Consider the following 902872-nt stretch of genomic DNA (forward strand, 5'->3'; position numbering starts at 1 on the left):
TCGTGCGCAACTATCTCGACTGGATCCTGTCGATACCGTGGGGCAAGAACTCCAAGGTCAAGCAGGATCTGGCCTTCGCGCAGAACGTGCTCGACACCGACCATTTCGGCCTCGACAAGGTCAAGGACCGCATCGTCGAATATCTCGCCGTGCAGAGCCGCCAGAAAAAGCTGAAGGGGCCGATCCTGTGCCTCGTCGGACCTCCCGGCGTTGGCAAGACCTCACTCGGCAAGTCGATCGCCAAGGCGACCGGCCGCGAGTTCATCCGCATGGCGCTGGGCGGCGTGCGCGACGAGGCCGAAATCCGCGGTCACCGGCGCACCTATATCGGCTCGATGCCCGGCAAGGTCATCCAGTCGATGAAGAAGGCGAAGAAGTCCAACCCGCTCTTCCTGCTCGACGAGATCGACAAGATGGGCCAGGATTTCCGCGGCGATCCATCATCGGCTTTGCTCGAGGTGCTCGATCCCGAGCAGAACTCGACGTTTATGGACCACTACCTCGAGGTTGAATACGACCTGTCGAGCGTGATGTTCGTGACGACGGCGAACACGTTGAACATCCCTGCGCCCTTGATGGACCGCATGGAGATCATCCGTATCGCCGGCTACACCGAGGACGAGAAGATTGAGATCGCAAAGCGTCACCTGATGCCGAAGGTGATCCGCGATCACGCGCTGCAGCCGAAGGAGTTCTCCGTCGGCGAGGACGCGATCCGCGGCATCATCCAGACCTACACCCGTGAAGCGGGCGTCAGGAGCCTGGAGCGCGAGCTGATGAAGCTCGGCCGCAAGGCAGTGACCGAGATCCTGAAGACGAAGAAGAAGACGGTCGACATCACGGCAGACAATCTTGCCGATTATCTTGGTGTCCCGCGCTTCCGCTTCGGTCAGGTCGAGGCCGACGATCAGGTCGGCGTCGTCACCGGGCTCGCCTGGACGGAAGTCGGCGGCGAGTTGCTGACGATCGAAGGCGTCATGATGCCCGGCAAGGGCCGCATGACGGTGACCGGCAATCTGCGCGACGTGATGAAGGAATCGATCTCGGCGGCGGCCTCCTATGTCCGCTCGCGGGCTATCGATTTCGGCGTCGAGCCGCCGCTGTTCGACAAGCGCGACATCCACGTCCACGTGCCCGAGGGCGCAACGCCCAAGGACGGACCGTCGGCGGGTGTGGCGATGGCGACGGCGATCGTCTCGGTGCTGACTGGCATCCCAGTCAGGGCCGATGTGGCGATGACCGGCGAGATCACGCTGCGCGGCAGGGTGCTGCCGATCGGCGGGCTCAAGGAGAAGCTGCTTGCAGCACTTCGCGGCGGCATCAAAAAGGTGCTGATCCCGGAAGACAACGCCAAGGATCTGGCGGAGATTCCGGACAACGTGAAGAACGGCATGGAGATCATTCCGGTCGCGCGGGTCGGCGAAGTGTTGCGCCATGCGCTGGTGCGTATGCCGGAGCCGATCGAGTGGGTCGAGCCGGTCAATGCGCCGGCTGCGGTGGATGCCGGAGACGACGCCAGCAAGTCGCTGGCTCATTAGCTCTTGCTAAAGTTGCAATGCACAAACAGAGAGCCGGGCCTTGAGCCCGGCTTTTTCATGTGAAAAACCCCGGAATTCCGGGCTTTTTTTGATTTTTTTCGCGCTTTTCGACTTGGTTGCGGAAGCGCTTCTTTCTAAAGTCCGTTTCCTGCCGGATGAGTCGTACGTTCCGGTTTTCTCATGGAAGGGAATTTTTATGAACAAGAACGAACTGGTGTCCGCTGTCGCCGATGCCGCGAGTATTTCGAAGGGTGACGCGCAGTCGGCGGTTGATGCGGTGTTTTCCGTGATCACCGGCGAACTGAAGAAGGGCGGCGATGTCCGGCTTGTCGGCTTCGGAAATTTCACCGTGTCAAAACGCGCCGCGTCGACCGGCCGCAACCCGCAGACCGGTGCGGAAGTGAAGATTCCGGCGCGCACCGTGCCGAAGTTTTCGGCCGGCAAGGGCCTCAAGGACGCAGTAAACTAAGCGCCTTCTTACCCTTTTCAGAGATCAGAAAAGCCGGGCATGCCCGGCTTTTCTTTTGCGTCCGATTAAAGTGTCGGACCAAAGGTGAATGGTTCCGGAGCCGGCAATGGGAGTATCGTGCCGACGCCTAATGCATGTCGCGCAAAAGTGCGCAGCGGTTTTGCGATAACGATATGCATAGAAACAAGGGTTTAAAGCGCGTCGCATGAATCCGTTCGAACGCGACGCGCTTTGGGGCAACCCGGCCACCAATTGTCCTCTGCTCCCCAGTCGTGTAACGCCGTTCCTTCGGCACGAAGGGACGACCACATCTTGCAGAAGGTAGAAGAACTGATTGATTGGCTTGCCGACGACAAGGTCGGCCGGCTTTACGTCGCGGTGCTCGTCGTCGCTCTTTATTTCGCCTTCCAAACCGCGACGCTGTCGCTCCTTGGCCTTTGGGCCGGCAACGGCGTGAACATCGACGATGCCGAGCAACTGATCTATCTGCCGCATCTCGCCGCCGGCTATGGTGGTTCGCAGCCACCGCTCTACAACTGGATTGCCTGGACAATAAGCCAAGGGTTCGGGACGAGCATCGTCAGCCTCAAGCTCGTCAGATATGTCCTGCTTTTCGTCGGCTTTGCCGCCAGCCATGCTGCGATGCGCAAGCTTGGCTATAAGCAGGTCACTGCCGCCGCCGCTATGTTCGGACTAATGACGGTGCCGCTGCTATTTTGGGAAGCGCAACACAGCTTGACGCATTCGGTAGCCGCCTTCGCCTTTTGCGCGGTCACGCTGCTCGCCTTCGCCCATCTCGTCCATGTCCGGACGCCGCTGGCCTATGCGAGCTTCGGCCTGGCGGCCGCACTGGCCACGCTCGCCAAGTTCAATGATGTCCTCATGCTGGGAGCGCTGCTCCCGGCGGCGATGACTGTGCGCGCCTATCGACCAACGCTGGTTTCACCATGGATACTGCTCAGCATGGCGGTCTTCGTGCTTGTTCTGACCCCGACGACAGTTTGGAGCTACTACCATTCGGACGCAATTTTCGCCCGTATATCCAAGTTTGGCATAGCCGATGATGACGACGGAATGATCGGCATCCGCGGCGAGGGGTTGTTCAAAATCATATATGCCACCGCGTCATTCAGCATCGTGACTCTAGTCATCTACGTCCTCGGCTTCGTTTGGAAACGGAGTTTCCCCCGACGGCAGGACGCCTTCAATGCACCGCGGGACAAGCTGCTTGAGCGTGCATTGCTGATAGGCCCTCTTGCTGTGCTGCTGCTGGTGCTGGCAAGCGGCAGCACGTCGTTGCGCAACCGCTGGCTGCTGCCGGTTCTTTTCCTGCTGCCGCTCTATCTTGCCGCACGCATGGAAAAGCTGGGCGAGTTCGGCCGAGAGGTTCAGCGCTTCGTGATCGCCTTGGCTGTCGTTACAGCTCTGCTTGTGACACCGTTCACTTGGTATGCGCAACTGATGGGCGGGGAAGGCAAATCTCGCACCGCAAGGCTGGACTTCAAAGAGCTCTATCACGACCTGCAGGCCACCGGGCCGGTGCGCACGATCCTCGGCAATTCCTCTTGGGTCGGAAATTTCCGTCTTGCTGAGGGCGACCTCGTGCTGCTCAATCCCGAAGTTCCGGAGCTGAAAGAGCTATTCCAGGACCCTGCGGTGTTGATGTGGCTGGACGAAAACCAGCCCGATCCGGCATTAGTAGAGATCTTGCGGCAAGCAGACTACGAACTCAGCAGCCAAACCGGCACGCTAGTCGGGAAAGAGCTGTTCGGATCCGTGTCGGGCAGGCGCATCTATTTCGCCCGCCTGCACAAGCGCGGTTCGGCAGGCGCAAGCGTTCAAGATTGAATGCAGTCAGGGATTGCCGCTTGTACCCAAGCGAGGCCGCAGGTGTCGAGCCGATGAAAGCAGGCGGCTTTATGCCGTCGGCGCATCGGCGCGCATCAGCCCTTCCTTCTTGAGGTCGGCCCAGAGTGCCGAAGGCAGCTTCGCGTCCAGCAGCGAGCGGTTGCTTTCGACCTCGCTCGGCCGCTGGCCGCCGGGGATCACCGACGCGACCGAAGGGTGCAGCAGCGGAAATTGCAGTGCCGCCTCGATCAGGCGCACGCCGTGGCGTTTGCAGACGGCCTCGATGCGCGTGACGCGGTCGAGAATGTCCTGCGGCGCCTCGGAATAATTGTAGTAGGCGCCGGGCTTCGGCCCGGTTGCCAGGATGCCGGAGTTATACGGCCCGCCGAGAACGATGCCGATGCCGCGCTTCTGGCATAGCGGCAGGAAGGATTGCAGCGCTTCCTGCTCCAGCAGCGTATAACGCCCGGCAAGCAGGAAAAGGTCGAAGTCGCCACGTTCGGCAAGTGTCTGGGCAACCGGCCATTCGTTGATGCCGCCGCCGAACGCCCTGATAACGCCCTGGTCGCGCAGGGCCAGCAGCCCGTAATAGCCCGAGCGCATGAACTCCTCGATGCGTTGGTCCGAGGCCTCCTTGCTGCCATGGGTGAAGACGTCGACGTCATGCACGAAAAGGATGTCGATGCGATCGACGCCCAGACGTTCGAGCGACGCTTCGAAGGAGCGCATGACGCCATCATAGCTGTAATCGTAGACCTCGCGGCGCGACGGCGTGTCGAAGAATTTGCCGATGCCGGTGCGCTGCTCCGGCGGGCAGGCGCGCATGATGCGGCCGACCTTGGTCGACAGCACATAGTCGTCGCGCTTTTTCGAACGCAGGAACGGATTGAGCCGCGTTTCCGACAGGCCGAGCCCGTAGAGCGGCGCGGTATCGTAGTAGCGGCAGCCGACCTGCCATGCCGCTTCCAGCGTGGCATTGGCATCGTCGTCGGAGACGACGCGATAGAGGTTGCCGAGCGGCGCCGTGCCGAAGCCGAGCTCCGTGAAACTGATGCCGCCGTTGCCGATGCGGTCGAAATGCCGTGTCTTCATGTCCTGCTATTTCCTCACTTACGCAATTGCCATGACACTATCACGCCTATGGTACTTCAAAAGCACTTCGGGCCGTTGGACACGGAATTTCACGGTGATAGCATGAGCAAAAACAAGCTGTTCGGAGGAAACGTGCCCAAAACGTTCAGGCAGGTTTGGGGTCCCGGCAAATTGGTGGAACCGTGATGACCAATGCCGACAAAAACCTGTTCAGAATGGGCGAGGGTAGCGCCGCAAGACTTGCCGATTTCACCTTGCCTGTCCCGGCTCAGAATGGCCGGCGACCAGGGGCGGCGAAGCGCGCCCACCACGCCAACATGGAGTAAGCGCTCATGCGCTACGAGCTGATGCTGCCGCACCAGATCCGCAAGGCGATCGCCGAGAACTGGCCGGTCGTGCTCCCGCTCGGCGTGCTCGAATACCATGGCGAGCACATGGCCGTCGGCATGGACACGCTGGCGGTCGCCAAGATGCTGGATCTATTCGAAAAGGAAGCCGACATCGTCATCCTGCCGCCCTTCTACTACGGCGCGGCGAGCTACGCGGTGGCGGGGCCGGAGGGCAATGGGTCGGTTCAGGTCGGCGGCAGTGTGCTGGCGCCGTTCGGCGAAGAGCTGTTCTATAGTCTGCTGCGCATCGGTTTTCGCAATATCCACGCCATCATCCACCACCAGACCGAGAACTTTGCCGCCGGCATGCCGACCGATCTCGCCTTCAAGACCGCCGGCCGCCAGGCGATCTTTCGCTTCCTCGAGAAGGAACGCGGCGAGGGCTGGTGGGGCTCCGAGGCGATGGCCGGCTATTATGCCGAACATGCCGAAGGCGCCAATTTTTTCAACTGGGTGCAGGTGCATCCGCTCATGCCGGCGGCGATGAACGGTCAATATCCGTTCGACCATGCCGGCATTGGCGAGACGTCGCTGATGCTGGCGCTGTGCCCGGAAGCGGTGGACGCCAGCCACTTCGCCGACAATACGGGATGGTACACGGCGACTGCTGCCGACGCCTCGATGGAGCTGGGGCAAAAGGGCGTCGCGATGATCCTCGATCATTTGAGGGCGATGTTGACGGCCTAGCGCGGTTCTTCCTTCTCCCCTTGTGGGAGAAGGTGGCCGAGCGAAGCTCGGTCGGATGAGGGGTGCTGGAAGGATCGCTACCTCGAAGACGTAAGCACTTTAAATTCCTCGACATTTGCGCGCCGCATTTCTTCCAACACCCCTCATCCGTCTTGGCGCTACGCGCCAATCCACCTTCTCCCACAAGGGGAGAAGGGAAGACAGGTGTCTATTTCACCGCGCCCGCGGTCATACCCATGATCAGATAGCGCTCCAGCGCGATGCCGATGACGGCAAGCGGCGTGATCGCGGCGGTGGCCAGCGCCGCCATCGACCACCAGTTGATGCCTTGCGAGCCGGTCTGGCTCGCCACCATCACGGGAATGGTCTTGGCGTCGGTCGAGGTCAGCAGGGCGGCGAAGAAATACTCGTTCCAGCACAGCACCATCGCCAGGATGAAGGCGGCGACCATGCCCGGCAGCGCGATCGGCATGACGATGCGGAAGAAGGCGCCCCAGATCGATAGGCCGTCGACGAGGGCTGCTTCCTCCAGCTCGACAGGGATCGAGTTGAACTGGTCGCGCATGATCCAGATGACGATCGGCAGCACCATCAGCGTGTAGAGCAGGATCAGCCCGATGCGCGTGTCGAGCATGCCGACTTCCCGGTACAGCACGAGAAAGGGCAAGGCGAGCACCACTGGCGGCAGAATCAGCTGCGACAGGAAGAAGAAGGAGATGTCCTCATTCTTGAACCAGGCGAAGTGATAGCGGTAGCGGGTCAGGCCGTAGGCGGCGAGGCTGCCGATGACAATGGCGAGGCTCGACGCGCCGACCGAGGTGATGACCGAATTCATGAAGCGCTTGATGAACTCGTCGCGTACCGTCGACGTCCGAAAGATCGAATCCGGTGACAGGCCGAGCGAGCGCCAGCCCTTCCAGTCCGGCCGGAAGTCGACGAAGGGGATGAGATGGCCCTGGGTGACGTCGACGGCCGTCTTGAACGAGGTGGTTATCGTCCAGTAGATCGGAAACAGGCAGATGAATGCCCAGAACACCAGCGCGCCATAGATGAAGACGCGGTTCGCGAAAAAGCTCGCCGGCGAGCGGATTTCGGAAGCGGCATACTCGGTGGTCTGAACGCTCATGTTGCCGCCCCAATCAATTGACGTTGCGCACGAAGCGGTTGGCGAATTTCAACAGCCACGTCACGAACACGATGATGATGATGAGGTAGGCCATTGCCAGCATGGTGCCGTAGCCGACATTCGAGCGGTCGCGATACTCGCGATAGATGAAGCTTGAGACGGAATCGGTTGCACCACCCGGGCCGCCCGAGGTGACGGTGATGATGATGTCGGCAAGCTTCAGCTTGAAGATGATGCGCAGGATGATTGCCGTCACCGACACCGGCAGCATCAGCGGGAAGGTGACTTGCCAGAAGGTCTGCCAGGCATTGGCGCCGTCTACCCTGGCCGCCTCCAGCACCTCGCGTGACATCGCCTGCAGGCCGGCGAGCAGCATGATCATCATGAACGGGATGAACGTCCAGGCATCCAGCACCATGATCGAGATGCGGGCGGTGATCGGGTTGGAGAAGAAGGCGGGATTTTCCCAGCCGAGTTGGCGCGCCAGCGCTGCGGCTGGCCCGAACCGGTACTCCATCAGCGACTTGCCGATCATCCACGACACTGCGACCGGCGACAGCATCAACGGCATGAGGAAGACGACGCGGAAGAATTTGCGCGCCCGGATCTGTGCGTTGAGAAGCAGTGCGAGGCCGAAGGCGATGACATATTCGACCAGCACCGCGAGCACGTAGAGCACCATGTTGAACAGCGCGTTGCGGTAGTAGGGGTCGGCCAGCATCTGCCAGAAATTGTCGAGCCCGTTGAACTTCCGGCCGGAGAAGGAACTGAGGTTCCAGTCGGTGAGCGCGATGTAGAAGCCGAACAGTGTCGGGAAGATCACCATGGCGATGGTGAACAGCAGCGCCGGCAGCAGGAACAGCGCGCGCTGGCCGTCTTCGCCGCGTGTCAGCACCTGGCCGATGCCGAGCGCAACACCCCACAGCACATAGGCATAGACGACCGGCCGCCAGGTCTCGAAGCCGACGGTGTCGACCTCTGTCTTGTAGAGGATCTGAACTGCGATCACCGCCAGAAGGCCGAGCGTCGCAGCGGCCATCAAGACCCGGCCGAGCCGCTTGCGGCCCGGCGATATCAGATCGGATGGAGCGGCGTTTGCCGGCCACGCATTCGTGGGCAAGGTCTGGTCAGCCACGCGTCTCGTCCGTTCACTGAATGCTTTAATGACCGGTTAGCCGGTCTAGGTGCGGTCCGGCGGCTTCGCGTCGCCGGACCACGGTTCACCACAATCTCAGCCTACATGCCGAGCGAGGCTTTGTAGAGCTTGACCTGGTTTTCGCGGCCGATCTGGTCGGTCAGCTTCTCCCATGCGGCTGCGATGGCGTCGGCGCCTTCCTGCGCCTTCATCTTTCCGGCGAACGTGTTGGCCAGAATGTCCTCGGCGGCGCTGTAATATTGGAAGATGCCGGGGATGCGCGGTTCGATCGCGGCGTTCGGATGGTTGTAGCTGTCGGCTTCCGACTTGAGATACGAGGTGATGAACGCCTCGTCGTAACCGGCCGCCACCCATTCCGGAATGTCGAAATGCGAGTTGCGGTAGGGCTGGAAGCCGGACGGATATGCCGCGCACCAGAGCGACAGATCCTTGCCGCCGAGATGGGCCGCGGCAGACCAGGCCGCCTTCTTCTTCTTTTCGTCGCTATCGACGCGGGCCATGACATAGACACCCCAGCCGAGATAGGCGCAGTTCGGCGCATAGTTCGGGCCGCTGGCCAGCTTGTCCCACTGGCCGGTCTTGGAATTGTAGACGTCGTCCGAGCCCGGCAGGATCGAGAAGCCGGTGACATCGCCGACGACCGACGAGTCGTTGGTCTTGACGTTGGAGCCGACGTCGCCCCACCAGGTGACCATCGAACCGGTGCCGGCCAGGAACTGCTGGAAGGCGGTGGTGTTCGGGTCGGCGTTGATCTGGTCGGCGGGTTCCGACGGAAGCGCGTCGATCACGTCCTGGATCGCCCGCACCCAGGCCGGATTGTTGATGCGCGGCTTCATCGTGTCGGCGTCGAACAGCCAGGCCTTGTCGTCGGGATGCTTGGCATAGGCGCTGGCGCGGCTGCCAAGGAAGTAGAAGCCAAAACCGCCCCACGCCTTGGGCGCGTCGAGATAGCCAAAGACGTCCTGGCCCTGGAACTGCTTGCCCTTGAGGAATTTGGTCACGGCCTGCACCTGCTGCCAGGTCTTCGGCACGCCCCATTCACCTTCGCCGCCGCCATCTTTCCACGCCTTGGCGAGGTCGGCATCGGCGAACACGTCGGTGCGGTAGTTGAAGTTATGCGCGTCGCCGTCGACGGTCACGCGATACTGCTTGCCGTCCCAGGTGCCGACCGGCGGCTGCAAATAGGCCACGACGTCCTTCATGTCGATCTGGTCCTTGACCCAGTCCGGCATTTCGGAGGTCAGGCCCTTGCCGCAGACATCGCCTTCGAACGGCGCGCCCATTTCGATGATGTCGAAATCGACGGTGCCGGTGGCGATCGACTGCTGCAGGCGGGCGTTGTAGTCCGCCTGCGCCAGGTCGATCCAGTTGATTTTGGCGCCGGTATAGGTCTCCCACGGCTTCAGGAAGCCGCGAAACAGCACATTGTGCAGGTTCTGGTTGTTGAGCCCCATGAAGGTGAGCTCGACGCCGGCGAACTCGCCTTCCTTGACGTTGGACTTGGTCGCCTCCAGGCAAAGCTCGCCGACCTGCTGGAAGTCGGCATCTGTCGGCTGGCCCTTGCCGACACCGGGGATTTGCAGGATCTGCGCGCGCAGCTCGCTTGCTGCGGAGGCCGGTCGCGTCAGCGCGCCAAGCCCGGCGCCGGATGCCGCTGCGATCGCGGCCATGCTGGCCGCACCCTTGAGGACATCGCGGCGAGTGGCTCCCGCGCGCATAAATTGGTTGTAAAGGCTGACTTTCATTTTATTCCTCCCAGAATTTCAATGGTGATCGTTCAGATGTTTGGAGCGCTGGACGTGTTCCCCAACAACAGCGACTCATAGAAATAGCGGCCCAAGTTTCCTTCCGCGACGCTCCGATTTCCGTGGTCCGGACTAACGTGCCGGCGCGCCCGGAACAGGGTCATAACCCGAGCCCTTTCACTATTCTCACAACCAAGTGCCGTGTCAACGAGAATGGAGTTTTTTATCTATAAAAGACTGACTTGCCCTAGCCGTTTGCGTTGTTTAGCTTCACCGCAACGAAAGGGGGGCCCATGGCTCAAGTCGCGATCAGCAATGTGGCCAAGGCGTTCGGAACCGTCAAGGTCCTGCACGACGTCAGCGTCGACATCGCCGACGGGCAGTTCGTGGTGCTGGTCGGTCCTTCAGGGTGCGGCAAGTCCACGCTGCTCAGGATGGTGGCGGGGCTGGAAACCGTTTCAGGCGGCACGATCGCCATCGGCGACCGCGTCGTCAACCATCTGCCGCCGGCCAAGCGCGACATCGCCATGGTGTTCCAGAATTACGCGCTCTATCCGCACAAAACGGTCGAGCAGAACATGGCCTTTGCGCTGAAGCTGCGGAAGACCGACCCGGCGGTGGTCGCCGAGCGGGTCAAGCGCGCAGCCGATATTCTCGACCTCAATCCGTACCTCAAGCGCTATCCGCGCCAGCTCTCGGGCGGCCAGCGCCAGCGTGTCGCCATGGGCCGCGCCATCGTGCGCAACCCGCAGGTATTCCTGTTCGACGAGCCGCTGTCTAACCTCGACGCAAAGCTGCGCGTGCAGATGCGCACCGAGATCAAGGAACTGCACCAGCGGCTGAAGACCACCACCATCTATGTCACGCACGACCAGATCGAGGCCATGACCATGGCCGACAAGATCGTCGTGATGCGCGACGGCCGCATCGAGCAGGTCGGCGCGCCGCTGGAACTGTTCGACCGACCGGCCAATCTGTTCGTCGCCGGCTTCATCGGCTCGCCGTCGATGAACCTGCTCAAGGGCGTGGTGCGCAAAGGCGACAAGCCCGTCGTCGAGATTGCCGGGACGCCGTTCCCGATTGCCGCGAACAGTAAGGTGGAGGATGGTCGCAACGTCGTCTACGGCGTGCGGCCCGAGCATCTCGAAATCCAACCCGACGGCGTGCCGGCAAAGATTTCCGTGGTCGAGCCCACCGGTTCTGAAACGCTGGTCTTCCTGCGTTTCGGTGAAGGCGAGATGGTGGCGCTGTTCCGTGAGCGCCACGACTTCAAGCCGGGCGACACGCTGCACCTGAAACCACGGCTCGACCAGGTCCATCTCTTCGACTCAGAGACCGGCCGTCGTCTCTAACTTCACATCAAAAAAAGCCCGTTCGGGAGGAATGCCATGCTCAAAGGGATCAATCCGCTGCTCAATGCCGACGTGCTCCAGGCGCTGCGGGCGATGGGCCATGGCGACGATTTGATCATCGCCGACACCAACTTCCCCTCCGATTCGGTGGCGTGCCAGACCGTGCTTGGCCGATTGCTGCGCATCGACGCGCCGGCGGCGGACGTGGTCAAGGCGGTGCTGTCGCTCTATCCGTTGGACAATTTCGTCGACGATGCGGCCGCCCGCATGGAGATCGTCGGCAAGCCGGACGAAATCCCCACCGTGCAACAGGAAGTGCAAAGGGAGATCGACGCTGCCGAGGGCAAGCCATGGCCGATGATCTCGGTCGAGCGTTACGCCTTCTACGAACGCGCCAAGAAGGCCTATTGCGTCATCCAGACCGGCGAGCGCCGCTTCTATGGCTGTTTTGCGTTCCGCAAGGGCGTTGTTCCGCCGAACGCGGAGTAGGGAGATGCCAGGCAAGCCTGTCGTCATATTGGGCGTCTTCGTCGCCGACACTGCCTACCGCGCCAGCCGCCAGCCGCGCATGGGCGAGACGATCCTTGGCACATCCTTCACGCTTGGCCCGGGCGGCAAGGGGTCGAACCAGGCGGTTGCGGCCGGCCGTCTTGGCGCCGACGTCACCTTCTTGACGCGCCTCGGTGTCGATCCCTTTGCCGATATGGCCAGGCAGACCTGGGCGCAGGCCGGCGTGAGGAGCGCCGTCATCGACACGCCGCAGAGTTATACGGGTGCGGCCTATATCTTCGTCGAGGAGGCGACCGGCAACAACGCCATCATCGTCAGCCCCGGTGCCGCCATGCTGATTTCGCCCGACGACATCGCGGCTAACGCCGGCCTGATCCGCTCGGCCGGCGTCTTCGTCACCCAGCTCGAGCAGCCGATCGAGGCGGCGCTGCGGGCGCTGGAGATCGCGCGCGGGGCAGGGGTGACGACCATCCTCAACCCGGCGCCGGCGGCGAGCCTGCCTGAGCGCATCTATACGCTCTGCGATTATGTCACACCCAACGAGACCGAAGCCGAGGAATTGACCGGCATCAAGGTTTCCTCCCTCGACGATGCCCGCCGCGCCGCCGAAAGCCTGCTCGGCAAGGGCGTCGGTGCGGTGATCATCACGCTTGGCGAAAAAGGCGCGCTGCTGCACACGGCCAGCCGTTCCGACCATGTTCCCGTGGTCAACGCCGGCCCTGTGGTCGAGACCACCGGCGCGGGCGATGCCTTCAACGGCGGCCTGGCCGCAGCACTTGCGAGAGGGGTGGAGCCGCTTCAAGCAGTCCGCTTCGCTTGCGCCGTCGCGGGAATTTCAGTCACCCGGCCCGGCACCGCACCGTCGATGCCGACGTTGCAGGAGGTCGAGGCGTTGCTGGCTAAGGGTTGAGGCCGCGCAGCCTCACCGGCGCTCTCAACTTTGTTCCGTTCCGACCACGGGTGACATATTAGCCACAGTTAATGTGAATCAGCAAACCTGTCTTGTGCCATTGGCATAGTTGTCCCGTAATGGGTCACTGGGTCTGGCGCCGCAATTGCATGGACAACAATACCGGGGCCAACCTTGCCCCGGCAGTCCGGGGGGTAGTCTGGGGGACCCTGCCGCTTCGCAAATGGAGCGGCAGGCTCTTTCACGGCTGAGTTTGAAAGCCGCCTAAATTGCTGCTGGGTCTGCGGCAGCTAGTTAGCCGCGAACGCCCGACAATTCCCGGACCTCTGCCCGCAGCGCCTGGATCTCCGCGAGGATGGTGGCCTGATCGCTATGCAGCGTTGCCCTGTCGGCCGATTCTACCGCCTCGTGCTCGGCCTCCATCGCCGAAACGATCACGCCGATGAACAGATTGAGCACGGTGAACGAGGTCGCGATGATGAACGGGATGAAGAACAGCCAGGCGGTCGGATAGACCTCCATGACCGGGCGTACCACGCCGTCCGACCAGCCTTCGAGAGTCATGACCTGGAAAAGCGTGAAGAGCGACTCCGGTATGCCGCCGAACAACTCGGGAAAGGACGAGCCGTAGAGCTTCGTCGCCATCACCGCAAAGACGTAGAACACCAGTCCGAGCAACAGCATGATCGAGCCCATGCCGGGCAGGGCGGTGATGAAGCCGGTGACCACACGGCGCAGCGACGGAACGATGCTGATCAGGCGCAGGACCCGCAGGATGCGCAGCGCTCTCAGCACGGAGAGCGAACCGGTCGCGGGGATAAGCGCGAAACCGACGACGAGGAGGTCGAAGATGCGCCACGGATCGCGGAAGAAATGCGTCCTGTAGACGATCACCCGGATTGCGAGTTCAAGCACGAAGACGCCGAGGATCGCGAGGTCGATGGCCGTCAGGAGAGGGCCAAAAGCAGCAATCGCGTCGGGCGAGGTCTCGAGGCCGAGCGTGACGGCGTTGATCAGGATCAGGACCATGATCGCGAGGTCGAAGCGGCGCGATTCGATGAGCGATTTCAGGGCGTCCAAGGCTTCTTCTCCGTTAAAGCATCGACCCAAAGTGGGAACCGGGCCCAAAAGTGGGAACCGGATTTGGGAAAATCCAATGCTCAAACGCATATGGCCGGCTTGTGACGCAACGAATACAAAAAGTTGAAACTCTCAGGAAACTGAAAGCTGAAACTTTTTGTACGAAAGGACTTGAGCCATTCAAAAAAGAATGGCGCGAGTGACGGGGCTCGAACCCGCGACCTCCGGCGTGACAGGCCGGCACTCTAACCAACTGAGCTACACCCGCGTAAGACGAGCACGTGTCAGCCGTGTTCGTCGTTGGGGCGGTGGATAAGGGGTAAGCCGCCGGGTGTCAAGCGGAGCAGGACAGCATAACAGCAAACAGGAGAAGGTTTTTTGACAGGCAGGATTTTCTTGCCGAATCCGATCAGCGGCAAGGGCATTGTGCGCTCATTTGGCCTTGCGAAGCTTGCCCTAACTGCTTAAAGGTCCGGCCCGGAGCGGGCGATTAGCTCAGTTGGTAGAGCGCTTCGTTTACACCGAAGATGTCGGCGGTTCGAGCCCGTCATCGCCCACCATAAAATCAATAACTTCCGCCCAGAAGTCACCTCCGGGTTCATTGAACTCGGAGGCAAATCCAAAACGGCACCCGCTCTCCCTCAAATGCCGGGACTAAACACCTAGCAGCCTCTGTTATCTATGCGGCCGTCCGGCATTGTTGTGTTGCAAAGTTTCGCGTCCACAAGCAGCGCCGCATCTAAGTTTAGCACCAAATGCAAGTTTGCTCCCTCCAGGTTTGCGCCCGCCAGCTGAGCTTGCGCAAGGCGCGCGCCCCTTAGGCTTGCGCCAATCAAGACCGCTCCTGACAGGCTCGCATTTGACAGGTTTGCGCCAGAAAGGCTCGCCTTCGATAGGTTCGCATTCGACAGATTCGCGCCAGACAAGTTCGCGTAATTTAGGCTGGCGCCAGATAGTTCCGCGCCGGAGAGATTCGCACCGCTAAGGTCCGCACCATTCATGTTTGCTTCTTTGAGGTCGGCGCCCGTCAGGTTCGCATTGGTCAGGATCGCGCCCGGCAGATAGCTCCCCGTTATGCTGGCGCCCGATAGGTCGCAGTCTGCGCATGTGGGCTTGGACCTGAGACGCTCGACCGCATCCAAATCGAACGCAGTTGAGTAAGAAGTGCCCAGGCCAACGGCCAGCACAGTGGAAACTATCAGTTGTTTTACTCGCCATCCCAACATGTTTGCGGCTCTATTTGGAAAAATGCGACCCGCGGTTGCAATGCCGTAGATCGCCCAGCGTCTTGGTGTCGTTCCTAATGGCACGCCATCTGTCAACGATGCCTAGAAGCCATGCGGCGCGCCCAGTCGGTCAAGGCGATAGAACACAGGCCATGCGGCCGAATGGTATCACGGGGACCGGCTACCAAACACGATCTCAGGGTTGTTGCGGGCTAAACGGGAACAGATCAGGGCCGGATGGCGTCAGGCAGCACTGGGAACCCAAATGACTCTTCCAGGTTCCAGTTGAGCCGGCGGAAATACCCCTCCTTTCCCTGCGGACATCTCCGCCGGTCAATTCGAATATCAACGCGTCCAAGATTTCACCAGAGCGGATCGACTGCGCCGCCCTTGCTCGAACAAAAGTTGCGTTTAGCATTGAAATATACTTCTCTGTATGACGAAACAATAAAATATAAAAAAGTACCTTTGTTTTTAATTGTTGTTAACCATGTGATACCCGAGATTATCCGGTTAACGCTTGAGGAAATTATTGAGGTTACGTCTCGCGCCTTACTGATATATGAGTTGTAGCAATGTGCGGATTCGGGGGCTATTTCGGTTCGATCCGGGATGCGGAAGCTTTGCTTGCGCGCATGACAGCTGCGATCGCCCATCGCGGGCCGGATGAGCAAGGGAAATTTGTAGCACCCGACGCTGGACTCGGGCATGCGCGGCTGTCCGTGATCGGGATCGGTGATGGCCAGCAACCGATGTCCGACGTGTCAGGCAATTTGACGATTGCGTTCAACGGCGAGATTTTCAACTACGTGGAATTGCGCGAAGGGCTGATAGCCAAGGGCCGACGCTTCCGCACGTCGAGCGACACAGAGGTCATCCTGCAGCTGTATGACGAGATGGGCGAGGACTGCCTGCCTCTCCTGAACGGTGATTTCGCCTTCGCGATATGGGATAACAGGCATCGGCGCATGGTGCTTGCACGAGACCGAATGGGTGTTCGGCCGCTGTTCTACACGAGCAAGGACGGAGTGCTTTACTTCGCCTCGGAGATCAAAGCCCTGCTGAAGGTCCCCGGCGTCTCGGCCGAAATCGATCCGCTTGCACTCGATCAGATATTTACGCTTTGGGCGCCGATTGCTCCGCGCACGGCTTTCCACAATATCCACGAGCTGGAGCCGGCAAGCGTGATGATCGCGACACAGGGTCAAGTCACGGTCAAACGCTATTGGCACCTGGACTATCCGCATCGGGACCAGCCGTCGAAAGTCACGAACGAGGACGACGCGGCCGAGGAACTGCAGGCCCTTTTGACCGATGCGGTGAGACTTCGCATGCGGGCCGACGTGCCGGTCGGCTCCTATCTTTCGGGCGGGCTCGATTCATCCCTTGTTTCGGCACTTGCCGCCGGCATGACTCCTCGGAGGCTGCAGACATTTTCCGTAACGTTCGACAGCACCGAGCACGACGAAAGCGCCTTCCAGACCGAGATGGCTTCTGCACTTGGCACCCATCATCGAGCCATCGCCTGCCGTCCCGGCGATATCGCTCGTGTCTTTCCGGAAGTCATCCGCTTTGCCGAGCGGCCGATCATCCGCACGGCCCCGGCGCCTCTCTACCAGCTGTCCAGCCTGGTCCGCCAGGCTGGCCTGAAGGTCGTGCTGACCGGCGAGGGCGCCGACGAGGTCTTCGCAGGCTACGATGTCTTTAAGGAAGCGCGTGTTCGCCGATTCTGCGGACGTCAGCCGGCATCGCGCATAAGGCCACAGCTGTTCCGCAGGCTTTATCCCTATCTGCCGGGTCTGCAACAGCAATCTGTGGAGTACCTGTCCGCATTCTTTGGCACCAGCAACACTGCCCTCAACGATCCGCTATTCTCGCATCGGCCGCGCTTCAAGACCACGGCTGCGGCGAAGATCTTCTTTTCCGGTGACCTGCGTGCGGCCTTGAAGGGCTATGACGCGGCCGAGGACCTAGTCAGCCGGTTGCCGCAAGCATTTTCGCTGTGGCATCCACTGCATCAGGCACAATATCTCGAAACCCGCTTCCTTCTGCCGGGTTATATCCTCTCCAGCCAAGGCGATCGCATGGCCATGGCGCATGGTATCGAAGGACGTTTCCCTTTCCTCGATCCTCGTTTGGTGGAATTCGCGGCAAGACTACCGCCGGAGATGAAGCTGAAGGGATTGTTGGAAAAGCACATACTGCGCAAGGCAGCCAAGCAGCTGCTTCCGACGGCGATCCGGGAGCGCACCAAACAACCTTACCGAGCCCCGGACGCAAGCTCCTTTGTTGGAGCCGGAGAACTGGATTATGTACGCGACTGCTTGAGCGAAGCGAGCATCGCTGCCGGCGGACTGTTCAACTTCAAGGCGGTGGCGAGCCTCCATGAGAAATGCCGCACTCAGCCAGTATCCGGGTTTCGCGACAACGCGGCCTTTGTCGGCATTTTGTCGACGCAGCTGTGGCAGAAGAATTTCACCGGCCAAGAGGTCGGCGCAGCACGAGCAGCTTGAGAGGGAAGGAAGTAAAATGGTTACAATCAAGGACAAGGTCAGAACGTTTATCGTCGACAACTTCTTGTTCGGCGACAAATCATTCCAGCTTGCAGATACGGACTCGCTGATCGAGAACGACATCATCGACTCGACCGCCGTGCTGGAATTGGTGGCATTCATCGAAGACGATTTCGGCATAGCGATGGTCGATTCCGACGTTGTGCCGGCCAATCTGGATTCGATTGAACGCCTCTCGTCCTTCATCAAGGCGAGAGCAGAAGCGCTGGCAGCGTAGGTGCAGTCAGCGAGGAGCGTCCATGCGGATCGAACATCTCCTGGCCGCCAAGGCCGCTGCCCATCCCGCCAAAACGGCATTGATCACCAAGGACAAAAGGCTGCGCTACGAAGAACTGGACGATCTTTCGAGCCGCCTGGCCGCCGCCCTTTTCGCGAACGGCGTCAGGCGCAACGACCGGGTCCTGATCTTCATGGACAATTGCTGGGAGGCCGCGGTTTCGATTTTCGCGGTCCTCAAGGCAGGGGCGACGTTCAGTCCGATCAACGCATCCACCAAGGCCGAAAAGCTTGCCTACATCATCGCTGATTGCGACCCTGCGGCGATCCTCACGCAAGCAAAACTGATGCCCGTTGTCGCGGAGGCGTGCGGATCGAGCGGCAAGACCGGCATCTTCGTGGCTTCCACCGCTGGTGCCGATAACCAATACCCGGCAGGTGCGACATCCCTGGCCGACTGCCTCACGCTCGAAGCCAGTGAGATCGACCACGGCGGCATCGACGTCGATCTGGCCATGCTCATCTACACCTCGGGCTCAACGGGCCGGCCCAAGGGCGTGATGATGTCGCACCGCAATAGCGACGCGGCCGCGGACTCCATCACCAACTATCTGCGCAACGCGCCAGACGACATCATTTTGAATGTTCTTCCGCTCGCCTTCGATTATGGCCTCTATCAGTTGCTGATGGCTGTCAGGCTCGGCGCCACGCTCGTGCTCGAAAAGTCCTTCGCTTTTCCTCAAGCGGTCTTTGAACGTATCCGCGAGGAGGGCGTCACCGGTCTTCCGCTCGTGCCCACGATGGCAGCGATGATCCTGCAGATGCGTGACCTGACGCCGGGTTTCCTGCCCAGCCTTCGCTATATTTCGAATACGGCGGCGGCGTTGCCGCAGGCGCACATAGAACGTCTGCGCTTCCTTTTTCCCGGTGTCAGGCTGTATTCGATGTATGGCCTGACGGAGTGCAAGCGCTGCACCTATCTGCCGCCCGAGGAGCTCGATCGCCGGCCGGGATCGGTCGGAATAGCCATTCCGAACACCGAAGCCTTCGTCGTCGACGAGGACGGGCAGCGAGTGCCATCGGGCGTTGCGGGTGAGTTGGTCATTCGCGGGCCGCATGTCATGCAGGGTTACTGGCGCAACGAAGCTGCAACCGAACGGACCCTGCGGCCTGGCCCGAACCCCTGGGAGAAGGTTCTCTACACCGGCGATCTGTTCAGGACCGATGAGGACGGCTTTCTCTATTTCGTCGGGCGCAAGGACGACATCATAAAGACGCGGGGAGAGAAGGTGGCCCCGAAGGAAGTGGAGGCCGTGCTTCACGCTCATCCGGGCATCGCGGAGGCCGTTGTCGTCGGTGTGGCGGATCCGGTGCTCGGGCATGCGATCGGCGCACTTGTCATCCGCTCGGACCCGACGCTCAGCGAAAAGGATGTCATGCGCCACTGCGCACGTCATCTCGAGGATTTCATGGTTCCCAAGCTCGTAGAATTCCGCGCGGAATTGCCAAAGACGGATACGGGCAAGGTCAGCCGCCGGCTTGCTGCAGAGATGATGGAGGCCGCGCAATGAGTGTTCGCCCCAGCGAGGACGCGCAGGCCATTCTGGCGCAGGCTCTGGCTATCGACCCCGGCGCCGAAACGGACAGGATCGTGACCGCTTTGCGCCAGCAGTTGCGCGGTATTCGCAAGCGGGGCCTCACGCTCGGTCTTTCGGGCGGGATCGATTCAAGCGTTTCGGTGGCGTTGGCAGCGCGCGCCGTCGGGCCTCAGAATGTATTGTGCCTGTTCATGCCGGAAAACGATTCCGATCCGGAAAGTCTGCGGCTCGGCCGCCTTGTCGCCGACACGTTCGGTGTCGAGGCTATTGTGGAGGATATCGGACCGACCCTGCGCGCCATGGGCTGCTACCAGCGTCGCGACGCCTTCATCCGCGAATTGGTCCCGGAATACGGCGAAGGCTGGGCCTCGAAGATCGTGATCGCGAACGCGCTCGAGAGCGAGGGCTACAATATTTCCTCGCTGGTGGTGCAGGACCCCAAAGGCAAGCAGACGAAAATAAGAATGCCGCTGCCGGTCTATCTCGGGATCGTCGCTGCCACCAACATGAAACAGCGCACCCGCAAGCAGATCGAATACTATCATGCCGATCGGCTGAACTTCGCCGTTCTTGGAACGCCGAACAGGCTGGAATACGATCAGGGATTCTTCGTCAAGAACGGTGACGGCGCGGCCGACGTCAAGCCGATCGCACATCTCTATAAAACGCAGGTCTATGCGCTGGCGGCCTATCTCGGCGTTCCCGACGAAATCCGCAACCGGCCGCCTACCACCGATACCTACTCGCTGGCGCAGACGCAGGAGGAGTTCTACTTCTCGCTTCCCTATGACCGCATGGATATTTGCCTTTGCGGCCTCAACAAAGGCGTGGCGGCCGAAGTGGTGGGGCAGGCGGCGGGACTAGACGCCTCACAAGTGGAACGCGTCTGGGCAGACATCACCGCCAAGCGAAAAGCCACGCGCTATCTGCACCTGCGCCCGCAACTCGTTGATGAGGTGGAGGAAGTCGGTACCTGACCTGCCTCTCCAACCCGGCCACGGCGAGCGCTTCAGGTGAAGCGGCCGCCGATCAACTGGCTCCACTGCTCGCCCGCAAGCCCGTTCAGGAAAGCTTGTGAGTTCTTCATGGCATCCAAAAGCTCGGGATCGCGTGAATGCACCACGGTCGAGGCAACGGTCAGGAAAGCTATGCGTCGCCCAAGCATTGCTTCCAGAAGTGCAGGTTGAATGCGTCCGCGCAGGCCGCTGATGCCGCGCGCGGTGGCATGATCGATCAGGCAGTCGATGACGGGACCCGCCTGGCCGGGGAGGGCGAGGATCTGCAGCACGCGACCGATTTCACCCGTCCGTGCGTGATAGGCGAATGCGCCGACATTGGTGCCGACTGGCGATGTCACGGAAACGTAGACAAGCTCGCCCAGATCCGTCTTTTGTGCCGCATCGGTCAGGATATGATCGAGTAGGCCTTCCGCCCAAGCCGGGCGCAGGGCGAACTGGGCGGTCAACGGTTCGATCAGCTTGGCAAATGTGTGACTGTCGATTTCGGACATCCGAAAGGCTCCGTGGCCTGCCCCGTCCGCCGCCACACCGGACCAGCGTCGTTCGCTCGACTTCATTCGTCTGCAATAAAATCGGTCGAGGGCGTGGGCAAACGGACTGAGCATTCGGACAAGCTTCATGCGACTGGCGGAAAGGCCGAGCACAAAGGTCGACGGCCGCATTACGCGTACCCAGTCAAGGCTGTATTGCGGCAGGACCACGCCGCGCAGCCGGGTCCACAACTTCGTGGAGATATCATTGGCCGTCTCGCTGAAGGAGATGTCCTGCGGACCATCCAAATAAGCTTTCAACAAGCGAGCGCCGGCCATCGGGTCGCGCTCATGATCCTCGACCATGAGCGAGCTGCAAATGGCGGCTCGTAATTGTCGGCCGTTGAACTGCATCGGCAATACGTGAACGCCGACAAACCCAGAGACGCGGCCGGCGTCGTTGACATGGACAAGCGACCGCAGATCGCCTCCGCAACCCGGCGCCTCCAGATAAAACCGTCTCATATATTCGATGAGCGCGGCCGGCGCTTCGGTCCGTTCTTTGCGCAGCACGCGTTGAAACATGCCCGCGACTGCAGGAAGATCGGCACCCTCAAAGGCGCGAATTACGCTCAAGCGCGGCTCCCGCCATCGGAGTCCCGTCCACCGCGTTTCCGGACCAAAGGAGAGCTGTGGTGTTGCGGCAAGGGCAGTCTCTTTGCTTGAACGGATGAAACCAGCGTTGCTGTACCAACTTCGGGTAAACCGATGTTAAAGTTTTGGTAGCGAACCTCGTGCATTGGCGCGGCCTTGCTTCGTCGGCGCCGCGGAACGTCTGGCGAGGCCCCAGCCCTGAACCCGACAGCCTTGTAGAAGTTCAGCGCGTCAATATTCCGCCGCATGACTTCAAGGCAAAGCCCGGTTGAGCCGCAGGCGGCAAGGCGCTGATCGAGAAAGACCATCGCTCGCCTGCCGATGACTTTTCCGCGCGCCTGCGGCAACAGGTCGATATGGCCTTGCGAGGGATAGGCGGCCAGCGCTTGCGGTACGGCGAAATTGGGATGATGGATTTGTGCCGCAGCCAATCGCTGCCGCGCCAGCGGGAGCTGTCGGGTCCAGGGGTCGGCCACGCGCGCTTAAAGGTTGGGATACCACTTTTGCGGCCATGCTGGCATTGAAGGAATTTGTGTCGGCTGCGCCAAGGAGGTAGCCGCAGGCACCTGCGGGGCCATCGACGATGAACGCCAGATCGGGTTCGAGGACCTGGTAGGGAATGGTGTAGACAGGCCGAGTAGATCCGGGTCGTCGTCGCGGCCGGCCGCGTCCTTGCCTTGAGGCAAATCATGGCAAGTGCCGGATGATCGGCTGTTGTTGCCGGCCGCAGGAAAAACCGTCACCGAAATCGAGGATCACGGCGGAAGGAGCCGAAAATCCTTGCCCTCGGGCAGCAATTGCCCCCCATCCACGATGATGGTCGTGCCGGTGATGTAGCTGGCATCGTCCGAGGCCAGGAACAGGAAGGCGTTGGCCACGTCGCGCGGGCTGCCGAGCCGGCCGAGTGGAATGGAATCCTGCATGTTCTTGATATAGGCCGCGCCGCGATGCATCTGGATTGCTTCGGTGAGGATGTTGCCGGGCTCAACGCCGTTGACAGTGACGCCGTAGCCGGAGAATTCCAGCGCCGCCGAACGGATGAAGCCGTTGATGCCGGCCTTGCTGGCGGCGTAGTGGCCGTGACCGGGGCTGGTGACGTGCGGGCCGGTAATCGATGAGGTGTAGAGCATGCGCCCGAAGCGCTGCGCCTTCATCGGCGCCAGCGCGGCAAGAGTGGCATTGAAGGTGCCGCGCAGATTGACGGCCATGACCCGGTCCCAGTCGTCCGGACTGGTGTTCTCGATGAGCTGCCAGGGGTAGATTCCGGCATTCTGGACCAGGATGTCGAGACGGCCGTGACGGTCGAGGGCCAGCGCCACGGCGGCCTCTGCATCGGCTATCTGCGAGATGTCGGTACAAATGAAGGCGGCGCCGAGCTCGTCCGCGGTCGCTTGCCCGGCCTCAACCTCGGTATCGGCCAGGACCAGCTTTGCGCCCTCTTCGGCAAAGCGTTGTGCGATGCCCTTGCCGATGCCGCGCGCACTGCCGACGATCAGCGCGACCCTGTTTTCGAGACGGCCAGTCATGCCAGCCTCTGGCGAATGGTTTGCTTGAATGCGTCGAGCAGCACGGCGGCGAGCACGAGCATGCCGTGGATCACTTGGGTGAAGTTGGCCGGCAGGCCCATGAGGTTGATCGCCGTGTTGATGGCCGACAGCAAAAGCACACCGGCATAGACGCCGGGCAGGGTGCCGACGCCACCCTTCAGACTGACACCGCCGATGACGACGGCGGCGAAGGCGTTGAACAGCAGGCCGACGCCCAGATTGGCGGTGGCGCCGGAGGTGCGGATCGCCAGCAGCCAGCCGGCAAGGCCGGCTATGGCGCCAGCGAGAACAAAGGCAACAACGAGGTTGCGGTTCACACGGATGCCGGCGCGGAAGGTTGCGGTCTCGTTGCCGCCGATCATGACGAGATGTCTGCCGAAGGGTGTCTTGGCCATGATCAGCGAGAAGACTACGAAACACGAAATGGCGATCCAGGCGGTGAGCGGCAGGCCAAGGAGCCGCTGAATGCCGAACCAGCGGATCGCCGGCGCAAGATCCTGTGCGGAGCGGCCGCCGGAAATGACCAGCACAAGGCCGCGCACCCAGATGTAGGACGCGAGCGTGATGATGAAAGCACTCATCTTCACCTTCACGACCAAGTAGCCGTTGATGACGCCGATGATGCCGCCGACAACCAGGGCAAGCAGCAGCGAAACTGGAACCATTAGCCATTCCGGGTGCAATTGAACGCCAAGGCCGATACCGGCCGAGCAGAACAGGATGCCGACCGCCATGGCGCCGAGCGCCGCCACGGATTCGACCGACAGGTCCATGTGTCCGGTGATGATGACCAGCGCCAGGCCGATCGACATGACACCAAGCACGCTCGACGCCTCTATGATGTTGGCGAAGATGCCGAGCTGGAAATAGTTCGGAATGAAAATGGAGAAGACCACCAGCACGAAGACCAGCATGAACCAGACGAGGTTGTCGAGGGCGAACTCGAGGGCGTGGCGCGTGCGGGGATTCATGTGCTGATCCGGCTAGCGCATGACCCCGAAAACCGATTCGATTTTTCCGGGATCGTGCGCGGATTGAAAATTGCTGCAGCGTCCCTGCACGTTCGTTCTGACGTGCCGGGCTGCAGCGGTTAGGCTCCGGGCCAGGTTGGCCCGAAGCCCCAGGGGACCTTGCTATTCGACCGGCTTCACCGTGTCCGAGGGCGGTTTCATATTGCCCCAGAAGGCCGGGTTATCGACATTTTCCTTGGTGATCGCAGCGCCGGGGATCTTGATGTTCGGCCCCCAGGCTTCTTTGGTCACGGTCGACTTCAGGCCGAGCACTTCGTACTCTCCCGGCTTGATCTCCTGTTTGTTGACGACCTTGTCCATGAACATGGCGACGGCGGCGGCCTGAGCGTAGAGCGGCTGCTCGACTTCGACATTGAGCCAGCCCTTGCGGATCAGGTCGAGGCCGACCGGCGCACCGTTCGAGCTCATCAGCATAACGTCGCCCGGTTTCTTGCCGGCGGCCTCGAGCGAGGCGACGGCCGCGACCGAGAGATGCGCGGCGTGGCTGAAGATCAGGTCGATATCCGGGTTGGCGAGCATCTGGTCGGCAACGATGGTGCCGGCATTGCTGGCTTCCCATTGCATGGCCGGAACCGAGATGATCTTGACGTCCGGAAATGCCTTCATCTTCTCCTCGAAACCCTTCTGGATATCGAGCGTGTAGGGATCGCCAGGATCGCCGAGCACCTGGAGGATTTTCCCCTTCACCGAGCCGTTCTTCGCCTTCAAGAGCTTCTCGGCCTGGTCGGCGGCGACGTAGCCGATCTCGACCGTTCCCGCCACCGACGTGAAGTCGGACGGTGTCGAGGTGATCTGGCGGTCGAATTCGACCACCGGGATGCCGGCGGCGCGGGCGGCCTCGATGGACGGCTTCAACGCATTGAAATCGACGGCGGCGAGAATGATCGCCGACGGCTTGAGCGCGATGACGTCGTTCATCTGCGATTGCTGAGCGTCGGTCTTGTTATCGGCGTTCAGCGTTTTCATCTCGTAGCCGACCTGCTTCAGGAACAATTCCAGAGCGCTCACCGAGCCGGTCTGGAATTCATCGAGCAACGTCGGCACCATATAGTAGACGGTGCCCTTGGACTGGGCGAATGCCGGCGTGAGCGTGGCAAAGGCCAGTGCCAGGATACCGAAGACAGCAAGAAGTATTTTCTTCATGTCGTTCGCTCCTTTTGCGCCGGACCCCTCATTTTGTCCCTCAGCCAGCCGGTCCGGCACCGGCAAGCGTCTCTCCGGTGATCATATTGATCACCGCGTCGGGACTTGTTTTGTTGCGCGCGACATCGCCGGCCACGACACCTTGCCGGATCACAACGATCCGGTCGGCGACCTGAAAGGCCTGCTGCATGATATGGGTGATGATGACGATGCCGATACCCTGGCTCGCCACCTGGCGGATCATGTCGAGACCGCGCCGCGTCTGCTCGACACCGAGTGCTGCGAACGGCTCGTCGAGAAGCACGAGCTTGCCGCCAAAATGCACGAATCGGTTGAGCTCGATAGCCTGTCGCTGACCGCCCGAGAGATGCTCGACTTTGGTCCTGAGCGAGGGGATGCGCGTGCCGGCGCTGGCCAGCGCCTTCTTGACCACTTGCTCCATGGCGGGTTCGTCGAGCACGGGAACGCCAAGAAATTTCCTGGTGATCTCGCGGCCCATGAAGAAATTGGCGACCACGTCGACATTGGTGCAAAGCGAGAGGTCCTGGTAGACGGTCTCGATCCCCGCGGCCTTGGCCTCGGCGGGAGATTTGGCGAGGAATTCCTTTCCCTCGAACAGCATGCGGCCGGAGGTCGGCTCCAGCCCGCCGGCGATGATCTTGACCAGTGTCGATTTGCCGGCGCCGTTGTCGCCCAGAAGCGCCACCACCTCGCCCTTGCCGATCGAGAAGCTGATGCCCTTGAGCGCTTCGATGGCGCCATAGTTCTTGGTGACGTTGTCGAGCACCAGCAGGGGTTCGCTCATGCCAGGCTGAGCTCCGATCATGCCAGGCTGAGCTCCGCTCATGCCGCGATCCCCTTGCCTTGCAGGATATCTCGCCCGCGTTCGCGCTCGGCGGTGAATATCTGGCCGAAGCGCGGCGAAAGCACTCCTGAGACAGCAAGTGCTGCGGCCCCGCGCAACACCGCATGCTGGCCGCCGCGTGCGACGGTGACACGGGGCGTCGTGCGATCCGTTCGCGCCGAGACCGAGTTGGGAAGGTTCGCAACCGAACCAGCCAGCCGTTCAAGCAAATCGGTGGACGCAAGTCCGCCGAGGATGATGGTTTCGGGATCGAACAGGTTCTCGATGATGGTGAGGGCGTTGCGGAAGATCGGCCCGACTTCATCAACCCAATCGGCGTCGCTGATGTTCCGGCGCCGCAGCGCCTCGAGCGAGAGGTATCGTTCGAGGCAGCCGCGATTGCCGCAGGGGCACGGCTCGCCAACCGGCACGACAGGGATGTGTCCGATTTCGCCGGCATTTCCCCAGGCGCCGCGCAAGGCGCTTCCGTCATGCACCATGACGCCGCCAAGACCGACACCGAAATAGAGATAGTAGTATTCGGAATATCCCGCTCCGAGGCCGTACAGGCGCTCGCCCATTGCCGCGGCCGCCATGTCGGTCTCGAAAAACGCGGGCAGGCCGGTCGAGGCCTCCAGCCGTTCCCGAAGCGCCACGTCCTTCCAGCCGGTCATCGTCGTCGGGCCGATAAAGCTCATCGATTCGACGCCGAAAGGGCCGGGCAGCGCCATGCCGATGCCGAGAACGCGACCGCCAGGCCGCAATCCGGTCAATTCAAGCACCATCGCGCCGATCAGATCGAAGGCATGGTCGGGCGTTGCGCTGGGAGCCTCGCGGTAGGTGCTCTCGATCACGTCACCGCTCAAATTGATCAGCGCCGCATTGATGCCGAGGGGCGTAACGTGGATGCCGACGGCGTAGCCGCCCTCCGGGTTGATCCGCAGGGTCGCCGGAGGCAGCCCGCGCCCCCGCGGCTCTTCGCGCATGGACAGAACGTAGCCATGTTCTTCCAACTCGCGAACGATGGTCGACACCGTTTGCACGGTGAGCCCGACCCGCCGAGCAATGTCGCCGCGGGCGATCGGGCCGTGGAGGCGGATGGATTCGAGGACGATGCGCCTGTTGTAAGGCCGCCCGAATTCCTGATTGGTCCCCCGCAGTGCCATGTCTTGCGCCCTTAGGAAACATAAGGTTCGCACCGAATATTTATTCAGTCAAATGGAATTCAAAAATAATTTTGCGCGCGATCCCGGTTATGTAGCGTTCCTTAGTGCCCCCCTCTGTCCTGCCGGACATCCTCCCCACAAGGAGGGAGATTGGCAGCTTCGGCGCGGTGCTCATTCATGAAACGTTGGAGACTGGCGAAAGCCGGGACGACCGCCGATCTCCCCATGTGGGGGAGATGCCAATTTTTGACAAAGAGGGCAGGACAGAGGGGGTGCTGTCCCGCCAGCCCCAAAAAGCAGGTACAACCTATAGGCTGCAACTAATGCCAGGGAATTAGATCAGAGGTACTGTGCGACCTTCTTGCCGACCCTCAGGAAGCGCAGCGGGTCGATGGCTTCGCCATTGTGGCGGATCTCGTAATGCAGATGCGGGCCGGTTGAGCGGCCGCTGCTGCCGGTCTTGCCGATGACGTCGCCGGCGTTGAGCCTCTCGCCGACGGTCACGCTGATTTTGCTGAGATGCCCATAGCGCGTCGCAAAGCCATTGCCATGGTCGACCTCGACCATGCGGCCATAGCCGCCGTTCCAGCCGGCCTTGACGACGACACCGGGCGCCGTGACCTTGGCGGGCATTCCGGTCGGCGCTCTGAAATCCATCCCCGAATGCAGCGCGGCGGTGCCGAGGAGCGGGTCGGTGCGCACGCCGAATGGGCTGGTGACCGAACGGCCGGGGGCAGGATTGGCGAGCGGCAGCCGTCGCGCCTCGGTCTTCAGGCGGTCGAGCGCGTCCAGCGCCTCGTCAAGTTCTCTTACCTTGCTGTCGAACATCATCGAACTGTCGAGCGGTATCAGCGGACCGCCGGCATCGCTCTTGCCGAAATCGCTGTCGACCGGCAGGCCAGCCGCCTCAAGCGCCTGTGAAATCGCATCGGCGTTTCTGTAGGCGTTGTCGGCAAGCGCGGTGATGCGGGTGAGCTGCTGGCTCTCTATGGCCTTGAGCGACTCGTTGATCGACACGAACAGTCTGTCGGCACGATCGGCCGCCGTGTCGCTCGGCAGCGGATCGGAGCGGGTCGACCATAAGGAGAACGGCCTGGTGTCGCCACCGCCAAGACTGGCGCCGACGCTGGCAACCGAATAGGCCTGCGGCTGGGCGTCGGTCCCGCCGGCGCGTTTGTCCGGCTTTGCGGACGCAGGTGGCGCTCCGACGTCGCTCCCGGTGCGTTCGAGGATCGGGCCGAGGCGGCCATGGCGCAGGCTGAGCTGGGTCTGTCGCTCCAGCAGTTCGCCAACCTTGGTTTCCATGAGCTGCTGGTCGAGAAGCTGGCGACTGGTGATCCGGTCGACCTGGGCGCGTAGCGCGGAGATGCGGTCCTCATAGGCCTGCTGCATGCGCGCCTGCCGCGCCGTGGTCGCGCCGATCAGGTCGTCGCGCAGCACGAGGTAGGAGGTCGCCAGCAGATAGCCTATGGCCATCGCTGCCAGCGCGGAGCCGCAAAATGCGGCAACCCATGGCCGTATGGTAAAATGCCTTATCTCGTTGCCCCGGGCGATAATGACCGTGTGGGGCTCCTTGCGCCTGCCAAAGACCGTTGACTGACTGGCTACGTTCACGGGACCAAGCTTTCGTTACGACACCAAACGACAAGCCTGATTACACATCATTAAGGTTAACGGTCGGTTGCTTGCCCGCAACGCCTTACACCCATGTGTTGTGTCCGAATTGCCGTGAGGCGCAGATTTTGCGCGCCTCACGCCTCACGTTGGCTGCCGTCGGCGTCTGCGTCAAAGCGCCCGCACCGCCTCCAGCACCGCCTCGGCGTGGCCCTTGACGCGAACGTTCCGCCAGATCCTGGCAATTCGTCCGTCGCTGCCGATCAGGAACGTTGCACGCTCGACGCCCATATAGCGGCGGCCATAAAGCTTCTTCTCGACCCACAGATGATAGGCTTCGATCACCTTGCGCTCCTCGTCGGCGACAAGATCGACGGCAAGGCCGTATTTCGATTTGAATTTGTCGTGTTTTCGGACGCTGTCCGGCGAAAGGCCGATCACGACGGCACCGAGCTTTTCGAATTCCGGCTTCAACTGCGAAAAGCCGATCGCCTCATTGGTGCAGCCCGTGGTGTCATCCTGCGGATAGAAGTAAAGTACGACCGGCTTTCCCAGCAATGTCGCAAGGCTGAGTGACCCGCCGCCGTCTCGGGGAAGTTCGAATTGCGGCGCAAGCTCGCCGACGTCGAGATCAGCCATATCGATGCCCTTGTTTGTGGTTACGCGCCAAGCCGCATCGATATAATGTCAAACCGGGATTCGTCCACCGGTCGAGTTCGTTCAACGGAAAATTGCGTGGATCAGGAGCAGCCGCAGCACGAGAAGATCAGATTCAGGCGTGATGAGATCACCGACCTGGAGACTTTCCCGTCCGCGTGCCGCGTGCCGCCGCTCGGCCAAGCGTCGATCGGCCGCGGCGTTCGTGTTCTTGCGCGGCTGTTTGCCGGCCTTGTGGCCCTCGTGCTGCTGGCCGCTGTCGCTGTGTATGCGATCGGCATTTCCGGTTTCGGCACCGAGCGGCTGCGGACCGAGGCGGAAATGGCCATCGAGAAATTGGCCGGCGTCGACGTCGATGTTGCGGTCGGGCCGGCCGGTCTCACGCTCGACGGATCGAGCTTCATCGCGCTGCAGGTCAGCGATGTCAGCCTCAAGACCGCCGACGGCAAGCCGATGGCCGACGCCGGGCGTGTCCGTTTCGGCATAAGGCTGATACCGCTGTTTTCGGGCGAGGTGCGGCTCACCAGCGCCAGGATTTCCGACGCGCGCATCATGATGGCCGCGATCCCGACGGCTGGCGATTGGACGGCGGCGCTGCGCAATGAAGATGGCCTCATCGATCCGGAAAGACTATCCGATGCGGTTTTTGCCAACCTCAACCACGCGCTCGACACAGTGCAGGTGGATTCGATGCGCCAGATCGACCTCAGCAATGTCGACCTCGTTCTGCCTGAGGCCGGCGCGGTCAAACTGGTCAGGATCACCGACGCCACCGTTGCGCAGTCGGGGCCGGGCGGCATGGAGTTTTCATCCGACGCGGATGTCGACGGCAGGGCGCTCACCGTCGCTGCCACAGCCACCCGCGATACGACGACGCGGCTCGTGACGGCATTGGATGCGAGCGTCGAGATAGCGGAGGCCGGCCAGGCCGCGGCAGCGCCCGGCGGGAAGCTGGGCACGATTGCCTTGAAGCTGGCGGGATCGGAAGGATCCGGCGAGAACGCGTCGCGACTGACGGCCTCGCTATCGCTCGCCGGTTCCGTGCTCGATCTCGGCCCGCGTGCGGGGATGCTTCCAGCCGATGTCGATCTCAATGCGACACTTGTCGCCGGCGCCAACAAGGTCCAGGTGGACAGGCTGCAGGTGAAGACCGGTCGCTCGACATTCGATTTCGCCGGTTCGGTCGGGCCGAAGCCGGCAACTGGAACGGCGGGCGAGGAGCCATCCTACCGCTACGATCTGACCAGCGACCGCTCGACGCTGGCGCCTTTGGAATCATCTGAACCTGCGCTCGATTTCATCGCCCGCGTCGCCGGCGTCTACCAGACCAGGAGCCATAAGCTCGTGGCCGAGCAGATCGGGATCAGGTCCGGGGGAGCCAGCGAGGCGCTGGGCACAGCGTCGGTCGAGTTCGTCGAGGGAAAGGTGCCGGGCATATCTGTCGCGTTCAACGTCCACGATATGCCGGTCTCGCATGTCAAGCAGTTGTGGCCCTGGTTTTCCGCGCGAAACGCCCGCCTTTGGGTGCTGAAGAACCTGTTCGGCGGCCGCGTCGTTGACGCCAGCCTGCAGTTCCAGGTCGTGCCGGGGCGCCTGGGCAACGGGATTCCGCTATCTGCCGATGAAGTGTTCGGCCGTTTCCAGATCGAAGGAGCGCGCTTCGACACGGCCGGTCACATTCCGCCTATACGCGATGCCGTCGGCGTTGTTGAATTCCACGGCAACGACGTCGACGTCGCGCTCTCCTCGGGCAACGTCTACATGGTCAGCGGCCGCACGGTGGCGGCGAGCAACGGCACGATGACGGTCAAGGCGGCAAACCGCCCGCCGGTGATCGGCGCGCTCGACATCGACGTCGCCGGCGAGGCGTCTGCAATCGCCGAGCTCGCCTCCTACGAGCCGATCAACGCCATGCGCCATGTCGGCCTGCTGCCGGACGACCTGTCCGGCACGGTGACCGGCCACGTGAGAGCGGACATTCCGCTGCAGTCCGGCGTCGACACCTCGAAGCTCGATTGGCTGGTTGCGCTCGACTACAAGGACCTGTCTCTGGCCAAGCCGTTCGAAGGCCAGGCGGTGACGGAGGCCAACGGTTCGATCACCGTCGAGCCCAATCGGGCCGTGATCTCCGCCAAGGCGCTGCTGAACGGCATTCCGGCCGAGCTCGACCTGATCGAGCCGCTCAACAATGCCGGACCGCCCCGCAGCCGGAAAGTGGCGCTGGTGCTCGACGACAAGATGCGCGCAACGGCCATGCCTGGCCTGTCGACGCTGCTTTCCGGAACCATCAAGGTTGCGATCGACAAGAGCGGCGGCAGCAACCAGACTGTTTCGGCGGACCTGACCAATGCCAGGCTGGACATTCCGTGGGCAGGCTGGAGCAAGGGACCCGGCATTCCAGCCAAGGTCACATTTGCCATGACCAAGTCCGGCGACACCACGGCGCTGTCCGACTTCGACCTGGATGGAAAGACTTTTTCGATCGACGGCGGCGTGGTGCTGGTCAACGGCGCCCTGTCCTCGGCGCGGTTCAGCAAGGTCACGTTGAACCGAGGGGACGATGTTGCCGTGTCGGTGAAACGATCGGGCAAGGGCTACGCTATCGACATCAGCGGCAACGCGCTGGACGCGCGCTCGCTGATCAAGCAATTCACGTCCGATGTCGACACCGCGACCAAGGCCACGGGCTCCGACGCAATTTCCGTCAGCGCCGATGTCAATTCCCTGACCGGCTTTCACAACGAGACACTGTCGAACCTGAAGCTCGATTACAGCGCCGCCGGCTCCAGGGTGAACGGGCTCAAGGTGAGCGCGAGGGCAAGTTCGGGTGCTGCCATAAGCATCAGCAATACGACCGGCGCCGGCAGGCGCGCCCTCAACATGACGTCGGCCGATGCCGGCGCCATCCTGCGGTTCCTCAACATCTACGAGCATATGGAGGGCGGTTCGATCACGCTGGCGCTCGCCGGGGCAAGCGATGGGCCGATGAAGGGCCAGGTCGATTCGAGCAACTTCTTCGTGGTCAACGAGCCGAAACTCGCCTCGCTCGTATCGACGACGCCGGCGGGCGACAGCCGCAGCCTCAACGAAGCCGTCAAAGCCAATATCGACACGTCGAGAGTGAAGTTCGAGCGCGGCTTTTCCGAGATCGAGAAGGGCGCCGGCTATCTCAAGCTGGCCAATGGCGTGCTACGCGGTCCACGCATCGGCACCACCTTCCAGGGCACGCTCTACGACCGGAACAACAACATGGACATGACCGGCACGTTCATGCCGGTCTATGGCCTCAATCGCATCTTCGGCGAACTGCCGCTTTTCGGCGCGCTGCTCGGCAATGGCCGCGATCGCGGCCTGATCGGCGTGACCTACCGGCTCAGAGGCGATGCCAACAAACCGAAACTGGACGTCAATCCGCTGTCGGTGATCGCGCCCGGAATTTTCAGGTCGATCTTCGAGTATCGGTGAGGTCAAACCGCAATCACTTCAAGCGACCGAGTCTTGACCCAAAGCGGACTCTAGCTCGCCCCGGCTGAATAGACGACGGTTTCCGCGCACGTAAGGAATGGCAGCTTTGCGCCCAATGTCGGCCGTCGAGGCCAGCTTTGCCACTTTCCGTAAGCAGACATTGCCGGCATACATATTGAGGTCGCGGTTTCCTTCCCTGGAGGCTTTCCGACGCCGGCCCCCTGCCGGAGGACAGGCTTTCGCTTGGGCCGGCATCCGAAACCCTACACATGACCGGACGTTCCCGGCACCTCTCCAAAGCGGGCGTTCGCGCTAGCGGGAGTTGCCCCAAGGGGTAGTCCAACTTCTGGCGGTCCCACAGCCTAGCCCTGGACGGTCTTACTCCGCCCGCACACTCGGCACCTATCGCCGTGGTCATCGGCTCGCACTGACTTGCGTCAATAGACGGGGCAGCCGCGCTCGCGGCCGAAAGTCAGATAGACGCGCTCACCATCGCGCGACCGACCGCGCACTTCGATGGTGCGACGACCCGCCGAGACGATGCGTGCCCGTCGGACACCTATCCGCTCGGCCTTGTCGAGCGCTTGGCCTTCCGTGCAGCCGCGACGAACGACCCGCTGCTCGACATAACGATCTTCGTAGCAGTCATCGTCTTCGTAAGGATCGCAACGTTCGCGCGTGCGCAGTTGCGGGCCATCGCGGCCGATGCTGAACTCGAATTCTTGTGCCGCGGTGGAGCCGGTAATCAGCGGCAAGCCCGAAATGCCCATTGCCAAGGCAAGGACCGTATTGATCAGGAAATTGCGCATAGTCGGTCCTCCGTTTAACACCACAACGATTTGGGAGGGCTTGGGTTTCAGCAGACCACGTGGTTTCTTTGGGGCATGGGGATAATCTGGAACCGTCTATCGGCAGCGGTTCCAGATTTCGATAGCAAAGTGCGACACGCAGCTCGGCCTGCGCTGAGCAAGGGCGGCGCTTACAGACCAGCTAGCTGATTGATCTTCGCTGCCATGATGAAATCGTTCTCGTGCAGGCCTCTGATCTTATGGGTCTGCAGCGAGATTTCCGCGTAGCCCCAGCCGAAGCAGATTTCCGGATGGTGCCCTTCCTCTTCCGCCAACCGGCCGACCCCGTCGACGAAGGTGAGTGCTTCCCGGAAATCCGCAAACTTAAATTTGCGGCGTATCAGGTGTCCGGCCTCCAGAAGATTCCAGCCGGGCGTCTGGGAAAGATATCCGCTGGCTTCCTTCTCGGTCAGCGGCGGTATGCCGCCGCGGCAAGGTGTACAGGTTTTCTGGGCAATGCTCTCTGCCATGACGATCTCCCCTTCTTGTTCCAAGTCGAGCGACCACTGTTTACCGCACTCGATATTTGCTCGCATAGTGCTTACGGAGAAACTTGCGAATCTGATCGGCAAGGCGCTTGTTGTCCGTCTCCCTCGGCCGATCGCGGCGCTTTTGTCGACTCGGTCGATCGGTACCCCGGCTCCGTTTCGGGTGTTTGTTCATCTCAGATCATCAGCGGCAACGGGGCCGTCTTCCGTTCAGAGACGATCTCGACCGGGTTCCGATCGCGAGCCCGAACCGAGGACGCTCTCTGACCACCAGCGCCGGCGACTGGCTGTATCGCCCGGTCAGGCCGGCCAGCAGACCTACCCCATCGATCGCTTCATCGACGGATTTGCGAAAATCCATTCCCACACAACCGTTATGGCGCAGGTATTGTGAACGGCAAGCTCAAGCCCGAACAGAACCGGTTTGCGCCGCCGATCCTAGCCGCCGGATTAGTCAGTAGACGGCGAACTCGCGCCCCATGTCGGCCGTTGAGGTGATGTTTGCTGCGGCCCGATGCAGACGTTGCGACCACCCTGAACATCGCCGTTGCGCCAACACCTGACATTGCTCGTAGATACAGGAAGGTCGCGATCAAGCCCACGCAGGCCCTCAGCAGGAAGTGCCACCTAAAGGTTCTGATTTCTGGCGAACCGCTCTATCGGTGGAAAAAAAACGTCGAGAGTCGGGCTACCGATCTTCCTCGCTGCGAATGGGGGACGAATCGATCGACCGTCGGTGACCTAGTATTTTTAGCTTTATTCTGCCTATGGTTCGTGTCTCAACTTAGTGGGCAGCGGTGCGACCGAGGGCTAGAACCTGCACATGCGGGAATCACACGGCCAACTCGAAGCTAGGATTGAGCTTCTCACGTTCGAGCTCAACGAAGCCCTCGAACGCGAGACGGCGACCGGCGAGCTGCTTCGCGTCATCGCCTCGTCGCCGACCGATATCAAGCCGGTCCTCGACGCTGTGGCGGCGAGCGCCGCCCGTCTTTGCGACGCCTACGACGTGATCATCCGGCTCAAGAAGGACAATATGCTCCATCTCGGTGCGCATTCGGGCCCGATTGCGGTCGACGAGGCGCCGTGGCCGCTGGAGCGCGACCGGGTAATGGCGCGATCGGTGATCGATGCGAGGACCGTGCAGGTCGAAGACCTATCCGAAGCCGGGGCCGAATTCGCGGCAGGCCGGGAAATGGCCATTCAGTACGGCTTTCGCACCATTCTGGCGACACCTCTCGTGGGCGATGGAAGAGCGATCGGTGCGATTAGCCTGCGGCGAAGAGAGGTGAGACCGTTCAGCGACAGGCAGATTGAGCTTCTGAAGACCTTCGCCGACCAGGCCGTGATGGCCATCTCGAACGTGCGGCTGTTCGAAGAAGTGCAGGCGCGGACGGCCGAACTCAGCGAAGCGCTGGCTCAGCAGACCGCGACGGCCGACGTGCTCAAGGTAATCAGCCGGTCGGCCTTCGACCTTGAACCCGTACTGCAGACGCTACTCGATTCGGCGATCCGCCTGGCCGGCGGTGATATGGGCGCGATCTCACTGCGCGATGGCGATTGGCTACGGGTCATGACCGGGACCGGTTGGACCGATGAACTTCGCGCTTATGAGAAGAGCCATCCACACCCGATCGGGCGTGGGACATTTCAAGGTCGAGCCGCCCTCGAAGGGGCAACCGTTCATGTGCCCGACGTGTCCAAGGATATGGAATACAAAAGGCCGGAAGCGGCTACCATGGGCGATTTCCGCGCGGCCCTTTCGGTCCCCCTCAAGCGAGGCCAAGAGGTGATCGGTGTCTTCGGCATGGCGAGACGAACCGTGGGGCCGTTCTCACAACGCCAGATCGAACTTGTGGAGAGTTTCGCCGACCAGGCGGTCATCGCGATCGAGAACGTGCGCCTGTTCGACGAGGTGCAGGCGCGCAATCGCGAAGTGACCGAGGCCCTGGAGCGCGAGACCGCGACGGGCTCCATCCTGCGCGTCATCGCGGCGTCGCCCACCGACATCCAACCGGTTCTCGACGCCGTCGCTGAAAGCGCCGCGCGTCTCTGCGATGCCCATGACGCGACAATCTATCTGCGGCAGGGCGATCGTTTGGCGGTCGGGGCGCATCATGGGCCAATTCCGGTCGACGACGCCGGGCTGCCTGTCGCCCGTGACGTGGTCACCGGTCGCGCGGTGCTCGACCGGGCACCGGTCCATGTTCATGACCTGACCGAGGCGGGTGTAGACTTTGCGACTGGTAGGGCAATGGCCCACCGGCTCGGCTTCCGCACCATCCTTGCGATCCCACTGCTGCGTGACGGGGAGGCGGTCGGAGCGCTGATGATCCGGCGCATCGAGATGCGGCCCTTCACCGACAAGCAGATCGCGCTGCTCAAGACTTTCGCAGACCAGGCCGTCATCGCCATTTCCAACGTTCGGCTGTTCGAGGAGGTTCAGGCGCGGACGAGGGATCTGCAGGAAAGCCTAGAATACCAGACCGCCACTTCCGACGTGCTCGGCGTGATCAGCCGCTCGCCGGCGCAGGCGCAGCCGGTCCTCGACACCATCGTAACGACCGCCGGCCACCTCTGCGAGGCGGACTATGCCTATGTCTACATGCGCAAGGATGACGGGAAATATCATCTGGTGGCGGCGCACCCGGCGGACGCCGCGCAGATCGACTACTGGCGCGCCAATCCGGTCAGCCTCGACCGCGGCACGACCACCGGACGCACGGCATTGGAGCGGCGAACGGTGCATATCCCGGACGCGACCGCCGACCCGGCCTATACGCGCTCGGAATGGATCAAGCTGAGCGACGCGCGCACCTTTCTTGGCGTACCGCTGTTGCGCGATGGCGATCCGATCGGCGTCATCGCGGCGGCGCGCAGGCGCACGGTGCCCTTCTCGGACCGCCAGATCGAACTGATCACGACCTTCGCCGACCAGGCGGTGATCGCGATCGAGAACGCCAGGCTGTTCGAAGAGGTGCAGGCGCGGACGGCCGAACTGACCGAAGCGCTTGCTCAGCAGACCGCGACGGCGGACGTGCTCAAGGTTATCAGTGCCTCGACATTCGATCTCAAGGCGGTGCTTCAGACGCTGATAGAATCCGCGGTGAAGTTATGCGGGGCCGAACTGGGTGGCATATATATGCTCGACGGCGACGTTTACCGCATATCCGCTTCGCATGGGGACTCGCCTGAGTTGAGAGCCCATGAGGAAGCCCATCCCAATCGGGTTGGCCGGGATTCCTGGGTTGGTCGCGCCGCATTGGAAAGGGTGGTCGTTCATGTCCCCGACGTGACCCTGGACTTGGAGTATGGTACTCCAGATGTGCCAAAAATAGGAAAGTTCGCAGCTGGATTATCGGTGCCGTTGTTGCGCGAAGGGATCCCGATTGGTGTCTTCTCGATGGCGCGTGCAAAGCCAGGCCCGTTTTCCGAGCGCCAGATCGAACTCGTTCAGACTTTCGCCGACCAGGCCGTCATCGCGATCGAGAACGTCCGCCTGTTCGAGGAAGTGCAGCAGCGGACGCGGGAGGCCACCGAGGCGCTAGAGTACCAGACGGCGACCAGCGATGTGCTTGGCGTCATCAGCCGCTCGCCCACTGATGTGCAGCCGGTGTTCAACATGATCGCGCAAAGTGCCGCCCGTCTGTGCGAAGCGCAGTTCTGCTTTGTCTACAGATATGATGGCCAGCTTCTGCATTTCGTCGCGCATCACGGCATCACCGAAGAAAGCGTTGAGATCGTACGCAACACCTTTCCCGTGGCACCTACTCGCGGCAGTGCCGCCGAACGGGCGATTCTCTATCTTGAGGTGGCGCAGATCCCGGACCTCACCTTGGATAGTGAGTTCACGCATCGCGCCGCGGCGGCTTTCTCGGGCCTGCGCAGCGTTGTCGCCGTGCCGGTGCTGCGTGACGGCCTGCCCATCGGTTGCATAGCAGTCGGGCGTGCTGAGACGGGCTTTCTTGCCGCCAAGCAAGTCGAACTTCTGAAGACCTTCGCCGACCAGGCCGTGATCGCCATCGAGAATGTCCGCCTGTTTGATGAGGTCCAGGCGCGCACGGCGGAGCTCAGCGAGTCGCTCCAGCAGCAGACGGCGACCGCAGATGTGCTGAAAGTCATCAGCGCATCCGCCTTCGACCTGCAGACGGTGCTGGACACTCTCGTGGAATCGGCAGTCCGGCTGTGTCGCGCGGACAAGGGTTGCCTCGAACGAATTATCGATGGCAGGTTCGAATATGCGGCCATCACCGGATTTCCCCCGGGCTTCAGGGAGTATGGCGAAACGCACCAGACGGAACCCGGCCGCGGATCGGCTGTGGGGCGCGCTGCCGAAGAACTGCGCGTCATCCAGATCGAAGATGTCACCGTGGACCCCGAATATACACATTCGGCGATTGCCGCGGTCGGCGGCATGAGCACCGTCCTTGCAGTGCCGCTGCTTCGTGAAGGCGAACTCCTTGGCACCTTTGCCATGATCCGCACCGAGGTGCGGCCCTTTAACGAGAGGGAAATCGAACTGGTCAAAACCTTCGCCGACCAGGCGGTGATCGCCATCCAGAATGTGCGCCTGTTCGACGAGGTGCAGGCACGTACCGCAGATGTCAGCGAGGCGCTGAGGCAGCAGACGGCGACGGCGGATGTGCTGAAGGTGATCAGCCGCGCGGCTTTCGACCTGCCCACCGTGTTGAACGCTCTGGTCGAATCGGCCGCCAAGCTGTGCGGAGCAAGCTATGGCGGAATCTTCCTTCGTTACGGCAACATGCTGCGTGGCCGCGCCACTATCTCCGAAAGAAAAACCGATTGGATGATGGATCATCCGATCGCAATCGACCGCCGGTGGCTTTCGGGACGCGTAGCCCTCTCGGGTAGTATCGAGTACATACCCGACGTGGAGGAGGATGCGGATTTCAATCTGCAGGAATTCCGGGCAATCACCGACACAAGGGCGCTGATGGGTGTTCCGATGCTCAGAGAAGGCAAGGTCGAGGGCGTGTTCTTCCTCGGGAAGATGGAGCCGAATTCATTCACTTCGCGCCAAGGCGAACTTGTGCAGACGTTCGCCGACCAAGCCGTGATCGCGATCGAGAACGTCAGGCTGTTCGATCAGGTGCAGGCGCGCACTGAGGAACTGTCGCGCTCGCTGGACGACCTGCGCAAGGCCCAGGATCGGCTCGTGCAGACCGAAAAGCTCGCCTCGCTCGGCCAGCTGACCGCGGGTATAGCTCACGAGATCAAGAACCCGCTCAACTTCGTCAACAATTTTTCCTCGCTGTCCGGCGACCTGGTCGTGGAGTTGCGCGAGGCGCTGCAAGGCGCGGCGATTGACGACAAGATCCGCGCGGAGATCGATGAGTTGTCGGACATGCTGAAGGGCAATCTCGACAAGGTGGTACAGCACGGCAAGCGCGCCGACTCGATCGTCAGGAACATGCTGCTCCACTCGCGCTCGGGCTCGGGCGAGCACCGGCCGGTCGACATCAATGCCGTCGTGGAGGAGAGCTTGAACCTCGCCTATCATGGCGCCCGCGCCGAGGGGAAAGGCTTCAACATCATGTTGGAAAGGAATTTCGATCCAGGCGCCGGCGAGGTCGATCTCTTTCCGCAGGAGATCACCCGCGTGCTGTTGAACCTGATCTCCAACGGCTTTTACGCGACGACGAAACGGCGGGCGGCTGAAGGCGAAACGGGTTACGAGCCGGTGTTGGCGGCATCGACGAAAAGCCTGGGCGATGCGGTCGAGATCAGGATCCGCGACAACGGCACCGGCATCCCGCCGGAGGTGAAGGAAAAGATGTTCAACCCGTTCTTCACCACCAAGCCGGCGGGCGAGGGTACGGGGCTCGGCCTGTCCTTGAGCCACGACATCGTCGTGAAACAGCACGCAGGCACCATAGAGGTCGACACCGAGCCGGGCGCCTTCACCGAATTCCGCATCGTCTTGCCGCGCGGGGCCGCGACGCTCGCCAAAGCAGGAGGCAACGCTTGAGTCTGCTCATCCTGGTCGTGGACGACGAGCCTGATGTGGAGGTGCTGTTCAGACAGCAGTTCCGGCGCGATCTTAGGGTAGGACGCTTCGCCATGGCCTTCGCGCTTTCGGCGCCGCAGGCGCTCAACGTAATCGAGGCAGCGGACAGCGCCTCGCTCATCCTCATCCTGTCGGATATCAACATGCCGGGCATGAGCGGCCTGGAGCTTCTGCCGAAAGCGAGGGCGTTGCGTCCCGATGTGCCCGTGATCATGATCACCGCCTATGGCGACGCAGAGACCAATAGGAAGGCGCTGGAAAACGGCGCCGAGGCACTATTGACGAAGCCGCTCGATTTCGTCGCGCTACGCGGCGAGATCGACGTTCGCGTCGGGCTCGCGGCATGACGGCGCTGATCCTGGTCGTCGACGACGAGCCGGACCTGGAGCCGCTGGTCCTGCAGAAATTCCGCCACCAAATCCGCGACGGCGCCGTGAGCTTTATCTTCGCCCGCGACGGCGTCGAGGCGCTCGACCTGATCGCCGCCAATCCCGACATCGAAATGGTCGTTACCGACATCAACATGCCGCGCATGGACGGGCTGTCGCTTCTTGCGAAGCTCCAGGACGCCGAGGAGCGGCTGTCGACCATCATCTTGTCGGCCTATGGCGACATGGCCAACATCCGGACCGCAATGAACCGCGGGGCCTTCGATTTCCTGATGAAGCCGATCGATTTCGCCGACCTCGAGACGACTATCGCCAAGACGCTGAGGCACCTTTCCCTTCTGCGCGACGCGCGGGGCAGGCAGGTGGCGGCCGAGCGCGCGCACGCCTCGCTGTCGCGCTACTTCTCGCCCAACCTCGCCGAGCGGCTCGCCGGCGACGCTGGCGAGCTTGCCGGGCAGCGACGCGAGGTGGCGTCGCTCTTCACTGACATCGCCGGCTTCACTGCGCTGGCGGAAACGCTCGACCCGGCGGTACTGGGCGAACTCCTCAACGCGTACCTCGCCGGCATGACCGAAATCGTTTTCCACCACGAGGGCACGGTGGCCAAGATCGTCGGGGACGCACTGCATGTACTCTTCGGCGCGCCGGGCGAGCAGCCCGACCATGCCGCCCGCGCGGTCGCCAGCGCGCTTGACCTCGACGACTTTTCGGAAGACTTCCGCGCCGGCTGGCGCGCCAGGGGCGTGGCGCTCGGCCCCACCCGCATCGGCGTCCACGCCGGGCCGGCGATCGTCGGCAATTTCGGCGGCGCCCGCTTCTTCGACTACTCCGCCTATGGCGACACCATCAACATCGCGGCGCGGCTGGAAGCCGCCAACAAGCAACTAGGCACCCGTATTTGCGTGAGCGAGAGCGTCGCGAGGCAAGTTGTGAATTTCCGAGGGCGGCCGGTGGGTGACCTCGTGTTGAGAGGACGAACGGAGTCGCTGCGCGCTTTCGAGCCACTGCGGCCTGAGCAATGCGACGACCTCGCGACAAAGGATTACCTCGCCGCCTTCGCCAAGCTGGAAGCCGGCGACCCTAGTGCGGTCACCTCGTTCGCTGCTGAAGTAGGCAGGCGCGCAGAGGACCAGCTTGCGAGCTTCCACTTGAAGCGATTGCTGAACGGGGCGACAGGTCCGCGGATCAACATGGATTGATCGAGCCTACATTCAAATGTCCGCTTCCTCTCCCTTCGATCTCCTTGAGGCTCGTTCCGAAATTCTTCAATACATGAACGGCATCGGCGGGCGCGCCGATCGTGGCGATGGCGCACCTCGGGAACATCCTTGGCCATCGCCAGGGACTGCCGTACCCTCCGATCGAATAGCCGATCAGCAAGGACGGTGCTCGGTAATGATTACGCAGATAGTCGACGGTCGAACGGAGGTCAGCGACATTCGAGGAGAAATTCGTCGGGGCGAATTCGCCCTCGCTCGATCCCAAGCCCGTGAAGTCGAAGCGTAGGACAGCGACTCCTTCGCGAGCGAGCCCAATTGGTTGAGAAGCACCATCCGCTCGTCCATCCGGAGGACCGGGCAATCTATATCGAAGGACTTCGCAAAGCCGGCCTCGGATGAGGCGAAGCGTCAATCGCTGCCCATTCCGAATTAGCAGCGCTCGTTGAACGAGTGCCCCCGCCCTCTCTCTATCGCTTCTCGGGCCCTTTTCTTCCAGCCCGTCCGACTTGGGTGAGATTCGGCGGCCGCCTCATCCAGGCGAATATCTGCTTTTCCACCTTGGCTGCACAAAGCGGACTGGCAGCCTTCGGCCCCGAACAAGACGTTCGGTGCATCGCCCTGAAGCGTCCGCAAGTGGTGCTACCTGCTCGTTCCGATCGATGAGACGAATGGCAATATTCACCCATCTCGGCCATTCTCAGTAGCCACCTGATTAAGTTTTACTTAGGCCGTGATCCCGAACCGAAGGTCAGCGCAGCAAGAAACCGGTTTTTCGGAAAAGGTCATAGCTAACGGAGCCCCATCCCGATTCTATCGGAGTGGATCAGGCTTTGGTCAGACCGGCCGCACCAGAACGTGTTTTTTCTTGCCGAGCGACAGCTTTACGACCTCTTCCGGGCCAAGATCCTGAAGCGTCACCACCTTGCGATCGTCGGACACCGGCTGGTCGTTGAGGCGCACGGCGCCGCCCTGGATGTGTCGCCGCGCCTCGCCGTTGGACGCGGCAAGTCCGGCGATGACGAACAGCGACAATATGCCGACGCCACTTTCCAGATCGGCCCTGCCCACTTCGACAGTCGGCAGCGTGTCGGCGGTAACACCTTCCTCGAACGTTTTGCGCGCCGTCTCTTCCGCTTGCTCTGCGGCGGCACGGCCGTGCAGCAGCGTACAGACTTCAGTCGCTAGGATCTTCTTCGCCTCGTTGATTTCGGAGCCGCCAAGCCGTTCCAAACGCGCGACCTCGTCCAGAGGCAACGTCGTGTAGAGCTTGAGAAAGCGGCCGACATCGGCGTCCTCGGTGTTGCGCCAGTATTGCCAGAATTCGTATGGCGACAGCATTTCGGCATCGAGCCAGACAGCGCCTGAAGCCGACTTGCCCATCTTGGCGCCGGATGAGGTGGTGAGCAGGGGCGTGGTCAGCGCGTAAAGCTGCGCGCCCTCCATGCGATGACCGAGATCGATGCCGTTGACGATGTTGCCCCACTGGTCGGAACCACCCATCTGCAGCCGGCAGCCGAGACGCTTGTAGAGCTCGACGAAGTCATAGGCCTGCAGGATCATGTAGTTGAATTCGAGGAACGACAGTGATTGCTCGCGCTCGAGCCTGAGCTTGACCGAATCGAAGGCCAGCATGCGGTTGACGGAGAAGTGCCGGCCGACATCGCGCAGGAAGTTGACGTAGTTGATTTCCATCAGCCAATCGGCGTTGTTGACCATGATGGCGTCGTTCGGACCACCGCTGAATTTGAGGTAGGGCATGAAATTGCGGCGGATACCGGCCAGATTGTCCTCAATGTCCTGCGGCGTCAGAAGCTTGCGTGCCTCGTCCTTGAACGACGGATCGCCGATCATCGAGGTCCCGCCGCCCATCAGCGCGATCGGCCGGTGACCGGTCTGCTGCAGCCAGTGCAGCATCATGATCTGGATCAGCGACCCGGCATGCAGGCTCTTGGCGGTCGCATCGAAGCCGATATAAGCGCTCACCGTCTCCTTGGCGAAAAGCTGGTCGAGGCCGGCATCATCCGAAATCTGGTGGATGAAACCGCGCTCGCTCATTATGCGCAGGAAATCGGATTTGAAGGCGGACATCTTTTCTTTCCCGAAAGCGCCCAACCGAAGCGGATCGGGCGTGGTATGCGTGAAGGCGGGCGTTTAGCATCCAAGCGCGATCAGCAAAAGGGGAATCCGGTTTTGCGGCCCGCGCGGATGGCGTGCGGATGCTTGCTTCATCGTTTGGGCTGGCGTAATGAGGCGCCGCGCCAGCGGGTTCTTACAGCACTTACCCCGCTGGAACGGCACCGCACGGCATCGAATCGAATGCCATATCCTGTGACAGAGCCCGACGCGATATGCCGGAGATATCCATCATCATTCCTTGCCGGAACGAGGCGGCGAACCTGCCGCTTCTGCTCGATGAGATCGGGGCGGCGATGGCCGGGCGCGACTTCGAGGTGATCGTCGTCAACGATGGCTCGACCGACGAAACCGCTTCGGTCCTTGCCGCCCAGGCAGTACTTCGGCCGTTTCCGCTTCGCCACCTCCGGCATGAGAAATCCGCCGGCCAGTCGCTCTCTGTGCGTTCGGGCGCATGGGCGGCCCGCGGCGATATCGTCGCTACGATCGACGGCGACGGCCAGAACGATCCCAAATACATTCCGGTGCTGGTCGACGTCCTGCGGCAGGCCGGTCCCGATTTCGGTGTTGCGCAAGGAGAGCGCCTGAAGCGCCGTGACAGCAAGATCAAACAACTGGCGTCCCGTTTTGCCAACTGGCTGAGAAAGGCCATCCTGCATGACGAGACCCGCGATACGGGCTGCGGCCTGAAGGCGATCCATACCGGTATCCTCAGGAAATTGCCGTTCTTCGACGGCACGCACCGCTTTGTTCCGGCGCTCGTCATCCAGGAGGGGTATCGCGTCGTGCATTGCGACGTCGTCGACCGCTCTCGCCGCCACGGTAAGTCGAATTACGGAATTTTCGATCGCGGCCTGCAAGGGGTGCTTGATCTCGCCGGTGTCTGGTGGCTGCGCCGCAGGCGCCGGAGAATGCCAAAAACAGAGGAAATCAGGCATGGCTAACGTGCTTCAGGAATTGGCGATCTGGCTTCACGAGGTCTTCGTCAAGCAATTCGATGCGTGGGTTCTGCTCGGCTTCGTCGCTCAGTTCTTTTTTTCGATGCGCTTCGTCGTGCAGTGGATCGCATCGGAAAAAGCCAAGCGCAGCGTCGTGCCGATCGCTTTCTGGTTCTTTTCGCTGTTCGGCGGCAGCCTGCTGCTGATCTATGCCATCCAGCGGCAGGATCCGGTGTTCATCGCCGGTCAATCCATGGGCATGTTCATCTATGTTCGCAATCTCTGGCTGATTGCCAATGAGCGCAAGGCGGCGATGACGAAGGTCGACTGAGCGACTGGCCTCCGTGAGAAGCAAACCGAAGGGGCTGACGTGGCGAGCAGGAACTATCTTTTTCTCTTCCTGTTCAGCCTGCTGATGACGATTTCGGGACTGGCGGCCATGCCGCCGCTCGACCGCGATGAGCCGCGCTTCGTCCAGGCCACCAAACAGATGGCCGAGACCGGCGACTATGTCGACATTCGCTTCCAGGAACGCTCACGCTACCAGAAGCCGATCGGCATCTACTGGTTGCAATCGGCAGCCGTCGCGCTGAGCGGCGAGGGCGCCGAGGCGCCGATCTGGGTGTATCGACTGGTCTCGGCGCTGGGCATCGCCATTGCCGTTGTGGCGACGGCCTGGACAGGGGCCAATCTTTTCGGCGCCAGCGCCGGTCTGGCCGGCGGCCTCGTCGTGGCTGCGATCTTCGCGACGGCTTTCGAGGGCCGTGACGCCAAGACCGACGCGATGCTTTTGGCCTGCTGCGTGATAGCGCAAGGCGCGCTGGCGCAGATCTATACGTCGTCGCGACGGAACGAAGTCGTCGGCAGCCACCTGCCATGGATCTTCTGGGTAGCCCAAGGCGGCGCAATCCTTATTAAAGGGCCGATCGCGCCATTGTTGTCGGCACTGACGGTTGCCGTGCTGGTTGCGTTCGAGCGGGACTGGCGCTGGCTGTCGAAGCTGAAAGCGGGGCGCGGCTTGGCTCTCGTGTTGCTGATCATCCTGCCCTGGCTCGTCCTGATCACCTGGAAAAGTGGCGGCGCTTTCCTGCAGCAGGCAGTCGGCAAAGATATGCTCGGCAAGGTGGCGCAGGGCGAGGAATCGCATGGCCTGCCGCCCGGCTTCTATGTCTTGACCTATTCGCTATTCATGTGGCCCTTCGGCCTGATCGCGGTCGGTGCCGGGCTCCAGGCCCTCAATCGCCTGCGCGATGATCCCCGGCTCCGTTTCTGCCTCGCCTGGTACATTCCGTTCTGGCTGCTGTTCGAGCTGATCCCGACAAAATTGCCGCACTATGTCCTGCCGGCCTATCCCGGCATGGCGCTCATGGTCGGTTGGCTTTTGACATTGAAGCCGCAGGACGCGAACGCGCCGCTCCAGCGCTGGCAGACCTGGTTGTGGTGGGCGACTGCCTTTGGCCTCGCCTTGGTCACAACGGGCCTTGCCGTGCTTTGCATTGCCGCGCCGCTGTATTTTGCCGGCACCTTCTCATGGTGGAGCATTCCTGCTGCCCTTGCTGCGCTCGGAGCCGGCTATCTCGGCTTCTCGCGCCGACTGCAAGTGCGGCTCGGCCGTATTGGGGGAATCGCGATTTGCGCCGGTACCACCTACGCTTTGCTGTTCGGTGTCATTGCGCCGTCGTTGAAGCCTATTTGGATGAGCCGCGAGATCGAAGCTGCGGTTCGCACCAACCGGCCCTGCGAGACGACGGTGCTTGCCTCGGCCGGGTATCACGAACCGAGCCTGGTATTTCTGGTGGGCACAAAAACGATATTGACCAATGTCGATGGTGCTGCGCAACATCTGCTTGCCGATCCTGCCTGCGCGCTGGCGCTGGCACCGGTCGGCGAAGAACAGCGGCTGGAAGGCCTGCTGGCAGGGCAGGGCAGGTCGGCGAACCGCGTCGCCCGGATCGACGGGGTAAACTATTCATCGGGGGAGACAATGTCGCTTGGTCTATACCGGATCATCAACTGACTTCAGTGGTTTGGCATGAGCATTAGTCGCAGCGCTCAGGTTCTTGAGCTGCTTCGAAGCTGCCGGCTCGGTCGGTGGGCAATCTCAAGAAAACGATAGCGATCGCTCGTTCCCGATTCGCGAGGCGGCCGGCCAATTATTCCAGGGTGCCGTGGCTGACCTTGGCAGTCGCCTATCTGCTTCTGACCGCTGCCAGCATGGTTTTCCTGGATGGCATTGCCGTCAGCTGGCGAGCCCGCTGGCCGAACGGGTTTGTCGCGGTCGCCAACGGCTTTACCATTTTCGGCTTGGGCGGCTGGTATCTTATCCCGCCCCTGATGCTGTTCGTGCCGGCCAATCTGCTGGACTGGCAAGCTCTTTCAAGGCGTTGGCGCATGGTTGCATACAACTGGACCTGCTTCGCCTTCTTCGTGCTGAGCGCGGCCGGTTTGTCGGGGCTGACGGTGACGGTCTTGAAGCACGTCTTCGGTCGCAGCCGACCAGTCCTGGACATGGGGTTATTCTCGTTCCGCCCATTCGAGTTCGACCCGTATTTCGCCAGTTTTCCGTCCGGCCATGCAACGAATGTGGGCATGCTTGCGGCCGTGGTGATCCTTCTTTCCCCGGCATGGGGGAAATACGTTGTTTTGCCCATCACCGTCTGGGTAGCGGCGACGCGGATTGCGGTCGGTGCACACTATCCGAGCGATACGATAGCGGGCTTCGGCCTCGGCATGGCTTGCACCGTCGTTACGGCGCTGGTCTTTGCTCGGCTCGGCTTCATCTTCCGCCAAACCGCGGCGGGACTGCCGATCCGCAAGAAGACGTTCAGGCTCAGCGCGGCGTGGCGCAAGCCGGCCGGGTCGACACCGACGCCTGTCCTGGCAGCAGCCAATCCCTGACGGATACTACTTGCTATCCAGCCCGCCGTAGGATCGTACCAGCCGGACCATGTCGGGCGAGTTCGGGCTCTCGCTCTCGAGCCCTTCGGCAACACCGCTACGGTCGGCGATCGGCCGGTTCTGGCTGACCTTCCACTTGCCTTGGATGTCAGTGATCTCGATTTCCAGCCCGACAATGCCCTTGATCTGCGACTGGATGAAGGTGGTTGGCGCGTCGGTCACCGCCCAAGGTGCTTCGCGAGCGCCTTCCTGTGAAACCGTCAAATCGGAAATCTGCTGGGCCAGCCAGTCCTGGTCCTCGATCACCGTTACGATGCCGCGCACCTGGACAATGGCGTAGTTCCAGGTCGGCACGACCTTGCCGGTCTCGCGCTTGGTTTCATACCAGGACGGCGTCACATAGGCGTCTGTGCCCTGGAAGACGACCAGCACCGGCGATGCCGGGCTGTCGGCCAGCAGCCGCCATTGCGGATTGGCTCTCGCCAGATGCGCGCGCAGCCTGCCGTTCGGCGGCACATCGGCGTCGAGCAGGAACGGGATCGCGTTGGCGACCGGCCCCTCGGCTCCATTTGAGATCAGCAGGCCAAGTGGATGCGCCCGGATCAGCCCGTGCAGCACGTCCTGCCGCGTTTCCTGGAAATGAGGGGGCTGGTACATCGCTGCTATCTCAGCCGTTTCGGCCGCGGGTCGGACAATTCACCGGCCAGCCGGCGATCGAGATAGTCCGCGCATTCCTGGAGCAGGAGGTCCGCATCGTTGGAGAAGAAATGGTTGGCGCCGGGCAAGGTCTTCTGGGTGATGGTGATGCCCTTTTGCGTGTGCAGCTTGTCGACCAGTCCTTGCACGTCCTTTGGCGGCGCCACCTTGTCGGCGTCGCCATGGATGATGAGGCCAGACGACGGGCAGGGCGCCAGGAACGAGAAATCATAGGTGTTGGGCTGCGGCGCGATCGAGATGAAGCCTTCGATCTCCGGCCGGCGCATCAGAAGCTGCATGCCGATCCATGAGCCGAACGAATAGCCGGCGACCCAGCAGCTCTTGGAATCCGGGTGCAGCGACTGCACCCAGTCAAGTGCCGCGGCCGCATCCGACAATTCGCCGGTGCCATGGTCGAATTCGCCCTGGCTGCGGCCAATGCCGCGAAAATTGAAGCGAAGCGTGGTGAAATCCCGCTTCTGGAACATGTAGAAGAGGTCGTAGACGATCTTGTTGTTCATCGTGCCGCCGAACTGGGGGTGCGGATGCAGGACGATGGCAATCGGCGCGCTCTTTTCCTTGGAAGGCTGGTAGCGACCCTCCAGGCGGCCGGCCGGACCGGTAAAAATGACCTCAGGCATAAAATACTCCACATGGCATAAGAATGCGCGGCGCCCGGAACAACTCTTCCTCTGGCCTTGACGCAGGGCGAGCGTCTTCTTAGAAGCTAGTTTAGAATTGTTCAAAACTGGGTGGCCAAAAAAATCGTGGCTCGGCCACCCGCGCCGCAAGTCGCGTAAATAGGACGGCTTGCCTTGCAATTTCAAGGAAATAACGCGCTATCCTCGCGGAATGGCTCTTGAAGGGACCAATCGAAACGAAAATGACCGGAAGACGCGCCTATCTCGACTATAATGCCAGTGCGCCGCTGCTTGCCGCGGCGCGTGCGGCAATGATTGCCGCCCTCGATGCCGCCGCCAACCCGTCTTCGGTCCATGCCGAGGGGCGCGCCGCACGGCGGCTGATCGAGAATGCGAGGCGCGATGTGGCAGCACTGGTCAACGCCAGGGCCGAGCATGTCGTGTTCACCTCCGGTGCGACGGAAGCCGCCTCGACGTTGCTGACGCCGGATTGGCAGATGGGGCGCGGCACTATCCGCATGAGCCGGCTCTACGTCTGCGAGGCCGACCATCCTTGCGTGCTGAATGGCGGGCGTTTCCCGGCAGCCCAGGTGACGCGCATCGGCGTTCAGGGCAACGGCGTCGTCAGGTGGGACGCATTGGCGGCGGCACTTGCCGCGCACGACAAGGCAGACGGCCTGCCGCTGGTGGCGCTCCATGCCGCCAACAACGAGACCGGCGTCATCCAGCCCGTCGACCGCATCGCCGAAATCGTCAAGGCGGCGGGCGGCATCCTGGTCGTCGACGCCGTGCAGGCGGCCGGTCGCATTCCGCTCGATATGTCAGCGGGTTACGCCGATTACTTGATTCTGTCTTCGCACAAGATCGGCGGTCCCAAGGGCGTTGGCGCCGTCGTCGCCGCTTCGGACCTGATGATGCCGAGGCCCTTGATCACGGGCGGCGGCCAGGAAAAGGGTCATCGCGGCGGCACCGAAAACCCGGCCGCGATCGTCGGTTTTGGCGCGGCGGCGCGGGAGGCCATGATCGGATTGAAGAGCATCGACGCCGTCGCTCGCCATCGCGACGAGATCGAGGCCATCGTAAAAACGCTGGTGCCGGATGCGGAAATCTTCGGAACCGGCGCGCCGAGGCTTGCCAATACGACATTCTTCGCTATTGCGGGCATCAAGGCTGAGACGGCGCAGATCGCCTTCGACCTGGCCGGCGTGGCGCTGTCGGCCGGGTCGGCCTGTTCGTCGGGCAAAGTCGGCCCGAGCCATGTTCTGAAGGCCATGGGGCACAGTGACAGCCTTGGCGCTTTGCGCGTGTCCATCGGCCACGCAACGAGCGCCGAGGACATCGAACTGTTCCGTGCCGCGCTGGCAGATATTGCCTCGCGCCGCGGGGGCAGGGAAAAAGCCGCCTGAGTGCGGCAGAATGATGCAGGCCTTCCGGCCTGGTAGAGCTGTGCGTTTCATGGTGGCCGGGTGAATTTCCGGCAGGGACGCACTATATGGAACTTACGCCGCTTAGGGGTTGCCCTCGGGGTACTCGTTTCGCGGTGCCATAGTTTGAAAACTGCCGGGCCTTGACCCCGGCGTGGATGGAGAACGCATATGCCTGCTGTGCAGGACACGATCGATCGGGTCCGAAAGATCGACGTCGACCAGTATAAATACGGATTCCAGACCGAAATCGCGATGGACAAGGCCCCAAAGGGCCTGAGCGAAGATATTATCCGCTTCATTTCAGCGAAGAAGGACGAGCCGTCCTGGATGCTGGAATGGCGTCTGGAAGCCTATCGGCGCTGGGTGACGCTGGACGAGCCGAAGTGGGCGCGCGTCCATTATCCGAAGATCGATTTCCAGGACCTCTACTACTATGCGGCGCCCAAGAGCACGCCGGGACCGACCTCGCTGAGTGACGTCGATCCCGAACTGTTGAGGGTCTATGAAAAGCTCGGTATCCCGCTGAAGGAACAGGAAATCCTCGCCGGCGTGCAGAAAACCGATGTGTCGGAATTCGAGGAAGCCAGCGACAATGTCTACAAGTCTGGTCGCGTCGCCGTCGATGCCGTGTTCGATTCGGTTTCCGTCGTCACCACCTTCAAGAAGGAGCTGGCACAGGCCGGCGTCATCTTCTGTTCGATCTCGGAAGCGATCCGCGAGCATCCGGAGTTGGTGAAGAAATACCTCGGTTCGGTCGTGCCGACCTCCGACAATTTCTACGCGACGCTGAATTCGGCGGTATTCACCGACGGCTCGTTCGTCTTCGTGCCCAAGGGCGTCCGCTGCCCGATGGAACTGTCGACCTATTTCCGCATGAACGAGAAGAACACCGGCCAGTTCGAGCGCACGCTGATCATCGCCGAGGAGGGGGCATACGTCTCCTATCTCGAAGGCTGCACCGCGCCGCAGCGCGACGAGAACCAGCTTCACGCCGCCGTGGTCGAACTGATCGCGCTCGACGATGCCGAGATCAAATACTCGACGGTGCAGAACTGGTACCCCGGCGATGCCGAGGGCAAGGGCGGCATCTACAATTTCGTCACCAAGCGTGGCGACTGCCGTGGCGATCGCTCGAAGATTTCGTGGACGCAGGTCGAGACCGGCTCGGCGATCACCTGGAAATATCCGAGCTGCATCTTGCGCGGCGACGATTCCAGCGGCGAGTTCTATTCGATCGCTGTGTCGAACGGCTACCAGCAGGTCGATAGCGGCACCAAGATGATCCATCTCGGCAAGAACACGTCGAGCCGTATCATCTCCAAGGGCATTGCCGCCGGCTTCTCGCAGAACACCTATCGCGGGCAGGTCTCGGCGCACCGCAAGGCGACCAACGCCCGCAACTTCACCAATTGCGACTCGCTGCTGATCGGCGACCAGTGCGGCGCGCATACCGTGCCCTACATGGAAGCCAAGAACGCGACGGCGCAGTTCGAGCATGAGGCGACCACCTCGAAGATTTCCGAGGACCAGAAATTCTACGTCATGCAGCGCGGCATTCCGGAAGAAGAGGCGATCGCGCTGATCGTCAACGGCTTCGTCAAGGACGTCATCCAGCAACTGCCGATGGAGTTCGCGGTCGAGGCGCAGAAGCTGATTGGGATTAGCTTAGAGGGCTCGGTCGGCTGACCGGATAAAAATTTTCAGGAAAAGAAAAAATGCTTGAGATCAGAAACCTGCATGCCCGCATCGTCGATGACGGCACCGAGATCATCCGCGGCTTGAACCTGACGGTGAAAGCCGGTGAGGTCGCCGCCATTATGGGCCCTAACGGCTCAGGAAAATCGACGCTGTCCTACATCCTCGCCGGTCGCGAGGATTATGAAGTGACCGAAGGCGAAATCCTCTACAACGGCCAGTCGATCCTCGAAATGGACCCGGCCGAGCGTGCCACCGCAGGCATCTTCCTCGCCTTTCAGTATCCGATGGAGATACCGGGCGTTGCGACGATGGAATTCCTGAAAGTGGCGATGAACGAGCAGCGCAAGGCGCGCGGCGAGGAGCCGCTGAAGATCCCCGAATTCCTGAAGCGCGTGAAGGACGCGGCCGCCTTGCTCGACATGGACATGGCAATGCTGAAACGGCCGCTCAATGTCGGCTTTTCCGGCGGCGAGAAGAAGCGCGCCGAGATCCTGCAGATGAAGCTTCTGGAGCCAAAACTGTGCGTGCTCGACGAGACTGATTCCGGCCTCGACATCGATGCGCTGAAGATCGTCTCGGAAGGCGTCAATGCGTTGCGCGCGCCAGACCGCGCCATCGTCATCATCACCCACTACCAGCGCCTGCTTCAGTACATCGTGCCGGATAGTGTGCACGTGCTGTACAGAGGCCAGGTGGTCAAGTCCGGCGACAAGTCGCTGGCGCTCGACCTCGAAGCCAATGGCTATGCCGGCGTGATCGGCCAAGCCGCGTGAGATGCCAGAAGGCCCAGAAGGCAAGCCAAACAAGGCGAAACTGATGAATATACACACGACACCCCAGCGAACGCCGGCCGAAACAGCGCTGATCGACGCCTTCAGCGACCGGCTGTCGCTGCTGCCCGGCGACGGCACGGTGATGCTGAAGCGCGACGACGCCATCGAGGCGATCAAGAGCGGACTGCCGACGCGGCGCATCGAATCCTGGCATTACACCGACCTGCGCCGTCTGCTGAATGCAGTGCCGGACTTCGATCCGGCAGCCGCCGCGAAAGCCATTGCGCCGATCGTTGAGGGCTCCGTCATTTTGACGGTGCTGAACGGCGTGTCGAGCGCGAAAGTGCCTGTCATCGACGGCGTTATCGTCCAGCGCCTGTCGGAGAAATTAACCGACGGCAGCATCGCACCTGGGCTCGATCCCTACGGCACCGACGATGCCATCGGCGCACTGAACACAGCCTTTGTCGCCGACGGCTATTTTGTCGACATCGCCGATGGCGCCGAACTGGACAAGCCAGTCGAGTTGCAGAACCTGCAGGCCGGCGGCCAGACGCATGTGCGCCTGGCCGTCCGCGTCGGTGCCGGCGCCAAGGCTGTCATCGTCGAGCGCCAGACGGGCGAGGGCGCCGCACTGGTCAGTTCGGTCAGCCAGCTTCTGCTTGACGAGGGCGCCGACGTGACGTGGCTGATCGTGCAGGAGCAGCCGGATACGGCCACGCATCTTGCCCAGTTCAAGGCGCATCTTGGCAAGAATGCGAAGCTGACGCTGTTCGTGATGAATGCCGGCGGCAAACTGGTGCGCCAGGAGGTCGTGGTCAGAACGACCGGCGAAGGTGCCGACTTCACGCTGCGCGGTATTAATCTCCTGGCTGGCGACACCCATACGGACGTGACCATGGTGCTCGACCATGCCGTGCCGCACACGGCTTCCACGGAAGTGATCCGCAACGTGGTGACGGGAAGAGCGCGCGGCGTCTTCCAGGGGCGCATCAACGTCCACCAATATGCGCAGAAGACCAACGCCAAGATGGCCTGCAACACGCTGCTTCTGTCGGACGACGGCGAGTTCTCGACCAAGCCGGAGCTCGAGATCTTCGCCGACGACGTCGTCTGCGGCCATGGCGCGACCGTCACCGAGATCGACCACAGCCATCTGTTCTACCTGATGGCGCGCGGTATCGACGAGAAGTCGGCCCGTGGCCTGTTGGTGAAGGCGTTCGTCGCCGAGGTGATCGAGGAACTGGACGACGAGGCGATTGTCGAGGCGCTGGAAACGAGGCTCGACGGCTGGTTCGCGACGCACGGGTGAAGTGGGTGAGGGGTGCTGGACGGAATGAGGCGATGCCTCGAGAGAGCTTGTGATGGACCAGAAAGTCGAAAACATCCCCTACGACGTCGAGGCGATCCGCCTCGACTTCCCGATCCTGTCGCGGGAAGTCTACGGCAAACCGCTGGTCTATCTCGACAATGGCGCTTCGGCACAGAAGCCGCAGATCGTGCTCGACACCATCCAGCACGCTTATTCCCAGGAATACGCCAACGTCCATCGCGGGCTGCATTTCCTGTCGAATGCCGCGACCGATGCCTATGAGAAAGCGCGCGAGACGGTTCGCCGTTTCCTCAACGCGCCAAGTACCGACAACATCGTCTTCACTTCCAACACGACCGCGGCGATCAACACTGTCGCCTACGGCTATGGCATGCCCAATATCGGCGAGGGCGACGAAATAGTCCTTTCGATCATGGAGCACCATTCCAACATCGTGCCGTGGCATTTCATCCGCGAGCGGCAGGGTGCCAAGCTTGTCTGGGTGCCGGTCGATGATCTCGGCGTCTTCCATATCGAAGAGTTCGAGAAGCGGCTGACCGATCGCACCAAGCTCGTCGCCATCACGCACATGTCGAATGCGTTGGGCACGGTGACGCCGATCAAGGAGATCGTCCGTATCGCGCACGCGCGCGGCATTCCGGTGCTGGTCGACGGCAGCCAGAGCGCCGTGCATATGCCGATCGACGTCCAGGATCTCGACTGCGATTTCTTCGTCTTCACCGGCCACAAAGTCTACGGGCCCTCGGGCATCGGCGTGCTCTATGGCAAGAAGGACATGCTGGAACGCATGCGCCCATTCATGGGCGGCGGCGAGATGATCGAGGAGGTGACGCAAGACATCGTCACCTACAACGATCCGCCGCACCGCTTCGAGGCCGGCACGCCGCCGATCGTGCAGGCGATCGGGCTGGGCGCTGCGCTGGAATACATGGAAAAGATCGGCCGCGAGCGCATTGCCGCGCACGAGGCCGATTTGAAGGATTATGCCCATCAGCGGCTGCGGGCCATCAACTCGCTGCGCATCTTCGGCGATGCGCCCGATAAGGGCGCCATCATCTCCTTCGAGCTTCAGGGCATTCATGCCCACGACGTGTCGATGGTAATCGATAGGCAAGGCGTTGCCGTCCGCGCCGGCACGCATTGCGCCCAGCCGCTGTTGAAACGTTTCGGCGTAACCTCCACATGCAGGGCGTCGTTCGGCATGTATAATACCAAGGCCGAAGTCGACGCTTTGGCAGATGCGCTCGAAAAAGCGCGAAAGTTCTTCGGGTGACGATCATGGATGATGCAGGCCGCGCCGCTGAGACCACTTCGGAAACGACTGCCAACGGTCTGGTTTCCGCCTCGGCCATTCCCGCCGACGAGTTGGCGCGGCTGACCGACGACATCGTCTCGGCGCTCAAGACAGTCTACGATCCGGAAATCCCGGCCGACATCTACGAGCTTGGCCTCGTCTACAAAATCGACATCGAGGACGACCGCTCGGTCAAGATCGACATGACGCTGACCGCGCCGGGCTGCCCGGTGGCCGGCGAAATGCCCGGCTGGGTGGAAAATGCCGTCGGCGCCGTCGAAGGCGTTTCCGGCGTCGAGGTCAAAATGACCTTCGATCCGCCCTGGTCGCCCGATCGCATGTCGGAAGAGGCCCAGGTGGCGGTGGGCTGGTATTAATGGGCATACTTGCGCCGGGCAGAAAATTTCACCATTTTAGGTGAGGAATCATTCGGCAGGCCTTGAACCTGCACGCAATGGAGAAAGAAGAAGATGGGACGCTTCGCCGTCATCACGATGACCGAAAAGGCTGCTGACCGGGTGCGCGAGATCGTCGCAACCCGTGAGAATGCGCATGGCATTCGTCTCGGCATCAAGAAGGGCGGCTGCGCCGGCATGGAGTATACGGTCGACCTGGTGACCGAGCCGAACACCAAGGACGATCATATCGAGCGCGACGGCGCCCATGTCTATGTCGCGCCTGAGGCAGCGCTTTTCCTGTTCGGCACCGAGATGGATTTCGAGCAGACGACGCTGCGCACCGGCTTCACCTTCCGCAACCCGAACCAGAGTTCGGCCTGCGGTTGCGGCGAATCGGTTGAGCTCAAGCCGGCCGATCTGAAGGCACTGGCCGAGGCACGCGCTTCGGCCTGATCGGGCTCCTCACTCCACCCACATTTTTGTTCGTTTGTGCCAGTCGGCGATCGACTCTTCCGGGTAGACGTCGAACACCTTGTCGCCCTTGCCGACGTCAGGTTCGACCCAGTTCGCCTTGTATTTCAGCATGAGATGCACCTTTTCAGGTGGTTTCGGCAGGTCTGTGTCGATCGCCGAAGCGAAGGGATGGACCAGTTCCGGCCAGGTCGGATCGTAGAGCCACAGTGCCGATCCGCATTTCCGGCAGAAATTCCGCTCGCCCGTTGAAACCTCGCATTGCGGATGCTCGTCGTCCTCGATCTCCGCCTGGTAGACGCCAAGATTGCGTTTGCCCTTGATTTTCAACGTGTCGAAATCGGCGCCGAGATTGATGGCAAAGCCACCGCCGCCCTGCTGCTTGCGGCAGATCGAGCAGTAGCACAGCATGAACGGCACCGGCGTGTGGCTTTCCACCTCGAAACGGACAGCGTTGCACCGGCAGGACCCTTTGAGCAGAAGCGGCATGAAAAAACTCCGACGAAATTGGTCTCAACTTGTCAGGATGGTGCTGGTTGCGGCGATGACAAGGAGAAATCCGGGTGACATGATCGACGCATGGACAATGAACGCATTGCCGAACTTTTCGAAGGCCTCGGCCCGGTCAGCATCCGCAAGCTGTTCGGCGGCAAGGGCATCTACTTCGACCGGGTCATCGTCGCGATCGTCCTTCGCGGTGAACTTTTGCTGAAGGCCGACGCGGAAAGCGCGCCGGAATTCGAAGCGGCCGGCTGTCGGCAATGGACCTATACCGGCTCGAGGCATGGCAAACTCGTGTCCATGCCATACTGGAGCATCCCTGACAGTGCCTTCGATGATCCGGATGAGATGGCGGTCTGGGCACGCCGGGCCTATGAGGCGGGGCTGCGGGCCGGCAAGTAGGCTTGCCTCCCCGCTGGTCATCACCTCATGCCAAGTCCTGCGCCTCGGGCACAAGGGTCAGCGCCTCAGCAAAACTCGCCGCCGTAAAAGCCGGCGCACGCCCCATACCCTCGCTGGCAAGCATCGCCACGGCAACGCCTTCGCGTAGCGCCGCACGTAGTGTCAGGCCGTTGAGCAGGGCAGCCACCGTTGCACCCGCCAGCGCGTCGCCGGCGCTGTCCGACACCTTTCCTGGGGCTGGCGGCAGGATCGAGAAGGCGCCGACCTCGTCGAAGCCCAGCACCCGACCGTCATCCGCCGTCACCACGCCGCCTTTGAGGTCCGCGCGCCTCAGGCCGTCGACGACGTCTTGCTCCGCGGCGCCGGTATCGACATCGGCGAGTGCGATGGCCTCGCGCCGGTTCATGAAGACCAGCGCCAGACTGCCGAGCATTGGCGCGAGTCGCGCCGCCTTGGCCGGTGAGACGGCAAGGGCGAAAACCGGCTTGCCGGCGGCAAGCGCCACCAGCCGCTCAAGTGCTGCCGATGGCAGGTTTGCGTCGCACAGGATCGCATCGGCAGTGCTGATCGCCTCGCGCACCTTGGCGCGGCGGATCTGCTTGGCAAGCGCCAGATCGTAGAGCGCCATGTCGGCAAGGCCGACGATCAGCGCACCGTCGCCGTCGACCAGCATCGTGTTGCTCGGCGTCGCGCGATCGAGGAACACCGCGGACAGATCGGCAATGCCGGCAGCATGGATGGCGCGCGAGACCGTATCGGCCAGAACATCGCCGCCGCGCACCGAAAGCAGCGAGCCGGAAACGCCGCGGCGCACGGCGCTGCGCAGCGCATTGAAGACGGCGCCGCCGACAGCCTCGCGCATCGTGCCGGGATTCGACGCCGCCGGCACGAAAGTGCCCGAAACCTGGCCGCGCCGATCTATATAGGCGCCGCCTACGGCCAGGATTGTCGGCGACTTCATCATGCCGGCGAGGAGACCATTGCTGTTGCCAGGTGAAGACTAGGTTGTCCGGCGGAACCCGGCAACCGGAGGCGCGATTCGGAAGATGCCGGCACGATCCTGCGGGAGACGCGGAATACATCTTGGCGTGAAAGCGCGAAACAAAAAAAGAACAAATGCGGATACTTTTTGTTTTTCAATGGGTTGTATCCCCTTGCCAAATGAGAACAAAAAAGGTACAAATTAATAAGGATTACGGATTGTCCGGCCTTCATTGACGACCAAGGGGTGATGTATCATGGCTCAGAATTCTTTGCGGCTTGTAGAGGACAAAGCAGTGGACAAATCAAAGGCTCTGGATGCGGCGCTGTCGCAAATCGAGCGTGCCTTCGGCAAGGGCTCGATCATGCGGCTCGGCGCAAACGAGCAGGTCGTCGAGATCGAAACCGTGCCGACCGGCTCGCTTGGCCTCGACATCGCGCTTGGCGTCGGCGGTCTGCCGCGCGGCCGCATCGTCGAGATCTACGGGCCGGAAAGCTCGGGCAAGACGACGCTGGCGCTGCACACGGTGGCCGAGGCCCAGAAGAAGGGCGGCATCTGCGCCTTCGTCGATGCTGAGCATGCGCTCGATCCGGTCTATGCCCGCAAGCTCGGCGTCGATCTCGAGAACCTCCTGATCTCGCAGCCCGATACCGGCGAGCAGGCGCTGGAGATCTGCGACACGCTGGTGCGTTCCGGCGCCATCGACGTGCTGGTGGTCGATTCGGTCGCGGCGCTGACGCCGCGCGCCGAAATTGAGGGCGAGATGGGCGATTCGCTGCCGGGCCTGCAGGCCCGGCTGATGAGCCAGGCGCTGCGCAAGCTGACCGCCTCGATCTCGCGCTCCAACACCATGGTCATCTTCATCAACCAGATCCGCATGAAGATCGGCGTCATGTTCGGTTCGCCCGAGACCACGACCGGCGGCAACGCGCTGAAATTCTATGCTTCGGTCCGCCTCGACATTCGCCGCATCGGCTCGGTCAAAGACCGCGACGAGGTCGTCGGCAACCAGACCCGCGTCAAGGTCGTCAAGAACAAGCTGGCGCCGCCCTTCAAGGTGGTCGAATTCGACATCATGTATGGCGAGGGCGTGTCCAAGACTGGCGAGCTGGTCGACCTTGGCGTCAAAGCCGGCGTGGTCGAGAAGTCGGGCGCCTGGTTCTCCTACAATTCGCAGCGTCTCGGCCAGGGCCGTGAGAACGCCAAATTGTTCCTGCGCGACAATCCCGACACGGCGCGCGAGATCGAATTGGCGCTGCGGCAGAATGCCGGGCTGATCGCGGAGAAATTCCTCGAGAATGGTGGTTCCGAAGGCGGCGACGATGGTTTCGAGGATGAAGCCGGCGCGATGTGAGGCTTCGGTGGTGGCCGGAGTTTGGCCATAATTCCCGCTCATCACCTGCAGCTCATGTAATCGAGTTCTGTATTGTTGCGTTTCGAACCGCCGGCCTAGCGCCGGCGGTTTGCGTTTCAGCGGCGGCGCCGAGATGACCGACAAGCCCTGCAAATTGGCCCAATTCCGTGTTTCTGGACAGGGTGCAACGCGGCGGCTAAAAGGCCATGTCCATTTGCCGTCGGCCGGGCCGACGGCTCTCTCTAAAAGTTAAAAGGCAGTATTATTCATGAGTGGCGTTAACGAGATCCGGTCGACATTCCTCGACTATTTCCGCAAGGAGGGTCACGAGGTCGTCGCGTCGAGCCCGCTGGTGCCGCGCAACGATCCGACGCTGATGTTCACCAATGCCGGCATGGTGCAGTTCAAGAACGTCTTCACAGGCCTGGAAAAGCGACCTTATTCGCGTGCCACGACGGCTCAGAAGAGTGTGCGCGCCGGCGGCAAGCACAATGACCTCGACAATGTCGGCTACACCGCCCGCCACCTGACCTTCTTCGAGATGCTCGGCAATTTCTCGTTCGGCGACTATTTCAAGGAACGCGCTATCGAGCTTGCCTGGAACCTGATCACCAAGGAGTTCGGGCTGAAGCAGGACAAGCTGCTGGTCACCGTCTATCACACCGATGACGAGGCCGCCGCCTTCTGGAAGAAGATCGCCGGCTTTTCCGACGATCGCATCATCCGCATTCCGACCTCGGACAATTTTTGGGCGATGGGCGACACCGGACCTTGTGGGCCGTGCTCGGAGATCTTCATCGACCGTGGCGAGCACATCTGGGGCGGGCCTCCCGGCAGCCCCGAGGAGGACGGCGACCGTTTTCTCGAATTCTGGAACCTGGTGTTCATGCAGTATGAACAGGTGACGAAGGACGAGCGCATCGACCTGCCGCGCCCGTCGATCGACACCGGCATGGGCCTGGAGCGCATGGCCTCCATTCTGCAAGGGGTGGAGAGCGTCTTCGAGACCGACCTGTTCCGTCACCTGGTCGACGCTGCGTCGTCCGCGCTCGGCCGCGGTCCGGATGCGGACACCGTCGGATCGTTCCGCGTCATCGCCGATCATTTGCGTTCGTCTTGCTTCCTGGTGGCCGACGGCGTGCTGCCGTCCAATGAAGGCCGCGGCTATGTGCTTCGTCGCATCATGCGCCGCGCCATGCGCCATGCACAGTTGCTCGGTGCCCGCGATCCGCTGATGTGGCGCCTGGTGCCGGCGCTGGTGCGCGAGATGGGCCAGGCCTACCCGGAACTGGTGCGCGGCGAACAGATGATCACCGAGACGCTGAAGCTTGAGGAAACGCGTTTCCGCAAGACGCTGGTGCGCGGCCTGGGCCTGCTTTCGGAGGCGACGGAAAGACTGGGCGCCGGCGACATGCTGGATGGCGAGACAGCCTTCAAGCTCTACGACACCTATGGCTTTCCGCTCGATCTGACGCAGGACGCGCTGCGTCAGCGCAACATCTCGGTCGATCTTGCCGGCTTCACCAATGCGATGGAGCAGCAGAAGGCCGAGGCGCGCAAGAGCTGGGCTGGCTCCGGCGAGGCCGCGACCGAAACGGTGTGGTTCCCGGTGCGCGAGAAGAACGGCGCCACCGAGTTCCTCGGTTACGAGACCGAGCAGGCGGAAGGCCTCATCCAGGCGCTGGTCAGGGACGGCAAGACCGTTGACAGCGCGGCCAAGGGCGACGCCGTTGCCGTGGTCGTCAACCAGACGCCGTTCTATGGCGAATCCGGCGGCCAGATGGGCGACACCGGCCTCATTTTAGGCGAAGGGTTCTCGATCGAGATCTCCGATACGCAGAAGAAGGCCGATGGGCTTTTCGTGCATCTCGGCAAGGTGATCAGCGGCACGGTCAACACGGGCGGAACCGTCGAGCTGAAGGTCGACCATGCGCGCCGCTCCAGGCTGCGCGCGAACCATTCCGCGACGCATCTGATCCATGAGGCGCTGCGCGAGGTGCTCGGCACTCATGTCGCGCAGAAGGGCTCGCTGGTCGCGCCCGAGCGTCTGCGCTTCGACATCTCGCACAACAAGCCGATTTCGCCGGACGAGCTCGAAGAGGTCGAGCGCATGGCCAACGAGATCGTCGTGCAGAACAGCCCGGTGTCGACGCGCCTTATGTCGGTCGACGACGCCATCGCCGAGGGCGCCATGGCGCTGTTCGGCGAGAAGTATGGCGACGAAGTGCGCGTCGTTTCGATGGGAACGGGCTTGCATGGCGCCAAGGCCAACCGACCCTATTCGGTCGAGCTCTGCGGCGGCACGCATGTCAGGGCGACCGGCGATATCGGTCTGGTGCGCGTCGTGTCGGACAGCGCTGTCGCCGCCGGCGTGCGCCGTATCGAGGCGTTGACCGGAGAGGCGGCCAGAAAGCATCTCGACGAGCAGGACAAACGGCTGAAGGCGGTCGCTGCCACGCTGAAGATTTCGCCGGCCGACGTGCCGGCCCGCGTCGAGGCGCTGCTCGATGAGCGCAAGAAGCTCGAAAAGGAACTGACCGAGGCGCGCAAGAAGCTGGCGCTGGGCGACCGCTCGCCATCCGGTGTGCCTGCGGAAAACGAAACCATTGCCGGTGTCGGTTTCCTTGGCAAGGCGGTGTCCGGCGTCTCGCCAAAAGATTTGAAGCCGTTGGCCGATGCCGGCAAGAAGTCGCTCGGCTCCGGCATCGTCGTCTTTGTTGGCGCCGGCGAGGACAACAAGGCGAGCGTCGTGGTCGGTGTCACCGACGATCTGACCGCTCGCTTCAGCGCCGTCGATCTGGTGCGTGTGGCATCCGCTGCCTTGGGCGGGCAGGGCGGCGGCGGTCGGCCTGACATGGCCCAGGCCGGCGGCCCGGATGCCTCGAAAGCCGAGGAAGCGATTGCTGCGGTGAAGGCGGCGCTGGAAGCTGCGTGAATCCTGCACCAGTCAGGCGAGGCCGAGGTGGCAGCGGGGATGATGTGGCAACGTTGACCATGTATCAAGTCGACGCCTTTGCCGAACGGGCTTTCCAGGGCAACCCTGCTGCCGTTCTCATTTTGGCGGACTGGCTATCGGACGATGTGATGCAGGCCATCGCAAACGAGAACAATCTTGCTGAAACCGCGTTTGCGCGGCCGAATGGCGAGAGTTGGGATTTGCGCTGGTTCACGCCGGTTCATGAAGTCGACTTCTGTGGCCATGCTACTCTTGCGACCGCCCATGTATTGACCGCGGAACACAATGTGCCTGGCGACATGGCCTTTGCCACGCGGGTGGGTGAGTTACGAGTTTCCCAGCGGGAAGGTACCTACCAGCTCGATCTGCCGTGTTTTCCGCCGCAGCCGCTCGGAGGGAAGTTAACGCTGGCGCTGCAAGAGATATTTCCCCTGCGTCCGGTTGCGAGCTTCCGCAATTTCGAAAACCTGTTTGTCGAGCTTGCCGACGAGGCTTCCGTACGGTCATTCGTTCCCGATCTGCTGAGGATCGGAACCCTTCATCCTCTTGGCCTGGTCATTACGGCGCCTGGGCGAGCCCATGATTTCGTCTCGCGTTATTTCGTGCCTGGGGCGGGCATTCCCGAGGACCCGGTGACTGGCTCCACTCATGCGACACTGGTGCCTTACTGGTCTGAAAAACTCGGCAAGACGCATCTGTCGGCATTCCAATGCTCGCGGCGCGGCGGGCATTTGCTGTGCGACCTGGCTGGAGATCGCGTGCTGATCATAGGTCGTGCGAAGACTTTCATGAAGGCGGAAATCTATCTTCCCGAATGAGCAGCTGCCATTCGGAGACCGCTTCGCCTCACCCGGCCTTTTCAGTACGGGCAAAACTCGGGCGCTCGGCGATGCGAACCCACCAGGCCTGGACATCGGCAAACTCGGCGAGCAGGTTCCGCCCTTCGGCGACCCTGATGAAATAGCCGATGATCGGCGCCGCATGCAGGTCGGCCAGCGTCAGTTCGCTTCCCATCAGCCATGGTCCCGGGGCTTTCAGGGAGGAGAGCGCCTGCAAAGTCGTGCGGGCCTTTAAAAGCCCGTCGGCGATCAGGGCTTCGTCGGGTGTTGTCTTCTCCAGCCGCTCGACGGCGACATCCCAGACCATAGCCCGATAGGCATAGGCGTCGAGCATGCCGATGATCTGGTTCATGGTCGCCCGACTGCGCGCCTCTTGCGGTTGCAGCGCCGGTCCGTCGAAAGCCTCGTCGACATAGCAGGCAATTGCGCTGGTCTCGCAAAGCCGAAACCCGTCATGCTCGAAGGCAGGGATGCGACCGAACGGGTGATGGCCGAAATACCAGCGGGGAATACCGTCCGCCGCGAAGACATCGACCGGCACAAGCTCATAGTCGATGCCCTTTTCCTCGAGCACGAGGCGGACGATGCGCACATAGACGCTGTAGTCCGCCCCGTAGACGACGGGCTTGTTCATCTCGTTTGGCCGTCAGGCCATTGCCTTCTGCAGATTCTCGTCGATCTTGTCGAGGAAGCCGGTGGTCGAAAGCCATGGCTGGTCGGGACCGATCAGCAGCGACAGATCCTTGGTCATGAAGCCGGCCTCGACGGTCTGGATGCAGACCCTTTCCAGCGTCTCGGCAAAACGCTTCAGCTCGGCATTGTCGTCGAGCTTGGCGCGATGGGTGAGGCCGCGCGTCCAGGCGAAGATCGAGGCGATCGAATTGGTCGAGGTTTCCTCGCCCTTCTGATGCTGGCGATAGTGACGGGTGACGGTGCCATGCGCAGCCTCCGCCTCCACCGTCTTGCCGTCCGGCGTCATCAGCACCGAGGTCATCAGGCCGAGCGACCCAAAACCTTGCGCCACCGTGTCCGACTGCACGTCGCCATCGTAGTTCTTGCAGGCCCAGACATAGCCGCCCGACCATTTCAGGCTGGAGGCGACCATGTCGTCGATCAGCCGGTGCTCGTACCAGATCTTTTTCGCCTTGAATTCGGCTTCGAACTCAGCCTCGTAGACTTCCTGGAAAATGTCCTTGAAGCGGCCGTCATAGGCCTTGAGGATGGTGTTCTTGGTCGAGAGATAGACCGGATAATTGCGCAGCAGGCCGTAATTCAGCGAGGCGCGGGCAAATTCCCGGATCGACTCGTCGAGATTGTACATGGCCATGGCGACGCCGGCGGCCGGCGCATCGAACACCTCATGCTCGATCACCTTGCCGTCCTCGCCGACAAACTTGATCGTCAGCTTGCCCTTGCCGGGAAAGCGGAAGTCGGTGGCGCGGTACTGGTCGCCGAAGGCATGACGGCCGACGATGATCGGCTTGGTCCAGCCGGGTACCAGCCGCGGCACGTTCTTCATGATGATCGGCTCGCGAAAGATGGTGCCGCCGAGGATGTTGCGGATCGTGCCGTTCGGCGACTTCCACATCTTCTTCAGCTTGAATTCCTCGACGCGCTGCTCGTCGGGCGTGATCGTTGCGCATTTCACGCCAACGCCATGTTTCTTGATGGCATTGGCCGAATCGATGGTCACCTGGTCGTTGGTGGCGTCGCGGTGCTCGACGCTGAGGTCGTAATATTCAAGCTTGAGGTCGAGATAGGGGTGGATCAGCTTATCCTTGATGAACTGCCAGATGATGCGGGTCATCTCGTCGCCGTCGAGTTCGACGACCGGGTTCGCCACCTTGATCTTCGCCATGGAAAGAATGCCTCATTGTTGGGGATCGGAACGGCCTTGCCCGCATGGCTTTCGGCCGGGGATGCGGCCCGTATATCAAAGCATTTTTGGCCGCGCAAACGGCGATCCGCGCTGGCGGGCTCGACCGTGGCATTTGGGCGTTCTCCACGAAAGCTTCATTTTCGCGGCCGGATATGGCAGGGGACGCTGAAATGCCGCAAACAGCAGTTCATTGACATCATGCAAGCCAGCAACGACATCCCTCCTGCCGCAGGCCCGGCGATCATCCTCGTCGAGCCGCAGCTCGGCGAGAATATCGGCATGGTCGCGCGCGCCATGGCGAATTTTGGCCTTGCCGAACTGCGCCTCGTGAATCCGCGCGACGGCTGGCCAAGCGAGAAGGCGCGCGCTGCCGCGAGCCGCGCCGACCATGTCATCGATGCCGTCACGGTCTTTGACGATCTGGCCTCGGCGGTTGCCGACCTGAACTTCGTCTTCGCCACCACGGCGCGCGCGCGTGATAATTTCAAGCCGGTGCGCGGACCGGTCGAGGCGGGCAGGGCGCTGAGAGCGCGCCAGCAAGCCGGGCAGCGCACCGGCATCCTGTTCGGCCGCGAGCGGTTCGGGCTCTACAATGACGAGGTCGGCCTCGCCGACGAGATCGTCACCTTCCCGGTCGATCCCGCCTTCTCTTCGCTCAACATTGCCCAGGCGGCCCTGCTGATGTCCTATGAATGGATGAAGTCGGGCTTGGAAGATGAGACGAAAACCAATTTTTCCAGCCCTGACATGATGCCGGCGACCAAGGAACAGTTGCACGGCCTGTTCGCGTATCTGGAAGGCGCGCTCGAGGCGCGCGGCTATTTCCGTCCGGCGCCGAAGAAGCCGAAGATGGTCGACAATCTGCGCGCGGTGCTGACGCGTGCCGGCTTCGCCGAGCAGGAGCTCAAGGTGCTGCGCGGCATAATATCATCGCTGGACAGGTTTTCGCCGGCCATGCCGCGCGGCGACGGATCGCCGGGTGATGATCCAAGACGGCTTCCGGCAGCCGCGGCACGCGCCGCCAAGGCGGAAGACAACGACTAGGAACAAATCGTTGGGCCTACCACTGGTAACCGAATGTTATTTGGTGGGGTCCATCATTTCAAAATGATGGACCCTCGGATGTGCGACCATCTTCCTGCCGTGGTCCCAGCCTTCCCTCTGAGTCCCAGTCTTTTCTCGTAATCCCAGTCCTTTCTCCTAATCAATGACAATGACCAACCCTTCAAACGCCCGTCCAATCCTGATGTTCGATTCCGGCATCGGCGGCCTGACGGTGCTGCGCGAAGCGCGCGTGCTGATGCCCGACCGCCGCTTCGTCTATGTCGCCGACGACGCGGCTTTCCCTTATGGGGCTTGGGAGGAACCGGCGCTGAGGGCACATGTACTGGAGCTGTTCGGCAGGCTGCTCGCCCGTTTTTCGCCAGCTATTTCGGTCATCGCCTGCAACACCGCCTCGACGCTGGTCATCGATGCGCTGCGCGAACGATTTCCCGGCCATCCTTTCGTCGGCACGGTGCCGGCGATCAAGCCGGCGGCGGAACGCACGCGCTCCGGACTTGTTTCGGTGCTGGCGACGCCCGGCACCGTCAAGCGCCAGTATACGCGCGACCTAATCAGCAAATGGGCCCAGAAATGCCATGTCCGCCTGGTTGGCAGCGACGGCCTGGCGGGACTGGCCGAGGTCTATATGCGCGAGGGCTTTGTCGACGAAGAGGCCGTGCGTGCTGAGATCGCACCGTGCTTCGTCGATCATGATGGACTGCGGACCGACATCGTCGTGCTTGCCTGCACCCATTATCCCTTTCTGGCCAACCGCATGCGCAAGACGGCACCTTGGCCGGTTGATTGGCTCGATCCAGCTGAAGCGATCGCGCGACGGGCGCTCTCGCTGCTCGTTGACATCGAGGGCAGGAATCGCGGCGACGCGCTGCCGGAAGGCGCCGATCTTGCTGTCTTCACCTCAAAGAGGGTTGATTTCCCGACTCGCCGCCTGATGCAGGGGTTTGGGCTGGCGATTTCCTGATATTTAGGAACATCATCCCGACCGATACGTTTTCTCCCATTGGCAACAGGAGAAACGATCATGCCAGCCACATCAAAGTCCCAGCAGAAAGCTGCCGGCGCGGCATTGTCCGCCAAGCGTGGCGAGACCAAGAAGAGCGAGCTCAAAGGCCCTTCGAAGGGAATGTACAAATCCATGAGCGAAAAACAGCTCGAGGAATTTGCCGAGACCAAACGTAAGGGCCTGCCGGAGAAGAAAGCGAAGCACTAGCCGCTCGTCCGCACCAGGCAGGGAGGTCGGTTCCGGTTCCATGGTTTGACAGCCGCGGCCGAGCCGCGGCCCTTGGGTCGTATCCACTCGCCATCACCGGCGCCAGCCGCAAGCTTGACACCGGTTAAATCTCCGTTTAATCAGCCCATCAACACCGGGCCGCAATGCCCGGTGGTTTCTTTATGTGCGCAAGACGTTTGGGAAGCGCTCTATTTCCCGGGTCTTGTGTAAAATGACGTGTCCCGTGGGTTTTCCGCCGCGTTGCGTGGGAAAACCCTGTCAGGTCTCGAAAACGGGGGCCAGAGGAGGGCGCGTTTCCTTCACCCGGACCATGAGGTTCCGGGTGTACTGTTTTGAAAGGGAATGCGATGAGCAAGCGCGAATCTGCGAAATACAAGATCGACCGCCGTCTCGGCGAAAACATCTGGGGCCGCCCGAAATCCCCGGTCAACAAGCGCGAATACGGTCCCGGCCAGCATGGCCAGCGCCGCAAGGGCAAGCTTTCCGATTTCGGCCTGCAGCTGCGTGCCAAGCAGAAGCTGAAGGGTCACTACGGCGACGTTTCGGAAAAGCAGTTCCGCAAGGTCTATGAAGAGGCGGATCGTCGCAAGGGCGACACCTCGGAGAACCTGATCGGCCTGCTCGAATCGCGTCTCGACGCGGTCGTCTACCGCGCCAAGTTCGTGCCGACCATTTTTGCCGCCCGCCAGTTCGTCAATCACGGCCACATCAATGTCAACGGCAAGCGCGTCAACATCGGCTCGTACCGCTGCAAGCCGGGCGACGTCATCGAAGTGCGCGAAAAGTCGAAGCAGCTGGTGATCGTCCTGGAATCGGTAGGCCTGGCCGAGCGCGACGTGCCTGATTACATCGAGGTCGACCACAACAAGATGACCGCGACCTTCGGGCGCATCCCCGGCCTGTCGGATGTTCCATTCGCCGTGCAGATGGAACCGAACCTGGTCGTCGAATTCTATTCGCGCTGATCGATTTCTTCATCTGCAACAGCATCGAAGGCCGCCCCTCGAGGCGGCCTTTTCTTTTGGGCATCCGAAAATCGATTTCGATTTTCGGGCCGATGCGCTAATCCGGGCAGCAACAAGGACCTTTGGGGCCGACGCGCCATGAACATGCTGCCTGATGCCAAGACACTCGAACCGATCGCCGATGCCGCAGGCGGCTTTCATCCGCTGTTTGCCGATGTGCCGTCCTCCGTCGAGTTCAACAAGCTGCGCAAACGGCTGCTGCGTCTCGCCCGTCAGGCGATCGACGATTTTTCGATGGTGAGGCCAGGCGATCGCTGGCTGGTTGCCTTGTCGGGCGGCAAGGATTCCTATGGCCTGCTCGCTTTGCTGCTCGACCTCAAATGGCGCGGGCTGCTGCCGGTCGAGCTGTTGGCCTGCAATCTAGACCAGGGCCAGCCCAATTTTCCCAAACACATATTGCCCGACTATCTCAATAAATACGCCATCCCGCACCGCATCGAATATCAGGACACTTATTCGGTGGTGACCGACAAGCTTCCCGAGGGCAGCACCTACTGTTCGCTGTGCTCGCGGCTCAGGCGCGGCCATCTCTACCGCATCGCGCGGGAGGAGGGTTGCTCGGCGCTGGTGCTCGGGCATCACCGCGAGGACATACTTGAAACCTTTTTCATGAACCTATTCCATGGTGGGCGCCTCGCCGCCATGCCGCCAAAACTGCTCAACGACGACGGCGACGTCATGGTGCTGCGGCCGCTTGCCTATTGTGCCGAGGCCGATCTCGAAAAATTCGCCAGCGCCATGAAATTCCCGATCATCCCGTGCGATCTATGCGGGAGCCAGGATGGCTTGCAGCGCAATGCGATGAAGGCGATGCTCGACGGCCTGGAAAAGCGCATGCCCGGCCGCAAGGACACGATGATCCACGCCATGACCAATGTGCGGCCCTCGCATCTGCTCGACAGAAAGCTGTTCGATTTCGCCGCCCTCAACGAGACCCACACCACAAGGCAAGACATTCCCGATGACATTTGACGATACCGCGATCGACTGGCTTGCCACCCTTCTGTCCGACGCCGCCATTGCCGAGATCATGCCGCGTTTTCGTCGGCTGGATGAGGGCGAGGTTCGCCAAAAAACCTCGGCAGCCGACCTGGTGACGGAGGCCGACGTGAATGCCGAGCGGCTCATCACCGTCAGGCTGCGTGAGCGTTACCCCCAGGCGATGATCGTCGGCGAAGAGGCATGCTCCGACGATCCGGCGCTGCTCCAGGGTCTCGGCGACGCCGATCTCGCCTTCGTCATCGATCCGGTCGACGGCACCTTCAACTTCGCCTCCGGCGTGCCGCTGTTCGGCGTCATGCTCGGCGTCGTGGTGAAGGGCGAGACCGTCGCCGGCATCATTCACGATCCCGTTGGCAAGGACTGGCTGATCGGCGCCAAGGGTGCCGGCAGCCACATACGGCATGCGCATGGCACTCTGGAGAAGGTGCATGTCGCCGAGCCTGCACCGATCTCGCAAATGACCGGTGCGGTTTCCTGGCAATACATGCCCGAGCCGGAACGGTCACGGCTGGCGCGCAACCAGACGAAATCCCTGTCGCAGTTCGGCTATCGCTGCGCGGCGCACGAATACCGCCTGCTGGCGAGCGGCCACGCCCACTTCGTCGTCTACAACAAGCTGATGCCGTGGGATCATCTGGCCGGTGTGCTGATTCATGCCGAGGCAGGTGGTTACGCGGCGCGTTTCGACGGCAGCGCCTATCTGCCTTCGCATGTCGGAGGCGGCCTTCTTGTCGCGCCGGACAAGGAAAGCTGGCACGAACTGCGCCGCGAGCTCTGGGCGGAATAGGCCGTCCGGCATCGATCCGGTTCAGGCCACGCCCGGCCGATCTCGATTAGCCCGCATTGCGCTCGATGTGATTCCGACTTTTAGGGTCACGCGCTAGCCGAGGCTGTCGCCCAGGTTTCCGCGATTGCGACTACGGCGGCGTTGATCGGCCCGCTCGGGATCGTCGGCATCACTGACGCGTCGACGATGAAGACGTTGTCGAAGCCGTTCAGCCGCAAATCCGGGTCGACGACGGCGTCGGCATCCCCGCCCATCCTGCACGTGCCGGCAGGATGATGATGTGTGGAAGCGGCGCTCGCGATGAAAGCGTCAAGATCGGCGTCCGACCGCACCGGCGATCCCGGCAGGACTTCCACGTCGCGCCATTCGTCGAGCGCTGGATGATGACCAATGGTGCGCGCCGTCTTCAGGGCCGTCCTGAAAACCGCCCGGTCGTGTTCGGTTTCGAGATAATGCGGGTCGATGATGGGTGCATCGGCCCGGCCCGGCCCGCTCGGTGCGATGCGCCCACGGCTGGTCGGATGGGTGACGCCGCATAGAATCGTGAAAGCCGAGCCATAGGGCGGGGCACTCAGGCCGTCTGCGGCTGATGGGGCAACGACACAGGCGAGCACGATATCGGGGCTTCCCGTCGAACGAGTAATATCGCTGCCATGCAGGTACATCAGCGATTCCGAGTGCTGCAGGCGCGACGGCGGCAGCGGTTTTTTGGTGCTGTAGACATTTCCAAGAACCAGCAGATGGTCCTGCAAATTGCGGCCGACATCGCTTCGGTCGGCGAGGCAGCGTATCCCCGCTTGCGTCAGCGTATCCGCATCGCCAATGCCCGACCGCATGAGGATGAGCGGCGACGACACCGCGCCGGCGCAAAGAACGATCCTGTCGGCGGAGACCGTCGTGGTCTCTCCGTCACGCACGACAGCCACACCCGTGGCCCGCTGGCCCTCCAGCAGGAGGTGCTCGACCTCGTGGGCGGTGAGCAAGGCAAGGTGCGGTCGTGCCCTGACCTCCGGCGGCAGATAGGCATCGGCGACGCTCAGGCGCCGGCCGGCGCGGATGTTCAGCGAATTGGGGCTGGTGCCGGCCAGCTCGCCGCTGTTGTGATCGGTCAAGGCGGAGATTCCCATGGCCCGTCCGGCGGCCATATAGGCGCGGACGACGGGGCTGACCTCTGCATCCGGCAAATAGACATCCAGCGGTCCGCTGCGGCCGCGCGACGGCGCATCGAAGGCGGTGAAAGCTTCACTGCGGACCAAGCCCGGCAACAAGCCCGAAAAGGACCAGCGCTCGCCGCCGGCAGCCGCCCAGGGTTCGAAATCATCGGGATGACCACGCACATAGGCCATGGCATGCAGGCAGCTCGAACCGCCGACGATCTTTCCGCGTGGCCATTCGTGCACGCGGTTTGCGGTAAAGGGTTGCGGCACTGTCCGATAGGCCCAGTCGTAAGCGCGGCCTTGCAGCATCGTCCATTTCAGCGGGTCGGCGATATCGGGATCGGACGGCATCACCCCGGCCTCGATCAGGCCGACCTGGCATGATCGGTCCTCGCTCAGCCGGCTGGCCACCACCGAGCCGGCCGATCCCGCGCCGACGACCAGCACGTCGAAATGACGTTTCACTTTTGAAGTCCCCGCGCAGGCTGTCTGGCTAATAGGAAAACACGCTTATGCGGCAAAGGCGCCGGCATTCGATCGTTCGGTGATCTGTCTTTGCACGGACAGCAAATGCGCGCGCATGGCCGCTTCGGCCGCTTCCGGGTCGCGTTTCGAGATCGCTTCGGCAATCAGACGATGTTCGCCGTCGCGCTCGGCGATCCGCTTGGGGCAGGTGGGTGCCGCGGTGCGTGCGATCTTCACCCGCGCATCGACCCCGACCTGGCGCAGCATCTTGTAGAATTCAGCGGCAAGATGGTTGCGAGCGGCTGCAACGATGGCGAGATGAAACGCGAAATCGACTGCGCCCGACGAGGCATTCTCCGGCGTGGTTGCCGCATCGATGATCCGGGCCGTCTCGAATGACGAAGCGCGCAGCGATGCCAGCCGGGCGAGGCCCGGCTCCATCAGCAGGCGCAATTCCAAAACCTCGATCGGATTGGTTACCCTGACAAGCTCCTCGCCATATCGGGGCAGGGCGGTTGGCGCACGCCGGGCGCGCGCCGGTTTCAAATCGCCTGATTGACGCAGCAATTCGAGCGCCTTGCGAAGCTGGTGACGCTTCACATTCAGATGTTCGGCAAGGTCACGCTCGGAAGGCAACTTGCCGCCACCCTGTTGCAACCGGCGGACCGCTGCAATGATGTCGTCGAGATCCGATGATACGATCTGCGGCTCGAATGCGTTCAAAACCAAATCTCCTGTCTGATCGGCAGCCGCCGACTCAACGTCCTGACATCATCTTGTGACGCGGAATCGATGAACACGGCACTCAACCAACTCAACCAATCTACATCTGCGCCCAGTGGTTGACAACACCAGTTGCGCGATGGTTGAGTGCCGCAGTTGTTTCTTTGACGGCTCACATCTCGGTGGGGCCGTCCTTCTCCCGAGGACCGTGCATGCCGTTTGGGGAAACATTTGACTATGTCATTGTCGGAGCCGGGTCGGCCGGCTGCGTGCTTGCAAACCGCTTGAGCGAAGATCCGGATGTTTCCGTGCTGCTCTTGGAAGCCGGGGACTGGGATCGCGATCCGATGATCCATATCCCGCTTGGCTGGGGCAAGATTCTGACCGAGCGCCGTCACGACTGGATGTATTTCTGCGAGCCCGAGGCCAATGTCGGCGGACGCAAGGTCGAATGCGCCCGCGGCAAGGTCATCGGCGGCTCCTCCTCCACCAATGCCATGGCCTATGTGCGCGGCAATCGTGGCGACTATGATCGCTGGGCGGCCAGCGGCCTCACCGATTGGTCGTTCGACAAGGTGCTGCCCTATTTCAAGAAGCAGGAGCGCTGGGAAAAGGGCGAGAGCGACTATCGCGGCGGCAGCGGACCGCTGAATACCCAGTTCTGCCGCTACAAGGACGAGCTGATAGATGCCTTCGCCACAGCCAGCCGGGATGCGGGATATCCTCAGACCGACGACTATAATGGCGCCGTGCAGGAGGGTTTTGGCCGACTGCAGATGACGATCGCAAACGGTCGCCGCTGTTCGACCGCGTCGGCCTATCTGCGTCCCGCCATGCGCCGCAGCAATCTCAAGGTGCTGACCGGCGCGATGGCGACGAGGATCCTGCTGAAGGATGGGCGCGCGACCGGCATCGCCTACGCCAGAGGCGGCGCGAGCCACCAGGTTTTGGCACGGCGTGAGGTCCTGCTTGCCGGTGGTGTCATCAATACGCCTCAACTGCTGATGCTGTCGGGGATCGGCGATAGTGGCGAGCTCGCCGCGCATGGTATCGAGGCGAAAGTCGACCGTCCGGAGGTCGGCAAGAACCTGCAGGACCACGTTTCAGTCATTTTGATGTATCGGCGCAAGCAGCCGGGACCATTCCTCAAGATGATGCGGGCCGATCGTATCGGGCTGGATTTCGTCAAGACCTATCTCACCGGCAAGGGCTTTTCTGGCGATGTGCCTGGCGGGGTCGTGGCATTCCTGAAAAGCGATGCAAGTCGGCCATTGCCGGACGTCCAACTGCTTTTCACGGCTGCACCGCTTGCCGCATGGCCCTACATGGCACCATTCAAGGCGCCCTTCGCCGATGGTTTTGCGACGCGCATCGTCGCCGTCCAGCCGGAGAGCAGGGGGAGCGTGAAGCTGGCGTCGAGCGACCCGTTGGCCGCGCCGCTGATCCACCAGAATTTCCTGTCCTCACCGCGTGACTGGCAGTCGCTCCGCGCCGGCTTCCGCGTGGCGCGCAACCTCGCTGCGCAACCGTCGATGACGCCGTTTATCGCCTCGGAATTCTTTCCGGGGCCGCAATGCCAGAGCGACGACGAGATCGACGAGCATATTCGCAAGACCTCGATCACCGTGCACCATCCCGGCGGCACCTGTCGCATGGGTGTCGACGCCGGGTCGGTGGTCGATCCCGAACTGCGGGTGCGCGGTGTTGCCGGTCTTCGCGCAGTGGATGCTTCCGTGATGCCGGACCTCATCTGCGGGAACATCAATGCGGCGGTCATCATGATCGCCGAAAAGGCCTCGGACCTGATCCGCAGCCGTGCTGAACAAGCCATGGCGGCCTGATTGGCGGCACCCGGTGTTCAACCAAAATCCTTTGGTTGAAAGAAAAATTCGAATTGGTTGGGCTGCCGAGCAATTGCTGCGGTCGCGGTAGTTTGATCTGCATCTGCTCGATTATCCGTTTTCTCGCGCATTTCCGAGTTTTTCTGCCGCTTTTCGTGGCATTTGCCTTTCAGAAAAGCACTCAACCAAAAACTTAAAAAATTCTCAGTTTTGGGATTGTCGAGCAAAACCAATCCGAATACGGTTGAGTTGGTTAAATGCATTTTCTTCGCGAAGAGAGGTGTCAGACATGTCCATGGCGCAACCAGCAGACCTTGCCGTCACCAACAAGAAGGCCGCGCTGAAGGGCCTGTATGACGCCCTCTACGAAAAGAACATGTTTCCGTTCTGGGCGACATCGGAAGGCGTCGATCACGACGAGATTAAGCAGCTCATGGCGACGTCGAAGGCGATACCCTTCGTCTGGTCCTATGCCGACATCGAGCCGCTGCTGCAGCGCGCCGCCGAACTGGTCACCATGGACGATAGCGAGCGCCGCTCGCTGATCCTGGTCAATCCCGGTCTTGCGCCCAAGCGCGCATCGGTCAGCACGATGTACACCGCCTATCGCCTGAATGATCCAGACGAGATCATGCCGCCGCACAAGCACTCGCCGAGCGCCATACGTTTTGGCCTGACCGGCAAGGGCAACTTTACCGGCGTCGAAGGCGAGGATGTGGTTTTCGGCCCCGGCGACATGGTGCTGACACCCAATGATGCCTGGCACAATCACGGCACTGTCGGCGGCGAGCAGGCGGTCAACCTTTCGGTTCTCGACCTGCCGCTGGTCGAGACACTGCACGCCGTGCATTTCGACCACAAATACACCGAGATGGTCGACGGCAAGGAAGTCGAGAAGAAGGTGCAGACCGCCCGTTTCCCGAGCGATTATTCGCAACGCATCTATGGGGAGGGCGGCCTGATGCCGCGCTTCGTCGACCACAAACGCGGCGGCGGCCTGTCGTCGCCGATGTATGTCTATCGCTGGGAGAAGATGGAAGCGATCCTAGAAGCCCACAAGGATTGGGACGGCGATCCGCACGAAGGTATCGTCATCGACTATGTCGACCCCACCACCGGCGGCCCGGTCTTCCACACGATCAACTTCTACGTCCAGATGTTGCGGCCGGGCGAAAAGACGCTGCCGCAGCGCGAGACCGCCAGCCTGCTGTTGGCGCCGTTCCGCGGCAATGGCCATTCAATCATCGACGGCAAGCGCTACGACTGGAACCAGTTCGACACGATCGCCATACCGGGTGGTTCCTGGGTCGAGCACGTCAATGGCTCCTCGTCCGAGCCGGTCATCTTCTTCGGCGCGACCGATGCGCCGACCCAGAAGGCGCTGCTCCTCTACAAGCGCTGGGGCCGCAACCAGGCCGGCGATCTACTCCGCATCGTCTAGCTTTTGCAGCGGAAACCTGTCCGCGCCGCCATAGTGGCGCGGACACCGAAAAAGACGTTTCAGCAGCAAGGGCGTATGCATTTGGTTTCGGCGTTCAACACAAAGCTGATCGGCCATATCGACTGTCCGGGCGGTGGTCAGGTCTGGGTCGACCGCAACATTCTCTATATCGGCCACATGCGTCCGCCGAGCGGCACGACGCTGGTCGATATTTCCGATCCGCGCAATCCGAAGAAAATCGCGACGATCGACGTTCCGCCGGGTTGGCACTCGCACAAGGTGCGCGCCCAGGACGGTCTGATGATCATCAACCACGAGCGCTTCGGCGATGCGGGCCCGGCCGATTTCGGTGGCGGCCTGGCGCTTTACGACACGAGCCGACCGGCAGAGCCGAAGCTGATCTCGAAGTGGATAACCGGCGGTCATGGCGTGCATCGCTACGACTATGACGGCCGCTATGCCTATATCTCGCCGACCGCCGACGGCTATGTCGGCAACATCGTGATGATCCTCGACCTGATCGATCCGGCGAGCCCGGTCGAGGTCGGGCGCTGGTGGATACCAGGCCAGTGGACCGGCGGCGGTGAAGAGTATCCGTGGCATGACTACGTCACGCCACGCTGCCACCATCCGCTGCGCATGGGCGACCGGCTCTATGTCAGCTACTGGCATCACGGCCTGTTCATCCTCGACATTTCCGACATTTCGAAGCCGAAGCTTGTCTCGCATATCAATTCGAGCCCAAGTTTTCCGCATCCCACGCATACGTGCCTGCCGATCCCGCAGCCGCTCAAGGGCCGCAACATCATGGTGGTGGCGGACGAGGATGTCGCCAAGCTCCGGCCTTCGCCGCCGGCTTTCACCTGGATCTATGACATCACCGACGAGACGAATCCGCTGCCGATCGCGACCTTCCAGGTGCCCGGCCTCGACCCGGACGGCGCACCGCAACCGCCGATGACCGGCTGCCATCAGCCTTCCGAACGGTTCAAGGGCACCATCATTCCGTTTGCATGGTTCGCGCAGGGGCTGCGGCTGGTCGACATCGCCGACCCGTTCGCACCCAAGGAGGTCGGCCATTTCATGCCCGATGCGCCTGAAGGCGCCGAGCGTTCCTCTTCCAACGACGTCACCATCGACGACCGCGGCATCGTCTACCTGATCGACCGTATCCGTGGCGTCGATATCATCGAAACCAGCGTTCTCTAGGGGGATAGGTTGAGCGACAGCACGCGAAAATCCGCCAGCCACTACGCCATCGGCAAGAAGAATCCGAACCTGCCGTTTCATCCGGCGGTGCGTGCCGGCGATTTCATTTTCGTCTCCGGCCAGGTGCCGAAGGACGAGAACAACAACATGATCAGCGGCACGATCGAGGAAGAGACGCTGGCGACGCTGAAGACCATCGCGCGCGTCATTGCCGACGAGGGTGCAACGCTCTCCGATGTCGTGCGGATCACCACCTATCTCGAGGATACGCGCGACTTCGGCCGCTACAACAAGGCGTTCCTCGAAGGGATCGGTGACGCGGTGCTGGCACGCACGACCGTCGAGGCAAAGGCGGTCATCAACACCAAGATCGAAATGGATGCCATCGTCTACAAGCCGCTGCCGGCCGGCAAATAGGCCACGACACAATCGAGGAGACGACATGTACAAGCTTTTGGGACGCCAGACATCGGGCAACGTTCAAAAGGTGCTCTTCATGCTCGAAGAGCTTGGTGCGCCATATAAGCGCGAGGATTACGGCCGCCAATTCGAAAACACCCAGACGGCCGAATACAAGGCACTCAACCCGACGTCCAAAGTCCCAACGCTGGTCGACGGCGACATCGTGATCTGGGAGTCCAACACCATCCTGCGCTATCTCGCGGCATCCGGCGGCGAACTGCTGAACGGCGCCACCCCTGCCGAAAAGACCGAGGTCGAGCGCTGGATGGATTTTCTGCTGGCGGCGGTCAATCCCGGTTATCTGGCCGCCTTCAAGGGTGCGAAGCTGACGCCCGAAGAGCAGACCGCCGAATATAAGGAACAGGTGAAGGACCTTGTGGCGCAACTCAAGATCATTGACGGGCATCTGGCCGGCAAGGATTTCCTGGCGCTGGGCAAGCTGACCATTGCCGACATCGCCTGCGCGCCGATCCTGAAGCGCTGCATCGACTTCAAGATCGACCGGCCGTCGCTGCCGAATCTGGAGCGCTGGGTGGCCGCAATCGCCGCTCGTCCAGCCTTCAAAGCGGCGACCGCCGCGGCCCCCGCAAAGGCCGCATGATGATCAAGCGCGCCGCCCTCATCGGATTGGGAACGATGGGTCCGGGCATCGCCGCGCGGCTTTCGCGCGGCGGGCTCGACGTGGCGGCGTATGATGTTTCCGAAGTTGCGGTCGAACGCGCCCGCGGCATGCTCGATTTGGCCGGCGGGGTTCTGGACCGGCTCGACATCAAGGGGCCGACTGCGGGCGCGGGCACGGTGCGGTTCGTCCGCACCCTCGCCGAGGCTGTCGATGGTGCGGAGCTGGTCATTGAGAACGTGCCTGAGAATATCGACATCAAGGCCGAGACCTATCGCGCTATCGACCCGTTGATCGGTTCTTCGGTGATCGTCGCCTCGGACACCTCAGGCATTCCGATCACCAAGCTGCAGGCCCATATCTCCCATCCCCAACGGATGGTCGGCATGCACTGGTCGAACCCGCCGCACATCATTCCGATGATCGAGGTGATCGGCGGCGAGAAGACCGCGCCTGAAACCGTGGCGACCATACGCGAGCTGATCCGCTCGATCGGCCTGTTGCCGGTGGTCGTGAAGAAAGACGTTCCCGGCTTCGTCGAAAATCGCGTGCTTTACGCGCTGCTGCGCGAGGCTGTCGACCTGGTTGAGCGCGGCGTCATCGAGCCGGAGGATCTCGATACCTGCGTCTCCTGGGGCATCGGCTACAAGATCGCCGTTATCGGGCCAATGGCGCTGCTCGATATGGCCGGCCTCGATATCTACAAATCCGTCTCGTCGTTCCTCAACGCCGATCTTTCCAATCGTGATGATGTCGCGCCGATGGTTCTGGAGAAGACCGGCGCATCGAAGTTCGGCATCAAGTCGGGCGAGGGCATGTTCTCCTACACGCCCGAGCAGATTAAGGCGCTGCAAGGCGAACGGGCGCGCAAGCTGGTCGCCGTGCGCCGCATCCTCGAAGGCCGGGAGTAGGCAATGGCACAAGTTGCGCGCAGCCGGGTTGGGAAGTTCTGCCGGTTGGCCGCTTGTGCGCATGGGGTCGGGAACATCGCCGTGAAGGCGGATGTTCAAGCAACGAACGTGCGTGGGACGACAAGCCATGCAGGTTGAAACCATTCGACCCGCCGGTGGCAGATCGACCCACATCCGCCACGACGACTTGATTTCCGCCAAGGGCGTTTCGGTGGTCATGGGCACCGATCAGAACCGGCAGCTGATCCTTAGGGATATTGACCTTTCGGTTCCGAAAGGTTCGTTCGTATCCCTCATCGGCCCTTCGGGTTGCGGCAAGAGCACATTGCTCAAAGTGCTGGCTGGGCTGGTCAGTCCGAGCAGCGGCAGCGTCTCGGTCGCCGGCGTTTCACCAGGCGAGGCGGCGCGCAAACGGATGATCGGTCTCGTCTTCCAGGACGCCAATCTGCTGCCGTGGAAAAACGCCGTCGACAATGCCTCGATGCTGCTCGGTATCGCCGACAAGTCGATGTCGCGCGCGGCGCTGCGAGCGCGTGGGCAGGAGATGCTGGAACTGGTCGGGCTTGGCGATGCCGCCCACAAGCGCCCAAACGAACTGTCTGGCGGCATGCGTCAGCGGGTGGCCATCGCCCGGGCTTTGGCGCTCGATCCGGCGGTCTTGCTGATGGACGAGCCGTTTGGCGCGCTTGACGCGATCACGCGCGATTCGATGGGCCAGTCGCTGCTGGAGATATGGCAGCGGACCGGCAAGACGATCGTCCTGGTGACGCATTCGATCGACGAAGCCATTCAGTTATCGCGCCAGGTTCATGTGCTGGGAATCAACCCAGGGCGCATTACCCAGAGCCTGGACATTCCGCTGCCTTATCCGCGCGACACTTCCGTGACCGAAGTCCCCGAATTCGTCAGGCTGGTGCTTCAGCTTCGGACCATGCTGCGATCCAGTCATGAGCCAGGAGACGCGACGTGAGCGAGCAACCTCTCATGAACCTCTCCCAGCCACAGCCGGTTTCCGGCTGGAACGCGGCGACAAGCAGCTGGCTTCCGGCGGTCATCCTTTTGCTGGTGACGATCGTGTTGTGGGAAGCCGCGGTGCGGATATTCTCCATTTCCTCCTTTATCGTTCCTGCCCCATCCGAGATTGCGAAATCGCTGGTCGCGCAATGGGGCACTCTCATGCAGGCGACGGTGGTCACGGCGGGCGAAATCCTGTTTGGCTTTCTTGTCTCGGTCATAGTCGGCATTGCGCTTGCTCTCGTCATCGTGCGTTTCGACTGGCTGGGCCGCGCTCTATACCCGCTCGTCGTGTTGTTCCAGAACGTGCCGAAAGTTGCGCTGGCGCCGATCTTCATCCTCTGGTTCGGCTACGGGCTTGCACCCAAGATAGGTCTGATCCTGGTCATCGCCTTCTTCCCGGTGACGCTGTCGATGCTGGCGGGCATGCAATCGGTCGACCGGTCGCTTCTGTCGCTGATGAATTCGGTCGGTGCCAGCCCGACCCAGATCCTGTTCAGGATCCGCGTTCCCCACTCGCTTCCGAGCCTGATGGCCGGGACCAAGATCGCGGCAACCCTGAGTGTGATCGGCGCGATCGTCGGCGAATTTGCCGGAGCCTCGGACGGGCTCGGCTACGTCATCCAGTTCGCGTCGACCCAACTCGACACGCCCTTGGTCTTTGCGGCGCTGCTGCTCGTTTCCGTGCTCGGCATCGCCTTCTACTACGCAGCCGAAATTCTCGAACGCATCGTGGTGCCGTGGGCGCCGAAATTCAGCCAGGCCTAGGCTTCTCGAACAACCAAGATCAAAGAAGGGAACAAACATGCTGAGACGCTCTCTTATCAAGGCAGCCACCTTTGCGGCGTTTGTCGGCGCGCTTGGCTTCTCGAACGCGGCGCTGGCGGCGGATAAGGTCAACGTTCAGCTCGATTGGGTCGTGCGCGGCAATCACGCCATGTTCTTTGTCGGCAAGGACAAGGGCTTTTTCGCCAAGAACGACATCGATGTGAGCGAGGTCCGCAAGGGCTCCGGCTCGCCAGACGCCATGCGCCTGGTGGGTAACGGCAACGCTGAATTCGGCTTCGGCGATCTTCCCACGCTTGCCGTGGCAAGGTCGCAGAATGTTCCCGTCGTGGCGCTGGCGGCGGTCAACCAGCAGTCGCCGCTGGGCATCATCTCGCTCGCCAAGACGCTCAAGCTGACCAAGCCTTCCGACCTCAAGGGCCTGACCATCGGCATCCACCCGGCAGGATCCACCTACATCTTCTTCAGGGGCTTCCTGGCCGCCAACGGCATGAGCGAGAAGGACATGACGCTCAACAGCGTCTCGCCGCCTTACGAAAGCTACCTACTGCTCGGGCGTGTGCAGACAGTGGTCGGCTATCTCGACGCCGAAGTGCCCGAACTCGAAGCCAAGGCCGGCGGCCCGGGGTCGCTGAGCATCATGCTCGGCGCCGATCATGGCTGGAAAGCCTATGGCTCGGGGTTGTTCACCTCTGAAGCGACGATCAAGGACAAGCCTGATGTCGTGCGCCGTTTCGTGAAGGCCTACAGGGAAGCTTTCGACTATGTCGCGGCCCATCCGGAAGAAGCCGCCGAGATCACCGCCAAGGCCGTTCCGGGCTACGCGGAAAAGAAAGATGTCCTGCTGGCCCAGCTCAAGGCCGACATCGCCTCGACGTTCAACAGCCCGGCGACGAAGGAACACGGTCTCGGCTGGATGACGAAGGCCCAGTGGGAAGAGACCTTGAAGACGCTGACGGATCAGGGCGTGCTCAAAACGGCGCTGTCGGCAGACGACGTCTTTACCGACAAATTCCTGGCGGCAGAGTGAAGGTTCCGGCGGTGTCTGAAGTGGCAAACAGTCAGCGTCTACCGGCAGGCCAGCCTGCCGTCCGCGCTGCCGCATGTCACGGCTACTTGCCCCTTTGCGGCACTGGCCCGGTCGAGCGCGATCTGCACGCGGCTGGTGTAGGCGTGGCCGGCCAGGCCGCACCACAGCCGCTCGACAGGCAGGTTTTCGCGCTTGTCGTTGTGAATCGCAAACGTCCCGGTCTTTGGATCGAACCACAGCTCGACACGTGCGCTCTTGCCAGGCGCCGCGGTGGCGATCGTGGCCGAATACCAGTGGGCGAAGTCGGCGTTGCAGGAAAGCGCCTCGCGCCCCGCATTCGAGATCGTCAGCGGCACGGGATCGAGCCCGTCGGTGCCGGTCCGCACAGTGATGTGCCGCAATTCAACCGCGTTGGCGAACGAGGTGAACGCCAGCGTTATCGGAAGGACATATCGCACAACCACCTTGCTTGAACTCCTGATATAATTGTTCAGGCAGTCTACCTCGCTTTTGCGCAATAACAATAAGAATATCTTGGGTCAACCGAACAGAGAGGGTAACATGTCTAAGTTTTTGAAGAGCAGCGTAAGCGCTGTTATATTGAGCGGCCTCTTGCTCGGCAACGCACTTGCCGCCGAGGTCAAGTCCATTGCCATCCTGACGCCGGAAGAAGGCACCGATTATGGCTGGAACCAGCAAGGTATCGACGCTGCCAAGGCGGCGGCGAAAGCTGCCGGTGTCGAGATAGTCGTGGCGCAGGGGCTCGGCTATGGCGACGTGCGGCCGACACTGCGCGAATTGGCGGCTGACGGCGCCAGCCTGCTGATCGCTCATGCCAGCGGCTACAACACCTCGGCTCCCGAAATCGCCAAGGAAACCAAGGTGCCGGTGGCGATCGTCGACACACCGACCGGTCTGGAGAAGGGCCTCGTCGCCGACTACACGCTGAGCGGTCATGAGGGTTCGTATCTTGCCGGCCGTCTCGCCGCCAAGATGTCGCGCTCCAAGTCGGTCGGCATCGTCGTGTCCGGCGAGCCTCCGTCGTGGAACTCGCAGTCGGCAGCGTTTGCGCAGGGCGTGAAGGCCGAGAGCCCGGACGTCAAGGTTACCTATGCTGTGATCGGACCTGCCGCCTACAGCGATGCGGCCGGCGGCAAGCGCGTCACCGAAAGCGTGATCGCATCGGGCGCCGACATCATCTTCGGCCAGGGCAACGGCTCGAGCTTCGGCATGCTGCAGGCGGTCGAGACGACCAAGGCCGGGGATGGCGGCAAGGTCTATTTCATCGATGTCATCGGCGACAAGACGCCCATCGACAAAGGTTTCCTGCTGTCGTCGGTGGTCTGGAACATCGAGCCGGTCTATGCGGCGATGATCGCAGACCTGAAGGCCGACACGTTCGGCACGAAGAGCTACTCGATCGGCCTCAAGGACGATTCCGTCAAGCTTCTGAAGACCGCTGCGATCCCGGACAATATTTGGGCTGAGATCCAGGCGCTGCGCGAAGACGTCATTTCCGGCAAGACCAAGGTCGATCCGGTCTATGATGCAGCCGCCGTCAGGGCGCTGATGACCAGCGTCGCCCAGTAAGGCGATTAACAGCAGGCTGCCGGAGGGGCGATCCGTTCGCCCCTCCGGACCCATTTCATATTTTCAAGGCCTTGGCTTTTATGAGCAGTGCTTCCTCATTGTCGGTCGCTAAGCGCGATATCGTCGCGCTTGAAGGCGTCACCAAACGGTTCCCCGGCGTCGTCGCCAACGACAGCGTCGATCTGGAGATCCGTCCAGGTGAAGTGCATGTGCTTCTCGGCGAAAACGGCGCCGGAAAATCCACTGTGATAGGCATGCTGTCGGGTCTGCAGCAGCCGGACGAGGGGCGCATATTGGTCGACGGCGAGCCGACCGCGATCACTTCGCCCCGCCATGCACTGGCGCTTGGCATCGGAACCGTATTCCAGCACATGATGCTGGTGCCGACGCTGACAGTCGCGGAAAACCTGTTGCTCGGCGGACCGTGGTGGCAGCGCCCCAAGACCGAAGAATTGGAAGCGCGCGTCGCCGAGATCACCAGAACGCTCGGCATCACGGTAAAGCTGCATGCCAAGGTGTCCGAGCTTTCGCTCGGTGAGCAGCAGCAGGTCGAGATCCTGCGCGCCATGGTGCGCAACAGCCGGCTTCTGATCCTCGACGAGTCGACCTCGATGCTGACGCCGAAGGGTATCGATGAGCTGGGCGCACTGATGCGCCGCTTGGTCGAGCAGGGGTTGGCGATCGTCTTCATCACCCACAAGCTCAAGGAAGCGGCGGCCTTCGGCGATCGCATCTCGGTGCTGAAACTCGGCCGCAAGGTCGGCGAGATTCCTCCCGAGCGGTTTCGCGCGCTGGGCGAGCAGGCGATCATCTCCGAGATCGTGGAATTGATGTTCGGCAAGCAGAAGGACGACCCGGAAGAGGCCGAGCGTCCTATTCGCACCGTCCGCGCCGAAGCGGCTCCGCTGCTTCAGGTCCATGATCTCGGCGTTGCGCCGACAGACGATGCACCGGGCCTGTCGTCGATTTCGTTCGATATCCGTCCAGGCGAGCTGCTGGGCATCGCCGGTATCGACGGCAATGGCCAGAAGCAATTGGCGGAGGCGTTGGCCGGCCAGCGTGCGACGGTGGGCGGTTCGGTGCGGCTGCAGGGAGAGCCCATCGAGGCGCTGAGCGTCGGCGAACGCCGCCAGAGAGGCCTGCGTTACCTGACCGACGACCGGCTCGGCGAGGGCACGGTCGGGACCTTCCCGGTCTCGATCAATTTCTTCCTGAAGCAGGTTGGCGCGGCGCCCTTCTGGCGCAGAGGCGTCGAGCAGCGCGCCGAAATCGACAAGCGCGCGGCCCAACTGGTCCGCGAATATGACGTGCGCACGCCAAGCCTGAAGACGCCGGTCGCTCGGCTCTCTGGCGGCAATATCCAGAAGGTGCTGCTGGCGCGCGAACTCGCCGAAGGCGCAAAAGTGGTGATCTTCAACAAGCCAACCTATGGGCTCGATCTCGCCAACACATTGGCTTCGCGCCAGCGAATCCGCGATACGGCGGCTCGCGGCCTTGCCGTGCTCCTCATCTCCACCGATCTCGAAGAGTTGCTCAGCATGTGCGACCGCATCGCCGTCATCTCGAACGGGTCGCTCGTCGGCACCGTCGAGAATGCCGACGACGCCCGCACCAAGGTCGGTCGCTTGATGATCGGGCTTGCCGCATGAGCATCGACACCGCACCAGCTGCCGGCGCAACCGCCCTCGATGCCACGGCCGCGGTGGCGACGCGCCGCGACATCCAGCATCGGCTGCTGATGACCCTCGGCCCGATCCTGGCCGCGTTGATCATCGCCGGCTGCATCCTGCTTGCCGTCGGCGTCGACCCGCTTGCCTATTATGGCTTTGTCCTCAAGAGAGGGCTTTTATCGCCGCTCGGCATCCAACAGACGCTGACGCGCATGGCGCCGCTGCTGTTTCTTGCCGCCGGCCTGATCGTGGCTTTTCGCGCCGGCATGTGGAATCTCGGCGGTGATGGCCAGTTCCTGCTCGGCGCGGTAACGGCGGCGGCCAGCGCTCCGGTTCTCGTGGAGGTCATGCCGGCCTGGCTGGCGCTGATCTGCTCGTTCGTCATCGCCATGTTGGTCGCGATGATCTGGTCCCTGGTGCCGGCGCTGCTGCGCGCCTATCAGGGCGTCAACGAGATCATCACCACGCTGATGATGACGTTTCTGGGCACCTCGCTTGCCAACGTGCTGGTCAAGCTGATGTTTCGCGATCCGGGCACAACCGTGCCGCAGACCCGCACCTTGCCGGTCGAGGACCGGCTGCCGCGCCTGTTCGACACGACCATCACAAGCGGATTGCTTCTGGGACTGGTGGCGATCATCACCGTGCATCTGGTGATGACGCGCACGGCCTTCGGCCTGAAGTTGAGGATCGTCGGGGCTAACCCACGCGCGGCCATCCATGCGGGGCTCGGCGTGCCGAAGCTCACCATTGCCGTCTTCGCCATTTCGGCCGGGCTGGCCGGTCTTGCCGGCGCTGTCGATATCCTCGGCGTCCAGGGCAATGTGCGCGCGGACTGGAACCCCGCTTACGGGCTGGCTGTCATCCCCGTCGTGTTCCTCGCCCGCATGAACGGCTTTGCCGCGATCGGTTTCGTGTTCCTGCTTTCGGTGCTGTCGATCGGCGGCGAGAGCGCGGCCCGCCGGCTCGGCGTGCCCAACCATTTCACGCTGGTGCTCGTCTCCATCGTGCTGATCGTGCTCGCGCTCGCCGAATACATTGATCACCGCTATAACCAGTCGCGAAAGGCCTGAAGCCATGACCGGGCTGTTCAGCGAAGTCTTTCTCAGCGCGCTTTTGTTCGGCGCGGTCACCGCGGCGATCCCTCTGCTGCTGGCCGGCCTCGGCGAACAGATGTCGGAAAAGGCCGGGGTGCTCAACATCGGCATCGAGGGCATGATGCTGGCCGGCGCCTATCTCGGTTTCGTCGGCGCCTTTTATTCCGGGTCGCTGTGGCTGGGCTTTCTCACTGGCGCCGGCGGCGGTGTCGCGGTGGCGCTGGTCATGGCGCTGCTTTGCGTGCGCATCGGGCTGAACCAGATCGTCATCGGCATCGCGCTGACCCTGGGGCTTGAGGGCCTGACGGCACTGCTCCACCATTTCCAGTTCTCGCGCAGCTATCCCCGCTTGCCGGCGGTGGACGTGACGGTCATTCCGTTGCTGTCGGACATTCCGGTCATCGGGCCGGCGCTGTTCAGGCAGCATCTCATCGTCTATCTGGCGGTCGCGCTGGTTTTCGCCATGGGCTACATCTACCGGCGCACGCAGCTCGGCCTCAACCTGCAGGCTGCCGGCGACAAGCCGGCAGCCCTTGACGTTGCCGGCATCGACGTCGTGCGAACCCGCACCGTCGCCGTGCTGACGACCGGAGCGCTGGCCGGGCTTGGCGGCGCCTATCTTGCCAATGTCGGGGCCGGCCTGTTCATTCCTTTCATCACCAATGGCGCGGGCTTTCTCGGCATAGTGCTGGCCATGCTGGCGCGCGGCCGGCCGGTCTGGGTGCTGTTCGGCGCCTTGCTGTTCGGCGTCTGCCTGTCGCTGACGACGGCCATGCAGGTGGCCGGCATCAACATACCGACCGACGTCATCCAGATGCTGCCGTTCCTTGCGGTGATGGTCATGCTGGTGCTGTTTGGCCGGCGGGCCAGCCTGCCGGCGGCGCTCGGCATTCCATACGAGCGCGGCGCGCGCTGATCACAGATTCACGCGCGGACGGGACCCGCGCCAAAAGAGGAGACAAAAATGTCGGATACCAAGGTCTACCTGCTCGATGGCGGCTCGCTCGTTCTCGACGGCTATCACGTGTTCTGGAATCGCGGCCCCGGTGGCGAAGTCCGCTTTCCCGTCTACTCGATCCTGATCGAGCATGCCGAGGGCCGGTTCCTCATCGACACCGGCTACGACTACGATCACGTGATGAAGGTGCTGCCTTTCGAAAAGCCGATCCAGGAAAAGCACCAGACCATTCCCGGCGCCCTGGCGCTGCTCGGCCTCGAGCCGAAGGATATCGACGTCGTCGTCAACTCGCATTTCCATTTCGACCATTGCGGCGGCAACAAGTATTTTCCGCATGCCAAGAAGATCTGCCACCGGACCGAGGTGCCGCAAGCCTGCAATCCCCAGCCTTTCGAGCATCTCGGCTATTCCGATCTGAGCTTTTCGGCGGAGGCCGCCGAAGCGCGTGGCGCGACTGCGCAATTGCTGGAGGGCACGACTCGGGCCAACTCGATCTTCGAAGGCATAGAGGGCGACGTCGAGCTTGCCAGGGGCGTCAAGCTGATCTCGACGCCGGGTCATTCGATCGGCCATTACAGCCTGCTGGTCGAGTTTCCCAAGCGCAAGCCGATCATGTTCACCATCGATGCGGCCTACACGCAGAAGAGCCTTGAAACGCTGTGCCAGGCGGCCTTCCACATCGACCCGGTGGCGGGTGTCAACTCGATGCGCAAGGTGAAGAAGCTGGCCGAGGATTATGGCGCCGAGCTGATGTATTCGCACGACATGGAGAACTTCAAAACCTATCGGACCGGCACGCAATTCTACGGCTGATCGCCACCGACCGGAGACAAGATCATGCGCTATTTCGAACACGCCGAACCTGTCATCACGCTCACAGCGGGGCCGGTGAACGCCTATCCCGACGTGCTGCGCGGCCTCGGCCGCACGGTGCTCTACGATTACGACCCGGCGTTCCAACTCTTTTACGAGCGTGTGGTCGACAAGGCGCAGAAGGCGATGCGGCTGTCGAATAAGCCGGTCATTCTTCATGGCGAGCCGGTGCTTGGCCTGGAGGCGGCCGCAGCCTCCCTGATCACGCCGGACGACGTCGTGCTCAACCTTGCTTCCGGTGTCTACGGCAAGGGGTTTGGCTATTGGGCGAAGCGCTATTCGCCGCATCTCATCGAAATCGAGGTGCCCTACAACGAGGCGATCGACCCGCAGGCGGTTGCGGCAATGCTGGAAGCGCATCCGGAAATCACCGTCGTTTCCGTCTGCCACCACGACACGCCGTCCGGCACTATCAATCCGATCGACGCGATCGGCGCGCTGGTTTCGACGCACGGCGCCTATCTGATCGTCGATGCCGTTTCGTCCTTCGGCGGCATGAGGACGCATCCAGAGGAATGCAAGGCCGATATCTATGTCACTGGCCCGAACAAATGCCTGGGTGCGCCTCCCGGCCTCACGATGATGGGCGTCAGCGAGCGGGCCTGGACCAAGATGAAGGCAAACCCGCTGGCGCCGAGCGCGTCGATGCTCAGCATCGTCGATTGGGAGCATGCGTGGTCGAAGGACAAGCCGTTTCCGTTCACGCCGTCCGTCGCGGAGATGAACGGGCTCGACGTCGCGCTCGACCTCTACCTCAACGAGGGAGCGGAGGCGGTGTGGGCGCGTCACGCGCTCACCGCCAAGGCCATGCGGGCGGGTGTCGCTGCCATGGGCCTGTCGATCTGGGCCGCAAGCGACAATATCGCGTCGCCGACCACGACCGCCGTCCGGACGCCAGAAGGCATCGACGAGACGGCGGTTCGCCAGGCCGCGCGCGCTCGTTACGGCGTGGTGTTTTCATCTGGCCGCGGCGAAACATTGGGCAAGCTGACACGCATCGGCCATATGGGCCCGACCGCCCAGCCGATCTATGCGGTCGCGGCGCTGACGGCACTTGGCGGCGCGATGAATTCCTTGGGCCAGAAACTCGCGGTCGGCAAAGGCATCGACGCGGCGCTGGCCGTTATCGACGCCGACACATGAACCAGAAAATCACCAGATCACAAATTGAGGGAGCGTTGTCATGACTGAACGACTGGCGGGAAAGACGGCCCTGGTTACCGGGGCCGCGCAAGGCATCGGAAAGGCTATCGCCGCGCGCTTGGCCGCCGATGGCGCGACGGTCATCGTCAGCGACATCAACGCGAAAGGCGCCGAAACGGCGGCCGCGTCGATCGGCGGAAAAGCGAAGGCGATTGCCGCCGACATCTCCGACCCTGCATCCGTCAAGGCGCTCTTCGCCGAGATCCAGGCGCTGACCGGGGGCATCGATATTCTGGTCAACAATGCCAGCATCGTGCCGTTCGTCGCCTGGGACGATGTCGATCTCGACCATTGGCGCAAGATCATCGACGTCAATCTGACCGGCACCTTCATCGTCAGCCGCGCAGGAACGGACCAGATGCGTGCAGCGGGCAAGGCCGGCCGGGTGATAAGCATCGCCTCCAACACTTTCTTTGCTGGCACGCCGAACATGGCAGCCTATGTCGCGGCCAAGGGCGGCGTCATAGGCTTCACCAGGGCGATGGCCACAGAACTCGGCAAATACAACATCACCGCCAACGCGGTGACGCCGGGCCTGATCGAGAGCGATGGCGTCAAGGCCAGCCCGCACAACGAGGCGTTCGGCTTCGTCGAGATGCTGCAGGCGATGAAAGGCAAAGGGCAGCCGGAACATATCGCCGATGTGGTGTCGTTCCTGGCCTCCGATGACGCGCGCTGGATCACCGGCCAGACGTTGAATGTCGACGCCGGGATGGTGCGCCACTAAAAGCGCGTCGCGTCTGAAAGGGTTCATGCGAAGCTCGTTAATTATATTTGTTCGCGCGAAACCGGAGATCCGATATGAAACCTCGGCCCGCAATTGGCGCACTGGCCGTTGTCGTCGCCTTGGTTGCCGGCCCGAACGAGGCAAGATCGCAGGAACGCGCATGTCGCAGTTCCGCTCCCATCGACACCATAAACGAGATGTTCTCCGCGATCTTCGCCTGTTGGGAGCCACCGCCCGGAACCGCGGGCATGACCCTGACGCTGCAGTTCTCAATTCGCCGAAACGGCACACTTATCGGCAAGCCTCGCGCCACTTACTCCCGTCTCGGGAATGATGGCGCCCTCAACCGGGCCTTCGTGGCTTCCGTCCTCGATGCTCTCGACAAGGCTCTGCCACTGCCCGTTTCGGACAGCATGGGTGGAGCGATCGCAGGGCGCACGCTGTTCCCTCGCTTCACAGCGGCGAGTGGGCGTGCATCCTAAAGCGCGTCCGGCAATGTGCATTAGTGCATCGGCGCAACGGCCCTTGGTCATTTCGTTTCTTGAGCCGAGGCAGAAGGGCGGGACGCCGCAATCCCAGGAGGACTATTGTGAATAGGGCTTGACCAACTTCGCCGGGGCATCGTACTTTGGATCCATGGATCCAAAGTCGATCTTTAGCGAACTCAAAGACGAGATTGAGTCAGGTGAATTGGCACCGGGCTCCGTTCTCAAGCAGGAATCGATCGCGGAGCGTTTCGGGGTCAGCCGCCAGCCCGTCCGGCAGGCCTTGGACCGGTTACTCGGGAGTGGCTTGGCCGTGCGGCGTCCCGATCGAAGCCTGGCGGTAGCGATCCTCTCAGTACGGGAGGCGACTGAACTTTGCGAAGTTCGGTCTATTTTGGAGGTCGCTGCCTTGGAGCAGTCGGTGCCGGGGCTTCAGCCTTCCGCTTTGCGTAAGGCTGAGAGGCTCAATGACGAGCTGTTCGCGGAGTACGATCCGTCACGGATTCTGGAGCTCGACCAACAGTTTCACCTAGCCCTGTACAGCGGTTGCACGAATTCTCGATTGCTTAAGACCATCGGAGACCTTCGACGAGAATCCCGGCGGGCAACCCTTCACCAAGAGCGTGGCGCCCAGGAGCGAATTGATTTCTTCGAGGAACACGCGGCGATCGTTGCCGCTTGTGCGAGGCGCGATTTCGACGCTGCGGCGCAGCATCTTCGCTGCCATCTGACCCAGACGACTGCAAGACTTCTTTCCGTTCCGACAAAGGATCAATCATGAAAATGACCGTCGAAGTGCACTGGGAGCGAGAAGGAGCGGTATTCACCGACAAGCGCTACAGCCGCGCGCACATCTGGCGCTTCGACGGAGGCCAGGTGGTGCTGGCATCCGCTTCGCCGCATATCGTTCCGCTTCCTTATTCAGTGGAAGCCAACGTCGATCCAGAGGAGGCTTACATCGCGGCGATTTCCAGCTGCCACATGTTGACCTTTCTCTCGATCGCGGCGCCCCGGGGGATCGTCGTGGAGAGCTATACCGACAAGGCGGTCGGCATGATGGAGAAGGTGGACGGACGATTGGTAGTCAGCCGCGTTGACCTCAATCCGACCATTGTCTACGCCGGGGAAACGCCAACCGCCGCGACAGAAGCGAAACTGCACCACTCGGCGCATGAACAGTGCTTCATTGCCAATTCCGTGAAGACCGAAATCCAGGTAGCCACCTGAGATATCCATTTAACGGCGCGATTGACAACCACAATTGGGTTTCGAGCCTAAACCGGCGGGTTTTGCGGCTGGAAGAATTTGCCGCGCTCGGCAATCAGCACCATCACCAATGCGCCAAGCGACACGCTGCAGAATCCGGCGGCCAAGGGCGTCACCGTGCCGTTGAAGGCTTGGCCGATCAGCGTGCCGAGCAGGCCGCCGAGGAAGGTCTGCATGAAACCCAGAATGGACGATGCCGTGCCGGCCAATTGGCCGAGCGGCTCCATGGCGAGCGCGTTGAAATTCGCGCCGAGAGCGCCGAACGGGACCATCGCGCAGGCAAAGAAGGTAATGAAAAGCCAGAGCGGCATCTTCATTTGGATGGAAACGATCAGCCAGGCGAGGCTGATGGCCAGAAACAGGAGCAGCGCGCTCTGCGACAGGCGGCGCATGCCGATTCGGCCGACAAGGCGCGAATTCAGATAGTTCGAAAAGGCGAGCACGCCGGCTATCCCTGCGAAAATCACCGGGAACATCTCGCCGACGCCGAAGACGCCGACATAAATCTGCTGCGCCGAATTGATGAAGCCGAACATCGCGCCGAAGGCAAAAGTGCTGGCAAACGCATAGCAAAGTGCCATGCGATTGGTCAGCACGATGCGGAAGCCGCCAAGGATGGATGAGACCGTCAGCGGCCTGCGGTGTTCGGGATGGAGCGTTTCGGGCAGGCGCAGCATTGCCCACGCCGATACGATCAGCGCCCCGGCCGCCATGGTGATGAAGATCACGTGCCAGGTCGCGAACAGCATGATGAACTGGCCGATGCCGGGAGCCACCACCGGAATGGCCATGAACACCATGAAGATCAGCGACATGACTTCGGCCATGCGCCGGCCGTCGAACGTGTCGCGCACGATCGAGACGGCGATGACGCGTGTGGCCGCGGCGCCGATGCCTTGCACCACCCTGCACAGGATAAGGGTGGCGAATGTCGGCGCGACTGCCGCCGCCGCAGCCGCCGCGACGTAGATCACCAGTCCGACGACGAGTGGAGCACGGCGTCCAAAACGGTCCGAGATCGGTCCGAAGAAAAGCTGCCCGCCGCCAAAGCCCAGAATATAGGCGGCAATCACATATTGGCGGTGGTTTTCATTCTCCACGCCCAGCGAGGCGCCGATTTGCTGCAGCGCCGGCAGCATGATGTCGATGGCCAGCGAGTTGAGCGCCATCAATGCCGCGCACAGTGCGATGAATTCCCAGCGCGGAATAGGCAAGGTGCTTGCCTGTTGCGGCGCTTGTGCATGCTGATCCACGGCAAAGTCCGATCTTCAAACGAAAAAGCGCCGGCGCGCCGGCGCATTCATTCGTCTTGTGCCCCGATAGCGGGGAGGTAGTCAGTTTACCGAGGTGGGGGCTGGCCCGGCGTTTAGCGCATGACCCCGAAAATCGGAATCGATTTTCGGAAAGGATCATGCGCAAACAGAATTCAGGCGGCGCCTTTGACGCTCACGCCCTTTTCGACGAGAAACGTCTGTAGCTCGCCCGCCTGGAACATCTCGCGAATAATGTCGCAGCCGCCAACGAACTCACCCTTGACGTAGAGCTGAGGGATGGTCGGCCAGTTGGAGTATTCCTTGATACCTTGCCGCAGATCGGCCGAGGTCAGCACGTCCACGCCCTTGTAGTCGGCCCCGATGTAGTCGAGGATCTGCACGACTTGACCGGAAAATCCGCATTGCGGGAAACCGGGCGTGCCCTTCATGAAAAGGACGACGTCGTTGCCCTTCACTTCGCTGTCGATGTAGTCGTTGATACTGCTCATAGAGAATCCTTTCATGCCCGCGGGAGTCGGGCTCGAAACATATCCTTTCAAATAAACCCATAGGTTGCCTGAAACAAGACGTTTGCCGCCTCGTCACGCAAATGGCGCAAAGGATGGCTTGATATTGGGCCAAGAGCATCGGCCAGCTATTTCCCCGGGAAGCGATGAAAAGGCGACATAGCGCGGCGATCCTGATTGGTGTTCTGCTTGTCGCACTGGCCCTGATCTGGTGGTTTTGGCCGTCGGAGCACCCGCCTGTCACCGTCGGCGGCGAACTGCCCGGACCATGCCGGGATTTTAGCTTCGAGGCGGTTCGCTACATCGTCTGCGAGATCGATCTTCGCAGCTACGACGTCGCTGTCTTCCACGCCGGCGACGACGGCAGGGCCTTCGGTTCGCTGGAAAAGTTCGACAAGTCGATGTCGGGCGAGGGCAGGCCGGCGCTGCTCGCCATGAATGCCGGCATGTATCATGAGAATCTGACGCCGGTCGGCCTTCTCGTCGAAAATGGTCACGAGGTGGCGCCGCTCAACCTCGCTGATGGCGAAGGCAATTTCTTCCTGAAGCCAAACGGCGTGTTCCTGATCCGCAAGGACGGCAAGGCGGCGATCATGGAAACGAACGCCTGTGCCGCCGCAAAGCCGGACGTGGCGTTCGCCACGCAGTCCGGCCCGATGCTGGTGATCGACGGCCGGCCTCATCCACGCTTCGAGGCGAACGGCACGTCGCGTCACATTCGGAACGGCGTCGGCGTGCGTGATGAAAACACGATGGTGCTGGCGATCTCACGCTCGCAAGTCAGTCTCGGCAGCTTTGCACGCCTGTTCCGCGACGAGCTAGATTGCCCCAACGCGCTTTTCCTCGACGGCGTAGTCTCGGCGCTGTCGAATGGCGAGAGGATGATCGTCGGCGGAAGCTATCCGGCAGGGCCGATCATTGCCGTCTCAGCGAAAAGGTGACGGCACATTTATTTGTATGCGCGCACGCATATGAATGCCGGCGCCATACTCAGTTCGGCAAAATGCCTGGGATCGACCGCTTCCATCTCCGGCACCGGAAGCGGCTCGACGAAACGGTCGAGCGTCCAGCCTGCGCCGGTAAGGCCATTGAGGATATCACTGAGCGGTCTGCGATAGGACTCGACATAGGGGTTGGGCTCACCAAAGCCGCCCCAATGCATACCCCAGCGGTTGGTTTCAAAATAGGTTTTCGCTCCGTGCGTGCGCTCGTCCTGCCAGTCGCGCATCGGGTGGCCCATCGAGAAAACCAATTTGCCTCCAGGCCTGGCAACGCGATGAAACTCGGCGAATACCGGCGTCAGCCGTTCGACATAATCAAGCGCCAGCGAGCAAATTATACGGTCGAAACTGCCGTCTGCGAGCCAGTCGAGAGGCTTTTCAAGATCGCCGAGCCGGATATCGACATCCAGTCCCGCGCAGCGCTCGCGCGCCAAGGCCAGCATTTCCGGCGTGATGTCGAAGGCACTTACCCGCGCACCTGAGCGAGCCAGTTTTTCCGAGCAGATGCCGGAGCCGCAACCCGCGTCCAATATGTCCAGTCCGGTAACCTCCCCCAGCAATTCGAACGAGGCCGGACGTTCATAAAGGGCGTTGTGCGGCTTGCTCGGTGCGAGCGCATCGTAGCGCTTCGCGAAGGAGGCATAGGCATCGACCGCAACCGACTTGCTGTCGCTTGCTTTGACCATGAGAAAAAGGCTTCTTGCCGCGCGCGCTTGGTTCAGTCCGGCACGCTGGTCTGCAGGGCGAGCGCGTGCAGCACGCCGCCCATATTGCCCTTCAGTGCGTCATAGACCATCTGATGCTGCTGGACGCGGCTTTTTCCGCGAAAGCTCTCGGCCACCACCTCGGCCGCATAGTGGTCGCCGTCGCCAGCCAGGTCGCGAATCGTCACCTTGGCGTCCGGAATGCCTTCCTTGATCAGCCGTTCGATGTCGTGCGCGTCCATTGCCATGCGAGGATTCCTTGTTCAGGTCGTGATCTCATAGATATGATCGAAATGGCGGATGAACCACACCGAAACGGCCCCACTCGATCATATCACGGGTCCACGACCTCATTTGCCATGAAGCGAGGAAACCAGGATTCGTGGGCAGCGGTCAATTCACCGACAGGGATCGCCCGTGCCTCGCCGAGTTTCAGGTCACTACCGCCGGTCGAGCCGATCCACGGCGTGAAGATACCGAGCTTGCTCTGCTCTTCGCGAATAGCGTCCCATTCCTTGCTCTGCGGATCGATCGACAGCGTCAAGAGGTAGCGGCCTTGATCCTCGCCGAACCAGACCGGGATCGGATCGGTCCCGACCAGGCCGGGGACGGTCGCGCCGATACCGGACGCCATCGCCATCTCAGCCAGCGCGACCGCAATGCCGCCGTCGGAGACATCGTGTGCTGCGGTAACGACGCCGGAGGCGATCAGGGCGCGTACATGGTCGCCGACGCGCTTTTCATGGTCGAGGTCGACCGGCGGCGGCGGGCCGTCGGTGCGGCCATGGATGTCGCGCATATAGGCCGATTGGGCAAGATGCGTTCCCCACATGGACGGCGCGCCGACCAGTAGGATCATCTGGCCCTCGGCGGCAAAGCCGATCCGCGTCATTTTGGACCAGTCGGCGATCAGCCCAACGCCGCCGATGGTCGGCGTCGGCAAGATGCCTTGCCCGTTGGTTTCGTTGTAGAGCGAGACATTGCCGGAGACGATCGGAAAGCCGAGCGCGCGGCAGGCGTCGCCGATGCCTTTCACGGCGCCGACCAATTGGCCCATGATCTCGGGCCGTTCCGGATTGCCGAAATTCAGGTTGTCGGTCGCGGCAAGCGGCAGGGCGCCGGTGGCGGTAAGGTTGCGCCAGCATTCGGCCACCGCCTGCTTGCCGCCCTCGTAAGGGTCGGCCTCGCAATAGCGCGGCGTCACGTCGGAGGAGAAGGCGAGCGCCTTGGTCGGATGACCGTCGACACGCACCACGCCGGCATCGCCGCCCGGAAGCTGCAGCGAATTGCCCTGGATCAGCGTGTCGTATTGTTCCCATACCCAGCGGCGCGAGGACAGGTCGGGTCCGCTGAGCAGTTTCAGCAAAGCCTCGGCGACATCCGCTTGTGGTGCATCGCTGGCTGCCAGGGGCGCCGGCTTCTTCGGCTCGGTCCAGGGACGGTCATATTCCGGCGCCTGGTCGCCAAGGTCCTTGATCGGCAGATTGGCGACCTCATCGCCCTGGTGCAGCACGCGAAAGCGCAGATCGTCGGTGGTCTTGCCGACAATGGCGAAGTCGAGGCCCCATTTGTGGAAGATCGCCTCGGCTTCCTTTTCCTTTTCGGGGCGCAGCACCATCAGCATGCGCTCCTGGCTCTCCGACAGCATCATCTCATAGGCGCTCATGCGCTCCTCGCGCACCGGCACCTTGTCGAGGTCGAGCTCGATGCCGAGGTCGCCCTTGGCGCCCATTTCGACCGCCGAGCAGGTGAGGCCGGCGGCCCCCATGTCCTGGATGGCGATGACGGCGCCGGACGCCATCAGCTCGAGGCAGGCTTCGAGCAGGCATTTTTCAGTGAAGGGGTCACCGACCTGAACGGTGGGCCGCTTCTCGTCGATCTTGTCGTCGAACTCGGCCGAGGCCATGGTCGCGCCGCCGACACCATCGCGGCCGGTCTTGGCGCCGAGATAGACGACCGGGAGGCCGACGCCCTTGGCTTCCGACAGGAAGATGGCATCGGTCTTGGCGAGCCCCGCCGCGAAGGCGTTGACCAGGATATTGCCATTGTAGCGCGCGTCGAAATTGACCTCGCCGCCGACTGTCGGCACGCCGAAGGAATTGCCGTAACCGCCGACACCGGAAACGACACCGGCAACCAGATGTTTGGTCTTGGGATGGTCCGGCGCACCGAAGCGCAGCGCGTTCATCGCCGCGATCGGCCGCGCGCCCATGGTGAAGACATCGCGCAGGATGCCGCCGACGCCGGTCGCCGCCCCCTGATAGGGTTCGATATAGGAGGGGTGGTTGTGGCTCTCCATCTTGAAGACGACGCAGTCGCCGTCGCCGATATCGACCACACCGGCATTTTCGCCCGGACCCTGGATGACCCGCGGCCCGGTGGTGGGCAGCGTGCGCAGCCACTTCTTCGAGGATTTGTAGGAGCAGTGCTCGTTCCACATCGCCGAGAAGATGCCAAGCTCGGTGAAGCTCGGTTCGCGACCGACCAGGTCGAGGATGCGCTGATATTCGTCGGGCTTCAGCCCGTGCGCGGCAATAAGTTCCGGAGTGATCGGGGCGGAATTGGAAATGGTCATGGGCGGAAATTTATATCCTTGGGATCGAGTCCCGTCTTATCGCAAGCTTTGCAGCCGATACACCCCATCAAGCGACGAAAACGATGAATAGCCACAGGGGCAGCAAGTAGCGAAAGATCGCCACTCGACCCGCCTGTTTCAAGCCGGTTCAGGAGAAACTGTCGTAGCCGGCACGGCCTTCGTCCAGAAGCCGCCTGATCACCGCGAGACCATGCGCTAAGTCCTCTCGCCGTTCGGGCTGTGACACGCCAAAGCGGACGCCATGGAAAACCTGTTCGGAGCGCCCCGCCTTGAACTCGTCCTCATCGTCGATCAGCACGCCATGCTCGAGGCAGGCTTGCTTGAAGGTGCCGGAAAGCCATGGATCGGGCAAAGTGAGCCAAACGAACGGCACGTTATCCAACGCCTTGAAGTCGAAGCCGTCGAGTGTCTCGCGAACGATCCCTATGCGCGCGCTGATTTCGGCAATGCTGCGTTTGCGCATCTCGCTGGCCTGGCCGGACAGCACCAGCCGGCTGCCCACCTCTGCCAGCAGGAAGGCGAGGCCGCCGGTCATCATCTTGTGGGCGACCCTGATGCGGTGGCGATAGGCCGGCGGGCAGGCTAGCCAGCCGCTACGAACACCCGCCGCGACCGATTTCGACAGGCCGCCGGCAACGATTGTCCGTTCCGGCGCATATTCGGCGAGCAATGGTGTTGGGTCGTCTGTCATGCCGCCATAGAGATCATCCTCAATCAGGACGACATTGTATTGACGGGCGACGCGCGCGATGGCCTCGCGGCGCGTTGCCGACAGCGTCACCAATGTCGGGTTCTTGGCCGTCGGCATCAGGAACATTATTTTCGGATGTTTTTGCGCACAGACGCGCTCGAAATCATCGGGATCGATGCCTTCGTCGTCCGCCGCCACCAGTGCGGTCCGGCGCCCGATCAGGCCGGCGCTGCGGGAAATCTGCGAGTAGGTGAGGTGCTCGAAGACAACATAGTCGCCGGGAGTGGTGAGCCCCGCAATCGCTGCCATCACCGCGGCATGGGTGCCGAGCGTCGGAACTATGGTATCCGCGGTCGGGCGAAAGGAATTGCGCGACAGCCAGCTTCTGCCTGCCTCAAACCAGCGGTCCGGGAAATCGCGCGTGTAGCTTGAAATCTCGTGCGGATAGTCCTGCGTTGTGCGCGAAAGCACATCGGCGACAATGGCGCCCTGGCCAGTGTCGGGCGCGGCCGTGCTGTCGAGGCGCAGTTTGTCGCGAGGCGCATCGAAGTAGTAGCGCGTGCCTTGCTCGACAGGTTCCAGGAAATCCGGCTTCGCGACATCCAGGCGCTGCGTCAGGACATAGGTTCCGCGCCCAACTTCGCCGCTGACCAATCCGCGCTCCCGCAGCAGCTGATAGGCCCTGCCGACGGTGCCGACGGTCGTGCCGATATCGTATGCCAGATCCCGTTGCGGCGGCAGTTTTGTCCCTGCATCGATCACGCCCCGATCAATGTCCGTTTCAATGGAATCCGCCAACCGCTGATAGAGCGGGCCGGTGCCTGTGGTGAGATCTGGAAGCCAACTTGTCATGGTAACAATTTTCTATATTGCGCCGAAATATGAGTCAATACATATGAAGCGTCTGGCAAAAAGGGTACAATCGCAGATATTGGCGGAAGAGCAATGGATACAATCGGCACAATTCACTATGCAGGAGCTGAGTTACGGACTGCGCGGCCATCAGGTCGGAGGACCTATGTCAATCGTCTCGTCCGCGTGGTCAGGTCGCTTTTCAAGTGGATCGACACCATAGTCGATCGCCGGCGCAGCCGGCTGATATTGCTGGAGATGACCGACGATCAGCTCAAGGATATCGGCGTCTCGCGCTGCGATGCCCACCGTGAGGGTCTGCGGCCGTTCTGGGACTGAAAAGAAGGTCTCAGGAAGCCCTTTTCGTACCTTGATGGACGCCAGGGCTCCTCATCCGTGAGATGCCGTGGTCGGCAAGCACGGCGACTACGCACAGCGCGAGAAAAAGCCCGGTGATGCCGAGCGCCGAGACGGCGACGCTGGCCGCGCCGTTCTTGGCGACATCGAGGAACGGGTAGGGCACTTCGCCCGATATCGGCGCCCGCGCCAGTGCATAGGCCAAATAGGCGACCGGATAGATCATCCACCAGGAGATGTCGCGCCACCGCGTCGAGCCATCGGCGCCTGCCACAAGCCACCACAGCACGAACAGCACCGGCGTCACATAGTGCAGCAGGACATCGCAGAGCAGGAACAGGCCCTGCGGCTGCCAAAGCTGCGCCAGGACCGTGGCATAGACGATGAAGACCAGCGTTATGGCAACCGCTACGCCGGCCCGTGTCCGCGGCCCGGCAAAGGCTGGGAACCAGGCGTAGCCACCGGGTGACAGCAGCGAAACATGCACGAGCACGGCGCCGATATTGGTCAGGATGGTGAAGAAGCTGAAATAGAAGACCAGCGAGCCAACAAAACTGCGGCCGGCTTCCATCGACGCCGGAACGGTTATGCAGATTTGCAGGACAAGCCCGGCCAGACCTATGACCAGACCCGCTATCTGCAGCAAGCGGGCCATGACGCTACGCCGCCGTACCGCAGGCCGGGTTGCCTGTCTGCCAGCGCGCGATGTCCGAGCCGATGCGTGCACCGAGCGGCTCGTCCATCAGCGGACCGTAGACGTCGATGCGGCGTGAATTGCCTTGCGCCTGCACGACCAGCAACGGCTTTCCGCCATAGTGTTTGACCGGGACTAGCAGGAAGCGCGGCGTGCCGGTGAACGAATTCAGCTCGTTGGCCATCTGATAGGGCTTGAAGGCAGGATCCTTGTTGGCGATCCAGCATTTGTGGGCGGCGATCGCCACCTGTTCCATGGCAAGCAGCGACGCGCTCTTGCCCGAAGGTGCCGGCGCGTTCTTCGGCTTCGATTGGCAGGAGGCGAGCACAAGGCCGGCGGTGGCGACGAGAGCGAGGCGGGCGATCGTCTGTCTCAGGCTCATGCGGCGCCCTATTTCGAGTTCGGGAAAAGGATGAATGCTGGAGATATCAAGCGGCGATGCCGAGGGCACTTTCGAATAGTGCCCGGCCGTCGCTGCCGCCATGTGCCGCTTCGATCAGGTTCTCGGGATGCGGCATCAGGCCGAGCACATTGCCCTGGCCGTTGATGATGCCGGCAATGTCGTTGATCGAGCCGTTGGGATTGGTGCCTTCGGCATAGCGAAAAACGACCTGGCCTTCGCCTTCGAGCCTGCGAAGCGTCTCGTCGTCGGCAAAATAATTGCCGTCGTGATGCGCCACCGGCGAGCGGATGATCTGGCCCGGCTGATAGCGGCGGGTGAACATGGTGTTGGCGTTGGCGATCTGCAGCTTGACTTGCCGGCAGACGAATTTCAGCGACGTGTTGCGCATCAAGGCGCCCGGCAAAAGGCCGGCCTCGACCAGGATCTGGAAGCCGTTGCAGACGCCGATGACCATGACGCCCTTGGCTGCTTTTTCAGCCACCGCCCGCATCACAGGCATGCGCGCGGCGATGGCACCGCAGCGCAGATAATCGCCGAAGGAAAAGCCGCCGGGGATGGTGATCAGGTCGACATCGGGGATTTCGGTGTCGGTCTGCCAAACCGTGACCGGTGGCGTTCCCGAAATCTTGGTCAGCGCCGCAATCATGTCGCGGTCGCGGTTGAGGCCAGGCAGGAGGACGACGGCTGATTTCATTTTGGTTCGTAAGGCCTCTGGGCTTCGGCAAGTTCGCGCAGGTCTAGGCGACGTTCAATATGTTCCAGGCGCTCGTCCTGGCGAGCCAGCACGCCATAGATGTTCTTCACGTCACCCTCGGTGGCGATGAGGTGGCCGCGGATAGAGCCGAGCTCGGACTTTACCTCCCCGAGCGTCAAATCCATCCTGTCCAGCCGCGACTGAATGGACTTGAGGACTTCAAATATCAAGCTTCCATCAATCTCGGTCATCTGCCCTCCGGCACAACCTCAGGTAATGGCCACACTATAGTTCTCAATCACCGTATTCGCCAGAAGCTTGTCGCACATCGCCTTGAGATCGGCCTCGGCCTTGGCCTTGTCGCTCTCCGAAAGCTCGACGTCGAAGACCTTGCCCTGCCGCACCTGGCCGACGCCGTCAAAGCCCATCCCGGACAGCGCATGTTCGATCGCCTTGCCTTGCGGGTCGAGCACGCCGTTCTTGAGAGTGACGGTAATGCGGGCCTTGATCACGCTGGACATGCTCCTGTTCAAAGTGTTGAGCGGCAAAAATCTCAGTGGGGCTTGCCTTTGACGCCATCGGTCGAGGCGACGAGCACTGGTCCGGCGGGACGCGGCGGCTCGTTCTCGTTCATGATGCCGAGGCGGCGGGCGACTTCCTGATAGGCTTCGACCAATCCGCCCATGTCGCGGCGGAAACGATCCTTGTCGAGCTTGTCCTGCGTCGCCACGTCCCACAGACGGCACGAGTCCGGCGAGATCTCGTCAGCAACGACGATGCGCATCATGTCGCCTTCGAACAGGCGGCCGCACTCGATCTTGAAGTCGACGAGTTGGATGCCGACGCCCATGAACAAGCCGGAGAGGAAGTCGTTGACGCGGATGGCCAGCGCCATGACGTCGTCGATCTCCTGAGGGCTCGCCCAACCGAAAGCGGTGATGTGCTCTTCAGACACCATCGGATCGTCGAGCGCGTCGGCCTTGTAATAGAATTCGATGATCGAGCGCGGCAGCACCGTGCCTTCCTCGATGCCGAGACGCTTGGCCAGCGAACCGGCGGCGACGTTGCGGACGACCACCTCGAGCGGAATGATCTCGACTTCCTTGATCAGCTGCTCGCGCATGTTGAGCCGGCGGATGAAGTGGGTCGGAATGCCCATCCGGTTGAGATGGTTGAAGATATGCTCGGAAATGCGGTTGTTGAGCACGCCCTTGCCATCGACGATTTCGTGCTTCTTCTTGTTGAAAGCGGTCGCGTCATCCTTGAAGAACTGGATCAGCGTTCCCGGCTCAGGTCCCTCATAGAGGATCTTGGCCTTGCCTTCATAAATGCGGCGGCGATTTTTCATCTGATTTTTCTCTGGATTTCCGGGCAGGCGGCAAACGACCAGTTCCTGTCCGTCTGCCTAAATTAGTGCGGCAACGGTAGGGTTCAATGCCGGTGTCTATCCCAATCGCACTGTTTGCTCAATCGGCAAATCCTTTCAATCAACCGCTTTCCGGAATGAAATGCCGCAGCGCAGCAAGTGATGTAGCATATTGACCGGCCCGCGGCCTTTTGGTTTGTGCTTCGGCAACACATATTCAACCGCCAGCGAATCGGATTTGACCGGAGGGATGCCATGATCGATATGAAAGACCGCGAAGAGGGTTTCGAGCGCAAATTCGCATTCGACGAGGAGCTTCGGTTCAAGGCTTCGGCGCGCCGCAACAAGGCGCTCGGCCTGTGGGCCGCCGAAAAGTTGGGCAAGTCCGGACCCGATGCCGAAGCCTATGCCAAGCAGGTCGTGGTCGCCGACATCGAGGAGGCTGGCGATCACGACGTTTTCCGCAAGATCCGCAAGGATTTCGACGAAGCCGGGGTCGACCAGTCGGACCACCAGATTCGCCGCACCATGGACGATCTGATGGCGCAGGCGATTGAACAGATCAAGAACACCTGATCTCTCTCTGAGCCAAATCGACCTGCTGGACCAATCGACCGCCCGGGTGGACCGGGCGGTTTTTCTTTGCCTTTGCAGCCATTTCCGGCTGAATTGCTGCAACCAAAGAGGAAACCGCCTATGTCCCTGAAGTCACGCCTTGCGGCCGATGAAACGTTGTGCACCGCATGGTCCGGCGTGCCTGATGCCCTTACGGTCGAGATTCTTGCCCGACAGGGTTTCGATGCCGTCACGCTCGACATGCAGCATGGCGGGCATCACGAGGACAGTGTGCTGCGCGGCCTTGGGCCGGTGCTGGCCGCCAACAAACCGGCGCTGGTGCGCATTCCGGTCGGCCGCTTCGACATGGCCAGCCGCGCACTCGATTTCGGCGCTGAGGCGGTAATTGCGCCGATGGTGAATTCTGTGGCGGACGCCAAGCTGTTTGCCGCCGCTATGAAATACCCGCCGCTCGGCGAGCGCTCCTGGGGTCCAACCTATGCCTTTCCGCGTCACGGCAAGGGGGACTACGCCGACTGGCTGCGCGAAAGCAACGAGCGCACCATGGCTTTCGCGATGGTCGAGACGCGCGCCGCCCTCGATGCGCTCGACGGCATCCTCGACACGCCGGGTATCGACGGCATCTTCCTCGGCCCATCGGATTTCTCGATTGCCTGGTCGAACGGCGCCACCGTCAACTCGACGCTCGAAAGCATGATGGAGACCGTCGCCTCGATCGCCGAGCGGACACGCAAAGCCGGCAAGCATGCCGCGATCTACGTCGTCGAGCCGGCAATCGCCGGCCGTGTGGTGTCGATGGGCTATCGGTTGCTGGCCATGGGCTCCGAGCATGCGCTGATCGGTCTGGGAGCAAAAACCCTGCTGAAGAGCGTAAGGGACTCGATCGGGTCCTAAAGATCCGTCAGGAATTTCGCAAAAGTCATCGATCCTTCGGGCCACGGCCCGAAACCGGAATCCGCATTGAGATGTCCGGCATCGCCGGCGTCGATGAACAGCGAGCCCCAGGCGCCGGCAATGTCCTCGGCGACGCCGAACGCGCAGAACGGGTCGTTGCGGCTGGCGATCACCACCGAAGGGAATGCCAGCGGTTCGCGCGGGTAGGGGCCGAAGGTCATCAGGTGCCTGGGCTTTATCTTGGGATTGGCGACGTCGGGCGGCGCCACGAAGAAGGCTCCGGCGACCGGGCGCTGGAACTGCGGCATTGCCTGGATTGCGGCCGCGACCCCAAGCGAATGCGCGACGATGACGACCGGCCGCTCGGCCTCGTTAACCGCCTTCGCCACGCTCGCCGTCCAGTCCTGGCGCACTGGCTTCGACCATTCTGCCTGCTCGACGCGGCGTGCCGTCGACAATTTCGATTGCCAGCGGCTCTGCCAATGGTCGGGACCGGAATTGGTATACCCCGGCACGATGAGAATATCTGCATCTCTGACTTTCATGGCGCGCATGTAGCGAGCACCGTTGCTTCGCGCAACCGTGTCGAGCCGGCCTGGCGATCAAAATGGTGAACACCATGTTCGCTTCTTGCCATCTTGTGTGAACGATCGCGATCGACGATCTGTCGTCGAGAAAGAAACAGCCGTGTAAATGAGAAACAGGATTTTGGAACTGACACGACGTACAATGGTAGGTGGCGCCGGGCTCCTGGCTTTGGGAATCTCGTCGACGGCCGCCCAAACGGAGAGTTTGATGAGCGAACTGCCTTTTGCCGCCACGACCCCGGTCAGCGTTGCCCGCGTCGGGTTGCGGGCGCGCGATGCCGAAAATCTCGCTGCCTATTATCGCAACGTCGTCGGCCTGCAGGAGCTGAGCCGCGCAGGCGGCACGATTACGCTGGGCGCTGCCAATCGTCCCTTGCTCGACATCGAGGCGGATGCAGTGGCGAAGCCCGACGATCCGCGCAGTGCCGGCCTCTTCCACACTGCCTTCCTGCTGCCCAGCCGGGCCGATCTCGGCCGTTGGATCAACCACGCCATCGCCAACAAGATCGGCATCGAGGGCGCTTCCGACCATCTGGTCAGCGAGGCGCTTTACCTGACCGACCCTGAAGGCAATGGCATCGAGATCTATGCCGACCGCCGCCGTGAGGACTGGAAATGGAATGGCGACAAGATAGCGATGGCGACCGAACGGCTGAACATCTCCTCTGTCGTTGCCGAAGTGCGGCCGGCGATGCCGGCTGGCAGGGTGCGCCGGACAACAGCATCATCGGACATGTCCATCTGCGCGTCGGCAGGCCGGAAGACGCCGAAGCCTGGTGGCATCAGGAATTCGGCTTCGACACAGTGGCGAAATATGGCAGCGCGGCGGTGTTCTTGTCGTCAGGCGGCTACCACCACCATATCGGCGCCAATGCGTGGCAGAGTGCCGGTGCCGGCCGACGCGATCCTTCTCGGTCCGGTCTAGCCTGGGTGGAAATGCGTTCAGACAATGTGACTGACGCAACGACCCGTGAGGACCCATGGGGAACGGTGATCAGGACCGTTCCAGGCAAGGCTTGAGCGTTTTGGAAGCCTGTTAGAGCCGGGCTTTTTCCAACAAGCGACCGAGCATGAGCAGGCCCGCCGGCCAAAGGCCGAGGCGGGTCTCGTTTCCCATATGGCCGAGATCGCCGGCATCGGCGAGGTCCGCGCCCCAGGCCGCGGCGAAGGCCGTCGCCTGGTCGAAGGTGACGCGCGGATCGGTGCGGCTGGCCACCACCAGGGTCGGGAAAGGCAAGCGTTTCAACGGCATCGGCGCAAAGGGACGAACAAGGTCGAAGGACGGATCAGGGTCCTCGACATTGGTTGCGGCAACCAGCAACGCGCCCGCAACCTTGTTGAGCTGGCTTTCGCTGGCGCCGGCTGCCCATTTCACCGCCGTCGCCACCGCCAGCGAGTGTGCAAGCAGCACCACGCGCCGAGGTGCTGCGGCAATCGCGGCGTCCACCCGGCCAATCCAGTCCTCGGGGCTCGGCCTGTCCCATTCGGCCTGCAGCACGCGGCTCGAATTGGGGAGTGCCCGGCACCAATGCGACATCCAGTGATCTGGCCCGGAATTACCGCGCCCCGGCAGGGCGAGAAAATCGAATTCTCCAGCCGCCGAAATCATCACGCTTCTCCGAACACCCGCTTGAAGATCGTGTCGACATGCTTGGTATGATAGCCAAGGTCGAATTTTTCACGGATCTCGGCTTCGGGCAAGACTGCGGTGACCTCCTTGTCGGCGAGAAGTTCTTCAAGGAAATCAGCGCCTTGCTCCCAAACCTTCATGGCGTTACGCTGCACCAGCCGGTAGGCATCCTCACGGCTGACGCCCGCCTGGGTCAGCGCCAGCAGCACGCGCTGCGAATGCACGAGGCCGCGGAACTTGTTCATGTTCTTCAGCATGTTGTCGGGATAGACGAGCAATCTGTCGATGACACTGGTCAGCCGCGACAGCGCGAAATCGAGCGTCACCGTCGCATCCGGGCCGATCATGCGCTCGACCGACGAATGCGAAATGTCGCGCTCGTGCCAGAGCGCCACGTTCTCCATCGCCGGCAGCGCGAAGGAACGCACCATGCGGGCAAGCCCGGTGAGGTTTTCGGTCAGCACGGGGTTGCGCTTGTGCGGCATCGCCGACGAGCCTTTCTGTCCGGGCGAAAAATACTCTTCCGCCTCCAGCACCTCGGTGCGCTGCAGATGGCGGATTTCTGTCGCCAGCCGTTCGATCGACGAGGCGATGACACCCAGCGTCGCGAAGAACATCGCATGACGGTCGCGCGGGATCACCTGCGTCGACACCGGCTCCGGCTTCAATCCGAGTTTCTTCGCCACATGCTCTTCGACATAGGGGTCGATATTGGCGAAGGTGCCGACAGCACCTGATATGGCGCATGTCGCAATGTCTTCACGCGCGTGCACCAGCCGCTCGCGGCAGCGCGAGAATTCAGCATAGGCCTGCGCCAGCTTGACGCCGAAGGTGGTCGGCTCGGCATGGATACCGTGGCTGCGGCCGATGGTGACGGTATCCTTGTGTTCGAAGGCGCGACGCTTGAGCGCCGCCAGCAGCGCGTCGATGTCGGCCAAAAGGATGTCGCTGGCGCGACTGAGCTGCACGGCAAAGCAGGTGTCGAGAACGTCCGAGGAGGTCATGCCCTGATGGATGAAGCGGGCATCCGGCCCGACGAATTCGCTGAGATGGGTGAGGAAGGCGATGACGTCGTGCTTGGTGACGCGCTCGATCTCATCGATGGCCTCGACGTCGAACTTCGCCGCCCCGCCCTTTTCCCAGATGGTCTTGGCGGCCTCCTTCGGGATCACGCCGAGCTCGGCCAATGCGTCGCAAGCGTGGGCCTCGATCTCGAACCAGATGCGGAACCGGGTTTCGGGCGACCAGATGGCCACCATTTCCGGCCGGGAGTAGCGAGGGATCATCGGTCAGTCCTGACTTGCGAGGGCGTTCGACCGCGTCCTAACAGAGGCTGACAAAATGCTCAACGCTGCTGCCGCGCAAACCAGATGCTGGCGAGAGCGAGCGCTATGAAACCGAGCGGAAAATAAAGCCGGATGCCCAGAACGATGAATTGATAGAACGCCGTCGCCACAGTGTGCACGAACTGGATGGACCAGGCGATGGTCAGTGCCGGTTCATGCCACTGGGCATAGTAGGAACGGTAGTGCAGCGCAAAGAGCCCGCCAGTGAAGCCGATCGTCGCGACGAGAAGACAGACAAACGCGGCCGCCAAGGCGACTTGCCAATGCCGTCCGAGCGAGACGAGCCGCGCCAGGAACAGGCCAACCGGAAAGGCGAGCGCACCGCCTGCCGCATAGAGCAACGAGACGAAGCGGATCTTTGCCGGGGTCTCCCAGTCGTCCAGCAGCAGATTGACAAGCGCGCTGGCGCCCATCGCTGCGGCCCACAGCAGGGCGCCACAGGCCGCGGCGCCCGGCGATGGCAAGGCCGCCTTGCGGATGCGATCCCGGACGCGGTTGCGTATGACGGGGAGCGGCGTCACAGCCGGCCGGTCACCGCGATCCAGCGATAGTCCGGCCCTTCGAAGCCATATTGGCGCACCGCAATCAGCACGGCGTAGGCGCTGAGGCCTTGCAACGAAAATGTCTGCACCGCACCAATGCGGTAGCCGTTCGGGCAGCCTCTGCTTTTGGGGATCGACTTGTCCTCGTGCAGAAGCTCGGTCTTGCCGCCGTCTTTCGCCTCGATGCGCAGCAGGCGAAAGCCGTTGATCTCGCCCAGGCTCTGGCAGGTTTCGGTGTCGTTCATGCCGATCTCGTCGAGCCGGAACTCGAGCGGATCGTCGACCGGCGAGAAGATCGGCCGCGGGTTGACCACCATGCGGAACGGATCGGCCGAAAGTTCGGTCACCGGGTTGAAGCCGGCGGTGATGCCGCGGTTCGCGGTCAATTCCGACTGCTTGATGATGGCTTCGCCTTTCTGCCGGGCGGCAAGGCGCGCCGCTTCGGGCGTTGCGTTCTCGTCGTCAAGCCGCACCCTGATCGGCGTGCCCTTCAGAAAACTGTCGTCCGCGGTGTTGATGTAATAGCGATTGGCATAGGGGAATCCTGATCCGTCCTGGACGCCATATTCCTCGAAGGCGAAGACGCCGCCATCCCCGGTGAAGCCGAGGATTTCAAGCTCGGCGACGTCGCCGGCATGCGCGGCGAGCGAAGTCGTAAACTGGGCAAGGAGGGAAACGGCAAACAGAACAAGAATTCGCATGGTGTTACTCCCGGCAGCCAAGGTCGATCCATCACTATCACGACGCGGTCAAGACGTCGTGCGGTCTGAAACCGCAACGCCGATGCATCCAATCGTGCCGTCATTTGTTATTGTCGGCAGCTTCAAATGGAGACCCCACCATGACCGATGCAGCCAAGATTCGCCAACACATGGAAGTGATCGGCGCCGACGGCGTCCATGTCGGCACCGTCGACAAAGTTGAGGGACAAAGAATCAAGCTGACCAAGCGTGACAGCGGCGAGGGCGCTCATAGGGGCCATCATCACTTCATTCCGCTCAGTCTCGTTGCCGAGATTGAGGGTCAGAAAGTGCGGCTGTCGGCAAATTCGGATGTCGCGGTCACCTTCGAGGAAGAAAAATCCGACCCCACCTGATCACGGGCCATTTGATTACGGCCCATTTGATTACGGCAGCGCGCATTCAGCGCGACGACCAGACCGGAAACAGGTCGCCTTTGGCAGGCGTCGCGGCAAAGACGCCGCGGCTGATGGCACGCGCCATGGTGGCGCCGGCCGCTGCGTAGAGGTCGATGGCGTCGTTGGGCGCCAGCTCGATGCCGCTCTTGCCGGTCGCCAGCGCGAAAACCAGATCCCCGTCGGCCGGCGTGTGTGTCGGCCAAATGGCGTGGACGAAGCCATCATGCGCTGATATCGCCAGGCGTTTGGCGGCAGCCTTGGTGAGAACGGCATCCGTGGCGATGACGGCGATGGTCGTGTTGCCGCCGACCGCCGTCCGTGTCCCAACATGCTTGTCGCGAAACTTCAGCAGGATCCGTTTCGCGTCCTCCGGCATCGGCGAGGGATAGCCAAGCCCGCCGAACTCGTCGCCGATCTCGAAGGGTGCGGCCCAGAAATGCCTGCCACGGGCGATTGTCACCGAGCCGGTCGGGTTGACGGCGGCGAGCGCGCCGATGGTGACGCCGCTGTCGAGCACCGTCGAGGCTGATCCAAGGCCGCCCTTGAGGCCGGCACTCAATGCACCGGTGCCCGCGCCGACCGTGCCGAGCGGAAAGTCGCTGCCGACTGTCTGTGCCGCCTCATAGCCGAGATCGCGATAGGGCGGATAGCGCCCCCAGTCCTTGTCGCCGCCATTGCGCAGGTCGAACAGGATCGCCGCCGGCACGATCGGCACGCGAAAGCCGCCGACCTCCACGCCGATGCCTCTTTCGCGCAACGCCGCCTGCACGCCGGAGGCGGCATCGAGACCGAACGCCGAGCCGCCCGAAAGCACCACGGCATGGATCGCCTCGATCGAATTGTGCGGCTCGAGCAAGTCGGTCTCGCGGGTGCCGGGCGCCCCGCCAAGGATCTGCACGCCGGCCACCGCCGGTTCGTCGCAGACGACGGTGGTCACCCCGGATTTCAGCCTCGCATCGGAAGCGTTACCGACACGCAGGCCGGCGACATCGGTGATGAGATTGCGCGGCCCTGTACGAAACATCATTGGTCCTCGATCGGCACGAACCGGACGCCGTTGAAACGGAAGACCCGATAGAGGTTCTCGGTCAAGTCGCCCTTGCCGTCAAAGCGGACGGGCCCGATCGCTGTGCTGAAGTCATGCGCGGTAAGCGCATCGGCCAGGGGCTTGCTGGAGGTTTCCGCCAGCGCCGAGGCCGCCTTGGCGATCTCGACCGCCGCATAGGCCGGCAGCGTGTAGCCGTCCGACACGATCTCTCGGGCGGCAAACGCCTCCAGCACCTTGGGGTCGGCGACATCGGCCCATTCGGGCGGCGCGATCATCAGCGTGCCCTGGGCATAAGGCACGTCGCCGGGCAGTGTGCGCAGTGTTTCGCCTCCGGCAAAAATGATGCCGGCATCGAGCTGGCCGGCGTCGCGGCCCATGATGGCGACGTCGCTGCCGTCGCCGCCGGCGAAGACGTGCGTTGCGCCGGCTTTCCTCAGCCGCCCGATCAGTCCGATCTGGTTATCGAGCTGCGGCCGGAACGTGTCGACGAACACTGGCTTCAGCGCCGCCTGTTCGGCTGCCGCCCGAAGCGTCTCGGCGATTTCGCGGCCATAGATCGTGCCGTCGTCGACGATGGCGAACAGCTCGTTCTGCCATTGGCGAGTGAGGATGGAGGCGACGGCGTTGCGCTCGTCGTCGCCGCGCGGTCCGAGACGAAAGACTGGCCAGCCGGTCTTGGCGCGCCGGTCGGTCAGGCTTTCGGTGCGCACGCCGACGGTGATGACCGGTATGTTGGCCTCCTTCAGGATGGGCAGCGCCGCCTCGATCGCCTCGGTGCAGAGGAAGCCGACGACCACGCTGACTTTCGCCGCGGCGAATTCCCTGGCTGCGGCAGCCCCGCCATCTGCCGTGCAGCCGTCGTCGACCATCTTGAGCTGGACACCGTTCGCCTCTGCCGCCAGGCCGGCGCCGGCCTCGATCTGCTTGCCGAGGATCGCCGACGGTCCGGATAGCGGTGCTGCAACGCCGACCAGCAGCGTCTCAGCGTTCGCATTGCCGGCGAGAGACAGCCAGCCCAGCACCGCTATTGTCGTTGTCCTGGGTCGCATGCGGGCGAAGAATTCCTCCGCGCCGGTCGCGTGTTTGCCGGCGCCACTTCCTGCCAAGACCTAAAGGCTGGCTAGCTTCCACGCAACACGCGAAATTCAGGATGCATGTCAACCACTTCGCTTGTGGCATGCAATATGCCGCCATATATAACGGTTGGGTTCACCTCGCTCCAAACCAATGGAAATCGCCGGTGCTGAAAAAGAACGACATAGGGCCGCAGGCCTATCGCGACGCGATGAGCCATTTTGCCGGCCACGTCCATGTGGTCACCACCGATGGCCCCAGTGGCAGGCGCGGTGCGACGGTCATTGCGGCCTGTTCGGTCTCGGACACGCCGCCGACCATCCTGGTTTGTCTCAATAGCGAAAATCCCAAGAACGAGCCGTTCGTCAGGAACGGCAAGTTCGCCTTGAACACGCTGGCTTCGCACCAGGAGGCGTTGGCGGTCGGCTTTTCCGGTCTCACAGGCCTGCCGGTCGAGGAACGTTTCGCGCTGGGCGAGTGGGACGTGATCTCGACCGGTGCGCCGACGTTGAAGGGCGCGCTTGCCGTGTTCGACTGCGAACTGATCGACATCAAGGATCTGGCCACCCACCGTGTGCTTTTTGGCAAGGTGACAGGCCTGCGCATCGGCGATAATTTGCGGCCGCTGATCTATCACGACCGCGACTACCACGTTCTGTGACGGGTATGGTTGCACTCACGGAGAGAGCATGGCCGAGTTGAAACCGCGTCCCGCGCCGCGGACGATCGACGAGACGCTCGATCTCCTGACCGGCGCGGACTATGTGGCGGATCGGTCGTTGGCGACCGTGCTGTTTTTATCGCTGCGCATGAAGCGGCCGCTGTTCCTCGAAGGCGAGGCCGGCGTCGGCAAGACCGAGATCGCCAAGGTGCTGGCGCAAGCGCTCGGCCGCCGGCTGATCCGCCTTCAATGCTATGAAGGCCTCGATGTCTCGTCGGCCGTCTACGAGTGGAACTACGCCGCGCAGATGATCGAGATCCGCATGGAGGAGGCGGCCGGCAAGGTCGATCGCTCCGACATGGAGCGCAACGTCTTTTCCGAAAAATACCTGATCCGCCGCCCGGTGCTCGACGCACTGACCGGCAAGGCGGGCGCCGCTCCGGTCTTCCTGATCGACGAGCTAGACCGCACCGACGAGGCCTTCGAGGCATTCCTGCTCGAGATCCTCTCCGACTTTCAGGTGACAGTGCCCGAACTCGGCACGATCAAGGCGGAGGAGTCGCCGATCGTCATCATCACCACCAACCGCACCCGCGAGATCCACGACGCGCTGAAGCGGCGTTGCCTCTATCACTGGGTCGATTATCCCAATGCCGAGCGCGAATTGGAGATCGTGCGCAGAAAAGTGCCGCAGGCCAACAGCCGGCTGTCGGCGGAGGTGGTTTCGTTCATCCAGAAGCTGCGCCAGATTGAGCTGTTCAAGGTGCCGGGTGTCGCCGAGACCATCGACTGGGCCGGCGCGCTGACCGAACTCGACAAGGTGGCGCTCGATCCGGAAACCGTTTCCGACACGATCGGCGTGCTGCTGAAATACCAGGACGACATTGCCCGTATCGAGCAGGGCGAAGGCCGGCGCATCCTCAACGAGGTGAAGGCCGAGCTTTCGGCGGCGGAGTAGGGCGATGGCAACGTCGCGTCCCGAACCGAAAGAGGCCACGCCGGACGGGCGGATCGCCGACAACATCGTCTATTTCGCCCGCACCTTGCGCAAGGCCGGCATGCAGGTCGGCCCGGCCTCGGTCAAAGACGCGATCGAGGCGGTGCTGGCCGCCGGCATCGGTTCCCGCGACGATTTCTACTGGACGCTGCATGCCGTTCTGGTCTCGCGGCATGAGGATCACCCCACCTTCGACGAGACGTTCCGGCTGTTCTGGAAATCGCACGAGCTGATCGAAAAGATGCTGGCGATGTTTTCGCCGGTGGCGCCCGACATTAGAGAGAAGCAGAAGCCGCGCGCCGCGGAAAACCGCGTCAGCCAGGCGATGTTCGAGGGTCATCAGAAGAACCAGCCGGTGCAGGAAATCCCCGAGATCGAGGTCGACGCCCGCTTCACCTTTTCCGGCAACGAGGTGCTGAGGGGCAAGGATTTTGCCCAGATGAACGCCGCCGAGATGACTGACGCCAAGAAGGCGATCGCCGAGTTGCGGCTGCCCTTCGACATGGTCAGGACACGGCGCTTCAAATCCAATGCGCATGGCCGCCGCATCGATCCGCGCGCCATGATGCGCTCGGCCGCGCGCACTGGCGGCGAACTGATCCTGCCGAAATTCCGGTCACCGCGCGAGGTTCACCCGCCGCTGGTCGTGCTTGCCGATATTTCCGGTTCGATGAGCCAGTACACGCGCATCTTCCTGCATTTCCTGCATGCGCTGACCGAAAAGCGCCGGCGCGTGCACGCTTTCGTTTTCGGCACCAGGCTGACAAATCTGACGCGGCAGATGCGCCATCGCGATCCCGACGCGGCACTCGCCGATTGCTCGGCGACGGTGAAGGACTGGTCGGGCGGCACCCGCATCGGCGATACGCTGGCCGAATTCAACCGGCTGTGGTCGCGGCGTGTGCTGGGGCAGGGCGCTGTCGTTCTCCTGATCACCGATGGGCTGGAGCGCGACGACGTTGCCGGCCTGTCGGAGGAGATGGAGCGTCTGCACAAATCCTGCCGGCGGCTGATCTGGTTGAACCCGCTGCTGCGCTTTGACGGCTTCGAGGCCCGCGCCCGTGGCGTCAAGGCGATGCTGCCGCATGTCGACGAGTTCCGCTCGGTGCACAATCTCGATGCGCTCGCCGACCTCTGCGCGTCGCTGGACAAGAAGTCGGCGCGCTCCGTCGACCCACGCCGATGGATTGAGGGTGGCGCGAGAAGCGCCGCATAGCCATATGTTTTCTCCGGGAGAAACGGTGATGGAAAGCAGTATTTATCTCGACGAGGCACGCGATCCGCTGATCATCGCGGAAGGCTGGATGAAGGACGGCAAGCATGTCGCCATTGCCACTGTGGTCGAGACCTGGGGCTCGGCGCCGCGTCCGGTCGGCAGCCATCTTGTCATCGACGCGGACGGCAATTTCCACGGCTCCGTCTCTGGCGGCTGCGTCGAAGGCGCGGTGGTGACCGAGGCGGTCGACGTCATCGACAGCGGCCAGGCTAAGATGCTGGAGTTCGGCGTCGCCGACGAAACCGCTTGGCAGGTCGGCCTGTCCTGTGGTGGGCGCATCAAGGTCTATGTCGAGCGGTTGGGTTAGAAGCATGATCCCGAACCGAAGGTCCGCGTCAGCGAAAAGTGGGAACCGGTTTTCGGACAAGATCATGCTCAAACAAGAGATCTTTTGATGGATCCATTCGCCTTAAAGACGCTGAACGCCGAACGCCGCGCCCGCCGCGCGGCGATCCTGGTCACCGATCTCGGTGACGGCCGCGATCGCATCGTGCGCGAAGGCGATCAGGTTGCCGGCGAATTGGGCGCTGCAATTGCCAAGGCGTTTCGATCAGGCAATTCCGGGTCGGTCGAGGCGGAAGGACGAACCTTCTTCCTCAATGCCTATCTGCCGCAGCCGCGCCTGTTGGTGATCGGCGCCGTTCATATCAGCCAGGCACTGGCACCGATGGCCAAGATCGCCGGCTATCCCGTCGAGATCGTCGATCCGCGCACGGCCTTTGCCACAGCAGACCGCTTTCCCGATGTGGCGCTGCATGCCGAATGGCCGGAGGACATCCTGAAACGCCAGCCGCTCGACAGCTATACGGCGCTGGCCGCCGTCACCCATGATCCGAAGATCGATGACTTCGCTCTGAAGGCGGCGCTCGACGCCAACTGCTTCTATGTCGGGGCGCTCGGCAGCCGCAAGACCCATGCTAAGCGCGTCGAACGCCTGCTGGCATTGGGCGCGACCGCCGACCAGATCGCCCGCATCCACGCGCCGATCGGCTTGGACATCGGCGCCGCGAGCCCGGCCGAGATCGCGGTAGCGGTGCTGGCACAGGCGATCCACGCCTTTCGCTCGCGTGGCCTCGAAGCCAAGGATGCGGTGGCGTGAAATTCGGCCCGATCCCGATCGACACGGCCGAGGGTGCGGTGCTGGCGCATGCCACCACGGCCGGAGAACGGCGCTTCCGCAAGGCGCACAAGCTGAGCGCCGACGATGTGTCTTTGCTCAGGGCAGCAGGGATTTCGGAGGTTGTCGCGGCTGTTCTTGCTCCCGACGATTTAAGCGAGGACGCTGCCGCCGAAAAAATCGCCGAAAGCATGATCCACCGCAACATCGAGGCTAAGCCCGCCGCAACCGGCCGGGTCAACCTCCATGCTCAAGCGGCCGGCATCTTCACCGTCGATGCGGCGATGATCGACGCCATCAACGCCGTCGATCCGACCATCACCATCGCCACCTTGGCGCAGCACGCGCCGGTCGAAAAGGGCCAGATGGTCGCGACGGTGAAGATCATTCCCTTTGCCGTTGCCTCGGTCTTGGTCGATGCCGTGACAAAAATCTGCGCCGGCAGCGAGATCTTTGCCGTCAATGCCTATCAGCCGGTGCGTGTCGGCGTCATCCAGACGGTGTTGCCCGGCATCAAGCCGAGCGTGCTCGACAAAACGTTGCGTGTCACCGAAGCCCGCCTGGCGCGCTCGGGCGGCCGGCTGACGGCGGAGCGCCGCACGCCGCACGAAATTGGCCCCGTTGCGGAAGCTGCGGCCTCGCTGGCGCGCGACAACGACATGGTGGTGATCTTCGGCGCCTCGGCGATGAGCGATTTTGGCGACGTCGTCCCGGCGGCGATCGAGAGGGCCGGCGGGACCGTCATCCGCGCCGGCATGCCGGTCGATCCCGGCAATCTGCTGGTGCTCGGCACACTTGGCGGCAAGCGCATTATCGGTGCGCCTGGCTGCGCCCGCAGTCCCAAGGAGAACGGCTTCGACTGGGTTCTCGACCGGTTGATTGCCGGCATCGACGTGACGGCCAACGATATTGCCGGCATGGGTGTCGGCGGTTTGTTGATGGAGATCCCGACGCGGCCGCAGCCGCGCGAGCCGCTGCCGGCCAGGGCCGAATTGAAGGTCGATGTCGTGCTGCTGGCCGCTGGCCGCTCCAGCCGAATGGGCGGCCCGAACAAGCTGCTGGCGCTGTTCGACGGCAAGCCGCTGGTGCGCCGCACCGCCGAGCGCGCGCTCGACTCGAAAGCCTCTGATACAATCGTCGTTACCGGCCATCAGCGCGAGCGGGTGCGGACGGTATTGTCGGGCCTCGACGTGACCTTCGCCGACAATCCGGATTTCGCTGACGGCCTGTCTTCATCGCTGAAGGTCGGCATCGCGCGGGTCAGCGGCGACGCCGCCGGCGCCATGATCGTTCTCGGCGACATGCCGGGCGTTTCGTCGGCCGACCTCGACAGGCTGATCGACGCATTCCGCAAGTCCGAGGGCCGATCGGTCGTGCGCGCCTCGCATGAGGGAAAGCGCGGCAATCCGGTGCTGTTGCCGCGCTCGCTGTTTGCGGCGATCGCTCATCTCGAAGGCGATACCGGCGCACGCCATCTGGTCGAGGCCGAGGGGCTTGATGTCGTCGATGTCGAGATCGGCAAGGGGGCGTCCATCGATGTCGACACCCGCGAGGCTCTGGAAGGTGCCGGCGGCGTGCTGCAGGATTGACAAACCGAAGCCGAAAAACGCATGCCTGGGGGCATGGCTATTCGTACCGTCCTACCCCCCTCTGGCCTGCCGGCCATCTCCCCCTCAAGGGGGGAGATTGGCAGCGTCGATGCCGGCCCTCACTTTATAAGGCCGACGATTGGCGAAAGCTGGCGCGATATTCAATCTCCCCCCTTGAGGGGGAGATGGCCGGCAGGCCAGAGGGGGGCCTGCGCCCTGCTGATTTCGATGTTTTTCTTGTTTTCCTTCGCCGCTTACGCCGATGCCATCGAATTGAAGCCCTTCAAGGACGATCTGTTCGCTTATCCGGCCATCCTCTCGTCCGCAAACAACGGCGCCTATACGGTCATCGACTATCGTGAACTGCGCGATATCAACGCCCGCGACGAAATACCGGAGCGCCGCGCGCAGGCGCAGTATGTCGACACCAGTGTGCGCAAGGTGCAGCAGGATCTGCTGCTGAAGACCGACGCCGGCACTGTCCGCCACGTCGCCGTCGGCCGCACGCAAGGCGCCTCGATCATCTTGCTTTACCTGCACGGGCAGGGCGGCAGCCGCAAGCAGGGCGTCGACGACTTCACCTTCGGTGGCAATTTCAACCGCATCAAGAACCTGATGGCCGGCAATGGCGGCCTCTATCTCAGCCCGGATTTCTCCGATTTCGGCGACACGGGTGCTGCCCAAATCGCCGCGCTGATCGGCCACTATGCCGAACAGTCGCCGGCCGCGAAAATCTTCGTTGCCTGCGGCTCGATGGGCGGCACATTGTGCTGGAAGCTGGCCGCCCGCAAGGATATGGGCGGCCGCATCGACGGGTTGCTGCTGCTCGGCTCGCTGTGGGATGAAACTTTCTTCTCCAGCCCCGCCTTCAAGCGCCGCGTTCCGGTTTTCTTTGGCCAGGGCAGCAAGGACCCGGTGTTTCCAGTCGAGAAACAGGAAGCCTTCTTCCGTTCGATACTGGCCAAATCGAAAACTTATCCGGCCCGCTTTGTCCGCTTCGAGACCGGCACGCACGGCACGCCGATCCGCATGACCGACTGGCGCGGCACGCTCAACTGGATGCTGTCGAAGGCCCCTTAAGGCGCGGTGTTGTAGTCCACCACCGTCTGCGGGTTGATCTCGCCGTCATAGGAGGCGTCGACATCGTACTGCACCAGCGAGAAATTGCCGTTGCGAAACAGATAGGTCCCGGCTGACGAGGCGTCACCGACGCCGCGCCACTTGTTGAGGGACGAGATCGTCTTGGTGGCGTCGTCATATGCGGAATTGACCAGCTGGTCGTCGGTCTCGAAGCCGATGACGTTGATCGCCTCGACCTTACCCTCGCTATCGTTGTTCTCATAGTGGATATCGAGCTCCGGCGAGGCGAACTGCAACTGCCGGACACCGGATACATCATCCGCGATGTAGTAGACGGCACTCTCATTGTAGGCAGCCATCGAGCAGAAGAAGCGGAATAGCCGCGTCTCGCGTTCTGGCTCGTCGGCCTCGGCGCCGGCATCCTTGTAGCGGAGGGAGTAGGCATCCGGCTCTCCCAAAGGCTCGCCGCCAGGCATTTCCTTGTCGCATTGTTCGCCATAGGTCGCCGCAAACGCCTTCTTGGCCTGCTCCAGCGCCGCATCCTTCTTCGGCGGCGGTGGTCCGTCGCCGCAGCTTTCCGGCACCGCGTCCTCGAAATTGGCCTTCGACGGCTTCAGCGCGCCCTTGTCGATGAAGATCGGGCGAAATGGCGGCTCCTGGATCTGGGCATTGACCTGCCGCAACGTGTAGCAACCGGCAAAGATATTTTCGCTGCCGTCCTTGGCCGTCGCCCGGATGGCAACCGGAACATTGTAATAGATGCTGCCGGCCGCACCGTCGTCCGATACGGCGCCGGTTTTGACGTCGACCCTTTCGGTGCCGTCATAGCCCTTGACGAACGCGTCGAAATCCTTGGCCGGCTTGGTGTCGCCGAAATAGTCCCAGGCGCGCGCGAATTCTTGCCGGTTGATGGCACTGTAGAGCGAGCGGATGACCGCTTCGGCGTCCGACCTGTCATCGACATAGGGCGCTTCGGCGGCGAGCACTGGCTGGCCTGTCACGGCCAGGGAGAAAAAAGCGGTCGCTGCGAAAAGGGCGCTTCTCATCGGGAATCTCCACCAGATGGGAAATCCTATCATACCGATTGCGGCGACGTGGTGACGCTTGAAGAATCGGCTGCGAAGGCGCTACGTCCCGCCGTCGGCGTTCCCGCCGGATAGGAGATTCACGTGACCATATCGATGTACGAAGCGTCTGTGCCGGTGTTTTCGGCCAGGTTGAAGGCGCTATCCAACGTGCTGAGCATCGCCGAGCAGAATGCGCTCGACCGGAAGATCGATCCGCAGGTGTTTTTGACGTCGAGGCTGGCGCCGGACATGTACGCGCTGACGAGACAGGTGCAGATCGCCACCGACCACGCCAAGGGCGCTCCATCGCGGCTCGCCGGCCGCGAGGTGCCCAAATACGAGGACACCGAGGCGAGCTTTGCCGATCTCCAGGCGCGTATCACCAAGACCCTCGATCTTCTGGCGACGTTCTCCGCTGCCGAATTCGATGGCTCCGATGACAGAATGATCGAGCTGAAGCTTGGCCAGCGCGAATTCTCGATGGCCGGCATGGAGTATCTGCTGCATCTCGCCATGCCCAATTTCTATTTCCACCTGACCACCGCCTACGACATCCTGCGCCACAATGGCGTGCCGCTGAGCAAAGCGATTTTCATGGGATCGCGTTGAAGAATGGCGAGGAGATATCCCGGTCGAGCCGGGATATCGTACGATCTGGCTAGTGTGAGGACATTTCGCGGGCGACGCGCGGGAAGTCGGCTGGTTTGATGCCGATATCCGCACGGTCGGCATTGCTCATCGAATGAAGCAGCGCCAGAGCCGCGCGGTAGCGCAGACGTTCCTGCGGACGCGGACGGGCGAACATTTCAGTGAGGAAACCCATGATTCAAGCCCCTGGTTGGTCCTCCCCGAGTCGCAATATAGGCAAATCATGACAATTGTGCAGTGCAGCATTTGCATGGCAGCCATGCTGCGCAGGCTTTTTTATCACAATCGACTTGACCGGTGAAACTTCCGGCGCGGGCTAACCGTATAGCTGAACGCTGGCACAGGGCCGGTTTTTCCTCGCCATTCCTGGCGAAATTCCGGACTGCATGAGAATGCAGTCCGGCTTTTTGTTGGCTGCCGCATTTGGCTGGATTTCACGGAAAAGTCGCCGGTCGATTGGCGGTGGGCTTGGAGACAGCCCGCGCCTTCCTATATGCTGCGGCTTCCTCCCGCGCAGTCGCGCAATGCTTTCCCGACGGAGAAAAATTCCATGCACAAACGCCGCCTCGGTCGGACCGATCTTCTTGTTTCCCAGATTTGCTTGGGATCGATGACCTGGGGCCAGCAGAACACCGAAGTGAACGGCCACGCCCAGATGGATCTGGCCTTTTCGCGCGGCGTCAACTTCATCGACACTGCCGAGCTTTACCCGATCCCGCCCAAGGCGGAGACGCAAGGCTGGACCGAGAAGATCATCGGCAGCTGGATGAAAGCTCGGGGCAACCGCGATCAAGTGATTCTCGCCTCGAAAGTGGTTGGCCGCACCGCCAATGCATGGTTCCGCGGCGGGCGCCCGTCGAAGCTGGTGCGCGCCGACATTTTCGATGCCGTCGAAAAATCGCTGACCAGGCTCAACACCGACTATCTCGATCTCTATCAGATCCATTGGCCGGAACGGGACGTGCCGTGGGGTGCCAACCCGAACCGTATCGGCGCCGTGGCGCCACGGGCCGATTCCGTTGGCGCGCCGGCCGGCGAGACGCCGATCGCGGAGACGCTCGCCGTCTTCGACGAATTGGTGAAGGCAGGAAAAATCCGCCATTTCGGCCTGTCGAACGAAAGTTCCTGGGGCGTCATGCGGTTCGTCGCCGAAGCCGACAAGGGCGCCGGTCCGCGCCTGGTGTCGCTGCAGAACGCCTATAATTTCGTCAACCGCAGCTTCGAGGTGAATCTCGCCGAAGTCTGCGAGCGCGAACAGGTTTCCCTGCTCGCCTATTCGCCGCTGGGACAAGGCTACCTGACCGGCAAATACGATCATGGCGCACGGCCGCTGGGCTCGCGCTCGCAGCTTTTCAATCGCGGCCAGCGCTACGAGGCCCCGAACGCCGCGGAAGCGCAACTTGAGTACAACGAGCTGGCGCGCTCTTTCGGCATGGAGCCGGCTTTGTTTGCCAACGCCTATGTCACGAGCCGGCCTTTCGTCGCCTCGAGCATCATCGGCGCGACGACCCTTTCCCAGCTCGAAATGGCGCTGTCTTCCGCCGATGTCGTCTGGACCGAGGACATGCAGAAGGCGGTCGATGCAATCCACCAGCGTGTCGGTAACCCGTGTCCGTGAGCAGACTTCCGGCTCTGTAAAGTGTGATTACCCAATAATTACAATAGGGGGAGAAAAAAGTGAATTTTCCAATCGAGGTCGTGCGTGAGAAATTTCCGGCACTGTCGCTGACCGATAAGGGCCGTCGCCGCATCTATCTCGACAACCCTGCTGGCACGCAGGTGCCGCAAGCGGTTGCCGACGCGGTGTCGCGCTGCCTGCTGACCACCAACGCCAATCTCGGCGGCTTCTTCGAAACCACGATCGCGGCGCAACAGGTTGTCGACGACGCCCATGCGGCGATGGCCGATTTCCTGGGGGCTGCAAGCCTGCAGGAAATCATCATCGGCGCCAACATGACGACGCTGACCTATCACATGTCGCGCACGCTCGGCCGCACGATGAAACCGGGCGACGAGATCATCCTCACCCGCATGGATCACGAGGGCAACGTATCGCCGTGGCTGCAGCTGGCTGAAGACGTTGGTCTTGTCGTGCGCTGGCTGGCTTTCGACGAGCAGAGTTGGCAGATCGAGGAGGCGGCGCTTGCCGCATTGCTCACCGACAGGACGCGACTGGTCGCCTTGAATTATGCCAGCAATCTGACCGGCTCGATCAACCGGGTGAAGGCGCTGACCGGCATTGCCAAGCAGACCGGTGCGCTGGTCTATGTCGACGCCGTGCAGTTCGCGCCGCACGGCCTGATCGACGTCAGGGATCTCGGCTGCGATTTCCTGATCTGCTCGGCCTATAAATTCTTCGGCCCGCATGTGGGAATATTGTGGGGCAGGCTGGATGTCATCGATGCCCTGAAACCGTACAAATGCCGCTGTTCGTCCGACGCCCTGCCGGAACGGTTCGAACTCGGCACGCCGCAGATCGAGCTGATGGCCGGACTGACGGCCGCGGTCGATTACTTTGCAGAGCTGGGAATTGCAGCAGGCGACGGCAGTTCACGCCGCGCCAGGATCGCCAAGGCGTTCGAAGCATCAATAGCTTACGAAAACCCGTTGACTCAAAGGTTGATCGACGGGCTTTCGGCTATTTCAGGCCTGGTCGTCCACGGCATCACCGATCCGGCGCGTGTCGGAGAGCGCGTGCCGACGGTCTCTTTCACCGTCGACGGTATCGTGCCGGAAACGATCGTGCGGCAGATGAATGCGGAAAACATCTTCCTGTGGTCCGGCCACAACTATGCTTGGGAGATCGTCCACCAGCTCGGCATCCCGGCCGAGCAGGGCGTCGTGCGCATCGGCATCGCTCACTACAATACGGCGGCCGAGATCGAAGAGACGCTGGAGAGCGTGCACCGTGTCATCGCCATGCTGCGACAGGAGCGATGCTGACGCGACATTCGGCTGATATCACCGCTTCCTGCCGCCACCGAAGCCGGTGAGGAACGCAGTAAGGTTGTCGCCGAGTTCGTCGCAGAGATAGCCGCCTTCCTGCACGATGACCGTCGGCAGGCCGAGCCCGGCGATGGCCTCGCCGATGCGCGAGAAGCCCGGTGTCGTCACCGATAGCCCGCCGAACGGATCGCCCTCGAAGGCGTCGAGGCCGAGCGCCACCACAAGTGCTTCGGGCGCAAAGGCGCGAATGCGCTGGCGTGGTGCTTCTGTTCTTCGGCATAGAAGGCTTTCATCTTGGCTCCTCATCCTCGGGCGTATCGGCGAAGGCGTAGAACGCGTCGCCGACGATCTTCTGCACCTGCTCGTAGCTCGACCAGGCAATGCCTAGCCTTTCGTAGAAGGCCTTGGCGGTTTCATTGTCGGTGTCGACGGACAGTCTGAGGTAGGCGCCGCCGTCCTTCCGGCATTGCGCCGCGGCACGCCGCAGAAGACGTTCACCGATCTTGCGGCCGCGAAACCGGTCTTCGACATAGAGGTCCTGCACATAGACGCCGGGCCGCCCCATCCAGGTCGAGAAGATCGGGAAATGCAGGCACAGGCCGGCGAACTCGCCGCCGACCTCCGCAATCAGCGTCGAGAAGGCAGGTTTTTCGCCAAACCCATAGGTGCGGAGGTCTTCGGCCGTAGAAGTGATTTCCTCGGGCGCGCCGATATGGGCGCCAAGCCGCAGGATCGCGGCATGGATGGTTTCAACGTCCTCGACGGTGCCGGGCCGGATGATGATGTTTTTGGAGGCTGGATTGGCAATTGTCACGACAAGCGAGGCGGCAAGAGGGGAGTGAAAGCAACCATCTCAGAACGCTACCCTATCGCCACCCTTGAGCGCCAGCATCTCGCGCGCCTCAGTGGGCGTGGCGACGTCCAGCGACAGCCCGTCGAGCACGCTGCGGATACGCCGCACCTGGTCGGCATTGGATTTTGCCAGCTGGCGGCCGTCGTAGAGGCTGTCCTCCAGCCCGACGCGAACATTGCCGCCCATCGCCGCCGCAATCGAGATCATCGGCATCTGGTGGCGTCCGGCAGCCAGCACCGAAAACTGGTAGCTGTCGCCGAACAGTTTGTCGGCGATGCGCTTCATATGCACCAGATTGTCGGGGTCGGCGCCGATGCCGCCCAGTATGCCGAACACGAACTGGATGAACATGGGTCCCGACACCAGCCCCCGGTCGCGAAAATGCGCCAGCGAATAGAGATGGCCGACATCGTAGCATTCGAATTCGAAACGTGTGCCGCAGCCCTTTCCAAGTCTTTCGAGCACGGTCTCCATGTCGGCAAAGGTGTTCTTGAAGATCGTGTCGCGGGTTGCCTCCAGCAGCTTGGGCTCCCACTCGTGCTGCCACTCTCTTGGCCGGTCGAGCATCGGGAACAGCGCGAAATTCATCGAGCCCATGTTGAGCGAGCACATTTCGGGCTCTGCCCTGAGCGGTGCGGCCAGACGCTGGTCGAGCGTCATCAGCGAGGAGCCGCCGGTGGTGATGTTGATCACCGCATCGGTCGCCTGCTTGATACGCGGCAGGAACTGCATGAACACATCGGGATCGGCCGTTGGCCGCCCGTCCTTCGGGTCGCGGGCGTGAAGATGCAGGATCGAGGCACCGGCTTCGGCGGCTGCGATTGCGTCTGCGGCGATCTGGTCCGGCGTCACCGGCAGATGCGGCGACATTGACGGCGTGTGCACCGACCCGGTGATGGCGCAGGTGATGATGACTTTTCGCGGCGCCATTTTTCAGCCTTCGACCGGCAGGTCGAGCTCGCCGGCCAGCACCTGCAGGGAGTCGCCAATGATGGCGATGATCTCGCCGATCTGTTCCCTGGTGACGATCATCGGCGGCGCCACCATGAAATTGTCGCCGTCGACGCCGCCCTTGACCTTTCGGCCATAGATGATCAGGCCGCGCTCATAGGCGAGATCGAGCAGGCGCTGGGTGGCCTTCTTCGCCGGCGCGATCGGCCTCAGCGTATCGGGGTCGGCGACCATCTCGGCACCTAGGAGCAGGCCCTTGCCACGCACATCGGCGATGAACGGAAAGCGCTTGGCCAACCCCTTCAACTCGCCCATCAAAAGGTCGCCCATGTCAGCCGCATTGGCGATCAGGCCGAGACGATCCATCTCGCCAAGCACAGCGAGCCCGGCGGCGCAGGCGAGCGGATTGCCGGCATAGGTATGGCCATGCTGGAAGCCGCCTGATGCGAGCACCGGCTGCACCAGCCGCATCGGTGCCGCCAGCGCGCCGAGCGGCGCGTAGCCAGAGCCCAGCCCCTTCGACAGCGCGACAATGTCGGGCTTGCAATTCCAGTGGTCACCGCCGAGGAATTTTCCAGTGCGGCCCGCACCGCTCATCACTTCGTCATGGATGAGCAGGATGCCGTAGCGGTCGCAGATTTCGCGGATGCGCGGATAATAGCTGTCCGGCGCCACCAGCGCCGCGGTGGCAGCGCCGCCGACCGGCTCCATGATGAAGGCGAGGACGCTTTCCGGTCCCTCGGCCAGGATTTTCTCCTCCAGCATGTCTGCGTAGCGGATGCCGCGCTGTTCCAGCGAGAGATTGTCACGATCGCGCCATGCGGCCGGTGCCGGCACGGTTGGCATGACCTGCATCATCGGGGCGAAAGTTTCGGCCAGCGCATCGTCGCCGGTGACGGACAGCGAACCAAGCGTGCCGCCATGATAGGAGGGAAAGCGCGTGATCACTTTCCAGCGCTTGGGCTGGCCGGTGGCGACAGCCCATTGCCGGGCAAGCTTGATACAAGATTCCGTCGCTTCCGAGCCGCCCGAGACGAAAAAGATGCGGTCCATCCCTTCGGGGAGTTTGGTCGCCAATAGCCGCGCGAACTCCTCGGCCGGCTCGTTTTCGAAATGCAGCCGGTAGGCGAAGGTGGCGCGGTCCATCTGCCGCTTCATCGCGTCGAGCACGTTGCGGTTGGAATGACCGATATTGGCGACCATCGGTCCGCTCGATCCGTCGATGAAACGGCGGCCGTCCTGCGTCCAGATGTAAATGCCTTCGGCGCGATCAACCAGCGGCCGGCGCAGGTTGGACAAATAGAACAGATACGACGGCGGGCGCGTTTCGGTGCCCGGGGCAGGGCTCTGGGATTTCAGCATGTCAGGACTTTCCAAGATAGCGGTCGAGAACATTTTTGGTGACGCGCTCGACCATCGCGTCCTGCCTTAGCAGGCCGGCGACCCATTCGCAGCTTCCGGCGTGGAATACCTCGCCCTTGCCGCGCGGGAAATTGACGATCATGCCGTTGCTGTGTTTGACCTTGTCGAGATTGGCGTCACTCGCGTCGCCGAACAGCGTCTCGGCGGAAAAGCGGCCGTCGGCATCGCCGAGAAACTGGTCCTCGAACGCAATGTCGGTGCTCTCCTCGACCTGGCTGGCCATGCCGACGGCGAGAATTTGCAGCCCATCGGGTGCGCCGCTGTCGGGCGTGGGGTAGGGCAGGCCGCCGCGGATTTCGTGATCGAGCCCGTCGACCTCATAGCCATAGACATGGCTGTCGGCGCCGAGCAGGTCGCCATAGTAGATGCCTGTGCCGGCGAACGCCCAGTGCTCCGGCCGGTAGATCGGAAAGCCGCGCACGCCGCGCGGCGCGCAACCGCCCCAGCCGGCATAGAGGCCCCTCGTCGCATTGAGCCCGAAGGTCGCGGCACCCGGCCGGCCAATCTCAGGTGCTTCCCAGGAATTGGTGGCGCGGGTCACGTCGCCGCTCCGATAGGCCGGATCCTCGGCGCGGGCGCGGTATTTGTAGCAGACCTGCCGGCGGCCCTCGTCCTCCAGCCGCGTCTGCCACATGAAATTGCCGGCGAAGCGCGCCGCATGGCCGCCGCGCTCGACGTAGGCGTCGACCGCGTCGCGCATCTCCCAGGTCCAGTATTCGTCATGTCCGACGAAGACGACGCAGTCATAGCCGTCGAGGATTTCGGGCGAGAAATGCAGTTCGTGCTGGCTGGCAAGGTCGGCGGCATAGCCGGCGCGCTCGGCAAATCGAAAGAAGTGGCTGTCATAGCTTGCCCAGCCGGACGAGGCATATTTCTTCGAATGGCCGGTGGCGAAGGCCCATTCCATATGCGGATAGCGCGGCACGGTTTTGGGCGGCACGGCGACCTCGAGCGGCACACGTGGCGCCTCCTTCGGCAGAACGACAAAGCCGCGGCACCATGGCCGCTGCGTCGACACCATTGAGGCATACTGGTCGCGGTTCGGACCGGTGATGCCTTCGTAATGATTGGAGCCGCCCCACGTGTTGTAGGCAAGCCAGGTGCCGGTGGCTGCAACCTGCAGCACACGACCGCGTTTCTTGCCGGGCTGCGGGCCGACGATGAAAAGATGGTGGCAGCGGATCGGCTTGCCGTCGCGGCCGTCCGCCGTCAGCGTGACGCGGTAGGCTCCGGACGGCCAGTCGTCGCCGACGCGGAATTCAAACGACGCATCCCAGCCGCAGCCCACGACCGAACATTGGTCGGGTGTATCCTGCCAGCGCGCCGCGATCCCAGCCTTGTCGAACATTTTAGTTTCGGTGCCGCCGTCGCGGACGATCGACATGCTGCAGCTGGACGCCGTCGAGCTGACATGCAGCACCACCATCTCGCTCCGGCGGTATGAAAAACGATCACTGTAGCACCAGATCTCGCCGTGTTCGCCATCCATCCCCGGCCACTCGTAATAGTGGCCGCGCACGGCTTGCCGGCGCTGGTGGGGCGTCAGTCCGAAATCGGGGAATTCGGTAGGAAGCTTGGTCATGAACGCCTGTGAAGGGTCGAACGCGTCATTTCGACCATCTGGCGGCCAACCGTCAATTGGAAACGATCGGGCCAGCGATAGCTCACAGCCGGCCTTGGCCTTGCCTGCCAAACAGATTATCTCACAAAGGGCGGCCTTTTCCGCCACAGGAGCCGACATGCTGAGAGTGCAAAAGGTCAGGGTGGACGACATCTACGTGCCGACCGCGCGCAAGAAGACACTGCATCCCGAAACCGTCCGGCATCTGGCCGAGGACATTCTGGAAAACGGCATGAAGACCCCGATCCAGGTGCGCCATGACGGCAAGCGCCATATCCTGGTCGAAGGCCTGCACCGGCTGGAAGCGGCGAAGTGGCTCGGCGAGACCGACATCGACGCCTATCTGGTGCAAGCCAAGCGCCACTAAGCTCTCATTCGGCGTTCGCCGGAGTCGGCCTGGCGAAGTTTTTCGCGAGACCCGTGTCGGGCTGCGCGTTGCCCGCTCGTCCTTGAGACGGAAACCGGCATTCAAGCCAACTCTTTTGCAAGCAGTGAGGAGACCATCATGACCACCAAGCTCGATATCGCCCCCAGCTCGGACCGTGAACTGGTTCTTGCCCGCATCATCGATGCGCCGCGCGAGAACGTTTACCGCTGCTGGACCGAGCCGAAGCTCGTGACGCAATGGTTCGCGCCAAAGCCGTGGACGACGCCGCGCGCCGAAATGGATGTGCGCACCGGCGGCTCCAGCCTAGTTGTCATGGCGGGTCCCGACGGCAATGAATTCCCGAATCCCGGCATCTTCCTCGAAGTCGTGCCGGGCAAGAAGATCGTTCTCACCGACGCCTATACGAAGGCGTGGGAGCCGTCCGAAAAACCGTTCATGACGGTCGTGCTGACCTTCGAGGATGAGGGCGAGGGCAAGACCCGCTACATCGCCCGGGTTGCGCATTGGTCCGTCACTGACCGCGAAGAGCACGAGAAGATGGGCTTTCACGAGGGTTGGGGCCAGTGCGCCGACCAGCTCGAAGAACTGGCCAAACGGCTTTGATATCAGCGGACGCAAGGAGACCGACATGTCCAGATCGATGTTTTTCGCCATTTTCGCCTCGGCCGCAGCGCTCTTCGCCGCGCCGGCCCCACCATGGCCGAGGAGGCAAAGCCCGCCATGACCGCTGAAACGAGAGCAATGCCGCACCCGGCGAAATCCGGCCTGCTGCCGATCAACGGCCTGAACTACTATTACGCCGTCTACGGCAAGGGTGAGCCGCTGCTTCTGCTGCATGGTGGTCTCGGCACGACCGATATGTTCGCGCCGATCCTGCCGAAGCTTGCCGAAAACCGCGCCGTCATCGGCGTCGACCTGCATGGCCACGGCCGCACCGCGCTCGGCGACCGGCCATTGAGCTTGGAAGCGATGGGCGACGACATGGCGGCGATCGTCAAGGCGCTCGGCTATGAGCAGGTCGATGTCATGGGTTATTCGCTGGGCGGCGGCGTCGCCTTCCGCATGGCCGTCCAGCATCCCGAGGCAGTGCGCCGGCTGGTCCTGGTCTCGACCGGCTATGCCGCCGACGGTTTCTATCCCGAGATGCGCGGCCAGCAGGCGCAGGTTGGCGCGGCGATGGCCGACATGATGAAGGAGACGCCGATGTACAAATCCTACGTGGCGGTCGCGCCGCATCCGCAGGATTTCCCGAAGCTGCTCGATCAGCTCGGCGCCTATATGCGCAAGGACTACGATTATTCCACCGACGTCCCGAAGCTGAAGATGCCCGTCATGCTGGCTTTCGGCGACAGCGACATGTACCGGCCAGAGCACGAGATCAAGTTCTATCAGATGCTCGGCGGCGGACTGAAGGACGCCGGCTGGATGCGCGAGAACCTGTCACAGAACCGCCTGGCCATCCTGCCGAACCGCACCCACTACGACGTGTTCTTCGCGCCGGAACTGGTGGCCGCCGCGCTGCCCTTCCTCAATGGCGAGACCAAGGTCAAGACCTGGGACGAGATCGTCAGCGAAACGAACTGATCGCCTGACAATCGCTTGCCTGCTGTCTCCCGCGAGATGGCCGGCGACGCTCGTTGCGCGTTACGCCTGACCAGAACAGCAGAGCGGCTGCTGAAACCGCACCACGAGTCTCGTCGGTCGCATCACGCCAAGAGATGGCGCCATCAAAGCTTTTCAATTGACGCTGCTATGCCGGCAGCTACCTTGCCGTCAATCCTAGGAAAGAGGGGCTCAGGCAATGGCGAAATATCAAGGCGGCTGCCTGTGCGGGGCCGTGCGCTACCGCACTGATGCGGCGCCGATCAACGAGCGCGTCTGCCATTGCCGGCTTTGCCAGAAGGCGCTGGGCGCGGCCTTCAACGCCCGCGTGCTGTTCCGCATCGACGACGTGACGACAGAAGGACCGGTGGCATTGGTGAATTCCTCGCCCGATCTCAAGCGCGGCTTTTGCCCGGGCTGCGGCACGACGCTGTTTTCCCGCCGCGATTCCGCCGGCATCATCGGCGTCACGTCAGGCTCGCTCGACGATCCCTCGATATTCAAGCCGCAGATGCATATGTGGACCGCCTCGAAGCAGCCCTGGGTGCAGCTCGACGACGGCCTGCCGCAATATGAAGGCGCCCCGCCGCCCGCTTAACCTTCTCCCCTTGTGGGAGAAGGTGGATTGGCGCGCAGCGCCAAGACGGTTGAGGGGTGCTGGCCGGAGCGCTGTCGGTGCCAAGCTGGAACACCCCTCATCCGACCTCGCTTCGCGAGGCCACCTTCTCCCACAAGGAGACCTTTGCACAGAAGCCGAACGGTGATTCTGTGGTGAAGGTTGGAGCAGGGAGATTCGGGATGGCGGATCGTGTTTTGGGTCAGTTGAGTCTGGCGGACGGTCTGGCGGCGTCGGATGAGACGATTTTCGACCTAGTATCGAAGGAACTGGACTGGGCGCCGATCCGAACATTGCTGGGTCAGCGCAGCGGTCCTGGCTCGGGCAACACCAGCTATCCGGCGGAACCGCTGGTGCGCTGTCTTTTGCTGGGCATGTGGCATGGGCTGAGCGATCCGGCGCTTGAGGCGCAGATCCGGGACCGATTGTCGTTCCGCCGCTTTGCCGGTTTCAGCCTTTCGGACCGCACGCCCGACCATTCGACACTGTGGCGCTTCCGCGAGGAGCTGACGCGTGAGCGACTGATCGACAAGGTCTTTGAGGAGATCAACCGTCAGCTGGAGGAGAAGGGCCTGATCGTCAAGCGCGGCACCTTGGTCGATGCCACGTTCCTGCAGGCTCGTGGCCGTCCGCCCAAGCAGCCGAAAAAGGGCCACCAAGGTCCGGTCAAGCCGTCGGCCGACAAGGATGCGCGTTGGGGCAAGAAGGGCAAGAAGAGCACCTTCGGCTACAAGATGCACATCGGCGTCGACCAGGAGCACACCTTGATCCGGCGTGTCGAGGCGAGCGACGCCTCGGTCACCGACACCGAGCCGGCCGACCAGTTGATCTGCGGCGACGAGAAGGCGGCCTATGGCGATCAAGCCTATTACACCCACGCCCGCCATGCCCGGCTCGCCGCCGCCAACATTAAGGACCGGCTGATGCGGCGGCCCAACAAGCATCACCCCGAGTTGCCGCCGCGCCACAAGCTGCGCAACCGGCTGATCGCCAAGGTGCGGGCGGCAGTGGAGCGGCCTTTCGCCGTGTTCAAGGAGCGTTACGGCATGCGACGCCTGCGCTTCTTCAACCTCGCCACCAACCGCACGCAGTGCATACTGGCCGCCTGCGCTTACAATCTGCGCACCATGATTGGCGTCCTCTATCCACCCGATGAGAGGCGGACATGAGGGAGGAGTGCGTCCACAATCCGGCAGGATGGCTGCCTAAACCGACAAAGGCCCCGCAAGGGCCGCGGAAAACCGCTCTGCCGGCCTTCAAAAAGGCCCTCACTGACCACCGAAATCCACTTCGCTCCCCGTGCAAAGCCCTCACAAGGGGAGAAGGCAAGGGTGCGTGCCCAATTTTTTTCATCCGGGACACGAGATAGCCGGCAAAGCGTCATTGGCGAGCCATCATTGCCACCTATCTATTGGTTGCGGGTCGGCGGTCGAGGAGGCGATGGATGAACGACAGAATCAACACCCTGGATGAGCTTTTGAGCGATCCGATGATCAAGCTCGTGATGGAACGCGATCGCGTGCAGCCAGCGGCGCTTCGCACGCTGCTTGAAGAAAAGGTTCGTCGGGCGGAGGATGATGCGCCGGTCAACCCCGATCGCTTTGTGCCGCCGGCTCACATGGTGGCCGAGACCTGCCACAAGCTATGGCTGTGCAGCTAGGCAACAGTGCCTGACAGGGTCAGCGGTCTTTCGCGCTGTCCCGCGGACGCTTCGATGAAGAAGCCCCTAACAATTTGATTCAAACTTTGTTGGTAATTTCTCGTTAGTAATCTGGACTGGTTTGTCCGGCGGCGCTGTCTTGCCATCGGTCTGTTGTGTTTTGCGTACAGGTCCAGATGCGGTTATCAGGCGTCGTTATCTTCTCGATCGCAGCGCTGTGCCTTGCCGGCTGCACGTCGACGTCCAGCGTCGACGCGCTGCAAGTGCCGTCCAGCGAGACGACCAGCTCGGTTGTGAGGCCGCCCGCGCCGGTCGCGTCGGTCGGTGCCGCCGATGCCGCACCCGCCTTCGCTCAGGAAGAGGCGATGGACCAAGCCGTGGCGCTGGCTCCTCCAGAGCCTGTGGAAAGCATTGAACCACCCGCCGAGCCAATTGCCCTGGTGGCGCCGAAGCGGCTGGCGCGGGCAGCACCGATCCTCGCCGAGCCGGTCCAGCGCTATCGTTTTCGTGACGCCAAGCCGATCAATTTCGGCAGGGCCTCGCCCAGGCACCTCGCCGTTCACGGCGTCGACGTTTCACGCTGGCAGGGCAACGTGAACTGGGACAAGCTGCGCGCGCAGGGCGCGAACTTCGCCTACATCAAGGCGACCGACGGCGGCGATCATCTCGACCCGATGTTCAGGAAGAACTGGCGCAATGCCGACGCTGCCGGCCTCAAGCGCGGCGCCTATCACTTCTTCTATTGGTGCCGCACGGCAGGCGAGCAGGCCGACTGGTTCATCCGCAACGTGCCGAGGGTCGAGGGCGCCTTGCCGCCGGTGATCGATGTCGAGTGGAACGGCGAATCCAGCTGCAAGCGGCGGCCGTCGCGGCAAAAGGTGCTGGAGAAGATGCAGGTGTTCATGGACAAGCTGGAACGCCACTACGGCCAGCGGCCCATCATCTACACCGCACCCGATTTCTACCGCGACAATCTGCGTGGCGCTTTCCCCGACTATCCGTTCTGGCTGCGCGCGGTCGCACAGCACCCGTCAAAGGTCTATCCCGGCCGCAAATGGGTGTTCTGGCAGTATTCCGGCTCCGGCCTGTCGCACGGCGTGAGGGGCCGCATCGACCTCAACGTCTTCCACGGTGACGAGAGAGCCTGGCGGAACTGGGTTGGCGGGCGGCAGATGGTGGCCGAGGCGGAGTAGGCAGTCGCAGAGACCGCATTTGCAGGCCAGCCCGACGTGAGTATCGACGGACCCTGACCGCCTGTCGCGGAATTGTCATGGATCCGTCATCGCATTGAAATGTCGCTCCTCCAAAGCAGGTGGCTTCCATCCGAACAGGAGACGCCACCCGTGCCCCGCCATTCCGCGCTTTTCGTCCTGACGGCAGCGCTTGCTGCCTCCGTTTCGCTGCCGGCCCATGCCGACATGATGTTCAACCGGGTCGCGAGCTTCGCAGTCGCCGGAAACCTCCCGGCGGACGTCGAGAAGGCCACGCCGACTTCGTCCGAGATCATCGCGGCCTCCGAAGACGGCATGACGCTGGTCTATTCCGACAGCCCGCTCGGTGCGGTCGGTTTCATCGACATCACTGACCCCAAGGCGCCCAAGGCCGGCGGCATCGTCAAGATCGACGGCGAGCCGACCTCGGTTGTGGTGATCGGCGGCAAGGTGCTGGCCGGCATCAACACGTCGGAGAGCAAAGCCAAGCCTTCGGGCAACCTTACGGTCATCGACCTTGCCTCCAAGGCGATCGAAAGCACCTGCGACCTCGGCGGCCAGCCGGACTCGCTGGCGCTGAACAAGGACGGCAAGTTCCTCGCCATCGCCATCGAGAACGAGCGCGACGAGGAGGTGAACGACGGACAAATACCGCAGATGCCGGCGGGCGACCTCAAGATTTTCACGCTTGCCGAAGGCCAGCCTGATTGCGCGACGATGAAGACCGTGAACCTGGCGGGCATCGCCGGAGTCGCGGCGGAAGATCCGGAGCCGGAATTCGTCGCCTTCAACGAGGCTGGCGAGATAGCGGTCACGCTGCAGGAAAACAACCACATCGCCATCGTCAACGCCGAAACCGGCGCGATCGTCACGCATTTCTCCGCAGGCTCGGTCACGCTGGACAAGATCGACACCAAGAAGAACGGCGCCTTGTCCTTCGATGGCAAAATGGAAAACGTCGCGCGCGAACCCGATGCCGTGAAATGGCTCGACAATGACCGTCTCGTCGTCGCCAACGAAGGCGACTACAAGGGCGGCTCGCGCGGCTTCACAATCTTCAGCAAGAAGGGCGAGGTTCTCCACGAATCCGGCCCGTCCTTCGAGTATGAGGTTGCCAATGCCGGTCATTATCCCGACGCCCGGAACAAGAAGGGCATCGAGCCGGAAGGTCTCGAGACCGGCACCTTCGGCGAAGACAGGCTGATTTTCGTCGCTTCGGAGCGTGGCTCTGTTGTCGGCGTCTACAAGGACACCGGTGCTGAGCCTCAGTTTGCCCAGATCCTGCCCTCCGGTATCGCTCCAGAAGGCCTGGTCGCGATCCCATCGCGCAATCTGCTGGTCACCGCCAACGAGGCCGACCTGGTCGAGGACGGGCTCGCCCGCTCGCACGTCATGATCTACGAGCGCTCCGAGGGTCCCGCCACTTACCCGATGATCACGGCAAAGCTCACGGCAGACGGCACGCCGCTCGGCTGGGGTGCGCTTTCGGCGCTCGCGGCCGGCGATGCCGCCGGCAAGCTGTTCGCGGCCTCGGACTCGTTCTACGCCAACGCGCCCTCGATCTTCGAGATCGACGCCACGCAGACCCCGGCGCTGATCACCGGCAAGACCATCGTCACGCGTGGCGGCCATCCTGCGCAGAAGCTCGACATCGAAGGTATTGTCGCCGACGGTGAAGGCGGCTTCTGGCTGGCCAATGAAGGCGATCCGGCAAAGCTCGTCCCGCACGCCATCCTGCGCGTCAACGACAAGGGCGAGATCAAGCAGGAAATCGGCTTCCCGATGGAATTGCTCGCCCACCAGACCCGCTTCGGTCTCGAAGGCATCACGACCATCGGCGAAGGCGACGAGCTGACGCTGGTGATGGCAGTGCAGCGCGAATGGACCGACGATCCTAAGGGCCAGGTCAAGCTTTTGGCCTACAAGCCGAAGGCCAAGGAATGGTCGGCGGTGCGCTATCCGCTCGAAGCGACCGAAGCTGGCTGGATGGGCCTGTCGGAGATCGCCGCGCATGAAGGCAAGCTCTACATCCTCGAACGCGACAACCAGATCGGCGACCTAGCCAAGGTGAAGCGCGTCTATTCGGTGGCGCTCGACGCCTTCAAACCGGCCGAGCTCGGTGGCGAACTGCCGTTGATAGAAAAGACGCTGGTGCGCGACATCATCGGCGACCTGAAATCAGCCACCAACGGCTATGTCGTCGACAAGGTCGAAGGTTTCACCATCGACAAGAACGGCGACATCTTCGTCGCCACCGACAATGACGGCGTCGATGATTCCTCCGGCGAAACGCTGTTTTTACGCTTGGGCAATATCAGCGCCGTGAACTGAGGGGCAGCTCTTTCCTTCTCCCCCTGTGGGAGAAGGTGTCGCCGAAGGGGACGGATGAGGGGTGTTCCAGCTTGGCACCGACGGCACTCCGTCCAACACCCCTCATCCGTCTCGGCGCTACGCGCCGATCCACCTTCTCCCACAAGGGGAGAAGGGAGAGCGTTGGCATTCCGCGCTTCGGCCAATCTTAAATGTCAGCGATTTGCGTGACGATGGTGCTGGACGGAGCGCCAAGGCTGGGTAATCTTCGCCCCATGCCGCATCAGTCCGTCGCTCCGATCAAACGTCGTTTCGCCCGCTCGATGCGCCGCGAGCCAACGGAGGCGGAGGACCGCCTGTGGCACGAGCTGCGCGGGCGCAGGCTCGATCGCATCAAATTCCGGCGTCAGGTTCCTGTCGGCAAATTCATCGCCGATTTCATTTGCGCCGAGGCCAGGCTGATCATCGAGATCGACGGCAGCCAGCATGCGGATTCGAACTATGACCGGGAGCGAGCAGCCGAATTGAAGGTGAGGGGCTTTCGTGTGCTGCGTTTCTGGAACGACGACGTGCTGCGGGATTTGAACGCCGTCTGCGACACCATCATGGCTTATGTCCGCGATGAGAGTTTGCAGCCGTGGCGGTAGCGCGGTCTTGCCTTCCTGTGGGAGAAGGTGGATCGGCGCGCAGCGCCAAGACGGAAGAGGGGTGTTGGAAGAAACTCGGCGCTGATGCCAAGCTGGAGCACCCCTCATCCGACCGAGCTTCGCTCGGCCACCTTCTCCCACAAGGGGAGAAGGAAGAGATGCGCCTGATCACGACGCTAAACGGATTTCGGCCCGATCTTGCGACCGGGCCGATCATGTTGCGTTTTAGCGCTGCATCTTTCCTCAGCTACACCCGCTCGTAGCCCCACAAGTGTCGCACTTCTCGCACGTCCCGTTCCGCACCATGGTGAAATTCTGGCATTCGGAGCAGGAATTGCCGGTGTAGCCCTGGAGCAGCGATTTGGCGCGGCGGTCGGCGGCTAGCTTCTTCGCCTCGGCTGCTTCGTTCGCTGCGGCGTCGGTGAATAGTGCCGCCGTGGCGTCTGAAGCCTCGGCAGCAGCGCCCGCTGCCTCCTCGAAGGCGATGTCCTCGATCAGCTCCTTTGCCCGCTCCTCGTAGTCGCGCTTGTAGGCGGTGGCTTCGTCGCTGGCCGGCTTCAGCGCCAGCACGTTGGAGCCGGAGAACGCCGTCGGCGCGGAGCGGCCGGACGAGCCCGAACCGGCAAAGCCCTTCGGATCGTTGCCGCTCACCCTCGACACCAGTTTCACCGGCGAGGCACCGCGGGTCAGGCCCTTGGAAACGGCGTCGGTCTTGCCTTCGCTGATGCCGCGGCCAAGTGCGGTGTTGGAGAAGTCCGACTGGTCGACATGGGCGAGGTCGTTGCGGCCGAGATAGGAGATGGCGAGCTCGCGGAACACGTAGTCGAGGATCGACGTCGCGCTCTTGATGGCGTCGTTGCCCTGCACCATGCCGGCCGGCTCGAACTTGGTGAAGGTGAAGGCGTGGACATATTCGTCGAGCGGCACGCCATATTGCAGGCCGAGCGAGATGGCGATGGCGAAATTGTTGAGAAGGCCGCGCAGGGTCGCGCCCTCCTTGTTCATGTCGATGAAGATCTCGCCGAGACGGCCATCGTCATATTCGCCGGTGCGCAGGAAGATGGTGTTGCCGCCGATCTTGGCCTTCTGCGTGTAGCCCTTGCGGCGAGACGGCAGCTTCTCCTGCTCGCGCGAGACGCGCTCGATGATGCGCTCGACGATCCGCTCGGTGATCTGTGCCGCGCGTGCCGCCGCCGGTGCCGCGATCAGCTGCTCGACGGCATCGTCCTCGTCGTCTTCGACGTCGGCAAGCAGCGAGGCATTGAGCGGCTGGGAGAGCTTCGAGCCGTCGCGATAGAGCGCATTGGCCTTCAGCGCCAGCTTCCACGACAGCATGTAAGCGCCCTTGGCGTCTTCCACCGTCGCGTCGTTCGGCATGTTGATGGTCTTGGAAATGGCGCCGGAGATGAAGGGCTGGGCCGCCGCCATCATCTGGATGTGGCTGTTGATCGACAGCGAGCGCTTGCCGATCTTGCCGCATGGGCTGGCGCAGTCGAACACGGGCAAATGTTCTGCCTTCAGGAACGGCGCGCCTTCCAGCGTCATCGCACCGCAGACATGGATGTTGGCGGCCTCGATGTCCTTCTTCGAGAAGCCAAGCGCCGGCAGCATCTCGAACGAGAAATCGTTGAGCTGCTCGTCGATGAAGCCAAACGTCTCCTTCACCCAGTCCGCACCCAGCGTCCACTGGTTGAAGACGAACTTGATGTCGAAGGCCGATTTCAACGCTGCGTTAAGTGCTGCGATCTTGTCGTCGGTAAAACCCTTTGCCTTGAGCGAGCCGGGGTTGACGGCAGGCGCCTGGTTGAGATTGCCGTGGCCGACCGCATAGGCTTCGATCTCGGCGATCTGGCTTTCCGAATAGCCAAGCGTGCGCAACGCTTCAGGGACGGCACGGTTGATGATCTTGAAATAGCCGCCGCCGGCCAGCTTCTTGAACTTCACCAGCGCGAAGTCGGGCTCGATGCCGGTGGTGTCGCAATCCATGACCAGGCCGATCGTGCCGGTCGGCGCGATCACGGTCGCTTGCGCATTGCGGTAGCCATGCTCTTCGCCGAGCTCGATGGCGCGGTCCCAGGCAGCCTTGGCATGGGCGGCAAGCTCCGGCTGCTTCAGGTCGGAGGCGACCAGCGGCACCGGGTTGACGGCGAGCTTCTCGTAGCCGTCTTTGTCGCCATAGGCAGCACGGCGATGATTGCGCATGACGCGCAGCATGTTCTGCGCATTACGGTCATAGTCGGGGAAGGCGCCGAGCTCTGCGGCCATTTCGGCCGAGGTGGCATAGGCCGTGCCGGTCATGATTGCCGTGAGTGCTGCGCAGATGGCGCGGCCCTCGTCGGAATCATAGGGAATGCCCGAGGTCATCAGCAGGCCGCCGATATTGGCGTAGCCGAGGCCGAGCGTGCGGTATTCGTAGGAGAGCTTGGCGATCTCCTTCGACGGGAACTGCGCCATCATCACCGAGATTTCCAGCACCATGGTCCACAGCCGAACCGTGTGCTCGTAGGCTGATATGTCGATGGTGCCGTCGGCGTTGCGGTAGGGCAGCAGGTTGATCGAGGCCAGGTTGCAGGCGGTGTCGTCGAGGAACATGTATTCCGAGCACGGGTTGGACGCCCGGATCGCACCGGCCGAGGCGCAGGTGTGCCAGTCATTCATCGTCGTGTTGAAGTGGAGGCCCGGATCGGCCGATGCCCAGGCGGCATAGCCGATCTTTTCCCACAGATCCCTGGCCTTCAGCGTCTTCAGCACCTTGCCGTCCTTGCGTGCGGTGAGGTGCCAGTCGGCGTCCTCTTCGACGGCGCGCAGGAAATCGTCCTTCAGCGAGACCGAATTGTTGGAGTTCTGGCCCGAAACGGTGAGGTAGGCATCCGAATCCCAGTCGGTGTCGTAGGTCTTGAACGACATCGAGGTGTAGCCCTGCTTGGCGAACTGGATGACGCGGTAGATGTAGTTCTCCGGCACGCCGTCCTTCTTGGCCAGCTTGATCTCGCGCTTCAGCGCTGTGTTGATCGCAGGATCGAAGCAATCGTCGTCCTGGCCTTCGCAGTTGATGCAGGCCTTCATGATCGCTTCGAGGTGCTTCTTCACGATCTTGGAGCCGGTGACCAGCGAGGCGACCTTCTGCTCCTCATTGACCTTCCAGTCGATGAACTCCTCGATATCGGGATGGTCGGCATCGACGATGACCATCTTTGCGGCGCGGCGCGTCGTGCCGCCCGACTTGATGGCGCCCGCGGCGCGATCGCCGATCTTGAGGAAGCTCATCAGGCCGGACGAACGGCCGCCGCCGGACAGCTTTTCGCCTTCGCCGCGCAGGAACGAGAAGTTGGAGCCGGTGCCGGAGCCGTATTTGAACAGGCGCGCTTCACGCACCCACAGGTCCATGATGCCGCCTTCGTTGACGAGATCGTCCTGCACGCCCTGGATGAAGCAGGCATGCGGCTGCGGATGCTCGTAGGAAGACTTCGACTTGGTCAGCTTGCCGGTGAACGGGTCGACATAGAAATGACCCTGGCTCGGACCGTCGATGCCGTAGGCCCAGTGCAGGCCGGTGTTGAACCATTGCGGCGAGTTCGGCGCGACGCGCTGGGTGGCCAGCATATAGGCGAGCTCGTCGCGGAAGGCGCGCGCGTCCTCCTCCGATTTGAAGTAGCCGCCCTTCCAGCCCCAATAGGTCCAGGTGCCGGCGAGGCGGTCGAAGACCTGGCGGGCGTCGATCTCGGAGCCGTAGCGCTCGGCTTCGGGCAGCTTTGCCAGTTCGGCCTCGTCGGCGACGGAGCGCCACAGGAAGGAGGGGACGTCATTCTCCTCGACCTTCTTCAGCCGCGCGGGCACGCCGGCCTTGCGGAAATATTTCTGCGCCAGGATGTCGGCGGCAACCTGGCTGAACTGCGCCGGCACATCGATATTGTCCAAGCGGAACACCACCGAGCCATCCGGATTCTTGATCTCCGAAAGCGCCTTGCGGAATTCGATCTCCGCATAAGCCGACTGCCCCTGCTTGGTGAAACGACGCTCGATGCGCATTGGTCCTATCCTTTGTGTCTACATATAGCGCTTTTCCCAGGGGATTTCTGCCCCTTTCTGAAACGCGCATGTCCGCCGTCTGCCGGCGTTCGAAAAACGGCCGGCTCCTTTTCACAGCCTCCGCCCGCCCTGCTGGTCGAACTCCTTGCGAAGTAGCCGTCCAACGCGCCGACGAACCCTGCGGATCCCTCAAGACTGAAACTTTTTTGCGACTCCCTCAATCGAGGGAGCTTCACACTATCTAGCGTCGAACCTACCTGCAAACACTAAATATAGTGTTAACAGACAATTTATTCCAGTCCGACATTTTTCCCTTTCGCCCCCAAAGACCCCACAATCGCAACGCTTCCGCCAGCCTCGTAACCAGGCGGAAATGCGGCCAAAACGCACATAATCCGGGAAAAAGACCGGGCTCAGAACTTTCCGGTCGCGCTCTCAACAGGAGCGCATGGCCTATAAAAGGCGACTCGTTTTGCGCCGTCAAGGATTCGTTTGCGTAGCTTTTATGACCCCAACATCTTGTGTGTCACACATGTGGATAACGGGGATAGAAAGTGACGCGGAGGGTTTCGATTTTTACCCGCGCGATGCGCGGCCGGCGCGCCTACGTCTTGCTCAGGAGAATTGGTGCGGGTCGGCACAGAAATAGGCGATGATCTGGCAAAGGTCCGGCTCGTTGACCATGCGCACCGCCTCGGCGGGGCTGACCCATTTGCGGGTGCGCGAGCGCTTTTCCTTCCACCGGTCGGCGATCTTGTCGACCTGCAGCGGAAACACCAAAACTTCGCAAGGCACTTCCTCGCCTGAAGCCAATGCCTTGGCATAGAAGTAGCGGCCGGCTTCGTGGTGGGAGATCGTGCCGCGCAGTCCGGCTTCCTCGCCGGCCTCGCGTGCCGCCGCTTCGCAAAGCAGTTCCTTCGCCTCAGGCCAGCCCTTGGGAAGCACCCAGCGGCCGGTATCGCGGCTGGTGATCAGCATGATCTCGATGCCATGCTTGGTATCGCGCCAGGGCAGTGCTGCAACCTGCAGGCGGCACGGCGCTGTGCCGAAGAGCCGCTGGACCCTTTCGGCCAAATGGTTGTGCGTTGCTGGCGTCGTCAACATCGGAGAAGCTTGCCCCAGCCTCCAGAATCATCTGCCGTCTCGTGAATCTTACGGCTAATCATGGGCAATAAAAGTAAAAAACCTCATACGCACTGGTTAACCACGCCAAGAGGCGTCGATTCAGGAAATATCGTGCGCCGCGGCATGCTTTCAAGAAGTGGTCGCCGGCAAGAAGTGCTCGCTTGGCTGTTCCAGGAGAAAAGGCCGCGAATCAGCCGACGTGGTCGTCGGCGATCGGCTTCTGGTAGGTGAAGCCCATGTCCCACGGAAAATAGATCCAGGTGTCCTGGCTGACCTCGGTGACGAAGGTGTCGACCAGCGGCCTGCCTTTCGGCTTGGCATAGACGGTGGCGAAATGCGCCTTGGGCATCATGGCGCGCACGATGCCTGCGGTCTTGCCGGTGTCTGTGAGGTCGTCGATGATCAGCACGCCGGCGCCGTCATCGGCGAGCAGCGCCGGCGTGACCTCCTTCAGCACCTGCAGCTGCCCCTGGCTGGCGTAGTCGTGATAGGAGGCGACGCAAACCGTCTCGATGACCCGGATGCCGAGTTCACGCGAGATGATGGCGGCCGGAACCAGGCCGCCGCGTGTGATGCAGACGATCGCCTTCCATTGGCCTTTGTTGGCGCCGGCAAGCCGCCAGGCGAGCGCACGCGCATCGCGGTGGAACTGATCCCACGAGACTGGAAAGGCCTTTTCGGGAAGGGACATTTTTTGCGCACTCCGCAGCGCGCGAAAAACGCGCGCAGACACTTGAGGGAATGCGCGCGGAATTAACTGGAAAGCCTAGGTGTTGGCAAGTGGCGCAACCTCCAGTCCGATCGGCGCAGCCACTTCCGGCGTCAGCACAGAAGTCGCGGCCGCGATCGCCCGCTTCACATCTTGCTCGCTGGTGCGCCAGTTAACCACGCTGACGCGCATGGCGCGGTGATTGCGCCAGGTCGTGCCGGAGAAGAAGGCTTCGCCAGTGGCATTGATTTTTTGAATCGTTTCGTCGGTAAAAGCATCATTTTCCGCAGGTGAAGCGCCAGGCCGAGCGAACCTGAGCAGGCCTTGATTGAGCGTTGGCCTCGCAAGGATCTCGGCGCCCGGTAGTTCGCCGATCCCCTCGACGATGTTGGCGCAATACGCGCAGCAGCGATCAACCAAAGCTTCCATGCCGCTGCGGCCGAGTTGCTTGAGGGCAGCATAGACGGGAACGCCACGCGCGCGGCGAGAGTATTCCGGGTTCCAGTCTGCCTGGTCCCGCGCAATTGTGGTTGGCGCGACATAGGATGCGCTCGATGTCATGGCAGTGCGATGTGCTTCCCGGTCCGCGACGATGGCGATACCGCAATCGAAAGGAACGTTCAGCCATTTGTGGCCGTCGGTCGCCCAGCTATCCGCCAGTTCCACGCCGTCCAGCAGGTGGCGGTACGTTCGGCTGGCGCGTGCGAACAGGCCGAAGGCACCGTCGATGTGAACCCAGGCGCCGGCTGAATGCGCCATCGATATCAACTCCCTGAACGCGTCACAGGCGCCGATGTTCAAGTCGGCAGCATTCAGCACCAGCATGGTCGGTGTGGAACTGTCGGAAAGCGCGCCGTCGAGAACCGCAGGAGAGACGCGTCCATCCCCGTCCGTTTTCAACTGATCAATAGCCTTGCGGCCGATCCCCAGAAAGCGCACCGCGCGGTCTACGGTGACGTGTCGCTGGTCGCTCGTCAGCACCCTGATCCCGGGCGCGCCAACCAGCCCGTCCTCTTCCACGTTCCAGCCGACGCGCCTCAGCAGCGCCGCGCGTGCAGCCGCTAGGCTGGTCATATGCGCCATTTGGCAACCGCTGGTGAACGCAAAAGAGGCGTCTCGCGGCAGGTCGAGCAACTCCTTGATCCATTCGCCGGCTGTTTCCTCGATCACGGCGGAGGCCGGACTGGAGGCATAGACGGTCGCGTTCTGATCCCAGGTGGTTACCAGCCAGTCGGCCGCCAGTGCGGATTCCAGGCCGCCGCCAATCACCCAGGCAAAGAAGCGTCCGCCTGCGCTGCCATGCATCCCGGGGCCGGCATCCCTGGCAAGTGCTTGAACCACTTCCTCTGCACTGCTGCCTTCGTATGGCAGTGGGCCGGCAAAAGACCGTTTGAGATCCATAAGACTGGCCGTTGCAGCCACCGAACGTTCATCCAATCCGTCGATCCAGGCTCGTGCTGCACGGTAGGCAAGATCTAGCGCCGTGTTCATTGAGTGGGTTCCTCAAGCGGTGTATTTGCCCATGCCCAGACGCAGCTAGCCGGTCACCATGCCGGCTGTGCAATTGGTTTTACTCAGTTTGGCCAAGGCTGATTGCTCCGACAAACGAAAAGGACTTACACTCGACATCAACGAAATTGGCGAATTGGGGCTTGCCACTCATGCCGAACCACGCACGCTTTGGGCCGGATTCGGGCGTTCTGTTGGGGCTGGACAACTCGCTCCTGCGTACTCTGATGGCGGTTGTCGACACAGGCAGCTTCGTCGGTGCTGCCCGAACAGTGCACCGGACGCCATCTGCCATCAGCATGCAAATGAAACGGCTTGAAACGCAGATCAGACAGCCAATCTTTGTGCATCAAGGGCGCTCGATAATGTTGACGCCAGCAGGTGAAGCGCTTCTGACCTATGCGCGGCGCGCGCTTGGAATCGCCGAAGAGGCGATAGTGCGATTCAATCGCCTGTCGCACGGACGCGCCGTGCGGCTGGGAATGACGGATGAATATGCAGTTGCGTTCCTTCCCTCGGTTCTCGCCAGCTATACAGCGGCCTATCCGTTGGTGGAGATTAGCGTGACGTGTCGCACAAGCAGCACAATGTCGCGGATGCTGGATGAGGGCGAACTGGATGTCGCACTGGTGACAGCTGGCGCGACGGGTCGAACTGGATCGCCCGACACGGCCATCCATAGAGATCGGCTTGTGTGGGCAGGCCTTGCGTATGGAACCGCCCATCTCCGTCGTCCGCTGGAGGTCGCCGCAGGTCCAGCGAGTTGCATTTGGCGGAAGTCAGCCATCGACGCGCTCGACGCAGCCGGCATCTCTTATCAGATCGCTTGTACAAGTGAGAATCTCGCGGGCCAGCTTGCGCTGGTGGTGGCGGGGCTGGCAGTCGCGCCGTTGCCGATTGCAACCTTATCGGGAGAACTGGTGCCGTTTGGGCCTGAGCAAGGCCTTCCGTCGATTGGCTACTATGACGTGGCGTTGCGGCGCAGCCCTCATGCGCCCGATGACCTGACTTCCACCGTCGTTGACCATGTCGGGGCGTATTTCGCCGCGCGGCAGAGTTCTTGATCTACGCTTCTACCGCGACAGGAAGGCTGCCACCGGCACCGTGCGCAGCACTGTGCGCGTGACCCCGCCGAACAGAAGCTGGCGCAGCCAGGAATGGCTGTAGGCGCCAAGCACGAGCAGGTCAGCGCCGGTTTCGGCGATCCTGGTCTGGATCACGTCGTCGACCGAGTGGCCGCCCGATTGCAGCACCGAGACGCTGACCGTGGCGCCATGTCTGGACAGGGCGGCGGCGATTTCGGCGCCGGCCGCCTCGGGGGCAGCGTCGAGCGTATCCGGCGGGTCGATGACGACAATATCCGTCTTCTCTGCCTCGATGATGAAGGGCAGGGCGTCGAAAGCGGCGCGTGCGGCTTCCTTGCTGCCGTTCCAGGCGAGCAGCACATGCTTGAAGCTGGTGACGAGCGGGCCCGAATGCGGCACCACCAGCACCGGCCTGCCGGCGTCGTAGACCAGCGTATCGACGTCGGCGCTCGGATCGCCGCCCGACTCGCGCTGCGCGGCGATGATCAGGTCGGCGGTGCGAACGGTTGGAATGCCGGTCAGCGCGCTGTCTCCGGAAAAGCTTTCAAGGCTGCGCCACTCGAAGGACAGGCCGGAATCCTCGATATGCCTGAGGAAAACCGCTCGCAATTTTTCAGCGCGGTCCTTGTTCATGTCGGCTGAAACCTGCAGGAACTCGGTGTCGGGAAAACCGGTGGCCGAGGTGTAGGGGACGGGAAGCGCTTCGGCATGAATGCCGATGAGATGGCTCTCGAACTTGTCGGCAAGCGGAATGGCACATTCGAGCACGCGCTCCGCGTCCTGTTCGTTCTGCAGTATGGCGACGATGGTCTTGAATCGCATGGTAATCCCTCATTTTACGGCGATCGAAACTCGCCCGCGAGAAACGTTACAGTACCATGCTTGGTTCCGGCCTGATGCGTGTCGCCCAAAGTCCGCAGCGGTTTGGGACAGCGACATGCATGAAGCAAGAACCTAAAGCGCGTCGCATGGATTCCTTTCAGACCACGCGCTTTAGCTCAACTGGCCGCGCTGGCGAGGCCTGCGACCATTGCCTCGACGTCGGCGCGGGCGGCCTCCAGCGCTTCCTGGCTGCGGGCGCGGACGACCAGCTCAGTCCAGAATTTGCCGTCGCCATATTTCGGGTAGGACCCGATGATCGTATCCGGATGCGCCTTCTGGATGTCGCCCAGCGGTCCGCCGACCAGCCCTTCGCCGAACGGGCAGTGCACCGTGGCCGACAGCATAATGGTGCCGGCCTTCAGCGTCGGCACTACATTGTCGAGCATGGCCTGGAAAATCGACGGCACGCCGGCCATGACATGGACGTTGCCGATACGAAAGCCCGGCGCGATGGACACAGGATTGTCGATATGGTCGGCACCGCGCGGCATCCGCGCCATGCGCTTGCGCGCCTCGGTGTATTCGATGCCGCGCGCGGCGTAGCTCGCTTCCAGCATGGCATAGGCTTTGGCGTCGTATTCGCAGGGCACGCCGAAGGCCTTGGCGATCGAATCCGCGGTGATGTCGTCATGCGTGGGGCCGATGCCGCCGGTCGTGAAGACATAGGTGTAGCGGGCACGCACGGCGTTCACCGCGGCGATGATCTCGTCTTCCTCGTCGGGAACGATGCGCACCTCCTTCAGGTCGATGCCGATCGCCGTCATGATATCGGCGAGGTGGCCGATATTCTTGTCCTTGGTGCGGCCGGACAGAATCTCGTCGCCGATGACGAGCATGGCGGCGGTGACGATTTCGGGCATGGGAGGCTCCGGCAAAAGGTCACCTGAGGCAGACAGGATCGCCTCAGGTAGAGAGGGTCGCCTGAGATAGCGCGGCGGATGGCCGGCGGCAATGCCGTCCGAACGACGGATCCACCTGTGCCATCTCCCTTGAGCGCGCGTTCGCAGGCTGATCTCGACAGGCGGGCACTTCGCCGATCTCGCGTTGCTCAAAACTGCCGAAGCATCCCAAACCTCTTCACGCACTGGTCACAAAAAGGTGTCGAAGCTTGCGCGGCTTAACGACCTTTTTATCGGAACTTCGAGCCGGCTGATGGATTCTTTAGCGGTCGCACGAAGTCGACATCTGCAACCACATGGAATGGAGTAGTCTCTTTATGCTTACCAAAATTCTCGCAGCCTCGGTCTTCACGATTGGCCTCGCCACGTCCGCAATGGCGCAATCGTCGGATGTTTTATCCAATAGCCCAGCCCCCACGAACCCGGCTCCCACCAACGAAGAGCGGATGACCGCTGATCCCAGCGCCACCGGCAGCATCAATGGCGACGCCTCGGGTCTGAACATCCAGGGCAACCCCGGCCCGGTTGGACCTTGCGCCTCGAACTCGCCAGGACCCGACGCCAACGCCCGAATGAACGTCAACGATCAGTACTGCGGCAAATAATCAGCCCGCGACCGGACCGGCCGGCAGGATGCTCTTCAACGGGCATCCGCGGCCGCCGGGACCGAGGCAGCGCGCTATTCCTTCACCGCGCCAGTCATCGACGAAACGTAATGCTCGACAAAGAACGAATAGAGCACGACCACCGGCAGGGAGCCGATCAGCGCTCCGGCCATCAGCGCTCCCCACTCATAGACGTCGGAGCGGACAAGCTCCGTGAGCACCCCGACCGGCACAGTCTTGTTTTCGGACGACTGGATGAACGTCAGGGCGTAGATGAATTCGTTCCATGACAGGGTGAATGCGAATATCCCGGCCGAAATCAGTCCGGGCACCGACAGCGGCAGCACGATCTTGGTGAGGATCTGCCACCGGCTCGCCCCGTCAATGAGCGCGCATTCTTCCAGTTCGAACGGGATGGAGCGGAAGTAGCCCATCAGCAGCCACGTGCAGAAGGGCACCAAGAAGGTCGGGTAGGTGAGGATGAGCGCGAAGGGCGTGTCGTAAAGCCCAAGGTTGAACACCATCACCGACAGCGGGATGAACAGGATCGAGGGCGGCACGAGATAGGCGAGGAAGACCGCGAGGCCGACCTGCCGCGCCCCTGAAAACCTCAGCCGCTCGATCGCATAGGCAGCGAACACCGCAGCCAGCAGCGACAGGAATGTGGCGGCGGTGGAGATGATGATCGTGTTGAGCAGCCAGCCCGGATAGGACGTGTCGAACAAAAGATAGCGGATGTGCTCCAAGGTCGGATGCACAACCCAGAACGGGTTGAAATTGGCGTAGTCGGTCATCTCGAGATTGGGCTTAACCGCAGTGATCGTCATCCAGTAGAACGGGAACAGCAGCACGATCACGAACACCAGCAACGGCAGATAGACCGTCACCACGCGCCGCGGCAGGCTCTGAAGGTAGCCCATGCCGCCTTCGTCGAGTTCCGGACGTTTCGTCTTCTTGGTCGTGGCCATGTCAGTCTCCGCCGCCCTGCTGCCATTTGCGGCGTTGCAAGCCGAAATAGCTGAACAGGATCGCCGCCAGCAGGAACGGGATCATGGCGACCGCAATCGCGGCGCCCTCGCCAAGCTGGCCCCCCGAAATGCCGCGTTGAAAGGACAGTGTCGCCATCAGATGGGTGGCATTCACCGGTCCGCCACGGGTCAGCACATAGATCAGCTGGAAATCGGTGAAGGTGAACAGCACCGAAAACGTCATGGTGATGGCGATGATCGGCGTCAGCAGCGGCAGCGTCACAAAGCGGAACAATTGCCAGCGGCTGGCGCCATCGAGCGTGGCGGCCTCGTAAAGCGACTGGGGAATCGTCTGCAGGCCGGCAAGCAGCGTGATGGCGACGAACGGAATGCCGCGCCAGACATTGGCCGCGATAACCGAAGCGCGCGCGTTCTCCGGGTCGCCGAGGAAATTGATGCGATGGTCGATCAGGCCCATTTCCATAAGCGCCCAGGACAGGATGGAGAACTGCGAATCGTAGATCCACCAGAAGGCGATGGCCGACAGCACCGTCGGCACCACCCACGGCAACAGCACGATGGCGCGGAAGAACGATTTGAAGGGAAGATTTTGATTGAGGATAAGCGCCAGCCAGAGGCCGAGCACGAACTTCAGGATCGAGGCGCTTATCGTGTAGAGCAAGGTGTTGAAGACGGAGAGCCAGAAGACGGCGTCATCCCACAGATATTGATAGTTTTCGGTGCCTATGAAGATACCGGGGCGGCCGATGCGGGCATCGGTGAAGCCGAGCCAGACGCCGAGCCCGAGCGGATAGGTCAGGAAGACCAGCAGCAGCGCTGCCGCCGGCAGCATGAAGCCGAAGCCAAGCGCGTTCCGGCTGTCGGCCAAGAGCGACAGGCTCCGCGACAGGATCGACGGACGCGGCTGAACGGCAGCGGACGACACGGCCATGGGACGGCTCCTCATAAGGTCTGGTGGCATGGTGGCCTGAGTGGCCGCCACGCGATTTCAGGAACCAGACCGGGCAGCGCGGTTGCGGCTGCCCGGCTCGGCTGTGATCAAACGCGATAGTACCGGTTTGCGCGCTTCTCCGCCTCTTCCATCGCCTCCTGGGCCGTCGCCTGGCCCGTCACGGCCTTGGCGAACATGTCCACCAGGACATAGTCGGCCATGGTCGCCGCCGAGGCATAGCCGAGCGGCCCGGCATAGCCATTGGGACGCAGCGTCGCCGAGGCCTTGGCGTAAGCGGCATTGTTCGGGTCGGCCGTCCACACCGGATTGTTGTCGAAGGCTTTGAGCGTCTGGCAGCAATAGCCGGCCGAGGAGGTGATCCACTCCGCCATCTGCTGCTCCTCGAACATGAACTGCAGATAGGCTTTGGCCGCGTTGGGGTAGGGTGTGTAGTCGAAGATCACGGCCGTGGTCACCTGGAACAACTCGACCGATTTTCCGACCGGACCGATCGGCAGGCTGGTCGTGCGCATGTCCTTGGCGATTTCAGCCAGTTTCGGATCATTGTCCTTGTTGGTCTTGGCCGTGTTATACACGGAAATGCCATTGGCGATGACGCCCAGTTCGCCGGCCAGGAAGGCGCGGTTGTTGTTCACGTCGAGCCAGCTTTCGGTGCCGGGGATGAATGTCTTGTAGAGTTCCTGCGCGTATTCGATCGCCTTGAGGGTCTCGGGGCTGTTGATCGCCACCTTTCCGCTCTCGTCGACCATCTGGCCGCCGTGGCTCCACAGCAGCCAGTGAGCGTAGTTGTTGCCGTCGCCAACGCCATGGCCGTGCGTGAAGCCGGCCGGATGTCCCTTCGCCTGCAAGGCCTTGCAAAGCTCGAGGAAGCCTGCGGTGTCCTTCGGAAACTCCGAGAAGCCAGCCTCCTTCACCCAGCTTTCCCGGTAGACGATGGCATTGCCGATGGTTGCCAGAGGCAGGCCGAGGAATTTTCCCTCCCGCGTCGCATATTGCTTTGGCCCGTCGTGCCAGCCGCCGTATTTCGAGCCCAGATACTCACCCAGTTCCGTGACGTCGTGCAGCTTGTCGGGGTACTGGTGCGGGTCGTCGAACCAGACCAACATGAGATCTGGACCGGAGCCGACATTGGCGGCGACCGCCGCCTTGGGGCGAATGTCCTCCCAGCTTTCCTTGTCGACGCGAACCTCGACGCCTGTCGCCTCGGTGAACCGCTTGGTGTTGGCCAGCCATTGATCCTCATCGCCCTGCACGAAGGGCGACCAACGCAGCATCCGCAGCTTCGCGCCGTCTTCGGGCTTGTACGTCAACCCCTCCTGGGCAAAGGCGGAAGAGCCGACGAACCGGCTTCCCAAGGCTCCCGCCGCCACGCCGGCGGTCGTGCGGATCACGTCACGTCTGGTGAATTTCATGCTCGTTTCCTCCTGATATTCGTTGCCGTGGTTCTTACTGTTCGCTGCGCGTCTTGAATCGCTTTCCGGTCTCGCCGTGGAAGAGATGCATTAGGCCGGGCTCGGCCGTGAGGCGTATGGTCTCGCCCGGCGCGAAGGAGTGGCGCTCCCGGAAATTCGCGACGATCTCTTCGCCGCCAGCCGTCCGGCCGATGAGCTGCAATTCGGACCCTGTCGGCTCGACCACCGCGACCGTCACCGGAATGCCCCTGTCGTCGGACAGCCGCAAATGCTCGGGCCGTATTCCCAGCACCACCGGCTCGCCACTGCCGATGGACAGTGCTGTGGCCAATGGGACTGAAATCCCGCCGGAGCCGCGAAACGACGGTGAGCCGCCATCGGTTGTGATTTCGCCCCGCAGCATGTTCATGGCGGGCGAGCCGATAAAACTGGCGACAAAGATATTATCCGGCCGGTCGTAGAGTTCCAACGGCGGCCCGATCTGCTCGACGATGCCGTCATGCATGACCACGATCTTGTCGGCCATGGTCATGGCCTCGATCTGGTCATGGGTGACATAGACGGTCGTGGTCTTCAGGCGCTGGTGCAATTCCTTGATCTCGGCGCGCATCTGCACCCTGAGCTTGGCGTCGAGATTGGACAGCGGCTCGTCGAACAGGAAGACCGCCGGATCGCGCACGATCGCCCGGCCCATGGCGACGCGCTGGCGCTGGCCGCCGGAAAGCTGCCGGGGATAGCGTGCCAGCAACGGCACCAGTCCCAGGATTTCGGCGGCGCGCTGGACGCTAGCACTACTCTCGGCTTTCGCGACGCCCTTGAGCATGAGCGAGAACGCCATGTTCTCTGCGACGGTCATGTGCGGGTAGAGCGCGTAGTTCTGGAAGACCATGGCGACGTCGCGTTCTTTTGGCGCAACGTTGTTGACGACACGCTCGCCAATCGCGATCTGGCCGCGCGAAATCTTTTCCAGGCCGGCAATCATCCTGAGAAGCGTTGATTTTCCGCAGCCCGACGGTCCGACCAGCGTGACGAACTCGCCATCGTCTATATCCACGCTGACGCCGTGGAGAATCTCGACGGTTCCAAATGATTTGTAGACATCGCCAATCGCGACAGACGCCATCGATTTCCTCCCGAATGCTTCCTGCGACGTCTTCGAAGGAAACCGCTTTCCTAACTGGCCCGCGGCAGCTCCCAAGCTCCTCCCTGGTCACGCGCGATGATTAAACGGTAGCGCTACCAGACCGCCCTGTAAAGCGGCTGCGTGGCAAGCGCTCTTCTTCGTCGCACCTGATCGTGAGCGTTCCCAACGGGACTGAGATTCGTCATGTCCGGGATCGGAGCAAGAGAATAACTTGCCAAGCCCCAGCTCCCAAAACCGGAGGTGCGAGAAGCCATCAGCAACGACGCCAGCCTAATCGGAAACTTCGGTTTGCGGCCGGTCCCGGCCATCGGCGAGCTCGTCGTGCCATTTGCCGTCGGCGTCCTCGTACTGGATGCCGTCCGTGGTGCCGGCGACCTGCTGTTCGGCCGAAGCGATCTCGGCGGCGCGCAGCGCGTCCTCGTGAGTAGGAAACGTTTCCGAGAATGTCGCGCCGACCTTGTAGGCCCAGCCCCCGTCATGTTCGACGATCTTGTAGGTCAGCTTCGCCATGAAATCCTCCGGTGGAAAAAGCTCCGTCTGCTCAATGCAGTTTGTCTTCGGGCAGTTTGCGTTCGGGCAGCTTGCCGTCGGACAATCTCTCGTCGGGAACCAGCACGTCCGATTCCTTCGCGGCCTCGACCAATGCCCGGCGCGCATCCGCTGTCGAACGATAACCCTCCAGCACTTTTAGGCAAGTGTCGAGAGCATCGCGATGCCGAGGACCACGATTGAGTGGCCAGACCGTCATCAGGCACTCCGCTGCTTCCTGGGTGCTACGGATCTCACGGTATTTGCCGACATGGCCAAGCTCGACCACGACCGGCTTTTCAAAAGGCTTGTTGTCCATCATCGCCGGCAACGCGGAGCGACCGATTTGGTTGCAACGCCTCGGCGCAAAGGTCTCAAGTGCCGCGATTAATGGGGCCGCGGTCATTGGGGCCGCAGCCAGTGGAAACGGGACGGTCAGCCCGCCGCCTTCATCCAGTGCCGCATCGTCGTCACCGAGCGGGCAAGCTGCGGCGCCGGGTGGATCTTCTCGCCGAATGTGGCCGCGGCGCGCCACGCCCAGCGCGGGTCGGCCAGGAAGGCGCGGGCCAGAGCCACCATGTCGGCACGGCCTTCGGCGACGATCGCCTCGGCCTGCTTCGGATCGTCGATCAGGCCGACGGCCCGCGTCGGGATGCCAGCGCCCTTGCGCACGGCTTCCGCCAGGTGCACCTGGTAGCCCGGGCCTGTCGGCAGCTTCTGCAGCGGCGAATTGCCGCCGCTCGAGCAGCAGAGATAAGCGACGCCCTCCGCCTTCAGCGCCTTGACCACTTCGATCGCGTCCTCGACATCGAAGCCGCCATCGACCCACTCCTTGACCGACAGACGCGCCCCAAGCATCAGCTTGGGGACGGCTTTTCTCACCGCCTTTGCGATCTCGACGACAAAACGCATGCGGTTTTCCAGCGAGCCGCCCCAGCGGTCGGTGCGCTGGTTGGAAAGCGGCGACAGGAACTGGAAGATCAGATAGCCATGGGCTGCGTGCAATTCGATGAAGTCGAAACCGGCACGTTCGGCCCGCCTTGCCGCATCAGTGAAGCGTTCGATGATGTGCAGGATCTCCTCATCCTCCAGCGCCCGCGGCACCTGCCAGCCCGTGTCGTAAGCTATTGCCGAGGCAGACACGATCGGCCACGGGTCCTGATCGGCCTTCAGCGGTCCGCCGCCTTCCCACGGTTTCTGGTTGGAAGCCTTGCGGCCTGCATGGGCAAGCTGCGTGCCGAACCTGGTGCCGGGGGCGGCGACGCGCTTGGCGGCATCCAGCGCGCGCCGGGCGGCTGCCTCGTTGTCGTCGGAATAAAGGCCGAGGCAGCCATGCGAGATGCGGCCGCGCCGCTCGACGTCGGTCATCTCGACGGTGACCATGCCGGCGCCGGACATCGCCAGGTTCATCCAGTGGTACAGGTGCCAGTCGCTGGCGGACCCGTCATCGGCGGAATACTGGCACATCGGCGCCACCGCGATGCGGTTGGGAAAGGTGAGGCCGTCAAGCGTGATCGGCTGGAAAAGGGATGTGGTCATCAAAAAACTCCGGGGAGGGGCTGCCGCTATTTAGGCAGTGGATTGCGCCTGCGCCATACACGAGGCGGTGAAGCGCACCTCTGGACCAATGGCTGCCGGGATTGCGCAAAGGCCGGTTCGCGGTTAGCGCATGACCCCGAAAATCAATTCCGATTTTCGGAAAGGATCATGCGCAGATCAAAAGTGCTACAGCGTCCTTTGCGCGTCCAAGAGGACGCGCGGCGCTGTAGTCCTCGCCACCGACAGCACGGAGTCCGTCATGGAAGATCGCATTCGCATCCGTTCGGAGGAAATCCTTTCCGACGACTGGGCCGTCCTGAAAAAGACCGTCCTCGATTATCGCCGGCGTGACGGGCAATGGGAGACGCAGATCCGCCAGACCTACGATCGCGGCGACGGGGCGGTGATCCTGCCTTACGATCCCGAGCGCTCGACGGTTCTGCTCGTGCGGCAGTTCCGCTACCCGGCCTACGTCACCGGCCACCGCGAGCCGCTGATCGAGGCCTGCGCCGGCCTGCTCGATGAACACGATCCGGAAACCTGCATCCGCAAGGAGGCGGAAGAGGAACTGGGCTACCGGCTGAAGGACGTTGAACGGCTGTTTGCGCCCTATATGAGCCCTGGCAGCGTGACCGAGCGGCTTTGGTTCTTCATCGCGCGCTACTCGCCCGCCGACCGCATCTCGGACGGCGGCGGCGCGCCGGAAGAAGGCGAGGACATCGAGGTTCTGGAAATGCCGCTCGATGAGGCTTTGGCCGGCATTTACGACGGCCGCATTATCGATGCCAAGACGATCATCCTGATCCAGCATCTGAAGCTGAACCTGATCCGGGCCTGACCCGTGCCGGAATCTGGGTGCAGCGAAGGGGCGCGGCAAACATGAGCGCCGGAAAGCTGGGTTCGCTGAAGCGGGTTGGCGCGATGGCGCTGCTGCTGGTCCTGAATGTCGCGCTGCTGGTCAGCTACCGGCGCCTGACCCAGCGTTTCTCCGAAAGGATGCGGCATCTGCCCAGTTTTGCTGCCCCGGCGACCTTCACGGAAAAGATCCATTGGCGCAAGATTTTCGACGACGATCCGCGGTTTGCGATTGTGCTCGACAAGCTGAAAGCCAAGGAATTCGTCCGGGATCGGCTTCCCTGGCTGCTTGTCCCGGCGGTGCTGTGGCGCGGCGACGACCCGCGCGAAATCCCCTTCGACGAATTGACGATTCCATACATCGTCAAATGCAATCACGGCTGCAACATGAATGCCGTCGTTCCGGACCCCGCAACCGCCGATCGGGACGCGATCATTGCCGAGATGTCCAGGCACCTCGCCGAGACCTATGGCAGCCGCAAGCTGGAGCGCGGCTATGCCCACATCAAGCCGCAGGTTTTCGTCGAGACGCTGATCGGCAAGGATCATGACTATCAGCCCATCGACTACAAGTTCAACGTGATTGCCGGCCGTGTCGCCTTTGTCGTGGTCACGTCTTTCCGCTCGACGGTGCGGAAGACGGCACTTTTCGATCGCGACTGGCGCCGGCTGGCAGTCGTCCAGGGCGGCATCGACGCGTCGCTGGAAATTGCCCGGCCGCAAAGCTTTTCGCGCATGGTCGAGGCTGCCGAGATACTGGGCGGCGAATTCGACATGATGCGAGTCGATTTCTACGAAGACGGCGGAGAGCCGGTGTTCGGCGAGTTCACGATCTATCCCCGCAGCGGCCTGCAGCAATTCGAGCCGCCGGCTTTCGATCGTGAACTGGGCGCGTGCTGGGATATTGCGGCGTCCGGCTATCTGAGCCGCCCGTCGAGCAGGTTTGCGCGCCGCTACAGGGCCGTGCTTGTCGCTGCCGGCCGCATCTGAAACAGAGCGACGGTCTCTTCGCGGTCCAAATCCACGGCACGAGGCGGCGGGCGAATTTATCGGCGAGAGAAATCCGTGTAGGAGAGAAACCCGCATCGCATCGCCGGCTTCGGTCGGCCGGGACCCCTCGGTCATTCCGAATTCAGGGTTCGCTTTGGCCGACGTAGCGATGCACGAGCTCTTTCCAATCGGGATGATGGGTCACCGTCAGCACGGCGCGGTTGATGTCCTCCATGAGCGGGCTGCCGCTTGGAATGGCGATCGCGTAGTCGCGGACCGCCAGGGTTTGCGGCAGGATAAGCAAGTCGTTCCACTGGTATTCCTGGATCATGTGTCCAAGGATGGCGCGCTCCACCACCAGCGCCTCCACTTCACCGCGCTTGAGCGCCTTGCTGGCCTGGATCAGGAAAGGGTAGGTCTGCACCTTCAGGCCCTGCGCCTTAGTCCACAACTCGCCGGCTGTACCCGCCACTGTTCCCACACGGGCTCGCGGCAAGTCTTCGGGACCGTCAACGCTGCTCTTAAGCCGGCCAACGACCAGAGACGAGGCGAGCGTCGCCGAAAAGGTGGCGATGCAGAAAATGCTGGTGAACATCCAGACAAGAGCGATGGCGCGGCCGCGCCAGGTGATCGGCGTCTTGTCGCCATAGCCGGTCGTCGTCATCGTCACGGCGGCCCACCAGATGCCATCGCCAATGCCCTGCATCATGCGGGGATCGAAATGGCCGGGATTGCGGCGTCGCTCGATCAGCCACAACGACGTGCCGACAAGCAGCAGTAGACCCACGAGGCCGCCGATTGGAACAAGCAACTGCCAGGTAAACAGCCTGCGCAGGGTCGCCAGGATACCGGCGGTTGGCTCGCTGCGCACCGCGACACCAACGCCCGCGGCGAAGTAGGCATGCGAGAAATCGAAGCGCGCCTCACCGTCCGTCGTGACCGGCATGGCGGCGACCACCAGATCGATTTGGCGGGTCTGCAAGGCCTGGACCATGGCATCGGGATCATAGTCGAACTCGCGGAATTCATAGCCAAGGTTCAATTGCGAGGCCACTTTTTGCCAGAGCTCGATGCTCAGGCCGCTCCATACGCCATCATCGCCGCGCGATGCAAAGGGTGGCACCCGCATCGTGCCGACGACGAGCTTGCGTACGCGGAAATCCTCGACCCGCGGCTCGGCGAGCGCCGGCATGGAGAATGCCCAGGCGAGCACGCCGACCGCCAAACCGACGACCCGGCGCGCGCTCATGGCTCGCCCGCCGCGATCTCGACATAGCCGGCGCGCTTCACCAAGGCCTGTCCGGCGGGGCCGGTGCAGTACGCGATGAACGAGGCGGCAAGTCCCGACGGCGTCCCCGGATTGATCAAAAGCAAGGCGCGTGTCAGCGGGTAGCTGCCTGACCACACCGTATCGGCGCTCGGCAAGACCGAGGAAAATTGGCTGCGTATGGCCAGGACATGGACGAGGTCCGAGGCATTGCGGAGCGCTCCGAGGCCGGTGTATCCGATAGCATTCGGCTGCGCGGAGACCTCGGCGACAATGGCCTCGTTTGTTGGCAATTCCTTTGCCACACCCTCCCTTTGTCCTTTCAATACCCGCTCGGCGAACACCTCCTCGGTTCCAGACCCTTTGGCGCGGGCAAGTGGTTGGATCTCGCCGGGGCCGCCGCTGAGCTCCCGCCATTGCGATAAATCTCCGGACCAGATGGCGCGGAGCTGATCGACATCGATTTCGCGCAGCGGGTTGGTTCGGTGCACGACGATAGCAACGCCGTCCAGCGCCAGCTCGAACTGCGTCAGATCGATACCTTTCGCGGTTGCGAACCCAATCTCCTTCGGCGACAGTGGCCGTGAGATCATGCCGATATCGATCATGCCGTGGAGCAGCGCTGCCATACCGTCGCCGGAGCCGCCGCCGCGCACGATGATGTCGGCCTCGGGATTGTCGGCCATGAATGCCTCGGCGCAGACCGTGACGACCGGCCGCATCGTTTCGGAACCCATTATTTGCAGTGAACCGCCAGTAACCGGCCCGGAGACCAGTACAGAAGCCGGCCCAGAGCCCGGCATTGCCCGGCTGCCGTAGAAATACCAGGCGGCCAACGCAACGATGATGGCTGTCGCAATGGACGATGCCGCGACCCACGCGACACTCGGTCTCGTGTTGATTGGCGGTTCCAGTCTTTGCCCCCGATCAGCGAAATGTGGTCGCGTATTCGGAAACTGCACCGGGACAGGTGTCAGTTTGGTGACATAGAGCCAGGCTGGCTCTTGTTTGCCTCCGACCAGCCCAGTTGGGGTCGCCAGCCGCGGGCCGTTCAATGAGAAATTCGCTGGTCGGCGCGCGATGTCGCTCACAACAGGCCGGCCGCCATCACATTCCAAACGGTCCGGGCACTGCCGGCTCGCGAAGCCATAAATACAATCTGGTGCGGACGCCGGGAATCGAACCCGGATAGCCGTAGCTGAGGGATTTTAAGTCCCTTGCGTCTACCAATTCCGCCACGTCCGCAGGCCAGTCCTTTTCAGACGCCAGCCAAAGGCCGTCAAGCCATCTTCTGCCATCGCTGAAACCTGGTACAAAAAACCCGCCTTGACGGCGGGCCGTTGGCGCAATCAGCACCGCGCCCACATAGCTGCCGTCACCGAGCCAGCTCCAACCACCCACAGAGATTCAAACAAGATCGCTGGAACTATTTCGCAGCGGCTGAGTTTCGGACTAAAGTTACTGGAACCCCGAACATGGCAGAGTTTGACACAGGACGAGGGAAGTCTGTTGCCAAGGCCGTACGGCAATTGATCCGTTCCGAAGATAATCGCCGGCATTTACACGACGTGCTAAATCTGGCTGTCGACCTCCGGCTGCCCAGCACTCTTGCCCCATTACTTGAGGCGCTTGATCAGACTGGACGGGAATCATTTCCGCAATGCCGTAGGCCAAACGAGCGGTGACCGGGTAAAACGCGCTAAATCTTCTCCTCTATCCATGCTCCACCCCCATGGCTCAACGCTACGACATTGAGAAGACACCTGAAGGCACCTGGGACATCATTGATGTGTTCACTGGCCTGCCGGTTGTCGAGGTGGGCGTCCCCTTGATCGACATGCCCATCGAAGAGGCCGACGATCTGGTCGACCTTCTCAACTGCCGCGACAGGGAACAGCGGGAGGATACTTAACGGCCGGCGCCGAAACAAAAAACCCGCCTCGGCGGCGGGTCGTTGGCGCAAATCAGCACCATGCCGATAGCATAACTGCCGTCACAAAGCAACGAATCGCGACCTCGCAACGAAACGCGAGAATCACGATCGATGTGAAGGCCGAGGAGCGCTCAAGCAATCCGCTGATCTCGCTGGTCAAAATCCGCGCGGCTTGGCACAGTCGGGAAAACAGGAGTCCCTTCATGGCGAAGACCGCGCGTGCGACGAAACCAAAACCCTGGGCCGAGGTGTCGACGCATCTGGTCGACGTGGCGATGGGCAGGCGGCCCGCCGATCTCGTCATCCGCAATGGGCGCTGGGTCAACGTTCACTCCGGCGAGATCATCGCCGGCACCGACATTGCCATTGCCGGCGGCCGGTTCGCCTATTGCGGGCCGAATGCCGGTCACGCTATCGGGCAGGGCACCAAGGTGGTCGACGCCGGCGGGCGCTATCTGGTGCCGGGCCTTTGCGACGCGCACATGCATGTCGAGAGCGGCATGGTGACGGTGACGGAGTTCTGCCGCGCGGTTATCCCGCATGGCACCACCTCGATGTTCATCGACCCGCATGAAATCGCCAACGTGCTCGGCCTGCCGGGCGTGCGGCTGATGCATGACGAGGCCGTCGCCATGCCGATCAACGTGCATGTGCAGATGCCGTCCTGCGTGCCCTCCGCACCGGGGCTGGAGCATGCCGGCGCCGAGTTGACGGTCGCCGATGTCACCGAGGCGATGACCTGGGAAAACGTCATCGGGCTTGGCGAGGTGATGAATTTTCCCGGTGTCGCGGCCAACGATCCGGTGATGTCGGGCGAGATCGCCGCGACGGTGAGGGCGGGCAAGACCGTCGGCGGCCATTACGCCTCGCGCGATCTCGGCCTGCCGTTCCACGGCTATGTCGCCGGCGGACCCGAGGACGACCATGAAGGCACGCGCGCCGAGGACGCGATCGCCCGCGTCCGCCAGGGCATGAAGGCGATGCTGAGGCTGGGCTCCGCCTGGTACGACGTCGCCTCGCAGATCAAGGCGGTGACGGAGAGCGGGCTCGACCCGCGCAACTTCATCCTGTGCACCGACGACAGCCATTCCGGCACGCTTGTCCATGAAGGCCATATGGACCGGGTGGTCCGGCACGCCATCAGCCAGGGGTTGAAGCCGGTGACGGCGATCCAGATGGCGACGCTCAACACCGCCCAGCATTTCAAGCTGGAGCGCGAGTTGGGCTCGATCGCGCCGGGGCGGCTCGCCGATCTGCTGATCGTCTCCGATCTGGCCGCGATGACCATCGACGAGGTCTATGGCCGCGGCGTCAGGCTGGCCAAGGGCGGCAAGCTCGAAATCGACATTCCGGCCTATGACTATCCGAAGACGGCGAAGAACACCGTCAAGCTCGGCAAGAAGCTCAAACCGGGGGATTTCGACATCGTGGCGCCCATGGGCGCCAACGAGGTGCGGGTGCGGGTCATCGGCGTGATCGAGAACCAGGCGCCGACGCGGGCTCTCGAGGCCGATCTTCCGGTGGAGGACGGGCTGGTCGCCATGGACCGTCGCAACGACGTTTGCCAGATCGCGGTGGTCGAGCGCCACCGGGGCACCGGCGGCGTCACCAATGCCTTCGTCTCCGGCTTCGGCTATATGGCCGACTGCGCCATGGCCTCCAGCGTGGCGCATGATGCGCACCACATCATCGTCGTCGGCACCTCCAAGCAGGACATGGCACTGGCGGTCAACCGGCTGGGCGAGGTCGGCGGTGGAGTCGTGCTGTTCTCCAAGGGCAAGGAACTGGCACTGGTCGAAATGCCGATCGCCGGGCTGATGTCGGACGAGCGCGCCGAAATCGTGGCAGTCAAGGCCGACATGCTCACCGAGGCGATGCGCAAGATGGGCTGTTCGCTGAACAACGCCTACATGCAGCACTCGCTGCTGGCGCTGGTCGTCATCCCGGAACTGAGGATTTCCGATGTCGGCCTGATCGACGTGACGACGTTCCAGAAGGTTGATCTGTTCGTTTAGGGTTGCTGCGGTGTAGAACCTTTGATGCCGGCGGGACAGCGCCCCCCTCTGTCCTGCCGGACATCTCCCCCACGAGGGGGGAGATTGGACGTCACCTCGGCTTTCGCCAATCTTCACCGTCGTAGGAATGAGCGGAGCGCCGAAGCTGCCAATCTCCCCCCAAGTGGGGGAGATGTCCGGCAGGACAGAGGGGGGCGCGAAGGATCGCTACTTATATTCCGAACTAGCTCAGCCGCCGCTCATCCGCCGGTGGCGATGGTCAGCACCCTGAACGGGGTGGTGATGACGATCTCGGCGACGGAGCCGACGGCCTTGCCGATGCCTTGGCCGAGATTGTCGATCGGCTGCGCCGGATTGGCTTCTTCCGATGCCAGGCCGGCCGGCGCGCGCAGCCGGTCGCCGAGCAACTGCACCAAAAACGGGTTGTCGGCGAATTTGGCGTGGTTCAGGCGGTCGCCGCCTTTGGTCTTGGTGAGGTCGACCACCGAAACGCCATAGCTGGCGAGGTCGGCCGCATCGCCATAGTCGCCGACGCGCGGCTTATCGCCGGAGATCAGCGAGGAGAGTCTGAGGGCGCGATCGTCGCCCGAAAGCAGGATGGCGAACGGCTTGTCGGGCTTGCCGTAGCGGATCATCTGCTTCTTGAAGACATCGACATCGATATCGGGTGAGGCAAGGATGACATAGCCAAGCTTGTCGCTGAGATCGCGGTCGCCGGTGATGGCAAGCTGGCGCAGCGCCTCCATCGTCACCCAGGTGCCCATCGAATGGGCGATGATGTCGATGCTCTTGACCTTCGTCTTGGCCAGCATGCGCAGCGTCTCTTCGAGATCGTCGCGCGCGGCGTTGGCGCTTTCCTTGTCGTAGATATAGCCCGTGGTCTTGCCGCTCGACGCCCATGAGAACAGCACCGGCGTGCCGGGATATTTCGTATCGTGCGCAATCTGCGTCAACCGGTAGACGCCGTCGTCGAAACCGTTGTTGAAGCCATGCACGAAAACCAGCGCGCGGTCGCCGCGCATGGCGATGTCGGCGCCGACCGCCTTGGCGAATTGCGGGGCGCCTTCATAGAAGGCGACATTCGTTGCGGTGAAATCCTTCGCTGGATTGCTGTTTGCGGAGCCTTTGACGCGCTCGATTGCGCCAAGCTGATGGACCTTCGGAACCGTTACCTCGACCCGGGCAAAGCTGGTGGTCAGCGAGCGATTGCCATCGAACACCTGCCGCGGATCTTTCGTGGCTTTCTCGCGGGTGGTGGCGACGAAGATCTCATGCGTGGCCGCGATGTCGGAGGCAGGCACCGTCACAGCCGTCGTGTTGAGAAGGTCGTGTGTCTTCCGGCCGGCGCAGCCGGTAACAGCGAGCGCCAGCGCAACGACGAGAAAAATCTTCGAACGCACGGTCACGCAGGCTCCCGAAGGGACGTCAACCGTATGACGTCTTTGGTTTCGATAGAGCCAGAGGCCGGCCTGGTCCAGTTGAAAGCGATCCGATGGTGGCGCAATCGTGTATCACGAAAGCCTGCGGAACAGGGCGTGGAACGCACCTCACTGTCCGAGCAGATGGATGCGGTCGGTCACCTCGCGGTCGCTGGCAAATCCGTCGTCCTCGCGCAGCCGCTGGCCGATCATCTTCACCAGTTCGGGGTTGTCGGCGAATTTGGTGTGGTTAAAGCGATCCGATCCCTTGACGCTGGAGAGATCGACGACGCTGACGCCATAGTCGGCGAGGTCGGCCGCGTCCTTGTAGTCGCCGACGCGTGGCCGCGAGCCGGCGATAAGGCCGGAGAGCCGCAGCGCCCGGTCGTCGTCGGACAGGAGCAGGATGAAAGGTTTGTTCGGCTTGCCATAGCGGCGCATCTGGCTCTTGAACACGTCGACATCGATGTCGGGCGATGCCAGTACCACATCGCCGAGCTTGCCGCCGAGATCGCGGTCGCCATTGATGGCGAGCTGGCGCAGCGCTTCCATGGTGACCCAGGTTCCCAGCGAATGGGCGACGATGTCGATGCGCCGCGCGCCGGTCTGCGCGAGCATCCTCAGCGTCACTTCCAACTGATCGCGGGCAGCACTGGCGCTTTCGCGGTCGTAGACATAGTCCCTCGTCTTGGCGCCCGACGCCCAGGAAAACAGCACCGGTGTGCCCGGATAACCGGAATCATGGGCGATCTGGGTGACGCGGTAGACTGCGGCGTCGAAGCCGGTGTTGTAGCCATGGACGAAGACCATGACGCGGCCGCCGCGTGCGGCGATGTCGGCGCTGAGCGCGCTGGAGAATTTCGGCGCGGTGTCGTAGCCGACGACCTCGGAGGCCATGAAGTATTTGGCCGGGTCGTTCGACTTGCCGCGCGAGCGCCGCTCGATTTGGCCGGTTTCGTGGCTTCCCGGCACGGTGACGTTGAGGCGGGCATAGTTCAGCGTGGCCGAGCGCTCGCGGTCGAAGACCTTGCTGGGGTCGTCGGAGCGCTTGCGCGTCGTGGCGATGAAGATCGAGTGGTTGCCGGCAATTTCCGTCACCGGCGCGGACACAATGGCGCTGCCGAGCAGTTCCTCGGTTTGCCGGCCGCCGCAGCCGGCAACAAGCAAGGCAAGCGCAATGATACAAATCTTCTTCAACTCTGAAATTCCACTCCGGCCGAAAGGCCTATCCAACCTCCGCGAACCCTCCCGGACAGTCGAAGTGCGGCAGAAGTAAGTCATGTCCGGCCGAAATGCGCTCAGCGGCTGGCGACGGCCATCGCACTGTTGCGCGAAAGCCAGAACGGCGGCAGGAAGGCCGGGATGTTGGAGAAGGGCAGCACCTCCGGCCTGAGACGGATGCCGAGCACTTCCGTCATGAAGGCGCGCCGCGCCTCGATGCGGCGCCAGGCTTCGGGGTGACGCGCGGCGATTTCCTCGCGCAGGGCCTGGTCGGCCAGCGCGATGCCGTCCTCGATATTGGTGGTGAAATAATCCGTCCCGGTTGCCGGAATGATGTCGACCTGCAGCGCCATGCCCGACTTCAGCGTGATGTCGGAGCCGGCGAAGATCGGCGAATGCATCCATTCGTCGATGTGGACGAGGTGGCCGGGATTGAGCGAGACGCCGAAGAACGGATCGCCGATGCGGTCATGCACGGCTTTCCACAGGGCGCCGCCGCTGACGCCGATGCCGACGGTCTCGTACCAGTCGACGACGGCAGCGAAATAGGGCGCGACCAGTCTTTCGACGTAGTCGCTTATGTCGGGCGGAAGCTCGGTTGCGTCCTCGACCAGGAAACCGGCGCGGGCATTGAGCGAACCGTGGAGGCCATAGGCCATGGTGACCGGATCGCCGCGCTTGATGACGTCGAGGCGGGGGCTTGGCAGGCCATAGGGCGCGCGCTTGCCGGCCGACAGCATGAGGTGGCAGCATTGCGGCAGGCCGTTGATGCCCATCAGCCGCGCCGCCTGCAACTCGGTCATGCCGGGTTCGATGCCTTGCAGAACGTTGCGCAGGCCTTGCGACGAATAGGTCGCGGCGAATTCGAAGGACGCGAGCTGGTCGGCCTCATTGATCGCGCGCAGGCCGTCTGCCGGGTTCATCAAAAGGTTCGCCGCATTCACCACTGTGTGCTTGTCGCCGGCAAGCGTGCGCAGCGTGTCGGCGATGAAGGAGGGCAGATCGAGAGTTGTTTCACCAAAACCGGCGTCGCCGGGACCGAACGGTTTCCAGCCAATGGCGCCGATGCGCTGGCCGGCTTTCAGGCCGCAGTCGGCAAAGATGTCGAGGAGCGCCGGCGAGCGGTCGCGGGGCTGCGCCGGCAGCGAGAACGTCTGGTAGAGGACACGTTCGTAAGGTCCATCGCAGATCTCGGCATAGCCCCAGCCCTCGTTGCCGACGAGGAGTTTCGGCTGTTTGTCGGGAACGATGACCAGCAGCGTTTCCTCGAAACGCGGATCGTAGCCCGTGAGATAGGCGACATTGGCCGCGTGCTCGCGGTCGCCATACACGACGAAAGCGTCGAAGCCGGCCTTGCTGCCGCGCGCCACCAGTGCCCCGATGCGTGCCTCGTAGGTGGTGCGCGCAACGAGCGGCATCACCGTCGGCTCGCCGAATTCCGGCAGCGACATGGTTTTCAGGGCAACCGATGCGACGGGCATGAACAAACGCCTCCAAGTGCTTGCAAGGATTCTGGGAATACCCCGTGACGGGGCGCATGAACCGGCCGGACAATGGCTTCGCGGGATTGGATATGCAATAGGCTGGGATCAAACGCACGCGCTGTGTGCTAGGTTTGCGACCACCGCGTGGCGGCAAACCAAATGCACGCTACCGATAGCCGACATGCGACCCGGGGTGATCTTGCCATGACCAGTTTTTCCTCCCGCGTCGCTGCTGCCGCTGCCGCGATCCGCCAGATTTTCCCGGAGACGCCGCTGCAGGAAAACGACTATCTGTCGAAGAAGACCGGAGCGCGCGTGCTGCTGAAGCGCGAGGACCTGTCGCCGGTGCGCTCCTACAAGATCAGGGGCGCCTTCAATTTCTTCCGCAAGGCGCTCGACGCCGGCAACGATGCCGAGCTGTTCGTTTGCGCTTCCGCCGGCAACCATGCGCAGGGCTTTGCCTTCGTCTGCCGCCATTTCGGCAAAAAGGGTGTGGTGTTCATGCCGGTGACGACGCCGCAGCAGAAGATCGACAAGACGCGGCTGTTCGGTGGCGAATTCGTCGAGATCAGGCTGGTCGGTGACTTTTTCGATGACTGCTACCGCGCCGCGTTGGAGTTCACCGAAAACTCAGGCGCGCACATGGTGCCGCCGTTCGATCATAAGGACATCATCGAGGGGCAGGCGACCGTCGCCTACGAGATATCAGGCCAGATGCCGGGCGCCCGCATGCCGGACATTGTCATGCTGCCGGTCGGCGGCGGCGGTCTGGCCGCGGGCGTCACGCATTATTTCGCCGATCAGCGCCGCGACACGCGCTTCGTCTTCTGCGAGCCGGCCGGCGCGCCGAGCCTGCGCGAGAGCCTCACCGCCGGAAAGCGCATCAAGCTCGCCAAGGTCGACAATTTCGTCGATGGCGCGGCGGTGGCCGAGATCGGCCGTGAACCGTTGCGGCATCTCAGGGAATTTGCCACTGAGGCCGTGCGGCTGATCCCGGAAAACCGGCTCTGCGCGACCATGATCGAGATGCTGAACGTCGAAGGCGTGGTGCTGGAGCCAGCCGGCGCACTGGCGATCGACGCGCTCAAGGATTTCTCGAAAAAGGAGATCAGGGGCAAGACTATCGTGGCGGTGGTTTCGGGCGGGAATTTCGACTTCGAGCGGCTGCCGGATGTGAAGGAAAGGGCGCTGCGTTTCGAGGGGCTGAAGAAGTACTTCATCATCCGCTTTCCGCAGCGCCCGGGCGCGCTGCGCGATTTCCTCGAATTGCTCGGACCTGACGACGACATCGCCCGCTTCGAATATCTGAAAAAATCGGCGCGCAATTTCGGTTCGGTGCTGATCGGCATCGAAACCAAGGACCGCCGCAATTTCGAGCTGCTCAACGCGAATTTCGAGGCCGAGGGCGTCCAGTATCAGGACATCACCGACAACGAGACGCTGGCTGGCTTCATCATATGAGCGCCCGAATATGAGTGCCCCGAATATGAGTGCCCAAGCGAAAATCTTCGTAGTGTTGTTTTCCGGCATCAATGTCGGCGGCAACCGCATCGTCAGGATGGCCGAACTCCGGTCGTTCTTCGAGGAGCTCGGCTTTCGCGACGTCGCCACCTATGTGCAGAGCGGCAACGTCGTGTTTCGCTCGGCAAAGGGTGATGCCGCCACTCTGAGCAGACAGCTTGAAGCGGCCTTCGAGAAGAAATGGGGATTTTATTCGCGCATTATGGTGCGCGATCTCGGTTGGTTCGAGCGGCTGGCGGCGGAAAATCCCTACCCGGAGGTCGCCGGGGAGCCGACGAAACTTCACGCCTATGCGCTGGAGCGCGCGCCGACACCTGAGGAGACGGCCCGTCTTTCGGAGAAGTGCACGGGTCCCGAACGGTTCGAGATCAGGGGCGACGTGCTTTATCTGCATGCACCGGAAGGTCTCGGCAAATCGGTGTTTGCCAATCTCATCCCGCGCACGCTGAAAGTGCCCGCCACCGCGCGCAACTGGCGCACGGTGCTGGCGCTGCTGGAGTTGGCTGGGAGAAGTGGCTGAACGTGGTCGCCTACGCTGCCGAAGCCCTCTTCCAATCGAACGCCAGCTCTTCGCGGAAAGCGAAGCGTTTGATGTGATCGGCGACGACCGTTTCCAGGCGCTCCAGCGAGCCGGCCTCGTCAGCAGCTACCGTGATGTGGAGCGCTGCCGCATCGGCGTCCAGAACCGTGTGGCCTAGCGTGAGATCGATTGTCCCGTGGTTCGGATCGAACTCGACGGGAAACTTGTGCGCCCAGTGCTTGCAGAGCTGCTGCAGATAGCGGCTCGCATGTCCGGTAGCGACATCGACATGGCTGGTCGGCATGAATGGATTTCTCCTGAAGCAAGCGCGCATCTTTTGGATGCGCCAATTTCGGAAGCAGGCGCGATGGCCGGACAGATAGGCGCGATCTTGAGAAACGCCATAAAATCTCAGCTAGGTCGTACCCGCTCTCGATCTTGTGATTGGCTACCAGCTTCCTGTGTTCGCCATCGACGCCCAGGGCTCGGCCTTGGCCTTTGCGGGGCCTTTCTGCAAAAGCTCGATCGAGATGCCGTCCGGCGATTTGATGAAGGCCATGTTGCCGTCGCGCGGCGGCCGGTTGATGGTGACGCCGTTGTCCATCAGTTGCTGGCAGGTGGCGTAGATGTCGTCGACCTCGTAGGCGAGGTGGCCGAAATTGCGACCGCCCTTGTAGTCTTCAGGATCCCAATTGTAGGTGAGCTCGATCAGCGGCGCCTTTTCGGCGATGCCGCTTTGCTCGTCTTCGGAAGCGGCGAGGAAGATCAGCGTGAAGCGCCCCTGTTCGTTTTCGTGGCGGCGCACTTCCTTGAGGCCAAGCTTGTTGCAGTAGAAATCGAGCGATGCATCGATGTCGGCGACACGGACCATGGTGTGCAGGTAGCGCATGTGATTTTCCTCGAAATGTTGCGTTGCGGCGGAACATAGGGGCCACCCGGCCAAAGGGCAATTGCCGATAGCCGGCCGCGCCGGCAAACAACAAATCCGGTATTCCTGCAAATCAACCGTGAAAAAAGGCACGTCAGGTCTTGCACAGACCGGAAGCGGCAGTGTTAATCTAACATCAAGAATCAGTTGCGGTATTCTTGGAAAAAGGGGGGCGTTCTTATGGGGGAAAAGGCCTCTTTCATGGGGCGGGACGGAACCGGTAACGACGCCTTGCGAAGGGACGAAAGCGGCGATGCCGCTGATCTTGTCGAGGTTGCGGGCGCCATCAAATGGTTCGATGTGGCCAAGGGTTACGGTTTCATTCTTCCCGATGACGGCTCTTCCGGCGATATTCTCCTCCATGTGACATGTCTTCGAAAGGACGGTTTCCAGACCGCCTTGGAAGGCGCGCGCGTCGTCTGCCTCGTCAAGCATGGTGAGCGCGGATTGCAGGCGTTCCGTGTGCTCTCCATGGATGTCACCACGGCGGTCCATCCCGCGGAAATGCAGGATCAGCGCACCCACGTCTCGGTGACGCCGGAAAGCGGCCTCGAGCGGGCGCTGGTGAAATGGTTCAACCGCACCAAGGGGTTCGGTTTCCTGACCCGGGGCGAAGGCACCGAGGACATTTTCGTCCATATGGAGACGCTGCGCCGCTACGGCATTACCGAGCTCAGGCCGGGGCAGGTCGTGCTGGTCCGCTTCGGGCGCGGCGACAAAGGCCTTATGGCTGCCGAAATTCACCCGGATATGGGTACCTTGCCGGTCTCGCACTAAGGTCCCGTCCCGATCGAATCGGGATGCGACCTGGTGCTTTTTGCTTGACCATGATCTTTTCCGAACTGCAGGTCAGCGCAGCAAAAACCGGGTTCCACTTTTTGGGATCATGGTCTAGGACGATGTCCGGCCGAGGATTTCGAATGACCCACAGGAACTGGCTGACAACGGGCGTCGTTTGCGCAGCGATCGCCTTTGTCGTCGCCACAGGCGCTTTCTTCCATTCGCAGCAACCGGCTTTGGCGGACAGTCGGGCGATGATCCTTGCCGTCGACCCGCAGCCGCTGGTCGCGGTGACGAAAGGCGGCGAACGCTCTTTCTCGATCGAAATCGCCGACACCTCCGCCGAGCGCGAGGCCGGCCTGATGTTTCGCGAGGAGATGGCCGACGACCATGGCATGCTGTTCGTGTTCGAGGAGCCTCGGGATGTCAGCTTCTGGATGAAGAACACGCCGATGCCACTCGACCTGATCTTCGTCGGTCAGGACGGCAAGGTCCGGGCGATCAAGCAAGGCGAGCCGCAATCCGAAGCGATGATCTCGCCCGGCGAGCCGGTTCGCTTCGTGCTCGAGCTCAAGGCGGGCACCGCCGCGAGGGGCGGCATCGAGGACGGCGATTTGTTGCGCCACCCGGCAATCGGCACTGCGCACAACTGAACGCGCAGGATCCGTCGCAGATGCAGTTTTTCTCCCATGACGGTTTTGACCTCGCCTTCCTCGATCGCCAGCCGGCATCGGGGCAGGGCGATCCGGTGCTCATGATCCATGGCTTTGCCTCGACCCACTACGTCAATTGGGTGTCGCCCGGTTGGTTCAAGGCGCTGAACGATGCCGGCTACCGCGCCATCGCCTTCGACAATCGCGGCCATGGTGCCTCGTCGAAGAGCTATGAAGAGGCCGATTACACGCCCGCAAAAATGGCTTCCGATGGGGCAGCGTTGCTGAATCATCTCGGCGTCGAACGCGCCCATGTCATGGGTTATTCGATGGGTGCGCGGGTGTCGGCGTTCCTGGCGCTTTCCGACCCTGACAAGGTGGCGACGCTGGTCTTCGGCGGTCTCGGCATCGGCATGATCGACGGCGTCGGCGATTGGGATCCGATCGCCGCCGCCCTTCTGGCCGAAGATCCCGATACCACCAGCCATCCGCGCGGCCGTTCGTTTCGCGCCTTCGCCGACCAGACCCGCAGCGACCGCCGCGCGCTGGCCGCCTGCATTGCCACCTCGCGGGAATTGCTGGCCGAGGCCGACATTGCGCGCATTGCCCAGCCGACATTGATTGCCGTCGGCACCAAGGACGACATCGGCGGTTCGCCCGACGAACTGGCCGCCTTGATGCCGAACGCCAAGGCTTTTCACATCGAGGGCCGCGACCACATGCTGGCCGTCGGCGACAAGACTTTCAAGCAGCGGGTGCTGGAGTTCTATGCCGAAAATCCGCTGTGAGCACAAAGCCGATCTGTAGTGATCCTTCGCGCCCCCCTCTGTCCTGCCGGACATCTCCCCCACAAGGGGGGAGATCGGCAGCTTAGGCGCTCCGCTCACTCCTGCGGCGGTAGCGATTAGCGACAGCGGTGGTGACAGCGAATCTCCCCCCTCGTGGGGGAGATGTCCGGCAGGACAGAGGGGGGCGCTGTCCCGCCAGAATCAACGGTTCCGCACCGCGGCAGCGCTCACGCCCCAAGCGCCTTGAGCGAGCGCGCCATGTTTTGCCGAGCCTGAGCCTCGAACCGCTGCCGGAATTCCTCGGTGTGAAAAATATGCGGACGGGCGAGGAAACTCTTCAGCACAGCACTGCGGCCGGCACGCCACATCGGCTCTTCCACCCAGCCATATTCGCGGCGAACCGCCTGTTCATAGGCGTCGAAGGCATCAGGCGTCGCACCCAGGATCGCCAGGTCCATGTCGAGGAACAGCGCTGCGTCGCGGGCGGCATTCTCGTCGCTAAAGCGCGGCAATTCATGCGTGGCGGTGGCGATGATCATCGCCGTGATGCGGCCGAGGCGCTGCGCATCCGTGCGGCCGGAGAGCTTTTTCTCGGCAAGGGCGGCACTTTTGGCTTCGTTGTCCTTGGCTCGGCTGTCATAGATGGCATCGTGGAACCAGATCGCCGCCTCGACCGCCTCGGGGTCGTGCAGGGATGCCCGATAGTGCCCGGCCAGCGCCAGCATCGCCACGATATGGGCAAGGCTGTGATAGTGGCGGCCTTCGGCCCGGTAGAGCGCGGAAAGCTCGCGCTTCAGCGGCGCTTCGATCAAGGGTTCGTTTTCCATGGCCGCTTGAATTTCCGTGAACCAAATCCATTTGACAAAGCACTAAGGAAAATTGAGTTCAACCGTGCTATGATCTGGCTTATATGTGCGGCCGGAGAATAGGCAAGCTGCCAAGCCTGAGCCAGTAGATGGCCGGAGATCATTGATGAACAGCGTTACGATTGCCCGCCGCACCATGGTGAAGCCGATCGACCCGATCTGGCGCTCGATCCGCGACGAGGCGATGGAGGCGGTCAACCGCGATCCGCTGCTGGCGGCATTCCTCTATTCGACCATCCTCAACCAGGAAAGCCTGGAGGAAGCGGTCATCCATCGGCTGGCCGAGCGGCTCGCCCATCAGGATATCGGTTCCGATCTCATCCGCCAGACATTCAAGGCGATGGCAGCCGACGACAAGGACTGGGCGTCGACGGTGCGTGTCGACATCCAGGCCTATTACGACCGTGATCCGGCCTGCGACCGCTTCATCATGCCGGTGCTCTATTTCAAGGGTTTTCACGCCATCCAGACCCACCGGCTGGCGCATTGGCTGTGGAATCAAGGCCGTCAGGACTTCGCGCTCTACCTGCAGAGCCGGTCGTCCTCGGTGTTCCAGACCGACATCAACCCGGCCGCTCGCATCGGCAAAGGCATCTTCCTCGACCACGCCACCGGCCTCGTCGTCGGCCAGACGGCGGTGATCGAGGACGACGTGTCGATCTTGCACGGCGTGACGCTGGGCGGCACCGGCAAGGCCGGCGGCGACCGCCATCCCAAGATCCGCTACGGCGTGCTGATCGGCGCCGGCGCCAAGATCCTCGGCAATATCGAAGTCGGCCATTGCTCGAAGATCGCGGCGGGCTCGGTGGTGCTGTCGCCGGTGCCGCACAACAAGACGGTTGCCGGCGTGCCGGCCCGCGTCGTCGGCGAGACCGGCTGCGACCAGCCTTCGCGGCAGATGGATCAGCTTTTGCCGTCGCAGACGATGGACCACGTCGTCAGCTTCGATATCTGATTTCAAGTCCGCAGGGCGGGCAACCGAACTCCGTTTGCCGGCTCTGCCGCCTGTCGGTTCTCGCATATCCGGTCGGCTCGCCTTTACATCGCCATTGTCGACGTGCCAGAAGCGCGCTCAAACGAGCAAGACCGACGATCGGAGAAGACTGTTGAAGCCGGACGAAATCAGAAAGCTGGACGCCTATTTCAAGCGCGTCTTCCAGAACCCCAAGCTTGAAGTGAAGGCGCGGCCGCGCAAGGACGATTCGGCCGAGGTCTATGTCGGCGACGAATTCCTCGGCATCGTCTTCAAGGACGAGGACGACGGCGACTATAATTTCTCGATGGCGATCCTCGACATCGACCTGGCCTGAGCCGGGAGTTTGCGGTTGGCGGCAGGCACCCCGGGTTCGTCATCCCTGGGCGGAGAGGGGTTTTTGCCAATCTCCGCCGTTTGCGATTTTCCACCAAAGCGCGTCGCATAAATTCCTTTCAGACACAACGCGTTAGCGTCCGGTCCTCAGGAAACGCGTGGCCTCGGCGGCGATGGCTGCATCGAGCACCTGCCAGTCCGCCAGAAAGTCTTTGGGAAAACGGTAGGTGAGGCTGAGCTTGTCGCCGACCAGGATGTCGCGTTCGCAGGGCGCCAGCGATTGCGCAGCACTTGGGCCGCTCAGGCAGCGGGCCACGAACGGGTCCTTGCCCCGGCGGTTGCCGACCGCCAGCACCTCGTTGAGATAGCCTGATTTTTCGGTGAAGCCGTAGAGTGTGGTGCCGCCCGGGCCGGGCGTGCCGGGTTGGGCGATCAGGGCGCTGTAGATCGGCGTGAAGCGGCCGCTCATGTCGCGCGACATTATCTGCCGTTCGAGCGACAGGAAAATGATGTTCTTGCTCGATCCGGTGTTGTTGAAATCGTCCCGGGCAGCCTCGCTGTAGCCGTCCATCTCGGGATAGCGCAGATAGAGGTCGAGGCGCGAGGCGATGCCGTCGCGCCGGGCCTGGTCGAAGCGGACGACATTGGCCGGCACGGCGATGACGTTGTTGCCGATCACGACCTCGTGGGTTGTCGTGTCGTCGGTGTATCCGGCCATGGCGATCGAGCGGCCGAACCATTTGCCGCCAAGGCTGATCGCCACCGAAAGCACTGCCAGCGCCGCGAACACGTAGAACACCCGCCTCATCAGCTTGGAATCGACGACGGTGAGTTGCGGGCCGTTGGCGGTGGCTGCCTGCTTCATCGCGATCCCCTGTATCGGCCGCCTGTCCCAAGATGTCCCCTTGGGTGTTCCCCTTTGGGTGTCCTCAAGCGGCACATGTGGCGCGGCACGGCTCTTGCAACGCGCCTGTCGACACGACTGTGCGATTTCATGGTAAATGGAAGGTAAAGATGGGTCCGGTCGAACACACTCTCTTCGGTTTTATGGTTGGGCTGACGGCGTGCGGCCTGGTTGGATCGGCAATGGAGCTGGTATCAGGCCGCCGGCTTGCCTTCGTCGAGCCTTATGTGTCGCCAAAGCATATGCTGCGCTCGTTGGTCGCGACGGCATGCGCCGGGCCCCTGATGTTTGCCAACGACGCCCTGGACGCCTGGCGGGAAGGCCGCATTTCGGCACTGGCGCTGATCTCCTGCGGCTGCACTGCGACGATCTGGGCGTTGGCTTTGGGCATAGCGCTGATCGATATATTGCATCCCGGGCCGGCACGCTTTTAGGCTCTGCGAACGTTTAGTGCATGTCGCGCAAAAGCATGCCCCTGGGCTTGACCCAAGGGTGTGCAGCGGTTTTGCGATGACGACATGCAAAGCTTAGTGTGAGACGATTCGGAGGCGAAAAATGCCGCTCTATGCGATCGACGGAAAGGCCCCCGGCTTCGAGGACGCGGACAGCAACTGGATCGCGCCCGACGCCACCCTGATCGGCGATATCAGGGTCGGCCGCAACGCCGGCTTCTGGTTCGGCGTCGTCATCCGCGGCGACAACGAGCCGATCGTCATCGGCGCCGACACCAATGTGCAGGAACACACGGTCATGCACACCGATGTCGGTTTTCCCCTGACCATCGGGCAAGGCTGCACGATCGGCCACCGCGCCTTGTTGCATGGCTGCACGATCGGCGACAACAGCCTGATCGGCATGGGCGCCATCGTGCTGAACGGCGCGAAAATCGGCAAGAATTCGCTGGTCGGCGCCGGCGCGCTGGTCACTGAGGGCAAGGAATTCCCCGACAATTCGCTGATTATCGGCTCGCCCGCTCGTTTGGTGCGAGCGCTGGACGATGCTGCGGTTGCCGGGCTGCGCGCTTCGGCCGCGCATTATGTGGCCAACGGCAAATGCTTCAAGGCGGGACTGAAGAAGGCCTGAGGCCAGCCTTCGGCTATATGGTTCACCGGCATCGTCGCCCAACTCACCGTCCATTGGGGCCGCGCCTGATCATCGCATCGCGCAAAAACGAAGCGCCGGCTTCAAAGCCGGCATTGTCGGCGTCCTCGAGGGCTGTCGTATAGTCGTCGATGCGGGTTTCGAGCGATGGGTTGGCGCCCGCCGCCAACAGCAGGCGGATGGCATCGACGCTACGGATGGCGACCGCATAGTGAAGCGGCGTCCAGTCGTTTACGCCCCGCATGTTGAGGTCTGCGCCACCATCGATCAGGATTCGGACGATTTCCAGTCTGTCAGCCCGGTCGGTGGACAGTGCCGCAATGATTGCCGGAAAACCGCCATGGTGGTGATAGTTCGGGTCCGAGCCCGCATCCAGTAAGGTCGAGATGAAAGCAGTGGGGCTCCAATAGATCGCATATTCCAGTGGATGCCCAAGGCCGAGTTCAAAAGGCATCTGCTCGTCGAACCAGCAGGGTGAGCCGCCTAGGGCCACACCGAGGGCCTCGAAGTCGCCCGCCTTGAACGCGTCGTCGATGGCCTTGAACAGGCGGTGGCGCTCGCATCGATCTTCCGGGATTTCCAACATCGCAGCGATCCGGAGGTTGAATTGATGGTTCATACTGCATCGGTCAATTGCCCTTGGAAAGCTGGCTCTAGCCAAGAGTTTCTGGCTCTGTTCCGACGTCCGTAGCGGCCGTGGCCTTCCGATGGATCGTCTGACGCTGCATCATTTCAACAAGTGGTGACACGCGAGCGGATGCCATTTCCAGGCCGTTATTCGCTTTCGGACGTGCCGCTGGTACGTGGCCGGCGATAGCACTTTACCCATTCGATGCCGGGTTTGATTGCAAAACTTGCACGCCGCAACAAGGTTCTCTGGTCTGTCCTCGCCGCCGTCCATCCGGGGTTTCAGATGTTCCGCGGTGCAGCGGAAGCGGTTGAGCGATCTTACAGGGAGATGATAACGCTCTGAAAACAGCGTCGGGTCTCCATCCCACATCTGAAAACCGCAGTAGAAGCATCGCCAATTTTGCTTCTTGGCCTGCACGGTTCGGAGTTTTGTTAGTTTGTTTGAATTGTTCATTTGACACATCCTTTTGCTTCATCAACATGAAGCGGATGTGCAGCAACCTGTAAGCGATTGCCCCTTATTCAGGAGGGATAGCCCTCGCACTAGACGGCACCCGTAAGAGTGCCACTCCGCAGTATTACAGCGGTAGATGCCGAATTTGAGATCGGCATCCATACAGTCACCAATGACGGCTCCCAGACGAACTAGAGAACGTCTCCACAATTCTTTCAATACGTCAAAATTTGGCGACGCTCAAGTCGAGTTCTCCTATCGGGGCTTCCTCCGGTCTCCCCCGAAAGGTGGAGCCGGCCCGGGGACGGGGCCGGCTCCTAAAACCCGGTCGTTGGGGACGGGGAGGGTGGGGACTCGACCGGGTTTTCTCCTTAAGCGCGTCGCATTCATGCGACGCGCTTAACCTCTGTTTTATGCATGTCGTTATCCCAAAACCGCTGCGCACTTTGGGCGACATGCATTGGCGTCCTTAGCGGACGCTGGCGACCGCGTCGGAGCGGCCGTCGTTGATCGTTACCCAAGCGCCCGAATTCTGGCTCGATTGGCGCTTCAGGTAGGTGTAGTCGGTGTTGGTCCAGGACAGCACCCTGGTCTCCAGATTGTCGAGGATGAACTCTCCAAGGCTGGTGCGCACGGTCAGCACCGCATGGCCGTCTCCGTTCGGCTGGCGCGCAACCGTCATCAGCAGGTCGCCGGCCGGTATGCCGATGTTCATCAACGCGCGGCGCTTTTCCAGCGCATAGTCCTCGCAGTCGCCGAAGCCGCTGTTGGGATAGGACCAGACTTCTTCCTTGCCCCACAGTTCCATGTCGGTGCGCGGCGTGATCCTGGTGTTGACCGAATTGTTGATGCTCACGATTTTCGCCCACAGCTTGCGTGTCAGCTCGACCGGTGCCTGCTTAGGCGTGCGCTCATTGCATTCCTGCGGAATCTTCTGGCAGAACTCGTAATGGCCGACCGGCTGTGTGGTGCGGCTGCCAGTGTGCATGAAGGCTGGTCCCGCTGCGTACGCCGTTCCCCAGGCGGTAAGCTGCATCGCCATTGCCAAGAGCAACAGCTTGCCCCTCGTCTTCTTCATCGTCCAGTCTCCCCGTTTGAGGAGACAATGACACGATTGGATTTATTCGACGCAAAGGCTCGAAGTAGATATTAAGTAAAACGCCTGTAGAATAAACGTAAAATTTGAATCATTTCAGTATAAAATTGTTGAGGCATTTTCGCGGAGCTGCATCGGCACGGCGCGACGCCTTGGCGCGGCATCGGTTGGCAAGTCGCGTCGGCCGGTGCGGAACAACGAAAAAACCGGCCGAATGGGCCGGTCTGATTGCGATAATATGTTGTTGTTTGTCAGGTGCCGGATGCGTTGAATTCGGAATCGAGCGTTTCGGGCCGCTGGACGACGGCGAACTCGATGGCGACGCCGTCCTCGAAATGGCGCACGACCTGGCCGCGCATCGTGCCCAGCATGACCTGGATGCCGATTGCCGGCTTGACGTTGATCTCGACCGCGGCGCCCGAAAGCGACAGGTCGATGATGCGGCACTGGTACTGGCGCCCGTCGGCGAGCTGAAGCACGCTGGTCGGATTGCGCGGCGCCACGCGTTCGTGACGGCGGTCTTCCGGCAGATCGAGCTCATGCTTGTTGGCAAGCCAGGTCAATTGCGCGGCAAGCTTGTCCTTCTTGCGTTCCGACGCGATGACCGTCATCGCGAAACCATCCTGCAAGATACGAGTGACGACGCCTTCGATGCGGCCGATGTGATCGATATAGGCGATGACCTTCTCGCCCGGCATGCCGATGCGCTCCGTGCGAAGCGCAACATTGCCCGGCGACATGTCGACCACCTGGCACGGATGTTCGGTGCGATCCTCCAGCATGAAGCGCCCATAGATCTTCACGCGGACGCGCTGAAAGTTACGCCTTTCAGCTTGGGACGGCGCGGTGTCGACCGCCGCTGACCTCATGACTGCCTACACCCCGTCTGGCATTCCGCGCGTTGATGCGAGGAACTTCAGCGGAAAACTACAGCAAAGCAGGTTAACAAAGGGGAAAGCCTGGCACCGTTACTTTAGCGTTCGCGATTATTCCTCGCGCCCGCCGTCGAACACGACCAGATGGCGGATGCGGCGCGCCTGGCCGAGCGCCGAAATCGTCTGGGGCGGATCGAGATCCAACGGGACAAGCGAGGGGACGTCGATGGCCGGCCGGTTCTTGGGGAATATCGGTTCCTTCTCCGGATCGACGATGCGGATCGAATCGATCAAGGCGTCGGTGATCGGATCCGCGCCCAGCCAGAAGGGTTTTTCAGCGGCGCTTATCACACCGAGGCAGCGCGGGTTTTCGACGCCGCCGTCGAGCGGCAGAGCGAGCAGCTCGAACTTGTTGGAACGGTCGCCGCGGCTGAAACCTTCATAAGTGATGAGCACCACGGATTTCTGGTCGAAGACCCCATGGATCAGTTTTGAGACAAGCCGCTGGTCCTTCTCCCGCCACAGCGACGGGAAGGAAAACCCCTTGAGCTCACGGCCATAGACCGCGCAAAGTCTTGTGCCGGCGAGCCGGAACACCGCCTCGCCGCGTGTATCCTTTTCCAGGATGAATGTGTCGGCCAGCAGCGACTTGATGTCGGCTGGCTCGACTTCCGAACGCTTCGGGGCAGGGCGCCCGTCACGCAACCGGTTCCAATAATGGAACAGCGTGATCGATCCGTTCTGGTTCATGCTATGCTGCTCCGCGCAATCTGTCGTCTGATGTCCCATCGGTGAACAGAAGGGCGCCCTCCGAGGACCTACATGCGTTGCGGAGCAGGATGCGTGCCAGCATCGTTAACACTTGTTCACGGGTCGGGGTCGTTAAGGTTAACAAGTGGTTTACGTTGCGCCCCACCCAAGCCCGTGGCACGCTAAAACCACTCCAGAAGCGGTCGTTTCGCAGCGATCGGCAGCACTTCAGTCAAGAGTTTTGGGGAGCGTGGGGGCTCGACCAGCCGTTCAAGGGCAACCTTGGACGGCTTCTTTTTGATTCGCGCCCAAGCGATTCGCGGCGATTCGCCCTTTGTGAATCGGGTGACCGTGATCTACATGCTCGCGAAGGCGAGCGACTGAGTGCAAGGCATATGAGCGAACCAGCAAGCCCATCGGAAATCGAACAGGGCGAGGGCAGACCTATCGGCCGCGAGCCGGTATTCAACATGCCACCCGTTGTGCTGGCGGTGATCGGCATCTGCGTCGCCGTTCACCTGATCCGGTTCTATTGGCTCACCGACGACCAGGATTTCTCGCTGCTGATCCGGACTGCCTTCATCCCGATCCGCTATTCCGGTCGCTTCGACCTCGATTTCTACGCGTTTTCGAGCCCCTTCACCTATGCCTTCCTGCATGGCGGCTTCGCTCATCTAGCCATCAACATGGTGTGGCTGGCGGCTTTCGGCTCGCCACTGGCGAATCGATTCGGCGCGCTTCGTTTCAGTCTGTTCTTCGCGGCGACGGGGCTGGCGGCGGTGGTGCTGTTCTGGGCCATGCATCCGCTCGGCCAGGCGCCGCTGGTCGGCGCATCGGGAGCGATTTCCGGCATGATGGGGGCCGCCGCCCGCTTTGGCTTCCGCACCGACCGCTCGTCCGGCAAAGCCGCCTTCGCCGGCGCGCCAATGCCCATGGCGGCGGTGTTCCGCTCGCGCGGCGTTATGACTTTTCTCGCCATCTGGATGGTGATCAATCTCATCACCGGCCTCGTTGCCTTCGCGCCCGGCATCGACAGCCAGATCGCCTGGGAGGCCCATATTGGCGGTTTTGTCGCCGGCTTCTTCGGCCTGCGCGTTTTCGATCGGCGGCAGCAGGCGGATGAGTCCATGGCCTGAAGCATGTCGCCCAAAAGCATGCCCTCGGTCTTGAACCGAGGGTGCGCAGCGGTTTTGGGACAACGACATGCGATGCGCATTAAGACGCCGCACTTGAAATGCAATCGATCGCGGCGCACGATGTTCACTACAGCGCCGCGCGTCCTCTTGGACGCGCAAAGGACGCTGTAGAAACTTTGATTTGGCGCATGATCTTTTCCGAAAATCGAGGCCGATTTTCGGGGTCATGCGCAGGAGGAAAGCCGGTCAGGGCAGGAACCGGCAAGTAAAACAGAGGAGGACGCCATGACTGTTAAGGCAATTCTCGAGCAGAAAGGCCATGACGTGTTGACGCTCGGGCCGAACGAAAAGCTGAGCGAGGCCATTCGCATCCTGGCCGAGCACAGGATCGGTGCGCTGGTCATCACCAATGGCGATCACAAGATCGTCGGCATTCTTTCCGAGCGCGACGTCGTGCGGGTCCTCGCCAGGGAAGGAGCCGCCGCACTGGACATCGCGGTGCGTTCGGCGATGACGCCCAAGGTGAAGATTTGCAATGAGAACCACACCGTCAACGAGGTCATGGAGATCATGACCAGTGGCCGTTTCCGCCATCTGCCGGTGGAAAAGGACGGCCTGCTCGACGGCATCGTGTCCATAGGCGACGTGGTCAAGCGGCGCATCGAGGATGTCGAGCGCGAGGCAGCCGAGATCAGGGCCTACATCGCGACGGCCTGAATGCGGCGAGAGCGACGGCGGCGGCGAGACTCGGTGCGAAAGCGCCAGCTTCGGCTTTGCGCTTGTCTCTTTTCGTGGTTTGCACTAGCGAATGACTTTCACGTCCGGCGTGGCGGAATTCACGTTCAGATGTGAATCCGCCACCGAAAGTTCGCAGGCCACTATGACCCTCATCGACACCCGCACGCCAGAAGCCAAACGCTTGATATCAGGCGCCACCGGCGACTGGGAAATCATCATCGGCCTCGAGGTCCACGCGCAGGTGACTTCGCAGGCAAAGCTGTTCTCCGGCGCCTCGACGGCTTTCGGCGCGCCGCCGAACGCCAATGTCAGCCTCGTCGATGCGGCGATGCCGGGCATGCTGCCGGTTATCAACGAGGAATGCGTCAAGCAGGCGATCCGCACCGGCCTGGGGCTGAAGGCCGAGATCAACCACAAATCGGTCTTCGACCGGAAAAACTATTTTTATCCCGACCTGCCGCAGGGCTACCAGATCTCGCAGTTCAAACAGCCGATCGTTGGCGAGGGCAAGGTGATCGTCTCCGTCGGTCCGGACCGGCAGGGCGAGTTCGAGAATATCGAGGTCGGCATAGAGCGCCTGCACCTGGAGCAGGACGCCGGCAAGTCGATGCACGACCAGCATGCGACGATGTCTTACGTTGATCTCAACCGCTCCGGCGTGGCGCTGATGGAGATCGTCTCCAAGCCCGATATGCGCTCCGCCGACGAGGCCAAGGCCTATGTCACCAAGCTGCGCACCATCGTGCGCTATCTCGGCACTTGCGACGGCAATATGGACGAAGGCTCGCTGCGCGCCGACGTCAACGTCTCGGTGCGCCGGCCCGGCGGCGAATTCGGCACGCGCTGCGAGATCAAGAACGTCAACTCGATCCGCTTCATCGGCCAGGCCATCGACTACGAGGCGCGCCGCCAGATCGCCATTCTGGAGGATGGCGGCAAGATCGACCAGGAAACGCGGCTGTTCGACCCCAACAAGGGCGAGACGCGCTCGATGCGTTCCAAGGAAGAAGCGCACGACTACCGCTATTTCCCGGATCCCGACCTTCTGCCGCTGGAATTCGACCAGGCCTATGTTGATGCGCTGGCAAAGGACCTGCCTGAACTGCCCGACGCCAAGAAGGCACGGCTGATCTCCTCGCTCGGCCTGTCGACCTACGACGCCTCGATCCTGGTATCGGAAAAGGCGGTTGCCGACTATTTCGAGAAGGTGGCCGCTGGTCGCGATGGCAAGCTCGCCGCCAACTGGGTCATCAATGATCTGCTGGGTGCGTTGAACAAGGCCGGCAAGGGTATTGAAAATGCTCCGGTTTCGCCTGATCAGCTCGGCGCGGTCATCGACCTGATCAAGGAGGGCACCATCTCCGGCAAGATCGCCAAGGATCTGTTCGAGGTCGTCTGGAACGAGGGCGGCGATCCGCGCCAGCTGGTCGAAAGCCGCGGCATGAAGCAGGTCACCGACACCGGCGCCATCGAAAAGGCGGTCGACGAGGTGATATCGGCCAATCCCGACAAGGTCGAGCAGGCGCGCGCCAAGCCGACCATGGCCGGCTGGTTCGTCGGCCAGGTGATGAAGGCGACAGGCGGCAAGGCCAACCCGCAAGCGGTCAACGACCTAGTCAAGGCCAAGCTCGGGATCGAATAGGATGATGTTCGTTCGCACCGCTGGCGAGCGCGATCTTGCCGCGGTCCGCGCGTTGCTGGTCGAAACGTGGCATGCCACTTACGACAGCATCTATGGTGCTGCCAAAGTCACCGAGATCACTGATGAATGGCATTCGATCGCCTCGCTCAAGGCGCGGCTGACACGGCCGAACTCCGAATTCCTGGTCGCGGACGACGGCAAGCGCATCGGCGGCATGGCTTTCGCTGCAACCACCAAGGATGCGAAGATCGTCATGCTGAACCAGCTCTACGTGCATCCGGCCTGCCAGCGGGAAGGGATCGGCCAGGCGCTGCTGGAAGAGGTTGAGGCCAGCTTTCCGGAGGCGCGGACGCTGCGTGTCGAAGTGGAAGAGGCAAACGCTCCGGCCGTCGCCTTCTACCGCTCGCAAGGGTTTTTGCCCGCCGGCAACACCGCCGACTGCGGCGGTGGCTCAGGACTGCCGGCGCTGATTTTCGAGAAGACGATCGGCTAGACTTGTCTGCCGGACACGTCGCAGTCAGTTGCGTTTCATGGGCAGCGCCGGTCGATTGCGGGCAGCCACGCCGTCAGTGTTGGCCCTTGAGGACGACAAGATAGCCTCGTTCGACGCGAACGCGGAAAGCGATTTGCTCCGATGTCCCAGGGTCCTTGGATTTGTCGATGACATAGCCGCCAGGATGGGAACGAAGCCATTCCTCGGGATTGTCGGTGCTTTCGAACGGCTTCTGCAATCGGGCAAGGAAGCCGACCTCGTCCTGGTAGTCGAAGGCGACAGCCCAATCCGCATTCTTTCGCTCGTCGATAAAGTTGGCCAGCGGCATGAGATCGTCACGTTTGAAAACGGTCGCTGATGCTACGGCATGGCCGATGCCGAAAATGGCAAGCAGGATGAAGGCCGAGTTTCTGAGCCTCGCTAGTGGGATCTCCGCCATGAAATACCCGAACAGGATGGTCGCAAATGGCAGGATCGGCACCACATAGTGAGGCTGCTTGCCGGATATCGCGCTGAAGACCAGTAAAACCGCGACGAACGAGAACGACAGCAGGCGCAGCGCGCGCAGGTCTGGCGATCTCGTGTCGATCAGGCCACGTATCCGGGCGCCCAGCCTCAGCCGCCATATTTCGGGTATGAAGATCCACGGTATGAGCATGATCGGCATCAGCACGACGTAGAAATAGAACGGCCGGTGATGGGAGTTGTGCAGATTGCCGGTGACACGCCCTGCCGACTGGTTCCAGACAAGGTCGTAGACGAAGTTGCCTTTGGTCAGGATGGTCGCCGGCACTAGCCACATCGCCACCGGGATCAATGCGGCGAGAATTGCCAGGCCTACCCCAGCGAAGAATTTCGGCGTCGCCAGTCCGGCCTGCCGATCGCGCCAGAATGGATAGAGCAGGATGGGGGCGCCGACATGGATGAGCACCACCGGACCTTTCGTCAAGACACCCAGCCCGATGAATAATCCCGCCAGCACGGCGTGCCAGCGGTTGCCGCTCCTGGCAAAGGCAAGCAACGACAAAAGCGCGGCAAGCACGAAGACCGTCAGCAGCATGTCGAACAGGATCAGGGTCGAATAAATGACGAAGACGATGCTTCCCGCGACCAGCCAGGGGACACGGCCTGCGATGTCGTCGCGTCCGGGAAAGAGGGTTTTTGCCAGACGAGTCGTCAGCCAGATGACGAGCGACGAGGCAACGAAGATAACGAGCATCGCGGCAACCCGGCTTACGCCAAAAATGTCCCAGACCAGATCGATAAGCCAGAACAGCAGCGGCGGCTTTTGCAGATAGGGCGCGAAATTCATCGTCGGAACGAAGATCTTTCCGCTCAGATACATCTCCCAGGTGACGCTGAGATATCGCGTTTCATCGACAGGCAGCAGCGGCCGGAAGGCGACCGCGATGCAGATCAATGCAAGCGCGAACAGATAGGGGAGCAGCCGCTCGACAAATGCTGGTATCAAGATTGAGGATCCGCGCCAGAAATCGTTCTCTTTCCAGCCGAGCATGATGCAGCGCTCCTGGAGCGCGCAGGACCGCACCATGATTTTGGCCGAATTGTAACGGAGCCGGCCTGATGCTGCGGATTTTGGGAATCAGCCATGCATCTTTGTCCCAGAAAAGCGTGGCAACGGTGTCACACCCGATATTCCGCCGTGGCATCTGTTACGGCTCAAGTCCCCCACATCGCCGGGCCGAACCGTGTGTCGGACAGGCGCGCTTGAAGCGGGCCACTGTTCTGCGATTCTTGCCTGAATACTTTCTCAGCTGCCGTCCGCAAAAAACGCCCGCAGGTAAGAATTCAGCAGGGGCTAACGCTGAGGCAAAAAAGGCATGGTGCAGCGCACAAAAATATTGCAATGCACTGCAGATGCCGTAACGTCAGGTTCCTAAATGAACGAGACGGCTTTTTCTAAAAGGCCGCCCACTGCAAAGGATGGAAACTATGACCAAGACCGCCGATAAAACTGCTGAAATCATCGAGAACGCAGAAGTCCCGACCGAGGTAACCGATCAGTTCCGCGCTGTCGCCGAAAAGGGCGTCGAGCAGTCGAAAGAAGCCTTATCGAAATTGGCGACCGGCGCCGAGGCGACCCAGAAGGCTCTCGAGTCATCCATCGAAACAGCCAAGACAGCTAGCAATGAGCTGTCGCTGAAGACGATCGCTGCGCTGCGCGCAAATGCTGAGGCCAGCTTTTCTCACCTCGAAGCCCTGGTTGCCGTGAAATCGCCCTCCGAGTTCATCGAACTGCAGACTGCCTTCTTGCGCAAGCAGGTGGAAAAGACCGTCGAGCAGGGCAAGGAGTTTCAGGCGGCGGCGACGAAAGCCGCCGAAGACGTATCCAAGCCGATCAAAGATGTCTACGAGAAGGCGTTGAAGGATCTCAAGGTCGCCTGATTGGCCTAGGCGGAGGGAACTTCCACATTGTCGATCAGCCGGGTTTTGCCCAGCCAGGCGGCTGCGAGCAGGCGTCCGTCACGGTCTCGTCGCCACGGGGCGAGCGTCAGGCTCTCGCGCGCCGCGACATAGTCGACTTTGTCGAAGCCAGCCTTGACGAGGGCGCGGCTGGCCTCGGCGGTCGCGCTGCCTTCGTCACTGCCGGCCGCAAGTGCCGCCGCCGCCCGGCGCAAGATGACGTTGAGCCGGCGCGCCACTTCGAGCTCGTCTTCGCCGAGATAGGCGTTGCGTGATGACATGGCGAGGCCATGCGCGTCGCGTACCGTTGGCGCGCCGACGATGTCCACCGGCAGATCGAGGTCGCGGCAGAGCTGCCTGACGACGCAAAGCTGCTGGTAGTCCTTTTCACCGAAGACCGCGCAGTCGGGCAACGCCTGCAGGAAGAGCTTAGCCACGACCGTCGCGACGCCGTCGAAGAAGGTCGGCCGGAAATCCGATTCCAGCCCGGCGGCCGGCCCACCGACCGAGATCCTCGTGGCGAAGCCGGCCGGATACATCTCTGCAACGTCAGGGGTGAAGACGAGTTGTGCGCCGGCCTCGGCCAGCCGGTCGAGATCGCGGGCGAGTTGGCGCGGATATTTGTCGAGGTCTTCGCTCGGCGCGAACTGCGTCGGGTTGACGAAGATCGAGACAACGCAGCGATAGGCCTTTTCGAGCGCGATCTCCACCAGCGAGATATGGCCGTCATGCAGCGCCCCCATGGTCGGCACCATGGCAACGCTGAGGCCATCGCGGCGCCAGTCGCGGATCTGCGCGCGAAGGGCGGCGACGCTGTCGACAACGAGAGGCGTGCTCATGCTTTGTTCTTGTCGGCTGCAGCGGAAAAGACGTGGTCTGGGCCCGGAAAAGTCCGGCTTCGCACCTCCGCTGCATAGCTGGCTGCCGCATGCGATATGACGCTGCGCAGGTCGGCATATTGCTTGACGAATTTCGGCACGCGATCGACGGTCAGGCCGACCATGTCGTCGATGACCAGGATCTGGCCGTCGCAGTCGCCGCTGGCGCCGATGCCGATGGTTGGAATGGAAATGTGCCGGGTGATGTCGGCAGCGACGGTCTCGACGGTGCCTTCGATGACCACCGAAAACGCGCCGGCCTTCTCGACCGCGTCCGCGTCGCGATAAAGGGCGGCCACATTCTCCTCGGTCCGGCCCTTGATCCTGTAGCCGCCGTCGCTTTCCACCGATTGCGGCTGCAAGCCGATATGTCCCATGACCGGAATGCCGGCAGCGACGATCGCCGCAATCTGCCGGGCAACTGTGATGCCGCCCTCCAGCTTGACCGCCTGGCAACCGGTTTCGCCAACGACCCGCCGAGCCGAGGCGATTGCCTGCGCCGGCGTTGCCTCATAGCTGCCGGCCGGCATGTCGACCACCACGCAGGCCCTGGCTGAACCCCGCATCACCGCTTGTCCATGGGCGATCATCATCTCAAGCGAGGCGCCCAGCGTGGTCTTGTGGCCATGCAGGACCATGGCGACGCTGTCGCCCACCAGAATCAGGTCGACATGATCGTCGAGCAGGCGCGCGACGGGATAGGTATAGGCGGTGAGGCAGACGATCGGCACGCCGCCCTTGCGCAGGCGAATGGAGCTGGCACTGATCCGCAGCTCGGGGTCGGATGCGTACGGAGCCAAGCTTCATCTCCCTCAAGACCGGTCAACCATGTACCCGCACGGGGCGCGCAGAGCTTTAGGGAGACGAAACAAACTTGGCAAGCATGCGTCCGGCAGGCGCGAAATCGCTATAAGCGTCGTTCTCGATGAGATGCGCAACGAATTGCCCGGTTGGTTGCGAACCTTCGGCTTCTTCGGCGGGTTCACGCGACAAACCTTCGTCTAAAATTTAGGGGCGTCCACCATCACCCTCGGCGCGATGAAGAAGCCTCTTACGTGGTAATGGTTATACATGCCTTCGATACCGCTCCCGTTCGTCATTTCGCTTGTTCTGCTCCTTATCCTCGTGCGGATGATCCGGCGGGGACAAGGAAGGCTCGGGCTCTTTCCGCTGCTCGTGGCCGCCTTCGCAATTCAGGCGACTGTGTCAGGATTGAACTGGAACGTCGGTTGGTATCCGGCACGCTTCATCCAGCCAATCCTCGCCGCTGTCCTGCCCGCGCTTTCCTTCGCCGCCTTCGATCAGCTTCGTCGCAAGAACCTAGCGAAACCCTCAGACCTGTGGCCGCATTTAATGCCGGCGTGCCTCGTCGCGGTTCTCGTCGCCTTCTGGCGTGCACCAATCGACATTGTTCTTTTCGTGATCGAACTCGGATACGGCCTCGCGCTCTTGCGAGTTGCGCGGCAGGGCCCGAGTGCACTTGCGGCTGTGCGTCTTAGTGACGAGTGGACCGCGCACAAGGCGCTCGTCGCGGTCGCGCTTCTTCTCATTATCACCGCCTTTGTCGATGCAACGGTATCGCTTGATCTCTCTTTTGGTGATGGGCAGCAGGCCCAAATGATCCTGACCGCTGCGAGCGTTCTGTGGCTGGCGGTCGCCGGTTACGCCGCAACGGTCGCGGACGACACTCGCCCTGAAATGGAATTCAAAGCTACAGAGGAGGGTCTCGCATTCGCCACCTTCGAGCCACAGCCTTCACTCTCTTACGCTTCGCCGGTCAGCGAGGATCTTTCCGTGGCGGACGAGGTCGTTATACGCCGGATTGATGCACTGATGGCTGAACAGCATCTTTATCGCGATCCGGACCTGACGCTGGACCGTGTGGCACGGCGCGCCGGAATACCTGCGCGACAGATTTCCGGGGCGATTAACCGGGTTCATGGCCGCAACGTTTCCCAAGTCGTAAATGAATACCGGGTCAGCGATGCGCAGCGACGGCTGGTCTCGACACGCGATCCGGTGACAGTCGTCATGCTGGAATCGGGTTTTGGCACGAAGTCGAACTTCAACCGCGAGTTCCTGCGCGTCACGGGCATGACACCCAGCGCCTATCGCCGGATCGGTGGCGAAACGTCTGCGGCGCCCGAAACGCAAAACGGGGCACCTGTCGCCTCGTAATCCTGCACCTAGGGGCTGAATTCATCGCGCGAAACGACCTTGATCACGATCTCGGACGTCCAAGATCGCGTTCGAGGGCGAGCCAGCCTGGATTCCGGTCAATCTTGGGGCCTGAACGCTGAAGCTCATTCTTATCGGCAACTATCCGAACTCCGGTACGAGAATTGACAGCGTGACGATGATGACGAGCGCAAGAGGAAAACAATGAAGTGCTTGATGAATGTCTTGGCTATGCTTTGGACCGTCGCGTCTTCGACATTGGTGGTGCAACAGCCAGCCGTCGCCAGCGACAATGTCGGTGTGCGTCAGATTGCGGCTCTCTCCAAAGAGCGCGGGGTCGATCTCGACGTGACCGTTTGGTACCCGGCATCTTCGGGTGGCAAACCGATTATGCTTGGGGAGAGCATGTTTTTTGTGGGAACGCCTGCCATGCTCGATGCCCCAATCTCGGATGGAAAATTTCCTCTCATATTGCTATCCCACGGCGCTGGCCTGGCAGGAAACGCGCAAGCCTTGAGCTGGATTGCGATGCCATTGGCGAAGCAGGGGTTCGTTGTGGCGGCCCCTACCCATCCCGGAAATACAGGCGCAAACCGATCCGCGGTGGAAACGATGAAGCTTTGGCTGAGACCTGCGGATATCACCGAGACCTTGAATGCGATGGACAAAGCCCCTTTTTTCGAAGAGCACCTCGAACATGACAAGGTAGGTACTCTCGGGCTTTCCATGGGCGGAAGCACAGCCTTGGCGATAGCTGGTGCCCGCATCGATGCAAAACGCTTGGCGGGCTATTGCGATACGGACGCGCTCAACCCTTCTCTTTGTGGATGGGTCAGGCAAAGCGGCGTTGATCTTCACGCCATGGATTTGACATCGGCCGGCCGCAACAATGAAGATACGCGTATCAGATTTGCAATGGCGATTGATCCTGCACCCGTTGATGTCTTCGAATTCAACAGCTTTTCGCAGATCTCAATTCCTGTCGAACTCATAAATCTAGGTCAACCAGGGAAAATCCCTCTGACCGCGCAGGCCGCTAAAGTTGCAAAAGCCATCCCAAATGCCACTTATTCCACAATCGGAGATGCGAGCCATTACAGCATGTTTGCCGAATGCAAACCTGGTGCGCCTGAGCTCGCCGAAGCTGAAAAGGTTGGTGATCCGATTTGTATGGATGGCGGAGGCCGCACACGGCGCGAAATCCATACGGAACTGATCAGTATGGTCACCACTGCCTTCAGTCGAGCATTGATGGCAAGCCCTTAAACATCGACTGTCCCGTATGCGTCCGCATCGGTAACGGACGTCGGTCTTCTGACAACCATTTGTACGGCACCTCAGGCAAAAGTCTTGCCTTCGCGATGACCTGACGCCATAAGCAGGCAACGGGCGCCCGCCGCGAGGATTTGGATGAAAACTTTCCTTCTGCAGTTTTTCACCTGGTGGAATAGCCAGACGCTGGGAACGCGCTTCCACACCTGGCGCCACGGCAAGAAGGTCGGGCAGGACGAGGCTGGCAACATCTACTACGAGGGTGGCGTCGATTCGGAAGGCCGTACCCGCCGCTGGGTCATCTATCGCGACTATTCGGAAGCCTCGATGATTCCGCCCGGCTGGCATGGCTGGATGCATCACCGCGTCGATGTCGCGCCGCCGAGCGAAAACTACAAGCCACGCGACTGGCAGAAGCCGCATCAGCCGAACCTCACCGGAAGCGCCGCCGCCTATCGCCCCAAGGGCTCGGTGCTCACCAATCAGCACCGCCCGCAGGTGACAGGCGATTACGACGCCTGGACGCCGGGTTCGTAACCGCTCGTCAAGGTGGAGATCGGTCCTTTATCGCCACAATTGGCGTTTAGCTGCTTGTCGATCTGACAGCAGTGACTAGCCTTGGGCGCGACAGAATCACCCCGGGCGCAAACCACCGGATCCTTGCATGAGCATTTTCAGCCGAATCTCGATAGGCGGACTGACGGTGGCCGCCACCGCTTTTGCGGCTTTTAGCATCGCCGCCGCTCAGACGCTGGAGGCGCCAGTGGACCCGGGGGCGCCGACGGAATTTGAGGCGCCAGTGGACCCGGGGGCGCCGACGGAATTTGAGGCGCCAGTGGACCCGGATGCGCCAATGGAACCGGATGCGACTGTGGACCCGGATGCGACAGTGGCGCCGGCGGCACCGGCGGCACCACAACGCATCACCAATCCCGTCGCCGAATTCGCCGGCATAGACAAGATCACCGGCCGCATCATCACCTTCGACGTCTATATTGACGAGACGGTGCAGTTCGGTGCTTTGCAGGTGACGCCGCGCATCTGCTATTCGCGGCCGCAAACCGAAGAGCCGAAGACCGATTCCTTCGTCGAGGTCGACGAGATCACGCTGGATCGCAAGATCCGCCGCATCTTCACAGGCTGGATGTTTGCCGAAAGTCCCGGCCTCAATGCCGTCGAGCACGCCGTCTACGACGTCTGGCTGAAGGGCTGCAAGCAGAAGTCGGATGTGCCGGCACCCGACGCGGCCAAGACCAACTAGAGCGCTGCGTCCTTTCGGAACTTGCCCTGCCCGCCGCGCGTTAGGGCACGTGCGGAGGACGTTCCGATGATGGCCAACAAAGGCGAGCTTCTCGAACTCGAAAAAGGGTTCTGGACCGGCGACGCAGCCTATTTCAAAGCCAATGCCGACACCGAATGCCTGGTGGCGTTCCCACAGATGGCGCAGGCGATGAGCAACGCCGATCTGGCCGAAACCGCGACGGACCCGAACCGCTGGCGCGATCTCGACATCGACCTCAAGGGCATCATCGAGCCGGGTAGCGACATTGTCATGCTGACCTATGAGGCCCACGCCACTCGCGAGAATGGCGAGCCTTATGCGGCGCTGGTCAGCACCGGCTATGTCCATCGCGTCAACGGCTGGAAGATGATGTTCCACGCACAGACGCCGCTCGAAGTTGCGGCAAAAGACTGATTGGACGGGTCGTCAGGGAAAGACGGATCGTCAGGGAAAGAAGACCGCTTCGCCCTTCAGCGCGTCAGCCAGCATCTTTTCGTATCTGCCCCTTGGCACGTCGACCGCGCCGAAGCGTTTGAGGTGCTCGGTGGTGAACTGCGTGTCGAGCAGCGCAAAGTGCCGTTGCTTCAGGCGCTCGACCAGGCGCACCAGGCAGACCTTCGACGCGTCCGTTTCCCTGGCGAACATGCTTTCGCCGAAGAACACCCGGCCGAGCGAGACGCCGTAAAGGCCGCCGACCAGCCGACCCTCGCGCCAGGCTTCGACCGAATGGCAATGGCCCATCCGATGAAGTTCGACATAGGCCTCACGGATCGGCGCATTGATCCAGGTCGACCGGCGTTCCTCGCGCCTTTCGGCGCAGCCATCGATGGTCGCTTCGAAGTCGAAATCGAAACGGATGTCGAACAGGTTTTTCCGGATCGCTTTCCTCAGGCTTTTGGGCGCGTGAAAACCATCGAGCGGGATGATGCCGCGCGTCTCCGGCCGTACCCAGAACACTTCGGGATCTGTGGCGCTTTCGGCCATCGGGAAGACGCCCGAGGCGTAGGCCTTGAGCAACAGGTCGGTCGGGATGCGATAGCCTGGCGCGTAGGGACGGGTCATCGCATCATTATATTCTATAAGTTCACGACCTAATCCTCTTTGGCCAGATATTTTTCCAGCCAGTGGATGTCATACTCGCCATTGGCGATATCGGCATTGCCGACGAGATCACGAAACAGCGGCAGCGTCGTCTTGATGCCGTCGACGACGAATTCGTCGAGCGCCCGCCGCAGCCGCATCATGCATTCGACACGGTTGCGGCCGTGCACGATCAGCTTGCCGATCAGGCTGTCGTAGTAGGGCGGGATCTTGTAGCCGGAATAGACGCCGGAATCGACACGGATGCCGAGGCCGCCCGGCGTGTGGAAATGGGTGATCGTGCCGGGCGAAGGGGTGAAGGTGCGCGGATCCTCGGCATTGATGCGGCATTCGATGGCATGGCCGTTGAACTTGATGTCCTCCTGCCTCACCGAAAGCCCGCCGCCCGAGGCGACGCGGATCTGCTCGTGCACGAGGTCGATGCCGGTGATCGCTTCCGTTACCGGATGCTCGACCTGCAGGCGCGTGTTCATCTCGATGAAGTAGAATTCGCCGTTCTCGTAGAGGAATTCGATCGTGCCGGCGCCGGAGTAGCCGAGATCGGCGATAGCCTTGGCGCAGACGCCGCCGATATGAGCGCGCTCCTCGGCATTGAGCGCCGGTGAGGGTGCCTCTTCCCAAACCTTCTGGTGGCGCCGCTGCAGCGAGCAGTCGCGTTCGCCGAAATGCACGCCGCGGCCAGCACCGTCGCCGAACACCTGCACCTCGATGTGGCGCGGCTTTTCGAGATATTTCTCGATGTAGACGGCGTCGTCGCCAAAGGCGGCTCCGGCTTCCGAGCGCGCCGTCTGCAGCGCGACCACAAGATCGGCTTCGCTGCGCGCCACCTTCATGCCGCGTCCGCCGCCGCCGGCCGACGCTTTGATGATCACGGGATAGCCGATCTCTGCGGCGATGCGTTTGGCTTCCTTTTCCTCGGTGACCGCGCCGTCGGAGCCGGGCACCACCGGAATGCCAAGACGCTTTGCGGTGCGCTTGGCCTCGATCTTGTCGCCCATGATGCGGATGTGATCGCCGGACGGGCCGATGAAGGTGATGTTGTGCGCGGCGAGGATATCGGCGAATTTGGCATTCTCCGACAGGAAGCCATAGCCCGGATGCACAGCGTCGGCGCCGGTGATCTCGCAGGCCGCGACGATCTGGTGGATGTTGAGATAGCTGTCGCGCGACGGCGGCGGGCCGATGCAGACGCTCTCGTCGGCGAGCCGCACATGCATGGCATCGGCATCGGCGGTCGAATGCACCACCACTGTCTGGATGCCGAGCTCCTTGCAGGCGCGCAGCACCCTCAGAGCGATTTCGCCGCGATTGGCGATGAGGATTTTCTGGAACATTTTTCGGCTGTTCCCGGCTCTACTCGATCACGACGAGCGGCATGCCATATTCGACCGGCTGCGCATCCTCGAACAGGATCGCCGTCACCGTGCCGGCACGGGGTGAGGGGATCTGGTTCATCGTCTTCATCGCCTCGATGATCAGCAGCGTCTGGCCTTCCTTGACCTGCTGGCCGACCTCGATGAACGCCTTGGCGTCGGGCGATGGCGCCAGATAGGCGGTGCCGACCATGGGTGAGGCCACCGCATTCTTGGAAATCTCGGCCGCTGCCGCGGTGGTTGCGGCCGCCGGCTGCGCTGTCGGCGGCGCATAGGCGGGCTGCGGTGCGGCGACCGCATGGACGGCCGGCGCCTGGCGCGACACGCGCACCTTCAAGTCGCCCAACTCGACCTCGATCTCGGTGAGGTTGGTGTCGTTCAGTATGCCCGCCAGATCGCGGATAAGCTGCTGGTCAACACCGTTCTTCTTTATCGACATTTTCGAGCCTTCTGTTTGTTGGCCGGTCATAGGCGTGCGGCCAGCGCCTGCAGCGCCAGCGTGTAGCCGAGCGGCCCGAACCCGCAGATCATGCCGACGGCGACCGGCGAGACCATGGAGACGTGGCGAAATGATTCCCGCGCATGGATGTTGGAAAGATGAACTTCGGCGACGGGCAATGGCGCGACGGAGCGGATGGCGTCGTGAATGGCGATCGAGGTGTGGCTGTAGGCGCCCGGATTGATGACGATGCCGACAGCCTTGTCGGCGGCTTCCTGTATCCAGTCGACGAGGTCGCCCTCATGGTTCGACTGACGGAAATCGATCTCGAGCCCAAGCGCCGCACCCGCCTGCTTGCAATCGTCAGCGATCGCCGCAAGCGTCTTGCCGCCATAGATGCCTGGCTCGCGCTTGCCGAGCGCGTTGAGGTTGGGACCGTTCAGGACGAAAACCGTTTTCAAAATGCCGACCTTTCCCGCCGCCCGCATTAGCCGGCGCACCGGGCCTCTATACTGGGCTTAGACGCCTGCGAAAAGAGCGCAAGTGGGTTCTTTCGCTGTCCACAACAGGTGGAAAAAAACGGCTTGCGCCGAAAACCAGCGGTCGATCAGAGTGCGGCCTTGGCCGCCTCGATCTTCTCCGCCAGCACTTCCTGCCCGAGCGCCCCGAATACCACCTCGTTGCCGACCACATAGGAGGGCGTTCCGGTGATGGCCAGCTTGTTGGCAAGGTCATAGGTCTTGGAGAGGGCCTCGGCGATCGACGGGTCCTTCATCTTCTCGCGCAGCGCCGCTTCGTCGGCGCCGAGCGAAAGCGCTACCTTGAGGGCCGCCGCCTCGGTGGCGCGTCCCTGGCCGCCGAGCAGCGCGTTGTGGAACTCGCCGTATTTCTCCGGCATCATCAGGTGGAAGGCCATCGAGACGACGCTCGCCTTCTGCGAATCCGGGCCGAGGATCGGGAACTCCTTGAGCACGAAGCGCAGGTCCGGATCGGCTGTCGTCAGCGCCTGCATGTCCTCCATGGCGCGTTTGCAGTAGCCGCAATTGTAATCGTAGAACTCGACGATGGTGACCTTGCCGTTCGGATTGCCGACGACGCCGTCGAAGGTCGAATTGAAGATCTGGTCCTTGGCATTTTTGATGACGCTGAGGCTGGCAACCTGCTGCGCCTCCTTCTGCTTGGCCTCGAGCGCTTGCTGTGCCTCCAGCAGCACTTCCGGGTTCTTCAAGAGGTAATCGCGGATGATGCCCTCGACTTCGGCCCTGTCGATCTTGGTGTCGGCGGACGCCGCCTGGGCGATCTGCGCGGCATCGGCCTTTGCCGCCTGCGGACTTCCGGTCACGAACCCGAAACCCAGCATGGCGAGAGCGACCGCCACTCCCGTGGTGCCCAGCAGAATTGCCTTGTTCATGGTCCTCGATCCTCTTGCCTGGTTTCCGGCCCAATTGGTCCGACTATATGTCGCCGCGCACGGCCGGAAGGTTCACTTTTTCTTGCCTGATGGTGCGTAGTTTATGATGTCCTGCGCGCGGATCCAGCCCGGCTCGCCGCGCTTCATTTTCATCTGCGCGCGCATTGCGAAGATCTTGGCATCCTTATAGGCGCCGGAATAGAAATGGCCTTCGGCGGTCGCAAGGTCGGCGGCCGGGATTTTGCCGAGCTCGCCATAGGCCTGCGCCAGATAGCGATACCCGACCGCGTTTTCCCGGTCGCGCCCGAGGCCTTTGTTGATCTGCACCACCGCTTTCTCCAGGGAATCGGGCGTGCCGACGGCCATCAGCGCCTGGCCGTAGGAGACCGGCAGCAGCCCGGATCTGGCTGGATCGAGGCTGACCGCCTTGGCATAGGCTTCCGCCGCGTCCCTCGGCTTGTTCGCCTTCATCAGGACGTCGCCACGCAATTCCTGGAAATAGGGGTTTTTGGGCTGTGCCTTGATCAGTGCGTTGGTCTTGGCAAGCGCTTTGGCCAGATTGCCATAGAGATAGGCCGTCTGCGCGTCGCCATATTGCGAGGCGAGGCTGCCCGGGTTCTTGCGCATCAGCCGCGATGCGGCGGCCTGGCCTTCCATGTAGGCGGCGATCTTGATGCGCATCATGTCGTGCCGCTGCTGCAGTGCCGGCGGATCGACCTTGTCGACATAGGGGCTCTGCTTGACCAGCACTTCGAGATTGGCGATGCGTTCCCGCGGCAGCGGATGGCTGATCCGGTAGGGATCGACCTGCGCCCCCGACAGCGAGAGCGCGCTCTGGAAGCGGTCGAAGGTTTTCAGCATGCCCATGCCGGACTGGCCGGTGGCATTGAGATAGGTTATCGCCGAGCGGTCGGCGGTCATCTCCTCGGTGCGCTGATAGGCGAGGATGCTGCGCTGCGCCATCTCGCCGCCGCCAGCCGCAACCCCCATGCCGGCGCCGGCGAGGCCCCGGCTTTTGGTGGTGGCGCCGGCGACGACGGCACCGGCGCCAAGCAGCGTCGCGATGATGGCCATCGTCTTGGCGCGTTCGAGCTGGTTGCGCAATTTCTGCTGGTGCCCGCCGGCAATGTGGCCGGCCTCATGGGCGATGACGCCGATGATCTCGTTGGGCGTCTCCGCCGACATCAGGGCCCCGGTGTTGATGAACAGACGAGACCCGGCAACGAAAGCGTTGAAACTCTGGTCGTTGACCAGCACGATGTCGACGCCGTCTTCCGGCAGGCCCGCCGCCCTGAAGATCGGCCGCGCATAGTCACGCACCAGCGCCTCGATCTCGGCATCGCGCACCACCGGCACGTTTTGCGCGAAGGCGCTGACCGTGCTGGTCACGGCGACCGTCGCGGCAAGCGAAAGCGTCGCGAAGACGCGCGCTGCCCTGGCAATCGTCGATTTGGGTCGATTCAACATGGCAGGTCCACTGGTAGACGAGCGGGCGGAGGATGAAAAGTCGGCACTGAAACTTTACTGAACTTGTGATCCTCACATCAATCGGGCATTTGTGCGGCGCGGGACGCCAAAGCTCGGCGCCGGCAGCCGGTAAGTGCCGTCCCAAGACCGACCCAGGGCCGACCCAAGGGCCGACAAGGAATGAGGTCAAATGGTTGTATCGCTTTCGCGTCGCGGCGAAGTCGAGCCGTTCCACGCCATGGACATTCTGGCGGAAGCGAATCGGCTGAAGGCTAAGGGCGTTCCGGTTGTTTCCATGGCCGTTGGCCAGCCGTCCGACCCGGCGCCGGCCGGGGTCAGGGAAGCGGCGGCGAACGCATTGAAGATGGGGCGTATCGGCTACACCGACGCATTGGGTCTTGCGGGCCTGCGCGAGGCAATCGCGCAGCACTATGCGGACCACTACGGGTTTGACGTCTCGCCCGGCCGGATCGCCGTCACCACCGGATCGTCGGCCGCCTTCAACCTGGCCTTTCTGGCGATGTTCGATCCAGGTGATCGTGTCGCCATCGCCGCACCCGGCTATCCGGCCTATCGCAACATCATGGCCGCGCTCGGCATCGAGATCGTCGAGATCGAGCTCGACGGTGATGCCTATCTCCACGCTGAACACCTGAAGGCCGCGCATCGCGAAAAGAAGCTGAAGGGCGTGTTGTTCGCCAGCCCGGCCAATCCGACCGGCGCGATTATCCCCGCCGACGAGCTGTCGGCTCTGGTGACGACGGCGGAAGAGCTCGGCATTGCCGTGATCTCCGACGAGATCTATCACCGGCTGGCTTATGCTGCGCCGGACACCACGGCGCTTGCCTACGGCCCTGACGTGACGGTGATCAATTCCTTCTCGAAATATTACTGCATGACCGGTTGGCGCATCGGCTGGATGGTGCTGCCGGAACAATTGGTGCGGCCGGTCGAGCGCATCGCCCAGAGTCTTTACATCTCGCCGCCGGAACTGTCGCAGATCGCCGCGATCGAGGCATTCAAGGCGACTGGGGAATTGGAAGCGGTGAAGGCGCGCTACGCCTGGAATCGCGAGCTTTTGATGAAACGCCTGCCCGAACTCGGCTTTGCGCTGGCGGCACCGATGGATGGCGCCTTCTACGCCTTCTGCGATGTCACCAGGCACACCAACGACAGCATGGCCTTCGCGCGCAGGATGCTGGCCGAGGCGCATGTTGCGGCTACGCCCGGCCGCGATTTCGATCCGCTGCAAGGCCATCGAACCATGCGCTTTTCCTATGCCGGCAGCCACGACGAGATGGTCGAGGCGATGGCGCGCATCGAACGCTGGCTGAAGTAGCGCGAATGCCGGACCTCGAACAAGCTTTGACCGAAGTTGCCGCCGAAATGGCGGAGCGCACGGATCGCGGCGATGTCGCGACCTACATTCCGCAACTCGGCAAGGTCGATCCGAAGAAGTTCGGCATTGCCGCCGTGACCAATGACGGTCGCGTGCTGATGGCGGGCGACGCCGATGAGCCGTTTTCAATCCAGAGCATTTCGAAGGTGTTCACGCTGACATTGGCGCTCGGCAATGTCGGCGACGCGCTGTGGCAGCGTGTCGGGCGCGAGCCTTCGGGCAACCCGTTCAACTCGATCGTCCAGCTCGAGCATGAGAACGGCATTCCGCGCAATCCGTTCATCAATGCCGGCGCCATCGTCATTTCCGACATTCTGCTCGCCGGCCACCAGCCGCGCGAGGCGATCGGCGAGATCCTGCGCTTCATCCAGTTCCTGGCCGACGACGAGACCATCATCATCGACCGCGAAGTCGCGGCTTCGGAACGCGCCACCGGTTTTCGCAATTTGGCGCTTGCCAACTACATGAAATCCTTCGGCAATCTCAACCACGCGCCGGACCTGGCGCTGGGCGTCTATTTCCACCATTGCGCCATCGCCATGAGCTGCCGGCAACTGGCTTTGGCCGGCCGCTTCCTCGCCAATGGCGGCAAGAACCCGGCGACCGGCCATTCCGTGGTGTCGGCCGAGCGCGCGCGCCGCATTGGCGCGATGATGCTGACTTGCGGTCATTATGACGGCTCCGGCGATTTCGCCTTTCGCGTCGGCATCCCGGGCAAGAGCGGCGTAGGCGGCGGCATATTGGGGGTCGTTCCTGGTGTGGCGTCGCTCGCCGTCTGGTCGCCCGGCCTCAACGCCAACGGCAATTCCAGGCTGGGATCGATAGCGCTGGAAAGGCTGGCGAAAATGATGAACTGGTCGATCTTCGCGCCATAGCGTTGGGATCTCAGGCAAGAAAAATCCCGCGCCGTCTTTGGATGGCGCGGGATTTTTTTGTCAGAAGATCAGTCTAAGCAACTGAAAGGCTTAGAAAAAACCTTTCTTCTGCCACCAGCCGGCACGCTTCGGCTTGTCCTCGGTCTTTGCCTCGTCGGCAACAGTCGAGGACACGATCGGCTCAACCGGAGCATCAACCGGTGCCGGCTTGCGTCGCGATGGGCGGGCCTTCGGCTTTTCGTCGATGGCGGCCACGGCTGTTTCCTCCGAAACAGGCGCCGGAGCCTCGGCGGAGGCTTCCGGCTCGGCAACCGGTGTCTCGGCGACGGCGTCTGCTGCAGCCTTCTTCGGCTTGGCGGCGCGGCGCGGCTTCTTCGGCTTCTCGGCGCTCGGCGTGTCGTCGTTGGCCGGAGCAAGGTCCGCAGGCTCTTCGACCGGCGTTGCTGCTACCGGCTCGCTGGAGACGGACTCCAAGACGTCGCCTTCGGGACTGTCAGCCGCCTCGGCAGTGCCTGCATCGACCTCGCCTTCGCCGTCTTCACGGCGATTGCGCTTGCCGCCGCGCTTGCCACGCCGGCGCTTCTTGCCCTGGCCGTCATCCGACGCGTCCACCGCCTCGGTAACGCCGACCTGCGCCTCTTGGTCTGCTTCGGCGCCTTCATCGTTTGAGGCTTCGGAGACGCCATCGGCAGTGGCCGAGAGGGACGCGCCTTCCACGGGGGCGCCATGCTCGCGGTCGCGATCCTTGCCGCCGCGCCGTCTGCGGCGCTTGCGACGCTTGCGGTCGCGGCCTTCGCCATCCTCGGCGAGCCTTGGCTGCTGCGGCTGCTGGGCCTGGCGCGGTTGCTCGGCCGGTGCAACAGCCTCGTCCTCATCCTCCTCGATGACGATTTCGTCCGCGGGCTCTTCCGGCTCGACATAGGCGGGCAAGGTGCGCACCTCGACGAAGCCTTCAGGCTTTTCCGCCAGCGCGCCGCGGAAGATCGCATAGTGCTGGGCGCCGACCGCGTCGTCGGCCTCGACGGTGATGGTCAGGCCGAAGCGGCTTTCGAGCTCCACAAGCGTGCCGCGCTTGTGGTTGAGCACATAGAGCGCGGTCGCCGCCGGCGTCCGCACCGTGATGTGGCTGCGCGAATCCTTGAGCAGGAATTCCTCGATCGCCCGCACCACCATCAGCGCGACAGACGAATCGGACCTGACATGGCCGGTGCCGCCGCAATGCGGACACGGCTTCATCGTCGATTCCAGCACGCTGGCACGGATGCGCTGGCGCGACATCTCCATCAGGCCGAAATGCGAGATGCGGCCGACCTGGATGCGGGCGCGATCGTTCTTGAGGTGATCCTTCAGCCGCTTCTCGACGGAGCGGTTGTTGCGGTTCTCCTCCATGTCGATGAAGTCGATGACGATCAGGCCGGCGAGATCGCGCAGCCTCAGCTGCCGTGCGACTTCCTCGGCCGCTTCCAGATTGGTGTGAAGCGCCGTGTCCTCGATCGAGTGCTCCTTGGTCGAGCGGCCCGAATTGACGTCAATGGCGACCAGCGCTTCGGTCTGGTTGATGATGATGTAGCCGCCGCTCTTCAGCGTCACCTGCGGCTGCAGCATGCGGTCGAGCTGCGCTTCGATGCCATTGCGCACGAAGATCGGCGTCGTGTCGCGGAACGGCTGCACGACTTTGGCGTGGCTCGGCATCAGCATGCGCATGAAGTCCTTGGCCTCGCGATAGCCCTCTTCGCCGGAGACCTGGATCTCGTCGATGTCCTTGTTGTAGAGGTCGCGCACCGAGCGCTTGATCAGGCTGCCTTCCTCGTAGACCAGGGCAGGGGCCGTGGACTGCAGCGTCAGATTGCGGACGTTTTCCCAAAGCCGCATCAGATATTCGTAGTCGCGCTTGATCTCGGCCTTGGTGCGGCTTTCGCCGGCCGTGCGCAGGATGACGCCCATGCCCTGCGGCACTTCGAGATCGGCGACGACCTCCTTTAGTCGCTTGCGGTCCTGTGCATTGGTGATCTTGCGCGAGATGCCGCCGCCGCGCGCCGTGTTCGGCATCAGCACCGAATAGCGGCCGGCAAGCGACAGATAGGTGGTGAGCGCCGCGCCCTTGTTGCCGCGCTCTTCCTTCACGACCTGCACCAGAAGGATCTGCCGGCGCTTGATCACTTCCTGGATCTTGTACTGCCGGCGCACCGGCTTGCGGCGATTGCGCGCTTCTTCCAGCGCATCCTCGGCGCCGACCGATTCGACCTCATGGTCGTCCGAATGCGAGGAATGCACCTCTTCCAGCATGCCGCGATCATTGTCGGTGGACGTGGCTTCTCCGGTCGTCTCCGCCCGGGGCATGGCTTCGGAAATCACATCCGCTTCGATGCTGGCGGCAATGGAATTGGGTCCGCCTTCCGAAGGCCCAGTCTCATCATGACTCGTCTCATCACGACTCGCCTCATGACTGGCGACCTCGCGATATTCCGAAGTCTCGGGCGCCGTATCCACATTTTCGGAAACGGCATCGACGCTCTCCGCGCCCGCATCTTCGCCGCTCTCATTGGAGCCGTTCTCGCTGGAATCGGCAGAAACGGGGGAATCGACAGAATCGTCGGAATCGGCCGCACCTGCATCACGCTTGTGCTCGCCTCGGTCGCGGCTCTTGCCACCGCGCCGGCGCCCGCGCCGGCCGCGATCGCGGCTCTGGCGGTCGTCGCCTTCGCCGTCCTCATCGTCCTCGTCTTCAGCCTCCTGCGCTTCCGCGCGCAGCAGCGCCTGACGGTCGGCTACCGGAATCTGGTAGTAGTCGGGATGAATTTCACTGAAGGCGAGGAAACCGTGACGGTTGCCGCCATATTCGACAAAGGCTGCCTGAAGCGAGGGTTCGACGCGGGTTACGCGGGCGAGGTAGATATTTCCTTTGAGCTGCTTCTTGTCCTGGGATTCAAAGTCGAATTCTTCAATACGGTTACCGCGAACGACGACAACGCGTGTTTCCTCCGGGTGGGAGGCGTCTATCAGCATCTTGTTGGGCATTATTTCGTTTCCCCCCGGCAGCCGTCAGCCGCAGCTTGCGGGGCAAAGCCCGCCGCTGTGAGTGTGGATGAACATGGGTGCCGGGCAATTGAATGTCCGCCGGCCGCTGCCTTAGCGCCATGGCGGTGCCGCCCGCAGCCATAATGGCGCGGTTTGCTGCGGACCTTTCCATGATTGCGCTTGAAGCCATCGTAACCAGCAGAACCTTTTTGAACCAAAGCCCGGGAAAACCGGACCAGCTTGTTTGCTCGTACAGAGCCGGCGCGGGACAATCCCGGCCGTTTTCCTCACGCAGGCGTTTCCCCCGCCACGGGCTCACACCTGCGAAATTCGTCGCGATCACCTGATACCTTTTTCGCCTGAAGCGAAAGGAGCCGTCGTTCATCTGACCTGTAGCGGGAAGCTGCGGAGAAGGACGGTTCCAGGATTGCAGTGATCCACCATCGCTTTTATGATTTGGCGGGTTGGAAGGCAACCCCGATTTCGGATGCCGGCAAAAAGCGGTTCCGCAACGGAAGCACGGCTTTAAGCCTTTGGATGAAAAGGCTTGGTTAACCTTCTCTGGATACCAATCGTTAATCGAGTTCGCGGCCTAGCCGGCATTTCGACAAGACGCCGACACTCCGACAAGTAAGATTGGGCGCCTGGCGCCAAACCGGAGCGACTGGAAAGAGATGGGACTGGCAGTCTTCACGCACAAGGGCGGTCTTGCCAGAGACGGTCTCTTCCACGCCGCTTGTCTGCTGTTGCTGGTTGTCGCTTGCCTGGCTTCTTCGCCTGTTTCCTTTGCTGGCGACGCGCCGCTCACCGCGACGAGCTATAAAATGGCGGGTGACGCCACCAAGATGCGCATCGTCATGAATTTCGACCGCGAGCCCGACGTCAAATGGTTCCTGCTGCGTGGCCCCCACCGTCTGGTCGTCGACCTGCCAAGCACGAAATTTGCCATCAATGCCAAGGATGTGAAGGCGCGCGGCCTGGTCAGGGGGGTGCGCTACGGCGATCTCGGCGAGGGAGTGTCGCGGCTGATTCTCACCGGCAAGGGCCCGTTCGCCGTCGACAGGCTCGACGTGCTCAAGAATGAAGACGGCAACGGCTACCGCATCGCCATCGACATGTCGGCGGCGTCCGCGCGGGAGTTCGACGCCGCCCTTGCCAACCAGGCGCTGACCACCGGTTCGACGATCTCCCCCGACAAGGGCGGCAGGGTCGGCACCGGGCCGATCTCCAATCCAGGTCATCGCTTCACCGTCGTCATCGATCCAGGTCATGGCGGCATCGACGGCGGCGCCGAGGGTCTGAACGGCACGGTCGAGAAGAACGTCACGCTCGCCTTCGCCACCGAATTGCGGGCCAGACTTGCCGCAGTCGGCAAGTACGACGTGTTCATGACGCGCGAGACGGATCAATTCCTGCGGCTGGACGACCGCGTGCGCATTGCTCGCCAGCACGAGGCCGATCTGCTCATTTCGATCCACGCTGACACGATCAGGGTCAAGGGCCTTCGCGGCGCAACCGTCTACACGGTTTCCGATAAGGCTTCCGATCCCGAAGCGCAGGCGCTCGCCGACCGTGAAAACCTTTCCGACCAATTCGCCGGCATGGAGATCAAGGACGATAACAAGGAAGTGACCGACATTCTGATCGACCTGATTCGACGCGAGACGCATAGTTTCTCGATGAGTTTCGCCCAGACTTTGGTCGGCCAGCTTTCCACCAGCGTCGGCCTCATCAACAATCCGCAGCGTTCGGCGAGCTTCAAGGTGTTGAAGGCGCCGGATGTCCCCTCCGTGCTGGTCGAGCTCGGCTATCTGTCGAACGCCAAGGATGAGGCGCAACTGCTCAGTGCCGATTGGCGCGGCAAGGCGGCCCAGAGCATAACCAATGCCATCGCCCTGTTCGCTTCAGCCAGGGTCGGAGCAGGAACCGGAGGCTGAGATGCCAGCCGTCGCCCACAACCAGAGGCAGCGTTGCACGACAACAACACCCCGTACTTATTTCCCCGATTCGAGACCGAAATTCCGTGCTGCCGCATTTTCCCCACATGGTGGCGACATGGGTTTTCGATTACTGGTCGGGATCATCTCGAAAGCTTGCGCGAAAGGCGGCTTCGTTTAGGAGATTCCCGAACCAAGGACTGGAGCGGGCATGATTCGTCTCATTGGCTATTTCTTCGGCATCGGCACGGCGCTGGCCCTTTTGGTCGCGGCGGGCGTGGCGATCTATATCAGCCATTTGTCGAAGGATCTGCCCGACTACGAGGTCCTGGCTAAGTATGAACCGCCGGTGACGACCCGCATCCATGCGTCCGATGGTGCGCTGATGGCCGAATATGCGCGCGAGCGCCGCCTGTATTTGCCGATCCAGGCGGTGCCGGATCGTGTCAAGGCGGCCTTCCTGTCTGCCGAGGACAAGAATTTCTACAATCATCCCGGCATCGATATGACCGGCCTTGGCCGCGCAATCATGGTCAATCTGCAGAATTTCGGCTCGGGCAAGCGCCAAGTCGGCGCCTCGACGATCACCCAGCAGGTGGCGAAAAACTTCCTGTTGTCCTCGGACCAGACCTACGAGCGCAAGATCAAGGAGATGATCCTCGCCTTCCGCATCGAGCAGGCCTATTCGAAGGATCGCATTCTCGAGCTCTACCTTAACGAGATTTTCTTCGGACTTGGCGCCTACGGCGTCGCCGGCGCAGCACTCACCTATTTCGACAAGGCGGTGAATGAACTCACCGTGGCGGAGGCGGCCTACCTGGCGGCTTTGCCGAAGGGCCCCTCCAACTATCACCCGTTCAAATATGCCGACCGCGCCATCGAGCGCCGCAACTGGGTCATCGACCAGATGGTCGGCAACGGCTACGTCACGCCCGAGGAAGGCGCCAAGGCCAAGGCCGAGCCGCTCGGCGTCAAGCCACGCCGCTCCGGCACCTATCTGTTCGCCGGCGAATACTTCACCGAGGAAGTGCGTCGCCAGATCAGCGCGCGCTACGGCGAGAATGCGCTCTACGAGGGCGGCCTGTCGGTCCGTACAACGCTCGATCCCAAGATGCAGCTCATCGCCCGCAAAGCCATGCAGAACGGCCTGATGAAGTTCGACACGCTGCGCGGCTATCGCGGGCCGGTGAAGACCATCAGCGTATCCGGCGACTGGGGCGTGCCTTTGAGCGAAGTCAAGGGACTTGACGACGTGCCCGAATGGTCGCTCGCCGTCGTGCTCGACAGCTCGGAGAGCGGCCTGTCCATCGGCCTTCGGCCGACGCGGCAGATCTCGGGCGAACTCGTCAAGGATCGCATCGAAGGCACCGTCAGCCGCGAGGACATGAGCTTCGCCATGCGTCATGTAGTCGACGGCAAGACCGTCAAGGCCAAGTCGCCGGCGGATGTGCTGAAGCCGGGCGACGTCATCTTCGTGCAGAAGAAAGAGGGTACGGACGGAGCCTATATCCTGCGCCAGGCCCCCGAAGTGGAAGGCGGCTTGATCGCCATGGATCCGCATACCGGCCGTGTTCTGGCCATGGTCGGCGGGTTCTCCTACGCGCAATCCGAATTCAACCGTGCCACGCAGGCCATGCGGCAGCCGGGTTCGTCGTTCAAGCCGATCGTCTATTCGGCCGCCCTCGACAATGGCTATACGCCGGCTTCGGTGATCATGGACGGCCCGATCACCATCAAGAGCGGCAACACGACCTGGACGCCGAAGAACTACGATGGAAGGACAGCTGGCCCGGCGACCTTGCGGTCCGGCATCGAGAGGTCGCGCAATCTGATGACTGTGCGCCTGGCCAACGACATGGGCATGAAGCTGGTCGCGGAATATGCCGAGCGCTTCGGCGTCTATGACCGTCTGGCGCCGTACCTGCCGATGGCGCTGGGTTCGGGCGAGACCACCGTGATGCGCATGGTGTCGGCTTATTCGATCATGGCCAACGGCGGCAAGTCGATCAAGCCGACGCTGATCGACCGCATCCAGGATCGCTACGGCAAGACGGTGTACAGACAGGACGAACGCGGCTGCGAAAATTGCAACGCCGCCGAATGGCAGAACCAGCCTGAGCCGGAACTGGTCGACAATTCCGAGCAGGTGCTCGATCCGATGACCGCCTATCAGATCACCTCGATGATGGAGGGCGTCGTCGAGCGCGGCACCGGCGCCACCGTCGCCGAACTCGGCCGCCACATCGCCGGCAAGACCGGAACGACAAACGACGAGAAGGATACCTGGTTCATCGGCTACACGCCCAATCTCGTTGTCGGGCTTTACATGGGCTACGATCAGCCGAAAGGTCTTGGCAAGGGCGCGACTGGCGGCGGCCTCGCCGCGCCGATCTTCAAGGACGTCATGCGCGTGGCGCTGGACGGCACGCCCAATGTCGATTTCAAGGTCCCCGAAGGCATGAAGCTGATCGCCATCAATCGCAAGACCGGCATGCGCGCCAACCCAGGCGACGCTGGCGCCTTTATCGAAGCCTTCAAGCCGGGCACCGGCCCCGCCGACAGCTACTGGGTAATCGGCATGGATGCGGACGGCTCCAACGCCTCCGGCGGTTCGCTGTCGCCACAGGCCAACCAAGCCATCCAGTCCGGCGGCGGCGGGCTCTATTGACATAGGATATGGCATTCTGGGCCGGCTTTCGAGCCGGCCCATTTCGCTTTACAGGCGGCGGTGCCGTCCCTATGTATCGCGCCAACGCAAGCTCTGTTTAAGCAATAGGGCACCATTTCAACACAGGACAGAACAGCCAGCCATGCGCGCGGAAACGCAGAACATTGTCGACGAAATCAGGCAGGCGATTACCCTGCTGAGGAGGCATCTTTGACTGGGATCAGGCCATAAAGCGGCTTGAATACCTGAACGTGCGTGCCGAGGATTCGAGCCTCTGGAACGAGCCGCTGGAGGCGCAGAAGCTGATGCGTGAGCGCCAGGGCCTCGAGGACGGCATCGCCGCAGTCAAAGGCCTCACCCAGGCGCTGGAAGACAATATCGGCCTGATCGAGCTTGGCGAGGAAGAGGGCGACGAGAGCGTCGTCGCCGAGGCGGAAGCGGCGATCCGCTCGATGCGCGGCGAGGCAAAGGCGCGCCAGATCGAGACGCTGCTTTCGGGCGAGGCGGACGCCAACGACAGCTATCTCGAGGTCCATGCCGGCGCCGGCGGCACCGAAAGCCAGGACTGGGCCTCGATGCTTCTGCGCATGTACACGCGTTGGGCCGAGCGGCGCCGCTTCAAGGTCGAGGTGCTGGAAGTGCATGACGGCGAAGAGGCGGGCATCAAGTCCGCCACGCTGCTGATCAAGGGCCACAATGCCTATGGTTGGCTGAAGACGGAATCCGGTGTCCACCGTCTCGTGCGTATTTCGCCCTATGACAGCAATGCGCGCCGCCACACGTCGTTCGCCAGCGTCTGGGTCTATCCCGTGATCGACGATACGATCGAGATCGACGTTTCCGAATCGGATGTTCGCATCGACACCTATCGTTCGTCCGGATCGGGCGGCCAGCACGTCAACACCACCGATTCGGCGGTCCGCATCACCCATCTCGCCACCGGCATCGCGGTCGCCTGCCAGGCCGAGCGCTCCCAGCACAAGAACAAGGCGAAGGCCTGGGAGATGTTGCGCTCGCGGCTCTACGAGGAAGAGCTGAAGAAGCGCGAGGCGGTGGCGAACGCCACCGAAGCGTCGAAGAGCGATATCGGCTGGGGCCACCAGATCCGCTCCTACGTTCTGCAGCCCTATCAATTGGTGAAGGATCTGCGCACCGGCGTCGAGAGCACAAGCCCGTCGAGCGTGCTGGACGGCGATCTCGACGATTTCATGGAGGCCTCGCTGTCGCAGCGCATCGAGGGCGGCGCCGGCGAAGTGGTGGCCGATATCGACTGAAGCGCCTACGCACCAAAGCAGCAGCAACATCACGCTAGAGTAACAGGCTCTCACTCTAATTGAGCGGTCGCTTTATAGCGTTGTTTTTTCATCGAATTTTTTACAACGACTTCTACTTCGGGGGTTGATGCTGCCGGCCTGCCGGCGCCTAGCCCGGAACCACTGCGAGCTGAATCTCGTTATCTGCGATCCCGTCTGCCGGGGTCGATGAAATCACTCTCGTCGACCCCGGCAGTCTGGTTCCGGCTGCAGATGTCGGCGCTCGGCTTGCACCGCAATTTTCTTGCGCCAACAAAGGAATCAGCCCAGCATTCAAAGGCTGGGGGGAAAAAAGCATTTATGGCCGGACGCGGCGTATCTGCGACCTGACGATCCGGCCACTGGGAAGACACGTTCCGGGAACGGGCAAGCGAAACGCTTGAACTCGTTGATAGGAACTGCGCCCATGCCTGCTTTCACAACCCGACCGGCCTCAGCCGTCAACACGGCGCGCCGCCTCCTGAATTCAATCATCGCGGTGGTGGCTCTGACGGCCGCCACCATCACATTTGCAGCGTCCGCTTTGGCGCACGACGCCAAGCCGACCGCGGCGAAGCCGCAAGGCTGGAGTTACCCATTCTCCTGTTGCTCGGGTTATGATTGCCGCGCGGTCTCGCAGACCTCGATCAGCGAGCGTCCGGAGGGCTACGTCATCAAGGGGACAGGCGAGGTCGTGGCCTACAGCGACACACGGATCAAGAATTCGCCCGATGGCGAATATCACTGGTGCTCGGTCGCCGGCGCCAACGACGGAAAGACCATCTGCCTGTTCGTGCCGCCGTCGTCCTTTTAGGCGCCACGCGTCTGACGCAGGCAAGCGAGTCTGCTGCAGACGGTTGTCAGAAGCGTCTCTTTATGTTGCCTTGCCGCGCGGGCGGCAGGCAATCGGGAGGAAGGCGTTCATGACCATAAAGGCAAGCTGCCACTGCAGGGCGACGACATTCGAGGTCTCGCAAGCGCCGCAGACCGTGACGCAATGCACCTGTTCCTTCTGCTCGAAGCGCGGCTCGTTATGGGCCTACTACACCCCGTCGCAATTCAAGCTCACCAGCCCACTCAAGAATGTCTCATTCTACCAGTGGGGGTCGAAAACGATCAAACACGGTTTCTGCGCCACCTGCGGCTGCGGCACCTTTACCGAAACGCCGGACTGGTCGACCGGCAAGCCGGATTTCGACAATCCGAAGATCAGCGTGAACTCGCGGCTGTTCGACGATTTCGACCTCGATCAGGTCGAGATCGTCGTCATCGACGGCAAGAATCTCTGGTAGCCGATAGTTTCTGGCAGCCAATCAAAATTGCGCAATATCGCGGCAGTGGAATTTGACCGGGAAAAGCCATAGCCAGCCGCGTTCCCGTTCCATTTTTCGCCGCATTTCATGTTACAAGACATTAGAGCGACGTGCCTCCACTTGGACGCACAAAGTACGCTCTAAGACTTTGAATCTATGCATCGTGCCTTCCGAAATCGATGATTTTCGGGTCGATGCGACGGAAGGGCTGATGCGGCGTGCCGTCGGTGGGACCGCGGACTGGAGAGGGACTACCCAATGAAAAAGACTGTGCTCGTCGCCGTGGCGACGGCTGTACTCGTGAGCGCCTGCACCACCACCGATCCGTATACCGGAGAGCAGAAGGTTTCCAACACTGCGGCCGGCGCCGGCATCGGCGCGCTGGCGGGTGCGGGGCTCGGCCTGCTTGCCGGCGGCAACGATCGCCGTAATGCGCTGATCGGCGCTGGCGTCGGCGCGCTCGCCGGCGGCGCCATCGGCGCCACCATGGATCAGAACGAGGCCGAACTGCGCCGGCAGCTTCAGGGCTCCGGCGTCAGCGTCACCCGCACCGGCAACCAGATCATCCTCAACATGCCGTCCGACATCACCTTCAACGTCGACCAGGATGCGGTGAAGCCCGGCTTCTATCAGGTGTTGAATTCAGTCGCACTTGTGCTGAACAAGTTCCGGCAGACCACGGTCGACGTGTTCGGCCACACCGATTCGACCGGTGGCGACCAACACAATTTCGACCTGTCGCAGCGCCGCGCTTTGGCGGTCGCCAACTATCTGTCCGGGCAGGGCGTCGATTCCCGCCGCTTCGCCGTCACCGGCTTCGGCAAGACGCGTCCAATCGCTTCCAATGCGACGGCCGACGGCCGTGCCCAGAACCGCCGTGTCGAGATACAACTTTCACCGCTCACCTGAGCAAGACAGATAAGAAGACGGCATTGAACATGAGAACGGCCCCGCAAGGGGCCGTTCTTGTTTGCTTTTGCTGAACCGACGAAACGTCGGTGCCTGTCGCTTCGTTTTCAGGGTCGGACCGACTGATCGACAATTGCCGCAACGATCCGGCGCACGATCGGAAGGACAATCAGCAGGCTCGGAAACGCAACAAGCCATGATACGCCCCATGCGTATGACCAGGTCGCTACGAAACCGTTCGTCCAGCCGGTGCCGATCGCCGTCGAAACCGCCGAGATGATGCAGGTCATGAGGATTGAAAGAACGAACGGCATAACCACTGCACTGTAGGAAGGCGGCAGTTTTCTTAGCTTCAACGTCTTGTGCGGTGATGCTTGCATGGAAATCTCCTAGTCAGAAAATGTTTGTGGGCGCGATCAGGCGACCTGTGCCGTTTGCAAGGCTAGTTCTCGGATAAAGCTTCGTAGCGAACGCGGCTCGCGGCCCAAGGCGCAGCGCAACGTCAGGCTGTTTCCGCCGAGACCATATTTGGCGTAGTGTTCATGGACTTTAGCCAGCAGCTGCAATTGGCGGTCATCGTAGGGAAGACGGGTATTCGCCGCCCACTCACCAAAGGTCGGCTCGCCAGCAGAAATGGACCGGCCAAGTTCCTCACTCATCATTGAAACGATCTCTTCCCGGCTATGCATACCGTCCGCGCACAGTTCAAGCGTCGCATAAGACAACCGCGCTTCGGTCAATGCGATCGCTGCCACTTCGGCGACATCGCGGTAATCGACACGCGCCAGCTTTGCTGTCTTTGGAAACGGTTCCGAGAAAACGCCGTCCCTAACGATGGACGGCCAGGCTGCTGCGATGTTCTGCATGAAATTGGCAGGATGCAAAATGGTGTATTCCATGTTCGTCGAGTAGAGAGCATCTTCGACCGGCACCTTGCTCGCATGGTTTTTTAGCCTCGTATTGGTCGGCTGGATCACCGACGAGAAGACGAATTTTTGAACGCCCGCTCGTCCAGCAGCCTCGACCATGGCAACACCCATGGCTGCTTCGTCGGGGGCAAAGGCCGGTCCGATGTGGAAGACGCCGTCGACGCCCTCGACGGCATTTCCGAGGCTCTGAGGGTTGCGCAAATTGCCGGTCACGACCTCGGATGCCCCGAGCCTCCGGGCCTTTTCGGCGTTCGCAGGGTCGCGAATGAGTGCTCGAACAGTGGCATTGCGGCGGATAAGTTCAGGCACGACAAATCCGGCAAATCGGCCTGTTGCGCCCACGACCAGGACGGTTGGATCGGGTGCTCGCATGACAATTCCCTTCGATGAAACCTGCCCTTTCGGGATTTCTTTCAGGGAAATAAAACGTCGCGAACAGCGTTACAATTATTTGGCTTTGCGATAGTTTCTCTCGATTTTCGAGAGAAACGGAGATGTCATGAGCCGGATAGTCGATTTTGAAGCTTTCATGGCAGTCGTCGAGCACGGAAGTTTGACGGCCGCCGCACGCCGGCTGAACCGCTCACTGCAATCGATCAGCCGGTCTTTGGCGACGCTGGAGGAATCCGTCGGGGTCGAGCTTGTACAGAGAACGACGCGCCGTTCGACACCAAGCGAAGCTGGGGCGGCGTTTTTCCACCGCATCAAACCCGCCATCGACGAAATAAACGACGCAAGACTCCAAGCCGCCAACCAACGATCGGAACCATCGGGCATCTTGCGCGTGGGCGCGCCAGTTCTGTTCGGCCCGGATTTCGTAATACCTGTCATCGCCGACTACATGCAGATGCATCCTCAGGTCGAGGTTGACCTCCAGCTCGCCGACGGATTTGTCGACCTTGATGCCGAGGGCCTCGATCTGGCAATACGGATCGGCAATTTGCCGGATTCCAGCTTGCGAGCCAGACGCTTGGGCGCGTTGCGGCGCGTCGTGTTCGGCTCGCCTTCCTACTTTGAACGCCGTGGCCGACCAACGCATCCCTTTGAACTGAGCAAGCACAGTTGCATTGTTCGAACCTCCGACCAGCGTCCAGGCGAATGGATGTTTCAGATCGAGGGGAAACCTCGGGCGTTGAAAGTGGCTGGCAGTTTTCGATCCAATTTGATGGCACCGATCTATGCGGCCGCAGTTCACGGATTGGGTTTGGGCTACTCGCCCCTTTGGCAGATAAGGCATTTGGTGGATGATGGCCGCCTAGAGGTGGTTTTAAGCGACTTCGAGCCGGTGCCGGTGCCGATGCACGCCGTGTGGCCGGAAGGCAGATCATCTTCAGCCAAAGTTCGCACGTTTCTGGATATGTTGCCGTCCCGCCTGGAATTTAAAAATCTGTAGCCACCGGATCAGACAAGACAACGCGGCGCGGTCGACGGCCTCGTGGTCATGGCGGCCTCGACCCCGCCTAGGACTAGAACCGACACGCTGAGATCCAGCTTTCGCGCCGCCAACCTGAACAAAGCAAATATCAGACATGAAAACGGCCCCGCAAAGGGCCGTTTTCGTTGGCATTTGAGAATTTCTGCTGTGATCAGACCTTGGCCACGATGCGCATGAAGGCGGGCATATCGTCGCCGAAGCCGACGGTCGCATCATTGTCTTCCTGGCGATTGCGGGCAGGGCGGTTGCCGTCGCGCTGCGGCCTGGTGTCGCCACGTTCCGGCGCACGCTGTTCGTTGCGATTGCGATCGGGCGAAGCCTTGCGTTCGGATGAAGCTTGGCGTTCGGGGGAGGCTTGGCGCTCGGGGGAAGCTTGGCGCTCGGTATTTTCCGAGCGGATCGCTTCCTTGCGCGCGCGCCGCTCACCGGCATCGGTGACTGCGGTCTCGGCCATCACTGGCTCGCCCGTCGTATCCGGTGCTGCATCTTCGCTTTGCCTGGCGTGGCGTTCGCGCGGTTTGCGTTCGCCCCTGTCCTTGCGGTCGTCGTCCTTACGACCGGCACGGCGCGGCGCGCCGCGGCCACGGCGGGGAGCATCGTCCTCTCCACCCTCGCTGGCGACGACCGTCGACAGATCGCCGTCATGCCACTCGATCTTGTTGCCGATCAGCCGTTCGATCGCGTCGATGTATTTCGTGTCGGACTTGGTGGCGATGGTGAAGGATTTGCCCGAGCGTCCGGCGCGGCCGGTGCGGCCGATACGGTGGACATAGTCCTCGGCATGGATCGGCACGTCGTAATTGAAGACGTGGCTGACATCGGGAATGTCGAGGCCGCGCGCGGCAACGTCCGAAGCAACGAGGTAGCGCAGTTTGCCGTCACGGAAATTGGCCAGCATCTGCATGCGCGCGCGCTGGTCCATGTCGCCATGCAGCGCGCCGGCGTCGAAATCATATTTCAGCAGCGACCGGAAAAGCTCCGAAACCTCGACCTTACGGTTGCAGAAGATGATGGCGTTCTTCAGCTCGGCGTCCTCGGCCTTTATCAGATTGCGCAGCGTCTCGCGCTTATCCCAGGGTTTCGAACCGGATTTCACCAGCCGCTGGATGATATTGGTGGCGGCCGACGCGGCCTTCGAAACCTCGACGCGCACCGGGGCGTGCAGGAATTTCTCGGTGAGCTTGGTGATCTCAGGCGGCATCGTCGCCGAGAAGAACAGCGTCTGCCTCGTGAACGGGATCATTTCGCAGATGCGCTCGATGTCGGGAATGAAGCCCATGTCGAGCATGCGGTCGGCCTCGTCGATGACGAGGATCTCGACGCCGTTGAGCAGAAGCTTTCCGCGCTCGCGATGGTCGAGCAGGCGGCCGGGCGTCGCGATCAGCACGTCGGCGCCGCGCTCCAGCTTCTTGTCCTGCTCGTCGAAGGACACGCCGCCGATCAACAGCGCGATATTGAGCTTGTGGTTCTTGCCGTATCTGATGAAATTTTCTTCGACCTGCGCGGCAAGCTCGCGCGTTGGCTCGAGGATCAGTGTGCGCGGCATGCGGGCGCGTGCCCGGCCTTTTTCGAGGCGGGTCAGCATCGGCAGCACGAACGAAGCCGTCTTGCCGGTGCCGGTCTGGGCGATGCCCAAAATATCCTTGCCGAGCAAGGCATGCGGGATGGCGCCCGCCTGGATCGGCGTCGGCTCGGTGTAGCCGGCATCGGTGACTGCGGAAAGGACCTTCGGCGACAGGCCGAGGTCTGCGAAGGTCAACGCTTCTTGAGCGATCTGGGCGTCTGAGGACAAGTTTGGCTGTCTTTGGCTGGTTCGGGGGCGCAACATAAGCAGTCGCGGCAAGCGCCGCGCGCCTGCAAGATTGGTATTGCAGGTAGGCGCAAGCCCACGATTTGTCAACAGAAACGGGCGGAGAACGGCATGATTGTGAAGTCGTAACCTTAATCGCGATGCTTAATCGAGCTGTCGGTCGCTGTACCGGCTCAGTAACGGAACTGTTCGGCGAGAATGCGCTCGTTCCACGAATGGTTGGGATCGAACAGCAGCGTCGCGGTCGCCGTCGGTGATTCCCTGACCGTGACCGTGGTCACCGCCTTGACCTCGGTGTGGTCGGCGGCGGCATTCACCGGCCGTTTTTCCGGCTCCAGAATTTCAAAGCGCACGATCGCCTTGTTGGAGAGCAGCGCGCCGCGCCAGCGGCGCGGGCGGAACGGACTGACCGGGGTCAGCGCCAGCAGCGGTGCGTCGAGCGGCAGGATCGGCCCGTGCGCGGACAGATTGTAGGCGGTCGAGCCGGCCGGCGTCGCGATCATCACACCGTCACAGTTCAATTCCTCCAGCCGCACTTGCTCGTCCACGGTGATACGGATCTTGGCCGTCTGGTAGGATTGGCGCCACAGCGCAACCTCATTGATCGCCAAGGCCGAAATCGTTTCGCCCTCTGCCGTCACCGCCTGCATCTCCAGCGGACGGATCGTTTCGGCAACGGCCGCCGCGATGCGCCCCGTCAAACCGCTGGCGCGGTATTCGTTCATCAGGAAGCCGATGGTGCCACGGTTCATGCCGTAGACCTTTTTTCCTGTGCTCATCGTGTCGCGCAAGGTCTGCAACAGGAAGCCGTCGCCACCCAGGGCGACGACAATCTCGGCATCCTCGATGGATGCCTGGCCATAGCGCGCCGACAGGCTTTCCAGCGCCGCATTGGCGTCGGCGGCGCCGGACGAGACGAAGGCGAAACGGTTGGCGGCTTTGCTCATGGCTCCCCAATGGCGACCGGTTGCTGGGGCCGCGCCAGCGCCGGGTTAGCATGGGCGGGCAAATCTGCAAAGGCAGGCATGTGCTGAGTTCTACACAGTGCCGGGAAGCGCGCCGGCCAGGCGCTCGCGCATCGTGTCGAGTGACAAGCGAATGTGATGGTTAAGACGGGGATTAAACTCTCGTAAAGCCGGATCGATCATGTTAGCCGGCAGTGGATGGGCGGCGTGGGGGCCAGCCAGTCGGATCAATCTATTGCCGGTAACACGCCTGATCATCATCGTCCTGATGCTGGGAAGTTTTGCTCTTGCCTTTGCCCAACTGGTGCGCCAGTCCGAAGAGACGAGTTTGAGACCCCAACCCACGGCTTCACGCTGCGGCGATGCCGCCGGCACGCCGTGCCCGCAAAGGGCGCTGTGAATTCGCCATGCACCTCCCGCGATACGTGAGGCCGGTGCCTATCGCGCCTGCAGCAGATGGCAGCCGGCCTGCCGCTTTTGTGCGAGATACTCCTCGATAAGCTGGCGATAGCGCACCTTGCCGAAGCTCGGGAAATGGCCGCCATGCACGACCGCGATATCGAGCTCGCGCATCCGTAACAGCGTCTCGACATAGTCGTCGACGGCTGAATGATAGACATCGTCGATCAGCGGGCCGTCATAGATGATGTCGCCGGAAAGCAGGATGCCAGTCTTCTTCTCGTAGAGCGCGATGCCGCCGGGCGAATGGCCCGGCGTGTGGATCACCTCGAAGGCACGGTCGCCGAGATCGATGATGTCGCCTTGCCCGAGCAAGCGATTGGCCGGCGCCGGCAGGATCCGGTAGCGCGCCGTATCCCAGCCCTGCGGCAGGCCGTCGAACATTGCGTCGGTCGCGTAGCGGTCGGCGACCGTCCATTCATTGCGCGGGTCGGCGAGGATTTCTGCCTCGGCCGGATGCACGCAGCGGTCCGGAAATTCGTGATGGCAGCCGATATGATCGAAATGCGTGTGGCTGGCCACGCAGGTGAGTTTTCGTTCCGTCACCAGCGGCACATGGCGCCGCAGGCTGAAATGGCCGAGGCCGGTGTCGAACAGCAGGTCGCGGTCGCGACCACGCACATGCCAGATGTTGCAGCGGAAGAACGGCTTGATCCACGGCTCGTGGATCAGCGTCACGCCATCGCCCATGCGGATGGTTTCATACCAATTCGGAGCGTCGATGACCGGAAGCGTGCCCATGGCTCAACCCGCCAGAAGGATGATGTGGCCAGCGTCGCACGAAACCGCAACGATGTCGCCCGGCCGGACGGCCGCAGCGGCGGGAACCCTGGCGATGAAGTGCAGCGCCGGGTCTTTCTCGGAGACGGCAAGCACGCGCTTGAAGCTGCCTTGAAACACAACGTCGCTCACCTTGGCTGTGCCGAGCCTTATAGCGCCGCTGGCCGCGCCGAGAACGAGATGCTCCGGACGGATGGCAAGGGCGACGGCCGTCCCGGCTAACGCTGTGCCGGGCAGCGAGAACGATCCAGTCTGCGTCGCGACAGTGGTTGTTCCGTCCTTCGCCTTCGTCACCGTTCCCGATATCAGCGTGCTTTCGCCCATGAAGGTCGCGGAAAACCGCGTCGCCGGCCGCGCATAGACGCGCTCGGGCGGCCCTTCGTCCTCGATGCGCCCGTCGTTCATCACCACGCAGTGGTCGGCCAGCGCCATCGCTTCTTCCTGGTCATGGGTGACATGGATGAAGGCGGTGCCGACGCGTTTCTGGATTGCTTTCAGCTCGTCCTGCATCTGCCGGCGCAGCTTGAGATCGAGCGCGCCGAGCGGCTCATCGAGCAGCAGCACCGCCGGCTCGATCACCAGCGCTCGCGCCAATGCGACGCGCTGCCGCTGGCCGCCCGACAATTGGTGCGGCTTCTTGTCGAAGGCGGCGGCCAGCCCGACCAGCGCCAACGCCTCGCGCGCCCGCGCGGCACGTGTCGCGGCATCGACGCCTTGCATGCGCAGGCCGAAGCCGACATTGCCGCCGACGCTCATATGCGGAAACAGCGCATAGTCCTGAAACACCGTGGTCGTCGGACGCTTCGCCGGCGGCACGGTGGTGCAGTCCTCGCCGCGGATCAGCACCTTGCCTTCGCTCGGCGTGACGAAACCGCCGAGAATGGAGAGCAGCGTCGTCTTGCCCGAGCCCGACGGCCCGAGCAGGATGGTGTAGCTGCCCGGCTCGATTTGCAGCGACACGTTCTTCAGCACGGTGTGCTGGCCGAAGCGATGCGAAACAGAGCTTATATCGACCAATGGCGCGGTCATGCCGGCTTCCTCCGCAACAGCATCAGTTCGAACAATACCACCAGCACGATTGAGACGGCGAAGACCAGCGAGCCGACGGCGTTGGTCTTGGGATTGAGGCCTGAGCGGAGGAGGTTCCAGATCTCGACGGGCAGCGTGGTGTCGAAGCGCGTCAGCAGGAAGGAGATCACGAACTCGTCCCAGGAGAAGGTCATCGACAGGAAAAACCCGGCGAAGATCGCCGGCGCCATGACAGGCACGGTGATCAGCAGCAGCACCTTCCATTCGGGCGCGCCGAGGTCACGCGCGGCGCGCTCGATGTTGATCTGGTGGTCGCCCATCTGACTGTAGATGATGGCAAAGCACAGCGGCAGGTTGATCACGACATGGCCGATGCCGGCTGCAAGCAGCGATTTTGGCACGCCGGCCCAGTTGAACAGCACCAGCAGTCCCATGCCGATGATAAGATAGCTCACTGTCAACGGCAGCGTGATCAGCCCACGTAGCAGGGCCGAGCCGGGCAAGGCGAAACGTGCAAAGCCCCAGGCAGAAAGGAAACCCAGCGTGACGGCGGCAGCTGAGGAGATGGCCGCCACTAGAAGCGAATTGACCAGCGCCGAGGTCAGCCGTTTGTCGGCGAGCACGGCATCGTACCAGCGCAGCGACGGCCCGGTGAAGGGCGGGATTGGAAACGAAGTCGCCTGCAGCGAAAACAGCACCAGCACGACCACCGGCAGGAAGATGAAGCCATAGATGGCGACGGCATAGAGACCGGAGACGATGCGGATGAGAGCGCGCATCTCAGGCCCGCTCGATCTTCAGCCAGCGGGCGCAGGCGAGATAGGCGACAGTGACGACCGCCATCAGGATGATCGACAGCGCCGAGGCGAGCGGAAAGTCGCCACGCCGGCCGATCTGCATCATCACAAGCTGCGGCATCAAAAGCTCGTTGTTGCCGCCGAGGATCTGCGGCGTGATGTAGTCGCCGATGCACAGCACGAAGGTGAGGAAGGCGCCGACCATGATGCCGGGGAGCGTCAGCGGCAGGATAATGTGCAGGAATGTGCGCACCGGCCCGGCACCGAGATCGGCGGCGGCCTTGCGGTAGCTCGGGCTGAGCTGCTTCAGATTGGCGAAGATCGTCAACGTCAAAAGCATGACGAAGAAATGCACGAAGCCGATGACCGTGGCCAGCCGTGTGTTGGCGAGTTGCACCGGTTCCGTGAACAGGCCGGAGCCGGTCAACGCGCGGTTGATCACGCCGTTCTGCGCCAGCACCAGCAGCCAGGAGTAGGAGCGCACGACATAGGAGGTCCAGAACGGCAGCACCGCCAGCATCAGCGCCAGCCGCTGCCAGCGTTCCGGCACCTGCTCGGCCAGGATCCAGGCGAAGGGATAGGCGAGCAGCACCGAAACCACTGTGACGATGGCGGTGACCTGCAGCGAGTTCACCATCGCCTGCCAATAGGCCGGATTGGCAAAGAACTGGCTGTAGTTGGCGAGCGTAAAGCCACCGCCGTCATGCGCCGTCAGGCTGGAAAACCCCATGGCGATGAAGGGCAGCACGAAGAATAGCAGCGTCCAGCCGAGCGCCGGCGTGACCAGCGCCCAGGGCAGGGCACAGCCCGCCCGGGGCAGGGCACGCCCGCTGTTTGTGGCAGCGCTCACGACCGGCGACCGGTCACTGCGCCTGCAGCATTTCGGTCCAGACGTCCTGCATCTTCTTGTCGAGATCGGCGTTCGGCGCCGGGTAGGGCTGGGCGCGGGCGAGGAAATCCGGCTGCTCGTCGAAGCGCAGGATCTTCTTCTGCTCGTCACTCAGCGCCGCCTTGGCATTCGCCGGCATGCCCCAATAGCAGGCGGAGGTGGCAAGCCGCGCCTGGCCTTCAGGGCTCATGATGTACTGGATGAATTTCAGCGCCATGTCCTTGTTTTTGGAATCCTTGAACATCGCCAGCGACTGCGACCACAGTACAGCACCTTCTTTCGGAATCGAGAAGTCGAGGGCAGGGTTCTCCTTGGCCAGTCCGGCCGTCACCCACTCGCCACCGCCGACCAGTATGTCGACCTCGCCGGTCGCCAGCGCCGTCTGGCTGGCGGTCACCTCGCCGACCAGCTTGGCATTGGCTTTCATCTTGAGCAGCTCTTCCTTGATAGCAGGAAGGTCGGCTTCGGTCAGCTCGGCGGTCTTCTTGCCGATCGCCAGTGCTGCCATGCCGATGACCGGCAGGTAATAGTCATAGATGGCGATCTTGCCCTTGTACTTGTCGCCGGTCAGCGCAGCCATCGACTGCATGTCGGCCGGATCCACCTTGGTCTTGTTATAGCCGATCGTGTTGTAGCCGAATTTTTCGGTGATGCCGTAGCGCTTGCCGTCGACCACGGTGGAGCTGTCCATCTTCACCTGCGGGAAGAGGTCGGCGAAGGGCAGCTTGTCTTCCGGCAGAGGCTCGAACAGGCCCTTTTCGACGCCGCGCGGTATGTCGATGCTGTCGATCACCATCACATCCCAGTCGCCGGGCTGCGACTGTTCGACAATCGCCATGCCGGCGCCGGTGCCCTCGAATTCCTTGACATTGACCTTGACGCCATTGGCCTCCTCAAAGGGCTGCAGCAGCGCCGGGTCGGCGTGATCGCACCAGATCAAGGCGTTCAGATCCGCAGCCTGAGCGAGACCGCCCGTCGCCAGCAGCAGCGCTGTCGCAGCACACGCGGCGTGGAGATGGCTCTTCAGAACGGAAAGCGGATTCCTGGTCGTCGGATTTGGGGTCTTTGGATTGATGGACATCGAGTGTTCTCCCTTGCCTTTTTGGCTTCTGGCAAAAAATTGAACCAATTCTAAAATTGAGTCAATTCTGTTTTTATGGCAAATAGCCGATATGAGTGGATTGCGGGCAAGGCAAAAGGCGGACCGGCACCGTCGTATCATCGAGGCGGCGGCGGCGCTTTTCCGTGACACCGGCTATGAAGGCGCCAAGATCGAGACGATCGCGGCGCAGGCCGAAGTGTCGGTCGGCACGATCTACAATTACTACCAGAACAAGGGCGATATCCTGGGCGCCATCGTTTCGATGGAGGTCAACGAGGTGCTCAATGCCGGGCAGGGCGTCGTCGCCAATCCACCGGCCAATGTCGGCGACGCGCTCGACACGCTGCTCGGCATCTACATCGAACACTCGCTGCACTATCTCAGCAAGGAGATGTGGCGGCAGGCGATGGCGATCTCGACGCAACTGCCCGACAGCCCGTTCGGCCAGGCCTATACCGCGCTCGACCGGGCTCTGACCGAACAGATCCGCGCGCTGATCGCGAGACTGCAGGCGGTCGACCTGGTGCGCCGCGATATCGACGGGCAGGCCTTGGGCGAGCTGGTCTTCAACAACATGAACATGATGTTCATCGAGTTCGTGAAGCGCGACAAGGCCAGGATTGCAGAACTGCGCGTGGCGATACGAAGGCAGAACCGCATTCTGGTGGCGGCGATCGCGGTTTGACCGCAAGGGTTGAGAAGAACCTAGGCACTACCTTGAATACATGATAGGAGATGATACAACTCAAGGCTGCATTGCATGGAGGGGAAATGGGTTTTTCGTTCTGGCACTGGGCAATACTGTTTTTGCTGATTGGGGTGCCTGTCTTTGTCGCTGTGCAGTCTGCGACCAAACCTTCGCAGAATCCAGCGAGCCTCGTGGGGTTTGGAGGTTGGCTAATGCTGCTTGCGATCCTTCAGGCTTTCTCGCCGCTACGCACACTCGTGTCTTTGGGTTCATCGAGTGAAGGCTACCGACAGCTCATGGCGCTCCCGAATGGCACTTTGGCGGTCTATGGCGAGGTTGCCCTCTTGCTGGCGTTTGTGGTGTTCCAGGTGGTTGTGCTCGTTACGATGCTGCGGCGGAGTTACCGCTTCAAGCAGCTATTCCTGTACCAGTGGTTTGTAATACCAATCGTATTTATTCTGGACACGGCTTGGATTTCAGCGGTTCTTGGCATTCCGGTGAGCCAGGTGCTTGCCGGAAATGCGCTGATAGCGCCTATAGTGTCTTTAGCCCTGACCGGAATTTGGGTCGCCTACGTCTACAAGTCAGTCAGGGTGAAGAACACGTTCACCAAGACGGGCGCGTCTGGTCAAGTCGTAAGTGTGCCATAGAGCCGATCGGCAATTTTACCGAGCATGCTTGGGCCGTGCGCGCGGAAACGGCACGACGGTCAGTGGCGCCTTGCGGAATTCCGCGATGGCTATTTCCTCGATCAGGGAATCCAGCGCCTCGCTGACGCGTTGGCTCGTTTCATCCATGCCGCAGAGCCGGTTTTGGGCGCACTCCAAGAGCTCGCGCGCAGCGGCGAAGTCGCTTCGCATGACATCACCCATTTGATTTTACCCGCCGCCCGGTCATTGTCGGCGCGCTAAATTGAGCGATTGCTAATATACACAGGGGCATTTTAATCGAATGGCTTTAAATGCCCGGTAGCAGGATGCGAGCGGTACCCATCGCCCTGTTGCATCAGTTGGTTCGATTTTACTGAATTTTTCTGATGGCCTGATGGCCTGATGGCCTGATGGCCCGGGCTTTGCGTTGCAGACCGCGGGGATCAGTCCTGATACGATCTTGGACGGCTTAGAAATTTTCTGGCGGCAGCGATCTGGCGTCGATGCTCGCGAAGGAAAGTCAGGCTGAAACAAATCGAAAAGGCCAGTCCTGAAAGGATTATCGTTGTTTGCGAGGTTGGATCAGGATCGGGAATTATCAGGAAGCGGAAACCGAACGCCAACGCGAGGGCAACAAGGCTGCCATACATGCCACCAATAAAGGGGGCGATCGTGCGTTTCTGCTCCAACAGAGACTCCTATGGTTTCCACTAGGGAATATAAGCGTTGGAACTGATATGCTACGGTCCCAACCTGTGGAAATCGGGGATGAGCAGATATCGACCGCCTTAAGACGTTCTCACAAGAGGCGCTTGCTGGTGCCCCGGACCGCGATAAGGCCCAAATCCAACTTGAGCGTTCCACCAGAATTTGACCAGAAATCAATCGGATAGAAAGGGCCTCTTCCTCTGAAGCAGTTAAGCCCGTGCACCGCTTTGTACCCGAGCGTTGGACCTACTGTTAACCTCGTTTGGCCGCTTTCAGGTGCCGGCGATTTTGATCGGTTCGGGAAACGGGCTCGCAAGTTTCTTCCAGAGCAATGAGTTCCGCCGCGACCGGCCAAGGCCCGCCATCTGCCCGCGCCAGACCCAATTCGGTGCGATTTCCCGCGTCGGTTGCATCGCAGCCCCAGACACGCTATCATTACCTTCTTACGTTCCCGGGGGGGAAGGTGGATGAGAATCGTCCATAGGGTCGGTCCAGTTCTAGATCAGGCGATTGCCGCAGTCCTCAACAGGGCCGGCCATGGGGACACCGTTTCGGTCAAAGCAGCATTGAACCAAGTTCGGCAGGATGCACCTGGTTTGGTCGCATCCAACGACGATTTAACCGAAGCTATCCTCGAAGTAGCTGCTGCCCTGGGCCTGTTCGTGGCTTTCGATGAGCGCGATACGTTCAATCCAGCTTAGTTATCCGACGAGTTGCGTTCAAAGCTGAAGGTGACCGTTATGGCAACCCGAGATTTCGATCGTGGCTTCCGAGAATTGTTCGGAAGGCAATCGCCGGAAGTTATATTGGCTTCCTTCCGCCTCTATTTTGACAGCGTCGGGTAAGACGAAATCCTTTTTGCCATCCAGCACCATCGCGACAACAGCCTGCTTCGGCTCAATTGTGGTTTGTCCGAACTGGCACTGGTAGCGTTCCGACCATGAACCGAATACGATGCGGGGTTGGTTCCCCCGTAGGTTCCCCCGGACAAACGATCTGGGATGATCCCAAACCAAGGCCGTTGATTTTATTTTGTTTATTCGAGTTTCTGGTGCCCCCGGACGGAATCGAACCGCCGACCTTCGGTTTACAAAACCGCTGCTCTACCAGCTGAGCTACAAGGGCACGGCGCTCCGGTTAGCATATTTGTTGCGCCAGTAAAGACAAAACTCTGTTTTCGGTTGCCGGCGAACCCGCCGGAGCGGCCGGCGCGGGCCTCCTGAAAACGGCCAATTCGCTTCCTATATTGATCGAAGGTGCAATCGGATAGGCGAGGGTGCCGCATGATCAGATTTGTCGTCATTGCCCTGGTCGTCGTCGTGGCCTGGATTCTCTTGGTGAAGCTCGTCAAGAATTTGAAGAGCGCCAATGTCGATTGGACCGGCGTCACCACTATCATCGGCTTCATCGCGCTCGCCTTCTGGCTGCGTCATATCACCGGCATGGGCTGAGGCCTCCTCGCCGGGGTGTCGACCGGCGCCGCCTACCGGTCATGATTGCATACTGACTGCGAACCTTGTCAGACTGGTCGATTTTCCTCGTTCGAAAAAAATCCAAAAAATCATCGAACCTTTTTCCTTGCTGCAACGACTGATGGTCAAGAGGCGGATGGATCGCCTCTCCAACGCAGCAAGGAGATCGTCATGTTCAAGCACACCATCGTTTCCGGCCTCATCGCCACCACTGTCGCTGGCGCCATGCTGGCCGGCACCGTTCAGCCTTCGGCCGCCCATCACAAGCATCATAACAAGCACCTTGGCATCGGTATTGCCGCCGGCGTCGGCGGCTTCCTGCTCGGCACCGCGCTCGCCCAGCCTCGCACCGTCTATATTGAGGAACACGGCGGCTCGTGGCACGTCCGGCGCTGCCTCAACCGCTATCAGAGCTACGATCCGTACTCCGACACCTATGTCGGCTACGACGGCTACCGTCACCGCTGCCGGCTTTGAGGGGAGGTGAACCGTTTCAGGCAAGGGAAAAAGGGGCACCCACCGCCCCTTTTTTCAGCTCTCTGGGTTGCAAAATTGAACCCGGCACCGCAACCGGTTCCAGCGAGGGATGTACAGGGATTTTTCGACAGCTTAGTCTGGCGGTGAAGGCACCAGAGGGAGAGGCGCGCTTGGACGAGCACGAACCCAAGGAAGAGCAGATTGAGACGGATTTCCGCAACGGCACGATCACCACCGTCGGCATTCTACTGGCTTTCTCGCTGGGCTTCATCACGCATTGGGCCGCCAACCCGCTCCCTTGGGAAATCTATCACCTGGCAGCAGTCGTGCCGATTTTGATAGGCATTGCCTTGCAGATACGAGCGCTGCGGTTGCTGCTCGACACAACGTCTCTACAGCGACGCGTCTATGAACGCGCCACCCGCATCTTCATCGCCGGCCTCATCTTCACCGCATGCGGAGTTGGGTTGGCGATGCTGCTCGATTTCTACGACCTATCGACCAAGAGCGCGGTGCCCGGAGCCTAGCTCATCCTGACAGATGTCGCACCATTCGGCGCCGGTCAGCGCTGCCATGCGCTCGACGCCTATTTTCACCGCTGCATTGGTTGCGCCGGCCGCTGGCACGACCTGATCGTAGGCGCGCAGCGATACGTCGCAATAGACCGGCAACGGCGAGGCGAGGCCGAAGGGGCAGACGCCGCCAATCGGATGGCCAGTGATTTCGGCCACCTGCTCGGCATCGAGCATGCGCGGCTTGCCGCCGAATGCATCGCGCGATTTGCGATTGTCGATGCGCGCGTCGCCGCGGGCGACGACCAGCATGACCCGGTCACCGACGCGCAGGCAGATGGTCTTGGCGATCTGCCCCGGCTCGACGCCGTGCGCCTCGGCCGCGAGCGCGACGGTCGCCGAGCTTGTCGGCGTTTCGATCACCTCGATGTCGGGGGCATATTCGGCGAAGAAGGCTTTGACGGATTGGAGGCTCATGCGTCTTTCGGGCGTCGGCTGGCGGAAGGTGGACGCAAACTTGGCCGTAGCCGGGCGGCTGTCAAGGTGAGCGCGCAGCGCCAATCTCGAAGAGTGAACCCGGTCCGGCGGCGCGGCTTGGTGAAGAAGGGGGCGGCAGACCACCAATCATCCTGGTTATTTCCGTTGCGGCTTCGTGCACGAGCGGGCCGATCTCAGCCAGCCGCTCCGGCGTCACCCGCACTGTCGGTCCCGAAACCGAAACGCCGCCGATCGGCTCGCCGAACTCGTTGAAGATGGCGGCGGCCACGCAGCGCATGCCGGGATGCCGCTCCTCGTCGTCGACCGACCAGCCGCGCAGCTTGATCGTCACCAGATCGCGCGCCAGCGCCGAGATGTCGGACAGCGTCTTTTCGGTGAAGCGCTCCAGCCCCGCCCGGCGTAAGATGGCGCCGACGCGCTCCGGCTCGAGATGCGCCAGCACCGCCTTGCCGATGCCCGACGCATGGAAGGAGCTGCGCGTGCCCGGCCGGAAGAAAGCGCGGATCGCCTGATGCGTCTCGACCTGGCTGACGAAGACGACGCAATCATCCTCGGCGACGCCGAGATTGGCGGTCTCGCCGGTCTTCTCCATCAGTTCCTGCATGACAGTGCGGGCGCGGTCGACCAGCTTGCGGCGGCGCAGGAAGGCCGCGCCCATGCGATAAGTCTCGACGCCGATCGACCAGAGTTGGTCGGTGCTGTCGAACTCGACCATGCCGTGGTTTTCCAGCGTCGTCAGCATGCGGTAGGCGGTAGACGCGGCGAGGCCGCTCTGCGCGGCGATCTCGCTCAGCGACAAGCCGCTGCCGTCGGCGACGATGGCCAGGATGCGCAACGCCCGATCGAGCGACTGCACCGAAGCGGCCTCGGACGGACCGTGGAAGGCGCGCGGGCGTCCGCGCTGGCGTTTTTCGGTGGTTTCCATGACGGCATTCTTGCCGATTTCGCGAAATGCGCAATGAAAAAGTTTTTCACGATTCGCATCCGCCGAATCCATGGAAAACGGAAAACATAATTAAATCAGAGTATAGTAGCTGTTTTCTAGAAATGAAAAAATATTCTGAAAAAATTGAAAAATAGTCGGCCCACTGGCATTCTCAGCCATCAACAAATTCCGTGGAGGCTGAAATGGCCAGGATGCGCGCGGTCGACGCAGCGGTTCTCGTTTTGGAAAAGGAAGGTATTTCCTGCGCCTTCGGCGTACCGGGTGCTGCGATAAACCCGTTCTATTCGGCGCTGAAGGCGAGGGGCACGATCCGCCACATCCTCGCGCGCCATGTCGAGGCGGCGTCGCACATGGCCGAAGGCTTTACCCGCGCCAAATCAGGCAATATCGGCCTGTGCGTCGGCACTTCGGGTCCGGCCGGCACCGACATGATCACCGGCCTCTATTCGGCCGCGGCTGATTCTATTCCCATACTCTGCATCACCGGCCAGGCGCCGCGGGCGCGTCTCAACAAGGAGGATTTCCAGGCCGTCGACATAGCTGCGATCGCAGCACCCGTCGCCAAATGGGCGGTCACCGTCATGGAACCCTATCTCGTGCCGATGGCGCTGCAGAAGGCGTTTCACTTGATGCGCTCATCGCGGCCGGGGCCGGTGCTGATCGATCTGCCGGTCGATGTGCAACTGGCCGAGATCGAGTTCGATGTCGATGCCTATGAGCCGCTGGTGCCGTTCAAGCCGGCAATGTCGCGCAGCCAGGCGGAGAAGGCGTTGGCGATGCTCAACGCGGCCGAAAGACCGCTGATCGTCGCCGGTGGCGGCATCATCAACGCTGACGCTTCGGACCTGCTGATCGAGTTCGCCGAAGTTACTGGCGTGCCCGTGATCCCGACGCTGATGGGCTGGGGCGCGATCCCCGACGACCACCGGCTGATGGCCGGCATGTGCGGCCTGCAGACGTCGCATCGCTACGGCAATGCGACGATGCTCGAAGCCGATTTCGTCTTCGGCATCGGCAACCGCTGGGCCAACCGCCACACCGGCTCTGTCGACGTCTACACCAGAGGCAAAAAATTCATCCATGTCGACATCGAGCCCACTCAGATAGGCCGCGTCTTCGCGCCGGATCTCGGTGTCGTGTCGGATGCGGGCGCGGCGCTCAAAATGCTGCTCGACGTCGCCACCGAGTGGAAGACGGCAGAGAAACTGCGCGACTGGTCGGGCTGGGTCAGGGAATGCCAGGGTCGCAAGAAGACGATGAAGCGCAAGACGCATTTCGACCAGGTGCCGCTGAAGCCGCAGCGCGTCTATGAGGAGATGAACAAGGCATTCGGCCGCGATACCACCTATGTCACCACGATCGGGCTTTCGCAGATCGCCGGCGCGCAGTTCCTGCATGTCTACAAGCCGCGCAACTGGATCAATTGCGGCCAGGCCGGCCCGCTTGGCTGGACGCTGCCGGCAGCGCTTGGCGTCCGCGCCGCCGATCCGCAGCGCAACATCGTGGCGCTGTCCGGCGACTATGATTTCCAGTTCATGATCGAGGAATTGGCGGCCGGCGCGCAGCACAAATTGCCCTATATCCACGTCGTGGTGAACAATGCCTATCTCGGCCTGATCCGCCAGGCGCAGCGCGGCTTTTCGATGGATTTCGAGGTCAGTCTCGCCTTCGAGAACGTCAACCGGAAAGACGATCCCGAGGCTGGCTACGGCGTCGATCACGTTGCGGTCGCCGAGGCCATGGGCTGCAAGGCGGTCCGGGTGCGCAGGCCGGAGGAATTCGCCGGCGCCTTCGATCAGGCACAGCGCCTGATGAAGGAGCACCAGGTTCCCGTCGTGCTCGAATTCATCCTCGAGCGCGTCACCAACATTTCGATGGGCACCGAAATCGACAAGATCACCGAGTTCGAGGAGCTTGCCGAACATCACAAAGACGCGCCGACCGCGATCGTGATGCTCGACTGAATGGGAGAAGAGAATGCCGCGTTTTTCAGCCAATCTCTCGATGCTCTTTGGCGAGCACGATTTCCTCGACCGCTTCGATGCCGCCGCCCGCGCCGGCTTCAAAGGCGTCGAATATATCGGTCCTTATGACCATGCGCCGGAGGTGGTTGCCGCGAGGCTCAGGAAGAACGGCCTGACCCAGGTGCTGTTCAACCTGCCGGCCGGCGATTGGGCCAAGGGCGAGCGCGGCATCGCCGTGTTGCCGGATCGCGTTCCCGAGTTCCGGCAAGGCGTCGCCAAGGCGATCACCTACGCGCATGCGCTGGGTTGCGAACAGGTCAACTGCCTTGCCGGCATCGCGCCGCGGGGCGTCGAACGGAGCGTGCTGGAAGATGTCTTTGCCGAGAACCTGGCTTTCGCAGCGGAGAAGCTGGAGCAGGCCGGCATCAGGCTTCTGATCGAGCCGATCAACACGCTCGATATTCCAGGCTTCTTCCTGAATTATTCGGATCAGGCCTTGGCGCTCATCGACCGCGTCGGCTCGAAGAACCTGTTCCTGCAATACGACATCTATCACATGCAGATCATGGAGGGGGATCTCGCCCGCACCATCGAGGCAAACCTCGGCCGCATCGCGCATATCCAGCTTGCGGACAATCCCGGCCGTCATGAGCCGGGGACGGGCGAGATCAATTTTCCCTTTCTGTACAACCACATCGACCGCATTGGTTATTCCGGCTGGATCGGGGCGGAGTACAAGCCGAAGGCGGGGACGGAAGCCGGACTCGGATGGTTCCGGAACTTGGCCGGGCAGGGTAGTGCGGCGGCGTAGGTGCAGGAAGTCGCGATTGAAGTCGAGTCCCTTCGCGCCCCCCTCTGGCCTGCCGGCCATCTCCCCACGGGTGGGGAGATCGGCAGTTTCGGCGCCTCACTCACTCCTGCAACCTTGGAGATTGGCGAAGGCGGCGGTGACATCCAATCTCCCCACCCGTGGGGGAGATGGCCGGCAGGCCAGAGGGGGGCGCGAAGGAACGCGGCCTTAACAAGCAAACACGACGGAGAAAATGAATGGAAACCATCGGTTTCATCGGCCTCGGCATCATGGGCGCGCCGATGGCGGGGCATCTGCTCGACGCTGGCTACACCGTCGTCGCCAGCGACCACCGATCCAAGCCACCGGCCGATCTCGTCGCCAAGGGTCTGAAGACCGTCTCCGGCCATGACGTCGTGGCGAAAACGGCCGACATCATCCTCACCATGGTTCCCGACACGCCTGAGGTGGCCGATGTGCTGTTCGGCAACAACGGCGTCGCCTCGGGTCTGTCCGGCGGCAAGCTGGTCATCGATATGAGCTCGATCTCGCCGATCGAAACGAAGGAATTCGCCAGAAAAATCAATGCGCTTGGCTGCGACTATCTCGACGCGCCGGTGTCCGGCGGCGAGGTCGGCGCCAAGGCCGCATCGCTGACCATAATGGTCGGTGGCGACGAAAAGGCCTTCGAGCGCGCCAGGCCGGTGTTCGGGAAGATGGGCAAGAACATCACGCTGGTCGGGCCTAACGGCGTCGGCCAGACCACCAAGGTCGCCAACCAGATCGTCGTCGCGCTGACCATTGAAGCGGTCGCCGAAGCCCTTGTTTTCGCTTCAAAAGCCGGTGCCGACCCGGCCAAGGTCCGGCAGGCGCTAATGGGCGGACTGGCCGCCTCGCGCATCCTCGAAGTGCATGGTGAGCGGATGATCAAGCGCAGCTTCGCGCCGGGCTTTCGCATCGAACTGCACCAGAAGGATCTTAATCTCGCTCTTGAAGGCGCGAAGGCGCTCGGCGTCGCGCTACCCAACACCTCTACCACACAGCAATTGTTCAACTCCTGCGCGGCCAATGGCGGCGCCAAGGAGGATCACTCGGCGCTGGTCAAGGCGCTGGAGAGGATGGCGGGGCATGGGTTAGGGCAGTAGGGCAGTAGGGCAGTAGGGCAGTAGGGCAGTAGGGCAGTAGGGCAGTAGGGCAGTAGGGCAGTAGGGCAGTAGGGCAGTAGGGCAGTAGGGCAGTAGGGCAGTAGGGCAGTAGGGCAGTAGGGCAGTAGGGTGGATCCACTCTGAGCGAAACATACTGCCTTATTGCCCTATTCCCTTACTGCCCTAAAAACTTCCTCGCCGCATAAAGGCTCACCGCCGCAGCATTCGACACGTTGAGCGAGCGGATGGCGCCGGGCATGTCGAGCCGGGCGAGCGTCGTCACCGTCTCGCGCGTCTTCTGGCGCAGGCCCTTGCCTTCGGCGCCCAGCACCAATGCGATCTTTTCTCCCGAAAAACTCTTTTCGAGTTCCGCCGGCCCGTCCGAATCGAGGCCGATGGTCTGGAAGCCGGCCTCGTGCAACTGGCCGAGCGCGTCGGCGAGGTTCTTCACCTCGATCTGGTCGATATGCTCCAGCGCGCCGGAGGCCGATTTCGCCAGCACGCCGGATTCATGCGGGCTGTGGCGCGCCGTGGTGATCAGCGCGCCGGCGCCGAAGGCGACTGCCGAGCGCAAGATCGCACCGACATTGTGCGGGTCGGTGACCTGGTCGAGCACCAGCACCAGCGTCGTATCGCCGAGCGCGTCGAGGCGCTTGGGTTTTAGCGGCTCGGCCTCGATCAACACGCCTTGATGAACGGCATCGGAGCCGGTGACCTTGTCGATGTCCTTCGGTTCGACCAGCTCTGCCTCGAAGGGCAAGGCGGCGAGGTTGGCGATCGCCAGCCGCTCGGCGGCATTGCGCGTCACCAGCATCTTCCTGATCCGCCGGCTCGGATTGTCGAGTGCCGCCCGCACCGTATGCAGGCCGTAGAGCCTCACCAGGCCGTTCGCGACGGTCTCTCCCGGCGGCACCGGCTGGCGCGGCCTGAACGTCGGCGCGCCGCCGCTCTTCTCGTCTCGATGCGCACGGCGCAGCTTGGCGTAGTGGGTGTCTTTTGGGGTCTTGGGCTTGTTGTCGTTGCTCATGGCCGGTTCTATAGCCGTGTCGTCTGCGTATGGATACAGCCGCAGAACCTGCTTGTCGGGCGAGGCATCAAATTCAGCGCGTTTTGCCGGGATGTTGCGGTTGACAGTTTTGGGCGCTGCCGCCATAAGGCGCTTCGCGAAGGGCTGCTACGGCGGTTGCGACGCGTCGATGCCTCGTTGCATGGCTCCGGCGGCAGACTGGAGAGGTGCCCGAGTGGTTAAAGGGGACGGACTGTAAATCCGTTGGCTATGCCTACGTTGGTTCAAATCCAACCCTCTCCACCACTGCCGGCCCGGAAGCCCTGAAACGCGGAAGCATCGGATCGAAAAGTGCATAGCGGTTTTCGGCCGATGCCTAACTGAAAGGCGCGGGTATAGCTCAGTGGTAGAGCAGCAGCCTTCCAAGCTGAATATGCGGGTTCGATTCCCGCTACCCGCTCCAGATTTCCATTCGCTGCTCCGTCGGGCTTCGCGCATGATCCAGAACCAAAGGTCAGCGCAAGGTTGAAACGCTTTGCGGACGGGACCGTCCGCAATTGAAATTCAAGGTGTTGGAGCTTCGTAGCGCGTCCAAGGGGCGCGGCGACCTAGCTGCTGAATTTGCTGAATATCGACGCGAGCTGATTCTGTTGCGGCACCTGTCCGTTCGGCGTCATTTGGTCGACGAGACCCGGCAAAGCCGCGGACAATTGCTTGAGCAAGTCCTGCTCGTTCAGCCCTGTCCTTTGCGCGATCTCGCGAATGACCTGCGGGCCCAACGCATTGCCCAGATCATTGGCCTGGATGGGCTGGTTCTGCCCGGTGCCGACCCACGAATCGGCGGCATTGCCGTGGCCGGCGTCTTTCAGCTTATCGAGCAGGCCGCCCAGTCCGCCGAGCAAGCCACCGTCGGCGGATGCGGTTGTATCAGGCGGCACGGGGGCGGGGCTTTGGGCCGGATCGGTCTGGGCGGAACTTCCACCGCTCAGCATTTTTCCAACCAGCAGCACACCGAGCGCGATCATCAGCGGCTTGGCGACGTTACCGCCGGGAACGGCATTGTCAAACAGTCCCATTGTGGATCTCCATGTCAATGTTGCCCGTCCCATCTCCACAATGACCCATTCGGGTCGAATTTCAAGCTGGTTGAGCTTTCCGTAATCATGAATTTCAAGTTGGCTTGAGCTTTGCTTAATAATGTGGAAGTAATCGGCTGCGGGGAATGGAGAGGAAAATGTCAATATTAAGCTGGATCATCCTTGGCGTCATCGCCGGCTTTATAGGCAGCAAGATCGTCAACAAGAGCGGGCAGGGCCTTGTTCTTGATATCATACTCGGGATCGTCGGCGCTGTTGTCGGCGGCCTGATCTTCAGCGCCTTTGGCGCGTCAGGCGTTACCGGCCTCAACATCTACAGCCTGATCGTCGCCGTGCTGGGATCGGTGGTCGTTCTGTGGGCCTATCACCAGTTCACCGGGAACCGGGCTCTTTAGAGATTAAAGGCCGACAGGTAAGGCGGCCTCGGCGGGCCGCCTGACGTGTTCTGGCCGGCCGCTTTCGGTCCATCCGATATCGCGGCTTTCCGCTCTGGGAAGCCGCGACTTCTCGTCCAATTACCCGTGCGACGGTGCGGCGCGGGCGCTGAAACGTCCTACCTGATCCTTTTGAGGATTTCTCGGACCAGCGTGTTGAAGCCAGCTTCGAGCCCTCTGGCCAGGATTGGCCACAATTCATCGAGCAGACGCCTGAAGGCAGTCTCGAGAGCCGCGTCACGGCCGCTTCTGACGGGCAGGTCGGGCATCGACCCCATCGCTGCCATGACCTGCTGGCGCAGCCGGTCGCCGCAAGCCCTCGCGCCGACGACCGTCGGGTCAAAGGGCAGGCGGCTAACATCCCATTTTCCGCGTTGCTCGATGCCGAGATTGCGCTCGACCTCGGCGTGCGAAAGAACCGTTTTGGGCGTGACCTTGATGCGATAGTATTTGCAAAGCGCGGCGACGACAACGATCAGCGCATCCCACTGCGTCCTCGTCATCGGGTATTGGCCGGCATTGAATGGTCTTTCTTCCGCCCCGGCCATGCAGCAGAGAGAAACCCCGATCGAGCCGCTGTTGCAGTTGAGGGTGTGAGCTGCGTATCCCGATTTCACCCTGCCGGAATTGAGCGTGATGGAAGGCCGGCCCCTGACGAGGCCACCATTCCCCTCGACCAGGATATGATAGGCGTCCTTGTCGGTCTCGCCTGCCGAATGCAAGCCTGCCGTCCAATGGCAAATGACCCGCTTCATCGGAACGTTGGGCATCCAGTCCGGCGGCAATGCCACAGAAAATCCCCGCAACAAATCTGGCAAACGCGATCACTATAGTTTCTTTGACAGAGAATGCGAAAACGAAACGATAATTTGGTTGAGCGTTTCTAACGTTCGGCGCTTTTGCACTTGTCGCCTAAGGCAGGATACCGGGCTGCGGCCCGCTTGTTCCTGGCTAGAGGCAAGCGGGCAACTCTGATAGGGAATTTCCGGCACGGATTTGGGCGGGATGGGCGATGTCGGGCGCAGTCGGCAATGGCGATTGAAATAAAAGAACTCGCGATCACCTATTATCCCATCCCGAAGAGTGGCAGCAGCAGCGTCAAATATGCGCTTATGGCGCTCGACGGAAAGGAAGGCTCGCTCTCCGGGTTCGACCCCGACAATGACGTTCACGGCCATTTGGCGACAAACTACGTCGACCCTTTCTTTCCCACATATGACGGACACAAGGGCCGGTTCACGATCGTCCGCGATCCCCTGGAGCGGCTTCTCTCCGCCTATTCCAGCAGGATCTCCGACACTCGGGTTCTGACCAGACCGGAGGTGGACAGGGAGAAGCTTGAAAGGCTCGGCATTCCGGTCGATCCGGACTTCGATACGTTCATTTTCAACATCGAGAAATACTGCGCCTGCTCCTGGGAGATCCAGTTCCACGTGGCGTCGCCGCGCTATTTTACCGGCTGCAGCCTGTTCCTCTTCGAACATGTCTTCAAATTCGAGCAGATGGACAGAGTGAAGGCGTTTCTATCCTCTGTAAGCGGACGGGTATTCGACCTGCCACGGCTGCAGGTCGGCGGCAGGAAAATCAGCCCTTCGGACCTGTCGCCGGCGGCGTTGGCCAAGGCGATGCGGTTTTGCCGCTACGACTATGGATTTCTCGTCGATTACTACGATCCGCAAAAATGGGGAGGCATTCCTGAAGGCGATGCCGATGATCCCTCGACGCTGCATGTTTTCGGCGATCCGGGAGCCTTGCGCGATGGCCGGATCATCTATCCCCGAACACCGCGCAATCTCTTTCACTTCATGTCCAAGCGCTCGCTTATCGAGCCGAGGATAATTCTCTAGCTGCCGGTCTGTGCCGGCTGTCCGTCAGCACCTTCGGCGTTCACCACATGCTCTTCGAATTGGGGCAGGTCGTCGGTGATTGCAAACCACTTCGCCTTGGAGCCGACAAAGATGTGATGCGTCGGGCGGATAGCCGGCTCGTCGACGAGGGTTCCCATGGCGACGTGCACGAAAGCGCCGTCGCGGACGACCGAATAGAGCAATGAGCCGCAGGTCTTGCAATGGGTGTCATGGACGGTCTCCTCGCCGAAGATCAGGAGATTGTCCTCGCCTTTGGTCAGGCTCAGCCTCTCACGCTCGATGCCGGCAAACGGCTTGAAGGCGGAACCGGTGGTGCGCCGGCAGTTCGAGCAGTGGCAATTCGCAGCGTAGATGAACTCGTCGGCCACCGCGTATTGCACGGCGCCACACAGGCACTTCCCGGCAAGCATGCGGTTGCCGGCATTCTCCTGGCTTGTCACAGTCTCTTCTCCATTTTAGCGGTGACCACTGCTTGAATTAGGCGACCACGGTCAGCCGGCGCCGGCGCTCGTCGAGCGACACGATGGTCAGCCCGCTGGCCACCACCAGAAGGATGCCGCTGATCGCCAGCGCGTTCGGGAATTGCTGGAACACCACCAGACCCGAAATGACTGCCCAGACGGTGAAGCAGTAATAGAACGGCGCCACCACGCCGGTTGGCCCGACGCGATAGGCCATGAAGATGAAGAAGTGGCCGAAGATCAGGAACAATCCGGCCCCGGCCATCAGCAGCAGATGATGCGTCTCGGGCATCACCCAACGCTCCGACACCAAATGCGCGACGCCTGAGCCGACCAGCACCACCACCACCGCGGAAATAGCCACGATCATTCCAGGCACATCGGCGGCGACCCGCCGCCCGGCGAGATCGCGCGCGGCGGCGAATGCCGCGTTGCCGAGCGCCAGCAAAGCGTAGACCGAGATACCCTGCATGGTCGGCTGCGCCACCATCACCGCTCCGATGAAGCCGAGCCCGATCAGCGCCATGCGCAACCCTCCGATCCGTTCGCGGAACAGGACAGAGGAGCCAATCAGCATAAGCAGAGGAGTGATCTGCCCCAAGGCGGTCGAATCGGCGATCTGCATGTTGGCGAGCGCCACCACGTAGCAAAGGATTGCCGCCAGCTCGAACAGGTTTCTCCGCAACACTCTTCTTTCGAGGATCAGCGGGATCTGCTTGGCGTAGCCCAGCGCAAACAGCAACGGGATGCCCCACAGCGTCGCCGCCGTCCCGCGCAGAAACAGCACCTCATAGGGTGGCAGCCCCACCGTCGCCAGCTTCATCATCGTGTCGTTGACGACATAGGACCCGGTCGAGAGGATCATGAACAGCGGGCCGCGGATGGCGATCGGAATGAAATGCATTGGATCAGGAAATCAGACCTGGTTAATGGCGGCAATGGGCGCCAACGGGCAAGGGAGCAGGATTTGCTTCAGTTCGCGCGGGCCATTCCGGCCCGCGAAACCGCCGGACGTATCGGGACGGCATAGACCTGCAATGCACGGCCGATCACCAGGCTGAGCACGAGCAGCGCCGAGAAGAACGCGGTGGGAGCGTATTGCGAGGGACCGCAGCCGACCAGAATGCCTGCAGCGATCACGACGGCGCTCTCTTTCGCCGAAAAGCCTGTTTTCCCCAGAAACACCAGCGGAACGGCGAGGGCTACGAAATCGTAGATGAACGCGTACGGCGAGCCGAGGATCGTCGCCGTCGCGAGAGCTGCTGCCTTGACATGGAAAGCTCCTTTTTGAAGCCATATCCAGATGTTGCCGGCGCTCAGGGCTGCGATGAGAAAACCCTGCGCGACCCATGCGGTCGTCAAGCTTCCGCCAAGCGCGCGGACAAAGCCATAGAGGCTTTGAAGCTTTGAAAAATCGGCCCTGCCGTCGACGAGGATCATCCCGTTTATCTTGGCGGCGGTGTCAAAGAAGTCGGACCAGATCTGCGTGCCGAAAACGGCGATGGAAAGCACGGCCATTGCAGTGGCGGAAATGGTGGCCCATCCGATGACCCGCCAATAGCCTCCAGCGATGAGGGCAACGGGTATGATTAGACCGAACTGCGGCTTGTAGGTAAGCAGACCGAAGAAGAGGCCGGCGAGCGCCGGGCGTTTTTCAATCGATGCGATAGCTGCGCCAAGCAGGGCGGCGGTGACGAAGCCGTTTTGCCCGACCGCTGTGTTCCAAAGCACGGGAGGCCAGGCCATGGCTGCCAGAACCGCAAGGCGTGTCTCCCCGATCAGCCGTATGGCAAAGGCATAGAACGTTATCCCGAATGCCATCCATGAAACCAACGCGGCGGGATAAGACACCAGCGCCAATGCTGCGGTCACCAGCAGGAAAGTTGGAGGATATTGCCAGGAATAATAGCCATTGAAAACGGCGCCGCTTTCAGCGGACGAGATGCTCTTGTGCATTTCCAAGTTATAGGCATCGGCTGCGTGGCCTTGCAGAACAAACTTGCCAGCGCCCCAAAATGCCAGGAAATCGGTGGCGATTGGCTGTCCGTTCGCGTCGAACAGCCAATCGCCAATCAATACCGCAATGACAAGCACGCAGAGATAGGCAAATATCAAGCCGCAGACGGCGAGATAGATAAGACGTTGCAGGTTTTTTCCTGCCGTGAAGTCGGCTATCCGCATGGTGCCCGTTTGCCCGCGCCGCAAGGTGCCCGGGCGTTATCTTGCCCCCGTTTTCATTAAGAGTTTGTGTCGCGACTGGCCGCGGTGGTGTCCGTCTTACATTTGCGTCGCCTCATTCCCATATCGGCGTCACATCCCTGAAATCGGATCATGGGTTCGGGATCGAGTGAAAATGCGTTCGGCCACAAGGCACTTGTGTTTTTCGGCCGTAGTCGCTAATCGCCCCGCATTCGACTGAACTGAAGGTCCAGGCCGTCCAAGGAAAGAGACTATGGCAAAAGGTAAATTCGAGCGTACAAAGCCTCATGTGAACATTGGCACGATTGGCCACGTCGATCATGGCAAGACGTCGTTGACGGCGGCGATCACTAAGTATTTTGGCGAATACAAGCGCTACGACCAGATTGATGCGGCGCCTGAGGAGAAGGCGCGCGGCATCACCATCTCGACGGCGCATGTCGAATACGAGACGGCTGCCCGCCACTACGCCCATGTCGACTGCCCCGGCCACGCCGACTATGTGAAGAACATGATCACCGGCGCTGCGCAGATGGACGGCGCGATCCTGGTTGTGTCGGCCGCTGACGGCCCGATGCCGCAGACCCGCGAGCACATTCTGCTGGCCCGTCAGGTCGGCGTGCCGTCGATCGTGGTGTTTTTGAACAAGGTCGACCAGGTCGACGACGCCGAGCTGCTCGAGCTGGTCGAGCTCGAGGTGCGTGAGCTGTTGACCAAGAACGAGTTCCCCGGCGACGACATTCCGATCGTCAAGGGTTCGGCGCTTGCGGCTCTGGAAGATTCCGACAAGAAGATCGGCGAGGACGCGATCCGCGAATTGATGGCTGCGGTCGACGACTACATCCCGACGCCGGTTCGTCCGCTCGACAAGCCGTTCCTGATGCCGATCGAGGACGTGTTCTCGATCTCGGGCCGCGGCACGGTTGTGACCGGTCGCGTCGAGCGCGGCGTGGTCAAGGTCGGCGAGGAGCTGGAGATCATCGGCATCCGTCCGACGACCAAGACGACCTGCACCGGCGTCGAGATGTTCCGCAAGCTGCTCGACCAGGGCCAGGCCGGCGACAACATCGGCGCGCTGCTGCGCGGTGTCGACCGTGAAGGTGTCGAGCGCGGCCAGGTTCTGGCCAAGCCGGGCACGGTCAAGCCGCACAAGAAGTTCGTGGCCGAAGCCTACATCCTGACCAAGGACGAAGGTGGCCGTCACACGCCGTTCTTCACCAACTACCGGCCGCAGTTCTATTTCCGCACGACCGACGTGACCGGCATCGTGTCGCTGCCGGAAGGCACCGAGATGGTGATGCCCGGCGACAACATCACGGTCGATGTCGAGCTGATCGTGCCGATCGCCATGGAAGAGAAGCTGCGCTTCGCCATCCGTGAAGGCGGCCGCACCGTCGGTGCCGGCATCGTCGTCACCATCAAAGAGTAATCGACACCGGCACTGCCGGTCAGATCGAATGCGAAAGGGCAGTCCTCGGGCTGCCCTTTTTGCTTTCTGGGGCACCGCCGATATGCACCTGCGCAGTCGCTCCAAACACTATTGCAAGCGTCCAAACCTCAACTAGTATAGGTTGCATAGCGGGGGCTTGCCCAAATGGTTCCATGGCACCGTTTGAATGGCCAGACATGGTGGACGCTGGGGGTGATCTGCCTGGCGTCGTTCCTTGTCATGGGACACGCTGCCTTCGCGGCGAATACAAAAAAATCTGCGCCGGATCTTGGCCCGACGATGCGGTTTGTCGTCGTCCGCAGCAGCGCGCCTGGTTGCGAACCGATCTGCCCGGAATGGATATCGGCTGAAGGCTCGATAGAAGCCGGCACGCCGGCCCTGTTCAAACGCACGCTCAAAGCACTCGGCGGCCGAAAACTGCCTGTTGTCGTGGACTCTCCCGGCGGCAACGTCGAAGCGGCGCTGGCGCTTGGCCGGCTGCTCCGCAAGAGCAAACTCGATATCGCGGTCGGCAAAACCCGGTTCACCGGTTGCCAGCCCGAAGCCAAGGACTGCAAAGAAAACGACGGCAAGGGCGGCGCTCGCTATTTCGGCAATGCCTATGCCAGCGGCGCCATCTGCAATTCCGCTTGTCCGCTGATGTTTGCCGGCGGCATCAGGCGCGTGGTCGGGCAATGGGCCTATCTCGGCGTCCATCAGATCACCACGACTTACATCCGGACGAAATTGCAGTACCGGACCACCTATCGCGTGGTGAGGGGCAAGAAGAAGGTCCTCAGCAAGAAGATCGTCGGCCGCAAAAACGCCGGCAGCTACAAGACCTACGAGATGAGCAAGTCGGTGGAGAAAAGACTGGCGGCCTATCTGAAGGAAATGGGCGTCGGCCAAGGCGTGCTCGAGACGATGAAGAACACGCCGGCCAGCACCATCCAGCAACTGGCTCCCTACGACATGCTGCAGACGAAGCTCGTCACCAGCCTGGATGCCGTCGACCTGCTGACCACGGCAACCCTGTGCAATACCGATCCGGTGGCCGCGAACTGCAGGGAAATACCGGCGCCGGCCGGCGATGTGGTGGCGTACGCCAAGCCCGCTCCCGCCGCGTCGGTCGAACCCAAAACCGTGCAGCAGGCCGATGTTGGCGATATGCGCTTCGTTCTGGTTCGAGGCAGAAGTTTTCTCTGCGATCCCAATTGTCCCGAATGGATCTCCGCGGAAGGCACGATTAGCGCTCAGACGCCGGAACGGCTGCGCCAACTGCTGGACAAGATCGGTGGTCGGCGATTGCCCGTGGTGATCAACTCGCCGGGAGGTGACGTGCTTGGCGCTCTGGCCGCCGGAAGGCTGATCCGAGAACGCAAGCTCGACGTGGCGGTTGCGCGGACGGACTTCATTGGATGCGAGCCGGACAAGGCGGATTGCACCGCCGAAGATGGCGTCTATGTCGGGCTCACGATCGATGCCAGCGGGGCGTGTGGGGCGGCCTGTCCGATCATGCTTGCCGGTGGTGTCAGGCGCCTTGTCGGCCCTCGTGCGCAATTGACCGTGGATTCCACGGGGTCGGAGCAGCAGGTCAAAACCTATCTCAAGGACATGGCGGTCGGACCCGGTCTGCTGGTGGCGATCCGGTCGGTGCCGGCTTCTCGTGATCGGCAGCTCGAACCCGACATGATGTTGAAAGTCGGGCTGACGACCGGGCTTGAATCGGTTGACGAATTTACCGGTCCGACCATCTGCAAATCGGCGCCAATGCCGGAGAATTGTCGCGTGGTTCCGACGTCCGAGGTTCAGGCTGACGCGCCCGTCAAGTTGTAAGGCGCAGGCATGCAGCCGGCCCAAGCTGGCCATCGAGGCAGGTTGAGCAACGTTCGATAGTTCCGCTATCGTCCGAAGCAAGTGACGCTCTGGCCGGTCGAGGATCGAGAATGAGCCAAAATATCCCGACATTGTTCGAATGGGCCGGCGGCACCGAAGCGCTGAATCGCCTGACCCAAACCTTCTACGACAAGGTGTCTAGGGATTCCATCGTCGGCCCGGTGTTCAAAAACATGTCGCCGGACCATCCCGCGCATGTCGCCGCCTTCATCGGCGAGGTCTTTGGTGGACCGAAGACCTACAGCGAAGAGCATGGCGGCCACCGCGAGATGGTGATGCACCATCTCGGCAAGCACCTGAGCGAGGAACAGCGCCGCCGCTGGATCAATCTTCTCGCTGACGCTGCCGACGAGGTCGGGCTGCCCGACGATCCGGAATTCCGCTCGGCTTTCATGGCCTATGTCGAATGGGGATCGCGGCTGGCGAAGATGAACTCCAACCTTGGCGAGACCTGCGATCCCGAGACCGAACCGATGCCGGCCTGGGGCTGGGGCGTGCCTGGCGGACCGTACAGGCCGCCGTCGGGCGGATGATCCCGATTTGGCACGAAGATTTCCGACCTGATGCTGAAAGCAGGCAGGAATGGGACGATCAGATCAGACCGCTCTTTACAGCGCGCGCGGAAGCTTTTAGGAAGCGCCTGCTGCGCCGACATGCGCACGATACGGGCATAGCTCAGTTGGTAGAGCGGCGGTCTCCAAAACCGCAGGTCGTAGGTTCGAGCCCTGCTGCCCGTGCCATTTTTCGAAATGGCCATTTCATGAAAATTGTCTGGTCTTCACGCATCGGCCCTTTGAAAATCGCGCGGTGACTTGCCATATAGCCTCTCTTGGGGCATAAGAGGCCATAGCCGGGACGGGACGACTGGATGGTTCCGAGGCGGCGTTTGGTCATAAAGCGGACACTTGCCACTTGCGTGGATCAAGAATCGGTTTTATGTAGACGAAACAGACACGCGACGCGTGGAGCTGGGAAGCCGGCTTTACGCGTCCGATTTGCATGGGCGAAATGATTGCGCTGATTCGGCGTGAACACAGGCTCAGGCGGCACATCCCGGCCAGCGGGATCATCCAGGAGATCCGGTCAACGGGTCTCGAAGACAGGCGGCACATGGCTTCGAAAACCACAAATCCTTTCGTCTTTCTCCAGCAGGTTCGCTCGGAGACCGCCAAGGTGACTTGGCCGTCGCGGCGCGAAACGATGATTTCGACGGTGATGGTCCTGGCGTTCGCTGTGATCGCGATGATCTTTTTCTTTACCGCCGATCAGCTCATGGGCCTCGCGGTCGAGCAGATTCTGGGCATTGGACGCTAAGTCCGGCGATTACGGAGAAGTCTTAAGATGACTGCGCGGTGGTACATCGTCCACGCCTATTCGAACTTTGAAAAAAAGGTCGCCGAGGACATCGAGAACAAGGCCAAGCAGAAAGGCCTGTCCGCTGACATCGAGCAGATCGTCGTGCCGACCGAGAAGGTCGTCGAGATCCGCCGCGGCCGCAAGGTCGATGCCGAGCGCAAGTTCTTCCCGGGCTATGTGCTCTTGAAGGCCAACCTGACCGACGCGGTGTTCTCGCTCGTGAAGAACACGCCGAAGGTCACCGGCTTCCTGGGTGACTCGAAGCCGGTGCCGATCACCGAGGCCGAGGCCCAGCGCATCCTGAACCAGGTGCAGGAAGGCGTCGAGCGGCCGAAGCCGTCGGTCACTTTCGAGATCGGCGAGGCGATCCGCGTCTCGGACGGTCCGTTCGCATCGTTCAACGGTTTCGTCCAGGAAGTGGACGAGGAGCGGGCGCGGCTCAAGGTGGAAGTTTCGATCTTCGGGCGCGCCGTGCCGGTCGATCTCGAATTCGGACAGGTCGAAAAGGGCTGATCCGAAATCCTTGTCGCCCATTCGGCGGTGAGGGGAGGCGGCGTGGAAATCGCGGCCAACACAGGTGGGAGGCGAATGCGGCTTTAGCCGGCCACGGGAACCGCACCACCAGACTGCAACCGCCGGTGTTGCCCACATAGTGGGGCCGGCATGAGATGAAGGCAGGAAAGAGATGGCTAAGAAAATTGCAGGCCAGCTCAAGCTCCAGGTTTCCGCGGGTTCGGCTACGCCGTCGCCCCCGATCGGACCGGCGCTTGGTCAGCGCGGCATCAACATCATGGAGTTCTGCAAGGCGTTCAACGCGCAGACCCAGGAAATGGAAAAGGGATCGCCGGTTCCGGTCGTGATCACCTATTACCAGGACAAGTCGTTCACCTTCGTCATGAAGACGCCGCCGGTGAGCTACTTCCTGAAGAAGGCCGCAAACCTGAAGTCGGGCTCGAAGGAGCCGGGCAAGGTCAAGGCCGGCACGATCGGCCGCGACAAGGTGCGCGCCATCGCCGAGCAGAAGATGAAGGATCTGAACGCAACCGATATCGAGGGGGCCATGCGCATGGTCGAGGGCTCCGCTCGCTCGATGGGTCTGGAAGTGGTGGGCTGAGATCATGGCAAAGATTGCAAAGCGTGTATCGAAGACCCGCGAAGGCATCGATCCCAACAAGGCCTATGCCTTGGGTGATGCGCTGAAGCTGCTCAAGGACCGGTCCTCGGTGAAGTTCGACGAGACCGTTGAAGTCGCGATGAACCTGGGTGTTGACCCGCGCCATGCCGACCAGATGGTCCGTGGCGTGGTCAATTTGCCGAACGGCACCGGCCGTACCGTCCGCGTCGCCGTTTTCGCGCGTGGTGACAAGGCCGAGGAAGCCAAGGCGGCCGGCGCCGATATCGTTGGCGCCGAGGATCTGGTCGACATCGTCCAGAAGGGCACGATCGACTTCGATCGCTGCATCGCCACGCCGGACATGATGCCGCTGGTCGGCCGCCTGGGCAAGGTGCTCGGCCCGCGCGGCATGATGCCGAACCCGAAGGTCGGCACCGTCACCACTGACGTCACCGCCGCCGTCAAGGCGTCGAAGGGCGGCGCCGTCGAGTTCCGCGTCGAGAAGGCCGGCATCGTGCATGGCGGCGTCGGCAAGATCTCGTTCGACATCAAGGCGCTGGAAGAGAACGTCCGCGCGTTCGCCGACGCAGTGAACAAGGCGAAGCCGGCTGGCGCCAAGGGCAACTACGTCAAGAAGGTGTCGGTCACCTCGACGATGGGCCCGGGCCTCAAGCTCGACGTCTCGACGCTGGCAGCGTCCTGATACGACCTATTTGGATCGGTCGCTAAAGGGCCGATCCGCAAGCAGAATTCCGGGCCTCCGATTTATCTTGGCGGCCCGGTACCGGAAGTCGGAAGGCTTCCGGACATCCTGTCCGAGATTGCGGGCGGCCCCAAGCCTTAGTTCAAGGGGGGCCTTAATTCATGTGGGCCTGCATGAGACGGGTGAAGACCGGACAACGGAGCGACTGCTCCAATGAAAGGTTCGAACCGTGTTTGCCTTTTGTCTGCGCACCATTCGGCTTGCCGGCTGGTGTGGCGAAAGGGGGCAGGATCCTCGAGCGTCGTTCGGGAGATCCGTTACTGGATGGCCCGGCCGGCAAAAGGCAACCCGACGCCTGTCCTCGTGAAAAGGGCAGGGGTCAACTGGAGATAGGCAGTGGACAGAGCGGAAAAACGCGAACTCGTCACGGGCCTGAATGAAGCGTTTTCGGGCGCTGGTTCAGTCGTCGTGGCCCACTACGCCGGTATTACCGTCGCGCAAATGAACGACCTTCGGTCGAAAATGCGTGTCGCCGGTGGCACCGTCAAAGTCGCGAAGAACCGTCTCGCCAAAATCGCTCTTCAGGGCACGGACTCCGCATCGATCATCGACCTGTTCAAGGGACAGACGCTGATCGCCTATTCGGAGGATCCGATTGCGGCGCCGAAGGTCGCGTCCGATTTCGCCAAGGGAAATGACAAGCTCGTCATTCTCGGTGGCGCAATGGGCACCACCTCGCTCAACGCCGACGGTGTGAAGGCACTCGCCACACTTCCGTCGCTCGATGAGCTGCGCGGCAGGCTGGTTGGCATGATCGCCACGCCGGCAACCCGGATCGCCCAGATCGTCAATGCGCCTGCGGCTTCGGTCGCGCGTGTCATCGGCGCTTACGCCCGGAAGGACGAGGCGGCATGAGGCCGTTCCTCGCTATCACAAACACACGTTCGAACCTTATGAAGGAATATTGCAATGGCTGATCTGGCAAAGATCGTAGACGACCTTTCGAAGCTGACCGTCCTTGAGGCGGCCGAGCTGTCGAAGCTTCTGGAAGAAAAGTGGGGCGTTTCCGCAGCTGCTCCGGTGGCGGTTGCCGCCGCTGGCGGTGCTGCGGCCGCAGCTGCTCCGGTCGAGGAAAAGACGGAATTCGACGTCGTCCTCACCGAGGCGGGCGCTCAGAAGATCAACGTCATCAAGGAAGTTCGCGCCATCACCGGTCTTGGCCTCAAGGAAGCCAAGGACCTGGTCGAGGCGGCTCCGAAGCCGGTCAAGGAAGCTGTTTCCAAGGCCGACGCGGACAAGTTCAAGGCCCAGCTGGAAGCAGCCGGCGCCAAGGTCGAACTGAAGTAAGCGTTTGATATCGGCGGGCGGCTTCGCGCCGTCCGCCACTCCCTTGGCGCGAAGGGAGGCTGCGTAACGCGAAGAGTACGAAAACCTCTTTCCTGAGGGCCGTAAACCGGCCTTCAGGAAACGGGTTTTCTCCCGTTTTGGCCGGCCACCGACAGGTGGCGGGTGAACAAATTGAAGGCCGCCGCCGAGGTGGCCGAGAATGCAAGGCGAGCCGCGGCGAGGCTCGCCCCGAGAATCGAGCTAAGGAGCGACGATGGCCCAGACACAAACTTTCAATGGCCGCAGACGCGTACGCAAATTCTTCGGAAAGATACCGGAAGTTGCGGAGATGCCGAACCTGATCGAGGTTCAGAAGGCATCCTATGACCAGTTCCTGATGGTAGAGGAGCCCAAGGGCGGGCGTCCTGACGAGGGACTGCAGGCGGTTTTCAGGTCGGTCTTCCCGATCTCCGACTTTTCCGGCTCCTCGATGCTGGAATTCGTGAAGTACGAGTTCGAAGGACCGAAATTCGACGTTGACGAATGCCGTCAGCGCGACCTGACCTATGCCGCGCCACTCAAGGTGACGCTGCGCCTCATCGTGTTCGATATCGATGAGGATACCGGCGCCAAGTCGATCAAGGACATCAAGGAGCAGGACGTCTACATGGGCGACATGCCGCTCATGACCTTGAACGGCACCTTCATCGTCAACGGCACCGAGCGTGTCATCGTCTCGCAGATGCACCGTTCGCCGGGCGTCTTCTTCGACCATGACAAGGGCAAGTCGCATTCGTCCGGCAAGCTGCTGTTTGCCGCGCGCGTCATCCCCTATCGCGGCTCGTGGCTCGACATCGAGTTCGACTCGAAGGACGTCGTGCACGCCCGCATCGATCGCCGCCGCAAGATTCCGGTGTCGTCGCTGTTGATGGCGCTCGGCATGGACGGCGAGGAGATCCTGTCGACCTTCTACAACAAGATCACCTACAAGCGCGCCGGCGACCACTGGCGCATCCCGTTCAACGTCGAGCGTTTCCGCGGCCTCAAGGCCGTTGGCGACCTGGTCGATGCAGACACCAACGAGGTCGTCGTCGAGGCAGGCAAGAAGATCACTGCCCGCCAGGCCAGGGCGCTCGGCGAAAAGGGTCTCAAGGCGATCAAGGCAACCGACGAGGATCTGCTCGGCAACTACCTTGCCGAGGACATCGTCAACTATGCGACCGGCGAGATTTTCCTCGAAGCCGGCGACGAGATCGACGAAAAGACGCTGAAGGTGCTTCTCAGCGCCGGCGATGACGAGATCAAGGTTCTCGACATCGACCACGTCAATGTCGGCGCCTATATCCGCAACACGCTCAACGTCGACAAGAACGAGAGCCGCCAGGACGCGCTGTTCGACATCTACCGTGTCATGCGCCCCGGCGAGCCGCCGACGCTCGAAACCGCCGAAGCCATGTTCAACTCGCTGTTCTTCGACAGCGAGCGCTATGACCTGTCGGCCGTCGGCCGCGTCAAGATGAACATGCGCCTCGAGCTCAAGGCCGAGGATACCGTGCGCGTGCTGCGCAAGGACGATATCCTGGCCGTGGTCAGGACGCTGGTCGAACTGCGCGACGGTAAGGGCGAGATCGACGACATCGACAATCTCGGCAATCGCCGCGTGCGCTCGGTCGGCGAGCTGATGGAGAACCAGTACCGTGTCGGCCTGCTGCGCATGGAGCGCGCGATCAAGGAACGTATGTCCTCGATCGAGATCGACACGGTGATGCCGCAGGATCTGATCAACGCCAAGCCGGCGGCTGCCGCCGTGCGCGAGTTCTTCGGTTCCTCGCAGCTGTCGCAGTTCATGGACCAGACCAACCCGCTGTCGGAGATCACCCACAAGCGCCGTCTCTCGGCGCTTGGACCCGGTGGTCTGACCCGCGAGCGCGCCGGCTTCGAGGTGCGCGACGTGCACCCGACGCATTACGGCCGCATCTGCCCGATCGAGACGCCGGAAGGCCCGAACATCGGTCTGATCAACTCGCTGGCCACCTTTGCGCGCGTCAACAAGTACGGCTTCATCGAGAGCCCGTACCGCAAGATCGTCAACGGCAAGCTGACCAATGAGGTCGTCTACCTGTCGGCGATGGAAGAGGCCAAGCATCACGTTGCGCAGGCCAATGCCGAGCTCGACAAGAATGGTGGTTTCGTCGACGAATTCGTCATTTGCCGCAACGCCGGCGAAGTGATGATGGCGCCGCGCGAAAACGTCGATCTGATGGACGTGTCGCCGAAGCAGATGGTGTCGGTGGCCGCGGCCCTGATCCCGTTCCTCGAGAACGACGACGCCAACCGCGCTCTGATGGGCTCGAACATGCAGCGTCAGGCCGTGCCGCTGGTGCGCGCCGAAGCGCCGTTTGTCGGCACCGGCATGGAGCCGATCGTCGCCCGTGACTCGGGCGCCGCCATCGGCGCCCGCCGCGGCGGCATCGTCGACCAGGTGGACGCGACGCGTATCGTCATCCGCGCTACGGAAGATCTCGATCCCGGCAAGTCGGGCGTCGACATCTACCGGCTGATGAAGTTCCAGCGTTCGAACCAGAACACCTGCATCAACCAGCGCCCGCTGGTGCGTATGGGTGACCGGGTCAACAAGGGCGACATCATCGCCGACGGTCCGTCGACCGAGCTCGGCGATCTGGCGCTCGGCCGCAACGTGCTGGTCGCGTTCATGCCGTGGAATGGCTACAACTATGAGGACTCGATCCTCTTGTCCGAGCGCATCGTCGCCGACGACGTCTTCACCTCGATCCACATCGAGGAGTTCGAGGTCATGGCGCGCGACACCAAGCTCGGGCCGGAGGAAATCACGCGCGACATTCCCAACGTCTCGGAAGAAGCGCTGAAGAACCTCGATGAGGCCGGCATCGTCTATATCGGTGCGGAAGTGCAGCCGGGCGACATCCTGGTCGGCAAGATCACGCCGAAGGGCGAAAGCCCGATGACGCCGGAAGAAAAGCTTCTGCGCGCCATCTTCGGTGAAAAGGCATCGGACGTGCGTGACACTTCCATGCGCATGCCGCCTGGAACCTTCGGCACCGTCGTCGAAGTGCGCGTCTTCAACCGCCACGGTGTGGAGAAGGACGAGCGCGCCATGGCGATCGAACGCGAGGAGATCGAACGCCTCGCCAAGGATCGCGACGACGAGCAGGCGATCCTCGACCGCAACGTCTATTCGCGCCTTTCCGACGTTCTTGTCGGCAAGGAAGCGATTGCCGGGCCGAAGGGCTTCAAGAAGGGCTCGAAACTGTCGAAGGACTCGCTCGACGAGTATCCGCGTTCGCAGTGGTGGCAGTTTGCGGTGGAGAACGAAAAGCTCCAGAGCGAACTGGAAGCCCTGCGTGGCCAGTACGACGATTCCAAGAAGGCGCTCGAACAGCGCTTCATGGACAAGGTCGAGAAGGTACAGCGCGGCGACGAGATGCCTCCCGGCGTCATGAAGATGGTCAAGGTCTTCGTGGCCGTGAAGCGCAAGATGCAACCCGGCGACAAGATGGCCGGCCGGCACGGCAACAAGGGTGTCGTGTCGCGGATCGTTCCGGTCGAGGACATGCCGTTCCTCGAGGACGGCACGCATGCCGATATCGTGCTCAACCCGCTGGGTGTGCCGAGCCGCATGAATGTCGGCCAGATCCTGGAGACGCATCTGGGCTGGGCTTGCGCCGGAATGGGCAGGAAGATCGGCGATCTGATCGACGCCTATAAGACGGCCGGCGACATCAAGCCGCTGCGCAAGACGCTCGAGAGCTTCATGCCGGCCAACGACCGCAACGAGCCGATCCGCGAATACGACGACGAGAGCATCGTTCGCCTCAGCGAGCAGATGCGTCGCGGCGTCTCCATCGCGACACCGGTGTTCGACGGTGCGCACGAGGCCGACATCAACATCATGCTGGAACAGGCGGGCCTGCACACCAGCGGTCAGTCGCAGCTCTATGACGGACGCACCGGCGAGCCGTTCGATCGCAAAGTGACGATGGGCTACATATATATGCTCAAGCTTCACCATCTTGTGGACGACAAGATCCACGCGCGTTCGATCGGGCCGTACTCGCTCGTTACCCAGCAGCCGCTGGGCGGCAAGGCGCAGTTCGGTGGCCAGCGCTTCGGCGAGATGGAGGTCTGGGCGCTCGAAGCGTACGGCGCCGCCTACACGCTGCAGGAGATGCTGACGGTGAAGTCGGATGACGTCGCCGGCCGCACCAAGGTCTACGAGGCGATCGTCAGAGGCGACGACACGTTCGAGGCCGGCATTCCCGAGAGCTTCAACGTTCTCGTCAAGGAAATGCGGTCTCTGGGCCTCAATGTCGAGCTGGAGAACACCAAGCTGGACGACAACCCGGTCCGGCTGCCCGACGCGGCCGAGTGAGCAAGACGTCCGGTCGCGGGAGAGGCTCCCGCGACCGGACGCACCAAATTCTCGGCTGATGGCCGACAAGTCGGCGGGCGTTTGGCCCGCGCTAGATGCAAGGGGTTTTCGAGGACCCCGAAAAGGAGAACGGCATGAACCAAGAGGTCATGAATCTCTTCAATCCCCAGGCGCCTGCGCAGGTGTTCGATTCCATCCGGATCTCGCTCGCCAGCCCTGAGAAGATTCTGTCCTGGTCGTTCGGCGAGATCAAGAAGCCGGAGACCATCAACTACCGCACCTTCAAGCCGGAGCGCGACGGCCTGTTCTGCGCGCGCATTTTTGGTCCGATCAAGGACTACGAATGCCTGTGCGGCAAGTACAAGCGCATGAAGTACAAGGGCGTTATCTGCGAGAAGTGCGGCGTCGAAGTCACGCTGTCGCGCGTCCGTCGCGAGCGCATGGGCCATATCGAGCTGGCCGCGCCCGTCGCCCATATCTGGTTCCTGAAGTCGCTGCCGTCGCGTATCGGCACGCTGCTCGACATGACGCTGAAGGATATTGAGCGCGTTCTCTACTTCGAGAACTATATCGTCACCGAGCCTGGCCTCACCGCGCTGAAGGAGCACCAGCTCCTCAGCGAGGAAGAGTACATGATGGCCGTCGACGAATATGGCGAGGATAGCTTCACCGCCATGATCGGCGCCGAGGCCATCCACGACCTTCTGGCCGGCATGGACCTGGAGAAGATCGCCGGCGACCTGCGTTCGGAGCTGGCTTCGACCACGTCCGAGCTGAAGCAGAAGAAGTATCTGAAGCGGCTCAAGGTCGTCGAGAACTTCATGGAGTCCGGCAACCGTCCGGAATGGATGATCATGAAGGTGGTTCCGGTGATCCCGCCGGACCTGCGCCCGCTGGTCCCGCTGGACGGCGGCCGTTTCGCCACGTCCGATCTCAACGATCTCTATCGCCGCGTCATCAACCGCAACAACCGCCTGAAGCGGCTGATCGAGCTGCGCGCCCCCGGCATCATCGTGCGCAATGAAAAGCGCATGCTGCAGGAAGCCGTCGACGCGCTGTTCGACAACGGCCGTCGCGGCCGCGTCATCACCGGCGCCAACAAGCGCCCGCTGAAGTCGCTGTCCGACATGCTCAAGGGCAAGCAGGGCCGGTTCCGCCAGAACCTGCTCGGCAAGCGCGTCGACTATTCCGGCCGCTCGGTCATCGTGACCGGCCCGGAGCTCAAGCTGCACCAGTGCGGCCTGCCGAAGAAGATGGCGCTCGAACTGTTCAAGCCCTTCATCTACGCCCGTCTCGACGCCAAGGGTTATTCCTCGACCGTCAAGCAGGCGAAGAAGCTGGTCGAGAAGGAGCGCCCGGAGGTCTGGGATATCCTCGACGAGGTCATCCGCGAGCATCCGGTGCTGTTGAACCGCGCGCCGACGCTGCACCGCCTCGGCATCCAGGCATTCGAGCCGATCCTGATCGAAGGCAAGGCGATCCAGCTTCACCCGCTGGTCTGCACGGCCTTCAACGCCGACTTCGACGGCGACCAGATGGCGGTTCACGTGCCGCTGTCGCTGGAAGCACAGCTTGAAGCCCGCGTGCTGATGATGTCGACCAACAACATCCTGCACCCGGCTTCCGGCGCGCCGATCATCGTGCCGTCGCAGGACATGGTTCTAGGTCTCTACTATCTCTCGATCGTCAATCAGAACGAGCCGGGCGAGGGCATGGTGTTTGCCGACATGGGCGAACTCCAGCATGCGCTCGAGACCAAGGCGGTGACGTTGCATTCCAAGATCAAGGGCCGCTTCCGCACGGTCGATGCCGAAGGCAAAGTCGTGTCGAAGATCCATGACACCACGCCTGGCCGCATGATCATCGGCGAGCTGCTGCCGAAGAATGTCAACGTGCCTTACGAGACCGCCAACCAGGAGATGACCAAGAAGAACATCTCCAAGATGATCGACACCGTCTACCGCCATTGCGGTCAGAAGGAGACGGTCATTTTCTGCGACCGCATCATGGCCCTCGGCTTCAGCCACGCCTGCCGCGCCGGCATTTCGTTCGGCAAGGACGACATGCTGATCCCGGATGCCAAGATCAAGCTGGTTTCCGACACCGAGGCTTTGGCCAAGGAATACGAGCAGCAGTACAATGACGGTCTGATCACGCAGGGCGAGAAGTACAACAAGGTCGTCGACGCCTGGGCCAAGTGCTCGGAAAAGGTTGCCGACGAGATGATGGCCCGCATCAAGGCGGTCGAGTTCGAGGACAATGGCCGTCAAAAGCCGATGAACTCGATCTACATGATGTCGCACTCCGGTGCGCGCGGCTCGCCCACCCAGATGCGCCAGCTTGCCGGTATGCGCGGCCTGATGGCAAAGCCTAGCGGTGAAATCATCGAGACGCCGATCATCTCGAACTTCAAGGAAGGCCTGACCGTGCTCGAGTACTTCAACTCGACCCACGGCGCCCGCAAGGGTCTGGCCGACACAGCCTTGAAGACGGCGAACTCGGGTTACCTCACCCGTCGTCTGGTCGACGTGGCGCAGGACTGCATCGTCAACTCCGTCGACTGCGGCACCGACAAGGGCCTCACCATGCAGCCGATCGTCGATGCCGGCCAGGTCGTCGCCTCCGTCGGCCAGCGCGTTCTCGGCCGCACGTCGCTCGACGACATCACTCATCCGGTCACGGGTGAGGTTCTGGTCAAGGCCGGAACGCTGATGGACGAACGCGACGTCGAAGAGATCGAAAAGGCCGGCGTCCAGTCGGTCCGCATCCGCTCGGCGCTGACCTGCGACGTCAGGGTCGGTGTCTGCGCGGTCTGCTACGGACGCGATCTGGCCCGCGGTACCCCGGTCAACCAGGGCGAGGCTGTCGGCGTCATCGCCGCGCAGTCGATCGGCGAGCCGGGCACCCAGCTCACCATGCGTACCTTCCACATGGGCGGTACCGCGCAGGTGGTGGATAGCTCGTTCCTTGAAGCCTCCTATGAGGGCAAGGTCGAGATCCGCAACCGCAACGTGGTGCGCAACTCCGACGGCCAGCAGATGGTCATGGGCCGCAACATGGCGGTGCTGATCCTCGACGAAGCCGGCAAGGAGCGTGCCACGCACCGCCTCACCTATGGTTCGCGCATCTTCGTGGACGATGGCGACAAGGTGAAGCGCGGCCAGCGCGTTGCCGAGTGGGATCCCTATACCCGCCCGATCCTCACCGAGATCGAGGGCAAGGTGGCGTTCGAGGATCTGGTCGACGGCATTTCCGTTCAGGAGACGGCCGACGAATCGACCGGCATCACCAAGCGCGAGGTCATCGACTGGCGTTCGACGCCACGCGGCAACGACCTCAAGCCGGCGATCGTCGTCCAGGATGCCAAGGGCAAGGTCGGCAAACTGTCGAAGGGCGGCGACGCCCGCTTCCTGCTCTCGGTCGAGGCCATTCTTTCGGTCGAGCCGGGTGCGCAGGTTCGCCCCGGCGACGTGCTGGCGCGTATCCCGATGGAAAGCGCCAAGACCAAGGACATCACCGGCGGTCTGCCGCGTGTTGCCGAACTGTTCGAGGCACGCCGTCCGAAGGATCACGCCATCATCGCCGAGATCGACGGCACGATCCGCTTCGGCCGCGACTACAAGAACAAGCGCCGCATCATCATCGAGCCACATGACTCGACGCTTGAGCCGGTCGAATACCTGATCCCGAAGGGCAAGCCGTTCCATCTCCAGGACGGCGACGTCATCGAGAAGGGCGACTACATCCTCGACGGCAATCCGGCGCCGCACGACATCCTGGCGATCAAGGGCGTGGAGGCGCTTGCGTCCTACCTCGTCAACGAGATCCAGGAGGTCTACCGCCTGCAGGGCGTGTCGATCAACGACAAGCACATCGAGGTGATCGTTCGCCAGATGCTGCAGAAGGTCGAGATCACCGTCCAGGGCGACTCGACCTACATTCCGGGCGACCACGTCGACGTGATCGAGCTGGAAGAGGTCAACGAGCGCCTGGTCGAGGACGGCAAGAAGCCGGCCGAAGGCCAGCCGGTGCTCTTGGGCATCACCAAGGCCTCGCTGCAGACGCCGTCCTTCATCTCGGCCGCCTCCTTCCAGGAGACGACCAGGGTGCTGACCGAAGCGGCGGTTGCCGGCAAGACCGACATGCTGCAGGGGCTGAAGGAAAACGTCATCGTCGGCCGGCTGATCCCGGCCGGCACCGGCGGCACGATGAGCCAGATCCGGCGCATCGCCACCTCGCGCGACGAGTTGATCATCGACGAGCGCCGCAAGGCGTCAGGCGCCGAGGTCGCCGAACCGATGTTGACCGACATGGTCAACGCCGCGCAGTAAGCGCGGCGGCACAGATCTCAGGCAACAAAGCCGTCGGGACAACCCGGCGGCTTTTTTGTTTGATGCGTTGAAGTTGGAAACTTACCTCGGTGGTGACGGAATGGCAGTAAGCGTCGTCGAATGTGCAACTTATTTCGATCATCCGGCGCCGCCCCTCATTGCCCTGCCGGGCATTTCTCCCCGTAAAACGGGGAGAAGAAGCTGGCTGCAGCCTTCGAGCTCGTTCTGCAACGCCGGAGATTGGCGAAATCTTTGATGACGGCGTCCTTCTCCCCGTTCACGGGGAGAAGATGGCGGCAGCCAGATGAGGGGCAGCGCGACGTTTGCGAGATGGTCAGGACTGGAGCGATCGTCGCTCCTTACAGCTTCAGTCGAAGAACGCCTCGACCACATTGCGCTTGCCGAGCATGAAGGCGTCGGCGACATGCTGCAGCGGGGCGAGATCGACATCGGAGAGGCCGGCGCGCACGATCTCGGCGAAGCGCCTGTAGAGCATCGGATATTCCGCTTCCGGCTCGTCGTGAACGATGCGGCCGTCGACCGCGAGTTTTGACCCGCCGCCCGAAAGCACCATCGCGCCCTTGTCCGTCTCGGCCAGGATGTCCCAGCTTTGCGGACCGGTCTGGCGCCAGTCGAGCTCCATCGTCACCGGCAATCCATCAGAGGTGCGGAAGGCGATATGCGCGGCGATCGGGGCTGCGCGGTTTTCAGGAAAATCGAGAATTGCCGAGGTGATGAACATTGCCGGCAATATGTGGGTCGCGATCGACAGCGCGTTGATGCCGGGATCGAACACACCGAAGCCGCCTGGGGCCCAGATCCAGTCCTGGTTCGGGTGCCAGCGGCGCACGTCTTCCTTCCAGTTGATGGCAGCCGATCTGATCTGGGTCGAGCCGAGGAAATCGCGCGCGGCTTCCACCGCCGGCGCATAGCGCGAATGCCAGCTGGCGAACAGCGAGACGCCGTTCGCGACCGCTAGCGCCTTCAGATCCTCGACCTCGCTGACCGTGGCGCCAGGCGGCTTTTCCAGGAAGACATGTTTTTTCGCTTCGAGTGCCGTCCGTGCGGCATCATAGCGGAACTGCGGCGGCATGCAGAGCGATACGGCATCGAGCTCCGGCACCGCGTCGAGCATCGCCTCGATGGTTGGAAAATTCGGGATGTCTTCCACCTTGCCGTGCCGGCTGGCGGCGGCGGCAAGGCGATAGGCCTGGTCCTTTGCCAAGGCCGGCAGGTGCTGGTCGCGGACGATCTTTCCCACCCCGACGATGCCGAGCTTGATGGGGTTGCTGTTCGAGGACATGGGAGACTCCGCGGATTGGATGCGCTTGGCTGTCAGCAGCGAATGGTTCTTAGCAGAGAACCGATGCCGGGCAAGTCTCGGCAGAGTCGGACATGACGGTCCCAGGCGAGGGCAGGTACAGCGCCATTGCCTCTCGTTCAGACTGGCCCTGCTTCAGACTGGCCCTGCTTCAGGCCGGAACGTCGAAGGTGACGATCGACACTTCGCCTTCGAGCGCGCCCTGATAGGCCGACAGGTGCGGCTCTTCGTCGGGCACGCCGTCCAGGTCGCCGATCTGGTCGAGCTCCGCCTCGGCGTAACCTTCGGCCGAGAGCGATTCGAGCGCCCGGCGCACCGCCGAATCGTCGTCGGGCGCGACCAGCATGAGGTGGACGCCTTCCGGCTTGCCGCCCTTCCTTTTCCATGCCCGGCCGGTGATGATGGTGACCGGGCGCTCATCATTGTCGTTCACGGGCTGATTCCTCCGGGCGAGGGGATTTGCGCTGTTCATGCCGCCTTTTTCGCATGAAGCATGGCCGCGCAACAGCCGAAAGCCGGTCACTTTCTTCCTTCCTCTTGCAAAATGACGAAAGAAAATTACATGCGCCTTTCGCATGGCTGCCAAGCCTTGGTTTCAGTGTAATATTTGGCGCTCCGGGGTTGACGGGCAACAGGCTTGCGAGTAGAAGCCGGCCAGTCAGAACCGATGTGAGGCTCTCCCTTCCGAAGCGACACGCTTTGGAGTTTGCCTCAAACAGGGTTCGTTTTACGAGCGAAAAGACATTTCCGGCGTGCATGAAGCGGCTTCCGCTTCCTCTGCCATTTGTTCGGGCAAGACCGCGAGGCGCGGTTTGTGGCCCGAATTTGCGTATGGAAATGACGCTTTGAGCGGCCCTGACCGGGCGAGACACGGAATTGAGAGACAAGAGGGTTTAATGCCTACCGTCAACCAGCTGATCCGCAAGCCGCGCATTGCGCCGGTGAAGCGCAACAAGGTCCCGGCCATGCAGCAGAACCCGCAGAAGCGGGGCGTCTGCACGCGCGTCTACACAACGACGCCGAAGAAGCCGAACTCGGCGCTGCGCAAGGTCGCCAAGATCCGCCTGACCAATGGTTTTGAAGTGATCGGCTACATCCCCGGCGAAGGCCACAACCTTCAGGAACACTCGGTGGTGATGATCCGCGGCGGCCGCGTCAAGGATCTTCCGGGCGTCCGCTACCATATCATCCGCGGCGTGCTCGACACGCAGGGTGTGAAGAACCGCAAGCAGCGCCGTTCGAAGTACGGCGCCAAGCGTCCGAAGTGACCGAAGCGTAGCCAAGGTCATTCCGGACGGCGCCAGGCGGCGATCCGGGATCCAGGCCACCACGCAGAATTGAGGCAGAGAAAAAATGTCCCGTCGTCACAGTGCAGAAAAGCGTGAGATCAACCCGGACCCGAAGTTCGGTGATCTGATCGTCACCAAGTTCATGAATGCCGTCATGTATGACGGCAAGAAGTCGGTTGCCGAGACCATCGTCTACGGTGCGCTCGACCAGGTCCAGTCCAAGACCAAGCAGGAGCCGGTCACCGTCTTCCATCAGGCGCTCGACAATGTCGCGCCGCATGTGGAAGTGCGTTCGCGCCGCGTCGGTGGTGCCACCTACCAGGTTCCGGTCGACGTGCGCCCCGAGCGCCGTCAGGCGCTGGCCATCCGCTGGCTGATCGCTGCGGCCCGCAACCGCAACGAGACCACTATGGTCGACCGCCTCTCCGGCGAGCTGATGGACGCGGCCAACAACCGCGGCACCGCCGTCAAGAAGCGTGAAGACACCCACAAAATGGCAGAAGCCAACCGCGCCTTCGCGCACTACCGCTGGTAAAGCGCGAACGAGACTGAAGAGGCACCTCCCATGGCCCGCGAATATAAAATCGAAGACTACCGCAATTTCGGTATCATGGCGCATATCGACGCCGGCAAGACGACGACCACCGAGCGCGTCCTCTATTACACGGGCAAGTCGCACAAGATCGGCGAAGTCCATGACGGCGCTGCCACCATGGATTGGATGGAGCAGGAGCAGGAGCGCGGCATCACCATCACGTCTGCCGCGACCACGACCTTCTGGAAGGCTCGTGACGGCAAGATGCATCGCTTCAATATCATCGACACCCCCGGCCACGTCGACTTCACCATCGAGGTCGAGCGTTCGCTGCGCGTGCTCGACGGCGCAATCGCGCTGCTCGACGCCAATGCCGGTGTCGAGCCGCAGACGGAGACCGTCTGGCGCCAGGCCGACAAGTACCGCGTGCCGCGCATGATCTTCTGCAACAAGATGGACAAGATCGGCGCCGATTTTTACCGTTCGGTCGAGATGATCGGCTCGCGCCTCGGCGCGCATGCCGTCGTCATGCAGCTGCCGATCGGTGCCGAGACCGAGTTCAAGGGTGTCGTCGACCTCGTCGAGATGAACGCGCTGGTCTGGCGTGACGAAACGCTGGGCGCTGCCTGGGACGTCGTCGAGATCCCGGATGACCTCAAGGCTCGTGCGGAAGAATACCGCGAGAAGATGATCGAGGCTGCCGTCGAAATGGACGAGACGGCGCTTGAGAATTACCTCGAAGGCAAGATGCCGAGCAATGACGAGATCCGCGCGCTGATCCGCAAGGGCACCATCGCGGTGAAGTTCTATCCGATGTTCTGTGGCTCGGCCTTCAAGAACAAAGGCGTGCAGCCGCTGCTCGATGCCGTCGTCGAATATCTGCCGTCGCCGGCCGATGTTCCGGCCATCAAGGGCGTCGACGCCAAGACCGATGCCGAGATCGAGCGTCATGCCGACGACAACGAGCCGTTGTCGATGCTCGCCTTCAAGATCATGAACGACCCGTTCGTCGGTTCGCTCACCTTTGCCCGCATCTATTCGGGCAAGCTCACCAAGGGCATCTCGGTCGACAACACGGTCAAGGGCAAGAAAGAGCGCATCGGCCGCATGCTGCAGATGCATGCGAACTCGCGCGCCGACGTCGAAGAGGCTTTTGCTGGTGATATCGTCGCACTGGCTGGTCTCAAGGACACGACCACGGGCGACACGCTCAGTGATCCGCTGCATCCGGTCATCCTCGAGCGCATGGAATTCCCCGATCCGGTCATCCAGATCGCTATTGAGCCGAAGACCAAGAACGACCAGGAAAAGATGGGCCTCGCCCTTCACCGCCTGGCCGCCGAGGATCCGTCCTTCCGCGTCAAGACCGACGAGGAAAGCGGCCAGACGATCATTTCCGGCATGGGCGAACTTCACCTCGACATCATCGTCGACCGCATGCGTCGCGAGTTCAAGGTCGAGGCCAATGTCGGCGCGCCGCAGGTGGCCTATCGCGAGACGATTACCCGCAGCCAAGAACAGGACTACACGCACAAGAAGCAGACCGGCGGTACCGGTCAGTTCGCCCGCGTCAAGATCCTCTTCGAGCCGAATCCGGAAAGCAGCGAATTCCAGTTCGAAACCAAGATCGTCGGCGGCGCTGTGCCGAAGGAATACATCCCCGGCGTCGAAAAGGGCATCAACAGCGTCATGACCTCGGGTCCGTTCGCGGGCTTCCCGATGATCGGCGTCAAGGCGACGCTGATCGACGGTGCTTACCACGACGTCGACTCCAGCGTTCTGGCCTTCGAAATCGCTGGCCGTGCCTGCTTCCGTGAAGCGGCGCCCAGGCTTGGCGTGCAGTTGCTCGAGCCGATCATGAAGGTCGAAGTGGTGACGCCGGAAGATTATGTCGGCAGCGTCATCGGCGATTTGAACGGCCGTCGCGGCCAGATCCAGGGCCAGGAAGCCCGTGGTGTGGCGGTGGTTATCAACGCGATGGTGCCGCTCGCCAACATGTTCAAATACGTCGACAATTTGCGCTCGATGAGCCAGGGCCGCGCGGCCTACACGATGCAGTTCGATCACTACGAGCCGGTGCCGACCGCGGTCGCTCAGGAAGTCCAGAAGAAATACGCGTAACCCGGGCGGGTTGCAGCGCTAACTTAATTCAAAGCCCGCACGGGCGAGCAGGAATGGAGACATCACATGGCAAAAGGTAAATTCGAGCGTACAAAGCCTCATGTGAACATTGGCACGATTGGCCACGTCGATCATGGCAAGACGTCGTTGACGGCGGCGATCACCAAGTATTTTGGCGAATACAAGCGCTACGACCAGATTGATGCGGCACCCGAGGAGAAGGCGCGCGGCATCACCATCTCGACGGCGCATGTCGAATACGAGACGGCTGCCCGCCACTACGCCCATGTCGACTGCCCCGGCCACGCCGACTATGTGAAGAACATGATCACCGGCGCTGCGCAGATGGACGGCGCGATCCTGGTTGTGTCGGCCGCCGACGGCCCGATGCCGCAGACCCGCGAGCACATTCTGCTGGCCCGTCAGGTCGGCGTGCCGTCGATCGTGGTGTTTTTGAACAAGGTCGACCAAGTCGACGACGCCGAGCTGCTCGAGCTGGTCGAGCTCGAGGTGCGTGAGCTGTTGACCAAGAACGAGTTCCCCGGCGACGACATTCCGATCGTCAAGGGCTCGGCGCTTGCGGCTCTGGAAGATTCCGACAAGAAGATCGGCGAGGACGCGATCCGCGAATTGATGGCTGCGGTCGACGACTACATCCCGACGCCGGTTCGTCCGCTGGACAAGCCGTTCCTGATGCCGATCGAGGACGTGTTCTCGATCTCGGGCCGCGGCACGGTTGTGACCGGTCGCGTCGAGCGCGGCGTGGTCAAGGTCGGCGAGGAGCTGGAGATCATCGGCATCCGTCCGACGACCAAGACGACCTGCACGGGCGTCGAGATGTTCCGCAAGCTGCTCGACCAGGGCCAGGCCGGCGACAACATCGGCGCGCTGCTGCGCGGTGTCGACCGTGAAGGTGTCGAGCGCGGCCAGGTTCTGGCCAAGCCGGGCACGGTCAAGCCGCACAAGAAGTTCGTGGCCGAAGCCTACATCCTGACCAAGGATGAAGGTGGCCGTCACACGCCGTTCTTCACCAACTACCGTCCGCAGTTCTATTTCCGCACGACCGACGTGACCGGCATCGTGTCGCTGCCGGAAGGCACCGAGATGGTGATGCCCGGCGACAACATCACGGTCGATGTCGAGCTGATCGTGCCGATCGCCATGGAAGAGAAGCTGCGCTTCGCCATCCGTGAAGGCGGCCGCACCGTCGGTGCCGGCATCGTCGTCACCATCAAAGAGTAATTTGGACTTAAACCGATCTGTCGCGGGCGCTGCCCGCGCCGCGCCAGAACAAGGAAGTGACGCATGAACGGACAGAATATCCGCATCCGCCTGAAGGCGTTTGATCACCGGGTGCTTGACGCCTCGACGCGGGAAATCGTGTCGACGGCCAAGCGCACCGGCGCCAACGTCCGCGGCCCCATTCCGCTGCCGACGCGGATCGAAAAGTTCACGGTCAACCGGTCGCCTCACGTCGACAAGAAGAGCCGCGAGCAGTTCGAGATGCGCACGCACAAGCGTCTGCTCGATATCGTTGACCCGACCCCGCAGACGGTCGACGCTTTGATGAAGCTCGATCTTGCCGCCGGTGTCGACGTCGAGATCAAGCTCTAAGGAACCAGAGGGGCGGGGCGACCCGGAACTCTGAAGGAACAAGAGGCGTGGAGGGGCGACAGCCCCGACAGGGAACTCTAAAGGAATTGAACCGATGCGTTCAGGTGTGATTGCAAAGAAGGTGGGAATGACCCGCATCTACAACGATGCCGGGGAACATGTTCCCGTCACTGTTCTCCAGATGGAGAACTGCCAGGTCGTGGCGCAGCGCACGCAGGAGAAGAACGGCTATACCGCCGTCCAGCTCGGCGTTGGCCTTGCCAAGGTGAAGAACACGTCGAAGGCGATGCGCGGCCATTTCGCGACCGCTTCCGTCGAGCCGAAGGCCAAGGTTGCCGAATTCCGTGTCTCCGCCGACAACATGATCGATGTCGGCGCCGAGATCACCGTCGATCATTTCGTCGCCGGCCAGAAGGTCGATGTGACGGGAACCACGATCGGCAAGGGTTTCCAGGGCGTTATCAAGCGGCACCACATGGGCGGTGGCCGCGCGACCCACGGCAACTCGGTCTCGCACCGTACGCACGGCTCGACCGGCCAGCGCCAGGATCCGGGCAAGGTGTTCAAGGGCAAGCATATGGCTGGCCACATGGGTGACACCCGCGTCACAACGCAGAATGTCGAGGTCGTCTCGACCGATGCCGATCGCGGTCTGATCCTGATCCGCGGCGCGGTTCCCGGTTCGAAGGGTGCCTGGATCCTGGTCCGCGACGCGGCCAAGGTTGCGCTGCCGGCCAATGCGCCGAAGCCCGCCGCAATCCGCGCCATTGCGATCAATGATGGCGCCAAGAACGATGCCCCGGCCACAGTAGATGCCCCGGCCACAGAGGGAGCGGAATAATGGACCTCAAGATCACAACGCTTGGCGGCAAAGACGCCGGCAAGGTGAAACTCTCCGAGGAGATTTTCGGCCTTGATCCGCGCGAGGACATTCTGCAGCGCGTCGTGCGCTGGCAGCTTGCCAAGAAGCAGCAGGGCACGCACAAGACCAAGGGTCGCGCCGAGATCGCTCGGACCGGCGCCAAGATGTACAAGCAGAAGGGTACGGGCCGCGCCCGCCACCATTCGGCACGCGCTCCGCAGTTCCGCGGCGGCGGCAAGGCCCACGGTCCGGTCGTCCGCAGCCACGAGCACGATTTGCCGAAGAAGGTGCGTGCGCTGGGCCTCAAGCATGCTCTTTCGGCCAAGGCCAAGAGCGCATCGCTCATCATTATCGACGAGTTGATGATGACTGAGGCCAAGACCAAGGCGCTGATCGCGAATTTCGCGACGCTGGGCCTGTCCAACGCCCTGCTGATCGGCGGCGCCGAGCTCGATAAGAACTTCAAGCTGGCGGCGACGAACATCCCGAACATCGACGTGCTGCCCATCCAGGGCATCAACGTCTACGACATTCTGCGCCGCGGCACGCTGGTCCTCTCGAAGGCCGCCGTCGAGGCTCTCGAGGAGCGCTTCAAATGACCGACCTTCGTCACTACGACGTGATCGTCTCGCCGGCGATCACCGAAAAGTCGACCATGGCTTCCGAGCAGAACCAGGTCGTCTTCAACGTCGCCAAGAAGGCGTCGAAGCCGGAAATCAAGGCCGCCGTCGAAGCGCTGTTCGGCGTCAAGGTGATGGCCGTGAACACGCTTGTCCGCAAGGGCAAGATCAAGCGCTTCCGCGGCACGATCGGCCGCCAGAGCGACGTCAAGAAGGCGATTGTGACGCTGGCCGACGGCCAGTCGATCGACGTCGCGACGGGTCTCTGAGCAAGACCGCGAGGACAACAAACATGGCACTGAAAAAATTCAACCCGATAACGCCGAGCACCCGCCAGCTGGTCATCGTCGATCGCTCGGGCCTCTATAAGGGCAAGCCCGTCAAGGGCCTGACCGAAGGCCTGACCAAGTCGGGCGGCCGCAACAATTACGGCCGCATTACGGCCCGCTTCATCGGCGGCGGTCACAAGCGCACGTACCGCATCATCGACTTCAAGCGCCGCAAGTTCGACGTTGTCGGCACGGTCGAGCGTATCGAATACGATCCGAACCGCAGCGCCTTCATCGCGCTGATCAAGTATGACGATGGCGAGCTGTCCTACATCATCGCTCCGCAGCGCCTTGCTGCCGGCGACAAGATCGTGGCCGGCGAAGCGGTCGACGTGAAGCCGGGCAATGCGATGCCGCTGGCCTCGATGCCGGTCGGCACGATCGTCCACAACATCGAGCTGAAGCCGGGCAAGGGCGCCCAGGTTGCCCGTTCGGCTGGCGGTTATGCCCAGCTCGTCGGCCGTGACCAGGGCATGGCGATCCTGCGCCTGAATTCGGGTGAGCAGCGTGTCGTCCACGGCTCGTGCATGGCCACTGTCGGCGCCGTGTCCAACCCGGACCACGGCAACATCAATGACGGCAAGGCAGGTCGCACGGTGTGGCGGGGAAAACGTCCGCACAACCGCGGCGTGACCATGAACCCGGTCGACCATCCGCATGGCGGCGGCGAAGGCCGCACCTCGGGTGGCCGCCATCCGGTTTCGCCTTGGGGCAAGCCGACCAAGGGCAAGAAGACGCGGTCCAATAAGGCGACCGACAAGTTCATCCTGCGCTCGCGCCATCAGCGCAAGAGCTAAGAAGAGGTAACGCCAAGTGACTCGTTCGATTTGGAAAGGCCCCTTCATTGACGGCTACCTTCTCAAGAAGGTGGACAAGGTTCGTGAAGGTGGTCGCAATGAGGTGATCAAGATGTGGAGCCGTCGCTCCACCATCCTGCCGCAGTTCGTCGGCTTCACCTTCGGTGTCTACAACGGCCAGAAGCACGTTCCCGTTTCGGTGAACGAGGACATGGTCGGCCACAAGTTCGGTGAATTCGCTCCGACCCGGACCTATTACGGTCATGGCGCGGATAAGAAGGCGAAGAGGAAATAATCATGGGCAAGGCCAAAGCTCCGCGCAGGCTTGCTGACAACGAAGCGCGCGCCGTGTTGCGCACGATCCGTATCAGCCCGCAGAAGCTGAACCTCGTTGCCGCGCTGATCCGCGGCAAGAAGGTCGCGACAGCGCTTTCCGATCTCGAATTCTCGGCCAAGCGGATTTCCGGCACGGTCAAGAAGACGCTGGAATCGGCGATCGCCAACGCGGAAAACAACCACGACCTCGACGTCGATGCGCTGATCGTGGCGGAAGCCTATGTCGGCAAGTCGATCGTCATGAAGCGGTTCCATGCCCGTGGCCGTGGTCGCGCCAGCCGTATCGAGAAGCCGTTCTCGCACCTCACGATCGTCGTTCGTGAAGTCGAAGAAAAAGGGGAGGCCGCATAATGGGCCAGAAAGTCAATCCGATCGGTCTGCGTCTCGGCATCAACCGCACCTGGGATTCGCGCTGGTTCGCGAACACCGGCGAGTACGGCAAGCTGCTGCATGAGGACATCAAGATCCGCAAGTACCTTGAGAAGGAACTCAAGCAGGCTGCGATTTCGAAGGTCGTGATCGAGCGTCCGCACAAGAAGTGCCGCGTCACCATCCATGCGGCGCGTCCGGGCCTGATCATCGGCAAGAAGGGCGCCGACATCGAAAAGCTTCGCAAGAAGCTGATGGAGATGACGAAGTCTGAGACGCATTTGAACATCGTCGAGGTGCGCAAGCCCGAGATTGACGCGACGCTGGTCGCCCAGTCGATCGCCCAGCAGCTCGAGCGCCGCATTGCGTTCCGCCGCGCCATGAAGCGCGCCGTGCAGTCTGCGATGCGCCTCGGTGCCGAAGGCATCCGCATCAACTGCGCAGGCCGTCTCGGCGGCGCCGAGATCGCGCGCATGGAATGGTACCGCGAAGGTCGCGTGCCGCTGCATACGCTGCGCGCCGACGTCGACTACGGCACGGCCGAGGCGCACACCGCCTACGGCATCTGCGGCGTCAAGGTCTGGGTGTTCAAGGGCGAAATCCTCGAGCACGACCCGATGGCTTCGGAGCGCCGCGCGACCGAGGGCGATCATGCGCATGGCGGTGGTGGTGAGCGCGAACGCGGTCGCCGTCGCGAAAACGCCTGAGACAGTTGAGAATTTGGAGTTAGAACGATGCTGCAGCCAAAGCGCACAAAGTTCCGCAAGCAGTTCAAGGGTCGTATCCATGGTGCCGCCAAGGGTGGCACCAATCTGGATTTCGGCGGTTTCGGGCTGAAGGCGCTTGAGCCGAACCGCGTCACCGCGCGCGAGATCGAGGCGGCCCGCCGCGCGATCACTCGTGAGATGAAGCGCGCCGGCCGCGTCTGGATCCGTATCTTTCCGGACGTGCCGGTGACGTCGAAGCCGACCGAAGTCCGCATGGGCAAGGGCAAGGGCGCGGTCGATTACTGGGCGGCGCGCGTCAAGCCCGGCCGTATCATGTTCGAGATCGACGGCGTCAATGAGGAAACCGCCCGTGAGGCGCTGCGTCTCGGCGCGGCCAAGCTCTCGGTCAGGACGCGCTTCGTACAGCGCATCGCAGAATAAGGACGGGCTGATCATGAAAGCCGAAGACATCCGGACCAAGACCCAGGACCAGCTGACCGACGATCTGGCCAGCCTGAAGAAGGAGCAGTTCAACCTGCGCTTCCAGAAGGCCACCGGCCAGCTCGAGAAGACCGCTCGCGTGAGGCAGGTCCGTAAGGACATTGCGCGTATCAAGACCATCGCTGCGGAAAAATCCGCGGCTAAGAAGGCTTAAGGACGAAAACCATGCCAAAGCGCATTCTGCAGGGCACCGTCGTCAGCGACAAGAACGAGAAGACGGTTGTCGTCAAGGTCGAACGGCGCTTCACGCATCCCGTGATGAAGAAGACCGTGCGCATGACCAAGAAGTACAAGGCGCACGACGAGAACAACGCCCACAAGGTCGGCGATCAGGTGTTCATCCAGGAATCGAAGCCGATTTCCAAGGACAAGCGCTGGACCGTAGTGTCTTCGGACCAGGCGTAAACAACGAATTTTGGACAGACCGGGGAGGGGCTTTGAGCCCGTCCCGTTAGAAGAGAAGAAGGCGGCCAGTCATGATTCAGATGCAAACAAACCTCGACGTCGCGGATAATTCCGGCGCTCGTCGTGTCATGTGCATCAAGGTGCTGGGCGGCTCGAAGCGGAAATACGCTTCCGTGGGCGACATCATCGTGGTGTCGATCAAGGAAGCCATCCCGCGCGGCCGCGTCAAGAAGGGCGATGTGATGAAGGCGGTCGTGGTTCGCACGGCCAAGGACATCCGCCGCCCGGACGGCAGCGTGATCCGTTTCGACAAGAACGCGGCCGTTCTCGTCGACAACAAGAAAGAGCCAATCGGCACGCGTATCTTCGGACCGGTTCCGCGCGAACTCCGCGCCAAGAACCACATGAAGATCATCTCGCTCGCGCCTGAAGTGCTGTAAGGAGCCGGACCAATGCAGAAGATTAGAAAAGGCGACAAGGTCGTCGTGCTGGCCGGCAAGGACAAGGGCCGTTCGGGCGAAGTCCTCTCGGTACAGCCGAAGGAAGACACCGCGCTGGTGCGCGGCGTCAACATGATCCGTCGTCACCAGAAGCAGTCCCAGTCCCAAGAGGGCGGGATCATCACCAAGGAAGCGCCGATCCAGCTGTCGAACATCGCGCTGGCCGACCCCAAGGATGGCAAGCCGACCCGCGTCGGTTTCATCTTCCAGAAGGACGGCAAGAAGGTGCGCGTCGCCAAGCGCTCGGGAGAAGTCATCAATGGCTAAGTCTCAAACCAAGCAGGCGACTGCTCAGAACACGCCGCGCCTCAAGCAGGTCTACAACGAGACCATTCGCAAGGCGCTGCAGGAGCAGTTCGGCTACGAGAACGAGATGCAGGTTCCGCGCATCGACAAGATCGTGCTGAACATGGGCGTCGGCGAAGCCACCGGCGATTCGAAGAAGCCTTCGATCGCTGCGGAAGATCTTGCGATGATCGCCGGCCAGAAGGCCGTCGTCACCCACGCCCGCAATTCGATCGCCGGCTTCAAGGTCCGCGAAAAGATGCCGATCGGCGCCAAGGTCACGCTGCGCAAGGAACGCATGTACGAGTTCCTCGACCGCCTCGTGAACATCGCGCTGCCGCGCGTCCGCGACTTCCGCGGGCTCAATCCGAAGAGCTTCGATGGCCGTGGCAACTATGCCATGGGCATCAAGGAACACATCGTGTTCCCGGAGATCAACTACGACAAGGTTGATCAGATCTGGGGCATGGACGTCATCGTTTGTACGACTGCGAAGACGGACGACGAAGCCAGGGCATTGCTCAAGGCCTTCAACTTCCCCTTCCGCCAGTAACGGCAGCGAGAAAAGGAAAAAATCTGAAATGGCAAAGACCAGCTCAGTCGAGAAGAACAACAGGCGCCGCAAGCTTGTGGACCAGTACGCTGCCAAGCGTAAGGCCCTCAAGGCGATCATCATGGATCAGTCCAAGCCGATGGAAGAGCGCTTCCGCGCTCAGCTGAAGCTTGCGGCACTGCCGCGCAACTCGGCCAAGATCCGCATCCGCAACCGCTGCGAAGTCACCGGACGTCCGCGTGCCTACTATCGCAAGCTCAAAGTATCGCGCATCGCGCTTCGGGATCTCGGCAATAACGGCCAGATCCCGGGCCTGGTCAAGTCGAGCTGGTAAGGAGGACATAACATGTCATTGAGCGATCCTCTCGGCGATATGCTGACCCGCATCCGCAACGCCTATGGCCGCAAGAAGTCGAGCGTTTCGACGCCGGCTTCGCGCCTGCGTACCCGCGTCCTCGACGTGCTGAAGGCGGAAGGCTATATCCGCGACTACAGCCAGACCGACTTCGACAACGGCAAGTCCGAAATCGAGATCGAGCTGAAGTATTTCGACGGTGCGCCGGTCGTGCGCGAAATCGCCCGCGTCTCGAAGCCGGGCCGTCGCGTCTACGTTTCGGCGAAGTCGATCCCGCACGTCGCCAACGGCCTCGGCATCGCCATCCTTTCGACGCCGAAGGGCGTGATGGCCGACCACGAAGCGCGTGAACAGAATGTCGGCGGGGAAATCCTCTGCCAGATCTTCTGATCTGGCAGCGAGATCCCGAAAAGTGGTTACCGGTTTTCGGGCAAGATCTCGCTCGAAAATAGAGACCTGAAACAAGAGAAGTGACGAGGACAACAAAATGTCTCGTATTGGAAAGAAACCCGTTTCGCTGCCGCAGGGCGTGACCGCGACCGTTGACGGCCAGACCGTCACGGCGAAGGGCCCCAAGGGTGAGCTGAAGTTCGTGGTGAACGACGAAGTGCTGGTCAAGATGGAAGGCAGCGAGATCGCTGTCCAGCCGCGCGACCAGACCAAGACCGCCCGCTCCAAATGGGGTATGTCGCGCACGCAGATCGTCAACATCCTGCAGGGCGTCAAGGACGGTTTCGAAAAGAAGCTCGAGATCACCGGCGTCGGCTATCGCGCCGCCATGCAGGGCAAGAACCTGCAGCTTGCGCTCGGCTTCAGCCATGACGTCGTCTACGAAACGCCGCAGGACATCACGATCACCGTGCCGAAGCCGACGGAAATCACCGTGACCGGCATCGACAAGCAGAAGGTCGGCCAGGTTGCTGCCGAGATCCGCGAATATCGCGGTCCCGAGCCGTACAAGGGCAAGGGCGTTCGTTACGCTGGCGAGAAGATCGTCCGCAAGGAAGGCAAGAAGAAGTAATTTCAACGCCGCGGGGAGCGGTCGCGGGAGGCTTGTCCTACCGCACAGGGTTGCCCCCGTTTTTTGAAGGCAAGGAACTGATATCATGGGCTCGAAAGAATCCACCCAACGCCGCGCTCAGCGCGTCCGCCGCCAGATCAAGAAGGTCGCAGGCGAGCGTCCGCGCCTGTCGGTCCACCGCACGTCGAAGAACATCTACGTGCAGGTCATCGACGACGCCAAGGGCCACACCATCGCTGCCGCCTCGACGCTGGAGAAGGACCTCAAGGGTTCGCTCAAGACCGGTGCCGACACTGCCGCCGCTGTGGCAATCGGCAAGTTGATTGCCGAGCGCGCTTCGAAGGCCGGCGTCAAGGAAGTTGTCTTCGACCGCGGACCGTACATCTATCACGGCCGCGTCAAGGCACTGGCCGAGGCTGCCCGTGAAGGCGGCTTGAGCTTCTAAAAAGTTTCGCCCCCGGCAACCCCACAGAGGGAACCGGATATCATCATCAACCGTGCTTCCGGAAAAAAACAAGGAACAGGATATGGCACAGGAACGTAGGGATGGCGGCCGCGGCCGTGATCGCGAAGAGCGCGACGACGGCATGGTGGACAAGCTCGTCCACATCAACCGCGTCGCCAAGGTCGTCAAGGGCGGCCGGCGCTTCGGCTTTGCAGCACTCGTCGTCGTCGGCGACCAGAAGGGCCGCGTCGGCTTCGGTCATGGCAAGGCGCGCGAAGTGCCTGAGGCGATCCGCAAGGCGACCGAATCGGCCAAGCGCGACATGATCTTCGTGCCGCTGCGCTCGGGCCGTACGCTGCACCACGACGTCGAGGGACGTTGGGGAGCCGGACGCGTTCTGCTGCGCGCTGCCAAGCAGGGTACCGGCATCATCGCCGGCGGGCCGATGCGCGCCGTCTTCGAGACGCTAGGCATGCATGACGTGGTTGCCAAGTCGATGGGTTCGTCGAACCCGTACAACATGGTTCGCGCCACCTTCGACGCGCTGAAGAGCCAGATGCATCCCAAAGATGTGGCCGCTGCGCGCGGCATCAAGTATTCGACCCTTCAGGCCCGCCGCGGCACCGCCGTTGCGGCCGAAGAATAGTCGATCTGACCAGGGATTTTGACCATGGCCAAGAAAGCAACCAAGACCATCACCGTCGAGCAGATCGGTTCGCCGATCCGCCGGCCGAAGGAGCAGCGCGCGACGCTGGTCGGCCTCGGCCTCAACAAGATGCACAAGCAGCGCACGCTGGAGGACACCCCCTCCGTGCGCGGCATGATCGCTGCCGTCCAGCATCTCGTCCGCGTCGTGGACGAGGGCTGAGCCAGAGCGCAGGAGAACTCAGATGAAACTCAACGATCTGCGTGACAAGGACGGCGCGACGCATTCCAAGAAGCGTCTCGGCCGCGGCATCGGTTCCGGCTCGGGCAAGACCGCCGGTCGCGGCGTCAAGGGTCAGAAGGCGCGCTCCGGCGTCGCCATCAACGGCTTCGAGGGCGGCCAGATGCCGCTCTACCGGCGTCTGCCGAAGCGTGGCTTCAACAACATCTTCGCCAAGAGCTTCACTGTCGTGTCGCTGGCCCGCATCCAGGCCGCGCTCGACGCCAAGAAGCTCGACGCCAAGACGACTGTGACGGCCGAAGCGCTGGTCGCTGCCGGCGTCATTCGCCGCGTCAAGGACGGCGTGCGCATCCTCTCCGACGGCGACATCAAGTCGAAACTCGCCTTCGACGTGGCCGGCGCCTCCAAGGCTGCCATCGAGAAGATCGAAAAGGCCGGCGGTTCGGTGAAGCTGCCGGAAAAGGCAGCCGCCGAGTAACGTCGATTTGAAGCGCGATCGGCAAGAGTGGGATACGTTTCGCTTTTGATTGCGCTTTGATCCGACCAATATGGCGGCCGCGTCAACGCGGCCGCTTGCATGTTTGCAGTCCGGAGCTTATCTCGTGAGCTTCGGTGACACGCGCCGCCTGAGTTGCGGGCCATCGAGCGTGACCAAGCGGAGAATCAGGCATGGCTTCGGCTGCTGAACAACTAGCCTCGAATCTGAATTTCTCGGCCTTCGCCAAGGCGGAGGATCTGAAGAAGCGCATCTGGTTCACCATCGGTGCGCTGCTCGTCTACCGCCTCGGCACCTATATCCCGCTGCCCGGCATCAATCCCGACGCTTTCGCCCAGGCCTTCTCGTCGCAGAGCAAGGGCGTGCTCGGCATGTTCAACATGTTCGCCGGCGGCGCCGTGGAGCGCATGGCGATCTTTGCCCTCGGCATCATGCCCTATATCTCCGCTTCCATCATCATGCAGCTGATGACCTCCGTCATCCCGTCGCTGGAAGCGCTGAAGAAGGAAGGCGAGCAGGGCCGCAAGGTCATCAACCAGTACACGCGCTACGGCACCGTGCTTTTGGCGCTGGTCCAGGCCTATGGCATTTCAGTCGGACTGGAAGGCGGCAACGGCATCGTCAGCGATCCGGGCATGTTCTTCCGCGTCTCGACGGTCATCACGCTGGTTGGCGGCACCATGTTCCTGATGTGGCTCGGCGAGCAGATCACTGCCCGCGGCATCGGCAACGGCATTTCGCTGATCATCTTTTCCGGCATCGTCGCCGGCCTGCCGCAAGCCATCTCCGGCACGCTGGAACTTGGCCGCACCGGCGCGCTGTCGACTGGCCTGATCCTGGCGATCATCGTTCTCGCCGTCGTCGTCATCGCGCTGATCGTGTTCTTCGAGCGCGCCCAGCGGCGCTTGCTGATCCAGTATCCGAAGCGCCAGGTCGGCAACCGCATGTTCCAGGGCGACACCTCGCACCTGCCGCTCAAGCTCAACACGGCCGGCGTCATTCCGCCGATCTTCGCCTCTTCGCTGCTGTTGCTGCCGGCGACGGTCGCAGGCTTCTCGCAGACCACCAACATGCCAGCCTGGGCCAGCACCGTGCTCGCGGCACTCGGCCATGGCCAGCCGCTCTACATGGCGTTCTATGCGGCGATGATCGTGTTTTTCGCCTTCTTCTATACGGCGATCGTCTTCAACCCGAAGGACACCGCCGACCAGCTCAAGAAGCATTCGGGTTTCATTCCGGGCTACCGTCCGGGCGAGCGCACGGCCGATTACATCGACTATGTTCTCACCCGCATCACCGTCGTCGGCGCCATCTATCTGGTGCTGGTGTGTTTGCTGCCCGAGTTCCTGATTTCAGCGACTGGCGTACCATTCTACCTCGGTGGCACATCGCTTCTGATCGTGGTCAGTGTAACGCTCGATACGGTGGCGCAGATTCAGGGTCACCTGATCGCGCATCAGTATGAGGGCCTGATCAAGAAGTCGAAGCTGCGCGGGGGGAAAAAGGCCAGATGAGGTTGATATTGCTTGGACCGCCAGGGGCGGGCAAGGGGACGCAAGCACAAAGACTGGTAGAAAAATACGGCATACCCCAACTCTCCACGGGCGATATGCTGCGCGCTGCTGTCCAGGCCGGCACCGATGTCGGCAAACGCGCCAAGGCGGTGATGGACGCGGGCGAACTGGTCTCCGACGCCATCGTCAACGCCATCGTGGCCGAGCGGATCGATCAGGCCGATTGCGCCGGGGGATTCATCCTTGACGGATACCCGCGAACCTTGGTGCAAGCGGACGCGGTTGAATCGATGCTCTCGGATCGCGGCCTCACGCTCGACGCTGTCATCGAACTCGTCGTCGACGACAAGGCACTGGTTGGTCGAATCGGCAAGCGCGCCGAACAGGCCAAGGCCGCGGGTCTGCCGGTACGCAAAGACGACAATCCGGCGGTGTTCGAAGAGCGCCTGAGGGAGTACTACAAGAAAACGTCGCCGCTGATCGGCTACTACTATGCCAAGGGCAAGCTGAGAGGTGTCGACGGAATGGCCGACATTGATGCGGTGACGCAACAGATCGAAGTGGTGCTCGCGGCCGCGACCCAAGGGGCGGCAAACGGAAAATAAACGATTACGCTTGACTGGAGCGGCTCGCTGGGGTATGGCGGCCCGTCTTCCTATCAGGCATGAGGCTTGCTTGCCCGCAAGGGCAAGGCAGCCGCTTTGAACTGGAAACTCCCGCATGGGCCGGCCTCCACCGGACGCGGGGCAACTTTGATAGCGCCGGCTTGTCCGGCCCACATGGAGAAGAGAAGAACATGGCTCGTATAGCTGGCGTTAACATTCCGACCAACAAGCGCGTCGTCATTGCGCTTCAGTACATTCACGGCATTGGCAAGAACTTCGCCCAGGAGATCGTCGACAAGGTCGGCATCCCGGCCGAGCGCCGCGTCAACCAGCTGACCGACGCGGAAGTGCTGCAGATCCGCGAGACGATCGACCGCGACTATCAGGTCGAGGGCGATCTGCGCCGCGAAGTGTCGATGAACATCAAGCGGCTCATGGACCTCGGCTGCTATCGCGGCCTGCGTCATCGCCGCTCGCTGCCGGTTCGCGGCCAGCGCACGCACACCAATGCGCGCACCCGCAAGGGCCCGGCCAAGTCGATCGCCGGCAAGAAGAAGTAATTTAGGGGAATATGGGAGTAGGGCAGTAAGGCAGTATGTAATGCGGCGCGGTTCGTCTGCGGCCAGACATACTCCCTACTGCCCTATTCCCCTACTCCCTTAGCAAGGTGGAGCCGCTGGCATTACGGCGGTGTAGAGATCAACTGAAAGGACCATCATGGCCAAGGAAGCCACACGTGTTCGCCGTCGCGAACGCAAGAATATCTCGTCGGGCGTTGCCCACGTCAACTCGACCTTCAACAACACGATGATCACCATCACCGACGCGCAGGGCAATTCGATTGCCTGGTCGTCGGCGGGAGCCCAGGGCTTCAAGGGGTCTCGCAAGTCGACGCCGTTCGCTGCCCAGATGGCTGCCGAAGACGTCGCCAAGAAGGCCCAGGAACACGGCATGCGCATGCTCGAGGTCGAGGTCTGCGGACCCGGCTCCGGTCGTGAATCGGCGCTGCGCGCGCTGCAGGCAGCCGGCTTCACCATCACCTCGATCCGTGATGTGACGCCGATCCCGCACAATGGCTGCCGCCCGCGCAAGAAGCGCCGCGTCTAAAGCATGTCGCCCAAAAGTGCGCAGCGGTTTTGGGGCAACGACATGCATAAAAACAGAGACCTAAAGCGCGACGCGCTTTAGGAAATTACCGAACGCCGCGCGAACGCCCAGTTGCGTTCCTCCACGGCATTCCAGGTCGCCCGCCACGATTGGATGGTGGCGGGTCAACGGAAGGAAAGTATTATGATCCAGAAAAATTGGCAGGAACTGATCAAGCCGAACAAGATCGAGTTTTCGTCGAAGAAGAAGACGCTGACCACGCTGGTCGCCGAGCCGCTCGAGCGCGGCTTTGGTCTTACCCTCGGCAATGCGCTGCGTCGCGTGCTTCTGTCTTCGTTGCGTGGCGCGGCTGTGACCGCCGTGCAGATCGACGGCGTTCTGCATGAATTCTCGTCCATCGCCGGCGTGCGCGAGGACGTGACCGACATCGTCTTGAACATCAAGGAAATCGCCATCCGCATGGAAGGCGACGGCCCCAAGCGCATGGTCGTGCGCAAGCAGGGACCGGGCGCCGTTCTCGCCGGCGACATCCAGACGGTCGGCGACGTCGAGATCCTCAACCCCGACCACGTCATCTGCACGCTGGACGAAGGCGCTGAAATCCGCATGGAGTTCACCGTCGATACCGGCAAGGGCTACGTTCCGGCCGACCGCAATCGCGCCGAAGACGCGCCGATCGGCCTCATCCCGGTCGACAGCCTCTACTCGCCGGTCAAGAAGGTTTCCTACAAGGTCGAGAACACCCGCGAGGGCCAGGTTCTCGACTATGACAAGCTGACCATGACGATCGACACCGACGGTTCGATCTCGGGCGAGGACGCGGTGGCTTTCGCCGCTCGCATCCTGCAGGATCAGCTTGGCCTGTTCGTCAATTTCGACGAGCCGCAGAAGGAAGTCGCCGCCGAGCAGGTGACCGAGCTTGCCTTCAACCCGGCGCTGCTCAAGAAGGTCGACGAGCTCGAGCTTTCGGTGCGTTCGGCCAACTGCCTGAAGAACGACAACATCGTCTATATCGGCGACCTGATCCAGAAGACCGAAGCCGAGATGCTGCGCACCCCGAACTTCGGCCGCAAGTCGCTGAACGAGATCAAGGAAGTCTTGGCGGCGATGGGCCTGCACCTCGGCATGGAAGTGCCGGATTGGCCGCCGGAAAACATCGAAGACCTCGCCAAGCGTTACGAAGATCAATATTGAGCATGATCCCGAAAAGTTGCAGACTTTTCGGGCAAGATCATGCGGCTAACCAACTGAGGCTGTGGCCTCTTGAACCCGGAATGAAGGAGAAGAGCCATGCGCCACGGATTTAAAGGCCGCCGGTTCGCCCGCAGCATAAGCCATCGCAAATCGATGTTTGCCAACCTTGCCGTATCGCTCATCGAGCATGAGCAGATCCTCACCACATTGCCGAAGGCGAAGGATCTGCGTCCGATCGTCGAGAAGCTGGTGACGCTCGGCAAGCGCGGTGATCTGCATGCCCGCCGTCAGGTGATTGCCCAGATCGGCAATGAAGGCGTCGTCAAGCGTCTGTTCGACACGATCGCGCCGCGCTACGCCACCCGCAACGGCGGTTATCTGCGCATCATGAAGGCGGGCTTCCGCCACGGTGACAATGCCGCCATGGCGGTCATCGAGTTCGTCGATCGCGACACCTCGGCCAAAGGCGCCGGCGACCGTGCCCGCATCGAGGCCGAAGGCACCGACGAGGAAGCCGCAGCTGCATAAGCTTCGGTTTCTCCTGAGTGAGTTTAAGGGGCCTGCGGGCCCCTTTTCGCATTCCGGAAGCGGCAAGGAGCATTTGCTGCGACTTCTTGGCTCAGCTCATGCCTTTCCGCCCAAAATAATCGGATTTCAGCGCCTTAGCCTTTCATTTTGCACAATCGTCGGGACAATGGCGCCCGACCCGGAGGATTCGGAATGCACGTAAAACGGCTGTCCCTTGTTCTACTCTGCGCCTTGATGGCGCTGGCAGTCGTGCCGGCGGCCAGGCAGGCGCTGGCGCAGGACACCAAAGCCGATCCCGGCCTGTCCGATGTGCTGACCGACCTGCTGCGCGGCGCCGAAGGCGAAAATGCCACCTCCGGTCCAGACAAGCGCGTGCCATTCGGCCGCGAGGAGGTGCAACTGTCCTTCGCGCCGCTGGTCAAGCAGACGGCGCCGGCCGTGGTCAATGTCTATGCCTCGCAAACGGCCAAGATGAGATCGCCCTTCGACGGCGATCCGTTCTTCGAAGAGTTCTTCGGCCGTTCGCAGCCGCGTGCGCAGTCCTCGCTCGGCTCCGGCGTGCTGGTCGATCCGACGGGCATAGTGGTCACCAATTTCCACGTCATCAAGGATGCCGATCAGGTCAAGGTCGCTACCGCGGACGGGCGTGAATTCGACAGCAAGGTGCTGCTCAAGGACGAGACGCTTGACCTCGCTGTGCTCAAGATCTCCGCCGACAAGCCATTTCCGGTCGTCGCCATCGGTGATTCCGATGCGCTCGAGGTTGGCGACCTGTTGCTGGCCATCGGCAATCCCTTCGGTGTCGGCCAGACCACAACCAGCGGCATTGTTTCGGCGCTTGCCCGCAGCCACATCGGCGTTTCCGATTCCAGCTTCTTCATCCAGACCGACGCCGCGATCAATCCCGGCAACTCCGGCGGCGCGCTGATCAACATGGGCGGCCAGCTCGTCGGCATCAACACGGCGATCTACAGCCGTAGCGGCGGCTCGATCGGCATCGGCTTTGCTATTCCTTCCAACATGGTTCGCGCTTTTGCCGATGCGGCCAAGGCCGGGCGCGACTTCTTCGAGCGGCCCTATATCGGCGCCGAATTCGAGCGCGTGACGCCGCAGATCGCCGAATCGCTCGGCATGGAGACCTCGACCGGCGCGCTGGTCTCGTCTGTCGAAGCAGCAGGGCCGGCGGCCACGGCGGGGCTCAAGGCCGGTGACGTCGTGTTGTCGCTCAACGGCACGCCGGTCGAGAGTATCGAGGCGCTGGATTACCGGATGGCGACGCTGTCGATCGGCACCAGTGCCAGCTTCGCCGTGCTGAGCAAAGGCCAGCAAGCGACGATGGACATCGCGCTGCAGCGCGCTCCGGAAGGTGCAAAACTTGCGGAAGTGACGCTGCGCGGCCGCAGCCCGTTTTCCGGTGCCAAGGTTGCTGAACTGTCGCCTCGGCTCGCTCAGCGGCTAGGCATGCGCACGGATGCCAAGGGCGTTACCGTGATCGACATCAATCGTGGCTCACCCGCAGCCGGCTTCGGCTTCCAGCCGGGCGACATCGTTCGCGAGGTCAATGGCTTGACCATCGATACCGCAGCGACCCTGGAACAGGCATCCATGCAGGAGACTCGCTGGTGGCGCTTTACCGTCGAGCGCGGCGGGCAGATACTGCGCCAGGTGTTGCGTTACTAAGCCCGAACTCGATCCTTCGGACGAGATCGCGCTCCAACGAAAAGAAGTGCATGGCCGATCTGTTCAGTGTCGATGAACCGGAAAAAGCGCCGCCCGGCAGGCCGCTGGCCGACCGACTGCGCCCGAAGAACCTTGCCGAGGTCGTTGGCCAGGAGCATCTGACCGGGCCTGACGGCGCACTGACGCGGCTCATCGGCTCAGGCTCGCTCGGCTCGATGATCTTCTGGGGGCCGCCGGGGACGGGCAAGACTACCGTCGCGCGGTTGCTTGCCGGCGAAACCAGCCTTGCCTTCGAGCAGATATCGGCGGTGTTTTCCGGCGTCGCCGATTTGAAAAAAGTGTTCGAGACGGCGAAGCTGCGTCGCACCAATGGCCGTCAGACGCTGCTTTTCGTCGACGAGATCCATCGCTTCAACCGCGCCCAGCAGGACAGTTTTCTGCCTGTGATGGAAGATGGCACTGTCGTGCTGGTTGGCGCCACCACCGAGAACCCGTCCTTCGAGCTGAATGCCGCGCTGTTGTCCCGCGCCCGCGTGCTGGTCTTCCATTCGCTCGGTGAGGACAGCATCGCCAAGCTGCTGGCGCGGGCGGAGGAGACCGAGGGCAGGGAGCTGCCGCTCGACGACGAGGCGAGGGCGATGCTCGTCCGCATGAGCGATGGCGATGGTCGCGCGGCGCTGACGCTGGCCGAAGAGGTCTGGCGCGCCGCCAAGTCAAGCGAGGTGTTCGGCGCCGAGGGCCTGCAGCGCATCGTCCAGCGCCGCGCGCCGATCTACGACAAGGGCCAGGACGGCCACTACAATCTGATTTCGGCGCTGCACAAATCGGTGCGCGGCTCCGACCCGGACGCCGCCCTCTATTATCTCGCCCGCATGTTCGACGCCGGTGAGGATCCGCTCTATCTCGGCCGCCGGCTGGTGCGCATGGCGATGGAGGATATCGGGCTGGCCGACCCGCAGGCGCTGGTCATCGCCAATGCCGCCAAGGATGCCTACGACTATCTGGGCTCGCCAGAGGGGGAGCTCGCCTTCGCCGAGGCTGCCGTCTATCTCGCCAGCGCGCCCAAATCCAACGCCGTCTACACCGCCTTCACGGCCGCCACACAGGCGGCGAAGGAGTTCGGCTCGCTGCTGCCGCCCAAACACATCCTCAACGCGCCGACCAAGCTGATGAAGGAAGAAGATTACGGCGCAGGCTACCGTTATGACCACGACGAGCCGGACGCTTTTTCCGGACAGGATTATTTTCCGGAAAAGATGGGCCGCCACACATTCTATGATCCGCCCGAGCGCGGCTTTGAACGCGATATCAGGAAACGGCTCGACTATTGGGCGAAGCTGCGCGGCGAGCGGAAAAAGTAGCCTCGCACGGTTTTCCGCTCGGGACGGCGCCGCACGCTGAGCAGCAGGGATTGACCGAGGCCGCCCTGTAGGGGCAGTAGACGGCGATGATTAATCTCCTGCTTGTTGCCGCGGGCGGCGCTATTGGTGCGGGGCTGCGCCACGTCGCCAATTTCGTTGCGCTGCGTCTTGTCGGCCCGAGTTTTCCCTGGGGCACGATGGCGATCAACATCGTCGGCTCCTTTGCCATGGGCCTGTTCATCACGACCCTGGCGCGGCGCTACGGCGGATCGAACGAGCTTCGGCTGTTCGTTGCCACCGGCATCCTCGGCGGCTTCACCACTTTCTCCGCCTTTTCGCTCGATTTTGCGACGCTGTGGGAGCGTGGCGCGACGCTGCCGGCGTTCGGATATGCCCTTGCCAGCCTCATTGGCGCGATCATTGCCCTGTTTCTGGGTCTTTGGCTCGCAAGAAGCCTGCCTTAATGCTATTGCCCCCGCTTGCAGCACCTCGCGTCCCTTAGGACGCGCAAGGACGCTGTAGCATTTTGATTTTGCGCACGACCCTTTCCGAAAATCGATTTCAGGTCATGCGCTAGAAACGGGTAAAACGAGACAATGGCAGGCGTTGAACAGATCACGGTGGAGGCCGGCGAGGCGGGCATGCGGCTCGACCGCTGGTTCAAGACCCATTTTCCGGGCCTTGGCTTCGGCCATCTGCAAAAACTGCTGCGTTCCGGCCAGATCCGTGTCGATGGCGGCAGGGTGAAGGCCGATACCCGCGTCGAGCCCGGCCAGATGGTCCGCATCCCGCCGCTCGAAGTGGACAAGAAGGGTGAAAGCGCGCTCACTGGTCACTCGATCCGCAACCAGGGCGACGCCGACGTCCTGGCCAAGATGCTGATCCATGAAGATCCGAAAGTCTTCGTCTTCAACAAGCCGGCCGGCCTTGCCGTTCAGGGTGGCTCGGGCGTCACCCGCAATGTCGACGACATGCTGGAAGCCTGGCGCAGCCAGAAGGGCGAGAAACCACGCCTGGTGCATCGGCTCGACCGCGACACGTCAGGCGTGCTGGTCGTCGCCCGCACCAGGCTCGCCGCCATGAAGCTCGCCGAGGCGTTCCGGGCGCGTGAGACCAAGAAGACCTATTGGGCGCTGGTCAAGGGCGTGCCGCCGAAGCGCGAGGACAAGATCTCGACCTGGCTGATCAAGGAGCCGACGCCGGACGGCGACCGCGTGCGCGTCGCCAAACATGGCGAAAAGGGCGCCGACCATGCGGTGTCTTACTACCGTATTATCGAGCAGGCGGCGCAGACGATGACCTGGCTGGAGATGGAGCCCTATACCGGCCGCACCCATCAGCTTCGCGTCCATGCCGCTCACATCGGCTGCCCGATCATCGGTGACCCCAAATATTTCGAGGCCGACACCAATTGGGATTTTCCCGGCGGCATGCAGAACCGCTTGCATCTGCACGCGCGCCGCATCGTCATCCCGCATCCCGACAAGGGTTTTATCGACGTCACCGCACCGATGCCGCCGCATATGCGCCAGAGCTGGAACCTGATCGGCTTCGACGACGCAAGCGCAGAGGACTAGGGCCTGTGGGTATCGCCACGGATACGCTCGACCGCCGCGACACGGTCGACATGGCGGCCGCCGCCATCATGGTCGGGCTGACCTTTTCCTGGGGGCTGAACTATGTCGCCGCCAAGATCTCCTATGCCGGCTACGATCCCGTTTTCCTGTCGATCGCACGGTCGGTCATTGGCGGGCTATGCGTTCTCATCTGGTGCCGCTGGCGCGGCATTGTGCTTTTTACCCGCGACGGAACGCTTGTCGCCGGTATTCTGGCAGGCGCGCTTTTTGGTCTCGAGTTCCTGTTTCTCTATGTCGGGCTCGAACAGACGACCGTCGCGCGCAACACCTTGCTGGTCAATACCATGCCGTTCTGGGTGCTGGTCGGCGGGCATTTCCTGCTAGGCGAACGCATCACCGTGCGCCGGCTCGTCGGCCTTCTGCTCGCTTTCGCCGGATTGGTAGCGGTGTTCTCCGACCAGCTGAGCGCCGACAATGGTTCGACACTGACCGGTGATCTGCTCAGTCTCGGCGCCGGCATTCTCTGGGCCTTGACCTACATCGTCATCAAGCGGACGAAATTGGCGGAAACGAGCGCCGAAAAATTGCTGCTCTACCAACTGGCCGGCGCTGCCGTGGTAGGCGCCTTGGTGCTGCCTTTCGCCGGGCCGCCCGTCCGCGACTTCGCCGCCTTGCCGACCTTGGCCCTGCTTTTCCAGGCGGTCTACATCGTTGCGTTCACCTATGTGCTGTGGTTCTGGCTGATCAGGCGCTATCCGGCATCGGGTCTCTCGAGCTTCACCTTCCTGTCGCCGGTGTTCGGCGTTCTGTGCGGCGCCATCTTCTTGAACGAGCCGCTGAGCGTTCGTATTTTCCTGGCACTCGGCCTCATCGCAGCCGGCCTGATCATCGTGAACCGGCCAGCCCGAAAACAGATCCCCGGATGAAAGGCTCCGGCATGCGCGATATCCTCAACGACCTCGAAGCGGGAAAGCAGCTTTCCGATCCGGATCCGGTGCGCCGTGCCCAAATCCAGATGAAGACGCACTTGCCGAAACGCTTCTACAAAGCCGTTTCGGTCGCACCGGCCGAAGATGGTTTTGCCGTTCATCTCGATGGCAAGCCGGTCCGCACGCCGGGCAAGGCGCTGCTGGTCCTGCCGACCGAAAAAGCGGCCGCTCTGGTCGCCGACGAGTTCGCTGCGCAAGGTGAGACTATCGACCCGGTGACGATGCCGGTCATGCGTCTGGTCAATACGGCCATCGACGGCGTCGCCAGCGACCCGCAAGCGGTGCTGGAGGACATCCTGCGCTTCGCCTCGTCCGATCTGCTCTGCTATCGCGCCGACGCTCCACAAGGGCTGGTCGACCGGCAGAACGAACATTGGGATCCCATCATCGACTGGGCGCGGAGCGCGCTTGGCGCCCGGTTTCACCTCGCCGAAGGGGTGATTCATGTCGAGCAGCCGCGCGAGAGCATCGCGGTGCTCGGTGTCCATCTTGCCCAGCGCGCCGATCCATTACGGCTGGCGGCCATCCACGTCATGACGTCGCTGACGGGATCGGCTCTGCTGGCTCTGGCCGTCGATTTCGGCGAGATCGACGGCGACGCCGCCTGGACTGCCGGCCATGTCGACGAGGACTGGCAGGCCGAGCACTGGGGCCATGACGCGGAAGCTGTCGCCCGCCGCTCGGCCCGCAAGCGCGACATGATGGCCGCCGTCGGCCTGATCGAGGCACTCAAAGCCTGACCGCAATCGCCGCCCGCGTTGCATATTGGACCAAAGTCATAATCCCAAAGACGGCCTGCCTCTGGGCGGCGCTTTCTGTCATTTCTTGCGGCGGTAGCTGCGCGAGTTCCGTGTCCAGAGGCACGACACCGCGCAGCATCAAGCACAGCGAGATATCACGGGAGGACGAATTCATGGTAATGGCAGCGACCGCCGGCAGAGCAAGCCGCGGCATGACGCGGGAAGAGAAGAAAGTCATCTTCGCTTCCTCACTCGGCACCGTTTTCGAATGGTATGATTTTTATCTCTACGGCACTTTGGCGGCCGCGATCGGCGCCGCGTTCTTCACGCAATATCCCGAAACAACGCGCAACATCTTCACGCTGCTGGCTTTCGCCGCGGGCTTCCTCGTGCGCCCATTCGGGGCGCTGGTGTTTGGCCGCATCGGCGATCTCGTCGGCCGTAAATACACCTTTCTCGTTACCATCCTGATCATGGGTCTGTCGACCTTCCTGGTCGGCATACTTCCTGGCGCAGCCAGTTGGGGCATCGCGGCGCCGATCATCCTGGTTGCACTGCGCATGCTGCAAGGCCTGGCGCTGGGTGGCGAGTATGGCGGTGCTGCGACCTACGTCGCCGAGCACGCTCCCGACGATCGTCGTGGCTTCTACACGTCGTGGATCCAGACGACAGCCACGCTCGGCCTGTTCCTGTCGCTGATCGTCATCCTGATCGTGCAGAATTCGCTGAGCAAGGAAGACTTCGCGGCCTGGGGCTGGCGCATACCGTTCCTGGTCTCTGCGGTCCTGCTGGGCATTTCGGTCTGGATACGCCTGTCGCTTGCCGAATCGCCGACATTCCAGCGGATGAAGGATGAAGGTAAGGGCTCCAAGGCGCCACTGACGGAAGCGTTCGGCCAATGGAAAAATGCCAAGATCGCCATTTTGGCGCTTCTCGGCCTTACTGCTGGCCAGGCCGTGGTTTGGTACAACGGGCAGTTCTACGCACTGTTCTTCCTGCAGAACGTGCTCAAGGTCGACGGCCAGTCGGTCAACATCATGATCGCCATCGCGTTGGCGCTCGGCACGATCTTCTTCGTCGTGTTCGGCTGGCTCTCCGACAAAATTGGCCGCAAGCCGATCATCATGGCGGGCCTGGCGCTGGCGATCGTCACCACATTTCCGCTGTTCAAGGCGCTGACCTGGGCAGCCAATCCGGCGCTCGCCACTGCGCAGCAAAACACCCGTGCCACGATTACCGCTGCGCCTGGCGACTGCAAGTTCCAGTTCAATCCGACTGGAACGCGCAAGCCTCTCACGTCGTGCGATATTGCGACGGACTTCCTCGCCAAGAGCTCCGTGCCCTATGACATTGTCACGACAGCGGCTCCGGCGACCGCGGCCAGTGTCAAGATCGGCGCCGAAACGGTGGCGTCCTATGATGCCGTGGCAGCCGCAGACAAGGCAACTTCAAGCGACGCCGCCTTCAAGAAGGCAATCAACATTGCGTTGCAGGACGGCGGCTACCCGCTCAAGCGTGCTGCAGCCAAGGTCGCCGACCAGAAGCTTGACGCCTTCGTCGCGGCCAACCCGGAACTGAAGCTCGACGCCGCCGCAATCCGTGCCGGCGACAAGACGACGGTTGCGGTCGACCAGGCGATCAAGGACAAGCTGCTGACGGCCGATGAGGCTGCGGCGGGAGCGCCCGAGATCACCGTCTACAACGTCCCGGAAGCAGGCGCCTTTGCGATGTTTGCCGACCCTGAACAGGTCAGCTGGGCAAAGGTCATCGGCATCCTGTTCATCCTGGTCCTTTACGTGACCATGGTCTACGGACCGATCGCCGCGATCCTGGTCGAGATGTTCCCGACACGCATCCGCTATACCGGCATGTCGTTGCCCTATCACATCGGCAATGGCTGGTTCGGGGGCCTGCTGCCAGCAACGGTGTTCGCGCTCAGCGCCTACAAGGGTGACATCTATTACGGCCTCTGGTATCCGGTGGTGATCGCGGCGATGTCGCTGATCGTCGGTATGATCTTCGTCAAGGATACGCTGGGAACGAACTTGCACGCCAAGACCTGATCCTGGCCTGACGGCGAAAATGAAAAGCCCGGCGCGAGTGATCGCGCCGGGCTTTTCAATTCGTCGGAAGCGGGGCGGAAGGAAGGGCCTTTAGCTCTTCCGCTCCTGTTTCTCTTCCTTGATGGCCGCTTCGTGATACCAGCCGCTTCCGAAATCCGTACGGTTGCGCAATGAAGCAAGTTCTGCCGCGAACTTAGCCTTTCCGCTTAAATTTGAGGCAGAAGCGCGCGCTGCCACCGGGAACATCAGGATTTTGGCCGACTGACGGGTAGGAGTGATTTCCATTGTCGGTCTCCTTTCTTCTGCAGAGCCTTGCCGATTCAACCTTACCCGAAGATAGGTTCTGCAATCCAGTTAGGCAATATGATTATAAAAAGATCAGCAACTGCCTATTATTTATACAAAATATGCTTGTGATTGATCCGGACGCATTGCGATGACGACGCAACGAATTTGTCGGGATGCGGCGTCAGTTTTGTCGCATCCTTTGCCGGTGAAAATGGCACACGAATTGCTTTTTAATAGTCCGGCAGGTCGGCTGCAGGGTGGCTGGCACGCCAGCGCCGTCCAAGGTTCGGTGATCAAGCAACGAGAGGCTAGAATGACGAAATACAAGCTCGAGTACATTTGGCTCGATGGATACACCCCGGTTCCCAACCTTCGCGGAAAGACGCAGATCAAGGAATATGCCGAGTTCCCGACGCTCGACCAGCTTCCGCTGTGGGGCTTCGACGGTTCCTCGACCATGCAGGCCGAGGGCCACTCGTCCGACTGCGTGCTGAAGCCGGTCGCCATCTATCCGGATCCCGCGCGCACCAATGGCGTGCTCGTCATGTGCGAAGTCATGATGCCGGACGGCGTGACGCCGCATGCATCCAACAAGCGCGCCACCATCCTCGATGACGAGGGAGCCTGGTTCGGCTTCGAGCAGGAATACTTCTTCTACAAGGACGGCCGCCCGCTCGGCTTCCCCGAAAGCGGCTACCCGGCGCCGCAAGGCCCGTACTACACCGGCGTCGGCTACAGCAATGTCGGCAGCGTCGCCAGGCAGATCGTCGAGGAGCATCTCGACCTCTGCCTTGCCGCCGGCATCAACCATGAAGGCATCAACGCCGAGGTCGCCAAGGGCCAGTGGGAATTCCAGATTTTCGGCAAGGGCTCCAAGAAGGCCGCCGACCAGATGTGGATGGCCCGCTACCTGATGCAGCGCCTCACCGAGAAATACGGCATCGACATCGAATATCACTGCAAGCCGCTCGGCGACACCGACTGGAACGGTTCCGGCATGCACGCCAACTTCTCGACCGCCCATATGCGCGAAGTCGGCGGCAAGGCCTATTTCGAGGCGCTGATGGCCGCCTTCGACAAAAACCTGATGGACCACATCGCCGTCTATGGCCCGGACAACGACAAGCGTTTGACCGGCAAGCATGAGACCGCGCCATGGAACAGGTTCAGCTATGGCATCGCTGACCGCGGCGCCTCGATCCGAGTGCCGCATTCGTTCATCAACAACGGCTATAAGGGTTATCTCGAGGATCGCCGCCCGAACTCGCAGGGCGACCCCTACCAGATCGCTTCCCAGATCCTGAAGACGATCGCCTCCGTGAGCACGGCAGAGAAGAAGGCCGCAGCCTGAGCATTCCGCACGGCGTAGACGCCAGCGTCTGCGCCGTGATGTGGCGGATGATGTCTTTGACTCGCCGCAACTAAAGACAGTCGAGCATCGAGATTGTTCGCAACGATAGCGGGCTGAAGCTAAAGATAGTGGGTCTGAAGCTTCAGCCCTGCGTGCCGACTACCTTGTTACCGCGCACAATTACAGTCTTCCGGCCGGGGGCGAAATCGTGCTCGCCCTGACGTTCCATAACCACCAACGCCGCATCATCGGATTCATTGGGGTCTCGGACGCGGCCCGCCCCGGCATCCGACCCGCGCGGTTTTCCCTGGCCGAAGTATTTTACTTTCAGATGGTCAAGGTCCGCTCCAACCCCGTCGACCTTGGGAAGCGACGTAGAGTCGATCGGAATCTCATCGATCGCCGTCCAACCCTTCATATTTTCTTCTGCAATTGTCTTGGGACTCTTCGCCATGACAGCCACCTTTCTAATCCGACACTACCACCGCTTGGACTACCATCCCAGTCCCAAGCAAGTGAATTGCCTCAGGATTTTATACTCGATCGCCCATTCCGGGGCAGTTACACGGCCGTGAGGCATATCCCTTATATAGGCCTGCTTGGCTTGAAACAAAGCGTGCGCCGGCGCAGCCCCAGCTGCGAAGGCCATCCAGAAGCTGCGGTGGATGGGCTCCCCGAAAAAATTCAGCTGACCGTCCAACGGCGAATAGTGGGCACCGGTGCAACCGACATAGGCGAGCGCTCCGAGCTCCAAAAAACGCAATGCCAACGACGAAGCGACGGTCCTCGGCGTGACCGCCCAGTGATCGCTTGCCCGTGTCGCGATCTCCTGCACCGTCAGCGCGCCCCAGCAACAGCCGGTGAGCACGGTGGCTCCATGGGCCTTGATGGCGCCGGCAAGATTGGTGAGGTTCACCGCCTCGACCGCTCCTCCATCGTCTTCGCCCCAAAACCGGGTTCCGTCGGTGTCGGAACCGTGTAGCATGAAATAGAGCTGCCGCGCATCGAAGTGCCCGGTCCGAACGTTTCCGAAGTCGTCCGGGCCGCTGACCAACATTTGACCCCGTCCGCCAAGCCTACGGAACACGTTATCCGCAAACGGTCGCTCGGCATTCCGCGACGCGAACTTGATCGGTGTGGTGCGGTTGTCTTCGGCCGTGAGGCAACCCAGCAGGAACGCCGCGCTCGAACAGTCGGGAATTCGCGACACTGGCAATTCCCCGAGACCGTCTCCGTCGACATCGCCATATCGTTGGTCGCTCCAGACGACAAAGCGGTCAGGATCCGAATTCGCCGAGACTCTGTCCCTCAGGTCTGGAGGCAGAACGTCGTAGATCAGCGCGGGCACGACATTGTAGTCGCCGAGGATTACAACACCCTTCACTCCCGTCGCGCTATTCCTGATCTTGGTGAAGGTAGCTTCCTCGCCCGTGGCTTCGACAAGCGTACTGCCGCCTTCCTCGATCATGGTCCTCGCCGTGTCATAACCTGCATCGCCGATCTTGCGCCGCAGCCCTTGAGGATCAGTCAAGAACAACAGCCTGGGCAGGACACGGCGATTTCCCAGATAGCGCTTCGTATCGTCGGAGGCAGAAACCGCACCAACTGTGTTTTGCTCGATGTCTACCGTGATGGTTACCCGCTTCAGCAGTGCCGGGATCTTCGCCGTGATCTCCAAAATTGCATCGGCCGGAAGCTGAGACGCGGCCATCCCGGAAATTGGATTTCCGCCAAGCGAGGCCGGTGGTGGCCCAGCCGGCATTGTCACCGTTGAGACGGCCGTTGCGGGCTCGAGGACCAATTCGTCACGCGGTTTGGGCTGTGGATCGCTCAATTCGCCCTCTGTTATGCTGATCCTTACCTGTCCCCGGGAAACGTCGACCGTGAACTGGCCGTTCTTGTCCGTTCTGGCCCAGATGAGCGGATTGCTTGAATTGCGAAGCAGCCGCAGCACCTTTGGATTTGGATGCGCCGCTCCGTTGCGGCCGGTCGACATACCAAAGAATCGGGTGTCGGGGAATCGCGACAGCACATGCTCCTCGAAAGCGTTGTAGGAGGCATGGTGCGGCAGCTTGATGAACGCATACGGTCCCGCTTCGACCACATGGTCCAAAAGAGCCGCCATTTCATTTTCAAGGCCTTCGACCTCGGCCTCGGCGAACTGCATGTCGCCGGTGAGCAAGCAACGATTGGCTCCTTTTCCCACGGAGATGACAATGCTCTGGTTATTCTTGGCGGCGCCTGCGCCAGGTCTGTCGAGAAAGTCGAGGACGGCATCGGGAAGAATGACGTCCGGTGTCGGATTGCCGTCGGTAAGTGTCCGGTAGATGGCCACGTCGTCGAGATCGCCGGCCCGCAGGCTGGCAATTGCGTCGACAGCGTCACGATCGAATTGCGCGATGGTTTCCGCGCACAGGACAACTTGTTCCGCTGACGGTCCGAGAACCTTCAGACCGATATTGCGGAACTGCTCTTCAAGATCAGAAATCTCCGGATCGTCGAGACCGCGGTAGCGAACGACTCTCGTCCCGCGCTGCTCCAATGTTTCAATCATCTCGATGTACAGATCACGCTGGGAAGCGGCGTCGGATATGAACGCCTGTACGGTTGCATCGCTCAATCCGGGAGCCAGAGGCTCTTCCTGAAGGCTGGCCAGGACACGAAACCGCAGGCGATCGGATGCATCGCTGCCGAGCGCGAGTCCATATCCAGCAAACTCATCGGCAACCAGAGCGACCTTGGGCGCGATGACCTCCCGCTCAACCATTTCCGGCAGGCACCCGATGTGATCGGAATGACAGTGCGTCAGGATGAGCAGAGAAAGTTCGAGCGGTCCTTCCGGCTGGTCCATCAATTCACGGAGCTGCGCGGGGATGGAAAGGTGCCCAGAGGATCCTGTGAAGTCGCCCTTGTGAGCACCGTCGATAAGGATGGTTCTGCTGTTCGCCTGAATCAATATGCAGTCGCCATACTGGCTTTGACCTACATCGAGAAAATGGATTTGCATCGCCCCCTCCGCTTGATAAGCCACCGCCTTAGTATGATGCATTAGCGATCGACGATAAATAGGTCGCGTTAAAGAGCACTAATATAACGTTCCTGTTGCCGTACTATGAAAACCTCGCATTGTTTTCTGCCTATCCGACTTACCGACTTCTATCCGCACGGCCATATCTCGATTGGCTCCTACGACAGATGACAAGAAAAAACCCCGGCGTCTCCGCCGGGGTTTTTTTCTTGTCTCTTAACGGTCGGTCAGACCGAATAATACATGTCATACTCGACCGGATGCGGGGTCATTTCGAAGCGCATCACTTCGGCCATCTTGAGCTCGATATAGCTGTCGATCTGGTCGTCGTCGAACACGCCGCCGGCCTTCAGGAAGCCGCGGTCCTTATCGAGGTTCTGCAGCGCTTCGCGCAGAGAGCCGCAGACGGTCGGGATCTTCTTCAGTTCCTTCGGCGGCAGGTCATAGAGATCCTTGTCCATCGGCTGGCCGGGATGGATCTTGTTCTTGATGCCGTCGAGGCCGGCCATCAGCATGGCGGCAAAGGCGAGGTAGGGGTTCGCGCCCGGATCGGGAAAGCGGACCTCGACGCGCTTGGCCTTCGGCGATGAGCCGAATGGAATGCGGCAGGAGGCAGAGCGGTTGCGAGCCGAATAGGCGAGCAGCACCGGCGCTTCATAGCCGGGCACCAGGCGCTTGTAGGAGTTGGTAAGCGGGTTGGTGAAGGCATTGATGGCCTTGGCGTGCTTGATGATGCCGCCGATGTAAAACAGGCAGCTCTCCGAGAGGCCGGCATATTCATTGCCCGCGAAGGTCGGCTTGCCGCCCTTCCAGATCGACTGGTGGACGTGCATGCCCGAGCCGTTGTCGCCGAAGACCGGCTTCGGCATGAAGGTGGCCGTCTTGCCGTAGGCGTTGGCGACCTGGTGCACGACATACTTGTAGATCAGCATCTTGTCGGCGTTGCGGACCAGCGTGTCGAACTTGATGCCGAGCTCGTGCTGGGCAGCTGCGACTTCGTGGTGATGCTTTTCGACGCGCACGCCCATTTCGGCGAGCACGGTCAGCATCTCCGAGCGCATGTCCTGTGCCGAATCGATCGGCGGCACCGGGAAATAGCCGCCCTTGATACGCGGACGGTGACCGAGGTTGCCGGTCTCATAGTCGGTGTCGTCGTTGGACGGCAATTCGGTGGAGTCGAGCTTGAAGCCGGTGTTGTACGGGTCGGCCTTGTACTTGACGTCGTCGAAGACGAAGAACTCGGCTTCCGGGCCGACGAAGATCTGATCGCCGATGCCTTCCGCCTTCATGTAGGCTTCGGCCTTCTTGGCGGTGCCGCGCGGGTCGCGGTTGTAGGACTCTCCGGAAATCGGATCGAGGATGTCGCACAGGATGACCATGGTCGACTGTGCGAAGAACGGGTCCATATGCACCGTCTCGGTGTCGGGCATCAGCACCATGTCGGACTCGTTGATCGCCTTCCAGCCGGCGATGGAGGATCCGTCGAACATGACGCCGTCGGCAAACATGTCTTCCTCGACCTCAACGACATCCATCGTCACGTGCTGCAGCTTGCCCTTCGGATCTGTGAAGCGCAGGTCAACGAATTTCACGTCGTTGTCCTTGATCTGCTTCATGATGTCTTTGGCTGTCGTCATGTCATGTTTCCCTGTCTGATGACGTTTCGAGGAGATGATCTGAAATCAGAAACCTCAGACCGCGTCCATCCCTGTTTCGCCGGTGCGGATGCGCACGACTTCCTCGATGTTGGAGACGAAGATCTTGCCGTCGCCGATGCGGCCGGTCTGGGCCGCCTTGCGAATAGCTTCGATCGCGCCTTCGACTGCGTCGTCGCCGAGCACGACCTCGATTTTCACCTTGGGCAGAAAATCCACGACATATTCGGCGCCGCGATAGAGCTCGGTATGGCCCTTCTGGCGGCCGAAACCCTTGGCCTCCGTAACGGTGATGCCTTGCAGCCCGGCCTCCTGAAGCGCTTCCTTCACTTCGTCTAGCTTGAACGGCTTGATGATCGCTTCGATCTTTTTCATGTAAAAAGTGGCCTCCACTGCCAAAAAAGACGGGTTGTGAGCCCCGCTTGCGCCTCCTTCAAGCACGAACTGTGCCAATTTGAGGGGATTCGAAGCGGTATCACGCGATTTCGGTGCCATGCCGCGTCAGGATGTGATTTCGCGTCATTCGCTGCGTTGGATGCGCCATGGATACTGGGAACCTACACATTGTCAGCGCTCCCGTCCGCACAATAATTGAGCATATAGCGCACTTTGCAGGCATTTGTGTTTCGGCGACGCCATTGTCCCCAACGATGTGCTTACAGATTGCGCCATCTCGGCACCCGTTTGCTTCGAACCGAAAACTGGACGATCTTTGAACACAGGACCGGGGTTTTGAACACAAGGTGATTGGGCTTGAGCCAATGCGTGTCGGCACTCCATGAATAACGAACTTTTGTCTCCGGCCGAGATGACCGAGGCCGACCGGCTGGCGATCGCCACCGGCCCATTGGCCGGCATCGACCTTATGCGCAACGCAGGTGCCGCGGTCTCTGCCGTGGTGCTCGCCCATTTTCCAGTTGCCAGACGGGTCCACGTCCTGTGCGGTCCCGGCAACAACGGCGGCGACGGATATGTCGTCGCCCGCATTCTGAGGGACAGCGCAGTCGACGTAGCCGTGTGGGCGTCCGGCTCGCCCAAAGCCGGCAGCGATGCGGCGCTCGCTGCTTCGGAGTGTCCGGTCAGGCCTCGGCCGCTATCGGAGTTTGTTGCCGAGACAGGCTCGATCGTGGTCGATGCGCTTTATGGGGCAGGGCTGTCCAAGCCGCTGTCCGGCGATGCGGCCAGGGCGGTCGAGGTTGCGACAGAACTGAGCCTTCCAGTCGTCGCGGTCGATCTGCCCTCAGGCGTGTCAGGCGAGAGCGGCCAGAGTCTCGGCCAGGCATTCCGCGCCCGGATCACGGTGACGTTCGCGCGGAAAAAGCCCGGCCATCTGCTGTTGCCCGGGCGCGAGATGTGCGGCGACCTGGTGCTTGCCGACATCGGCATCGGCGACGGGATCATTGCGCAGCTTGAACCGCGGACCTTCGAGAACACACCGCCGCTTTGGATCGGGAATTTCCCTGTTCCAGCCGTCGACGCCCATAAATACAGGCGCGGCCATGTCGGCGTCTTTTCCGGCGGGCCGTCGGCAACGGGCGCCGCACGGCTGTCGGCGCTTGCCGCGGCCAGAAGCGGGGCAGGGGCTGTGACCGTGCTGTCGCCGGCGAACGCCATGCAGGTTAACGCCGCGCATCTGACCTCGATCATGCTGCACAAGAGTGACAGCATTGCGGACGTACAGGAATTCATCGGCCGCCGCCGGCCGTCGGCTTTCGTCCTCGGACCCGGATTTGGCGTCGGCGAAAAAACACGTGATTTTGCCCTCGGCGTGTTGGCCACCGGGCAGCGGCCAGACGGCAGGGTCGACGGGCTGGTGCTCGATGCCGATGGTATTACTTCGTTTCGCGATGCGCCGAACGCTTTGTTCGAAGCCGCCCGTCGTTCGAACGCGCCGGCGCTCGTGCTGACGCCGCATGAGGGCGAATTCGCCAAGCTGTTTCCGGACATCGCCGGAGACAGGAATCTGTCGAAGCCGGCCAGGGCACGCAGTGCCGCCGAGCGCGCCGGCGCCATCGTCATCTACAAGGGCGCGGACACCGTGATCGCGGCGCCCGATGGCAGCGCCGCGATCAACGGCAATGGCGCGCCATGGTTGGCTACCGCCGGTTCGGGCGACGTGCTGTCGGGCATCATCGCCGGCTTTCTGGCGCAAGGCATGCCGGCTTTCGAAGCCGCCTGCGCAGCGGTCTGGATCCATGCCGAGGCCGGCAGCCGTTTCGGACCTGGGCTGATCGCCGAAGACCTGCCGCTGGCGCTGCTGCCGGTGCTGCGCGAGCTTGCCGACAATCGCAACGGGATGACCGCTGAATGAACCGCCAGCTCGCCTTGATCGCTGTGATTTTCGCCAACCTCTTCCTAGCGCACACCGCGCGTGCCGAAAGTCCGGTGACAATCATCGACGATCCGGCCATGCTCGCCGCCCTCGACGCCAAGGGTTTTGGGTTCGCCGGCATTTTCGGCGTCGATGGCAAGGGCAACCTGAAGACGCTCTATGACAAGGCGGCTGCCTATCATCAGATCGTCGAAACAGTTGCCAGCGATGTCGCCGCGCTGCGGGCCGAGATGAAGGCTGGCGGGCGGCCGCTCTACGAAGTCACCGACGGCAATGTCGGCCGCATCATGGACATGCGCTGGCTGAAGACCGGCGCCGCGCGCTTCAGGCTGGTCGGTGTCGTCAATAGGATCGACCGGCGCGATTTCACCGAAGCGCGCGACGACGGGAGTTGCGGCGAGGTGCGTTTCATTTATCGCCTCGCCTACAGCTTCAAGAAGAACGGCAAGGTTCTGGCCTCGCGCCTGCCGTTCAACTTCAATGCCATTTACAGCGCCGCGCCAGACGCAGATGGCGGCTGCGTCGGCGTTGCCGGACGCTGGACGCCACAGCTCGACGAGACCGTCGATACCGGCTGGCTCATCGGCGGGCCGCTGGAGAAGGGCGGGCTGAGTTTCAAGCAGCTCGAGCTCAACGCCCAGGTGGTGCGCTTTCCCTCCGGCCAGGAGACCGAATTCGGCGGGCAGGCCGCCTATCTCATGCGGATTTTCGGCATCGACGGCGCGGCGGTCAGCGAGAGGCCGCTGGAAAACACGCCGGATGTGGCGCTGCTCTCGGAAGACGCCGCGCTGAAAGCAAAACTCGCCGACTATATCAGCGCCAATCTCGCGGCGGTCGATCTCGGCGTCTACGAAATCCCGGATGAGTTCCTGGCGAAAAAAGTTATCTCATGGTCGACCTTCGGCAGCGCAAGGCAGGCCAACCACCCGTTTACGCCATTATTCCAGCCCGCGGATTTTGTCGGGTTCGATTATTCCGCGCTGAAGCTGGTGCGCACGCCGGAAGCGCTGGTCGAGCGGCTCGACAATGGCGCCTGTCAGGGGTGCCACCAGGCGGGTTCGACCGCCGGTTTCCATTTCATCGGTCTCGACGACAAGACGACGTCGCCGCTGAACCGCATCGAGGTCGGCATCTCGCCTCATCTTCATGCCGAAAGGCCGCGGCGCGAGGCCTGGCTGCGCGCGACTGCCGAGGGCAGGGAGCCGAACCGCTTCCGCCCATTGTCCTTCGCGCCGCCGGCCACATGGAAGGACGCCGGCGAGGTCGCGTATGCGCCGGCCGCAATGGCGATGCCGTGCCTGATGCCGGAGGAAGCGGCCCGTTTCGGCATGACTTGGCAATGCGGCGGCGGCACTGTCTGCACGCCGCTGGCGAGTGCGTCGGGCGTGCGGACCAAACTGGCGCAATGCCTGTTGCCTAAGGACAGCGACAAGATGTTCTCCGGCCACCCCTGCCTGACCGGCTCGATCGCCAGCAACCCGGCGCAGCCGTTCAACGATCGCTACAGCATATCAGGCCAGTTTGCGGCCTTTGCGACCGACATTTCGCGCACCGCCTACACTTGCCGGCCGCCGAAGATCGGCGTGCCGGCCGGCATCGCCTATCGCGGCTGCGACGACAAGGATCGTGCCTTTGCTGGCTTCAAAACGGGCAAGCCGATGCCGAACGAGATCTGCGGGCTGGTCGGCGGCAAGAAATTCGACACTTGCGTGGCGACCAACAATTTCGACCAGTGCCTCGGCGGCGCGGTCAATCGCGGCAACCGGCCGGCTTGCTCGGCCGATCATTTCTGCCGCGAGGACTATATGTGCCAGTCGCTGCCACCAGACACGCCTGGTATCGGTAAGGTGAAAGGTATCGGCTTCTGCTCGCCGACCTATTTCATTTTTCAGATGCGCATCGACAACCACGCGACACCTTGGGCGGGCGCTGTCCGTGCCACCATGGGAGCAGGATTTGGCGCGGCGGAAGCGGAGTGAGCTTTTGGCCGCTTTCGCGCTGTCAGCGCCGTCACAGCGGAATGTTGTCGTGCTTCTTCCAAGGGTTCTGCATATCCTTGTTGCGCAGCATGCGGAGCGCGCGTGCAATGCGGCGACGGGTCGAATGCGGCATGATCACCTCGTCGACATAGCCGCGCTCGGCGGCGACGAAGGGCGACAGGAAGCGATCCTCGTAAGCCTTTGTATGCGCTGCGATCTTCTCCGCATCGCCGATGTCCTTGCGATAGATGATCTCAACGGCGCCTCTGGCGCCCATCACTGCGATCTGCGCCGTCGGCCAGGCATAGTTCATGTCGCCGCGCAGATGCTTTGACGCCATCACGTCATACGCGCCGCCATAGGCCTTTCGGGTGATGACGGTGATCTTCGGAACGGTCGCCTCGGCATAGGCGAACAAAAGCTTGGCGCCATGCTTGATCAGCCCGCCATATTCCTGCGCGGTGCCGGGCAGAAAGCCCGGAACGTCGACGAAGGTGACGATCGGAATCGAGAAACAGTCGCAGAAGCGAACGAACCGCGCCGCCTTGCGGCTGGCGTCCGAATCGAGCACGCCGGCCAGCACCATCGGCTGGTTGGCGACGAAGCCGACCGTGCGGCCTTCGACGCGCCCGAAACCGGTGACGATGTTTTTTGCAAAACTCTGCTGGATCTCGAAGAAATCACCCTCGTCGGCAACTTTAAGTATCAACTCCTTGATGTCGTAGGGTTTATTGGCGTTGTCGGGGATCAGCCGGTCGAGCGACAGATCGTGATCGGTGACCGACTGATAGCATTCGATCTCGGGGATATCAGCCGTGTTGGAGGCAGGCAGCAGATCGACCAGCCGGCGCATCTGCAGCAACGCCTCGACGTCATTGTCATAGGCGCCATCGGCGATCGAGGACTTCGTCGTGTGGACGGAGGCGCCGCCGAGGCTCTCGGCGGTGACTGTCTCGTTGGTGACGGTCTTCACCACGTCCGGCCCGGTGACGAACATGTAGGAGGTGTCGCGCACCATGAAGATGAAGTCGGTTATGGCCGGCGAATAAACGTCGCCGCCGGCGCAAGGGCCCATGATCAGTGAAATCTGCGGGATGACGCCGGAGGCGAGCACATTGCGCTGGAAGATCTCGGCATAGCCGCCAAGTGCTGCCACGCCTTCCTGGATGCGGGCGCCGCCGGCGTCGTAGAGGCCGATGATCGGTGCGCGGTTGCGCAGCGCCATCTCCTGCACCTTGACCACCTTTTCGGCGTGGGCCTCGGACAGCGAGCCGCCGAACACGGTAAAATCCTTGGCGAAGACATAGACCGGGCGGCCGTTGACGGTACCCCAGCCGGTGACGACGCCGTCGCCGGCGATCTTGGTCTTCTCCATGCCGAAATCGGTCGAGCGATGCTCGACATACATGTCGAACTCCTCGAACGAGCCCTCGTCGAGAAAGACGTCGATGCGTTCTCGCGCGGTGAGCTTGCCCTTCTTGTGCTGTGCGTCGATCCGGGCCTGACCGCCGCCCATGCGTGCCATGTCGCGGCGGCGCTCGAGTTCCTTCAGCACGTCCTTCATCGGTCGATCCCCAATACGGAAGCTGATTTGTGGTAATCATGCAGGCAGGGGAGCGCAAGCGCGGCTTTTGCCGTCGATTTGCTGCGCCGCAACATGGCACCCCTTGCATTCCGCGGCGAACTGGGCCATATGCGGCGACATAGGCGCTTGGGCCGGGAGTATCCGGCCTTCTCGACGAATGAGACTGGTTGCGTCTGTTTTCCCTCTTTCCGACATATCGGCAAGGCGGCGAAAAAGCCCCGTGGCATGATGCCTGCGGGCACGACAGCGCAGCCGTGCGGACGATAGTGTCCGCCGCCTTGTCGTTTCATGACAGTTTTTTCGACGGCAGGTTGCGCCCTGCCGCCATCGATGTTTGCGGCCACGAGCCGCGTGAAAGAAGAATATTTTGACCAACGAAAACACTTTGACCGGTGAAAACAATTTGACCGGTACGAACACTGGGGAACTTTCGGGTTTCGCAGCACTTGGAATCACCGGCGCGCTGCTCAAGGCCACCCATGGCGCCGGCTTCACCGAGCCGAAGCCGATCCAGGCCCAGGCGATCCCGCCGCAGCTGGAAGGCCGTGACATTTTCGGCATCGCCCAGACCGGTTCGGGCAAGACCGCGGCGTTCGCGCTGCCGATCCTGTCGAAGATCATCGCGCTCGGCACCAAGCGCCGGCCGAAGACCGCTCGCGCGCTGATCCTGGCGCCGACGCGTGAGCTTGCCGTGCAGATCGAAGAGATGATCAAGCTGCTCGCCAAGGGCGCGCATGTCTCGACAGCACTCGTGCTTGGCGGCGTCTCGCGCTTCAGCCAGGTAAAAAAGATTGCTCCCGGCGTCGACATTTTGATTGCCACGCCCGGCCGGCTGACCGACCTAGTGCGTGAGGGCGATCTCGTGCTTGCCGACACCAAATGGCTGGTGCTGGACGAGGGTGACCGCATGCTCGACATGGGCTTCATCAACGACGTCAAGCGCATCGCCAGGGCGACCGCGCCCGACCGTCAGACGGTGCTGTTCTCGGCCACCATGCCGGCCGAAATCGCCGAACTGGCCAAGGGCCTGCTGAAGAACCCGATCCGCGTCGAAGTGGCGCCTCACAGCACCGCGGCAGCCGAGATCGTGCAGGGCGTCGTCTTTGCCCGCACCAAGCAGAAGCGCCAGGTGCTGTCGACGATGCTCGCCGACGAGGCAATGAAGTCCGTCATCATCTTTTCGCGCACCAAGCATGGCGCCGACAGGGTGACCAAGGACCTTGAGCGCGACGGCTTCAAGGCCGCCGTCATCCACGGCAACAAGTCGCAGAACGCCCGCCAGAAGGCGCTGAACGATTTCCGCGAGGGTTCGGTGCGCATTCTTGTGGCGACCGATATCGCGGCGCGCGGCATCGACGTGCCTGGTATCAGCCACGTGGTGAATTTCGACCTGCCGGACGAGGCGGAGAGCTATGTCCACCGTATCGGCCGTACCGGCCGTAACGGCATGGACGGCATCGCCATCACGCTTTGCGATCCCTCCGAGAACAGCAAGCTGCGCCAGGTCGAGCGCATCATCCGCACCAAGCTGCCGATCGTTGCCGACCATCTCGGCAGCCCCGATCCGCAGCGCAATCCCGCCGAAAAGAACGAGCGCCATTTCGAGCCGGCCAACGACCGCAATGGTCGTCGCGACGGCAGGCGGCCAGGCGGCCAGAACAGCGGCAAGAAGCGCTTCGGCGACAAGCCGGCCTTTGCCGGCGAGCGCAAGCCGGAAGGCGCCAAGCCCTTCAAGGGCAACAACAAGCGCCGCTTCGGCGGCAAGCGGCCAGCGGCGCGGGCTGCGTAATCAGATAGTTGCATCCGGCCGAGCCTATCGGGGCTCGGCTGCTCACAATTGAAAAAGGCGATCGGAGCGATGCTTCGGTCGCCTTTTTCGCCTGAGACCTACTTCACCACCGCCTCTACCCACACGACAATGCGCTGCGCGAGGAAAGCCGTCGTTGCTGGCGACAGCGCGTCACCTGCAATGACGTGGTTGTCCCGATCGCCGGTATCGTCGACCGGCACCAATTCGTGCGCGGCGCCCCAGCGCCCGGCAATTTCGCGGGTGCGGTCGGGCCGCACGATCCTGTCCGAATCCGAAAAGATGAACAGGGCAGGGATCGTCGCCTTCTCCACCGGCGCGCCATAGGCAAGCTCGGTCAGCGCCACCATCGGCAGGGTCGCGGCGATCGGATAGCGGTAGGTCCAGAATTTTTCGTGCAGCGCATTGCGTGGCACGAAGCTGCGTTCCTTGCCGGCGACCAGCTCGGCGATCGCTCGGCCCCACGGCATGGTCAGGAGTTCGGCGCCGGAAGCCTTGACGCCGAAATTCGGCGAGATGAACGCGATGGCCGCCACCCCGCCCGGTGCGCCCGGCTGGGTCGCAGCCCAGGCCGCCAGCGAGCCGCCGGTCGAGGTAGCGATGACGATCACCTTGTCGCCGATCGCCCGGCCGATGGCGAGCGCTTCCTCATAGTCGTTGATCCAGGCGTTGACGCTGCCTTCGGCCATTGCAGCACCGCCCTGTCCGTGGCCGGTGAGGCGGGTGTAGTAAAGATTGGCGTCCAACTCGTCGGCCACCTCGTCGGGCAGTGGACGAACCTCGCCCTTCGATGCCGAAAAGCCATGGATGTACACGATCGCGAGCGGCGTCCTGGCATGAACCATCGGGTTGGCCCAGATGATCTCCTTCTCCAGCCCGTCGTAGATGCCCGGTACGGCAGCCTCGTTGCGTGCCAGATAGGCTTGCGGGTCATCGCCGATCACGGAAGGATCGAAGCGGATCGTCGTGTCGGCTTGCACGCGTGGGCCAAGCATGAAGGCCAGGACAAGAATGACGGCGAGACCCAGTACCGCAAGCACGATCCGTCGCCCCATTGCAGACTCCACGTAACAATTTTCAACCTATGGCCGCAAAATGCAAACACGCAACGGGCATCCTGCCGGCGGCTGGACCGCCAACTTTGATGGCCGGCTTATTCGCTCGGCGGCTTGCGGTCGAAATTCAGCGGACGTGCCTTCCAGCGGGTCGCGGTGCTGATGACCCACCGGCAGAGTGGTCTCGGCAGGATGCTGAGCAGCTTCAGGCCCCAGCTCAAGCGGCGCGGGAAGGTTACTTCGAAGCCGCCGGATTTGATGCCGCGCGCCATGCGGCGCGAAGCGCGATTGACGGGCATCAGCCCGGGCATCGGCAGCAAATTCTTCTCGGTCAGCGGCGTGTCGACGAAGCCCGGATTCATCACCTGGATGCGCACGTTCATCTTATCAAAGTCGTATTTCAGCGATTCAGCCAGAATATTGATCGCCGCCTTGGTGCCGCCATAGGCGGCCGTGGTCGGCCAGCCGAAATAGGCGGTGACCGAACCGACCAGCACGACATGACCGCGCGCGCGGACACGCATGCGTTCGATGACCGGCACCAGGCCGTTGATGATGCCGAAGTAATTGACATCGAAGGATTGGCGAAACCCGCGGACGGTGAGATCTTCGCCGGCGGTCGCAATATAGTTCCCGGCATTGAAGACGGCCAAGACGATCGGGCCGAGATCCTTCTCGATCGCCGCGACTGTCTTTGCCATGCGCTTCTCGTCGGTGACGTCGCAGGGATAGGCCGTGACACGGCCCGGCATCTGCGCCGTCTCGACGACAAGCGTGTCGATCGGTTCGTCGTCGAGCGCCGTCACCGCGACGGTATAGCCCTGAGCCGCAAGGTCCTTGGCCAGTGAACGGCCGATGCCGCTGCTGCCGCCCGTGATCCAGGCGACGCCGTGCTTCGGGTTGGCCCGATAGAGAGTCATGCTATGCCCTGCGACTTTTTCTTAGCCTGTGCTCTAGCGATGAAGAAATCGAATGAAAAGAGCGCTTTTCAGCGAAAGCTTCGAACGAATGCTGGAACGCGACATCTGTTTTAGGAATTGCAGCCCAGAAATGCCGCTGGACCAGGCAAATTCTTGCCTTGAAACCGAAGCTTCGGGTTTCTAGGGTTCCGCCGCAAGCATAAAGGAATCTCCATGCCCCGTTCTGTGATCGAAGCGATCGGTAACACGCCTCTGATCCGCCTCAACAAAGCTTCGGAAGAAACCGGCTGCGAGATCCTGGGCAAGGCCGAATTCATGAATCCGGGCCAGTCGGTCAAGGACCGCGCCGCGCTGTTCATCATCCGCGACGCCGAGCAGCGCGGGCTCTTGAGGCCGGGCGGGGTCATCGTCGAGGGGACGGCCGGCAACACCGGCATCGGATTGACGCTGGTCGCCAAGGCGCTTGGCTACCGCACCGTGATCGTCATCCCCGAGACGCAAAGCCAGGAGAAGAAGGACACGATCAAATTGCTCGGCGCCGAGCTGATCGAGGTGCCTGCCGTTCCCTACAAGAATCCCAACAATTACGTGAAACTGTCGGGCCGTCTGGCCGAGCAGATGGCCAGGTCCGAGCCGAACGGCGCGATCTGGGCCAATCAGTTCGACAACGTTGCCAACCGTGACGGCCATACCCGCACCACGGCGGAAGAAATCTGGGCCCAGACCGGCGGCAAGGTCGACGGTTTCGTCTCGGCGGTCGGCTCCGGCGGAACGCTGGCCGGCGTCGCCTTTGGGTTGAAGGCCAGGAGCAAGGACGTCAAGATCGCGCTCGCCGATCCGCTGGGTGCGGCGCTCTACAGTTTCTACACCAGCGGTGAGTTGAAATCCGAAGGCAGCTCGATCACCGAAGGCATCGGGCAGGGGCGGATCACCGCCAATCTGGAGGGGTTCACGCCGGATTTCTCCTTCCAGATTCCAGATGAGGACGCGCTGCCGATCGTCTTCGACCTGATCCAGGAGGAAGGCCTGTGCGTCGGCGGCTCGACAGGCATCAACATTGCCGGCGCGATCCGGCTGGCGCGCGAAATGGGTCCCGGCCACACCATCGTGACCGTGCTTTGCGACTACGGCACGCGCTATCAGTCGAAATTGTTCAACCCGGAATTCCTGCGCCAAAAGAAACTGCCGGTGCCGGGCTGGATGGAACAGCGAAGCACAATTTCGGTGCCCTTCGAAAAGGTTGCGTGATGGCTTACAGGACGGATGCCCTGTTTCGTGGCGACGCCTATCTCAGGACGGCTGATGCCGTGGTTGTCGCCGTCAACGACCGTGGCGGCATCATTCTGGACCGGACGATCTTCTATGCCACGTCGGGCGGGCAGCCGGGCGATACGGGCACTCTCGAACGCGCCGACGGCAGCCTGATAACTGTTGCCGCCACCATCACCGGCGAGACCAAGGACGAGATCATCCACGTGCCGCCGCCTGAGCGGGCGGCGCTTGAGATCGGCGAGTCGATAAAGCTCGCCCTCGATTGGGAGAGGCGGCATCTGCTGATGCGCATGCACACAGCCTGCCATTTGCTCACCGTCGTCTGCCCGTTCCCGATCACCGGTGCCTCGGTTTCCGAGGACGACAGCCGTGTCGACTTCGATATTCCCGATGCCGGCTTCACCAAGGAAGACGTGACGGCCAGGCTGATGGAACTGGTGCGGGCCGACCACCCGGTATTCACCCGGCTGATCACCGACGAGGAACTGGCGGCCAATCCGGGACTGGTGAAATCCAAGAATGTTCGGCCACCCGTCGGCACGGGCAAGATCCGCCTGGTCTGCATCGGCGAAAACGCCTCGATCGACAGCCAGCCTTGCGGCGGCACCCATGTGAGGAGCACTGGAGAAGTCGGCGAGATCCATCTCGGCAAAATCGAGAAGAAGGGTCGCGAAAACCGGCGCTTCCGCATACGCTTTGGCCCGATGCCCGCGGCTTGATATATAGATTGCCAGAGGCGGGACAGGAGAAGAAGAATGGCCGAAGACAGCCCTTTCACCGTCGACGCGGACTGGCTGCAGAAGCGCCTCGGCGAGCCTGGCCTGACCATCGTCGACGCGTCCTGGTATCTGCCGGCGCAGAAACGTGACGCGCGCGCCGAATATGACGCAGCGCACATTCCGGGTGCGCGGTTCCTTGATCAGGATGCGATCTCGGATCCCGATTCCCCACTGCCGCACACGCTGCCGTCGCCGCAGCATTTCGCGCAATATGTCGGTGCGATGGGTATCTCGGCCGACGACACCATCGTCGTCTATGATGGTCCGGGCTTCTTCTCGGCGCCGCGCGCGTGGTGGATGTTCCGCGTCATGGGTGTGTTCCAGGTCTATATATTGGACGGCGGCTTCGACCGCTGGAAAGCGGCGGGACGGCCGGTCACGGCGGAGCCGACGAAGATCGCGCCTTGCGTTTTTCACGCCGATTTCGATGCCGCTCGCGTCGCCAGCCTTGCCGACATGCGCCGGATCGTTGGGACGGGGGAAAACCAGATCGCCGACGCCCGATCTGCCGGCCGGTTTGCCGGTACCGAGCCTGAACCTCGCGCCGGCATCCGCTCAGGCCATATGCCCGGCGCGCACAATGTGCCGTTTTCGGCGCTTGCTGAAAACGGCGAACTGCTGCCGAAAGACCGCTTGCGCAAGGTGATCGAGGACGCCGGCATCGACCTGTCGAAGCCGGTCGTCACCTCTTGCGGTTCTGGCATTACGGCGGCGGCGATCACGCTGGCGCTCGAGACGCTTGGCCATACCGACAACAGGCTCTACGACGGTTCATGGACGGAATGGGGTGGGCTTTCCGATACGCCCGTGGTGACGGGCAAGGACTGACGGTGATGAAGAACGGAGCGCTGGAAGACATCGAGGTCACGGTGACGTTTCTCGAAATGCATGTGCCGCCGGCCTATTCGCCGCCAGTGCCGTACAACCGTCAGATCGCATTGCTGAAGACCAAGGACATTCCACTGCATTTCTACCGCTATCTGATGGACCGGGTGGGTCGCAAATGGCACTGGGTCAACGTGCTGAGGCTGAGCGACGAGGAGCTGTCTGCCGGCATCCACCGCGAGGACCGCGACATCAGGGTGCTCTATCTCGACGGCGCACCGGCCGGCTTTTTCGACCTCAAGCCGCATTTGCCGGAGGAAGTGGAACTCGCCTATTTCGGCATGATGGAGCATGCGACAGGCCAAGGCATAGGCCGCTGGTTCCTGGGTGCGGCGATCGCCGCCGCCTGGTCGCATGGGCCGAAGCGGGTAACGGTGCAGACCTGCACGCTCGATCATCCTGCGGCACTGCCGCTCTACCAGAAACTCGGCTTTGCGCCGGTGGCGCAAAAGAAGGAGATCGTGCATCCAATGTCCTTAGCCGAGCGCTCGGCCAGCGTCATGCGGCCATGATTTTCTCCGCAACCTGAACTTATTGTTCATCAAAGCTTCAGCTTGTCTTTGCCATCTTGCCGGCACCATCAATGCGGCTGAGGCCGAAGGAGAAAAGACATGCTGACCCGACGCACATTTGCCGCCGCGCTGATTGCCGCGCTCGCCGTGCCGACCGTAGCCGCCGCCCAGGCGACCACGCCTTCGGCGGCAACGATCGAGCGCCAACTCGAGGCGGCGCCCCGAGTTAAGCTGCGCCCGAACCAGCGCGTCACCATCCGCGAATTCAAGAGGCGGCCGGACCTGCGGCGCATGGCCCGCTCGATCGATATCCAGTCGATCAATTTCGCCTTTGGCTCAGCGGCCATTTCCAGCTCGCAATACGGCAAGATCGAAAACATCGCCGATGCGCTTCAGCGCATCTTGCGGCGCGACCCTGGTGCCCGTGTTTTGATCGAGGGCCATACCGACGCGGTCGGCTCCTTCCAGTCGAACCAAATCCTGTCCGAACAGCGCGCCGCCTCGCTGAAGCGCACCCTGGTGCGCGAATTCGACGTGCCGGGTTATGCGCTCGAAACCGTCGGTTACGGCGAGGAATTCCTGCTCGTGCAAACGCAGAACGAGAATTGGCGCAATCGCCGGGTGACGCTCCGCCGCTTCGACGACTTCATAAGGTAGTAAGTCAGATACTCGACGCCTGCCGAATCCTATTCTCCGTCTGGATCAACAGTCAAAACAGTCAAAAGAGAGCCCGGCTTGAATGAGCCGGGTTCTTTCCATATCGCTGGTCGTTCAAGCCCAATGTGATGGCGCGAAAGGACCAAAACGATGGCGATACGTGTGGTGATGGCCGGTGCGACCGGCTGGGTCGGCAAGGCGCTGGTTCCGGCGATCGGGGCGCAAGGCGACATGGCGCTGGCCGGGGCCGTGTCACGCAGCGGCGCGGGGCAGGATTCCGGCCTGCTGGTTGGCATCCCGGCCAACGGCATCACCGTTTCCGCCTCGCTGGCCGAGGCGCTGGAGGTGCCGTCCGACGTGCTGGTCGACTACACCAAGCCGCATGTAGTGAAGGACCATGCGCTGCTGGCCATCGAGAAAGGACGGCACGTTGTGATCGGCACGTCGGGGTTGGGTGCGGCCGATTTTGCCGAGATCGATGCTGCAGCACGCGCCAATCGTGTCGGCGTTATTGCAGCCGGCAATTTTTCGATCACCGCCACGCTGATGAAGCGGTTTGCTCTAATGGCGGCGAAATATGTGCCGGATGTCGAGGTCATCGACTATGCCAGCGCCAAGAAGCCCGACGCGCCGTCCGGCACCGCGCGCGAGCTTGCGGAGGCGCTGGCCGATGTCCGCAAGGCTTCGACCGCGCGGCCGGTCTCGGAGGTCTCCGGTGTGCCTGGAACGCGCGGCGCGGCGGTCGGTGCGGGCGAGGGGGTGCAGGTGCATGCGCTTCGCCTGCCTTCCTACATCCTGTCCTGCGAGGCGTTGTTCGGCCTGCCCGACGAGCGGCTGACTATTCGTCACGACGCCGGCTCGTCCGCCGCTCCTTACGTGGCCGGCACGCTGCTCGCCATCCGGCGTGTACAGGAGATCACCGGGCTGGTGCGTGGTCTCGACGCCCTGATGGACTGATAGACTCGGCAGGAATCGGGTGGGAAGCGCTGGCGAAGCGGCGTAATTTCTGGTCGACGACACGGGAGATTTCGCCATGACCATCCAGTTCAAAGCCTTGCCCACGGAAGATGTCAGAGCCTTGCAGCGCGGCGGGCCGGACGCCTACGGCCTCACACCAGAGCGGAAAATGTCCGACGGTGATGGCGTGCCTTGCCGCCACTGCCTGAACAACGTGGCCGCCGGCGACGCCTATCTCATCCTGGCCTACCGGCCATTCCCGGAATTGCAGCCCTATGCCGAGACAGGGCCGATCTTTCTACACGCCGAGGAATGCGAGCGCGCTGCCGAAGCCGAGGCGCTTCCCGAAATGCTCGAAAGCACCGACTACATCGTCCGCGGCTACGGCAAGGACGACCGCATCGTCTATGGCAGTGGCGGCGTCATCCCGACGGGCGCTATCGCGGCGCGGGCAGAGACTTTGTTCGAGCGCGACGACATCGCCTATGTGCATGTCCGCTCGGCGCGCAACAATTGCTACCAGTGCCGGATCGAGCGCGCGTGACGATCCGGGCGGTATTCATCTGTCGTACGCCTGTCGCAATGTCGCGTTAGAAAAGCATTGTCGATCGATTTGCCGACCGCGGATGAACCGGCGGGAAGTCTCGACATCCGAGGAAGCGGGGCTTTGGCTCCGCTTTTTTGTTGCCCGCATTCTCTCGCCCAAAGAAAAAGCCCGCCGGAACGACCGACGGGCTTTGACTGTTGTCTGGACGGTTTTAGTTGAACTTGTACTTCGCACCGATACGGACGGTGTGGAACGAAGGCGTGGAGGTGAGGCTGTCATCCGGCGCCCCAATATCCGACGAAAAATCCTTCTTGGAGAACTGCGAATAGCGGTATTCGAGGCCGACGGTCACGTTGCTGGACATAGCCGTTTCCAGACCGCCACCAACTGAGAAGCCGCTGGAGTCCCAATCGAGGATATCACCGATGGGTGAGGACGCATTCAGATCGAAGTGCTGCCAGCTGTAGCCGCCGAGCACATAGGCCAGGGTTGATTCGTTGACTTTCATACCGACGCGGCCAAGCACATCGAAACCGTAATCAGTATCCAGATTAATGGATCCGCCCGGGAGCTTCAGCTCTGAAGTCATGCCGGAGTAGCGGGCATCAACCATGACGCCTGCGACCCAGCTGCCGAAGTCATGGTCGTACCCGACGTTCAATTCGCCGAACACACCTTCGCCACCGAGCCCGTTGAACTCCAGGCCACCAAGCGGCGGAACTTCGATCTGATGCACCGACGCACCCGCGCCGGCGGCACCGCCGACGTAGAAGCCAGTCCAGTTGTAGGCAGGGGCCTCAAAAGAGGCGACACCGCCATTCTGGGCGCCAAAGCGATAGTTGGCCGCAACCTGGAACGTATGCCGCGACGTGTCCGTGTCGAGAACGCCGTCCGGTATATCGAACTCGGAAAGAATGTTCTGAGTACCGAAGCGGGTATAGCGATATTCTGACTTGATGGTCCAGTTGCTGTTGATGGCCGTTTCAACGCCAGCTCCGACAAAGTAGCCGCTCTGGTCCCAATCGAAGTCAAAACCTGCGTTCGTGTCGAGCTTGTACTTCTGCCAGGAATAGCCGCCGAGCACATAGCCCAAAGTGTTCGGCGTGAAGAGGTAGCCAACCCGCAAACCAGCGTCGAAACCGTAGGTCTCGCGGACCGAAGCATCCAATCCAGCAACATCGAGCGTGGTTTCAATGTTGCCGACATGGGCATCCAAAAGTCCGCCGATCAGGAAGCGCGGCGACACCATGTAGTCGTAGCCGATGGTCAGTTCACCGTACACGCCTTCACCACCAATGCCGTTCAACGAGAAGCCAGGAAGGAAATCGCTGCTGAGCTCGTGGACATTGGCGCCGGCGCCAACCCCAAAGCCGACATAGATGCCACTCCAGTTGAAGCCGGACGTCTCGACGACCGGCACAACCGCGTCGGCGGCATGAGAAACCGATCCGAACGCCAGCACCGAAACCGCGCCAAGAAGAACAGATTTTGCGAATCTTTTGCTGATCATTGCCCCTAACCCCTTTGAAACCCAGCACGTCTCTAGCAGCGGCCCATGCTGGCCGCTGTAGCAAAAAAGTCACAGGAGGAGCAGATTGCAAGCAAGCCGAGCAAAACCGGTCAGCTAATCGCAAACCGTGAAATCTGCTTGTGGAAAAACAGAGCCGCCGACGGGCGTCGGCGGCTCTGTGGGGAAGGAATCAGGGGCGGGTTCAGGCGGCGAGAACGGCCTTCGGCTCGACCAGATCGTAGCCGAGTGCTTCGGCCACCGCGCGGTTGGTGATCTTGCCCTTGTGGACATTCAGGCCGTTGCGCAAATGATGATCGTCGACCAGCGCCTTCAGGCCCTTGTCGGCGAGCTGCAGGCCATAATGCAGAGTCGCGTTGTTGAGCGCATGGGCCGAGGTGACCGGCACCGCGCCCGGCATGTTGGCGACGCAATAGTGAATGACGCCGTCGACCTCATAGGTCGGCTCGGCATGGGTTGTGGCGTGCGAGGTCTCGAAGCAGCCGCCCTGGTCGATGGCGACGTCGACCAGCACGGAACCTTTCTTCATGCCCGACAGCATTTCGCGCGAAACGAGTTTCGGCGCGGCGGCACCCGGGATCAGCACGGCCCCGACGACGATGTCAGCCGAAAAACATTCCTCTTCCAGCGCCTCGACGGTCGAGTAGCGAGTGTGGACGCGGCCGCCGAAGATATCGTCGAGCTGGCGCAGGCGCGGGATCGAACGGTCGATGATGGTGACGTCGGCGCCAAGCCCTGCCGCCATCCGGGCGGCATGCAGGCCGACGACGCCGCCGCCGAGCACAGTGACCTTGCCGGGCAGCACGCCGGGCACGCCGCCGAGCAGCACGCCGCGGCCGCCATTGGCCTTCTGCAGCGCGGTAGCGCCGGCCTGGATCGACAGGCGGCCGGCAACTTCCGACATCGGCGCCAGCAGCGGCAGGCCGCCGCGGTCGTCGGTGACGGTCTCGTAGGCGATGGCCGTCACGCCCGAGGCCAGCAGGCCCTTGGTCTGCTCCGGATCTGGAGCGAGATGGAGATAGGTGTAGAGTATCTGGCCGTCACGGAGCTGAGCCCATTCATTGGGCTGAGGTTCTTTGACCTTGACGATCATGTCGGACTTGGCGAACACGTCGGCGGCCGTCTTGGCGATGGTGGCGCCGGCGGCGCGATAGGCGTTGTCGTCGGCGCCGATGCCGGCGCCGGCACCGGTCTCGACCAGCACTTCGTGGCCATGCGCGACATATTCGCGGACCGAGCCCGGCGTCAGGCCGACGCGGTATTCGTGGTTCTTGATTTCCCGGGGGCAGCCGACGCGCATCTTCTTCTCCTCCTGATTCAGCCCTTTGGGGCATGTTCCCTGTCCAGAGATAGTGAACCACGAATCGTCCCGTAGGTGTTTGCGAATGCGCTTGCGCAAGAGGGTGTGGTTCGATAATCGTTGCGCAAAATAGATGGATTGTCGCAGGAATCCCGAAAAATGCCGCTCGACAGGATCGATATCGCCATACTCGAGACATTGCAGAAGGATGGGCGGATACCCAACGCGGCGCTTGCCGAGAAGGTCGGCCTGTCGCAGTCGGCCTGCTCGCGGCGGCTGGACAATCTGGAGAAATCCGGAACCATCCGCGGCTATCACGCCCGGCTTTCCAATGCCGCTCTTGGCCACCAGATGACGGCGATCGTGCATATATCGCTATCGGGGCAATTCGAGAAAACACTGTCGGATTTCGAGGCGGCGATAAAGCGCTGCCCGAATGTTCTGTCCTGCCACCTCATGTCAGGCGAATACGATTATATACTGCGCATCGCGGCGAAGGACCTCGTCGACTATGAGCGCATCCACAAGGAGTGGCTGTCGGCGATGCCGCATGTGACGAAGATCAATTCGTCCTTCGCCTTGCGCGAGATCGTCGACCGAACGGCCGTGGGGATGAAGCCGGAGATGGCTTAGGCCTCGAAGGCCTCTGTCACCACCCGGTCCATCGGTACGTCATGCGGTTGCGGGTAGATGGTGGCGATGCGCTGCAACTCATAACCGACACCGATGACCAGCGGCTTGAACGGCATCGTCGCCAGCGTCCGGTCGAAGAAACCGCCACCATAGCCCAGCCGATACTGTCCTGGATCGATGCCGACGATCGGCGAAATGACGATGTCGGGCAGCACCGGATCGCCTTCAGCCGGGATCGGGATATTCCAGACGCCTTTTTCGAGCCGGTCGCCCGGTGCGTAGGCGCGAAAGATAAGCGGCCGGCCTTTCTCGATGACAATAGGCAGTGCGGTACGGCCGCCGCGCTCATTGATGGACGCCATCCATGGCCGCAGATCCGGCTCGCCGCGGAACGGCCAATAGAGGCTGACCATGCGGCCGTCGATGGCACCGATCACCGCGTCGAGGCTTTCGCCGATGCGCTGCGACATTGCCGTCCGCACGTCAGCCGAGACAGAGAGGCGGGCTGCAATCAGCCGCTCGCGCTCGGCCTTGCGCCATCGTTTCACGTCGGTCCAGTCGGATAGGGGCGCCCGGAATTCCGGGTCGAGCTCGTGCATGAAGCAAGGCGGCGAGGAATAGTGCGCCGGACCGTCGTCATGATCGCTATCCAAGTTCCACTCCCGTCGTCTGTTTCGATGAAATTATACCCGCCGGCAGGATGGGGGCAGGTACGTTCGCGACATCTTAGGGCGGGCAGTCGGCAAAGTTGGATGTTGTTGCAGTGCACAAAACTATCTACATCAGCCTTGGCGAAATTGCTCTCCGGAGTGAATGAGATGAATGAATCCAGCCATCACGTCGTTGTCGTCGGGGCAGGCTTTGGCGGGCTCGAATTCACCCGCGCGCTTGACGGTGCGCCGGTGCGCATCACCATGATCGACAAGCGCAACCACCATCTCTTCCAGCCGCTGCTCTACCAGGTGGCGACCACGGCGCTGGCGACCTCGGAAGTCGCCTGGCCGATCCGCCATCTCCTGCGCAAGCGCAAGGACGTGACGACGCTGCTCGCCACCGTCAGCGGTGTCGACCGCGCCGGCAAACGCGTGCTGCTCGATGATGGCAATGCGGTCGCCTACGACACGTTGCTGCTGGCCACCGGCGCCCGCCACGCCTATTTCGGCCATGACGAATGGGAGCCTTTCGCACCGGGGCTGAAGACGCTGGAGGACGCCACCACCATTCGACGGCGCATTCTGCTCGCCTTCGAGCAGGCCGAGCGGGAAACCGATCTCGCCAAGCGCCAGGCGCTGCTTACGCTGGCGATCGTCGGTGGCGGGCCGACCGGCGTGGAACTGGCCGGCACTATTGTCGAACTGGCGCACGACACGCTGCGCGGCGAGTTCCGCAACATCGACACGCGGCAGACGCGCGTGGTGCTGATCGAGGCCGGCGACCGCGTCCTTCCCAATTTCGCCCCGGAACTCTCCGATTACGCCAGCAAGGCGCTCGAGCGGCTCGGCGTGACGGTCGAACTCGGCCGGCCCGTCACGCGCTGCGATGCCGAGGGCGTGGTTTTCGGTGATACGCACTTGCCGGCCAGGACGATCCTGTGGGCAGCCGGGGTCGCCGCTTCGCCGGCCGCCGAATGGCTGGGGGCGGCGGCGGACCGGGCTGGCAGGGTGCTCGTTGAGCCCGACCTGACCGTGCCGGGCAGCCCGGAGATGTTCATCGTCGGTGACGCTGCACATGTCCTGCGGCCGGATGGCCGCATGGTGCCCGGCGTCGCACCTGCCGCCAAACAGCAAGGCCGGCATGTCGCCGCGACGATCAAGGCCCGGCTTGCCGGCGACGCAACCCCGCGGCCGTTCCACTACAAGCATGACGGCGATCTGGCCACGATCGGCAAGCGCGCCGCCGCGATCGATTTCGGCTGGATCAAGCTCACCGGCCGGCCGGCCTGGTGGCTGTGGGGCCTCGCGCACATCTACTTCCTGATCGGCTTCCGTAACCGGCTTGCGGTTTCACTGAGCTGGCTATGGATCTACGTGACAGGTCAGCGCAGCGCGCGGCTAATCACCCAAGGCGACGACGACAGGAACTGACGTCTCCGCCCGCGCGCATTCATCGGCACGTCATCTGTTCCTGATGGACTCGACCGGATTTCGGCGCGAAGCTTTGCTTCGGGCAGGGCTTGGCACGCCGTTGAAGGCAGGCATGTTGCCGAAGCCCGACATGCCGTCGAACAGGAGAAAACAAAGCAATGCTCGAACTGCTTCAACCCGTCTCCCGTCGCGGGTTCCTTGCCAGCGCCGCCGCCACCGGAGCGCTGATCATGCTTCACCCGTTCTCCGCTCGCGCTCAGGGGAATCAGGCGCATCTCAGGGTCATGGAGACGACCGACATCCATGTGAATGTCCTGCCTTACGATTACTACGCCGACAAAGAGAACGACACGATGGGACTATCACGCACCGCTTCGCTGATCGATGCGGTGCGCAAGGAAGCCACCAATGCGATGCTGATCGACAATGGCGACCTTCTGCAGGGCAACCCGATGGGCGACTATATTGCCTACGAGCGGGGGATGAAGGATGGCGACCTGCATCCGGTCATGAAGGGCATGAACCTGCTCGGCTATGAATGCTCGACGCTCGGCAACCACGAATTCAATTACGGCCTGCCGTTCATGGACAAGGTGCTGGCGGGCGCCAATTTTCCGTTCGTCTGCGCCAACCTGATCCGCGGCACCGAACTCGCTGCGAACCCGCGGGACGACAAGCTCTATCTCAAGCCTTACGTCATCCTCGACAAGAAGATCAGGGACGGGTCCGGCGCCGAGCAGCCTCTCAGGATCGGCGTCATCGGCTTCGTGCCGCCGCAGATCATGGTCTGGGACCTGAAGAATCTCGAGGGCAACGTCAAGACGCGCGACATTGTCGAGGCGGCCAAGGCGTGGGTGCCGCAGATGAAGGAGGAGGGCGCCGACATCATTATTGCGCTCTCACATTCCGGCATCGACGTGAAGCAGGGCGACATGATGGAAAACGCCTCGTTCTTCGTCGCTGGCGTCGAGGGCATCGACGCAGTGTTCACCGGCCACCAGCATCTCGTCTTTCCCGGCAAGAAGGACTTTCAGGCGCTCGAGGCCGTCGATACTGAAAAGGGCACGCTGCAGGGCAAGCCTGCCGTCATGGGCGGCTTCTGGGGCTCGCATATGGGTCTGATCGACTTGTTGCTGGAGCGCGACGGGTCGAAATGGCGGGTCGTCTCGGCGACCTCCGAGGCACGGCCGATCTACGAGCGGGTCGAGAAGGCGAACAAGCCGACGGTCGCTGACGACCAGCGCATCGTCGATGCGCTGAAAGAAGATCACGAGGCGACGCTTGCCTATGTGCGCCGGCCGGTCGGGAAAACCTCGGCGCCGCTCTATTCCTATTTCGCGCTGGTCGCCGACGATCCGTCGGTGCAGATCGTCAGCCAGGCGCAGGCCTGGTATCTCAGGGATATCCTCAAAAATACGCAGTGGAAGGACGTGCCGCTGCTGTCGGCGGCGGCGCCGTTCAAGGCCGGCGGGCGTAATGGCGCCGACTACTATACCGACGTTCCCGTGGGCGACATCGCTATCAAGAACGTGGCTGATCTCTATCTCTATCCAAACACCGTCCGCGCCGTGGAAATCACCGGGGCTGAAGTGAAGGATTGGCTGGAAATGTCGGCCGGTATCTTCAACAGGATCGAGCCTGATAAGCCCGACCAGGCGCTCATCAACACCGATTTCCCGTCCTACAATTTCGACGTGATCGACGGCGTCACCTACCGGATCGATCTGTCACAGCCGCCGAAATATGATTCCAAGGGCGGTCTGGTGAATGCTGGATCGAATCGCATCGTCGACCTGAAGTTTGACGGAGAACCAATTGATCCCATGCGGAAATTCGTCGTCGCGACCAACAATTACCGCGCCGGTGGTGGCGGCAATTTCCCGGAGATCAATGCATCGAAGATCATCTATGAGGCGCCGGATACCAACCGCGACGTGATCGTGCGCTACCTCATCAGCCAAGGCACGATCAACCCGTCGGCGGACGCCAACTGGTCATTTGCACCGCTGCCCGGAACCAGCGTCGTGTTCGAGACCGGCGCCAAGGCGAAGGATTTTATTGCGCAGGTGAAGTCGCTGAAGATCGAACCGGCAGGCGAAGGCGAAGCAGGGTTTGCCAAGTACCGCATCACTCTCTGAAGACAAAGCTTTTGCGCGCTAACTCAAACCCACGCCTACAGCGGCGTAGGGTTTGGCGCTTCAAGCTGGCGGTGCGAAACGCCGCTTGATCACGGGCATGACCAGATCCAGCGCGTCCGTGGAAATGCCGCCGGAATAGCCGTCCGGCAACTGGTCGATCAGTTCGGGCTCGTCGAGCCCTTGCGAAAAGCCGCCGCCGGCATAGGGGCCGAGCAGGTAGACGCGGGTGTCGACGCTGTCCATGCGATCCAGAAAACGGTCGGGCCAGCCCCACAGCCATTGGGCGACATTGATCGGGATGAGCAGGGTCCCCTGCCGGCACGCCTCCGGAACGTAGCCGCTCCAGCCGAGCGCCGCATAGCGCAGGATGCATCGGGTCAGCGATGCACGGCTCAGCGTATGCATGTCTGGCAGCGCCGTCTTGACCGCCGCGATCGGCCTGTCGCCGCCATACACAGTCAAGCCGGCGCGGTCGGTTGGCTTCAGCGTGGCGAGCCAGGAGGCCAACGTCTCGCCTTCCTTGGGGTCGTTGCTTTTGATGTTGATGTTGAAACGGCGGTTCGGGAAGTGCTGCAGCACCTCGTCCAGCGACGGCATCATGCCGATCCCCTTGCCGCGAAACGGAAAGGTCTTGCCGCCATCAGCCGTATAGCCATAGCCGACATCGAGCGCCTTCAACTCGGACATGGCATGGGCGCGCGTTTCTCCCTTGCCTTCAGTGCGGCAATCCAGCGTCCAGTCGTGGAAGACGGCGAACTTGCCGTCCGTGGTCGGGTGAACGTCGAGTTCGAGCGCGTCCGCGCCAAACGCGAAGGCGGCTTCCATCGAGGGGATCGTGTTTTCAAGGAAAGGATGGCGTGGCGGCAGCATGCGTTCGGCCGTGCAGGTGTCGGGACCAAGGTCCTTGCGGTCGAAATCCTGGGCAAGGCCGCGATGGGCAAGCACGGTCGGGGTGCCGGCCGGACGGTTCGACAGCAGCGAGCTGTTGTTGAGCCAGATGCCGCCCGCAGCGACAAGAAGAGCGACGAGGAAGATCGTCCGTTTGCGCATGATGTGATTCCGATTCTTGCAGCCGCATCATGCGTCGGGATCGGACTTTTTCACGGCAGCCAGATTATTGCATGGCTGCAAAATCAGCGATGATGATGTCCCGAACTGACCTAAGCCTTGTAAACCACCTGGCGGACATCGATGTAGCTGGCGCGGAAGCCGGCTTCGCAATAGTGCAGGTAAAACTCCCAGAGCTTCTTGAAGCGGTCGTCGAAACCAAGCGGGACGATCTTTTCCCAGGACGCCCAGAAGCGGTGGCGCCATTCGGCGAGTGTGCGGGCATAATCGTCCGGGAAAATGCGCTCGCGAAGATGAGCGAGGCCATGATCGTTGCCGAGCGTTTTCAGGATCGACGGCGTTGGCAGCATGCCGCCTGGGAACACGTAACGCTGGATAAAATCCGGCCGCGCGCGATAGGTGTCGTAGGCCTTCTCGTTGATTGTGATGATCTGCAGGCCGGCGGTACCGCCAGGCCGCAGGCAATCCTTCATCTTGCCGAAAAACACGGGCCAGTATTTTTCGCCGACCGCCTCGAACATCTCGATCGAGGCTATGCGGTCGTAGGATCCGGTTTCGTCGCGGTAGTCTTGCAGCTTGATATCGACCTTGTCGGCAAGTCCAGCTTTCTGGACGCGCGCTCTGGCGAAATCATGCTGCTCGCGGCTGATGGTCAGCCCGGTGATGCGGCAGCCGATCTCGCGCGCGGCGAATTCGGCAAAGCCACCCCAGCCGCAACCGATTTCCAGCACATGGTCTTTCGCGCCGATGCCCGTGTCCTTGGCCAGCGCGCGATACTTGGCGGCTTGCGCGCTTTCCAGATCGTTGGCGCCAGCCGCATAGAGCGCCGACGAATAGGTCATGCTCGGATCCAGCCATTCCTTGTAGAAGGCGTTGCCGAGATCGTAGTGCGCCGAAATGTTGCGCTTCGAGCCGGTGCGGGTGTTTTGATTGAACCAGTGGCGGACACGCTGGACGGCGTTGATGAGCCAGTTGGCGCCGCCGGCGATGCGCTCTCCGATTTCCGAATTGACCACGAACAGTTCCAGGAAACTGGTTACATCGGGACTGTCCCAATCGCCGTCGATGTAGGATTCGGCGATGCCGATGGTGCCACCGGTGAAGGCGCGGCCGGGCAAGCGCCAGTTTTTGAGCACTAGTTCGGCGTCCGGACCCGGCGCCTTGCCGCCGACGAGGACGGCGCGGCCGTCCGGCATCCTCACCTTGAGCGAGCCACGCGGCAGGTTCATCGCCGCCGACAATACCATGCGCGCCTTGGCCGGCAGGCCCTTGACGGTATCGGCGAAATTGAATTCGTCCAGCCTGACCGCGTCGCCCCACGCAACGTCGGTGTCTTCCTTGTGAGCCATATCACGCCCCCCGAACTTCTGCGGAGCCGGCGCAACAATGGCCAGTTTCCACACTCGCAGTTCATTCGCCAGGGCGCGAACGCCGCTTCCTGATGAATCCCCGCAGCAATCTTTCATCTCATCAAAGGGAACTTCAAGAGGCAAGGGGCAAGCGAACACGGATCAATGGACAGATTTTGGGGGAGGGCGTTGATCAACGCCGGAATCACTATGGTTGCAACCACCCAGATGCAGTAGTTGTAGCCATGCGTTACGTTATCGTCATCTGCTCCGCCACGTTCTTCCTGATCTGGGACGGAATCTACAATCAGGGCCGCTATCTCGACACCACGGTCAGGGAGATAACGCGCATCGTGCGCTACATCACCAGCCTGGTGTAGGTTTCTTTCCCGCTCAACGCGTTGTCGCCGCGACATCGTTGCCGGTTGACGCGACCGTTTTGCCCACACAAAACACGCTTGCACATCGATCGAGGAGGCTGGGTTGATCCGGCATATCGTTTTCTTCAGCGCGCGGCACAAAGAGGATGTCGAGGCCGTACGCACGGGCTTGCTGGCGCTGGGCAATATCCCACATTCCCGTCTTTTCGAGGTGGCGCTCAACACCAAGGTCGACCCGCTTTCGGACGAAATCGACGTGGTCGTTTATGCTGAATTCGAGGATGAGGCCGCTCTGGCCGCCTACAAGGCGCATCCGCTCTATGGCGAGACGACCAGCCAGGTCAAACCGCTGCGTGAACTGCGATATTCGGCGGATGTTGTGGCGGCGTCCTGAAAAGAAATCGACCGAAGAGCAACGTGCTTCGCTTACTCCGTCTGAGCGGCGGTCGGTTCGGTCAGATCTGCGCCGGGCTGCTTCGGCGCACTCCAGACCAGTATGGCAATAATAGCCATCGCGACGACCGCTGCCGCTATGAACAGCATCTTTCTCATTTGGATCACGTAGGTTGATTTCCGGCAGCGGCAAGTGTTCCAGGGGCTCGCGTACTGACGCCGCGCGATCGGCCACCTGGCTCCTTGCGGAGACGAGGCTCTTGAACCAACTTCCGGAATGATGCACACCGCGCCGGCATGACCGAAACGATGCCAGCCGGCCCTCATTCGCTCGACCATCTTGTGCTGCCGACCGCGAGCCTCGACGTGGCGCGGGCGCGGCTGGTTTCGCTTGGATTTGTCGTGGCGCCGACCGGCATCCATCCTTTCGGAACGGAAAACTGCTGCGTCTTCCTTGAAGACAGCACCTATCTCGAGCCGCTGGCGGTGGGGAACGGGCAAGCTGCGGCGGAAGCGATCGCGGACGGCAACGTCTTCGTCGCGCGCGATCGCGCCTATCGCGACAAGCGCGGCAATGAGGGATTTTCCGCCCTTGTCCTAGGCACCGAAAATGCGGACGCAGATCATATGCGCTATGTCGAAGCCGGCCTGTCGGCCGGAGACATGCTGAGCTTTTCGCGCGCCTTCGCCGACGCAGCGGGAAGGAGCGACACGGCATCGTTCAAACTGGCCTTCGCCTCCGGTGCCGGGGCGAAGGACGCATTCCTGTTCGCCTGCGAGCGGATCAATGCGCCGAAAGTGGATCGCACCGCGTTGCAGATCCACCCCAATGGCGCAACCGGCATCATCGAAGTCGTGGCGGTCAGCGACCAGCCATCCGAACAGCACCGATTGATCTCAATCGCAGCGCGCAGTCCCACGGCCGGACAGGGGAGCACCGCGTTTGGCCTGCCGAACGCGACCTTGACCCTGCTTGACCCCGTCGCTTTCGAAGCGCGCTTCGGCATACTTGCCGGCGCGCCATCGGAACTCCGCTTCGCGGCGGTAGTCTTTTCAGTTCGCCGCGCAGACACGGTCGCAAAGCTGCTTGCAGCCGGTTCCGTCGAACACGACATACGCGGCAATGATATTGTCGTGCGGCCGGCACCCGGACAGGGTGCGGCCTTCATCTTCCGGGAGATCGCATGAGCAAGCCCAATTCGTCCGTAACCGTCGGCAATGTCGTCTTCGGCAACACCGCGCCGCTGTCGCTGATTGCCGGCCCGTGCCAGCTTGAATCACGCCAGCACGCCTTCGACATGGCTGGCGCGCTGAAGGAACTGACTGAGAAGCTGGGGCTGGGTCTCGTCTACAAGACTAGCTATGACAAGGCCAACCGCACCTCGCTTGGCGGCACGCGCGGCGCCGGGCTCGATGCGGCGCTGCCGGTCTTCGACGATTTGCGCAAGGCGTTTTCGCTGCCGATCCTGACCGATATCCACACCGAGGAACAGTGCGCGGTCGTGGCGCCGCATGTCGATATCTTGCAGATTCCGGCTTTTCTCAGCCGCCAGACCGATCTGCTGATCGCGGCGGCAAGAACCGGCAAGGTCGTCAATGTGAAGAAGGGCCAGTTCCTCGCGCCGTGGGACATGAAGAACGTCGTCGCCAAGATCACCGGTTCCGGCAACCCCAACGTGCTGGTCACCGAGCGCGGCGCATCCTTCGGCTACAACACGCTGGTGTCCGATATGCGCGCCCTGCCGATCATGGCCGAGATCGGCGCACCGGTGATTTTCGACGCCACGCATTCCGTGCAGCAGCCGGGCGGGCAGGGCGGCTCCACGGGCGGCGATCGGCGCTTCGTCGAGACGCTGGCGCGCGCCGCGGTTGCGGTCGGTGTCGCCGGCGTTTTCATCGAGACCCATCAGGATCCCGACAACGCCCCCTCCGATGGCCCCAACATGGTGCCGCTGAAGGATCTCCCGGCCCTGCTTGAAAGGCTGATGGCATTCGACCGCGTCGCCAAGAGCTGAGCATGCCCAGGGTCCTAAGTCCCGCCTCCCTCTAAACTTGTGGTCAACAGGTGCCGGTTGTACGCTGTCCAGGCAACCGAGTACCTTGGAGGAGGAAGCCATGCCCGTCGCCCGTGTCACCGAAATCACGTCATCGTCGAAGAAGAGCTTTCAGGACGCTATCGAACTGGGAATTGCGCGCGCTGCAAAGACTTTGAAGAACGTCGAAGGCGCCTGGATCCAGGACCAGAAGGTCGTCGTCGAGGACGGCAAGATCTCCGCCTACCGCGTCAACATGAAGGTCACCTTCATCTTGGCTGAGTGACCGACTAGCGTCGAAAAGTCTGGAACCTTCATTCGCGCCCCTCATTGTCAAGCATAGCGTCAACGACAACGAGGAGTACATAAATGACAACCCAGACAGGACACACAGAAGCCATCGCTGCCTCGCGGGTCATCGGCACATCAGTCTACAACACGGAAGGCACGCATATCGGCGACATCGAGGATGTCATGCTCGACAAGTTGTCGAATGGAATCATGTTTGCCGTGATCGGCTTTGGCGGATTTCTCGGCATCGGCGAGAAGTATCACGCCATTCCGTGGGCGACCCTCGACTATGACGAGAACAAGGGCGGCTACGTCGTGCCGTTCACCAAGGAGCAACTGAAGGCTGCTCCCGCCTATTCGATCAACGAACTGACGGGCGCCGACGGCGAGGCCGCGCGTGATGCTTCATACAGCTACTACAAGGTCGAGCCTTATTGGCACTGACCTTGATCTGCCGGAATCAAAAGGCCCTCGGTTGAACCGAGGGCCTTTTCTGCAGGATATCTACTCCGCCGCTTGAAGGGTCGACAACTCTACCGCGCCTTGTTGAGGCTGCTGAGTGTCACACGACGTCAGAAACGCCGCCGCGATCAGGAACAAACTCACAATGCCGCTCAACTGAGACATGGCGAAACTCCTCCTGTTTCGCCCCGCGCAAGTGCGAGCATAACCAGAAAGTCGCATGCCGCCAAGACTTATGATGACAGCAATTTTTGCTTCGTGAACCGGCATGGCGGATGTGGCGGCAATATTTGCGGACGCCCCGATTGCGTTTTGCGGCACTTTGGCTAAGACGTGCGCGACGCTTCGTCAGATCAAATCGGGGACATCGCTATGACCGCCATCATCGACATTGTCGGGCGTGAAATCCTGGACAGCCGCGGAAACCCGACCGTCGAGGTCGACGTCGTGCTCGAAGACGGCTCGATGGGCCGCGCTGCGGTGCCCTCCGGCGCATCGACCGGCGCGCATGAGGCGGTCGAGCTGCGCGACGGCGGCGCCCGCTACCTCGGCAAGGGCGTCCTGCGGGCGGTAGAGGCCGTCAATGGCGAGCTGTTCGAGGCGATTGGCGGCATGGAAGCCGAGAACCACATTCACATCGACCAGACCATGATCGAGCTCGACGGCACGCCCAACAAGAGCCGGCTCGGCGCCAACGCCATCCTCGGCGTGTCGCTGGCAGTGGCGAAGGCTGCGGCGGAAGCGGCTGGCCTGCCGCTCTACCGCTATGTCGGCGGCACCAAGGCGCATGTGCTTCCGGTGCCGATGATGAACATCATCAACGGCGGCGCCCACGCCGACAACCCGATCGACTTCCAGGAGTTCATGATCCTGCCGATCGGTGCGCCGACACTGCGTGACGGCGTGCGCTGGGGCTCGGAAATCTTCCACACGCTGAGGAAACGGCTGAAGGACGCCGGCCATAATACCAATGTCGGCGACGAGGGCGGCTTCGCTCCTAACCTGAAGAGCGCGCCCGCTGCGCTCGATTTCATCATGGAATCGATCGAGCAGGCTGGCTTCAAGCCGGGCGAAGAGGTTGCGCTCGGTCTCGATTGCGCCGCCACCGAATTCTTCAAGGACGGCAACTACGTCTATGAAGGCGAGAAGAAGACCCGCGATCCGAAGACCCAGGCCAAATATCTGGCCAAGCTCGCCGCCGACTATCCGATCATCACCATCGAGGACGGGCTGGCCGAGGACGACTGGGACGGCTGGAAAACGCTGACCGACCTCATCGGCAAGAAGACCCAGCTGGTCGGCGACGATCTGTTCGTCACCAACACGGCGCGGCTACGCGACGGCATTCGCATGGGCGTCGCCAATTCGATCCTGGTCAAGGTCAACCAGATCGGCTCACTGACCGAGACGCTTGACGCCGTCGAGACCGCGCACAAGGCCGGCTACACCGCTGTCATGTCGCATCGCTCGGGCGAAACCGAAGATTCGACCATCGCCGATCTCGCGGTTGCCACCAATTGCGGGCAGATCAAGACAGGTTCGCTGTCGCGCTCTGATCGCATGGCCAAGTACAACCAGCTCATCCGCATCGAGGAAGAACTCGGCAAGCAGGCGCTCTATGCCGGCAAGTCGATCGTCAAAGGCTGAGCCAGCCGAAAATATCCGGAATGAAAGGGCGGGGCATTCTCCGCCCTTTTTGCTTTACACCGCCAAATCCGGCCGTCCGTAACCGTCCATTAAGCACAATTGGGCGAGAAAGGAGGCTAGGTCGCAGAGCGTTAGAGCGTCCTTTGCTCGTCCAAGAGGACGCGCGGCGCTCTAAGGGATTTGGATCATGTGGACACGTCAGCACAAGCAGAGAAATACCGGTCGGCTGATCATCCCCTCGCTCTGCGTGGCGTTCCTGGCCTATTTCGGATTCCACGCCTATCACGGCGAATTCGGCATCTATTCCAAGTACCGGTTGGAAGCCGAAACCGTCGACCTGCAAGGTAAGCTCGATGCCGTCAAGGCGCGCCGGCTCGACCTGCAGCGGCGCGTTCAGCTCATGCATCAGGGCACGCTGGAGAAGGACATGCTTGACGAGCAGGCGCGCAAGGCGCTCAATATGTCCCACGCCGACGAAATCACCATCATGTTACCGGCTACGGCAAGATAACCATATGTCAGTTAATCGGCAATATTTTCAATGATTTTAATCGCTTAGACGCATGTCAGCCATGCATTTTCGGCATGGCGAAACGCCTTCTCGCGTGTTAGCCTCCCCAAAATCGGTGGGGAGAACTGATCTCCCTCAGTGTCCGCAAGAGACGCCAACAGGGAGTGATGCATGGCCACCGCCGCGAGAAAAGCGCCTGCCAAATCCAAATCCAGATCCGACGGCAAATCGGCGGGGCTTTCAGCCCCCAAGCCTATCGACTTCACCAAGCAAGAGGAGCTTGACGCCTACCGGCGCATGCTGCTCATTCGCCGCTTCGAGGAAAAGGCCGGCCAGCTCTACGGCATGGGCTTCATCGGCGGCTTCTGCCATCTCTATATCGGCCAGGAAGCAGTCGTCACCGGCATGAAGATGGCGCTGGTCGATGGCGACCAGATGATCACCGCCTACCGCGATCACGGCCACATGCTAGCGATGGAACTGTCGCCGCGCGGCGTCATGGCCGAATTGACCGGGCGCCGCGGCGGCTTGTCCCGGGGCAAGGGCGGCTCCATGCACATGTTCTCCAAGGAGAAGCATTTTTACGGCGGCCACGGCATTGTCGGCGCGCAGGTTTCGCTCGGCACCGGCCTCGCCTTCGCCAACCGCTATCGCGGCAACAACAATGTGACGCTGACCTATTTCGGCGACGGCGCCGCCAATCAGGGCCAGGTCTATGAAAGCTTCAACATGGCCTCGCTGTGGAAGCTGCCGGTGATCTACATCATCGAGAACAACCGCTACGCAATGGGCACCTCGGTATCGCGTTCATCGGCCGAGACGGATTTTTCGCACCGCGGCGCCTCCTTCAAGATCCCCGGCATCCAGGTCGATGGCATGGACGTCCGCGCGGTCAAGGCAGCCGGCGATCTCGCCACCGAATGGTGCCGCGCCGGCAAGGGGCCGCTGATCCTCGAAATGCAGACCTACCGCTACCGCGGTCACTCGATGTCCGATCCGGCAAAGTACCGCTCCAAGGAAGAAGTGCAGAAGATGCGCTCCGAGCGTGACCCGATCGAGCAGGTCAAGGCGCGCCTGATCGAGAAGAAGTGGGCCGATGAGGACGAGCTCAAGGCCGTCGACAAGGAGGTTCGCGATATCGTCGCCGACGCCGCCGAATTTGCCCAGAATGACGCAGAGCCGGATCCGTCCGAGCTCTGGACCGACATCGTGCTGTAAGAGAGGGCAAGGACATGCCGATCGAAATTCTCATGCCCGCTCTCTCGCCGACCATGGAAGAGGGCAATGTTTCCAAATGGTTGAAGAACGAGGGCGACAAGGTCGTCGCCGGTGACGTCATCGCCGAGATCGAAACCGACAAGGCGACGATGGAAATCGAGGCCGTCGACGAAGGCACGCTTGCCAAGATCGTGGTTCCAGCCGGCACCGAAGGTGTCAAGGTCAACGCGCTGATCGCTGTGCTCGCCGTTGATGGCGAAGACATCGACAAGGCAGGCGAAGGCGTCGGCGAAGAAGAACCTGCCAAGGCTGAAACAGCCGCGCCAGCGCCTACTGCGGCCAAAAGCGAGGCGGCAGCACCTGTCGCCGCCGCGCCGAGAACCGAAATTGCCGCAGATCCGGACATCCCGGCCGGCACGGAAATGGTCTCGACCACTGTGCGCGAGGCGTTGCGTGACGCGATGGCCGAAGAGATGCGCCGCGATGGCGACGTCTTCGTCATGGGCGAGGAGGTCGCCGAGTACCAGGGTGCCTACAAGGTCACGCAAGGGCTGCTGCAGGAGTTCGGGCCGCGTCGCGTCGTCGACACGCCGATCACCGAGCACGGTTTTGCCGGCGTCGGCGTCGGCGCGGCGATGGCCGGCCTGAAACCCATCGTGGAGTTCATGACCTTCAACTTCGCCATGCAGGCGATCGACCAGATCATCAACTCCGCCGCCAAGACGCTCTACATGTCCGGTGGCCAGATGGGCGCGCCCATCGTCTTCCGCGGGCCGAACGGCGCGGCTGCCCGCGTCGCCGCCCAGCATTCGCAGTGCTATGCCGCCTGGTACAGCCACATTCCCGGTCTGAAGGTGGTGATGCCCTACACCGCCGCCGACGCCAAGGGGTTGCTGAAGGCCGCGATCCGCGATCCGAACCCGATCATCTTCCTCGAAAACGAAATCCTCTATGGTCACTCCTTCGACGTGCCGAAGATGGACGATTTCGTGCTGCCGATCGGCAAGGCGCGCATCCATAAGAGGGGGAAGGATGTCACCATCGTCTCCTTCGGCATTGGCATGACCTATGCGATCAAGGCCGAGGCCGAATTGCGCGGCATGGGCATCGATGCCGAGATCATCGACCTCAGGACCATCCGTCCACTCGATTTCGATACCATTATCGCTTCGGTCAAGAAGACCAACCGTCTGGTGGTGGTGGAGGAAGGATTTCCGCAGAACTCGGTCGGCGACCACATCGCCAACCAGGTGTCGCAGCGCGCCTTCGATTTCCTCGACGCGCCTGTTATCACCATTGCCGGCAAGGACGTGCCAATGCCCTATGCGGCCAACCTCGAAAAGCTGGCGCTGCCCAATGTCGGCGAGGTCGTCGAGGCGGTCAAAGCCGTCACATATCGCTGAGCAGGGCGGGAGGACAAAATGCCGATCAACATCACCATGCCTGCCCTCTCGCCCACGATGGAAGAGGGCAATCTGTCCAAATGGCTCGTCAAGGAGGGCGACAAGGTTTCGCCGGGCGACGTGATCGCCGAGATCGAGACCGACAAGGCGACGATGGAAGTCGAGGCCGTCGACGACGGCACGGTCGCCAAGCTGGTCGTCCCGGCCGGCACCGAAGGTGTCAAGGTCAACGCGCTGATCGCCGTGCTCGCCGTCGAAGGCGAGGATGCGGCGGCCGCCGCGAAGAGCGGTGACGGCGCTGCGCCGGCAAAGGCCGAGGCCAAGCAGGACAAGGCGCCAATCTCCCCACCCGTGGGGGAGATGTCGACGAAGTCGACAGAGGGGGGCGCTGTCCCTCCAGCCGTAGGGAGCAAAGCGCCCCCCTCTGGCCTGCCCTCTTTGTCGCCACTTGGCATCTCCCCCACAAGGGGGGAGATCAGCCAATCGCCGGACGGCCGCACCTTCGCCTCGCCGCTGGCCCGTCGCATCGCCCTGGAAGCCGGCGTCGACGTCTCAGCGGTGACCGGTTCCGGCCCGCATGGCCGCGTGGTCAAGGCCGATGTCGATGCAGCTATTTCCAGCGGCAGCGCCAAGGCGCCCGCTGCAAAAGCGGCGCCCGCCGGCGCTCCGGCTCCAGCTGTCGCAGCCAAGCCAATGTCGGACGACCAGGTGCTGAAACTGTTCGCCGAAGGCTCCTACGAGCTTGTTCCGCACGACAACATGCGCAAGACCATCGCGCGCCGGCTGGTCGAGGCCACGACCACCATCCCGCATTTCTACCTGACGCTCGACTGCGAGCTCGATGCGCTTCTGGCGCTGCGCACGCAGATCAATGCGGCTGCCCCGGTGAAGAAGACCGACAAGGGTGAGGTGCCGGCCTACAAGCTGTCGGTCAACGACATGGTCATCAAAGCGATGGCGATGGCGCTGATGGCGGTGCCGGATGCCAATGCCTCATGGACCGAGAGCGCCATGGTCAAGCACAAGCATGCCGATGTCGGTGTCGCGGTCTCGATCCCCGGCGGCCTGATCACGCCGATCATCCGGCGTGCCGACGAAAAGACCCTGTCAGTCATTTCCAATGAGATGAAGGACCTTGCCAGCCGTGCCCGCAGCCGCAAGCTGAAGCCGGAAGAATATCAGGGCGGCACCACGGCAGTGTCTAATCTCGGCATGTTCGGCATCAAGGACTTTGCCGCCGTCATCAACCCGCCGCATGCGACGATCCTGGCGGTCGGCGCCGGCGAGGAGCGCGCGGTGGTCAGGAGCGGCGAGATCAAGATCGCCACCATCATGTCGGTGACGCTGTCGACAGATCACCGCGCCGTCGACGGTGCGCTCGGCGCCGAACTGCTCGTCGCCTTCAAGCGCATGATCGAAAACCCGATGGGCATGCTGGTCTAGAAAGGAAGAAGGCGGTGCGGAAATTCTTCACCAGCCTTTTTGCCTTCATCCTTTCCGGTTTGGCCGGCGGATTGGTGGCGCAGGGGCTCGCCGTCGCCACTGATGCCGACGTAGAGTACATCCTTGTGTTCATGATCTCGGCTCTCGTCACCATCCTCGTGACGGTCGCCCTCTTCATCGCGCAGTTTATGTCGAACCCGCAAAGCGCGATAAACCTGACGTCGCTTATCGCGGTTGCGTTTTTTGTGCTCGTCGGGGTTGGCCTGATTACCTGGACTTTCTCCCAGCCATCCGGAAAGAGCCAGTGGTCGAGCGATCTTCCCATTGTCGCCGGCCTCGTCCTGCCGGGCCTCGCCACGGTGTTGGTCCAGTGGCTGTTCGTGGGCTGGCGGGTAAAGCGCGCACACGCAGGATTTGGCAGGAGCGGGGCAAACGCATGAAAACAGTCCTTTGCTACGGCGACTCGCTGACCTGGGGCTATGATGCGGCAAGCCTGGATCGCCACCCGCTCGAGGACCGTTGGCCGAGCGTGCTGCAGGCGACGTTGGGAGGCGGTATCGAGGTCATCGCTGAAGGCTTGAACGGCCGCACAACGGCTTTCGACGATCATCTGGCCGGCGCCGACCGTAACGGCGCAAGAGTGCTGCCGACGATCCTGATGACGCATGCGCCGATCGACCTGATCATCATCATGCTCGGCGCCAACGACATGAAGCCGTGGATCCACGGCAATCCGGTCGCCGCCAAGCAAGGCATCGAGCGCCTGATCGATATCGTACGCGGGCACGACTACCCGTTCGACTGGCCGGCGCCGCAGATCCTGATCGTTGCGCCGCCCGCGGTCAGCCGTACGGAAAACGCCGAATTCAAGGAAATGTTCGCCGGCGGCGATGAAGCCTCGAAGCGGCTGGCACCACAATATTCCGCCCTTGCCGACGAGGCCGGCTGCGGCTTCTTCGATGCCGGCATGGTGGCGACGACTACGCCGCTCGACGGCGTGCATCTCGATGCCGAAAACACACGAAACATCGGCGAGGCGCTGGCACCGCTGGTGCGCGTGATGTTAGCGACATGATAGTCAATGCATTTCTGATCATTGGCATTTGGTTGGCTGTGCATTGGCAGGGCCGCCGAAGTCGGCTTCTCGCAGGTTACGCATTTCTGGGGCTCTGGGTTTCCGACGCCCTTTTGATACTGATGCATGAGCCAGCTTTCGCGCCTTTAATACTGAGGTACGAGCCAATTTCGATACCGAAGCCTGCTTTCGGTGAAGCCTCGCTTCAATAAGGACCACAAAATGGCTGAGAATTACGACGTCATCATCATCGGCTCCGGCCCCGGCGGCTACGTCACGGCGGTGCGTTCCGCCCAGCTCGGCTTCAAGACGGCGATCGTCGAGCGCGAGCATCTCGGCGGCATCTGCCTTAACTGGGGCTGCATCCCGACCAAGGCGCTGCTGCGCTCGGCCGAGATCATGCATTATTCCGATCATCTGAAGGACTATGGATTGAAGATCGACGGCAAGGTCAGCGTCGACACCGCTGCCGTTGTCGACCGCTCGCGGAAGGTCTCGCTGCGGCTGAACGGTGGCGTCGCCTTCCTGATGAAGAAGAACAAGGTCGACGTCATCTGGGGCGAAGCCAAGCTCTCCAGGCCCGGTGAGGTTGTTGTTTCGAAATCCTCCAAGAAGCCGATGGAGCCGCAGCCGCCGGCGCCCAAGGCCGTCAAGGGCGAGGGCACCTACACCGCAAAGCACATCATTCTTGCCACCGGCGCCAGGCCGCGTGCGCTGCCCGGCATCGAGCCTGACGGCAAACTGATCTGGACCTATTTCGAGGCGATGGTGCCGAAGGAGATGCCGAAGTCGCTGCTGGTGATGGGTTCGGGCGCGATCGGCATCGAGTTCGCTTCGTTCTACCGCACCATGGGCGCCGAGGTGACGGTGGTCGAGCTGCTGCCGGCGGTAATGCCGGTCGAAGACGCCGAGGTCTCGAAATTCGCGCAGAAGCAGTTCGAGAAGCAAGGCATGAAGATCATTCTCGAAGCCAAGGTGACCAAGGTCGAGAAGGGCGCGAACTCGGTTACCGCGCATGTCGAAATGAAGGACGGCAAGGTCGAGAAGATCACCGCGGATCGGATGATCTCGGCCGTCGGCGTGCAGGGCAACATCGAGAATCTCGGCCTCGAAGCGCTCGGCGTGAAGACCGAGCGCGGCTGCGTCGTCGTCGACGGCTACGGCAAGACCAATTTGCCCGGCATCTATGCGATCGGCGATGTCGCCGGCCCGCCCATGCTCGCCCACAAGGCCGAACATGAAGGTGTGGTCTGCGTGGAAAAGATCGCCAATATTCCAGGAGTGCACGCCACTGACAAGCTGAAGATTCCGGGCTGCACCTATTGCAACCCGCAGGTAGCCTCCGTCGGCTTGACCGAAGCGAAAGCGAAGACCGAGGGCAAGGACATCCGCGTCGGCCGTTTCCAGTTCGCCGCCAACGGCAAGGCGATTGCGCTCGGCGAGGACCAGGGTTTCGTGAAGACCATCTTCGACAAGAAGACCGGGCAGCTGCTTGGCGCGCATATGGTCGGCGCCGAAGTGACTGAGCTGATCCAGGGTTTTGTCGTGGCGATGAACCTGGAGACCACCGAAGAAGAATTGATGCACACGATTTTCCCGCACCCAACGCTGTCGGAGATGATGAAGGAAAGCGTCCTAGACGCCTATGGCCGCGCGCTGAACGCATGATAAATCGGCCGCTTGAGGCTCAACACGCGAGAGCCAAGGAACTCGACGGCAAGGTAATTCGTTTCCGGATGCATTCATCACACAAGGATAGGGCATATGGACGTGAACGGCGTGGGCTGGGTAGCAGCGATCATCATCGGCGGTTTGGCAGGATGGCTTGCCGAGATGTTCATGAAGAGCAACACCGGCATCCTGATGAACATCATTCTTGGCATCGTTGGCGCGATCGTGCTGAATGCCATCCTGCAGGCGCTCAACATCGGCGCCTTCGGCGCCGGCTGGATCGCCTATCTGATCACCGGCTTCATCGGTGCCTGCCTGCTGATCTGGGTAGGGCGCATGGTGCGCCGTTAGTTGCTGAACTCTTGCCATGCGAACGCGGCTGTGGCGGCATGCGCCGCCGCGGCCTTTTTCTTTGCAGCGAAAAGTCTTAGATGACTTGTGAAAAGCGAACGTCGGACAGGCGATCGCCAACGAACCGGATTTCAGATGGTCACCGTCCTCGACACGATCGCCAATGCGCCGCGCCTGCGGCATCCTGAAAAGGCGCACAAGCCCGACCAGGACGTGCTGCGCAAGCCCGACTGGATCCGCGTCAAGGCGCCGATGTCGAAAGGCTATGCCGAGACGCGCGAGATCGTGAAGTCGCACAAGCTGGTGACGGTGTGCGAAGAGGCCGGCTGCCCCAATATCGGCGAATGCTGGGAAAAGAAGCACGCCACCTTCATGATCATGGGCGAAATCTGCACGCGCGCCTGCGCCTTCTGCAACGTGGCTACCGGTATACCGACCGCGCTCGATCCCGATGAACCGGCCCGTGTCGCACACGCCGTCAAGCAAATGGGCCTGACCCATGTCGTCATCACCTCAGTCGACCGCGACGATCTCGCCGACGGCGGAGCTCAGCACTTTGCCGAGGTCATCCGCGCCATCAGGGCGGCAACGCCGTCGACGACGATCGAAATCCTGACGCCCGACTTCCTGCGCAAGGAAGGCGCGCTGGAGATCGTGGTGGCGGCGAAGCCCGACGTTTTCAACCATAATCTGGAGACCGTGCCGTCGAACTATCTGACGGTCCGGCCGGGCGCCCGCTATTTCCATTCGATCAGGCTGTTGCAGCGGGTCAAGGAGCTCGATCCGTCGATCTTCACCAAATCCGGCATCATGGTTGGCCTTGGCGAGGAGCGGAACGAGATCCTGCAGCTGATGGACGATCTGCGTTCGGCCAATGTCGACTTCATGACCATCGGCCAGTACCTGCAGCCGTCGAAGAAGCACCATCCGGTTATCCGCTTCGTCACGCCGGAGGAATTCAAGTCCTTCGAGACCATCGGCAAGACCAAGGGCTTCCTGCTGGTGGCGTCAAGCCCGCTGACGCGCTCGTCGCACCATGCCGGCGACGATTTCGCCAGGCTGCGCGCGGCGCGCGAAGCGTTTCTCAGAAAGTCCGCCTAACACACTGGTTTCATGCCGCAATTCGAAGCCCATCGTCGCGTTTCCCATACGCCGGAGCAGATGTTTGCTCTGGTTGCCGATGTCGAATCCTATCCACAATTCCTGCCGCTTTGCGAGGCGCTGACGGTTCGCTCGCGCAAGGAACGCAACGGCCGCACACTGCTCATCGCCGACATGAGCATCGGCTACAAGGCGATCCGCGAGACTTTCACCACGCAGGTGCTGCTAAAGCCTGACGAGAACGCCATCGACGTAAAATACATCGACGGTCCGTTCAAATATTTGAGCAATGCCTGGCGTTTCGAGCCGGCCGACGGCGGTTGCAACGTCTGCTTCTTCATCGACTACGAATTCAAGAGCCGTATTCTGGGCGCGGTGATGGGAACGATGTTCGATCGCGCCTTCCGCATGTTCTCCGAGGCGTTCGAGAAGCGCGCCGACGTCATCTATGGGCCAGCGCCAGCAGCCTGATCCGCAGCGAGTGCGCGCAAGCCCAGTTCAAGCGCATGCTTGACCGTCGCCTGGCGGATGAAATTGCGGCCTTTGTCGGTGAACAACTGACATTCGCTGACGACCGGCCGACCAGTCAAGGCGACACCGAACCAGACCAGGCCGACGGGCTTTTCCGTCGAGCCGCCGCCTGGACCGGTAATGCCGGTGACGGCGAGGGTCAGTCCGGCGCGCGAACGGGTCAGGGCGCCCTGCGCCATCTCGATCGCCGTTTCCCGCGAGACCGCGCCATGCGCCTCAAGCGTGGCGGCGGAAACGCCGAGCATCTCCGTCTTGGCCTCGTTGGAATAGGTGATGAAACCCCGGTCGACCACCGTGGAAGACCCGGCGATGTCGGTCAGAGCGGCGATGATCATGCCGCCGGTGCAGCTCTCGGCCGTCGCCAGCATGATGTCGCGCTGCTGGCAGGCTTGAAGCAGGGCATCTGCGAGGTCGTTGTTGCTCATTCGGGGACATCCCCTGGAAACACGACACTGGCGGTCGCGATGGCGGCTATCCCTTCCTCGCGGCCGACAAAGCCGAGCTTTTCGTTGGTTGTCGCCTTGATCGAGACACGGTTCCGGGAAATTCCCAGCATTGCCGAAAGGGTTTCTGTCATTGCTTCGCGATGCGGGCCGACCCGTGGCGCCTCGCAGATCAGCGTTATGTCGGCATTGGCGATGCGCCCGCCGCGCGCGCGCACCAGTCTCGCCGCATGTTCGACGAAGATCCGCGAGGCAGCGCCTTTCCACTGCGGATCCGATGGCGGGAAATGCGTGCCGATGTCACCGGCGCCGCAGGTGGCGAGCAGCGCGTCGGTCAAGGCGTGCAGGCCGACGTCGGCGTCCGAATGGCCGGACAGTTTCTTGTCGTGCGGGATGGAGACGCCGCACAGGATGACATGGTCACCGGGCTCGAACGCATGAACGTCGTAGCCATTGCCGGTGCGGATGTCTGGAAAGCGCGGCCGTTCGCCGGAAAGCCGCTGATCCGCCATCGAAATATCTCTTGCCCAGGTGAGTTTGACATTATCCGGCGAGCCCGGAACGATTTTCACCGGAATATGTGCCCACTCGGCGATCGCGGCATCGTCGGTGAAGTCCGCCTTGCCGAGATGATGGGCCTTTTCGTGGGCGGCCAGGATCGGCCAGAACGGAAAGCCTTGCGGCGTCTGGGCTGCATGAAGCCCGTTCCTGGAAACCGTCTCGCCGATCATGCCGGCCGATTCACGTTTCAGCGTGTCGGCGACTGGTAGGGCAGGCAGCGCTGCCTGGCGCTCGCCGATGGCGGCGATCGTACGATCTATCAATTCCGCGTCGACGAACGGGCGAACGGCATCATGGACCAGAACCTGGCCCGGCGCCTGGCCTCTCAGCGCAAGCAGCCCGAGCCGAACGGAGTCTTGCCTGGACGCGCCACCCGTTACCGTGACGACCCGATCGGCGTTGGCTCCGGCGGCGGTGCGAAAAAGCGCGCTGTCGTCGGCATGGATGGCGACGACGACGGGACCGATTCTCGGATGCGCCAAAAACACGTCCAGTGTGCGCGCGATGACGGCACGGCCACCGATCCTTTGGTATTGCTTTGGTCCGTCGGCCTGACCCGCGCGCGCGCCGCGGCCGGCAGCGACAATAACGACTGCAACTTTGTTGTCCGCCGCCGAGGCTTGCTTTTCGCTTGCATCTGTCATGCCGAGACGCTTAGCGCATGATCCCGAAAAGTGGAATCGCTTTTCGGAAGAGATCATGCGCAGATGCAAAGTGCCCAAGGCGTCCTTCCCAAAGAAGCACGGCGCTTGGGCGCGGTAGGGGCTGAAGGCCGGCATTTTCCTAAATGCGCCTTAATGCGACGTCATTGCGCGTTGCACTTCGCTATCATTCTGGCTAGAGAATGTGCAGCAATTAAAAATGCTTGGTTTTTGTGCATGCTCGACCTGACCAAATTGGCTTCGCCGCTGGACGTGGGAAGTGTGAGAATCCGCAATCGCGCCTTCCTCGCGCCCATGTCGGGTATATCAGATGAGCCGTTCCGGCAGCGTGCCTATGCGCACGGCGCCGGGTTGGTCGTGTCGGAGATGGTGGCGAGCGGCGAGCTTGCCAAAGGCAGGGCCGGTTGCGGCTTGCGCATCCGTCATTCCGGGCTGCCTGTTCACATGGTGCAGCTTGCCGGTCGTGAGGCGGCGCACATGGCCGAGGGCGCCCGCATAGCCGCGGGCGAGGGCGCCGACATCATCGACATCAATATGGGCTGCCCGGCCAAGAAGGTGACGGGCGGCTATGCCGGTTCGGCGCTGATGCGCGATCTCGATCACGCTTTGTCGTTGATCGAGGCGGTGGTCGGCGCGGTCGAGGTGCCGGTCACGGTCAAGATGCGGCTCGGCTGGGACGAAAGCGCGCTCAACGCGCCGATGCTGGCGCGCCGCGCTGAGCAGGCGGGCGTCAAGATGGTGACAGTGCATGGCCGCACGCGCTGCCAGTTCTACCAAGGCAAGGCCGACTGGCGCGCCATCGCACGCGTAAAGCAGGCTGTGTCGATACCGGTCGTTGCCAATGGCGATGTCGGCTCGCTGGCCGAGGCAGCAATGATCCTCGACCAGTCGGGCGCCGACGCGGTGATGATCGGCCGCGCGCATTATGGCGCGCCGTGGACGGCAGGCAGCATCGCGACAGCCGCGGCAAAGAAGGCACCGCCCGGCGTGCCTGAAAGCCCTGAAGTGTTGGCCGACTATGTCGTTGCCCACTACGAGGACATGCTGACGCTCTACGGCACCGAAAGCGGCGTGCGCCAGGCGCGCAAGCATCTTGGCTGGTATCTCGACCGCCACGCCGCTGGCGTCGCTGATGAGCAGCGAAAGGCCATCCTCACCTCCTTCGAGCCCGTCCGCGTCATTGCCGCGTTGCGCGAGGTGCTTTCACACGCTCCCGAGGCGATGAACCTGCGGGGCGCGGCATGAATGCCACCGTTACACAGAGCACGGATATGGCGGACGCTGCCCACATCGTGCTCAACACCATCCGCCGCCCGGTGATCATGGTCGATGCGGAAGGGTTCATCACCTTCGCCAATGCCGATGCCGAGGACTTCTTCCGCTCGAGCGCGACCATGCTCGCCCGTAACACACTACCCAAGCTCATTCCCTTCGGCAGCCCGTTGCTGACGCTTGTCGACCAGGTGCGCGAGCGCCGGGCACCCGTCAACGAATATCGGGTCGATGTGTCGTCGCCGCGCCTTGGCATTGAGAAAGTTGTCGATCTCTATGTCGCCCCGGTGTCGGAATTTCCGGGTTCCGTCGTGGTGATGTTCCAGGAGCGATCGATGGCCGACAAGATCGATCGGCAGATGACGCATCGCGGCGCGGCACGCTCGGTGACCGGCTTGGCCGCGATGCTTGCCCACGAGATCAAGAACCCGCTATCCGGCATACGGGGTGCTGCCCAGCTGCTCGAACTGTCTGCTTCCGATGAAGATCGCGCGCTGACCCGGCTGATCACCGACGAGACCGACCGCATCGTCTCGCTGGTCGATCGCATGGAGGTGTTTTCCGACGAGCGACCGATCGACCGCTATCCGGTCAATATTCATGTCGTGCTCGACCATGTGAAGGCGATTGCCAAGAACGGTTTTGCCAAGCGGATCAAGATATTGGAGGATTATGATCCATCATTGCCTCCGGTTTTTGCCAATCGTGATCAGCTCATCCAGGTGTTCCTCAACCTGGTCAAGAATGCTGCCGAGGCCATTGGCGGCGATCCGCAAGGCGAGATCACCCTGTCGACCGCGTTCCGGCCGGGCATACGTGTCTCCGTTCCGGGATCGCAAGGCCGCGTGTCGCTGCCGCTCGAATTCTGCGTGCGCGACAATGGCTCCGGCGTTTCCGAAGATATCCTGCCGATCCTGTTCGATCCCTTCATCACCACCAAGCCGAACGGGTCGGGGCTTGGTCTTGCGCTGGTCGCGAAAATAGTCGGCGAGCATGGCGGCATCATCGAATGCGATTCGACGCCGCGCGGAACCACTTTCCGCATTCTGATGCCAGCCTGGAAAGAAACGCCGTTCGGCACAGACGATGATGGCGAAGGAGACCGCAAATGACGGTTCGCGGCAATATTCTCGTCGCCGACGACGATGCGGCCATCCGCACGGTCCTCAACCAGGCGCTTTCGCGCGTCGGTCATGAGGTGCGCGTGACCTCCAACGCCTCGACGCTGTGGCGTTGGGTGGCGGCGGGCGAGGGCGATCTCGTCATCACTGACGTGGTCATGCCGGACGAGAACGCCTTCGATATGCTGCCGCGCATCAAGAAGGCGCGGCCGGAACTGCCCGTCATCGTCATGAGCGCCCAGAACACGTTCATGACCGCGATTCGCGCCTCCGAGACCGGCGCCTACGAATATCTGCCGAAACCGTTCGACCTGACCGAGCTTCTCAACATCGTCAACCGGGCGCTTTCCGAGCCCCGACGGCCGAAGATAGATGCGCGGGCGGACGAGCCGCCGGAAACGATGCCGCTGGTCGGCCGTTCGGCCGCCATGCAGGATATCTATCGCATGCTGGCGCGCATGATGCAGACCGACCTGACGGTGATGATTTCAGGCGAGTCGGGCACCGGCAAGGAGCTGGTGGCGCGCGCGCTGCACGAATACGGCCGTCGTCGCGGCGGTCCCTTCGTCGCGATCAACATGGCGGCGATCCCGCGCGACCTGATCGAATCGGAACTCTTCGGGCACGAGAAGGGCGCCTTCACCGGGGCCCAAAACCGCTCCACCGGCCGTTTCGAGCAGGCCGAAGGCGGCACGCTCTTCCTCGACGAGATCGGCGACATGCCGATGGAAGCGCAGACGCGTCTGCTGCGCGTCCTGCAGCAGGGCGAATACACCACCGTCGGCGGCCGCACGCCGATCAAGACCGACGTGCGCATCGTCGCCGCTACCAACAAGGATCTGCGCACGCTGATCAATCAGGGGCTTTTCCGTGAGGATCTCTTCTATCGCCTGAACGTCGTGCCGTTAAGGCTGCCGGCGCTGCGCGAGCGGTCCGAGGACGTTCCGGATCTCGTGCGGCACTTCTTCAAGCTCGGCGCCAGCGAAGGCCTGCAGACCAAGCGCATTTCCACCGGCGGCATCGAGCTGATGAAGCGCTATCCGTGGCCCGGCAACGTGCGCGAGCTCGAAAATCTTGTCCGCAGACTGGCCGCGCTCTATTCGCAGGATGAGATTTCCGCCGAGATCATCGAGGCGGAACTGAAGACCGGCGAGAGGCCGGTCGTTCCCGGTGGCGGCAACCTCATTCCCGACGACCTGTCCATCGGCCAGGCGGTGGAACATTTCCTGCAGCGGTATTTTGCGTCATTCGCCGGCGATTTGCCGCCTGCCGGCCTCTATCAGCGCATTCTCTCCGAGGTCGAATATCCGCTGGTGCTGGCCTCGATGACGGCAACCCGCGGCAATCAGATCAAGGCTGCGGAGCTCCTGGGCCTCAACCGCAACACGCTGCGCAAGAAAATTCGCGAACTCGGCGTCAACGTCTACAAATCAACCAGGCAGGCTTAGAGCGACGCACGTTCCACGCGGGCGTACAAACGTTCGCTATAACGCTTTGAGTTTCGCGTCGTGCCTTCCGAAAATCGATCTCGATTTTCGGGCCGATGCGAATAGAGCGACGCCTTTTTCCGGGGGATCGATCGCCGAAACATTTCCGTCCAGGTCACACTTGTTGCATAATCGCCACAATGCGTTGCATACATCCGACGCAATCACTGGCTCTAGACGGCGACATGGCTTCACAGGCACCGACACTGAGCGAACCGCTTTTCAGCGAACCCGGCACAAGGGATGGGCGCCGGCTGCTTGCGCTGCCCGGTGTGGTGGCCGTTGCCGGTGCGCTGGTTACGGCGGCGATCTCCTTCGCCATTCTCGTCGGCGCCACGCCGATCACGCCGGACGAGAGGACGACGCTGGCGCTCATCGCCCTCAACGCGGCGTTCATCGTGTTTCTGATTGCGCTGGTCGGTCGCGAAGTGCATCGCATTTTGATGGCGCGCCGGCGCGGCAAGGCGGCGTCGCGGCTGCATGTACGGATCGTCGCGATGTTCGCGCTAGTCGCCGCGATTCCCGCCATCATGGTGGCGATCATCGCGTCGATCACACTCGACATTGGTCTTGATCGCTGGTTCGAGATCCGCACCAAGACGATCGTCAATTCGTCGCTGTCGATCGCCGATGCCTATGTGCAGGAGAACGCGCGCAATCTCCAGGGAACGACCCTGTCGATGGCCTACGATCTCGACGCCTCCCGCACGCTCTATGGCCTCGATAGAACCGGCTTCCTCGACCTCATGAACAAGGAAGCCGTCGGACGCTCGCTGGCCCATGCCGCGCTGGTCAAGCCAGACGGTTCATTCGTCATGAGCGCCAAGACCGACGCCGATTTCGCCATGCCGGAGCCGCCGGAAGGCGCCATGAGCAGTGCCGCCGACGGCAGGCCGGTGCTGATCGAGCCGAAGACGCGCAACATCATGGGCGCCATCGTCAAGCTGCGCGAGATCGAAGGGCTTTATCTCTACACCATCCGCCTCGTCGATCCCGAGGTGATCAAGGCACGACAGATTGTCAGGTCCAACACCGACGAATATCGCGGTCTGGAAGCCAATCGCCGCACCTCGCAGGTGGCCTTCGCACTTCCCTACCTGTCGCTGACGCTGATCATCATTCTGTCCGCCATCTGGACCGGCATTGCCGTGGCTGATCGCCTGGTGCGGCCCATCCGCCAGCTCATCGGCGCGGCCGACGAGGTTGCGACCGGCAATCTCGACGTTGCCGTGCCCGTTCGGCCCTCCGACGGCGACGTCGCCTCGCTCGGCGACACCTTCAACAAGATGCTGCTGGAACTGAAATCGCAGCGTAACGAGATTCTGTCCGCCAAAGATTTGATCGACGAGCGGCGGCGTTTTTCGGAAGCCGTGCTTGCCGGCGTCACCGCCGGCGTCATCGGCGTCGATCCCTATGGTATCGTCACCATCGTCAACCGATCGGCCGAAACGATGCTGGCCATTTCCGCCACTGCCGCACTCGGGCAAAATCTCTCCGCCGTGCTGCCGCATGTCGGCCGCGTCTTCGAGATCGGCCGCAAGTCGGGAAAGCCTGTCCACCGCGAGCAGGTGACCTTCTATCGCGCCGGCACGGAGCGGACCTTCAACGTGCAGATCACGGTCGAGGCCGGCGACGACGGTTCGGAGGAGAAATCCTATGTCGTGACGGTCGACGACATCACCGATCTGGTCCAGGCGCAGCGTTCCTCGGCATGGGCGGATGTGGCGCGGCGCATCGCCCACGAGATCAAGAACCCGCTGACACCGATCCAGCTTTCCGCCGAGCGCATCAAGCGCCGTTACGGCAAAGTCATCACCGAAGACCGCGAGGTTTTCGATCAGTGCACCGACACGATCATCAGGCAGGTGGAGGATATCGGCCGCATGGTCGACGAGTTCTCCGCTTTCGCACGCATGCCCAAGCCCGAAATGAAGGCCCTCGACTTGCGCGAGTCGTTGCGCGAAGCCTCGTTCCTCGTCGAAGTGAGCCGCGCCGATATCACCTTCGAGCGCGTATTCGGCAACGAACCGCTCAAGGGCACTTTCGACAGCCGCCTGATGGCGCAGGCTTTTGGCAATATTATCAAGAACGCAGCCGAGGCGATCGACGGACTTGATCAAAAGGACCGCTCGCACGGCATAATCCGGATTCAAGCCGGGCGCCAGAATGGCGCGATTCGCATTGACGTCATCGACAATGGCAAGGGCTTGCCGCGCGAGAATCGTCAGCGATTGCTCGAGCCTTACATGACGACACGCGAGAAGGGCACGGGGCTTGGCCTCGCTATCGTCAAGAAGATAGTGGAAGACCATGGCGGCCGGCTCGAACTGCATGACGCGCCGGTGGATTTCCACGGCGGGCGAGGCGCGATGATCAGCATCATCCTGCCGCTTGCCGCCACCGTGCCGTCGAGCGGCGAAGGCAGGACGGAACACGAAAGAGAAACTGAAAAGGTCGGTAATGGCGTCTGACATTCTCATCGTCGATGACGAGGAAGACATCCGCGAACTTGTCGCCGGTATCCTGAGCGACGAAGGTCACGAAACCCGCACGGCATTCGATGCCGACAGCGCCCTGGCGGCGATCGCCGACCGGGCGCCGAGGCTGATTTTCCTCGACATCTGGCTGCAGGGCTCACGTCTGGACGGACTGGCGCTGCTGGACGAGATCAAGACAATGCATCCGAGCCTGCCCGTGGTGATGATCTCGGGCCACGGCAACATCGAAACGGCGGTCTCGGCCATACGTCGCGGCGCCTATGACTTCATCGAGAAGCCGTTCAAGGCCGACAGGCTGATCCTTATCGCCGAACGTGCGATTGAAACCTCGAAGCTGAGACGCGAGGTTTCGGATCTCAAGCTGCGCAGCGGCGAAACCTTCGACCTGATCGGCATGTCGTCGGCGATGAGCCAGTTGCGTCAGACCATCGAACGCGTCGCGCCGACCAACAGCCGCGTCATGATCATCGGCCCGTCCGGGTCGGGCAAGGAACTCGCGGCACGCGCCATCCACACACTGTCGGCGCGCAAGGGGGCACCGTTCGTCACGCTGAGCGCTGCCAACATCACGCCCGAACGCATGGAAGTCGAGCTGTTCGGCACCGAATCAAACGGTGTCGAACGCAAGGTCGGCGCGCTTGAGGAAGCCCATCGCGGCATTCTCTACATTGACGAAGTGGCCGACATGCCGCGCGAAACGCAAAACAAGATCCTGCGCGTGCTGGTCGAACAGCAGTTCGAGCGGGTAGGGGGCACCAAACGGGTCAAGGTCGATGTCCGAATCATTTCATCGACCTCGCAGAACCTGGAGGCGATGATCGCCGACGGTCGTTTCCGGGAGGATCTATATCACCGCCTGGCGGTGGTTCCGGTGATGGTACCGGGACTGGCCGAACGGCGGGAGGACATTCCCTATTTGGTCGACAATTTCATGAAGCAGATCGCCCGCCAGGCCGGCATCCGGCCGCGGCGCATCGGCGACGACGCGCTGGCGGTACTGCAGGCGCACAACTGGCCGGGCAACGTCCGCCAGTTGCGCAACAATGTCGAGCGGCTGATGATCCTGGCGCGCGGCGACGATATCGATGCGCCGATCACCGCCGACCTCTTGCCTGCCGAGATCGGCGATGTCATGCCGCGCACGCCAAACCAATCCGATCAGCACATCATGGCGCTGCCGCTGCGTGAGGCGCGCGAACAGTTCGAAAAGGATTATCTGATCGCCCAGATCAACCGTTTTGGCGGCAACATCTCGAAAACGGCCGAGTTCATCGGCATGGAGCGCTCGGCGCTTCACCGCAAGCTGAAGTCGCTGGGCGTCTGATAGCCAATCCAATGGTGGCCTACGCAATTATCGGTTACGGCGCTGGCGGAATCGCATAAGAAAGCGCCGCGCGTCTTTTGGGATGCGCAAAGGACGCTGTAGCATTTTGATTTTTGCGCATGACCCATGCGCTGACTTCTCCAGGGGTGACCTCATGCCGCGCATTGCCTATGTGAACGGGCGCTACGTCGCTCACGCCGACGCTTTCGTGCATATCGAGGACCGTGGCTATCAGTTCGCCGATGGTGTCTACGAGGTCTGCGAGGTAGCGCGCGGCTTCATCGTCGATATGCCTCGCCATCTCGGACGGCTGAACCGCTCGCTGACCGAATTGTCGATCGACTGGCCGGTCACGCGGGGCGTGTTGCCGATTATCATGCGCGAGGTGGTTCGCCGCAACCATGTCACCGATGGCCTGGTCTATCTTCAGGTGACGCGTGGCGTCGCCAGCCGTGACTTTATTTTCCCGGCGGCGGGCACGAAGCCGTCGCTGGTGGTGACCGCCAGGAAAGCCGACCCCGCTGCTGCAGCGAAGAGGGCCGAAAGCGGAATCAAGGTTATCACCGTGCCGGAGAATCGTTGGGACCGGGTCGATATCAAGTCGGTCGGCCTGTTGCCAAATGTGCTGGCCAAGCAGAAGGCTAAGGAAGCCGGCGCCCAGGAGGCCTGGTTCGTCGATGCCGACGGCACCGTCAAGGAAGGTGGATCGTCGAATGCCTGGATCATCACCAGGGATGGCGTGCTGGTGACGCGTCCGGCCGAGCACGGCATCCTGCGCGGCATCACCCGCACCACGCTGTTCGAGGTGGCCGCCAAGCTCGGCCTGAAGATCGAGGAGCGGGGCTTTTCGGTCGCCGAAGCCAAAGCCGCGCGTGAGGTTTTCATCAGCTCCGCGACCACGATCGCCATGCCGATCGTGGCGATCGACGGTGCTCCCGTCGCCAACGGCCATCCGGGCTCGATAACACTTTCCTTGCGGCAAGCCTTTTTTGACGTTGCGGAAAAAAGTCCAGCCTGATAACCGCACAGGTGGAATGAACATCAATATATCTCGTTCTGCTTGTCGTTATTGACGGCAAGATGGTGTTTGCGTGCTTGACACGTGCCGGGTAATTTGGCGCATTGGCTTGCAAACCGAAGGGGATCGGCGAAAGACAAGAACAATGCGGAACGATCGCAAAATCTTCAGGACCTGTTCCTGAATTCAGTTCGCAAAAGCAAAAACCCACTCACCATCTTTCTCATCAACGGCGTGAAGCTGACCGGTGTGGTCACTTCGTTCGACAATTTCTGTGTTCTGCTGCGTCGAGACGGCCATTCCCAGCTCGTCTACAAGCACGCCATTTCCACGATCATGCCGAGCCAGCCGGTTCAGATGTTCGATGGTGAGGAAAGCCAGGGCGCCTGATTGGCACGTAAGAAAGACGCGGACCGCAGCGTTCGCGAAAAATCAGCATATCAGCCGGGGACGGAAGCCGAAGGCCCGACCCGGGCTGTGGTCATCGTGCCTGTGCTTACCCGCCAGCCGCGCAGCGACGAAGACACGAATCGTCCGCGCTTGACGCGTTCCGCCGAGGCCCGCCACAACGAGGCGGTTGGCCTTGCCCAAGCCATTGACCTCGACCCGATCCATACCGCGGTGGTGACCGTCAACGATCCGCGCCCGGCGACCTTGCTCGGCAGCGGCAAGGTCGCGGAGTTCGCCGAGATCGTCAAACAGGGCCATGCCGAACTGGTCATTGTCGACCATCCGCTGACGCCGGTGCAGCAGCGCAATCTGGAAAAAGAGTTGAACGCCAAAGTGCTGGATCGCACCGGGCTGATCCTGGAGATTTTCGGCGAGCGCGCGCGGACCAAGGAAGGCACGCTGCAGGTTGATCTTGCGCACCTCAACTATCAGAAGGGCCGACTCGTGCGAAGCTGGACTCACCTCGAGCGCCAGCGCGGCGGCGCTGGCTTTCTCGGCGGCCCTGGCGAAACGCAGATCGAATCGGATCGCCGCGCCCTGCAGGACAAGATCAAGAAGCTGAAGCTCGAGCTGGAAACAGTGCGGCGCACCCGTGACCTGCACCGCGCCAAGCGCAAGAAGGTGCCTTTCCCGGTGGTGGCGATCGTCGGCTACACCAATGCCGGCAAGTCGACGCTGTTCAACAAACTGACCGGAGCAGGGGTGCTGGCCGAGGACATGTTGTTTGCCACGCTCGACCCGACACTGCGTCGGGTGCGGCTGCCGCACGGCACGCCGGTCATCCTTTCGGACACGGTCGGTTTCATTTCGGACCTGCCGACGCATCTGATCGCGGCCTTCCGGGCCACGCTGGAAGAGGTGGTCGAGGCCGATCTCGTCATCCATCTGCGCGATATTTCGGACCCCGACACGGCCGCCCAGGCCGAGGATGTCGAGCGGATCCTTGCCGATCTCGGCGTCGATGCCGGCGACAGCAAGCGCGTCATCGAAGTGTGGAACAAGATCGACCTGCTCGACGAAGGCAACCGGGCTCGGCTTCTTGCCGATGGCGCCGATGGCGACAAGACGCCGCCGATTGCCATATCGGCCGCCACCGGCGAGGGCATCGATGTGCTGAAGGCGATCATTGAGACAAGAGTTTCAGGCGAACTGGAAACGCTGACCATCACGCTCAAGCCTGAGCAGCTCGGGCTCGTCGACTGGCTCTACCGCAATGGCGACGTCGTCTCGCGCACCGACAATGAAGATGGCGGCGTGACCGTCGCGCTCAAGGCGACGCAAAGCGCGCATGAAGAGATAGAAAGCCGATTGCACCGTAAAAACAACGGATAGTCGCTGTTACTTCGCGCTCTTGGCTTGCTGCCAAAACGCCTCCATCTCGTCGAGCGAGGCCTTTTCCAGCGTGTTTCCGGACGCTTCCAGCGCTTGCTCGACGTAGTGGAACCGCGACCGGAATTTCTCGTTGGTGCCGCTGAGCGCCGCTTCGGAATCGACCTTGAGATGACGCCCGAGATTGACGACGGCAAACAGCATGTCGCCGAACTCGTCCTTGATCGAAGCCGTATCGCCCTTGGCAAGGGCCTCGCGCAACTCGCCGATCTCTTCCTCTATCTTGTCGAGGATCGGCGTGGCCTCGCTCCAGTCGAAGCCGACGCGGGCAGCTTTCTCCTGCAGCTTGAGCGCCCGGGTCAAAGCGGGCAGGGCGACCGGCACGCTGTCCAGAAAACCCTTGCCGTGATCCTCCGGATCGTGCCCGCGGGCGAGGCGGGCGCTGCGTTTCTCAGCCTTCTCCTCGGCCTTGATCTTTTCCCACATACCCTTGGCCATGCCGGCGCTGCGCGCCTTCTCATCGCCGAAGACATGCGGGTGGCGGCGGATCATTTTCGTGGTGATGGCCTGGACCACGTCGCCAAAAGCGAATTCACCAGCCTCCTCGGCAATCTGCGCGTGGTAGACGACCTGCAGCAGAAGGTCGCCGAGCTCGTCGCGCAGATCGTCCAGGTCGCCGCGCGCGATGGCGTCCGCCACCTCGTAGGCTTCCTCGATCGTGTAAGGCGCGATGGTCGAGAAATCCTGCTCGATGTCCCACGGACAGCCGGTTTCCGGGGCCCGCAGCGCCGCCATGATCTCAATCAGCCGGGAAATGTCCTTCGAGGGTTTCATCGGCCGGATGCTAGCCTGCGTCCGACCGTGTAGCCAACGCCGTCGGACGGCGAGGGGCGATTGTCCACAGCGCTGCTCAACGCCTCAGTCGAGCACGGAGACGATCGCCTTGGCGAGCGCGTCCATACCGTCTTCCGGCAGGCCGGCGACATTGATGCGGCTGTCACCGACCATATAGACGCCGTGCTCGGCGCGCAGCCGCTCGACCTGCGCTTCGGACAGGCCAAGCCGGGAAAACATGCCGCGATGGCTGGCGACGAAATCGAAGCGATCGGAATTGGACTGCCGCCGCAGCGCTTCGGCGAACTGCACCCGAAGCCGCAGCATGCGCAGGCGCATCTCCTCTAGCTCCGCTTCCCAGTCGGCGCGCAGCGTGGCGTCTTCAAGCACAGTGCGCACCGCGGCCGCGCCATGGTCCGGCGGCATCGAGTACATGGCGCGCGCCGCCGACAGCATCTGGCTCATTGCCACATCCGCCTGCGCGCCGTCTTTAGCCAGGATCATCGCCGCGCCGACACGGTCGCGATACACGGCAAAGTTTTTCGAGCAGCTCGAGGCAACGACCATCTCCGGAACTTTTTCAGCCAGCAGGCGCAAGCCGGCGGCGTCTGCGTCCAGGCCTTCGCCAAAGCCCTGATAAGCAATGTCGACAAACGGCAGCAGGCCGCGCTCGACGACAAGGTCGGCTATTTCAGCCCACTGCGCGATGTCCAGATTGGCGCCTGTCGGATTGTGGCAGCAACCATGCAGCAGCACTACGTCGCCGCTCTTGGCGGTCGCCAGCGCGCTCATCATGTCGGCGAAGCAAACAGCACCTGAGGCAGCGTCGAAATAGGGATATTCGCGTATCTGCAAGCCGGCGGCGCGCATCACCGGCATGTGGTTCGGCCATGTCGGGTCCGACAGCCAGATCGTTGCGTCCGATCGCGTCCTCTTGAGCAGCTCAGCCACCAGCCGCAGCGCGCCTGAGCCGCCGGGCGCCTGCGCCGCACGTATGCGTGTAAGCTCGGCCGCAGGGCCAAAGACCAGCCTCGCCATCGCCGTGTTGAAGCCGGTATCGCCGGCAAGGCCGAGATAGGTCTTGGTATCCTGGCTCTGCAGCAATCGCTTTTCGGCTTCGCGCACGGCGCGCATCACCGGCGTCTTGCCATCGCGATCCTTGTAGACGCCGACGCCGAGGTCGACCTTGTCGGGGCGGGGATCGGCGCGATAGAGGCCAATCAAAGCAAGGATCTTGTCGGCTGGGGCAGGCTGAAGATCTTCAAACATCGGCGCGGTTCCGTTGGCGGCGGAGTGATACGCAAATCGGCCGTGCTGCGCCAGCGGTTTTCATTTGCGCCAAGTTGAAAACCGCCAACCGGGACTGGACATAGAAATCCATAGCGTGCCTCGAGGAGAGGCTCGCACCCGGCGAAAGGCCTTGATGGCACGGCGCGTCGCGCCGTTCTATCACGCTGGCTTGAGGGCAGCAGACGGCAAGGCAGCGGCAGGTTGCTGCTTCTTGGCACCCCAACCGATCCGCGGCAACCATTCGAGGTAGTAGGCGAAGCCGAACTGCAGCGCGATGCCTGTCGTGATCAGGATCGTGTCGTAGAGCAACCCGCCTGGGCTGACGACCTTCATGACCTGCGCAATCATGGCGAGGATCGTTCCGGCGATGAAGACCGGCAGCGAATGCTTGCCGAGAACCGCGAGCGGGTGTCCGGGCCTGGTCCTCGCCAGGTTGGAAAGCGCCGGGAGCGTCACGATCAGATAGGCGATCGCCAGAATGTGCATGAGCCGCGACAGCGACAGGAATGTCTTATCGAAACCGGTCAGCACGGTAGGCAGGCCGGAGGCCGTCTCGATGCCCCACAGCGGCAGCCGCACCCAAATCAGCGCGCCGACCAGATACCCGACGGCCGCGCTCGTCATCATCCAGTTGAAGCGGATTTCGCCGCCGCGCTTGACATGCAGCATGCCGGCGATCCCGATGACAAACAGAAATTGCCAGGAGAGCGGGTTCAGGAACCAGAAGCCGTCGCCGGGAAAATTCGAAGGCGCGATCTGGAAAATGCCGGCGATGAGCCAGAGGGCAGCGGACGCAGCGAGCATCAGCCGCAGGCTGAACGTGCCGATCCACAGGAAAAGCGGCATCATCAGAAGCACCACGGCATACATGGAAAGAATGTTGTTGTAGCCGATCTGATGCCCGAGCGCGGCGATGCCGAGCAGCGCTTCCGGCGTGTCCTCGATGATCATCTGGATGTTGATTAGCTTCAAAAGATCGGGCCGCGAGAAATGCAGTGCAGCTGCCGAGAAGATCGCCAGCGTCGCCACGGTGGTCATGACGTGGGTGACATAGAGGACACCCGCGCGCCGCCAGGCCTTCAGGGTGATGAGCAACCGGTTTCCCGGCCGGAACTTCTGTCCGTAGGCGAGCCCGACAGCGATACCAGAAATCAGCACGAAGGCTTCGGCCGAATCGGAAAAGCCGAAATTCTTGTGCGTGAAATACTCGAAGACCGTCCCGGGCACATGGTTGACGAAGATCGTCAGTAGCGCTAGCGCGCGGAAGACATCGATGCGGGTATCCCGCTGGGTTGGCGCATTACCTGTCGTGTCGGGGCTTGTCATATCGGGTCGATAATTCGTGGAACAAAGCGGGCCCAAAGGACCGTCGGCGAAGGGAAGATTCGGCGGTGAATGTTTCCTGCCTATAACTCGCAAGTGCCCCGAAAAAGATGACACCTTCGCGATTTTCCGCGTCACAAATTAATTCACGTGTAAACATCGAAATCCCCGGCGCCGCTAAGCCGCACGGCGAATTGTGGCGGCTGAGGGGAGGGCCGCTCGGTCGCGGACAAAGAAGCCGCACGCGCGATGGTGAGGCATTGCACCGTTATGTCTGACCTTCCCGGATCGCAAAAAATTCAAAGAGCGGGATTAAAAACCTGCCATGCTCCGTAAACAGGACATGAGAGGGTCGATGCCACGCTTCGATATCATAGGACAGCTTGGTTCCCTGCGGCGCTACGCGCGTTCGCTAACGCGCGACAGCGCCGAGGCAGAGGATCTGGTGCATGACGCGCTGGTGCGCGCCTATGAGCGGCGCGGCACCTTCCGATCCGGCGGAAACCTGCGCGCATGGCTGCTGTCGATCGTCCACAACGCTTTCATTGACGGCTTGCGGTCCCGCAAGTCTGAAGCGGCGCGCGTCGAGCAGGCCGGGTATCTTGCCGACGCCAGTATGCAGGCTCCCCAGGAGCATTCCGTCCGCTTGGCGCAGGTGCGCGAAGCCTTTTTCAAATTGCCGGAAGAGCAGCGCTCGGCGCTGCATCTCGTCGCCATCGAGGGACTTACCTACAGCCAGGCGGCCGAGGCCAGCGGCGTGCCGTTGGGAACGCTGATGTCGCGCATCGGCCGGGCGCGGGCGGCGCTCCGTGAGATGGAGGACAAATTGCCGGCGCGTGTGAAAAGCCACCTCAGGATCGTGGGAGGCCCGTGATGTCTGCGATGAACGAACTGCGCGACCCGGTGACCGATGCCGATCTCGACGCCTATGTCGACGACCAGCTGGACGTTGCCCGCCGCATCGAGGTCGAGGCATTTCTTTCCGCCCGTCCGGAGGCCGCCGCTCGCGTGATGTCCGACCTCAGGACGCGCGACGAACTGCGCGTGGCACTTGCCGGATCCAAGGGCATGGCGCGGCCGGCAACGGCCGACGCGGCGCGGCGGCTGGAACGCGGGCTGGCCCGGGGTCGCGTGTTAGGCACGTTGCGCCGGGCTGCGGCAGTCGCAGTCCTGCTGACCGCGGGCTGGTTGGCGAACGGCATCGTCGGGCCGATATCGGTGACGAAGGTCGTCGCCTCGACACAGCCGCCCGCCTATCTGGAGGAGGCGATCCGGGCACATGGGACGACAATCATGCGCGAGGCCATGTCATCCCAGCCTGAAGCGCCTGACTACGATGCGGACGAAATCCGCGCCGCCACGGCGATCGTCATGCCGTCGCTGCCAAAGGACTGGAAGGTTCGTGACGTCCAGATTTATCCGTCGCGGTTCGGCCCGAGCGTCGAGATGGCTGTCGAAACAAGGGACCTGGGACTGGTCTCGCTCTTCGCGATCAGGCCCGGAACGTTCGACGTGGTCAAGCCGACCGCCGCCCCCTCTGGCGAAATTTCCTCGGCCTATTTCCAGATCGGCGAAGTCGCCTACGCGGTCGTCGCCCGAAGCGGTATCCGCGATCTCGATCGCACCGCCGAGACGCTCGCCAAAACGCTTTACTGACCCTCACCAAGGAGAACTCGCATGAATACCCCCAATCTAGGATACCGCACGGGCGTCGGAGCCCAAACCGGGGCCGTCTTCGACGAAGGCCTGCGCAAGCACATGCTGCGCGTCTACAACTACATGGGAGTCGGCCTCGTCGTTACGGGCGTGATCGCCTTCATAGTGGCGTCTACGCCAGCCCTCTACGTCCCGATATTTTCCACTCCGCTGAAGTGGGTGGTGATGTTGGCGCCGCTCGCCTTCGTGCTGCTGTTCTCGTTCAAGATGCAGACGATGTCGGCGGCCGGCGCCCAAGCGATGTTTTGGGCATTCTGTGCGGTGATGGGCCTGTCTCTGGCCTCCGTGTTCCTGGTCTTCACCGGCACGAGCATCGCGCGCACCTTCTTCATCGCCGCCACCATGTTCGGCGCCACCAGCCTTTACGGCTACACGACCAAACGCGACCTGACCCAGTTCTCGTCCTTCCTGATCATGGGCCTGATCGGCGTGGTGATTGCCAGCATCGTCAACATCTTTCTCGGCTCGACTGCGCTCCAGTTCGCCATTTCGGTGATCGGCATCGCCGTCTTCATCGGTCTCACCGCCTGGGATACGCAGACGATCAAGGAGCAGTTTGCGGAGAATTTTGGTGCGGAATCGCAGCAGAAGCTAGCCGTCTTCGGTGCATTCTCGCTCTATCTGAACTTCATCAACATCTTCCAGTTGCTGCTGAACTTCACCGGCGAGCGCGAATAGCTGCGTCAAATCAAATGCATGTCGCGGCAGCGGTTTTGAAGCAGCGACATGCATAAATAGGGACGTAGAGCGCGCCGCGAGAATGTCCTGGACGCGGCGCGCGCAAATGACCGGAGTTGCTTCCCATGAACAGGAACGACCAGCAGGCGATTGGCAATCTTTTTGAGAAACTTGCGAATGTCGAGCGACAGACGCCGCCGCGCGATGCCGAAGCGGAACGCTTCATCAACGATCAGATTGCCCGACAGCCTGGCGCGCCATACTACATGGCGCAAACAATCGTCGTGCAAGAGCAGGCCCTGAACGCGGCACAGTCGCGCATCGAGGAACTGGAACAACAGGCACAGCAATCTGCCGGCGGCGGATTGCTTGGCGGCCTCTTCGGAGGCAGCGGCGCCAGGCGCTCGGGTTCGGTGCCGCGGGTCGGGCGCACCGCTGCCGCTGCACCGGAGCAGCCGCTTTCTGGCAATGATCGGCAGGGGGCAGGCGGCGGTTTCCTCGCCGGAGCCGCGCAGACTGCGATGGGTGTGGCGGGCGGCGTGCTTCTCGGCAACGCGATCGCAGGCATGTTTGGCGAAAGCGGCGAAGCGCAGGCAGCCGAACCGCCGGCACCACAGCCAGAGCAAGCCGACCAAGCAGACGATGCCGGCTCCGATGGCGGTGGTGATTTCGGCGATATTGAATTCTGACCATGCGCGGTGCGGGTGGGTCCGGCCTCGGACCACACGATATATGCCAATGGCTCGTCGGCCGTTGGCAGCCGCCTGCTGGCGGTCTCATGGACGGCTCTGTGGGAAAATATGACGCTGCTCGGCTTGGTCGATCGCACGAGTCCGGGGTTCTTTCACGCGGGACAATCACCTGATCGCGCATCGACCTCAGTTGGGAGCGCCGGGGAGGGTAGAAGGCATGGCAATCGAGAAAAGGTTAGGCTGATACGAGCCTATCGCTCGTGGCTGCATCGCGCGAAGGTGGAGAGTGCTGGTAGGACACTGGGCATTCATGGTGGGCCTGCGATCCAGCCGACGAAGCAAGCCGCTGTGACCACTGTGTCTTCGATGTGCCCAGGGCGAACTCTGCCAACCTGAGGAGCTGCACGTCAGAAGTGCCCGCCGGCGCGAAGATGTGGTGCGCATCCCGCAACAACCTTTCGATGGGCCGGTCGGCGAACAATCCACAAGCGGCATGCACTTCCATGGCGTTGCGGGCCGAATCCAAGGCGTGCTCCACGTTGATCAGCTTGGCATTTATCAGTTCAGCGTCACAAGGCAGGGCACGGTCCAGCATATGCACGGCGTGATAGGCGGCGAGCCGGGCGGTCATCAGCCGCGACTGCATCTGGCCGAGTTTCTGCTTGATGGTGGGAAGTTCGCAAAGAGGGCTGCCGTAACGGTGCTGCTGCGCGGCAAATGCCACGGTCTCCTCGACAAGCGCATGGTGGATTCCGAGCGCGACGGCGGTCAGGTTGGGCCTTCCGTAGAGGATGCTGGAAGAATAGGCCACAGCCAGGCCGTCGCCCTCCTTGCCGAGCAGGTTTTCAGCGGGGACCCGGCAGTTGTCGAAGACAAGTTCCCCAAAACCGAAGCCGTGCAGGCCCATCGCTGGCTTCAGTGCAGCGCGTGAGAAGCCGGGGCGATCCGCCTCTACGAGGAACGCGGACAGACCCTTCGAGCCGCCTCCGGTTCGGACGATCACCCCATGCAGATCGCCGACATGGCTATTGCCGACATACGTCTTGTGGCCGTTGAGGATATAGGCGTCCCCGTCGCGCTCGGCGTTCGATGCCATGCCGAGCACGTGGCTGCCGGACTCGTGTTCGGTTACGGCAATGGTCGGCAGACATTCCCCCTTGGCTATGGCCGGAAGCCATTTCCGCTTCTGGGCTTCGTTGCCGAAATGGAGAATTTTCGCGACGCCTAGCTGCGAGGCCTGCACCATCGCTCCCATGGCGCCGCTGACGCGCGAGATTTCCTCGATGACGATGGTCTTGGCCAGATGCCCGAGACCCAAGCCGCCAAATTCTTTGCCAATGGTGATGCCGATCCAGCCCTGGCGGGCGATCAGCCAAGATAGATCATGGTCTACAGACCGCGAGGCTTCCATGGCAGGTATACGGGGCCGGATCTCGGCCTCCGCAAAGGCCCGTGCCCGATCCCGAATCTGATCGTGGCGCTCGGTAGCGAAGTAACTGTCCATCCGATCCTCCTGACTTCCGGAGCGCGATGATCGGAGCAGCGGACTACCGGACAATTTCACGGGGAGGGGAATTCGGTTACATCCGAAACAGGGAAGCTACCTCCGTGACTCGAGACATGACCGTCTGGTGGCAAGTTGCGGTGCCTTTCAGACGTTCACTAGGTCGCACTGAGAGCTTCAACGATCTCTGAAACAGTCGCTATTTTGGCGATCTTGCCGTTCATGTAATCCAGGGAGACGCGCGCGTGCTCTGCGTCGTAGGAGCCGATGCATTCCTCGGCCAAGACCACTCGGAAATCTCGTAGGCGTCCACCGCAGCCACACGGATACAGGCGTGTGTATTGACGCCGCATAAAACCAGTTCACCGGCGCCAAATTCAGCCAGTAGCTCGTCAAGTCCCGTCTTGAAGAACGCGCTGTAGCGCTTCTTGACTATCGTCGCATCGCTTGGCTGCCAATCGAGCTCAGCGTGAAGCAGGGCACCTCTCGTGCCCTGAATTGTAACGGCGATGCGTTTGTCGCGCATCTCAAGAAATGCGTCGCTGAGATCCGAACGGAACTCCTGCCGCACCCAGATCACCGGGAGCTGTAAACTCCTGAAAGCGGCCACCAGCCGGTTGGTATTCTGAACCAGTCGATCGGCTTTATCTGCTTCCCACAGGTCGAGATACTCATTCAGCAGGTCGATGATAAGGAGGCAGCATTTGGTCATCGTCGAGCTATATGAAGCGCTGAATGCAGATTTGTGACGAGGCCGTATCTCCTAGCGAGCTGTCAAAGCGATTTAGAGACGCGCCGGCGAACCACTGCGGCACGCGGAAACTGGCGATCCGGTGTCTTTGCAGCATTCGCCTTATCGTTGCCAGAAGGGCAGCTTGGCGATCTCTTCCTCGACCTGCTGTCTCGTCAGACCGATATCGTCGATCAAGTGGGGATTGTCCTTCGACATTTGCTTAAGTTCCCAGCGAAAGCGTGTCCGCTCGCGCCAGGTCGCGATAATGCTTCGCAGGGTCGTCAGGTGCCGACGCGACACTTCCGCCGGCCTCACGGGCGTTTCCGGCCGCGATGCCTGATGCGGCGCCGATGCAAGGGTATCGTTCATGGCAACCTCCATATGGTTTGAGGGTCCGGGACCCTCGACCTGAAAGAGGTTGAATTCTGCAGGATACAAACAGCGCCGTAATTAAGCTCTCCCAAATAGTTCTCAAAACTTCCAAATCGGCTATAGATGCGCTGTATGCAAGGATCGCGCTTTGCCTTTGGTCCGTTCGTGCTTGATCCAGGTGCGGGAACACTCCTTCGGAACGATGTCCCCGTTGCCGTTGGCTACCGCGGGTTGAAGCTGCTTGCGGCGCTCGTCGGACGGCCCGGCGAAATACTTGAGAAGGCCGAGTTGATGGACGCGGCGTGGCCGGGCACTGCCGTCGAGGAAGGCAACCTCACCGTCCAGATCGCGCAACTGAGGAAGCTGCTTGGTCCGGCCACCGACGGCGGTGAATGGATCTCCACGGTTCCGCGCGTCGGCTACCGGTTCACGGGGGTCATCGAACAGCTCGGTGGCGCGAAGCGAAAACCTTTGCCGCTGCCCGGCAAACCATCGATAGCGGTGCTGCCCTTTGTTAACATCAGCAACGATCCCGAGCAGGAATCCTTCACGGATGGTTTGACCGAAGACCTGATCACCGACCTGTCCAGGGTCTCCGGCCTGTTTGTCATCGCACGCAACTCTGTCTTTGCCTACAAAGGAAAGGCGACGGACGTGCGCGATATCGCACAGGATCTTGGCGTGCGCTACCTGCTGGAGGGTAGCGCAAGACACGCCGCGGGGCGTGTGCGTGTCAACGCACAGCTGGTCGACGCGGAGAGTGGCGATCATCTGTGGGCGGAACGCTTCGATCGCAGCCTGGAAGACGTCTTTGCCGTTCAGGACGAGGTCACCGGCAAGATCGTGGAGGCGTTGCTCGGCCGGCTGCGTGCACCGCCGCCGCGCAATCGACCCAAAAATCTCGAGGCTTACGATCTGTGCGTGCGGGCGCGCAAGCTGATGGATGATTCGCCGCAGACGGCGCAGGAAGCGCATCTGATGCTCACCCGCGCGATTTCGCTCGATCCGGAATATGCCGAGGCCTATCGCTGGCTTGCCATGAATCACTGGATGGGATGGGTGCATTCTGGCGGACCAACCGAAACATCCCGTAGCGTTGCTTTGGAACTGGCGCGCAAAGCGGTGGCGATCGACCCCAACGATGCCGGCTGCCGCTGGGTTTTGGCTTACCTGCTTGCCTATGAGCGCGGCTTCGCCGAGGCCGATGCGGAATTCGCCAAGGCGATCGAGCTCGACCCGAACGAGGCCGATGCCTGGGCGGTATTATCCGACATCGCGGTCTTGGCCGGGCGGGTCGAGGAGGGGCTTGAGCACATTCGCAAGGCGTTCCGGCTGAACCCGTTTCCGGCAAGTTGGTACTATCTGACGCTCGGCCAGGCGCAATATGCTGCGCGCGAGTACGAAGCCGCTGTCGACACACTGCGCAGGGATGAGACCTATCGTACAAGCTCACGCCGTTTCCTGGCGGCAAGCCTTGCCCAACTCGGCCGACTCGACGAGGCGCGCGCAGAGGTCGAGCTGTTTCTCGTCGGCAACCCGCATTTCACAACCCGCCACTGGGCCACGACGGAGCCATTCCGGGACGCTGCGACGCTTGAGCATTTCGTTGAAGGTTACCGCAAGGCCGGTCTTCCGGAGTGACGCGCCGGCGTGACCCTCCCAAACGGCCACTCGCACCGTTCGTGCGTGCGACCTACTCCTCAAAGCGACCCGTGGCGTCACGATCGCGCTCATATCGTCTCTTGAGCGGAAACGGTGGCAACCAGGATTCGCGACGGATGATCCAGCTTTCGTATGTTGGCATCAGCTGGTCGGGGGCATCCAGGGATCCCAGGTTCACTTCGATTTCGTCTGCGGTGCGCCCGAAAATGGTCGAGCCGCAGCGGGGGCAGAAAAACCGCCCGGCGTAGTCGCGTGTTTCGCCATCGATCGTTACCGCATCCTGGGGGAACACCGCGGAAGCGTGAAAAAGGGCCCCATGATGCTTGCGGCAGTCGAGACAATGACAAATGCCGACCCGGTATGGGAGTCCCGACGCCACAATTCGGACGTTGCCGCACAAGCAACCGCCGGTGAATCGGTCCATGCTGCGTCTCCTCCAAAACAAGCGGTCGGAATGTTTACAACGAACCCCGTCGGCGCGTCCATGGGCGGCGAGGGGGCGTTGAAGCTACGAGAGGAATCCAGGTTTCAAACCTGCCTAACAATGGTGCCGATCACATTGACGAGAAGGCGCGCGGCGGTCAGCGCCGACAGGCCGTCAATGTCGGCCGGAGGATAGAGCTCGACAAGGTCGAATCCTGCGATCTTGGCCCGCCTGCCGAGGCCCGCGATCAGGTCGATCACCTGCGTATAGGTGAGGCCGCCGGGCGTACGCGCCGCCACGCCCGGCATGATGCCGGGGTCGAGGCCGTCGCAGTCGAGGGTGACGACGACCCGTACTCCTTCCGGAATATGCTGGAGTGCGGCTTCGACGCCCTGGGCGTGAACCTCGCGGGCGGTCACGAAGCGGCTGCCATAGCGCCGCGCCGCTTCGATGTCAGTGAGGCGTGCGCTGCCGACGCCACGGATGCCGACCTGCACGATGCCGGCGACATGCGGCATCTCGCTCGCCCGGCGCATCGGGTTCGAATAGCCGTGGCGTTCGCCATGCAACTCGTCGCGCCAGTCGATATGGGCGTCGATCTGCAGGATCCAGATCGGCCCGTGATCCGCAAAGCCGGCGAGAAAGGGAATGGGTACGGAATCGTCGCCGCCGAGCAGGATTGGTACGGCGGGCAATGCCAGGACCTCGCGCGTCTTCGCCTCGATCCGGGCCCGGTTGCCGGCATTGTCATGCATAGCGGTCGGGATGTCGCTGGCGTCGATGCAGCAGACCGGCTTGCCGTCGAACAGCGGGCCGCCGAGGTCGAAATCCCAGTGCTCGACGAGCTCGGCATCGTCTTGGCTCGCAGCGCGAATGGCGTCGGCGGCCAAGGCATAGCCGCTGCTGTCCTTGCCGGGATAAGTGCTGCCGTGACCGGCTCCGAAGATCACCGCACGAGGCATGCGGCCATCGGCGAGGCGATCGGGAAAGCCGAGAAAGGGAGGCGAGGCGGTCATTTTGTGATGGTCTTAGCTGAAAATTTCGGTGTTGAGAGGTGCAGGATGGGGTCGTCCGAATGCGAGATTGAGTCAGTCGACTGAATCGAAGCGAACGGTTGCCTCTCAGATAACGCGAGCGTTCGGTGCATGATCTAGGACGAGATTGGGCTCAATGCCATGCTCAAGGTAGAACTTCATGGCTGCTAACAGGTTTGTGAATCCTTCGGTGGAATTTATCGCTTCCTCCGCGCCGCCAGAAAAGCCCCAGTTTCTGACCGTGACGAAGGTCTGACCGTCTTCTATCGATCTAAATGTCCATTCGACGAAACTCGGATTTTCAGGCCCGTTCCACTCGATCAGGATTCGCTCGTCCGGGTCGATAGCCTTTACGACGGCGATTGTATGCACGCCATACATCTCCCAATCCCATCTGACCCTTTCGCCCACTTGCAACGGTGCGGCACCCTTGGAAAACCAGAAATGAGATGTGATCCTCGGATCGATCAGTGATCGAAAGACCTCTGCGACGGGCTTGCATATCATCATCTGTGCCTTGGCGACTGGCTGCTCAGACTTGTTGGACATCTGAATTCCACCCTTTCACAATTGCCGGTCTCAAGGTCTAACACGTATCGATGAGGGTTGTTCCGCCAGGGCGCAACCGCGCAGGGACGTGCTGCCCTCCATGATCTCAAGCCCGCCGCGTCGGAATAGTCGATTGCCCGGTCGGCTGCGCTTCATCTCTATCTCTATCTCTATAGGCTGCTCTATCTCTATAGGCTGCCACATCAGAAAGTCGCATAAGATAGATTATGGAACTGATGTGCGGTTTTGATTGCGTTGCCTTTCGGTCCAGCCGCAGTTCCTTGTTCCTCGGAACTCAGCGGAACTGCGGCTGGTAGAGTCTCCTACGCCGCCTGCGGCACGCAGGCTTCGCAGATTGCTGCGATGTGCCGGTGGTCGGTGCCGCAGCAGCCGCCCAGGATGCGCATGGTCGGAAACGAGGTTCTCAGCCCGCTGTAGCGCCGCCCGAGGTCGTCCGGGTCGCCCGCGTCGAGCGTCTCCGATTCGTCCAGTTCGGCATGGCTTTTGGCCGAAGCGTTCGCCTTCACGCCATAGACGCGATCGAGCCAGCGCTCGCCCTTTTTCAGCGCCTGCATGAAATGCGTCGGATGTGCGCAGTTGATCATATAGTAGGCCGGCGCACCGTCCGTGGCGTCGTCAACCCTATCGATCGCCTCGCCGAGCGTCATGCCGGTCACCAGCTTCCCGTCGGTCTCAACGGTGAACGAGATCATACAGGGCATCGCATGCGCCTTGGCCGCCCGCGCCACGCCGATCGCCTCGTGGAAATTGGTGAGCGTATAGGCCGCCACCATGTCGGCCTCGGTCCGCGCGAAACTCTCGATTTGCGCCGCATGATAGGCTTCCGCCTCGTTGGCGTCCATATTACCAGCTTTGTAGCCGTCGCCGCGCGGCCCGATCGCGCCGCTGATGACGCAAGGCGTCTCGGCAGTCTCGAACTCCTTGCGCAGGTCGAGAAGAAGCTCGATGGAGCTCTCGTTGACGGCCCGCAACGCTTCCGGCCCGTAGCCGAGCAACGTTCCCCAATCGGGGTTGGCCCGCCACGTCGGCGTGTCGAGGATGAACCCGGTCCCGCCTCTGCGCGCAATGGTCAGATAGCGGACGTAATATTCCTTGAGCTTCTGCCGGCCTTCAGGCGTTGCCATCAGCGTGAATGAAGCAAAATGCGGAAGGTCGAGGCCTTCGTGAAAGATGAGGGTCGTCTCCATGCCGCCATCGCTCAAGAATGTTCTGTTGGCGAGTTGCGGCAGATTCTGGCGGTACTTGGCCATGTTTGTCTCCAGTGGTAAGATAACACCGTGCCGCCTTGGTTGCGGCCGGTTTCGGAATAGCCAAGTTTTAACAGCACGTGCCACCGGTGCGGTAGAAGGCTCGTGGTCCGGTACTCCACCGAAGCGGGAACCGCAGCAATTACAGACGGATAGCCGTTCTGGGTCGGTCGTATTGCTATCGGTGCCGAAGTTGGCGGGTGTGAAAACCATACCGCCGGTACAGTAAATTTGAGGGCATTCGGTCATGCGCAAGGGTGCGGAAACGCGCGAACGCATTCTGGAGATCGCCGAGGCATCGGTGCTCGCCAAGGGGTTCGGCGCGACTTCCATCGAGGAGGTGATCGCCGAAGCCGGCATCACCAAGAGCGGCTTCTTCTATCATTTCAAGGACAAGAACGAACTCGCCCGCGCCTTGATGCTGCGCTACGTCGAGGAGAACGACCGCATCTTCGACGATGTGTTTCACCGCGGCCGGCAATTGTCCGATGATCCGTTGCAGTCCTTCCTGATCACGCTCAAGCTGCTCGCCGAATTGATGGGTGACCTGCCGAACGGCCACCCCGGCTGCCTGATTGCGACGTTCACCTATCAGGAGCGCCTCTTCGACCGCAGCGTTCGCGAAATCGCTGCCAGCGCCGTACGCTCCTGGAACGGGCGGTTTCGCGACGCGCTGAATGAGATCGCGAGCGTTTATCCAGCCCACAAGGACATGGACCTCGACGACGTCGCCATCATGTTCTCCTGTGTGATCGATGGCGGCATCATCATGTCGCGGGGGCTCGGCGACCCCCGCGTCCTCGAACGCCAGATTCTCGCCTTCCGCAGCTTCGTAAAGATGTTGTTCGCGCCGGCTGCGCCCGACATCATGTTGCCGCCTGCGCACACCGCGGTCGCCGCCGAATAGCTGCGATATCAGGTGTGCCGGACCTCAGACTGCCAGCGTCGCTACGACAGCCTGTGCTGCCTTGACCATTGCGTGTGGCTCGGCTGCGAACACGGCGTCGTGCGCGCCGGCTGCGGCCCATACGCGATCGAAACCTAGCAGCGTCTCATCGGCGAACGCCGGGATCGCAATCAGATGGCCGATCGGCGCTACGCCGCCAATGGCAAAGCCGGTCTCGTCGCGGATCTGCCGCGGGTCGGCGCGCTTCAGCGGCTCGCCAGTCAGCGCGGCTGCCTTGGTGAGATCGAGCTGGTTGACGCCGGAAACCAGGAAGAGAAAAAGTCTGCCACTGGCTTCTCCCTGGAAAATCAATGATTTGACGATCTGGGCAACCGTGCAGCCGCATTGCGCGGCGGCTTCCTCGGCCGTGCGTGTCGAGGCGCCCATGCGCCTGATCTCGATGTCAAGACCGGCATCAGCCGCTGCCTTGGTCACACGCTCAATGCTGCCAGCCATGAAGAACCGAGCCTATTACACTGATTCAAAAGCGATTTCGATCGTCATGCCATCATAGGCCGGCTCGACGTTATCAGGCGTCTCGGCCACCACCGTGGCGTAGTCAAGCGGCACATGCATATGCGTCAGCACGGCCTTTTTCGGCGCCAGTTTTTCGATCCAGCCGAGTGCCTGGCCGAGCGACAGATGGCTCGGATGCGTCCTGTATTGCAGCGCGTCGATGACCAGCACGTCCAGCCCACCCAGACGCTCGGCCGTGGTGTCCGGGAAATCACTGATATCGGGGCAATAGGCGAGCCCACCTATGCGAAAACCAAGCGATATGATGTCGCCATGGATCTGCGGCAGCGGCTCGAGGGTGAGGGTACCCCCCTCGCCCTCGATTACGACCGGCCTGGCGTGGTCGATGATATGGGGCTCGACAATGGGCGGATAGGAACTGCCCAGCGGTGTTTCGAAACAGTAGCCGAACGCTTCCCTTAACCGCAGCATGGTGGGCTGGTCAGCGTGGATATCGATGAGATGACGCTGCTCGAGCACGAAGCCACGCAAATCGTCGATGCCGTGGATATGGTCGGCATGCGGATGCGTATAGACGACCGCATCGATGCGCCTGACCGATGCCAGCAGCATCTGCTCGCGGAAATCCGGCCCGGTGTCGATGACGACTGTGGTTCTGTCGCCGTTCGCGGCGATCCGCTCGACGAGCGCTGCGGTGCGCATGCGCCGGTTCCTCGGATTGGCTGGGTCGCAATTGCCCCAGTCGCCAGTGATGCGCGGCGTGCCCGGCGATGAGCCGCAGCCGAGAATTGTGAGGCGCAGCCGGTCGCTCATGCGTCAGGCGCTCAGCGCACTTGGGCGCGGCATCTTCTCGAACAGCCGGAAGAAATTGTCCGTGGTGACGGCAGCGATTTCGGCCTCGCTGACACCGATCGTTTCGGCCAGCACCTTGGCTGTATGCGCCACATACGCAGGCTCGTTGCGCTTGCCGCGAAAGGGTATCGGCGCAAGATATGGCGCGTCGGTTTCGACCAGCAGTCGGTCGTGTGGCACGTCGGCAGCGATGGCGCGCAGCTCGGCCGAATTCTTGAAGGTCAGGATGCCGGAAAAGGAAACGTAGCCGCCGAGCGCCACGCCGACTTCGGCCAGCCTGCGCCCGGACGAAAAACAGTGCAGGATGAAGGGGAAGGCGCCCTTCCCTGTTTCGTCCTCGAGGATATCGGCCATGTCGCTGTCGGCGTCACGCGAATGGATGACCAGCGGCAGGCCAGTCTCGCGCGCGGCAGCGATATGGATGCGAAAACCCTGCGCCTGCGCATCGCGCGGCGCGTGATCGTAGAAATAGTCGAGCCCGGCCTCGCCGATCGCTACCACTTTTGGATGAGCGGATAGCCGGACAAGATCCTCGGCCGACACGTCCAGCTCTTCGGCGGCATTGTGCGGATGGGTGCCAACAGAGCAATAGATTTCGTCGAAAGATTCAGCGATTTCAAGCACTTGTTGGAATTTCTTCACACGTGTCGAGATCGTCACCATGCGACCGATTCCAGCGGCAAGGGCGCGGGCGACGATGGCCGCCCGCTCCTCTGCGAAATCCGGAAAGTCGAGATGGCAGTGACTGTCGACCAGCATTAGGCGCTTGCATCCGTTTGCTCGACGTAACGTGGAAACACGCCTTCCGGCGCGGGCAAAGCAACCCCTGATGCCAGCGCATAGTCCGCGTGGACATGCACGAAATCGCGGCTGTCCGCCGGCACAGCCAGCAGGTCGAGCAGCTTAGCGGCCGATCCCGGAATGAAGGGCTGGCAGAGCAGCGCCACGCGTCGGATGATTTCTGCGGTCGTCCACAGCACCGTTTCCATACGCGCCGGATCGGTCTTTCTGAGCGCCCAGGGTTCCTGCGAGGCGAAGTAGCGATCGGCCTCCGCCACCACGCCGAAGATCGCCGCAAGCGCTAGATGGATGCCCTGCTCCGCCATCGTCTTGCGTGCAGTAGCAAGCGCCTCCACCGCCTGGTCGAGGATCGCCCTGTCGGCCTCCGCCAGATCGCTGCGCTTCGGCACTACGCCGCCGCAGTTCTTGGCGATCATCGACAGCGAGCGCTGCGCCAGATTGCCAAGGCCATTGGCGAGGTCGGCATTGGTGCGGTTGACGATGGCCTCGTGGCTATAGCTGCCGTCCTGGCCGAACGGCACCTCACGCAGGAAGAAATAGCGCACCTGGTCGAGGCCATAATGCTCGACCATCGCGAACGGGTCGATGACGTTGCCTACCGATTTCGACATCTTCTCGCCGCGGTTGAACAGGAAGCCGTGACCGAAGACGCGCTTCGGCAAGGGGATTCCGGCCGACATCAGGAAGGCAGGCCAATAGACTGCGTGGAAGCGCACGATGTCCTTGCCGATGATGTGTGCATCGGCAGGCCAGAAGCGCCAATTGTCAGCATTTTCATTTGGATAACCGACACCGGTAATGTAATTTGTCAGAGCGTCGACCCAGACATACATCACATGCTTCTCGTCACCCGGCACCGGCACGCCCCAGTCGAAGGTGGTGCGCGAGATCGACAGATCCTTCAATCCTGACTTGACGAAGCTCATCACTTCGTTGCGCCGCTCGGCCGGGCCGATGAAATCGGGTTGGCTTTCGTAGAGCGTGATGAGCTTGTCCTGATAGGCCGACAGGCGGAAGAAATAGCTCTCTTCCTCGACCCATTCGACCGGGGTTCCCTGCGGTCCGTAGCGGACATTGTCGGCGCGGACTTCGGTCTCCTCCTCGCCGTAGTAGGCTTCGTCGCGCACCGAATACCAACCGGCATAGCCGCCCTTGTAGATGTCGCCATTGGCAGCCATCGCCTTCCAGATCGCCTGCGAGGCCGCATAGTGACGTTCTTCGGTAGTGCGGATGAAATCGTCGTTGGAGGCATTGAGCGCGATTGCCATGCGCTGGAAATCGGCCGCGTTGCGGTCGGCCAGTTCACGCGCGGGAATGCCTTCCCGCTTCGCCGTCTGCAGCATCTTGATGCCGTGCTCGTCGGTGCCGGTGAGGAAGAAGACTTGCTTGCCGTCGAGCCGCTGAAAGCGGGCGAGTGCGTCGGTGGCGATCAATTCGTAGGCATGGCCTATATGCGGCTTGCCATTGGGATAGGAAATCGCGGTGGTAATGTAGAATGTGTCGCGTGACATGAATTAACCGTCATGAATGTCTGAATGAAGATGTAGCGGTGAGATATCGCATCGAAACGGCGATTGCCATCCCGATGGGCCGTCACATTCGCATTGCAGAATTCAGGCGGTCGATCATGGTCAAGGCGTGCTGCTTCTTGTCGAGATTGTAGGTGTCGGTCTCAGATATAGCGTTCAAAGCCTCGTGCCAAGTATCCGACAGTGTTTTCGCCCGCGCCAGATCGCCCGCCAGCGCGGCCTGGCTTGCGCCGGTCGAGAGCAGGTCGAGCGCACGGCGATTGAAGATATCGAACTGGATCGCCTGGTCGCGACCGGCGACCGCCTCCGCGAGGCGATAGGCGCCGGCAACATCGCTCTTCCTCGCTGTCGCCAGGGCGTCGAGCGTCTCGGCGATTTCCAGCCCGCCATACTGCGTCAACAGGATTGCGGTGCGCGCGCTGCCCCCTGCCCGCTTGGCCAATGCCGCGCGCGCCGCGGGTTCGTCCGGCGGCGGTGGCTCGACGTTCTCCAGAACCGCCATCAGGCTCTCGGCATCGAGCGGCGCCAGCCGCACCATCTGGCAGCGCGAGCGGATCGTCGGCAGCAGGCTGCCCGGTGCATGGACGATGAGGATGAACAGTGTGCGTGCCGGTGGTTCTTCAAGGTTCTTCAACAAGGCATTGGCCGCATTGACATTCATGTCGTCGGCCGGATCGACGATCACCACCCTGTAGCTGCCGTCATGCGAGGTCAGCGACAGGAAGCGGCTGACCTTGCGGATCTCGTCGACGGTGACGACCGTCTTGAAGCTTTTCGTCTTGTCGTTCGGCGGGCGGGTCAGATGGAGCACCGAAGGATGTGCGCCGGTGGCGATCTGGCGAAACAGCGATGACGCCGGATCAGGAACGGCGAGAACGTCCGGCGCCTGTTCGAATGCGGGATGCTTCAGCAGATGATGCGCCAGATGGAAGGCAAGCGTCGCCTTGCCGATGCCGACCGGTCCGACAAAGATCAGTGCATGCGGCAGCTTCCCGGAGCGATAGGCGGCGGCCAGCATGTTCGCCGCCTGGCCATGTCCGACCAGACGCGGGGTCTCGGACGGCTCCGGCACGCCGTCGAGCGTGTCGTGCTGTTCTGGTGCGATCCGTTCGAAAATCATCCTGGCGACGCCTGCTTCCTGTGCGCCGGCGTCATCGTCTCCAGAGCCGCGAACACGGCAGCGGTGACGACATTCTCCACCGTGTCGGGGTCGGCGGACGCGTCGACGACGATGCAGCGCTCGGGCTCTGCCGCGGCGATCGCCAGAAAGGCTTCGCGGCGGCGCTGATGGATATCAAGCGTTTCCTTTTCGAAGCGGTCGGCGCCGGCATCGGTGCCCCGCCGTGCCGTGGCGCGCCGCAATCCTTCGGCCGGGTCGATATCGAAGATCAGCGTCATGTCGGGCACCATGCCGTTGATGGCGACCTTTTCCAGCGCGCCCATGAACGCCGGATCGAGGCCGCCGGTGACGCCCTGGTAGACGCGCGAGGAGTCTATGAAGCGATCACAAAGCACGATCGAGCCGCGTTCGACCGCCGGCCGAATGACCTGCTCGACATGGTCGGAGCGCGCGGCGGCGAAAAGCAGCGCCTCCATCCTGGGGCCGAACGGTTCGGCAGCGCCGGAAAGCAGGACATGCCTGACCGCCTCCGCGCCGGGCGAGCCGCCCGGCTCACGCGTGACAAGGACATCGTATTTCTTGGCGCGCATCTTGCTGGCCAGCCGCTCGATCTGCGTCGACTTGCCTGCCCCCTCTCCGCCTTCGAAGGTGATGAAAAATCCGTGCACCAATCAAAAAGCCTTCTTCCATACTGCGGGAACCGTAATAGTCCCGGTCAGAAAAAAGGTCCACCGCAACGGTGCTAACGCAGCCAGCCGACGGCCAGTTCCTTGACGGCGTCGAGCGCGCGCCGCGGCAGCGAGCCAACGCCAACCGATTCGGCCGCGAAAAGCGGCGTCTCCTGGCTCAGCGTATCACCGATCCAGACCCGCAGTGCACCCACCGGCTGCCCCTCCTCCACGGGCGCTGCAACCGGTCCGTCATAGACGATCTTGGCGGTCAGCTTGTCGCGGTTGGCGATGGGCAGGAAGATATTCACCGGCCCTTTTGCCTTCAGCGCCACGCCGGATTTCGCACCGCCGAAAACCTGGGCTTCGCCGACCACTTCGTCCTTGGCGAAAATCTCCGTCTTCTGGAAGGCGCGAACGCCCCAGTCGAGCAGCTTCCGCGCTTCCTCGGCGCGCTCGCGGTCGCTTTTCAGTCCGCTCATCGCCGCGATGATGCGGGCGCCATTGTGGCTGACCGAGCCAACGATGCCGAAGCCGGATGCCTCGCTCATGCCGACAGCCAAGCCGTCCGCGCCGATATCCATCGCCAGCAGCGGATTGCGGTTCCTCTGGATGATCTTGTTCCAGGTGAAATCCTTCTGGCCGTAGTAGCGATAGAGATCCGGGTACTCGCGCCAGATATGCAGGGCCAGAAGCGCGAGCTCCCGAACCGTCGTTTGCTGGCCGTCGGCCGGCAGACCGGTCGAATTGACGAATGTCGATTTCGCGAGGCCAATCTGCCTTGCGCGGTCGGTCATCTCAGTCGCGAAATTCGCCTCGGATCCGGCGAAGCCTTCGGCGATGATGATACAGCCGTCATTGGCTGCCTGGACCGTCACGCCCTGAATCAGGTCTTCAAGCCGGATCGTCGATTTGAGCTTGGCAAACATTGTCGACGTTCCGGATGGCGCGCCGCCCGTGCGCCATGCGTTCTCACTCACCGCGAATGTGTCGTCGAGCGTCACGCGCCCCGACTTGATGGCGTTGAAAACCACCTCCATCGTCATCAGCTTGGCCAGTGACGCCGGCGGCATCGGCTTGTCGGCATCCTTGGAAAACAGCACCGTTCCGGTTTCGGCATCGATCATGAAGGCCTGAGTAGCCTTGGTCTCGAAAAGCTGCGCCGCGGCCGGGGCCAGCGAGAGCAGCAGGAGGCCAAAACCCAGGAGCCCGGCGACAGGCGCGGCGAAGCGAGATTTCATGAGAGGTTCGACCTGTCAGCCGGCATTTGGGCAAGCTCTACAAGCTATCAGGCTTTGTCCCGGCCAATCAACCGCGCCACGGACAACTGGGCAAACTTCAGGTTTGCCGGTCAGTTCCGAACCACGAGCGCGTCCGGCGCGCCATGCGACCATGCCGCCTGCAGCATCTCGTCCAGGCTGCCATGGCCGTCCGGATAGAGATTGACCGAATACCAGTCCTTGCCTTCGAATTCGGAGCGCTGGATCTCAGCCTTGCCGAAGCCGGAAAGCTGGGTTGCCACACGCTGCGCCTCGGCGGCATCCTCAAACGAACCCGCCGCGATATAATCCGCGGGCGAACCGGCCGAAGGCGCTTGCCGCTTCCACGATTGAAGGATTTCGGCGGGCGACATGCCGGCGCCATCCAGCGCGGCAAAGACATTGGTGGCACGCTGCACGCGCTCGTCTGCATAAGACAGCGACGCCACGGTGAACGGCGATTGCGCCGGCAAATTGATTTCCGGGCGTTCCGGCACGATCGGCCCGAAATCGGGCAGCGTCACATTGCCAGCGGCCGGCGTCTGCGCCGACATGACAGCCTGTGCCGATGCGGAATTCGTCAACTGGCCGGGAAATGCAGCCGCGGCGGCGCCCAGCGCTGTGCTCGGCGATGGTCCATTCATGGCGATCATGACACCGGTCGGCAAGCCGTCCGACGGATCCGGCGCCCTGTTGCCGGGACTGTAGGAGGCCATCAGATACTGATCGTCACTGCCGTCAAGCGGCGCACGGCCGACATATTCGACCTTCACCTTTGCCGTGCCGATGTTTGCATAGTCGAGCATTTCGGCGGCACGTTTCGACACATCGATGATGCGCCCGTCATGGTAGGGTCCGCGGTCGTTGACGCGCACGATGACCGAACTGCCGGTCTTCATATTGGTGACTCGCGCATAGCTCGGCAACGGCATGGTCGGATGCGCGCCGGTCAGATGCGTCATGTCATAGACTTCGCCGTTGGCGGTCAGCCGGCCGTGGAAGGCGTCGCCATACCAGGAGGCGAGGCCCACCTTAGCGTAGCGCTTATCTTCCTTCGGATAATACCACTTGCCTCGCACCTGATAGGGCTTGCCCAACTGGTCGCGTCCGCCGCCACGCTGCAAGCCAGACTTCTTGAAGGTAACGCGCGGACTGGCCTTTACGCCATATTCGGATTCGGCAAAATATTCCTTGGAGCGAGGCTTCTTGTTGACCATCGCCTTCGGCTGTGGTGGCGCGGCGCAAGCCGCCAGCAAGGCAGCCGACAGGGCAAACAACGTGAAAGCGCAAGCGCGACGGAGATGCGGGCGCGCCGTGCTCTGCATGTTTCGATTGTCCCCTCTCAACAAAGGCACCGCAACTTGACTGTCGGCAGAGCTAAAAACCCCTCGACAAATGCCAGCGCCACCTTGATTCGCAATCCCTTGTGCACCGGAATTGCTTATCACCGTATTAACCGATTGTGGTCGGAACCGGGCGAGATTGTGGCACAAACCGCCCCGGCGATCGCTGTGAAAAACCACGGCCTTTCGACCTTCGGTGCAGAGTGCTGTTCGTCCTGCTTCAGTCCCGCCGTCGAGCATCCATGCTCTGCCGTTGGCAGGAACGGGTTATGGCCGGTTGACAGGACTTCGTCGGGCGCACTAGAGCAATGAAGCGAGAACGGTCTTCGGGCGGCGCAGCAGTACCAACAGGTACAGTTGAGATTAAGACGAGCATCCAAGTGATTGAAAAATCACGACGGAGGGATGGCCGAGCGGTTTAAGGCACCGGTCTTGAAAACCGGCGTGGGTGCAAGCCCACCGTGGGTTCGAATCCCACTCCCTCCGCCAGATGCACCCTGCCCCAACATTCTCCGCCTTGATCTAGCAGGGTCGAAACCCCGCGCAACTGCGGGCTTTTCAGGCAAAGCTTGCAACCGCGCCGCCGGATGTTTCCGTCGAATGATCGTTCTCTCGGCCGATATTCTCCAAAGCTGTCAACCTCGCACTTTTAGTTCTCAGGTTTAGAGGCGAACAATTTCAATTGTTTCGTGATATCGGGATTATGCGAAGTTTAGCAGATCATTCGCTAGGCGATACGGATCCCATGGCCCTCTTGGGCAATCCCAGCCTGTGACGGTGAAATGGCGCCGTGCGCTATTGCCTACGCTCAGCGCCAAGCAATCACCGTCCTGTTTGGGCCGAAAGCGGTCAGGCAGCTTCTAATCTGAGATGTAAGTGAGCAGACATTCAGCTCGGCGCAGGCTCGGTCCTAAGCTGAACCAATGCGGACCTTATGCCGGACCCTAACCCGGTGTAGAAGGCCGTGCTGGCCATTGGCGGGCATAACGGTGCTCAGCGAGCAAGCTGATGACCCCGAACAGGTCTTGTACTCGTTCCTTTTGAAACTCATGCATCATCTGGATCAACTTTAACGCCCCAGCGGTGAGCTGGCCACATTCGTCGGCTCATTGGGTAAGGGACAGAGCTGGAGTGCGAACCAGCACCGAACATCTGGACCGAGTCGGTGGGCTCTGGCGATTGCCGGTGCCGGTTGAGCCCTGCCTGCCAGGCGAAAAGCGGAATACCATCGGCGGTCTCTCGCCAGTCTTGGAATCCGATCAATCCGTCTTCCGCATCGCCTGCGCGATCAGTCCGCCGGCAGCCAAGCCCAGAGCAAGCGCGACATACGTGGCGGCGATCGAGCGCTTCGAAAGCACGGTCTCCCAGCCTGGGGTGAGCCGCTTCGGTACGACGAGATAATCCACGACGGCTGCAATCATGGCCACTGCCGAGGCATCGCGCAGCATCAGCAGCGGCGACCGCTGAGGGTTTCGGGCGAGCCAAGCCTCGAACGGAGCGGCCCAGAACATGGCCGAGGCATGGTGGGTGCCGAAGCCCACCGCAGTGTGTGCGAGGTCGGCTTTCCTGACCGCACCGGCCTTATCGCCGTGCAGCCAGTGGCTGGTGGCGTTGGTCGGCTGCAGTGCGGATTTGCCTTCGGCTTTGGCCAGAAGGGCTAGAACCGCCGCCGTCACAAAGCTTACGACCGTGCCCGTCACGGCCGTCGAAAGCCCCACATTCAAAAACCCGTTCACCTCAAACCTCCGCAAAACCAGTTCGCCCTCCTTTAATTGCCGAACCGAACCTCGGTTCCGTGTGTCGGCGATGCCGTGGCCTGAGCTGCTGGACCGCCCGCCGCTGGACAGGCCTGGCGCGAGGCAAGGCACAACCGGCTCGTGCGCGAGCACCCGGGCTTTCCATCAGGATTCGCAATGAGATTCAGAGATCGAGGCAAACAGTGCCTTGCGGCCGGCTGCAGCAGGCCAACACATAACCGGCCGCCTTCTCTTCAAGGCTGAGCCCTCCAAGGTCGTCCATCGCGACTTCACCCGAAAGCTTGACCGTCCGGCAAGTTCCGCAAATACCCTGCTGGCATGCGGTGGGAATGTGGAGCCCGCAATTGCGCGCCGCATCGAGCAGGGTCTCTTCGGGCGCACAAAGATGCTCTGCGCCGGACCGGGCGAAGCGGACGCGCTTAACGCCAGCGACAGCCGATTGCAGAGGCATGGAATTACCCACGGCGCCGCCGAAGCTTTCCTCGTGGTACTGCGAGGGTGCGATGCCGATCTCCGCGACACAGGTCCGAACCGTCTGCATAAACGGCTCGGGGCCGCAAACGTAAGACGTGCGCTGGTGAAGGTCCGGAGCCAGCCGCAAGAGCATGGGGCCGTCGATGCGACCCTTAGGGCCCTGCCACACCGAACCTTCCTGGCTGCAGATGAAGCTTACATTGACATTGGAGAATCGCGCGGCGAGCGCCTCCAACTCGGCGCGGAAGGCGATGTCGTCCGCCGTCCGAGCGCAGTGAATGAAACGGATGTCATGGCCAGATGCCCGGTCGGTTAGCGCCCGCAGCATCGACATAACGGGAGTGATGCCGCTGCCGCCGGAAAGGAAAAGCGGCTTCTCGCATGGTAGATCGTCGAAGTTGAAACGTCCGACCGGCCCTTCGATTTCAATGTCGTGGCCCGGCCGGAGATTGTCGTGAAGCCAGTTGGAAACAAGCCCGCCCTTCACCCGCTTCACCGTGATCTGCAGGTCGAGCGGTCGGGTCGGCGGCGAGGAAACCGAGTAGGATCTCGTTACCGTGGCGCCGTCGATCGTCAGGTGCAGTATCAGATATTGGCCTGCACTGAAGCTGAACATGTGGCCCGAAGCGGTGGAAATGTGCGCGTTCATCATTTGACTCTGGTTTGCCTCGGCCAGAATGGCAGCCGGGATACTTTCAAAAAAGTGGCAGATGTCGGCTTTACAATCGGGTATTTCGATCTAACTTTCCATGGACATAACAGCCAGATGGAGCGCGCGAATCCCTCTGCGGATGATCGGCTCATGCTTGCGGCGCGCCAAAATAGCGGTGTGAACCGGCTGCTGAAGCGCGGGCGCACCCTCTACCACAAAAGATGGCCGCTCGGCGGTATACCGCCGAGCGTCGTCACTGCGCATATAGCAAGTGCCACCCATGCGCCGCAGCATCGCTTCGGCGAGCGTTTCCGAGCCCATCGAAAGACGGCCTATCGCCAATTGCGGCAGCGCCTCGGCGTGGGCTTTTTCAAGCGCGACCGTGTAGCCTGGCCGGATGTACGTGTCCGGATTGACCTCCGACAGGATACTGGCCGCAGTAGACACCATCACATATTCTTCGACCATCAGAGGATCGTAGGCGATTTCAGGGAGGTATCTGGGCGCGTAGACCACAGCAATATCGAGGTTTCCCAAGCTCAAATCGGAAATCATCTGCGGCGAATAGTCGGATTCTACGTGAATTGACGATTTCGGCAGCACTTGGAACAACGTCTCCACCCAACCTGGCAATATCGAGCGCGTCATCCCGACCTGGGCAGCGACGCGCAAGGTGCCTTCGAACCGGTTAAATGCCCGCACGTCATGGCGGGCCTGAGACCATGTCGACAGCATGGCGCGCGCATAAGCATCAAAACGCCGCCCCGCCGCGGTCGGCTCGGCGCCGGCTCGTCCTCGCAGGAAGAGCTCCGAACCGATGGCCTGCTCCAGGTTCTTGATGCGGGTGCTCACTGTTGACTGCGTTACGCCCAAACGATCCGCAGTGCGGTTAAAATTTCGCGACTCCATGATGTCGAGAAAGGTCTCGATGTGATCCAGCTGCATGTCGCCTCCCAATCGAAAAACCCGATCGTATTAGCCCAAATCACAAGCTTGATCAAATAATGCCCAAGGCGGAAGCTGCCGTTGAAGAAGCCGGCTAGGTTAGCCGGCCTACCACGCCAGGGAGTTGGATAGGGTGTTCATAGTCGATTGCGATTGTCACAATTACTGGTCGAGCGCGACGGTGCTCGAGCCCTATCTTTCCGGCGTCTGGAAAGACATGTTCATGGAAGGCGAAAAAACTGGTCCGAGAGGCGCCTTCCCGCACGGGCACCGTCCCTGGTTTCACCCGCAGGACTTTTCCCGCAAGGATGTCAGGCCCGAGACCGAAGCCGACAATTATCTCATCATGAAGGAAAAGCACCTCGACAAATATAATATCGGGGCCGCCATCCTCACCGGCGACGAGCCGATAGAGGCTTCCACGCTAGCAAACCCATATTACGCTAGCGCGCTGGTCAGCGCCTATAACGACTACCAAATCGCCGAGTGGCTTCCCAAAGACAGCCGCTTCATGGGTTCGATCATCGTCGCGCCGCAGGATCCGAAGCTCGCAGCAGCCGAGATTCGCCGCCTCGGCAACCACCCCCGTATGGTCCAGGTTCTAGCCTCCCAAGGCTCGGTCAAACCGTACGGCGATCCCTTTTACCACCCCATTTTCGAGGCCTGCGCCGAAGTCGGGCTGCCATTTGCAATTCATCTGGGCGGTCATGGCGGCATAAACTGGAACGCGGTCGCGCCGGCTCCGACGACCTTTTTCTGGGAGACGCACGCAATTCTTCACATGTCGGCCTTGTCGCATGTTGCAAGCATGATCGCGCATGGCGTTTTCGAGAAATGGCCGGATCTATATTTCGTGCTCATCGAGTGCGGAGTGGCTTGGGTTCCGTCGGTATTGTGGCGACTGGACGCAGACTACAAAGCTCTGCGCAAGGAAACGCCGTGGCTGAAGATGCTGCCCTCCGAGTATTGCCGGCGCAATATTCGCTTCTCCACGCAACCACTGGAGCAGCCCGCGAACATTCAGCATCTCTGGTCCACTCTCGAAGCAATGGACGGCGAGAACACGCTGATGTTCGCCTCCGACTACCCGCATTGGGATTATGACGATGCCAACACGCTGCACATCCCGCCCGCCTGGAAAAGCAAGATCATGGGATTGAATGCGCTCGAGGTCTATAAACGCATTCCCCGCACGCAAGCGGCGAATGCCGCGTGACGGGAGCAAACCATGGCTGAGAAGACATACATTTGCCGCGTCGACGAAATCGAGACCGGAACTCCGTACATCGCCAAAATCCGCAGCCTTTCAGTCGGGGTTTTCCGCATCGGAGATTCATTCCATGCCTTGCTGAACGTTTGTCCGCACCGCGGCGCTCCGCTTTGCGAGGGACCGCAATGCGGAACCACGGCACCGGTCGACCAAGCGCAATTCATCTATCACCGCGAGAACGAAATCGTGCGCTGCGCCTGGCACGGGTGGGAATTCGACATAAAGACCGGTGCCGCTCTGGTCGACCCGGGCGTGCGTGCCCGAACATTCCCGGTCACGGTGGAAGCTGGTGAAATCTATGTAACGGCGTGAAATTTGCGTCAAACCGCCGGAAAAATCGAAAGGAGGCAAATCGGCTGAATCCACCAGATCTGCTCGATAAATGCCAACAACAAGAATGCGGGAAATCCGCAATGGGAGGAAGCAGTGTCGGAATCTGAATATAAACTGCGCTTAGCGCAAAACCTGATCGGCCGCGGCAAGGTTTCGCGCCGTGATTTCATCCATCTAGGGCTGGCGGCAGGCCTGACGGTCGTCGCCGCCGATATGCTCTTCGTGAGCGTGGCGCGGGCCGCACCGAAGCAGGGCGGCTTCGCCAAGCTCGGCATGGCGCATGGCGCGACGACGGATTCGATCGATCCGGCCGGCTATCCCGATACGTTCACGCAAACCGCCTTTTCGGGTGCCATGTCCAACAGCCTGACCGAGGTCGACGCGAAAGGCAGCATCCAGCCGGACCTTGCCGAGACCTTCGAGACCTCGGACGACGCGACAACATGGGTCTTCAAGCTGCGCAAAGGTGCGACCTTCCACAACGGCAAGACGATCACGGCGGACGACGTGGTCGCCTCTATGCAATATCATATGGGGGCCGACACCAAATCGGCGGCGAAGTCGCTGCTCGAATCGGTGACCAACATCAAGGCAGACGGCCCGGAAACGATCGTTTTCACACTAAACAGCGGGAATGCAGACTTTCCCTACATCATGAGCGACTATCACCTTGTCGTCATGCCTGCCAAGGACGGAAAGGCGGACTGGGAATCGGGCGTCCGGACCGGCGCCTTCGTGCTTGAGAACTTCCAGCCAGGCGTCTCGGCGAAGCTCAAGCGCAACCCCAATTACTTTAAGAACGGCAAACCCTATTTGGACGAGGTCGAGTTTATCGCCATCACGGACCTCGCCGCGCGTATGGCCGCGCTGTCAACCGGCGAGGTTGATTATATCGGCCGCGCCGACCTGAAAACGCTCGGCATGCTGAAGCGCAAGCCGAATATCGAGATCCTCGAGGTGACCGGCTACGGCCACTACACGCTGCCTATGAACGTGACGGTTGCGCCATTCGACAACCCCGATGTGCGCATGGCGTTGAAATGGGCCATCGATCGCGAGGAAATCGCGCAGAAGATTTTCCTTGGCCATGCAACTGTCGGAAATGACAACCCGATCGCACCGGCGATAAAGTTCGCCATCAATCCGGAGCCGCAGCACAAGTTCGATCCGGAAAAGGCGCGCTTCCATCTGAAAAAAGCGGGAATGGAAAATCTCAAGGTCGACCTTTCCGTCGCCGACGCCGCCTTCGCCGGCGCCGTGGACGCGGCCGCCCTCATCCGCGAGACGGCGGCCCAATGCGGCATCGATGTCAATGTGGTGCGCGAGGCCGAGGACGCCTATTGGGACAATGTCTGGCTCAAGAAACCGTGGTGCGCCTCCTATTGGAGCGGTCGTGCAACGGCCGACTGGATGTTCACGCAGGCCTACTCGGCGGATTCCAGCTGGAACGAGACGTTCTGGAAAAATGCCCGCTTCAACGAACTGCTGATCCAGGCACGCGCGGAGACCGACGAGGCCAAGCGCTCCGCGATGTATGCCGAAATGCAGCAGTTGACGCATGATGACGGCGGCGCCATCGTCCTGGTCTTCAACAATTTTGTAAGCGCCAAGTCCAAGAAACTGGCGCACGGCGAGCTGGCGCCGAACTGGGAGAATGACGGACTGAAGATGGCAGAGCGCTGGTGGGTAGCCAACGCGTGACGTTCGCCAGGCGAGGCCGCCCGCGGCGCAGGCGGTTCGCTCTTTTCAGGGGAAACGCTCGAAGGCACCGCCCATGAATCCGGTCGTTAGGACGGTTCTGCAGCGCCTGGGCCTCGGCCTGATCACGCTGTTCATCGTCACCATCATCATCTTTTCGGCGATTGCCATGCTTCCGGGCGATTTCGCCAAGGCTATGCTTGGGCAATCCGCGACGCCCGAGACGGTCGCCGCATTCCAGCGCGAGATCGGCATCGATCGTCCGCCGGTTGAGCGCTATTTCGCCTGGGTCGGACAGATCGTGCAGGGGGATTTCGGCTCTTCCTTCGCAAGCCGCACCGGCTACCGGCGCACGGTCGCCGAGATCATTGCGCCCCGGCTCTACAACACGATGTTCCTCGCCGTGATGACTGCCCTTATAGCGGTTCCACTCGCGCTGGGACTCGGCATTCTCGCCGCTCTCTACCGCAACAGCTGGTTCGACCGTGTGGTGAACACGGTGACGCTGACGACGATTTCATTCCCCGAATTCTTCGTCGCCTATATGCTGGCCTATCTCATCATCTCGCGCGACACGTTCATTGGAACCGAATTCGCACAATCCCTGCCCGAGTGGCTCGCGGCTTCGATCAACTGGGTCCTGAACCTGGTTCCCAAATTTCCGACACTGGCGAACATCAGCGACCGAACGCCGTTCTGGGAGCACGTCTGGCGCGCAGCGTTGCCGTCCATCACCCTCACGCTGGTGATTGTTGCCCATATGATGCGTATGACGCGCGTTGCGATTATCAACATGCTGGCAAGCCCCTATATCGACATGGCGCGGCTCAAGGGAATGTCGCCGATGGCAACCGTTCTCAGACACGCCCTGCCCAATGCCTGGGCGCCTATCGTCACGGTAATTGCGTTCAACCTCGCTTATCTCATCGTAGGCGTGGTCGTCGTCGAGGTGGTGTTCGTCTATCCCGGCATCGGCCAATTGATGGTCGATGCGGTGAAGTCCAGGGATGTTCCGGTCGTGCAAGCCTGCGCCCTAATCTTCGCAGCAACCTACATCCTGCTCAACCTGACCGCCGACATCATTTCCATCGCCACCAATCCGAGGCTTTTGCATCCGCGATGACCAGCACCGAACATGCCGTGGCGGTTCCGAGACAGAGGCGCACACGCGCCTCCCGGATAAAAACCGCACTCAAAAAGGCTCCATTCAGCGCTTGGTTCGGCATCGTGGTCATCCTTGGCTATGTCTTCGTCGCGCTGTTAGCGCCCTGGATAGCGCCGTACGGAGAAACGCAGGTTTTCACCGAGGCTTTCGCGCCTTGGAGCCAGGAGTTCATCGTCGGGACCGACCAACTCGGTCGCGACGTGCTCACCCGGCTGATCTATGGCGCGCGCAATACGATCGGCATCGCCTTCGCGACTACGCTTCTGTCCTTCGCGGTCGGCGTCACGCTCGGTTTGCTGGCCGCGATGTACCGGGGGTGGCTCGACCAGATTCTGTCGCGCGCGGTAGATGTGCTGATGTCGATCCCGAGCCTCATCTTCGCGCTGATGTTGCTATCCATCTTCGGTTCGTCGGTCACCAGCCTGATCCTCATCATCGCCCTGCTCGATTCGACCCGCGTATTCCGGCTGGCGCGCGCGGTCGGGCTGAATGTTGCCGTCATGGAATATGTCGAAGCCGCGCAACTGCGTGGCGAAGGGCCGAGATGGATTCTGACCAAGGAGATCCTGCCCAACGTACTGCCGCCGCTGATCGCGGAATTCGGCCTGCGCTTCTGTTTCGTTTTCCTCACCATCGCCGCGCTCTCCTTTCTCGGCGTCGGCATCCAGCCGCCGACTGCCGACTGGGGCTCGATGGTGCGGGAAAACGCTACCCTCATCACCTATGGCGACATCACTCCGCTCTTGCCGGCAGGCGCCATTGCCCTTCTCACGGTCTCGGTGAATTTCGTTGTCGACTGGTTCTTGCATGCGACAAGCGGGTTGCGCGATGAAAAGTAAGAATTCTGGCCAACGCGAAAAGGGCACGAAACTCCTCAGCGTTCGCAACCTTCACGTCGAAGGGTTTTCCGACGAGCGCTGGCATCCGATCGTTCGCGGTGTGGATCTCTCGCTAAACCGCGGTGAGGTTCTCGGCCTCATTGGCGAGTCCGGCGCCGGAAAGTCCACCATTGGGCTTGCCGCGATGGGATATGCCAAGCCAGGCTGCCGGATCACGCAAGGATCCATCCTGTTCGACGGGGTCGACCTCCTCGCCATGACGGAAACCGCACGGCGGCGGCTCCGAGGCTCGCGCATCGCCTATGTCGCGCAAAGCGCGGCCGCTTCCTTCAACCCGGCCCATCGGCTCCTCGATCAGACCGTCGAAACGGTCGTGGCGCACGGGATCGCCAGTCGCGAGGCAGCGAATCGGGATGCCATCAAACTTTACCGGCGTCTTCACCTGCCGGATCCGGAGACCATCGGCTTCCGCTATCCTCACCAGGTCTCCGGAGGACAGTTGCAGCGGGCTATGACGGCGATGGCTATGGCCTGCCGGCCCGACCTGATCATCTTCGACGAGCCGACGACGGCGCTCGATGTGACCACACAGGTCGAGGTCCTCGCCTCGATCCGCCAGATTGTCGAAGAATTCAACACTGCCGCGATCTACGTCACGCATGATCTGGCCGTGGTTGCGCAGATGGCGGACCGGATCATGGTTCTGCGCCATGGCCGTACTGTGGAGGAGGCCGAAACACGCCAGATGCTTGCCGCGCCGGCCGAAGACTATACGAGGACGCTCTGGGCGGTGCGAAAGCTAGCCAAACCCGAAGTGCCGGCCGCGGACCATCTGCTCACGATCGATAACATCACCGCCGCCTACGCAGGGAAAGTCAAGGTTCTGCAGGATGTATCGATCAAGGTGCCGCGCGGACGGACGGTAGCGGTCGTTGGTGAATCTGGTTCCGGTAAATCAACGCTCGCCCGCGTCATCACCGGCCTGCTGCCGCCGGTCTCGGGCTCGATCTCATTTGCGGGGCATCGTCTGTCAAGAACACTGAAAGAGAGGCCCAAAGACATTCTGCGCCGCATTCAGATGATCTACCAGATGCCTGACAACGCGCTCAATCCGCGTCAGACCGTCGAGGAAGTCATCTCCCGGCCACTCGAGTTCTATCTCGGCCTCAAAGGGGGGGCGTGCGACCGCCGGGTTGGCGAACTCATGCACATGATCGAGATGGACGAAAGCTTCCTCGATCGTCTGCCGAGCGAACTCTCGGGCGGTCAGAAGCAGCGCATCTGCATTGCCCGGGCGCTGGCTGCTAATCCGGAGCTCATCATCTGCGACGAGGTGACCTCAGCCCTCGACCAGATCGTACAGGAAGAGATCCTGAAGCTTCTTATGCGGCTGCAACAAGAATTCGGAGTCAGCTACATTTTCATCACGCACGACATCGCGACGGTGAGGGCAATCGCCGACGAAATTGTCGTCATGCATCAAGGCAAAGTCGTCGAGCAGGGGCTCAAGACCGAAATCCTGACGCCGCCGCATGCTCCGTATACCGAACTGCTTCTCTCCTCCGTGCCGGAGATGGATCCAGACTGGCTGACGAAGCTGCTGGAAACCCGGGAGCGCAAGCGGGTCGGCGCGGCGAACTGAATCCCAACGTATTGACCGCTTGGCTCCATTTCTCGCGCGAACGTCGGTTATGCCGCAACCGCGACGTCCAGAATGGTCGCAACAATGTCTGCTTTCAGGCAGTAGCAACGGTCACCTCAACGGCCGATATGGGGCGCAAAGCGGACCTAACATAGCAGCGCCCGTTGTGCGTGCCATTGCGCCGGTACCGGTTGAAGTAGATCAGCGGTGGTCATCGTGGCTGGTTGGTGCCCGTCGAGGACCGTCTCGACGATTGCCGGAGAAAGCAGCGTCAGTTGCAAGAGACGATTGACATATGAGGCGCTGATTTTCTCTACCTTGGCGATATCCTCCGCGCTCGCGTAGGCGCCCTGCTTCAGCATCTGCTGCCAGCGATAGGCGCGTGCGATCGCCTTGACGAGTGTATTGTCGACGCGTGGCCGAGCAGAGGCCCAACGCTCCTGGCCGACCGGCGCGACGATCAGCTTGCGCCCTCCCCGCTTGCGAAGCGTCAGCGGAACTTGGACGGTGATGATGTTGGTGTCGCTGCCGGTGTCGCTGTTGGTTATCATGTTGCGCTCGGGACATTTTGACGTTGAGCGAGATCGGCCGCAAGACCGACCAATCCCTCGGTGCGCAGGCGGATGGAAAGGCTGTCCATTGTCACGTCCACGCGTTCGACCAGCAACCGGACGATGCGTGCCTGCTCGGCGGGGAAGAGTTCATTCCAGAGCGGATCGAGTCCGAGCAGCGCCGCCCTCACCTCGTCTTCACTGATCTCGGCATCGTGTTCGCGCCCTGCTTTCCAGGTGGCGATGATGATCTCGGGAGCACGGAGGAGGACGCGCAACTGATCAATGACGGCTGCCTCGACCTCGGCCGCTGGCAGGCGCCCAACTGGGCATGCGCCAGTACCGTGCTTTAGCACCGATTGGCTAACATAGTAGCGGTAGAGCTTGCCTGCCTTGCGCGTATGGGTTGGCGACATCGCACATCCCGTCGGCCCAAATAGAAGACCCTTCAGCAGCGCCGGTGTCTGCGCGCGAGTGTTGGCTGCGCGTTTCCTCGATCCATCTGACAGGATAGCCTGCACCTTGGCCCAGAGGCCGCGGCTGATGATGGCCTGGTGTTCACCAGCATAGGAGGCACCCTTGTGCACGGCTTCGCCGACATAGACAGGGTTGTTGAGCAGCTTGTAGATTACGCCCTTGTCCAATGGACGGCCGCGACGGGTTAAAATCCCTTCGGCCGTCAAAATCCTGGAAAGGGTTGTTGCCGAGCCGGTCGAGATAAACCGCTCGAACACCATGCGGACATTTGCCGCCTCAGCCTCGTTGATGACCAGCTTGCGGTCCTTGATGTCGTAGCCGAGCGGCGCCCAGCCGCCCATCCACATGCCACGCTTTCGCGATGCGGCGAACTTGTCACGAATGCGCTCGCCAATCACCTCGCGTTCGAACTGCGCGAAGGAGAGGAGGATGTTGAGCGTCAACCTACCCATTGAGGTGGTGGTGTTAAAGCTCTGGGTCACCGAGACGAAGGTGACGTCGTTGGCATCAAAGGCTTCGACCAGCCGCGAGAAGTCCATGAGCGAGCGTGACAGGCGGTCGATCTTATAGACCACGACCACGTCGACCAGGCCCACGTCCATGTCGGTCAGCAGGCGCTTCAAGGCAGGGCGTTCCAGCGTCGCACCAGAGATCCCGCCATCATCGTAGTGATCGGGCACCAGAACCCAACCAAGGGCCTTCTGGCTGGCCACAAAGGCCTCACAGGCCTCGCGCTGCGCATCGAGCGAGTTGAACTCCATGTCGAGCCCCTCCTCGCTGGACTTGCGGGTGTAGACCGCGCAGCGCAGCTTGCGGACGATGGTCTTCGGGCCCGCCATGTTCATGACCGGCCCCTCGCCTTGCTGCAATGGTTCTTCAGGCCGAAAAACAGCCAGCCGTTCCAGCGCGTGCCGGTGATCGCGCGCGCGACTGAGGACAGCGACTGGTAAGGCCTGCCTTGCCATTCGTAGCCATCAGCAAGGACCGTCACGGTCTGCTCTACGCCCTGCCATTCACGCAGCAGTTGGGTGCCGGCAATTGGACGATCCTCACCGCGGCGGCGTCGCACCGCTACTTCGCCAGGCCGAGGCAGACGCCGCACTGGTTCTGTTTCGAGCACCGCGCCGAAGGGGAGCGGTTTCTGTAGGCAGCAATCAATCAGAATGTCCGCCTACGTCACCGTTTCGCGGCATCGGAATCCCGCTCCTCGCGTCTGAGGAATTCACTGGTGACGGTGCCGAGTTTGCTTTCCAGCCATTCAGCCATCGCCTCTTCCTCGCGCAGGTTTGCCTTGCACGCGCTTTGGGTCTCGGAATCGCCGACCTCGCCGGCTGCGGCGATGAGCATTTTGTAGCTTGCGATCTCCATATGCTCGAATGTGTAGCTGGCCAGCGATCCTTTCATCACCTCGTCGCCTGCGAACAGGCCGCTGATGCTCTGTCCCATGGCGATTAGCTTACCGCCGGCGTCTTTAAGCGTTGATGATCCTTCCCCCATGCGATCGAGGCATTGTTCGAGACGGTTTGCCTGTTGCCTCGTTTCTTCGAGGTGCAGCGTCATCCGGTCGCGTAGCTCGGGATAGTTTTCGAGACGCTCGATTTGGCCGCTCAACATCGTCTCGGCCTGTTCTTCCATGGCGTGAGCGTCGCGAAGCCACTGCGTCAGACGTTCCTTGGAGTCGGTCATGTCTGTCTCCGTTGGTCAGCATAATTTTACTGCCATCGCAACGCCGCCACAGACCGATAGTTCCGATCGCTCGATAGCTTGGTCCCCAACCGGGAACAAACACTCAACGACCGGCGTTTCTTGCACGAGGACCGGACTGCCGCTCTCCTCGGTCTGGGTGTGAAAGCCCGCTTTCTTTTGCACGTGCAGCGGGGCTCTCGAAGGCTTTCAAATGCCGCGCCCGCGTTTCAATCGCACCTGCCTCAGCCCTCACGATCTGGCTGTTTGTGAACGCGTCTTTGATCAGGTTTGCGCAGATGAATAAATCGACCTTTTTAGCCGGGATGTGGAAGTCTTAGCTGTGACGATTGTCGCGGTTTTCCGAAACATTAGTAACCGATGAGTGCAATTTGCTGGAGGCAGTCCGGTTGGGTTCGTGACGCGGCATTGGCCAAACATCGATAATGAAGGCCAACCAAGCGGCTGGCTTGTTTGCGACGACGGCTCGATGGAGTCGGCGGACTTCATCCACTTTGATGACGCTACGCTTTGAAAGCCAGGGCGTCTCACCTCTTCTTGGTCGCTGCCGATGCGTTCTGCCCAGCCTTCCCACTTGCTTTGGCATCCTTGGAATGCGCCGCCAAAGCGGGCCCGGCGCCGGTGTCTTTCTGCATGTTTCCGCTGCTCGATTTCGCAGGGTTTGCTGTTTTGAAACTCTTGAGCAGTTTGCTGAAGAAACCCATGGTCGCCTCCATTAAAGCACCGGTAGGCAGAAATGCCCCGCTACCTCCTTGGTTCCGCGGAATCTGATACTGTCGCATTCGACTTGGCCGAATTGCTGTTGATGCCCAGTGCAGCTTCTCAGAGGGACCATCGACACTGCGCAGAGCAAGGCAGAGTCTCACCAGCGAAGGGACTAGCGAAGGCTGGATGGCGCAGCGCCTTTACACTGGGCGCGATTTCGCGCAACGCTCAAAGCGGGCTATGAAGAGAGTGAGAATTCCCCGCTACCTTTCGGGCAGCGGGGTTCCTCGATCAGAGGCGGTTGAGGTCACGAGCCCGATCCCGCTCGATCTCGTCGGGAGTATAGTCTTCCGCCTCGGCGTCAAATCCTGTCCAACCGCCGGCCTCGTAGTCTCTGCGACGTTCGGCTAAGTCGACCGATCTGGATTGATTGAGGATCGCTCGGCACGCGGCAGCAACCCGATTACAAAGATGATTATCTGAAGTGGGCTGGTCGTCCCTGTTAGGCGACTCGTGAAAGGACTTGCTGATCCAGGTCGCACCTAGCCAGTCCGAAACGCCAGCGATGGTTCGTTGCCTCACGTCTGCTCTGGTAGAACAAAGTCAGTTTCCCGCCCTCGATCATCACCGTCGAATGGCCGTTCTCCCCAGGCTCACCAGGATCAAGCACAGGGCCGACCGACACGTAGGGACCCTGGACGTCGTCGGCGATGGCGAAGAATACGCGCTGACGACTTCCGCGCGGAACGTCGGGAAGGAAGCAGGTGGCGTTGAGAAGCACGCGACCGTCGGGCAATTCGACCAGTTGGGCGCCCTCGATCCCCCATTCGTAGTCCGGATGCTCGCGCGCATTGTGATGGGGAACGTCGAGATGGTCCAATATCTTGCCGAGACGTTTCCATGGCCCGAACCAGGAATCGGATTGGCTGCGCGCCAGATAGACGTCAGGCTGCGGCACCCTGGTGAATTTAGGCATGCCTGAATAGACGATGTAGCGCTTCCCGCCGATAATCGCCGGATGGGGATCGTAGATACCGTCCTCATCGGTGTCCGGCAGGGACAATATCGCCGGATTCAGCACCACCCAGTTGAAGCCATCATTGGAAACCGCATGCTCGCAACGTCCCCCCGACTTCATGAATTCGGTCTGGATAAACATATGGAAGACGCCGCATTCATGAATGACGCCGGGCGCCGCTATGCCCGATCCAGTTACCGCCAAGTCGAGCGCCTCATGCTCGGTCCACGGCCCATAAAGGTCCGGAGCCGTGGCATGTAGTATATTCCAGCTCTCGGTCGTGACAGTGCCGCTGGAACCGAAGACGTGCCAAAGCGCGCCGTCGAACACCGGACAGGGATCCTTCAGATCATCCACGGACTGCGGGTGAAACAACGGAAAGACGTTGGTTTCAAAGTTGAACTTCATTCCTTGCGGCTCTCTCACGGTGGCTGCCCTCTTCGGCCATCTGTGGCGACCAAAACGAATCATGCGCGGCTCATTAACTCTTATACCTGCGCTCATGAATGGTGGTTGAACGATTGAGCGGATTTCAGCCGTTCTGTGGCAATGCGCCACATTTGGCGAGATCTGAAGCTGCAAGGGCCTCCGCCTTGGCCGAGGCGACATGTTCTTCAGGTGTTGGTAGCAGCGCCGCTTCTCTTCGAACAATTACGCAAGTGGCCGGCTCGGCGGCTACAGCCAATCAAAATCCGTGGAACAACTTACTCAAATGAAAGTTAGATGTGCGGATGAAGGCTTCATCAGGAGCGTGCTTCGATTAACATATGTTAATCTGGAGAATTACAGGCTATAACTAAAGAGGCTTGTTACATGAAAATAGCGGGTGGCAAAAAAAATAAATCAATTACCCCCATAAAATCGTCTATTATACTTTGCTTTTCTCACCTCAGGTGGGATTTCGTACACCAACGCCCGCAGCATATTCTGACGCGCGCCTCAAAACAGCAGCAGCTAATTTACTTTGAGGAGCCGATCTACGAGGAAATACGCTATCCTTCGATGCGGGTGAACGCTCGATCTGCAATGATCACAATCGTAACCCCGGTTCTTCCGGCCGGCATTTCCGCAACAAAGGCGGACGCTATCCAGCGCAGATTCGTCGACCAGATCGTCAACTCAACTCCGCATGACCGGCTGACTATATGGTACTACACGCCCATGGCGCTGCGTTTCAGTGACCATATAGCCTGCGATGTATGCGTCTACGACTGCATGGATGAACTCTCCGCCTTCAAGAACGCACCGGCAGAGTTGACGCAGATGGAAAAAGCGCTGTTCCAGCGCGCTGATGTCGTGTTCACGGGCGGGCAGAGTCTGTACGAGGCCAAGCGAAGCCTCCATAAGTCGATCTTTCCCTTCCCAAGCAGCATCGACGTTGCGCATTTTCACAAAGCAAGAGAGCCCGGCGATGACCCTGTAGACCAGGCAGACATACCTCACCCGAGAGTGGGCTTCTTCGGCGTGATCGACGAACGGCTCGACGTTGAAATGATCGCACAGGCGGCTGCGGCAATGCCCGAAGTGCATTTCGTCATGCTCGGCCCGGTGGTCAAGATCGACCCGCTAAGCCTGCCGCGCGCAAGTAACTTGCATTGGCTGGGTGCCAAGCCCTACGCCGACCTGCCTGGCTATCTCAGGCACTGGAGCGCCGGCTGGATGCCCTTCGCGCTCAATGAGGCGACACGCTATATCAGCCCGACCAAAACTCCTGAGTTCCTGGCCGCCGGACTGCCGGTGGTCTCCACGGCGATTGTGGACGTCGTGCGCACCTATGGTGCCGAAGGCCTGGTCGACATTGTTGACGCCGAAGACATCGAAACCAAGCTTCGGTGCCTTCTGTCACGTCCCCGGAATTTCCTGTTGAAGGAAGTCGATGCCTACCTCGCTAACATGTCCTGGGAACGAACGTGGGACGCAATGGCTGCCCATATTCAGCGCGCCTATGCAATGAAAAGCATTGTGCCTTTGCGCCGGGGAGCCTGACCATGTTCGATTGGTTGATTGTCGGCGCCGGCTTCGCTGGCAGCGTGCTCGCCGAACGCATCGCATCGCAACGGCAGGAAAGCGTCCTGCTCATCGACCGGCGAAATCACATCGGCGGCAACGCTTATGACTGTTACGATGAAGCGGGGATTCTGGTCCACCGCTATGGGCCGCATATATTCCACACCAACGCCCGATCGATCATCGACCACCTCTCGCAGTTCACCGAATGGAGGCCTTACGAACATCGCGTACTGTCTTCGGTCGACGGAAAACTGCTGCCGATACCGATCAACCTCGACACGATCAATCGCCTGTACGGTCTTGAATTGACGCCCGAGCAGTTGGAGGAGTTCTTCGCATCCCGGCGAGAAACGGTCGAGGAGGTCCGGACCGCCGAAGACGTGGTTGTGAGCACCGTTGGCAGGGAACTCTACGAAAAATTCTTTCGCGGCTACACAAGGAAGCAGTGGGGCATCGATCCGGCCCAACTAAGCAAGTCCGTGACTGCGCGGGTTCCTACCCGAACCAACCGCGATGATCGCTACTTTGGCGACACTTTCCAGAATATGCCGGCTGGCGGGTATACTCGCATGTTCCAGCGCATGCTGGACAACCCGAGGATCAAGATCATGCTGCAGACCGACTATCGCGAAATTCGCGACACGATCCCCTTTCAGCGGCTGATCTACACCGGGCCGATTGATGAATATTTCGATTGGAGCCTTGGTCGTCTGCCTTATCGGTCACTGCGGTTCGAGCACGTGACGCTTGATTGCGAGCAGTTTCAGCCGGTCGCCGTTGTCAATTATCCGCAGACGGAAAACTATACCCGCATTACCGAGTACAAGCATCTGACCGGTCAGCAGAGCCCGAAGACCAGCCTGACTTACGAATATCCAACCGATATCGGCGATCCCTATTACCCGGTGCCGCGGGCGGAAAACGAGGCGCTGTACAAACGCTATGAAGCACTGGCAGCGGCGTGCCCGGACGTGTGGTTCGTCGGGCGCCTGGCCACGTACCGCTACTACAATATGGATCAGGTTGTCGGTCAGGCTTTGGCGACGTTTGCGCGCATTCAACAGAGCCTGCCGGCAAACGGCACCGTGCAGATGCTTACGCAGCGGACGACGCTCGGCCAACATTCGGAGCAGTTCCCCACCTACTGACGTGGCCCGCTCCTTCTGCGACCGCTACGAAACACCTGCCGCGAACAATCTGCGCTGGCGAGCCAATTCATCGGCAACCGGCTGGCGAAGACTGCGCGAACCGTCGGCATGAATCGTGGAGAACAAGCCGACTTCCGCGTGGCGCGAATTGTCCCAGCCGGGATACGCGGTCACCGGGTACAGACATATACCCTGAACCGGGGCATCACGGCTCATTGCGTCACGGACCTCATCGCAAACATAATGGAGCCATGCCGGCCGGCCTGATCCTTCAGCGCCTGTCTCGGCGATGAACATGGGCTTTCTGTAGCGCTCTGCGACTTCAACCAACATGTCGGAAAGCGCCCGATATTCGTGGTGGCCCATCGGTATCGTTGGCCCGTGAAAGTACCATTGATTGTGCGGATAAAAGTTAAGTCCGATGACGTCGACACAGTCGTCGCTGCCGCCCAATTCGGGCTCGGCACGTCCCGTCAGCATGTCATAGGCTTCAAACTGGCCCTGACGAACATTTTCCGCGCGCCGCTGCTCGGCACGACTACGGTCGCGGGGCGCCACATGGATTAGCGGTTCAGCCCATATGAACCGGCAATCAGGTTCGGCATCGCGCATCGCCTTGGCGCCGGCAACCGCTGCCCTCACCAGCTGTCGCTTGAACCATCCCCGCTTCTTCGGCCCCACGCGTGGGAAATAGCCGACCTCTATCGCCCATGCGAAAAATGAGATCTCATTGATCGGGCACACCAGGGGAGCTACTCCCGTGACGGAGCGGTGGACCCGGACAGCTTCAGCGGCGAAGCGAACATAGGCCTCTATAAAATCTGGGGCGCCTTGGTCTACGTGATCTGGTGAGCCATAGTGGAAGATATCCCAGACGACCTGCACCCCCGCCGCGTGGGCTGCTTCGATCATTGAGATCCAACCCGACCAGTCGAAGACTCCGGGCGCAGTTTCAATCAGGTGCCAGCGCAAGCCGTCGCGGATCGTATGAAGCCCAAGGGCAGCACAACTGCGATAGTCGGCGAGAGCGTGTTTATCGTGTGCGGTCGCGCGAATCAAATCAAGGCGCACTCCGTCGCCGCGCCGATGCGATGAACATTCGAAGCCAGCCATGAAGAAGCTGGCAAACGCGGACGGGCATTCGCCTGGCGGACGTGCCGGCTCGTTGCTCATACGTGCGACCCGTCGGCCAAGGCTCGCGCCAGAGCTCCCACTAGGCCATCGGCTATTGCTAGGCGATCGACCATTGCCAGTTTCGACCCCCACCACAATTTCATTCGGGCCGCCATCACGTCGCCTCTGAGTGGTACGGGTGCAAGCGTCGAATGTTGACCAAGCGAACGCGAGCGGGGCGGAGTCCAGGTGTTGCCGGTGAGCAGGGCGACCTCAGGATGACAGACTGGGGCTCTGAAGCCGAGCCTCGTTGATCGTCGTCGCGCTGCATAGTCCCTCCCAATGGAATGCGAGGAAGGAGAAGATCGCAAGCACGACAACGATAAAACCGATGAGATGGCGCAATCTCCCCCACATCGCGTACCGAACTTGCCTGCGAGCGTGAGGTTCCCCTTCGGCTGAGATATTTCTGGTTCGGCGGGCGACCCGCCCAACTTGGCATTCCTGCTCTTTGTCGACGAAGCGGCGCAGTACATCCGTGTCGGTACGATCAATGGGATCGCCCCGCGGCGGTGTTCCGGCCGTCGAGATGAGACGATCGAAAGCCCCGACTTCGTCGAACAGCCATGCAATTTCCGCCTCCTTCGTCACGTCGGCGGCGAGGGTTCTGACACGACGATCTGCACCTGGCGTGCGTTCTGCGGCCTGCAACTTCTCTGGTGACAGACCGACGATCATCTGGGACGGAGTCGACATTGCGATACGCTACGGCGCGCGCGGTTATGAGGGGGCGGCGTCGGAGCTCCTGCCGAGGAGGGCGTCTCTCCAGTCTGCAGTCCGGAGTTGCTGTACGGAGAACATCCGCTGCCCGGCGAAACATTTTGCCATCGCGGCAGTTATACTGCTCTGCGGACGAAATTCGAGCATGCCTTGAACGATATTAGATTGGCGATACCGCTGGTCGGCGAAGTGGAAGACTCTGCGCCGAGATCGGCTGCGGGCCTGCCTTGGATCAAGGTGGCCGGTTCCTATTTCGTCACCGAGAACGGCCAGTCATGGACGCCGATTGGGCAGAACGATGCGGTAAGCTGGCCCGAACTCAATGGCCTGTTCCGGCGCGCCGATATGGCCGGCGTGGAAAGCCATCTCCGTTGGCTGAAGGAAAGCGGTGTCACCTGCCTCAGGCTGATGCTGGAATATGCCCAGGTTCGCCACCGCTACTTCGAGAAGCCGCAGGGCCGCTTCGTGCCGGCTATGGTGCAATTGTGGGACGACCTCTTTCGTCTTTGCGAAAGACAGGGCTTAAGAATCCTGCTCACCCCCTTTGATACGTTCTGGCAGTGGCTCCACTGGCGCCACCACCCCTACAACCGCAATAACGGAGGCGTGCTGGACCACCCGTCGCGATTCCTGATCTGCGCCGAGACGCGCCGCGCGATCAAGGCCCGGCTGGAATTCGTGGTTCGCAGATGGAGCGGCAGCGGAGCCCTCTTCGCATGGGACCTCTGGAACGAGATCCATCCCGAGCAGTCTCAGGGCAACGCGGATGGATTCGGCGCCTTCATCCATGATCTCAGCGATTTTGTGCGCCGGCTGGAAACGTCACTTTACGGCCGCTCTCACCCGCAGACCGTCTCGCTGTTCGGACCTGAGCTTCGCTGGCGGCCCCACATGCCGTTGCCGGGGCCGATCTTCCGCCACCCAGACCTCGACTTCGCCTCTCTCCATCTCTACGAGGAGGGCACAATCGACGACCCCAGCGACACGGTAGCGCCGGCGCTCGGCATGGCGCGGATCGTGGGAAAGGCGCTTGGCGAAATCCGTGACGGCCGCCCTTTTCTCGATTCCGAGCACGGCCCGATCCACTCGTTCAAGGACAAGAAGATCACGCTCCCCGAACCTTTCGACGATGAATATTTCCGCCATTTGCAATGGGCTCACCTGGCGGCGGGGGGCGCCGGTGGCGGCATGCGGTGGCCGAACCGCACCCCGCACGTGCTCACCCCCGGCATGCGGCGGGCGCAGCGTTCGCTGGCCGATTTCCTGCCTTTGATCGACTGGGTTTCGTTCCGGCGTGCCCATCTCGGCGACCAGATGCGGGTTTCCGGTCCCGACGGCGCGGCTGTCGCCTGCGGCGACGATTCCCAGGCAGTGGTCTGGCTGGTTCGCCGCGACACGATCGGGCGAAACGGTATGCTTCGTGCCGGCGCTGTGCCGGTTCCGGCCGCCTTGGAGCTGCCCGGGTTGGCTCGCGGCACCTATCGCGTCATCGCCTGGGATACCAACGCCGGCAGGCAAACAGCGGAATGGCAAGCGAATTCGGACGGCTGGCTGAAGCTTGATGTGCCGCCGTTCTCCGCCGATGTCGCGCTTGCCATCCGCGGGGTCTGAGCAGGATGGGGACTGCGCCTGAAGGTATTCATACGCTCGCGATCTGACTTGCCATAGCCCGTGATGAGCCGTCCTTGCAAACTCGTCGCCAATGCTGATGTCAGTGATTGCGCCAAGCGAAGTTGCGCGGAGATTCCAAGTGATCTGCGCGCTAAGTGTTGTGCTCGCCCGAACGCGACTGCTGGTCGGCGGCATCGGCCGATCCGCCCAGCGTGTCGGCGACCGTGGCACCTCGCGCACCCATCGGCTGCTGCGCACCTGTGGTGGTGTCCTTGGCGGTCTGATGCTCCATCTCGGCATTCAGCTCCGCGCCCACAATCAGGACAATCACGGAGATCCAGGTCCACATCATCAAGCCGATGACTGCCCCCAGGGCTCCATACGTCGCGTTGTAGTCGGCGAAGTTTTCAAGGTAATAGGAGAATCCTATCGAGACTGCGATCCAGACCACAGCCGCGAGGAAGGCGCCCCATGTTGCCCATTGCCACTTTGCCCTTTCGCGGCTGGGGCCGTAGCGATAGATCAGCATAAGCCCGAGGCCGACCATGATCAGCATCATCGGCCACCGAAAGATCCGCACAAGGGCTTCGGTCCAGCCGCCGAGGTTCAGCAGCGCAAGCATGGCCGGCACGATCCCCACCGAGACGATAAACCCAACACCGATGAGGATGGCGCCAAGTGTGAAGCCCAAGGCCAGGAGATTCAGATGGATAAAGCCGCGCTTTTCACTCTCCTCGTAGGCGATGTTCATGGCTTCGAATAGCGTCTTGATGCCGTTGCTGGCGCTCCACAGTGCGACGGCAAGGCCGAAGATGAAGCCGAAGCTGAGCGCGCCAGTGTCCTGGGCGGCCAAGGACCTAAGCTGTGATCTGATAACGTCCAAACCGCCCGAAGGAAGTACGCCGCCAAGGAACGAAATGTGCTCAGCGATGGTCTGAGGATCGGCGACAAAACCGTAGATGGACACGAACGCGGCGAGCGCGGGAAAGAGGGCAAGGAGCAGATAGAATGCGGCCCCGGCCGCGATCAGCATAACACGGTCCTCCTTTACTTCAGCAAAGACCCGCCACAGCACGTCTTTCCAGCCACGGCTGGGAATCTGTGACGGCCATTCGGCATTGCGTCCGCGGCCCTCCCGTTCGGCCCGCCGCTCAAGTTGCACTTGGTTTTCGTAAGCGTCGTCGGTTGTTTTCTTCGACATTCTGCCGGCCCGGAGCATCTTCTTCGCGGGGCAAACGTGTAATAGCGCCAAAGGATGCAGGTGCAGACCTGCGCTCACAAATAAACATCCGCCGACTGCAGAAACACTACGCCATTCCCATGCGACGAGTTGATTTAATAGCAACACTGCCCTGCCCACGACCCTCAATGGCTTGTTCGAGCGACCAATGAGAATACGCCAGCTCTCCAGCATGTCGGCCATTCGCGGCAGTCGGCTGACTGCGTTTTAACTTAGCGCGGCCGGCCGGCGCGGATTATGGCATGGGCGATCGCGAGCTGCGCCTCTCTCGGCGCGTCCAGCCGGCCTCTAGCATGCAATCGACCATCGCTTGAAAGCCAGGCTCCATCGCCTCCTGACAGTTGAAGCTGGGCGACATCGCGGACCCTGCACATGGCTAATTACCCGAACTCACCCCAGGCAATTACTCGTGCAGACGCAACTCAAAACTTGCGGCTCATAACGATCTGCGAGCGGTAGCTGTCGAACTTGGCCTCGTGAATCCAGTCGTCACCTTGGGGCGGCTTGGCTACCAGGTAGGCATCGGCGGAATGAACTTGAGCCGGCCGGCGCGGCACTCACAGGTTTGCCCACCTGATCGAGTCTGGGTCGGCGGTATATATTAGCTAGACGGAACATAACGTGATTCTAATGGAAGGCGGCAACAAATGTTGCTGATCCGCGTTGCGCTTGATCTGAAGGCCAGCCAGGGAGGAAATCAAAATGGCCGACGACAAGTGCAATAGAGGTTCTGGGGCGGAAACGCGTCGCGGGTGACGAAAAATATGAGTTCTGCTATTTCGCCACTAAGTTCGGCCTCTCAATACCGCAGGATCCGCGACCTTTTGGCAAGCACGGTAATGGTCGCGAGACCCTGTGTCGGGAGGCTGGGAGGCTCGGAACGCCGTGACTCAAAAAAAGAACGATTCTCGAACAATGACCAACCTTTCACAACTAGGGCCGCCCATTACAGGCAAGCTACATAGCGAAGAGGTCGAGCATGAGAGCGATCATTTCTATCTGGGTTCGAGAGGCGGCAAAGTTGTAGATGCTCGGGACCTGCGGCAGGTCATCTGGCACGACCAGCCGAGGCACGAGTCGCTGGAACTCAATTCCTGATCTAGTCAAAAGGGGCCGCGATGTTCGGCAAAGACCTCTTGGTTCGCATGCTCGACCGCCGCGACACCCTGCCGCCAGACGAGATCGCGCTTATTGAGGCTCTTCCGGTCCGGCCGGTAACTTTCAGACCCGATGAAGAGGTCGTCAGGGAGGGTTCCCGCCCGGCCGAAAGCTGTCTTGTCGCGAATGGTTTCGCAGTTCGAAACCAGGCTATTCGGGATAAGCGTCAAATAACGGCAATTCACGTGCCGGGAGACTTTGTCGATCTGCATAGTTTACTGCTAAAAGTGATGGATCACAGCGTGAGCGCCCTGGGCTCGTGCGATGTAGTTTTCATTCGACACAAAGACCTGCTCGCAGCAATGGGTGAAAGTCCACATCTCACCCGGATGCTCTGGCTTTCAACCACTATCGATGCCTCGATCCAACGAACTTGGATAACCTGCCTCGGGCGTCGCTCCGCCAAACAGCATCTCGCACATGTAATTTGCGAGTTGTATGTCCGCTTAGAAATAGTTGGATTGGCCTCTGACCAGACGTTCGCGATTCCACTGACGCAAGCGGAATTGGGCGACGTGCTTGGGTTATCAGCAGTTCACGTGAATCGGACGCTACAGGAACTTCGAGCGAACGACCTGCTTAGCTGGAAAGACAGGAGGATTGTTATCCTGGATTTCCAGCGATTGGCGTTGCTGGCCGACTTTGATGCGACCTACCTAAATCTCTTTCATGAACCGCGGTGACCGCCTCGGCCGGGACGCGCCAGCGCGCCAATGCGGCATCAAGATTTCTTGCCAATTAAACAATGTGAATGAGCCCTCGCTCCGGATCGATTACTGCTTGGTTCAATAGGCACAGATGACGACCAAGAAGGATTGCACATGCGTGACCTCGAAAACCTCATCGAACAGTATGTAAATATTCGGAGGCGGCGCCATAGTTTCATATCGACGGGGCTCGCCGTTAAGGCGCTCAAACAGATTGTTCCGGCATGTTCGATCTCTGATTCCGACCTAGCGAACATGATTGCTGACCGTGCAATAGACTACAACCTTCCGGTGCGCTTTGATCTTAATGCGAGCTAGGCGTGGTGCTTCATTATACTAGCCTGACCATAAGCGCTTGAAGCACATGCGCAGAGGCGCGGACCAATGTCCGCACGGCCGCCTGGGTCCGCGTCTTGGCACACCGCGTGTGCGAACTTCCCAAAGAAAGTTCACCAAGCTCACCGGTTAGTGCGATGTTGCTAATTTAGCTTGAAGTGATGGAACCTGTTTGCCGCAGGCAAGTTCGTTAGGCAGTGGAGGAGATTGCCACCATGAACAGTGTCATTTATCTCATCGGCCTTGTCGTTGTCGTGCTTGCGATCCTCTCCTTCCTCGGATTCCATTAGGAGATACCATGCAGCGCGAAGACGATCAGGGCCGTAAGCCGGCCGATTTCGAAACAGCCAAAAGCGAACTGTCCGAACGGTTCCAGCAGGAAACGCAGACCGCGACAGAGGCGCTACATGACGCTCGCGATGAACTCACCAGGAAGGCGGGCGATTACGCTTCGGAAGCGAAGCAGGAATTATTCAACAAGGCCGAGGGAACACAGCGCGATATCAGCTCCAACCTAAAAGCTTTTAGCGGAGCGTTGCGAGCGGCAAGCGAGCATCTGGCCAATAATGATCAACGGACCGCTTCGAAGCTCACCCTTGATGCCGCCGGCGGACTTGAACGCCTTTCATCCTCGTTGAAGGACAAACCATTCGAAGATGTTCTTGGCGAGATGCGGTCGTTCGGCCGCGAAAACTCAGGGGCGCTGATCGCCGGTTCAGTATTGGCAGGCTTGGCGCTGGGACGGTTTATCAAGAGCTCGCCGCCCACTGCCCCGACCGAAACACAGACACGATCGCAAACAGGCGGGGGTTCAGAAACGGTTTCGAACTCGGATGAGAACGGAACGCGGTCGGCAGACGCATCTGAAGCGACGCCGCCCCGTTTCAACCAGCCAAGAGACGACAGGGCCGGCGATGACTTGGCCGGCGACGACTTGGCCGGCGACGACTGGGCTGGCGCAAGCCTGGAGCAGAACCCATGACCAACAATCAGGAAAGTCGCGGCCTCGCAACCCTCGTCAGCGATCTGGCACAGCAGGTCACAACCCTGCTTCAAACCGAAAGTAGGCTGTTGCGGGCCGAAATTTCGGAAAAAATTAGCAAGGCCGGCGCAGGCGCCGCCGAGGTTCTGGGCGGCGCGATATGCCTTCTCGCGGCCTTGATAGTGCTTTTGCAAGCACTCGTAATCGCCCTGGCGAGTGCCGGCTTGGGAGCGGGATGGTCCTCGCTGCTGGTCGGGATCGTCGTCGCGATACTGGGAATCATTCTCTTGCGCTCTGGCACGAAAAGCATGGCTCCTTCCGAGCTGACGCCCGATCGCACACAAGACCAACTCAAGCGCGACGCGCGCGTGATCAAGGATCAAATCAGATGAGCGACAAATCCGCAGCCGAGCTTGAACGCGATGCCGACATCGCCCGGGCGAAAGTAGCAGACACCGCCGATTCGATCCGCAGCAAGATGACACCGGGTCAATTGATCGACGAATTTACCGGAATGTTCGCCGGCGAAGGATCCGCCATGCTTGGCAACCTCAAGTCGCAAGTCAGGGACAACCCGTTGCCGCTGACGTTGATTGGAGCCGGCCTGGCCTGGCTGATGCTCGGCAACGGCACGTCAGCGTCTAGTTCAGCTGCCGCCGCTTATCGGACAGGAACGGCTCCTGACGCTTTCTCCGACCTGCGCGGCGATGAATTCAGCCAGGGCAACGAAGGGTCCGGAATCGGGGCGATGATCTCCGATACCGCCGGTTCGGTTACATCAGCTGCAAGCGGCGCGGCCGAAGCTGCAACAAATGCTGTGACGGGTGCCAAGGAGAGGATGACAACAACCGCCGGCCAGCTCGGCTCAAGCGCCAGCGAGATAGCGGCTCGGACGCGCCAATCGGCACAGGACCTCTTCGAGCGCGAACCGCTGGCTATCGCCGCAGTCGGCCTTGCGCTGGGCACTGCTATCGGGGTGATGCTGCCCCACACAGCCACAGAGGACGAGCAACTTGGCGCCTACCGCGACAAAATTCGCGACAGTGCGGAGGAGGTTCTCGAAACGGGCCTGGAGCAAGCAAAGCAAGTTGCCGCCGAGGCCTACGAAACGGTCAAGGAAGAGGCCGACCGGCAAGGCTCGGGTGGAGATGCCGAAACGCTAGCAGGCAAGGTCGGCAAAGTTCTGGAATCGACCGCAAAGCGAACCGAGGAAGCCATTCGCGATCGTTTGCCGGGGTCGTCGGACGAGTCTTCTACCACCTCATAGCGTCGCCACCAGCCTGAATGACGGGCGTGGTCCATAGGACGTCATCCGGCATCATCGCCGGTCGCAACCACACGATACCGGAAGTGATTGCGGATGTGGTCGTTGAAATAGCGGCCCTTGGCAAAGGCGGCTTTGAACGCGGCGAAGGTATCCGGCGGCACTTCCTCAAATTGGTAGCATTTACCGCTGGCCACGAACCACACCGAAAGGACTTTGCGCTCCGGATCGTATTCCGTTTTGCGTATCGAGGTGGACGGCATGACGGCGGCTCGATCAAAGGCATTCAACGATCGGAGAACCCGTCGAGTTCCTCGTTGGGAGGATTGGCGCAAGCTCAAGCGCGCGAACCGATCGAGACGATTGGCATCACGGATCGTCCATCAGTCTGCGCGGGGCGCGCGTGCTGGAGTCCCGCCAGAAGCCGACCGCGAAGCCGCAATCGCTCGGCTCACCGAACGGTAAATCAGCCCAGTAGCAATACAGTGGAACCTTTCAAAGCCGCATGCCTTGTCCCTTCTTCATGGAAGGAGATCCGAAATGAGCCTTGACATAGGAAAAGTCGCCATAGCCTTGCTTGGCCTGCTTGCCTACAAGAACAGGGACAAGATCGGCGAGTTAATCGCCGGTAGGAACTCGACAGATCCCAAAAGCGCTGGCTCCCCCGGCGGGCTCGGCGATATCCTGGACCGCCTCCGGAATGCGGGGGCGGGTGATCAAGTTGATTCTTGGGTCGGTACAGGATCAAATCGCCCCGTTCAGCGCGACCAGCTCGAGAAAGCGATCGACCCGCAAACGTTGAGCGATCTCGCTGAGCAAACCGGATTGTCCCGCGACGAACTTCTCGACCGGCTCACAAGAGAACTGCCCGACGCGGTGGACAAGCTTACTCCCGACGGCCAGATGCCTGTGAGCAATGGTCCGAATCTCCTCGACGAGGTACCAGAACCTAGTCGCACCTAGCGCGAAAAACGCCCGCGCCCCCAGGGAGAGGTCGCGGGCTGATCGGAGGGGAGACCATACCCCCCGGCTGCCCTTCATGTCGACGGGCCGGATGGTTCAACCCGTGCGAACTCCGTCAGCGCTGGTGGGATCGATCTTCGTCAACCGCGATCTGGCCTCAATTACGCGCTGTTGCGCAGCCCGTATCCTGCTGCACAGCGCGATATTGATGCCGACACCGCAGTCATCATCCAGCATCTCGTTCGCACGTTCAAGGGAGCGCTCGGCCCGATTAAGCCGCTGTCGGGCTCGCGCCAGTTCCATATCTAAAAGTTCCATTATTCCGATTCCATTGCGGTCCCTTCGATTGGTAAACCGCTCGTGGTCGCCGTTGGTTCCGGCTGTTCGCGAGCGTGCAGCCCAGACGTTGATGTGGTTGGCACAGTTCTGGAGCGAGAGTGGTGGCGCCGGTGGCCTGAAGGTCGCGACGAATGAAACGCCGGCCCAGTTCAACCCGCGCGACGTCCTTCAAAGCTGGGGGGATCGATCTTCACCAAGCGGTCTGCGGCCTCGACCGCAGTTCGTAGCCTGTTGCGCAGCGCGAGGTTCTCGGCCAGCATTTCTTCAGTGCGTTGAAGCGCGAGCTCGGTCCGGTGGATGCGCTGCCTGGCATTGGCAACTTCCGATGTCAAAATGTCGACCACTGTCCCGTGGCCCTGGGATTCCAAAGTGTCCATGGATTTCTAACACATGGGGGCCGATATCGTTCCCTAGCCAGTGACAAGTGCACTTCGGCCTGCTTCGCCGGCCGCTGCGATTGCGGGGCGATCGGCAACGACGTCCTGCAGAAGAGCCGGACGTTCACATCCCCCTCATGATGAAGGACAGCGCTCCTTCGCAACCGGCGAGTAGCATCGCGACTAGTTCCCAGTTAATCCGGTAGATCATCGATCGTCTGCCGACATATCCGCGCCATTGCCTGGACAACCGCCAAGGCTGCCATTGTGCGTTTGGTCCTGCCTCCGTTGCGATAGTTGCCGTTCCGCTTGCCTTCAGGTGCGCCACCGCCCGCACCATGCATGCGACAGACTACGCTGCCCCTCACCGCTGGCGGCCGACACTGGCAACCTGTCCGCTTCGATCGAGCATGACACCGAGGCGCTAGGTTCATGAGGTTGACGTTATTTTTTTCCGTCACCCTGCCCCCATGCGAGACGTTGCCGACAATAGCTTGGCCGCCTTCGTTCACCGTGACGTGCTTCACCGTGACGTGCTGCTGGCCGCCCGTGCGGTATTTCTTTAGGGCTTCCACCTGGGCCGCGAATGTCCTGGTGAGCTTGTTGAAAGCACGTTCGGCGCTGTCTTGCTGCGGGATAGTTTCGCAGTGAGCAAGGCGGCGGGCGAACGTCATTGTCGCCATACGCACCGCAGCCATCTGCGATGCCAGCATAGCTTCGATCTGATCCTGCGGTTCAATGCCTTTCACAATCGAGGCAACGAAGGCCGTGCCCTTATCGTCTGGCGTTTTACCGTGGCTGCCGACACACGCATGGCCCACAAATCCAGCTCGGTTCAGATAGGAGTAACTAAGAGGCTGCCGCGATACAAGGACAGTGTTTCAACAATTGCGGTTCGTACGCAATTAAGCCCAGACACGTATCGGGCAGCAAGTCTTCAGCCGCCCACACAACAGGAAGCAAACAATGAAAACTCGATACATGACCCAATAACTCCGCGTGACAGCCTGGTGCCAGGTCAGCTTGTCGATATGGCCCCACGGGGCATCGGGCCAATCAGGCTGGCCGAAGAACATCTGGACGATGGCATAAACACGCTGTTAACGTCGTTGGCAGCTGACAGGATGTCGGCCACAGTACGAAAGTGTACTGTGCCGCCCGATGTCAGTCGAGGAGGCGGAAATGAATTTGCTTCGGACGGCGCTTTTTTGCACGGCCTTGATCGCCTTGGCAATGCCGGCCGTTCGCGCAGAGGATCAGCCTGTTCCGCCAAACGGCGAAGCAGCGCCTGAGCAGCCGCCAGTTCATTGCGAGGGGCAAAACTGCCTCCCACCAGCCGACGACCCTGTCGAGGAATGCAAGGGGCAAGATTGCACGCCGGCTCCGCCGGTTGACCCAGGTCCGCAGATTGAACAGGTCGACTGAACAGCATCAGCCGAACACCCCGACTACGAAGGTGATCGCGGATCCGTGGAGAAGGTTGGATTTCAGGTCCTCTCCCTCCGCCAGAGCGCCGCCGGCCGGAGGCGTCCAGGTCGGCCATTCCGCCATGCGGCCGACGCGCACGATTCCGGCCCATCGTGGCTGACCATGCGGCTTGCGTGGCTGAAGATTTGCGGAACGCTGGAAACGCGGTTTTGCAGCAGTGGCCTTCTTTTCATCGACCAGCAAGAAGTGCTTCCGTCCTCGCGTCGGGACTGAGATCGAATGCGACGGAGTTCTCATCCTCGTCACCTTCCGACTTGTCGCGCTCAGGTGACGTTGAGACATAGCCTCTCTGCGCGGAAGGTAACTTACTGTATTGGAGAATTCGAAAGTCAGTCCTCGATGTGAACCCCGCTTTTTCAGCAAGCCACGCAAGTAGCTCGACGTCCGTCGAAGCAGGTATCCTCACCGAACCTGTTCTCGGCTGTTCTTCACCAGATCGAGCGCATTTTTGTGCAGCTAGGCAGGCTCGCGATCATCCTCGATCTTGCTTCCTGCTTCGCCAGAAACGTCCCTGGCAATCACGTGGTAGATCGGATCGCACAGAACCGGCGATCTTTTGATCGACATAGCTGCCTTACCCAGCCGACCACGTAACTTACATTCCCCCACTGCCCTCCCCGCGGTAACCTCAAGCGGGAGAGCGACATGAGAGCGATCAGGACATCCCGGGTAAAGTCGCCATTTTTGGCGGCATGCTTCATGGCGGCGCTGGCGTTGGTGTGGTTGGCAGCAATGAGCAGCGCCTCGATGGCGCAGGCGCAGCAAAACTCGACGGTTTCGGCGGCCGATGAAAAATTTCAGACGTTCATCAGGATGCTTGATGATCCCGATATCCGCGCGCGGCTGGAGGCCGTAGCCGCGCCACCGGCGGCGGAAAGTCCGGGCGCGCGGGCCGCCTCGCAGATCACCGTGTGGGAAAGCACCATTCGCCATCATCTCACGGCAATGCGCAGCGCGTTTCCGCGCATCCCGGGCGAGGCCGCGAAGGCCGTCCAGATCGTAAGGACGGAGATCAACAACCACGGATTCGCGACGGTCCTTCTTCTTTTCGGGTCGCTGCTCGCATTGGGCTTCGGGGCGGAATGGCTGTTCAGGCGCGCGATAGGTGGAGTGAAGCAATCCGCCACGGCAGCCGAGCGTGAAGAGCGCGGCGCCGTTAATTGGCTGTCGGAACTTGCGCCGCTTGTTGTGTTCACCCTCGTCAGCGCCGGGGTTTTCCTGGCGTTCGAATGGCCGGCGCTGCTGCGCCTCGCTGTCATGACGTATTTGGTCGCCTTCATCGTTGTCCGCGCGGTGATGGCACTCGCCAGAATACTGCTCGCCCCGACCGCTGGAGCCGTTTCGGCAGAACAGGGAACACCCCTCAGGCTGATCCAGGCGAGCGATGCCGAAGCGCATTTCTGGTACCGGCGGGTGGCGATCTTCGCCGGCTATCTGATGGCCGGCGAGGCGACCGTCAGCCTGCTTCCTGCCTTGGGCTTCTCGCAGGACGTGAAAAGCTTGATCACCTATTTGCTGGGGATCGGACTGCTGGTCCTGGCCGTCGAAATGGTCTGGCGTCGTCCGGGCCGTTCGGCCACGACACAGGGCATAAGCCCCAAGGAGTGGCTGCTCACTATTTACCTGGTTGTCCTGTGGGGGTTTTGGGTCGCCGGCCTCACCGGCCTTTTGTGGCTCAGCATCTATGCCCTGTTGCTGCCGAGAGCATTGTCCATTGCCGGTCAGGCAGCGCTGAAGCTCGCGGAGGGGCGAGATGGTCTGACCTCAGCCAGTCCGATCCGGACCGTGCTGATCGTTCGAGGGGTTCGTTCGCTGGTGATCCTGCTGGCGGTTTTGTGGCTAGGCCTGGTATGGAGCCTGAACCCAAGCGTGTTGGCCGAAGGTAACACCGCCATACCCCGGATCGTGCGCGGCCTGCTGCATGGTGTCGTTATCCTGCTGGTCGCCGACCTCATCTGGCAGTTGGCGAAGGCCCATATCGGCCGGACACTGGAACTGGCCGCGGTCGACGATACAGTCAGCGCTGACGAGGTGGCACGGCGAAGCCGGCTGAGGACCTTGCTGCCGATCTTCCGCAACATGCTTGCCGTCCTGGTCGGCGTCGTGGCTGTTCTCACGGTGCTGTCGGGGCTTGGCGTGCACATTGCGCCGCTCATCGCCGGCGCAGGTATATTCGGGGTTGCCATCGGTTTCGGCTCGCAGACCCTGGTCAAGGATGTGTTGAGCGGCGTCTTCTTCATGCTCGACGATGCGTTCCGGGTCGGCGAGTACATCCAGAGCGGCAGCTACAAGGGAACCGTCGAATCCTTCAGCCTGCGCTCGGTCAAGCTGCGCCATCACCGCGGCCCGGTGTTCACGGTTCCGTTCGGGGACCTCGGCGCGGTGCAGAACATGAGCCGCGACTGGGTCATCGACAAGTTCCTGATCCGCGTGCCGTTCGACACGGATGTCAAAAAGGTGAAGAAGCTGCTGAACGTCATCGGGGCGGAGCTGCTCCAGGACCCCGAACTGGCGCCGCAGATCATCGAGACCGTGAAGATGAAGGGTGTCGAGCAGTTCGGCGACTTCGGCATGGAACTGAGCTTCGCCTTCATGGCCAAGCCCGGTCACCAGTCCGTCGTCAGGCGAAGCGCCTACACCATGATCCAGCAGGCCTTCGCGGAAAACGGCATCAATTTTGCCCAGCCGACGGTCCAGGTCGGCAGCGACGAGAAACAGGCCGCCGCGGCCGCGGCCAACGTGATTTCGCTTGCCCAGCAGAGGGCCGTACAGGCCGCACAGGGTGGTGAATAGGAAGCGGCGATCATCAGACGGCGCTTGGTATTTGGAGTAATGGCAGTGTCCGAAGCGATGCATCCCTTAGCACCCCCGCGCGATCGAGATCGCCAGGTTGGCGGGCTCGACCGGCGCCAGGTCAGGCGCAGGTTCGAGGAGTGCTTCAGTGCGTCCCGCATGGTCGATGACTACGAGGCGATCTACGCATCGGTTGCTGCAGGCATGTGCGAACCCAAGACGCCCCGCGGATCGTGACGCGGTAGTCCAATAGCTAATTTGCCCCTTAGGCGGGAGAAGCAGCATGACAAGCAGTAGACGATCATTCGTACGACAAGCGCTGGCGCGCGGCATTGCCGCGGCCTCGTCGACGGGCTCTTCGCATTCTTCGCGGTGCTGCTCCGAGCGCTCTGACGCGGAGGCAAAGATCTGGGCGGGATTACAACCGACTGACAACGGGAGAAGATCATGACCAAGAAACCATTCAACGGCGTCATCAAGCTCGATGTTCGTGATTCCAAACCGGATTGGGGGCCATTCACGCTGCCCAGGGCGCCGGAAGGTTCCCCGAATGTTCTAATCGTCCTCTACGACGACACCGGTCTCGCGGCTTGGTCGCCCTTTGGAGGCGGCATCAACATGCCGACGCTCCAGAAGCTTGCCGACAACGGCCTGATGTATTCGCAGTGGCACACGACGGCGCTCTGCTCGCCGACCCGCTCGACATTCCTAACTGGGCGCAACCACCACCTCAACGGATGCTCCTGCATCACGGAAGGAGCGCAGGGCTTTCCAGGGTGGAGCGGCCGCCTCCCGGCGGAATGCGCGACGATCGGCCAGGTCCTTCAGGATGCCGGCTGGAGCACCTATTGGCTGGGCAAGAACCACAACGTGCCTGAGCAGGATATCGCGTCCGGCGCGAGTCGCTCCGAATGGCCGTTGCAGAAGGGCTTCGACCGCTACTACGGCTTCATCGGCGGCGAAACCAACCAGTGGTACCCTGACCTCATCGAGGACAACAAGTTCATCGACCAACCCTATGGACCCGAAGACGGCTATCACCTGTCCAAGGATCTGGTCGACCACGCATTGCATATGATCCGCGACCAGAAGGCCTCGAACCCGTCGAAGCCGTGGTTCATGTGGCTCTGCCCCGGCGCCAACCACGCGCCGCACCATGCGCCCGAGGAGTACATCGACAAATACAAGGGCAAGTTCGACGAAGGCTACGAGGCCTATCGGGAATGGGTGCTGCCGCGCATGATCGCGAAGGGCCTTTTACCCAAGGACACCAAGCTCACGCCGATCAACCCGCTGCCGGCCGACGTGGCCAATCCGGGCGACGCCGTGCGCCCGTGGGACTCGCTCAATGCCGAGGAGAAGAAGCTGTTCGCCCGCATGATGGAAGTCTATGCCGGTTTCTCGGAATACACGGACGCGCAGGTCGGCAGGCTGATCGACTATCTCGAGCAGAGCGGCCAGCTGGAGAACACGATCGTCTTCTACTGCTCCGACAATGGCGCCTCGGGCGAAGGCAGCCCAAGTGGCTCGGTCAATGAAAACAAGTTCTTCAACGGCTATCCAGACGAGTTGTCGGAGAACCTCAAGTATCTCAAGGTGCTGGGCAGCACCGACACATATGGCCATTATCCGACAGGTTGGGCAGCAGCAACGTCGACTCCATTCCAGATGTTCAAGCGCTACTCGGAATATGCCGGCGGCACCTGCTGCCCGATGGTGATCTCCTGGCCGAAGGGCATCAAAGCCAAGGGAGAGGTGCGCAACCAGTATCACCACTCGACCGATATCGTACCGACAATCCTAGACGTTTGCGGACTGGAGATGCCCAAGACCTACCGGGGCGTCGAGCAGTACCCGCTCTCCGGCGTCTCGATGCGCTACAGCTTCAGCGCCGAGCCCGACGGCAAGACGACGAAAAAACGCCAGTACTACGCCATGCTCGGGACCCGCGGCATGTGGGAGGACGGCTGGAAGGCCGCTGCCCTTCACGTGCCACTGACCGGCAAGGGTCATTTCGACAAGGACGAATGGGAACTCTACCACGTCGACGCGGACCGCTCCGAATCGACCAACCTTGCAAAGAAGCATCCCGAGAAACTCAAGGCGCTCATTGAAACCTGGTTCGACGAGGCCGAGAAGAACAAGGTGCTTCCGCTCGACGACCGCAGCGCCACTGAGTTGCTCAACGTCGAGCGGCCGACGGAGGAACCTCCGCGCGAGCGCTACATCTACTATACCGGGACGTCGCCGGTGCCGGAGGGTGTCGCTGTCAACGTCCGTGGCCGATCCTACAAGATCGTCGCCGACGTCGAGATCGTCGACAAGGATTGTTCTGGCGTCATCTTCGCCCACGGCTCGCGCTTCGGCGGCCATGCGCTCTTCGTCAAGGACAGGAAGCTCCACTACGTCTACAATTTCCTCGGCATCAAGCCGGAGCAGGCGTTCGTGTCGGAGAGCGAGCTCAAGCCGGGCAAGTACACGCTCGGAATGGAGTTCATCCGCGACAAAGCCGGCAAGCACGGGGAGTCGCTCGGCAAGACGACGCTCTATGTCAATGAGAAGATCGAGGCGCAGGGTGACATGCGTACCCAACCCGGCAAGTTCACTCTGTCGGGGGATGGGCTCTGCGTCGGACGGGACAGCGGCGATGCGGTCAGCGAAGACTACAAGACCCCGGGGGAGTTCAAGGGAGGCAGTATCCTGTTCGTCGGCGTCACTGTCGAAAAGGGCCAGTACCTCGATCTGGAGAAGCTGGCGGCAGCGGCCTTCGCCGTCGACTGACGTTGACCGCGGGAAGGGAGGCCGAAGGAACCGTCCGGCGGCCTCTCCCTGCGCCTTCCGAGCCGATGAGATCGCGGGAGAAGGTCGATCGGACCAGGAATTGGACGAACGGAAATCAGATCAGCTTAAACTCTCGCTGGGATCGATGAACTAATTCCCCTGGAGCCGTAAAGCCAACCGGGAACATCTCGATGCTGATGAGCCGAGCTGTCGGGATCGGGAGCAGATGTGCGCATGCAAATGAACGAAGCTCTGCACGCAAACGAAGTACTGTTTGAGAATGGTCCGCCTGTCGGGCTCCAGCGACGTCTGGGCCTCGTCAGGGGTAGTCAACTGAATGTTGGCCGCCGGGCGATGATCGTCGGTGCGGTAGGCTGGGCGCCCCTTCTCGTTTTAGCCGGCATTCAAAATGTGACTATGCACACCGGCGGAATTACGCCGCTCCTTTGGGATGCGGGTATGCACGCGCGGTACCTGATCGCCGCACCACTACTCGTCTTGGCCGAAGCGCTGTGCGCACCAAGACTCAATGCGATCGTACGGCACTTTGCTGACGCCGGGCTTGTAACCAATCGGGACCGTGGGACATATGACGCTGCCGTCGCATCGACCCGAGCGCAGCTCAATTCGCGCGCCGCAGAAATTATCGCAATCGCTCTGGCCTATCTCCTCATGTCTGCGGCGGTTTTTTCGCTGCCGTTCGATCAGATTCCGATTTGGCACAAGACCGGCGGCTCCGCGCCTGCCTTCTCGCCAGCCGGCTGGTGGCACGTGCTGGTGAGTCTTCCTTTGCTCCTGACCTTGCTCCTTGGCTGGACGTGGAGGCTTGCTCTGTGGGCGCATCTTCTGTGGCGGATCGCCCGGCTCGACCTCCGCCTCTTGGCATCCCATCCGGATGGCGCAGCGGGCCTTGCCGTGCTGGGATATTCTCTGCGGGCATTTTCCCTCTTAGCGATGGCGCTTGCCGCGATCGTTGCGGGCCGTTCGGCGAATATTGTCTTTGTCGACGGGGCGCTGCCGAGAGACCACACGATCTTCAGTGCCGGTCTCCTGGTGGTGGTCGGCGCCTTGTTCGCCGCGCCATTATTCTTTTTTACGCCGATGCTGATGAGGGCGTTGCAGCGCGGCTCATTCGAATACGGCGCTCTTGCCACCCAGGTCGGGGCGGCATTCGAAGAGAAATGGCTTGGGCGCGACAGACCTGTCGATAAGTCCGCGCTCGAGAAGCCAGACTTCTCGGCGACTACCGATTTGTACGCGATCGTCGCAAATGTCTACGCGCTGCGCTTGGTCCCGATCGACCTCAAAAGCATCGCGATGCTCGGCATCGCATTGCTGCTCCCGTTCGTCCCGGTCGTGTTCCTGGCGCTACCCATGGCGGAAATCTTGGCAGGACTGAAGGGACTGCTTTTCTAGAGCTAGAATGACAATCGCGACCAGGGTGGATACAGATTCCGCATCTCAGCATCCAGATTCTCCTTGCCTTGCAATAGCTCCTGTCAGATTGGCTGAGATGTCCGCACCTCGACCAAATCCCGCTCGAGGAAGTAGTTAAGGAACGTTCGGATCACGGCAATTGCCGCCAGTCGTCCAATGTCATCCCAGCCCGGTGCAATCGAAGTTTCAATAATATCGGCCGCGAGCTGGAAGGTTAGGCCGGCAACCAGCCAGCGTGCATAGCGCAGCCAGACAACGCGTCCCTCGGTTGCTCCCGAAGGGACTAACATCGTTCGAAGCGCGCCGAGGAATGCCTCGATTGTTCCGTATACGATTGCAATGAGGGCGATTGCATCGATAAGCAGGACGGCATACCCGGTAACGACGGCAAATGCCTGTTCCATCACTCCCCCGAGCGTGAACGAACGATGCAGCGCAAGCCGAGATGGCAGGTCGAAGTATCAACCGGCTGCGACATGCGCGCTGCAGGCCGATACCGCCGACAGTAATTGGGTGCACATAGAAAAGAGCCGCCCTTGGTTACCTTGCGTGGGATCGTGATCTCAGGGGTGTGGGGGTCAAAGCTGGCTTCGCGCTGGCCACCCCGCGGATTGTCGATCGTACAGCACGGGCTGTCGATCCGCGAGTGCTCCTGATACCAGTCCGTAGTCCACTGCCAGACATTTCCCGCCATATCGTGGAGCCCGTAACCGTTGGCCGGGAACGAACCGACCGGAGCCGTCCACTCGTAGCCATCCTCGTTGCGATTTTCGTAGGGAAACTCGCCTTGCCAGGTGTTGGCCAGGTGCTTGCCACCTGGCGTCAGTTCGTCACCCCAGACATATTCGGCGCCGTCGAGTCCACCGCGGGCTGCGAACTCCCATTCGGCTTCGGTCGGCAGCTCCTTGCCCGCCCATTTCGCATAGGCTTCGGCATCCTCGAACGCAACATGGACCACTGGGTGGTCGCCCAGCTTCTTGATGGAGCTCGCTGGGCCGCGCGGATGGCGCCAATTGGCGCCGCCTACATATACCCACCAGTTGTAGGAGTTCCGTATGTCGACCTTCTGAGCCGGCTTCTTGAACATGGAGGACGACGGCACCAGGAGTTCCGGTATCGCTCCGGGGTAGTCTGCGGGATCTGCCGGACGTTCAGCCAGCGTCACATAGCTGGTCTCTGCTACGAAACGCTCGAACTCGCGGTTGGTTACGGTATGGCGATCCATCCAGAAGCCACCCACCTTGACGCGGTGCGCCGGCGCCTCTTCCGGGTAATGCGCGTCCGAGCCCATCAAAAAAGTGCCACCGGGGATCCACAGCATGCCTTCGAAAGGCGGCACGCCGATGTGTCGGTCGCGCGTGGTCAGATCAACAGAGTCATTCACAACATAGCACCTTTTGTGTCGTCCCAGCTACCGAAGGCGATCATAGGCAACGCCATGGCGCTCTGTCATGGCGGTTAGCCACTCCTTCATCGCGTTCTCGCAAGTATATTTTTGTCAGTCCTAATCGCTCGGCAGTCAATGCCGGGTGGCGGGATGCCCGCCGCCCGGCCAACGGCGCTAGTGTCCGCCTCCGCCTGTGGCGGTCACCGCTTCCATCACATGGTCGAGATTGAAGCTTCCTGGCTTCTGGCGCGGCGGGAACTCGCGGAAACTCTGCAGCCATTGTCCCACGAAGGCGCCCGCGGGTGCGATCATAAACATGTGCTCGGCGAACCAGCGGCCATAGTCCATGCCGATCTGATGCGCGAGTTCAAAGGGGTCCATCCGTAGATTGGTCAACATCGGTGCACGCAGCGCCACGAAGGGCTCCTGCCAAACGTGCAGGCCGTGCGCGTCTTGCCGCAGGAAGGTAGCCTTCCAGTTGCCGTAACGCAGGGCGGCGACGCTGCCGTCATCGGTCCAATAGATGAACTCCTTGCGCGGCCATTTGGCCTCGCCCTTCAATGCGGGCATGAGGTTGTAGCCGTCGAGGTGGACCTTGTAGTCCCGGTCCATGGCCTTGTGACCTTTCAGGAGTTTCTCCTTGACGTCAGGCTCGCCAGCCGCGGCCAGGATGGTCGTGAGCATGTCCTCATGCGAACCGACATCGTTGATGACCGTGCCGGGTTCGATCACGCCGGGCCAGCGAATGGCGCACGGCACCCGATAGCCGCCTTCCCAATTGGTGTTCTTTTCACCCCGGAACATCGTCGTGCCACCGTCGGGCCAGGAGAAGGACTCCGAGCCGTTGTCGGTGGAGTACATTACAATGGTGTTCTCATCGAGACCCAGTTCCTTGAGCTTGGCCAGCATCTCGCCGACCTGACGGTCGTGCTCGACCATGCCATCGGCATAGATGCCGAGCCCCGTCCTTCCCTGCACCTCCTTCTTGAGGTGCGTGAAGATATGCATCTTGGTGGAATTCCACCAGAGGAAGAACGGCTTGTCCGCTTTTTTGGCGCGCTCCATAAAGTCGATCGCCTTGGCGGATACCTCTTCGTCGAAGGTCTCCATGCGTTTCTTGGTCAGCGGACCCGTGTCTGTGAGGCGGCCGTCGGCGAAGCTGTGAATGACGCCGCGCGGACCAAAGTTCTTCTTGAAATTCGGAAACTCCGATTCCTTCGGATAGTCGGGGTTTTCCGGCTCTTCCTCTGCATTCAGGTGGTAGAGGTTGCCGAAGAACTCGTCGAAACCGTGGTTCGAAGGCAACATCTCGTCACGGTCGCCGAGGTGGTTCTTGCCGAACTGCCCGGTCATGTAGCCGTGGTTCTTGAGCAGGCCGGCGATCGTCGGATCTTCCTTCTTCATGCCCTCGGGCGCTCCCGGCAGGCCGACCTTGGTGAGGCCGGAGCGGATGGGCGACTGCCCGGTGATAAATGCCGCACGACCTGCGGTGCAGCTCTGCTGCCCATACCAGTCGGTGAACAGCGCTCCCTCCTTGGCGATGCTGTCGATGTTGGGCGTCTTGTAGCCCATCATGCCCTGGTTGTAGGCGCTGACATTGAACTGGCCGATGTCGTCGCCCCAGATGATGAGAACGTTCGGTTTCTTGTCTGCCATTTTCGTCTCCTCCCTATGTTTTCGTATTGCCGCTCGGATGCTGCGCCATCCTTGGCTTCAGACCAACCGGAACAGCACGGCGATGAAAGTGAAAATGCCGATGAGCAACAGAACGATCGTGACGGCAAAGAGCGGCGTCTTGTGCGGGTCCTCGTCCACTCCGGCGAGCGGAGCGAACTGTTTGCTCCACAGATAACGAAGTAGCGATCGGTATTGCCACAGCGAGACAGCAAGCGCACCCACGCCGGCGAGGATGAGCGCAAGGCCGAGAACGCGCGGCGACTGCGGGCGCAGCGCCGGGGCGACGCCTTGCATGTCCTGAAAACGCTCGAAGAACTGGACGATCGTGAAGCCGAAGCCGATAAGCGAGACGGACGTTCGCACCCAAGACATCAGCGTGCGCTCGACGCTGAGACGCGTACGCAGCCAAGAGAAATGACTATCCGATGTCACATGGACTTCAAATCTTGGCGGGTTCTCATCCGCGGGCTGGCTCACCATTCTGATCCCCTTGAATCCCTATTCATCGACATTGTTTCAGCGTACGAGATTGGCCCCAACGCTTTTGATCATTCACGATTTTGGTCCGAGACGAGCGCTGCTCCACCAGCGCGCGATGCGCGCCGCCGGGCCCCGGATCAGGAGATAGGGAACGAAGGCGAGAACAATCGCCACGACCACAGCTTCAAACGGATAGAAGGTGCCGAGTTGCATGATTTGATAGACGGCATCCAGGATCACGGCGAGCACCATAACCTTGCCCGTCGATCTAACCCCTTCGACAAGGCGCGCGCGGCGCTCGTCAGGCTTTGACAGGACGGTCCAGAAATAAGGCGAGCGCCCGTCGCGCGCGTCCTTGATGCCGTCACGTATCCCGAACAAAGTCGCCATCACCGGCTGAAGAAGGAACCTGAGCGCCAGGGGCCCACTCGGCCTTGCGACGAGGTCTTCCCAAAAACGTTGCAGAATGTCTTCGATTGCCATTCGTGCTCATTCCCTCTTTGCGAAGACGCTTGCCTAGAACGGGCGACGCCGTTGCCGGCGCCGCCCGTCCGTAAGACGACGCCCCTTACTGCCGCGCCATCGCGACGCGAAGCGCTTCTTCGGGCGAGACCTGGTGGTCGGGGTGATTGGCATCGTCCCCGATCGCGAGCTGGATACCGCGGACGGTGCCGTTGAACTCGTTGTCCTGCGGCCCGTAATCGGGCGAGACCGGCGCGCCGGTATCGCAGCCGACATCGGTGCCGTCATCGGCGGAGAACACCATCGCCGCGGTCGCCTCGACCTTGCCTTCGCCGACCTGCTTGCCGTCGACGAAGAGCGTGACCACGCCGCCCTTGCCGAGGCCGCCGCCAGCATAGGCGAACTCCATGCGGACCTGGTGCGAGCCTTCGGGGATCTTCTCCTTCGATTCGGCGAAGAAGTGCTTCACGCCGATCAGGTTGTAGCAATATTTCAGCTTACCGCCCTTCACGTAGAGCGACCAACCGCCAATATTGCCGCCCTGGGCAACGATGACTCCCTCGGCGCCGCCTTCGGGCACGTCGATCTCGGCCGACACCGAGTGCGACTTGTTCTTGATGCTGATGACGGAATTCTCCGACAACCGCCCCATCCCGCCGAACAGGATCTGGGTGTTGCCGCGGATCAGCACCGGGCGGCCAGCGAGGTCGGGGTTGAAGCGCTCTGCTGTGCGGTCGTCGAGCGGCAGCACGTTGTAGCGCGTCGCCTCGATCAGCCAGAGCCGTTGCAGGTCGCGCAGCTTGTCCGGCATCTTCTTGGCGAGGTTCTTCGCCTGGCTCCAGTCTTCGTTCGTGTCGTAGAGTTCCCAGGTATCGTCGTCCCACGCCGGGATGTCTTCCCCGACCAGGATCCACGGCGTCTTGTGCCGCGTCACCGCCGTCCAGCCTTTGTGATAGATGCCGCGATTGCCGAACATCTCGAAATACTGCGTCTCGTGGCGCTCGGCGGCCTTCGCGTCGTTCATCGAATAGACCATGCTGACGCCTTCGATCGGCGCCTGCTGCACGCCCTCAACGAAGGTCGGGTGCGGCAGCCCGGCTGCCTCGAGGATGGTCGGCGCGACATCGATCACGTGATGGAATTGCGAGCGAACCTCGCCCTTGGCCTTGATGCCATTCGGCCAGCTCACGATCGTGCCGTTGCGCGTGCCGCCCCAATGCGAGGCGACCTGCTTGGTCCACTGATAGGGCGTGTTCATCGCATGCGCCCAGCCGACCGCGAAGTGGTTGTAGGATTCCGGCCCGCCCAGTTTGTCGAGCCGCTCCATCAGGAATTCCGGCGTCTCGAGCGCCGCGAGGCCGTTGAAGTTAGCCATCTCATTGTAGGCGCCGATCAGCGTGCCTTCCGCCGATGCGCCGTTGTCGCCGATGATGTAGTAGATCAGCGTATCGTCGGCGATCTTGAGTTGGTCGAGCGTATCGAAGAGCCGTCCAACATGTTGGTCGGCATATTCGAGGAAACCGGCATAGACCTCCATCTGGCGCCGCAGGACGGGCTTCATTTTCTCGTCCATGCTGTCCCAGGAAGGAATCTGTTCGTGCCGAGCGGTCAGTTCGCAGTCCTCGGGGATGACACCCAGCTTCTTCTGGCGCGCGAAGGTCTCCTTGCGCAGTTCGTCCCAGCCCTTGTCGAACTTGCCCTTGTATTTGTCGGCCCATTCCTTCGGCACATGATGCGGCGCGTGGGTAGCGCCTGGCGCGAAGTAGATGAAGAAGGGCTTGTCGGGCATCAGCGCGCTCTGCTGGCTGATCCACCCGATCGCCTTGTCGGTCATATCCTCCATGAAGTGATAGCCCTCTTCGGGCGTCTTCTTCACTTCGACCGGCATCGTCCCTTCATAGAGCGACGGATACCACTGGTGCGCCTCGCCGCCGATGAATCCGTAGAAATATTCAAAGCCGCCGCCGCCGGTCGGCCATGCGGTGAACGGCCCGGCCGGGCTGGTCTCCCAGACAGGGACCTCGTGGCATTTACCGAACTGTGCGGTCGCGTAGCCGTTCAGCTTCAGCGTCTTCGCGACGGGAGCCATGGTGTTCGGCAGAACCGAGGAATAGCCCGGTGAGCCGGTTGCGGCTTCCGTTATGCAGCCCATGCCGACCGAGTGATGGTTGCGACCCGTGAGCAGCGCCTGGCGCGTCGGCGAGCAAAGAGCTGTCGTATGGAAGCGATTGTATTTCAGGCCGCGCTTCGCGAGGCGCTCAGCGTTCGGTGTGTTGCAGGGGCCACCAAAAGCGCTCGACGCGCCAAACCCAGCATCATCGATCAAGATTACAATGACATTGGGCGCGCCCTTGGGCGGCCGCAATTGCTCGATCGGCGGAAATTTGGTGTCGGGATCCTTGGCGTCGTAGGTGATGAGGCCCGTTCGCGGCCGCGACGGAATCGGTAGGACGGTGCGGTTGATCTTGTCTTCGCTCATCGTGACCTCCCATTTGGAGGCGCTCTTGCCACATATCTTTGACGGGCGCCCTTCGTGAGGTTTGCCTATTGCCGCTCCGGGCGGAAGGTAATTAACGGTAACCTACGGGCAGAATTCGCTCGGCCGGCGCAAGAGTCGGTCCTTGAGGTGAGTCCGGCTTTCCTCCATGAGCCAAGGAAGAACACCACGTTCTCCGAACGGGCAAACCGCAACGAGACCTCTGCAGCGTGTTCTTCACTAAAACGCTTTTCTCTCAGTCGGCCACAACCTGCCAGGTATCGTCCGGGTTGAAGCGGTCGATGTTTTTGACGATCTGCTCGGTGGTTGGGCCGAGGTCGGTCTCATAGACCACGCCGTGCTGGTTGACGGCGAAGGTTTTCACGCCGGTTTCGCCGTATTTGGCAGGCCAGGCGATGAGGCCGAAGCCGGCGATCATGTTGCCGTTTATGACGTAGTCGTAGGCACCGCCGGCGATATGGTCGCCCTGGCCGGTCAGGACCTTGTACTTGTAGCCGAAATAGCCTTCGCCCTTGGCCGCGTCCTCGAGCTCGGCCTCACTAACGGCGTCACCGGCCGGACTCTCGCCGTTGATGTCGTCGGTCGGCCAGTAGAGCCCGTCGGTCGCGCCTTCAGAGCTTATCAGTTTCTGCGCGAACTCTTCCACGCCATCCCCGTCGCGGTCCTGCGATGCATAGTCCTCCTGCCCGTCGACATAGGCGCGCATCGTCTCGATCGCGGTGAGCTCGTTCTCGCCGACATACCGGTTCACGATCTCTTCGAGCCCGGCATAGGTGTCGAAAGCCCACTTGCCGTCCTCGCCCTTGACGAGCGGAAATGGCAGCGGCCACAGCTTGTCGCCGATCTGCAGCGTGCGGCGGTCGCCCTCGCCACCGAGGACAAGCTGCTTGGCCACACCCTCCTTGATCGCCACCAGCGTCTCGTCCGAGTTCTCGTCGGCCTTCAGCTTTTCCGCATCGAGGCCGAGAAGGGCCGCAACCGCACCGTTGCCGGCGTCGTCCAGCGCCTTCTTGAACGCCTCGACAGCCGCTTCCGGCGTGTCGAAGACGGGCGGCTCGGCGGCGGCCGCAAACGCAGTGATCTCCGGCGCTTGCGGCGCCTCCTGCGCGGATGCCGGCTGCGAGACAGCGATGCCGGCTGCAAGCACCACGGCACAGACTGAGCGGAGAAGGATCGTATGCAAAACTCCCGTGTGACGGGTGGTGCTGAACATCTGTGTCATAATCCTGTCCTCCCGTTCCGTTAACGCCGGCGTCCGCCGCCGCCGCGCTTGATCTGCTTGTGGCCGCCACCGCCGCGCTGGCCGCCGCCCATCGACTTGTGGCCACGGTTGGAGCTGACCTTGGTCGCCTTGCCGCGATCGACGTTGCCAAGACCCGACGGTTTCTTCGGCCGGTTGTCGACCCGTGCCGCAGGTTTTGGCTTGCCAGCCGGACGGTTCACCTTGGCCGGCTTCGCCGCCGGGCGATTGGCGGTAGGCCTGGCCGCAGGTTTTTGGATGTTGGCGGGCTTGGCGGGGCGGGTGACGTTGGCGGGCTTCGCCTTCAGCCCGTCCAGCGTGCTCTTGCGGATGTCTCTCGTTCCCGCCGTCTTGCCCGGCGCCCTGTTCGCGAGGCTGTCGTTCTTCTTGATGTCGCGGGCGCGGTCGCGGATGGCGTTGTCGCCATTCTTCTCGATCCTGTTCTTGATGTTGTTCTGGTCGAACTTGTTCAACTGATCGCGGTCGATCTTGATCTTGCTGCGATCGACATTCTTCCAGTCGACGTCGTTGATGTTGATATTGCCGTTGAAGTCGCGGTTGTTGAAGCAGTTGTTGCAATCGATGTTGATGTCGTTGCCGTTCCAGCGGCCACCCCACACGCCCCAATCATCCCAGTCGACGGCGGCGGCCCAGATGGCGCCGGTCACCGCCCCGGCGAAGAATGTCGCCCCCGGGTACACATAGTATGGGTAAGGATCGGGATAATAGCGGATCGGTTCCCACACGTAATCCGGCTCATAAAACATCTGCGGCGGATATTGCGGGACGTAGATCACTTCGGGGCTCGCCGACTTGATGACGATGTTGTCGTTCGCCTTGACCACCTGGATCTTGTCGTCGGTCTTGATGACGCCCTTGGCGACCGCCTCGTCGCGCAGCTGCTGGATGGCAACCAGCACGTCCTTCTGCTGGTAGGCGATGGCATCGCCGAGCGTCTGCGTCCATTCGAGGTCGTCGCTCATCATCTTCACAATGTCGGGATAGTTGAGCAGCGACACCACGGAACCGTCCCAGCTCTCCTTGGGTTTCAGGCTCTTGTCCTTCTCGTAACGGTCGAGGAAGCGCGCCGCCTCGATGATCTGCAGCGGATAGAGCGCAGCCGCGGTGATCACGGCGATCAGCTCGTCCGGGTAGAGCGCAATCCGCGCCACCAGCACCTCCATCTCGTCGGCGCTCAGCGGCTCCGGCGAAGTCGTCGCATCGCCCGAAGCCGCCGCGACCTGTTCTTGTGCAAGGACAGGGTGCGCCGAACCAAACCCGGCAAGCAGCAGCGTCAGCGCCGCCGCACCGACCTTCAACAAGTCATTGCCCGTCATGCTTCGATCCTCCCTGTCTGTCTTTGTCCGGGCAGGCTTTGCGCCGGGCCTTTTTGGCAATATTTGTCACGTTCTGCGTGCAACGCGGCGGTTCCTCGCAGACATTCCGCCACGGGATTTCGCCCTGCCACGTGTTGGCCATTCGGCAAGGCTTGTCATGGCTTCGTGTCGCTTCCTCTTCGAATGCAGCGCTTCAGGCCGCGATAAGCATCAAGGCTCCGACGCGAACACCTTGTTCCAGTCGGCTTTCATATCAACAATTGTCCAGCTCATGATTCCGGCTTCGTCGAGACCCTTGTCCAGGCGACCGATGGAAGAATCCCTGTCGTAGGCCCATTCGCGATCCGCGTCGGTGTGGTGCACATAGAGACAGAAGTGCGGTCCGGGACCGGAACAGGTCCATTGCAGCATCTGCAGATCGCCGTCGGAATTGCCGAAGGCGGCGATGGGCCGCCGGCCGATGTGATGGTGGATGCCGACGGGCTTGCCGGCCTTGTCGTCGATGAAGTTGATTTCCGGCAATCGCATGAGCACCGGCGTTCCGTCGCGCATCTCGAACTTGGTCTTGCCGCTGCTGCCGACGACCTGCTCGGGCGGTATGCCATAGACCTTCTCCGTCCATGGGCGCATGAAATCGATGCCGCCGCCGGAGACGATGAAAGTCTTGAAACCGTTGGCGCGAAGGTAGCTCAACAGCTCCAGCATCGGCTGGTAGACCATTTCCGTACAAAGCCGGCCGGTCTTCGGGTGCTTGGCGCTGGCAACCCAGTCGCGGACGATCTGGTCGAATTCGTCGGTGGTCATGCCGGAATGCGTGGTCATGACGATGTCCACGATAGCCGGCTCGCCACCGGCAAGCGCAGTCTTGATGTCCCCCTTCAGTAACGAGGCAAAGGGCTCCTTGTCCTTCCATTCCGGATGCTGCGGCGCCATTGCCTTGACCCGATCGAGTGCGAACAGGAGCTGGAAGTACAGCGGTTGCTCGCCCCACAGCGTGCCGTCATTGTCGAAGACGGCGACGCGCTCTGCTTCGGGCACGAAGTCTGCCGCGCCTTCCGCAGTTACACGTTCGACGAAGGCGACGATGGACTGCTTGGCCTTTCCGTCATTCCAAGACGGAAGCTGATCGGCATTCTGCGCGGTGGCAGAGGCTGCGACCCCCAGTAACAGGAGGATGGACAACAGGTAGCGCTGCGCGGCGTAGGCAAGATTGGTCATAGTTTGATGTCTCCTCCAGGTCAGCGCCCCTCGGGAGCGCCATCATCAAACATGCCTTCGGCAAAATCGTCTTTCGTGAGATTTGCCTATTGCCGCCCGGGGCGGAAGGTAATTAACGGTAACCTACGGGCAGAATCCGCTCGGTTGCATCGAAAGCGGGGCTGTCAAGGATACGGTCTAGCTCGACACGACAATGAGCCGCAGGGTAGGCCCAGCCCCGGTGGCGATATCGCGCAATAGCTTGGTTGGGTCGGGAAGGCGTTGCGGGTTGTTGGGGACCGCCTGCCACAAGCGTGTCGATCCTCGGCCATGGGGCGGATACAGCTTCGCCAGCAACAGTCCGCCTACGTAACTTACATAGTGATACTGGCACCATCAAAAAGACTATGCGCATTCTAGCGCATAGGTGATGGCACTATGGCAGCAAACGGCAAACCTCCTGGCAGGGAGCAGGCATATTCAGCGACGCCTTCCGCATGCCGAATTTTGCGATCCGAAAATTGATAAGCAGTAGAGAACTGGCCAAGAACTGTCGAATCCGATCGCCTCAAACTTTTCGGCGTCGATGATTGTAGCCAACCGATCAGTTTGATGGCGGACCTACGCTGTTGGGCTGAAGCGAACCCGGATCACGCTCCCGAATAAGAATCGCCGAGCACTGGATTGGAGATGAAACATGAACCAGGCAATCTTGAAGTCGCACCTTAGATCGCGGCCGCGATCTATCGGAATAGCGGCAATCTCAATCGGGCTGGCACTTTCCGTTTCGCCGTCGTGGAGTCAGAACGTCATCGACGCCGATGCCGACGGTATTCTTGTGGCCATGACAAACCATCTCAAAAGCTTACAGGCGTTCACGGTCGACTATGACACCGATCATGAGATCGTCGACCTGGCCGGCCAGAAGTTGCAGTACAGCGCTTCCGGCTCCGTCCAGGCGTCCCGCGGCGACGGCTTCCACATGACCCGCAAAGGCCCTTTTGCCGACGTGGAACTCACCTTTGACGGCAAGGTAATCTCTGTCCACGGCAAGGGCATGAACGTCTATGCGCAGTTGGACAGTCCTGGCGCGTCGATTGATGAGGCGGTCGAGGAATTCAGGGTGTCTACCGGGCTCGACGTTGCGGGCGCCGATTTTCTAGTCACCGATCCTTATGCCGTTTTGACCGAAGGCGTTACGTCGGGGAGACTGGTCGGCGACGCTTTTGTCGGCGGCGTCGAATGCGATCAACTGGCGTTTCGCAATGACGCCGTGGACTGGCAGATCTGGATCAGCAAAGGCGACCAGAAACTGCCTGTCAAATATGTGGTCACCACCAAATGGGTGACGGGCGCGCCGCAATATTCGTTGCGGTTCAGCAACTGGAAAGCCGGTGAGGTCGACGCCGAGCTGTTTTCGTTCAAGCCTCCGGCCGACGCGAAAAAGCTGGAGCGGATAGACTCCGACGAAGTTGGCGAACTTGTACTGGAGGGCAGCAAATGAACGCGCGGTGCATCCGTAATCATCTCTTCGTCGCCGCTGTTATGATGGCGTTTCTTATAACCGATAGCCTGATGGGCGGTTACTTCATTCCGGCAGGTTCGATCGTTTCCAGCGCGGAAGCGCGCGTCGGCAGGCCGCTTACGCCCGGCAGCGTCGCCGGCGTTGCGCGGCGCACAACGCGCCGGGTCGTCCGCCGCTCGACGATATACGTGGCGGCGCTCCCCCCCGCCTGCTCTCAGACCAGCATCAACGGAGCTACGGTTTGGCAGTGCGGCGGGACATACTACCAGCCCTATGGCGGCCGTTACGTCGTCATCTATGTGAATTGATCGTAGCCGCCCAAAGCGAGACGACCGTTCGCAAGGGCTGTGATGCCAACCGATAATCTCTGCTTGTGACCGTAAGCGGCGAACACCATAATTGGCGTTGGGCAGCAAAATGGGGCGACTATTGTGAGCGACAATCCAACGGTGGACGCCGATTCTGGGACTCGTGGTCCGTTTTTTAGCGGCACAAAGAGTCCGATGGATTTTGACTGCGCCCTTAGCTTGCAGCCACCCTTCCCCGGAGACGTAGCATGCAGCCAGAACAGCTGCCCATAAAAGGGCGAGGAGCCAATATGTGCAGCTGCGGCATTCGAAACTCGAGGCGCTCATGAAGAACAAGCTACGGCTCGGGTTCTTGCCAGTTGTCGTCGTGCTCTTGCTAGCGCTCTTGCAGGGAACTTCGCTAGCTCAACAGCCTTCCCCCGATCTTCCGCCCGAAAAGGCAAAGCAGTTCCTCGAGCTTTTGTCCGATCCGGAACTAAGGGCATGGCTCGAGCGAAAGATTCCAGCGGCCACGGACGAGCCCGGCCTGTCCATTTCCGAGGACATCTTGAGCCTGGAGGCGGGTATTCGTGCCCGTATCGGTGCGCTCGGCGCCGCGATCCCGCGCCTCCCGGAAGAACTGTCGCGCGCCGCCGAAATTGTCTCGCGTGACGTGAACTCCGGCGGGCCAGGGCTGGTTATGGGCATCTTGGCGGTCTTGATCGCGGTCGGATTCGGAGGCGAGTGGGCGGTCCGACGAGCGCTCGCCAGGACGAGGAGCGCGGTTGCTCAGGAAGACGCCGGACAAGCGATCCTCTTGGAGACTGTCGCCCTGCTGACTTTTGCGCTCGCCAGCGCCGGTTCGTTCTTGGCATTGGGATGGCCACCCTTTCTCCGCAGGATCATTCTGACCCTGCTTCTTGCGTTCATCGCGTTCCGTGTCGTTCGCGCGGCAGCCCGATTGCTCTTTGCGTTCGGCGGTGCGACGAGCGCCCCCTCGGACAGGCCGACTCCGCTTTTCGAAAGCGAGGCTTCGACCCGTTTCTGGCGTTGGCGAGTCAGCCTTGTGGCCGGGTTCCTGTTGTTCGGCTGGGCGATCGCCAGCCTCATGCCTGGCCTGGGCTTCTCTCCTGAGGTTGCAGAGCTCGTCGCCTTCCTGTTCGGGCTTGGCATTCTGGCGACCGCAATCGAGGTCGTCTGGCAACGGCCCGACGGGCGAGGCTCTCTGGTCAAGCAATCGTTTCTCACCTTGTTCCTGATCGTGCTCTGGGGGGCTTGGGTCGCCGGCCTGCTCGGCGTCCTGTGGCTTGGGATTTTCGCCCTGGTGCTGCCGACAGCCTTGCGCGGGGTTGGCGCCGCGGCAGAGGCCCTCGCCGGCAGGTCGAAGCGCAGCGGCGCGATGGGCGTCGTACTCAACGTGCTCATTGTCAGGGGCGCCAGGGCGGCGGTCATTGCCGCGGCGGTCGCATGGCTCGCCTATATCTGGCGGATCAGGGCCGCGAGCCTCGCCGGCAGCGAAACTGACGGCTTCCTGATAACCGGGCTGCTCAACGGCATCATCATTTTGCTGATCGCCGACCTGCTCTGGCAACTGTCGAAGGCCTTGATCGAATACCGCATGAACCTCGCGCCGGCGGATGGGAGCAGCGCCGACGAGATCGCACGCAGCGGCCGCCTGCGCACGCTGCTGCCGATCTTCCGCAACGCGCTTGCAGTGTTCCTTGCCGCGGTCACCGCGCTGACGATCCTCGCTGGGCTCGGCGTGCAGATACTCCCGCTGATTGCCGGCGCCGGCATCTTCGGCATCGCCATCGGCTTCGGCTCGCAGACCCTGGTCAAGGACGTGCTGAGCGGCGTGTTCTACATGATGGACGACGCCTTCCGGGTCGGTGAATACATCCAGAGCGGCAGCTACAAAGGCACGGTCGAATCCTTCAGCCTGCGTTCGGTGCGTCTGCGTCATCATCGCGGCCCCATCTATACCGTCCCGTTCGGTGAGCTCGGGGCGGTCCAGAACATGAGCAGGGACTGGGTGATCGACAAGATCACGATCGGTGTGACCTATGATTCCGACGTGGACCTGGCGCGCAAGCTCATCAAGAAGATAGGCCAGGAACTGGCAGCCGATCCTGAATTTGCGGCCGACACGATCGAGCCGCTCAAGATGCAAGGCATCGACAATTTCGGGGACTACGCGATTGTTCTGAGGATAAAGTTGACGACGAAGCCGGGGACCCAATTCGGCATCAAGCGGCGCGCCTTCATGATGATCAAGGCGGCATTCGCGGAAAACGGTATCAAGATCGCGGTTCCCACCGTTCACGTCGAGAGTGGCGGGGAGACTGCGGCCGCTGCTCATCAGGCAAACCAAACCCTGAAAAAGAGCAAGGCCCCCTTGGAGGCGTGAGGTACACGCCATAGAGCTGCGCGGTCCTGTCCACGTCATCCGAACTCGGGGCAAACCGGACATCATGCCGTCGTTGCGGACGTTCTGACGAACATGGTCGGACGGCAAGATGTTAGGCGGCGTTCGTATGCGTGCCAACCGCCATTTATCGATGGCATCAAGGACTGAACGGTCCGCAGTGCGCTGGGCCAGTACTAGCCCGTAGGTTACAGTTAGTTACGTTCCCTGACGTGAGCCGATCGGCCAAGGTCACTCACAGCCGTCATATCCCATCGCCCCGCAAGAGGACAGCAGCCTCTGGAGCAAATGGTGCCCGTAGCCAAAGAACAATTCAGCCTGCACACAAGGGGAATAGCAATGCGAAAATACATGACACGCATCGCGGCAACGTCAGTAGCACTTTCGACTGCGATGGCAGCCTACGCACAAGATCAAAACCCCCTTCCCAAGGCCAGCGATGTGCTTGTCCGATACGGGGACGACGTCGAGGGCTGGACCGTCTATGCCAATCAAACCCGCGGTGATTGCTTGATCGTGCACTCAGATGGCCCAAGTTCGGTGCAAATGGGCGTTACCGCAAATCGGGAGGTCGGCTATCTTGGCGTGTTCACCAAAGAGGATATCGGCCTTCAGAACGGGACCAAGTCGGACATCTTCGTCTCCATTGACGGCCATCTCTATCGTGGTGTGGCCACTAGCACGAGCGGCGAACTCAAGGGCGGATACTCTGGCGGCTACATCTTGACAGACGACCCGAAGTTCAAGCGCGACGTAGCGAAGAAATATAAAATGACCGTGTTTCCGGAAACCAAGGGAGCCTTTGTCGTCGATCTGAAGGGGACTTACAAGGCAATGGCAATGGGCCACAAGTGCCTCACGCAGTGACTCCGCTCTGACCACTCAGTTGCCTTTCTTGGGTCCGGAACGCAAGGTTGGCGTTTGAAACAGAATTGGCAATTCTGTTCCACCCGACGCTTAGTCGGGCACCGGGCGCGGTGTATGTCTTGGGTGACGCGGAGCACCATGGTTCCGCTGGGCGCGGTTGCGGCAAGCGTCCCACTTGGCTTGGCTTAGTCGCGGACTTTTTCAGCAACATTGACCCATTCTGAGCATTCGCGCCGGTGTCCTGGAATCCGTGCATTTATGGCGTCGGGGTGCAGACGCGCGGACCGGGCGAGTTGGTTCCAAGGCGCCTTGTACTCCGGGCTCTTGGTGTTCACGAAATAGGTGTGAAGGACGCGGTAGTTATCCAACCATCGGAAAGCCAGGTGTAGGGTTTCAGCAGCCTGCGCGCTTCTGGAGCCAAGTGATGGACCCCCAAGAGCTAGCGCCGAGAAATAGAATAGCGTCGACTGAGTTTCATCGCGTTGTCTCCCAGTTTTGCCATCCGGCGACATAGATCTGGGGGTGCCCCTTCAAAGCACTATGACTTGCACTTCTTCGCGGATGGTGCTGGCAGGGCGCAATTCTTGTCACCAGCGCTCGATTTCTGGCTGGTCTGGGAGCCCGTCAAGGCGCCGATGTGATTGCCTAAATTTTCTCTGCTGTTTTGATCGACCGCTGCAACAGGTGCTGCAATCACCAACCCTGCCGCGCTGCCCGCCGCTGCCGCCACACCGGTCGTTGCGTGAATGATCGTGTCGCCCAGGCCTACTCTGTTGTCGGTCAACGTCTGGCCGCCGGCCATTCGCGCGCCGATTAGTTGCACGACCTGCGGTGACGAGGCGAACTTGCCGTGATGCAAACGATCGCCGGATTTGACTTTCGTCAGATCGATGACGGTTATGTTGTTGCTGGCGAGTTCTTCCTTGTATGGAGCTTGTTCCGGATCAATCGATCCGAGCCGGGGGATATCGCCCCAGACCCGTCGCGAAACTTTGAGCGCGCGATCGTCCTGCGAGACAAAGAGGGTGAACTGCGGGTGCTGTTTGCCCATGTCGGCAATCTGAGTACGAAAAACATCGACGTCGACGTCTGGCGCGGCCAGCATGACGTTTTTGAACTTCGCCGGAAGGCCGCCATTGCGGATGGCCATCTGGCGCAAGCCTTCCAACGCAAGCCAGTTGCCCATCGAATGGGCGAGGATCGAAACTTCCTTGATTTCGGGATCGCGTGCAAGATACTGGAACAGCAGTTCGAGCGCGTTTCGCGTGTAGTTGGTGCTTTCACGATCGTAGCCATACGCCAGCGCACTGCCTCGGGAGGGCCATGTGACCAGGATCGGGACGCTCTGCGTGTCCGTATCCTTCGCGATCTGCGCAAAGCGATAGACCGAGTCTTCAAAGCGATTGTTGAATCCGTGAATAAAGACGAGGACACTGTGATCCGGGCTCTTCTTGACGGAGGCGCTAAGCCACCCCTTCGCTGTCTGGAGCGTCAATTCTTGGGCCTGCACGACGGCGAAATCAGTCGCCGGGTTTGATGGCAGCTTCTTGGGCCATGCGACCTCTCCAACCTTGCGGACCGATGCCGGAGGGATCGAAACCGTAATTTCCGCGAACGAGGGGGCCAGTCCGCGCTCGCCCGTATACATTTGTGCCGGATTGGAGGAACGACTGCGTGTCGTTGCGACCAGCATCTCCACCTTGCTGGAGGAAGGCGAGGTATCGGCCACGGGCAGCAGCACATTCGTCGGACGGGACGCGCACCCCCACAGCAGGCCAACCAACGCCGACGCCAACAAAACGTTGCTGATACGCCTGACTTTGGACAGACTCACGAAACAGTTTCCCAAACTCTTCTCCCGTTTCGAAATAATCCCAGGCTCAAATCCAATCAGAACCGAAATCTGGCGCCGATGATTGGTCCCTGCATTGCAATGTCAAACACAAATCCGTCGTCCTCGTAGTCTACGGCAAGGTAGCGATAGCCCGCTTCCAGCGTGACCGAATCACTGTACCGGTATTGAAGGGTGCCCTGCACTTGCCAATCGATGTCGGCGCCAAGGCCGAAGCCACCGACATCCGCCTCGCCATGGAGTCCGAATCCATTACCGAGAGCAACATCGCCGGCCACACCAACAATGGGGTCGACCCAAGTCTTGCTGCCGCTGGCCTCCCTTACGCCGAGAGGGCCAGTAACAGTCAAATCCGTATCCAGGTACCAGAGCCGTCCGCCGGCCAAAACGTCCAAGGTTGCGGTGCCATTGTCGACGACCCGATAGGAGCCGCCGAAGGTCCACACCACCGTGTTCATGTCCACCTCGGCCGAAAGAGCCAACGGGCCGGCCGACGTGCCATCGGCCTCGAGTCCCAGGTAGATGACGTCAGTGAAGAGAGCGTAGCGGCCATTGCGCGCCTCACCGGCAAGCATGATCGGTGGGGGAGACCAATCGATGTGGTCGAAAATCTGGCTGAAATCGACATCGATATCTACCGGCGACAGGTCTCTGACGCCGACCCTGCCCTTCATGCCTGCCATCCAGAAATAGGGCTCTGCGGTGAAGGTCCAGACTGGCGCGGCTTCAGCAGGCGCGGGTGCGGTTTCAGGAAGTTGCGTCGCAGCGTCAGCGGCGATCGCCGGCACCGCACCCAGCGCTGCCGCTGTTCCCGCCGAGGCCAACACGAGAGCTCGGATCATTCCCATATAAAGTCCCCTCTATTTCCGTCTTTCACTTCATGTCCCGATGCGACCGTATATGCATTCGCGCTGCTCAGCCAATGGATATCGGATTCCGATCGTCTTTCATGTCGACAGCGGGTCATTTGTTCTTGGCTCTACTTCGGGAACAGCAGGCTAATTCCGGTGCGGAATCCGAAGCCGTCGGGTCCGCTATCGGGGCTTGCCGCCCAATATCGCACACCGGCGAAGAGGCTGATTGGCTGCTTATCGATCACAACCAGCTTCGAGACCTGGACGTTTATCGGGACCGACCATTGATGCGTTTCCCAATTGTAGGCACTCTCGGTATTGAGTGTGAACGTCCAGGCGTCCTTCGTCGTGTAAGAGACGAAAGGCTGCAGGAATGTGGAATTTATATCGCTGCGCTCGCTGTCGCCTGCAAATGACCAGATATGGTTGGCCAGCATACCGACCGTCCAGCCATCGAATTGCTTCAAGACGACGCCGGTCGGTCCCGCCCCCCATTTTTCCCCGCCAAGCAACGGATCAGTCGCAGTGGGCAACAGAAACACCGGGCCGACACCCCAGATGATCCCGCTCGCCGTGGGTTGGGAAGGCGAGAAGAACAGGCTTTGGCTTATGTCGCCGAGCCCGGACTGGTCGCCGGATGGTCCTGCAATGTCGTGCTGCCAGGCAATCGGCAAGATGGTGCGCGATATCAGGTTCCAGTTGTCGTTGAGCGTGATCGGGATGACCGGCTGCACGTTGACATAGGCTTTGTCACCATCGTTCGGGCCATAGCCGCTGTCGTAGTTGAACTGGATCGGCACGCTGATCAGCGAGGCGATCGGATTGGATAACTTCTTGGCGAGCTCCTGCGTGTCGTCCTGGGCTGACGCGACGGTGACGACAAGCAGGGCCGGGAGCAAGGCTGCCATAGTTTGTAGAGATCGCTTGCCAGACAGAAATTCCAAGTCAGCCCCCGAATAGTTCTTGCCTCTCACCGTGGTGGCCAAGGAATGACACGCGATTTGCGGGCAGCGTCCGCGTGCAGCACGGCTCCGACTTCCCCAACCAACCGATCCACCAGTTCCTGCCATTCGGCTCGTCTGGACTCGCGCAATGCCGGCGGGATCTTGTCGATCCTCGACAGTGCGAGTTCCGCCTCAGCAAGTTCCTCGCACATATCCTGAAAGCCCTCACTTCGGTCCATCAGCCGATGGATCGCCAATTCAAACTGCGGGAACCGACGTACCGCCGCCGAGACCGCTCTTTGTCTATCAGCCGGTTCGTCGTCCATCCTCATGGCGCAGATTCGTGTTTTCCCTGGACCACCGTAGCCTAGCGCATGGAGGTGGCTGCGGAATGTAAGTTACGTGGGCAACAGGGTAATTTCTGAACAACCATAGCGAGCGCGGTGGGCACCAAGCCCTATAAAATCGCAAATTCAAATTGCGCTTGCCGGTGAGGCCGCCTGACTATTGATCCGTTGTCGTCCGCCGCTGCACTGCACAAATCGTCGCCGTCATCCGGACGTTATCCGTTCAGACTATTAGGAGTATTGCAAGAACTGGCTCGCGCATATAGATTACGCGACGAGAGGTAACCGGCGAAAAAAGAAAATATAACTGGGAGTAAATCCTCCCAGAACGTCAGGTGAGGGAACCAAGGTGATTCGGGCGGAACCAGCCGCAGGGAGGGAGCATTGGCTCGCCCCAGAGGATTGTCGTGCCCAGCTTGCCCTGATCCTCAACAGTGCGGACTTCGATGCAACCGGTCGCGAGCGCCGCTTCCTCAGCCATGTGGTGGAAGAGACGTTGGAGGGTCGCGGTGATCGCATCAAGGCCTATTCGATCGCTGTCGAAGTGTTCGGCCGCGATATGTCCTTCGACCCGCAGACGGATCCAATTGTCCGGATCGAGGCTGGCCACCTCCGGCGCGGGCTCGAACGTTACTACCTGACTGCCGGACACGCCGATCCAATTCTCATCACGATCCCGAAAGGCGGTTACGTTCCAACGTTCTCGGTGCGATCGCCCGCCGAGATCATTGAGCCGGCCTTGCCGGTTGAGTGGGCAGAAAAAGTCCCGACCCCTGCTCGATGGATGAAGGCATCATGGCTGACGGTGGTTCTTGCGGCTACCGTCGCGGTATTGGCTGTTCTGGCACTGGGATTGGCGAGGAGCGGCGTTCGCCCGACTTCGCCCGAGATTCCGCGACTGTTGGTCGAGACGTTTGAGGATCTTTCAGGAACGGAAGCCTCCAGGGCGATTGCGAGCGGATTGACGCAGGAAATTGTCGGGCAACTCTCTAAGTTCAAGGACGTCATCGTCGTCCAATCTCCCGAAAACTCGGTCGCGCCGTCGCGCTTTGTTCTTGCGGGAAGCGTCCACCTGTCGGCCGATGCGTTCCGGCTTCGGATCAGGTTTATCAACCGCGCCGACGGCTCGGTCCTGTGGGCGGACAGTTATGATGGAGAGACGAAAGTCGCCGCGCTTATCGAGACCGAGGCCAGTATCGCACAGAAAGTGGCGACGAGCCTGGCCCAGACATACGGCGTGATTTTTCAGGCGGACGCCTCGCTCAACGTCTTGAATCCTCCCGACGATTGGGCTGCCTATTCCTGCACGCTTTCCTTCTACGCTTACCGCGCAAAGCTCGATCAAAGGGCACTTCCAGCGGTGCGTGCGTGCCTGGAGAAGGCCGTTGAGCGCTTCCCGGGCTACGCCACGGCCTGGGGTCTGCTGTCGCAGGCCTATATCGACGAGATTCGATTCCTCTTTCCTTCCGACGAAGCCGCGACTTCGGCCTCGGTCGCTCGCGCTCTTGCCGCGGCCAGGCGGGCCGTGGAACTGGACCCGCTCAATATCCGCGGCCTGCAGGCGGAAATGTTCGCGCTCTATTTCAGCAAAGAGATCGAGGCGGCGCTGCTAGTGGGCAAGCGTGCCTTGGACATCAACCCCAACGACACCGAACTGATGGGCGAGTACGGATATCGGCTGGCGCTTTCAGGAGGCTGGGACGACGGCTGCCCGCTGGTCGCGGAAGCTCACACGCGCAACCCGGGTCCCTTAGCCTATTACGAGACCGCGCTTGCCCTTTGCGCCTATTTTCGCGGCGATTATCCGCAGGCGGCCATGTGGATCAGGAAAACCACGTTTCCCGGCAATGCCAACTTTCACACCATCGCGGCCGCGATTTTCGGCGAGGGCGGATATGAGGCGGACGCCCGGCGCGAACGTGTCTGGCTTGAAGAACACGCGCCAGGTTTGATCAAGAACCTCCGGCAGGAGGTTGCGAGGCGGATCATTCGACCAGAGGACGTCGATTTCTTCCTCGGTTCGCTCAAAAAGGCCGGGCTCGCATCCAAGGACTTAGGCGGGCAGACGTAAACTCTGCCCGCAAGACACGGCATTTTAGGTGGTGCGTACATGCCAGAGGTCGTGGCGATCCTTTCCGCTTTCGAAGCAGCCGGCGTCAAGTTCGGCGGTCCCCGGGGGGGCGACTAAGAAGTCAGCGGCGCCCGCCCCTCACCTGCCGGCGGCGAGGCCTGCATCAAAAACAACGAGATCCAGATGGACGAAAGTGTTCGTTCGAATGATGCTACTCCGTTGTCTTGAGCGCAGGTTTTGCTCAGCCAGCACAGCGCCTCCTCTTAAGCTCGCTGGTGGTCAAGGCCCGGCGGCCTGCTGATGGTCCCCCCCAATAGGGCTGCCGGGCCCCTCGAACTTGCGCCGCGGATTGCGCGGACTTCATGACCCGGATTAAAAGCGGGTCGATTGAATGTCGACTTTTGCCGTAAAAAGTTTCGGGCCGGAACGCTTGCGCGTCTCAAGGGTTGGGGTGCAGGAGATGCAGGCGTGGCCGAGAAGCCGTCTATCGCCGAGATGTTACGACGAACCTCTGACCAACTGAAGAGGATCCGGAAACGCGTCGCCAATGGCGGTCACGTGGACCAGATGCAAGAGGTCGATGCCTTGGTGGGCCTCGCTAAAGAAATGGCCGACCGGCAACTGGCCGGGTTAGAAAGGCCGGCAGATGAAAACGAAGGCTCTCTGCAAGACGATGACGATGCAAAGGACTGAGCGTCGTCGATCGCTGACATTCCCCGATCATGGAATTAGAATTATTTGAATTGCCGAGTTCGGTACTATTCAACGGCGGCGGACTCCAACCGCCTGGCCGGCGCCCGCCAAGCGTTCTTACCCCACGCCCCCCAAGCGGCGCCGGCCATCCGGATGCTGCCACGAAACGGACGGGAGTGCGTAGGCTGGGACGCGACCGGTATGTAGAAGACCCGCCGCTACATTTGCGAAGCGACGGGCCTCCACCCCATTCCCCACACCGTGCAATTGCGGTTCCAGATGTATGGACCCATTGCGGGGCACCTTGTGGCTTCTACACAGCGGAATTATCGCCACATAGTTCGTTCGCACGTTTCGATTCCATTAGCTTGAGCGCATGTATTCGCCAGCCAGGCGAGTATCTTAAGGCTCGCTGGTCAGGCCCAGCGGCCTCCAGCTGCCAGTCCCCCCCGCAACCAAGCCGCTGGGCCGTCCCCGCTTGAGCGAAGCGCGTTGTCTCGCATTTAGCGACATCTTGACTAAGGCCCCGCGTGCACCACTCAAATGAATGGCAATTTTCTGTCGGAATGCGTCTACGGTCCATTGTCCGCGACCACGCATTGTGTCGCGTGGGAGACACAGTAACTCCACTTTTAAAGGCGTCGAGATGCTACGAGCACCGCAAAGCCAGTTCCTGAGACCTGAAGATCGGGCGATCTGCCAGAGGGTGGTCGACCAGATAGCCGCCGACGCTAAATGGTACAGCACCTCGATAGACGGTCAGATTCTGGCCTCGACCACGCTCACTCTCTTTCAGTCCGGCGTCGTCAATGAAACGAATTTGCTGGCACATGTTCGCGCGCGCCGCCACGATTTTACTAACCTGACCGACTAGCACTTCACCCTGCCGACATCGGCGCCCGATGTGGCTCTTCGACGACCACTCCCTCCGCCAATACAACCCGGCCCTAAGTGCACAAACCCTGCAAAAGTACGGGCTTTTGAAGAAATGCTGTCACCAGGTGCTGCCGATTTGGCTGAAAGACGGTCATCTTGGCCGCTATTCTCCAAAGCTGGGAACCTCCGGATCTTGGTTCACAGGCCCACCGGTCAAGCCGGAAAGGCGTATCAGGTAAACTTGCGTTACCTTCGATCAAATCCAAACCCGTGGGTTTGAATTTGATCGCAACGGTCTGCAGGAATGGATGCGGACCGTCTGGCGAAACGACGTATTGAAAAGTCCACGAGCGGAGCGCGAAAGCCACCTGACGCGATGACCACGACGATTGACGACATATTCCGGCCGCTGGCGTTAACCGCGCGGTTTCTTGTCCGGTGCTGGCCGCAGCTATTGCTTGTCGGCTGCCTCGGTATGATCGCTCGTGATCTGTTGCTACAGGGCGCCGTGACGATCGGTCTCCAATTCCCGCTGGGCGGAATGGTCATGCTGTCGCTGGTGATTCTCGCCAAGCTGATGGTACTGGTGATGATGTTCGTGGTGCTCCGGCCGCATATGCCGGCGGTGGCGGCGCTGAGACAAAAAGCGAAAAAGGAAGCGGACCTAACAAAACGCGAGCCGATCCTGGCGATTACCGCAGCCGCGATCCTGCCGTTCTTTGCCTATTATGCTGCCTGGGGTTTCCTTGGCGATACGGTTCGCGAATATTCGCGCATGGCGCTGGCCCAAGCCGAACTCGGCAAGAGCGTCGACATCTTCGCCATTCTTCAGTCAAGCGGCGTGGTACTGTCGATCGTCATTTGCTGGCTGGTGCGTTTTGCCGCCAAGCGACTGAATGCGCGCGCCTCTCACCCCTACTGGCGGCTGCTGATCGTGGCGACGGACGCAACTTGGGTCTTCATCGGTCTCTACGCGCTCGGCGAATGGAAAGACCAGTTCATCCGTTGGCTCGGCGCAGGCGCGGCGCTGCAACAGCTCAGCCTCGATTTGCTTGCGCCAGTAACTTCGGCGGCTGCGGCCGACCAATTCGTTCCCGCGGAATTCCGACCGCTTCCCTTCGGAGAGCAGCTTCAGAATCTTTTCTTTTTCGCGTTGCTGCCGATTGTCTGGCTGGTGATGGCCGCGATCATCAACGGCTATGAACTTTCCGCGCCCGCTCCCGGTCCTGCGCCATTGCGCACGACCTCCTGGCAGAGGTGGCTGAAGGATTTCGCGACCCATTTCGTTGGCGGCTACCGCAGCCGCTACTCGCCGGTCTGGACTTGCCTCAAGTTGACGCTCAGTGCCGGCCTTGCCACGCTTGTCACCTTCGTCATCGCCTATCAGGCGATCTCCTGGGTCGGCGCCTGGATGTGGTATGGCCTGACAAGGCTGATCGGAGCGCATGATCTCGCAACCTGGCAGATCTTCGCCGATACCATCAGCCTGTTCATCGGCAGCCCAAGCGATCTCGACGGGGGAATCCTGCTCGACGCGGTCCGGGTCGCGCTGCTTGCAGCCGTGCTCGAGACCGCGGTCGCCACGGCTGGCGAAGCGAGTGGCGTCAGGTCCGCGGTTCGCTGACGCTGAGATAATTTGGCAGCGCCGAATAGAGGGCGATCGACAGCGTGAGGCTGCTCGCTGCAGGTGGAATCGAAAAGCTGGCAGCCATCCGGGCCGGCTTGCCGGGCTCCGTCGCCGCAAACGCGCTGCCACCACACAGGGACCGTTGCTGGGCGTCCGGATATTGCTTCCTGACCACCGGATCGGCAAACAAGGTTGGCTGCCATTCGCGACCACTTTCATCGGAAAGCCGCACCTGGCATGGGACGGCGCCGAGCGCTTTCGGGTCAGCAGCGAGAGCCTCGAATTCCGCAAGGACGACGGCGCTTCCCTCGCTGCCTGCCAGCCTGGTGAGGCGCGTCACGGTCCAGCTTGCGCCGGCATAGTCGATCGGTTGCTCCAAGGTTCCAGATACCGGCTGACGCAAATGTTGGGAGCGCCAGTCCTTGATGCTTCCCCACGTCTGCGCGGCCAGCGCGGCAGGCAGCGCAACCACCAGCGCCATCATGCTCAGCCAGTAGCCTCGCCGCGTTGACATCACCTTTGCGGGAGAACTGTCCATGGCGGTCCTTCCTGGTTGCGGCGGACGGTGATCGCAGGCTCGATGTCTTTGTCGGAAACGTTCGTGGCGATACGGATCTCATCGTCGAGCGGCAACAATTTTGTGCGTGCGACCACCACGGTCCCGCCGGCGACGGCATCCTCCGGCACTTCGAACATCAGAAGGACACGGCGTGGCAGGCCGGGATGGTAGGCATCGCCTGGCATCATTTCGATCGTCGCCGGCACCCGGTCGGTCAGGACATAACGGACGCCGCTGCTGCTCAGCCACTCGCCCGATGTGAGGCCCAAGGTCGCGAATTTCGCCTCGGCCTCGCCTTCCACCACAACCCATACGCCGGAACTCGTGTAGGTCTTTGACTTCCCGAAGGTCTCGACATTTAGAACACGCGCCACCCTGGCGCTGTCCAGCGAAAGCGCGAACGCGCTAGCCTCCACACGCTTGTTCATGCCGCCCGAAGAGACGATCGGCGAGGTAATGTCGCTGTAAAGCGGACGCGTGTGCTGCATGCCGTAGAGCACGGCGGCAGCGAACAGCAGCGCAAGCGCCGAACGTACCATGCGCATCATGGCGCCTTCTCCACCGGCAGATCGACCGTCGCAACGGGATCGCGGTCGTACCACCCGCTTGCGCCGTAAAGATTGTCGCGCAGCTTGTAGATCTGGCCGGTGACGGTGATCGTCACCTTGTCCGGCACGGGCACACCGGCCGGCCATTCCCAAGCCATCGTCGTGCGTTCCGGCATGTTGGGGTTGAAATATCCCGCCAGATACTTGTCGCGATCGAGAAAAGCCGTTGGCATCGGCAGCTTTAGCGCCGGCGCGCCGAGTGTGACGACGCGGTAGAGCACGTTGTTGGGAGTGGCGGAACGGTTCACTACATCCAGATCCACCATCAGAAGCTGCACCGGCTGTGATGGGGGAACGCCTGTCGGGGGCACTGTTCCGACACGTGCCGTTAGTAAGGTCACAAACCAGCGACCGGTATCGATCTGCTGGCCTGCTTGCACAACAGGCACCTTTGGCGGATGGGCAGCTTCGTAGAGCGTCATCGAAAACGAGATTGCCGATGCGGCCAGCCCGCCCAGGCCGGCGATCAACAAGGCATACAGTCTTTGCCGTATTGTCGTTCGTGTCGGTTCCGTCATGCGCGGTGCGGTATGCGATGGTCCTCAGGCCAGCCTTATACGATGCGAACGCCACGCAATCGGACAATAATTGTTACATCGCTTAAACAGCAGCGCTTGCCCCTTTGACGAGGGGTCAGCGCAGCGGTAGCCAGCCGCGCAATCGGATCCTTGGTGGCCCGTCCAACCCTTTCGAAGAGGCGCTCGGTCTCCTAAGTTTCTCGGCATGCCTCGTCCCGTTTTGGCACCATCGGATTGGCATCTAAATTGCAATCGGATTGACATCTAAATTGCAAATTGAGACTCGCCCGAGTTGGGGCCGAAATCGGTCTGGTACTTTCGAAGCGAGGCTCGCAGATTGCGGGGCAGCGAACTTCTTCGGTCACTATGTGAGCGCCTTCATATCAGTTTCACATGCGGCGGCTTTGAATGGTGTCGCCAGAGCGCTGGCGAGGGAGATGGAAATGGGTTTAGCCGAAAACTTGTCTGATGTTTCGCTCACATTCGCTTGTCCGGATTGCTCGCATCCGACTGTAAGGAAGGGCTCTGCGCTAAGAACAATCGCGCACATCAGATGCGACGGGTGCAACGCCAAGGTCCGGATCACTTATCCGCAGAAGCTAGCGATCTTCGAAAAGCACAAGCTACTAGCCACCCAAGGCGCATTGCGATTGGCTATTTTCTAGGCATAGGCGCCGACTAACAGGACCTGAACAGCGCATTGCTTTCTCGCTGAGCGCTACTTTAGCTTGTCCTTAATTTTTTCCAACGGCATGAGTCGCAGTAGGAGAAATGGTCGTGCCTTCGTCGGAGGTGCCGGACATGCAGAAGGAAAATTGATGGGGGCGCCGGACCTGGGCCCGGCGTCCCTCTCCACCTCTTCACTTCTCCGACCACACCGCCAGCTCGTAGCCGTCCGGATCGGAGAAGTGGAAGCGGCGGCCGCCCGGGAAGGAATAGGCGGGCTTGACGATCTTCCCGCCGGCCTCCTCGACGCGGCGCTGGGTCTCGTCGAGCTTGTCGGCATAGAGGATCACCAGCGGCCCGCCCGCCGCTTTGCTCTGGCCACCGAGGGCGAAGCCGCCGGTCAGGCGGCCGTCGTTGAACTCGCAATAGCTCGGCCCGTAGTCCTTGAAGGACCAGCCGAAGGCCTTGCCATAGAAGTCGCGGGAACGCGGGATGTCGCCGACGGAAAACTCGACATAGTCGATGCGCTTGTCGTTGCTGGATTTGGCCATGATCTTCTCCTTTCGCGGTCTTTGGAAGCTCAGCGTTCGAGCATTGCCTCGAGGGTGTTGAGGTCGCGCTGTACGGCGTCGGCGTCGGCAGCGAAGATCTCCTCCGTCATGTCCGGCGTCCTCAAGAGCACGAACATGACCTCCGCGCCGGTCCCATTGGGAACCACACGCACCGCATTGCGGGTTTCCTTGTCCTCGGCAAAGACGATGTGATCGAGGACACCGAATTCATTGGGTCGGGAGAAGCGGATGCGGATGGGCCGGCCGTCGGGGTCCTCCGCCGCCCATTCCTCGCCCGATCTCTCGAAGCGTCTGCCGAGGCCTGCCGCCCAGCGCTGGAAATTCTCCGGGATGGAGGCGAAGTCATAGACTTCACGCCAATCCCGGTCGATGGACACGGTGATGATGCGGGATTTGTAGATGGTCATATCTGCCTCCTTTCCAATGAAGGCAGACTAGGCGGAACTGGCGGCGGCGTATTGAACGAAACGGCCAGCTCAGGCGCCGAGCTGTCGCAGAACCGTCGCGGGCGAGAAGCCCGACAGGCGCCGCACCTCGCGCGTCAGATGCGCCTGGTCGGAATAACCCGCCTCGAACGCAAGATCGGCTAGGCGCGGCTCAGCCGACTGCCGCACCAGGCCCAGAAACCGCTGGAAGCGGAGAATGCGGTCGAGCGTCTTCGGGCCATAGCCGAAAGCCTCCTGGCAGCGGCGGCGAAGTGTTCGCGGGCTGACGTCGAGCCGGTCGAGGATCACCGCCATGCCCGGACCGGCGGATTCCGTTTTCAGCGCGTTGAAGACAAATCCCATGTCCGGAGGCGGCGGCTCGACGTCGGGCGCAATCCTGGAGAGTGCCGCTTGCATCGCCCGCACCCGCTCCGCCGTGGAGGGTGCATCGCCAATTCTCTGGGCGATTTCGCGCGCCAGCGCTCCCAAGAAGTGGCTGAGCGCCACCCGGCCGCCAACGATCTCCGACATCGGCGGGCCGAGCCATCGGCTTGCCGCACCCGGTCGGAAGCGGGCGCCGATCACAGTAGAGCCGGGTGTCAGCGTAGAGAGGGCAACGGCCACGTCGGGGCCTGCTACGACCAGATCGCCGTCGATCCAGGTGATGTCGACGCAGCCGTCGGGAACCACGGCCGATAAGCTCCCCGCGTCCGGTCGCAATGTATTGGACCAGACACACTGGAAATGCCCTTCGAGTGCGGCCGGAGGATTAAACTCGCGGTATTCCCCGATTGCCCCGGAAAGCACGGGCGCCCCGGAAAGGATGGGCGCCCCGGAAAGGATGGGCGCCCCGGAAAGGACGGGTGTGTTGTCGTCGGGCGTCACGCGCCTCTCCTGTGAGGAACACTTTCGCAGGCATCGTACTTCTTCGGTCCCGAAATCTATTGCGATGGTGGCGTGCTTCAACCCCTGTTGTCGTTCTCAATCAAGCTCTGCCTCGCATGGTTGCGACGTCAGGCGGAACTGGGCAATTGTCGAGTATTCCACCAAGAGATCGTGGAATAGCCGTCATGACCACGGAAGCGGTCGTAAGCTGAGGCCCGCGACGCCCGCGCTCGGCTCGCGCCATCTTGAGTCTCGCACCAGGGATGTTTACCCCTTTACGAGAACAGCCTTTCCATCAGTCGTCGCATCTTTGAGGGGACCGAGAGTGGAAAAGTACCAATCAGGCCTCACCCTGGACAGTGCCGCCAGGGGATTCTTTCCGGAAGTCCGGTATAAGCTCGGGTCCCGAAGCACACGCTGGAAATCAAAGTCGGCTGCGAGCAGAGCTCTCAGCAACAACTGCTGACGATCCAGCCGCAACAGGTCCGACCCGCTGCGATTGATCATGCTCCGGGCCCCCATCCACTGGTGAAGTCGCTCGCCTGAAAGAAGCTCTTCTGGGGGGCGGAACGAGATGGCCTTGCGTCCCTCCTCGATCGGGCGCGTAGGATGCAAGGGATACCAGAAGTCGAGAGGTTCGCTCACTGGCACAGTGACGCTGACCGCCTCGAGCGCAGCCTCGGTCGCGGCGCGCCTGACACACAGCAGGCTCTCAGCTCGAAACCCCAGTTCTCGAACCGCTTTCAGGAGAAGATCGCCGCCACCGGTCGCAAATGCCGCATTGATGCGATCGTTGAGGCTGGGTACCCAAAGATCACGGGGAATCCAGGTGAGATGCCTGTAGGTCGGATCGACAACCACCATGATATCCGTGTTCGCTTGCCAGTCATCCCGGTCGAGGATTGCCACTACCGTCACGCGCGCGGCCCCTGCTCCGTCCGCCCGCGCCAATTCGCGCTTACCTCTGTCGACGCCGCGCTCGTAGGCGAAGGTGCACGCCAGGACGAGCGGCCATGATGCGACAACGAACAGGCGATCCAGCCCTCGAACCGATCTGAAAGAAAGCGGCGCGATGAGCATGAACCGGCTGAAGCCTCGCCTCAGCAGCGAGCTCTCGTCGAGCGCAGGCCAGTGGATTGCGGCGCGCTTGCCACGGGCAAGCTGATCCTGGATCATCTGCCGGAAGCTGGTTGGGTTCAGGTGCGATGCCTGAACCGAAGGGGCCCAGACCGGACGATCGGCACGCTTCATCCGGCGGTGGAACTCCGTATCCTCGCCGACCCGAAGGTCCTCCCGGAACCCGCCATATTTTTCGAAGAGCGTTCGGGCATAGCTTGCGCCGTAGCGGAGCGCCTTCCTCTTGGGCACACCGGGCATCCGGCGAACCAAAACCGAGAGATGGCTTGCCCATGCATAGAGGTTTCGCGGATGGCTGTTGACCACGGCCGAGGCTACGGAGTTGCGGCCTTTCTTGTGAAGCAGGAGCCGGTTGGCCGCCCAGCCCGGACTGGCGACGAGATCGGAGGCGAGAAATGCGACCCAGGGTGCGCGAGTGGATCTGATGCCAACGTTTCGCGCGGCCCCTGGCCACAGCAGTTGCGGGGTGGAAATGACGCCGATACCGGAGGCTTCACTCGAAAGAACGGAGCGGGGATCGCCACCGCCTGAGTTGACGACGACAATCTCGATCGGAATTGGTTGCGCCAGCAGCGAGTCCACTGCCGTCTTCAATTCCACCGGTGCACCAACGGAAAGGACCACCACGGCAAGTTCGGGAGATGCCTCGCTCAAGCGGGATTTCCAAGCAACAACTTTGCCGAGGTATCAAGCGGCAGCAACCGCGCGAATCGGGAATGCCCCGACGCTAGATCCCGGACCTGTTCAGCCACACCGGCAGGACTCCTGTAGGTCACGATATCCGCGACGCTGCGCGTGTCGTATCCGCACCAGAAATCCGCCGCACTTCCGATGTCGATGGCAATACCCCCCGCTTGCCTGATCCACATGCAGTAGATTTTACCCAGCATGCCGGCTGAAATGAGAAAAACACGACCGCGCAGCTGTCCCGACAATCGATCCCTCAGCCTTGTGAAGGCGTGTGGATAGTGCGCATCGCCGGCTATGCTGGCGAAGCCTGCGGCGTATTTGTGTTCTGGCGGAACCAGGTGGACCGTCTCGATAGTTATCCCATGTCGCTGCGCCAGAACGCCGCCGAGCTTGGCATGACATGTGATCAGGGACACGACTCCAAGCCTGGGGAGGAGCAGGTCCCAAATTCCCCAGAAGGATAGGGATTGGTGGATATGGCAGGAGGTCAGCACGGCTTGCTTGCTGGTGTTTCCGGCAGCAAAATCGATCGATGCAAGGAGGCCGCGGGCATTTCTGCCGCCGTCTCCCAACGCCTCCAGAGAGTTGCTCAAAATACCGCGACTAGTGCGATCGAGATCAGGAAGCCCAACGACATCGGCGGAACGTATCGCTTCTTTCAGCTGCCACTCCAGCGCGTCATCCACTTGGGCAGCGCGCCCCCACCAGGTCTGCTGGGTCGCTTCCCTGTCCGTCTCGCGAAACACCTCCAGTTCGGTTCTGTAGGGAAGCATGCACCCTTCCCCATCGCCCAACCTGATCAGCGAAAGAGGCTTCAGTTCATCGAATGCCTCAGCAATGCACGTTGCAACTTCAAGCGCTTCATTCAGGACGAAGGAGGGATCTGGGAAGAAGTCCGTATGCCCAGAACGAAGCCGGACAAAAATCCCGCAGATGTCGCGAACTGCATCTCGTCGACTTTCAGCCCCCACCGATCCCGGGCTTTGCGCGAGATGATCCCGAACCAGTTGCTCAATGTGAGGCCCCTGATCGAAGGCGCTTTCAGATGAGGAAACCAGACAATTAAGGGAGCGCAGTCTCGTACGCTGAAAAATTGCAGACAGCCTCAGCAATTCCCCCGCTACGGTATGGGGAGCTTCCGCGTCTACGCGATCCAAAACGACGTTCGCGAGACCAGCCCCGCCGACCTCCCAGGCTGCACTCACCATAGCCGACAGGATTTCAGGCGAGAACTCGTCGATACTCCCGTGCTCCCAAATCTGACGCAAGCATTCACCGGCCTCAAAGTACCGATGCGCTTGTATAAGGCAGTTGATCCGAAGCTTCTTGCGGGCTGCCTCCTTACCCGCGCGGCTGCGGTCAAGCACGTCCAGTGCCTCATCTGCCCGGCCGAGCCTTCCCAGAACGCCTAAATAGGAATGCAGCAGCTGCCAATTCCCGAGGAGCAGCGCTTCGTTCGTGCCTAAAAGCTGGCTCATGGTGGCCCAGTCGTGCGTGGCTTCCAGAAGTGGCATCGAGGCAAGCAGATAAGCAAGTGGCGAGCTCCCCGCTTCCAACTCCTTGACGATCTCCTTAGCCTCGGCAATTCGCTGCAGCCGCACAAGCAACAGAACTTTGCGCCGCATAGCGTCAGGGTCGCTCAATGTCTTCCATATGACATCCTGCATTTGCAGTGCGAGTGGCCAGTCGCCGCGTTCGGAAGCGATCCGCTCCAGGCCCCGATATCCGGCGATTTCCGCCGGAAAACGTTCGCACAGCTGGCCAAAAGCCGCTTCGGCTTCCGCCAGCCTTCCAAGTTTGAGCAGGGCTGCGGCATGTCCGGCGAGTGCCTTGCGGCCAGGCGCGAGCCTGCTTGCCGCCGCCCAGGCCTCCGCCGCGATACCCCAGTGGTCCAGTTTCTCTGCCGAACGGGCTGCTCCTTCATGTCCGCCTGAAAAATCTGGATTGCGGCTGCGAAGCTCCTCGAACACCAACTCGGCCTCGCCGTAGCGGCCGAGCATGAATAGGGCCGTGGCCCGCCTATGCAGATATCTCTTTCGCTTGCCTGGGAGAATACGGGCGGCGACTGTCCAAAGCGCAAGCGACCTCGCCCAACGTTGCTTCTCCGACGCCGACAGGACAGTCTCTGGTCGATGATGGCCCTGGTGGTCGGCCTGTACCGCCCAAATGACCCGGGAACGCCCTGCACCATGCTCGCCGGAATCACCGCCGGTTCGCGCCATCTCTCGTTCGACCGCTGGAAAAATATGTCTCCATGCGGTTCCGTCGGACATCTCACGCGGCGTCCACTGACTGTAACAGAGGTCGCGCATGAACTGCTCGCGCTCCGGTTTCTTCGGATGCTCGATATCATCGAGACTGTTGGAACAAAGGCGGTATGCGAGGCTCGCCGGAGATAGACATATCGGCGGGACGCCCGCGATCAACGCATCGATTGCGGCACCGGATGACAAGGTTACGCACACCCACGCATTTGCCACCTCGTCAGCGAACGGCCGCCTGCCGCGCGAGATGGTGACCTCGGGCACGGTCGAGCAAGCATGGACAATGGCTTCCTGATCGCGCCATCGCGTGCTGGGGTGCAGCCGGATCAGGATTGAGCGATCGCTGATCTTCCTGATCGCCGCCGCGGTCTCGTGTAGCCACCTCACCATGTCGATGCCCCGTAGCGAGGCATCCTTGGGCACCTGTCCAACCAGGAGTATGTAATCTCCCTCGGTTCGGTAGGGCGTCAGCTTGATCCCGAATTCGGCCTGCACCCTTTCCCATCGATCCGGCGGGCTGTTTTCTGCACAAAAATCGGCGTCGTCGCCCAACGCTCCGCCTACAGCCACGCGGTAGTACGGGTGAACTTGTCGCGGGCGCAGCGGCCGACGGCGCAACGCCGCGAGCCAACCGGGCAGGCGCTGATTGAAACTCCGGCCGATCAGCGAGCTTTCGATGACGACGATGGGTCCGTTGTGTTCCCGATAGATGGCGTTCCTGAGACGCCCCTGCTGGGAGCGTCGGGGCGGATTGGCAAGCCCATACATCACCGCGACGTCGCAAGGTTTATACTTCCAGCCAGGCGTAATCGTTACCTGCATGCCTTCCACACGGAACATGGAAATGTCCATGAAGCTGACACTGTCGGTAAAAATGCGGGCATGCATTTGTATCTTCACCGCATTTCATCCCAGCGTGCGGACGAACGCCTGCGGCGTCTTCGCGGCCAAAGATGAAGACCGACTCTGCGTATTCATATGATTGCCCCTCTCGGCGAACTCTAAGCGGTGGAGCCGGTCACGACAACCGCCAACAGAGTCGGGAAAGTGGGCGACGAAAGGTCAAGTCCGGCGGCTGTCGTGTCTAAGGGATTTTTTCGAGCGCTCTGCGCGGCCGCGTTCAAGACACTTGCGCAGCCATCCGCCGAATGGAAAAATTCACTGGAGAGTGCCGTAGCGTAGACATAGTGCTCGATCGTCGGGCTTGGCCCGCCATTTACCACCTGGGATCGGCTTACCGTTCCTATGCCTGCGGAGGATCGCTTGGCATGAGCATTTTCGACAGATTTTCCTTGGCTGGCCGTGTGGCGCTCGTCACCGGAGGCGGGCGCGGGCTCGGCTTCGAGATCGCGCGCGCCTTTGCCGAAGCGGGAGCCCATGTGGTTGTGACCGGACGTACGGCCACGGTGCTCGACGGCGCCGTCGCCGCCATCGCAACGGGCGGCGGCAGTGCTCAGGCGGCGGCCTTCGACATAGCGGACGTGGCGGCCGGCCGCACCGTGATCGCGGATATCCGCAGGACCCGCGGCCGGCTCGATATCCTCGTCAACAATGTCGGCGCCCGCGACAGGAGGCCGCTCGCCGCGTTCGGCGACGACGATATCCTTGATCTGATCCGCACGGATCTGCTTTCGGCGATCTCGTTGGCGCGGGATGCGGCGGAAATCATGAAAGCGCAGGGGCATGGCCGGCTGATCGCCGTTACCTCGATCGTCGGCAAGTTGGCACGTCCCGGCGATGCCGTCTATCCCGCCGCCAAGCAGGGGCTGACCGGCCTGATGCGCAGCATGGCCGTCGAATACGGCGCGCATGGGGTAACCAGCAACGCCATTGCCCCGGGGATGTTCGCGACCGAGACCAATGCCGCGTTGGCGGAAGATCCCGACATGCTTTCCTTCGCCAGCCAGCGGGTTCCGCTGCAACGCTGGGGACGGCCGGAGGAAATCGCTGGCGCCGCCCTGTTCCTGGCCAGCGATGCGGCATCCTTCGTCAATGGCCATGTGCTGACCGTTGACGGCGGAATGTCCGTGCAGATGTGACGATTGCACGGGACCGAAAATTCGCCCGGTGTCAAACCCCGTTCACGGCGTCTTCATCATTCATAACCCTGGCTCGGAACGGCACGCGGTTGATTTCTCCGCCCAAATATGATGCTCCTCCCGCCCATGAAGAAGCTCTGTCTTACGGTTCTGGCGTTGGTGGCGCTGGCGTTGCCGGCTAACGCGATGGATAGCGCATTGCGCACCGGCTTGTTGAAGCTCGACCCGCAAACCCGGCTCGAACAGCGATGCGATGCTGAAGTGCTCGACCGGATCACCCGTGATGACCACAAATACAAAGCCGATCGCGTGGTCGCCTACGCTTTTGCGACGCCCGAAATGGAGACCGACGCAATCACAAGTCCTGGGGCTGCCTTTCGCAGCAAGGGACAATGGTACCGGCTGAAATTCAAATGCCGGACGGCGCCGGACCACATGCAGGTTCTGGATTTTCGCTATCGGATCGGCGAGGAGATTCCGGAAACCGATTGGTCTGAATACAACCTCTACAATTAGAGCGTTGCGCGTCCAACTGGACGCGCAATGGACACTCCAACACTGGATCGGCGTATGATCCTTTCCCGATTCCGGGTCATGCGCCAGTATGTCTCGATCTTGGCAGCTTTCACCGGCTGCCGGCGATTTCCACCGCGATCAGGCGGTTTGCCGGCGTTGTCCTCAAGCGATCTCTTGACGCGCGGGAACCATACACGTTAGGCGTCCGAATACTCGGCGCCGACGATCGGCGAACAAGCAAGGAACTTCCAGTTGATGGAAATTTTTACCGCCGCAGGCTTCTCCGCCCTGCTCCAGGTTATCGCCATCGACCTCGTACTTGCAGGCGATAACGCCATCGTCATCGGCCTTGCCGCGGCCGGCCTGCCGGCCGAGCAGCGCAAGAAGGCCATCCTCATCGGCGTGCTGGCAGCGACCGTGCTGCGCATATGTTTTGCAGCAGTAACCGTTCAACTGCTCTTGATCGTCGGTCTGCTGCTGGCCGGCGGCATCCTGCTGTTGTGGGTTTGCTGGAAGATGTGGCGCGAACTGCGCACCTCCCATGCCGACGAGCTGGAAGCGACCGAGGCGCTGTCGAATGCCGATCTCGACAAGGACGATGCCGTGGCTGGCAAGTCACCGCGCAAGACGCTGGGCCAGGCCGCACTGCAGATCGTCGTCGCCGACGTGTCGATGTCGCTCGACAATGTGCTGGCGGTCGCTGGTGCGGCGCGCGATCATTTCTCCGTGCTGATCATCGGCCTCGTTCTCTCGATCGCGCTGATGGGTCTGGCCGCGACCTTTATCGCCAAGCTGCTGCACCGCCACCGCTGGATTGCCTATATCGGCCTGCTGATCATTCTGTATGTCGCGCTCGACATGGTCTATCGAGGCGCGCTGGAAGTCTGGCCGCATGTGAACAATGCGGTGAGCTGACGCCGCCTGTCCCGCCGTTTCCGTCGTCGGCACCGATACATTCATCGTGCGTTTCGTCGCGGTTGCCGCGGGCCCATACCAATGCCGCAATAAGTGTGGTACTGCGCCGCCAATCCTGAAAAGCCGGAAAACCTTTATGTCTGCCCCTCGCGTCAGTTTCGTCAGCCTTGGATGCCCGAAAGCCCTTGTGGATTCGGAGCGCATCATCACGCGCCTGCGCGCCGAAGGCTATGAGATCGCGCGCAAGCATGACGGCGCCGATCTGGTCGTCGTCAACACCTGCGGCTTCCTCGATTCGGCTCGCGATGAATCGCTCAATGCCATCGGCTCCGCCCTATCGGAGAATGGCAGGGTCATCGTCACCGGTTGCCTCGGCGCCGAACCGGACGTCATCCGCGAAAAACACCCCAACGTTCTCGCCATCACCGGTCCGCAGGCCTACGAGAGCGTGATGGCTGCCGTGCATGAGGCTGCGCCCCCGAGCCACGATCCCTATGTCGACCTTTTGCCGCCGCAAGGCGTCAAGCTCACGCCGCGCCACTATGCCTATCTCAAGATTTCGGAAGGCTGCAACAATCGCTGCACCTTCTGCATCATCCCCGCGCTGCGCGGCGATCTCGTCTCGCGGCCGGCGGCCGACGTGTTGCGCGAAGCCGAGAAATTGGCCAAGGCCGGCGTCAAGGAGATCCTGGTCATTTCGCAGGACACCAGCGCCTATGGCATCGACATCAAATACCAGACCAGCATGTTCGGCGATCGTGAAGTGCGGGCAAAGTTCCTCGATCTGTCAGAGGAACTCGGCAAGCTCGGCATCTGGGTGCGCATGCACTATGTCTACCCCTACCCGCATGTCGCCGATGTCATCCCGCTGATGGCCGAAGGAAAGATCCTTCCCTATTTGGACATCCCGTTCCAGCACGCCTCGCCGCAGGTGCTGAAGAACATGCGCCGTCCCGCCCATGGCGAAAAGACTATCGACCGCATTCGCGGCTGGCGCGAAATCTGTCCGGATCTGGCCATCCGCTCCACCTTCATCGTCGGCTTCCCCGGCGAGACGGACGACGATTTCGAGATGCTGCTCGACTGGCTGGACGAAGCCAAGATCGACCGCGCCGGCTGTTTCAAATACGAGCCGGTCCGAGGCGCCCGCTCCAACGACCTCGGCCTCGAACAGGTGCCGCAGGAGATCAAGGAAGCGCGTTGGCACCGCTTTATGCAGCGCCAGCAGAAGATCTCGGCGACGCAGCTCGCCAGGAAGGTCGGCAAGCGCCTGCCTGTCCTGGTTGACGAGGCGCATGGCACCTCGGCCAAGGGCCGCACCAAATACGACGCGCCCGAAATCGACGGCTCGGTGCATATCCAGTCGCGGCGCCCGTTGCGCGCCGGCGACATCGTCACCGTCAAGATCGACCGCGCCGACGCCTACGATCTCTATGGCTCGGCGGTTTGATAGCTGGGCGGGGTGAAGACCTCTCCTGCTAGAGCATTTTGCAGCCAAACGTCTTCGTTTGGCGTCCGACAAAATGCGTTAAAATAAAGAGTTAGAGCGCGGTTTTGGTTCGACCAAACACAAAGGGCTCTAGGACGTGACCGTTTCGCTTACACGGATAAGCATCCGCCTGAGCCAGGCGTGACCGGGATCGCTGTCGTTCCTCCGATGCCACAGCAGAGTTTCCTGATAACCGAAATAGTCGAAGGGCAGCGGAAAAGAGCGCACGCGCGGCCAATTCGTAAGCCGGATCACGTTTGCCGACAAGGTGCAGATCATGTCCGTCTCGGCGATGATCGCCGGCACGGCGAGCGCATAAGGCAGGCTCATTGCAACGGTCCGCTTCAGGCCGCGGTCGTCCAGCAGACGATCGATGTAGCCCTTCAGATCGCCGACATGAGTGACCAGCAAGTGCGGATACTTCAGAAAGAGCTCGAGCGTCAGCGCGTCGCGGATCTCAGGATGCTCGGCCGAGACGATCGATATCCAGTTCACGTGGAAGAGCGATGCACGTTTGATCGTCGTCGGCGCATCGGGCAGGATGGTGATCGCAAGGTCTATCGAGCCCTTCTCGAGACAATCAACGATCTCCTGGCGATGTAAGCTGCGCAAGACGATCGAAACTCTAGGCGCCGCTGAACGAAGCACCGGCATCAGTCTGGGCATCAAAGTCGCCGCGATGTGATCGGTGGTCGCGATCCTGAAGATGCGACCCGATCGCTCCGGCGAGAACTGGCCGAATCCTCCCAACGCATCCTGGATCTGGCGTAGCGCGGCCCGGATCGGATCGGCGAGATCGAGCGCCTTTTCGGTCGGCCGCACGCCATCGGCATGACGAACGAAGAGATCATCGGCGAAAAGCCGACGCAGATGGGCGAGGCGCTTGCTCATCGCAGGCTGGCTGAGCCCGATGCGGGCTGCCGCCGCGCTCACGCTCCCTTCACTGAGGAGGGCGTCGAAGGCGACAAGCAGGTTCAGATCGACGGCAGCTAGATTCACACTGGGCCTCCGACAGTTTATTACTGAAGGGAATATTGAGATGTCAAATATCGATTGGACGACTGAAAGCGAACCCGGAAGATAGGCGCCTTCCAATAGATATGGAGACATGGATGCGACGCTGTTCTCTCGCTGCTATCGTTCTATTCCTGATGCCGAGCCTCTCAAGTGCTCAGCCGGCCGAAGGTCACGGAGGGGCCGTCTTCGTGTTGTCGGATCTCGATATGGTGCCGACCGTCTACGAGACGGGCGAGCTCGGGCCTCCAGACCCTCACTATCTGGATACGCTGTCCATCATCACCTCGCCGACGGAGCGGTCTCGCTCTGTCGCGATGATGGAGGTTTCGAATTCAACCTATGGGCCGCCCGGAGCACTAGACGTCTCCCTGGATGGCCGGTTCGTTTTCGTCGCCGAAACTTTCCGTCAACGGCCCGAACGGGCGACCCGCCTCGACGAGTTGCAGCAAGGCGACACGATCAGATCGCTCCGGCTCGATGGGGGCCACTCGTCGGCGGTCGACAGCGTGAGGATCGGAATCCAGCCCCAGGCGATTCATCTCAATCCTGCAGGCGATCTTATCGCGGCGATTACTGTCGACGCCGAACACGAACTCACTTTCGTACCGGTCAGGGAGGGTCGGTTCGGGCCCGTATCCAGCTTCGGTCTCGATCTTGAGCCGTCAACGGGTTTCATTCCATTGAAGGCGACCTGGGTGCAGTGGCATCCAAGCGGCCGGTATATCGGGGTCAATCTCGTCGACCGTGGTCAGGTTGCCTTCTATGAGGTGCTGCGCGGAAAGGACGGGGCGGTTTCTGCTATTCGTCCCTGGGGCAATCGCGTCCAGACGAACAAGTTCCCCTTTATCGGCCGCTTTTCGCCCGACGGCCGCTACTACATCACCTCCGATGTTCAATGGGGAATCGATACAACTGGCTTCTATGGCGTTCAGGAGGGCATTCTCACCACAGTCCGGCTTGCCGATGTCGGCGCGACGGGCGACGCGGCAAGGCACACCGTGCCTCACATCGCGCTTGGTGGCTGGGGCGCCGAGACGATCGCCTTCAGCCCCGACGGCCGCTTTCTTGTCACGTCCAACCTTCGCGGCACCGGCAAGCCAGACGGCTCGCGCGACTGGACGGAGCACGCGTCGCTCAGCCTCTATCAGCTGGACACTGAAACAGGACGGCTGTCACCGCACGGCGAATGGCCGCTCGAAGGTGTGCTGCCGCAAGGACTCGCTTTTGATCGCACGGGACAAAAGCTCTTCGTCGGCGTGAACCGTTACCGCAATGACGAAGCGCCCCTTGGCGGCGCCGTCGAGATATGGCAGATCACGACGGAAGGGCGCCCGGCGCTCGCTCCCACATCGGATCGCATCAGGCTGCCCGCGGGCGTCCATACGATAATCGCCCGCTGAACTTTCGTGAGTGGGACTCGCAGTCGGGCAGGTTAACCTTCGAAACTCTGCGCATGAAAAGAGGACGCCCGAAGGCGCCCTCCCCAGTGCTTGCGCTTACTGCGGCAGCTTGTCATCGACGCCTTTGACGTAGAAGTTCATGCCGAGCAGCGTAGCGTCGTCGGCGACTTCGCCGTCCTTGAGCCATGGCGTGCCGTCCTGCTTGGCAATCGGCCCGGTGAAGGGGTTCCAGCCCTCGACGATCTTCTTCTCGGTGGCTTGCGCCATCGCCTTCACCTCATCGGGCATGTTGGTGTAAGCGGCCATTTTAACGGCGCCGTCCTTGATGCCCAGCCAGACGTTGCCGGGCTTCCATGTGCCGTCGAGCACGGCCTTCACCCGGCTGATATAATAGGGTCCCCAATCGTCGACGATCGAGGTCAACTGCGCCTTGGGGGCAAACTTGATCATGTCCGAAGACTGGCCGAACCCCTGCAGGCCGCGCTCTTCGGCGACTTGCAGGGCAGCGGTCGAGTCGGTGTGCTGGACGATGATGTCGGCACCCTGGTCGAACAGAGCCTTGGCGGCATCGGCTTCCTTGCCCGGATCGAACCATGAATTGACCCAGACGATCTTCGCCTTGAAGTCCGGGTTGACCGACTGGGCGCCAAGCATGAAGGAATTGATGCCCATCACCACTTCGGGGATCGGGAACGAAACGATGTAGCCGGCGACGCCCGACTTCGATTGCTTGGCGGCGATCTGGCCGAGGATGTAGCGGCCTTCGTAGAAGCGCGCATTGTAGATGCCGAGATTGTCCGACGTCTTGTAGCCGGTCGCGTGCTCGAACTTAACGTCGGGGAATTTCTTGGCGACCTTCACTTCGGGGTCCATGAAGCCGAAGGAAGTGCCGAAGATGATCTTGCATCCTTCGCGCGCCAGGCGCTCGAAAGCACGATCGGCATCGGGACCCTCGGAGACGTTCTCCAGGTATGCGGTCTCGACCTTGTCGCCGAGTGCCTTCTCTACGTCCAGGCGGCCCTGGTCATGCTGGTACGAATAGCCGAAATCACCGATCGGGCCGGTATAGACCCAACAGGCTTTCAGCTTTTCCTGCGCTTCGGCGGTCGCCGCCAGCGACAATGCTGCCGCCGTGGCCATCAGCGCAATAAGCAGTTTTTTCATCGTGTTACCTCTCTGAGTTAAGCCTTGGAGCTTCCCGGCTGTCTTTTATTATTCAACGATCCGGAACGAATGGCTGCCCCAAGGAAGCCGGTGTGTTCATCATCGTCAAACGCTTGTTGCGCGAGATTAGAACGAGAACCACGATGGTTGCCAGATAGGGCAACGAAGAAAGCAGTTGTGAGGGAACCGGAATGCCAAAAGCCTGTGCATGAAGCTGGCCGATCCATACCGCGCCGAAGATATAGGCGCCGGCCAGCACCCGCCATGGCCGCCATGATGCGAACACGACCAGCGCCAGCGCGATCCAGCCGCGCCCGGCGGTCATGTTCTCTACCCATTGCGGCGTATAGACCAACGACAGGTGGCCCCCGGCAAGGCCTGCACAGGCGCCGCCGAAGATCACTGAGAGATAGCGGTAGCGGATGACTTGGATGCCAAGTGCATGGGCCGATGTGTGGCTGTCGCCGATCGAGCGCAGCGTGAGTCCGGTGCGGGTCTTGAACAGGAACCACATGACGGCGGCGGTCAATGCGATCGAGATGTAGAAGATCGGGTCCTGGCCGAACAACAACCTGCCGATGACCGGGATCGCTGTCAGGCCGGGAATGTCGAGGTTTGGCAGCCTCGCGCCGGGCTGGCCGACAAAGCTGGTGCCCATCATGCCGGAAAGGCCGAGGCCGAGCAATGTCAGCGACAGACCGGTCGCCACCTGGTTGGTGGCCAGCGACAGCGTCATGACGGCGAACAGCAGCGAAAACACCGCACCCAAGGCGATCGCCGCCAACAACCCGATCCACGGCGATCCGGTGAGATAGCCGGCGCCGAAACCGCCGACCGCCCCCATGATCATCATGCCTTCGACACCGAGATTGAGCACGCCGGAACGTTCGACCACCAGCTCGCCGATCGCCGCGATCAGCAAAGGCGTCGCCGCGGTTGCGATGGTCAAAAGAATGTTGACGGTGATGTCCATCAGCGGGCCTCCTCCAGCTTCGGTGCGGATTCAAGCTTCGGCGCGGCAAAGCCAATCAGACGAATGCGGTAGTGAATGAGCGTGTCGCAGCCGAGCACGAAGAACAGGAGCATGCCCTGGAACACGCGCGCCACCTTGTCGGAGATGCCGAGCGCGCTTTGCACCGCCTCGCCGCCGAGATAGGTCAGCGCCAGCACCAGGCCCGCCGCGACGATGCCTAGTGGATTGAGCCGGCCGAGGAACGCCACGATGATGGCGGTGAAGCCGTAGCCGGGCGAAATGACCGGCTGCAACTGGCCGATGGCGCCGGAGACTTCCGAGATGCCGGCAAGTCCGGCCAGCGCACCTGACAACATGAAGGCGAAGAACACCATCCGGTTGATGCCGAAGCCAGCGAAGCGCCCTGCCCTGGGACTTGAGCCGAGCACGCGGACCTCGAAGCCTTTCAGCATGCGGCTCATCAGGATCCAGACCAGCACCGCCGCGACCAGCGCAAAGACAAAACCCCAATTGGCGCGGCCGGAGGCCGGCATCAATTCCGGCAAGATGGCCGAGTCGTTGAACTGTATCGTCTGCGGGAAGTTGAAACCCTTAGGATCGCGCCAGGGACCACGCACCAGCCAGTCGAGAAACAGCTGCGCGACATAGACCAGCATCAGGCTGGTCAGGATCTCGTTGGTGTTGAAGCGCGCTTTGAGCAGAGCCGGAATGGCGGCGTAGGCGGCGCCGCCGATCATGCCGAACAGCAGCATCAGCGGCAGCACCAGCGGGCCTTCAAACTGCGGAAACAGCACCGGAATGCTCGAGCCGACGATGCCGCCCAGGATGAATTGGCCTTCCGCGCCGATGTTCCAGATATTGGCCCTGTAGCAGACCGACAGGCCGACCCCGATCAGAATGAGCGGTGCCGCCTTGATCGCCAGCTCATGCAGCTGCCAGACCTGACTGATCGGCTCGATGAAGTAAATTTGGAACGCCTTCAAAGGATTGACGCCAAGCAGCGCGAACAAGATGGCGCCGGCAATGATCGTCAACACGAATGCAATGAAGGGCGACAGCGCCGAGAACAGCATCGAGCGCTGTGGCCGTTTGACGAGTTCGAGGCGCATCATGACGTCTCCAGAGCGTGTTCGGCGTGGCCGGGCTCGGCCCCGCCCATCAGCAGTCCTATCTTTTCGAACGTGGCCTCAGCGATCGGCAAAGGCTTCGACAATTCGCCATTGTGCATCACCGCGATCGCGTCGGATATTTCGAACAATTCGTCGAGATCCTGGCTGATGACCAGCACTGCCGAGCCGCTGCGCGCCAGTTCGATCAGCGTCTGGCGAATGTGGGCGGCAGCACCGGCGTCGACGCCCCACGTCGGCTGATTGACGACCATCACGCTTGGCCTGCGGTCGAGTTCGCGGCCGACGATGAATTTCTGCAGATTGCCGCCTGAAAGCGCTGCCGCCTCTGGATCCGGAGCGCTCTTGCGCACATCCATCGCTTTGATGATGCGCTGGGCAGCGGCATAGATTGCATCGCTTTTGACCATTCCACCGGCGCCGACAAACACCTTTCCATCGGTGGCATGGCGCGACAGAAGCAGGTTTTCCGAGAGCTTCATTCGCGGCGCCGCACCGTGGCCGAGCCGCTCTTCCGGCACGAAGGCAGCGCCCATCAACCGCCTGCCGGTGATGCTGAGGCCGCCGGCATCCTTGCCGCGGATGCGCACCGAAGCGGCATCCTGCTGCGGCACCTCGCCGGAAACGGATTCGAAGAACTCGCCCTGGCCGTTGCCGGCGACGCCTGCAATGCCGATCACTTCGCCGGCGCGCACCGTCAAGTTGATGTTCCTGAGCGGGATCGAGAACGGCGTTGCCGGCTTGCGGCTGAGCGCGCGGATTTCAAGCAGCGGCTGCGCGGTCTCGATACCCTGGGCCGGCGCGCGCACCACGGCCTGCACGTCGTTGCCGACCATCATGCGCGCCAGTGATGCTGCGGTTTCCTTGCGCGGGTTGCAATGGCCAACCACCTTGCCGTGGCGCAGCACGGTGGCGCGGTCGCAGATGCGCTTGACCTCTTCAAGGCGGTGCGAAATGTAGAGGATGGACTTTCCTTCCGAGCGCAGCCGTTCGAGCGTCTCGAACAGTTTGTCGGCTTCCTGCGGCGTCAGCACCGAAGTCGGCTCGTCGAGGATGATGAGCTGCGGCGTCTGCAGAAGGCAGCGGATGATCTCGATACGCTGGCGCTCACCGACAGACAGGTCGCCGACCAGCGATTGCGGGTCGAGCGGCAGGCCGTAGCTGTAGGAAAGCGCCCTCGCCTTCGCGGCAATCGTGCTGATCGGCGAACCGTCGTCCAATGACAGGGCGATGTTCTCGGCCGCCGTCAGTGCCTCGAACAGCGAAAAATGCTGGAACACCATGCCGATGCCAAGCTTCTTCGCAAAGCCGGGATTAGTGATCGTGACCGCCTGACCGTTCCAGAAAATCTCGCCCGAATTGGGCTCCAGTGTTCCGAACAGCATTTTTACGAGCGTCGACTTGCCGGCGCCGTTCTCGCCGAGCAGCGCGTGGATTTCGCCTTTCGCGACGTTGAGATCGACATGGTCGCACGCTGTCAGCGTGCCGAACGTCTTGGTTAGGCCACGAACCTCAAGCAGGGTTGCGCCGTCCTGATTTGCACTCACAGTGCCTCCCATCTGGTTTGCCAGATATGTTCTGTGTTCCCGCAGGCATGGTATGCGCGGCCTGCTGTCGTCGCAAAGCGGCACCCGTCTTGAAAGAGCTTCAAGAATTTCAGCGGAAACCTAGCGCATCGGCCCGAAAATCGAAATCGATTTTCGGAAAAGCACCATGCGTAGGCTCATGGGATAAGAATGGTTGTTCCGGTCGTCCTGCGACCTTCAAGGTCGGAATGCGCCCTGCCGGCATCCCTAAGCGCGTAGCGCTGGTTGATCTTGATCTTGACCGCACCGCTGAGCACGATTTCGAACAACGCGGCGGCGGATGCTTCCAGGTCTTCGCGTTTGGCGTTGTAGACGAACAGCGTCGGACGGGTTGCGAACAGCGAACCTTTCTGCGCCAGCAACGACATGCTGAACGGCGGGACCGGGCCTGACGATTGACCGAAGCTGGCGAACATGCCGAGCGGCTTCAGGCAATCGAGCGAGGCAGGAAAGGTGTCGTTGCCGACCGAATCATAGACGACGTCGCACTTCTTGCCGCCGGTGATGGCGAGGACGCCGGCGACGAAATCCTGCTCGCGGTAGTTGATGACATGGTCGAAGCCATGCGCCTTGGCGAGCTCGATCTTGTCGGTAGAGCTGGCGGTGCCGATCACGGTTGCGCCAAGATGCTTTGCCCATTGGCCGAGGATCAGCCCGACACCGCCGGCCGCCGCGTGAAACAGGATCGTGTCGCCCGCTTTCACCTTGAAGGTACGGCGCAGCAGATACTCCGCCGTCATCCCTTTCAGCATCATGGCGGCCGCCTGTTCGTCGCTGATGCCGTCCGGCACCTTCACGACGCGGTCGGCGGCGATCACGCGCTGCTCGGCATAGGCGCCAGTCGTCACGGCGTAGGCGATGCGATCGCCCGGCTTCAGCCAGTCGATATCCGCGCCCACTTCCAACACCAATCCGGCCGCCTCGCTGCCGGGTATAAGCGGGAAACCGCCTGGCGGAGGATAAAGGCCGGAGCGATGATAGACGTCGATGAAATTGAGGCCGATCGCCGTGTGTCTGACCAGGATTTGCCCCGAGCCGGGTTGGCCCGGTTCGGCGTCCTCATAGGTCAGAACCTCCGGACCGCCATTGACGTGGATACGGATCGCTTTGGACATTTTCTGGCTCTCTCGGGATCAGGCGCTCTTGGGGATCAGGCTTTCTTGTCATCCGGCTTTGCGCCGAGATTTGGAAAGAGCTGCATGATACCGCCGATGCAAGCGAGGTAAAGCCCGGTGACCGTGATGCCGATCTTTGTAAAGACACTCACCTGCTCGCCCAAAACGCCGATCTGGTCGTAGAAGGCGGCAAGAGCCGCCTGCGCCAGGGCCAGCGCTCCGAAAGCGCACCATAGCAGCGTCATGCCAAGGTTGATCGGGCGCAGCCGCACCACCCGCACCGGGTGGATGAAATAGATCGGCATGAAGGTCAGGATGCCGGCCACCACGACCACGGCGAAGGAAACCCATTGTCCCGGATCGATGACGAACAGCGTGAACACCACCATGTTCCAGACCACCGGAAACCCCTTGAAAAAATTTTCCTTCGTCTTCATGCCGGTGTCGGCATAGTAGATCGCGCTCGATACCACGATGATCGCCGCCGACAGGAACGACAGGCCCTCGCCCATGAAGCCACGCTGATAAAGCGCGAAGGCCGGTATCAGCACGTAGGTCACGTAGTCGATGATGTTGTCGAGGAGTTCGCCCGACCACGTCGGCAGGATTTCCTTGACCTCGAGTTTCCTGGCGATCGGCCCGTCGATACCGTCGACGAATAGCGCCAGTCCCAGCCACCAGAACATCGCTGTCCAGCGCTGCTCGCTCGCAGCCACCAGCGACAGGAATGCCAGGAACGACCCCGACGCGGTCAGCAGGTGGACCGAAAACGCGCGTGCCTGCGGCCACGTGACTTTCTTTTTCGGCCTTGGAATCCTGTCCGTGATTTTCCTGGCCGTTATTTTTTTACTCACGGGCCCCGCCAGTCCAGCTTGCAGATTTCGGCCGAGCGGCCGGCAAAATTCCAGTTGCGGCCGAAGGCCCGCATCTTGCTCTTGTCGGACCTGGCCACGATGATTTCCGGTGCGATCCAGTACTCCGAATTGCTGATCACCGTATCCTTGTCGCGGTCCTTGCCGGCAATCGGCGTCACCGCCCCATCGATGATTTTCGGTATCTGGAAGACCCGCGTCCTGTCGCGCGTCTCATAAGTGATCGGCGCCTGCTCGACGCCGAGGAACTTTCCGACCAAGATGGAGAGCAGTGAGGTGGTTCCGCCGGCCTTGCCGGTGAAAATTTTCGTCAATGCCTTGACCGCATAGACCGAGGCGCGCTTGTCGATGAACAGTCCGGCCGTCCAGTTGCCGCGGCTCATATAGCCGGGGATTTCCATGACCAGCCCAAGGTTGAGACCGGACAGGTCGACCTCGCCGAAATGGCCGGCATCGATGCGGAACCCTGCCCAGGTCTGACAATAGCCCTCGGTCGGCGGATGATTGCCGAGAGATAGCACGCAAGGGCAAAAAACCGTGCAATTGCAGGAGAGCACCAGCTCTCCTTTCATTGCCCAGCTTTGATCTGCCATCGAATTCTCTCCCCTTATGCCGAGACTACTAGCAGGGCGGTTGCCCAGACAAGCAGTATCGCACCGGCGACCCGGGTTGGCAGCCGGCCCGCCGTCTGTTTTTCGATCAAGGTGAACAGACCGATCAGCGCCATCCAGAATACGTTCATCACACCGACGGCGAACATCACCAGCATCAGCGCCCAGCAGCAGCCGAGGCACCAGACGCCCTGCTCCATGCCGAGCCGGAAAATGCGGCCGGGCCTAGCGCTCCAGTTGGAAAACAGGATCGAGAACGGGTTTTTGCACTTTGTCAGGCAGGCTTCCTTCAGGCCGCTGAACTGGTAAAGGCCGGCAACCAAAAGCGCGACGGCTCCGGTCGCTCCGACCACTGGATCGAGCATCTGCGCAGATGAAGTGAAGGTGTGGACGGCGAGCGTCAGCGCCGCAAACATGGCCGACGCAGCCAACCACACGCAGAGGTAACCGGCGACCAGGACCAGCGGATGGACGACCGGTTCGCCCTTGATTCGTGCTGTATTGGCGATCTCGCAATAGGTGCGGATCATCGGCGCCGCCGAGGGCAGCATGGTGGCGACCGCCATCAGGAACCACATGACGATGAGCGCTCCGGCCTGCGCGCCGACGCCTCCGTCGAGCGGCGCGGGTGCAAGACAAAGGGTAAAGAAGCGCTCGAGAAAATCCGGCAGCGGCAGCTCCGGCAGATATCTGAGCATCGTGTCGCCGGGTGCATCGATGCCGGGAGCCCGGCTTTCGGCGCCGCGTATCGCCATGGCGCCAAGAAGCAGCCAGGCGAGGAGAACGCCTGCGCCCAACACGATGGTCACCACCAGGCGAGGATTGCGCGAGATGCTCGCCGCGGCACGGCCGACGCGGTCGAGATGGCTGAAATCATGGTCTTGGCCGGTCATGGCAATCGAATGGGCCGAATCGCCGCGTTGATCAAGCCGCATGATCTGACCTATATGCTCGTCAGGTCGGACCGACCGCCTCGCATCGCAACCGGGAAGCCGAATTTGGACCATCGGGAGACAGCACGGATACTGGTTGCCGGCAGCGGCCCGGCAGGGCTGATCGCGGCGCTTGGCTTCGCAGACGCCGGCTTTCCCGTGACGCTCGTCGGACCTGAGGCAAATGGCCAAGACGGCCGAACGACGGCCTTGATGAACCCGGCCCTGAAAATGCTTGAACGGTTGGGCGTCCTCGACGACGTGAGATCCCAGGCCGCAGCGCTGAAGGTGATGCGCATCGTCGATGCAACCAGCCGGCTGATCCGCAGCCCGGTGGTCACTTTTCGCGCCAGCGAAATCGGCGAGGAGCAGTTCGGGCTGAACCTACCCAACAGCGCGCTCAACCCTGCCCTTGCCGGGGCCGTTGCCGCGCATTCCGGCATCGAATGGCGAAAATTGATGGTGGAGACCTGGCGCCTCGACGCCGATCATGCCCATGCGGTCCTGTCTGACGGCAGTGAGATCGCAGCATCGCTGGCGGTCGCTGCCGACGGGCGTCTGTCGCCGGCCCGCGCGGCTGCCGGCATCTCGACATCCGCCCGGTCCTACCCGCAGGCGGCGCTGGTTCTCAATTTCGGCCACCGCAGCGACCACGCTTTCACCTCGACCGAATTCCACACCGAAACCGGCCCGTTCACCCAAGTTCCCCTGCCCGGCAACCGGTCCAGCCTTGTCTGGGTGGCAGAACCGGAAACGGCGAAGGAACTCGCCGAACTGGACGACGCGACGCTTTCGACTCGGGTCGAATTGCGGATGCAATCGATGCTGGGCCGGGTGACTGTCGAACCCGGCCGGCAGATCTACCCGCTTTCGGGCGTGACGCCCCGGTGCTTCGCACGTAACCGGGTGGCACTTGTCGGCGAAGCAGCTCATGTGTTTCCGCCGATTGGCGCGCAAGGTCTCAACCTTGGTATCAGGGATATCGACGATCTCATTGGGATTGCTTGCGAAAACAGGACCGATCCAGGCACCGTCAAGTCACTCGCAGCTTATGATTTCAGGCGTCGGCCCGACATTGTGGCACGCAGCAGCGCGGTCAACCTGCTCAACAAGTCGCTACTATCGGACATGCTGCCGGCCCAGATGGCGCGTAGTGCCGGCCTCGGCGTGCTCGGCGGCTTCGCGCCGCTACGCGCCTTTTTCATGCGCGAGGGCTTGCTGCCCGGCAGTGGTTTTGCGGCGCTCGCCGACGGCTTAAGGAAACAAGTCCGGCGGTAGCGCGCCCCTCGCATGGGCTAGCCCGCAGCTTGACGGCGCGTCAAGCGCTTTGGCATTGAATTGACGCGGCGTCTGCGCCAAATAGAGCCAGGTATCAGCCCTAAAGTCGGGCTCGATTTTTGTAGCGTAATGCGTAAATTTAAAGTCTTGGGGGAGTCTGCGCATTCCAAGGCCGCACGGCACTTCCGGGACTTAGTGGTGAGTACGATGAAGACAGCCAAATTCTCGATCGGACAGGTGGTTCGCCACCGGCTGTTTCCGTTCCGCGGCATCATTTTCGATGTCGATCCTCAGTTCGCCAACACCGACGAATGGTACGAGGCGATCCCCGCGGATGTGCGGCCGCGCAAGGACCAGCCCTTCTACCATTTGCTCGCCGAGAATTCGGAAACGGAATACATCGCCTATGTGTCTGAGCAGAACCTGCTCGAGGATCAGTCTGGCGAACCGGTGCGGCATCCGCAGATAGGCGAGATGTTCGACAAGAGGCCGGACGGGCGCTACGCGCCGAGACGCCAGTCAAGACATTGACATGACGAGATTGCGGGCCTGACTGGGATCAGGAAAATGGCCGGCCGGAACGAAAAAAGCGGGGCATGACCCCGCTTTTTCTTGTTCGCTTGGCGCGATCAGTTGGCGGTCTTCGCCTTGTCCTGCTCTTCCTTGAGCTTCTTGGCGAAGTCCTGGTTGTTCTTGGCAACAAAATCCTGAAGCTTCTTCTGCCGATCCTCGATATCCGACTGCTGCAGCGGCGGCCCGTCGAAGGCGCCGCTGAAGCCGGTCAGCGCGATCTTGATCGGGTTCGGCTGGTTCTGGAAATTGACCGATGTCAGCGTCAGGTTCGAACCCTTCTTGAAGGAGGCGACGAGCTGGTCGGTCAGCGGCACCTCCGCCACGCAGCGGTCGGGGAAGCAGATCACATAATCGAGCTTCTGCGCCTTCCCGGTATCGATCTGAAGGCCAATGCCGGGAGGAACCAGGCGACCGGTCGGAACCGTCACCTGAAACACCTTGCGGTTTACCTTGCCCTTCAACTCGATCAGGCTGACGCCGGTGACGAGCTGGCCGTTGCCGGCAGTCGTGATGTTTTGGACATTGCAGATGTCGACGTCTTCCTGCTTGGTGCAGGCTTTGAACCAGCCCTGCGGAATCTGCTGTTGCTGCTGCGCAAAAGCAGCAGGAAGTTGTGCGCCCAAAAAGCCGACCACGCCAGCGGCCAGGACCGACAGGCGGTACGCGTTGCTGTTTAGGCTCGTCATATCGTGAACTTCCTCTCAAATGATCCCAGGACCGGCTTCTTCGCGCCGTGTGGTCCAGCTACCTGTTGCCAAAATGAGGCAACAGAATGACTCGGACGGCGTGTTACACCGCAAGCGGTGCCGAATCCAGCCCGATACTGCAATTCTTGAACTCGCGATTGGCCGGGAGGTGGCCGGCTCATGTTAGGGTGCGCTCCGAATCATCAAGCCGACCAGTAAGGAGACGGTCATGGGCCGCGTTCTTGTTTGGCTGATCGCCGCGATCTCGTCTATCACCCTTTCGCTTCAGCCAGCTCTGTCGGAGCCGAAACACGCGATCGCCATGCAAGGCGAGCCGGCGCTGCCGGCCGACTATACGCATTTCAACTACGTCAATCCCGATGCGCCCAAGGGCGGCAGCATCACCTATTGCGTCGTCGGCAGCTTCGACAATCTCAACCCGTTCATCTTGAAAAGCCTGCGCACGACGGCGCGCGGAATGATGGATAAGATCTTCGGTAATCTCGTCTTCGAGCCGCTGATGCAGCGCAATGACGATGAAGCCTTCAGTCTTTACGGCCTGCTTGCCGACACTGCCGACATGGATCCAGAGCGCAAGAGCATCGAATTCCACCTCGATCCAAGGGCCAAGTGGTCGGATGGCCAACCGGTGACTGCGGAAGACGTGCTTTTCACTTACGACGTGTTTACCGAGAAAGGCCGGCCACCTTACAGCGCCCGTATGAGCATGGTCGCCAAACTCGAAAAAACCGGCGACCGCAGCGTGCGGTTTACATTCAACGACAAGGCCAACCGCGAGACTCCGTTGATTATCGCGGTGACGCCAATTCTGCCGAAGCACGCTTTCGACAAGAAAACCTTCGACAGGACCACGCTGAAACCTGTGATCGGCAGTGGCCCGTACACCGTGACGCAAGTGGCGCCCGGCCAGCGTATCGTGTTCAAGCGCAACCCAAATTATTGGGGCAAGGACATTCCCACCAAGCGCGGTTTCGATAATTACGACCAGATCACTATCGAATATTTCCTCAACGCCAACGCCAAGCTGGAAGCTTTCAAGAAAGGCATCTGCGCCATCGATGACGACAGCGATCCGGTCAAGCGCGAGCGCGATCTCAACTTCCCGGCCTTCCACAAGGGCGATGTGATCGCCGAAACGTTCGACACCGGCATCCCGCCAGTGGTGACGGGGTTCCTGTTCAACACACGGCTGCCGAAGTTTTCCAGTCCGGTCGTTCGACGCGCGCTCGGCATGCTCTACGACTTCGAATGGGCCAACAAGAACCTGTTCGGCGGCAAGTATATGCGCACCATGAGCTATTGGCAGAATTCCGAGCTTTCCGCGCTCGGCCATCCGGCCGACGATAGGGAAAAGGCGCTTCTGGCACCCTACCCGGGCCGTGTGCCGGCGGATGTCATGGACGGCACCTGGCGGCCACCCGTCGCCGACGGCTCGGGCCAGGACCGCAAGGTGCTGAAGGCCGCCTTCGATATATTGAAGGGCGCCGGCTATACCTTGCAGGATGGAGCGATGCTCGATCCAGAGGGGAAACCCTTCGGCTTCGAGATCCTGACCGCCTCGCAGAACGAGGAGCGCCTTGCCGCCATCTACCAGCGCACGCTGGCGAAGATCGGTATCGATGTCACCATCCGCAGCCTTGACGGCGACCAGATCCAGTCGCGCAAGCAACGTTTCGATTTCGAGGTGCTGATCGGCACCAGCGGCTTCGAGAACTCGCTGTCGCCCGGCATCGAGCAGGTCGGGCGCTGGGGATCCGCTGCCGCCAATGCCGAAGGGTCATTCAACCTCGCCGGCGTCGCCGATCCGGCGATAGATGCCGCACTTGAGGCGATGCTCGACGCCCGCAGCCGCGAAGATTATGTTGCCGCCGTCCGGGTTCTCGACAGGTTGCTGATCTCCGGCAACTACATGGTTCCGATGCAGCACAACACGCAGCAATGGCTTGCCTACTGGAGCTACCTGGAACATCCTGAAAAGACGCCCATATCAGGCTATCGACTGCCGACGTGGTGGCGCAAGGCGAACTGAACACAATCCGAACCGAAGGTCCGCGTCAGCGAAAACTAGACCCCCGGTTTTGCTTGCCGACCTCCGGATGAGGTCATGCCCAAAAGAAAAGCTTCCCCTCCTGACAGGAGATCATGATGAGCGAACTGAACTCCATCACCGTCGACGTCGTGTCCGATGTCGTCTGCCCGTGGTGCTTCATTGGCCAGAAGCGGCTCGACAAGGCGATCGCTGCTGCAAACGATGTCGACGTGCATATACGCTGGCGGCCGTTCCAGCTCGACCCGACCATCCCACCCGAAGGCAAGGATCGCCGCGAATATATGGTGGCCAAGTTCGGCAGCGACGAACGCATCCGCGAGATCCACGCCCGCATCGAGCCACTGGGGGAAGCCGAAGGGATCAACTTCGCGTTCGCCGCCATCAAGGTCGCGCCCAACACGCTGGACGCGCACCGCGTCATCCGCTGGGCTGGTGCCGCCGGCGAGGCCATGCAGAACCGGCTGGTGCGACGTCTGTTCCAGTTGAATTTCGAGGAAGGCGCCAATCTCGGCGATCATCTCGTGCTGATCAACGCCGCCCGCGAGGCCGGCATGGACGCATCCGTGGTCGAGACGCTTTTGCCGACGGACGCCGATGTCGAGGCGGTGCGTACCGAAATCGCCACCGCTTCGCACATGGGCATCACGGGCGTGCCGTGCTTCCTGCTCGAGGGCAAGTATGCGGTGATGGGCGCGCAGGACGCCGATACGCTCACCAACGCCATTCGCGAGGTTGCCGCGGCCAAGGCGCGGGGTGAGCTGGAGAAGGCGAGCTGAATACACCGTCACCTTGGCATTGCTGACGAAAAGTCCGTGGCCGTTGCTGCTGGTGCGGGTCAATCCCTTGGCTGACTGACCTGCAGGAAATGGCCCCTAGCTCCGGCTGTTTCCATGGGCGAGCGTGGCGACATCGCTGCAGCAGCGTTTCAGCCAGCGCCATTTCCGGTCACTTTTTCGGCCGCCGCCAAGTCGACATGGCAACAGAAGACGGCACGTTTTTGCGGGCATCCGTCTTTCGCAGCATAAAATCGGCTGATCGACTTTTCACAAAACTGTGTGAAGGGCTTCCCTAAGGGAAGGTACCCGCGCTCGCATATGTGGGCCGACAAGCCATTGAAATTATAGGGACAATACGCCTTCGGGAACGAGACCGTATGACATTGCGGTCTTGGATTCTGTTGCTTGATGGCAACGGCGAGTGGGTCAATCGCCCGCGGGTCGAGAAAAGATAATGGAAAATGATCAATTGGTGTTACTGTCTGTAACAAAACTAAAAGAGGTTTGGGCGGATAGTGATTCGGGTCGGTAGACCAGAGCGACATTCAATATCGGAAAAATGGCTCCGCGGTGCCGCAAGGCCGCCGCTCCTGACACCGGTTTCCTCGATGCGCAGCTTCTGGGGACTGATGCGAGCCTACTGGTTCTCGGACCGCTGGGTGGAGGCCTGGACTCTAACGCTGGTCATCGCGCTGTTCACCGCGCTCTCCAGCAAGGCCGGCGTCTGGTTCGCCGAAGCATCCGGGGAACTGGTCAACTCGATCGCCTTTTACCACGATGCCGCGAACACGACGCCGCTCGCATCGCTGCTCACCAACGCCGGCATGCTCATCCTTCTGGTCGTGCTCAAGGACGCGGGCTTTACCGGCATCCGCACCTTTGTTTCCGCGACGCTTCATCGCAAGTGGCGCGGCTGGCTGGACAGCCGTTTCAACGAAGCGCTTCTCGACACCAACCATACGCATTTCCATGCCCAGCATGGGTCCTCCGGCGCCACCGCTCCTGACAACATCGACCAGCGCGTCCAGGAATCGATCAAGGACATGACCGGCGGAGCCATCGGCCTCGCCATTGGGGTCATGGCTGTCGCCACATCGCTTTATTTCGTCGGCCAGAAACTGCTTGAAACCTCGGTGGAGGTGAAAGGGCTTGAGTTCCTCGGCAGCTATGGCAGCGCGGTCCTGGCTTTCCTGGCGGTCGCCATCTACGTGCCGCTGAACACCTGGATCGCGGTGAAGGTTGGCAGACTGCTGGAACGGCTCAATATCAGGATGCAGCAGTCCGAAGGCAGTTATCGCGGCGAGCTGACCACGTTCCTGCGCCGCAGTTTCCACGTCGCCGCGTCACAGGGCGAAAATGTGCAAAAGACGATGCACGACCGGCTTTATGTCGACATTGACCGCACCTGGGCGCGGCTGAACATCGTCAACACCGGCTACCGTTCGTTCGAGCTGATCTACAATTTCATCGGCGCCCGCATTGTCGCCTATGGGCCGGGCCTCGTGCCCTACATCCACAACCGTTTCGACCTCAAGGGCTACATAACCGGCTCCGAGATGGTCAACTCGCTGATCAGTCAATGCTCGTGGTTCATCCATGTCATGCCTTCCATCGCGGCGCTGCGGGCCAACAGCCAACGCGTGACCGAACTCGCCAACGCAATCGAAAACGTCCAGCATCCGCAGGAATTCTACAGTCTCACCGGCTGCTCCGATTTCCGCTACGACCGCCAAAACCCGGTTTTCGGCTTGACCATCCAGAAGCTGGAGCTGACCCATCAGGGCGAGGACGCCTCGCCCTTCCTGAGCGCCGCGAATTTGCGCTTCCGACGCGGCGAGTGGACGTTCCTGAAGGGCGAGTCAGGCTGCGGCAAGACATCGTTGATCAAGGCGATCAACGGCTTGTGGCCCTATGGCCGCGGTAGCATCGTCTTCCCGGAAGGGGTCGAAAGTTTCTATGCCGCCCAGGAAGTCAAGCTGCAGCAGGTCTCGCTGAAGCAACTGGTCTGCCTGCCCGGCTCTGAGCACGATCACACCGACGCGCACGTTGCGTCGGCTCTGCACAGAGCGGGCCTTGGCGATTTCATCGAACACATGGCCGATGAAAGCCGCGAGGGAATGAACTGGGACCAGGTGCTTTCGGGCGGCCAGAAACAGAAGCTGGTTGTCGCCCGTATCGTCCTGCAGCAGCCGGGGCTGCTGTTCCTCGACGAAGCGACCGGCGCGCTCGATCCCGAAGGGAAGATCGCTTTCCATCAGGCGATCAAAGACAATTGTCCAGACGTCACGGTGATCTCAATCATGCACGAGGCCGTGCCGCCAAGAGCGCTTTCAGGCGCCGAATTCTACCACAGCATCGTCACCATCGCGGACGGTGTCGCGACCAAGAAGCCGCTGGCGCCGAGCCTGCCGGTCGAGCTCACCACCATCCTCGCGCACCCAAGGCCGGTCGAAGAAAAATGGCTGCGCTTCCCTCGCCGCATGAGGCAGAAATAGCGGCGGCATGACGATTGCTGCCCATTGTCGGGTCCTGCACCGCCGCAGCGCATCCGACAGCGATCACAGTCTTGCGATCTGACCCGTCCGCAGCCGTTTTCAGCCGCCATTGCGATTGACTCGGCCAGGCGCCCGCCTATGTTGCGCCGGCTTGCAGAATTTCAACCTACAGCGCCGCTCATTCTTTTGGACGCGCAAATGACGCTGTAGCACTTTTGATTTGCGCATTCGATTTTCGGGTCATGCCTTGACCCGCGAGCAGAAAGGTCACCGCGCCATGCCTGGCGACAGTCACAGTCGAACGCAACCGCCGTCCGCCTGAACGTGACCTGACCGGTTCACGTCCTGCCGGGCGGCAAGGAGTGAGCCATGAACGAATCTTCCCCCGTAGCGGGCGGCGATGCCAGCGCGATCGCCCGTATCCTCGCAAACGATCATGTCGCCGACATTGTCGAAACACTGAACTGGGAGCCGCGCGAAACAGCGACGGAGCTGCTCTGTGAAGTACCCTTCGAGCGGCTGGTCGAGATCTTCGACCAGCCCGACCTTGATGGCGCGTCCGAGCTCGTCGAGGCGCTGCCTCGTGTCAAGGCAGGCAGACTCCTCGCCGCCATGTCGGTCGACCGCGCCGCCGACATATCGCGCGATCTGGCGGAGCCGGCACGTAGCGAGCTGCTCGGTGGCCTCGCGCCGCCGTTGCGCGCGACGCTGCTAACGATTCTTGGCTATCCCGAAGGCAGCGCCGCCTCCATTATGACGACGGAATATGTCAGCGTGCCCTCGGACTGGACCGTGGGCCGTACGCTGGACCATATCCGCAAGGTGGAGCGGACCCGCGAGACCGTCTACGCGATCTATATCGTCGACCCGCGGACGCATGTCCTCGTGCGCTCGACCAGCCTGCGCCGGCTGATCACCGGCGAGCCGGAAGATCCGATCATAGCGATCGCGCCGGATCGCTTGCCGGTGACCGTTTCGCCGCTGACCGACCGCGAAAAGGTTGCGCACCTCATTTCCAAGTATGACCTGCTCGCTGTCCCGGTCGTCGAGAACGGGAAGATACTCGGCATCGTCACTGTCGACGACATCATCGACACGATGATCGAAGAGACGACGCAGGACGTCCATCGTTTCGGCGGCATGGAGGCTCTGGAAGAGCCCTACATGAAGATGAGTTTTCTCGCCATGATCCAGAAACGCGCCGGCTGGTTGTGCGCGCTGTTCATCAGCGAGATGCTGACGGCCAATGCCATGCAGAGCTATGAAGGCGAGTTGGAGAAGGCTGTTGTGCTGACCCTGTTCATCCCGCTGATCATGAGTTCAGGCGGCAATTCCGGCTCGCAGGCGACCTCGCTGGTCATCCGAGCGCTGGCACTGCGCGAAATCGGTCTTGGGGACTGGTGGCGGGTGGCCCTGCGCGAACTACCGGCCGGACTGGTGCTTGGATCGATCCTCGGCGTCGTCGGCGTCTGCCGCATCACGCTGTGGCAGTATCTGGGCCTCTATGATTACGGCCCGCACTGGCAACTGATCGCCGCAACCGTCGGCGCGGCACTGGTCGGGATCGTCACCTTCGGCTCGCTGTCGGGATCGATGCTGCCGTTCGCCCTGAAACGGATCGGCTTCGATCCGGCCAGCGCGTCGGCCCCGTTCGTCGCCACGCTTGTCGATGTCACCGGATTGGTGATCTATTTTTCGGTGGCGCTGGTGATCCTGCGCGGCACGTTGCTGTAACAACCCTCGCGCTTCCATCGCGGCAATCTCGCTGCCGCGATGGATTCTTGTCGCGTCAGACGCGCTCGCCGTCCTTCACCTGGTAGGTCGGCTTGTACATGGTGACGAGTTCTTCCGCCGCGGTCGGATGCACGGCCATCGTGCGGTCGAAGTCATCCTTGGTCAGCCCGGCCTTCAGCGGAATGCCGAGAAGCTGCGCCATTTCGCCTGCATCCGGTCCGAGGATATGGGCGCCGAGCACTCTTTTCGAGGCGCCGTCGACCACCAGCTTCACCAGCATCTTTTCGTCGCGGCCGGACAATGTATGCCGCATCGGCCGGAAGGTGGCACGGTAGACCTCGATGTCGGAAAAACGCTTTATGGCCTCGTCTTCCGACAGGCCGACCGTACCGATCTCGGGCTGCGAAAAGACAGCGGTGGCGATCGTATCATGGTCGGGCGCGGTCGGGTTGCCCTTGAAGACGGTCTCGACGAAACACATCGCCTCGTGGATCGCTACTGGCGTCAATTGCACGCGGTTGGTGACGTCGCCGATCGCCCAGATGTTGTCGATATTGGTGCGGGAGTATGTGTCGACATGGATCGCGCCGGTCTTCGACAATTCAATGCCGACACCTTCCAGACCCATGTTCTCGGTGTTGGGCAGACGCCCGATGGCGAGCATGACCTGATCGATCGTCAGCACCTCGCCCCCAGTGACGACGGCGTCTAGCCGTCCGTCCGGGCGCTTCCTCACCCATTCGGATACAGCATGGCAGAGGATCCTTATCCCCTTCTTTTCCATCGTCTCGTGCAGCATGCGCCGCAGATCCATGTCGAAGCGGGAGAGGATTTCCTTGCCGCGATAGACCAGCGTCGTGTCGACGCCAAGGCCGTGAAAGATGTTGGCGAACTCGACGGCAATATAGCCGCCGCCTTCGATCATGATCGCCTTCGGCAATTCCTTCAGGTCGAAGGCCTCGTTGGAAAAGATGCAGTGCTCGTGGCCGGGCAGAGCGGGGTGCGGCGCCGGGCGACCGCCGGTGGCGATGAGAATCTGGTCGGCGGTGACTGTGCGGTCCTCGCCGAGAAGATGCACCACATGCGGATCGACCAGCATGGCGCGCGACTGAAACGTCTCGCCGCCAGCGCCTTGGACATTTTTCCTGTAGATAGCCTCCAGCCGGCTGATCTCGCGATCCTTGTTGGCAACCAGTGTTTGCCAGTCGAAGCTCGCCTGCGGCACGGTCCAGCCATAACCGGCGGCGTCGGCAAAGTGTTCGGGAAACTGGGAGGCATAGACATAGAGCTTCTTCGGCACGCAGCCGCGAATGACGCAGGTGCCGCCATAGCGGTATTCCTCGGCAATGCCGACACGCTTGCCGAGTGCCGCCGCCACGCGGGCCGCCCTCACCCCGCCGGAGCCGCCGCCGATGACGAAAAGATCGTAGTCGTAACCGGCCATGGTGCGGCTCCTTGCCTTCAAAAATGTCTGAGACAGGTAGGCTGCAAACCATCAAAAGAAAAGCCCGGGCCACTACGCCACGCATACTGTCGGATGCGCAACGGAGGCCGGGCTTTCCGGTCCGGCAGCGATAACGCCGCCCGGAAAAATATGCTCAGTTCTTCGGTGCTTCCGGCTGCGTACCATCAGCAGGAGCCGCGGCATTTGCCGGTGCCGTCGCCTTCGCTGCCGCGGCCAGCGTTTCGCCGACCTGCTGGGCGAGATCGCGAGCGACGCCGTTCTGCCAGATCTCGGCGGCCTTGAGCAATTCACGCGTCACGGCCGGGCCGCTGTCGAGCAGCTTCTTGCCGGAATCGGAATTGTAGAAAGTGGCGATTTCGGTAAGCTCTTTTTCGGAAAACACCTTGGCATAGGCCATGGCGGCTTCCTTCTCGAGATCGGCGCGGCGCGAGGCCAGCGCCATCGCCTTTTCGCTGACGGTCCTGCCGATCAGTTCCTGCATGTCCGGGTTCTTTTGGATAAGCTGCTGCTGAAGCGCGGCGGCGGCCTGCGGCAGGATGTTGTCGAACGGGTCCGTCGCATGGATAGCCGCGACCGCAGCGCGCGCCGCCTTCAGATGCCCGTCGGTGACGTCCTGCGAGAACGCCGGCGATGAAAACGCAAAGACGGCTGAAGCTGCCAGAATGGCAGAAAAACGGCGAACCCGGTTATGCAACATCATGATCGATAGAACTCCCTGGTTTTCGGGCGGCATGGACGGTTTGGATGCCGTCGCCCGCGATGATAGCCGTTGATGCCAGCCCGATGAAAAGACCATGCTCGACCACACCCGGAATGGCATGAAGAGCATTCGAAAGCGCTCTTGTATCCGGAATGCGGCCAAAAGATGCATCGAGGATAAAATGGCCGCCGTCTGTAACAAAAGGCTGGCGCCCCGTCATCCTCAATGTGACGGGACCGGAAAGGCCGAGCCTTCCGGCCGCCGCGGCGACCGCGATTTCCGTGGCACGCAGGCCGAATTGGTTGACCTCGATGGGCAGTGGAAAACGGCCGAGCGTCTCGACCATCTTCGAACGGTCGGCAATGACGATCATGCGGGCGGAAGCCGCCGCCACGATCTTTTCGCGCAGCAGCGCACCGCCGCCGCCCTTGATCAATGTCAGCGCCGGATCGATCTCGTCAGCGCCATCGATGGTGAGGTCGAGTTCGGGCGTTTCCTCCAGCGTCGACAGCGGCACGCCAAGCTCGCGGCAAAGGATGGCGGTCCGCTCCGAGGTCGGCACGCCGACAATAGTGAGGCCGGTGGCGACCTTTTCGGCGAGCAGCCGCACGAACTCTTCCGCCGTCGAGCCGGTGCCGATGCCAAGCCGCATGCCGTCGCTCACATGGGCAAGTGCTGCCCGCGCTGCTTCGACCTTCAGTTGCCTCGCATCCATGCTGCGTGTCGCGCCCCAAAAATTTGTTTCGGCGCTCCTAGCATTTTTGCAAGTCCGGTCAAAGACCTTGGCTGTGGATTGACCGAGCCGGCTTGCCTGAATGGATCGCAGCGGCTATCGCCTGCCAACGAAGCAATCGCCACAGGACAGGCCATGACCCGACCGATCATCGTGTTCGACCTCGACGGGACGCTGATCGACACAGCGCCGGACCTGCTCGACAGCCTCAACCACAGCCTTGCCGCCAGCGAACTCGCAGCCGTCGACGAGGTCGGCTTCCGGCGCTTCGTCGGCCATGGCGGACGGGTGATGATCGAGCGCGCGCATGCCGCGCAGCAGAGATCGCTGGAAAGCCAGGAGCATGATCGGTTGCTGAAACTGTTTCTCGATCATTACACCGACAACATCCCGGGCAAATCACGCCCCTACCCCGGCGTCGTCGAGACGATCGCCCGATTCGAGGCAGCCGGTTATCTCTTGGCCGTCTGCACGAACAAATACGAAGCCAACTCGGTGGCGCTGATCGAGGCGCTCGGCCTGGCGAAGCATTTCGCAGCGATTTGCGGTCAGGACACGTTTGCGTTTCGCAAGCCCGACCCGCGCCATCTCACCGAAACCATCGCGCTGGCCGGCGGCAATCCGCACCGTGCGCTGATGGTGGGTGATTCGCAGACCGACATCGATACGGCGAAAGCCGCCGGCATTCCCGTGGTGGCGGTCGATTTCGGCTATACCGACCGCCATGTGCGCGACTTCGAACCGTCGGCGGTGATCTCGCATTTCGATGCGCTGACGCTTGGCCTGGCCGAACGTCTGATTGCTGCTGCGGGGCACTGAGCGCGACGGCGACCGGGCGGGTCCCGATGGGTTGCATTCGGCCTTCGTCGGAACGCCAGCACATCGCCTTGACTTCCCCGGCCTGCCTCCCTTATATCGCGGCGCGCTTGGCCTTCGGGCAACGAGCGGGCGATTAGCTCAGCGGGAGAGCACACCCTTCACACGGGTGGGGTCGCAGGTTCAATCCCTGCATCGCCCACCATAATCTTATAAGAGAATCCAGATATTAGGGCATGATGCTGGCGCTGCCGACAAGCGAGGTTCGGTTGGTATGAAAAGCTATTACCGCATCATGCTGGGTAAGAAGAGTGCGTTCGCGGCCGAGTGCTTCGCGGGAGGCTTCATCGGCGCGGATTTTGGGATTAACGAAGACCTCTCAAAAAAACTCCCCGACGAGTGGCGTGCCTTCAACAAGGCGTTTATTCCCGTCTACCTTGCCGGCCATCCCGGCAAATCCAAGGTCACGGCGGGCCTTGCCTGCGGTGCGCTCTGGACCATCGGAAAGGGTATCAACGCAGGCGATATTGTCCTCTGCCCCGATGGTGCTGGTTCCTACCGCGTCGGCGAGGTGACGGGCGGCTATTACTACGCTCCGGGCGACAATCTGCCCCACCGCCGCAAGGTGAATTGGCTCGACATCGCGATCGAGCGCGCGGCGATGAGCGAAGCACTGCAGAGTTCCACCGGCTCCATAGGCACCATCTCCAATGTATCGGTCCATGGCCCGGAGATCGAGACGTTCCTCAAGATCGCGCCGCCACCCTTGGCGATCATCTCAGCCGACCCCACCATCGAAGACCCCGTCGCTTTCGCGATGGAAAAGCATCTTGAGGCGTTCCTCGTCGTAAACTGGGACCAGACCGAACTCGCCAAGATTTTCGCTATCTTCGAGGAGGACGGCGAAAAGGTCGGCCAGCAATATTTGACTGACGCCGGACCAATCGACATTCTCGCCATCAGCAAGGACAAGAAGCGTCTGCTCGTTGTGGAATTGAAGCGCGGAAGAGCGAGCGATGTCGTGGTGGGTCAGGTGCTTCGCTACATGGGTTATGTGAAGGAGCAGATCGCCGAGCCTTACCAGACGGTTGAGGGCGCTATCATAGCTTTGGAAGACGACAAGAAACTGCGCTGGGCGCTGGCGGTTGTGCCGAACGTCTCGTTCTACCGCTATGAAATCCGATTCAAGCTGGTAAAAGCATGATAGCGGAGGTTCTCCGATGCCGTGGTTTTGTCAAAGGTCACCGCGAAACTCCATCTGCTGCATCCGATGGCGCTCGCGATCAGGTTATCTCCCGCAAATACGAGCCGCAATCAGCTTTGCATCATCGAGTGCAGGATAGCCTGCATGTGCTCTTCCAGATCGAGTTCGCCCCGTGTCTCAGTGGCTAACAGGTACTCGGCCTTGGCTCGGCGGTCGCCTCGGCTGATCGCAGGATAGGAGCAGATGGCCAGTAACGCTTCCTGTTCAATCCGGTCTGCCCTCTTGCGGTCGTGACTATTGCTGCCCGCTCGATGAACAACCCTGTGGAGCGCGACATAAGCGGCCTCATGGGCTCCAATCAGCGCCTGCAATTCGCGCGAGGTACATTTCCCTTCAGCAAACGCCGGCTCAACGACCGAGGCTACGGCGGTGAACGCAAGAAGCGTACGGCGGGTGATTTCGGGCATGCCTCATATCCCCTGCTTTCTGATCATGCCCGCACACCATAGCACTGGCGCAGCGGTTCGGAGAGGTGCTCTGGGACGCGACCACATTGTCTGCTGACAAAAAGTATCCGCCCGCAGCTCGCCCTCCTAGGGTTGGCCGGTTGAGGCCTGAAAACCAAAAGCGCGCAGCGCGTTGGGGCCCACAAGCTGCCCCTCACCCTGCCTGTCGATTAACCCGGGGGCCGAGCGATCAGTGGGACGACAACATCGCCCGCCGGGTGCCTTCGCGCTGCCAGCGGCACCAAGTGTGGCCTTAAGTCGCAATAATTGGGTTCCGAAATCAGGGCCTCGGCCTTCATTGACGCTGCGACCAACACCATATGCTGGTCTATAGCCCTCCAAAACGAGAGAAGCTTGCCCCGGCGGGGTCGCACTGCGGCCGTCAGGCGGCGATGGCTATTAACTAGGAACCTGAAAACCACCATGCCTGAAAATATCAGACTAACTTCGAGAGACGTCCCCCTCATTCAGCTAGGCGTCTATCAGTGCCGCTTCCCGGTGAGCGAAGACCCGTCAGTACCCGGCGGCTATCGTTTTTGCGCTGGGCCAACTTCGCCGGACCGCGTCTACTGCGATCACCACCACAGCATCGTGACCGCCGTCGAGCCTCGTCGAGCCCGTTCGGGTTTCCACCTCGCTCAACGACGCGCTGCGTGATAGGGCGGCGGACCCCACGAACCGGCCTCAGGGCTTGGCGCGGGGCGCTCCACGTCAGGTCGCACACCACATCGTCGGGGCCGATCAGTGCAGTGGGAGACCGCAGGCCATGCACTTCTACTGAAGCGGGCGGTGGGTATTTGTGCGTTACCTCCCCGGCTGTCGACTGGGCCTGCCCCTAAAACCAGCCGTCGGGGCTCCGCTGGCAACAGGCCTACCTCGAACGAGAGATGCTCACCGATGCCGTCAGCGACCAGGTCGAGGATGACGACACCACCCACAACGAGGGGGACCAAGCCATGACCGACACCAACACCGCCGACTACCGGCAGATCGCCGATGCCAGCACCGACGACATCGTCGTCATCGACCGCGGCGGCTTCGTCACCCGCTTCGGCACGGCCAGCGCCTACGAGGTCTTTCAGGCCGGCCTCAGCGCCCTGCACCAGAGCTTGTTCGACGAGACGACCGGTCGGTGGATCGTCGGTGCCGCCAAGGAGGACTAAGCCATGACCCAGCAAAAGTTCCACGCCATCCCCAAACACCTCGGCTATGGCCATGCGTCACCATTGACGGTTTAGTTCATTGCCGCTTCTGCTGTCCGGCGTGCTGTCGGCAAAGACGCGCGGATCAGGGGCCCCCCCAAAGCCATCCCCTCCCCGTTCGGCTCGACCGGTCGGGGGCCTCGCCATCCCTCGGACCGGCGTTCGCGCTCGTCGCAGCGCGGCCATGATCACGCCCTCATCCTCGTTAGGCTTCACCTCATTGTCGGCAAGGGCCGAGCGTGTGGCGGGCACCTCAGACGTTCGCCGCAAGATGTCTGTCACTTGAACCGCTATCCATGTCCCGTCCCGCGCGCTGGCGATGCCACGGCGATGAGTGCCTTCGCGATTTGCCGCAACGATTTAACTCCGCTCGCCTGAACGCGGCCGGGAGAAAGTTGACGGACGACGAAATCGTCCTAGGTGAGCTGCTATCTCAATAGTGGTACCCCGGGAACTGACGAGGGGAATCGCCGTCGACCTCCTGCTCCGACTAGGTGAAACTGCGCAATTGCAAATGCGTCCGGCTTCCGCGAACATTGCTGGACCCCATCAAGGGCCCGTAGCGGCCGACCCGAAACTGAGCGCTGGCTTCCCGGCCCGCTGTCCTGGCGGCCTCAGGGATGACCTTGGATCCAGCCAGCGTCCTTAAGTCAAAAGGGAGGAACAACCGATGAAACTGACAAAACACCTCGCCGGTGTGATGATCGCGTCGACTTGTCTGTGTGTGCCCGCGCTGGCGCAGACGAAGTTGACCATGTGGTATCACGGCGCCGGCAACGAGGTGGAGTCGCGAACCCTCAACCAGATCATCTCAGACTTCAACACCAGCCAGTCCGACTGGACGGTGAGTATCGAGAGCTTCCCAGAGAAGAGCTATAACGATTCCGTCGCGGCGGCGGCGCTGGCAGGCAACCTGCCCGACATCCTGGATGTGGATGGGCCCATCATGCCCAATTGGGCCTGGGCCGGCTATCTGCAGCCACTGCCGATCGACGAGAGCGAATTCGCCGACTTCCTGCCCGGCACCAAAGGTGTGTGGAACGGCAAGCTTTATTCGGTCGGTCTGTGGGACGCGGCGGTGGCGCTTTTTGCACGCCAATCGACACTGGACGAGTTGGGCCTGCGCACCCCGACCGTCGACAAGCCCTGGTCGAGCGAGGAATTCATGGCCGCGCTCGATGCCGCCAAAGCCTCCGGCAAGTATGAATTTGCCCTCGATCTCGGCATGAACGACCAAGCCGAGTGGTATTCCTATGCCTTCTCACCGTTTCTGCAAAGCTTCGGTGGGGACATCGTCGACCGTTCGACCTACCGGACCGCGGAAGGCGCGCTCAACGGCGAGGCTGCACAGGCCTTTGGCAAGTGGTGGCAATCGCTGTTCACCGGAGGCTATGCGCCTGGCACCAGTGAGGACCCCGCCGATCAGCAGACCGGCTTCATCGACGGCAAGTTCGCCTTCCAGTGGAACGGCAATTGGCGCGCGGTGGCGACGATGGCGGCCGTGGACGACGTTGTCTTTCTTCCAGCACCCGACTTCGGCGCGGGCAACAAGATCGGCGCGGGCTCATGGCAGTTCGGCGTCTCGGCCAAGTCCAAGCATCCGGAAGGTGCTGCCGAGTTCATCAAGTTCGCCGCGCAGGACAAATATCTGGCCGCCTTCTCCGACGGCATCGGCCTGATCCCGCCCACGCCCTCGGCGGCACAGATGACAAAGAACTACAAGGATGGCGGCCCGCTCGCGATGTTCTTCGACCTCTCTAAAGCACAAGCTCTGGTGCGCCCGGTGACCCCGGGCTACGTGGTCCAAGCCAAGGTCTTCACCAAGGCACTGGCCGACATCGCCAATGGTGCCGATGTGGCCGACACGCTTGATGCGGCGGTCGACGAGATCGACGCCGACATCGAAAGCAACGGCGGCTACGGCCATCGGTAGTTCTGTCGCGCCGGGGTCCTCGCCGGCCGCGGACTCCACGCTTTCTGGCTTCCTGGGCGGATATCGCAAATGGCGTCGAAACTAACCCTGTCGAACCGGACGGGCTGGACATTCGCCCTGCCGGGCTTCGCACTCATCTTCACATTCATCGTCCTGCCGTTTTTCTTCGCGATCGGTCTCTCATTGACAAATCAGCGGCTGCTGTCACCGAACCCCACCCAGTTCGTCGGGTTGGAAAACTATCGTCAGCTCCTGGGCTTTGCGGTGGTGACCCTCGAGCCAGAGCGCGACGAGGCTGGCGAAGTGGTCCGAGACGAGGCCGGCGAAATCCAGTACCCCCGCCTGCGTGCGATCACCCGTAGCGACGACTATCCCCAATATCGCGGCATGCGTGAGTGGTTTCGCTGGCAGTCCGGCGAGAACGTCATGGTCGTCATCGCCAGAGACGTTGTGTTCATGAAGGCGCTGGTAAACACCTTCCTGTTCGTTCTGGTCGTGGCGCCGGTGCAGGGCGGCCTCGCGCTGATGCTTGCTTTGCTGATCAACCAGAAGCTCAGGGGCATCAGCATATTCAGGACCATCTACTTCATGCCGGTGGTGGTCTCCATCGTCGTGGTCTCGCTTCTCTGGCGGTTCATCTATGACGGCCAGAACGGGCTGTTGAACAGCATTCTCCAGGGCCTCAGCTTCGGTCTTCTCCAGCCCGTCGACTGGCTGGGCGATCCCTCGACTGCGCTGCCCGCGATCATGGCCATGTCGATCTGGCAGGCCGTCGGCTTCCATATGGTCATCTGGCTGGCCGGGCTGCAGACGATCAGCCCCACGCTCTACGAGGCCGCCGCCATCGAAGGGGCTTCGAAATGGCAGACCTTCCGCTATGTCACCTGGCCGGGCCTGCGCAACACCGCCGTGCTCGTCCTTGTCGTGATCACCATGCAGGGCTTCGCGCTCTTCGCCCAGATCGACGTGATGACCAATGGCGGTCCGCGAGACAGCACCCAAACCCTCGTCTTCCAGGCGGTCGAGCGCGGTTATGGCAAGCAGGACATCTCGGGCGGCTCGACCATCTCGGTCATCCTGTTCGCGATCGTGCTCGCGATCTCACTCATCCAGCGCTGGCTGACTCGGGAGCGTTAAGATGGCTTTTAATCCCGACAATTACGGCCTGAGGCTCTTCGTCCGCTATCTGGTGCTGTGCCTGATCGCGCTGATCTTCATCTTTCCGCTCGTGTTCATGATCAACTCGAGCTTCAAGCCCGACAATCAGCTCCTCGCGGACACCTCCAGCCTGCGTGCCTTCCTGCCCGTCGGGGACATCAGCCTCGACAACTATTTCGGAGCGTTCCGGCGGGCGCCGGTCAGCCTGTTCGTCTTGAACTCGGTTCTGGTCACCGGGGCGACCGTCCTTCTCTCGTTGCTGATCTGCTCGCTGGCCGCATTCTCCTTCGCTTTCCTGCGGTGGAAGGGGCGCGATGTGGTGCTCTCGATCGTCATCGCGACGCTGATTATCCCTTTCGAGACCATCGCTATCCCGCTCCTGCTCCTGGTCTCGAAACTGCCCTGGATCGGACTCGATGGGCTGCAATGGGGCTGGCTGAACACCTACCGGGTGCAGATCATCCCCTGGATCGCCGACGGGCTGACGATCTTCCTGTTCGTGCAATATTTCAAAGGGCTGCCGGGCGAGCTGATCGAGGCGGGCCGGGTGGAGGGCGCGAGCTGGTGGCAGGTCTACTATCGCATTGTCATGCCGCTTTCAGGACCGGTTCTGGCGACTGCCGCCATCCTGAAGTTCCTCGTCATGTACAACCAATATCTCTGGCCGCTCATCGTGGTGCAGCAGGAAAACTATCGCCCGGTCATGGTCGGTCTCGGCTACTTCTTTCAACTCAACGTCGCCTGGGGCGAGGTCATGGCCTATCTCACCCTTATCACCGTCCCGGTGCTGATTTTCTATCTCTTCCTACAGCGCGCCTTCATCGCATCGATCGCCTCTACCGGCGTGAAGGGCTGAATACATGGTTGTCGCGCTCAAAGACAGCGGGTCTGGGACAGCGTGTATGCCCATGACGGCAAGCACTGGCACGGCTATTTCCTCAAGGACGAAAAAACGACCGGTGACCCCGAATTGCGACACATGAATCAGGAAACGGGAGCCATCGCTCATGGCTGAGGTCTCGCTCAAGGGCATCAAGAAATCCTATGGCCGCGTCGACGTCATCAAAGGCGTCGATATCCACATCAACGATGGCGAGTTCGTCGTCTTTGTCGGACCGTCCGGCTGTGGGAAGTCCACCTTGCTGCGCGTGATCGCCGGGCTCGAGGACATGACCGAAGGCATCCTCGAGATCGGAGGCCGGGTGGTCAACGAGCTCCAACCCAAGGAACGCGGTGTCGCGATGGTATTCCAGAGCTATGCCATCTTTCCGCACATGACCGTGCGCGAGAATATTGCGTTCGGTCTTACGATCGCGGGCGCTTCCAAGCAGGAAAAGGAGCAGAAGGTCGCCGAGGCCGCACGCATCCTGCAAATGGAACATTTGCTCGACCGCCGCCCAAGTCAGCTTTCGGGCGGCCAGCGCCAGCGAGTCGCTATCGGGCGCGCGATCACGCGCAAACCGGCCGTATTCCTGTTTGACGAGCCGCTCTCCAATCTCGACGCCGCGCTGCGCATGGACATGCGCATGGAAATCGGCCGGCTGCGCAAGCAACTGGGCACAACGATGATCTATGTCACCCACGACCAGGTCGAGGCGATGACGCTGGCCGACAGGATCGTCGTCCTGAAGGACGGTCAAGTCATGCAGATCGGAGCGCCGATGGAACTCTATCACGAGCCGGCCAACAGGTTCGTAGCCGGCTTTCTGGGAGCCCCGTCGATGAATTTCCTGAAAGTCGACGTTCTCGACCTTGATGGCGAAGCGGCAACGGTAGGCAACCGATCCCTGGAGCCGATCAGGGTGGCGACCAGAAGACGCCCCTTCCGGAAAGACGGTAAGGCCATCCTGGGCATCCGTCCGCAGCACCTCCGGGCGGTGCAACCTGGAAAAGGCATGCTGCATGGCGTCGTGGCACATGCCGAGCGGTTGGGCAGCGAGACGGTTGTGGACCTGACGCTTCGCGACGATCGCGAGCTCATTGCGGCCTTCAATGAAGACAAGATCTTTCAACCGGGTGACGCTCTGGAACTCGCGTTCGACACGGCCTTGGCCCATCTCTTCCCCGAGGAGGGATGAGCGCTGCAGACGCCGTAACGTGAGCAACAACAACGCGATGCATCGGCGCGATTCGCGAGTGTGCATCCAGAACCCCGGAACAAACTTGCATGGCCGCGAGTTTCTACTCGTCGAAGTGTGAGGGAAAGCCATGTCCAGATTTGTTTTGGCGGCCGCCGTGCTGCTTGTCGGCGGATCGGCATTTGCCGCGGACGAAAGCCCGCTGCCGCCCCAGAATGCCAGGAAACTGTCGGAAATAATCGCCAAGGTCGAGCAGCGCGACGACTTTCGTTACGTCGACGAGGTCAACTGGGACAGCGGCGCCTACACCGTTACCTATTACACGACCGACAAGGCGAAAGTCGAAATCACCTATGACCCCGTGACCGCCGAGCCGAAATAGATCGCTGCACTTTCCTCTAGGCAAATACGTGCGCAGCTTGGTGGCATCCCTCGGAGACTGGCAGCGCCGTAGCTTACCAAGAGCGGGGGCGAGTTCCTGCACGCTTTTCGGTGTCCCCTTGCGCCGATGCGCCTTTGATGGCTGATTGCAGCGCTATCATTGAGCCGCACGGGGGTGGGCATGGCGACGGTAAAGCATGTGGCGAAACGCGTTCTGATGATGCTCGCCGGCTATTTCGTTGCGGTGCTGGTCGGGCTGATCGCTGTGGCCACGATCTATGGTGCATTGAGTTCGCTGCCCGATGCGCCGGCGTACTTCGATTTCATGGGGGTCACCCCGATCGCGGCGCTGGTCGTGCCGCCGCTCGGCATGTTCATCTATTTCCTGACGATCGTGCTGACCGGCCTGCAGACGCTGATCTTCGCGCTGATCGCCGAATTGTTTTCGCTGCGCAATTTCCTGCTGCATATGGTCTTCGGCGCCGCAGCAGCGGCTGCCGGCTTCGCCTTGATCTGGCCCAGCGCGCCGGAGGACATCCGCCCCGAGCGCTGGGCCGATATCGGCATCATCGCCGCCGCCGGCCTTGTCGCCGGTCTGGTCTACTGGCTGATCGCCGGGCGCGAAGCCGGCTTCCGACGCCCGCTCTCCCAACCTTAGGACGGATCGACCAAGGCTTAGAGCAATTCCAGGAAAAGTGTGAAACGGTTTTCCGTCCGGAATTGCGCAGAAACAAAGAGATAGAGCGGTTCGGCGTTTCCGTGAAACGATGAACCGCTCTAGTCTCAGCTTGCCGGCGAGCGCACCGCTTCCGTGATGTCCAGCGCCTGCTGCAGCCGCGTGTCGCGGTCGTAGACGTCATGGAAGTATTCGACATTGCCGGACATATCAGGCCAGGCGGTGAAATAGGCGACATAGACCGGGATCGTGCGCCCCACCTTTTCGGTCGAATGTCCGTGCTTCAGCTTCTCCGCGATATAGTCGACCGAGGTGCCAAGCACGGCAGCCGCCATGCCACGCGGATCCTGCAGGCGAACGCAGCCATGGCTGAGTGCGCGCATGTCACGCTGGAAAAACGACTTTTGCGGCGTGTCGTGCATGTAGATTGCGTGCTTGTTGGGGAACAGTATCTTCAGCTCGCCCAGCGCGTTGGCCTCGCTCGGCAGCTGGCGCACGCCATAAGGTATCTTCGCGCCATAGGCGCCCCAGTTGACCGAGGAGGAGGGAATGCGCTTGCCGCGCGCATTGACCACTTCGTAGCCGGCGCGGTCGAGATAGCCGGGATCCCGGCGCAGCCGGGGCAGCATCTCGTTGACGAGGATCGACTGCGGCACGCCCCAATAAGGATGGAAGTCGACCTGCTCTACCTGATCGTAGAAGAAGGATGTCTGATTGGTGGTCTTGCCGATGACGGCGCGGGTCTTCAGCTTCTCCTCGCCATTTTCGATGTAGCTCGCCGTGAAAGCCGGCTGGTTGATGAAGACGCGCGGACTGCCGAGATCGGATGGCAGCCAACGCAACTCTTCCAGCGCGACCTTTACCTTCTGGATCTTGTCGACCTTGGACGTTCCGGCCAGCGCCGCCACGGTGCGCGGACCGATGACGCCGTCGCCCTTCATGCCGGCCTTCTTCTGCACCGCCTTGATAACCGGCACCAGTTCCAAGTCATAGACTTCGCTCGTGGCGAGCCGGGCCAATATCTCGCCATAGGCGCCGCCCATCTCGTCGTCGAGGTTGCGCGCGATCTTCGCCAGAAGCTTCGGCAGTTCGGGGCTGGTCTCGCTTGGCTTCAGCAGCAGCTTGGGATCGACGACGATCTCGTCTTCGGCGCTGGCCTGAAGCGATTCCAGTTCGACGCGCAGCGCCTGATATTCCACGTTCTGCGGATGCCGTGATTCGAGATAGGTGCGCGCTTGTTGGGTGCGTGCCAGCGTTTTCAGCACGCCTTCCATGTCGATCGGCTTGGTCGGAAAATCATAATATCCGGTCATGCGATTGGGGTCGACGCGACCGCTTTGCGCGTCATGAACGTAGCGCAGGACGCGCGCCGACAGTGCCATCTCGAAGCGGACCAGCTCCTTTAGCCGCGCATCGGCATCGCTGGTCGACGCGCTAGCCGCGGGCACTTCTACCGTGTAGTCGGCAGGTGTGAGGCCATAGCTCGCCGCCTCGCCAAGCACCCGCACCGCATCCTGCGCGCGGCTGTTAGCACTGGCTCCCGTTACCCAGATAAAATCAGGATTGGCCGAGTAATAGGCAACAAGCGCCTTGGCGATGTCTTTTTCGGCATAGAGTTCGTAGTCACCAAGGCCGGCGATCGCTTCGCGGAAGGCGGCGCCAGTGACTGAAGATGGAGTGGCGAAAGACGGCTGGAAGGCGGCATCCTGTGGCATTGCCGGCCCCGGCGTTACCACCAGCATCGAGAAGTCGACGCGCACCAGTGGATCGCTCTTGTAGGTGTAATAGGACGGGCTGCTGATTTGGGCGGCACCGCCCCCTCCGCCGCTGCGCTTGTTGCCTGCGCTTCGGGAAACGACCGGCGCCTTTGCGTTTGGCTTAAATAGTGACTTCTGCCTCGACGGCGGCGGGGGAAAATCACCTTGCGGTGTGTGCCGGATGCCGCCGCCGAAAAGCCTCTCGAAAAACCCTTGGGCGTCTGCCTGCGGCATGCCGAAGGCAAGCATTGCCGCGATCGCCGCAAGCGGCATCACGGTTGCTTTGTTTCCGAGAAATTTCATGGATCACCCGCTCCGGCTGCAACCGGTTCCCGTTCCGCACGCTTGACGGTCTTGCCCACCGTATGACGGGTGTAAGACGCGACTATACCGATTCATACCGATTTCGTTAAGCTTCCATAAATTTTGGGAAGGTCTGTTGCAGAACAGTTTCACGACGCCATGGCTACCGGAGCGAATTGGTTCCGCTCCGGTTCCGGGAATTGGCGCACGGGTCAGGCGTTGGCGCCGCCGTCGATAGTCAGTGCGGCGCCTGTCACGAAGCGCCCTTCGGGACCTGCCAGCCAGGCGACCATGCCGGCGATCTCTTCAGCCTTGCCGAAGCGAGGCGTCGCCATCTTCTGCCGCTGGTGCTCGGCGTGCGGGCCGCTGGCCGGGTTCATATCGGTGTCGGTCGAGCCCGGATGAACGACGTTGGCGGTAATGCCGCGCGAACCGAGGTCACGCGCCAATGCCTTGGTCAGGCCGACCAATGCCGCCTTGCTGGCCGAGTAGGCGCTGAGGCTGGTGTCGGTGACACGCTCGGCCAGATTGCTGCCGATGGAGATGATCCTGCCGCCCTCGCCCATATGCACTGCTGCCGCCTTCGACGCCACAAACGGGGCTCTGACATTGACCTCCATGGTTTCATCGAAGTCGGCAAGCGGCAATTCATCGATCGGCGCGGCGCGCCAGATGCCGGCGCTGTTGACGAGGATGTCGAGCCGCCCGAAAGCCTTCACTGTCTCGCCGACCGCCGCTTGGATTGCGGCAGCGTCGCGATTGTCGGCTTTGATGGCAATGGCGCGACCGCCGGCTGCCTCGATTTCTCCCACGACCGCACGGGCCTGCTCCTCGCCATTCACGTAAGTGAGCGCGACGCTGGCGCCGTCGGCCGCGAGCCTTCGCGCAATCGCTGCACCGATGCCGCGGCTGCCGCCGGTGACGAGCGCGGCCTTGCCATTCAAGCCGATGGAAGACATTCGTTTACTCCTTTTATGTAATGATCGATACATAAATGTCTGCCAGCCTTGCCCGGATGCGTCAACAGATTTATGTATCAATCAACACAGAAAGGATGCCATGACGGAACGAGGCCGCCCCCGCACCTTCGATCGAACCGCTGCGCTCCGGCGCGCAATGGAGGTGTTTTGGGCCAAGGGCTATGAGGGCGCATCGATGAGCGACCTGACCGCGGCGATGGGCATCAACTCGCCAAGCCTCTACGCCGCCTTCGGCAGCAAGGAAGCGCTCTTCCTCGAAGCGGTCGAGCTCTACACGCAGGTCGAAGGGACCGACATCTGGTCCGCACTGGAAAAGGCGCCGACGGCGCGCCAGGCGGTCGAGCGTTTTCTGCGCCAGACGGCCAAGGCCTATTCGCAGACCGATCGTCCGCAAGGCTGCCTGATCGCGCTCGGCGCGCTGCACCAGGACTCAAGCCGCGGCGCCATCTGCGATGACCTGCGCCGCCGCCGCGCCGAAAACCGCGCAGCCTTGCTCAGACGGCTGGAACGTGGCGTGGCGGAAGGCGAATTGCCCCAGGACTTCGACAGTAGTACTGCCGCGACCTTCTATGCGACCGTGCAGCACGGCATGTCGATCCAGGCGCGCGACGGCGCATCGCGCGCCGCCCTTCTGGCGACGGTGGCCGGGGCTATGGCCGCGTGGAAGGCGATGGCCGGCACGGGCGCAGCGTGACAATGCCCGACCGCGATGGGGACCGAACTCTCGATCCGGTACGGAGAAACGAGATATTCAGGTCAATGCAGCAGCGACGGTTCTCGGTGTTCGGCAACGAAGCCGATCGCGCGCTCGACCACGTCCTTGTCGGCGAGAATGCGGCGATGGCCGAGCCCGTCCGCCCAGTAGAGCGTGACGTGGTCGCCGGCGCCGGCATAGAGCCTCGCATGGTCGGCGGACACTTCGCGGTCGTCCGGCGCATGGATGACCAGCGTTGGCACTGGCGTGCGGGCAAGCTGGCGGTCGCCGACGAATTCGTGCAGCGGCCGGCCGGCGATGCGTTCGACCCGGTCCGCCATGGCGGCCTGCGAGCGTGGGCCGACACTCAGCATGCGGCTGAAATCGTTGAAGATCGCCGGCAGCGAGCTCGGGGCCGCGATCAGCACCAGCCGCTCGGCCGCCAGCGGCGGAATGTTCTTGACCGAACCGACGACGGCATTGGCGGCGACGGCGCCGCCGAAGGAATGGCCGACGACCGCCACGAACGGGCCGAACCATTCGCCGGTCAGCCGTGCGGCTTCAACAGCACTGACCAGTGTGAGTCGGCGGCCCTGCGACTGGCCGTGCCCCGGCAGGTCGAGCGAGACAACCTTGTAACCGGCGTCACGATAGCCTTCGATCAGCGTGCGCATATATTCGGTGCGCGAACGCCAGCCATGGATGACGAGCACGGTGCCGACGGCCCGCCTGCCCGGCTCTGGCCTGAATTCATGCGCCATGACGCACCCGTTTTTGGTCTTCAGCCGATGATGGCGCGCCTCGGCCATGAAGCCGGCGGCGCGGTCGACGGCGCGTCGCTCGCCGTCGCTGAGGATCTTGGCGTTCGGCGTGCGGCAGAACAGTTCGAACGCCGCACGCCCGGTAAGGCGGGGAGCCACGTGTTCGGCAGCGGCAAACACGCCCCGGATGACCTTCAATCCAAATGATGCCATAGTGGCGATCCATCCATTCGTTCAAGCATGAACATAATAGTTCAAACATGAACATTAAACAAGAGCTACCCTGGGACAACCCGCGTTTTCGCAACTGGGTCGCGGTGGCGCGCGCTTGCCATGTGCTGGAGCGCACGCTGGCGGTGAAGCTCGCGCCGCTGGACCTCAAGCCGGCGCAACTCGACGTGCTGATGAACCTTTACCGCCATCCCGGCATGTCGCAGCATGATCTCGCCCGCCGGCTGCTGGTCGGCCGTTCCAACATCACCATGCTTTTGCCGCAACTCGAGACACGCGGCCTGCTGCGCCGCGAAGGTGACCAGAAGGACAAGCGGGTGCTGCGGCTTACCTTGACCGAAGCCGGCACGGAACTTCTGATGCAGGCGCTGAAGGTCCATATGGCGCTGATCGAGAAAGCGATGAGCCAGTCGACGCCGGAGCAATGCGACATGATCGGCGAGCAGATGCGCAAGATTGCCGACGTTCTCAAGGAAGCGTGACGGGGCCGGTAGCGATCCGCTCACCACATCGACTTTTTCGCGCGCTCCGGCCACTCTTTGTCGTAGGCCTCGCCGTCGATGCCTTTCCGGCTGGTGATTTCCAGGATTGTTCCAGGTGTCGGCAGCGATTTCGGATCGACATGCCTCGCCGGGTTCCACAGTTCCGACCGGACAATCGCGCGGGCGCACTGGAAATAAACCGAATCGACATCGATGACCGTGACTGAGCGTGCCGGCTTGCCGTCGACGCTGAACGAGGCGCAGAGCGCGGCGTCGGTGGTGATATGGGCGCGGCCGTTGACGCGCAGCGTCGTGCCGGAGCCTGGGACCAGGAACAACAGGCCGACGCGCGGATCGCGAATGATGTTTTTCAGCGAATCGGCACGGTTGTTGCCGCGCCGGTCCGGCATCATCAGGGTTTTCGGATCGTGGATGCGAACAAAGCCGGCGAGATCGCCGCGCGGTGAGCAATCCAGCCCTTCCGGCCCGCTGGTCGCGAGCGCGACAAAGGGCGAGGCTTCGATGAAGGCAGCGTATTCAGGGATCACATGGTCGAGTTCCTTGACCAGCGAGGTCTCGCCGGGCAGGCCATAGAGCGCTTCGAGCTGTTCGACCGTGGTGATAACGGGCATGTTTTCGTCTCCGAGTATCCGCCGCCGCTACTCCATATCCGTGACGTTTTGACGACACGTGCTGCACGTCTTTTCGGTTGTCTGGAAACGGGTGTCGAACCAACGATATAAGGGGCAAGTCGCGTCAACCGTACGATACTGATCACGGAGACCGAAATGGATAAACCACTCGATCGGCGACGCACCGCCATGGAACTTCTTGAAAACATGTTCGAGGTTGAAATGCGCTTCCTGCAATCAGGGCCGGCGAGCCTCGACACGCTTGCTAGCGCATTTCATGCCGAGATTGTCGTGCATGAGCCGCAGTCCTTGCCCTATCGAGGCCATAGCGTTGGTTTCCCGATAAACAACGCTACCAGATTAAAGCACGAGCGAGTATTGATCGGTGGCCTTGCCAATCTTTGGATTCGGCAATGCAACAGCTACTCCCAGAGGGATATTCCTTCTTGCGCTATAGCTCGTTGCACAGCCGCACGTTCCTCCAGTCGACGAGTATGAGTGGTCCAAGCTGGATAAGTATTTTGCATATCAATGGCCATACGATTTCCCCACCGATAGAATACGAGCAAATATGGATCAACGATTGAGTAGCACTCTCCTATTGCCCAAACTCGGTCCTTCATCTTGGTATCTATAAGAGCAAATGCGGAGGCCAAATGCTCCTTTCCTCTTTCAACCAACGGTGCGTACATCGTTTCATCCGGTAAGAAAAAGTCGGCGCGCCAGATCATTCGGACGGCGACCGCGTGAACCGCACTGGATAGCCAGTTAAACCATTCGATGGAACGGACGACATTTGCTGCCTCCGCTCCCAGGAGGCCCGTGTCTGGGTTCGTCAGGCCCAGGTGCAACAAAATTGCCGGCGCTTCAGTGAGAGTGAAATTCTCGGCAATGAGAACAGGGATTCGCCCTTTCGGATTGAATCGACGGAATTCGTCGGTTTTGGTTTCGGGATGGCCGGGAGACATCAACGCTAGCGAATATGGTCTTCCAATCTCCTCCATGACGATGTGAGGCGCAAAAGAGCATGAGCCTGGCGCAGCATAAAGTGTGTAATGCATTAGTTCCTCCGAAAACCGTATCTTTCTTGTTTCACTATGCACTGGTTGCGAATGGCATTTGGCTGGACCTGAAAGAGGTTTATGCTTCAAGGATGACCGGTTGATCGAAGGCACGCCGTTTTATCACGACACCGGCGAGATACTGGCGATCCTGCGTTGACCAGGGCGTCGTGCGGGAACCATTCAACGATCGCGGCTTAGCCCCTTGTCTTCCAACTCGGCGAGATAGGCGGCCCAGCGTGCCTCCTTCTCATGGCCCAGCGTATGCAGGTAATTCCAGGTGAAGATGCCGGTATCGTGGAAGTCGTCGAAGGTGATGCGGACGGCATAGTTGCCGACCGGCTCGATCTTCAGGATCGCAACATTGCGCTTGCCGGGAACGGTCACGCGCTGTTCGGGCGAATGGCCCTGCACTTCGGCCGATGGCGAGACAACACGCAGAAACTCCGCCGGCAATTCGAACGGCTGATGGTCAGGGAAGGTCACGGTAAGCAGCTTGCGGTCCTTCGAGACCCTCAGTTCCTTCGGCGCCGTCATGGTGATAGATTCCGCATCATCTGTCCTTTCCCTACGCCGCTTCACGCAACGGGAAAAGGCCGCTTCGAAACTTCCGACGCAATCTGTCGGCGGCGCGATGTTACCAAAGATCGAGACCTCTTATCTTGAATAGCAGGTTGGATCGTATCACATAGCCATATATAACGATGCCGTTCGCAGCCACGGGAAACGCACGAGCATGGACATGATCGATCCTTTTGGTCGCACGATCAGCTACCTGCGCGTGTCGGTCACCGACCGCTGCGATTTCCGCTGCACCTATTGCATGGCCGAAGATATGGTGTTCCTTCCCAAGAAGGATCTGCTGTCGCTGGAAGAGCTCGACCGGCTGTGCACGGTTTTCATCGAGAAGGGTGTGAGGAAACTGCGTCTTACCGGCGGCGAGCCGCTGGTGCGCAAGAACATCATGCATCTCGTGCGCCAGATTGCGCGTCATCTCGAAAGTGGTGCGCTGGAAGAACTGACGCTGACCACCAATGGCTCGCAGCTTTCCCGCTTTGCCGCTGAGCTCGCCGATTGCGGGGTCAAGCGCATCAATGTCTCGCTGGATACGCTGGACCCGGAAAAATTCCGCCAGATCACCCGCTGGGGCAATCTCGACAAGGTCATGGATGGCATCGACGCTGCGCAGGCGGCGGGGCTGAAGGTAAAGCTCAATGCGGTGGCGCTGAAGGATTTCAATGACGCCGAGCTGCCGGAAATGCTGCGCTGGGCGCACGGCCGCGGCATGGAGTTGACGGTCATCGAAACCATGCCGATGGGTGAAATCGATGCCGACCGCACCGACCAGTATCTGCCGCTGTCGCTGCTGCGCGCAGCACTGGAGCGGCAGTTCACGCTGACCGACATTCCTTACAAGACCGGTGGTCCGGCCCGCTACGTCCACGTCGCCGAGACTGGTGGCAAGCTCGGCTTCATCACGCCGATGACGCATAATTTCTGCGAAAGCTGCAACCGCGTCCGGCTGACCTGCACCGGCACGCTCTATATGTGCCTCGGCCAGGAAGATGCCGCCGACCTGCGCGCGCCGTTGCGTGCCTCCGAAGGCAATGAACTGGTCGCCGACGCCATCGATGAAGCCATTGGCCGCAAGCCGAAGGGCCATGATTTCATCATCGACCGCCGCACCAACCGTCCATCGGTGTCGCGGCACATGAGCGTCACCGGCGGCTGATCTTCTCGCTCACACCGCCGAAATAAATCCTGCCGCTCTTGCGAGGAGGATGTAACGGGCCATGGAACGGCTGTGGACTAGCCCTTTGACGTTGCTGTTTTGCAGCCGGCTGCTAGAGGCTTGATGCAGAACCACAACCGGTAACGCCCTTGCCTCTTTCGCCAAACCTGCGCGGCGCGTTGTTCATGATGGTGGCCATGAGTGGCTTCACCCTCAACGACGCGATCAGCAAATTCTCGTCGGAATCCATGAACATGGCGCAGGTCATGCTGATCCGCGGCGCCTTCGCTTCGCTTTTTATAGGCCTGCTTGCCTGGCAACGCGGTGCGCTTGCCCTGCCCGGCTCGATGTTGCAGCCGATGGTTGCGGTGCGTGTCGCCGGCGAAGCCGGTGCTACCGTGTCGTTTCTCATTGCTCTTGCCCATCTGCCAATTGCCAACGTCTCGGCCGTGCTGCAGGCGCTGCCGCTTGCGGTGACGATGGGCGCAGCACTTGTGTTCAATGAAGGCGTCGGCTGGCGGCGCTGGCTGGCCATCGCCGTCGGCTTTGCCGGCGTGCTGATCATTGTGCGGCCCGGCCTCGAGGGGTTCAGCATCTATTCGCTGCTGGCGCTGGCCTGCGTCGCCTGTTGCGCGGTGCGTGATCTCGCCACCACGCGAATACCGCAGGCCGTTCCGACATTGCTGGTGTCGACCGCCACAGCACTTGCCATGACAGTGCTGGGCGCGGCACTGCTTCCGCCAATGGGTGGGTGGACACCGATGACGGGAAAAAGCACGGCGCTGCTAGCGCTTGCGGCAGTGCTCGTGGTCATCGGTTACCAGTTTATCATCATGGCGATGCGGGTGGGCGACATCTCGTTCGTCGCGCCGTTCCGCTACACAGCCCTGCTCTGGTCGATCCTGCTTGGCCTGTTCATCTTCGGTGACGTCCCCGACCTGCCGATGATACTCGGCGCCACCGTCATCGTCGGCTCCGGCCTCTACACACTTTACCGCGAACGGATCGTCGGCCGGCGAAAGACAGCCGCCGAAAGCGCTGGACCTGATATGGCGCCGGACGGCATATAGACGAGCCCCGAGGGTCGCTGGAACCTGACGATTGGGGCCGGCGAGAAGACAGCAGACGATGAACCGAGATATTGCAGGGATCATTCTGGCCGGTGGCCAGTCGCGGCGAATGGGTGGTGGCGACAAAAGCTTGCTTGCGCTGGGAGGCCGCCGCGTGCTCGACCATGTCGTCGCGCGCCTTGCCCCGCAAGTCGGACCGCTGGCGCTGAGCGCCAACGGCGATCCGACACGCTTTGCCAAGTTCGGACTGCCGGTGCTTGCCGATACGGTCGAGGGTTACGCGGGGCCGCTTGCCGGCATCCTTGCCGGCCTCGAGTGGGCGTCCATGGCTTGCAGTGTGGTCGTCACTGTCACTGGCGACACGCCGTTCTTTCCCGAGGATGTGGTCGGGCGGCTGGCCGCGGTGGTCAAGGAACGTCCCGGCGCGATCGCTGTCGCCAGTTCGGGTGGCAAGCGGCATCCGACGTTCGCGCTCTGGCCGCTTGGTCTGCACGACGCGTTGCGACGTTTCCTGGTCAATGAAGACAATAGGCGGGTTTTCGCCTTCATCGAGCGGCACGGCTTTGTCGATGTCGAATTTCCGATGTGGAACTCCGGTGGGCACGAGATTGATCCTTTCTTCAACATCAATACGCCCGACGACCTTGCCGAAGCCGAACGTCTGTTGCAGACCATGAGGCCATGATGAGACGCGTCTTCGGCATCACGGGCTGGAAGAATTCCGGCAAGACGACGCTGACCGAAAAGCTGGTCGCCGAACTTGTCCGGCGTGGCTGGAAAGTCTCGACGGTAAAACACGCCCATCATGATTTCGACATCGACAAGCCGGGAGCGGACAGCTTTCGCCATCGGCAGGCCGGAGCCACGGAAGTCGCCATTGTGTCGGACAGGCGCTGGGCCCTGATGCATGAATTGCGCGGCGAGGACGAGCCGACGCTGGACACGATCCTGTCGCGGCTCGGCACCTCCGACATCGTGCTGGTCGAAGGCTACAAGCGCGAGGCGCACAGCAAGATCGAAACACGGCGGCTGGAGGCTAAGGACCGGGCACCGCTTTCGGCAAATGATTCGCATATCGTCGCCATCGCCGCCGACTTCGCCATAGCGGGCGAAAGCCTGCCTGTCTTCGATCTCGACGACACGAAATCGATAGCCGACTTCATAGAGCGCACGACAGGCTTGAAGCGCTGAGGGCATTTGCGAAGGGGCCCTATTTCGCCGCTATTAGGCCTGCCCCAACGTCATCATTATCCACGAATGCAAATCCCGGAAGCAACGGTTTTTGCAGTTGCTTTTTTTGGGGAAAGAGTGGGAGTATCGCGCCAGCGGGCGGTCAAAAGCACCGCCCACAGAGCCGTTTGGAACGACGGCCGGGACATACAGAGAGGACCATCATGCGTATTGCATTGCGTATAGCGCTCGCCGCATCGGCCGCGCTGCTGACGCTGGGCGTTGCCCAGGCTCAGGAAAAGACTTTGAGGATCGGCACTGAAGGCGCTTACCCTCCGTTCAACAACCTGACCGCCGACGGCCAGCTCGTGGGCTTCGACATCGACATCGCCAAGGCACTCTGCGACGAGATGAAGGTGAAGTGCACATTCGTCGCGCAGGATTGGGACGGCATCATCCCGGCGCTCCAAGCTGGCAAATTCGATGCTATCGTCGCATCGATGTCGATCACCCCGGAGCGTGCCGAGAAGGTCGACTTCACCCACAAATACTACAACACGCCACCGGCAATCGTCGCGCCCAAGGACAGCGACATCAAGGGCGTGACCAAGGAGGACCTGGCCGGCAAGACCATTGGCGTGCAGGGTTCGACCACGCATTTCAACTATTCGACCGCAACCTATACCGACAGCACGATCAAGCCTTACCCAACCGCGCAGGAATACCAGCTCGATCTCGCCAATGGCCGCGTTGATGCGGTCAACGACGATATCACTGTTCTCGAAGGCTGGCTTGCCACGCCGGAGGGCGCCTGCTGCAAGGTGATCGGCGCGATCGCGCCTGACATCAAGATCCATGGTCCGGGCGCCGGCATCGCGGTGCGTAAGGGCGAGACCGAGTTGGTCAACCAGTTCAATGCGGCGATCGACGCCATCCGCGCCAACGGAAAGTACAAGGAAATCAACGACAAGTACTTCAAGTACGACGTCTACGGCGGCGAGTCCTGATCCTTATGGATCTGATAGCGAACGGCGGAAATGTCCCGCCGTTCGCACAAGGGGCGGCGCACGAGGGGTGACGCCGCGCTGCTCTCAAAGAGCCCATAAAGGAGAACAGGCAGGCGGATGCAAAGCGTTTGGACGCTGCTCAGTTGGGGCCCCGAAGGCTGGCTCGACGACATTGCCTATGGCGTTTTCATCACCGTTTCGCTTGCAGCCGCGACCCTGCCTGTCGGTCTGGTGATCGGCTTTCTGGTCGCACTGGCCAAGCAATCCGACGAGCCGTCGCTGCGGCTGGCCGGCAACATCTACACCACGATCTTTCGCGGATTGCCCGAGCTGCTGACGCTGTTCATCATCTTTTACGGCGCGCAAATCGGCATTCAGCAAGTGATGCGCCTGTATGACCCGACCGCCGCGGTCGAAGTGAACGCTTTTGTTTCCGGCATGATCGCGCTCGGCGTCGTCTTCTCGTCCTACGCCAGCGAGGTCTTCCTCTCCGCATTCCGCGCCATCCCGAAGGGACAGTATGAGGGCGGCTATTCTGTTGGCCTGTCGGGCTGGCAGACGATGCGACTTGTGGTGCTACCTCAGCTTATCCGTATCGCGCTACCGGGCCTTGCCAATCTGTGGCTCATCCTGCTCAAGGACACGGCCCTGGTGTCCGCCATAGGTCTTACCGACATATTGCGGCAAGCGGGCGTCGCCGCCCGCGTCACCAAGCACGCCTTCCTGTTTTTCGGTGTCGCCGCCCTCATCTATCTGCTCCTCGCCATCATATCGTCCTTCGGCATAAACGCGATCGAACGTGCGGTCAGCCGCCAGCAGGTGCAGCGATGAGCGTAGCCGCCATCGACCGACCGCCGGCTCTGCCACGCGGCTGGTCCCGGCAACGTATTCTCGGCTACGCGCTGGTCTGTCTGTGGATCGCTTTTCTCGCCGGGATCGCCGCCTACCTCATTCTCGCCTGGAACGGCGAGCTTTTCGCGAAATACGCGCCCGGCTATGTATCGGGACTTGGCGTCACTCTGCTGCTTGTCGCCGTCTCGATCGTGCTCGGTGCGATCCTGTCGGTGCCGATCGCCTATGCCCGCATGTCGAAGAACCGGGTTCTTTCAGGTCTTGCCTATGCCTATGTCTATTTCTTCCGCGGCACGCCGCTGCTGGCCCAGACCTTCCTTGTCTATTACGGCGTAGGCTCCTTCAGGCCGCAACTCGAGATGGTCGGCCTCTGGGGTTTTTTCCGCGAGGCGTTCAACTGCGCAATCTTCGCCTTCTCGCTCAACACTGCCGCCTATCAGGCGGAAATCCTGCGCGGCGCGATCCAAAGCGTGCCCAGGGGCCAGTGGGAGGGCGCCTCCTCGCTCGGCCTGCACAAATTGCAGACGATGTGGAAGGTCATACTGCCGCAAGCACTGATCGTGGCGCTGCGACCCTACGGCAACGAGATCATCCTGATGATCAAGGGCTCGGCGATTGTCGCGATCATCACCGTCTATGATCTGATGGGCATCACGAAACTCACCTATTCGCGCACTTTCGACTTCCAGTCCTATGTCTGGGCGGCGATCATCTATCTGATCATTGTCGAGATACTGCGCCACGCGGTCGAGTGGATAGAACGGCGCATCACGATACATCTGCACCGCTGACTCCCATAGCTCTGCCTGATCCGCTAAGAAGGCCGGAAGCAGGCTTATAAGGGATTCGAAAAACATGGCATCGGTGGCATTTCTCGGTCTTGGCGTCATGGGCTATCCAATGGCCGGGCATCTCAGGAACAAGGGCGGCCACGACGTTACCGTCTACAACCGCACCAAAGCAAAGGCCGAGCAATGGGTTGCCCAGCATGGCGGCAGTGTCGCCAACACGCCGGCCGAAGCCGCCGACGGCAAGGATTTTGTCTTTTCCTGTGTCGGCAATGACGACGACCTGCGTGCGGTGACAATCGGGGCCGAGGGTGCGTTCCAGACGATGAAGACGGGAGCCATCTTCATCGACAACACCACAGCGTCGGCTGAAGTCGCGCGCGAACTGGCGGAGAAGGCGCAACTGCGCGGGTTCTCGTTCCTCGACGCACCGGTTTCCGGCGGTCAGGCCGGCGCCGAAAACGGCGTGCTGACGGTTATGGTCGGCGGCGAGCAGAAAGCCTTCGATAAAGCAAAGCCCGTCATCGATGCCTATGCCCGCATGGTCGGGCTAATGGGCCCGGCCGGCTCCGGTCAGCTCACCAAGATGATCAACCAGATATGCATCGCCGGTCTTGTCCAAGGGCTGGCCGAGGGTATCCATTTCGGCAAAAAAGCCGGACTCGACATCGAAAAGGTCATCGAGGTGATTTCCAAGGGCGCGGCCGGCTCGTGGCAGATGGAGAACCGCCACAAGACGATGAATGCCGGCAAGTATGATTTCGGCTTCGCTGTCGACTGGATGCGCAAGGATCTCGGCATCTGCCTGGCGGAGGCCGACCGCAACGGCGCCAAGCTGCCGGTGACGGCACTTATCGATCAGTTCTATAAGGATGTGCAGGGGATGGGCGGCAAGCGCTGGGATACGTCTTCGCTGCTGGCGCGATTGGAAAAATAGGCTTTGTCGTGGCCGAGCTGTCGCCTCAGTCCAGCGCCGAGGAAATTGTCGCCCATCTGCGCTCGATCGGCTCGGAGGAGAATCGCCTTGGCATGCTGCGCTACGGCATCAAGATCGAACGTGCGCTCGGTATCTCGCACGGCGTGCAGAGGCAGATTGCCAAGAAAATCAAGCGCAACCATGAACGTGCCTTCGAGCTATGGCAGACCGGCATCATGGAAGCGCAGTTCATCGCTTCCGTCACGGCCGACCCGAAGCGGTTTTCTGCCGCGGATGCAAGACGATGGGCGGCGACCTTCGACTCATGGGATATCGTCGACGGCGTCTCCGATCTCTTTGTCGACACGGATTGCTGGAGGGAGCTGATAGAGGAGTTCGCGGCCGACGAACGGGAATTCGTTCGACGCACGGCATTTGCCATGATGGCCTGGTCGGTGGTCCACCGGAAGAAGGAACCAAAGGCGACCTTTATCGACTTCCTGCCGACCATTGAAGCGCATGCCACCGACGGCCGTAATTTCGTGAAGAAGGCGGTGAACTGGGCGCTTCGTTCGATCGGCAAACGATCGACGAATTTGCACGGCCCTGCCCTTGCGCTGGCACAAAAGCTGGCTGCCTCGACCGACAAGACGGCACGCTGGATCGGCAAGGATGCTGCAAGGGAACTTTCCGATGCCAAAACGCTCGAGCGGCTCGCCGCCAGAAAAGTTTGATCGGACCGAGATTCGCTTTGCGGAGGTGACGCGTTCGACGCGCGCCGATTTCGAGAACCTGTTCGAGCAGCATGGCGCACCAAAATACTGCTGGTGCATGGCCTGGCGCCATCTCGAAAACCGCGAGCATGTGTCCAACGATGAGAGGAAACGGGCGATGATGGCGCTCATCGCGGCCGGCACACCGGTCGGCATTGTCGCTCATGCGGAAGGCAAGACCATAGGTTGGTGCTCGGTGGCACCACGCGAAACCTACCGCAAACTGTCGCCTCAGCAGGACGACAGCGAGACGGGCATCTGGTCGATCGTCTGTTTCTATGTGCCGAGGGCATTGCGCAGCCGTGGGCTGGCAACCGCACTGCTCGACGCGGCCATCGATCACGCCTTCGCCAAAGGCGCCAGGACGATCGAGGCCTATCCGGTCGACCAGGCGTCGCCGAGTTACCGTTTCATGGGCTTTCGAGACATGTTCGTGGCCCGCGGATTCCACGAGATCGGCATGGCCGGCTCGCGCCGCCATGTGATGCGGCTTGAACGTTGACGCTGTCGGCGACGGCAGCTTAACTCCTGTCAAATGGAGAGCACATGATGAGCAATCGTCTCAAATCGACAGCGGCGCTGGCGGCCGTGCTGATTTCCATCGCGGCGGGCAGCGCTTCCGGCGAAACCACGCACATATTCTGGAAGGATCTGCGCCCGGCGACCCAGCCCGCTGCCGAAAGTGTCGGATTGCCGATTATCGCGGCAAAAATGCCTGATCATGGCGAGACGCTATCTCTCAATCTGCAGGACAAGACCGTCCAACTGGCGGGCTATGCGCTGCCGGTCGATCGCGAGGGCGATCTCGTCTACCAGTTCCTGCTGGTGCCGTGGACGGGTGCGTGCAGCCACATGCCGACGCCGCCGCCTAATCAGATCGTCCTCGTCACGCCCGCCCAGCCGTACAGGATATCTGAGGCCTACCAGCCCGTTTCCGTGACCGGCGCATTGGAGCCGGGCATGGAGAAAAGTCAGCTCTTCATCCTCGACGGCGCCAGCGTCATCCAGTCTGGCTACACCGTGCGCAAGGCGGAGGTGATGGGCGTCGATAAGGTGCCTGACACCATCACGCTGCCAGTAAACTCGCCCTGGAGTTTCCTAAACAAAAAGAAGAACTAAGGAAAATTTCCTCAGGCAGCGTTCGCGCCCGATTCCTTGTCCAGCACCATATAGTCCAGCGGCATTTCGGTCGTGTACTTGATCTGCTCCATGGCAAACGACGACGACACGTCGCGGATCTCGATCTTGGCGATCAGCCGCTTGTAGAAGGCGTCGTAAGCCGCGATATCGGGCACCACCACCCGCAAGAGATAGTCGACGTCGCCGCTCATGCGGTAGAACTCGACCACTTCCGGAAATTCCTGGATGACCTCCGAAAAGCGCCGCAGCCATTCATGGCTGTGCGAATTGGTGCGGATCGACACGAACACGGTGACGCGCACATTGACCTTTTCATGATCGAGAATGGCGACGCGCCGCTTGATGACGCCTTCCTCCTCGAGCTTCTGGATGCGCCGCCAGCAGGGCGTGGTCGACAGCCCGACTTTCTTGGCGACATCGGCGACCGCGAGCGTTGCGTCCTCCTGCAAGAGGCGGAGGATTTTTCTGTCAAGGCGGTCCATTGGGTGCTCCCACGGGAATAGATTAGGAATAGATTGGCTATAGTCCTTCTTATTTAGGCCATTCACAAGAAAGAAATTCTGCCAAATGGCAGAAAAGCGAGTGATTTCTTGCTGTCGCCTCAACCGAGGCGATAGCGGATTTCCGATCTCAGAAATGGCAGCAAATCCATTTCAAACCACGGATTGCGCTTCAGCCAGCCGGTGTTGCGCCACGACGGATGCGGCAACGGCAGCACTTTCGGGTTGCCGGGCGCATCCCAGATGGTGCGCCAATCCATCACCGTCTCCGTCAGCGACGGACGACGCGCGGCGCCCATGTGCCACGATTGCGCATAGAGGCCGATCGTCAGCACCACGTCGACCTGGGGCATCAGTGCCATCAGTGGCGCGCGCCAGGCCGGTGCGCATTCGCGGCGCGGCGGCAGGTCACTACCCTTGGCATCCTGGCCGGGAAAGCAAAAACCCATCGGCACGATGGCGAACTTTGTCGTGTCGTAGAATTCTTCGCTGCTGACGCCCAGCCAATTTCGCAATCGATCGCCGGAGGCGTCGGTGAACGGCATGCCGGTGACATGCACCTTGGTACCCGGTGCCTGGCTGGCAATCAGGATGCGGGCGCTCGACGACGGCCTGAGCACCGGGCGCGGCTCGTGCGGCAACGGCCGGCCGATCGGGTTTTCGACGCAGATACGGCAGGCGCGTACCGTCGCCGCGAAGTTTTCCAGCTCCTCGCTCATTCTCCGGGACTCATTGTCAGGCGGCGGCGCTCGGCCGGCTGGAGACTGCCTGATGCCAGCGCAATACATTGCTGCACTCCTCCGGCACCCTGATGCGCGCCGGCTTCATGAAGTCGATAGCGATCAACCCGGTGATGTCGGCGATCGAATAGGTTTCGCCGGCGATGAATTCCCTGTTCGCCAGTTCCTCATCGAGGATTTTCAGGAATTCGATGGCTTTCGGCTTGTTGGCCTCGCCCCATTCGGGAATCTGCGGAACTTCCCATTCCTTCATCGCCGGATGGATGTGCCGGAACGCGGCGGCGACGCAACCGAGCAGGTTGAGCTCCATGCGTCTTTGCCACATCTCGACCAGCGCCTTGCCAAGCGCGCCGCGCCCGAACAGAGCCGGTTCCGGATGGAGTTCCTCGAAGTAGCGGCAGATGGCTACGGATTCGGTGATGACGGTGCCGTCGTCGAGTTCGAGCACCGGCAGGCGCTGCAGCGGGTTGCGCGAGCTGATCGTCTGCTCTTTGTGCTCCATCGCGCCCATATCGACGGGCACCAGCGGAACCTGAATACCCTTTTCGGCGAGGAAGACGCGTACCCGCCGTGGATTGGGAGCGCGGCCGCCGTCGAAGAGTTTCATTCCATCCATCCTCCGGGTTGATCCGACAAATTATACGTTGCTGCTCACCAGAAGCGAAAAATTTCTCGCAAGGCATCGCCGATCGAAGCCAAACTACCGTGCTTTCTTTCGACAACCTCGTGACCATGGCTCTCGCGCCAATTGTGCGGCTCGTCGAAAGTGCCGGCCCAGATGCCGGCCTTGCCGGAACGAGCGGCGGCTTCGTCGGTTTCAAAATCGCCATAGGCAACCGCCCAGCCGGCCTCGACCTGGGCGCGGTTGAGATCCTTGCCGCCGGCCTTGCAATCGCCGAGCAGCCGGCCGTAGCGATCGCGCTGCCAGCCGGTGCAGGAGACGGGTTTGCCTGATATCAGCCTCACCAGCGACTGCCGCGCCAGCTTGCCGCAGGCATAGTCGGCGCCGTCCCTGCGGCAGATTTGCGAATATTCGGGCGCGTCAATGCCACGCATGCGGATGCGGTCGGTACCAAGCGTGATCGTATCGCCGTCATTGACGACGGCGGCACCCTCCGCCTTGCGCGTCTCGATCGGGTCAAGGCGCGCTGCCAGAAGGATCAGCAGACCGAGGACGATGACGGCCAGTGCGTAGTCCACCAGCCGGCGCCAAAGGCTTCGCGGCCGCGGCGGCACGTATCGCTGTGGCGGCCGCCACGACCACGAACGGCTCATATGGCAAACCGTTGGTTAATCATTCGAACGTAGCTTAACAATTTGAAACCGCTGCCCGCATAAATTGAAGTCTCCATGCCCTCGCAACGCTCGACCACAGCGGACAAGTTTATTGTGGACCGCAGGAAACCCCACCGCAACAGCGATGTGGCGCGCGCGGTGCGCAAGACGCGCGACCGTCTTTCGCAGCAGGTCGGAAATCTTGATTTCGACCGCGAGCTCTTAAAACTCCACGCCCGTGCGATGATAGGCAGCGCGACCATCGTTCCGATTCTCGTCCTGGCGACCGCTGCGACGGGTCTGTTTGCTGGGGTGGGTAACGAAATTGGCGTTTGGGCGCTTTTTACGCTCATCTGCTACACCATCGTCGTGTTCATGGCGAGGCGCGTCGACCAAACGGAAGCTGCCGAACTCAACCCGCTGCAAACGCACAGTGATTTCCTGATCGGCCACTTCCTTTGCGGCCTGGGCTGGGCCTGGTTCGCCTGGCTCGGTTGCGACGCTTGCCAGGTAGATCAGTTCCAGCTGATCAAGGCGGTGGTGCTGCTGCTTGCCATGGCGGCGACCGCGATTACTGCGTCATCGCTGCGCGGTGCGCTGCTGTCGACCTTTGCCGTTCCGGTGGCGGTCTATGCCTATGCCGGTGCGAGGCAGTGGATTCCGGTCGAGCTGATCATGGCCGGTTTGCTAATCGTCTCGCTGCCCTTCTTCGTCTATGTGGCGCGCCAACTCAATCGCTCGTCCTTGATGTTGCTCTCGTTCCGCTCCGAAAAAGACGCGCTTATCGCCGAATTGGACACGGCGAAATCGATGTCGGACGAAGCGCGGCGACGGGCGGAAGACGCCAATCTGGCTAAGTCGCGGTTTTTGGCCTCGATGAGCCACGAGCTGCGGACGCCGCTCAACGCCATTCTCGGTTTCTCCGAGGTAATGGCGAACGAGGTGCTCGGACCGATGAGCAATCCGACCTATCGCGACTATGCTCGTGACGTACACGACTCTGGCCAGCATCTGCTCGATCTGATCAACGAAATCCTTGACCTCTCGCGCATCGAGGCGGGCCGCTACCAGCTCAACGAGGAGCCGATGATGCTCCTCTCCGTCGTCGAGGATTGCTGTCACATGATGGAGCTGAAGGCGCGCAATAAGGACATCCGTATCGTCCAGGATTTCGAAAGCGCCTTGCCGCGCCTGTTCGCCGACGAACGCGCGGTGCGACAGATCGCGCTCAATCTTTTGTCGAACGCCATCAAGTTCACCGGGACTGGCGGCGAAGTCCGCGTGCGTGTCGGTTGGACGGCGGGCGGCGGTCAATACCTCTCCGTTAGGGACAATGGGCCTGGTATACCGGCAGACGAGATTCCGGTCGTGCTGTCCGCCTTCGGCCAGGGCTCGATCGCCATCAAGAGCGCCGAACAGGGCACCGGGCTCGGCCTGCCGATCGTCCAGAGCCTGCTCGCATTGCATGGCGGCGAGTTCGAACTCCATTCCAAACTGCGTGAAGGCACCGAGGCCATCGCCATCTTCCCGCTGAGTCGGGTAATGGAGGAATTGCCGGCACTGCCGACCAAGGCGGTTGCCGCCCGGCGGCGCTAGTCGCCTAACGAACCGCCGCCGCCATGCCCGAACTGGTGAGCGCGGCTGCCTTGACCAGACCCGCGGCAAGGGCCACCCCTGCCCCCTCGCCGTGGCTCACGCCGAGATCAAGCAGCGGGCGAAGGCCGAGCCGTCCGGCGGCCCGAGCGTGCGCTGGCTCTGGCGACAGACTGGCAAGAAGGCAATGGTCGAGCGCGGCGGGGTTGGCAGCATGCAGCGTCGCGGCGGCGGCTGTCGCCGCCAATCCATCGAGCAGCACCGGGATCTTCTGCATCCGGGCGGCGAGGATGGCGCCGGCGATCGCCGCGAATTCGCGGCCGCCAACCCGGCGCAACGCTTCGAGCGGGTCCCTGAGACTTGTACCGTGGAGGACTAGCGCCGCATCGACCACCTCAGCCTTGCGCGCCTGCATCGCCGCATCGGCACCCGATCCGGATCCGACCCAATCGGCACCCTTGCCGCCGAACAGTGCCGCAAACAAAGCCGCTGCTATGGTGGAATTGCCGACGCCGAGGTCGCCAAGGCAAAGCAGATCGGTGCCGCCGGCGATCGCCTCCATGCCGAAGGCCATGGTGGCGGCGCAGCCGCGCTCGTCAAGTGCTGCATCCTCGGTGATGTCGGCGGTCGGAATGTGCAGCGCAAGATCGAACACTTTCAGCCCCAGATCGTTGGCAATGCATATCTGGTTGACCGCAGCACCGCCCGCCGCGCAAAGCTCGACCGCGTTCGCCGTGGCAGCGACAGGCCGCGGCGAAATGCCGTGCCGGGCGACGCCATGATTGCCGGCGAAGATCGCCACCAACGGCCTATTCACCGCCGGCGGCGCACGGCCGCTCCAGGCGGCGAGCCACGCGGCGATGTCCTCGACGCGGCCGAGCGAACCTTTGGGTTTGTCGGCCTTGGCAAACAACGCACGGACACGGGCTTCGGCCGCCGCGTCGGCCGGCGGCAGGGTCGCCAGAAGATTGCGAAAATCGTCGAAGGGCAGCGCGCTGGTCATGTCGTTGGTGATCATTCCCTGGAGTTGGTGAGCGGCATAGCCGCCTTGCTTCGTAGGCACAACTGCCAGCATTGACGCGAAAGCGGTTGCCGGCGGCGCATTCCGGAGGGCTTGCATTGGCCTTGCCGTTACACCATGTGGAAGCGAGACAAGAGAATATCATGACGGCCATCGAATCCCCATGCATCCTGGTCTGTTCGATCGATATGAAAACCGGCTTCTGCTTCGGTTGCGGCCGCACGCGCGAGGAAATCGGCGCCTGGATCGAGATGACCCCTGAAGTCCGCCGCAGCGTCATGGCCGAGCTGCCGGCCCGACTGGAGATGGTTGAACGCAGACCGCGTCGGGAAACGCGCCGCACCCGCCTCGCGCGCGAACGCGACGCCCTCTCGTGAGCCATATATGAACCGGTTTTTCTGGACTTTGATGATCGTGATCGGGGCCGGCGTGGTCCTGCTCATGCTCAACGATTCCGCCGGCAGCACATTCGGCGTCGAGAATTACGATTTCAGCCGGCTGATCTGGCTTGGCGCATTGGTCGCGCTCATCGGCGCCGGCCTGCTCAGATCAGGCAGGCCCTTGGGGGCCATGGCCCGCAATCTCGGCACCTGGGTCGTCATCGTGCTCGCATTGATCGCTGGCTATCAGTACCGTTATGAGTTGCAGGATGTCGCCAGCCGGGTAACGGCCGGCGTTGTTCCCGGCAGTCCACTGGCATTGGGCCTGGAAGACGGCCACGCCACCGTGACCCTGGACAAGGCCGGCAATGGCCATTTCGAAGCGCGCATCATGATCAACGGCACGCCGGTCCGGGCCGTGGTCGATACCGGCGCAACCAGCACCGTGCTGACCGCGCAGGACGCGCAAGCGGCTGGGTTCAATCCAGCCGTTCTCAATTTCACCATACCGGTTTCTACCGCCAATGGCATGGCGCACGCCGCCGCCGTGAGAACCGACGAATTGGCGATCGGCGGGATCGTGCGCAAGGACATGCCGGTCATGATTGCCGCGCCCGGCATGCTCGGCCAGAGCCTGCTCGGCATGAATTTCATCAGCTCGCTGTCCGGTTTTGACGTGCGCGGCGACCGCATGATCTTGCGCGATTGAACAGTCGGGCTGCTTCGGCGCCGCTCAGTGAGCGTTGAGCATCTCGACTGCCTGATCAAACCGGCCGTCCCGTTCCGCCCAGCGCAGGAAGCCTACTCGCTCCACCAGGATCTCTTTCGGCGTCGGCTGCCGACTGAACAACGCCATCGCCTCGTCAATGAACGCATCGAGCGGCATATACTCCTCGCGGGTCGACTGGCCGGGCGTCAGTTCAGTGCGAACCGCGGGCGGCGCAAGCTCGATCACTTCGACCTTGCCCTTGAGTTGCTCGCGCAACGACACCGTATAGGAATGGATCGCCGCTTTGGTGGCATTGTAGGTCGGCGTGCCACTCAGCGGCACAAAGGCCAGGCCTGACGAGACGTTGACGATCACGGCGTTTTGCCGGGCCGCCAGGTGGTCGATTAGCGCGTTGATGAGCCGGATCGGCCCGAACAAGTTGGTGACGATCGTCTCCTCCGCGTCGCGCAGATCGCGGGTCCTGGTCAGATCTTCGCGGCGCATGATACCGGCATTGTTGATGAGCATGTTGAGTGCCGGGTGTTCGGCGACTACGCGCTTGGCAAATGCTGTGATTGCTTCCGAATCTTCGACATCGCCGACCATCGCGTGCATGCCTTCACGCCCGGCAATCGTCCGCTCGAGCGCCTCCTCGCGCCGTCCGGCGACGATCACAGTGTTTCCAAGCGCATTGAAGCGCAGCGCCAGTTCCCTCCCAATACCGGATCCGCCGCCGGTGATGAGGATCGTGTTTCCCGTCGTTTTCATCGTTCTGTGCTCCATGTATTCCAGCTGCTCGGGATCAAACGACGCCACCGTTTGCAAATACCGTCTGTCCGTTGATCCAGGCGCCGTCCCCGCTGCAGAGCGCCGCGATCGCATCGGCAATGTCGGAAGGCTCGCCTAGCCGCTTGTGTGGCGTGCGAGCGGCGAAGCCGACGATCTGCTCGGGGGTCTTGCCGTCGGTGAAGAGGGTTGTGTTCACAAGGCCTGGTGCCATGGCGTTCACCGAGATCATGCGGCCTTCAAGTTCCTTGGCGAGTATGTTCGCGTAGAGTTCCTGCGCGGCCTTGGTGGCGGCGTAAGCTCCGTAGGTCGGGCTGCGCAGCTGAGTGATGCTCGAGGACAGCGCGATGATCCGGCCGCCGTCGCGCACGCGCCGCGCCGCCTCGCGCAGCACGTAGAAACTGCCCTTCTGGTTGACGTCGACCATCCGGCTGAAATCGGCGTCGGTCATGTCGCGGAAAGGCGCAAGCCGCATGATGCCGGCATTGCTCACGACAACGTCGACGCCGCCGAACGCGCGCTCGTTTTCCTCGAACAGGCGTTGCACTGCACTGGGATCGCTGACGTCGGCCTGCACCCAGATGGCGCGCCCGCCAGTTGCCTCGATCTCCCGGACTACGCCGGCCGCGAGATCGCGGTTCTTTTCGCAATTCACGGTGACGGCATAGCCGTCACGAGCGAGGCGCCTGGCCGTCGCTGCGCCGATGCCCCGAGAAGAGCCGGTCACCAGGGCGACCTTGCCGCGCGACGCCGGCGCCTGACCGGTCGTTTGCGCGCGGGCGGCCCCGACCGCGAGTGCTACTGGAGCCATGGCGACCACCGCCAGCACGGCTCGTCTCGGGACCTCGTTCTGTCCAGACATTGGGAGTTCCTTTCCTTGTAGCGAACTTGCTTTTGTCGGGACGTTACATACCGCGCGGGCCGGCCAGGGGCTTGCCAACCCATGCGCAAAACTTGCTCGATTCTGCAGCCCATGTGACGTTTGCGCGCGCGCATGCTAGGTATCGAGCCACGCTACAGGAGAGAGATCACATGGACTCGCTCAAACAGGCCGCTCAGGCTTATGCCAGTCGACATGCCAACAGCGATGGCTTGGCGGTGACGCCTGTGCCGGGTCTCAAGATGATGTACATCGAGTCCCCTTCCGGCGATCTTCATTCAGTCTATCGACCCCTGGTGTGCCTGGTCCTACAGGGCGCCAAGCGCATGACCGTAGGAAGGGAGCAGCAGGTCTTTTCCGCCGGGCAGTCTGTGATCGTGAGCGCGGACATGCCGGTCGTCGGGCGGATCGTGCAGGCGAGCCGGAGCGAACCCTATCTGGCCGTAGCGGTCGAGCTCGAGATGACGATCCTGCGCGAGCTGACGGCGCAACTGGGCAGCGTCCGCCCGCTACGCCCGTCCGAGACACGCACCTTGTTCGCCGAAGACACCGAAGCCGCGGCGCTGGACTGCGCATCGCGGCTGATGAGGCTGCTGGACCGGCCCGATGCGATACCGCTCCTGCGCGACGGAATCATGCATGAGCTGCACTATTGGCTTCTGTCGGGGCCGCACGGCGTCGCCTTGCGGGCACTTGCGGATCCAGAAAGCCACGCGAGCCGCCTCGCCGCGGCCATCGCGATCCTGAGAGCGGAGTACCGATCGCGCGTGTCCGCCGAACGCCTGGCGGCGGCAGCTGCAATGAGCCTCACCGCCTTTCACAAGCATTTCAAACAGATGACATCGCTGACACCGGGACAGTACCAGAAGCGGCTTCGCCTGGTCGAAGCGCGCCGCCTCATGGTGGATGAAGGCCTCTCGGCAAGCAGCTCTGGGTTCGAGGTGGGCTACGAGAGCATCTCGCAATTCACGCGCGAATATGCCCGACTGTTCAAATCGCCGCCGAAGCGCGACGCCCTTCGCGTCCGGAGCGCAGCACGCGGGATCAGAGAAGAAATGCCGGACGGCGAGCGGGCGCGCGCTGCTTAGCCCGACTTGCCTCAGCTATCGACGGTCCTCTGGATTGCTGAACGGACTGCGTAGACGCGCCGCATGATCTTGCTCGACTGAACAGTCAGGCTGCTTCCACATCCGCCCTGCCGAAATCGACTGCAGCGAAAGCCGCCTTCAGAACATCCGGTCCAGCGCCGGGCCTTGTCGCGTCAGTGGAAAGGATCTGCCGGTAGCGGCGCGCGCCAGGCAGACCGTGGAACAAGCCGACCATGTGACGGGTGACATGACCAAGCCGCCCGCCCCGCTCGATATGGCGCGCCGCATAGTCCGCCATGGCATCGATCAGCGCGACAAAATCGAGCGCGTCGGGTTTGTCGCCGTAAAACGCGGCATCGACGCCTGCCAGAATACCCGGCGTGTGATACGCGGTGCGGCCGAGCATGGCGCCGTCGACGTGATCAATGTGGTCAAGCGCTTCTTCAAGAGATTGAATACCGCCATTGATGCCAATGAATTTGTTTTGTTTTCTGGCTTTCAGCCGATAGACCCTGCTGTAGTCGAGCGGCGGGACGTCGCGGTTTTCCTTCGGGCTCAGCCCTTCCAGCCACGCTTTCCGGGCATGCACCCACAGCGCGTCGGCGCCGGCCGCGAAAACGCCGTCCGCCAGCGCGTCGAGCGCCGGCTCAGGATCCTGCTCGTCGACGCCGATCCGGCATTTGACTGTGACGGGGATACTGACGGAAACCTTCATCGCCGCAATGCAGTCAGCGACAAGAACTGGTGCCTTCATCAGGCAGGCACCGAACGTGCCCGACTGGACGCGATCGGACGGGCAGCCGACATTGAGATTGATCTCGTCATAGCCGAAGGCTTCGCCGATGCGCGCCGCCTCGGCAAGCTTCTGCGGATCGGAGCCGCCGAGCTGCAACGCGACTGGATGCTCGGTATCGTCGAAGCCGAGTAAGCGCTCGCGCGCGCCCTGGATGACCGCGTCGGCCACGACCATCTCGGTGTAAAGCAGCGCCCGGCGTGTCAACTGACGATGAAAGAACCGGCAGTGCCGGTCCGTCCAATCCATCATCGGCGCAATAGCCAGTCTATGTGCTTGATACGTCATCGTTTTTGTTTAACTTTAAATCGTTAGCTTGTGTCAAGTACACACGAGCGTGCGCCACGATACTGCGCTTTTCGCCAAACCTTCGGTGAACTCATCAAGCTCCATATCGACGACATCTGCGAGGTTAGCAAGGCCCTGCCAGACCCGCGCGCGCCGTGTTGCGATCAACCGTCCGTCGGCGACAGATGAAGACCGGCCGTTGGCCGGCATCATGGCCGGACCGCCGGCGTCTCGACCCGCAAGCCACGGGCCCGCTCCATCAGATGGAGCTCAAGGTCAACGAGTTCCGGTGCGCCAAAGGCGAAGGGCTCCGCCCTGACCCCGATCATGCAGTTGCGCAGGCGCCGCTGCAGCGAACCGACCGTCTGCCACTCCAGCCGGTAGAGCGGATAGCCGGTCGGATGCGCCTGCGGCATGACACTGCCGCCGAGCCGTTTGCCCCAATTGTCGTCGTGGCAGGAGGCGCAGGAAAGATCGAGCTGGCCGATACGGCTCTGGAACAGACGCCGACCGTTGTCGCGAAACGGCGCCAGCCGGGCGTCGATCGCCGGTGTGATTGGCATGCCGCGCGACTGATGCGTCACATAGGCCGTCAGGGCGAGCAACGCGTCAGATTCCGGCGTCAGCGGCTCGGCCTGCTGCCGCTCCCCGCGGCAGGAATTGATGCGCCCGGCAAGGTCGATCGGCCGTCCCGTCGCCTCGTCAAAGGCCGGGTAGCGCGTGGCAACGCCGCGCATAGTCTGACTGGCATCGCCATGGCAGCCGGCGCAGGCGACATCCGCCCTACCCTCCGACTGCTGCCAGAGCTGCTCGCCCTGCAGCACCCACAGCATACCGGGGTTGCTCATGTCGTCGGCTTGCAGCGCCTGCGTCTCCGGCGTCATGAAGTCGAAGCCGGAGCGCTTTGCGCTGCCTTCGATGCCGGCAGCGATAGCCATGCTGCAGACGACCGCCGCGATGATCCCCACCAGGCCCCAGAGGGCACGCATCAGCCCACCGTGATTTCGGCCGATGCCGTTTGAGTCTTTCCGGCATCGTCCGTCCAGGTGAAGTCGATCGTGCCGCTCGTCGTGGCGACGAGCGTGAAGGCGATGAACGGATTGGCCGATACCGCTGGAAAGAGATCGGCCGAAAACACCTCCTCGCCGTTGTAGGTACAGGCAAAACGGCGGATGATGTCGCGTGGGATGTTGATGCCGTTTGGGCCGACACGGTAGCCGGTCTCCATCGGATGCGCGATCATCGCTCGGATCTCGACGACCTCGCCCTGCCTGGCCGCTTTCGGCACGTTGACGAGTGCGCGCGCCATTATGAGAGATCCTCGATACAAGCGGCCAGCGTGACGATCGCGCTTGCACGGCTTGACCAGAAGCTGCCGTCGCTCATCTCAGCGACCGCGACCACCACCTGGGAGGTCGCGAGCCGGATCCTCGTCGAGACGGTGGCGCGGCCCGAGCGCGGCCCGAGACGGAAAACCGCGACATTCGCCTCCGGGTTCTTCTCGTTGAAGACCGCGATGCGCCGGACATGATCGTCCGCGGTCATCGGGCTCTCGGCGGCGACCGTGATCCCGACCGCATTGCCGTTTTCGACCAAAGGCGGCAGGTCGAGCCGGACGCGGCCGTCGAGAACGTCGGCTCCCCCGGTGAAGGTACGGATCGCTTCATCGAGGCTCGGACGGGCAACGGCCCAGCGCGGCAGGCTGATCACCAGAAGGCCGGTCATGCCGGCCCGAAGAAACTGCCGCCGTCCGACCAAGCCTCCGTGAACTCGAAGCGGGTCTTCGCGCATAATCACCCCTTCAGCGTCGTGAGATAGGCGACGATATCCTCGATGTCGGCGCCGGTCAGGATCGGCTTGCTGCGCCAGGCGGTGGCGACGCGCCGGCCTTCCTCTTCCGCGATCCGGTAGTAGGAAGGCATGATCGTATTCGGCACGAGCCGTTTCATGTCGACCACGCGCAGCCGGATCTGGCCTTCCAAAAGCCTTGCCCCGACGCCGGTCAGGTCGGGCGCCAGCGTGCCGTGCAGATGCGCATCGGGGAACGGCCCGCTGTGGCAGAGCGTGCAGAGGCTGCGCTGCCGGTCCGAGATCAGCGCGGCGCCGCGCGCCGGATCACCCTTGCCGCCGACCAGAGGCTCCATGATCGCATCGCCGGTCACGACGTAAGATCCCGCCTCCTCGCAGGCACCAGACGAGGCCGCAAGCAGCAATCCCGCAACAGCGAGGCAAGCCGTCCTCATCATCCGAACACTTCGCTGGTGATCGTCCGGAACCAGTCCTCCGCATAGGCCGCTTCCAGTTCGCGGACAGAGGACGGCGCTTCAAGCGGGCTGGTGCCGCCCGCACCCTCCACCTCGGCAAGCAGGCCGTCGCGCGGCTGGTAGACGCCTGCGATCGAAATGCCGTAGCCGGGCGCGATCAGGCTGTAGCAGGTGTTGATGAGCTTCGGCTGCGCCGGCTGCCGCTCCCTGACCAGCGCGGCGACCGCCGCAGCGCAGGCTTTTGCCTGGGCGTTGGCGCTGAAGGCGGATTTCGGCATCGCCCCACCGATCGCCGCGTCGCCGATGACGTGGATCGCTGGCTGCAGGCGGGACTCGAAGGTGACCGGGTCGATCGGGCACCAGCCCGTCTGATCCGCGACACCGGCCGACTGCGCGATCCTGCCCGCACGTTGTGGTGGGATGACGTTGGCGATATCGGCCTTGTGGCTGCCGAACTCGGTCACCAGCGTCCTTGTCACCGGGTCGACTTCCGTCACCCTGCCGCCCGAGGACAGCGGCACCCATTCAATCAGGCCGGGATAGAGCTCTCGCCAGGCGGCTTCGAACAGCCGCTGCTTCGAAAAGGCGTCCTTGGCGTCGAGGATGATCAGCTTCGAGCGTGGCTTGCTGGTCTTGAGGTAATGCGCGATGAGGCTTGCTCGCTCGTAGGGACCGGGCGGGCAGCGGAACGGATTGGCTGGCGCGGAGAGAATGACCACCCCACCGTCCGGCATCGCCGCGAGCTGGTCGCGCAGCAGCAACGTCTGCGGCCCCGCCTTCCAGGCATGCGGCATGATCTCCGCCGCCGCCTCGTCGTAGCCCGGCAGCGCGTCGAAGCGCAGGTCTACGCCGGGCGCCAGCACCAGCCTGACGTAGCCGATGTCAGTTCCGTCATCCAGCCGAACGCGCCGGCGCTCGGCATCGACGGCGACAGCGCGCTTGCGGATGAACCCGATGTCGCCGAACCGGTCATAGCCGAAGGTCTGCGCCTCGATACCGCGCAGCCCTGCAAGCACGGCATTGCTGAACGGGCAGGCCAGATAGGCTGTCTCCGGCTCGATCAGCGTCACGGCAAGGTCGCGATCCAGCTGCTTCAGTGCGCGGGCGCAGCTTGCCCCGGCAAAGCCGCCGCCGACCACGACCACGCTGGGCTGCGCCTGTGCGCGTACCTGCGGCGCAGCAAGGACCGCCGCGGCGACGCTGGCCGCCGCGCCGCCGATCAAGGCTCTACGGCTGGGCATGGCGTGCCGCCTCGGGTTTGGCGAGCCATTCGGCGATGGCGCGCGTCTCTTCCTCGGTATATCCCCTAGCGATGCGGTCCATGACCGTCGCCTTGCGCTCACCGGAACGGAAGGCTTGCATCTGGGCGACGATGTCGTCCGCCGCGTGGCCGTCGAGCGAGGGGATGGCTGAGCCAAGCGCCGCCGGCCCGTGACAGCCGGTGCACGCCGCCGCACCAGGCGCTGCGCCGGCCCATGCCGGCGCGCTGGCCGCGAGCGCCGCAACCAGGACGGGCGCGAACGATCGTCCGCGCCTGTTCTTTGGGCGCATCATGTCATGCGAGGTCATGGTTTTTCAGCGGCAGCGTGCGGATGCGCTTTCCGGTGGCGGCGAAGATGGCATTGAGGACGGCCGGCGCGGCGACCGCGATGGTCGGCTCGCCGACGCCGCCCCAGAAGCCGCCGGACGGCACGATGATCGTCTCCACATCAGGCATTTCGGCCATGCGCATGACCTCGTAGCTGTCGAAGTTCTCCTGCTCCATGCGGCCGCCATTGACGGTGCATTCGCCGTAGATGCAGGCGGAAAGGCCATAGACGAAGGAGCCCTCGACCTGCCGCTCCACTTGTGCGGGATTGACGACATGACCCGGATCGGTGGCCGCCACGATGCGATGGATCCTGAGCTGCCCGTCGGTGACCGAAACCTCCGCTGCCGCCGCGACATAACTACCGAAACCCATGATCTGCGCCAGGCCGCGGTGAACGCCGGCGGCTGGCGGGGTGTCCCAGCCGATCCGCTCGGCAACCGCCTCCAGCACGGCGAGGTGCTTCGGATGCTTGGCCATCAGCTTGCGGCGGAAGGCGAGCGGGTCGACGCCGGCCGCATGGGCGAGTTCGTCCATGAAACACTCGACGTAGAGCGCATTCTGGTTGAGGTTCACGCCACGCCAGAAGCCCGGCGGGATCGGCGGGTTGCGCATGGCATGGTCGATCCGCAGATTGTCCACCGTGTAGCCCAGTGTGCCTTCCGTGCCACTGAGGACGAGGCCCTGGAAGACGACCGGGTCCATGCCGTTCTGCATGCCTTCCGGCCGCACCGCCGCAAGGATCGACTGGCCGGATATACGCATGTGCAGAGCGGTCAGGTTGCCGTCCGCGTCGAGCGCGCCCGTCAGTCGGCACCGCGTCGTCGGATGATAGGCGCCGTGCAGCATGTCCTCTTCACGCGACCAGATGAGCTTTACGGGTGCTCCCGGCACCTGCTTGGCAATGCTGACCGCTTGGCGCACATAGTCCTGGAAGTTGCCGCGCCGGCCGAAGCCGCCGCCGAGATGGATCTTATGCACCTCGCATTGCTGCACCGGCAGGCCGGCGGCCTCGGCCGCTGCGGCAAGGCTCGCCTCGCCATTCTGGGTCGGCACCCAAACCTCGCAGCGCTCCGGCGTGTAGAGCGCCGTCGCGTTCATCGGCTCCATGGTTGCGTGGTTCTGATAGGGATAGGCATAAGTCGCCGTGACCGTTCGGCCGCCAGCGGACAGGGCGGCTCCAGCGTCACCTTGCTCGGCGCCAATGAAGGCGTCATTTGCGCCGAGGCCTTCTTCGAGCATCGCCGCGATCGAGGCGCTGGTGACCTGCCGGTTGGGACCTTCGTCCCAGACGACCGGCAAGGCATCGAGAGCGGTCTTCGCCCGCCACCACGTGTCGGCTACAACAGCAACAGCGGTCTCGTCGACCTGAACGACGGTGCGCACGCCGGGCATTTCAGCCACCGCCGCCGCGTCGAAGCTCTCCACCTTGCCGCCGAAATACGGGCAGGCCCGGATTGCCGCGTTGAGCATGTTCGGCAGCTTGAGGTCAGTGCCGTAGACCTGGCTGCCGTTGAGCTTATCGGCCGTATCAAGCCGCGGCAGCGGCTTGCCGGCTATGGTCCAATCCTTCGGGTCCTTCAGCGTGACATTGGCGGGCGGCGTCATCCGCGCAGCGGCGGCGGCCAACTGTCCATAAAAGGTGGCGCGATCCGATGCCGCATGCGTGACCATGCCCATCCTTGCGGTGCATTCGCTGGCCGGCACGCCCCATTCGGCGGCCGCAGCGGCAATCAGCATCTCGCGCGCGATGGCGCCACCAATGCGCACATATTCGTGCGATTCGCGGATGCCTCGGCTGCCACCGGTCGAGAAATTGCCCCATACGCGGTCGCGCGCGAGATTCTGGGCCGGCGACGGATATTCGGTCGTGACCTTGGACCAGTCGCAATTCAGCTCCTCGGCGACGAGTTGCGCCAGGCCGGTCAGAGTCCCCTGCCCCATCTCGGAGCGGGCGATGCGGATGATCACCGTGTCGTCGGGCCTGATCACCACCCAGGCGTTGATCTCCGGCGCCGTCTCGGCGCCCTCGGCAAGTGCAGGCTTGATGAACGGCACGTTGAACCCGAGGGACAGGCCGCCAGCCGTGGAGGCCACGCCAACGATGAAGCTGCGGCGGGAGATGGAAATTATGGCGTTCATGGATATTCTCCTCAACCGCGTTGCGTGGCTTCACCGCCATTGGCGGCCAGCTTGATCGCGGCGCGCACCCGGTTGTAGGTGCCGCAGCGGCAGATATTGGTGATCTCGGCGTTGATGTCTTCGTCCGTGGGGTTCGGGTTCTGCATGAGCAGACCCGCCACAGCCATGATCATGCCGGCCTGGCAGTAGCCGCATTGCGGCACGTCGAGCGCCAGCCACGCCTGCTGGACCGGATGCGAACTATCCGGCGAAAGCCCCTCGATGGTGGTGATTTGCTGGTCCGGCTCGACCGCGCTCACCGGAAGCACGCACGAGCGCGTGGCGGCGCCGTCTATATGGACGGTGCAGGCGCCGCAAGCGGCAACCCCGCAACCGTACTTCGTTCCGGTAAGCCCGATCTGCTCGCGGATCACCCATAGCAGCGGCGTGTCCGGATCGACCTCGATGTCACGTGGCGTGCCGTTGACGATCAATCTGGCCATTGTGCAATCCTTTCGATCAAAGGCTGGCGAGGACCGCCGTCCGGATGCCGCGCGGCATGGCCTGGCGGCAGAGACCGGAAGTCCCGGCTAGCGACGAGGCCAAATTAGCCAGGACCTGTCGCAGAACCTTGTCCCGATGACCGTCAGTTCATCGCAAGCTGTCGCAGGCGAAGCGTTCTGATACACTTCGTTACACTTCTCACGGTTTGTTGATGCCGCGCGAGATTGCCGCCATGGTGCGGAAGGTGATCATCCGTGTAGACGCAAACTAGATATCGTCGATACTGGCCGACTATTTGGCGGCGGCTTTGGAGCATTGCATGGAAGTGGCGCAGCACATCGCGGTCGTCGACGACCACAGGGACATCCGCGACCTCGTCGGGAAATACCTCACCCAGCAGGGTTACCGCGTCAGCGTCGCCGACAGCACGGCCGCGCTCAAGCGGCTGCTCGACCGCAGCCTGCCCGATCTCATCGTGCTCGACGTCATGATGCCTGGCGAGGACGGCATCGCCGCCTGCCGGCACGTGCGCGGGACGGTCGACGTTCCGATCATCTTCCTCACCGCCATGGCCGAGGAGATCGACCGGATCGTGGGCCTCGAGATCGGGGCCGACGACTACCTGACCAAGCCGTTCAACCCGCGGGAACTGCTGGCGCGGATCAAGGCTGTGCTCAGGCGCGTCCACAGCCTGCCGCCGCAGCGCGGCCGCCTCAAGTCGAACGCGCTTCGGTTCGACCGCTGGACGCTGAATGTCGGCCGCCGCGAGCTGGTCGGTCTCGACGGCGTGGCAGTCGCGCTCAGCACGGCTGAATTCCGCCTTCTCACCGCCTTCATCGAGCATGTCGGAATCGTGCTTAGCCGGGATCAGTTGCTCGACCTCACGGTCGGGCGCACCGCCGACGGGTTTGACAGGGCCGTCGATAACCAGGTGAGCCGGCTGCGCAAGAAGATCGAGGCGGATCCGAAGAGTCCGATGCTGATCAAGACGCACTGGGGCGGCGGCTACTGCTTCACCGCCGAGGTGGCCCAGGCATGATGCTGTTGTGGAGACGCAGCCTGGCGGCCCGCTTCCTCATGCTGGTGCTGCTTGCGCTCGCCCTGTCGCAGGCGATCACGTTCCTGATCTCGTGGGACGAGCGCGGCCAGGCCCTGCACGCGGCGGCCAAGGGCGAGTTCGTCAGCCGCACCTCCTCGCTGGCGCTTCTGCTTGACACCACGCCGCCATCGCTTCGGCCCGACATCCTCAACGTCAGCGGCACGGCCTATACGCGTTTCTGGACCTCGGACGACGGACCGAGCAATCCCCTCGCTTGGCAACAGGAGGCATTTACCCAGCTCGCCAAGCCGCTGCCCGGGATTGCCGGCAAATATGCCGCCTACATGAACGGACAGGCCTCGAACGCAGTCGATGCCGCCGATCGTTCCGTGCCGCCGCGCATGTTGGATTTGTCCGGCAATGGCAGGCCCTTCTCGCGGCCGGCCAAGTTTCTTTATATGGACGCCGCCCCAAACGGCATGGGCCTTTCGGTTCGTCTCGACGACAGCACCTGGCTGAATGCCGCCTACGCCAAGGCAATGCCGAACGCCTTCTGGACGACGCAATCGGCGATATCGCTGGCGCTCACCGCGCTCATCCTGTCCGCCATCGCGATTTTCGGGGCGCAGGCAATCGCGCGTCCGCTGCGACGGCTCGCCAATGCCGCCGAACTGTTCGGTCGTGGCGAGGCCGTGCCGCGGCTGCCAGAATCAGGACCCGACGACATCCGCCAGACCGCCGAGGCGTTCAACCGCATGCAGGAGCGCCTGCAGCGCTTCGTCGAGGACCGCACGCGGATGCTTGCGGCGATCAGCCACGACCTGCGCACGCCGCTGACCTCGCTGCGGCTGCGCGCGGAGTTTGTCCAGGATCACGAACTCCAGGAAAAGATGCTGAAGACCATCGAGGAAATCCAGACGATGACGGAAGCGGCGCTCGCCTTCGCGCGTGAGGACGCCGCGGTAGAGGCGACGCGCACCGTCGACCTTTCAGCACTGGTCGGCAGCCTCTGCGACGATCTCGCGGAGCTGGGCCAAAACGTCACCGTCAATGACGGGCCCAAGGTGCTGTATCGCTGCCGGCCGGACTCCCTGCGCCGGGCGATCCGCAACCTCGTCGAAAATGCCGTCCGCTACGGCGAGCAGGCCAAGGTGAGCCTGGTCAGGAGTGACGACAGTCTGGACATCGTCGTCGAGGACGCCGGACCCGGCATTCCGCAAGGCGACATGGAACAGGTGTTCGCCCCCTTCTTCCGCCTGGAGCAGTCGCGCAACCGGGAGACCGGCGGCGTCGGGCTCGGCCTGTCAATCGCCCGCGCCATCGCCCGTCACCATGGCGGCGACATCGTGCTGGAGAACCGGAGCGAGGGCCTTCGCGCGATTATCAGGCTGCCGCTGATCGACATGGCCAAGCAGCTTGCCCCGGCGCCCGTGCCTGAGACGAAACCCCCGACCGGACTGCGATCCCGAAACCGTCCCGCGATCGGAACTCCCGCGCTGCCGCGCCATAATTAGATCATCGCTGTCGCAGCGAAGGACAAGTCACGACCTGCATCCTCCCCGCGCCTCCTCGACCCAGCCGCCGCTCTCGCTGGTGAGCGGCTGGCCTTGCCGGAAGCCTCCGGTTACCAGCAAAGCCCCTCCCCGAACGTTCCGCAAAGGTCATCCGATGAACCATTCACATGCCACGACACGCACCCACATTTCCGCCGGAGCAGCGACTGCATCCCTGCAGACGTCTGTCACGCGAGCGCGTAGGTCGCTGGCTGCGCTCTTGGTCGCCGGCGGCCTGCTGTTACCGAGCGCCGCTTCCGCGCAGCAGGCAGACGGCGAGCGGCTGTTCCGGCAGCGCTGCGGCACCTGCCACAGCCTCGAGCCGGGCCAGAACAGGGTCGGCCCGCATCTGTCGGGCGTTATCGGCCGCACGTCTGGCAGCGTCGAGGGTGCCCGCTATTCGGCCGCTATGCGGGAATCAGGGATCGTTTGGGACAGCCAGTCGCTCGATAGCTTCCTTGCAGCACCGCGCCAGAGGGTGCCAGGCACGTCGATGACAGTGGGCGTTCCCAACGCCGCCCAGCGCGCCGCGATAATCGGCTACCTGGAAGGTGCGGTCGCGCAATAGCGTCCGCTGATGAAGCCAAAGTTGCGTGCGTAACCCTGTTCAATCGACCCGGCCAGAGTATCCGCGAAGCTGCGAGTACCGGCCGATCTGCTCAGAGGTGAGCAACTCGGCCATATCGAGATGATAGCGCAGGTGCGCTGCTCGTAGCGCGCCTTGCACGTCGGCGATGGTTTTTGTCATTTCAACGAGGTGCGTCGACGTTATCTTTCGTTCGGAAAACAAGCGGTCCAGTTCGGTTTCTTCCTCGATGATTCGTCTTCCGAGCGGGATGGTTTCTGCCTTCATCTGATCCAGCAGGGCCTTGGTCCACGAGGCCTGTTCGTCGCTGAGATCAAGAGCATCACGGAGATCGAGGACATGTGACGGACCCGGATAGGAATTGAGTTCGGCCGCCAATGCCAGACCCATCCCTCGCCCCGCCATAAGGTCGGAAATCTGCTCGTCCGAGAGCGCCTTCACGCGGCGTTTCTCCATCCCGGAATAAGACGAGGTGGTTGGGTCTTTTCCTGCAACGGCCTTGTGATGGTTGATGTCGCCATGCTGCTGCGCCAGCCCGTGAGGGGCAGCAAGAAAAGTCAGCAGAAGAAACAGCACGGCAATGGGGATGCGGTTCATCGAGCGATCTCCAGCGTTTCGTGTTTGCGACGTTTGACACGGCCGCAAAAACTGAAACATGATTGTGATCATGTCGGAACTCCTCTTCGCGCGATTCCTCGAACTCGCGGAACGCGAGCATTCTCTCCCTGCCGGCAGCGTCCTGTTTCGTATGGACGACCCGGTGCTGTCGCTCTTCCTGGTCACCGCGGGAGAACTGCGCCTTGTCCGAGCACTTCCCGACGGGTTCCAGCTGACGTTGCAGCGTGCCGGCTCGGCTTCGATCCTGGCCGAGGCTTCGCTGTTTGCGGATCGATATCATTGCGACGCCTTGGCAACCGAGGAATCGACGGTGCGCGCCGTGCCAATCACCAAGGCCAAGGCGGTGCTCGAAAGCGATCGCGCGCTGACCTCCGCACTGCTGCGACACTTGGCAGGCGAGGTCCACCGGACGCGGACGCGGGCAGAGATACTATCCCTGAAATCCGTCGCGGCGAGAGTCAGCGCCTGGATGGCATGCAACGGCGGCGTCTTGCCACCCAAGGGACGCTGGCATCATGTTGCGTCGGAGATCGCCGTTACGCCGGAGGCGTTTTATCGGGAGCTTGCCCGCCGGCGACGGTGTGCTGCCGGCATGATGCATCCCCACATGCCGCCCGACATCATCTGATACTTTTTTGCTCCTCCTATTCCGCGGCCAATCTAGTCGGAGCCGCTACCAGCGGTTCTTCAACGACACTCCGCCTCGGCAACCGCCAGCCCTTAACGATGCCGTAGACGGCCGGAATCACGACGAGCGTCAGGATCGTTGAGGAAATCATGCCGCCGATCATAGGGACGGCGATGCGCTGCATGACTTCCGATCCGGTTCCCGTGCTCCACAAGATCGGCAACAAGCCCGCCATGATGGCGACGACTGTCATCATCTTCGGTCGCACCCGCTCGACGGCGCCGAACATGATCGCCTCGTTTAGATCCGTGCTTGTCAAACCACGCTTCTGGGCCGCACATCTGACCCTCGTATCCGTCCACGCCTTGTCGAGATAGATCAGCATGATGACGCCCGTTTCGGCCGCCACGCCCGCGAGCGCAATGAAACCGACGGCGACCGCAACCGACATGTTGAAGCCCAGCCACCACATCATCCAGATGCCGCCGACGATCGCAAAGGGCAGCGATAGCATGACGATCAGCGTCTCGGTCAGCGTGCGGAAATTGAGGTAGAGCAGCAGGAAAATCAGCGCCAGCGTCAGCGGCACGACAATCTTCAGCCGCGCCTGGGCCCGCTCGAGATATTCGAACTGCCCGCTCCAGGCGACGGAATAACCGGGTGGTAGCTTCACTTCGGCGGCGACTGCGGCTTGAGCCTCGTTGACATAGCCGCCAAGGTCGCGGCCAGCGATGTCGACGAAGATGTAGACGGCGAGTTGGCCGTTCTCGGTGCGGATCGAGGTCGCGCCGCGCGTGAGTTCGACCTTGGCGACCTCGCCGAGCGGCACAGAGCCACCGCCGGGCAGCGCAATCTGCACGTCCCGGGCGATCGCGCCGGGATCGCTTCTGAGAGCGCGTGGATAGCGGATCGCAACGCCATAACGTTCACGGCCCTCGACAGTGGACGTAATGACCTTCGCGCCAAGCGCCACTGAGATCACATCCTGAACATCGCCGACCGAGAGGCCGTAGCGCCCAAGGGTGGCTCGGTCCGGCACGATGTCGAGATAGTAGCCGCCTATCACCCGCTCGGCATAGGCGCTCGACGTGCCGGGCACCGCCCGCAGCACCGCCTCGATCTGCCGAGCAACGTTTTCCATTTCACCGAGTTCGGTCCCGTAGACCTTGACTCCGACTGGCGTGCGTATGCCCGTGGACAGCATGTCGATACGGGCGCGGATCGGCATCGTCCAGGCATTCGACACGCCCGGAAACTGCAGTGCTGCGTCCATCTCGGTCTTCAGGCTTTCCGAAGTGACCCCGGGCCGCCATTGCGATTTCGGTTTGAGGTTGATGATCGTCTCGAACATCTCGGTCGGCGCGGGGTCGGTCGCGGTCTGAGCCCGGCCAGCCTTGCCGAAGACGGAATCGACTTCCGGAAAGGACTTTATGATCCGGTTTTGCATCTGCATCAATTCGGCCGCCTTGGTGACCGAAACTCCCGGCAAGGTGGTCGGCATGTACATCAGCGTCCCCTCATCGAGGTTCGGCATGAACTCGCTGCCGAGCTGGCGCGCCGGCCAGACCGTCACGGCAAGAGCCACGACGGCGAGCAGGATAGTGAAGGTCTTCGCCTTCAGCACCCCGGCAATGATCGGCCGATAGAGACCGATTAGCAGCCTGTTGAGCGGGTTGCGATGTTCCGGGATGATCCGGCCGCGGACAAAGATGACCATCAGAGCGGGCACGAGCGTGACCGAAAGCAGCGCTGCCGCTGCCATAGCGAAGGTTTTCGTGAAAGCCAGCGGCCCGAACAGCCGGCCTTCCTGGCTTTCAAGCGTGAAGATCGGAAGGAATGAGACGGTGATGATCAGCAGGCTGAAGAATAGCGCGGGTCCGACTTCTGCTGCGGCGTTGACCAGCACTTCGATGCGGGGCTTGCCCGGTGGCGCGCGTTCGAGGTGCTTGTGGGCGTTTTCGATCATTACGATGGCCGCATCGATCATCGCGCCGATGGCGATGGCCATGCCACCGAGGCTCATAATGTTCGAACCGAGGCCGAGCAGCTTCATCGCGGCGAAGGCCATTAGGATGCCGACCGGCAGCATGATGATCGCCACCAGCGCGCTTCTGACGTGAAGCAAGAAGACGATGGTGACGAGAGCGACCACGATGCTCTCCTCCACCAATGTCGACCTCAGCGTCTTGATCGCGGAGTTGATGAGTTCCGACCTGTCGTAGACGGGGATGATCTTGGCGTTGCCTGGTAGGCTCTTTTCGATCTCGCGGAGGCTCTCCTTGGCATTCTCGATGACGGTCAGAGCATTCGCGCCGACCCGTTGAAGCACGATGCCGCTTGCAACCTCGCCCTCCCCGTTGAGTTCGGCAATACCGCGCCGTTCGTCCGGCACGATTTCGACCTTGGCCACGTCGCCAAGCCGGAGCGGCACGCCGCCCACGGTCTTGAGCACGATGCTCTCTATGTCGGCCACGTTCTTCAGATAGCCGCGCCCGCGCACCATGAACTCGAACTCGGAGATCTCGACCGTTCGCCCGCCGGTATCCATGTTGCTGGTGCGCACCGCTTCGCCGACTTCCGCGAGCGTTACGCCTTGAGCGCGCATCCGCACCGGATCGACGACGATCGAATACTGCTTGACGAAGCCTCCGAAGCTCGCGACCTCCGAAACGCCTTCGGCTTTCGAGGCCGCAAAACGAACGACCCAGTCCTGAAGGGATCGGAGTTCGGCGAGCGACAGTTCCTTGGCGACGACGGCATACTGATAGACCCAGCCGACGCCTGTCGCGTCGGGTCCGAGCGTTGGGGCAACGCCGTCGGGTAGCCGGCTGGCGGCCGCGTTCAGGTATTCGAGCACGCGGCTTCGAGCCCAGTAGAGATCGGTGCCGTCCTCGAAAATCACATAGACGAAGGACACTCCGAAGAACGAGAAACCGCGGACCACCTTCGATCGCGGCACGGTCAGCATCGAAGTCGTCAGCGGATAAGTGACCTGGTCCTCGACAACTTGCGGAGCCTGGCCCGGATAGTCTGTGAAGACGATAACTTGCACATCCGACAGGTCGGGTATGGCATCGAGCGGCAAGGTCTTGACAGCGTAGACGCCTGCCCCGACCGCGAGCGCGCTGGCGAAGAAGACAAGAACCAGGTTGCGCGTCGACCAAGCAATGAGGTTGGCGATCATGGCTGCGCCTCCGCGGGCGTCAGTGCGCTGAGCGCCGCCTTGAGGTTGCTTTCGGCATCGATCAGGAAGTTCGCAGATACGACGACCTTTTCGCCTTCGGTAATGCCCTGCGTGATCTCGGCCATGCCCTCGCCCCGCATGCCGACCTTCACGTCGCGCGGCTCGAAGCTGCCTTCGCCTTTGTCGACAATAACGACCTGTCGATCGCCCGTGTCGATGACGGCGCTGTCGGGCACGGTTACGGCAGGATCGTTGCCGCCCGTCGCGATCTCCACATCGGCATACATGTTGGCAAGCAACAGCCCGTTGGGATTTGCGAGTTCGATGCGAATCCTCGCGGTCCGAGTCTGGCCCTGGATTTCCGGATAGATCAGGCCGACCTTGCCTTCGAAGACCTTGCCCGACAAGCTGCGGATGCGCACAGTCGCCTTGTCTCCGACGCGAACAGAGCTCAGCTCGTATTCTGGCACGTCAGCCATCACCCAGACCGTCGAGGCGTCGGCGATCCGAAACAGCGTTTCCCCGGCTTCGGCCATCATGCCGTCGACGGCCCTGCGTTCCAACACAACGCCATTGCGTGGCGCTACAAGCGTCACCGAGATCGGCACCTTCCGGGTTTTCTCGATTTCGACGATTGCTTCGGCGGGAACGCCAAGGTTCGTCAACCGCTGCAAGCTGCCGCTGGCGGTTGCCTTGCTCGAGCCGCTCCTTAGATCGGCGGCATAGAGCGCGCCCGCGGCAGCTATTTCCTTGGCATAGAAACTGACGAGGGGCCGCCCTTTTTTGATTGTTTCTCCCGTAGTGATGTCGGCCACTTTTTCGAGGAACGCCTCGGTGCGAATCGAGACGACGCTTACGCGGCGCTCATCGAACGTGACGGTGCCGGGAATGCGGACCGGCCGTACGATTGCGCCTCTGGTGGCGGGTACCGTCTTCACACCCGTTCGCTGCAGTTTTCCGGTCGATAGCTTGACGGTCGCGCCGTCCTTCGCTTCGCCTTCGAAGACCGGGATGTAGGCCATCCCCATGGAATCCTTCTTTGGCGTCGGCGATGTATCCGGCAGGCCCATCGGATTGCGGTAGTAGAGGATTTTCCGCTCGCCCGGCGCCGTCGCTTCGGCCCCCTTCGCCTCGTCCTTGGGACGCGCCTCGAAGCTCACGTCTTCGCTCGCCAGCACCGCCACGAAATCCCGACCATCCGGGGTTTGCTTCGGTGTCGACGAATAGACTGGATTGCCGTCAGGATGACGATAGTAGAGGACTGGATCGGAGGCAGACGAGCCGACAACCGTCGGGGTCTGTTCCGCTCCGAGCGCGCTTGCGATGTTGGCGCTGATCATTTGCACCACCGCCGGGACGGACAGATCGCGCTGGCCCGCCCAGTATCCGCCGGCGCCCGCGCCCGCCAATACGGCAAGCGCCACGAATGAGCCGAGCCTGCTCATTGGGTAGCCTTGAATTCCAAACGGCTCTCGACTGTTTCGGCCTCGCCCTGGATTTTCGCGGCGATCGAAAGGCGCCAGCCTCCTGCCATGATGAGGTTGGTCTTGAACCGATAGATGCCGGGCTCTTCGGACGGCAGCGCCTCGACGGGCGCGGTCATCGCCTCCATACCGTCCGGTGCCATGTCGATGCGCTGGGTAAAGATCACAGCGTCGGGCACCACCTTGCCGGACCGCTTGTCGACGAGACGGACGGCGACAATCGCGGCATCGCCCGTCTTGATCGCGCTTTGAACGAGCTGAAACTCGTAATCGTCGATCCCAGCCCATGCCTTCGAATTGGCACTGCCGAGAGCAAGACCGATCAGCGTCGCGGCTGCAACGTGCTTCGCATTGCAAAAGTTCATTGTCAGTTTCCCCAAGTTCATCCTTTCAGCCGCACGGAATGCACGGCAAGTTCGTGGCCAGGCTCATGCCAAAGCCACGGGCCGTCAGCCACGCGGCGACAAACGGCTCCGATGGAGCCGCCGATGAACTTAGGTTCGTGGGGGTCTTGGCGGCGGCGGAGAAGTCGGGAGATCGCGCCCGTCTCTGTTGCCAGGCGCGAGCAGGTCAGCCTGAGATAACCGGGCCAGCATGATTGCTGCGGCCGTCGAAGCGCTCGGAAAGCACTTGGCGACGCACAAGGCCATGAGGGGACAGGATTTCTGGCAATCAGGTGCCGGCTGACTCTCGTCGGGACAGTTGGGCATGCTGTCCGGCATGGATGCCATATCCGCCATCGTCGCCGCGGGATCGACAACCATCGTCAGCGCAGCGGACGGTGTCACCATCGGCGCGGTGAGAAGGCTCACGACGGCCAGAAACGAAAGCAGACGCGGGAATATGATCCAGATCTTCACAGGCTTCCATGGCATATACTGCATTCCAAGAAAAGATCACCAGGCGCTCAAATTTTCGTTAGGTGATGTCGTCTGACCGATCGTCCTCGGCGGCGATCCGCTTCTCGACCATGGCCCGTAAAGCGTCGTTAATACGGTCCTGCCAGCCAGGTCCATCCCCCTGGAAATAATCCAGGACAGCTCGATCAATCCTGATTGAAACAAGCTCTCTGACACTTGGAGCAACTGCGGCTTCGCGAACCGGTGGGGCCGGCTTCTTGACTGGCTTGAAGGCGGCTTCGGCGGCAGCCATTGGATTTGTCGGTCGGCGCGGAGGATTTGCCATTGATGGTCCTGACTGGAGGTAACGGATGGGAGGAGACATGCAACGCAACGCGCATCGGAATGCCTCGACCCACTGCCCGGAACAGTAATTAGAATATTGACGCGAGAGGTGATAGTCTCGCTCTGGATCCTCGGGAGGAGGAAATGCGCGCCATTGCATTGTTTGCCGGCGTGTTGGTGGCTACGCCCTCGATGGCGGCGGAGCAACTGGTCTTTTACACCGCCAGTTTTCCAGATGCCACCTCGGTCCAGCTCAGCGTCATGGACAACAGTGTCTCGCCATATGGGGATTATGACTTTGACGTCGCTATTGGCCTCGTCGAGACGGACGCGAACGGCGTCATCAGGTACGAAGATACCGGCAGGCATCATGCACGCGTTCGCTGTAATTATCCGGCATATGTGAGCGTAGGTGTGCGAAAATATCCCATAGAGATGTCTCTGAACCGCTCCGCACATGATGACTGGAAAGAAAATCTCTGGAGGATTTTCTGCGCGGCCCCTTCCTCCTGACTTCCGTACTCATGGCATTTTCGACAGCACAGCGCCGCGGGTTGATTTTTCAACCCGCGGTGCCTGTCCCGGATTACTTGATGCCGGTGACCGTGATGCATCCGTTGACGCGGTCGGCTGTGAACTCGATCGCCTGACCGGTTTTGACTTTGCCGAGCAGGCCTTGCTCCGCGACAACGAACACCATCGTCATCGCAGGCATGTCGAGATTGGTCAGCGGCTCGTGCTTGATCGTCAGCTTCTTCTGTTCGGCGTCGACCTTGATGACTTCGCCCTTCACATATTCCTGCGCCAGCGCGCTCCCGCCTGGTTGAACGCGCTCTTTCCCTTTGAAGCCGCATTGGATAGCCGATGCATCGGCGTAAGAGAAACTGAGACAGCCGTTCAACATCTTCAAAACTGATCTTCCCGATTTCGGTTTCAGCCGCGGCTACGCATGAGAATCACAAAAATGTAAATCCGAGGGAAGGTGCCCGTGAATTCGACCCGGTAGTCTGTGGTTGCTGAGCGTTCGAACGCTCGCTTTCGACAAAAGGACTGAACCATGAAACACACCATCGGATATGCATTGATAGTCTTCGCGGCAATGACCACGGCCAGTGTCGCCAACAGCGGCAGAAACGCAACAAGCCCCCGCATCGACGGGGTCTTGCACGGCCATGGATCGACGGGCGAAACCACGAAATCGGCATCCAAGCCCGACGTATCTTCCCAAGTGCTCGACAATGGCGATATCGAGAATTCCAGTTCCGCCTACAATCGGGTCGAAGCTGTGAGCCCCTCATCGTGGCAGGTCGGGAGCCCCCGCCAGCGCGCCAGCTGGGCGGGCCGGTAGCCGGCTCAACACCGCAGCTCCGCATCCTCCCAGCGGAGCCAGTGCAGGACAAACCAGCCGGCAGTGCGCCGGCTGGTTTGTCCACTCGACTGCTTCCTCAACCAAGCCTGTACAGCACAGCACACCGCACCAAGGAAACCGACTCTCCACCACCCCCTCGGGGATGGTCGTCGCCTACACAAGCAACGCCTCATGATGCTGCTCTCACCCGCAATGCTGTCATCAGTCGTGATGTGGTCGCAGCGTCACCGAGCGATGGGTAGAACCACTATTGAATATTTGTAGTTTCGTCACAGGCGATATGAACCATCCGTCCACGTGACTAACCTCAAACGCTTTCATAGTTTACGCGGGAACTCTGTTTCCACGATTAAGCCGGGCCTGTTGTCGCCCAGGGAAATCGTCGCGCCGTGCATATCCGATATGGCCTTGACCAGACTTAGGCCGAGCCCTGTCCCTTCGGTGGTCCTGTTCTTTTCCAGGCGATAGAAGCGCTTGAACACTTTCAGCCGCTCCGCCGCCGGGATGCCCGGTCCGTTGTCGCTGACGACGATTGCGCAGCGATTCGCCTGCGTCGTGACACCGATCGCAATCCGGGCTCCTCGTTGTGTATGGCGCATTGCATTGACGATAAGATTTACGCACATCTGCTTCAGCAGATCGGCATCGCCCCATATGAATGAGGCCGTGTTTCGGCTGTCACTGGACAGAACCAGCGAACGCTCGGCGTCCTCGACGATGTGGCTATAGATATCGTAGATTTCGGCGACCAACTCCGAAACGTTCACCTGCGCAAATCGCGAACGGCGTGCGCCGGACTCGATTTGCGAGATGCGCAGCAAGCCCTCGAACGTGCCGGCTATATGCGAAACTTCGCCCATAGCTTTTTCGATGAGCGATCTGATGGCCGTTTGGTCTTTGCTTTCGGAAGCGGCCTCAAGCGTTAGAAACAGCCGACCGATCGGCGTCTTGAGATCGTGCGCGATGTCCGTCGTTACCTGCGTCATCGCCGCGACGTTGGCCTGTAGCTGTGCAAGCGCGACATTTATCTCAGCTGCCAGTATGTCGATGTCATCGCCGCGCAAGGAGAGTGGCAGGCGGGTAGCGAGTTCGCCAGCGCCGACGGCTTTCATAGCGCGCGACAGTCCAGCAATACGCCGCCGTGTGCGGAAGGCCAACACCGCGCCCGCGCCGAGCCCTCCCGCAAGTACGATCGCCGTTCCCCATCCGAAGCTGACAAGCGCGATGCCGCGCAAGCGATCAGTGTCGTCATAGCTTACGCCGACGGTTAGGTCGTAGCCGTCCAGGTTCTTCCGGTAGAGCCGGTAGTTGTTGAGCGCCGCCTCGTGGCTTGTCGGTGCGCGCGTAGAAAATCCCGGCGGGACGTCGGAAATATCAATGTTGCCAGCCAGGAAGTCGCCGCCGGAATCCTTCAGTGTGTAAAGCGTCTCCTGTCCCCTGATTGCCGGGCCATGGCTTCGGATCATGGCGGCAGCACCATCGACACCGTTCGCGTCATAGGCGAAAGAAATCTCCCGGAACCGCTCCGTCACATTGGAATCCAGCCGCTCGTAAAGATAGGCGGCGACCATGTTGTAAGCGACGAAATTGGCTCCGAGGAACGAAAGCAGAAACAGGGAGATGTAGAACGCGGCAAGGCGGATCGACGTACTTCTGGCGATACTAGCGTTGGCCATGAATGGTGTAGCCGGTATTGCGTGTGTTACGCAGGAGCGGAACATCAAATGGTTTGTCGATCTTCGCCCGCAGTCGGCTAATATGGGTTTCCACCACGGTGCTTTGTGGGTCGAAGTTGAAGTTCCAGATCCGCTCAAGGAGCATGGTCTTCGTCAGTATGCGGCCCTCGTTACGCATCAGGAGTTCAAGCAGCGCGAACTCCCGAGGGAGCAATTCGATCGTCGTTCCGCCGCGGGTGGCGAGGCGGCTGAAGAGATCCAGTTCCAGATCAGCCACCTTCAGCTTTGCCTTTTCGGCGGTGATCGGAGGGCGCCTTTGCAGAGCATTGACCCGAGCCAGGAGTTCGGAGAATGCAAAAGGCTTGATCAAGTAATCGTCCGCACCTGCCTCCAATCCCTCAACTCGATCGTTGACACCGCCCACTGCCGTCAGGAAAATCACTGGCACCTTTCCGCCGGCGCCTCGAAGACCCCGCACGAGCGACAAGCCATCGAGGCCAGGCAGCATCCGATCCACAATGGCGACGTCATAGGGTTCGCGCAGTCCGACAAGCAAAGCATCGCGCCCGTCTGTCAGGACATCAACCACATGGCCGGAAGAGCTCAGTCCATTTTCGATGTAACGGCTGATTTGTTCGTCGTCTTCGACTAAGAGAATTTTCATAATGCTAATCTCTCATCTGGCTTGGTGCGCCAAGCGTTGATGACCTTTTGGCCAGTTTGCTTCTGCCCGCGATGGCGTCCGAAGCGATGTCTCAGTGAGGTTTTGACGGCGGGTTTTTCAGCCTGGTGCCCTTAGTCGGCGACGCGGCCTTTCCACCGGCCAGGTACTGGGGTCTGACGTCTCAACATCCGTGCACTGAATCGACAACACGGTCCCAGGCGAAAAGCGCCTTGGAACTCATCACCTTGCAAACTGTCGCGCCGGATCGCTTGCGAAAACCTCCGGCGCCGCGGATTTTTCAACCCGCGGCACCAGTCCCGGATCACTTGATGCCGGTGACCGTGATGCGTCCGTTGACGCGGTCGGCTGTGAACTCGATCGCCTGACCGGTTTTGACCTTCTCGAGCAGGCCCTGCTCGGCGACGACGAACACCATCGTCATCGCAGGCATGTCGAGATTGGTCAGCGGCTCGTGCTTGATCGTCAGCTTCTTCTGTTTGGCGTCGACCTTGATGACTTCGCCCTTCACGTATTCCTGCGCAAGCGCGCTCCCGCCGATGGCGAGCACGAGCGCGAGTGCCGAGAGAGCCTTTACCAATAGTGTCATGATTAGCTTCCTTTGCGGTTTAGCAGTCAGTTGGCGACGGTGATGTCGCCCTTCATGCCGGAATCGTAGTGGCCCGGGACCAGGCAGGCGAAGCCGAATTCGCCGGCATTGGCGAACGTCCAGATGATCTCGCCTCTGGCGCCGGGCGCCAGCCGGATCGCGTTGGGATCGGCGTGCTCCATCTCGGGGAATTTCTCCATCAGCGCCTTGTGCTCCATAATTCCGTCGTGGACGTCCATGACGAACTCGTGATCGATTTGGCCCTTGTTGATGAATTTCAGGCGAACGGTCTCGCCCTTCTTCACCTTGAGGACGGCCGGTTGGAACAACATTTTTCCGTCGTCCTTCTCCGACATCGAGATGTTGATGGTCCGTTTTGCCTTGCTAGCCTCGCCAGGGCTGCCGATCGGCATTGTGGCGGCTTTGTCGCCATGGCCTCCGGCATGGGTTCCACCGGCAAGAGCTGCTCCCGAACTGACCGCCATCAAAACGGCCGCTGCGATTATACGTTTCATGCTGCACTTTCTCTCATTGTTGAGGTTGAGGGGTTTCGGTTTCTCATCCCTGTTTGCCGTGACCGCCGTGCGCTGCCGGGGCCATCGTTTTTGCGTCGCCTGATTTCGTCGGAGCGGGGACATCCCCCTTCCACTCGTAAGCCACGGTTCCCTCCGGATGCTGGTACCATCCCGGATCGGCGTAATCGTTCGAGGCCAGGCCCTCGCGAACCTTCACAACTGAGAACATGCCGCCCATCTCGATGGCGCCGAATTGGCCCCAGCCGGTCATCATCGGAATCGTGTTGTCGGGAAGTGGCATCTCCATCTCGCCCATGTCGGCCATGCCGCGGTCACCCATGGCCATGTATTCTGGCTGGACCCGGCGGATCTTGTCGGTGACTTTCGAGTTGTCGACGCCGATGAACGTGGGCACGTCGTGGCCCATGGCGTTCATTGTGTGGTGCGACTTATGGCAATGGATTGCCCAGTCGCCCTCGTATTTGGCTTCGAACTCATATGCCCGCATGGCGCCGACGGGAATGTCGATCGACACCTCCGGCCACCGCGCCTCCGGCCGGACCCAGCCGCCATCGGTGCAGGTCACCTCGAAGTCGTAACCATGCATGTGGATCGGATGATTGGTCATGGTCAGGTTGCCCACGCGAACCCTGACCCGGTCGTTTTTCGCCACAGGAAGATGACTGATCCCCGGAAAGACGCGGCTATTCCAACCCCAGAGATTGAAATCCGTCATCTCCATGATGCGCGGGACGTACGACCCCGGTTCGATATCGAAGGCGTTCAGCAGGAACACGAAATCGCGGTCCACGCGCATGAATTTCGGGTCTTTGGGATGAATGACGAAGAAGCCCATCATGCCCATCGCCATCTGGACCATTTCGTCGGCGTGCGGGTGGTACATGAATGTGCCGCTCTTCACGAGGTCGAACTCGTAGACGAAGGTCTTGCCGGGCGGGATCCCGGGCTGGGTAAGACCGGTCACGCCGTCCATGCCGTTGGGCAGGATCATGCCGTGCCAATGGATCGTCGTATGCTCCGGCAGCTTGTTTGTTACGAAGATGCGGACTCGGTCGCCCTCAACCGCCTCTATGGTCGGGCCGGGAGATTGACCGTTGTAGCCCCAGAGATAGGCAGTCATGCCGGGCGACATCTCGCGCTCGACCGGCTCGGCCACGAGGTGGAACTCCTTCACGCCGCTGTTCATGCGATGCGGAAGGGTCCAGCCGTTGAGCGTCACGACCGGCTGGTAGTCCGGTCCGCTCGTCGGGAAGATCGGAGGCTGCATATCAGGGGACTCCATGATTGGTGCGTCGGGCAGCCCCATCGCGGACGTTTTGGTCCATGCAGTGGCGCCGGCGAGCAGGGCTCCCGCGCCTAACAACTGACGTCTTGAAAGCATTTTTCTTCTCCTTGAATTCAGTGGCCTTCGGCGCCTGCTTCGGCCGCCGCCGGTGCGTCGCCGCCCCCGGACGCGCTCGCGCCGCCGCCGTGGATGGCGGTTCCGAGATTGACATCGGCCAGCCAGAAATTGCGCTTGGCGTTGAGGGAAAGCATGATCGAGCTGATTTTCGCGCGTGTGTCCGCCAGCAGCTCGAACGTGTTGGTGATCATGCCGTTGTAGGTGAGGACCGACTCCGCCTCGATCTTTGTTCGCAGCGGCACAACATTGTTCCGATAGTGCCGGGCAATGTCGTAGGTCGAACGGTAGGCGTCATAGGCGGATCTCGCCTCCGACCGGATGTTGACCGCCTTTTCCGCGAACCGGTTTGCGGCTTGCATGTAGGCAAGCTCGGCCTTGCGCATGCGTGCCTTGCCGGTATCGAAAATCGGAATGACGAGCTCGAGCTCGAGAGTGGGTGAGACACTCGTCTCCGTTCCGCCCTCCTCCGACTCCTCGCGTTCCACCTCGACGCCGGAAAGTAGTTCCAGGTCGCTGACGTAGCGCGTCGCCTCGGTCAGACCGTAGGATTTCGCCAGCGCCTCCAGCTCAAGTTTCGCGATCTCGAGATCGACGCGATTTTTTAGCGCCTCAGCCTCGATCGCGCGTTTGGCCTTGGCCCCTTTGGGCAGGGCTGGAAGCATGTTGGGGACCGAGTAATCGACGTCCGGTCCCCATAGACCCATCAGCCGGGTGAGCTCTTCCTTGGCAGTCCGGGCAGCGAGCCGCGCTTCCGCCGCCTGACCGGTGATCTCGGCATAAAAGACGTGTTCGCGGGCTTGGCCGGTCTTTGTGAAGGCACCCGTCTCTCCAAGTTTTTGAGCGAGTTCGGAGGCAGAGTCGGCGGCGGCTTGCGCCTTGTTCAGATAGGAAACGCTCTCCCAGGCCGAGACAGCATTGATCCAGGCCCGCCGCGTATCCGCAGCCAGTCGTAGCGTTTCTTCGCCGGCGCGGAGCTGGGCCTGACGGAAACGTGCATCCGCGACTGCGACGCGCCGCTTGTGGGTCGCCAGCGCAAGGATGTTGCTGACCACCGCTCCTTCAATCGTCCGCACGGGATCGACACCGATCATGCCGACGGAGATCGTCGGATTGACGAGCATCGTCTCCTGCCACATGTCGGCCGCCGACAAACCGATCTCGGCGTAGGCGGCCTGCAGGCCCTTGTTGTTGAGCAAGGCGACCTGCACCGCGGTGTCCGGGCCGATTGTCTTCTTCTGGACGAGGCGCTTCACGCGCTCTGAAGCCGTCCGCGCTTCCTCGCTGGATTGCACCCATACGGTTTTCTTGCCGGTCACGGACTCGGCACGCGCCGCAACTGTCGTGAAGCCGGCCATCGGGGCCGAGATGCCATCAAGGACCCCGCTGGTCGTGCATCCGGCTGCGATCAGCGGAATGGTCACCACTGCAGCTATGGTCAGGAACCGGCGCGTCATGATCCGGCTCCCGGGTTCACGGGAGAACGTTCTTGATTGAGACGCCGCCAATTCCGCGGATCGACTGGCTCCCGGTGGCGATAGTCGACGACGACCGGGTGGTAGTGCACATCACGGACGCCCATTGCGGGATCGGCCGGATTGAAGGCGGGAAGGATGTCCGGCGGCGTGGTTGCCGCACATCCGGTAACTAACAGCGATGCGAGCATCGCGGAGCTTGCGATTTTCATTGTAGACCTGAAACATGACGTATGCGTTTGGCCGCGCGGGAACGGATTCCCGACGCTGCGCGCGAACGCCCCGAAAGGGCGCGTCAGTTCAGATGTTTGGGGGGCCTTATGAGCGCTGTGTATTCGCCAAGCGGCAAAGTGACGGCAACGACGGGCGCAAAGCAACGGGAGACAACATGCTCCAAGTCAGGGCAGTCGACCGGCACGGCATTTGCCGGCGCGCAATGGGCTTCACAGCTCTTGTCGGCGGATTGCTTGGCGCCGTGATGATGCTCCGATGTGTCCGCGTCGTCCGCCGTGGCGCCGTGATCGCCCATATCGTGTGCGGCTGTCTCGGCCTGGAGATGCACCCCGGCGTGAAAACCCGTGGCATTGGCTGTGGCGAACAGACCAGGCTGAAGAGCCGACATGACCAGGAACAAAACCGCCAGCATTGCTCGGAGCGGTGCGTTTCCTAGGATCGTGAATCGACCAAGAGTCCTCATCAACCCTTCCGACAATTGTTCGGCTGATTTGTCAAGGCCGCCCTCGACCAGTTTGCTGCAGTGCAACCAAAAGTGAAGGTTGTTGTAAGGACGGTATTGCTCGAAGCCGCCATGTGCCACCACATTTTTCATACATTTTTGTATGGCCTGTTTATGGCCCGCGCAAAAAGCGGCGCTGCGATGTCCGCGATTCCGGTTTTACATCAGGTTCAGCACCGCCCCGGCGACGACCAGATAACGCGAAACCTTCGCGAGGGCGACGATTGCGACAAAGCTCCATAGCGGCTCGCGCAAGACCCCAGCGACCACGGTCAGCGGGTCGCCGATGATCGGCATCCAGCTTAACAGGAGCGACCATCTACCGTAACGGCGATACCAGTTCGTTGCGCGGTTGAGCATCGCAGGACGCAGCGGAAACCATGGCCTGTCCCGGAAGCGTTCGATCCCTCGACCAAGCCCCCAGTTCACCGCCGAGCCCAGGACGTTGCCTATGCTGGCGACACCAACCAGCACTGCGGGCGAGAAGGAACCCGTGGCGAGGAGCCCTGCAAGGGCGGCCTCCGACTGCGCCGGAAGGATGGTCGCCGCGGCGAAGGCAACAGCAAATAGGCCGCCGTATACGGCAAACACATCCATCTATGTTTTCGCTTTGCGGAAGGGCTTCAGGATTGCACATCGATCACGACCATCAGTCCGCCACCGCCCTTCTCTTCGACATTGTTGTTGGTCGTATGGTGCCCGATATGGCAGTGGATCAGCCATTTTCCGGGCCGACGTGCCTGCCAGACGACATCGTAGCGTTGCCCTGGTCCGACGTTGACTGTGTCGGCAAGGAAACGCGCCGACTCCGGGATCGTCTCGCCGTCGCGGGCGACAACTTCGAATGGACCGCCGTGGATGTGCATCGGGTGGATAAACCCATTATTGGTGCCGATGAAGCGTACCTTCAGAGTTTCGCCGACCTTCATCCTGATCGTGTCCGTCGAAGGATAGGCGCGGCCGTTGATCGTGAAATAATTCGGCTGCCCACCGTCCATCGGCATCGACGGAAAGGTCAGGCCCTCCCGCATCAGCCATTCCTGAAGCTGAATAACATAGTCGTGGTCTGCCGCAATCTCGTCCTGGGGATTGGCAGGATCGATGATGAGCGCGCCGTAGAGTCCGAGCGCCTGCTGGCGATCGACATGGTCATGCGAGTGATAGAAGTAGGTCCCTGATTGGCCCGCCGTGAATTCATATCGGTAGCTGCCGCCGGGCGGGATGGGCTCCTGCGTGATCTCGGCCGGGCCATCCATTTCGTTCGGCAGGATCAATCCATGCCAGTGCAGGGTCGTGCTCTCCGGCAGGCGGTTCGTGACGTTGATGCGCACGCGGTCGCCTTGCCGGATATGCAGCCGCGGGCCCGGAACCTGACCGTTGATCGCATAGGCATCGACTTTCACGTCAGGCAGGATCGCCCAGCGGATGACCGACGTTTCAAGGTCGAACACCTTCACCCCGTTCTCCATCCTGGCTTGCAGTTCCCGGTCGCCGCGTACCTCCAGGCCATGACTGGCCGTGACCAGGCGAGGATGCACGGCGGCCATGTCGAGCATCGCTGCAGCCGGCGTGTCGCGGTCCATAACCATACCCGGCGGCATGATAGCGCCGCCGACGTCTCGCGCGCTGAGGGTGAGGTTTACCCAATTGGCCGGAGCGATCATGCCGAGCGCCAGCGCAAGCACGGACACGCCGCCGAAGGCCGCGAGTTGCGGGACGGTTGCATCCGGTTCCATCCCGTGACCGCCATGCGGACCACGCGACCCGCCTCCCCCATTGCCATGGGCTGAGCCGTGGCCGGATCGAGATCCCTGCCGACGGACCCTGTGCCCAGCTTCATGCTGATGCGCCTGCATGCCGACGCCGTGGCCAAAGACCATCTCGCCTCCATGCCACCCCGTGAATGCCAACAGGGCGACGACTGCTGCGGACATTGAGAGACCCCAAGGCAGCACGGTATCGGCCTCACCCACTGAATTTCGCAACCACAGGCTGGCTGCTCCTATCGCCAGAACCGCGACGTTTCCGACGAGATGATAGCGTGCGTGGTAGAGCGCGCGAATCTCGGCGTTTGCCAAAAAGTCGGCCAGACCCGCGGTAGCAGCGACGGTCACGACGCCGCCGGCAATCAGCCATGTGGCTGCGCTCGCCGTTGCCGGCGAAGCCGTAAGCCAATAGGCGATGTCGGCAAGCAGTGCCGCCATGAAAAATCCGATCGGAAGCGGCACGAGCATAGGATGAAGCGGATGACGGCCGATCCTCGCAAAGGCAGCGATGCCCGCTCCCCCATGCGTCGATCTGTGGCCGGATCCATGATGGCCAACCCCTGGATTGCCGCCCGCGCCGCCATGTCCAGGGTTAGCGTGTTCGTCAACGCGCGCGTGAGCGCTGTGGCTTGGTCGATCTCCCGTCGGTTCAGGCTCGCGCTTTTCCTCGTGGTGACGGTGCCCCGCTACCCCGGCTTCCGCGCCGCTATGCGCGTGCTCGCGCCTGCCTTCCCTCGCCTTGTCGAATTCCGGTTTGCGTTCGGTCATCAGCCCATGCTTCAGGCCACGGGCCACCATCCATACGTTGGCAGGATATGCAGTGATGAATCCAACAATCACGCCAAACGACATCACGCCCCAGAACAGGAGCTCGGTCGGTTCCATGGCCCGCATGTCGCTGCCCATCATCAGGAAGCTCATGACCGGCGCCATGCCCGCCATCATGAAATTCATGCTGATGAACTCTGGCATGAAGCTCTTGCGGACATTCTCCCAATAGGTGCCGCCCATCATCGATTTCATGAACAGCGACTGGAAGATAAACAGGCCGAACGCGAACCCGGCAACATACTCAACGATGAGGTCGATCCACATCGGCAGCCCGAGAGCGGCGGTGATTGCTGCCGCGAGGATGATGCCGGTGGCGTCTCCGGCGACGCAGTGGATCGTCGAGCCGACGCCTTGCTTCCAGAGCGGCTTGGTGAACGCCTCGTGTTCGCCCGGCCGAGGCTCCTTGTCGGCCAGCACGTAAATCAGCAACCCCAGCGGCCCCATATAGAGCGTGACCAGGATGAAGCCCCATTTCATTACCACGGGCTCGGGATTGTTGCGGAACTGATCCCACGCCACGTAAGCCGTGCTGAGGGCCGCTAGAACGAACCAGACTGCAAGAAAGTAGTCGACGGGCTGTACGAACACTGCAGAACTCCTGTCGGTTTTCTCTCCACTGACCTTAGAGCGACGGACTGTTTCGTCCGCCCCCTTGAACGCGCCGCGTCGCAGGCCCTTCCCCTAGAAACTCCCGGAGATGGTGCTGGCGGCGAAACCATTCGATAAGCCTTCCAGTTGCTGGAAGGTCAAGAGTTGCCGTCCAGCCATGGCCGATCCGTCGTTTCCAAGAAAGTCACGGAGAATGAGTTCCATGGGCGTTCTCTGCTGCTTGACTCTCCGCTTTTTTCGCGGCACCTTCGATTAATAGGTCAGACCAATTTACCGATCCGGGACCAGCCCGATGATTCTGTTGAAGTAGAACTGGGTGAGAATGCCGATCCAGGCCGTTGAACCGCGTCGACTTTACCGACAGATCGCCGATCAGCTCAGGCAACTGATCGACGCGGGCGAGTTCGTAGTCGGCGATCGCCTGCCGACTGAGCGCGAACTGGCCGATCAGCTTGGCATCTCCCGCCCGACCGTCCGTGAAGCGCTGATCGCGCTCGAGGTCGAGGGGCGCATACGCATTCGCGTCGGCTCCGGCATCTACGTCACCGACCGGCCGCGTGCCGAGGTTTTGACTGCAGAGATGGATGAAGGCCCGTTCGAGCTGTTGCGGGCACGCGAGTTCATCGAAGGGGCGATCGCCGCCGAAGCCGCCCTCCATGTTCGGCCGATCGACATCGAACATATGGACGACGTGTTGCGCCGGATGGAGGACATACCTCACCCGACCAAGACGACGATCGCGCTCGACCGCGAGTTCCATACGATGGTGGCGGGCATTCTCGGAAACGCCGTCCTGGTGCGCTGCATCGGCGAGCTTTTCGACCAGCGCATGAACCCATATTTCGAACGCCTGTCGAGTTATTTCGAGAACAGGGATTCCTGGCGGGCCGCCGCGGAGGAGCATCGCGCGGTGCGGGACGCGATCGCGGCGCGCGAGCCCGAACGGGCGAAGGCCGCCATGCAGGAACATCTGCGTCAGTCGCAACTGAGATTCTCACGCAATTTCGGTGAGAAATCCGTGGCCAGGGAGGTCGCGGAATAGAGCATCGGACCCAAAAGCAGGAATCGGTTTTGGGAAATCCGATGCTCAACTAAAATATCTAGCAGTCGGCCGGGGGGAGATCCGGTCGGAGCAGTCAAATCCAACCTCAGGGAGGAACACAATGCTGAGAAAATACGCAGTTCTACTCGGTGCGATCGCAGCGATCGCTATGCCTTTGGCTTCGGCCTCGGCGCAGACAGCTCTGAAATGGGCCCACGTGTATGAGACGTCGGAGCCCTTCCATACCGAGTCCGTGTGGGCAGCGGAGGAGATTAAGAAGCGCACTCAGGGCCGCTACACCGTCGACGTCTATCCGGCCTCGCAGCTCGGCAAGGAAGCAGACATAAACCAGGGCCTGACGCTCGGCACGGTCGATATCATCATCTCCGGGTCGAGCTTCGCGGCGCGCGAATATCCGCCGATCGGCGTCACCTATTTCCCCTACATCTTCCGCGACGCCGACCATCTGCTGAAATACACCAAAAGCGACGTCTACAAGGCGTTGACCAAGGGCTACGAGGAAAAGTCCGGCCATCACATAACGGCCACCACCTATTATGGCACCCGGCAGACCACCTCAAACCGGCCGATCGCCAAATGCGCCGACATGCAAGGTCTGAAGATGCGCGTCCCCGACGTGCCGGCCTATCTCGCCATGCCGCGTGCCTGCGGCGCCAACACCGCGCCGATCGCTTTCGCCGAGGTGTATCTGGCCCTGCAGAACGGCACAGTCGAGGCTCAGGAGAACCCGCTGACCACCATCGAGGCGAAGAAATTCTACGAGGTGCAGAAGCACATCGTGCTCACCGGACACATCGTCGATCACCTCAACACGATCGTATCGCAGTCGCGCTGGGCCTCGCTTTCCGACGAGGACAAGCAGATCTTCACGGAGGTGATGCAGGAGGCGGCCGCCCGTGCCACGGCAAAGATCGTCGCGCGCGAAAAGGAACTGGTGCAGGTGTTCAAGGATCGCGGCATCACCGTGACCGACATCGACCGTGCCGATTTTGAGAAGAATGTGCTTGAGAAGGTCACGTTCGAGGAGTTTGGCTACAACAAGGCCGATTGGGAAGCGATCCGCGCGATCAAGTAGAGTATCGGGAAAATCAGGTGCTCAGACAAGGGGATAGAGCGGCAACCGGATTCGCCGCTTTAACCTGCCCGCCCGTCCGGCCCCACGTTGCGCCGGACGGCCTTTCCAACCCTTGACGACTCACCAGCTTCGGGAGCCCGCGCCAATGGCCGAGGAACACCATGCCGAGATCACTGTCGAAGAGATCGCCCACGCTTTCGAGGAGGTGCCGGTACACATTGACCTGTCGGACCACGGCATCGAGGACTGGATCACGCTCGCCGTGTTCTGGGGCATGGTCGTCTGTGTCTTCCTGCAGTTCTTCACCCGCTATGCGCTGAACAACAGCCTTGCCTGGACCGAGGAGATCGCCATCAACGCGCTGGTCGTCGTCGTTTTTCTCGGCGCCGCCATGTGCGTGCGCGTCTCGCGTCACATCCATGTCGATGTACTCTACCATTACCTGCCGGAGCGTGTCGGCCGCTGGCTGGCACTCGCTGTCGACGTCATTCGTGTCGTCTTCTTCGCCTACGGAACCTGGCTGATGTGGCGCTACGTCTCGATCGTGGCGCACGAACGCATGGTCACCGTCAACCTGCCGCGCCGCTGGTTCTTCTACGCCGTCCTGGCAGGCTTCGCGCTGATGTTCGTGCGCTCGATCCAGGTCTTTGTCGGCAACTACAGGCGCGGCTATTCGGTTCTTGAGCGCCCGGGTGCGTTCGAAACGGCGGGAGACTGAGCGATGCTGCTTTTGGTCGGAGGCTTTCTTGTCCTAATGCTGATTGGCGTGCCGGTAGCCGTGTCGATGGCGACTGCCTCGGTGCTCTACCTCGTGCTCTATGGCGTCGCGCCCGACATCATTGCGGCCCAGCGCATGATTGCCGGGGTGGAGAGCTTTCCGCTGCTCGCCGTTCCCTTCTTCATCCTTGCCGGCAATCTCATGAATATTGCGGGCGTCACCGGGCGCATCTACGCCTTCGCCCTTGCCCTGGTCGGCTGGATGAAGGGCGGCCTGGCGCAGGTCAACATCATCGGATCGGTGATCTTTTCTGGCATGTCGGGCACCGCGCTCGCCGACGCCGCCGGCATCGGCACGATCGAGATCAAGGCGATGAAGGATCACGGCTATCCGATCGAGGCGGCCGTCGGGGTCACCGCAGCATCGGCCACGCTCGGGCCGATCTTCCCGCCGTCGCTGCCCTTCGTCATCTACGGCATGATGGCGAATGTCTCGATCGGCGCGCTGTTCATGGCCGGCATCTTGCCCGGTGTGGTGATGACCGTGCTGATGATGGTGACGGTCGCCATCTTCGCTTACAGGCGCGGCTGGGGCTCCGACACGTCGTTCGAGCTTGGACGGCTCGCCGAAGCTGCCGGCGAGGTGCTGGTGGTGGCTGCCTTCCCGCTCGCCTGCTATCTGCTGGTGCAGCTTGGCCTGTCCATCAATGTCGCGGTCGGCATCGCGCTGCTGGTGCTGATTGCGGCCGACTGGTATTTCAATTTCTCCGCGGTCATGGCGCTGATGACGCCGGTAATCCTGATCGGCGGCATGACGATGGGCTGGTTCACGCCGACCGAGGCGGCGATGGCCGCCGTGATCTGGTCGCTTTTCCTCGGGTTGGTGCGCTACCGCACGATGACGCTGCGCACGCTGGCAAAGGCCAGCTTCGACACGATCGAGACGACGGCCTCCGTGCTCTTCATCGTCACGGCCGCCTCGATATTCGCCTGGCTGCTCACCGTCAGCCAAGCGGCACAGCTATTCTCGACCTTCATCTTCGCGCTGACCGACAACAAGTGGGTCTTCCTCATCCTGGTGAACGTCCTGATGTTGGTGGTCGGCTGCTTCCTCGATACGATCGCGGCGATCACCATTCTCGTGCCCATCCTGTTGCCGGTGGCCGCCGTGTACGGCATCAACCCGGTGCATTTCGGCCTGATCATGACGCTTAATCTGATGATTGGTCTCCTCCATCCGCCGCTCGGCATGGTGCTGTTCGTCCTCTCGCGGGTCGCCAAGCTGTCGGTCGAGCGCACGACCATGGCAATTCTGCCCTGGCTCGTTCCGTTGATCGTTGCGCTGATCCTGATCACCTTCATCCCCGCCATCACGCTGTGGCTACCGACGCAAATGGGACTGATCCGATGATCGATAGCGCAGTCGCTGCGACGCTGTTCGGCCCTGAGGATCTGCGGGTCGTCGAGCACCCGCTCTGCCCCCTCGCACCGGGAATGGTGCGCGTGCGCTTCGGCGCAGGCGGCATCTGCGGTTCCGACCTGCACTATTTCCGGCATGCGCGGACCGGCGATTTTGTCGTCACATCGCCGCTCGTGCTCGGCCACGAGGTCGCCGGAGAGATCGTGGAAATCAACGCGGACGCGTCAGGACTTGCCGTCGGCGATCGCGTGGCGGTCAACCCGTCGCGCTGGTGCGGACAATGCGCGCGATGCGCGGAGGGCCGCGCCAATCTCTGCGAAAACATCTATTTCATGGGCTCGGCGTCGAAAACGCCGCACATGCAGGGCGGTTTTGCCAGCGTGTTCGACGCCACACCCGCGCAATGCATCAAGGTCCCGCCTGATGTCGCCTACCAGGCGGCGGCACTCGCCGAACCGCTCGCCGTCAGCCTGCACGCAGTGGCGCGGGCCGGCGACATCGCCGGCCGCAACGTCATCCTGTTCGGCGCCGGCCCCATCGGGCTTTTGACCATGCTCGCCGCCAGGCTCAAGGGGTGTGACGATCTCACCGTCGTCGACATAGCAGAGGCGCCGCTTGCCTTCGCCAGCAAACTTGGAGCAAACAGGACGATCGACCTGTCTGGCGGCGACGAGGAACTCAAGGCGCTCGCGGCCGACAAGGCGATCGATGTCGCGTTCGAGATCTCAGGCACCGCAGCGGGCCTCGCGGCGGCGATCGCCAGCGTCCGGCGCGGCGGCACGGTCGTTCAGGTCGGCAATCTTCCGGGTGGTCAGATCCCGGTGGCGGCCAATGCGCTGATGGCCAAGGAAATCGACCTGAAGGGCACGTTCCGCTTCGGCGCAGAATTCAACCAGGCGGTCGATCTCATCGTCGGCGGCGACATAGACGTCCTGAAGCTGGTGACCGCGGAACGCCCCCTTTCCTCGGCACGCGACGCGTTTCGCCTGGCCGCCGACCGCTCGCAGAGCGTCAAGGTTGTCCTGACCGCCGACTGAGGTTTTTCCCGGCGCCTGCCGCCAGCTGTTGTCAACCGTTCCAGACTTAGCCAGTCGCCCCGCCTACCTCCGCCTGCTTGCGGGCTCGCGCAAACTGCAGAGCCGCAACGCCGGCGGTCGCAGCAAGCGCCAGGCCGATTGGAATGAGGCTCGACGGCTGGTCGGCCTTTCTGAGCACCGCCACCACGTCATATCCGACATCCAGCCCGATGCGCTTGGCGTAGGATCCGAAATCGACATTGCTGATCATCAGCGCGTCGCCCGCTTGCGTGATGGTAAGACCGATGCCGCGCAGCCGCTCCAGCGGCTCGCCCGGCTCGCCGAGCGGCACGTTGACGGTCTTGCGTACATCTTCGCCCATGAGGTCGACACCCTCGACGACGAAATTGATGCGGCCGTCGGCCGGCGCCTGCCCGACTGCCGACAGGAACTCGCTCGCCGGCAATTCCTCGTAAGGCGGCGACACCTGGTTGAGCCACCAGTCCGGCCGAAACAGCGTGAAGCAGATGAGAAGCAGGGCGGCACTTTCCCACAGACGGCTTTTCGTCACGAACCAGTTCATGGTCGCGGCCGAAAAAAGCAGGATGGCGATCAATGAGACCGTCGCCACCCAGATCGTTTGAGGCCAGGTGTCGACTCCGATCAGCAGGATCGCCGGGTTGAAGATGAAGACGAAGGGCAGGATCGCGGTACGCAGCGAATAGAGCGCGCCCTGGAAACCGGTGGCGATCGGATCTTCCTTGGAAATCGCCGCCGCCGCGAAGGCCGCCAGCCCGACGGGCGGAGTGATATCCGCCATGATACCGAAGTAAAAGACGAACAGGTGGACAGCGATCAACGGGATTGGCAATCCGGCCTGCGCACCGAGATCGACCACGACCGGCGCCATCAGCGTGGCGACCAGGATGTAGTTTGCGGTGGTCGGGATACCCATGCCGAGCACAAGGCTGATCGCTGCGATGAGGATCAGCATCAGGATGACGTTGCCGCCGGAGATTAACTCGACGAGCTCCGTCATCATCAGGCCGAGACCGGTCAGCGTGATCGTGCCGACGACGATGCCGGCGGTGGCCGTGGCGATACCGATGCCGATCATGTTGCGGGCGCCGAGCGCCAGCCCGTCGATCAGGTCGTCCCAGGCAGCACGCACCGAGGCGACGAGGTTTTCTTTACGAAATACCGCCATCAGCGGCTTGCGGGTGGCGACAATACCGAGGATCGAGACCGTTGCCCAGAATGCCGAGAGGCCAGGCGACATCTGCTCGACCATCAGGCACCACAGAAGCACGGCGATCGGGATCAGGAAATCGAGCCCGGTCCGCGTGACGTCCCAGGCGCGCGGCAGTTCCAGGATCGGCGCGTTCGGGTCGTCGAGCGCGAGATCCGGATAGCGGGAGGAATACCAGACGGAGGCGACGTAGAGAGCCACGCCAGCGACTGCGAGCACCGGCGGCGCGGTCCCGCCCAAGACAGCCTGGATAGCAACAATGCCGTAATAGACGATACAGACGGCGAGAATGCTGCCCGACAGTCCCAGCCCCATCCGCAGCATTCGTTCTCTTGCCGGCGTCGGACGCTGCGGGATCGTCTTCAGGTCCATCTTTATCGCTTCGAGGTGAACCATGTAGAGCAGTGCTATGTAGGAAAAAACCGCCGGCAACAGCGCGTGCTTGACGATCTCCGAATAGGGAATGCCAACGTACTCGACCATCAGGAAGGCGGCCGCACCCATGACCGGCGGCATAATCTGGCCGTTGATCGAGGCCGCGGCCTCGATGGCGCCCGCCTTGACACCGGAAAGGCCGGTGCGCTTCATCAGCGGGATGGTGAAGATGCCGCCCGACACCACATTGGAGACGGACGAGCCGGACACTACGCCGTTGAGGGCCGATGAGACCACGGCGACCTTTGCCGGACCACCGCGCAAATGGCCGAGCAGCGCGATGGAGATCTGCATCATCCAGTTGCCGGCGCCTGCCTTCTCCAAAAGCGTGCCGAACAGGACGAAGAGAAAGACGAAGCTCGTCGACACGCCAAGCGCGATTCCGAAGACGCCTTCGGTGGTCAGCCATTGATGGTTTAGAAACTTATTGAGCGAAGCGCCGCGATGCTGGATCACGTCCGGCATGTACTGGCCGGCAAAGGTGTAGAAGATGAAGACACACGCCACGACCACCATCGGAAGGCCGAGCGCGCGGCGCGTCGCCTCGAGGAGCAACAGGATGCCAACGGTGCCGGTGACGAGATCGAGCGTGGTCGGCTGCCCCGGCCGTCCGGAAAGCTGGACGTAAAAGAGAAAGAGGTAGGCGCCGGCGAATCCGCCCACCACGGCCAGCACCCAGTCGAGCACTGGCACGCGATCGCGGGGCGAGGATCTCAGCGCCGGATAGGCGAGGAAGGTCAAGAACAGCGCAAAGCCGAGATGGATGGCGCGCGCTTCGGTGTCATTGAGGATGCCGAAGCCGAACACGAACGGCAAAGGCGAAGCGTACCAGAGCTGGAAAAGCGACCACGCAACTGCAACCCAGAGCAGGATGCGAGCGACTATTCCGCTGGGATGCCTGCCACCGGTATCGGCCTCCGCGACAAGCTGTTCGAGCTCACCGAGATCGACGCCGGCCGGTTGTTCCTTGACTTCGCTCATGACGCCTCCTGTTGCGGATGGCCCGGCGGGCCCTGAACCCGCCGGACTTTCGTCAGGTCACGAAGCCTACTTCAGCCAGCCCTTCTCCTTGAAATATTTTTCAGCGCCCGGATGCAGCGGCGCGGAATTTCCTTCCGACACCATCTTGGCCGGCTCGAGATTGGCGAAAGCCGGATGCAGCGACTTGAACTCGTCGAAGTTTTCGAACACCGCCCTGGTCAATTGATAGACGCTCTCGTCGGGAACCTTGGCCGAAGTGACCAGCGTGGCGAGCACACCGAAAGTCCCGGTATCATCGGGATTGTTTGCGTAAAGACCACCCGGAATGATCGCCTTGGCGTAGTAGGGATTCTCGGCGACGAGCTTGTCCACGACTTCTCCAGTCAACGGCACCAGCTTGGCGGCGCAGGTGGTCGTCGGATCCTGGATGTTCGCGGAGGGATGACCGACGCCGTAGAAAAACCCGTCGATCTTGCCGTCGCAGAGCGCCGGGCCGTGCTCGTCAGCCTTCAACTCCGATGCGAGCGAAAAGTCAGCCAACGTCCAGCCCATCGCACCGAGCAGGCGTTCCATGGAAGAGCGCGTTCCGGAACCGGGATTGCCGACGTTGAAGCGTTTGCCCTTGAAGTCCTCGAATTTCGTCACGCCGGCATTCGGATGCGCCAGGACCGTGAACGGCTCCGGATGGATCGAGAAAACCGCGCGCAGATCGGTATGAGCGCCACCGTCCTTGAATGATTCCTGGCCTTTGAAAGCGTTGTACTGGACGTCGGACTGCGCCATGCCGAAGTCGAGTTCGCCTTCCTTGATCGTGTTCACGTTGAATGCCGATCCGCCGGTCGATTCGACCGAGCAGCGGATGCCGTGTGTCTTGCGATCCTTGTTGAGCAGGCGGCAGATAGCGCCGCCGGCGGCATAGTAGACGCCGGTGACGCCACCGGTCCCGATGGTAACGAAATTCTGCTGCGCCATTGCGCTGGCCGAAAACAGCAGCGCGGCCGACAAGGCGGCGATCTGCGCTCCGAGGCGTGCAGTCCGGGCATGTTTCATCTGGTTCTCCCTTGGTACTTTGCGTGCCGTCGCGGCCGTCCGGTGTTTTAGTGTCAGGGCACGTCAATGCATGCTACGATTGTTGCGCTTTATCAATCAAGGGAAATGCTTGTTACAATGGATAAGCGGGAGATGGGTTTCGACGCGCTTCTGGCACGCATACTATCCGAACTCCCCGAACTGAGCTCAGAACTGCGCAAGGCGGCGCGATTCCTGGTCGATCATCCCGATGAGGTGGCGCTGGTTTCCATGCGGGTGCTGGCCTCGCGATCAGAGGTGACACCGACGACCTTCGTGCGGCTGGCGCGGCGGCTAGGCTTTGGCGACTGGGCGGCGCTGCGCAAGCCGTTCGAGGACCGGTTGCGCTTCGGCAAGGCGCCTTTCGCGGCGAGGGCCGATGCGCTTGTCAAGCGCGGGTCGGAGGCGATCTTCGCGGAATCGCTGAGGACGACGGTGGCCAATCTGGCGGCGGCCGAATCGTTCAACGGCAGCGAAGAAATCGCAAGGGCTTGCGTGATACTGGAGAATGCGCAGCACATACGCGTCGCCGGGTTCCGAAGCTGCCGTGCGCCTGCCCACGCGCTCGTCTATCTCTGCCGGATGTTTCGGCGCGAGATCACGCTGCTCGGCGGCGACGGCGGTGCGATCGAGGCGGAACTCGCAGCGCTCGGAAAGAGGGACGCGGTCGTCGCGATCGGCTTTTTGCCTTATTCGCGTGAACTCGGGCCAGTGGTGGAGGCTGCACAACGACACAGCGTCCCGATTGTCGCGATCGCCGACAGCATGGCTGCTCCGATCGCGCGGCATGCCGACGTTACCTTGCGTTTCTCTACCGACAGCCCCTCCTTCTTCCCGTCGGTGACCGCAGCTATGGCTATCGTGGAAGCGCTGGCTGCAACGATGCTGGCGCGCAGCGGGACGGCCGCCGCGGCTCGTGTCAGGGAGACAGAACTGGAGTTACAGGCGTTCGGGGCCTATCTGCCGGAATGAGGAGCGCTGGCGCTATGCCAACGCAGCGTCTATCGCGTCGCCGAGCCGTTCGACAACCGCGTCGATTGCTGCGGCGTCTATGATGAAGGGCGGCGCAAGCAGCACATGATCGCCGCGCAGGCCGTCGATCGTGCCTCCCGCGGGATAGACGAGCAGGCCGCGCGCCATCGCCTCGCGCTTGACGCGAGCATTTAATTTGCGGTTCGGATCGAACGGCTCCTTCGACGAACGGTCTTCGACCAGCTCAAGCCCCATGAAGAGGCCACGGCCGCGGATGTCGCCGACGTGGGCGTGGTTGGAAAAGCGCTCGCCGAGGCGCCGGGCGAGATCGGCGCCCATCGCCTTGACGTTGTCGAGCAACCTGTCCCGCTCGATGACTTCCTGGACGGCAAGCGCTGCCGCGCACGCCATCGGGTGGCACATATAGGTGTGGCCGTGCTGGAAGAAGCCGGAGCCTTCGGCGAAAGCCTCGAAGATGCGGCGCGAAAGCAGCACCGCGCCAATGGGCTGGTAGCCTCCGCCGAGGCCTTTGGCGATTGTCATCAGGTCTGGCGTGACGCTGTCCTGCTCACAGGCGTGCAGCGTGCCGGTGCGGCCCATGCCGCACATCACCTCGTCGAGGATGAGGAGCACACCATAGCGGTCACAGACTTCGCGGATGCGCCTGAAATAGCCGGGAACGGCGGGCACCGCCCCTGCTGTCGCGCCGACGACAGGTTCTGCGACGAAGGCCATGACAGTGTCTGGACCGAGTTCGAGAATTTTGTCCTCGAGCGCCTGGGCGGCGCGCAGGCCGTAAGCCTGCTCGCTCTCACCGGCATTCTGGTAGCGGTAGGCATAGCATGGGTCGATATGATGCGTGTCGATCAGCAACGGGCGGAATTGGGCGCGGCGCCACTCATTGCCCCCGGCAGCGAGGGCGCCAAGCGTGTTGCCGTGATAGCTCTGACGGCGGGCGATGACGTTCCGCCGCTCGGGCCTGCCTTTCTCGACGAAAAACTGCCGTGCCATCTTGAGCGCCGCCTCCACCGCCTCGGAGCCGCCAGACACGAAATAGACGTGGCTTATGCCTTGCGGCGCGCCGGCGACGAGTTTGTCGGCCAATGCCTCGGCCGGCTCATTGGTGAAGAAGCTGGTATGGGCATAAGCGAGCTTGTCGGCCTGTGCGTGAAGCGCAGCCGTCACGTCGGGATGGCCGTGGCCGAGGCAGGAAACCGCCGCGCCGCCCGACGCGTCGATATAGGCGCGGCCATCGCGGTCGAAGAGTTCGATACCCTTGCCGCCAGCCGCGACGGGCAGGGTCGCATGGATCTGGCGATGCAGGATGTGTGTCATGCTTTCCTCGATTGACGGTGGCACGATTTGGAGCGAACCATCATGCAACATATGTTACAGAGCGTGCAATGGTGAAACAATTGGACTGCATCTATGACTGTCGATAGGGGCATGACTGGCCCCGGACTCATAGCGCCCACTGCGATCGCCGTTGCGCCGAATGGTGGACGGCGTGGCAAGAGAGACCACCCTGCCCTGCCGATCGGCCCCCGGGAATTGGCTCGGACCGCCGCCGCCTGCCTCGAGGCGGGCGCCGCCATGATTCATGCCCATGTCCGCGATCGCGACGGCGGCCATTTGCTCGACGCGCACGCCTATCGCGAGACGACGAAAGCGATACGTGATGCGGTGGGCGAGCGGTTGATCATCCAGATCACCAGCGAAGCGGTCGGCCAATACCAACCGGCCGAGCAGATGGCGGTGGTGCGCGCTACTCGCCCCGAGGCGGTTTCGCTGGCGCTGCGCGAGCTGGTGCCAGACGCCGCCCATGAGACCGCTTTCGCGGAGTTCCTACGGTGGTTGAAGAGCGAGCGGATCGCCCCTCAGATGGTCCTCTACGCGCCCGAAGAGGCGGCGGCCCTGGCCGCCATGCAGCAGCGGGGACTGGTGCCTTTCGACGACATCCCGGTGCTCTATGTGCTCGGCCGCTACACGCCAGGACAGGTTTCGCGGCCGGCCGACCTGCTTCCCTTCCTTGCGCATGATCGTCCGCGCTTTGCGCACTGGATGGTCTGCGCCTTCGGTCGGGAAGAAACCGCCTGCGTTGCGGCCGGTGCGCTGCTGGGCGGCCATGTCCGCGTCGGCTTCGAGAACAATTTTTCTCTCGCCGACGGCACAACCGCCAGGGACAATGCTGCGCTCGTAACCGCAACCAAATGCGCCCTGACCGCTTGCGGCGTCAGGACCGCCCAAGCCGACGACCTGCGCGCCGCTTGGTCGATCCAGCGCTAGCTTTGCTCAGGTTTACGGTCTGCGCGCTTCGCAGACAGATTTTGAGGCGATTTGAAGAGCCGTTCTCGGAACGGCCGAGCAGCGGGCTCGTCGGTTCGTCACACTTGTCAAAAATCTCTTTGCTACGCTGCAACCGAACTGTCTGGCCGACGTTCAGGTTGTGGTGGCTGGGGAGACCTTCATGCAGACGTACCTCGTCGAACAAATGGAGGGCGATGACGTGATCTCGACGCGTATCGTCAACGCGCCGAGCCCTTTCAAAGCCGCCGCCATGTCGACAGATCGACATGTTACCCTGCGAACGTGGGAAAAGGATTGGATCCGAGTAACCGACGAGAATCGGGGCCATATCTTTGCATACTGCTTTGTCTCCGACGGAGACTCCGACACCGGCGGGCATGGCCCGAGAAAAGCACCGAATAAATCAAGAAAAGCCCAAAAAGCTGACCAGAGAGCCGAGTAAGCGCAAACCACTGGTCTTTTTGCTCCTCGCTATAGCGCGCAGATTTACCGATATCGCCAGAACCGTGAACACCACGGAGCCAATACCGGTTGCGCTGGTCGGTACGCCAGGCGCGGTCCTTCCCTCGGCGCGACGCCTTCGCAGCAAGGAATGACAGCCAAAGGGCGCAAACGCGGCCATTTGGCGAAGATCGCGGCTTCATCAGAATGATCGATGAAAAGATTTCGGCCGGGGGCGATAAGTGACCTTAATCTTAGCGTGGGCAGCTCATGTCTCCGGCATATTTGGGATCAGAAAAGGCGCGTCTGGATCTACGGGCGGATTGTCAGCCAGCGGGCACCCGTAAATGGTCAAACGTCCCGGAATACGCACTTGATCAGGGCGGTCCTGTACTGCACCCTTATCAACGGATGGGCGCCGATTTTGCGAATGTTGCCGTCTTCGACCACCTGAGAAGCATCACCAGCCAATATCCCGACAAGCTCGCGATCAGCGACGGCACCACCCGTTTGACGTATTCCCAGCTTTTCCAGGCCGTCGAGATGCTGTCCCACCGAATTGCGGCCGTCGTTCCCAACGGGCAGGCGATCGGGATCCTTCAGGCCAACTCGGCCTGGTATCCTGTGGCCATGCTGGCGAGCATGGCGATTGGGCGGCCTTCGGTGCCACTCAACGCGAGAGACCCCGACACGCGAACCAATGACATTGTCGTTGCGGCGCGGCTTTCAGCGGTTATAGGCGACGGCAATGGTCGCGCTGTCGGTTTGGCTCACGATGTCCACTGGATCGATGCGACCGCCAGCATCCCGCCGCAAGTCCAGCCGATACCCCAGTCCTGTTCCGTCTCGGTCGACGCGCCCGCGATCGTGCTCTACACTTCAGGCAGCACCGGCCATCCCAAAGGCATCGTCAACAGCCAGCGCAGCCTGCTTTTGCGGGTCCAGCAATATGTCGACGCATGCCACATCAATTCGGACGATGTTTTCCTGCCCTTGACCGGACCAGCCACGATCGCCGGCTGCCGGGAGGTTCTCGCCGCCCTTCTCACCGGTGCGACCTTGCATCTCGTCGAGGTGGGCGTCGTTGGCTTGCGCGCGGTCCGGCGCCTAGTGGAATCCGAAGGCGTGACCGTCACCTATCTGGTGCCGGCGTTGCTTCGCGCACTCATGGCAGACAAACCAGCTGACGCCTTCCGCTCGCTCAGAGTGGCCCGGATCGGGGGGGAGAAGGTGTCATGGGCCGATATCGCCCTGCTGCGCAAAACCGTTTCGAGCACTTGCCTCATCCAGATCGGTTACTCGTCAACCGAGACCACAGGGTCGCAATGGTTCTTGCCGCAAGACTGGCCGGAGGAAGGCGCCTCGGTTCCGGTTGGCTGGCTGCTCCCAGGAATCACCTTCGCGATAGTCGACGAAAAGGGGCGCCGCGTTCAGCCGGGTAAGAGCGGAGAGCTCATGATAAGAGGCCCGTATGTCCTGCTTGGCCATTGGGAGAACGGCGCCGTCGTGCCGGCGGAATCGGATCCGGATGACCCGGATCTTCGGATCTTCGCGACGGGTGACCTCGTCCAACTTGACAGTCATGGCTTGCTGCGGATCGTCGGCCGCAAGGGGCGCCAGGTAAAGATCAATGGTCGACGCATCGAGCCTGCCGAGCTCGAGCGGGTGTTGCGTTGCGCGTCTTCCGTGGAGGATGCCGTGGCAATCGTGACCGCGGCAAATGAGCTTGTCGCATTCGCCGTTCCTCAGCGCCCGCCGGGCGCGGCCTTTTCGGACGAGCTTCGCCAGCTAGTCAGAACGAAGCTGCCGCCGCCCCTGCGTCCCGTGCGACTGCACACGATAGATGCGATTCCGCGCCTGCCGAGTGGGAAGGCCGATATGGCGACGCTTGCGGAAATGGATATTTCAGCCAGGAAGACCGCGCTGGCCCCGCAGCCCCCCGATGCAGGAAGCGAACTGAACGTCCATCAGATAGTGCAGCATGGATGGAATAACACCCTCGACACGCGCGTCGCCGCTGGACGCTGGGATGAGGCAGGCGGAGATTCGCTGAAGCTGCTGCAATGCGTCATGGAAATAGAAAGCGCCATCGGGCAGGAACTCGGTCTCCAGGGCTTCACGGTCGGGATGAGCGTGGACGAAATGGTCAAGGCAGTCGTGTCGGCACAGGCAGGCGACCTGCACGCGCGCGCGCAGAAGTACGATCCTCCTATTCTTTTTCTGCTCCCTGGATCCGTTGGCTATGGCCCGAGCTTTGCTGCCTTTGCATCCTCGATGAGCAAGGTCGCACGAGTGACCCCCATCAAGTACCCTACGCTGGCTATGATATTGCGCGGACAAAACACCGTCGCCGACATGGCCGACTCCGCGGTCGAGCAGATCTGCCGCGCCCAGCCCACGGGCCATGTGCGCCTTCTCGGCCATTCGCTCGGCGGCGCCGTCGCGTTCGAGGTTGCGGAACGTTTGCTGGCCGCGGGGCGAACTGTGAAGTTCCTGGGAATCCTCGACACGAGCCTCCTCGGCGAGCGCAGCACCTATTGGGAGATGGTTACCCGCACATTCGATCGGATCCGCACCAACCGCGTAACCGCTGACCGGATGGCGTGCCGCTTCCTTGCAAAGATCGCTGTCAAAACTGGCTTCGAGGCGCAGCTCGCCCGCATCCTCGATCGCTACGCCCGGGATGAGTTCAACGCGACGAGCTTCAGAACCAAACTGGAACTGCAGGGGCAGTTGCGGGGACGAGCCTTCTACCGATGGTTGGCGATACCCAGACGGACGCTGCCGATCACCGCAACCCTCTTCCGCTGCGCTCGGCCCAAAATGCCTCTGGCCATAGGGTGGGATGGCGCTTTCGCGCATCTGGATGTGATTCCGGTCGTTGGCAGTCACTTCGATATGATCACAGAGCCCCATCTCGTCATCAACCGCCCGCTCATCGAGAAGGCGGTGGAGCAAACCTATTCTTCAACCGAGGTTCGCAATCGGGAGTACAGACCATCGACGTGATTTCAGAATTCAGCATGGGCACGCTGGTGCTCGATGCTCGCATGGAAGTCTATCGCATCGTCCAAATCCTGCGCGAGCAGGTTTTTGGCACGCTGCGGCGTCGTGGCGTGGTTGTCGGCCTCTCCGGGGGTATCGACAGCTCCGTTGTCGCATCCTTATGCGCACGAGCGTTCGGGAAAGACAAAGTCCTGGGGATATTTATGCCGGAGCGCCATTCCTCCGGCGATTCGCTAAGGCTTGGCCGCAGCGTCGCAGCCCAGCTCGGCATCGATACGATCCTGGAAGACATAGCACCGGCCCTTGAGGCCGTCGGCGCCTATCGTCGACAGATCGAAGCGATCCAGACCGTCGTTCCCCAATATGGCGACGGCTGGAAATGCAAGCTGGTGCTCGCGTCGGTTCTCGAGAGCAACGGTCTCAACATCACGCGCCTCACGGTTCAGGACCCCGAGGGCAAGACAGATACGGTGCGTCTGTCGCCGGCAGCCTATCTGCAGATCGTCGCTGCAACCAACTACAAGCAGCGCCTGCGCAAAATGACCGAGTACTACCATGCGGACCGCCTCAACTATGCTGTGGCAGGTACGCCAAACCGCCTGGAGCATGACCAAGGCTTTTTCGTCAAGCAGGGCGACGGGACTGCCGATCTGATGCCGATCGTCCATCTTTACAAGACCCAGGTCTACCAGCTGGCTGAATACCTTGGGGTGGATGAAGAGATCCGGCGGCGGCCGCCAACCACCGACACCTTCTCCATGGCACAGAGTCAGGAGGAATTCTATTTCGCCCTGCCTTATCATCTGATGGATCTGTGCCTCTACGGTTTGAACCACGGAATTTCTGCCGATGAGGTCGCGGCAGCTGCCGGCCTTACCGCGGCCCAGGTCGAGAAAGTCTTCAAGGACATCGACAGCAAACGGCGTGCCGCACGCTATCTTCATGCACGGCCCTTGCTGTCCGCTGCAGTGGGCGAGGACTAACCGATGTGCGGTATCGCCGGAATCGTGTCGCTGAGCGGCGCCGCGGCGCCCCCTTCGCGCGAAGCGCTGATGCGCATGGTGGGCGCGCTCGCGCATCGCGGTCCGGACGAACGCGGCCTTTACCGCGACAAACGCGCGGGTTTGGCGCATGCCCGTCTGTCTGTCGTCGATCTTTCGAGCGGCCAGCAGCCGCTCGCCGACACAGGCGACACGATTTGGATCGTCTTCAACGGCGAGATTTTCAACTACCTCGAGCTGCGTGAAAAGTTGACCGCCCTCGGCCACCGCTTCCGCACCCATAGCGACACAGAGGTCATCGTCCATGCCTATCGCGCGTGGGGCGAGGCCGCCTTCGCGCGGATGAATGGGCAATGGGCGGTCGCAATCTGGGACTCTGTGGCGGGTCGTCTCGTGTTGTCGCGCGATCGGTTTGGCATCTGCCCGTTGCATTTCTGCGAGCATGGGGGCCGGGTTTACTTTGCCAGCGAAGTGAAAGCCATTTTCGCGGCCGACGTGAATATATCCCGTGCCTTCGATCCAACCGGCATCGACCAGACTTTCACGCTTTGGACAGTCGTGCCGCCGCAAGGCGTATTTCAGGGGATCAGCGAACTCACCCCGGGACATGTCCGCATTTACGACAGCGACACCGTTCGCGAGCGGGCCTTCTGGAAGCCTTGCTATCCCGAAATTTCCGATCCTCGCCGTGGCGAATTCACCGGCTCGCTCGACGACGCGGTGGACGAGGTGCGCGGCGCCCTTGAGGCGGCGACGGCGCTTAGGATCGTGCAGGCCGACGTGCCGGTCGGCTGCTATCTGTCGGGCGGGCTCGACAGCTCGCTGGTCGCCGCGCTGGGAAGGCGCTACGCCGGCGAACGGTTCCAGACCTTCTCCCTGCGTTTTGCCGACGCGGAGTATGACGAGACCCGCTTCCAGCGCCTGGTCGCCGGCGCGACCGGGAGCGAGCACCATGAGGTGGTGGTTTCGCGCAGCGACATCGCTGAGGTCTTTCCTGAGGTGATCTACCACACCGAGCGTCCAATCCTGAGGACCGCGCCTGCGCCGCTGTTCCTGCTCTCGAGGCTGGTGCGAGAACACGGCATCAAGGTCGTGCTGACCGGCGAAGGAGCCGACGAAATGTTCGCCGGCTACGACCTGTTCCGCGAAGGCAAGGTCCGCCGTTTCTGGGGACGCCAGCCCGCATCGACGCGACGCTCACGGCTGCTGGAGCGCCTGTATCCCTATCTCAGCCGCTCGCCGGTGCATCAGCAAGCAATGGCGCGCCAGTTCTTCGGGCGCGATATCCAGGCCTATGACACGCCGGGCTTTGCGCATGACACACGCTGGCGCACCACCAGCGCCATCAAGAGATTGTTCTCCGCCGACATGCGCGCAGAGTCCGAGCGCCGCAATGCCGTGCCCGAGCTGATCGCCCGCCTGCCCGCGGAGTTTTCGCGATGGGGCTCTCTCGCGCAGGACCAGTATATCGAGATCCAGACGCTGATGTCGGGATACCTGCTTTCCTCGCAAGGGGACAGGATGCTCATGGCCCACTCCGTCGAGGGGCGCTTCCCGTTCCTGGACGATGAACTTGTGACGCTGGCGAATTCGCTTCCTGCTGACTACAAGCTGCGCGTCCTCGACGAAAAGCACGTGTTGAAGCGGGTGGCGGAACCGATCGTGCCGCCGGAAATCGTGGCCCGCAAGAAGCAGCCTTACCGGGCGCCCAATGCGCTTTGCTTCGTCGCCGATGATGCTCCGGCCTATGTCCGCGAAGCGCTTTCGGAGACGGCGCTGCGCGAGGCGAACGTTTTCGATCCGAAGTCGGTCACGCGGCTGCTGGACAAGTGTCGAGCCAGGGCGGGCGACGGCGATCTCTCCAACTCCGACAACATGGCGCTGGTCGGCGTGCTGTCGACCCAGCTCCTTCACCAGCAGTTTGTCGTAAGCCGTCCCGGTGGAGCTCGCAGGGTCGACCTCACCGTCGACGTTGACCGCGAGCATCGCGAAGAGGTGCTGGCATGATGCATGGCGCCGTGCCTCTGCTGCATGACTACCTCACCCACGCCGCCAGCCGGGTCGGTGAGAAGGTGGCGCTGGTGTGCGGCGGACAACGTGTCACCTATGGCGATCTCGAAGCGCGCTCCAACGCGATCGCCCAACATCTGGCCGCGGCTGGGGTCGCACGAGGCAATCGCGTGATGATCTTCGCCGACAACACCGTCGAGACAGTCATCGCCTTTTGGGCGGTGCTCAAGGCGAATGCCGTTGTGTGCATCGTCAACCCGCTCACCAAAAGCGACAAGCTTGATTATCTGCTCAACGATTGCCGACCGACGGCACTGATAACGGACAGGCACCTGCACTCGATCTTCAGCGAACCGGCACGCAACTGCCCGTCATTGCGCCGGGTGATCGTCTCCGGTCCGATTGTCGACGCCGAGCTAACAGGATTGCCGCATGCCGTGCGCTGGGACACTGCGGTCGCCGCCGGCGGCAGCGCACCGCCGGCGCGCCGATGCATCGATATAGATCTCGCTGCCATCATCTACACGTCGGGGTCGACAGGTGAACCCAAGGGCGTGATGCTGACGCACAGGAACATGACAGCCGCATGCACTTCGATCGCTTCATACCTGGATCTCTGCGAAGACGAGGTGATCCTCAACGTCCTGCCTCTCGCCTTCGATTACGGCCTGTACCAGATGATCATGGCGTTTCGCACCGGCGCCAGGTTGGTGCTTGAACGCTCGTTTGCTTTCCCGGCGCAGATCCTCGGGTTGATCAAGGAAGAGAGGGTGACAGGTTTTCCCGGCGTGCCGACCATCTTCGCCGCGCTCTCGGACCTCAAGTCAGTAAAAGATCATGATTTTTCGAGCATTCGCTATGTAACGAACACTGCGGCCGCCCTGCCGCTCAAGCACATTCTCATGCTGCAGGACCTGTTTCCGGATGCGCGCATCTATTCGATGTATGGCCTCACCGAATGCAAGCGCTGCACCTATCTGCCGCCGGAAGACCTTGAGCGAAAGCCATTGAGCGTCGGGGTCGCCATTCCGAACACGGAAATGTGGATTGTCGACGAGCATGACAGGCCGGTCGGCCCTGATGTCGTTGGCCAACTCGTCATCCGCGGAGCGACGGTGATGAAGGGCTATTGGGGCAAGCCGGAAGCCACGGCCAGAAAACTCAAACCCGGCCCGTTGCCGGGCGAGCAGGTCTTGTACACCGGCGACTACTGCCGGATGGACGCGGAGGGATACCTCTACTTCATCGGTCGCGGCGACGAGATCATAAAATCGCGAGGAGAGAAAGTGGCGCCGAAGGAGGTGGAAAACGCGCTGTTGGATATTGCCGGTGTACGGGAAGCCGCGGTCATCGGCGTTCCGGACGAGCTTCTCGGGCAAGCGGTCAAGGCGTTTGTCGTGATGGAGCAAGGAAGAAACATCGACGAAAGGCAGTTGCAGAAAGAATGTCAGAGACGGTTGGAGAACTTCATGGTTCCGAAGTCCATCGTGATCGTACCCAGCCTACCGATGACAGACACGGGCAAACTCAAAAAAACGGCCCTGTCATGAGGCGGTTTCTGGATGAAATTGATCAGCATTCATCTTTTGTATCGGAGGAGAATTCAATGTTGTCTACCAAGGATAGGGCCGAAACCTGCAGGGATCAGATTCGCGCTTTCCTGGCGTCGAATTTCTACATTGCCGACGCGGATGCTCTGGAGAGCGACACGTCCCTTCTCGATCAAGGCATCGTCGACTCGACAGGGGTACTCGAGGTTATCGGCTTTATCGAGGAGACCTTCGGCATCACCGTCGAAGACAGCGAGCTCCTGCCGGAGAACCTCGATTCCATTCAAGGAATTGCGCAGTACGTTCTCCGCAAGAAAAACTGATTGCCGACATCTTGCGCAGCGCTGTTCTGCGCTCCGCCGACAGCGCAACCGAGCCTGCCGCAGTTGCGGCATGGCTCACGCTTGCGGCGTGGTATGTCCCACAACCACCCTGCCCTCGCCGGCTTCGTTCGTGACCGCACGGATGGTTTCGTAGGCCTTGGAACGCTCCAGCAGGCTCATGACCTGCCGGTCCTGGCCGAGGCCTACCTCGAAGAGCAGGATGCCTCCGCGCCGCAAGTAACGCGGCGCGTCCTTGATCACGCGCATATGGATGCTCAGGCCATAGGGGCCAGCGGCAAACGCTTCACGCGGCTCGAGCTCGGTCAGATGCGCGCGGTCGCCCTCGAGCCGCTTTTCCGAAATGTAAGGCGGGTTGCAGACGATCATGTCGATCGTGCCGTCAAGCTCCAAGCCTGAGAAGGCACTGAACAAGTCGCCCTGAAGCACTGACACGCGATCCGCCATGCCGTGATGAGCGACGTTGCGGCGCGCGACGTCGACGCATCCATCGGTGAGATCGCTTGCCCAGACACGCGCGGTGGGGGCGTAGTGCGCGATGGCGCACGCCAGATTGCCGGCCCCGCAGCACATGTCGATAACGCGCGGTGCCGGCAGGTTCATTTGACTGAGAACGTCGAGAGCGGTCGTGCCGAGCAACTCCGTCTCCGGTCGGGGAACGAGCGCACCGGGCGCGATGAGCAACTCCAGCCCCATGAAGTTGGTACGGCCTTTGCTGTAGGCATCGGCGACACTGATCTCCTCGCTCACGACAGACCCGCCTTCCTGACTTTGCCGGCGCCAGTGTCCGACAATTGCGCACCAGTTAAGTGTATCTCAAATTCATTAAATTTTCGAGGGGCGAATCGAAAAACACTCATCGCCATGGGCTTTGAAGACATGATGTAACAAAGGGTGATCACGGGCTTCTCATCTGTCGCTTGGTTGGGAATATTGTCTCATCATTGGGAATATCCGGTTTCTCACCCCAGTTATCCCCAGCCTTGCAGAGCCAATTCCCGAATTCTCGGTCCAGCGTCACGATTTTGCTACATTTTAATCAAAAGGCACATACGTAAGCAAAACGTAATGTTTCAGTAGCTAACGGAAAGCAGCCGCTTCCCGCAAGGCAAGAGGGTTTACCCATCATCGACAGGACCAACACGTTCGCGCGGCAATTTCGCACGAAAGATCGCAGATCATGAAGCCAACGCAAGGGCGCTCGCCCGATCTACGTTCCGCCATGTTCGGCTCAATGCACGGATTGATTGGCGTCGGGGTTTTCTCGGCGGTGATAAACATTCTCGCCTTGACCGGCTCCGTCTACATGCTCCAGATCTACGATCGCGTGCTGCCTTCGCAGAGCATTCCCACTCTCGTCGGATTTACGATCGGGATGCTGGGCCTCTACGCGGTCTATGGACTCCTCGATTTCGTCAGGCTTCGCCTGTTGGTCCGCATCGGCAGCCGCCTGCACAGAGATCTGCAGCAAAAGGCGTTCGCTGCCTCGCTTTCCCTGCCGCTTACTGCTGGGCAGGATGCGAACCGTGTGCAGCCACTTCGTGATCTGGACCAGTTGCGCGGCTTTCTTTCCGGGCTGGGACCGACAGTCGTCTTCGACGCTCCCTGGATACCGTTTTATATGGTGGTCATCTATCTACTGCACCCTTCGCTTGGTGTGTTGGCAACCCTCGGCGCGGCTGCTGTCGTGCTTTTGACGGTCGTCGCGGAAGTCGTTGCCCGCAAACCCGCCGCGCGAGCGTCTGAAACGCTCGTGGCACAGCGGCTTCTTGCCGATTCCGGCCGCCGCAACGCGGAGGTTGTTCAGGCGATGGGCCTTTCAGCCCAGCTTGGTCGGCGCTGGAATGAGATCAGCCATCTTTACCTCAAGAACCAGGAACAGCTCTCCGATGTCGTCGGCGCAGCGAGTTCATTGTCGAAAACACTCCGCATGGCCCTGCAATCGTCCGTGCTGGGGCTTGGTGCCTACCTTGTGATCGGCGGCGAGGCTTCGCCCGGCGTCATCATCGCGTCGTCCATATTGCTGGGCCGCTCATTGGCGCCGGTCGATGTGGCGATCGCAAACTGGAGAGGGTTTCTGGCCACCCGCCGAAGCTATTCCGACCTGGCGGCAGCACTGGATGCTTTCGGCAGCCAGAAAGACCCTATGGAACTGCCGCGCCCACAGACACAGCTTGCGGTCGAGGAACTGACGGTCGCGCCACCAAGTCTGCAGAGACCAACGCTCGTCAATGTAAGCTTTCGCTTGTCGAGGGGCGCGGGGTTGGCGATCGTCGGCCCGAGCGGTTCTGGCAAGACGACGCTCGTGCGTGCTTTGGTCGGGGCATGGAAGCCGCTCCGCGGAACGGTAAGGTTGGACGGCGCCGCGCTCGATCAATGGAATTCGGAGCTGCTCGGCACTCATATCGGCTACCTGCCGCAGGACGTTGAGCTGTTCGACGGAACGATCGCAGACAACATTTCGAGATTCGGCGGCAAGAGCGACGCAAAAGGCGTGCTGGCAGCCGCCAAGGCTGCGGGCGTGGACAAGATGATCATGCGACTGCCGGAAGGTTTTCAAACGCGCATCGGTGAAGGCGGAGCGGCCCTGTCAGCTGGGCAGAGGCAGCTCGTCGGGCTCGCCAGAGCGCTTTATGGTGATCCATTCCTTGTCGTTCTCGACGAGCCAAATTCCAATCTGGATGCCGACGGCGATGTTGCCCTGGCCGGGGCAATCCTGGCGGTGCGCGAACGCGGTGGCATCGCAATCGTTGTGGCGCATCGTCCGTCGGCTCTCGTCAACATCGATCAGGTACTCGTCTTGTCGAATGGCATGCTCCATTCATTTGGCTCGCGCGAAGACGTTCTGGCAAATGTCATCCGGCCCTTCCCGCGGCCAAATACTGTCGTCCCGCTGCAGCAAGGTGCAAGCGGCCATGCGTGAGGTATTAGTGCCTAACATGACCACGTCGTCATATGCTGCGGTCGGGGGCGAAAGCCCATCGGTTGGGGCAAAGCCAGAGCCGAATGGCATCCGGACCAATCTGCTCTTGGGTCTGGCCGCATATTGTCGTTCCGCCGTGGAAAGGTGCAGGCAGGCATATGTGAGATATTGCTCTACCGGGACCGTGTCATCATATGCCGCGGTCGGTAGCGAAAGCGAACTGATCCCGACGAATCCAACCGAAGAGCCGGATGGCATCAGGGCCAATCTGCTACTGGGCCTGGCGACCACCTGCCTGTTGATCTTCGGTGGAGGGCTCTGGCTAGGGTTGACCAAGATTGCCGGCGCGGTGATTGCGCCCGCCACCGTGGTGGTCGAAAGCAACATAAAGAAAGTCCAACATCAAACCGGCGGCACTGTCGGCGGCATCTTCGCCCAGGACGGGGACCATGTGCGTGCCGGCGACGTCTTGGTCAGGCTGAACGACACGTTGACACGAGCAAACCTGCAGATAGTCAGCGAGGATCTGGATCGCGCCACCATTCGTCTGGCGCGACTGGAGGCCGAGCGGCAGGGCCTGCCGGAAATGCAACTCCCACCCAGTGTTCGGGCCCAGATGGGCGACCCGCAACTGGCGGCACTTGTCCGTGGCGAACGCGCCGTGTTCGAAAGCCGTGCTGCGGCGTTGGCTGGCCAGAAGGCACAATTGCAAAGTCGCTCGAAGCAATTGGAGCGTCAGATCGATGGCCTCAAAGCACAGCAGGCGGCAATGGACGAGTCGCTGGATCTGCTGACGCAGAACCTTGCTGACGTCGAATCTCTCTACGCAAAGAAGTTGGTCTCCAAGGAGAGGCTGAGCACTGTCAGCTTGGAGAAGAGCCGGACTCGCGGCGAGTCAGGACGCCTCGTCGCGGCAATCGCGGAGGTCCAAGCTCGCATCAGTGAGACCGACCTTCAGGTGCTTCAGCTCGACGAGCAAATGCGGAGCGAGGTAACGAGCGAACTTCGCGAAACGGAAGCCAAGCAGACCGAGCTCAATGAGCGCAAGGTAGTGGCGGAAGACGAGCTCGCCAGGACAGATATCCGCGCCCCACAGACTGGAACCGTACAGGAATCCTCGATCCACACCGTCGGAGGCGTGATTGCCCCCGGGGAAGTGCTTATGATGATTGTGCCCGATACCGACAACCTGGTGGTGGATGCGCTCGTTTCTCCAGAGCGTATAGATGACGTACGTCCTGGACAGCGGGTTTCAATCCGCTTTCCGGCGTTCGATGCAGGGACGACACCTGTTTGCCAAGGCTCGGTCAACCGCATCTCTGCAGATCTGATTAAAGATCAGCAACGTCAGCTTTCGTACTTTTCGGCGCGCATCAACGTCGAAAATGCGGCGACCTGCCTGACGGAAGCGAAAATACTCAAACCCGGCATGCCGGCCGAAGTTCACATAAGCACCGACGAGCGCAATGTCTGGTCCTATCTGCTGAAACCCTTCACGGACCAGGTATCCAGAGCTTTCAGACAGTAACGCAGACGGCAATTCCGACAGGACCAAGGTACAGCCGGTTTAGAGCGGTTCATCGTTTCACGGAAACGCCGAACCGCTCTATCTCTTTGTTTTTGCGCAATTCCGGACGGAAAACCGCTTCACACTTTTCCTGGAATTGGTCTATTGGATCGCTACGCTCTCGAGACCGCTGCTGAACCTTACCTCTATCGTGTCGCCCGGTGATACCTCGGTATCTTCTCCGGCCGGCTGTTTACGCCATTCCTCACCGACCTTGCGGATGATCGTGACCTGAGCCTGAATGGTTTCGCCGGCAACTGGCAGCGGCTGGGCGGACGCCCCCGTGGGCTGCAATTTCTGGCTGGCGGCGCGAAGTCTTGCGGTGATGTCGGCAAGACGCACGTTGGTGTCCTTCAGTTCGGTCAGAAGACCAATTCTTCTCTGGTTGCCGTTGCGTTCGTGCTGTCTGACAAAATCATCCTGCTGGCGTCGCGCTCTCATGAGTTCGACCGACGTTTCGAGCGCCCGGCTGGAAGAGAGAATCACACCGCGCCGCACGTCGGCGAGCCTGTCGTTGGTCAGATTGCCTGCTTTATATACCTTCGTCACTCGCGCCAGATCGTCCTCGTCCGCCTTCACTGCATCGGCTTCGACCTGCTCGCGCTTGAGCAGGACCGCGATCTGCGCCGCAGCGTCCTTGGCGCTTTTTTCGAGGTAGCTTTGCTCCTGCTGGAAGTTGTCCAGGGAAATCTTGAGCCCTTCCGCTTCGGCCTGGGCGATTGCCGAGACGAAAGCGGCCGACAAGGGTGACCCTTGTGGTGGCTTCATGTCGAAATTCGCCTGGTTCTGAAGTTCGGCGCGCAGACGGGCGCTATGAAAGTAGTCTCTGGTGTACTCCCCCCAAGCCGATTCATAGTCGCGCCGCAAATCCACCGGATCTGGGCCAGCCTGGTTTGTCCGTGACCGCAGAAGGCTGAAACCGCCAGACACGGCAATCGCCTGCCGCACGGTCATGAGCGGTCGATAGGCCTGCTGTCCGGGAGTGAGCACGTCGCCGGTCACGTAGATCGGGCGATAGTCTGCGATGACGGCGGTGACGTCGCTCGGCTTGATGACGATCATTTGCTCTCGCCCATCAGGCAGACGCTGGTGGAATATCTTGGTTGGCAAGATCGTCTCCATCCGCGTCTGCAATTCGGCCGGAGTGAGGCCGCCGACCGAAACCATCCCGACTTCGGGAAGCGCGATCGTGCCGTCCATTTGAACCACGGCACGCTGCGTTCGTTCCGGGATAGAGGCAATTCCTATCTCGACGGTATCGCCGGCGGACAGTCGATATGCAACCCGCGTCTCCGCTGCGGTGGCCATATCGATGACAGCCAGTATACCAAGCGCGGCAAGAAGGATTCGATTAGTGAAGACCATTGGTGACAATCTCCTTCCGGTTCAACGTCGGCTCTTCCGGCCAATCGACACGGGAGACGAAGTCGTAGACGGGACCGCCGGGCACGCCCCAGTTGCTCGACCAGACTACTTGTGAGCCGTCAGGCGACGGCGAGGCATGAGTTTCGCTTCGATAGTCTAACTGAGTGCTTCTCGTTTGTGCGATGCGTCGAATCTCACCACTGCCGTCGATGCGCAGCGCGATCACTTCCTGTGCATATGGCGCCATGTCTGGACGGGCTGACACCTCATCCGGATCGCCGCCATAGGTCAGGAACACCCAGCCAGACCTGTCCAGCGCACGCAGGGATGCATGCATGGCTTCGCCGTATTTCATAAGTGGGGTGACCTTGCCGTCGGACAGCCTTCGCTTGATCACGTGATATTTGTCCGGATCGGACTTGCTGATGCCGACATAGACTTCGCTGCCGTCCTCATCGACTGTCATGTCGCCGTGGCCGGGCCGATGATGTTCCGTCCATTTCTGGAGCAAAGTGCCCTCGACACTGAAAATGAAGGCCTGTTGGATGCCGCTGACTATCTCCTGGAGGCATAGAATGTTGGCTCCGAGCGGAGAAATCGAGCAGGCACCATTGGTTCCGCCAAGATGCCCAAGATCGATGTCCGGGAATTTCCGCCGCTGCTTGAGATCGTAGGCAAAGACCACCGTCTCGCCATCCTCACGCACCGCGCGCACCGCTATGCGATCACCGTCACGGCTTGGATTGCCCTTGCCCGGCCCGAAATGGAAATCATGGTATTCAGTCGAAGCGAACAGGACGTCTTCGCGATTGGTCCGTGGCGCCCAGGTCGACACTTGCCGGCCCTGAACGCAGATCATCAGATCGGCGTTTTGAGGGTGCCATTCGCATTCAATAGATCGAGCGCGACGGAACAGCGGCGCGTATGTGCGCCCGTCCAAGAAGCACATGCCGCCGCTACAGCCGTTGGTGATGACAAGAAGGCTCTGGTCTGAATTCCAGGCTTGGGCACTCGAATACCGATGGGTGCAATAGTTCTTCTCGCATGCAAGCCCATTACCAAGCACTCCCGGCTTGGTGATGCGCGTGAAACTGGTCCCAAACGCCGGATCCGTCGCTGGGCGCAAATAATCCGGCAGATCCATCATCACCGGCGCGGCAAATTGTGTCTGCTCGCTGCTTTGCCGGCTTCCGACCGTGGACAGACCCAACGACATGCCCGCGGCAATCAACAACGCAGCCAACACACGCGGGTGAAAAGTCATGTCATATAACCCATTTCGTGTCGTACGCGGCCTTCGCTGAGGCGCGCCTCCCACCATCCGATGGTTCGCTCCAATCCATCGCGCAGGCTGGTCTGCGCCCGCCATCCAGTCTTGCCTTCGAGGAGCGAAGAATCGGCCAGCAGGGCACGGACCTCGGAATTCTGCGGCCGCAGGCGGCGTTCGTCGCGATGGACCGGCTTTTTGGAGCCACTCAACTCGAGCACCAGATCCAATACGTCCGAGATCGTCGCAGCGCGCTGGCTCCCGGCATTGTAGGCATGGCCAAATTCGAGTTCGGCCGAACCTGCGGTCAGGAACGCCGCCGCCGTGTCTTCCACGAAAGTGAGGTCGCGGATCGGGCTTGTGTCCCCGACCATGATCGCCGGGCAATTTTTGTCGAGGGCCTGCCGTATGATGGTCGGCACGATAGCCCGCTCACTCTGGCGTGGGCCGTAGGTATTGAACGGCCGCATAATCACGACGGGGACGTCGAACGACCTGGCGTAGGACTCTGCCATCATGTCCGCGCCGATCTTGGATGCCGAATATGGTGACTGGCCCTGCAGCGGGTGGGATTCGCGGATAGGCATGGTCTGTGCGGTGCCATAGACCTCGCTGGTCGAGGTGTGCACCACACGCTCTGTCTCCCATTGGCGCGCCGCTTCGAGGACGTTCACCGTGCCCAGGATATTGGTGTCCACATAAGACTGGGCGGCCGCGTATGAATATGGAATCGCGATAAGCGCGGCGAGATGAAACACGACGGCCTGGCCGCGCACGATCCGATTCAGGAACGCGCTGTCGCGGACGTCGCCGCGGACGAGGTTCAACTGGCTTCGAATGGTGGCCGGCAAATCATCGAGCCAACCATGACTGTCGAAGGAATTGTAGAGAGCCAGCGCCGTGACATCCGCCCCACTGCGAACGAGCGCTTCGGTGAGATGCGACCCGATGAACCCATCAGCACCCGTGACCAGAACTTTCCTACCCCTGTAGCTCATGACTAAGCGTTCCCCCTATGACGTGATGCGGCGACCTCGCAAATCCAACAGAGCGCGGCCAATGCCAAACTGCTCTCACATGCCGATTGGCGGCGAGACCGGGCTGATCGGCGGCGACGAGGCCAGGCCGAGGACCGCCAGAAAGCCGCGCGCCATCCAGATGATGTCAGAGGTGACCGTGCGCTGCGGATAATAGGCGAGGTCAAGCCTGGCCTTGGCAGGAAACAGGACCTCACGGTAGAAAAGGAGCGGATCCTCGGATCGCGGATAAAAATGGGCTTCATGCCGGAAGAGAACCTGGGCCGGACCCAACAAGCCCGGTTTGTATTTTAGAACAGCCTCAAAGCCGCCGCGGAAACAATCGGCGAAGACAAGGCTCTCCGGTCGCGGTCCGACGATAGCCATCTCGCCTCTGAAGACATTCCACAGTTGCGGGAACTCGTCGAACTTGGTGAGGGCGAGAAACCGCCCCACTGTCGTCATGCGGCTGTCTCCGGCCATGGTCAGCGCCAGGCCACCGGGATCGCATCGCACGGCGAATTTGCGGAACTTGTACATGCGGAATGGCCGCCCACCGGCACCCACGCGGGTCTGCGCAAAGAAGATAGGCCGGCCGCCTTCCAGCAAGAGCGCCAGAGCGATCACCAGCATCAGCGGAGCGAACACTATGGCGGCTGCGGTAGCGATGGTGAGATCCATTGCTCGTCTCGCAAGCCCATGGGCGGCGCTTGGGACAACAGGTCGATGGATGGATAAATCCAAGGCATTCATGCTGCTGTTCCTGCTTGGGCGCAGCTGTTGACCGCAGCGGCAAGAGCGGTCGCCACTGACTCGACCACAGGCGCAGTGATCTGGGGATGAAGTGGCAGCGTGAGCTCACGCTGGGCAAAGTCCTCTGTCCGCGGCAAATGGGTGCCGGGAAAAAGCTCGCGATAGAGCGTCATCTGGTGCACCGGCGGATAGTGGATGGTCGTTTGTATTCCTTGCTTGCGCAATTCGTCGATGACGTCTTGCCTGTCAGCGTAGCGCGGCAAAAGGACAGGCATGATATGATAGGCCGACGTCCGCGGCTCGTGGAACGGGACTGTCACGGCTGGGCAGTGTTTTGCGATGAGACGCCGGTATAGCATGACCAGGATACGCCTGATCTCATTCCATTCCTGCAAATTCTGCAGCTGGACCAGTCCGATTGCAGCGCGCATTTCATCCATGCGATAGTTGAATCCGAGCATGGTGACATCATACTGCGGCGTGCGACTGTTCAGCCTCTGATGTGTCCCGGTGGTCATGCCGTGCCCACGGGCCTGGCGGATTGTCTCAAGCAGCTTGGGGTCTCGGGCAATCACAGCCCCACCTTCCGCCGTGGTCATGTTCTTGTTGCCATAGAAGCTGAAGGCCGCCGCGGCACCAAATGTACCCACTTCCTTCAAGCCGGGCGCATGCGCGGCATCCTCGATGATCTGCAGTCCTCGGGCGCGGGCGAACTTCTGCCATTCTTCCCGATTGGCGAGGTAGCCGGCGAAATGTACGAGAATGACCGCCTTAGTGCGCGCAGTGCATTTTGCTTCAGCTTCGACGATCGACATCAGCGGCACGTCGGCCGACTCGATGTCGACAAAGACCGGAGTGGCACCGACGTAGAGAACCGCGTTTGCGGTCGCCACGAAGGTCATGGACGGGACCAGCACTTCATCGCCTGGTCCGATACCGAGAGCATGTAGAATGAGATGAAGCGCCGCAGTGCAAGAACTGACCGCGACGCAATCCTGCGCACCATGCATACTGGCAAAAGCCTCTTCAAAGGCTTTCACCTGCTCTCCCATGGTCAGCCAGCCGCTATCGATGACCTTGGACAAAGCTGTCTTCTCCGGCACACCCAAAATTGGGGCACTGACCAAGAGCATCATAACCTCCTAGACTGTTAGACTGTGGGATCGGCTTCGTGATCTCGTCATGCGGCCGTGGCAGTGACCTCGATCGAGGCGGACTGGTCTTCCCAGGAAATGGCTTGCGCGTTCTGGAAATCGTCGACGCGCCCGATATCGAGCCAGAGACCATCATGCTTGTACACGTGGACGGTGGTGCCGTTCTGCATCATCTGCAGCATCAGGTCGTCAAACCCGAAGGGAATGCCAGATGGAATAAACTGCAGAACGTCTGGGTTCATGCAGTAGATTCCCATGCTGACCAGGTGCGAAAGCGTCGGCTTCTCGCGAAAGATCTGCACCCTATTGTCGACTTCATCGATGACGCCGAAGTCCATCTTGATCAGGCGGCAGGCTGTGGCGATCGTCACCGGATCGTTGTGCTTGCGGTGGGCTGCCACAAATCGACTGAGACTTAGATCCGTGAGGACATCCCCGTTGAGAACTATGAACGGCTCTGTCAGCTCATCTCTGATCAAAGAAAGCGGTCCGATGGTGCCAAGCGGCTCCATTTCTTGCGTGTATCGAATTTTCAGGTTCCACTGCGAGCCATCTCCGCACACGGTGCGGATCAAATGGCCGAGATACCCGGTTGTGATGTAGACTTCTTGGATGCCATTGCGTCGCAGCCATTTCAGAAGCATCTCGAGAACCGGCCGGGCACCAATCGGCATGAGCGGCTTCGGCAAGACCGATGTGAAGGGGCGAAGACGTGTCCCCATTCCACCACATTGAATCACTGCTTTCATCTGATCCTCCCACGTTCACTCGAACTCAGCGCTGTTGTCACGGCCGCAGCATCCGGAAAGTTGCTTTCTTGTTCTCTTAAAAGCCGGTGAGCCTTCCCGCCGACCTTGACCCGGATATTTGCAGCTTGATGGTATGAGGCCGTCGGGGGGGATGTCGTCGTGCATTCGAATGGTAGCGATTCAGACATTCTGGTATTCAATGACCGCACTGATCGATGAAGGCTGGCATGCTGTCGCAGAGGCAGGTTCGGAGCACGCTTCAGCGGTCAGTTCTTGGCCGATCGGCTTGTGGCCGTGAGACCGGCAAACCCGAATGAGTGCTTGCAATGAGCCAAATATCCACCAATTGCCGGAACGATCTACGGCAACCCGGCAATTGCGTGGTGGTGGCATCGAAGCGAGCTGTTGGGACGCGGGTCTTGGAGGTTGAGAACGGATATTCGACAGGTCAGCCGATTCCGTTCGCAGGGTTCAAAAATAAGAGGAGCGTTTCCGTTATTTAGGATTATATTAGCAAATGACGCTTGCGGTGTTGGGGCACTGCGGGTGTTGACTGGGTGAATCGACGAGTGGTTGGCCAGACTTTAAGGCCATCACCGTTCAATCATTCCAGGTTTCGTTGGGGTAGTTCAAATGTATCGAATCGTCATCGCCGACGATCACGGCTTGTATCGTCGTGGCTTGCGGTTGGCACTGACCGCAGGCATTCCAGGTGTAGAGATATTTGAGGCGTCGTGTTTCGATGCCGTACTTAGTCTGCTGGCGGAACAGGCGTCCGTTGATCTTGCGATCCTGGACCTGAACATGCCGGGATTGTTCAATCAGGAAGTGCTCAGCGGCATTCTGTCGGCTTATCCGGATACACGATTTGCGATCGTTTCCGGGAACGATTCACGCTCGGAGATACTGACGGCTCTTTCGATCGGACTTCACGGCTATATCGTTAAGTCGCAGAGAGACGAGGAGGTCGTTATGGCCGTCAACGAAATTCTCTCGGGCCGCATCTACGTCCCTGCACTTCTTTCACGCCCGGGTGCAGCGCAAGCAACTCACGCACCTACGCCCCCTGAGCAGATCCCACATCGACGTACCACCAGCGGCAATCTGGGCAGGCTGACCTCGAGGCAAAAGGAAGTCCTCAAGCTGATGGCGGAAGGGTATTCGAACAAGGAAATCGCGCGCGATCTGGAAATCGCGGAAGCGACGACGAAAATCCATGCCGCTGCGGTTCTGCGTGAGCTTGGCGTACGCAATCGGACCGAAGCTGCCGTGATGCTGAAGACCTGGCTTACGAGCAATATCAACAATATCAATTAGAGCGCCGCGCTTCCTTTTGGGCCGCAAAGGACGCTCTACGCATCGTGCTTTCCAAAAATCGATTTCGATTTTTGGGCCGATGTTTGAGCGGATGCGTTAGGGGCCGATTTCCTTGCGTGACAGCCGTAGCGAATATCGGAGCCCGCGATCCGATATTTCCAGCTTGGGGGAGTGACCGACAAGCGGCGCCCCATCCACCCCGATTATCATGGAACCAAAACCATGACGGACAACGCTTGAAGTCCGCCGCCGCCCCGATTCCACCCAATTGAACACGATGTCACTGCCCGCATCTTCCGATGCGAACGTCCAATTTACTTCGATCCGGCCTTTTGGATCGCCAAGCGCTCCATGTTTCAAGGAATTGGTCGTCAGCTCGTGAACAATCATTGCAAAGCTCTCGGCGGCGCCGCCTGATATCACCACGGAGGGACCGCTGATCGATATGTCGCGTGTCCCCATATACGGCTGCAACTCCTGGACAACGAGATCGTGGAGCATCCCCGACGCATTGCCGTTGCGTGACAGCAGCAGATGCGTTGCTTCGAGCGCACGAATCCGGTCGATGAGCGTCTCCTTGTACTTGGCGACATTGTTTTCGGGAACATCGACCATGTTCACGAGCGCCGTGATCACTGGGAACAGGTTGCTGAATCTGTGACGTTGTTCCAGCATAATGCGCTCCCGCTTCTTTGCCGCGGCGCGCAGCAGTGTGGTTTGTCGTCGCTCAGTCAGGTCGGCGGCCACTCCAAGCCGCTGTAGACGATCATCGTATTTCTCTTCCCTTCCGCGTAAGGCAACCCAGCGGATATGGCCGTCCGGTCGTCGGACGCGAATCTCGACGTCGTAGTTCGTGACCGATGCGAGCTTTCTTGATGCCAACAGCTTTGGCCAGTCCGCCGGATGAATGACGGCCGTCAGGTCCTCGAGGCGGCGGCTAGCCGCTGGGGGCAGCCCGAGAATGTCCCAGAACGTGCCCGAGCCGGTGACGATCCCGTCTTTAAGATCGATCCGCCACGTGGCCAGGCGTCCAGCAGACAAAGCGAGATCTAGCCACTCCTTCTGAGCCCGAAGCGCTTCGTGTGCAGCCCGCCGTTCCGAAATATCGTCGACCACCACGAAGATGCTCTCTAAGAGCACCCCATCGGGCATGGACGAAGACAGGGTTAGCCGAGCCCAGAATGCCGTGCCGTCCTTTCGTGTCAGACGAACCTCCGAAGCGAACGAAGCACTGTCGTTACCCAGGCCCGCCAACAACTGCGCCAAGGCATCGCGGTCGGCCGGATGAACGAGTGTCCTGAGCCGCAAATGGGCAAGCTCCTCCTCCTTGTAACCTGTCATCTCACAAAGACGTCTGTTGGATTGCAGCAGCTCACCATCCTCGTTGGTGTTTGCAAATCCCATGGCAGCACGTTCGAAGGCCCAACGGTAGCGGCTCTCGGTTGCTTCGACGGCGGAGAGCCTGACCTCGGCGATTTCCAGCAGCTCACGCAAGTCCTGGCGCAGCCGATGGAACGTCATGGCAATCACCCCGCCCGAAACCAGAAGCAGGATGGCGCGCGCCCAATCTTCGCTGGAGATCTGACCATGCAGGGTACCCCGTGCCCATAGGCCGGCTGCCACCATCAGGATCGTCGCGGCAAGCGCGGGCGCGCGGTCTTCAAGATAGGAAATGATAATAATAGCTGGAATAAACTCTAGAAAACTCGAGCCTTCCCCAATGTATACTGACGCTTTTGTTTCGAATATCAGTGTGGCGAATAGTACCGATGCGGACGCAATATGAGTTAGCAATCTGGCTGACGGGTCCGAATTCCACCTGCGAGAATGCGAGTTCATAGGCATAGGCTACAACCTTTTAACTAGGCCGTCGAGACTAGAGCAAAAAACGTACAACCTAGTACGACTGCCGGATTGCCATACCACTATCACAGCGCGCATTTTATCAGGGCGGGGGAGCATGACTTGGTCAGAACTCCTCAGAATATATCGAATTTTAAGTTAGATAGGGCCCATTTTTGTGAGCCCTATACATAAAAGTTTGTTTGTAAATCCCGGACAATTTGTTTCGGGATAGTGAACCTTGGGGAAGGTTGGAAAAATGACTCTGATCGATAGACACAGTGATGCTGTTGCGGGCAACCGATACATTGCGATGGGCGCCAAGTATAACGCTGAGGCGAAGATGGCGCGGCCCTCATATGCTTATCCTTCAGCGCGTGCAGCAGATCGTGCGGACGCAGGGGTCGACGAACCAAGGAGACGCAGCCTGGAATCCATCACCGGCATGCTTGATCGCATCGGCTGTGGCTATCTCGTGCTGAACCGCGAAAGAAAAGTAATCGAATGGAACGCAGCCGCTCAAACCACGCTGGAGCGCCAGGGCGAAGCGGCTGAAACAGCCGGTGGGCTTTCGATAGCTCTAAGGCGGCTGATCGCAAATGTTCCGGCTCATTTCCTGCCGGGCTCACTGTCTTGGGTGGTGATCCGCAGCAGAGGCGACAGGCCGGTGATACTGAAAGAGAACGGACTTATCGCTCCTGACGGAACCAGCATCGTGGCATTGCTGGACCGTGAGAACAGATCGGGACCAAATCCTCAGACACTGCAAAGGATGTTTGGCTTGACGAGCGCAGAAACACACTTGGCGTTGCGCTTGGCTCAGGGCGATGCGCCGTTGGAGATCGCCCGCAGTTGGCGCCTCAGCCGCACAACGATCCGCTCACAGCTTGCCTCGCTTTTCGCCAAGACAGAGACGAGACGTCAGGCGGAACTGGTGGCTCTTCTGGGGCGCATTTCGGTCTTGCCATAAGGGCCGCCGCCTGAAGCCTGTTCCATCCCGATAGAATCGGGATGGAACTCTAAACTTGTTATTTTGCCATGATCTTTCCTGAAAGCCGGTTTGCGCTTTTCGGGATCCGGGCGCCGGCATCCAACAGGATTCAGGCAACCGGAATTTGGAACTGTTCCAGTAAGTTGCCCTTCGAATTCGGTTTGAACGTGTTGTCCCGTTAGAGACCCCGCCGCTGACGCTCGGGGGCCAACAGTTGCACTGCTGCCATGCCAAGAATTTGACTGATTTCAAGTTCCTTGCGAGCAGTATCTGAAAAGAAAAAGGTCAAAGCGGCGGATCATGCCGAACAGTGTCGCCGCCGCCAGGGATCTTTGCAGAGCAAACCTGGCTACAGCGCAATCAACAGCTGCGCCCAAGCTGGTCAACCCCGCACCACCAATATAGATCAAAAGAGCGAAGATGCTAGCGTAGCCAAAGCTCCGACCCATGTCTTCGTTGTAGGGCAAAACTATATCCGCTGGAGCGGTGGAGGCCGCGGAGACTCGGGTGGACTTCGGATCGCTGCGATGGTCAATATCGCTTGCGTCAGCGTCGAGCCTTTCATGGCCTTGGCCGCGTTTGGCCGTAGGTCCACCTCCGGTCTGCAAGATCTTCGAAATTATTTTCTGCTCGACTGACTGAATGCTCTCTAACGATGATTGGTTGCTGAGCGTTTCGATTGGAATTATTTTTCGGTTCGATTGCACGAGAATGTCATTTATCGTTTGAAACACCCCAAAAGCGCGAAGGTTCGTATCGAGATCTGCCTCGAAAATTCGCTCTGCAGGCGGTTCATGCTCCATCCGCTGCAGCAAGCGTGTCTCCACGATCGTTTGTGGCACCACAACTCGGAGCGTGAAATCGGCGACTGGCGCGCCACATTCTTTTTTTTTGGCGGAAGAATTCTGATCATGGAAAAGGGATGTCGAAAGATTGCTTCTTCCTCTCGGAGAAAGCAATATTTTTGAAGTTGAAAATACCGCAGCCAGAATTCTGGAAATGAACAGGAAGATTCCCAGATCGACCCTTCCTTCCCTGGTGCTAGGCTGGTAACTGAGGACAACCTCGGCGTGGTATCCTTCCCTGCGCAGTCGCCGGGCAAGATCGTGAGCAAACGTTGTCTTGCCAGATCCGGGCGGTCCGAAGATCTCAATGATCATGGGGTCGAATCCGTTGGTGGCGATACTCTCGCGCGATCAGCGCATGAACCAATACCGTTGCCGGCCGTCGACTGCGCTTGCTCTGAACGACGCTAGCGCAAAGATCAGCGCAGGCATGATCTTCAGTCGTTTGCTGATATAGATTGCCATAACCACGTTCCAAACGGCCAATGCAAGCGCCAAGCCTACTGCGGCGCCCAGCGGACCGTAAAGCTCGATTCCTGCCGCACAGCCTATGATGCCGGCAGTCGCGCCAACGATCATGGCTGCTGCTGCTGCCCATTCGTTTCCGGTCATGGTCAAGAGATTCAGCTGGGGCCCGCACAGCGCGACAAAGACATACCCGAAGATCAGTACCCGCGCGATGGGTGCTCCTGTGCTGAAATCGTCACCGAACCAGTTCATGAGAGGTTTAACAATCACAACCAGCGGGATAGCCATCGCTATGGCGCCGGCGGCGGAAAGTATGGCGGCTCGTGAAAACAACTGCTGCAGACCCTTCCGATCGCCTCGGGTATGAAGGGCAGCCGCTGCCGGCGAAAACATCACGCCGACGGCCACGAGGGCAAGACTCACAAGCAACGCGACGTTCAGTCCCAAGGCGAAGATTCCTGCGTCTCGAATATGACCTGTCCAGCCGAGCACCATAACCCCAGCCCGACTGATGAAAATATCGAGCCCAGCCATGAGCATGATTGGTGGAACCGCCGCCCACCACTCTTGCGACGCGTCGCTGGGTTGAGTGTGCCGCAACCCAGGCGGCTGAAATTTTGCCACCATGATGAACACCAGTCCGACCGTGATGCCCGAACTTGCCAGCACCGCCTGCATCACCAAGGGTGCGTTGAGGGTCCATGATCCGGAAAAGGCCGCGACTCCCAGCAACATCAACAACAGGCCGTCGCGCACGATGCGTTCCGGCAAAAGGGCTGAGACACCACCGCCGAAGGCACGGATAAGTGCTGCGCCCAATGCGGAAGCGGTGACCAAGGGGACCGCGGCCATGCCAAGGAGCTGGCTGATTTCAAGTTCCTTGTGGGAGGGATCTGAAAAGAAAAAGATCAGAACGGCGCCGATCATGCCGAACAGTGTCGCCGCCGCCAGCGATCTTTGCAGAGCGAACCTGACTACACCATGTGCGAGGTCAAGCCGCCCGTTTGCCCTATAGGTGGACACGAAGCGCAGTAAGGAAATATTGAAACCAAGCGTTGCAAGATAGCCGAGCACGGAGGTCCAGGCCAGGACATAGGAATAGATGCCATAGCTGGTGGAACCGACCAGGCGGGCAATCAACAACTGCGCCAAGCTGGTCAACCCAGCACCGCCGATATAGATCATCAGAGCGAAAATACTGGCGTAGCCGAGGCTCCGGCCCATGTCTTTCTTGTGAGACAAAACTATATCCACCGCGGCAAGAGAGGCCACAGAGGTTCGTGCGGTCTTCACAGGATTACAATCGTCGATGTCGCTTGGGTCAGCGTCGAATGTCTCGTGGTCTTGGCTGGCTTTGGCCGCAGGTCCACCTCCGGCTTCCACAATTTTCGAGATTATCTTCCGCTCGACACATTGAATGCCTTCTAACGACGACTGATCGTCGAGAGTTCGGATCGGAATGACTTTTCGGTCGGACGCGACAAGGATTTCATTTATGCTTTGAAACACCCCAAAAGCGCGCATGTTTGTGTCAAAGTCTGCCTCGAAAATTCGTTCCGCAGGCGCTTCATGCTCCATCCGCTGCTGCAAGCGTGTCTCCACGATCGCGCGTGGCGCAACAACTCTGAGCGTGAAATCAGCCGCGGGCGCGAGGCTGAGCGCCTTTGCGAGGGCGGCCCTGTCTGCGGTTCCATTGAACATTGCCAGCGACGCGATCGCCTGGACGTAGCCCTGATCGAATATGACCACATCTCTGGATTGCTTCGCCTCATCCCAGCGGCGCGAAAGCTTCAAAATGTGCTGCCAGAGCCGAGCTCGCCATATTCGTTTTTTTGGCGGCATCATTCTTATTATGGAAAGGGACGTTGAAAGATCCTTGATCCTGCCTCTTGGAGAAAGCAGGATTTTTGATGTTGAAAATATTGCCGATATGATCCTGAAAATTGCCAGGAAGATTCCGAGATCGACGCTCGATCCCCTCTCGCGAGGCCGGTGACTGAGGGCGACCGTGACCTGGTACCCCTCCCCGCGCAGTCGCCGGGCAAGGGCGTGAGCGAACGTTCTCTTGCCGGATCCAGGCGGTCCGAAGAGTTCAATGATCATGGGTCCAATCCGATCGTGGCAATACCCGCGCGATTTCCGCGACCGTCGTTGCTTCGACGTCCGCTTGTGACGCTCATGATGGTTCCTCAAGCAAAAGATCAGCACTGTCCCCGAACTGGTAACTGGCATGCTTCTTGAGATTAACCTGCGTGAGAACGCTCCCCACAGGGACCGAAACCGACGCATCGCTCGCAAGCGTTTCCAAAACCCCACGCGCCATGCTGCGTCGCGTCCTGCCCCAGCGAACGGCGAAAAGAACCGCATCAGCCCAGCCAGTCAGAAGCCCGGCCTCCGGTCCTCCAAGTCCCACCGGTCCATTTATGATGACGACGCTGTAGATCGAGTGCAGCTCATCCGTGAACAGGGAACTGTCGGCCGTGGAAAGCAATGCCAGCAGATCCTCCGAGGGTGCGAGAGCCATGAAGTCGATTCCGATTTCAGGCATTCCCGCGATTGCATCGCGCAAGGCACAGCGTTCACTCACATAGTCTCCGAAGAAAAAGTGAGGCTTGAGAGCCTTGAATTCGTCCAGGAATTCGTTCGTGAGGCGGGCGCCCGTACGGTCAAGATCGAGGAAAAGCACTCGTCCCCCCAGTCGGGTGGCTGCCAAGGCCAGGCTCCATGCAAGCTCGGTCTTGCCATCATCCTGGACGCTGGACGTTACGAGAATGACGTGCGACGAGCGATCCCCCGCTTGCTTAGGCGCCGCGGCGATAAGCAGGGACGTCACGGCGCGGCTGTATCTGGACCTCTGCTGCGCTAAAACCAGCTGCTTCAGCCGCTTGGCGTGCATCGTGGGAGCTTGTGGTATCAGCCCCAAGCATGGAACCCCGAGCGCTGCTTCAGTTTCGGCCTCGCCGCGCAAGGTCTGATCGAGGCGGTTGCGAATAACAACGAAGACGCCGCCAAGAAGCCCAAACACAACCATACCGGGTGGAATAAGGAAAATCGGCGACAGGGTCTTTGGATTCGTCGGCGGCCATGCCGCCGAAAGGACCGACACTCCGGCCGAGGGAGTTGCGATGCGCCGTATCAATTCCTGTTGTTGGGTCAGAAGCTGGTTGTATCGTTGCGTCAAGATACTGACCTGCGGCTCCAGCGCACGCAGCCCGGACAGCCGGCCCGCGGTATCGGCCACAACCGCATCGAGCACATCCTTGCGGCTTTCCAGAGCTGCAATTTGGGCACGGTAGATGCTGGCCTCCGCTGCGATCCGAGCGGTGGCTTGTTCGATCTCGCGATTGATCGCATCGCGCAGATTTTTATCTGCCGCGTCATTGGCCTGGCGAGCCGCCAATTCGGCCAACACCGGCGATCCGATGGCTTGAGCGAGCGAGGCGACCGATGCCCCCCCCTTTTGCAGTTCCTGAATACGTCGAAGGCGAGATTCCGTGGCGGAGAGATCTGCTTTCGACAAGGAAATCTGCTGGCTGAGTTCAGCCGTCTCCTTAGCGGCGTTGTCCGCAGCACCTTGGTCGATTGCACCATGACTCAGCCGATACTTTTCCAGGCGATCGGTCGCTGCTGCCAGATCGCGTTGCACACCTGGCAGGGCAGCGACTATCGAGGTGAGTTCCACTCTGTCCGCTGCCTGACGTCTCTTTGCGAGATCGTCGATGTACGATTGGGCGAATGTATTAGCTACCATTGCGGCTCGCGCCGGATCCGGATCGGTAAAGCCTATGCTGATGACTCTCGATCGCAGCTCCTGGCCAACCCTCATGCCCTTCCGCAACGCCTTTAGTTCAGCCGCATCCGCAGCGTCCGGCTTGCTCTGCGGCAAAATTCCGCCCAACAGACCGTCTGCAAATGAGCGCAAATTCGGCCGGTCGCCACGAGCGGGGTTGGGACGAGAATTTCCAGTTCCGGCATCACCTTGTTCAGCAGTGCTGCCAGCCTCCGTCTTGCGCAGCGCTGCCATCACGCGTCGCAGATTTCCTTGCGACAACAGCATGGTTATATTGTCGTCAATGCTGGCATCCAGCATCTCCGAGGCGGGCTCCGCGCCGGCGGGCCCGTTCCTGCTCGGAGCATCGAGAATAACTTGCGTGCTCGCCTCATACCCGACGGGAACTGCCAAACCCGCAAGCCCGGCCAAAACACCGCCCAGGGCTACCATGGCGAGCAGGAACCATTTTCTCCTCGCGATGGTCGTGAGTAGCTGATGGATCGGGGCCTGCGTGTCCATCGGCTCACGCAGCGGGCGCCTCATGCGCGGCCTGGTCTCGTGCGCGGCAACGTGCATCTCAGTGGCGCGCGGAAGTTGCTTGCGGCTGACTATGGAACCTTCCATCTTACACTCCTGCCAGTTCGAACACGCGACGCAGGTTCGTTGCTGGCGCCGGTGCCCTACGGGCCTCGTTGCGCCAAGCCTGGAACATCAACGCCGCCCACAAATCACGAGAATGATCCTGCCTTCCATCCAAGTGATCTCGCCAGCACGCCTCGACCTTTGCAAAGTCGAATATCCCGTCTCCGGAGAGGCGCATGTCGGTGAGAACATCGCTGGCCCAGATGCGCAGCGGACCTCTCAGCCAGACTGCTATGGGAACATCGAAACCTTGCTTCGGACGATCGATCAGCCGCTCGGGAACATACCGATGCAGCAACTGACGAAGGAGCCACTTGCCTTTGCCGTGGCGCACCATTACGTCCGCCGGTAGGCGCCAGGCGAAGTCGACAACGCGATGGTCGAGAAGCGGGCATCGTCCCTCGAGGCCGGCGGCCATGCTGGCGCGATCCAGCTTCACCATTATGTCGCCAGGCAGGTAGCCGACCATGTCATCGTACAAGAGACGGGACAGCAGATCATCAAACGGAGGTTCGCCCTGAACCGATACGGGTGTTTTCTGATGGGTGAGGTTCTCGGTCGATGATCCACTGAGCCGCTGATATAATTCGTTCTCATCTGCCGCTGCGAGCAGCCGAGCCAGGCGATCCAACCGGTCGCTCCGCAGCGCGTGCCGGGCATGCACCGAAAGCGGCAGCTTACCGACGAGATCGTGACGGGCTGCACGAGCAAGCAATCCAACACCTGCAGCAAGCGTCTGACGCAGCGGCGACGGCAGCGTATGCAGTCGTCTAGCTCGAGCCGCCATAAGGTGGCGAGCGTAGCCGGCGAAGCATTCGTCGCCGCCGTCGCCCGTCAGAGCCACCGTAACGTGCTGGCGAGCGAGCCTCGCCACGAGCAGAGTTGGTATCTGCGATTCGTCGCCGAACGGTTCGTCCCAAATTTGCGGCAGTTCTGGAATGACCTCCTGCGCGGCCGCGCTGGAAAGGTGGAGTTCGGTATGGTCGGTGCCCAGATGTCGGGCGACCGCCGCAGCGTGCGGAGCCTCATCGAACCCGCACTCTCCGAATGCTATGGTGAATGTGCGCACCGGCTTCTCCGACTGCGCTTGCATCAGGGCAACAACGGCTGAACTGTCTATCCCCCCCGACAGGAAGGCTCCCAGCGGGACGTCAGCGATCATGCGCTCCCGAACGGCAAGTCGAAGCAGGACATCGAGCTCATTCGTCAGTTCTTCATCGGTGCCGACAATCGGGTCCGCCCTACCCTTCGTGGCGGTGTCGGCCAGCGACCACCAGTACCGGATGCGATCCGAAAGCGACGCGGCACTGCGCGCCTCGGTAAAATTTGCGGCCGTTACGGACAGTACCGAACCAGGCGGCAGCTTGAATACGCCTCGCCAGATGCACTTGTCATCCGGTACCCATCCCCTCGACAGCATCGTCGTGGCGACATCGAGATCGAGTTCCTGACAGAAACCTGGAAAGCAGTTGATCGCCTTCAACTCGGAGGCAAAAACGAGCGCGTCGCGTGTTGAAGCAACGTAAAGCGGCTTCTTGCCCATTCGATCGCGGGCGAGATGAAGGGTCCTGGTCTCCCTGTCCCACAATCCAAAGGCGAACATGCCGGCGAAGCGCTTGAGTGCGGCATCGAGCCCCCAACTCTCAATCGCGCACAGCAAGACCTCGGTATCGCAGGTGCTGCGGAAACGATGGCCCGCGCCTTCAAGTTCGCGGCGCAGGTCGTGGAAATTGTATATTTCGCCGTTAAAGGTGATGGCATATCGGCCAGTTGCCGAATGCATCGGCTGGTGTCCTGCTTCCGACAAGTCGACGATGGCCAAACGCCTGTGGCCGAAGGCAACGCCGGCTTCCCGATCTCGCCAGAAGCCGTAGCCATCAGGCCCACGATGACGAAGGGCTGTCGTCATTTGCGCTATTGCCCTCAGCGGCTTCGCACTGGCCGCATCGGTTGCAAGAAGAATTCCGGTGATCCCACACATCCCGTCACCCCAAGTCCGTGGATGTTTTTCTAGAAGATACCGAAGCTGCTCGCGGCGTTCCGGCAACGAGACAGAGGGTCAGCCCAAACCAAACGATCGGGTGGCGGATGATCAGGTGCGGAAACCCGTAAATCATGATCGCCACCACCAGCGCAAAAAGCGCGTCGAGCTTCGCACGCCATGCTGACATGGCGGCCGAGCCGACGATCCAAAACAGGGCCAGGATCGCAATCAGACCACCTTGAGTGTACAGATCGAGTACCGTGTTGTGGGCCTCGAAAGGTTCGGGCAGAAACTGCCGATAGTAGACGGAGGGGCGGGCCACATGCGGGCCGGGACCGAGGCCAAGTGACGCTGACGTCACGCCCTTGTAGACTGCATCACCCCAGAGCCTGACGCGAAGTGTAGCGGTTGAGGCGGTCTCCTCGCCGCCCCCCCCCTTGCTGAGGCTCTTCGCGAAATTTTCGACGCTGCTCATGTCCTTGAGCACGTAAGGCGTCATCGACATCGCCAGGGGGAGGAAGCCGATCATCAAGAGCACGGCGACTTGCCGGGAAACGCCGACCTTGTCACCGGTCGTGAGCCATGTCCGAACCCGCAGCCCTAGAAATATCAGGCAGGTCAGGACGCTTGTAAGAAGATACGCATCACTCCTTGTCAGCCTTCCGACATAGACGGTCAGTACAAGGCTGCTGAACCCAAACAACCTTCCCCATGGACTGCTTGTGGTCGTCGCAAGATGTAAGGCCAGGGGGCCAAAAAGTGCACAATAGATCGCGAGTTGGTTCGGATTCTCGGACCAGCCGGTGAAGCGATTCCAGAACCAGGGATTGACACCGGATTGGTGGATCCAACCCCACCCAAGTGCCAGCTGAAAGGTAAAGCATGCACTCACTATCCCGATCGCCCACCAGGCAGTGCGGCGCAGATGGCGACCAGCGTCGGGCTCCGCAGCGGCCAGGCAGGTGACGCTGGCCAACAGCAGGTAGGCCATTGTGTCGTGAATCGGCCCCGAGAGGTCCAGAACCGTCGTGGTCAGCAAACCGACAAGGGCCCCGACCCCCTGAGCAAACGTCATGATCAGCCAGAAGGTCACAAGACGGAACAGGGCCGGCGTCGCCTCCAGGCGACCACCGACGACTACGCGCCCGATCGACAGCATGATCCAGAGCGATAGGAACAATTCGGTATATCCGAGGTGCAGTCCCGGAACACTGATCTGCGCCGCATAGCCCATCGAAATGCCGGCGGCCAGCAACGCGCTCCGGATCATCGGGGCGCTCCACCCAATTCGCGGTTTGCGGCATTTTCTTTGAGCAAGACCGGGGACGCCGGTCGAGCAAGACCGCCGTGGGATTCGGCGCTAAGGACATTTTTGTACAGATCGCAATACTGATCGACCACCCGCGGCAGCGCGAACTGCTCCCGGACGAGTTCGACGGAACGACCGCCCATGACCTTTCCACGGCCGCGGTCGGACAAGATGTCTATTATTCGAGACGCAAGCCCATCAGCATCGTGCGGTGGGACGAGATAGCCGTTCCATCCGTCCTCAACCACGTCATTGCAGCCAGGCATCCTTGAGGCGACGATAGGCAATCCCGCCAGTCCTGCCTCGAGCAAGACGCGCGGAATCCCTTCCCGATATTGCGTCGGAAAGGCGAACAGATCGGCCATGCCAAGAAGGGCTGGAACATCGCGTCGTGGACCCAAGGCTATGACATGGGGTGCATATTGATCGATATCCGATTTATCGACGGCAAAGGGCCCCTCAGATTCCCATGGGCCGACAAGCACGAAACGTGCATCAGGCCTTTTTGACAGGATGCGTGGAACTGCTTTGAGGAGTGTCGGGATGCCCTTCTGGCGGGTCAGCCGGCCAACGAAAATTACGACTTCGGCGGACTGGAGCCCAAACTCTTCGCGCATTTTCATCGCCGACGGGGCAAGGTGCCTTGCCATGGCGAACGCATCGACGTCGATTCCAGAACTGCGGATCAGCCGCCCGCTGCCGCGTCGGATTAGTCGGTAGCGCTCAAAGAAAGCCTGATCGTCCTGATTTTGGAAGACCGTCGCAGCCGTCCAGAAGGACGAGAGCCATTGCAGTCCGCAAAAGATTGGACGTAGGGCCAGAGCCCGTGGCTCCAGCGACGAGAATGTCCAGCCCAGACCATTGATCGTGCGGATCACTGGAACCTTCCCGCGCGCCGCAAGCGGCGTCAGCAGGTTCGGCTTGGTGTCGAAACTTTGGACAATGTCCGGTCGCAGTTCCGACATTAATTTTCGAATCGCTCTGATGGCCCCCCATCCCCCGCTACTGCTGGCAAATCGGTCGAAACCATAGCTGCGATGCGGAATGCCATGTCGCAAAAACGCGGCTTCAGCACCACTGGAGACGGCAGTGACCCGAAAACCCCTTTCGCGCAGCGACATCAGGAACGGAATTCTTAAGGCGTGATCCTCGCCTCCCACGCACATGAGATGCGGGTTCATCCTGCCTCTCCCGACCATGCGCCGTCTCCCAATCGCGGGAAGTGGCCGGCTTTTGCTTCTGCCTTCATGATCTTGGTTTCGCTTCTTCTGCGCGTAAGATGCCAAGTCACGGTAAGGGCAGGCTTGCCTACTGTCCTCGTCTGTTTGAATGAGGCAAACCGCATTTGGATCAAGGTGTTGCGAGCTTCAGGCCGTTAGGTCTCCCGGCTTGGCGCGACAATCCGCACCAAGGACCTGCACAGGTGTGGTACCGAGGCCGTATGGCGGGCCGTCTTGACGCGCATATCCTCCTGCGCAATGAGGGGGTGGCGGGGTCATTTACGCGTGGAAGTTGAGGAATCCTGCGGGCACATTCGCCCATGGGCGGGCAACCGAATACTGCGCTTCCGACAGCCGTCGGTTGTTAGACCTCCGTCTGGGCCGGTGCCTAGGTATGCTGGTTGAGCCGCATCTCAGTCACATCCGTCTTGGCTGCCTTCCCGCGACTGGCAGCTAAGCCAAACTCGACTACTCCGATGTCGGCAACCTTAGTTTTATCGGTTGTAAGCGAGCACCCGCCCACTGTGTCCACAACAAGTTTGGTTGCGACAGCAGAGGACATGGCCCGGCCCAGAACCTAGCTTAACGTGATCGGATTTGCTCGCAGGCAAGTGCGCATATTGTGCAGAAGAGCTATTCTGCCTGCCGTTCTATTTATGGCCTCTAGTTGTCGGCAGTCAAAAATCCGATTTTTGCCACGCCACTTCAGCGGGGTCAGCACCGCCAAGGCACCATCATGACCTGCCAGCTTCGGCGCCATCCAAATCACATTAAAAGCCACGCCACTCGTAGCAAAGTATCTTTGAAGGCGAGTTCACGTAAATATTTACCAAGGTCAATTCGCTGAAAATATAATTTATCTTAATAGGCGTTTAGAGGATGCGATGAAAAAACGCGTTTCTTGATCTCAAACAGGTCGGCTGTCATAAGTATAATTTTTGCCTCCGTGCGGCAATCCTGTCGGCGATCAACGAATCTATCAGAAGGGTGCGGGTATTTGATTTGTTGCTAATATACGCCATCTAGTAGGCAGGCACCGCGGGGCGCTAAGAAAAAGGAATATAAATGGCACTTCATTTTGCAGCGGGTGGATCCGCCACCGAAGTCGCAAGCGCCGGCTTCAATCTGGTTGACGTTCAATACGTTGATCAGGTCAACGAGCTGCCGGATGGCACGAAGGGCTTGGTCTGGCTCAACGAGGGCGAGGGCGTAACTCAGTCCTTTATCGACAAAGTCACCCCCTTCCTTGGCAATCCGAAGGTATTTGGGTTTTTTCTCGTCGACGAGCCGGATCCCACCGGCCAATACCACACACAGGTAGACGCTGAGGATCTGAAAGCCGAATCCGACTGGATCCACTCTCGTATGCCAGAAGCCAAGACCTTCATCACCGCGATGGACATGGGGTCTGCCGCCGATCCGGATTTTTCCAACACCTACAACTATGACAACACGCATATCGATCTGTTCGGAATAGACCCGTACCCAGTGCGCACCGGCACAGAAACGGTCGATTACGACATGATCGACAGAACCGTGGCTGCAGCGGTGGAGTCGGGCATCCCGACCAGCGCGATCGTTCCGGTCTACCAGACCTTTGGCGGCGGCAATTATACGACCAACACGGGCGGCAAATATGTCATGCCGACGACGGATCAGTTGGAGACCATGATGGACCACTGGGAACAGCTGGTTCCCAATCCTGCCTTTGACTTTGCCTACGCCTGGGGTTCACAGGAAGGCGATACCGCGCTTGAGAGCTCACCGGAGCTGCAGGCTGTTTTCCGGGAACACAACCTTGCTACGCCTACCCCCGTGCCTGACGTTGCTACGCCTACGCCTACCCCCGTGCCTGACGTTGCTACACCCACGCCTACCCCCGTGCCCGACCTTGCTACGCCTACTCCTACTCCCGTGCCTGATGGCGGCAACGACGATTACTATGTCGACAATGCCGGCGATAGGGTGATCGAGTCCGCTGGCCAAGGTCAAGACAGGGTGTGGACCGCTGTGGACTATGCGCTCTCAGCCGGCTCGTCGATTGAAGTCCTTGGCACCACTGAGGACGCCGGCACCACGGCGATCAACCTCACCGGCAACGAATTGACCCAAACCATCCAGGGCAATGCCGGCGCCAACGTCATCAACGGCGGCGGCGGTGCTGACAAGTTGAACGGCTTTGGCGGCAACGACGATTACTATGCCGACAATGCCGGCGACGAGGTGGTCGAGTCCTCTGGCCAAGGTCAAGACAGGGTGTGGACCTCTGTGAGCTATGCGCTCTCAGCCGGCTCTTCGATTGAAGTCCTCGGCACCACGAAGGACGCCGGCACCACGGCAATCAACCTGACCGGCAACGAATTGGCCCAAACCATCCAGGGCAATGCCGGCGCCAACGTCATCAACGGCGGCGGCGGTGCCGATAAGTTGAGCGGCTTTGGCGGCAACGACATTTTTGTCTTCAATAGCGCCCTTGGTGACGGCAATGTCGACAGGATTACCGACTTCAATCCGTCCCAGAACAAGATCCACCTCGACGACGCGATTTTTGCCGGGCTCAAGTTGGGCACGCTCACATCCGACGCTTTCTTTGCGGGTAGCGCCGCGGATGATAGCGCCGACCACATCATCTACAACAGTTCGACTGGAGCGCTCTCCTTCGACAGTGACGGGATCGGCGGTGCGTCTCAAACACAGTTCGCCACTCTCTCACCCGATCTGTCGCTTAACGCAGCCTCATTCTTTGTGACCTGAAGGAGCTAGCGGCAAACGAGACCGCGCCAGGGCCCGCGGTCACCTACAGAGACAGGTGGACAAACTGCACCTTGAAGCCTGTCTCTTTGGCGAGCGTGAATGCTCTGGCGCGGACCGTCAGTCAAATCACATGACAGCTCCGTCGAAGATCAATGATTCTATCAATGGCATGTCGCTAATTGATTAGGCGCTAATATGGGCCGTCGAGTAGGCAGGGGAACGGGGGCTGTCGAATCAGACGAGGATATTCGCATGGCCACAATGCACTACACTTGGGGCGCGTCAGCCGCCCAGGCCAAGGCCGCTGGTTTCAACCTGGTTGATCTTCAATACGCGTCATCGGTCAACGCGTTGCCGGAAGGCTCGAAGGCCCTGATCTGGCTCGGCGAGAGCAACGGGGTAACCCAGTCCTTTATCGACAAGGTAACGCCTCTCATCGGCAATCCGAAGGTTCTTGGATTTTTCCTGACTGATGAGCCTGATCCCACCGGCAAGTACCATACCCAGGTGAGCGCTGCCAACCTGAAGGCGGAATCCGACTGGATCCATTCCCATTTTCCGGGCGCCAAGACTTTTATCACCCTGATGGACATGGGGTCGTTCGCAGATTCGGACTATTCCAATACCTACAATCCTGCCAACACTGGCATCGATTATTATGGAATAAACCCTTATCCGGTGCGCACAACTGCGGTGGACTTCAACTACATTGATAGAGCCGTGGCTGCGGCGTTGGAAGCAGGCATCCCGCAGAGCGCGATCATTCCGGTCTATCAGGCGTTTGGCGGCGGCGGCTGGGCGACCAATACGGGCGGGTCGTATGTCATGCCCACCACGTCTCAGATGCAGACCATGATGGACCACTGGGAAAGGCTGGTTCCCAATCCTGCCTTTGACATGGCCTATAAATGGGCCTCGCAGAACGGCGAAACCTCGCTTGGCAACACTTCGTCAATGCAATCCTTTTTCCTGCAACACAACACCAGCACGACCACCCCGCCTCCAACCAACAACCCGCCTCCTACCGACAACCCACCTCCTACCGACACCCCACCTCCGGCTACCGATAAACTCGACGGCACCAGCGGAGCCGATGTTCTTCGGGCAACCGGTGCCCACACAATGGCCGGCCATGGCGGCAATGATGATTACTATCTCGACAGTGCCGGCGATAAGGTGGTCGAGTCCTCTGGCCAAGGTCAAGACAGGGTGTGGACCGCTGTGGACTATGCGCTCTCAGCCGGCTCGTCGATTGAAGTCCTTGGCACCACGAAGGACGCCGGTACCACGGCGATCAACCTCACCGGCAACGAATTGGCCCAGACCATCCAGGCCAATGCCGGCGCCAACGTCATCAACGGCGGCGGCGGTGCTGACAAGTTGAGCGGCTTTGGCGGCAACGACGATTACTATGTCGACCATGCCGGCGATAGGGTGATCGAGTCCGCTGGCCAGGGTCAAGACAGGGTGTGGACCTCTGTGAGCTATGCGCTTTCAGCCGGCTCGTCGATTGAAGTCCTTGGCACCACGAACGACGCCGGTACCACGGCAATCAACCTGACCGGCAACGAGTTGGCCCAAACCATCCAGGGCAATGCCGGCGCCAACGTCATCAACGGCGGCGGCGGTGCCGACAAGTTGAGCGGCTTTGGCGGCAACGACATTTTCGTCTTCAATAGCGCCCTTGGTAACGGCAATGTCGACAGGATTACCGACTTCAATTCGTCCCAGAACAAGATCCACCTCGACGACGCGATTTTTGCCGGGCTCAAGTTGGGCACGCTCACATCCGACGCTTTCTTTGCGGGTAAGGCCGCGGATGATAGCTCCGACCATGTTATCTACAACAGTTCAACTGGAGCGCTCTCCTTCGACAGCGACGGCATCGGCGGCGCAGCTCAAACACAGTTCGCCACCCTTTCTCCAGGTCTCTCGGTTACGGCAGGCGCATTCTTTGTGACCTGAAGAGCTGGCGGGAAACGAGATCGCGCGAGGGCCAGCGGTCGCCAACAGAGACAGGTGGACAAACTGCACCTGAAGCCTGTCTCTTTGGCGAGCGTGGATGCTCTGGCGCGGACCGTCCCCAAAACCATTCTAGGCCATTTCGGCATAGTCGATTCCCCTCATGTCTTGCAAAGCAGGCTACCCTCAGCCCGTGGAGCTCCAGGAAACGGCAAGATTAGCTTAAAGTGCCGGTTCCCCTGAACCAGCAGCAGGCCAAAGGAACCGCGCTGGTTTCGTTGCGCAGTGTTTCGGCGAAACGTGTATGGCCTGTCATTCATTCGTAGGATGAGAGTTCATATCTCAATGGCTAGAAATTGAAGATGAGTGGACCTGCCCTTCTCCCGCACAAGGCGATGCGTGTCTGAGCTTGGAGAGAATCCGGTAGACGTCAGTTCCGCGGGCAAAGCAGCAAGCGGGTTCTTAAAAACTGAGGATGCTAGGCCGCAACGGAGCCGGCAGTGCTATTGGCAATGAGGGGTCATGGGAAAGATCAAGCAATCCTTAGAGGTCTTACGAACCGAGGGACCTGGTCGACTCCTCCAGTTGTCGGCCCTGTCGCTGACCGAGCCGCTTAGATCGCAAGGGCTTCGCCCTCGCGTTGCGTCTGATGCAAGGCAGGCATTGTCCCATCTCAATTTGACAAAGCGAAGTCGCGGATTGTTTATCGATTGCGGCTCAAATATAGGCCAAGGGTTTAGATACTTTTCTGCATACTACACGCCCGATAGATACGATTACGTTTTGATCGAACCCAACAAGAATTGCCTTGCTCAGCTTAATGCTTTGCGCGCAGAAAATTTGACTATGGAGATTGTCGCAAAGGCGGCAAGCGTGAAAGATGGCTACGCTGAATTGTTTGGCCCCCCTCCAGAACGGTCGGAGGCCACCCACCAAAGTTGCTCGCTAGTCTTGGACCACAACGGAAGCCTGTATCAATCGCAGCGATTTGCGCCGGACCTCGTCGAAACGTTTTCGCTCTCACAGATGATTCGGACAAAGCGTAAGCTATATGATGTGATCGTTCTCAAGCTCGACGTCGAAGGGGCAGAGTACGAAATTCTTGATGATTTGATCAGGGCTGGGACCCATCGTGATCTATATGCCGCCTATGTGGAATTCCACTCTCTTAAACTGAGGAATCCCGCGAGACGGGAGAAGCGCGCCCTGGAAGCTCAAATGGTGCGCGCATTCGATGAAGCCGGCATTCGATTTAGAAGGTGGATATAGCGTCCCGACAGGCACGCCGGCTCCGACACAGCGCTAGATTGAAGAAAAGTGGGCGGGCGTCTATCGCCTCGGCGTGTATACGCTGTCCATCTTTTCGCTGCCTATCGGCAGCGTCATGTCGTCATCCAGCAACCGGGTGATCCGGGCAAAGCCCGCAAAAGCCTTTCTTGCTTCCTCGGCAGACATCTGACCTGCCAGAGCCGCAGCGCAGCAGTTCAGCGCGCATTGATACACCGGCCCGCGCCGTCCTCTCGGCCATTTCCGCAAAAACGCCATCGCTTCATTAACGCCCTCAATGTCCTCCACAGGCTGTCCCTGCCCGTGCGAAATCCGCACAGGCGAAAAGAATTGTAGGCGATCCATTTGTTCCTCCCGGTCGATCGCGATGCGTTCGATCGAACCTAGTTAAATTCACGGCCAGCCAATTGGTTCCCGGCAAAAATGCCCACGGCCTTGATAAATGGCTGCGGACCAGCTGAGTGAATCGCCAGTCATCGCCCGACTTCTTGCCGTTGCGGGAACGTTCGGGGGGCTGATGCATTTCGACTTCAGCGATGATCTTTGAGGGAAACGCCAGACTATGAGAATAGCCCATGTGGCGCCGCTCCATGAATCCGTGCCGCCCCGGCTCTATGGAGGTACGGAGCGCATTGTCTCCTATCTGACCGAAGGATTGGTCGAGCTTGGCCATGACGTAACCTTGTTCGCCAGTGGCGATACAAGGACGTCGGCAAAATTGGTACCGTGTCGCGAGCGAGCGCTGCGTCTTGACCCGCGCCCGCTGAAATCCGACACAGCCGCGCATCTTTCGATGCTTTCCAAGGTGAGGAAACAAGCTCAAGAATTTGATATTATTCACTTTCACCTCAGCCATTTTCTGCACTTTTCCTTCTTCGAGCACATGCCCGAGCGGACGGTGACGACGCCGCATGGCCGGCTCGACTATGTCGATTTGGCGCCGGCCTATGAGCGTTTTCCACGCTTTCCGATGATCTCCGTTTCCCGTAGCCAAAGAACGGGGCTCGCCAACGCGAACTGGTTGGCGACGATCCACCACGGGCTGCCGACCGAGATCTACAAACCGGTTTTCGAAACGAGCCCAGGGAAGCCGTACCTCGCCTTCCTTGGCCGGATGTCGCGCGACAAACGTCCGGATCGTGCCATCGAGGTCGCGCTGCGCTCGGGGCTGAAACTGAAGCTTGCGGCAAAGGTCGGCGATGACGACCGCGCCTATTTCCGCAAGATGGTCGAGCCGCTGGTCGACGGTGACCGTGTCGACTATGTCGGCGAGATCGAGGAGGACCAGAAGGCGGAGTTCCTGGGCAAGGCAGCAGGCCTCATATTCCCGATCGACTGGCCCGAGCCGTTCGGTCTCGCCGTAATAGAGGCGATGGCCTGCGGCACTCCGGTGATCGCCTGGAACTGCGGCGCCATGCCGGAGATCGTCGATCAGGGCGTGACCGGTTTTATCGTGGATTCCATGGAGGACGCGGTCGCGTCTGTGCCCGGCATGCTGCGGCTCGACAGGCGGGAGGTGCGGGCTGTCTTCGAAAGGCGGTTTTCCGCTAAAAGAATGACCCGCGACTATGTTTCCGCCTATGCGCGCCTGATCGGTGCCTCGGCCGAAGCAAGGGCGTCGTAAGCGGCGTTACCTCGGGGGCGCAGAGCGAACGAGAGAGATGTATAGCGAATGACCCAACTCGACGAGCGCAAGCTTGATCCCGCGGTGGCACTTGCCTCCCTGGACGCCACCGCACCGCGGGAGCCGCACCGGCTGTTCGCCCTCAAGCAAGGCGATTGTTTTGCCGTGGCCGACGCTTACGGCGATATCCGCGGCGCCGGCGACGGTTTCTTCCGTGACGACACGCGAGTGCTTTCCGAATTCCGGCTGACAGTCGGCGGCCGGCAAACGTCGCTGCTCGGCGCGTCGCTCAGTCAGGACAATGTGCTCTTCACCTCCAACCTGACTAATCTGCCGATGCAGAGCGTCCGCGGCCGAGACATTCCGCAGGGCGCGATCCATATCGAACGTGTCCGCCTGCTTTGGCAGGACCGGCTGTTTGAACGCATCACCCTTTCCAATTACAGCCAGGAACACTCCACCATCCGCGTTTCGCTGCACTTTGCCGCCGATTTCCGCGACATGTTCGAAGTGCGCGGCTCGACAAGGCTAAAGCGCGGTATGGCCCATGCTGCCGAGACGGATGCGACCTCCGTCCTGCTTCGCTACGACGGATTGGACGGGCTGGCGCGGATGTCGGCGATATCGTTCTCGCAGGCGCCGGACCATCTGGCGGCCGACCATGCGGATTTCCTGATTGCCGTGACGAGGCGCAGCAGCAAGGTGCTGTATGTCGAGGTTGGTCCCGAGGTCGCGGAAACGCCGAACCGCGATCGCTACCGCGCCGCCGCGGCCCGGGCTCGCTTCGGCATGCGGGCCAAGCGCCGCCATGGTGCCACGGTGCATAGTTCCGGGCGCGTCTTCAACGATTGGGTCGCGCGCGCCCGCGCGGATGTGGCGCTGCTGACCACCGAGCTTACGACCGGACCCTACCCCTATGCGGGCATTCCTTGGTTTTCGACGGCGTTCGGCCGCGACGGCGTGATCTCCGCGTTGCAGATGCTGTGGCTTAACCCGGGCTTGGCGCGAGGCGTGCTGGCCTTCCTTGCCCAGCACCAGGCGACGGAAACATCGCCGTTCAGCGACTCGCAGCCGGGTAAGATCATGCACGAGACCCGCAAAGGTGAAATGGCGGCACTGAGGGAGCTCCCCTTCGGCCGCTACTATGGCGGTGTCGACACGACGCCGCTCTACATCCATCTCGCCTGCGCCTATGCGGACCGCACCGGAGACATGGCGTTTGTCGACAGCCTGTGGCCGTCGCTCTGCGCGGCGGCTGAATGGACCGAGGACGCAAGCCGGCCGACCGGCTTCGTTACCTATCAGCGTGCCGCCGCGTCCGGCCTCACCAACCAGGGATGGAAGGACAGTATCGATTCCGTCTTCCATGCAGATGGCCGAATACCAAAGGGACCGATCGCCCTGGTGGAGGTGCAAGGCTATGTCTTTGCCGCGTTCCGGGGGCTGGCGGCGCTCGCCCGTCGCCGCGGCGAGGACGACAGGGCCGATCATTGGGACAGCCGCGCCGAGGCGATGCGCACCTCCGTGGAACGCCATTTCTGGCTGGACGATCTCGGCTTCTATGCCTTGGCGATCGACGGCGCCGGCGAGCCCTGCAAGGTGCGGACGTCTAATGTCGGGCATCTTCTCTATGTCGGGCTCCCCGAGCCGATGCGGGCGCAGATGGTCGCCGACCAGCTGCTTTCGGCGTCCTTCCATTCGGGTTGGGGGCTGAGGACGCTCGCCGACGATGCTGTGTTCTTCAACCCGATGTCGTACCACAACGGTTCGATCTGGCCACATGACACCGCCATGTGCGGCGCCGGTCTGGCACGCTTTGGCGAGCGTGAAAGCGTGGTCCGGCTGATGAGCAGCACCTTCGAATCGGCGGTCCATTTCAACATGCGGTTGCCCGAACTGTTCTGCGGTTTTACCCGCGCGCCGGGCGAAGCGCCGATCGCCTATCCCGTCGCCTGCTTGCCGCAGGCGTGGTCGGCCGGGTCTGCCTTCATGCTGATGCAGGCCTGTCTCGGCCTGGAGATCGACGGCTGGAAGGGCGAAATCCACGTCACCCGGCCCAGGCTGCCGATTGGTATCGACATGCTCACGCTGAGGCATCTGGGCGTTGGCGCAAGGGCGGTGGATCTGACATTTCAGCGCGTCGGCGATAGGGTCGTCGCCTATCTCGCCGACCGGCACGAGGGCTTGGTGCCGCTCATCGTTCGGACCTAGTTTGGCTTTGCATATCGAATTGCCGCCTCGCTCCAACTACCGGAACCGATGGCCCATCCGTGCGTTGCAAATCATGCCGGCGCACAGCGGCATGTCACCAGTGGCCGGCTTCGAAAAACAAAGAAAAATGGCCACCGACCGGCCAAAGGGAAAACGCTGTTCCAATGTCAGACTATGGCATAGAGGTTCTCTTGCTTCTGATCCTTGCAAGCCTCGGCCTTTCCGCTGCTGCCGTGGTATTCTCGGCATTCCAACGACGCCACAGCCACACGCCAGCTGTCGCATACGCTTCAGGCGAGGACGTGGCTTCGGAAGCGGCTCGCAAAGTGCTGCGAGAGTTTGAAAAGAACGGACACGCGGTCGATGCAGCGCTGATCACATGGTCGCCCGACACCTTGCGCAAGATTCTGGCCGACGATCTGCCGGAAACGCAGGTGATCGTGGTATCCAACCGCGAGCCCTACATCCACAACATCGGGGATGATGGCGTCGAGCTCTTGGTACCGGCCAGCGGGCTGGTTTCCGCGCTCGAGCCGATCACCCGCGCCTGTGCCGGCACCTGGATCGCCTACGGCGGCGGAACAGCGGACCGTCTCGTGGTCGACAAGAACGACCGGGTTGAGGTGCCGCCTGGCAATCCGTCCTACGCGCTGCGCAGGGTCTGGCTGACAGAGCAAGAATACAAGGGCTACTATCTGGGCTTCGCCAATGAAGGTCTGTGGCCGCTTTGCCATATCGCCTTCACCCGCCCGATTTTCCGCGCGTCGGATTGGGAGGCCTATGAGTCCGTCAACCGGAAGTTCGCTGATACGGTGGTTGCCGAAGCGCGCAACGCGCGGCCGATTGTGCTGGTCCAGGACTACCATTTCGCGCTCTTGCCGCGCATGATCCGCGAGCGCCTGCCCGAGGCGATCGTCATCACTTTCTGGCATATCCCGTGGCCCAACCCGGAAGTGTACAGCATCTGCCCTTGGCGTGAACGGGTCCTGGAAGGCCTGCTCGGCAGCTCCATCATCGGCTTTCATACCCAGTTCCATGCCAATAATTTCGCCGAAAGCGTCGATCGCTTCCTGGAAAGCCGTATAGAACGGGCCGATGCGGCGATCTCCTACGGCGGACAGACGACGCTGGTGCACGCCTATCCCATCTCCATAGAATGGCCGGCCGAACTTTTGGCGAAACTGCCCGAGGTCGAAGAATGCCGCACCCGCCTGCGCGAGAGGTTCGGACTGAAAGCGGATGTCAAACTGTGCGTCGGCGTCGAACGTCTCGACTACACGAAGGGCATTCTCGACCGTTTCCGGGCGCTGGAAGAATTGTTCACGAGACATCCCGAATGGGTCGGGAAACTGGTTCTGCTTCAGATCGCGGCACCCAGCCGGGGCACGCTCCCGGCTTACAGGCAACTCCATGATGAATGCCGTCGCTATGTCGAAGATATCAACCAGCGCTACGGCAGCGAGGATTACAGTCCTGTCCTGATGATAGACAAACATCACGCGCAGGAACAGGTCTACGAGATCTATCGCGCCGCCGACATATGCATGGTCACCAGCCTGCATGACGGCATGAACTTGGTGGCCAAGGAATTCGTGGCAGCGCGCGACGACGAACAGGGTGTGTTGTTGCTCAGCACCTTTGCCGGCGCTTCGCGCGAGCTTCTGGAGGCATTGATCGTCAATCCGTACGATACGGCTATGACGAGCGAGGTGCTGCTGCAGGCGCTGACCATGACGCCGGAGGAACAGCGCGAGCGCATGCGACCCATGCGTGAGATGGTCCGCGACAACAATGTCTATCGCTGGGCCGGCAGCATGCTTCTGGATGCGGCCCGCCTTCGCAAGCGCGGCGACCTCGACCGGGTGATGGGTAACGGCGAGCGACCATCGAACAACAACAACGTCATTCCCATATTCGAGCGGGCAAGAAAGGCGGTGTCGTGACGATCCTTCGCTGACGCCGGCGCCGAAGCTGTCGGAAAAGATGCCCTCGATCGCATCAAACGCGCCCTGCCCCATGGCCCCGGCAACCGAAGAAGCTGATCAGCCGATCTTCCCGTCCACGATGTGAATGCGGCGATCCATGCGCGCCGCCATGTCGAGATCATGCGTAACCGCCACGACGGTCTTGCCGCGCTCGCGCACCAGATTCTCCAGGATTGCAAAAACCTGCTCGGAGCTCTTGCTGTCGAGGCTCCCCGTCGGCTCATCGGCCAGGATAAGCGGCGGGTCGTTGGCGAGCGAGCGCGCCACCGCGACCCGCTGACGCTGGCCGCCAGAGAGCTGGTCAGGCCGCTTGTCGAGATGCTCGCCGAGCCCGAGGGATGAAAGCAGCTCCCCTGCCCGTTCGCGCATCTCGGGCCGCGCCAGTCGGCCCAGCTTGCGCATTGGGATTTCGACATTTTCGCGCGCCGTGAACTCCGGCAGCAGAAAATGAAACTGGAACACGAAGCCCAACATCGAAAGCCTGGTCCGCGCGCGCTCCCTTTCATTCATCGGCTCGGTGTCGCGGCCGCCTATTCTCAACGTCCCAGCGGTCGGCCGGTCGAGCAGCCCGAGCAGATAGAGCAATGAGGATTTGCCGGAGCCGGAGGGACCGGTGACGGCGACGAATTCTCTCTCGTCGATCGCGAGCGTGATGTCCTTGACCAGCGTGACGGGAACCGTCTCAGGCAACACGCGCGTCAGTTTCTCGGCCTCGATGAGTGCGCTCATGACGCGCCTCTGATGATCTCGACAGGGTTCAGGCGCGCCGCACGGCGCGCCGGCAGGTAGCCGGCCACTGCCGCCGAGCCCAGCGCGAAAGCCGACGCGATGACGTAGTGCATCAAGCTCCAGGCGATCGGTAGCCGGGTCATCTCCTGGCCGGTCGCGGCGATCTCGAAGCGCACCAGCGACAGCGCATAGGTCATGGAGAAGCCGAGCAGCGCGCCGAGCACGGAGCCGGCAGCACCGATGGCCACGCCTTCCAGCAGAAAGAGCCGGCGCATGTCGGACTCCGGGAAGCCAAGCGATTTCATGATGGCGATATCGCGCGCCTTCTCATGTGTGATCGTGGAGATGATGTTGTAGATGCCGAAGCCAGCGACCAGCATGATCGCGCCGACGACGGTGTACATGATGACGTTGCGCACGACGAGCGCTTAGAGGATCGATTCATTCGCCTCCTGCCACGCCACGGCTTTGTAGCCCAGTTCGGCCTCGGCACGGTGCGCCACCGCCGGAGCGCGGTTGGGATCGTCGAGCTTGATGCGGATCTCGTTGATGGCGTTCGGCCGCGCGGAGAGGATCTGCGCGTTCTTCAGCAGCACATAGGCCTCACCTTCGTCGCGCGCGGTGGTGCCGGTGTGGAACAGGCCAGCGATCTTGAAGTTGCGCGTCAGCCCTTCGGAGGAGACCGCCGTTATCGTGTCGCCGAACCCGGCGCCGAGTCGGCTCGCCATCGTGTCGCCGATGAGCACGTTATTGCCGCCCGCGGCAAGTGCCGAAAAGCTGCCTTCGACGAAGTCTCCGACGATCGGCGACACGCCGGACTCGCGCTCCGGTTCGATCCCAATGATCGCCGCGCCCACTTCGCGGCTGGAATAGCGGATCACCCCTTGCGCTTTGAGGCTTGCCGCGAACCGGCCGGGAAGCCAGCTCTCGAGCCAGGAATGCGGCGGTCGGATTGATGATGCCGCGGCGATCGTCGCGCGGCCTGAGCCCGGAGATCGCAACTGTCGCGAAGGCATCCTCGGCTGGCTGTCGGCGAGCGGTGCGCTGCTCGTCGGTGATGTCGACATGCGGCATCGTGTCGACGAGCTGCCTGACGAAATCGTCCTGCCCGCCCTGCATCAGCGCCGCCATGGCGATGGAGAATCCGACACCGACCGCAACGCCGATCACGGCAACCAGCGTCTGGCGACCGCGGCCGGCGATATGCGTGATGGCGATGTCGAAGATGAGCGGCATCGTAGCTTTATCTCTCCTGAGCGGCGGTGATGCTTACGCGCCCTCCATCGGCCAGATCGGCGGGATAGGGCGAGATGACGCGAGCCTTCTCGTCGACACCAACCTTCCCGTCGGCACCCGACAGAACCTCGACGCCATTGGTGCCGCGAATGCCCGTTCGGATTTCACGCCGCGAGGCCTTGTCGCCTTCGACTACGAACACCTTGTTCCCATCCATCGCAGCGGACGGGATCAACAGGGCATTTTTCGCAACGCGGATGACGATGTTCACGTCGGTCGACATGCCTATACGAAGCGGCGTGTCGTCCGGCAGGCGGAAACGGACGCGATAGGTCTTCGTCACCGGATCGCCCTTGGGCGTGATGCTGTCGACCACCGCTTCCAGGTTCTGCCTGAGAAACGCATCGGATTTAAGCAGCGCGCGCTGGCCGACCTCGACCCGGGGTATGTCCTCCTCGTTGACCTCGGCGACCACCAGGAGTGGCTTGGGCTCGCCGACCCAGAACAACACCGTGCCGAGCTCGGCGACTTCACCCACCTCGCCGTCCTGCCTGAGCACGACACCGGCGCTCGGCGCACGTAAGACGTAGGTGTCGAGTCGCGCTTTCTGTCCGGCAACCAGCGCCTCGATCTGGCCGAGCTCGCTCTGCGCACGATCGAGCGCCTGCTGGCTCGCCGCACGCCTTTCAGCAAGCACCGTCAGCCGCCGAAGCTCTTCCTGGGCAAGCGCCTGGCGCGCTTCGAGCTCGCCAAGCACGGCCCGGGCTTCGCTGTCGTCGAGCTTGGCGAGCACGTCGCCTTGTGCAACCCTCGACCCCTCGCAATTACATTGCTCGACGATCCTCTCGCGGACCACGGGAGTGACCTTGGCCCAGGTTTGCGGCTCGACGGAGCCACTCGCGTAAACGATTTCCGCCGCGTCGCCGCGTTGTGGCGTCACGACCGAAACCTTGGCCGGCTGCCACAGATACCAAGCGCCGACAGCGGCAGCCGCCGCGACAAAAACGATGCCAACAGTCCAGCGTAGCCGTCGCAAGAAACTCTCCCTCCATCATCGAATCCGAACGTAGGGCGATAGCAGACATAGCACTAGACCGACCGTCGGTCTATAAAAGTTGCATAAAGATACGGTTCGTGCTCCTCTTGCTTCACCTGCACTTTGCGAGGATCGATTTTGCCCCGAGTGATAAAGCAGCCGGAGATACGATCCGCCGAGCTCCTCGACTGCGCCCAGCGGCTTTTCTTCGAGCAAGGCTATGACAGCACGACGGTGAACGACATCATCCGCGAAGCCGGCCTGTCGAAGGGCGCGTTCTACCACTATTTCGCGTCGAAAGAGGCGCTGCTAGAGGCACTCGCCGCACGTCTCGCGCGCGACAGTTTCACCGAGTTGCAACCCGTGCTCAACGATCCGTCACTTGATGGGCTTGGCCGGCTCAATGCGCTCTTTGCCGGCTCGCGACGGCTGAACGTCGAGCTTGCTCCGCAACTGCGCAAGACATTTTTCGTCCTGTTCCGGCCCGAGAACCTTGCCCTCTTCCATCGGGTCGACCAGGCGGCCAGGGAATTGGCCATGCCGATAATCACCGACCTGCTCGGGAAAGGGAGCGAGGAAGGCATCTTCGACGTGCCCGACCCGGAAGCTTTTGCCGAGATGTTTTTGCAGCTGCGGCTGATCTTTCGGGATGTGATGCACCGCGCCTTGCTGAAGGCCGAGCAGGGCAATATCGACGAAGCGGCGCGGCTGCTCGACGACCGGCTGCGGCTCTATGGCATCGCAATCGACCGGCTTTTGAAGCTACCCGATGGAACGATAGAAGCGGCGCAACCCGGGTTTGCCCGGGCTTTCCTCGAATCAGGTCCGTGATCCGCCGAGCCCGCCAGGCCGCGGAGCAGCAATTCACCGCTTCGGTAGATCGGACCCACCCCGACCCAGCGACTCCTCGTACTGCCGTGGAGAGGGCTTTGCCGATGCTGTTCAAATCACGTCAGTGAAAGACCTACACTCGCATTCTCTTCCGGCGTCGCGTTCCAGTAGCCGTATGCCGCGGCAGTCTTCAGGAAATGCTGGACCGCTTCGGCTGAGGGAGGATCCGAATGCCTGCTTTCCCCGGCGGTCGGCTTTCCGACTTCCCGGAAGAACCGGCCTATCCTTGACGTGCTGACGAGGATCATCACGGCCGCCTCAGTCGACAGGTTTCGAAAGGCGTGCTTCGCCCCGCCCGGCACATGGAAAATGTCGCCCGGCCGGATCGATACCCAGACGAAGCCTTTCGGCGACTGCGAAAGCCCTTCGATCTCGCCGGAAATCTGGATGAAGGTCTCCGGGTCGGCGTGGCTGTGCAGCGGCACGGTAACACCCGGCGGGATGGTGCCGCGCATGACGCAAGGCTCGCCGTCGCGCGGCGCTGTAAGAAACTGGACCACAGGGCCCAGCATGTCGAGCGTCTCGACATTGCGAGGGTCGACGAGATGCGCCGCGCGCTCGCTGATGGCAGCGTCGAGCATCCGATATCTCTCTTTGGTTCGTTATCCCGGCGTATTTGTCCATGCGCCGACAAAGGGCGGCAGCATGATGCACATCTGCTGTTCGACAGCCTCGTTGCGCAGTCGCTCGGCGAGCGTGTCGACCTTCATTTCGGCAGCGGTCGCGGCACCGACGGCCTCGGCCATCGGCAGCAGGCTACGCAAGGTGCCCGCGATATAGTCGTAGATCGGCGAGTCAGGCCCGCTGCCGGCGAGGCCGGCGGAATTCAGCTGCGGCGCAGGCAGCCCTGCGCCGGCGAAGACCATGGGCAGCCTGCCACCCATGTCGACCTCGAAACCCGCCCGCTCGATCGTCTCGATGATCCAGCCGCGGCATTTGCTGAACAGCGGCGCCTCTGGAAAACTGCGGGCGAGCGGCATCGCCATTTCCTGGAAGGCGATGAGGCCGCCCGGCCGAACAAACCCGGCAAGCCTGCGCAGGGTTGCAGCCGGGTCGGGCAGATACATCAGGACCAGCCTGCCGATCACCGCATCGAAGGTCTCGTCGGGCGAGAATTTATCAAGCTCGCCCACAGTGAAGCGTGTCCAGTAACACTGGCCGGATTCGGTGGCGCGCCGCTCGGCAATGTCTACAGCCTCTGCCGAGCGATCGACGCCGAGCACCCTTCCGGTCGGTCCGACCAGCTTCCCGGCCAGCAAGGAGACGTCGCCGACGCCGCACCCGATGTCGAGCATGCGCATGCCCGGTCCTATCCCCGCGCTGCGCAGGACATGCTCCGTAAGGTCGTGAATGAGCGCTCCCTGCAGCTCCAGGCGCTTGAATTCACCCTCCGTGTAACCCAAGGCATAGGGACGCGGATCCGTGGTGCTCTGATCGCGATCGATCTTCGGCGCGTGTTCGGCAAGCAGATTGTACATCATTTGACTCCATGATTATCTGGATTTGACTCCCGATTATCTGGCCCTCGGCTGCCATATGGCCGCCTGAGCTGGACCGTCACGATCGGAGATCAGTGCTACAAGGTGATTTCCGGAATCGGGAATTGCGTTACGACTGAAACACGCGGCCGTGTCTGACGTAGCGCAGAGGCGGAGAACCCTCCGCCGGGCCTTAGGATGCGCCTATGACTTCGGAGCCTGCGGTACTAACACAATGTGCGGTGTCTTCGGCGGACGATCGGGCGGCACATAGTCTGGAACCGGCGTATCGTCTGCCGGCAGCGAAAGCACATATCGGTGTATGGCGCGCAGGTCGGCCTCGGTCATGGCACGCAGGTTGAACCACGGCATAGGGGGGCGCGTCTCGATTGTACGCGCTAACTGTACCCAGTCGTCCTCGTCCATGGTGCGCAAAAGGTAGCGAAGATTGGTTGGATAAGTCGTGCCCCACGGCCCATTGAAGCCGAGAGAGCCGCCGATCAGCCATCGATCCTCGGGGACGTTGCCGGCCTTCTTCAAGTACCCTGGCGTGTGGCAGTCGTTACAGCCGCCAATTTTCACCAGGTATCGACCGTGCTCGATCGAGTCGGCCGCTGTCGCCGAACCCAGCCCATTTCGGTCGAGCATCGCGACTGTGAGCACTGCGCCCAGCCCAAGGGCGGCAATTCCGATGAGAGCCCGTCGTATCATCAGCTTCTCCGGTTTGCTGCCATTTGACGCCGACGAGACCATGATCTTTTCCGAAAACCGGTTTCCATTTTTCAGGGATCATAGTTTGGGCGTAGGAGAAACATCGAACAGCCCGGCTACGGGTTGATTTCAGCCAGGGGGACTTTTGGTTACGTCTGTAACGAAGAAACCCACCCGACCCTGATCAGCCTGAATGCAGATGGCGGGCGAGGCATTTTGCAATGGCGGCCGGCAGCAGCGGCTTCTTGATGACTTCGCTTATGCCGGCTGCCGTCAGTTGACGCGATCGGAGCGGGCGGCCGTAACCGGTCATCAGGACAATTGGAAGGTCCGACCGGATCTCATGCAACTGGCCGGAGAACTCGATGCCTGTCATGTCAGGCATGACCTCGTCCGTCAGCACCAGGTCGAAGCGCTCCGGATCGGTGCGGAATGCATTGAGAGCCGCAGGGCTTCGGTCGAACCCGACGGGCTCGTAGCCAAGCGCGGCGAGCATCTCCTCGGCAAGTTGCATCAGCGGCGTGTCGTCGTCCACGACCAGGATCGTCTCGCCATTGCCATGCTGGATCGGAACCTCGGCGCCCTCACCCTCGTCCTCGTCCGCATCGGTCGCAGCGGATTCGATCTGCGGAAAATAGACCTCGAAGATCGTGCCTTCGCCAAGTTGGCTCTTCACGTCCACCGCGCCTCTATGCGCCGCGACGATGCCGTGCACCGTCGACAGGCCGAGCCCGGTGCCTTGCCCCGCCGGCTTGGTCGTGAAGAACGGCTCGAAAATACGCTCGAGCGTCGCCTGATCCATGCCGCTGCCGTTGTCCCTGACGGCGAGGCGGAGATGGCGGCCGGCCGGCAGGTTTCCGTGCGAAAGCATCCGCGCCTCCACGAGTTCCGTCGTGTTGAGAGCGACCTCCAATACGCCGCGGTTGTTCATCGCCTGCGCCGCGTTGGTGCCGAGGTTCATCACCACCTGCTGAAGTTCGGTCGGATCGCCCATCATCGCGGCATCCGCGCCTGCAAGATGCGTCTCCACTGAAAGTGTGGCCGGGAACGAGGCGCGCAGCAGGTCGACCGCCTCCGCAACCACGGGCTGCGCCCGCAGCGCGTGGTGCTGCCGCTCGCGGCGACGGCCGAAGGCAAGGATCTGCTCCGTGACGTCCTGCGCCCGCCGGCCGGCCTTCATGATCTGCTGGACGTAGCGCCGCGCGCGAGACTCCTTCAGCAGCACCGCCAGCGCCATCTCGCCATAGCCGAGGACGGCGCCGAGGATGTTGTTGAACTCGTGCGCTATGCCACCGGCGAGTATTCCGATTGCTTCCAGCCGCTGCGACTGGTTGAGCCGCGCCTGCAGCGCCTCGCGTTCACGTTCATTGTGCTCGCGCGCGATGGCATTGGCGAAAATCTCGGCGGCGGTGCGCAGCAGGGCGATGTCGTCGTCGGTCCAACGCTTTTCGTGCGTGACGGTATCGAGAGCCAGAAAACCTAGCCGCTCGCCGGCATGCGACATCGGTATGCACAGCCAGGATTGAAACTGGTGCGCCTGCAGGCATGCCTTCTCCCGCCCTTCAGGAAGCTCGCCGACGCGGGGAACGTCGATGCAGCCTTGCCGCTCGTGGCCCGCCAGCGTCCAGCGTGAAGCGAGCTCGATCATGTCTTTCGACAGGCGGGCCGGCGTGTTCCCGCTCGGACGGCGATAGAAGTAGCCTCCGGAAGATTCCGCATCTTGTGTGCGGCTGACGATAATCTGGGCGCCGTCGAGCCCGGCATGTTCCACCAGGCGCGCGAGGCCCTTGCTGATGCCGGCCCGGATGCGGTCGCGCGGCAGATTGATGAACTGGGTGGAGATCGAGGCGATCAGACCCTCGAATTCCAGCCGCTCGCGCAGGATCCGCGCATTGTGGCGCAGCCGGGCGAACAGATAGACCACATAGCACACGAGAACCAACGCGGCGATGTAGAGCAGCGTCTGAAACCGCGCGGCCCGCGCCGCAGCGCGCCCATGCGCATCGAGATAAAGGTCCTGCAGCGCGCGGGCCAGTTCGCTCGTTGGCGCAGTCTGTAGGCGGGCGACGAGGTCGTCGACCGCCGGAAGCCTGGTGACGATAAGCCGGCCGTGGGAGACGAGCGAGTGGACGTCGCTTGGCTGCACGGCATCGACGGACGGCTTGGCCAGCCGGTCGAGCGCAGCGGTCACTGCCCTTGCCGCCTCCGGTTGGGGATCGCTGATGAACCGCGACATTGTGATCATCAGGGCTCCGATCTCGACCGCTCGAAGGCCGTCACCCTCGCTCGTAAGCCGACCGCTCATGTAGTTGAAATAGTTCAGCGAGTTCTGCAGCAGCGCGTTGTCCGACTTGAACGCCTCGACAAGCGTTTCCTCGTCGCGCACCGCGGCGGCGACATCGGCGATCCCCCGGTCGATCTCCGCCCGAACTCCGCCGCTGGCGATGTCCCGGGCGGCTGGCAGCGTCTGCGTCGCAGCGTTCAGGTTCTCGATCGACCGCACAAGCGGATCGTAGCTGCGCAGCAGTCCCGTGCGTGCCCGCAACACATCGCGCTGGAGGGCGGCGTTATAGAGGATGACGGTCCTGAGAGCATCGAGCGTGCGTTCGTGGCGCGCGGCATCAGGAGCCGCGCCCTGCACCAGGAAATAGGTCAGGACGATGAGCAGGCAGGCGACGACCGGCGCCAGGACGCGTAGCGACTTCATTGCTGCAGACGATCGGCTGCGCTGGTCAACGGCTGGCCGCGATACTCGCCCGTCAGCGTCCCGAGGAATTCGACGATAAGATCGGCATCGCGCTGGTCGATCTCCCTGCCGAGCTGGTTCCGCGCCATGATCCTCACTGCCTGTCCAAGCGATGCGGTACGGCCGTCGTGAAAATACGGCGCCGTCACCGCGACGTTGCGCAGGCTGGGAACGCGGAACACATGGCGGTCGCTCTCGGCACCTGTAATGGCGAAACGGCCGAGATCCGCCTGGCTCAAGGTCTTCTGGCCGGCGAAGGGATCCTGGAAGATGCCGAACTTCTGAAACAAATTGCCTCCTACATTGGCGCCTTGATGGCAAGCGATGCAGCCATACGCCTTGAACAGCTGATAGCCATGTTCCTCGTCCGCCGTGATGGCGCCGCGCTCGCCCTTGAGATAGCGGTCGAAACGGGCGTTGGGCGTGATCAGCGAGCGTTGAAAGATGGCTAGGGCGTCGAGCACTTCCGCCTGGCCGGGGGCGGCGCCGTAGACGTCTGCGAATCGCTGCGAATAGTCCGGATCGGAGCGCAATTTCGGCAGCAATTCCTCCCAGCTCGTGTTCATCAGCCTGTCATCGAGCAAGGCTGCCTCGTTCTGCTCCTCGAGAGTGCGGAAATTGCCACGCCAGTTCAGCCGGAAATCGAGCGTTGCGTTGAAGACCGTCGGCGTGTTGAAGTCGAGCGGCTCGCCATCCGCCGCCGTGGAACGAGCCCTGCCGTCGTCGCCGCTGAGATCGAGCCTGTGGCAGCCGCTGCAGGCGATGACATCGTCATGTGACAGCCGGACATCGTTGAACAGGCTCTCGCCAAGTGCGACCTTCGCCTGGTCGGAAGGACCAATGCCCACTATCGGAGCAATCGGCTCGCCGATCGGAGGGGCCGGCTGATTAACCAAGGCCAACGCAAATGGTGCCGCCGCTGCCAGGCAAAGCGGAACAAAAAGCCCCGCACGAACCTTACCAATCTGCTCATGCGCCATCGAGTGAGCCTGTGGTATCCGATCACGAAGATCATCGGCGCTTACCAACAAATCGCCGAAAATCAACGGTAAGTCTAATAAAGCAACGGCTCGGTCATGGGTTCCATACGTGCGGACGGTCTGAGATGTCAGTCGAACAGAACACTCGCTACAAAGAGCAGTCGAAAGGCAGAATCGAACAGGCAGTGACGCCGAAGCATATTCTTGTCGTCGATGACGACCCCGAAATCCGCGAAATGCTCACCAATTACCTGGAGAGCGAGAACTTCAGGGTCAGCGCTGTCACCGACAGCCGGTCCATGTCGCGTGTCCTCAATGAAAGACCGGTAGACCTGATGATCCTCGACATGCGGCTTGCCGATGAGGACGGGTTTGAAATCATGCGGCAACTCGGCAGTCCGCCGGAAGCTCCCATCATCATTATCACCGGCCACAGGCGCGACGAAGTGGATCGCGTCGTTGGATTGGAACTCGGAGCCGACGACTACATCACCAAGCCCTTCAGCCTCAGGGAACTGCTTGCGCGCGTTCGCGCCGTGCTGCGGCGATCGGGGTCAACGCGCCAGAATTCGCGGGGCAAGAAGCACAAACGCTACCGCTTTGCCGGCTGGGAGCTCGACATGCGGATGCGGCGCCTGAAATCGCCCGCGGGCGAAACAACGCCGCTGACCGCGGGGGAGTTCAACCTGCTGGCAGCGTTCCTGCAATCGCCGCAGCAGATCCTGAGCCGCGAGCAGCTTCTCGCTGCCAGCAGGATTCACGACGAAGAGGTGTTTGACCGCAGTATCGACGTGCAAATACTGCGACTGCGCCGCAAGCTCGAGGTCAACCCGAGCGAGCCGAAGCTCGTTGTCACCGAGCGGGGCGCTGGCTACCTGTTCGCTGCCTCGGTTGAGGCGCTGTGACTTTGCCGTAGGCCACGTTCACGGCGGGGCGCAAATATGAAGGTTCATCGCCTTAGCGCATGCACGCTATCAATATTTTCGCCGCCCATCGGCAGCGCCATGTCGTCGTCGAGCAAGCGCGTGATGCGGGCGAAGCCGGCAAAGGCCTTCCTTGCTTGCTCTGCCGACATCCGGCCCGCCAGAGCCGCGGAGCAGCAATTCACCGCGCATTGGTAGACTGGCCCCCGACGGCCTATTGGCCATTTACGCAAGAACCCCATCGCTTCGGCTACGCTATAAATTTCTTCGACAGGGCTTTCCTGCCCGCGCGAAATCCGCACAGGCGTAAAGAATTGCAGGCGATCCATCGTTTCCTCCCGGTCGATCGCTATGTGCTTGATCGAACCTTTAAACTCACGGCTGGCCATTTGGATTCCGGCAAACAGAGCCCGGTGAAAAAAGAGGTCGGGCTAAAATGAAGTCTCTCACATCGTTCGACCGAAATCGAATCACCAAACATGACAAACATGCGACGAACCGTTGCGCAGCGCCGATAAGCGCGATTCTCATTGAATATCTTTAAGGTCAAAGCCGGCAAATCAATCGGTTGCCGGTTCTCCAGCGTCAGGCTTAACCTGCGTAGTCAACGCGTGGAGGCGCGCGGCAACCAAGGGGAGGACATCGCAATGACCATACAAGGCGCATCACCCGACCTATACAACGAAGATCTCGCTCCGGCGAAGGTTCGAAACTGGGGACCGTTCTCGATCTTCAACGTCTGGACGTCGGACGTCCACAGTCTCTGGGGCTACTATCTGGCGGCAAGCCTGTTCCTGTTCTGCGGTGGCTTCGTCAACTTCATCATCGCCATCGGCATCGGTTCGCTGATCATCTACGTGCTGATGAACATGGTCGGCTATGCCGGCGTGAAGACCGGAGTGCCCTACCCCGTGCTTGCCCGCGCATCCTTCGGCATCTGGGGCGCCAACATACCAGCGCTGGTGCGCGCCATCGTCGCCTGCTTCTGGTACGGCGCGCAGACGGCGGCCGCGTCCGGCGCGATCGTGGCGTTGCTGATCCGATCGCAGTGGTTCGCCGATTTCAACCAGAACACGCATTTCCTCGGGCACACGGGCCTGGAGGTGATCTGCTTCGCGGTGATCTGGGCACTGCAGCTGCTGATCATCCAGAAAGGCATGGAAACGGTGCGCCGCTTCCAGGACTGGGCCGGACCGGCGGTATGGGTGATGATGCTGATCCTGGCGATCTATCTCTGCGTCAAATCCGGGACTTTTGCCTTCACCAGCGACATCCCGATGGACGTGCTGCTCGACAAGACCAAGGACGCTGGCGTGCCCGGCACGCCGGGCTCATGGACCTCGCTGTTCGCGGTGGCGGCGATCTGGGTGACCTATTTCTCGGCGCTCTATCTCAACTTCTGCGATTTCGCCCGCTATGCGCCGGACAAGGCGTCGCTGCGCAAGGGCAATATCTGGGGCCTGCCTGTCAACCTTATCCTGTTCTCGCTGGTCGCCGGCGTCACCACGATTGCCGCCTTCGACGTCTATGGCGAGGTGCTGCTGCATCCAGACCAGATATCGGCCAAGTTCGACAGCTGGTTCCTGGCGGCGCTCGCCGCCTTGACCTTCGCCGTGGCGACGCTCGGCATCAACGTGGTGGCAAACTTCGTGTCGCCGGCATTCGATTTTTCCAACGTCTTTCCACGGCAGATCGACTTCAAGAAGGGCGGCTATATCGCGGCGTTGATCGCGCTGGTGCTCTATCCCTTCGCGCCATGGGAAGGCAGCGCCGCTTCCTTCGTCAACATCATCGGTGCGACGATGGGGCCGATCTTCGGTGTCATGATGGTCGACTATTACCTGATCCGGAAGGGCGAGGTCGACGTTGAGGCCCTCTACAGGGAAGACGGCGAGTTCCGCTTCCAGGGCGGCTGGCACGTCAACGCCTTCGTCGCCGCCGGTATCGGCGCGATCTTCTCCTCGGTCCTGCCGAACTTCACCAACTGGCTGCCGTCGTGGTGGGGCGTCTATGGCTGGTTCTTCGGCGTGGCCATCGCCGGCGCCATCTATTACGTGCTGCGTACGATGGCACTGGGCGCCAGGGCCAGGATGGCAAAGGCCTGAGCGGTTTCTGCCTTCTCCCCTTGTGGGAGAAGGTGGATCGGCGCGCAGCGCCGAGACGGTTGAGGGGTGTTCCAGCGGAGTGAGACGTTGGCGTTCCCTGGAACACCCCTCATCCGTCGCCTTCGGCGACACCTTCTCCCACAAGGGGAGAAGGGAAAGCGCCTATCCGCCAACCATCTCCGCCAATTTGCGGACTGTGTTCCAGTTGCGCGACGTGCCGACACCGAGACGTTTATGGCTTGCCGCCGCAAGCAATCGCGAACTTGGCGTTTCGCGGGAAAAGACGACCCAGATGTCGCCGCTGACCGCCCGCATCTTTTCATCCTTGCCGACATAGGCGTCCAGCGCCGCGACGGCTTCCGCCGGAACGGGCTTGCGCATTACGCGCACCGCCACCTGGTCCGCGGCGGCAGCCGATTCGGCGGGAAACGGATTGCCGGCCGCAAGCATCAACCAGTCATTTGCGCAGCGCACGATGATATCGACATGGCGGCCGAAGGTTGCCTCGAACGCTGCTTCGAGCCGCCCTTCCAGCACTGCAATTTCCGTTTCTTGCGCCTCGAAGACCAGATTGCCGGTCGCCACCAGCGTGCGCGGGTTGCTCAGCCCCAGGCCTTGCGCCATAGCCCTGAGATCGGACATGACGACCCGGCGTCCCTCGCCCAGGACGATGCTGTAAAGCAGAGCGACATAGGTTTGCACGGCAGCCGGGCGGCAGGCCTAGACCAATCGCGACTGTTCCACTGCCGCTTCGATGAAGCTGGCAAACAGTGGATGCGGGTCGAGTGGCCGGCTTTTTAGTTCGGGGTGGTACTGCACGCCGATGAACCAGGGATGGTCTGGATATTCGACCGTCTCCGGCAGGACGCCGTCCGGCGACATGCCGGCAAAGACCAGGCCGCAATCCTCGAGCCGCTCCTTGTAGTCGACATTGACCTCATAGCGGTGGCGGTGACGCTCGGAAATCTGCGTGTCACCATAGATGTCGGCGATTTTCGAGCCCTTGGCGAGGTCCGCCTGATAGGCGCCGAGCCGCATGGTGCCGCCGAGGTCGCCGGTTTCCCTGCGCTTCTCCAGCATGTTGCCTTTCAGCCATTCGGTCATCAGGCCGACGACCGGTTCCTCGGTCGGGCCGAATTCGGTCGACGAGGCATGCTCGACGCCGGCCAGCGAACGCGCTGCCTCGATGCAGGCCATCTGCATGCCGAAGCAGATGCCGAAATACGGCACTTTTCGCTCGCGGGCGAACTTCGCCGCCAAGATCTTGCCTTCCGCGCCGCGCTCGCCAAAGCCGCCGGGGACCAGAATGCCATGGACCTTCTCCAGCCACGGCGCAGGATCTTCCTTCTCGAATATTTCGCTCTCGATCCAGTCGAGCTTGACCTTGACGCGGTTGGCAAGACCGCCATGCGACAGCGCCTCGATCAGCGATTTGTAAGCGTCCTTGAGACCGGTGTATTTGCCGACGACGGCGATGGTCACCTCGCCTTCCGGATTGTGGATGCGCTTCGACACCGCTTGCCAGGGCTCCATACGCGGCTTCGGCGCCGGATCTATGCCGAAAGCGGCCAGCACTTCCGAATCCAACCCTTCATTGTGATAGGCCATCGGCACGTCGTAGATGTGCGGCACGTCGAGTGCCTGGATGACCGCACTTTCGCGCACGTTGCAGAACAGCGACAGTTTACGGCGCTCTTCCCTAGGGATGGGACGGTCGGCGCGGACCAGCAGGATGTCGGGCGCGATGCCGATGCCGCGCAATTCCTTGACCGAATGCTGGGTCGGCTTGGTCTTCAATTCGCCCGCCGTCGGGATGTAGGGCATAAGCGTCAGATGCACATAGACGGCGTTGTTGCGCGGCAGGTCGTTGCCGAGCTGGCGGATCGCCTCCAGGAACGGCATCGCCTCGATGTCGCCGACGGTGCCACCGATCTCGCACAGGACGAAGTCGTAATCGTCATTGCCGTTGAGGACGAAATTCTTGATCTCGTCGGTAACGTGCGGAATGACCTGCACCGTGGCGCCGAGATAGTCGCCGCGCCGCTCCCGCTCGATGATGTTCTTGTAGATGCGGCCGGTTGTGATGTTGTCCTGCTGGTTGGCCGAACGACCGGTGAAGCGCTCATAATGGCCAAGATCGAGATCGGTCTCGGCGCCGTCATCGGTCACGAAGACCTCGCCATGCTGGTATGGCGACATCGTGCCGGGATCGACATTGAGATAGGGATCAAGCTTCTTTATGCGTGCGCGATAGCCTCGCGCCTGCAAGAGAGCCCCAAGGGCCGCTGCAGCGATGCCTTTTCCGAGTGAGGAGACCACGCCGCCTGTGATGAATACATATCGCGCCATGGGAGTCATCGCTTAACGCGGCCGAATTGATTCCGCCAGAGAAAAAACCGCCGCGAAGGCTTTTCCCCAAGAAGGCGCTGTGGCGATGGATGAGCAAAACAAAAGGGCCGGCGAGGCCGGCCCTTTCGGCAGTATGGTTAAAAACGTCAGATGATGACGACCTTGGTGCCGACTTTCACCCTGCGGTAAAGGTCCATGACGTGCTCGTTGATCATGCGGAAGCAGCCATTGGAGGCGCTCGTTCCGATCGACTGCGGCGCGATGGTGCCGTGAATGCGCAGATGCGTGTCCTTCTTGCCTTCGTAGAGATAGATGGCGCGCGCGCCGAGCGGATTGTCGCCGCCGCCGGGCATGCCGTCCTTGTACCGGCCATAATTCTTCGGTTCGCGCTTCTGCATGTCGAGCGTCGGGATCCAGCGCGGCCATTCCTGCTTATCGCCGACCGCGACCGTGCCCTTGAACTGCAGGCCGTCACGGCCGACGGCGATGGCGTAGCGGCGGGCCGTCGACGAGGACTCGACGAGATAGAGGCGGCGCGCGCTTGTATCGATGACGATGGTGCCGGGATTGTAGCCGGTGAACTCCACGCTCTGCGGCACGAACTCCGGCTTTACCGTGAACTGTTTCTTGGCTTCCTTCCTGGCGAGTGCGGCGTCAAGAGCGCGCGTCTCGGGGAGCAGCGACATTGAAGAGGACGAGGCGGTGCCGCCGAACAGGCCGGCAAAGAGTCCGACGTTCTGCGGCTTCTGTCCGACCGGCTCGCTGCGCAATTCGCCGTTGTTGCGGACCAGCGCGACGTTCATGGCCTCGGCGGAACCTAGTTCGGCCGACTGGATCGGTGCGATGGGTTGAACCGGTTCGATGATCTTCTTCTTAGCCGGCTTGGCGTCGGCCAACTGGGCAGGCTTATCTTTCTTGGCAAGGCCCTTCTTGGCAAGAAACGCCTGCCGTTCCGCGTCGGCCTTGGCTTTGGCCGCCTCGCGCATCGCCAGCTTCCTGGCTTCGACCGCCTTGGCTCGAGCGGCCTCCTTGTCGGCCGCGATCTTGGCTTCGAGCTTGCTGATCTGGGCAAGATCGTCCGAGGTCGGTTTTTTCTTCTTCTTGAGGAGTCTTAGTTGCGCCGTATCGCTTTTGGCGGCGACGTTGACGACGTCAGTTGTCACTGCGGCTTTAGAGGCCGAATTGCCCGCCGGCATGGCCGCGTAAGCGGGCGCACCAAGGCTGAGCACGGCACAAAGGCCGGCTAAAATGAAGCTGCGAAGCTGCATGGCGAAGATCCGATCGTTCAATGCTTGTTGCCCACGGCGCCGCCCGGCGTCCCCCAAGGACCCCGAAAGTGCCGCGCGCAATCTATAATCGATTAAGCGGAGACGCCTCAAGCGCCCTGTCGTGCCGTGCCCGGTCGAATCGTCGTGATCGTGCGGCATTTGCCGCGACTGTGTTCAAACAACAACAGATCGCGGCGCCGGACGCCTGCCGATTACTGGTTTGGGACCTGCGGCGTTACTGGCAGGGTGACGCCGTTTGTGGCCGGCGGTGTGGTCGAGCCCGCTGCAGGCGGCGCAGCGGGAGCCGGGGCTGCGGCATCATTGCCGGAAGGCGGCGTTGGTGCCGTGTTGCTCGAAGGTGGCGTCGGCGCCGTGGTGCCAGGCAACTGGTTGAGCACGCCACCACCCGCGCCGTTCGCCGCCGGCACGCGATCGAGAATATCGATCGGCTTCTCGCCGTAACGGGCGATGATCGACAGCGTCAGCGAGGTGGCGAAGAAAGCCGCGGCCAGGATCGCCGTCGCCCGCGTCAGCGCGTTGGCGGCGCCGCGCGCGGTCATGAAGCCCGATCCGCCGCCGATGCCGAGGCCGCCGCCTTCGGAGCGCTGCAGCAGCACCACACCGACAAGAGCGAGCACGACCATGAGGTGGACGACGATTAGTACGGTTTCCATAGTTTATCCTGGCAAAGCCTTGCGCGGCCGTGGATACGACCGGTGATTTGGAGGCGGCTCAATACAATGCTTTGACGGCATTTCCAAGCCCGTGGCCGGAATATGGGAAGCAATGCGCCCTTTGCAACGATTTCCGCTGCGGCATGGCCTATCCGAGGTGCCCGACAGGATCTGGCTGCTACGAGATATTTCGATAGGCTTCGGCGATGCCGAGAAAGTCCGCCGCCTTCAGACTGGCGCCGCCGACCAGCGCGCCGTCGACATTTTTCACGCCAAGCAGTTCGACGGCGTTCGACGGCTTGACCGAGCCGCCATAGAGGATACGCATCTTCGCCGCTGCACTGCCAAGCTTTTCCGACAGTTTTTCGCGAATATGCGCATGCGCCTCCGTAACGTCGGCGGCGGTCGGCGTCAGCCCCGTGCCGATCGCCCATACCGGCTCGTAGGCGATGACGGTATTCGACGCCGTGGCGTTGGGCGGCACCGAGCCGGCGATCTGGCGCGACAGCACGTCGAGTGTAGCGCCAGCTTCGCGTTCGGCTCTCGTCTCGCCGATGCAGATGATGGTCACCAGCCCGGCCCGCCACGCAGCGGACGCCTTGGCCTGAACGATCGCGTCGTCCTCGTTGTTATCGGCGCGGCGTTCGGAATGACCGACGATGACGTGGCTGGCGCCCGCATCTTTCAGCATCTCGGCCGAAATGCAGCCGGTATGGGCGCCGCTCTCCTTGGTGTGGCAATCCTCGCCGCCGGCCCGGACCGGCGTGCGCGACAAAATCTCTGCGGCGTGCGCAAGCAGCGTCGCCGGAACGCAGACCAGCGCTTCGGTCTCCGCATCGAGCCCACTCATGAAGCCGTTGCCGATCATCCTGAGTTCGTTGAGCGAGGCGCTGGTGCCGTTCATTTTCCAGTTGCCTGCGACCAGCGGGCGGATTCCTGGCGTCATGGGATTTGTTTCTCCGGGCAACATTCGGCTGCGTCCTCACTACCAAACTCAGCCCACAAAGCAATCGACAGTGGGCCGGAAGGACGCTATTGCGCTTGTTTCAGACTCGGCGCATGCGAAAATGCGCAAAAAATCGGAAGTGACATGCTTGGTATCTTGAGAAGCGCGGCAGGGACCTGGGTGGCGAAGGCGCTGCTGATATTGTTGGTGTTGAGCTTCGCCGTCTGGGGCATTTCGGGACAGCTTCTGGGTGGTTTTGCAGGCCACGACGCGGTTATCACGGCCGGAGGCACCAAAGTATCGATCAACGAGTATCGTCTCGCCTATGATCGCCAGATCAGCGTGATGTCGCAGCAATTCGGCCAGCGCATCAGCCGCGAGCAGGCGACGGCGCTCGGCCTGGACAACCAGGTGCTGGCGCAACTCGTGTCGGGTGCAGTGCTCGATGAGCAGGCCCGCAAGCTCGGGCTTGGGCTGTCCAAGGACCGCCTGGCCCAACTCACGCATGAGGACCCGGCCTTCAAGGGCCCCGGCGGCACCTTCGACAGAAGGACTTTCGAATACATACTGCAACAGGTCGGCATGCGGCCTGAAGACTATCTCAGGAATCGCGCCCAGGTGGCTGTGCGCCAGCAGATCGTCGAGGCGGTTTCGGACGGTCTCAAGACCCCGGATACCTTCTTGAAGGCGGTCGCGCTCTATCGTGGCGAAGACCGCACCATCGACTACCTGACTTTACCGAAATCGCTGGTCGAGCCGATTGAAGCGCCGTCCGACAGCGTGCTTTCGACCTATTTCGAGGAAAACAAGAAGACCTATGCGGCACCTGAATACCGCAAATTCTCCTATGTCAGGCTCGAGCCGCAAGACATTATGGATCTGAGTGCCGTGACCGACCAACAGGTCAGCGACGACTACAACAAGAACAAGGGGCGCTACACCACGCCGGAAACGCGCACCATCGAACAGCTCGTGTTCAAGACGCCTGATGCCGCCAAGGCCGCGCTCGATTCACTCAAGACCGGCGCGACCTTCGACAAGATCGTTGCCGCCGAAGGCAAGACGCAAGCCGACACGCTGCTTGGCACGCTGCCCAAGGACAAGATTGCCGACAAGGCGGTGGCCGACGCCGCCTTCGCGCTCAACGCCAACGAGATCAGCCCGGTCGTTCAAGGCGCCTTTGGTGCGGTGCTGCTGCGCGTCACCGACATCAAGCCCGAAGTGGTGAAGCCGCTGGCCGAAGTGTCCGCCGAGATCCGCAAGGATCTGGCGTTGAGCGAGGCAAGCCGCATTCTGCTGGACGTGCATGACAACTACGAAGACATGCGCGCTTCGGGCAGCACGCTTACGCAAGCTGCCGAAAAACTGAAGCTGAAGGTCGTCACTATCGATGCGATCGATCGCACCGGCCAGAGACCGGACGGCACCATCGTCAACGACCTGCCGGAATCGCCGGATCTCATCAAGGCGGTGTTCGACGCCGAACCCGGCACCGAGAATCCCGACCTCACCACCGCCGGCAACGGCTTCGTGTTCTACGAGGTGGATTCGATCACGCCGGCCCGCGACCGCACGCTGGATGAAGTCCACCAGAAGGTAGTGGCCGACTGGACGGCGGCGGAAACGACCAAGCGGCTCACCGCAAAAGCGGTCGAACTCGAAAAGCGTCTCAAGGCCGGCACCACGCTCGATGTAATCGCAAGCGAGCTCAAGCTCGAGAAGCAGACCAAGCGCGGCGTCAAGCGCGAGGCGGACGACGTCGATTTCGGCAAGGAAGGGGCGGCAGCGATGTTCGGCGAAGGCGAAGGCGGGACCGGGTTGATCCCCTCGCCCACCGGCGACGGACAGATCCTGTTCAAGATTGCCGAAGTCTTCGAGCCTGCCGGAGCCGACGCCAGCTCGGTGCCGGACGACGCGCAGAAATCCTTCACATCCGGCATGTCCGACGACCTGCTCGACCAGTTGGTGGCGCAGTTGCAGACGCAATACGACGTTCGTATCGATCAGACAGCCGTTGCCCAAGCCCTGACCAGATGAGCGCGCTCAAGACCCATATCGCAAAGGTCGCCGCAGGCACCGCCCTTTCCTTCGAGGAGGCGCGCGAGGCCTTCGACATCATCATGTCGGGCGACGCTACGCCCGGCCAGATCGGCGGCTTCCTGATGGCGCTGCGGGTGCGCGGCGAGACGGTGAGCGAGATTTCCGGCGCCGTCGCCACGATGCGCGCCAAGATGCTGCGTGTCGATGCGCCCGCTGACGCCATCGACATCGTCGGCACCGGCGGCGACAATTCGCACAGCGTCAACATCTCGACCGCTTCCGCCTTCGTCGTCGCCGCTTGTGGCGTGCCGGTGGCTAAGCACGGCAATCGCGGACTGTCCTCGCAGACCGGCGCCGCCGACGTGCTGACCGCGCTCGGCGTCAAGATCGATATCCCGCCGGAAACGATCAGCCGCTGCATCCACGATGCAGGCGTCGGCTTCATGTTCGCGCCGGCGCATCATCCGGCGATGAAGCATGTCGGCCCGACCCGCGTCGAGCTCGGCACCCGCACCATCTTCAACCTGCTTGGCCCGCTCTCCAATCCGGCTGGTGTCAGCAGGCAGATGGTTGGCGTCTTTTTGCCGGAATGGATCATGCCGGTGGCCGAGACGCTGAAGGCATTGGGCGCCGAACACGCCTGGGTCGCCCATGGCGACGGCTATGACGAAATCACCACCACTGGCGAAACCCAAGTGGCCGAGCTAGTCGGCGGTGAGATCCGCAGCTTTACGCTAACCCCGGAAGCAGTCGGGCTGAAGCGGCACACCAAGGACGAGTTGCGCGGCGGCGACGCCGCCTATAACGCCCAGGCGCTACGCGACATGCTGGGCGGCGCCGCCGGCGCCTTTCGTGATACGGTGCTGATGAACGCCGGCGCCGGACTGGTGGTGGCTGGCAAGGCGACGATGCTTGCCGACGGCATGGCGACGGCGGCGCAAGCCATCGACAGCGGCCGGGCGCTGCAAGTGCTCGACCGGCTGGTCGAGATTTCGAACGGATAGAGCCGTGTCTGATATCCTGCGCAAGATCGAAGCCTACAAGCGCGACGAGATCGCGGCGGCGAAGGCGCGCGTGCCGCTTGCCGAGATCAAGGCGCGGGCGAAGGACACCGATGCGCCGCGCGGCTTTCTCTCGGCCCTTGAAGCCAGGCGCAAATCCGGCAGCTTCGCGCTGATCGCCGAGATCAAGAAGGCGAGCCCTTCCAAGGGCCTGATCCGAGCCGATTTCGATCCGCCGGCACTGGCCAGGGCCTATGCGAAAGGTGGCGCCGCCTGCCTCTCGGTGCTGACCGACGCGCCGTCCTTCCAGGGCGCGCCTGAATTCCTCACCGATGCGCGCAGTGCCGTGACATTGCCCGCCTTGCGCAAGGATTTTCTGTTCGAGCCTTATCAGGTGTTCGAAGCCCGTGCGTGGGGCGCTGACGCCATCCTGATCATCATGGCGAGCGTCGATGACGCCGTGGCCAGGGAGCTCGAAATGACGGCTTTCGAGCTCGGCATGGACGCGCTGGTCGAGGTGCATGACGAAGCCGAGACGGAACGCGCGCTGAAACTGTCGTCACGGCTGATCGGCATCAACAACCGCAACCTCCGGACGTTCGAAACCAGTCTCGATACTTCGGAGCGGCTCGCGACGATGGTGCCGGCCGACCGCCTGCTGGTCAGCGAGAGCGGTATTTTCTCGCACGAAGATTGCCGCAGGCTGGAAAAAAGCGACATCGGCACCTTCCTCGTCGGCGAGAGCCTGATGCGGCAACAGGACGTGGCCGCCGCAACGCACCTGCTTTTGACGGGCAAGGCGCCGGCTCATGCATCGGCCCGAAAATCGGAATCGATTTTCGGAGAGCACGATGCATAAATCCAAAGTGTTAGAGCGTGCTATGTGCGTCCAAACGGACGCACGTCGTTCTAAGGCCGTCTGACGATGACGGCTGCCCTCACCCATCTTGGCGCGAAAGGCGAAGCCAATATGGTCGATGTCGGCGACAAGGCGGAAACGACCCGCACGGCGATCGCCGAAGGTCTTGTCTCGATGCGGCCAGAAACGCTGAAGATGATCCTCGACGGCGATGCCAAGAAAGGCGACGTGCTGGGCACGGCGCGCATCGCCGGCATCATGGCGGCCAAGAGGACGCATGAGCTGATCCCGCTCTGTCACCCGCTGCTGTTGACCAAGATATCCGTCGACATCGAACCGGACGCGACGCTGCCTGGCCTGAAGGTCACGGCGCTGGCCCGCGTCACCGGCAAGACCGGCGTCGAGATGGAGGCGCTGACCGCCGTCTCGGTCGCTTGCCTGACCATCTACGACATGGCTAAGGCGGTCGACCGCGCCATGGTGATCTCCGGCATCAGGCTGGTGGAAAAGACCGGCGGCAAATCCGGCGTCTACAAAGTAGGCGCCCAAGGGGCAGGCCAATAATGGCGCTGCTTCCGGTTGCCGACGCGCTCGAGCGCCTGCTTGAAGATGCTGCGCCCTTGCAAGCTGAAAGCGTCACCCTGATGGACGCCGCCGACCGGATACTGGCGGACCCGCTCACGGCGCTCCGCACCCAGCCGCCCTTCAACGCGTCCGCCATGGACGGCTATGCCGTGCGGGCCGAGGATGTCGCCTCCGCGCCGGCAACACTTGCGGTGATCGGCATGGCGCCGGCCGGACGCGGCTTTGCCGGAACAGTCGGCCCGGCGCAGGCCGTGCGCATCTTCACCGGCGCGCCGCTTCCCGCAGGCGCTGACACCATCGTCATCCAGGAGAATGTCCGCGACCTCGGCGGCGGCAGCATCGAAGTGACCGCGTCGACGGTTGAAGGCCGCAACATCCGCCGCCTCGGGCTCGATTTCTCGAAGGGCGACGTTCTGCTGGAGAAAGGCCGCCTGCTTGATCCGGCGGCGTTGTCGCTGGCGGCGTCGGCCAACCATCCGCAGGTCAGCGTGGTGAAACGGCCGCTGGTCGCCATCATCGCCACCGGCGACGAATTGCTGCCGCCAGGCAGCGACCTTGGCCCGGACCAGATCATCTCGTCCAACGCCTATGGCGTCGCTGCCGCGGCCCGCTCGGTCGGCGCCAGCGCGCTCGACCTCGGCATCGCCCCCGACCGCAAAGAGGCGATTGCCGCGCTGGTGAAAAAGGCGGTTAACGCAGGGGCTGACGTCATCGTCACGCTGGGCGGCGCCTCGGTCGGCGACCACGACCTCGTCCACGACGTGCTGACCGGCGAAGGCATGACGCTCGATTTCTGGAAGATCGCCATGCGGCCCGGCAAGCCGCTGATGTTCGGCCGGCTGGGCGACATCCGCTGCATCGGCCTGCCCGGCAATCCGGTGGCGAGCCTGGTCTGCACGCAGCTCTTCCTGAAGCCGCTGCTTGCGCGGCTTGGCGGACGCGCCTACCGGCAGGACATGCGTCAGGCGCGGCTCGGTGCCGCCATGGCGGCCAACGATATCAGGCAGGACTATGTACGCGCCGTGGTGAAGGAAGACGCCGGCACGCTCAAGGCGACGCCGTTCGGCATCCAGGATTCCTCGATGCTCAGAATGCTGGCCGACGCCAACGGGCTGATCGTGCGCGAGCCATTCGCTCCCCCCGCCGCGACAGGCGCCGCCTGCAGCGTGCTGATGCTACGCTGAACAAAACGTCAACGCATTCATTAAACTTTAAACAGTTGCGGAACACAACTGGAACAGATAGTGTTTGTTCTGGGTTTGTTTTTCTGATTCTGTCGGGGGTCGCGATGCTGACACGCAAACAACATGAGCTGCTGATGTTCATCCACGAGCGGCTGAAGGAAAGCGGCATTCCGCCCTCGTTTGACGAGATGAAGGAAGCGCTCGATCTCGCGTCCAAATCGGGAATCCATCGGTTGATCACGGCGCTGGAGGAACGCGGCTTCATTCGCCGGCTGCCCAACCGCGCCCGCGCGCTGGAAGTGCTGCGCCTGCCCGATTCGATCGCGCCCGGCCTCAATGCGGCGCGCAAATTTTCGCCGAGCGTCATTCAGGGCAGCCTTGGGCAGGGCAGCCTCGGCCGACAGATCAAGCCGGCGCCGTCACGCATGCCTGCGGCCGGCAATGACGACGACGTCATTGCCACTGTCTCCATCCCGGTGATGGGCCGCATCGCTGCCGGTGTGCCGATCGATGCCATCCAGCACCAGACGCATTCGATCTCGGTGCCACCGGACATGATCACAGGCGGCGCGCACTACGCGCTGGAGGTCAAGGGTGATTCGATGATCGAGGCCGGCATCTTCGACGGCGACACGGTCATCATTCGCAACGCCGACACCGCCCAGCCTGGCGAGATCATTGTCGCCCTGGTCGACGAGGAGGAAGCGACGCTGAAGCGGTTCCGCCGCAAGGGCGCCTCGATCGCCCTGGAAGCCGCCAACCCGGCCTATGAGACGCGCATCTTCGGGCCGGACCGGGTCAAGGTGCAAGGCAAGCTCGTCGGATTGATCCGACGTTACTGAACGGCAGCTTTCTTGGGTTTCTCAGGCTTACGGTATGGCGGCAGGCCCCTCGCCTCGCGCGAAAATCTCCGCTGCTCATGCCAAGGCCTATATGGCTGTTTGACGGCAAAACGGATTTCTGCGCGCGTCGTCGCCGATAGCGGATCGAAAAAGACGGCGGCACTGCCCATGCGAGCGAGCTGCCGTTTGGTCACGACGAGGACCAGCGGGTTGCGGCAGGGATTATAATAGGCCGTGGCATCGTCGATGACGATCAAGTCCGCAAAGGCACAGGCTGGCCGCGCGATTTTGCGGTCGTCGGCGAGCGCGATGATCGCGCCGGATGGATGCCGGGCGAGGCACAGGCCGGCAGTGCAATAGAAAGGCGCTCCCGGCGGCAGGTCGGCCGGGTCGGCGATGTCGAACCGCACGTCTCCTTTTTCGAACGTCTCCGGCTCGACAATGGTCGCTGAAGTCAGCGCATGTTTCCAGTTGTCGGTGGTGAATTCGTTCGAGCGCACCCGGTTGACGGCAAGTTCGCCGCCGCCGATCGGCAGCGCCACCAGATGCGCATCCTCCGAGATCAGCACGTCGGGGGTTCGCGTCTCGGAAATCGTCAGCAGGCCGGCAAGCGCAAAGGGAAGTGCCGCAAGCCGCAACCATGTCGTCGCCATCGTGGCGATGACCAGGGCGACCGTCACCAGCAGAACCGACTGCAACGAAATCAGCCCGACTGCATCGACCGGCGAACGTTCGGAGATCCATCCCGATATTGCAATCATGGCCGTCAGCCCCTTGCCCATCATGTCGAGGAAAGGTCCGTCGAAGCCGAAAGGCATTGCCAAGGCGCTGACGACCGCCAGGAACATGACGACCGTGACGATCGGCATGACGGCCAGATTGGCAAACAGACTGAGCGGCGAGACGCGCTGGAAGTGCCAGATGGCGAAGAGCGCGGTGGCGCTCCCGGCAATGATGGAGGTCATGGCGATGGTGCCTGTTCCAGCGACGAGCTTCCGCGTGACGAAAGCGGCCGGTGACCGTCGTTGTGGCGGCGCCGTGGCCTTGTCGGCACGATAGTCGGACCAGCCGGCATAGGCGCCCACGAGAGCCGCGGTCGCGGCGAAGGACATCTGGAAGCTTGGGCCGACCACCTCGTGCGGCGACACGACGATGACGGCGATGGCTGAAATCGTAAGATTGCGCATGGTGAGCGCAGCCCGGTCGAACAGCACGGCGACAAGCATTACCGCCAGCATGATGAAGCTGCGCTCAGCCGCGACCACGATGCCGGAAAAAATGAGATAGGCAGCGATGGAAAGGAGTGCGGCTGCAGCCGCATATTTTTTGACCGGCCGGCGCGACGAAAAATCGGGAAACAGCGCAAAGGCGCCGCGCAGCAATCCCATGATGGTGCCGGCGACAAGCGCCATGTGCAGGCCGGAAATGGAGATGATGTGGTAGATGCCGGTGCGCCGCATCGATTCGTTGATCTCTTCGGGGATGCCGGCACGCACGCCGACGATCAGCGCAGCGGCAATCTCCCCCTCGGCGCCACCGATGCTGTCCCTGATATGGTCGGCGATGGTTTCACGCGCCTTTTCGATCGACGAAGAAAGGCGCGCTGCTAACGGTGCATCTTCGGAAGCGACGATCTTCGGATTGCCGAGGAAAAAGCCACTGGCGCCGATACCGGCGAAATAGCTGTCAAAGGAGAAGTCATAGCTGTCGGGCCGAACCGGGCCAGTCGGAGGCAAAAGCCTTGCATAGCCGGTTGCCACCGAGCCTGCGGTCATCTCAGCGGGAATTTTGCGTGCCGAAACCCTGACACGTTCCGGTGCATAACGCAGTGTCGGCCGGGCGGTCGATATCACGTCGAGGGTCAGCCTGATCCGGCCGTTCGCCATCTGGTCGAGCCTGACGACGCGGCCGGTGAGTTGGGTCTGGATTACCGAACCGAGCATCTGCGTTCCCGCGCGCCAGGTTTCAACCTTGGCGGCGAGCACACCGAGCGCGCACAGCAACGCTGCCATGAAACACAAATGTGTTTTGCGCCATGACCGCGTGACCGCTGCGCACAATGCTGTGAGGACCACCACGGCAATGGGCTGCGGAAAGTCCGGTTCCACGGCAAGCGAGAAATAGACGATCACTCCGGATGCCAGGAAAACCGGCACCAGCAGGAAGGCGACGCCGCGGTCGAGCTCCATGCCCGCCGCCGAAACCACGCTGTTGCGGATAGCGGATAGTGAAAGACGGCGGAAATGAACGACAGGAGCCGGTATTGGCGCCGGTATTGGCGCGGAGCGGTCCGGCGAGAGAGGCTGGATGCCGGGGTGCGGCGCAGGCAGCGAAACGGGTAGCGGCTCGACGGGAGAAACGTCGGCAAACAGCGATCGTTCGCTGACGCTCGCGATCGCGCCCTCGCTCTCGTCCACGCCGCGGCCTGGTCCAGCCATCGGGTCTGCCCCTTGCGCCCTTGACCTCCTATGCTACATGAACGCGCGACGCGCGAAAGTCCGCGCAACCACATCGGTTTCCTGCGCTTGCCCGAGAGTTCCATGTCCGACAAGGTCGTCACCCGTTTTGCCCCCTCGCCCACCGGCTTCCTGCATATTGGCGGGGCCCGGACGGCGCTGTTCAACTGGCTGTATTCGAAACACACCGGCGGCAAGATGCTGCTGCGCATTGAAGACACCGATCGTGGGCGTTCGACCGATGCGGCAACCGCCGCCATTCTCGACGGGCTCTCCTGGCTCGGCCTCACCTGGGACGGCGAGCCGGTATCGCAGTTCGAGCGCGCGCCGCGCCACCGCGCTGTCGCCGAGGAGCTGGTGCGCCTCGGCAAGGCCTATTACTGCTATGCGACGCCGGCTGAGCTGGAGGCGATGCGTGAGAGCGCGCGGGCCAAGGGGCTGCCTCCCCGCTATGACGGCCGCTGGCGCGATCGCGACCCGTCGGAGGCGCCGGCCGGCGCCAAGGGCGCGATCCGCATCAAGGCGCCGGCCGACGGCGAGACGGTGGTGCATGACCTCGTGCAGGGCGATGTCCGCTTTCCCAACAAGGATCTCGACGATTTCATCATCCTGCGCTCGGACGGCAATCCGACCTATATGCATGCCGTCGTCGTCGACGACCATGACATGGGCATCACCCACATCATCCGCGGCGACGACCATCTGACCAATGCCGCCCGCCAGATGATGATCTATCGAGCCATGGGCTGGGACGTGCCGGCGATGTCGCATATCCCGCTGATCCATGGCGCCGACGGCGCCAAGCTGTCGAAGCGGCACGGCGCCCTCGGCGTCGAAGCCTATCGTGCCATGGGCTATCTGCCCGAGGCACTGCTCAACTACCTGGCGCGGCTCGGCTGGAGCCACGGCGACGACGAGATCATGTCGATCGCCGACATGATTGCGTGGTTCGACATCGGCGACGTCAACAAGGGAGCCGCCCGCTTCGACTTCGCCAAGCTCGAGGCGCTGAACGGCGTGCACATGCGCCGCATGAACGACGCCGAATTGCTCGATATCTTCATCGCCACTTTGCCCTATCTGGAAGGCGGCCCGGCGATCGCCGCGCGTCTCGACGACACGCGCAAGGCGCAGTTGCTTGCCGCCCTGCCAGGCCTGAAGGAGCGCGCCAAGACGCTGGTCGAGCTGGCCGACGGTGCCGCCTTCCTGTTCGCCGAGCGGCCGCTGCCGATCGATGAGAAGGCGGCTGCATTGCTCGGCGGTGGGGCGCGCGAGATCCTGCGGGGCGCGCACGTGGCGCTGAAGACGATTTCAGGCGATTGGACGGCCGAAGCGGCGGAAGCAGCGATCCGGGAATATGCGCTGGCCGGCGGCCATAAGCTCGGCGCCGTGGCCCAACCTTTGCGTGCCGCGCTCACCGGAAAGAGCACCTCGCCCGGCGTGTTCGACGTGCTTGCCGTGCTTGGCCGCGAGGAAAGCCTGGCGCGCGTCGCGGATCAAATCGATTAGCAAAACTGGCCCAAGAAGATTGGCATTGAAAGGTGGGTTTCGCAGTGCAACATTAGGTCTTGGCCCAATTTGGCACGCAAATCCAATTGCGGGCGCAAACGCGCGGACTCCGATCCTTTCGACGTGTTGCGTTGCAGATATTTCGCCTTTGCCGGCATGAGAAAACCAAAAGGAGTTTGCAATGTCCGAAGCTGCGACAAAAATGGAATTTGGCGGCAAAACCCAGGTGTCGACTGCAAAACTTGAGTTCGGCGGCAAAACTCACGAACTCAAGGTGCGAAGCGGCTCGGTCGGACCTGATGTCATCGATATCGGCTCGCTTTACAGCACCACCGGGGCCTTCACCTACGATCCCGGATTCACGTCGACGGCAAGCTGCGAGTCGGAAATCACTTTCATCGACGGCGATGCCGGCATCCTTTTGCATCGCGGCTATCCCATCGACCAGCTGGCCGAGCATGGCGACTTCCTCGAAGTCTGCTATCTCTTGCTCTACGGCGAATTGCCGACCAAGGCGCAGAAGGACGATTTCGACTACCGGGTGACGCGCCACACCATGGTGCATGAGCAGATGTCGCGCTTCTTCACCGGCTTTCGCCGCGACGCGCATCCGATGGCGGTGATGTGCGGCGTGGTCGGCGCGCTGTCGGCCTTCTATCACGATTCCACCGACATCTCGGACCCGTATCAGCGCATGGTCGCATCGATGCGGCTGATCGCGAAAATGCCGACGATCGCGGCGATGGCCTACAAATATCACATCGGCCAGCCCTTCATTTACCCGAAGAACGAGCTGAATTTCGCGGCCAACTTCCTGCATATGTGCTTTGCCGTGCCGTGCGAGGAATACAAGATCAACCCGGTGCTGGCCCGTGCGATGGAGCGCATCTTTATCCTGCACGCCGATCACGAGCAGAACGCCTCGACATCGACCGTCCGCCTCGCCGGCTCGTCGGGCGCCAATCCGTTTGCCTGCATCGCAGCCGGCATCGCCTGCCTGTGGGGACCGGCCCATGGCGGCGCCAACGAGGCGGCCTTGAACATGCTGGGCGAGATCGGCCATGTCGACCACATCCCGGAATTCATCGCCCGCGCCAAGGACAAGAACGACCCGTTCCGGCTGATGGGTTTCGGCCACCGCGTCTACAAGAACTACGATCCGCGTGCCAAGATCATGCAGAAGACGGCACATGAGGTTCTGGGCGAACTCGGCATCAAGGACGATCCGCTGCTCGACATCGCCATGGAGCTGGAAAAGATCGCGCTGACCGACTCCTATTTCATTGAGAAGAAGCTCTATCCGAACGTCGATTTCTATTCCGGCATCACGCTGAAGGCGCTGGGCTTCCCCACCACCATGTTCACGGTGCTGTTCGCAGTCGCCCGCACCGTCGGCTGGATCGCGCAGTGGAAAGAGATGATCGAGGATCCGCACCAGAAGATCGGCCGCCCGCGCCAGCTCTATACAGGTGCGCCGGAACGCGACTACGTGCCGATTGCGAAGCGGTGAAAAGAAAAAGTGAGTAGTGAGTAGTAAATAGGAATTTTCTTTACTACTCACTAATCACTACTCACCCCTTGATGTACTTCATCACGACCCCCGCTGCGATGTCGCCCGAAGGTCTGTCGACGGCCATGCGTCTGGCCACCTCGGCAAAACCGTCCTTCTGCCATGCGCGATAGGGGGTGTCGGAAAACAGCGCCTCCAACTGCCGCGCCAGATAATGCGGCCGCACATATTCGTTGTAGTTTTCCGGCAGGACCGGACGGTCGGCGATGAGATTTGGCAAGGCGGCGCTCCATACGGTGATCAGGCGCTGGGCCATCCGCATGACCGGATCGAGCCGGTAGCAGGAGATCATCGGCACACCCGACAGCGCCAACTCCAGCGACACCGTTCCCGATGCGATCAGCGCCGCATCGGCCTTGCCGAAGGCCTGCCATTTGCGCTCGGGATCAAGGATGATCTCCGGCTTCTCGTCCCAACTTGCGACCGAAGCCCTGACCAGGTCGGCGACATGCGGCACCGTCGGCAACAGCAGGCGCAAGCGGTGTCCGCGCGCGCGCAGGATCGAGATCGTCTTGCCGAATGGGCCGACCAGCCGTCGCACCTCGCCGCGACGCGAGCCGGGCAGCACAAGCAGTGTCTTCACACGATCGTCGGACAGATCGCGCGGCAGGCTTTGCGCCTTGGCAGCGCCGAGCACGCCCGGATCATGTGTGAGGCGATGGCCGACATAGGTGCCGGGCGGACCGCCGAGGCGTGCGAGCTCCTTCACTTCGAAAGGCAGGATGCAGAGGATGTGATCGACATACGGTTTCATCGCCACCGCCCTGCCCGGTCGCCACGCCCAGACGCTCGGGCAGACATAGTGGACGATCGGGATCGTCGGATCGGCGGCGCGAACCTTCTTGGCCACGCGCAGCGAAAAATCCGGGCTGTCGATGGTGATGAGACAGTCGGGCTTTCCACCGGCGACCGCGCTGGCCGTCTGGCTGATCCGCCGCATCAGGCGCGGCAGGTCGCGCAGGATGGCGCTCAAGCCCATCAGCGCGATCTCGCCGCCGTCGAAGAGCGGCGTGAGGCCGAGCGCCTGCAAATGGCGGCCGCCGATGCCGACGAGCCGGACCTCGCGGCCGGTCGCGCGCTTGAGCGCCTCTACGATGTCGGCACCAAGCAGATCGCCGGATTCCTCGCCGGCAACGATGGCGATCTTCAGCGGTTTGTCAGTCGCCATGCGCCGGCTCCGCAGCGGGCAGGCCAATCACGAACAGGCCGAGCGCATTGGCGCGTGCGACGACGGTGGGGCCTTCCAGAACCAGCGAGCGGCCGGCTTCGACGGCAATGCCGGCAAGTCCGGCGGCATGCGCCGCCTCGATCGTCTGTGGGCCGATGGAGGGCAGGTCCGCGCGCAACTCCTGGCCGGGCTTGGCGCATTTGACCAGGACGCCGCGCGTTCTGCCGGCAAGTCTGCCATGGCCGCGCAACTGCCTTGTTCGATCAAGCAATCCATCGGTGCCCTCGACGCCCTCCAGCGCGATGGCGCGGCCGCCGATCGCGACAGCTGCCTGGCCGATATCCAGCGCACCGATGGCCTTTGCCGCCGCATGTGCCGCTTCGATGTCGCGCCAGTCGGATTTGCGCGGCGCTGCCTTGGTCAGCGTCCCTTCGGCCGCGACCAGCTCCGGCACGATCTCATGGGCGCCGACGACCTTGACCCCACGCGCCTCCAGAGCCCGCGTCAAAACCTTCAACAGACCGTCGTCACCACGGGCAAGCGCTATGACCACCGACGGCACCACAGCCAGCAAGCCGAGGCTCGGGCGCATGTCGATCAGTCTCGGCCGGCGCCTGATCTCGCCGGCAAGGACGAGATGGCTGATCCGTCGACGCCTCAGTAACGAAGCCAGCGAACCGATGTCTTCCAGAGCGAGGCTCTCATGCTCGTAGCCGCTGAGGTCGGACTTGCGGTCGACTTCGCCCTCGATCAGGATAATGACGGGCGGGTAGCCTTGTCCGGCCAGGCTAATCGCAACTTCGACCGGCAAACTGCCGCCGCCGGCGATGATGCCGACCCTGGCATCTGGCGCGAGATCAAGGCCCGTCCGGGTGGCCTCAATTTTCGTCATCTGCATCGTCGCCGTCGCCACCCCTGAGCGACGGGACGGCATAGTGCCGCTTGCCGCGACTGGCGATGAAATCGATGATTTTCATGGCGGTCGGTGAGGAGGCGAATTCCGCCTTGGCGAACTCGACGTTTTCGCCGACGGTTCGGGAGCGATCGAAGATTGTCCTGTAGGCCTTGCGCAGCGTATGGATCTCGGAGCGCGGCAGGCCGGCGCGCTTCAGGCCGATGATGTTGAGGCCGCGAAGTTTGGCGCGATTGCCGACGGCGATGGCGTAGGGAATGACATCGCCGACGATTGCCGAGCAACCGCCGAGAAAGGCGTTGTCGCCGACGCGGACAAACTGATGAACGGCGGTGAGGCCACCGATATAGACGTTGTCGCCGATCTCGCAATGGCCGCCCAACGTCGCCTGATTGGCAAAGGTGGCGTTCTTGCCGACGATGCAGTCATGGGCGATGTGGGCGTAGGCAAGGAAGTTGCCATTGTCGCCGATTGTCGTCTCGCCGCGGCTGGAATCGGTGCCGAGATGCATGGTCACGCCTTCGCGGATCGTGCAGTTCTCACCGATGACCAGCGTGGTGCGGCCGCCCTTGTGCTTGGTGTTCTGCGGCGGCGCGCCCAGTGTCGCCATCGGATAGACCTTGGTCGACGCGCCGATGGTGGTCGCGCCCATCACCGAGATATGGCTGACCAGTTCGACGCGGTCGCCGATCACTGCGTCGGCGCTGATGTGGCAGAACGGCCCGATGCGGACGCCTTCGCCGATTTTAGCGCCTGCCTCGATGACCGAAGATGGATGGATCACTGTCTGGATTTTCATAAGCATTCGATCGTCAGTCGCTCGTAACCATCATCGCCGAGATCTCGGCTTCCGCGGCCTTGACGCCGTCGACCAGAGCCTCGCAGGCGAATTTGAGAAGGTTGCCGCGTTTCTTGATTTTCTTCACATGGATCTTCAACTGGTCGCCGGGAACGACCGGTTTGCGGAATTTGGCGTTGTCGATGGTCAGGAAATAGACCAGCGACGGTTTTTCGGTGCCAAGGCTGCGGATGCAGATGGCGCCGGCCGTCTGCGCCATCGCCTCGACGATCAGCACGCCGGGCATAACCGGCTGGTCCGGGAAATGACCCTGAAAATGCGGCTCGTTTATGGTCACGTTCTTGATGCCGATAGCGGACTCGTCGCCATCGATGTCGATAATGCGGTCGATCATCAGGAACGGATAGCGATGCGGCAGGAGCTTCATCAGCCCCAATATGTCGACCGCCTCGAGCGTCGTCGCCGCCACCATCTCAGCTATTCCCTCCGTCGCCGGATTTGCGCGCCCTGGCCAGTCTTCGCAGGGCCGCGATCTCCCGCATGGCTTCCGCCATCGGCTGTGCCGGATACCCTCCCCAAATCTCGCCCGCAGGGACGTTGCTCATGAACCCGCTTCTTGCGGCAAGCTTGGCCCCTGTCCCTATGGTCAGGTGATCCGCAAGGCCGACACCGCCACCCATGGTGACGTTGTCGCCCACCGTTACGGAACCGGAAATACCCGAAAGACCGGCGATTATGCAGTTGCGGCCGATGCGAACGTTGTGGGCGATCTGCACCAGATTGTCGATCTTGGTGCCTTGGCCGATGATCGTGTCGGACATGGCGCCACGATCGACCGTGGTGTTCGAGCCGATCTCGACATCGTCCTGGATAACGACCCGGCCGATTTGCGGGACGCGCTCCGGGCCCTTGGCGCCGGCCACGAACCCAAAACCGTCCTGACCGATGCGGGCGCCGCCATGGATGATGACGCGGTTGCCGATCAGGGCGTATTGGATGCTGGCGCCCGGACCGACATAGCCATCGCGGCCGAACTGGCAGGAGGGACCGATAACGGCATGAGGAGCAATGACGGATCCGCTGCCGATAGAAGCGCGGGGGCCGATGATCGCGCCGGCCTCGATGATCGCGCCGGCCTCAATGTGCGCCGAAGGATCGATATGGGCATGCGGTGAGATACCGGTTTCGCCGGTCATCGGCGCCGGTGTAGCGGCAGCCGGGAAAAGAAGCCGTCCGACCATCGCGAAAGCCTGTTGCGGGCGCGGATGGACCAGAACCGCGATGCCCGCCGGCGCCTTGCCGGCAAATTCGGCGGGACAGAGGACCGCCGCCGCCCGCAGCGATTGCATCAGCGCGAAGTTGCGTCTGCCGTCGACGAAGACAAGGGCGTGCTCACCGCCTTCGCTTGCCGGTGCCAAGGCTTCGATCGATATATCGGAAAGGCCGGTATCGACAAGCACCGAGCCGGTCAGATTCGCGACTTCGCCAGCCGTGTACCGGCGTGAGGGCGCGAAGAACACCGGATCGGTCATTCCAGAAGCTATATCCAGCTAGCGCATGACCCGGAAAATCGGAATCGATTTTCGCTGGGGATCATGCGCAAAATCAAAGTGCTACAGCGTTCTTTGCGCGTCCAAGAGGACGCGCGGCGCTGTAGTGTCGGATCACTCTCTTCCGGGCCCCAACGGCCCGGAAACATCGTTGCCGCCGATCAGAAGCGGGTCGATATGCCGAAGTTGAATTCCTGCACGTCGTCGGTGTCTTCCTTGAGGACCGGGATCGCATAGTCGATGCGGATCGGGCCGAACGGCGACGCCCACATCAGACCAACGCCGACCGAGGCGCGCCACTGCATGTCGGTTGTCGATTGATCGACCAAATCAGCACTGACCTTGCTGCCATAGAGCGTTGCCGCATCGGCGAAGACCGCGCCGCGCAGGCCGAAGCTCTCCGGAATGACCGGCATTGGGAACTGGGCTTCCGCCGAGGCGTTGAAATAGGTGGTGCCGCCGAGATGGTCATCAAATCCGTCCGAGTCGACGGGGCCGATGCCGCCATAGGCAAAGCCGCGGATCATGCGGTCACTGCTCTGGAAATGATCGAAGATGCGCAGATCGCCGCCGCCGAAGCCTTGGACGTGGCCTGCCCCGCCCGAAACCAAGCCGACCAGATCAAGCTGCTCCGACAATGTCTGGTAGACGCTGCCACGCGCCGTCACCTTGACGAACTTGGCGTCACCGCCGAGCCCGGCCACCTCCGTGGTGACATTGGCGTAGATGCCCTCATGCGGGTTCTTCATGTCGTCGATGGTGTTGTAGACCAGGCCGAGACTGACCGACGACTTGAGCCACGGGCTTTCCTGAATACCTTCAAAGATTGCCTCAGAGACGTCGCAGCCGGCGTCGGGCTCGCCATCATTGTCAACATCGCAGTCGTCATCGAGCTTATACTTCTCCTGCGAGATATTATACGCAAGCTGCGTCGAGATGTTGTCGGTGATCGGCAGGCCGAAGCGCACTGTCGCGCCTATCGTCTCGCTCTCGTATTCGTCGTAGTTCCTGGTCCGGTTGAAGACATCGAAACCGGCAGCGATACGCCGCCCAAGGAAATAGGGTTCGGTGAAGGAGAAGCTGTAGTCGCGCGAATTCTTGCCGCCGCCCGCCGACAACTTGATGAACTGGCCGCGTCCGAGGAAGTTGCGCTCGGTGATCGAGCCTTCGATGGATGGGCCTGACGTGTCGCCGCCGGTCGAATAGCCGGCCCCAACCGAGAACTCGCCGGTCGATTTCTCGACCACGTCGACCACGAGCACCACTTGGTCTGGCTCAGAGCCGGGCACGGTGGAAACCTCGACTTTTTCAAAGTAATCGAGCGCTTCCAGCCGCTTCTTCGCGCGCTGGATGAGAACCTGGTTGAAGGCATCGCCCTCACTGACGTCGAATTCGCGACGAATGACATAGTCGCGTGTCCGGTCGTTGCCGCGAATCTCGATGCGTTCGACATAGGCCTTGGTGCCTTGGTCGATCGTATAGACCACCGAAATGGTGTGGTTCTCGAAATTGCGGTCGCCGCGCGGCGTCACCTGAGCGAAGGCATAGCCGGAACCGGCAACCTTCTCGGTCAGCGCGATGATGGTGTCTTCAACGTTCTTGGCGTTGTAGACATCGCCCTTGTGGGTCTCGACCACCGACTGCAGCGACGCACCGTCGACCTCGGGAATCGTGCTCTCGACGCTGACGTCGCCGAATGTGTAGCGATCGCCCTCCTGCACGGTGATGGTCACCGTATATTTGTTGGTGGTCTCGTCGAGTTCGCCGACCGCGGAAACCACCTGGAAATCGGCATAGCCGTGATTGTAATAGAAACGGCGCAGCAGCTCCTGATCGGCGCGCAGCTTGTCGTCGTCATAGACGTCGTCGCGCAGCACGAACGAGAGGAAGGTCGAGCGCTTGGTCGAGATGACGTCGGACAGGCGACGGCTTGAATAGGCGCTGTTACCGACGAAATTGACCGCGGCGATCTGCGTGCGGCCGCCTTCGTTGATGTTGAAGACCACGTTCACGCGGTTGTCGCCGAGATCCATGATCTGGGTGGTCACGGCGGCGTCGTCGCGACCGATACGCCTGTAGGCGGCCTTGACCGCCTCGACATCGGCATCGAGCGCCTGCTGCGAGAATGTTCCGCGCGGCTTCAACTGAACCGCGGCCGCAAGGGCGTTGTCCTTGAGCTTCTTGTTGCCTTGGAACAGCACCTGGTTCACGACCTGATATTCGGAAACCTTGACGACCAGCGACGAACCGACCTGGTTGATCTGGACGTCCGAGAACAGCCCGGTGCCGAACAGCGCCTTGACCGCATCGTCGATATCGGCGCTGGAAAAGGCCTTGCCGGGCTTGATTGTGATGTAGTTGCGGATCGTGTCGGCGTCGACACGCTGATTGCCGCTGACTTCAACTCTTGAGACAACAGCGGCCTCGGCCGCCGATGTGGCAACGAATTGCACTGCGAGCGCACCTGGCACGACCAGAGCGGCGGACAGGGCCACCGCGGACGCGGCGCTCAAAAACTTGGATGCTGCCTTCATCGGGCTTTTGTACCTTTTCTCGAAGTCCCCACGGCGAGAAAACCGGACGTGCGGTAATTTCCCCTACCGTATTAACCGGATTTTCCCTACACGCAAGGCTCCTGGTTAATTTGTATTTACTTAACCCTGTTGCGTGGCTTTCGCGTCACGCATATCCCCACGCATGGTAAACGGCGTCTCAACGTTGGCTGTGCCGAAGCCAAATTTCTTCATGATTTCAGCACCCAAACAGATCGTTCCAGAAAACGAACCCCATGAAGCCCAACACGAGCATGAAGCCAGCCCTATAGCCCATCTCCATCATCCGCTCCGACACCGGTCGCCGAATGACGGCCTCCACGCCGTAGAATAAGAGATGGCCGCCGTCGAGGGGGGGAATCGGCAAAAGGTTGAGAATGCCGATGCCGACCGACAGCAGCGCGACAAGTTGCACAAGCCAGTCGAAGCCCAATTTCGCCGCCTGCCCCGACATCTTTGCGATCTTGATTGGGCCGCCCAGCTGGCATTTGTCTTCGCGCCCGACGACGAAACGCTGCAGGAACTGACCGGTGCGCTGAATGATGTATCCCGTCTCCTCGACCGCCGCCCCTACCGCTTCGATCGGGTTGTAAGTGACTAGCCTGGGTTGGCCGAATTCCTGATTGTTGACGACGCCGATCACGGCCACTTTGACCTTGTTGCCCAGCCCATCTTGCTGCTCCATCAGCTCCGGCGTCGCCGTGGCGGTGATCTCCTTGCCGTCGCGCAGCATGACGAAGGTGATAGCATCGCCGCCGCGGCCCGAAACCAGGCGCTGGACGTCGGAGAACGTCTGGACCTTGCTGCCGTTGACGCTGACGAATCGGTCACCGGGCAGGATGCCAGCCCTGGCGGCCGGACTGCCGGCGGTGACTTCAGCCACCATTGGCTCCATCACAGGGCGGCCATAGGCGGAAAACAGCACCGCAAAGACGGCAATCGTCAGCAGGAAATTGAACAGCGGGCCGGCCACCACAGTCGCCGCGCGCTTCCAGACCGGCTGCGTGTGAAAGGCAATCTTGCGTTCGGCAGTGGTCAGCGATTCGAGCTCCTCCGAGCTGGGCTGGCTCGATGTGGCATTCATGTCGCCGACGAATTTGACATAGCCGCCAAGCGGAATGGCGCAGAGTTTCCAGCGTGTGCCATGGCTGTCATTGAAGCCGAAGAGTTCCGGGCCGAAGCCAATCGAAAAGGCCTTTACGCCGATGCCGCACCAGCGGCCGACGAGGTAATGGCCCATCTCGTGGACGAACACGACCACGGTCAGCACGAACAGGAAAGGCACCAGCGTGCCGAGGAAAAAGCCCTCCGTGCTGAAAACCGCGTGAAGAATCTCGTTCAACTCATGTCCTCAAAACTCGTCCGCAGCACGGGCGTACCGCGACTGTGACATCAATCCAGGCGAATCCATGGCGCATCCTGCGCAAGTCAAGACACAATGCCGATCAAGCTGGAAACAGCCCCTGCGCCGGATGGTCGGCGGTCGCCGAAATCCAGCCGATGACGTACAGGGCGAAGGCCGCCGCGACAAGCCCGTCGACCCGGTCCATGACACCGCCATGGCCAGGTATCAGCGTGCCCGAATCCTTGCGGTCGTGGCGGCGCTTCACCCATGATTCGAAAAGGTCGCCGGCCTGGGCGACGATCGAAAGCACGAGCGCAACGACGCCAAGCACTGCGAGATTGCCGGCTCCGGCCGCGGCGGCCAAAAGCAGTCCGGCAACCACGCCGCCGACCGCGCCGCCGAGTGCCCCGCTCTGCGTCTTGCCGGGCGAGATCGACGGCGCCAGTTTCGGGCCGCCGACAGCGCGGCCGACGAAATAGGCTGATATGTCGGTCGCCCAAACCACCGCGAACAGGAAAAGAATGGCGACGAGGCCGGGATGATCGCCGTCGCGCAAAAGAGCAAGCGACAGGCCAGAAATGGCGGCATAGGCAAGGCCTGACGGGTCCCACTGTCCCGTTTGGCGCATCGAACCCACGACCACGGTGACAACGACCATCACTGCTCCAAGAAGCAGCAGCCAGGACGCAGGCAGGCCGGCAACCAAGGCGACGACGAAGACCAGAAGCAGCGCATCCGGCAGAAGACCAAGACCCGTGGCGGCGACCGGGCGGCACATTCGCGTCCATTCATAGAAGATCAGGATCGACATGGCGGCGCAAAGCAACCGGAAAGGCAGTCCGCCGAGCCAGGTCAGACCAAGCGTGACGACGGCAAGCACGATGGCGGAAATAACACGAAGCTGGAGGTTGCTCATCCCTTGGCCGTCACGGCGACGTCTTGAGAGCCAAGCCCGCCGAAACGGCGCTCGCGGCCAGCGAAATCGCGCAATGCGTCGGCCAAATGCTCGCGGCTGAAATCGGGCCAGTAGCAAGGCAGGAAGACGAGCTCGCTATAGGCCGCCTGCCACAGAAGAAAATTCGACAGCCTGAGTTCGCCGCTGGTGCGGATGACCAGTTCAGGGTCCGGAATACCCTGGGTATCGAGAGAGCCGGCAAAGGATTCGGCCGTGATCGCCTCGCTGTCGAGCTCGCCGCGCGCCACCGCCGAGGCAAGCTTGCGCGCCGTGCGCACGATCTCGTCACGCCCGCCATAGTTGAAGGCGATGACCAGGGTCAGCGCCTCGTTGCGCATGGTCAGCGTTTCGGCCTCTTCAAGCAGGGTCCTGATATCAGGCTGCAACCCTGCCCTGTCGCCGATGATCCTGACCCGCACGCCGCTCTGGTGCAGTTCGGCGAGATCGCGGCGGATGAAGATTTTCAAGAGGCCCATCAGGTCGCTGACTTCGGACTTCGGTCGCGACCAGTTTTCCGACGAGAAAGCGTAGACGGTCAGGAAGGAGATGCCGAGGCCAGGAGCGGCGCGCACCGTGTTGCGCAGCGCCTCGACGCCGGCACGATGCCCGGCAAGCCGCGGCATGCCGCGCGCTTTGGCCCAGCGTCCGTTTCCGTCCATGATGATCGCGACATGCGCGGGGCTTGTCATAGTTTCGCTTTCGGGTCGGACCCTTAAACCTGCATGATTTCGGCTTCCTTATCGGAAAGCAGATGGTCGATGGTGCCGATCATCTCGTCGGTGAGCTTCTGGACCTGGTCGGACCGCTTGCGCTGATCGTCCTCGCTGATATCGCCGTCCTTTTCCGCCTTTTTGAGAAACTCCATGCCGTCCCGGCGCACGTGGCGCACGGCGATGCGGGCATTCTCGGCATAACCATGCGAGATCTTGACCAGCTCCTTGCGGCGCTGCTCGTTGAGCTCGGGCAGCGGAATTCTAAGATTGGTGCCGTCGACGATCGGATTGAAGCCGAGATTGGATTCGCGGATGGCGCGATCGACCGCGCCGACCATCGACTTGTCCCAGACCGAAACCGAAATCATGCGCGGCTCCGGCACCGACACGTTCGCCACCTGGTTGATAGGCATGGTGGTGCCATAGGCCTGCACCTGGATTGCGTCGAGCAGGTTGCTCGAGGCGCGGCCGGTCCGCAGCGAAGCCAGATCGTGCTTGAACGCAGCGATCGCCCCGTCCATACGCCGTTTGAGATCATCGTATTCGCCACTCATCATCGTCTCCTCGACCCGTTAGCCCGGGTTCACTGTTCAGGGATAACCCCGTGTTCGAGCCTCAATCCGAAACCGGCTCCCGCTTTTCGCTTACGCGGACCCTCGGTTCGGGATAGTGCTCCCGATCAGTCGTCCGCGACGACCGTGCAACGGCCGCCGCCCCTCAGAATATCACCGAAACCACCCTTCTCGTGGATCGAATAGACGATTATCGGAATGTTGTTTTCGCGCGCAAGTGCAATCGCGGCTGTATCCATGATCGAAAGACCGCGTTTTATGACTTCGCCATGGCTGATGCGCTCGAAGCGTGTAGCATTCGGGTCCTTCTTGGGATCGGCCGAATAGACGCCGTCGACCTGCGTGCCCTTGAACAGCGCATCGGCGCCGATTTCCGCCGCGCGAAGCGCCGCGGCCGAATCGGTGGTGAAGAACGGATTGCCGGTGCCGCCGGCAAAAATGACGACCTTGCCCTGGTTCATGTAGGCGGTCGCCTGGCGCTGCGAAAAGCTCTCGCAAAGCTCTGGCATGGCGATTGCCGACAGCACCACTGCGTCGACGCCGATCTTGTTCAGCGAAGTGCGCAGCGCCAGCGAGTTGATGACGGTGGCGAGCATGCCCATGTGGTCGCCGGTGACCCGGTCACCGCCCTTGGACGCAACCGCCACGCCGCGAAAGATGTTGCCGCCGCCGATGACGACGCCGACCTCGATGCCCAGGGCGCGGGCCTCGGCGATGTCGGCAGCGATGCGATCGACCACCGATACGTCGATGCCGAAATGCTGTTCACCCATCAGCGCTTCGCCCGAAGCTTTCAGCAAGACACGTCGATAGAGGGGCTTCACCGTCATCTGGTCCTCATCATTATGCGTGTGACGCGTCTGGGGCGGCTTCCCCGCGCAGGCGCTGCCCCGAAACATTGGCGTTCCGATACACGAAGGGCGCCGCGATGTCACGCGGCGCCCGAGCCGGAAAACTCTCTTCCCCTCTTAGCTTACGCCAGCAAAAGCACCTTGCATGAGCAGATCCGGCAGATAGCCAGCCGGCTTATCGCCGACCGCCTGGCCTCCCGTAAGGCCGCCCTGTATTTCCGAGCCGAAGAACGAATACGGAAAGGGTGTGATTGGTCGGCTCACCGCATCGAGCCGTGCCCGAAGCTCCTGCGGAATGTCGAAATCGAGCGCGCCGAGATTGTCCTTGAGTTGATCCAGCTTCGTCGCACCGATGATCACCGACGCAATGCCGGGCTGGGTCGCGGCGCAGTTCAAGGCGACCTGAGCCATGCTGCGGCCGAGCTGACTTGCGACCTTTTCCAGCTCGGCGACGATCTCCCAGTTGCGATCGTTGAATTTCTGAAACCCAGGATTGGTCGAGCCGCGCATCGTCTCCAGCCTGCCGCCTGCCTCATTCACTGTATCGGAACGATATTTCCCGCTGAGCAGACCGCTGGCCAACGGGCTCCAGACCATTATACCCGCACCGTAGCGCGTGCCGAATGGCACGAACTCATGTTCGATGTTGCGCTCCGCCAGCGAATATTCGAGCTGAAGCGCCGAAACCGGTTCATAGCCGCGATGCTCGGCAACCGACTGGGCCCGGCTTGCGTACCACGCCGGCACGTCCGACAGGCCGACATGGCGGATCTTTCCGGCGCGGACCAGATCATCCAGCGTCCGCATCACCTCCTCCGGAGGCGTCAGCCTGTCCCAGGCATGCAGGATGTAGAGATCGATATAATCGGTGCCGAGGCGCTTCAACGAGCCTTCGACCGCGCGGATGATGTTCTTGCGGCCGTTGCCTCCGGCATTCGGATTGCCTTCTTCGAGGTTCATGCTGAATTTGGTGCTGATCACCGCCTTGTCGCGCAGCCCACGCTCGGCGATGAATTCGCCAAGCCAGGTTTCGGATGTGCCTCCGGTGTAGGCGTCGGCCGTATCGAAGAAATTGCCGCCTGCCTCGACATAGGCATCGACCATCGCGCGGGCCGTTTCCTTTTCGGTGCCCCAGCCCCATTCCGTGCCGAAGGTCATAGTGCCGAACGCGAGTCGGGTGACACGCAGCCCGCTGTTGCCGAGCGTGTAATAGGACATGGTCATTGGTCGTCTCCTTGCTGCTTACAGAATTGGTGTTCAATGCAGCCTAGATGCGCCTCCTCTGCCCGATTGATGAGTTTGCATTATTAGGATGGACTATGCGATATTGTTCATGAATGGATCGAGACCTGCTCAGCCATCTTCCTGTCGTCGTCGCTGTGGCGCGGCGCGGCGGCTTTGCCTTGGCCGCCGCCGAACTCGGCATGAGTCCGTCGGCAGTCAGCCATGCGGTGCGGCTGGTGGAGGAGCGGATCGGCCAACCGCTGTTTGCCCGCACCACGCGCAGTGTCGCTCTGACTGAGGCCGGCGAGGCGCTTGTCGCGGCAGCGGAGCCGGCGCTGGAAGACATCGCGGACCGGATGGAGCGTATCCGCTCGGTCAAAGGCAGAGCGAGCGGGCTGCTCAGGATCAACGCGCCGCGCATTGCGCTGCCTCTGGCCCTGATGCCCATCCTGTCGGCAATGGCGGAGCGTTATCCCGACGTGACGGTGGAGATCGTCACCGACGAACGCTTGAGCGACATCGTCGGCGAAGGTTTCGACGCTGGCATCCGGCTTGGCGAGATGATCGCCGAGGACATGGTGACGGTGCGGCTGACCCAGCCTTTCCGCACCATCGTCGTCGCCTCTCCGGCCTATGTCGGCCGTCATGGACAGCCACGGACGCTGGCCGATCTCTCGGCGCACAACTGCATCGGATACAGGCTGCTGCGATCGCGTGCTCTCTACCGCTGGGACCTGAACGACCAGGGCAAGGATATCAGCGTCGAGACGCGCGGCAGCGTCGTCCTCACCGATCCGCTTTCGGCGCGAGATATGGCGCTGGCCGGCATCGGCCTCGCCTATCTGTTCGAGCCGCTTGTCCGGGCTGACGTAGAGGCCGGCCGGCTGGTAGAAGTCCTGCGCGACACCTCGATCGATGAACCGGGGCTGTTCCTCTATTTTCCACGCCGGGCGGCGATGGCGCCGAAGCTCAGGGCCTTCATCGACACCGCGCAAGAAATCGGCCGGGCATCCTCGCGGACACCCGGCCGTAAAGTCTTTTCAGAAAGATAGAGTGCGGTTTACTTCTTGACCGCTGCCGCGACTTCCGCCGCGAAATCGGTCTCTTCCTTCTCGATGCCCTCGCCGAGCGCGAAGCGCAGATAGGCAGTGATCTTGGCCGGTGCGCCGATTTCCTTTTCGGCATCCGTCAGCGCCTTCTCGACGGTGATGTCGGGATTGAGCACAAAAGCCTGCTTGAGCAGCACGACCTCTTCGTAGAACTTGCGCAGACGGCCCTCGACCATCTTCTCGATGATCGCTTCCGGCTTGCCGGACTGGCGCGCCTGGTCGGCGAAGATCGCCTTCTCGCGCTCGACCGCGGCCGGATCGAGCTGTTCCGTCGTCAGCGCCATTGGGTTGGTGGCGGCGACATGCATGGCGACTTGGCGGGCAAAGGCGTTGGCTGCCTGCGCGTTGCCTGTTGTTTCGATGGCGACCAGCACGCCGAGCTTGCCAAGGCCGTCGGCAACCGCATTGTGGACGTAGGTCGCAACAGCGCCGTGTTCGACGGTGAGCTTGGCCGAACGGCGGAAACCAAGATTCTCGCCGATCGTGCCGACAGCGTCCTTGATGGTCTCGGTGACCGACTTGTCCGAACCCGGATACGGCGCGGCTGCGACGGCCTCGGTCTTGCCGCCATAGGCGAGCGCGACCTTGGCAACCTTGGCGACGATCTCCTGGAAGGCGGCGTTGCGGGCAACGAAGTCCGTCTCGGAATTGACCTCGACGACTGCCGCCTCGCGGATACCGGAATCGACGCCGATGAGACCCTCGGCCGCGGTACGGCCGGCCTTCTTGTCGGCCTTGGAGATGCCCTTCTTGCGCAGCCAGTCGACGGCCTCTTCCATGTTGCCGTTGGTCTCGTTCAACGCCGCCTTGCAATCCATCATGCCCGCGCCGGTCAAGTCGCGGAGTTCTTTGACCTGTGCAGCCGAAATGCTCATTGTCGCCTCTTTGTTTTAAAATGCACCGACGCACCACCGGTCCTCGATGATGCGCCTGGCGCCAGCGCTCAGCGCGCCAAAATATGAGAAAGATGAAGGCCGAAACCGGCCTTCGCTGTTACGCTTCCGGTGTCTGGGCAGCCGGTGTCTCGGCGGCCGGCGTCGGCTCGAGTGCCGGCTCGACCGGAGCCTCGGCCAAAGCGCCGACATCGACGCCGAGCGCGCCCTGCTGGCGGGCGATGCCGTCGATTGCAGCCTTGGCGATCAGATCGCAATAGAGCTGGATGGCGCGGGCAGCGTCGTCATTGCCCGGAATCGGGAAATCGATCTTGTCCGGGTCGCAGTTGGAATCGATGATGGCGACGACCGGGATGCCGAGACGCTTGGCCTCGAGGATGGCGATCGCTTCCTTGTTGGTGTCGATCACGAACATCAGGTCGGGCGTCGAGCCCATGTCCTTGATGCCGCCCAGCGCCTTGTCGAGCTTCTCGCGCTCGCGATCGAGGTTGAGGCGCTCCTTCTTGGTGAGCCCTTGGGCCTCGCCTGCCAGCATCTCGTCGAGCTTGCGCAAGCGCTGGATGGAATTCGAGATCGTCTTCCAGTTGGTCATCATGCCGCCGAGCCAGCGGGAATTGACATAGTACTGGGCCGAGCGCTGCGCGGCGTCGGCGACGATGTCGGACGCCTGACGCTTGGTGCCGACGAACAGCACGCGGCCACCCTTGGCGACGGTGTCGGAAACCTGCTTCAGCGCCTGGTGCAGCAGCGGCACCGTCTGTGAGAGGTCGATGATGTGGATGTTGTTGCGGGCGCCATAGATATAGGGCGCCATCTTCGGGTTCCAGCGGTGGGTCTGGTGGCCGAAGTGAATGCCAGCTTCCAAAAGCTGACGCATGCTGAAATCAGGCAGAGCCATTCTCGAGTATCCTTTCCGGTTAGCCTCCACGGACACAGGCATTTCTGGACTTTGTCCTCGAACGCCACCGGAGGTTTCAGCCGGATTTCTCCCGGGCAGACACCAAAGTCCGTGTGTGGAATGAGCGCGCATATAGAGGGGATGCGCGACAAACGCAAGCGCTGCGGTGTCTTGCGGCTCAGCGTGCGGCGATCAGCGCACCGGTGCCGATCATGGCGCCGCCAGCAAACCTGTTCATCAAGCGCATCCGCCTCGGCGTTTTGAACCAGCTCGAAGCCTGCCCGGCAAGCACCGCATAGACGCCCATGGTGATAATGTTGACGCCGATCACGACCGCAACCACGAGCAGCCCCTCAGCGAGGCTCATCGTGTTGAGATCGAGGATCAGCGGCATAATCGAGGCGTGGAACAGGATCGCCTTGGGATTGCCCAGAGCAATGGAGATGCCGAGGAAAAACGATCGAGACAATCTTGCCTGCGTTGCCTGCAGTCCGCTCGATCCCGCCGAAGCCGATCGCCACATCCTGATGCCAAGAAACATCAGATAGGCAGCACCCGCATATTTCAGGATGAGAAAAACCCATTCGAAGGTCTGTGCCAGTGCCACGAGACCGAGCAGCGCCAAAGTCACCAGCACCGCGTCGCCGGCGGCGATGCCGAGACCAGCCAGGAAAGCGCGAACGAACCCACGCGAGACGCCGTTGGCGATAACCGTGAATACCGCGGGGCCAGGCGTGGCGGCGGCAAATGTGATCGCGGCGCAGTAAGCCAGAAATACCGTCAGCGTCATGGTCGTATCTTCCCCTTCGGCACGCGAACACGCCGGAAAACAGCAACGATCTCCTCGCGGCTGCATTCGAGGGCGCCTAGCCGTACCGCGCGGTCGCGTTCGAAGCCGGTTATGTCATAATGCGGCGCCGATGTCTTCGGCGGTCCCTGATAGGACGAACGCTTGACGCCGAGCTGTGCTGCAAAACGGTGCAACTCGTCGGTGTCGTCGGCCAGCAGGTGACACCAGCGGTGGCCGACCCATTTCCAGATCGCCGCGTCGACATAGACCGCCATGAGGCTCGCCGCACTCCTTCATCTTGCGCCGTCCAGCGGAGCCAGCTCAAATGGAGCCAAGATCCAATGCTAGTGATGATAGAAGGGATTCGGATAGAAAATGAAGCCGCCGGCGGCTTCGAGTTCGGCTACGGTCCTGGTGACGGCCTCCTGCATGCGGCTGTGCAACTCTGCAAGCGCATCTTCGATCGAGCCAGGATAGGCGTGCAATCCCAACGGCTCCGGCACCCGGATATGAGCGCAGCGCGGCCCGGCCGGTTGCGGCACGAAGCGGTTGACCGTGTCGCGCAGCGTGCCTTTGCAATAATCATTGCGGATACGCTTCAGATGCTCGGCGATCTCCTCTTGCGTGATGCGCGGGTTGGCTGAGGCCCACTTCCCAACGCGTTGGAGACGCTGGATCGTGTCCGCCAGCGCCCGGACCTGCTTTTGCCGTTCGGCGTCACCGGTGTTTTCCCGCAGCCAGCGGCGCGACCGGCGCAAAAGCTCGGCAGCCTCGTTGGCGCCGGGATCGACCGAAATACCCTCCCCCAGACGCCGGCTCAGCTCGAGCAGCAGTTGCTTTTGACGCGCGGCATACGAAGCCCGCTCGTCGGGCGCCATGCCGCAGGCAATCTCATCGCGCGACAGCAGCGTCGCATAGATGTGGTGGACGCGCTCCGGCAGCGTATCGCCGGCACGGCGCTCGATCTTCAGGCTCTTCTCGACATAGGCGCATTCCTGCGCCAGAGCCGGCTCGACATTCTTGGTGAAGGCGAGCTTCCAGACAACCGGCGCGATCCAAACCCTAGAATCCTGATCGGTGGCGCGAGCGCGCTTGAGCGCTTCGAATCCCATCTCGACCGCGCCCGGGAGAAGCGGACCGACAACATCGGCATGCCAGCCGACGCCGCCTTCGGGATGCAAGAGCACACCATGCCCTTTCAGCGCCCAGGCGATCGAGTGTTCCTTGGCAGCCCCACTGTTGCCGGGAATCTGGGCGATCAGATTGTTGGCCAGCCAGAATTTCTGCATGATCCGGCCGAGGCCGTTGACGACGCCATGCGTGGCCCAGGATGCCGCGAGCGGACTGACCTGCGAGACGACCTCCTTGTCGATCATCCAGTCGGTAAAGAATTCCGGATGATTGGGCGTGATGAACGTCGCCTTGCCTGGCCCGCAACAGGCCTTCAGCCGCTGCCGGTCGTCGTCGGGAAAGTCGATATGGCGGACATTGGCGACGCCGCGCAATCCGGCCAGGCGGTTGAACGGCAACAGGTCGCGAAATCCGGGAATGCCGTGCAGCATGACAAGCCGGTTGACGACAGTCATGATCCTGATCAGCGCCGGATTGGGCCTCGGCGCCACGAACACATCGATTCTGTTCAACCCATCCCCCCGATCGACCCGTCGGCGTAGAGGTTGAGATGCAATTGCGGCGTGTTCAAGTCATTCGCCGCCGCCGCTTTGTGGCGTGGTTAAGCTGAAAGCCCTATTTCGGCGGACAGGCCTTCGACTGATCGAACAACGACAGATTGACCAGCTTGCCGGTCATCGAGAACTCGCCGTAGTCCATGACGAGGTCGCGCGTGATGCCGTTCTCATGCAGCTTGAAGCTGATCCGGTACTCCGGCACCTCCTCGCCTGTCTTGTCGGTGCCATCGAAATAGGCGATGTCGACTGGCCAGTATTTGTCGGTGGCGAGTTTCGCCAGTGCCGGCGCTTCCGGATCGGTCTTGTCGGCATCAGCTTTCTTGCCGACGACGACGGTGGTGGTCATCACCTTGTCTGCATCTTCCGAGCCGTCGAACAGATTGGTTTCGTAGAAATTTTCGCCTTTTTCGGCCTTGTCGATCAGCTCGACCAGATGCTGGGTCGGAAACTGGGTGGCGGCCAGTTCGAGGCTGTTCTTCTCCGGCTTGTCGATGTCGACCTTGAGGCCCTTCGTCTCCTTCGTCGCCGTGCCCTTGACCTCCTTGTCAAGGTTCTGGTCGACGAAGGATTTTGTCACGAACGAGAAAGTCTTGCCTTCGGCGTCCTCGAAAGTGGTCGTCTGCTGGTCGGTCAGCTTTGTTGTGTTGTCGTTGGTGGCAATCTGGGTGACGAAGCGAAACTTCACCGTGTAGCCTTCGCAAGGCGAGCCGTTGAACTCATAGACCATGCGGCCGGAAATGCCGGTGATGCCCGAGCGGTCGGAAGCCTTGTCCAGGCTCAGATCATAAACCGCGCGATGCGCCTGCAGTGCCGGCACCGCAAAAGCCGGCGCCATCGAGAACACCGCTGGCAGCAGGACTGCATGGAATGCGAGACGTGTTGCGCGCATGAGGAGCTCCGATCATCGCGCCTGATGGCAGGCCGCAGGGAAAGATGGTCCAGCTTAAAAAAAGTCGTGGCGGAAGCGAGGCAAAAATAGCAATTTCGGCCCGACCTGCGCGCCGTCATCAAGCAATAGGGAAATACCATGAATGAAACAATCGAAAAGCGGCTGAGCGACCTCGGCGTGACGCTTCCGATCGCCGCCGCGCCCGCCGCCAACTACGTGCCCTTTTGCAGGTCAGGCAATCTGCTGTTCACCGCCGGACAGCTGCCGCTCAAGGACGGCAAGGTGCAGGCGAGCGGACTGCTCGGCCGCGATGTCGACACCGCAACTGGCAAGGAAGCGGCAAAATACTGCGCGATCAACATATTGGCGCAGGCCAAGGCAGCACTTGGCGATCTCGAGAGAATCCGCCGCCTGGTGAAGATCACCGTCTTCGTCGCCTCGGCGCCCGATTTTGTAGAGCAGCATCTGGTTGCCAACGGCGCCTCGGATTTTCTGGTTGCAGTGCTTGGCGATCACGGCAAACATGCCCGCTCCGCCGTCGGCGCCGCCTCCCTGCCGCTTAATGCCGCAGTGGAAATCGAAGCCATTTTCGAAGTCGAATGAGCCAGACATGACCGACCTTTCCTGGCTGACCGCCCGACCCGTGGCCCATCGCGGCCTCCACGACATGAACAAGACGCGCTGGGAGAACACTCTCTCCGCCTTCGCCGCGGCAGCCGAACGCGGCTATGCGATCGAATGCGACGTGCATCTGTCGTCTGACCGCATCCCGGTCATCATCCATGACCGTGATCTGAAGCGGCTGACCGGCCAGGACGGTTTCGTCTGGCAGCGCACGGCAGCGGAAATGACGGCGCTCAAGATCGGCGGCACATCAGACCATCTGCCGACCCTGCAGCAGGCACTCGACCTGGTCGATGGTCGTGTGCCGATGGTCGTCGAGCTGAAAGGGGCCCCCGGCCATGACGAAGGCCTGGTGGAAAGCGTCGGCAAGATGCTCAAGCGCTACAAGGGCAAGGCGGCAATCATGTCGTTCGACCACTGGCTGATCCGCGATTTCCCGAAACACGCGCCCGGCATTCCGGGCGGGCTGACCGCCTATGGCAAAGACACACCCCTGATCGAGGCGCATTTCGCCATGCTGGCGCATGACATCGCCTTCACCTCCTATGCCGCCGGCGACCTGCCGAACCGGTTCGTCTCCTTCGTGCGCGAAAGGCTCAAAATGCCGGTAATCACCTGGACCGTGCTCGACCAACCGGCGGTCGACCTGACCTTCAGATATGCCGATCAGATGACGTTCGAAGGATTCGAACCCGATCTTATACAGGTCGCTTGAACCGGGCTTGCATGGACCGGCATGGAGCTTAAATAAGCCCAATGGATCAAGGCGATGAAGGCGACGGGCAAACGGCGAATGGAGAGTATGCGATCCGGGTTGCCTCCGGCATCGGAGCCTTTACCTGCGCGGAATGGGATGGCCTCGGCGGCACCACCCGCAGCGATACAGAAAACGGCTACAACCCACTCGTTTCATTCGCTTTTCTGAGTGCACTCGAGGATTCCGGCTGCGCCGTGCGGCGCACCGGCTGGCAGGGCCATCATCTCAGGCTGGAGACAGCGCAGGGAAAACTGCTCGGTGCCGTTCCCTGCTACCTGAAATCGCACAGCCAGGGCGAATATGTTTTCGACCACGGCTGGTCGGACGCGTTTGAGCGCGCCGGCGGGCGCTATTATCCAAAACTGCAATGCGCCGTGCCGTTCACGCCGGTCACCGGCCCTCGCCTGCTGGTCAACAAGGGCGAGGACAGTTGCGCAGTGAAAGCCGGCTTGGCAGCAGGCCTGAAGGCGGTGACGGAAAAGCTCGGCGTGTCTTCCGCGCACGTGACCTTCGCGCAGGAAAAAGATGTTGGGGCGTTGGAAGCGGCGGGCTTCCTGCACCGCACCGACCAGCAGTTCCACTTCTTCAATGAAGGTTTTTCGACCTACGACGATTTTCTCGCCACTCTGGCATCGCGCAAGCGCAAGGCGTTGAAGAAGGAGCGGCGCGAGGCGCTCGCTCACGGCATCTCGATCGACTGGCTGACCGGCAAGGACCTGACCGAAAGGGTCTGGGACGACTTCTTTGCCTTCTACATGGATACCGGCAGCAGGAAATGGGGGCGGCCCTATCTCAGCCGCGAGTTCTTCTCGATGATCGGCGAGCGCATGGCCGACGACATCCTGCTGGTGATGGCCAAGCGCAATGGGCGCTACATTGCCGGCGCCATCAATTTCATCGGTTCCGATGCGCTCTACGGGCGCAACTGGGGCTGCATCGAAGACCATCCTTTCCTGCATTTCGAGGTCTGTTATCATCAGGCGATCGACTTCGCGATCGACCGTAAGCTGAAAGTGGTCGAGGCGGGCGCGCAAGGCGAGCACAAGCTGGCGCGCGGCTATAGGCCGGTGACCATGCATTCGGCGCATTACATCGCGCATCCCGGCTTGCGCAATGCGGTCGCCGACTATCTCAGACGCGAGCGGCGCGAGGTCGAGCGGATGGGCGACTATCTCGAAGAACACACTCCGTTCCGCAAGGATCTGGCGGACGATTAGAGCGACGTGCGTCCAATTGGACGCACAAAGTACGCTCTAACACTTTGAACCTCCTCATCGTACTTTCCGAAAATCGATTCCGATTTTCGGGTCGATGCGGTAGAGCAAGGCACAATCGGGAGCGCACGCCATGGCCGACCCCACCTACGACAGCAACAATATCTTCGCGAAAATCCTGCTCGGTGAAATTCCGTCGCATCGCGTCTATGAAGATGACGCAGTTGTCGCCTTCATGGATGTAATGCCGCAGGGGCCGGGTCATACACTGGTTGTGCCGAAGGCGCAGTCGCGCAACCTGCTTGACGCGGACCCGGCAGTGTTCGGCCCGCTCTTCGCAAATGTCCAGAAAGTTGCGCGGGCAGTGAAAAAGGCCTTCGATGCCGATGGCGTCACCATCATGCAGTTCAACGAGCCTGCTTCAGGCCAGACCGTCTTTCACCTCCATGTCCATGTCATTCCACGCTTCGAGGGCATCCCCTTGAAGCCACATAGCGGGCAGATGGAGAAACCGGAAGTGTTGGCTGAGAACGCTGGCAAGATACGGACGGCGCTGGGAAACTGAAGCCGGGCGGCGCGCACAATGCCTTCGGCCACTCTTTATCCAACAAAAAAGCCCCGTTTCCGGGGCTTTTTTCAGCTTTCAGGGCCATCACGCCTTGCGGGGCAGTTGCGGCACCAGGCTGCGCTTACTGCCATCCTTGCTCTTAGGCTCCGCCTTCTGCGCTATCGCCTTTTTCGCGACGGGCTTCTTGGCGGCAGCCTTCTTGGGCTTCGGCGTGTCGTCCGGTTCTTCCTTCTTCGGCTTGACCGGCGCCTCGTCGGCGAGCGACTCGAGCTTCAGGCCGGTCTCGCCGGTCTCCTTCTTCTCGACGGTGACACGCACCGTGCCGCCCTTCTTGAGCTTGCCGAACAGCACCTCGTCGGCCAACGGCTTCTTGATGTGCTCCTGGATGACCCGGCCGAGCGGCCGCGCTCCCATGCGCTCGTCATAGCCCTTCTCGGCCAGCCAGGCGATCGCCTCCTGCGACAGGTCGAAAGTGACGCCACGCTCGGAAAGCTGGGCCTCAAGCTGCATGACGAACTTCTGCACCACCTGGTGGATGACCGGAACCGGCAGCGAGCCGAACGGGATGATCGCATCGAGACGGTTGCGGAACTCCGGCGTGAACAGCCGATTGATCGCTTCGACGTCGTCGCCTTCGCGCTTGGTCGAGCCGAAACCGATCGCCGCGCGCTGCGCATCCGAGGCGCCCGCATTGGTGGTCATGATCAAGATGACATTGCGGAAGTCGATCTGCTTGCCGTTGTGGTCGGTCAGCTTGCCATGGTCCATGACCTGCAACAGGATGTTGAACAGGTCCGGATGCGCCTTCTCGACCTCATCCAGCAACAGCACGCAATGCGGATGCTGGTCGACGCCGTCGGTCAACAGGCCGCCCTGATCGAAGCCGACATAGCCGGGAGGCGCGCCGATCAGTCGCGAGACGGTGTGGCGTTCCATGTATTCCGACATGTCGAAGCGGATCAGCTCGACACCGAGCGAAGCGGCGAGCTGCTTTGCCACTTCGGTCTTGCCGACGCCGGTCGGTCCCGAGAACAGATAGGAGCCGATCGGCTTCTCCGGCTCGCGCAGGCCCGCCCGCGCCAGCTTGATCGCCGAGGTCAACGCCGTGATCGCGGTATCCTGACCGTAGACGACGCGCTTCAGCTCGATGTCGAGACCGGCCAGCACCTTCTCGTCGTCGGCGGAAACCGTCTTCGGCGGAATGCGGGCGATGGTGGCGATCGTCGCTTCGATCTCCTTGATGCCGATCGTCTTCTTGCGCTTGGCCTCCGGCACCAGCATTTGTGAGGCGCCGGTCTCGTCGATCACGTCGATCGCCTTGTCCGGCAGCTTGCGGTCGTTGATATAGCGCGCCGACAATTCGACCGAAGCCTTGATCGCCTCAGCCGTGTAGCGAACCTTGTGGAACTCCTCGAAATACGGCTTCAGACCCTTCATGATCTCGATGGCGTCCTCGATGGTCGGCTCGTTGACGTCGATCTTCTGGAAGCGCCGCACCAGGGCGCGATCCTTCTCGAAGAACTGGCGGAACTCCTTGTAGGTGGTCGAGCCGATGCAGCGGATCGCGCCGGACGACAGCGCCGGCTTCAACAGATTCGACGCATCCATGGCGCCACCTGACGTCGCCCCTGCCCCGATCACCGTGTGGATCTCATCGATGAACAGGACCGCGCCCGGATAATCCTCGAGTTCCTTGACGACCTGCTTCAGCCGCTCCTCGAAATCGCCGCGATAGCGCGTGCCGGCCAGCAATGTTCCCATGTCGAGCGCGAAGATGGTGGCGTTGTGCAACACTTCCGGCACGTCGCCCTCGACGATGCGCTTGGCAAGGCCTTCGGCGATCGCCGTCTTGCCGACGCCGGGGTCGCCGACATAGAGCGGATTGTTCTTGGAGCGGCGGCACAGCACCTGGATGGTGCGGTTGATCTCGGACTCGCGGCCGATCAGCGGATCGATCTTGCCGGCCTTGGCCTTGTTGTTCAGGTTGACGCAATAGGCGGTCAGCGCGTCCTGCTGCTGCTTTTTCTTGCCGCCGTCCTCTTGCGGCTCGGCGCCGTTCTGGCCGCCCTGCTCGTCGTCGGCGCCGCGCGGCGACCGCGTCTCGGATGCGCCGGGGCGCTTGGCGATGCCGTGCGAGATGTAGTTGACCGCGTCATAGCGGGTCATCTGCTGTTCCTGCAGGAAATAGGCGGCATGGCTCTCGCGCTCGGCGAAGATGGCAACGAGCACGTTAGCGCCGGACACTTCCTCGCGGCCGGACGACTGAACATGGATCACCGCGCGCTGGATGACGCGCTGGAAACCGGCCGTTGGCTTGGAGTCCTCGTCGTAACCGGTGACGAGATTGTCGAGCTCGGTGTCGATATAGGTGAGAACCGTATGCTTCAGCTCGTCGAGATCGACGTTGCAGGCGCGCATGACCGCGGCCGCCTCGGTATCGTCGATGAGGGCGAGCAGCAAATGTTCAAGGGTTGCGTATTCGTGGTGCCGCTCATTGGCGAGCGTCAGCGCCTGGTGAAGCGCCTTTTCCAGGCCTTGGGAGAAAGCCGGCATGTTACCTCACTTCTTCTCCATCACGCATTGCAGCGGATGCTGATTCTGTCGGGCGAAATCCATGACCTGAGACACTTTGGTCTCGGCCACCTCGAATGTATAGACCCCGCACTCGCCCACTCCATGATTGTGAACATGTAGCATGATGCGTGTGGCGGCTTCACGGTCCTTCTGGAAAAAACGCTCCAGCACGTGAACCACGAATTCCATGGGCGTGTAGTCGTCGTTGAGAATGAGGACCCGATAAAGGCTAGGCTTCTTGGTCTTGGTTTTAGTGCGTGTGATAACAGCCGTGCCGCGACCGGCCTCGTTGCCGTCGCTGCCGTTTTGCATACGCACCACATCTCCTGTGGCAGTCAAACCTGTAGTCACGTAGTCCTGCCTTTTTCGAATCCCCGAGCGAGTTCGACATGTAGGTGTTCGATGGACGATTTTAAGCCCTTCTGTTTAGCTGACAATATGGCTAGGTGGCCAAACTTGGCCGATTTTCGAAATCGTGAAGGCGACAGAGCCCCTGATCTCAAATTGACATGAAAAAACCCGGCCGCGCGTTCGCGACCGGGTCTGTCTTGCAGGCCCGAGGGCCGTCTTCACATTCTATAGCGAGATTATTTCGCTTTTGCGACGATTGATTCGAACGGCTTGTAGGCTTCTTTGGCGAGCTCGGCATAGAGATCGCCGATCTTCGTCGCTTCGGTGACGAAGGATTCGTAGGACTGCTTGGCAAAATCAGACTGGATCTCGATCGCCTTCTCCAGCGACTTGGCCGACAAAAGTTTCTCAGCTGCGGCACTGCCGGCTTCGAAGCTCTTCTTGGTATACTCGCCCGCCTCGGTGGCGATGGCCTGCGCACCCTTGGAAAGGGATGCGAAGCTCTTCAAACCGGTGTCGGCAAATTCCTTGCCGTATTTGCTGAAATCTTCATAGGTCTGGCTCATTTCACGCTCCCTTGAGGGTTGCCCTTGAACGGCGGACGCGCCCTGTCCGGGCCGCGTTGTGCAATGCAAGTAATGTATTGTGCAATGCACAAAAAGTCAATGTTCGCGGAGTGCGACGCCAGCACGCCGGCCCGGCACATCGAGCCCGGTCACTGGCCCAGGCACTAGCGGTGGCTAAAATTCGAATAAAGAGAAGCTCAAACCCGAAGAAAATGGTGAACGCGGCGGTTACCATAAACGGATTGGTAACGCTGACCGCGATAGCTTGGCTGGAAGTGAGGCAGGAACCTTTGCCGCCTCCAGAGCAACAAAAAATCCAAAGGAACCATCGGTGCGTCAGGCGTTGTCGGGCATTCTCTCCAAATCCTCTTTGAAAACGATCATGATCCTCGCTTTGGCGATGACATTCGTCGTCGCCGACGCTGCTTCGTCCATGGCGGCGAGGTCGGCGGCCATTGTCATCGACGCCAAGACCGGCAAGGTGCTTTATTCTTCGAATGCCGATGGTCGGCGCTATCCCGCCTCGCTCACCAAGATGATGACGCTTTACCTGGCCTTCGAGGCCATGGCGAAGGGCAAGATCAGCAAGAACTCCCGGGTCGTCTTCTCGGCCAATGCTGCTGCCGAACCGCCGACGAAACTCGGCGTCAGGCCGGGCGGCGCGATCACGGTCGAGACCGCGATCCTGTCGATGGTGACCAAGTCGGCAAACGACTCGGCAACGGCGCTCGGCGAGCTTCTCGGCGGCAACGAAGCCAATTTCGCCCACATGATGACAGCCAAGGCGCGTGCACTGGGCATGAAGGGGACCGTTTTCCGCAACGCCCACGGCTTGCCAAATCCCGGTCAATTCACGACCGCGCGCGACATGGCGGTGCTCGGCATTGCGCTACGGGAGCACTTTCCCCAGTACTACGGCTATTTCGCGCAACGTTCCTTTCTCTACGGCCGCAAGCGCATCAACGGCCATAACCGCCTGCTTGGGCGCATCAAGGGCGTCGACGGCATCAAGACGGGTTACACCCGCGCCTCCGGCTACAATCTCGTCTCCTCGGTCGACGACGGCGATCGCCGCATCGTCGCGGTGATCATAGGCGGGAAATCCGGCGGCAGCCGCGACAACCAGATGGCCGAATTGATCAACACCTACATGCCGAAGGCGTCGTCGCGCGGCAGCGGCATGCTGATCGCCAAGGCAGGCGGCGGCAATCCGATCACCGCGCTGGCAAAAGTGTTCCTGCCCAAGCGCGATGCGCCGACGCCGGACAGCAGGCCGGACGACGACGTCATTGCCTCCCTTGTTGAGGAAAGCGAGCCGGTCGTCGAAGAAACCACCCCCGTCGTTGAGACCAGGAAGGTCAAGACAGTGGCCGTGGCCACGGCGGACGATGTGGCGACCGCACGGGTCGCAGCAGCCTACGCCGAACCCGCGGCGGTCGACCCCGTCAACACGGCATCGGTGCCGTCCGGCTGGGCAGTCCAGGTCGCCTCTTCGCCAAAACAGTCCGAAGCTCAGGCTCTCCTGGACGAGACTAGCAAGCAGGCGCCTTCGATCCTCGCCGATGCCACAGGTTTCACCGTCGCCTTCGAAAAGGACGGCGTCACCTACTACCGCGCCCGGTTCGGCTTTGGTTCGAAGACTGCCGCCTGGAAAGCCTGCAACGCCCTGAAGAAAAAGAAAATCGAGTGCTACGCCGTCCAGCAGTAGACGGCGTCGAAAACATCTCCCGGAAAAATTCTGCGTCGAAGGAGAACTAGTTGTGATTGGAGAGCAAGACGTCCTTGGCTTCATTGATCCGCGCCGCCAGAAAAGACGTGCCGCCGATATCGGGGTGCAGGCGCTGCATCAGGCGGCGGTGCGCCTTGCGGACATCCGCCGCGGCGGCCCCCGCTTCAAGACCAAGGATCTTGTAGGCCTCCTCCTTAGTCATGGCGCCCGAACCTGGCGAAACACCCAGCCCTTCGCCACCATTCGCCTCCGCGTCTTTGCGCCAGATGGGAAATCTGCCGTCAAGATACGTCTCTAGCAGCTGGCGGCTCTCCGGGTCGCCGGGGAGTTCGCGATAAAGCTGCTGCAATTCCGCAAGGCTCATGGTGCCGAGCATCTTGCCTTCATGCCGGCCGGCAAGCACCAGCCCCTCCAGACTGCCGGTATCGTGATCAAGCTCCATCTCAAGTGCCGCGGTACGCACCGTCGAATGCTTGCCCGGCTCCAGTTTCGCCGTCGGCCGCTTCATCCGCATGGAGCCATACCAGGCGAGCGCCGCCGACAGGATCAAGCCGCCGATGCCTTCGCGTCCGACCAGGAGCACGGCGACGCCGATCAGCGCCAACAGGACGGGCCCAAGCGTCCTCATTCCGCTGGCGAGTTTGGCAGGGTCGGCGCGGAGAAAGACCGTGACCACGCCGAGCAGCACCAAAAGCAACGCCACGAATGCGATAATCGCGCCCATCATTTCCTGCCGCCCCGCAGATGCTCGATCATCAGCCGGTCTTCCGCCCTGCCCCTGGCCTCGAGTGCCTTCAGCCCGCCGGTCGCAAACACGGCGACCGCCGAGAGCAGGCTGGCCAAGGTTGCGCCAGCCCGTCGATCAAATCGGAACCAAGCTCCTTTGGACAGCCGCGCAATTTCCTTGAACGCCTTTTCTGCGCCGGAATCATGGCCCTCCTGAAAGACGAAGACAGGAACGCCGTGCAGGCCCAGGCTGCCGGCCTTTTCCGCCAGATCGTCTATATTTTCTTCCATCGCATCGCCGATATAGACCAACGCGTTGACCTTGGCCGCAGCAGTCTGTTTCAGCGTATGGGCGAGGACCTTGCCGATCTGGGTGTGTCCGCTGCGGCAATCGATCCTCGTCATCAACTGTTTCAGCGCCTCCGTATCGCTGACGAATGCGGATGAGCGGCACTCGCCAAGGCCCCGAAAATAGACCAGTTGAACCTTGAGCGCTCCGGCCTTGCCGACCGCGTCGAACATCTCGCCCTGCAGCGCACAGGCGAGATCCCAGGTCGGCTGACGGCTCATCGTCGCGTCGAGTGACAGAATGAGCCTGCCAGAACCGGTCGCGGATGCTGCGAGCGTTTTTGCCTGACGGATAAAGGCGTCGATCTCGCCGGTGCTCGATTGGGGCTCGACCGGCGCAGGATTGGCCTTGGCGGGCACGGGCTGCTTCTTGTCGCTCATGACATTCAAGATGTGGCGTTGTCGCACAGCTTGCAAGCCCAGATGAGGCGACCTGGAGGGCCAGCGGCAGCTTTGAATTTGGGCCTTCCTAGAGAAGGCCGAGATCGGCAAGCTCGCGCCTGAGTTTCGGCGGCATCTCGACCAGCCCCGCTTTGCCCTTACCGAGATCGGCCGGTGCGTCCGACGGTTTCAGGTAGCGCCAGCCTTGAAAGGCCCGGCGCGGCTGCCAGTCGGTGCGCACGACCACAGGATCGAGCATCAGGTGACAGCGGCCAATGCCGTCATCATCGGTGAAAGGGCGGATTTCGGTGATCAACTGGCGGCACTGCACATTGCCCTTGATCACCCAGTAGAGGGAACCGCCATCGGTGACCTCGGCGCCGCGCGTCGGCATCATGCGTGTGGTGTGGTAATGCTCGGCCGGCTCGCCGGCGCGCCGCCGTTCGTCGAGGCGGAAGGCGATCCACTCTTCGAGATCTTCGACGCTGTCGCAGCCGACACAGAGCTTTATGATATTGAGAGACATGGATTAAGGTTTAGTCCTGCGCGCGAAGGCGTCAACGGCCTGGTCGACTTTCTCCACAGTGCCAATCCATGGTGCAAGGTTGGCTCAGCACTCCACGATATTGACGGCCAGTCCGCCGAGGCTGGTTTCCTTGTATTTCTCGTTCATGTCGAGGCCGGTCTGGCGCATGGTCTCGATCGCGGCATCAAGCGGCACGAAATGAACGCCGTCGCCCTTGATGGCCAGCGACGCGGCAGTCACCGCCTTGACGGCACCGAGCGCATTGCGCTCGATGCAAGGCACCTGCACCAGTCCGCCAACCGGATCGCAGGTCATGCCGAGATGATGTTCGAGCGCGATCTCGGCGGCGTTCTCGACCTGCTCCGGCGTGCCGCCCATGACGGCGCACAGCCCCGCCGCCGCCATCGCCGAGGCCGAACCGACCTCGCCCTGGCAGCCGACTTCGGCGCCTGAGATCGAAGCGTTGGTCTTGATGATGCCGCCGATCGCCGCCGCGGTCAGCAGGAAATCGCGGATACTTGGTTGGTCGGCCTCGGGATGGAAATGCAGCCAGTAGCGCAGCACCGCGGGCAGCGTGCCTGCAGCACCATTGGTCGGCGCGGTGACGACGCGCCCGCCGGCGGCGTTCTCCTCGTTCACCGCCATGGCATAGATCGACAGCCAGTCATTCGCGAGCAGCGGGTTGGGCCGGTTCTGCCGCCACTGCTCTTGCAGCTTGTCATGCAATTGCCGCGCGCGTCGGCGCACCTTCAGTCCGCCCGGCATGATGCCGTCCTGCGACAGGCCGCGTTCGATGCAGCTCTTCATGGCGCTCCAGATGCCGTCAAGACCGGCGTCGAGCTCCTCGCGCGACATCTGCGTCTCTTCGTTGACGCGCTTCATGTCGGCGATGGAAAGGCCGCTTTTCGCCGCCATCGACAGCATCTCGACGGCATTCTTGAAGGGGTATGGAACCTTCTTGCCTTCCGTCGTCACCGAGCCCTTCGCCTTCATACGCTGCAGCTCCTCCTCCGAAACCACGAAGCCGCCGCCGATCGAATAATAGATACGCTTGAGCAGCAGCCGGTCGTCGGCATCATAGGCGGAGAAAGCCATGCCGTTGGCATGGCCGGAAAGCGGCGTCTTGCGATCCAGCACCAGATCCGTTGCCGGGTCGAAGCGGTAGGAGGGATGGCCGGGCGGTGAAATCCGCTTCTCGGCAGCGATGCTGGCGACGATTCCATCCGCCTGATCGGGGTCCACCGTCTGGGGCGTCTGGCCGGCAAGGCCGAGCACGACGGCACGGTCGGAACCATGGCCGATGCCGGTATAGGCGAGCGAGCCGTGCAGGCTGGCGGCGATGCGGTCGACCCGGGCGCCGGCCGGGCGCGGCCAGTCATCTCCCGCGATCTCGTCGAGGAAACGCCGCGCAGCCGTCATCGGTCCCATCGTGTGCGAACTCGATGGTCCAATACCGATCTTGAACAGGTCGAAAACCGAAAGGAACACGCGCCGCTCTCTCCTATTGGAATTTACATATAGGAATTCCTGTGATGTTTCCGCTCTTTCGAAGATCGCGGCGCTGCACCTGCCGACCTTGTTTGCTCCGGCAGCGACATCGTTGCGTTCCGCCATCGAAGCGGCACCACCGCTTGTGGTAAAAGGGTCGCATGGGCGATTCCTTCCATTTGTCGACGGCAGACCTCGTGGCGCTGGCCTTCTTCCTTTTCGTATGGGTGCTGCATACGCTCGCCTCCGACGGAAAGCTGGTCAGCCGCATGTCGCTGACGACGGCGATGAACGTGCAGCGTGAAGCCTGGATGCGGACCATGGCCGAACGCGAGATTCGCATTGTCGACACCGCCATCATGGCAGGTCTTCAACAGGGAACCGCCTTTTTCGCCTCCAGCTCGCTGATTGCGATCGGCGGCTGTTTCGCCCTGCTCGGTGCCTCCGATCAGGTTGTTTCGGTGCTGAGCAACCTGCCGCTCGGCGCGACATCATCCCGCTCCGCCTTTCAGATGAAGGTGTTCGGATTGGTGCTGATCCTGGCCTATTCCTTCTTCAAGTTCGGCTGGGCCTACCGGCTGTTCAACTACTGCTCGATTCTGATCGGCGCGGTGCCGATCCCGCATGGCGAAGCCTCACGCAACCCGGTCAGCGAGACGGCGGTATGGCGGGCGGCGCGCATGAACATGCTGGCCGGAAAACACTTCAATTCCGGCATGCGCGGTGTGTTCTTCTCGATCGGCTATCTCGGCTGGTTCGTCGATCCAAGGGTGTTCGTGCTGTCGACGCTGTTGTTGCTGGCGGTTCTGGTACGTCGCCAGTTCTTCTCGGCGGCGCGGCAAGCCGTGATCGGTCAGCCGCCCGAGCCGACACCCGGTCCGGGGAAAAGCCGATCGATGCGGCCCGACAGCCAATAGGTGACGAGCCCTATCCATTCACGGACCGCCGTGGTGGTGACCTCCAACCCGTTGTAAGGGGGAAGCGTGGCTATGTTTTCCTTACCGGAGGTCATGTAGTCGACCGGCCACGCAACGGTCGGAAAACCTGCTTTGTCGAACAGCGCCGTGGCCCGCGGCATGTGGAAGGCAGAGGTCACCAGCAGCCAGGTCTCGCCCGGTTTCGGCGTCACCAATTCCCTGGTGAAGATTGCGTTCTCGTAGGTGTTGCGGGATTTGTTCTCGAGGACCAGCCGATCGGCCGTCACGCCAAGCGCAGTGAGCAGGCGCGGGCCTGTGTCCGCATCGCCCTCACCTGCGGTCATCATCTCAACGGTGCCGCCGGAGATGACGATTTTCGCAGTCGGAAAACGCCGTGCCAGTACGGCCGCCTCGACGATCCGGTCGCCAGCGCCATTGATTTCATAGCCGCCACGCACGGCATTGATGGGGCTCTCCAGACCGCCGCCCAGCACAATGATACCATCAACCTTTTCCGGCAGCGGCGGCTTGGGGAAGCGATCTTCCAGCGGACTGATCATTATTGCGCCGAGCTCCGTCCATGTCGAAAGCGCAAGAATGAGAACGGCAAGGACGGTGCCGGCGGTGGTCCATCGTCGCCGTCCGAACATCGCCGCCACCAGCCCCGCCAGCAACAGGAAGATTGCAAAATTCAACGGCTGGACAAAGAACCAGAGCAATTTGGAAAGATAGAAGAACATCCCTCACCCCCACATCGGCCCAAATCGGAATCGATTCTCGGAAAGCACGATGCGCAGATTCAACGTGCTAGAGCGTACTTTGTGCGTCCAAGTGGACGCACGTCGCTCTAATGCATACCGCTCCATAAGCACGTGGCGCTTTTAGAGTAACGACATGCATAAACCAGGACCAAAGCGCCCCGCATCATTCAAATGCGATGCCTAAGGGACGACACTACCACCACTTTTCCGGCTGGAACGTACCCGCCGCCTGTTCGATGACGTGGGCGGTCTGGAACAAGGTTTCCTCATCGAAGGGCCGGCCGATGAGCTGCAGGCCGAGCGGCAGGCCCTTGGCGTCAAGCCCTGCGGGCACGGCGATGCCCGGCAGTCCGGCCATGTTCACCGTCACCGTAAAGATGTCATTGAGGTACATTTTGACTGGGTCGGCGGCCATGTCCTCGTCGGCGATGCCAAAAGCCGCCGACGGCGTCGCCGGCGTCAGGATGACGTCGACGCCCGCCGCGAATGCATTTTCGAAATCCCGCTTGATGAGGTTCCGCACCTTCTGCGCCTGCAGATAGTAGGCATCGTAGTAGCCGGCGGAGAGCACATAAGTGCCGATCATGATGCGGCGCTTGACCTCGCGGCCGAAGCCGGCGGCGCGGGTCCTCTCGTACATGTCGACGATGTCCTTGCCCGGCACCCGCAACCCGTAGCGGACGCCGTCATAGCGGGCGAGGTTCGACGAGGCTTCGGCAGGCGCAACGATGTAATAGGCCGGCAGCGCATATTTCGTATGCGGGAGCGAAATGTCGACGATCTCGGCGCCGGCATCTTTCAGCCAGGCAATACCCTTCTGCCACAGCGCCTCGATCTCCTCGGGCATGCCGTCGACGCGGTATTCCCTGGGGATGCCGATGTTCATGCCCTTGATCGGCTTGCCGATCGCCGCCTCGTAATCCGGCACCGGCCGGTCGACCGAGGTGGTGTCCTTCGGATCGACCGAGGCCATGGATTTCAAGAGGATCGCGGCATCACGCACATCGCGGGCGATCGGTCCGGCCTGGTCGAGCGACGAAGCGAAGGCGACGATGCCCCAGCGCGAGCAGCGGCCGTAGGTCGGCTTGATGCCGACCGTGCCGGTGAAGGCGGCGGGCTGGCGGATCGAGCCGCCGGTGTCCGTGGCCGTGGCGCCGGCACATAGAAACGCGGAGACAGCCGAGGCCGAGCCGCCTGACGAACCGCCCGGCACCAGCTGGGCGTTGTCCAGCGTGCGCGCGGTCCTGGTGCCGCCGGCCGAGACGAAACCGCCATCGCCCTGATGCGTGGTCGGCATCACCACCGTATCGAGCCGCGAACGCCGCCACGGATTGACCACGGGGCCGTAATAGGAGGTCTCGTTGGACGAGCCCATGGCGAACTCGTCCATGTTGAGCTTGCCGAGCATCACGGCGCCGTCGGCCCACAGATTGGCGGTGACGGTCGATTCGTAGTGCGGCTTGAACCCATCCAGCACATGGCTGCAGGCCTGGGTGTGAATGCCTTCGGTGCCGAACAGGTCCTTGATCCCGAGCGGAATGCCTTCGAGCGACCCGCCCTCGCCCTTCGCCAGCTTCGCGTCCGAGGCCTTGGCCATGTCGCGCGCCTTGTCGTCGGTGACCACGACATAGGCGTTGAGCGCCGGATTGGCCCGCTCGATCGCCGACAGGTAAGCTTCGGTGATCTCGGCTGCGGTGATTTCCTTGGCGCGCAGCTTGGCGCGGGCTTGCGAAATCGTGAGTTGCGTCAGGTCGCTCATCAGGCAAGGCTCTTTTCGTAAAACACCGACCACTCGGTATCGGGATAGTCCAGCACCGGGCCGCAGCGCGAAAATCCGGCGCGTTCATAAACGGTCCACGCAGCCGGATGGCGATCGCCTGTCTCCAGCACCAGACGCTTCAATCCTTCATTGCGCGCCAGCGCCTCGACCCGCCCGACGATCTTGGCGCCGATCTTCTGTCCACGATGCGAAGGCCGCGTGTACATGCGCTTGACCTCGCCGATGGTGCCATCGTGGCGCTTGAGCGCGCCGCACCCGATGGCAAGGCCGTTGTCACGGGCGATGAAGACAGTCGTGTCGTTGTCGGCCATCTGCTCGACGGTCATGTGGTAACAGTGCTCCGGCGGTGTCAGTTCGAGCAGCGTGGCGTTGAGTTCCTCGACCAACCCGCGCACATCGTCCTGCAGCGGCGTCTCGATGGCGATCTCGATTGCCATCTGCCGCTACTCCACGACCTTCGGCACCAGGAAGAAATTCTCTTCGGTCGCCGGCGCGTTGGCGACAATGTCGGCCGCCTTGCTGCCGTCGGCGACGACGTCCTGGCGCTTCTTCATCTCCATCGGGGTCACCGAAGTCATCGGCTCGACGCCGGACATGTCGACCTCGTTCAGCTGCTCGACAAAGCCCAGAATGGCATTCAACTCACCGGTCATGCGCTCGGCATCCTCCTCGCTCACCGCAATGCGGGCGAGACGCGCGACGCGCTTCACAGTCTGAAGATCAACGGACATATTTGTTTGTGCCTCAGGAAAACCAGTCCGCGCTATAGCGGCGCGGCGCGTGCCGCGCAACATGCATCGTGCCGAGAACCGGGCCAGTAAGGTCTATGGCAGGGCCACACCGTCGCAGAGGAAATAGCTGCCGCTGTTGCTGCCCCCCTCGCTTTCGTCGTCCGCGGGTCGGACCGAAACCAGATCGATCTGCTTCGCGTTCATTTGCGTTACGGAGAGAACGTCCGGAAAGACGTGGCCGGGCTCCTGGCATATGGCTGTCACCGCCCAGCTCGGCGAGAGCGTCGCCTTGGTGATCTGAAGGAACTCGCAATCGTATTCGACGCTTTGCAGGCCACGCGCCGAGAGCACAATGTTGCCGGCGTCGATCAGCGACTGCAGTGTGTCCTTCCTGGCCTGCGCACAAAGATCCTCGGACTGGAGATAGACGCCTTCAATGAAGTCCTCCGCGGCGGACGCTGGGGAAGCCACAGAAATAGAAATGAAAAGAAAGCCCCTCAAAACCATGTTTTCACTCCATTTTGGCGCCTTATACCTAGCGTCTTCTACAAGCTAATCGTCTCGCCGATCTTCGGCAATGCCACTTTCACGTCCGATCCATCCATCCCTGCTACGAACTTTTCGGCGGTCTGGTCGATGATCGGGAACGTGCCGAAGTGACTGGGGATGACAGTCTCGAACTGAAAGAAGCGCCGGCAGGCAAGGGCTGCTACCGCGCCACCCATGGTAAAGCGATCGCCGACCGGCACGATACCGATCTTCGGCTCGTGCAATTCATTGATCAGTGCCATGTCGGAAAAGATGTCGGTGTCGCCCATATGATAGAGCGTCTTATCTTCCGGGAAATGCAGAACGAGCCCGCCCGGATTGCCGAGGTAGGTGTTCTGGCCATTGTCGCCCGGAAACGAGGATGAATGGAGCGCCTGGACGAAGGTGGTGGTGAAACCGCCGCAATCCACGGTGCCGCCGATATTGCCGGGATTGATCTTCTTGTCGCTGGCGCCCTGGCCGACCAGATACATGCAAACCTCGAAATTGGCGACCAGCATGGCGCCGCTTTTCCCAAGCACTTCCAGCGCACCGCTGATGTGGTCGCTATGGCCGTGGGTCAAAAGGACATGCGTGACCCCTTCCGCCGGTCCTTCCCAGCCGCCCGTCCATGACGGATTGCCGACCAGATAGGGATCGATGAGGATTTTCGCGTCGGCGGTTTCGACGCAAAATGCGGAATGTCCGTACCAGGTCAGTTTCATGAATGCTTTCCTCGATTTTTGCTTCGGCAAAGGATAGAACGCCGGCACTAAAATTAAAGTCCCACAGCGTCCTTTGCGACGTGTAATCCAAGGAAAGCCGTTGAGCATCATCACCATCGAAGAGTTGCCGGCGCGGCTCAGCGGCGGCAAGACGCTGGCCGGGCTCGACCTCGGCGACAAGACCATTGGCGTGGCGGTTTCCGACCGGGGCTTTGCCTTCGCCCATCCGCGCCCCGTCATCATGCGCAGGAAATTCTCGCTGGATGCAGCTGTGCTGCTCGCCTTGCTGCAGAAAGAGAATGTCGGCGCCGTGGTGCTCGGCCTGCCGATCAACATGGACGGGTCAGAAGGTCCGCGTGCCCAGAAATCCCGCGCCTTCGCCCGCAACATGGCTGGTATGACTGACCTGCCCTTCGTTTTATGGGACGAGCGACTGTCGACGGTGGCGGCTGAGCGGACATTGATCGAGATGGATTTTTCGCGCCGCAAACGCGCCGGCAAGATCGATTCGGCCGCGGCAGCGTTTATCCTGCAGGGCGTTCTCGACCGGCTTCAGGCGCTCGGCGTCGATGCCTGGTCGAAATAACGGTCGCGCATTATCCTGATCCAGCCACCGATCACCCGGCGGCGGCGAAACGCCCAAAACGCCATCAGCAGCAGACTGTCGAGGATGCAGGCCTTTGCCACCATGCCGGGAATGAGCGCCGGATCAATGCCAAGCATTTCCCCATAGAGCTGGAAAACCAGGTCATGCAATTGGCGGCTCAGCATGACATAGCCGAAATTGATGTCGTTGAGCGACAGGAAGAACCAGCCCCAGAACAGAGCGAGCGGTGCCGCCCATAGCGCGAACAAGGTGCGCATCAGCGGCCATCCCTCAAGTTCGTGTCCGGCCTCAAGTTTGTGTCCGGCCGGCCGGAAATGCGCGAAAGCGCCGAGTTGTGCGCCGCCGCCTTCGCCATCACATGCGCTGCGGCACGGATTTCGCCGGTGCCCGGATCCGCTGCGGCAAAAGCCGACCGCCGCTCTGCGAGCATGGCGACATAGGAAGCCAGCAATGCCGCCAGCTGCACCGCGACGACCATGAACAGCCCGTTGATGCCTTGCGCGGCGCCGCCGACCACGATCAGCGACAGCACGCCGGAAGCGGAGATGAAGGCGACCCGCACAACGCTGTCGGTGGCGTCCGGATTTGTCGGGACGCTGATTAGAGTCTCGACAAAAGCCCAGCAGAACAGCACCGCGACGACAAGCAGCGCCACGGCAAGCGGCGCCACCACGATGGCATTTTCGAGGTCGACGAAGCGGGTGTCCTGGACGGCAACGCCGAGCACGCCAAGCGCTGCAGCAACACCGCGATTTCCGTCGATGCAGATGAACGCCAGCAGGGCGAAAACGACCGCCCAGTGCAAGGCCAGAAAGGAGCTCAATATGTGCCGCATGGCGTTCCTGCTTCAGTAAACAGGACAGTGGGCTTTGCGGCTTGCGACCGCAATGGAAACCATTTGTTAAGGTTAACGGCTTTCCACAGAGCGGCGATCGACGAGGAAAATCCGTCCCGAAGCCTTCTCAGGTGACCGGCGGATAGAGCGTGTCGATGATCATGCGCGCGTCATGGCGCGAATCGAGCATGCCATAGGTGTTGCGCCACTGGCCGGCGAGGCGCGTCTCGACGAAGGCGTCGGCGATCCGCCCTGCCCCCAGCCTGCGAAGCTCCGCCGCTGCCGCCGACAGTGCCAGTTGTTCGGTGAGCAGACGAGCCGAGCCCTCATCGGTTGCCGCGACCTGCATTGCCGCCTTGAGCACACCGACGGTGCCGCGTCCGCCGGCGCCGAGATCGCGATCGATGCCGGCAAGCACGTCCTCGAACAGGCCGGGTGCGCGCCCCAGCACGCGCAGCACGTCGAGCGCCATGACGTTGCCGGATCCCTCCCAGATCGCGTTGACCGGAGCTTCACGATAGTAGCGGGCAAGTGGTCCCTCCTCGACATAGCCGTTACCGCCGAGGCACTCCATCGCCTCGTAGAGCAGCGGCGGCGCGATCTTGCAGACCCAGTATTTGACGACCGGCGTCATGGCGCGCGCGAAGGCCGCCTCGCCACGATCACCGGCCGCCTCGTCGAAGGAGCGCGCCAGCCTGAACGACAGCGCGGTGGCGGCGGCGACGTCGAGCGCCATGTCGGCCAGCACGCGCTGCATCAGCGGTTGCTCGATCAGATTGGTTCCAAACACCTGGCGGTGACGGGCGTGGTGGACGGCCTCGGCCAGCCCGGCACGCATGATCGCCGACGAGGCGATCGCGCAGTCGAGCCGCGTCAGCGTCACCATGTCCATGATCGTCTTCACGCCCGCCCCAGGCTCGCCGATCATCTCGCCGATGGCGTTGACGAACTCCACTTCCGACGAGGCGTTGGAGCGGTTGCCGAGCTTGTCCTTCAGCCGCTGGAAGCGAAAGCCATTGCCCGAACCATCGCCGAGAATGCGGGGAACGAGAAAGCACGAAAGCCCTTCCGGCGCCTGTCCAAGCACCAGGAATGCGTCCGACATCGGCGCCGACATGAACCATTTGTGGCCAGTCAGCCGATAGAAGCCGCTGCCGGCGCGCTCGGCCCGGGTGACGTTGGCGCGGACGTCGGTGCCGCCTTGCTTCTCGGTCATGCCCATGCCGAGCGTCAGCCCGGCCTTTTCGACCGGCGGCTTCTGGCTCTGATCGTATTTGCGTGTCGTCACGCGCGGCGCCCATTCGCGAAACAGCTTCGGGCTTGCCATCAGCGCTGCCAGCGATGCGCTGGTCATGGTGATGGGACAGAGATGCCCGGTTTCGAGCTCGGCCGTCAGGTAGAAACGGGCGGCGCGCACCTGATGACGGCGGCCGATCTCGGCATCGCCATTTTCCCAGACCGACGAATGCAGCCCGTTCGCCACCGACCGGCGCATCAGCGCATGATAGGCAGGATGGAACTCGACCAGGTCGATGCGTCGGCCCTGGCGGTCATGGGTCCTGAGCTTCGGCGTCTCGACATTGGCGAGGCGGGCCAGCTCCTGCGCCTCCTGCGTCAGAACGAAACGGCCGAGCCCATCGAGATCCTTGCGCACCGGATCGGAAAAACGCTCGGCAAGCTGGATCAGCAACGGATCGCCCCGCCAGGCGTTACCGCCTGCCAGCGGCGGTGGCTGGTTCGTCACGTCGTCGGTCACGCCCAATCCTTCTATCGGCAGAAAGGCCTTATCATCACAAGGCCACGAATCCGAAGCCATCAGCTAGATATAGCCCAAGCCGCGCAACGCGCGCGACGAAAATACCGGGGAGAAAGGCCCCAATCCAAAGCTGGTGCTTGCAGCCAAAGGTCCTCCACCCTATAGCAGCGCCTTGAGATGACTGACGCTTCGTCCCTGCCGCTCTATCCCCACCGCCATCTTCTGGGCATCCGCGATCTTTCCCCCGCCGACATCGAGCTTTTGCTGGACCGGGCGGACCGAGCGGTCGCGATCTCGCGGCAATCGGAGAAGAAGACCTCGACGCTGCGCGGCCGCACCCAGATCAACCTTTTCTACGAAGCGTCGACCCGCACGCAATCGTCGTTCGAGCTGGCGGGAAAACGGCTCGGCGCCGACGTCATGAACATGTCGGTGGCCAGTTCTTCGGTGAAGAAGGGCGAGACGTTGATCGACACGGCGATGACGCTGAATGCCATGCGCCCCGACATATTGATCATCCGCCACCAGTCGGCCGGTGCTGCGGCGCTGCTGGCGCAGAAAGTCGGCTGCTCGGTGATCAATGCCGGCGACGGCGCCCATGAGCATCCGACGCAGGCGCTGCTCGACGCGCTGACCATCCGCCGCGCCAGGGGTCCGCTGTCGAAGCTGATCGTGGCGATCTGCGGCGACATCCTGCATTCGCGCGTGGCGCGCTCCAACATCATGCTGCTCAACGCGCTCGGTGCCCAGGTCCGCGTCGTGGCACCGTCGACGCTTCTGCCCGCCGGCATCGAGAAAATGGGCGTGATCGTCACCCGTTCGATGGCCGAAGGGCTCAAGGATGCGGATGTGGTGATGATGCTGCGCCTGCAGCGCGAGCGGATGGAAGGCGCCTTCGTGCCTTCGGTGCGGGAATATTTCCGCTATTTCGGCCTCGATGCCGAGAAGCTGAAGGCGGCCAAGGACGGCGCTCTGGTCATGCATCCCGGCCCGATGAACCGCGGCGTCGAGATCGCCTCGGAAATCGCTGACGGTCCGCAGAGCGTCATCCAGGAACAGGTGGAAATGGGCGTTGCCGTGCGCATGGCGGTGATGGAAGCGCTGCTCGATCCTCGCCGCAATCGCGAGGTTGCATGATGAGCACGACGGTCTTCAGCCGGGCTCGCATCGTCGATCCGTCGCGCGGCATCGATGAGGTCGGCACGGTCATTGTCGAGGGCCGCAAGATCGTCGCTGCCGGCAAGGCGGCCTTGAACCAGGCCGCTCCGCAGGATGCTGCCGTCATCGACTGCGCCGGCAAGGCTGTTATCCCCGGCCTGATCGATGCGCGCGTCTTCATCGGCGAGCCCGGCGGCGAACACCGCGAAACCATCGCCTCGGCCAGCGTGGCGGCGGCAGCCGGCGGCGTCACTTCCATCGTCATGATGCCCGACACCGACCCGGTGATCGACAATGTCGCGCTGGTCGAATTCGTGCTGCGCACCGCCAAGGATACGGCGATCGTCAACATCTTTCCGGCGGCGGCGATCACCAAGGGCCTCGAAGGCCGCGAGATGACTGAATTCGGCCTGCTGCGCGAGGCCGGCGCGGTCGCCTTCACCGACGGACGGCACACCATATCAAGCGCGCTGGTGATGCGCCGCGCGCTGACTTACGCGCGCGATTTCGGCGGCGTGATCGCCCATGAAACCCAAGACGCCGACCTCGCTTCGTCCGGCGTCATGAATGAAGGCCTCTATGCCAGCTGGCTCGGCCTTGCCGGCATCCCGCGCGAGGCCGAGTCCATTCCGCTGGAGCGCGATCTGGCGTTGGCGCGGCTGACCGGCGGCGCCTATCACGCGGCCAAGATTTCGACGGCGATGGCGGCAAACGCGGTAACGCGGGCGAAAGCCGACGGCGCGAATGTCACATCAGGCGTCTCAATCCACAACCTGTCGCTCAACGAGAACGATGTCGGCGAATACCGCACCTTCTTCCGGCTGACGCCGCCGCTGCGCGCCGAGGAAGACCGGCTGGCGATGATCGAGGCGGTCAAGGATGGCACGATCGATCTAATCGTCTCCTCGCATGACCCGCAGGACGTCGACACCAAGCGCCTGCCCTTCGCCGATGCCGCAGCCGGCGCCATCGGGCTGGAGACGCTGCTAGGCGCGGCGCTGCGGCTCTATCACAATGGCGACGTGACGCTGCTCAGATTGGTCGAGACGTTGTCCACCGCACCGGCAAGATTGTTCGGCCTGCCCGGCGGTACGCTGAAACCTGGCGCGGTCGCAGATCTTGCGCTGGTCGATCTCGACGAACCGTGGATCGTCAGCGAAAGCGGCATCCGTTCGCGCTCGAAAAACACCTGTTTCGAAGGCGCGCGGCTGCAGGGCAAGGTCTTGCAAACGATGGTGGCGGGCCGCACAGTGTTTTCAGCCTAGGAAGTGTCGATATTCAGGTGATGCCGGCCTGCGAACGGTGGTTTCCTGTGCTTCCGGTACTCACGTACCCAAAAGTACGCTGCGTTCCGGTTCTCGGAAACCACCATTCTCGGCTCGGCCTGACCTGAATCTCAACACTCCCTAAAGCCGGCAGTTGGAGTTCGGGGGAACAATGGCTTACGACATCGTCTTGGCGCTGGTGTTCGGCTATCTGCTCGGCTCGATCCCGTTTGGGCTTCTGATCACCCGCGCCGCCGGCCTTGGTGACGTCCGCAACATCGGCTCCGGTAATATCGGCGCTACCAATGTGCTGCGCACCGGCAATAAGGGCCTGGCCGCCGCCACGCTGCTGCTCGACGCGCTGAAAGGCACGGCGGCCGTGCTGATCGCCGGTCGCTATGCGCCGGAGCTCGGCCCTTGGGCCGGCCTCGGCGCCTTCCTCGGTCATCTCTTTCCGGTCTGGCTCGGCTTCAAGGGCGGCAAGGGTGTCGCCACCTATCTCGGCGTGCTGATCGGTCTTGCTTGGCAAGTGGCGCTGATCTTCGCCGTCGTCTGGCTGGCCGTTGCCTTCCTGTTCCGTTTCTCCTCGCTGGCGGCGCTGACGGCAGCAGTCGTCGTGCCGATCGCGCTCTATGTCGTCAGCACGCCGCAGATTGCCGGGCTGTTCGCGCTGATGAGCCTGATCGTCATCATAAAACACCGGGCCAACATTGCCCGGCTGCTGGCCGGCACCGAGGGCAAGATCGGGACCAAGGGATGAACCAGCGCGCCGCCGGGCCGCGGCTCAGCGACCGGCAGCGGTTGAGCTGGCTTCGTTTGATCCGCACGCCGAATGTCGGCCCAGCCACGTTTCGCGACCTGATCAACCGCTTCGGCTCGGCCGAGACGGCGCTTGAGATGCTACCCGAGCTGATGATTTCGGGCGGCGCCAGAAAGATCGTCCGCATCCCTCCGATTGCCGAGGCCGAGGCGGAACTGGAGACAGCACGGCGGGCCGGCGCCCGCTTCGTCGGCATCGGCGAGGCCGACTACCCGCCGCTGATGAAAAGCATGGACCATCCGCCGCCGCTGCTCGCGGTCAAGGGCGAAGGCGCGGTGTTCCGGCTGCCGGCAATCGCCATCGTCGGCGCCCGCAACGCCTCGCTGGCCGGCATCAAGATGGCGCGGACGCTCGCCGCCGAACTCGGCCGCGACGGCTACGGCATCGTCTCCGGCCTGGCGCGCGGCATCGACACGGCAGCACATCAGGGCAGCCTTGCGACCGGCACGATCGGTGTGCTTGCCGGCGGCCTCGACCTGCCCTACCCGCCCGAGAATGCCGGCTTGTGTGAGGAGATTGCCGCGCGCGGCGGCGCCATCATTTCGGAAATGCCGTTCGGCTGGCAGCCGCGTGCCCAAGATTTTCCGCGCCGCAACCGCCTTGTCGCCGGCGCAGCATTGGGGCTGGTCGTGGTCGAGGCGGCGCAACGCTCCGGCTCGCTGATCAGCGCCCGGCTTGCCGGCGAGATGGGCCGGCTGGTCTTCGCCGTCCCCGGCTCGCCGCTCGATCCGCGCGCCGCCGGCACCAACGCTCTGCTCAAGGACGGCGCCACCCTGGTCACCGAGGCATCGGACGTTACCAGTGCGATCGCGCCGCTGGTCGGCGCACCGGCACCAAGGACGGCGCCGCTTGGGGAGCCGCCCGACTTTTCGGCAACGCCACCGCCCGGCGAGGACGACCGCGCCCGCGTCATCGAAGCCCTCGGCCCGACGCCGGTGGCGATCGACGAGATCATCCGCCACACCGGCCTGCATCCCGCCCAGGTTTTCATGGTGCTGCTGGAACTCGACCTTGCCGGCCGGCTGGAGCGCCACGCCGGCGGCAATGTCTCGCTGGTGTGATCGAGGTTTTCCGGATGACTCGCCGCACTTTTTTTGTGGGAACCTGCCCCGATGCTGGCCCCATCCGGCTACTGCCGGTCGCGTTTGTCGCGGCAGATCAATCTTTACCTGCAAATCCCGGTCGCCGCCTTCGAACGAAACAGATCCTGTGCCTTGCCCTTTGCCATGCCGAAAACCTCCTATGGTTGCCGGCAGGATAGACGTCGGGCACAATCGTCAATTGGGCAGGGTGCGGAAATTGCGGTTTGACTGTCTGGCGCTGCCAGCGCTTATCGTGCCCCCAAAAGGGCATCGGGGGGCTCAAGAAAATGCGACTTGACAGCATTCAGGTGGGACGCGGAGCCGCGGCGCTCTTGGTTGTTCTGCTGCATTCGGAACTCGCCGTCACCAAATATTTCGGCGCGCCTATCACTAATGGCGCGCTGCTCTTTGGCAAGGCAGGGGTCGACTTCTTTTTCGTCCTGTCAGGGTTCATCATTTGGTGGGTGCACAGCCGCGACATCGGGAACAAGCCCAGACTCGCAAGCTATGCGATGAAGCGTTCGCGCAGAATCTATCCGACCTATTGGGTGGCTCTGGCCTGTGTGATTGCGATTTTTGCTGTGATGCCGGAAGCGGGAAATGGCCGCGAATTGGAGTTACCGTCTGTGCTCCGCGCGATCTTGTTATTTCCCAATCCAGACGGGCAGATACTCGGCGTCGCGTGGACACTTTGCTACGAGATGCTTTTCTACATCCTGTTCGGCATCTTGATATTCGCGCCGATAACGGGGATCGTTTTAATGGCTGGCTGGCTGTTGTGCGCCATGGCCTTTCCCGACGCGAACTCCTTCATTTTCGCGCCATATCCTGCTCATTTCGCCATGGGTATGGCGGCCGCGTTCCTATCGAGGGGCTTAAACCTTCGCCCTGGCGTCGCTATCGCGGCGGCTGGAGTGTGCCTCTTTGCTGCTTGTGCCGTTGCCGAACAGCATCTCGGCGAGGTCGCCCGCCATTTGTGCTACGCCGTCTCCAGCATGGTGATCATTGTCGGTCTTTGTAGCATGGATCTGAAATCGCCAACTTCATGGCCAAAGCCATTGCTGCTGTTGGGCGCGGCGTCCTACTCCTTGTACCTGGTTCACTATCCAACGCTCGTCGGAGCCAACAAGCTGCTCTCAAAGGTGTACCCAGAACTTCCTCCGTCGATCGCGCTCATTTGCGCGATCGCTGTGGCGACTGGAGCCGGGATTACTTTCCATCTCGTAGTTGAGCGATCAATCAGCGAGTTCCTACAGCGTCGAGACTCGCGAATGGCACAGGCGGCGCCCGGTTAGGCTGCTAGGGGCGGCATGTTCTTGAAGACATGCGCGGCGTGGACCACCGCGCCCCCTGCCACGGTCACATCACAGGCGGTGTCCACAAAGGCGGCGTTGCCTTCAAGTGCCATGATGATCTTCGTTCGGTTACACCTGCGATGGTGATCGCATAGCCGACCGCGAGGCCGCATGCAGGGGTCTATACAATGTCCAGGATATTTGGGTTGCCGCGCTCAATCCTGAAACGATCGGCCCATTCGAGACTAATTGAATCTCGCTGTTTCTGGATCGCGACCTTGCTGGAATCCGGACTGCGTTGCAGCTTCACGCCCATCATATCGGCGACTTGGCGGACTGCGTCCATTGGGTTCTCCACTATCAACTCGTATTCGAGCCTTAGAGGGTCAACCCCCGTTCGGGCAAAGAACATCTCCCAACGCGCCCTTTCCCGGACCAGCGCATCAAGTTGCCTCTGAATCAATTCGGCATCGAAAGCGGCCGTTTGACCCGCCGGTTGGGTCGATCGGTACTGACCGGTCTGGAGCGCTTTCGCCCAGGATATCGCCTGACCAAGAAGGTCTCGCCTTGAAAGATAGATAAACCGAAGACTCGGAAGGGCGTCGCACCAGTCTATTTCTCTTGAAATCCAATCATACTGGTGAGCGAATATTTTCAGACCATAGATACGGTTGGGAGTGGCGCCCATGGTCAGAATTTTCTTAACCTGCCCAACGACATCTTCAGGGAAGTTTGGATCGTCGAAGTATCGACGACCCCTCCAATTGAAATATTCGAGCGGGTGCCCAAGCATGCCGGTGCTGCTTAGATTCTGGCACAGAAAATTGCTGCCAGATCTTGGTGAGGTACAAATTGAGTAGCCGCGAGCGCCGTTAGACATCTTCAAACTCGCCGACGCGCTTTGAGAGTCATCTTTCGGACGAACAGAGGGACCAAGCCGTTGTATAGCCGTTTTAGCTCGCTTGCAAAATCCGAAAGGAGTGTCAGCTCGTGGTCAATTCGAAGCAACATGGTCTGATTGCTTTCGGCCGCACCAATGAGAGAAGAGGACGCGTCGGAGACCAGATGAATTTGGGCCGTGTCAAGTTTGATCGAATTGACCTGTTCGCCAAGGTCCATCAACGACGTGACATTGTTCTCCAGGTTCTCCAGGGCTTTTGTATTTGATCTCAGCAGGGCGAGCTGCACGGCCTGCTCAGGCGAATCTGGCCAGCCATGCATCTCTTTGACGATGTGGAACCATCTGCGAAGCGGATGTGAAACGCCGATTTCTTCGATCCAGGATGCAGTGGCGAGTGATCGTTCGTCGGCGGTCGTGCCCGCATTCGTCTGCATAGCCAGATTGTAGATACGAAGATGCTCTTCGATGAAGTATGCAGCGCCCGCCACCTTGCGAAAGTAAGCGGAAACCTCTGCGGCGTCGCCAGCATCGAACTTCGAGATCGCCTCGATCAGATTTTCGACCGTAATCGGCTTCGCCAGAAGGCCTACGCCAAGGTTCATTCGCCGCCACGCCTCCATGTTTCCGGTGTTGAGCAAGCCGGCGAAACCGCGTGCGTCGCAGACCACAACAGAACATCCCACGGCTGCAGCTTCGATGGCCATGCGGGCTGTTGCAAAGACGATATCGTATTCGAGCAAGTCTTTTTCGAGTTGATGTGAATACCGGCCTGTGGCAGGCCCCAACTCATCCAGTCGAATGTCGCTTTTCGCGCAGGCTTCACGCACCGCCTGCTGGTGTTCGAAATTCTTGGTCAGCAGCAGACCCCTCGCCGGCCTCGATGGTAGCGGCAGGCGCTGCTTGAAACGTTGAAGGTCAACCGCGTTGAAGATGAGGTCTAATTTGTCTGCCGGCACGCCCCGCGACAAGCATTTTGCCTTGCATGCTTCGTCGACCGCGATCCAGTGGCGTATCTGAGGATGAAGCATTGGGGCTTCAACCTCGAAGAAAGCGCTGTGGCAGGAAAATACGGCTGGCACATCTGGAAACCTCGCCAGCGCGGTCAGGCACGGCGTCAGGTGCTGGGCGTGAATCACGTCAGGTTTTTCGACGATCTCCGCAATTCGGTCCACTATATGATGACCGCGCCTCCGCATTCTGTCGGCCATATCGCCAAGTGTTGGAGCCAGCAGCATCGTTTGATGGCCCGCGCTGCGAAGTCCGTCGGCCAGCAATTCAACAACGGATTCAGAGCCGCTGTTTTGCGACACTGACAGGTTGGTAATGAGAATCCGCAATGGCTGCCTCCTTGCCTGTTCCGCAATGTCTGCAATTGGCGACGAGGATAACAGGTGCTAGGCAGCGTTCTTAGTTTGAAGCCGCTGACCAAACAAGTTTCTGCAAATGACACGGTGCTGCTACCCATGTCGACCTTTGCTGCGACTTTTTTGACGTGAGGTAAGTTCGGCTATAATCGCGAACGCGGCTACATGCCGAAACTTAAATTGGAGCCGTTCCCGTGCCTGAGAAATTGCAACATGTGCTGATCCTCGCGCATCCAGGGCACGAGCTTAGAATTCACCACTGGCTCGAGCTCAAGAAGCCGCGGATTTACCTTTTGACCGATGGTTCAGGCGGACGCCATGCCGCGCGAACCCAATACTCACGCGACGTGGTGGAAGCCGCTGGCGCGACGCCTGGTGCGGTCTTTGGCGATATTCCGGACACCGTTTGGTACGATGCGCTGTTGGCTGGGAACAGCGATTTCTTTGTCGATGTGCTGACGAGAATCAGCATCGATCTGGCAGGTGCGCAGGGCGTTCAGATCGTTTCGGATGCGGTCGACGGCTACAATCCGATGCACGATCTGGCATATGCCTTTGGCAGTGTCCTCAACACGCTCATGAAAACGACGAATGGAGGACGCAAGCAACTTTGCTCAGCGGCGGTCCCCGACGTGGCGGGAGCCGTTGAAGTGGAAGTTCAATTGGACCCAGTTGCTCGCGCCAGAAAGATGGCTGCGGTCAAAGCCTATACGCCGTTAGCAGATGAAGCACGCCAAATACTAGACCGGGATCCGCAGTGTTTCGACAGGGAGCTTCTGATCTCCCAGCATTTTGACTGGCGTACGCCTTGGACGCCAGAATGGGAGCGAATTGGGCAAGAGCGAGTGGCAAACAAGGTTTATGACAAATGCATCACCTACAAGGAAAATGTGCAGCCGGTTGTGCAGCGCCTAGCATCTGAAAGCAGCCGAATTCGTACCCTGGCGGGAACCTAATTAGGCATCTGGCCTATGCGCCCGAGACCTTACTGCAAGCTCGACGCGATCCTGCGCTGATCTGTGAACAATGGTGAGCGCGCAGGGATTCGAACCCTGGACCTACTGATTAAAAGTCAGTTGCTCTACCGGCTGAGCTACGCGCTCCCGCGGGCTCAGAATGCCGCCCTCGAAATTGCGCGGAACATAGGGAGAGTGTCTCGACCGGTCAACCGGAAAAAGAGGCTGCGCAAGCCGGAGTTTTCGCGGTCTCGTGACGCCTCGCAAACCGCCTCGGCAAGGCCGGACTGGCTGTCCCGCAGAAAGCTGAGACGCATTACAAATCAGCGCCTTGCCATTTTCGCGGGAACAATTGCGCAGCCTGCCCGTTTTTGTCGCTACAAGGGACGACGCTTTCAAGGAGAAGATCATGAACAGGATCATGTCGGGCCTGCTGGCGACCGCGTTGTCAGCGTCATTCGCTGTAGCGGAGATCGTGCCCGTCAACGCCCAGCCCACCTACGTGCCGCTTGGTCAGAACGTTTCGTCGGATGTCCAGACTGTCGACCACAGGCGGTGGAGGCGTAGTTTCAACCGCGATCGCGATTTTTCCCGCCGCGATTTTCGTCGTAGTTTCGCGCGTGACGACGGCAGGTATTGGCGCGGCCATCGCGGCTATCGTAGTTACCGTCGCGGCTATCGCCGCCACGGCGACTACTGGTTCCCGCTGGCTGCCTTCGCCACTGGCGCGCTGATCACCGGCGCGATCATCAACAACCAGAACCGCCGCGTCTATCGGGGCGATTCCCACACAGAGTGGTGCTATAACCGCTACAGATCCTACCGAGCATATGACAATACGTTCCAGCCTTACAACGGCCCGCGTCAGCAGTGCTATTCGCCCTATTGATAAAGCCCGGGCAGAGTTGAGTAAGGGTTGTTGAAGAGCCTGCGCCGGGAAACGGCGCGGGCTTTTCATTCCGCCCGCGAACTAACGCACACTCAACGTTCTACGAATGGCATCCTTCCAGCCGGCGAGCTTGGCGGCACGGGTCGATGCCTCCATCTCCGGCTTGAACCGCCGCTCAAGCGCCCAGCTCTTGGCGAATTCCTTCGCCTTCGGCCAGACGCCCGCCTTCGAGCCGGCCAGCCATGCCGCGCCGAGCGCGGTCGTCTCCAGGATCGTCGGGCGGTCTACCGGCGCATCGAGGATGTCGGCCAGCCGCTGCATCGTCCAGTCGGACGCCACCATGCCGCCATCGACCCTGAGAACGGTCTTCGCTGACGCGCCCTTCCAGTCCTTGCGCATCGCGTCGAGCAGGTCGCGGGTCTGGAACGCAACGGATTCCAGTGCGGCACGGGCAAATTCCGCCGGGCCTGAATTGCGGGTCAGCCCGAAAATGGCGCCGCGTGCGTCGGCATCCCAATGCGGCGCGCCAAGCCCGACAAAAGCAGGTACCAGATACACGTTCTGCGTAGGATCGGCGCTCGCGGCCAACACGCCGCTCTGCTCGGCCTTGCCGATCATCTTGATGCCGTCGCGCAGCCACTGCACGGCCGCACCGGCGATGAAGATCGACCCTTCCAGCGCATAAGTGGTCTTGCCGTTCAGCCTGTAGGCAATGGTCGTCAACAACCGGTTTTTCGAGCGCACCAGGTCGCTGCCGGTGTTGAGCAGCGCGAAGCAGCCGGTGCCATAAGTGGATTTCATCATGCCCGGCTCGAAACAGGCCTGGCCGATGGCCGCCGCATGTTGGTCGCCAGCCACGCCGAGGATTTTTATCTCCGCGCCGAACAGGCTTTTCTCTGTGATTCCATAGTCGTCGGCGCAATCCTTCACCTGCGGCAGCATTTTTCCCGGTATGCCGAGAATGGCCAAAAGCTCGTCGTCCCAGGCATTCTTTTCGATGTTGTAGACCAGCGTGCGCGAGGCATTGGTGGCATCGGTGGCGTGAACCTTGCCGGCGGTCAGCCGCCAGATCAGAAAGCTGTCGATGGTTCCGGCCAGCAATTCGCCCTTCTCGGCGCGTTTTCTGGCGCCCTTCACCTTGTCCAGCATCCAGGCGATCTTGGTGCCGGAGAAATAGGGATCGAGCAGCAGGCCAGTCTTTCTGGTGAATTTCTTCTCCAGCCCCTGCTTCTTCAATTTCTGGCACAGAGGTGCGGTGCGGCGGTCCTGCCAGACAATCGCGTTGTGGATCGGCTTGCCGGTCGCCCTGTCCCAGATGACGACGGTCTCGCGCTGATTGGTGATGCCGATTGCCGCGACATCCGACGCATCGCGGCCGGCGCTCTTCAGCGCAGCCTTCACCGTAGCAACGACGCTCGACCAGATTTCCTCGGGATCGTGCTCGACCCAGCCGGAAGCCGGATAATGCTGGGTGAATTCTTTCTGCCCGCTGCCCACCACCTTCATCTCACGGTCGAACAGGATCGCCCGGCTCGATGTCGTTCCCTGGTCGATTGCAAGGATAAAGCTGCTCATTCCCATTCCCTTGGCCTACTCCCTCGGCGCAAACAGGGGAGACGGCAAGATGCCGCCTCCCCCGATTGTTGCGATGCGGGCGCGAACGCCCGGATCGATGCTTAATTGCTCCAGCTCTTGACCAGCTCGTCGTAGTTGATGGTCTGCGCCTTGTCCTTCTCCGGCTCGATCTTCAGCTGCGGCGCGAGATTGCCCTTGGCGACGGCATCGGCGTTCCACTCTTCGAGGGTCTTTTCCTCGGCGAGCTTCGGTCCGATGTCGCCCTGCACGCCGGCGCGCTCGAGGCGCTCAAGCACCTCTTCCTGCTCGGCGCAGAGCGAGTCCATCGCCTCCTGCGGAGTTTTGGCACCCGACGAGGCGTCGCCGATCGCCTGCCACCAAAGCTGTGCCAGCTTCGGATAGTCAGGGACGTTCGTACCCGTCGGCGACCACTGGACGCGGGCCGGCGAGCGGTAGAACTCGATCAGGCCGCCGAGCTTCGGGGCGCGGTCCGTGAAGCTCTTGTGCTGGATCGTGCTCTCGCGGATCAGCGTCAGGCCGACATGGGCTTTCTTAACGTCGACTGTCTTCGAGGTGACGAACTGCGCGTAGAGCCAGGCTGCCTTGGCGCGGTCGTCAGGCGTCGACTTGAGGAGCGTCCAGGAACCCACATCCTGGTAGCCGAGCTTCATGCCTTCCTTCCAGTACACGCCATGCGGCGACGGAGCGAAGCGCCATTTCGGCGTACCGTCCGCGTTCACGACCGGCAGCCCGTCCTTGACGAAGGAGGCGGTGAAGGCAGTGTAGGTGAACATCTGCTGCGCGACCGTGCCCTGCGACGGGACGGGGCCGGATTCGCCGAACGTCATGCCCTGGGCTTCCGGCGGCGCATAGGCCTTCAGCCAATCCAGGTACTTCTGGATCGAATACACGGCAGCCGGGCCGTTGGTGTCGCCGCCGCGCGCGACGCACGAGCCGACAGGCTGCGACTTCTCGTTGACCTTGATGCCCCATTCGTCGACCGGAAGACCGTTTGGCAGGCCCTTGTCGCCATTGCCGGCCATCGACAGCCATGCGTCGGTGAAGCGCCAGCCGAGCGACGGATCCTTCTTGCCGTAGTCCATATGGCCGTAGACCTTCTTGCCGTCGATCTCGCGGCCGGTGAAGAATTCGGCGATGTCCTCATAGGCAGACCAATTGACCGGCACGCCGAGGTCGTAGCCGTACTTCGCCTTGAAGTCCGCCTTGTTCTTCTCGTCGTTGAACCAGTCGTAGCGGAACCAGTAGAGGTTTGCGAACTGCTGGTCGGGCAGCTGGTAGAGGTCGCCGTCCGGAGCGGTCGTGAACTTGGTGCCGATGAAGTCGGCGAGGTCGAGGTTGGGGTTGGTGACATCCTTGCCCTCATTCGCCATCCACTTGGTCAGGCTGCGCACCTGCTGGTAGCGCCAGTGGGTGCCGATCAGGTCGGAGTCGTTGACGTAGGCGTCGTAGATGTTCTCACCTGACTGCATCTGGGTCTGCAGCTTTTCAATGACATCACCCTCGCCGATCTCGTCATGTGTGATCTTGATGCCGGTGATGGCCGTGAAGGCCGGGGCCAGTACCTTCGCTTCGTAGTCGTGAGTTGCAATCGGTTCGGAGACGACCTTGATATCCATGCCCGCGAAAGGCTTCGCGGCATCGATGAACCATTGCATCTCGGCTTCCTGGGCGCCGCGATCGAGCGTCGACAAGTCCTTGATTTCGGTATCGAGGAAGGTCTTGGCTTCATCCATCCCGGCGTAGGCCTGGCCTGCTCCCCAGAGCAGGACAAGCGCAGTCGTTGATGTCAAAAATTGCCGTCTCATGTGTTTCCTCCACTGTTTCAGTTTCAAGTGCGATCGAAGCGGCCGCCGGCACGCGGCCGCCCCAACAGTTTCCCCCTCTATACGTAGCGGAACACGCCGATGGCGTAGACCACGGAGAGAGCGAGAGCCCACCACAGGTTGGGTCCGACAAGACCCAGCCAAGCGAGATGGATAAAGGCGCTGCCAAGCAGCGATAGGAAGAGACGGTCGCCGCGCGTCGTCTCGAAGCGCAAGACGCCGATGCGCGGATTGCCGCCCGGCGAGGCATATTCCCAGACCGCCATGCCGCAGAGCAGCAGGAAGATGGTGCCAAAGAAGGCGGCGGTCGGCCAGGTCCAGGCCATCCAGGAGAAGCTCATAATCACACCCTCCCCAGGGCAAAGCCCTTCGCGATATAATTTCGCACGAACCAGATGACGAGCGCGCCCGGTATGATGGTGAGCACGCCGGCTGCGGCCAGCACGCCCCAGTCGAGGCCCGAGGCCGAAACCGTGCGCGTCATGATCGCGGCAATCGGTTTTGCGGCGGTCGTGGTCAGCGTCCGCGCGATCAGCAGTTCCACCCACGAGAACATGAAGCAGAAGAAGGCCGCGACGCCAACGCCGCTCGCGATCAGCGGCATGAATATCCTGAGGAAGAAGCGCGGGAAGGAATAGCCGTCGATATAGGCGGTCTCATCGATTTCCTTCGGCACGCCCGACATGAAGCCTTCGAGGATCCAGACCGCCAGCGGCACGTTGAACAGGCAATGCGCCAGCGCCACGGCGATGTGGGTGTCGATCAGGCCGAAAGCCGAATAGAGCTGGAAGAACGGCAGCGCGAACACCGCCGGCGGCGCCATGCGGTTGGTGAGCAGCCAGAAGAACAGGTGCTTGTCGCCGAGGAAGCGGTAGCGCGAGAAGGCATAGGCCGCCGGAAGCGCCACGGCGACGGAAATCACCGTGTTCATAACCACATAGATGATCGAGTTGATGTAGCCCCTGTACCAGGACGGATCATTGAAAATGACCGCATAATTGGCAAGCGTCGGGTTTCTCGGCCAAAGCGAGAAGGCGCCGAGGATCTCCTGGTTGGTCTTGAAGCTCATGTTGACCAGCCAGTAGATCGGCAGCATCAGGAAGATGATGTAGATCGTCGGCACCAGCCACCAGAACCGCGACTCCTCGCCCCGCCGCCGCATCTTGCGGGCCAGCGCGGCGTTCGCCGTCTGCGCTTCCGCTGTGGCGGGGGTTTGCCGCATGAGCGTTCGTTCGTTGGCCGTGGTTTCCTCGAGGCGCGCCATCTCACTGCTCCGCATCGTAGGCTGTCATGACGGTGTAGAACACCCAGGACAGGAGCATGACAATCAGGAAATAGACGATCGACATGGCCGCCGCCTCACCGAGGTTGAACTCGCCGATGGCCAGCTTCACCAGATCGATCGACAGGAAAGTGGTGGTGTTGCCGGGCCCGCCGCCGGTGACGACGAACGGTTCGGTGTAGATCATGAAACTGTCCATGAAGCGCAGCAGGACCGCGATCAGCAGCACACGGTTCATCTTCGGCAGCTGGATGTAGCGGAAGATCGCCCAGCGCGACGCCCCGTCGATCTTCGCCGCCTGGTAATAGGCGTCGGGGATCGAGACCAGCCCTGCGTAGCAGAGCAGGACGACGAGGCTCGTCCAATGCCAGACATCCATGACGATGACTGTGATCCAGGCGTCGAACGGGTCGTTGACATAGTTGTAGTTGAAGCCGAGCGCCCGCAGCGAATATCCGAGCAGGCCGATGTCGACGCGGCCGAACACCTGCCAGATCGTGCCGACGACGTTCCACGGGATGAGCAGCGGCAGCGCCATCAGCACCAGGCAAACCGGAACGCCCCAGCCCTTCTTCGGCATGTTGAGCGCAATGAAGATGCCGAGCGGAATCTCGATGATCAGGATGATGGCCGAGAAGGCCAGGTTGCGGGCCATCGCTTCCCAAAAACGGTCGGAATGCAGGATTTCCTCGAACCATTCCGACCCCGCCCAGAAGAAGACGTTGTTGCCGAAAGTGTCCTGCACCGAATAATTCACGACCGTCATCAGCGGGATGATCGCCGAGAAAGCCACCAGCAAGAGCACCGGCAGCACCATGAACCAGGCCTTGTTGTTCCAGGTCCTTTCCATGCTCAGCCTCCCATCTCGACGCGCCAGGAATCGGCATAGATGTTGATGCCGGCCGGATCGAAAGCGATCTTCGGATCGGCGGGAATGTCCTCATCCTCGCCGACGATCGCCGCGATGTCGCGGCCTTCGAAACTGGCGCGCACCACCTTGTGGCGGCCGATATCCTCGACCTTCCGGATTGAAACCGGCATGCCGGTAGCGCCAAGCCTGACATATTCGGGGCGGATGCCGAGTTCGATCACGCCTGTGGTTCCAGCCTTGGGCGCGCCCGGCAATTCGATCGTCTGGCTGCCGAGCCGCGCGCTCCTGCCTTCGACCGCGACCGGCATGACGTTCATGCCCGGCGAGCCGATGAAATAGCCGACGAATGTATGCTTGGGGCGCTCGAACAATTCGGCCGGAGAGCCGATCTGCACGATCTCGCCCTCATACATGACGACGACGTTCTCGGCGAAGGTGAGCGCCTCGGTCTGGTCGTGCGTGACATACACCATGGTGAAACCAAAGCGCCTGTGCAGCTGCTTCAGCTGCGAGCGCAGCACCCACTTCATATGCGGGTCGATGACGGTCAGCGGCTCGTCGAACAGGATCGCGTTGACATCGGAACGCACCAGCCCGCGCCCGAGCGAGATCTTCTGTTTCTGGTCGGCAGTCAGCCCCCTCGCCTTTCTCCGGGCCATGTCGGCCAATCCCGTCATTTCCAGCGTCTCGCGCACCTTGCGATCGACGTCGGGTTCCGGAACGCCGCGGTTGCGCAGCGGGAAGGCCAGATTGTCGTAGACGGTCATGGTGTCGTAGATGACCGGGAACTGGAACACCTGCGCGATGTTGCGCTCCTGCGTCGACAGATTGGTCACATCCTTGCCGTCGAACAGAAGCTCGCCATGCGACGGGTACAACAGCCCGGAAATGATGTTGAGCAGCGTGGTCTTGCCGCAGCCCGACGGCCCCAGCAGCGCATAGGCGCCGCCATCCTCGAAAGCGTGATGCACCTCCTTCAGCGCATAGTCCTTGTCCGACTTCGGATGCGGCCCGTAGGCGTGGCGGATGTGGTTGCAGTCGATGCGCGCCATGTGCCCTCCTCCCTCAAGCCGCCAGCATCTGTGGCGGCGCGGCCGAGCGGCCGTTCGCGTCGAAAACCATGATGTGCCGCGGATCGATGAACACCTCGATGGTCTGGTCCGGCTCAAACACCAGGATGCCGTGCTCCAGCATCACCCAGCGGACATCGGCGAAGTCGAGATGCACAAAGCTCTCCGAACCGGTGATCTCGGTGACCGAGACCTTGGCTCTCACCGGAACCGCTGACGCGCTCGGCCGAGTAAGAGAGAGATGGTGGGGCTGGAAGCCGATCGTGTAACTCGTATCGGCAATACCGGCGAGCTCAGCCGGCACCGGGAGGTTCACCCCACCATCAAGAAGGAAGCTCGAGCCGCTCTTCTTCAGCACAATCGTGTTGAGCGGCGGATCCGCGAAAGTCTTGGCCGTGACGAGGTCGTTCGGCCTGCGAAAGACGTCGATCGTGGGGCCGAACTGAGTGATGCGGCCTTCGGAAAGCGTCGCCGTGTTGCCGCCGAGCAGCAAAGCTTCGTGCGGCTCCGTCGTGGCGTAGACGAAGATGGTGCCGCTCGCCGCGAAGATTTTCGGCAATTCCGCACGCAGCTCCTCGCGCAGCTTGTAATCGAGATTGGCGAGCGGCTCGTCGAGCAGCACGAGGCTGGCGTTCTTGACGATGGCGCGCGCCAGCGCGGTGCGCTGCTGCTGGCCGCCCGAGAGGCTGAGCGGCGTGCGGTCGAGAAAGGGCGTCAGCTTGAGCAGGGCTGCAGCATTGCGCACCTCCTTGTCGATCTTTGCCCGCTCGGTCCCGGCCACCCTCAGCGGCGAGGCGATGTTCTCGTAAACGGTCATCGCCGGATAGTTGATGAACTGCTGGTAGACCATGGCGACGTTGCGCTTCTGCACCGGGATACCGGTGACATCCTTGCCGTCGAACCAGACCGAACCGGATGTCGGAACATCAAGGCCGGCCATCAGCCGCATCAGGCTGGTCTTGCCGGAGAGCGTCGGTCCGAGAAGGACGTTGAGCGAGCCGTGCTGAAGCGTCAGGGACACGTCGCGTATATGCTCCGTCGCGCCGACCGTCTTCGTCACGTTTCTCAGTTCCAGCATGATGCCTCCTCCCAGGCTTTCTGCATCAGTCAGACCCCACTATTCGGCAGCCGCGACATGGCGCCGGCTTATCCCGCGCATGAATTCGTCGAGCGCTGCCGCCTGCTCGCGGCCCAGATGCAGGCCGCGCTTGGTCCTGCGCCACAATACATCTTCGGCCGTCATCGCCCATTCATTTTGAACGAGGTACCGCACCTCGGCCTCGTAGAGATCGGCGCCGAAGTTCCGGCCAAGGTCGGCATTCGATCTCGCGAGGCCCAGCAGCATCCTTGCGCGAGTCCCGTAAAGCCGGGTCAGGCGGCGCGCCAGGCGCGCGTCGAGGAACGGATAGGCCGTTTTCAGTTTCGCCACTTCGGCATCGAAGCCGCTCGCCGGGAAATCGCCGCCCGGAAGCGGCGCGTTTGCCGTCCACGGCTTGCCGCGCTTGCCGAGAAAACCCTCGATTTTCTCGAGCATCGATTCCGACAGTCGGCGATAAGTGGTGATCTTGCCGCCAAAAGTGTTGACGATCGGTGCCGTGCCCTCGCCGCCGTCGGCCTTCAGCACATAGTCGCGGGTCGCTTCCTGCGCCTTGGAGGCGCCGTCGTCATAAAGCGGGCGCACGGCGGAATAAGTCCAGACGATGTCCGAACGCTTGACCGGTTTCGCGAAATATTCGCTCGCCGCAGCACAGAGGTAATCGATCTCTGCGTCGCTGATCTTCACGTCATGCGGGTCGCCAGGATAGTCCTGGTCGGTGGTGCCGATCAGCGTGAACTCTTCCTCGTAGGGAATCGCGAAAATAATGCGGCCGTCCTTGTTCTGAAAGAAATAGGCGCGCGGATCGTCGAACTTCTTGCCGATGACGATATGACTGCCCTGTACCAGCCGGACATTGTGCACGTCGTTCAAGCCGACCGTGGCGGACAGCACATGGTCGACCCATGGGCCGGCGGCGTTGACTAAAAGCCGCGCCTTGACCTCCTCGGTGTCCCCGGTCTGCGCATTTTCCAGCCTGACCGTCCAAAGCGCGCCTTCACGGCGTGCGCCGACGACTTTCGTGCGGGTTCGGATCGTTGCGCCGCGGTCGGCGGCGTCGCGGGCGTTCAACGCCACCAGCCGCGCATCGTTGACCCAGCCGTCGGAATACTCGAAGGCCTTTCGAAACAACGGCTTCAGCGGCTTGCCGGCCGGGTCCCTTGCCATGTCCAGCGTCTTGGTCGCCGGCAGCAACTTGCGTCCGCCAATGTGGTCGTAAAGGAAAAGGCCGAGCCTGATCAGCCAGGCCGGGCGCAGACCCTTGGCATAGGGCAGCACGAAGCGCATCGGCCAGATGATGTGCGGCGCGTTCCTCCACAGAATCTCGCGCTCCATCAGCGCCTCGCGCACCAGGCGGAACTCGTAGAACTCGAGGTAGCGCAAGCCGCCATGGATCAGTTTGGTCGAGCCGGAGGAGGTTCCGCTGGCCAGATCGTTCATTTCGGCAAGGAAGACCGAAAAGCCGCGCCCAACCGCATCGCGGGCAATGCCGCAGCCGTTGATACCGCCACCGATGACGAAAATGTCATGGATCGGGGGTGCGTCCACAAAAGTCCTCCCGGATTTCGCATTGCAGCATTTTTAGGTTTTTACGAAACCGTGACGGGATTATTTCGAAATGAGAACGAATGTCAAACGAAATATAAACGGCGACAATTGCCGCAACGGCACCCTTAGGAGAGCGACGTTTCGATCAGTTGAACCTCTGCCTCCTGGCAGATTTTGCGCACCGACGGGATGTCGCAGCGATCGGTGATGAAGGTGTTGACCTGCGACAGGTGGCCGATCCGGACCGGCGCCGTCCGCTCGAATTTGGTCTGGTCGGAGACGAGTATGACATGCCTTGCATTGGCGATGATCGCCTGCGCCACCTTCACTTCACGAAAATCGAAATCGAGCAGCGCACCGTCATGGTCGATCGCCGAGGCGCCGATCACCGCGTAGTCGACCTTGAACTGCCTGATGAAATCGACCGCCGCCTCGCCGACCACGCCGCCGTCGGAACCACGCACGACGCCGCCGGCGATCACCACCTCGATCGAAGGATATATACGCATCCTGTTGGCAACATTGATGTTATTGGTGATGACCATCAGGCCGCTGTGATCAAGAAGCGCCTTGCTGACCGACTCCGTCGTCGTGCCGATATTGATGAACAGCGAGGCATTGTCCGGGATCAGCCTGGCTGCGGCGCGACCGATCGCCTCCTTCTCGTCGGCGGCGATCTTGCGCCGCGCTTCATATTCCATGTTTTCGATGCCGGACGGGAACAGCGCCCCGCCATGAATGCGCGACAGCAGCCGCTGGTCGCAGAGATCGTTGAGATCCTTGCGGATGGTCTGCGGCGTCACGTTGAAATGCGTTGCCAGATCGTCGACCAGCACGCGGCCATGGTCCTTGGCCATCTGGATGATTTCGGAATGACGCGGCGACAGGTACATTGGGGGAAGCTCCCGTTTTCGTTTTTCTTGTCTATAGAGGAAAACGAAAGCGATGAAAAGGCATAAGCCGGCTAACGAAATCACATGCGTCCAAAGACAAACCTCGGCGCAACTTTGCCGACCAATTCAATTCAACCCAGACCGCGGGCGATTTCGGTGACGACTTCGAAAGCGGTGTCGACATCCGCCGCCGTCGTATCGAACTGGCCAACCTGAAAGCGGATCGCCACCTGTCCGCCCACCCGTGTCTGGGTCAGGTAGATGCGGCCATCGTTGTTGATCGCGTTGACCAGCCGCAGATTGTGTTCGTCCGAATCGATTCCCGCCGCAGCCAGATGCCGGAACGAGAACAACGACAGCATCGGTTCCGTGACGATCTCGAAATCCGGTTCCCCGGCCAGCCGCTCGGCAAGGCCTTCGCTCCAGGCGACATGGTTGCGGATCATGCTCCGGAGATTTTCCAGCCCGTGGGCGCGTAGCAGGAACCATAGTTTCAGTGCGCGAAAGCGCCGCCCGAGCGGCACCGACCATTCGGAATAGTTGATGATGCCGTCGCGCCCGTGCGTCTTCAGGTAATCCGGCTTGATGGCGAGCGTCCGCACCAGGTCTTCCGGCCGGCGGATAAACTGGACCGAGCAGTCGAATTGCGCACCCAGCCATTTGTGCGGGTTGAAGACGATAGAATCCGCGTGCTCCACGCCCGCCCAGAAATGCCGGTATTCCGGACATATCATCGCCGAACCGGCCCAGGCGGCATCGACATGCACATAGAGCCCCTGCCGCTTTGCCACCGCGGCGACGCCGGCGATATCATCGGTGCCGCCGGTGCTGGTGCCGCCCACACAGGCAATGATGCCGGCCGGCAGCATGCCCGCCTCCCGGTCGGCGACGATCGCCTCTTCCAGGGCTGCGACATCCATGGCGCGAAAGCGGCCGGCAACCGGAATGCGCACGAGGTTGTCCTCGCCGATGCCCGATACCCAGATCGCCCGGTCGATGGAGGTATGAACCTGGTCGGAAGAATAGACGCGCAATGTCGGCTGGCCTTGCAGGCCCTTCTCGTTGCCCTGCCAGTCGAGCGCGCGCTCGCGCATGGTCAATACGGCGGCGAGCGTCGCCGACGATGCCGAATCCTGCATGACGCCGGAAAACCCTTCCGGCAGACCAAGCGCCTGACGCATCCAGTCGACGACGCGCGTCTCGAGCTCGGTCGCTGCCGGCGAGGTCTGCCAGAGCATGCATTGCGCGGCCATCACCGAGACCAGATATTCGGCCACCACCGAAACCGGTGCGGCGTTGGCCGGGAAATAGGCGAAGAAGCGCGGATGCTGCCAATGCGTCATGCCCGGCAGGATCTTTTGCTCGAAGTCGGCGAAGATCTCATCCATCGGCTCCGCCGCTTCAGGCGGCGAAGTCTCTACGCTCTTGAAAATGCCACCCGGCTCGACCAGCGGCCGCACCGGTCTTTCGCGCAGCGAGTTGCGATAGTCGGCGCCCCAATCCGCAGCGCGCCTCGACCATTGCCGGAAATCGTCGTTGTTCATCGCACCTCCGGAAAGACGGGCCGTCTATTCGGGAAAATCAGGCAAGCTCGCAAAGGCAGTCTTCAGCGCGTTCGACCAGCCGTCTGAGATGGTGCGGTAGTATTGATCGTCCTGGGCTATCCGCTTCTTCAGGCTGACCTTGTAGGCGTCCTTTTCGTAGAATAGCAGGTCGAGCGGCAGACCGACCGACAGGTTCGATTTCAGCGTCGAGTCGAACGAGACCAACAGTAGCTTCACCGTCTCGGCGAAACTCATCGTCTTTTCATAGGCGCGGATGATGATCGGCTTGCCGTATTTGGTCTCGCCGATCTGGAAAAACGGCGTGTCGTCGGTCGATTCGATGAAATTGCCTTCCGGATAGATCATGAACAGCCGCGGCGCGCTGCCCTTGATCTGGCCGCCGAGGATGAAGGAGGCATTGAAATAGGAATCCGCCCTGTCGCCGGTTGGTGACGAACTGGCGATGACTTCCTTGACGGTATCACCGACCATCCGCACCGTCTGGTACATGGAGGGCGTTTCGAGCAGTGTCGCGTGGCGATCACCAACTGCCTTGGTGCGCTCGTCGAGCAGGCTGACGACCGCCTGCGTCGTCGCCAGATTGCCGGCCGACATCAGCACGATGACGCGCTCGCCTGGCTCCTCCCAGACATGCATCTTCTTGAAGGTCGAGATCGAATCCATGCCGGCATTGGTGCGCGTGTCCGACATGAACACGAGCCCGCGATCGATCTTCAAGCCGACGCAATAGGTCATCGAATCTCTTTGGCAGCAATCTTGCCGGGGATTACTGCTCCACCGTGACGGTGACCGCAAGCTGTTCTTCCGCTTGTCCCAGCCGAATTCCCGATACGGGCGTGGCGTCGCGGTAGTCACGGCCGGTCGCCACCTTTACATAGCGTTCGTCGGGCGAAATGCCGTTGGCGACGTCGAACGCGACCCAGCCCAGGCCCGCAACATGCGCCTCGGCCCAGGCATGGCTTGCCGCCTGCTCGACCGCAGCATCCATCATCAGATAGCCGCTGACGTAGCGGGCCGGAAACCCCATGGCGCGCGCGGCGGCGGCAAAGATGTGGCTGTGGTCCTGGCAGACGCCGGTCTTGAGCGCCAGCGCGTCCTCGGCCGGGGTCGTCGCGTTGGTGGTGCCTGGCGTATAGGCGACACGCTCGCCGATCACGGCCATCAGCCGGTGCAACCTTTCGATATCGGTCCCCTCGCCGACCGACGCCGCGAGTTCGCGAATGCCGCTGCCGATCGTGGTCAACGGCGTTTCATGGCCAAACAGCCAGAGCGGCGCGAAGCCCTGGTGTGGCCCGGAGACGCCCGATGTGTCGCGTGTCACCACCTCGCCTGATGCCTCGACGGTGATGAAATCGCGCTCGCCTTCGACGCTCAACAGTCGCGTGTCGTTGCCGAAATGGTCGCTGAAGCGCACTTCCTCGCGAGCCCCTTCGATCTTCAGCGACCAGGACAAGACGGTCTGCGTCGATCCGCTGACCGGAAGCAGCCGCAGCCGCTGCAGCAGATAATGCACCGGCGCATCGTAGCGGTATTCGGTCCGGTGGGTGATCTTCAGCCGCATGGCTTCCTCAATAGAATCGATAGTCCTGCGCGATCTCGTCGCCGAGCCTGATGTTGTCGCGGATGAAATTCGCCAGGAATTCATGCAGGCCGGCGTCGAATATGTCCTTGATCGAGCCGGCCGCCAGCATGGCCTGGGTCTTGCCGGCTGTCGCATGACAGGCATGGCGCTCGCCATAATCGTCGCCCAGGAATCTGAGATGCTCCGTCAGGAAACGATAGCAGAAGGTCAGCGAGCGCGGCATGCGAACGTTGAGGATCAGATAGTCGGCGATGTTGCTCGGCTTGTAGTCGGCCTCGTAGACCCAGCGATAGGAGCGATGCGCCGACACCGAGCGCAGGATCGATTCCCACTGGTAATTGTCGAGCGTGGAGCCGACCCACGAGATCGACGGCAACAGCACGTAGTATTTCACATCCAGGATGCGTGCCGTGTTGTCGGCGCGTTCGACATAGGTGCCGAGCTGCGAGAAATCGAAGATCTCATTGCGCAGCATGGTGCCGTAGAACGAGCCGCGGATCAGGGCCGTCTCGCGCTTGATCGCGTCGAGCACACTGGGCAGGTCGCGCTCGTCGATCGGCCTGGCCAGCATCCGCTTAAGCGACATCCAGGCTTCGTTGATGCTTTCCCAGGTTTCGCGCGTCAGCGCAGTGCGCACCATGCGGGCATTGTTGCGGGCCGTCTCGATCGACGCCATCGTGCTCGACGGGTTCGATGTGTCGCGCAGCAGGAAATCGGCGACGTTGGCGGCGGTATAGTCGGAATATTTCTGCGTGAAGGCAGCATCCGAGCCGGCGCTGAGCAGCACCGAATTCCACTCTTCGGAGGCATTCTGGGTGCGGGTCAGCGCCATGCGCAGCCCGGCATCGACCAGCCGCGCCATGTTTTCCGCCCGCTCGATATAGCGGTTCATCCAGTAGAGCCCGTTGGCGGTGCGGCCTAAAAGCATCAAAAAACCTTCAAGTGAAAATTAATCATCGAGCACCCACGTATCCTTGGTGCCGCCGCCCTGCGATGAGTTGACCACCAGCGAGCCTTCCTTGAGCGCCACGCGCGTCAGCCCGCCCGGCACGATCTGGATGCGGTCGGAAACCAGCACATAGGGCCTGAGATCGACATGGCGCGGCGCCAGTCCTTTGTCGGTCAGGATCGGACAGGTCGACAGCGCCAGTGTCGGCTGGGCGATGTAGTTCGACGGTTTTGCCGCGAGTTTCTTGGAAAAATCCTCGCATTCCTTCTTGGTCGCCGCCGGCCCCACCAGCATGCCGTAGCCGCCGGACCCGTGAACTTCCTTCACCACCAGTTCATGGATGTGTTCGAGCACATATTTCAGGCTGTCCGGCTCCGAGCAGCGCCAGGTCGGGATGTTGCCGAGGATCGCCTTGCGGCCGGTGTAGAATTCGACGATCTCGGGCATGTAGGAATAGATCGCCTTGTCGTCGGCGATGCCGGTTCCCGGCGCATTGGCGATGGTGATGTTGCCGGCGCGGTAGACATCCATGATGCCCGGCACGCCAAGTGCCGAGTCCGCCCGAAACGTCAGCGGATCGAGGAAAGAATCATCGACCCTTCGATAAAGCACGTCGATCTGCTTGTAGCCTTCGGTCGTGCGCATCGCGACATGGCCGTCGACGACGCGCAGATCCTGTCCCTCGACAAGCTGCACGCCCATCTGATCGGCAAGGAAGGCATGCTCGAAATAGGCGGAGTTGAAGCTGCCAGGCGTCAGCACGGCGATGGTCGGCGCGCCCTTGGTGCTTTGCGGCCGCACCGCTGCCAGCGATTGGCGCAAGAGCTGCGGATAGTTTTCCACCGGCCGTACCTTGATCTGCTGGAACAGCTCGGGAAAGAGCTGCATCATCGTCTCGCGGTTCTCCAGCATGTAGGAGACGCCGGACGGCGTGCGCGCATTGTCCTCCAGCACGTAGAACTCGTTCTCGCTGATGCGCACGATATCGACGCCGATGATATGGGTGTAGACGCCCGCCGGCGGCCGCACTCCGATCATCTCCGGCAGGAACGCCTCGTTCTTGGCGATCAATTCCTTGGGGACGCGCCCGGCGCGCAAGATCTCCTGGCGGTGGTAGATATCGTCGAGGAAGGCGTTCAGCGCCTGGACGCGCTGCTCGATGCCTTGCGTCAGCCGTCGCCATTCATTGCCGGATATGATGCGCGGAACGATATCGAAGGGAATCAGGCGTTCGGAGGCTTCCTGCTCGCCATAGACGGCAAAGGTGATTCCGGTCTTGCGAAAGACGCGTTCGGCGTCCTGCATCTTTTCAGTAAGCCTGGCCGGATCCTGCTCCTTCAGCCAGCGATCGTAAGCCGAATACGGTTTTCTCAATCCGGAGATTTCCGGAAGCATTTCGTCGAACGCTGCCAATCGCATACTCCCCTGTGAGGCCATTTCACTGGCGTCACCGGAGAAAATCAAGCGCAATCGGCGATTTGGAGGATGCGGGCGATCAGTATGTGGTGGCTGCCTAAAATTAGGGCAGCACCAATATGGCTGCGATCAGGCTTTGCCTTATGTCCAGGCAGGCGGCAGGCGCTGCTCAGAACGCGCGAAAGGTGACGACCGTGAACGTGTCCTTGATGCCTGGAAGAATCTGCACCTTCTCGTTGACGAAATGGCCGATGTCTTCCTCGTCGTCGACGTAGAATTTGGCGAGCAGATCGTAGTTGCCGGCTGTCGAGTAGATTTCCGAAGCGATCTCGGCATCGGCCAAAGCGCTGGCAACGTCATAGGCCTTGCCCAGATCGCACTTTATCTGCACGAAAAATGCCTTCATTGACCGGTCCTGCTCAAGCTTGCGCCTACAGCGCCGCGCGTCCTTCAGAACGCGCAAAGGACGCTGTAGCACTTTGATTGCGCATGATCCTTTCCGAAAATCGATTCCGATTTTTGGGGTCATGCGCATAGGCGGCCCTTGTGGCAGACTGCCGCGCGGCTTTCAAGCATCAGGACGGCGCTCAGGCAGAACCCGATTTAAAGGAAGAAGCTTAACTGCGGCCGGACGGCGAATGTTCGCGGCTGCTGAAACCGTGAAGCGCCGCCGACCGTATGTTATCGTCGGGCCGGATGGCAAGGATTACACGGCCGTCTACACGCAACAGCCCGACGGCAGCTTTCGCATCACCAGCTGCAGCCTGCGCGCTTCCACTTCGCTGAGCACCTGAGCGCGTGCCCGAGCCGCGACGGTCTGATCAATCGCGCCGCCGGTAAAGCGTCCAGCTCAGCCCTGATAGGCCCCAGTTCCTTGACGCATCAATTCGCTCATAGGCAAGTGCGCAAGCCGACGCGGGTTCGACCCGTTTCGATTGTATGTCAGGATCACCCTCCATGATCAGCCAAGCGGGACGTCGAATGCACAGTTCGTCTTTCGGGACGAACCAAGCCTGACGGCCTGTCCGCGCTGCAAAGTAGTCGACGACCATCGCAGTCCGGAAGTCGTGGTTGCTGGCATAGGTGGTGGCACCGTTTTGCGTCATCTGCCCCACGATCAAGGCATAGGAACCGCGGCCATATTCGTAGAACTGCAGCAGCGACGATATGCTGCCGCTCATCATGACCGCGAGCGCTCCTGCCGCCAGATATCTTTTGAACCCGCCCGCATCGAAGCCGCGACCGAGCATCTCGCCAGTCCAAAGCAGCAACAACGTTCCACTGACGATGAAATAGCGTGGGATCTGGAGATTGGGCAGATTCGCTGCGCACATGAGGGCAGGCAATCCCACAATTCCGATGACGTAGAGACTGGCCCGACGATCACGCGATATGCCGGCAGAGATGCAGACCATGCCGCAGGCAGCAGCGATGCAGGTCCAATCGCCAATCCAGGACGGCAGGCCCAGCAGATATCTGATCACCCCGCCATATCCCTTTGCGAACGCCTGGAACGAGAAAGGCGAAACACCCCCGACGACGAAGCCGGACAGCTGGGCGCCGACGACCACGCAGATGGCCAACGGCAGCACCGCAAGGACGGCAGGCGTGAAAGTCAAACCGACGTCAGCGAGTGTGCGGCCAATCCTTTCCGTGCGCAGCCAAGTGACCCATGTGGTCCAGGCTACAAGGACCGGCACCATTTCGATCATCGTGAGGTGAGACAGCAGGCCCAGCAGGATCGCCGCGGCCAAAGCGATGACCGATGAACCTCTTTTGTCGAGCCAGCGTTCCAGAAAAACCACAGAAAGGAGCGTGAACAGCACCAGCCCGGCGTAGCCGCGCGCTTCCGAGCCGTAGTGGACCATCGGATAGCTCACTGCAAACAGCAGACTTGTGGAAATCATCGCCCATCGCCCGCGTGGCACTGCTGCAGCTGCAACAATCGTGCTGGCGCCGAACGCGATGGACAGGCCTCGTTGGAGCAGCGGCGAAGTATCAGGGCCGATCAGATACAGATAGGCCGAATTGAGGAAATGATTGTTGTCGTGATTTACGCGCCAGAAGATCTGGTTGATCGAGGTGAGCGGCTCGATGAGAGAAAAACTCCAGATCTCGTCCAGCCAGAGATCGCCGCGTGCGCCCAGCAACCGCAGAACAAGGCCAGCCACAACGATCGCAAAAATCGCAAGCGATGGCTTGGCCATCCATCGCCGGACCGACATGAAAGAAGAGGCGCAAGGTTCGGCAACGCCGTTCGTCCGCGCCGTCACTTCTGAAGCTGAAGCTTGTCCCGAGACGAACAGGTTCTTGGTCCCCGCCCAATGCCATGCCGGCAATGCTTATTCGTCAGTCGTTTCAAAACAGTTCCCGGACAGGCTTTAGCGGGCTGGAATATCGCCCCTTGCCCAGCCCTCAGAAATTTCCACCGCCCGAGCCTCGAAGGCGCCGGCCTCGATGGCGGCACGAATGTCCTGCATCAGCTTCTGGTAGTAGGAAAGATTGTTCCAGGTCAGCAGCATCGCCCCCAACGCCTCTTGCGAGCGGACCAGATGGTGCAGATAGGCGCGCGAATAATCTCTGGCGGCCGGGCAGTCGCTCTCCTCGTCCAGCGGGCGCGGATCGTCGGCATGGCGAGCGTTGCGCAGATTGACCTTGCCGCGCCGTGTATAGGCGAGGCCATGACGGCCGGCGCGCGTCGGCATCACGCAATCGAACATGTCGATGCCGCGCGCCACCGATTTCAAGATGTCGTCAGGCGTGCCGACACCCATCAGATAGCGCGGCCTGTCCGCCGGCAGCTCCGGGCAGGTGATTTCGAGCATTTCGAGCATCACCGCTTGCGGCTCGCCGACGGCCAGCCCGCCTATCGCATAGCCCTTGAGGTCCATCGCTTTCAGCGCCTGCGACGAGCGCAGCCGCAAGGCCGGTATGTCGCCGCCCTGGACGATGCCGAACATCGCCTTGCCCTGCTGATCGCCGAATGCCGTCTTGCAACGCTCGGCCCAGCGCAGCGACAGCTCCATGGCCCGCTCGATCTCTTTCTCCATGGCCGGCAGCGCTGTGCATTCGTCGAGCTGCATCTGGATGTCGGAATCGAGCAGTCCCTGGATCTCGATCGAGCGCTCGGGCGACATCTCATAGGCGGCGCCGTCGATGTGCGAGCGGAAGGTGACGCCCTTCTCGGTGAGTTTCCTCAGCTTCGACAGCGACATAACCTGGAAGCCGCCGCTGTCGGTCAGGATCGGATGCGGCCAGCGGGCGAATTCATGCAGGCCGCCAAGCCGCGCCACACGTTCGGCGCCGGGCCGCAGCATCAGATGATAGGTGTTGCCCAGGATGATGTCCGAGCCGACGCCACGCACCTGATCCATATACATGGTCTTGACCGTGCCGCCGGTGCCGACCGGCATGAAGGCGGGCGTGCGGATTTCTCCGCGCGGCATGGTGATCGCGCCGCGCCGCGCTTTGCCGTCGGTCGCCAGCACCTCGAAGGTAAACGCCTTAGTCATTGAATTCCTTGTGTATACCGGACGCGCGTCCATCGTTCTCCTCCTTGAACAGCAGACTTGCGTCTCCGTAGGAATAAAACCTGTAGCGGTTCTCGATCGCATGCGCATAGGCCGCACGCATCGTTTCCAGACCGCAAAACGCCGAAACCAGCATGAACAGCGTCGAGCGCGGCAGATGGAAATTGGTCATCAGCATGTCGGCGGCCTTGAAACGGTAGCCGGGCGTGATGAAGATGTCCGTCGGGCCGGACCACGCGGCGAGCCGGCCGTCCTCCCGCGCAGCGCTTTCAAGCAGGCGCAGCGACGTCGTGCCGACGGCGATGATGCGCCCGCCACGCGCCTTTGCCGCGTTCAGCGCCTCGGCGGTTTCCGGGCTGACCGAGCCGATCTCGGCATGCATCTTGTGATCGGCGGTGTCGTCGACTTTCACCGGCAGGAACGTGCCGGCGCCGACATGCAGGGTGACGAAGCGCCGCTCGACGCCTTTGGCATCGAGCGCGGCGAAAAGCTCCGGCGTGAAATGCAGGCCGGCCGTGGGTGCCGCCACGGCGCCCTCCTCCCTGGCATAGATGGTCTGGTAGTCGCTGCGGTCGTGCTCGTCGTCATCGCGCTTCGAGGCGATGTAGGGCGGCAACGGAATGTGGCCGACGGCATGCAGCGCCTCGTCGAGGAATGGACCTGACAGGTCAAAGCCAAGCAACGCCTCGCCGGCCTCGCCCTTCTCGATCACCGTGGCATCGAGCTGGCCGAGAAAGCAGGAATTGGTGTCATGGCCGAAATGGATGCGGTCGCTAACGGCGATGCGCTTGCCCGGCCGCATGAAAGCCAGCCAGCGGTCGGGAGCCACCCGCATGTGCAGCGTGGCTTCGACTTGCGCCGCCGCTTCGCCGCGCCGCCTGATGCCTTTCAACTGCGCCGGAATGACCTTGGTGTCGTTGAAGACCAGCACATCACCGGCCTCGAGCAGGGTCGGTAGCTCGCGCACCGTCCGGTTCTCAAGCCCCTCACCCGGCCTGACAACCAGCATTTTGGCGCTGTCGCGCGGTTCTGCCGGTCGAAGCGCGATGCGCTCCTCCGGCAGATCAAAGTCGAAAAGGTCGACGCGCAAGAAAATCCCGCCTCAAGGTTCCGGGCAGGTCACCGCCCAGGCGCCAACACCGTCGATGCTCAGCGTGCCGCCCATTGCGAAATTGGACTGTTCGCGGGCCTTGACCAGTCGCAGTTTGGCGACAATCGAGCTGATACCCTCGTCGGTGAGATCGATCGCCATGTGCTGGTCGTCCTCGAATGCCTGTCCGACGATCACTTTCGTCGATCCCGGCTGACCGTCGGTGGTCCATGTCTTGCCGCCGGCATCCAGCCACACGCGCGCGACTGCGATCGCGGCGGTGTTTCCCATCAGGACATCGATCGATGCCGCGTCGCCTTCAGCGCTGCAACGATCGATTCCGTCGCCAGCGCCGAAGTGGCCGCCGCGACAAGCATCAGAGTGATAGCCGCGACAGCCCGGTAGATCATTTCACGTCGGCCGCGACCTTCAGCGACACGATCTTGTCGGGATCCGGCACCGGCTCGCCGCGCTTGATCTTGTCGACATTGTCCATGCCTTCGATGACCTGGCCCCAGACCGTGTATTGGCGATTGAGGAAGGCGGCATCGTCGAAGCAGATGAAGAACTGCGAGTTGGCCGAGTTCGGGTTCTGCGAGCGCGCCATCGAGCAGGTGCCGCGGCCATGGTTGGCGTTGGAGAACTCGGCCTTCAGGTCGGGCTTGTCGGAGCCGCCCGTGCCGGCACGGGCGGGCGCGAAAGAGGGCTTGCTGGAATTGCCGAATTTCACATCGCCGGTCTGCGCCATGAAGCCGTCGATGACGCGATGGAACACCACGCCGTCATAAGCGCCTTCGCGCGCCAGTTCCTTGATACGGCCGACATGGCCGGGCGCCAGATCGGGAAACAGTTCGATGACGACCTTGCCCTTGGTCGTTTCCATGATGAGCGCGTTCTCGCGGTCCTTGATCTCGGCCATGTCAGAATATCCTTTGAAACTAATGGGTTTACTTGCCGTCGGCGGCGATGCGCACCTTGATCATGCGATCTGGACCGGTGACAACCCCGTTCTGCGCCTCGTCGCCTTTCTTTATCTGGTCCACCAACTCCATGCCTTTCTCGACATTCCCGACGATGGTGTACTGGCCATCGAGCGGCGGTGCCGGCGCAAACATGATGAAGAACTGCGAATTGGCGGAATCCGGGTCCTGCGAGCGGGCCATTCCGACGACGCCGCGCACGTAGCGCTCGGATGTCGAGAATTCAGCCGGCAGGTCGGGAAGATCGGAACCGCCGGTACCGACAGCATCGGCGTTGAAGCCGTTCTTCATGTTGCCGAATTTCACGTCGCCGGTCTGTGCCATGAAGCCGTCGATGACGCGGTGGAAAGCGACGTTGTCGTAAGCGCCCTGGCGCACCAGCTTCTTGATCTGCTCGACATGCTTCGGCGCGAGATCAGGCCTGAGTGCGATGGTCACGTCGCCGCCCTTCAGCGTGATGATCATGGTGTTTTCCGGATCGGCGGCGAAGGCCGAAACAGATGCAGCCACGAGGCCGAAAAGAACGACAAAGCAAGTAGCGAGCCTTTTGAGCTGCATGGATCTTTCTCCGAAAACCTTTGTTTCATGCATGTCGATGTCCCGAAACCGGGTTCGACTTTTGGGCGACATGCATTATTTCGCGAATTTGGCAGTGAGCGCGCCGGCCACAGCCGCTGGCACGAAGGGGCGGATGTCGCCTCCCATCGAGGCTATCTGACGGACAAGTGTGGCGGTAATGGTTCGCACCGAAGGGCTGGCGGGTAGAAAAACCGTCTGCAATTCCGGCGCCATGGTCTCGTTCATGCCGGCCATCTGCATCTCATAGTCGAGATCGGTGCCGTCGCGCAGGCCACGGATCATGATCGAGGCGCCATGCTTCCTGGCCGCGTCGATGACCAGCCCGTCGAAGTCGACGACCTTGATGCGGGCGCCGTCACGGCCGAATTCGGCCTTCGTCGCCGCTTCGATGAGGCCGACCCGTTCCTCGAAGGAAAACAGCGGCTTCTTGCCGGGATGAATGCCGATCGCCGCATAGACGGTGTCCGCCACGGCCAGCGACGCCTTCAGCACGTCGAGATGGCCGTTGGTCAGCGGGTCGAAGGAGCCGGCATAAAGGGCGATGCGTTCGGTCATGGCAGGTGCTTCTAGCGAGCCTCTCTCGCAAAGGCAATCCGATCAGCGAGCCGCCAATGCATGTCGCCCAAAGTGCGCAGCGGTTTTGGGACAACGACATGCACCCAAACAGGGACTCAAATGCGCATCGCCTGGGCCACGTTAATCGCGATGCGCTTTGAGTGAACCTTTTGACCGAAATGAACGACAGATGAACGGGCCGATCACAGAGGCTTCACGCAGCGTTCACTAGGTTGCAGCTTCAGAAGATGAAACCAAAACCCCATTTAAACGTTGTTAGGCGCAGGAGAACACGCACATGCTGATCTACATGCTCGCCGCCGCAATGACCGTCGCCATGCTGATTGCCACCGTATTCGGGTTGCATCAGGAAGCAGGGCGTGTCCGCGCCAAGGCCAATACCAAACGGTTCGAAGGCTTCGGTATCCGCAAGCCTTATCGCCACTTCTGAACCGGCCGTTATTTGTTGACGGCGCCGGCCCATCGGGCCGGCATTTCCCCATCAAGGCCTACTCGCCGCTGTTGTCCGGGTCAGCACCGGCATCCGGGCTGGCGTTGCCCTCAACACTCTCTTCGGCTTCCTCGTCCGATTGCGGTTCCGATATCCGCTCCACCGAAACGACCTTCTCGCCGTCGGCCGTGTTGAAGATGGTCACGCCCTTGGTGGCGCGGCTGGCGAAACGAATGCCGTTGACCGGCACGCGGATGACGGTGCCGCCGTCCGAGACAAGCATGATCTGGTCGTCGTTGCCGACCGGGAAGGTCGCCACCAGGCGACCGATCTCGGCCGCTTTCGACACGTCGGTGGCGCGAATGCCCTTGCCGCCGCGCCCTGTAAGGCGGAAATCATAGGAAGACGAACGCTTGCCGTAGCCATATTCCGTCACCGTCAGCACGAACTGCTCATGTGCCTTGAGGAATTCGTAGCGCTCGTCGGAAAGCTCCGTCTCCTCGCCAACCTCTTCATTGGTAAGCTGGATGTCTTCGTCCTCGCCGGCCGCAATGCCGGCGGCGAGCCGCCGTTCGGCCACCACCCGCTTGAGATAAGCGGCGCGCTCGGCCGGCGGCGCCTCGACATGTTCGATCACCGCCATCGAGATCACCCGGTCGGTGGGAGCCATGGCGATGCCGCGCACGCCGACCGAGTTGCGGCTCTGGAAGACGCGCACGTCGCTGACCGAGAAGCGGATGCACTGGCCGGAGCTTGCGGTCAAAAGCACGTCGTCATTGTCTGTGCAGGTCTCGACGCCGAGAATCTCGTCGCCTTCCTCTTCCAGCTTCATGGCGATCTTGCCGTTGCGGTTGACCTGGACGAAGTCCGACAACTTGTTGCGGCGCACCGTGCCGCGCGTGGTGGCGAACATCACGTCGAGCTCGCCCCAGCTGGTCTCGTCCTCGGGCAGCGGCATGATGGTGGTGATGCGTTCGCCCTGCTCCAGCGGCAGCATGTTGATCAGCGCCTTGCCGCGCGACTGCGGGTTGCCGATCGGCAGGCGCCAGACCTTTTCCTTGTAGACGATGCCACGCGAAGAGAAGAACAGCACCGGCGTGTGCGTGTTGGCGACGAACAGCCGGGTGACGAAATCCTCTTCCTTGGTCGACATGCCGGAACGGCCCTTGCCGCCGCGACGCTGCGCCCGATAGAGCGACAGCGGCACGCGCTTGATGTAGCCGGAATGGCTGACCGTCACGACCATGTCCTCGCGCTGGATCAGGTCCTCGTCTTCCATATCCGCCCCGCCCTCGGAGAGCTCGGTGCGGCGCGGCGTGCCGAACTCGTCGCGCACGGCGGCAAGCTCGTCCTTGACGATCTGCTGAATGCGGGCGCGGGACGACAGGATGTCCAGGTAATCCTTGATCTCGTCGCCGATCGTGTTCAACTCGTCGGCGATTTCGTCGCGGCCGAGCGCGGTCAGGCGCTGCAGGCGCAGTTCGAGGATGGCGCGGGCCTGTTCCTCGGACAGATTGTAGGTGCCGTCCTCGTTGATGCGGTGGCGCGGATCGTCGATCAGCAGGATCAGCGATTCGACGTCGCCCGAGGGCCAGCGCCGCTCCATCAACTGCTCGCGCGCCGTCTGCGGGTCCGGAGCGCTGCGGATCAGCTTGATGACCTCGTCGATGTTGGCGACAGCAATGGCAAGGCCGACCAGCACATGGGCGCGGTCGCGCGCCTTGCGCAGCAGGAATTTCGTGCGCCGGCTGATCACATCCTCGCGGAAGGCGACGAACGCCTTCAGCATGTCGGTTAGCGTCAGCAATTCCGGCTTGCCGCCGTTCAGCGCCACCATATTGGCGCCGAACGACGTCTGCAGCGGCGTGAAACGGTAGAGCTGGTTGAGGATGACGTCGGCGACCGCGTCGCGCTTCAGTTCGATGACGACGCGGTAGCCTTGGCGGTCGCTTTCGTCGCGGATGTCGGAAATGCCCTCGATGCGCTTGTCGCGCACAAGCTCGGCCATCTTCTCGATCATCGACGACTTGTTCACCTGATAGGGAACCTCGGTGATGATGATCGATTCACGGTCATTGCCGCGTTGCTCAATATTGACGCGGCCGCGCATGACGATGGAGCCGCGGCCGGTCGAATAGGCGCTGTAGATGCCGGAGCGGCCAAGCACGATGCCGCCGGTCGGGAAATCCGGCCCCGGAATGATCTCCATCAGCGCCGGCAGGTCGATTGCCGGATTGTCGATGAGGGCAATGGCGCCGTTGCAGACCTCGCCCAGATTGTGCGGCGGGATGTTGGTGGCCATGCCGACGGCAATGCCGCCGGAGCCATTGACCAACAGGTTCGGGAAGCGCGCCGGCAGAACTTTCGGTTCGCTGCCGGACGCATCATAAGTGTCCTGGAAATCGACGGTGTCCTTGTCGATGTCTTCCAGCAACTCATGCGCGACCTTGGTCAGCCGCGATTCAGTATAACGCATCGCCGCCGGCGGATCGCCGTCGATCGAGCCGAAATTGCCTTGCCCGTCGATCAGCGGCACGCGCAGCGACCAGTCTTGCGCCATGCGCACCAAGGCGTCGTAGATCGAGGCGTCGCCATGCGGATGGTATTTACCCATCACGTCGGCGACCGGGCGGGCCGATTTCACATATTTGCGGTTCCAGTGGTAGCCGCTCTCATGGGCGGCGTAGAGGATGCGGCGATGCACCGGCTTCAACCCGTCGCGCACGTCCGGCAGCGCACGGCTGACGATCACGCTCATGGCGTAATCGAGATAGGAGCGCTGCATCTCCTCGATGATGGATATCGGCTCGATGCCGGTGGGGCCGCCGTCGGCGCCGCGCGGTGTCTTCTGGTCGGTCAAATCAGGTCACAATCTAATCAGGAATCACTCGGTGCTTATATAGGAAGCCGGGCCGAAACTCCAATGTCCGCGGCAGTTTTCCAGTGGCGATTTTTGTGGTGATTTCAAAAGGATATCACCGATTGCGACGATATGGCCGAGGCGCATTTCGTGGCGACCGGCGCAAAGCTCATTGTCAGGCCAATTTTGCTTCACAACGCCGGAACGGCAGATGTGCTCGGCGCTTTATTACCTCGCTGCCGGAGCCGGTAGGCGCCAGGCGCCTCCCCCATCACGCGCCGGAAACGGCGGTTGAAGGTCGACAAATCGTTGAACCCCGCCTCGAAGGCGATCGTCGAGATCGCCTCGTCCGACATGCGCAGCCGCACCGCCGCCCTGTGCAGCCGGGTCTTCAGCAGGAACTGGTAGGGCGTCACGCCCGCCACGTGCCGGAAGCTGCGCAGGAAATGGTAGGGACTGGTCGCCGTCTCGCTTGCAAGCTCGGCAAGCGAGATCGGCCTTTCGGCGTCCTTTTCGATGCGCCGTACCGCCTCTGCGACACGTTTCTGGTCGCGGCGGCTCGGCACCCGGGCAGCAGGCGTGACGCCGGAGGCGACGGCCGCGCCGGCAATGCGCAGGGCGAGTTCCTCGAACGCTTCGATGTCGGCCATCTCGCGCGCGGCTTCCGCCTCGGCAAGCAGCGCTGCCAGCGCCGGCAAGGGCGGCAGGCGCGGCATCTTGAAATTCAGCTTCTTTGCATCCGGCATGCCGGCGACGATCTGTTCCATATAGGCCGGCTCGAAATGGAAGGAGAGGCAACGGTCGCCAGCGCCATGCTCGTGTCCGCATTCATAGCATGTGCCGGGGTTGCCGAGCAGAAGCGCGCCCGGCGCCAGCATCGCTGTTCCCTGTTGCGCTCGGTAGCGGAAGGTGCCGCTGGTCACCACGGCGACGCAGAACTTGCGATGCTCTTCCTCGAACGGGCGATCAGCTGCGCCGGCGGTGCAGATCACGTCCGACACCTGCCAGCCTCGCCCAGACGCCAGTGTATGCGCGCTTGTCGTCATGGCTCGAAAGATAGCAATTTTTCCCAAGCACAGAACCCTGCTGCCGCCTATTCTTCCCAATCTCCTGACAAGATGGGGCTGCTGACAAGACGGGGCTCCTGCCAAGATGAGGTCGAAATCATGCTCAATTCATCTTCCTTTGCCGAAGCCTTGCACAGCGAGGGGCCTGCGGGGGACTTGGCGGAAAAACTGAACCTTTACGGCCGCTTCGTCGGCCCCTGGACATTCGATGCCACGCGCCATCTCGAAGACGGCCAGGTGCTGACAGGGCGCGGCGAGGTGCATTTCGGCTGGGTGCTCGAGGGCCGCGCAATCCAGGACGTATGGATCCTGCCCGCGCGGAACACTGGCGCACAGAATTCCCTCGGCAAATGGACCTTCTATGGCACGACACTGCGCGTCTATGACCCCGGCGTCGACGCCTGGCACATCTTCTGGAGCGATCCGCGCACCCAATATTACAGCCGTCAGCTCGGCCGCGCCGAGGGCGACACCATCGTCCAGCAAGGCGCAGACGGCACCGGCGCCTCGGTGCGCTGGAGTTTTTCCCGCATTACCGAAAATTCATTCCGCTGGCTGGGCGAACGCTCGCAGGACGACGGCGCGACCTGGCGGCTCGAAGTCGAGTTCCTGGCGCGGCGCACAACTGGAAACTGACGGCCCAACATATTGTAAAAAAAGGAGAAAAAGATGCTGGATCATGTCTCGATCGGCGTCCGCGATACCGACGCCTCGAAGCGTTTTTATGATGCCGCGCTGAAGCCGCTTGGCTATACCTGTCTCAGCCAGTCGCCGGGCTCGCTCGGCTATGGTGCGGAGGCGGTGTCGCTGTGGGTGAACGAGGCTCAGCGCCCGGTTTCGGCCGACGGCGAGTCCGGCCTGCATTTCTGCTTTGCGGCGCCGACGCGGAGCAGCGTCGACGCTTTCCATGCGGCCGCCTTGCGTGCGGGCGGCAGTGACAATGGGGCACCTGGCCTGCGCGCCAGCTATGGCGAAAACTATTACGCCGCCTTTGTCGTCGACCCGGATGGCTATCGCATCGAGGCCTATTGCGGAGCGGCCGGCTAGGCTCACCCTGCCCCATCAAGGTTGCCGAACTCCCGCCGCTCAAACGGTTTCCACTGACCCTGCTTTGCTCTACCAATGCCAAGATTGGGCAATGCCAAGATTGGGCAATGCCAATATTGGGGCAATGCCAGTATTCGGGCACGGCCCGGCGGGGAGGGTCAGAGATGCCGAGCTTCGACAGCCTGTTCAACGCCTTCGTCACCATTCTCGTGACCATCGACCCGCCTGGCCTGGCACCACTCTTCCTCGCGGTGACCCGCGGCATGAACCGCGAGGAGCGCAACCAGGTTTCCGTGCGCGCCTCGATCATCGGCTTCCTGGTGATGGCGCTGTTCGCAATCGCTGGCGCATCGATCCTGTCGGTGTTCGGCATCACGCTGCCGGCCTTCCGCGTCGCCGGCGGCTTTCTGCTGTTTTTCATCGCCTTCGAAATGGTGTTCGAGCGCCGGCAGGACCGCAAGGAGAAGATCGGCGATGTCGCCATCACCAAGGATATGATCCACAACATCGCCGCCTTCCCGCTGGCGATCCCGCTGATCGCCGGTCCGGGCGCGATTTCAGCGACCGTCCTGCTGTCCGGCTCATTTCCAGGTTTTGGCGCGCAGGCAGCCCTTGTCGGCATCATCGCGATCTGCCTTGTCATCACCTATCTGGTTTTCGTGCTGGCCGAGCGCATCGACCGTATCCTCGGCCAGACCGGCCGCTCCATCCTGACGCGGCTGCTAGGCGTCATCCTGGCGGCGCTTGCCGTGCAGTTCGTCGCCGACGGCATCAAGGCGCTGATGGCAGCATGATGTCAGATCCGGTAACCGATCCCAAGATTGTCGAGCTGGAGCTCGCCTTATTGCGAGCGCCGACCCGCTATGACCCGGATTTTCTTGAAACCGTGCTCGACGACGACATGATCGAGTTCGGAAAATCCGGCAATGAATATGACAAGAGATCGATTCTGGCAGCGCTTCCTGCGTCGAAAGCCGAACCGGCACCGGATGATGAGCTGGAAATGACCGACGTCAGAACAGTTCAATTGGCGCCTGAGGTGGTGCTTTTGACTTACCGGCTAAGGCCCAAGAAAGAAAAAGCTATTCCATCACTGCGCAGTTCCATATGGAAACGCACCGATGGGCACTGGCGATTGGTATTCCATCAGGGAACCCGAGCCGCGTCCGAAGAAACAAACGGTCCCTGAACGCGGGATTTGTCATACGGGCTTCGTCGTCCAGCTCGCGGGGGCGACGCTATCTATTTCGCCGTCGTATCAATAACTTCGAAGTCGTGGGTGATCTCGGCGGTCTTGGCTACCATCGCCGAAGCCGAGCAGTATTTTTCGATCGAAAGGTTGATCGCCCGCCTCACCTTGTCGGGTGAGAGCGCCCGGCCTTTGACGACGAAATGCATATGGATGCGCGTGAATACTCTGGGATCGGCCTCCGCCCGGTCGGCGTCGAGTTCGACCACGCAGTCTTCGACCGCCTCGCGCCCCTTTTCGAGGATGTGGACCACATCATAGGCCGAGCAGCCGCCGGTGCCGAGCAGAACCAGTTCCATCGGGCTCGGCCCCGGCGTCTTGCCGTCCGGTCCGAACGCGGTCCCCAGCACCACCTTGTGACCGCTGCCGGACTCGCCGACGAAAGTGCGGTCCTCGACCCATTTGACCCGTGCTTTCACCTGATAAGTCCTTTCACCGCGCACTACTCAAACGCACAACGTCCCGAAAACCCAGGAGAGATTTCGGGACGCCAAAGCGTGGCCTCAAGTAGCTAGCGTTGTGGCAGAGCCGTTCGCTCCGAGGGATCAGAACGGGATTTCGTCGTCCAGTTCGCGCGACGAACCGCCGCCACCACCCTTGTTGCCGCCACCGCCGCCGCGATTGAAACTCTCGCCCGGGCCGGACTGCCCGAAATCGGAGCCGCGGCTGCTGCCGCCACCGGCGTAGCTACCGACCTGACCGCCCTCGCCCTGCCCGCGTGCGTCGAGCATCTGCAGCTCGCCGCGGAATTTCTGCAGCACGATTTCGGTGGTGTAGCGGTCATTACCAGTCTGGTCCTGCCATTTGCGCGTCTGCAACTGGCCCTCGACATAAACCTTCGCACCCTTCTTCAGATACTGCTCGGCGACCTTGGCGAGCTGGTCGTTGAAGATGACGACGTTGTGCCACTCGGTCTTTTCCTTGCGCTCGCCGGACGTCTTGTCGCGCCAGCTTTCCGACGTGGCGATGCGGATGTTGACGACCGGCTCACCCGAATTCAAACGGCGGATTTCCGGGTCCGCCCCGAGATTGCCCACCAGAATGACCTTGTTGACGCTACCCGCCATGATACTTCTCCGCGCTCATCCGAAACAAAATTTCTGTCGCTCACCTTATAGGCTGCGGACAATCGCCGCCTGCCACGGCTGCCTTTTCCCACAAGGTTTTTGTTCTCTTTTCGTTCTAGGCTCATCGACCCCCAGTGTCAAGGAATGTCAGCAATCGATGGGGTTCGTCGCGCCATTTCATATGGGCGCGAAAAGATCGCTTGCCAAATCGATAAGTGTAGACTTATGCTTCTTATCATGATCGAAGCAGAGATTTTTCGAGCGCTTTCCGACCCGACGCGCCGTGCTGTCTACGAACGGCTCGCCGCAGGCGAGATGACGGTGTCGGAACTGCGCGGCGGCATGACCGTGTCGCAACCGGCCGTGTCGCAGCATCTCGCGGTATTGCGCGGCGCCGGCCTGGTGGTCGAACGGCGGGCCGGCCGCAACGCCTATTATCGCGCCGATCCGCAAGGGCTTGACCCACTGCTCGGCTGGATCGAGCGCTACCGTGCTTTCTGGCCCGAGCGTATCGAACGGCTCAAGGCGGTTTTGAAGGATATGGATCAATGACGGCAAAACAGCATTCGGACGCGACGGACTCGATCGAGTTCGAGTGCGAGCTTCCAGACCCGCCGGAAAAAGTGTGGCGGGCGCTGACGGTGCCGGACCTGCTCGCGGCCTGGATGATGCCGAACGACATCAAGCCCGAGATCGGCAGCCGCTTTGCCTTTGCCAAGCCGGACGCACCGATCGAGTGCGAAGTCCTCGACGCCGAGCCTGAACGCCTGCTGCGCTACTCCTGGCGGGAGCGGCCGGAGCCTGGCAATGCAGCGGATCCGCTCGCCGGCCCGCTGGATAGCCCAATGGATAGCATTGTCACCTTCACGCTCGACCGCACCGTGTCGGGCGGCACGCATCTGCGCATCGTCCACGATGGATTTGCGCGGGTAGCTACATCTGCGGTTGCGATGGTGGGCGGCGGTTGCCGGCTTTCGCTCAACGCACACAGCACCAAACAGACAGTTGCCGCAAACACGCCTCGCCTGTTCCTGCGCGCGGCCTGAGCCACACAACGGAGAAAAGCGATGAGCGGTTTTGCCAATTTGGTGCCAATGGTGATCGAGCAGTCGAGCCGCGGCGAACGCGCCTTCGACATTTTTTCGCGGCTGCTGCGAGAGCGCATCGTCTTCATCAACGGCCCGATCGACGACAATGTGTCGGCACTGGTCTGTGCTCAGCTCCTTTCGCTGGAATCCGACAATCCCGACAAGGAGATATCCCTCTACATCAATTCGCCGGGCGGCGTGGTGACCAGCGGCTTCGCCATCTACGACACGATGCAGTATATCCGCAGCCCGGTATCCACCGTCTGCATGGGTTTTGCCGCCTCGATGGCCTCGTTCCTGCTGATGGCGGGCACGCCGGGACGGCGCATCGCGCTGCCCAACACCAGCATCGTGCTGCACCAGCCGCTGGGTGGCTTTCAGGGTCAGGCTTCCGATATCCAGCGTCACGCCGAAGGCATCCTGCGCACCAAGAAGCGCATGACCGAACTCTATGCGCATCACTGCGGCCGCACTTACGAGGAGGTCGAACGCACGCTCGACCGCGATTATTTCATGACCGCCGCGGAGGCAAAGACATGGGGCCTTGTCGATCATGTTTTCGATACGCGCAAACAGGCGGCGTGAAGGGGTAGCCGAACACCATGAGAGACAACAGCCAAGCCGTTCGGCAAGTTTGATCGCCACCGGTCTGGCTTCGGGCCATGTGCGGCGATATGGTCGTCCGATGGTCGATAAAGATTCACGCATGCGTTTGAACAGGCTTGTCGTCGGCATCGCTGCCGCGGCGATGACCTCCAGCACGGCGTTCGCCGAAGACAATTCAACGCCTTCGCACAAAGGCACGCTGCCCGGCGTGGCCGACGACTATCGCATCGCCAAGCCGGCTCCCGAGCCCGACGATGCCGTGCCCGGCAACGGTCATTTCAAGATCGGCGATACCGATGTCAGGATTTCCGGCAGCTTAACCTTCGATGTCGGCGCCGGCTCGATCAAGCCCTCCCGGCGATAGGCCATCTGCCTTCATCGCTGCCACAAGGGCAGCCCGTGCGCTTGCGGTCATCTGAAACGAATAGCCCCGCCGTTGCTTCAGCAAAACGGTCGGGGCTTTCTTGGATTTAAAATCCAACTTGCCGGGAATATACTGCCGGCGTTCGATTTCGGATGCTTCGCGGTGTTCAGCCGCTGATCCGACTAGTGGTCTCTGATTTTTATAAGGATCGACAGGTCACGGTTTGTCGGGCGGCGCAAACGCCTGGCCCTGGCACTTATGCCTGCCGCGGCTCCACCGACACGTGGAGCCTCAAGGGACTGTCCGGTGGAGTCATTCCTTCTGCTCTCCTCTTCTGTCCATTGCGACCAGTGTCGTCCGAAGCACATATCGCAAAAGCCTGCGACGTCTAGCAGGCCACCTTGGGGTGGCGAGGCCATCGAAAGACGGCCGGCTTCGGTGACGTTTGGAGTCTGACTCTCTGAGGCTGAGACGTCAACAGTTGGATAGCCGATTACAAAAAATGTGATCGCTTATACGGCAAATCGGAAATCCGCTGCAGTTTTGAGCAGCGCGGCATCGGCCGTGCTGCGTTCGTGAGCTAGCAAACGCGTGGAACTTTAAATCCATCATGATACGGCGGTTTGTGAAGCTGGTTTCATGGGCGCTTTTGTCAGGAGCGTGTTCGGTCTTTGTTCTTTCCGCTTGCTCGCCTGCGCGAAAGACGGTTAAAGGCTTTGGTCGAGAGTTGTGGCGTCTCTCGAAAAGGTGACGAAATTACCTACATAGGGGATGGCCGGGACAACCCGCCATCCCATGAGATTCCAGATCTGAGGCGGCGACCGGCGATGGCCGACCATAAATATCTTTCCATTCGCGGGGCGCGCGAACACAATCTGAAGAATGTCGATCTCGACCTGCCGCGTGACAGCCTGATCGTCATGACCGGCCTGTCGGGGTCCGGCAAGTCGTCGCTCGCCTTCGACACCATCTATGCCGAGGGCCAGCGCCGCTACGTCGAGAGCCTGTCAGCCTATGCCAGGCAATTCCTCGAAATGATGCAGAAGCCGGATGTCGACCAGATCGACGGCCTGTCGCCGGCCATCTCAATCGAGCAGAAGACCACGTCGAAGAACCCGCGTTCGACGGTCGGCACCGTCACCGAGATCTACGACTACATGCGGCTGCTGTTCGCGCGCGTTGGCATTCCCTATTCGCCCGCCACCGGCCTGCCGATCGAAAGCCAGACGGTGTCGCAGATGGTCGACCGCGTGCTGGCGGTCGAGGAAGGCACGCGCCTATTCATCCTGGCGCCGATGGTGCGCGGCCGCAAAGGCGAGTACCGCAAGGAACTGCTGGAGCTACAGAAGAAGGGCTTCCAGCGCGTCAAGGTCGACGGCGTGTTCTACGAAATTGCCGACGTGCCGGCGCTGGACAAGAAGTACAAACATGACCTCGACGTCGTCGTCGATCGCATCGTCGTGCGCGGCGACCTGGCGACGCGGCTTGCGGATTCCATTGAAACCGCGCTGAAGCTCGCCGACGGGCTGGCGGTCGCCGAATTCGCCGACCGGCCGCTCGATGCCAGCCAGACCGGCGAGGATTCGGTCAACAAGTCGAAGAACGAGACGCATGAGCGCATCCTGTTCTCGGAAAAATTCGCTTGCCCGGTATCCGGCTTCACCATTCCCGAGATCGAGCCGAGGCTGTTCTCCTTCAACAACCCGTTCGGAGCCTGCCCGACCTGCGACGGCCTCGGCAGCCAGCGTGCGATCGACGCCAGCCTGATCGTGCCCGACGACAATCTGTCCCTGCGCGCCGGTGCCGTCAGCCCGTGGGCGAAATCGACCTCGCCCTATTACGTGCAGACGCTCGAGGCGCTGGGCAAGGCCTATGGCTTCAAGCTCGGCGACAAGTTCAGGGATCTGACCGAAGAGGCAAAGCAAGCCATCCTGCATGGCACCGGCGAGCGCGAGGTCACCTTCCAGTATGATGATGGCCTGCGCTCCTACAAGACGACCAAGACCTTCGAAGGTGTCATTCCCAATCTGGAGCGGCGCTGGAAGGAAACCGAATCCGCCTGGATGCGCGAGGAGATCGAGCGCTTCATGTCGGCCACGCCTTGCCCGGCCTGCCGCGGCTACCGGCTGAAGCCGGAATCGCTTGCGGTGAAGATCGCCGGAAAGCACATCGGCGAGATTACCGAGCTGTCGATCCGCAAGGCCGACCATTGGTTCACCGAGCTACCCGCCTCGCTCAGCGACAAGCAGAACGAGATCGCGGTGCGCGTGCTCAAGGAGATCCGCGAGCGGCTGCGCTTCCTCAACGATGTCGGGCTCGACTATCTGACGCTGTCGCGTAATTCCGGCACGCTGTCGGGCGGCGAGAGCCAGCGCATTCGGCTGGCCTCGCAGATCGGCTCCGGCCTTACCGGCGTGCTCTACGTGCTGGACGAGCCGTCGATCGGCCTGCATCAGCGCGACAATGCGCGGCTCCTCGACACGCTGAAGCATCTGCGCGACATCGGCAACACGGTGATCGTCGTCGAGCATGACGAAGACGCCATCCTGCATGCCGACTATGTCGTCGATATCGGCCCGGCCGCCGGCATCCATGGCGGCCACATCATCGCCCAGGGAACGCCGCAGCAGATCATGGCAAGCCCCGCCTCGATCACCGGTAAATATCTGTCGGGCGAGCTCGAAGTGGCGGTGCCGGCCGTGCGGCGCGAGGCCAAGAAGAGCCGGCGCCTGAAGATTGTCGGCGCGCGCGGCAACAATCTGAAGAACGTCACCGCCGAAATCCCACTCGGCACCTTCACCGCCGTCACCGGCGTCTCCGGCGGCGGCAAATCGACCTTCCTGATCGAGACCCTGTTCAAGGCGGCGTCTCGCCGCATCATGGGCTCGCGCGAGCATCCGGCCGAGCACGACCGCATCGAGGGCCTCGAATTCCTCGACAAGGTCATCGATATCGACCAATCGCCGATCGGACGGACGCCGCGCTCCAACCCCGCCACCTACACCGGCGCCTTCACGCCAATCCGCGACTGGTTCGCCGGCCTGCCGGAGTCCAAGGCGCGTGGCTATCAGCCCGGCCGCTTCTCGTTCAACGTCAAGGGCGGCCGCTGCGAGGCCTGCCAGGGCGACGGCGTCATCAAGATCGAGATGCATTTCCTGCCGGATGTCTATGTCACCTGCGACGTCTGCCATGGCAAGCGCTATAACAGAGAGACGCTCGACGTCTTATTCAAGGGCAAGTCGATTGCCGACGTGCTCGACATGACGGTCGAGGAGGGCGTCGATTTCTTCGCCGCCGTGCCGGGAGTGCGCGACAAGCTGGAGACGCTAAAACAGGTCGGCCTCGGCTACATCCATGTCGGCCAACAGGCGACGACCCTGTCAGGCGGCGAGGCGCAGCGCATCAAGCTCGCCAAGGAACTGTCGCGCAAGGCGACCGGAAAGACGCTCTACATCCTCGACGAGCCGACCACCGGCCTGCATTTCCACGACGTCGCCAAGCTGCTCGAAGTGCTGCACGAGCTGGTCGACCAGGGCAACACCGTGGTCGTCATCGAGCACAATCTCGAGGTGATCAAGACCGCCGACTGGGTGCTCGATCTAGGCCCCGAAGGCGGCGACGGCGGTGGCGAGCTGGTGGCATCCGGCACGCCGGAGGACATCGTCCGCGAGAAGCGCAGCTACACCGGCCAGTTCCTGCGGGAATTGCTGGAACGGCGCCCCGGAGGCAAGCGCGAGGCGGCGGAGTGAATGAGGACTGGCTGGCGGCGTTTGGAAGAACCTTCAAATGAAGATCAGAAGAGCGCTTGCCGGTGATCTTGATGCTGTCGTTGAACTGAACACCGCTGCCTACGCGCCCTACACTGCGTTGCTGGGCGCGCCGCCGATCCCGGTGACAGAGGACTATGCGCCGCGGATCGAACGCGGCGAAGTCTGGTTGCTGGAAAGCGATGATGAGACGGCCGGACTGCTGGTTCTCGAACGGCATGCAGATCACGCAATGATCTTCTCCGTCGCCGTCGCGCCTGCCTCCCAAGGCAAGGGTTTCGGCATCTCGCTGCTCAATCACGCGGACGAACAGACACGGCTGCAGGGCTTGCCCGAGGTGCGGCTCTACACCAACGCCAGGATGGAACGGAACATCGCGCTCTACAAAGAGTATGGCTTTCACGAAACGGGTCGTCGGCCCAATCCATACCGGCCAGGATGGACGATCGTCGACATGGCGAAGACTGTCGAAACGATCGCTACGGCCTGATCCATTTCAAAACTCGGGAGGACGACAATGACCCAATCAGGAAAAATCCGCGCCGGCATGGGCGGCTGGACCTTCGAGCCGTGGGACACGTCCTTTTATCCGGACAAGCTGTCCAAGGCGAAGCAGCTCCACTACGCAACCCGGCAGGTGCCGAGCATCGAGGTCAACGGCACCTATTATTCGAGCTTCAAGGAGCCGACCTTCGTCAAATGGGCTGGTGAGGCGCCGGATGGCTTCGTCTATTCACTGAAAGGCAACCGCTTCGTCACCAACCGCCGTGTGCTCGGCGAGGCCGGCGAGTCCATGATGCGCTTCCTGGGGTCGGGCGTCGCCGCGCTCGGCGACAAACTCGGGCCGATCCTGTGGCAATTCGCGCCAACCAAAAAATTCGACCCGGACGATTTCGAGGCCTTCCTCAAGCTTTTGCCTGAAAAGCAGGACGGCGTGGCCCTGCGCCATGCGGTGGAGGTGCGCAACGACAGCTTCATCGTGCCGGAATTCGCCGCGCTGCTGCGCAAATACAAGGTCGCGATCGTCTACGCCGACCACGCCAAATATCCTGGGATCGCCGATGTCACCGGCGATTTCATCTATGCCCGGTTGCAGACCGGCAGCGACGACAATCCCGACTGCTACACGCCAAAGGCGCTCGACGAATGGGCGGCGCGCGCAAAAACCTGGGCGGGAGGCAAGGTGCCGGCCGACCTATCGCGCGCCGATCCGTCGATCGACGCACCGGTAAAGCCGCGCGATGTGTTCGTCTACTTCATCACCGAAGGCAAGGTCCGTGCGCCGTTCGGCGCCATGGCGCTGATGAAGCGCGTCACAGGCTGACGGCCTCGATTGTGACATCTTCACCACCATCGTAACCTTATCGATACCTCCTTGCTGCATGAATCCGCGGAGCTAGGGCAGCCGCGGGTTAGGGCATGTCACTTGACTACCACTCACTTCTGCTGGCTGTCGGTTTTTCCGCCGCCTGCCTGAGCCTGACGTTGTTCGGCATCTGGCTGACAGCACGAACCGAAAAGTTTCTGCTGACATGGGCGATCAGCGCTTTGTTGGTCGTCGGCGATGTTTTTATCTACCAGGATTATATCGAGGCGCCGGGACGCATACTCGGCATTGCGACGTTCGCGCTGCTCCTTGTAGGGTTCTCGACCATGCTGGGTGCCGCCTACCAGTTCAGGTCAGGCCGATCGCCGATCCCGCTGACGGTTCTCGGCAGCTGCATCACGCTTGCCCTGGCGCTGCCGCCGATGGCGCTCGGATATGACGGGCTCGGCTTCATGTTCGAAAATCTCCTTGCCGCCTTGCTTCTGTTTGCAACGGCCTATCAGTACTGGATCGGGCGCACCGAAGCCCCTGTCCCGATCATCGGCCTCGCCGTGCTCTACTCGGCCACCGGCGTTTCCTTTGTGCTGTGCGCCGTGGCTCTTGCGTGGGATGGGAAGCTTGTCCTCGGACATGCGCCGAGCAACTGGGCCGAAGATCTGAGCCTCGTCATTGTCATCGCCAGCATGACCGGCATCGGTGCCCTTTCGCTGGCGCTCAACCAGGGCCGTCTGGCCCGACATCACCGTTTGGATGCGCTGACCGATCCGCTGACCGGCCTGCTCAATCGCCGCGCCCTGTTCGATCTCAATGGCGGCGCCCCAATTGGGGCCTTCACGGCGGTGGTCGTGTTCGACCTCGACGGCTTCAAGGCCATCAATGACGAATTCGGCCACGCCACGGGCGATCAGGTGCTGAAGGTGTTCGCCAAGGAACTCGTCGAGAACCTTCGCCCGACCGATGTCGCCGCGCGCATGGGCGGAGAGGAATTCGCGCTGGTTCTGAAGCGCACCCTGCCCGAAGCGGTGGAGTTCACCGCCGAGCGTATACGCACCGCCTTCGCCGCGCGTGTCATCGAGACCGAAACCCGTCACCTGACATGCACCGTCAGCGCCGGATACGCTTTCGGCAGCAAGGACGGCATGAGCTTCGACAAGGTGCTCAGCGCCGCCGACAAGGCGCTCTATGCTGCCAAGCGCGGCGGTCGCAACCGCGTCGCGGCCTCAACCTTCCGACGCGCGAGCTAGCCGCTTGGCGGCACGGGCAGCCGCCCCTCCGCCAGCTCTTATGCCGCCATGACGACCTCGTTGTAGGCATCGAGATCGACGTAAAAGACCTTGGTGATCTCCGCAATCAGCTCGTCGTGATCATATCCCTGCGATCTCAGAATGTTGATGGCGGTCATGATGTCAACGCGCTCGGTGAGCCGTCGTTTCTGGTAGTCCTCGACATAACGTTCCATCGGCTGTCCCGGGCCCAAGTGCCCCAAAATGCATTGAACAACGATCAGATCGCAGGAAGAGGGTTGCTTGCATGGAACATGCCAGCTGAGCCCGCGCCTCACCTTGATCTGTCAACGAGACTGATACGGAAAGCGGCCGACTCAACAAGGCCAAGTAAAGCCTAGCATGCAATCTTCGGCGCGCTAGAGTTGCAAACGATGTGATTGAAGAAAATCTCGTAGGCCTTTGTGATTTCGTCATCCTTGGGCGTAGCGACGCGAAGCGGAGCGAAGACCCAAGGATCCATGCCGAAACTTCCGAGCGTCACAACGGCACAGAATCCAGGATGGTGTGCGCCGGAAAAACGGCTTCTGTTCTTGACCGCTGCATTCTTTGACCGACGGCGCGGTATGGATCCTGGGGTCTGCGCCGCGTCGCTTCGCTCCTTGCTTCGCCCTAGGATGACGACGGGAGAGATGTTTCGGCTAATCCTGGAGGTTTGCAACTAGACGGTCAGGAACTTGCGGACGTCCGCGCGGTCGAGATCCTCGGCCGGGCCGGTGTGGACGATCAAGCCGCGATCCATGATGTTGACCTCGTCCGCCAGTTCACGGCAGAAATCGAGGTACTGTTCGACCAGCAGCACGGCGATGCCTGCCTGGTCGCGCAGATAGCGGATGGCGCGGCCGATATCCTTGATGATCGACGGCTGGATACCTTCGGTCGGCTCATCGAGCACCAGCAGCTTCGGCCGCATCACCAGCGCCCTGCCGATGGCAAGCTGCTGCTGCTGGCCGCCGGAAAGGTCACCGCCCCGGCGGCCGAGCATCTGCTTCAGCACCGGGAACAATTCGAAGATGTGGCCGGGAATGTTGCGATCGGCGCGCTTCAATGGCGCAAAGCCCGATTCGAGGTTTTCCCGCACAGTGAGCAGCGGGAAGATCTCCCTGCCCTGCGGCACGAATGCGATGCCCGACCGGGCGCGATCATACGCCGCGCTCCGGTCGAGCGCCTTCCCCTCGAAGGCAACACTTCCGCTCGTCAGCCGGTGGTGGCCGACGATCGATCTCATCAAACTGGTTTTGCCGACGCCGTTGCGGCCGAGCACGCAGGTGATCTTGCCAGCGCCGGCCTTGAGCGAGACGCCGCGCAGCGCCTGGGCGGCACCGTAGTGAAGCGTGGCGTTGGAGACTTCGAGCATGGTCAGCGCTTTCTCCAACGCCTGAAGAACGAAAGGTCGAAATGATGAAACGGAACGCGCCAGACCATGATCATCTCCCCAGGTAGACTTCGACGACACGCTCGTCGGCCGAAACGAAATCGAGCGAGCCTTCGGAAAGGACCGAGCCTTCGTGCAGGCAAGTGACCTTGACGCCGAGCTCGCGCACGAAATGCATGTCGTGCTCGACGACGATGACCGAATGGTCGCGCGCGATATCCTTGAGCAGCCGCGCGGTCTCCTCGGTCTCGGCGTCGGTCATGCCGGCGACCGGTTCGTCGACCAGCAGCAGCTTCGGATCCTGCGCCAGCAGCATGCCGATCTCGAGCCATTGCTTTTGTCCATGGCTGAGATTGGCGGCGATTTCGTCGCGCTTGTCGCCAAGCCGGATGATGCCGAGGATGTCGTCGATCTGCCGCACTTCCGCGGCCGAGCGGCGATGGAACAGTGCCGGGAAGATCGAGCGTGGGCCTTTCAGCGCCAGCATCAGGTTCTCCTCGATCGTATGGCTTTCGAAGACGGTCGGCTTCTGGAATTTCCTGCCGATGCCCATCATGGCGATCTCGGCCTCGTCATGTTTCGTCAGGTCGACCTCGCCGTCGAAATAGACCTCGCCCGCGTCGGGCCGCGTCTTGCCGGTGACGATGTCCATCATCGTGGTTTTGCCGGCACCGTTGGGACCGATGATCGCGCGCATTTCGCCCTTGTCGAGCACCAGCGACAAATTGTTGATGGCGCGAAAGCCGTCGAAGGAAACCGAGACGCCGTCGAGATAGAGGATGGTGTTGCTCTTCGACATCGCTCACTCCGCCGGCTGCGGTTCGGGGCTGGATGCAGACCAGTCGCCAGGCGTTCTCGCGGCACTGCGAACGATCTTCGGCGGCGCCGGGACGTCAGGATCGGTGCCGGCTTCCTCGGCGATCGAGGCCGCGCGCAGCGCCTTGGCATTGCCGCGCCAGGAATCCCACATGCCGATAATGCCCTTGGGCAGGAACAGCGTGACGGCGACAAACAGTCCGCCCAGCGCAAACAGCCAGAACTCCGGCAGCACGCCGGTGAACCAGGATTTGCCGGCATTGACCACGAGTGCGCCGATGATCGGCCCGACGATGGTGCCGCGCCCGCCGACGGCCGCCCACACTACGACCTCGATCGAATTGGACGGTTCGAACTCGCCCGGATTGATGATGCCGACCTGCGGCACGTAGAGCGCACCGGCAATGCCGGCCATGACAGCTGACACGGTGAAGGCGAACAGTTTGACGTTCTCCGCCCGCCAGCCGAGAAAGCGCGTGCGGCTCTCGGCGTCGCGCACCGCCATCAGCAGCTTGCCGTATTTTGAACCGACGATTGCCCAGGTGACGTAGACGGCGAGCGCGAGCGTGACGGCGCTGGCCGCGAACAATGCCGAGCGTGTTGCATCGGCCTGCACGTTGAAGCCCAGAATATCCTTGAAATCGGTCAGGCCGTTGTTGCCGCCGAAACCCATGTCGTTGCGGAAAAACGCAAGCAGCAGCGCATAGGTCATCGCCTGGGTGATGATCGACAGATAGACGCCGGTGACGCGGCTGCGGAAGGCGAACCAGCCGAAGACGAAGGCGAGCAGGCCGGGCACCGCAAGCACCATGATCGCGGCAAACCAGAAATGGTCGAAACCGTACCAGAACCATGGCAATTCCTTGTAGTTCAGGAACACCATGAAATCCGGCAGCAGCGGATTGCCGTAGACGCCGCGCGAGCCGATCTGGCGCATCAGATACATGCCCATCGCATAGCCGCCGAGCGCGAAGAAGGCGCCGTGGCCGAGCGAGAGGATGCCGCAATAGCCCCAGACGAGATCGAGCGCCAAGGCGAGCAGCGCGTAGCAGAGATATTTCCCGGTAAGCGCGACGATATAGGACGGCACGTAGAACGCACTTGTCGGCGAGACCGCAAGATTGAGCAGCGGCACGACGATGGCGACCGTCAGCAGGATGAAGATCGTGATGGCGATGCGGCGGTCGGCGCCAGCAGCGAAGAAGCGTCCCGTGATCATGCTTCCACCGATCTGCCCTTCAGCGCGAACAGGCCGCGCGGGCGTTTCTGGATGAACAGGATGATGAGGACCAGGACGACGATCTTGCCAAGGACTGCACCGGCATATGGTTCGAGGAACTTGTTGACGATGCCGAGCGAGAAGGCGCCGACCAGCGTGCCCCAGAGATTGCCGACGCCGCCGAAGACGACGACCATGAAGCTGTCGATGATGTAGCCGCGGCCGAGATTGGGCGAGACATTGTCGATCTGGCTGAGCGCGACGCCGGCAATGCCAGCTATGCCGGACCCCAATGCAAAGGTCAGCGCGTCAACCCATGGCGTCCTGATGCCCATCGACGCGGCCATGCGGCGGTTGGCGGTGACGGCGCGCATCTGCAGACCCCAGGGCGTGCGCTTCATCACATAGAGCAGCACCGCGAACACGCCGAGCGAGAATACCAGTATCCAGAGCCGGTTCCAGGTCACGGCAAGCTGGCCGATATCGAATGATCCGGACATCCATGACGGATTGCCGACCTCCTGGTTCGTCGGCCCGAAGATGGTGCGCACGGCCTGCTGCAGGATCAGCGAAACGCCCCATGTCGCCAGCAGCGTCTCCAGCGGCCGGCCGTAGAGGAAACGGATGACGCCGCGTTCGATGGCAAGGCCGACGAGCGCCGCGACGAGGAAGGCGAGCGGCAGTGCGATGGCCAGCGACCAGTCGAACAGGCCGGGAAAGGAATTGCGGATCACTTCCTGCACGACAAAGGTCGTGTAGGCGCCGAGCATCACCATTTCGCCATGCGCCATGTTGATGACACCCATGACGCCGAAGGTGATGGCAAGGCCAATCGCTGCCAGCAGCAGCACCGACCCCAGCGAAATGCCGTACCAGATGTTCTGGCCAGCATCCCACAGCGCCAGCGTCGAATTGATGTTGGCGATCGCCGCCGTCGCCGCGTCCTTGACCGCGCCCTCGGAATTGGCCTCGACGGAGGTGAGCAGGGACAGCGCGTCGCGGTCGCCGCGCGCGCCGATCAGGGCGATCGCCGCCAGCTTGTCGGCCTCCGGCCTGTCCGACACCAGAACGGATGCGGCGCGGGCCTGTTCGAGCAGCGCTTTGACGCTTGCCACGGTTTCGCTGGCGATTGCGGCATCGAGTGGCTCGATATTTGTGGCATCGGGCGTCTTGAACATGGTGTCAGCGGCAGCGATGCGCGCAGCCGGGTCTTTCGCGCCAAGCGTCAGCGTGCCCAAAGCATCGCGGACGGCGCGGCGCAGCGTATTGTTGACCTTGATCTTGGTGATCTCGCCCTTGGCCGCATCGCCGGACTTTTCACCGCTCAGCGGGTCGAGCAGCTCAACGCTACCGCCACCTTCCTTACCGATGAAAACCTGCGAATCGGTCTTGCGGACGTAAAGATCGCCCTCCGCAAGCGCGCCAAGCGGGCGCTCGACGGCGGTATCACCGGTGGCCGCGAGCTCGCGCACGACAGCTTCGATCGCCGAAAAATTCGAGGCAGTGGCGAATTTGGCGATGATGGCACGCAGATCCGCTTCGGCAGCATTCGACGGCGACAGCATCCCCAGGAGGAGCAGCAGCGTCAGCCCAATTGCGCGGATGAAGGTCATCGGTTTCTGGAGGCTCTCGAAGGGTTGAAATTCGCGTCCGGGCGGACTCGAGGAGAGGAGGAGCTCGCCCGGACGCTTCGCGGTCTAGGTCGTGGAGAAATCCACGACCGTCAGACCCGGGAGGATCAGTTGGTTCCCTTGCCGCCGCACTTGCCGGTAGCGACATTGAAGTTGCCGCAGGACAGAGGCGCGCGCCAATCGGAGATCAGGTCCTTGGAATCAGGCAGGTAGTCGGACCACTCGTCGCCCATCACCAGGCCGGGCGTCTGCGAGACGGTCTCGAACTGGCCGTCGGCCTGGATTTCGCCGATCAGCACCGGCTTGGTGATGTGGTGGTTCGGCATCATGGTCGAATAACCACCGGTCAGGTTCGGCACCGAGACGCCGACCACGGCGTCGATGACTTTGTCAGGATCAGTGGTGCCGGCCTTCTCGACAGCCTTCACCCACATGTTGAAGCCGACATAGTGGGCTTCCATCGGGTCGTTGGTGGTGCGCTTGTCGTTCTTGATGAACTTGTGCCAGTCGGCAATGAACTTCGCATTCTCCGGCGTGTCGATGCTCTGGAAGTAATTCCAGGCGGCGAGATGGCCGACGAGCGGCGTGGTGTCGAGACCGGCAAGCTCTTCCTCGCCGACCGAGAAGGCCATGACCGGGATATCCTCGGCCTTGATGCCCTGGTTGCCGAGTTCCTTGTAGAACGGCACGTTGGCGTCGCCATTGACGGTCGAGACGACGGCGGTCTTCTTGCCGGCCGAGCCGAACTTCTTGATCGCCGAGACCTCGGTCTGCCAATCGGAGAAGCCGAACGGCGTGTAGTTGACCATGATGTCTTCGGCGGCGACGCCCTTGGCCTTCAGATAGGCTTCGAGGATCTTGTTGGTGGTGCGCGGATAGACGTAGTCGGTGCCTTCAAGCACCCAGCGCTTCACCGAACCGCCATCCTCGCTCATCAGGTAGTCGACGGCCGGAATGGCCTGCTGGTTCGGCGCCGCACCGGTGTAGAACACGTTGCGCTCACTCTCCTCGCCCTCATACTGGACGGGATAGAACAGGATGTTGTCGAGCTCGCTGAACACCGGCAGCACCGACTTGCGCGACACTGACGTCCAGCAACCGAACACCGCCGCGACCTTGTCCTTGGAGATCAGCTCGCGCGCCTTTTCGGCGAACAGCGGCCAGTTGGAAGCCGGATCGACGACGACCGCTTCGAGTTTCTTGCCAAGCAGGCCGCCCTTTGCATTCTGCTCTTCGATGAGCATCAGCATGGCGTCCTTCAGCGTCGTCTCCGAAATCGCCATGGTCCCCGACAGCGAATGGAGAATGCCCACCTTGATCGTGTCGTCAGCCGCTCTGGCGGGGACGCTCATCAGCAGGCCGGCCGTGACCACGCCTGCCGAAAACATTTTTGTTATTGTCGAGAAACTGCCCCACATATTTCAAACTCCCAAGCTGGTTGATCGCATCGCAAACAGACCATGCAACGGCTGTGCCAACCGCGGGAGCAAAATTGACCGGGCTGAGATTTCCTAGCTCTATCAGCCGGTTAATATATTAGCCGCCAAAGATGAGCGCCGCCGCCGGGGTTCTGCTTGAGAAAAAATGACCCGCCGCCGCCTAAATTTTGCTCACATGCCAACTAATGCACTTTTTTTGAGCAACGACACATCGACGATTGCGAACCGTTGCAGCGCTGCAGGAAAATGGGGCAAGTTCGATCTTCAAAAGAGCGACGTCATGGCCCCCAGGATTTCCCGTATTTTCAGCATAGTGCTCCTGGCTGCGGCCACCGGCGGCGCACACGCCGACTTCACCGACGGCAAATTGCCCGACGGCACCTATCACTGCGAAGTCTATCTGCTTGGCATGTTCCTTAGCCTTGGCGATATCACCATCAAAGGAAACGTCTATAGCGGCCCGGTGACCTTCGGGACCGCTCCGCAGGCTTACAATTATCAGATGAATGCAAACGGCGAGATCACCTGGCTGGGCCCGTTGGGCGGCTACACGACCGGCGGCAACTCGATCTCGCTTACGCAAGCCACCCTGGACGGCCAAACCAGCCCATCCTTCGACATCATCATGAAGCAGCCTGACGGCGCCTTCACCGCCTCGACCTGCACGAAGCGTTGAGCGACGGCTCGGGGCCGCCGACCCGTTACCAAGAAGTATTTCCTCTCATGTCATCCGGGTGTTGCCGAAGCAGCATAGCAGCGCTGCGCCGTCACCATCCACCCAGAGAGGCAGACATCATGGCCAACTCCCCGTCATCACCCTCCCCTGTCATTCGCGACGTCATTGCCGCCCGCGTCTCACGCCGTGGTCTGCTGAAGGGCGGTCTTGCATCCGGCGCGTTGATTGCCGGCGGCAGTTTCGTCGGCTCGCTGTTTGCCGGCGAAACGCATGCAGCTGCCGCGCTCTCGACACTGGGCTTTCCCGAGCTGAAGCGCGTCTACGATAAGACCCATGCCGCCGCCGAAGGGTACGAGACCACGATCGTGGCACGCTGGGGCGACGCGCTCGCAACCGGCCTGCCGGATTTCGATGGCAACAAGGTCGCCGCCGACGAGCAGGAGAAGCGCTTCGGCTACAATTGCGACTACATCGCCTTCATGCCGCTGCCGAAAGGCTCGGTCAATTCCGACCACGGCCTGCTCTGCGTCAACAACGAGTACATTTCTCCCAATGTGATGTTTCCCGGCATGACCGAGGACGATGCCGGCAAGGCGATGACCAAGGAACAGGTCGATCTCGGCATGGCCGCGATGGGCCATTCGATCGTCGAGATTGTCCTGAAAGACGGCAAGTGGGCGACGGTCGAGGACAGCCCGCTCAACCGCCGCATCACGGCCAACACCGAAATGACCGTATCCGGTCCCGCCGCCGGCCACGCGCTGATGAAAACCTCGGCGGATGCAACCGGCACCAAGGTTCTTGGCACCAGCTACAATTGCGGCGGCGGTGTCACCCCATGGGGCACCGTGCTGACATGCGAGGAAGGCGTCTCCGATATTTTCGGTGGCGATCCGAAAAAGACACCCATTGCCGACATCCTCGATCGCTACGCTTTCGACGGCTCCGACTTCTATGGTCGCGCCCGTTTCCATGACCGGTTCAACCTCGACAAGGAACCGAACGAGGCAAACCGTTTCGATTGGGTGGTCGAGATCGATCCCTATGAGCCGACTTCGAAGCCGGTAAAGCGCACCGCACTCGGCCGCATGTCGCACGAAGCCTCCACCGTCGTCGTCAACAAGGACGGCCGCGTTGCCGTCTACATGGGCGACGACGACTATTTCGAATACATGTATCGCTTCGTCTCGAACAAGGCCTACGATCCGGCGAACCCGGCCTCCGGCAAGGACCTCCTCGATGACGGCGCGCTGTCGGTGGCGCGTTTCGATGCCGACGGCACGATGACCTGGCTGCCGCTCGTCCACGGCCAGAGCAAGCTCACAGCCGAAAACGGCTTTGCCAATCAGGCCGAGGTGCTGCTGAAAACACGGCTGGCCGCCGATGCGCTGGGCGCTACGCCGATGGACCGCCCCGAAGACATCGAGACCAATCCAGTCACCGGCCGCGTCTATGCGGTGATGACCAAGAACAAGAAACGCGACCAGTCGAAGGTCAACCCGGCGAACACGCGGCCGGAAAACCTCTGGGGCCATATCGTCGAGCTGATCCCGCCCGGCGGCCGTGGTGCCGAGGCCGACCATACGGCCGAAAAATACGAATGGGACCTGTTCGTGCTATGCGGCAATCCCAAGGAGGCCGCGGTCGGCGCGACCTTCCATGCCGACACGTCGGAGGATGGCTGGTTCGTATGCCCCGACAACATCACCTTCGACCCGGCCGGGCGGCTCTGGGTCGGGACCGATGGCGCCAACGACTTCGATCTGCCGGACGGTGTCTACGGCATCGACACCGAAGGTCCGGCGCGCGGCCTGCCAAAACTGCTTTTCACCTGCCCACAGGGTGCCGAGGCGACCGGCCCCTGCTTCACGCCAGATGGCACGACGCTGTTCCTGTCGGTCCAGCACCCGGCCGAGGACGCCGAGACGCTCGACAAGGCCGCGACGCTGTGGCCCGACTTCAAGGACGGCCAGCCGCCGCGGCCCGCAGTGGTCGCCATCCGCCGCAAGGATGGCAGGCCGGTCGGCGCGTAGCTCTGGCGCCGACAAAAAGAGGCGCGGAACCGTGCGAGGCTCCGCGCCAGCAGGCAGCCGGGAGGGCTACGGCTAGATGCTCTTAGCCGACATCTGTTCAGCGATATAATCGGCCTGACGGATCGCCAGCGACACGATCGTCAATGTCGGATTTTCAGCACCGCCGGTGGTGAACTGGCTGCCGTCCGACACGAACAGGTTCTTGATGTCGTGCGCCTGGCCATGCTTGTTGACGACCCCGTCGGCCGCCTTTTCGCTCATCCGGTTGGTGCCGAGATTGTGGGTCGACGGATAGGGCGGCGTCGGGAAGGTCCGCGTCGCCCCGACCGCCGCGTACAGCGCCGAGCCCTGTTTGTAGGCGTGGTTGCGCATCGCGGTGTCGTTGGCATGGTCGTCAAAATGGACATCCGCCACCGGCATGCCGTGCTCGTCCTTGATATCGGCATGCAGAGTGATGCGGTTTTCCTCGCGTGGCATGTCTTCGCCGACGATCCACATGCCGGCCATATGGTCGTAGTGGTCGAGCGCCGTGGTGAAGGAACGCCCCCAGCCGCCGGGATCGAGGAAGGCGGCCATGAACGGCAGGCCGAGCGACAGCGTCTCGAGCTCGTAGCCGCCAACGAAGCCGCGCGAGGGATCGTTGCGGGCCTCGTCGCGAATGATACCGGCCATGGTGGTGCCGCGATACATATGCACCGGCTTGTCGAAGATGCCGTAGACCGAGCCCGTGGTGTGGCGCATGTAGTTCTTGCCGACCTGTCCCGACGAATTGGCAAGGCCGTCGGGAAACTGGCTCGATGCTGAATTGAGCAGCAGCCGTGGGCTCTCGATCGAATTTCCGGCGACGGCGACGATGCGGGCCTTCTGTTCCTGAAGCTTGCCATCCTTGTCGGCATAGACGACGCCGGTCACCTTGCCTGACGCATCGTGGTTGATCTTGATAGCCATGGCATTTGGCCTGACCTCGAGATGGCCGGTCGCCTCGCCCTTCGGGATTTCGGTATACAGAGTCGACCACTTGGCGCCCCATTTGCAGCCCTGGAAGCAGAAGCCGGTCTGCTGGCAAGCATTGCGGTCGTCGCGCGGCTCGGAGTTGATCGCCATCCGGCCGGTGTGGCACTCCTTGTAGCCGAGCTTGTCGGCGCCGGCCTTCATCACCTTGAAGTTGTTGTTGCCGGGAAGGCCTGGGATGTTGTTGGTGAGTGTCACGCCGAGCTTGTCTTCGGCCTTTGCGTAGTAGGGTTCAAGATCGGCAAGCGTGATCGGCCAGTCGAGCAGGTTGGCGCCATCCAGCTTTCCGTAGGTCGAGAGCGTCTTGAATTCGTGCTCCTGTAAGCGCAGCGAGGCGCCTGCCCAGTGCGTGGTCGAACCGCCGACCGACTTGACGATCCAGGCCGGCAAGTTTGGAAAATCCTTCGCCACCCGCCAGTCGCCCGAGGTCGTGCGCTTGTCCGTCCAGGCGAGCTGAGCGAATGAATCCCACTCGTCGTTGATGAAATCCTCGTATTCGTGGCGGCCGCCCGCCTCCAGGATGACGACATCGATGCCCTTCTGGGCGAGCTCGTTGCCGAGCGTGCCGCCGCCGGCGCCCGAGCCGATGATGACGACCACGCCATCGTTCTTAAGATCAAATGGTGCTGCCATGGTTTCCTCCCACGATGTCTGTTGTGTGCGGTTGCGACGAGAGGGCTCAGAGCCACTCGATGTCGTCGAAACCGCGCGCCATGTAGCCGCCCTTGGAGTAGGACTCGCCTTCGTAGCCAAAAATCGGCCAGACCTCCTTCTGGTTGTAGAGGCCGACGACAAGTCCGCCGCGGACCGTCTGGAAGAACGGCGTGTCCTCGATCTCTCTCAGCACAGCAACGCGCTGCTCCTCCCAGCCGAGGCCGGTGTAGCCGTCCTTGCCAGACTTCAAGTCGAGATCAGCGATGCCCTTTTCGATGAGATCCTTGTGGGCCGGATCTTTGCCGGCCTGCTCATCGTGGGCCTTGACGGCGATTGCGTAATACTTGTCAGGCACTTGATCGTGCGGGTAGATGTCGCGCGCCATCTGGATCAGGGTCGCCAGGGTTTCAGGCTTGAGCGCCGATGTCTCAAGGCCCCAGGCATGTTGCGGGCTGATGACGGCGCTGCCTGAAATGACCAGCAATGCGCCGACACCGCCGCGTTTCAGCAGCTCGCGGCGCGACAGCCCGGGCTTGCTTTCGTAAATCGTGACCATTTCTTCCTCCCTTGCTTGCTATTTGCACCGTGAAGGTGCCGTGGCTGGCGCCGCGCAGGTCGGCGCGGCCGCGATGTCTCCTATTTGAACCGGCCCCGACGCTGCAGGACCTCGATCTTGTAGCCGTCGGGATCCTCGATGAAGAAGAAGCGCGCGAGCAGCGCTCCGTCGCGGTTGAACTCGACGATCTTTTTCGGGTTCAGGCCAAGCGCGCCAAGCCGGTCGTGTTCGCTGTCCAGATCGATGACCGAAACCGCGAGATGGCCGTAGCCGTCACCGAGCGCATAAGGCTCTTCACGGCCCTTGTTGACGGTGAGCTCGAGCTCGAGCTCCGCCTCGGCATTGCTCAGATAGACGAGCGTGAAAGTATCGAAATCGAGCCGTTCGGCGACATCCATCCCAAAGGCTTTCCAGTAGAAATCGACGGACCGGGCCTCTTCCAGAACCCGGATCATGGTGTGGATTGCCTTCGCCAAATGACACTCCCTTGCAGCAGCGCCATATGCGCGTCGGAATGATTATGCGCGCGTTTCGGCAAAGATGGTGGCAGCCGATTACCACGCGCTAATCTAACGACCGCGTGGCATACTGCTTAAGGACGAAAGTCCGATTGCTGTTTTCCGCTTTCCAGCTGAAGATAATTGGTCACGATAGGCACTGCTCAAAGGCGCGAATCACTGCTGATTGCGCCCAAAAATCAACAAGAATGGCCAAAGCCAACAAGAAGGGAGGTAACCGATGTGCAGGGTTTTTGCCGGGCAGGATCCGGAGGGCTATCGACAGATCAACCGATCGATCCGTATCGACGGGCACTCGACCAGCATCCAGCTCGAGGCGACGTTCTGGGCTTTGCTCGACGAGATCGCCGACAGCCAGGGTCTGACGACCCCGAAATTCATCTCGAAGCTCTATGACGAGGCTATCGAGATCAACGGCCAGATTCCGAACTTCGCGTCGATGTTGCGCACGACCTGTGCTCTCTATCTGAAAGGCCATCGGCCAGGCATCGAAGAACACACGACGCCTAAGCGGCAAGCAGCTTAGCTGTCGGCTGCAACATCGAGCGCCAGCCGGGTCATGTCAGTGAAAAGCGCCTGGCGCTCGGAATAGTCGGTTTGCTCGCCGGTCACCACATTGTCGACGACGGTCAGCAATGACAGCGCCCGGGCGCCGAAATGCGCCGCGATGCGATAGAGCGCGCTGGTCTCCATATCCACCGCGAGCGCGCCTTCAGCCTGCACCTCGGCAAAGCGGGTCCGTCCCTGGGGATGATAGAATATGTCGCTGCAGGCCGTCAGCCCGGCCTGATGCTCGATGTCGAGTTCGGCAGCCTTGGCCAAGGCGCGGACGAATAGTGCCGGATCGGGGGCGGCAACATCGTTGTAGAGCCCGAAAACCTGACCGCTCTCTGCACTCTCACCTCGTACCGACTGCGAGATCACCAGGCTGCGCAGTTTCAGCCCGGCGGTCAGAGCGCCACAGGTACCGGTGCGGATCAGCGTCCTGACGCCGTAGAAATCGAGCAGCTCATGCACGTAGATCAGGAATGACGGGACACCGATGCCCGTTGCCTGGATGCTGACGGGCTTACCGCGAAACAGGCCGGTAAAGCCGAGGGCCTCCCTGCGACGGTTGACGCAGCGCGGCGCCTCCAGAAAGGTTTCCGCCATCCATTCGGCGCGCTGCGGATCGCCTGGCAACAGCACTGTTGCGGCGTAATCACCCTTGCCTGCCTCGTTGTGCGGCGTCACGGCATGCTCCCCAAAACCCGCCGTCCGTTTCACCCGCAATCATGGCAGCCTCGCGTCATTACGCAAGTGCGAGATTAGCAAACCCTAAGATTCAAGCACATCCTTCACGATTGTGGCCAGTTGCTTGAGCGAAAACGGCTTCGGCAGGAAACCGAAATGCGCGTCTGCCGGCAGGTTTTTGGCGAACGCATCCTCGGCGTAGCCAGAAACGAAGACGAATTTGATGTCCGGTTGCCGCTTGCGCAATTCGCCAAGCAGCGTCGGCCCGTCCATTTCAGGCATCACCACGTCGGAAACGACGATGTCGACCTTGCCGCCAAGCGCCTCGAAGACTTCCAGCGCCTCGACGCCCGAGGACGCTTCGTGGACAGTGTAGCCGCGCGACGTCAACGCTCGCATGCCGCCCATGCGCACGGCATCCTCGTCCTCGACGAGCAGCACCGTGGCCGAGCCCGACAAATCCTTGGCTGCGTCGGCGATCTTTGCCGGCGCAGCCGGCGCCTCGCCGGGTTCGCCTGCCTTTCTCGCCTCTGCAATGTAGCGCGGCAAGAAGATGCGGAACACGGATCCCTTGCCGACTTCGGAATCGCAGAAGATGAAGCCGCCCGTCTGCTTGATGATGCCGTAGACCATGGACAGGCCGAGGCCGGTGCCCTTGCCGACCTCCTTGGTGGTGAAGAAAGGTTCGAAAATCTTCTTGAGCACTTCGGGGGCGATGCCGCTGCCGGTGTCTTCGACTTCGACCACGACATAGTCGGCCGGCGCAAGCTCTCGGTAGGAAAGGCTCCTGCTCTCCTCGGTGGTCACGTTCCGGGTGCGCACGGTGAGGTCGCCGCCGGCCGGCATCGCATCGCGCGCATTGACCGCCAGATTGACCACCACCTGCTCGAACTGCCCGATATCGACCTTCACCGGCCACAGGTCGCGGCCATGATCGACCTTCAGCTTGATGTCGTTGCCGACCAGGCGGGCCAGCAGCATCCGGAGATCGGCAAGCACATCGGTCAGGTTGAGCACCTCCGGCCGCAGCGTCTGCTTGCGTGAGAAGGCCAGAAGCTGCCGCACCAGCGACGCCGCCCGGTTGGCATTCTGCTTGATGTTCATGATGTCCGGGAAGGACGGGTCCGACGGGCGGTGGTTGGTCAACAAAAGGTCCGACGCCATGATGATGGCGGTCAGCACATTGTTGAAGTCGTGGGCAATGCCGCCGGCAAGCTGGCCGACCGCCTGCATCTTCTGGCTTTGCGCCATCTGGCCCTCGAGCGCCTTCTGCTCGGTGGTTTCGACGGCGTAGACGATGGCCGATTCTTCGGCGCCCTCGCTGGTGCCGTCGGCAACCGCGTTGACGTAGAAGCGCATGTGCCGCTCCTCATTGCCGGGCAGCAGCGTATCGATCGGTTCGATGTCGGCCTGCCGTTGTCGCGCCTTTTCAAACGCCACGGCAAAGGCGGGCCGGTCGCGCTCATGGATCACCGTGTCCAGCCGCACGCGCCGATCGACCGCGTCCCCATCGACGACCGAGGAAAACAGCGACAGGAAAGGCGCGTTGGTGCGCAAGATGCGCCCGCCGTTGTCGACAGCCGCTATTGCCATCGGCGTCGAATTGAAGAAGCGGGTGAAGCGGATCTCCGAGGCGCGAAGATCGGCGGAAGCGTCCTCGCCTTGCGTCCGGTTGAGCACGATGGTGCGCGTCGGACCGTTGACGCCCTCGCGGCTGGCCGACACCCGATGCATGAAACGCACGGGCAGCGCCTCGCCCTTCACTGTCGTCAGATCGAGATCGATGACCGCGTTGCGCGTGGTGCCGGGATCGGCCTTGACCGAGCGGACCAGCGCCATGCCGTCGCCGGCGACGATCTCCGGAAGCGTGACGGCACCGGGCGTGAAGCTCGTCAGGTCGATGCCCAGCCACTCCGCAAGCGTGGCATTGATGTAAGTGACGCGCCCTTCCTGGTCGGCCGAAAAGAAGCCGGCCGGCGCATGGTCGAGATGGTCGATAGCCTTTTGCAGGTCGAGGAAGAACCGCTCCTGCTCGGCCCGTTCTTCCGAGATGTCGGCGAGTTGCCAGGCGAGCAAAGGCAGCCGCTGGCCCGGGACGCTGAAGGCGCGGGCGCGGGCGCGATACCAGCGCGCGCCCGGCTCGGCGCCGGGTCGAATGGATTGAGCAAGCCGAAACTCCCCGTCGCCGGGCTGGCCGTCGCGCAGGCCGGAGGCGAGCCGGTATATGGTCACCGAGGCCTCGGGAACATCGGACAGCAACCCTTCGACCGTCTTGAGATCCGCCGCCGACGCCGCGCCCGTCATGTCGGCATAGGCCCGATTGGCGTAAACGACACGCCCTTTGGTGTCGGTGACGAGAAGACCTTGCGACATTGAATCGACGAAGGCTTTCGACAGCTCGTCGCTCGTCGAGCGCGGTGTGATCTGCACGAAGCCGATGGCGGTGGCGAACAGGAAGCCGACGCCGATCATCGCCAGCACACCAAGCATTCCAAGCAGGAATGGATCGCCAAGACGCTCGCGGAAAAGGCCGAAGACGATCGCGGCGCCCGTCAAGACAACGATGAAGATGATGAGCCGGGTTACCGCACCCGGTCGCGTGTTCTGGTCGACGATCGGTACCGGATAGAAATCGCCGCGCGCTTCCTTGGCCATGTGCCCCCTGCTCGTGAATTCCGGTACTTGCCCCTGCCCGGTTGAATCACATTCTCAAGGTCCGGAAAAGGCCTTGGCGGCAAATGTCCGCTAAAAATGAGGCCGTTCGGCGCCCGGTGTGGTGAATTCGAAATTCGCGTCACCTTGCTGCAGCGCCAGGCGAATTTTCGGATTCGTCACACCAGCAACTTGCTGAAAATCCAGTGTGGTGTTTCAAGCTGTTCACGAAGCATGAAAGGCAACTTGCAGTGGCCTGCCGCAACAGTTTAGTGTCGCGTCTTCTTCGAAAGACGATTGGGGGCACCAATGCTGCAGTGGCTGGATAGCGTGGCGGGTCCTGGTTATGCCGCGGCGATCCTGTGGACGCTTGTCGCGCTTGTCCTTTTGGTCATCATTCTCCTTGTCATCAAGCTGATCCGCAATCTGACCTTCGGAACATTCGTCGCCGGCGGCAGGAACCGCAAGACACGATTGGCCGTCATGGACGCCACCGCTGTCGACAGTCACCGCCGGTTGGTGCTGGTGCGCCGCGACGATATCGAGCACCTGCTGCTGATCGGAGGTCCGACCGACGTCGTCGTCGAACGCGACATCAGGCTGTCGGCGCTGCGCCGTCCTGCACTGACCGGAGATGGCGGCGGCCATCAGCTGGCACCGCGGCCGCCAGCCCCTCAACCCGCTCCTGCGCCAGTGAGGCAAGCACCGCCTCCGCAGCCGGTAAGCGCGGCCCCAACGCCTGTCCGGCCCTATCAGACGGCGCAGGCGCCGAAGCCAGCAGCGCAAAGCCATCAGTCGGCGACCATCACGCCGCTGCCCGCCTACGGATCGGCGAACGCCAATGCCGTTCGACACGCGCCATCGCCGGCAAGACAGGATTCCCCGGCAAGGCAGGATTCTATCGACGATACGTTGATGAGGGAACTCGAGGTCTCGCTTGACGAGCCACAGCCCGCCAAGCCGGAGAGTAAGCCGGCGGCAAAGGTTCCGCCGTCTCTCGATGACGAGATGACGAAGCTTCTCGGCGAGCTCTCCAGCCAGAAACGGTAACCGGCCAGGAACCGGCCCAGCGAATAGCCAACAAAAATGGCCGGAGACCGGCCATGACAAAGTTCGCTATTGACCGCTTTTTAGACGCCTCGCCTGTGCTTCAGTCGTCGCGGTAGACCTTCTCGCGGCGCTCGTGGCGCTCCTGCGCCTCGATCGACAAGGTCGCGATCGGACGCGCATCGAGCCGCTTCAGCGCGATGGGCTCGCCGGTTTCCTCACAATAGCCGTAAGTGCCTTCATCAATGCGCTGGAGCGCGGAATCGATCTTTGAAATGAGTTTTCGCTGGCGATCGCGAGCGCGAAGTTCGATGGCGCGGTCGGTTTCCGAAGAGGCGCGATCGGCGAGATCGGGGTGGTTGGCGTTTTCCTGCTGCAGGATTTCGAGGGTTTCGCGCGCTTCGCGCAATATGTCGTTCTTCCAGGTGACGAGCTTCAGGCGAAAGTAGGATTTCTGCCGCTCGTTCATGAACGGCTCGTCTTCGGAGGGTACGTAATCGGCGGTAACGATGTCGTTCATTCGACTCACCCAAACTGCCCCAATTTTGGCGCCTATATATTCGCGGAGCGAATGCTGCACAAGCGTAATCGACGACAGTTTCACGCAATTGTTAATGTCGGGCAAAACGGCACTGGCCGCATCATTCGCATGAAGGGCGCGGCCGAATTCGTTTATGATTCGTTGGGTTTGAAGGGTATCAGCCATTGTGCAAGAGAGCTTTCTCATGGCTAATCCTGCAGCGCCTTTTGACGAGTTTCGGTGTTAGGCACAAGCGAGGGGCCGGTGAGCAAGCTTTATCTGTTGAGGCATGCGAAGGCTGGATGGGCCCTGCCGGGCATGCGCGATTTCGATCGTCCGCTCGACGCATCCGGCCTCGCCGACGCCGAAACGATGGGTGCGGTCATGCGGGCCCGCAACTACATTCCGGACCTCACGCTTTGCTCCAAAGCAAAGCGAGCGCTGCAGACGCTGGAAGGCCTTGCCGGTCACACCGATACCGGCCGGGTCCTGTTCCTGGACGCGCTCTACAGCGAGGATGCCGCCTTCTATCTCAACATCATCCGCGGCAATGGCGGGCCAGGCTCGCTGCTCGTCATCGGCCACAACCCGATGACGGAAGATCTCACTATCGCGCTTTCGGGCGACGGCGAAGAGGCTGCGAAGGGAATGCTAAACCACGGCTTCCCGACCGCCGGCCTTGCGGTCGTCCGTTTTCCAGGCAGTCTTGCCGACGCCGCGCAAGGCACCGGCTATCTCGAAGCCTTCTTGACGCCGGTTGATCTCTGACGCCGTTTCAAATCCAGGTGGCAGCGTCTATATCGGAGCGTACCGAAGCCCCGAGAGAACCGATTTGGCATCATCGCTGACCACTTTCACCGACGAGGCGAAGATTGCCCTGGATACGCTGTCGGGGCGCGCTACAGGGCTTTTTTCGCCGTCGCTGCGCCTCGGCGTTACCGGCCTTTCTCGCGCCGGCAAGACGGTGTTCATCTCGGCCTTTGTCCACAATTTGCTCCATGGCGGGCGCTTGCCGCTATTCGCCGCGCAGAAATCGGGACGCATCGCCCGTGCCTTCCTCGAAGAGCAACCGGATGATGCGGTACCGCGATTCCAGTACGAGGATCATATCGCGGCCCTCGTCAACGACCGCCTCTGGCCGGATTCGACACGTGCCATTTCCGAACTGAGGCTCACCATCGAATATGAATCGGCCTCCGGCTGGAGCCGCATGTTTTCATCAGGCAGAGTGTCGGTCGATATCGTCGACTATCCCGGAGAATGGCTGCTCGACCTGCCGCTGCTCGGCAAATCCTACGGCGATTTCTCACGCGAAGCCTTCGAGATGGCCGTGCTGCCGGTGCGCGTCGACCTTTCGCAGGAATGGCGCGCGCTCTCCGCCGCAGTCGACCCGAAGGCGGACGCCGACGAAATGACGGCGCGCCGCCTCGCCGAGAGCTTCGCCGCCTATCTCAAGGCATGCAAGCTCGACGAGCGGGCGCTTTCGACCTTGCCACCCGGCCGTTTCCTGATGCCCGGCGATCTTGAGGGCTCACCGGCGCTGACCTTCGCGCCCTTGCCGGACCTGAGCGAGCGGCGGGCGCGTTCGGGGTCGCTGCAGGCGATGATGGAGCGCCGCTACGAGGCCTACAAGACGCATGTCGTAAAGCCGTTCTTTCGGGAGCACATCACGCGCCTTGACCGCCAGATCGTGCTGATCGACGCCCTGCAGGCCTTGAACGCAGGCCCCGGCGCGATGGCCGATCTCGAACGCGCGGTGACCGAAATCCTCGCCTGTTTCCGCCCCGGCCGCGGCAATTTCCTGACAGACTTTTTTTCAAGGCGCATCGACCGCATATTGGTGGCGGCGACGAAGGCGGACCATCTGCATCACGAAAGCCACGACCGGCTGCAGGCGATCGTGCGGCGGCTTGCCGACCGTGCCGTGGCGCGGGCAAATTTCACCGGCGCCGATGTCGACGTGGTCGCCCTGGCGGCCGTGCGCGCGACCCGGGAGGGCACGGTCAAGCAAGGCCGTGAAACACTGCCGGTCATCATCGGCATACCGTTGAAGGGTGAAAGGATCAACGGCGAAGCATTTGATGGAAAGACCGAAACAGCCATATTTCCCGGCGACTTACCGGAAAAAATTGATGCAGTGTTCGATGTCTCTGGACTAGGCCATCGGCAGGGCAACGACGACCCGGCGATCCGCTTTGTGCGCTTTCGCCCGCCAAAGCTCGAACGCACCGCTGAAGGCGTCACGCTGTCGCTGCCGCATATCAGGCTCGACCGCGCCCTGCAGTTCTTGATCGGAGATCATCTGGCATGACCGCGCCCCGCAAGCCGGCGGCATTTCGCATCGAGCCGGAAGCCGCGCCGAGGGAGGAACAGGCATCCTTGCGCCAGCCCGACGCCCCGTCAGCGCGAAAGCCACGCGCGGTGAAGACGGATGGCGGGGTCGTCGTGCCGGCCGAGATCGACGTCTTCGACGAGCCCGACATCGTCGTCGCCGAACCGCCGCCAGCGATCGCGACGCGGAAGCGTTCGTTGTTCGGCAGCCTGTTCTTCGGCGCATTGGGCGTTCTGGTTTCGCTGGCTGTCGGACTTTGGACCGACCAGCTGATTCGCGATCTGTTCGCGCGCGCCGAATGGCTGGGCTGGCTGGCCGCCGGGATGGCCGTGATCGCGGTGCTGGCGCTTCTGGTCATCCTTGTCCGCGAATTCCTGGCGATCGCCCGCCTCGCCGAGGTTGAAAAACTTCAGAAGCGGGCACTCGATGCCATCGCCCGCGACGACCCGAAAGCCGCTCGTGCAGTGGTCGACGAACTCTCGGCCTTTGTCGCGGCCAAGCCCGAAACCGCGGCAGGCAGACGCGCGCTGGCTGAGCTGCGCGACGAGATCATCGACGGTGGCAATCTGGTGCGCCTGGCCGAGACCGAGATCCTCGGCCCGCTCGATGCGCGCGCCAAGGTTATGATCCTCGAAGCGGCAAAGCGTGTGTCGCTGGTGACGGCGGTCAGCCCTCGCGCCCTGGTCGACGTCGCCTATGTCGTGTTCGAAGCAGGCCGGCTGATTCGCCGCCTGTCGGAACTTTATGGCGGCCGGCCGGGCACGCTGGGGTTCTTCCGGCTGGCGCGCAGCGTTCTCGCCCATCTGGCGGTGACCGGCTCGATCGCCGTTGGCGACAGTTTCGTGCAGCAGATCGTCGGCCATGGCCTCGCTGCCCGGCTCTCGGCAAAACTTGGCGAAGGCGTCGTCAACGGCATGATGACCGCACGCATCGGCATTGCGGCGATGGAAACCGCGAGGCCCCTGCCCTTCAGCGCCACGAGACGGCCCGGCATGGGTGATTTCCTGTCCGCCCTGACATCGTTTGCGACAAAAAAGCAGAAGGAAACGTCCGCTTCCGATACGTGACAATTGCCTACAGCGCTGCGTCCTTTTGGACGCGCAAAGGACGTTGTAGCGCTTTGATTCTGCGGATGATCCCCAACGCAAATCGATTCTGATTTTCGGGTCACGCGCTAGCGGTGACGAAGCATTAACCAATCTTGTCCATGGTCGGACGGGTTCCAAACCAGTCTCTTTGTTGCCGGGTGTCGTCGATGAAAAGCGTGATCTTGTCTAGCGTCCTGCCCCTGGCAGTCGTGGTTTCAACTACTGCCGGCCTGGTCGAAAAGACCTTTGCAGCAGAACCGGACAAGCAGTTCTTTCAATCGGTGGAAGGCAAATGGGTCGGCCCGGGAGAAATCGTCGCCGGCAAGTACAAGGGGACGAAATTCACCTGCAGCTTCACCGGCTCGACACCTGACGGCAAGATCGGCATGTCGCTCGACGGCGGTTGCCGGGTCGGCATGTTCACCCAGCAGATGTCGGCGACAATCCAGCACAAGGGCCGCGAAGGCTATAAGGGCAGCTTCATGGGCGGTGCCGCCGGTTCCGGTCTCGACATCGTCGGCGGCAACGTGGTCAGCGCCAACAAAGTCGTCTTCACCATCAACCGCAACCAGCTGCGCGGCGTCATGCAGGCTCTTGTCCCCAACGACAATTCGATGACGGTGACGGTCGCGGTGCGCGTCGACAAGCAATTGGTGCCAGTCATCGGCATGAAGCTGAAGCGGGTCGATACGCTCGAAGTCGGCTCCATCGCGCCGAACTGAGCGGCTATTTGCACCGGCAGGCCGTGCGATGCCCTACTCTGGCTGCAAAAAAGCGGCAGCCACGGCCACCGCTTTTTGCAAAACTCAAATCGATGCTCAGCTCTTGATGGCAGTGGTCAGCTCATCGTAGGCCTTGCAGGCCTCGTCGGCCGTCGTAGTGCCTTGAAACTTGGTCGTGATCGCCTGGACCTTGGCGGTGAGATCGGCTGCCTTGGCCGGATCCTTGGTAATTGCCTCCTGAAGGGCAGCAGTCATGTCCTGAGCCTTCTTAGTCAGCATTTCGGTCGTGCATTCAGGTGCCTTCGAACAGGCCGAGCCGGCAAGTGCCGCGATGCCGACGGCAACAAGCAAAAACGTCTTCATGTCAGTCTCCCTCAAAAAGGGCCGCGACTTGATCGTCGCTCGCCCTCCACTGGCCGAAGCCGGGCGTCCTTAGCGCCCGATTGCCGAAACAAGCAACGCGGCCGGCGCATAAACTTGTGGAGCGCGCCTGCAACACTGCCGCACCGGTTTCCGGATTCGGACTGTTCGATTTCCGCCGAAGCCCCTATCTTGGCCGCTCGATGCCGCAGCGCGTGCAGCGGTCCTTAAAAAGAACGGAACGGCAGGCATGGCGGCAGAAGCAGCGGGCAGCGATCTGATCCACGTGGTGGCGCTGCTCGCCGCAGGTGTTGTCGCCGTGCCGATCTTCAAGCGCATGGGGCTTGGTTCCATCCTTGGCTATCTGGCGGCCGGCGTGGTCATCGGCCCGTTCGGCATCGGCATCTTTTCCGAATCGGAAGCCATTCTTCACGTCGCCGAGCTCGGCGTCGTCATGTTCCTGTTCATCATCGGGCTGGAGATGCAGCCGTCGCGGCTGTGGGGCCTGCGCCGGGAGATATTTGGTCTCGGCGCGCTGCAGGTCGGCGTCTGCGCGCTGTTGCTGACCGGCGTCGGACTGGCGGGAGGTTTTCCGATCGCGCAATCCTTCGTCGCCGGCGCCGGCTTCGTGCTGACCTCGACGGCGATCGTCATGCAGCTCCTGGAAGAACGTGGTGAGATCGCCGTGCCCAAAGGCCAGCGCATCGTCTCTATCCTGCTACTCGAGGACCTGGCGATCGTGCCGCTGCTGGCCCTGATCGCCTTCCTGGCACCGGGCGGCGCCGATATGAGCTTGACCCAGCGGCTGACGGAGGTGGGCATCGGCCTTGCGGCCATCCTCGGGCTGGTGCTGGCCGGGCGTTTCCTCCTCAATCCGTTCTTCCGCGTCCTGGCGGATGCCCGCGCCCGCGAGGTGATGACCGCAGCCGCCCTTCTGGTTGTTCTGGGGTCGGCGCTTGCCATGCAGCTCAGCGGCCTATCGATGGCGATGGGCGCTTTCCTGGCCGGCGTGCTTTTGTCGGAATCCACCTTCCGCCATCAGCTCGAGGCCGACATCGAACCGTTCCGCGGCGTGCTGCTCGGGCTGTTCTTCCTTGCGGTCGGCATGTCGCTCAACCTGCAAGTGGTCGTCGAGAACTGGCGGCTCGTCGCCGTCTACGTCGTCGCCTACATGGTGATAAAGGCGATAGGCATCTATCTCGTCGCCCGCATCCTCAAGGCTGGTCACCGGGAAGCGATCGAGCGTGCCGTCTTCATGGCGCAAGGCGGCGAATTCGCCTTCGTTCTCTATTCCGCCGCCGCGACCGTCGGCATCATCGACAGCCAGGCCAATGCGACCCTGACGGCGATCGTCATCATCTCCATGGTGCTGACACCGCTGGCCACCCTGGCATTACGGTATTTGACGCCGCGCGACGAGCAGTCGCTCGAAGGCGTCGACATCGCCGACGGCCTTACCGGCAGCGTGCTGATCATCGGCTTCGGCCGCTTCGGCCAGATCGCCAGCCAGCCGCTGCTGTTGCGCGGGATCGATGTGTCGATCATCGACAATGAGGTCGAAATGATCCAGGCGGCGGCCGATTTCGGTTTCAAGGTCTATTATGGCGACGGCACGCGGCTCGACATTCTGCGCGCCGCAGGCGCCGGCCGCGCGCGCGCCGTGTTGATCTGCGTGGACAAGCCCGACGTCGCCGTCCGCATCGCAGAGCTCATCAAGGCGGAGTTTCCCCTGCTGACCGTGCTGGCACGCGCCTTCGACCGCGGAACCGCACTGCAGTTGATACGTGCCGGCGTCGATTTCCAAATTCGCGAAACCTTCGAATCAGCGCTTGTCTTCGGCGGCTCTACACTGGAGGCGCTGGGCGTCGACCCGGCGGAAGTCGCCGAGGTGATCGAGGATGTCCGCCACCGCGACGCCGCCCGTTTCGAGTTGCAGCTTGCCGAAGGCGTTCGCGCCGGAGCGCGCTTCCTCAAGGGCAATATCGGCACGCCCATTCCGACCCCGCTCAGCCAGCCGCGCCGCACCGGTCAGGCGCTTAATGAAGAGACCGCCGACGTTCTGCATAAATCCGAGCCTGCGGACTAAACACGTGGAGCAAATAGATGACCGAACTGGACGAGCGCGCGCTTTCCGTCACCAAATTCTGGCGTGACGCCGGGACGGATGCATGGTTCGAGAAGCATGACGCCTTCGACGCAGAGTTCCGCAACCGGTTTCTCGATCTGCATTACGCTGCCGCACGGCGTGAATGTGACGACTGGTCGGAGCATGCCGAAGGCTCACTGGCGCTGATGATCCTGCTCGACCAATTCCCGCGAAACTGCTTTCGTGGCACCGGCCATATGTATGCCACCGACCCGCTGGCAAGGCATTTCGCCGAAAAGGCGATCGCCGCCGGCCAGGATCTGGCGCTCGACGAAGACCTGCGCGCCTTCCTCTATTTGCCGTATGAGCATTCGGAGCATCTCGCCGACCAGCTCAAATCGATGGACCTCTTTACCGCCAAAGCCCAATCCAACCTGAAATATGCGGTCGAGCACCTGGAGATCATTCAGCGCTTCGGCCGCTTTCCGCATCGAAACAGAATGCTTGGCCGCGAGACGACGCCGGAAGAACAGGTCTTCCTCGACGGGGGCGGATTTTCCGGCTGAGCTCAGTGCGTCGGACCCAAAAGTGGCTACCGGTCTTGCGTCCGATGCTTAGGCCCGCCACCAATCCCGACCAGACGGCAATTGCTCGATGCCGGCGCTGTCGAGAGCGGCAAGCCGCTCCTGTACGCTTCTGCCGCCGACGGTGAGGCCGGGCGCGATCTCGGCCAGCGGTGCCAGAACGAAGGCGCGCTCCAGCATGCGCGGATGCGGCACTTCCAGCCCGGTTTCGTGGATGATCCGATCGCCGAACACCAGAATGTCGATGTCGATCAGGCGTGGACCCCAGCGCTCCTCGCGCACCCGCTTCAGTCTGCGCTCGACGTCGAGGCAGAGATCGAGCAATGCATGTGGTGCGAGAGCAGTCGAAATTTCGGCAGCCACATTGAGAAAATCCGGCTGGTCGAGCTTGCCCCAAGGTGGCGTGCGGTAAAGCGAGGAGACGACGACGAGGCGCGCGTTCTCGTCGGCGTCCAGCATGCGCAGCGCCGCGCCCATCGACCTTGCCGGGTCGCCGAGATTGCCGCCAAGGCTGAGGTAAACCGTGTTATTCGGGCCAGACAACGGTCACCTCGACATGATCGAGCACGCCGGGCACCGGCGCGTTCGGCTTGCGCACAGTGATCTCGGCCTTTTTGATCTGGGGAAACCGGGCCGTCAGCGCCCGGGCCACCTCCAACGCCAGCGCTTCTATCAGAAAACGCCTCTCCCCGGTTATGATCCTTTCGATCACCCCGAAGGCGATACCATAGTGGACGGTATCCTCGATGGAATCATCGACCAGCGCGCGGCCGGGTTCGACGGTGAGCGCAGCGTCGACATAGAAGCGCTGGCCGAGTGTCTCCTCCTCATCCAGCACGCCGTGCCGGGCGAAAAAGGCGCAGTTCTTCATGCGGATGACATACATCGCTCAGCGTCCCGCTCGATTAGAGCGAGGCGCGTCCACTTGGATGCACAAAACGACGCTCTAACGCTTTAAATCTACGCATAGGCTCGAAAATCGATTCCGATTTTCGAGCCTATGCGGTGGTTTCACGCGCCAGCATAGCATCCGCAAGCGCCAGCGCATCCACATTGATTGCGACATCGTGGACGCGAAAAAGCTGCGCGCCCTTGAGTCTCAGGATGACGCTCGTCGCCGCTGTTCCGGCACCCCTGGCCGAGGCGTCGCGGCCGGTGACAGCGCCGATGAAGCGCTTTCGCGATGTGCCCGCCATCAGCGGAAAGCCCAAGGCATCGAGTTCGGAAAACCGTGCCATCAGATCGAGATTTTCCTCCGCTGTTTCCTTGGCGAAGCCAAATCCCGGATCGAGCACGATTTGGTCGTCGGCAACGCCGCTTCGCCGGGCGATTTCCAACGATTTCCTGAGGAAGAAAAGCTGATCCTCGATCACGTCGGGCAGTTTTTGCCGGTCACGCCCGGTGTGCATGATGATAAGCCCGGCGCCGGTCTCGGCCGCGATGCGCGCGATGCCGGGCTCGCGCTGCAGACCCCAGACATCGTTGACGATGTGGGCGCCGGCGGCGACGGCAAGCCTGGCGGTGTCCTCGCGATAGGTGTCGACCGAAATCAGCGCCGTGCCAAGCCTGGCCAGCGCCTCGATGACGGGCAGCACGCGGGCCTGCTCTTCCTCGATGGTTACCGGAGATGCGCCGGGGCGTGTCGATTCCCCACCGACATCAATGACCGAGGCTCCCTCTTCCATCATGCGGCGCGCCTGCGCCATCGCCTGTTCGGGCGCAACGAACAGCCCTCCGTCGGAAAAACTGTCCGGCGTGACATTGAGGATACCGACGACCACGGACTTGCTGCCAAGGTCGAGATGGCGCCCATGCGCCAGCTGCCATCGCCCTGTCGTCATTGTCCATCAACCATGTATGATCCGCCAAAGATCAATTCCGTTGCGCCGGCAACGGCCGTAACGCAAGGTGGGCAAAGAGGCAACATGATGAAACGATCCCTGCTTTGCGCCCTGATGCTCGCTTTTTCCGCCTTGCCGGCGGGCACAGCGAGCTTGGTAAAGACATATAGCTACTTCAGCATCGGCGGCAGAACGCTCGATGATATCGGAACCCAGCTTACGAAACTCGGGCCCCAGGTGAAAAGCACGGGGATGCGGCATCCAGGCGCCACACAGATGGCGTTCACCACCCGCGTCAGCTACGCGGAAAAATCGAATTCCTGCCGGATTGCCGACGCCAACGTCACCGTCAAGGTCAAGGTGATCCTTCCCGAATGGCGCCGCTCGGGCAAGGCCGATGCGGGCGTAAGGCTTTTCTGGGACACGTTGTCGGCCGACATCAAGCGCCATGAGGACCGCCATGTCGAAATCGCCAAGAACCATGCCCGCGAACTCGAGGATGCGCTGAAGGCGACCTACCCGCGGAAAAATTGCCAGGAGGCCAAGACCAAGGCCGCGGAAATCGCTGCCGCTATTCTTGCCAAGCACGACCGGGCCCAGGTGCAATTCGATCGCGTCGAAACCATCAATTTCGAAAGTCGCATCTTGCGACTGCTGCGCTATCGCATGGAGCGCATCGAGAACGGCCGGCTGCCGGGTTAGCTCAGGTCAGATGGTAACGATTTAGGCACTGGCAGGGCCTTCGCCTCGACACATCAGGCATCGCCTGCTATTGCCACGCCGCTGTTATGCGAAACGCATGCCGGCCGGCGACCCGCCTGGCGGGATTCGAAGCCCCGTTGCCCTAACGAGGTCCACAGCCCAATTCAGAGGGTCCGATTTCCGGCCTGTCAGCGAAGCGGCCACGGCGCCGATAGAGGCGCCGTCTCACTTTTCTCCTGCGTGCCCCACGTCTGCATTTGACATCCCCAAGCCGGGCTACCGTATATCCGTGATGTCTCAATAATGTACCGAGGCCAGACGGCTGCCGTAAGCTCCTTGCACTGGCCCTCATTGCGTCTTACGTTTGGCGCATCGATTAAGTAAGGGTATGATAATGCCGGAGACTGCAACCCTGTCCTCGAAGTTCCAGATATCGATCCCCAAGGCGATCCGGACCGCCCAGCATTGGGAAGCGGGTTTGACCTTTGCCTTCATCCCGAAGGGAACGGGCGTGCTACTCGTCCCTGTGCCGAAGCGGGAAGCGCTGAAGGGGCTGGCGAAGGGCGCTTCGGCGACGGAATATCGCGACCGGTCGGACCGTTTGTGATGGTGCTCGTCGATACCTCGGCTTGGATCGAATGGCTGATAGGCTCTCCAACGGGAGAGCAGGTGGCCGAGCATCTGCCCGAGCAAGCCGACTGGCTCGTTCCGACCATGGTGCAGTTGGAACTCGCAAAATGGCTCACTCGCGAAGTAGGCGAAGACAAAGCCGATCAGACCATCGCCTTTACGCAGGTCTGCACGGTGGCCCCGCTTGACACGGAAATCGCCCTAGCGGCCGCTGAAGCCTGCCGGAAGCACAAATTGGCGACCGCAGATGCGATCATTTTCGCAACCGCTCGGGCGCATGACGCGACGCTCCTGACTTGTGACAAGCATTTCGAGAGCCTGCCAGTCGTCACCCTCATCGAAAAGATCTAGCGCTGACATTGTTGGGCCGCGGGATGATGTCGGCTCCGGCAGCTCACGACCCATTGCTGCCGCTCGCCGAAATCGGCGGCGATGTCCGAGGCTGGCCCCATTGCAGGCCCTGAAAAGCTCGCAAAGCCGAACTTTGCGAGCGACTTAGGATTACGTCAGGAATAAATGACGGGTTGGCGCATTCCGCTCTAGGAAAAGGAATTGGCCGAGCGACCGCTTTCCACCCTGAGCTGCCCTACGCGTCGGGTACCAAGCGTCAGGCTTTCACCACTAGCCGGCGACGCCGAGCTTCTTCTGCAGGCTGGTCGACGAGGTCGTATACTGGAATACGATGCGCTCGCCGGGGCTGACGATGCGCTTGGCTGCCTGCGCCATCAGGGCGACCTCATGGAAGCCCGATAGGATCAGCTTCAGCTTGCCGGGATACCAGTTGATGTCGCCGACGGCAAAGATGCCCGGTACCGACGTCTGGAATTTCTCGGTGTCGACCGGGATCATGTTCTCATGAAGATTGAGGCCCCACTCGGCGATCGGTCCGAGCTTCATGGTCAGGCCGAAAAACGGCAGCATCCGCGTGCACGGCACCTCGGTGTCACCGTCCGGTCCCTTGATGGTCGCGGAGGAAAGCTGGCCGTCCGTGCCGGTCAGTCCCGTCACCTGCCCGACCTGGAAATCCAGTTCCTTCATTTCTTGCATGGCGTACATCTTGTTGACGCTGTCGGGCGCCGCGCGGAATTCCGGCCGCCGGTGGACCAGCGTCACGCTCTTGGCCACCGGCTGCAGGTTCAGCGTCCAATCGAGCGCCGAATCGCCGCCACCGACGATGACGAGGTCGTGGCAGCGGAATTCCTCCATCCGGCGAACCGAGTAGAAGACGCTCTTGCCTTCGTAAAGCTCGATGCCCGGGATCGGCGGCCGCTTCGGCTGGAAGGAGCCGCCGCCGGCGGCGATAACCACAACCTTGGCTTCAAACACCTCGTTCTCGTCGGTGACGACGCGAAAGCTGCCGTCCTCGAGCTTTTCGAGGCTTGAGACCATGCGGTTAAAGGTGTAGTCGGGCTTGAACGGCGCGATCTGCTCAAGCAGCTTGTCGACCAAGCCCTGCGCCGAGATCGATGGCCAGCCGGGAATGTCGTAGATCGGCTTTTCCGGATAGAGTTCGGCGCATTGCCCGCCGGGCCGGTCAAGTATGTCGATCAGATGGCATTTCATATCGAAGAGGCCGAGCTCGAACACGGCGAACAAGCCGACAGGCCCCGCCCCGACAATCAATACGTCCGTCCTGGTGATATCGGTCATGAATGCGCCTTCGATGCGCAGGGCCTCGAAAACCGAAATCGATTTTCGGTGGGGATCATGCGCCAATCACAGTGCTACAGCGCCCTTTGCGCGTCCGAGCGGACGCACGGCGCTGTAGAGAACGGCCGACACTGCATGACCATTGGCCCGCTGCCAAGCCGGGGCCGGAAAAATCGGCGATAAACCCCGCTTCAGCCTTCACGCCTCAGCCTTGGCGGGCGGGCACGCGCACAACCAGGCCGTCGAGTGCGTCGCGCACCTTGATCTGACAGGAGAGCCGCGAGTTCGGCTGGACGTCGTAGGCGAAGTCCAGCATGTCCTCTTCCATGGCTTCCGGCTCGCCGACCTCCGCCGTCCATGCCTCGTCGACATAGACATGGCAGGTCGCGCAGGCGCAGGCGCCACCACATTCGGCCTCTATCCCCGGCACGGCGTTGCGGATCGCGTTTTCCATGACGGTCGAGCCGTTTTCGGCATCCACGTCAAAATGTGTGCCGTCATGGGCGATGAAGGTCAGCTTGGTCATTTGTCACCTGAAGGGAGTCTCAGCCGAGATAATCACTCCGGCAGACAAGTCAACTGCCGCGCAAAAGCGGCGCTCTATGCCGTTTTTTTCGGAAATGGGTTTAACGGCTGATGGCGGCGACGAAATCGCGAACTTCTTCGATCAGCGAGCCAAGCCGCTTGAGGGTATTGGTATCTTCAGGCTGAAGTTCGATCGCGCCGGCGCAATCGGCAATGGCGAAGGCGCCGACGCCGCGGGCCGAGCCTTTCAGCCCGTGCGCCAGAAGCAGTCGTTGCCTCACATCGGCATCGACGATCTTGTCGCGAACGGACAGCGCCTGCTGCACGAACAGCGCCAGCACCTCCTGCTCGAGGCTGCGGTCGCCCATCGTCTGGCGCGCGAGATGCGCCAGGTCCACCGGCCGCGACCCGGCCGTTCCCGATACGTCGCCGCCGGGCATCGAGAAGGCAACGCCGTTTTCGCCACGCATGAATCTGCAACTCCATTGTTCGACTGCCGAAAAAAATAGGCGCATCCTGTGGACGGCGGGTTAATGATTGGCCCGGAAAAATGTTGCGATAACGGCGCCGGAATCACAGTTCTGTTAACCTTATATTTAAAGTTTTACGTATCGCGCCGAATGCATGTTTTCTTTACCCCGGTGTGTCATTACGATACGACAGGTCCATTTTCAGCCTCTTGCGTGGGACACGACAAGCAGAATCAATAAGTCCCGCGGCAGCTTGTACAGGGTAGCGAAGGCATGGCGAAGAAAACAACGACGACAAGAACGCTCGATAGCGACGTAGCCAGGGAACTCGAAAAAGCGCTTGATATCGACCTGAGCGGGGATGCCGGCGGCGACCTCGACATCGCGGCGTCGATGGAAGACCTGGAAGCGCAGATATCGCAGGCTGCCGACGAGTTGGCACGCGAAGGCCGTAACCAGAATGCCGAGCCTGTCGCCAACCAAGGCCAGAATGCCGAGCCTTTCGCCAACCAGAGCCAGAAGGCGGAGCCTGCCGCCAACCAGGACCAGAAAGCCCAAGACCAGAAAGCAAAGCCCGCGGCAAAGGCCAAGATGGCTGAACTGCGCCCTGTGGAAACGCGCAATAGCCAGCAGCCGGCCGGTTTCACACCAGCCAATGACCCTCTTCAAAAAGATTACAAAACGCTGCTGCACACCCTCAATCGGCGTGCCTCGAACACGATCTACTGGGTCGTTGCGCTCGTTTCGCTCGCCTGGATCGCGGGCGCCGGTGCGCTGGCCAATCTGCTGTTTGGACCTGGCATCTGGCAAATCCGCACGCCCGACCAGTTTTTCGCCCGTCCTGAACTGATCGGCCTGGCGGTCGCTGCGATCCTACCCGTCCTCCTGTTCTGGGCGTTTGCAGCCATGATTCGCCGCGCCCAGGAAATGCGCATTGCCGCTCAGTCGATGACGGAAGTGGCCTTCCGCCTGACCGAGCCGGAAAATATCGCCCAGGATCGTGTCATGATGATCGGGCAGGCCGTTCGCCGCGAGGTGGCGGCCATGGGTGAAGGCATCGAGCGCACGCTTGCGCGAGCCGTCGAACTCGAAACCCTGGTCCACAGCGAAGTCAACCAGATCGAACGCTCCTACTCGGAGAATGAATCCCGCATCCGTTCGCTTGTCGACGGGCTGGGCAGCGAGCGCGAAGCGGTGGTCACCCACGCCGAACGCGTGCGCGCCTCGATCACCGGCGCGCATGAGACGCTGAAGGACGAAATCGGGGCTGCCAGCGACATCATTCGCGACAGCATTCTCAACGCCTCGACGAACCTGTCGATGACCATCACCAATTCCGGCGACACGCTGATCGACAGGATCAACCAGAGCTCGATGTCGATCTTCGATTCGGTCGAAGGCCGGCTCGAATCGATCACGGACCGGCTGTCGACCTCCGGCGAAGCCTTCGCCAGCCTTCTCGATATGCGCATCGCCAAGCTGACGGACACGACCGACGGCCTCACCCGGTCGCTGACCGATCTGCTCGACGATCGGACCTCCGGCATGGTGTCGCTGCTCGGCGGCGCCGCGCGCACGCTCAACTCCGAATTTGAAGCCAGCCTTAACGGCATTGAGCGGACGCTGGCCGAACGCGGCCAGACGCTGATTAGTGAGTTCCAGACCCGCGCCGAAGCGCTGGACACCGGCACCCAGAAGCTCAACGCCGCGCTCGAGGCCCGCGCACGCCAGATCAACGAGACCCTGGTCGAGCGCGCGCGCGAAATCGCCCACACCTTCCAGGAAAGCAAGGAGACGCTGTCGGCGATGATCGATCAGGGCAAGACCCAGATCGGCGCCGACATGGCCGATATCGTTTCGTCGACCTCGTCCATGCTTGAAGCACGCGCCGGCGATTTCGCCGGGCGCATGGAAGCGGCCCGTCATGTGGTGTCACGCTCCTTTGATGCCGATATCCAGCGGCTTGCCGATGCCCGCGTCGGCATCGAGGAAGCCGTCGAGAACCACAGCCGCAAGCTTTCCGAAAGCCGCGAACGCATGGCGGCGGCAATGCAGGCCGATCTGGCGAAATTCGCCGAAAGCCGCGCCGGCATCGACGCGGCTGTCACCGATCAGGTGCAGAAGCTTGCCGAAGGTCGCAGCCTGATCTCGCGCGCGCTCGAAGAGGATCTGCGCAAGGTCAACGAGTCGCGGGCCACCATCGATGCTTCGCTCGGCAGCCATCTCGAAAGCCTCGAAGAGGGCCGTAACAGGCTTTCACAGGCCTTGAACGAAGACTCCGGAAAACTTGTACAAGCCCGCACGATCATTGACGAAATGGTTGCCGGCCATGTTGGCAAGCTGGCCGAAGGCCGCAGCATTCTTTCACGCGCTCTCGAGGCCGATCTCGGCAAGCTGGCCGACAGCCGCGCCAGCATCGACGGCCTGGTCGCCGGTCAGGTCGAGAAGATCGCCGAAGGTCGCGCCATCCTCGCCAAGGCGCTGGAAAGCGACATCGTCGGCATCAAGGGTCTCATCGAGAACCATTCCGCCAAACTGGCGGAAGACCGCACCGAGCTTTCGCGTTCGCTTGAAAACGACCTGTCCGGCATCAGGGGCCTGATCGAGCAACATTCGGGCAGGCTCGCCGACGATCGCAGCCTGCTTTCGCAGACGCTCGAGGCTGACCTCGCCAAATTGGCGGACAGCCGGTCGAGCATCGACGGCCTGGTCGCCGGCCAGGTCGAGAAGCTGGCCGAAGGCCGCGACATCCTCAAGCGCGCGCTTGAATCCGATCTCAACACGATCAAGGACGTCATATCAAGCCAGTCGGAAAAGCTGGCGGAAGACCGTGGTCAGCTCTCAAGGGCGTTGGAAACCGACCTGCAGAGCGTGAATGGCCTTATCTCCGATCACATGAACAGGCTCGCCGAGGATCGTTCAACCCTGTCGAAGGCGCTCGAGGACGACCTCGCGAAACTGGCCGAAAGCCGGTCGAGCATCGATGGTCTGGTTACCGGCCAGGTTGAGAAGTTGGCCGAGGGCCGCGACATCCTCAAGCGCGCGCTGGAATCCGATCTCAACACGATCAAGGACGTCATATCAGGCCAGTCCGAAAAGCTGGCGGAAGATCGCTCGACCCTGTCCAAGGCGCTCGAAGACGATCTCGCCAAGCTGGCGGAAAGCCGGTCGAGCATCGACGGGCTGGTTGCCGGCCAGGTCGAGAAGCTAGCCGAAGGTCGCGACATCCTCAGACGTGCGCTGGAAGCCGATCTCAATACGATCAAGGACGTCATATCAAGTCAGTCCGAAAAGCTGGCGGAAAACCGCTCGACCCTGTCCAAGGCGCTCGAAGACGATCTCGCGAAGCTGGCGGAAAGCCGGTCGAGCATCGACGGGTTGGTTGCCGGCCAGGTCGAGAAGCTATCCGAGGGCCGCGACATCCTTAGACGTGCGCTGGAAGCAGACCTCAATACGATCAAGGGTGTCGTCGCCGATCAGTCCCAGCAACTGACCGACAATCGTGCACAGTTCACGCGGGCCCTGGAGGCCGATCTCGGCAGCGTCAACGGTCTTGTAAACAGCCATGCCGAGAAGCTGATCCAGGACCGCTCGATCCTCTCCAAGGCGCTCGAAGACGATCTCGCCAAGCTGGCGGAAAGCCGGTCGAGCATCGACGGGCTGGTTGCCGGCCAGGTCGAGAAACTGGCCGAAGGCCGCGACATCCTCAGACGTGCGCTGGAAGCAGACCTGCAGAAGATTGCAGCGAGCCGCAGCGACGTAGACGACATCATCGCCGGCCATGTCGGCAAGCTGGCCGAAGGCCGCGACGCGCTGACCCGTGCGCTGGAGGACGATCTCTCCAAGCTCGCCGACACCCGCAAGGATGTCGACCGTTCGCTGTCCGGCCATATCGACCAGATCGCCGCCAGGAGCACCGATATTTCCGCGGCAATCGCCGCCGACGTCGAAAAAATCGAGCAGGCGTTCAGCCGGCAGACCGGCATCATCGAGGAGCGCGCCGGAACCATGGAGCGTGCGTTGTCGACCGGTGTCGACAACGTCCGCAACGTGCTCGAAAAGAGCGCCGTCTTCGTTGCGGGAGCGCTGCGTGAAAAGGTCATGGAAGTCACCAGCGCGCTGCATGAGCAGGCGGGTGCTGCGTTCAGCGACGCCGATCGCAAGATCGCCGAACGTGCCGAGCAGACCTCGGCGGCCTTGCTCGCCAGGGCGGAGGATATCGCCCGCACCTTCGAGGAGGCGGATCGCCGCCTCGCCGCACGTGCCGAGGATACGTCGAGCGCGCTCATTGCCCGCGCCGAGGACACATCGAGCACCATCATGGCCCGTGTCGACGATACATCGAACTCCTTGCTGGCGCGCGCCCAGGAAACGGCCGATCAGTTGGCAGCCCGTGCCAGCGAGATCGCCGGCACATTCGATGCGGCGGACCAGAAGCTCGTGGCCCGCGCGGTCGAAACGGCGCAGTCGTTGGCCGCGCGCGCCGGCGACATCTTGCGCAATTTCGAAGGCGCCGACGAACGGCTCGGCGTGCGCATCGGCGAATCGGCCGAAGCGCTCGCGGCGCGGGCATCCGACCTTGGCCGCATTTTCGATGCTGCCGACCAGCAGCTGATGTCGCGCATTGCCGAAGGTTCGGAAGCGCTGTCGGCCCGCGCATCCGAGATCGGCCGTATCTTCGACGAGGCGGATCACCGTCTGGTGTCCCGCATCGCCGACAGCTCGTCGACGATCGGAGAGCATACCGAGAACATCGTCGGGGCATTTGCCAGCACCGAGCAGCGGGTTGCCGAACGTGCGAGGCTGACCGGTCAGGAACTTGCCGTCCACGCCCGCGAAATCGAGCAGGCGCTGGCCGGCGCCGACGAGCGCCTGGCATCCAGCGCAGCAGCGGCGGCGGCTCGTGTCGAGGAGCAGGTTGCCGGCGTCGAAAACCGTCTCGTCTACACCACCGAGACGATCGGCCAGAAGCTCAACGAGCAGGTTTCGACTGCCGAGGCGCAACTCATTTCGCGCGCCAACGCGATTGCCGAAACCTTCACCGCGGTCGGCCAGCATATCGGCCAGAGCACCAACGACGCGGCGAAGACCATCGGCACCAACACCCGCGAGCTCAACACCATGCTTGCGGCACGTTCGGCCGAGATCTCGAAAATCCTCGACGAAACGGCACGGCCGCTGGTCGAGCGTTTCGCCCAGGGCGGCTCGGAACTGCAAAAGAGCATGGAGGAGGTTACCGAGCGCGCGACCGAGAAGTTGCGCAGCGAAAACGCCGCCTTGGTCGACGCGCTCGCCAGCCGCACCGCCGAAACATTGTCGGCCGTCGAAGGCGCACGCTCGACGCTCGCCGACAGTGTCGCCGATCTCATCGGCCGCATGAGCACCTCGAGCTCGCAGCTCGGTCAGCTGATCGAGCAGGCGGCGGCCAATCTCGGCCAGGTCGACGAACGCCTGACCGGCAGCACGCAAAGCTTTGCGGCGACAACGGAAAAAGCCGCGCAGACCTTCGCCAGCTCGGCGCGCCTGGTCGATTCGAACACGACGCGGCTTACCGAATTGTCGTCTTCCACCTTGCGCGAGGTCGCCTCGATCGCCACCAAGTTCGACGAGCACAGCCGTCTATTGTCCAGTGCTTCGGACCTGTTGAGTTCGGCCCAGAGCAACCTCGAACACACACTCGAGAGACAGTCGTCGCTGGAGGACCTCGCCGTCGGCCTGGTCAAGAAGTCGGAGGATCTCGAAAAGGTCATGCGCTCGTTCGAGACGCTGGTCGGCCAGACGTTGCAGAACGCCGAAGGCAAGACGCTGGAGTCGGCGGACAAGATCCGTGCCGCCATTTCCGACGTCGTCGATTCGGCAACGAAGCGCTTCGCCGACGCGACTGAGGAGATGCGGCGCACGGCCGGCTCGATCAAGAGCGAGCTCGACCTCACCCGCGCCGAGCTCAAGAAGGGCGTCATCGAGATGCCGGAAGAGGCAAAGGAATCGACCACGGCCATCCGCCGCGCCGTTTCCGAGCAGATCAACGCGCTGAAGGAACTCTCGGATATCGTTGCGAAATCGGGCCGCAGCACCGACACCTCGGAGCCGCGCAACCTGCGTCCGGCACCGCAAGCGCCTGCCGCGCGCGCCGCTGAACCGCAGCGCCGTCCTCCGGCCCCGCAACCGGAACCTCGTGCCCCGCAGGCGCCATCGGGTGACACCGCACTGCGCGGCACGCTCGACCTGGAACGCCCGGCTGAGACGGCGCAGCGCCAGCGCGACCCCAATGGCCGTACGCCGCAAGGCGGCTGGGTGCGCGATCTCTTAACTGGGGCGTCGCGCGAAGAGGCCGCCAAGCCCGCGCCGTCGGAAGCGCCACGCTCGGCCCCTGCCCAGCGCTCGCCGCTTCATGTCGTGGAGTCACTCAACTCGCTTTCCGTCGACATCGCCCGCGCCATCGATCACGATGCCTCGATCGAGTTGTGGAACCGCTACCGGCGCGGCGAGCGTGACGTGTTCACGCGGCGTCTCTACACGCTGAAGGGCCAGCAGACTTTCGATGAGATCCGCCGCAAATATCAGATGGAGGCGGAGTTCCGTGCCGCCGTCGACCGTTACTGCGATGATTTCGAAAAGCTGCTCAAGGACGTGTCGCGCAACGACCGCGACAACATGATGGCGCAGACCTACCTGACGTCGGACACCGGCAAGGTTTACACGATGCTGGCGCATGCAAGCGGCCGCCTGCATTGATCAGGCGATAAACGAAACAAGAAAGGCGGGAGATGTTCCCGCCTTTTTTATGCAGTGCCGACGTCCTCGGGATGATGCTCTATTGATTGATCTCCGGCTCGACGAGCCTTGCCAGGTTTCGCAGCGACTCCTGCCAACCGAGATAACAAGCCTCAGCTGGAATGACGTCCGGAACACCTGCCTGCGTGATATCCAGCTCCGTGCCGACCGATACTTTCTTCAAGATCACTGTCACCTGCATCTCACCGGGCAAGTTAGGATCGTCGAACTTGTCCGTATAGCGCAGGCGTTCGCCAGGAACGAGCTCGACATATTCACCGCCAAACGCGTGGCTTTTGTCCGTTGTGAAGTTGCGAAACGACATTTTGAATGTGCCGCCGACTTTGGGTTCCAGATGATAGACCGTGCAGGTAAAGCCGTTGGGCGGTAGCCATTTCGCGAGCGCGTCCGCCTCAAGGAATGCGCGATAGACTTTTTCTGGGCTGGTTGCCAGAACGCGGTGCAGGCGTACGGTACTGGGCATATCATCTATCCCTATGGTTGGAGTGTCGATCCATGCCAAGGACGAACGCGGCTTGACCGATCCGACAACAAGTTAGGATTTTTTGGAACCGGGGCCGCAGACCTTCATGTTGGCGACTGCTATCGGACCCGTTGCAGACATGAGACCGCGATCACGTTTGAGGCCAACGCTTCTTCGGTGTTTGTGCGGCCAAGGCAATGGTTTCCTCGCCACGCTCGCGAATATCGATCACATGACGGGCGGAAAACGGTAACTCAATCCCACTCCAAAGCTCATCATTCTGAGCAACTGCATACGGATCGTTATTGAGGACCCCCAAGTAGGCTCCGTCGATCCGCTCGCGCACCAGCACCCACATGCGCTCTACGGCGACGGGTTCATTCTCATCATCGACCGAAATTCGAAAGATCAGTTTCGCGTGATCTCCCGGTTGCAATCCTTCTCGTTCATGCGAATCGGGTATCCAGAATGTGTCCGGCGACGCCTGACGATATTCCTCGCCATCATCCAGGCACCACCCGTCCAATTGGAAATCCGGTTCACGCATTGCTCTATCTTAGCGGCCACATGGATGTCGGGAAACCACCCGAAACCGACTGTCGTCGACTACCGAGTTTTCGCACGGTGGTCGCAATCAAAGGAACCTGTTGACCATCATGCCGCCGCCAAGTAGCTGCGCCCGGCGTCCCTGGCTGTGTCAGATCACCGAATCGGTCCAGCGAACGATGTCCTTGGCGGCGTCGCCGAACGCAGCGTCGAGCGCGCCGACATAGGCCTGATTGCCGCTGCCCGAGACGGGCGCGCTCGCGGTAAAGCTCTTTGAGGCGCGTACCTCGCCATTGCGGTCGTTCAGTATCCGCACGAACAGGTCGACCTCGGCATGCTCGCCGCCGTCGACCCGGACTTCGAAGGCACGGACCTCGACGATCACCTGGTAGTCGATCGCCAGCCCCTCGCCCGGCTTGCCGACACCGGCGAAGCTGCCCGAGCGCTGGAATGTCTCGGCCAACCGCGCCTGCACGATCAGCGGCAGCCGATCGGCCCATTGCGCGCCCTTGAGGTACTGGATCGAACGCACGGTCGGCTTGATGACGATGTTCTGGCTGTCCAGCGCCTTGAGCGCGGAAGGCTGGGCGATGAGAATCTGGCGGCGGCTGTGGCCGCGCGCATCGAGCGGCGGTGCCGACAGTTCGAATGTGTCCAGGGGCGCCGGCCCGCCGCCCGGCAAAAACGCGCAACTGGCTAGCGAAAGCGTAAGCAGTGCCACTCCCGCTTTGAGCCCGCCCGATTTGACCCCGCCCAATTTAAGCACGACCGACTTCACACGCGATCCCCGTTGTCCCCGAATCGTATGAGCAATCCGCATCCGTAGCGCACTTGCCTGCTGTTCTTGGGGCGGGCGAAAGCCGAAGTCAACGCCGCACCCTGCCGTCGAATTGCCGGACCTCGCCTTCGCCGCCTGACAGGATCCGCTGCGGGTTGCGGCTGAGATCCGTCACCGCCTCTTCGATGCGGGTGATCGAACGGCGGCTGTCCTGGACCAGCGCTTCGACATTCTGCAGGCCCTGACCTGAGAATCGCGCCAGATTGTCGGTGATGGTGCCGAGGCGGGCGTTCAGCGTGTCGGCGACCTGCTTGAACGATCTCAGCGTATTCCTGGCATCGGCTATCATCCCGTCGGCCTGGCCCGAGCCGAGCAATGTATCGACTTTGGCGAGGATGCCGTCGACGCGCACCGAAGCGTCGTTGAGGCGCTCCGCGAGCTGCTGCGCGTCCTTGATCGTCTGGTCGATATCGTCGGCGCGGTTGGCGAATTTGTTGGTCACCTTGGCGATGTCGGCGGCAGCCTCGTTGGCGTTTTCGCTGGCCTTCTGAATGTTGGCCAGCGCGGTGCGAACCTGTGCCGGATCAATGCCGTCGAGAACGCCGTCGACCTTGGCCAGCGTGCCTTGCGTTCTTTGGGCGAAATCGTTGATCGATCCCACCGCGGTGTCGACATTCCTGACGACCCTGTCGAACTGCTTCGAGGTTTCCTTCAGATTCGTGGTCACCGTATCGACATTGGCGACGATGCTCTTGATCTGGTCCTTGTCGACGGCGTTGAGCAGCCCTTCCGCCGCCTTCAACGTGCCGTCGAGCTTGCCTGAGACCCCTCTCAACTCGTCCGATAGCGAACTAACGCTGGCGAGGAATTTGTCGATGCCGTCGGAATTCTTGGCCAGCGCATCGGAGAAGGTCTGCACGTTGTTGACCGTCTGCGTCAGCGGCCCGCGAACGTCCTTGGTAAAGCCTTCGAGCTGGGTGAGAACCGTATCGGCGCGGGTGAAGATGTTCTGCGCCGTCTGCAACAGGTTGGTGACCGCCGACGGATTGGCGACGATCTCGGCGACCTTGCCCTCCGCTTCCGCCTGGTCGAGAAGCTTCGCTTCCTTGGGGTCGGCGCCCTTGAGTTCGATATTGGCCTGGCCGGTGAGGCCGGCAAGGCCGATATCGGCCTGAGTCGATTTGGTGATCGGCGTCATGCGGTCTATTTCGGTGTCGGCGATGGCGGCGGTCGGATTGTCGACGTCGATATAGACGCGCCTGACATCCCCAACCCTGACGCCGTTGAACAGCACGAAACTGCCGCGACCGAGGCCGGAAGCCGATCCCGGAATGCGCACCCGCAGCATCGCCGTCTCACCCCTGTCGCCAATCGCGGCCGTCCAATAGACGAACGCGAATGCCGCCAGGATCGCGGCTAGCGTGAAAATGCCGACAATGACGTAGTTGGCTCTGGTTTCCATTTACCCACTTATGGCTATGCGCGCGCCGCAAGATCAAGTTGCCGCGCACGTTTTCCGCGGAAATAGGATTTCACCCAGGGTTCCTCGCTTCTGAGCATGTCGTCGATCGTGCCTTCGACCAGCACTTTCTTGTTGCCGAGCACGGCCACCCGGTCACAAGCGGTGAACAGCGTGTCGAGATCGTGCGTGACCATGTATACGGTCAGATCCATAGTATCGCGCAGCTTGACGACCAGTTCGTCGAACTCAGCCGCGCTGATCGGATCGAGGCCGGATGTCGGTTCGTCGAGGAACACGATGTCAGGGTCGAGCGCCAGCGCGCGCGCCAGCGCCGCACGCTTGATCATGCCGCCGGAAAGCTCGGACGGGAATTTCTGCGCCGCATCCGGCGGCAACCCGACCAGTTCGACCTTGAGCATCGCCAGCTCGTCCATCAGCTTTCTGGGCAGATCGAGATATTCGCGCATCGGCACCTGCACGTTCTCAAGAACCGTGAGCGCCGAAAACAGCGCGCCGTGCTGAAAGAGGACGCCAAGGCGCATGTCGATGCGAAGACGCTCCCTCTCGCTCGCCTTTTCGACATCGACGCCGAACAGCTTGATCGTTCCCGACTGTTTGTGCACCAGGCCAAGGATGGTGCGCAGGAGAACCGACTTGCCGGCGCCGGAGGCGCCGACAAAGCCGAGGATCTCGCCGCGCCTGATATCGAGCGACAATCTGTCGAGAATGACCTTGTCGCCGAAGGATACGGTGATGTCGTGCGCGGAAAGCACGATCTCATCTTCGCTGGCCCCTTCCGCAACCCCAGTCGCCTTTGTGCTGCCTTGCGTCGCCATGTCAGAACTCGATCGCCGCGTAGAACATGGCGAAAAGCCCATCGAGGATGATGACCACGAAGATCGACTTCACCACCGAAGCGGTCACGTGCTGTCCCAGCGATTCGGCGCTGCCGCCAACCTTCATGCCTTCGACCGACGCGATCGTGCCGATGATCATGGCCATGAACGGCGCCTTGATCAGCCCGGCAAAGATGGTGCTGAGATCGATAGCGACGCGCAACCGGTCGATGAACGCGGCCGGTGCGATGTCGGAATAGAGCCACGCCGCCGCAATGCCGCCGCCAAGTGCGGCGAAATTGGCGATGATCGTCAGGCAAGGCAGCGCGATCACCAGCGCGACCAGCCGCGGAAACACCAGCACCCCGATCGGATTGAGCCCGATGACCTTCAGCGCGTCGACCTCCTCGCGCATTTTCATCGAGCCGATTTCAGCCGTGATGGCGCTGCCCGAACGGCCGGCGATCATGATCGCGGTCATCAGCACGCCGAGTTCGCGCAGGATCAGCACGCCGACCAGATCGACGACGAAGATATCGGCGCCGAAATAGCTGAGCTGGTAGGCGCCTTGCTGGGCGACGATCGCGCCGACGATGGCCGACATCAGCACGACCACCGGGATGGCGCCGACGCCCATGCGATCGATCTGGTTGAAGATCGCCGCCGGATTGACCGCATGGCCGCGGCCGAGCTTCATCTGCGAGCCGCGTATAGTGGCGCCCAATATGTTCATCGAGGACAGGAAATCGTCGCGCATTTCATAGACGCGCCGGCCAACCGCCTCGAGCGCGCGAATGATGATGTTGGGCGGCTTTGCGCCGCCGGAATCGGGCTCGCGCCGAACTGCGTCGCCAACGGCGCCGAGCAGGATCGAGGCGATCTCGCTTTGCCCTTCCAGCCTGATCTCGACGCCTTTCTTTTCGAACGCGCTGACCAGGCGGTCGATCAGCCAGGCCCCGGCGGTATCCATCTTCTCGATATGCGAGAGGTCGAGCGCTAGCGTCTGGAAACCGCTGCGCTTCTCAATCTTGCGCATATCGGCGTCGACCAGCGTCACGGTGCGCGTCGTCCAGTTTCCGGAGAAGGCGCAGCCCAGAACGCCGCCCTCCTCACCGACCGCGACGCGCGGCTGATGGTCGGCCTCCCTGGCGGTCTTGCCGCTTGCGAAGCGTTTGCGGATGGTCAACATGGCGTCCTGTTTAGCCTGACGGGCCAATCTGTTTAACCTGACGGAACCCACCTGTCGATTTGCCGACAAGCTCGTTGTCGCACAGCCGGAGCAGAAAAATATGGCGCGTGTCATTTCGGTCGAGTCCGAGCGCTTTCCCATCGCCGGAACCTTCACCATTTCGCGCGGCTCGAAGACCGAGGCCGAGGTGATCGCTTGCACGATCAGCCAAGCCGAGCATAGCGGGCGCGGCGAATGCGTCCCCTACAGGCGCTACGGCGAGACCATGGACGGTGTTCGCGATGCAATCGAGGCGATACGGGAGCAGATTGAAGGCGACATCAGCCGGGCCGCGCTGCTCGACGCCATGCCGGCAGGTGCGGCGCGCAACGCCATCGACTGCGCGCTGTGGGACCTGGAGGCGAAGATCACAGGCAAGCCGGTCGCCTCCAGCATCTGGGCGGCTCCGCCGAGGGCGATCGAGACGGCCTACACGCTGTCGCTCGGCGAGCCCGAAGCGATGGCGGCGCAGGCCCGCGCCAATGCCGCGCGGCCGCTGCTCAAGGTCAAGATCGGCGGCGACAACGATATGGCCCGTATCCGCGCAGTAAGAGAGGCAGCACCGGCGAGCCGCATCATACTGGACGCCAATGAGGGCTGGACGGACGACAATGTCATTGCAAACCTGGCCTTTGCCGCCGAGCACGGCATCGCGCTGATCGAACAGCCGCTGCCTGCGGGCCGTGACGGCATCCTTCGCCACATCGCGCATCCGGTGCCGATCTGCGCCGATGAAAGCGTGCATGAGGCAGAGGGCCTTGCCTCGCTTGTCGGCCTGTACGATGCCGTCAACATCAAGCTCGACAAGTCTGGCGGCCTGACCGCAGCCCTCGTCCTTCGCGACCGCGCCCGTGAACTGGGTTTTGGCGTCATGGTCGGCTGCATGGTCGGCACGTCGCTTGCCATGGCGCCGGCCGTGCTGTTGGCGCAGGATGCCGATTTCGTCGATCTCGACGGTCCGCTGCTGCTTGCCCGCGACCGTGTTCCCGGTCTCGTCTACCAAGGTTCGCTGGTGTCACCGCCCGATACGGCGCTGTGGGGCTGAACGCGCTGCAAATCCGATCAGCGCCAAGCCGATCAGAGCGATCGGGATCATGGCAAAAAACCCATCCACGCCGAAGCGGTCATAGAGAGGGCCGGACATGAGCGTCACCACGGCCGTGAAAAAGCCGTTGGAGAAATAGGCGATGCCTTGAGCGGCCCCGGTGCGTTCCTCCGCGACCGTCTCGCCGATCATTTTTTGCAAGCCGATCAGGACCAGTGCCACGGAAACCGCGTGCAGCGTCTGGACTGCGAAAAATCCGGCAACCCCAAGGCCGAGCGGCCAGACCAAGGGGAAGGCAATCCAGCGCACGATCGCGCCTATTCCGGCCATCACCATGATCGACACGACCGAGAAGGAGCCGAAAACCCGGGTGAAGATCATGAACATGCCGATCTCGGCCACCACACCCCAACCCCAAAGCAGCCCGACAACCTGATCGCCGATGCCGATCGATTTCCAGTAGATCGACACGAAGCCGTAGAGAAATGCGTGGCTGGCGGTGATGACGCCGACGCCGATGGAGAAATACAGGAAATAGGCGTTGAGGAGTTTTGGTGCCGATTGCTGAATGTCGGTCGCCGAAAGCGGCGAAGCACGGCGGGGGCGGCCGAGCCGCGGCGCGATCAGTCCGACGACAAGTGCAGCGCCAAACGCCACGAAAATGATCATCGGAACAGCCTGGGCGCCGGTCCGCGACAGGATGAAACCGCCCGCAAGATTTGCGCACAGATAGGAGATCGATCCCCATTTGCGCATGCTTGCGTAGTTGGAGCCGAAGCGGCGCACCCCCGACAGCGCCAGCGAATCGGCGATCGGCGAATGCGGCGTCCAGACGACAGCGAGCGCCAGCGAGACGGCGAGCACGATGGCGTAGGTCGGCGTCAGGAAATAACCCGCGGACAGCGCCAGCGATGCGGCCATCAGCGCGACATAGACGTGGGCGCGGTCGCTCGCCCTGTCTGCCAGTGCCGTCAGCAATGGCGTCGTCACCACGCGCAGGAACATTGGTGCTGCGAGAATGACCGCTATCTGTTCGGCATCAAAACCTTCCGCCTGCAGCCACAGCGGGAAATATGGCAAATGCGTCCCCAGCGGCACGAAAAGCGTGAAGAAAATCAGGCCCATGCGCAGTTCGAAATGACGCGGCTTGACGAGCTGTTCAGGTGAAAGCGGCGGCAGGGAGGACATCAGCGGGCAATCCGTCGGCGCTCCGTTGGGCTGAGTCGGCCTGCAGCGCACGCAATCTCATAACATGCTGAAAAAGTCGGCGGAACCGCGTGGACTAATCGATTAGAGGGAGTTGAGGTCGGGTTGGTCAGGCCGCCTGGACCGCCCTGCCCTTGATGTCGATCGGCACCAGCAGCTCGCTGCCGACCGGCGCCTCCGGCAGGACGTGCGCCCAGTGCAGGATCTCCATCTGGCCGTCGAAATGTTCGACCACCGCGGTGCAGCTCTCCACCCAGTCGCCGGTGTTGATATACTGCACATCCTCGTAGTTTTCGATCGCGGCGTGGTGGATGTGACCGCAGATCACGCCGTCGACATGCGAACGGCGCGCTTCCTCGGTCAGCATGGTCTGGAACGATCCGATGAAATTCACCGCCTTTTTGACGTTGACCTTGGCCCAGGACGAAAACGACCAGTAAGGCAGGCCAAGCAGTTGGCGAAGCCGCGTCACCACGCGGTTGACGAGCATGGCCCCGTCATAGGCGTAGTCGCCGAGATAGGCGAGCCAGCGCGCATTGTGGACGACGGTATCGAACTGGTCGCCATGGATGACAAGAAAACGTTTGCCGTCGGCGGTCTCGTGGGTGGCGCGATCGGCGACGACGATGCCGCCGAAATGCACGCCCTGGAACTGGCGCGCGAACTCGTCGTGATTGCCGGCGATGTAGGTGATGCTGGCGCCCTTGCGTGCCTTGCGCAGCAATTTCTGGACGACGTCATTGTGGCTCTGTGGCCAGTGCCAGCTCCGTCTCAGCCGCCAGCCGTCGACGATATCGCCGACGAGATAGATGATATCGGCGTCGTGATGGCGCAGGAAATCGATCAGGAACTCGGCCTTAGCAGCCTTCGATCCGAGATGGACGTCGGAGATGAACATGCTGCGGAAAGTGCGGGGCTCTGCGCCAGGCATGGGATTCTCACCGTTGCTTTCGCGTTGGCTATGCCCCGATTCATGCAACAACCGTATGACGGTTGCGATTGGTCCAGCCAAAGGGCTAGTTTGCCGCGCAAATCAGAGGAGAAATCGCCATGGATCTCGGTATACGCGGAAAAAAGGCCATCGTCTGTGCTTCGGGCAAGGGCCTTGGGCGGGGCTGCGCCATGGCGCTGGCCGAGGCCGGCTGTGATCTGGTCGTCAATGGGCGCAACGCCGACCAACTGGCAAAGACCGCCGCCGAACTGCGCGAAAGATTTGGCGTCAAGGTGACCGAGATCGTCGGCGACGTGTCGAAGCGCGAGGTGCAGAAGGCGCTGCTTGCCGCCTGCCCCGATCCCGATATCCTCGTCAACAACAATGGCGGACCGCCGTTTCGCGATTTCCGCGAGCTCGACCGCGAAAAGATTCTCGAAGGCGTCACCCAGAACATGGTGACCCCGGTCGAACTGGTTCAGGCTGTGATCGACGGCATGGCCGAGCGCGGCTTCGGCCGCATCGTCAACATCACCTCGCTGTCGGTCTATGTTCCCATTCCGGGCCTCGATCTGTCGTCCGGCGCACGCGCCGGCCTGACGTCGTTCCTTGCCGGCGTGGCGCGGACGGTGATCGACCGCAATGTGACGATCAACAACATGCTGCCGGGCAAGATCGACACCGACCGGCTGCGCCCCCCGCACGAAGCCGGCACTCCCGAAGATCCGGCTGCCGCCGCCGCGCGCAAGACCGAGGCAGCAGCCAACGTTCCGGCCAAGCGGCTCGGCACGCCAGAGGAATTCGGCCAGATCTGCGCCTTCCTGTGCTCGGTCCATGCCGGCTACCTGACCGGGCAGAACATACCGGTCGACGGCGGCGCCTATGTCAGCGCGTTCTGATCGCGCGGCGCAGGGAGCGGCCAGTATGACACTGTTGGTGCGGCTGCTGCTCCCGCAGGACACATGAACGACCCTTCATGGTTCATCCCTCCGACCGACCGAGAAACCGCTTCACAGCGTCGAGGAACACACCGCGTCCTGCGGCCTCGCGGTCGAGATGGACGAAGTGGGTGGCGTCCGGGATGTCGAGACGTTCCGCTTTTGGTGCTTCGTCGACGATTGTCTTCGCATCCTCCGGCCGGCTCCAGAAGTCTCGTCCGGCGCGGATGACGAGCACTGGCATGGTGAGTGCCGCCGCCGGCCATTGCCGGCGATCGAACGCGAGTTCGAAGCTGTCGGCCATGGCGCCGCTCGGTGACCGGAAACTCGGCGGCTGGCGCGTCGACGCCGTCTCGTCGGAGGCGAGTGCCGCATCACCATAGGCTGCCGTCACCGCGGGATCGCGCCACTGAGCCTTGTCCGCGACCGGGATGCTGTCGTCCCAGGCGTTGAATAGGGTCGCACGTGTATTCAGCCGATAACCGCCGAACGATTGGATACTAAACGTCCCAGGCCGGTCGGGATTTTCAAGCGGCGAGCCGGTACCAAGGGTGGGATGCCGGTCTGAGCCTCCATACAGGGTGTTGTAGAGGACGAGCCGATCAACCGTCTGCGGAAACCGGCTGGCATAGGCGCCGGCCCAATGCCCGCCGGTGGCCCAGCCGACGAGGCTGACCCTTGAAACGTCGCTCCATTTGGCGATGGCGTCGACCGTTGCGGAAATATCCGCCACGACGTCTTCGGTGCGGATCAGAGGAGCGGACTGGTCGGGCGGCCTGTTCATGGCCGCAGGGCGGCTCGATGCGCCGTAGCCGCGAATATCCAGGACATAGACAAGATGCCCGTCAGCCGCGAGGTCGGCGGCAAGCGATCCGCCCGCAACGGGCAGATCGAAGGACGCAACGCCGGGCACGCGTGCGCCATGGATGAGGAGGACGGCGGAGTTGGCTTCGGACGCTGCGCCAGGACGGCGCACCTCCCGGACGAAGAGGCGCTCGCCCGTCCGAAGTTCGACGAACCTGTCGACCCGGACGAGATCCGGCTCTCCTGCCGATGCTGGAGCGGCGGCCATCATGGCTGCTGTGAACACGAGGGGGAGGACGGTAAAGTGGGACATCATGATATCTCCGGTCGCAATTGCGTTCCGGAAAGACTGTCAGCTATTCGATATCCTATCGATGACGTGTTCAATGATTTTTGATATCATCAAGATATGGAACTTCGGCATTTGCGACATTTCCTCGCTGTTGCGGAGGAATTGCATATGGGGCGTGCAGCCCTGCGGCTGGCCATGGCGCAGCCTCCGCTTAGTCAATCGATCGGGCGTCTGGAGAAGGAACTCGGCGTCAAGCTGTTCGAGCGAGCCAACCGCCGCCTAACCCTGACGCGCGCAGGCTCGGCCTTCGTAGACGAGGCTCGGGCATCCGTGCGGCACGCCGATTCGGCGCTTCACATCGCCCGCGCAGCGCATGACGGCGAAGCTGGCGAGATCAGGGTCGGCTTCGTTTCGGCGGCTCTCTACGAGCATCTGCCGCATCTCCTGTCTCGGCTTCGCGAGAAATATCCGGACATCCGTCCAAAGCTCATCGAGGCGTCCACCAATGAGCAGATTGCGGCGTTGTCGCGCAGTGAGATCGACGTCGGTTTCGTGCATCCACCGCTCGGGTCCGACGAACGTCTCGACATCCATGACTATCCTGCTGAATATCTTATCGCCGTTCTGCCTGATGACCGGCAGACACAAGGGGTGACGCTGGCGGACATCGCCCGCCATGGGCTCATCATGTTTCCGGCTGCACAAGGCCCGGCGCTCCATGCCCGCATCATGGACACCTTCACCAAGGCTGGCCTCGACGTTCGGATCGTCCAGGAGGCGACGCGGGCACTAACCATGCTCTCGCTCGTGTCCGCCGGCTTGGGCGCTGCCCTGCTTCCACGATCGACACAGCGCCTTTTGTTTCGGGGCGTCCGCTATGCACCGATCACCGGCGTATCGCTGCCCGCGTGGCCACTTGCCGTGATCGCGAAACGGCGACCACGGCCGAGCATTGTCGATAGCGTCTGGAAACTGCTTGAGGGCCATCGAGACGTGAGTTGATCGCCCGCGATCGGAACCACCCGGCCGCGCGAGGCGCTCGATGACAGCCGCGCCGGCCGCGACAAAGCAGGTGAGAATTTCATTGCAACAATCTGACATAGATGAGTTTTTGATGATTCTTCCGCCTAATTGGCGGTTGCGTCATTTGGCATCGTGAAAAACCAACGCTGCATGCTAAAAGGGCGTCAAGGCAGGATCGCAGGGAGGCCCGTATGGAAGGCGAAAGCAAAAAAGCAGCCCGGTCGGACCTCGACGAAGCCGCCCTCTATTTTCACAAGCATCCACGGCCTGGAAAGCTTGAAATCCAGGCAACCAAGCCGCTCGGCAACCAGCGCGACCTGGCGCTTGCCTATTCGCCGGGCGTCGCGGCGCCCTGTCTGGAAATCCGCGACAATCCAGCAACCGCCGCCGACTACACGGCGCGGGCTAATCTGGTTGGCGTCGTTTCCAACGGTTCGGCGGTGCTCGGTCTCGGCAATATCGGTCCGCTCGCCTCCAAGCCGGTGATGGAAGGCAAGGCGGTGCTGTTCAAGAAGTTCGCCGGCATCGACGTCTTCGACATCGAGATCGACGCGCCTGACATCGAGCGTATGGTCGAGACGATCTCGGCGCTGGAGCCGACCTTCGGCGGCATCAACCTCGAGGACATAAAGGCGCCCGAATGCTTCGAGGTCGAGGAACGGCTGAAGGCCCGCATGGCCATACCGGTCTTCCATGACGACCAGCACGGCACCGCGATCATCGTCGCCGCCGCCGTGCTCAATGGGCTGGAATTTGCCGGCAAGACGATCTCCGACATCAAGATCGTCACCTCCGGCGCCGGGGCAGCTGCCCTTGCCTGCCTCAACTTGCTGGTTTTGCTCGGCGCGCGCGTCGAAAACATCTGGGTCACCGACCGTTTCGGCGTCGCTTACAAGGGCCGCGTCGACGAGATGGACCGCTGGAAAGACCCCTACGTGAAAGATACCGAGGCGCGCACGCTAGCCGATGTGCTGCCGGGCGCCGACGTATTCCTCGGTCTTTCGGCCGCCGGCGTGCTGAAACCGGAATTGCTCCAGCATATGGCGCCAAAACCGTTGATCCTGGCGCTGGCCAATCCCAATCCCGAGATCATGCCGGAAGTGGCACGAGCTGCACGACCCGATGCGATGATCTGCACCGGCCGCTCCGATTTCCCCAATCAAGTCAACAACGTACTCTGCTTTCCTTATATATTCCGTGGCGCGCTGGACTGCGGCGCCAGCGCCATCAACGAAGAGATGAAGATGGCCGCGGTGCGGGCGATCGCAGCCCTTGCCCGCGAAGAGCCGTCCGATGTCGCCGCCCGCGCCTATTCCGGCGAAACGCCGATCTTCGGGCCCGATTTCCTGATCCCCTCGCCCTTCGATCCGCGGCTGATCCTGCGCATCGCTCCGGCGGTGGCCAAGGCCGCCTGCGACACCGGCGTCGCCACACGGCCGATCACCGACATGACGGTCTATATCGACACGCTGAATCGCTTCGTCTTCCGCTCCGGCCTGGTCATGAAGCCGGTGTTCACGATGGCCAAGACGTCGAACGCCAAGCGCGTCATCTATGCCGACGGCGAGGACGAGCGCGTGCTGCGAGCCGCGCAAGTGGTGCTGGAAGAAGGCATCGCCGAGCCAATCCTGATCGGCCGCCCGCATGTCATCGAGGTCAGGCTGAAACGCTACGGGCTGCGCATCAAGCCGGGCGTCGACTTCGGCCTGATCAATCCCGAGGACGATCCGCGTTATCGCCACTATGTCGACCTTTTGATCGAGCTCGCCGGCCGGCGCGGCGTGACGACGGAAGCCGCGCGCACCATGGTGCGCACCGACAACACGGTGATCGCAGCACTTGCCCTCAAGCGTGGCGACGCCGACGCCATGGTCTGCGGCCTGGAAGGACGTTTCGAGCGGCATCTGCGCAATGTCACCCTGATCATTGGCCCGCGCGCCGGTATCAGGGATCACGACCTGTCGACGCTTTCCATGCTGATCTCGCAGCGCGGCATCATTTTCCTCACCGACACCCATGTCACCGTCGATCCGACGGCCGAGGAAATCGCCGAGATGACGGTGCTGGCGGCGGAAGAAATCCAGCGCTTCGGCATCGAGCCCAAGGCCGCCCTGCTGTCGCATTCGGATTTCGGCTCGCGCGATTCGCCGAGCGCGCTCAAGATGCGGCAGGCAGCGGCGATCCTGGCGCGCATCGCGCCCGACCTGCAATGCGACGGCGAGATGCATGCCGATTCGGCTCTGTCGGAGGAGCTGCGCCAGCGCGTCTATCCGCATTCGCGGCTGAAGGGCGAAGCCAATCTGCTGGTGTTCCCCAATCTCGATTCGGCGAACATCACGCTTACCGCGCTGCGCACGATGATGGACGCGCTGCATGTCGGGCCGATCCTGCTCGGTACCGACAGACCGGCGCATATATTGACACCGTCGGTGACGTCGCGCGGCGTCGTCAATATGACGGCACTCGCCGTGGTCGAAGCCGCCCACAAGGCGCAGGCGGTCGTAAATCTGGGCTAAAGCGGGCTTTCGCGGTAAGCTAAATATACAACCGCAAAGCGGTAGCTTTCGCGACGGCCTGTTAAACGGAGTTCACGGCGAATGACGGGCGGAGGGTGGAATCTGACGCGTGCCGCCGTACTGCTCGGTGCCTTGACGTTATCAAGCTTTGCCGTCACCGAGCCGCATGCCGCCTCCCGTGTTTGCCGCCAGTTGGAGACCGATCTCGCGGCCGCTGCGCGTGGCGGCGGTGGCAAGCCGGCCCTGCTCAGGAAGTACGACGACGCGATCGTGCGGCAGCGCGAGCAGATTTCAAAGGCAAGCCGCCAGTTCGACAGCGCCGGCTGCGGCTTTTCGCTGGTCGGCCGCAATCGCAACGCATGCGCTGCACTCGAGGCCACGCTCGACCGCATGAACGCCAATCTCGATGCCCTGCAGGTCAAGCGCGCGCAGCTCGCCGGCGGCGGCTCGCGACGTGATCGAGCACGCATACTGGCCTCGCTCGACGCCAATGGCTGTCATGATAGCGCCGTGCCTTCGAAGCGTGTGCCTGTCCCCGAAGCGAACCGTGAAAACGGCAAAGGAAATCTGCTCGATCGGCTTTTGGGCGACGCCAGAAGTCAGCCCGATGCGCTGGATGAGCCGAGCGATCCCGATGAACAACGCGGTATCCGCGCCATGATCAATCGGCCAGACGGCATGGACCTGCCACGTCTTGGCGGCGAATTCCGCACAATGTGCGTGCGCACCTGCGACGGCTATTTCTTCCCGATGTCGAACGCCGCCTCGCTGGGCGATTTCGAGCGCGACCAGAAGAACTGCGATTCGAGCTGCCCCGGCACCGAGATGCAGGTGTTCTATACGCGCGGCATTGGCGACGATTCGGCCTCGATGACGTCCTCGATAACCGGCAGGCCCTACAGCGAACTGCCGACCGCCTATCTCTACAAGCAGCCCGAAACATCGCGGCCGTCGGCCTGCGGCTGCAACGCCTCGCGGAATTTCGAGATCATCGCCGGCAATCCGCCAAGCCCGGAGCAGTCCGAGGCCGACGTGGAGACCACGCCGTCCGTTCCGGTGCCTGCCGCCAGACCCGATCCAGGCGCCGACCCGGAGACTTTGGCCAATGTCGAAGGCGGGCTCGATCGCGAAGCCATCAAGCGCCTCGCCGTCAAACCCTCGCCGACGACCTTGCTGCCGCCGGAACGGCGCAAGGTCAGGGCCGTCGGGCCAGCGTTCCTTCCCGACCCAGCAGCGGCAACAGGTCTGCAAGCTCCGGCCCTGAAGGCTGTCCAGTAAGCGCCAGCCTGAGCGGCATGAACAGCGCCTTGCCCTTGCGGCCGGTCGCTTCCCTGATCCTGCCCGTCCACTCCTTCCAGACCGACCCGTTCCAGGGATCTTCCGGCAAAAGATCGAACGCCTGGCGAAGGAAATCGCGGTCGATATCGGAAAAGTCCGGCTGCTCCTGCGGGCCGTCGCGAAGTGTGCGCCACCAGATCGCTGCATCGGCCAGCCTGTCGAGATTGCCGCGCACCGCCAGCCAGAAGGGCTCGGCCTGTTCGCCGGAGATGCCGAGCACGATCAGTCGGTCACGCGCCTCGGAAAACGGCATATGGTGCAGCAGTGTGCGATTGAGCACGAAGAGCTCGTCCGGATCGAACTTGGCGGCAGATTTCGACGTCGCGGCCGGATCGAAGCGCCGGGCAAGCTCGGCCATGTCAGGCACCGCCACGACATTTTCCGAGGTGCCGACAAGCACGGCCAGCGAGGCGACGGCCATCGGCTCGATGCCGGTCTCGCGCAGGCTCTCGATCGAGAGCGCGCCGCTCCGCTTCGACAGGCCCTCGCCCGATGCGGTGGTCAAGAGATTATGGTGGCCGAACACCGGCGGCTCGGCACCAAGCGCGTGGAACAGGGCGATTTGCACGCCGGTATTGGTGACGTGGTCGTCGCCGCGGATCACGTGGCTGACTGACATTTCGATGTCGTCGACCACTGAAGGCAGCGTGTAAAGATAGGTGCCGTCCTCGCGCAGCAGAACCGGATCGGAAAGCGAGGCAAGATCGACGGTTTCCTCGCCGCGCACCAGATCGTTCCAGTGGATTTCGGTGCGCTCCGGCGCTAAGGGATCACTGGTGAAATTGGGCAGGAGAAAGCGCCAGTGCGGCCGGCGGCCATCTGCCTGGTATTCGGCGACCTGCTCAGGCGTCAGCGTCAGCGCCTCCCGACCATAGACCGGCGGCAGGCCGCGCGTGCGGCGCACCTTGCGCCTGAGATCGAGTTCTTCCGGGGTTTCGTAGCAGGCATAGAGAAGGCGCGCCGCCTTCAATTTCTCCACCATCGCATCGTAGATCTCGAAGCGCCGTGACTGGTATTCCGTGGCGTCCGGAAAGATGCCCAGCCAATGCAGGTCGTAGAGGATGGCGTCGGAGAATTCCTGCGTCGAGCGCGCGACGTCGGTGTCGTCGAAACGCTGGATGAAGCGGCCCTTGTTGTTCATGGCGAACAGCCAGTTGAACAGCGCGGTGCGCGCATTGCCGATATGAATGCGGCCGGTCGGTGATGGGGCGAAACGGACGGTGACTGTCATGGGCGGGGCGTACCGGATGGTTTTCGTATTGACAAGACACGCCCCCGCGCCTGGCGGCAGACATAGAACATGACGAAGGCGATGAAAAGGCGGCAGCGCCGCGCGTCCATTAACACGCGCGCGGCGCTGTAACCCGTCAGATCACCAGCCCCTTGGTCAATTCGAGCGCCTGGCGCTCGAACAGCCGGCGGTAGATGCCACCCTGCAGCCGGATCAACTGGTCATGCGAACCCTCTTCGACGATGCGGCCGCGATCGAACACCAGAAGCCTGTCCAGCGCCCGCACCGTTGAAAGCCGGTGCGCGATGACCAGCGTCGTGCGGCCGACCATCAAGCGCTCCATCGCCTGTTGGATCAGCACCTCCGATTCCGAATCGAGGCTCGACGTCGCCTCGTCCAGGATGAGGATCCGCGCATCGGCGAGGAAAGCGCGCGCGATCGCCACGCGCTGGCGCTCGCCGCCCGATAGTTTCACGCCGCGCTCGCCGACCAGCGTGCCATAGCCTTTGGGCAGATCGACGATGAAGTCGTGCGCGCTGGCCAGCCGCGCGGCGTGCTCGATCTCGGCTTGCGTGGCGCTCGGCCGGGCATAGGCGATGTTTTCGGCCAGCGACCGGTGGAACAGGATGGGCTCCTGCTGGACGATGGCGATCTGCCCGCGCAGCGACGCCTGCGCCACCCCGGCAATATCCTGGCCGTCGATCAGGATGCTTCCCGCGTTCACGTCGTAAAGGCGCTGGATCAGCTTGACGAAGGTCGTCTTGCCCGAGCCCGAATGGCCGACCAGCCCGACGCGCTCGCCAGGCGCGATGTCCACCGAAAAGTCGCGATAGAGCGGCAGGCGGTGGCTGCCATAGTGGAAGGTGACATCGTCGAAGCTGATGCGGCCGTCGGTGATGCGGATCGGCTTGGCGCCGGGCACATCCTCGATGCCGAGCGGCTCGGACTGGAAGTCGACCAGTTCCTCCATGTCGTTGATCGAGCGCTGCAAATTGCGGATATGCGTGCCGATGTCGCGCAAATAGCCTTGCAGCACGAAGAACGAGGTCAGCACGAAGGTGACATCGCCGGCGCTCGCCTGCCCCCACGCCCACAAAAGCAGCGAAAATCCGATCACCGCGGTTCTCAGAAGCAGCAGCATCGCCCCTTGCGTGGTGCCGTTGACGGTGCCGCGCACCCAGGTGCGGCGCGTGCGAGCGCGCCATCTGGCAACCACCTTGGCAAGGCGCGTTTCCTCACGTTCCTCGGCGCCAAAGCCCTTGACCACCGCATTGCAGCTCACCGCATCGGCCAGCGAGCCGCCAAGGCGCGTGTCCCATGCGTTGGCAAGCCTTGCCGCAGGCGCGACATAGCCAAGCGACAGCAGCGCCGTCACCGCGATGAACAGCACCGAGCCTGCAGCGACTACGGCACCCATCAGCGGCCAGAACCAGCCGAGCAGCAGCGTCGAGCCGACAAGCATGACGACGGACGGCAGCAGCGCGATCAGGATCGTGTCGTTGAGCAGATCGAGCGCCCACATGCCGCGCGTTATCTTGCGCACGGTCGACCCGGCGAAGCTGTTGGCATGCCAGTCGGTGGAGAAGCGCTGGACGCGGTGGAAGGCGTCGGCGGCGATATCCGCCATCATCTTCAGGGTCAGCTCCACGATGGCCATGAAGGCGAGGTTGCGCAGCACGACACCGGTGAGCGCCAGAGCCACCAGCATGGAAAACGCCGCCATCGCCGCATTCCACGCGACATCGTCGGCCGCAGCGCTGCTGGCAACGGCGTCGACCAGCCGGCCCGAATAGAGCGGCGTCAGCACGTCGGCCAAGGTCGACAGCAGGAACGTGCCCATGATGAGCGTAAGCCGCCACGGCTGGCGCCGCCAATGGCTAAGCGTGAAGCCAAGGACGCTGCGAAAGGCGCCCGCGCGCAAATCTATCTGAAAACGAGCCATGATGTCATTCGGGCGCAAGCGAGCCCGGTCCCGGTAAGGTCGAAAATTGAAAAAACCCGCGTTGGGCGAATTAGCGCCCGGGAATGCGGAGGTTCGGCATATTTGGCGGCTCGCCCGAAGACGGGCGGCGACCGGCATCGACGAACGCCTGATGTCAGATGGGCTTGGGCGTGAAGGTGAAAACCTTCTGGCGCGCCTTCTGAGACCTAGGCTTCGCGGCCTCGCATAACGATGTCAAATCCTGCCATTCGGTCCTCCCGTTAGAGCGACATGCGTCCATTCGGACGCACAAAGTACGCTCTAACTTTGAATCTGCGCATCGTGCTTTCCGAAAATCGATGCCGATTTTCGGGCCGATGCGTAGGAATCGCGGAAAGGCGTTTATAGAGATGCCTCACCGCCACGCCAAGCCAGCGAGCGACCGAAAGCGCATCTGGTCCAACCAGTGAGACGTTTTTGCAACAATCGCGGGTTGTGCAATTTCCTCGTTCAGGCGGTCGAAATGCGGTCGAGACGCATATAGCGGCCATCGGTGGACGGCCTGAAACCAAGCTTCTCGTAGACCGCATGGGCATCATTCGTCGACAGGCTCCAATGGGTGACTGTCTTGCAATCCGGATGATCGATAAGCGCCTGGACAAGCCGCGTGCCGATGCCTCGCCCGCGATATTCCGGCCAGATGATGATATCGGCCAGATAGGCAAACACCGTGCGGTCGGTGATCGCCCGGCCAAAGCCGATCTGCTTGCCGTCGGCATAAGCACCGACGCAAAGCGAGTTGGCAAAGGCGCGGCGGTGAACTTCGTCGCTGCGCCCGCTGCCCCAGTAGCTTGCCATCAACAGGTCGGAGGTCGCCCGGAAGTCGATCCGCGACACGTCGAAGCTGATTTCACAATCAGGCATGGCTATCCCATTGAGCATCCGGCCCCAGCCATTTCACAGGGGCGAGAAACGGCGCCTATCCGCCATCCCTGAACCGGTTGGTGATGGGATAACGGCGGTCGCGGCCGAAATTCTTTTTGGTGATCTTCACGCCGGGCGCTGCCTGCCGGCGCTTATATTCGGCGATGTAGAGCAGATGCTCGACGCGCGTCACCGTCGCCCGGTCGTGGCCGCGGGCAACGATCTCGTCGACACCCATCTCGTTCTCGACCAGACACTCCAAGATGTCGTCCAGCACCGGATAGGGCGGCAGCGAATCCTGGTCCGTCTGGTTCTCGCGCAGTTCCGCCGACGGCGCCTTGTCGATGATGTTGCTCGGGATCACCTCGCCGGAAGGGCCCAGCGCGCCAGGCGGCACGTGCGTATTGCGCCAGCGCGACAGCGCATAGACCTGCATCTTGTAGAGGTCCTTGATCGGGTTGAAGCCGCCATTCATGTCGCCATAGAGCGTGGCGTAGCCAACCGACATCTCGCTTTTGTTGCCGGTGGTGACCACCATTGAGCCGAACTTGTTGGAGATCGCCATCAAAATGGTGCCGCGCGCGCGGCTCTGCAGGTTTTCCTCGGTGATGCCTTCCTTGGTGCCCTCGAAAAGCTGCGTCAGCGTATGCAGGAATCCCTCGACCGGCTCGAAGATCGGCACGATATCGTAGCGGCACCCAAGCGCACGGGCGCAATCTTCAGCGTCCTTGAGCGAGTCCTTCGAAGTGTAGCGGTAAGGCATCATCACGGCGCGCAGCCGTTCCTCGCCGAGCGCATCGACGGCAAGTGCGGCGCAGATCGCCGAATCGATGCCGCCGGAAAGGCCTAGCACCACATTCTTGAAACCGTTCTTGTTGACGTAATCGCGTAGGCCCAGCATGCAGGCGCGGTAATCGGCCTCCTCCTTTTCCGGGATTTTCGACATTGGCCCTTCGGAGCAGACCCAGCCCTCGGAATGATTTCCATTCTGCGAGCCTGCGGCGGCGCGGTTTCGCTTCCAGGTGGTGACGTTGACCGTCTCCTCGAACTGGCTCATCTGGAAGGCCAGCGTCTTATCAGAACCTATGGCAAACGACGCACCGTCGAAGATCAGCTCGTCCTGGCCGCCAAGCTGGTTGGCATAGATGATCGGCAATCCGCATTCGATGACCTGGCGAATGACGATCTGGTGGCGAACGTCGACCTTGCCGCGATAATAGGGCGAGCCATTCGGCACCAGCAGGATTTCCGCACCGCTTTCGGCCAGCGTCTCGCAGATGCCGACATCGCCCCATATGTCTTCGCAGATCGGAATCCCCAGGCGCACGCCGCGGAAATTGACCGGTCCCTGGATTTCAGGGCCAGCCTGGAAGACGCGCTTCTCGTCGAATTCGCCGTAGTTCGGCAGATCCAGCTTGTAGCGCTCGGCAAGGATCTTGCCGCCATCGGCAACGATGATCGAATTGTGCGTGCCGCTCTTGCGCTTCAGCGGCGTGCCGATGATGACGCCCGGCCCGCCATCGGCGGTATCGCCAGAAAAATCCTTCGCCGCTCGTTCGCAGGCCTTCAGGAATGCAGGCTTCAGCACCAGGTCCTCGGGTGGATAGCCGGCGAGGAAAAGCTCGGTGAACAGCACGAGGTCTGCGCCCTGGCGAGCGGCATCCGCCCTCGCCTCGCGCGCCTTGGCGAGATTGCCGGCGACGTCGCCAACCGTCGGATTGAGCTGGGCGACGGCGATGCGCAATATGTCGGGAGCGGTGTTGTCGGTCATGCCTGCTGACTTAGCGCGACAGAATTCGCCGGGCAATGGCGTTCATTTGGACCACCCTAGATCGAACGACATATGTCATTCGTGTCAGACCGAATGACGGATCGTGTCCTATTCGCCCATATATTCGCGCAGTGCCTCCGGCGAGTGGTTCTCGCCGATCGACATCGCCAGAATGCGCGAAATATGCCGGCGCGGCAGCCCGGTTTGCGCCGCCCAGGCATTGATCTGGTTCTGGATCTTGTCGAGATCCCTCTTCGAGGTCGGGGTTTCGGCGATGTCCAGGCCGGCGTCGCGCAGCGCCGCCGCCATGTCGGCCGAGACGATGAAGGCGTCCCAGTCCAGCCATCTCAGAAAATACTGGCCGGTGTGGCCGCCGAGCCGGCTGCCATGCTTGCCGAGATAGGCCATCAGCCCGACCTGATCATCGGCCGGCCATTCGGCGAGGAATTTGCCGAAGCCGCCATGCTCCTTCGACACCCTCTCGACAAAGGCCGCGTTGTCCCGAACGGATTTGATCTTCTGCGGATTGCGCACGATGCGCTCGTCGGCTGTCAGGTCGTGCCAGAAATCATCGGGCTGGAACAGCAGCCGCTTCGGCTCGAAGCGGAGGAACGCTTCTTCGAAACCAGGCCATTTCTGCTCGATGACGCGCCAAACGAATCCGGCCGCGAAAACACGCTCGGCCATGATCGAAAGGATGCGGTCGTCGGCAACGTCAGCCACCGCGGCATTGTCGGGCATAGGCCCCAGCAGCGATGCCAGCGCCGCTTCCCCGCCCTTGCGTTTGGCCGCGCGGGCGCGGATTTTCTGAAAATCCATCATTGTTTCCTCACCTTATCGCGTCAATCTACCACTTCCCGTGCGAACCAGTAGCCTCTACCTCTATCGCTGACGACGGAGGCGACGATGAACAAGACGATCGAGGAACTGGCAAACCGCTGGCTGAAGCGAAAGCCGGACGGCCTCAGCGCACTTGAAAACCGGGTGCTGCAATCAACGCTCGAGCGCACCACGATCTCGAAGGACACCAACAAGGCTGTCGCCTTTCACCAGACGTTTGGCGACCGCCTCGCCGACACCATCGCCCGGATCGGCGGCTCGTGGTCCTTCATCCTGACATTCATTGCCTTCCTGATCCTGTGGACGGCAGGCAATGTCTGGCTTTTGACGCGCGACGCCTTTGACCCCTACCCCTTCATCTTCCTCAACCTTGTGCTTTCCATGGTCGCGGCCCTGCAGGCGCCGGTGATCATGATGGCGCAGAACCGCCAGACCGAGCGCGATCGGATCGACGCCGCCCACGACTACGAGGTCAATCTCAAGGCCGAGATCGAGATCATGGCGCTGCATGAGAAGCTGGACGAACTGCGCCACAGCCAGATCGTCGGCATGCGCGACGAGATTGCGCAACTGGCCGAACAGGTGAAGCGGATCGACGAGATTCTGTCGAAGCAGCGGACGCCTCCATGACGGATGCCATTCATAATCTCATCGAGCAATATGGGCTGATTGCCGTCTTTCTGGGCTGTATCGCGGAGGGCGAAAGTGCCGCCCTCCTTGGCGGTTTTTTCGCGCATCAGCATGTCTTCGTCCTGTGGCAGGCCTTTCTCGCGGCTGCCTTCGGCGCCTTTGTCGGCGACATGTTCTTTTTCACCCTCGGCCGAAGCTTCGCCGACCATCCGCTCGTGATTAAATTGAGGGGTCGGCCAGGCTTCAGTCACGCCTATCGTCTCGTCTCCAGCCATCCCGACATTTTCGTGCTGTCGAACCGCTTTATCTACGGCCTGCGCCTGGTCGGCGGCATCGCCGCCGGATTGTCCGGCATTGGCGTGGCGCGCTTTGTCATCCTCAACGCCATTTCATCAATCATCTGGGCCGCATTGTTCGCCGCCCTCGGCTATGTTTTCGGATTGGGCGCCGAGCGCATCGTCGGCCAGGCGCTGGCCCGTCACGAGCGATTGCTGATCGCCCTGGCAATTGGCCTGGGCGTGGCGATCCTTGCCTGGTTCGTTGCCCACCAAGTTGCCGGCAAGGAGCGCGCCAAGGAAATGTAAGGATCAGTCGATGCCGAGCGCGCGGTCGCCGCGATCCAGGATCAGCGGAATGATCAAATCTTCCTCATCGGCAAGATGCCGGGTTAGCATGGCGATCAGCCGGCTGTTCTCGTCGGCATAGGCATCGGCGGCGAAGCGCTGCTTGTCCTCGCTGTCCTGAAGCGTGCGGATGAAGGCGTTCGCCGTCTCGGCATTGCGCTCCAGCCCCTCATGGATCGTGTGATGATCGGCATCGAGAATCTCGAAGCCGCGTTTCAGCCTTGTCTCCGCCTTGGCGAAGACCGGAAAATAATGATGGTCCTCGACATTGTGGTGGCCGTCGAGATGGCCGAGAAAATGGTTGAGGCGCGGCGCGAACCAGCGCGCAAACTCCGGCGCCGTCAGCCTGCCCTCGCGATAGTCGCCGATACCGTTGGTCAGCATGCCGCCGAGCTCGCGGAACATGTCGTGCCGCTGCAGCCACATAGTGGCGATGCCGTGAATGTTGGAGTGCGCCTGCCAGACCTCTCGCGGATATTTTTCGGTCAGCCAGCGCAGATCGTCCGGCAGGCCTGCCCGCTCGAGCAGTAGAAAATCGGCACCTTCACCCATGACGGTCTCCTTTGGTGACCGTCATATAAGAGGTGAGATACTAGATCGGTAGCCCCAAGATTCGCTCGATGATGGCGATGCCCCAAACGCCGGCAACGATCACCACCGAAATCAGCACCGCCAACGAACCGCAGTCCTTGGCGAGCTGGATATCGACGTTGAATTCCCGGCTGAATGCATCGCATGCCGCCTCGATGCCGGTGTTCAGCACTTCGACCATGATCAGAAGCAGCACCGCGCCGATCAGCAGCGCATAGCCGCGCCACGACACTGAAACAAACCAGCCGAGCGGCAGCGCCAGCACGAGCAGCATCAGCTCCTGCTGGAAGGCTTTTTCGCTGGAAGCCAATTTGCGAAACGCCCGCACTGAATTGAAGAAAGCATCGATCAGCCGCTGCATGCCAAACCTTTTCCGAATCACCGGCAGGGGATAGCGCAACGGCCGGATCAAGGGAATAAGGCGATTGCTGCAAAAATCATTCGTCGGCGACCTTGATCGACGGGGCCGACCTTTCGAACTGCGGCAGCGTATCGTCGATCGAATAATAATCTCCCTTGTCGCGGACAAAGATATGGCTTTGGCCGGAAAGGCCGGATGGCCTGTCGAAGGAGCCGGCCATGATCGAAATTGAGTCCAGTTCGCCATGCTTCCAGAACAGCAGCGAACCGCAGGTCCTGCAGAACCCGCGCTTGGCCACATCGGAAGCACCATACCAGGCGAGCGCATCCTTCCCTTCGATATCGATGTCGGCGTCCTTGGCAGCGGTTGCGGCAACGAAATGCCCGGTCTGCTTCCGGCACTGTGAACAATGGCAATAGACGACACCGCGCAGCGGACCCCGCGTCCTGAAGCGCACGGCTCCGCACAGGCATGATCCGCTGTGATTGTCATCCATCTCGGCCTCCAACGAAATCGCCATCCCAATCGCCATCCATGGCATCGGCATCGTTGTCAGGATTCCAGTTTTGCAGCGACTGTGCCCAAGCAAATGCGACATTCGGCGGGCATGTTCCGCACAGCACGGTTTGTACAAAGCGGTTGGGAGCGCGGGCGCTGACCGGTTTGGGCCATCGGCGCCTCCGTTCTGTTCCTTGCGCAAGGTGCATAACCGATTGCATTTTGCAATCAGATTGTCGCAAGGCGAATGGAATTCAATGCGGAATTCGGGAGATCAGCACAATGCCGCCGCTGGCTGAATCAAAAGCGCCGGATTTCTCCGGCGCTTCGTGGGATCGTCAATTTCGACGCCGCTGAAATCAGCCGTTCGCGGCCTGCTTGTGCTGCACCGGGTGGCTCTTTTTGAGCAGATCCGAGACCAGGAATGCCAGCTCGATCGCCTGGTCGGCGTTGAGGCGCGGGTCGCAATGGGTGTGGTAGCGATCCTGCAGCTCTTCGGCGGTGATGGCGCGGGCGCCACCTGTGCATTCGGTGACATTCTTGCCGGTCATCTCGATATGGATGCCGCCCGGATGCGTGCCTTCGGCGCGATGCACCTCGAAGAAGGTCTGTACTTCCTTCAGGATGCGGTCGAACGGCCGCGTTTTGTAGCCGGCGGCCTCGATGGTGTTGCCATGCATCGGGTCCGACGACCACACCACGCTGCGGCCTTCCTTCTTCACTGCGCGCACCAGTTTCGGCAGGTGGTCGGCGACCTTGTCGGAGCCGAAGCGCGCGATCAGCGTCAGCCGGCCGGGCTCGTTCTCCGGATTGAGCAAGTCGATGAGCTGCAACAGGCCGTCCGGCGTCAGCGACGGGCCGCATTTCAGGCCCAGCGGGTTCTTGATGCCGCGGCAGTATTCGACATGGGCATGATCGGGCTGGCGGGTGCGATCGCCGATCCAGATCATATGGCCGGAGGTTGCGTACCAATCGCCTGAGGTCGAATCGACACGGGTCAGCGCCTCCTCATAGCCGAGCAGCAGCGCCTCGTGACTGGTGTAGAAATCGGTCTCGCGCAGCGCGTAATTGGTGTCCGAGGTGATGCCGACAGCCTTCATGAAGTCCATCGTCTCGGTGATGCGGTTGGCGAGCGACTCGTATTTCTCGCCCTGAGGGCTGTCGGACACGAAGCCCAGCATCCATTGATGCACATTTTCCAGGCTGGCGTAGCCGCCCTGGGCGAAGGCGCGCAACAGGTTGAGCGTCGCCGCCGACTGGCGGTAGGCCATCTCCTGGCGTGCAGGATCGGGAATGCGCGACTTGGCGTCGAACTCGATGCCGTTGATGATGTCGCCGCGATAGCTGGGCAGCGTCACGCCACCCTTGGTCTCGTTGTCGGACGAGCGCGGCTTGGCGAACTGGCCAGCGACACGACCGACCTTCACCACCGGCTGCGCGCCGGCGAAAGTCAGCACCACGGACATCTGCAGGAAGACGCGGAAGAAGTCGCGGATGTTGTCCGCGCCATGCTCGGCAAAGCTCTCGGCGCAATCGCCGCCCTGCAGAAGGAATGCGTCACCGGCAGCGACGGTCGCAAGCTGCTTCTTCAGCTTGCGTGCCTCACCTGCAAAAACCAGCGGCGGAAAGGTGGCGAGCTGGGCTTCCGTGTTCTTCAGCGCGGCAAGATCCGGATAGGCAGGAACCTGCTGGATCGGCTTTGCTCTCCACGAATTCGGCGACCATTTCGTCATCGTTGCACCCAACGTTCTTTCCAGCGGGTGCTATCGCCCGCCATTTCACCCCAATATGGGGATCGCGGCTCCATACACGAAGCCGATTTCCTATTCTAGACCGGATTTGGACGTGTGGCGAATGACGTGAAGCGGCGAAACGGCCGGCGTAGTCATCGGCCAAAGCACCAGCAACGCCTTGCTACGCAGCCTTCTCCACCAGCCGGGCCAATTGCGTCATGACGACCGCAGACCCAGCCAGCCGCTTTTCAGGTGTTGGCCAGTCGCGGACGAAAACGACGCTGTGATCCGGCCGTATCTTGGCCAGCGAGCCCTGCTCGCCGATGAACGTGACCAGCCCGACAGGATTGGAAAACTCGCGCTTGCGGAAATGTATGACGACCCCCTTTGGCCCGGCATCGAGCTTTTCGACATTGGCCTTGCGGCAGAGCGCCTTGATGAAGACGATCTTCAAGAGATGCTTCACCTCCTCCGGCAGCGGGCCGAAGCGGTCGATCAGCTCGGCGCCGAAGGCATCGATCTCCTCGGTGTTTTCGAGATCGCCGAGGCGGCGATAGAGCGCCAGCCGCAGCTGCAAATCCGGAACATAGCTCTCCGGGATCATCACCGCCGTGCCGACGGCGATCTGCGGCGACCAACCGCCATCCTGCACCTCGCCGGAATCCTTCACCTCGGCGACCGCCTCCTCCAGCATCTGCTGGTAGAGTTCGAAGCCGACCTCCTTGATGTGGCCGGATTGCTCTTCGCCGAGAAGATTGCCGGCGCCTCTGATATCGAGATCGTGGCTGGCGAGCTGGAAACCGGCGCCCAGCGTGTCGAGCGACTGCAGCACCTTCAGCCGGCGTTCGGCGGTGTCGGTCAGCTTGCGGTTGGCCGGCAGTGTGAACAGCGCGTAGGCGCGCACCTTCGAGCGGCCGACGCGGCCGCGCAACTGATAGAGCTGCGACAGGCCGAACATGTCGGCGCGATGCACGATCAGCGTGTTGGCGGTCGGGATATCGAGGCCGGATTCGACAATGGTTGTCGACAGCAGCACGTCGTACTGGCCGTCGTAGAAGGCGTTCATGATGTCGTCGAGCTCGCCGGGCGGCATCTGGCCGTGAGCGACGGCCACTTTCAGCTCGGGCACAGATTCCCGAAGGAAATCATGGATTTCAGCCAAATCGCTGATGCGCGGCACGACATAAAAGGAATGACCACCTCGGTAGCGTTCCCTGAGCAGGGTCTCGCGGATGACCAGCGGGTCGAAGGGCGAGATGAAGGTGCGCACCGCCAGGCGGTCGACCGGCGGCGTGGCGATCAGCGACAGTTCGCGCACCCCGGTCAACGCCAGTTGCAGCGTGCGCGGGATCGGCGTCGCCGACAGTGTCAGCACATGCACGTCGCTCTTCAAATCCTTCAGCCGTTCCTTGTGCTTGACGCCAAAATGCTGCTCCTCGTCAATGATTAGGAGGCCGAGATTCTTGAACGAGATCGACGAGCCGAGCAGCGCATGGGTGCCGACGACGATGTCGACCGTGCCTTCGGCGATACCCTTCTTGGCCTCGGCCAGATCCTTGGCTCCGACCAGGCGCGATGCCTGGGCGACGCGGATCGGCAGGCCGGAAAAGCGCTGCGAAAAGGTCTTGAAATGCTGGCGTGACAACAGCGTCGTCGGCACCACCACCGCGACCTGAAACCCTTCCATCGCCGCGATGAAGGCGGCACGAAGGGCGACTTCGGTCTTGCCGAAGCCGACGTCGCCGCAGATCAGCCGGTCCATCGGCTTTCCCGCGCCCAGATCGCCCATGACCGAATCGATCGCCGTCTGCTGGTCGTCGGTTTCCTCGTAGGGGAAACGCGCGGAGAATTCGCCATAGAGACCATCTGCCGGCACCAGCGAAGGAGCGGCGCGCATCTGCCGCTCGGCGGCAATGCGGATCAACTGTCCGGCCATGTCGAGCAGGCGTTTCTTCAGCCGCGCCTTGCGCGACTGCCAGGCGCCGCCGCCAAGCTTGTCCAACGTCGCTTCGGCCGAATCCGAGCCATAGCGCGACAGAAGCTCGATGTTCTCCACCGGCAGGAACAGCCGGTCGTCGCCGGCATAATGGATCTCGAGGCAATCATGCGGCGCACCAACCGCCTCGATGGTGCGCAGCCCGATGAAGCGGCCAATGCCGTGGTCGGTATGGACGACGATATCGCCGGAGGACAACGCCGAGGCCTCGGCGATGAAGTCGGAAGGACGCTTCTTGCGCTTCGAGCGGCGGATCAGCCGGTCGCCCAGAATGTCCTGCTCGGCGACGACGACCAGTTTCTCGGTCTCGAAGCCGGATTCGAGCGGCAGCACGGCAAGTGCCGCCTGCCCCGTCTCGAGCTTTTCCGCCTCGGCCAGCGTGGCGACCGGCTTGAGATTGCCGAGATGATGTTCAGCCAGGATCTGGCCAAGCCGGTCGAGCGAACCTTCGGTCCAGCCGGCGATGACGACGCGGCGGCGGGCGGCCCGCTCATCGGCAATGTGTTTTACGACGACGTCGAAGACGTTGACGTTGGGGTCGGCGCGTTCCTCGACGAAGCTGCGGCCATGCCGCGAGCCGGCATGGAAGATTTTCCTCGCGCCGGCGTCGGGCGCATCGAACGGCGTGAAGTCGATCGCTTCGCGCGGGCCAAGCGAGGCGATGAGGTTTTCGGGCGACAAATAAAGCAGGTCGGGCGGCACCGGCTTGTACGGCACGGCATCCTTCAGCGCACTGTCGGCCTGCTTCCTGCGCGCCTCGTAATGGTCGAGGATCAGCGCATGGCGCTCAGTCAGCGCCTCATGCGCCAGATGGTCGAACACAACAGGCGTGTCCGGCAGATAGTCGAACACCGTCTCCAGCCGCTCGTAGAAGAACGGCAGCCAGTGCTCCATGCCGGCGAAACGCCGTCCCTCGCTGACCGCAGCATAGAGCCCATCGTCGCGCGAGGGCGCGCCAAAGGCTTCGATGTAGCTGCGGCGGAAACGGCTGATGGTCTCCGGCGTCAGCGCCACTTCACTCATCGCCTGCAGCGCCATCGACTTGCGTTGGCCAATGGTGCGCTGCGTGGCGGCGTCGAAGACGCGGATCGATTCCAGCGTATCGCCGAAGAAATCGAGGCGCAGCGCTTCCGTCCAGCCCGGTGCGAACAGGTCCAGAATGCCGCCGCGCACGGCAAACTCGCCAACGCCGCGCACTGTAGGCACCCGCTCGAAGCCTGATATCTCCAGCCGCGACACTAGCCCATTCATGTCAATCTGGTTGCCGGGTTTTGCGTGAAATGTCTGTGCCTCGACGAGGCTTGCCGGCGGAATGCGCTGCAGCAGCGCATTGGCGGTGGTCAGGATGACGGCGCGGTGCGGTTTTTTCACCAGCGCGATCATCGCGGTGAGCGCGTCCAGACGCCGCGCGGCAGCATCCGCTCCGGGCGAGACGCGGTCGTAAGGCAGACAATCCCAGGCCGGCAGCTCGAGCACGGGCAGGCCTGGCGCTGCGAATGAAAGCGCCTCGATGATCGAAGGCAGGCGCTGGCCGTCGCGCGCCACGAACAGCACCGGCTTGTCGGGCGCAATCTCGTGCGCGGCCTGCACCAGCGCAAAGGCTTCGTAACCATCGGCGACACCGTCGACGATGAACTGGCCGGCGCGGCCTTTCGGCAGGCCGATGGTGGGGATCAAGCTCATGAAATCACGTATTCAGAATGTCATCGCCTGGCGCGACGCCAGGATCTTTTGCAGGACGGCACAGTCGATATTTGCGGGAACCGGGCGCTCGCCGGTGATCACGGGCAGGAATTCGGTATCGGGAACGTCGAGGAGCCTTTCATATTGGTCGAGTTCGTCGCCGGTCAAGACGCCGATCTCCTCGTCTGCGAAACTGCCGAGAATGAGGTCCATCTCGCGCATGCCGCGATGCCAAGAGCGAAACAGAAGCTTGCGGCGGCGGGCGTCGAGCCCCTCGCTTGATCGTCTCGTTCCGGTCATTGTCCTGCTTCCTTGCCTGAAGCGGCGCATATAGCGTGGATAGAGGGCGGTGTCAGCCTTGCAAGGCAGTGTAAGACGCCTGACAATCAACTTGTAATGATTGCATTCCTTCGCGCCCCCCTCTGTCCTGCCGGACATCTCCCCCACGAGGGGGGAGATCGGACTGTTCTTCCGCTTTCGCCAATCGCCAACGGTGAAGAAGAGGCACGGCGGCGAAGCTGCCAATCTCCCCACTTGTGGGGGAGATGTCCGGCAGGACAGAGGGGGGCGCGAAGGAACTCGGCCCCAACAAAGTCCAAGTTGGCGCAGCGCAAATGAGACCTTCCCTCCTCGATCCGCTGTTTGTCCCGATCACCTCGCTTGCCGGCGTCGGGCCGAAGGTCGGCGCACTGATCGAGAAAGTCGTGCCGGCCGATCTCGGCGATCGTGCGGCGCGCGCCGGCGATCTTTTGTTCGTGCTGCCCCACACGGTAATCGACCGCCGCAACCGGCCGGGTATCGCCGGCTCGGCCGAAGGCGCGATCGTCACCCTTGATGTGCGCATCGACCGCCACCAGCCGCCGCCGCGCGGCAACAGATCGGTGCCGTACCGGGTCTACGCCCATGACGACACTGGCGAGATCGCGTTGACCTTCTTCCATGCGCACGCCGCCTATCTCGAAAAAGCTATGCCGGAAGGCGAGCATGTCGTGGTCTCGGGTCGAATGGAATGGTTCAACGGCCGCCCGACCATGGTTCACCCCGACCACATCGCGCTGGCCAGCGAAGCGGAAAACCTGCCGCTGGTCGAGCCGGTCTATCCGCTCACCGCCGGGCTCTCGGGAAAAGTGCTGCGCCGGGCAATCGGCCAGGCGCTCGCTCGCTTGCCGGTGCTGCCGGAATGGCAGGATGGCGAGTTTCTGCGCCGCCAGACCTTTCCTGCCTTCGGCGATGCGCTCGCCCGCATCCACAATCCCGCCGACCCGATCGACGTGTCCGTCGACGGCGCGGCCTGGCGGCGTCTCGCCTATGACGAGTTTCTGGCAGGCCAGGTGTCGCTAGCGCTGGTGCGGGCAAAAGTCCGCCGCTTGTCCGGACGACCATTGGTCGGTGACGGCCGCATCGTCGAAAAGCTGCGCGCCGCCCTTCCCTATTCGCTGACCACCTCGCAGGAAATCGCGCTTGCCGAAATCAACGGCGATCTCGGTGATCCCGAACGCATGCTGCGCCTGCTGCAGGGCGATGTCGGCTCCGGCAAGACGGTTGTCGCGCTGCTCGCCATGGGGCGCGCCGTCGAGGCAGGCGGCCAGGCGGCATTGATGGCGCCGACCGAAATCCTGGCGCGCCAGCATCTTGCGACGATTACACCTTTGGCGGAACAAGCCGGCTTGCGCATTGCCATCCTCACCGGCCGCGAAAAGGGCCGCGAGCGCACCGACACGCTGGCCGGTCTGGCCAATGGCGAGATCAACATCGTCGTCGGCACTCACGCGCTGTTCCAGGAAACGGTGACGTTCCACGACCTCGTCCTCGCCGTCATCGACGAACAGCATCGTTTCGGTGTCCATCAGCGGCTGGCCATCACCGCCAAGGGCGATGCGCCCGACATGCTGGTGATGACGGCGACGCCGATTCCGCGCACGCTGGTGCTGACCGCTTTCGGCGACATGGATGTTTCGAAGCTGACCGAAAAGCCGGCCGGGCGCCAGCCGATCCGCACCGTCACCCTGCCGCTCGAGCGGCTCGACGAACTGGTCGGGCGCATGCGCGACGCCGTCACCGACGGCCAGAAGATCTACTGGATCTGTCCGTTGGTCGAGGAATCTGAAGAGATCAAGCTAATGTCGGCGGAGGACCGTTTTGCCTCGCTGAAGCCCCTGTTCGGAGACCGGATCGGCCTGGTGCACGGGCGCATGAAGGGCGCCGACAAGGACGAGGCGATGCGCGCCTTCAAGGCCGGCGAGACACGCATCCTGATCGCCACCACGGTCATCGAGGTCGGCGTCGATGTGCCGGACGCGACGATCATGGTCATCGAGCATGCCGAGCGCTTCGGCCTCGCCCAGCTGCACCAGTTGCGCGGCCGGGTCGGGCGCGGCGAAAAACCGTCGTCCTGCGTGCTGCTCTACAAGGATCCGCTCGGTGAAACGGCAACGCGCCGGCTGTCGGTGATGCGCGAGACCGAGGACGGCTTCCGCATCGCCGAGGAAGACCTGAAGCTGCGTGGCGAAGGCGAGTTGCTCGGCACCCGCCAGTCCGGCACGCCGGGCTTCCAGGTGGCGCGCATCGAGGCGCATGCCGACCTGCTCGAAGCCGCCCGCGACGACGCACGGCTGATCCTGTCGCGCGATCCCGAGCTGCAATCCGAACGCGGCGCCGCCCTTCGCATGCTGCTCTATTTGTTCGGCCGCGACGAGGCGGTGCGGCTCTTGCGCGCCGGCTGAGGCCCAGCACCCGCCGGTGGATTGGCGATCTGAACGCCGATCGGCTTGCCGTTCAGCGTCACCATTTTCGTCTTGACCTCCGGCGCCACCAGCCCGGCCGAGACGATCAGCTTGGCGCCGTCCTCGATCGTCATGTCGAGCAGCACGACATCGGATTTCGGCACATACATCAGGAAGCCGGTGGTCGGGTTGGGCGTGCACGGCATGAACACCGCGATCAGCGGGTTGCCTTCCTGGTCGAGCTTCTGGTTGATCTCGGTTTCTTTCTCGCTGGCGACGAAGACCAGCGACCAGACGCCCTTGCGCGGGTATTCGACCAGCCCGACCTGGCGGAACATGTTTCCCTTGTTCGACAGCACGGTCTCGAAGATCTGCTTCAGCGAGCCGTAGACGCCGCGCACCAGCGGCATGCGGCCGAGCAGCCGCTCGCCGAACAAGACGATGGCGCGGCCAACGATATTGGCGGTCAGGAAACCGATTAGGGTGATCAGGATCAGGGCGACGATCAGGCCGAATCCCGGAACCGGAGCCGGCAGATAGCTATCGGGGTTGTAGCGCGCCGGAATGTAGGGTTTCACCCAGGAATCGACCCAGCCGATGAAGGACCAGGCAATGTAGGCGGTGATCGCCAGCGGCGCGCAGACGACAAAGCCTGTCAGGAAATAATTCCGCAACCGGGTCATGCCTGAGGTCTTGGGAGCATCGGACATGGTTCACCGCAGCACTGATTGCGGCGCAACATTAGTGAACCGCATTCGGCTTTGGAACTGCGAAATTTTTAAACCACGCCTTACTCCACAGTCACCGATTTCGCCAGATTACGCGGCTGGTCGACGTCGGTGCCCATGAACACCGCGGTGAAATAGGCCAGCATCTGGATCGGCAGCGCGTAGATGATCGGCGAGATGATTTCCGGCACGTCCGGCAGCACGATCGTCTCCATCGTCTTCACCGTGGCGTGTGCGGCACCCTTGCTGTCGGTGATCAGGATGATCTTGCCGCCGCGCGCCGCCACTTCCTGCATGTTTGATGCGGTCTTTTCAAAGATGCGGTCATGCGGGGCAATGACGATCACCGGCATGTTCTCGTCGATCAATGCGATCGGCCCGTGCTTCAGTTCGCCGGCGGCATAGCCCTCGGCATGGATATAGGAGATTTCCTTGAGCTTCAGCGCGCCTTCCATGGCCAGCGGAAAATTGGTATCGCGGCCGAGATAGAGCACGTTTTTGTAGTGAGAAAGGTCGCGCGCGACCTTTTCGATCTGCCCATCGAGCTTCAGGACCTGATTGGCATAGCGCGGCGCTTCCGACAGTTGGCGGACCAGCGTCGTTTCCTGCTCCCGCGAGATCGTTCCGCGCGCCACGCCCGCCCGCACGGCAAGCGACGCCAGCACCGACAATTGACAGGTGAAGGCCTTGGTCGAGGCGACGCCGATCTCCGGCCCGGCCAGCGTTGGCAGGATAACGTCGGATTCACGCGCCATCGTCGATTCTCGGACATTGACGACCGCGCCGATCTTCATCCCGGCCTTGCGGCAATAGCGCAGCGAGGCCAGCGTGTCGGCGGTCTCGCCCGATTGCGAGATGAAGAAGGCGGCGTCTGTCTTCGACAGCGGCATTTCACGATAGCGGAATTCCGAGGCGACATCGATGTCGACCGGCAGCCTCGCATACCGCTCGAACCAATATTTGCTGATCAGGCCGGCCAGATAGGCGGTGCCGCAGGCCGAAATCGCCAACCGGTCGATTTTGGCGAAATCGAAAGGCAGGTCGAGCGGCTTCGAGACGCCACCGACGAAATCCACATAATGCGCCAGCGTGTGCGAGATCACTTCGGGCTGTTCATGGATTTCCTTCTCCATGAAATGGCGCCGATTGCCTTTATCGACCATGAAACTGGTGCTGAGCGACTGCTGGCGCTTACGGTCGACCTTGTTGCCCTCCATATCGAAGATGGCGACCTCGTTGCGGCGCACAACCGCCCAGTCGCCGTCCTCGAGATAGGTGATCGAGTTGGTGAAGGGGGCAAGCGCGATGGCGTCGGAGCCCAGGAACATCTCGCCATCGCCATGGCCGACGGCCAGCGGTGGGCCGTTGCGGGCGCCGACGATGAGGTCCTCATCGCCCTTGAACATGATGGCTAGCGCAAAGGCGCCTTCCAGCCGCTTCAGCGCCTGGTGCGCGGCCTCGATCGGCTTCAGGCCCTTGGCCAGTTCGCGCGCCACCAGATGGGCGACGACCTCGGTGTCCGTCTGCGATGAAAATGTGTAGCCGTCGCGCATCAGCTCGTCGCGCAACTCGGCGAAATTCTCGATGATGCCATTGTGGACGATGGCGACGCCGTCGGAAAAATGCGGATGCGCGTTGGTTTCGTTCGGCACGCCATGCGTTGCCCAGCGCGTGTGGCCGATGCCGATCATGCCGTCGAGCGGTTCGTCCTTCAACCGGCGTTCGAGATTGATCAGCTTGCCCTCGGCGCGGCGGCGCCCAAGCTTGCCATGCTCGATTGTGGCGACGCCGGCGGAATCGTAGCCGCGATATTCGAGCCTTTTCAGCGCATCGACGATGAGTGGCGCGACCGGCGAGTGACTGACAATTCCGACAATACCGCACATAGACGTTTGCCCCCGATTCCGGCGTAAAACCCAGCGCCATTTAGGGTTGGCCGGGCTGCCGCGAAAATCACATTGCGTTTCGTTCCGTATCAGCCGGAACTGTTCTTGCACAGATGCACCATGACAGGGCGCACTTGCAATCCGGTTACCGCGATCGCTCGGTTTCTCCGTACGGGCATCCTATCGCGCTCTGCGGTTCCTGAAATCCGTCAAAGACATGATGCAGTCGTGGCGGCTAGGCTTTTTTCCGGGCCGCCGCGGCCGAAGCAAAACGCTCGCGCAATTCCTTGCCCTTGCCGGCCAGCGTCCTCTGGCGGGCGCGGCCGAAGGCCAGCGCATCGTCGGGCACGTTTTCGGTGATCACGCTGCCCGAAGCGATGTAGCCGCCCTTGCCGATTGTAACAGGCGCCACCAGCGAGGAGTTCGAGCCGATGAAGGCGCCCTCGCCGATGTCGGTGAAGAACTTCGAATAGCCGTCATAGTTGCAGGTGATGGTTCCAGCGCCGATATTGGCGCCGGCGCCGACGCGGGCATCGCCGATATAGGTCAGGTGGTTGACCTTGGCGCCTTCCTCGATCGTCGCCCCTTTGACCTCGCAGAAATTGCCGACCTTGGCTTTTTGCCGGAGATCGGCGCCCGGCCGCAGCCGCGCATACGGACCGACATCGCAGTTCGAGGCGATCGTGGCGCCTTCGATATGGCTGAAAGCATGGATCTTGGCGCCCGTGGCGATCGTCACGCCCGGCCCGAACCAGACATTGGGTTCGACAATCGTGTCCGCGCCGATCTCGGTATCGTGCGAAAAGAACACGGTTTCCGGCGCGATCAATGTGACGCCGGAGAGCATGGCCTCGCGCCGCCGGCGCGTCTGCCAGATGCTTTCGGCCGCGGCAAGTTCAGCGCGGTTGTTGATGCCGAGCGCGTTTTCGAAGCTGGCTTCGGTGGCGACGACGTCAAAACCCTGTCCGCCGGCGATCTCGACGATGTCGGTGAGATAATACTCGCCCTTGGCGTTGTTGCTGCCGACTTGATCAAGCAGCTGCAGCGCATGCTTGCCCGCAACCGCCATCAGCCCGCCATTGCAGAAGGTGATTTTCTTCTCCTCGTCGGTGCAGTCCTTTTCCTCGCGGATGGCGATAAGCTTGCCGCCCTTTTCGATCAGCCGGCCATAGCCGGAAGGATTTGACGTGCGGAAGCCTACCACAACGACGGCAGCGCCTTCTGCCAGCTTCAGGCGCGCAGCGGTCAGCACCACTGGGTCGATCAGTGGCGTGTCGCCGAACATCACCAGGATGTCGTCGTAACCCTTTGATATCGCGTCGCGAGCAGCCAGAACGGCATGCGCTGTGCCGAGCCGCTTGTCCTGGACGAAAGTCTCCGCCTTCGGCGCGAACTTTTGCGTGGCCTTGCGCATCTCTTCCGCGCCATGGCCGATCACCAGAGCCAGATCACCGCTGCCTGCGGCTTCAGCAGCCTTGACGACATGGGCGACCATCGGCAGGCCGGCGATCGGGTGCAGCACCTTTGGCACTGCGCTTTTCATGCGCGTGCCTTCGCCGGCGGCGAGGATGACGGACAGGCAGGTTCTCTGGCTCATGGAATGGCAACCATATGAAAAGGGTTGGGAATCAAGGCATATCTAGCATTGGCGCCATGCTGCACCAATGCGGTTAAATTCCGGTGAGATGGTAGAGCAGCTGACTCTTAATCAGCGGGTCCACAGCTCAAGAGCCCTATCCCAGTTGCCCCAGCACCGGGAAATTCTCCAGCAGCCAATAAGACATGGCCTGCACGCCGCCCGTCAGGAAAAAGACGCCGGCGACGACCAGCAGCGCGCCCATCGCTTTTTCGACCCGGCCGAGATGGACGCGGAACTTCGAGAGAAAACGCATGAAGGCGCCGGAAAACAGCGCCGCAATCAGGAACGGGATGCCGAGGCCGAGCGAATAGGCGGCAAGCAGAGCCGCGCCCTCGCCCACCGTCTCGCGGCCGCCGGCCAGCGTCAGGATTGGTCCCAGCACCGGTCCGATGCAGGGTGTCCAGCCGAAGGCGAAGGCAAGTCCCATGACATAGGCGGCAACGATACTGGCCGGCTTGCCCTGCGACTGGAAGCGCGCCTCACGCGACAGCAGCGGGATGCGCAATATGCCGAGGAAGTTCAACCCCATCAGGATGATCAGCACGCCAGCGGCCATCGCCAGCGGCTCCTGCCAGACGCGCAGCAGCCGGCCGATGGTCGAGGCGCCGGCGCCCAACGCCACGAAGACGGTCGAGAAGCCGAGAACGAAGGCGATCGAAGCATAAAGCAGCGCGCTGCGTGCGTCGGCCTTGGCCGTGACGCCGGCATTGCCGCGGAAATCATCGACCGACACACCGGCCATGTAGCAGAGATAGGGCGGCACCAGCGGCAGCACGCAAGGCGACAGGAACGAGATCGCCCCCGCCCCGACCGCGCTGACATAGCCGATATCCAATGCCATTCCCGAAACTCCAACTGTATCGGCGCCGATATAGCGGCGCACGGGCTTGTCCGCCAATCACCATTGCGTGGCAAGTTGCCGCCCTGCATCGAGGAAGAAACGATACGCTAAGCGCGTTGATGCAACGGGGCCGCGACTTTCCGCGCGCTTCTCGATCATATCAGGGAGAACCTCATGAAATCGATCACAGTTGGGCTGGCGGTGCTTTTGCTCGGCACCGCCGCCTCATACGCAGCTGGAGCGTGGAAAGAAGCCGATGTCGGCGGCACCACGATCTACACCGATGCCAACGGCATGACCCTTTATACCTACGACAAGGACGAGACGGGCAAGTCGAACTGCTACGACAAATGTGCCACCAACTGGCCGCCGCTGAAGGCTGAGGCCGACGCCAAGGCCGAGGGCGAATGGACAATCGTCGAGCGCACCGACGGCACCAAGATGTGGGCCTACGAGGGCAAGCCGCTCTACACGTTCATCAAGGACAAGAAGGCCGGCGATGTAACCGGCGACGGCGTCGGCGGCGTCTGGTATATAGCCAAGGCCGACTAAGCTCGGACCGATATCCCCGCCTTGACCGGCGGGGAATCGCTTGCTGCCGCGTATCCCTGCAGGCCTTCCGGCGGCCAGCTTCTTGCACTGTCCTGCTAGGCATTCCAGCCCACTCGCGGCGCCAGTATCGCCCGCCCGACCGAGCATCATGCCGGTGTCTCTCCGGCTGGGGCTGGCGCATGATCGATGTTTCTCTTATATCCGCGGAAGATTTTGTCCCGTTCTCCCGGATTCATTGCCGGCTTGTCCAACGATAGGCAGCCCGCTCCCTTATCCGAGATTGCGGATATCACATGACTCGCTCTTGGGTTGTGCACTCAATGCAGGACTGCATTTTGGGCGCTTCCCCTTGACCGGATGCAAAAGCCCGGCCATGTGAGCGACAATTGTACGAGATTTCGTCGCGCGCAGCGGAATTCTTCTGCCGCACCACAGCTGATATGAGACCTCATGGACGTCGTCGTCGTCGAATCGCCGGCCAAAGCGAAGACAATCAACAAGTACCTCGGAAAGAACTACAAGGTCCTGGCCTCGTTCGGCCACGTCCGCGATCTGCCGGCCAAGGATGGCTCGGTGCGTCCGGACGAGGACTTTGCCATGTCCTGGGCTGTCGATACCGCCTCGAGCAAACGTCTTGCCGACATCGCCAAGGCGGTCAAGGACGCCGACGGCCTGATCCTCGCCACCGACCCGGATCGCGAGGGCGAAGCCATTTCCTGGCATGTTCTGGAAGTGCTGAAGCAGAAGCGCGCGCTGAAGGACAAGCCGGTCAGCCGCGTCGTCTTCAACGCCATCACCAAGTCATCGGTGCTGGAAGCGATGGCCAATCCGCGCCAGATCGATGCGCCGCTGGTCGACGCCTATCTCGCCCGCCGCGCGCTCGACTATCTCGTCGGCTTCACGCTGTCGCCTGTCCTGTGGCGCAAGCTGCCGGGCGCCCGTTCCGCTGGCCGCGTGCAGTCGGTGGCGTTGCGCCTCGTCTGCGACCGCGAATTGGAGATCGAGCGCTTCATCCGCGAGGAGTACTGGCAGGTATCAGCTCTCCTCGGCACACCGCGCAAGGAAAACTTCGAGGCGCGGCTGACCGCCTTCGACCGCAAGAAGCTGCAAAAGCTCGACATTTCGAACAAGGCGCAGGCCGATGACATCAAGGCGATGCTGGAAGGTGCGACCTTCAAGGCGCTATCGGTCGAAGCCAAGCCGACCAAGCGCAATCCAGGTCCGCCCTTCACCACCTCGACGCTGCAGCAGGCTGCCTCCTCGCGTCTCGGTTTTTCGGCAAGCCGCACCATGCAGGTGGCGCAGCGGCTCTATGAAGGCATGGACATCGGCGGCGAGACCACCGGCCTGATCACCTATATGCGAACCGACGGCGTGCAGATGGCGCCCGAGGCGATATCAGCTGCGCGCGATGCGATCGCCAAGGAGTTCGGCCCAAAATACCTGCCCGAGAAGCCGCGCCAATACACGACCAAGGCCAAGAACGCCCAGGAAGCGCACGAAGCGATCCGCCCGACCGATTTCATGCGCACCCCCGCTTCTGTCAGACAATATCTCGATGCCGACCAGGCACGGCTCTACGAGATAGTGTGGAAACGTGCCATCGCCAGCCAGATGCAGCCGGCCGAGATCGAGCGCACCACGGCCGAGATCGAGGCAGTCAACGGCGCTCGCACCGCGGAACTCCGCGCCATCGGTTCGGTCGTTCGCTTCGACGGCTTCATTGCCGCCTATACCGACCAGAAGGACGAGGATTCGGAAGACGAGGAAGACCGCCGTCTGCCCGAGATCCGTGCTGGCGAACAGCTCGACCGCGAGGCGATCAACGCCACCCAGCACACCACCGAGCCACCGCCGCGCTATTCGGAAGCCTCGCTGATCAAGAAGCTGGAAGAACTCGGCATCGGCCGGCCGTCGACCTACACGGCGATCCTGAAGACGCTCGAGGATCGCGACTACGTCAGCATGGACAAGCGCAAGCTGTTGCCGCAGGCCAAGGGTCGGCTGCTGTCGGCCTTCCTCGAAAGCTTCTTCGAGCGCTATGTCGAATATGACTTCACCGCCTCACTCGAGGAAAAGCTCGACGAGATTTCCGACGGCAAGCTCGCCTGGAAGGATGTGCTGCGCGATTTCTGGAAGGATTTTTCGGGCGCCGTCGCCGACATCAAGGAATTGCGCGTCACCGACGTGCTCGACGCGCTCAACGAGGAACTGGCGCCGCTGGTCTTCCCAACGCGGGAAGACGGTTCCAATCCGCGCATCTGCCCGAAATGCGGCACCGGCAACCTGTCGCTGAAGCTCGGCAAGTTCGGCGCCTTCGTCGGCTGCTCCAACTATCCCGAGTGCTCCTTCACCCGCCAGCTCGGCGACGCCGCCAACCCCAATGGCGAAAACGCCAATGGCGAGGACGGCACCAAGGTGCTGGGCAAGGACCCCTACACGGCGGAGGAAATTACGCTGCGTAGCGGTCGTTTCGGCCCCTATATCCAGCGCGGCGACGGCAAAGAAGCCAAGCGCTCCAGCCTGCCCAAAGGCTGGACGGTCGATTCCATCGACCACGAAAAGGCCCTCGCCTTGCTGTCGCTGCCGCGCGATGTCGGCAAGCATCCGGAATCCGGCAAGATGATCTCGGCCGGACTGGGGCGCTACGGTCCGTTCGTGCTGCATGACGGCACCTACGCCAATCTCGACAACATCGAGGACGTGTTCTCGATCGGCCTCAACCGCGCCGTGTCGGTGATCGCCGAGAAGAAGTTGAAGGGCCCCGGCGGCCGCAATGGCGGCACGCCCGCCGCCTTGAAGGAACTTGGCGAGCATCCGGCGGGCGGCGGCAAGATCGTCGTGCGTGACGGCAAATACGGGCCCTATGTTAATTTCGGCAAGGTCAATGCGACGCTACCGAAGGGCAAGGACCCGCAGTCGGTGACGGTCGAGGATGCGGTGGCGCTGATTGCCGAGAAGGAAGCCAAGGGTGGCAATGGCGGCAGAAAGCCCTTCCGCAAAGCGGCCGCACCTGCCAAAAAGCCTGCGGCAGCCAAAAAACCAGCGGCCAAGAAAGTGGCCAAGAAAAAGGGATAGGGCATCGTGGCGCGCAGGGTATCCGGAAGAAGCCATGGCGATCTGCGCACCGCCGACACGAGGGCCAAGGTCAGGGATAACTACCGGCCGTCCCGTGACGAGATCCTGCGCTACATCGCCGAAAATCCGGATCGCTCCGGCAAACGCGACATCGCCAAGGCGTTTGCGCTGCGCGGCGAGGACCGTATCTGGCTGAAGGACATTTTGCGCGACCTGCAGGATGAGGGCCTGCTGACCAAGGAGCGCAAGCGGCTGGCCCGTGTCGGCGCCCTGCCCCATGTCGCCGTGCTCGACATCTTTGGCCGCGACGCCGACGGCGTGCTGCTGGCGCACCCGACCGAAGCCGTGGGCAATGGCGAGCCTCCTGTCATAGCGATCCGCGTGTCGCGTGGCGGCGGCGGCCCGACACCGGGCATCGGCGACCGCGTGCTAGCCAAGACCTTTCCAACCGATGACGCGACGGGCCCTGCCTATACCGGGCGGGTGATGAAGATCTTCGAGAAGCGCACCGATGCAGTTCTCGGCGTCTTCCGCGTGCTGCAGGACGGTACCTTTCGCATCGAGCCTGTCGAAAGACGCCAGCCGGAGCTGGTCGTCGACAAGGAATTCCAGAACGGCGCCAAGAACGGCGATCTGGTCGAGGTCGAGCCGGCGCGGGCCTCCCGCTACGGGCTGCCCAGAGCCAAGGTGCTGGCGGTGCTGGGTTCGCTGACCAGCGAAAAGGCGGTCTCGATGATCGCCATTCACGCGCACGACATTCCACATATTTTCCCGGCAGACGTCATCGCCGAGGCAGAGGCGGTCAAACCGGCGACGCTGGCCGACCGCGAGGACTGGCGCGACTTGCCACTGGCTACCATCGATCCGGCCGACGCCAAGGACCATGACGACGCGGTATTCGCCACGCCGGACACGGATGAGAAGAACCCTGGTGGCGTGGTCGTCACCGTGGCGATTGCAGATGTCGCCGCCTATATCCGCTATGGCACTGCGCTCGATCGCGAGGCGCTGAAGCGCGGCAATTCGGTCTATTTCCCGGATCGCGTCGTGCCGATGCTGCCGGAACGCATCTCGAACGACCTTTGTTCGCTGCGCGAAGGTCAGGACCGCCCGGCGCTGGCGGTCCGCATGACTTTCTCGGCCGATGGCCGCAAGCTCAGGCATTCGTTCCACCGCATCATCATGAAATCGGTGGCGAAACTCGCCTACCCCCAAGCGCAGGCCGCAATCGACGGCGCGCGGGACGACAAGACCGGCCCGATCCTCGACACAGTGCTGAAGCCGCTCTGGAATGCCTACGCCGTCGTGAAGCGCGGCCGTGACACGCGCCAGCCGCTCGAGCTTGAATTGCCGGAGCGGAAAATTCTGCTCAAGGAGGACGGCACCGTCGACCGGGTCGTCGTGCCGGAGCGGCTCGACGCGCACAAGCTGATCGAAGAATTCATGATCCAGGCCAATGTCGCGGCCGCCGAGACGCTGGAGGCGAAACGACAGGCGCTGGTCTACCGCATCCATGACGCGCCTTCGCTCGCCAAGCAGGAATCGCTGCGTGAGTTCCTGCAGACGCTAGGCCTGTCGTTGGCGCGCGGTGCGCAGATGCGGCCGAATCAGTTCAACGGCATCCTGGATCGCGTCCGCGGCGCCGACCATGAGGGGCTGGTCAACGAGGTGGTGCTGCGCACGCAGATGCAGGCCGAATATTCGCCCAGCAACATCGGCCATTTCGGCCTCAATCTGAAGCGCTACGCGCATTTCACCTCGCCGATCCGCAGATATGCCGACCTGATCGTGCACCGTGGGCTGATTGCCGCGCTCGGCTTCGGCGCGGGCGGACTGACGCAGGACGAGGCGGAGCGGCTGGAAGAGGTTTCTGCGCTGATCTCGGCCACCGAGCGCCGTGCCATGGCCGCCGAGCGTGACACGGTCGACCGGCTGATCGCCGCCTATCTGGCCGAGCGTGTCGACGAGCGTTTCGATGCACGCATTTCGGGCGTCACCAAATCGGGACTATTTGTCCAATTGCCGCAGTATGGCGCAGATGGTTTCATCCCGGTGTCAAGTCTGGACGGCGATTACTATATCTACGACGAAACTGCCCGATCGCTTTTCGGAGAACGCACCGGCAAGGGCTATCAGCTTGCCGACCGCGTCGAGGTTCGCCTGATCGAGGTGGCGCCTATGGCCGGCGCGATGCGTTTCGAGATGCTGACCGACCCAAAGCCGCTGCCCGGCTCCAAACGGTCGTTTCACAAGACCAAAGGCCGCGCCCGCGCCTCGCAATCGCGTCCAGGCTCACGCGGCAGGAGACGGTAATGCCAAGCGATCTGAAAATGAACCAACAGGTTTTCGGCGGCGAACATCACTCGGGCCGGATCGCCCGCCCGCTATGGACGGCGATGAAGCGCGGCGCGCTTGGCCGTTGCCCGCATTGCGGCGAGGGAAAGCTGTTTCGCGCCTTCGTCAAGACCGTCGACAAGTGCGATCATTGCGGCGAGGAGCTTCATCACCACCGCGCCGACGACCTGCCGGCCTATCTGGTGGTGGTCATCGTCGGCCACATCGTGCTCGGCGCCTTCATGGGCGTCGAAGCGACCTCCACCTTGTCCACCTGGCAGCACATCGCCATCTGGGTGCCGCTGACCATCCTCATGGCGGTCATCTTGCTGCAGCCGGTCAAGGGCGCCGTCATCGGCCTGCAATGGGCGTTCTATATGCATGGCTTCGGCGGGGAAGAAGATCTGATCGAGTCGCATCCCGAGGCTTGAAACCGAGGCTGGCGCAATCGGCATGGCTGGACGCCACTTTCGCATCGGAGAAGATTCCGCTAGGTCGTGCGCATGGACGGTATGACCAGGGTGGAAGTCGACAAGGTCGAGCGGATCGCGCTCGACGCCAAGCCTATACGTCCGCGCGATGCCGCGACGTTGATACTGCTCGACCGCAAGGGCGGCGAGTTCCTGGTGCTGATGGGCCGGCGCCACGCCCGTCACGCCTTCATGCCGGGGAAATTCGTCTTTCCCGGCGGCCGTACCGATCCGGCCGACAGCCGAATTCCCGTTGCCACCGCGCTGCACCCTGAGGAACAGGCGAGGCTGACCGCCGGCGTTGGCCGCATCAGCCCGGCCCGCGCCCGCGCCATCGCGCTGTCCGCAATCCGCGAGACCTATGAGGAGGCCGGCCTGCTGATCGGTCGGAAAGGCGCCTTCGCGACGAGCAGGCGCGATTGGCAGGGTTTTGCCGAGCACGGCGTAAAACCGTCGCTGGCAGAGCTGCGTTTCATCGCGCGTGCCATCACCCCGCCAAACAGGGTGCGGCGCTTCGATACGCGCTTCTTCAGCGCCTGGCGCGAAGATGTCGCCGTGGAGCTGCCGGACGGCGGTCCGACCAACGAGTTGGAGGAACTGGTCTGGCTGCCGCTCGCCAAGGCCAGACAGGCCGATATTCCCGACATCACCAGGGCTATCCTGGAGGAGCTGGAAAAGCGGCTCGTCGATGATCCGCTGCTGCGCCCCGGTGGTTCCGTCCCGTTCTACCGGCTTGTCCGCAATCGCTTCGCCCGCGAAATTCTGTAAAGCATAGAGCATTCAAATCCATGACGGTCGATACCCAGCAAGAGGTCGAAGAACGCGTACATTGGCTGCCGATGATCGCGGCGATCTCGTCGATCAGCGTCGTCGGCATTGCCATCGGCCTCGGCATGCCGCTGCTCAGCGTCATCCTCGAAACGCGCGGCCATTCGGCGTCGATGATCGGCTTCAACACCGCTGTCGCCGGGTTCGCCTCGATCGCTGGCGCACCGCTCGCCACCCCGCTCGCCATGCGATTCGGCGTCGCCTGGACGATGCTGGCCATGATCGCCACGGGAGTGCTGGCCTTTGTCGGCTTCCATTTCGCGCCGGACTTCTGGATGTGGTTCCCGCTGCGCATCCTGCTGCATATCGCGCTGACGGTGCTGTTCATCCTGTCGGAATTCTGGATCAGCACATCGGCGCCGCCGCACCGGCGCGGCCTGGTCCTCGGCATCTACGCCACGGTATTGTCGCTCGGCTTTGCCGCCGGGCCGTGGCTTTTTGCCCATCTCGGCAGCACCGGCTTCCTGCCCTTCGGCGTCATCATGGCGCTGGTGACGCTGGCCGCCATCCCAGTCCTGGCCGCACGCAACGAGAGCCCGACGATCGTTTCCAATGGCGAGACCAGCAACTTCCTGCGCTATATCTGGCTGGTGCCGACGGCGACCGCAGCGGTGCTGGTGTTCGGCGCGGTCGAGACCGGCGGCTTTGCGCTGTTCCCGATCTATGGCAGCCGCATCGGCTACTCCGAGGCCGACGCCGCCCTCCTGCTCACCATGATCGGTCTCGGCAACGTGCTGTTGCAGATCCCGCTCGGCATGATCAGCGACCGTGTCAGCGACCGCCGTTACCTGCTTCTGGCTTGTGCAACCATCGGGCTTGCCGGCACCATCTTCATGCCCCACTTTGCGCAGAACTGGCACCTGATGGCTGCCCTTCTGTTCGTCTGGGGCGGCGTCGTCGCGGCGATGTACACGATCGGCCTGGCCCATCTCGGCTCGCAGCTTTCCGGTCACGAACTGGCCTCCGCCAACGCCGCCTTCGTGCTTTGCTACGGCGTCGGCATGGTGCTTGGCCCACAGGCGATCGGAATCGGCATGGATATTTTCGGCCCCTCCGGCTTCGGCTGGGCGCTCGGCATGTTCTTCGCCTTCTATATCGCGCTGGTCGGCGCCAGGCTCGTCCGAAAAATCCTTTAGAAAGACCGATCGATGCCTCGTGTCGCGCTAGGCTGCTGACATAACCGTGTCAGCAGCACCCGGATAGATTGTCAGCAACACGCCACGAATTGAGGATGCCGTCATGATCGACTCCGGGTTTGAAACGACATCGGTACGGATGGAATTGCTGCTGCTTGTGACCTTTCAATCGCCGGCCTCCGATGTCGACCGCATCATGGAAGCGGTGGTCGCGATCGCGCCGCTCACCATGGGAAAATACGACAGCAATGCATACCAGTCGGCGCACGGCATCGAGCGTTACCGGCCGCTCGAAGGCGCGGCCGCCGGCGCCGAAACGGAATTACGCAGACGGCCGGGTACGGTGGAAGTGTCGTTCGAGCTGCCCGACGACCAGGCGTTGGCCGCCCGCATTGTCGAAGCGATTTTCCAGGTCCACAGCTATCAGGAGCCGGTGATCCGCATTCAGCCGATCCTTGCCAGCCGTTCCAAGGGGTTGGACGACCGCTCCAACCCGAACCGCTGGTGGAACGCCACGGGAGACTGGAAGAAGGTGGCTCCGCCGGTTAGGGAAGACGCATAGAAACGGACCGCGGCCTTCCCTTCTCCCCTTGTGGGAGAAGGTGGCCGAGCGAAGCTCGGTCGGATGAGGGGTGCTCCAGCTTGGCGCTGCCGGCACTCCGTCCAGCACCCCTCAACCGTCTTGGCGCTGCGCGCCAATCCACCTTCTCCCACAAGGGGAGAAGGAAGAGGCGCTCTCGCGGGGTTGACTTTCCGGGCGCGTTCTTTATGTGTCGCGCCAAGTTTCCCGCGTCCGGGTGTTTCCCCGTGCTCCAGCGGCTAGAACTCCACGAACATAACGGACGAACAACATGGCCAAAGCCGCAAACATCAAGATCAAGCTTCTGTCGACCGCCGACACCGGTTTCTTCTACGTGACCAGCAAGAACAGCCGCACCAAGACGGACAAGCTGTCGTTCCGCAAATACGATCCTGTCGCCAAGAAGCATGTCGAGTTCAAGGAAACAAAGATCAAGTAATCTGGTTTCTTGCTCTAAAGCCAAAACGCCGCCCCTGTGGGCGGCGTTTTTGTTTCAAGGCTTCGAAAAGTCCAATATTTCCAAGGCTTAGCGCAGAGTCTCGATGTCTTTTCGGAAAGAGGGGGCCGGTCGGCGTTTGGCAGCGGTACGAGGAGGCCACTATGTGCCAGCGCCGGCCGGCCGACCCCACGGACCCAGGAGATGCGGCGGACCTGAGAATCATGGGGTATTCTTCGGATCGACCCGGCAACTACCCTCGCGCCGGTTCCGTCATTGGTCTGCACATTTGCGCAACAGCTTACGAAAATCAACAATTTCTTAACCAAGCGCTGCGAATCGCTTGCGTTAAGGTAAATTCGTAACCCTGTCGCACCGACTGGATAATCGGCGCTACGCCGCCTTGGCGACGACGCGATTGCGGCCGGCGCTCTTGGCTTCGTAGAGCGCGAGGTCGGCGCGTTTCATCAGCCCGGCTACCGAGTCCAATCCCTTCAGCACCGAAGAGACGCCGACACTGACGGTAACCTCGATCGTCTTGCCGTCATGGCCGACGGCAAACGGCATCTGGGCGATTTCGGCGCGAATGCGCTCTGCGACCTTTTCGGCGACCGCGCCGTCTGTGTCCGGCATCACCACGACGAATTCCTCGCCACCGAAGCGGCAGGCGAGATCGATGCCGCGCACATTCTTGCGCAGCCGCCGCGCGAATTCGCGCAGCACCTCGTCGCCGCCGTCATGGCCGTGCGCGTCGTTGATGGTCTTGAAGCGGTCGAGATCGGTGATCATCACCGACAGCGGCCGCCGCCGCGCCACGGCACGATCGAACAATGTCTGCAGATGGCTGTCGAGGTAACGGCGATTGTGCAATCCGGTCAGGGCGTCGGTCACCGCCATCTCAATGGTTTGGGTGACGCTGGCGCGGAGCTGGTCGTTGTAGCGCTTGCGGCGCACTTGCGTGCGCAGCCGAGCGGTCAGCTCCTGCTGGTCGATCGGCCGCATCAGATAGTCGTTGATGCCGAGTTCGAGGCCGCGGATGATGCGCTCTTCCTCACCCTCCTGCGCCAGAAGGATGATCGGCAGGAAACGGGTGCGATCGAGCGAACGCAGTTGCGAGCAGAGCCTGAGCGGATCGAAATCGGCAAAGGCCGTCGAGATCATCACGCATTCATAGGGCGTCTCGGCGGCCTGGAAGAAACCGGCATGCGGATCGGTGGCAATGTCGAGGTCGGCGCTGCCGCGCAGCATTTTCTGGATGCGCTCGAAGGAAGATTTGCGCTCGTCGATCAGCAGAACTTTCGGCGTTGTGTCTGCGGAAGCGAAGTTGCGGCTCAACAGCTCCTCGATGCCGATGTTGCGCGTGGTCGAGGCGCGCAGGCGCAGCTCGTCGGTCAACGTCTTCAGCCTGACCAGGCTTTTGACGCGCGTCATCAATTGCAGATCATTGACCGGCTTGGTCAGAAAATCGTCGGCGCCGGCCTCGAGGCCGCGCACCCGGTCCGAAACCTGGTCGAGCGCGGTGATCATGACGACGGGTATGTGCGACGTCGCCGGATCGCTCTTCAGCCGCCGGCAGACCTCGAACCCGTCCATATCGGGCATCATCACGTCGAGCAGAACGACATCGACCTTGCCGTTTTCGCAGGTCTCGATCGCGTCCAGCCCGTTGGTGGCGGTCAGCACCTCGAAATATTCGGCAAGCAGCCGGACCTCGAGCAGCCTCACATTGGCAGGGATGTCGTCGACGACGAGGATCCGTGCAGTCATCTCACAAAGCTCCGGCTCGGCTGGAAAGGCGCATCAGGCATCGCCCAGGTAGGATTTGATGGTTTCGATGAAACGCGGCACCGAGATCGGCTTGGAAATATAGGCCTCGCACCCCCCCTGGCGGATGCGCTCCTCATCGCCCTTCATCGCGAATGCAGTGACGGCAATGACCGGAATGACATGAAGGTCGTCGTCCTCCTTCAGCCATTTGGTCACTTCCAATCCCGACACTTCGGGCAGTTGGATGTCCATCAAAATGAGATCCGGCTTGTGCAGTCGCGCCAGATCCAGCGCTTCCAGACCGTTGCGCGTGCGTACCGTCTCGTAACCGCTCGCTTCGATGAGGTCCCGAAAGAGCTTCATGTTGAGCTCATTGTCCTCGACGATCATGACCTTCTTAGGCATCAAATTCCCGTTCCGGCCTGCCTTCCGCTCGAAGGATGCCGCCATGCGCCCTCGCCGGCACGCATCAAACCCTGCTCGACTCTACGGCAATATAATTGACGAAACGGAAACCGGCTGCCGGAAAAGCTTCGGATTTCGCCTCGAGCACCGCTTTGCCGAGGTAGACGGCTTGCCGCCGGCGACGCTTGCGATTACTGCCAAAAAGAGACTCATTCCACCGCGCAAGAAGGTAGCGATGGCAAACGCAGCGTCAATGCGCGAGGAAGCGGAAACCATTGCCGTGAAGGCTTTGGGCTTCGTCGCCGCCGATCCCGAACTTCTGCCCCGCTTCCTGGCGATCACCGGCATCGAGGCGCATTCCATCCGCCAGGCAGCCGGCGAGCCGGGATTTTTGGCCGGCGTGCTGCAGTTCATCCTCGCCCACGAGCCGACCCTCATGCGGTTCGCGGAGGAAACCGGCACGCCGCCGGCTTCCGTCGGCAAGGCGTTGCGGGCGCTGCCGCTTGGCGACGACAATCATGAGCATTCCATATGAGCGACGATCCCGAAGCAGCGCGGCAGATCGAGGAACTGGCCGCCGACGACTGCGTTTCCAAGCGCCCCGGCAGAACCGCTTAGCCGGGGCTCGCGAAAGCGCCTACGGCGTCGTTTCTTCTTCGCTCTCGTCTGCTTCATCATTAGCAACCGGATCGGCCGGCTTCAGCATGGCGCCGTTGACCATCACCGAACCGTCGGCCTTGGTGTTAATGATCCATTCCAACCGGCCGTCCGGCAGCGTCTTGCCAAACCCTTTGATCGCCAGCACTACCGGGAAATACTGCGCGGCTTCCGGCTCCGACTTCGCCGCCGCCTGCAGGCTTTCCACGATCTTGTCGTAGCCGGCTATATCGATCGTCACATTTGCCTCGGGCTTCATGCCGGGGAACGTCATCTCGCCTTCCAGTGCAATTTCCACGTCGCGGTTCTTCACCGTGCTGTGGCCGATGACCATCTTCGGCGCTTTGGCCATGAAATCGGCGGTCAGCGTTTCGCCGAAGCCGGCCGCCAGCGGAGGATTCTGATTGAGATCAAAGGCTTCGATCGCCTTTTTCGCCATGCTGTCGAGATCGATGTTGGCGCCGCCGAAATTCAGATCGATGTCGGTGGGCAACAGCGCTGTGCTCCAGCCGGGCACAAGATGCTGAGGGATCGTCAATCCCGCCGCCTTGATCGAATAGTTGATCGCTCCGTTCTGGGCGATGCCGTCGGACCCGAAGCTAGTGCCCAGCTCCGTCGCACCGAAATGCCCCACCGGGCTCTCGACAGTGAAATCCTTGAACCCGTAGTTTCCGTCGATCCGCTCCCACAGCGGCAGCGCGGCGAGCAAAAGGGATTTGAGCTGCGCCTGGTTGGCCTTCAGCTTGGCCTCGTCTTCATTGGCGACGGCAAATGCCAGCAGATCGAGAAACGGCTTTGTCCTCAAGCCTTTGCCGGTCGCATTCACCGACAATTCTGGCGATTTGATCGTAAGCGGGAATTTCAGCCCGCTTTTTGGGTCGTCAACGTCGATCGCTTCAACAAAGCCGGCCATCGTCTGTGTCATGGTGAAATCGACACCGCCATTCGCGGCCTTGGTTGCGTTCATGGAGGCCGTACCCGCGCCGGTCCTTATTTCCATGTGTTGCACGGCATCCCGTGAGATCATGGTCATACCGGTCATCAATGTCGTAGCACTGGCGAAAGTTGCCAGCTCGGGATCATAGACCCCGGCAAACTTGCCGCCTTCGACCGAGAACTGCGTGCTCTGTGGCCCCTGCGGTCCGTTGATCTCGAAGGAAGCTCTCGTCGTGAAATCCCCCGAGATATCCCATGTCGCGTCGCTGCGCGGTTTGGCCAGCAGGACATAGGGCGCAAAATCGAACTTCAGCAAATCCTGCTTCGGCAGCATTCCGGCAAGCGCCTTGAAGTCGAAGGCGATCTTGTATGCATCACCTTCCACCGAGACCTTCAGGACGCCTTTGTCGATCGCCTGGCTACCGACGTAGCGCGACAGATTTTCGGAAAGCTGCTTCGCACCCTCGCCATCGACGGCCTGGGCGAAAGCGGGCGCGCTAAGCGCGAGAACGAAGACGGCCGGCAGAACACGGGTCACGCAGAATCTCCGTTGCTATTCTTGTAGTAGAAAACTCCAACCGCAACCGTAAGCCGAAACGGGCGAGGCGCAATCCCTCCCAGGCGTTGGATTGAGGAGCTTCACGTCGCCTTCTTCGGCGTGAGGACGCAAGCGGCGCGGGCATTAAGCAGGCCCCAGCCGAAGACGGCGTCCTTGCCCGGCGTGCCGAGATCTTCCGCCGACTTGCCGAGCGCGTCGTGAATGTCGGCTGCGGTGGCGTTGCTGTTTGCCGATTTCATCAACGCCGCTGCGGCGGTAACAAACGGCGCCGCGAAGGAGGTGCCGGTCTTCGGCCGTGCGCCGCTGACCGAAGCGGCCGTCCACACCGCGACGCCGGGGGCGGCCAGGTCGATATGCTCGCCACGGCCGGCACGCCTGTAGGGACGTTTCCTGCGGTCCACCGCCGTCACCGCGATCACTTCCGCGTAGGCCGCCGGATAGGCAGGTCCGGCCCTGGGACCTCCATTGCCGGCGGCGGCGACGATCACCATGCCGCGGTCGGCAAGCCTTCGAACAAACTGCTCTAGAAGCGCATTCGCAGGGCCCGACAGGCTCATATTCGTCACCTGCACCCCGCGCACGGAAAGAAGATCGAGCGCGCGAAGAAGATCATAGACGTCCGAGCGGTCATCCTGGCGATCGCCCCGGTGAAACGCATCGACCGCGATGAGCCTGGCGTGCGGCAGGAGGCCCGGGGCACGGCTGTCGACGCCGCCGACGAGCAGGGCCGCGACGGCGGTGCCGTGCTGGCGGCCGGACTCGGGAAGGCCGTCGTCGGACAGGCGAAGAACTTCGACCCGGCCTTTGGCGAAGGCGGCATGCGTAGGATTGATCGCCGTGTCGATGAGCCCGATCGTGACATTGCCACCGCAGCCGGCGGGAAGGCCGATATCGGCCGGCCAGCCGATCAGGCCCGCGGCGGCGCAGTGGGGTCCGGCACATTCGGCTTCTTGTCCGGGCCGGTAGTAATGCACGAAATCTGCTGTCGACTGCGGACCGGCGTCGATGACAAGCTCGCGCGCAGCCTCCAGCGGCGTATTGGGTGGTATGCGCAGCCGGACCAGCTCCGTTCCCAGAAGCTGGATGTCGGCGCGGTCCAGGACGGTGAAGCCCGTTGCCTGAAGCCGACCGATCTCAGCCGAACTCAGCCCGGTCGCGACGATCTGGTCCGGCGCCCGGGACGGCAAAGGGACGGCCGACCGTTGCGCGCGCCTGCCGCCGCCTCGTCTTGGCGGCCGCGGAAGAAACCGATCCGTCAGCGAGCGAAACAGATTAGGTCCGGTCGACCGCCGGGGAGCCGTTCCCGACCCACCAGACGACGGGCCGGATCGACCGCCGTCATCACCACCGCCACCATCGTCGCCGCCACCGTCATCACCACCACCATCATCATCGGCGAACGCCGATCTTGGTCCGAACTCTGCGGGCGCCATCTGGCCGCTCGGCGCTTGGGGATCGACCAGCAACGCGACAGCTACCCAGAACGGCAGCAGAGCCTTTGGTCTCAGCCATGAGGTGGCGTCCATAGTTTCCCTTCCGGCCGTTTGCCGATTTTCAACAATCGCGAGGCTAGCGGACCTATCCGGCAATAAGCTAGCTTTGCGAGGAACGGGCGCGGGGCCGCTTTATTCCAGACCCTGGAGCAACATGCCGGAAAAAACCGACCGCGTCCAAGATCAGCTTGTCGCTTTTCTCCCCAATCTGCGCCGGTTCGCGATTGCGCTCTGCCGGTCCCGCGACATGGCGGACGATCTGGTTCAGCGAGCCTGCGAACGGGCGCTCGCCAACGAGCAGAGCTTCGAGCAGGGGACGCGCTTCGACGCGTGGATGTTCAGAATTCTGCGAAATCTGTGGATCGATGACATCCGCAAGCGCAAGGTCGCCGGCCCGCAGGACGATATCGACGAGCGCCATGACATTGCCGGCGTTTCCGGTGAGCGCGAGATGGAAGCGCGGCTGGCACTGAGCAGCGTCGCGCAAGCCATCGGCGAGCTCCCCGGCGACCAGCGCGACGTGCTGCTTCTGGTCTGCGTCGAAGAGCTTTCCTACAAGGAAGCCGCCGAAATCCTTGCCGTGCCGATCGGGACGGTGATGAGCCGGCTGGCCCGGGCGAGGAAGAATCTGGCGGAGGCTACTGGAATATCCACGGCGCCCACCCGTTCTGCGGTCACAAAAGGGGCTACGAAATGACCGAAGAGACTTTTTCGGACGAGATCCTGATGCGGTTCGCCGATGGTGAGCTTGATCCGGAGACTGTCGCCAGGATCGAGCAGGCGATGGAGATCGACGACCGTCTGGTTACCAGGGTCGGTATGTTCATCGAAACCAGAGCGCAGGCGCAGGCCGCGCTGAAGCCGCTGCTCGATGAGCCGGTTCCCGAAAAGCTTGTCGCGGCCGTCGAGCAAATGGTCGAGGCCAAGCGTGCCAGCGAGAAGGCGGCATCGGTATTGCCATTCGGCGGCGGGCGTATGGCGGGACCTCCATCCAGATCCCAATGGCTGCTGCCAATTGCCGCCTCTCTCGCGGCCGTCGTCGGCGCGCTCGCCGGGTATTGGGCTGCAGGCACCAACGAACGCGCACAGGGCGGGCTGTGGGTTGCCGGCGTCATCAGGCCAGCCCTCGGCCAAGCCCTTGAAACGGTCGAATCCGGGAAGGAAATCAAGCTCGCCGGGATCAGCGATCGGTTCCGGGCTATCGCCACCTTCCGCAACGATTCGCAGGATTTGTGTCGCGAATTCGAGGTCGATTCGCAGGACCGCTCCACGGTGATGTCGGTCGCCTGCCGTTCCGGCGACGAATGGCGCGTCAGCTTCGCGGTCGTGGCGCCGGGTGACGCCGGAGGCTATGCCCCGGCCTCGTCGGCCGAAGCCCTCGACGCTTATCTTTCGGCGATCGAAGCAGGCACTCCGATGTCAGCCGAGGAGGAAATTCAAGCGCTGACCGAGGTCCGTCAGAAGGACCCGTAAGTGAAGCTGCAACGCGCCGGCTCTCTCTGAATGGAATAAACCCGGCAATCGCCCGTTACTCCGCCGGACCGCAACTGCCGGTCCAGTCTCAAAGAGGAGTAACTACCATGACAAGACACTGGAAACTCAAGTCGACCCTGGTCGCAGGAATGGCAGCGCTCGCAAGCAACGCGGCGCAGGCGAAGGAGTATCCCGCGGCGCCCCTGGAAACCGAGCGTCCGCCGGCCGCAATGACCAGCCAAAGCGACGGTGCCTTCATCGTCGCGGGCAACAGTTCGTCAAATTCGAGCTCCAACTCGTCGAGCAATTCGAGTTCGAACTCGTCGTCCAACAGTTCGTCGAATTCCAGCTCCAATTCGTCGAGCAACTCGAATTCGAACTCATCGTCGAACAGCTCCTCCAATTCGAGCTCGAATAGTTCGGATCGCGGGCCGCGCCACTGGCGGTCCCGCTAGAGCATCGGGCCCTAGAGATAGAGCGGCGGTACGCTTCGACTTGAAAGTCCGCCGCTCTATCGATCCACAAAGAAACGGGGGCCGAGCGGCCCCCGTTTCGCATTCTTCTCCGGGAAAAAGTTAGCGGGCCGCGCGGGCCCATTTGCGATACCAGCCTTCGCTCGCAATCGTGTTGCGATAGACCGTTTCGCGTTCCGTCGCCTCGGCTCCGGTCTCCGCCCGGATCTCCGCCTTGAGCGCCGCACCTTCGCGGCGGACCGGTATGACCTGGACGAGCGGCGTGCCCTTTTCAATGACGTAGAGTCCATCAGGCGCAGTCGCGAAGAATGGAAAATGGATGTCGGCTGCATAAGTGTCGGTATCGACGATACCGGCGACGCATTCGAAAGGCTGAGCCGGCCTGTTAAGCGGCGGCAGGAACAAGGAACTCCAGCCCGGCGGGGTACGTACCGACCAATAATTGTGAAACTTGCACGGCGGGCCCGGCTCCTTCGGGTTGCCGGCGACCTGATGGGCGCCATGATTGCTCACCATAGTCCTGTCGAACTCCCAGCCGGCATCGACGGTGCGGCCGCCATTCTTGATCTCAAGGCGGACGGTTGCCGCGAGCGGCAGGATCCAGCCGGTTGTCATCGCATCGAGAAACGGCATGCAGCGCTTGACGGTCAGACCGTTGTTGTTGGCCGACGCATGCTGCGAATCGACCGCCGGCAATTTGCGGAACCAGTCCGGCAGGACCGTCTTGGCCGCCACTGGCGGGGCGATGACGCCATGGTCTTCCGGCCGACAGAGAAACCGGATCGAGCGAGAGGTCTGGGGAAAATGGAACATCGATAGCCTCCATGGAAAAATCCGAGGAGGAACGGGCCGCAGGCGGATTTATTCCTGCTGAACGTCAACCGTCCGATTGCAGGCAGGCCACGATAATTCGGGCGCCGCCGAGCGAGAACAGCGACAGCGGCGCGCACAGCAGCACTGGCTAAAGCACCAATCGCATCAGCGGCCGGCCTGCCTTGCGCTCGACCAGCCTCTCGAAGCCGGCTTTCTCGAAGACCCGCGACGAGCCGACGAACAGGCCGATCGAACGCGAGTCCTTCGACAGGTCGATCGGACACGCCTCGACCAGCCGCGCGCCATTCTGTCGGGCAAACTCGATGCCGCCTTCGACCAGGCGATGGGTGACGCCCCTGCCGCGCGCTTTAACGCGGATGAAGAAGCACGAAATTGCCCAGACGCCCGGATCCGCGGCATCGGCGGGATCGACCGGCGCCGACCCCCTGCCCTTATTGTTCCATTCGGGCACGTCGGCGCGCGGGCCGATCTGCATCCAGCCAACCGCCTTGCCATCCTCGAACGCCAGCAGGCCAGGCGGCGGCCCAGCCTCGATCCGCGCCTTGATGTGGTCCTTGTTGCGCTCCCGGTTGCTGGCGCGGCGAGCTGCCGGCGACAGCCGGAAATGTGTGCACCAGCAGCCGTAACAGGCGCCTTGCTTACCGAAAAGATCTTCGAAATCCGCCCAAAGCTCGGGCACCAGCGGCGCTATGGTCGTATTCATGAGCTCTCTCCCGGCCCACCGCCTTGTCGTGGCGTCCGTCCTGACGTACCATTGCATTTGTTCTCTTTATGTTCGCAGCGATGGCGGCTTCTGTCAACAATCCCGATCACGGTTTTTGCCGCGACTGCCTGACCTTCCAGCGCAGCGAGGCACGGCGCTGCGATCGCTGCGGCAGCCCGCGGCTTGCTCGCCATCCGGAGCTCTACCGGCTGCATCTTGCCCATATCGATTGCGATGCGTTTTACGCGGCGGTCGAAAAGCGTGACAACCCGACGCTGAAGGACCGGCCGTTGATCATCGGCGGCGGCAAGCGCGGCGTCGTCTCCACCGCTTGCTACATCGCCCGCATCCACGGGGTGCGCTCGGCAATGCCGATGTTCAAGGCGCTTGAAGCCTGCCCGGAAGCGGTCGTCCTCCCGCCGGACATGGAAAAATATGTACGCGTCGGCCGCGAGGTGCGCGCCATGATGCAGGCGCTGACGCCGCTGGTCGAGCCGATCTCCATCGACGAAGCGTTTCTGGACCTTGCCGGCACCGAGCGCCTGCATGGCTTGCCGCCGGCGGTGGTGCTGGCACGCTTCGCGCTTGGTGTGGAGAAGGAGATCGGCATCACCGTTTCATCAGGCCTTTCCTACTGCAAGTTCCTGGCCAAGGTGGCGTCGGATTTTCGCAAGCCGCGCGGCTTTTCGGTGATCGGCGAGGCCGAGGCGGCCGGCTTTCTCGCCGAGCAGCCGGTGACGCTGATCTGGGGCGTGGGGAAAGCCTTCGCCGCCACGCTTGAACGGGACGGCATCCGCATGATCGGCCAGTTGCAGCGCATGGAGCGCGGCGACCTGATGCGCCGCTATGGCGTGATGGGCGACCGGCTCTACCACCTTTCGCGCGGCGAGGACGATCGCCGCGTCCATCCCGACCAGGATGCGAAAAGCGTCTCGGCGGAGACCACCTTCGACACAGACATCGCGTCGCTGGATGAATTGGTTTCGGTGCTGAGGGCGCTGTCGGAAAAGGTCTCGGGTCGGCTGAAGAAATCCGGCATTGCCGGGCGCACCGTCGTGCTGAAGTTGAAGACCCAGGATTTCAAGACCCGCACGCGCAACCGCCAGCTCGGCGACCCGACACGGCTGGCCGACCGCATTTTTTCGACCGGGCTCGAGCTGCTGCGCAAGGAAACGGATGGCACAAGATACCGGCTGCTTGGCATCGGCGTCAGCGACCTCTCGAATGACGAAAAGGCCGATCCGCCCGACCTCGTCGATATCCAGTCACGCAAGCGCGCCATGGCCGAAGGCGCCATCGACACGCTGCGCGACAAATTCGGCCGCAAGGCCGTTGAGACCGGCTACACCTTCGGCAAGGGCCGCAGCGCCCACCCGCCCGAGCCGATAGAGGACTGAGCATGATGCCGAACCTTCGGCTCGGAAAAGACCATGCTCAAACAAGAAGATAGAGCGGCCTTCAGATGCGCCTCAAATCGATCCGGCTGGTCATCACGCGCTCACCGGTTTTCGGGTCGACGTCGATAACGGTCAGCCGCATGCCGTCCTCGCCGCTCTTCTCGACCGTCATTTGCGCCGTGCGATCGCCGTTGACCTCCTTCGCCCAGCGGATGCCGAGATTGATGGCATTGCCCGAGCGCCGGCCGCTGAGCTGCGCCGGCCCCGTGCGGGATCCGACATAGGTGCCGGTGTACTTCGTCCCGCTGGACTTGAGATCGGCACTGATGGCGCGCGTCACCACGACCAGACCGCGGCAGGTGCCGTCCAGCGACAATGAACTCGATGTCGCGTCGGAATTGAAGCGGCAGGAGACGTTCACCGTCGGCGCATCGGTGGTTACCTTGACGGTCCCCTTGCCAGCGAAATTCCCCTGGAACGCGCGGAGGAAATCGGCTTCGTCGGCGTGAGCTGCGCCAGCCGCTGCCGCCAGGCAGCCGGCGAGTGCAAATCGTGCGAATGATTTCATCGGATCTCTCCTCGTTGAGATCGGAAACAAGGCACTCCCTGCTAGGCAGGTAAACACTACGAATCAACGCCCGCCACTTCGGCAGGTTCCGCCTTCAACATGACTGTTTTGCAACACGTCGCTTCTGGCCCAGCCGAATGCGTCGACTAGCGGTTGCAGTGAAAGTCCCGGCTTGCGACATAGCGCGCATGGCACCCTCACCATCGATACCCAAGGCCGCATTCTGGATGGCGCTGTCGATCGCATCGTTTCTGGCGATGTCGGTCGCCGGCCGTGCCGCGACGGCCGAGCTCAACGTCTTCCAGGTGTTGGAGCTGCGCTCGGTCATCGGCTTTTTCATCCTCCTGCCGCTGGTGATGATATCAGGCGGTTTTGCGGCAATGCGCACCAAACGGCCCTTGGCCAATATCGTCCGCAACGTCGTCCATTTTATCGGCCAGGCGGCGTGGCTTTACGCCTTGACGCTGATCCCGCTGGCCGTGCTGATCTCCATCGAATTCACGACGCCGATCTGGACGGCCATCCTGGCGGTCGGCTTCCTCGGTGAAAGGCTAAGCCGGCCCAAGGTTGCGGCGATCATGCTGGGGCTGATCGGCGTGATGATCATCGTGCGTCCGGGAGCGGGCTCCGTCGATCCGGGACATGTCGTCGTGCTGGGCGCCGCCGTCTGCTTCGGCATATCCGTGGTTCTGGTCAAGTCGCTGACGCGGACGGACAGCGTCGTGCGCATCATCTTCTGGATGCTGCTTATCCAGTCGGTGCTCGGCCTTGTCCCGGCGCTCTACGAATGGCGCAATCCGCCGCTTGAACTGTGGCCGTGGATCCTGCTGATCGCCTTCACCGGCATGTCGTCGCATTTCTGCATGGCCCGCGCGCTCGCCTATGCCGACGCGACCGTCATCTCGCCGATGGACTTTTTGCGCGTGCCGCTGTCGGCGCTGATCGGCTGGCTGCTTTACCACGAGCAGATCGACGCTTTCACCGCCGGCGGCGCCTTGCTGATCCTGATGGGCAATCTGCTCAATCTGCAACGGAAAGCGACGAAACCGGCTGAGATCGCGGTATCATAGTTCCGTCGGAGCTCAAATACCGTCATCGGGTATCTTGAGAAGATGCCCGCAGGCCTTGCAGTGGACGGCGTCGGGCTCGTGCCGCTGAAGGCCGCATTGCGGGCACGGGAAGAAGACCTTGGCGGGGCGGAAGAGCGCCTGCGCCAGCCTGACGAACAGCGATATGCCGATGATCATGGTGACAATCGCGGTGAGCTTGCCGGCTATCCCCGGCAGCACGATGTCGCCGAAACCGGTCGTTGTCACCGTCGCGACGGTGAAATAAAGCGCGTCGACATAGCCTTCGAGACCGGCCCCGGTGCGGAAGAAGAAGGTGTAGACGAAGCCGGTGACGACAAACAGGAATGTCAGGAGATTGATGACCGCGTGGCTTGCCTCGCGCCATTTTTTGAGGCCGCGCATCTCGAAATACCGCCACAGCGCGCCGCTGCGCGACAGCGACCACAGCCGCAGGATGCGCAGGAAACCCAGATTGGCCAGCGCCGAAGGCATCAGCAACGTCAGCAGGATGAAGGCGTCGATCCACGACGCCGGCTGTTTCAGCAGGCGCAGCATGTCATTGGAGGCTAGCAGCCTGGCAATCATGTCGGCGGCGACAAGTGCTGCGACAGAATAATCAAGCCAGAGGAACGAGGACGACTCCTGGATCACCGGTGTGGCGATGAAGAAGGCGATGATGGCAAGGTCGATGATGATCGCCGCCAGTTGAAACCGGAAAGCCGCAGGTGTGCGCCCGTGATAAAGCTTGCGCAACGTATCGCGCAGCCGCGCCAAGGCTGATAACTCCCGCGCTCCGTCCTTGTCTGCCGCCTTCATGGCAACTGCGATAACGTTCGCTGCAACAGCCGTCCAGTGGGCAGAGCAGGGATAAGCCGCCGGGTTGAGAACATCCGGAGAGTTTCAGACCCGGAAAGCAATTCAGACCGGTTCCGCCTCGATGATGCTGATGCGAGGTCCGGCTTCAACAATATTCGCGACCCGGAAATCCGACGCCGCAAGCAGCACCCTGAATTCTTCCGCCGTGCGCTCTTGCCCGCCCGGCATGACCAGCATGTTCAGATCGCCGAATTTTGCGCCGGCGCCCTCGTTGGGCGGCGCCAGAATGCTCTCGAGCACCAGCAGCTTGCCTTCTGGGCGCATTGCCCGGCGGCAGGTTTTCAGGATGCGGATGTTTGTGTCGTCGTCCCAGTCATGCAAGATCCATTTAAGCACAATCGCATCGGCGCCCTCGGGCACCGAGACGAAGAAATCGCCGGCAACGATATCGCAACGATCGGCCACGCCCGCGGCGTCAAAGACCGGGCCGGCCTTTGCCACGACCTGCGGCTGATCGAAAAGAATGCCGCGCTGGCCGGGATTGCGGCAGAGGATTTCGGCAAGCAGCGCGCCCTGCCCGCCCGCGACATCCATGACGACAGAGAACGGCCGGAAGTCATAGGCCGCGATCACCGCGGCGGCGACGCCACGCGACATGGCCGTCATCGCCCGGTCGAAGATGACGGACTCTTCCGGATGCTCCGCCCGATATTCCCAAACGCCCTTGCCATGAGCATGGCGAAAGGCGTTTTCGCCGGTGCTGACACTGTGCAGCAGATCGCTCCATGCCTGATGGAAATAGGGCCGTCCGGCCAGGATAGCCCACGGCGCGACCGAATGCTGAACATCGGATCGCAACGCGCTGCCAACCGGGGTCAGTGAGAAGAGCCGGTCTTCCGCTTCATGGAACACGCCGACCGACGCAAGGGCGCGCAACAGCCGGTAGAGCGCCTGCGGATGGGCATTGGTCAACGCGGCAAGTTCGCCGCTGGTGCGTTTTCCGTCCTTGAGATGGTCTGCGATGCCAAGCGTGGCGGCGACGCATATCGCCTGAGATACCTGGAACCCATTCACCATCTTCTGGAGTTCGGCAGCGGCTGTCCGCTCGTCCATGACGCACTCCCCCCGGCCGCCAAAAGAGCCAGGCCGCCGAGCTCACAATACCAGCGGCGTTACCACCGGGCAATGACGGCACTGGGCGTGCCGGCGCTGACCGACGAGATACGGTCGAAATAAACGGAACCGTGCTAATCCCGTTAGGTCACACCAGTTCCACTTCCACCACGCCCGGCACCGCGCGCATCGCCGACGCGATCTGCGGCGAGACACGGTAACGGTTGGGCAGCTCGATCTCGACCTCGCCCTGCGCCTCGTCCTTGATAACGATAATGCTCACCTGACTGTCGCCGCGCTGGGTAAGCTGCGATTGAATCGCCGACGCCGGTCGGTCATTCCTGACAAAGATGCGCAAGGCCTTCTGGATGCGGCTTGCCTCGTCCTCCAGCGACTGCACGGTCTGGATGCGCAGGTTGACGCCTTCGGGCCTGTCCTCGGCCGAAACTGTGATCACCACCGAACGGCCGGGCTCGAGCAGGTCGCGATACTGCGCCAGACCTTCGGAAAACAGCACTGCTTCATACTGGCCTGACGTGTCGGAAAACTGCACGACGCCCATCTTGTTGCCAGTGCGCGTCTTGCGCTCCTGCTTGGTGGTGACGGTGCCGGCAAGCCGCCCGGCGGCAGCACCGCGTTTGACGGCGGCCGAGAACTCGGCCCAGGTCTGCACCCGCATCTTCTGCAGCGCCGCCTTGTATTCATCCAGCGGATGGGCGGAGAGATAGAAGCCGACCACCTGAAATTCACGGTGTAGGCGGTCGGCGGCAAGCCATGGGTCGGTCGCCGGCAGGTTGAGCGCCTGCGACTGCGCGCCGAGCGAGGCGCCGAAAATGTCGTGCTGGCCCGACATTGCATTCTGCTGCGCCAGCGACGCCAGCCCCATCATCCGCTCGACGCCCGCCATCATCGCGGCGCGGTCGTGGCCGAAACAGTCGAGAGCGCCAGCCATGATCAGGCTTTCAAAGACGCGCTTGCCGACGATCTTCGGATCGACCCTTTCGCAGAAATCGGCGAGGTTCTTGAACGGTTTTTCGCCGCGCATGGCGACGATATGCTCGACCGCCGCGTCGCCGACGCCCTTGAGCGCGGCCAGCGAATAGAAGATCCGGTTCTCGCCGACTTCGAAAGCCCGGAAGCTTGACATCACCGAGGGCGCCACGACGTCGATGCCGAGGCGCAGCGCATCCTGGCGGAAATCGGCGAGCTTGTCGGTGTTGCCCATGTCGAGTGTCATCGACGCGGCCAGGAACTCAACCGGGTAGTGCGCCTTCAGATAGGCCGTCTGGTAGGAGACGACCGCGTAGGCGGCGGCATGCGATTTGTTGAAACCGTAGTCGGCGAACTTTGCCAGCAGGTCGAAAATGAAGTCGGCTTGCGGCTTGCCGACGCCGCGCTCGACCGCGCCCGAGACGAAGCGCTCGCGCTGCTTGTCCATCTCGGCGCGGATCTTCTTGCCCATAGCGCGGCGCAGCAAATCGGCTTCGCCCAGCGAATAGCCGGAGAGCTCCTGCGCGATCTGCATAACCTGTTCCTGGTAGACGATGACGCCTTGCGTCTCCTTCACCAGATGGTCGATCTTCGGGTGGATCGACGCCATCTCCTCCTCGCCATGCTTTCTGGCGTTGTAGGTCGGGATGTTCTCCATCGGCCCCGGCCGGTAAAGCGCGACCAGCGCGATGATGTCCTCGATACAGTCGGGCCGCATGCCGATCAGCGCCTTGCGCATGCCGGCACTTTCCACCTGGAACACGCCGACCACTTCGCCGCGCGACAGCATCGCGTAGGTGTCGGGGTCGTCGAGCGGAATGTGGGCGAGATCGATCTCGATGCCGCGGCGGCGGATCAGCCTGACCGCGGTCTCCAGCACCGTCAGCGTCTTCAGGCCGAGGAAGTCGAATTTCACCAGCCCGGCCTGCTCGACATACTTCATGTTGAACTGGGTGACCGGCATGTCGGAGCGCGGGTCGCGGTACATCGGCACCAGCTCCCACAGCGGCCGGTCGCCGATGACGATGCCGGCGGCGTGCGTCGAGGCGTGGCGGTAGAGCCCTTCCAGCTTCTGCGCCATGTCGAGCAGCGTCTGCACGATCGGCTCGCGCTCTGCCTCTTCGGCAAAGCGCGGCTCGTTGGCGATGGCGTCGGCGAGCTTGACTGGATTGGCCGGGTTCGACGGCACCATCTTGGAGAGCTTGTCGACCTGGCCATAGGGCATCTGCAGCACGCGGCCGACATCGCGCAGCACCGCGCGGGCCTGCAGCGTGCCGAAGGTGATGATCTGGCCGACCTGGTCGCGGCCGTATTTCTGCTGGACGTAGCGGATGACTTCCTCGCGCCGGTCCTGGCAGAAATCGATGTCGAAGTCGGGCATCGACACCCGGTCGGGATTGAGGAAGCGCTCGAACAGCAGCGAGAAGCGCAGCGGATCGATGTCGGTGATGGTCGTCGAATACGCGACCAGCGAGCCGGCGCCCGAACCGCGGCCCGGCCCGACCGGAATGCCTTGCGCCTTCGCCCATTTGATGAAGTCGGCGACGATCAGGAAGTAGCCGGGGAACTTCATCTTCTCGATGATGCCGAGCTCGAATTCCAGCCGTTCGCGATATTGTTCGACCGTGTAGCCAGGCGCCAGTCCGTGCGCGGCGATCCGCGCCTCCAGTCCTTCATGCGCCTGTCTGGCAAGCTCCTGCGCCTCCGCCTTCACCGCCGCATCGGCGTCGGCGACATCGCCGCCGGCAAAGCGCGGCAGGATCGGGTTGCGGGTCTTGGGATAATAAGAGCAGCGCAGCGCGATCTCGACCGTGTTGTCGATCGCTTCGGGCAGATCGGCGAACAGCCTCGCCATGTCAGCCTGGCTTCTCAGAAAATTGTCGGGCGACAGGCGGCGGCGATTGTCGACGGCGACGACCGAGCCTTCGGCGATGGCGATCAGCGCGTCATGCGCCTCATAGTCGTCGCGCGAGGAGAAAAACGCCTCGTTGGTGGCGACCAGCGGCAGGTCATTGATATAGGCGAGATCGACGGACGATTGCTCGATCGCCCGGTCATAGCCGGAAACCCGTTCCAGCTCGACATAGAGCCGGTCGCCGAACAGCGCCTTGAGCGTCAAAAGCCGTGTCTCGGCGAGATCGCGGCGGTCCTCTTTCAAGGCGTTGCCGATCGGACCGCGCGGCCCGCCGCTGAGACAGATCAGACCGTCGCAATGGCCTTGCAGCATTTCGGTCGTCAGATGCACCGCCTCGCCGGGCGGCGTTTCGAGATAGACCCGGCTGACCAGCCTGACCAGATTGCTGTAGCCGGCCTCGGTCGCCGCGATCAAAACCACCGGCCGCATCTCCGGGCCTTGCCGCCTGCGGTCGCGCTGGCTGTCGCTGGCTTCGCCGGAAAAGGCGAGTGTGGTCTGGCAGCCGATGATCGGCTGGATGCCCTCCTTCACCGCTTTCTGCGCGAATTCGAGCGCTCCGAACAGATTATTGGTGTCGGTGACGGCGATGGCCGGAGCCTCATCCTTGACCGCATGGCCGACAACCGTGCTGAGCTGCAAGGCGCCTTCGAGCAGCGAATAGGCCGAATGCACGCGCAGATGGATGAACGGCCGCGCCGGCACTTCCGGCCGCGACGCCTTCATAAAAGCCTCGCGCCGCAAAGGGTCGCGTGGAAGTGTCTCATTCGCCATGATTTTTTAGCGCCGCTTGAAAGGACTCAGTCGATGAAATTGCATTGTCCGGCACCGGACGATGCAAGTCCAGCAATTGCCAATCGAGCCTTGCAAGTTCGCGATCATTGCTTTGTGACGGCATCTATGCTAGGAATATATGCATGGTGCTGATTTGCGCCAACGACCCGCCGCCGAGGCGGGTTTTTATTTTCAGCCTCACGCGAATTCCATGATCACCGCATCGACCGCGAGACTGTCGCCCGGCTTCGCCTTGAGTTTCGACACGGTAAGATCGCGCTCGGCGCGCAGCACGTTTTCCATCTTCATCGCCTCGACCACGGCCAGCGTCTCGCCGGCCTTGACCTCCTGCCCCTCGGCAACCGCGATCGACACGACGAGGCCGGGCATCGGGCAGAGCAGCATCTTCGACGTGTCCGGCGCCACTTTTTCCGGCATCAGCCTTTCGAGCTCGGCGGTGCGCGGCAGCATGGCGCGTGCGGTGACCGACATGCCTTTCCAGGCGATGCGAAACCCATTCAGTACCGGCCTGATCTGCGCCGCGATTCTTCGGTCGCCGACCGTGCCGCGCCAGATTAGGTCGCCCGGCCGCCAGTCTGATATCACCGTCAGCGCCTTGCCGCCGTCGATCGACAGATCGAGTTCCATCGGAATGGAAGTCATGCCTTCGAGGACAGAAGCCGAAAGGTAATCCTCGCCGATCTTGACCACCCAGTCGCGTTTCAGGGCACCCGAATGCGGCGCCAGCCGCCCGCCCAGTCGGTCGAGCCGGTCGCGGCGCAGCAGTTCGACCGCGGTGACAATCGACGCGAGTACGGCTTTCTCCTCGCTATCAGGCACGATCGGCGCGAACCCGTCAGGATATTCCTCTGATATGAAGGCGGTCGATATCAGCCCTTCCCGCCAGCGCGGATGCTGCATGAGTGCTGCCAGGAACGGTATGTTGTGCTCGATGCCGTCGACGACGAAGCTGTCCAGCGCTTCCGACATGGCGTCGATCGCGGCGAGCCGCGTCGGCGCCCAGGTGCACAGCTTGGCGACCATCGGGTCATAGAACATCGAGATTTCCGACCCTTCGGTGACGCCGGTATCGTTGCGGATGACGATTTCGCCGAACTGTCCCTCTTTCGGCGGCCGGTATCTCGTCAGCCGGCCGATCGACGGCAGGAAATTGCGATATGGGTCCTCGGCATAGAGCCGGCTTTCCACCGCCCAGCCGTTCAGCTTGACGTCACTTTGCTTGATAGCGAGTTTTTCGCCGGCAGCTATGCGGATCATCTGCTCGACCAGATCGATGCCGGTGACGAGCTCGGTCACCGGGTGCTCGACTTGCAATCGCGTATTCATTTCAAGGAAATAGAAGTTCTTTTCGCTGTCGACGATGAACTCCACCGTGCCGGCGCTCTGGTAGTCGACCGCCCTGGCCAGCGCCACCGACTGCTCGCCCATGGCTTTCCGGGTCTTGGCGTCGAGGAAAGGCGAAGGCGCCTCTTCGACGATCTTCTGGTTGCGGCGCTGGATCGAGCATTCGCGCTCGCCGAGATAAAGCGCATTGCCATGCGCGTCGGCCAGCACCTGGATCTCGATGTGGCGCGGATCGACCACGAACTTCTCGATGAAGACGCGGTCGTCGCCAAACGAGCTTTTGGCCTCCGAACGCGCCCGGTCGAACCCGTCGCGCACCTCGGCCTTGCTCCAGGCGATGCGCATGCCCTTGCCGCCGCCGCCGGCCGAGGCCTTGATCATCACGGGATAGCCGATCTCACCGGCTATTTTCTCGGCATGGCCGGCATTCTCGATGACGCCAAGCCAGCCGGGCACGGTCGACACGTTTGCAGCGTCGGCGAATTTCTTCGATTCGATCTTGTCGCCCATCGCCCTGATCGCTCTGGGTTTTGGGCCGATGAAGACGATGCCCTCCTTCTCCAGCGCCTCACAGAACGATGCGCGTTCGGACAGAAATCCGTAGCCGGGATGCACGGCTTCAGCACCCGTCGCCTTGCAGGCGGCGATGATCTTCTCCGGCACCAGATAGCTCTGCGAGGCCGGCGAAGGCCCGATATGCACCGCTTCGTCGGCCATCTCGACATGCACGGCGTCGCGATCGGCGTCCGAATAGACCGCCACGGTTGCGATGCCCATCTTGCGCGCCGTCTTAATGACGCGGCAGGCGATCTCGCCACGATTGGCGACCAGGATTTTTGTGAACATGCGGGTTTTGTTCCCTCGGCTGCCTTTCTTTTATGGGCTTCGCCCAGCCGGTCAAGGCCCCGGCTGATCAAGGCAAGTTGGCGCATATCCCGGGCGCAAGTCGCCTAGTGACGACCAAACCCGGCTATGAACTGTCAATTCGTCCCATAGTCCAGAACCTGCAGATACGCTAATGCTCGGCCCCGATTGCAGATTTGCCCTGAGAGGAGATTCCCGATGAAAACCCGTGCCGCTGTCGCTGTCGCCGCCGGAAAGCCGCTGGAGATCCTGGAGGTCGACCTCGACGGCCCGCGCGCGGGCGAGGTGCTGGTCGAGATCAAGGCGACCGGCATCTGCCACACCGACGAGTTCACGCTGTCGGGCGCCGATCCCGAAGGCATTTTTCCGGCGATCCTCGGCCATGAGGGTGCAGGAATCGTCGTCGATGTCGGCAAAGGCGTCACCTCGGTCAAGAAGGGCGACCACGTCATCCCGCTCTACACGCCGGAATGCCGGCAATGCCCGTCCTGCCTATCCAGAAAGACCAATCTGTGCACCGCGATCCGCGCCACGCAGGGGCAAGGCCTGATGCCTGACGGCTCGTCGCGCTTCTCGATCGGCAAGGACAAGATCTTCCACTATATGGGCTGCTCGACCTTCTCCAACTTCACCGTGCTGCCCGAGATCGCGGTGGCCAAGGTCAATCCCGACGCCCCCTTCGACAAGATCTGCTACATCGGCTGCGGCGTCACCACTGGCATCGGCGCGGTGATCCACACGGCCAAGGTCGAGATCGGCGCCACGGCCGCCGTCTTCGGCCTCGGCGGCATCGGCCTCAACGTCATCCAGGGACTACGTCTCGCTGGTGCCGACATGATCATCGGCGTCGACCTGAACAACGACAAGAAGGAATGGGGCGAGAAATTCGGCATGACGCATTTCGTCAATCCGAAGGAGATCGATGGCGATATCGTGCCCTACCTCGTCAACATGACCAAGCGCGGTGCCGACCAGATCGGCGGTGCCGACTATACGTTCGACTGCACGGGCAGCACCAAGGTGATGCGGCAGGCGCTTGAGGCATCGCACCGCGGCTGGGGCAAGTCGGTCGTCATTGGCGTTGCCGGCGCCGGCCAGGAGATCTCGACGCGGCCGTTCCAGCTCGTCACCGGCCGCACCTGGATGGGCACCGCCTTTGGCGGCGCGCGCGGCCGCACCGACGTGCCGAAGATCGTCGACTGGTACATGGACGGCAAGATCGAGATCGACCCGATGATCACCCACACGCTGAAGCTGGAGGACATCAACAAGGGTTTTGACCTGATGCATGAGGGCAAGAGCATCAGGAGCGTGGTGGTTTACTGACGAGAACCACAAGCCGCTGATCGACCGGTCCGCGACCTGGTTTCGAAAAGAAAGGGGCAGATAAAAACGCCGAAAAACTGCATCCGAAAGTCGACAATGGACTGCCCAAGGAAAAGACCGATTGTGCCCGCGAGACGCTGGTCTGCGCCTTCAATTAGAATATGATAAAATTTGGGTTTGATGATTTGAGGTCATGCCACCATGGTCAGAAAAGTTGTTCTCGTCGTCGGCATTTTAACTTTCATTTCTACTCTTCAAGCGCTCTCTCAATCGTTTCAGGGCTCTTTTGAATTTCGGTGGACAACAGATCCTCAAAATCAGCACCGCATTATGATGCTACTCTCAGACGCTTCTTTTACCGACAAAGCCGGAAAGATATGGAGCGTTCCCAAAGGCACAAATATTGATGGAGCATCTATTCCGGCGCCACTATGGTCATTCGCTGGCTCACCGTTTGTTGGAAACTACAGACGCGCCTCTGTTATCCACGACCGATTTTGCGACACCAAAACCGAACGCGCATCAGATGTTCACAAAATGTTTCGTGAAGCGATGGAGGCTGATGGCGTCGGGTATTTGGAGCGGCTAAGCAAATATATGGCTGTTAGCGCTTATAGCGTCGTCACCGGCGCATGCGGAAAAGAAGAAGACACGTTAAGAAAACTCTTTTCGTCGAACGACTTTCAAGGGGTGCTTAAAAGTGACGAGCTTTTTAAGCAGCTTGATACTTATAAGGTAGACATGAGAAAATTGGATACCGTTGCCTCAAGAGCTGACACTATTAAATCCATTGCCAAGATTGAAAATCCACTGACATTCGCGGCGCTAACTGAGTTTCGGCGTATCCCGTCCAACCAGAACTACGCGACGCTCGAAACAGCAATTAAGGCAGAGCAACCAACGGAAGCCGAGGCCGATCAACTGGTGTTGTTGGCAAACGCCACCGTTCCAGAAGGCAGTATTTCGTTGCCGGGGCAATAGACCTTGAATTTGACGCGCCCCGCCATTTATGTCGATGCTGATGCCTGTCCGGTGAAGGCCGAGGTCGAGAAAGTCGCCGAGCGCCATGGCGTCGTCGTCACCTTCGTCTCCAATGGCGGCCTGCGCCCGTCGCGTGATCCGATGGTCCGCAACGTCGTCGTGTCCAAGGGCGCCGACGCGGCGGACGACTGGATCGTCGACAATGCCAAGCCCAACGACATCGTGGTGACATCAGACATCCCGCTTGCCGCCCGCACGGTGGCGCTCGGCGCCCATGTGCTTGGGCCGACCGGGCGCCCGTTCACGCCGGAAACGATCGGCATGGCGGTGGCGATGCGCGACCTCAAGCAGCATCTGCGCGAGACCGGCGAGAGCAAGGGCTACAATGCCAGTTTCGCGCCGCAGGACCGCTCGCGGTTTCTCGGCGAGCTCGACCGCATCTTGCGGCGTGCGCTGAAATCCGCCGCACTGGGTTAGCGCTTCGACCTCGAACCGGACGTCAGCGCAGCAAAACCGGGAATCGATCTTCGGCATCATGCGCACAGGCAAAAGTGCTATAATGTCCGAGTCCTAAAAGACGAGCGGCGGTAAGACGGACCGCCATCAGGGGCCGGGCCATGACGACCGAGACGCCGCTGAAGAAACCACTGCATCGCCACATGCAGTTCGCGGTGTCGGCCTGCATCGGTGTAGTGGCACTGGCGATCGCGTTGGTTTTGCGCGCACCCATCGCCTATTCGATCGGCGCCAATGCGTTCTTCGCCGCCTACACCGTCATCGTCGTCGCCCAGATGCCGCTGCTCACCGGCCGCTATCTGAGCAAGAATGCCCGCGCCACCGACCAGCCGGTGCTGGTCATCTTTGCCGTGACGCTGATTGTCGTCGCCGTCGCCATCGTCTCGTTGTTCCAGTTGATCAATCGAGGGGGCAGCCCACATCCTGTCGAACTCACCTTCGCGCTGGTGTCGATCCCGCTCGGCTGGTTCACCATCCACGCCATGACGGCGCTGCACTACGCACATGTTTATTGGCTGAACGATGAAGAGACCGACCCCGGCAGCAAAGCGAAGCAGAAAAAGCCCGTCGGCGGCCTCGTATTTACCGGTAAGGAGCGGCCGGACGGCTGGGATTTCCTCTATTTCTCGACCACCGTCGGCATGACCTCACAGACCTCCGATACCACTGTCTCGACCACGCATATGCGTCGCATCGTGCTTTTGCATTCGATCGTGTCGTTCTTTTTCAATACAGTGATCGTCGCAGCAGCGGTCAACCTCGCCGTCAGTCTTGGAAGCCAGTAGTATCGGGTAGCTCGTAATAATTCCGTGATCGGATGAAACATCGCTTTGGCTGGCAACGTATTGGGAGGGGAGAACGATCGGAAAGGCCGACTGAGCGGCCGGGAGACGCGAAAAAATGGAATCGGTTGCCAGGAGCCAATCCGCCATCGAGCCAGATACTGCCGCGCCGAAGGATGCAACGCTGATCTACCGGCAGTCGCGCTGGACGCGGCTGACGCATTGGCTCTGGGCCATCTCGCTGTTCTTCATGCTGCTTTCCGGCCTGCAGATCTTCAACGCCCGCCCCCAGCTCTATATCGGCAAGGAGTCGGGATTCGCCTATGACAACACCATCTTTGCCATCGGCGCCGAGAACACCGCAAACGGCCCGCGCGGCTACACCGAAATCTTCGGCAAGCGCTTCGATACGACCGGTGTGCTCGGCTGGTCGGGACCGGCGGGTCGGGAGACGTCCCGGGCTTTCCCGTCTTGGGCGACGATCCCCTCCTATTACGACCTCGGCACCGCCCGCGTCGTCCATTTCTTCTTCGCCTGGATACTAACCACGACGCTGGTCGTGTGGCTGGTCGCCAGCCTCATCAACGGCCATCTGCGCCGCGATCTTGCCCCGCGCATCGACGATCTCAGGCGTTTGCCGCGAGACATCGCCGATCATGCCAGGTTCAAGTTCCGTCACAGACGCGAATACAACACGCTGCAGAAGATGGCCTATGGCGGCGTCATGTTCGTGCTGCTGCCGCTGATGATCATCACCGGCCTTGCCATGTCGCCGAGCATGAACGCGGTGCTGCCGTTCCTCAACGATCTGCTTGGCGGCAGGCAGACGGCGCGGACGATCCATTTCATCGTGATGCTGCTGCTCGTCGCCTTCTTCATCATCCATATCCTGATGATCTTCGCCGCCGGCCCGATCAACGAGCTGCGTTCCATCATCACCGGCTGGTACCGAACCGACCCGCCGGCGCATGGCAGCAAGACGCCTCAGAGGAGTGCGTGAGATGGCGAAGTTTGTGATCAGCCGCAGAAAATTCCTGACCTCGGCCAGCCTCGGCGTCTCCGGTATCATGCTCTCGGGTTGTGACGCCTTCGACAGCCAGCTTCGCGTCGGCGACGGCCTGCGCAGCTTCCTCGAAGGCGCCAACGGCCTGACCTGGCGCGCGCAACGCCTGCTTGCCGGCGATTCGCTGGCGCCGGAATTCACCGAAGCCGACATCCGCCAGCCGCAGCGGCCGAACGGCGTCACCGCGCCGGACGACGATGTCTACAAGGGCCTGCTCGCCAACAATTTCGCCGACTGGCGGCTCGAGGTTTCCGGCCTTGTCGAAAAGCCGCTGTCGCTGACCCGCGAGCAGCTAATGAACATGCCGAGCCGCACCCAGATCACCCGCCACGACTGCGTCGAAGGCTGGAGTTGCATCGCCAAATGGACCGGCACGCCGCTGTCGCTGGTGCTTGATCAGGCGGTGGTCAAGCCGCAGGCGCGCTACGTCATGTTCCATTGCCTCGACACGATCGACCGCAGCCTGTCCGGCGACATCAAATATTACGGCTCGATCGACCTGGTCGATGCCCGTCACCAGCAGACGATCCTAGCCTATGGCTTGAACGGCAAGCCGCTGCCGGTCGAGAACGGCGCGCCGTTGCGTGTCCGCGTCGAGCGCCAGATCGGCTACAAGATGCCGAAATATCTCCGCAAGATCGAACTGGTCGACGGTTTCGCCACTATCGGCGGCGGCAAGGGCGGTTATTGGGAGGACAATGGCTACGACTGGTACGGCGGCATTTGACCGCAGAGCATGATCCCGAACCGAAGGTCAGCGCAGCAAAAAGTGGGAACCGGTTTTTGGAAAAAGATCATGTTCAAAGGAAAGTAGGCGCGATGCTCAGTAACTGTCATCGCCATCGCTGCGCAGGGCCGGATTCAAGTCCGGATTGTCATCGGGGGTGACAAGCTTGCCCAGTCCGTGCGGGCCCTGATAGTTGCCGTGGGTGTCGAAATTCGGATTGCCCTGATTGTCGAATTGCGGCGTCGGATCGATCCATTGGTCGTCACGGCGATGGCGCGGCTTCGGGTAATAACTGTCGGAATGGTGGCGATGCGAGTTGTTGTTGTCGAGAATGGCGCCAACCACGCCGCCGACGATTATAGCCGCGGCCAGGTCGCCGGCAGAAGGGTTGCGGCCGGAGCCGGCGACCAGGAATTCCGCCGAGCAGCCATCATCGACCCAAATGCCGCCGCGGTCATAATCCCAGCTTCTGCCTTGAACGCAGCGCGACTTCGAAAGCTGAGAGGTCAATTGCACGCCGCGCCGAGTGTCGACACCGCAGTAGGAATAACGGTGGTTCACACTGGAGCAGACCACGCGTCTGGCGCCTGCCGCCTGCGCGGTGTCGGGCAGCAGCGAGAGCTTCGCCGGATTGCCCAGGGTGCAGGCCAGGAACACCATCGAGCCGCTGATCGCCATCCGTGCCGACATTGCAATTCTCCAACCCGATCCGCTATCGACAGAATGGCATCCTCGTGTAAATCTGACAACCAGGCGGTTGCAGCGGGATCTATCATGCACTCAAAAATGATCGCCACGATTGCACTTGCGCTTTCCGCCTGGCTGGCGTTGGCGGCGCCATCCGCCTGGGCGGACGACAGTCTCAAGCACATCATCGACCAGAAGACGCTGACGGTCGGTGTGGCGCTCAATCCACCATGGATCCTCAAGAAAGCCGACGGCAAATTCGCAGGCTACGATGTCGACCTGACCAGCGCGCTTGCGTCCGACCTTGGCGTCGACCTGAAGCTGGTCGAAGTGCCTTGGAACGATCTCAAGGCACGGCTGCTCAAGGGCGATTTCGACATGATTGCGGCGGGCTACGCCAGCACTCCGGAACGTGCGCGCGAAGTGGTATTCTCCGACCAGACAGGCGCTGCCGATATTCGCATGGTGGCGACGATCGCCAGCCTCGGCAAAAAGCCGGGAAAGGCGGTGGCCGCGCCGGGATACAAGATCGCCGTGCTATCCAATTCCACGGATGAAGCCGCCGCGAAGGAAGCATTCCCCAAGGCGACCATCCTCTCCTTCGACAATACATCAGATGTTTTCGCCGCGGTCATCGGCGGCGAGGCACAGGCGATGGTCGCCACATCGCCAACGCCGCAGATGGCCGCCAGGCTCTATGACGCGAAGTTGACAATGGTGGGTGGCCCGCTGTTGCGGACGCCGGAGGCGTTTGCGATGCGGCCGGACGATATCCGCCTGATCCAATACGTCAACAACTGGATTGACGCGCGTACCGCAGATGGCACCATCACCGGCGTGCGCCGCTACTGGTTCGGCAGTTTCAAATGGATGTCGCGGTTCGACACCAGCGTCAAGCCGGAGCCTGCCAAGCAATAGTTTTGCGACAGTTCGAGGGTCCTGGCCGGGGTGCAGCCGTCTAAGTGACCTTGTCGCCCAGCGCCCCGAGCGCCGGATGGATTTCCGGCGAGGTCGTTAGCGAAGACTTGTCAGTAAGGTGTCGCTGGCAGGTGACAAGGTGTCGTCCACAGGCTATGGATGACGAGTCGAGGGCTCAAATTGAGTCCTACCTGTTTGCGGGAGAGAGCAGCGAGAGCTGCCGCCGAAGGGGAAATCGCCCGAAATCTCTCAGGCAAAAGAACCGTAGACGGGAAAGACACTCTGGAAAGTCGGGGCTTGCCCCCGCGCCGAAGGTGTAAGCGCTGCCGACAGAGTTACGGGGCGCGAGTCTCTCAGGCTTCAGACAGAGGGGCACGGACTGGCCGCCATTCGCGGCCGATTGCGTGCGACTCTGGAGACGACATGACGGGCGACATCAAACACCTTCCCCTCGAAGACCTTCACGTGGCCGCCGGTGCTCGCTTTGGCGCGTTCGCCGGCTGGTCGATGCCGCTGACCTATCCGGCCGGCGTGATGAAGGAGCACCTTCAGACCCGCGAGCATGCCGGCCTGTTCGACATCTCGCACATGAAGCTGTTCGAGATCAGTGGGCCGGGCGCTGAGGCACTGCTCAATCGTGCCTGCCCGTTCGACGCCGGCGCGCTTGAGATTTCCCAGTCCAAATACACGTTCTTTCTCAACGAAGCGGCCGGCATCATCGACGATCTGATCGTCACCAGGCTCGGCCAGCAACGCTTCATGGTTGTCGCCAATGCCGGCAATGCCGAAGCCGACGACAAGCACCTGCGCGCACTTGCCCTGGATTCTGAAACAAAGGGGGTTTTTGATGCCAAGGTGGACGCACTCGACCGCGTCTTCCTGGCGATCCAGGGGCCCGAAGCCTGGGCCGCCCTGTCCCGCGCCGGCATCGAGACCGGATCGCTGCTGTTCATGCATGGCTTTGAGCCCCGCGAAAACTGGTTCATGAGCCGGTCGGGCTACACTGGCGAAGACGGTTTCGAGATCGGCCTGCCGAAAGCCGACGCGCGAAATCTCGTCGCCAGGCTGCTCGAGGACGAGCGCGTGATGTGGGTTGGGTTGGCCGCCCGTGACAGCCTGCGGCTCGAAGCAGGCCTGTGCCTGCACGGGCTGGACATCACACCGGAGATCGACCCGGCCAGCGCCGGGCTGATGTGGGCGATTCCGAAGGAAGTTCGCGCCTCTGGCACTTTCATCGGTGCCGACGCCTTGCGTGCGATCCTGGAGCGCGGCCCGGCGCAAAAACGCGTCGGCCTGAAACCGCAAGGTCGACAGCCTGTGCGGGCTGGAGCGTCGCTTTTCAATGCGGTTGGGAAACCGGTCGGACATGTCACCTCCGGCGGCTTTGGCCCTTCGGCAGGTTTTCCCGTCGCCATGGGTTACGTCGAAACGCCGTTGGCTTCATCGACAAGCCCACTCTTCGCCGACGTTCGCGGGACGAAAATCCCGATCGATATCAATCCGCTGCCCTTCACGCCGCATCGCTATCGCAAAGGATGAATCTTCTCATGGCAAAAACCTATTTCACCGAAGATCACGAATGGCTCCGCGTCGAAGGCGGTGTCGCCACCGTTGGCATCACCGACTACGCACAGGAGCAACTCGGCGATCTCGTCTTCGTCGAATTGCCGGAGCTTGGGAAAAAGCTGGCCAAGGGCGATACCGCCGTCGTGGTCGAATCCGTCAAGGCGGCATCGGACGTCTATGCACCGGTCGACGGCGAGATCACCGAGGCAAACACCTCGCTCTCGTCTGATCCGTCCCTGGTAAATTCCGCGGCGACCAGCGACGGCTGGCTGTGGAAGATGAAGCTGGCCGATGAAAGCCAGCTCGAAGGCCTCCTGGATGAGGCCGCCTACAAAGCCCATATTGGTTGATAGCAGGATCAAGAAGATGACTGCAGCATCTTACCCCTTCTCGGCCCGCCATATCGGCCCCGGCCTCAATGATGTCAGAGCCATGCTGGCGACGATCGGCGTTCCCTCAGTCGAGACCCTGATCAGCCAGGCTGTGCCGAAATCGATCCGGCTCGACCGGCCGCTGGCCTTGCCCGCACCGGCGAGCGAAGCGGAGGCGCTGGCCGAGCTTTCAGCGACAATGGCAAAAAATACAGTTCTGAAGAGCTTTATCGGCGCCGGCTACCACGGCGTCCACGTGCCGCCGGTCATCCAGCGCAATCTGTTCGAGAACCCGGCCTGGTATACGGCTTACACGCCCTACCAGGCCGAAATCAGCCAGGGACGGCTCGAAATGCTGTTCAATTTCCAGACCCTGGTCACTGAGCTGACCGGCCTGCCGGTAGCGTCGGCGTCGCTGCTCGACGAGGCGACGGCGGTAGCCGAGGCGGTCGGCATTGCGTTGCGCCATCACCGCGACAAGCGGACCAAGGTGGCGCTGGCCGGCACGCCGCATCCGCAGACGCTCGACGTCGTGCGCACCCGCGCCGAGCCGCTCGGCATCGAGGTCGACGGCGACACGATCGACGACAACACAGCCGCCTTGCTCGTCTCCTGGCCTGATACGTTTGGCGTCTATGGCGACCATAAGGTGGCAATCGAAAAAGCCCGTGCCACCGGCGCGCTGGTCGTCTTCATTGCCGATCCGCTCGGGCTGACGCTGACCGACGCGCCGGCTAGGCTTGGCGCCGACATCGCTGTCGGCCCGATGCAGCGCTTCGGCGTGCCGATGGGCTTTGGCGGACCGCACGCCGCCTATTGCGCCGTTTCAGACAGGCTGACGCGGCTGATGCCCGGCCGCCTCGTCGGGCAGTCGACCGACAGCAAAGGCCGCGCCGGCTATCGTCTCGCCTTGCAGACGCGCGAACAGCATATCCGCCGCGACAAGGCGACCTCCAACATCTGTACCGCGCAGGCGCTGCTCGCCAACATGGCGACGGCCTATGCGATCTGGCACGGCCCTGCCGGGCTGCAGGCGATTGCCGGCCGAATTCATGCATTGGCCAACCGCTTGGCAGCCGGCCTCAAGGCATCAGGCGTTTCGGTGCTTGGCGCAAGCCGCTTCGACACGGTGACGGTGGAAGTGAAGGGCGGAGCCGACGCGATCGCCGCCGCCGCTGAAAAGACCGGCCGACTGCTGCGGGTCATCGACGCCGACCACATCGGCATCAGCTTCGATGAGACCTCGACCGATGGCGATCTTGACGCGATCGCGGCGCTGTTTGGCGCCAGGGCGGGCGCCGCTGCCGGCAGCACCATGCCCGGACAGCCGCGCGGCAAGGAGTTTCTCACGCAGCCCGTCTTCCACGACAACCGTTCGGAAACCGAAATGATGCGCTTCCTGCGCCGGCTGGCCGACAAGGACCTGGCGCTCGACCGCGCCATGATCCCACTCGGCTCCTGCACGATGAAGCTCAACGCCGCCGCCGAGATGATGCCGGTGAGCTGGCCAAGCGTCGCCAACCTGCATCCGTTCGCGCCGGCCAGCCATTCGGCAGGCTACCGCGCTATGGTCGGCGAACTGGAAGGCTGGCTGTCGGAGATCACCGGCTTCGATGCGGTCAGCCTGCAGCCCAATGCCGGCAGCCAGGGAGAGTATGCCGGATTGCTCGCCATTCGCGCCTATCACCGCTCGCGCGGCGAAGGCCATCGCACCGTCTGCCTGATCCCGTCCTCCGCGCATGGCACCAATCCGGCGAGTGCGGCGATGGCCGGCATGAGCGTTGTCGTCGTGCGCTGCACCGAGGACGGTAATATCGACATGGACGATATGAGTGCCAAGGCCAATGAGCATTCCAAGAATCTCGCGGCGCTGATGTTCACCTATCCCTCGACGCATGGCGTATACGAGGAAGGCGCGCGCCATCTCTGCGCCCTCATCCATGAGCATGGCGCACAGGTCTATTTCGACGGCGCCAACCTCAACGCCTTGGTCGGCCTCGCTCGCCCCGGCGACATCGGCGCCGATGTCTGTCACATGAACCTGCACAAGACCTTCTGCATCCCGCATGGCGGCGGTGGCCCAGGCGTCGGCCCGATCGGCGTAAGGGCGCACCTCAAGCCCTATCTGCCGGGCCATGGCACCGAAGGCTCGGCGCATGCCGTGTCGGCCGCACCCTTCGGCAGCGCTTCCATCCTGCCGATCACCTGGATGTATATCCGCATGATGGGCGCCTCCGGCCTGAAGCAGGCGACCGAGACGGCGATCGTTTCCGCCAACTACGTCGCGACGCGGCTCGCCCCGCACTTCCCGCTCCTCTACAAGGGCAGGCACGATCGCATCGCCCATGAGTGCATCCTCGACACCCGCGTACTCAAGGAGAGCTCCGGCATCAGCGTTGACGATATCGCCAAGCGGCTGATCGACTATGGCTTCCATGCGCCGACCATGTCGTTTCCGGTCGCCGGCACGCTGATGGTCGAGCCGACCGAATCCGAGCCCAAGCAGGAACTCGATCGGTTCTGCGATGCGATGATCGCGATATCGGGCGAGGCGGCCAAGGTGGCCAAAGGCGAATGGCCCCTGGCCGACAATCCGCTGGTCAATGCCCCGCATACCGCCGCCGAGGCGCTGGCCGGCCAGTGGACCCATCCCTATTCGCGCCTGGAGGCGGCCTATCCGGCCGGCGATGCCGACACATCAGCCAAATACTGGCCGCCGGTGTCGCGCATCGACAATGTCGCCGGCGACCGCAACCTCGTCTGCTCCTGCCCGCCGCTGTCGGAATATCTGGGCGCGGCGGAGTAGACCATGATCCCGAACCGAAGGTCAGCGCAGCAAAAAGTGGAATCCGGTCTTCGGACAAGATCATGGTCTAACAAGAAGATAGAAGCCTCAATCAGGCAGAACGCAAGGCCGGCGCGTCGGCCTTGCTCGCCTTGTTGTGGGAGATGACGCGATTTCGCCCGGCGCGCTTTGCCGCATAGAGTGCGGCGTCGGCTTCCGCCAACACATCGTCGAGACTGGTGCCGCCGGTCCCGCCGAAGCCGATGCCGCCGCTGACCGTGCTGCGCAACGGACCAAGCTGGGTGGCTACGACTTCCGCGCCGAAGGCGACGCTGATCTTGCTCGCAATGTCGTAAGCCTTCTCTTCCGTCATCCGCGACATGACCAGCACGAATTCCTCGCCGCCCAGCCGGAAGGCGTCGACGCCGGTCCTGGCGTATTTCCTGATGACAGCGGCGAAGCGGCACAGAACCTGATCGCCGACCGGATGACCGAATACATCGTTGGTTCTCTTGAAGTGGTCGAGGTCGAACATGGCCACGGACATGAACGGACCGAAGACCCGCTCGCCGTAGAATGCTGTCAACGCCCGCCGGTTCATCAGCCCGGTCAATGGGTCGGTCATGGTCTCGGCCTTCAATTCGATCTGCGCCTGTAAATGGTGCAGGGAGAGCGTCAGTGCCCCGAGCCCGGTCATGCAGGCGACCGCCACGACGGAGTTCAACCGTTCGGCCCAATTGTCGGGCGCAACGCCGAGCATCCATTGGCCCTTGACCAGCAGGACCGCGCCGCAAAGTACGAAGGATAGCGCACAGATGCCGCTCAGGAACGAAACGACCAGCAGAATCCGGCGATCGTGACCACCGCCCTTGATCCAGAACATCACCCCAATAAGCGAGAGCAGCGCCGTTACCGTCGCGTAGGTGACGATGAAACCGACACCGTCGAGGCCGAAATACGTCGCGCCTGCGCAAACAGCCATCGCAGCCAAGGTCGGCAGGATGGCGCGCCTGTAGTCGCGCACGCCGAGATACTGCATGGCCGACAGGCAGATGATCAGAAAGCCCAGGCTGAGAAGCGCAAGCACAATCTGGCAAAGCCAGGGGCTGGGATGCCTGGCATAATGCCAGAACAAGACCACATGCGCGACGAGCACGAGAATGCCGCAAGCCACCGTCAGGACGAAGCGGGCCTGCGGCGCGGCGAACCATATCGCAAACATGGTGATGCTGAGGCACATGCCCGACAGCGCCGCCGCGAGCAGGAGCGAACTGTAATCCAACATGCGTAAGCGACAGCCTCTTGAGAGTTCCGCTGCATTCTAGGTCGGCGGCAGTCCGCGGATACCGTTTTCAGCCAACCTTCCGATGCAACCTTCGGAAAAGGTTTACAAAGCGTCGATGCGCTCGACGCATTTCCGCCGCTTGGTTGTCGAATGGTTTTGCGGTAAGAGGCTCAATCCTCGAACGTAACAGGAACCTCCGTCGCCTGCCCGCAAAAAGCGTGGCAGTATCGGGTGGTGATTCGCAGCATCGGAATCCAGGACCAGCATGGACGACAATAACGATCTTTTCGGCACTATGGACAAGCAGCCGCAACCGGTTCGCGCCACCGCGCGCCCGGCCGACCCGCTGGTGCAGGCGGCGAAGCGCCCGGCATCCCGCGACGGCAGCGAGAGCTACAGTGCCGCCGACATCGAGGTTCTCGAAGGGCTGGAGCCGGTGCGGCGGCGGCCCGGCATGTATATCGGCGGCACCGACGACAAGGCGATGCACCATCTGTTCGCCGAGGTCATCGACAATTCGATGGACGAGGCGGTAGCCGGCCACGCGACTTTCATCGATGTCGAGCTTTCAGCCGACGGATATCTGGCCGTGACCGACAATGGCCGCGGCATTCCGGTCGATCCGCATCCGAAATTCAAGAAGCCGGCGCTCGAAGTCATCATGACGACGCTGCATTCGGGTGGCAAGTTCGACTCGAAGGTCTACGAGACCTCAGGCGGCCTGCACGGCGTCGGCGTCTCCGTCGTCAACGCGCTGTCGGACCATCTCGAGGTCGAGGTCGCACGCGGCCGCCAGCTCTATCGCCAGCGTTTTTCACGCGGCGTTCCGGTGACCGGTCTCGAGCAGCTCGGAGAGGTGCATAACCGCCGCGGCACCAAGATCCGCTTCCATCCCGACGAGCAGATCTTCGGCAAGGGTGCTGCTTTCGAGCCGGCGCGGCTCTACCGCATGACGCGCTCGAAGGCCTATCTGTTCGGCGGCGTCGAGATCCGCTGGACCTGCGACCCCTCGCTGATCAAGGAGAAGGACACGACGCCGGCCAAGGCCGAGTTCCATTTTCCCGGTGGCCTAAAGGACTATCTAAAAGCGTCGCTCGGCGACGAATTCCAGGTCACCCGCGAAATCTTCGCCGGCAAGAGCGACAGGCAAGGCGGCCACGGCTCGCTCGAATGGGCGGTGACCTGGTTCGGCGGCGATGGATTCCTCAATTCCTACTGCAACACCATTCCGACCGGCGAAGGCGGCACGCACGAGGCCGGCTTCCGTAACGTCTTGACGCGAGGCTTGCGCGCCTACGCGGATCTGGTCGGCAACAAGCGCGCTTCGATCGTCACCTCGGAAGACGTCATGATCTCGGCGGCGGGCATGCTGTCGGTGTTCATCCGCGAGCCGGAATTCGTCGGCCAGACCAAGGACAGGCTGGCGACGATCGAGGCGATCAGGATCGTCGAGACCGCTATCCGAGACCCCTTCGATCACTGGCTAGCCGACAACCCGCAGGAAGCCTCAAAACTGCTCGAATGGGTGATCGCGCGTGCCGACGAACGGGTGCGCCGCCGGCAGGAAAAGGAAGTCTCGCGCAAGAGCGCGGTGCGCAAGCTGCGCCTGCCCGGCAAGCTCGCCGACTGCACGCAGAATGCCGCTGCCGGCGCCGAACTCTTCATCGTCGAGGGCGATTCGGCCGGCGGCTCGGCAAAACAGGCGCGCGACCGCGCCAGCCAGGCGGTGCTGCCGCTGCGTGGAAAGATCCTCAACGTCGCCAGCGCCGGCTACGACAAGCTGGCCGGCAACCAGCAGATTTCGGACCTGATCCAGGCGCTTGGCTGCGGCACGCGCTCGAAGTACCGCGACGCGGATCTGCGCTACGACCGGGTCATCATCATGACCGACGCCGACGTCGACGGCGCCCACATCGCTTCGCTGCTGATCACCTTCTTCTATCAGGAGATGCCGAGCTTGGTCCACGGCGGCCATCTCTATCTGGCGGTGCCGCCGCTCTACTCGATCCGGCAAGGCGGCAAGGTCGCCTATGCCCGCGACGATGCGCACAAGGACGAACTTCTGCGCACCGAATTCACCGGGCGCGGCAAGGTCGAGATCGGCCGCTTCAAGGGGCTGGGCGAAATGATGGCCGCCCAGCTCAAGGAAACCACCATGGACCCGAGGAAGCGCACGCTGCTCAGGGTCGATGTGATCGACGCCGAGGCCGCAACCAAGGATGCGGTCGACGCATTGATGGGCACCAAGCCGGAAGCCCGCTTCCGCTTCATCCAGGAACGCGCGGAGTTCGCCGAGACGGAAGTGCTGGATATCTGAGCTAACTCGCTCGCGTCGAATGCGGAGATGAGCGTGTGACCTGGGACCGGCTGCGCAGCGATCTTGCCGCGAGGTTCGCCGGCGTCACGCGACCGACGCACTCGGATTGGATTTTCGCTCTGCGCACGGTTTCGGCCGGGCTGATCGCACTTCTCGCCGCCTACGCGCTCAAGCTCGACCACCCGCAATGGGCGATGATGACGGTGTTCATCGTTACCCAGCCGGTCGCCGGCATGGTGCTGGCGAAAGGTTTTTACCGGCTGCTCGGCACACTGGCCGGCGCGCTGGCGGCGATCGGCACCACCACGGTCTTTGGCGCCAACCTCTGGCTGCTCGTCACGGTGCTTGCCGTCTGGATCGGCCTTTGTACCCTCGTCTCGTCGCTGCTGCGCAACCCGGAAGCCTATGGCGCTGCGCTTGCCGGCTACACGGCGATGATCATCGGCCTGCCGGCTTTCGGCCAGCCACATCTCGTCGTCGATCTCGCCGTGGCGCGCTGTGGGGAGATCGTGCTTGGCATCGTCTGCGCCGCACTGACCAGCCGGCTGATCCTGCCGAAACTGGCGGCTGACGCCATCATCGGCAGGCTGAAGCGCTGCATCCTCGACCTTGCCGTCTATGCTGGCGGCGCGTTCTCCGACAGCGATGCGGCAACCCTTGCCAACCTGCACCGAAAGCTGGTCGCAGACGCCCAGACGCTGGGTGAAATGCGCGCCTATGCGAGGCTGGAAGCGCCGAGCTTCGCGACGCGCGCCTATCCGGTCCGCCGCACTATCGGCCAGCTTTTGTCGGCGCTGTCGGCGGCGCGCGCTCTGTATGCCCATGCCGCACCGAAAAACGCAGTCCTCATACCCGTGCGCACCGAGCTGAAGGTTTTCGTCGGCGAATTGGCAGAAAAACCGGGTGCGCTGGACGACACAGCACCCTGGATAGCGCGGCTCGACGCGATCGTTGCCGAAGCACGGCGGATGCCCGACATGCCCGCCGCAAAAGGCGATGACAGGGCAGGCGCAGTCACCCGCCTCACCATCGCCGCCGATTTCGCGGAGGCCCTGAAGCAAGTGCTGCGCGGCCTGGACGCCTTACGAGCGCCGGCCCCGCGCCTTACGCGTGAACGCAGGCAGCCGGCGCTGGTCGTGCACCGCGACTACCATGCGGCGTGGCGAAACGCCGTGCGCGCGGCACTTGCGACACTGCTGGTCGCCGCTTTCTGGCTGACGACAAAATGGTCCGAAGCGGCGGGCACGGTCATCCTTGTCGCCGTCGTCTCCAGCCTGTTTGCCGCGCGCCCCGATCCCGTGCAATCGGCCTGGGGCTTCTTCAAGGGGACGTTGCTGGCCCTGCCCTTCGCATTTCTCGTCGGTCAGGTCGCGCTCCCCGCTCTGCCCGGCTTCGGCTGGTTCACGCTCTTCGTCGTGCCGATCCTGGTTCCCGCGGCGCTGGCGATGGCCAATCCGCGCTATGTCGGCGTGGCAACCGCCTTCGCCATCAATTTCCTTGCCTTCCTCAGCCCACATCAGGCCATGACCTACGACCCCGGACCGTTTTTCGCCGGTTCGGCATCGATCTTGGTCGGCATTCTTCTGGCGATCGGCGTCTTCCTCACGGTACTGCCCGCCGATCCGTGGGTCACCGTCGGCCGTATCGTGCGAGCCATGCGGGAAGATCTGGCGCGCCTCTGCCTGCATGAGCGCGTGCCGAGACGCGAGGCCTTCGAAAGCCTCGCCTACGACCGGGTCAACCAGTTGATGCCGCTCATGCAGCGCACCGGCAGCAAAGGCGACGCCGTTCTCGGCGGCAGCATAGCCGCAGTCACGGTTGGCATCGAGATCCTGCGGCTGCGCAATGCGCAGCAAAGTTCAGCGATTCCCGCCGAACCCGCGCTTTCGATCACTAGTTTCCTGCGAGGACTGGCGCGCGAACTGCTTTTCCGGCGAGCCGGCGAGCCGCAAACGGCGACCATCACTGTCGCGCGGCAATATGCGGCTGGCATCGCCGAGCGAAGCGAGGCGGCCGACATGCTGCAGATAGCGGCCTCATTGCGCATCATCGCCGCGGCGATCGAGGATTTTCCGGATTTCTTCGCGAAGGATAGGGTCTAAGCCGCCGCTATCGCCAGCGCATGGCCGCGCGCATTTTCGCGCAGCGCATCGAGATGGATCGATTTGACCAGTCCGGCGAGATCGCCTTCGGCGGACTGCCCGCCGAGTTCCTTCAGCATCAGCCAACTGACTTCCTGGACGCCGGCCAGGCGCTTGCCATTGGCAACCTCGCGCCAGATCTTCAGCGCACGCAGAATGATCGCGTGCGTGATCGCGGCAAGGCCGGCACTGCGGAACAGCGCCTGCAGCGCCACGTCGTGCCCGCCGGCCAGAAGCGCCCTCACCCGTTGTTCGGATTGCTGGCTGAGCGCGACCAGCGCCGAACCGAAGAAATCGACCTTGCCATGCGCGATGGTGCGAATGATGAAGCTTGCGGTCAGGTCGCCGCGCAGGCGCAGATGCTCGATGAGCGCCGCATGTTCTTCGTGGCGGGTGCCTTCGATCAGCGTCACGGAAGCCTTGACGCAGGCATCGCGCATGACGCGCTCGGCCCTGGCTGCGCCCATAAGAGCCACGACAAGTGGAGATCCTTTTAGGGTTTCTCCGAGCTTAACCAGGAGCACATGCCGGCAGTCGGCAGGCAGCCGCGCATCCGATATCAGCGCCTCGCGTACCATAGGCAGATGGCCATGGCGTTGCGCGATACGGCGGAAGCTGAGCGAAGCGATGTCGGCGCCACTGTTGGCGAGCAGCGTGGCGCAGGCTTCCGGCTCGCCGATTTCGGCAATCGCCGCGGCGACCGCCATGGACACGCGCGGACGATCCGCGATCAGTTTCTGCGTCGCCTTCCGGCCGCCGGCGATGCGGTCGATCAGGTCGGCGTCGGTAAGAAGCGGCGAACGCGCCAGCACCAGGCTCGCGACCTCCGGCTGATCGGACGCCAGCGCGCTGATGATCTGCAGCGGCGCGTGATGGCTCATCGACAGCGCTTCCGCAATCGCCAGCCGCACTTTGGACGAGGCATCGTCGAGCAGCAGGGTCAGCGCGGCCTCCGCCGCGCAGCGGTCCTCGAAAGGCAGATCGGCATTGATGTAGGCGCGGGCCAGAGCACTTGCTGCCGCAGCGCGCTCCGAGACCCTTGCCGTGTAGATCCATTTCAGGAAATGCGAAACAACCATGCCGTCCGCTACGCCCCTGGCCCGAGTCCGTTCCCGCCCCAGGGAAGACCGTAGGCAGAAATGGTTTACGAACGGTTCACCATGTTTGTTAACTGGCTTGCGAGCGCGGTATGCAGCGCCTATCAACCCTTGAAGAACGAAGGAGATCGACCATGGCCGGGCTTTATCTGGAAGAGTTCGTCGTCGGCCATGTCTTCCGGCACACGCTGCGTAAAACCGTTACCGAAAGCGACAATATGCTGTTTTCGGTAATGACGCTGAATCCGCAGCCGCTGCACATCGATTTCGACTTCGCTGCTAAGAGCGAATGGGGCAAGCCGCTGGTCAATTCGCTGTTCACGCTCGGCCTGATGATCGGGATTTCGGTGAACGACATCACCGTCGGCACCACCATCGCCAATCTCGGTATGAAGGAGACGGTGTTTCCGCATCCGGTGTTCCACGGCGACACCATCCGCGTCGAGACCACGGTGGTGTCGGTGCGCGACTCCAAGTCGAAGCCGGACCGCGGCATCGTCGAGTTCGAGCACCGCGCCTATAACCAGAACGACGTGCTCGTCGCCAAATGCACAAGACAGGCGATGATGATGAAGAAAGCGGCCTGACCGATGCGCTCGTTGCTCTTCGTTCCCGGCGATTCGGAAAAAAAACTGGACAAGGCGTTTGGCGCCGGCGCCGACGTGGTCATCGTCGATCTAGAGGATTCGGTCGCGCCCCAAAACAAGGCTCTGGGGCGCGACACCGCAGCACGCTTCATCACCGAACACAGGCATCGAACCAAATCCGCGATCTATGTGCGCATCAACGATCTCTCGACCGGCCTGACCGATGACGATCTGGCGGCACTGGTTCCGGCAAAGCCCGACGGCATCATGCTGCCGAAGTCGAACAGCGGACAGGATGTCCAGCATCTCTCGGCCAAGCTCAGGGTGCACGAGGCCGAAAGCGGACTGCCCGACAGTGCGATAAAAATCCTGCCGATCATCACCGAAACAGCCGCCGGCGTGCTGACGGCTGCGACCTACGCCAAGGCAAGTGCGCGGCTTGCCGGCATCACCTGGGGCGCGGAAGATCTATCGGCCGCGATCGGTGCGCGCACGGCGCGCGACGAGAACGGCCGCTACACCGATGTGTTCCGTTTCGCCCGCACCATGACCATCCTTGCCGCTAGTGCTGCGGAAGTCGCGGCGATCGACACGGTTTTCCCGGATTTTCGCGACATGGCCGGCTTCCAGGCGGAATGCGCCAAGGCAGAGCGCGACGGCTTCACCGGCAAGATGGCGATCCATCCGGCACAAGTGCCGGTCATCAACGCCGCCTTCACGCCGTCGACCGAGGCGGTGAAACACTCCATGGCGATCATTGCCGCATTCGAAGCGGCTGGAAATCCCGGCGTGGTCGGCATCGACGGCAAGATGTACGACCGGCCGCATCTCAAGCTGGCCGAGCGGCTTCTGGCACGCGCCAAGGCGGCGGGAATCTCCGTTTAGTCTTTCCCCAGCCCTAATCTTTTCCCCAGCGAGGCCGGCGCATCGGGAATATCTCGCTGACGCTGGCATAGTCCATGTAGCCGAGGCGGCCGACATTGCCCGCCTTGACGATATCGAAAATGCCGTCGTTCAGGAATGCGTCGTCGATATGCACGCCGACGACTTCGCCGGCAACGATGACGGCGCTCGTCGCCGTTCCATCCAGCGCCTTTGGCCGCAGGATCTCCGTCACCCGGCATTCAAGCGCCGCCGGCGCCGCCGCCACGCGGGGCGGCGCAACAAGACGCGACGGCGCCATGGCGAGATCGGCATAGTCGAATTCGCTGACGCCGCGCGGCGCATCGACCGCCGTGCGGACCATTTTTTCCGCGAGATCACGGCTGACGAGATTGGCGACGAACTCGCCTGTCTCTTCGGCGAAGGTGGCGCTGTCCTTCTCGCCTTCGGACGAAAACCAGACGATGAAGGGTCGCGTCGAAAAAGCATTGAAGAAGGAATAAGGAGCGAGGTTGAGCTTGCCGGCCTTGTTCACCGTCGAGATCCAGCCGATCGGCCGTGGCGCCACGATCGCCTTGGACGGGTCATGCGGCAGCCCGTGACCTTTTGACGGCTCGTAAAACATTCAGCCGACCCAAGGCCCGGCATAATCGGCATAGAGTTTTGCCGGATCAGGCCGCGGCCGCTCCGGCGCCGGCCCTTGATAGGAGCCGACATGGACGAAGCCGACGACGCGCTCGTGCGGCGCCAGCCCTAGGATCGCCCTGCCCTCCGGCACATCGGAATACCAATTGCTGATCATGTTGGTGCCATAGCCCAGCGCATTAGCTGATATCATGAGGTTCATCGCCGCCATGCCGCCGGACAGGAACATTTCCCATTGCGGGATTTTTGGGTTGTCCTTCGGGCTCGACACCACGCCGATCACCAGCGGCGCGCGTGAAAAACGCGCCAGTTCCTGGTTGCGGCGGCCTTCCGGCAGCGGTCCTTCGCGCTGTTCGGCAAGTGCTGCCAGCTTCTTGCCGATCTCGACGCGTGCCTCGCCCCGGTAGAGGATGAAGCGCCAAGGCTCGAGGCGGCCGTGGTCCGGCACCCGCGAGGCAGCGGCAATCATCGTCGAGATGTCAGCGTCGCTGGGCGCAGGTTCCTTCAATTCCGGGATCGGTGCGGAATTTCGGGTCAGCAGAAAGTCGATGATCGGCGACGCCATGGGCGCTAGTCTCCTGGTGGAATTTGAGCTGAAGCGCACCATCGGGACATCGGGCGGCTCGGGCATTGGCGCGGCGCGCCGGACAAAGAGCTCTCTAGCAGAAGCTGATCGGACTCTTAAGCCTTGAAATTGCCACCGCCTTGGGCTTCAACGCAAGGCATGTTTGAGGGGACATTGCGTCTTTTCCCGATCTGGCTCGCTGCCGCACTGTTGATGGTGCCGGTTTCGCTTGCCGTCGCGCAGGATGTGGACGGCCTCGGCGATCTGAAGCTTCCCGGAATTTCGAGCTATGCACCTCCGAAAAGCGAGACATCGCTGGCATTGGGGAGCGGCGGGGCGATCACGCTGTCGGCGCAATTGACCGACAAGGGCGCCGACATCACACGCGGCATCGTCTGGCGCGTCTTCAAGCCTGAGCCCACCGGAGACGGCAAGCTGCCGATGGTCGCCTCCGCCCATGGCGGCAGCGCGGTGTTCCAGCTCCAGCCCGGCAGCTATCTGGTTCATGCCTCCTACGGCCGGGCTGGCGCCACCAAGCGCATCACCGTCGGCAAGGACGCCAAGCGCGAAAGCCTCGTGCTCGATGCCGGCGGACTCAAGCTCGATGCCGTGCTGTCGGGCGGGGTGCGCATACCGCCGAAGAAACTGCGCTTTTCGATCTATGAGGGCCAGGCCGAAGCCAATCACGATCGCGCCCTGATCATACCCGACGTCGAGCCGAACAGCGTCGTGCGGCTGAACGCGGGCGTCTACCACGTCGTCTCGACCTATGGCTCGGTGAATGCGGTCATCCGCTCCGACATCCGCGTCGAGGCCGGCAAGCTGACCGAAGCGGCCGTCGAGCATCGTGCGGCGGAGATGACCATGAAGCTGGTACGCGAGCCGGGTGGAGAGGCGATTGCCGACACCTCCTGGTCGTTGCTCAACGAATCCGGCGATCCGATCAAGGAAACCGTCGGCGCCTTTGCTTCGATGGTGCTTGCCGAGGGCGACTACACCATCATCGCCAAGAACCGCGACCGCATCTACCAGAAGGATTTTACGGTCGTGGCCGGGCAGAACCAGGAAATCGAGGTTCTCGCCACGGAAGCCTCGGCGATCGATCCCCAAGAAGGCGCAGACTGAACGGCCCGGACACTGCCGTCCAAGTTTAGGGTCCGCCGCATGGTTTGCCGATCAGGCCGCCTTGCGCATGCGTCGCGGCAGGAACTGGCCGCGGCCGCGCGATTCGGTGGGCGCCAGATCGAAAACGCCACGATGGAGGCGGTCGAGCAAAGCCTTGCGGTCGCGCAGCGGCTCCAGTTCGTCCCATCCCAGCACGTCGCCGACGCGCACGTCGATTGACTTGCCGGACAGCCGCGCGAATTCGTGGATGAGCAGCGAAGTACGTAGCGTCAGCGAAGCCTTGCCGACGAACTTCGCCACGCGCCCGTCCCGCTCGGCCATGTTCATCGGACCGCTGACCAGATGGAACAGCCGGCCGTTCTGACCGGAAAAATGCATCGGAATGACCGAGGCCTTGGCATCCTGGACAAGACGGGCCGGAAACATTTTCCATGGCAGATCGCGCGCCCGGCCAAAACCTTTCGGCGCGGTGGCGACGCCGCCCGCGGGGAAGACGACGATGATGACGCCCTCCTTCAGCAACCGCACCGCCTCATGGCGCACCGCCATGTTGTTCTTCAGCGCGTCCTTGGTCTCGGAAAAGTCGATCGGCAGCGAATAGGGCTCCATCTCGCGGATCTTGAGCAGATCCTTGTGGATCATGACACGGAACGGGCGCTGAAGCTGCTCGGCCAGCGAGAGCACCGCAATGCCATCGCCGATGCCGAACGGATGATTGGCGACGATCACCAACGGCGTGCCGGGCAGGTTTGCCGGCGGCCATTGGCCGGCGGTCCGCACCCGGACGTCGATCAGTTCCAGCATGCGGCTGAACACGCGCTCGTCGGTCGGCACCACATGGCGGCGCCAAAAATCATAGAGCGCCGCGAAACGATCGCGGCCGGACAGGCCTTCGATGGAATGGATGAACCAGCGCGTCAATGCCGGCTGATGCGGACTGGCATAGGAAAGCTCGGGAAACGGTCTTTCGCGCATCTTCAGCTTGAGCATGAGTGCTCGTTACAAGGCTGGCGTGACAAGCATGTGAAATGGCGGGCATGTGAAAATGGCGGGGGATCGCCCAACCGCCATGAAGCCATCATTGCCACGACGACTGATCGCGCGGCAACCGACCATCTGGATCATGCACATCTACCTTGTCGTCGGCCGTCAGATTGGCGCTGAATATGACGAGATTGGTGCCTCCCGCATGCTGAAGCGAAGGAAAAAGCAGGCCGCGGCAACCGGCCGTGATCAGTATGTCGGAGAGTTTCCACGATGGCGGCGTCCTCTTGTCGATACGCGCGATAAGACGCCATTTACAATCCCATTCCGCCCATTCGGGACCCCAGATGAGGGGATCATACCCCGTCGACAAATCTACAACCTGATCCAACGTGACCTTGTAGGCCGCTAGTGTCGCTGGCGGAGTAATTGAAGCTCCCTGGCGATATTCATCGAGAGCCGTCTGCGGCGCGCGCGAGAGATAAAGCGCTTCGATCCCGGGTCGATTGAACCTACCTCCGTCAATCGCCGCACCGGCGCCGCTTACCGGAACATATGCCCATCTCGGCGTCAGGTAGCGATGGAAGACCTCGTCCGGCCCAATGCGGACGAGATTCATCCGCGCGCGCCGTTTTCCAAGTCGCGGAGATAGCTCAACACTGCTTCAAAATGCCCTTCGGCCACCAATTCGGCTGCGGTCTTGTGATCGTATTCGGCGATCGGCTCGTTTCGATACCAGTAAATTGCTTTGCTAATATCTCCGGTGAGCGTCGCCGCGGCCGTGATCGCCTTGATCATTTCGCGCATCCGGCTTTGCAGTCGCTCAGAGGCCGGATTGCGAAGCGTGTTTCGGTGAACACCCGTCAGATCGGCCAGGTTCGTCACCTGGACACCAAGCGCTTTTGAAAAGCGTTTTGGTGAAATGTAAGGTGTGCGAGGTTCCTGAAGGCTCTCCACGAAGCCCGACACCATGGCGGCCTGCGTATTCTGAGCGATTGTCATCGGTCTTCTCCGGCGCTTGTGATGACACTTGTCTGCACAATATGTGCACATCTCTTTGCATATCAAGTGCCGATTGCCTCGGTCAGCGCTCAGATCAAAGAAAGTAGCCATCAACGGCGACGGAATTCTCGCCTTCTCGAAATGCCAAATACGAAGCGTCTGCTACGTCAACCCTGTCGGCGTGAGCTTCGCCAGCTCACTACCGACAGGGATGCGCCATTAGAGCCAGGTCTAGGCCGCCCGTTTGCGCTTGCGGTCGGGCGTCACCGCCTCTTCGGCAAGCATTGCCACCGCCTGCCCAAGGCCAAGCGATTCCTGGTCGCGCGAGCCGAGCCGGCGGATGTTGACCGTCTCCTCCTCCGCCTCGCGCTTGCCGCAGACGAGGATAACCGGAACCTTGGCCAGGCTGTGCTCGCGGACCTTGTAGTTGATCTTCTCGTTGCGAAGATCGGCTTCCGCCAACAGTCCGGCCGCCTTCAGCTGCGCGACGACCTTTTGCGCGTAATCATCGGCATCTGAGGTGATCGTCGCCACCACCACCTGCAGCGGCGCGAACCACAGCGGGAAATGACCCGAATAATTCTCGATCAGGATGCCGAGGAAGCGCTCCATCGAGCCGCAGATGGCGCGATGCACCATCACCGGCTGCTTCTTTTCCGAATCCGACCCGATGTAGAAGGCGCCGAACCGTTCCGGCAGGTTGAAATCAACCTGCGTGGTGCCGCATTGCCAGTCGCGGCCGATGGCGTCCTTCAGCACATATTCGAACTTCGGCCCGTAGAACGTGCCCTCGCCCGGATTGACGCCCGTCTTGATCCGGTTGCCCGACCGCGCCGCGATCTTGTCGAGCACGTCCTGCAGCACGCCCTCGGCATGATCCCACATCGCGTCGGTGCCGACCCGTTTTTCGGGGCGGGTCGCCAGCTTGACGGTGATTTCGTCGAAGCCGAAATCGGCATAGGTCGACAGGATCAGGTCGTTGATCTTGATGCACTCGTCGGCGAGCTGTTCCTCGGTGCAGAAGATGTGGGCATCGTCTTGGGTAAAGCCGCGCACGCGCATCAGCCCGTGCAGCGCGCCGGACGGCTCATAGCGATGCACGTTGCCGAATTCCGCAAGTTTTACCGGCAGATCGCGGTAGGACTTCAGCCCATGCTTGAAGATTTGGACGTGGCCGGGGCAGTTCATCGGCTTCAGCGCAAACACCCGGTCGTCGTCGGTGTCGTCGCCGGCAACCGTCACCTTGAACATATTGTCCCGGTACCAGCCCCAGTGGCCCGACGTCTCCCACAGGCTCTTGTCGAGAACCTGCGGCGCGTTGACCTCCTGATAGCCCTGCTCGTCGAGGCGGCGGCGCATGTAGTTGACCAGGTTCTGGAACATCCTCCAGCCCTTGGCGTGCCAGAAGACGACGCCCGGCCCCTCTTCCTGGAAATGGAACAGGTCCATCTCGCGGCCGAGCTTCCGGTGATCGCGCTTTTCGGCTTCCTCCAGCATGGTCTGATAGGCGTCGAGCTGCGCCTGATCGGCCCAGGCCGTGCCGTAGATGCGCGTTAGCATCGGGTTGTTGCTATCGCCGCGCCAGTACGCGCCGGCCACCTTCATCAGCTTGAAGGCGTTGCCGATCTGGCCGGTCGAGGCCATATGCGGGCCGCGGCAAAGGTCGAACCAGTCGCCCTGCGCATAGATCTTGAGATCCTGATCTTCGGGGACGGCGTCGATCAGCTCGAGCTTGTAGCGCTCGCCCTTGTCGGCAAAGATTTTCTTCGCCTTCTCGCGCGACCACACCTCTTTGGTGAACGACTTGTTGCGCGCGATGATCTCGCGCATCTTCTTCTCGATCACCGGGAAATCGTCGGGCGTGAACGGCTCGTTGCGGGCAAAGTCGTAGTAGAACCCGTTCTCGATCACCGGACCGATGGTCACCTGCGTACCCGGCCACAATTCCTGCACGGCCTCGGCCAGCACGTGTGCTGCGTCGTGGCGGATAAGCTCCAGCGCGCGCGGGTCTTCGCGGGTGATGATCTCGATCTTGCCGGACTTGCCGAGCGGGTCGGAAAGATCGCGCACGACGCCATCGATCGCGTAGGCAACGGCCTTCTTGGCCAGCGACTTCGAGATCGATTCCGCCAGGCCGGCGCCGGTCATCGCGGCTTCATAGTCGCGGACGGAGCCATCGGGAAATGTCAGGGAAACGGAATTCAGCATAGAGTTCTCCTATCCAGTCCCGCAAACGAGCGCGGGTGGTGAAATGCATGTCGCCCAAAAGTGCGTAGCGGTTTTGGGGCGACCACATGCATAAAAGTAAAAGCCGGATGCGTCCGGCGGCAGTCTTTTATGGGCAGATTCCCGCGTCGTAAAGGCGGGTGGTGGATCACTTAGTCTTGTTTGATGAGATTCGGCAGCTCTTTCAGGAACATCGCACGCGTCTGAGGGCCCTTGGGCGTGTCCGATCGTTTCGTGTCGACCACAAGGCGGGCAAAGACGATCTTGCGGCCATCCTTTTGCGCCCAGCCGACAAACCAGCCAAGCGAGCGGTCATCCCTCACCTTGTCGGCGTCGTTGCGAAGCCTTGTGCTCCCGGTCTTGCCCTGCACCGTCCAGCCACCTGCCTGGAAGGTCGGCAAGATCGCCTTGGTCATCGCGAAGGCCTTGTCCGAAACCGGCAGGTTGCGGTCAAGCAGCCGACGCAGGAAATTCACCTGTTCGACCGGCGAAATCTTGAGGGAAGAATTCACCCAGGACCGGGTGAGGCTATCATTCTTGCCGGCGTTGCCAGAAACATCCGTGTTGCCGTAGTCGAATTTCGACACGTAGCCGGCAAAGCGCTCGCTGCCGAGCCGGCGGGTGATTTCCCGCGAAAACCACAGCACCGAGTCCTTCTCCCAGATCGTCGGGTCGACGGTTTTCTGGTCCCGCTTCACCGCATTGAACTCCGGCTTGTAGTCCCATGCCGGCGTGTGCTCGTCGATTAGGATTCCCGCATCATAGCCGATCAGCGACAATGGGACCTTGAAAGTCGAGGCGGGACTGAAGCGCTGGTCGCAAACCCCTTGCCGATACAGCGTTTCGCCGCTTGCAGCATCCAGGATCAGCGTGCATTCAACGTCGTTCTGCGGCTCGGATTGAGCGCGGATCGGAAAGCCCAAAAACCAGGCCAGAAGATAGAGAACCAAGGCGAAGACGAATGGACGGCGGTCTATCTGGCGCATTTGGCAATCTCTCCTGAGGCAGGTCAGGAGCGGCTTAGCGAGGCGTCTTGTCTCGATTTTGTCTTAAATGCGCAAGATGCGGTCAAGCTTAGCAAATCGTAAAGATCTGCCCGATTGCCCACGCCCCTACCGCCATCAGTCTTCCGGGTCACGCTTTTTTCCGATCCGCCAATACCGCCAGGGCGTGAACCAGACATAACGGTCTTCCAGCACTTCCGGCACCCGGTCGATACCATGCGTGCCGAACGGTCCGCAGCGCAGCACCCTGAAAAGCCCCATCCAGCCACCCGCCCACAGGCCGTGGCGGGCGATCGCTTCATGCGCGTATTCGGAGCAGGTTGGCAGGTGCCGGCACGAATTGCCGACAAAACCGGACAGCGTCAGTTGGTAAAAGCGCACGAGCGATGTGCCCAGCAGGCGGCCGGGCGTCTTGCGCCACGGGCCGGACCAGTTGCGCCCGCGCTGGAGCGACCTGGCGACATGCGCATGCCCATGTTGGTCGCGCACCGCATTCTCCGCATCGCGTTTCCTTGCACGATAGATGTGGACTTCGACCAGAGAACGCAATCCCCTTCTGATCACCGCCCTGTTGTCCGCCTCAGGCGCTTGGACGGCGGGCGGGATACCGATCGGCCAAGATATGCAGCGAGCAGCCGCGCTCTCTTCGCAGCGTCCGGCATATGGCGGCCTCGCGCCACGCGCTTGAAATGTCGCGACCCGGATGACATCGCCAAAAATGCTCAGAAACTGGATCATGGCCGCATCTCCTTTGAGTGTCGATTTGACCCCTGCTGGCCTTCGTCCTCAAACGAGTATAGTTTTCACTTCGGATAACTTGAGATTATGCAAATGAAGCGCGGCCGCCTTCCCCTGACTGCGTTGAGGAGTTTCGAAGCGGCAGGCAGGCACCTGAGCTTCAGCCGGGCGGCCGACGAGCTCTTTGTCTCCCAAGCGGCGATCAGCCGTCAGATCCGCGAACTCGAGCTGTTCCTGCGCCAGCCCTTGTTCGTGCGCCACCATCGCCGCGTCGAGCTTACCGACACCGGCCGGCGCTTGCTCGATCAACTCGTCAGAAGTTTCGACGCAATCGATGGGCTGCTTTCGGAAATGATGGCGACGCCGGCCCAATCCGTGGTCTGCGTCAGCGTCGAGCCTTCGCTTGCCGCATCCTGGCTTGTGCCGCGGCTCAATCGATTTCGCGAGCTGCGGCCGGATATCGACATTTCCCTCGACGTCGACCCGCGCCTGATCGAGTTCCGCAGCGATCAGGCCGAACTCGCTCTGCGCTTCAGCGCCCACAGCACGTCATGGCCGCGCAGCGAGGCGGAATGCCTTGCTTCGGTCATCTATTCGCCTGTGCTGTCGCCGGCTCTTTCCGCGGCCGGTCCGGCACTGGAAAGCCCGGCCGACCTGCGGCGCTACACCTTGCTGCATGAAGAAAATCGGCAGAGCTGGGCTCGCTGGTTCGAGGCAGCAGGCGTAGCCGCGGATGAGATGCCGGAGCGTGGCCCGTTGCTGGCGGACGCGTCGCTGTCGAAGCAGGCCGCCGTGCTGGGGCACGGCGTGGCGCTGGCTGACCTTCTGCTGGCCAAGGAGGAACTGGCGACCGGTGCGTTGATCAAGCCATTCGGCACCGACATAGTTTGCGGCGCCTATTGGCTGGTTGCCAGGAGCCTACGCAACCTATCCGAACCGGCTGCGGCGTTCGCCGAATGGGTCCGGGTCGAATTTGCCGAAAGCAAGCGTTCTCTGGAAGGTATTTAGGCTGCCTGTTCGGCGCGCTTTTTCTCGATCTGGCCGATCGCGTCGACCACGGCATCGAAGGTAAGCATGGTCGAGGCATGGCGGGCCTTATAGTCGCGCACCGGTTCGAGATATCTCAGGTCGGCGAAGCGGCCTTCCGGCGGCGCGCCGTTTTCCTTCAGCATCTTCAGCATCGTCTCGCGAACGCTGCGCAATTCATCCGCGCTGGCGCCGACGACATGCTGCGCCATGATCGAGGACGACGCCTGGCCAAGCGCGCAGGCTTTGACGTCATGGGCGAAATCGGTGACAACGCCGTCATCCATCTTCAGATCGACGGTCACGGTCGAGCCGCACAGCTTGGAATGCGCGCGCGCGGTTGCGTCGGGATGGTCGAGCCGGCCGATCCGCGCGATATTCCCGGCAAATCCCAGAATTTTCGCATTGTAGACATCGTCGATCATATTTTTCCAATCCGTCGCCGCCGAGCGAACAGCGATTGCCGCTGACGGTCTTCCTTTCGCTCGACACGATCATATATAATGGTGGTATTCGGGCATCGACAAGGTAATCCAAGGCCTTCGTTTTTGCCCAAACATGTTCACGCCGCTTACGGGCTGGAAACTGGGCACGTTTCTAACACCCGAAAGGTCGTGGTCCGTTCAACTCGTTCCTCCTGAGAGAGGAACTACGGGAGACGCCTTTATGGATGCCGTCATCAAGAAATTCATGCCCCCCTCCGCCTATCTGGAAAAGCCGGTCACCGACCGGCCGAGCGAAGCCGAAGCCGAGGCCGCGGTTCGCACGCTGTTGCGCTGGGCCGGCGACAATCCGGACCGGGAGGGCCTCGTCGACACGCCAAAGCGTGTGGTGAAGGCCTATCGCGAAATGTTCGGCGGCTACGACAAGTGCCCGGCCGAGGAACTCGGCCGCACCTTCGAGGAAGTCGCCGGCTATGACGACCTTGTCCTCGTCAAGGATATAACGTTCCATTCGCATTGCGAGCACCACATGGTGCCGATCATCGGCAAGGCGCATGTCGGCTATTTGCCGGACGGCAAGGTTGTCGGCCTGTCCAAGATCGCGCGCGTCGTCGATATCTTCGCCCAGCGCCTGCAGACCCAGGAAGCAATGACCGCACAGATTGCCGGCGTCATCCAGGATGTGCTCAATCCGCGCGGCGTCGCCGTCATGCTCGAAGCCGAGCATATGTGCATGGCCATGCGCGGCATCCGCAAGGAGGGCTCCACTACGCTGACCTCGACCTTCACCGGTGTCTTCAAGGACACGCCCGAGGAACAGGTCCGTTTCGTCACCATGGTGCGTGGCGGCAGGGGCTGAAGACCCCCGCGGTCGCTAGCCATGATCCCGAAAAGTGGGAACCGGTTCTCGGACAGGATCATGGCCAAACAACAAGACAGAGCCTCGCCCATTCCGATCCTATCGGAATGGGCGAGGCTCTGAACAAGGACCGGCGATGTCGGCAGTGGAATTTCCGAAAGCTCCATCAGACAAGAAGGCACTGGAAGAAAGCACGGTCTTTTCGCCGCGCTTCGATGCCAGCGGCCTCGTCACCGTCGTCGTTACGGATGCCGAAGACGGAATGCTGCTGATGGTCGCCCATATGAACACCGAAGCGCTGGCGCTGACGCTGGAAACCGGCATCGCTCATTACTGGTCGCGCTCGCGCAGCGCTCTGTGGAAGAAGGGCGAAACGTCCGGGAACGTCCAGACCGTCGTCGAGATGCTCACGGATTGTGACCAGGATGCCATATGGTTGCGCGTCAAAGTGATGGGCCACGACGCAACCTGCCACACCGGCCGGCGTTCTTGCTTCTATCGGACGGTGGGACTGATCGACGGCAAGGGGACGCTTGCCAGCGACGGCAGCAAGCCGCTGTTCGACGCGGAAGAAATGTATCGAAAGCCCCGTGAACCATCCAAATGAACCATTCGCCGGCCTGCAACCACGTATATTCATGATTTCGATACTGCCAGCCTCTATGTTGGCAGTCGGACAAGGGAGATTGTGATGCTCGAATGGGCGTCATCGCGCAACCGACTGGACGTTCGAGAGGCCAATGGCCTGTCATCGTCCGCCGGCGCATCCGAAACGAACCCCGCCAAGAAAACAGGCATTTCGCTGGCATTGGGCGGCGGCTGCGCGCGCGGCTGGGCTCATATCGGCGTGCTGCGCGCGCTTGACGAAGCCGGCATCGAAGTGTCGATGATCGCCGGAACCTCGATCGGCGCGCTGGTCGGCGGCTGCTATCTTGCCGGCAAGCTGGATGAGCTGGAAGAATTCGCCAGAAGCCTGACCAAGCGGCGCATTTTTGGTCTTCTCGATCTCAATCTGCGCGGCAGCGGCCTGTTCGGCGGCATGAAGCTCGACGCACGGCTGCGCGAGCATATGGCCGGCATCCGGTTCGAGGATCTGCCCAAGCCTTTCGTCTGCGTCACCTCGGAGATCCGCACCGGCCATGAAATCTGGCTGTCGGGCGGCTCGCTGATCACCGCCATGCGCGCCTCCTATGCACTGCCCGGTGTGTTCGAACCGGTCACTTGCAACGGCCGCGTGCTGGTCGACGGCGCGCTGGTCAATCCGGTTCCGGTCTCGGTATGCCGCGCCTACGAGCAGCCGCTCGTGGTCGCGGTGAACCTTCACTACGATCTGTTCGGCCGCGCCGCCGTCATCAAGCACAGCGCCGGCGAACTGGTCGTCGAAAAGGATGCGCCAAGGCCCGGCCTGTTCGACGCAGCGCACCAGTACCAAACACGGCTCGGCATCACCGGCGTCATGGTCGAGGCCTTCAACATCATCCAGGACCGTATTTCGCGTGCGCGACTTGCCGGCGACCCGCCCGATATGTCGCTGCAGCCTAAGCTCAGCCATATCGGCCTGACCGAATTCCACCGCGCCGACGAGGCGATCCGCATCGGCTATCAGGTTACGATGGCACAGATCAGCGAGCTGGCCCGGCTGCAGACGGTTTTGGCCTAAACCGCGATCCCAAACTGAAGGCGAATCTCAGGCGCGTGCGGCATCGACGATGCGGAACTGCACCGTGCGGTTGCCGTTCCAGTGATTGCCCGACAGCGAACCGGCGACATGCACCGGCTTGCCCCTGTTCTTGAACAAGAATTCGCCGAGCGCCGTATCGACGGCGCGAAAGGCGATCGCCTGGATGCGGCCGCCGCTTTCCGACTGCAACTCGGCGCGGATGTGATTGGTGCCGACCGGCCTTGCATCGGCAAGGCGATGGCGCGGCAGCGCGAAGACCGGTGCGACATGCCCGGCGCCGAACGGGCCGGCTTTCTCCAGTGCATCGAGCAGGCCGAGCGTCGCGCCCTCGGCGGCCAGCGCACCGTCGATCGCCAGGCTTTCCTCGCCTTGCAGCCGGAACACGTCGGCCGCCGCTCGTTCCTCGAAGAAGGCCCTGAGCGCGCCAAGTTTCGCCCGCTCCACCGTGATGCCGGCCGCCATGCCATGGCCGCCGCCTTTGACGATCAGCCCGGCAATGGCCGCCTCGCGCACTAGCCGGCCAAGGTCGAAGCCCGACACCGAACGGCCTGAACCCGTGCCGACGCCGTTGGCGTTGAAGGCGATGGCGAAAGCGGGCCGGCGCGCATAGTCCTTGAGCCGCGAGGCCAGCAGGCCGACGATGCCCGGATGCCAATTGGAGCTGGCGGTGACGACGATGGCCGGCCCATTGCCGCCGGCAAGCTCGGCATCGGCCTCCACGCGTGCCGCGGCCAGCATTTCCAGCTCCATCTGCTGCCGTTCCTGATTGAGCCGGTCCAGCGTCTCCGCAATGGTGCGGGCCTCGACGGGATCGTCGGTGGCGAGCAGGCGGCTGCCGAGCGCTGCATCGCCGATGCGCCCGCCGGCATTGATGCGCGGGCCGATCAGATAGGCCAGATGGAAGGTGCTGACCGGCTCGCCGATGCGCGAGACCCGCGCCAGCGCCGCCAGTCCTTCGTTCCTTTGCTGGCGTGCCATCTGCAGCCCTTTGACCACGAAAGCGCGGTTGACGCCGGTCAGCGGCACCACGTCGCAAACGGTCGCCAGCGCCACGAGGTCGAGCAAGCCAAGCAGGTCCGGCGGTGCGGCATCCGGCAGCCGGTCGCGCAGGATCTTCGCCGTCTGCACCAGAGCCAGGAAGACGACGCCGGCGGCACAAAGATGGCCCTGCCCCGAAAGGTCGTCCTCGCGATTGGGATTGACAACCGCTACCGCCGCCGGCAACGGGCCGCCTAGCTGGTGATGGTCGAGCACCACGACATCGGCGCCGGCAGCCTTCGCCGCGTCGATGGAAACGGCGCTATTGGTGCCGCAATCGACGGTAACGATCAGCGTCGCGCCGCGCGAGACGAGTTCGCGCATGGCCTCCGGATTGGGGCCGTACCCCTCGAAGATGCGGTCCGGTATGTAGATCTCCGATGGCACCGAGAAATGTGTGAGAAACCGCTTGAGCAGCGCCGAGGAGGCCGCGCCATCGACATCGTAATCGCCGAAGATCGCCACTCTTTCCCTGGCAACGATTGCCGCGGCGATCCGGGCGGCGGCCTTGTCCATGTCGGTCAGCGACGCCGGGTTCGGCAAAAGGTCGCGGATGGTCGGATCAAGGAACCGCTCGGTCTGCTCGGCGGTCACGCCGCGTCCGGCAAGGACGCGCGCGACGATGTCCGGCACGCCATAGCCCTGCGCTATGGCAAGCGCGGTCATGTCCTGCCGCTCGGTCAGCCGGTGTTCCCAGGAAACACCAGTGGCCGACTGCCTTACATCGAGGAAGATACGGTTTTCGCCCGTCATGCGACGCGCCGTCTGCGGATTGTCATTTCTCACAATATGCGACGGCTAGCCGAGTCGGGAATCAAAACTTTTCCAGATCCTGGTGCCTTGCTTTGATCTCGCGCACGGTTCGTGACGACGAGCGCAGCACGATCGTATGCGTGGTGATGGAATTGCGGCCGAACTTGACGCCGGCCAGCATGTTGCCGTCGGTCACGCCGGTTGCGGCGAACAGCACATCGCCGCGCGCCATGTCTTGTGTGCGATAAACCCGCTTCGGGTCGGAAATGCCCATCTTGGCTGCGCGCTCCACCTTTTGCGGCGTGTCGAGGATCAGCCTTCCCAGAATCTGGCCGCCGGTGCAGCGCAACGCTGCCGCTGCCAGAACGCCCTCCGGCGCGCCGCCGGTGCCGAGATAGATGTCGATGCCGGTTTCATCCGGATCGGTGGTATGGATGACGCCGGCGACGTCACCATCGCCGATCAGCCGGATCGCAGCGCCCGTGGCGCGCACCGCTTCGATCAGCGCGCCATGGCGCGGCCGGTCGAGGATGCAGGCGGTGATCTCCGACACCGCCACGCCCTTGGCCCTGGCCAGGCTCGCGATGTTTTCGGCCGGCGAGGCATCGATGTCGATGACACCGTCCGCATATCCCGGGCCAACGGCGATCTTGTCCATATAGACGTCGGGCGCGAACAGGAGGCTGCCCTTTTCCGCAATGGCAATGACGGCCAGCGCATTGGGCAGGTTCTTGGCGCAGATCGTCGTGCCTTCGAGCGGATCGAGGGCGATATCGACCGCCGGGCCTTTGCCGGAGCCGACCTCTTCGCCGATGTAGAGCATCGGGGCCTCGTCGCGCTCGCCCTCGCCGATCACCACCGTGCCGTTGATGGCGAGACGGTTGAGTTCCTCGCGCATCGCGTCGACTGCGGCCTGGTCGGCGGCCTTTTCGTCGCCGCGTCCGCGCAGCCTGGCCGCCGCAACCGCGGCGCGTTCGGTGACACGCACCAGTTCCATGGTGAGTATCCGGTCAAGGCCGGCGACGATGTTCTGGGCAACATTCATCGGTGGACAATCCTCGTTGGTACATTGCCTCCCGCCAGAGGCGCGCTGGTTGTGTCAAAGCTCCATGACAACAGCAAGACCTGAGCGGGTCTTTTTTGAAAACACAACGATATCAATCGATTGAAAGGAAAGCGTAAATCTCTACTCTGCCCGCTCGATGCGAATGACTTGAGGCTTGTCGGTCAGATGGTCGTCCTTGGTTATGCCTTCGACGGCCTTGCGCACCGCAGCTTCTGTCGTCTCGTGGGTGACGAGGATGACCGTCTTCTGCAAGGCGGTATCCGGTCCAGCGGCGTGCTGCACGATCGATTCCAGCGAAATGTCGTTGTCGGCCATCCGCTTGGCGATGGCGGCAAAGACGCCGATGCGGTCATGCACCGTCAGCCGGATGAAATAGCCGCCTGCGTGGCTGCGCATCTGCGCCTTCTTGTAAGGTCTCAATTCCTTCGCGGGCAGGCCGAAAACCGGACCGTGCTGGAAACCGGGCCGGCTCTTGGCGATGTCGGCGATGTCGCCAACCACTGCCGATGCGGTGGCGTTGCCGCCGGCACCGGGACCGGAGAGCAAAAGCTCGCCAAGGATGTCGGTTTCGATGGCCACCGCATTGGTGACGCCGTGCACCTGCGCGATGACCGAGGCTGTCGGCACCATGGTCGGGTGCACGCGCTGTTCGATACCGCTTTCCGTGCGCTGGGCGACGCCGAGCAGTTTTATCCGGTAGCCGAGATCGCCTGCCGCGCGGATGTCGGCCTGGCTGATGTTGGAAATGCCTTCCATGTAGATGTCGTTGGCGGCAATCCTCGTGCCGAAGGCAAGGCTGGTCAGGATCGACAGCTTGTGCGCGGTGTCGTGGCCCTCGATGTCGAAGGTCGGGTCGGCCTCGGCATAGCCCAGCCGCTGCGCGTCCTTCAGGCAGGCGTCGAACGACAGGCCCTCGGCTTCCATGCGGGTCAGGATATAGTTGCAGGTGCCGTTGAGGATGCCGAAGACACGGGTTACCGAATTGCCGGCCATCGCCTCGCGCATCGTCTTGATGACTGGAATGCCGCCCGCCACCGCCGCCTCGTAATTGAGCAGCACGCCCTTCTTCTCAGCGATCTCGGCCAGCGCCACGCCATGCTTGGCGAGCAGCGCCTTATTGGCGGTGACGACGTGGCGGCCGGCTTCAAGCGCCGCTTTCACGGAAGAGCGCGACGGCCCCTCGTCGCCGCCGATCAGCTCGACGAAGACATCGATGTCGGCGGTCTGCGCCATTCCTACCGGATCGTCGAACCACTTGGCCGCGCCAAGATCGACGCCGCGGTCGCGTTTGCGATCGCGGGCCGAAACGGCTGCCACAACGACCTCGCGGCCGCATTGCCGCGTCAGTTCCGCCGCCTTGTCGCGCAGCACACGCGCCACCGACGCGCCGACGGTGCCGAGACCGGCAATTCCAACACGCAACGCTTCAGCCATGTCCGGCGACGCCCCTCAAGGATTTGGTCGATGTGATATCGGGCAACTCAACGATGCGCGGCGAGCGGCACCACATTGTTGGGCTGCTTGGCGCTGGACGCCAGGAAACGCTTGATGTTGCGCGCCGCCTGCCGGATCCGGTGCTCGTTCTCGACCAGCGCGATGCGCACATGGTCGTCGCCGTGCTCGCCGAAGCCGACGCCAGGCGCCACCGCCACGTCGGCGTGCTCGATCAGAAGCTTGGAGAACTCGAGCGAGCCGAGATGCTTGAACGGCTCCGGTATCGGCGCCCAGGCAAACATCGACGCCGCCGGCGCGGGAACAGTCCAGCCGGCGCGGCTGAAGGCGTCGACCATGACGTCGCGGCGCTTGTGGTAGATATCACGCACTTCGGCGATATCGGCGCCGTCGCCGTTGAGCGCGTGCGCGGCCGCCACCTGGATCGGCGTGAAGGCGCCATAGTCGAGGTAGGACTTGACCCTGGTCAGCGCCGAGATCAGCCGCTCGTTGCCCACGGCAAAACCCATGCGCCAGCCCGGCATGGAAAAGGTCTTCGACATCGAGGTGAACTCGACCGCCACGTCGATCGCACCCGGCACCTGCAGCACCGAGGGCGGCGGATTGCCGTCGAAATAGATTTCCGAATAGGCAAGGTCCGACAGGATGATGATGTCGTTCTTCTTGGCGAAGGCCACCACGTCCTTGTAGAAATCGAGCGAGGCGACCTGCGCCGTCGGGTTCGACGGGTAATTGAGGATCAACGCCAGCGGCTTCGGGATCGAATGGCGGATGCCGCGCTCCAGCGCCGGAATGAAGCCATCGTCCGGCTCCACTTGCAACGAGCGGATGACGCCGCCCGACATGATGAAACCGAAAGCGTGGATCGGATAGGTCGGATTAGGGCACAGGATCACGTCGCCGGGCGCGGTGATCGCCTGCGCCATATTGGCAAAACCTTCCTTCGAGCCCAGCGTCGCCACCACTTGCGTGTCCGGGTCGAGTTTCACGCCGAAACGGCGGGCATAGTAACTGGCCTGGGCGCGGCGCAGGCCGGGAATGCCGCGCGACGACGAATAACGATGCGTGCGCGGATCGCGCACGACCTCGCACAATTTGTCGACGATGGCCTTGGGCGTCGGCAGGTCCGGATTGCCCATGCCAAGGTCGATGATGTCGGCGCCGCGCGAGCGGGCACTGGCCTTCAGCCGGTTGACCTGCTCGAAGACATAGGGCGGAAGCCGGCGGACCTTGTGAAATTCTTCCATATCAATTCCAGAGGTGGGTCAATTCCAGAGGTGGTTTTCGGTCGCGCGATATAACCCTATTTGCAGGTAGGGTCGAGGGCGGGATCGCATTTGGCTTCGATCTGCTTCAGTGCATCGGCGCCGTGCTGCTTTGCCAGCGCGTTCAGCGTCGCCGGGTTCGTCACCCTGACAGCGCCGCCTTTCGAGCCTTGGGTCTGCTCGTCGGCCTTCAACTGGGCGAGCTTGGCGTTCTTTTCCGCGTCGGTGAACTGCTCCGCCGCCACCTTCGGCGGAATATTCAGGTTCGGATAGGTGCCGGTATCCTTCGGCCCGTCGGTAGCCGAGACCGGCGTGGCGCCTTCGATGTTGGTGCTCGAACAGCCGGCGATCGCCAGCAAAACGACCGCCGCGCCCATGCGGCAAAAACGACCAGTGCCAGAAAAACCGGTTTCGCCAATATTAATCGTCATATTGTTTCCTTAGGCAGCCGAGGTAGAGCGCATTGGACCCTGTCGGATGTCCCATGATAATATGTCAAGAAAACGCTTCGGGAGGAACCCCGCCAACCATGTCCAAAACACCCGATTCGGGCAAAGCGGAAGATGACCGGCCTTCGACCGTCGAGCAATATCTGGTGAAGGACCCGGAACGCTTCGCCTTGAACATGGCGCGCATGATCGAGCAGGCCGGCAAGGCGGCTTCCGCATGGGCCGAGCCGCGGGAAAAAGGCGAGGTGCGCGACCATGTCGCCGAGCCGTTCGTCGACATGGTGAAAACCTTCTCCAAGCTCAGCGAATACTGGCTTTCCGACCCGCAGCGCGCGCTGGAGGCGCAGACGCGGCTGTTCTCCGGCTATATGACCGTCTGGGCCAACTCCATCCAGCGCATCAGCGCCGGCAGCGAAGATGCCGACGACGCGGTCAAGCCCGAGCGCGGCGACAAGCGTTTCCAGGACCCCGAATGGGGCCGCAACGCTTTCTTCGATTTTCTCAAGCAGGCTTATCTCGTCACCTCGCGCTGGGCGTCCGAGCTGGTCGAGCACGCCGATGGCCTGGACGAGCACACCCGCCACAAGGCCAGCTTCTACGTCAAGCAGGTGGCCAACGCCATCTCGCCGTCGAATTTCATCCTGACCAACCCGGAACTGTTTCGCGAGACAATCGCCTCGAATGGCGAAAACCTAGTGCGCGGCATGAGGATGCTGGCCGAGGACATTGCAGCCGGCAAGGGCGACCTGAAACTGAGGCAGGCCGATTATTCGCCCTTCGAGATCGGCAAGAACCTGGCCACGACACCCGGCAAGGTGGTGGGTCGCAGCGATGTCGCCGAGATCCTGCAATACGATCCGGCGACCGAGACCGTGCTCAAGCGGCCGCTGCTGATCTGCCCGCCATGGATCAACAAATTCTACATTCTCGATCTCAACCCGCAAAAATCCTTCATCCGCTGGGCGGTCGAGCAAGGCCACACCGTTTTCGTCATCTCCTGGATCAATCCTGACGAGCGGCACGGCACCAAGAGCTGGGAGGCCTATATCCGAGAAGGCCTGCAATACGGTCTGGACACGATCGAGAAGGCCACCGGTGAGAAGGACGTCAACGCCGTCGGCTATTGCGTCGGCGGCACGCTTATGGCGGCGGCCCTGGCGCTGATGGCGCAGGAAGGCGACCACCGCATCAAATCCGCCACCTTCTTCACCACCCAGGTCGATTTCACCTATGCCGGCGACCTGAAAGTGTTCGTCGACGAGGAGCAGGTCGCGGCCGTCGAAAAGGCGATGAACGAGAAAGGCTATCTCGACGGCACCAAGATGGCGACCGCCTTCAACATGCTGCGCTCAGGCGACCTGATCTGGCCCTATGTCGTCAACAACTACATGCGCGGCAAGGATCCGCTGCCCTTCGACCTGCTCTACTGGAACGCCGATTCGACCCGCATGGGCGCGGCCAACCATTCCTTCTACCTGCGCAATTGCTATCTCGAGAACAGACTTTCGCAAGGCATGATGGAGCTGGCGGGCCGCGTTGTGTCGCTGAAGGACGTCACCATCCCGGTCTACAACCTCGCCTCGAAGGAAGATCACATCGCGCCGGCGCTTTCGGTTTTCCTCGGCTCGAAATATTTCGGCGGAGAGGTCGACTACGTCATGGCCGGCTCTGGCCACATCGCCGGCGTCGTCAATCCGCCGGCGGCGCAGAAGTATCACTACTGGACCGGCGGCAAGCCGGCGGGCGACTTCGACCAGTGGGTCGCCAACGCCACCGACCATCCCGGCTCCTGGTGGCCGCACTGGCAACGCTGGATCGAGGCCAGGGACAACACCCGCGTGCCGGCCCGCAAACCCGGCAAGCGCATGAAAACCCTGGGCGACGCGCCAGGCACCTATGTCAAGGTGCGTGTGTAACCTTCTGTAATGTGTGGTGAGTTGACGCGCCGGTAAAAGAGGACGAAATGGTGTCGTCAACCCTTAACTAGCCCCGATTCCTCTCTAGCCGTCGAAATACTCTGGGGCTTGCGGATTTGACACAGGTCTCGTTTCCGTTCGGGGACAAGGAATTATTTCGGCGAGACGTTGCGACGCCGCGCCAATGCCGTACCGGCCGGACATCGAGGGGGAATTTTGTTTTGAAATCAGCAGGATCGCGCCTCGCGAAGGGAGAACGCCGCGCCATTGCCGCCGCGCTTTTCTCCGTGCTCCTGGCGTCCTGCACCTCGGCCGGCGACCCGTCCCTGTCGGTCGGCATGCCGGGGTACAACGCCTCGGCTACGGACATCAGCACCGCCTCCGGCACGCAACAGGTCGCCGCCGATTCGTCGTCGCAGATCACGACTTCACAGATGACGATGACCGCCGAGGGCGATGCAAGCCTTCCCGAGCAGGTCGCTTATGTGCCGATGGCGAAGCCGGGCACCCAGGAGGGCGCCAAGTCCGATGCCGGCTTCCCAGTCACGGCTCCTGCGGGTGCCGAAGCGACTGCGGGCCAGACGCCGCAGCCACAGGAACAGTCCGCGCAGACGGTTGAGCAGGTCGACGCTGCTACGCAGAAGACACAAACAGCCGATGCCGGCACGGCCGCGCCGAAGTCCAAGGCCGAGGCCTCCGCGCCGGCGATGAACAATCCGGTCTATGTGACCGCTGGAGAGCCGCAGCCGCAGCCGCAGGCCTATGCGCCGAAGAAGAAGGGGTTCCTCGCCTCTTTGTTCAGCGCCACGCCCGCCTCGGCGGCACCTGCTCCGCAGGCCAACAACAGGTCGGGCGAGCAACCGGCGACCGCTCAGCCCAAGGCGGAAGCGGCAAAACCGACCATCACTTTGGCCTCGGCCAAAGCGGCTGTAAAGCCGGCGCAACTGGCTTCGATCGGCGATACCAGCCATTTCACCGACGACGCGCTGCCTGGCGTACGCAAGACCGCACTCTTCGAGATCAAGCGCAAATCCGGCCTCGACGACGAGAGCGACGTCGATTTGAACGAGGATGAAGGCGGCGCCTATCAGGTGGCATCCGCCGCCGGCCTTGCCCGGTTGGCACCCAACGGCCTTTTGAAGCAGACCGAGAATGTCGATGTTGCTTGCCTGAAGCCTTCGCTGGTCCGCGTGCTGAAGACGATCGAGGGTCACTACGGCAAGAAGATGATCGTCACCTCCGGCTACCGCGACCCGGCCCGCAACCGCCGCGCCAACGGCGCCAAGAATTCGCTGCACATGTATTGCGCCGCCGCCGACATCCAGGTTCCAGGCGTCTCGAAAGCGCAACTGGCTAGCTATATCCGCAACATGCCCGGGCGCGGCGGCGTCGGCACCTACTGCCATACCGAATCCGTTCACATCGACGTCGGCCCCGAGCGCGACTGGAACTGGCGCTGCCGCCGCCGGCGGTAAGCTGGTTCTCCCTCCCGTTTGTGTAACATCCGCAGTGTGCCGTCCGAGGACGGCATGGGATGGCGCGTAGAGCCGGCTAAATCGCCGAAAAGGCGTGGTTTTGCGGCCACTGAAAAAAGTTGTCGCAGGCGGCGGCAGACGGGTTGCCGGTTTGGTGCAACGCAACTATAAGCGCTCACATCTGAGCGCGCCCATCGTCTAGCGGTCAGGACACCGCCCTTTCACGGCGGTAACAGGGGTTCGATTCCCCTTGGGCGTACCAGACAAATCAAGCACTTTAAGCCTCTTCGGCCCGATTTCATCGAATATCCACCGAATAAACCCCCGCGAATTTCAGCGAACAGATTCGGCGTGAGCCGGAATCCGCCTTGTTGCTTTCCAAGGGTTCCCTGCCACTATCGGCAGGTCCGCGCGACATGGCCGCGACATGGGAGGGGCACTCGAATGGCCGACTACCGGGAGATTTCGCAGGAGTATGCGAAGAGCGCTATCGGCGCAGCGATGTTGATCAATGCCGGCGCGTCGGTCGCCGTTCTAAGCCAAGTGGCCGAGCTCTATAAGCTTGACCTGCTGAGTTCCGTTGTCTGGTCAGTCATGGCTTGGACCGTCGGCGTGGTCCTGGCAGCCCTCGCCTGGCCGACCGCCTTTCTGTCTTCGAGATTTGTGGACAAAAGCGAGAGAGACCAAGGCATGGAGCGAGCTTACCTAGAGGTATCAAATCGGTGGATGGCCGTTGGCCTAATCTTGGTCTTTGCCTCTATTCTTTGCTTCGCAGGAGGTGCGGCCTACATGGTGGCCCAATCTTCGTTTATATCGGAACATCCGCCGATTCCGGCCGCCTCGCCGTGAAAAAAGCCCGCGACCGTGAGGAAGCGCAAGCGCGCCGATGACAACCCGACCCGCCAACAGAAGATGGCCACAGGATATCGGTTTTTTCTTTTCGATAGCCTGCTTTTCGGCCGGCGTGGTGTGTACCTTTGTCCTCCGGAATTATGACGAGCCTTCTGACTCAAGCGTGGTTTGCACGATATTCCTGCTCATCAGGGTCTTTTTTTACCCGCTACGGTCGGGCCAAATTCGAGGACCATTTCAGGGGTTTCAAAGAGGCCGGCTGGACGGAGGAGATGATCATCCAGGTTGGGCGCGCTCAAGCAGCGATCGCTGGAATTGTTTCACTGGTCTGCTTGATGACCATAGTCAAAAATTACCTCGTTCAGTAAGGCTTCTTCGGCCCGGCCTCTCGGAACTCGAATGCTGCTGGACCCATGGCAATGGGTTTTCCGTAGAGATTGGAAAGAATTTCCTGCCTGGCACATATTTGAAAAGCCCGCCACCTGAGGCAGCGGGCATTCCGATCAGACTTCGCGGAATAATGGTGGACCTGAGACGTTGTCGATAGAGAACACCCTACCAAAGGAGGTTATCGATATGCGCCTTTTCGTCCTGTTTTCGGTATTACTTTTGACTGCCTGCATGACAGCACCACGCGGCGCGGCTCCACCCGCACCGCCAACCGCGTCTACATCGAGCGGGAGCAATAGTGGCAGTGCCGGCGGTACTGGCGGTGGCGGCTACTAAAGACGCGAGCGACACTCAGTTTTGGAAATCGCAGAGAACGTTAATCGCGACGAACTGACCGCCCCAGCAAAAAAAGCCCGCCACCACCGGAGGCAGCGGGCTGTGGCCCTCATTTGAGCGTGATTAGATCCAGCGGTCCCGGCGCTGGCCGCCAGCCACAAGAACAAGGCCCAACAGCAAGCCTACAGCCGCGCCCAGCATGAAGGCTGACGATACCGTGCCAGGATTTTCTTGAACGACACCGGAAGCAGTAGACGCCCTATTGCGAAGTGCTTGCGTTGTCCGAGACACGCTATCGGCCGCGCCCTCATACCAACCAGTGGCTTCCTCGACCACCTCTTCAGCGCGCTCCGCGAGCGTCCGATTGATCTTGTTGATCTCGCGCTTCAGCTGCGCAACTTGCTTCTCCAAGGCTTCCTGAGCTTCGCGCTGCGTCTCCGTCGGTGTTGCGGCTTCGTTTGGGTCGTCGGCCATTGTGATCTCCCCTTTTGGTGGGGCTCAACGGACGCCGCGGCGTAAGGTTCCTCATCGAAAAAAACCCGCCACCGTGAGGCAGCGGGCTAAATCTTCTGCAAATTTGCGATAGATCAAATTATCTGGGGATCGTCCCATGTCGCATACCGCGGATGGCGCCGCGGTTCACCGAACACACGGCCAAGGATGCGGAAGCAGGATTTATCTCTGTTCATCATTCTGTATGAAGTCGCCATCCCGCCTATAAGCAACTTCTCGTCCTCGCTCCCTTCGGTCGCAAAACGCCCGCCGCAATCCGGCCGGCGTTGGGGGGTATACCATCTCATTGCATGAGGATTGCCGCCCGCCCACATCGCGACGACAATGCAGCCGAGAAAGCGAAACAGACGGCAGCGCGTAGGTCTTCCGCGATCACGGAAGTTACATGAGTCGCCAAGGTCGGTACTTTCCAACGGCGGACCCCAATCCGCCCGGCCGGCGCCCTACAGGCAATCTACCCCAACGCCCCCCACAGTGGCGCCGGCCACTTTCAGCCCCCTCGTTCGAAAGTTGGCTTCCAATCGCGATTGCGCGCCCGCTGCTGGCCTTCGTAATCAGGAATGCATGTGAAGAACACCTGCCGGCGGTCACGGCCGGCAGCCTTGCAATTTGACCAGACAAAGAGCCCGGCTAGGTCGTCATGCATCGAGCCCTGGTCACGGCCGAGCCTGTCAATCAGCGCCTGGATGTCGAAGCTCTCACTAATATGCTATACGCAAAATGGTGAGGGGCTAGTTCCATGAGACAGCTAGGACACATTGCATTGGCGTGGCTTGTGTTGCCCGGCGATGCAGATGCCCATGATTGGTATACGGGCAAGACTGATCCCGTTCTTTACTATGACTGCTGCGGAAACAAGGATTGCCACCCGATCGATTCCAACGACGTCAGGATGACTAAAGACGGCTATTTCGTCAGGCTGCCGCGCCCCGCTTACTTGAATGAAACCCAGGAAGCGGAGTTGTTTATCCCCAGAGAGCGTGTCCAGACCTCGCCTGATGATCGATACCATATATGCGAACGACTAATGACGTTCTATCGAACGATCATTCCCCGTTTGGAGTTCGAGGCCTATCGCAGATTCAGATGGACGTGCTTCTTCGCACCCCGAGGGACAAGTTCAATCCCGCCGGATGAGATCTACTCGCGGCTTTTGGATTTCAAACTTACCCACGACCCATATTAGAGATGGCTTGAATTTTGTGCTAAGCAGGATCATGAATTCCGGCATTTGTCATCGTCCCAGAAATCCTGCAGCGAAGCGTGCCTTAGGTCTTCCTCGCCGCGCAAGTGCTTCACCCGGGCTTTGATCCCCGGCTTAACCCACTGTGTTGACGGCCGCTTTGGCATATCTTTGGGCGGTGGCCCGGCATGTTCCTGGACGCGCTGCCACAGCCGCTCCCGCATCTCGCGATTGACGCTGACAGAGGCGCTGCCGACATATTTCCGGGTGCCTGGCTCGGCCATCAGGGCGAATGCCGGCTTTCCAGCCTCACGCTCGACGCCGAGCAGCTCGAATTCCCCGACGGTGTAGCATTTTGTCATCAGCCAGTTGGTCGAAGGGCCGCTGCGATACTTGCTGTCTCGACGCTTGGACACCATTCCCTCAAGGCCGGCCTGGTCGATCAGGCGATAGATCGCATTGGCGTCGCCCGGAAGCGCCTGGCTGAACTGGATGTGGATGTTTGGCGGGATGATGCCGGCAAGGATGTCGCGGCGCTCCTGCAGCGCCATGTCGCGCAGGTCGTGCCCGTTGAGGTGCAGCAGATCAAAGGCAACAAAATAAAGATCGTGCTGGCGCCGCGTGATGGCCTTGCGCAAAGCTGCGAAATCCGACAGGCCGGCATCATTGAGCCCGATGATCTCACCGTCGATGATGGCGCTGTCCGCATCGAGCGACTTCGATGCGGCGGCCAGGTCGCGGTATTTCGCCGTCCAGTCCAAGCCACGGCGGGTGAAAATGCGCGTTCCGCTTTCGTCAACGATCATTTGCGACCGGTAGCCGTCGAACTTGAGCTCATGTAGCCACACGCCGCTTTCGGGAGGCTTCTCCACCAAAGTCGGCATTAGTGGCGGCACAAACATCAAACGCATGCATTGACTCGCAAAACTGCGATTCAATTAGCATGCGCTTAATTAGTTCCCATTTTAACGAATCGTTGACCGCGCTGTCCCAGAATAGGACGGCGCGGTCAAACCCAACCGGATTGCGCAGGCGGCTCCGGCAATTCAGCACCCCGCCTCACTGTCGGAGCCGCTTCCACACTCCTCTAAATACCAGCAACGGTTGAATCAACTGTTACCGCACGTGCTTTCCAATGCGCTTTCCCAGTCGTTAGACTTTGATGGAACAGGGCCTCGCCTTCACGGTTGACGCTGAGACAGTCCATCTCTGCGAGGAAGCATGAACGGCCAAGATAACATCTGCAATGCCCGGGCCGCCCTCAAACTGGTCCGTATGGCGATTGAACAGACCTGCCCCGCTGGCGTGTTACCTAGCGAGGAGGCTGTCCTGCTGTTCTATCATCCCGAGCCGATCCACGAGGGCGAAGCGCTTGCCAAAGCCGTCATTGAGACGGGTCGAGAGACTAACCCGATGAATGCGCACATGATCGAGAAGACACCATGACTCATGAGTTGCAGAGAACTTGCCCGCGACGCCAGCATAACCTGTATTTCGCCGCAGGATGTCCGGGAGTTGCTCGATGGCCGGCACGAGAGCGGCCCGGCCAATGTTCTTCGAGGTGAACAAAGGCCGGGCCTGATCTAGTTTCCTGTGCGTAGCTCCGTCAGGTCACAGCGAATGATGCTGCCATGGGAAATGGCTGGCGAGCTGCGTTTGAGCTGCGTCTCCCTTCCCGTCGCTGTCCAAAGAGAGCGACCCGGTTGAACTGTCGTAGCTGACATGGTCGGACCGATCATGCGCAGCCGTACCGGCAGACGAAGCGTCGGAAAGCCCTCCCGACTTGAGCCCGTCAAGGAAGGCCTGGTCGAAGTGAGGCTTGTCCTGCAGCTTGTCCTGGAGCTTTTCCTGGAGCCAGCTGAAGTCGAAGGCGTCATTGCCCCCGCGGCCGGACATGATCTCGGCGGCGCCGCCCTTGCTGGCGTTGGCGCCGACATTTTCATCGCCCTGGACGGTGTGGGCGAACCCGTTGCCGGCCGTTTTATCGTGTGGACCGGCGAGAGACTCCGAGCCGCTAGAAAGGGCGGCCAACACCCGGTCGACACTGCTGCCTGCCTTGTCGCCGGCGACATGGGAGGTGTCGCTGCCGTCATCGCCGGTGGTGACGTCCGAAGGGACAGCCGCAGTGGAGCTGCTGTCGCTCGTGGTGGTGTCGGAAGCGGCGGTCACAGTAGAGCTGTCGTCGCTAGCGGTGGTGTCGGAAGCGGCGGCCGCAGTAGAGCTGTCGCGGATGGTGGCGTCGGCAGGGACAGTCACAGTAGAGCTGTCGTCGCTAGCGGTGGTGTCGGAAGCGGCGGCCGCAGTAGAGCTCTCGTCGCTCGTGGTGATGTCGGAAGCGGCGGCCGCTGTAGAGCTCTCGTCGCTAGTGGTGGCGTCGGCAGGGACAGTCACAGTAGAGCTGTCGTCGCTCGTGGGGATGTCGGAAGCGGCGGCCACAGTAGAGCTGTCGTCGCTCGTGGTGGCGTCGGAAGCCGCGGCCGCAGTAGAGCTGTCGTCGCTGATGGTGGCGTCGGCAGGGGCAATCACGGTAGAGCTGTCGTCGGTCGTGGTGACGTCGGAAGCGGCGGTCCCAGCGGTGCTGAGATTGTGTTCCCGGAAAACGGCTTGCAGTTCCGGGGAGCTCTCAAGTGCGACGTCGCCTTCCTGCGAACCCCAGGCATAGGCAAAGTCGAATTCGGGCGACGGAACCAGTTCGTCCCAGTGGTCCATCATCGTCTGCAGCTGATCCGCCGTCGGCATGACGTATTTGCCGCCCGTGTTGGTCGTCCAATTGCCGCCGCCAAAGGTCTGATGGATCGGAACGATCTGGCTGGTCGGGATGCCCGACTCCACCGCTGCAGCCACGGTTCTGTCGATCATGTCGTAGTCGACCGTGTCTGTGCCCGTGCGCACCGGATAAGCGCTTATTCCAAACAGATCGATATGCGTGTTGTCATAGTTGTAGGTGTTGGAAAAATCCGGGTTTTCGGCAGACCCCATGTCCATCGCGGTGATGAAGGTCTTGGCTTCTGGCATACGAGAGTGGATCCAGTCGGATTCGGCTTTCAAGTCCTCAGCGTCTACCTGTGTGTGGTATTGGCCGGTGGGATCCGGCTCGTCGACGAGAAAAAACCCAAATACCTTCGGATTGCCAAGGAAGGGGGTGACTTTGTCGATAAAGGACTGGGTTACGCCCTCGCCCTCGTTGAGCCAGACCATAGCCTTCGTGCCATCCGGCAGCTCGTTGACCTGGTCAATGTATTGAACGTCAACCAGATTGAAACCGGCGCTTGCGACTTCTGTGGCGGACCCACCTGCTGCGAAATGAAGTGCCATTTATATTCCTTTTTTTCTTAGCGCCCCGCGGTGCCTGCCTACTAGACGGCGTATATTAGCGCCAAATCAAATACCCGCACCCCTCTGATAGAATTTTTGAGATTTTTGGTATTGCATCGAGTGTCGCAGCCCGGATTTCACCGCACAAAGTGCGCGCTCCTGCCAATGTCGATTTCGTGGAAACAATCCGTAGACAGTCTTGATAAACTATCAAAATATTCCTTTTTTGTTCCTAGGCGTACCGATCCGTTCGACGCGCTTGGTAACGCAAATATCAACATTTGTTGTTTCTGACTGCTGCAATCACTGTCTCCTGCTGACGCATCTGCTCGATTTTTGCGCTCTGGCGGGCAGTCACAACGAGGCGACGCTGGCCGCCTCATAGCCAGTTTGGACTATTTGTTTGAACAATCTTGCCCCGGGCGATCGCAGTTTGCGATGTCATGCTGGCGACGGTGCCCATTGCCGCGTTTGAGTTCGGGATAGGTTCGTTGTCTCCCCTGCCGCGGCAAGCCGCTCAAACGACTCGGCGCCGCCTCGTCACGGTGCCGGTTGGGGCCAGCGCTGTAACGCAGCACGGCCAACGTCCGTAAGCGCATACACCCCGCGCTCGGCCCTGGCGAACCAGCCATAGACATTGTGAAGCAGGATATTGGCGGCGCGCGGCGAAATGGTTTTCAGGTCGCGCGGGCGCTTCGGGCCGTCCACCATGGCAGCGGCGCAGGCCAGCGCATCCTGCCGGTAAGCGGTCATTATCGGCGTTCGCGAGCCGCCGCCGACGACAGGGTCGCCGCGCCGGCGCTGATGCTCGTCCACCAGGCGCGATCTTCGCCTCGGATCTCGCCGGGGCGGCAAGGCTGCCGGGCTGAGCAGCAATTCAACGTTGCCGGCGGAACCAACCCCCAGAAGGCCGAAACCGAGCCGCCGGCAGAGTGCGCGGAACCGGCGATCGTGCTCCCGGCCTTTGCCGCGGGCCGACATCCTCGCCGCGAGCCAGACCTCGTCGCACGACGCAGCACGATCGACACCTTGAAGTACGAGTTCGAGGTTGAATTGCAGTTTCAATTCACAGATGACGACCACGGGCGGTTCGCCGTCGCGCAGTCCCACGACATCGCAGCCGCCAACTTCGCCTTTGACGGTGAATTCCAGGCTCTCAAGAAACCGCTTCACCGGCATGTAAAGAGACGTTTCCTGCATGCCGGAGCCATAGCCGATTCGTGAGCGGGTGGCACAGAGCCACTTAGTCATACCAATAACGCACCCAACGGTCTTTGTAGAAACCATTCCAAAAATTGACATTGATACCAGAATTTGTAATTTCTCTATCATCGGCTGAACACGGGAAAGGGAGAGGTCCGGTGTCGATCCGCGAAGAGTTGGCGCATACCACCCTGGTCCTCACATCCGCCGAAGCCAAGATCGTGCAGGTCCTCCTTGCCGACTATCCGATGTCCGGCCTCGGGACTGCCTCGCGCCTGGCAAAGGCAGCGGGCGTCAGCGATCCGACGGTCATGCGCCTCATGGTCAAGCTTGGCTATGGCGGCTTTGCCGCCTTCCAGGCCAAGCTTCTGGCGGAAATCGAATCCCGCCTGCACTCTCCTTTGCTGATGATGGAGGCGAAGCGGCCTGCCAATTCGAGCGAAGGCACGGTCAACGACTACTTCCATTCGGTTTCCGACAGCCTGGAGCGAACGCGCACGGCGGTTCCTTCGCAGAGCTACGGCCGCGCCGCCAGGATGCTGCTCGACTGCAAGGGCCAGGTCGTGCTGCTCGGCGGACGCTTCAGCCGCCACATCGCCTCGATGCTCGCGGGCTATCTCGTGCAGTTCCGTCCCGGCGTGCACGATATCGGCGCACTGGCGCCGACGGATTTCGATCTGCTGATCGATCTCGGCAAGCGCGACCTGCTCGTCGTTTTCGACTATCGCCGCTACCAGTCCGACGTGGTGAGCTTCGCCCGTCAGGCGCGCGAGCGGGGCATGGGCATTCTGCTCTTCACCGATCCTTGGCTGTCGCCGATCTCCGAACACGCCGATCTGACGCTGATCGCGGCAATTGAGGCCAACTCGCCGTTCGACACGCTGGCGACGGCCGTCGTCCAGATGGAGACCGTGTTTGCCCATGCGCTGGAGAGCGAAGGCCAGACGGTGCGCAAGCGCATCGAGGACATCGAAGGGATCCGCCGCGCCAATGGCGTAACGCTCGACGCCTCGGATTTCACCGGGCCGGGTGACCGCAGGACAGTCGCCGGGGACCCGGCCAAATGGGCAGCGCCGTTCGTCAGGGGCAAACCCAAATCGACATGACCAGGGCCGGCATTATCGGCGCAGCATTGGGCGGCTGATTGGTCCGCTACCCGCAACGCCAAGAGACAATCACGAACGCCGCAGAGGCACGAAAGGACATCGATATGGTGGACAGGGATGCGGCCGTCGCCGCCGCGCAAGCCGAGATCGACAAGGATCGCGACTGGGTGATCGGACTGACCAGCGAAATGGTGCGGATTCCTTCGGTGAATCCCAAATTCGAGGCCAAACGAGGCCTGAACCGCGAGGCCGACGTGCAGGCGCTGCTGGAGCCGATCCTCAAGGCGGACGGCTTTTCGACCGAACAATGGGACGCGCTGCCGGGGCGCCCCAATCTGGTCGGCGAATGGGCCGGCGATGAGGAGCGCAGCCTGATCCTGTGCGGCCATATCGATGTCGTGCCGGTCGGCGAAATGAAGAACTGGTCGGTCGATCCGTTTGGCGGCGATATCACGAACGGGCGCCTCTATGGCCGCGGGGCGGTCGACATGAAGGGCGGCGTCGCGGCTTGCATCGCGGCCGCGCACGCCATCCGCAAGGCCGGCATCAAGCTCCAGGGCCGGCTGGCGATCCACACGGTTGTCGACGAGGAAGCCGGCGGCTTCGGCGCCATGGATGCGGTCGCCAGGGGCAAGCTCGCCAAGGCGGTGCTGGTCGCCGAACCGACCTGGGGCGATGTGCTGCCGGTCGAGGGCGGGCTCGAATGGGCGCGGGTGACGATACGCGGCCGCAACGCGCATTCGGCGCTCCGCTACAATGAAATCTATCCGCAGCGCCACGACAAGGACCGGCTGGAGCCCGGCGTCAACGCCATTGAGATCGCGGCGCGCTTCATCACGGCCGTGCGCCAATACGAGCTTGACCGCACGCGGGCCAGATCCCATCCGCTGCTGCCGCTCGGCATGAACACGATCAATATCGGGGTGATGCATGGCGGCACCGGACTTAGCGAGAACGGCCTGCCGACGGTGATGACCAACCCGGCGATCATTCCGGACGTGGCGGTCCTCGATCTCGATATGAAATTCCTGCCTGATGAGAATTCAGCCGATTATCGCCGCGATTTCGAGACTTTCGTGCATCATTTCGCCGCCACCGACGCCTGGCTGCGTGAAAACCCGCCGACCATCCAGTGGGAGCTGGGCGGCCTGTACTTCCCGCCGATGAACACCTCGCCGGATCATCCGCTGGTCCGGTCGCTCGTCGCCAACAAGGCTGGCATCGGCAAGAAGCCTGAGGTGAAGGGCTTCGTCGCCGTATGCGACGCCGCGCACTATGCCGGCGCAGGCGTCGACGGCGTCATCTTCGGTCCGTCCGGCGACGGTTTTCATGGCGCCGACGAATATGTCGAGATCGATTCGGTGGTGGAGACCGCCAAGGTCATCGCCGCCTCCGTCATCGACTGGTGCGGCGTCCGCTAGACTCGAGTTGGTTAAGGTGTGTTGAGATTCAGGTCAGGCCGAGTCGAAAATGGTGGGTTCCGAGAACCGGAGCGCAGCGTACTTTTGGGTACGTGAGCACCGGAAGCGCAGGAAGCCGCCATTTGCAGGCCGGCCTCACCTGAATATCAGCGCACCTTGATGCGGTCGGCCACCACCGTCCATGCGGCGCGGATCATGCCGACCAGGCCGCTTGGGTAGACCAGCATGATGACGATGATGAGCAGCGCCGAGATCATCAGCCGCCATGCGCCGAAATCGGCCATCGCCTCGGAAAAGACGGTGAGCACGAAGGACGCGATGATCGCTCCGTAGATCGTGCTCGTTCCGCCGAGCAGCACCATCGACAGGATGATGGTCGCCAGGCTCATGCCGAACACGTCGATCGAGGCATTGCGCTGGTAGGCGGCATAGAAGGCCCCGGCAATTCCGGTGAAGAAGGCGCTTGCCGCCAGCGTCACCATGCGCTGCCGGACCAGCGAGACGCCGCGGCTGATGGCGTATTCCTCATTGTCGCGCAGCGCCACGATGCTGGCGCCGGCTCGAGAGCGCACGAACAGCCGCAAAAACAGCGTGCTGAGCACCAGAAGTGTCAGCGCAATGTAGAAATAGCCGATCTTGCCGTCGCGGATCATGTTGTGGTCGAAAAGATAGAGGCCGGGCACCCGCACCAGACCTTGCGTGCCGCCCGTCAGGTCCGACTGGCTGATGATGACCTGCATGACGAGCTGTGCGAAGCCGAAGGTGACCAGGATGATATAGATGCCCTTGAGCCGCAGGATCGGAATGGTCACCAGCACGGCCGCCACGGTGGCGATCACGCCGCTCGCCACAAGCGCGATCCACGGATCGATGCCGGCCTGCTTGGCGAGCAGGCTGTAGGCATAGACGCCGATGCCAAACAATGCCAGGTGGCCGAAATTGAAGACGCCGCCATAGCCGAGGCTGAGGTCCCAGTTCGAGGCGACGATGGCGTAGATGAAGATCATGATCAGCACATGCCGGCTGTAGCTGTCGCCGAAGACGAGCGGCAACAGGGCAAGCAGCAGGAACCCCGCCACGAAGCCGATCGCCTCGCGGTTCCAGGTCACACGGCCGGGAGCAGACGGGATGGCGATGTCGAGGAGCGTCATGCGAGCCCCCTGGAACGGGTGGCGAAAATACCCTCCGGGCGCACCATGAGCGTCGCGATGAGCACGAGGAAAAGCAGTGCCGGCGTCCAGTAGAGGCCGAAATAGTAGTTGCTCGCCGCCTCGAAGAATCCGATCAGGTAGGCAGCGAAGATCGGTCCTGAAATGCTTGAAATACCGCCGAAAACCACCACGATCAGTGCCTTGAGCAGCGGGTCGGCACCCATCGACGGGTTCATGAAGCGGTAGCCGCCCATGAAGATCCCGGCCAGCCCGGCCAGCGAAGCGGCGATGGCGAAGGCAAGGCCGTAAAGCGCCGTGACGTTGAGGCCGACGAGCTGGCTCGCATCCTCGTTCTGCGCGACCGCCCTGAGCGCTAGGCCGAGCCGGGTGCGGTTGAGGAACGACCACAGCGCCGCAAGGATCAGCGGCGTGATGACAATGATCGCGATCTGGTGCAGCGACACACCGACACCGGCGATGGTGGTGTTGCCCTCGATCAGGCTCGGAAGCTGCTTGGAGCGCGGACCCCAGACCGTCAGTGCGCCGTTCTCCATCAGCGAGCCGGCGGCCAGTGTGGTGATGACGACGACCAGCACGATGTTGGGACGGCCGATCAGCGGCCGCACCACCGAGGCCTGCAGGATCCAGCCGGCGCCAGCCATGACGATGACGGCGAGCGGGAAGGCGATCACCACCGGCAGGCCGAAGGCGACGAGCTGCCAGGCAAAATAGGCGCCCAGCATCATGAACACGCCATGGCTGAAGTTGAACACACCGATCGTCGTCCAGACGAGGGCCAGCCCGACCGCCATCATCGCGTAGAGCGAGCCCTGGAACAGGCCGCCAAAGAAGATATCCGAAAACATGCTCATGCCCGAACCCTGTCCGATCCTGCCTTCAATGCCCGAAATACATCGCCATGATTTCGCTGTGCTCGATGCTCTCGCCCGGCCGGATCTCGGTCTTGACCGCTCCGTGATCGACGAGGAAGAGCTGCCGGCTGAGTTCGAGCAGGAACTCGATGTCCTGCTCCACGACGACGAGCGGCACGCCGCCCTTCGAGATATCCATGACGGCGGTGCAGAGCTCGTCCTTGATCTTCGGCGCCAGTCCAAGCGTCGGCTCGTCGAGGATCAGCAGACGCGGATGGCTCATCAGCGCCGTGCCGATCGACACCATCTGGCGCTCGCCGCCGGAAAGCGTGCGCACCCTTTGCCGCCACCGTTCGGCGAGCTTCGGGAACAGCTTCACCACCTTTTCGCGGTTCACGGCCTCGTGCGGCCGTGCGCGCGGCGAATAGGCGCCAAGCGCCATGCAGTCGCCGATCGTCAGATCCGGGAACAGCTTGTTGCCCTGCGGCACGTGGATGAGACCGGTGGCGACGATGGCGCGCGCGCTCAAGCCAGTGATGTCCTTGCCGTCGAAGACGACGCGGCCGCGTTTCGGCGCGACCAAGCCGGAAATGGTCCTGAGCAGCGTCGTCTTGCCGTGACCGTTCGGCCCGAACAGACCGACATTGCCGAACCGGCCAGCCTCGAGCGTGATCTCATGCAGAACGGTCACACGGCCATAGCCGGCGGTCACCGCCTCGACACTCAGGATCGGGCTCTCGCTCACGCCGCCGATCTCCTTGTCCCGAGATAGGCCTCTACCACGCGATGGTCGGCGATCACGCTCTTGGGGTCGCCCGCGGCAAGCACACGGCCCTGATTCAGCACGAGCAGATGTTGCGACAGGCTCATCAGGAAGGTCAGCACATGCTCGATCAGCACCACGGTGATGCCGCGCGCGGCGGTGCGCCTGATCAAACCGATCGACGTCTCGATCTCCGGCTTGGTCAGGCTCGATGCCGGCTCGTCGAGCAAAAGCATGCGTGGTTCCGTGGCGATTGCCGTTGCGAGCATCAGGCACTTGCGGTCGAACACCGACAATTCGCCGGCGAGCCGTCCGAACGTGGCCGACGAAAGGCCGACGAACTCCAGCGCCTCGGCGGCGCGGGTCCGCGCCTCGGCCGCCCCTCGCCCGGGCTTGCCATAGCTTGCGCCGATCAGCGCGTTCTCGAACACGGTCAGCCCGTCGAAGCTGGTCTCGCGCTGGAAGGTCCTGAGAAGGCCGAGCTGTGCAATGGCATTGCCTGTCTTGCCCTGGATCTCCATGCCGTCAAACCGTATCCGGCCCTTGTCGGGGCCGAACGGTATGCCGGTGATGACGTTGAACAGCGTGCTCTTGCCACTGCCGTTCGGCCCGGCGACGCCGAAGATTTCTCCGGCCTCGACGGCGAATGAAACATCATCGACCGCCTTGAGCGAGCCGAACGCCTTCGATACGCCTTCGACTTCAAGCAGCGGCATGCCGCTATTTCATCCAGGGCTGCGACTGGAACTCGCCGGTCGCGTATTTGGCGGGCGAGATCAGGGCGCGCTTGCCGTCCCAGATCTGGAAGAAGGTGATCGGGATGTAGTCGTCGCCCTGCATGGCAAGATGCGTCGCCGGATCGAATTTCAGGCGGCCCTCGGCGACCTGCTTGTCGGTCTCGGACAGCGCCTTCATGATCGCGGCATGGTCGCTCGGGTCGCCGGCCTTTTTCAGCGCGTCGAAATAGACATTGACCATCTCGTACAGACCGACGCCGTATGTGCCGCTCTCGACGCCGTATTTGGCCTTGAACTTGCCGGCCACTTCGTCGGCGCGCGGGTTCTTCGGCGTGGTCAGCGCGCCGCCAAGAAGGTTATAGATCACGCCGCTCGACTTTTCCTTCGTCAGCTCGACGAATTCCGGAACGCTCGGCGCATATTGCAGGAACACCAGACTCTTGGTCGGCTGCTCCAGGAACTGGTTGAGGAACGAGGCCGAATTGCCGGGCAGATAGTCGGTGTTGATGACAACGTCTGGCACGTCCTTGCGCACCTTGGCCAGGATCGAACGCCAATCGGTCACCTCGCCGAAGGGCACGAGCTCATCGACGGTGATGGTCCAGCCCTTCTCCTTGAAGGTCTTCTTCATGCCTTCGGAGATGGTCTTCGAATAGGCATTGTCGGACGAGATGATGGCGACCTTCTTGGTCGGCAGCGTGATCTTGCCTTCGGCCGCCAGCTTCTCGACAAAAACCGTGACGTCGGTGTTGTAGGCGTCGAAGGACGGGGTCAGCGACCAGCAGCAGGCGTATTTCGCCGGATCGGGCGCGATGATATCCTTGGTCTGCTGCGATGTGGCCGCAAGCATGTAAGGCATCTCCGCCTCGGCCATGTTGTCGATCTCGAAATTGGTCAGGCTGGCATAGCCGGTCAGCATGAAATGCACATCCTGGTCGCCGAGCAGGCGCTCGACCGCGCTGGTGACGTTCGCAGCCGACTGGTCCTTCACGTCGCCCACGACCAGTTCGAACGTATGGCCGTCGACGCCGCCGGCGCTGTTTGCCTCGTCGATCGCCATCTGCGCGCCACGCTGGAATTCCTGGCCGTCGGCCGCCGCCGGGCCGGTCAGCGGCGCAAGCAGGCCGATCTTGACGACATCGGCGAATGCCGGTGCTGTGGCCAGCATCACGCCGAGCGACGTTCCGATCAGCATATGCCTGAAATGGCGTTTCATCGACTTGGTCATCATTGATCCTGTTCCCCTGTTATTGTCGTGACGATGGTTGGATGATTGACAAATTATGCACAGGCGGGTCAATTTGAAAAGATATTTTCATGCGTAGGCGGACAAATTTGCCCGCTCTGTTGAACGCGTGAGGCCATGTGATGCATTTCCAGGCAGTTCGCCGGGGGGCTGCGGCAATCAATCGAAACGGAGACAGGCGAATGGAGACAGGGATGGCGACCACGATCAAGAAGATCGAAACCAGTCACGGCACGCTCGCCGTGCGCGAAAGCGCCGGCACCGGCATGCCGGTGCTGATGATCCACGGCAATTCGTCGTCAGGCGCCGTCTTCCGCAATCAATTCAACGGCAGGATCGGCGCAACCTACCATCTGATCGCGGTCGATCTTCCCGGTCATGGCGAGTCCTGCGACGCGGTCGATCCGCATCGCAGCTACTCGATGCCAGGTTACGCCGACGCAATGACCGAGGTGTTGAACAGGCTTGGCATTGAAAAGGCAGCGGTCTTCGGCTGGTCGCTGGGCGGTCATATCGGGTTGGAGATGATCGACCGCTATCCCGGCATGCTCGGTCTGATGATCACCGGCACGCCGCCGGTCGCCGGCGCCGATCTCAACAATGGCTTCAAGCCCAGCCCGCATATGGGCCTGGCCGGCAAGGAGACCCTCACCGAAGAAGATATCGACGCTTATGCGCATTCAACCTGCGGCGAGCCCTATGACCAGCTGCTCCGCAATGCCGTCGCGCGCACCGATGGCCGCGCGCGCAGACTGATGCTCGGCAAATTCGCGGCTGGCGAAGGCAAGGACCAGAGCGCGATCGTCGCCGGCAAGACACCGCCGATCGCGGTGCTCAACGGCGCCGACGAGCCGTTCGTCAACACCGACTTCGTCGATACGATTGCCTTCTCCAACCTCTGGGAAGGCAAGAAACACCTGATCAGCAATTCCGGCCACGCGCCGTTCTGGGATTCGCCGGACCGGTTCGACCCGATCTTCGAACGGTTCCTCAAGAACCTGGAGCCCAGCTGGCGCTAATGCATGTCGCGCAAAAATGCGCAGCGGTTTTGCGATAACGACATGCATAAAAACAAGAGCTTAAAGCGCGTCGCATGAGCCCGTTCGAACGCGACGCGCTTTAAGCCCTCAGCCCCCTCGCCTCGCCAGAACGCTTGCCCGGAACCATCATATCCCTGGCCAGGAGGCGGCTCACCCGGCAGAACGCCATGAACGCCCGGCAAGCCTCCTCGGTGTCGACGAGGTCGACCGTGGCGCCGAAGCAGGCATTGAACGCAGCCTGATAGACCGGGCCCTGCCGGCGAACCGGCCAGCCTTGCAGGAAATCCAGCGCCTGTTCGACGCTGTATATTTCCTCGACCGGCAGGCCAGGCGCGGTCGTGATGCGCACCGGCACCTCGAATTGCAATCTGTCCATTCGTGTCTCTCCCGAGCAGCGTTCCCGCAGCAACGCCGCTCGTTGCAAAAAGGTTGCCTTGACCGGCTTCTTGCTCGGGCCACGCTTCTTGCTCAGAAATATGTCGTCAGTGCGGACGAACACCCTGGACAGGCACAAGGTGAAGCCGCAACGCATGAATTTCGCCGGCTTGTGCCCGTCGTCGGCAGTTCGTCCTTGAACCTGGCGCCGTCCGGTGCCAAATCTGAGAGACTTTTCTCACAGGCTCATTAGAAGCCCTTTCTTCCGGCAAGACGGACACAATGGTCACCTATCTCGACGCCGCCACGGCACCGCTCAGAAACACCGGCCAGATCCGCCTCTATGGCGAAGAAGGCTTTGCCGGCATGCGCAAGGCCTGCGACCTCACCGCGCGCTGCCTCGACGAGCTGGTGTCGATCGTCGCGCCGGGCATCACCACCGAAACCATCGACCGCTTCGTCTTCGAGTTCGGCATGGATCACGGCGCATTGCCGGCGACGCTCAACTATCGCGGCTACACGAAGTCGTCCTGCACCTCGATCAACCACGTCGTCTGCCATGGCATTCCCGACAACAAGCCGTTGAAGGACGGCGACATCGTCAACATCGATGTCACCTACATCCTCGACGGCTGGCATGGCGATTCCTCGCGCATGTATCCGGTGGGCACGATCAAGCGCGCCGCCGAGCGCCTGCTCGAGGTCACGCATGAATGCCTGATGCGCGGCATCACCGCGATCAAGCCCGGCGCCCGCACCGGCGCCATCGGCGCCGCCATCCAAACCTATGCCGAAGGCGAGCGCTGCTCGGTGGTGCGCGATTTCTGCGGCCACGGCGTCGGCCAGCTCTTTCACGATGCCCCGAACATCCTGCACTATGGCAACGCCAGCGAGGGCGTCGAGATGCGGCCGGGCATGATCTTCACCGTCGAACCAATGATCAATCTCGGCCGGCCGCACGTAAAAGTGCTGTCGGACGGCTGGACGGCGGTGACGCGCGACCGCTCGCTGTCGGCGCAGTACGAGCACACGATCGGCGTCACCGAGACCGGATGCGAGATCTTCACGCTGTCGCCAAAAAACCTCGACCGCCCGGGCTTGCCAGCATAGTGTCAAGTCGGGCGGGGCATCTGCCCGGCAAAAATGCTGGATACGGGCGGCTATGGGGAAAACCAGCGACGACGACGAGCGGGGTTTCTTTCCCGAGAGACCGACAAAATCGCTCGCGAAAGCCAGGTCGGTCGAAAAGCCGCATTATCTCGGTCATCGCGACCGCTTGCGCCAACGGTTCGCGGCCGCGGGTTCCGACGCCCTCCCCGACTACGAATTGCTGGAACTCCTGCTCTTTCGCCTGATCCCCCGCGCCGACACCAAGCCCGTCGCCAAGGCGCTGCTGGCGCGCTTCGGCACGCTGGCCGAGGTGCTTGGCGCGCCTGTCGCGCGACTTGAGGAGGTCGGGGGCATCGGCCCGGCGGTGGCACTCGACCTAAAGGTCGTTGCCGCGACCGCCCAACGCGCGGCACGTAGCGAGATCAAAGGCCGCGAGGTCTTGTCGTCCTGGACGCAGGTTCTCGGATACTGCCGGTCAGTCATGGCCTTCGAGGAGCGCGAGCAGTTCCGAATCCTGTTTCTCGACAAGAAGAACGCGCTGATCGCCGACGAGGTGCAGCAGGTCGGCACCGTCGACCACACGCCGGTCTATCCGCGTGAAGTGGTCAAACGCGCGCTCGAACTCTCCGCCACGGCAATCATTCTGGCGCATAATCATCCGTCAGGCGACCCGACGCCGTCGCGCGCCGACATCGAGATGACCAAGCTGGTCATCGAGACGGCCAAACCGCTCGGCATCGCCGTCCATGATCACATCATCATCGGCAAGAAGGGTCATGCCAGCATGAAGGGCCTCCTGCTGATCTGACGCCCGATTTGAAATATGCATCGGCTTCTCGTCGGAAGCGTCCGGCGCTGGCTTCACCATGTTCGCGCCTGCCATGATGGCGAACCAGCGGAAGAGCTCGCCAGCCCGCGACTCGACAGCTCGACAGCTCGACCTAGGCGGCGCCCGATAACCTCGGCAATCCGCTTGAAGAGAACGCTTCCATCAGAAACCGACCGCCGACGCGCCATAGCTGCACGCTTCCCGCCAGCCATCTTGAATCGGAAGACATTTCGATCAATCGGCCCTGCCGATTTCGGTCGCTTGATGCGCCACATTCCTCCATTGCCCATTTTCATGAACGTATACGCGAAGGTGCCGGGCTCTCTTCACTACGGAAGATCCCCCGCTTGTTCTGTACGCATTGTGATAACGTCCAACGACAACGGCGACATTGCAGTAGATCATCGCTTTGTTTTCGTCGATGACGAAGGTGGAAAACAGCGCGCGTTCACCCCTACGGCCTGCGATGAATTGCGATTTGTTGCGAGCGCCACCAGAGCTTTCGACGTGAGAATAGTCGTCGGCAGTGATCTCTTCCAGAAACCCCACGTCGTTGCGAAGCAATGCGTCGATGCGCATGGAATCTAGCTCGAGGACTTCCCTCTCGGCTACCTCGCTGTTCACGCATTGCTGACTCACTGGCTGGGCGACCGCGAGCGATATTGGCAGGCAGAGCGAAGCGATGGCCGCTAAGGCACGAAGGTTCCGGGCCAATTGACATCTCCCTCTTGTGTTTGGCGAGGTTCATGGGACTGTTGCGGGAACTCCACCCCGGCCACCGGCAGCCGATGCGCGTGAGCATTCGGGCGCGGCCAGGCTCCCGAGCGGGACCGAAAGAACCTGCCCATCGGGGTCGCCACGTCGCCCGTTCGTCAGGAACCACAGGTTGCCGTCGTTTCCCTCGAGTACATGACGAACACGCCCAAACTCGCCGGCGTAGTGTGCCGTTGCTTCGGGATTGCCCGCGGCGTCAATTGTCACCGACCACAGCCGCTGCCCTGTCAGACCTGCAACGAAGAAGGTGCCGTCAACGTAGGCAAGCCCGCTTGGACCCATTTCCTGCGTATGCCACTGCATGACAGGGTCTATGTAAGCGGGGTTGCCTCCCCTGCCTTCGATGACCGGCCACCCGTAATTTCCCCCCGGCTCAACGCGGTTGAGTTCGTCCCATCCATCATCCCCAAAATCGGTCGCCCACAGCTGTCCCCTGTCATCCCACGCCAGTCCTTGAGAATTGCGGTGTCCAAGGGAGTAGACGAGAGAGCCTCTCACAGGGTTATCCGTTGGGACGCCGCCGGTAGGCGTCATGCGGAGGATCTTGCCAGCAAGTGAGTTTGGATCCTGCGAGAGGTTGGGATTTCTCGTCTCGCCCACCGTTGCATAGAGCATCCCGTCAGGACCAAACTCGATGCGCCCGCCGTTGTGACCGCGCCCTCCGGGCAATCCGTCAAGGACGGCTTGCACTTCACCGAGCGCGCCTTCGCTGTACGCCATCCGCACGATGCGATTGCCCGAAATCGTGCTGTGGTAAGCGTAGAGCCAGACGTTCGCGCTCTCTGTGAGCACCGCAAGTCCAAGCATCCCGCCATCGCCTCGGGCTACGACGTCGGGCACGGTGCCGACTGACCGTAGCGTTTCGCCAAGCCGAAACGCCACGATCTCCCCAGTACCACGCTGACTGACGAGCACCTCGCCGCCGACGCGCACGGCGGACCAGGGTATGTTGAGCCCCGAAGCAATCTCGATGGGGGTGGCCGCGGGCATTACGCACGATGTCGGGGAGCCCACTGAGCGAGACGACTGGGCGTGAACGCCGGAGGAGATCAGCAGCGATATGGAGCCGAGCATGGTGAATGCGAGAGCGATCATCGAGGCCCGAACCACTGCGATTGCTACACCGCGCCCGTCCGTTCCCAGCACCTCATCCCGCATGTGGCCAGCACTGGCTCTTCGATCGAAATCTCGACTCTCCATAGACGCTCTCCATTGAATGGCTGTAGGCCGACCACGCGCCAATCACATCACGTCGCCGTCTCCAGGCGGGACGAAGTCGTTCCAGCCTTGCGCTCCCGGAGCGCATCCAAGCTCCAGACACCCGGCCCGGCGGCGGAAATGTAGAGAAACAGGAAGCAATACAGCATCGCTGCTTCGCCGTGATTGAGTACCGGGAAGAAACCATTCGAGCTGTGCGCGATGAAGTATGCGAAGGCCATGGATCCCGAAAGCAGGAAGGCAACCGGGCGGGCGAAGAGGCCAAATACTAATAGAAGGCCGCCAACCACTTCGAGAACTCCGGCCGTGAGCAGCAACGGGTTGAGAGGATATTCAAAGGGTGCAGGCCAGCTGAAAAGCTTCATGGTGCCATGGGTGAAGAATGATCCTGCTGCAAAAATGCGCAAGACACTCAGAATATGAGGTGCAAAGTTTCGGATATAGGGTATCTGCAAAGCGGGCATATTTGCCTCCAAGGTAACTAGACGGATTGCGAGTTGGGTTAAAACAAGTGCTCGACGGCTCTCCTTCGTCAGAGCACGTCGTCTATGCGTATCGGCAGTTTTCGTATGCGTTTGCCTGTTGCGTGATAGATGGCATTAGCGATTGCAGGCGCTGTTCCGAGCATCACCAACTCGCCCATTCCTTTCACACCGACCGAGTTGATCCTGGGATCAGGCTTATCTATCAGCCCGACATCCACCTCACTGATATCGGCGTTCACCGCCATCACGTAGTCGGCGAGATCGTCATTGAGGTAACCGGCAAAGCGCGGATCGACTTCCGACTCTTCCCGAAGCGCTGTGCTGAACCCCCAGACGACACCGCCGTACATCTGTCCCTTCGCGGTCCTCGGGCTTACGACCCGCCCTACGTCCGCGATGCTGACCGCGCGCGGCATGCGGATCCGCCGGGTCGTCGCGTCGATGTGAATCTCCACGAACTGCGCGATATAGCTCATGGACGTGAAGCCGGGGTAATCGGGCCCTGCGCCTGCACGGCCGCCGGTGCGGTAGGCCTCGATGGCCGACGCGTCTTGACCTGGCGCCAGCTCTGAAACCTTGACCTCGATATAGGGGCGCTTCAGGCGCGCGAGCTGTTGGTGCAAATTGCCGGCTGGCGGATTGGCCCCGGCAAGTTCGGCAAACCTGGCGCGTAGAGCCTCCACCGCCTTTGCGGCCGTCGGGACACAGCTGGCCGTCCCGCGCTCGCCGACCGTGGCGAGCTGTGGGCCCAACGTAGTGTCGCCGAGCAGAACTTCCAGACGGTCGGGGTTGATGTCGAGACCCTGGATGATGACATTAGCAATCGCAGTCAGTATTCCTTGGCCCATCTCGTGTCCGGAGCTGATCATGCGTGTTGTGCCATCGGCCCTGACCCTGAGCGTTGCCTCGCTCGCAGACATCGACGCACCGAAGATGCCGCACGCCACTCCAAGGCCGACCAACGTCCCGTCGGCCAGTCGCATAGATCCCGGTTCAGGAAGACGCCTGCTCCAGCCGAAGCGGCTGGCCCCCTCTCTCAGGCAGTCGTTCAGAAAGTGCGGCGATAGAGGTTGGCCAGCGATGATGTCGTTCTTAGCCTCGTGTTCAAGACGAAGCTCAACGGGGTCCTTGCCAAGCTTGTAGGCCATCTCATCGATCACGCTTTCCAATGCAAAGCCGGCCGGAAAGGGATGCGTGCCCCTTGTGTGACGCGGCATCTGACGATCGATGTGGATGTCGCCTGCAGTCGCCCGAAAGTTCTCGATCGCATACAAGCGGGCGATATCTTCGTGGTAGCCGGTCGAGCGAAAGCCGCCATCCGGAATGTTTTCTTGCACCACGTCGTAAATGATGGCCTGCAGACGTCCTTCCGCGTTGGCAGCAAGACGGATGCTGTGGACACTGCGCGGCCGATAGTTGGCTATATGAAAGAGTTGCCCGCGAGGCGTCACCAGCTTTACCGGGCGCCGTATCAACCGTGCCGCGTGTGCGACCAGGAACGTCTGTATTTTTGGAGGAGATTTTTGCCCGAACCCACCACCGACTTGTTCTGATTTCACTGCGATCTGATCGGGTGAAAGCTCAAATGCTTTCATTAGCGCCGCCTTGACGGCGTCAAGATTTTGACATCCCTCGTATACCGTCAGTCGTCCATCAGTCCATTCCGCAACGGTGCCAAACAACTCCATGGCATTGTGATGCTGGGTTGGCGTCTCGAAGATGCCCTCGACGATTGTCGCTGCGTTTTGGAATGCCCGATCGACGTCGCCTGCGTTGAATCCCTCGGCATCTACGCGTTGCGCACCAGGGCTTGTCATCAACGGAATATAGGGCGCCGTCTCGTAAACCGCCGTCACCGCTTCGGCGCCTTCGATCGCCGCTTCGACGGTCTCGGCAACTACCAGCGCAATGGGCTGGCCCCGATACGATATCTCTGCACGAAGTGCCGGGAAATCTCCTATGCCCAGCACTTGGACAACACCGGGCGTTTCCATGGCAGGCGCTACATCGAGGGCACTTACCTTGCCTTTCGCAATAGTCGCAGGCACCAGCATGGCATATAGCATTCCGGGCAGCTTAACGTCGGCACCGTACTGCGCCCGGCCGAGAACTTTGTCTCTCGCATCGACACGTGCAATTTCCGAGAAGGCTTGCGTAGGCATTACGCCCTCCTTTCAGCGGCGATGATCAGCGCATCGGCGATAACTCTCGCGCCGAGTTCGATCTTGAATGCATTGTGCTGACCGCCTCGGGCGTCGGCGAAAGCCGCCCTTCCGGCCCGAAGAGCAAGTTCAGGTGTGAGTGGTGAACCAGCAACAATCGCTTCGGCGGCGCGGGATCGCCAAGGTGTGGTCGCGACACCGCCGAGCGCAATGCGGGCGGTGCGGACGGTGGCGCCATCCATCTCGAGTGCCACCGCAGCGGAGGCCAATGCGAAGGCATAACTCTCGCGGTCGCGGATTTTATGATAGGTCGATGCGCGGCCGGCAGGCGTTTTCCGGACGGTGATCGCCGTCACCAGTTCGCCCGGATGAAGATTGAACTCGCGGTGGGGCGTATCACCTGGGAGACGGTAGAATTCAGCAATCGGAAGGTTACGCGGACCCTCAGGCCCGAGCATCTCGATCGTCGCGTCCATCGCCATCAGTGCGACCGGCCAGTCGCCAGGCGCCACCGCGGTGCAAGCCTCACTTGTGCCAAGAACGGCATGAGTGCGATCGAGCCCGCCGATGGCCGAGCAACCGGAGCCAGGCTCGCGCTTGTTGCAAGGATAAACGCCAACCATCGAGGTCGATCCCGCACCGTTGCGAAAGTACATGCAGCGGGTGCGTTGCAGAAGGTTGCCGCCCACCGTGGCCATGTTCCGCAACTGCTGTGACGCAGCCTTGAGCAGACTTTCAGAAAGCACGGGATACTGGTCGCGCACGACCGGCGTGTAGGCTACATCGGTCATCAGAGCGCGACCACCGAAGCGCAGAATGTCGCCGTCTGTTTCGATCGCGTCCATGCCGTCGATTCGGCTGACGTCGATCAGATGAGCCGGGTGCTCAATCCCGAGCTTCATCAGGTCGTACAGGTTGGTGCCACCGGCGATATATCGCGCCGATCCTTGGGCCGCCGCAAAACGTGCCACGGCGGCTTCGGCAGAGGGGGCAACGGTGTAGCTCAACGCCCTCATCCGTCAGCCCTCCATGACCTTGGCTGCTTGCTGGACGGCCGCGAGAATCCCGACATAGGCGCCGCATCGACAGATGTTCCCACTCATGAACTCGCGGATTGCATCTGGACTGGTCGCATGCCCTCCAGTCACGCAGGCGACCGCGGACATGATCTGTCCCGGCGTGCAATACCCACATTGAAGCGCATCATTGTCTATGAAGGCCTGCTGCATTGGGTGAAGGTCCGCGCCTTCAGCGAGGCCCTCGATCGTGGTGACCTGCCGTCCATCGATCTTGGCCGCCAGCGTGAGACAGGACGAGACAGGCCGGCCATCCAGATGAACCGTGCAAGCCCCACACTGTCCGTGATCGCAGCCCTTCTTGGTCCCGGTCAGCTCTCGCCGCTCACGCAGCAAATCGAGGAGAGAAGCGCGGGAATCGATCTCAAGAATCACCGGTCGGCCGTTCACGTTCGCCGAGACTTGAACCGTTTGGCCGGTTTCGGCACGCGCGAACTGCTGTTGTGCTTGGGCTCGTTGCTCGAGTGGCAAGATGCTCGCAGCGGCAGCCCCAGCTCCGCTAGCGAGCACAACGCGACGCGTGACGCCGCAGGTTTGTGTAGTCTCGGACCGTTCGTCTTCCATTATCGGGCATCCCTCTTCGCGCTTCCAAGTTGGAGCCGTGATTGTGCTTGCGAACTTTGCGCCGAAGGTCGGACCGTTGTGCGTGTTCGCCGCCGCATTGACCAAGCGTACGAGCCCTAGCACTCGTGCCACATTGGCAGGCTCTGACAATCTTTAGCATCATTGTCAGAGCCTGACAATTGTCGTATGTTCACAAAACTGAGAAGGGTTTGGAATGGTCAAGAGGGCAGAAAATGCGCGCGAGCGGTTCGAGGCCGCCGCATACAGTCTTTTCAGGCAGCAGGGCTACGCTGCAACGACTGTTCCAGAGATTGCTGCGGAAGCCGGGCTAACGGAGCGGACGTTCTACCGCTACTTCACCGACAAGCGAGAAGTCATGTTCTGGCGAGCCGGTGATCACCAGGTCACGATAGCAAACGAAATAGCGAGAGCCCGCGCCGGCGTGCATCCACTGACAATGGTGGCTCGCGCCTTTGAATCGGTCGCTCCCTTCATCGACGGCCACCGCGCTATCGTAAAGCTGCGCCAGCGTCTGATATTCACGCATGGCGACCTGCAGGAGCGGGAACTGATGAAGCTGCATAAGCTCGCTTCCGCAATCGATCTGGCTCTACAGCAGCGGGGTATCCGGCCCTCGTTTTCGCGCGCCGTAGCAGAGATAGGCGCGGCCATCTGGAAAGTTGCGCTAGAGAACTGGCACGCCGACGAAACAGAGAAGCCCTTTTCAAGTCACGTGCAGGCGGCTCTTACCGAGTTTCAGGCAGGCCTGCACCAAGTCGCAGGCTAGGACGCAGATTTGCCGGACGATCCAAGCGGCTTTGACGAGTAAGAACAATTGTAATGACGGGAAGGGCCTGCTGCTGATCTGACGCCCGATCTGAACATGCACCCGGCATCTCGTCGAAAGCATCCGGTTTGCGTTCGGACTACGGTGTCATGACACGCCAGACATCGAAGCGCGTGCCGCTAGAGCACGGCTTCCAACCGCGATCGCGAGCGCGACGACGATCAGTATCGTCGCGACCGCGAACGTGATCCGCATACCGGCGGCAACGGCCTCCGGGCGCGCCGTCGTGATGTCGGACGTCACTGAGGCAAATGCGAACACGGCGCCCATGACTGATGCGCCGGTAATGAGCCCGAGGTTGCGCGACAAATTGAGCAATCCGGAAATGACGCCCCGCTGGTCCGGGCGGATATCCGACATGACGGCGGTGTTGTTGGCCGTTTGGAACAGCGCATAGCCTGTTGTGATGATTGCAATCGGGGCGATGTAGCCAGGGAGCGTTGCCGGCATCATGGACAGAATGAAGCAACCGGCCGCTATCGCGATGAGCCCAATGATGGTCATGCGCGCAGCGCCAAAACGGTCCGCTATACGGCCAGCTGGCACACCGGTCAGCGCGGCGACAAGCGGACCGACCGACATGACGATCCCAACAAGAGCCGCGTCGAGCCCGAGCGCACGAGACAGATAGAACGGCCCGACCACCAGCGTCGCCATCATCACCGTCGCAACGAGCGCGCTCATGGCGAGGCTCGCACTCAGCATCGCATCGCCGAATGCGGCCAATCGGATCAAAGGCGACGCCACTCTTGCCTCCACAAGCACAAAGAAGCCGGCTCCGAAAACGGCTGCCACCAATAGGGCCATGTTGAGCGGACCAAAACTGCCACGCCCGACCGTCATCGCGAGCGCATAGGCGCCAAGCGCCAAGGCAAGCAGCAGCGTGCCCACAACGTCGAAGCCGGTCCGATCAGTCTTCGGCCCCCGGCGATCAGCCGGCAGATAGCGATAGGCGAGAACAAAAGCCAGCAAACCCAGCGGCACGTTGACCAGGAAGATCGCCCGCCAACCGGCTCCGGCAATCAGAAGGCCGCCGAGCGATGGACCGAGAGCGGTGCCGATCGCAGACATCGTTCCGAGCAGCCCCATGGCGCTGCCGGTCTTGGCCTTCGGAACCGTCTCACCGACAAAAGCCATGGTCAGGGCCATCATGATGGCCGCCCCTACTCCCTGCGCCGCCCGGGCGGCAATCAGCAGCCAGAGCGTCGGCGCAACGCCACACAGGACCGAGGCCACTGTGAACAGGAAGAGCCCGGCCAGCAGCAGCCGCCGGCGGCCGATGAGGTCGCCGAGCCGTCCGACGCTGACGATCGTGGTGGTGATGGCGAGGAGATAAGCCAGCACAATCCACTGGACTTCCTGGAACGAGGCGTTGAACGCCTGCGCCAACGTCGGCAAGGCAACGTTGGCGATGCTGATGCCGAGTGAGGACAGCAACATGGACAGCGAGAGGCTGGCGAGCGCCCACCGAACCGAAGGTCCCCGTCCCGTATCTCCGGCGACTGCCCGTCCTGCATCGATTGGCTTCAACATGAGCTCCGTTTTCTGGCGACTCCCGAAACGGAGCTGGCAGACACGTAGTCCTTTGCTAGACATGGCGGAAGATGCATCATTCGCACTTAATCATTGCGTTTCACGCTATGTTATATCGTGCCGGGCTGCTACGATCCGTTGATGTCGCATCCCGATCTCAATCTGCTTGTCACCCTTGATGTGTTGCTTGCCGAAGGCAGCGTTGCGCGCGCCGCCAAGAGGTTGCGGCTGAGTCCGTCGGCGATGAGCCGGGCGCTGGCGCGATTGCGTGAGACGACCGGCGATCCGCTGTTGGTCAGGGCTGGACGCGGCCTCGTTCCCACGCCCCGGGCCATCGAGCTCCGCGAGCGCGTCGGTCAGCTTGTGCAGGACGCCGAATCCGTTCTGCGTCCTGTTGAGACGCTCGACCTGAAACGGCTCGTGCGAACCTTCACCCTTAGAAACAGGGATGGCTTTGTCGAGAATTTCGGACCGGATCTCATTGCGCGCGTAGGCGAACAAGCACCGGGCGTGCGGCTGCGTTTTGTGCTGAAGCCGGACAAGGACAGCACGCCCCTGCGCGACGGCAGCGTAGACCTCGAAACCGGCGTCGTCGGAAAGGCCACGGGACCGGAGGTGCGCGCGCAAGCGCTGTTCCGTGATCGTTTCGTCGGTGTCGTGCGGGTGGGGCATCCATTGTGCGAGATCACGATCACCCCTGCCCGCTATGCAGCCGGCCGGCACATCCTCGTCTCCCGTCGCGGGCTCGACAGGGGACCGATCGACGATGCCCTTGAGCCGTTAGGGTTGAAACGGGAGATCGTGACGGTCGTCGGCGGCTTTTCGGAAGCTCTGGCCCTGGCGCGTGCCTCGGACCTGATCGCCAGCGTTCCCGAACGCTATTCGGGAAACCTGCGCGACGGAATGTTCTGTTTCCCTCTGCCGGTTCCCTTGCCGGAAATCGCGGTTTCACTTTTGTGGCACCCGCGGCTCGATGCCGATCCGGCGCACCGCTGGCTGCGCGGGTGCGTTCGAGACGTTTGCGCTGGAATAACTCACTGGATCTCTTAGCGGTCAAGGCGAGCGCTGCTGATCCGATCACGGCAACTCGGTGTTGCAGGTGCCGGCGATCTGGCCGACGGCCTCGCTGAACCCGGCAAGGTCGAAATCGGCCTCGCCTCGCCCCGACAGCAGCCCGAACCGCCAGGACAGCAGGAGTCGGTCTGCGGAAACCAAACGCCTGATACCGTCGGCACCATCCCGAACCAGCGTGCGGCCCCGCGGGCCGACCGACCAGCTTTCGTTGACCTTGCTGGCCTTGTCGACGGTAACCGACACGGTGATGGTCCGGCTGGCGGAAACGGCGTGGTTCAACTGCAGCCATTCGCTCCAGCGCGGCTCACCATTCGCCCGGCAGGCAATGGTCAGGACCGGGCTGTAGCTCAAGGCACCGCCGCCGGTGATGAGTTTGTTGGTGGCATGCAGCGAGGCCGTGACCAGACCACCGCTGCCGGTGTCGAACCGCCAGTTGTCAAGAACGCTGTCGGCCTGGGCGATGCCGCAGACCGAGACGAGGAGGAACGCTGTGGCGACCGCGCCTCCAATACCGACGAATAGCTTCAACGATGCCTCCAACCCTGCACTTTGCAGCACAGCGCAGATAATGATCAAAACCTCGTATCGCCAGCCGCCACCACTGGTTGGGCGCGAATCTGTCGCTACCGCATCCGCCCGAAAATCGGAATCGATTCTCGGACAACAGGATGCGTAGAAATAAGAGTTCAGAGTGTACTTTGTGCGTCCAAGTGGCCGCACGTCGCTCTAAGATCACAACGAAAAAGGCCGCATTGAGGGCGTCCTTTCACAATTCGGCGGAATGCCGTGTTGTTCGGCGCTCTCAGCAGGTTTTTTCTTCGCCGCAGCCCTCTTCTTCTTAGGTTTATCCACATCATCGCCATTGCCTTTTCGGCTGACCGGAAGACCGCACTAGAATTTCGACCGGAAATCGAGCTATGATGCACTCGGCATTTCCTGGGACGGCTTCGCGCCCTTGGAGTGCCGGGAGGAAACGGGATATGGCCATCGCGCTTGTACTCGTTTTGGTAGTTGTGGGCTCAGTGTTGTTCCACTTCCTGAGCCCATGGTGGTGGACGCCGATTGCCTCGAACTGGGACTATATCGACAACACCATCATCATCACCTTTTGGATCACCGGCGTCGTCTTCGCCGCCGTCGTCCTATTCATGGCCTATTGCGTCTTCCGCTTCCGTCATCGGGAAGGCAATCAGGCGGCATACAAACCCGAGGACAAGCGGCTCGAATGGTGGCTGACGATCGTCACCGCAATCGGGGTCACGGCCATGCTGGTTCCGGGCCTGTTCGTCTGGAACCAGTTCGTCAACGTCCCAAGCGACGCAACCGAGGTCGAAGTCGTCGGCCAACAATGGCAATGGAGTTTTCGCCTGCCCGGCAAGGACGGCAAGCTCGGCACATCCGACACCCGCAACGTCAGCGCTGAAAATCCGCTGGGCGTCATCGCCAGCGACCCCAATGGCCAAGACGATGTCGTGGTCGAAGCTGCCGATCTGCATCTGCCGGTTGGCAAGCCGGTCAAGATGCTGCTTCGCTCGATCGACGTGCTCCACGATTTCTATGTCCCTGAATTCCGCGCCAAGATGGACATGATCCCGGGCTCGGTCACCTATTTCTGGTTCACCCCGACCAAGACCGGAACCTTCCAGGTCCTGTGCGCCGAACTTTGCGGCCAGGGGCATCCTTTGATGCATGGTGTGGTCATGGTCGACACGCAGGAAGATTATACGGCGTGGCTCGGCGAACAGCAGACTTTTGCGCAATTGTCGGCCCCCCAGCAGGTGGGCTCGGCAGAGTAGACGCCGTGAGAGACGGCGACGTGGGTTGAAATTGCGGCAGGGCTCGAAACTATCGAGCCTGGCCGAAAAGGGCACGGAGGTGTTCCTATGGTCGATATCACACCTGCAGATGCGGTACCGCCGGCCGAAGTCGCGGAAATGGAACTCTACCATCCGCACAGCTGGTGGACGAAATACGTCTTCTCGCAGGACGCCAAGATCATTGCCATCCAGTATTCGGCGACGGCGACGGCAATCGGCCTGGTGGCGCTGGTGCTGTCCTGGCTGATGCGGCTGCAGCTCGGCTTCCCCGGCACGTTCGACTTCATCACCCCGGAAGCCTACTACCAGTTCATCACCATGCACGGCATGATCATGGTGATCTACCTGCTCACGGCACTCTTCCTGGGTGGCTTCGGCAACTACCTGATCCCACTGATGGTCGGCGCTCGCGACATGGTCTTTCCCTATGTCAACATGCTGAGCTACTGGATCTACCTGCTCGCCGTGCTGGTTTTGGTGTCGAGCTTCTTTGCGCCCGGCGGACCGACGGGTGCCGGCTGGACGCTCTACCCGCCGCAGGCGATCATGACCGGCACACCAGGCGGCCAGGACTGGGGCATCATGCTGATGCTCATCTCGCTGATCCTGTTCATCATCGGCTTCACGATGGGCGGCTTGAACTATGTCGTGACGGTGCTGCAGGGCCGCACGCGCGGCATGACGCTGATGCGCCTGCCTCTGACTGTCTGGGGTATCTTCACCGCGACCGTCATGGCGCTGCTCGCCTTCCCGGCGCTGTTTGTCGCCTGCGTGATGATGTTGTTCGACCGCGCGCTCGGCACCAGCTTCTTCATGCCGGCGATCGTCGAGATGGGCGAACAGTTGCAGCACGGCGGCGGCAGCCCGATCCTGTTCCAGCATCTGTTCTGGTTCTTCGGCCACCCCGAGGTCTACATCGTGGCGCTGCCGGCCTTCGGCATCGTATCCGACCTGATCAGCACTCATGCGCGCAAGAACATCTTCGGCTACCGGATGATGGTCTGGGCCATCGTCGGCATCGGCGCGCTGAGCTTCGTGGTCTGGGCGCATCACATGTATGTCAGCGGCATGCATCCCTATTTCGGCTTCTTCTTCGCCACCACGACGTTGATCATTGCCGTCCCGACCGCGATCAAGGTCTACAATTGGGTGCTAACGCTGTGGCGCGGCGACATCCACCTCACCATACCGATGCTTTTTGCCCTGGCCTTCATCGTCACCTTCGTCAATGGCGGACTGACCGGATTGTTTCTCGGCAACGTCGTCGTCGATGTTCCGCTGTCGGACACGATGTTCGTCGTTGCCCACTTCCATATGGTCATGGGCGTCGCCCCGATTCTCGTGATCTTCGGGGCGATCTATCACTGGTACCCGAAGGTCACTGGCCGGATGCTGAACGAGGCAATGGGCCAGTTCCATTTCTGGGTCACCTTCCTCGGCGCCTACCTGATTTTCTTTCCCATGCACTACATCGGCCTGATGGGCGTGCCGCGGCGCTACAACGAGCTGACCGACATGACTGTCATGACGGAATCGGCCCACCACCTGAACTCGTTCATCAGCATCATGGCATTCATGGTCGGCTTCGCCCAGATGGTGTTCCTGTTCAATCTGATCTGGAGCATCCGCCATGGCCGGGAGGCCGGCGGCAATCCATGGCGCGCCACGACGCTCGAATGGCAGACGCCGCAAACACCGCCCGCCCATGGCAATTTCGGCAAGGAACTGCCGATCGTCTATCGCTGGGCCTATGACTACAGCGTGCCGGGCGCCAAGGAGGATTTTATACCGCAAAACATGCCGGGCTCCTTCGGATCCTCAAGAGAGCCGGCATGAGCGTCATTCTGGTCTTCCTCCTCGTGATCGTCGGCTTTGCCGGATGGTGGCTTTCCCACCAGCGGCTGATGGCCAAGCCATGGCTCGAGCAAGGCGTGATCGGGGATATTATCGGCCCGGAAGGATCGGCGCTGCCGACCGCCAAGATCGGCCTCGGCGTCTTCCTCGCCGTCGTCGGCTGCCTGTTTGCGCTTTTCACCAGCGCTTATTTCATGCGCATGGCGCTGTCGGACTGGCAGGCGCTGCCGCTACCGCACGTGCTCTGGTTCAACACCGGCGTGCTGGTCCTGAGCAGCATCGCGCTGCAATGCGCCGCGGTCGCCGCGCGCCGGGGCCAAATCGACACGGTCAGGCTCGGCCTCGTCACGGCTGGGCTCACCGCGCTTGCCTTCCTGATCGGACAGCTTGTGGCATGGCGGGAACTGACCGCCGACGGCTACTTGCTGACCGCCAATCCGGCCAACAGTTTTTTCTACCTGATAACCGGGATGCATGGCCTGCACATACTGGGAGGGCTGGTCGCCTTGAGCAGAACAACTGCCGGCGCCTGGAACGGAGCCCGGCCGGAGCGGCTTCGCCTCAGCGTCGAACTATGCGCCATGTACTGGCATTTCCTGCTTTTCGTCTGGCTCGCCATCTTCGCGCTTCTGGCCGGCTGGGCCGCGACCTTTATCGAGATTTGCCGACAGTTGCTGACCTAGGAGGGCCGGGCGGATGGCAGAGACGACAGTGACGCATATCGGCCAAACACAGCCGCGGCCGGCGGGCTTGCAAGGCGTCGCCGCCGACTGGTCGTCGGATCAGCGCGCGTTCAAGAACGTGTCCTGGGGCAAGGCCATGATGTGGATCTTCCTACTCAGCGACACCTTCGTCTTCGGCTGCTTCCTGCTCTCCTACATGACCGCGCGCATGTCTACCCGGGTGCCGTGGCCCAATCCGAGCGAGGTTTTTGCCCTTCATATTGGCGGCTCGAATGTTCCGCTGATCCTTATCGCCATCATGACCTTCGTGCTGATCTCGAGCAGCGGAACGATGGCGATGGCGGTGAATTTCGGCTATCGCCGCGACCGCCGCAAAACCGCGATCCTCATGCTTCTGACAGCAGCACTCGGCGCGACCTTCGTCGGCATGCAGGCTTTCGAATGGACCAAGCTGATCAGCGAAGGGGTACGGCCCTGGGGCAACCCGTGGGGGGCGGCACAGTTCGGATCATCCTTCTTCATGATCACCGGCTTCCACGGCACCCATGTGACGTTCGGGGTGATCTTCCTGATCATCGTGGCGCGAAAGGTCTGGCGCGGAGATTACGACACGGGACGGCCCGGGTTCTTCACCAGCCGCAGGGGCAGCTATGAGAACGTCGAGATCATGGGGCTCTACTGGCATTTCGTCGACCTGGTCTGGGTGTTCATTTTCGCATTCTTCTATCTTTGGTGAGAGGCAGACATGGCTTTGGTGAGAGGCAGATATGGCTGAAGCAACCGCAAACGGCCTGGGGCAACACACGCTGCACGGAGCTCAAGCGCATGATCCGGCAGCGACTGGCATCGCCCCGGCGGAGGTTCACCAGGAGCACCCGATTAAGCTCTATCTGGTGGTCTGGGCATGGCTGTTCATCCTCAGCGCCTGCTCCTATCTGGTCGATTATGTCGGCCTCCAGGGCTATCTCAGATGGTCGCTGATCCTGATCTTCATGATGCTCAAGGCCGGGCTGATCGTCGCCGTCTTCATGCACATGGCCTGGGAACGGCTGGCGCTGACATATGCGATCATATTGCCGCCGATACTGGTGCTGGTGTTCGTGGCAATGATGGTCTTCGAATCGGATTACACGCTTCTCACCCGGATGGTGTTTTTTGGGGCCGAGCCCTGACGCGCAATCCGGGCACAGGGTTTGTCGACAGCGTCTCCCCTAAAGAGTTGGGAGCGCTATTTGCGGTCCACTCCCCTTTGCCTTGAAACAATCGACAGCTGGCCCATTTTCGTTGATACGGGAAACGACAGAAGCAGAATGATTGCCCTCGTTTCCACATGCGTCGCGAACTCCAGCAAGGGAGGCTCAGGATGACGATCGCAAACAGACTGAAGGACTTTATCGACGGGAAAGGAATTTCCTATGAAACCGTCGAGCACCACCGCACGTCGACAAGCAGGCAGTCGGCGATAGCGGCGCATGTGCCCGGCAGCATAATGGCCAAATCGGTGGTCGTTCACCACGACGGCGGCTATGCGCTGGCCGTGGTCCCCAGCACCCACAGGATCGAGCTCGGCACGTTGCAGGACGTCATGGACCAGCGTATCGGCCTGGCCTCCGAAGACGAGGTGGTTTCGCTCTTCGAGGATTGCGACACCGGCGCCGTCCCGCCGATCGGCGGGGCCTACGATGTGCCGGTGATTCTCGATGAAAGCCTCGGCAAGGCCGACGACATCTATTTCGAGGGCGGCGACCACAGGACGCTGGTGCATGTCAGCGGCAAGGATTTCCGCAACCTGACCAGCGACGCTCGCCAGGCCCGCTTTAGCTACCCGGCTTACTAAAAAGCTCTGGCCCGCCGTGCCGGCGCGCTCGCCGGTACGGCAGGCCAGGATTTTCAGCTCGCCGGCTTGGTGGAAGCCGGCGATTCCACAACTTTGCGATAGACGTGCCAGGTGGCGTGACCGAGGATCGGCAGCACGACCGCCAGCCCGGCGAACACCGGCAGCGAGCCTATGATCAGGGCGACGGCGACAATCAGTCCCCAGACAGCCATCACGATCGGGTTCGCCAGGACCACGCGCACCGAGGTGTGGATGGCTTCGTAGGCGCCGACGTCGCGGTCGAGCAACAACGGGAACGCGACGACTGTGGTGCACAACACGACCGCGGCGAAGACGAAACCGATAGCGTGCCCAAGGATAACCAGCGTCCAGCCACGTCCGGTGGCGAATATTTCACTGATGAAGCCGGACAGCGATTCCGGCGGGGCCGGGCCGAAGAGGGTCTGGTAAAATGCCTGGGCGGTCAAAAGCCAGGCGATGAAGATCGCAAGCAGCATGATGCCGACCGCTGCGATGGCCGGCAACGCCGGAGAATTCCTGACCTCGAAAGCGTGGCTCCAGGAGGCGTCCAGCCCGGCCTCGCGTCGCCGGCTGATCTCATAGAGGCCGAGCGCCGCGAATGGACCGATCAGCGCAAAACCTGACACCAGCGGAAACAACAGCGGCAGCGCATTGTTGCCCGATGTCCAGACAGCGAGCACGACGCCGACCAGCGGATAGATCAGGCAGAGGAAAACGATATGCGACGGTTTGACCATGAAATCGTCGACGCCACGCCTGAGCGCGTCGAAAAGGTCGGAAACGCCAATCTTTCGAATTCTGGTGTGTTCCAGCGTCTCGCTGGCGCCTGCAATCACATGAAAACTTGCCATGACCATTCCTCCAGACCAGGTCCGGTAAGGTCGCGGTTCACGGTGCCGTCGTTCAGCGTGACTGGCCACGCAAAACCGCGACCTGCACCATGATCAACATACTCTCTTGCATGGCGTTTGTCGCCCTTTGTCAGAACAGCGCGGCTCCAGTGATCAGGCTAGCTCTAACGGCCTTTCTCCGATATTCTCCAAAGTGGGTTGCAGGGTGAAGGTCATGGATGGAAAGACCGTTCTCATACTCGGCCTTGGCATAGTTATTCTGCTGTTGCTGGGATTCTGTGCAGTTCCAACGTGAGGTTCGAGCAGGTTCAGGCACACCTCGTTCGGCAATCGCCGACTGACTGTCTCAATCTGGCAAGCAATCCGAGAACATCAGGATTCACTTGAGCCACGAGACAGGCATACCGTCAATTTCCGGCTGATATGACGGCACGCAATACGATGGTGTCGGCAAGCAGCACGGCAAAGATCGCGAAAAGATAGAAAATCGAATAGGCAAACAGCGCCTTTGCGCGTTTCATCTCCCACCCTTCAACCCGCCTTTTGTCGACCAGCAGCTTCCACGCATGCCAGATGAAGCCTGCGCCCAATGCGGCCGAAACAATCCCGTAGAATCCGCTCGCGAATCCAAGAGCCCAAGGCAGCACGCCGATTGGTGCCAGGATCAGCGAATAGCCGAAGATCTGTTTTCTGGTCGAAGCCTGGCCGGCCACGTTCGGCATCATGGGGATGCCGGCCGCTGCATAGTCGCCGATCTTGAACAGCGCGAGCGCCCAGAAATGCGGCGGCGTCCAGAGGAAAATGATCAGAAACAGGATGAGGCTTTCAATCCCGACCGCGCCAGTGGCCGCCGCCCACCCGATGACAGGAGGAAGAGCACCCGCGGCGCCGCCTATGACGATATTCTGCGGCGTCGAGCGTTTCAGCCACATCGTATAGACGACGACGTAGAAGAAAATGGTGAAGGCCAGCAGCGCCGCGGCAAGCCATCCCACCAGCACGCCGAGCGTAATGACCGAAAGTACGGAAAGCACCAGACCGAAGCCGAGAGCTTCGCCTGGCGTGACCCGGCCTGATGGGATCGGCCGTTTTGACGTGCGCGACATCAACGCATCAATATCGGCATCGTACCACATGTTGAGAGCCCCGGCCGCTCCTGCCCCAACCGCAATTGCACCGATTGCAATGACGGCAATGACCGGATTCATCACCCCGGGCGCCACCATCAGACCAACGAAAGCGGTAAAAACAGCAAGCGCCATGACGCGTGGTTTCAGAAGCGCGAAGAAATCACTGACCGTCGCTTCAGAGATCTGGATCCCGGTATCCTCGAGGCCGCTTTCCCGAGCCGACATTTCAGGCGACCACCGATGGAGGCAGGCAATCTGGCCGGCGCATCGGCCGGCGGAAGAGCCAGGTTACTTCCTGGCGGAAGAACCGGGTCATTTGGAGAATTGCTTCAGATAGGCGATGACGTTGGCAAGATCCTCGTCCTTCTTGAGGCCGGGAAACGCCATCTTCCCGCCTTTGATCATGGCTTTGGGATCGCGAAGATAATTCGTCAGCGTGGCTTCATCCCATTTGACGCCGGATTTGCCGGCCTCGGTCATGGCTTTGGAATATTTGAACCCCGGATGCGTGCCGGCCGTTCGGCCGATGACGCCACTCAATGACGGACCGACCTTGTTCTGGTCCTTGTCCACGACGTGACAGACCTTGCACTTGGTGAAGACCTTCTCGCCCGCGGCGGCATCTTGTGCCTGGGATTGGTTCGTGATGAACGTCGCAGCGGACACGGCGGCGAAAAACGCGATTGCGCGCATGGCATTTCCTCCCCGATCGCCAAATCTGCCTTGGACGATCTGCGCGTGCCGACACGGCATGCGCCCCTTTGCACGACAGAGCGGAATATCCGCTTCTGGCGTATGGAATTGCGGCATCTACATACCACAGAATCTGGCTGGCAGATAGAAGAAGCCGACCAGCAAGATTGCCGCCGAAGCAATGAGGCAACTCGATCGGCGCACAGCCGGAACGCATCCCGGCCAAAGGCGTTAGACCAGCTACGGTTCAGCGTCAGCAAGATCAAAGATCAGAGAAGCGTCCATGAACGACAGCAGCGTCCTGGAGGTGCGCCACGGCACCCTCACGATCGACGGCGAGACGGTCTTCTACAGAGAGGCAGGCCCTGAAGCCGCGCCGGTGTTGTTGCTTCCGCACGGCTATCCCTGCTCATCCTTCCAATATCGCCGGCTGATGCCGGCGCTCGCCGATCGGTGGCGGACTGTCGCGCCGGACTTCCCCGGCTTTGGCTACAGTGGGACCCCAGATCCGGCACGGTTCGGCTATGATTTCGACGCCTACGCGACTTTCCTGGAGCGGTTCACCGACGCGCTGGGGCTCGGCAACTACGCGCTGTGGCTGCACGACTATGGCTCTCAGATCGGCCTGCGCCACGCAATAGCGCATCCATCGCGGATCAGGGCCCTCATCATCCAGAACGGCGACATCTACGCGGATGCGCTTGGCCCCAAATACGAAACGATCCGACGCTTCTGGCGGGATCCTTCACCAGAGAACCGCGCGCCGCTGGAAGAAGCGGTGAGCGAGAACGGCTTTCGCGCCGAGTTCGTCGGCGAAGTCGATGACGACGTCGCCCGACGTGTGCCGCCCGATATGTGGAAATTGCATTGGCCGCTGATGGATACGCCGGTGCGCCGTGCGCTTTCGGTCGGACTGATGGAGAAGCTCAAGGCTAACCTCGACTGGTTCCCTCGTTACCAGGAATACCTGCGCGAACAGCGGCCACCGGCAATGATCCTTTGGGGGCCGAAGGACGAATACATGCCCGAGCCGGCGGCGCGCGCCTATCTGCGCGATCTCCCCGAGGCCGAACTGCATTTGCTGAACGACGCCGGGCATTGGCTGCTGGAAACCCATTTCGAGGCCGCCCTGCCCTTGGTGCGAGGGTTTCTCGGCGAGGTCCTGCATTAATCGCCCGCACAGAGGAGCACTTCATGAACGACAACGCCACAATTGCCCGGATCTGGCGGGGAAGGACGCGCCGCGATCTGGCAGACGCCTACGAGCCATATCTGCGCCGCGAAGGCATTCCGCCGCTTCAGGAGAAGGCGCTTGGCGTGCAGTTGTTTCGCGAAGATCGCGAAGAAGAAACGGAGTTCGTGACGATCTCATACTGGCCAGACGTCGACGCCATGGCGAGCTTCACCGGCGGCGACCCGCGCAAGATCCATCACCTGCCGCGCGACGAAGAGTTTCTCGTTGAACTGCCCGAACGGGTGACCGTGATGCGGATCCTCGTCACTCAATTGCCTCGCGATTAGAGCAATTCCAGGAAAAGTGTGAAACGGTTTTCCGTCCGGAATTGCGCAAAAACAAAGAGATAGAGCGGTTCGGCGTTTCCGTGAAACGATGAAGCGCTTTAGGGCGGTGGCGGTGACGGTTGCGGCCTTGCGGCATCGACAGCAACGAAAAAGGCCGCCTCGAGGGCGGCCTTTCACCATCCGCAGAACGCGGTGTTATTCGGCGTCCTTGGCAGCCTTTTTCTTCGGCGCGGCCTTTTTCTTCGGCTCTTCCGCATCGTCGGCCTGCTTGGCGTCAGCCTTCTTCGCGGCGGTTTTCTTCGCCGGCTTCGCCTTGGCCGTCTCGGTGTCCTCGTCGTCGGCCATCAGCTCTTCCTTGCTGACCTTGACGTCGGTGACGGAGATCTGGCCGAGCAGATGGTCGACCACCTTCTCCTCGAACAGCGGTGCGCGCAGCGTGTTCAGCGCTTCGGGATTGCTGCGGTAGAATTCGAAGGCTTCCTGCTGCTGGGCGGCCGGATAGCGGCGCACCTGCTCGAACAGGCCGCGCTGCAATTCGTCGTCCGACACGGTGACGCCGGCCTTCTCGCCGATTTCGGCGAGAACCAGGCCGAGACGCACACGGCGCTCGGCAAGCCGCATATATTCGGTGCGCGCCTCTTCTTCCGTGGTCTCCTCGTCGGCGAAGGTGCGGCCGGCGGTTTCCAGATCGCGGTTGACCTGGTTCCAGATGTTGTTGAACTCGGCCTCGACGAGCTTCGACGGCGCCTCGAACGAGTAGGCGGCATCGAGCTGGTCGAGCAGTTGGCGCTTGATCTTCTGGCGCGTCATCGAGCCGAACTGGTTCTCGATCTGGGTGCGCACCACTTCACGCAGGCGCTCCAGCGACTCCAGGCCGAGATTCTTGGCCGTTTCGTCGTTGATCTCCAACGCACCTGGCTGTGACACTTCCTTGACGGTGACCTCGAAGGTCGCTTCCTTGCCGGCGAGATGCGCCGCCTGGTAGTTTTCCGGGAACGTGACCGTGACCTGCGTCTCGTCGCCGGCCTTGCTGCCGATGAGCTGATCCTCGAAGCCGGGAATGAATTCCTTGGAGCCGAGCACCAGCGGCTGGTCCGTGCCGGCGCCGCCGCTGAAGGCTTCGCCGTCAATCTTGCCGACATAGTCGATCGTCACGCGGTCGCCTTCGGCGGCCTTGCCGGTCTTCGGCTCGTAGCTGCGCGCCGATTCGGCGACACGCTGGACCTGCTCGTCGATTTCGGTGTCAGGCACGTCGAACACCTGACGCGTCACCTTGATGTCGGAGAAATCCTTGATCTCGATCGGCGGAATGATCTCGTAATTCAGCCGGAACTCGAAGTCGGCGCCGCCGGCCAGGATCTTCTCGGCCTCTTTCTCGTCCTCGGTCATGATCACTTCGGGCTGCATGGCAGCCTTTTCGCCGCGCCCGGTTATGACCGAACGGGTCGAATCGTTGAGGATCTCGTTGACCACTTCGGCCATGAACGACTTGCCGTAGACCTTGCGCAAGTGCTGCACCGGCACCTTGCCGGGACGGAAGCCGTTGATGCGGACCTTGTTCCTGGCATCGGAAAGCCGCGCCATTAGCTTGGCTTCCATGTCACCGGCCGGCACGGTGATCTTGATCTCGCGCTTGAGACCGGAGTTGAGCGTTTCGGTGACCTGCATCATAGAACCTTTGTTTTCACCAATGAGGCCGCCAAACGGCTCCTGCCGTTTACAACCTGCCGGTATGATCTTGCCGAGAATGGCTTTTGGTGCGGGACTTGGCGATCTGTCCGCCCAAAGCGGCTCAAATCCTCCAGAAATACGCTCCAAAATGTGAATAAGTCTTTGTTTTTCCTACTTCTTATCACATTCTGCAGAAGCGGATCGTCGCATCCCGTCACATTCGACACGCCTTTTGTCACAGGCGCGGCTAATTTTCAACCATCTTCGCATCTACAGCGCCGCGCGTCCTCTTGGACGCGCAAAGGACGCTGTAGCACCTTGATTTTGGCGCGTGATCCTTTCCGAAAATCGCATTCGATTTCGGGATCATGCGCCGGCCAACGGCCCCTATTTTGACCGCGACATTGACAGAATGATGGCTACATGGGATTGGCCGGGCAATGCGGATGTGGCGGAATTGGTAGACGCCCTGGATTTAGGTTCCAGTGCCGAAAGGCGTGGGGGTTCGAGTCCCTTCATCCGCACCACTATGGGAGCCTACTCCTCAAAGACCTGGCGCGTGAACCATTCGGTCAAATTCGCAAGCTCGGGTCCCAGCACGCGATCCTCGCCGACCGGGGGCACGATGCTCCTGATATCCGCGACGAACGACTGAAGCGCCGGAGGCGCCACGCGCTCGGTGACATGCAGTGCCTGCGAGGCGATCACAGCCAGCATCGCCATCGCGGCATCGAGGCAGCGGCCGGCGCGTGCTTCCTTCGTCCATGCGAGGAAGACCGTCGTCGCGACATCGTCCTGGCCGGCGCCGGCCGATTCCGTTCCCGGGATGAAGGTGCGCTGGGCCGAAAGTTTCGCCTGCTCCAGATAACCCGTGATCGCCATCGGCACATAGCCGACATTGCCGTGACCGTCGCTGTCGCTCCAGTCCCGCCCCGTCAAAAGCAGATCGGGTAGGAGCGACACCTTGCCGTTAAGAAGCTTCGAGGCGTGTCGGTCGCACAAGAGGCAGATATCGGCCCATATCGCCGCCAGATCATCCAGGGCGGGAGTTGCCATGGCATTGTGATAACCGCCCGTGCTGATGCAACGCCCGAGCGGATGCCCGTCGTCAGGCGGGATGTAGACAGGGTTGTCCGAGATCGAAGCGAGCGACACGGTGGCCGCACGCTCTGCCGATGCCAGCGCGCGATGCGCGTGTCCGAGGATGCGAGGGACGATGCGGTAACTGACCGGCGCCTGATAATTACGGCGCCCGGTGCCGGCACCGGCAAGAAACGCCCTCAATCCCCGCAGCGCCACTGCTTCGTGTTCATCGCCCCAAAGCGCGTCGAGCGCCGGGTCGTAATGTTCGAGCGGTGCGCGAAACGCTTCGATCGAAAGCGCAAAGACTCTTTCGGCAAGGCGAATGCGGCGGCGAGCCGCCAAGGCCGCATCGGCCACAAGTGCGGCAGCGCAAGGCGAGCCATTGATCAGGGAGCCCCGTTCCTTGACCTCCAGGTCGAAGCGTGTCGAAAGCTCTGCAAACAGCGGATAGAGCGCGAGGATTTCACCGGCGCCGCCCTGGCCGGATGATGGCACCATGGGCATCGGTCCGCCGTCCAGCATCGCGGCGACGGCGAGCGCCATGCGCGGTGTGGTCGCGGCGTTTCCTTCGAGGAAATTCGCCAGCCGGGCAAGCACGATCGCCCTCACCACGCGATCTGGTAAAGGCTCGCCGAACGAGGTGGCGGCTGCGAACGCCTTGATGCGTGCATGGCGACCCCGCTCCCCTAGTTCGAGCTGCCGGCTCGCCAGTTCTCCCATGGCGGTGGTCACGCCATAGATGACCGGTACAGGGTCGGTTACAATGAGACGCAGGAACGACGCGCGACACTCTGCGATGCGCTGCAAGGCGTTATCGCTGATTTGCACCCTGTCTTTCTTCCAGGCGACGCGGAAAACAGAGCTGAGATTTATGTCTTGTCGTGTCGTCAGGATAATTGTCATGTTTGATGCTGTCCGAGCCGGCCACGCTTTTCAATTCTAATAAAGCGGTTCCTCGAACAGCGTCTTGTCGCCGTCCATCAGCGCCTTGATCTGCGCCGTGCCATTGGCTGCGATTGCAACACGGACGCCGAATGGCCGCACCCGCATGTCGTTCTGGATCGCCATCCCCTCGCCTTCGGGCAGATAGAAGCGCTGGATGCGATAGTCCGGCGCGATCGCCGTTGCTTCCGGGCTGAGATCCCAGCCTGCGGATACGTGTCCGACGATGTCGGCTTCGTCCGATGCTGCCGGCGCAGGTGCCTGGCCGAACCAGGCCGAGGTCGCACCCCAATAGCCGTCGGCGCCCTGCTTCAGCCTGACCACGATCGACGTGTCGTCACTCGTCAGCTTGCCGGCCGGAATGTTGCCGATCAGTTGCGTCGGTATGCGCGAAATCTGGTAGTCGAGCAAAATATAGTCGCCGCGCAGGAGATCGCGCGGATCGATCGGTTCGACCCTCAGCAGCACTTGCCTGCCGTCGCGCAGGATCGCAGCCCGGCCGGCGATGATCCAGCTCAGGAAACCGATCTGGACGAGCGCCAGCACCACCGCCGAAATGATCAGTTTTTTACCGGTCATCATGCCGCCGCTCCTTCCACGCTTGGGGACCTCATGCGCTTTTCAATGCGGATGATGACAAGGGCAAGGATGCCGAGAAGCACTGCTGCCGCAAGAAAGAAGCCTGCCGTGTCGAGCATCGACTGCAACATCACAACATAGATGATGGCGAGTTCGAAGGCGAAACCGGCATAGGCGATCCAGCGCAGACCTCTGCTTTCGCGGCCGCCCAACATGATTGCAGCGACAATGCCGGCAAGCGCAATGGCCGAGGCGATGGCAAAGCCGCTGTTGTTGTTATCGTCGGCCAGTTCGAACTGAATCATCGCCAGGCCGGTGAGAAATCCAATCAGCGCGTGCAGGGGCGGCCGGCCGCTAAGTTGCACGATCCTGTCGACGGACCCCGCGGCGAAGATCGCAGCCGCGAAAAGCAGCGCCGACACGACGACGAGCGGGACAGCGACCAGCAGCGTTTCGTATTCCATTACCATCAGCACGAGATAGAAGATGACCGACAGGATGATCAGGTGCCGCGCCGCCTGGCTGCGCGTCCAAAACGAAATGGCGAACAGCACGATCGCCATGACGACGAAGAGGTGCGGAAATTCCGTGCGCCCGAAATAGTCGAGCCCTCTCAGGAACAGCCAGGCATCGGCGATGCCGACAGCAGCAACGGTCAGCGGGTTCGAGCGCAGCGCAACCGCCGCCAAGGCCGTGCCTGCGCCCCAGGTGATCAAGGCCGATGCCTCGTCGCCAGACAAATGATACATCTGGCCGATCAGCGCGATCGATCCGCCGAATGCCGCCGCGGCGACGATCCAAAGCGCCTCGCCGATCGCAGCATGGTCGCGTGTCTTCAGCACCGCGCCGCCGACATAGCCGGCGATGATGATCGCAAAGAGCGCCGCCACCCGCGCCAGCCGCGGGATGACTTCCCAATTGGCAGCGACGAAGATCAGGACGGCCGCGCCAAACAGCAGCGCCGCCATCATAGCCAGGATCGAACCGAAGCTCAGCGATCTCCGTTGATTGGCTTCGACGTCGCGCGTCAGCGCGTCGGCTGTCGGGGCATCGATCAGGCCGGCCTGCAGCCATCGTGCGATATCGGCCCTGACGCGTGACGAATAGCTCGCCATACCTTTCTCCCCCAGCTTGGTCTTTTTTTCAGCCGACCCGGCCAAATCGTTGACGCCACGACATTTTCCGATTCCGGCTTATCTATGTCGAACACGTGAGCGCCGCGTGATGGTGCATTGCACAATTTGCATTGCTGCCATGCACCAATAGCGCTTTTAAATCGATATGACCCCACCTATCTTCAGGGCGTACACAAAGACGGAATGATCCGAAAGAAAGACGAAACGAGAAATACCATGAACCTGATCCGCAACTACCGCAACTGGCGCCGCTACCGGGACACCGTTTCCGAGCTGAGCCGCCTGAGCAACCGCGAACTGACCGACCTCGGCATCAGCCGCAGCGACATCCACTACGTCGCTCGCAAGGCGGTCTAATCCTCTTCGGACCGCAAATGGTCCGAACCAGTTTGACTTGAAAAGAGAACGACAATGAACCTGATCCGCAACTATCGTAACTGGCGCGTTTATCGCTCGACGGTTACCGAGCTGGGTCGCCTTTCGAACCGCCAGCTGCATGATCTCGGTATCGTCCGCGACGAGATCAAGATCATCGCCCGCAAGGCGATCTAATCAAGGAATTTCGCCAGGGTCGACCTCCTCCCCGACCCTGACGAATACGGTCAGCCTTCACCTCCTCCCGAGGGTTGACCACAAAAACGGCGCCCGCCGCACCTCCTCCCGCGGCGGGCGCTGTTTCCCAGGGCGAAACGAGTTTCGTCCCCAAGGGTTTCGCCCCCTTTCATCAGGCGAAAGGAATTTCGTCAAAGCCGACCTCCTCCCCGGCGATGACGAATACGGTCGATCTTCACCTCCTCCCGAGGATCGGCCAGCAAAACGACACCCGCCGGACCTCCTCCCCCGGCGGGTGTTGTTGTTTTCAGGGTCGATTCACTCTGGGAGCCGTTTTGGCGGGACGTCCCCCGTCATCAGTCCAGCGCACCGCTTTCCAGCACGCCCCGTTTCTTCCACTGGCTCAGCGGAAAAATGTCGGGCGCGCCGCCCATCGCCGCATACCAGGAATCCACCACCCATTCGGTGCCTCCGCGGTCGCTGATCACCGCCGTCCAATGGGGATAGCGCCCGTCGACAAACAGGCCTCGCGAGGCATTGTCCTCGACCTTGTGAAACCTGAGCAATTTTCGCTCGGCAAGGTAGACCAGCAGCGCATGCGTATTGGTCGATTCGTCGACACAATCCATCTGGCCCCTGATGCGCGATGCACCGAATTCCGACTGCGGCAGATCGCGAACGCCGGTAGCCCGGAAAATGCGCTGCTCGAAATAGCGGACAGCTTTCTTGACAGCGGAACGCTCGGCTTGGGGCGAACCCGCGCCCGCACGCAGGATGGAGCGGAAACGCGCGCTGTCACCGGGGCCAAGCGCCAGCATCGTGCGATAGTTGCAACTATAGCCATGGCATATGGGGATCCGCTTGGAAGCCGTCGCGGCCAGTTCGCCGGCGGCCGCTGATCCGCTCGTGGCGATGACGGCTATCAGAAAGATCACTCTGGCAAAGATCCCGAGACTCCCGTCCATTCTCCGACAGTAGACGATTGCAGCACTTGGCGCCAACAGCGCGGCGAACTCGCGCAATTGCAATCGCAGCTACAAGCGACTATTTCGGCGCTCATGAGCAAAAATCCCATTCACGTCATCGGCGGAGGTCTCGCCGGCTCCGAAGCCGCTTGGCAGGCGGCCGAAGCCGGCGTTTCCGTTGTCCTGCATGAAATGCGTCCCGTCCGCGGCACCGATGCACATAAGACGGATGGGCTGGCCGAGCTGGTCTGTTCCAATTCCTTCCGTTCCGACGATGCGCAGACCAACGCCGTCGGCCTGCTGCATGCCGAAATGCGGCTGGCCGGATCGCTGATCATGAGCGCCGGCGATGCAAACCAGGTGCCGGCCGGTGGCGCGCTTGCCGTCGACCGCGACGGATTTTCCGAAGCGGTGACCAACAAGCTCGAAGCGCACCCGCTCATCACCATCCAGCGCGAGGAAGTGCCCGGTCTGCCGCCTGCGGACTGGGACCAGGCGATCATCGCCACCGGCCCGCTGACCGCACCTGGGCTCGCCCAATCGATCGCGGAAGTGACCGGCGCGGATGCGCTCGCCTTCTTCGATGCCATCGCGCCGATCGTCCATTTCGACACGATCGACATGGACATTTGCTGGTTCCAGTCACGCTACGACAAGGTCGGACCCGGCGGCACCGGCAAGGATTACATCAACTGTCCGATGGACAAGGAGCAATATCTCGCCTTCGTAGGGGCGCTTCTGGAGGGCCAAAAGACCGAATTCAAGCAATGGGAAGGCACGCCCTATTTCGACGGCTGCCTGCCGATCGAGATCATGGCCGAGCGCGGCGTCGAGACGCTGCGCCATGGGCCGATGAAGCCGATGGGGCTGACTAATGCGCACAATCCGTCGGTGAAGGCCTATGCCGTCGTGCAGCTTCGCCAGGACAATGCGCTGGGCACGCTCTACAACATGGTCGGCTTCCAGACCAAGCTGAAGCACGCCGAGCAGGTGCGCGTGTTCCGCACTATCCCGGGCCTGGAGAACGCCGAATTCGCCCGCCTCGGCGGCCTGCACCGCAACACCTATATCAATTCGCCGACGCTGCTTGACCATTCGCTGCAGCTGAAATCGCGGCCCGGCCTGCGCTTCGCCGGCCAGATCACCGGTTGCGAAGGCTATGTCGAAAGTGCGGCCATCGGCCTGCTTGCCGGTCGCTTTGCCGCCGCCGAACGGTTGGGCCACGCACCGGCGCTGCCACCGTTGACCACAGCCTTTGGCGCCCTGCTCAACCACATCACCGGCGGTCACATCGTCTCCGACGACGAGCCGGGAAAACGCTCCTTCCAGCCGATGAATGTCAATTTCGGCCTGTTCCCACCGGTGGAAGCACCGAAGTCAGAGGGAAAGCGCCTGCGCGGCAAGGACAAGACCGTCGCCAAGCGGCGTGCGGTGACATCGCGCGCGCTGGCCGACTGCCGCGAATGGCTGGGGCTGCCGTCGCGGGCGGAAGCGGCGGAATAGCAGTTACGGAGTTCGTGTCAGCCTTCAGGCGTCCGGCCAGCCTCGCGTCGCGCAGCGCAACAGCAGCCAATGCCGGCGCCAGGCCGAAAGCCGTGTCGCGCCGCTCAGAAGCGAATGACGAGAACTTTCCATCTTGCTGAGATAGGCGCGCGAGAGAGCCAGCGGCAGAAATGCCGGGCGCAGCGAAACCGGCAAAGCCGACGCGCCGCCTTCGAATGCCGCAAGATGTTCCCGCGCCAGCGCGATCATCGCCGCCACAGCGCGTTCCGCCCCCAGCCCACCATCGCCCGCAACGAACTCCTCGGGCGACGACCCTGCCGCGGCCAGAATGTCGGCCGGGACAAAGCATTGCCCGCGCTTGCGGTGCTGCGGCAGCAGCAGCAACAGGCCGGTCATCGCCTGTGCGCAGCCTGCCCTGCCCGCAAGTTCGGAAAACCGCGGCGCTTGGGCGGGGTCAAGCACCATCGCCGCAAGCTGGATGAGCGCCGCTGCGGTCTCGCCGCAATAGCCTTCCAGATCGATGCGAGACGGCATAGGGTCGTCATAGAGATCGAAGATGCGGGCTTCGAGCATATTATCGAAGGCAAGTTTCGGCAGACGGTGGGCGGAAATCGTCGCCTTTAACGCGTCCGCGACTGGGTGACCGATACCTGCCCCGTCGTCCTCGGCTGCGATGACATCGCGCCACCATTGCAGCCGCACCTCGCCCGGCAGCGCCTCGCGGATACGGTCGCGGATGCCAGATATCTCGGCATTGAAGGCATAGAGCGAAAACAGCGCGTCACGCTTGTCCTCAGGCGCATAGAGCGCGGAAACATAGCGGTCATGGTCGGCGGCTCGCACCGTTTCCATGACGATTTTGGCGTTTTCGCTCACGTCACTCGACGGCGATCAGTGCGGCGGCCACCGCACGGTTTTCCGCCAGAAGAACATTGTAGGTCCGCACGGCAGCGCCGGTCGACATCGGATCGGCCGTAATGCCCGCCGTCTTCAGCGCGGCACGCAGCGCTGCCGGCAACGGCTTGAGATCCTTGCCGGCGCCGACCAGCAGGATCTCGACCTTGTCAGCCTCGTTGAGCAGCTTGGCGAAATCCGCCGCCGTCAGCGCCAGGGGGTCGGCCGGCTCCCAACCGTAGATGCCCGACGGCAGGCACAGCAGCGAGCCGCGATGCGACATGTCGGCGAAACGGAACCCGCCATTGCCGTAGGCCTCGATCGGCGCGCGGCCAGGGAAATGCGCTTCGCGGATGACGATGCCTTTTGCCACGGGCGCAGCAATCGTCAGGTTGCCACGGCTTTGCCGCCGCTCACCCGCTTCTCCTCATCGGCCGCCGCGGCCTGTGGCCGCAGCTTGAACAGGATGAGCAACGGAGCGGCGATAAAGATCGACGAATAGGTTCCGAAGACGACGCCGAACAGCATCGCCAGCGTGAACGAACGGATCACCTCGCCACCGAACAGGACCAGCGCCAGAAGCGCCAGGATCGTCGTCACCGCGGTCAGCGTCGTTCTCGACAGCGTCTCGTTGATGGCGTTGTTCAACAATTCCGGCAGCGGCATCTTCTTGTATTTCCTGAGATCCTCGCGAACACGGTCATAGACGACGATCGTGTCGTTCAGCGAATAGCCGATGATGGTCAGGATCGCCGCCAGCGACGATTGGTTGAATTCGAGCCCGGTGATGACGAAGAAGCCGATGGTCATGACGATGTCGTGCACCGTCGCGATGATGGCGCCGACCGCGAACTGCCATTCGAAGCGGAACCACACATAGGCCAGGATGCCAAGCAGCGCGACCAGCATAGCGATCGTGCCTTGCTTGGCGAGCTCGCCGGAAACCGTCGGCCCCACCACTTCGACGCGGCGGAAATCATACTGGTCCTGCAGCTCGCCGCGCACCTTGTCGATGACGGTCTGCTCGGCATTCTCGCCGCCATCCTGTGTGCCGACGCGGATCAAAACGTCGTTCGGCTCGCCGAATTGCTGGACCTGCACTTCGCCGATGTTGAGTTCCGTCAGCCTGCCGCGGATATCGGCAAGATCGGCGGTGCCATCCTTGGCCTGCACCTCGATCAGCGAACCGCCCTTGAAGTCGATGCCGTAATTGATGTCGACGGTCATGAACAGCACGACCGACAGCACCGATAGCAGGCTCGACAGAGCGAACGTCCAGCGGCGGATGCCCATGAACGGAATTCTCGTACCGGGCGGAATGAAGGTCACCGGCGCCCGCGGCAAGTCCTTCGGCCGCGCCCGGCGAAGCCAGATCGACACCAGCAACCGGGTGAAGGTGAAGGCGGTGAAGACGGTAGTCAGAATGCCGATGGCGAAGGATATGGCAAAACCCTTCACCGGCCCCGTGCCGATCCAGAACAGCACCACGGTCGCGATCAGCGCTGTGACGTTGGAATCGACGATGGTCGCCAGAGCCTTGGTGAAACCGGTGTCGATCGCCTGGATGACCGAGCGGCCGGCTCTTCGCTCCTCGCGGATGCGCTCGTAGATGAGAACGTTGGAATCGACCGCCATGCCGATGGTCAGCACGATACCGGCAATGCCCGGCAAGGTCAGCGTCGCGCCCAGAAGCGACAGCAGCCCGATGATCATCGCCACATGCACCGCCAGCGCAAGGTTGGCGAGGAAGCCGAGGAAGCCGTAGGCGACGAACATGAAGGCGACGACGAGAATCGACCCGACCACGCCGGCGACCTTGCCGGCGTGAATGGAATCTTCGCCGAGCCCAGGACCTACCGTGCGCTCTTCGATCACCGTCAGCGTCGCCGGCAGCGCGCCGGCACGCAACAGCACGGCGAGGTCGTTGGCGCTCTCGGCGGTAAAATTGCCCGAGATTTGGCCGCTGCCGCCAAGGATCGGTTCGCGGATCTGCGGCGCCGAAATCACCTGATTGTCGAGGATAATGGCAAACAGCTTGCCGACATTCTGCGAGGTCGCCTGGCCGAAGCGCGCCGCTCCCTTGGAATCGAAGGTGAACGAAACCACCGGCTCGTTGGTCTGGGAATTATACGTCGCCTGCGCATCGGTGAGATTTTCGCCCGAAACGATGACCCGGTTCTCGATCAGATACGGAACCGGCGGATCATCCTGCGAATACAACACCGATGATCCCGCCGGCGGTCGCCCGTTGAGCGCGTCCTGCACCGGCATCGACTGGTCGACCATCTGGAAGGTCAGCTTGGCGGTCTGGCCAAGAATGTCCTTCAGCCGCTGCGGATCCTGCAGGCCCGGCACCTGCACCAGAATGCGGTCTTCGCCTTGGCGTTGCACGATCGGCTCGGTGGTGCCGAGTTCGTTGACGCGGCGCTCGACGACCTCAAGCGACTGTGCCAACGCCGTCGACGTGCGGTACTTGATGCCGGCATCGGTGACGGCGAACTTGAGCAGGCCGGGCTCGGAATCATCAAGCGACATCTCCTGGACGGAGCCGCCGCTGAACAGGCCGGCGGCCACCGGGTCGGTCAATGTCTTCAGCGCCGTCTTGGCGGCTTCGACCTGACCGGGATCGGTGATGCGGACCTGCACGGCCCGGCCTGATCCGGAAAGGCCGGTGTAACCGATCTTGGCGTCGCGCAGCCGCGTCCTGATTTCGTCGCGTGTCGTCTCCAGCCGATCCTTGATCAGATCATTCGGATCCATCCTGAGCAGGATATGCGAGCCGCCCTGCAGATCGAGGCCGAGCGTCATCTGGCGCTTCGGCACCCAGCTGGGAAGCTGGGCCAGCGTGCTGGCAGAGAAAAGATTGGGCGCAGCGAGGATCACCGTGGCGGCCACGGCCAGCCAGATCAGGATCATCTTGAAGCGCGAGAAATAAAGCATAGGGCGTCGTCCGTCAGGGCGTTCTGGCGGATCGTTCCGCCTGGAATGGGGTTATTTCTTGGCGTTCTGGTTCGCCAAATGCTCGCCTCGAGCACAAGGCAGTTCACTTTGGTGCTGCCATCGGGCTTTCTTCAACTATTGTCAATCTTGCCGGCAAGGCACCAGCGGGCAATAGCACGACGAGATCGTTGGCGCCTTGGACGGGGCGAGCGGGCTGGCGGCGAGAAGACTGGGCGCATCAAGAGCCCCTGCGATGGCCACAGCCACCGCAGATCAGAGTCATCGGCGTCGTCCGTCAGGGCGTTCTGGCGGATCGTCCCGCCGACATCCGATTATTTCTTGGCGTTCTGGTTCGCCACCGGCTCGCCCTTGACGCGCACGTCTGCGATCGTCGAGCGCAGCGCCGTTACCTTGGTGCCACCGCCGAGATCGATCTCGAGTTCATTGTCGTCGATCACCTTGGTCACCTTGCCGACGAAACCGCCGCCGGTGACGACCGTGTCGCCGCGGCGGACCGCCGCCAGCATCTCGCCGCGCTTCTTCAACTGCGTGCGCTGCGGCCGGATGATCAGAAAATACATGATCACGAAAATCAGGACAAACGGCAAAATGCTGATGAACATATCCGGGGAGGCGCCGACGCCTTGGGCGTATGCCGGTGTCACGAACATCTAGGTACTCCTGAATTTTGAAAGACAGCCGCCAAACCGTCCTGGGGAAATTTGGCGGCCCCGTGAAATTTCGCCGGAATATAGTCGGTAAAGTTGCCAATGCAACTGCGGTCAGGCATTTCAGCTGCTTTTCCGGCTGGTTGAGCCGTGTTAGAGCATGATCCCGAAAACGACGCCCGGTTTTCGGAAAAGATCATGTTCTAACAAAAGGTTGGAACTGGTTCCGAAACGCCGGAACCAAATTAGGTTCCGTGTCATCCCCTCCTGAGTGCAAAGATAAAATGAGCGATAGCACCATCGAAGCCCTGAACAAGAAGCTCGACCGCCTGATCGAGGCGGTCGTCCGCCTCGCTCCGCCGCCGGTGCCGGAAACCGATCTCGGCAAGGCCGATTGCTTCGTCTGGCAGGCCGATCCCGGCAATCTGGAGCCGGTGCTCAAGGTCAACCGCGTCGACATCGGCCTGATCCGCGGCGTCGACCGCGTCCGCGACATATTGGTCGACAACACCGAGCGCTTCGCTTCCGGTTACGCCGCCAACAATGTGCTGTTGTGGGGCGCGCGCGGCATGGGCAAGTCCTCGCTGGTCAAGGCCGTGCATGCGGCGGTCAACGCGTCGGCAAAGCTGGACCTGCCGCTCAAGCTCATCGAGATCCATCGCGAAGACATCGACACGCTGCCAAAGCTTATGAATTTGCTGAAGGCAGCACCTTACCGCTTTATCCTGTT

Annotated in this window: 860 protein-coding genes, 12 tRNA genes, 8 pseudogenes and 1 riboswitch (2 of these 881 only partly in view); of the genes and pseudogenes, 440 read left to right on the plus strand and 440 right to left on the minus strand. The window is 61.7% G+C overall.

The window, feature by feature from the left end; translation table 11 throughout:
* The 3 genes from lon to RPG13_RS18360 form a co-directional block, all read left to right on the plus strand.
* Window positions 1-1538: the 3' portion of an endopeptidase La gene (lon, locus tag RPG13_RS18350; RefSeq protein ID WP_337127031.1), read on the plus strand. 874 nt of this gene lie to the left of the window's left edge; 1538 of the gene's 2412 nt are visible here — the last part of the coding sequence; the start codon falls outside the window, past its left edge; it ends in the stop codon at window positions 1536-1538.
* A gap of 196 nt (window positions 1539-1734) precedes the next feature.
* The gene (locus RPG13_RS18355; protein WP_006201846.1) at window positions 1735-2007 is read left to right on the plus strand and encodes an HU family DNA-binding protein; all 273 of its coding nucleotides are present in this window, start codon (window positions 1735-1737) and stop codon (window positions 2005-2007) included.
* Window positions 2008-2238: 231 nt separating this feature from the next.
* Window positions 2239-3855 (plus strand): glycosyltransferase family 39 protein, encoded by a 1617-nt coding sequence (locus RPG13_RS18360; protein WP_337125699.1) that lies wholly within the window; start codon window positions 2239-2241, stop codon window positions 3853-3855.
* 69 nt (window positions 3856-3924) lie between these two features.
* On the opposite strand, the gene RPG13_RS18365 is transcribed toward RPG13_RS18360, so the two are convergent.
* Window positions 3925-4947 (minus strand): aldo/keto reductase, encoded by a 1023-nt coding sequence (locus RPG13_RS18365; protein ID WP_337125700.1) that lies wholly within the window; start codon window positions 4945-4947, stop codon window positions 3925-3927.
* Between the two features lie 185 nt (window positions 4948-5132).
* Here RPG13_RS18365 and RPG13_RS18370 point away from each other — a divergent pair, with 185 nt between their 5' ends.
* Entirely contained in the window at window positions 5133-5273 is a 141-nt protein-coding gene (locus RPG13_RS18370; RefSeq protein ID WP_292713156.1) for a hypothetical protein, read from the plus strand.
* 6 nt (window positions 5274-5279) lie between these two features.
* Window positions 5280-6023, plus strand: coding sequence for a creatininase family protein (locus RPG13_RS18375; RefSeq protein WP_337125701.1), 744 nt, complete (start codon window positions 5280-5282; stop codon window positions 6021-6023).
* Window positions 6024-6231: 208 nt separating this feature from the next.
* Here RPG13_RS18375 and RPG13_RS18380 read toward each other — a convergent pair whose 3' ends face one another.
* The 3 genes from RPG13_RS18380 to RPG13_RS18390 all read right to left on the minus strand — a co-directional run bounded on the left by RPG13_RS18380 (window position 6232) and on the right by RPG13_RS18390 (window position 10050).
* Window positions 6232-7149, minus strand: a complete 918-nt coding sequence (locus tag RPG13_RS18380; protein WP_029353494.1) for a carbohydrate ABC transporter permease — start codon at window positions 7147-7149, stop codon at window positions 6232-6234.
* A gap of 13 nt (window positions 7150-7162) precedes the next feature.
* On the minus strand, window positions 7163-8284 hold the full coding sequence (locus RPG13_RS18385) for a carbohydrate ABC transporter permease (RefSeq protein WP_337125702.1): 1122 nt from the start codon (window positions 8282-8284) through the stop codon (window positions 7163-7165).
* A gap of 101 nt (window positions 8285-8385) precedes the next feature.
* Window positions 8386-10050: an ABC transporter substrate-binding protein gene (locus tag RPG13_RS18390; RefSeq protein WP_095489663.1), complete on the minus strand. Its 1665-nt coding sequence runs from the start codon at window positions 10048-10050 to the stop codon at window positions 8386-8388.
* A 293-nt stretch (window positions 10051-10343) separates the two neighbouring features.
* Between RPG13_RS18390 and RPG13_RS18395 the strand changes: the two genes are divergently transcribed.
* Genes RPG13_RS18395 through rbsK form a run of 3 tightly spaced genes read left to right on the plus strand, consistent with a single transcriptional unit; the run spans window position 10344 to window position 12822 of the window.
* Window positions 10344-11402, plus strand: coding sequence for an ABC transporter ATP-binding protein (locus RPG13_RS18395; RefSeq protein ID WP_127290746.1), 1059 nt, complete (start codon window positions 10344-10346; stop codon window positions 11400-11402).
* 36 nt (window positions 11403-11438) lie between these two features.
* Window positions 11439-11891, plus strand: coding sequence for an RbsD/FucU family protein (locus RPG13_RS18400; protein ID WP_337125703.1), 453 nt, complete (start codon window positions 11439-11441; stop codon window positions 11889-11891).
* 4 nt (window positions 11892-11895) lie between these two features.
* Entirely contained in the window at window positions 11896-12822 is a 927-nt protein-coding gene (gene rbsK / locus RPG13_RS18405) for a ribokinase (RefSeq protein ID WP_126106855.1), read from the plus strand.
* A gap of 294 nt (window positions 12823-13116) precedes the next feature.
* On the opposite strand, the gene RPG13_RS18410 is transcribed toward rbsK, so the two are convergent.
* Both RPG13_RS18410 and RPG13_RS18415 read right to left on the minus strand, forming a co-directional pair.
* A complete protein-coding gene (locus RPG13_RS18410; protein WP_337125704.1) occupies window positions 13117-13902 on the minus strand; it encodes an ion transporter in 786 nt (261 codons plus the stop codon).
* A gap of 191 nt (window positions 13903-14093) precedes the next feature.
* Window positions 14094-14170 (minus strand) — tRNA-Asp (locus RPG13_RS18415).
* 216 nt (window positions 14171-14386) lie between these two features.
* Between RPG13_RS18415 and RPG13_RS18420 the strand changes: the two genes are divergently transcribed.
* Window positions 14387-14462, plus strand: a tRNA-Val gene (locus RPG13_RS18420).
* 102 nt (window positions 14463-14564) lie between these two features.
* Here the strand turns inward: RPG13_RS18420 and RPG13_RS18425 are convergent.
* Window positions 14565-15128, minus strand: coding sequence for a pentapeptide repeat-containing protein (locus RPG13_RS18425; protein ID WP_095489624.1), 564 nt, complete (start codon window positions 15126-15128; stop codon window positions 14565-14567).
* 362 nt (window positions 15129-15490) lie between these two features.
* Complete coding sequence (locus tag RPG13_RS18430; protein ID WP_337127100.1) at window positions 15491-15877, minus strand: hypothetical protein; 387 nt, start codon at window positions 15875-15877, stop codon at window positions 15491-15493.
* Between RPG13_RS18430 and asnB (RPG13_RS18435) the strand changes: the two genes are divergently transcribed.
* The 4 genes from asnB (RPG13_RS18435) to nadE (RPG13_RS18450) are packed head-to-tail and all read left to right on the plus strand — an operon-like array spanning window position 15764 to window position 20492.
* Entirely contained in the window at window positions 15764-17641 is a 1878-nt protein-coding gene (gene asnB / locus RPG13_RS18435; RefSeq protein WP_245467807.1) for an asparagine synthase (glutamine-hydrolyzing), read from the plus strand. The two genes, RPG13_RS18430 and asnB (RPG13_RS18435), sit on opposite strands and share 114 nt — an antisense overlap.
* Window positions 17642-17657: 16 nt before the next feature.
* Window positions 17658-17918, plus strand: a complete 261-nt coding sequence (locus RPG13_RS18440; protein ID WP_095489621.1) for an acyl carrier protein — start codon at window positions 17658-17660, stop codon at window positions 17916-17918.
* A 22-nt stretch (window positions 17919-17940) separates the two neighbouring features.
* The gene (locus RPG13_RS18445) at window positions 17941-19488 is read left to right on the plus strand and encodes a class I adenylate-forming enzyme family protein (RefSeq protein ID WP_337125705.1); all 1548 of its coding nucleotides are present in this window, start codon (window positions 17941-17943) and stop codon (window positions 19486-19488) included.
* Complete coding sequence (gene nadE, locus RPG13_RS18450) at window positions 19485-20492, plus strand: NAD(+) synthase (protein WP_127290927.1); 1008 nt, start codon at window positions 19485-19487, stop codon at window positions 20490-20492. Before RPG13_RS18445 ends, nadE (RPG13_RS18450) begins: the two co-directional genes overlap by 4 nt.
* 32 nt (window positions 20493-20524) lie before the next feature.
* Here nadE (RPG13_RS18450) and RPG13_RS18455 read toward each other — a convergent pair whose 3' ends face one another.
* The 9 genes from RPG13_RS18455 to RPG13_RS18495 all read right to left on the minus strand — a co-directional run bounded on the left by RPG13_RS18455 (window position 20525) and on the right by RPG13_RS18495 (window position 29642).
* Window positions 20525-21640: a hypothetical protein gene (locus tag RPG13_RS18455; protein ID WP_126106849.1), complete on the minus strand. Its 1116-nt coding sequence runs from the start codon at window positions 21638-21640 to the stop codon at window positions 20525-20527.
* Window positions 21637-22089: a GNAT family N-acetyltransferase gene (locus RPG13_RS18460; RefSeq protein ID WP_337125706.1), complete on the minus strand. Its 453-nt coding sequence runs from the start codon at window positions 22087-22089 to the stop codon at window positions 21637-21639. Before RPG13_RS18460 ends, RPG13_RS18455 begins: the two co-directional genes overlap by 4 nt.
* A 324-nt stretch (window positions 22090-22413) precedes the next feature.
* Window positions 22414-23184, minus strand: coding sequence for an SDR family oxidoreductase (locus RPG13_RS18465; protein WP_292502613.1), 771 nt, complete (start codon window positions 23182-23184; stop codon window positions 22414-22416).
* Window positions 23181-24176: an ABC transporter permease gene (locus RPG13_RS18470; protein ID WP_292713138.1), complete on the minus strand. Its 996-nt coding sequence runs from the start codon at window positions 24174-24176 to the stop codon at window positions 23181-23183. Before RPG13_RS18470 ends, RPG13_RS18465 begins: the two co-directional genes overlap by 4 nt.
* A gap of 162 nt (window positions 24177-24338) precedes the next feature.
* Window positions 24339-25379: a sugar ABC transporter substrate-binding protein gene (locus RPG13_RS18475; RefSeq protein WP_128242117.1), complete on the minus strand. Its 1041-nt coding sequence runs from the start codon at window positions 25377-25379 to the stop codon at window positions 24339-24341.
* A 40-nt stretch (window positions 25380-25419) separates the two neighbouring features.
* Entirely contained in the window at window positions 25420-26184 is a 765-nt protein-coding gene (locus tag RPG13_RS18480; protein ID WP_337125707.1) for an ATP-binding cassette domain-containing protein, read from the minus strand.
* A 38-nt stretch (window positions 26185-26222) separates the two neighbouring features.
* Window positions 26223-27389: an ROK family transcriptional regulator gene (locus RPG13_RS18485; RefSeq protein WP_337125708.1), complete on the minus strand. Its 1167-nt coding sequence runs from the start codon at window positions 27387-27389 to the stop codon at window positions 26223-26225.
* A gap of 339 nt (window positions 27390-27728) precedes the next feature.
* Window positions 27729-29003, minus strand: a complete 1275-nt coding sequence (locus tag RPG13_RS18490; protein WP_095489614.1) for a M23 family metallopeptidase — start codon at window positions 29001-29003, stop codon at window positions 27729-27731.
* A gap of 171 nt (window positions 29004-29174) precedes the next feature.
* Window positions 29175-29642: a peroxiredoxin gene (locus RPG13_RS18495; RefSeq protein WP_337125709.1), complete on the minus strand. Its 468-nt coding sequence runs from the start codon at window positions 29640-29642 to the stop codon at window positions 29175-29177.
* A gap of 96 nt (window positions 29643-29738) precedes the next feature.
* On the opposite strand from RPG13_RS18495, the gene RPG13_RS18500 reads away from it, so the two are divergent.
* Complete coding sequence (locus RPG13_RS18500) at window positions 29739-33125, plus strand: YhdP family protein (protein WP_292648525.1); 3387 nt, start codon at window positions 29739-29741, stop codon at window positions 33123-33125.
* 437 nt (window positions 33126-33562) lie between these two features.
* On the opposite strand, the gene RPG13_RS18505 is transcribed toward RPG13_RS18500, so the two are convergent.
* Both RPG13_RS18505 and RPG13_RS18510 read right to left on the minus strand, forming a co-directional pair.
* Window positions 33563-33934 carry a hypothetical protein gene (locus tag RPG13_RS18505; protein ID WP_095489612.1) on the minus strand — a complete coding sequence of 124 codons (372 nt, stop codon included), beginning with the start codon at window positions 33932-33934 and terminating at the stop codon, window positions 33563-33565.
* Window positions 33935-34104: 170 nt separating this feature from the next.
* On the minus strand, window positions 34105-34443 hold the full coding sequence (locus RPG13_RS18510) for a 4a-hydroxytetrahydrobiopterin dehydratase (RefSeq protein WP_095489695.1): 339 nt from the start codon (window positions 34441-34443) through the stop codon (window positions 34105-34107).
* Window positions 34444-35284: 841 nt separating this feature from the next.
* Here RPG13_RS18510 and RPG13_RS18515 point away from each other — a divergent pair.
* Genes RPG13_RS18515 through RPG13_RS18525 form a run of 3 tightly spaced genes read left to right on the plus strand, consistent with a single transcriptional unit; the run spans window position 35285 to window position 42077 of the window.
* Window positions 35285-40450, plus strand: coding sequence for a GAF domain-containing protein (locus RPG13_RS18515; RefSeq protein WP_095489611.1), 5166 nt, complete (start codon window positions 35285-35287; stop codon window positions 40448-40450).
* Complete coding sequence (locus tag RPG13_RS18520) at window positions 40447-40836, plus strand: response regulator (protein ID WP_095489610.1); 390 nt, start codon at window positions 40447-40449, stop codon at window positions 40834-40836. The genes RPG13_RS18515 and RPG13_RS18520 overlap by 4 nt, the downstream gene beginning before the upstream one ends.
* Entirely contained in the window at window positions 40833-42077 is a 1245-nt protein-coding gene (locus RPG13_RS18525) for an adenylate/guanylate cyclase domain-containing protein (RefSeq protein ID WP_095489609.1), read from the plus strand. Before RPG13_RS18520 ends, RPG13_RS18525 begins: the two co-directional genes overlap by 4 nt.
* Window positions 42078-42084: 7 nt before the next feature.
* Here RPG13_RS18525 and RPG13_RS18530 read toward each other — a convergent pair.
* Both RPG13_RS18530 and tyrS read right to left on the minus strand, forming a co-directional pair.
* Window positions 42085-42414, minus strand: a pseudogene (locus RPG13_RS18530) (alpha/beta fold hydrolase); the annotation flags it as partial.
* Window positions 42415-42932: 518 nt separating this feature from the next.
* On the minus strand, window positions 42933-44186 hold the full coding sequence (gene tyrS / locus RPG13_RS18535; RefSeq protein ID WP_095489694.1) for a tyrosine--tRNA ligase: 1254 nt from the start codon (window positions 44184-44186) through the stop codon (window positions 42933-42935).
* 260 nt (window positions 44187-44446) lie between these two features.
* On the opposite strand from tyrS, the gene RPG13_RS18540 reads away from it, so the two are divergent.
* The 4 genes from RPG13_RS18540 to RPG13_RS18555 all read left to right on the plus strand — a co-directional run bounded on the left by RPG13_RS18540 (window position 44447) and on the right by RPG13_RS18555 (window position 48067).
* The gene (locus RPG13_RS18540; protein WP_337125710.1) at window positions 44447-45175 is read left to right on the plus strand and encodes a glycosyltransferase family 2 protein; all 729 of its coding nucleotides are present in this window, start codon (window positions 44447-44449) and stop codon (window positions 45173-45175) included.
* Complete coding sequence (locus tag RPG13_RS18545; protein ID WP_095489606.1) at window positions 45168-45500, plus strand: lipid-A-disaccharide synthase N-terminal domain-containing protein; 333 nt, start codon at window positions 45168-45170, stop codon at window positions 45498-45500. Before RPG13_RS18540 ends, RPG13_RS18545 begins: the two co-directional genes overlap by 8 nt.
* Window positions 45501-45584: 84 nt before the next feature.
* The gene (locus RPG13_RS18550) at window positions 45585-47186 is read left to right on the plus strand and encodes an ArnT family glycosyltransferase (RefSeq protein WP_337127032.1); all 1602 of its coding nucleotides are present in this window, start codon (window positions 45585-45587) and stop codon (window positions 47184-47186) included.
* 74 nt (window positions 47187-47260) lie between these two features.
* Window positions 47261-48067, plus strand: coding sequence for a phosphatase PAP2 family protein (locus RPG13_RS18555; protein ID WP_337125711.1), 807 nt, complete (start codon window positions 47261-47263; stop codon window positions 48065-48067).
* Window positions 48068-48073: 6 nt separating this feature from the next.
* Here the strand turns inward: RPG13_RS18555 and RPG13_RS18560 are convergent, their stop codons facing one another.
* Both RPG13_RS18560 and RPG13_RS18565 read right to left on the minus strand, forming a co-directional pair.
* The gene (locus tag RPG13_RS18560; RefSeq protein WP_095489604.1) at window positions 48074-48724 is read right to left on the minus strand and encodes an FMN-binding negative transcriptional regulator; all 651 of its coding nucleotides are present in this window, start codon (window positions 48722-48724) and stop codon (window positions 48074-48076) included.
* A 5-nt stretch (window positions 48725-48729) separates the two neighbouring features.
* Complete coding sequence (locus tag RPG13_RS18565) at window positions 48730-49404, minus strand: alpha/beta hydrolase (protein ID WP_095489603.1); 675 nt, start codon at window positions 49402-49404, stop codon at window positions 48730-48732.
* Window positions 49405-49646: 242 nt separating this feature from the next.
* Between RPG13_RS18565 and RPG13_RS18570 the strand changes: the two genes are divergently transcribed.
* The 7 genes from RPG13_RS18570 to sufA all read left to right on the plus strand — a co-directional run bounded on the left by RPG13_RS18570 (window position 49647) and on the right by sufA (window position 56780).
* Window positions 49647-50810: a cysteine desulfurase family protein gene (locus RPG13_RS18570; RefSeq protein WP_337125712.1), complete on the plus strand. Its 1164-nt coding sequence runs from the start codon at window positions 49647-49649 to the stop codon at window positions 50808-50810.
* A 189-nt stretch (window positions 50811-50999) separates the two neighbouring features.
* Complete coding sequence (gene sufB, locus RPG13_RS18575; RefSeq protein WP_029353581.1) at window positions 51000-52517, plus strand: Fe-S cluster assembly protein SufB; 1518 nt, start codon at window positions 51000-51002, stop codon at window positions 52515-52517.
* 29 nt (window positions 52518-52546) lie between these two features.
* Window positions 52547-53302: a Fe-S cluster assembly ATPase SufC gene (gene sufC / locus RPG13_RS18580; protein ID WP_095489602.1), complete on the plus strand. Its 756-nt coding sequence runs from the start codon at window positions 52547-52549 to the stop codon at window positions 53300-53302.
* 43 nt (window positions 53303-53345) lie between these two features.
* Entirely contained in the window at window positions 53346-54614 is a 1269-nt protein-coding gene (gene sufD / locus RPG13_RS18585) for a Fe-S cluster assembly protein SufD (RefSeq protein ID WP_337125713.1), read from the plus strand.
* 52 nt (window positions 54615-54666) lie between these two features.
* Window positions 54667-55908, plus strand: coding sequence for a cysteine desulfurase (locus tag RPG13_RS18590; protein WP_337125714.1), 1242 nt, complete (start codon window positions 54667-54669; stop codon window positions 55906-55908).
* Window positions 55909-55913: 5 nt separating this feature from the next.
* A complete protein-coding gene (locus tag RPG13_RS18595; RefSeq protein ID WP_337125715.1) occupies window positions 55914-56306 on the plus strand; it encodes an SUF system Fe-S cluster assembly protein in 393 nt (130 codons plus the stop codon).
* 93 nt (window positions 56307-56399) lie between these two features.
* A complete protein-coding gene (sufA, locus tag RPG13_RS18600) occupies window positions 56400-56780 on the plus strand; it encodes a Fe-S cluster assembly scaffold SufA (RefSeq protein WP_006206001.1) in 381 nt (126 codons plus the stop codon).
* Between the two features lie 9 nt (window positions 56781-56789).
* On the opposite strand, the gene RPG13_RS18605 is transcribed toward sufA, so the two are convergent.
* Window positions 56790-57287, minus strand: a complete 498-nt coding sequence (locus RPG13_RS18605; RefSeq protein WP_126106835.1) for a GFA family protein — start codon at window positions 57285-57287, stop codon at window positions 56790-56792.
* Between the two features lie 90 nt (window positions 57288-57377).
* Here RPG13_RS18605 and RPG13_RS18610 point away from each other — a divergent pair, with 90 nt between their 5' ends.
* Window positions 57378-57701, plus strand: coding sequence for a TfoX/Sxy family protein (locus tag RPG13_RS18610; RefSeq protein WP_095489599.1), 324 nt, complete (start codon window positions 57378-57380; stop codon window positions 57699-57701).
* A 25-nt stretch (window positions 57702-57726) separates the two neighbouring features.
* Here the strand turns inward: RPG13_RS18610 and RPG13_RS18615 are convergent, their stop codons facing one another.
* Entirely contained in the window at window positions 57727-58665 is a 939-nt protein-coding gene (locus tag RPG13_RS18615) for a carbohydrate kinase family protein (RefSeq protein WP_337125716.1), read from the minus strand.
* Between the two features lie 274 nt (window positions 58666-58939).
* On the opposite strand from RPG13_RS18615, the gene recA reads away from it, so the two are divergent.
* From recA to RPG13_RS18630, 3 genes are all read left to right on the plus strand, one after another.
* Entirely contained in the window at window positions 58940-60037 is a 1098-nt protein-coding gene (gene recA / locus RPG13_RS18620) for a recombinase RecA (RefSeq protein WP_008875470.1), read from the plus strand.
* 268 nt (window positions 60038-60305) lie between these two features.
* Complete coding sequence (gene alaS, locus RPG13_RS18625) at window positions 60306-62972, plus strand: alanine--tRNA ligase (protein ID WP_337125717.1); 2667 nt, start codon at window positions 60306-60308, stop codon at window positions 62970-62972.
* Window positions 62973-63031: 59 nt separating this feature from the next.
* The gene (locus RPG13_RS18630; RefSeq protein ID WP_337125718.1) at window positions 63032-63811 is read left to right on the plus strand and encodes a PhzF family phenazine biosynthesis protein; all 780 of its coding nucleotides are present in this window, start codon (window positions 63032-63034) and stop codon (window positions 63809-63811) included.
* A gap of 28 nt (window positions 63812-63839) precedes the next feature.
* On the opposite strand, the gene RPG13_RS18635 is transcribed toward RPG13_RS18630, so the two are convergent.
* The gene (locus tag RPG13_RS18635; RefSeq protein WP_337125719.1) at window positions 63840-64466 is read right to left on the minus strand and encodes a glutathione S-transferase family protein; all 627 of its coding nucleotides are present in this window, start codon (window positions 64464-64466) and stop codon (window positions 63840-63842) included.
* 12 nt (window positions 64467-64478) lie between these two features.
* Window positions 64479-65690, minus strand: coding sequence for an NADP-dependent isocitrate dehydrogenase (locus RPG13_RS18640; protein ID WP_095489594.1), 1212 nt, complete (start codon window positions 65688-65690; stop codon window positions 64479-64481).
* Window positions 65691-65909: 219 nt separating this feature from the next.
* On the opposite strand from RPG13_RS18640, the gene RPG13_RS18645 reads away from it, so the two are divergent.
* The 6 genes from RPG13_RS18645 to RPG13_RS18670 all read left to right on the plus strand — a co-directional run bounded on the left by RPG13_RS18645 (window position 65910) and on the right by RPG13_RS18670 (window position 70821).
* Window positions 65910-66755: an RNA methyltransferase gene (locus RPG13_RS18645; protein WP_126106828.1), complete on the plus strand. Its 846-nt coding sequence runs from the start codon at window positions 65910-65912 to the stop codon at window positions 66753-66755.
* A 169-nt stretch (window positions 66756-66924) separates the two neighbouring features.
* Window positions 66925-67737, plus strand: coding sequence for a glutamate racemase (gene murI, locus RPG13_RS18650; protein ID WP_128242092.1), 813 nt, complete (start codon window positions 66925-66927; stop codon window positions 67735-67737).
* A 60-nt stretch (window positions 67738-67797) separates the two neighbouring features.
* On the plus strand, window positions 67798-67986 hold the full coding sequence (locus RPG13_RS18655; RefSeq protein ID WP_126106826.1) for a DUF3008 family protein: 189 nt from the start codon (window positions 67798-67800) through the stop codon (window positions 67984-67986).
* A 368-nt stretch (window positions 67987-68354) separates the two neighbouring features.
* On the plus strand, window positions 68355-68972 hold the full coding sequence (rpsD, locus tag RPG13_RS18660; protein WP_029353615.1) for a 30S ribosomal protein S4: 618 nt from the start codon (window positions 68355-68357) through the stop codon (window positions 68970-68972).
* Between the two features lie 138 nt (window positions 68973-69110).
* The gene (gene ttcA / locus RPG13_RS18665; protein WP_128285696.1) at window positions 69111-70004 is read left to right on the plus strand and encodes a tRNA 2-thiocytidine(32) synthetase TtcA; all 894 of its coding nucleotides are present in this window, start codon (window positions 69111-69113) and stop codon (window positions 70002-70004) included.
* Window positions 69994-70821 carry an inositol monophosphatase family protein gene (locus tag RPG13_RS18670; RefSeq protein ID WP_126106824.1) on the plus strand — a complete coding sequence of 276 codons (828 nt, stop codon included), beginning with the start codon at window positions 69994-69996 and terminating at the stop codon, window positions 70819-70821. The genes ttcA and RPG13_RS18670 overlap by 11 nt, the downstream gene beginning before the upstream one ends.
* A gap of 86 nt (window positions 70822-70907) precedes the next feature.
* On the opposite strand, the gene RPG13_RS18675 is transcribed toward RPG13_RS18670, so the two are convergent.
* Window positions 70908-72443, minus strand: a complete 1536-nt coding sequence (locus tag RPG13_RS18675) for a GMC family oxidoreductase (RefSeq protein WP_337125720.1) — start codon at window positions 72441-72443, stop codon at window positions 70908-70910.
* A 45-nt stretch (window positions 72444-72488) separates the two neighbouring features.
* Entirely contained in the window at window positions 72489-73166 is a 678-nt protein-coding gene (locus RPG13_RS18680; protein ID WP_126106823.1) for a FadR/GntR family transcriptional regulator, read from the minus strand.
* A 212-nt stretch (window positions 73167-73378) separates the two neighbouring features.
* On the opposite strand from RPG13_RS18680, the gene RPG13_RS18685 reads away from it, so the two are divergent.
* Window positions 73379-75007, plus strand: a complete 1629-nt coding sequence (locus RPG13_RS18685) for a GMC family oxidoreductase (protein WP_337125721.1) — start codon at window positions 73379-73381, stop codon at window positions 75005-75007.
* Between the two features lie 17 nt (window positions 75008-75024).
* Here RPG13_RS18685 and RPG13_RS18690 read toward each other — a convergent pair whose 3' ends face one another.
* Complete coding sequence (locus RPG13_RS18690; protein ID WP_337125722.1) at window positions 75025-75270, minus strand: hypothetical protein; 246 nt, start codon at window positions 75268-75270, stop codon at window positions 75025-75027.
* Between the two features lie 32 nt (window positions 75271-75302).
* On the opposite strand from RPG13_RS18690, the gene RPG13_RS18695 reads away from it, so the two are divergent.
* From RPG13_RS18695 to RPG13_RS18730, 8 genes are all read left to right on the plus strand, one after another.
* A complete protein-coding gene (locus RPG13_RS18695; protein WP_337125723.1) occupies window positions 75303-76448 on the plus strand; it encodes a cupin domain-containing protein in 1146 nt (381 codons plus the stop codon).
* 75 nt (window positions 76449-76523) lie between these two features.
* Window positions 76524-77657, plus strand: coding sequence for an LVIVD repeat-containing protein (locus RPG13_RS18700; RefSeq protein WP_095489585.1), 1134 nt, complete (start codon window positions 76524-76526; stop codon window positions 77655-77657).
* A 9-nt stretch (window positions 77658-77666) separates the two neighbouring features.
* Complete coding sequence (locus RPG13_RS18705; protein ID WP_029353627.1) at window positions 77667-78074, plus strand: RidA family protein; 408 nt, start codon at window positions 77667-77669, stop codon at window positions 78072-78074.
* Between the two features lie 25 nt (window positions 78075-78099).
* Complete coding sequence (locus RPG13_RS18710) at window positions 78100-78720, plus strand: glutathione S-transferase family protein (protein WP_337125724.1); 621 nt, start codon at window positions 78100-78102, stop codon at window positions 78718-78720.
* A complete protein-coding gene (gene fhmpcd1, locus RPG13_RS18715) occupies window positions 78720-79649 on the plus strand; it encodes a 5-formyl-3-hydroxy-2-methylpyridine 4-carboxylate 5-dehydrogenase (RefSeq protein WP_126107514.1) in 930 nt (309 codons plus the stop codon). The genes RPG13_RS18710 and fhmpcd1 overlap by 1 nt, the downstream gene beginning before the upstream one ends.
* A gap of 127 nt (window positions 79650-79776) precedes the next feature.
* Window positions 79777-80619, plus strand: coding sequence for an ABC transporter ATP-binding protein (locus tag RPG13_RS18720; protein WP_095489582.1), 843 nt, complete (start codon window positions 79777-79779; stop codon window positions 80617-80619).
* Window positions 80616-81431: an ABC transporter permease gene (locus RPG13_RS18725; RefSeq protein WP_128285700.1), complete on the plus strand. Its 816-nt coding sequence runs from the start codon at window positions 80616-80618 to the stop codon at window positions 81429-81431. Before RPG13_RS18720 ends, RPG13_RS18725 begins: the two co-directional genes overlap by 4 nt.
* A 37-nt stretch (window positions 81432-81468) precedes the next feature.
* On the plus strand, window positions 81469-82479 hold the full coding sequence (locus tag RPG13_RS18730; RefSeq protein ID WP_127290977.1) for an ABC transporter substrate-binding protein: 1011 nt from the start codon (window positions 81469-81471) through the stop codon (window positions 82477-82479).
* A gap of 38 nt (window positions 82480-82517) precedes the next feature.
* On the opposite strand, the gene RPG13_RS18735 is transcribed toward RPG13_RS18730, so the two are convergent.
* Window positions 82518-82943: a hypothetical protein gene (locus RPG13_RS18735; protein WP_337125725.1), complete on the minus strand. Its 426-nt coding sequence runs from the start codon at window positions 82941-82943 to the stop codon at window positions 82518-82520.
* Window positions 82944-83040: 97 nt separating this feature from the next.
* Between RPG13_RS18735 and RPG13_RS18740 the strand changes: the two genes are divergently transcribed.
* From RPG13_RS18740 to RPG13_RS18785, 10 genes are all read left to right on the plus strand, one after another.
* Window positions 83041-84069, plus strand: coding sequence for a putative B6 ABC transporter substrate-binding protein (locus RPG13_RS18740; RefSeq protein WP_126106813.1), 1029 nt, complete (start codon window positions 83041-83043; stop codon window positions 84067-84069).
* Window positions 84070-84149: 80 nt separating this feature from the next.
* Window positions 84150-85718 carry a putative B6 ABC transporter ATP-binding protein gene (locus RPG13_RS18745; RefSeq protein ID WP_337125726.1) on the plus strand — a complete coding sequence of 523 codons (1569 nt, stop codon included), beginning with the start codon at window positions 84150-84152 and terminating at the stop codon, window positions 85716-85718.
* Window positions 85715-86812, plus strand: coding sequence for a putative B6 ABC transporter permease subunit 2 (locus tag RPG13_RS18750; RefSeq protein WP_095489577.1), 1098 nt, complete (start codon window positions 85715-85717; stop codon window positions 86810-86812). The genes RPG13_RS18745 and RPG13_RS18750 overlap by 4 nt, the downstream gene beginning before the upstream one ends.
* A 4-nt stretch (window positions 86813-86816) precedes the next feature.
* On the plus strand, window positions 86817-87752 hold the full coding sequence (locus RPG13_RS18755; RefSeq protein ID WP_126106810.1) for a putative B6 ABC transporter permease subunit 1: 936 nt from the start codon (window positions 86817-86819) through the stop codon (window positions 87750-87752).
* Window positions 87753-87800: 48 nt separating this feature from the next.
* Window positions 87801-88607: a 4-pyridoxolactonase gene (gene pldA / locus RPG13_RS18760; RefSeq protein WP_127290985.1), complete on the plus strand. Its 807-nt coding sequence runs from the start codon at window positions 87801-87803 to the stop codon at window positions 88605-88607.
* Window positions 88608-88631: 24 nt separating this feature from the next.
* Entirely contained in the window at window positions 88632-89810 is a 1179-nt protein-coding gene (gene ppaT / locus RPG13_RS18765) for a pyridoxamine--pyruvate transaminase (RefSeq protein WP_127205616.1), read from the plus strand.
* Window positions 89811-89850: 40 nt separating this feature from the next.
* Entirely contained in the window at window positions 89851-90597 is a 747-nt protein-coding gene (gene pldH / locus RPG13_RS18770; protein ID WP_095489574.1) for a pyridoxal 4-dehydrogenase, SDR-type, read from the plus strand.
* A 74-nt stretch (window positions 90598-90671) separates the two neighbouring features.
* A complete protein-coding gene (locus RPG13_RS18775) occupies window positions 90672-91079 on the plus strand; it encodes a hypothetical protein (RefSeq protein ID WP_292648572.1) in 408 nt (135 codons plus the stop codon).
* 118 nt (window positions 91080-91197) lie between these two features.
* Window positions 91198-91863: a GntR family transcriptional regulator gene (locus tag RPG13_RS18780; protein WP_245467971.1), complete on the plus strand. Its 666-nt coding sequence runs from the start codon at window positions 91198-91200 to the stop codon at window positions 91861-91863.
* The gene (locus RPG13_RS18785) at window positions 91860-92309 is read left to right on the plus strand and encodes an OsmC family protein (protein WP_185928224.1); all 450 of its coding nucleotides are present in this window, start codon (window positions 91860-91862) and stop codon (window positions 92307-92309) included. Before RPG13_RS18780 ends, RPG13_RS18785 begins: the two co-directional genes overlap by 4 nt.
* A gap of 47 nt (window positions 92310-92356) precedes the next feature.
* Here the strand turns inward: RPG13_RS18785 and RPG13_RS18790 are convergent, their stop codons facing one another.
* Both RPG13_RS18790 and grxD read right to left on the minus strand, forming a co-directional pair.
* Window positions 92357-93601 carry a multidrug effflux MFS transporter gene (locus RPG13_RS18790; protein ID WP_292648576.1) on the minus strand — a complete coding sequence of 415 codons (1245 nt, stop codon included), beginning with the start codon at window positions 93599-93601 and terminating at the stop codon, window positions 92357-92359.
* Window positions 93602-93774: 173 nt separating this feature from the next.
* Window positions 93775-94110, minus strand: a complete 336-nt coding sequence (gene grxD / locus RPG13_RS18795) for a Grx4 family monothiol glutaredoxin (protein WP_337125727.1) — start codon at window positions 94108-94110, stop codon at window positions 93775-93777.
* 164 nt (window positions 94111-94274) lie between these two features.
* On the opposite strand from grxD, the gene RPG13_RS18800 reads away from it, so the two are divergent.
* Complete coding sequence (locus RPG13_RS18800) at window positions 94275-95069, plus strand: phosphodiester glycosidase family protein (RefSeq protein ID WP_337125728.1); 795 nt, start codon at window positions 94275-94277, stop codon at window positions 95067-95069.
* An 8-nt stretch (window positions 95070-95077) separates the two neighbouring features.
* Here the strand turns inward: RPG13_RS18800 and RPG13_RS18805 are convergent, their stop codons facing one another.
* From RPG13_RS18805 to RPG13_RS18820, 4 genes are all read right to left on the minus strand, one after another.
* Complete coding sequence (locus tag RPG13_RS18805) at window positions 95078-95815, minus strand: class I SAM-dependent methyltransferase (protein WP_337125729.1); 738 nt, start codon at window positions 95813-95815, stop codon at window positions 95078-95080.
* Between the two features lie 32 nt (window positions 95816-95847).
* The gene (locus RPG13_RS18810) at window positions 95848-96081 is read right to left on the minus strand and encodes a BolA/IbaG family iron-sulfur metabolism protein (protein WP_023674714.1); all 234 of its coding nucleotides are present in this window, start codon (window positions 96079-96081) and stop codon (window positions 95848-95850) included.
* 86 nt (window positions 96082-96167) lie between these two features.
* Window positions 96168-98408, minus strand: a complete 2241-nt coding sequence (gene purL, locus RPG13_RS18815) for a phosphoribosylformylglycinamidine synthase subunit PurL (protein WP_292648578.1) — start codon at window positions 98406-98408, stop codon at window positions 96168-96170.
* Window positions 98409-98556: 148 nt separating this feature from the next.
* The gene (locus RPG13_RS18820) at window positions 98557-99972 is read right to left on the minus strand and encodes an aminotransferase-like domain-containing protein (RefSeq protein ID WP_126106803.1); all 1416 of its coding nucleotides are present in this window, start codon (window positions 99970-99972) and stop codon (window positions 98557-98559) included.
* 93 nt (window positions 99973-100065) lie between these two features.
* Here RPG13_RS18820 and RPG13_RS18825 point away from each other — a divergent pair, with 93 nt between their 5' ends.
* Window positions 100066-100311 carry a DUF1127 domain-containing protein gene (locus RPG13_RS18825; RefSeq protein ID WP_337125730.1) on the plus strand — a complete coding sequence of 82 codons (246 nt, stop codon included), beginning with the start codon at window positions 100066-100068 and terminating at the stop codon, window positions 100309-100311.
* Window positions 100312-100321: 10 nt separating this feature from the next.
* Here RPG13_RS18825 and RPG13_RS18830 read toward each other — a convergent pair whose 3' ends face one another.
* The 6 genes from RPG13_RS18830 to purC are packed head-to-tail and all read right to left on the minus strand — an operon-like array spanning window position 100322 to window position 103468.
* Window positions 100322-100984: a Pr6Pr family membrane protein gene (locus RPG13_RS18830; RefSeq protein WP_292714965.1), complete on the minus strand. Its 663-nt coding sequence runs from the start codon at window positions 100982-100984 to the stop codon at window positions 100322-100324.
* A gap of 4 nt (window positions 100985-100988) precedes the next feature.
* Window positions 100989-101405: a hypothetical protein gene (locus tag RPG13_RS18835; protein WP_095489565.1), complete on the minus strand. Its 417-nt coding sequence runs from the start codon at window positions 101403-101405 to the stop codon at window positions 100989-100991.
* Window positions 101406-101451: 46 nt separating this feature from the next.
* The gene (purQ, locus tag RPG13_RS18840) at window positions 101452-102120 is read right to left on the minus strand and encodes a phosphoribosylformylglycinamidine synthase subunit PurQ (RefSeq protein ID WP_126106801.1); all 669 of its coding nucleotides are present in this window, start codon (window positions 102118-102120) and stop codon (window positions 101452-101454) included.
* Window positions 102117-102371, minus strand: a complete 255-nt coding sequence (locus RPG13_RS18845; RefSeq protein ID WP_126106800.1) for a hypothetical protein — start codon at window positions 102369-102371, stop codon at window positions 102117-102119. The genes purQ and RPG13_RS18845 overlap by 4 nt, the downstream gene beginning before the upstream one ends.
* An 18-nt stretch (window positions 102372-102389) precedes the next feature.
* Complete coding sequence (gene purS / locus RPG13_RS18850) at window positions 102390-102632, minus strand: phosphoribosylformylglycinamidine synthase subunit PurS (protein ID WP_126107512.1); 243 nt, start codon at window positions 102630-102632, stop codon at window positions 102390-102392.
* Window positions 102633-102673: 41 nt separating this feature from the next.
* Complete coding sequence (gene purC / locus RPG13_RS18855; RefSeq protein ID WP_023674725.1) at window positions 102674-103468, minus strand: phosphoribosylaminoimidazolesuccinocarboxamide synthase; 795 nt, start codon at window positions 103466-103468, stop codon at window positions 102674-102676.
* A gap of 273 nt (window positions 103469-103741) precedes the next feature.
* Here purC and RPG13_RS18860 point away from each other — a divergent pair, with 273 nt between their 5' ends.
* Together RPG13_RS18860 and RPG13_RS18865 are read left to right on the plus strand one after the other, a co-directional pair.
* Entirely contained in the window at window positions 103742-104062 is a 321-nt protein-coding gene (locus RPG13_RS18860; RefSeq protein WP_095489563.1) for a DUF1476 domain-containing protein, read from the plus strand.
* A 120-nt stretch (window positions 104063-104182) separates the two neighbouring features.
* Entirely contained in the window at window positions 104183-104956 is a 774-nt protein-coding gene (locus RPG13_RS18865) for an HpcH/HpaI aldolase family protein (protein ID WP_126106799.1), read from the plus strand.
* Here RPG13_RS18865 and RPG13_RS18870 read toward each other — a convergent pair.
* Entirely contained in the window at window positions 104953-105501 is a 549-nt protein-coding gene (locus tag RPG13_RS18870) for an RBBP9/YdeN family alpha/beta hydrolase (protein ID WP_095489682.1), read from the minus strand. The genes RPG13_RS18865 and RPG13_RS18870 overlap by 4 nt on opposite strands.
* Before the next feature lie 250 nt (window positions 105502-105751).
* Between RPG13_RS18870 and RPG13_RS18875 the strand changes: the two are divergent.
* Window positions 105752-106563, plus strand: a pseudogene (locus RPG13_RS18875) (VOC family protein).
* Between the two features lie 16 nt (window positions 106564-106579).
* On the opposite strand, the gene RPG13_RS18880 reads toward RPG13_RS18875, so the two are convergent.
* Genes RPG13_RS18880 through RPG13_RS18895 form a run of 4 tightly spaced genes read right to left on the minus strand, consistent with a single transcriptional unit; the run spans window position 106580 to window position 109762 of the window.
* Complete coding sequence (locus tag RPG13_RS18880; RefSeq protein WP_095489560.1) at window positions 106580-107152, minus strand: RBBP9/YdeN family alpha/beta hydrolase; 573 nt, start codon at window positions 107150-107152, stop codon at window positions 106580-106582.
* A complete protein-coding gene (gene purB / locus RPG13_RS18885; RefSeq protein ID WP_126106797.1) occupies window positions 107152-108459 on the minus strand; it encodes an adenylosuccinate lyase in 1308 nt (435 codons plus the stop codon). Before purB ends, RPG13_RS18880 begins: the two co-directional genes overlap by 1 nt.
* A 59-nt stretch (window positions 108460-108518) precedes the next feature.
* Complete coding sequence (locus tag RPG13_RS18890) at window positions 108519-109040, minus strand: hypothetical protein (protein WP_337125731.1); 522 nt, start codon at window positions 109038-109040, stop codon at window positions 108519-108521.
* A complete protein-coding gene (locus RPG13_RS18895; protein ID WP_337125732.1) occupies window positions 109037-109762 on the minus strand; it encodes a DUF2259 domain-containing protein in 726 nt (241 codons plus the stop codon). Before RPG13_RS18895 ends, RPG13_RS18890 begins: the two co-directional genes overlap by 4 nt.
* A 140-nt stretch (window positions 109763-109902) precedes the next feature.
* On the opposite strand from RPG13_RS18895, the gene RPG13_RS18900 reads away from it, so the two are divergent.
* Entirely contained in the window at window positions 109903-110157 is a 255-nt protein-coding gene (locus RPG13_RS18900; RefSeq protein ID WP_095489556.1) for a DUF2171 domain-containing protein, read from the plus strand.
* 46 nt (window positions 110158-110203) lie between these two features.
* Here the strand turns inward: RPG13_RS18900 and RPG13_RS18905 are convergent, their stop codons facing one another.
* Window positions 110204-111223 (minus strand): P1 family peptidase, encoded by a 1020-nt coding sequence (locus RPG13_RS18905; protein ID WP_292625007.1) that lies wholly within the window; start codon window positions 111221-111223, stop codon window positions 110204-110206.
* Entirely contained in the window at window positions 111223-112296 is a 1074-nt protein-coding gene (locus RPG13_RS18910; RefSeq protein WP_337125733.1) for a branched-chain amino acid ABC transporter substrate-binding protein, read from the minus strand. The genes RPG13_RS18905 and RPG13_RS18910 overlap by 1 nt, the downstream gene beginning before the upstream one ends.
* 191 nt (window positions 112297-112487) lie before the next feature.
* On the opposite strand from RPG13_RS18910, the gene RPG13_RS18915 reads away from it, so the two are divergent.
* The 7 genes from RPG13_RS18915 to RPG13_RS18945 all read left to right on the plus strand — a co-directional run bounded on the left by RPG13_RS18915 (window position 112488) and on the right by RPG13_RS18945 (window position 119041).
* Complete coding sequence (locus tag RPG13_RS18915; protein ID WP_095489679.1) at window positions 112488-112982, plus strand: flavin reductase; 495 nt, start codon at window positions 112488-112490, stop codon at window positions 112980-112982.
* Between the two features lie 28 nt (window positions 112983-113010).
* Window positions 113011-113940, plus strand: a complete 930-nt coding sequence (locus RPG13_RS18920; protein ID WP_337125734.1) for an AAA family ATPase — start codon at window positions 113011-113013, stop codon at window positions 113938-113940.
* 4 nt (window positions 113941-113944) lie between these two features.
* On the plus strand, window positions 113945-115195 hold the full coding sequence (locus RPG13_RS18925; protein ID WP_337125735.1) for a vWA domain-containing protein: 1251 nt from the start codon (window positions 113945-113947) through the stop codon (window positions 115193-115195).
* Window positions 115196-115223: 28 nt separating this feature from the next.
* On the plus strand, window positions 115224-115562 hold the full coding sequence (locus RPG13_RS18930; protein ID WP_095489553.1) for an XdhC family protein: 339 nt from the start codon (window positions 115224-115226) through the stop codon (window positions 115560-115562).
* 87 nt (window positions 115563-115649) lie between these two features.
* On the plus strand, window positions 115650-116354 hold the full coding sequence (locus tag RPG13_RS18935) for an XdhC family protein (protein ID WP_127205228.1): 705 nt from the start codon (window positions 115650-115652) through the stop codon (window positions 116352-116354).
* Window positions 116351-117961, plus strand: coding sequence for a molybdopterin-binding/glycosyltransferase family 2 protein (locus RPG13_RS18940; protein WP_337125736.1), 1611 nt, complete (start codon window positions 116351-116353; stop codon window positions 117959-117961). The genes RPG13_RS18935 and RPG13_RS18940 overlap by 4 nt, the downstream gene beginning before the upstream one ends.
* Window positions 117962-118189: 228 nt before the next feature.
* Window positions 118190-119041, plus strand: a complete 852-nt coding sequence (locus RPG13_RS18945) for an alpha/beta hydrolase (RefSeq protein WP_337125737.1) — start codon at window positions 118190-118192, stop codon at window positions 119039-119041.
* On the opposite strand, the gene RPG13_RS18950 is transcribed toward RPG13_RS18945, so the two are convergent.
* On the minus strand, window positions 119038-120087 hold the full coding sequence (locus RPG13_RS18950) for a DUF1176 domain-containing protein (protein WP_128242065.1): 1050 nt from the start codon (window positions 120085-120087) through the stop codon (window positions 119038-119040). The genes RPG13_RS18945 and RPG13_RS18950 overlap by 4 nt on opposite strands.
* A 123-nt stretch (window positions 120088-120210) precedes the next feature.
* Here RPG13_RS18950 and RPG13_RS18955 point away from each other — a divergent pair, with 123 nt between their 5' ends.
* Window positions 120211-120717 (plus strand): DUF1993 domain-containing protein, encoded by a 507-nt coding sequence (locus RPG13_RS18955; protein ID WP_128242064.1) that lies wholly within the window; start codon window positions 120211-120213, stop codon window positions 120715-120717.
* Window positions 120718-120766: 49 nt separating this feature from the next.
* Here the strand turns inward: RPG13_RS18955 and RPG13_RS18960 are convergent, their stop codons facing one another.
* Window positions 120767-120931, minus strand: a complete 165-nt coding sequence (locus RPG13_RS18960) for a hypothetical protein (RefSeq protein ID WP_337125738.1) — start codon at window positions 120929-120931, stop codon at window positions 120767-120769.
* A 375-nt stretch (window positions 120932-121306) separates the two neighbouring features.
* Here RPG13_RS18960 and RPG13_RS18965 point away from each other — a divergent pair, with 375 nt between their 5' ends.
* Together RPG13_RS18965 and RPG13_RS18970 are read left to right on the plus strand one after the other, a co-directional pair.
* A complete protein-coding gene (locus RPG13_RS18965) occupies window positions 121307-122374 on the plus strand; it encodes an aldo/keto reductase (protein WP_337125739.1) in 1068 nt (355 codons plus the stop codon).
* Between the two features lie 59 nt (window positions 122375-122433).
* Window positions 122434-123699 carry a cysteine desulfurase-like protein gene (locus RPG13_RS18970; RefSeq protein WP_337125740.1) on the plus strand — a complete coding sequence of 422 codons (1266 nt, stop codon included), beginning with the start codon at window positions 122434-122436 and terminating at the stop codon, window positions 123697-123699.
* Window positions 123700-123717: 18 nt separating this feature from the next.
* Here the strand turns inward: RPG13_RS18970 and RPG13_RS18975 are convergent.
* The 5 genes and pseudogenes from RPG13_RS18975 to RPG13_RS18995 all read right to left on the minus strand — a co-directional run.
* A pseudogene (locus RPG13_RS18975) lies at window positions 123718-123957 on the minus strand (histone deacetylase family protein); the annotation flags it as partial.
* A gap of 34 nt (window positions 123958-123991) precedes the next feature.
* Complete coding sequence (locus RPG13_RS18980; protein ID WP_164759176.1) at window positions 123992-124510, minus strand: GNAT family N-acetyltransferase; 519 nt, start codon at window positions 124508-124510, stop codon at window positions 123992-123994.
* Between the two features lie 45 nt (window positions 124511-124555).
* Window positions 124556-125485: a 3-keto-5-aminohexanoate cleavage protein gene (locus tag RPG13_RS18985; RefSeq protein WP_128242060.1), complete on the minus strand. Its 930-nt coding sequence runs from the start codon at window positions 125483-125485 to the stop codon at window positions 124556-124558.
* Window positions 125486-125488: 3 nt separating this feature from the next.
* A complete protein-coding gene (locus RPG13_RS18990) occupies window positions 125489-126868 on the minus strand; it encodes an aminotransferase family protein (RefSeq protein ID WP_128242059.1) in 1380 nt (459 codons plus the stop codon).
* A 1-nt stretch (window position 126869) separates the two neighbouring features.
* Window positions 126870-128510, minus strand: a complete 1641-nt coding sequence (locus tag RPG13_RS18995) for a N,N-dimethylformamidase beta subunit family domain-containing protein (protein WP_128242058.1) — start codon at window positions 128508-128510, stop codon at window positions 126870-126872.
* 157 nt (window positions 128511-128667) lie between these two features.
* Here RPG13_RS18995 and RPG13_RS19000 point away from each other — a divergent pair, with 157 nt between their 5' ends.
* From RPG13_RS19000 to RPG13_RS19040, 9 genes and pseudogenes are all read left to right on the plus strand, one after another.
* A complete protein-coding gene (locus RPG13_RS19000; RefSeq protein WP_095489540.1) occupies window positions 128668-128916 on the plus strand; it encodes a ParB N-terminal domain-containing protein in 249 nt (82 codons plus the stop codon).
* 138 nt (window positions 128917-129054) lie between these two features.
* Window positions 129055-129540 carry an SRPBCC family protein gene (locus RPG13_RS19005; RefSeq protein WP_126106788.1) on the plus strand — a complete coding sequence of 162 codons (486 nt, stop codon included), beginning with the start codon at window positions 129055-129057 and terminating at the stop codon, window positions 129538-129540.
* A 25-nt stretch (window positions 129541-129565) separates the two neighbouring features.
* Window positions 129566-130521 (plus strand): annotated as a pseudogene (locus RPG13_RS19010) (alpha/beta fold hydrolase).
* A 217-nt stretch (window positions 130522-130738) separates the two neighbouring features.
* On the plus strand, window positions 130739-131137 hold the full coding sequence (locus RPG13_RS19015; protein ID WP_126106786.1) for a GFA family protein: 399 nt from the start codon (window positions 130739-130741) through the stop codon (window positions 131135-131137).
* 200 nt (window positions 131138-131337) lie between these two features.
* A complete protein-coding gene (locus RPG13_RS19020; protein ID WP_126103272.1) occupies window positions 131338-132324 on the plus strand; it encodes an IS5 family transposase in 987 nt (328 codons plus the stop codon).
* Between the two features lie 275 nt (window positions 132325-132599).
* Window positions 132600-132815, plus strand: coding sequence for a hypothetical protein (locus RPG13_RS19025; protein WP_127206675.1), 216 nt, complete (start codon window positions 132600-132602; stop codon window positions 132813-132815).
* 176 nt (window positions 132816-132991) lie between these two features.
* On the plus strand, window positions 132992-134008 hold the full coding sequence (locus tag RPG13_RS19030) for a glycoside hydrolase family 25 protein (protein WP_292222167.1): 1017 nt from the start codon (window positions 132992-132994) through the stop codon (window positions 134006-134008).
* A gap of 150 nt (window positions 134009-134158) precedes the next feature.
* Window positions 134159-136357 carry an esterase-like activity of phytase family protein gene (locus RPG13_RS19035; protein WP_337125741.1) on the plus strand — a complete coding sequence of 733 codons (2199 nt, stop codon included), beginning with the start codon at window positions 134159-134161 and terminating at the stop codon, window positions 136355-136357.
* A gap of 191 nt (window positions 136358-136548) precedes the next feature.
* Window positions 136549-136983: an endonuclease domain-containing protein gene (locus RPG13_RS19040; RefSeq protein ID WP_337125742.1), complete on the plus strand. Its 435-nt coding sequence runs from the start codon at window positions 136549-136551 to the stop codon at window positions 136981-136983.
* A 243-nt stretch (window positions 136984-137226) separates the two neighbouring features.
* Here RPG13_RS19040 and RPG13_RS19045 read toward each other — a convergent pair whose 3' ends face one another.
* The 4 genes from RPG13_RS19045 to RPG13_RS19060 form a co-directional block, all read right to left on the minus strand.
* Window positions 137227-141012 carry a vitamin B12-dependent ribonucleotide reductase gene (locus RPG13_RS19045; protein ID WP_292715921.1) on the minus strand — a complete coding sequence of 1262 codons (3786 nt, stop codon included), beginning with the start codon at window positions 141010-141012 and terminating at the stop codon, window positions 137227-137229.
* Between the two features lie 615 nt (window positions 141013-141627).
* Entirely contained in the window at window positions 141628-142116 is a 489-nt protein-coding gene (locus RPG13_RS19050) for an NUDIX hydrolase (protein WP_337125743.1), read from the minus strand.
* 211 nt (window positions 142117-142327) lie between these two features.
* Window positions 142328-142828 (minus strand): xanthine phosphoribosyltransferase, encoded by a 501-nt coding sequence (gene gpt / locus RPG13_RS19055; RefSeq protein ID WP_029353723.1) that lies wholly within the window; start codon window positions 142826-142828, stop codon window positions 142328-142330.
* A gap of 75 nt (window positions 142829-142903) precedes the next feature.
* Window positions 142904-144337, minus strand: coding sequence for a pyridoxal phosphate-dependent decarboxylase family protein (locus RPG13_RS19060; RefSeq protein WP_128285008.1), 1434 nt, complete (start codon window positions 144335-144337; stop codon window positions 142904-142906).
* A 170-nt stretch (window positions 144338-144507) separates the two neighbouring features.
* On the opposite strand from RPG13_RS19060, the gene RPG13_RS19065 reads away from it, so the two are divergent.
* Window positions 144508-145419 carry a LysR substrate-binding domain-containing protein gene (locus RPG13_RS19065; RefSeq protein ID WP_337125744.1) on the plus strand — a complete coding sequence of 304 codons (912 nt, stop codon included), beginning with the start codon at window positions 144508-144510 and terminating at the stop codon, window positions 145417-145419.
* A 9-nt stretch (window positions 145420-145428) separates the two neighbouring features.
* Here the strand turns inward: RPG13_RS19065 and RPG13_RS19070 are convergent, their stop codons facing one another.
* A complete protein-coding gene (locus RPG13_RS19070) occupies window positions 145429-146262 on the minus strand; it encodes a universal stress protein (protein ID WP_292627295.1) in 834 nt (277 codons plus the stop codon).
* A 176-nt stretch (window positions 146263-146438) separates the two neighbouring features.
* Window positions 146439-147182, minus strand: a complete 744-nt coding sequence (locus tag RPG13_RS19075; RefSeq protein ID WP_292627296.1) for a competence/damage-inducible protein A — start codon at window positions 147180-147182, stop codon at window positions 146439-146441.
* Window positions 147183-147538: 356 nt separating this feature from the next.
* On the opposite strand from RPG13_RS19075, the gene RPG13_RS19080 reads away from it, so the two are divergent.
* Complete coding sequence (locus RPG13_RS19080) at window positions 147539-147826, plus strand: hypothetical protein (protein ID WP_128285005.1); 288 nt, start codon at window positions 147539-147541, stop codon at window positions 147824-147826.
* Between the two features lie 74 nt (window positions 147827-147900).
* Here RPG13_RS19080 and RPG13_RS19085 read toward each other — a convergent pair whose 3' ends face one another.
* The 7 genes from RPG13_RS19085 to RPG13_RS19115 all read right to left on the minus strand — a co-directional run bounded on the left by RPG13_RS19085 (window position 147901) and on the right by RPG13_RS19115 (window position 154390).
* Window positions 147901-148794: a carbohydrate ABC transporter permease gene (locus RPG13_RS19085; protein ID WP_095489528.1), complete on the minus strand. Its 894-nt coding sequence runs from the start codon at window positions 148792-148794 to the stop codon at window positions 147901-147903.
* A 1-nt stretch (window position 148795) separates the two neighbouring features.
* Window positions 148796-149647 (minus strand): carbohydrate ABC transporter permease, encoded by an 852-nt coding sequence (locus tag RPG13_RS19090; RefSeq protein ID WP_441338285.1) that lies wholly within the window; start codon window positions 149645-149647, stop codon window positions 148796-148798.
* Window positions 149648-149853: 206 nt separating this feature from the next.
* A complete protein-coding gene (locus RPG13_RS19095; protein ID WP_126106771.1) occupies window positions 149854-151179 on the minus strand; it encodes an ABC transporter substrate-binding protein in 1326 nt (441 codons plus the stop codon).
* Window positions 151180-151213: 34 nt separating this feature from the next.
* Window positions 151214-152302, minus strand: a complete 1089-nt coding sequence (locus RPG13_RS19100) for an ABC transporter ATP-binding protein (RefSeq protein WP_292648804.1) — start codon at window positions 152300-152302, stop codon at window positions 151214-151216.
* A gap of 291 nt (window positions 152303-152593) precedes the next feature.
* Entirely contained in the window at window positions 152594-152833 is a 240-nt protein-coding gene (locus RPG13_RS19105; RefSeq protein ID WP_095489524.1) for a DUF2188 domain-containing protein, read from the minus strand.
* A gap of 31 nt (window positions 152834-152864) precedes the next feature.
* Window positions 152865-153173, minus strand: coding sequence for a DUF982 domain-containing protein (locus tag RPG13_RS19110; RefSeq protein WP_095489523.1), 309 nt, complete (start codon window positions 153171-153173; stop codon window positions 152865-152867).
* 113 nt (window positions 153174-153286) lie between these two features.
* Window positions 153287-154390 (minus strand): NADH:flavin oxidoreductase/NADH oxidase, encoded by a 1104-nt coding sequence (locus tag RPG13_RS19115; protein WP_126106769.1) that lies wholly within the window; start codon window positions 154388-154390, stop codon window positions 153287-153289.
* 259 nt (window positions 154391-154649) lie between these two features.
* Here RPG13_RS19115 and RPG13_RS19120 point away from each other — a divergent pair, with 259 nt between their 5' ends.
* Together RPG13_RS19120 and RPG13_RS19125 are read left to right on the plus strand one after the other, a co-directional pair.
* On the plus strand, window positions 154650-155228 hold the full coding sequence (locus RPG13_RS19120) for an NUDIX domain-containing protein (RefSeq protein WP_095489674.1): 579 nt from the start codon (window positions 154650-154652) through the stop codon (window positions 155226-155228).
* 41 nt (window positions 155229-155269) lie between these two features.
* The gene (locus RPG13_RS19125) at window positions 155270-156235 is read left to right on the plus strand and encodes an ATP-grasp fold amidoligase family protein (RefSeq protein WP_095489521.1); all 966 of its coding nucleotides are present in this window, start codon (window positions 155270-155272) and stop codon (window positions 156233-156235) included.
* Window positions 156236-156377: 142 nt separating this feature from the next.
* Here the strand turns inward: RPG13_RS19125 and RPG13_RS19130 are convergent, their stop codons facing one another.
* The 3 genes from RPG13_RS19130 to RPG13_RS19140 all read right to left on the minus strand — a co-directional run bounded on the left by RPG13_RS19130 (window position 156378) and on the right by RPG13_RS19140 (window position 158747).
* On the minus strand, window positions 156378-157484 hold the full coding sequence (locus RPG13_RS19130) for a transporter substrate-binding domain-containing protein (RefSeq protein ID WP_095489520.1): 1107 nt from the start codon (window positions 157482-157484) through the stop codon (window positions 156378-156380).
* Window positions 157481-158305, minus strand: coding sequence for a phosphate ABC transporter substrate-binding protein (locus RPG13_RS19135; protein WP_337125745.1), 825 nt, complete (start codon window positions 158303-158305; stop codon window positions 157481-157483). The genes RPG13_RS19130 and RPG13_RS19135 overlap by 4 nt, the downstream gene beginning before the upstream one ends.
* 357 nt (window positions 158306-158662) lie before the next feature.
* Window positions 158663-158747 (minus strand) — tRNA-Leu (locus tag RPG13_RS19140).
* A gap of 487 nt (window positions 158748-159234) precedes the next feature.
* On the opposite strand from RPG13_RS19140, the gene RPG13_RS19145 reads away from it, so the two are divergent.
* Both RPG13_RS19145 and ade read left to right on the plus strand, forming a co-directional pair.
* Window positions 159235-159414, plus strand: a complete 180-nt coding sequence (locus RPG13_RS19145; RefSeq protein ID WP_095489518.1) for a hypothetical protein — start codon at window positions 159235-159237, stop codon at window positions 159412-159414.
* Between the two features lie 224 nt (window positions 159415-159638).
* Complete coding sequence (gene ade, locus RPG13_RS19150) at window positions 159639-161450, plus strand: adenine deaminase (RefSeq protein ID WP_095489673.1); 1812 nt, start codon at window positions 159639-159641, stop codon at window positions 161448-161450.
* Between the two features lie 239 nt (window positions 161451-161689).
* Here the strand turns inward: ade and RPG13_RS19155 are convergent, their stop codons facing one another.
* The 3 genes from RPG13_RS19155 to RPG13_RS19165 all read right to left on the minus strand — a co-directional run bounded on the left by RPG13_RS19155 (window position 161690) and on the right by RPG13_RS19165 (window position 165570).
* Complete coding sequence (locus tag RPG13_RS19155; RefSeq protein ID WP_095489517.1) at window positions 161690-162856, minus strand: alpha/beta hydrolase; 1167 nt, start codon at window positions 162854-162856, stop codon at window positions 161690-161692.
* Window positions 162857-162997: 141 nt separating this feature from the next.
* Window positions 162998-164065, minus strand: coding sequence for an alpha/beta hydrolase (locus RPG13_RS19160; protein ID WP_095489516.1), 1068 nt, complete (start codon window positions 164063-164065; stop codon window positions 162998-163000).
* 101 nt (window positions 164066-164166) lie between these two features.
* On the minus strand, window positions 164167-165570 hold the full coding sequence (locus tag RPG13_RS19165; RefSeq protein WP_095489672.1) for an aminopeptidase P family N-terminal domain-containing protein: 1404 nt from the start codon (window positions 165568-165570) through the stop codon (window positions 164167-164169).
* A 207-nt stretch (window positions 165571-165777) separates the two neighbouring features.
* On the opposite strand from RPG13_RS19165, the gene ilvA reads away from it, so the two are divergent.
* The gene (gene ilvA / locus RPG13_RS19170) at window positions 165778-167034 is read left to right on the plus strand and encodes a threonine ammonia-lyase IlvA (protein WP_126106765.1); all 1257 of its coding nucleotides are present in this window, start codon (window positions 165778-165780) and stop codon (window positions 167032-167034) included.
* 25 nt (window positions 167035-167059) lie between these two features.
* Window positions 167060-167614 carry a DUF1697 domain-containing protein gene (locus RPG13_RS19175; RefSeq protein ID WP_095489514.1) on the plus strand — a complete coding sequence of 185 codons (555 nt, stop codon included), beginning with the start codon at window positions 167060-167062 and terminating at the stop codon, window positions 167612-167614.
* Between the two features lie 10 nt (window positions 167615-167624).
* Here the strand turns inward: RPG13_RS19175 and RPG13_RS19180 are convergent, their stop codons facing one another.
* Together RPG13_RS19180 and gloA are read right to left on the minus strand one after the other, a co-directional pair.
* Window positions 167625-167918 (minus strand): DUF2218 domain-containing protein, encoded by a 294-nt coding sequence (locus tag RPG13_RS19180; protein WP_095489513.1) that lies wholly within the window; start codon window positions 167916-167918, stop codon window positions 167625-167627.
* Between the two features lie 144 nt (window positions 167919-168062).
* Complete coding sequence (gloA, locus tag RPG13_RS19185; protein WP_095489512.1) at window positions 168063-168503, minus strand: lactoylglutathione lyase; 441 nt, start codon at window positions 168501-168503, stop codon at window positions 168063-168065.
* 219 nt (window positions 168504-168722) lie between these two features.
* Here gloA and RPG13_RS19190 point away from each other — a divergent pair, with 219 nt between their 5' ends.
* The 3 genes from RPG13_RS19190 to RPG13_RS19200 all read left to right on the plus strand — a co-directional run bounded on the left by RPG13_RS19190 (window position 168723) and on the right by RPG13_RS19200 (window position 170763).
* Window positions 168723-169319 carry a cold-shock protein gene (locus RPG13_RS19190; RefSeq protein WP_095489511.1) on the plus strand — a complete coding sequence of 199 codons (597 nt, stop codon included), beginning with the start codon at window positions 168723-168725 and terminating at the stop codon, window positions 169317-169319.
* A gap of 143 nt (window positions 169320-169462) precedes the next feature.
* Complete coding sequence (locus RPG13_RS19195; RefSeq protein ID WP_126106764.1) at window positions 169463-169975, plus strand: DUF192 domain-containing protein; 513 nt, start codon at window positions 169463-169465, stop codon at window positions 169973-169975.
* A 20-nt stretch (window positions 169976-169995) separates the two neighbouring features.
* Complete coding sequence (locus RPG13_RS19200) at window positions 169996-170763, plus strand: alpha/beta fold hydrolase (protein WP_164547221.1); 768 nt, start codon at window positions 169996-169998, stop codon at window positions 170761-170763.
* Window positions 170764-170990: 227 nt separating this feature from the next.
* On the opposite strand, the gene RPG13_RS19205 is transcribed toward RPG13_RS19200, so the two are convergent.
* Entirely contained in the window at window positions 170991-171590 is a 600-nt protein-coding gene (locus tag RPG13_RS19205; RefSeq protein WP_337125746.1) for an HD domain-containing protein, read from the minus strand.
* 145 nt (window positions 171591-171735) lie between these two features.
* Here RPG13_RS19205 and cysE point away from each other — a divergent pair, with 145 nt between their 5' ends.
* Entirely contained in the window at window positions 171736-172584 is an 849-nt protein-coding gene (cysE, locus tag RPG13_RS19210; RefSeq protein WP_337125747.1) for a serine O-acetyltransferase, read from the plus strand.
* 151 nt (window positions 172585-172735) lie between these two features.
* On the plus strand, window positions 172736-172939 hold the full coding sequence (locus RPG13_RS19215) for a DUF3126 family protein (protein WP_013531334.1): 204 nt from the start codon (window positions 172736-172738) through the stop codon (window positions 172937-172939).
* A 132-nt stretch (window positions 172940-173071) separates the two neighbouring features.
* On the opposite strand, the gene RPG13_RS19220 is transcribed toward RPG13_RS19215, so the two are convergent.
* Window positions 173072-173803, minus strand: a complete 732-nt coding sequence (locus tag RPG13_RS19220) for a hypothetical protein (protein ID WP_095489507.1) — start codon at window positions 173801-173803, stop codon at window positions 173072-173074.
* Between the two features lie 149 nt (window positions 173804-173952).
* Here RPG13_RS19220 and RPG13_RS19225 point away from each other — a divergent pair, with 149 nt between their 5' ends.
* Window positions 173953-174276, plus strand: coding sequence for a DUF6949 family protein (locus RPG13_RS19225; protein WP_164759244.1), 324 nt, complete (start codon window positions 173953-173955; stop codon window positions 174274-174276).
* A gap of 121 nt (window positions 174277-174397) precedes the next feature.
* The gene (locus RPG13_RS19230; protein ID WP_095489506.1) at window positions 174398-174925 is read left to right on the plus strand and encodes a gamma carbonic anhydrase family protein; all 528 of its coding nucleotides are present in this window, start codon (window positions 174398-174400) and stop codon (window positions 174923-174925) included.
* Window positions 174926-174968: 43 nt separating this feature from the next.
* On the opposite strand, the gene RPG13_RS19235 is transcribed toward RPG13_RS19230, so the two are convergent.
* The 5 genes from RPG13_RS19235 to RPG13_RS19250 form a co-directional block, all read right to left on the minus strand.
* The gene (locus tag RPG13_RS19235; RefSeq protein ID WP_164759243.1) at window positions 174969-175529 is read right to left on the minus strand and encodes an ankyrin repeat domain-containing protein; all 561 of its coding nucleotides are present in this window, start codon (window positions 175527-175529) and stop codon (window positions 174969-174971) included.
* A 141-nt stretch (window positions 175530-175670) separates the two neighbouring features.
* Window positions 175671-176036, minus strand: coding sequence for an HNH endonuclease (locus RPG13_RS34980; protein ID WP_127205772.1), 366 nt, complete (start codon window positions 176034-176036; stop codon window positions 175671-175673).
* 460 nt (window positions 176037-176496) lie between these two features.
* Complete coding sequence (locus tag RPG13_RS19240) at window positions 176497-177105, minus strand: transglutaminase-like cysteine peptidase (RefSeq protein ID WP_095489503.1); 609 nt, start codon at window positions 177103-177105, stop codon at window positions 176497-176499.
* Between the two features lie 269 nt (window positions 177106-177374).
* Entirely contained in the window at window positions 177375-177992 is a 618-nt protein-coding gene (locus tag RPG13_RS19245) for a PilZ domain-containing protein (RefSeq protein ID WP_095489502.1), read from the minus strand.
* 117 nt (window positions 177993-178109) lie between these two features.
* Window positions 178110-178748 carry a PAS domain-containing protein gene (locus RPG13_RS19250; protein WP_095489501.1) on the minus strand — a complete coding sequence of 213 codons (639 nt, stop codon included), beginning with the start codon at window positions 178746-178748 and terminating at the stop codon, window positions 178110-178112.
* Window positions 178749-179143: 395 nt separating this feature from the next.
* On the opposite strand from RPG13_RS19250, the gene RPG13_RS19255 reads away from it, so the two are divergent.
* The 4 genes from RPG13_RS19255 (at window position 179144) to RPG13_RS19270 (ending at window position 182757) form a co-directional block, all read left to right on the plus strand.
* Window positions 179144-179884, plus strand: a complete 741-nt coding sequence (locus RPG13_RS19255) for a rhomboid family intramembrane serine protease (RefSeq protein ID WP_095489500.1) — start codon at window positions 179144-179146, stop codon at window positions 179882-179884.
* Window positions 179885-180169: 285 nt separating this feature from the next.
* Window positions 180170-180601 carry a CBS domain-containing protein gene (locus RPG13_RS19260; RefSeq protein WP_023798170.1) on the plus strand — a complete coding sequence of 144 codons (432 nt, stop codon included), beginning with the start codon at window positions 180170-180172 and terminating at the stop codon, window positions 180599-180601.
* Window positions 180602-180764: 163 nt separating this feature from the next.
* Window positions 180765-182264, plus strand: a complete 1500-nt coding sequence (gene gatB, locus RPG13_RS19265) for an Asp-tRNA(Asn)/Glu-tRNA(Gln) amidotransferase subunit GatB (protein ID WP_337125748.1) — start codon at window positions 180765-180767, stop codon at window positions 182262-182264.
* A 4-nt stretch (window positions 182265-182268) separates the two neighbouring features.
* The gene (locus RPG13_RS19270; protein ID WP_337127033.1) at window positions 182269-182757 is read left to right on the plus strand and encodes a GNAT family N-acetyltransferase; all 489 of its coding nucleotides are present in this window, start codon (window positions 182269-182271) and stop codon (window positions 182755-182757) included.
* Window positions 182758-182830: 73 nt separating this feature from the next.
* Here the strand turns inward: RPG13_RS19270 and RPG13_RS19275 are convergent, their stop codons facing one another.
* On the minus strand, window positions 182831-184273 hold the full coding sequence (locus RPG13_RS19275; protein WP_337125749.1) for an ArnT family glycosyltransferase: 1443 nt from the start codon (window positions 184271-184273) through the stop codon (window positions 182831-182833).
* A 437-nt stretch (window positions 184274-184710) separates the two neighbouring features.
* Here RPG13_RS19275 and RPG13_RS19280 point away from each other — a divergent pair, with 437 nt between their 5' ends.
* Window positions 184711-185163, plus strand: a complete 453-nt coding sequence (locus RPG13_RS19280) for a phasin (protein WP_126106753.1) — start codon at window positions 184711-184713, stop codon at window positions 185161-185163.
* A 5-nt stretch (window positions 185164-185168) separates the two neighbouring features.
* On the opposite strand, the gene panC is transcribed toward RPG13_RS19280, so the two are convergent.
* Together panC and panB are read right to left on the minus strand one after the other, a co-directional pair.
* Window positions 185169-186020 carry a pantoate--beta-alanine ligase gene (gene panC / locus RPG13_RS19285; RefSeq protein WP_292505727.1) on the minus strand — a complete coding sequence of 284 codons (852 nt, stop codon included), beginning with the start codon at window positions 186018-186020 and terminating at the stop codon, window positions 185169-185171.
* Complete coding sequence (gene panB / locus RPG13_RS19290; protein WP_337125750.1) at window positions 186017-186859, minus strand: 3-methyl-2-oxobutanoate hydroxymethyltransferase; 843 nt, start codon at window positions 186857-186859, stop codon at window positions 186017-186019. Before panB ends, panC begins: the two co-directional genes overlap by 4 nt.
* Window positions 186860-187262: 403 nt before the next feature.
* Here panB and RPG13_RS19295 point away from each other — a divergent pair, with 403 nt between their 5' ends.
* The 5 genes from RPG13_RS19295 to RPG13_RS19315 all read left to right on the plus strand — a co-directional run bounded on the left by RPG13_RS19295 (window position 187263) and on the right by RPG13_RS19315 (window position 191205).
* Window positions 187263-188237, plus strand: coding sequence for a helix-turn-helix domain-containing protein (locus tag RPG13_RS19295; protein ID WP_337127034.1), 975 nt, complete (start codon window positions 187263-187265; stop codon window positions 188235-188237).
* Window positions 188238-188441: 204 nt separating this feature from the next.
* The gene (locus RPG13_RS19300) at window positions 188442-189503 is read left to right on the plus strand and encodes an alpha/beta hydrolase family protein (RefSeq protein ID WP_292505732.1); all 1062 of its coding nucleotides are present in this window, start codon (window positions 188442-188444) and stop codon (window positions 189501-189503) included.
* Window positions 189504-189647: 144 nt separating this feature from the next.
* The gene (locus RPG13_RS19305; protein ID WP_292226134.1) at window positions 189648-190046 is read left to right on the plus strand and encodes an NADH:ubiquinone oxidoreductase subunit NDUFA12; all 399 of its coding nucleotides are present in this window, start codon (window positions 189648-189650) and stop codon (window positions 190044-190046) included.
* A 127-nt stretch (window positions 190047-190173) separates the two neighbouring features.
* Window positions 190174-190770 carry a DUF2155 domain-containing protein gene (locus tag RPG13_RS19310; protein ID WP_337125751.1) on the plus strand — a complete coding sequence of 199 codons (597 nt, stop codon included), beginning with the start codon at window positions 190174-190176 and terminating at the stop codon, window positions 190768-190770.
* Window positions 190771-190836: 66 nt separating this feature from the next.
* Window positions 190837-191205 carry a hypothetical protein gene (locus tag RPG13_RS19315; protein ID WP_095489491.1) on the plus strand — a complete coding sequence of 123 codons (369 nt, stop codon included), beginning with the start codon at window positions 190837-190839 and terminating at the stop codon, window positions 191203-191205.
* 30 nt (window positions 191206-191235) lie between these two features.
* Here the strand turns inward: RPG13_RS19315 and aat are convergent, their stop codons facing one another.
* From aat to RPG13_RS19345, 6 genes are all read right to left on the minus strand, one after another.
* A complete protein-coding gene (gene aat / locus RPG13_RS19320) occupies window positions 191236-191853 on the minus strand; it encodes a leucyl/phenylalanyl-tRNA--protein transferase (RefSeq protein ID WP_127204411.1) in 618 nt (205 codons plus the stop codon).
* Between the two features lie 29 nt (window positions 191854-191882).
* The gene (gene accC / locus RPG13_RS19325) at window positions 191883-193226 is read right to left on the minus strand and encodes an acetyl-CoA carboxylase biotin carboxylase subunit (RefSeq protein ID WP_337125752.1); all 1344 of its coding nucleotides are present in this window, start codon (window positions 193224-193226) and stop codon (window positions 191883-191885) included.
* Between the two features lie 19 nt (window positions 193227-193245).
* A complete protein-coding gene (accB, locus tag RPG13_RS19330) occupies window positions 193246-193704 on the minus strand; it encodes an acetyl-CoA carboxylase biotin carboxyl carrier protein (protein ID WP_128241174.1) in 459 nt (152 codons plus the stop codon).
* 26 nt (window positions 193705-193730) lie between these two features.
* Window positions 193731-194165 (minus strand): type II 3-dehydroquinate dehydratase, encoded by a 435-nt coding sequence (gene aroQ / locus RPG13_RS19335; protein ID WP_126106746.1) that lies wholly within the window; start codon window positions 194163-194165, stop codon window positions 193731-193733.
* Window positions 194166-194311: 146 nt separating this feature from the next.
* Window positions 194312-195115 carry a DsbA family protein gene (locus RPG13_RS19340; protein ID WP_095489487.1) on the minus strand — a complete coding sequence of 268 codons (804 nt, stop codon included), beginning with the start codon at window positions 195113-195115 and terminating at the stop codon, window positions 194312-194314.
* Between the two features lie 72 nt (window positions 195116-195187).
* Window positions 195188-196582 carry a M48 family metalloprotease gene (locus tag RPG13_RS19345; RefSeq protein WP_128284372.1) on the minus strand — a complete coding sequence of 465 codons (1395 nt, stop codon included), beginning with the start codon at window positions 196580-196582 and terminating at the stop codon, window positions 195188-195190.
* A 190-nt stretch (window positions 196583-196772) separates the two neighbouring features.
* Between RPG13_RS19345 and RPG13_RS19350 the strand changes: the two genes are divergently transcribed.
* Window positions 196773-197921 (plus strand): pyridoxal phosphate-dependent aminotransferase, encoded by a 1149-nt coding sequence (locus tag RPG13_RS19350; protein ID WP_337125753.1) that lies wholly within the window; start codon window positions 196773-196775, stop codon window positions 197919-197921.
* A 5-nt stretch (window positions 197922-197926) separates the two neighbouring features.
* On the plus strand, window positions 197927-198856 hold the full coding sequence (locus RPG13_RS19355) for a glutaminase (RefSeq protein WP_164759084.1): 930 nt from the start codon (window positions 197927-197929) through the stop codon (window positions 198854-198856).
* 90 nt (window positions 198857-198946) lie between these two features.
* Here the strand turns inward: RPG13_RS19355 and RPG13_RS19360 are convergent, their stop codons facing one another.
* Entirely contained in the window at window positions 198947-201874 is a 2928-nt protein-coding gene (locus RPG13_RS19360; protein ID WP_337125754.1) for an Rne/Rng family ribonuclease, read from the minus strand.
* 674 nt (window positions 201875-202548) lie between these two features.
* Here RPG13_RS19360 and RPG13_RS19365 point away from each other — a divergent pair.
* The 6 genes from RPG13_RS19365 (at window position 202549) to RPG13_RS19390 (ending at window position 209993) form a co-directional block, all read left to right on the plus strand.
* Window positions 202549-203811: an N-acetylmuramoyl-L-alanine amidase gene (locus tag RPG13_RS19365; protein WP_337125755.1), complete on the plus strand. Its 1263-nt coding sequence runs from the start codon at window positions 202549-202551 to the stop codon at window positions 203809-203811.
* 211 nt (window positions 203812-204022) lie between these two features.
* Entirely contained in the window at window positions 204023-206479 is a 2457-nt protein-coding gene (locus RPG13_RS19370; RefSeq protein ID WP_126106740.1) for a penicillin-binding protein 1A, read from the plus strand.
* A 142-nt stretch (window positions 206480-206621) separates the two neighbouring features.
* Window positions 206622-207753, plus strand: a protein-coding gene (prfB, locus tag RPG13_RS19375) for a peptide chain release factor 2 (RefSeq protein ID WP_101954579.1) whose coding sequence is annotated in 2 segments (ribosomal slippage) — window positions 206622-206687 and window positions 206689-207753 — 1131 coding nt in all. Because the reading frame shifts where the segments join, the coding sequence is not laid out codon by codon here.
* Window positions 207754-208198: 445 nt separating this feature from the next.
* A complete protein-coding gene (locus RPG13_RS19380) occupies window positions 208199-208585 on the plus strand; it encodes a hypothetical protein (protein ID WP_126106739.1) in 387 nt (128 codons plus the stop codon).
* Window positions 208586-208694: 109 nt separating this feature from the next.
* The gene (locus tag RPG13_RS19385) at window positions 208695-209063 is read left to right on the plus strand and encodes a GFA family protein (protein WP_126106738.1); all 369 of its coding nucleotides are present in this window, start codon (window positions 208695-208697) and stop codon (window positions 209061-209063) included.
* Window positions 209064-209342: 279 nt separating this feature from the next.
* Window positions 209343-209993 carry an OmpA family protein gene (locus tag RPG13_RS19390; protein WP_337125756.1) on the plus strand — a complete coding sequence of 217 codons (651 nt, stop codon included), beginning with the start codon at window positions 209343-209345 and terminating at the stop codon, window positions 209991-209993.
* A gap of 107 nt (window positions 209994-210100) precedes the next feature.
* Here RPG13_RS19390 and RPG13_RS19395 read toward each other — a convergent pair whose 3' ends face one another.
* Together RPG13_RS19395 and RPG13_RS19400 are read right to left on the minus strand one after the other, a co-directional pair.
* On the minus strand, window positions 210101-210373 hold the full coding sequence (locus tag RPG13_RS19395) for a DUF2798 domain-containing protein (RefSeq protein WP_127204406.1): 273 nt from the start codon (window positions 210371-210373) through the stop codon (window positions 210101-210103).
* 36 nt (window positions 210374-210409) lie between these two features.
* Window positions 210410-211294 (minus strand): NmrA/HSCARG family protein, encoded by an 885-nt coding sequence (locus RPG13_RS19400; protein WP_126106736.1) that lies wholly within the window; start codon window positions 211292-211294, stop codon window positions 210410-210412.
* Between the two features lie 127 nt (window positions 211295-211421).
* Between RPG13_RS19400 and RPG13_RS19405 the strand changes: the two genes are divergently transcribed.
* A complete protein-coding gene (locus tag RPG13_RS19405; protein ID WP_126106735.1) occupies window positions 211422-212315 on the plus strand; it encodes a LysR family transcriptional regulator in 894 nt (297 codons plus the stop codon).
* Between the two features lie 193 nt (window positions 212316-212508).
* Here RPG13_RS19405 and RPG13_RS19410 read toward each other — a convergent pair whose 3' ends face one another.
* Window positions 212509-214149 (minus strand): DEAD/DEAH box helicase, encoded by a 1641-nt coding sequence (locus tag RPG13_RS19410; protein ID WP_164897449.1) that lies wholly within the window; start codon window positions 214147-214149, stop codon window positions 212509-212511.
* Between the two features lie 191 nt (window positions 214150-214340).
* Window positions 214341-215114, minus strand: a complete 774-nt coding sequence (locus RPG13_RS19415) for an NAD kinase (protein ID WP_095489473.1) — start codon at window positions 215112-215114, stop codon at window positions 214341-214343.
* A 253-nt stretch (window positions 215115-215367) separates the two neighbouring features.
* Here RPG13_RS19415 and RPG13_RS19420 point away from each other — a divergent pair, with 253 nt between their 5' ends.
* Complete coding sequence (locus RPG13_RS19420; RefSeq protein ID WP_245458044.1) at window positions 215368-215532, plus strand: hypothetical protein; 165 nt, start codon at window positions 215368-215370, stop codon at window positions 215530-215532.
* 38 nt (window positions 215533-215570) lie between these two features.
* Here the strand turns inward: RPG13_RS19420 and RPG13_RS19425 are convergent, their stop codons facing one another.
* From RPG13_RS19425 to RPG13_RS19445, 5 genes are read right to left on the minus strand one after another with little or no spacing between them, the layout of a single operon-like run.
* On the minus strand, window positions 215571-216332 hold the full coding sequence (locus RPG13_RS19425) for an MBL fold metallo-hydrolase (RefSeq protein WP_337125757.1): 762 nt from the start codon (window positions 216330-216332) through the stop codon (window positions 215571-215573).
* Between the two features lie 3 nt (window positions 216333-216335).
* Complete coding sequence (locus tag RPG13_RS19430) at window positions 216336-217400, minus strand: ABC transporter ATP-binding protein (protein WP_337125758.1); 1065 nt, start codon at window positions 217398-217400, stop codon at window positions 216336-216338.
* A complete protein-coding gene (locus RPG13_RS19435; protein WP_126106730.1) occupies window positions 217397-218179 on the minus strand; it encodes an ABC transporter permease in 783 nt (260 codons plus the stop codon). Before RPG13_RS19435 ends, RPG13_RS19430 begins: the two co-directional genes overlap by 4 nt.
* A gap of 1 nt (window position 218180) precedes the next feature.
* A complete protein-coding gene (locus RPG13_RS19440) occupies window positions 218181-219047 on the minus strand; it encodes an ABC transporter permease (RefSeq protein WP_337125759.1) in 867 nt (288 codons plus the stop codon).
* Window positions 219048-219060: 13 nt separating this feature from the next.
* On the minus strand, window positions 219061-220167 hold the full coding sequence (locus RPG13_RS19445) for a polyamine ABC transporter substrate-binding protein (protein WP_292722690.1): 1107 nt from the start codon (window positions 220165-220167) through the stop codon (window positions 219061-219063).
* Window positions 220168-220258: 91 nt separating this feature from the next.
* On the opposite strand from RPG13_RS19445, the gene RPG13_RS19450 reads away from it, so the two are divergent.
* Both RPG13_RS19450 and RPG13_RS19455 read left to right on the plus strand, forming a co-directional pair.
* Window positions 220259-220873, plus strand: a complete 615-nt coding sequence (locus RPG13_RS19450) for a TetR/AcrR family transcriptional regulator (RefSeq protein WP_337125760.1) — start codon at window positions 220259-220261, stop codon at window positions 220871-220873.
* A gap of 86 nt (window positions 220874-220959) precedes the next feature.
* Window positions 220960-221526: a DUF2569 family protein gene (locus RPG13_RS19455; protein WP_127204396.1), complete on the plus strand. Its 567-nt coding sequence runs from the start codon at window positions 220960-220962 to the stop codon at window positions 221524-221526.
* A gap of 15 nt (window positions 221527-221541) precedes the next feature.
* Here the strand turns inward: RPG13_RS19455 and RPG13_RS19460 are convergent, their stop codons facing one another.
* Together RPG13_RS19460 and RPG13_RS19465 are read right to left on the minus strand one after the other, a co-directional pair.
* Window positions 221542-221748 (minus strand): hypothetical protein, encoded by a 207-nt coding sequence (locus RPG13_RS19460; RefSeq protein ID WP_337125761.1) that lies wholly within the window; start codon window positions 221746-221748, stop codon window positions 221542-221544.
* 221 nt (window positions 221749-221969) lie between these two features.
* Window positions 221970-222215 (minus strand): hypothetical protein, encoded by a 246-nt coding sequence (locus RPG13_RS19465; protein ID WP_126106725.1) that lies wholly within the window; start codon window positions 222213-222215, stop codon window positions 221970-221972.
* 486 nt (window positions 222216-222701) lie between these two features.
* Here RPG13_RS19465 and RPG13_RS19470 point away from each other — a divergent pair, with 486 nt between their 5' ends.
* Window positions 222702-222935, plus strand: a complete 234-nt coding sequence (locus RPG13_RS19470) for a hypothetical protein (RefSeq protein WP_126106720.1) — start codon at window positions 222702-222704, stop codon at window positions 222933-222935.
* A 348-nt stretch (window positions 222936-223283) separates the two neighbouring features.
* Here the strand turns inward: RPG13_RS19470 and RPG13_RS19475 are convergent.
* Window positions 223284-223359: transfer RNA gene (locus tag RPG13_RS19475), tRNA-Thr, on the minus strand.
* A gap of 158 nt (window positions 223360-223517) precedes the next feature.
* Between RPG13_RS19475 and RPG13_RS19480 the strand changes: the two genes are divergently transcribed.
* The 3 genes from RPG13_RS19480 (at window position 223518) to RPG13_RS19490 (ending at window position 224710) form a co-directional block, all read left to right on the plus strand.
* On the plus strand, window positions 223518-223685 hold the full coding sequence (locus tag RPG13_RS19480) for a hypothetical protein (protein WP_095489459.1): 168 nt from the start codon (window positions 223518-223520) through the stop codon (window positions 223683-223685).
* Window positions 223686-223877: 192 nt separating this feature from the next.
* Window positions 223878-224183: a BA14K family protein gene (locus tag RPG13_RS19485; RefSeq protein WP_337125762.1), complete on the plus strand. Its 306-nt coding sequence runs from the start codon at window positions 223878-223880 to the stop codon at window positions 224181-224183.
* 170 nt (window positions 224184-224353) lie between these two features.
* A complete protein-coding gene (locus tag RPG13_RS19490; RefSeq protein WP_095489666.1) occupies window positions 224354-224710 on the plus strand; it encodes a hypothetical protein in 357 nt (118 codons plus the stop codon).
* Here RPG13_RS19490 and RPG13_RS19495 read toward each other — a convergent pair.
* Window positions 224678-225172, minus strand: a complete 495-nt coding sequence (locus tag RPG13_RS19495) for a YbaK/EbsC family protein (protein ID WP_337125763.1) — start codon at window positions 225170-225172, stop codon at window positions 224678-224680. The genes RPG13_RS19490 and RPG13_RS19495 overlap by 33 nt on opposite strands.
* Before the next feature lie 61 nt (window positions 225173-225233).
* The gene (bhcR, locus tag RPG13_RS19500; protein ID WP_337125764.1) at window positions 225234-226118 is read right to left on the minus strand and encodes an HTH-type transcriptional regulator BhcR; all 885 of its coding nucleotides are present in this window, start codon (window positions 226116-226118) and stop codon (window positions 225234-225236) included.
* Window positions 226119-226321: 203 nt separating this feature from the next.
* Here bhcR and gcl point away from each other — a divergent pair, with 203 nt between their 5' ends.
* The 3 genes from gcl (at window position 226322) to RPG13_RS19515 (ending at window position 230038) form a co-directional block, all read left to right on the plus strand.
* Entirely contained in the window at window positions 226322-228103 is a 1782-nt protein-coding gene (gene gcl, locus RPG13_RS19505) for a glyoxylate carboligase (protein WP_292674730.1), read from the plus strand.
* A gap of 13 nt (window positions 228104-228116) precedes the next feature.
* Entirely contained in the window at window positions 228117-228914 is a 798-nt protein-coding gene (gene hyi / locus RPG13_RS19510; protein ID WP_095489454.1) for a hydroxypyruvate isomerase, read from the plus strand.
* Between the two features lie 236 nt (window positions 228915-229150).
* Window positions 229151-230038: a 2-hydroxy-3-oxopropionate reductase gene (locus tag RPG13_RS19515; RefSeq protein WP_337125765.1), complete on the plus strand. Its 888-nt coding sequence runs from the start codon at window positions 229151-229153 to the stop codon at window positions 230036-230038.
* 175 nt (window positions 230039-230213) lie between these two features.
* Here RPG13_RS19515 and RPG13_RS19520 read toward each other — a convergent pair whose 3' ends face one another.
* Entirely contained in the window at window positions 230214-231065 is an 852-nt protein-coding gene (locus tag RPG13_RS19520) for a TrmH family RNA methyltransferase (RefSeq protein ID WP_127205705.1), read from the minus strand.
* Window positions 231066-231265: 200 nt separating this feature from the next.
* Between RPG13_RS19520 and RPG13_RS19525 the strand changes: the two genes are divergently transcribed.
* Together RPG13_RS19525 and RPG13_RS19530 are read left to right on the plus strand one after the other, a co-directional pair.
* Window positions 231266-231350, plus strand: a tRNA-Tyr gene (locus tag RPG13_RS19525).
* An 83-nt stretch (window positions 231351-231433) separates the two neighbouring features.
* Window positions 231434-231507: transfer RNA gene (locus RPG13_RS19530), tRNA-Gly, on the plus strand.
* 145 nt (window positions 231508-231652) lie between these two features.
* On the opposite strand, the gene RPG13_RS19535 is transcribed toward RPG13_RS19530, so the two are convergent.
* A complete protein-coding gene (locus tag RPG13_RS19535; protein WP_337127035.1) occupies window positions 231653-232120 on the minus strand; it encodes a YidB family protein in 468 nt (155 codons plus the stop codon).
* A 158-nt stretch (window positions 232121-232278) separates the two neighbouring features.
* On the opposite strand from RPG13_RS19535, the gene RPG13_RS19540 reads away from it, so the two are divergent.
* Complete coding sequence (locus RPG13_RS19540) at window positions 232279-232536, plus strand: GlsB/YeaQ/YmgE family stress response membrane protein (protein WP_095489451.1); 258 nt, start codon at window positions 232279-232281, stop codon at window positions 232534-232536.
* Window positions 232537-232694: 158 nt separating this feature from the next.
* On the opposite strand, the gene RPG13_RS19545 is transcribed toward RPG13_RS19540, so the two are convergent.
* On the minus strand, window positions 232695-233366 hold the full coding sequence (locus tag RPG13_RS19545; protein WP_292505775.1) for a peptidoglycan recognition protein family protein: 672 nt from the start codon (window positions 233364-233366) through the stop codon (window positions 232695-232697).
* A gap of 240 nt (window positions 233367-233606) precedes the next feature.
* Here RPG13_RS19545 and RPG13_RS19550 point away from each other — a divergent pair, with 240 nt between their 5' ends.
* Window positions 233607-234422 (plus strand): sulfotransferase family 2 domain-containing protein, encoded by an 816-nt coding sequence (locus tag RPG13_RS19550; RefSeq protein ID WP_128284353.1) that lies wholly within the window; start codon window positions 233607-233609, stop codon window positions 234420-234422.
* Here the strand turns inward: RPG13_RS19550 and RPG13_RS19555 are convergent.
* From RPG13_RS19555 to RPG13_RS19565, 3 genes are all read right to left on the minus strand, one after another.
* Entirely contained in the window at window positions 234419-234853 is a 435-nt protein-coding gene (locus RPG13_RS19555; protein WP_126107503.1) for a GFA family protein, read from the minus strand. The two genes, RPG13_RS19550 and RPG13_RS19555, sit on opposite strands and share 4 nt — an antisense overlap.
* Before the next feature lie 67 nt (window positions 234854-234920).
* Entirely contained in the window at window positions 234921-235808 is an 888-nt protein-coding gene (locus RPG13_RS19560; protein ID WP_126106710.1) for a DMT family transporter, read from the minus strand.
* 68 nt (window positions 235809-235876) lie between these two features.
* Window positions 235877-237085: a glycosyltransferase family 87 protein gene (locus RPG13_RS19565; RefSeq protein WP_337125766.1), complete on the minus strand. Its 1209-nt coding sequence runs from the start codon at window positions 237083-237085 to the stop codon at window positions 235877-235879.
* 271 nt (window positions 237086-237356) lie between these two features.
* On the opposite strand from RPG13_RS19565, the gene tuf (RPG13_RS19570) reads away from it, so the two are divergent.
* The 12 genes from tuf (RPG13_RS19570) (at window position 237357) to rpoC (ending at window position 253669) form a co-directional block, all read left to right on the plus strand.
* Window positions 237357-238532 (plus strand): elongation factor Tu, encoded by a 1176-nt coding sequence (gene tuf / locus RPG13_RS19570; RefSeq protein ID WP_126106702.1) that lies wholly within the window; start codon window positions 237357-237359, stop codon window positions 238530-238532.
* Window positions 238533-238697: 165 nt separating this feature from the next.
* Complete coding sequence (locus RPG13_RS19575; RefSeq protein WP_337125767.1) at window positions 238698-240368, plus strand: hypothetical protein; 1671 nt, start codon at window positions 238698-238700, stop codon at window positions 240366-240368.
* A gap of 110 nt (window positions 240369-240478) precedes the next feature.
* The gene (locus RPG13_RS19580; protein WP_337125768.1) at window positions 240479-240961 is read left to right on the plus strand and encodes a group II truncated hemoglobin; all 483 of its coding nucleotides are present in this window, start codon (window positions 240479-240481) and stop codon (window positions 240959-240961) included.
* Between the two features lie 131 nt (window positions 240962-241092).
* Window positions 241093-241168 (plus strand) — tRNA-Trp (locus tag RPG13_RS19585).
* Window positions 241169-241538: 370 nt separating this feature from the next.
* The gene (gene secE, locus RPG13_RS19590) at window positions 241539-241742 is read left to right on the plus strand and encodes a preprotein translocase subunit SecE (RefSeq protein WP_029352158.1); all 204 of its coding nucleotides are present in this window, start codon (window positions 241539-241541) and stop codon (window positions 241740-241742) included.
* A gap of 27 nt (window positions 241743-241769) precedes the next feature.
* Window positions 241770-242297, plus strand: coding sequence for a transcription termination/antitermination protein NusG (gene nusG, locus RPG13_RS19595; RefSeq protein ID WP_006333333.1), 528 nt, complete (start codon window positions 241770-241772; stop codon window positions 242295-242297).
* Between the two features lie 172 nt (window positions 242298-242469).
* Complete coding sequence (rplK, locus tag RPG13_RS19600) at window positions 242470-242898, plus strand: 50S ribosomal protein L11 (RefSeq protein WP_023798121.1); 429 nt, start codon at window positions 242470-242472, stop codon at window positions 242896-242898.
* 4 nt (window positions 242899-242902) lie between these two features.
* A complete protein-coding gene (rplA, locus tag RPG13_RS19605) occupies window positions 242903-243601 on the plus strand; it encodes a 50S ribosomal protein L1 (protein WP_128284348.1) in 699 nt (232 codons plus the stop codon).
* 396 nt (window positions 243602-243997) lie between these two features.
* On the plus strand, window positions 243998-244516 hold the full coding sequence (rplJ, locus tag RPG13_RS19610) for a 50S ribosomal protein L10 (RefSeq protein WP_065011395.1): 519 nt from the start codon (window positions 243998-244000) through the stop codon (window positions 244514-244516).
* A 54-nt stretch (window positions 244517-244570) separates the two neighbouring features.
* Window positions 244571-244948 carry a 50S ribosomal protein L7/L12 gene (rplL, locus tag RPG13_RS19615; protein WP_023680442.1) on the plus strand — a complete coding sequence of 126 codons (378 nt, stop codon included), beginning with the start codon at window positions 244571-244573 and terminating at the stop codon, window positions 244946-244948.
* A 253-nt stretch (window positions 244949-245201) separates the two neighbouring features.
* Window positions 245202-249338 (plus strand): DNA-directed RNA polymerase subunit beta, encoded by a 4137-nt coding sequence (rpoB, locus tag RPG13_RS19620; protein WP_127294069.1) that lies wholly within the window; start codon window positions 245202-245204, stop codon window positions 249336-249338.
* A 134-nt stretch (window positions 249339-249472) separates the two neighbouring features.
* Window positions 249473-253669 carry a DNA-directed RNA polymerase subunit beta' gene (gene rpoC / locus RPG13_RS19625; RefSeq protein WP_337125769.1) on the plus strand — a complete coding sequence of 1399 codons (4197 nt, stop codon included), beginning with the start codon at window positions 249473-249475 and terminating at the stop codon, window positions 253667-253669.
* 367 nt (window positions 253670-254036) lie between these two features.
* Here the strand turns inward: rpoC and RPG13_RS19630 are convergent, their stop codons facing one another.
* Both RPG13_RS19630 and RPG13_RS19635 read right to left on the minus strand, forming a co-directional pair.
* A complete protein-coding gene (locus tag RPG13_RS19630) occupies window positions 254037-254972 on the minus strand; it encodes a Gfo/Idh/MocA family protein (protein WP_095488823.1) in 936 nt (311 codons plus the stop codon).
* A 169-nt stretch (window positions 254973-255141) separates the two neighbouring features.
* Window positions 255142-255423, minus strand: a complete 282-nt coding sequence (locus tag RPG13_RS19635; RefSeq protein WP_095488828.1) for a transcriptional regulator — start codon at window positions 255421-255423, stop codon at window positions 255142-255144.
* A 463-nt stretch (window positions 255424-255886) separates the two neighbouring features.
* On the opposite strand from RPG13_RS19635, the gene rpsL reads away from it, so the two are divergent.
* The 38 genes from rpsL (at window position 255887) to RPG13_RS19825 (ending at window position 283374) form a co-directional block, all read left to right on the plus strand.
* A complete protein-coding gene (gene rpsL, locus RPG13_RS19640) occupies window positions 255887-256258 on the plus strand; it encodes a 30S ribosomal protein S12 (protein ID WP_006333356.1) in 372 nt (123 codons plus the stop codon).
* An 85-nt stretch (window positions 256259-256343) separates the two neighbouring features.
* Window positions 256344-256814 (plus strand): 30S ribosomal protein S7, encoded by a 471-nt coding sequence (gene rpsG / locus RPG13_RS19645; RefSeq protein WP_008875664.1) that lies wholly within the window; start codon window positions 256344-256346, stop codon window positions 256812-256814.
* Window positions 256815-256844: 30 nt separating this feature from the next.
* A complete protein-coding gene (gene fusA, locus RPG13_RS19650; RefSeq protein ID WP_095488822.1) occupies window positions 256845-258935 on the plus strand; it encodes an elongation factor G in 2091 nt (696 codons plus the stop codon).
* A 66-nt stretch (window positions 258936-259001) separates the two neighbouring features.
* A complete protein-coding gene (gene tuf, locus RPG13_RS19655; RefSeq protein WP_126106702.1) occupies window positions 259002-260177 on the plus strand; it encodes an elongation factor Tu in 1176 nt (391 codons plus the stop codon).
* Window positions 260178-260240: 63 nt separating this feature from the next.
* Window positions 260241-260549 (plus strand): 30S ribosomal protein S10, encoded by a 309-nt coding sequence (gene rpsJ, locus RPG13_RS19660; protein ID WP_006205468.1) that lies wholly within the window; start codon window positions 260241-260243, stop codon window positions 260547-260549.
* A 94-nt stretch (window positions 260550-260643) separates the two neighbouring features.
* Window positions 260644-261390 carry a 50S ribosomal protein L3 gene (gene rplC / locus RPG13_RS19665; RefSeq protein ID WP_292226629.1) on the plus strand — a complete coding sequence of 249 codons (747 nt, stop codon included), beginning with the start codon at window positions 260644-260646 and terminating at the stop codon, window positions 261388-261390.
* Window positions 261390-262010 (plus strand): 50S ribosomal protein L4, encoded by a 621-nt coding sequence (rplD, locus tag RPG13_RS19670; protein WP_126106700.1) that lies wholly within the window; start codon window positions 261390-261392, stop codon window positions 262008-262010. The genes rplC and rplD overlap by 1 nt, the downstream gene beginning before the upstream one ends.
* A complete protein-coding gene (locus tag RPG13_RS19675) occupies window positions 262007-262300 on the plus strand; it encodes a 50S ribosomal protein L23 (RefSeq protein WP_010909275.1) in 294 nt (97 codons plus the stop codon). Before rplD ends, RPG13_RS19675 begins: the two co-directional genes overlap by 4 nt.
* Before the next feature lie 23 nt (window positions 262301-262323).
* Window positions 262324-263157: a 50S ribosomal protein L2 gene (gene rplB / locus RPG13_RS19680; protein ID WP_095488566.1), complete on the plus strand. Its 834-nt coding sequence runs from the start codon at window positions 262324-262326 to the stop codon at window positions 263155-263157.
* Between the two features lie 16 nt (window positions 263158-263173).
* Entirely contained in the window at window positions 263174-263452 is a 279-nt protein-coding gene (rpsS, locus tag RPG13_RS19685; RefSeq protein ID WP_006205463.1) for a 30S ribosomal protein S19, read from the plus strand.
* A gap of 2 nt (window positions 263453-263454) precedes the next feature.
* Complete coding sequence (rplV, locus tag RPG13_RS19690) at window positions 263455-263844, plus strand: 50S ribosomal protein L22 (RefSeq protein ID WP_006205462.1); 390 nt, start codon at window positions 263455-263457, stop codon at window positions 263842-263844.
* Window positions 263844-264569 carry a 30S ribosomal protein S3 gene (gene rpsC / locus RPG13_RS19695; RefSeq protein ID WP_095488567.1) on the plus strand — a complete coding sequence of 242 codons (726 nt, stop codon included), beginning with the start codon at window positions 263844-263846 and terminating at the stop codon, window positions 264567-264569. The genes rplV and rpsC overlap by 1 nt, the downstream gene beginning before the upstream one ends.
* Window positions 264570-264596: 27 nt before the next feature.
* Window positions 264597-265010, plus strand: a complete 414-nt coding sequence (gene rplP / locus RPG13_RS19700; protein WP_023799290.1) for a 50S ribosomal protein L16 — start codon at window positions 264597-264599, stop codon at window positions 265008-265010.
* Between the two features lie 13 nt (window positions 265011-265023).
* Window positions 265024-265224, plus strand: coding sequence for a 50S ribosomal protein L29 (rpmC, locus tag RPG13_RS19705; RefSeq protein WP_006205459.1), 201 nt, complete (start codon window positions 265024-265026; stop codon window positions 265222-265224).
* 11 nt (window positions 265225-265235) lie between these two features.
* Complete coding sequence (gene rpsQ / locus RPG13_RS19710; protein WP_023799288.1) at window positions 265236-265475, plus strand: 30S ribosomal protein S17; 240 nt, start codon at window positions 265236-265238, stop codon at window positions 265473-265475.
* Window positions 265476-265546: 71 nt separating this feature from the next.
* On the plus strand, window positions 265547-265915 hold the full coding sequence (gene rplN / locus RPG13_RS19715; protein ID WP_006205457.1) for a 50S ribosomal protein L14: 369 nt from the start codon (window positions 265547-265549) through the stop codon (window positions 265913-265915).
* A gap of 12 nt (window positions 265916-265927) precedes the next feature.
* Window positions 265928-266242 carry a 50S ribosomal protein L24 gene (rplX, locus tag RPG13_RS19720; RefSeq protein ID WP_013531428.1) on the plus strand — a complete coding sequence of 105 codons (315 nt, stop codon included), beginning with the start codon at window positions 265928-265930 and terminating at the stop codon, window positions 266240-266242.
* Window positions 266235-266813: a 50S ribosomal protein L5 gene (gene rplE, locus RPG13_RS19725; protein WP_095488568.1), complete on the plus strand. Its 579-nt coding sequence runs from the start codon at window positions 266235-266237 to the stop codon at window positions 266811-266813. Before rplX ends, rplE begins: the two co-directional genes overlap by 8 nt.
* A 28-nt stretch (window positions 266814-266841) precedes the next feature.
* Window positions 266842-267147, plus strand: coding sequence for a 30S ribosomal protein S14 (gene rpsN, locus RPG13_RS19730; RefSeq protein ID WP_029352223.1), 306 nt, complete (start codon window positions 266842-266844; stop codon window positions 267145-267147).
* Between the two features lie 12 nt (window positions 267148-267159).
* A complete protein-coding gene (gene rpsH, locus RPG13_RS19735) occupies window positions 267160-267558 on the plus strand; it encodes a 30S ribosomal protein S8 (protein WP_006205453.1) in 399 nt (132 codons plus the stop codon).
* A gap of 97 nt (window positions 267559-267655) precedes the next feature.
* Complete coding sequence (gene rplF / locus RPG13_RS19740) at window positions 267656-268189, plus strand: 50S ribosomal protein L6 (RefSeq protein WP_023799285.1); 534 nt, start codon at window positions 267656-267658, stop codon at window positions 268187-268189.
* An 85-nt stretch (window positions 268190-268274) separates the two neighbouring features.
* Window positions 268275-268634 (plus strand): 50S ribosomal protein L18, encoded by a 360-nt coding sequence (gene rplR / locus RPG13_RS19745; RefSeq protein ID WP_029352225.1) that lies wholly within the window; start codon window positions 268275-268277, stop codon window positions 268632-268634.
* An 82-nt stretch (window positions 268635-268716) separates the two neighbouring features.
* Complete coding sequence (gene rpsE / locus RPG13_RS19750) at window positions 268717-269280, plus strand: 30S ribosomal protein S5 (RefSeq protein WP_006333394.1); 564 nt, start codon at window positions 268717-268719, stop codon at window positions 269278-269280.
* A gap of 24 nt (window positions 269281-269304) precedes the next feature.
* Window positions 269305-269502: a 50S ribosomal protein L30 gene (rpmD, locus tag RPG13_RS19755; RefSeq protein WP_006205449.1), complete on the plus strand. Its 198-nt coding sequence runs from the start codon at window positions 269305-269307 to the stop codon at window positions 269500-269502.
* 22 nt (window positions 269503-269524) lie between these two features.
* Complete coding sequence (rplO, locus tag RPG13_RS19760) at window positions 269525-269998, plus strand: 50S ribosomal protein L15 (RefSeq protein ID WP_095488569.1); 474 nt, start codon at window positions 269525-269527, stop codon at window positions 269996-269998.
* Window positions 269999-270189: 191 nt separating this feature from the next.
* A complete protein-coding gene (gene secY / locus RPG13_RS19765) occupies window positions 270190-271530 on the plus strand; it encodes a preprotein translocase subunit SecY (RefSeq protein WP_095488570.1) in 1341 nt (446 codons plus the stop codon).
* On the plus strand, window positions 271527-272135 hold the full coding sequence (locus RPG13_RS19770; RefSeq protein WP_127205468.1) for an adenylate kinase: 609 nt from the start codon (window positions 271527-271529) through the stop codon (window positions 272133-272135). Before secY ends, RPG13_RS19770 begins: the two co-directional genes overlap by 4 nt.
* A 191-nt stretch (window positions 272136-272326) precedes the next feature.
* Complete coding sequence (rpsM, locus tag RPG13_RS19775) at window positions 272327-272695, plus strand: 30S ribosomal protein S13 (protein WP_029352234.1); 369 nt, start codon at window positions 272327-272329, stop codon at window positions 272693-272695.
* 157 nt (window positions 272696-272852) lie between these two features.
* Window positions 272853-273242 (plus strand): 30S ribosomal protein S11, encoded by a 390-nt coding sequence (gene rpsK / locus RPG13_RS19780; RefSeq protein ID WP_023799279.1) that lies wholly within the window; start codon window positions 272853-272855, stop codon window positions 273240-273242.
* A 183-nt stretch (window positions 273243-273425) separates the two neighbouring features.
* Window positions 273426-274436 carry a DNA-directed RNA polymerase subunit alpha gene (locus RPG13_RS19785; RefSeq protein ID WP_023799278.1) on the plus strand — a complete coding sequence of 337 codons (1011 nt, stop codon included), beginning with the start codon at window positions 273426-273428 and terminating at the stop codon, window positions 274434-274436.
* Between the two features lie 96 nt (window positions 274437-274532).
* The gene (gene rplQ / locus RPG13_RS19790) at window positions 274533-274964 is read left to right on the plus strand and encodes a 50S ribosomal protein L17 (RefSeq protein ID WP_023799277.1); all 432 of its coding nucleotides are present in this window, start codon (window positions 274533-274535) and stop codon (window positions 274962-274964) included.
* Between the two features lie 192 nt (window positions 274965-275156).
* Window positions 275157-276644, plus strand: a complete 1488-nt coding sequence (locus RPG13_RS19795) for a DegQ family serine endoprotease (protein WP_127205467.1) — start codon at window positions 275157-275159, stop codon at window positions 276642-276644.
* Window positions 276645-276694: 50 nt separating this feature from the next.
* Window positions 276695-278005, plus strand: coding sequence for a replication-associated recombination protein A (locus tag RPG13_RS19800; protein ID WP_337125770.1), 1311 nt, complete (start codon window positions 276695-276697; stop codon window positions 278003-278005).
* Between the two features lie 86 nt (window positions 278006-278091).
* Window positions 278092-278469: a fluoride efflux transporter CrcB gene (crcB, locus tag RPG13_RS19805; RefSeq protein ID WP_029352249.1), complete on the plus strand. Its 378-nt coding sequence runs from the start codon at window positions 278092-278094 to the stop codon at window positions 278467-278469.
* A gap of 132 nt (window positions 278470-278601) precedes the next feature.
* Window positions 278602-279582, plus strand: a complete 981-nt coding sequence (locus RPG13_RS19810) for an RluA family pseudouridine synthase (protein ID WP_095488574.1) — start codon at window positions 278602-278604, stop codon at window positions 279580-279582.
* 50 nt (window positions 279583-279632) lie between these two features.
* Window positions 279633-280508, plus strand: coding sequence for a DMT family transporter (locus RPG13_RS19815; RefSeq protein ID WP_292504014.1), 876 nt, complete (start codon window positions 279633-279635; stop codon window positions 280506-280508).
* Window positions 280509-280519: 11 nt separating this feature from the next.
* Window positions 280520-281311: an ATP12 family chaperone protein gene (locus RPG13_RS19820; RefSeq protein ID WP_128286165.1), complete on the plus strand. Its 792-nt coding sequence runs from the start codon at window positions 280520-280522 to the stop codon at window positions 281309-281311.
* A 173-nt stretch (window positions 281312-281484) separates the two neighbouring features.
* Window positions 281485-283374: an MFS transporter gene (locus RPG13_RS19825; protein ID WP_337125771.1), complete on the plus strand. Its 1890-nt coding sequence runs from the start codon at window positions 281485-281487 to the stop codon at window positions 283372-283374.
* Between the two features lie 90 nt (window positions 283375-283464).
* Here RPG13_RS19825 and RPG13_RS19830 read toward each other — a convergent pair whose 3' ends face one another.
* Complete coding sequence (locus tag RPG13_RS19830) at window positions 283465-283659, minus strand: DUF2735 domain-containing protein (protein ID WP_029352253.1); 195 nt, start codon at window positions 283657-283659, stop codon at window positions 283465-283467.
* A gap of 316 nt (window positions 283660-283975) precedes the next feature.
* Here RPG13_RS19830 and RPG13_RS19835 point away from each other — a divergent pair, with 316 nt between their 5' ends.
* Complete coding sequence (locus RPG13_RS19835) at window positions 283976-285013, plus strand: glutamine synthetase beta-grasp domain-containing protein (RefSeq protein ID WP_095488579.1); 1038 nt, start codon at window positions 283976-283978, stop codon at window positions 285011-285013.
* A gap of 142 nt (window positions 285014-285155) precedes the next feature.
* Here RPG13_RS19835 and RPG13_RS19840 read toward each other — a convergent pair whose 3' ends face one another.
* The 4 genes from RPG13_RS19840 to RPG13_RS19855 form a co-directional block, all read right to left on the minus strand.
* Window positions 285156-285467 (minus strand): hypothetical protein, encoded by a 312-nt coding sequence (locus RPG13_RS19840; protein WP_095488580.1) that lies wholly within the window; start codon window positions 285465-285467, stop codon window positions 285156-285158.
* Between the two features lie 39 nt (window positions 285468-285506).
* Window positions 285507-288020 carry an MBL fold metallo-hydrolase gene (locus RPG13_RS19845; protein ID WP_337125772.1) on the minus strand — a complete coding sequence of 838 codons (2514 nt, stop codon included), beginning with the start codon at window positions 288018-288020 and terminating at the stop codon, window positions 285507-285509.
* Between the two features lie 248 nt (window positions 288021-288268).
* Window positions 288269-289678, minus strand: a complete 1410-nt coding sequence (gene glnA / locus RPG13_RS19850) for a type I glutamate--ammonia ligase (protein WP_095488582.1) — start codon at window positions 289676-289678, stop codon at window positions 288269-288271.
* 54 nt (window positions 289679-289732) lie between these two features.
* Window positions 289733-290071, minus strand: coding sequence for a P-II family nitrogen regulator (locus tag RPG13_RS19855; RefSeq protein ID WP_006205430.1), 339 nt, complete (start codon window positions 290069-290071; stop codon window positions 289733-289735).
* A 403-nt stretch (window positions 290072-290474) separates the two neighbouring features.
* On the opposite strand from RPG13_RS19855, the gene RPG13_RS19860 reads away from it, so the two are divergent.
* Both RPG13_RS19860 and RPG13_RS19865 read left to right on the plus strand, forming a co-directional pair.
* A complete protein-coding gene (locus RPG13_RS19860; protein ID WP_337125773.1) occupies window positions 290475-292007 on the plus strand; it encodes an NAD(P)H-hydrate dehydratase in 1533 nt (510 codons plus the stop codon).
* Entirely contained in the window at window positions 292004-294007 is a 2004-nt protein-coding gene (locus RPG13_RS19865) for a hypothetical protein (protein ID WP_337125774.1), read from the plus strand. Before RPG13_RS19860 ends, RPG13_RS19865 begins: the two co-directional genes overlap by 4 nt.
* 31 nt (window positions 294008-294038) lie before the next feature.
* On the opposite strand, the gene RPG13_RS19870 is transcribed toward RPG13_RS19865, so the two are convergent.
* Window positions 294039-295571, minus strand: a complete 1533-nt coding sequence (locus RPG13_RS19870) for an acyl-CoA carboxylase subunit beta (protein ID WP_337125775.1) — start codon at window positions 295569-295571, stop codon at window positions 294039-294041.
* Between the two features lie 406 nt (window positions 295572-295977).
* Between RPG13_RS19870 and RPG13_RS19875 the strand changes: the two genes are divergently transcribed.
* On the plus strand, window positions 295978-297381 hold the full coding sequence (locus RPG13_RS19875; RefSeq protein WP_337127036.1) for a DEAD/DEAH box helicase: 1404 nt from the start codon (window positions 295978-295980) through the stop codon (window positions 297379-297381).
* Window positions 297382-297479: 98 nt separating this feature from the next.
* On the opposite strand, the gene RPG13_RS19880 is transcribed toward RPG13_RS19875, so the two are convergent.
* A complete protein-coding gene (locus RPG13_RS19880; RefSeq protein WP_337125776.1) occupies window positions 297480-298454 on the minus strand; it encodes an alpha/beta hydrolase in 975 nt (324 codons plus the stop codon).
* Window positions 298455-298552: 98 nt separating this feature from the next.
* Window positions 298553-299374, minus strand: a complete 822-nt coding sequence (locus tag RPG13_RS19885; RefSeq protein ID WP_127206117.1) for an SDR family oxidoreductase — start codon at window positions 299372-299374, stop codon at window positions 298553-298555.
* Window positions 299375-299587: 213 nt separating this feature from the next.
* On the opposite strand from RPG13_RS19885, the gene RPG13_RS19890 reads away from it, so the two are divergent.
* The 7 genes from RPG13_RS19890 to RPG13_RS19920 all read left to right on the plus strand — a co-directional run bounded on the left by RPG13_RS19890 (window position 299588) and on the right by RPG13_RS19920 (window position 304980).
* Complete coding sequence (locus RPG13_RS19890; protein ID WP_095488588.1) at window positions 299588-300622, plus strand: cysteine synthase A; 1035 nt, start codon at window positions 299588-299590, stop codon at window positions 300620-300622.
* Window positions 300622-301365: an alanyl-tRNA editing protein gene (locus RPG13_RS19895; RefSeq protein WP_337125777.1), complete on the plus strand. Its 744-nt coding sequence runs from the start codon at window positions 300622-300624 to the stop codon at window positions 301363-301365. The genes RPG13_RS19890 and RPG13_RS19895 overlap by 1 nt, the downstream gene beginning before the upstream one ends.
* A 36-nt stretch (window positions 301366-301401) precedes the next feature.
* The gene (gene sseA / locus RPG13_RS19900; protein WP_095488590.1) at window positions 301402-302253 is read left to right on the plus strand and encodes a 3-mercaptopyruvate sulfurtransferase; all 852 of its coding nucleotides are present in this window, start codon (window positions 301402-301404) and stop codon (window positions 302251-302253) included.
* Window positions 302254-302258: 5 nt separating this feature from the next.
* Window positions 302259-302822 carry a GNAT family N-acetyltransferase gene (locus RPG13_RS19905; RefSeq protein WP_095488665.1) on the plus strand — a complete coding sequence of 188 codons (564 nt, stop codon included), beginning with the start codon at window positions 302259-302261 and terminating at the stop codon, window positions 302820-302822.
* Window positions 302823-302921: 99 nt separating this feature from the next.
* Window positions 302922-303479 carry an OmpA family protein gene (locus tag RPG13_RS19910; protein WP_127206119.1) on the plus strand — a complete coding sequence of 186 codons (558 nt, stop codon included), beginning with the start codon at window positions 302922-302924 and terminating at the stop codon, window positions 303477-303479.
* A 150-nt stretch (window positions 303480-303629) separates the two neighbouring features.
* Complete coding sequence (gene dapB, locus RPG13_RS19915; RefSeq protein ID WP_128241063.1) at window positions 303630-304436, plus strand: 4-hydroxy-tetrahydrodipicolinate reductase; 807 nt, start codon at window positions 303630-303632, stop codon at window positions 304434-304436.
* Window positions 304437-304512: 76 nt separating this feature from the next.
* On the plus strand, window positions 304513-304980 hold the full coding sequence (locus tag RPG13_RS19920) for a DUF1203 domain-containing protein (RefSeq protein ID WP_095488593.1): 468 nt from the start codon (window positions 304513-304515) through the stop codon (window positions 304978-304980).
* Window positions 304981-305194: 214 nt separating this feature from the next.
* Here the strand turns inward: RPG13_RS19920 and RPG13_RS19925 are convergent, their stop codons facing one another.
* Both RPG13_RS19925 and ald read right to left on the minus strand, forming a co-directional pair.
* Window positions 305195-306493: an outer membrane protein gene (locus tag RPG13_RS19925; RefSeq protein ID WP_337125778.1), complete on the minus strand. Its 1299-nt coding sequence runs from the start codon at window positions 306491-306493 to the stop codon at window positions 305195-305197.
* Between the two features lie 202 nt (window positions 306494-306695).
* A complete protein-coding gene (ald, locus tag RPG13_RS19930) occupies window positions 306696-307811 on the minus strand; it encodes an alanine dehydrogenase (protein WP_126106674.1) in 1116 nt (371 codons plus the stop codon).
* Window positions 307812-307970: 159 nt separating this feature from the next.
* Between ald and RPG13_RS19935 the strand changes: the two genes are divergently transcribed.
* The gene (locus RPG13_RS19935) at window positions 307971-308444 is read left to right on the plus strand and encodes an Lrp/AsnC family transcriptional regulator (protein ID WP_095488596.1); all 474 of its coding nucleotides are present in this window, start codon (window positions 307971-307973) and stop codon (window positions 308442-308444) included.
* On the opposite strand, the gene RPG13_RS19940 is transcribed toward RPG13_RS19935, so the two are convergent.
* On the minus strand, window positions 308441-309043 hold the full coding sequence (locus RPG13_RS19940) for a 5-formyltetrahydrofolate cyclo-ligase (RefSeq protein WP_370453328.1): 603 nt from the start codon (window positions 309041-309043) through the stop codon (window positions 308441-308443). The genes RPG13_RS19935 and RPG13_RS19940 overlap by 4 nt on opposite strands.
* A gap of 219 nt (window positions 309044-309262) precedes the next feature.
* Between RPG13_RS19940 and RPG13_RS19945 the strand changes: the two genes are divergently transcribed.
* Complete coding sequence (locus RPG13_RS19945; RefSeq protein ID WP_337125779.1) at window positions 309263-310528, plus strand: NAD(P)/FAD-dependent oxidoreductase; 1266 nt, start codon at window positions 309263-309265, stop codon at window positions 310526-310528.
* A 158-nt stretch (window positions 310529-310686) separates the two neighbouring features.
* Window positions 310687-312666: a bifunctional 2',3'-cyclic-nucleotide 2'-phosphodiesterase/3'-nucleotidase gene (locus tag RPG13_RS19950; protein ID WP_292673066.1), complete on the plus strand. Its 1980-nt coding sequence runs from the start codon at window positions 310687-310689 to the stop codon at window positions 312664-312666.
* 60 nt (window positions 312667-312726) lie between these two features.
* On the opposite strand, the gene RPG13_RS19955 is transcribed toward RPG13_RS19950, so the two are convergent.
* On the minus strand, window positions 312727-313716 hold the full coding sequence (locus RPG13_RS19955; RefSeq protein WP_337125780.1) for a glycerophosphodiester phosphodiesterase family protein: 990 nt from the start codon (window positions 313714-313716) through the stop codon (window positions 312727-312729).
* Between the two features lie 110 nt (window positions 313717-313826).
* Window positions 313827-315083: an SAM-dependent methyltransferase gene (locus RPG13_RS19960; protein ID WP_095488601.1), complete on the minus strand. Its 1257-nt coding sequence runs from the start codon at window positions 315081-315083 to the stop codon at window positions 313827-313829.
* Window positions 315084-315328: 245 nt separating this feature from the next.
* On the opposite strand from RPG13_RS19960, the gene RPG13_RS19965 reads away from it, so the two are divergent.
* Both RPG13_RS19965 and RPG13_RS19970 read left to right on the plus strand, forming a co-directional pair.
* Window positions 315329-315463 (plus strand): hypothetical protein, encoded by a 135-nt coding sequence (locus RPG13_RS19965; protein ID WP_280953394.1) that lies wholly within the window; start codon window positions 315329-315331, stop codon window positions 315461-315463.
* A 103-nt stretch (window positions 315464-315566) separates the two neighbouring features.
* Window positions 315567-315857, plus strand: coding sequence for a Dabb family protein (locus RPG13_RS19970; RefSeq protein ID WP_127205575.1), 291 nt, complete (start codon window positions 315567-315569; stop codon window positions 315855-315857).
* Window positions 315858-315889: 32 nt separating this feature from the next.
* On the opposite strand, the gene RPG13_RS19975 is transcribed toward RPG13_RS19970, so the two are convergent.
* On the minus strand, window positions 315890-316015 hold the full coding sequence (locus tag RPG13_RS19975; protein ID WP_292625761.1) for a hypothetical protein: 126 nt from the start codon (window positions 316013-316015) through the stop codon (window positions 315890-315892).
* A gap of 138 nt (window positions 316016-316153) precedes the next feature.
* On the opposite strand from RPG13_RS19975, the gene RPG13_RS19980 reads away from it, so the two are divergent.
* The 15 genes from RPG13_RS19980 (at window position 316154) to RPG13_RS20050 (ending at window position 329533) form a co-directional block, all read left to right on the plus strand.
* Window positions 316154-317044 carry a VOC family protein gene (locus tag RPG13_RS19980; protein WP_292648679.1) on the plus strand — a complete coding sequence of 297 codons (891 nt, stop codon included), beginning with the start codon at window positions 316154-316156 and terminating at the stop codon, window positions 317042-317044.
* Window positions 317041-317871, plus strand: a complete 831-nt coding sequence (kdsA, locus tag RPG13_RS19985; protein WP_337125781.1) for a 3-deoxy-8-phosphooctulonate synthase — start codon at window positions 317041-317043, stop codon at window positions 317869-317871. The genes RPG13_RS19980 and kdsA overlap by 4 nt, the downstream gene beginning before the upstream one ends.
* Window positions 317872-317971: 100 nt before the next feature.
* A complete protein-coding gene (locus RPG13_RS19990) occupies window positions 317972-318175 on the plus strand; it encodes a dodecin family protein (RefSeq protein ID WP_095488666.1) in 204 nt (67 codons plus the stop codon).
* An 83-nt stretch (window positions 318176-318258) separates the two neighbouring features.
* The gene (locus RPG13_RS19995) at window positions 318259-318624 is read left to right on the plus strand and encodes a PRC-barrel domain-containing protein (RefSeq protein ID WP_095488605.1); all 366 of its coding nucleotides are present in this window, start codon (window positions 318259-318261) and stop codon (window positions 318622-318624) included.
* 390 nt (window positions 318625-319014) lie between these two features.
* The gene (gene eno / locus RPG13_RS20000; protein WP_337125782.1) at window positions 319015-320289 is read left to right on the plus strand and encodes a phosphopyruvate hydratase; all 1275 of its coding nucleotides are present in this window, start codon (window positions 319015-319017) and stop codon (window positions 320287-320289) included.
* Window positions 320290-320476: 187 nt separating this feature from the next.
* The gene (locus tag RPG13_RS20005) at window positions 320477-320800 is read left to right on the plus strand and encodes an FtsB family cell division protein (RefSeq protein ID WP_127294025.1); all 324 of its coding nucleotides are present in this window, start codon (window positions 320477-320479) and stop codon (window positions 320798-320800) included.
* Between the two features lie 171 nt (window positions 320801-320971).
* Window positions 320972-322018, plus strand: a complete 1047-nt coding sequence (gene pdhA, locus RPG13_RS20010) for a pyruvate dehydrogenase (acetyl-transferring) E1 component subunit alpha (RefSeq protein WP_127294023.1) — start codon at window positions 320972-320974, stop codon at window positions 322016-322018.
* Window positions 322019-322032: 14 nt separating this feature from the next.
* On the plus strand, window positions 322033-323421 hold the full coding sequence (locus RPG13_RS20015; RefSeq protein ID WP_337125783.1) for a pyruvate dehydrogenase complex E1 component subunit beta: 1389 nt from the start codon (window positions 322033-322035) through the stop codon (window positions 323419-323421).
* Between the two features lie 18 nt (window positions 323422-323439).
* Window positions 323440-324864 (plus strand): pyruvate dehydrogenase complex dihydrolipoamide acetyltransferase, encoded by a 1425-nt coding sequence (locus tag RPG13_RS20020; RefSeq protein ID WP_127294019.1) that lies wholly within the window; start codon window positions 323440-323442, stop codon window positions 324862-324864.
* 14 nt (window positions 324865-324878) lie between these two features.
* The gene (locus tag RPG13_RS20025) at window positions 324879-325304 is read left to right on the plus strand and encodes a hypothetical protein (protein WP_337125784.1); all 426 of its coding nucleotides are present in this window, start codon (window positions 324879-324881) and stop codon (window positions 325302-325304) included.
* Window positions 325301-325939, plus strand: coding sequence for an SGNH/GDSL hydrolase family protein (locus tag RPG13_RS20030; RefSeq protein WP_337125785.1), 639 nt, complete (start codon window positions 325301-325303; stop codon window positions 325937-325939). Before RPG13_RS20025 ends, RPG13_RS20030 begins: the two co-directional genes overlap by 4 nt.
* A 222-nt stretch (window positions 325940-326161) precedes the next feature.
* On the plus strand, window positions 326162-327607 hold the full coding sequence (gene lpdA / locus RPG13_RS20035) for a dihydrolipoyl dehydrogenase (protein ID WP_337125786.1): 1446 nt from the start codon (window positions 326162-326164) through the stop codon (window positions 327605-327607).
* 96 nt (window positions 327608-327703) lie between these two features.
* Window positions 327704-327961 carry a GlsB/YeaQ/YmgE family stress response membrane protein gene (locus RPG13_RS20040; protein WP_095488615.1) on the plus strand — a complete coding sequence of 86 codons (258 nt, stop codon included), beginning with the start codon at window positions 327704-327706 and terminating at the stop codon, window positions 327959-327961.
* Window positions 327962-328096: 135 nt separating this feature from the next.
* Window positions 328097-329062 (plus strand): lipoyl synthase, encoded by a 966-nt coding sequence (gene lipA, locus RPG13_RS20045; protein WP_126106662.1) that lies wholly within the window; start codon window positions 328097-328099, stop codon window positions 329060-329062.
* A gap of 12 nt (window positions 329063-329074) precedes the next feature.
* On the plus strand, window positions 329075-329533 hold the full coding sequence (locus tag RPG13_RS20050; RefSeq protein WP_126106661.1) for a type II toxin-antitoxin system RatA family toxin: 459 nt from the start codon (window positions 329075-329077) through the stop codon (window positions 329531-329533).
* Here the strand turns inward: RPG13_RS20050 and RPG13_RS20055 are convergent.
* Window positions 329509-330018 carry a CinA family protein gene (locus RPG13_RS20055; RefSeq protein ID WP_337125787.1) on the minus strand — a complete coding sequence of 170 codons (510 nt, stop codon included), beginning with the start codon at window positions 330016-330018 and terminating at the stop codon, window positions 329509-329511. The genes RPG13_RS20050 and RPG13_RS20055 overlap by 25 nt on opposite strands.
* Window positions 330015-331241 carry a bifunctional 2-C-methyl-D-erythritol 4-phosphate cytidylyltransferase/2-C-methyl-D-erythritol 2,4-cyclodiphosphate synthase gene (locus tag RPG13_RS20060; protein ID WP_337125788.1) on the minus strand — a complete coding sequence of 409 codons (1227 nt, stop codon included), beginning with the start codon at window positions 331239-331241 and terminating at the stop codon, window positions 330015-330017. The genes RPG13_RS20055 and RPG13_RS20060 overlap by 4 nt, the downstream gene beginning before the upstream one ends.
* Before the next feature lie 234 nt (window positions 331242-331475).
* Here RPG13_RS20060 and dusB point away from each other — a divergent pair, with 234 nt between their 5' ends.
* The 8 genes from dusB to hflX all read left to right on the plus strand — a co-directional run bounded on the left by dusB (window position 331476) and on the right by hflX (window position 341761).
* Entirely contained in the window at window positions 331476-332504 is a 1029-nt protein-coding gene (gene dusB / locus RPG13_RS20065; RefSeq protein WP_337125789.1) for a tRNA dihydrouridine synthase DusB, read from the plus strand.
* Window positions 332501-333643 carry a two-component system sensor histidine kinase NtrB gene (locus tag RPG13_RS20070; protein WP_095488621.1) on the plus strand — a complete coding sequence of 381 codons (1143 nt, stop codon included), beginning with the start codon at window positions 332501-332503 and terminating at the stop codon, window positions 333641-333643. The genes dusB and RPG13_RS20070 overlap by 4 nt, the downstream gene beginning before the upstream one ends.
* Window positions 333640-335100: a nitrogen regulation protein NR(I) gene (gene ntrC, locus RPG13_RS20075; RefSeq protein ID WP_095488622.1), complete on the plus strand. Its 1461-nt coding sequence runs from the start codon at window positions 333640-333642 to the stop codon at window positions 335098-335100. Before RPG13_RS20070 ends, ntrC begins: the two co-directional genes overlap by 4 nt.
* 224 nt (window positions 335101-335324) lie before the next feature.
* On the plus strand, window positions 335325-337610 hold the full coding sequence (locus RPG13_RS20080) for a sensor histidine kinase NtrY-like (protein WP_337125790.1): 2286 nt from the start codon (window positions 335325-335327) through the stop codon (window positions 337608-337610).
* Window positions 337600-338961 carry a nitrogen assimilation response regulator NtrX gene (gene ntrX, locus RPG13_RS20085; protein WP_027153990.1) on the plus strand — a complete coding sequence of 454 codons (1362 nt, stop codon included), beginning with the start codon at window positions 337600-337602 and terminating at the stop codon, window positions 338959-338961. The genes RPG13_RS20080 and ntrX overlap by 11 nt, the downstream gene beginning before the upstream one ends.
* Before the next feature lie 154 nt (window positions 338962-339115).
* Window positions 339116-339979, plus strand: a complete 864-nt coding sequence (locus tag RPG13_RS20090; protein WP_292503926.1) for a D-amino-acid transaminase — start codon at window positions 339116-339118, stop codon at window positions 339977-339979.
* A 96-nt stretch (window positions 339980-340075) separates the two neighbouring features.
* The gene (gene hfq, locus RPG13_RS20095) at window positions 340076-340369 is read left to right on the plus strand and encodes an RNA chaperone Hfq (protein ID WP_337125791.1); all 294 of its coding nucleotides are present in this window, start codon (window positions 340076-340078) and stop codon (window positions 340367-340369) included.
* On the plus strand, window positions 340370-341761 hold the full coding sequence (hflX, locus tag RPG13_RS20100) for a GTPase HflX (RefSeq protein WP_127204554.1): 1392 nt from the start codon (window positions 340370-340372) through the stop codon (window positions 341759-341761).
* A 6-nt stretch (window positions 341762-341767) separates the two neighbouring features.
* Here the strand turns inward: hflX and mazG are convergent, their stop codons facing one another.
* From mazG to RPG13_RS20115, 3 genes are all read right to left on the minus strand, one after another.
* On the minus strand, window positions 341768-342592 hold the full coding sequence (mazG, locus tag RPG13_RS20105) for a nucleoside triphosphate pyrophosphohydrolase (RefSeq protein WP_127204555.1): 825 nt from the start codon (window positions 342590-342592) through the stop codon (window positions 341768-341770).
* 84 nt (window positions 342593-342676) lie between these two features.
* Window positions 342677-343861 carry an amino acid aminotransferase gene (locus tag RPG13_RS20110; RefSeq protein ID WP_128284885.1) on the minus strand — a complete coding sequence of 395 codons (1185 nt, stop codon included), beginning with the start codon at window positions 343859-343861 and terminating at the stop codon, window positions 342677-342679.
* A 180-nt stretch (window positions 343862-344041) separates the two neighbouring features.
* A complete protein-coding gene (locus RPG13_RS20115; RefSeq protein WP_095488629.1) occupies window positions 344042-345208 on the minus strand; it encodes an OpgC family protein in 1167 nt (388 codons plus the stop codon).
* Between the two features lie 352 nt (window positions 345209-345560).
* Here RPG13_RS20115 and RPG13_RS20120 point away from each other — a divergent pair, with 352 nt between their 5' ends.
* The 4 genes from RPG13_RS20120 to RPG13_RS20135 all read left to right on the plus strand — a co-directional run bounded on the left by RPG13_RS20120 (window position 345561) and on the right by RPG13_RS20135 (window position 348288).
* On the plus strand, window positions 345561-346079 hold the full coding sequence (locus RPG13_RS20120) for a sigma-70 family RNA polymerase sigma factor (RefSeq protein ID WP_245330029.1): 519 nt from the start codon (window positions 345561-345563) through the stop codon (window positions 346077-346079).
* Window positions 346080-346087: 8 nt separating this feature from the next.
* The gene (locus tag RPG13_RS20125; protein WP_095488668.1) at window positions 346088-346861 is read left to right on the plus strand and encodes an anti-sigma factor family protein; all 774 of its coding nucleotides are present in this window, start codon (window positions 346088-346090) and stop codon (window positions 346859-346861) included.
* A gap of 21 nt (window positions 346862-346882) precedes the next feature.
* Entirely contained in the window at window positions 346883-347599 is a 717-nt protein-coding gene (locus RPG13_RS20130; RefSeq protein ID WP_095488631.1) for a Bax inhibitor-1/YccA family protein, read from the plus strand.
* Between the two features lie 125 nt (window positions 347600-347724).
* Window positions 347725-348288: a DUF2076 domain-containing protein gene (locus tag RPG13_RS20135; protein ID WP_095488632.1), complete on the plus strand. Its 564-nt coding sequence runs from the start codon at window positions 347725-347727 to the stop codon at window positions 348286-348288.
* Window positions 348289-348526: 238 nt separating this feature from the next.
* Here the strand turns inward: RPG13_RS20135 and RPG13_RS20140 are convergent, their stop codons facing one another.
* The 3 genes from RPG13_RS20140 to RPG13_RS20150 all read right to left on the minus strand — a co-directional run bounded on the left by RPG13_RS20140 (window position 348527) and on the right by RPG13_RS20150 (window position 350897).
* Window positions 348527-349795 (minus strand): acyl-CoA dehydrogenase family protein, encoded by a 1269-nt coding sequence (locus tag RPG13_RS20140; protein ID WP_095488633.1) that lies wholly within the window; start codon window positions 349793-349795, stop codon window positions 348527-348529.
* Window positions 349796-350015: 220 nt separating this feature from the next.
* Entirely contained in the window at window positions 350016-350507 is a 492-nt protein-coding gene (locus RPG13_RS20145; RefSeq protein WP_206073008.1) for a cysteine hydrolase family protein, read from the minus strand.
* A 141-nt stretch (window positions 350508-350648) separates the two neighbouring features.
* Window positions 350649-350897 (minus strand): DUF1127 domain-containing protein, encoded by a 249-nt coding sequence (locus RPG13_RS20150; RefSeq protein ID WP_095488669.1) that lies wholly within the window; start codon window positions 350895-350897, stop codon window positions 350649-350651.
* 135 nt (window positions 350898-351032) lie between these two features.
* Between RPG13_RS20150 and RPG13_RS20155 the strand changes: the two genes are divergently transcribed.
* Complete coding sequence (locus tag RPG13_RS20155) at window positions 351033-352541, plus strand: winged helix-turn-helix domain-containing tetratricopeptide repeat protein (protein ID WP_337125792.1); 1509 nt, start codon at window positions 351033-351035, stop codon at window positions 352539-352541.
* 52 nt (window positions 352542-352593) lie between these two features.
* On the opposite strand, the gene RPG13_RS20160 is transcribed toward RPG13_RS20155, so the two are convergent.
* From RPG13_RS20160 to RPG13_RS20175, 4 genes are all read right to left on the minus strand, one after another.
* The gene (locus RPG13_RS20160) at window positions 352594-352986 is read right to left on the minus strand and encodes a GFA family protein (RefSeq protein ID WP_095488635.1); all 393 of its coding nucleotides are present in this window, start codon (window positions 352984-352986) and stop codon (window positions 352594-352596) included.
* A 104-nt stretch (window positions 352987-353090) separates the two neighbouring features.
* Window positions 353091-354002, minus strand: coding sequence for an agmatinase (locus RPG13_RS20165; protein WP_128241040.1), 912 nt, complete (start codon window positions 354000-354002; stop codon window positions 353091-353093).
* Between the two features lie 105 nt (window positions 354003-354107).
* Window positions 354108-354569 carry an SRPBCC family protein gene (locus RPG13_RS20170; protein ID WP_337125793.1) on the minus strand — a complete coding sequence of 154 codons (462 nt, stop codon included), beginning with the start codon at window positions 354567-354569 and terminating at the stop codon, window positions 354108-354110.
* Window positions 354570-354892: 323 nt separating this feature from the next.
* Entirely contained in the window at window positions 354893-355840 is a 948-nt protein-coding gene (locus RPG13_RS20175; RefSeq protein ID WP_095488638.1) for a homocysteine S-methyltransferase family protein, read from the minus strand.
* Window positions 355841-356084: 244 nt separating this feature from the next.
* Between RPG13_RS20175 and RPG13_RS20180 the strand changes: the two genes are divergently transcribed.
* Window positions 356085-356744 carry a TetR/AcrR family transcriptional regulator gene (locus RPG13_RS20180; RefSeq protein WP_095488639.1) on the plus strand — a complete coding sequence of 220 codons (660 nt, stop codon included), beginning with the start codon at window positions 356085-356087 and terminating at the stop codon, window positions 356742-356744.
* Between the two features lie 24 nt (window positions 356745-356768).
* Here the strand turns inward: RPG13_RS20180 and RPG13_RS20185 are convergent, their stop codons facing one another.
* The 8 genes from RPG13_RS20185 to RPG13_RS20220 form a co-directional block, all read right to left on the minus strand.
* On the minus strand, window positions 356769-357239 hold the full coding sequence (locus RPG13_RS20185; protein ID WP_128284881.1) for a YbaK/EbsC family protein: 471 nt from the start codon (window positions 357237-357239) through the stop codon (window positions 356769-356771).
* Window positions 357240-357254: 15 nt separating this feature from the next.
* Window positions 357255-358073, minus strand: coding sequence for an MBL fold metallo-hydrolase (locus tag RPG13_RS20190; protein WP_337125794.1), 819 nt, complete (start codon window positions 358071-358073; stop codon window positions 357255-357257).
* 3 nt (window positions 358074-358076) lie between these two features.
* Complete coding sequence (locus tag RPG13_RS20195; protein WP_337125795.1) at window positions 358077-358871, minus strand: TatD family hydrolase; 795 nt, start codon at window positions 358869-358871, stop codon at window positions 358077-358079.
* Window positions 358871-360424, minus strand: a complete 1554-nt coding sequence (metG, locus tag RPG13_RS20200) for a methionine--tRNA ligase (RefSeq protein WP_095488643.1) — start codon at window positions 360422-360424, stop codon at window positions 358871-358873. The genes RPG13_RS20195 and metG overlap by 1 nt, the downstream gene beginning before the upstream one ends.
* A gap of 82 nt (window positions 360425-360506) precedes the next feature.
* Complete coding sequence (locus RPG13_RS20205) at window positions 360507-361562, minus strand: DNA polymerase III subunit delta' (RefSeq protein WP_095488644.1); 1056 nt, start codon at window positions 361560-361562, stop codon at window positions 360507-360509.
* On the minus strand, window positions 361559-362233 hold the full coding sequence (gene tmk / locus RPG13_RS20210; protein WP_337125796.1) for a dTMP kinase: 675 nt from the start codon (window positions 362231-362233) through the stop codon (window positions 361559-361561). Before tmk ends, RPG13_RS20205 begins: the two co-directional genes overlap by 4 nt.
* 71 nt (window positions 362234-362304) lie before the next feature.
* Entirely contained in the window at window positions 362305-363471 is a 1167-nt protein-coding gene (locus RPG13_RS20215) for a D-alanyl-D-alanine carboxypeptidase family protein (protein WP_337125797.1), read from the minus strand.
* Between the two features lie 110 nt (window positions 363472-363581).
* Window positions 363582-364814: a septal ring lytic transglycosylase RlpA family protein gene (locus RPG13_RS20220; protein WP_337125798.1), complete on the minus strand. Its 1233-nt coding sequence runs from the start codon at window positions 364812-364814 to the stop codon at window positions 363582-363584.
* A 417-nt stretch (window positions 364815-365231) separates the two neighbouring features.
* On the opposite strand from RPG13_RS20220, the gene RPG13_RS20225 reads away from it, so the two are divergent.
* Window positions 365232-365321: transfer RNA gene (locus RPG13_RS20225), tRNA-Ser, on the plus strand.
* Window positions 365322-366091: 770 nt separating this feature from the next.
* Here RPG13_RS20225 and RPG13_RS20230 read toward each other — a convergent pair.
* The 3 genes from RPG13_RS20230 to RPG13_RS20240 form a co-directional block, all read right to left on the minus strand.
* The gene (locus tag RPG13_RS20230) at window positions 366092-366721 is read right to left on the minus strand and encodes a hypothetical protein (protein ID WP_245467756.1); all 630 of its coding nucleotides are present in this window, start codon (window positions 366719-366721) and stop codon (window positions 366092-366094) included.
* Window positions 366722-366752: 31 nt separating this feature from the next.
* Window positions 366753-367712 (minus strand): hybrid-cluster NAD(P)-dependent oxidoreductase, encoded by a 960-nt coding sequence (locus tag RPG13_RS20235; protein WP_337125799.1) that lies wholly within the window; start codon window positions 367710-367712, stop codon window positions 366753-366755.
* A 90-nt stretch (window positions 367713-367802) separates the two neighbouring features.
* Complete coding sequence (locus RPG13_RS20240) at window positions 367803-368660, minus strand: LysR family transcriptional regulator (RefSeq protein ID WP_292715368.1); 858 nt, start codon at window positions 368658-368660, stop codon at window positions 367803-367805.
* Between the two features lie 133 nt (window positions 368661-368793).
* On the opposite strand from RPG13_RS20240, the gene RPG13_RS20245 reads away from it, so the two are divergent.
* The 6 genes from RPG13_RS20245 (at window position 368794) to RPG13_RS20270 (ending at window position 375607) form a co-directional block, all read left to right on the plus strand.
* Window positions 368794-369876: an amidohydrolase family protein gene (locus RPG13_RS20245; RefSeq protein ID WP_095488651.1), complete on the plus strand. Its 1083-nt coding sequence runs from the start codon at window positions 368794-368796 to the stop codon at window positions 369874-369876.
* 12 nt (window positions 369877-369888) lie between these two features.
* A complete protein-coding gene (locus tag RPG13_RS20250) occupies window positions 369889-370242 on the plus strand; it encodes a Rieske (2Fe-2S) protein (protein ID WP_023797723.1) in 354 nt (117 codons plus the stop codon).
* Between the two features lie 114 nt (window positions 370243-370356).
* Window positions 370357-371964: an ABC transporter substrate-binding protein gene (locus tag RPG13_RS20255; RefSeq protein WP_337125800.1), complete on the plus strand. Its 1608-nt coding sequence runs from the start codon at window positions 370357-370359 to the stop codon at window positions 371962-371964.
* 73 nt (window positions 371965-372037) lie between these two features.
* On the plus strand, window positions 372038-373084 hold the full coding sequence (locus RPG13_RS20260) for an ABC transporter permease (protein WP_337125801.1): 1047 nt from the start codon (window positions 372038-372040) through the stop codon (window positions 373082-373084).
* On the plus strand, window positions 373081-373965 hold the full coding sequence (locus RPG13_RS20265) for an ABC transporter permease (protein WP_095488653.1): 885 nt from the start codon (window positions 373081-373083) through the stop codon (window positions 373963-373965). Before RPG13_RS20260 ends, RPG13_RS20265 begins: the two co-directional genes overlap by 4 nt.
* Window positions 373955-375607, plus strand: coding sequence for an ABC transporter ATP-binding protein (locus tag RPG13_RS20270; RefSeq protein WP_337125802.1), 1653 nt, complete (start codon window positions 373955-373957; stop codon window positions 375605-375607). The genes RPG13_RS20265 and RPG13_RS20270 overlap by 11 nt, the downstream gene beginning before the upstream one ends.
* 146 nt (window positions 375608-375753) lie before the next feature.
* Here RPG13_RS20270 and RPG13_RS20275 read toward each other — a convergent pair whose 3' ends face one another.
* From RPG13_RS20275 to RPG13_RS20300, 6 genes are all read right to left on the minus strand, one after another.
* Window positions 375754-376158, minus strand: a complete 405-nt coding sequence (locus RPG13_RS20275; RefSeq protein WP_095488655.1) for a hypothetical protein — start codon at window positions 376156-376158, stop codon at window positions 375754-375756.
* The gene (locus RPG13_RS20280; RefSeq protein WP_095488671.1) at window positions 376155-377474 is read right to left on the minus strand and encodes a recombinase family protein; all 1320 of its coding nucleotides are present in this window, start codon (window positions 377472-377474) and stop codon (window positions 376155-376157) included. Before RPG13_RS20280 ends, RPG13_RS20275 begins: the two co-directional genes overlap by 4 nt.
* Before the next feature lie 2 nt (window positions 377475-377476).
* The gene (locus tag RPG13_RS20285; protein WP_337125803.1) at window positions 377477-377704 is read right to left on the minus strand and encodes a DUF2924 domain-containing protein; all 228 of its coding nucleotides are present in this window, start codon (window positions 377702-377704) and stop codon (window positions 377477-377479) included.
* Between the two features lie 107 nt (window positions 377705-377811).
* Window positions 377812-378321 (minus strand): ferritin-like domain-containing protein, encoded by a 510-nt coding sequence (locus tag RPG13_RS20290; protein WP_337125804.1) that lies wholly within the window; start codon window positions 378319-378321, stop codon window positions 377812-377814.
* 545 nt (window positions 378322-378866) lie between these two features.
* Complete coding sequence (locus RPG13_RS20295; RefSeq protein ID WP_023801603.1) at window positions 378867-379043, minus strand: hypothetical protein; 177 nt, start codon at window positions 379041-379043, stop codon at window positions 378867-378869.
* A gap of 503 nt (window positions 379044-379546) precedes the next feature.
* A complete protein-coding gene (locus RPG13_RS20300; RefSeq protein WP_095488658.1) occupies window positions 379547-380470 on the minus strand; it encodes a hypothetical protein in 924 nt (307 codons plus the stop codon).
* A 405-nt stretch (window positions 380471-380875) separates the two neighbouring features.
* Between RPG13_RS20300 and RPG13_RS20305 the strand changes: the two genes are divergently transcribed.
* Together RPG13_RS20305 and glf are read left to right on the plus strand one after the other, a co-directional pair.
* Window positions 380876-382048: a glycosyltransferase gene (locus RPG13_RS20305; RefSeq protein WP_127204568.1), complete on the plus strand. Its 1173-nt coding sequence runs from the start codon at window positions 380876-380878 to the stop codon at window positions 382046-382048.
* Between the two features lie 2 nt (window positions 382049-382050).
* Window positions 382051-383220, plus strand: a complete 1170-nt coding sequence (gene glf / locus RPG13_RS20310) for a UDP-galactopyranose mutase (protein ID WP_127204569.1) — start codon at window positions 382051-382053, stop codon at window positions 383218-383220.
* A 24-nt stretch (window positions 383221-383244) separates the two neighbouring features.
* Here glf and RPG13_RS20315 read toward each other — a convergent pair whose 3' ends face one another.
* Together RPG13_RS20315 and RPG13_RS20320 are read right to left on the minus strand one after the other, a co-directional pair.
* The gene (locus RPG13_RS20315) at window positions 383245-384393 is read right to left on the minus strand and encodes a beta-glucosidase (protein ID WP_337125805.1); all 1149 of its coding nucleotides are present in this window, start codon (window positions 384391-384393) and stop codon (window positions 383245-383247) included.
* Window positions 384394-384606: 213 nt separating this feature from the next.
* A complete protein-coding gene (locus RPG13_RS20320; RefSeq protein WP_337125806.1) occupies window positions 384607-385071 on the minus strand; it encodes a hypothetical protein in 465 nt (154 codons plus the stop codon).
* A gap of 192 nt (window positions 385072-385263) precedes the next feature.
* Between RPG13_RS20320 and RPG13_RS20325 the strand changes: the two genes are divergently transcribed.
* Complete coding sequence (locus tag RPG13_RS20325; protein ID WP_337125807.1) at window positions 385264-386724, plus strand: hypothetical protein; 1461 nt, start codon at window positions 385264-385266, stop codon at window positions 386722-386724.
* A 151-nt stretch (window positions 386725-386875) separates the two neighbouring features.
* Here the strand turns inward: RPG13_RS20325 and RPG13_RS20330 are convergent, their stop codons facing one another.
* Window positions 386876-388147 carry a YihY/virulence factor BrkB family protein gene (locus RPG13_RS20330; protein ID WP_245458039.1) on the minus strand — a complete coding sequence of 424 codons (1272 nt, stop codon included), beginning with the start codon at window positions 388145-388147 and terminating at the stop codon, window positions 386876-386878.
* A 935-nt stretch (window positions 388148-389082) separates the two neighbouring features.
* Here RPG13_RS20330 and RPG13_RS20335 point away from each other — a divergent pair.
* From RPG13_RS20335 to RPG13_RS20355, 5 genes are all read left to right on the plus strand, one after another.
* Window positions 389083-389805, plus strand: coding sequence for a Crp/Fnr family transcriptional regulator (locus RPG13_RS20335; RefSeq protein ID WP_095486763.1), 723 nt, complete (start codon window positions 389083-389085; stop codon window positions 389803-389805).
* A 138-nt stretch (window positions 389806-389943) separates the two neighbouring features.
* A complete protein-coding gene (locus tag RPG13_RS20340) occupies window positions 389944-390147 on the plus strand; it encodes a hypothetical protein (protein ID WP_127204572.1) in 204 nt (67 codons plus the stop codon).
* A 316-nt stretch (window positions 390148-390463) separates the two neighbouring features.
* Window positions 390464-391147, plus strand: coding sequence for a hypothetical protein (locus RPG13_RS20345; protein ID WP_206072982.1), 684 nt, complete (start codon window positions 390464-390466; stop codon window positions 391145-391147).
* The gene (locus tag RPG13_RS20350; RefSeq protein WP_095486764.1) at window positions 391144-391539 is read left to right on the plus strand and encodes a phage holin family protein; all 396 of its coding nucleotides are present in this window, start codon (window positions 391144-391146) and stop codon (window positions 391537-391539) included. The genes RPG13_RS20345 and RPG13_RS20350 overlap by 4 nt, the downstream gene beginning before the upstream one ends.
* A complete protein-coding gene (locus RPG13_RS20355; protein WP_095486765.1) occupies window positions 391536-392414 on the plus strand; it encodes a hypothetical protein in 879 nt (292 codons plus the stop codon). The genes RPG13_RS20350 and RPG13_RS20355 overlap by 4 nt, the downstream gene beginning before the upstream one ends.
* Before the next feature lie 41 nt (window positions 392415-392455).
* Here the strand turns inward: RPG13_RS20355 and RPG13_RS20360 are convergent, their stop codons facing one another.
* The gene (locus tag RPG13_RS20360) at window positions 392456-392674 is read right to left on the minus strand and encodes a KTSC domain-containing protein (RefSeq protein ID WP_095486909.1); all 219 of its coding nucleotides are present in this window, start codon (window positions 392672-392674) and stop codon (window positions 392456-392458) included.
* Between the two features lie 277 nt (window positions 392675-392951).
* Here RPG13_RS20360 and RPG13_RS20365 point away from each other — a divergent pair, with 277 nt between their 5' ends.
* Window positions 392952-393374, plus strand: coding sequence for a YidB family protein (locus tag RPG13_RS20365; protein WP_292627050.1), 423 nt, complete (start codon window positions 392952-392954; stop codon window positions 393372-393374).
* Window positions 393375-393470: 96 nt separating this feature from the next.
* Here RPG13_RS20365 and RPG13_RS20370 read toward each other — a convergent pair whose 3' ends face one another.
* From RPG13_RS20370 to RPG13_RS20385, 4 genes are all read right to left on the minus strand, one after another.
* Complete coding sequence (locus RPG13_RS20370) at window positions 393471-393692, minus strand: hypothetical protein (protein ID WP_091591673.1); 222 nt, start codon at window positions 393690-393692, stop codon at window positions 393471-393473.
* A 170-nt stretch (window positions 393693-393862) separates the two neighbouring features.
* Window positions 393863-394057, minus strand: coding sequence for a hypothetical protein (locus RPG13_RS20375; RefSeq protein WP_128286099.1), 195 nt, complete (start codon window positions 394055-394057; stop codon window positions 393863-393865).
* 227 nt (window positions 394058-394284) lie between these two features.
* Window positions 394285-394911, minus strand: a complete 627-nt coding sequence (locus tag RPG13_RS20380) for a hypothetical protein (RefSeq protein ID WP_126106622.1) — start codon at window positions 394909-394911, stop codon at window positions 394285-394287.
* Window positions 394912-395521: 610 nt separating this feature from the next.
* The gene (locus tag RPG13_RS20385; RefSeq protein ID WP_126106621.1) at window positions 395522-395761 is read right to left on the minus strand and encodes a hypothetical protein; all 240 of its coding nucleotides are present in this window, start codon (window positions 395759-395761) and stop codon (window positions 395522-395524) included.
* A 462-nt stretch (window positions 395762-396223) separates the two neighbouring features.
* Between RPG13_RS20385 and RPG13_RS20390 the strand changes: the two genes are divergently transcribed.
* The 3 genes from RPG13_RS20390 to RPG13_RS20400 all read left to right on the plus strand — a co-directional run bounded on the left by RPG13_RS20390 (window position 396224) and on the right by RPG13_RS20400 (window position 402568).
* Entirely contained in the window at window positions 396224-398371 is a 2148-nt protein-coding gene (locus RPG13_RS20390) for a mechanosensitive ion channel family protein (protein WP_245467905.1), read from the plus strand.
* A gap of 447 nt (window positions 398372-398818) precedes the next feature.
* Window positions 398819-401152: an arylsulfatase gene (locus RPG13_RS20395; protein WP_337125808.1), complete on the plus strand. Its 2334-nt coding sequence runs from the start codon at window positions 398819-398821 to the stop codon at window positions 401150-401152.
* Between the two features lie 234 nt (window positions 401153-401386).
* Window positions 401387-402568, plus strand: a complete 1182-nt coding sequence (locus tag RPG13_RS20400; RefSeq protein WP_337125809.1) for a hypothetical protein — start codon at window positions 401387-401389, stop codon at window positions 402566-402568.
* Window positions 402569-402651: 83 nt separating this feature from the next.
* Here the strand turns inward: RPG13_RS20400 and RPG13_RS20405 are convergent, their stop codons facing one another.
* The 9 genes and pseudogenes from RPG13_RS20405 to RPG13_RS20445 form a co-directional block, all read right to left on the minus strand.
* Window positions 402652-402993 (minus strand): DUF1622 domain-containing protein, encoded by a 342-nt coding sequence (locus RPG13_RS20405; protein ID WP_337125810.1) that lies wholly within the window; start codon window positions 402991-402993, stop codon window positions 402652-402654.
* Entirely contained in the window at window positions 402993-403910 is a 918-nt protein-coding gene (locus RPG13_RS20410) for a formylglycine-generating enzyme family protein (RefSeq protein ID WP_292715420.1), read from the minus strand. Before RPG13_RS20410 ends, RPG13_RS20405 begins: the two co-directional genes overlap by 1 nt.
* 240 nt (window positions 403911-404150) lie before the next feature.
* Window positions 404151-405641: pseudogene (locus tag RPG13_RS20415) on the minus strand (arylsulfatase); the annotation flags it as partial.
* 48 nt (window positions 405642-405689) lie between these two features.
* Complete coding sequence (locus RPG13_RS20420) at window positions 405690-406133, minus strand: YidH family protein (RefSeq protein ID WP_095486771.1); 444 nt, start codon at window positions 406131-406133, stop codon at window positions 405690-405692.
* A gap of 72 nt (window positions 406134-406205) precedes the next feature.
* Window positions 406206-406616, minus strand: coding sequence for a hypothetical protein (locus RPG13_RS20425; protein WP_095486772.1), 411 nt, complete (start codon window positions 406614-406616; stop codon window positions 406206-406208).
* Between the two features lie 85 nt (window positions 406617-406701).
* A complete protein-coding gene (locus tag RPG13_RS20430; RefSeq protein ID WP_337125811.1) occupies window positions 406702-409074 on the minus strand; it encodes an arylsulfatase in 2373 nt (790 codons plus the stop codon).
* A 253-nt stretch (window positions 409075-409327) separates the two neighbouring features.
* Window positions 409328-410314 (minus strand): DUF2950 domain-containing protein, encoded by a 987-nt coding sequence (locus RPG13_RS20435; RefSeq protein WP_337125812.1) that lies wholly within the window; start codon window positions 410312-410314, stop codon window positions 409328-409330.
* A 20-nt stretch (window positions 410315-410334) separates the two neighbouring features.
* Entirely contained in the window at window positions 410335-411669 is a 1335-nt protein-coding gene (locus RPG13_RS20440; protein WP_292221775.1) for a DUF3300 domain-containing protein, read from the minus strand.
* A 210-nt stretch (window positions 411670-411879) separates the two neighbouring features.
* Complete coding sequence (locus tag RPG13_RS20445; RefSeq protein WP_337125815.1) at window positions 411880-412887, minus strand: HAD family hydrolase; 1008 nt, start codon at window positions 412885-412887, stop codon at window positions 411880-411882.
* A gap of 676 nt (window positions 412888-413563) precedes the next feature.
* Here RPG13_RS20445 and RPG13_RS20450 point away from each other — a divergent pair.
* The 4 genes from RPG13_RS20450 (at window position 413564) to RPG13_RS20465 (ending at window position 417970) form a co-directional block, all read left to right on the plus strand.
* A complete protein-coding gene (locus tag RPG13_RS20450; RefSeq protein WP_337125816.1) occupies window positions 413564-414370 on the plus strand; it encodes a DUF2092 domain-containing protein in 807 nt (268 codons plus the stop codon).
* Complete coding sequence (locus tag RPG13_RS20455; protein WP_442921345.1) at window positions 414367-414699, plus strand: hypothetical protein; 333 nt, start codon at window positions 414367-414369, stop codon at window positions 414697-414699. The genes RPG13_RS20450 and RPG13_RS20455 overlap by 4 nt, the downstream gene beginning before the upstream one ends.
* Window positions 414700-415024: 325 nt before the next feature.
* On the plus strand, window positions 415025-417085 hold the full coding sequence (locus RPG13_RS20460; protein ID WP_337125817.1) for a mechanosensitive ion channel family protein: 2061 nt from the start codon (window positions 415025-415027) through the stop codon (window positions 417083-417085).
* Between the two features lie 357 nt (window positions 417086-417442).
* On the plus strand, window positions 417443-417970 hold the full coding sequence (locus tag RPG13_RS20465) for a hypothetical protein (RefSeq protein ID WP_337125819.1): 528 nt from the start codon (window positions 417443-417445) through the stop codon (window positions 417968-417970).
* A 538-nt stretch (window positions 417971-418508) separates the two neighbouring features.
* Here RPG13_RS20465 and RPG13_RS20470 read toward each other — a convergent pair.
* The 4 genes from RPG13_RS20470 to RPG13_RS20485 form a co-directional block, all read right to left on the minus strand.
* Complete coding sequence (locus RPG13_RS20470) at window positions 418509-419798, minus strand: alpha/beta hydrolase (RefSeq protein WP_442921391.1); 1290 nt, start codon at window positions 419796-419798, stop codon at window positions 418509-418511.
* Between the two features lie 62 nt (window positions 419799-419860).
* Window positions 419861-420670 carry a hypothetical protein gene (locus RPG13_RS20475; RefSeq protein WP_337125820.1) on the minus strand — a complete coding sequence of 270 codons (810 nt, stop codon included), beginning with the start codon at window positions 420668-420670 and terminating at the stop codon, window positions 419861-419863.
* Window positions 420671-420801: 131 nt separating this feature from the next.
* Window positions 420802-421584: a transporter gene (locus RPG13_RS20480; RefSeq protein WP_126106610.1), complete on the minus strand. Its 783-nt coding sequence runs from the start codon at window positions 421582-421584 to the stop codon at window positions 420802-420804.
* 62 nt (window positions 421585-421646) lie between these two features.
* On the minus strand, window positions 421647-421946 hold the full coding sequence (locus RPG13_RS20485; RefSeq protein ID WP_337125823.1) for a hypothetical protein: 300 nt from the start codon (window positions 421944-421946) through the stop codon (window positions 421647-421649).
* 580 nt (window positions 421947-422526) lie between these two features.
* Between RPG13_RS20485 and RPG13_RS20490 the strand changes: the two genes are divergently transcribed.
* The 4 genes from RPG13_RS20490 (at window position 422527) to RPG13_RS20505 (ending at window position 427231) form a co-directional block, all read left to right on the plus strand.
* Window positions 422527-424038: a hypothetical protein gene (locus RPG13_RS20490; RefSeq protein WP_337125825.1), complete on the plus strand. Its 1512-nt coding sequence runs from the start codon at window positions 422527-422529 to the stop codon at window positions 424036-424038.
* Window positions 424039-424506: 468 nt separating this feature from the next.
* On the plus strand, window positions 424507-424731 hold the full coding sequence (locus tag RPG13_RS20495; protein ID WP_127294933.1) for a hypothetical protein: 225 nt from the start codon (window positions 424507-424509) through the stop codon (window positions 424729-424731).
* 706 nt (window positions 424732-425437) lie between these two features.
* Window positions 425438-425605: a hypothetical protein gene (locus RPG13_RS20500; protein ID WP_292672392.1), complete on the plus strand. Its 168-nt coding sequence runs from the start codon at window positions 425438-425440 to the stop codon at window positions 425603-425605.
* A gap of 477 nt (window positions 425606-426082) precedes the next feature.
* Window positions 426083-427231, plus strand: coding sequence for a hypothetical protein (locus RPG13_RS20505; protein WP_337125829.1), 1149 nt, complete (start codon window positions 426083-426085; stop codon window positions 427229-427231).
* Here RPG13_RS20505 and RPG13_RS20510 read toward each other — a convergent pair.
* From RPG13_RS20510 to RPG13_RS20545, 8 genes are all read right to left on the minus strand, one after another.
* Complete coding sequence (locus tag RPG13_RS20510; protein ID WP_337125830.1) at window positions 427212-427772, minus strand: hypothetical protein; 561 nt, start codon at window positions 427770-427772, stop codon at window positions 427212-427214. The genes RPG13_RS20505 and RPG13_RS20510 overlap by 20 nt on opposite strands.
* The gene (locus RPG13_RS20515; RefSeq protein ID WP_292672398.1) at window positions 427748-428341 is read right to left on the minus strand and encodes a hypothetical protein; all 594 of its coding nucleotides are present in this window, start codon (window positions 428339-428341) and stop codon (window positions 427748-427750) included. The genes RPG13_RS20510 and RPG13_RS20515 overlap by 25 nt, the downstream gene beginning before the upstream one ends.
* A complete protein-coding gene (locus RPG13_RS20520) occupies window positions 428338-428874 on the minus strand; it encodes a hypothetical protein (protein WP_337125831.1) in 537 nt (178 codons plus the stop codon). The genes RPG13_RS20515 and RPG13_RS20520 overlap by 4 nt, the downstream gene beginning before the upstream one ends.
* Window positions 428875-429779: 905 nt before the next feature.
* Window positions 429780-430136: a VOC family protein gene (locus RPG13_RS20525; RefSeq protein ID WP_095486789.1), complete on the minus strand. Its 357-nt coding sequence runs from the start codon at window positions 430134-430136 to the stop codon at window positions 429780-429782.
* A gap of 29 nt (window positions 430137-430165) precedes the next feature.
* Window positions 430166-430564 (minus strand): SRPBCC family protein, encoded by a 399-nt coding sequence (locus tag RPG13_RS20530; protein WP_337125832.1) that lies wholly within the window; start codon window positions 430562-430564, stop codon window positions 430166-430168.
* A 69-nt stretch (window positions 430565-430633) separates the two neighbouring features.
* A complete protein-coding gene (locus RPG13_RS20535; RefSeq protein ID WP_337125833.1) occupies window positions 430634-431467 on the minus strand; it encodes a helix-turn-helix domain-containing protein in 834 nt (277 codons plus the stop codon).
* Window positions 431468-431734: 267 nt separating this feature from the next.
* Complete coding sequence (locus RPG13_RS20540) at window positions 431735-433258, minus strand: glycosyltransferase (protein WP_337125835.1); 1524 nt, start codon at window positions 433256-433258, stop codon at window positions 431735-431737.
* A complete protein-coding gene (locus RPG13_RS20545; RefSeq protein WP_337125837.1) occupies window positions 433255-436446 on the minus strand; it encodes a tetratricopeptide repeat protein in 3192 nt (1063 codons plus the stop codon). The genes RPG13_RS20540 and RPG13_RS20545 overlap by 4 nt, the downstream gene beginning before the upstream one ends.
* 380 nt (window positions 436447-436826) lie before the next feature.
* On the opposite strand from RPG13_RS20545, the gene RPG13_RS20550 reads away from it, so the two are divergent.
* The 4 genes from RPG13_RS20550 to rimO all read left to right on the plus strand — a co-directional run bounded on the left by RPG13_RS20550 (window position 436827) and on the right by rimO (window position 440478).
* Window positions 436827-437597: an SDR family oxidoreductase gene (locus RPG13_RS20550; RefSeq protein WP_292221807.1), complete on the plus strand. Its 771-nt coding sequence runs from the start codon at window positions 436827-436829 to the stop codon at window positions 437595-437597.
* A gap of 108 nt (window positions 437598-437705) precedes the next feature.
* Window positions 437706-438113: a DUF930 domain-containing protein gene (locus RPG13_RS20555; protein WP_292221809.1), complete on the plus strand. Its 408-nt coding sequence runs from the start codon at window positions 437706-437708 to the stop codon at window positions 438111-438113.
* Window positions 438114-438368: 255 nt separating this feature from the next.
* On the plus strand, window positions 438369-439028 hold the full coding sequence (locus RPG13_RS20560; RefSeq protein WP_095486794.1) for a TerC family protein: 660 nt from the start codon (window positions 438369-438371) through the stop codon (window positions 439026-439028).
* A gap of 136 nt (window positions 439029-439164) precedes the next feature.
* Complete coding sequence (gene rimO / locus RPG13_RS20565; protein ID WP_292645605.1) at window positions 439165-440478, plus strand: 30S ribosomal protein S12 methylthiotransferase RimO; 1314 nt, start codon at window positions 439165-439167, stop codon at window positions 440476-440478.
* Between the two features lie 129 nt (window positions 440479-440607).
* On the opposite strand, the gene RPG13_RS20570 is transcribed toward rimO, so the two are convergent.
* Entirely contained in the window at window positions 440608-441516 is a 909-nt protein-coding gene (locus tag RPG13_RS20570) for a LysR family transcriptional regulator (protein ID WP_185928346.1), read from the minus strand.
* A 113-nt stretch (window positions 441517-441629) separates the two neighbouring features.
* On the opposite strand from RPG13_RS20570, the gene RPG13_RS20575 reads away from it, so the two are divergent.
* Window positions 441630-442934: a beta-propeller fold lactonase family protein gene (locus RPG13_RS20575; protein WP_292645609.1), complete on the plus strand. Its 1305-nt coding sequence runs from the start codon at window positions 441630-441632 to the stop codon at window positions 442932-442934.
* Between the two features lie 96 nt (window positions 442935-443030).
* Here RPG13_RS20575 and RPG13_RS20580 read toward each other — a convergent pair whose 3' ends face one another.
* The 8 genes from RPG13_RS20580 to RPG13_RS20615 form a co-directional block, all read right to left on the minus strand.
* The gene (locus RPG13_RS20580) at window positions 443031-444098 is read right to left on the minus strand and encodes a BMP family ABC transporter substrate-binding protein (protein WP_337125843.1); all 1068 of its coding nucleotides are present in this window, start codon (window positions 444096-444098) and stop codon (window positions 443031-443033) included.
* A gap of 52 nt (window positions 444099-444150) precedes the next feature.
* Window positions 444151-445071: an ABC transporter permease gene (locus tag RPG13_RS20585; RefSeq protein ID WP_095486799.1), complete on the minus strand. Its 921-nt coding sequence runs from the start codon at window positions 445069-445071 to the stop codon at window positions 444151-444153.
* Entirely contained in the window at window positions 445071-446183 is a 1113-nt protein-coding gene (locus tag RPG13_RS20590; protein ID WP_337125844.1) for an ABC transporter permease, read from the minus strand. The genes RPG13_RS20585 and RPG13_RS20590 overlap by 1 nt, the downstream gene beginning before the upstream one ends.
* Window positions 446180-447757, minus strand: a complete 1578-nt coding sequence (locus RPG13_RS20595) for an ABC transporter ATP-binding protein (RefSeq protein WP_337125846.1) — start codon at window positions 447755-447757, stop codon at window positions 446180-446182. Before RPG13_RS20595 ends, RPG13_RS20590 begins: the two co-directional genes overlap by 4 nt.
* A 164-nt stretch (window positions 447758-447921) precedes the next feature.
* Window positions 447922-448899 (minus strand): quinone oxidoreductase family protein, encoded by a 978-nt coding sequence (locus RPG13_RS20600; RefSeq protein ID WP_095486801.1) that lies wholly within the window; start codon window positions 448897-448899, stop codon window positions 447922-447924.
* A gap of 35 nt (window positions 448900-448934) precedes the next feature.
* Complete coding sequence (pcsA, locus tag RPG13_RS20605) at window positions 448935-449753, minus strand: phosphatidylcholine synthase (RefSeq protein WP_164547211.1); 819 nt, start codon at window positions 449751-449753, stop codon at window positions 448935-448937.
* Window positions 449750-450364, minus strand: a complete 615-nt coding sequence (locus RPG13_RS20610) for a DUF1326 domain-containing protein (RefSeq protein WP_095486803.1) — start codon at window positions 450362-450364, stop codon at window positions 449750-449752. The genes pcsA and RPG13_RS20610 overlap by 4 nt, the downstream gene beginning before the upstream one ends.
* Before the next feature lie 14 nt (window positions 450365-450378).
* The gene (locus RPG13_RS20615; protein ID WP_337125850.1) at window positions 450379-451317 is read right to left on the minus strand and encodes a DUF2182 domain-containing protein; all 939 of its coding nucleotides are present in this window, start codon (window positions 451315-451317) and stop codon (window positions 450379-450381) included.
* 63 nt (window positions 451318-451380) lie between these two features.
* On the opposite strand from RPG13_RS20615, the gene RPG13_RS20620 reads away from it, so the two are divergent.
* Together RPG13_RS20620 and hspQ are read left to right on the plus strand one after the other, a co-directional pair.
* Window positions 451381-452592: a UbiH/UbiF family hydroxylase gene (locus RPG13_RS20620; RefSeq protein WP_337125851.1), complete on the plus strand. Its 1212-nt coding sequence runs from the start codon at window positions 451381-451383 to the stop codon at window positions 452590-452592.
* A 207-nt stretch (window positions 452593-452799) separates the two neighbouring features.
* Window positions 452800-453123: a heat shock protein HspQ gene (gene hspQ / locus RPG13_RS20625; protein ID WP_164547210.1), complete on the plus strand. Its 324-nt coding sequence runs from the start codon at window positions 452800-452802 to the stop codon at window positions 453121-453123.
* A 98-nt stretch (window positions 453124-453221) separates the two neighbouring features.
* Here hspQ and RPG13_RS20630 read toward each other — a convergent pair whose 3' ends face one another.
* Window positions 453222-453851: an invasion associated locus B family protein gene (locus RPG13_RS20630; RefSeq protein ID WP_095486806.1), complete on the minus strand. Its 630-nt coding sequence runs from the start codon at window positions 453849-453851 to the stop codon at window positions 453222-453224.
* Window positions 453852-454080: 229 nt separating this feature from the next.
* Between RPG13_RS20630 and RPG13_RS20635 the strand changes: the two genes are divergently transcribed.
* The 4 genes from RPG13_RS20635 (at window position 454081) to mgtE (ending at window position 460927) form a co-directional block, all read left to right on the plus strand.
* Complete coding sequence (locus RPG13_RS20635) at window positions 454081-455901, plus strand: extracellular solute-binding protein (protein ID WP_337125854.1); 1821 nt, start codon at window positions 454081-454083, stop codon at window positions 455899-455901.
* Window positions 455902-456017: 116 nt separating this feature from the next.
* Entirely contained in the window at window positions 456018-456698 is a 681-nt protein-coding gene (locus RPG13_RS20640; protein ID WP_337125855.1) for a DsbA family oxidoreductase, read from the plus strand.
* A gap of 608 nt (window positions 456699-457306) precedes the next feature.
* Window positions 457307-459193 (plus strand): ABC transporter ATP-binding protein/permease, encoded by a 1887-nt coding sequence (locus tag RPG13_RS20645; protein WP_337125856.1) that lies wholly within the window; start codon window positions 457307-457309, stop codon window positions 459191-459193.
* Between the two features lie 369 nt (window positions 459194-459562).
* Window positions 459563-460927, plus strand: coding sequence for a magnesium transporter (gene mgtE, locus RPG13_RS20650; protein WP_337125857.1), 1365 nt, complete (start codon window positions 459563-459565; stop codon window positions 460925-460927).
* 55 nt (window positions 460928-460982) lie between these two features.
* On the opposite strand, the gene gor is transcribed toward mgtE, so the two are convergent.
* The 3 genes from gor to rpiA form a co-directional block, all read right to left on the minus strand.
* A complete protein-coding gene (gor, locus tag RPG13_RS20655) occupies window positions 460983-462371 on the minus strand; it encodes a glutathione-disulfide reductase (protein WP_337125859.1) in 1389 nt (462 codons plus the stop codon).
* A gap of 154 nt (window positions 462372-462525) precedes the next feature.
* Window positions 462526-463092 carry a DUF2059 domain-containing protein gene (locus tag RPG13_RS20660; protein WP_337125860.1) on the minus strand — a complete coding sequence of 189 codons (567 nt, stop codon included), beginning with the start codon at window positions 463090-463092 and terminating at the stop codon, window positions 462526-462528.
* A complete protein-coding gene (gene rpiA, locus RPG13_RS20665) occupies window positions 463079-463807 on the minus strand; it encodes a ribose-5-phosphate isomerase RpiA (protein WP_337125862.1) in 729 nt (242 codons plus the stop codon). Before rpiA ends, RPG13_RS20660 begins: the two co-directional genes overlap by 14 nt.
* Before the next feature lie 153 nt (window positions 463808-463960).
* On the opposite strand from rpiA, the gene RPG13_RS20670 reads away from it, so the two are divergent.
* The 3 genes from RPG13_RS20670 to RPG13_RS20680 all read left to right on the plus strand — a co-directional run bounded on the left by RPG13_RS20670 (window position 463961) and on the right by RPG13_RS20680 (window position 465845).
* The gene (locus tag RPG13_RS20670; protein ID WP_337125863.1) at window positions 463961-464644 is read left to right on the plus strand and encodes a phosphoglycolate phosphatase; all 684 of its coding nucleotides are present in this window, start codon (window positions 463961-463963) and stop codon (window positions 464642-464644) included.
* A 127-nt stretch (window positions 464645-464771) separates the two neighbouring features.
* Window positions 464772-464846: transfer RNA gene (locus RPG13_RS20675), tRNA-Val, on the plus strand.
* A 69-nt stretch (window positions 464847-464915) separates the two neighbouring features.
* Complete coding sequence (locus RPG13_RS20680; protein WP_337125865.1) at window positions 464916-465845, plus strand: endonuclease NucS domain-containing protein; 930 nt, start codon at window positions 464916-464918, stop codon at window positions 465843-465845.
* A 110-nt stretch (window positions 465846-465955) separates the two neighbouring features.
* Here the strand turns inward: RPG13_RS20680 and RPG13_RS20685 are convergent, their stop codons facing one another.
* Window positions 465956-466312 (minus strand): hypothetical protein, encoded by a 357-nt coding sequence (locus RPG13_RS20685; RefSeq protein WP_337125866.1) that lies wholly within the window; start codon window positions 466310-466312, stop codon window positions 465956-465958.
* Window positions 466313-466774: 462 nt separating this feature from the next.
* Between RPG13_RS20685 and RPG13_RS34985 the strand changes: the two genes are divergently transcribed.
* From RPG13_RS34985 to RPG13_RS20720, 8 genes are all read left to right on the plus strand, one after another.
* Complete coding sequence (locus RPG13_RS34985) at window positions 466775-467008, plus strand: GcrA family cell cycle regulator (RefSeq protein WP_442921346.1); 234 nt, start codon at window positions 466775-466777, stop codon at window positions 467006-467008.
* A gap of 230 nt (window positions 467009-467238) precedes the next feature.
* Window positions 467239-467514, plus strand: coding sequence for a hypothetical protein (locus RPG13_RS20690; RefSeq protein ID WP_337125868.1), 276 nt, complete (start codon window positions 467239-467241; stop codon window positions 467512-467514).
* 763 nt (window positions 467515-468277) lie between these two features.
* The gene (locus RPG13_RS20695) at window positions 468278-469486 is read left to right on the plus strand and encodes an ABC transporter substrate-binding protein (RefSeq protein ID WP_337125869.1); all 1209 of its coding nucleotides are present in this window, start codon (window positions 468278-468280) and stop codon (window positions 469484-469486) included.
* 69 nt (window positions 469487-469555) lie between these two features.
* Window positions 469556-470623, plus strand: coding sequence for a carbohydrate ABC transporter permease (locus RPG13_RS20700; RefSeq protein WP_337125870.1), 1068 nt, complete (start codon window positions 469556-469558; stop codon window positions 470621-470623).
* Between the two features lies 1 nt (window position 470624).
* Window positions 470625-471500 carry a carbohydrate ABC transporter permease gene (locus RPG13_RS20705; RefSeq protein ID WP_337125871.1) on the plus strand — a complete coding sequence of 292 codons (876 nt, stop codon included), beginning with the start codon at window positions 470625-470627 and terminating at the stop codon, window positions 471498-471500.
* Between the two features lie 151 nt (window positions 471501-471651).
* On the plus strand, window positions 471652-472722 hold the full coding sequence (locus RPG13_RS20710; RefSeq protein WP_337125872.1) for an ABC transporter ATP-binding protein: 1071 nt from the start codon (window positions 471652-471654) through the stop codon (window positions 472720-472722).
* A 130-nt stretch (window positions 472723-472852) separates the two neighbouring features.
* The gene (locus RPG13_RS20715; RefSeq protein ID WP_337125873.1) at window positions 472853-473104 is read left to right on the plus strand and encodes a PepSY domain-containing protein; all 252 of its coding nucleotides are present in this window, start codon (window positions 472853-472855) and stop codon (window positions 473102-473104) included.
* Window positions 473105-473284: 180 nt separating this feature from the next.
* Window positions 473285-473761 carry a hypothetical protein gene (locus RPG13_RS20720; protein WP_337125874.1) on the plus strand — a complete coding sequence of 159 codons (477 nt, stop codon included), beginning with the start codon at window positions 473285-473287 and terminating at the stop codon, window positions 473759-473761.
* 125 nt (window positions 473762-473886) lie between these two features.
* On the opposite strand, the gene RPG13_RS20725 is transcribed toward RPG13_RS20720, so the two are convergent.
* Together RPG13_RS20725 and RPG13_RS20730 are read right to left on the minus strand one after the other, a co-directional pair.
* A complete protein-coding gene (locus RPG13_RS20725) occupies window positions 473887-475839 on the minus strand; it encodes a L,D-transpeptidase family protein (RefSeq protein WP_337125875.1) in 1953 nt (650 codons plus the stop codon).
* 212 nt (window positions 475840-476051) lie between these two features.
* A complete protein-coding gene (locus RPG13_RS20730; protein WP_337125877.1) occupies window positions 476052-476798 on the minus strand; it encodes a 3-oxoacyl-ACP reductase family protein in 747 nt (248 codons plus the stop codon).
* 100 nt (window positions 476799-476898) lie between these two features.
* On the opposite strand from RPG13_RS20730, the gene RPG13_RS20735 reads away from it, so the two are divergent.
* Complete coding sequence (locus tag RPG13_RS20735; RefSeq protein ID WP_337125879.1) at window positions 476899-477513, plus strand: TetR/AcrR family transcriptional regulator; 615 nt, start codon at window positions 476899-476901, stop codon at window positions 477511-477513.
* 62 nt (window positions 477514-477575) lie between these two features.
* On the opposite strand, the gene RPG13_RS20740 is transcribed toward RPG13_RS20735, so the two are convergent.
* Window positions 477576-478487, minus strand: coding sequence for an alpha/beta hydrolase (locus RPG13_RS20740; RefSeq protein ID WP_337125881.1), 912 nt, complete (start codon window positions 478485-478487; stop codon window positions 477576-477578).
* Window positions 478488-478534: 47 nt separating this feature from the next.
* Here RPG13_RS20740 and RPG13_RS20745 point away from each other — a divergent pair, with 47 nt between their 5' ends.
* Complete coding sequence (locus RPG13_RS20745; RefSeq protein WP_091590958.1) at window positions 478535-478987, plus strand: MarR family winged helix-turn-helix transcriptional regulator; 453 nt, start codon at window positions 478535-478537, stop codon at window positions 478985-478987.
* Between the two features lie 20 nt (window positions 478988-479007).
* Here RPG13_RS20745 and RPG13_RS20750 read toward each other — a convergent pair whose 3' ends face one another.
* The 3 genes from RPG13_RS20750 to RPG13_RS20760 all read right to left on the minus strand — a co-directional run bounded on the left by RPG13_RS20750 (window position 479008) and on the right by RPG13_RS20760 (window position 481217).
* Window positions 479008-479619: a pyridoxamine 5'-phosphate oxidase family protein gene (locus RPG13_RS20750; RefSeq protein WP_095486833.1), complete on the minus strand. Its 612-nt coding sequence runs from the start codon at window positions 479617-479619 to the stop codon at window positions 479008-479010.
* Between the two features lie 422 nt (window positions 479620-480041).
* Window positions 480042-480680 (minus strand): glutathione S-transferase family protein, encoded by a 639-nt coding sequence (locus RPG13_RS20755; protein WP_292710872.1) that lies wholly within the window; start codon window positions 480678-480680, stop codon window positions 480042-480044.
* 183 nt (window positions 480681-480863) lie between these two features.
* Entirely contained in the window at window positions 480864-481217 is a 354-nt protein-coding gene (locus RPG13_RS20760; protein ID WP_095486839.1) for a gamma-butyrobetaine hydroxylase-like domain-containing protein, read from the minus strand.
* A gap of 199 nt (window positions 481218-481416) precedes the next feature.
* On the opposite strand from RPG13_RS20760, the gene moaA reads away from it, so the two are divergent.
* From moaA to RPG13_RS20815, 11 genes are all read left to right on the plus strand, one after another.
* Window positions 481417-482412, plus strand: coding sequence for a GTP 3',8-cyclase MoaA (moaA, locus tag RPG13_RS20765; protein ID WP_292624215.1), 996 nt, complete (start codon window positions 481417-481419; stop codon window positions 482410-482412).
* Between the two features lie 149 nt (window positions 482413-482561).
* A complete protein-coding gene (locus RPG13_RS20770) occupies window positions 482562-483482 on the plus strand; it encodes a DMT family transporter (protein ID WP_292624217.1) in 921 nt (306 codons plus the stop codon).
* A gap of 58 nt (window positions 483483-483540) precedes the next feature.
* Window positions 483541-484167 carry a molybdenum cofactor guanylyltransferase MobA gene (gene mobA, locus RPG13_RS20775; RefSeq protein WP_127204548.1) on the plus strand — a complete coding sequence of 209 codons (627 nt, stop codon included), beginning with the start codon at window positions 483541-483543 and terminating at the stop codon, window positions 484165-484167.
* Window positions 484164-484673, plus strand: a complete 510-nt coding sequence (gene mobB / locus RPG13_RS20780; protein WP_337125884.1) for a molybdopterin-guanine dinucleotide biosynthesis protein B — start codon at window positions 484164-484166, stop codon at window positions 484671-484673. The genes mobA and mobB overlap by 4 nt, the downstream gene beginning before the upstream one ends.
* A gap of 203 nt (window positions 484674-484876) precedes the next feature.
* Window positions 484877-485659, plus strand: a complete 783-nt coding sequence (locus RPG13_RS20785; protein ID WP_095486849.1) for an ABC transporter substrate-binding protein — start codon at window positions 484877-484879, stop codon at window positions 485657-485659.
* 117 nt (window positions 485660-485776) lie between these two features.
* Window positions 485777-486490 carry an ABC transporter permease gene (locus tag RPG13_RS20790; RefSeq protein WP_095486851.1) on the plus strand — a complete coding sequence of 238 codons (714 nt, stop codon included), beginning with the start codon at window positions 485777-485779 and terminating at the stop codon, window positions 486488-486490.
* Entirely contained in the window at window positions 486487-487302 is an 816-nt protein-coding gene (locus RPG13_RS20795) for an ABC transporter permease (protein ID WP_337125885.1), read from the plus strand. Before RPG13_RS20790 ends, RPG13_RS20795 begins: the two co-directional genes overlap by 4 nt.
* A 64-nt stretch (window positions 487303-487366) precedes the next feature.
* Window positions 487367-488236, plus strand: a complete 870-nt coding sequence (locus RPG13_RS20800; RefSeq protein WP_337125886.1) for an NAD(P)-dependent oxidoreductase — start codon at window positions 487367-487369, stop codon at window positions 488234-488236.
* An 8-nt stretch (window positions 488237-488244) separates the two neighbouring features.
* Entirely contained in the window at window positions 488245-488949 is a 705-nt protein-coding gene (locus RPG13_RS20805; RefSeq protein ID WP_337125888.1) for a DNA alkylation repair protein, read from the plus strand.
* Window positions 488909-489490, plus strand: a complete 582-nt coding sequence (locus RPG13_RS20810; protein WP_337125889.1) for a GNAT family N-acetyltransferase — start codon at window positions 488909-488911, stop codon at window positions 489488-489490. Before RPG13_RS20805 ends, RPG13_RS20810 begins: the two co-directional genes overlap by 41 nt.
* Window positions 489491-489537: 47 nt before the next feature.
* The gene (locus tag RPG13_RS20815) at window positions 489538-490107 is read left to right on the plus strand and encodes a DUF3299 domain-containing protein (protein WP_337125891.1); all 570 of its coding nucleotides are present in this window, start codon (window positions 489538-489540) and stop codon (window positions 490105-490107) included.
* An 11-nt stretch (window positions 490108-490118) separates the two neighbouring features.
* Here the strand turns inward: RPG13_RS20815 and RPG13_RS20820 are convergent, their stop codons facing one another.
* The 4 genes from RPG13_RS20820 to RPG13_RS20835 form a co-directional block, all read right to left on the minus strand.
* On the minus strand, window positions 490119-490610 hold the full coding sequence (locus RPG13_RS20820) for an Lrp/AsnC family transcriptional regulator (RefSeq protein ID WP_006333679.1): 492 nt from the start codon (window positions 490608-490610) through the stop codon (window positions 490119-490121).
* Window positions 490611-490729: 119 nt separating this feature from the next.
* On the minus strand, window positions 490730-491347 hold the full coding sequence (locus RPG13_RS20825) for a uracil-DNA glycosylase family protein (RefSeq protein WP_185928344.1): 618 nt from the start codon (window positions 491345-491347) through the stop codon (window positions 490730-490732).
* A 16-nt stretch (window positions 491348-491363) separates the two neighbouring features.
* Window positions 491364-491975, minus strand: coding sequence for a glutathione S-transferase (locus RPG13_RS20830; protein WP_127294864.1), 612 nt, complete (start codon window positions 491973-491975; stop codon window positions 491364-491366).
* Between the two features lie 44 nt (window positions 491976-492019).
* A complete protein-coding gene (locus RPG13_RS20835; RefSeq protein WP_127294863.1) occupies window positions 492020-492643 on the minus strand; it encodes a thermonuclease family protein in 624 nt (207 codons plus the stop codon).
* A gap of 75 nt (window positions 492644-492718) precedes the next feature.
* Between RPG13_RS20835 and RPG13_RS20840 the strand changes: the two genes are divergently transcribed.
* Window positions 492719-494239, plus strand: coding sequence for a sensor histidine kinase (locus RPG13_RS20840; RefSeq protein ID WP_127294862.1), 1521 nt, complete (start codon window positions 492719-492721; stop codon window positions 494237-494239).
* A 4-nt stretch (window positions 494240-494243) separates the two neighbouring features.
* Here the strand turns inward: RPG13_RS20840 and RPG13_RS20845 are convergent, their stop codons facing one another.
* Entirely contained in the window at window positions 494244-495239 is a 996-nt protein-coding gene (locus tag RPG13_RS20845; protein WP_337127038.1) for a nicotinate-nucleotide--dimethylbenzimidazole phosphoribosyltransferase, read from the minus strand.
* A 161-nt stretch (window positions 495240-495400) separates the two neighbouring features.
* Between RPG13_RS20845 and RPG13_RS20850 the strand changes: the two genes are divergently transcribed.
* A complete protein-coding gene (locus RPG13_RS20850) occupies window positions 495401-495634 on the plus strand; it encodes a DUF1289 domain-containing protein (protein WP_164547208.1) in 234 nt (77 codons plus the stop codon).
* A gap of 7 nt (window positions 495635-495641) precedes the next feature.
* Window positions 495642-496346, plus strand: coding sequence for a TIGR02281 family clan AA aspartic protease (locus RPG13_RS20855; RefSeq protein ID WP_337125900.1), 705 nt, complete (start codon window positions 495642-495644; stop codon window positions 496344-496346).
* A gap of 24 nt (window positions 496347-496370) precedes the next feature.
* Here the strand turns inward: RPG13_RS20855 and RPG13_RS20860 are convergent, their stop codons facing one another.
* Together RPG13_RS20860 and RPG13_RS20865 are read right to left on the minus strand one after the other, a co-directional pair.
* Window positions 496371-497114, minus strand: coding sequence for an SDR family oxidoreductase (locus RPG13_RS20860; protein WP_126106555.1), 744 nt, complete (start codon window positions 497112-497114; stop codon window positions 496371-496373).
* A 34-nt stretch (window positions 497115-497148) separates the two neighbouring features.
* Entirely contained in the window at window positions 497149-497994 is an 846-nt protein-coding gene (locus tag RPG13_RS20865; protein ID WP_126106554.1) for an SDR family oxidoreductase, read from the minus strand.
* Window positions 497995-498164: 170 nt separating this feature from the next.
* On the opposite strand from RPG13_RS20865, the gene RPG13_RS20870 reads away from it, so the two are divergent.
* On the plus strand, window positions 498165-499100 hold the full coding sequence (locus RPG13_RS20870; RefSeq protein WP_337125903.1) for an AraC family transcriptional regulator: 936 nt from the start codon (window positions 498165-498167) through the stop codon (window positions 499098-499100).
* 85 nt (window positions 499101-499185) lie between these two features.
* On the opposite strand, the gene dusA is transcribed toward RPG13_RS20870, so the two are convergent.
* From dusA to RPG13_RS20920, 10 genes are read right to left on the minus strand one after another with little or no spacing between them, the layout of a single operon-like run.
* The gene (gene dusA / locus RPG13_RS20875) at window positions 499186-500181 is read right to left on the minus strand and encodes a tRNA dihydrouridine(20/20a) synthase DusA (protein ID WP_337125904.1); all 996 of its coding nucleotides are present in this window, start codon (window positions 500179-500181) and stop codon (window positions 499186-499188) included.
* 33 nt (window positions 500182-500214) lie between these two features.
* Complete coding sequence (locus RPG13_RS20880) at window positions 500215-500394, minus strand: hypothetical protein (RefSeq protein WP_337125905.1); 180 nt, start codon at window positions 500392-500394, stop codon at window positions 500215-500217.
* Window positions 500391-501170: a sulfur oxidation c-type cytochrome SoxA gene (soxA, locus tag RPG13_RS20885; RefSeq protein ID WP_095485159.1), complete on the minus strand. Its 780-nt coding sequence runs from the start codon at window positions 501168-501170 to the stop codon at window positions 500391-500393. The genes RPG13_RS20880 and soxA overlap by 4 nt, the downstream gene beginning before the upstream one ends.
* Window positions 501170-501490 carry a thiosulfate oxidation carrier complex protein SoxZ gene (gene soxZ / locus RPG13_RS20890; RefSeq protein WP_095485160.1) on the minus strand — a complete coding sequence of 107 codons (321 nt, stop codon included), beginning with the start codon at window positions 501488-501490 and terminating at the stop codon, window positions 501170-501172. Before soxZ ends, soxA begins: the two co-directional genes overlap by 1 nt.
* On the minus strand, window positions 501490-501972 hold the full coding sequence (locus tag RPG13_RS20895) for a SoxY-related AACIE arm protein (protein ID WP_128285587.1): 483 nt from the start codon (window positions 501970-501972) through the stop codon (window positions 501490-501492). The genes soxZ and RPG13_RS20895 overlap by 1 nt, the downstream gene beginning before the upstream one ends.
* A gap of 2 nt (window positions 501973-501974) precedes the next feature.
* Complete coding sequence (gene soxX / locus RPG13_RS20900) at window positions 501975-502427, minus strand: sulfur oxidation c-type cytochrome SoxX (RefSeq protein WP_095485162.1); 453 nt, start codon at window positions 502425-502427, stop codon at window positions 501975-501977.
* Window positions 502424-503686, minus strand: a complete 1263-nt coding sequence (locus RPG13_RS20905; RefSeq protein ID WP_337125908.1) for an NAD(P)/FAD-dependent oxidoreductase — start codon at window positions 503684-503686, stop codon at window positions 502424-502426. The genes soxX and RPG13_RS20905 overlap by 4 nt, the downstream gene beginning before the upstream one ends.
* Window positions 503673-504014 carry a c-type cytochrome gene (locus tag RPG13_RS20910; protein WP_245467846.1) on the minus strand — a complete coding sequence of 114 codons (342 nt, stop codon included), beginning with the start codon at window positions 504012-504014 and terminating at the stop codon, window positions 503673-503675. Before RPG13_RS20910 ends, RPG13_RS20905 begins: the two co-directional genes overlap by 14 nt.
* Entirely contained in the window at window positions 504001-506175 is a 2175-nt protein-coding gene (locus RPG13_RS20915; protein WP_128285586.1) for a xanthine dehydrogenase family protein molybdopterin-binding subunit, read from the minus strand. Before RPG13_RS20915 ends, RPG13_RS20910 begins: the two co-directional genes overlap by 14 nt.
* 11 nt (window positions 506176-506186) lie before the next feature.
* Complete coding sequence (locus RPG13_RS20920; protein ID WP_095485164.1) at window positions 506187-506657, minus strand: (2Fe-2S)-binding protein; 471 nt, start codon at window positions 506655-506657, stop codon at window positions 506187-506189.
* 320 nt (window positions 506658-506977) lie between these two features.
* Between RPG13_RS20920 and RPG13_RS20925 the strand changes: the two genes are divergently transcribed.
* From RPG13_RS20925 to RPG13_RS20935, 3 genes are all read left to right on the plus strand, one after another.
* The gene (locus RPG13_RS20925) at window positions 506978-507697 is read left to right on the plus strand and encodes a response regulator (RefSeq protein ID WP_095485165.1); all 720 of its coding nucleotides are present in this window, start codon (window positions 506978-506980) and stop codon (window positions 507695-507697) included.
* Window positions 507694-509211, plus strand: coding sequence for an ATP-binding protein (locus RPG13_RS20930; protein WP_127204801.1), 1518 nt, complete (start codon window positions 507694-507696; stop codon window positions 509209-509211). The genes RPG13_RS20925 and RPG13_RS20930 overlap by 4 nt, the downstream gene beginning before the upstream one ends.
* 154 nt (window positions 509212-509365) lie before the next feature.
* Window positions 509366-509818, plus strand: a complete 453-nt coding sequence (locus tag RPG13_RS20935) for a c-type cytochrome (protein WP_127204800.1) — start codon at window positions 509366-509368, stop codon at window positions 509816-509818.
* A 39-nt stretch (window positions 509819-509857) separates the two neighbouring features.
* Here the strand turns inward: RPG13_RS20935 and RPG13_RS20940 are convergent, their stop codons facing one another.
* The gene (locus RPG13_RS20940; protein WP_127204799.1) at window positions 509858-510433 is read right to left on the minus strand and encodes a Spy/CpxP family protein refolding chaperone; all 576 of its coding nucleotides are present in this window, start codon (window positions 510431-510433) and stop codon (window positions 509858-509860) included.
* A gap of 70 nt (window positions 510434-510503) precedes the next feature.
* Here RPG13_RS20940 and RPG13_RS20945 point away from each other — a divergent pair, with 70 nt between their 5' ends.
* The gene (locus RPG13_RS20945; RefSeq protein WP_164759128.1) at window positions 510504-511082 is read left to right on the plus strand and encodes a Crp/Fnr family transcriptional regulator; all 579 of its coding nucleotides are present in this window, start codon (window positions 510504-510506) and stop codon (window positions 511080-511082) included.
* Window positions 511083-511098: 16 nt separating this feature from the next.
* On the opposite strand, the gene RPG13_RS20950 is transcribed toward RPG13_RS20945, so the two are convergent.
* From RPG13_RS20950 to RPG13_RS20960, 3 genes are read right to left on the minus strand one after another with little or no spacing between them, the layout of a single operon-like run.
* Complete coding sequence (locus RPG13_RS20950; RefSeq protein ID WP_095485170.1) at window positions 511099-514266, minus strand: efflux RND transporter permease subunit; 3168 nt, start codon at window positions 514264-514266, stop codon at window positions 511099-511101.
* The gene (locus RPG13_RS20955) at window positions 514263-515711 is read right to left on the minus strand and encodes an efflux RND transporter periplasmic adaptor subunit (protein WP_127291771.1); all 1449 of its coding nucleotides are present in this window, start codon (window positions 515709-515711) and stop codon (window positions 514263-514265) included. The genes RPG13_RS20950 and RPG13_RS20955 overlap by 4 nt, the downstream gene beginning before the upstream one ends.
* Window positions 515708-516115, minus strand: coding sequence for a FixH family protein (locus RPG13_RS20960; protein WP_337125918.1), 408 nt, complete (start codon window positions 516113-516115; stop codon window positions 515708-515710). The genes RPG13_RS20955 and RPG13_RS20960 overlap by 4 nt, the downstream gene beginning before the upstream one ends.
* A gap of 343 nt (window positions 516116-516458) precedes the next feature.
* Between RPG13_RS20960 and RPG13_RS20965 the strand changes: the two genes are divergently transcribed.
* Entirely contained in the window at window positions 516459-516686 is a 228-nt protein-coding gene (locus RPG13_RS20965; protein ID WP_164547207.1) for a hypothetical protein, read from the plus strand.
* On the opposite strand, the gene RPG13_RS20970 is transcribed toward RPG13_RS20965, so the two are convergent.
* Window positions 516669-516935, minus strand: a complete 267-nt coding sequence (locus RPG13_RS20970) for a BrnA antitoxin family protein (protein WP_126106538.1) — start codon at window positions 516933-516935, stop codon at window positions 516669-516671. The two genes, RPG13_RS20965 and RPG13_RS20970, sit on opposite strands and share 18 nt — an antisense overlap.
* Window positions 516936-517078: 143 nt before the next feature.
* Here RPG13_RS20970 and RPG13_RS20975 point away from each other — a divergent pair, with 143 nt between their 5' ends.
* Window positions 517079-517447, plus strand: a complete 369-nt coding sequence (locus RPG13_RS20975) for a hypothetical protein (protein WP_127291766.1) — start codon at window positions 517079-517081, stop codon at window positions 517445-517447.
* A gap of 73 nt (window positions 517448-517520) precedes the next feature.
* Here the strand turns inward: RPG13_RS20975 and RPG13_RS20980 are convergent, their stop codons facing one another.
* Window positions 517521-517844, minus strand: coding sequence for a copper-binding protein (locus tag RPG13_RS20980; protein WP_245461450.1), 324 nt, complete (start codon window positions 517842-517844; stop codon window positions 517521-517523).
* A 147-nt stretch (window positions 517845-517991) separates the two neighbouring features.
* Between RPG13_RS20980 and RPG13_RS20985 the strand changes: the two genes are divergently transcribed.
* Entirely contained in the window at window positions 517992-518282 is a 291-nt protein-coding gene (locus tag RPG13_RS20985; protein ID WP_337125924.1) for a hypothetical protein, read from the plus strand.
* 338 nt (window positions 518283-518620) lie between these two features.
* On the opposite strand, the gene RPG13_RS20990 is transcribed toward RPG13_RS20985, so the two are convergent.
* The 10 genes from RPG13_RS20990 to RPG13_RS21035 all read right to left on the minus strand — a co-directional run bounded on the left by RPG13_RS20990 (window position 518621) and on the right by RPG13_RS21035 (window position 528806).
* Window positions 518621-520024, minus strand: a complete 1404-nt coding sequence (locus RPG13_RS20990) for a sensor histidine kinase (RefSeq protein ID WP_337127039.1) — start codon at window positions 520022-520024, stop codon at window positions 518621-518623.
* Window positions 519966-520643, minus strand: coding sequence for a response regulator (locus RPG13_RS20995; RefSeq protein ID WP_095485178.1), 678 nt, complete (start codon window positions 520641-520643; stop codon window positions 519966-519968). Before RPG13_RS20995 ends, RPG13_RS20990 begins: the two co-directional genes overlap by 59 nt.
* A gap of 322 nt (window positions 520644-520965) precedes the next feature.
* Window positions 520966-521250: a copper-binding protein gene (locus RPG13_RS21000; protein ID WP_126106534.1), complete on the minus strand. Its 285-nt coding sequence runs from the start codon at window positions 521248-521250 to the stop codon at window positions 520966-520968.
* A gap of 26 nt (window positions 521251-521276) precedes the next feature.
* On the minus strand, window positions 521277-521765 hold the full coding sequence (locus RPG13_RS21005) for a cupredoxin domain-containing protein (protein ID WP_127291764.1): 489 nt from the start codon (window positions 521763-521765) through the stop codon (window positions 521277-521279).
* Window positions 521766-521808: 43 nt separating this feature from the next.
* A complete protein-coding gene (locus RPG13_RS21010; RefSeq protein WP_095485181.1) occupies window positions 521809-523167 on the minus strand; it encodes a multicopper oxidase family protein in 1359 nt (452 codons plus the stop codon).
* A gap of 17 nt (window positions 523168-523184) precedes the next feature.
* Window positions 523185-524642, minus strand: coding sequence for a TolC family protein (locus tag RPG13_RS21015; RefSeq protein WP_095485182.1), 1458 nt, complete (start codon window positions 524640-524642; stop codon window positions 523185-523187).
* A 313-nt stretch (window positions 524643-524955) separates the two neighbouring features.
* Window positions 524956-525489 (minus strand): hypothetical protein, encoded by a 534-nt coding sequence (locus tag RPG13_RS21020; protein ID WP_095485184.1) that lies wholly within the window; start codon window positions 525487-525489, stop codon window positions 524956-524958.
* 66 nt (window positions 525490-525555) lie between these two features.
* On the minus strand, window positions 525556-525993 hold the full coding sequence (locus RPG13_RS21025) for a YqaA family protein (protein WP_095485185.1): 438 nt from the start codon (window positions 525991-525993) through the stop codon (window positions 525556-525558).
* 26 nt (window positions 525994-526019) lie between these two features.
* Window positions 526020-528581: a DUF4396 domain-containing protein gene (locus RPG13_RS21030; RefSeq protein WP_337125927.1), complete on the minus strand. Its 2562-nt coding sequence runs from the start codon at window positions 528579-528581 to the stop codon at window positions 526020-526022.
* Between the two features lie 93 nt (window positions 528582-528674).
* On the minus strand, window positions 528675-528806 hold the full coding sequence (locus RPG13_RS21035; RefSeq protein WP_280953364.1) for a hypothetical protein: 132 nt from the start codon (window positions 528804-528806) through the stop codon (window positions 528675-528677).
* Window positions 528807-528924: 118 nt separating this feature from the next.
* Between RPG13_RS21035 and RPG13_RS21040 the strand changes: the two genes are divergently transcribed.
* The 5 genes from RPG13_RS21040 to RPG13_RS21060 all read left to right on the plus strand — a co-directional run bounded on the left by RPG13_RS21040 (window position 528925) and on the right by RPG13_RS21060 (window position 533914).
* Window positions 528925-529644, plus strand: coding sequence for a FadR/GntR family transcriptional regulator (locus RPG13_RS21040; protein WP_095485186.1), 720 nt, complete (start codon window positions 528925-528927; stop codon window positions 529642-529644).
* Window positions 529645-529765: 121 nt separating this feature from the next.
* Window positions 529766-530740, plus strand: coding sequence for a sialic acid TRAP transporter substrate-binding protein SiaP (locus tag RPG13_RS21045; RefSeq protein ID WP_095485187.1), 975 nt, complete (start codon window positions 529766-529768; stop codon window positions 530738-530740).
* 145 nt (window positions 530741-530885) lie between these two features.
* Window positions 530886-531458, plus strand: a complete 573-nt coding sequence (locus RPG13_RS21050) for a TRAP transporter small permease (RefSeq protein ID WP_095485188.1) — start codon at window positions 530886-530888, stop codon at window positions 531456-531458.
* Window positions 531459-531461: 3 nt separating this feature from the next.
* Window positions 531462-532868, plus strand: a complete 1407-nt coding sequence (locus tag RPG13_RS21055; RefSeq protein ID WP_095485189.1) for a TRAP transporter large permease — start codon at window positions 531462-531464, stop codon at window positions 532866-532868.
* Window positions 532865-533914 (plus strand): L-idonate 5-dehydrogenase, encoded by a 1050-nt coding sequence (locus RPG13_RS21060; protein ID WP_095485190.1) that lies wholly within the window; start codon window positions 532865-532867, stop codon window positions 533912-533914. Before RPG13_RS21055 ends, RPG13_RS21060 begins: the two co-directional genes overlap by 4 nt.
* A gap of 46 nt (window positions 533915-533960) precedes the next feature.
* On the opposite strand, the gene RPG13_RS21065 is transcribed toward RPG13_RS21060, so the two are convergent.
* Complete coding sequence (locus RPG13_RS21065) at window positions 533961-536462, minus strand: TRAP transporter permease (protein ID WP_164759354.1); 2502 nt, start codon at window positions 536460-536462, stop codon at window positions 533961-533963.
* A 162-nt stretch (window positions 536463-536624) separates the two neighbouring features.
* Window positions 536625-537608: a TAXI family TRAP transporter solute-binding subunit gene (locus tag RPG13_RS21070; RefSeq protein ID WP_292645669.1), complete on the minus strand. Its 984-nt coding sequence runs from the start codon at window positions 537606-537608 to the stop codon at window positions 536625-536627.
* A gap of 117 nt (window positions 537609-537725) precedes the next feature.
* On the opposite strand from RPG13_RS21070, the gene RPG13_RS21075 reads away from it, so the two are divergent.
* On the plus strand, window positions 537726-538598 hold the full coding sequence (locus RPG13_RS21075) for a MurR/RpiR family transcriptional regulator (RefSeq protein ID WP_158302553.1): 873 nt from the start codon (window positions 537726-537728) through the stop codon (window positions 538596-538598).
* Window positions 538599-538610: 12 nt separating this feature from the next.
* On the opposite strand, the gene RPG13_RS21080 is transcribed toward RPG13_RS21075, so the two are convergent.
* Window positions 538611-539933 carry an aspartate aminotransferase family protein gene (locus RPG13_RS21080; protein WP_337125932.1) on the minus strand — a complete coding sequence of 441 codons (1323 nt, stop codon included), beginning with the start codon at window positions 539931-539933 and terminating at the stop codon, window positions 538611-538613.
* Between the two features lie 111 nt (window positions 539934-540044).
* Between RPG13_RS21080 and RPG13_RS21085 the strand changes: the two genes are divergently transcribed.
* The 7 genes from RPG13_RS21085 (at window position 540045) to RPG13_RS21115 (ending at window position 549236) form a co-directional block, all read left to right on the plus strand.
* Entirely contained in the window at window positions 540045-540884 is an 840-nt protein-coding gene (locus RPG13_RS21085; protein ID WP_337125933.1) for a 3-keto-5-aminohexanoate cleavage protein, read from the plus strand.
* Window positions 540885-541065: 181 nt separating this feature from the next.
* Window positions 541066-541347 (plus strand): hypothetical protein, encoded by a 282-nt coding sequence (locus RPG13_RS21090; RefSeq protein WP_292221940.1) that lies wholly within the window; start codon window positions 541066-541068, stop codon window positions 541345-541347.
* Between the two features lie 269 nt (window positions 541348-541616).
* Window positions 541617-544355, plus strand: coding sequence for an AMP-binding protein (locus RPG13_RS21095; protein WP_337125934.1), 2739 nt, complete (start codon window positions 541617-541619; stop codon window positions 544353-544355).
* A 14-nt stretch (window positions 544356-544369) separates the two neighbouring features.
* Window positions 544370-545335: an NAD(+) synthase gene (gene nadE / locus RPG13_RS21100; protein ID WP_337125935.1), complete on the plus strand. Its 966-nt coding sequence runs from the start codon at window positions 544370-544372 to the stop codon at window positions 545333-545335.
* A 3-nt stretch (window positions 545336-545338) separates the two neighbouring features.
* Window positions 545339-547360, plus strand: a complete 2022-nt coding sequence (gene asnB, locus RPG13_RS21105) for an asparagine synthase (glutamine-hydrolyzing) (RefSeq protein WP_337125936.1) — start codon at window positions 545339-545341, stop codon at window positions 547358-547360.
* Entirely contained in the window at window positions 547357-548913 is a 1557-nt protein-coding gene (locus RPG13_RS21110; protein ID WP_337125937.1) for a class I adenylate-forming enzyme family protein, read from the plus strand. Before asnB (RPG13_RS21105) ends, RPG13_RS21110 begins: the two co-directional genes overlap by 4 nt.
* Before the next feature lie 56 nt (window positions 548914-548969).
* On the plus strand, window positions 548970-549236 hold the full coding sequence (locus tag RPG13_RS21115; protein ID WP_095485198.1) for an acyl carrier protein: 267 nt from the start codon (window positions 548970-548972) through the stop codon (window positions 549234-549236).
* A gap of 75 nt (window positions 549237-549311) precedes the next feature.
* Here the strand turns inward: RPG13_RS21115 and RPG13_RS21120 are convergent, their stop codons facing one another.
* Window positions 549312-550004, minus strand: coding sequence for a N5-glutamine methyltransferase family protein (locus tag RPG13_RS21120; protein WP_126106520.1), 693 nt, complete (start codon window positions 550002-550004; stop codon window positions 549312-549314).
* Between the two features lie 430 nt (window positions 550005-550434).
* Here RPG13_RS21120 and RPG13_RS21125 point away from each other — a divergent pair, with 430 nt between their 5' ends.
* A complete protein-coding gene (locus RPG13_RS21125; RefSeq protein WP_292505515.1) occupies window positions 550435-552177 on the plus strand; it encodes a type I secretion system permease/ATPase in 1743 nt (580 codons plus the stop codon).
* A gap of 184 nt (window positions 552178-552361) precedes the next feature.
* Window positions 552362-553705, plus strand: coding sequence for an HlyD family type I secretion periplasmic adaptor subunit (locus RPG13_RS21130; protein ID WP_164547202.1), 1344 nt, complete (start codon window positions 552362-552364; stop codon window positions 553703-553705).
* 141 nt (window positions 553706-553846) lie between these two features.
* Here RPG13_RS21130 and RPG13_RS21135 read toward each other — a convergent pair whose 3' ends face one another.
* The 6 genes from RPG13_RS21135 to RPG13_RS21160 all read right to left on the minus strand — a co-directional run bounded on the left by RPG13_RS21135 (window position 553847) and on the right by RPG13_RS21160 (window position 560048).
* Entirely contained in the window at window positions 553847-555052 is a 1206-nt protein-coding gene (locus tag RPG13_RS21135) for a polysaccharide biosynthesis/export family protein (RefSeq protein WP_245329851.1), read from the minus strand.
* A gap of 43 nt (window positions 555053-555095) precedes the next feature.
* The gene (locus RPG13_RS21140) at window positions 555096-556373 is read right to left on the minus strand and encodes a hypothetical protein (RefSeq protein ID WP_127203868.1); all 1278 of its coding nucleotides are present in this window, start codon (window positions 556371-556373) and stop codon (window positions 555096-555098) included.
* Complete coding sequence (locus RPG13_RS21145) at window positions 556370-557374, minus strand: NAD-dependent epimerase/dehydratase family protein (protein WP_337125938.1); 1005 nt, start codon at window positions 557372-557374, stop codon at window positions 556370-556372. Before RPG13_RS21145 ends, RPG13_RS21140 begins: the two co-directional genes overlap by 4 nt.
* Before the next feature lie 75 nt (window positions 557375-557449).
* Window positions 557450-558073, minus strand: a complete 624-nt coding sequence (locus RPG13_RS21150) for a sugar transferase (RefSeq protein WP_245329852.1) — start codon at window positions 558071-558073, stop codon at window positions 557450-557452.
* Between the two features lie 68 nt (window positions 558074-558141).
* Complete coding sequence (locus RPG13_RS21155; RefSeq protein WP_095485554.1) at window positions 558142-559278, minus strand: DegT/DnrJ/EryC1/StrS family aminotransferase; 1137 nt, start codon at window positions 559276-559278, stop codon at window positions 558142-558144.
* A 47-nt stretch (window positions 559279-559325) separates the two neighbouring features.
* Window positions 559326-560048, minus strand: a complete 723-nt coding sequence (locus RPG13_RS21160) for a nucleotidyltransferase family protein (protein ID WP_095485205.1) — start codon at window positions 560046-560048, stop codon at window positions 559326-559328.
* Window positions 560049-560681: 633 nt separating this feature from the next.
* On the opposite strand from RPG13_RS21160, the gene RPG13_RS21165 reads away from it, so the two are divergent.
* Window positions 560682-561365 (plus strand): LuxR C-terminal-related transcriptional regulator, encoded by a 684-nt coding sequence (locus tag RPG13_RS21165; protein ID WP_126106514.1) that lies wholly within the window; start codon window positions 560682-560684, stop codon window positions 561363-561365.
* 96 nt (window positions 561366-561461) lie between these two features.
* Here RPG13_RS21165 and RPG13_RS21170 read toward each other — a convergent pair whose 3' ends face one another.
* Window positions 561462-563159, minus strand: a complete 1698-nt coding sequence (locus RPG13_RS21170; RefSeq protein WP_337125939.1) for a PAS domain S-box protein — start codon at window positions 563157-563159, stop codon at window positions 561462-561464.
* A 307-nt stretch (window positions 563160-563466) separates the two neighbouring features.
* Here RPG13_RS21170 and RPG13_RS21175 point away from each other — a divergent pair, with 307 nt between their 5' ends.
* Window positions 563467-564177, plus strand: a complete 711-nt coding sequence (locus RPG13_RS21175; RefSeq protein ID WP_095485208.1) for a helix-turn-helix transcriptional regulator — start codon at window positions 563467-563469, stop codon at window positions 564175-564177.
* 269 nt (window positions 564178-564446) lie between these two features.
* Here RPG13_RS21175 and RPG13_RS21180 read toward each other — a convergent pair whose 3' ends face one another.
* The 6 genes from RPG13_RS21180 to RPG13_RS21205 form a co-directional block, all read right to left on the minus strand.
* Window positions 564447-565358, minus strand: coding sequence for a hypothetical protein (locus RPG13_RS21180; RefSeq protein WP_337125940.1), 912 nt, complete (start codon window positions 565356-565358; stop codon window positions 564447-564449).
* A gap of 36 nt (window positions 565359-565394) precedes the next feature.
* The gene (locus RPG13_RS21185) at window positions 565395-567614 is read right to left on the minus strand and encodes a lipopolysaccharide biosynthesis protein (RefSeq protein ID WP_127203864.1); all 2220 of its coding nucleotides are present in this window, start codon (window positions 567612-567614) and stop codon (window positions 565395-565397) included.
* A gap of 73 nt (window positions 567615-567687) precedes the next feature.
* Window positions 567688-569907: a GumC family protein gene (locus RPG13_RS21190; protein WP_337125941.1), complete on the minus strand. Its 2220-nt coding sequence runs from the start codon at window positions 569905-569907 to the stop codon at window positions 567688-567690.
* A gap of 1 nt (window position 569908) precedes the next feature.
* Window positions 569909-571906: an asparagine synthase (glutamine-hydrolyzing) gene (asnB, locus tag RPG13_RS21195; protein ID WP_095485212.1), complete on the minus strand. Its 1998-nt coding sequence runs from the start codon at window positions 571904-571906 to the stop codon at window positions 569909-569911.
* A gap of 4 nt (window positions 571907-571910) precedes the next feature.
* Entirely contained in the window at window positions 571911-573179 is a 1269-nt protein-coding gene (locus tag RPG13_RS21200; RefSeq protein WP_128285279.1) for an O-antigen ligase family protein, read from the minus strand.
* Window positions 573176-574399: a glycosyltransferase family 4 protein gene (locus tag RPG13_RS21205; protein WP_095485555.1), complete on the minus strand. Its 1224-nt coding sequence runs from the start codon at window positions 574397-574399 to the stop codon at window positions 573176-573178. Before RPG13_RS21205 ends, RPG13_RS21200 begins: the two co-directional genes overlap by 4 nt.
* Window positions 574400-575503: 1104 nt before the next feature.
* On the opposite strand from RPG13_RS21205, the gene RPG13_RS21210 reads away from it, so the two are divergent.
* From RPG13_RS21210 to RPG13_RS21220, 3 genes are all read left to right on the plus strand, one after another.
* On the plus strand, window positions 575504-577192 hold the full coding sequence (locus tag RPG13_RS21210; protein ID WP_337125942.1) for a calcium-binding protein: 1689 nt from the start codon (window positions 575504-575506) through the stop codon (window positions 577190-577192).
* Between the two features lie 252 nt (window positions 577193-577444).
* Window positions 577445-579157, plus strand: coding sequence for a calcium-binding protein (locus tag RPG13_RS21215; RefSeq protein ID WP_337125943.1), 1713 nt, complete (start codon window positions 577445-577447; stop codon window positions 579155-579157).
* Between the two features lie 519 nt (window positions 579158-579676).
* Complete coding sequence (locus tag RPG13_RS21220) at window positions 579677-580423, plus strand: FkbM family methyltransferase (protein ID WP_337125944.1); 747 nt, start codon at window positions 579677-579679, stop codon at window positions 580421-580423.
* Between the two features lie 60 nt (window positions 580424-580483).
* Here the strand turns inward: RPG13_RS21220 and RPG13_RS21225 are convergent, their stop codons facing one another.
* Window positions 580484-580786 carry a DUF982 domain-containing protein gene (locus tag RPG13_RS21225; RefSeq protein WP_128286412.1) on the minus strand — a complete coding sequence of 101 codons (303 nt, stop codon included), beginning with the start codon at window positions 580784-580786 and terminating at the stop codon, window positions 580484-580486.
* 217 nt (window positions 580787-581003) lie between these two features.
* Between RPG13_RS21225 and RPG13_RS21230 the strand changes: the two genes are divergently transcribed.
* From RPG13_RS21230 to RPG13_RS21240, 3 genes are all read left to right on the plus strand, one after another.
* Window positions 581004-582065, plus strand: a complete 1062-nt coding sequence (locus RPG13_RS21230) for a glycosyltransferase family 4 protein (protein ID WP_337125945.1) — start codon at window positions 581004-581006, stop codon at window positions 582063-582065.
* A gap of 48 nt (window positions 582066-582113) precedes the next feature.
* Window positions 582114-584276 (plus strand): amylo-alpha-1,6-glucosidase, encoded by a 2163-nt coding sequence (locus RPG13_RS21235; protein WP_095485218.1) that lies wholly within the window; start codon window positions 582114-582116, stop codon window positions 584274-584276.
* A gap of 164 nt (window positions 584277-584440) precedes the next feature.
* Complete coding sequence (locus RPG13_RS21240) at window positions 584441-586219, plus strand: alpha,alpha-trehalose-phosphate synthase (UDP-forming) (RefSeq protein WP_128286414.1); 1779 nt, start codon at window positions 584441-584443, stop codon at window positions 586217-586219.
* A gap of 99 nt (window positions 586220-586318) precedes the next feature.
* On the opposite strand, the gene RPG13_RS21245 is transcribed toward RPG13_RS21240, so the two are convergent.
* The 3 genes and pseudogenes from RPG13_RS21245 to RPG13_RS21255 all read right to left on the minus strand — a co-directional run bounded on the left by RPG13_RS21245 (window position 586319) and on the right by RPG13_RS21255 (window position 589262).
* Window positions 586319-586990 (minus strand): ABC transporter ATP-binding protein, encoded by a 672-nt coding sequence (locus tag RPG13_RS21245; protein ID WP_095485220.1) that lies wholly within the window; start codon window positions 586988-586990, stop codon window positions 586319-586321.
* A pseudogene (locus RPG13_RS21250) lies at window positions 586987-588226 on the minus strand (ABC transporter permease). The gene RPG13_RS21245 and the pseudogene RPG13_RS21250 overlap by 4 nt, the downstream one beginning before the upstream one ends.
* Before the next feature lie 7 nt (window positions 588227-588233).
* The gene (locus RPG13_RS21255) at window positions 588234-589262 is read right to left on the minus strand and encodes an efflux RND transporter periplasmic adaptor subunit (protein WP_095485222.1); all 1029 of its coding nucleotides are present in this window, start codon (window positions 589260-589262) and stop codon (window positions 588234-588236) included.
* A 138-nt stretch (window positions 589263-589400) separates the two neighbouring features.
* On the opposite strand from RPG13_RS21255, the gene RPG13_RS21260 reads away from it, so the two are divergent.
* Window positions 589401-590093, plus strand: a complete 693-nt coding sequence (locus tag RPG13_RS21260; RefSeq protein WP_442921347.1) for a TetR/AcrR family transcriptional regulator — start codon at window positions 589401-589403, stop codon at window positions 590091-590093.
* Window positions 590094-590209: 116 nt separating this feature from the next.
* Here RPG13_RS21260 and RPG13_RS21265 read toward each other — a convergent pair whose 3' ends face one another.
* The 5 genes from RPG13_RS21265 to RPG13_RS21285 all read right to left on the minus strand — a co-directional run bounded on the left by RPG13_RS21265 (window position 590210) and on the right by RPG13_RS21285 (window position 595936).
* Entirely contained in the window at window positions 590210-590734 is a 525-nt protein-coding gene (locus tag RPG13_RS21265) for a cupin domain-containing protein (protein ID WP_337125947.1), read from the minus strand.
* Between the two features lie 21 nt (window positions 590735-590755).
* On the minus strand, window positions 590756-591631 hold the full coding sequence (locus RPG13_RS21270) for a class I SAM-dependent methyltransferase (protein WP_337125948.1): 876 nt from the start codon (window positions 591629-591631) through the stop codon (window positions 590756-590758).
* A gap of 204 nt (window positions 591632-591835) precedes the next feature.
* Entirely contained in the window at window positions 591836-592384 is a 549-nt protein-coding gene (locus tag RPG13_RS21275) for a cytochrome c (RefSeq protein ID WP_337125949.1), read from the minus strand.
* 142 nt (window positions 592385-592526) lie between these two features.
* The gene (locus RPG13_RS21280; protein ID WP_337125950.1) at window positions 592527-595049 is read right to left on the minus strand and encodes a two-component system VirA-like sensor kinase; all 2523 of its coding nucleotides are present in this window, start codon (window positions 595047-595049) and stop codon (window positions 592527-592529) included.
* Window positions 595046-595936: a cytochrome-c peroxidase gene (locus tag RPG13_RS21285; protein ID WP_164547201.1), complete on the minus strand. Its 891-nt coding sequence runs from the start codon at window positions 595934-595936 to the stop codon at window positions 595046-595048. Before RPG13_RS21285 ends, RPG13_RS21280 begins: the two co-directional genes overlap by 4 nt.
* Before the next feature lie 59 nt (window positions 595937-595995).
* Between RPG13_RS21285 and RPG13_RS21290 the strand changes: the two genes are divergently transcribed.
* On the plus strand, window positions 595996-596973 hold the full coding sequence (locus RPG13_RS21290) for a response regulator (RefSeq protein WP_337125951.1): 978 nt from the start codon (window positions 595996-595998) through the stop codon (window positions 596971-596973).
* Window positions 596974-597017: 44 nt separating this feature from the next.
* On the opposite strand, the gene RPG13_RS21295 is transcribed toward RPG13_RS21290, so the two are convergent.
* Complete coding sequence (locus RPG13_RS21295) at window positions 597018-597320, minus strand: DUF982 domain-containing protein (protein ID WP_095485556.1); 303 nt, start codon at window positions 597318-597320, stop codon at window positions 597018-597020.
* Window positions 597321-597638: 318 nt separating this feature from the next.
* Here RPG13_RS21295 and RPG13_RS21300 point away from each other — a divergent pair, with 318 nt between their 5' ends.
* Window positions 597639-599096, plus strand: coding sequence for an NCS1 family nucleobase:cation symporter-1 (locus RPG13_RS21300; protein ID WP_095485230.1), 1458 nt, complete (start codon window positions 597639-597641; stop codon window positions 599094-599096).
* Between the two features lie 162 nt (window positions 599097-599258).
* Here RPG13_RS21300 and RPG13_RS21305 read toward each other — a convergent pair whose 3' ends face one another.
* The 5 genes from RPG13_RS21305 to tpiA all read right to left on the minus strand — a co-directional run bounded on the left by RPG13_RS21305 (window position 599259) and on the right by tpiA (window position 604333).
* Window positions 599259-599798 (minus strand): DUF1697 domain-containing protein, encoded by a 540-nt coding sequence (locus tag RPG13_RS21305; RefSeq protein ID WP_095485231.1) that lies wholly within the window; start codon window positions 599796-599798, stop codon window positions 599259-599261.
* Window positions 599799-599816: 18 nt separating this feature from the next.
* Window positions 599817-601454, minus strand: a complete 1638-nt coding sequence (locus RPG13_RS21310) for a CTP synthase (protein WP_095485232.1) — start codon at window positions 601452-601454, stop codon at window positions 599817-599819.
* A 137-nt stretch (window positions 601455-601591) separates the two neighbouring features.
* A complete protein-coding gene (locus tag RPG13_RS21315) occupies window positions 601592-602713 on the minus strand; it encodes a L,D-transpeptidase (RefSeq protein WP_126107485.1) in 1122 nt (373 codons plus the stop codon).
* A 212-nt stretch (window positions 602714-602925) separates the two neighbouring features.
* Window positions 602926-603387, minus strand: coding sequence for a preprotein translocase subunit SecG (gene secG / locus RPG13_RS21320; protein WP_292711771.1), 462 nt, complete (start codon window positions 603385-603387; stop codon window positions 602926-602928).
* Window positions 603388-603565: 178 nt separating this feature from the next.
* Window positions 603566-604333 carry a triose-phosphate isomerase gene (gene tpiA, locus RPG13_RS21325; protein WP_337125952.1) on the minus strand — a complete coding sequence of 256 codons (768 nt, stop codon included), beginning with the start codon at window positions 604331-604333 and terminating at the stop codon, window positions 603566-603568.
* Between the two features lie 144 nt (window positions 604334-604477).
* Between tpiA and RPG13_RS21330 the strand changes: the two genes are divergently transcribed.
* The 6 genes from RPG13_RS21330 (at window position 604478) to lexA (ending at window position 610844) form a co-directional block, all read left to right on the plus strand.
* Window positions 604478-606370, plus strand: coding sequence for a SurA N-terminal domain-containing protein (locus RPG13_RS21330; protein ID WP_095485235.1), 1893 nt, complete (start codon window positions 604478-604480; stop codon window positions 606368-606370).
* A complete protein-coding gene (gene trpD, locus RPG13_RS21335) occupies window positions 606367-607377 on the plus strand; it encodes an anthranilate phosphoribosyltransferase (protein ID WP_095485236.1) in 1011 nt (336 codons plus the stop codon). The genes RPG13_RS21330 and trpD overlap by 4 nt, the downstream gene beginning before the upstream one ends.
* 4 nt (window positions 607378-607381) lie before the next feature.
* Window positions 607382-608233: an indole-3-glycerol phosphate synthase TrpC gene (gene trpC / locus RPG13_RS21340; protein ID WP_126106492.1), complete on the plus strand. Its 852-nt coding sequence runs from the start codon at window positions 607382-607384 to the stop codon at window positions 608231-608233.
* Window positions 608234-608299: 66 nt separating this feature from the next.
* Window positions 608300-608797: a cyclic pyranopterin monophosphate synthase MoaC gene (moaC, locus tag RPG13_RS21345; RefSeq protein ID WP_127203845.1), complete on the plus strand. Its 498-nt coding sequence runs from the start codon at window positions 608300-608302 to the stop codon at window positions 608795-608797.
* Window positions 608797-610002 (plus strand): molybdopterin molybdotransferase MoeA, encoded by a 1206-nt coding sequence (locus RPG13_RS21350; protein WP_337125953.1) that lies wholly within the window; start codon window positions 608797-608799, stop codon window positions 610000-610002. Before moaC ends, RPG13_RS21350 begins: the two co-directional genes overlap by 1 nt.
* Window positions 610003-610106: 104 nt before the next feature.
* Window positions 610107-610844, plus strand: coding sequence for a transcriptional repressor LexA (gene lexA, locus RPG13_RS21355; protein WP_127291698.1), 738 nt, complete (start codon window positions 610107-610109; stop codon window positions 610842-610844).
* On the opposite strand, the gene RPG13_RS21360 is transcribed toward lexA, so the two are convergent.
* Window positions 610838-613282 carry a ComEC/Rec2 family competence protein gene (locus RPG13_RS21360; RefSeq protein ID WP_337125954.1) on the minus strand — a complete coding sequence of 815 codons (2445 nt, stop codon included), beginning with the start codon at window positions 613280-613282 and terminating at the stop codon, window positions 610838-610840. The two genes, lexA and RPG13_RS21360, sit on opposite strands and share 7 nt — an antisense overlap.
* 102 nt (window positions 613283-613384) lie before the next feature.
* On the opposite strand from RPG13_RS21360, the gene gltX (RPG13_RS21365) reads away from it, so the two are divergent.
* Both gltX (RPG13_RS21365) and gltA read left to right on the plus strand, forming a co-directional pair.
* A complete protein-coding gene (gene gltX / locus RPG13_RS21365; protein ID WP_337125955.1) occupies window positions 613385-614809 on the plus strand; it encodes a glutamate--tRNA ligase in 1425 nt (474 codons plus the stop codon).
* A gap of 181 nt (window positions 614810-614990) precedes the next feature.
* Entirely contained in the window at window positions 614991-616319 is a 1329-nt protein-coding gene (gltA, locus tag RPG13_RS21370; RefSeq protein WP_337125956.1) for a citrate synthase, read from the plus strand.
* 61 nt (window positions 616320-616380) lie between these two features.
* Here gltA and lpxB read toward each other — a convergent pair whose 3' ends face one another.
* The 12 genes and pseudogenes from lpxB to RPG13_RS21430 form a co-directional block, all read right to left on the minus strand.
* Window positions 616381-617547 (minus strand): lipid-A-disaccharide synthase, encoded by a 1167-nt coding sequence (lpxB, locus tag RPG13_RS21375; protein WP_337125957.1) that lies wholly within the window; start codon window positions 617545-617547, stop codon window positions 616381-616383.
* Window positions 617537-618439, minus strand: a complete 903-nt coding sequence (locus RPG13_RS21380; protein ID WP_167391059.1) for an LpxI family protein — start codon at window positions 618437-618439, stop codon at window positions 617537-617539. The genes lpxB and RPG13_RS21380 overlap by 11 nt, the downstream gene beginning before the upstream one ends.
* Complete coding sequence (gene lpxA / locus RPG13_RS21385; protein WP_095485559.1) at window positions 618426-619259, minus strand: acyl-ACP--UDP-N-acetylglucosamine O-acyltransferase; 834 nt, start codon at window positions 619257-619259, stop codon at window positions 618426-618428. Before lpxA ends, RPG13_RS21380 begins: the two co-directional genes overlap by 14 nt.
* 13 nt (window positions 619260-619272) lie before the next feature.
* Window positions 619273-619731 (minus strand): 3-hydroxyacyl-ACP dehydratase FabZ, encoded by a 459-nt coding sequence (gene fabZ, locus RPG13_RS21390; protein WP_095520391.1) that lies wholly within the window; start codon window positions 619729-619731, stop codon window positions 619273-619275.
* A gap of 1 nt (window position 619732) precedes the next feature.
* On the minus strand, window positions 619733-620791 hold the full coding sequence (lpxD, locus tag RPG13_RS21395) for a UDP-3-O-(3-hydroxymyristoyl)glucosamine N-acyltransferase (protein ID WP_127203838.1): 1059 nt from the start codon (window positions 620789-620791) through the stop codon (window positions 619733-619735).
* A gap of 179 nt (window positions 620792-620970) precedes the next feature.
* Window positions 620971-623343 (minus strand): outer membrane protein assembly factor BamA, encoded by a 2373-nt coding sequence (gene bamA, locus RPG13_RS21400; protein ID WP_126106483.1) that lies wholly within the window; start codon window positions 623341-623343, stop codon window positions 620971-620973.
* 217 nt (window positions 623344-623560) lie between these two features.
* Window positions 623561-624703, minus strand: coding sequence for an RIP metalloprotease RseP (gene rseP / locus RPG13_RS21405; RefSeq protein WP_095485249.1), 1143 nt, complete (start codon window positions 624701-624703; stop codon window positions 623561-623563).
* A gap of 103 nt (window positions 624704-624806) precedes the next feature.
* Window positions 624807-625622 carry a phosphatidate cytidylyltransferase gene (locus tag RPG13_RS21410; RefSeq protein WP_095485250.1) on the minus strand — a complete coding sequence of 272 codons (816 nt, stop codon included), beginning with the start codon at window positions 625620-625622 and terminating at the stop codon, window positions 624807-624809.
* Window positions 625619-626362, minus strand: a pseudogene (locus RPG13_RS21415) (isoprenyl transferase); the annotation flags it as partial. The pseudogene RPG13_RS21415 and the gene RPG13_RS21410, both read right to left, overlap by 4 nt.
* Window positions 626363-626373: 11 nt before the next feature.
* Window positions 626374-626928: a ribosome recycling factor gene (frr, locus tag RPG13_RS21420; RefSeq protein WP_095485252.1), complete on the minus strand. Its 555-nt coding sequence runs from the start codon at window positions 626926-626928 to the stop codon at window positions 626374-626376.
* Window positions 626929-627053: 125 nt separating this feature from the next.
* Window positions 627054-627776: a UMP kinase gene (pyrH, locus tag RPG13_RS21425; protein ID WP_111546675.1), complete on the minus strand. Its 723-nt coding sequence runs from the start codon at window positions 627774-627776 to the stop codon at window positions 627054-627056.
* Between the two features lie 138 nt (window positions 627777-627914).
* Window positions 627915-629021 carry an aldo/keto reductase gene (locus RPG13_RS21430; protein ID WP_337125958.1) on the minus strand — a complete coding sequence of 369 codons (1107 nt, stop codon included), beginning with the start codon at window positions 629019-629021 and terminating at the stop codon, window positions 627915-627917.
* A 113-nt stretch (window positions 629022-629134) separates the two neighbouring features.
* Here RPG13_RS21430 and RPG13_RS21435 point away from each other — a divergent pair, with 113 nt between their 5' ends.
* Window positions 629135-630073, plus strand: coding sequence for a LysR family transcriptional regulator (locus tag RPG13_RS21435; protein ID WP_127203836.1), 939 nt, complete (start codon window positions 629135-629137; stop codon window positions 630071-630073).
* Between the two features lie 8 nt (window positions 630074-630081).
* Here the strand turns inward: RPG13_RS21435 and tsf are convergent, their stop codons facing one another.
* The 6 genes from tsf to RPG13_RS21465 all read right to left on the minus strand — a co-directional run bounded on the left by tsf (window position 630082) and on the right by RPG13_RS21465 (window position 635288).
* Window positions 630082-631005: a translation elongation factor Ts gene (gene tsf, locus RPG13_RS21440; protein ID WP_095485255.1), complete on the minus strand. Its 924-nt coding sequence runs from the start codon at window positions 631003-631005 to the stop codon at window positions 630082-630084.
* Window positions 631006-631123: 118 nt separating this feature from the next.
* Complete coding sequence (rpsB, locus tag RPG13_RS21445) at window positions 631124-631921, minus strand: 30S ribosomal protein S2 (protein WP_095485256.1); 798 nt, start codon at window positions 631919-631921, stop codon at window positions 631124-631126.
* Between the two features lie 178 nt (window positions 631922-632099).
* Entirely contained in the window at window positions 632100-632711 is a 612-nt protein-coding gene (locus RPG13_RS21450) for a LysE family translocator (RefSeq protein WP_127291682.1), read from the minus strand.
* Entirely contained in the window at window positions 632708-632986 is a 279-nt protein-coding gene (locus RPG13_RS21455; protein WP_126106476.1) for a DUF4031 domain-containing protein, read from the minus strand. The genes RPG13_RS21450 and RPG13_RS21455 overlap by 4 nt, the downstream gene beginning before the upstream one ends.
* 69 nt (window positions 632987-633055) lie before the next feature.
* A complete protein-coding gene (locus RPG13_RS21460) occupies window positions 633056-634354 on the minus strand; it encodes a hypothetical protein (protein ID WP_337125959.1) in 1299 nt (432 codons plus the stop codon).
* A gap of 103 nt (window positions 634355-634457) precedes the next feature.
* Complete coding sequence (locus tag RPG13_RS21465; protein WP_095485259.1) at window positions 634458-635288, minus strand: cell envelope integrity EipB family protein; 831 nt, start codon at window positions 635286-635288, stop codon at window positions 634458-634460.
* Between the two features lie 138 nt (window positions 635289-635426).
* Here RPG13_RS21465 and RPG13_RS21470 point away from each other — a divergent pair, with 138 nt between their 5' ends.
* From RPG13_RS21470 to RPG13_RS21485, 4 genes are all read left to right on the plus strand, one after another.
* Window positions 635427-635891, plus strand: coding sequence for a RidA family protein (locus RPG13_RS21470; RefSeq protein ID WP_095485260.1), 465 nt, complete (start codon window positions 635427-635429; stop codon window positions 635889-635891).
* A 7-nt stretch (window positions 635892-635898) separates the two neighbouring features.
* Window positions 635899-636627, plus strand: a complete 729-nt coding sequence (locus tag RPG13_RS21475; RefSeq protein ID WP_095485261.1) for a glycerophosphodiester phosphodiesterase — start codon at window positions 635899-635901, stop codon at window positions 636625-636627.
* A 41-nt stretch (window positions 636628-636668) separates the two neighbouring features.
* Window positions 636669-637886, plus strand: coding sequence for a GNAT family N-acetyltransferase (locus RPG13_RS21480; RefSeq protein WP_292502731.1), 1218 nt, complete (start codon window positions 636669-636671; stop codon window positions 637884-637886).
* A gap of 130 nt (window positions 637887-638016) precedes the next feature.
* Window positions 638017-638448, plus strand: coding sequence for an HIT family protein (locus tag RPG13_RS21485; protein ID WP_127203830.1), 432 nt, complete (start codon window positions 638017-638019; stop codon window positions 638446-638448).
* A gap of 87 nt (window positions 638449-638535) precedes the next feature.
* Here RPG13_RS21485 and clpA read toward each other — a convergent pair whose 3' ends face one another.
* From clpA to RPG13_RS21500, 3 genes are all read right to left on the minus strand, one after another.
* Window positions 638536-641004: an ATP-dependent Clp protease ATP-binding subunit ClpA gene (gene clpA / locus RPG13_RS21490; RefSeq protein ID WP_127203829.1), complete on the minus strand. Its 2469-nt coding sequence runs from the start codon at window positions 641002-641004 to the stop codon at window positions 638536-638538.
* A gap of 6 nt (window positions 641005-641010) precedes the next feature.
* A complete protein-coding gene (gene clpS / locus RPG13_RS21495) occupies window positions 641011-641337 on the minus strand; it encodes an ATP-dependent Clp protease adapter ClpS (protein ID WP_036241697.1) in 327 nt (108 codons plus the stop codon).
* Between the two features lie 275 nt (window positions 641338-641612).
* Window positions 641613-641942: a phasin family protein gene (locus tag RPG13_RS21500; RefSeq protein WP_128285620.1), complete on the minus strand. Its 330-nt coding sequence runs from the start codon at window positions 641940-641942 to the stop codon at window positions 641613-641615.
* 331 nt (window positions 641943-642273) lie between these two features.
* Here RPG13_RS21500 and RPG13_RS21505 point away from each other — a divergent pair, with 331 nt between their 5' ends.
* Entirely contained in the window at window positions 642274-643650 is a 1377-nt protein-coding gene (locus RPG13_RS21505; protein ID WP_337125960.1) for a D-alanyl-D-alanine carboxypeptidase, read from the plus strand.
* Between the two features lie 46 nt (window positions 643651-643696).
* Here the strand turns inward: RPG13_RS21505 and RPG13_RS21510 are convergent, their stop codons facing one another.
* From RPG13_RS21510 to RPG13_RS21525, 4 genes are all read right to left on the minus strand, one after another.
* Window positions 643697-644398, minus strand: a complete 702-nt coding sequence (locus RPG13_RS21510) for a DnaJ domain-containing protein (RefSeq protein ID WP_206437517.1) — start codon at window positions 644396-644398, stop codon at window positions 643697-643699.
* Window positions 644395-645126, minus strand: a complete 732-nt coding sequence (locus RPG13_RS21515) for a hypothetical protein (protein ID WP_095485268.1) — start codon at window positions 645124-645126, stop codon at window positions 644395-644397. Before RPG13_RS21515 ends, RPG13_RS21510 begins: the two co-directional genes overlap by 4 nt.
* An 88-nt stretch (window positions 645127-645214) precedes the next feature.
* Window positions 645215-645652, minus strand: coding sequence for a DUF1489 family protein (locus tag RPG13_RS21520; protein WP_095485269.1), 438 nt, complete (start codon window positions 645650-645652; stop codon window positions 645215-645217).
* A gap of 84 nt (window positions 645653-645736) precedes the next feature.
* Window positions 645737-647140, minus strand: a complete 1404-nt coding sequence (locus RPG13_RS21525) for an L-serine ammonia-lyase (protein WP_095485562.1) — start codon at window positions 647138-647140, stop codon at window positions 645737-645739.
* 161 nt (window positions 647141-647301) lie between these two features.
* On the opposite strand from RPG13_RS21525, the gene RPG13_RS21530 reads away from it, so the two are divergent.
* Window positions 647302-648057 carry a DUF599 domain-containing protein gene (locus RPG13_RS21530; RefSeq protein ID WP_095485270.1) on the plus strand — a complete coding sequence of 252 codons (756 nt, stop codon included), beginning with the start codon at window positions 647302-647304 and terminating at the stop codon, window positions 648055-648057.
* Here RPG13_RS21530 and RPG13_RS21535 read toward each other — a convergent pair.
* The 6 genes from RPG13_RS21535 to RPG13_RS21560 form a co-directional block, all read right to left on the minus strand.
* Window positions 647994-648797: a YdcF family protein gene (locus tag RPG13_RS21535; protein WP_292217941.1), complete on the minus strand. Its 804-nt coding sequence runs from the start codon at window positions 648795-648797 to the stop codon at window positions 647994-647996. The two genes, RPG13_RS21530 and RPG13_RS21535, sit on opposite strands and share 64 nt — an antisense overlap.
* 214 nt (window positions 648798-649011) lie before the next feature.
* Complete coding sequence (locus RPG13_RS21540) at window positions 649012-650577, minus strand: amidase (protein WP_337125961.1); 1566 nt, start codon at window positions 650575-650577, stop codon at window positions 649012-649014.
* Complete coding sequence (locus RPG13_RS21545; RefSeq protein ID WP_292720542.1) at window positions 650577-651035, minus strand: GNAT family N-acetyltransferase; 459 nt, start codon at window positions 651033-651035, stop codon at window positions 650577-650579. The genes RPG13_RS21540 and RPG13_RS21545 overlap by 1 nt, the downstream gene beginning before the upstream one ends.
* A gap of 6 nt (window positions 651036-651041) precedes the next feature.
* On the minus strand, window positions 651042-651329 hold the full coding sequence (gene gatC, locus RPG13_RS21550) for an Asp-tRNA(Asn)/Glu-tRNA(Gln) amidotransferase subunit GatC (RefSeq protein ID WP_337125962.1): 288 nt from the start codon (window positions 651327-651329) through the stop codon (window positions 651042-651044).
* A gap of 93 nt (window positions 651330-651422) precedes the next feature.
* A complete protein-coding gene (locus RPG13_RS21555) occupies window positions 651423-651836 on the minus strand; it encodes a hypothetical protein (protein WP_337125963.1) in 414 nt (137 codons plus the stop codon).
* A 38-nt stretch (window positions 651837-651874) separates the two neighbouring features.
* Window positions 651875-652582, minus strand: a complete 708-nt coding sequence (locus RPG13_RS21560) for a metal-dependent hydrolase (RefSeq protein ID WP_126106467.1) — start codon at window positions 652580-652582, stop codon at window positions 651875-651877.
* Between the two features lie 100 nt (window positions 652583-652682).
* On the opposite strand from RPG13_RS21560, the gene ruvX reads away from it, so the two are divergent.
* On the plus strand, window positions 652683-653168 hold the full coding sequence (gene ruvX / locus RPG13_RS21565; RefSeq protein WP_095485277.1) for a Holliday junction resolvase RuvX: 486 nt from the start codon (window positions 652683-652685) through the stop codon (window positions 653166-653168).
* On the opposite strand, the gene RPG13_RS21570 is transcribed toward ruvX, so the two are convergent.
* From RPG13_RS21570 to RPG13_RS21580, 3 genes are all read right to left on the minus strand, one after another.
* Window positions 653135-653446 carry a DUF6105 family protein gene (locus RPG13_RS21570; RefSeq protein ID WP_077384057.1) on the minus strand — a complete coding sequence of 104 codons (312 nt, stop codon included), beginning with the start codon at window positions 653444-653446 and terminating at the stop codon, window positions 653135-653137. The two genes, ruvX and RPG13_RS21570, sit on opposite strands and share 34 nt — an antisense overlap.
* Window positions 653446-654024: a hypothetical protein gene (locus RPG13_RS21575; protein ID WP_292502723.1), complete on the minus strand. Its 579-nt coding sequence runs from the start codon at window positions 654022-654024 to the stop codon at window positions 653446-653448. The genes RPG13_RS21570 and RPG13_RS21575 overlap by 1 nt, the downstream gene beginning before the upstream one ends.
* Window positions 654025-654151: 127 nt before the next feature.
* Window positions 654152-655780 (minus strand): DNA alkylation response protein, encoded by a 1629-nt coding sequence (locus RPG13_RS21580; RefSeq protein ID WP_292502722.1) that lies wholly within the window; start codon window positions 655778-655780, stop codon window positions 654152-654154.
* A gap of 177 nt (window positions 655781-655957) precedes the next feature.
* Here RPG13_RS21580 and RPG13_RS21585 point away from each other — a divergent pair, with 177 nt between their 5' ends.
* From RPG13_RS21585 to RPG13_RS21605, 5 genes are all read left to right on the plus strand, one after another.
* Window positions 655958-656917: an aspartate carbamoyltransferase catalytic subunit gene (locus RPG13_RS21585; protein ID WP_095485279.1), complete on the plus strand. Its 960-nt coding sequence runs from the start codon at window positions 655958-655960 to the stop codon at window positions 656915-656917.
* Window positions 656917-658203 (plus strand): dihydroorotase, encoded by a 1287-nt coding sequence (locus tag RPG13_RS21590; protein ID WP_337125964.1) that lies wholly within the window; start codon window positions 656917-656919, stop codon window positions 658201-658203. Before RPG13_RS21585 ends, RPG13_RS21590 begins: the two co-directional genes overlap by 1 nt.
* 172 nt (window positions 658204-658375) lie before the next feature.
* A complete protein-coding gene (plsY, locus tag RPG13_RS21595; RefSeq protein ID WP_292217963.1) occupies window positions 658376-658963 on the plus strand; it encodes a glycerol-3-phosphate 1-O-acyltransferase PlsY in 588 nt (195 codons plus the stop codon).
* Window positions 658960-660084, plus strand: coding sequence for a DNA-processing protein DprA (gene dprA, locus RPG13_RS21600; RefSeq protein ID WP_337125965.1), 1125 nt, complete (start codon window positions 658960-658962; stop codon window positions 660082-660084). Before plsY ends, dprA begins: the two co-directional genes overlap by 4 nt.
* A gap of 308 nt (window positions 660085-660392) precedes the next feature.
* Window positions 660393-661400 carry an acyltransferase family protein gene (locus RPG13_RS21605; protein ID WP_337125966.1) on the plus strand — a complete coding sequence of 336 codons (1008 nt, stop codon included), beginning with the start codon at window positions 660393-660395 and terminating at the stop codon, window positions 661398-661400.
* A gap of 181 nt (window positions 661401-661581) precedes the next feature.
* Here the strand turns inward: RPG13_RS21605 and RPG13_RS21610 are convergent, their stop codons facing one another.
* Window positions 661582-662280 (minus strand): Stf0 family sulfotransferase, encoded by a 699-nt coding sequence (locus RPG13_RS21610; protein WP_337125967.1) that lies wholly within the window; start codon window positions 662278-662280, stop codon window positions 661582-661584.
* A 2-nt stretch (window positions 662281-662282) separates the two neighbouring features.
* A complete protein-coding gene (locus RPG13_RS21615) occupies window positions 662283-663638 on the minus strand; it encodes a glycosyltransferase (RefSeq protein ID WP_337125968.1) in 1356 nt (451 codons plus the stop codon).
* Window positions 663639-663859: 221 nt separating this feature from the next.
* Here RPG13_RS21615 and RPG13_RS21620 point away from each other — a divergent pair, with 221 nt between their 5' ends.
* Window positions 663860-664621 (plus strand): hypothetical protein, encoded by a 762-nt coding sequence (locus RPG13_RS21620; protein WP_337125969.1) that lies wholly within the window; start codon window positions 663860-663862, stop codon window positions 664619-664621.
* 71 nt (window positions 664622-664692) lie between these two features.
* Here RPG13_RS21620 and RPG13_RS21625 read toward each other — a convergent pair.
* Window positions 664693-664768, minus strand: a tRNA-Lys gene (locus tag RPG13_RS21625).
* Window positions 664769-665030: 262 nt separating this feature from the next.
* Between RPG13_RS21625 and RPG13_RS21630 the strand changes: the two genes are divergently transcribed.
* Window positions 665031-665510: a BA14K family protein gene (locus tag RPG13_RS21630; protein ID WP_337125970.1), complete on the plus strand. Its 480-nt coding sequence runs from the start codon at window positions 665031-665033 to the stop codon at window positions 665508-665510.
* Window positions 665511-665591: 81 nt separating this feature from the next.
* On the opposite strand, the gene glpK is transcribed toward RPG13_RS21630, so the two are convergent.
* From glpK to RPG13_RS21705, 15 genes are all read right to left on the minus strand, one after another.
* Window positions 665592-667085 (minus strand): glycerol kinase GlpK, encoded by a 1494-nt coding sequence (glpK, locus tag RPG13_RS21635; RefSeq protein WP_337125971.1) that lies wholly within the window; start codon window positions 667083-667085, stop codon window positions 665592-665594.
* A gap of 101 nt (window positions 667086-667186) precedes the next feature.
* Complete coding sequence (locus RPG13_RS21640; RefSeq protein ID WP_292217973.1) at window positions 667187-668911, minus strand: ABC transporter substrate-binding protein; 1725 nt, start codon at window positions 668909-668911, stop codon at window positions 667187-667189.
* Window positions 668912-668988: 77 nt separating this feature from the next.
* A complete protein-coding gene (locus tag RPG13_RS21645; protein ID WP_023801186.1) occupies window positions 668989-669270 on the minus strand; it encodes a DUF2160 domain-containing protein in 282 nt (93 codons plus the stop codon).
* Between the two features lie 2 nt (window positions 669271-669272).
* Window positions 669273-670151 carry a carbohydrate ABC transporter permease gene (locus RPG13_RS21650; protein WP_442921392.1) on the minus strand — a complete coding sequence of 293 codons (879 nt, stop codon included), beginning with the start codon at window positions 670149-670151 and terminating at the stop codon, window positions 669273-669275.
* Window positions 670152-670194: 43 nt separating this feature from the next.
* The gene (locus tag RPG13_RS21655; RefSeq protein WP_292217981.1) at window positions 670195-671061 is read right to left on the minus strand and encodes a carbohydrate ABC transporter permease; all 867 of its coding nucleotides are present in this window, start codon (window positions 671059-671061) and stop codon (window positions 670195-670197) included.
* A gap of 2 nt (window positions 671062-671063) precedes the next feature.
* The gene (locus tag RPG13_RS21660) at window positions 671064-672134 is read right to left on the minus strand and encodes an ABC transporter ATP-binding protein (protein ID WP_292621639.1); all 1071 of its coding nucleotides are present in this window, start codon (window positions 672132-672134) and stop codon (window positions 671064-671066) included.
* Between the two features lie 13 nt (window positions 672135-672147).
* Entirely contained in the window at window positions 672148-673230 is a 1083-nt protein-coding gene (locus RPG13_RS21665; protein ID WP_127205647.1) for an ABC transporter ATP-binding protein, read from the minus strand.
* Between the two features lie 39 nt (window positions 673231-673269).
* Entirely contained in the window at window positions 673270-674796 is a 1527-nt protein-coding gene (gene glpD, locus RPG13_RS21670) for a glycerol-3-phosphate dehydrogenase (protein ID WP_127205648.1), read from the minus strand.
* Between the two features lie 125 nt (window positions 674797-674921).
* Window positions 674922-675689 (minus strand): DeoR/GlpR family DNA-binding transcription regulator, encoded by a 768-nt coding sequence (locus RPG13_RS21675; RefSeq protein WP_095485289.1) that lies wholly within the window; start codon window positions 675687-675689, stop codon window positions 674922-674924.
* Between the two features lie 131 nt (window positions 675690-675820).
* A complete protein-coding gene (locus tag RPG13_RS21680; protein WP_337125972.1) occupies window positions 675821-677233 on the minus strand; it encodes a pyridoxal phosphate-dependent decarboxylase family protein in 1413 nt (470 codons plus the stop codon).
* A 24-nt stretch (window positions 677234-677257) separates the two neighbouring features.
* Window positions 677258-677989, minus strand: coding sequence for a peptidase (locus RPG13_RS21685; protein WP_095485291.1), 732 nt, complete (start codon window positions 677987-677989; stop codon window positions 677258-677260).
* Window positions 677990-678020: 31 nt separating this feature from the next.
* On the minus strand, window positions 678021-678815 hold the full coding sequence (locus RPG13_RS21690) for a transglutaminase family protein (RefSeq protein WP_095485292.1): 795 nt from the start codon (window positions 678813-678815) through the stop codon (window positions 678021-678023).
* A 7-nt stretch (window positions 678816-678822) separates the two neighbouring features.
* A complete protein-coding gene (locus tag RPG13_RS21695; protein ID WP_095485293.1) occupies window positions 678823-679764 on the minus strand; it encodes an alpha-E domain-containing protein in 942 nt (313 codons plus the stop codon).
* A 21-nt stretch (window positions 679765-679785) separates the two neighbouring features.
* Window positions 679786-681198: a circularly permuted type 2 ATP-grasp protein gene (locus tag RPG13_RS21700; protein WP_164897880.1), complete on the minus strand. Its 1413-nt coding sequence runs from the start codon at window positions 681196-681198 to the stop codon at window positions 679786-679788.
* 172 nt (window positions 681199-681370) lie between these two features.
* Window positions 681371-681607 (minus strand): Lrp/AsnC ligand binding domain-containing protein, encoded by a 237-nt coding sequence (locus RPG13_RS21705; protein ID WP_023674883.1) that lies wholly within the window; start codon window positions 681605-681607, stop codon window positions 681371-681373.
* Window positions 681608-681881: 274 nt separating this feature from the next.
* On the opposite strand from RPG13_RS21705, the pseudogene RPG13_RS21710 reads away from it, so the two are divergent.
* Window positions 681882-681995, plus strand: a pseudogene (locus tag RPG13_RS21710) (DUF4864 domain-containing protein); the annotation flags it as partial.
* A gap of 27 nt (window positions 681996-682022) precedes the next feature.
* Here RPG13_RS21710 and RPG13_RS21715 read toward each other — a convergent pair.
* From RPG13_RS21715 to coaD, 7 genes are all read right to left on the minus strand, one after another.
* Window positions 682023-683408 (minus strand): hypothetical protein, encoded by a 1386-nt coding sequence (locus RPG13_RS21715; protein ID WP_337125973.1) that lies wholly within the window; start codon window positions 683406-683408, stop codon window positions 682023-682025.
* 174 nt (window positions 683409-683582) lie between these two features.
* Window positions 683583-684713, minus strand: coding sequence for a tRNA guanosine(34) transglycosylase Tgt (gene tgt / locus RPG13_RS21720; RefSeq protein ID WP_127204112.1), 1131 nt, complete (start codon window positions 684711-684713; stop codon window positions 683583-683585).
* A complete protein-coding gene (queA, locus tag RPG13_RS21725; protein ID WP_337125974.1) occupies window positions 684706-685821 on the minus strand; it encodes a tRNA preQ1(34) S-adenosylmethionine ribosyltransferase-isomerase QueA in 1116 nt (371 codons plus the stop codon). Before queA ends, tgt begins: the two co-directional genes overlap by 8 nt.
* A gap of 12 nt (window positions 685822-685833) precedes the next feature.
* Window positions 685834-686112: a hypothetical protein gene (locus tag RPG13_RS21730; protein WP_337125975.1), complete on the minus strand. Its 279-nt coding sequence runs from the start codon at window positions 686110-686112 to the stop codon at window positions 685834-685836.
* A 115-nt stretch (window positions 686113-686227) separates the two neighbouring features.
* Window positions 686228-686740, minus strand: a complete 513-nt coding sequence (locus tag RPG13_RS21735) for a peptidylprolyl isomerase (protein ID WP_091593716.1) — start codon at window positions 686738-686740, stop codon at window positions 686228-686230.
* Between the two features lie 28 nt (window positions 686741-686768).
* Window positions 686769-687359, minus strand: coding sequence for a peptidylprolyl isomerase (locus RPG13_RS21740; protein WP_337125976.1), 591 nt, complete (start codon window positions 687357-687359; stop codon window positions 686769-686771).
* A 75-nt stretch (window positions 687360-687434) separates the two neighbouring features.
* Window positions 687435-687935, minus strand: coding sequence for a pantetheine-phosphate adenylyltransferase (gene coaD, locus RPG13_RS21745; protein WP_337125977.1), 501 nt, complete (start codon window positions 687933-687935; stop codon window positions 687435-687437).
* 298 nt (window positions 687936-688233) lie between these two features.
* Here coaD and RPG13_RS21750 point away from each other — a divergent pair, with 298 nt between their 5' ends.
* Window positions 688234-688386 carry a hypothetical protein gene (locus tag RPG13_RS21750; protein ID WP_095485300.1) on the plus strand — a complete coding sequence of 51 codons (153 nt, stop codon included), beginning with the start codon at window positions 688234-688236 and terminating at the stop codon, window positions 688384-688386.
* A gap of 58 nt (window positions 688387-688444) precedes the next feature.
* On the opposite strand, the gene gyrA is transcribed toward RPG13_RS21750, so the two are convergent.
* Together gyrA and RPG13_RS21760 are read right to left on the minus strand one after the other, a co-directional pair.
* Window positions 688445-691246 (minus strand): DNA gyrase subunit A, encoded by a 2802-nt coding sequence (gene gyrA, locus RPG13_RS21755; protein ID WP_126106452.1) that lies wholly within the window; start codon window positions 691244-691246, stop codon window positions 688445-688447.
* A gap of 191 nt (window positions 691247-691437) precedes the next feature.
* Window positions 691438-692292, minus strand: a complete 855-nt coding sequence (locus tag RPG13_RS21760) for a helix-turn-helix transcriptional regulator (RefSeq protein WP_292502711.1) — start codon at window positions 692290-692292, stop codon at window positions 691438-691440.
* Between the two features lie 120 nt (window positions 692293-692412).
* On the opposite strand from RPG13_RS21760, the gene RPG13_RS21765 reads away from it, so the two are divergent.
* From RPG13_RS21765 to RPG13_RS21780, 4 genes are all read left to right on the plus strand, one after another.
* Entirely contained in the window at window positions 692413-692949 is a 537-nt protein-coding gene (locus RPG13_RS21765; protein WP_292502710.1) for a hypothetical protein, read from the plus strand.
* Between the two features lie 33 nt (window positions 692950-692982).
* Window positions 692983-693360, plus strand: coding sequence for a VOC family protein (locus tag RPG13_RS21770; protein ID WP_337125978.1), 378 nt, complete (start codon window positions 692983-692985; stop codon window positions 693358-693360).
* Window positions 693361-693524: 164 nt separating this feature from the next.
* Window positions 693525-694154, plus strand: a complete 630-nt coding sequence (locus RPG13_RS21775; RefSeq protein ID WP_029352879.1) for a MarC family protein — start codon at window positions 693525-693527, stop codon at window positions 694152-694154.
* Window positions 694151-694549 (plus strand): nuclear transport factor 2 family protein, encoded by a 399-nt coding sequence (locus RPG13_RS21780; RefSeq protein ID WP_292621621.1) that lies wholly within the window; start codon window positions 694151-694153, stop codon window positions 694547-694549. Before RPG13_RS21775 ends, RPG13_RS21780 begins: the two co-directional genes overlap by 4 nt.
* A gap of 53 nt (window positions 694550-694602) precedes the next feature.
* Here RPG13_RS21780 and RPG13_RS21785 read toward each other — a convergent pair whose 3' ends face one another.
* Both RPG13_RS21785 and ssb read right to left on the minus strand, forming a co-directional pair.
* Window positions 694603-695028 (minus strand): OsmC family protein, encoded by a 426-nt coding sequence (locus RPG13_RS21785; RefSeq protein ID WP_292621617.1) that lies wholly within the window; start codon window positions 695026-695028, stop codon window positions 694603-694605.
* Between the two features lie 126 nt (window positions 695029-695154).
* Window positions 695155-695676, minus strand: a complete 522-nt coding sequence (gene ssb / locus RPG13_RS21790) for a single-stranded DNA-binding protein (RefSeq protein WP_126106448.1) — start codon at window positions 695674-695676, stop codon at window positions 695155-695157.
* Window positions 695677-695913: 237 nt separating this feature from the next.
* Between ssb and RPG13_RS21795 the strand changes: the two genes are divergently transcribed.
* From RPG13_RS21795 to RPG13_RS21830, 8 genes are all read left to right on the plus strand, one after another.
* Window positions 695914-696228: an ArsR/SmtB family transcription factor gene (locus tag RPG13_RS21795; protein WP_128284517.1), complete on the plus strand. Its 315-nt coding sequence runs from the start codon at window positions 695914-695916 to the stop codon at window positions 696226-696228.
* Window positions 696225-696722, plus strand: a complete 498-nt coding sequence (locus tag RPG13_RS21800) for an SRPBCC family protein (protein WP_337125979.1) — start codon at window positions 696225-696227, stop codon at window positions 696720-696722. The genes RPG13_RS21795 and RPG13_RS21800 overlap by 4 nt, the downstream gene beginning before the upstream one ends.
* A 21-nt stretch (window positions 696723-696743) precedes the next feature.
* Window positions 696744-697349 (plus strand): ATP-dependent Clp protease proteolytic subunit, encoded by a 606-nt coding sequence (locus tag RPG13_RS21805; protein WP_095485308.1) that lies wholly within the window; start codon window positions 696744-696746, stop codon window positions 697347-697349.
* A gap of 121 nt (window positions 697350-697470) precedes the next feature.
* Window positions 697471-697734 (plus strand): hypothetical protein, encoded by a 264-nt coding sequence (locus RPG13_RS21810; RefSeq protein WP_292218034.1) that lies wholly within the window; start codon window positions 697471-697473, stop codon window positions 697732-697734.
* An 827-nt stretch (window positions 697735-698561) separates the two neighbouring features.
* A complete protein-coding gene (gene uvrA, locus RPG13_RS21815; protein WP_337125980.1) occupies window positions 698562-701483 on the plus strand; it encodes an excinuclease ABC subunit UvrA in 2922 nt (973 codons plus the stop codon).
* A 37-nt stretch (window positions 701484-701520) separates the two neighbouring features.
* Window positions 701521-701991: a GNAT family N-acetyltransferase gene (locus RPG13_RS21820; protein WP_337125981.1), complete on the plus strand. Its 471-nt coding sequence runs from the start codon at window positions 701521-701523 to the stop codon at window positions 701989-701991.
* A 27-nt stretch (window positions 701992-702018) separates the two neighbouring features.
* Window positions 702019-702825, plus strand: coding sequence for a DUF72 domain-containing protein (locus RPG13_RS21825; protein WP_337125982.1), 807 nt, complete (start codon window positions 702019-702021; stop codon window positions 702823-702825).
* A 95-nt stretch (window positions 702826-702920) separates the two neighbouring features.
* Window positions 702921-704072 carry a GGDEF domain-containing protein gene (locus RPG13_RS21830; protein WP_337125983.1) on the plus strand — a complete coding sequence of 384 codons (1152 nt, stop codon included), beginning with the start codon at window positions 702921-702923 and terminating at the stop codon, window positions 704070-704072.
* Between the two features lie 38 nt (window positions 704073-704110).
* Here RPG13_RS21830 and RPG13_RS21835 read toward each other — a convergent pair whose 3' ends face one another.
* The 6 genes from RPG13_RS21835 to urtA form a co-directional block, all read right to left on the minus strand.
* Window positions 704111-704287, minus strand: coding sequence for a hypothetical protein (locus RPG13_RS21835; RefSeq protein ID WP_337125984.1), 177 nt, complete (start codon window positions 704285-704287; stop codon window positions 704111-704113).
* Window positions 704288-704772: 485 nt separating this feature from the next.
* The gene (urtE, locus tag RPG13_RS21840; RefSeq protein ID WP_095485572.1) at window positions 704773-705468 is read right to left on the minus strand and encodes an urea ABC transporter ATP-binding subunit UrtE; all 696 of its coding nucleotides are present in this window, start codon (window positions 705466-705468) and stop codon (window positions 704773-704775) included.
* 70 nt (window positions 705469-705538) lie between these two features.
* Complete coding sequence (urtD, locus tag RPG13_RS21845) at window positions 705539-706285, minus strand: urea ABC transporter ATP-binding protein UrtD (protein ID WP_095485315.1); 747 nt, start codon at window positions 706283-706285, stop codon at window positions 705539-705541.
* Window positions 706286-706288: 3 nt separating this feature from the next.
* On the minus strand, window positions 706289-707521 hold the full coding sequence (urtC, locus tag RPG13_RS21850; RefSeq protein ID WP_292638129.1) for an urea ABC transporter permease subunit UrtC: 1233 nt from the start codon (window positions 707519-707521) through the stop codon (window positions 706289-706291).
* Window positions 707518-709134 carry an urea ABC transporter permease subunit UrtB gene (gene urtB / locus RPG13_RS21855; RefSeq protein ID WP_292670868.1) on the minus strand — a complete coding sequence of 539 codons (1617 nt, stop codon included), beginning with the start codon at window positions 709132-709134 and terminating at the stop codon, window positions 707518-707520. The genes urtC and urtB overlap by 4 nt, the downstream gene beginning before the upstream one ends.
* Before the next feature lie 125 nt (window positions 709135-709259).
* Entirely contained in the window at window positions 709260-710570 is a 1311-nt protein-coding gene (urtA, locus tag RPG13_RS21860; RefSeq protein WP_337125985.1) for an urea ABC transporter substrate-binding protein, read from the minus strand.
* Between the two features lie 301 nt (window positions 710571-710871).
* On the opposite strand from urtA, the gene RPG13_RS21865 reads away from it, so the two are divergent.
* Together RPG13_RS21865 and RPG13_RS21870 are read left to right on the plus strand one after the other, a co-directional pair.
* On the plus strand, window positions 710872-711267 hold the full coding sequence (locus RPG13_RS21865; protein WP_095485573.1) for a hypothetical protein: 396 nt from the start codon (window positions 710872-710874) through the stop codon (window positions 711265-711267).
* Window positions 711268-711386: 119 nt separating this feature from the next.
* Window positions 711387-713300, plus strand: a complete 1914-nt coding sequence (locus RPG13_RS21870; RefSeq protein WP_337125986.1) for a PhoX family protein — start codon at window positions 711387-711389, stop codon at window positions 713298-713300.
* A gap of 72 nt (window positions 713301-713372) precedes the next feature.
* Here RPG13_RS21870 and RPG13_RS21875 read toward each other — a convergent pair whose 3' ends face one another.
* The 3 genes from RPG13_RS21875 to RPG13_RS21885 all read right to left on the minus strand — a co-directional run bounded on the left by RPG13_RS21875 (window position 713373) and on the right by RPG13_RS21885 (window position 715997).
* Complete coding sequence (locus RPG13_RS21875) at window positions 713373-714944, minus strand: GMC family oxidoreductase (protein WP_126106437.1); 1572 nt, start codon at window positions 714942-714944, stop codon at window positions 713373-713375.
* 46 nt (window positions 714945-714990) lie between these two features.
* A complete protein-coding gene (locus tag RPG13_RS21880) occupies window positions 714991-715521 on the minus strand; it encodes a gluconate 2-dehydrogenase subunit 3 family protein (protein WP_128284506.1) in 531 nt (176 codons plus the stop codon).
* Window positions 715522-715601: 80 nt separating this feature from the next.
* Complete coding sequence (locus RPG13_RS21885) at window positions 715602-715997, minus strand: VOC family protein (protein WP_128284505.1); 396 nt, start codon at window positions 715995-715997, stop codon at window positions 715602-715604.
* Window positions 715998-716259: 262 nt separating this feature from the next.
* Here RPG13_RS21885 and RPG13_RS21890 point away from each other — a divergent pair, with 262 nt between their 5' ends.
* Window positions 716260-716565: a ribbon-helix-helix domain-containing protein gene (locus RPG13_RS21890; RefSeq protein ID WP_126106434.1), complete on the plus strand. Its 306-nt coding sequence runs from the start codon at window positions 716260-716262 to the stop codon at window positions 716563-716565.
* Here the strand turns inward: RPG13_RS21890 and RPG13_RS21895 are convergent.
* Window positions 716562-717272, minus strand: coding sequence for a DeoD-type purine-nucleoside phosphorylase (locus RPG13_RS21895; RefSeq protein WP_128284504.1), 711 nt, complete (start codon window positions 717270-717272; stop codon window positions 716562-716564). The two genes, RPG13_RS21890 and RPG13_RS21895, sit on opposite strands and share 4 nt — an antisense overlap.
* A gap of 84 nt (window positions 717273-717356) precedes the next feature.
* Window positions 717357-719927 (minus strand): cell cycle histidine kinase CckA, encoded by a 2571-nt coding sequence (gene cckA / locus RPG13_RS21900; RefSeq protein ID WP_128284503.1) that lies wholly within the window; start codon window positions 719925-719927, stop codon window positions 717357-717359.
* Between the two features lie 306 nt (window positions 719928-720233).
* Here cckA and RPG13_RS21905 point away from each other — a divergent pair, with 306 nt between their 5' ends.
* Window positions 720234-720974 carry a hypothetical protein gene (locus RPG13_RS21905; RefSeq protein ID WP_337125987.1) on the plus strand — a complete coding sequence of 247 codons (741 nt, stop codon included), beginning with the start codon at window positions 720234-720236 and terminating at the stop codon, window positions 720972-720974.
* A 100-nt stretch (window positions 720975-721074) separates the two neighbouring features.
* On the opposite strand, the gene dksA is transcribed toward RPG13_RS21905, so the two are convergent.
* Window positions 721075-721491, minus strand: coding sequence for an RNA polymerase-binding protein DksA (dksA, locus tag RPG13_RS21910; protein ID WP_006202025.1), 417 nt, complete (start codon window positions 721489-721491; stop codon window positions 721075-721077).
* A 264-nt stretch (window positions 721492-721755) separates the two neighbouring features.
* On the opposite strand from dksA, the gene RPG13_RS21915 reads away from it, so the two are divergent.
* From RPG13_RS21915 to RPG13_RS21930, 4 genes are all read left to right on the plus strand, one after another.
* Window positions 721756-722259: a SixA phosphatase family protein gene (locus RPG13_RS21915; RefSeq protein ID WP_337125988.1), complete on the plus strand. Its 504-nt coding sequence runs from the start codon at window positions 721756-721758 to the stop codon at window positions 722257-722259.
* Between the two features lie 64 nt (window positions 722260-722323).
* Window positions 722324-723802 carry a YcjX family protein gene (locus tag RPG13_RS21920; protein ID WP_337125989.1) on the plus strand — a complete coding sequence of 493 codons (1479 nt, stop codon included), beginning with the start codon at window positions 722324-722326 and terminating at the stop codon, window positions 723800-723802.
* Window positions 723799-724890, plus strand: coding sequence for a YcjF family protein (locus tag RPG13_RS21925; RefSeq protein ID WP_337125990.1), 1092 nt, complete (start codon window positions 723799-723801; stop codon window positions 724888-724890). Before RPG13_RS21920 ends, RPG13_RS21925 begins: the two co-directional genes overlap by 4 nt.
* A gap of 188 nt (window positions 724891-725078) precedes the next feature.
* Window positions 725079-725633, plus strand: coding sequence for a hypothetical protein (locus tag RPG13_RS21930; RefSeq protein WP_128284499.1), 555 nt, complete (start codon window positions 725079-725081; stop codon window positions 725631-725633).
* A 96-nt stretch (window positions 725634-725729) separates the two neighbouring features.
* On the opposite strand, the gene RPG13_RS21935 is transcribed toward RPG13_RS21930, so the two are convergent.
* On the minus strand, window positions 725730-725996 hold the full coding sequence (locus tag RPG13_RS21935) for a hypothetical protein (protein ID WP_095485329.1): 267 nt from the start codon (window positions 725994-725996) through the stop codon (window positions 725730-725732).
* Between the two features lie 247 nt (window positions 725997-726243).
* Here RPG13_RS21935 and RPG13_RS21940 point away from each other — a divergent pair, with 247 nt between their 5' ends.
* Together RPG13_RS21940 and RPG13_RS21945 are read left to right on the plus strand one after the other, a co-directional pair.
* A complete protein-coding gene (locus tag RPG13_RS21940) occupies window positions 726244-728079 on the plus strand; it encodes a monovalent cation:proton antiporter-2 (CPA2) family protein (protein WP_095485330.1) in 1836 nt (611 codons plus the stop codon).
* Window positions 728080-728096: 17 nt separating this feature from the next.
* A complete protein-coding gene (locus RPG13_RS21945) occupies window positions 728097-728645 on the plus strand; it encodes a DUF924 family protein (protein ID WP_095485331.1) in 549 nt (182 codons plus the stop codon).
* 48 nt (window positions 728646-728693) lie between these two features.
* Here RPG13_RS21945 and folK read toward each other — a convergent pair whose 3' ends face one another.
* The 3 genes from folK to folP form a co-directional block, all read right to left on the minus strand.
* Entirely contained in the window at window positions 728694-729206 is a 513-nt protein-coding gene (folK, locus tag RPG13_RS21950; protein ID WP_337125991.1) for a 2-amino-4-hydroxy-6-hydroxymethyldihydropteridine diphosphokinase, read from the minus strand.
* Window positions 729190-729549, minus strand: a complete 360-nt coding sequence (gene folB, locus RPG13_RS21955) for a dihydroneopterin aldolase (RefSeq protein ID WP_095485333.1) — start codon at window positions 729547-729549, stop codon at window positions 729190-729192. The genes folK and folB overlap by 17 nt, the downstream gene beginning before the upstream one ends.
* A gap of 112 nt (window positions 729550-729661) precedes the next feature.
* Window positions 729662-730504 (minus strand): dihydropteroate synthase, encoded by an 843-nt coding sequence (gene folP, locus RPG13_RS21960; protein WP_337125992.1) that lies wholly within the window; start codon window positions 730502-730504, stop codon window positions 729662-729664.
* Window positions 730505-730588: 84 nt separating this feature from the next.
* On the opposite strand from folP, the gene RPG13_RS21965 reads away from it, so the two are divergent.
* From RPG13_RS21965 to RPG13_RS21975, 3 genes are all read left to right on the plus strand, one after another.
* Window positions 730589-731206 carry a DUF922 domain-containing Zn-dependent protease gene (locus RPG13_RS21965; RefSeq protein ID WP_164759056.1) on the plus strand — a complete coding sequence of 206 codons (618 nt, stop codon included), beginning with the start codon at window positions 730589-730591 and terminating at the stop codon, window positions 731204-731206.
* A 388-nt stretch (window positions 731207-731594) separates the two neighbouring features.
* On the plus strand, window positions 731595-731813 hold the full coding sequence (locus RPG13_RS21970) for an AbrB/MazE/SpoVT family DNA-binding domain-containing protein (RefSeq protein WP_280953365.1): 219 nt from the start codon (window positions 731595-731597) through the stop codon (window positions 731811-731813).
* Window positions 731813-732187 carry a type II toxin-antitoxin system VapC family toxin gene (locus tag RPG13_RS21975; protein WP_095485336.1) on the plus strand — a complete coding sequence of 125 codons (375 nt, stop codon included), beginning with the start codon at window positions 731813-731815 and terminating at the stop codon, window positions 732185-732187. The genes RPG13_RS21970 and RPG13_RS21975 overlap by 1 nt, the downstream gene beginning before the upstream one ends.
* A 270-nt stretch (window positions 732188-732457) precedes the next feature.
* Here RPG13_RS21975 and RPG13_RS21980 read toward each other — a convergent pair whose 3' ends face one another.
* From RPG13_RS21980 to RPG13_RS21990, 3 genes are all read right to left on the minus strand, one after another.
* Window positions 732458-733486: an NAD(P)/FAD-dependent oxidoreductase gene (locus tag RPG13_RS21980; protein WP_337125993.1), complete on the minus strand. Its 1029-nt coding sequence runs from the start codon at window positions 733484-733486 to the stop codon at window positions 732458-732460.
* A gap of 205 nt (window positions 733487-733691) precedes the next feature.
* Window positions 733692-734012, minus strand: a complete 321-nt coding sequence (locus tag RPG13_RS21985; protein ID WP_006334837.1) for a 2Fe-2S iron-sulfur cluster-binding protein — start codon at window positions 734010-734012, stop codon at window positions 733692-733694.
* 100 nt (window positions 734013-734112) lie between these two features.
* Window positions 734113-734481 (minus strand): Hpt domain-containing protein, encoded by a 369-nt coding sequence (locus tag RPG13_RS21990; protein WP_337125994.1) that lies wholly within the window; start codon window positions 734479-734481, stop codon window positions 734113-734115.
* Window positions 734482-734754: 273 nt separating this feature from the next.
* Here RPG13_RS21990 and RPG13_RS21995 point away from each other — a divergent pair, with 273 nt between their 5' ends.
* Window positions 734755-741216 carry a kinesin gene (locus RPG13_RS21995; protein ID WP_337125995.1) on the plus strand — a complete coding sequence of 2154 codons (6462 nt, stop codon included), beginning with the start codon at window positions 734755-734757 and terminating at the stop codon, window positions 741214-741216.
* Window positions 741217-741295: 79 nt separating this feature from the next.
* On the opposite strand, the gene RPG13_RS22000 is transcribed toward RPG13_RS21995, so the two are convergent.
* From RPG13_RS22000 to RPG13_RS22025, 6 genes are all read right to left on the minus strand, one after another.
* On the minus strand, window positions 741296-741739 hold the full coding sequence (locus RPG13_RS22000; protein WP_029352946.1) for an SRPBCC family protein: 444 nt from the start codon (window positions 741737-741739) through the stop codon (window positions 741296-741298).
* A 151-nt stretch (window positions 741740-741890) separates the two neighbouring features.
* A complete protein-coding gene (locus RPG13_RS22005; protein ID WP_126106419.1) occupies window positions 741891-742286 on the minus strand; it encodes a DUF2314 domain-containing protein in 396 nt (131 codons plus the stop codon).
* Between the two features lie 150 nt (window positions 742287-742436).
* Window positions 742437-743105 carry an ABC-type transport auxiliary lipoprotein family protein gene (locus tag RPG13_RS22010; protein WP_185928242.1) on the minus strand — a complete coding sequence of 223 codons (669 nt, stop codon included), beginning with the start codon at window positions 743103-743105 and terminating at the stop codon, window positions 742437-742439.
* A 46-nt stretch (window positions 743106-743151) separates the two neighbouring features.
* On the minus strand, window positions 743152-744525 hold the full coding sequence (locus tag RPG13_RS22015; RefSeq protein WP_126106417.1) for an MlaD family protein: 1374 nt from the start codon (window positions 744523-744525) through the stop codon (window positions 743152-743154).
* Window positions 744526-744539: 14 nt separating this feature from the next.
* Window positions 744540-745361 carry an ABC transporter ATP-binding protein gene (locus RPG13_RS22020; protein WP_126106416.1) on the minus strand — a complete coding sequence of 274 codons (822 nt, stop codon included), beginning with the start codon at window positions 745359-745361 and terminating at the stop codon, window positions 744540-744542.
* A gap of 1 nt (window position 745362) precedes the next feature.
* A complete protein-coding gene (locus tag RPG13_RS22025; RefSeq protein ID WP_095485342.1) occupies window positions 745363-746550 on the minus strand; it encodes an ABC transporter permease in 1188 nt (395 codons plus the stop codon).
* Window positions 746551-746650: 100 nt separating this feature from the next.
* Here RPG13_RS22025 and dgcA point away from each other — a divergent pair, with 100 nt between their 5' ends.
* Complete coding sequence (gene dgcA / locus RPG13_RS22030; protein WP_292621564.1) at window positions 746651-747634, plus strand: N-acetyl-D-Glu racemase DgcA; 984 nt, start codon at window positions 746651-746653, stop codon at window positions 747632-747634.
* On the opposite strand, the gene RPG13_RS22035 is transcribed toward dgcA, so the two are convergent.
* Entirely contained in the window at window positions 747605-748822 is a 1218-nt protein-coding gene (locus tag RPG13_RS22035; RefSeq protein ID WP_128286325.1) for an MFS transporter, read from the minus strand. The genes dgcA and RPG13_RS22035 overlap by 30 nt on opposite strands.
* Before the next feature lie 127 nt (window positions 748823-748949).
* Window positions 748950-749771 (minus strand): UDP-2,3-diacylglucosamine diphosphatase, encoded by an 822-nt coding sequence (locus RPG13_RS22040; RefSeq protein WP_126106412.1) that lies wholly within the window; start codon window positions 749769-749771, stop codon window positions 748950-748952.
* A gap of 119 nt (window positions 749772-749890) precedes the next feature.
* Here RPG13_RS22040 and RPG13_RS22045 point away from each other — a divergent pair, with 119 nt between their 5' ends.
* On the plus strand, window positions 749891-750670 hold the full coding sequence (locus RPG13_RS22045) for an SDR family oxidoreductase (RefSeq protein WP_095485345.1): 780 nt from the start codon (window positions 749891-749893) through the stop codon (window positions 750668-750670).
* Between the two features lie 82 nt (window positions 750671-750752).
* Here the strand turns inward: RPG13_RS22045 and RPG13_RS22050 are convergent, their stop codons facing one another.
* Window positions 750753-751826 carry an alpha/beta fold hydrolase gene (locus tag RPG13_RS22050; RefSeq protein WP_337127040.1) on the minus strand — a complete coding sequence of 358 codons (1074 nt, stop codon included), beginning with the start codon at window positions 751824-751826 and terminating at the stop codon, window positions 750753-750755.
* Window positions 751827-751973: 147 nt separating this feature from the next.
* Here RPG13_RS22050 and RPG13_RS22055 point away from each other — a divergent pair, with 147 nt between their 5' ends.
* The 3 genes from RPG13_RS22055 to RPG13_RS22065 all read left to right on the plus strand — a co-directional run bounded on the left by RPG13_RS22055 (window position 751974) and on the right by RPG13_RS22065 (window position 756622).
* Entirely contained in the window at window positions 751974-752807 is an 834-nt protein-coding gene (locus tag RPG13_RS22055) for a LysR family transcriptional regulator (protein WP_245458023.1), read from the plus strand.
* A 212-nt stretch (window positions 752808-753019) separates the two neighbouring features.
* Entirely contained in the window at window positions 753020-755344 is a 2325-nt protein-coding gene (locus RPG13_RS22060; RefSeq protein ID WP_126106410.1) for an NADP-dependent malic enzyme, read from the plus strand.
* 81 nt (window positions 755345-755425) lie between these two features.
* A complete protein-coding gene (locus RPG13_RS22065; protein WP_126106409.1) occupies window positions 755426-756622 on the plus strand; it encodes a DUF2865 domain-containing protein in 1197 nt (398 codons plus the stop codon).
* Here RPG13_RS22065 and gltX (RPG13_RS22070) read toward each other — a convergent pair.
* From gltX (RPG13_RS22070) to RPG13_RS22090, 5 genes are all read right to left on the minus strand, one after another.
* Complete coding sequence (gene gltX / locus RPG13_RS22070; RefSeq protein WP_337125996.1) at window positions 756540-757913, minus strand: glutamate--tRNA ligase; 1374 nt, start codon at window positions 757911-757913, stop codon at window positions 756540-756542. The genes RPG13_RS22065 and gltX (RPG13_RS22070) overlap by 83 nt on opposite strands.
* A gap of 136 nt (window positions 757914-758049) precedes the next feature.
* Window positions 758050-759855 (minus strand): ABC transporter ATP-binding protein, encoded by a 1806-nt coding sequence (locus tag RPG13_RS22075; RefSeq protein WP_126106407.1) that lies wholly within the window; start codon window positions 759853-759855, stop codon window positions 758050-758052.
* Between the two features lie 489 nt (window positions 759856-760344).
* The gene (locus RPG13_RS22080; RefSeq protein ID WP_126106406.1) at window positions 760345-760758 is read right to left on the minus strand and encodes a GNAT family N-acetyltransferase; all 414 of its coding nucleotides are present in this window, start codon (window positions 760756-760758) and stop codon (window positions 760345-760347) included.
* 55 nt (window positions 760759-760813) lie between these two features.
* Window positions 760814-762529: an NAD+ synthase gene (locus tag RPG13_RS22085; protein ID WP_337125997.1), complete on the minus strand. Its 1716-nt coding sequence runs from the start codon at window positions 762527-762529 to the stop codon at window positions 760814-760816.
* 108 nt (window positions 762530-762637) lie between these two features.
* A complete protein-coding gene (locus tag RPG13_RS22090) occupies window positions 762638-763351 on the minus strand; it encodes a DNA-3-methyladenine glycosylase I (protein WP_126106404.1) in 714 nt (237 codons plus the stop codon).
* Between the two features lie 84 nt (window positions 763352-763435).
* Here RPG13_RS22090 and RPG13_RS22095 point away from each other — a divergent pair, with 84 nt between their 5' ends.
* Together RPG13_RS22095 and RPG13_RS22100 are read left to right on the plus strand one after the other, a co-directional pair.
* Entirely contained in the window at window positions 763436-763999 is a 564-nt protein-coding gene (locus RPG13_RS22095; RefSeq protein WP_126106403.1) for a DUF1003 domain-containing protein, read from the plus strand.
* Window positions 763996-764583: a DedA family protein gene (locus RPG13_RS22100; RefSeq protein ID WP_126106402.1), complete on the plus strand. Its 588-nt coding sequence runs from the start codon at window positions 763996-763998 to the stop codon at window positions 764581-764583. The genes RPG13_RS22095 and RPG13_RS22100 overlap by 4 nt, the downstream gene beginning before the upstream one ends.
* A gap of 3 nt (window positions 764584-764586) precedes the next feature.
* Here RPG13_RS22100 and RPG13_RS22105 read toward each other — a convergent pair whose 3' ends face one another.
* The 6 genes from RPG13_RS22105 to RPG13_RS22130 all read right to left on the minus strand — a co-directional run bounded on the left by RPG13_RS22105 (window position 764587) and on the right by RPG13_RS22130 (window position 771784).
* The gene (locus RPG13_RS22105) at window positions 764587-765174 is read right to left on the minus strand and encodes a hemerythrin domain-containing protein (protein WP_292641203.1); all 588 of its coding nucleotides are present in this window, start codon (window positions 765172-765174) and stop codon (window positions 764587-764589) included.
* 40 nt (window positions 765175-765214) lie between these two features.
* On the minus strand, window positions 765215-765574 hold the full coding sequence (locus RPG13_RS22110) for a diacylglycerol kinase (RefSeq protein ID WP_029352991.1): 360 nt from the start codon (window positions 765572-765574) through the stop codon (window positions 765215-765217).
* A 76-nt stretch (window positions 765575-765650) separates the two neighbouring features.
* Window positions 765651-766070 (minus strand): GFA family protein, encoded by a 420-nt coding sequence (locus tag RPG13_RS22115; protein ID WP_292670908.1) that lies wholly within the window; start codon window positions 766068-766070, stop codon window positions 765651-765653.
* A 361-nt stretch (window positions 766071-766431) separates the two neighbouring features.
* Window positions 766432-767805 carry a class II 3-deoxy-7-phosphoheptulonate synthase gene (locus RPG13_RS22120; RefSeq protein WP_292670910.1) on the minus strand — a complete coding sequence of 458 codons (1374 nt, stop codon included), beginning with the start codon at window positions 767803-767805 and terminating at the stop codon, window positions 766432-766434.
* A gap of 181 nt (window positions 767806-767986) precedes the next feature.
* Entirely contained in the window at window positions 767987-771484 is a 3498-nt protein-coding gene (gene mfd / locus RPG13_RS22125) for a transcription-repair coupling factor (RefSeq protein ID WP_292670913.1), read from the minus strand.
* A gap of 12 nt (window positions 771485-771496) precedes the next feature.
* Window positions 771497-771784, minus strand: coding sequence for an FAD assembly factor SdhE (locus RPG13_RS22130; protein WP_292670915.1), 288 nt, complete (start codon window positions 771782-771784; stop codon window positions 771497-771499).
* Window positions 771785-772098: 314 nt separating this feature from the next.
* Between RPG13_RS22130 and recG the strand changes: the two genes are divergently transcribed.
* Window positions 772099-774207, plus strand: a complete 2109-nt coding sequence (gene recG / locus RPG13_RS22135; RefSeq protein ID WP_292670917.1) for an ATP-dependent DNA helicase RecG — start codon at window positions 772099-772101, stop codon at window positions 774205-774207.
* On the opposite strand, the gene RPG13_RS22140 is transcribed toward recG, so the two are convergent.
* The 4 genes from RPG13_RS22140 to RPG13_RS22155 form a co-directional block, all read right to left on the minus strand.
* Window positions 774159-774917 carry a DUF502 domain-containing protein gene (locus RPG13_RS22140; RefSeq protein ID WP_292670919.1) on the minus strand — a complete coding sequence of 253 codons (759 nt, stop codon included), beginning with the start codon at window positions 774915-774917 and terminating at the stop codon, window positions 774159-774161. The genes recG and RPG13_RS22140 overlap by 49 nt on opposite strands.
* Before the next feature lie 80 nt (window positions 774918-774997).
* Entirely contained in the window at window positions 774998-776821 is a 1824-nt protein-coding gene (glmS, locus tag RPG13_RS22145) for a glutamine--fructose-6-phosphate transaminase (isomerizing) (RefSeq protein ID WP_337125998.1), read from the minus strand.
* Window positions 776822-777056: 235 nt separating this feature from the next.
* A complete protein-coding gene (gene glmU / locus RPG13_RS22150; RefSeq protein WP_292670923.1) occupies window positions 777057-778418 on the minus strand; it encodes a bifunctional UDP-N-acetylglucosamine diphosphorylase/glucosamine-1-phosphate N-acetyltransferase GlmU in 1362 nt (453 codons plus the stop codon).
* A gap of 136 nt (window positions 778419-778554) precedes the next feature.
* Window positions 778555-779301 carry a cytochrome c biogenesis CcdA family protein gene (locus RPG13_RS22155; protein ID WP_127291531.1) on the minus strand — a complete coding sequence of 249 codons (747 nt, stop codon included), beginning with the start codon at window positions 779299-779301 and terminating at the stop codon, window positions 778555-778557.
* Between the two features lie 174 nt (window positions 779302-779475).
* On the opposite strand from RPG13_RS22155, the gene RPG13_RS22160 reads away from it, so the two are divergent.
* From RPG13_RS22160 to rpmG, 8 genes are all read left to right on the plus strand, one after another.
* Window positions 779476-779853, plus strand: coding sequence for a COG4315 family predicted lipoprotein (locus tag RPG13_RS22160; protein WP_337125999.1), 378 nt, complete (start codon window positions 779476-779478; stop codon window positions 779851-779853).
* Between the two features lie 450 nt (window positions 779854-780303).
* Window positions 780304-782931: a type I DNA topoisomerase gene (gene topA / locus RPG13_RS22165; RefSeq protein ID WP_337126000.1), complete on the plus strand. Its 2628-nt coding sequence runs from the start codon at window positions 780304-780306 to the stop codon at window positions 782929-782931.
* 6 nt (window positions 782932-782937) lie between these two features.
* Window positions 782938-785244: a ribonuclease R gene (gene rnr / locus RPG13_RS22170; protein ID WP_442921348.1), complete on the plus strand. Its 2307-nt coding sequence runs from the start codon at window positions 782938-782940 to the stop codon at window positions 785242-785244.
* Window positions 785244-785696, plus strand: coding sequence for a DUF983 domain-containing protein (locus tag RPG13_RS22175; RefSeq protein WP_292502672.1), 453 nt, complete (start codon window positions 785244-785246; stop codon window positions 785694-785696). Before rnr ends, RPG13_RS22175 begins: the two co-directional genes overlap by 1 nt.
* A 72-nt stretch (window positions 785697-785768) precedes the next feature.
* Complete coding sequence (locus RPG13_RS22180; protein ID WP_292502671.1) at window positions 785769-786503, plus strand: NUDIX hydrolase; 735 nt, start codon at window positions 785769-785771, stop codon at window positions 786501-786503.
* A 20-nt stretch (window positions 786504-786523) separates the two neighbouring features.
* Complete coding sequence (locus RPG13_RS22185; protein WP_292218189.1) at window positions 786524-787699, plus strand: MFS transporter; 1176 nt, start codon at window positions 786524-786526, stop codon at window positions 787697-787699.
* A gap of 103 nt (window positions 787700-787802) precedes the next feature.
* Window positions 787803-788261 (plus strand): hypothetical protein, encoded by a 459-nt coding sequence (locus RPG13_RS22190; RefSeq protein WP_095485369.1) that lies wholly within the window; start codon window positions 787803-787805, stop codon window positions 788259-788261.
* A gap of 289 nt (window positions 788262-788550) precedes the next feature.
* Window positions 788551-788718, plus strand: coding sequence for a 50S ribosomal protein L33 (gene rpmG, locus RPG13_RS22195; protein ID WP_006201775.1), 168 nt, complete (start codon window positions 788551-788553; stop codon window positions 788716-788718).
* A gap of 390 nt (window positions 788719-789108) precedes the next feature.
* On the opposite strand, the gene RPG13_RS22200 is transcribed toward rpmG, so the two are convergent.
* Window positions 789109-790482, minus strand: a complete 1374-nt coding sequence (locus RPG13_RS22200; RefSeq protein WP_127291508.1) for a PleD family two-component system response regulator — start codon at window positions 790480-790482, stop codon at window positions 789109-789111.
* Between the two features lie 33 nt (window positions 790483-790515).
* Window positions 790516-790872 carry a response regulator gene (locus RPG13_RS22205; protein WP_287247952.1) on the minus strand — a complete coding sequence of 119 codons (357 nt, stop codon included), beginning with the start codon at window positions 790870-790872 and terminating at the stop codon, window positions 790516-790518.
* A gap of 250 nt (window positions 790873-791122) precedes the next feature.
* Between RPG13_RS22205 and RPG13_RS22210 the strand changes: the two genes are divergently transcribed.
* Entirely contained in the window at window positions 791123-791422 is a 300-nt protein-coding gene (locus tag RPG13_RS22210; RefSeq protein WP_128242743.1) for a DUF3572 domain-containing protein, read from the plus strand.
* Between the two features lie 102 nt (window positions 791423-791524).
* Here RPG13_RS22210 and RPG13_RS22215 read toward each other — a convergent pair whose 3' ends face one another.
* Both RPG13_RS22215 and RPG13_RS22220 read right to left on the minus strand, forming a co-directional pair.
* Window positions 791525-793018 (minus strand): hypothetical protein, encoded by a 1494-nt coding sequence (locus RPG13_RS22215; RefSeq protein ID WP_337126001.1) that lies wholly within the window; start codon window positions 793016-793018, stop codon window positions 791525-791527.
* Between the two features lie 101 nt (window positions 793019-793119).
* Window positions 793120-794565: a S8 family serine peptidase gene (locus RPG13_RS22220; protein WP_337126002.1), complete on the minus strand. Its 1446-nt coding sequence runs from the start codon at window positions 794563-794565 to the stop codon at window positions 793120-793122.
* 121 nt (window positions 794566-794686) lie between these two features.
* Between RPG13_RS22220 and RPG13_RS22225 the strand changes: the two genes are divergently transcribed.
* Together RPG13_RS22225 and RPG13_RS22230 are read left to right on the plus strand one after the other, a co-directional pair.
* Window positions 794687-795229, plus strand: coding sequence for an RNA polymerase sigma factor (locus RPG13_RS22225; RefSeq protein ID WP_337126003.1), 543 nt, complete (start codon window positions 794687-794689; stop codon window positions 795227-795229).
* Entirely contained in the window at window positions 795226-796005 is a 780-nt protein-coding gene (locus RPG13_RS22230; protein WP_337126004.1) for an anti-sigma factor family protein, read from the plus strand. The genes RPG13_RS22225 and RPG13_RS22230 overlap by 4 nt, the downstream gene beginning before the upstream one ends.
* 88 nt (window positions 796006-796093) lie before the next feature.
* Here the strand turns inward: RPG13_RS22230 and RPG13_RS22235 are convergent, their stop codons facing one another.
* The 3 genes from RPG13_RS22235 to RPG13_RS22245 form a co-directional block, all read right to left on the minus strand.
* Window positions 796094-796408 carry a hypothetical protein gene (locus RPG13_RS22235; RefSeq protein WP_337126005.1) on the minus strand — a complete coding sequence of 105 codons (315 nt, stop codon included), beginning with the start codon at window positions 796406-796408 and terminating at the stop codon, window positions 796094-796096.
* Between the two features lie 172 nt (window positions 796409-796580).
* Complete coding sequence (locus RPG13_RS22240) at window positions 796581-797291, minus strand: DUF6065 family protein (protein WP_337126006.1); 711 nt, start codon at window positions 797289-797291, stop codon at window positions 796581-796583.
* A gap of 148 nt (window positions 797292-797439) precedes the next feature.
* Window positions 797440-798015 (minus strand): GNAT family N-acetyltransferase, encoded by a 576-nt coding sequence (locus tag RPG13_RS22245; protein WP_292505624.1) that lies wholly within the window; start codon window positions 798013-798015, stop codon window positions 797440-797442.
* Between the two features lie 68 nt (window positions 798016-798083).
* Between RPG13_RS22245 and RPG13_RS22250 the strand changes: the two genes are divergently transcribed.
* Window positions 798084-799412, plus strand: coding sequence for a DNA polymerase IV (locus tag RPG13_RS22250; protein ID WP_337126007.1), 1329 nt, complete (start codon window positions 798084-798086; stop codon window positions 799410-799412).
* 61 nt (window positions 799413-799473) lie between these two features.
* Here the strand turns inward: RPG13_RS22250 and RPG13_RS22255 are convergent, their stop codons facing one another.
* Window positions 799474-799980 (minus strand): hypothetical protein, encoded by a 507-nt coding sequence (locus tag RPG13_RS22255; RefSeq protein ID WP_337126008.1) that lies wholly within the window; start codon window positions 799978-799980, stop codon window positions 799474-799476.
* Between the two features lie 188 nt (window positions 799981-800168).
* Between RPG13_RS22255 and RPG13_RS22260 the strand changes: the two genes are divergently transcribed.
* A complete protein-coding gene (locus RPG13_RS22260) occupies window positions 800169-801050 on the plus strand; it encodes a DMT family transporter (RefSeq protein ID WP_337126009.1) in 882 nt (293 codons plus the stop codon).
* 12 nt (window positions 801051-801062) lie between these two features.
* Here RPG13_RS22260 and RPG13_RS22265 read toward each other — a convergent pair whose 3' ends face one another.
* The 4 genes from RPG13_RS22265 to RPG13_RS22290 all read right to left on the minus strand — a co-directional run bounded on the left by RPG13_RS22265 (window position 801063) and on the right by RPG13_RS22290 (window position 808866).
* Window positions 801063-801866, minus strand: coding sequence for a potassium channel family protein (locus RPG13_RS22265; RefSeq protein ID WP_095485381.1), 804 nt, complete (start codon window positions 801864-801866; stop codon window positions 801063-801065).
* A 102-nt stretch (window positions 801867-801968) separates the two neighbouring features.
* On the minus strand, window positions 801969-802979 hold the full coding sequence (locus RPG13_RS22270; protein WP_337126010.1) for a methyltransferase: 1011 nt from the start codon (window positions 802977-802979) through the stop codon (window positions 801969-801971).
* A gap of 148 nt (window positions 802980-803127) precedes the next feature.
* Window positions 803128-806607 carry a DNA polymerase III subunit alpha gene (gene dnaE, locus RPG13_RS22275; RefSeq protein WP_292218216.1) on the minus strand — a complete coding sequence of 1160 codons (3480 nt, stop codon included), beginning with the start codon at window positions 806605-806607 and terminating at the stop codon, window positions 803128-803130.
* 246 nt (window positions 806608-806853) lie between these two features.
* Window positions 806854-808866: an acetyl-CoA carboxylase biotin carboxylase subunit gene (locus RPG13_RS22290; RefSeq protein WP_442921349.1), complete on the minus strand. Its 2013-nt coding sequence runs from the start codon at window positions 808864-808866 to the stop codon at window positions 806854-806856.
* A 216-nt stretch (window positions 808867-809082) separates the two neighbouring features.
* Between RPG13_RS22290 and RPG13_RS22295 the strand changes: the two genes are divergently transcribed.
* The 6 genes from RPG13_RS22295 (at window position 809083) to RPG13_RS22320 (ending at window position 814279) form a co-directional block, all read left to right on the plus strand.
* Complete coding sequence (locus tag RPG13_RS22295; RefSeq protein WP_127204963.1) at window positions 809083-810210, plus strand: S-(hydroxymethyl)glutathione dehydrogenase/class III alcohol dehydrogenase; 1128 nt, start codon at window positions 809083-809085, stop codon at window positions 810208-810210.
* A 201-nt stretch (window positions 810211-810411) separates the two neighbouring features.
* Window positions 810412-811191, plus strand: coding sequence for a DUF1353 domain-containing protein (locus RPG13_RS22300; protein WP_126106377.1), 780 nt, complete (start codon window positions 810412-810414; stop codon window positions 811189-811191).
* Between the two features lie 9 nt (window positions 811192-811200).
* Window positions 811201-811668 (plus strand): YaiI/YqxD family protein, encoded by a 468-nt coding sequence (locus tag RPG13_RS22305; RefSeq protein WP_095485585.1) that lies wholly within the window; start codon window positions 811201-811203, stop codon window positions 811666-811668.
* Between the two features lie 140 nt (window positions 811669-811808).
* A complete protein-coding gene (locus RPG13_RS22310) occupies window positions 811809-812492 on the plus strand; it encodes a DUF1345 domain-containing protein (RefSeq protein ID WP_126106376.1) in 684 nt (227 codons plus the stop codon).
* A 115-nt stretch (window positions 812493-812607) separates the two neighbouring features.
* The gene (locus tag RPG13_RS22315) at window positions 812608-813489 is read left to right on the plus strand and encodes a cytochrome b/b6 domain-containing protein (RefSeq protein WP_095485387.1); all 882 of its coding nucleotides are present in this window, start codon (window positions 812608-812610) and stop codon (window positions 813487-813489) included.
* Between the two features lies 1 nt (window position 813490).
* Window positions 813491-814279, plus strand: coding sequence for a molybdopterin-binding protein (locus RPG13_RS22320; RefSeq protein WP_337126011.1), 789 nt, complete (start codon window positions 813491-813493; stop codon window positions 814277-814279).
* Window positions 814280-814375: 96 nt separating this feature from the next.
* Here RPG13_RS22320 and RPG13_RS22325 read toward each other — a convergent pair whose 3' ends face one another.
* Window positions 814376-814969 carry a DUF3011 domain-containing protein gene (locus RPG13_RS22325; RefSeq protein WP_337126012.1) on the minus strand — a complete coding sequence of 198 codons (594 nt, stop codon included), beginning with the start codon at window positions 814967-814969 and terminating at the stop codon, window positions 814376-814378.
* 84 nt (window positions 814970-815053) lie between these two features.
* On the opposite strand from RPG13_RS22325, the gene RPG13_RS22330 reads away from it, so the two are divergent.
* The 4 genes from RPG13_RS22330 (at window position 815054) to gcvP (ending at window position 820627) form a co-directional block, all read left to right on the plus strand.
* Window positions 815054-815884: a transporter substrate-binding domain-containing protein gene (locus RPG13_RS22330; protein WP_158302556.1), complete on the plus strand. Its 831-nt coding sequence runs from the start codon at window positions 815054-815056 to the stop codon at window positions 815882-815884.
* A gap of 188 nt (window positions 815885-816072) precedes the next feature.
* Window positions 816073-816159, plus strand: a riboswitch (glycine riboswitch).
* A gap of 148 nt (window positions 816160-816307) precedes the next feature.
* Window positions 816308-817423, plus strand: coding sequence for a glycine cleavage system aminomethyltransferase GcvT (gene gcvT, locus RPG13_RS22335; RefSeq protein WP_337126013.1), 1116 nt, complete (start codon window positions 816308-816310; stop codon window positions 817421-817423).
* Window positions 817424-817431: 8 nt separating this feature from the next.
* The gene (gene gcvH / locus RPG13_RS22340) at window positions 817432-817800 is read left to right on the plus strand and encodes a glycine cleavage system protein GcvH (RefSeq protein WP_095485586.1); all 369 of its coding nucleotides are present in this window, start codon (window positions 817432-817434) and stop codon (window positions 817798-817800) included.
* 16 nt (window positions 817801-817816) lie between these two features.
* Window positions 817817-820627, plus strand: coding sequence for an aminomethyl-transferring glycine dehydrogenase (gene gcvP / locus RPG13_RS22345; RefSeq protein ID WP_337126014.1), 2811 nt, complete (start codon window positions 817817-817819; stop codon window positions 820625-820627).
* A 91-nt stretch (window positions 820628-820718) separates the two neighbouring features.
* Here the strand turns inward: gcvP and RPG13_RS22350 are convergent, their stop codons facing one another.
* The gene (locus RPG13_RS22350) at window positions 820719-821891 is read right to left on the minus strand and encodes a GGDEF domain-containing protein (RefSeq protein ID WP_337126015.1); all 1173 of its coding nucleotides are present in this window, start codon (window positions 821889-821891) and stop codon (window positions 820719-820721) included.
* Window positions 821892-822156: 265 nt separating this feature from the next.
* Between RPG13_RS22350 and parE the strand changes: the two genes are divergently transcribed.
* Window positions 822157-824208 carry a DNA topoisomerase IV subunit B gene (gene parE, locus RPG13_RS22355; protein ID WP_337126016.1) on the plus strand — a complete coding sequence of 684 codons (2052 nt, stop codon included), beginning with the start codon at window positions 822157-822159 and terminating at the stop codon, window positions 824206-824208.
* A gap of 35 nt (window positions 824209-824243) precedes the next feature.
* Window positions 824244-826310, plus strand: coding sequence for an FUSC family protein (locus RPG13_RS22360; RefSeq protein WP_337126017.1), 2067 nt, complete (start codon window positions 824244-824246; stop codon window positions 826308-826310).
* Here the strand turns inward: RPG13_RS22360 and RPG13_RS22365 are convergent.
* Window positions 826307-827428 carry a DUF2336 domain-containing protein gene (locus RPG13_RS22365; protein WP_337126018.1) on the minus strand — a complete coding sequence of 374 codons (1122 nt, stop codon included), beginning with the start codon at window positions 827426-827428 and terminating at the stop codon, window positions 826307-826309. The genes RPG13_RS22360 and RPG13_RS22365 overlap by 4 nt on opposite strands.
* Before the next feature lie 110 nt (window positions 827429-827538).
* Here RPG13_RS22365 and RPG13_RS22370 point away from each other — a divergent pair, with 110 nt between their 5' ends.
* Together RPG13_RS22370 and RPG13_RS22375 are read left to right on the plus strand one after the other, a co-directional pair.
* Window positions 827539-828033: a MaoC family dehydratase gene (locus RPG13_RS22370; protein WP_442921350.1), complete on the plus strand. Its 495-nt coding sequence runs from the start codon at window positions 827539-827541 to the stop codon at window positions 828031-828033.
* Between the two features lie 3 nt (window positions 828034-828036).
* Window positions 828037-828918 (plus strand): HpcH/HpaI aldolase/citrate lyase family protein, encoded by an 882-nt coding sequence (locus RPG13_RS22375; protein WP_337126020.1) that lies wholly within the window; start codon window positions 828037-828039, stop codon window positions 828916-828918.
* A 13-nt stretch (window positions 828919-828931) separates the two neighbouring features.
* Here the strand turns inward: RPG13_RS22375 and RPG13_RS22380 are convergent, their stop codons facing one another.
* A complete protein-coding gene (locus tag RPG13_RS22380) occupies window positions 828932-829540 on the minus strand; it encodes a flavin reductase family protein (protein WP_127294824.1) in 609 nt (202 codons plus the stop codon).
* Window positions 829541-830125: a nitroreductase family protein gene (locus RPG13_RS22385; protein ID WP_128285853.1), complete on the minus strand. Its 585-nt coding sequence runs from the start codon at window positions 830123-830125 to the stop codon at window positions 829541-829543. It lies immediately after the preceding gene.
* 159 nt (window positions 830126-830284) lie between these two features.
* Between RPG13_RS22385 and RPG13_RS22390 the strand changes: the two genes are divergently transcribed.
* Window positions 830285-831250, plus strand: coding sequence for a hypothetical protein (locus tag RPG13_RS22390; RefSeq protein WP_337126021.1), 966 nt, complete (start codon window positions 830285-830287; stop codon window positions 831248-831250).
* A 51-nt stretch (window positions 831251-831301) separates the two neighbouring features.
* Here RPG13_RS22390 and RPG13_RS22395 read toward each other — a convergent pair whose 3' ends face one another.
* The 6 genes from RPG13_RS22395 to yidD all read right to left on the minus strand — a co-directional run bounded on the left by RPG13_RS22395 (window position 831302) and on the right by yidD (window position 836955).
* Complete coding sequence (locus tag RPG13_RS22395) at window positions 831302-832240, minus strand: lysophospholipid acyltransferase family protein (protein WP_337126022.1); 939 nt, start codon at window positions 832238-832240, stop codon at window positions 831302-831304.
* 88 nt (window positions 832241-832328) lie between these two features.
* Complete coding sequence (locus RPG13_RS22400; protein WP_337126023.1) at window positions 832329-832853, minus strand: RES family NAD+ phosphorylase; 525 nt, start codon at window positions 832851-832853, stop codon at window positions 832329-832331.
* On the minus strand, window positions 832850-833236 hold the full coding sequence (locus RPG13_RS22405; RefSeq protein ID WP_095485403.1) for a hypothetical protein: 387 nt from the start codon (window positions 833234-833236) through the stop codon (window positions 832850-832852). The genes RPG13_RS22400 and RPG13_RS22405 overlap by 4 nt, the downstream gene beginning before the upstream one ends.
* A gap of 231 nt (window positions 833237-833467) precedes the next feature.
* A complete protein-coding gene (gene thrS, locus RPG13_RS22410; RefSeq protein ID WP_337126024.1) occupies window positions 833468-835444 on the minus strand; it encodes a threonine--tRNA ligase in 1977 nt (658 codons plus the stop codon).
* A 170-nt stretch (window positions 835445-835614) separates the two neighbouring features.
* Entirely contained in the window at window positions 835615-836448 is an 834-nt protein-coding gene (gene blaOXA, locus RPG13_RS22415) for a class D beta-lactamase (RefSeq protein WP_126106362.1), read from the minus strand.
* Between the two features lie 135 nt (window positions 836449-836583).
* On the minus strand, window positions 836584-836955 hold the full coding sequence (gene yidD / locus RPG13_RS22420) for a membrane protein insertion efficiency factor YidD (protein WP_337127043.1): 372 nt from the start codon (window positions 836953-836955) through the stop codon (window positions 836584-836586).
* Window positions 836956-837297: 342 nt separating this feature from the next.
* On the opposite strand from yidD, the gene RPG13_RS22425 reads away from it, so the two are divergent.
* Window positions 837298-838212 carry a LysR substrate-binding domain-containing protein gene (locus tag RPG13_RS22425; protein WP_337126025.1) on the plus strand — a complete coding sequence of 305 codons (915 nt, stop codon included), beginning with the start codon at window positions 837298-837300 and terminating at the stop codon, window positions 838210-838212.
* Here RPG13_RS22425 and RPG13_RS22430 read toward each other — a convergent pair.
* Window positions 838209-838655 carry an iron-sulfur cluster assembly scaffold protein gene (locus RPG13_RS22430; RefSeq protein ID WP_126106359.1) on the minus strand — a complete coding sequence of 149 codons (447 nt, stop codon included), beginning with the start codon at window positions 838653-838655 and terminating at the stop codon, window positions 838209-838211. The two genes, RPG13_RS22425 and RPG13_RS22430, sit on opposite strands and share 4 nt — an antisense overlap.
* Window positions 838656-838896: 241 nt before the next feature.
* Between RPG13_RS22430 and folE the strand changes: the two genes are divergently transcribed.
* The 3 genes from folE (at window position 838897) to RPG13_RS22445 (ending at window position 841192) form a co-directional block, all read left to right on the plus strand.
* Window positions 838897-839532: a GTP cyclohydrolase I FolE gene (gene folE, locus RPG13_RS22435; RefSeq protein WP_126041635.1), complete on the plus strand. Its 636-nt coding sequence runs from the start codon at window positions 838897-838899 to the stop codon at window positions 839530-839532.
* A gap of 136 nt (window positions 839533-839668) precedes the next feature.
* On the plus strand, window positions 839669-840139 hold the full coding sequence (hisI, locus tag RPG13_RS22440; RefSeq protein ID WP_095485409.1) for a phosphoribosyl-AMP cyclohydrolase: 471 nt from the start codon (window positions 839669-839671) through the stop codon (window positions 840137-840139).
* A gap of 84 nt (window positions 840140-840223) precedes the next feature.
* Window positions 840224-841192 carry a patatin family protein gene (locus RPG13_RS22445; protein ID WP_337126026.1) on the plus strand — a complete coding sequence of 323 codons (969 nt, stop codon included), beginning with the start codon at window positions 840224-840226 and terminating at the stop codon, window positions 841190-841192.
* Window positions 841193-841219: 27 nt separating this feature from the next.
* On the opposite strand, the gene recJ is transcribed toward RPG13_RS22445, so the two are convergent.
* The 5 genes from recJ to RPG13_RS22470 form a co-directional block, all read right to left on the minus strand.
* On the minus strand, window positions 841220-843004 hold the full coding sequence (recJ, locus tag RPG13_RS22450) for a single-stranded-DNA-specific exonuclease RecJ (protein WP_337126027.1): 1785 nt from the start codon (window positions 843002-843004) through the stop codon (window positions 841220-841222).
* Window positions 843005-843065: 61 nt separating this feature from the next.
* Window positions 843066-844049 carry a class II fructose-bisphosphatase gene (gene glpX, locus RPG13_RS22455; protein WP_292505586.1) on the minus strand — a complete coding sequence of 328 codons (984 nt, stop codon included), beginning with the start codon at window positions 844047-844049 and terminating at the stop codon, window positions 843066-843068.
* A gap of 141 nt (window positions 844050-844190) precedes the next feature.
* Window positions 844191-845504 carry a homoserine dehydrogenase gene (locus RPG13_RS22460; RefSeq protein WP_095485413.1) on the minus strand — a complete coding sequence of 438 codons (1314 nt, stop codon included), beginning with the start codon at window positions 845502-845504 and terminating at the stop codon, window positions 844191-844193.
* A gap of 47 nt (window positions 845505-845551) precedes the next feature.
* Entirely contained in the window at window positions 845552-846769 is a 1218-nt protein-coding gene (locus RPG13_RS22465) for an LL-diaminopimelate aminotransferase (protein WP_095485414.1), read from the minus strand.
* A 56-nt stretch (window positions 846770-846825) separates the two neighbouring features.
* Window positions 846826-847218: a hypothetical protein gene (locus tag RPG13_RS22470; protein ID WP_126106355.1), complete on the minus strand. Its 393-nt coding sequence runs from the start codon at window positions 847216-847218 to the stop codon at window positions 846826-846828.
* A gap of 98 nt (window positions 847219-847316) precedes the next feature.
* On the opposite strand from RPG13_RS22470, the gene phaC reads away from it, so the two are divergent.
* The 4 genes from phaC to RPG13_RS22490 all read left to right on the plus strand — a co-directional run bounded on the left by phaC (window position 847317) and on the right by RPG13_RS22490 (window position 851476).
* On the plus strand, window positions 847317-849152 hold the full coding sequence (phaC, locus tag RPG13_RS22475) for a class I poly(R)-hydroxyalkanoic acid synthase (protein WP_127204891.1): 1836 nt from the start codon (window positions 847317-847319) through the stop codon (window positions 849150-849152).
* A gap of 338 nt (window positions 849153-849490) precedes the next feature.
* Window positions 849491-850627: a YcbK family protein gene (locus RPG13_RS22480; RefSeq protein ID WP_292223670.1), complete on the plus strand. Its 1137-nt coding sequence runs from the start codon at window positions 849491-849493 to the stop codon at window positions 850625-850627.
* A gap of 187 nt (window positions 850628-850814) precedes the next feature.
* Window positions 850815-850889: transfer RNA gene (locus RPG13_RS22485), tRNA-Glu, on the plus strand.
* 182 nt (window positions 850890-851071) lie between these two features.
* Entirely contained in the window at window positions 851072-851476 is a 405-nt protein-coding gene (locus tag RPG13_RS22490) for a hypothetical protein (RefSeq protein ID WP_127294847.1), read from the plus strand.
* Window positions 851477-852328: 852 nt separating this feature from the next.
* Here RPG13_RS22490 and RPG13_RS22495 read toward each other — a convergent pair.
* Together RPG13_RS22495 and RPG13_RS22500 are read right to left on the minus strand one after the other, a co-directional pair.
* On the minus strand, window positions 852329-852679 hold the full coding sequence (locus RPG13_RS22495; RefSeq protein WP_095485420.1) for a hypothetical protein: 351 nt from the start codon (window positions 852677-852679) through the stop codon (window positions 852329-852331).
* A 1254-nt stretch (window positions 852680-853933) separates the two neighbouring features.
* The gene (locus RPG13_RS22500) at window positions 853934-854812 is read right to left on the minus strand and encodes an ATP-dependent DNA ligase (protein ID WP_095485422.1); all 879 of its coding nucleotides are present in this window, start codon (window positions 854810-854812) and stop codon (window positions 853934-853936) included.
* A gap of 310 nt (window positions 854813-855122) precedes the next feature.
* Here RPG13_RS22500 and RPG13_RS22505 point away from each other — a divergent pair, with 310 nt between their 5' ends.
* Entirely contained in the window at window positions 855123-855347 is a 225-nt protein-coding gene (locus RPG13_RS22505) for a hypothetical protein (protein ID WP_127294851.1), read from the plus strand.
* 165 nt (window positions 855348-855512) lie between these two features.
* Here the strand turns inward: RPG13_RS22505 and RPG13_RS22510 are convergent, their stop codons facing one another.
* Together RPG13_RS22510 and RPG13_RS22515 are read right to left on the minus strand one after the other, a co-directional pair.
* On the minus strand, window positions 855513-857216 hold the full coding sequence (locus RPG13_RS22510) for a calcium-binding protein (protein ID WP_337126028.1): 1704 nt from the start codon (window positions 857214-857216) through the stop codon (window positions 855513-855515).
* A 540-nt stretch (window positions 857217-857756) separates the two neighbouring features.
* Complete coding sequence (locus tag RPG13_RS22515; RefSeq protein ID WP_095485424.1) at window positions 857757-858416, minus strand: DUF2161 domain-containing phosphodiesterase; 660 nt, start codon at window positions 858414-858416, stop codon at window positions 857757-857759.
* A 161-nt stretch (window positions 858417-858577) separates the two neighbouring features.
* Between RPG13_RS22515 and RPG13_RS22520 the strand changes: the two genes are divergently transcribed.
* Both RPG13_RS22520 and RPG13_RS22525 read left to right on the plus strand, forming a co-directional pair.
* Entirely contained in the window at window positions 858578-859525 is a 948-nt protein-coding gene (locus RPG13_RS22520; protein WP_095485425.1) for a MurR/RpiR family transcriptional regulator, read from the plus strand.
* 104 nt (window positions 859526-859629) lie between these two features.
* Complete coding sequence (locus RPG13_RS22525; protein ID WP_337126029.1) at window positions 859630-860946, plus strand: M20 family metallopeptidase; 1317 nt, start codon at window positions 859630-859632, stop codon at window positions 860944-860946.
* 146 nt (window positions 860947-861092) lie between these two features.
* On the opposite strand, the gene RPG13_RS22530 is transcribed toward RPG13_RS22525, so the two are convergent.
* Genes RPG13_RS22530 through RPG13_RS22550 form a run of 5 tightly spaced genes read right to left on the minus strand, consistent with a single transcriptional unit; the run spans window position 861093 to window position 865697 of the window.
* Window positions 861093-862097 (minus strand): branched-chain amino acid ABC transporter permease, encoded by a 1005-nt coding sequence (locus tag RPG13_RS22530; RefSeq protein ID WP_337126030.1) that lies wholly within the window; start codon window positions 862095-862097, stop codon window positions 861093-861095.
* Complete coding sequence (locus tag RPG13_RS22535; RefSeq protein WP_337126031.1) at window positions 862094-862969, minus strand: branched-chain amino acid ABC transporter permease; 876 nt, start codon at window positions 862967-862969, stop codon at window positions 862094-862096. The genes RPG13_RS22530 and RPG13_RS22535 overlap by 4 nt, the downstream gene beginning before the upstream one ends.
* 25 nt (window positions 862970-862994) lie before the next feature.
* Window positions 862995-863714, minus strand: a complete 720-nt coding sequence (locus RPG13_RS22540) for an ABC transporter ATP-binding protein (RefSeq protein WP_292651089.1) — start codon at window positions 863712-863714, stop codon at window positions 862995-862997.
* The gene (locus RPG13_RS22545) at window positions 863711-864448 is read right to left on the minus strand and encodes an ABC transporter ATP-binding protein (protein ID WP_292626514.1); all 738 of its coding nucleotides are present in this window, start codon (window positions 864446-864448) and stop codon (window positions 863711-863713) included. Before RPG13_RS22545 ends, RPG13_RS22540 begins: the two co-directional genes overlap by 4 nt.
* Window positions 864449-864452: 4 nt before the next feature.
* Complete coding sequence (locus RPG13_RS22550) at window positions 864453-865697, minus strand: ABC transporter substrate-binding protein (RefSeq protein WP_337126032.1); 1245 nt, start codon at window positions 865695-865697, stop codon at window positions 864453-864455.
* A 212-nt stretch (window positions 865698-865909) separates the two neighbouring features.
* Between RPG13_RS22550 and RPG13_RS22555 the strand changes: the two genes are divergently transcribed.
* Window positions 865910-866734 carry an alpha/beta fold hydrolase gene (locus RPG13_RS22555; RefSeq protein WP_337126033.1) on the plus strand — a complete coding sequence of 275 codons (825 nt, stop codon included), beginning with the start codon at window positions 865910-865912 and terminating at the stop codon, window positions 866732-866734.
* Window positions 866735-866834: 100 nt separating this feature from the next.
* Here the strand turns inward: RPG13_RS22555 and RPG13_RS22560 are convergent, their stop codons facing one another.
* The gene (locus RPG13_RS22560; RefSeq protein WP_126106348.1) at window positions 866835-867131 is read right to left on the minus strand and encodes a DUF982 domain-containing protein; all 297 of its coding nucleotides are present in this window, start codon (window positions 867129-867131) and stop codon (window positions 866835-866837) included.
* A gap of 281 nt (window positions 867132-867412) precedes the next feature.
* On the opposite strand from RPG13_RS22560, the gene map reads away from it, so the two are divergent.
* Together map and radC are read left to right on the plus strand one after the other, a co-directional pair.
* Entirely contained in the window at window positions 867413-868240 is an 828-nt protein-coding gene (map, locus tag RPG13_RS22565) for a type I methionyl aminopeptidase (protein ID WP_128242707.1), read from the plus strand.
* 52 nt (window positions 868241-868292) lie between these two features.
* A complete protein-coding gene (gene radC / locus RPG13_RS22570) occupies window positions 868293-869048 on the plus strand; it encodes a RadC family protein (RefSeq protein WP_128242706.1) in 756 nt (251 codons plus the stop codon).
* A gap of 255 nt (window positions 869049-869303) precedes the next feature.
* Here radC and RPG13_RS22575 read toward each other — a convergent pair whose 3' ends face one another.
* The 6 genes from RPG13_RS22575 to RPG13_RS22600 form a co-directional block, all read right to left on the minus strand.
* On the minus strand, window positions 869304-869783 hold the full coding sequence (locus RPG13_RS22575) for a nuclear transport factor 2 family protein (RefSeq protein ID WP_337126034.1): 480 nt from the start codon (window positions 869781-869783) through the stop codon (window positions 869304-869306).
* Between the two features lie 30 nt (window positions 869784-869813).
* The gene (locus RPG13_RS22580) at window positions 869814-871043 is read right to left on the minus strand and encodes a PQQ-dependent sugar dehydrogenase (RefSeq protein WP_337126035.1); all 1230 of its coding nucleotides are present in this window, start codon (window positions 871041-871043) and stop codon (window positions 869814-869816) included.
* A 47-nt stretch (window positions 871044-871090) separates the two neighbouring features.
* Window positions 871091-871525 (minus strand): DoxX family protein, encoded by a 435-nt coding sequence (locus RPG13_RS22585; RefSeq protein ID WP_337126036.1) that lies wholly within the window; start codon window positions 871523-871525, stop codon window positions 871091-871093.
* A gap of 68 nt (window positions 871526-871593) precedes the next feature.
* Window positions 871594-873708 (minus strand): xanthine dehydrogenase family protein molybdopterin-binding subunit, encoded by a 2115-nt coding sequence (locus RPG13_RS22590; RefSeq protein ID WP_337126037.1) that lies wholly within the window; start codon window positions 873706-873708, stop codon window positions 871594-871596.
* Window positions 873708-874724, minus strand: coding sequence for an FAD binding domain-containing protein (locus RPG13_RS22595; protein WP_337126038.1), 1017 nt, complete (start codon window positions 874722-874724; stop codon window positions 873708-873710). Before RPG13_RS22595 ends, RPG13_RS22590 begins: the two co-directional genes overlap by 1 nt.
* A gap of 3 nt (window positions 874725-874727) precedes the next feature.
* Complete coding sequence (locus tag RPG13_RS22600; RefSeq protein ID WP_095485441.1) at window positions 874728-875348, minus strand: (2Fe-2S)-binding protein; 621 nt, start codon at window positions 875346-875348, stop codon at window positions 874728-874730.
* A gap of 214 nt (window positions 875349-875562) precedes the next feature.
* On the opposite strand from RPG13_RS22600, the gene RPG13_RS22605 reads away from it, so the two are divergent.
* Window positions 875563-876135, plus strand: a complete 573-nt coding sequence (locus RPG13_RS22605; protein ID WP_126106243.1) for a TetR/AcrR family transcriptional regulator — start codon at window positions 875563-875565, stop codon at window positions 876133-876135.
* Between the two features lie 147 nt (window positions 876136-876282).
* Here the strand turns inward: RPG13_RS22605 and RPG13_RS22610 are convergent, their stop codons facing one another.
* Window positions 876283-877728: an MFS transporter gene (locus RPG13_RS22610; RefSeq protein ID WP_337126039.1), complete on the minus strand. Its 1446-nt coding sequence runs from the start codon at window positions 877726-877728 to the stop codon at window positions 876283-876285.
* A gap of 141 nt (window positions 877729-877869) precedes the next feature.
* On the opposite strand from RPG13_RS22610, the gene RPG13_RS22615 reads away from it, so the two are divergent.
* Window positions 877870-878778 (plus strand): LysR family transcriptional regulator, encoded by a 909-nt coding sequence (locus RPG13_RS22615; RefSeq protein WP_337126040.1) that lies wholly within the window; start codon window positions 877870-877872, stop codon window positions 878776-878778.
* A gap of 27 nt (window positions 878779-878805) precedes the next feature.
* On the opposite strand, the gene RPG13_RS22620 is transcribed toward RPG13_RS22615, so the two are convergent.
* Window positions 878806-879330, minus strand: coding sequence for a hypothetical protein (locus tag RPG13_RS22620; RefSeq protein WP_292223492.1), 525 nt, complete (start codon window positions 879328-879330; stop codon window positions 878806-878808).
* Window positions 879331-879782: 452 nt separating this feature from the next.
* On the opposite strand from RPG13_RS22620, the gene coxB reads away from it, so the two are divergent.
* The 6 genes from coxB (at window position 879783) to RPG13_RS22650 (ending at window position 884993) form a co-directional block, all read left to right on the plus strand.
* Window positions 879783-880598 carry a cytochrome c oxidase subunit II gene (gene coxB / locus RPG13_RS22625; protein WP_095485445.1) on the plus strand — a complete coding sequence of 272 codons (816 nt, stop codon included), beginning with the start codon at window positions 879783-879785 and terminating at the stop codon, window positions 880596-880598.
* Between the two features lie 87 nt (window positions 880599-880685).
* Window positions 880686-882455: a cytochrome c oxidase subunit I gene (locus tag RPG13_RS22630; RefSeq protein ID WP_292626536.1), complete on the plus strand. Its 1770-nt coding sequence runs from the start codon at window positions 880686-880688 to the stop codon at window positions 882453-882455.
* Window positions 882452-883156, plus strand: a complete 705-nt coding sequence (locus tag RPG13_RS22635) for a cytochrome c oxidase subunit 3 (RefSeq protein WP_337126041.1) — start codon at window positions 882452-882454, stop codon at window positions 883154-883156. Before RPG13_RS22630 ends, RPG13_RS22635 begins: the two co-directional genes overlap by 4 nt.
* Before the next feature lie 13 nt (window positions 883157-883169).
* Entirely contained in the window at window positions 883170-883892 is a 723-nt protein-coding gene (locus tag RPG13_RS22640; RefSeq protein ID WP_126106237.1) for a heme-copper oxidase subunit III family protein, read from the plus strand.
* 31 nt (window positions 883893-883923) lie between these two features.
* Entirely contained in the window at window positions 883924-884328 is a 405-nt protein-coding gene (locus RPG13_RS22645; protein WP_095485449.1) for a cytochrome C oxidase subunit IV family protein, read from the plus strand.
* A 191-nt stretch (window positions 884329-884519) separates the two neighbouring features.
* On the plus strand, window positions 884520-884993 hold the full coding sequence (locus RPG13_RS22650; RefSeq protein WP_095485450.1) for an aminoacyl-tRNA deacylase: 474 nt from the start codon (window positions 884520-884522) through the stop codon (window positions 884991-884993).
* A 53-nt stretch (window positions 884994-885046) separates the two neighbouring features.
* On the opposite strand, the gene RPG13_RS22655 is transcribed toward RPG13_RS22650, so the two are convergent.
* The 3 genes from RPG13_RS22655 to RPG13_RS22665 form a co-directional block, all read right to left on the minus strand.
* Complete coding sequence (locus RPG13_RS22655) at window positions 885047-885865, minus strand: DUF2189 domain-containing protein (RefSeq protein ID WP_095485451.1); 819 nt, start codon at window positions 885863-885865, stop codon at window positions 885047-885049.
* A 407-nt stretch (window positions 885866-886272) separates the two neighbouring features.
* On the minus strand, window positions 886273-887220 hold the full coding sequence (locus RPG13_RS22660; RefSeq protein WP_126106235.1) for a heme o synthase: 948 nt from the start codon (window positions 887218-887220) through the stop codon (window positions 886273-886275).
* 87 nt (window positions 887221-887307) lie between these two features.
* Window positions 887308-887688, minus strand: coding sequence for a c-type cytochrome (locus RPG13_RS22665; protein ID WP_095485453.1), 381 nt, complete (start codon window positions 887686-887688; stop codon window positions 887308-887310).
* 283 nt (window positions 887689-887971) lie between these two features.
* Between RPG13_RS22665 and RPG13_RS22670 the strand changes: the two genes are divergently transcribed.
* Together RPG13_RS22670 and RPG13_RS22675 are read left to right on the plus strand one after the other, a co-directional pair.
* Window positions 887972-888859 (plus strand): alpha/beta fold hydrolase, encoded by an 888-nt coding sequence (locus RPG13_RS22670; RefSeq protein ID WP_337126042.1) that lies wholly within the window; start codon window positions 887972-887974, stop codon window positions 888857-888859.
* 23 nt (window positions 888860-888882) lie between these two features.
* Window positions 888883-889209: a hypothetical protein gene (locus RPG13_RS22675; protein ID WP_095485455.1), complete on the plus strand. Its 327-nt coding sequence runs from the start codon at window positions 888883-888885 to the stop codon at window positions 889207-889209.
* 195 nt (window positions 889210-889404) lie between these two features.
* On the opposite strand, the gene tig is transcribed toward RPG13_RS22675, so the two are convergent.
* A complete protein-coding gene (tig, locus tag RPG13_RS22680; RefSeq protein ID WP_337127044.1) occupies window positions 889405-890877 on the minus strand; it encodes a trigger factor in 1473 nt (490 codons plus the stop codon).
* A 445-nt stretch (window positions 890878-891322) separates the two neighbouring features.
* Here tig and RPG13_RS22685 point away from each other — a divergent pair.
* A tRNA-Leu gene (locus RPG13_RS22685) sits at window positions 891323-891407 on the plus strand.
* A gap of 10 nt (window positions 891408-891417) precedes the next feature.
* On the opposite strand, the gene RPG13_RS22690 is transcribed toward RPG13_RS22685, so the two are convergent.
* The 3 genes from RPG13_RS22690 to RPG13_RS22700 are packed head-to-tail and all read right to left on the minus strand — an operon-like array spanning window position 891418 to window position 894599.
* Window positions 891418-892866, minus strand: coding sequence for an aromatic amino acid lyase (locus RPG13_RS22690; protein WP_127206580.1), 1449 nt, complete (start codon window positions 892864-892866; stop codon window positions 891418-891420).
* A gap of 36 nt (window positions 892867-892902) precedes the next feature.
* On the minus strand, window positions 892903-893487 hold the full coding sequence (locus tag RPG13_RS22695; RefSeq protein ID WP_337126043.1) for a GDYXXLXY domain-containing protein: 585 nt from the start codon (window positions 893485-893487) through the stop codon (window positions 892903-892905).
* Window positions 893484-894599, minus strand: coding sequence for a DUF2157 domain-containing protein (locus RPG13_RS22700; protein WP_337126044.1), 1116 nt, complete (start codon window positions 894597-894599; stop codon window positions 893484-893486). The genes RPG13_RS22695 and RPG13_RS22700 overlap by 4 nt, the downstream gene beginning before the upstream one ends.
* 237 nt (window positions 894600-894836) lie before the next feature.
* On the opposite strand from RPG13_RS22700, the gene RPG13_RS22705 reads away from it, so the two are divergent.
* Together RPG13_RS22705 and RPG13_RS22710 are read left to right on the plus strand one after the other, a co-directional pair.
* A complete protein-coding gene (locus RPG13_RS22705; protein ID WP_006335194.1) occupies window positions 894837-894977 on the plus strand; it encodes a DUF1127 domain-containing protein in 141 nt (46 codons plus the stop codon).
* 54 nt (window positions 894978-895031) lie between these two features.
* The gene (locus tag RPG13_RS22710) at window positions 895032-895172 is read left to right on the plus strand and encodes a DUF1127 domain-containing protein (RefSeq protein WP_095485458.1); all 141 of its coding nucleotides are present in this window, start codon (window positions 895032-895034) and stop codon (window positions 895170-895172) included.
* A 356-nt stretch (window positions 895173-895528) separates the two neighbouring features.
* On the opposite strand, the gene RPG13_RS22715 is transcribed toward RPG13_RS22710, so the two are convergent.
* A complete protein-coding gene (locus RPG13_RS22715) occupies window positions 895529-896107 on the minus strand; it encodes a hypothetical protein (RefSeq protein WP_337126045.1) in 579 nt (192 codons plus the stop codon).
* Between the two features lie 123 nt (window positions 896108-896230).
* Here RPG13_RS22715 and trmFO point away from each other — a divergent pair, with 123 nt between their 5' ends.
* Complete coding sequence (gene trmFO, locus RPG13_RS22720) at window positions 896231-897640, plus strand: methylenetetrahydrofolate--tRNA-(uracil(54)-C(5))-methyltransferase (FADH(2)-oxidizing) TrmFO (RefSeq protein ID WP_337126046.1); 1410 nt, start codon at window positions 896231-896233, stop codon at window positions 897638-897640.
* Window positions 897641-897664: 24 nt separating this feature from the next.
* Here the strand turns inward: trmFO and RPG13_RS22725 are convergent, their stop codons facing one another.
* The 4 genes from RPG13_RS22725 to yajC all read right to left on the minus strand — a co-directional run bounded on the left by RPG13_RS22725 (window position 897665) and on the right by yajC (window position 902145).
* Window positions 897665-898516, minus strand: a complete 852-nt coding sequence (locus RPG13_RS22725) for a phytoene/squalene synthase family protein (protein WP_164547182.1) — start codon at window positions 898514-898516, stop codon at window positions 897665-897667.
* A 1-nt stretch (window position 898517) separates the two neighbouring features.
* Window positions 898518-898907, minus strand: a complete 390-nt coding sequence (locus RPG13_RS22730) for an Mth938-like domain-containing protein (RefSeq protein WP_095485461.1) — start codon at window positions 898905-898907, stop codon at window positions 898518-898520.
* 14 nt (window positions 898908-898921) lie between these two features.
* Window positions 898922-901474: a protein translocase subunit SecDF gene (gene secDF / locus RPG13_RS22735; RefSeq protein WP_337126047.1), complete on the minus strand. Its 2553-nt coding sequence runs from the start codon at window positions 901472-901474 to the stop codon at window positions 898922-898924.
* Window positions 901475-901806: 332 nt separating this feature from the next.
* On the minus strand, window positions 901807-902145 hold the full coding sequence (gene yajC / locus RPG13_RS22740) for a preprotein translocase subunit YajC (protein ID WP_008876289.1): 339 nt from the start codon (window positions 902143-902145) through the stop codon (window positions 901807-901809).
* 281 nt (window positions 902146-902426) lie between these two features.
* Here yajC and RPG13_RS22745 point away from each other — a divergent pair, with 281 nt between their 5' ends.
* A protein-coding gene (locus tag RPG13_RS22745; RefSeq protein WP_095485463.1) for an ATP-binding protein crosses the window boundary here: on the plus strand, window positions 902427-902872 show its 5' portion. Its footprint extends 430 nt past the window's final position; 446 of the gene's 876 nt are visible here — the first part of the coding sequence; the start codon lies at window positions 902427-902429; its stop codon lies off the right edge, out of view.

The sequence above is a fragment of the Mesorhizobium sp. ISC15 genome (assembly GCF_037162615.1).
Lineage (GTDB): Bacteria > Pseudomonadota > Alphaproteobacteria > Rhizobiales > Rhizobiaceae > Mesorhizobium > Mesorhizobium mediterraneum.

What these genes read in the sequence shown, in the direction of transcription:
- RPG13_RS22010 (WP_185928242.1), bottom strand. Translation starts at nt 743,105, where the DNA reads ATGCGGATTGCTCATACGATTCGGGGACAACGGGGATCGCGTGTGAAG.
- RPG13_RS20460 (WP_337125817.1), top strand. Translation starts at nt 415,025, where the DNA reads ATGAAGAACAAGCTACGGCTCGGGTTCTTGCCAGTTGTCGTCGTGCTC.
- pyrH (WP_111546675.1), bottom strand. Translation starts at nt 627,776, where the DNA reads ATGACGGTGAAGCCCCTCTATCGACGTGTCTTGCTGAAAGCTTCGGGC.
- RPG13_RS20005 (WP_127294025.1), top strand. Translation starts at nt 320,477, where the DNA reads ATGTGGACACGTCAGCACAAGCAGAGAAATACCGGTCGGCTGATCATC.
- RPG13_RS22375 (WP_337126020.1), top strand. Translation starts at nt 828,037, where the DNA reads ATGCGCTCGTTGCTCTTCGTTCCCGGCGATTCGGAAAAAAAACTGGAC.
- RPG13_RS19385 (WP_126106738.1), top strand. Translation starts at nt 208,695, where the DNA reads ATGACCATAAAGGCAAGCTGCCACTGCAGGGCGACGACATTCGAGGTC.
- RPG13_RS19445 (WP_292722690.1), bottom strand. Translation starts at nt 220,167, where the DNA reads ATGTCCATCAATCCAAAGACCCCAAATCCGACGACCAGGAATCCGCTT.
- RPG13_RS21125 (WP_292505515.1), top strand. Translation starts at nt 550,435, where the DNA reads ATGAAGCCAACGCAAGGGCGCTCGCCCGATCTACGTTCCGCCATGTTC.
- RPG13_RS22470 (WP_126106355.1), bottom strand. Translation starts at nt 847,218, where the DNA reads ATGACGATTAATATTGGCGAAACCGGTTTTTCTGGCACTGGTCGTTTT.
- RPG13_RS21800 (WP_337125979.1), top strand. Translation starts at nt 696,225, where the DNA reads ATGACGGCAAAACAGCATTCGGACGCGACGGACTCGATCGAGTTCGAG.
- RPG13_RS20300 (WP_095488658.1), bottom strand. Translation starts at nt 380,470, where the DNA reads ATGAAGTTCAACTTTGAAACCAACGTCTTTCCGTTGTTTCACCCGCAG.
- RPG13_RS20355 (WP_095486765.1), top strand. Translation starts at nt 391,536, where the DNA reads ATGAGCGACAAATCCGCAGCCGAGCTTGAACGCGATGCCGACATCGCC.
- RPG13_RS18560 (WP_095489604.1), bottom strand. Translation starts at nt 48,724, where the DNA reads ATGTACCAGCCCCCTCATTTCCAGGAAACGCGGCAGGACGTGCTGCAC.
- mfd (WP_292670913.1), bottom strand. Translation starts at nt 771,484, where the DNA reads ATGAGCTTGATCCCCACCATCGGCCTGCCGAAAGGCCGCGCCGGCCAG.
- RPG13_RS19400 (WP_126106736.1), bottom strand. Translation starts at nt 211,294, where the DNA reads ATGCGAGCACCCGATCCAACCGTCCTGGTCGTGGGCGCAACAGGCCGA.
- RPG13_RS20320 (WP_337125806.1), bottom strand. Translation starts at nt 385,071, where the DNA reads ATGATCGTCGGTCTGTCACCAGAGAAGTTGCAGGCCGCAGAACGCACG.
- RPG13_RS20270 (WP_337125802.1), top strand. Translation starts at nt 373,955, where the DNA reads ATGAAAAGTAAGAATTCTGGCCAACGCGAAAAGGGCACGAAACTCCTC.
- RPG13_RS19100 (WP_292648804.1), bottom strand. Translation starts at nt 152,302, where the DNA reads ATGGCGTCTGTCGCGATTGGCGATGTCTACAAATCATTTGGAACCGTC.
- RPG13_RS19015 (WP_126106786.1), top strand. Translation starts at nt 130,739, where the DNA reads ATGGCGAAATATCAAGGCGGCTGCCTGTGCGGGGCCGTGCGCTACCGC.
- RPG13_RS22100 (WP_126106402.1), top strand. Translation starts at nt 763,996, where the DNA reads ATGACGGATGCCATTCATAATCTCATCGAGCAATATGGGCTGATTGCC.
- RPG13_RS22630 (WP_292626536.1), top strand. Translation starts at nt 880,686, where the DNA reads ATGGTCGATATCACACCTGCAGATGCGGTACCGCCGGCCGAAGTCGCG.
- RPG13_RS22000 (WP_029352946.1), bottom strand. Translation starts at nt 741,739, where the DNA reads ATGCCCAGTACCGTACGCCTGCACCGCGTTCTGGCAACCAGCCCAGAA.
- urtC (WP_292638129.1), bottom strand. Translation starts at nt 707,521, where the DNA reads ATGATCACGGGACGCTTCTTCGCTGCTGGCGCCGACCGCCGCATCGCC.
- RPG13_RS21455 (WP_126106476.1), bottom strand. Translation starts at nt 632,986, where the DNA reads ATGGCGGTCTATGTCGACGCGGCGATCTGGAAATGGGTCGGCCACCGC.
- rpsH (WP_006205453.1), top strand. Translation starts at nt 267,160, where the DNA reads ATGTCATTGAGCGATCCTCTCGGCGATATGCTGACCCGCATCCGCAAC.
- RPG13_RS22390 (WP_337126021.1), top strand. Translation starts at nt 830,285, where the DNA reads ATGTTTGAGGGGACATTGCGTCTTTTCCCGATCTGGCTCGCTGCCGCA.
- RPG13_RS20405 (WP_337125810.1), bottom strand. Translation starts at nt 402,993, where the DNA reads ATGGAACAGGCATTTGCCGTCGTTACCGGGTATGCCGTCCTGCTTATC.
- RPG13_RS20975 (WP_127291766.1), top strand. Translation starts at nt 517,079, where the DNA reads ATGCGCGCCATTGCATTGTTTGCCGGCGTGTTGGTGGCTACGCCCTCG.
- RPG13_RS21510 (WP_206437517.1), bottom strand. Translation starts at nt 644,398, where the DNA reads ATGATGGGCGCGATTATCGCATTCGTGGCGTTGCTTTTGGTGCTGCTC.
- RPG13_RS21980 (WP_337125993.1), bottom strand. Translation starts at nt 733,486, where the DNA reads ATGACCGATATCACCAGGACGGACGTATTGATTGTCGGGGCGGGGCCT.
- RPG13_RS20725 (WP_337125875.1), bottom strand. Translation starts at nt 475,839, where the DNA reads ATGAAATTTCTCGGAAACAAAGCAACCGTGATGCCGCTTGCGGCGATC.
- RPG13_RS18910 (WP_337125733.1), bottom strand. Translation starts at nt 112,296, where the DNA reads ATGCGACCCAGGACAACGACAATAGCGGTGCTGGGCTGGCTGTCTCTC.
- RPG13_RS21200 (WP_128285279.1), bottom strand. Translation starts at nt 573,179, where the DNA reads ATGATCCGGAGCGCGTTGCTGGCCGCCGGCATTTCGATGGGCTATGCG.
- RPG13_RS20730 (WP_337125877.1), bottom strand. Translation starts at nt 476,798, where the DNA reads ATGTCTTCCATCGGCTTGAATGGCAAGGCCGCGCTCGTCACCGGCGGC.
- RPG13_RS22080 (WP_126106406.1), bottom strand. Translation starts at nt 760,758, where the DNA reads ATGCCTGATTGTGAAATCAGCTTCGACGTGTCGCGGATCGACTTCCGG.
- RPG13_RS21045 (WP_095485187.1), top strand. Translation starts at nt 529,766, where the DNA reads ATGCTGAGAAAATACGCAGTTCTACTCGGTGCGATCGCAGCGATCGCT.
- dnaE (WP_292218216.1), bottom strand. Translation starts at nt 806,607, where the DNA reads ATGAAGGCGTCGCGGCCGGAAGTGCCGGCGCGGCCGTTCATCCATCTG.
- RPG13_RS21970 (WP_280953365.1), top strand. Translation starts at nt 731,595, where the DNA reads ATGATAATGCCGGAGACTGCAACCCTGTCCTCGAAGTTCCAGATATCG.
- RPG13_RS21530 (WP_095485270.1), top strand. Translation starts at nt 647,302, where the DNA reads ATGGGCGATTCCTTCCATTTGTCGACGGCAGACCTCGTGGCGCTGGCC.
- RPG13_RS19860 (WP_337125773.1), top strand. Translation starts at nt 290,475, where the DNA reads ATGAATAACGAACTTTTGTCTCCGGCCGAGATGACCGAGGCCGACCGG.
- RPG13_RS21825 (WP_337125982.1), top strand. Translation starts at nt 702,019, where the DNA reads ATGACCCAATCAGGAAAAATCCGCGCCGGCATGGGCGGCTGGACCTTC.
- RPG13_RS20305 (WP_127204568.1), top strand. Translation starts at nt 380,876, where the DNA reads ATGAAAATAGCGGGTGGCAAAAAAAATAAATCAATTACCCCCATAAAA.
- RPG13_RS21810 (WP_292218034.1), top strand. Translation starts at nt 697,471, where the DNA reads ATGCGTTTGAACAGGCTTGTCGTCGGCATCGCTGCCGCGGCGATGACC.
- RPG13_RS20530 (WP_337125832.1), bottom strand. Translation starts at nt 430,564, where the DNA reads ATGACCATCTACAAATCCCGCATCATCACCGTGTCCATCGACCGGGAT.
- RPG13_RS21880 (WP_128284506.1), bottom strand. Translation starts at nt 715,521, where the DNA reads ATGGTCACGATTTACGAAAGCAAGCCCGGGCTGTCGCGCCGCGAGCTG.
- ald (WP_126106674.1), bottom strand. Translation starts at nt 307,811, where the DNA reads ATGCGCGTCGGCTGCCCCCGGGAAATCAAGAACCACGAATACCGCGTC.
- RPG13_RS18710 (WP_337125724.1), top strand. Translation starts at nt 78,100, where the DNA reads ATGTACAAGCTTTTGGGACGCCAGACATCGGGCAACGTTCAAAAGGTG.
- RPG13_RS22465 (WP_095485414.1), bottom strand. Translation starts at nt 846,769, where the DNA reads ATGGAAGAATTTCACAAGGTCCGCCGGCTTCCGCCCTATGTCTTCGAG.
- RPG13_RS20315 (WP_337125805.1), bottom strand. Translation starts at nt 384,393, where the DNA reads ATGAGCAACGAGCCGGCACGTCCGCCAGGCGAATGCCCGTCCGCGTTT.
- RPG13_RS20910 (WP_245467846.1), bottom strand. Translation starts at nt 504,014, where the DNA reads ATGACCTCGCATGACATGATGCGCCCAAAGAACAGGCGCGGACGATCG.
- RPG13_RS22295 (WP_127204963.1), top strand. Translation starts at nt 809,083, where the DNA reads ATGAAAACCCGTGCCGCTGTCGCTGTCGCCGCCGGAAAGCCGCTGGAG.
- RPG13_RS22330 (WP_158302556.1), top strand. Translation starts at nt 815,054, where the DNA reads ATGCACTCAAAAATGATCGCCACGATTGCACTTGCGCTTTCCGCCTGG.
- RPG13_RS22660 (WP_126106235.1), bottom strand. Translation starts at nt 887,220, where the DNA reads ATGTCGGCTCGGGAAAGCGGCCTCGAGGATACCGGGATCCAGATCTCT.
- RPG13_RS18355 (WP_006201846.1), top strand. Translation starts at nt 1,735, where the DNA reads ATGAACAAGAACGAACTGGTGTCCGCTGTCGCCGATGCCGCGAGTATT.
- RPG13_RS22640 (WP_126106237.1), top strand. Translation starts at nt 883,170, where the DNA reads ATGGCAGAGACGACAGTGACGCATATCGGCCAAACACAGCCGCGGCCG.
- lexA (WP_127291698.1), top strand. Translation starts at nt 610,107, where the DNA reads ATGCTGACACGCAAACAACATGAGCTGCTGATGTTCATCCACGAGCGG.
- RPG13_RS21295 (WP_095485556.1), bottom strand. Translation starts at nt 597,320, where the DNA reads ATGGATCGCCTGCAATTCTTTACGCCTGTGCGGATTTCGCGCGGGCAG.
- RPG13_RS18805 (WP_337125729.1), bottom strand. Translation starts at nt 95,815, where the DNA reads ATGGTCAAAGCAAGCGACAGCAAGTCGGTTGCGGTCGATGCCTATGCC.
- tyrS (WP_095489694.1), bottom strand. Translation starts at nt 44,186, where the DNA reads ATGTCCGCCTTCAAATCCGATTTCCTGCGCATAATGAGCGAGCGCGGT.
- RPG13_RS19380 (WP_126106739.1), top strand. Translation starts at nt 208,199, where the DNA reads ATGCCTGCTTTCACAACCCGACCGGCCTCAGCCGTCAACACGGCGCGC.
- RPG13_RS19005 (WP_126106788.1), top strand. Translation starts at nt 129,055, where the DNA reads ATGACCACCAAGCTCGATATCGCCCCCAGCTCGGACCGTGAACTGGTT.
- RPG13_RS20165 (WP_128241040.1), bottom strand. Translation starts at nt 354,002, where the DNA reads ATGACCGCCTCGCCTCCCTTTCTCGGCTTTCCCGATCGCCTCGCCGAT.
- ade (WP_095489673.1), top strand. Translation starts at nt 159,639, where the DNA reads ATGGCGAAGACCGCGCGTGCGACGAAACCAAAACCCTGGGCCGAGGTG.
- clpS (WP_036241697.1), bottom strand. Translation starts at nt 641,337, where the DNA reads ATGCAAAACGGCAGCGACGGCAACGAGGCCGGTCGCGGCACGGCTGTT.
- RPG13_RS19470 (WP_126106720.1), top strand. Translation starts at nt 222,702, where the DNA reads ATGAGAATCGTCCATAGGGTCGGTCCAGTTCTAGATCAGGCGATTGCC.
- RPG13_RS18645 (WP_126106828.1), top strand. Translation starts at nt 65,910, where the DNA reads ATGCAAGCCAGCAACGACATCCCTCCTGCCGCAGGCCCGGCGATCATC.
- RPG13_RS18445 (WP_337125705.1), top strand. Translation starts at nt 17,941, where the DNA reads ATGCGGATCGAACATCTCCTGGCCGCCAAGGCCGCTGCCCATCCCGCC.
- RPG13_RS18655 (WP_126106826.1), top strand. Translation starts at nt 67,798, where the DNA reads ATGCCAGCCACATCAAAGTCCCAGCAGAAAGCTGCCGGCGCGGCATTG.
- RPG13_RS18670 (WP_126106824.1), top strand. Translation starts at nt 69,994, where the DNA reads ATGACATTTGACGATACCGCGATCGACTGGCTTGCCACCCTTCTGTCC.
- RPG13_RS20120 (WP_245330029.1), top strand. Translation starts at nt 345,561, where the DNA reads ATGCCACGCTTCGATATCATAGGACAGCTTGGTTCCCTGCGGCGCTAC.
- RPG13_RS22585 (WP_337126036.1), bottom strand. Translation starts at nt 871,525, where the DNA reads ATGCCCGCTTTGCAGATACCCTATATCCGAAACTTTGCACCTCATATT.
- RPG13_RS22325 (WP_337126012.1), bottom strand. Translation starts at nt 814,969, where the DNA reads ATGTCGGCACGGATGGCGATCAGCGGCTCGATGGTGTTCCTGGCCTGC.
- RPG13_RS19345 (WP_128284372.1), bottom strand. Translation starts at nt 196,582, where the DNA reads ATGTTGAATCGACCCAAATCGACGATTGCCAGGGCAGCGCGCGTCTTC.
- yajC (WP_008876289.1), bottom strand. Translation starts at nt 902,145, where the DNA reads ATGTTCGTGACACCGGCATACGCCCAAGGCGTCGGCGCCTCCCCGGAT.
- RPG13_RS20595 (WP_337125846.1), bottom strand. Translation starts at nt 447,757, where the DNA reads ATGGGAGGCACTGTGAGTGCAAATCAGGACGGCGCAACCCTGCTTGAG.
- RPG13_RS18775 (WP_292648572.1), top strand. Translation starts at nt 90,672, where the DNA reads ATGAAACCTCGGCCCGCAATTGGCGCACTGGCCGTTGTCGTCGCCTTG.
- RPG13_RS20155 (WP_337125792.1), top strand. Translation starts at nt 351,033, where the DNA reads ATGCAAGGATCGCGCTTTGCCTTTGGTCCGTTCGTGCTTGATCCAGGT.
- glpK (WP_337125971.1), bottom strand. Translation starts at nt 667,085, where the DNA reads ATGAGCAGCTTTATCCTTGCAATCGACCAGGGAACGACATCGAGCCGG.
- RPG13_RS20585 (WP_095486799.1), bottom strand. Translation starts at nt 445,071, where the DNA reads ATGGACATCACCGTCAACATTCTTTTGACCATCGCAACCGCGGCGACG.
- RPG13_RS20860 (WP_126106555.1), bottom strand. Translation starts at nt 497,114, where the DNA reads ATGAAAACGACGGGAAACACGATCCTCATCACCGGCGGCGGATCCGGT.
- RPG13_RS21160 (WP_095485205.1), bottom strand. Translation starts at nt 560,048, where the DNA reads ATGAAAGCAGTGATTCAATGTGGTGGAATGGGGACACGTCTTCGCCCC.
- RPG13_RS22430 (WP_126106359.1), bottom strand. Translation starts at nt 838,655, where the DNA reads ATGATCGACGATGTCTACAATGCGAAAATTCTGGGATTTGCCGGGAAT.
- RPG13_RS20710 (WP_337125872.1), top strand. Translation starts at nt 471,652, where the DNA reads ATGGCTGAGGTCTCGCTCAAGGGCATCAAGAAATCCTATGGCCGCGTC.
- RPG13_RS21155 (WP_095485554.1), bottom strand. Translation starts at nt 559,278, where the DNA reads ATGCTCTTGGTCAGTGCCCCAATTTTGGGTGTGCCGGAGAAGACAGCT.
- RPG13_RS20050 (WP_126106661.1), top strand. Translation starts at nt 329,075, where the DNA reads ATGCCGCAATTCGAAGCCCATCGTCGCGTTTCCCATACGCCGGAGCAG.
- RPG13_RS22710 (WP_095485458.1), top strand. Translation starts at nt 895,032, where the DNA reads ATGAACCTGATCCGCAACTATCGTAACTGGCGCGTTTATCGCTCGACG.
- RPG13_RS18425 (WP_095489624.1), bottom strand. Translation starts at nt 15,128, where the DNA reads ATGTTGGGATGGCGAGTAAAACAACTGATAGTTTCCACTGTGCTGGCC.
- RPG13_RS22610 (WP_337126039.1), bottom strand. Translation starts at nt 877,728, where the DNA reads ATGTTGAAGCCAATCGATGCAGGACGGGCAGTCGCCGGAGATACGGGA.
- RPG13_RS22025 (WP_095485342.1), bottom strand. Translation starts at nt 746,550, where the DNA reads ATGTTGACCATCCGCAAACGCTTCGCAAGCGGCAAGACCGCCAGGGAG.
- RPG13_RS19355 (WP_164759084.1), top strand. Translation starts at nt 197,927, where the DNA reads ATGCCGGACCTCGAACAAGCTTTGACCGAAGTTGCCGCCGAAATGGCG.
- RPG13_RS22245 (WP_292505624.1), bottom strand. Translation starts at nt 798,015, where the DNA reads ATGAATACGACCATAGCGCCGCTGGTGCCCGAGCTTTGGGCGGATTTC.
- RPG13_RS18825 (WP_337125730.1), top strand. Translation starts at nt 100,066, where the DNA reads ATGGATACAATCGGCACAATTCACTATGCAGGAGCTGAGTTACGGACT.
- rpsC (WP_095488567.1), top strand. Translation starts at nt 263,844, where the DNA reads ATGGGCCAGAAAGTCAATCCGATCGGTCTGCGTCTCGGCATCAACCGC.
- RPG13_RS19910 (WP_127206119.1), top strand. Translation starts at nt 302,922, where the DNA reads ATGCTGACCCGACGCACATTTGCCGCCGCGCTGATTGCCGCGCTCGCC.
- RPG13_RS18570 (WP_337125712.1), top strand. Translation starts at nt 49,647, where the DNA reads ATGACCGGAAGACGCGCCTATCTCGACTATAATGCCAGTGCGCCGCTG.
- RPG13_RS19980 (WP_292648679.1), top strand. Translation starts at nt 316,154, where the DNA reads ATGACCGAAACGATGCCAGCCGGCCCTCATTCGCTCGACCATCTTGTG.
- rpsD (WP_029353615.1), top strand. Translation starts at nt 68,355, where the DNA reads ATGAGCAAGCGCGAATCTGCGAAATACAAGATCGACCGCCGTCTCGGC.
- sseA (WP_095488590.1), top strand. Translation starts at nt 301,402, where the DNA reads ATGGCCGAAGACAGCCCTTTCACCGTCGACGCGGACTGGCTGCAGAAG.
- sufD (WP_337125713.1), top strand. Translation starts at nt 53,346, where the DNA reads ATGAATATACACACGACACCCCAGCGAACGCCGGCCGAAACAGCGCTG.
- rplD (WP_126106700.1), top strand. Translation starts at nt 261,390, where the DNA reads ATGGACCTCAAGATCACAACGCTTGGCGGCAAAGACGCCGGCAAGGTG.
- RPG13_RS22550 (WP_337126032.1), bottom strand. Translation starts at nt 865,697, where the DNA reads ATGACCAAGTCGATGAAACGCCATTTCAGGCATATGCTGATCGGAACG.
- folB (WP_095485333.1), bottom strand. Translation starts at nt 729,549, where the DNA reads ATGTATGTCATCCGCATGAAGAACTGCGCCTTTTTCGCCCGGCACGGC.
- glnA (WP_095488582.1), bottom strand. Translation starts at nt 289,678, where the DNA reads ATGACGACAGCCAAAGACATCATGAAGCAGATCAAGGACAACGACGTG.
- RPG13_RS20090 (WP_292503926.1), top strand. Translation starts at nt 339,116, where the DNA reads ATGCCGCGCATTGCCTATGTGAACGGGCGCTACGTCGCTCACGCCGAC.
- RPG13_RS19890 (WP_095488588.1), top strand. Translation starts at nt 299,588, where the DNA reads ATGCCCCGTTCTGTGATCGAAGCGATCGGTAACACGCCTCTGATCCGC.
- RPG13_RS20425 (WP_095486772.1), bottom strand. Translation starts at nt 406,616, where the DNA reads ATGGCAATCGAAGACATTCTGCAACGTTTTTGGGAAGACCTCGTCGCA.
- tig (WP_337127044.1), bottom strand. Translation starts at nt 890,877, where the DNA reads ATGCAGGTCACCGAAACGCTCAACTCCGGTCTCAAGCGCGAGATCAAG.
- coaD (WP_337125977.1), bottom strand. Translation starts at nt 687,935, where the DNA reads ATGACCGAACGCATCGCCCTTTATGCCGGCTCCTTCGACCCGCTGACC.
- RPG13_RS21265 (WP_337125947.1), bottom strand. Translation starts at nt 590,734, where the DNA reads ATGCTCGACGCTGCCATCAGCGAGCGCGCGGCGCATCTCGTCGACCCT.
- rpsM (WP_029352234.1), top strand. Translation starts at nt 272,327, where the DNA reads ATGGCTCGTATAGCTGGCGTTAACATTCCGACCAACAAGCGCGTCGTC.
- RPG13_RS21135 (WP_245329851.1), bottom strand. Translation starts at nt 555,052, where the DNA reads ATGGCCACCGCAGCGGAGACGCGGGTTGCATATCGACTGTCCGCCGGC.
- RPG13_RS21475 (WP_095485261.1), top strand. Translation starts at nt 635,899, where the DNA reads ATGACCGACCTTTCCTGGCTGACCGCCCGACCCGTGGCCCATCGCGGC.
- RPG13_RS18695 (WP_337125723.1), top strand. Translation starts at nt 75,303, where the DNA reads ATGGCGCAACCAGCAGACCTTGCCGTCACCAACAAGAAGGCCGCGCTG.
- RPG13_RS20125 (WP_095488668.1), top strand. Translation starts at nt 346,088, where the DNA reads ATGAACGAACTGCGCGACCCGGTGACCGATGCCGATCTCGACGCCTAT.
- RPG13_RS18550 (WP_337127032.1), top strand. Translation starts at nt 45,585, where the DNA reads ATGACGATTTCGGGACTGGCGGCCATGCCGCCGCTCGACCGCGATGAG.
- RPG13_RS22300 (WP_126106377.1), top strand. Translation starts at nt 810,412, where the DNA reads ATGGTCAGAAAAGTTGTTCTCGTCGTCGGCATTTTAACTTTCATTTCT.
- rimO (WP_292645605.1), top strand. Translation starts at nt 439,165, where the DNA reads ATGTCTGCCCCTCGCGTCAGTTTCGTCAGCCTTGGATGCCCGAAAGCC.
- RPG13_RS19310 (WP_337125751.1), top strand. Translation starts at nt 190,174, where the DNA reads ATGAGCATTTTCAGCCGAATCTCGATAGGCGGACTGACGGTGGCCGCC.
- RPG13_RS19920 (WP_095488593.1), top strand. Translation starts at nt 304,513, where the DNA reads ATGACCATCCAGTTCAAAGCCTTGCCCACGGAAGATGTCAGAGCCTTG.
- RPG13_RS18950 (WP_128242065.1), bottom strand. Translation starts at nt 120,087, where the DNA reads ATGAGAAGCGCCCTTTTCGCAGCGACCGCTTTTTTCTCCCTGGCCGTG.
- RPG13_RS21730 (WP_337125975.1), bottom strand. Translation starts at nt 686,112, where the DNA reads ATGGGAAACACCGCCGCGATCGCAGTCGCGCGCGTGTGGCTGGATGCC.
- lpxD (WP_127203838.1), bottom strand. Translation starts at nt 620,791, where the DNA reads ATGACCGATCCGGTGTTCTTCGCGCCCTCACGCCGGTACACGGCTGGC.
- RPG13_RS22240 (WP_337126006.1), bottom strand. Translation starts at nt 797,291, where the DNA reads ATGTTCCATTTTCCCCAGACCTCTCGCTCGATCCGGTTTCTCTGTCGG.
- RPG13_RS20800 (WP_337125886.1), top strand. Translation starts at nt 487,367, where the DNA reads ATGGCATCGGTGGCATTTCTCGGTCTTGGCGTCATGGGCTATCCAATG.
- purB (WP_126106797.1), bottom strand. Translation starts at nt 108,459, where the DNA reads ATGATCCCTCGCTACTCCCGGCCGGAAATGGTGGCCATCTGGTCGCCC.
- pldH (WP_095489574.1), top strand. Translation starts at nt 89,851, where the DNA reads ATGACTGAACGACTGGCGGGAAAGACGGCCCTGGTTACCGGGGCCGCG.
- RPG13_RS20690 (WP_337125868.1), top strand. Translation starts at nt 467,239, where the DNA reads ATGCTCACCGATGCCGTCAGCGACCAGGTCGAGGATGACGACACCACC.
- gcvT (WP_337126013.1), top strand. Translation starts at nt 816,308, where the DNA reads ATGACGGGCGACATCAAACACCTTCCCCTCGAAGACCTTCACGTGGCC.
- RPG13_RS21020 (WP_095485184.1), bottom strand. Translation starts at nt 525,489, where the DNA reads ATGAAAAATGTGGTGGCACATGGCGGCTTCGAGCAATACCGTCCTTAC.
- RPG13_RS21050 (WP_095485188.1), top strand. Translation starts at nt 530,886, where the DNA reads ATGGCCGAGGAACACCATGCCGAGATCACTGTCGAAGAGATCGCCCAC.
- RPG13_RS19405 (WP_126106735.1), top strand. Translation starts at nt 211,422, where the DNA reads ATGAGCCGGATAGTCGATTTTGAAGCTTTCATGGCAGTCGTCGAGCAC.
- RPG13_RS19795 (WP_127205467.1), top strand. Translation starts at nt 275,157, where the DNA reads ATGCACGTAAAACGGCTGTCCCTTGTTCTACTCTGCGCCTTGATGGCG.
- RPG13_RS20360 (WP_095486909.1), bottom strand. Translation starts at nt 392,674, where the DNA reads ATGCCGTCCACCTCGATACGCAAAACGGAATACGATCCGGAGCGCAAA.
- RPG13_RS22690 (WP_127206580.1), bottom strand. Translation starts at nt 892,866, where the DNA reads ATGACAATTATCCTGACGACACGACAAGACATAAATCTCAGCTCTGTT.
- RPG13_RS21630 (WP_337125970.1), top strand. Translation starts at nt 665,031, where the DNA reads ATGAACAGGATCATGTCGGGCCTGCTGGCGACCGCGTTGTCAGCGTCA.
- RPG13_RS20510 (WP_337125830.1), bottom strand. Translation starts at nt 427,772, where the DNA reads ATGGACAGTTCTCCCGCAAAGGTGATGTCAACGCGGCGAGGCTACTGG.
- RPG13_RS21705 (WP_023674883.1), bottom strand. Translation starts at nt 681,607, where the DNA reads ATGAAGGCATTTTTCGTGCAGATAAAGTGCGATCTGGGCAAGGCCTAT.
- RPG13_RS19870 (WP_337125775.1), bottom strand. Translation starts at nt 295,571, where the DNA reads ATGAAGGACGTGCTGAAGGAACTCGAGCGCCGCCGCGACATGGCACGC.
- RPG13_RS22655 (WP_095485451.1), bottom strand. Translation starts at nt 885,865, where the DNA reads ATGGCAAGTTTTCATGTGATTGCAGGCGCCAGCGAGACGCTGGAACAC.
- RPG13_RS20840 (WP_127294862.1), top strand. Translation starts at nt 492,719, where the DNA reads ATGCCCTCGCAACGCTCGACCACAGCGGACAAGTTTATTGTGGACCGC.
- RPG13_RS22310 (WP_126106376.1), top strand. Translation starts at nt 811,809, where the DNA reads ATGACGACCGAGACGCCGCTGAAGAAACCACTGCATCGCCACATGCAG.
- RPG13_RS19800 (WP_337125770.1), top strand. Translation starts at nt 276,695, where the DNA reads ATGGCCGATCTGTTCAGTGTCGATGAACCGGAAAAAGCGCCGCCCGGC.
- RPG13_RS19535 (WP_337127035.1), bottom strand. Translation starts at nt 232,120, where the DNA reads ATGGGACTGTTTGACAATGCCGTTCCCGGCGGTAACGTCGCCAAGCCG.
- RPG13_RS18390 (WP_095489663.1), bottom strand. Translation starts at nt 10,050, where the DNA reads ATGAAAGTCAGCCTTTACAACCAATTTATGCGCGCGGGAGCCACTCGC.
- cysE (WP_337125747.1), top strand. Translation starts at nt 171,736, where the DNA reads ATGAACAGCGTTACGATTGCCCGCCGCACCATGGTGAAGCCGATCGAC.
- RPG13_RS21290 (WP_337125951.1), top strand. Translation starts at nt 595,996, where the DNA reads ATGGTGCCGCCGCTGCCAGGCAAAGCGGAACAAAAAGCCCCGCACGAA.
- RPG13_RS20575 (WP_292645609.1), top strand. Translation starts at nt 441,630, where the DNA reads ATGCGACGCTGTTCTCTCGCTGCTATCGTTCTATTCCTGATGCCGAGC.
- RPG13_RS19050 (WP_337125743.1), bottom strand. Translation starts at nt 142,116, where the DNA reads ATGTTGACGACGCCAGCAACGCACAACCATTTGGCCGAAAGGGTCCAG.
- RPG13_RS19255 (WP_095489500.1), top strand. Translation starts at nt 179,144, where the DNA reads ATGAGCGAACCAGCAAGCCCATCGGAAATCGAACAGGGCGAGGGCAGA.
- RPG13_RS20290 (WP_337125804.1), bottom strand. Translation starts at nt 378,321, where the DNA reads ATGACCGACTCCAAGGAACGTCTGACGCAGTGGCTTCGCGACGCTCAC.
- RPG13_RS22105 (WP_292641203.1), bottom strand. Translation starts at nt 765,174, where the DNA reads ATGGGTGAAGGTGCCGATTTTCTACTGCTCGAGCGGGCAGGCCTGCCG.
- nusG (WP_006333333.1), top strand. Translation starts at nt 241,770, where the DNA reads ATGACTGCGCGGTGGTACATCGTCCACGCCTATTCGAACTTTGAAAAA.
- RPG13_RS22480 (WP_292223670.1), top strand. Translation starts at nt 849,491, where the DNA reads ATGCCGGGGTACAACGCCTCGGCTACGGACATCAGCACCGCCTCCGGC.
- RPG13_RS22130 (WP_292670915.1), bottom strand. Translation starts at nt 771,784, where the DNA reads ATGACCGGAACGAGACGATCAAGCGAGGGGCTCGACGCCCGCCGCCGC.
- RPG13_RS19300 (WP_292505732.1), top strand. Translation starts at nt 188,442, where the DNA reads ATGAAGTGCTTGATGAATGTCTTGGCTATGCTTTGGACCGTCGCGTCT.
- RPG13_RS20140 (WP_095488633.1), bottom strand. Translation starts at nt 349,795, where the DNA reads ATGGACAGTTACTTCGCTACCGAGCGCCACGATCAGATTCGGGATCGG.
- RPG13_RS19555 (WP_126107503.1), bottom strand. Translation starts at nt 234,853, where the DNA reads ATGCTTGCCGGGAAGTGCCTGTGTGGCGCCGTGCAATACGCGGTGGCC.
- secDF (WP_337126047.1), bottom strand. Translation starts at nt 901,474, where the DNA reads ATGCTTTATTTCTCGCGCTTCAAGATGATCCTGATCTGGCTGGCCGTG.
- RPG13_RS20330 (WP_245458039.1), bottom strand. Translation starts at nt 388,147, where the DNA reads ATGGCCGACATGCTGGAGAGCTGGCGTATTCTCATTGGTCGCTCGAAC.
- RPG13_RS18375 (WP_337125701.1), top strand. Translation starts at nt 5,280, where the DNA reads ATGCGCTACGAGCTGATGCTGCCGCACCAGATCCGCAAGGCGATCGCC.
- RPG13_RS22060 (WP_126106410.1), top strand. Translation starts at nt 753,020, where the DNA reads ATGGAAGGCGAAAGCAAAAAAGCAGCCCGGTCGGACCTCGACGAAGCC.
- RPG13_RS22055 (WP_245458023.1), top strand. Translation starts at nt 751,974, where the DNA reads ATGGGGCGTGCAGCCCTGCGGCTGGCCATGGCGCAGCCTCCGCTTAGT.
- RPG13_RS22090 (WP_126106404.1), bottom strand. Translation starts at nt 763,351, where the DNA reads ATGATGGATTTTCAGAAAATCCGCGCCCGCGCGGCCAAACGCAAGGGC.
- RPG13_RS18630 (WP_337125718.1), top strand. Translation starts at nt 63,032, where the DNA reads ATGTATCAAGTCGACGCCTTTGCCGAACGGGCTTTCCAGGGCAACCCT.
- RPG13_RS20180 (WP_095488639.1), top strand. Translation starts at nt 356,085, where the DNA reads ATGCGCAAGGGTGCGGAAACGCGCGAACGCATTCTGGAGATCGCCGAG.
- RPG13_RS21015 (WP_095485182.1), bottom strand. Translation starts at nt 524,642, where the DNA reads ATGACGCGCCGGTTCCTGACCATAGCTGCAGTGGTGACCATTCCGCTG.
- RPG13_RS22605 (WP_126106243.1), top strand. Translation starts at nt 875,563, where the DNA reads ATGGTCAAGAGGGCAGAAAATGCGCGCGAGCGGTTCGAGGCCGCCGCA.
- RPG13_RS22265 (WP_095485381.1), bottom strand. Translation starts at nt 801,866, where the DNA reads ATGAAGGCGGCAGACAAGGACGGAGCGCGGGAGTTATCAGCCTTGGCG.
- RPG13_RS20835 (WP_127294863.1), bottom strand. Translation starts at nt 492,643, where the DNA reads ATGAGCCGTTCGTGGTCGTGGCGGCCGCCACAGCGATACGTGCCGCCG.
- RPG13_RS20430 (WP_337125811.1), bottom strand. Translation starts at nt 409,074, where the DNA reads ATGAGCGAAGACAAGATCAACCGCACCGTCCTACCGATTCCGTCGCGG.
- uvrA (WP_337125980.1), top strand. Translation starts at nt 698,562, where the DNA reads ATGGCCGACCATAAATATCTTTCCATTCGCGGGGCGCGCGAACACAAT.
- RPG13_RS18605 (WP_126106835.1), bottom strand. Translation starts at nt 57,287, where the DNA reads ATGCCGCTTCTGCTCAAAGGGTCCTGCCGGTGCAACGCTGTCCGTTTC.
- RPG13_RS20475 (WP_337125820.1), bottom strand. Translation starts at nt 420,670, where the DNA reads ATGGGAATGATCCGAGCTCTCGTGTTGGCCTCGGCGGGAACAGCGGCA.
- fhmpcd1 (WP_126107514.1), top strand. Translation starts at nt 78,720, where the DNA reads ATGATCAAGCGCGCCGCCCTCATCGGATTGGGAACGATGGGTCCGGGC.
- RPG13_RS18880 (WP_095489560.1), bottom strand. Translation starts at nt 107,152, where the DNA reads ATGATTTCGGCGGCTGGAGAATTCGATTTTCTCGCCCTGCCGGGGCGC.
- RPG13_RS21035 (WP_280953364.1), bottom strand. Translation starts at nt 528,806, where the DNA reads ATGGAACTCATTCTCCGTGACTTTCTTGGAAACGACGGATCGGCCATG.
- RPG13_RS21180 (WP_337125940.1), bottom strand. Translation starts at nt 565,358, where the DNA reads ATGATCATTGAGATCTTCGGACCGCCCGGATCTGGCAAGACAACGTTT.
- RPG13_RS19130 (WP_095489520.1), bottom strand. Translation starts at nt 157,484, where the DNA reads ATGAGCGCGCGCCGGGTCGTCGGTTTGGCGGTCGGCGTGCTCGCCTGG.
- rplN (WP_006205457.1), top strand. Translation starts at nt 265,547, where the DNA reads ATGATTCAGATGCAAACAAACCTCGACGTCGCGGATAATTCCGGCGCT.
- RPG13_RS18745 (WP_337125726.1), top strand. Translation starts at nt 84,150, where the DNA reads ATGAGCAGTGCTTCCTCATTGTCGGTCGCTAAGCGCGATATCGTCGCG.
- RPG13_RS21830 (WP_337125983.1), top strand. Translation starts at nt 702,921, where the DNA reads ATGTCACTTGACTACCACTCACTTCTGCTGGCTGTCGGTTTTTCCGCC.
- tgt (WP_127204112.1), bottom strand. Translation starts at nt 684,713, where the DNA reads ATGACTAAGGCGTTTACCTTCGAGGTGCTGGCGACCGACGGCAAAGCG.
- RPG13_RS19180 (WP_095489513.1), bottom strand. Translation starts at nt 167,918, where the DNA reads ATGCCGACCAGCCATGTCGATGTCGCTACCGGACATGCGAGCCGCTAT.
- RPG13_RS20150 (WP_095488669.1), bottom strand. Translation starts at nt 350,897, where the DNA reads ATGAACGATACCCTTGCATCGGCGCCGCATCAGGCATCGCGGCCGGAA.
- RPG13_RS20190 (WP_337125794.1), bottom strand. Translation starts at nt 358,073, where the DNA reads ATGAGCGACCGGCTGCGCCTCACAATTCTCGGCTGCGGCTCATCGCCG.
- RPG13_RS18895 (WP_337125732.1), bottom strand. Translation starts at nt 109,762, where the DNA reads ATGCGAATTCTTGTTCTGTTTGCCGTTTCCCTCCTTGCCCAGTTTACG.
- RPG13_RS21805 (WP_095485308.1), top strand. Translation starts at nt 696,744, where the DNA reads ATGAGCGGTTTTGCCAATTTGGTGCCAATGGTGATCGAGCAGTCGAGC.
- RPG13_RS20935 (WP_127204800.1), top strand. Translation starts at nt 509,366, where the DNA reads ATGAACCATTCACATGCCACGACACGCACCCACATTTCCGCCGGAGCA.
- hisI (WP_095485409.1), top strand. Translation starts at nt 839,669, where the DNA reads ATGTCGGCAGTGGAATTTCCGAAAGCTCCATCAGACAAGAAGGCACTG.
- glpX (WP_292505586.1), bottom strand. Translation starts at nt 844,049, where the DNA reads ATGAATGTTGCCCAGAACATCGTCGCCGGCCTTGACCGGATACTCACC.
- RPG13_RS20370 (WP_091591673.1), bottom strand. Translation starts at nt 393,692, where the DNA reads ATGGAACTTTTAGATATGGAACTGGCGCGAGCCCGACAGCGGCTTAAT.
- RPG13_RS18830 (WP_292714965.1), bottom strand. Translation starts at nt 100,984, where the DNA reads ATGGCCCGCTTGCTGCAGATAGCGGGTCTGGTCATAGGTCTGGCCGGG.
- RPG13_RS20760 (WP_095486839.1), bottom strand. Translation starts at nt 481,217, where the DNA reads ATGACGGCGCCGAAGGAACTGAGGGTCTCGAAGGACCGCAAGCTGCTT.
- RPG13_RS20615 (WP_337125850.1), bottom strand. Translation starts at nt 451,317, where the DNA reads ATGCGGCTTGATCAACGCGGCGATTCGGCCCATTCGATTGCCATGACC.
- RPG13_RS20445 (WP_337125815.1), bottom strand. Translation starts at nt 412,887, where the DNA reads ATGACCAATCTTGCCTACGCCGCGCAGCGCTACCTGTTGTCCATCCTC.
- RPG13_RS21275 (WP_337125949.1), bottom strand. Translation starts at nt 592,384, where the DNA reads ATGGTCTCGTCGGCGTCAAATGGCAGCAAACCGGAGAAGCTGATGATA.
- RPG13_RS20985 (WP_337125924.1), top strand. Translation starts at nt 517,992, where the DNA reads ATGAAACACACCATCGGATATGCATTGATAGTCTTCGCGGCAATGACC.
- soxZ (WP_095485160.1), bottom strand. Translation starts at nt 501,490, where the DNA reads ATGGCGCGCGCACTCGTCAACGTGCCGAAAGCGGCCAGGCAGGGCGAG.
- RPG13_RS20420 (WP_095486771.1), bottom strand. Translation starts at nt 406,133, where the DNA reads ATGGTGAGCCAGCCCGCGGATGAGAACCCGCCAAGATTTGAAGTCCAT.
- RPG13_RS20070 (WP_095488621.1), top strand. Translation starts at nt 332,501, where the DNA reads ATGAATGCCACCGTTACACAGAGCACGGATATGGCGGACGCTGCCCAC.
- mobA (WP_127204548.1), top strand. Translation starts at nt 483,541, where the DNA reads ATGAACCGAGATATTGCAGGGATCATTCTGGCCGGTGGCCAGTCGCGG.
- RPG13_RS19200 (WP_164547221.1), top strand. Translation starts at nt 169,996, where the DNA reads ATGCAGTTTTTCTCCCATGACGGTTTTGACCTCGCCTTCCTCGATCGC.
- RPG13_RS19455 (WP_127204396.1), top strand. Translation starts at nt 220,960, where the DNA reads ATGGGTTTTTCGTTCTGGCACTGGGCAATACTGTTTTTGCTGATTGGG.
- RPG13_RS19865 (WP_337125774.1), top strand. Translation starts at nt 292,004, where the DNA reads ATGAACCGCCAGCTCGCCTTGATCGCTGTGATTTTCGCCAACCTCTTC.
- RPG13_RS22350 (WP_337126015.1), bottom strand. Translation starts at nt 821,891, where the DNA reads ATGTTGGATTACAGTTCGCTCCTGCTCGCGGCGGCGCTGTCGGGCATG.
- RPG13_RS20160 (WP_095488635.1), bottom strand. Translation starts at nt 352,986, where the DNA reads ATGGACCGATTCACCGGCGGTTGCTTGTGCGGCAACGTCCGAATTGTG.
- RPG13_RS20020 (WP_127294019.1), top strand. Translation starts at nt 323,440, where the DNA reads ATGCCGATCAACATCACCATGCCTGCCCTCTCGCCCACGATGGAAGAG.
- RPG13_RS19480 (WP_095489459.1), top strand. Translation starts at nt 223,518, where the DNA reads ATGATCAGATTTGTCGTCATTGCCCTGGTCGTCGTCGTGGCCTGGATT.
- crcB (WP_029352249.1), top strand. Translation starts at nt 278,092, where the DNA reads ATGATTAATCTCCTGCTTGTTGCCGCGGGCGGCGCTATTGGTGCGGGG.
- phaC (WP_127204891.1), top strand. Translation starts at nt 847,317, where the DNA reads ATGTCCAAAACACCCGATTCGGGCAAAGCGGAAGATGACCGGCCTTCG.
- RPG13_RS18615 (WP_337125716.1), bottom strand. Translation starts at nt 58,665, where the DNA reads ATGATGAAGTCGCCGACAATCCTGGCCGTAGGCGGCGCCTATATAGAT.
- dapB (WP_128241063.1), top strand. Translation starts at nt 303,630, where the DNA reads ATGGCGATACGTGTGGTGATGGCCGGTGCGACCGGCTGGGTCGGCAAG.
- RPG13_RS20275 (WP_095488655.1), bottom strand. Translation starts at nt 376,158, where the DNA reads ATGATAACCAACAGCGACACCGGCAGCGACACCAACATCATCACCGTC.
- lpxA (WP_095485559.1), bottom strand. Translation starts at nt 619,259, where the DNA reads ATGAAAATCCAGACAGTGATCCATCCATCTTCGGTCATCGAGGCAGGC.
- gloA (WP_095489512.1), bottom strand. Translation starts at nt 168,503, where the DNA reads ATGCGCTACCTGCACACCATGGTCCGTGTCGCCGACATCGATGCATCG.
- RPG13_RS21935 (WP_095485329.1), bottom strand. Translation starts at nt 725,996, where the DNA reads ATGAAGACGTTTTTGCTTGTTGCCGTCGGCATCGCGGCACTTGCCGGC.
- RPG13_RS19075 (WP_292627296.1), bottom strand. Translation starts at nt 147,182, where the DNA reads ATGCCCGAAATCGTCACCGCCGCCATGCTCGTCATCGGCGACGAGATT.
- RPG13_RS22395 (WP_337126022.1), bottom strand. Translation starts at nt 832,240, where the DNA reads ATGCTCAAGCTGAAGATGCGCGAAAGACCGTTTCCCGAGCTTTCCTAT.
- RPG13_RS22535 (WP_337126031.1), bottom strand. Translation starts at nt 862,969, where the DNA reads ATGAGCATGTTTTCGGATATCTTCTTTGGCGGCCTGTTCCAGGGCTCG.
- RPG13_RS22400 (WP_337126023.1), bottom strand. Translation starts at nt 832,853, where the DNA reads ATGAATCTCGTCCGCATTGGGCCGGACGAGGTCTTCCATCGCTACCTG.
- RPG13_RS19175 (WP_095489514.1), top strand. Translation starts at nt 167,060, where the DNA reads ATGAGTGCCCAAGCGAAAATCTTCGTAGTGTTGTTTTCCGGCATCAAT.
- dksA (WP_006202025.1), bottom strand. Translation starts at nt 721,491, where the DNA reads ATGAACGACATCGTTACCGCCGATTACGTACCCTCCGAAGACGAGCCG.
- RPG13_RS18905 (WP_292625007.1), bottom strand. Translation starts at nt 111,223, where the DNA reads ATGTTTCGTACAGGGCCGCGCAATCTCATCACCGATGTCGCCGGCCTG.
- RPG13_RS20260 (WP_337125801.1), top strand. Translation starts at nt 372,038, where the DNA reads ATGAATCCGGTCGTTAGGACGGTTCTGCAGCGCCTGGGCCTCGGCCTG.
- RPG13_RS22320 (WP_337126011.1), top strand. Translation starts at nt 813,491, where the DNA reads ATGGCGAAGTTTGTGATCAGCCGCAGAAAATTCCTGACCTCGGCCAGC.
- RPG13_RS20560 (WP_095486794.1), top strand. Translation starts at nt 438,369, where the DNA reads ATGGAAATTTTTACCGCCGCAGGCTTCTCCGCCCTGCTCCAGGTTATC.
- RPG13_RS18515 (WP_095489611.1), top strand. Translation starts at nt 35,285, where the DNA reads ATGCGGGAATCACACGGCCAACTCGAAGCTAGGATTGAGCTTCTCACG.
- RPG13_RS20365 (WP_292627050.1), top strand. Translation starts at nt 392,952, where the DNA reads ATGAGCCTTGACATAGGAAAAGTCGCCATAGCCTTGCTTGGCCTGCTT.
- purC (WP_023674725.1), bottom strand. Translation starts at nt 103,468, where the DNA reads ATGAAAAATCGCCGCCGCATTTATGAAGGCAAGGCCAAGATCCTCTAT.
- asnB (WP_245467807.1), top strand. Translation starts at nt 15,764, where the DNA reads ATGACAGCTGCGATCGCCCATCGCGGGCCGGATGAGCAAGGGAAATTT.
- RPG13_RS21695 (WP_095485293.1), bottom strand. Translation starts at nt 679,764, where the DNA reads ATGCTTTTAGGCCGCACCGCCAACGGGCTCTACTGGATGAACCGCTAT.
- RPG13_RS22675 (WP_095485455.1), top strand. Translation starts at nt 888,883, where the DNA reads ATGAACGACAACGCCACAATTGCCCGGATCTGGCGGGGAAGGACGCGC.
- RPG13_RS18995 (WP_128242058.1), bottom strand. Translation starts at nt 128,510, where the DNA reads ATGACCAAGCTTCCTACCGAATTCCCCGATTTCGGACTGACGCCCCAC.
- RPG13_RS19000 (WP_095489540.1), top strand. Translation starts at nt 128,668, where the DNA reads ATGCTGAGAGTGCAAAAGGTCAGGGTGGACGACATCTACGTGCCGACC.
- RPG13_RS22580 (WP_337126035.1), bottom strand. Translation starts at nt 871,043, where the DNA reads ATGGAGAGTCGAGATTTCGATCGAAGAGCCAGTGCTGGCCACATGCGG.
- RPG13_RS19925 (WP_337125778.1), bottom strand. Translation starts at nt 306,493, where the DNA reads ATGATCAGCAAAAGATTCGCAAAATCTGTTCTTCTTGGCGCGGTTTCG.
- nadE (WP_127290927.1), top strand. Translation starts at nt 19,485, where the DNA reads ATGAGTGTTCGCCCCAGCGAGGACGCGCAGGCCATTCTGGCGCAGGCT.
- RPG13_RS19520 (WP_127205705.1), bottom strand. Translation starts at nt 231,065, where the DNA reads ATGAGCAACGACAACAAGCCCAAGACCCCAAAAGACACCCACTACGCC.
- RPG13_RS21750 (WP_095485300.1), top strand. Translation starts at nt 688,234, where the DNA reads ATGCTGATCTACATGCTCGCCGCCGCAATGACCGTCGCCATGCTGATT.
- fusA (WP_095488822.1), top strand. Translation starts at nt 256,845, where the DNA reads ATGGCCCGCGAATATAAAATCGAAGACTACCGCAATTTCGGTATCATG.
- RPG13_RS20855 (WP_337125900.1), top strand. Translation starts at nt 495,642, where the DNA reads ATGAACCGGTTTTTCTGGACTTTGATGATCGTGATCGGGGCCGGCGTG.
- RPG13_RS19135 (WP_337125745.1), bottom strand. Translation starts at nt 158,305, where the DNA reads ATGCCGGGCTCTGGGCCGGCTTCTGTACTGGTCTCCGGGCCGGTTACT.
- RPG13_RS22445 (WP_337126026.1), top strand. Translation starts at nt 840,224, where the DNA reads ATGCTCGAATGGGCGTCATCGCGCAACCGACTGGACGTTCGAGAGGCC.
- RPG13_RS20555 (WP_292221809.1), top strand. Translation starts at nt 437,706, where the DNA reads ATGATGCTCCTCCCGCCCATGAAGAAGCTCTGTCTTACGGTTCTGGCG.
- RPG13_RS21940 (WP_095485330.1), top strand. Translation starts at nt 726,244, where the DNA reads ATGGCGGCAGAAGCAGCGGGCAGCGATCTGATCCACGTGGTGGCGCTG.
- RPG13_RS20640 (WP_337125855.1), top strand. Translation starts at nt 456,018, where the DNA reads ATGAGCGAACTGAACTCCATCACCGTCGACGTCGTGTCCGATGTCGTC.
- rpsQ (WP_023799288.1), top strand. Translation starts at nt 265,236, where the DNA reads ATGCCAAAGCGCATTCTGCAGGGCACCGTCGTCAGCGACAAGAACGAG.
- RPG13_RS21560 (WP_126106467.1), bottom strand. Translation starts at nt 652,582, where the DNA reads ATGAAACTGACCTGGTACGGACATTCCGCATTTTGCGTCGAAACCGCC.
- rpsG (WP_008875664.1), top strand. Translation starts at nt 256,344, where the DNA reads ATGTCCCGTCGTCACAGTGCAGAAAAGCGTGAGATCAACCCGGACCCG.
- asnB (WP_337125936.1), top strand. Translation starts at nt 545,339, where the DNA reads ATGTGCGGTATCGCCGGAATCGTGTCGCTGAGCGGCGCCGCGGCGCCC.
- dgcA (WP_292621564.1), top strand. Translation starts at nt 746,651, where the DNA reads ATGGCGCGTGTCATTTCGGTCGAGTCCGAGCGCTTTCCCATCGCCGGA.
- rplV (WP_006205462.1), top strand. Translation starts at nt 263,455, where the DNA reads ATGGGCAAGGCCAAAGCTCCGCGCAGGCTTGCTGACAACGAAGCGCGC.
- RPG13_RS19270 (WP_337127033.1), top strand. Translation starts at nt 182,269, where the DNA reads ATGTTCGTTCGCACCGCTGGCGAGCGCGATCTTGCCGCGGTCCGCGCG.
- RPG13_RS20825 (WP_185928344.1), bottom strand. Translation starts at nt 491,347, where the DNA reads ATGAGCGAGGAGCTGGAAAACTTCGCGGCGACGGTACGCGCCTGCCGT.
- rpoB (WP_127294069.1), top strand. Translation starts at nt 245,202, where the DNA reads ATGGCCCAGACACAAACTTTCAATGGCCGCAGACGCGTACGCAAATTC.
- rpmD (WP_006205449.1), top strand. Translation starts at nt 269,305, where the DNA reads ATGGCCAAGAAAGCAACCAAGACCATCACCGTCGAGCAGATCGGTTCG.
- RPG13_RS20060 (WP_337125788.1), bottom strand. Translation starts at nt 331,241, where the DNA reads ATGACAGATGCAAGCGAAAAGCAAGCCTCGGCGGCGGACAACAAAGTT.
- cckA (WP_128284503.1), bottom strand. Translation starts at nt 719,927, where the DNA reads ATGGCCAAGGAAGCGCGCGGCGATTTCTATCCGGTACCGATCGTCGAC.
- RPG13_RS18700 (WP_095489585.1), top strand. Translation starts at nt 76,524, where the DNA reads ATGCATTTGGTTTCGGCGTTCAACACAAAGCTGATCGGCCATATCGAC.
- RPG13_RS18640 (WP_095489594.1), bottom strand. Translation starts at nt 65,690, where the DNA reads ATGGCGAAGATCAAGGTGGCGAACCCGGTCGTCGAACTCGACGGCGAC.
- RPG13_RS21770 (WP_337125978.1), top strand. Translation starts at nt 692,983, where the DNA reads ATGCTGGATCATGTCTCGATCGGCGTCCGCGATACCGACGCCTCGAAG.
- RPG13_RS18495 (WP_337125709.1), bottom strand. Translation starts at nt 29,642, where the DNA reads ATGGCTGATCTCGACGTCGGCGAGCTTGCGCCGCAATTCGAACTTCCC.
- RPG13_RS20795 (WP_337125885.1), top strand. Translation starts at nt 486,487, where the DNA reads ATGAGCGTAGCCGCCATCGACCGACCGCCGGCTCTGCCACGCGGCTGG.
- RPG13_RS19220 (WP_095489507.1), bottom strand. Translation starts at nt 173,803, where the DNA reads ATGAAGCAGGCAGCCACCGCCAACGGCCCGCAACTCACCGTCGTCGAT.
- RPG13_RS21310 (WP_095485232.1), bottom strand. Translation starts at nt 601,454, where the DNA reads ATGACTCCCATGGCGCGATATGTATTCATCACAGGCGGCGTGGTCTCC.
- RPG13_RS21685 (WP_095485291.1), bottom strand. Translation starts at nt 677,989, where the DNA reads ATGACCTATTGCGTCGGCTTGAAGATCGATCGCGGGCTCGTGTTCATG.
- RPG13_RS19895 (WP_337125777.1), top strand. Translation starts at nt 300,622, where the DNA reads ATGGCTTACAGGACGGATGCCCTGTTTCGTGGCGACGCCTATCTCAGG.
- RPG13_RS20955 (WP_127291771.1), bottom strand. Translation starts at nt 515,711, where the DNA reads ATGAGCAGGCTCGGCTCATTCGTGGCGCTTGCCGTATTGGCGGGCGCG.
- RPG13_RS20265 (WP_095488653.1), top strand. Translation starts at nt 373,081, where the DNA reads ATGACCAGCACCGAACATGCCGTGGCGGTTCCGAGACAGAGGCGCACA.
- rpsE (WP_006333394.1), top strand. Translation starts at nt 268,717, where the DNA reads ATGGCACAGGAACGTAGGGATGGCGGCCGCGGCCGTGATCGCGAAGAG.
- RPG13_RS20920 (WP_095485164.1), bottom strand. Translation starts at nt 506,657, where the DNA reads ATGGCCAGATTGATCGTCAACGGCACGCCACGTGACATCGAGGTCGAT.
- RPG13_RS21760 (WP_292502711.1), bottom strand. Translation starts at nt 692,292, where the DNA reads ATGACGACAAGCGCGCATACACTGGCGTCTGGGCGAGGCTGGCAGGTG.
- RPG13_RS22635 (WP_337126041.1), top strand. Translation starts at nt 882,452, where the DNA reads ATGAGCGTCATTCTGGTCTTCCTCCTCGTGATCGTCGGCTTTGCCGGA.
- RPG13_RS21555 (WP_337125963.1), bottom strand. Translation starts at nt 651,836, where the DNA reads ATGGTTTTGAGGGGCTTTCTTTTCATTTCTATTTCTGTGGCTTCCCCA.
- RPG13_RS22155 (WP_127291531.1), bottom strand. Translation starts at nt 779,301, where the DNA reads ATGGCATTGGATATCGGCTATGTCAGCGCGGTCGGGGCGGGGGCGATC.
- rplA (WP_128284348.1), top strand. Translation starts at nt 242,903, where the DNA reads ATGGCAAAGATTGCAAAGCGTGTATCGAAGACCCGCGAAGGCATCGAT.
- RPG13_RS19110 (WP_095489523.1), bottom strand. Translation starts at nt 153,173, where the DNA reads ATGATGGACAACAAGCCTTTTGAAAAGCCGGTCGTGGTCGAGCTTGGC.
- RPG13_RS20680 (WP_337125865.1), top strand. Translation starts at nt 464,916, where the DNA reads ATGAAAAGCTATTACCGCATCATGCTGGGTAAGAAGAGTGCGTTCGCG.
- rplR (WP_029352225.1), top strand. Translation starts at nt 268,275, where the DNA reads ATGGGCTCGAAAGAATCCACCCAACGCCGCGCTCAGCGCGTCCGCCGC.
- rplK (WP_023798121.1), top strand. Translation starts at nt 242,470, where the DNA reads ATGGCTAAGAAAATTGCAGGCCAGCTCAAGCTCCAGGTTTCCGCGGGT.
- RPG13_RS20685 (WP_337125866.1), bottom strand. Translation starts at nt 466,312, where the DNA reads ATGCCCGAAATCACCCGCCGTACGCTTCTTGCGTTCACCGCCGTAGCC.
- RPG13_RS20395 (WP_337125808.1), top strand. Translation starts at nt 398,819, where the DNA reads ATGACCAAGAAACCATTCAACGGCGTCATCAAGCTCGATGTTCGTGAT.
- nadE (WP_337125935.1), top strand. Translation starts at nt 544,370, where the DNA reads ATGGGCACGCTGGTGCTCGATGCTCGCATGGAAGTCTATCGCATCGTC.
- RPG13_RS21140 (WP_127203868.1), bottom strand. Translation starts at nt 556,373, where the DNA reads ATGACTTTTCACCCGCGTGTGTTGGCTGCGTTGTTGATTGCCGCGGGC.
- RPG13_RS21675 (WP_095485289.1), bottom strand. Translation starts at nt 675,689, where the DNA reads ATGTACCTGTCGCCGCGTCATTCCGAAATCATCCAGATGGCCAAGGAC.
- RPG13_RS20745 (WP_091590958.1), top strand. Translation starts at nt 478,535, where the DNA reads ATGAACATTAAACAAGAGCTACCCTGGGACAACCCGCGTTTTCGCAAC.
- clpA (WP_127203829.1), bottom strand. Translation starts at nt 641,004, where the DNA reads ATGCCGGCTTTCTCCCAAGGCCTGGAAAAGGCGCTTCACCAGGCGCTG.
- RPG13_RS20755 (WP_292710872.1), bottom strand. Translation starts at nt 480,680, where the DNA reads ATGCATTACACACTTTATGCTGCGCCAGGCTCATGCTCTTTTGCGCCT.
- RPG13_RS19940 (WP_370453328.1), bottom strand. Translation starts at nt 309,043, where the DNA reads ATGCACGAGCTCGACCCGGAATTCCGGGCGCCCCTATCCGACTGGACC.
- RPG13_RS22255 (WP_337126008.1), bottom strand. Translation starts at nt 799,980, where the DNA reads ATGAAATCATTCGCACGATTTGCACTCGCCGGCTGCCTGGCGGCAGCG.
- RPG13_RS21925 (WP_337125990.1), top strand. Translation starts at nt 723,799, where the DNA reads ATGACCGCGCCCCGCAAGCCGGCGGCATTTCGCATCGAGCCGGAAGCC.
- RPG13_RS21930 (WP_128284499.1), top strand. Translation starts at nt 725,079, where the DNA reads ATGAAAAGCGTGATCTTGTCTAGCGTCCTGCCCCTGGCAGTCGTGGTT.
- RPG13_RS20450 (WP_337125816.1), top strand. Translation starts at nt 413,564, where the DNA reads ATGAACCAGGCAATCTTGAAGTCGCACCTTAGATCGCGGCCGCGATCT.
- gcl (WP_292674730.1), top strand. Translation starts at nt 226,322, where the DNA reads ATGGCCAGGATGCGCGCGGTCGACGCAGCGGTTCTCGTTTTGGAAAAG.
- RPG13_RS21150 (WP_245329852.1), bottom strand. Translation starts at nt 558,073, where the DNA reads ATGGATCTCACCATCGCTACCGCAGCCGCCATAGTGTTCGCTCCGCTG.
- RPG13_RS18870 (WP_095489682.1), bottom strand. Translation starts at nt 105,501, where the DNA reads ATGAAAGTCAGAGATGCAGATATTCTCATCGTGCCGGGGTATACCAAT.
- gcvP (WP_337126014.1), top strand. Translation starts at nt 817,817, where the DNA reads ATGACTGCAGCATCTTACCCCTTCTCGGCCCGCCATATCGGCCCCGGC.
- RPG13_RS22560 (WP_126106348.1), bottom strand. Translation starts at nt 867,131, where the DNA reads ATGGACAGATTGCAATTCGAGGTGCCGGTGCGCATCACGACCGCGCCT.
- accC (WP_337125752.1), bottom strand. Translation starts at nt 193,226, where the DNA reads ATGTTCCAGAAAATCCTCATCGCCAATCGCGGCGAAATCGCTCTGAGG.
- rpoC (WP_337125769.1), top strand. Translation starts at nt 249,473, where the DNA reads ATGAACCAAGAGGTCATGAATCTCTTCAATCCCCAGGCGCCTGCGCAG.
- RPG13_RS20215 (WP_337125797.1), bottom strand. Translation starts at nt 363,471, where the DNA reads ATGAAATCTCGCTTCGCCGCGCCTGTCGCCGGGCTCCTGGGTTTTGGC.
- gltA (WP_337125956.1), top strand. Translation starts at nt 614,991, where the DNA reads ATGTCCGAAGCTGCGACAAAAATGGAATTTGGCGGCAAAACCCAGGTG.
- RPG13_RS18475 (WP_128242117.1), bottom strand. Translation starts at nt 25,379, where the DNA reads ATGAAGAAAATACTTCTTGCTGTCTTCGGTATCCTGGCACTGGCCTTT.
- tsf (WP_095485255.1), bottom strand. Translation starts at nt 631,005, where the DNA reads ATGAGCATTTCGGCTGCACAGGTCAAAGAACTCCGCGACTTGACCGGC.
- RPG13_RS21235 (WP_095485218.1), top strand. Translation starts at nt 582,114, where the DNA reads ATGACCCAACTCGACGAGCGCAAGCTTGATCCCGCGGTGGCACTTGCC.
- RPG13_RS18835 (WP_095489565.1), bottom strand. Translation starts at nt 101,405, where the DNA reads ATGAGCCTGAGACAGACGATCGCCCGCCTCGCTCTCGTCGCCACCGCC.
- RPG13_RS20135 (WP_095488632.1), top strand. Translation starts at nt 347,725, where the DNA reads ATGAACAGGAACGACCAGCAGGCGATTGGCAATCTTTTTGAGAAACTT.
- RPG13_RS22615 (WP_337126040.1), top strand. Translation starts at nt 877,870, where the DNA reads ATGTCGCATCCCGATCTCAATCTGCTTGTCACCCTTGATGTGTTGCTT.
- topA (WP_337126000.1), top strand. Translation starts at nt 780,304, where the DNA reads ATGGACGTCGTCGTCGTCGAATCGCCGGCCAAAGCGAAGACAATCAAC.
- RPG13_RS19060 (WP_128285008.1), bottom strand. Translation starts at nt 144,337, where the DNA reads ATGAACACGGCGCTAGATCTTGCCTACCGTGCAGCACGAGCCTGGATC.
- RPG13_RS20175 (WP_095488638.1), bottom strand. Translation starts at nt 355,840, where the DNA reads ATGGCCAAGTACCGCCAGAATCTGCCGCAACTCGCCAACAGAACATTC.
- RPG13_RS21640 (WP_292217973.1), bottom strand. Translation starts at nt 668,911, where the DNA reads ATGAGACGGCAATTTTTGACATCAACGACTGCGCTTGTCCTGCTCTGG.
- RPG13_RS21115 (WP_095485198.1), top strand. Translation starts at nt 548,970, where the DNA reads ATGTTGTCTACCAAGGATAGGGCCGAAACCTGCAGGGATCAGATTCGC.
- RPG13_RS18370 (WP_292713156.1), top strand. Translation starts at nt 5,133, where the DNA reads ATGACCAATGCCGACAAAAACCTGTTCAGAATGGGCGAGGGTAGCGCC.
- RPG13_RS19990 (WP_095488666.1), top strand. Translation starts at nt 317,972, where the DNA reads ATGCCCGTCGCCCGTGTCACCGAAATCACGTCATCGTCGAAGAAGAGC.
- RPG13_RS19205 (WP_337125746.1), bottom strand. Translation starts at nt 171,590, where the DNA reads ATGGAAAACGAACCCTTGATCGAAGCGCCGCTGAAGCGCGAGCTTTCC.
- urtA (WP_337125985.1), bottom strand. Translation starts at nt 710,570, where the DNA reads ATGTGGGGCAGTTTCTCGACAATAACAAAAATGTTTTCGGCAGGCGTG.
- RPG13_RS19115 (WP_126106769.1), bottom strand. Translation starts at nt 154,390, where the DNA reads ATGACCACATCCCTTTTCCAGCCGATCACGCTTGACGGCCTCACCTTT.
- rplB (WP_095488566.1), top strand. Translation starts at nt 262,324, where the DNA reads ATGGCACTGAAAAAATTCAACCCGATAACGCCGAGCACCCGCCAGCTG.
- RPG13_RS21080 (WP_337125932.1), bottom strand. Translation starts at nt 539,933, where the DNA reads ATGACACACATCCTGCATCGCCAGATCCATGCGACCCTGCCCGTCGCG.
- RPG13_RS22650 (WP_095485450.1), top strand. Translation starts at nt 884,520, where the DNA reads ATGACGATCGCAAACAGACTGAAGGACTTTATCGACGGGAAAGGAATT.
- hspQ (WP_164547210.1), top strand. Translation starts at nt 452,800, where the DNA reads ATGAAGACAGCCAAATTCTCGATCGGACAGGTGGTTCGCCACCGGCTG.
- RPG13_RS19560 (WP_126106710.1), bottom strand. Translation starts at nt 235,808, where the DNA reads ATGCATTTCATTCCGATCGCCATCCGCGGCCCGCTGTTCATGATCCTC.
- hyi (WP_095489454.1), top strand. Translation starts at nt 228,117, where the DNA reads ATGCCGCGTTTTTCAGCCAATCTCTCGATGCTCTTTGGCGAGCACGAT.
- urtB (WP_292670868.1), bottom strand. Translation starts at nt 709,134, where the DNA reads ATGACCTTCATCCGCGCAATTGGGCTGACGCTGCTGCTCCTCCTGGGG.
- RPG13_RS20815 (WP_337125891.1), top strand. Translation starts at nt 489,538, where the DNA reads ATGAGCAATCGTCTCAAATCGACAGCGGCGCTGGCGGCCGTGCTGATT.
- RPG13_RS22505 (WP_127294851.1), top strand. Translation starts at nt 855,123, where the DNA reads ATGAACGGCCAAGATAACATCTGCAATGCCCGGGCCGCCCTCAAACTG.
- RPG13_RS19960 (WP_095488601.1), bottom strand. Translation starts at nt 315,083, where the DNA reads ATGGCTCACAAGGAAGACACCGACGTTGCGTGGGGCGACGCGGTCAGG.
- RPG13_RS21230 (WP_337125945.1), top strand. Translation starts at nt 581,004, where the DNA reads ATGAGAATAGCCCATGTGGCGCCGCTCCATGAATCCGTGCCGCCCCGG.
- RPG13_RS19815 (WP_292504014.1), top strand. Translation starts at nt 279,633, where the DNA reads ATGGCGGCCGCCGCCATCATGGTCGGGCTGACCTTTTCCTGGGGGCTG.
- RPG13_RS20750 (WP_095486833.1), bottom strand. Translation starts at nt 479,619, where the DNA reads ATGCCCGTTATCACCACGGTCGAACAGCTCGAAGCGCTCTATGGCCTG.
- RPG13_RS21990 (WP_337125994.1), bottom strand. Translation starts at nt 734,481, where the DNA reads ATGCGTGGCGAAAACGGCGTTGCCTTCTCGATGCCCGGCGGCGACGTA.
- RPG13_RS18590 (WP_337125714.1), top strand. Translation starts at nt 54,667, where the DNA reads ATGGACCAGAAAGTCGAAAACATCCCCTACGACGTCGAGGCGATCCGC.
- RPG13_RS20700 (WP_337125870.1), top strand. Translation starts at nt 469,556, where the DNA reads ATGGCGTCGAAACTAACCCTGTCGAACCGGACGGGCTGGACATTCGCC.
- dprA (WP_337125965.1), top strand. Translation starts at nt 658,960, where the DNA reads ATGAACCAGCGCGCCGCCGGGCCGCGGCTCAGCGACCGGCAGCGGTTG.
- RPG13_RS19305 (WP_292226134.1), top strand. Translation starts at nt 189,648, where the DNA reads ATGAAAACTTTCCTTCTGCAGTTTTTCACCTGGTGGAATAGCCAGACG.
- RPG13_RS18685 (WP_337125721.1), top strand. Translation starts at nt 73,379, where the DNA reads ATGCCGTTTGGGGAAACATTTGACTATGTCATTGTCGGAGCCGGGTCG.
- RPG13_RS20525 (WP_095486789.1), bottom strand. Translation starts at nt 430,136, where the DNA reads ATGGCCAAATCCAGCAACGACAAGCGCATCGACTATGTCGAGTTTTCC.
- RPG13_RS19065 (WP_337125744.1), top strand. Translation starts at nt 144,508, where the DNA reads ATGCCGAACCACGCACGCTTTGGGCCGGATTCGGGCGTTCTGTTGGGG.
- RPG13_RS18930 (WP_095489553.1), top strand. Translation starts at nt 115,224, where the DNA reads ATGGAAAGCAGTATTTATCTCGACGAGGCACGCGATCCGCTGATCATC.
- RPG13_RS20865 (WP_126106554.1), bottom strand. Translation starts at nt 497,994, where the DNA reads ATGTCTGGACAGAACGAGGTCCCGAGACGAGCCGTGCTGGCGGTGGTC.
- RPG13_RS20945 (WP_164759128.1), top strand. Translation starts at nt 510,504, where the DNA reads ATGTCGGAACTCCTCTTCGCGCGATTCCTCGAACTCGCGGAACGCGAG.
- rplE (WP_095488568.1), top strand. Translation starts at nt 266,235, where the DNA reads ATGGCTAAGTCTCAAACCAAGCAGGCGACTGCTCAGAACACGCCGCGC.
- RPG13_RS22185 (WP_292218189.1), top strand. Translation starts at nt 786,524, where the DNA reads ATGACGGTCGATACCCAGCAAGAGGTCGAAGAACGCGTACATTGGCTG.
- RPG13_RS19340 (WP_095489487.1), bottom strand. Translation starts at nt 195,115, where the DNA reads ATGAACAAGGCAATTCTGCTGGGCACCACGGGAGTGGCGGTCGCTCTC.
- RPG13_RS19280 (WP_126106753.1), top strand. Translation starts at nt 184,711, where the DNA reads ATGACCAAGACCGCCGATAAAACTGCTGAAATCATCGAGAACGCAGAA.
- RPG13_RS19070 (WP_292627295.1), bottom strand. Translation starts at nt 146,262, where the DNA reads ATGCGATTCAAGACCATCGTCGCCATACTGCAGAACGAACAGGACGCG.
- rpsL (WP_006333356.1), top strand. Translation starts at nt 255,887, where the DNA reads ATGCCTACCGTCAACCAGCTGATCCGCAAGCCGCGCATTGCGCCGGTG.
- RPG13_RS19105 (WP_095489524.1), bottom strand. Translation starts at nt 152,833, where the DNA reads ATGGCGAAGCTGACCTACAAGATCGTCGAACATGACGGGGGCTGGGCC.
- RPG13_RS19235 (WP_164759243.1), bottom strand. Translation starts at nt 175,529, where the DNA reads ATGTTGGAAATCCCGGAAGATCGATGCGAGCGCCACCGCCTGTTCAAG.
- RPG13_RS19550 (WP_128284353.1), top strand. Translation starts at nt 233,607, where the DNA reads ATGGCGATTGAAATAAAAGAACTCGCGATCACCTATTATCCCATCCCG.
- coxB (WP_095485445.1), top strand. Translation starts at nt 879,783, where the DNA reads ATGGCCATCGCGCTTGTACTCGTTTTGGTAGTTGTGGGCTCAGTGTTG.
- RPG13_RS19145 (WP_095489518.1), top strand. Translation starts at nt 159,235, where the DNA reads ATGGCTCAACGCTACGACATTGAGAAGACACCTGAAGGCACCTGGGAC.
- thrS (WP_337126024.1), bottom strand. Translation starts at nt 835,444, where the DNA reads ATGCTGAATTCCGTTTCCCTGACATTTCCCGATGGCTCCGTCCGCGAC.
- RPG13_RS18810 (WP_023674714.1), bottom strand. Translation starts at nt 96,081, where the DNA reads ATGGCAATGGACGCGCACGACATCGAACGGCTGATCAAGGAAGGCATT.
- RPG13_RS19365 (WP_337125755.1), top strand. Translation starts at nt 202,549, where the DNA reads ATGGGACTGGCAGTCTTCACGCACAAGGGCGGTCTTGCCAGAGACGGT.
- RPG13_RS21820 (WP_337125981.1), top strand. Translation starts at nt 701,521, where the DNA reads ATGAAGATCAGAAGAGCGCTTGCCGGTGATCTTGATGCTGTCGTTGAA.
- RPG13_RS20185 (WP_128284881.1), bottom strand. Translation starts at nt 357,239, where the DNA reads ATGGCTGGCAGCATTGAGCGTGTGACCAAGGCAGCGGCTGATGCCGGT.
- RPG13_RS21000 (WP_126106534.1), bottom strand. Translation starts at nt 521,250, where the DNA reads ATGACACTATTGGTAAAGGCTCTCTCGGCACTCGCGCTCGTGCTCGCC.
- RPG13_RS22695 (WP_337126043.1), bottom strand. Translation starts at nt 893,487, where the DNA reads ATGATGACCGGTAAAAAACTGATCATTTCGGCGGTGGTGCTGGCGCTC.
- RPG13_RS20115 (WP_095488629.1), bottom strand. Translation starts at nt 345,208, where the DNA reads ATGACAAGCCCCGACACGACAGGTAATGCGCCAACCCAGCGGGATACC.
- RPG13_RS22525 (WP_337126029.1), top strand. Translation starts at nt 859,630, where the DNA reads ATGGTGGACAGGGATGCGGCCGTCGCCGCCGCGCAAGCCGAGATCGAC.
- RPG13_RS21715 (WP_337125973.1), bottom strand. Translation starts at nt 683,408, where the DNA reads ATGGCCAAGCCATCGCTTGCGATTTTTGCGATCGTTGTGGCTGGCCTT.
- RPG13_RS19195 (WP_126106764.1), top strand. Translation starts at nt 169,463, where the DNA reads ATGACCCACAGGAACTGGCTGACAACGGGCGTCGTTTGCGCAGCGATC.
- RPG13_RS20455 (WP_442921345.1), top strand. Translation starts at nt 414,367, where the DNA reads ATGAACGCGCGGTGCATCCGTAATCATCTCTTCGTCGCCGCTGTTATG.
- RPG13_RS18470 (WP_292713138.1), bottom strand. Translation starts at nt 24,176, where the DNA reads ATGAATCCCCGCACGCGCCACGCCCTCGAGTTCGCCCTCGACAACCTC.
- RPG13_RS19260 (WP_023798170.1), top strand. Translation starts at nt 180,170, where the DNA reads ATGACTGTTAAGGCAATTCTCGAGCAGAAAGGCCATGACGTGTTGACG.
- RPG13_RS21435 (WP_127203836.1), top strand. Translation starts at nt 629,135, where the DNA reads ATGGATCGAGACCTGCTCAGCCATCTTCCTGTCGTCGTCGCTGTGGCG.
- RPG13_RS19245 (WP_095489502.1), bottom strand. Translation starts at nt 177,992, where the DNA reads ATGAGGTCAGCGGCGGTCGACACCGCGCCGTCCCAAGCTGAAAGGCGT.
- RPG13_RS20080 (WP_337125790.1), top strand. Translation starts at nt 335,325, where the DNA reads ATGGCTTCACAGGCACCGACACTGAGCGAACCGCTTTTCAGCGAACCC.
- RPG13_RS20715 (WP_337125873.1), top strand. Translation starts at nt 472,853, where the DNA reads ATGTCCAGATTTGTTTTGGCGGCCGCCGTGCTGCTTGTCGGCGGATCG.
- mazG (WP_127204555.1), bottom strand. Translation starts at nt 342,592, where the DNA reads ATGAAACCCTCGAAGGACATTTCCCGGCTGATTGAGATCATGGCGGCG.
- purQ (WP_126106801.1), bottom strand. Translation starts at nt 102,120, where the DNA reads ATGAAATCAGCCGTCGTCCTCCTGCCTGGCCTCAACCGCGACCGCGAC.
- dusB (WP_337125789.1), top strand. Translation starts at nt 331,476, where the DNA reads ATGCTCGACCTGACCAAATTGGCTTCGCCGCTGGACGTGGGAAGTGTG.
- lpdA (WP_337125786.1), top strand. Translation starts at nt 326,162, where the DNA reads ATGGCTGAGAATTACGACGTCATCATCATCGGCTCCGGCCCCGGCGGC.
- RPG13_RS21005 (WP_127291764.1), bottom strand. Translation starts at nt 521,765, where the DNA reads ATGAAACGTATAATCGCAGCGGCCGTTTTGATGGCGGTCAGTTCGGGA.
- RPG13_RS19030 (WP_292222167.1), top strand. Translation starts at nt 132,992, where the DNA reads ATGCGGTTATCAGGCGTCGTTATCTTCTCGATCGCAGCGCTGTGCCTT.
- RPG13_RS22250 (WP_337126007.1), top strand. Translation starts at nt 798,084, where the DNA reads ATGTTCGCAGCGATGGCGGCTTCTGTCAACAATCCCGATCACGGTTTT.
- RPG13_RS19950 (WP_292673066.1), top strand. Translation starts at nt 310,687, where the DNA reads ATGCTCGAACTGCTTCAACCCGTCTCCCGTCGCGGGTTCCTTGCCAGC.
- RPG13_RS22555 (WP_337126033.1), top strand. Translation starts at nt 865,910, where the DNA reads ATGGCGACCACGATCAAGAAGATCGAAACCAGTCACGGCACGCTCGCC.
- RPG13_RS21430 (WP_337125958.1), bottom strand. Translation starts at nt 629,021, where the DNA reads ATGACCATGTCCTATTACACGCTCGGCAACAGCGGGCTGCGTGTCACC.
- recA (WP_008875470.1), top strand. Translation starts at nt 58,940, where the DNA reads ATGGCTCAGAATTCTTTGCGGCTTGTAGAGGACAAAGCAGTGGACAAA.
- RPG13_RS21070 (WP_292645669.1), bottom strand. Translation starts at nt 537,608, where the DNA reads ATGAAACATGCCCGGACTGCACGCCTCGGAGCGCAGATCGCCGCCTTG.
- RPG13_RS19080 (WP_128285005.1), top strand. Translation starts at nt 147,539, where the DNA reads ATGCTTACCAAAATTCTCGCAGCCTCGGTCTTCACGATTGGCCTCGCC.
- RPG13_RS18965 (WP_337125739.1), top strand. Translation starts at nt 121,307, where the DNA reads ATGCACAAACGCCGCCTCGGTCGGACCGATCTTCTTGTTTCCCAGATT.
- RPG13_RS19350 (WP_337125753.1), top strand. Translation starts at nt 196,773, where the DNA reads ATGGTTGTATCGCTTTCGCGTCGCGGCGAAGTCGAGCCGTTCCACGCC.
- RPG13_RS19085 (WP_095489528.1), bottom strand. Translation starts at nt 148,794, where the DNA reads ATGGCCACGACCAAGAAGACGAAACGTCCGGAACTCGACGAAGGCGGC.
- RPG13_RS22160 (WP_337125999.1), top strand. Translation starts at nt 779,476, where the DNA reads ATGAAATCGATCACAGTTGGGCTGGCGGTGCTTTTGCTCGGCACCGCC.
- RPG13_RS18690 (WP_337125722.1), bottom strand. Translation starts at nt 75,270, where the DNA reads ATGCATTTAACCAACTCAACCGTATTCGGATTGGTTTTGCTCGACAAT.
- sufA (WP_006206001.1), top strand. Translation starts at nt 56,400, where the DNA reads ATGGGACGCTTCGCCGTCATCACGATGACCGAAAAGGCTGCTGACCGG.
- RPG13_RS22425 (WP_337126025.1), top strand. Translation starts at nt 837,298, where the DNA reads ATGAAGCGCGGCCGCCTTCCCCTGACTGCGTTGAGGAGTTTCGAAGCG.
- RPG13_RS22545 (WP_292626514.1), bottom strand. Translation starts at nt 864,448, where the DNA reads ATGCCGCTGCTTGAAGTCGAAGGCGTATCGAAGGCGTTCGGCTCGCTC.
- RPG13_RS19045 (WP_292715921.1), bottom strand. Translation starts at nt 141,012, where the DNA reads ATGCGCATCGAGCGTCGTTTCACCAAGCAGGGGCAGTCGGCTTATGCG.
- RPG13_RS19995 (WP_095488605.1), top strand. Translation starts at nt 318,259, where the DNA reads ATGACAACCCAGACAGGACACACAGAAGCCATCGCTGCCTCGCGGGTC.
- RPG13_RS19090 (WP_441338285.1), bottom strand. Translation starts at nt 149,647, where the DNA reads ATGCTGCCGGCGGCAGCGCTGCTGCTGGTCTTCCTGACCTATCCGCTC.
- RPG13_RS20280 (WP_095488671.1), bottom strand. Translation starts at nt 377,474, where the DNA reads ATGGCGGGCCCGAAGACCATCGTCCGCAAGCTGCGCTGCGCGGTCTAC.
- RPG13_RS34980 (WP_127205772.1), bottom strand. Translation starts at nt 176,036, where the DNA reads ATGTGTCAAATGAACAATTCAAACAAACTAACAAAACTCCGAACCGTG.
- RPG13_RS20015 (WP_337125783.1), top strand. Translation starts at nt 322,033, where the DNA reads ATGCCGATCGAAATTCTCATGCCCGCTCTCTCGCCGACCATGGAAGAG.
- RPG13_RS21210 (WP_337125942.1), top strand. Translation starts at nt 575,504, where the DNA reads ATGGCACTTCATTTTGCAGCGGGTGGATCCGCCACCGAAGTCGCAAGC.
- RPG13_RS22120 (WP_292670910.1), bottom strand. Translation starts at nt 767,805, where the DNA reads ATGACGAAATGGTCGCCGAATTCGTGGAGAGCAAAGCCGATCCAGCAG.
- RPG13_RS20055 (WP_337125787.1), bottom strand. Translation starts at nt 330,018, where the DNA reads ATGAGCAACAACGACCTCGCAGATGCCCTGCTTCAAGCCTGCCAGCAG.
- RPG13_RS21905 (WP_337125987.1), top strand. Translation starts at nt 720,234, where the DNA reads ATGCTGCAGTGGCTGGATAGCGTGGCGGGTCCTGGTTATGCCGCGGCG.
- RPG13_RS19415 (WP_095489473.1), bottom strand. Translation starts at nt 215,114, where the DNA reads ATGAGCAAAGCCGCCAACCGTTTCGCCTTCGTCTCGTCCGGCGCCGCC.
- RPG13_RS20740 (WP_337125881.1), bottom strand. Translation starts at nt 478,487, where the DNA reads ATGGCATCATTTGGATTGAAGGTCATCCGGGGCGTGTTTGCCGCTGCC.
- RPG13_RS21190 (WP_337125941.1), bottom strand. Translation starts at nt 569,907, where the DNA reads ATGGAAGGTTCCATAGTCAGCCGCAAGCAACTTCCGCGCGCCACTGAG.
- RPG13_RS19965 (WP_280953394.1), top strand. Translation starts at nt 315,329, where the DNA reads ATGCGTTACGTTATCGTCATCTGCTCCGCCACGTTCTTCCTGATCTGG.
- RPG13_RS21735 (WP_091593716.1), bottom strand. Translation starts at nt 686,740, where the DNA reads ATGGCCGAGATCAAGGACCGCGAGAACGCGCTCATCATGGAAACGACC.
- RPG13_RS21540 (WP_337125961.1), bottom strand. Translation starts at nt 650,577, where the DNA reads ATGAGCGACCTGACGCAACTCACGATTTCGCAAGCCCGCGCCAAGCTG.
- trmFO (WP_337126046.1), top strand. Translation starts at nt 896,231, where the DNA reads ATGAGCAAAAATCCCATTCACGTCATCGGCGGAGGTCTCGCCGGCTCC.
- RPG13_RS21270 (WP_337125948.1), bottom strand. Translation starts at nt 591,631, where the DNA reads ATGTACAATCTGCTTGCCGAACACGCGCCGAAGATCGATCGCGATCAG.
- RPG13_RS20965 (WP_164547207.1), top strand. Translation starts at nt 516,459, where the DNA reads ATGCTGTCCGGCATGGATGCCATATCCGCCATCGTCGCCGCGGGATCG.
- RPG13_RS21060 (WP_095485190.1), top strand. Translation starts at nt 532,865, where the DNA reads ATGATCGATAGCGCAGTCGCTGCGACGCTGTTCGGCCCTGAGGATCTG.
- rplX (WP_013531428.1), top strand. Translation starts at nt 265,928, where the DNA reads ATGCAGAAGATTAGAAAAGGCGACAAGGTCGTCGTGCTGGCCGGCAAG.
- RPG13_RS21520 (WP_095485269.1), bottom strand. Translation starts at nt 645,652, where the DNA reads ATGTCTCTCAATATCATAAAGCTCTGTGTCGGCTGCGACAGCGTCGAA.
- RPG13_RS22515 (WP_095485424.1), bottom strand. Translation starts at nt 858,416, where the DNA reads ATGCAGGAAACGTCTCTTTACATGCCGGTGAAGCGGTTTCTTGAGAGC.
- RPG13_RS21655 (WP_292217981.1), bottom strand. Translation starts at nt 671,061, where the DNA reads ATGGAAAGGACCTGGAACAACAAGGCCTGGTTCATGGTGCTGCCGGTG.
- RPG13_RS20040 (WP_095488615.1), top strand. Translation starts at nt 327,704, where the DNA reads ATGGACGTGAACGGCGTGGGCTGGGTAGCAGCGATCATCATCGGCGGT.
- RPG13_RS20790 (WP_095486851.1), top strand. Translation starts at nt 485,777, where the DNA reads ATGCAAAGCGTTTGGACGCTGCTCAGTTGGGGCCCCGAAGGCTGGCTC.
- RPG13_RS22220 (WP_337126002.1), bottom strand. Translation starts at nt 794,565, where the DNA reads ATGGACGCCACCTCATGGCTGAGACCAAAGGCTCTGCTGCCGTTCTGG.
- RPG13_RS20480 (WP_126106610.1), bottom strand. Translation starts at nt 421,584, where the DNA reads ATGGCAGCCTTGCTCCCGGCCCTGCTTGTCGTCACCGTCGCGTCAGCC.
- RPG13_RS22380 (WP_127294824.1), bottom strand. Translation starts at nt 829,540, where the DNA reads ATGTTTTACGAGCCGTCAAAAGGTCACGGGCTGCCGCATGACCCGTCC.
- RPG13_RS18510 (WP_095489695.1), bottom strand. Translation starts at nt 34,443, where the DNA reads ATGGCAGAGAGCATTGCCCAGAAAACCTGTACACCTTGCCGCGGCGGC.
- RPG13_RS19785 (WP_023799278.1), top strand. Translation starts at nt 273,426, where the DNA reads ATGATCCAGAAAAATTGGCAGGAACTGATCAAGCCGAACAAGATCGAG.
- RPG13_RS20930 (WP_127204801.1), top strand. Translation starts at nt 507,694, where the DNA reads ATGATGCTGTTGTGGAGACGCAGCCTGGCGGCCCGCTTCCTCATGCTG.
- RPG13_RS18785 (WP_185928224.1), top strand. Translation starts at nt 91,860, where the DNA reads ATGAAAATGACCGTCGAAGTGCACTGGGAGCGAGAAGGAGCGGTATTC.
- RPG13_RS34985 (WP_442921346.1), top strand. Translation starts at nt 466,775, where the DNA reads ATGCCTGAAAATATCAGACTAACTTCGAGAGACGTCCCCCTCATTCAG.
- RPG13_RS18365 (WP_337125700.1), bottom strand. Translation starts at nt 4,947, where the DNA reads ATGAAGACACGGCATTTCGACCGCATCGGCAACGGCGGCATCAGTTTC.
- plsY (WP_292217963.1), top strand. Translation starts at nt 658,376, where the DNA reads ATGGCTTACGACATCGTCTTGGCGCTGGTGTTCGGCTATCTGCTCGGC.
- RPG13_RS20970 (WP_126106538.1), bottom strand. Translation starts at nt 516,935, where the DNA reads ATGGCAAATCCTCCGCGCCGACCGACAAATCCAATGGCTGCCGCCGAA.
- RPG13_RS21690 (WP_095485292.1), bottom strand. Translation starts at nt 678,815, where the DNA reads ATGCGGCTGAAGATCACCCACCGGACCGAATACCGCTACGATGCGCCG.
- RPG13_RS20850 (WP_164547208.1), top strand. Translation starts at nt 495,401, where the DNA reads ATGACGGCCATCGAATCCCCATGCATCCTGGTCTGTTCGATCGATATG.
- RPG13_RS19250 (WP_095489501.1), bottom strand. Translation starts at nt 178,748, where the DNA reads ATGAACCAGAACGGATCGATCACGCTGTTCCATTATTGGAACCGGTTG.
- RPG13_RS22645 (WP_095485449.1), top strand. Translation starts at nt 883,924, where the DNA reads ATGGCTGAAGCAACCGCAAACGGCCTGGGGCAACACACGCTGCACGGA.
- RPG13_RS21650 (WP_442921392.1), bottom strand. Translation starts at nt 670,151, where the DNA reads ATGCGGCAAACCCCCGCCACAGCGGAAGCGCAGACGGCGAACGCCGCG.
- ssb (WP_126106448.1), bottom strand. Translation starts at nt 695,676, where the DNA reads ATGGCGGGTAGCGTCAACAAGGTCATTCTGGTGGGCAATCTCGGGGCG.
- RPG13_RS21240 (WP_128286414.1), top strand. Translation starts at nt 584,441, where the DNA reads ATGTCAGACTATGGCATAGAGGTTCTCTTGCTTCTGATCCTTGCAAGC.
- gltX (WP_337125955.1), top strand. Translation starts at nt 613,385, where the DNA reads ATGTCCGACAAGGTCGTCACCCGTTTTGCCCCCTCGCCCACCGGCTTC.
- RPG13_RS20390 (WP_245467905.1), top strand. Translation starts at nt 396,224, where the DNA reads ATGAGAGCGATCAGGACATCCCGGGTAAAGTCGCCATTTTTGGCGGCA.
- RPG13_RS20990 (WP_337127039.1), bottom strand. Translation starts at nt 520,024, where the DNA reads ATGTTCCGCTCCTGCGTAACACACGCAATACCGGCTACACCATTCATG.
- glmS (WP_337125998.1), bottom strand. Translation starts at nt 776,821, where the DNA reads ATGTGCGGTATTGTCGGAATTGTCAGTCACTCGCCGGTCGCGCCACTC.
- RPG13_RS22045 (WP_095485345.1), top strand. Translation starts at nt 749,891, where the DNA reads ATGGATCTCGGTATACGCGGAAAAAAGGCCATCGTCTGTGCTTCGGGC.
- RPG13_RS21875 (WP_126106437.1), bottom strand. Translation starts at nt 714,944, where the DNA reads ATGGCAGCACCATTTGATCTTAAGAACGATGGCGTGGTCGTCATCATC.
- grxD (WP_337125727.1), bottom strand. Translation starts at nt 94,110, where the DNA reads ATGAGCAGTATCAACGACTACATCGACAGCGAAGTGAAGGGCAACGAC.
- RPG13_RS19880 (WP_337125776.1), bottom strand. Translation starts at nt 298,454, where the DNA reads ATGGGGCGACGGATCGTGCTTGCGGTACTGGGTCTCGCCGTCATTCTT.
- RPG13_RS19820 (WP_128286165.1), top strand. Translation starts at nt 280,520, where the DNA reads ATGCGCGATATCCTCAACGACCTCGAAGCGGGAAAGCAGCTTTCCGAT.
- RPG13_RS19125 (WP_095489521.1), top strand. Translation starts at nt 155,270, where the DNA reads ATGAGCGCCGGAAAGCTGGGTTCGCTGAAGCGGGTTGGCGCGATGGCG.
- pdhA (WP_127294023.1), top strand. Translation starts at nt 320,972, where the DNA reads ATGGCCACCGCCGCGAGAAAAGCGCCTGCCAAATCCAAATCCAGATCC.
- RPG13_RS20645 (WP_337125856.1), top strand. Translation starts at nt 457,307, where the DNA reads ATGCGCAGCTTCTGGGGACTGATGCGAGCCTACTGGTTCTCGGACCGC.
- RPG13_RS20580 (WP_337125843.1), bottom strand. Translation starts at nt 444,098, where the DNA reads ATGAAAAAACTGCTTATTGCGCTGATGGCCACGGCGGCAGCATTGTCG.
- RPG13_RS19955 (WP_337125780.1), bottom strand. Translation starts at nt 313,716, where the DNA reads ATGCGCAAACGGACGATCTTCCTCGTCGCTCTTCTTGTCGCTGCGGGC.
- RPG13_RS21780 (WP_292621621.1), top strand. Translation starts at nt 694,151, where the DNA reads ATGATGTCAGATCCGGTAACCGATCCCAAGATTGTCGAGCTGGAGCTC.
- RPG13_RS21175 (WP_095485208.1), top strand. Translation starts at nt 563,467, where the DNA reads ATGACTCTGATCGATAGACACAGTGATGCTGTTGCGGGCAACCGATAC.
- RPG13_RS22590 (WP_337126037.1), bottom strand. Translation starts at nt 873,708, where the DNA reads ATGCCTACGCAAGCCTTCTCGGAAATTGCACGTGTCGATGCGAGAGAC.
- folP (WP_337125992.1), bottom strand. Translation starts at nt 730,504, where the DNA reads ATGACGACAGGGCGATGGCAGCTGGCGCATGGGCGCCATCTCGACCTT.
- RPG13_RS22230 (WP_337126004.1), top strand. Translation starts at nt 795,226, where the DNA reads ATGACCGAAGAGACTTTTTCGGACGAGATCCTGATGCGGTTCGCCGAT.
- RPG13_RS20670 (WP_337125863.1), top strand. Translation starts at nt 463,961, where the DNA reads ATGACCCGACCGATCATCGTGTTCGACCTCGACGGGACGCTGATCGAC.
- RPG13_RS20030 (WP_337125785.1), top strand. Translation starts at nt 325,301, where the DNA reads ATGAAAACAGTCCTTTGCTACGGCGACTCGCTGACCTGGGGCTATGAT.
- RPG13_RS18865 (WP_126106799.1), top strand. Translation starts at nt 104,183, where the DNA reads ATGTCCCTGAAGTCACGCCTTGCGGCCGATGAAACGTTGTGCACCGCA.
- parE (WP_337126016.1), top strand. Translation starts at nt 822,157, where the DNA reads ATGGACGACAATAACGATCTTTTCGGCACTATGGACAAGCAGCCGCAA.
- RPG13_RS20195 (WP_337125795.1), bottom strand. Translation starts at nt 358,871, where the DNA reads ATGCTGGTCGACAGTCACTGCCATCTCGACTTTCCGGATTTCGCAGAG.
- RPG13_RS18945 (WP_337125737.1), top strand. Translation starts at nt 118,190, where the DNA reads ATGTTTTTCTTGTTTTCCTTCGCCGCTTACGCCGATGCCATCGAATTG.
- RPG13_RS21965 (WP_164759056.1), top strand. Translation starts at nt 730,589, where the DNA reads ATGATGAAACGATCCCTGCTTTGCGCCCTGATGCTCGCTTTTTCCGCC.
- aat (WP_127204411.1), bottom strand. Translation starts at nt 191,853, where the DNA reads ATGACCCGTCCCTACGCGCCAGGCTATCGCATCCCGACCGACCTGTTG.
- gcvH (WP_095485586.1), top strand. Translation starts at nt 817,432, where the DNA reads ATGGCAAAAACCTATTTCACCGAAGATCACGAATGGCTCCGCGTCGAA.
- bhcR (WP_337125764.1), bottom strand. Translation starts at nt 226,118, where the DNA reads ATGGAAACCACCGAAAAACGCCAGCGCGGACGCCCGCGCGCCTTCCAC.
- RPG13_RS19020 (WP_126103272.1), top strand. Translation starts at nt 131,338, where the DNA reads ATGGCGGATCGTGTTTTGGGTCAGTTGAGTCTGGCGGACGGTCTGGCG.
- RPG13_RS19495 (WP_337125763.1), bottom strand. Translation starts at nt 225,172, where the DNA reads ATGAGCCTCCAATCCGTCAAAGCCTTCTTCGCCGAATATGCCCCCGAC.
- RPG13_RS19830 (WP_029352253.1), bottom strand. Translation starts at nt 283,659, where the DNA reads ATGGAAATCACTCCTACCCGTCAGTCGGCCAAAATCCTGATGTTCCCG.
- rplF (WP_023799285.1), top strand. Translation starts at nt 267,656, where the DNA reads ATGTCTCGTATTGGAAAGAAACCCGTTTCGCTGCCGCAGGGCGTGACC.
- RPG13_RS21645 (WP_023801186.1), bottom strand. Translation starts at nt 669,270, where the DNA reads ATGAGCTTCTCCTGGATGGCCTGGACCTGGCCGACCGCCGCCTTCTTT.
- gor (WP_337125859.1), bottom strand. Translation starts at nt 462,371, where the DNA reads ATGGCCGGTTACGACTACGATCTTTTCGTCATCGGCGGCGGCTCCGGC.
- RPG13_RS21535 (WP_292217941.1), bottom strand. Translation starts at nt 648,797, where the DNA reads ATGTTCTTCTATCTTTCCAAATTGCTCTGGTTCTTTGTCCAGCCGTTG.
- RPG13_RS19855 (WP_006205430.1), bottom strand. Translation starts at nt 290,071, where the DNA reads ATGAAAAAGATCGAAGCGATCATCAAGCCGTTCAAGCTAGACGAAGTG.
- RPG13_RS18525 (WP_095489609.1), top strand. Translation starts at nt 40,833, where the DNA reads ATGACGGCGCTGATCCTGGTCGTCGACGACGAGCCGGACCTGGAGCCG.
- RPG13_RS19575 (WP_337125767.1), top strand. Translation starts at nt 238,698, where the DNA reads ATGGTTCCATGGCACCGTTTGAATGGCCAGACATGGTGGACGCTGGGG.
- RPG13_RS19370 (WP_126106740.1), top strand. Translation starts at nt 204,023, where the DNA reads ATGATTCGTCTCATTGGCTATTTCTTCGGCATCGGCACGGCGCTGGCC.
- rpsB (WP_095485256.1), bottom strand. Translation starts at nt 631,921, where the DNA reads ATGGCTCTGCCTGATTTCAGCATGCGTCAGCTTTTGGAAGCTGGCATT.
- RPG13_RS19450 (WP_337125760.1), top strand. Translation starts at nt 220,259, where the DNA reads ATGAGTGGATTGCGGGCAAGGCAAAAGGCGGACCGGCACCGTCGTATC.
- RPG13_RS19935 (WP_095488596.1), top strand. Translation starts at nt 307,971, where the DNA reads ATGCCGCTCGACAGGATCGATATCGCCATACTCGAGACATTGCAGAAG.
- RPG13_RS18730 (WP_127290977.1), top strand. Translation starts at nt 81,469, where the DNA reads ATGCTGAGACGCTCTCTTATCAAGGCAGCCACCTTTGCGGCGTTTGTC.
- RPG13_RS19975 (WP_292625761.1), bottom strand. Translation starts at nt 316,015, where the DNA reads ATGAGAAAGATGCTGTTCATAGCGGCAGCGGTCGTCGCGATGGCTATT.
- RPG13_RS21545 (WP_292720542.1), bottom strand. Translation starts at nt 651,035, where the DNA reads ATGGCAATCGAGATCGCCATCGAGACGCCGCTGCAGGACGATGTGCGC.
- RPG13_RS18750 (WP_095489577.1), top strand. Translation starts at nt 85,715, where the DNA reads ATGAGCATCGACACCGCACCAGCTGCCGGCGCAACCGCCCTCGATGCC.
- RPG13_RS19315 (WP_095489491.1), top strand. Translation starts at nt 190,837, where the DNA reads ATGATGGCCAACAAAGGCGAGCTTCTCGAACTCGAAAAAGGGTTCTGG.
- RPG13_RS18480 (WP_337125707.1), bottom strand. Translation starts at nt 26,184, where the DNA reads ATGAGCGAACCCCTGCTGGTGCTCGACAACGTCACCAAGAACTATGGC.
- RPG13_RS22040 (WP_126106412.1), bottom strand. Translation starts at nt 749,771, where the DNA reads ATGCCTGGCGCAGAGCCCCGCACTTTCCGCAGCATGTTCATCTCCGAC.
- RPG13_RS22595 (WP_337126038.1), bottom strand. Translation starts at nt 874,724, where the DNA reads ATGAGGGCGTTGAGCTACACCGTTGCCCCCTCTGCCGAAGCCGCCGTG.
- RPG13_RS20490 (WP_337125825.1), top strand. Translation starts at nt 422,527, where the DNA reads ATGTCCTTCGACCCGCAGACGGATCCAATTGTCCGGATCGAGGCTGGC.
- RPG13_RS18800 (WP_337125728.1), top strand. Translation starts at nt 94,275, where the DNA reads ATGAAAAGGCGACATAGCGCGGCGATCCTGATTGGTGTTCTGCTTGTC.
- rbsK (WP_126106855.1), top strand. Translation starts at nt 11,896, where the DNA reads ATGCCAGGCAAGCCTGTCGTCATATTGGGCGTCTTCGTCGCCGACACT.
- asnB (WP_095485212.1), bottom strand. Translation starts at nt 571,906, where the DNA reads ATGTGTGGGATCACCGGAATTCTTCTTGCAACCGATGCGGCCAGTGCG.
- RPG13_RS19540 (WP_095489451.1), top strand. Translation starts at nt 232,279, where the DNA reads ATGTCAATATTAAGCTGGATCATCCTTGGCGTCATCGCCGGCTTTATA.
- rpmC (WP_006205459.1), top strand. Translation starts at nt 265,024, where the DNA reads ATGAAAGCCGAAGACATCCGGACCAAGACCCAGGACCAGCTGACCGAC.
- accB (WP_128241174.1), bottom strand. Translation starts at nt 193,704, where the DNA reads ATGTCGATAAAGAAGAACGGTGTTGACCAGCAGCTTATCCGCGATCTG.
- ntrC (WP_095488622.1), top strand. Translation starts at nt 333,640, where the DNA reads ATGACGGTTCGCGGCAATATTCTCGTCGCCGACGACGATGCGGCCATC.
- RPG13_RS18540 (WP_337125710.1), top strand. Translation starts at nt 44,447, where the DNA reads ATGCCGGAGATATCCATCATCATTCCTTGCCGGAACGAGGCGGCGAAC.
- RPG13_RS21225 (WP_128286412.1), bottom strand. Translation starts at nt 580,786, where the DNA reads ATGGATCGCCTACAATTCTTTTCGCCTGTGCGGATTTCGCACGGGCAG.
- RPG13_RS20220 (WP_337125798.1), bottom strand. Translation starts at nt 364,814, where the DNA reads ATGCAGAGCACGGCGCGCCCGCATCTCCGTCGCGCTTGCGCTTTCACG.
- RPG13_RS18900 (WP_095489556.1), top strand. Translation starts at nt 109,903, where the DNA reads ATGACCGATGCAGCCAAGATTCGCCAACACATGGAAGTGATCGGCGCC.
- RPG13_RS20610 (WP_095486803.1), bottom strand. Translation starts at nt 450,364, where the DNA reads ATGGCAGATCAAAGCTGGGCAATGAAAGGAGAGCTGGTGCTCTCCTGC.
- RPG13_RS20545 (WP_337125837.1), bottom strand. Translation starts at nt 436,446, where the DNA reads ATGCATGCCCGCATTTTTACCGACAGTGTCAGCTTCATGGACATTTCC.
- trpD (WP_095485236.1), top strand. Translation starts at nt 606,367, where the DNA reads ATGAGCGCGCTCAAGACCCATATCGCAAAGGTCGCCGCAGGCACCGCC.
- RPG13_RS22315 (WP_095485387.1), top strand. Translation starts at nt 812,608, where the DNA reads ATGGAATCGGTTGCCAGGAGCCAATCCGCCATCGAGCCAGATACTGCC.
- RPG13_RS18990 (WP_128242059.1), bottom strand. Translation starts at nt 126,868, where the DNA reads ATGCTGAAATCCCAGAGCCCTGCCCCGGGCACCGAAACGCGCCCGCCG.
- RPG13_RS21465 (WP_095485259.1), bottom strand. Translation starts at nt 635,288, where the DNA reads ATGCGCGCAACACGTCTCGCATTCCATGCAGTCCTGCTGCCAGCGGTG.
- RPG13_RS22670 (WP_337126042.1), top strand. Translation starts at nt 887,972, where the DNA reads ATGAACGACAGCAGCGTCCTGGAGGTGCGCCACGGCACCCTCACGATC.
- map (WP_128242707.1), top strand. Translation starts at nt 867,413, where the DNA reads ATGGTCACCTATCTCGACGCCGCCACGGCACCGCTCAGAAACACCGGC.
- tpiA (WP_337125952.1), bottom strand. Translation starts at nt 604,333, where the DNA reads ATGACGCCAGGAATCCGCCCGCTGGTCGCAGGCAACTGGAAAATGAAC.
- RPG13_RS22460 (WP_095485413.1), bottom strand. Translation starts at nt 845,504, where the DNA reads ATGGCTGAAGCGTTGCGTGTTGGAATTGCCGGTCTCGGCACCGTCGGC.
- RPG13_RS18935 (WP_127205228.1), top strand. Translation starts at nt 115,650, where the DNA reads ATGGATCCATTCGCCTTAAAGACGCTGAACGCCGAACGCCGCGCCCGC.
- RPG13_RS20720 (WP_337125874.1), top strand. Translation starts at nt 473,285, where the DNA reads ATGGCGACGGTAAAGCATGTGGCGAAACGCGTTCTGATGATGCTCGCC.
- RPG13_RS21890 (WP_126106434.1), top strand. Translation starts at nt 716,260, where the DNA reads ATGTGCAGGGTTTTTGCCGGGCAGGATCCGGAGGGCTATCGACAGATC.
- tuf (WP_126106702.1), top strand. Translation starts at nt 237,357, where the DNA reads ATGGCAAAAGGTAAATTCGAGCGTACAAAGCCTCATGTGAACATTGGC.
- RPG13_RS21740 (WP_337125976.1), bottom strand. Translation starts at nt 687,359, where the DNA reads ATGCAGCTCAAAAGGCTCGCTACTTGCTTTGTCGTTCTTTTCGGCCTC.
- gltX (WP_337125996.1), bottom strand. Translation starts at nt 757,913, where the DNA reads ATGACAGTCACCGTCCGTTTCGCCCCATCACCGACCGGCCGCATTCAT.
- rpsK (WP_023799279.1), top strand. Translation starts at nt 272,853, where the DNA reads ATGGCCAAGGAAGCCACACGTGTTCGCCGTCGCGAACGCAAGAATATC.
- RPG13_RS18380 (WP_029353494.1), bottom strand. Translation starts at nt 7,149, where the DNA reads ATGAGCGTTCAGACCACCGAGTATGCCGCTTCCGAAATCCGCTCGCCG.
- RPG13_RS21205 (WP_095485555.1), bottom strand. Translation starts at nt 574,399, where the DNA reads ATGAACCCGCATCTCATGTGCGTGGGAGGCGAGGATCACGCCTTAAGA.
- RPG13_RS20350 (WP_095486764.1), top strand. Translation starts at nt 391,144, where the DNA reads ATGACCAACAATCAGGAAAGTCGCGGCCTCGCAACCCTCGTCAGCGAT.
- RPG13_RS22175 (WP_292502672.1), top strand. Translation starts at nt 785,244, where the DNA reads ATGCCAAGCGATCTGAAAATGAACCAACAGGTTTTCGGCGGCGAACAT.
- RPG13_RS21775 (WP_029352879.1), top strand. Translation starts at nt 693,525, where the DNA reads ATGCCGAGCTTCGACAGCCTGTTCAACGCCTTCGTCACCATTCTCGTG.
- RPG13_RS21040 (WP_095485186.1), top strand. Translation starts at nt 528,925, where the DNA reads ATGCCGATCCAGGCCGTTGAACCGCGTCGACTTTACCGACAGATCGCC.
- rplQ (WP_023799277.1), top strand. Translation starts at nt 274,533, where the DNA reads ATGCGCCACGGATTTAAAGGCCGCCGGTTCGCCCGCAGCATAAGCCAT.
- RPG13_RS19770 (WP_127205468.1), top strand. Translation starts at nt 271,527, where the DNA reads ATGAGGTTGATATTGCTTGGACCGCCAGGGGCGGGCAAGGGGACGCAA.
- RPG13_RS21765 (WP_292502710.1), top strand. Translation starts at nt 692,413, where the DNA reads ATGCTCAATTCATCTTCCTTTGCCGAAGCCTTGCACAGCGAGGGGCCT.
- rpsN (WP_029352223.1), top strand. Translation starts at nt 266,842, where the DNA reads ATGGCAAAGACCAGCTCAGTCGAGAAGAACAACAGGCGCCGCAAGCTT.
- secE (WP_029352158.1), top strand. Translation starts at nt 241,539, where the DNA reads ATGGCTTCGAAAACCACAAATCCTTTCGTCTTTCTCCAGCAGGTTCGC.
- RPG13_RS22200 (WP_127291508.1), bottom strand. Translation starts at nt 790,482, where the DNA reads ATGACTGCACGGATCCTCGTCGTCGACGACATCCCTGCCAATGTGAGG.
- RPG13_RS21680 (WP_337125972.1), bottom strand. Translation starts at nt 677,233, where the DNA reads ATGAACAACGACGATTTCCGGCAATGGTCGAGGCGCGCTGCGGATTGG.
- RPG13_RS19565 (WP_337125766.1), bottom strand. Translation starts at nt 237,085, where the DNA reads ATGCGGATAGCCGACTTCACGGCAGGAAAAAACCTGCAACGTCTTATC.
- RPG13_RS18395 (WP_127290746.1), top strand. Translation starts at nt 10,344, where the DNA reads ATGGCTCAAGTCGCGATCAGCAATGTGGCCAAGGCGTTCGGAACCGTC.
- RPG13_RS19360 (WP_337125754.1), bottom strand. Translation starts at nt 201,874, where the DNA reads ATGCCCAACAAGATGCTGATAGACGCCTCCCACCCGGAGGAAACACGC.
- RPG13_RS19095 (WP_126106771.1), bottom strand. Translation starts at nt 151,179, where the DNA reads ATGAAATTCACCAGACGTGACGTGATCCGCACGACCGCCGGCGTGGCG.
- RPG13_RS22260 (WP_337126009.1), top strand. Translation starts at nt 800,169, where the DNA reads ATGGCACCCTCACCATCGATACCCAAGGCCGCATTCTGGATGGCGCTG.
- RPG13_RS21085 (WP_337125933.1), top strand. Translation starts at nt 540,045, where the DNA reads ATGACTGGCCCCGGACTCATAGCGCCCACTGCGATCGCCGTTGCGCCG.
- rpmG (WP_006201775.1), top strand. Translation starts at nt 788,551, where the DNA reads ATGGCCAAAGCCGCAAACATCAAGATCAAGCTTCTGTCGACCGCCGAC.
- moaC (WP_127203845.1), top strand. Translation starts at nt 608,300, where the DNA reads ATGACGGCTGCCCTCACCCATCTTGGCGCGAAAGGCGAAGCCAATATG.
- RPG13_RS19395 (WP_127204406.1), bottom strand. Translation starts at nt 210,373, where the DNA reads ATGCAAGCATCACCGCACAAGACGTTGAAGCTAAGAAAACTGCCGCCT.
- dusA (WP_337125904.1), bottom strand. Translation starts at nt 500,181, where the DNA reads ATGACGTATCAAGCACATAGACTGGCTATTGCGCCGATGATGGATTGG.
- soxA (WP_095485159.1), bottom strand. Translation starts at nt 501,170, where the DNA reads ATGCGTGCCCTCTGGGGCCTGGTGGGGATCATCGCGGCGGTCGTCTGC.
- tuf (WP_126106702.1), top strand. Translation starts at nt 259,002, where the DNA reads ATGGCAAAAGGTAAATTCGAGCGTACAAAGCCTCATGTGAACATTGGC.
- ntrX (WP_027153990.1), top strand. Translation starts at nt 337,600, where the DNA reads ATGGCGTCTGACATTCTCATCGTCGATGACGAGGAAGACATCCGCGAA.
- RPG13_RS20340 (WP_127204572.1), top strand. Translation starts at nt 389,944, where the DNA reads ATGCGTGACCTCGAAAACCTCATCGAACAGTATGTAAATATTCGGAGG.
- RPG13_RS21110 (WP_337125937.1), top strand. Translation starts at nt 547,357, where the DNA reads ATGATGCATGGCGCCGTGCCTCTGCTGCATGACTACCTCACCCACGCC.
- gatB (WP_337125748.1), top strand. Translation starts at nt 180,765, where the DNA reads ATGACCCTCATCGACACCCGCACGCCAGAAGCCAAACGCTTGATATCA.
- RPG13_RS20660 (WP_337125860.1), bottom strand. Translation starts at nt 463,092, where the DNA reads ATGATGTTGCATAACCGGGTTCGCCGTTTTTCTGCCATTCTGGCAGCT.
- RPG13_RS20635 (WP_337125854.1), top strand. Translation starts at nt 454,081, where the DNA reads ATGGGCCGCGTTCTTGTTTGGCTGATCGCCGCGATCTCGTCTATCACC.
- RPG13_RS21025 (WP_095485185.1), bottom strand. Translation starts at nt 525,993, where the DNA reads ATGGATGTGTTTGCCGTATACGGCGGCCTATTTGCTGTTGCCTTCGCC.
- glmU (WP_292670923.1), bottom strand. Translation starts at nt 778,418, where the DNA reads ATGAGCCAGAGAACCTGCCTGTCCGTCATCCTCGCCGCCGGCGAAGGC.
- mgtE (WP_337125857.1), top strand. Translation starts at nt 459,563, where the DNA reads ATGAACGAATCTTCCCCCGTAGCGGGCGGCGATGCCAGCGCGATCGCC.
- RPG13_RS20145 (WP_206073008.1), bottom strand. Translation starts at nt 350,507, where the DNA reads ATGACCAAATGCTGCCTCCTTATCATCGACCTGCTGAATGAGTATCTC.
- RPG13_RS18845 (WP_126106800.1), bottom strand. Translation starts at nt 102,371, where the DNA reads ATGACCGAGATTGATGGAAGCTTGATATTTGAAGTCCTCAAGTCCATT.
- lpxB (WP_337125957.1), bottom strand. Translation starts at nt 617,547, where the DNA reads ATGGCGACTGACAAACCGCTGAAGATCGCCATCGTTGCCGGCGAGGAA.
- lipA (WP_126106662.1), top strand. Translation starts at nt 328,097, where the DNA reads ATGGTCACCGTCCTCGACACGATCGCCAATGCGCCGCGCCTGCGGCAT.
- RPG13_RS22665 (WP_095485453.1), bottom strand. Translation starts at nt 887,688, where the DNA reads ATGCGCGCAATCGCGTTTTTCGCCGCCGTGTCCGCTGCGACGTTCATC.
- RPG13_RS21610 (WP_337125967.1), bottom strand. Translation starts at nt 662,280, where the DNA reads ATGTCTAACGGCGCTCGCGGCTACTCAATTTGTACCTCACCAAGATCT.
- recJ (WP_337126027.1), bottom strand. Translation starts at nt 843,004, where the DNA reads ATGACGGGCGAAAACCGTATCTTCCTCGATGTAAGGCAGTCGGCCACT.
- RPG13_RS21315 (WP_126107485.1), bottom strand. Translation starts at nt 602,713, where the DNA reads ATGCAGCTTCGCAGCTTCATTTTAGCCGGCCTTTGTGCCGTGCTCAGC.
- RPG13_RS20995 (WP_095485178.1), bottom strand. Translation starts at nt 520,643, where the DNA reads ATGAAAATTCTCTTAGTCGAAGACGACGAACAAATCAGCCGTTACATC.
- RPG13_RS20880 (WP_337125905.1), bottom strand. Translation starts at nt 500,394, where the DNA reads ATGATGCCGGCCAACGGCCGGTCTTCATCTGTCGCCGACGGACGGTTG.
- RPG13_RS19810 (WP_095488574.1), top strand. Translation starts at nt 278,602, where the DNA reads ATGGCAGGCGTTGAACAGATCACGGTGGAGGCCGGCGAGGCGGGCATG.
- RPG13_RS19190 (WP_095489511.1), top strand. Translation starts at nt 168,723, where the DNA reads ATGGGGGAAAAGGCCTCTTTCATGGGGCGGGACGGAACCGGTAACGAC.
- RPG13_RS18505 (WP_095489612.1), bottom strand. Translation starts at nt 33,934, where the DNA reads ATGCGCAATTTCCTGATCAATACGGTCCTTGCCTTGGCAATGGGCATT.
- RPG13_RS21220 (WP_337125944.1), top strand. Translation starts at nt 579,677, where the DNA reads ATGGGAAAGATCAAGCAATCCTTAGAGGTCTTACGAACCGAGGGACCT.
- RPG13_RS20590 (WP_337125844.1), bottom strand. Translation starts at nt 446,183, where the DNA reads ATGATGCGCCTCGAACTCGTCAAACGGCCACAGCGCTCGATGCTGTTC.
- sufC (WP_095489602.1), top strand. Translation starts at nt 52,547, where the DNA reads ATGCTTGAGATCAGAAACCTGCATGCCCGCATCGTCGATGACGGCACC.
- RPG13_RS22385 (WP_128285853.1), bottom strand. Translation starts at nt 830,125, where the DNA reads ATGGCGTCGCCGATCATCGACTTTCTGCTGACCCGAAATTCCGCACCG.
- RPG13_RS22270 (WP_337126010.1), bottom strand. Translation starts at nt 802,979, where the DNA reads ATGGACGAGCGGACAGCCGCTGCCGAACTCCAGAAGATGGTGAATGGG.
- RPG13_RS22085 (WP_337125997.1), bottom strand. Translation starts at nt 762,529, where the DNA reads ATGACCGACAACACCGCTCCCGACATATTGCGCATCGCCGTCGCCCAG.
- RPG13_RS21515 (WP_095485268.1), bottom strand. Translation starts at nt 645,126, where the DNA reads ATGAGCGACAAGAAGCAGCCCGTGCCCGCCAAGGCCAATCCTGCGCCG.
- RPG13_RS22405 (WP_095485403.1), bottom strand. Translation starts at nt 833,236, where the DNA reads ATGACAATCGCTCAGAATACGCAGGCCGCCATGGTGTCGGGCTTCGTG.
- RPG13_RS18720 (WP_095489582.1), top strand. Translation starts at nt 79,777, where the DNA reads ATGCAGGTTGAAACCATTCGACCCGCCGGTGGCAGATCGACCCACATC.
- RPG13_RS18925 (WP_337125735.1), top strand. Translation starts at nt 113,945, where the DNA reads ATGGCAACGTCGCGTCCCGAACCGAAAGAGGCCACGCCGGACGGGCGG.
- RPG13_RS22210 (WP_128242743.1), top strand. Translation starts at nt 791,123, where the DNA reads ATGGCAAACGCAGCGTCAATGCGCGAGGAAGCGGAAACCATTGCCGTG.
- RPG13_RS22075 (WP_126106407.1), bottom strand. Translation starts at nt 759,855, where the DNA reads ATGGCTCGTTTTCAGATAGATTTGCGCGCGGGCGCCTTTCGCAGCGTC.
- RPG13_RS18820 (WP_126106803.1), bottom strand. Translation starts at nt 99,972, where the DNA reads ATGACAAGTTGGCTTCCAGATCTCACCACAGGCACCGGCCCGCTCTAT.
- RPG13_RS21590 (WP_337125964.1), top strand. Translation starts at nt 656,917, where the DNA reads ATGAGCACGACGGTCTTCAGCCGGGCTCGCATCGTCGATCCGTCGCGC.
- RPG13_RS18400 (WP_337125703.1), top strand. Translation starts at nt 11,439, where the DNA reads ATGCTCAAAGGGATCAATCCGCTGCTCAATGCCGACGTGCTCCAGGCG.
- RPG13_RS19225 (WP_164759244.1), top strand. Translation starts at nt 173,953, where the DNA reads ATGGGTCCGGTCGAACACACTCTCTTCGGTTTTATGGTTGGGCTGACG.
- RPG13_RS18985 (WP_128242060.1), bottom strand. Translation starts at nt 125,485, where the DNA reads ATGGCGCCGCGAAAAGTCATCATCACCTGCGCCATCACCGGGTCGGTG.
- purL (WP_292648578.1), bottom strand. Translation starts at nt 98,408, where the DNA reads ATGACCATTTCCAATTCCGCCCCGATCACTCCGGAACTTATTGCCGCG.
- recG (WP_292670917.1), top strand. Translation starts at nt 772,099, where the DNA reads ATGAGACCTTCCCTCCTCGATCCGCTGTTTGTCCCGATCACCTCGCTT.
- radC (WP_128242706.1), top strand. Translation starts at nt 868,293, where the DNA reads ATGGGGAAAACCAGCGACGACGACGAGCGGGGTTTCTTTCCCGAGAGA.
- RPG13_RS22190 (WP_095485369.1), top strand. Translation starts at nt 787,803, where the DNA reads ATGATCGACTCCGGGTTTGAAACGACATCGGTACGGATGGAATTGCTG.
- rplO (WP_095488569.1), top strand. Translation starts at nt 269,525, where the DNA reads ATGAAACTCAACGATCTGCGTGACAAGGACGGCGCGACGCATTCCAAG.
- RPG13_RS20870 (WP_337125903.1), top strand. Translation starts at nt 498,165, where the DNA reads ATGGACTCGCTCAAACAGGCCGCTCAGGCTTATGCCAGTCGACATGCC.
- RPG13_RS19515 (WP_337125765.1), top strand. Translation starts at nt 229,151, where the DNA reads ATGGAAACCATCGGTTTCATCGGCCTCGGCATCATGGGCGCGCCGATG.
- RPG13_RS19165 (WP_095489672.1), bottom strand. Translation starts at nt 165,570, where the DNA reads ATGCCCGTCGCATCGGTTGCCCTGAAAACCATGTCGCTGCCGGAATTC.
- RPG13_RS20925 (WP_095485165.1), top strand. Translation starts at nt 506,978, where the DNA reads ATGGAAGTGGCGCAGCACATCGCGGTCGTCGACGACCACAGGGACATC.
- RPG13_RS19435 (WP_126106730.1), bottom strand. Translation starts at nt 218,179, where the DNA reads ATGCGCGCTCTCATCCGCATCGTCTCCGGTCTCTATGCCGTCGCCATC.
- RPG13_RS18595 (WP_337125715.1), top strand. Translation starts at nt 55,914, where the DNA reads ATGGATGATGCAGGCCGCGCCGCTGAGACCACTTCGGAAACGACTGCC.
- rplC (WP_292226629.1), top strand. Translation starts at nt 260,644, where the DNA reads ATGCGTTCAGGTGTGATTGCAAAGAAGGTGGGAATGACCCGCATCTAC.
- RPG13_RS18635 (WP_337125719.1), bottom strand. Translation starts at nt 64,466, where the DNA reads ATGAACAAGCCCGTCGTCTACGGGGCGGACTACAGCGTCTATGTGCGC.
- RPG13_RS22365 (WP_337126018.1), bottom strand. Translation starts at nt 827,428, where the DNA reads ATGGTTGTTTCGCATTTCCTGAAATGGATCTACACGGCAAGGGTCTCG.
- RPG13_RS20515 (WP_292672398.1), bottom strand. Translation starts at nt 428,341, where the DNA reads ATGATGCGCATGGTACGTTCGGCGCTTGCGCTGCTGTTCGCTGCCGCC.
- RPG13_RS22110 (WP_029352991.1), bottom strand. Translation starts at nt 765,574, where the DNA reads ATGCAGCGGCTGATCGATGCTTTCTTCAATTCAGTGCGGGCGTTTCGC.
- RPG13_RS21055 (WP_095485189.1), top strand. Translation starts at nt 531,462, where the DNA reads ATGCTGCTTTTGGTCGGAGGCTTTCTTGTCCTAATGCTGATTGGCGTG.
- RPG13_RS19825 (WP_337125771.1), top strand. Translation starts at nt 281,485, where the DNA reads ATGGTAATGGCAGCGACCGCCGGCAGAGCAAGCCGCGGCATGACGCGG.
- RPG13_RS19945 (WP_337125779.1), top strand. Translation starts at nt 309,263, where the DNA reads ATGAATGAATCCAGCCATCACGTCGTTGTCGTCGGGGCAGGCTTTGGC.
- RPG13_RS21835 (WP_337125984.1), bottom strand. Translation starts at nt 704,287, where the DNA reads ATGGAACGTTATGTCGAGGACTACCAGAAACGACGGCTCACCGAGCGC.
- RPG13_RS20485 (WP_337125823.1), bottom strand. Translation starts at nt 421,946, where the DNA reads ATGGACGACGAACCGGCTGATAGACAAAGAGCGGTCTCGGCGGCGGTA.
- RPG13_RS21280 (WP_337125950.1), bottom strand. Translation starts at nt 595,049, where the DNA reads ATGAAGTCGCTACGCGTCCTGGCGCCGGTCGTCGCCTGCCTGCTCATC.
- sufB (WP_029353581.1), top strand. Translation starts at nt 51,000, where the DNA reads ATGCCTGCTGTGCAGGACACGATCGATCGGGTCCGAAAGATCGACGTC.
- metG (WP_095488643.1), bottom strand. Translation starts at nt 360,424, where the DNA reads ATGTCACGCGACACATTCTACATTACCACCGCGATTTCCTATCCCAAT.
- RPG13_RS21090 (WP_292221940.1), top strand. Translation starts at nt 541,066, where the DNA reads ATGCAGACGTACCTCGTCGAACAAATGGAGGGCGATGACGTGATCTCG.
- RPG13_RS21410 (WP_095485250.1), bottom strand. Translation starts at nt 625,622, where the DNA reads ATGAGCAACCTCCAGCTTCGTGTTATTTCCGCCATCGTGCTTGCCGTC.
- RPG13_RS20440 (WP_292221775.1), bottom strand. Translation starts at nt 411,669, where the DNA reads ATGACGGGCAATGACTTGTTGAAGGTCGGTGCGGCGGCGCTGACGCTG.
- eno (WP_337125782.1), top strand. Translation starts at nt 319,015, where the DNA reads ATGACCGCCATCATCGACATTGTCGGGCGTGAAATCCTGGACAGCCGC.
- RPG13_RS20630 (WP_095486806.1), bottom strand. Translation starts at nt 453,851, where the DNA reads ATGACGAGCCTAAACAGCAACGCGTACCGCCTGTCGGTCCTGGCCGCT.
- RPG13_RS22705 (WP_006335194.1), top strand. Translation starts at nt 894,837, where the DNA reads ATGAACCTGATCCGCAACTACCGCAACTGGCGCCGCTACCGGGACACC.
- RPG13_RS20905 (WP_337125908.1), bottom strand. Translation starts at nt 503,686, where the DNA reads ATGCCCAGCCGTAGAGCCTTGATCGGCGGCGCGGCGGCCAGCGTCGCC.
- RPG13_RS20845 (WP_337127038.1), bottom strand. Translation starts at nt 495,239, where the DNA reads ATGACCAGCGCGCTGCCCTTCGACGATTTTCGCAATCTTCTGGCGACC.
- RPG13_RS20240 (WP_292715368.1), bottom strand. Translation starts at nt 368,660, where the DNA reads ATGCAGCTGGATCACATCGAGACCTTTCTCGACATCATGGAGTCGCGA.
- gpt (WP_029353723.1), bottom strand. Translation starts at nt 142,828, where the DNA reads ATGTCCCTTCCCGAAAAGGCCTTTCCAGTCTCGTGGGATCAGTTCCAC.
- RPG13_RS19485 (WP_337125762.1), top strand. Translation starts at nt 223,878, where the DNA reads ATGTTCAAGCACACCATCGTTTCCGGCCTCATCGCCACCACTGTCGCT.
- RPG13_RS21865 (WP_095485573.1), top strand. Translation starts at nt 710,872, where the DNA reads ATGGCCCCCAGGATTTCCCGTATTTTCAGCATAGTGCTCCTGGCTGCG.
- RPG13_RS21165 (WP_126106514.1), top strand. Translation starts at nt 560,682, where the DNA reads ATGTATCGAATCGTCATCGCCGACGATCACGGCTTGTATCGTCGTGGC.
- RPG13_RS18545 (WP_095489606.1), top strand. Translation starts at nt 45,168, where the DNA reads ATGGCTAACGTGCTTCAGGAATTGGCGATCTGGCTTCACGAGGTCTTC.
- kdsA (WP_337125781.1), top strand. Translation starts at nt 317,041, where the DNA reads ATGAGCAAGCCCAATTCGTCCGTAACCGTCGGCAATGTCGTCTTCGGC.
- RPG13_RS22050 (WP_337127040.1), bottom strand. Translation starts at nt 751,826, where the DNA reads ATGTCCCACTTTACCGTCCTCCCCCTCGTGTTCACAGCAGCCATGATG.
- RPG13_RS20735 (WP_337125879.1), top strand. Translation starts at nt 476,899, where the DNA reads ATGACGGAACGAGGCCGCCCCCGCACCTTCGATCGAACCGCTGCGCTC.
- RPG13_RS18465 (WP_292502613.1), bottom strand. Translation starts at nt 23,184, where the DNA reads ATGACTGGCCGTCTCGAAAACAGGGTCGCGCTGATCGTCGGCAGTGCG.
- RPG13_RS21575 (WP_292502723.1), bottom strand. Translation starts at nt 654,024, where the DNA reads ATGCGGCACATATTGAGCTCCTTTCTGGCCTTGCACTGGGCGGTCGTT.
- RPG13_RS22065 (WP_126106409.1), top strand. Translation starts at nt 755,426, where the DNA reads ATGACGGGCGGAGGGTGGAATCTGACGCGTGCCGCCGTACTGCTCGGT.
- RPG13_RS19580 (WP_337125768.1), top strand. Translation starts at nt 240,479, where the DNA reads ATGAGCCAAAATATCCCGACATTGTTCGAATGGGCCGGCGGCACCGAA.
- rplP (WP_023799290.1), top strand. Translation starts at nt 264,597, where the DNA reads ATGCTGCAGCCAAAGCGCACAAAGTTCCGCAAGCAGTTCAAGGGTCGT.
- RPG13_RS20915 (WP_128285586.1), bottom strand. Translation starts at nt 506,175, where the DNA reads ATGAACGCCATAATTTCCATCTCCCGCCGCAGCTTCATCGTTGGCGTG.
- RPG13_RS22180 (WP_292502671.1), top strand. Translation starts at nt 785,769, where the DNA reads ATGGACGGTATGACCAGGGTGGAAGTCGACAAGGTCGAGCGGATCGCG.
- RPG13_RS22530 (WP_337126030.1), bottom strand. Translation starts at nt 862,097, where the DNA reads ATGACGCTCCTCGACATCGCCATCCCGTCTGCTCCCGGCCGTGTGACC.
- RPG13_RS21380 (WP_167391059.1), bottom strand. Translation starts at nt 618,439, where the DNA reads ATGACGAAAATTGAGGCCACCCGGACGGGCCTTGATCTCGCGCCAGAT.
- fabZ (WP_095520391.1), bottom strand. Translation starts at nt 619,731, where the DNA reads ATGGTGGCGGCGACGACGCTCGAGGCGGTCGACATATTGGGGCTGATG.
- RPG13_RS22095 (WP_126106403.1), top strand. Translation starts at nt 763,436, where the DNA reads ATGAACAAGACGATCGAGGAACTGGCAAACCGCTGGCTGAAGCGAAAG.
- RPG13_RS22140 (WP_292670919.1), bottom strand. Translation starts at nt 774,917, where the DNA reads ATGTCCGATGCTCCCAAGACCTCAGGCATGACCCGGTTGCGGAATTAT.
- RPG13_RS22370 (WP_442921350.1), top strand. Translation starts at nt 827,539, where the DNA reads ATGCAGCGCCTATCAACCCTTGAAGAACGAAGGAGATCGACCATGGCC.
- RPG13_RS21660 (WP_292621639.1), bottom strand. Translation starts at nt 672,134, where the DNA reads ATGGCGCGCATCGACTGCAACCACATCCGCCACGCCTACGGGCCGCAT.
- RPG13_RS19430 (WP_337125758.1), bottom strand. Translation starts at nt 217,400, where the DNA reads ATGACCGCGCCATTGGTCGATATAAGCTCTGTTTCGCATCGCTTCGGC.
- RPG13_RS21300 (WP_095485230.1), top strand. Translation starts at nt 597,639, where the DNA reads ATGACCATACAAGGCGCATCACCCGACCTATACAACGAAGATCTCGCT.
- panC (WP_292505727.1), bottom strand. Translation starts at nt 186,020, where the DNA reads ATGAGCACGCCTCTCGTTGTCGACAGCGTCGCCGCCCTTCGCGCGCAG.
- RPG13_RS21945 (WP_095485331.1), top strand. Translation starts at nt 728,097, where the DNA reads ATGACCGAACTGGACGAGCGCGCGCTTTCCGTCACCAAATTCTGGCGT.
- RPG13_RS20345 (WP_206072982.1), top strand. Translation starts at nt 390,464, where the DNA reads ATGCAGCGCGAAGACGATCAGGGCCGTAAGCCGGCCGATTTCGAAACA.
- RPG13_RS21605 (WP_337125966.1), top strand. Translation starts at nt 660,393, where the DNA reads ATGCGACTTGACAGCATTCAGGTGGGACGCGGAGCCGCGGCGCTCTTG.
- RPG13_RS22115 (WP_292670908.1), bottom strand. Translation starts at nt 766,070, where the DNA reads ATGGATGACAATCACAGCGGATCATGCCTGTGCGGAGCCGTGCGCTTC.
- RPG13_RS19240 (WP_095489503.1), bottom strand. Translation starts at nt 177,105, where the DNA reads ATGAAGAAGACGAGGGGCAAGCTGTTGCTCTTGGCAATGGCGATGCAG.
- RPG13_RS21450 (WP_127291682.1), bottom strand. Translation starts at nt 632,711, where the DNA reads ATGACGCTGACGGTATTTCTGGCTTACTGCGCCGCGATCACATTTGCC.
- RPG13_RS19835 (WP_095488579.1), top strand. Translation starts at nt 283,976, where the DNA reads ATGACGAAATACAAGCTCGAGTACATTTGGCTCGATGGATACACCCCG.
- RPG13_RS21095 (WP_337125934.1), top strand. Translation starts at nt 541,617, where the DNA reads ATGTCTCCGGCATATTTGGGATCAGAAAAGGCGCGTCTGGATCTACGG.
- RPG13_RS22700 (WP_337126044.1), bottom strand. Translation starts at nt 894,599, where the DNA reads ATGGCGAGCTATTCGTCACGCGTCAGGGCCGATATCGCACGATGGCTG.
- bamA (WP_126106483.1), bottom strand. Translation starts at nt 623,343, where the DNA reads ATGAAGGCAGCATCCAAGTTTTTGAGCGCCGCGTCCGCGGTGGCCCTG.
- pldA (WP_127290985.1), top strand. Translation starts at nt 87,801, where the DNA reads ATGTCGGATACCAAGGTCTACCTGCTCGATGGCGGCTCGCTCGTTCTC.
- RPG13_RS21360 (WP_337125954.1), bottom strand. Translation starts at nt 613,282, where the DNA reads ATGGCTGGACCAGGCCGCGGCGTGGACGAGAGCGAGGGCGCGATCGCG.
- RPG13_RS20130 (WP_095488631.1), top strand. Translation starts at nt 346,883, where the DNA reads ATGAATACCCCCAATCTAGGATACCGCACGGGCGTCGGAGCCCAAACC.
- RPG13_RS21480 (WP_292502731.1), top strand. Translation starts at nt 636,669, where the DNA reads ATGGATCAAGGCGATGAAGGCGACGGGCAAACGGCGAATGGAGAGTAT.
- rpsJ (WP_006205468.1), top strand. Translation starts at nt 260,241, where the DNA reads ATGAACGGACAGAATATCCGCATCCGCCTGAAGGCGTTTGATCACCGG.
- RPG13_RS19675 (WP_010909275.1), top strand. Translation starts at nt 262,007, where the DNA reads ATGACCGACCTTCGTCACTACGACGTGATCGTCTCGCCGGCGATCACC.
- frr (WP_095485252.1), bottom strand. Translation starts at nt 626,928, where the DNA reads ATGAGTGGCGAATACGATGATCTCAAACGGCGTATGGACGGGGCGATC.
- moaA (WP_292624215.1), top strand. Translation starts at nt 481,417, where the DNA reads ATGGACATGATCGATCCTTTTGGTCGCACGATCAGCTACCTGCGCGTG.
- RPG13_RS19840 (WP_095488580.1), bottom strand. Translation starts at nt 285,467, where the DNA reads ATGGCGAAGAGTCCCAAGACAATTGCAGAAGAAAATATGAAGGGTTGG.
- RPG13_RS20600 (WP_095486801.1), bottom strand. Translation starts at nt 448,899, where the DNA reads ATGTCCAAAGCGATCCGTATCCACGTCAATGGCGGTCCGGAGGTTCTG.
- RPG13_RS21215 (WP_337125943.1), top strand. Translation starts at nt 577,445, where the DNA reads ATGGCCACAATGCACTACACTTGGGGCGCGTCAGCCGCCCAGGCCAAG.
- RPG13_RS18960 (WP_337125738.1), bottom strand. Translation starts at nt 120,931, where the DNA reads ATGGGTTTCCTCACTGAAATGTTCGCCCGTCCGCGTCCGCAGGAACGT.
- RPG13_RS21870 (WP_337125986.1), top strand. Translation starts at nt 711,387, where the DNA reads ATGGCCAACTCCCCGTCATCACCCTCCCCTGTCATTCGCGACGTCATT.
- RPG13_RS20950 (WP_095485170.1), bottom strand. Translation starts at nt 514,266, where the DNA reads ATGATCGCCAACCTCATTGCTTGGTCGACGCGCAACCTGGTTCTTGTC.
- RPG13_RS21145 (WP_337125938.1), bottom strand. Translation starts at nt 557,374, where the DNA reads ATGAGCTACAGGGGTAGGAAAGTTCTGGTCACGGGTGCTGATGGGTTC.
- soxX (WP_095485162.1), bottom strand. Translation starts at nt 502,427, where the DNA reads ATGATGAGGACGGCTTGCCTCGCTGTTGCGGGATTGCTGCTTGCGGCC.
- RPG13_RS20110 (WP_128284885.1), bottom strand. Translation starts at nt 343,861, where the DNA reads ATGTTTGAAGATCTTCAGCCTGCCCCAGCCGACAAGATCCTTGCTTTG.
- RPG13_RS21500 (WP_128285620.1), bottom strand. Translation starts at nt 641,942, where the DNA reads ATGAGCCAGACCTATGAAGATTTCAGCAAATACGGCAAGGAATTTGCC.
- RPG13_RS20170 (WP_337125793.1), bottom strand. Translation starts at nt 354,569, where the DNA reads ATGTCCAACAAGTCTGAGCAGCCAGTCGCCAAGGCACAGATGATGATA.
- ppaT (WP_127205616.1), top strand. Translation starts at nt 88,632, where the DNA reads ATGCGCTATTTCGAACACGCCGAACCTGTCATCACGCTCACAGCGGGG.
- RPG13_RS22500 (WP_095485422.1), bottom strand. Translation starts at nt 854,812, where the DNA reads ATGCGTTTGATGTTTGTGCCGCCACTAATGCCGACTTTGGTGGAGAAG.
- RPG13_RS20550 (WP_292221807.1), top strand. Translation starts at nt 436,827, where the DNA reads ATGAGCATTTTCGACAGATTTTCCTTGGCTGGCCGTGTGGCGCTCGTC.
- RPG13_RS19425 (WP_337125757.1), bottom strand. Translation starts at nt 216,332, where the DNA reads ATGGGCACGCTTCCGGTCATCGACGCTCCGAATTGGTATGAAACCATC.
- RPG13_RS22005 (WP_126106419.1), bottom strand. Translation starts at nt 742,286, where the DNA reads ATGCGTGAACCGGATTTCCAATTGGACGGGTGGTGCCTGGATGATGGC.
- RPG13_RS21975 (WP_095485336.1), top strand. Translation starts at nt 731,813, where the DNA reads ATGGTGCTCGTCGATACCTCGGCTTGGATCGAATGGCTGATAGGCTCT.
- RPG13_RS21665 (WP_127205647.1), bottom strand. Translation starts at nt 673,230, where the DNA reads ATGCTGGAACTGAGAAACGTGACGAAGACGGTCGGCGCGACGGAGCAT.
- RPG13_RS19390 (WP_337125756.1), top strand. Translation starts at nt 209,343, where the DNA reads ATGAAAAAGACTGTGCTCGTCGCCGTGGCGACGGCTGTACTCGTGAGC.
- RPG13_RS18440 (WP_095489621.1), top strand. Translation starts at nt 17,658, where the DNA reads ATGGTTACAATCAAGGACAAGGTCAGAACGTTTATCGTCGACAACTTC.
- gatC (WP_337125962.1), bottom strand. Translation starts at nt 651,329, where the DNA reads ATGTCCGTTGATCTTCAGACTGTGAAGCGCGTCGCGCGTCTCGCCCGC.
- RPG13_RS19885 (WP_127206117.1), bottom strand. Translation starts at nt 299,374, where the DNA reads ATGACTCTCTATCGGGCCAACCCGAAGCACGGCGTCGCCTGGATCACG.
- RPG13_RS21010 (WP_095485181.1), bottom strand. Translation starts at nt 523,167, where the DNA reads ATGCTTTCAAGACGTCAGTTGTTAGGCGCGGGAGCCCTGCTCGCCGGC.
- secG (WP_292711771.1), bottom strand. Translation starts at nt 603,387, where the DNA reads ATGGAAACCGTACTAATCGTCGTCCACCTCATGGTCGTGCTCGCTCTT.
- RPG13_RS18860 (WP_095489563.1), top strand. Translation starts at nt 103,742, where the DNA reads ATGATCGATATGAAAGACCGCGAAGAGGGTTTCGAGCGCAAATTCGCA.
- RPG13_RS20505 (WP_337125829.1), top strand. Translation starts at nt 426,083, where the DNA reads ATGATCGCTCGTGATCTGTTGCTACAGGGCGCCGTGACGATCGGTCTC.
- RPG13_RS19905 (WP_095488665.1), top strand. Translation starts at nt 302,259, where the DNA reads ATGAAGAACGGAGCGCTGGAAGACATCGAGGTCACGGTGACGTTTCTC.
- RPG13_RS20895 (WP_128285587.1), bottom strand. Translation starts at nt 501,972, where the DNA reads ATGCGCGAAGACCCGCTTCGAGTTCACGGAGGCTTGGTCGGACGGCGG.
- RPG13_RS20400 (WP_337125809.1), top strand. Translation starts at nt 401,387, where the DNA reads ATGCAAATGAACGAAGCTCTGCACGCAAACGAAGTACTGTTTGAGAAT.
- rplL (WP_023680442.1), top strand. Translation starts at nt 244,571, where the DNA reads ATGGCTGATCTGGCAAAGATCGTAGACGACCTTTCGAAGCTGACCGTC.
- RPG13_RS22510 (WP_337126028.1), bottom strand. Translation starts at nt 857,216, where the DNA reads ATGGCACTTCATTTCGCAGCAGGTGGGTCCGCCACAGAAGTCGCAAGC.
- secY (WP_095488570.1), top strand. Translation starts at nt 270,190, where the DNA reads ATGGCTTCGGCTGCTGAACAACTAGCCTCGAATCTGAATTTCTCGGCC.
- mobB (WP_337125884.1), top strand. Translation starts at nt 484,164, where the DNA reads ATGATGAGACGCGTCTTCGGCATCACGGGCTGGAAGAATTCCGGCAAG.
- RPG13_RS21570 (WP_077384057.1), bottom strand. Translation starts at nt 653,446, where the DNA reads ATGCGCACCTTGTTCGCGCTATGGGCGGCACCGCTCGCTCTGTTCTGG.
- RPG13_RS20785 (WP_095486849.1), top strand. Translation starts at nt 484,877, where the DNA reads ATGCGTATTGCATTGCGTATAGCGCTCGCCGCATCGGCCGCGCTGCTG.
- RPG13_RS21245 (WP_095485220.1), bottom strand. Translation starts at nt 586,990, where the DNA reads ATGAGCGCACTCATCGAGGCCGAGAAACTGACGCGCGTGTTGCCTGAG.
- RPG13_RS21485 (WP_127203830.1), top strand. Translation starts at nt 638,017, where the DNA reads ATGGCCGACCCCACCTACGACAGCAACAATATCTTCGCGAAAATCCTG.
- RPG13_RS20705 (WP_337125871.1), top strand. Translation starts at nt 470,625, where the DNA reads ATGGCTTTTAATCCCGACAATTACGGCCTGAGGCTCTTCGTCCGCTAT.
- RPG13_RS21995 (WP_337125995.1), top strand. Translation starts at nt 734,755, where the DNA reads ATGGCGAAGAAAACAACGACGACAAGAACGCTCGATAGCGACGTAGCC.
- rpiA (WP_337125862.1), bottom strand. Translation starts at nt 463,807, where the DNA reads ATGGATGCGAGGCAACTGAAGGTCGAAGCAGCGCGGGCAGCACTTGCC.
- RPG13_RS20410 (WP_292715420.1), bottom strand. Translation starts at nt 403,910, where the DNA reads ATGCTGTGGATCCCCGGTGGCACTTTTTTGATGGGCTCGGACGCGCAT.
- RPG13_RS22035 (WP_128286325.1), bottom strand. Translation starts at nt 748,822, where the DNA reads ATGTCCTCCCTGCCGCCGCTTTCACCTGAACAGCTCGTCAAGCCGCGT.
- RPG13_RS18755 (WP_126106810.1), top strand. Translation starts at nt 86,817, where the DNA reads ATGACCGGGCTGTTCAGCGAAGTCTTTCTCAGCGCGCTTTTGTTCGGC.
- RPG13_RS18740 (WP_126106813.1), top strand. Translation starts at nt 83,041, where the DNA reads ATGTCTAAGTTTTTGAAGAGCAGCGTAAGCGCTGTTATATTGAGCGGC.
- RPG13_RS20940 (WP_127204799.1), bottom strand. Translation starts at nt 510,433, where the DNA reads ATGAACCGCATCCCCATTGCCGTGCTGTTTCTTCTGCTGACTTTTCTT.
- urtE (WP_095485572.1), bottom strand. Translation starts at nt 705,468, where the DNA reads ATGCTCGAAGTCTCCAACGCCACGCTTCACTACGGTGCCGCCCAGGCG.
- RPG13_RS19040 (WP_337125742.1), top strand. Translation starts at nt 136,549, where the DNA reads ATGTCAGCGATTTGCGTGACGATGGTGCTGGACGGAGCGCCAAGGCTG.
- RPG13_RS22490 (WP_127294847.1), top strand. Translation starts at nt 851,072, where the DNA reads ATGGCCGACTACCGGGAGATTTCGCAGGAGTATGCGAAGAGCGCTATC.
- RPG13_RS20250 (WP_023797723.1), top strand. Translation starts at nt 369,889, where the DNA reads ATGGCTGAGAAGACATACATTTGCCGCGTCGACGAAATCGAGACCGGA.
- RPG13_RS21185 (WP_127203864.1), bottom strand. Translation starts at nt 567,614, where the DNA reads ATGATCATTGAACTCTTCGGACCGCCTGGATCCGGCAAGAGAACGTTC.
- RPG13_RS20295 (WP_023801603.1), bottom strand. Translation starts at nt 379,043, where the DNA reads ATGGGTTTCTTCAGCAAACTGCTCAAGAGTTTCAAAACAGCAAACCCT.
- RPG13_RS20465 (WP_337125819.1), top strand. Translation starts at nt 417,443, where the DNA reads ATGCGAAAATACATGACACGCATCGCGGCAACGTCAGTAGCACTTTCG.
- RPG13_RS20205 (WP_095488644.1), bottom strand. Translation starts at nt 361,562, where the DNA reads ATGATTTTCGAACGGATCGCACCAGAACAGCACGACACGCTCGACGGC.
- RPG13_RS20435 (WP_337125812.1), bottom strand. Translation starts at nt 410,314, where the DNA reads ATGACACAGATGTTCAGCACCACCCGTCACACGGGAGTTTTGCATACG.
- alaS (WP_337125717.1), top strand. Translation starts at nt 60,306, where the DNA reads ATGAGTGGCGTTAACGAGATCCGGTCGACATTCCTCGACTATTTCCGC.
- murI (WP_128242092.1), top strand. Translation starts at nt 66,925, where the DNA reads ATGACCAACCCTTCAAACGCCCGTCCAATCCTGATGTTCGATTCCGGC.
- RPG13_RS18565 (WP_095489603.1), bottom strand. Translation starts at nt 49,404, where the DNA reads ATGCCTGAGGTCATTTTTACCGGTCCGGCCGGCCGCCTGGAGGGTCGC.
- RPG13_RS19845 (WP_337125772.1), bottom strand. Translation starts at nt 288,020, where the DNA reads ATGCAAATCCATTTTCTCGATGTAGGTCAAAGCCAGTATGGCGACTGC.
- RPG13_RS19460 (WP_337125761.1), bottom strand. Translation starts at nt 221,748, where the DNA reads ATGGGTGATGTCATGCGAAGCGACTTCGCCGCTGCGCGCGAGCTCTTG.
- RPG13_RS19120 (WP_095489674.1), top strand. Translation starts at nt 154,650, where the DNA reads ATGGAAGATCGCATTCGCATCCGTTCGGAGGAAATCCTTTCCGACGAC.
- blaOXA (WP_126106362.1), bottom strand. Translation starts at nt 836,448, where the DNA reads ATGCGCCAGATAGACCGCCGTCCATTCGTCTTCGCCTTGGTTCTCTAT.
- RPG13_RS18610 (WP_095489599.1), top strand. Translation starts at nt 57,378, where the DNA reads ATGGACAATGAACGCATTGCCGAACTTTTCGAAGGCCTCGGCCCGGTC.
- RPG13_RS22020 (WP_126106416.1), bottom strand. Translation starts at nt 745,361, where the DNA reads ATGGCGACGCAAGGCAGCACAAAGGCGACTGGGGTTGCGGAAGGGGCC.
- RPG13_RS21350 (WP_337125953.1), top strand. Translation starts at nt 608,797, where the DNA reads ATGGCGCTGCTTCCGGTTGCCGACGCGCTCGAGCGCCTGCTTGAAGAT.
- RPG13_RS22290 (WP_442921349.1), bottom strand. Translation starts at nt 808,866, where the DNA reads ATGTTCACAAAAATCCTGGTCGCCAATCGTGGCGAGATCGCCTGCCGC.
- RPG13_RS19275 (WP_337125749.1), bottom strand. Translation starts at nt 184,273, where the DNA reads ATGCTCGGCTGGAAAGAGAACGATTTCTGGCGCGGATCCTCAATCTTG.
- RPG13_RS21470 (WP_095485260.1), top strand. Translation starts at nt 635,427, where the DNA reads ATGAATGAAACAATCGAAAAGCGGCTGAGCGACCTCGGCGTGACGCTT.
- RPG13_RS22225 (WP_337126003.1), top strand. Translation starts at nt 794,687, where the DNA reads ATGCCGGAAAAAACCGACCGCGTCCAAGATCAGCTTGTCGCTTTTCTC.
- RPG13_RS20810 (WP_337125889.1), top strand. Translation starts at nt 488,909, where the DNA reads ATGCCAAAACGCTCGAGCGGCTCGCCGCCAGAAAAGTTTGATCGGACC.
- RPG13_RS22205 (WP_287247952.1), bottom strand. Translation starts at nt 790,872, where the DNA reads ATGATCGTCGAGGACAATGAGCTCAACATGAAGCTCTTTCGGGACCTC.
- RPG13_RS21795 (WP_128284517.1), top strand. Translation starts at nt 695,914, where the DNA reads ATGATCGAAGCAGAGATTTTTCGAGCGCTTTCCGACCCGACGCGCCGT.
- RPG13_RS21075 (WP_158302553.1), top strand. Translation starts at nt 537,726, where the DNA reads ATGGATAAGCGGGAGATGGGTTTCGACGCGCTTCTGGCACGCATACTA.
- RPG13_RS22600 (WP_095485441.1), bottom strand. Translation starts at nt 875,348, where the DNA reads ATGGAAGACGAACGGTCCGAGACTACACAAACCTGCGGCGTCACGCGT.
- folE (WP_126041635.1), top strand. Translation starts at nt 838,897, where the DNA reads ATGGATGCCGTCATCAAGAAATTCATGCCCCCCTCCGCCTATCTGGAA.
- ilvA (WP_126106765.1), top strand. Translation starts at nt 165,778, where the DNA reads ATGACCAGTTTTTCCTCCCGCGTCGCTGCTGCCGCTGCCGCGATCCGC.
- RPG13_RS20960 (WP_337125918.1), bottom strand. Translation starts at nt 516,115, where the DNA reads ATGAACTTTTGCAATGCGAAGCACGTTGCAGCCGCGACGCTGATCGGT.
- RPG13_RS21585 (WP_095485279.1), top strand. Translation starts at nt 655,958, where the DNA reads ATGACTGACGCTTCGTCCCTGCCGCTCTATCCCCACCGCCATCTTCTG.
- RPG13_RS19630 (WP_095488823.1), bottom strand. Translation starts at nt 254,972, where the DNA reads ATGTCCTCGAACAGCAACCCCATCAAGCTCGGCATCGTCGGGGTGGGA.
- RPG13_RS20820 (WP_006333679.1), bottom strand. Translation starts at nt 490,610, where the DNA reads ATGGACCGCCTTGACAGAAAAATCCTCCGCCTCTTGCAGGAGGACGCA.
- RPG13_RS22495 (WP_095485420.1), bottom strand. Translation starts at nt 852,679, where the DNA reads ATGGCCGACGACCCAAACGAAGCCGCAACACCGACGGAGACGCAGCGC.
- RPG13_RS20235 (WP_337125799.1), bottom strand. Translation starts at nt 367,712, where the DNA reads ATGAACGCGCACATTTCCACCGCTTCGGGCCACATGTTCAGCTTCAGT.
- RPG13_RS20830 (WP_127294864.1), bottom strand. Translation starts at nt 491,975, where the DNA reads ATGAAACTCTTCGACGGCGGCCGCGCTCCCAATCCACGGCGGGTACGC.
- glf (WP_127204569.1), top strand. Translation starts at nt 382,051, where the DNA reads ATGTTCGATTGGTTGATTGTCGGCGCCGGCTTCGCTGGCAGCGTGCTC.
- RPG13_RS19025 (WP_127206675.1), top strand. Translation starts at nt 132,600, where the DNA reads ATGAACGACAGAATCAACACCCTGGATGAGCTTTTGAGCGATCCGATG.
- urtD (WP_095485315.1), bottom strand. Translation starts at nt 706,285, where the DNA reads ATGTCGAAGAGCAACACCATCCTCTATCTCGACGGCGTCTCGGTTTCC.
- ttcA (WP_128285696.1), top strand. Translation starts at nt 69,111, where the DNA reads ATGAACATGCTGCCTGATGCCAAGACACTCGAACCGATCGCCGATGCC.
- RPG13_RS18485 (WP_337125708.1), bottom strand. Translation starts at nt 27,389, where the DNA reads ATGGCACTGCGGGGGACCAATCAGGAATTCGGGCGGCCTTACAACAGG.
- RPG13_RS19230 (WP_095489506.1), top strand. Translation starts at nt 174,398, where the DNA reads ATGCCGCTCTATGCGATCGACGGAAAGGCCCCCGGCTTCGAGGACGCG.
- RPG13_RS20335 (WP_095486763.1), top strand. Translation starts at nt 389,083, where the DNA reads ATGTTCGGCAAAGACCTCTTGGTTCGCATGCTCGACCGCCGCGACACC.
- RPG13_RS21330 (WP_095485235.1), top strand. Translation starts at nt 604,478, where the DNA reads ATGCTTGGTATCTTGAGAAGCGCGGCAGGGACCTGGGTGGCGAAGGCG.
- RPG13_RS22015 (WP_126106417.1), bottom strand. Translation starts at nt 744,525, where the DNA reads ATGGAAACCAGAGCCAACTACGTCATTGTCGGCATTTTCACGCTAGCC.
- RPG13_RS18920 (WP_337125734.1), top strand. Translation starts at nt 113,011, where the DNA reads ATGGCCGAGTTGAAACCGCGTCCCGCGCCGCGGACGATCGACGAGACG.
- RPG13_RS21985 (WP_006334837.1), bottom strand. Translation starts at nt 734,012, where the DNA reads ATGACCAAGCTGACCTTCATCGCCCATGACGGCACACATTTTGACGTG.